Origin of the sequence: Streptomyces sp. E-08 (genome assembly GCF_049913095.1) — a bacterium.
Taxonomy (GTDB): Bacteria; Actinomycetota; Actinomycetes; order Streptomycetales; family Streptomycetaceae; genus Streptomyces.
The window spans coordinates 3,734,174-4,545,000 of record NZ_CP183971.1 but is presented as its reverse complement, the minus strand read 5'-3'; the positions used below and the strand labels follow the sequence as shown (position 1 = coordinate 4,545,000).

Genomic DNA, 810,827 nt, shown 5'->3' with positions numbered 1-810,827 from the left:
CTTGGCCAGCTCTCCGGGGCCGAGGCGATAGGGGGCGCCGGCGAGGACGAGGGTCTTCAGGACCTCCCACTCCGCGTTGCTGATGCCGAGGTCGGAGAGCTGGCGGCCGTACGCCACGTTCATCCGGCGGTTCAGCCGGCCGAGGGCGGACACGACCTTCTCCACCTGCGGGTCGAGGTCGCGGTACTCGCGCTGATACGCGGCGATCTGCTCGTCGAGGCTCGGCTCCTGGGGAGCGGTGTCGGACATGCGGCGAGTATCCCACGACCCTCGTTGGCGTTGAAGTCCTTCGGTGTGTACTGTTAAGACGTTAACTTTAGCGTTGAAGTCTTCAGGGTTCAGACGTACACCTCTGAACCCGCGACCGAAGTGGGTGAGTGTGACCAAGGCGAGGGGCGCAGCGATGCGCCGTATCCAGGCAGGCAGTGCGCTGAGCGCGTTCGGACTCGGCTTCACCGTCCCGTACCTCTATGTGTACGTGGCGCAGGTGCGGGATCTGGGCGCTGCGACGGCGGGCATCGTGCTGGCCGTCTTCGCCATGGCCGCACTGGTGGTGCTGCCCTTCAGCGGGCGGGCCATCGACCGGCGCGGGCCCGTGCCAGTGCTTCTGGTGGCCTCGGTCGTCGCCGCGGTGGGTGCGGTGGCGATGGGCTTCGCGTCCAGCGTGCCGGCGGCCGTGGGGGCCGCGGCGCTGCTCGGTGCCGGTACGGCCGTGCTCCAGCCCGCGCTGGCCACGATGATCGTCTGGTGCTCGGAGCCCGCCGGTCGTACGCGGGCCTTCGCCATGCAGTTCTTCCTGCAGAACCTCGGCCTCGGTGTCGGTGGTCTGATCGGCGGTCTGCTGGTCGACACGACCCGGCCGGGCAGCTTCATCCTGCTGTTCTCGATCGAGGCGGCGATGTTCCTCGTGCTCGCGGCGGTGGTCGGGACCGTCCGGATGCCGGGCTCGCCGGCGCTGCAGGGCGCCCGTCCGTCCGAGGGCGGCAAGGGCGGCGGCGTCCGCGCGCTGCTCGGGCACAAGGCGATGGTGCAGCTGTGCGTCCTCGGCTTCGTCCTCTTCTTCGCCTGCTACGGGCAGTTCGAGTCGGGTCTCGCCGCGTACGGCACGGAGGCCGCCGGCATCCAGCCGTCGACGCTCGGGATCGCCCTCGCCGCGAACACGGCGGTGATCGTGGTCGCCCAGTTCCTGGTGCTGCGGTTCGTCGAGCGCCGCCGGCGGACCCGGGTGATCGCGGCCGTGGGTCTGATCTGGACCGTGGCGTGGCTCATCGCCGGGTACGCGGGCCTCGGGCACGGCAGCCAGGCCATGGCGACGGCGGCCTTCGTCTCCACGTACGCCCTCTTCGGGCTCGGTGAGGCGATGCTGTCGCCGACCGTCGCCCCGCTGGTGGCCGATCTGGCGCCGGAGTCGATGGTCGGGCAGTACAACTCGGCCTTCGCCCTGGTGAAGCAGCTGGCGCTGGCCGTCGGTCCGGCCGTGGGCGGGCCCATGGGGGCCGCGCTGCACGGTCCGTACATCGTGACCTTCGTGCTGTTCTCGCTCGGCATCACGTTCCTGGCCGTCCGGCTCGGAAGGCAGCTGACCCCGGAGCAGAACCAGCCTTCGCCGGCCCTCAAGGCGTCGAAGGTGGTCGCCCGGCACGAGCCGATGCGGGAGAGCGAGACCGCGGCCGCCTAGTCGGATCGGTCCGGCAGGGCGAACTCACACCAGACCGCTTTGCCGCCGCCCGGTGTGCGGCGGCTCCCCCAGGACGAGGCGATCGTCGCGATGATCGAGATACCGCGACCCGCCTCGTCCTCCGTTTCCGCCCTGCGGCGGCGCGGCAGGTGGTCGTCGCCGTCCGTCACCTCGATGATCAGGCGCCGGTCCGTACGGCGGAGCCGCAGGCGCATGGGCGGGGTGCCGTGCTGGAGCGAGTTCGCCACGAGCTCGCTGGTGGCGAGGACGCCCAGGTCGCGCAGTTCGACCGGGAAGCGCCAGGACGAGAGGACCCCGGAGGCGAAGGCACGCGCGCGGGGGGCGGCCTCGACCCCACCGAGGAGTTCCAGGGCGGCGTTGTGGAAGAGCTCGGCGTCCGCGCCCCTGCGGGAGGGGTGCTGGACGACCAGGACGGCGACGTCGTCGTCGTGCTCTGCGGTGACGCCGAGGGCGCGCAGGAGCCGGTCGCAGACCACCTGCGGGGTGCCGACGGCGCCGGAGAGGGCGCGGGCCAGGGCGGCGACGCCCTCGTCGATGTCCTCGCGGCGTCGCTCGACCAGGCCGTCGGTGTAGAGGACGGCGGTGGAGCCGGGCGGCAGGGCGATCGAGCCCGAGGCGTGCAGCCAGCCGCCGGTCCCGAGCGGCGGGCCCGTCGGGTCCTCGGCGCGGCGGACGCTGCCGTCCTCGTCCCGTACGAGGATCGGGAGGTGGCCGGCGGAGGCGTACACCAGCTTGCCCTCGCTGGGGTCGTGGATCGCGTACACACAGGTGGCGATCTGGCTGGCGTCGATCTCGGCGGCGAGGCCGTCGAGCAGCTGGAGGACCTCGTGCGGGGGCAGGTCCAGGCGCGCGTAGGCCCGGACGGCGGTGCGGAGCTGGCCCATGACGGCGGCGGCGCGCACACCGCGGCCCATCACGTCGCCGATGACGAGCGCGGTGCGGCCCGCCCCGAGGGTGATCACGTCGTACCAGTCGCCGCCGACGGCCGCGTCCGCGACGCCGGGCTGGTAGGTGGCGGCGATCCGCAGGTCGTCGGGCTGCTCCAGCTCCTGCGGGAGCAGGGAGCGCTGGAGGGTGACCGCGGTCTCGCGGTGCCTGCGCTCGCTGGCCCGGAGCCGCTCGGCGGCGTCGGCGTGGTCGGTGACGTCGGCGGCGTGGACGAGGACGCCGCCGCCGCCGAGGCGGGGGCTGTCGACGGGCAGGCAGGTGACCGTGTACGAGCCGCCGTCGCGGGTCCGGCGGGACTTCACCGTGCGGGGCTTGCCGCTGCGGAGCACCTGGTCCATGAGGGGCAGCAGGCCGAGCTCCTCGGCCTCCGGGCAGGTGTCGGCGACGGTGGCGCCGGCGCGGCGGGGGCCGAAGGCGGCGGCGTACGCGTCGTTCACGTACGCGATGCGGTGCTCCGGGCCGTACACGAGGGCGATGAGGCCGGGGAGGCGGCCGAGCAGCTCCCGTACGGAGAAGTCCTCCAGGGCGGGGACGTCGGCGGCCTCGGCCTCGTCGTCGAGCCGCTCCGGCTGCGGACCGTACTCACCGCGGGCGGCGGGCACGGAGCCCTCGGTCCCCCGCGCCGCGCGGCGCTGCGTGCCGGGAAGCCGGGCGCTCCAACGGGTGAAGTTCACGGATCTGTATGCCTCGTGGTGTCGGTGCCGTGCAGAGTCACGCTGTGCAGGTGTGAGCCCACCTATGGTCACACGTCCAGTGTGGACGAGTGCACTGACAGTGATGTCAGGACTGCGGCTTGTCGCCGTCGCCGGGGGGTGGTGCGGCGGCGAGTTCGAATTCGGCCCTGGGATGTTCCAGGGAGCCGAGAGAGACGATCTCCCGTTTGAACAGCCCGGACAAGGTCCATTCGGCGAGGACCCGGGCCTTGCGGTTGAAGGTCGGGACGCGGCTGAGGTGGTAGGCGCGGTGCATGAACCAGGCCGGATATCCCTTGAGCTTGCGTCCGTAGACGTGGGCGACTCCCTTGTGGAGGCCGAGGGAGGCGACGGAGCCCACGTACGCGTGCGCGTACTCCTTGAGCGGCTGCCCGCGCAGGGAGGCCGCGACGTTCTCGGCGAGGACCCTGGCCTGGCGGACGGCGTGCTGGGCGTTGGGCGCGCACTCCCTGCCGGGCTCGTCCGCGGTGACGTCGGGGACGGCGGCGGCGTCGCCGGCCGCCCAGGCGTGCGGGGCGCCCTCGACGGCGAGGTGGGCGGTGCAGCGGAGCCTGCCGCGTTCGTTCAGCGGGAGGTCCGTGGCGGCGAGGAGGGGCGCGGGTTTCACGCCGGCGGTCCAGACGACGGTGCGGGTGGGCAGGCGGGTGCCGTCGCTGAGGACCGCCACCCGGTCCTCGCAGGACTCCAGCCGGGTCTCCAGGCGCACGTCGACGTTCCGGCCGCGGAGCTCGCGGACGGCGTACCGGCCCATGTCCTCGCCCACCTCGGGGAGGATCCGGCCGGAGGCCTCGACGAGGACCCAGCGCAGGTCCTCGGGCTTGATGTTGTGGTAGTACCGCGCGGTGTAGCGGGCCATGTCCTCCAGCTCGGCGAGGGCCTCCACGCCCGCGTAGCCGCCGCCGACGAAGACGAAGGTGAGGGCGGCGTCGCGGATCGCGGGATCGCGGGTGGAGGAGGCGATGTCCATCTGCTCGATGACGTGGTTGCGCAGGCCGATGGCCTCCTCGACGGTCTTGAAGCCGATGCCGTGGTCGGCGAGGCCGGGGACCGGGAGGGTGCGGGAGACCGATCCGGGCGCGAGGACCAGCTCGTCGTACGTCATGTCGACGGCGCCGGTGCCCTCCTCCGCGGTGGCGAGGGTGGAGACGGTCGCGGTGCGCTTGGCGTGGTCGACGGACTCGACCTCGCCGACGACGACGCGGCAGCGGTCGAGGACCCTGCGGAGCGGGACGACGACGTGGCGCGGCGAGATGGAGCCGGCCGCGGCCTCCGGCAGGAACGGCTGGTACGTCATGTACGGCTCGGGGGTGACCACCACGATCTCGGCGGTGCCGGCTCTGAGCTCCGCCCCGAGCTGCCGCTGAAGGCGCAGCGCGGTGTACATGCCGACGTATCCACCGCCGACCACGAGAATGCGCGCAGGTTCGGTCACTGTCCCATGACGCACCCCCGACCGTGGTTTGTCCACAGGCCCGGCAAATTGTGTGACCGGAGGGGTACGGAGGCGCGGGGTGGCGCGCGAGCGGCGTACGGGGGAAACGGCGCAGGTCACACCGGGTGGGGCGGGTGTGGAGAGGGGTCGGAATCGGGAGTCTTCCGGGCCTTGCTCCGATCGGGGGGCGCACCGTACGGAACTCCCCCTTCTGAATTGACCCCGACTCAACTATGTTCGTACTTCGTCGGGGTGTCGGATCTGGGCGCGCGCGTGGACCGAAGCGCTCGTCCGTCGGAGGCCCCGTGTCAGGGCGGGGAGTCTCCGGGGGGAGACATCATGAGCGGGGGAACGCTTATGCAGATTCAGGATTCACGCTGGCAGTCGGGCGCCGGGACGGCGACCGTCGACGGGCATGCCCCGGGCACGGCCGAGCCGCGCCACGGTGCGCCGGTGGCGGGCGCCAGGTCCGCGCCGCTGCGGGTGGACGCCCAGCGCAATCTGGAGCACGTGCTGCGGGCCGCGCGCGAGGTGTTCGGCGAGCTGGGCTACGGGGCTCCGATGGAGGACGTGGCGCGCCGGGCCCGGGTCGGGGTCGGCACCGTCTACCGCCGCTTCCCCAGCAAGGACGTGCTGGTGCGGCGGATAGCCGAGGAGGAGACCTCCCGGCTGACCGAGCAGGCGCGGGCCGCGCTGGGCCAGGAGGAGGAGCCGTGGTCGGCGCTCTCCCGGTTCCTGCGGACCTCGGTGGCCTCGGGTGCGGGCCGTCTCCTGCCGCCGCAGGTGCTGCGGGTGGGCGTGGACGAGTCCGGGGTGCCGCTCGTCGGGCACGACGCGGACGAGGCGGCCCGGGTGCCGTACCAGCGCGGTGTCGCCGAGCAGTCCGACGCGCGCGTGGTCGCTCCGCGTGCCGTGCCCGCCGACGAGCGGGACGACGCGGGGGCCGCCGAGCTCCTGGAGGTCGTCGGGCGGCTGGTCGACCGGGCGCGTGAGGCGGGTGAGCTGCGGACGGACGTGACCGTGGCGGACGTCCTCCTCGTCATCGCCACCGCCGCCCCGGCGCTGCCGGACGCGGTGCAGCAGGCGGCGGCCTCGGCCCGGCTCCTGGACATCCTGCTCGAGGGCCTGCGCTCCCGGTAGGACCCTTCCAGGATTTTCACGGACGGCGTTCTTCGTGGTCCGGGCGAGTGGTCCGGGCGAGTGGTCCGGGCGGACCAACGATCCTGACACGAACGTGTGAGCGGTTACGCCCGGATACACGAAGTCGCCCCGGACGAGTGGTAAGTGGACGCGGCGCTTCGGCATGCCCGCGCTCTGTGGCAGGCTTGGCCGATATTCGGGTCTGAGCGTGCTTACGGGGGCTTCCGCGATGAGCGGTGACAGTCGGGACGATCCGCTGGGCGGCGGCGCGGAGACAGGGGACCCTTCCTCCCGGCAGGTTCCGAGCCAGGGCGGGCCGGGTGGTCTCCCCGGAGCTTCGTCCGCACCCGCCGATCCGCTCGATCCGCTCGATCCGAGCGTGCCGCAGCAGCGCGAGGGCAAGAGCGCGGCACCGGCCGCCGCCGCGACGGGCGCCGGTCCCGACGAGCCCGACGAGCCCGACACCGTACTCCCGCCGCCGCTCGACCTGCCGCCCTCCGACGCCGAGCTCGTCCAGCTCATGCGGGACGGCGACGGCTCCGCGTACGAGGAGCTGTTCCGCCGCCACTCCGACGCCGTCCGCCGCTACGCCCGGACCTGCTGCCGGGACGCGCACACCGCCGACGACCTCACCGCCGAGGTGTTCGCCCGCACCCTCCAGGCGGTCCGCGGCGGCGCGGGCCCCGAGCAGGCCGTGCGCGCCTACCTCATGACCACCGTCCGCCGGGTCGCGGCGCACTGGGCCAGGACCCAGAAGCGGGAGCACCTCGTCGAGGACTTCGCGGTGTTCGCCGCGGACGCCGCGCGCTCCTCCGAGGTCCCCGACCACGACACGACGGACCTCGGCGCGGACGTCCGCGCCATGCACGAGGCCGAGCAGTCCCTCGCCATGCAGGCCTTCCGCTCGCTGCCCGAGCGCTGGCAGGCCGTGCTGTGGCACACGACCGTCGAGGAGGAGTCCCCGAGCGAGGTCGCCCCGCTCTTCGGACTGACCGCCAACGCCACGGCCGTGCTCGCCAGCCGGGCCCGCGAGGGCCTCAAGCAGGCCTACCTCCAGGCGCACGTCAGCCAGTCCCTGACCGCGGGCGGCGACTGTGCCCGCTACGCGGACCGGCTCGGCGCCTACGCCCGCGGCGGGCTGCGGATGCGGGCCGAGCGCGGCCTGCGCAAGCACCTGGACGAGTGCGCGAAGTGCCGGCTCGCCGCCGGTGAACTGGCCCATGTGAACGCCGGGATTCCCGCGCTGCTGCCGGTCGCCGTCATCGGCTGGTTCGCCGCCGGGTACGCGCTCAAGGCGGCCGGAGTGGTCGCCGGCGGCACCGCCGCCGCGGCCGGTGCGGGCGCGGCCGCCGCCGCCACCGGGTCCTCCTCCGGGGGAGCGGCCTCGGGCGGTGCCGCCGCCGAGGGACTCGGCGCGCCCGCGAAGGCCGGCATCGCGGCGGCCATGGCGGTCGCCGCGGCCGCCGGGCTCGTCTGGGCGATGGCCGGGGACCCGCAGCCGGTGGCCGCGCCCAGGCCCACGCAGCCGGTCGTCACCCCGATCGTGCCGGAGGCCGCGCCCCCGGCGAAGCCGTCCCCGAAGCCCGCGCCGCCGGCCCCGCCCGTCACCTCCGAGCCGCCGTCTCCCACCCCGTCGCCGACGCCGACGCCCACCCCCGAGGCGACCCCGAAGCCCACGCCGAAGCCGACGCCGCCGCCGTCCCCGAAGCCCACCCCGAAACCGACGCCCGAGCCCACCCCGAAGCCGACGCCGCCGCCCGAGAAGCCCGCGCCGAAGCCGACGACCCCGCCGCCCGCGCCGCCGTCCGTCTACCAGGTCAACGAACTGGACTACGGGATCTTCGGCGACAGCACCAAGCCCGAGGTGTCCCTCTCGGACAGCAGCTGGATGTGGCAGCGGGACACCCTGTCCATCGGCGGCACCCCGTACGCGTACGGGGTGAGCGTCCACGCGCCGTCCTCGCTGCTCATCGACCTCAACCGGCAGTGCACGAGCTACGACGCGGTCGTCGGCATCGACGACCTGAGCGCCTGGCTCGGCGTCGGCGGCGTCCGCTTCTCCGTCTACGGGGACGGGGAACGGCTCTGGCGTTCCGACGTCGTCCGGGCGGGCGACCCGCCCGTCCCGGTGCACGTCGACCTCGCGGGCCGCTCCACGATCCGGCTCGTGGTCGAGGAGCACACGCCGTTCGGCCGGGCCGCGGTCGCCGACTGGGCGGAGTCCCGGATCAGCTGCTCCTGACGGCCCGCCCGTCCTCCGGCGGGGCGGCGGCGAAGGGTTCGACGAGGTCGATGACCCCGTCGAGGCCGAGTCCCGTGCCGGCCGCGCGGGCCGCCGCCAGGGCAGCCGCGTCGAGGTCGGCGTGCGCCCGCGCCTCCAGGGCCTCCAGGTCCCGGAGCTCGGGCACCGAACGCGGTGTGTCCCGGCGCCAGTGGTCGACGGCGGCCATGACCCGTACGGCGAGATCCGCCTCGCCCGCCTCGGCCAGGGTGAGGGCGAGCCCCTCCCCCAGTCCGATGGTGACGAAGTCCGCGCACTGGGCGTCCCGCGCGGTGCGGAGTGCGGTGACGGCCGTGGCGACGGCGGCCGGCCCCTTTCCCTCGTACGCCTCGACGCGGGCGGCGATTCCGATCACCGCGGCCTCGAAGTGCGGGGGCGGGGTGCCGAGCGCGACGGTCCGGCCCGCCTCCTCCAGCTGGGCGCGAGCCTCCGCGATGTCGCGGCGGTGGAGGGCGAAGGCGGCGCGGAGGAAGCAGACGTACGTCTGGCTGTCCCTCACGTGATAGCGGTCGGCCTCCCGTGCGGCCTCCTCCAGGGTCCGCTCGGCGGTCTCCAGGTCGCCGGTCCGGTAGGACAGTTCGGCCAGACGGGCGAGGAGGAAGGGGGCCTCGGCGTGGGCGCCGACCTCGCGGGCGAGGCCGAGGGCCTCCTCGTACGCCTCGCCCGCGTCCGCGTGCCGGCCGCGCATCGTGTACGCCTCTCCCGCCGCGCTCGCGATCTGGGCGGCCATCCAGCGGTCGCCGACGCGCCGGGCAATGACACGGAGCTCGGCGAGGGCGTCGTCGACGCCGGGCATGCCGCCGGGCATGTCGACCACCATGTGCGTACGGAACATGAGGCTGACGCCGACCTCCCAGTCGCCGCCGTGGCGGCGGCAGTTGTCGACGGCGCTGTCGAGGAGGCCGCGGACCGTGGCCGGGTCCTCGGTGAGGTACGCGGTGAAGGGCCAGAGCAGGCCCGGGAAGCGGGCCGCCTCGGGGCCGGGCTCCTTCCCGAACGCGTCGCGCACGCGCCGTACGAGCGCGACCGTCTCCGGCTCCTGGAAGTCGCCCAGCGTCTGGCTCTCGACCGCGAGGAAGAAGTACAGCATGCGCAGGTGCATGCGGGGCCAGTGGCGCGGGTCGGCGGGATCGGCCGGGTCCTCGCCGAGGTCGAGCGCGCGGCCGACCCAGGCCAGGCCCTCGGGACGGTAGTTGCGCAGCCACCAGAACCAGCCCATGGCGAAGACGAGCCGGAGGGCGGCGGCCTCGTCGGGGTCGGTGACGAGGGTGCGGTGGAGGGCGGCGCGGATGTTGTCGAGGTCGCGTTCGAGACGGTCGATCCAGGGCAGCTGCTCCGCCGAGCGGAGCCGGGGCTCGGCCGTCTCGGCGAGCGCCGTGAAGTGGGCGGTGTGGGTGGCCTCGGCCGCGGCGAGCAGCTCCGGGTCCTCGGCGGCGCGCTCGGTCGCGTACTCGTGGATGGTCTCCAGGAGGCGGTAGCGCATCTCGCCGCCCTCGGTGGGGGTGGCGACGACGAGGGACTTGTCGACGAGGGCGCCCAGGGCGTCGGCGGCGTACGGGGAGAGGGCCTCGGCGGCGGCCAGGTCCCAGCCGCCGGCGAAGACCGACACCTGACGGAGCAGGGTGCGCTCGGCCGGGTCGAGGAGGTCCCAGGACCAGTCGACGACCGCGCGGAGGGTCTGCTGGCGGGGCAGCACGGTCCGCGAGCCGGAGGTGAGGAGGAGGAACCGGTCGTCGAGGCGGTCGGCTATCTGGCGCGGGGTGAGCAGGCGCAGCCGGGCGGCGGCCAGCTCGATGGCGAGCGGCAGGCCGTCGAGGCGGCGGCAGATCTCGTCGACGGCCTCGCCACCGTCGCGGGCGAGGTCGAAGGAGGGGCGCACGGTGCGGGCCCGCTCGGCGAAGAGGCGGTGGGCGGGGTCCGGCGGGAGGGGCTCGACGGGGCGGACGGACTCGCCCGGGACGCCGAGGGGTTCACGGCTGGTGGCGAGGATGCGGAGCTGCGGGCAGTGGGTGAGGAGGGTCTCGGCGAGGGCGGCGGCCGCGTCGATGACGTGCTCGCAGTTGTCGAGGACCAGGAGCAGCGGGCGGCGGGCCAGGTGCTCGACGAGGTGGGCGGTGGGGTCGTCCTGGAGGGGTACGCCGTCACGGGTGATCAGGTTGATCTCGCGGAGGCGGAGGGCGGAGAGGACGGCGCCGGGGAGGGCGGCGGGGTCGTCGAGCGGGGCGAGTTCGGCGATCCAGGCGGCGGGCCCCGCGGCCCGGAGTGCGGCCTCCTCGGCGAGCCGCGTCTTGCCGGAGCCGCCGGGCCCGGTGAGCGTGACGAGCCGGGAGCGGGTGAGGTCGGCCCGGAGCGCGGCGAGCTCGGGCTCGCGGCCGACGAAGGAGGTGAGGCGGGGGCGGATGTTGCCGGCGTCGGGGGCGGCCGGACCGTCGGGGCCGGCCGGGCCGGGCCGCTCGTGGGCGGCGGGCGGGTCCGGGACGGTCACCGGGTCCTTGCCGGGGGCCGAGTCGGGGGCCTGGGCCGGGCGCGGGGCCGGGGTGGCCGTGGCCGGAGTGGCGCCGGTGAGGAGTTCGCGGTGGAGGGTGGTGAGCTCGGGGCCCGGGTCGGCGCCGAGGCCGTCCGCGAGGGTGCGGCGGGCCGACTCGTACGCGGTGAGGGCGTCGGCGTGGCGGCCCTCGGCCCGCAGGGCGCGGATGAGATGGGCGCGGAAGGCCTCGTCGTACGGGTACGTGGTGGTGAGCTCGGTCAGCTCCGGTACGAGTCCGTCGGTGGCGCCCCGGCGCAGATCGGCCTCGACGCGCTGCCGGAGCGCGGCGACGCGCTGCGCCTCGGGCCGGACGCCCACCGGTTCGGGCAGGTCGGCGAGGGCGGGGCCGCGGAAGAGGCCGAGGGCCTCGCGGAGGAGAGCGGCGGCGGTGTCGGGGTCGCCGGCGTCGAGGCGGGCGGCACCGTCCCTGACCCGGCGCTGGAAGACGTACAGGTCGATGTCGTCGGGACCGGCGGCGAGACGGTAGCCGGGGCCGGGGGTGGAGGCGACGGCCTCCCTGCCGAGGATCCTGCGGAGGCGTCCGACCAGGGCCTGGAGCGCGGCGGGGGCGTCCTGCGGCGGGTCGTCCCCGTACACGTCGTCGGCGAGCTCGCCGACGGAGACGGCCCGTCCGCCGCGCAGCGCGAGTGCGGCGAGCAGCGCGCGCAGCCGGGCGCCGCCCAGGGGAAGGGGGGTGCCGTCGGGGCGAAGGGCCTCGGTGGTGCCGAGGATGAGATACCGCACCGACCCATTGTGTCGGCAGCCCGGTGCCCGCGCCTCGGGGTTTACCCCGGTGCGTCCCTCAGAAGGCGCCGGTGTCCAGGTCGAACCCGAGGGGGTGGGGAAGCGGGACGACTGTCCCCAGCTTGTGGCTGGACTTGTGGGCGTAGTCGTCGCCGGACGGACCTGAGCAGACGACCGCCTCACCGGCCTCGCGGTCGATGAGCAGGTAGAGGGGGATGCCGGCCCGGGCGTAGGCCCGGATCTTCTGGACGCGGTCGCGGCTCGCCGTGGAGGAGGAGGTCACCTCGGCGACGAGATGAACGGCGTCCGGGGCGTGCCACTCCTGCTGGTCGTCGAAGCTGCCCTTGGGAGCGATCACCAGGTCGGGGATGACCCTCATCTCGTCGGTCGTGCCGGGCAGGCTGAGGCCGATGCCCGTGTAGCGCCCGACTCTCTTGTCGTGGTCCCGGACCTGACCGTTCAGCTCCGAAACGATCTCCTCGTGCTCGCCATTGGCCGGAGGCACCACGCAGATCTCCCCTTCGATCAGCTCCACGCGCCAGCCCTTGGGGGCCAGCGCACTGAACAGCTCGAAGGCCTCCTGGACACTCGCACCCTCGCGGTCGGGCATGCCCTCGGAGAACACGTGTTCCGGAACCGGCAGGGGCATCGCCATGCTGGACCTCCTTCGCTCGGCGCGACGCTCTCAGCTTAGGACGAGCAGCGCGGCGGGGTCTGGATCGCGTTCACTCGAACGAGCGTGCTGCAACGTTTCACCCGACCGTCCCCGCCTCACGCCGGCAGTGAGCGGGACGCCGGGACCAACGGGCCCTGGACCGCGCGGTGGGCTCGGGGTTCCGTCGTGTTCGTCCAGCAGGAGCCGCGGCGGGCCAGGAGGCGGCGGAGCCAGAGTTCGGTGGAGACGAGGTCGGCGAGGCCGTCGAGGGGGACGGGGGCCCCGTCGGTCGCCGCGCGGAGGGCGTCGCGGACCACGCGGGCGTCGATCAGGCCCGCGTCCGCGAGGAGCGGCGCGTCGAACAGGGCGAGGAGCTGCGGGAGCGCGGCGCGCAGCCCCGCGCGCGTGGCGGCGGCCGGGACGGCCGGGTGGGGTGCGCCCCAGCCGGCGGGGAGCTCGCGGACGCCCGCGCCGGAGAGGACCGTGCGCAGGACGCCGGCCCGGGCGTCCGGCTGGACCCGCAGCGATTCGGGGAGCTCACGGCAGGCCCGTACGACCTGGTTGTCCAGGAAGGGGGCGTGGAGGCGCTGGCCGCGGATCTCCGCCGCCTGCTCCAGGACCCGGTGGTCGGCCGCCGCGCGGGCGAGCGCCGCACGCGCGCGTGCCTCGCCGGGGCGCTGGACGGACGCCGGGAGCGTCGCCGCCCGGTTCAGGCGAACCGATACTTCAGCCAGCGCCTCCCCGGTCAGCCAGCGCGCCGCGGGCCCCGGCCGGGACCACGCGAGCGCGGAGAGCGAGGCCTCCAGGGGGCCGAAGCCGTCCGTGGCCGCGCGGTTCGCCTCCAGGACCCGCCGGGCCGCCGCCTCCAGACCCGTCCGGTACGGGGTCCGGGCCAGTTTCCGCGCCGCCCGGTAGACGGTCAGCGGCACCAGGAGCGACCCCGCCGACGGCCCCGAGGCCTTGGCGAGCGCCGTCACGGGACGCACCAGCGAGCGGCGCCTGCGGTCCATCAGGAGGTCGGCGAGGCGCGCCGGGTGCGCGTCCAGGACCTGCTTCGCGCCCATGCCGGTGAAGTGGTCGGCGCTGCCGCCGGCGAGCCGGCGCCGGTGCCGCTCGGCCGTGACGAGCGCGGGCCCCGGCTCGTCGGTCAGCGGCCCGTCGAGCGCCGCGTACGGGAGCGCCTCCTCGCCGCCCGCGACGACCACGTGGTGCAGCCGCGGGTCGGCGGCGATCGCGCGGGCCCGCTCCAGCTCCGCCGTACGGCGCGAACCGGCGCGCGTCGCCAGGTCGTTGAACGTGACGGCGAGCAGCCGCTCCCCCGCGCCCGTGCCGTGCCCCGTGATCGTGCCGGGCACCCCCGGGAGCCCCGCCGCGAGCAGGGCCAGCGTGCCGGACGCGCTGCCGCCCGACAGGTCGGCGCCGATGCCGGGGGCCGGGCCCGCGCCCCGGGCCGCCCGCCGGTCGGCCGGTCCCATGCCGGGGACCGGACCCGGGTCGGGGAGCGGCGCCTCGGGCGCGTGCCGGGGCGCGGTGAGCCGGGCGCGTACGGCCTCGACCAGGGCGTCCCGTACCCCTTCGACGGCCTGCCGGGGGTCCGCCTCGGGCGTGGCGACGGCGAGCGAGGCCACCTGCTCGTAGCCGGTGATCTCGCGCGAGCCCTCCCGCAGGATCAGCGCGTGCCCGGGCGGCACCCGGCGCACCCCCTCGTACGGGGTGGAGTCGCGCAGCGCCTCCGGGGTCTCGGGGCAGGCGAGCAGGGCGGCGAGGTGGCCGATGTCGAGCTGGGCCTCGACGAGGTCGGCGAGCGGCAGGGCGGCGGTGGCGTACGCGGTGCCGCCCGCCCACGGCGTGTGGAACACCGGCCGGGCGCCCGCGAGGTCACCGGTGACGGTGACGCGGCGGCCGGCCTTGACGACGGCGGTGTAGCTCCCTGGCCAGGCGGTCAGATGCCGCAACGCGCCCCCGCGCGCGGTGAGCAGGCCGATCCGCAGCTCCTCGTCGCTCGCGGCGCAGCAGCCGAGCACGGCGAGGCGGGTCCGGTCGTCGACGGACACCACGCGCACCTCGTCGGGGCGCCAGTCGCCGACCGCCCAGAGCGGATCGGGGTCGCCCCACAGGAGTTGTGCGCCCACCGGCTGCACCGTGCGCCCCTCGGCCGCACGGCCGGGACCGGAGCCGTGGTCGTAGCCCCCGGGGGAGCTCTCGTCGTACGGGGAGTCGTGGCCGTACGACGAACCGCTGCCGTACGGGGAGTCGTGGCCGTACGACGAACCGCTGCCGTACGGGGAGTCGTGGCCGTACGACGACCCGGCTCCGTACGCGCCGTTCACGGACCCGGCACGGCCTCCCGTGGTCGTTGCGAAGCTCGCGGCGACACTGCTCCAGCCCACCAGCCATCGCATCGGCGCCTCCACATCCGTTTCGGTGGAGGACATGCTGCCACGACAACGGCGCACGGGGCGGGGTCCGGGCGCACGCGCGCCAAAGCCGAATGCGCCCCTGGCATGGGCCAGTTGGCGGGCGAAGACGCACCGGCGTCATTCGGCCAAATATCGATCCCCGCCGGTGGTTTCGACCGGCGTCCGGGGCGAACGCCGGACACCGGCAGCCCGGGAGGCGCTCCCGCCTCCCGGCGCCGTCCGCCGCCCGCGGGGAATGGGGCGGCGGTGTCCCCCAGCCCACTGGTCCGGGACACCGTTCCCGGCCGAGCGGGCCGACCCACGCGAGGTTCATGGAAGCGCTCCCCCACCGGCCGGACGAGAGCGCACGGCCGGGCGCACGGCCACACGGCCGGGAGCACGAGCCGCTCCGCCGGCCCGGGTCGTCGCACGTTCACACAACAATCTCGCCATACGGAACACCGCCCCTTAACGGTAGGGATGCGGCGAACTACGCTGTGTTTACGAATGCCGCACGCCTATGCCCGGCGTCGTGGCGGCCGTCTGTGTTGTCGAGGGGTGGCGTCATGTCCAGGGAGCAACGCGGGCCGAACGAAAAGCTCGGCACGGTTCTCGCCCTCGCGGGAATCAGCAACGCCGGGCTCGCCCGGCGCGTCAACGACCTCGGTGCGCAACGGGGTCTGACGCTTCGTTACGACAAGACCTCGGTCGCCCGGTGGGTGTCCAAGGGCATGGTGCCGCAGGGTGCCGCCCCGCATCTGATCGCGGCCGCGATCGGGCAGAAGCTGGGCCGGCCCGTGCCGCTGCACGAGATCGGGCTCGCCGACGCCGACCCGGCGCCCGAGGTGGGGCTCGCCTTCCCGCGCGACGTGGGCGAGGCGGTCCGCTCGGCCACCGACCTGTACCGGCTGGATCTCGCCGGGCGGCGGGCCGGCGGGGGCGGCATCTGGCAGTCGCTCGCCGGGTCCTTCGCGGTCAGCGCGTACGCGACGCCCGCGTCCCGCTGGCTGATAACCCCGGCCGACCCGTCGGTGGAGCGCGAGGCCCCGCGCCCCGGCGTGGGCACCGGCGCCGCCACGGCTGCCGCGGAGCACGCGCGCGTGGGCCACAGCGACGTCGCCAAGCTCCGCGAGGCCGCCGAGGACGCCCGGCGCTGGGACTCCAAGTACGGCGGCGGGGACTGGCGGTCGTCGATGGTGCCCGAGTGCTTACGCGTGGACGCGGCGCCGCTGCTGCTCGGCTCGTACTCGGACGAGGTCGGCCGGAACCTGTTCGGCGCGACCGCCGAGCTCACCCGGCTCGCCGGCTGGATGGCCTTCGACACCGGGCAGCAGGAGGCCGCCCAGCGCTACTACATCCAGGCCCTGCGGCTCGCCCGCGCGGCCGCCGACGTCCCCCTCGGCGGGTACGTGCTCGCGTCCATGTCCCTCCAGGCCACCTACCGGGGCTTCGCCGACGAGGGCGTCGACCTCGCGCAGGCCGCCCTCGAACGGAACCGGGGGCTCGCCACCGCCCGCACCATGTCCTTCTTCCGGCTCGTCGAGGCCCGCGCGCACGCCAAGGCCGGCGACGGGGCCGCCGCCGCGGCCGCGCTCAAGTCCGCCGAAGGCTGGCTGGAGCGCTCCCGGGAGGGCGACGCGGACCCGACCTGGCTCGGCTTCTACTCGTACGACCGGTTCTGCGCCGACGCCGCCGAGTGCTACCGGGACCTGAGGATGCCGCGCGAGGTGCGGCGCTTCACCGAGCAGGCGCTGTCCCGGCCGACGGAGGAGTTCGTCCGCTCGCACGGGCTGCGGCTCGTCGTGTCGGCGGTGGCCGAGCTGGAGTCGGGAAACCTGGACGCGGCCTGCGCGGCGGGCACGCGCGCGGTGGAGGTGGCGGGGCGGATCTCCTCGGCGCGGACCACCGAGTACGTACGGGACCTGCTGCACCGGCTCGAACCGTACGGGGACGAGCCGCGCGTCATGGAGCTGCGCGAGCGGGCCCGGCCGCTGCTCGTCGCCCCGGCGTGAGACCCCGCCCCGGGGCGCGGCGCCGCTCAGAAGTGACACGCGTCCCACGGCGTGGGCGTTTAGCGGCATTGTCAGTGGGCCAGTGCACTATCAGGGGTGGGAGGTGGCGCTGGTGTTTGACTGTGACGTGCTGGTGATCGGCGGAGGGATCGTCGGTCTCTCGACGGCGTATGCCCTGACGCGCGCCGCCCCCGGCACCCGGGTCACGGTCCTGGAGAAGGAGCACGCCCTCGCGCGCCACCAGACGGGGCGCAACAGCGGCGTGATCCACAGCGGGATCTACTACCGTCCCGGCTCGCTCAAGGCGCGGTTCGCGGTCGAGGGCGCGGCCGAGATGGTCAAGTTCTGCGCCGAGTGGGACATCCCGCACGAGGTGACGGGGAAGATCATCGTCGCCACCGCGCGCGAGGAGCTGCCCCGGCTGCACGCGCTCGTGCAGCGCGGCCGGGAGAACGGCATCCCGGTGCGCGAGCTCGGCCCCTCGCAGATCAGCGAGTACGAGCCGCGGGTGCGGGGGCTCGCCGCGATCCACGTCGGCACGACCGGGATCTGCGACTACGGGGCGGTGTCGGAGCGGCTCGCCGAGTCCTCAGGGGCCCGCGTCCTGTACGGCGCGGAGGTCACCGTCATCGACCGGCGCTCCTGGGGCGTCGCCGTGCGCACCGCCGACGGGCGCGTGGTGCGGGCGAAGGTCCTGGTGAACTGCGCGGGGCTGCACTGCGACCGGATCGCGCGGCTCGCGGGCGACGACCCGGGCATGCGGATCGTCCCCTTCCGGGGGGAGTACTACGAGCTCACGGACCCCTCACTGGTCCGGGGCCTGGTCTACCCCGTCCCCGATCCCGCGTTCCCCTTCCTCGGGGTGCACCTGACCCGGGGCATCGACGGCGGCGTGCACATCGGGCCGAACGCGGTCCCGGCGCTCGCGAAGGAGGGGTACGGCTGGTCCGTCGTCCGCCCGCGCGAACTGGGCGCCACCCTGGCGTGGCCCGGCTCGTGGGCGATCGCCCGCGAGCACTGGCGGTACGGCGCGGGCGAACTGCACCGGTCGCTGTCGAAGCGGGCCTTCACTGACGCGGTGCGGCGCCTGCTGCCCGTCGTCGAGGAGTCCGACCTGCGGCGGGCGGCGCCGGGGGTGCGGGCGCAGGCGGTGCTGCGGGACGGGACGCTGGTCGACGACTTCCTGTTCCGCGAGGCGCCGCGGACGGTCCACGTGCTGAACGCGCCCTCGCCTGCGGCGACGGCGTCCCTCCCGATCGGCCGCGAGGTCGCGACCCGGGCCCTGGCCCACCTGTAGCGGGCCCCGGCGCGGACGCGCGCCGTGCGGCGCCCGGCACCCGGGCCGACCCGCGCCCCGCGCCGCCGGGCGCGAGCCCACAACGGCGGGCGCGAGCCCACAACGGCGGGCGCGGGCCCGCACCGGCGCGGCGCCGTAGAATCGGTCGCATTGTGTCTGAGCAGATTGAGAGCGGGCCGCAGCCCGCCGCGCGTCGTGGCAGTCGGATGTTCGCCCCCGGCGAGGGGCCCATGCCCGATCCCGCCGGCGCCCACCACGAGCGGCGGATCCGGAGCTTCCAGCCGCGCCGCAGCCGTGTCACGTACGGGCAGGCCGAGGCGATGCTGAAGCGGTGGCCCGACTGGGGCCTCGACATCGACGGCAAGCGGGTCCTCGATCTCGAAGAGATGTTCGAGGGACTTCCGGTCGTCATGGAGATCGGCTTCGGCATGGGCGAGGCCACGGCCCAGATGGCCGCCGCCGACCCCGGGACCGGCATCCTCGCCGTGGACGTGCACACGCCCGGGCAGGGCAACCTGCTCGGTCTCGCCGACCGCAACGGGCTCACCAACGTCCGGGTCGCCAACGGCGACGCGATCATCCTGCTCCGCGAGATGCTCGGCGACGCGACCCTCGACGGCTGCCGGGTCTACTTCCCGGACCCGTGGCCCAAGGCGCGCCACCACAAGCGGCGGCTGATCCAGCCCGAGTTCCTCAGCCTCCTCGCGCCGCGGCTGAAGCCCGGGGCCGTGCTGCACTGCGCCACGGACTGGGAGGAGTACGCCGTACAGATGCTGGAGGTGCTCTCCGCGCATCCGGACTACGAGAACACGCAGGCCGACGGCGGCTACGCACCCCGCCCCGACTTCCGTCCCCTCACCCGCTTCGAGGGCCAGGGCCTCGACAAGGGCCACGTCGTCCACGACCTCCTCTTCCGGCGGAAGTGACGGGGAGGTGACGGGGAGCCCCTGACCTCGTCGACCGGTGTCGGTGGGGGTCGTTAGGGTCGCTCCCGTGTCGAACCCTGCCCCCGGCGACCTGTCGGCCGCCGCTCCCGTCCCGCACCGGGACACCGAGGAGCCGTCCTTCCCCGCCGTCGCCGACCGTTCCCAGTGGCGCTACCGGCCCCACCGCGCCTTCTGGCGCAGCCGGCTGGTCCGGGCGATCGCCGTCGTGACGCTGCTCGCGCTCTGCGCGCTGATCATCCTGGCGCTGGTCCGCGAGCAGACCGGCACGCAGGGTTTCCTGGTCGGTCTGGGCCTGGCCGTGTTTCCCGTGCCGCTGCTCATGTCGGCGTTCCGCTGGCTGGACCGGGTCGAGCCGGGCCCCTGGAAGAACATGCTGTTCGCGTTCGCCTGGGGCGCCTTCGCGGCCGCGCTCGTCGCGATCCTGGCGAACTCCTTCGCGGTCCGCTGGATCGCCACGGCCACGGCCGATCCGGACTCCGCCGACACCCTCGGGGCCACGGTCATCGCGCCGGTGGTGGAGGAGAGCGCGAAGGCCGCCGCGATCCTGCTGCTGTTCCTCTTCCGCAGGAGGGACTTCGGCGGTCTCGTCGACGGGGTCGTGGTCGCCGGTTTCACCGCGACCGGCTTCGCGTTCACCGAGAACATCCTCTATCTCGGCAACGCCTTCGGCGAGGACCAGGAGTTCGGCTCCTCGGGTCTCGGCTCGGTGACCGCGGCGACCTTCTTCGTCCGGGGCGTGATGTCGCCGTTCGCGCATCCGCTGTTCACCGTGCTCACCGGCATCGGCTTCGGTCTCGCCGCCCTCGCGCCGCGCGGGAAGCGGCTGCGCCGTGTGCTGCTGCCGATCGCCGGGCTGCTGCTCGCGATGGGACTGCACGCCGCGTGGAACGGCTCGGCCACCTTCGGCGGCCCGCTGGCCTTCTACGCGGTGTACGGGGCGCTCATGGTCCCGGCGTTCGGCCTGCTGACCTGGCTGGCGGTCTGGAGCCGGCAGCGCGAGCTGCGCACGATATCCGGCGAGCTCCCGGCGTACGCGGCGGCCGGCTGGCTCGCCCCGACCGAGCCGCTCGCGCTGTCGTCGATGCGCGCCCGGCAGCTGGCCCGCTCGTTCGCCGCCCGGACGTACGGCCCGCCGGCCGCGCGGGCGGTCGGCGAGTACGAGTCCTTCGCGACGACCCTCGCGTTCCTGCGGGACCGGGCCCGCCGCGGCACGGCGGGGCCCGACTTCCCGGCCCGGGAGCAGGAGCTGCTGCACCACCTGTGGCAGCGGCGCGCGGTCGCGTCGCCGGCCCTCACGTACGCGGCGCGGGCCACGGGCCGGGCCTGGGCGCCGCCGCAGTACCTGGACTACGACGGCTACAACCCGTACCGCAGTTAGAGGGCCGACGCCTCGTTCAGGAGCGTCAGCTCGGTCTCGGTGAGGGTGAGGCCGGCGGCCGCGACCAGGGCCGGGAGCTGTTCGACCGTGCGGGCCGAGGCGATCGGCGCGGCCACGGTCGGCCGGGCGGCGAGCCAGGCGAGGGCGACGGTGGCGAGCTCCGCCCCGTGCGCCTCGGCGACGGTGTCGAGGGCGGAGAGCACGGCCCGGCCGCGCTCGGTGTCCAGGTGTCCGGCGGCGCCGGAGGCGCGGACGCTGTCGACGGTGGCTCCGGGGCGGTACTTGCCGGTGAGGAAGCCGGCCGCGAGCCCGTAGTACGGGACGGCGGAGAGCCCGGCCCGCTCGACGGTCTCCAGGAGCGGGCCCTCGTAGGTGTCGCGGGAGACCAGGTTGTAGTGCGGCTGGAGGGCGACGTACCGGGCGAGGCCCTCGGCCTCGGCGAAGTCGAGGGAGGCGCGGAGCCGCTCCGGGGAGATGTTGGAGGCGGCGACGGCGCGCACCTTGCCGTCCTTCACCAGCTGGTCGAGGGCCGTGACGATCTCCTCGACGGGGACGGACTCGTCGTCGAAGTGCGTGTAGTACAGGTCGATGTGGTCGGTGCCGAGGCGGCGGAGGGACTCCTCCGCGGCCGCCTTGATGGTGGTGGCGGACAGGCCCTTGAAGTGGGGGTGGGCGCCGACCTTGGTGGCGACGACGATGTCGGAGCGGTTGCCCCGGGAGGCGAGCCAGCGGCCGATGACGGTCTCGGACTCGCCGCCCTCGTTGCCCTCGGCCCAGGCGGAGTAGACGTCGGCGGAGTCGACGAAGTTGCCGCCCGCGGCGGCGTAGGCGTCGAGGACGGCGAAGGACTGGGCCTCGTCGGCGGTCCAGCCGAAGACGTTGCCGCCCAGGGCCACGGGAAAGACGTGCAGGTCGGAGCTGCCCAGCGGGCGGAGAGTGGTCATGTGTGGGTCAACCGCTCCCGCCGCCGGGACTATTCCGGGTCCGCTCAGAGGCTGAGGCCCTTGGAGCGGAGCCAGGCCGCCGGGTCGATGCCGTCGCCGCCGGGCGTGTGGACCTCCATGTGGAGGTGGGCGCCGGTGACGTTGCCGGTGGCGCCGACGCGGCCGATGGTCTCGCCGGTGCCGACGGTCTGGCCCGCGCCGACCGTCATGGACGAGAGGTGGCAGTACCAGACCTCGGTGCCGTCCTCCAGCTCCAGGACGATCCGGTAGCCGTAGGAGCCGGACCAGCCCGCCGACTTGACGGTCGCGCCGTGGACGGCCTTGAGCGGGGTGCCCGTGGGGGCGGCGAAGTCGAGGCCGGTGTGGTAGCCGGAGGACCACATCGAGCCGGACTGCATGTAGGTGGCGGTGAGGGTGTACGAGGAGACGGGGAGGGAGTAGCTCGCGGCGAGCTTGGCGAGGCGCTCGGCCTCGGCCTTCGCCTTGGCCTCCGCTTCCGCCTTCGCCTTGGCTTCCGCCTCGGCCTTCGCCTTGGCCTCGGCGGCGGCCTTCTCCGCGGCGGCCTCCTTGGCCTCGGCCTCGGCGGCGGCCTTCTCGGCCGCTGCCTTCTCCACGGCGGCCTTGTCGGCGGCGTCGGCGGAGGCCTGCTGCTGCTCGGCCTGCTGGAGGATGCGGGCGCGCAGGGCCTCGCCCGCCGCGGGGGCGGTGGTGGCGGCCTGCTCGGCCTGCCCGGTGCTCTCGTCGCCCACGGTGGTGTAGGTGGCGGCGGTGAGCGGGTTCGGGTTGGCGCGGGCCGCGCTGACGACCTCGCTGTGCTGCTCGGGGAGGAGGTCGCCGACGCCGGGGATGTCGTGGGCGTCCGGCAGGTCCAGGTCCGGGAGGTCGGGCAGCGATATGGCCACCGGGGGCTTGTCCTGCGCGGTGGCGAGGCCGCCCGCGCCGACGGCCGCGATCACGCCGACGCCGAGGACGGTGGAGGAGCGTGCGAAGTTGGAGCGCTGCTTGACGACCCGGTGCCGGCCGCCGGAGCGGAGGGAGCCCTCGGTGGGGTTCCACTCGGTGTCCGGGGCGGAGGGAGCCGCACCGCCGCCGAAGGCATCGAAGGGGGCTTCGGGTGCGGGGGTGTTGGACGCCACGTGAGGGGCGCTCCTTTCCTTCCTTCTCGCCTACCGGGTTAGCTGACGGGTTCGGAGCAGGAAGGTCTCCTACGGGCTCGACCGCACGGGTGCGTGGTCCGCACGGGTGCGAAGGGGCCCGATTCACCCCAAGTGGTGGTTCCCCGGTTCCTTTTCAGGATTCGGCGCGTGCGCACGGTGCCGCCTCTTGCGACGGCTGGGACGACCGCGCTGCGTTATCGAACGTTAATAGACAGGGGGTCCCGATTCCAAGCCGTCCCCCTTGATCATTCATTGAATTGAGGGGTAATGGTCCGACTTGACCCCCCTTCAGAACACGCCGCCCAAACCCTCGCGATCTGACGTTATGTCAATTGTTATCGCAGCGGCACCCCTCGACTACGCCTGGTGACCGGGGTCCTCCGGCGGCACCACCGGCATCGTCCGGCGCCGCTCCGGCTGCCCCGTCGCCGGGCGGCTCACCGCCAGCAGCGCCATGTCGTCCGTCGATCCGCCGCCCGTGTGGAGCCGTACGTCGTCCACGAGCGCGTCGAGCAGCTCCTCGGGCCCCGGGAAGATCCGTCCGGCGAGCCGCGCCGCCGGATCGTAGAAGACGCCCTGCCCGTTCCGCGCCTCCGAGAGGCCGTCCGTGTAGAAGAGCAGCGTCGCGCCCGGCGGGAACGGCCGCGCCTCCGCCCGGTCCGGCCACGCCGCCAGCTCCCCCATGCCGAGCGGCAGCGCCGCCTCGCCCGGCTCCATTACGTCCAGCCGCCCGTCCGCGTACAGCATCAGCGGCGGCGGGTGGCCGCGGTTGACGACCCGTACGAAACCGTCGAAGGTCCCGCTCCCGTCGGCCCGCTGGATCTCGGCCAGGACGGCGGTGGTGAACCCCTCGAAGGCGTCGAGCCCGTCCCTGCGGGTGCCCTCCCTGGCCAGCGCCCGTTCGAGGCGCTGCGCCACGCCCTCCAGGGTCCGCTCCTGCTCGGCCGCCTCCCGGAAGGCGCCGATGACGACGGTGACGGCCTCGACCGCGTCCATCCCCTTGCCCCGGACGTCCCCCACCACGAGCCGCACCCCGTGCGGGGTGTCCTGGACGGCGAACAGGTCACCGCCGATGAACGCGTCGGCCTGCGCCGCCTCGTACCGCGCCGCGCACTGCAGCCCGCCGATCCGCTCGGCGGGCGTCGGCAGCACCGCCTTCTGCGCGGTCTCCGCGATGACCCGCGCCGAGGCGAGCCGCTCGCCGCTGCGGCGCACGACCCGGTTGATGAGGACGGCGAGCGCGGAGACGGTGAGGACGGTCAGGGTCTCGGTGAGGGCGGCGACCTCGTCGACGGTGCCGTTGTAGGCGTGCAGCCCGACGGAGGCGAGGACCGCGGCGACCCCGGTGAGCAGGGTCGTCAGCGTGGAGAAGAAGGGCGCGGCGATCAGCGGGGCGGCGGAGAAGAGCGGCGACGCCGTGTACTCGGGGGGCGTCGCCACGTCGTAGGCGACACCGCCCACGATGATCAGCGGGGGCAGCGCGCGGATGAACCGACGGGCGCCGCCGTACTCGGCGCGGCCCTCGCCGCCCCGCCGCCCGCCGCCCGCCGCTCCTAGGGGGTGCCCCACCTGTGCTCTCCTGCCCGGTCCGACCGGCCGCGGTCCGCACCGCGCCCTCCCAGGGTGGCCGCCGCCGCGAGGGGCGGCGACTCCCACGGGGCCGAGTGGCGTACGGGTCAGCCGGCCGCCAGCCGGCCGCCCCGGGCGAGCAGCGCCATCGCCGCCGCGCAGGTCAGGCCCACCGCGCACAGCACGAGCCACGGCGTCGCCGACCAGCCGGTGACGTCGAGGAGCGCGCCCGTCCCCAGGTTCCCGAGGGTGATCCCGACCCCGCAGACCGTGTTGTAGAGCCCGTAGTGGGTGGCGACCCAGCGCCCCCGGGACAGCGCGACGACGGTGTCCATCTCGTACGGGTAGAGCACGGCGTTCGCGACGGACAGCACGGCCGCGCACAGCAGCAGTCCGGCCAGGCCGCGCCCCAGGACCGCCGGAACCAGGAACGCCCCGCCCATCAGGGCCAGCCCGAGGACGAGACACCGCTCCCGGCTGAGGCGGCGCCGGCACCAGGCCGTGATCCGCAGCTGCCCGGCGAGCGCGACGAGCGCCGAGACGACGAACAGCGCGGTCGTCGCCGCCGTGCCGCCCGCCGCGAGCGGCAGCGCCAGATAGACCTGGAAGGACAGCACGTACGAGCCGGTCATGGCCAGCGAGAAGAGCCAGAAGGTCCGGTGCGCGAGGACCGTGCGGAACTGCCCCCGCCGCTCCCGCGGCGCCTCCGCGACCCGTACGGGCAGATGCCGGAGCTGTACGAGGGTCAGGCCGGCGAACAGCACCGCCGCGACCGCGCACGTCAGCCGGAACGACACCCCCGTCAGGGCCACCCCGACGAGCGGCCCGAGCAGGATCCCCGCCTGGTAGTACGTGTTGAACAGCGCGAAGGCCTCCACGCGCCGCTCCTCCCCCGCCTCGGCCGCGAGACAGGCCCGCACGGCGGGATTGAAGAGCGCCCCCGCGAGGCCCGTCGCGAGCGAGGCGGCGATCAGCATCGGCAGCGACTGCGCGAAGGCGAGCGCCCCGAAGCCGACGGTCCGCAGCGCGCAGCCGGCCACGATGAGCGGCTTGAACCCGAGCCGGTCGGCGAGCGCCCCGCCGACGAGGAACATGCCCTGCTGGGAGAGGTTCCGGGCGCCGAGGACGAGGCCGACGGCCCAGGCGGCCATGCCGAGCCCGTCCGCGAGGTGCGCGGCCAGGTAGGGCATGAGCATGTAGAAGCCGAGGTTGATGGTGAGCTGGTTGAGGAAGAGGAGCCGTACGGCCGGGTCGAAGGTGCGGCTCTGCTTCCAGATCCCGCCCCGGGCCGCGGCGGACGTGGTCGCCGTCGTCACCGGACACGCTCCAGGGCCCGCCGGGTCCAGCCGCTGACCGTGCCGTCGGAGACGTACGCGGCGGGGTCCTCCCGTACGGGACCGTCGAGCAGCCCGTGCGCCGCGCAGAACTCGTCGTTGAAGACGGTGTCGAAGTACCGCTGCGGCCCGTCCGGGAAGACGGCCGCGATCCGGGTCCCGCGCGGCCGTGTGCGGGCCAGCCACCCGGCGACCAGGGCCACCGCGCCCACGCTCCAGCCGCCGGTCGCGAAGTGCCGCGAGGCCAGCCTGCGGGCCGCCCGGACCGCCTCCGCAGGGCCCACCCAGTGCACCTCGTCGAAGGCGCCGTGGTCGACGTTCCCCGGGTGGATGGAGGAGCCGAGGCCGCGCATCAGCCGCTCCCCGGCCGGCAGGCCGAAGACGGTGGAGTTCACGGAGTCGACGCCGACGAGCTCCAGGGCCGGGCTGCTGGTGGCGCGCAGGGCCCGGGAGATCCCGGCGGAGTGGCCCCCGGTGCCGACCGCGCAGACCAGGACGTCGATGCGGTCGAGCTCCGCGGACAGTTCGGCGGCGAGCCCCCCGTACGCGGCGGGGTTGTCGGGGTTCCCGTACTGGTTCGGCCACCAGGCCCCGTCGAGGCCTGCGAGCAGCTCGGCGACCCGGTCCATCCGGGCCTGCTGCCAGCCGCCGTGCGGGCTGGGCTCGGGGACGACGTGGACCCGGGCGCCGTGGGCGACGAGCATCCGCTCGACGATCGGTTCGAGGCCGGGGTCGGTGACGACGTGCACGGGGTGGCCGTGGAGGACGCCCGCGAGGGCGAGACCGAGACCGAGGGTCCCGGAGGTCGACTCGACGATCGGGGCACCGGGCCGCAGCTCCCCGCGGCGGCGGGCCTGTTCGACCATGTAGAGGGCGGCGCGGTCCTTGATGCCGCCGAAGTTGAAGCCTTCGAGCTTGGCCCAGTAGCCGTCGTCCGTCCACAGGACGGGGGTGTTGCCGACGGTCTGCCCCGCGACGGGCAGCGTCAGTGGTGCGGTCATGGGAGGTACGTCCTAGGGGTGGGTCGCGAAAGGGAACCTGGTCACGCGGGTGTGCGGGACCCGGTTCAGTTCCGGTCCACCCCGAGGGCGACGAGCAGCCGGCCCGGCTCGGGGCCGGGGCCCGCCCGGTCCCGGACGCAGCGCGCGCGGGGATCGGTGCGGAGGTCCGCCGCGTACGGCAGGACCACGGCTCCGCCGGCGTCGGGCGCGGCGGGCTGGGAGGAGGCTGCCTGTGCGGGGAGGTGGGCGTCGAAGCTCCAGGCGTCCCCGGACCGCTCGCAGCCGTGCGGGAGCGCGGGGGCGGAGGCGGTCGCGGTGCCGGAGGCCGGCAGCAGGTGCCCGTGGGAGCCGTGGCAGACGCTCACCAGGAGAGCGAGGAGCGCGAGCAGGACGAGCACGGCGGGCGCCCGCCGGCTCACATCGCTCACACGCTGGCCACTCATGGTGCGCGTGAGACTACGGTGGGTGCGGAGCGCCCGCAAAGAGGCGGGCGCGCTTTCGGCCACCGTTTACTTCGGACGGGCCCCTCAGAGGTTCCGCTCCGCGTAGACCCTCATCGCGTCCCGGACGAGGAGCGCGGTGCCCTCGCCGTGCCGGTCGTAGTTCGCGGTGAAGCGCGGGTCGTCGACGTACATCCGCCCGAGACCGATCAGGTACTCCCTGCTCGGCGTCGTGGTCGTCGACAGCCAGGTGACCTGGCGCCGGGCGATCGCCTGCACCTCGTCGCTGTCGGCGGCCAGACCCTCCCGGGCCGCCCGCCCGAACGCGCGGGCGATGCCGTCCTGCTCGGCCATGAACGCCTTCTTCTGCGCGTCACCGAGCGAGCGCCACCAGCGGTCGCCCTTCTCGTACGCGTCGCGGCCCCAGCGCTCGGAGACCTCCTCCTCGTACCGCGTGTGGTCGAAACCGTCGAACACTTCCTCGGCCATGAGCTCTTCTCCCTCCTCGGTCTTGTGGAGAGTGGTCCGCACCGACGCGATCTGCCGTCCGATGCGCTCGCGCTCCTGCTCCAGGAGCGCGAGATGGGTGCGCAGGGCGGCGGACGTGTCCCGCTGCCCCGCGAGGACCTCGGCGATGGCGGGCAGCGAGAGCCCCAGCTCGCGCAGCAGCAGGATCCGCTGCAGGCGCACGAGCGCCGCCTGGTCGTAGTACCTGTAACCGTTCGCGCCGATCCGGCTCGGTTCCAGCAGTCCGCGCTCGCCGTAGTGGCGGAGGGTGCGGCTGGTGGTGCCGGCCTTCTTGGCGATCTCCTGGATCGACCACTCCATGCCGAGAACGCTAAATCTTGACGTTGCGTAAAGGTCAAGCGGAGAAAGCGGAGAAACGCGGGAACGACGAAGGCCCGGATCCAGTGACTGGATCCGGGCCTTCGTTGCTACTGAGTAGCGGGGACAGGATTTGAACCTGCGACCTCTGGGTTATGAGCCCAGCGAGCTACCGAGCTGCTCCACCCCGCGTCGGTGAACATGACTCTACGGCATGACCGGGGCGATCACGAAATCGGTTCTCGTCAGCAGCCGCAGTCGTCGGAGTCGACCGGCGCCGTCAGCGGGTCCGCGGCCTTCTCCGCGGGCCCCTCCCACGTCTCGTACGCGAAGCCCTCGCGCACCCAGTACTCGAAGCCTCCGAGCATCTCCTTCACCTGGAAGCCCAGCTCGGCGAGGGCCAGCGCGGCACGCGTGGCGCCGTTGCAGCCGGGGCCCCAGCAGTACGTGACGACCGGCACGGACCGGTCGAGCAGCTGCTCGGCCTGCTCGGGGATGAGCGCCGTCGGCAGGTGGATCGCGCCCGGGACGTGCCCCTGGTCCCAGGAGGCGGTGGAGCGGGAGTCGATCACCACGAAGCCCGGGTCGGCACCCTCGGCGGCCGCGGCGGCCAGCGTGGAGGCCACGTCGGAGACGTCGGCGTGGAAGGCGAGGCTGGCGGAGAAGTACGCGGCCGCCGCGGCGGGGGAGGCCGGCGGGGTGCGGAGTACGGGGTTGACCTGCGGGGTCGTCGTCGTCATGGTGATCAATCTACGGACGAAGATCATCGTGCTGAAGTGGGGATTCACGGTGGTCGGGGGCTTCGGCCGGGGAATCCCGGGCGTTCGCCACGAGACGGCGGGGATCTCACGTACCGGGACCGTCGGACTCGCCTCCGGTGTCACATCAACGGAACTTGATCCGTCATGTCGGCATGACGGGACGCGAACGGGGAGATCGACGAGTGGACCACGACAGGGAAGTCGCCCGGACGGCCGGCCAGGGGGCCGACAAGGAGTTCCTGGCCCGGCGCTTCGACGCCGACCGCGGCCATCTGCGGGCGGTCGCCTACCGGATGCTGGGCTCGCTCAGCGAGGCCGAGGACGCCGTCCAGGAGGCCTGGTTCAAGCTCAGCCGCAGCGACGTCAGCGGCGTGGAGAACCTCAGCGGCTGGCTGACCACGGTCGTCGGCCGCGTCTGCCTGGACATGCTGCGCTCGCGCGGCTCCCGCCGCGAGGACCCGCTGGAGTACTACGTCCCCGACCCGGTGGTCCGGGTCGCCGACAGCACCGACCCCGAGCACGCGGCCGAGCTCACCGAGTCCGTCGGGCTCGCGCTCCTCGTCGTCCTGGACACCCTGGGACCGGCGGAGCGGCTCGCGTTCGTGCTGCACGACATGTTCGCCGTCTCCTTCGACGAGATCGCCCGGATCGTCGACCGCACCCCGGCGGCGACCCGCCAGCTCGCCAGCCGCGCCCGCCGCCGGGTCCAGGACGCCACCCCGGCCCCCGGCCCGGACGCGCGCCGTCAGCGGGAGATCGCCGACGCCTTCCTCGCCGCCGCGCACGGCGGCGACTTCGAGGGGCTGCTCGCCGTCCTCGACCCGGACGTGGTGCTGCGCGCGGACGGCGGCCGGACCCTCGCCGCCGTCTCCAAGGTCGTGCGGGGCGCCGAGGCGGTCATCTCCCAGGCCCTCACGTACGCGAAGTTCCGCACGGGCGTGCTCCAGGTGGTCGCCAACGGCCAGCCCGCGGTCCTGTCGGTCGTCAAGGGGCGCCCGAGCTCGATCATGACGTTCACGGTCGTCGGGGACCGGATCGTCGAGCTGCACATCCTGGCCGACCCGGAGCGCATGGCCACGCTGGGCTTCACCGAGGAGGAACTGGCCCGGGCGACGTACTGATCCCGGCCCGAGTGCGAGAGGGAACCGTTCGTGCGAGTTTGTACGGGTCGGTTCCCTCTCGTCCCACAAGGCGGCCACCGTGCAGCTGACCCCCGAGGAGGCCCGCCGGACGGCGGCCGACGGCTGGATCTGGGGCTACCCGCTCCTGGACAACTACCGCACGATGTACGCGCAGGCGATCGACTCCGACGACCCGCGGTACGTGGGCGGATTCGGCCGCTTCCGGCACTACGCCGAGCCCTTCACCCCGGCGGACACGGACGTCGTGACCCCGAACAACGACACCCCGTACTCACTGGCCTGGCTCGACCTGCGCGCCGAACCCGTCGTCGTCTCCGTCCCGGCCGTGGACCGCTACTACGTGCTCCCGTTCCACGACCTCGACACCGCCTACGTCGGGTTCGTCGGCTCCCGCACGACCGGCCGGGCCGCGGGCCACCACCTCGTCACCGGCCCCGGCTGGACCGGCACCGTCCCCGAGGGCATCACGAGCGTCCTGCGCGCCGACACCTTCCTCGTCGGGATCACCGGCCGCACCCACCTGGCCGGACCCGAGGACGTCCCCGCCCTGCGCGCGGTCCAGGAGCGGTACGAGCTGCGCCCCCTCTCCACGTACACCGACACGGCCGCCCCGCACCCCGCCGACGAGCCGGTGTGGCCGGTCTGGCGCGAGGAGGACCTCGGGACCGTCGAGTTCCTCACCCTCCTCGACTTCCTGCTCGGGTTCTTCCCCGTCCTGGAACGGGAGCGCGCGCTGCGCGGCCGTCTCGCGGCGCTCGGGATCTCCGGCACGGGCGCGTTCGAACCGGCGGCACTCGCCCCCGGGATCCGGGCCGCGGTCGACCAGGGCATCGCCGACGGCCGGGCCCGCCTGGCGAAGGCCACGGCCGCCACCCGCGTCTCCACGGACCTCTTCGGCACCCGCGAGGAGCTCGGCGACGACTACATCGGACGCGCGGTCGCCGCCGACGTGGGGCTCTACGGCCTCCCCTCGGCCGAGGCCTGGTACGGCGGCTGGTCGGCGGACGACCACGGCGAGCACCCGCCGAACGGACACCACCACGACCACCAGGTCCGCTTCCCGCCCGGACAGCTGCCCCCAGCGCGCTTCTTCTGGTCCGTCACCCTCTACCGGCTGCCCGAACGGCTGCTCGTCGCCAACGAGATCGACCGGTACGCGATCGGCGACCGCACCCCGGGGCTCGTGTACGACGACGACGGCGGCCTCACCCTCCACGTACGGAAGGACCGGCCGGCCGACCCGAAGCAGGCGGCGAACTGGCTGCCCGCCCCGGACGGCCCGTTCAGCCTCGTCGTCCGGCTGTACGGCCCCGACCCGTCCGTCCTCGACGGCACCTGGCGGCTCCCGCCGCTCACCGTCACGGACTGACCCCGCTCACTTCTCCCCGGCGGTCAGCCAGCTCACCGCCGCCAGGGACACGCCAGCGCTCGCGATGCCCAGCAGGGCGCCCGCGGCGACGTCACCCGGGTAGTGCACCCCGGTGTGCACGCGGGAGTAGCCCACGGTCCAGGCCAGGGCCGCGAGCGGCAGCGTGGCGTGCGGCAGCACCGACCCCACGGCGGTGGCGAAGGCGACCGCCGACGCGGTGTGCCCCGACGGGAACGACGCCGAGGCCGGCATGGGCACATGACGGCCCACCACGACCCGGGCCGCCTCCCGGTCGGGCCTCCGCCGGTGGACCAGCCGCTTCCCGAGCAGGTTCGCCGAGGCCGAGGCCACCGCGATCGCCCCGACCCCGGCGAGCGCGGCCCGGCGCGGCCGGCCCGGCACGAGCGCAAGCGCCGCCGCGACCGTGAAGGAGATCTTGGAGTGGTCGGCCGCCGCGGAGAGCCGGCGGAACGCCGTGTCGAGCGTGGGCGTCGCGGTCGCGGCCACCGCGCCGTACACGGCGCCGTCGACGGCCCGGATGTCGTGCAGGACGGACCGGAGGGTCCCGGTCGTCGTCTGGTCGTCGGTCATGCGCCGCTCCTAGCGGGTTCAGGGGTACGGAGTTTCACGAGGCGGGCGAGTCCCACCGGTCGCCACGGCCCGGCCGCGCGGACCCCGAGGCGTCCTCGGGGAAGGCGAGCCGGGTCAGGCGCCGCCAGTCCAGGGGCGGCGGGGGCACCGGCGAACCCGGCCGGCCGCGGGGCACGAGGACCCGCAGCGCACCCGGGCGGAGGGTGCAGACGACCGGCGTGGGCAGCGTCAGCGCCTCGCCGTCCACGGCGACGGAGATGACGGCGCCCGCACCGCCCGGGCCGCCCCCGACCTCCACCCTACGGGCCGTCAGAACGTTCAGACCGGTCGCCTGGGTGCCCAGTACGGCCAGCTCGGCGGCCTGGGCGGCCCCGTCCACCCGGATGCCGATCACCCCGAGCTCACCCCCGTCGAGACGCGTCCTGCGGGCCGCGACCGCACTGAGCGGATCCGGCGCCGCGTACGGGTTGTTGCTGACCAGGAGGGCCTGCTGCCCGGTGAGCGGGACGGCGTCCGCGGTCGCGTCGAGGCGGTCGCCCTCACCTCCCTGGAGCAGGTCGGGCAGGACGTCGATCGCCGTGCCCGCCTTGTCGTCGCGGTACTCCGGGCGCTGGACCACGTCCGCGTACACCCCGAAGGAGACCGTGTTGACGAAGGGACGCCCCGCGACGTCGCCGAGGTCGATCCGGAGCTCCTCCCCGTCGTACAGCGCGTCCAGGCAGCGGGACGGGTCGGTGCGGTCGAGCCCCAGGTCCATCGCGAAGTGGTTGCGGGTGCCGGCCGACACCACCAGGAACGGCAGGTCGTGCTCGGCGGCGACCTCGGCCACCAGCGCCTGTGTGCCGTCCCCGCCCGCCACGCCGAGGAGGTCGGCGCCCTCGGCCACGGCCTTCCGGGCGAGCCCGGCGACATCGGCCGGCGCGGACGGATCGAGCAGGATCACCCGGGCCCCGAGCGCCTCCGCCCGCGCGACGAGCCCGAACCGCTCGACCTTCCCGCCACCGGACTTCGGGTTCATGATGAGGACGGGCCGGCGCGGCGGCGGGACGCGCTCGCCCCGGGTCAGCGCGGCCCGCTCCTCCTCCGGACGGCGCAGCGCGGCCCGCGCGCAGGACAGCGCCACGCCCCACAGTCCCAGCGCCACGAAGGCGTTCACCCAGACGCCCCCGGCGACGTACAGCCCCAGGGTCGCGAGGGGCGCGGCCACCGCGAGGACCGCCCCGAACACCCGCACCGGCCCGCGGTGCGCGAGGAACCACCAGACGCCCGCCGCCGTCGCGGCGAACCCCACGATCCCGCTCAGCAGGATCAACAGCCCGCTGCCGAGCGCGGTCAGCAGGGCCGCGGCCGCGCCTCCCGTCGCGAACAGCGCGCAACGGGCGAGCTGCCGTGCCTCCCCCGCCGGATCACCGGTACCGCTGGCCGCCACCGACCCCACCTCCACACTCCGCGTCCACGCTTCCCCACGTTGCCCGGCGCCGCCCCCGTACGCAGCCGTTCGGACGAACGAAGTTCCGAGAACTAGGACCGAGAAAACCCGAAGATAGTTCTCGGGGAGCGATGACTTCCCGGCGGCCACGCCGTCTTCACTCCCGTACGGCACCACCGAGAAGCCACGGACGAACAGGACCGGCCCCATGCGCATCGTGATCAGCGAGTTCATCAGCCTCGACGGCGTCGTCCAGGCCCCCGGCGGCCCCGAGGAGGACACCGACGGCGGCTTCGCCCACGGCGGCTGGACGCACCCCTTCTTCGACCCGGAGGTCGTGGGAGGCGCGTTCGCCGAGGCGACCGCCCGGGCCGAGGCCCTGCTCTTCGGCCGGCGCACCTGGCAGACCATGGCCGCCGCCTGGCCGGAGCGGGCCGGCGACCCCTTCGCCGACCGGATGAACGCGCTCCCGAAGTACGTCGTCTCCCGCACCCTCGGCGAGGCCGACCTCACCTGGAACACCACGCTCGTCCCCGGCGACAAGGCCGTGGAGCGCCTCCGCGAGCTCCACGAAGCCCCCGGCGGAAGCCTCCTCGTCATGGGCAGCCCCAGCCTCGCCCGCACCCTCCTGGCCGAGGACCTGGCCGACGAACTCCGCCTGATGGTCATGCCGGTGCTCCTCGGCGGCGGAAAGTCGATCTTCCCGGCGGACGGCGCCCTGCGCACCCTCGAACTGGCCTCCACGGTCACCAGCCCCCAGGGCGTCAACGTCTGCACGTACCGCCGCCCGGAATCCCGCTGACCCCGTGAACGACGGAGCGCCCCGACCGGAGGATTCCGGTCGGGGCGCTCCCCGGCAGGTCATGCGGATTCGAGGATGGGGCGGATCTCGACGGTCTCCGGGGTGGGGAGGCTCCTGGCGAGTTCGACGGCTTCCTCGCGGTCGGCCACGTCGACGACGAACCAGCCGCCGAGGGTCTCCTCACCGGCGTGTGCGGGTCCGTCGGTGACCGTCCTCGTCCCGTCGGCCGTCCTGCGAACAGTCGCGGGAGCGATGCGTTCGGTCTCCAGGGCATCGCCGCCGACCAGTTTCCCGGCCGCGGCGAGGCCGCCGATCCAGCCTTCGTACTCCTTCCGGTACGCGGCCCGGTCGGCCTGGATCCGGCGGCGCGACTCATCCGTCTCGAAGATCACGAGTGCGTACTTCATGGCAGTTCCTCTCCGGCCGCCGAGCGGGCGGCCGCTGCTGATGCCGTGTGCGGGGCAGCCTGGTCAGGCGGTGCTGTCCGCCGGGACGATTCGGGCGAGTGCGCCGATCTCCAGCGCGGCCCACACGGCGCCGTCGGGGCCGATGGTGATGCCGTGCGGCTCGGAGCGGGGGGTGGGCAGGTCGTGGACGGTGACGGAGCCGTCGGGGGTGATCGCGCCGACGCGGTTGCCTCCCCATTCGGTGAACCACGCGGTGCCCTGTCCGTCGACGGTGACGGCGTGCGGCCGGGCGGTGCGGTCGGGCAGCGGGAACTCGGTGATTCGCCCGTCGGGCGTGATCCGGCCGATCTGCCCGGCGGCGATCTCGACGAACCACAGCGCGCGGTCGCCGCCCGCCGCGATCCCGACCGGTGCCGCCGCCTCCGTCGGCAGGGGATGGAGGGTGATCGCACCGTCCATGCCGATCCGGCCGAGGGCGTTGCCCTGGTTGAGGGTGAACCACATCCCGCCGTCGGCACCGGTGGTGATCGCCGAGGGGAAGGCGCCGGTGACGGGCAGGGGGAACTCGGTGATGCGGCCGTCGACGGTGACGCGGCCGATGCGGTCGGCGGCGGTCTCGGTGAACCACAGGGCGCCGTCGGGTCCCGCCGCGATGCCGAACGGCCCGCAGCCGGGCGTGGGCACGTCGAACTCGTCGATCACGCCGTCGGTGGTGATCCGCCCGATCCGGTCCGCCTCGTACTCGGTGAACCACAGAGCCCCGTCCGGGCCGGTCGTGATGACGGTCGGCCCGCAGTCGGGGGCGAGCCGGTGGCTCGTCGGCTCCTGGCCGGGGACGAGGCGCCCGATCCGGCCGCTGTGGACGAGGGTGAACCACAGGGCACCGTCCGGTCCCGTGGTGAGGGCGTAGGGTCCGGCCGCGCTGTCGGCCACCGGATGCTCTTCGACAGTCACATGGGTCACTCGGGTCACAGGGGCTTCTCCAGGGCGTGGTCGGCTGCGATGCGGGCGATGTCGGCCGGGGTTCCGGCCATGATGGTGCGGGCGTGCTCGGTGACGAGGTCGGAGGGCCAGTCCCACCAGGCGGCGCGCTGCAACCGTTCGATGTCGGCGTCGTCGAAGCGCTGCCGGATCGGTCGGGCCGGATTGCCACCGACGATCGTGTACGGCGGGACGTCGGCGGTGACCACCGCGCCGGCCGCGATGATGGCTCCGTCGCCGATCCGCAGGCCGGGCATGACGGTCGCCCCGTAGCCGAACCAGACGTCGTTGCCGACGACCGTGTCGCCGCGGCTGGGCATGGCGGTGACGATGTCCAGGGTCTCCTCGGTCCACCGGCCGCCGAACATGGTGAACGGGAAGGTGGACACCCCCATCGTCGGATGCTCGGCGCCGGCCATCAGGAAACGGGTCCCCGTGGCGAGCGCGCAGTACCTGCCGATGACCAGGCGCTCGGGTCCGTAGCCGTAGAGGACGTTGCGGCGCTCGAACTCCGTGGCGCCGTCGGGATCGTCGTAGTACGTGTACTCGCCCACGGTGATGCTCGGCGAGGTGATCAGGGGCTTGAGGAACACCACCCGGTCGTGCGCGGGCAAGGGGTGAAGGGTGGTCGGATCGGGTGACAAAACGCTACTCCTCGGGAGGGGGTGGGGGCCGGGGAACGGCTTCGGTCTGGTGCCTCGTCCCAGGCGGTGACCGCACCGGGTCGGGCTCAGCGAAGTGCGGCGGCGCGACGGGGTGGTCCGCGGTCCGTGGACTCCGCGGCGCGGAACTCGCCCGGCCCGGTGGGCGTTGCGGAACCTCACCGCACCGCGAGGCCAGGGAGGCCGATGTCTTCGCCGTCGGCGGCGATCACCTGGGGCGCGGGCAGCTGCCGAGGACCGCATCCCGCACTGGGGTGCGGTCCTCAAGGCATGCGGCTACGAGGGCCGGCCGCCGTACGGAACGGTGATGAGTTCCATGGCGTGACCCGCCGGGTCCATGAAGTACACGCCGCGGCCACCGTCGTTGTGGTTGACCGTGCCGGGCTGCTTCCGGTGGGGGTCGGCGTAGTGCTCGATGCCGCGCTGTCTGATCTGCGCGTACGCCGCTTCGAACTCCTCCTCGGAGATCAAGAAGGCGTAGTGCTGGGGGGTGATGCTGTCCGCGGGGACGGTGGCGAAGTCCAGCGTGACGCCGTTACCCAGACCGACCGCGATGAACGGACCCCACTCGGCGGTGATCTCGAGATGGAGAAGGTCCGCGAAGAACTCAGCGGACTCCCGGTTGTCCCGGGCGTGAACGATCGTGTGATTCAACTCGACTGACAAGGAATGCCTCCGAAGGCATGTCCCGACACCTCCATGCCTCACCCAGCCGGTGACCGACACGCGATGTTGCCGTAGATCATATCTATCTCCACCCAGTGAATCAAGGGCAGTTGACATGAGCTGCGCCTGCACCGACGGAGCCGCTCGGGCGGACGTGCAGCTCAGCGGCCAGATGGTCCTGGCCCGAGGAAGTCGAGCCGGTCCTCGACCGTGGCTGCGCCATGATCGCCGCCGTCGACTGCCTGAGCGAGGACGGGACGGTCCTCGTCTTCGATCCGAACGCGATCACCGAGCAGGACCAGTGAGGCCGCCAGGTGCCCCTCAGTCCGCCGGGGTCCGCCTCCCGGCCCAGACCGTCCGCTCACGCCCGCCCCTGGAACGACGGAGCGCCCCGACCAGTCGAAACCGGGTCGGGGCGCTCCACAGCAGGTCAGAGGGTCTCCCCTCGCCCGCCGCTCGGTAGGCCGTGTGGGACTCGAACCCACAACCAATGGATTAAAAGTCCACTGCTCTGCCAATTGAGCTAACGGCCCGTGGACAAGCACACCCGAGCAGCATAGCCCGAGAGGGCCCGGGAACCGATCGGGTATCCGACACCGGCCGCGCCGCGGGCCCGGCCGGTGTCGGCCGGGCCCGCGGTGGGGCGGACCGATCAGAACAGGGCCTTGAAGGCGTTCCAGCCGGAGCCGACCAGGACGCGGGAGCCGTACGTGCCGCGGCAGGTGCCGTCGTAGGCGAAGAGCCGGCCCGTCGTGTCGCGGGCCGCGAGGTCCGCGCAGCCGTCGCCGGTGATGTCGCCGATCCCCACCAGGGAGGAGTAGCCGCCCCAGCCGGGGCCGACCTTCACGCGCGCGGTGACGCCGCCGGTCGCGGTGGAGTAGTAGCGCCACAGGACGCCGGAGGCGTCCACGCCGAGCAGGTCGCCGCGTCCGTCGCCGTTGAGGTCACCGGCGCCGGCCAGCTTCTTGTACAGCTTCCAGTTCGTGCCGATCCGGACCCGGTTCTTCACGCGGTGGTCGGCGGTGCCGGCGTAGAAGTACACGTCACCGGTGGACGCCTGACGCGCGACCAGGTCCGCGTAGCCGTCGCCGTTCGCGTCACCGGGGGACGTGAGGACGTCGTACTGTCCCCAGCCGGAGCCGATGACGGTGTACGGGGAGGCCGCCGAGACCACCTTGTCGCAGCCGGGGCGGTAGGCCCGCAACTGGTCGCCGACCCGGGCGAGCACGTCCGCGCACCCGTCGGCGTTCACGTCCCCGAAGGGCACCAGGACGGACGACGCCGCGAACTTCGTCCCCGTCCCGGCGATCCGCGCCGACAGACCGCCGTAGCCGTTGCCCTTGTACAGGGACACCAGGCCCGCCGTGTCCATCACGAGGAGGTCGCCCTGCGTGTCGTTCCCGGCCAGGTCCCGCCAGGCCGGGCGGCCGCCGGTCACCGAGACCGTGCCCGTGAGGGACAGGTCCGCGCCCTGGCCGTCGGCCGTGGACGCAGCCAGGTGCCAGCTGTACCGGCCGTTCGGGACGGGCCTGCCCGCCGCCGTACGGCCGTCCCAGGAGACGTCGACCCGGCCGCGGGTCTCGCCGCCGCCGTAGCTGCGGATCACGGCCCCGGTGTACACGTCACGCAGCGTCAGCTGCCAGATCGAGGCGGGCTTGGACAGCGTCCAGGAGGCCTTCCAGCCGTCCTTGAACCGCATGCCCGCCGGGACCTTCGCCGAGGCGGCGCTCAGACCGGAGGCGGGCACGCCGGTCCACAGCACGTGGACGCGGCTGTCGGTGTCCTTGTACGCGACGCCCCCGCCGAAGCGGTCGACGGTCCAGACGACCCGGCGCGCGCCGTACACGGGCGTGGAGGTGGGGAGCGTACGGGCCGCGGCCGCCGTCCCCGTGTGGAAGTCGGTCAGCCGGAGGGACGTCGAGCCGTACTGGTCCACGAAGTAGCCGTCGCCGAGGAGACCGCCCTCGCCGTACGAGCGGGGCAGCGCGATCTTCGCGCCGCTCCTCAGGTCGACGACGCCCTGCTTGGCGAACTGCCCGCAGGCCCAGTACAGCCAGCGTCCGCCCGCCGTCTGGAGCTCCGTCAGCGGGCAGCCGGAGCCGGTCGCGACCTTGCCGAGGTCCTTGCCGGTGGCCAGGTCCTTGCGGGCGACCTCGCCGGTCGTCGCCGTCCCCGTGAACAGGGTGTCGCCCCAGAGGGCGGCGGCGGTCTGCGGCTTCGTCGACACGACGGCCCGCGCGTCCAGGTCCACGACGATCGTCTCGCCGCCGGAGACGAGCTCACCGGGGAACGTGGGCCTCCCGGTCTGGACGAGCGCCCAGCGGCCGAAGGCGTCGGCGAGCCGACCGTCCTTGTCGACGGTCACCCGGGTCGGCCGCCCCGCGGTGTCCCGGGCGACGACAGCCCGCGCGGTGTACGGGACACGGGGGTAGGAGACCGTGCGGCCGTCGCCGGTGGCGAGGAGCGGCGACGCGTTCCACTCGGCGTCCGGCTCGACGCCCTGCCACACCGGCGCGGACTCCCCGGTGTGGACGGGACCGACGGGCAGCGTCCGGCCGTAGAAGCCGGCCCCCTTCGGGCCGTCGTACTCCAGCGTGGTGAGCCGGCCGGCGCCCAGCGCGAGGGCGTCGATCTTGGACGCCAGCGGCTGCAGGCGGCGCAGCTTCTCCAGGACGGGCGCGCCGCCGTTCTTGCCCGGGACGGCCTTGAGGAGGGACCAGTCGGTGGCGGAGCCGCCGCCGGTGACGGCCGCGCCGCCGCCGGTGACCTGGTTGACCTCCGCCTCGGCCTTCTCCAGGAGGGTCTGCGTGCGCCCGTCCGGGTGCAGCGCGACCAGCCGCCGCTTCAGGGCGGCGTCGGTGCCGGAGGCGTCGCCGAGGGCGAGCACCCAGTCGCCGACGAGGCCGATCCGTGCGGTGGAGAGCCCCTCGGGCAGGGCGAACGTCTTCTCGGGGCCGGTCAGGTCGGCGCGCTCCCGCAGGTGCACGGTGCGGTCCCTGTCGACCCAGGCGATCCGGTCGGGGCTCACGGCCACCGGCGCGACAAGCACGCTCGCTCCGGCCGGGGTCGGCGCGTCGATCGCGGTCATCCGGCCGGTGTGCAGGTCGATGACGCCGAGGTCGGTGTAGTCGTACGCGTACGGGTCGGCGGACCGGTTGAAGCGGATCACGGCGACGGAGCCGTCACCGGCGGCGAGGCGCGCGGTGTGCAGGTTGGCTCCGGCGGGCCACCCGGTGACCGGGACCCGGGCGCCGGAGGGGTCGTCGGCGCGGACCAGGTAGTAGCCGGTGGTCGTGGAGAAGTCCTCGGCGGAGGCGTACTGCTGGAAGAGCAGCGTGTCGCCGAGCAGCCCCCGGTAGCTCGCGTCGCGGGGCATGTCGAGCGGCTTCTCGGTGCCGGTCCCCAGGTCGCGGAGGTAGTGGATGCCGATGCCGTGCTGGAGGTAGAGCCACTGCCCGCCGACACCGGCCTCGGCGAAGGCCCCGTTCCCCGTGTCGTATCCGAGCGGGACGCTCTCACCGCTCGCGAAGTCGGTCCACTCCAGTTGCCCGCCGAAGGTCGGGTCGGCGTCCTCGGTCTCGTGGGCGTACCCGGTGGCGGAGACCGAGGTGACGGTCTCCTGCCGGGGCACGGTCCGCCAGTTCGGCGTGATGTCCAGCTGGTCGATGCCCGCGACGGGCGCGGCCGTCGCGGCCGGCGTGAGGCCGATCCCCGAGGCGAGCAGCGCGGCGGCGAGGACGGCGGTACGCGCGCGTGGTCTGCGCGCGCGTGGATGACGGATCAAAGAGAGGTCCCTCCCCAGGGAAACCCGATGTGCGGGATGCGGGGAGGATCCCGGGCCGGGCCCCCTGGCCGGCGCTCCTCACCCGCGTCGTTCGACCGGCTGAGCGTATCCCGCCGAACACGGGTACGAGACAGGGCCCGTCCCCGCACCGGAGTGCTGGGACGGGCCCTGTCTCAGGGTCCTACGCGATGTCAGCCGTTGCGCTTCCAGCGCGGCTTGTCGTCGCGGCGGCCGAAGGAACCGCCGGTCGTGCCGGTGCTGCCGCGGTGGTCGTCACGACGGCCGTACGGGCGGTCGCCGCCGCCCGAGCGGAAGCCGCCGGCGGGGCGGTCGTCACGACGGTCGCGGTTGAACGGACGGTCGCTGCCGCGGTGGCCGCCGGCGGGACGGTCGTTGTCGCGGCGCTCGAAGGAACGGCCGCCACGGTCGTCACGGTTGAAGCCACCCGACGGACGGTCGTCGCGGCGGAAGCCACCGGACGGACGGTCGTTGTCGCGGCGCTCGAAGGAACGGCCGCCACGGTCGTCGCGGTTGAAACCGCCGGAGGGGCGGTCGTCGCGGCGGAAACCACCGGACGGACGGTCGTTGTCGCGACGGAAGCCACCACGGTCGCCACCGCGGTCGTCACGGTTGAAGCCACCCGACGGACGGTCGTCACGGCGGAAACCACCGGACGGACGGTCGTTGTCGCGACGGAAGCCACCACGGTCGCCACCGCGGTCGTCACGGTTGAAGCCACCCGACGGACGGTCGTCACGGCGGAAACCACCGGACGGACGGTCGTTGTCGCGACGGAAGCCACCACGGTCACCGCCACGGTCGCCACCGCGGAAACCACCGCGGTCGTCACGGTTGAAGCCACCGCGGTCACCGCGGTCACGGCGCTCGAAGTTGCCCCGCTCGTCGCGGAACGTCGAACGCTCCTCGCGGCGCTCCTCCGCCTTCGCGGCGCGCTCGGCCTCGACGGCGGCGGCGGCGACCTCGGCCTCGGCGGCCTCGGTCACCTCGGCCACGGCGGCCTCCGGGTCCTCGCCGCGCTCACGGGCGGCGCGGGCCACCAGGCGGTCGGCCTCCTCGCGGAGCTCGACGGCGCGGCGCTGCAGGCGCTCCAGCTGCTTGGTCAGGTCGACGACCTCGCGCTCGGCCTGCTTGGCCGAGTTGTTCGCGGAGTCGGCCTGGACCTCGGTCAGCGAACGGGCGCCGGTGATCTCGGCGACCTCGGGGTCGAAGGCGCCGGCACCGCCGACGATGTGGCGCGAGGCGTCGACGCCCGCGTCCTCCATGAGGCGGAAGATCTGGCGGCGCTGGTGCGGCAGGGCCAGGGAGACCACGACACCGGAGCGGCCGGCGCGGGCGGTGCGGCCCGAGCGGTGCAGGTAGTCCTTGTGGTCGCCGGCCGGGTCCACGTTCAGGACCAGGTCGATGCCGTCGACGTGGATGCCTCGGGCGGCGACGTCGGTCGCGACGAGCGCGTTGACGTAGCCGTCCTTGAAGTCGGCCAGGGTGCGCGTACGGGCGCCCTGGGTCATGCCGCCGTGCAGGGCGTCGGCCTTCACACCGGCGTCGCGGAGCTGCTCGGCGATGCGGTCGGCGCCCAGCTGGGTGCGGACGAAGATGATCGTGCGGCCCTTGCGCGCGGCGATGGCGGCGGTGACCGGGGCCTTGTCCTTCGGCTTCACGACGAGGACGTGGTGGGTCATGGTGGTGACGGCACCGGCGGACGGGTCGACCTCGTGCGTGACCGGGTCCACCAGGTAGCGCTTGACCAGGCTGTCGATCTCGTTCTCCAGGGTGGCGGAGAAGAGGAGGCGCTGGCCGCCGGCCGGGACCTGGTCGAGCAGCTCGGTGACCTCGGGCAGGAAGCCCAGGTCGGCCATCTGGTCGGCCTCGTCCAGGACCGCGATCTTGACCTGCTCCAGGGAGCAGGCGCCGCGGTTGATGATGTCGCGCAGACGGCCCGGGGTGGCGACGAGGATGTCGACGCCGCGCTCCAGGGCGTAGATCTGGTTGCCCATGGACGTACCGCCGCAGACGACCTTCATCTTGAGGCCGAGGACGTCGCCGTAGGGCTGGAGGGCGTCCGCGACCTGCATCGCGAGCTCACGGGTCGGGGTGAGGATGACGCCGCGGGGCTTCTTCTTCTCGGTGTGGCCGTCCGCGAGGGTGGCGAGCAGCGGCAGACCGAAGGAGAGGGTCTTGCCGGAGCCGGTGCGGCCGCGGCCGAGGATGTCCTTGCCGGCCAGGGCGTCCGGGATGGTCGCCGCCTGGATCGGGAAGGGGGTGGTCACGCCGTTCTGCGCGAGCTTGCGCACGACGCCCTCGGGCAGACCGAGGTCGCCGAAGGTGATGGTGGGCTCGTCGGAGACGGCTTCCTCGACGAGCGCCTCGGCGGCGTCGTCGGCCTCGATCTCGACGATCTCGACGATCTCGTCGGCCTCGACGATCTCGGTGGCCTCTACGGCCTCGACGATCTCGTCGTTCTCGGGCATGACGGCGTGGTCAGAACTGAAAATGGACATGCGAAATGCGAAACCTTCCGGAGTCTCGGCACGCGCCCGTCAACTCCGTGATTTCGCAAACGACCGCCTCAATGCGGTCAGCCACGGCTAGGGAGAGTACGCGCCACGCGGCGCTCTTCTGTGTCGGCGCCGGGCAATAGGATCAAGCGATCTACCACCATACGGACTCTCCCCCACCTATAGCAAATCGGACTACGTCACACCGGTCCGACCTGCGGAGACGCCGCGGGCTCCGGGGGCGCCCCCGGCCCGTCCGCCGCCCGCATCGCACCCATCTGGGTGTCGGTCCCGGACGGCGGCGGATCGGTCGGGTTCGACGTCGGTTCGGGGGTCGGCTCCGGCGTCGGGTTGGAGGTCGGCTCCGGTGTCGGCTCGGGGCTGGGCACGCTCGGCTCCGGCGTGGGTGTGGACCCGCCCCCGTCCGCACCCCCGGCGCCTCCGCCACTGCCGCCGTTCCCCCCGCTGGCGCCGGTGCCCCCGCCGGCGCCGTTCCCGCCGTCGCCCGAGCCGCCGCCCGTGGCGTCGTGGCCGCCACCGGCCGGCTGCGACTGCGACGGCCCTCCTGACCCGCCCGGGCCCTCCACGGGCAGTACGGCGCCCGCCGAGGGCTTCTCGGTGCCGGACGGCGAGCCGCTCGGGACCGGGGACTCCTTGCCGGCGCCGGCCGGGGCCGGACCGCCCCGGTCCGGCCGGCCGTTCCAGGACTCGCCGTCGCCGCCCTGGGCGCCACCGCCGCCTTCGGCCCCGGCCGCCGCACCGTGCTTCCCCCCGGACGCGCCGGGCGCCGGCTTCGCCCCCTCGTCACTCACACTCATACAGCCGCTCAGACCGGCACAGGCCGCGACGGCCAGCGCGGTGGCGGCCCATCTCACCGGGGTGGGCAAATGGCGCACGGGGGCACCTCCAGGACACAACAGGCAGGAACGGAACGCGTCGCACTGCCCAACTCCCCGGGCACCACAAGGGACACGCGCCGAGCGGCCCGAGCCTCAGCCGTAGCCGAGCGCGTGCAGCCGCTCGTCGTCGATGCCGAAGTGGTGGGCGATCTCGTGCACGACGGTGATCTCGGTCTCCGCGACGACGTCCTCGCGCGACTCGCACATGCGCAGCGTCGGGCCCCGGTAGATCGTGATCCGGTCGGGCAGCACGCCGGCGTACCACTCGCCGCGCTCGGTGAGCGGCGTCCCCTCATAGAGCCCGAGCAGCTCGGGATCGTCCGGGGACGGTTCGTCCTCCACGAACACGGCGACGTTGTCCATCAGCCGCGTCAGCTCCGGCGGGATCCGGTCCAGGGCCTCGGCGACAAGCTCCTCGAACTCCTCGCGCGTCATCTCCAGCACGAGCCCATTCTCCCCCGCCGGGAAACCGTTTTGGCGATAGCGGCCGGCATCCCATATGCTTCTCACGTCCCCGACGCGCTGAGAAGCGCGCAGGTGAGCCTCTAGCCCTCATCGTCTAGTGGCCCAGGACGCCGCCCTTTCAAGGCGGTAGCACGGGTTCGAATCCCGTTGGGGGCACGCATGATCGTGTGCGAGACTAGTGATCGCACACAAGCTTGGCTCTGTGGAGCAGTTGGTTAGCTCGCCACCCTGTCAAGGTGGAGGTCGCGGGTTCAAGTCCCGTCAGAGTCGCTGAAGCTGGAAACAGCTTCGTGGCTGGGTAGCTCAGTTGGTACGAGCGATCGCCTGAAAAGCGATAGGTCGCCGGTTCGACCCCGGCCCCAGCCACAGAGAGAAGGCCCCGTTCGAAAGAACGGGGCCTTCTTCGTTCCCCGGCGAGATGCGGCGTGAGATGCGGCGGTACGGGGAAGGGGCCCGCGCCCCTCCCCCGTACGGCTCAGGCCTCCTCGCTCCGCCGCGCCTTGCGGCCCCGCAGCGCGAGTGCCACCGCCACCGCCGCCACGACCCCGACGAGCAGCGCCCAGTCCGGCACCGAACGGCCCAGCGCGGCGACCCGCTCCTCCACGGCGAAGGAGTCGTCCACCGACAGCAGGCCCGGTAGCGCGGTCGTCCCGTCGAAGACCAGGAAGAGGGTGCCGAGGGCGATGAAGAAGAGGCCCGAGAGCAGCGAGGTGGAGTGGACCTCGAAGCGCCCGATCCGCAGCGGCCGGCCGCGCAGCCAGCGCCGCCGGCCCAGGTCGTACCGGTCCCAGAGCAGCGCCAGGACGAACAGCGGGACGGCCATGCCGAGGGCGTAGACGGCGAGGAGCAGCCCGCCGTACGCCGGGCTGCCGCTCAGCGCCGCCACCGTCAGGACGCTGCCGAGGATCGGGCCCGCGCAGAAGCCGGCCAGGCCGTAGACCAGGCCGAGGGCGTAGACGGAGAGCGCCGAGGTGGGGCGGATGCGGCCGCTCGCCTCGGCGATCCGGCGGGAGGTGAAGCCCAGGCCGAGGATCTGGAGGACGCCGAGGCCGATGATCAGCCAGCCGCCGGCGGTGACGAGCAGGTCCCGGTGGCCGTAGAAGAAGCGGCCCGCGAGGGAGCCGGCCGCGCCGAGCGGGACGAGGGTGGTCGCGAGTCCCGCGTAGAGGATGCCGGTCCTGGCCATGAGCTTCGCGCGCGTGTCGATCGAGTACGCGAAGAAGGCGGGCAGGAGCAGGGCGCTGCACGGGCTGAGAAGGGCGAGCAGCCCGCCGAGGAAGGCGGCGAAGTAGCCGATGCCCGAGGTCACGGCCTGGCCTTGGCCGTCTTCGCGGCCGCCTCGATGGCCTCCGTGAAGGTCTCCAGGGGCTGGGCGCCCGCGATCGGGCGGCCGTTGACCAGGAAGGACGGGGTGGAGGTGGCGCCGAGGGCGTAGCCCTGCTCCTGGTCCGTGCGGACGGCCTCGCGGGCCGCCGCACCCTCGGTGTCCTTGGCGAAGCGGGCGGCGTCGGGGACGCCGGCCTCCTTCGCGAGGGCCGCGAGCCGGTCCTTGCCGAAGCCCTTCTCCTTGGCGCCCTCGGCGTAGGCGGCCTTGTGGAACTCCCAGAAGCGGCCCTGCTGCCCGGCCGCCCAGGAGGCGCGGGCGACGGTCTCCGACTCCTCGCCGAAGATCGGGAAGTTCCGCCACTCGATGCGCAGGGTGCCGTCGTCCACGTACTTCTTCACCAGGACGGGCTCGGTGTCGCGGGCGAACTTCCCGCAGTAGCCGCACTTGAAGTCGGCGTACTCGATGAGCACGACAGGCGCGTCGGCGCGGCCGAGGGCGAGCTTGTCGGAGGCGTCGCGGCGGGCGTAGGCCTCCAGTTCGGCGTAGACGCCGGCGGTCGGGTCGGCGGAGACCTCGGCGACGGACGAGGAGCCGGAGGCGCCGGGGGAGGCGGGCTTGGTGGCGGTGTACGAGACGACGCCGAGCAGCACGGCGGCGGCCGCCACCCCGGAGACGATGGCGACGGGCTTGGTCCTGGACATGCGGAAGCGCTCCTGGAGGAGTGGGAGGGGAAGGACGGCGGAGGGCGAACCGTTCCGCCTACACCCTCAGGACCGAGAGCTCCACGGGAGAAGGGGGCACGCGCGCGGGTGGCTCACGGCCCGGCGTCGCGGCCGGACCGCCCGGATCCGGCTGCCGGGGCCCGGGGGCCGGCCGGTCGGCGGCCAGGGCGGGCAGCAGTTCGGCGAAGCCGTGCGCGCGCGGCGGTACGACGGGGCCCGAGGCCCCTTCGTCTGCGGGATGACCCGGGTCGCAGCCGGGCACGGCGGCGCCCGCGACGACCGGGGCCGCCCCCGGCGCCGGGCTCACGGAGGCGCCGCAGACCAGGAGCCCCAGCACCAGACCCAGCAGCGCGGCGAACGCCGCCGTCACGCGGGTGGTGCGGAACATGCGAAACCTCTCAGGCCGGGCCAGATGCCCGGAATACTACGCACCGGCGCCCTGCCCCCTTCGTAAATCGGTTCGCCGCTTCTCGTCCGCAGGTGCGATCCTGGATCCCGTATGTCTACTTCCTTCGCCGCCCTCCAGTCCGTCCTGGCCGAGGTCTCGCTGCGGGACTCCCACCGGCTCGGCCGCCGTCTCGAAGGCGCCCGCCGCATCCGCAAGCCCGAGGCCCGCGCGGCCGTCCTGGACGAGATCGCCGCCGAGGCGGCCAAGGCCAAGGAGCGCGTCGACGGGCGCGCCTCCCGCGTGCCCGCGGTCACGTATCCCGAGCAGCTGCCCGTCTCGCAGAAGAAGGACGAGATCCTGGAGGCGATACGCGACCACCAGGTCGTGATCGTCGCCGGTGAGACGGGCTCCGGAAAGACCACCCAGATCCCGAAGATCTGCCTGGAGCTCGGCCGGGGCGTCCGGGGCATGATCGGGCACACCCAGCCCCGCCGGATCGCCGCCCGCACGGTCGCCGAGCGCGTCGCGGAGGAGCTGCGGACCCCCCTCGGGGAGGCCGTCGGCTGGAAGGTCCGCTTCACCGACCAGGTGAACCCCGACGCGACCTTCGTGAAGCTGATGACGGACGGCATCCTGCTCGCCGAGATCCAGACGGACCGCGAGCTGCGCGCGTACGACACGATCATCATCGACGAGGCCCACGAGCGGTCCCTCAACATCGACTTCCTGCTCGGCTATCTGGCCCAGCTGCTCCCGAAGCGCCCCGACCTCAAGGTCGTCATCACCTCGGCGACGATCGACCCGGAGCGGTTCTCCCGCCACTTCGGCGACGCGCCGATCGTCGAGGTCAGCGGCCGTACGTATCCGGTCGAGGTCCGCTACCGGCCGCTCCTCGAGGAGGACAGCGAGGAGTCCGACCGGGACCAGATCACCGCGATCTGCGACGCCGTCGACGAGCTCCAGAAGGAGGGCCCGGGCGACGTCCTGGTCTTCCTCTCCGGCGAGCGCGAGATCCGTGACACGGCGGACGCGCTGATCAAGAAGAAGCTCTTCAACACCGAGATCCTGCCGCTGTACGCCCGGCTTTCGCACGCCGAGCAGCACCGGGTCTTCCAAGCGCACTCCGGCCGCCGGGTCGTCCTCGCGACGAACGTCGCGGAGACCTCGCTGACCGTCCCCGGCATCAAGTACGTGATCGATCCGGGCACCGCCCGCATCTCCCGCTACTCGCACCGCACCAAGGTGCAGCGCCTCCCGATCGAGCCGGTCAGCCAGGCCAGCGCCAACCAGCGCAAGGGCCGCTGCGGCCGTACGAGCGACGGCATCTGCATCCGCCTGTACTCGGAGGACGACTTCCTGACCCGTCCGGAGTTCACGGACGCGGAGATCCTCCGGACGAACCTGGCCTCCGTCATCCTGCAGATGACCGCGGCCGGCCTCGGCGACATCGAGAAGTTCCCCTTCATCGACCCGCCGGACCACCGCAACATCCGGGACGGCGTGCAGCTCCTCCAGGAGCTCGGCGCGATCGACCCGGACGAGAAGGATCCCAAGAAGCGGCTGACGCAGCAGGGGCGGAAGCTCTCGCAGCTGCCCGTGGACCCCCGGCTCGCCCGGATGGTCCTGGAGGCCGACAAGAACGGCTGTGTCCGCGAGGTCATGGTGATCGCGGCGGCGCTGTCCATCCAGGACCCGCGCGAGCGGCCGTCGGAGAAACAGGCGCAGGCCGACCAGCAGCACGCCCGGTTCAAGGACGAGACGAGCGACTTCCTCGCCTTCCTCAACCTGTGGCGGTACGTCCGCGAGCAGCAGAAGGAGCGCGGGTCCAGCTCCTTCCGCCGGATGTGCAAGCAGGAGTACCTGAACTTCCTGCGCATCCGCGAGTGGCAGGACATCTACAGCCAGCTGCGGACGGTCGCCAAGCAGATGGGCATCCACCTCAACGAGGAGGACGCGCCCGAGCAGTCCGTCCACGTGTCCCTGCTCGCCGGCCTCCTGAGCCACATCGGCCTGAAGGACGTGAAGGAGTCCAAGGACGGCGCGAAGGACGGCAAGCGGGAGAGCACGCGGAACGACTACCTGGGTGCCCGCAGCGCCAAGTTCGCGATCTTCCCCGGTTCCGCGCTCTTCAAGAAGCCCCCGCGGTTCATCATGTCCGCCGAGCTGGTGGAGACCTCGCGGCTCTGGGCCCGGGTCAACGCCCGGATCGAGCCCGAGTGGATCGAGCCGCTCGCCCAGCACCTGGTGAAGAAGACGTACAGCGAGCCGCACTGGGAGAAGGACCAGGCGGCCGTCATGGCCTTCGAGAAGGTGACGCTGTACGGCGTCCCGATCGTCGCCGACCGCAAGGTGAACTACGGCCGGATCGACCCGGAGGTCTCCCGCGACCTGTTCATCCGGAACGCGCTCGTCGAGGGCGACTGGCGCACCCACCACAAGTTCTTCGCGGACAACCGCAAGCTCCTCACCGAGGTCGAGGAGCTCGAACACCGCGCCAGGCGCCGGGACATCCTCGTCGACGACGAGACCCTCTTCGACTTCTACGACAAGCGCGTCCCCGAGCACGTCGTGTCCGGTGCACACTTCGACTCCTGGTGGAAGCACAAGCGCCACGAGGATCCGGAGTTCCTCGACTTCGAGCGCGAGATGCTCATCAACGAGAAGGCCGGGGCGGTCACCAAGGACGACTACCCGGACTCCTGGCGCCAGGGCGCGCTGAAGTTCCGGGTGACGTACCAGTTCGAGCCGGGCGCGGACGCGGACGGCGTGACCGTCCACGTCCCGCTCCAGGTGCTCAACCAGGTGACGGACGAGGGCTTCGAGTGGCAGATCCCGGGTCTGCGCGCGGAGGTCGTCACGGAGCTGATCCGCTCCCTGCCGAAGCCGATCCGCCGCCACTACGTCCCGGCGCCGAACTTCGCGACCCGCTTCCTCGACTCGGTGGTCCCCGTCCAGGAGCCGCTGGCGGGCGCCCTGGCCCGGGAGCTCCAGCGGATGGTGGGCGTCCCGGTCACGGCCGAGGACTTCGACTGGGCGAAGGTCCCCGAGCACCTCAAGGTGACCTTCCGGATCGTCGACGAGCGGCGCCGGAAGCTGGCCGAGGACAAGGACCTGGAGACGCTGCGGCTGAGACTGCGCCCCAAGGCCCGTCAGGCGCTCTCCAAGGCCGCCGCGGCGGCGACGGGCGGCCCGGACGGCTCCGGGCCCTCCCTGGAGCGCACGGGCCTCAAGGACTGGACGATCGGGACGCTCACGAGGGTCTTCGAGACCAAGCGGGGCGGTCAGCCGGTCAAGGCGTTCCCGGCGCTGGTCGACGAGGGCGATGCCGTGGCCGTACGGCTCTTCGACTCGGAGGCCGAGCAGGCGCAGGCGATGTGGCGGGGCACCCGGAAGCTGATCATGCTGAACATCCCGGTGAACCCGGCGAAGTTCGCCTCGGACAAGCTGACGAACCAGCAGAAGCTGGCCCTGTCGTCGAACCCGCACGGCTCGATCCAGGCCCTCTTCGACGACTGCGCCACCGCGGCGGCCGACAAGCTGATCGCGGACCACGGCGGCCCGGCGTGGGACGAGGAGTCCTTCCGGAAGCTGTACGACAAGGTCCGCGCGGACCTCGTCGACACGACCGTACGGACGGTGGGCCAGGTCCAGCAGATCCTGGCGGCCTGGCAGGCGTGCGAGCGCCGGCTGAAGTCGACGAACAGCCTGGCCCTGATCAACAACCTGACCGACGTGAAGGCGCAGCTCGCCTGGCTGATGCCGGCCGGCTTCGTCACCCGTACGGGCCTGAAGCGGCTGCCGGACCTGATGCGCTACCTGGTGGCGGTGGACCGGCGGCTCCAGCAGATGCCCACCGGGGTCCAGCGGGACACCACCCGGATGGAGAAGGTCCAGGAGATGCAGGACGAGTACGCCTGGCTCCTCGAACAGCTCCCGAAGGGGCGCCCGGTGCCGTCCGAGGTCACCGACATCCGCTGGATGATCGAGGAGCTGCGGGTGAGCTACTTCGCGCACGCCCTGGGCACGGCGTACCCGGTCTCGGACAAGCGGATCGTGAAGGCGATCGACGCGGCGGCCCCGTAGCGGGCCGCTCGCCGGCGGCGCGAGGGCCCCTCGCGGGCCCTCGCCGCCGGTCAGTTCGACCGCACCCCCTGACCTGCTGTAGAGTCTTGCTCGCAGCCGCTTACGAGGGACTGCAAGCAAGGCTCTGTGGAGCAGTTGGTTAGCTCGCCACCCTGTCAAGGTGGAGGTCGCGGGTTCAAGTCCCGTCAGAGTCGCTTTCACGAAGGCCCGCATCGCGAGATGCGGGCCTTCGTTGTGTTCCCGTGTCTTGACGGGGCCGCGCGCCCGCCGGTACCCCGGACTTCAGGGATTCGGGGCCCACACCGGAGGTGGTCGCGCATGGCCGCGGCGTCCGCAGCACGGCACGACACCCGCGCGCTGCTGCGCGCCCATCTGGCGGCCGCGTCGCGGTACGGACACCTCACCCGCCACTGCGTGGTCTGCCATCGCCTCCTGCGGCTCGCCATGGAGCTCCCCGATCCGGAGGAGCCGGCCGAGGACAGTGAGGACGAAAGTCCCACCGACCCATGACCATCGGCGGGTTGGGGGCGATCCCGGAGGTGGCAGGCTGTTCCTTGGCAAGACTTCCAGGGTGTGACGGGAGTCACTGAAACCGTTTCAGAAACCACCGCACTTACACCCTCCCTACACCGGCCCGATTTAATATGTGCAATTGCACCCCTCCCCGGGGGCCGGCAGCGGTCCGGAGAGGGTGCCCGCCGGGCACAAAAAAGATCGCGCTGGACCCGGCGGAGTCCAGCGCGATCGTTGACGAAGACCTGTTGGGGCAGGAGTCCGTCGGCAGTACTGAGGGGTGGGCGACCGGATTGGGGGATCCGGACGGGCCCGGTGTTACGGGGTGTTGCGTGGTTCTGCAGGGTTCTGCGCGACCTCAGGCCTCGCTGCGCTGCTGCGGGATACCCGCCAGCAGCGCGCGGACCTCAGCCTCGCGGTACCGGCGGTGCCCACCCAGGGTGCGGATGGACGTGAGCTTCCCGGCCTTCGCCCAACGGGTCACCGTCTTCGGGTCCACGCGGAACATCGTGGCAACCTCGGCAGGGGTCAGCAGCGGCTCGGCATCAGGGGTGCGAGCGGTCATGAGCGGCCTCCTCGGGAGAACCGAACCAATCTCGGTTCTTTCCTCTAAATTCTGCACCTTGACCCGCGTTGCCCGAAATGGCAGAAGCGGGCCGAGTCGGTTATAGGACGAACGGCTTGTCCTCGGCACTACAACTACACCATCCGTCCAGCCACGTCGGCCAAACCGATGGAATTGCCCTCGCAGGTGTTCATCAGCGGCGGAAGTCGATGGACCATGCCATAACGGACAGTCACACCACTGTGACGATCAGTCACAGGGCGATCAGGAGTCCTCAGACCCCCCATAGAGTGCAATGCTGAGCGTTCCGCCCGAACTTGGGCGGAAGGAACCCTCCCCGGACTCCTTGTCCTATTTTGGCACGAGGGTGGGTGATGGGCGCAAGGGTGCGTTACGTGCTGTCCGTCACGCTTGAGCCAAAGGCCCGGATCGGGACCAACGTCCTCGCCTCACCGGTGCGAAAGACCCGGCCATCGGACCGGTGGCGAATCAGCCACCGAACCCCCAAGATCATTTACACCCGCCGGACATGTCTTGTCGATACCGACCTGACGAACTTGTCCGACTGATGTCAGTTCGCGAAACGCAGGGCACTGACCGTCCGCCAGCGCTCCGCGAGCCGCCCGTACACCTCGCTCGCCGCCTCGCCGTCCCCGGCCCGCAGCGCGGCGATCCCCTCCGCCAGCTGCGCGGCCGACCGGTCCTCCGCCAGCCACCGGGCCGGCACCGCGTGCACCAGCCCCCCGAAGTCCAGTTCCACGAGCGCCCGCGGATGGAACTCCTCCAGCCAGCGCCCCACCTCGATCAGACCCTGCGTCATCGGACCGTCGTCGATCGACTCCCGCAGCGCCTTCAGCGCCCGCGCCAGCCGCCGCCGCGCCTGAGCCATCGTCGTCCGGTAGCGCAGCACCGGCGCCCGGCCCGCCTTCGCGTCCCCCGGCTCGTACTCCCGGTCCTCGTCCCCGAAGAGCGCGAACCAGCGCAGCGGCACCTGCCAGACCCCGGTACGGATCCACGGGCGCGCGTCCGGGTTCCGGCTCAGCCAGCGCTCGTAGTCGCTCGCCACCTGGGCGCGGACCACCGGCGGCAGCATCGCGTCGAGCACCGGCGCCGGGTACGGGCCCGCCACCAGCTCCTCCAGGGCCAGCCAGCCGCGCAGCCGGGTCCGCCACGGGCAGATCACCACCACCCCGTCCAGGTGCGCCACGAAGGCGTCCCCGCTCTCGTGGACCGGCACCGGCACCGGGGGCGTCGGCAGCAGGTCCGCGAGCGAGCGCCGCAGCTCCTCCTGCGCCCCCGGGGCGCGCGTCCCGCGCGCGTACCGGGCCCAGTGGGACCGCTCCGGCTCGGGGAACGCGGCCAGCGGCTCGTACACGCGCAGATAGGACGCGTAGGGAACGGGGACCGTGGGGGCGACCGACATGTCGCAAATCCTTCCACGGAGGTACTCCGGGAGGGGGTGATCCTCAGCACTGCGGCCGATCTACGCCCAGGTAGGACTTACCCTCGTGCCGAACTGGTCCTCCCCCACCCACAGGGAGGTCCGCAACCGCCGCTTCGTACTTGGGAGTCACCACCGTGACCGATGTGACCGGCGTTCCTGCTGACGTACTGCACACCCTGTTCCACTCGGAGCAGGGTGGCCACGAGCAAGTCGTGCTCTGCCAGGACCGCGCCACCGGCCTCAAGGCCGTCATCGCCCTCCACTCCACCGCCCTGGGCCCCGCCCTCGGCGGCACCCGCTTCTACCCGTACGCGACCGAGGCCGAGGCCATCGCCGACGCGCTCAACCTGTCGCGCGGGATGTCGTACAAGAACGCCATGGCCGGCCTCGACCACGGCGGCGGCAAGGCCGTCATCATCGGCGACCCCGAGCAGATCAAGAGCGAGGAGCTGCTCCTCGCCTACGGCCGCTTCGTCGCCTCCCTCGGCGGCCGGTACGTCACGGCCTGCGACGTCGGCACCTACGTCGCCGACATGGACGTCGTCGCCCGCACGAACCAGTGGACCACCGGCCGTTCCCCCGAGAACGGCGGCGCCGGCGACTCCTCCGTCCTCACCGCCTTCGGCGTCTTCCAGGGCATGCGCGCCTCCGCGCAGACCCTCTGGGGCGACCCGACCCTGCGCGGCCGCAAGGTCGGCGTCGCGGGCGTCGGCAAGGTCGGTCACTACCTCGTCGAGCACCTCCTGCAGGACGGCGCCGAGGTCGTGATCACCGATGTGCGCGAGGAGTCGGTGCGCCGGATCACCGACAAGCACCCGCAGGTCTCCGTGGTCGCCGACACCGACGCCCTGATCCGCGTCGAGGGCCTCGACATCTACGCGCCCTGCGCGCTCGGCGGCGCGCTGAACGACGAGACCGTGCCGGTCCTCACCGCCCGCATCGTCTGCGGCGCGGCCAACAACCAGCTCGCCCACCCCGGCGTCGAGAAGGACCTCGCGGACCGCGGCATCCTCTACGCGCCCGACTACGTGGTCAACGCCGGCGGCGTGATCCAGGTCGCCGACGAGCTGCACGGCTTCGACTTCGACCGCTGCAAGGCGAAGGCGACGAAGATCTTCGACACCACCCTGGAGATCTTCGCACGTGCGAAGGCGGACGGCATTCCGCCGGCCGCGGCGGCCGACCGGATCGCCGAGCAGCGCATGGCGGACGCCCGCCGCGCCTGAGCCGCGGGCTCCGGAACACGGAGGGCCGGCCCCGCCGGGGGCGCCCGGACGGGGTCCACGGAGAGACTTCGCTCACGCCCCTCGGCGGGTCGGCCCTCAAGAAGAGGTTAAAATCGCGATTGACCAGCGAGGAAAGGGCACCTCGAAGGTTCTGTACCGGGGTATGTGATGCGCGCGGCGTACCGTAGACCCACGGAAACAGGTACCGTTGAAGCCCTACGGACCGGTCTCTCTATCGAGAGTCCGTTCCGAATCATGAACGCGTGTCAAGACTCTGGGGCCGACGAGCCCCGTCACCGAGGGGGTCGAGCCATGGGGCGCGGCCGGGCAAAGGCCAAGCAGACCAAGGTCGCCCGCCAGCTGAAGTACAGCAGCGGCGGGACAGACCTGACGCGTCTGGCCAATGAGCTGGGCGCTTCGACTTCGAACCAGCCGCCGAATGGCGAGCCGTTCGAGGACGACGACGAAGAAGACGACCCGTACGCCCAGTACGCGGATCTCTATAACGAGGACGACGAGGACGAGGACGACGAGTCCGGTCCTGGCGCGTCCCCGCGTCGCGCTTGACCTTCTGAATCACCGAAACCCGGACCGGGATCACCCGGCCGGGTTTCTGTGCTGTCCGCACACGGGAGCCTCCGGGGCGGATACGCCGACGGGGCGCCCCTCAGGAGCGCCCCGCCTCGTACAGCTGCTTCCTACTTCGCGTAGTCCCCGACCAGCTCCGCGCCGGTCGTGTGGGCCCCGCGCTCGGTGATCTCGCCCGCGACCCAGGCCTCGACCCCGCGGTCCTCCAGCGTCGCCAGGGCCACGTCCACGGACTCGGCCGGCACGACGGCCATCATGCCGACACCCATGTTGAGGGTCTTCTCCAGCTCCAGGCGCTCCACCTGACCGGCCTTGCCGACCAGGTCGAAGATCGCGCCCGGCGCCCAGGTCGAACGATCGACCGTGGCGTGCAGCCCGTCCGGGATCACCCGGGCCAGGTTGGCCGCGAGGCCGCCGCCCGTGATGTGGCTGAAGGCGTGGACGTCCGCGGTCCGGGTGAGGGCCAGGCAGTCCAGGGAGTAGATCTTCGTGGGCTCCAGGAGCTCCTCGCCGAGCGTCCGGCCGAGCTCCTCGACCCGCTGGTCGAGGGTCATGCCCGCGCGGTCGAAGACCACGTGCCGGACGAGCGAGTACCCGTTGGAGTGAAGGCCCGAGGACGCCATCGCGATGACCGCGTCCCCCGTACGGATACGGTCCGCGCCGAGCAGCCGGTCGTACTCCACGACACCCGTGCCGGCGCCGGCGACGTCGAAGTCGTCCGGGCCGAGGAGGCCCGGGTGCTCGGCCGTCTCGCCGCCGACCAGGGCACAGCCGGCGAGGACGCAGCCCTCGGCGATGCCCTTGACGATGGCGGCGACCCGCTCGGGGTGCACCTTTCCGACGCAGATGTAGTCGGTCATGAAGAGCGGCTCGGCGCCGCAGACGACGATGTCGTCCATGACCATCGCGACCAGGTCGTGGCCGATCGTGTCGTACACGCCCATCTGGCGGGCGATGTCGACCTTCGTGCCGACGCCGTCGGTCGCCGAGGCGAGCAGCGGACGCTCGTAGCGCTTGAGGGCGGAGGCGTCGAAGAGGCCGGCGAAGCCGCCGAGGCCGCCGAGGACCTCGGGGCGCTGCGTCTTCTTCACCCACTCCTTCATGAGCTCGACGGCGCGGTCGCCCGCTTCGATGTCGACGCCCGCGCTCGCGTAGCTGGCGCCGCCTCCGGCACTGGGGAACTCAGACATGGGTTGAGAACTTTCGTGTCGTACTGCGGGTTGCAGCGGGGTCTTACGGGCGACGGAGGGCGTCGGAGGCCGCGGTGGCGGCCGGTCCTGCGGCCAGCTCGGTCTCCAGGAGCTGCTTGCCGAGCAGCTCGGGGTCCGGGAGCTCCATCGGGTACTCGCCGTCGAAGCAGGCACGGCAGAGGTTCGGCTTCTGGATCGTCGTCGCCTCGATCATCCCCTCCAGGGAGATGTACGAGAGCGAGTCCGCGCCGAGCGACTTGCCGATCTCGTCGACCGACATCCCGTTGGCGATCAGCTCCGCGCGGGTCGCGAAGTCGATGCCGAAGAAGCAGGGCCACTTGACCGGCGGCGAGGAGATCCGGATGTGGACCTCGGCCGCACCGGCCTCGCGGAGCATCCGGACCAGGGCGCGCTGGGTGTTGCCGCGGACGATCGAGTCGTCGACGACCACGAGCTTCTTCCCCTTGATGACTTCCTTGAGGGGGTTCAGCTTCAGCCGGATGCCCAGCTGGCGGATGGTCTGGGAGGGCTGGATGAAGGTGCGCCCGACGTAGGCGTTCTTCACCAGCCCGGCGCCGAAGGGGATGCCCGAGGCCTCGGCGTAGCCGATGGCCGCCGGGGTGCCGGACTCCGGCGTCGCTATCACCAGGTCGGCCTCGACCGGCGCCTCCTTCGCGAGACGGCGGCCCATCTCCACGCGGGAGAGGTACACGTTCCGGCCGGCGATGTCGGTGTCGGGACGAGCCAGGTACACGTACTCGAAGACACAGCCCTTGGGCTTCGCTTCCGCGAATCGCGAGGTGCGGATGCCGTTCTCGTCGATCGCGATCATCTCGCCCGGCTCGACCTCGCGGACGTAGCTGGCGCCGCAGATGTCGAGGGCGGCGGACTCGGACGCGACCACCCAGCCGCGCTCCAGACGGCCGAGGACCAGCGGGCGGATGCCCTGCGGGTCACGGGCCGCGTAGAGCGTGTGCTCGTCCATGAAGACGAGGGAGAAGGCGCCCCGGACGTCGGGGAGGACCTTCGCGGCGGACTGCTCGATGGTGAGCGGCTTGCCGTCCTCGTCCACCTGGGCGGCGAGGAGCGCCGTGAGGAGGTCCGTGTCGTTGGTGGCCGCCACACGAGTGGTGCGGCCTTCCTTCTTGGGCAGGTCGGCGACCATCTCGGCGAGCTGCGCCGTGTTCACCAGGTTGCCGTTGTGGCCGAGCGCGATCGAGCCGTGGGCGGTCGCCCGGAACGTCGGCTGCGCGTTCTCCCACACGGACGCCCCGGTGGTCGAGTAGCGGGCGTGACCGACCGCGATATGACCTTGGAGGGAACCGAGAGAAGTCTCGTCGAAGACCTGGGAGACAAGTCCCATGTCCTTGAAGACGAGGATCTGGGAGCCGTTGCTAACCGCGATTCCCGCGGATTCCTGACCCCGATGCTGGAGGGCGTAGAGCCCGAAGTACGTGAGCTTTGCGACCTCTTCACCCGGAGCCCAGACACCGAAGACGCCACAAGCGTCCTGGGGGCCTTTCTCACCGGGGAGCAGATCGTGATTGAGTCGACCGTCTCCGCGTGGCACGTTTCCGAGTGTAGACGGGCTCGACCACTGGTCCGAATTGAGGAAAACCGGGGGTGCCCGCACTCGTGCGATCGCACCAAATGATCAATTGCGGCTTGGAGGGGCCCACGAAGCAGGCGGGGTAAGGGATTCCGGCCCCCGGGCCCCGGAGAGCGGACGCTCGTACCAGGCCCGGGGCGGTCCCGCGATGTGACGGACGCCGCAGTCGGCGTCCGTTCAGCGGGCGGTCGCGGACGCCGTGAGGCCCTCGCCGGAGGCGTCGGTGAGGGTCAGCGTTCGGTGGTTCAGCCGATAGGTGAGCGGCCCGTCGAGGAGCTCGTACAGCTTCGTCTCCAGCTTCATCTGCGGGCTCGTGCACATCATCCGGGTCGTCGCCGCGGGGCCCTCGACGGTGAGCGTCCGGGCCTTCTCGTCGAGACGGGCGGTCGCGGAGAAGTTGTTGCAGCCGAGATTTCCGGTGACCCGGCCGTCGGCGCCGAGGACGAACCGCGCCTTGGCCCCGCTGCCGTCGGGCAGCGAGGACGCCGTGTCTCCCGCGACCAGGCCGTCGATCTTCCAGGTGGTGCCGCGCAGCGGGGCGGCGGGCTCGGCGGTCAGCTCCAGGGCGTTGCGCCCGTCGGCCGAGGTCAGACGCAGGGCGTCGCCCTTCAGCGTCCCCTTCAGCGGACCGGAGAAGGCCTTCAGGAGCTCCGTCTCGAAGCTCCCCCGGTCGTCGGCGCAGGCCATCTCGGTGACCTGCTGGTCGGTGACGGTGAGGGTGTCCCCCCGCACGGCGACCGCGGCGCCGAAGGCGTTGCAGCCGCCGTTCCCGCTCACCCGGCCGTTCTCCTGGAAGTCGACCAGCGCGCCGTCGGGCGCGGCGGACCTGCGGCCGTCGACCGTGACGGCCTCGACCTTCCAGGCCGTGCCGGCGAGCGGCAGGTCCGGGGAGACGGTGTCCGCGCCACCGGAACCCGCGCCTCCCTCCGTACCGCAGGCGGTGAGCAGGAGGAGGGGGACCAGGACGACGAGTGCGCGTGGCTTCGGCATGACGGTGGGACGGAGCAGACCGTCGTACGGTTCCGGGCTCAGGCCATCAGAGGGAGCAGGCCGCTCAGGTCCGCGCGCTCCCCGCTCGCGCTCACGCGCGCCCCGTCCAGCTCCGCCGCCCACGCCGTACGGCCGGTCGCGAGCCTGATCCAGGTCAGCGGGTCCGTCTCCACCACGTTGGGCGGGGTGCCCCGGGTGTGCCGGGGGCCCTCCACGCACTGCACCACCGCGAACGGCGGTACCCGCACCTCGACCGCCCCGCCCGGGGCCTTCACCGCGAGCGCGTCGGCGAGCAGCCGGGTGCAGGCGGCGAGGGCCTGGCGGTCGAAGGGGATCTCCAGACCGGCCGCCCTGTTCAGGTCGTCGGTGTGGACGACGAGTTCGACGGTGCGGGTGACGAGGAAGTCCCCCAGGCGCATCGGCCCGATCCACAGGTCGAGCACCCGGTCGTCGCCGTGCGCGGCCAGCGCCGCCGTGAGCCGGGCGCCGGCCCGCTCGTACAGCTCCGCGACGGGCGCGCCGGTGAGCGTCTCCCGCGCCGCGTCGGCGATCCTCCCCGCCAGCGCGACCGTGGTGAAGGGCCAGTCGTGCGGGAGGAGCCTTCCCTCGGCCGCGGGCGGCCGGTCGAGCCCGCGGGCCAGCGAGTCGGCGATCCAGGCGACGTGCCCGGCGAGATCGGCGACCGTCCACTCCCCCAGGTGCGTCGGACGGGACAGCTCGTCGGGCGTGAGACCGCGTACGGCGTCGGCGACCAGCCCGAACTGGGCCAGGACCGCGGCCCGGGTCCTGGCGGAGTCATAACTGCGGGGGCGCTTCTTGGCGGGTGGCATGGCCCGAGGCTAGCCGTGAGACTGGAAGGACAGGGAGCCAATCGCAGCGAGAGCAGGCGACGGGACCATGACCCATCACGAGCACCCCCACGCCGCCCTGGTGCGCCGGGGCTACGAAGCGTTCGGCAAGGGTGACATGGAGACGCTGGCCGACATGATGACCAGCGACTGCACCCAGCACGTGCCCGGCGAGAGCCAGATCTCCGGGCACTACAAGGGGCGGGACAACATCCTCGGCGGCTACTACCGGAAGCTCGGCGAGCTGACCGGCGGCACCATGCGCGTCGAACTCAAGGGCGTCTACGTGGACGGCCGCGGCCACGTCATCACCACGCACCGGTTCTTCGCCGAGCGCGGCAACGTCGGCATCGAGATGGACGGCGGACTGTTCTTCACGCTCGTCGGCGACAAGGTCTCCGACATCGACGAGTGCGTCACCGACATCGTGGAGACGGACTCGTTCTGGGGTCAGGCCGCCGCCGGGTAGTCGTCCGCGGACACGTCGAACGTCTCCCCGTTCCCCGGCACGCCGACCCCGTGCCAGGTGAACGGGACACCCCGGGCCGTGTCCGGGTCGGGGCCGTACATCAGCTGGAAGTGCACGTGGGGTTCGGCGGAGTTGCCCGACGCTGCCCGTCCTCCGCGTGCACGACGGTCGCCTCGGCGACCGCGAGGAGCGGCGCGCCGAAGGCGGGGAAGCCCTCGCTCCGGCGGAACACCGGCCACAGCCACGCGAACGACGGGCGGGGACGGGCCTCGTCCTCCCGCACGATGTCGATGGCGTAGGAGCCCGGGAACGGGAAGGCCCCCGCCCGGACCCGAAGGTCCGGACGGGGGCTCCGTGCTCCGGGTCAGGCCAGCAGGCCCGGGATCGTCGCCTCGTGCGCCTCGCGCAGCTCCGTGAGGGAGAGCGCGAACTCGCCCTGCACGTCGACGGAGTCACCGTCGACGACACCGATCCGGGTCGCCGGCAGACCCCGCGCACCGCACATGTCGGTGAAGCGGAGCTCCTCGCTGCGCGGGACGGCGACGACCGCACGGCCGGCCGACTCGCTGAAGAGGAACGTGAAGGCGTCCAGGCCCTCCGGGACGACCAGGCGCGCGCCGTTCCCGCCGCGCAGGCAGGACTCGACGACCGCCTGCACGAGACCGCCGTCGGACAGGTCGTGCGCCGCGTCGATCATGCCGTCGCGCGAGGCCGAGATCAGGATCTCGCCGAGCAGCTTCTCCCGGTCCAGGTCAACGGCCGGCGGCAGACCGCCGAGGTGCTGGTGGATCACCTCGGACCAGGCCGAACCGCCGAACTCCTCCTTGGTGTCACCCAGCAGGTAGAGGAGCTGGCCCTCTTCCGCGAAGGCGATCGGGGTACGGCGGTTGACGTCGTCGATCACACCGAGGACGGCCACGACGGGCGTCGGGTGGATGGCGACCTCACCGGTCTGGTTGTACAGCGACACGTTGCCGCCGGTGACCGGGGTGCCCAGCTGGAGGCAGCCGTCCGCGAGACCACGGGTGGCCTCGGCGAACTGCCACATCACGGCCGGGTCCTCGGGCGAACCGAAGTTCAGGCAGTCCGAGATGGCCAGCGGCTTCGCACCGGAGGCGGCGACGTTGCGGTACGCCTCCGCGAGCGCCAGCTGCGCACCCGTGTACGGGTCGAGCTTCGCGTACCGGCCGTTGCCGTCGGTCGCCATCGCCACGCCGAGGTTGGTCTCCTCGTCGATGCGGACCATGCCCGCGTCCTCGGGCTGCGCCAGGACCGTGTTGCCCTGCACGAACCGGTCGTACTGGTCCGTGATCCAGGACTTCGAGGCCTGGTTCGGGGAGGAGACGAGCTTCAGGACCTGGTCCTTCAGCTCGGCGCCGCCCTGCGGCCGGGGCAGCTTGCCCGCGTCGTCGGCCTGGAGCGCGTCCTGCCAGTCCGGGCGCGCGAACGGCCGGTGGTAGGTCGGGCCCTCGTGGGCGACGGAACGCGGCGGCACGTCGACGATCTGCTCGCCGTGCCAGAAGATCTCCAGACGCTCGCCCTCGGTCACCTCACCGATGACGACCGCGATGACGTCCCACTTCTCGCAGATCTCCAGGAAGCGGTCGACGTGCTGCGGCTCGACGATCGCGCACATGCGCTCCTGCGACTCGCTCATGAGGATCTCCTCGGGCGAGAGCGTGGCGTCACGCAGGTGGACCTTCTCGAGGTCGACGTGCATACCGCCGGAGCCCGCGGAGGCCAGCTCGGACGTGGCGCAGGAGAGCCCGGCGCCGCCGAGGTCCTGGATGCCCGCGACCAGCTTCTCCTTGAAGATCTCCAGGGTGCACTCGATGAGGAGCTTCTCCTGGAAGGGGTCGCCGACCTGGACGGCGGGGCGCTTGGTGGGCTTGGTGTCGTCGAAGGTCTCGGACGCGAGGACCGAGACGCCGCCGATGCCGTCGCCACCCGTGCGGGCGCCGTACAGGATGACCTTGTTGCCGGGGCCGGAGGCCTTGGCGAGGTGGATGTCCTCGTGCTTCATCACGCCGATGCAGCCGGCGTTGACCAGCGGGTTGCCCTGGTAGCACGCGTCGAAGACGACCTCGCCGCCGATGTTCGGCAGGCCCAGGCAGTTGCCGTAGCCGCCGATTCCGGCGACGACACCGGGCAGCACGCGCTTGGTGTCGGGGTGGTCGGCCGCGCCGAAGCGCAGCGGGTCGACGACCGCGACCGGGCGGGCGCCCATGGCGAGGATGTCGCGGACGATGCCGCCGATGCCGGTGGCCGCGCCCTGGTAGGGCTCGATGTACGAGGGGTGGTTGTGCGACTCGACCTTGAAGGTGACCGCGTACCCCTGGCCGACGTCGACGACGCCCGCGTTCTCACCGATGCCGACGAGCATGGCGTCGTTCTCGGGGGTCTTCTCCCCGAACTGCTTCAGGTGGACCTTGCTGCTCTTGTAGGAGCAGTGCTCGGACCACATGACGGAGTACATGGCGAGCTCGGCGCCGGTGGGACGGCGGCCGAGGATCTCGCGGATGCGCGCGTACTCGTCCTCCTTGAGGCCGAGCTCCTTCCAGGGCTGCTCGCTGTCCGGCGTCTCGCTCGCGTGCTTGACGGTGTCGAGGCTCATCAGGCGTTGACCAGCTTCTTGAGGATCGAGGTGAAGAAACCGAGGCCGTCCGTCTTGCCGGTTCCGATCAGCGGCTCGACGGCGTGCTCCGGGTGCGGCATGAGGCCGACCACGTTGCCCGCGGCGTTGGTGATGCCCGCGATGTCGCGCAGCGAGCCGTTGGGGTTCACGTCCAGGTAGCGGAAGGCCACCCGCCCCTCGGCCTCCAGCTCGTCGAGCGTGCGCTCGTCGGCGACGTACCGGCCGTCCATGTTCTTGAGCGGGACCTCGATCTCCTGGCCCGCGGAGTAGTCCGAGGTCCAGGCGGTCTCCGCGTTCTCCACCCGCAGCTTCTGGTCGCGGCAGATGAAGTGGAGGTGGTTGTTGCGCAGCATCGCGCCGGGCAGCAGATGGGCTTCGGTGAGGATCTGGAAGCCGTTGCAGATGCCGAGGACGGGCATGCCCGCCTTCGCCTGCTCGATGATCGTCTCCATCACCGGCGAGAAGCGGGAGATGGCTCCGGCCCGCAGGTAGTCGCCGTAGGAGAAGCCGCCGGCCAGGACCACGGCGTCGACCTGCTTGAGGTCCTTGTCGCGGTGCCAGAGCGAGACGGGCTCGGCGCCCGCGAGGCGGGCGGCACGCAGCGCGTCCTGGTCGTCGAGCGTTCCGGGGAACGTGACGACGCCGATGCGTGCGGTCACGACTCCACCTTCACGACGAAGTCTTCGATCACGGTGTTGGCAAGGAAGGTTTCGGCCATCTCATGGATGCGGGCGAGGGCGGCGTCGTCGACCGGTCCCTCCACCTCCAGCTCGAAGCGCTTCCCCTGACGGACGTCGGCGATTCCGGCGAATCCCAGGCGAGGCAGTGCACGCTGCACCGCCTGCCCCTGAGGGTCGAGGATCTCCGGCTTGAGCATGACGTCGACTACGACGCGTGCCACTGGCACTCCCGGTGGTGTGTTGCGTGGGCGGTTCCCTCAGCGTACCTGCCTCCAAATTCTACGCGGGTAGAGATCTGAAGGATCCTACAAAAGCCTGGTTCAGGGCGACGTGCGTCACACGAACGGGATCCACACGCCGGGCACGCACTCCCCGCAAAATTCGAGTGAAATATTGCGGGCCGCAATGTGCCGGGACACGCTGAAACAATTGACAGGGCTTCACAATGCGACGCCTGCCGCTGTACAAAGGAATCCAGAAGAAAGCAGCATTGTCCCGGCACAGCCGTACGGTCGGCATCGCCGCACGTCAGGGGCGCCACAAGCGCCCTGTCGACCTCGGCAGCCGCAGGAAAGGACCGATATCCGTGGCTCAGCGTGTGGTGGTCACTCTCTCCGACGACATGGACGGCGGAGAAGCGGCTGAAACGGTCGCGTTCGGCCTCGACGGGAAGATGTACGAGATCGACCTGAATGCTGCCAATGCAAAGAAACTCCGCAAGGCCCTCGCGCCCTACCTCGCCGCCGGCCGCAAGCTGCCGGCCCGGGGCGCGTCCGGCCGGAGCGCCCCGGCCGACTCGTACACGCACACCGCCCTCGCCCCCGATCCGGCGGCGGTCCGCGCCTGGGCCCAGTCCAACAAGATGGACGTCCCCGCCCGCGGACGGATCCCGAAGCGCGTCTACGAGGCCTTCCGCGCGGCGGGCTGAGCGGGCCGGGGGGGGCGCGACGCGGCGGGTCGAGGGGGCAGCGCGGCGGGTCGAGGGGGGCGGCACGGCGACCTGAGGGCGCGGCGCGGACGAGCCGATTTGCATTGCACCCCCCATGATCCGCTAGAGTCTGGAACACGCCGAGGGGCGAGGCCGACAAGCCGAGTCCCCAGCAGCGTGCGGGTGTAGTTCAGTAGCAGAACAGCCCCCTTCCAGGGGGAAGGCGCAGTGTGCAATCCCTGTCACCCGCTCTGCATCGCATTACCTACCACTCTGGTGGATCAGGTACAGTGGTGCTCGCACCGCCCAGTGAGAGCTGAGCGGCAGCAATGCGGACGTGGCTCAGTTGGTAGAGCATCACCTTGCCAAGGTGAGGGTCGCGAGTTCGAATCTCGTCGTCCGCTCAGGGAGTACGAAGGCCCCGGTTCTCAGGAACCGGGGCCTTTGTCGTGCCCCCGGAGACTGTGAAGGGCCCCACACGGCGGTGTGTCACGAGCACCCCCGGCCTTGGGTATAGTTAGCAGCGCGCTACGGCGCATGCGGACGTGGCTCAGTTGGTAGAGCATCACCTTGCCAAGGTGAGGGTCGCGAGTTCGAATCTCGTCGTCCGCTCCATGAAGAAAGCCCCCGGTCGAATCGACCGGGGGCTTTCTCGTTCCCTAGGACCAGGCGTTCCCGGTCAGCAACTCGTACGCCTCGATGTACTTGGCGCGGGTCGCGTCCACGACCTCCTGCGGGAGCGCCGGCGGCGGCTCCTCGCTCTTGCGGTCCCAGCCGGAGGCCGGCGAGGTCAGCCAGTTCCGCACGAACTGCTTGTCGTACGAGGGCTGGGCACGGCCCGGCTGCCACTGGTCGGCCGGCCAGAAGCGCGAGGAGTCCGGGGTGAGGACCTCGTCGGCGAGGACGAGCGTCCCGCCCTCGAAGCCGAACTCGAACTTGGTGTCGGCCAGGATGATGCCCCGGTCGCGCGCGATGTCCCGGGCCCGGCCGTACACGGCGAGGGTCGTCTGGCGCAGCAGCGCGGCCGTCTCGGCGCCGACCTGACGGGCGACCTCCTCGTACGACACGTTCTCGTCGTGGTCGCCGACCGCGGCCTTGGTGGCCGGGGTGAAGATCGGGGCGGGCAGCTCGGAGCCGTCGGTCAGCCCCTCGGGGAGCGCGAGGCCGCAGACGGTGCGGGACTCGTCGTACTCGAGCAGGCCGGAGCCGGTGAGGTAGCCGCGGGCGACGCACTCGACCGGGACCATGTCCAGCGACGTGCAGATCAGCGTGCGGCCCGCCCAGTCGGCGGGGGCACCGGCCGGCAGCTCGGTCGACAGGACGTGGTTGGGCACGAGGTCGATGAGCTTGTCGAACCACCACAGGGAGAGCTGGGTGAGGACCCGGCCCTTGTCGGGGATCTCGGTGGGCAGCACCCAGTCGTAGGCCGACATGCGGTCGCTCGCCACCATGACGAGCTCACCCGCCTCGTTCCGGTACAGGTCGCGAACCTTGCCCGTGTGGAGATGGGTCAGGCCCGGGACCTGGACGGGCTCGGGCTTTTCTACGAATCCGGACACGGTTCCTCCGCGTAGGTTGATCCAGGGAACGTGTCCGATTCTCTCGCACAGCGGACCGGATCCGGCCCACGGGCCCTGTGACCCCCCGCTCAGTCCCTCTTTCCCGGTCCGTTTCCGGATCCGGTCAGTCCCTTTTACAGATGCGGTCGAGGAGGTTCGCGGTGGCGCGCTGGACCCGGGCGTCGACATGGCCGGGGCGGTCGAGCGCCGGCGACCAGGCGAACGTGCCCGACGCGAAGACCCAGGCGCCTGACGGGGCCCGGTAGAGACTCGTCTCCTGGTGCCGGACGGCGCCTTCGCTGTCCCGGTACGGCGAGTGGGAGAGCAGGATCCGGCCCTGGTGCTCCGGCAGCGCCGTACGCGGGAAGTACCGGTCGGCCTCGCCCGCGACCAGGCCCGGGAGCTCGTCGCCGTCGCCCGCGCCGGTGGCCTCCCAGAGCCAGTGCCCGGCGTTGCGCACGACCAGGGGGTGCGGTTCGGGCACCCGGCCCGCGTACTGGATGCCGAGGAGCTGCTGCTCCGCCCGGTCGACCTCCCGCCACAGGGCCGACCGGCCGGGGCCGCGCCGCTTGCGGCAGGTGAGGAGGCGGTCCGGCACCCCGGACGGCGACGGGCCCAGCTCCACCTGCCAGTACATGGTGTTGGCGGAGAGGAACACGAGCGAGGTGCCCTGGTCGCGGGCGAGCTCGGCGGTCCTGCGCATCGGCGCCGACCAGTACTCGTCGTGGCCCGGGAAGACCAGACCCCGGTAGCGGCTCGGGTCGACCCGGCCGGCGTGCAGGTCGCGGGTCTCCGCGTAGGCGAGGTCGTAGCCGTAGCGCTCGGCCCAGCGGATGAAGTCGTAGGCGTGGCCGACGTGCAGGGGCAGGCCCGCGCCCGCGTACGGGCGGTCGAAGGAGACCGTCACGGCCGCCTCCTCCTCGCCGAGCAGCCGGCCCTCCTCGTCCCAGGCGTGGTAGAGGCTGGCGCCGGTGTGGCCGTCCTCCGGGTACAGGTTGTACGCCTGCCAGGTCACGTCCGGGAGGACGAGGAGCAGATCCGCCGGGTGGTTGTCGCGGACCGTGAACGGGATGTGCGAGCGGTAGCCGTCGGCGGTGGTGAGGACGGCGACGTACGCGCCGATCGACCAGTACGAAGGGACCTGGAGCCGCCAGGACTGCCACCAGTGGTGGCAGGAGACCGTGCGGTCGGCGGTGAGCGGGGCCGGCTGGACGATCCCGGAGAGACGCGGGCTCGTGGTGATCTTCGCGGCGCCGTCGCCGCCGTAGTGCCCGATCCGGTAGACGTCGACCGAGAACTGCTGCGGCGGGTCCACCGTGATGTGGAAGTCGATCGACTCGCCCGGCGCCACGGCCCCGCCGGACGCGAAGCCCTTGATCTGCCGCCGGACGTCGTCGGCCGTCCGCGGGCCGCCGCTGCCGCCCCGGGCCAGGATCTCGTCCGCGTACCAGGGGACCATCTGCCCGGTGTCGTCGAAGTAGTTCTCCGAGCCGCGCAGCCAGGGCAGCGGGCCCTGGCCGAAGGGATCGGAGACGGCGTGCGCGAGCGCGCCCGACTCCCACCGTCTGATCTGCTCCGCCCCCATGTGCGCCCCTCCCTCGACTCCCCCGGGTCGGCCGGTCAGTGCCTGTGATTCGTTGCCTGTGATTCGTTGCCTGTGGTGCGTGCCTCTGTCAGTGACGGTCTCCAGCACATCACATAACGCACGCACTCCGTCACCGTTCGTCGTGAATTGACGAGAGTGGAAGCAGGGGCTCCGGTCCCAACCGGTTCCGCGGGCTCTCAGACCAGGCGTACGGGCTTCTCCGGGCGCACCCCTGTGAGCGTGAGCCAGGCCCGCAGGGGCTCCGGGTCGCCGTCCTCGACGAGCGCGAGGACCCGGGGACCGAGGTCCGCCGCGCGCTCGCCGCCGACGAGCAGGGTGGGCCCGTCGAGCCAGTCCAGGCCCGGAGCGGCCTCGGCGGTGTCGACGGCCGCACAGCAGACCATCGCGGTCACGTGGTCGGCGAGCAGGTCGCGCCCGGTACGGGGCGGCTGGAGCGGGAACAGCGGCAGGGGCCCGTCGGGGCCGCTGACCGCCACGTGCGGAGCGGTCGTCCGGCCCTTCTCGGCCGTACGGGCGGGTTTCCGGCTCTTGTCGGCGGCGCGGGCGGTCTCGGCCGCCGCCACGACCCGGGCCTCCCGGGCCGCCTCCTCCCGCGCGAGGAGCGCGCTGAGCGCTCCGGCGAGCGCGTCGGCGGCGGGGTTGCCCGGCTGATCGTCCTCGTCGTCGTGGCCGGCGTCGCGCGTGTCTTCGTACGTGTCGTCGTGGGCGTCTTCGTGGGCGGCGCCGTGCTCGTCGCCATGCTCGGCGTCGTGTCCGTCGTCGCTGCCCACGGGGACCGGCCCCTTGGGGGACGGCGTCGTGGGGGACGGCGTCGTCAGGTGGGCCATCACCTGGGTCAGGGTCGGGCCGGCCGCGTCGGCGGCCCGGTCGCCGGAGGCCGCGGCCACGCCCAGGCCGTCGAGGACCTGGTGCAGGCGGGCCGCGTCGGTGCGCCACTTCCGGTCGACGACCTCCTCCGGGTACTGGCTCCACTCCACCGGGGCCCAGTCGGGGCCGGGCTCGGCGGGGCCGCCGTGGAAGAGGCGGGCGGCGAGCAGCGAGGTGGCCTCGTCGACGGCGCCGGGCTCCTCCAGGAGGTCGCAGGCGGGACGCTCGCCGAGCCGGGAGGAGAAGCTCTCCGCGAGCCGGTCGCGGCGGGAGAGCTCGGTCAGCGCGGAGACCACGCCCGCGTCGAGCTTGGCGGGCCAGCGGCCCATGCGCCAGGCGGGCAGCGCGACCCGGGTGAGCAGACGGTCCCAGCCCGCGTAGGCCAGGCCGACCTGCTCCTGGGCGACGATCCGTACGCCGTAGTCCACGGCCTGGGCGCGCTCCGAGCCGGCGGCGGCGACCCCGCGCTCCATCTCGGCGGCGTGCCCGCGGCAGGCGTGCAGCAGCACGCGGGCGACCTGACCGACACCGTGCGCGCCGAGGCGGCGGAGCGGGTCGAGGCGGGAGTCCAGGGGCACGGCGACGGCGGCGTCCAGACCGCGGATGAAACGGCGGGCCGCGGCTATGTCGGGGTGGGCGGCCGGTCCCGTACCGGCGACGACCGGGGCGAGGACCGCCCGCAGCTCGCCGACGCGCATCCACCACAGGAAGGGCGAGCCTATGACCAGGACCGGGGCGCCGTCGCCGCTGGTCGTGCGGTGGAGGCGGTGCGCCCGGTGCGTGCGGTCCTCCAGCCAGCTGTCGCAGTCCGGAGTGAGGGCTATCGCGGCGGGCGGCGGGACGCCGAGCCGGTCGGCCAGGTCGCGGACGAGCCGGTACAGATCGGGGGCGGCGGTCTCGGCGAGCTCCACCGTCGGTGTGGCCGCCGGACGGGCCCGGGCCACCACGAGGGCGACGGCGGCGGCGGCGAGGAGGACGAGCACGGCGAGGACGGTCACGACCCAGCGGGCCGTGTCCCAGGCCGCTCCGGTGAAGTGGCCGGTGACCCCGCCCGCGTACAGGACGACGGCGACCGCCGCGGGCAGCACCGCGAGGCCCAGCGCCCTGCCGCGGACGCGGAGGACGGCGAGGGCCCGGGAGCGCGCGGCGCGCGCACCCCACTCCTCGCCGACAACGGAACCGGTACCGGACACGCCGTTCATCACCCCCTCCTGTCCTCGACGGGACTGCCTGTGGCGGTGTTGCTCACTCCCCCACTGTGGCACCCGCCACTGACATCGCAATGCCGGTGGGCCAAGTGCCGGAATGCCTTCGCCGCACCCTAGTTGGGGCATGGGCGGGAGTCATCCGTATGGCCGAGCCGTCACTCGATGGAATGGCTTTGGGTAAAGGTGATGGCGCAGTTGTGGCCGTGTGGTTCACAGCTTCCGCACCACACGGCCACAAGAGGAATCACGAGGATTCAGGAGAAAACAAGCGATATCAGGCCTCGGCGGCCTTCCTCGCGATGTCCGTACGGTGCTGCGAACCGTCAAGGCGGATGCGGCCGACCGCCGCGTACGCCCGCTCGCGGGCCTGCGCCAGGTCCGTTCCGGTGGCGGTGACCGAGAGGACCCGGCCGCCCGCGCTGACGACCGCGTCGCCGTCCCGCCTCGTACCGGCGTGGAGCACGTACGCGTGCGGGGCGTCCTTCTCGGCGACCTCGTCCAGGCCCTCGATCGGGTCGCCCGTGCGCGGGGTCTCCGGGTAGTTGTGGGAGGCCACGACCACGGTGACGGCGGCCTCGTCGCTCCAGGCCAGCGGCGCCTGGTCGTCCAGGGTGCCGTTGGCGGAGTTCAGCAGGACACCCGCGAGCGGGGTCTTCAGACGGGCCAGCACGACCTGGGTCTCCGGGTCGCCGAAGCGCGCGTTGAACTCGATGACCCGTACGCCGCGGCCGGTGATCGCCAGACCCGCGTACAGCAGACCGGAGAACGGCGTTCCGCGGCGGCGCAGCTCGTCGACCGTCGGCTGCAGGACGGTCTCCAGGACCTCCTCGACCAGCTTCGGATCGGCCCAGGGCAGCGGCGAGTAGGCGCCCATGCCGCCGGTGTTCGGGCCCTCGTCGCCGTCGAGCGCGCGCTTGAAGTCCTGCGCGGGCTTCAGCGGAAGGACGGTCGTGCCGTCGGTGATCGCGAAGAGGGAGACCTCGGGGCCGTCGAGGTACTCCTCGATGACCACCCGGTCGCAGGCGAGCGCGTGGGCGCGGGCCCGCTCGACGTCGTCGGTGACGACGACGCCCTTTCCGGCGGCCAGGCCGTCGTCCTTCACCACGTACGGAGCACCGAAGGCGTCGAGCGCCTCGTCGATCTCGGCCGGGGTCGTGCAGACGTAGCTACGGGCGGTGGGGACCCCGGCGCCGGCCATGACGTCCTTGGCGAAGGCCTTGGAGCCCTCCAGCCGCGCCGCCTCACGCGACGGGCCGAAGACCGGGATGCCGGCCGCGCGGACGGCGTCGGCGACTCCGGCGACGAGCGGGGCCTCCGGGCCGACGACGACCAGGTCGGCGCCGAGCTCGGTGGCGAGCGCGGTCACGGCCGCGCCGTCCAGCTGGTCGACGGGGTGCAGCTCGGCGACCTCCGCGATTCCGGCGTTGCCGGGCGCGCAGTGCAGAGCGGTGACGTCGGGATCGAGGGAGAGAGAGCGGCACAGGGCGTGTTCGCGGGCGCCGCCGCCGATGACGAGGACCTTCACGCCTGCCAGAGTAGCCCGCGGGACGGGATGCCCCTTGTGCGGGCCACCGAGCGAGACGCCCCTACTCGTTCGTGTATTCCTCCACAACCGTGGCTCCCAGCTCGCGCACGATCAGGTCGTGCCCCGAGAGGGCGGAGTCGACGAGGTCCGGGTCGTCCTCCTCCGGGACGTCGTCCTCGGGGGCCACAGGCTGCGGAGCCGGGGGCGCGTACGCGGGCGCGGGAGCGGGCGGCGGCGCCTGCTGGAAGGCCGGGGCCGGAGCCGACTGCGCCTGTACGGGGGCGGGCGGCGGGGCCTGCTGGAAGGCGGGCGCGGGAGCGGCGGGACGACCGCCGAAGCCGCCGCCTCCCCCTCCTCCGCCGAAGCCTCCGGTACCTCCGGAGCCGCCGAAGCCGGTGGCGGCGGGCGGGGGCGTGGCGCCGCCCGAGGGGTCGATGATCGCCTCGATCTTCCAGTTCACGTTGAACTGCTCGGCGAGGGCCTGCTTGAGGACCTCCTCGCTGCCGCTGCTCGCGAAGTTGTCGCGGGCGCCGGCGTTGAGGAAGCCGAGCTGGAGCGTCGTGCCGTCGAAGCCGGCCACCTGGGCGTTCTGGCTGAGCAGGATCCAGGTGAAGCGGCGCCGGTTCTTCACGGCGTCGAGGATCTGCGGCCACAGGTTCCGCACCTGGGCGGTGTCCCCGCCGCTGGAGGCGGGCGCGGGCGCGGGGGCCTGCGGGGCGGGCTGCGCGTGTACGGGCGCGGGGGCCGGGGCGGCGGGCGCGGACGCGCCGGGCCAGGCGCCGGGCGCACCGCTGCCGGGGGTGGCGGCACCGGGCCACGCCCCGGGCCGGGCGGCGGCGGGAGCCTGCTGCTCGTGCACGGGGGCGGGGGCGGGGGCCTGCTGGACGGGGGCGGGCTGCTGGACGGGGGCGGGCTGCTGGACGGGGGCGGGCTGCTGGACGGGGGCGGGCTGCTGGACGGGGGCGTGCTGCTGCGCCGTGGCCGGCGGGAGCGGGGGCGGGGCCATCGGGGTGTGGGCCTCGGGCCCGGGCACGTACCCCATGGCCGGCGCCGGGGGCCCGGGAGTGAACACCGGAGCGGGCGCGGCGGCCGCGCCGCGCTCCAGCCGGTCGAGGCGCGCCTGGAGGGAACGCTCGTCGTCGAAGGCGGCGGGGAGCAGCACGCGCGCGCAGATCAGCTCCAGCTGGAGCCGGGGCGAGGTGGCGCCGCGCATCTCCGTCAGACCGGCGTTCACGAGATCGGCGGCCCGGCTGAGCTCGGCCGCACCGAACACCGACGCCTGCGCCTGCATGCGCTCGATGACGTCGACGGGGGCGTCGATGAGGCCCTTCTCGGCGGCGTCGGGGACGGCGGCGAGGATCACGAGATCCCGCAGCCGCTCCAGCAGATCGGCGACGAACCGACGGGGGTCGTTCCCGCCCTCGATGACGCGGTCGACGACCTCGAAGGCGGCGGCGCCGTCACCGGCCGCGAACGCGTCGACGACGGAGTCGAGCAGGGAGCCGTCCGTGTAGCCCAGAAGAGAGGTGGCCATGGCGTACGTCACACCGTCGTCGGCGGCGCCGGCGAGCAGCTGGTCCATCACGGACATCGAGTCACGCACGGAACCGGCGCCGGAGCGGACGACCAGCGGCAGCACGCCGTCCTCGACGGGAATCCCCTCCCGCCCGCACACCTCGCCGAGGTAGTCCCGGAGCGTCCCCGGCGGCACGAGCCGGAAGGGGTAGTGGTGGGTCCGCGACCGGATGGTCCCGATGACCTTCTCGGGCTCGGTCGTGGCGAAGATGAACTTGAGGTGCTCCGGCGGCTCCTCGACCACCTTCAGCAGGGCGTTGAAGCCCGCCGAGGTGACCATGTGGGCCTCGTCGATGATGTAGATCTTGTACCGGCTGGACGCGGGCCCGAAGAAGGCCTTCTCGCGCAGGTCACGGGCGTCGTCCACACCACCGTGCGAAGCGGCGTCGATCTCGATGACGTCGATGGACCCGGGCCCGTTCCGCGCGAGGTCGCGGCAGGACTGGCACTCGCCGCAGGGCGTCGGCGTGGGCCCCTGCTCACAGTTCAGACACCGCGCGAGGATGCGCGCGCTGGTCGTCTTGCCACACCCGCGGGGCCCGCTGAACAGGTACGCGTGATTGACCCGGTTGTTCCGCAGGGCCTGCTGCAACGGGTCGGTGACATGCTCCTGCCCGATGACCTCGGCGAAGGACTCGGGGCGATAGCGGCGGTACAGCGCGAGAGACGACACGTATACGAGGTTATAGGCGCCCACCGACAACCCGGGAAAAACGAGACGCCGGGGCGGGTGGACCCGGAGCGGGATCCGGGACGGGCCGGGGGCGGGCCGGGCACTGGGCCCGAGCGCAGAGTCCGAGCGCTGAGTCCGAGCACTGGGCTCGGGCACTGGGCTCGGGCACTGGGCCCGGGCGCTGAATCCGAGCGCTGGGCCCGGGGAACGCAAGCGCCCCCCACGCACCTGCCAGAGCCGACCTACCCTTGCTGCCTTCCGGCCCTGGGGGAGTTCAGTCAGATAGCACCGCGTGAGGGGCTCCGCCCAGAGTACCCGATGCCGGGACCCCTCCGACCCCCCGATGACGTCCCGAGGAACTCGTTACGGATCACGTTCGCGAGCACCCCTCAACGTCTTGTATTGTTTGCCGCGGAGGATTCGCCTAGTGGCCTAGGGCGCACGCTTGGAAAGCGTGTTGGGGGCAACCCCTCACGAGTTCGAATCTCGTATCCTCCGCCAGTGCCTCACCGGGCACGATGTCGAAGGGCCCCACCGTTCGCGGTGGGGCCCTTCGACGTATGCCGTGTGTGCCGTCCTTCTAGACGACGGGGCAGGGGCGGTACTCGAGGCTCAGCTCACGGTCGACGGCGTAGCTGGTGCGCATCGACGCGTCGATGACCTGCTGCCAGGAGCCGTACTTGGCGTACAGCTGATCCGCGGTGGGGCCGAGCGGGTTTCCGTACTTGGCGATGTTCCGCTCCTCCAGGACGCGGACCTCCTCCGGGGTCATGCCGGCGCGGGTGATCTCCTTGGCCTGGTTCCGCATGTCGACGAGCTCACGCGCGATCTCCTCGTCGGTGAAGCCCGCCGCGCGCATGTCGGCCTCCGTGCGGTGCATGTCCTCCAGGAGCCCGTGGTACCGCATCCGGGTCCGCTGGGCCTCGACCTTCTCGTCCATCGGCAGGACGCGGATCCGGCACACGACGGGGTCGGCACTGGGACAGGGGTCGTCGGCGGGGACGGGCGGGGCGAGCGGGGCCGTGATGACGGAACCACAGGCCTCCACGGCCCCGGCCGCGGCCGAACCGGCCGTACCGAGGAGGGCGACGGCGGCGACGAGGGGGACGAGGGCGCGGCGCACCAGGGAAACGGAAGGGGAAGGACGCATGCGCGCATCCTTGGGGACGGCACCGCACCCTTTCACGCAGGCGCACCGGCTGATCACTCCTACGAGCCCGAGGCCGCCGCGGCGCCGGCTACGGGCAGAAACCGATCAAGCCCTTCCCACCGACAAGCCCACTCCCCGGAAGTGGCCCGCAGGACTGAGTGGGGGCCCGGAGGGGTTCGTTCACTGGATCGGGGGGTGATCCGGCGGAGGGACGTTCCTGCTCGATCCTGTCTGTAGTGATGCCGATACTTTCTGTGATGACCAGTCGGCACATTCACTTCAACCAGGGGAAATCGATGAGGAAGTTGGCGGCAGCTGCGGTGGCTGCGGGGTTGTTCTTCGGAGGGATGGGGGTGGCCGCGGCCGACTCGCCGCACAAGTTGGTCCTACAGACGCCCGGCGCAGCGTTCGTCGGCACGCAGCAGTGGGAGCGCCCGAACAAGATCCCAAGCGGACTCCACGTGAAGGGACTCCTGCGTGACGATGCCGACAACGACGGCCACAACGTCTACCTGCGAGTGAAGGTAGCGGGTTATCCGTGGGGGGAGATCAGGGGTGTCCAGAAGAAGGACATCAAAATCGACAGGGTCTTCTCCGACGGTGCCGTCCTGAAGACCAACGAAGTTCGGCTGCAAGTATGCCTCGATCGTGGCGCCTTCCGGCCGGACAGCTGCTCGCCCGAGCGGCTGTTCGCTCGGCGATAGTCGATGGTTCTGGGAGCCGTCGACGCGCGGCTCCCATCCTCCAGGGAGCGCACCACGATGGATGTCATCCTCCGCGCCGAGGGCGTGGACCTCTTCTACGGCACCCAACAGGCTGTATTCGGTGCTGATTTCACGCTCAAGCGCGGCGAAGTGGCCGCCATCATGGGCAGCAGCGGCTCGGGCAAGTCGTCCCTGCTGTACTGCCTCGCCGGAGTCCTGCCGCCCTCCAGCGGCACGGTTACCTTCGACGGAGTGCAGCTCTCGTGCCTCCCCGACGGGGAACTCAGCGCATTGCGCCGAACGCGCCTGGGCTTCGTGTTCCAGTACGGGGAACTACTACCGGAGCTGACCGTCGAGGAGAACGCGGCGCTGCCTCTCAGGCTCGCCGGGATTAGCAAGGCCCATGCCCACGCCATGGCCGCCCAGGTTCTGGGGCGGCTAGGCATGGGGGATCTACTGCGGCGCAGGACGTCAAAGCTGTCGGGAGGCCAGAGTCAGCGCGTGGCAGTCGCGCGGGCCTTGGTCCACCGGCCGGACGTCGTGTTCGCAGACGAGCCGACCGGGGCGCTCGACAGCGCCAACGCAGCTGCGGTGCTAGATGAGTTCCTCCAATTGGCGCGGCGCCAGAAGACAGCCGTAGTCATCGTCACGCACGATTCAGACGTCGCCGCCAAGGCAGACACGCAGTACACGATGTCGGACGGCGTCCTGGCACAACGGGTGGCGGTGTGAGCACCTTCCTCCTAGGAATGCGCCTGTTATGGGTCAGCGGGCGAAGGGGACAGGTCCGCTTTCTCTTGATGACGCTTGGGTCCGCGCTCGGCGTGGCGTGCCTTGCAGCTGTGCTGACCATTCCCTCGATCCTGAGCGCTCACGACGCTCGCGCAGCGGCCCGTGAGCCGCGCCCTGGGGCGAGCAACATCGTCTACCGCGAGTTCAACGATCCGTACGGATCCCAGCCGCTTCATCGAGTCTTCGTCGCTCGGACACGGACCGGGCCGACGCCGGTACCACCAGGTATCGACAGGCTTCCAAGTGCCGGTGAGGCGGTCGTGTCACCGAGACTCGGCGAGATCCTGGCAGCCAATCCGCGAGCAGCAGGCCTTGTCCCCGGCCGCGTAGTGGGCACAATCGCCCCGGAGGGGCTGGGTGGCTCCGACGACCTGTACGCCTACATCGGAATCGCGCGAGCCCAACTGCCTGCCGCAGAGTCACTCGGCGGCTTCGGGATCGGCAAATCGTGGCGGCCGGTCGTCGATCCCTCGACCCTCAGCACCCTGCGGTTCACCCTCGGCTGCATCGTTCTACTCCCCCTCGTCACCTTTCTCTCCGTCTGTGCCCGGCTTTCCGGGGAATCCCGTGCGCGTCGACTCGCGGCGCTTCGGCTTGTCGGGCTCAGCGCCAAGGACACCCGGCGAGTCAATGCCGGGGAGAGCGTGATCGCCGCCGCGCTCGGCGCCCTGATCGGCATCGTGGCCTATCTCGGCATCAACGAGGCCATGGCGCGGGTCGGGCTGCCCGGACTGCACTGGTATCCGGCTGATGGGCGCCCCGAGGGAACGACCATCGCATTGTGTTTGCTCGGATGCCCGGCGCTCGCATGGGTCGTGGGGCAGTTCAGTGCACGGCAGGCCGCCCTGTCACCGATCAGTGTGCGGCGGACCGGGGAGAGCAAGCCTCCGAAGAAATTCGGCATGCTGCTTCTGGTCCCGGGGCTCGGGATCATCGTCGGGTACTGCGTTCTCAGCATCATGGGGCGGGATCCGTCCGGGGGATCAGCCAGCTCCCTGCTGGTCCCCGGTGCCGTGCTGTTGACCGGCGCTGGGCTCGTCTTCGGCTTGGCTCCCATCACCGCCTGGTTCGCACGGCAGCTGGCCGGCGTAACGAAGTCAGTGCCCGTCGCCTTGGCCCTGCGGCGTACAGAAGTCGACCCCGGGTCCTCTCTTCGGGTGGTCACGGGGCTCGTACTGCTCGTGTTCGGAGCTTCGCTCACGCAGGGGGTCCTGATCGAGTTGGACCAGGTCAGTCGGCGCACGGCTCCACTTCAGGAGTACGACATCCGTCTGAACGACGTATCGCAGGCCCAGCGCAAGGCGCTAGAAGGCGTTGCGGGCGTACGGACGGCGATCGTCTCGTACGGCTCCTGGGATCCCTTGGATGGGACCGATGTGACACACGCCGAAGTGGTGGCTGCAGATTGCGAACAGCTCACGGCGTACACCCAGCGAGCCACTGGCTGTCTGGACGGGCAGATCATGCAGCTGCACGACAACCGCACGGTGTCCGACTACGGCCCGAAGGCTGGTGAGACCTACCTCTTCGCGCTGAAAGACGGCCGGAAGGTCAGTCTCACCGTGCCACGCGAACAGATCAGCGTGCGTCCCTGGGACATCTCCGTCTTCGAGGCAGGCGCCCTACTCGTCCCCCCCTCCCTCCTCCCCCCCGACCTGGCGGACGCAGACGGCACCCTCACCCTCGTGAGTAGTGCCGATCCCGGCACCGTTCGTGCCGTGCTCGATGGGGTGGGGGCCGTGGCTCCTACCGCTTCCGTTGAGCCCGTCGGGATTGTCATCGACTCGCTCGCTCAGTTGACCGTCATCCGGAGTCTGCTCGTCGTGGGGATGGTGCTCGGGCTCGTCATCGGGGTTGCCGCGTTTGTCGTGTCCGTGGCCGATCGGGCCATGGAGCGGCGGGGGCAGGTCGCCGCGCTCGTCCTGTTGGGGGCTCGGGCCGGGACCTTGCGGGTGGTGCAGGTGGTGCAGGTGGTGTTGCCGTTGGTCGTGGGGCTCGGGGCCGCCATCGTCGCCGGGTGGCTCGCCGAGTCCAGTTACCTGATCACCGGGGGTGGCGCGGTGCACTGGGACTGGGAAGGGCTGCCCCTGCTGTTCGCCTGCGCTCTGGGGGTCGTCCTCGCCGCCGCCGTCGCGTCCGTTCCCATGGTGCGGCGGCACATCGATCCCGAGCACATTCGGCGGGACTGACCTCACGCCGCCAGTTCGTGCGCCGTGCGGCGCTCGATGCGGGTCCTGAGGGCCAGCGTGACCGCCGCCGCCGCCGTTCCCGCCAGCAGCGCCGTCCACCACAGGGCTCCCGGGCCCAGCGTCGTGTACGCCGCCACGCCCGCCGTCAGCGCCCCGAAGCGGGCCACGCCCCAGGTCCAGCTGAACGCGCCCTGGTAGCGGCCCCGGGCGTGTTCCGGGGCCAGGTTGGCGAAGATGCCGGCCGCGATGCCCGCGACCGCGACCTCGCCGAGCGACCAGACGACGACCGACACCGTGTAGCCGGCGACGCCGTCGGCGAGGCCGGTCAGCGCGACGCCCAGCGCGATCAGCGCGCTTCCCGTGCTCTCCACCACCAGCTGCGGGAATCGGGACAGCCACGCCGTCGCGAAGGGCTGGAGCGCGACCACCATGACCGCGTTGACGGCCACCATCGCCCCGTACACCGTCGGGGAGAGGCCGCTGTCGCGGACGGCGAGCGGGAGCGCGACCTCGGTCAGCGAGTACACGAAGAGCTGGACGCCGAAGATCGGGAGCAGGAGCAGGGCCAGGCGGTCCCGGGCCACGACCCCGTAGCCGATTCCATCCTTCGCCGCCGGATGGTCCGCGGCGGAACGCTTCGGTTCCTTCAGGCGGACCGTCACCACCAGCGCGTACAGCAGCATCGAGCCCGCGTCGACGGCGAACAGCAGCCAGTAGCCCTGGGCCGCCAGGTAGCCGCCCAGGACGCCCGCCGCCGCCGTGCCGATGTTCACGCCCCAGCCGAAGAGGGCGTACGCGCGGCGGCGCCGTTCGCTGTCGACGGCGTCGGCGAGCAGGGCGTACGCCGCGGGGGAGACCGTGCTGCCGGCGGCGCTGATCAGCAGCGCCGCCGCCGCCATCGTCCACACTCCCGGCGCCAGGAAGAGGGCGCCCTGCGCCGCCGCCGCGCCGATCAGGCCGATCAGCATGGTGGGGCGGCGGCCGATGCGGTCGGCGAGGACGCCGCCCACGGCGGGGCCGATGAGGTTGCCCGCGCCGAGGGCGCCGAGCACGTACGAGGTCTCCGTGCCGGTCACTCCCCGCGAGGCGAGGAAGAAGACCAGGAACGGCGTGACGAGGTAGCCGAGTCGGTTGACGATCGTTCCCGCGAAGATCGTCCAGACCACGGACGGGAGGCCACGGAACGCGGAGGGTGTCGTGCTGCTGGATGAAGGCATGGGGGGAGCTTGCTTTTCCCTCCCCTCCCCCCTCCAATGATTAAGCTCAGGACGAATCCATTCGCCCTTTCGCCGACTCCAGGATGTGCGACGCATGGAAGCCGGGCTCAGTTTCTCCGCCGCCGATCTCGCCCAGACCCGTTTCGCCGTCTCCCCCATGTGGGAGGTCGTCACCAGCTACCGGATCGTCGCCCACCACCCCGACTCCGCCCCGCACGGACGCTGGGCCGCCCAGGTGCGGCCCCGGATCGTGCGCGCCGGACTCGACCGCGGCTGGCTCGCCGCCCTCGTCCCCGCCCGCGGCTACATCGCCGACTTCCTCAACCCCACCCCCGCCGGACCCTTCCCCACCCTCGAAGCGGAACTCGATGCCGTGCGCGGCGCGTCCGCCGCGGACGTACGGGACGACCTCGACGCCCTGGAGCGGAACGGCGTCGACGGGGCCCGGCTCCGGCTGCTGCGCGAGGACCCCCGGGCCGTCCTGCCCAAGGTCGCGGACGAGATCGAGGCGTACTGGGAGCTCGCCCTCGCCCCCTACTGGGCCCGCGTCCAGAAGGTCCTGGAGGCCGACGTCTTCCACCGGGCCCGGCAGGTCGCCGAGCACGGCTCGGCGCGGGTCCTGAGCGAACTCCACGAGACCGTACGGTGGGACGACGGCACCCTGCGCCTCGTACGGCGGCACTGCGCGCTCACCCGCGACCAGGCCGGCTCCGGGCTGCTGCTCATCCCCTCGGTCTTCGTCTGGCCCCGGGTCCTCACCCGGTCCGTGCATCCCGATCCGCCCCAACTCGCCTACCCGGCACGCGGTTTCGGGAGCGTCTGGGAGCCCCGTACCGCCGATGCCACGGACGCCGTCGCCGCCGTCCTCGGCCGCTCCCGGACCCTGCTGCTCACCGAGCTCGACACCCCCGCGTCCACCACCCAGCTCGCCACCCACTGCGGCATGTCCGCCGCCGGCGTCTCCCAGCACCTCATCGCGCTGCGCAACGCCGGTCTCGTCACCGCCCACCGCAGCGGCCGCTCCGTCCTCTACGCACGCACCGCCGTCGCCGATCAACTGCTGCATCCGTGAGGGAGGATGAGTCCATGGCCTCTTCCTCCCCGGGCGATTGGACCGAGCGGACCCTCGTGCGTGACGGAGTACGTCTGTCGTGCCGCGACTGGGGCGGCTCCGGGCCCGGCACGCTCCTCCTCCACGGGCTCGCCGGTCACTGCGGGGAGTGGGACGCCGTCGCCCGGCTGCTCCGGGACGCCGGGCACCGGGTCGTCGCCCTCGACCAGCGCGGGCACGGTGGAGGCGAGCGGCACCCGGGGGACGTCTCCCGCGCCGCGTACGTCGCCGACGTCGCCGAAGTCGTCGGCCAACTCGGCCTCGTACGGCCTCTGTTGGTCGGCCAGTCGCTCGGCGGGCACACCGCGCTCCTCACCGCCGCCGCCCATCCCGGCCTGCCGCGCGCGCTCGTCCTCGTCGAGGCCGGGCCCGGGGGCGCCGAGCCCGGTCTGCCGGAGCGGATCGGGGGCTGGCTGCGGGCCTGGCCGGTGCCGTTCCCCTCGCGGGAGGCGGCCGTCGCGTACCTCGGGAACGGGAAGCGGGCCGTCGGGGAGGGCTGGGCCGACGGCCTGGAGGCGCGCGGCGACGGGTTCTGGCCGCGTTTCGACCCCGACGTCATGGAACGGTCCCTCGACGAGATCGCCCACCGGGCCTTCTGGCAGGAGTGGTCGGCCGTCGACTGCCCCGCGCTCGTCGTCCTCGGGGAGGACGGGATCATCGGCGGCGGCGAGTACGCGGAGATGGCCCGCCTGCGACCCGGGCTCCACGGCCTCAGCCTGCCCGGCGCCGGGCACGACGTGCATCTGGAGCGGCCCGACGAGCTGGGCCGGGTGATTCTCGACTTCGTCCGCCGTGCGGGCCTCTGAAGGGTCTTGCCTTGGAGTGCACTCTCATCCCTAGAGTGCGCGCATGCGCTATCGGATACTCGGCGGGACCGGGATCGACGTCAGCACCTACTGCCTCGGCACCATGATGTTCGGGGCGGTCGGCAATCCGGACCACCAGGAGTCCGTACGGATCATCCACGCCGCCCTCGACCAGGGCATCAACTTCGTCGACACCGCCGACATGTACTCGGCCGGCGAGTCCGAGGAGATCGTCGGCAAGGCGCTGCGCGACCCCCGGCGCCGCGAGGCGACCGTGCTCGCCACCAAGGTGTACTTCCCGGTCGGCGGCGAGGGCCCCAACAGGGGTGGCGGCTCGCGGCGTTGGATCACGCTCGCCGTCGAGAACAGCCTCAAGCGGCTCGGGACCGACTGGATCGACCTCTACCAGGTGCACCGGCCCGACCACCGGACCGACATCGAGGAGACCCTCGACGTCCTCGGTGACCTCGTCTCCCAGGGGAAGATCCGGGCCTTCGGCTGCTCCACCTTCCCCGCCGAGGACATCGCCGAGGCGCACGCCGTCGCCGAGCGGCGCGGGCTGCGCCGGTTCCGCTCCGAGCAGCCGCCGTACTCGCTCCTCGCCCGCGGCATCGAGGCGAACGTGCTGCCCACCGCCCAGAAGTACGGGATGGGGGTGCTCACCTGGAGCCCGCTCGCGTCCGGCTTCCTCACCGGCAGGTACCGCAAGGGACGGGCGATCGACCTGACCAGCGGGCGGGCCGCGCTCACCCCGCACCGCTTCGACCCGTCCCTGCCCGTGACCGCCGCCAAGCTCGACGCCGTCGAGGAGTTCGTCGCGCTCGCCGACGAGATCGGGTGCTCCCTGCCCGAGCTGGCCATCGCCTTCGCGGCCGCGCACCCGGCCGTGACGTCCGTGATCATCGGGCCCCGGACCATGGAGCAGCTGGAGGGGCTCCTGAAGGGCGCCCCGGTCGTCCTCACCGACGAGACCCTCGACCGGATCGACGCGATCGTGCCGCCGGGGACCGACCTCTACCGGCCGGACGGCGTCTGGCGGCCGGCCGCCCTCACCGACCCGTCCCTGCGACGGCGACCGCTCGGCGAGCGCGCGGCGGGGTGAGGGAACGGCCGGGTGGGCGCGCCGCCGGGCAGGTCGGTCACGGGGCGGGCGTGAACTGTTCCGTGCCCACCACCCGGAGCAGCGCCAGGCGCTCCCCCGCGTCCGTACCCGGCGGCGGGGTGTAGAGGACGAGACGCTGTTCGCCCTCCGGGGCGAGCAGCACCTGGCAGTCCAGGTCCACCGCGCCGATCAGGGGGTGCGCGACCCGCATCCGGCTGTGCCTGCGGACCGCCACCTCGTGCCGTTCCCACAGCTCGGTGAACTCCTCGCTCGCCCCGCGCAGCCGCTCCACGAGCCGGGTGGCGGCGGGGTCGCCGGAGCGGCGGCCGACGGCCGCGCGCAGGTCGGCGACGTGGAGGCGGCTGTAGTACGCGTGCTCCTCGGCCGGGTACGCCGTACGGGCCGCGGGGTCGGCGAACCAGCGCCACGCCACGTTCCGCCCGTGCTCCGACACCGTGCACACCCCGCCGAGCAGGGACTGGGCCATCGCGTTCTGCGCGAGGACGTCCCCGAGGTCGCTCAGGACCTGGGCGGGGGTCGTGTCCAGCTGGTCGAGCAGGTGGAGGAGGCCGGGCGCGACGTGGTCGCCGGCCGTGGCGCCGGCGGGCGGGCGGTGGCCGGCGAGGAGGTGCAGGTGGTCGCGCTCGTCGGTGTCGAGGCGCAGGGCGCGGGCGAGCGCGGCGAGCATCTGCGGCGAGGGCTGCGGGCCGCGGGCCTGCTCCAGGCGGATGTAGTAGTCGGCGGACATGCCGGCGAGCTGGGCGACCTCCTCGCGGCGCAGTCCCGGGGTGCGGCGCCGGGGTCCGGCCGGGAGGCCCGCGTCCTGGGGGCGGACCCGCTCGCGGGAGCGGCGCAGGAAGTCGGCGAGTTCACGGCGGTCGATCGTCATGCCGATCATGGTGCCGGTCGCGGGCCGTCGTATCCAGGGATCGGCGATCCCAGGGTCAGGAGGGCTCTCCCGCCGGCTTCCGGCGGTCGGCAGAGTCCTCGGTGTCAGCCACCGAGCGGTTCCGCCAGGAACTCCGGTGGACCACACCACCTCCCCGGGAGCAGATCATGGCCACCGTCACCGTCGGCACCGCCCGCGTCCACTACGACATCGAGGGTTCGGGCACCGGGCCCGCCCTGCTCCTCGTCCACGGCACCGGCTCCGGCGGCGCCGCGGTCAACTGGGGGCAGACCGCGCCCCGTTTCACCGGTGACCGCCGGGTGATCACCCTGGACCTGTCCGGGGCCGACCGGACCGCCGACGACGGCGGCCCGCTGACCGTCGAGACGCTCGCCGCGCAGGTCGTCGCGGTGATCGAGGACGCGGGCACCGGGCCGGTCGACCTGCTCGGCTTCTCGATGGGGTCCGTGGTGTCCGCGGCCGTCGCCGCCCTCCGCCCGGATCTGATCGGGCGGCTGGTGCTCGTGGCGGGGTGGGCGCACACCGAGGGCGACGAGTACCTGCGGAACATGTTCACGCTGTGGCAGCGGCTGGGCGAGAACGACCCGGCGGGCTTCGGGCGGTTCGTGACGATGACCGGGTTCAGCCGGGGCTTCCTCAACACGATCGGCCGCGAGGGCGTGGAGGCGCTCGTCCCGAACATGCCGCCCACGCCGGGCACCCTGCGGCACGTGGCGCTCGACCTGGCGGTCGACATCCGCGGGCTGCTGCCCCGGATCACTGCGGAGACGCTGGTCGTGGGCGGTACGCAGGACGCCACGGTGCCGGTGGAGCACAGCCGGGAGCTGCACGCGGCGATCGGCGGCAGCTCGTACGCGGAGATCGACGCCGGGCACGTGATGTTCTTCGAGAAGGAGGACGAGTTCGTGCGGACGGTGACGGACTTCCTCGGCTCGGTGCCCCTGGCGGCGGATCTCCGCGCCCCGGCCGTCGCCTGAACCCATCATGGGGCTCATGGGAGACACGAGGTTCATCGACGCGGCGGAGCGCCGGGCGCGGCTCGGAGTGCGGCACCTGCTGGCCGGGAGCGTGCGGGCGGGGTCGGCGGCGGAGGTCGGGGGCGCGCTCGTGGCGCTGCACGGGACGGATCCGGCGAGTGTGTTCCTCGCGGTGGCGGCCCGGCTGACCGGGGGCGTCGAGCCGGTCGGGGCGGTGGAGCGGGCGCTGTACGAGGACGGGGCGCTGGTGCGGATGCACGGCATGCGGCACACGGTCTTCGTCTTCCCGTCGGGCCTCGCCGGCGCCGTGCAGGCCTCGACGACCGCACCGGCCGCGGTCCGTGAACGCAGCACGCTCCTCAAGCACTTGGCGGCCGGCAGTGCCTTCGACGGGGACTGGCTGGCGGAGACCGAGCGTCTCGTCCTCGCCGAGCTGGCCGTACGGGGAGAGGCGACGGGGACCGAACTCGGGTCTGCCGTACCGAGGTTGAGGTCGGAGTACGTGTACGGGCCGGGCACGCGCCAGGAGGGCGTGCAGTCCGTCGCCAGCCGGGTGCTGCGGGTGCTCGGCATGGAGGGCCGGATCGTACGGGGCCGGCCGCAGGGGACGTGGACGTCGAGCCGCTTCCGGTGGGCGCTCGCCGACGCCCGTCCGGCGCGGGACCCGGCAGGGGCGCGGGCGGAGCTGCTGGGGCGCTGGCTCGGGGCGTGCGGTCCCGCGACCGAGGCGGACCTGACGTGGTGGACGGGGTGGAAGGTCACGGACGTGCGCGAGGCGCTCGCGGCGGTCGGGGCGCTGCCGGTGACGGTGGACGGGGGGACGGGTTTCGTCCTGCCGGACGACCTCGGGCCCGTACCGGAGCCGGAGCCGTGGGCGGCGCTGCTGCCCGCGCTCGACCCGACGGCGATGGGGTGGCAGGGCCGTGACTGGTACCTGGACCCGGACCACCGGGCGGCGCTGTACGACCGCAGCGGGAACATCGGGCCGACGGTGTGGTGGAACGGCCGGATCGTCGGCGGCTGGGCGCAGCGCCCGGACGGCGCCATCGCCCACCGGCTGTTCGCCGACGCGGGCGCGGAGGCGCGGCGGGCGATCGGGGCGGAGGCGGAGCGGCTGGCGGAGTGGCTGGGGGACGTCCGGGTGACGCCCCGCTTCCGGACGCCGCTGGAGCGGGAGCTCAGCGCCCCTCAGTAGCGGGCCTCCAGGCCCGTGACGCCCAGGTCGTAGAGGCCGTCGAGGATGAGGTCGACGCCGACGGCGGCGAGCAGCAGGCCCAGGAGGCGGCCGAGGAGCTCGATCGTGGCGTGGTGGGTGCGGAGCAGGACCGGGGCGAGGAGCAGGACGCAGACCAGGTCGAGGGCGATGACGGCCACGTACGCGCCGACCACCGTCGAGCGCCAGCTGAACGAGTCCCGTTCGGACGCCTCGATGAGCACGGCGGTCATCGCGAGCGGGCTCACGACGTACGGCATAAGGAGCTCGCGTACCCCGCTGACCAGGTCGGGGGCGTCGTCGTGGGCTGTGTCGGAGCCGAGGTGGAGGCCGAGGACGAGACCGACGGCGTAGATGAAGAAGATGACGCCGCCCGCGAGCTGGAGGGCGGGCGTGCTGATGTGGAAGACGTCCAGGAGCCAGGGTGCCGTGGTGCCGGTGACGAGGCCGACGAGGACGGCCGCGCCCGAGGAGATCAGCGCGATGTTCCGCAGCTGGCGGGGGTCGTGGAGTTGGGCGAGGCCCCCGAAGGCGAGGAGCACCTTCGGGGGTCCGACGACGGAGAAGAAGGCGATGAAGGCGGCGGAGAAGGTGAATGCGTTCACACCGGCATCATCGGGCGGTCGAGTGATTTCTCCCGTTTTTCCGGTTCCTTTCCGCGCGGTGTCGAGAACGGCGGCCCGGCTCCGACTCTGCTGCGAGAGGCGGTATCCGCAGGGAACGAGCGAGGAGGACGTCATGAAGTACCTGGTCATGGTCCAGGGGTCGCAGGCCGACTACGAGGCGATGGTGGGCCGCGGCTCGGCACAGAGCCCCGCCTGGGACAAGACGCAGCTCAAGGCGATGTTCGACCATATGAACGCGATCAACGAGGAGGTGTCGGCGCGCGGCGAGATGGTCGACGCCCAGGGCCTCGCCGCCCCGTCCACGGCCCGCTTCGTCACGGTGGACGCGCAGGGCGAGCCGCTCGTCACCGACGGCCCGTACGCCGAGACGAAGGAGGTCCTCGCCGGCTACTGGGTCCTCGACTGCGCCTCCCTGGACCGCGTCACGGAGATCGCCGCCCAGGTCGCCCGCTGCCCGGTCCCGCCCGGCTCCCCGGACCACCCGGTGGTCATCCGCCCGATCGACGAGACGGGCCCGAGTCAGGACTGATCGGCGGCCGGGCCGGGAGTGAAGCCCCGCACGCCCTCCGGGGCGTGCGGGGCTTCGACCCCCGAGGTTCGTCCGGTTTTCACGTTTCCTCCGCGACCTCCGCTTGCGGACGCTAGCGTTCCCCCTTGGGGCGCAGATCACATCGTGAGGGTCCGGGGGGACACATGCACGAGATGTCCAAGGGGGCCAACATCGGGCTGGCCACCCTCAGCGAAGACACCGGCGCGGTCGTCGTCGGGCTCAGTTGGAGCAGTGCGACGGGCGACGGTGACGCGGACGTCTCGGTGCTGCTCGTCGGCAGCAGCGGCAAAGTGCGCAGCGACACCGACTTCTACTTCTACAACCACCCCGCCGCCGAAGACGGCAGCGTGCAGCTGCTCGGCAAGGTCCCGACGGAGAACGGCAGCGAGGACCGGATCAGCCTGGACCTCACGGCGATCCCCGAGGACGTCGCCACGATCGTGGTGGCGGCGAGCCAGTACGGCGGCGCCCGCTTCGGTGAACTGGACGACCTGCGGATGACGGTCAGCGACCGCTCCGGCGAGGCTCTGCTCGGTTTCTCCATCGAGGACGCCACGATCGAGACGGCGTTCATCTTCGGCGAGCTCTACCGGCGGAACGACGAGTGGAAGTTCCGTGCCGTCGGACAGGGATACGAGACGGGACTCACCGGACTCGCCACCGACTTCGGCATCGCCGTCGACGAAGAGGACGAGACCGAGGAGGAACAGGAGGTCCGGGACGCCCCGTCCGGCAGGGAACCCGCTGGGGAGGAGACGGCTGACACCGCCACGGCCGGCACTTCCTCGGGCCTCCCCGGGGCCGAGCCGGCCACCTCCCCTCCGCCCGGCGGCGATCCCGCGCCGCAGGCCGCGGGCCCCCCGGTCCCGATCCCGGCGCAGTCCGGCGCGGACCGCACAGCACCGGCCTCCGCCACGCCCGAACCCACCCGGCGCCGTGGCACCAGGACGGCGAAGAAGAAGGTCACGCTGCCGAAGGCCGCGAAGAAGTCCTTGGCGGAGAACGACACCTGGAAGCCCGCGCGCCTCTTCCCCGTCCCCTCGTACAAGAGCGACCGGGAGCGCGAGGTGCGTGCGACCTCGGTGCTGCTCTCGGTGATGGCCGAGGTCCCGGAGTTCGGCCGGCGCCTCACCGCCGGCTTCGGAGCGCCCGCGGGCCGGATGCAGACCTTCACCGAGGTGTCGCTTCCCCACGGGGACAGCCCGAAGCGCCCGGACGGCGTCATCCGGACGGAGCGTGCCGGGAAGCTCTGGACGGCCCTCGTCGAGACCAAGACCAACGGCAATCCGCTGAAGCCGGAGCAGGTCCAGAACTACATGGACATCGCCGCGAGACGCGGGTACGAAGCGGTCATCACCCTGTCCAATGGCGTGGCCCTGGAGGGCATTCCACTCGTCGAGGTCAAGACGGACGGCCGACGCAAGCACAAGGTCTCGCTCTGGCACCTCTCCTGGGCCGAGGTGGCCCACCAGGCCCAGATGCTGATCCGGCACGAAGGAGTGGGCAACGCGGCACACGCCTGGCTCCTCGAGGAGCTGCTCCACTACCTCCAGAACGAGAACTCCGGCTGTCACGGCTTCCAGAACATGGGGCCGTCCTGGGTTCCCGTGCGCAACGGGATCGACGCGGAGACCCTGTGCCAGGGCGACCCCCGCGCGGTGGAGGTCGTGGAGAGCTGGGAACGGCTGATCCGGCAGGTCTGCCTGCGGCTGGGCGGCGAGCTCGGACAGAAGACCCTGCCGGTACAGCGGGTCAAGCGAGGCAGCGACCCCAAGTCCCGGCGCACGGCCCTGGCCGATCGGCTCTGCGAGGAGGGGAGACTCGCCGCGGAGCTGCGCGTCGACGGCGCACACAGCGTTCTGTCCATCACAGCGGACCTGCGCACCGGGAAGATCCGTACGTCCATCGACGTGCCCGCCCCGGACGGCGCCTACCCCCTCTCGGTCGCCAAGCGGCTCCTCCGGGTCCTGGAAGACGCCCCTGCCGACCTGCACGTGGAAACACTGACAGAAGACCGGAACGGGCCGCGGGGAACGCTGGAGCGCCTGCGCCCCGAGCCGGGTGACCTGCTGCCCAAGGACAGCGCGGCCATCACGGGTTTCCGGCTCTCGCTCTTCAAGGGCATGGGCAACAGCCGTGGCGCCACGGAGTCGGGCTTCATCCGCAGCATCGACGAGGCGGTCGACCGCTTCTACGGTTCGGTGGTCACACACCTGGGCCAGTTCGAGCAGCGTCGGGCACCGCGGGCACGCGCTGCCGCCGAGCCTTCCGGGACCGCGTGAATCTCTTCACCCTCAGTGCGCCCCGTGGGCCCCGCCCGGGTGGCGGGGGCTGCCCCTGGGGATGAGGGGCGGGGTCGTCAGGGCCGTCGTGGCCGCTGTCAGGGCGCAGAGGGTGAAGGCCGTGGTGAAGCCCGGCGCGCCGGTGCCCAGGGCGAGGGTGGAGGCGAGGGCCACACCCAGGGTGCCGCCGAGTTCGTGGAAGGTGTTGACGATCCCCGAGGCGAGGCCCGCCTCGTGTGCGGGGATCAGGCCGAGGGCGGTCGTGGTCGCCGTGACGAAGACCGCGCCCAGGCCGAGGGCCGCCGTCGCCAGGGACGGCAGGAGGGTCGTCCAGGGGTCGGCGGTCTCCGGCAGGAGGGCGAGGGGCAGGCAGCCCGCGGCCGCCAGGGCCATGCCTCCGGCGGCGCAGGCGCGCGGGCCGGCCGTGGTGACCAGGCGGGAGCCGAGGTGTGCGCCGATCGCGGTGGTGAGCGCGACCGGGAGGAAGAGGAGTCCGGTGCGGAGGGCGTCCAGCCCGTCGATCCGTTGGAGGCGCAGCGAGCCCAGGAAGAAGAACGAGATCAGGAGCGCCGTCGCGACCAGCATGAGGAGTGAGCCGGCCACGACCGGGCGCCGGGTCAGCATCCTCAGGTCCATCAGCGGGACGCGGGTCCTGCGTTCCGTCGCCGCGAACGCGGCGTAGAGCGCGGCCGCGCCCAGGAGCGGCAGCAGGGTCCCGGGCGATGTCCAGCCGTCGTCGCCCGTCCGGACCAGGCCGTACACGAGCGCGCCGGTGGCCGTGGTGACGAGGAGGGCTCCCGGGATGTCCAGCGGGCCGCGGGCGCCGGTGGGCCGGTCCGGCGGCAGGAGCCTCGGCAGGGTCGCGAGCAGTGCCAGGCCCGTGGGGACGTTCGCGTAGAAGATCCAGGGCCAGCCCGGGCCCGCCGTGAGGGCGCCGCCGAGGAGGACGCCCACGGCGGAGCCGGTGCCGCCGATCGCCGCCCAGACGCCGAGGGCCCTGGCCCGCTCCGGGCCGTGGAAGGCGGTCGTGACCAGGGCCAGCGCCGCCGGGGAGAGGAGTGCGGCGCCGACGCCCTGGGCGGCGCGTCCGGAGAGCAGTACCGCGGCGTTCGGTGCGAGACCGCAGGCCAGCGAGGCGGCGGTGAAGAGGGCGAGTCCGGCGAGGAGGACGCGGCGGGCGCCGAGGGCGTCGGCGAGTCGTCCGCCGAGGAGCATGAGCCCGCCGAAGCACAGGGTGTACGCGGTGACGACCCAGGTCAGGGCGGTGCGCCCGAGGTGGAGGTCCGCGGCGACGGCGGGCAGGGCGACGTTCACCACGGTGACGTCGAGGATCAGCATGAACTGGGCCGCGCAGATCAGCGCGAGGGCCGTCCAGCGGCGCGGGTGCGGGTGGACAGGGGTGGGTAGGGCGGTCCGGGTGGGCATAACTGAACTGTACGGCACAGTACAGTTGAACTCAAGAGTACAGTTCGCTTGGTAGGCTCTCCGCATGGACCCCAAGCCCGCCCCCACCGGCCCCCGCGCCGCCCGCAAGCGGCAGGCCGTCGTGCGGGCCGCCCGCGACCTCTTCCTCCGCGAGGGCTTCGGCGTCGGCATGGACGCCATCGCCGCCGAGGCGGGCGTCTCCAAGGTCACCGTCTACAACCACTTCGGCAGCAAGGAAGCCCTCTTCACCGCCGTCGTCGCCGGGGCCCTCGACGAACCCCTGCACGGGGACTCCGACGGCCCCGACCTCTCCGGGCTCGCCGACGCCGAGGACCTGCGCGCCGCCTTCACCGAGGCCGGGCGCGCCTGGGCGCGGGCCGTGCGCGCCGACGGCGAGGGCCGCGCCCTGCGCACCCTCGTCGCCACCGAGCTGCACCGCTTCCCCGAGCTGGGCCGCGCCTGGCGGGCGCACGGCCCGGCCGGCCACCACCCCGCCGTCGCGGACGCCCTGCGCGCCCTCGCCGACCGGGGCCGGCTCGCGATCCCGGACCTGGAGGTCGCGGTCCTCCAGCTGTACTCGCTGCTCGTCTTCCCGCAGATGGTCTTCGAGCAGTACGGGACGGAGCTCGCCGAGGAGCTGAGCGAACGGCTCGTCGTCGACGGGGTGGAGATGTTCCTCCGCCGCTACACGCCCTGACAGGTGTCATCCTTGGTCTTCGACGGAACCCCGCGTCGGGGAGTAAATTACCCCCTGGGGTATCTGTGGAGGAGTGACAGTGGAACTCGATCTCGCGGGAGCCGAGCTCAAGTCGGTCCTGAACCGGCTGCGCCGGGCCCAGGGCCAGATCTCCGGAGTGATCCGGATGATCGAGGAGGGGCGTGACTGCGAGGAGGTCGTCACCCAGCTGGCCGCCGCCTCCCGCGCCCTCGACCGGGCCGGGTTCGCGATCATCGCGACCGGCCTCCAGCAGTGCCTGACCGACATCGAGAGCGGTCGCAAGAACGGCGAGGACCCCGAGGCGATGCGGGCCCGCCTGGAGAAGCTCTTCCTCTCGCTCGCGTAGAGGAGCGGGGAGACAGAGAAGCACCCCGGGGGCCGCCGCCCCCGGGGTGCTTCCGTATCACCGTCAGTCGTCCGCCAGGCCCTTCAGCCGCTTGGCGATCCGGGTCAGGCGCCGGCCCTGGTAGCGGGCGGCCTGGAGGACCTCCTCGCCGGGGGCGCCGTTGGCGCCCGGGTGGGCGGTGCCGTACGGGTTGCCGCCGGCCGCGTAGACCGCCGGGTCCGTGAAGCCGGGCGAGACGATGACCGAGCCCCAGTGGTGGAAGGTGTTGTAGAGCGCCAGCAGCGTCGACTCGTTGCCGCCGTGGACGTTGTGGGCGCTGGTGAACGCGGTCGCGGGCTTGTCCGCCATGACGCCCCGCTGCCAGAGCCCGCCCGTCGTGTCGACGTACTGCTTGAGCTGCGCGGCCACGTTGCCGAAGCGGGTCGGGGAGCCGAGCGCGTACGCGTCCGCCCACTCCAGGTCCTCCAGCGTGGCGACCTCCACGTCACCGGTGGCGTCCACGTGGGCGCGCCAGGCCGGGTTCGCGTCGATGGCGGCGTCCGGGGCGAGCTCGGGCACGCGGCGCACGCGCACCTCGGCGCCGGCCTTCTCGGCGCCCTCGGCCAGGGCCTGGGCGAGCTGGTGCACGGATCCCGTGGCCGAGTAGTAGATGACGGCGACCTTGACGGACATGGTGGACTCTCCTCAGCCGGACTCGACAAGCGAATCGGATTACTTTCCGTTTCGCTGCCCCGAGGTTAAGCGGATTGATATCCGCTTTGCAAGGGGAACAGGTATGCTCGCATCAGGAAGCGACCGACGGGGGAACGGGGCTCGGCGAACAGGAGTCGACACATGAGCACGGAGAACCCGCAGGCCGGACACAGGACGGCGGCGCCGGAACTCAACCTGCTCCCCACCGTCGGCACCCCTGCGCCCGAGCGCGCCGACGCGGCCCGCAACCGGCGCAGGATCCTCGACGCGGCCGCCCGGATCGTCGCCGAGGAAGGCCCCGACGCGGTCACCATGAACCAGGTCGCCCACGCCAGCGGCATAGGCGTCGGCACCGTCTACCGCCGCTTCGGCGACGTCTCCCAGCTCCTGTGGGCGCTCCTCGACGACCGCGAGCGCCGGTTCCAGGAGGCGTACATGAGCGGCCCTCCCCCGCTGGGCCCGGGCGCCCCGGCCGCCGAGCGGCTCGACGCCTTCCTCGACGCGCTCGTCGACCGGGTCGGCGCACAGCGCGCCCTGCTGCTCGCGGCGCACTCCGCCGCGCCCCGCGCCCGCTACCACAGCGGCGCCTACCGGGTGATGCACACGCACATGGCCCTGCTCATCGGACAGCTCAGGCCGGACAGCGACAGCACCCTCCTCGCGCACCTGGCGCTCGCGCCGTTCTCACCCGATGTGATGCACCACCTGACGGTCGAACAGGAACTCTCGGCCGACCGGCTCAAGGCCGGAGTCCGGGCGCTGCTGACCCTGCGGGCCTGAAACCCGGTCACGGAGAACACCGACCGCTCCGCGGACGGTGGTGGACCGGCGGCCTCCGCCGTCGCAGGATCACGCCATGACCACCTACCTGATCCTCCACGGCTTCCAGAACCGCCGCCCGGCCGCCCACTGGCAGCACTGGCTCGCCGGACAGCTGCGCGAGCGCGGCCACGAGGTCCGCTACCCCCAGCTGCCCTCACCGGACGCGCCGGTCCTCGACGCCTGGCTCGACGCCCTGGAGAAGCACGGGGCGCGCCCTGCCGAGGGCGAGTTCGTGGTGCTCGCGCACAGCCTCTCGGTGCTGCTGTGGCTGCGCGCCGGGGAACGGCGGCCGGACGCCGACCGGGTCCTCCTGGTCGCCCCGCCCTCGCCGCAGGTCACCGCCTCGATCCCGGAGATCGCCGCCTTCGCCGACGGCCTCGACCTCACGGAGGCCGGCCTGAAGGCGCGCCTCGTGTACGGGGAGGGGGATCCGTACTGCCCCGAGGGCGCGGCCCTGCACTACGGCATCCCGCTCGGCCTCGACCTGGATCTCGTACCGGACGGCGAGCACCTCAACCCCGACTCGGGATACGGGGAGTGGCCCTCGCTCCTGGCGTGGTGCGAGGACCCGTCCGTACGGGTGCGGGAAAACGGGACGCCGTAGCCCCGGCGCGGCCGGTAGCGTCGGCCGGATGCATCCCGAGACCGCACCGTACGACCAGGGCCTGCTCGACGTGGGCGACGGCAACCGCATCCACTGGGAGGTGTCCGGGAACCCGGACGGCAAGCCCGCGGTCGTCGTGCACGGCGGGCCCGGCTCCGGCTCCTCCCCGGGCAGCCGGCGCCGGTTCGACCCGGAGGCGTACCGGGTCGTCCTCTTCGACCAGCGCGGCTGCGGGCGCTCCACCCCGCACGCGAGCGACCCGGCCGCCGACATGTCCGTGAACACCACGGCGCACCTGGTGGCCGACATGGAGCGGCTGCGCGAGCACCTCGGGATCGAGCAGTGGCTGATGTACGGCGGGTCCTGGGGTTCCACGCTGATCCTGGCGTACGCGGAGGCGTACCCCGAGCGCGTGTCGGAGATCGTGATCGCGGCCGTCACGACCACCCGCCGCTCGGAGACCGCCTGGCTGTACGAGGGCGTCGGCCGTTTCTTCCCGGAGGCCCACGAGCGCTTCCGCGCGGGCGCGGACCACGCGGCGGACCCCGTCGGGGAGTACGCCGCCCGGATGAACCACCCCGACCGGGCCGTACGGGAGAAGGCGGCGGCCGACTGGTGCGCCTGGGAGGACGCGGTGCTCTCCATGGAGGGCATGGGCACCCCGTACACCGACCGGGTCGACGACACCCGGCTCGGCTTCGTCCGTATCTGCTCGCACTACTTCGCGCACGGCGCCTTCCTGGAGGAGGGCGCGCTGATCCGCGACGCGCACCGGCTCGCCGGCATCCCCGGGGTCCTCATCCACGGCCGGCTCGACATGGGCGGACCGCTCACCACGGCGTGGGAGCTGGCCCGCGCCTGGCCGGACGCCGAGCTGCACGTGGTGGAGCGGGCCGGGCACCTTGGCGGCACGGAGACGGGGGACCTGGTCCTGGCGGCCCTCGACCGCTTCGCGAAGAGCGGGAGCACGGCCTGACCGGGGACTGGCCGAGGCCCGGCCGAGGCCTGACCGGGGACCGGCCGAGGCCCGGCCGGGGACGAGGCCCGGCCCGAGGCCTGAACGAGGCCTGATCGCGGCCCGATCGCGGCCCGCGCCCGTCCGGTGGGTGAACCCACCGGGCGGGTGTCACGCGCGCGCGTGATGATCGGTCCATGAGCCCCGAGATCCACCTCGCCCAGCAGCCGGAGGCCGACGCGCTCCTCGGCCGGTCACCGCTCGCCGCGCTCGTCGGCATGCTCCTCGACCAGCAGGTCCCGATGGAGTGGGCGTTCTCCGGCCCGTACACGATCGCGACCCGCATGGGCCACGACGACCTCGACGCGCACGAGATCGCCTCCCGCGACCCCGAGGAGTTCGCCGCGCTGCTCTCCGGGAAGCCCGCCGTGCACCGCTACCCCGGCTCGATGGCCCACCGGATCCAGCAGCTGTGCCAGTTCCTCGTCGAGGAGTACGGGGGCGACGCCGAGGCCGTCTGGGCGGACGCGGCGACCGGGAAGGAGCTGCTCGCGCGGCTCCAGGCGCTGCCCGGCTTCGGGAAGCAGAAGGCGCAGATCTTCCTGGCCCTGCTCGGCAAGCAGTACGGGGTGCGGCCCCCGGGCTGGCGGGAGGCGGCCGGGCCGTACGGCGAGGAGGACTGCCACCGCTCCGCCGCCGACATCACCGGGCCGGAGTCGCTCGCGAAGGTCCGCGCGCACAAGCAGGAGATGAAGGCCGCCGCCAAGGCCGCAAAAGCGGCGAAAGGCCAATGATGGACCGGGAATTGATAATTCCACATTTCATTCCTGTGTGACCTGACAGGAATTCCGACAGATCTGTTCACAGAATGCCCCCGAGATCGCTAGCTTCCCCTCAACCTCGTCCGTACCGGGAAGGACTTCTGTGAACGCATCCCAGCGCCGAGCCGCGGCCATCCTCGCCGCCGCCGCCCTCGCCACCCCGCTGGTCCTTGCCTCCCCCGCCACCGCGGGACAGGACCCCTCGGCCGCACCCGCCCGCGATGCCGCCAGGCTGGCGAAGAAGCTGGTCCGCGAAACCACCGCCCAGGACGCCTACAGGCACCTGCAGAAGTTCCAGGCGATAGCCGACTCGGCCGGTGGCAACCGCGCGGCCGGGACGCTCGGCCACGACGCCTCGGCCGCGTATGTGTACACGCAGCTCAAGAAGGCCGGATACGACGTCCGGTACCAGCAGTTCGACTTCATCTACACCCAGACGCTCGCCGAGAAGGCCTCCGTCGTCGCGCCCGCCTCCCGCGCGCTCGACATCAAGGCCATGACGTACACGAAGTCCACCCCGGTCGGTGGCATCACCGCCGAGCTGGCGGCCGTGCCGGTCGACGCCGACGGCTCCACCGGCTGCGAGCCGGGCGACTTCGCCACCGGCGCCTTCACCGGGAAGATCGCGCTGATCAAGCGCGGTGTCTGCTCCTTCGCGATCAAGCAGCAGAACGCCGCCGCGGCCGGCGCCGCCGGCGCGATCGTCTACAACAACGTCGACGGCGCCCTCTCCGGCACCCTCGGCGACCCGGCCTCCGGCAAGATCCCCACCGGCGGGATCAGCCTGGCCGAGGGCACGCAGCTCGCCGCCGACCTCGCCAAGGGCCCCGTCTCGCTCTCCTTCGAGATCCGCCAGCTCCAGGAGAAGCGCGTCACCAACAACGTCATCGCGGAGACCCGCGGCGGCAACGCGGCCAACACCGTCGTGCTCGGCTCCCACCTCGACTCCGTCACCGCGGGCCCCGGCATCAACGACAACGGCTCCGGCTCTGCCGGTCTCCTGCAGACCGCCCTGGAGCTCGCCAAGTCGAAGGAGAAGGTCACCAACAAGGTCCGCTTCGCCTGGTGGTCGGCGGAGGAGGTCGGCCTCCTCGGCTCCGAGCACTACGTCGACACGCTCAGCGAGCTCGGCCGGAAGGAGATCAAGCTCTACCTCAACTTCGACATGATCGCCTCGCCGAACTACGGCCTGTTCGTCTACGACGGCGACAACTCGGACGGCGTCGGCGCCGGCGCGGGCCCCGAGGGCTCCGCCCAACTGGAGCGCGGCATCACCGACTTCCTGGACGGCCGCGGGATCCAGCACGAGGGCACCGACTTCACCGGCCGCTCCGACTACGGCCCGTTCATCGCCGTCGGCATCCCCTCCGGCGGCACCTTCACCGGCGCCGAGGGCATCAAGACCGCCGCCCAGGCAGCCAAGTTCGGCGGCACGGCGGGCGTCGCGTACGACGTGAACTACCACGCCAAGGGCGACGACCTGAGCAACATCGACATGAAGGCCTTCGACGTCAACATCGACGTCATCGCCAACGCCGTGGGCACCTACGCCCACGACATCTCCTCCCTGCGCAAGCCGGTCGTCTCCACCCCGACCACCGGCGACGCGGGCAGCGGCGGCGGCCTGCACGGCGACCACGACGAGGTGAGCTCCTAGTCAGCGCCTCCGGCGGGCCGTCCCGAAGAGCGAGCGGCTGATCTCCCGGCCCACCTGGGTGCCGATCGACCGGGCCAGGGACGTGAAGATCCCACTGCCCACCACCTGTTCGGCGAGCGAGGGCTCCTCCTTCCGATCCTTCGGAGCGGGAGCCCTCGTTCCGCTCCTGGAGGCCTTCTCCGCCTCCTTCGCGGCCGCGGCCTCCAGGGCCGCCGCCTCCGCCGCCCGCTGCTCGGCGGTCAGCTTCTCGTACGCCGACTCCCGGTCCACCGCCTCCGCGTACCGCCCGTACAGCGGCGAGGCCTTCACCGCCGCGTCCAGGACCGCCGCGTCGACCGGGCCCATCAGCGACTCGGGGGCCCGCAGCCGGGTCGCCGCCACCGGCGTCGGGGCGCCCTTCTCGCTCAGTACGGTGATCACCGCCTCGCCCGTACCGAGGCCGGTGAGCACCTCCTCCAGGTCGTACGGCGAGTTCGGGAAGGTCCGCACCGTCGCCTTCAGGGCCTTCGCGTCGTCCGGCGTGAAGGCGCGCAGCGCGTGCTGCACCCGGTTGCCGAGCTGCGCGAGCACGTCCGGGGGCACATCCTTCGGAGTCTGCGTCACGAAGAAGATCCCCACGCCCTTCGAGCGGATCAGCCGCACCGTCTGCGTGATCGACTCCAGGAACGCCTTCGACGCGCCCTTGAACAGCAGGTGCGCCTCGTCGAAGAAGAAGACCAGCTTCGGCTTGTCCAGGTCACCGACCTCGGGCAGGTCGTGGAAGAGGTCCGCCAGCATCCACATCAGGAAGGTCGAGAAGAGCTGCGGCTTGTCCTGCACGGCCGGCAGCTCCAGGACCGAGACGGTCCCGCGGCCGTCCGCCGCCGTCCGCAGGAACTCGGACGTGTCGAACTCCGGCTCGCCGAAGAAGCCCCCGGCGCCCTGCTGCTCGAAGGCCGTGATCGCCCGCAGGATCACCCCGGCCGTCACCGTCGAGAGCCCGCCGATCCCCTTGAGCTCCGCCTTCCCCGTGTCCGAGACCAGGAAGGCGACCACCGCCCGCAGGTCCTTGAGGTCGACCAGCTCCAGGCCCTTGGCGTCGGCGTAGTGGAAGATCAGGCCGAGCGACTGCTCCTGCGTCTGGTTGAGCTGGAGCACCTTGGACAGCAGCACCGGACCGAAGCTCGTGACCGTCGCCCGGACCGGGATGCCGGGACCGGTGCCCCCCAGCCCGTAGAACGCGCAGGGGAAGCCGCGCGCATGCCACTCCTGGCCCACCTGCCCGGCGCGCTCCCGCACCTTCTCGCCGTCCGTGCCGGGCGCCGAGATCCCGGAGACGTCGCCCTTGATGTCCGCGAGGAAGACCGGCACCCCGTTCGCCGAGAGCTGCTCGGCGATCAGCTGGAGCGTCTTCGTCTTGCCGGTGCCGGTGGCCCCGGCGACCAGACCGTGGCGGTTGAGGACGGGCAGCGGGACGCGGATGCGCGCGTCCGGGTGACATGCGCCGTCCCAGAGCAGCGCCCCCAGTTCGAGTGCGGGTCCCTCGAAGGCGTACCCGGCGGCGATCCCGGCCGCGGGCTCCGCGAGGGGGGCCGGCGGCCCCGTGGGGGAGGCGGGCGGCTGCTCGCTGACGCTCATGACGGCACCCCAATTCCGGTTTTGCCACGGTTTGCACCAGCATCCCACTGCCCTCGCGTGGCTGCGCCGGGAGCCGCTCGCCCGGTAGGCTTTCCGTGTGATCTTCAAGCGCATCGGAAACGGAAAGCCGTATCCCGACCACGGCCGGGAAAGCACCCGGCAGTGGGCGGACGTCGCCCCGCGCCCGGTCCGCCTCGACCAGCTGGTGACCACCAAGGGCCAGCTGGACCTGGAGACCCTGCTCGCCGAGGACTCCACCTTCTACGGCGACCTCTTCGCGCACGTCGTGAAGTGGCAGGGCGACCTCTACCTCGAGGACGGACTGCACCGCGCCGTCCGCGCGGCGCTCCAGCAGCGCCAGGTGCTGCACGCCCGTGTCCTGGAACTCGACTGACGCCCCGTCCAGCCGCGAGAGCCTTTCCGGCTGACCCTTTCGGGGTCAGTTCGCCCCCATCCGGACGCGATCACATGATCATCAAGTAGGCATCGCCGACGGGCGGCATTACGCTGCGTTCATGAGCATGCTCACTCCCCCCGGCATGGGCGGAAAGTACCGCATCACGGGGGATGTCTACCCCCGCATGCGTCGCCCCCACCGCCGGCGCAGGATCGTCCTCGCGTCCGCCGCCGCCGTGGTCGTGCTCGGCGCGGCCGGCTGGGGGACGCTGCAGCTCGTCGACGTGTTCTCCGGCGACGGGACGAAGACCACGGCGGGGAAGCAGGCCGACTGCAAACCCGCGCCCAAGGCGACCACGGCGCCCGCCGCGGCCCTCCCCAAGCCCGCGCAGATCACGGTCAACGTCTACAACGCGACCCCGCGCAGCGGGCTCGCCAAGACGACCGCGGACGAGCTCAAGAAGCGCGGCTTCAAGATCGGCAAGGTGGGGAACGCGCCCACCGCCTACGACAAGAAGGTTCCGGGCGCCGGTCTGCTGCTCGGCGCGCCCGCGGCCACCAAGGGCGCCTTCTCGGTCCTCGGCACCCAGCTCGCGGGCGCCACGACCAAGACGGACACCCGGGCCACGGCGGACGTGGACCTGATCATCGGGACCGCGTTCAAGTCGCTGTCCCCGAAGGCGACGGCGGACGCGGCCCTGGTCGCCCTGACCAAGCCCGCGCCCACGGTGAAACCCTGCCGGTAGGTCTGGTGCGGCGAAGCCGGCTGCTGCCTGATCGTTCGGCGGAGCCGGCTGCTGCCTGATCGTTCGGCGGAGCCGGCTGCTGCTTATTCGGCGGAGCCGTACATGCGGTCGCCCGCGTCACCCAGGCCCGGGACGATGTAGCCGTTCTCGTTGAGCCGCTCGTCGACCGAGGCCGTCACGACGGTCACCGGCGTGCCCGCGAGCTCGCGCTCCATGACCTCGACGCCCTCCGGGGCGGCGAGGAGCACGACCGCGGTCACGTCGTCGGCGCCGCGCTTGATGAGCTCCTGGATCGCCGCGACCAGCGTGCCGCCGGTCGCCAGCATCGGGTCCAGGACGTACACCTGGCGGCCCGAGAGGTCCTCCGGCATCCGCGTCGCGTAGGTCGACGCCTCCAGCGTCTCCTCGTTGCGGATCATGCCCAGGAAGCCGACCTCGGCCGTCGGGAGCAGCCGGACCATGCCGTCGAGCATGCCGAGCCCGGCACGCAGGATCGGGACCACCAGCGGACGCGGGTACGACAGCTTCACGCCGGTCGTGGGCGTGACGGGGGTCTCGATGTCGACCTGCTCGGTCCGGACGTCCCTGGTGGCCTCGTAGGCGAGCAGGGTGACCAGCTCGTCGGCGAGACGGCGGAAGGTCGCGGAGTCCGTGCGCTTGTCGCGCAGGGTGGTGAGCTTGTGGGCGACCAGGGGGTGGTCGACGACGTGGAGACGCATGACTCAACAGTAGCCCGACCCGCACTGGCGTCGACCCACCGCGCTGGGGGAAGGTGGGGGCACAGGGACCCAGCGATGGGGTGGTGTGGCCGATGCCCGACCTGGAAGAACCGGCCGAGGATGCCGCCGAGGGGGCGGCCCGCACGCCGGCACCGGAGACCGACGCGGAGCGCCGCAGGCGCCGCGCCCAGTTCCTCCGCGAGCTCAACGAGGCCAAGGCGCTGCGCGAGCGCGTGCAGCCGCGGCGCGCCCGGGCGGCACGGATGCGTCAGGCGATGCGCATGAGGACCTTCCGCTGGTGAGCGTCCCGGTCGGAAGATCCGCTGTGCGCCCCCTTCGTGCGCCGGGGTCGCACGCCCGCCCGATCGCGGGGTCGTTCAGACTGATGCACGACGCAAGAGCCGAAGACCTCTCCTGACGGCGTCGTTTCTGTCACGATGCCGATTGGGCGGGGCATCAGGAGCGCGCCGCCGGAACGTCACACCTCTGATCAGTGGGAGAGAGTCAGGTGTACTTCGCCGCACTGCTCGCGCGCACCGAAGACGGGTGGGAAGCGAGCGACACGGAGCTCGACGACGTGGAGACCCTGTCGGATCTGGCCGAGCTGGCCCGTGAGGCCTCGGACGACGACACGGTGATCGTGTTCATCGAGCAGGAGGACGCGTGGTTCGGGATCGTCCGGATCGAGGGTGAGGAAGACCCTCGTATCTACGTCTCGGACGGGGCAGCCGCCGCCCGTTCCTCGTACGGGGAGATCCTCACCCGGGAGCTCCTCGGTGACGACCTGGACGACCTGGTCGACGACCTGGAGACGCTGGACCTGGACGGCACCGAGGACGGGGAGCCGCTCGACGCCGACGCGGACGAGGACGACGAGGCGGGCTCCGTCGCCGCCGAGGCCGTCCCCGCCGCTCCGGTGGGCGACCGGCTGATCCTGGCGGACCTCGGGATGGCGGCGGAGGACCTGCTGGCCCTCGACAGCGACGCGCTCACGGAGATCGCGGACGCGCTGGGGGCCGCCGAGGTCCTGGAGGCCGTCCGCTAGTGGCACCCGCGGTACCCGTTCCCGAGCCGACGGGCGGCCACGCGGCGGACGCCGCGCCCGTCTCCGTACCCGCCCCGGACAGGGACCCCGTCCGGGACCCCTGGCGGGACGCCATGCGGCTCGCCATCGCCGAGGCCGACGCGGCCGCCCCGGCCGGTGACGTACCGGTCGGCGCGGTCGTGCTCGGCCCCGACGGCACGGTGATCGCCCGCGCGCACAACGAGCGGGAGGCCACCGGCGACCCCACGGCGCACGCCGAGGTGCTCGCCCTGCGCCGGGCGGCCGCGGTGACCGGCGAGTGGCGGCTGACGGGGTGCACGCTGGTCGTCACCCTGGAGCCGTGCGTGATGTGCGCGGGCGCACTCGTCCAGTCGCGCGTCGAGCGGGTGGTGTTCGGGGCGCTCGACGAGAAGGCGGGCGCGACCGGTTCGCTCTGGGACCTCGTCAGGGACCGGCGGCTCAACCACCGCCCCGAGGTGATCCAGGGCGTCCTCGGCGAGGAGTGCGCCGCGCAGTTGACGGCCTTCTTCCGCGCGCGCTGACCTGCGACGGGATACGGATTTCATCGCGGGCGCACTTTGGGCTAAGCTCTCTCTCGGTAGCGTGTCCGAGCGGCCGAAGGAGCTCGCCTCGAAAGCGAGTGTGGGGAAACTCACCGAGGGTTCAAATCCCTCCGCTACCGCTTCGATCGAAGGGCCCGACGCATCAGCGTCGGGCCCTTCGGCGTATCTCTCGCGCGTGCGGAGAAGCCCCGGTCCGCGCGTGAATACCAGAGAAGGCCCCGGTCCGCGCGTGAGTACAGGGAAGGCCCCGGTCCGCGCGTGTGGCGCGGCCGGGGCCTTCTCACGTAGGACGGGGGGAGCGGCATCGGGGGGACAAGCCGCTCCCCCCGATGAGAACCGGTCCGGCAAGTCCTGCGCCGCGGTCAGGGGGGAAGCTCGCGGCGCGGACCCCGCAGTGCGGGCCGGCTCCTTCGAGCCCCTCGAATTCCTGCCAGATCCGCCGGGCTCGACATCCATACTGCGCGCCCGTCACCCTTCCGGGGGAGCGGCGAAAGGCCCCGATCGCCGGGCCCTTGGTCCATAAAGCCTCGGTTAGAGTGGCGCGGTCGTACGGCGGGGGAACAGGGGAGGGCTGGGCAGATGGCGCAGGCGAAGAAGATCGCGCTGTACGCGGTCATGGTCTTTATCGTGTACACGATCGTCACGTCCCCCGCCCGGGCCGCCGACCTGGTCCAGGTAGGGTTCGAGGGCATTTCCAGCGCCGCCCAGGGAGTCGGCCAGTTCATGACCGAACTCGTCAACTAGGAGCCCTCCGTGATCCGCCATCTGGTCCTCTTCAAGCTCAACGACGGCGTCTCGCGCGACGAGCCGCGCGTGGTCGCCGGCGTCGAGGCGTTCCGCGCCCTCGGTGACCAGATCCCGGAGCTGCGGTTCTGGGAGTGCGACTGGAACATCACGGACCGGCCGATCGCGTACGACTTCGCCATCAACTCGGCCGTCGAGGACAAGGACGCGCTCCAGCGCTACCTGGACCACCCCGCGCACCAGGCGGGCGTCGCGCAGTGGCGCGAGTTCGCGACCTGGGTGATCGCGGACTACGCCTTCTAGTCCTCTCTTCACTCCGAGGCCCTCTGCCGTCGCGGCGGGGGGCCTTTTCCGTGCGTGACCTCCCCTTTTTCCGCCAATATGCCCTCAACACGGGAGTATGCGGTGCTTGCACACAGTGGACATGTCTTGTGATGCTATGACCGCTTTTGATGGATGAGTTGACCGTAGTTGACCCAGTCGACCAGCAAGACCAGCCAAAGGGGTGGCGTGAACGTGCCGGCCAGTACAGCACCTCAGGTCCCGCCCCAGCACGAGGCGGGCGGCGCTCCGGAGACCCCGCGCCCCCGCCCCCAGAGCACCCGCGGGGCCGACACCCGCGCCCTGACGCAGGTGCTCTTCGGGCAGCTCAAGAACCTGGAACCGGGCAGCGCCGAGCACCACCGGGTGCGCGGGGCCCTCATCGAGGCCAACCTGCCGCTCGTGCGGTACGCGGCGGCCCGCTTCCGCTCCCGGAACGAGCCGATGGAGGACGTCGTCCAGGTCGGCACCATCGGCCTGATCAACGCCATCGACCGCTTCGACCCCGACCGGGGCGTGCAGTTCCCCACCTTCGCGATGCCGACCGTCGTCGGCGAGATCAAGCGGTACTTCCGCGACAACGTCCGCACCGTGCACGTGCCGCGCCGGCTGCACGAGCTCTGGGTGCAGGTGAACGGCGCCACCGAGGACCTGACGACCGCTCACGGCCGCTCCCCCACGACCGCCGAGATCGCCGAGCGGCTGCGCATCGGCGAGGACGAGGTGCTCGCCTGCATCGAGGCCGGCCGCTCGTACCACGCCACCTCCCTGGAGGCCGCGCAGGAGGGCGACGGGCTGCCCGGACTGCTCGACCGGCTCGGCTACGAGGACCCGGCCCTGGCCGGGGTCGAGCACCGCGACCTCGTCCGTCACCTGCTCGTCCAGCTGCCCGAGCGGGAGCAGCGGATCCTGATGCTGCGCTACTACAGCAACTTGACCCAGTCTCAGATCAGCCAGGAACTCGGCGTCTCCCAGATGCACGTGTCAAGGCTCCTCGCCCGCAGCTTCGCCCGCTTGAGATCCGCAAACAGGATCGAGGCGTAACCGAAACGGGTAGACCGGTTCGGAGCAGTTCTCCGGCATCCCAAATGCCGCACACCCCTTGTTTCCTGCGGAAATGTCAGCTCTCCGTGTCGACAAGTCACTACAGCGTGTTGCCGACATGTGACATTCTGCTGGAACCGAGTTTGCCGCAGCCCCGCCGCCGGTATTCAGGTGGAGGCTGCGTTCCTCAGATGGTCGCGGCCACCGCGACCGTCCGCGACCTCAAGGGGGTGGCATGTCCACAGAACTGGGCAGCTCGAAGGTGCTCACGCTCACGCCCGTTCCCGTGCCCGCGCAGACGACGGCACCGACCGCGACCGACAGCGCGGTGGTCGCGCCGCCGCCGATGCCGGTCACGTCGGGCGCCCTCGACACGCGCACCCTCTCCCGCTCCCTCTTCCTGCGGCTGCGCGCCCTCGACACCGAGGGCGCCGCGGCCGACAGCCCGGAGCGGACCTACGTCCGCGACACCCTCATCGAGCTCAACCTCCCGCTCGTGCGGTACGCGGCGGCCCGCTTCCGCTCGCGGAACGAGCCGATGGAGGACATCGTCCAGGTCGGCACCATCGGCCTGATCAAGGCGATCGACCGCTTCGACTGCGAGCGGGGCGTGGAGTTCCCGACGTTCGCGATGCCGACCGTCGTCGGCGAGATCAAGCGCTTCTTCCGCGACACCTCCTGGTCGGTGCGCGTCCCGCGCCGACTCCAGGAACTGCGGCTCGCCCTCACGAAGGCCAGCGACGAGCTCGCGCAGAAGCTCGACCGCTCCCCCACCGTGCCCGAACTCGCCGCTGTGCTCGGGGTGTCGGAGGAGGACGTCGTCGACGGTCTCGCCGTCGGCAACGCGTACACCGCCTCCTCGCTCGACTCCCCCTCGCCCGAGGACGACGGTGGCGAGGGCTCGCTCGCGGACCGCCTCGGCTACGAGGACACGGCGCTCGAAGGCGTCGAGTACCGCGAGTCGCTCAAGCCGCTGCTCGCCAAACTGCCGCCCAGGGAGCGGCAGATCATCATGCTCCGCTTCTTCGCCAACATGACGCAGTCGCAGATCGGCGAGGAGGTCGGCATCTCCCAGATGCACGTCTCGCGGCTCCTCACCCGCACCCTCGCCCAGCTGCGCGAGGGCCTCATCTCCGACTGACTTCCCGAAACACCCGCCTTGTTGACGGTCCGTCAGCCAGACTGGAACGCATGAGGCGAAGGAAGCCGGGAGCGGGACTCGTGGCGGTGGCGCTCTGCCTCGGCGGGGCGCTGACCGCGTGCGGCGGCGGAGACGGCGAGGGGTACGCGGCGGTCGGCGCCGGCCCCTCCCCGAAGGGCGCGGTCGCCCCTTCGGGCGTGGTCACCCTGGTCCCCCTGGAGAGCCCCTCCGCGAGCGGGACGACGTCCAGCACGTCGTCCCCGTCGCCAGCGGCCCCGGGGACGCCCGGGGCACCGGGCGCGTCCTCCACGGGCCCGGACGGCGCCTCTCCGGGCCCTTCCGGGAGCCCTGGGACCTCCGGGACTCCCGGGCCCTCCCGTACGGACACGAGTACGGGCTCCGCACCGGGTACGGGATCGGGTACGGCCCCGACGACCGCGCCCGGTCGTGGCGGCTCAGGCGCCGCCACCCCGCCCCGTACCCCTTCCGCCACGCCCCGGCCTCCCGTGCCGGGCACCGGGACGCCCTCCCCCGCGCCGACCACCACCCCTCCCGGGCCCGCCGTGCTCACCGTCTCCGCACCGGGCCTCGCGGACGGCGACCGGCGCTGGTGCCAGCGGGTGACCGTGACCTTCCGCAACACCGGTGGCTCCGCCGCCACTTCGGGCACGGCCGGCTTCTCGACGCACATCATCGGGCTGCTCGGCACCGACTGGGGGACGGTCGACTCCCGTCAGCCGCTGCCGGCGCCGATCGCCGCGGGGACGGCCCGGACACAGACGTACACGGTGTGCGTGGACTCCTGGCGGGTGCCGCTCGGCATGCGGATCGACACCCGCACGGTCACCGCCGAATGGCGCTGACCAGCACCTCCGCGAATTCCGCCGGATGCTCCACGCAGCCCACGTGGCCACCGGGGAACTCGGCGAGCTCCGCCCCGGTCAGCTCCGCCATCCGCCGGGACGGCCCGACGAGCGCCTCCTGACCCGCCGACTCCCGCCCGATGCCCAGCACCAGCTTCCCGGCGGCGGCGCGCAGCCCCTCCAGGTCCGGGGCGGAGGAGGAGAAGGGGCACAGGACGTGCTCCAGGAAGACCGGCATGTTCGCGGCCATGCGCGAGGCCATCGGCCGGATGGAGGCGGGCAGTTCGCCGTGCTGCCGCTCCGGCCTCCGGCCGTCCGGCGTCTCGGAGAACCGGGCCATCGCGGGTCCGAGTCCTTGCGTGCGGTGCAGCTCGCGCACCTCGGCGAAGTGGTCGCGGTACGGGGCGGGGTCGGCGAGCAGCTCCACCAGGGGCGGCTCGTGGCCGACGAGCCGGCGCACCCGGTCCGGGCGGGCGGCGAGCAGGGCGAGGGCGACGATGGCGCCGGAGCTGCTGCCGAAGACGTACGCGGGGGCGTCCGGGGAGACCGCGTCCAGGACGGCGAGGGCGTCCTCGCGCCACTCGGCCACCCGCTGGTCGCCGAGGGGCCCGTCGAGCGGGCTGCGCGACAGGCCGCGCTGGTCGTACGAGACCACCGTGTGCCCGGCGTCCGCGAGCAGGTCGGCCATCCCCTCGAACAGGCCGGCGTCGCCCGCACCGCCCGGGATGAGGAGCAGGACGGGGCCGGTGCCGCGCGTCTCGTACCGCAGGGTGGCGCCGGCGACCTTCAACGTTCCGACGTTCATGACCCGTTCCCCCAGTTCTCCAGGACGTGGTGGAGCGCGTCGAGCGAGCGCGCCCAGGACGCGGCGACGGGGCGGGAGTGCGTGAAGCCGCCGCTCAGTTCGAGGTGGATGTAGCCGTGGAAGGTGCTGCGGAGCAGGCGCCCGGCGTCGGTGAGGTCGGGCTCCGTCAGGCCGTAACCGCGGAGCATGCCGTGGGTGAGCTCGACGGCCCGCAGGAGGACGGCGGTGTCGGCGACCTCGTCGAGCTCGATCCGCTGCTGGGTCGCCGCGTACCGCCCGGGGTGGGCGAGGGCGTAGTCGCGGTAGGCGTCGGCGAAGGCGACCAGCGCCTCCCTGCCGGAGCGGCCGGCGACGGCGGCGCCGATGGCGTCGTTCATCTCGCCCGACGCGAGGAGCGCGAGCCGCACCCGCAGGTCCCGGAGGTTCCTGATGTGCGAGTAGAGGCTCGCGTCCTTGACGCCGAAGCGGCGTGCCAGTGCCGAGACGGTGACCTGGTCGAGGCCGTTCTCGTCCGCGGCCTCGGCGGCTGCCCGCACCAGGGCGTCGACCGTGATTCCCGCGCGCACCACAGGGCCCCTCCTTCCTAGAGTGTCTAGGAAGGAGGCTAACACCCCTAGGTTTTGGTGGCCAGGGAATTCGGCGGCGGGGAATTCGGCGGCCGGGAATTCGACGGCCGGGGATTCGGCAGCCTGGGATCCGGCGGCCGGGAATTCGGCGGCCTGGGAACTGGAGACCGGGGAACTGGAGACCGGGGAACTAGAGACCGGGGAACCGCACTCCCGTCAGGCGCTCCGACTCCTCCCACAGCCTGCGGCCCGTCCCGGGGTCGTCCGCGGCGTCGGAGAGCCGCACGCGGGTGGGGTGGCCCCGCAGTTCGCCCATGCCGTCCGGGCCGATGAACTCGCCGCCCGCGACGGACGGGTCGGTCGCCGCGTACAGCTGGGGCAGAGCGCCCCGCTCCGGCCGCTGGGCGAGCAGCGGATTGCCGATGCGCCCGAAGAACAGCTTCGCCAGACCGGAGGTGTCCTTCATCTGGAGGCTGGTGGCGGTGTAGCCGGGGTGGGCGAGCACGCTGCGGACCGGGCCCGCGGTCGCGGACAGCCGGCGGTGCAGCTCCTTGCCGAAGACGGCGTTGGCGAACTTCGACTGGTTGTAGAAGGCCATGGGCGCGTAGCCGCGCTCGCCGCTCAGGTCGTCGAAGCGAAGGGCGCCCTGCCGGTGGTTGATCGAACTGACCGTGACCACCCGGGGATCGGTGCCGGCGGCCAGCAGGTCGAGCAGCAGGCCCGTGAGTGCGAAGTGGCCGAGGTGGTTGGCGGCGAACTGGAGCTCGTGCCCCTGGGGACTGAGCGTGCGGGGCGGCGCCATCACGCCCGCGTTGTTGACGAGCACGTCCAGGTGCGGGTGCTCCGTACGGACGCGGTCGGCGAACGCGCGCACCGAGTCCAGGTCGGCGAGATCGATCCGCCGGACGGCCAGGAGGCGCGCGTCGACGTCGAGGGACTCGACGGCACGGCGGCCCTTCTCCGGGTCCCGTACGGCGAGGATCACGCGCGCGCCCCGGCGGGCGAGCTCGCGGGTGGTGGCGAGGCCGAGACCGCTGTTGGCCCCGGTGACGACGAAGACCCGCCCGGTCTGGTCCGGGATCCGGTCGGCGGTCCAGCGCTGCTTGTCAGTCATGCGGCACACGTTGCCGTTCATGTCACCGAGTGTCAAGCATGCCCCCTGGTGTCACGCAAGGCACGGCGTTACCATCGAGCCCGTGACCACCCTCGCCCAGCGCAAACGCCAGCTCGTCTCGACCGAGCTCACCGAGGCGGCGCTCCAGCTGCTCGCCCTCCGGGGCTTCGACGCGGTGACCGTCGACGAGATCGCGACCACGGCAGGGGTCTCGAAGCGGACCTTCTTCCGGTACTTCGCGTCGAAGGAGGACGTGGTCGTCCAGTTCCTGACCGGCATGGGCGCCGACATGCGCGCGGGGCTCGCCGCCCGGCCCGCCGAGGAGCGCCCCTCCGAGGCGCTCCTCCACACCGTCTCCGTACCGCTGACCGCCTGCGGCGACCACGCCGACCGCGCCCTTCCGGTGGTCCGGCTGATCCTGCGGACGCCCGCGCTGCTCGCCCGCTTCCTGGAGCACCAGGCCCGGTGGCGCGAGGAGCTGACGGAGGAGCTGGCGGCCCGGCTCGGGCGCGATCCCGGGACCGACCTCTACCCGCGGCTCGCGGCGGGCACGGCACTGGCCGCCTTCGACGCCGTACTGCACCGGTGGAGCGAGGGCCAGGGCGCCGAGGATCCCGGCGCGCTGATCGGGGAGGCCTTCGCGGTGCTCGCGCCCGCGCTGGATGCGACGACGGCCGGACGGAGGAGCGACGAGCCGACGGCCGGATAGAAGAACCGGACAAAAGAAGAAGGGGCCGGTCCGCGTGGTGCGGACCGGCCCCTTCTCTCGGGGGTCGGGGGTTCAGCCCAGCGCCAGCCAGGCGACGGCCGCCAGGACGACGATCACCGCGACGACACCCACGATCAGGCCGACGCGCGGGCCGCCCGACGGGGCCGCGGCCTGCGGCTGCCGCTGCTGCGGGGTGCCCTCGTCGACGAAGGCGCGGAACATCTGCGTGCTGCCGGCGGGGTCGTAACCCTCGGGGCCCTGAGGGGGCTGGCCCTGGCCGTACGGTGCTTGGGGGTTGTGTGCCATGGGCCAGGACCCTAGCGAAGTCGGGGTGGAGGGCCCAAGCCCCGGTACCACCCACCCGCCTTTACCGATTCTTTAGCGCCGTTTGACCGATTTAGTTTGCCTGAAGCAACCATCCATCTCTATGGTTGCCCTAAGCAACAAGATGGACAGGGGGTGCCCGATGGCGACACGGAACAGGTACGAGGAACTCGCCCGCTCGGTGAGCGCGATCGGAGCCGTGAAGCGCGGACTCGCCCGTGTCCTGCCCGTCGAATGCCAGGGCGGCTCGGCGGCCGTGCTCGCCCTGGTCAACCACCACGGCGACATGCGGACGAGCCGGCTCGCCGAACTGATGGCCGTCGACATGTCCGTGTGCAGCCGCCATGTGGCCCACACGGTGGAACACGGCTGGATCGAGCGCCTGCCCGACCCGGACGACAAGCGCTCCCGCATCCTGCGGCTCACGGAACCGGGCCACGCGATGCTCGGCGAACTCGACCGCCGGGTGACCGACGCCTTCTCCCGTCACCTCGTGGAGTGGTCCGACGACGACGTCGAACTCCTCACCCACCTGCTGGCCCGCCTCCGGGACTCCTTCGGGGACTGCCGGGCCCAGGCCCACCACGCTTGAGAAAAAAGGAAGTTCATGGCTACGACCACGCCTGAAACCGGTGTGCGGGACGGCCTCACCGGTACCGGTGGCGGCGACACCGCCCCGATGACGCACCGGCAGATCATGGAGGCGCTGTCCGGGCTGCTGCTCGGCATGTTCGTCGCCATCCTGTCCTCGACGATCGTCTCCAACGCCCTCCCGCAGATCATCACCGACCTCGGCGGCGGCCAGTCCGCCTACACCTGGGTGGTCACCGCCTCCCTCCTGGCGATGACCGCGACCACCCCGCTCTGGGGCAAGCTCGCCGACCTCTTCTCCAAGAAGCTGCTCGTCCAGATAGCCCTGATCATCTACGTCACGGGCTCGATCGTCGCGGGTCTCTCGCAGAGCACCGGCATGCTCATCGCCTGCCGTGTCGTCCAGGGCATCGGCGTCGGCGGTCTGACCGCCCTCTCCCAGATCATCCTGGCCGCGATGATCGCCCCCCGCGAGCGCGGCCGGTACAGCGGCTACCTCGGCGCTACCTTCGCCGTGGCCACCGTCGGCGGCCCGCTGCTCGGCGGCGTCATCACCGACACCGACTGGCTCGGCTGGCGCTGGTGCTTCTACGTCGGCGTGCCCTTCGCGATCATCGCCCTGATCGTCCTGCAGAAGACCCTGAAGCTCCCCGTCGTGAAGCGTCAGGTCAAGGTCGACTGGGCCGGCGCCTTCTTCATCAGCGCCGCCGTCTCCCTGCTCCTCGTCTGGGTCACCTTCGCGGGCGACAAGTACGACTGGCTGTCCTGGCAGACGGCCGTCATGGTCCTCGGGTCGGTCGCCCTCGGCGCGATCTTCGTGCTCGTCGAGTCGAAGGCGAGCGAGCCGATCATCCCGCTCCGCCTCTTCCGCAACCGGACGATCACCCTCGCCTCGCTCGCCTCGCTCGCCGTGGGTGTCGCGATGTTCGCCGGCACGGTCTTCTTCAGCCAGTACTTCCAGCTGGCCCGGAACGAGTCGCCGACGATGTCCGGCGTCCTCACCATCCCGATGATCGCGGGCCTGTTCGTCTCCTCGACGGTCTCCGGCCTCGTCATCACCAAGACCGGCCGCTGGAAGGCCTGGCTGGTCAGCGGTGGCGCCCTGGCGGCCGGCGGCCTCGGGCTGCTCGGCACGATCCGCTACGACACGGCGTACTGGCACATCGCGCTCTTCATGGCGCTCCTCGGCCTCGGCCTCGGCATGATGATGCAGAACCTGGTGCTCTGCACCCAGAACCAGGTGGCCCCCGCCGACCTCGGCTCCGCCTCCTCCGTCGTCACCTTCTTCCGCTCGCTGGGCGGTGCGATCGGTGTCTCGGCGCTCGGCGCGGTCATGGCCCACCGGGTCACGGACTACGTCAAGGAGGGCCTGACCGAGCTCGGCCCGAAGGCCGCGGGTGCCCTGGGCAAGGGCGGCTCGGGCGGCGGCATCCCCGACATGGACAAGCTGCCGGCCCCGATCCGCACGGTCATGGAGGACGCGTACGGCCACGGTGTCGCCGACGTCTTCCTCTACTCGGCGCCGTTCGCGCTGCTCGCCTTCGTGGTGACCCTGTTCATCAAGGAAGTCGCCCTGAAGAGCAACGCGGAGAAGGCGGAAGCCAAGTAGAAGAGCTCCCGGCCGCGCTTCGAGCGGAGGCGCGGCCGGGTCGAGTACGGAGCGGCGGGCAGGGGACGGCCCGCCGCTCCGTCATTTCCGTCCTCAGGAGCCCCCGGCCTCGCGCGCGACCATGACCTCGATGCCCGCGATCAGGACGTCCAGGGCGTAGTCGAAGTCCCGGTCCCAGATGGCGCTGAGGCTGTCGTGCGAGGTCCGCTCGTCGAGGATCTCCCTCAGCCCCTCCACCTGCTCCGTGAGGTCCGGGTCGTCGCGGAAGGCGTTCACCGAGTCCACGTAGAACTCGTCCTGCGACATGCCGGCCGCAGCCGCACGCCGGCCGAACTGGGACTCGATGGTCCCGTAGCCGTACACGAACTGGAACACCGCCGACATCGCGCTCGGCCGCCGCTCCAGCGAGAGGCCGGTCTCCGCGACCGTGTCGTGGATCTTCTGGCCGACGGCGATCGAGTTCGGGCCGATGTTCAGGTACTGGCCGGCGCTCGGCGACATCCACCCGTGGCGGACCAGCATCCGCCGGTAGTCCAGGGCGAGCAGCCGGATCCGGTCCCGCCAGTCCCCGGCGGCGTCGACCGCCGCGAGGTCGATCTCCCCGTAGACGCTGTCCATCGCGTACTCGAGGATGTCGTCCTTGGTGTCCACGTACCAGTACAGGGACATCGCCGTGACGTTCAGCTCGGTCGCGAGCTTGCGCATCGACAGCTTGGCCAGGCCCTCCTCGTCGAGCATCCGGATCGAGGCGGCGACGATCCGGTCCCGGTCGAGCCCGGCAGGGCCGCCACCGCCGCGGGCGGCCCTCTTCTCCAGCCAGACGCTGGAACGCGCCGGGTTCTTGGCCCGATCGGCTGCCTTGACCATCGCGTTCCTCCGTCTGTCAGCGGTCCGTGACCATGCTAGGCAGCGACCGGCTGCTCGGGCGTCACTGCCTGCTCCGTGCGCTCGGCCCTCTTCAGCAGCGCCGCCGCGAGCAGACCGCCGGCGAAGACGGCGATCGCGCCGACCAGCTGGCTGGTCTGGAGTCCGGAGGCGAAGGCGTCGGAGATCTGCTGCCGCTCGGCCTCGCCGCCCGCGGCGGCGAGCGCGGCCGGGAGCGAGGTCGCGGTGACGGCGACGAGCGCGGCGAAGCGGGCGTTGAGCACGGCGCCGAGGACGGCGACACCGAGGCCGTTGCCGAACTCGGCCAGGGTGCCGTTGATGCCGGCGCCCACGCCCGCCTTCTCCGGCGGGATCGCGCTCATCAGCGCGTTGGCCATGGCCGGGGAGGAGACGGCGATGCCGACGCCCATCAGGACCAGACCGAGCAGCATGCCCCAGTAACTGCCGTCGGTGCCGCCGCCGAGCAGCGAGATCGAGGCGAGGCCGGCCGCGACCAGCGTCATGCCGACGACGACGGTGGGCGGGGTGCCGAGCTTCATGACGATCCTCGGGCCGACGCCGGTCAGGTTGAGGCCGACGATCGTCAGGGCCAGCGGCGCCATGCGGAGACCGGCTTCGAGCGGCTCGTAACCGAGGACGAACTGCAGGTGCTGGGTGAGCAGGAAGAGCGAGCCGCCCATGCCGAAGACGACCAGGATCGAGCCGCCGATGGCGCCGATGAACTTCTGGTTCCGGAAGAAGTGCATGTCGAGCATCGGGTACGGGGTGTGCAGCTCCCACAGCGCGAAGGCGCCCAGACCGGCGACACCGATCGCGGCCGGGACGAGCACCTGCGCGGAGAGCCAGCCGTGCTCGGGACCGCTGATGATCGCGTACACGACGGCGGTCATGCCGATGGTGGAGAGCAGCGCGCCGAGCAGGTCGGGGCGGTCGCCCTGCGGGTTCTTGGACTCCGGTACGAGTTTGAGGACGGCGACGAGCGCGAGGGCCGCCACCGGGATGTTGATCAGGAAGATCATTCCCCACCAGAAGTGGTTGAGGATCACGCCGCCGATCAGCGGGCCCCCGGCGAAGCCGAGCGAGGCGACGGTGGACCAGAGCGCGATGGCCTTCACCCGCTCGGAGTCGTCGAAGATCTGCATGACGACGGCGAGGGTCGTCGTCATCAGGAGCGCCCCGCCGACACCCATGCCCGCGCGGGCGGCGATCAGCTGCCCGGTGGAGCCGGCGAGGCCCGCGGCGAGCGAGCCGAGGCCGAAGAGCGCGAGACCGGCGGCGAGGAGCTTCTTGCGGCCGTAGCGGTCGGCGGCGTTGCCGGCGGTGAGCAGCAGGCCGGACTGGACGAGCGAGTACGCGTTGATCATCCACTGGATGTCGCTCGTGGAGGCGTGGAGCTCCGAGGTCAGCGAGGGGATGGCGACGCTGAGCACGGTGTTGTCGAGCAGCACGGTGAGCTGGGCGAGACAGATGACGCCGAGGATCAGCCAGCGCTGCGGATGGCCGCCGGTAGCTGTCATGGCAGGAGACTCCTATACGGTGTACGAGGCCAAGGCTCGTACACCGTACAAGAGCTCTCGTACGCTGTATAGGGATTTATGGACGCCGGGTCAGTTCGCCGCGCGCCGGGTCAGGCCGCTGCTCGCCGGGTCAGGCCGTCGCGCGCCGGGTCAGGCCGCTGCTCGCCGGGTCAGGTCGTAGAAGGTGGCTCCGTCGACCGTGACCTTCTCGAAGGTCTCCGACACCCAGGTGGAGATCTCGGAGTCGCCGCCGGGACCGCCGAACCCGCCGCGGCCGCCCTCGCCTTCACCGGCGGACTCGCCCCCACCGATGAAGTAGTGGATCCTCCCCTCGGCGACGTAATCCTTGAACCGGTCGAGCGTCGGGGACGGGTCGCTGCCGTTGAAGCCGCCGATCGCCATGACCGGCTTCTCCGTGGCGAGCTGGTAGCTGGCGGCGTTCTGCGCGCCGACCGTGGCCGCGACCCAGGTGTACGCGTCGGCGTCCGCGAGCAGGGCGGCCTTCGCCTCCGTACCGACACGGGCGCCGTTGAGCAGGCCGCCCATGCCGCCGCCTCCGCCTCCCTCACCTCGGGTCATGCCCTGGGGCGGGGTGCCGCCGGGGAAGCCGCCCCCCTGGCCCTGACCACCCGGCATCTGGCCGCCCTGCCCCCCCGGCATCTGCCCACCGGGCAACTGGCCCCCCTGGCCGCCGGGCATCTGGCCACCCTGGCCACCCGGCGGCATCATCCCGGTGCCCTCGAAGAGCCGGCCGCCGCCCGGGCCACGGCCGCCCATCGCGCCGCCCGCCGGGCCCGCCGTCACGATCGAGCCCTGGTGACCGGCGTCCACCGTCGCCAGGGTGTACGCGAACGGCCCCGCGAGCCCCGCCGCCAGGCCGAGGCCCGCCGCCGCGAGCCCGAGCCGCCGGTCGACCCGGCCCGCGAGGAGCAGCCCCGGCGCGGCCGCCGCACCCGTCACCAGGACCGCCCAGCGCAGCCACGGCAGCCACTCCGGCGTACGGCCCAGGAGCGTCCAGGCCCACCAGGCCGTCACCGCCACCGTCACCGCGAGCGCCGCCGAGGCGAGCCACCGCGTGCGCTCCTCCCACAGCACCGCCGCGCCCATGCCGACGAGCGCCGCGAGGTACGGGGCCAGGGCCACCGTGTAGTACTCGTGGAAGATGCCGGCCATGAAGCTGAACACGGCGAGCGTCATCAGGAGCGCGCCGCCCCACACCAGGAACGCGGAGCGCGCCGTGTCCGTCCGGGGCGCCCGCCAGGTGACCACGAGCCCCGCGACGAGCAGGATCAGCGCGGCCGGCAGCAGCCAGGAGACCTGACCGCCGACCGAGTCGTTGAACATCCGGACGATGCCGGTCTCGCCCCAGCGGCCCCCGCCCGCGCCACCGCCGGGCCCGCCCCCGCCGCCGACGCTGCCGGTCTCGTCGCCGTTGATGCGGCCGAGGCCGTTGTAGCCGAAGGTCAGCTCCAGGAAGCTGTTGTTCTGCGAGCCTCCGACGTACGGGCGGGACGACGCCGGCCACAGCTCGACCAGGGCCACCCACCAGCCCGCCGAGACGAGCATCGCGAGCCCGCCGAGACCCAGCCGGCCGAGCCGCCGCGCGAATCCGCCGGGCGCGCACACCAGGTACACGAGCGCGAGCGGCGGCAGGATCAGGAAGGCCTGGAGGGTCTTCGCGAGGAACGCGAAACCGAAGGCCACTCCCGCCCACACCAGCCACTTCGCGGCGCCCCGCTCCTGCTCCAGGGCGCGCAGCACGCAGTACACCGCGACCGTCATGAGCAGCGCGAGCAGCGCGTCCGGGTTGTTGAAGCGGAACATCAGCGCGGCGACCGGCGTCAGCGCGAGGACCGCGCCCGCGACCAGGCCCGCGCCCGCGCCGAACCGGCGGCGCACGGCCGCGTAGAGCACGGCGACCGTGCCGACGCCCATGAGCACCTCGGGCACGAGGATCTGCCAGGAGCCGAGCCCGAAGAGGCGGACGGACAGCGCCATCGGCCAGAGTGCGGCCGGCGGCTTGTCGACGGTGATGGCGTTGGCCGCGTCGAGCGAGCCGAAGAAGAAGGCCTTCCAGCTCTCGCCGCCCGCCTGCACGGCGGCGGAGTAGAAGGAGTTGGCGTAGCCGGAGGCGCTCAGGTTCCACAGGTAGAGCAGCGCGGTGGCGGCGAGCAGACCGAGGAAGGCGGGCCGGACCCAGGGGGCGTCCTCGGCGCGTCCGCGCCACAGCCGGGCGGCCCGGCCGGGGTGGGGCGCCGCGGGGACGGCGGTGGACAGGGTGGTCATCGTTCGTTCCTTGAGGTCGGCCGCTCGGGGAACACCCAGAGCCGGAAGAGGAGGAAGCGCAGGACGGTCGCGGCGAGGTTGGCGACGATCAGGACGGCGAGCTCGGTGGAGTGCGCCGGATCGCCGGTCGCCGCGCCGAGGGCGGCGAGCGAACCGCTGGTCAGGGCGAGGCCGATGGCGAACACCACGAGGCCCTGCGCCTGGTGGCGGACGGCCCGGTCCCGGCCCCGTACGCCGAAGGTGAGGCGCCGGTTGGCCGCCGTGTTCGCGACGGCGGAGACGAGGAGTGCGCCGGCGTTGGCGAGCTGCGGGCCGACGCCGAGGCGGAAGGCCGAGTACAGCGCGAGGTAGAAGAGCGTGGACAGGACCCCGACCACGCAGAAGCCGACGAGCTGGCGGGCGAGACCGCCCGGCACGCCGTTCAGCTCGCGGTCCCGGGGGTCGTCGCCGAAGGGCCGGGCGAGCCGGTCGAGCGGCAGCGAACCGGTCGCGAGGGCCCGCCCCACCCGCCACACGCCCTTCAGGTCGTCCGTCGCGGTCCGCACGATGTGGACCGTCGAGTCGGGGTCGTCGACCCAGTCGACCGGCACCTCGTGGATGCGCAGCCCGGCCCGCTCGGCGAGGACCAGCATCTCGGTGTCGAAGAACCAGCCGGTGTCCTCGACCATCGGGAGCAGCCGCTCGGCGACCTCACGCCGTATGGCCTTGAAGCCGCACTGCGCGTCGGAGAACCGCGCGGCGAGCGAGGAGCGCAGGATCAGGTTGTAGGCGCGCGAGATGAACTCCCGCTTCGGCCCGCGCACCACCCGCGAGGAGCGGGCGAGCCGGGAGCCGATCGCCAGGTCCGAGTGCCCGGAGATGAGCGGCGCGACCAGCGGGAGCAGCGCGTTGAGGTCGGTGGACAGGTCCACGTCCATGTAGGCGAGGACGGGCGCGTCCGAGGCGGACCACACCGTCCGCAGCGCCCGGCCGCGGCCCTTCTGCTCCAGACGGACGGAACGCACCTCGGGGACCTCGGCCGCGAGGGCGGCGGCGACGGCGGGCGTCGTGTCGGTGGAGGCGTTGTCCGCGACGGTGATGCGGAAGCCGTAGGGGAAGGTCCTGAGGAGGTGCTCGTGGAGCCGGCGGACGCACGGCTCCAGGTCCTTCTCCTCGTTGTAGACGGGGATCACCACGTCCAGGACGGGCCGTCCGGCGACGTTCACCGGCAGGTGCTCCCGGGCGGGAAGGGCTTCCCCGAGGGTTTGGGTTCGCATGACAGGGACCCTCCCGGGCCGCGCTGTCACGGCTGTGTGATCAGCCTGTGCCCCGCCTGTGAGTCCTGTGCGGCGTCCTCGGCTGCGTGCGCTGCGGGCAGCCGGACGGTGAAGACCGTCCGCCCCGGGGCGGACCGGACCGTCACGTCACCGCCGTGCGCGAGCACGACCGCGCGGACGATGGCGAGGCCGAGGCCGGTGGATCCGGCGTGCCGGGAGCGCGAGGCGTCACCGCGCGCGAAGCGTTCGAAGACGGCGGGGAGCAGTTCGGGCGCGATGCCGGGGCCGTCGTCCTCGACGTCCACGAACACCGTCGTGCCCTCGGTGCGGACGCGCGCGGTGACCTTGGTGCCGGGCGGGGTATGGGTACGGGCGTTGGCGAGGAGGTTGACCAGGACCTGCTGGAGCCGGGCGCCGTCGGCCCGTACGAGGGCGTCGTGCTCGGGAAGTTCGAGGCGCCAGTGGTGGTCGGGTCCCGCCGCGCGGGCGTCGCTGACGGCGTCCACGACGAGCGGGACGAGGTCGGTGGTCTCGTACGCGAGGGGCCGGCCGGCGTCGAGCCGGGCGAGCAGGAGGAGGTCCTCGACCAGGCCCGTCATCCGGGTCGCCTCGGACTCGATCCGGCCGAGGGCGTGCCGGGTGTCGGGCCCGCACTCCTCGCGGCCGCGCCGGGTGAGCTCCGCGTATCCCCGGATCGAGGCGAGCGGGGTGCGCAGCTCGTGGCTGGCGTCCGCGACGAACTGCCGGACCCGGGTCTCGCTCTGCTGGCGGGCGTCGAGGGCCGAATGGACGTGGTCGAGCATCCGGTTGAGGGCCGCTCCGACCTGGCCCACCTCGGTGCGCGGGTCGGCTTCCGCCTCCGGGACGCGCTGATGGAGCGCCACCTCCCCGCTGTGCAGCGGGAGTCGCGTGACCTGGCGGGCGGTGGCGGCGACCCGCCGCAGCGGGCGGAGGGCGACCCGGACGAGCACGGTCCCGGCGAGCAGGGCGGCGACGAGGCCGGCGCCGGTGACGCTCACCTCGACGAGGACGAGGGTCGAGAGCGCGTCCTCGACCCCGGTGAGGGGAAGGCCTATGAGGAACGTGCCGTTGCCCCCGGTGGCGTACGCGACCCGGTACGCGCCGAGCCCGCCGGGCAGGTCAACGGTGTGCGGCCGGTCGTCACGGGGGACGGCGACGAGCGCGGCCAGCTGAGCCGCGTCGAACCCCTTGATCCGGAACTTCGTTCCGTACCCGCCGTTGTCCGCGGCCTCCGCCTGGTATCCGGCGGAGGCGACGCCGTCGGCCGTGAAGTAGACCCCGAGCGTGCCGCGCGGCGTCCCCGGCCCGATGACGAAGCCGAGCGGATCCCGTTCCCGCACCTCATCGGGCACGGGCCCGGGCATGGCGACCGGCGGACCGGCGGCCCGGTGTGCGACGGCCTGTACCTGCTCGTCGGCCTGGTCGTACAGGTACGAGCGGAACGCGATCGTCGTCACCGTGCCGATCACGGTCGCGACGACCGCGATCAGCGCGACCGCCGAGACGACGAGCCGTGTCCGCAGCGACCACGGCCGCCCCCGTCGCAGACGCAGAGGCAGAGGCAGACGCACGGGCGCTACTCCCCCGGCTTGATCAGGTAACCCGCCCCGCGCCGGGTGTGGATCATCGGCGAGCGACCGGCGTCGATCTTCCGGCGCAGGTAGGAGATGTAGAGCTCGACGACGTTGGCCTGGCCGCCGAAGTCGTACGACCAGACCCGGTCGAGGATCTGCGCCTTGCTGAGCACCCGGCGGGGATTACGCATGAGGTACCGCAGCAGCTCGAACTCCGTCGCCGTGAGGTGGATGGAGTCGCCGCCGCGGGTGACCTCGTGGCTGTCCTCGTCGAGGATCAGGTCCCCCACGGCGAGCAGGGACTCGCTGCGCGTCTGCGCGGCCCCGGACCTGCGGATGAGGCCGCGCAGCCGGGCCACGACCTCCTCCAGGCTGAAGGGCTTGGTGACGTAGTCGTCCCCGCCGGCGGTGAGCCCGGCGATGCGGTCCTCGACGGCGTCCTTCGCCGTCAGGAACAGCACGGGGACGTCGGGCAGCTCGCGGCGGATCGAGCCGAGGAGGCTCAGTCCGTCGACGTCCGGGAGCATGATGTCGAGGATGACGACGTCGGGCCGGAACTCGCGCGCGGAGCGGAGTGCGGCGGCCCCGTCACCCGCGCTGCGGACCTGCCAGCCCTCGTAGCGCAGGGCCATGGAGAGCAGCTCGGCGAGCGAGGCCTCGTCGTCGACGACGAGGACCCGGACGGCGGTTCCGTCGGCGCGGAGCATGTCGGCGTGGGTGCCGGTGCGGCGTGTGGTGACGGTCATGGCACCACGGTGTCCGCCGCCGCTGAGAGGCCTCTTGCCCTTTCCTGTGAATTCCCTGAGAAAGGGAAGGCACCGGGCGGAGGATCAAGGTTTCACGTGAAACAGGGCGGCTCCGTTCTCGTAGAGGACCCGCCGGAGCCAGTCGTCCCCGAGCCCGAGCCGGTCGAGGGCGTGGAGCTGGTGGACGTACGGGTAGGGGATGTTCGGGAAGTCCGAGCCGAGCAGGATCCGGTCGCCGAGGTCGACGAGCCGCGTGCGCTCGGCCCCGGGGAAGGGCGCGAGCCGCTCGCTGAAGTCCGTGAAGGCCATGGTGGTGTCGAGGTGGACGCCCTCGTACCGCTGGGCCAGGTCGAGGAAGTCGCCGTACTCCGGCATCCCCATGTGGGCGACGATCACCCGCAGTCGGGGGTACCGGGCGAGCAGCCGCCCCATGGGCCCGGGGCCGGTGAAGTTCCCCGGGCTCGGACCGGAGCCGCAGTGCACGACGACGGGGGTGCCGCTGTCCTCAAGTGCGCCCCAGGAGCCGTCGAGCTCAGGGACGTTCGGGTCGAAGTCGCCGACCTGGAGGTGCACCTTGAAGACCTGGGCGCCGGCGTCGAGCGCCTGGTGGACGTACGCGTCGACGCCGGGCTCCGGGAAGAGCGTCGCCGTGTGCAGACAGTCGGGGGTGCGGGCCGCGAAGTCGGCGGCCCAGGAGTTCAGCCAGGCGGCCATGCCGGGCTTGTGCGGGTAGAGCATCGCGGTGAAGGCGACCACCCCGAAGCCGCGCAGGAGGGCGAGCCGGCGCTCCTCCTCCTCGCGGTAGGTGATGGGCCATTCCACGCCGGTGAGGGGCCCGACGGCGTCGAAGTACGCCCAGACCTTGTCGAGGACGTTCTGCGGCATGAAGTGCGTGTGCACGTCGACGAGTCCGGGGATGTCGAGCCGCGCCACCAGCCCGTCGATGCCGAGCCGCGACGACTGCCCGTCGGCGTCGAGCCGCGACGACTGCTCGTCCCTGTCACTCGCGCTCATAGCCGTAGCTCCGCTCGACCTTGCCGATGTGGACGCTGTAGCTGTCGTACCAGTGCTTCCGGCCGTGCGCCTTGGCTGCCTGGTGCTCGGTGTGGAGGCGCCAGGCGTCCAGGGACTCCAGGTCGCGGAAGTAGGCGACGGTGATGCCGATGCCGCCGGGGGTACGGGCGGACTCGTAGCCGAGGAAGCCGGGGACGTCCCGGACGATCTCCTGCATCCGGGTGGACGTCTCGGCGTAGCCCTCGGGGGCGTCGGGACGGACGGAGGTGAACACGGCGGTGTAGTAGGGCGGTTCGAGGCCCGCCACCAGCTTCGGGGTCATGTGATCACCCTCGCCGGGGCGACGGCGGGATGTCCACGGCGGCCGGGCAAAGGGATCCAAGACTTTACGAAGCGGGACCCGGGACCTCAGAAGAGCCCTTCCTGCGCGCTCTCGGCCACGGGCGCCACCGCGGTCACCGGCACCGAGAAGCCGTCCTCCTCCCCCGCGGCCTCCAGGATCCAGCCGCCCATGAGCCGCGTGTCCAGCGCGAGACAGCACCCGTCGGGAGCGAGGAGGTGCAGGTCGGGACCGGCGGCGGCGAGCAGCCGCCCGGTCACGACGCCGCCGCCTACGAGCTCGGTCACCGTGCCGTCGAGACGGGTCAGCCCGTCGAGGTGGAACGCCCCCGCGTGGTCCCGCGCGGCGAACTCCAGCGGCTCCAGGGTCTCCGTCCAGCCCCCGACCGCCCGCGCGCGCCGGTACAGCTCCTCGACCTCACGGGCCCGCTCCGGGGCGGGCGGCAGGGCGTGCCGGGCGGCCCGCTTCCGCTCGTACGCCACCCGGTCGGGCACGCCGAGGGCCTGCCGCAGCACCTCCTCGGTGCGCCGGGCGGCCATCAGCGGGCCCCGGCCGAGCCAGCTGAACGCCACGGCACCCTGCTCCAGGAGCCGGGCCTCGCCACGGGCCTCGGCGGTGATCCCGACCTTGGTCATCCCGGGCCCGAACCAGGCCAGGTACACGCGGTACGGCTGCGGGTCGTCGGCGATCGTGTCGGCCGCGACGGAGTGGGCCCGGTCGAGCCGCGCGCACTCCGGGCACCGCCCGCCGGTGGCGCGGCCGGGCACGACGGCCTCCAGCGGGCACGGGTTGCCGCGCGCCCCGGGGCACCGCCGGACCCCGACGGCCCGGAAGGCGAGCCGCTGCCCGTACGTCAGCGCGCTGACCTTCCCGCCCCGCCACCGCAGGCCGGGCACCCCGCCGGCCCAGCCGATCCCCCGGCACCACCACTCCACGCGCGCGCCTCTCTACCCTGCTTCGGTGTCCAGTCTCCGCCACATCCGCTTCCAGTCCCCGACCAGGAGCCCCCGGGGCCACCACCCCGGCGTGTTCGGCCTGGCCAACGCGCTGGCCCGGGAGGGAAGGCTCTCCCCCGGGGAATGGGCGATCTGGCGCGCCTCGAACGACTGGTACGACGCGCACTTCCCCGACCCGACGTCGGTGGACCCGACGGTCTACGACCCCGCGGTGAACCCGGGGGCCGCCGCCTGGTTCCGGCCCTCGGCGACCGAGGCGCTGGCCCGGGTCGCCCCGTACCTGCGCATCCTGCGGGACCACGGCGTCCCCTGCGTACGCCTGGAGTCGGCGGACCCGGGGCGGATCGTCTACGCGGACGCGTACCAGGTGGTGGCGGTGGAACGGGCCCGCCGGGACGGAGGAGGTCAGGGCAGCACATAGATGCGGGTCCCGTCCGGGGCCGGGGTGCCCACCTCGCGCATGCAGCCCCGTTCGAGCAGGAGGCGGACGCAGTCCCGGACGCGCTCGCCGGAGAGGCCGGTGCGGCGGGTGACGTCCTGCGGTCGATAACGCACCCCGCCCCGTACCAGCCCGGGCGCCAGGCACGAGGCCACTGTCCGCATGTCCCCGGTGATGGCCCAGGACTCCACGAGCTCCTGCGGGGTGAGCGCGACGGCGGCGCCGGTGCGCTGGCGGGGCACGGCGAGGCGCTCCAGGGAGTCGGCGACCCTGGAGAGACTCTGCCGCGTCTCGCGGAGCAGCTCCGCGTACTCGACGTGCTCGGTGTACGGGGCGGCCCGCTCGTCGAAGCTCCCCTCAAGACGTACGAGGACGTCGACGAGCTCCGGCGGCAGCAGGTACCCGGAGTGCACCAGCGAGGGTTCGAGCCCGTATCCGCCGTACCTCTGCACCGCCGCCACGATCCCCGCCGTCCACGCCCGGAACGGCCCGGCCTCCGGTCTGCGGCACGCCCCGACGAGCTGGACGAGCCCCTCCAGACTCACCATCCGGGTCGAGGCCCGGATCCCGGCGGACCGTCCGGGGAAGCCCTCGCCCCCGCCGAGGTCCCGCGCGGCCGCCAGGTGCTCCTCGGGGAGCGTCACGGTCCGCAGCGCCTCCCGCGTCCCCGCGTACCCCAGCCGTTTCGCCACGTCCACCACCGGGAACCAGTGGGCCCCGTCCGGGGCGGTGAGCCGCCGCAGGCGCGCTCCGGTGGCGACGTACGCCAGGTCATCGATGTCGATCGCGTCCATCGATCATCACCTCCGCCTCGCAAGCTAGGCCGAGGGCATATTCAACTGACATGCAAATCAGACAGGTTCACCCAAAAGGGGAGGGTTCTCGGCGATTCCCCCGAGAACCCTCCCCTCCACCGGCCTACTTGGCGACGAACTGCGTGAGGATCGCCTGCACCTCGTAGATGTCGACACCCTTGGTGAAGGTCTTCGTGACCGGCAGTTGCGTGCCCGAGATCCAGATCTTCAGCTCGGCGTCCAGGTCGAACGTGCCGGCCGTCTCGACGGCGAAGTGCGTGATGCTCCGGTACGGGATCGAGTGGTACTCGACCTTCTTGCCGGTGATGCCCTGCTTGTCGACGAGCACGAGCCGCCGGTCGGTGAAGAAGACCGTGTCGCGGATCAGCAGGTACGCGGCGTGCACCTGCTCCCCCTGCCCGAGCAGCCGCGCGAAGTCCTGCTGCGCCTGCGCCGGATCGATCGCGTGCGCGTTCCCGAAGAGCGCCATGCCCCAAACCCCCACATCCGATGAGAAAGAAAGATCATCCGACCCTAACGCCCACGCCGAACCGCCCGCCAGGCAAAGGCCCCACGGATCCGGCCGCACCCCAGGGACCCGCCGCTCCCCACGGATCCGGCCGCACCCCACGGACCTGCCGCTCCCACCCCGCCCGGACTAGGATCCGGACCATGGCCCTGACCATGAACGACGTCGACCGCTTCCAGGCCGCCAGGCCCCGCCTGGAGGCGATCGCGTACCGCCTCCTCGGCTCGGCGAGCGAGGCCGAGGACGCCGTGCAGGACACCTTCCTGCGCTGGCAGGCCGCCGACGTCGACCGCGTCGAGGTCCCCGAGGCCTGGCTGACGAAGGTCCTCACCAACCTGTGCCTCAACCAACTCGCCTCGGCCCGCGTCCGCCGCGAGACCTACGTGGGCGAGTGGCTGCCCGAGCCGCTCCTCGCCGGCGACCCGATGCTCGGCCCCGCCGACACCGCCGAGCAGCGCGAATCCGTCTCGTACGCGGTCCTCGCCGTCATGGAACGCCTCTCCCCCAACGAGCGCGCGGTGTACGTGCTGCGGGAGGCCTTCGACTACCCGCACCGGGAGATCGCCGAGATCCTCGACATCACCGAGGCCGCCTGCCAGCAGATCTACCACCGCGCGAAGAAGCACGTCGCCGCGGGCAGGGCCCGCACCGAGATCGACGAGGCCGAGGCCAGGCGGATCGTCGAGGAGTTCCTCGCGGCCGCCACCAGCGGCCGTACCGAACCGCTCGTACGACTGCTCACGGGCGACGCCGTCGCGATCGGCGACGGCGGCGGCAAGGTCCCGGCGCGCGCCAAGGCGTTCGAGGGCGCCCTCGCGGTCGCCACGTTCATGCGGGGCCTCTTCAAGCCCGGCATCGCCAAGCGCAAGGTGATCGGCGGCTCGCCCGACGTCTACGCCACGACCGCCAACGGCGTCCCCGCGCTGGTGGCGGTGCTCGACGGCCGGGTCGTCGGCATCATGTGCCTGGAGGTCACGGCGGACGGCATCACCGCCTTCCGCAACCAGGTGAACCCCGACAAGCTCGACCGCGCGACACGGCACTGGGCGGCGACGGACCACGGCGCCCCCCTGCTGGAAGCCGCCTTCTGACCCCCGCACGCGCCATGTGACCCACGTCACACTCCACTCCTGTCAGGAATCGTCGGGCTGCCCGGTTCAAGGGGCGAAACCGCGCGAGACAGGAGAAGGCACATGCAGCAGCACCGGATCGTCGTCCTCGGAGCCGGCTACACCGGAGCCATCGCCGCGGGACGCCTCGCCAAGCGGCTCCACCGCGAGGACGTCGCCATCACCCTCGTCAACGCCGAACCCGACTTCGTCGAGCGCGTCCGGCTGCACCAGCTCGCGGCCGGCCAGGACCTGAAGCCCCGCCCCTTCGGCGAGATGTTCGCGGGCACGGGCGTGGAACTGAAGCTCGCGAAGGTCACCGCCGTGGACGTGGACCGCAAGACGGTCACGGTCAGCGCCGCGAACAGCCCCGAGCACGAGGAACTGGCCTACGACACCCTCGTCTACGCCCTCGGCAGCGGCTGGAACACCCAGGGCGTCCCCGGCACCGCCGAACACGCCCACGAGATCTCCAGCCGCCCCGGAGCCCTCCGCCTCCGCGACCGCCTCGCCGCCCTGAAGGCCGGACAGTCCGTGGTCGTCGTCGGCGGCGGCCTCACCGGCCTGGAGGCCGCGACCGAGATCGCCGAGACCCGCCCCGACCTCGACGTCGCCCTCGCCGCCCGCGGCGCCCTCGGCGACTGGCTCTCACCCAAGGGGCGCCGGCACGTGCGGAAGGTCGTCGACGGCCTCGGCATCACGGCGCACGAGCACACCGCGGTCACGGCGGTCGACGCGGACGGCGTGACCACGGGCGACGGCACCACCCTCCCGGCCGCGGTCACCGTCTGGACCACCGGCTTCGCCGTCCACCCGATCGCCCGGGCCACCACCCTGGAGGTCACCGACACCGGCCAGATCGTGGTCGACGCGACGATGCGCTCGGTCTCCCACCCCGACGTGTACGCCGTCGGCGACGCGGCCCTCGCCATGGGCCCCGGCGACAAGCCGCTCCGCATGTCCTGCGCCTCGGGCACCCCCATGGCCTGGCAGGCGGCCGACGCCATCGCCGCCCGCCTCACCGGCGGGAAGCTCCCGACGACCGCGCCGCGCTACTTCAACCAGTGCATCTCGCTGGGCCGCAGGGAAGGCCTGATCCAGTACGTGACCGCCGACGACCGCTCGGTCCGCGCGGCCCTCACCGGCCGGTTCGCCGCCGGCTACAAGGAACTGATCTGCAAGGGCGCGGCCTGGGGCGTCGCCAACCCGACGATGGGCATCCCGACCCGCCGCCGCCGCGTCCTGCCCACCCCGGCCAGGGCCACGGCCTGACCCGAAAGCCCAACTCCCCCAGATCCGTAGGATCTGATCCCGCGAAAGCCAGGAACCCGAAACGGGGGGGGGAGACATGGGAACTCCACAACGGAAGCGCGGCGGCCAGGGCCCACGGCCGGGTCGCCGCGCATCGCGAGCCCTGCTGCTCGCGGCGACCGCGATCACCGCCGGAGCCTTGGGAGCGGCCGGCACGCTGCTCCAGCAGTGGATCACCGCACCGGACACGTCGGCGGTGGACGCACAGGCAGCCGAGATCGCCGAGGACCTGCGAGGCTCCTTGAACGCGGGCTTCCACTCGGGCGGGCAGACCTACGGGGGCCAGTTCACGGAGGGGACGATCGCGGCCCACATCGAGTCGCACGGCGGAGTGTTGCTGAGCTCCGACACCGACGGGAACCGGGGCCCCGCCGATACCAACTCGGTGGAGGCGATGCTGGGACTGACACCGCCGAACGACGAAGGCGTCGCTGCGGGCACGTATCCGGTCCGCTGCTACCGCTACTCCTTCGGCACGGGCACGTACAGCGTGAAGCACGCGGGCATACCGTGCCCGACCACACGAACCGACGGCCGGCCGGGCAGCCTCGTGGCGCAGATGGGCGCACTGCTCACCCAGAGCCCGAGCGGCCCGGCCTCCCGACGGAGCCTGACGACGAAGGGCTACGCGCACACCCTCCAGGGCGCCATGGACTTCCTCGAGAAGCAGCAGCTGATCACCACGTCGGACAAGGTGACCGCGGCCAGGGGCCGACCCGCCGCCGACGGGGTGTACGTCCTGGCCCTGCGCATCAACGGCACCTGCCACTACCTCCGCATGGACCCCGCACCCACCGCAGCAGACCTGCGCCCCCTGTGGCCGGCCCCGGCCGACGAACAGCGGACGTGCGACACCCACCAGGCCACAACCGCCGCAACCCTCTACGGAACAAACCCCTCAGCCCTGGGATGACCCGCCCGACCGACGCCCACCATCGGCATCGACCTACGGCAACCGGAGCGGCAGCCGGGGCAGCACATGTCGGCCGGCCGGCCCTTGGGATCGTCACTGCCGTACGGCCCCGGAAACGCAAGAGGCCCGGACTCTCGTCCGGGCCTCTTGTCTGTGTGCACTCGGCAGGATTCGAACCTGCAACCTTCTGATCCGTAGTCAGATGCTCTATCCGTTAAGCTACGAGTGCTTGTTTTTAGTTCTTGTCTCCGCTTCCCGGCCCTTTCGGCCCGCTGTCCCGGCGACAGGAAGAACATTACATGACTGCCGCCGTCATGTGAAATCCATTCCCCCCACCCCTTGTGACCTGCGAAAACAACCTCGAGGGGGCTCGGTCGGGGCAGGGGTGCGGGCCGGGTGGGCGGGGGCGGAATCCGGGGAAAGAGACCGGGGTCACATCCTTCGCCGGGCGCGCGTCGCGCGGAAGCGGCGCGGAGTCCGTGGAGACGTTCCGGAACGGCCGAAGCCCCGGCCTTGGAGGCCGGGGCTTCGGTGTGGGCGGAGGCGGAGGGATTTGAACCCTCGATGGGCTTTAAGACCCAAACCGCATTAGCAGTGCGGCGCCATAGACCGGACTAGGCGACGCCTCCTCGCACCTCGCGCATACGCGGGTGGTGCGTGCAGATGATGACACAGACGAACCTGCTGTCACCAATCGATTCTCACCGTACTAGCCCTCCGGGGTTCAGGGCAAAGCCCTGCCGGCCCCGTCGTGCCGCACGGCGCGCCCTCCCCGCCCGGCGCACCCCCGCTTGCGCAACGCCTGCGCGCCCGGAGCGTTAGTAGGGGGCGGGCGCACCGCGCACCCGCGCTCGCCCCCCTCCCCGTGCTTCCCCTGCTTCCCGTGCTCCTGGAGATCCGCATGCTGCGCAGTCTCTTCCTCGCGTCCCTCGCCACCGCCGCCGTCGGGACCGCCGGCCTCGGTCCCCTGCCGCCGCTCGCCCTGTTCTCGTCGCCCGAGGCGCTGACGGTCACCGTCGAGAAGAGCGGCCACCCGACGGCCGACGGCACCTTCGACCTCACCTGTGACGGCCGTGCCGGGGGAAGTCACCCGGCCGCCCGGGACGCCTGCACGCGCCTGGACCAGCTGGCGAAGGAGGGCGGCGATCCGTTCCTGCCCGTCCCCGAGGACCAGATGTGCACCCAGGTGTACGGCGGGCCCGCCCTCGCCCATGTCAGCGGCACCTGGCAGGGCCGCCGGGTCGACGCCCACTTCTCCCGTGCGAACGGCTGCGAGATCTCCCGTTGGGAAAATCTGGAGCCATTGCTTCCCCTCGTCCGGGGGTGACCCCGGAGGCTCCCTTAGACTCCCCTCAGTGACAGGCTGCGGCCCGAGGGGCAAGATGGGGCCGGCCGGCCGATAGGGCGAGCACGTGCAGTGCGTCTGGGAGGAAGCGTCGTCGTGAGCAGCAGGCCATCCCGAGGCGCTGCTCGCCTCGCAGCCATACTCGACGCCCTCCCCGACGGCCTCGTGCTCGTCAACTGCAACGGCACGGTCGTCAACGCCAACACGATCGCCCTCGGCATGTTCGAGACGCCCGGCACCGCGCTCGTCGGGCGCGGACTGCTGGACCTGCTGCCCACCTTCGACTCGCGCCTCATCCCCGGCTCCATGCGCCTCCCGGACGGCGCCGACGAGCGGGGCCGCACCAAGCCGACCCGGATGATCGCCCGTCGCACGGACGGCTCCGAGTTCCCCGTCGAGGTGACCAGCGCCAGCCTGGAGGACGGCCGCGAGGCCTACGACTCGTACGGCGGCTACACCGGCGACGAGCTGCTCATGCTGGTCGTGCGGGACCTCACCGGGACCCTCGACACCGAGGCCGAACTCGCCCGCTCGCAGCGGCAGACCGAGATGATCCTGCGCGCCGCGGCCGAGGGCGTCGTCGGCACCGACACGGACGGTCGTGTCGTCCTCGTGAACCCCGCCGCCGCCCAGATCCTCGGCTACCGCGCCGGCGAGCTCGGCGGTCAGGAGCTGCACCCGCTGATCCTCGCCAAGCGCCCCGACGGCGAGCCCTTCCCGTACGAGGAGTCCCCGCTCGCCGACACCCTCAAGTCCGGCCGCAAGCACCGGGTCCGGGGGCAGGTCCTGTGGGCGAAGAAGGGCGACCGGGTGCCCGTCGACCTGACGACCGCTCCGGTACGGGACGGGGACCAGCTCGTCGGCGCGGTGATGACCTTCACCGACCGCAGGCCGTACGAACAGCTCGTCGAGGAGCACGCCGCCGAGCTCGCCGACCGCGCCGAGCGGCACGCGGCCGAGCGCGAGACGCAGGCGGAGAGGTACGCCTCCCTCGCCGCCCGCCACGAACAGCTGACCGCCGTCCTCGCCGAGTCGCTGCGCGGCCCCCTGGACGAGCTGCGCACCCAGCTGGGCACCCTCGCCGCCGACGACGCCGGGCAGCTGTGGCCCGAGGCCAACCAGGTCCTGCACCACCTGGCCGCCGGCTACGCCCGGATGACGGCCCTCGTCGACAACGTCCTCGGCTACCAGCGGCTCGACGCGGGGGACGAGGAGCTCGACAAGGCGGTGGTGCTGCTCGACGGGATCGTGTCCGGCGGCATCGACGGCGCCGTGGAGCTGATCGGGCCCGGGCGCGCCCAGTTCGCCGTGCACGCGCCGCCCATCGAGGCCGAGGTGGACGCGGCCCGGCTGACGACCGCGCTCGCGCACCTCGTCGCGGACGTCGCCGGCGTCGACGCGACCGGCAAGAGCAAGGCCGACCGGACCCCCAGCGACTCCACGATCGTCGTCGCGGCCGCACAGCGCGGTGACGTCGTACGCATCGAGGTCCGCGGCCCGTACGCGGGCGGCGATCCGGTGCACGGGCCCGTCGTGCGCGGCATCGTGGCGGCGCACGGCGGTGTCGTGCAGACCCACGAGGTGCCGGGGACGAGCGGCGGCGCGTACGTCCTGGAGGTGCCGGTCGGCGCGGGCCGCGGCACCGTGCCCGCCCCTGCGCAGGATCCGCGGGACGACGCGCCCTCGGGCCGCCGCGAGGCCCTCGCCCTGCCCGCACAGGCCTCGGGACCGGCCACGGGCCCTGACCACGGCCACGGCCACGGCCCCGGATCCGGCCTTGCGCTGGCCGCCGGGCCGGTTCCCGCTTCCGTCTCCGGGCCGGTTCCCGCTTCCGGCGCCGGGTCCGGTGCCGGTGCCGGAGTGGCTTCCGAGCCCGGGGCCGGCGCCGAGACCTCCGGTGGTGGGCGGCGGCGGGCCCGGCGCGGCTCGACCGACGCCTTCCTGGAGAGCGCGGTCGCGCCCGAGGCCGCCGGTGCCGAGCCGAGTGGGCGCCGCCGCGCCCGTACGGGAGAGACCGCCGGTCCCGCCGAGCTGATCCCCGCCCAGCAGAACGCCGCCGTGGACGCCGCCCTCCCGGTCCCGTCCGGCGCGCCCGCCCCCGTGGAGCCCACCGGGCGCCGTCGGGGCCGGCCCGCCGAGGGCTCCGTGGTGACGGCCGCCGAGGGCGCGCAGGGGCGTGCCGCGCTCGGCGCGGCCGTGCCGCCGCAGGGCGTGGCCGTCGAACCGGCCGGGGCTCCCGCGCCGGCCGCCCTCGCCCTGCCCGCCGTCGCCTCCCCGTCCGCCCCGGAGGAGGCTCCGGCGCAGCCGAGCGGCCGCCGCCGGCGCGCGCTGGCGGCCGCGCAGGAGCGGGCCGCCGCGGCCGAGGCCGGGCCCCGCACCCCGTTCGCGCTGCCGCCCGCCGACGCCGACCGTGACGCCGAGGCGCCGCTCCCCGCCGCCCCCGTGGCCGGCCCGCTGCCCGTCTCCGACGAGGGCCGGCACGAGGCCGTGCGCGGTGTCCCGGACGCCGACCACACGCCGCCGCAGCCCCATCCGCAGCCCCATCCCCAGCCCCGCCGGCAGGCCGAGACGGCTACGGCGGCGACGGCGGCGGTCGAGCCGACCGGGCGGCGCCGGGCCGTGGCGCTCCCGCCGGAGCCCGCAGCGGAGTCCCAGGAAGCGCCCCGGACCGGCACCGGTTCCGTACCGCTGCCGCCCGAGCTGCCGATGCCGGTGACGGTGTCGAAGGACTCCACCCAGGGGAGGGCGTTCAGCGTCCGTACCCTCGGGCAGGGCGTCCCCTTCGTCCCGCCGGCCCCGCCCGCCCCGACGGCCGCTCCGGCCGCCCCCGGTGCCCCCGCAGGGCCCTCCAACGGTTCGGGGCGCCGCCGCAGGCTCGCCACCCCGCCCGAGGTCGACCCGCCGGTCCCGGCCGCGCTCGCCGCGCCCGCCCCGGCGACCGAGGCCAGGCCGCACCCCCAGCCGACGGCGCCGGCGCCTTCGCCGCACGACACCCCGGCCGAGGGCCGCGCGTACGCCATAGGAGCACCCGCCGAGGGCTCCGCCGAGGGGCCCGAGCCGCTCGACGGCCCGGGCGGCGCGGTCGAGGTCGCCAACCGGCCCGCCCCGCGTCCCGTCGACGACGAGCTGCCCCCGGAGCCCCTCGACAACCCCCGCCGGCTGCTCGTCTGGCCCGCGCCCGACGTCTCCACCCAGCAGGCGCTGAGCGACCGCGGCTACCGGCCGGTGATCGTGCACTCCCGCGAGGAGGTCGACGCGCAGATCGCCGCCTTCCCGGCGGCGCTCTTCGTCGACCCGCTGACCGGCCCCATCACCCGGACCGCACTGCAGTCGCTGCGTCAGGCGGCCGTCGCCGCCGAGGTGCCGGTGCTGCTGGCGGCCGGGCTCGGGCAGGCGACCCGGGAGGCGGCGTACGGCGCCGATCCGGCCGTACTCCTCAAGGCGCTGGCGCCGCGCGACAGCGAGCAGCACCCGTCCCGGGTCCTGCTGATCGAGGAGCACGACTCCATCGCGGAGGCGCTCGCGGCCACCCTGGAGCGGCGCGGGATGCAGGTCGCGCGGGCTGCCACGGACACGGAGGCGGTCACGCTGGCCACTCAGACCCGGCCGAACCTGGTGGTGATGGACCTGATGCAGGTGCGCCGCCGCCGGGCCGGGATCATCGACTGGCTGCGTGCGAACGGGCAGTTGAACCGCACTCCGCTCGTCGTCTACACCTCGGCCGACCTCGTCGAGGAGGAGCTGCCGAAGCTCGACTCCGGCGAGACGGTGCTGTTCCTCGCCGAGCGCGCGAACAGCACCGAGGTCCAGGCCCGGATCGTCGACCTGCTCGCGAAGATCGGCACCAACTAGGACACCGGCGCGAACGGGAACGGGGAGGGCCTCGGCCCTCCCCGTTCCCGTCCCGACAGGCCTTAGAGCTGGGTCACGTCCAGCTCGCCCTCCGCGTACTGCCTGCGGATGACCTTCTTGTCGAACTTGCCGACGCTCGTCTTCGGCACCGCCGGCACGATCGCCCACCGCTCCGGCAGCTGCCACTTCGCGATGCCGCCCTCGCCCGCGAGGAAGGCCCTCAGCGTCTCGTAGTCCGCCGCCTCGCCCTCCTTGAGGACGACGGTCGCGAGCGGACGCTCGCCCCACTTCTCGTCCGGCACCGCGACGACGGCGGCCTCGGCGACCGCCGGGTGCGCCATGAGGGCGTTCTCCAGGTCGACGCTGGAGATCCACTCGCCGCCCGACTTGATGACGTCCTTGGCGCGGTCGGTGAGGGTGAGGAAGCCGTCCGGGCTGATCACGCCGACGTCACCGGTCTTGAGCCAGCCGTCCTCGCTGAACTTGTCGGCGGGGCGGATCTCCTCGGCGCCGATGCCGCCGAAGTACGAGCCCGCGATCCAGGTGCCGCGCACCTCCAGCTCGCCCGCCGACTCCCCGTCCCAGGGGAGGTGCTCACCACCGGGGCCGACGAGGCGGGCCTCCACACCGGCGGGGAAACGTCCCTGCGTGACGCGGTACGGCCACTCCTCCTCGGCCGTGAGGCCGTGCGGCGGGTGGGCCATCGTGCCCAGCGGGGAGGTCTCGGTCATGCCCCAGGCGTGACAGAGGCGGACGCCGAGCCGGTCGTACGCCTCCATGAGGGAGGGCGGACAGGCGGCGCCGCCGATGGTGACCTGGGTCATCGAGGAGAGGTCGCGGGGGTTCGCGGTGACCTCGGCGAGCAGGCCCTGCCAGATGGTGGGGACGGCGGCCGCGTGGCTCGGCCGCTCGCGCTCGATCATGTCGGCGAGCGGGGCCGGCTGGAGGAAGCGGTCCGGCATGAGCATGTTGATGCCGGTCATGAAGGTGGCGTGCGGCAGGCCCCAGGCGTTGACGTGGAACTGCGGGACGACGACCAGGGTCGTGTCCTTGTCGGTGAGGGCCATCGACTCGGCCATGTTCACCTGCATGGAGTGCAGGTAGATCGAACGGTGCGAGTAGACGACGCCCTTGGGGTCGCCGGTGGTGCCGGAGGTGTAGCACATGGCGGCGGCCGTGCGCTCGTCCAGCTCGGGCCAGGCGTACGAGGTCGGGCGGCCGGCGATGAGCTCCTCGTACTCGTGGACGCGCGGGACCGCGCCGTCCAGGAGGGAGCGGTCGCCCGGGCCCGCGACGACGACGTGCTCGACCGTCGGCAGGTGCGGGAGCAGCGGGGCGAGGAGCGGGAGCAGGGAGCCGTTGACGAGGACGACCCGGTCGGCGGCGTGGTTGACGATCCACACCAGCTGCTCGGGGGGCAGACGGAGGTTGAGCGTGTGGAGCACCGCGCCCATGGAGGGGATCGCGAAGTACGCCTCGACGTGCTCGGAGTTGTTCCACATGAGGGTGGCGACGCGCTGGTCGCCGACGACGCCGAGTTCGTCGCGCAGGGCGTGGGCCAGCTGGTGCGCGCGCGTTCCGGCCTCCGCGAACGTGCGGCGCTGCGGCTCGGGCTCGCCCGTCCAGGTGGTGATGGTGGACTTCCCGTGGATCGTCATCCCGTGCTGGAGGATGCGGCTCACGGTCAGTTGTACGTCCTGCATGGTGCTGTACACGGGGCGTCCTCCCGGTGGGCGCTACGTGGCAGAAGGGGTGGGGAGATTCTGCGCACGTACCGCGCGGTATGTCACTACCCGAGAGTACGTAAATTGCCAGTGATCGCTGGCGGAAGTCCCCAGCCGGTTCACCGCGCCTACCGCACGGGCGTCAGCTCCGGGTCCTCGCGGAGCTTGCCGAGCGCCCGGGACACCGCGCTCTTGACCGTACCGACCGACACCCCGAGCACCTCGGCCGTCTGCGCCTCGCTGAGGTCCTCGTAGTACCGCAGGACCACCATCTGACGCTGCCGCTCCGGCAGCTTCAGGACCGCGCGCCACATCGCGTCGTGCAGCACCTGACGCTCGGCCGGGTCCGGCTCCGGGAGGCCGGCCGGCTCGGGCAGCTCCTCGCAGGCGAACTCGTCGACCTTGCGCTTGCGCCACTGCGACGTACGCGTGTTCAGCAGCGCGCGGCGGACGTAGCCGTCCAGGGCGCGGTGGTCCTCGATGCGCTCCCAGGCCATGAAGGTCTTGGCGAGCGCGGTCTGGAGGAGGTCCTCCGCGTCCGAGGGGTTGGCGGTGAGGGAGCGCGCGGTGCGCAGGAGCACGGGTCCACGCGCCCGTACGTACGAGGAGAAGGTCGTGTACGACGCGTACTGCGAGGCACCGGCGCAGACGGGGCCAGAGGGTGGCGGAGTCATGGCTCCACGCTAGGAGGGCACGGGTACCCGGCGGATCGGCCCCAGGTCCCGACCCGCCGTCCGCCTCAGGTTGTAGGGGTGGGGATCCCTCCACCTCCTCTGGGTGGAGGGAGGAGGCCACCCGGCTCAGGGTCGGGGACGGCGGAGGCTCCCCGGCGACCGGCTCCCCGGGTGGGGCGGGACGACGGGACGGGCCCTCCGGGGCCTCATCCTCAGGGACGGCCGGACTCGACGAACGACAGCGGCACGGGCACGCGGGAGGCGAACCGGGCGGGGGTGGTGACCCGGGCGACGGGCGCGTCCATCGCGTTGCGGTCGATCGAGAGGGTGCGCCCGCCGTACGTCTCGGTCACGTTGCCCACGTACTGGTGGATGCGGGCGTGCGGCGTCCAGGCCTCCGGATGCAGCACCGACTCGGTGAGCAGCGCCGGCTGCCCGCTCCAGTGCGCGAACCACATCACGTCCGGCAGGTCCTTCGTCCCTGCCCTCCGCTGCGCCTCCATGTCCCGCACGCCCGTGTCGGCGCTGCTGTAGAAACCGGGCACGTAGCCGAGGCGCCGCACCTCCCGGTTCCAGGCCCGGACGAACGCGAGGGTGGTCGCGGCGCAGCTCGTGTCCCCCCGCCGGTACGCCTCGATGTCGAGGTAGAGCGGGCTGCTCGTGCCGATGCCGAGCGCCTTCGCGGCCCGCACCGCGTCGCCGCCCTCCTTGGTGCCCTGGGTCGCGGGAGCGCTGCCGATGGCGTACTTGCGCTTGGCGAGGTTGTCCACGCACGGCGCCTGGGACCCCACGAACAGGGGCAGCAGCCGCCAGCCCATGGCGTGGGCGGAGGCGATCCACGTGGGCGTGAGCTCCTTCTGGACGGGGCAGCCCCGCCCGCGCCCGCCGAAGTAGATCCCGACGGCCCCGTACGGCGACCCCCGCCAGGCCTTCATCACGGTGAGGGACGGCGCCTCGCAGGTGTCGAACGCCTTCCCGACGAAGGTCACGGGAGCGGCGAGCGCGGCGGAGGCGCCGAGGGGCGCCGGGTCGGCGGGGTCGGCGGGAGCGTCGGGGTCGGTGGGCACGTCGGCACCGGGGTCGGGGTCGTCGGCGGGAGCGTTGGGGGCGGTGGGCACGTCGGCACCGGGGTAGGAGGGATGGTCGGCACTCGGGGCGGCCGACCCGGGAGCGCCCTGAGTCCCGCCCCCGGGCGCCAGGGAACCGGACCCGGCGGCGCCGGGCGGCGCGAGGCCGGTCCCGGCCGAGCCGAACCCGAGGCCGGTCCCGGCGGAGCCGAACCCGAGGGCGAGGCCCGCCCCGAAGGCGCCGAACCCCGGCGCGAGGCCCGCCCGTGTGGACCCGGACGTCACGGAACCAGGCCCGGTGGACCCGGACGTCGCGGAACCGGCCCCGGTGGAGCCGGGCGTAGGCGGGACGGCCCTGGTGACGGAGGCGGGCGTCGCCCCGGCGGCCCTGGTGACGGAGCCGGGTGTCGCGGGGATGGCCCTGGTGGTGGAGGCGGCGGCGGTCTCCGGTGCCGGGGTCGTCGTCGTGGGTCCGTGGCCCGTTCTCGCCCTGGCCGGGGGCGGGGCGTTCAGGAGGGCCGTCCCGGCCAGGGCCACCAGCACGGCGGTGACCACGGTCCGCGCCCCGGGAGGCGGCGCGGACCGTGGGCGGGTCGGTGCCGACGGCGGGGCCTGGACGAGCGCGGGGACGGCTTCGGATGCGGGCGGCGTACGAGTGCTCATGGCGCGAGTGAAGAACCGCCCGCCGCGCCCGGCCACCGCTCAGGCCGTCGCCTCAGCCGTCCGTGCCCAGGATCAACCCGGACGTGGGAACCCCTGTGCCCGCCGTGACCAAGGTCCGGGCCGTGCCGGGTATCTGATTCACCGAGGTGCCGCGGATCTGCCGCACCGCCTCCGCGATGCCGTTCATGCCGTGGAGGTACGCCTCGCCGAGCTGCCCCCCGTGGGTGTTCAGCGGAAGCTCGTCCGCCGCGACGAAGTCGGCCGCCTCCCCCGGCCCGCAGAAGCCGAACTCCTCCAGTTGCATCAGCACGAACGGGGTGAAGTGGTCGTACAGGATGCCCACGTCGATGTCGGAGGGCGCGAGCCCGGACGTCCGCCAGAGCTGCCGGGCCACCACGCCCATCTCCGGGAGCCCCGTCAGGTCGTCCCGGTAGAAGCTGGTCATCGCCTCCTGCTTGCGGCCGGCGCCCTGGGCCGCCGCCAGGATCACGGCCGGCGGACGCGGCAGGTCCCGGGCCCGCTCGACGGAGGTGACGACGATCGCCTGGCCGCCGTCGGTCTCCTGGCAGCAGTCGAGGAGCCGGAGCGGCTCGACGATCCAGCGCGAGGCCGCGTGGTCGGCGAGGGTGATCGGCTTCCCGTGGAAGTACGCGGCGGGGTTGCGGGCCGCGTGACGCCGGTCGGTGACGGCGACATGGCCGAAGGCGTCCGGGGTCAGCCCGTACGCGTGCAGGTACCGCTGCGCGGCCATGGCGACCCAGGAGGCCGGTGTGAGCAGCCCGTAGGGCAGCTGCCAGCCGAGTGCGGCGCCCTCGGCGGAGGGCTCGCGCTGCTGGACTCCGGAGCCGAAGCGGCGCCCCGAGCGCTCGTTGAACGCCCGGTAGCAGACGACGACCTCGGCGACCCCGGCGGCGACGGCGAGCGCGGCCTGCTGCACGGTGGCGCAGGCGGCCCCTCCCCCGTAGTGCACGCGGGAGAAGAACGACAGCTCGCCGATGCCGGACGCCTGGGCGACGGTGATCTCGGGGTTGGTGTCCATGGTGAAGGTGACCAGGCCGTCGACGTCGGCGGGGGTGAGCCCGGCGTCGTCGAGGGCCGCGCGCACGGCCTCGACGGCGAGGGAGAGTTCGCTGCGGCCCGAGTCCTTGGAGAACTCGGTCGCCCCGATGCCCACGACGGCCGCCCGCCCGCCGAGGGCGTCCCTGGCGCGGACGCTCATGGCTTCACCTCCACCGTGACCGTGCCGGTGACGTGGTGTCCGAGCCCGTTGGCACCGACGACCCGGACGCTCGCCGTGGCGCCGTCCACCTCGGTGACCGTCCCGGTCAGGACCATGGTGTCCCCGGGGTAGTTGGGAGCGCCGAGCCGGATCGCGACCCTGCGCAGGACGGCCCGGGGGCCGAAGTGGTCGGTGATGTACCGGCCCACGAGCCCGTTGGTCGTGAGGATGTTCATGAAGATGTCCGGGGAGCCCTTCTCCCGCGCCAGTTCGGCGTCGTGGTGCACGTCCTGGTAGTCGCGGGAGGCGACGGCCCCGGCGACGATCAGGGTGCGGGTGATCGGGATCCGCAGCGGCGGCAGCTCGTCACCGGGCTTCATGGCGGTCATGACAGGTCTCCCTTCGCGAGGAGGTCGCCGAGTTCGGCGAGGAGTTCGGTCCCGGCCCCGAGGTAGGCGTCGAGCTGCCGGCCCCACAGGAAGTGCCGGTGGACGGGGTGGTCGAGGTCGGCGCCCATGCCTCCGTGCAGATGCTGTCCGGCGTGCACGACCCGTCTGCCCGCCTCGGAGGCCCACCAGGCGGCGGTCAGCGCCGCCCCGCCGGCGTCGAGACCCTCGTCGAGGCGCCAGGCGGCCTCGTAGGCCGTGACCCGGATGGCCTCGGTGTCCATGTGGGCGTCGGCGGCCCGCAGTTGCACCGCCTGGTGGGTCGAGAGCGGCCTCCCGAACTGCTCCCGCACGGACGTGTACTCGACGGCCCTGGCGAGGGACCCGGCGCACACCCCGGCCTGGAGGCCGGCGAAGGCGATCCGCGCGGCGGTCAGCACGTCGTCGTGGGCCGTCGCGTCGGACGGCCCGAGCCGCTCGGCGGGCGCCCCGTCGAGGACGAGCCGGGCGGCGGCCCAGGGGGCGGTGAGCTCGACGGGCTCGACTGCGGCCGCGTCCTCGGCGCGGACCAGCCACAGGGCGCGGTCCTCGTCCGGCACGAGCACATGGGTGGCGTCCCTGAGCCACGGCACCCACTCCACGGCCCCGCTGAGCCGCGCCCCGCCGCGCGAGGTGACCGTGCCCGGTGCCGGGAGCGCGCCCGTCATCACCGTCGTGCCGTCCCGGAGTCCGGGCAGGAGCCGGGCGCGCTGTTCCTCCGTGCCGTGCCGGGCGACGGCGAGGATCCCGTACACACAGCTCGCGGCGAACGGCACCTGTGCCGTCCTGCGGCCCTGCTCCTCCAGGAGCAGGACCAGTCCGAGCAGCCCGGTCTCCTCGACGGAGCCCGGCAGTCCGGCCGCGCAGAGCGCCTTCCACAGCTCGGCGTCCGTGCCGGTCCCGGCGGCCCGGAGCCGCTCGTGTCCCGAGAGGTCGGCGAAGATCCGCGCGGCCAGCTCCCGGGCGGCCTCCTGCTCCTCGGTGGGGGTGAAGTCCATGTCAGTCCTCCCCTCCCGCGCGGAAGACGGGAAGCTCCAGCTCCTCGTCGACCCGCAGGAACTCCAGCCGCACCGGCATCCCGATCCGCACCTTGTCGTACGGCACCCCCACCACGTTGCTGATCATCCGCACGCCCTCGGCGAGTTCGATCAGGCCGACCGCGTAGGGGGGATCGAAGGCCGGGAAGGATGGGTGGTGCATCACCACGTACGAGAAGACCGTCCCGGCGCCGCTCGCCTCGACCGTGTCCCACTCCCGCGAGCCGCAGTCGGCGCATCCGGGCAGCCAGGGGAAGCGCGGGGTCGCGCAGTCGCCGCAGCGCTGGATCAGCAGCCGGTGGGCGGCCACGCCCTCCCAGAAGCCGGCGTTGTCCCGGTTGACGACGGGCCGCGGCCGCCGGGCCGCGGGCTTACGCTCCGCCGCGCCGGCCTCCGCCGCCCGGGTCTCCGCCGCCCTGGTCTCCCGTTTCCGGGGCGGCCGTGCCGCGGGCGCGTACTTGAGGATGCGGAAGCGGTGCGTGCCCGCGAGCTCGCCGTCCGCCCGGACGTCCGTCCGCGTCGTCACGAAGTGCCCGGTGCCGAGCTTGGTGGTCTTGCGCTCCGACACGGCCTCGATGACGGTGTCGAAACCGATCTCCTGGCCCGGGCGGAGCGCTCGCAGGTACTCCTGCTCGCAGTCGGTCGCGACGACCGAGGTGTACCCGGCGCCGTCGAGGAGGGCGAACAGCTCCTCGTACGCCGACGACCGGCCCGTGTGCCCCGAGAGGCCGCCCATCGTCCACGCCTGGAGCATGGTCGGGGGCGCGACGGCGTCCGGCCCCTCGTAGGCCGGGTGGGTGTCCCCCATGGCCTCGCACCAGTGCCTGATCATGGGCAGGTTGACCGGGTCCTTGCCGGTCCCCGCGGTGGCCGCGGACCGGCCCTCGAAGGCCACCAGCCGCTCGTACAGCGCGTCCGGACGCCCCGTACCGCCCCCGGCCGCCCGCTCGGTCCCACCGCCCGCCGCCCGCTCCGTCCCGCTCATCGACGGCCCCTCGCCTTCATGCCGAGCCGCATCCTCGCGACGATCTCGCGCTGCACCTCGCTCACCCCTCCCCCGAAGGTGTTGATCTGCGCGGCCCGGTTCATGCGCTCCAGCTCACCGCCGTCGAACTCCCCCGGCGATCCCCCTCGCACCGTCCCCGGCCCGCCCGCGATCTCCTGACATATTCGATACACCTCCACCGCCGATTCGGTTCCCGCGAACTTCACGCCGCTCGCGTCCCCCGGGGCCAGCCGGCCGGCCCCCACATCACCCACCAGACGCCAGTTCAGCAGGCGTGTCGCGGCCAGTCGTGCATGCGCTTCGGCGGCCCGGATCCGAATCCACGGCTCGTCAATCCGGCGCCTGCCCGTCACCGGATCGGGGGTACGGGCCCGGTCGAGGACCGCCGCGAAGAAGTCCTCGGCCTGCATGCCGATCGCGGCCAGCGCGACCCGCTCGTGGTTGAGCTGGCTGGTGATGAGGCCCCAGCCGCCGTGCTCGGGCCCCACGAGATGGCCCGCGGGGACCCGTATGCCGTCGTAGTGGGTGGCGGTCGTCGTCAGTCCGCCCACCGTCTCGATCGGGGTCCAGGAGAAGCCGGGGGAGTCGGTGGGGACGAGGACGATGGAGATGCCCCGGTGCGGTGCCGCGTCGGGGTCGGTGCGGCAGGCGAGCCAGATCCAGTCGGCGTTCTGGGCGTTGGAGGTGAAGATCTTCTGCCCGTCGACGATCCAGGAGTCCCCGTCCCGTACGGCCCGGGTGCGGAGCGAGGCGAGGTCCGTGCCGGCCTCGGGTTCGCTGTAGCCGATGGCGAAGACCGTCTCGCCGCGCAGGATCCGGGGAAGGAAGTACGCCTTCTGCTCCTCGGTCCCGTACGCCATGAGCGTGGGTCCGACCGTGTTGAGGGTGACCATAGAGACGGGGGCTCCCGCGCGGTACGCCTCGTCGAAGAAGACGAACTGCTCGTCGGGCCCCCGGCCCTGCCCTCCGTACTCCTCGGGCCAGCCGAGGCCGAGCAGTCCGTCCGATCCGATCCGCCGGAGCAGCCGCCGCTGGGCGGCCGCGTCGGTGACCGGGGGCGGTCCGTCGGGCATCACCCTCCGGAAGTACGCGCGGAGTTCGGCGCGCAGCCGCAGCTGCCGCTCGGTGGGGGCGAGGTGCACGGCGACGGCCTCCCGTGGGACGACTGAGGTTTCTGACTGTCCGTCAGATTCAGTCGCCCTGTCAAGGCACGCGAAAGCGCGACGGCCCGCACGCCGGTGCCGAAGCACCGGCGCACAGGCCGTCGTTCACCTCACGGTCCCGCCCCCCGCCGGGCCGGTGTCCATGCGGGTGGTCACCACCAGGGGTGGAAGTCGACCACGTTGTTGGACTGGTCGATGTGGGTGAGGGCGGAGCCGTTCACGCTCGCGGTGTTGTTCTGGTTGGAGGCACCGGAACCGGTCGCCACCTGCTGCGTCGTGGTCGAGTTGCCGAAGTTGCCTCCGCCGACGCCACTGCCGACGATGGTGGCGACGCTCGTGTTCGATCCGTCGTCCGCGAAACCGCCGATGTCGGCCTGGGCCACCCCGGTGAAGAGCGCGGCGGCGAGGGGCAGGGCGGCGGCAACGGCGAGGACGCGGGCGGTACGGATGCTTGCCATGTCTGTTCCTCCGGGAACTGAAAGCTGGTGCTTCTGCACGAAACTGCTCTACGGAACTGCTCTACGGAGCTCTGAATTTCTGAAGTACGGCCATGTCCAAGGCAGTTGGCCGACCGCCCCGGTCGTTGTGCTCGACGTCGCGAATCCAGAGTTGCCCACCGAATCCCCGGCGAACCACCCCGGAGCGGCCGATTCCCCCGCAAGCGTGAGGACACCCCGATAAACCCCGGCAGCCCGAGGAAAGCCGCAGCTCACACGGGTGGCGGGGGTCCGGACGGGCGGGGGAGCGGCACAGCCGGTGCGCCGCAAGGGAGGAAGCGTTCCGGCAGATTTCCCGCCGGTCTCCCACCTGGAACGGCACGACGGCGCGTCTCCGCCCCCGCCGGAACCGAACACGGCCTCCAACTGGGGGACAGTGTTCGCATGCGTGGGCCCGACGGTTACGAGCCCTCCCCCAGGGCCGCCTCGAAGGCTCCGTACGCCGCCTCGTCGAAGAGGACGAAGCGGACCTCCTCGACCTCGGTGCGGGCCGCCCGCACCGTCTCCACGGCGATCCGCGCGCCGTCCGCCATCGGCCAGCCGTAGATCCCGGTCGAGATGGCCGGGAACGCGACCGTGCGGTCCCCCAACCCGTCGGCGACCCGCAGCGATTCGCGGTAGCAGGAGGCCAGCAGCTCCGAGCGGTCCTCGTCGCGCGACCAGACCGGCCCGACCGTGTGGATCACGTGCCGGGCCGGCAACCGCCCCGCCGTGGTCGCCACGGCCCGCCCGGTCGGCAGGCCCTTCCCGTAGTGCGAACGCCGCAGGTCCTGGCAGGCGGCGAGGATCTCGGGACCGCCCTTGCGGTGGATGGCCCCGTCGACCCCGCCGCCGCCGAGCAGCGAGGAGTTCGCGGCGTTGACCACCGCGGCCGCCGCCTCGGCGGTGATGTCCCCCTGGACCAGCACGATGCGCACCACGACAAGAGCCCTTCTCCCGGCCGTCCGTCTCCGACCCCCGGATTCAAGCCGCCTTTCCCGTACCGGCCAACCGAAATAGAGGGGGCCGGGGACGAGAGAGGAGGGGGTGCCCCGGGAAGACCGGGGCACCCCCTCCTGACGCGTGTGTCACTGCTGCGGCGGGGTGTCCTGTCCCTGGTCGCCCAGCTGCTGCTTGAGCTTGTCCTGGGCGGTGTCGACCTGGCCCGCGTACTTGCCCTGCGTCTTCCCGTCGACGAAGTCGCCGGCCTTGTCGACGCCCTGGGAGGCCTGACCCTCGTGGCCCTTCAGCATCTGCTTGAGCTTGTCCATCACAGACATTCTGGTCCTCCTAGCCGCTGTTCCAGCCCCTCCAGCATCGCGGCGCACCACCGGAACCGCATCCGCAGACCGCCCGGACCCACGCGAAAAGGGGCGCTCCCTGTCAGGAGCACCCCTTGTGACCAGCACACACGCCGGCCCGCTGCGGTGGGTGTGGGATTTGAACCCACGGTGACATCGCTGCCACGACGGTTTTCAAGACCGTTCCCTTAGGCCGCTCGGGCAACCCACCCTCGCCCCGGCCCACCTGGGACGGAGCGGGCTACAGCGTACCGGCTGCGAGGGTGGGCCGGGTCAGCTGTCGCCGGTCCGCTCGCCGAGGACGACCGTGGCCGTGCCGGTCTTGCCGTCACGCTCGTAGGTGATCTTCACCGAGTCGCCCGGCTTGTGCGTCCAGATCTCACTGATCAGGGTGGGGCCGCTGTCGATCGTGTGGTCGCCGAAGCCCGTGATCACGTCGCCGGCCTTGAGACCCGCCTTCGCCGCGGGGCCGTCGGGCGTGACCGAGGCCGTGCCGCCCGAGCCCTGGGTGGCGATCGTGGCGCCCTGGCCCTTCTCCTGCATGTTCACGGTCGCGCCGATCACCGGGTACACCGGCTTGCCCGTCTTGATCAGCTGCTGGGCCACGTTCTTCGCCTGGTTGACCGGGATGGCGAAGCCGAGGCCGATCGAGCCGGCCTGGGACTGGCCGAAGCCGCCGCTGGTCGACTGGATGGCCGAGTTGATGCCGATGACCGCACCGCTCGCGTCGAGCAGCGGCCCGCCGGAGTTGCCCGGGTTGATCGAGGCGTCCGTCTGGAGCGCGCTCATGTACGAGCTGCTGCCGCCCGAGCCGTCGCCCGAGGCGACCGGGCGGTTCTTGGCGCTGACGATGCCCGTCGTCACCGTGTTCGACAGGCCGAACGGCGCTCCGATCGCGATCGTCGAATCGCCGACCGCCACCTTGTCGGAGTCCCCGAGCGGCAGCGGCGTCAGCCCCTTCGGGGCGTCCTTGAGCTTGATGACCGCCACGTCGTAGCCCTCGGCCCGGCCGACGACCTCCGCGTCGTACGTCTTCCCGTCGGAGAACGTCACGGACAGCGTGCCGCCGTCCGCCGCCGAAGCCACCACGTGGTTGTTGGTGACGATGTGGCCTTCCTGGTCGTAGACGAAGCCCGTGCCCGTGCCGCCCTCGCCGTCCTGACCGCCGGACTTGGCCTGGATGGTGACCACGCTCGGCAGGGCCTTCGCCGCGACCGCCGCGACCGTCCCCGGGTCGCGCTTGAAGGAGGCCGGTGCCTCGCCGGAGGAGACCGTGGTCGAGCTGAAGCCGTTGTCGCCGCGCTCGGCCGCCCAGTAGCCGATGCCGCCGCCGATGCCGCCCGCGACGAGCGCCGCGACGAGCACGGCCGCCACGAGGCCGCCGCTGCGCCTGCGCGGCGCCGCGGGGGCGGCGGGTACGGGCTGCTGCGGGGCGCCCCAGGCCGGGACGGTCGGCGGGGGCGGCGGCCAGCCGCCGGCGGGGGCACCCGCCGCGACCGGCTCGGGGGCGGGGGCGTGGGCGGCGGCCGGGGCGGGGGCCTCGGCCGGAGCCTGGGCGGGGGGCTGGACAGGGGCCTGGACGGTGGGCTGGACCGCCGTCGGCTCGTCCCCCGGAGAAGCCTCCTGCGGGGCGGTCCGGGGGGCCTCCTGCGGGGCCGTCTCGCCGGCAGGGGCGGCGGGGGCCGGCGTCGGGGGTGCGGGAGGCGTCGGAGGGGCGGACGGGGCAGCCGGGTCCGCCGGAACCGGCGTGCCCTCGTTCTCGGTGCTCACAGCTCGCTCTCCTCGTTGACTGCGCGGGGTCGGGTACCTACTGGCTCCAGGGTGCTGCACCAGCTTTTCCCACAGGGCGTCAGGCCGCTGTAAGGCGGAGCTGTGCGTTCGCCCTCCGTTCTTTATATAGGGACAGAACGGACAGCTGCCGGGGGTGCCCGCGCCACCCCGCCAATGGCACCATGCTGCCGTGACTCACGCACGGCAGCACCAGAACAGCGTCCCCCTCCAGGTCGTCGCCCACCGCGGAGCGTCAGAAGACGCACCGGAACACACCCTGGCCGCCTATGTGAAGGCCATCGAGGACGGCGCCGACGCCCTGGAGTGCGACGTCCGGCTCACCGCCGACGGCCACCTCGTCTGCGTCCACGACCGGCGGGTCGACCGCACCTCGAACGGCCGGGGCGCCGTGTCCGCGCTCGAACTCGCCGATCTCGCCGCCCTCGACTTCGGCACCTGGAAGGGTCGTGACGACTCCGGCGAGAGCCCCGACCGGAAGGACCCCGGGTCCACGTCCGTCCTCACCCTGGAGCGGCTCCTGGAGCTGGTCTCCGACGCCGGGCGCCGGGTCGAGCTGGCCATCGAGACCAAGCACCCGACCCGCTGGGCGGGCCAGGTCGAGGAGCGGCTGCTCCAGCTCCTCAAGCGATTCGGGCTGGACGCGCCCGCGTCCCCCGCCGAGTCCCCCGTACGCGTCATGAGCTTCTCGGCCCGCTCCCTGCACCGGATCGCCGTCGCCGCTCCGACGCTGCCCACCGTCTCGCTCGCCCAGTTCGTCTCGCCCCGGCTCCGCGACGGGCGGCTCCCCGCGGGTGCGCGCATCGCGGGTCCGTCGATCCGGATCGTCCGGCACCATCCCGCGGTGATCCTTCGGCTCCAGAAGGCCGGGCACCAGGTCCACGTCTGGACCGTGGACGAGGCCGAGGACGTCGAGCTCTGCGAGCGCCTCGGGGTGGACGCGATCATCACCAACCGTCCCAAGCAGGTACTCGCCCAGCTGGGCCGCGACTGACCTCGGGGAGACTCGAAGGCAGACCTCGGGGAGACTCGAAGACTGGCCTCGGGGAGGCTCAAAGAGGCCTCTCCCCTCGCTCTGTTCCCTTGCGTCACACGGGGCGACAGCCCTTGCGGGGTGTGCACCGGCGCGTTCCATGCGTACGCGATCGTCACGAGTGCGTCATCCCACGTTGATTGGCCGGTTTCCGGTCCAGTCCATTGGGGCATCCACACGGTGGCGTGGGGCAAAGGAGGTCTCGGGGGTGGCGTTGGTGGTGGCACAGGAGGTGCCCACGTCGTCGAGCATGGCCGTACCCCATGGCCCTGCGGGCGTGGGTGAGGCGCGACACCGGATGCGGGACGAGCTGTACCGCAGCGGGGTGTCCGAATCGGTCGTCGACGACGCGGTACTGATCCTTTCCGAGCTGCTCAGCAATGCCTGCCGGTACGGCAGGCCGCTGGGGCACGCGGAGCGGGGCGAGGGCGATGTACGGGCGGCCTGGCGGGTCGATCCCGCGGGCGGCCTGCGGGTCGAGGTGACCGACGGCGGTGGTCCGACACGGCCCGTCCCGTCGACGCCCTCGGTCACCGCACGGGGCGGCCGCGGGCTGAACATCATCGGAGCACTGGCCCAGGACTGGGGCGTGCGGGACAGCGCGACCGGCGAGGTCACCGTCTGGGTGGTGGTCACCGAGGGACACCGCCGCGAGGACTTCGCGGCGCGTGTCGGCGGTGGTCCCGGCCTCGGCTTCCTCGACGCGTACGACGATCTGGACTGACGGCGCGGAGACGGCGCCGGGAGGAAGAGGGCGTTCGGGTACGGCGTACCCGGGCGCCCGTACGCCTTCCCGGCCCCGGGGTATGCCGCCCCGCCTGAGCGGCCCCGGCGCCCGGTGCGGCTAGGCTCGCGCCCGATACAGCACGTACCAGCACGTACCAGCAGGCACACAGCACAGCCGCGATCGGGAGAAAGCCACACCATGGCCAAGAAGCGCCCCCAGACGAAGGCCGGCAGCAAGACCGGCCAGGCACAGGTCACGAGCGGGGAGATCCCGGTCGTCGGCGCGCGCGAGCCGTGCCCGTGCGGCTCGGGCCGCCGCTACAAGGCGTGTCACGGCCGGGCCGCCGCGCACGCCGTGACCGAGCTCGTCCAGCGTCCCTTCGAGGGTCTGCCCGGCGAGTGCGACTGGGTCGCGCTCCGCGAGCTGGTGCCGGCCGCCACCGTGCCGCTCACCCTGAAGGGCGGGCTGCCGGAGGGCGTGCCGTCCGTGACGCTCGCGACCGTGCTGCCGATGGCGTGGCCGGCGCTCCGCCGCGACGACGGCTCCGTCCTGCTCGCCCTGCAGAACGACTCCACCTCGGGCGACCTGGCCCGCGACCTCGCCGACACGCTCCAGCGCGCCCTGGAGACGCAGCCGGGCAACCCGGTGCCCCCGCGCCGCGTGCCGGCGGAGGGCCCGCGCCTCCAGGAGCTGCTGGACGCGGACGCCCCGTTCGCCCCGGAGGTCCACTCGGGCTTCGAGTTCTGGATCCCGCAGACGACGGACGGCGCCGACCCGGAGGTCGCGGCCTCCCTGGAGCGGGCCAACGCGGCCGCGATCCCGACCGTGAAGCTCACCGGCGTGGACTCCGCCTACTGGTGCGAGACCCCGGACAAGAACCACCTGCGCTGGGTCATGCCGTACCCGGAGGAGAAGCTCCTCGACGCGCTCGCCCGCCTCCAGGCCGGCGAGGGCACCTCGCTCGGCGCGGACACCCGGCTCGTCGGCTCCTTCCGGGCCCACGGTCTGATGGTGCCGGTGTGGGACCTGCCGACGTCGATGACGGCCGAGGAGTGCGAGAAGCCGGCGGCCGCGTTCGCCGAGCGGCTCGCCGAGGCGCTCGCCTCGGACGCTCCGCTGACTGCGGAGGAGCGACGGGCGCGTGGCGGTCTCACGAACCGTCAGGTGACTCTCAGCTGATACCCCAGGTGGTATCGGTGACTGACAGACCGACCAGTCGGTGACTTCTGCCACAAGGTGGGTCTGCGGGCGGGTAAATCCCTGTCCGAATAACCGAGATCGAATTTGCGAACAGCAGATCTCTTGTTACCGTTCTTGAAGCCCGGTCGCTGGTGCATCCCCCGTCGCCAGCGACCGGGCCTTTCCATGTCCGCTTCCGGCCGGCCCGGGGCGTCCGACGTTCAACTTCCTTCGCCGTCCGCCGTGTTGCTTCCCGCGCGGAGCAGCAGCGGAGTGCTGCCGCCCTCGCCGGATCCGGCGAATTCCGCGACCGCCGTATAGGCCGTGACCACGCCCCGAGCGCGCTCCCTGGGTGTTTCACAGGTTCCGGGTTCGTCCTGTGCCGGGACGGGACAGTCCACTTGTACGGTCCGCCCGGCGGGGCCCATGAGAGTCAGATACGCGTCGAGCCGGCGGCCCGTGGCGTTCCGGTAGTAGGTGCGCGCCCAGACGTCGGGACCCTCGCCCAGGACGCAGGTCTGCGCCTCGGCCCCCTCGGGAGAGGCGAGTTCCGGCCCACAATGCGTGACGCGCTCGGGAGACCCCGGAGCGGCCGGTGTCGTGGAAGCGGTTGCGGGGGCGGGGGACGCCGGTGTACGGGGTCCCAGACCGAGTCCGCTCAGCAGGTCCCCGGCCTTCGCGTCGCCCCCGGTGCTCGCACCGGCCGGTCGTACGGGCTCCCCCGTCGGCCGCGCCGTCGCGACGAGGGGCAGCAGGACGGCGACCGTGACGGCGGTCCCGAGTCCGACCACGCGGAGGTTCACCGGGCTCATGGGACCCACCTGCTCCTGCTCGGCTGGAGATCTTGGACGGTGGGGTGAACATAGCGACGGGAAACGGGCGCACAGCCGGCCGCGCGCCCGATTCCCGTACAAGTCGGACCGGGACACACCCGTTCGGGTGAACGGCTGTGCCTCCCGGCGGACTGGACTCAGTACGCGAGCCTGCTGCCGCCGCCCGGTGTGCTCGTGCTCGCCTCGACCAGGGCGTCGACCACCGCCTCGACGTCGGGCAGCCACGGCCTGGCCGAGCCCGCGAGCGGTGCCCGCTCCCAGCGGACCTGACCGGTCCCCGCGACCGACGGCGGCAGCAGCAGGTAGCCGCCCTCGCCGTGGAACCTCAGCGAGCTGGGCACGCTGTCCTTCGCGTACAGCAGCTCGCCCAGCCGTTCGAGGCCGTACGGGGCGACGAGGATCGACCACCGGGTCGGGGTCGCCACCACCGGGCCGAGCCGCATGCCCGTCCCGTCGAGCGCGGCGAGCGCCCGCGCCCCCGCCACCGCGGGCAGGCTGACCGCGCAGGGAGCGCCGCCGCCCGTGGCCAGCACCACCGGGGCGTCCGGGCGCCGGGTCCACCACCAGCGGATCATGCGCTCGTCCGTGGTGGCCGCGAGCAGCCCGGGGTCGTAGGGGTGCGCGCCGGGCACCACGCAGTCGGGGTCGGGACAGGAGCATGCCGCTCCCGTGGCCGTACGGGTCGTCGCTCTCAGGCTCGCGCCCGGCAGGACCGGCCAGTTCCACTCGACCGCGAAGGCGACCGCGGCGTCGAGCCGTGCGGTCCTCTCCTTGCGCCGGAACCGGAGCCTGCGTCGCCTTCCGAGGATCTCGCGCATGAGCGCTCGTTCCTTTCCGTTGAACGCCGAATCCACATCACACCATGTGCAGAACTCTTCACCGTGCGTATCAGCGCGTGCCGGGTCGGCGGGGTGCCGGACCGCCGGGGAGCGGTGCGGACCGGGCCGGTGCCGGATGGATCCCGGAGGGACCGGGTGGAGCCGGAGCGGGCAGAACACGTTCCCCGCCACTCGGTGGCGGGTTGCGGCCTGCGGCGGGTAAGACGCCGGGGTTCCGCGTCACGTTCCGGGGCGGTGCCAACTGCCCCTGCCTGTCACCGATTACGTACCCAGCACGCTTCGGATGACGCGCTTTCAAACGACGCCAGTCGACCGCAAAAGGTGCACACCGGGGGCAATTTTCGGCCAACTTCTCGCGTACTTCAACCCTCGTGCACGACCTCACGGACACCACAAGTCCCATGGGGACAATGCTGGACATCGTTCCTCTCGTGCGTGTACATGTGGAGGCATCGAGCGGCTCAGAATGACATGGGGGTTTGCGATGCTATGGCGTCAAACGCACCGGTCGGAAAGCCGACTGACATGAGCGTCCCGCACATGCCGAAAGTGGCCGGAATCGATTCCACGGTTCCCGGGCCCCCGCACACTACGTCGCCCCTCGCCGGGGTCCCCGCGGCCGCGGGTCCCGCCGACGCGGCCCTCCCACCCGGTGCCCTGATCCAGGACCGGCTCGCCTCCTGGGTCTCCGACCTCACCACCCTCCACGAACTCACCGAGCGCCTCATCAGGACCTCCTCCCTCGACGAGGCCCTGCGCGAGGTGCTCGGCGCCGGTGCCGCGCTCGTCGGCGCCCGCCGTGGCATGGCCGTCCTCGAACCGGCCGACGGCCACGGCCCCACCAGCACCATCGGCCTCGGCCTCGCCCACTCCGACCTCGGCACCATCGAGACCGTCCCGCGCGGCGCCACGAGCTACGGCCGCCTCCTCGACGGCCTGCCCGATCCCGGGCACCCGGAGCGCGTCCCCGATCCGATCGCCATCCGTGACGTCCGTACGGAGGAGGGCCTCGACCCGCGCCACCGCGAGGTCGCCGCCCGCCTCGGCTACGCCGCCAGCTACGCCCTGCCCCTCGCCACCGAGGAGGCCGGCCGACTCGGCGCGGTCGTCTGGCTCTACGACGAGCCCGCCGAACCCACCGACCGGCAGCGCCACCTCATCGGGCTCTACGGCCGCTTCGCCACCGAGCACCTCGCCCGGCTCCTCCAGGTCGAGCGCGCACGCGTGCAGGTCTCCACCATCGCCGAGGAGCTGCTCCCCAGCCGCCTCCCCCGCGTCCCCGGCGTCCAGCTCGCCGCCCGCCATCGCACCGGCCCGCTGGGCGGCGGCGACTGGTACGACGCGCTGCCGCTGCCCGACGGCGCCCTCGGCCTGGCCGTCGGCTCCGTCTCCGGCACCGGCCCGAGCGCGCTCGCCGCCATGGGCCGGCTGCGCGCCTCGCTCCGCGCGTACGCCGTGATGGAGGGCGAGGACCCCGTCGCCGTCCTCTCCGACCTGGAGCTCCTGCTACGGCTCGCCGAACCCGCCCGCTCGGCGACCGCGCTCTTCGCGTACGCCGAGCCCGCGCAGCGCCGGATCGTCCTCGCCGGCGCCGGACACGCCCCGCCGCTGGTCGTCGGCGACCGCCGCACCGAGTTCGTCGAGACCTCGCTCTCGGCCCCGCTCGGGATGCTCTCCTGCTGGGAGGCACCGAGCGTCGAGCTGTCCCCCGCACCCGGAGAAACGGTGCTTCTCTACACGGACGGGCTGCTGCGCCGTACCGGTGACGCCATGGACCGGGCCTTCGCGCGACTGCACGCGGCCGCCGCGAGCGTGCCGAGGGCGGACCGGGGCGACCCGGGCGCCGTCGCGGACCACGTCCTGCGGACGATGCTCCCCGAGGGCCTGGACCGGGCCGTGGACGGGGAGGACGTGGTCCTGCTCGCCGCCCGCTTCGAGTGAGAGGCGTGCGATTCGGGTGGGAGGCGTGCGATTCGGGTGGGAGGCGTGCGCTTCGAGTGAGCGGCGGTCGATTCGGGTGAGAAGCGTGCGATTCGAGTGAGAAGCGTGTAAGCGGAACGTAACTCTCCGGTAAGAGGCCTTCTGGCCCTGTGCCCCCTTCCGTACGACCGTACGATGGTGGAGGTTCAGTGTCGTACCAAGAGGAGGCAGACCCGTGGCCGAGGAGCTCACGCCGGAGACCCCGGAAGAGACCGAAGAGCAGGCGATCAAGCAGCGGAAGAACGGCCTGTACCCGGGCGTGTCCGACGAGCTCGCCGAGAACATGAAGTCCGGCTGGGCCGACACCGAGCTGCACGACCTCGCCCCGATCGCGCAGGCCGACAAGACCGCCGCGCGCCGCGCCGGGCTCTCCGCCCGCTTCCCGGGCGAGCGCCTGGTGATCCCCGCCGGGAACCTGAAGACCCGGTCGAACGACACCGAGTACGCCTTCCGCGCCTCCACCGAGTACGCGTACCTCACCGGCGACCAGACCCAGGACGGCGTCCTCGTCCTGGAGCCCACCGCCGAAGGCCACGAGGCCACGATCTACCTGCTGCCGCGCTCCGACCGGGAGAACGGCGAGTTCTGGCTCGACGGCCAGGGCGAGCTGTGGGTCGGCCGCCGCCACTCCCTCACCGAGGCCGAGCAGCTCCTCGGCATCCCGGCGAAGGACGTGCGCGAGCTCGCCGACGCCCTCAAGGAGGCCACCGGCCCCGTCCGCGCCGTCCGCGGCCACGACGCCGGCATCGAGGCCGCGCTGACCGACAAGGTCACCGCCGAGCGCGACGAGGAACTCCGCGTCCACCTCTCCGAGGCCCGCCTCGTCAAGGACGCCTTCGAGATCGCCGAGCTGGAGAAGGCCTGCGCCTCGACCGCCCGCGGCTTCGAGGACGTCGTCAAGGTCCTCGACAAGGCCGAGGCCACCAGCGAGCGCTACATCGAGGGCACGTTCTTCCTGCGCGCCCGCGTCGAGGGCAACGACATCGGCTACGGCTCCATCTGCGCCGCCGGCCCGCACGCCACCACCCTGCACTGGGTCCGCAACGACGGCGACGTCCGCTCCGGCGACCTGCTGCTGCTCGACGCCGGCGTGGAGACCACCGAGCTCTACACCGCCGACATCACCCGGACCCTGCCGATCAACGGCCGGTACACCGAGATCCAGCGCAAGATCTACGACGCCGTGTACGAGGCGCAGGAGGCCGGCATCGCCGCGGTGAAGCCCGGCGCCGCCTACCGCGACTTCCACGACGCCGCCCAGCGCGTCCTCGCCGAGAAGCTCGTCGAGTGGGGCCTCGTCGAGGGCCCGGTCGAGCGCGTCCTGGAGCTCGGCCTCCAGCGCCGCTGGACCCTGCACGGCACCGGTCACATGCTCGGCATGGACGTCCACGACTGCGCCGCCGCGCGCACCGAGAAGTACGTGGACACCACCCTGGAGCCGGGCATGTGCCTGACGGTCGAGCCCGGTCTGTACTTCCAGGCCGACGACCTGACCGTGCCGGAGGAGTACCGCGGCATCGGCGTCCGGATCGAGGACGACATCCTCGTCACCGAGGACGGCAACCGGAACCTCTCGGACGCGCTGCCGCGCCGCGCCGAAGAGGTCGAGGCGTGGATGGCCGCGCTGAAGGGCTGATCCCCGCGTACGTTGGAACCGAAGGGCCCCCGCCGACCGACCGGCGGGGGCCCTTCCCCTGTCCCGGGGGCCGAAGGCCGAAGGCCGAGGGCCGAGGGCCGTCAGGCCAGAAGCAGCGCCGGACTGTCCCGCCACTTCAGGATCTTGTCGAAACTGACCACGGCGCCGCCCCGGCCCGAGCGGTTGCCGAACTGGACGTGATCGGCCAGCTCCTCGATCAGACGCAGCCCCCGGCCGTTCTCGGCCTCGTCGGACGGGACTGCGGGAGCGGCACGCCCCGGGAACCCCGGGCCCGAGTCGGCCACCTCGATGCGACAGGTCTCGCCGTCCAGGTACGCCGTCACCCGGTACGCCTCCGAGAGCGCCCCGCCGCCCAGCTCGCGGGAGCCGCCTCCGCCCCCGTGCTCGACGGCGTTGGCACACGCCTCGGTCAGCGCGACCGACAGCTCGTACGACACGTCGGGATCGACACCCGCCGTCTCCATCGTGCCCATCAGCAGCCTTCGCGCCAGCGGCACGCTCGCGGCCTCGCGCCGCAGATGGAGTGACCACCAGATGCTCATGCTCCAGCCTCCCGGCAGCGGCTCGACATACCGTTACCTATTGCCGGAGCGGACGTCCCGTAAGCGCCCCAAGGCGTCAAGAGCGCTCGTTCGGCGGATGCAGGCGGCGGGTGTGCCGGTGTATGTCCCGGGGTACGGCGGCGGATCTCACCGGGTACGTCGGCTTGTCCCACCAGGAACGCCGCTGCGTCTCGGCGGGAACGCGGGTGCGTCTCGGCGGGAACACGGGTGCGTCTCAGCGGGACGGCGGGTGCGTCTCGGCGGGAACGTGGGCGTATCTCACCGCGAAGACGCTCAAGAACGACCTTCCGGACCTGCCTCATGACGGTGGGGCGCGTGGTGCGATGATGGGCCCGCCATGACTGCCCCCGCGCTCGCTCCACGGCTGCTGAGGGCCGCGGTGTTCACCGCGGTCTGCGTCGTGCTGTCCGCGTTGGGACACGCCCTCGCCGCCTGTGCGGGCATCGCGCTGTGGACCCTCGTCGCCGGTCTCCTCGGCGTCTTCGGGGTCACCGTCCTCTTCTCAGGACGTGAGCGCTCCCTCGGCTTCGTCGTCGGAGCCCTCACGGGCGGACAGCTCGGCCTGCACGTCCTCTTCGGGCTCGGACAGCGTCCGCTGACCCTCAGCGGCCAGACCGACGACACCCTCGTCCGGATGGCCGCCCGGCTCGTCTGCGGCGCGGGCACGGCGTCCCTCAGCCCCAGCGACGCCACCCGGATCCTCACCGACGCGGGAGTAGACCCGGCCGGCGCGCACGCCCACCACATGGGCCACGCGGCCGCCACTCCCTCGGGTGAGCTGCTGCCCGGGCTGCCGATGCTGCTCGGCCACCTCCTGGCCGCCCTGGCCGCGGGCTGGCTGCTGCGCCGCGGCGACCGCGCCCTCGGCCGGCTCGTCGAGCTCTCCGAGCAGGGCGCGACCGAGCTCGCCGAGTGCGCCCTCGTGCGCTCCCTGCGGGCCGCGCTCCGCCTCGTACGGGCCCTGCTCGCCGGGCTTCCGGCGGCGCCGCACACGGGACCGCGCCGGACCCTCCGGGCGCCCTCCGACACCTCGCCGCCGCCGACGGCCGAGGCACTTCAGCACACGGTGATCAGGCGCGGCCCCCCGGCCGCCGACTGCGTCCTCGCAGCCTGACGCGGACCGCTCACCGCTCGACGGGAGTGGGCCGCGCCCGTCCGCACGCCTGTGCGGGACCCCTGGTCCCCGGCGCGCCGGACTCCCACGTCCTGTGATCTCTTCCGAGCTGGAGTGTCTCCTTCCATGAGCGTTTCCCGTGTCTCCGCCGTCCGCACCGCCCTCGCCGGCGGGATCGCCCTCTCCTCCGTGGTGCTGCTCTCCGGCACCGCCTTCGCGCACGTGAGCGTGCAGCCGCAGGGCGAGGCGGCCAAGGGCGGCTACGCGACCGTCAACATCAAGGTCCCGAACGAGCGGGACAACGCCTCCACCGTGAAGCTGGAGGTCAACTTCCCGCTCGACCACCCGCTCGCCTCCGTCATGCCGCAGCCCATCCCCGGCTGGAAGGCCGAGGTCACCAAGAGCAAGCTCAGCAAGCCGCTGGAGCTGCACGGCAAGAAGATCAACGAGGCCGTCTCCAAGGTCACCTGGACCGCCGACGGCTCGAAGATCGGCCCCGGCCAGTTCCAGCAGTTCCCGCTCTCCCTCGGCCAGCTGCCCGAGGACACCGACGAGCTGGTCCTCAAGGCGATCCAGACGTACGACAACAAGGAGGTCGTGCGCTGGATCGAGGAGCAGAAGGACGGCGCGGAGGAGCCCGAGAACCCGGCCCCCGTCCTGAAGCTCTCCGCCGCCTCCGCCGACCACCACGGCGGCGCCGCCCCGTCCGCCTCGGCCGCGACGGACGAGAAGGCCGGCCACGACGACAAGGCGGGCGACCACGAGGAGACCGCCGCCTCGCCCTCCACCGACACCACGGCCCGTGTCCTCGGTGTCGTCGGCATCCTCGTCGGTGCCGCGGGTGTCGCCTTCGGCGTCCTCGCCGGCCGCCGCCGCTCGGCCTGACGGCCGCACCCTCACCCGATATCCGGAAGAAGCACCATGTCTGAAGAGAAGACGCCCGGGACGGCATCGGCCCGTCCCGGGCGGCGCACACCGCTGGTCATCGCGGCCGTCGCGATCGTGGCCGCCCTCGGCATCACCGCCGCGGTCGGCCTCGGCGGCAACGACGACAAGCCGTCCGGCTCCGGCTCGCCCGTCGCCGAGGTCTCGGGCGGCACCGACTCCACCAAGGCGGCGACCGTCCTCGACCGGCCGTTCACCAAGCCCGCGCTCGTCCTCACCGACACCAAGGGCCAGAAGTACGACCTGCGGGAACGCACCAAGGGCAAGCCGACCCTCATCTACTTCGGTTACACGCACTGCCCCGACGTCTGCCCCATGACGATGAGCAACATCGCCATCGCCAGAAAGCAGCTCCCCAAGGCCGACCAGGACAAGCTCCAGGTCGTCTTCGTCACGACGGACCCCGAGCGGGACACCTCCGCCGAGCTCGCCAAGTGGCTGCCCGCCGCCGGCGACGCCTCATTCACCGGTCTCACCGGCGACTTCTCCGCCATCCAGGCGGGGGCCCGGCAGATCGGCATCGGCATCGACCCGCCGAAGAAGGACGAGAACGGCAACGTCGTCTCCATGCACGGAGCCCAGGTGATCGCGTTCTCGCCCACCACCGACCAGGGCTACGTCCTGTACGGCGAGGACACGAGCATCGACGACTACGCCAAGGACCTGCCGAAGATCATCAAGGGGGAGAACCCGTGACCCGCCGCACCACCGCCCTCTCCGCCGCCGTGGCCCTCGCCGCCGCTCTCACGCTGACCGGGTGCTCTTCGGAAGACACCGAGCCGAAGCTGGAGGTCAGCGGCGCGTTCATGCCGCAGCCGGTGATGGACATGGCCGGCGGCTTCCTCACCATCAAGAACGACAGCGACACCGCGGACAAGCTCACCTCCGTGACCAGCCCGCTCTCGGACGACATCACCATGCACGAGACGAAGAACCAGAAGATGCAGCAGGTGAAGTCCTTCGACATCCCCGCGAACGGCGAGCTCTCCCTGGCACGTGGCGGCAACCACATCATGTTCATGGAGCTGAAGAACAAGCCCAAGCAGGGCGAGAAGGTCAGCATCGAGCTGCACTTCGAGAAGTCCGACCCCATCAAGGTCGACGTGCCCGTCGAAGCACCCGGCCACAACCCGCAGCAGCACTGAGCTCGTTGACGGAGTGACACACAGATGACAACCACCGCCCCGCGCCTCGGCAACGCCCTGGCCCGGCTGCTGATCCTCGCGGCCGCGCTGCTCGGCACGCTGCTCGCCGGCGCCGCCCCCGCCTCCGCGCACGCGGCGCTCACCGGCAGCGACCCGAGGGACGGGGCGGTGGTCGCCACCGCCCCCAAGGAGGTCAACCTGACCTTCTCCGAGCAGGTCGCCATGAGCGCCGACGCCATCCGGGTCCTCGACCCGGCGGGCCGCCGGGCCGACACCGGCGAGATACGCGACCTGTGCAGCGGCTCCGTCGTCCGGTACGGCGTGGAGCTCCGCGCCGGCCTGCCCGACGGCACGTACACCGTGGCCTGGCAGGCCGTCTCGTCCGACAGCCACCCCGTCGCCGGTGCCTTCACCTTCTCCATCGGTTCCCCCTCCTCCACGTCCGTCGCCCTGCCCGACGAGGCACCCGGCGGCGGCCTCGTCGGCGCCCTCTACGGCGTCGCCCGCTACCTCTCGTACGCCGGGTTCGCCGTCCTCGTCGGCGGCGGCGCCTTCGTCCTGGCCTGCTGGCCGGGCGGCGCGAGCGTCCGCGCCGTCCAACAGACGGTCGTCCGGGGCTGGCTGACCCTCACCGGCGCCACCCTGGCCCTGCTGCTCCTGCGCAGCCCGTACACCGGCTCCGGAAAGCTCGCCGACGCCTTCGACCTGGCGGGCCTCAAGGCCGTCCTGGAGACGAAGACCGGTGCCGCGCTCACCTCCCGGCTGCTTCTGCTCGGCGCGGCCGCGCTCTTCGTGGCCGTCCTCTTCGGCGCCTACGCCCGGCGCACCGACCCGAAGGAGAAGAAGGACCTCGCCTTCGGGCTCGGCCTCGGCGGCACCGTCGTCGCCGCCGGCATCGCCGGTACCTGGGCCCTGGCCGAGCACGCCTCGACCGGTATCCAGCCCGGTGTCGCCATGCCCGTCGACATCCTGCACCTCCTCGCCGTCGCCGCCTGGCTCGGCGGCCTCACCGTGCTGCTCGTCGCCCTCTACCGGGCGCCGTCCGTCGAACGCTCCGCCGTCGAGCGCTTCTCCAAGGTGGCGTTCGGCTCCGTGGCGGTCCTCGCGGCCACCGGGCTCTACCAGTCCTGGCGCCAGGTCGGCTCCTGGTCCGCCCTGACCGGGACGCGGTACGGCCAGCTGCTCCTGGTCAAGATCGGCCTCATGGCGGTCCTCATCGGCATCGCCTGGATCTCCCGCCGCTGGACCCGTCGCCTGGCGGACCCGGCACCGCGCGACGCGGACGCGGACGGGACGGACCTCACGGACGGGACAGACGTCGCGGACGAGGCGGACCTCGCGGACGAGGAGCCCGGGGCCTCCGAAGCGGAGGCATCCGACGCCAAAGCCTCCAAGACCACCGACACCCCCGAAGCGGAGACCTCCGAGGCCGTCGACCCCGAGCGGGCCGCGCAGCTCGCCCGGCAGCGCGCCGCCGTCGCCACCGCCACCCGCAAGCGGGAACGGGACGCCGATCCCGAGCGGGCCGGCCTGCGCCGCTCGGTGCTGACCGAGGCCGCCGTCGCCGTCGTCCTCCTCGCCGTGACCACCGTGCTCACCTCGACCGAGCCCGGCCGCACCGAGGAGGAGGCCGGGCGGTCCACCTCCGCGTCCGGCCCGGCCGCCGTGCCCGACCGGCCGGTCGACATCCGGCTGCCCTTCGACACCGGCGGCATCGACGGCAAGGGCGTCGTCCGTCTCAGCCTGGACCCCGGCCGCACCGGCGCCAACGCGCTCCACATCTTCGTCGAGCGTCCCAACGGCAAGCCGCTGGACGTCCCGGAGATCAAGGTCGCCCTCACTCTGGAGGCGAAGGACGTGGGCCCGCTGCCCGTCGCCCCCGACCGCATCCAGACCGGCCACTGGAGCGCGAGCGGCGTCCAGATCCCGATGCCGGGCGACTGGAAGATCCAGGTGACCGTCCGTACCTCCGACATCGACCAGACCACCATCGACAAGAACGTGAAGATCGGCTGAGCCACGTGACCGACAGCGACAACCTTGAGCTCTCCCGGCGGCGCCTGCTCGGCACCGTCGGCGCGGCGGGCGCGGCCGGCCTGGTCGCCGGCGCGGCCGGCAGCGCCGGGATCTCCGCGGCCGTGTCCGGCGAGGACACCGCCGGAGCCGGCGGCTCCCCGGCCCTGACCACGGTCGGCTCGACCGCGGTGATGTTTCACGGGAAACATCAGGCGGGCATCACCACCCCCCTCCAGTCCCGTGGTCATCTGATCGCCTTCGACCTCGCCCCGGGCGCGGGCCGCAAGGAGGCCGCCGCCCTGCTGCGCCGCTGGTCGGCCACGGCGAAGGTGCTGATGTCGGGCAAGGCCCCGGCCGAGGACACCGGGGTCGCGCTCGACGCGGGCCCGTCCTCCCTCACCGTCACCTTCGGCTTCGGCCGTACCTTCTTCGACCGCACCGGGCTCGCCTCGCGCCGTCCCTCCGGTCTGGACCCGCTGCCCGCCTTCTCCGCCGACGCCCTGGACCCCCGGCGCTCGGAGGGCGATCTGTGGGTGCAGATCGGCGCCGACGACGCGCTCGTCGCCTTCCACGCGCTGCGCGCCGTCCAGAAGGACGCCGGGGACGCGGCCCGGGTGCGCTGGCAGATGAACGGCTTCAACCGCTCGGCCGGCGCCACCGCGAAGCCGATGACCGCCCGCAATCTGATGGGCCAGGTCGACGGCACGGGCAACCCGAAGCCCACCGACCCCGACTTCGACCGGCGGATCTTCGTCCCGGCCGGGGCCGGCACGCAGGAATGGATGGCGGGCGGCTCGTACGCGGTGGTGCGCCGGATCCGGATGCTGCTCGACGACTGGGAGAAGCTGCCGCTGGACCGGCAGGAGAGGGTGATCGGGCGCCGGAAGTCCGACGGCGCCCCGCTCACCGGCGGCTCCGAGACCACCGAGCTCGACCTGAACAAGCTCGGGCCGGACGGGAAGACGGTCATCCCGGACAACGCCCACTCCCGGATCTCCGCCCCCGAACAGAACGGCGGGGCGGCCATGCTGCGCAGGCCGTTCTCCTTCCACGACGGGATCGCTCCGGACGGGACGCCGGACGCGGGCCTCCTCTTCGTCTGCTGGCAGGCGGACCCGCTCAGGGGCTTCGTCCCGGTCCAGCGCAAGCTCGACCGGGGTGACGCGCTGTCCGCGTTCATCCGCCACGAGGCGAGCGGGCTCTTCGCGGTCCCGGGCGGTCCCGCGGAGGGCGAGTACGTGGGCCAGCGCCTTCTGGAGGCCTGACAGCGGTGACCGGAGCGAGCCCCCGCGCGGGCGGTACGGACCCTCTCCACGCCGGTGTCCGTCCCCGCTCGGGCGGCGGCCCGCGGCGGCGCCGAGCATTAGGGTGACGGTATGTCCGCCACCCGGTACACCTATCTCGGCCCCGAAGGCACCTTCACTGAGGCGGCGCTGCGCACGCTGCCCGAGGCCGCGACGCGGGAGCTCGTCCCCATGGTCTCGGTCCCGGCCGCCCTCGACGCCGTACGGAACGGTGAGGCCGCCGCCGCGCTCGTCCCGATCGAGAACTCGGTCGAGGGCGGGGTGACCGCGACCCTGGACGAGCTGGCCTCCGGCGAGCCGCTGATGATCTACCGCGAGGTGCTCCTCCCGATCGCCTTCGCCCTGCTCGTCCGGCCCGGCACCAAGCTCTCGGAGATCAAGACGGTCACGGGCCATCCGGTGGCCCAGCCGCAGGTCCGGAACTGGCTGCGGGCGCACCTGCCCGAGGCGGTGTGGGAGTCGGCGGCCTCCAACGCGGACGGGGCCCGGCTGGTCCAGGAGGGCCGGTTCGACGCCGCCTTCGCGGGGGAGTTCGCGGCGACGACGTACGGCCTCGAGGCGCTGGTCACGGAGATCCACGACGCGGAGAACGCCGAGACGCGGTTCGTGCTGGTGGGCCGTCCGGCCCGGCCGGCGGCCCCGACGGGCGCCGACAAGACCTCGGTGGTGCTGTGGCTGGGTGACGATCATCCGGGTGCCCTCCTCGAACTGCTCCAGGAATTCGCGGTGCGCGGGGTGAACCTGATGCTGATCCAGTCCCGGCCCACGGGGGCGGGGATCGGGAACTACTGCTTCGCCGTGGACGCCGAGGGCCATATCTCGGACCGGCGGGTGGGCGAGGCGCTGATGGGCCTCAAGCGGATCTGCCCCAACGTGCGGTTCCTCGGCTCGTACCCGCGGGCGGGCGTCGCGGTCGAGGACGTGTCGCCGCTGCGGCGCGGGACTTCGGACGGGGAGTTCATGGCGGCCTCCGACTGGCTGGCGAGGGCCCAGGACGGTCGGGCCTGATCCGAGGATGACCGAACGCTCCCGGCGCCGGGAGCGTTCGTCCACAGGTACGAACCACTAGTCCTACCTGCATACTTTTCAGTTACCCACAGAGGTTATCCACAGGCTCTGGTCAGACCTGGGGACAAGTCGACACCGCGCCGAGACAAGGTCGACAAATCCCCCCACTCACCCCCCGCCATCCCGTGCGCCATCCACAGCGCCCCGCTGACGCCCTCGTCAGCGCCTCTCTGGCGACCCACTCGTTGGAGCGAGCAATTCCCACCCAAATGAGTGTGCCAATGGCGTTTGATCACGGAATTCCCAGGTTCGATGAGGGAAATCCACGCGATCTTCCCCGTAGTCCACAGATCTTCCGCACAGCCTGTGGATAAGTGAATGCGGCAGCCCGGCCGGCGCCTGACCGACGTCATTTCCATGGATCTCAATTCGGGCGAAACAACACGCGCACCGTTATCCGGTGGGGGCGGGCGAACACGCACCGGTAGCCTGGTGGGGTGATTGACCTTCGCCTGCTCCGTGAGGACCCCGACCGTGTTCGCGCCTCCCAGCGCGCCCGTGGAGAGGACGTCGCGCTCGTCGACGCCCTGCTCTCCGCCGATGAGCGGCGCAGGTCGTCCGGCGTCCGCTTCGACGAGCTCCGATCCGAGCAGAAGGCGCTCGGCAAGCTGATCCCCAAGGCCACCCCCGAGGAGCGCGCCGAGCTCCTGCAGAAGGCCGAGCAGCTCAAGACCGACGTCAAGGCCGCCGAGGCCGAGCAGAACGAGGCCGACGAGACGGCCAGGCAGCTTCTGCTCCAGCTCGGGAACATCGTCCACACGGACGTCCCGGTCGGCGGCGAGGAGGACTTCGTCGTCCTGGAGACGCACGGCACCATCCGCGACTTCGCGGCCGAGGGCTTCGAGCCCAAGGACCACCTGGAGCTGGGCGAGTCGCTCGGCGCCATCGACGTCGAGCGGGGCGCCAAGGTCTCCGGCTCGCGCTTCTACTACCTGACCGGTGTCGGCGCCCTCCTGGAGCTCGCCCTGGTCAACGCCGCGATCGCCCAGGCCACCGAGGCCGGCTTCATCCCCATGCTGACCCCGGCGCTGGTCCGTCCGCGCGCCATGGAGGGCACCGGATTCCTCGGCCAGGCCGCGGAGAACGTGTACCACCTGGAGAAGGACGACTACTACCTCGTCGGCACGTCCGAGGTGCCCCTCGCGGCATACCACATGGACGAGATCATCGAGGCCGACAAGCTGCCGCTGCGGTACGCGGGCTTCTCGCCCTGCTTCCGCCGCGAGGCCGGCACGTACGGCAAGGACACCCGCGGAATCTTCCGCGTCCACCAGTTCGACAAGGTCGAGATGTTCTCGTACGTCGCGCCCGAGGACGCGGAGAACGAGCACAAGCGGCTCCTGGACTGGGAGAAGCAGTGGCTGACCTCGCTGGAGCTGCCGTTCCAGGTCATCGACGTCGCCACCGGTGACCTCGGCTCCTCCGCCTCCCGCAAGTTCGACTGCGAGGCGTGGATCCCGACGCAGGGCAAGTACCGCGAGCTGACCTCCGCGTCGAACTGCGACAGCTTCCAGGCCCGTCGTCTCTCCGTCCGCATGCGCGAGGAGAAGGACGGCAAGAAGACCGTGCAGCCGCTGGCCACCCTGAACGGCACGCTGTGCGCCGTACCGCGCACCATCGTGGCGATCCTGGAGAACCACCAGCTGGCCGACGGTTCGGTGCGGGTGCCCGAGGTCCTCCGCCCATACCTCGGCGGCCGTGAGGTCCTGGAGCCGATCGCCAAGTGAGCCCGTTCCCCTACCGCCTGGTCGCGACGGACCTCGACGGCACGCTGCTGCGGGCCGACGAGTCCGTCTCGGACCGCACGCGGGACGCGCTGGCCGCCGTGACGGCGGCCGGCGCCGCGCACATCGTGGTCACCGGCCGGGCGGTGCCCTGGACCCGGCACATCCTCGACGACCTCGGCTACGAGGGGATCGCGGTGTGCGGGCAGGGCGCGCAGGTCTACCACGCCGGTGAGCACCGGCTGCTGACCTCGCTGACCCTGGACCGGCAGCTCGCGGGGCTCGCCCTCTCCAAGATCGAGGCGGAGGTGGGCCCGCTGGCGGTGGCCGCCAGCCGAGACGGCCTGGACGGCGAGGTCCTGATGGGCCCCGGTTACCGGGCGCAGGAGGGGCCGCTGCCGTACGTGCCGTACGAGGACCCGGCGGAGCTGTGGTCGGCGCCGCTGACCAAGCTGTACATCCAGCATCCGGCCCTGGGCGACGACGAGCTGACCAGCGTCGCGCGGGAGACGGTCGGCGGGCTCGTGGACGTCGTCATGGCGGGCCCCGGCATCGTGGAGATCCTGCCGCTCGGCCTGAGCAAGGCGACCGGTCTGTCGCTCGCGGCGCGCCGGCTCGGCGTGAAGGCCGCGGAGACGATCGCCTTCGGCGACATGCCGAACGACATTCCGATGTTCGGCTGGGCGGCGCACGGCGTGGCCATGGGCAACGCGCACGAGGAGCTGCGGGCGGTGGCGGACGAGGTCACGGCCACGAACGAGGAGGACGGCATCGCGGTCGTCCTGGAGCGCCTGCTGTCGGCGTGACCCGCTGAGACCCGGACGAAGGCCCGCTCCCCGAGGGGAGCGGGCCTTCGTGGGTCGCGGCCCGCGCGGACCGTGGTCCGCGCGCTCGAAGCGGCCGCACCCGGGGGATCCCCCGTGTCCCCCGCGTGCAACTAGTGTGCGCCGGGAGGCCGTTCGACGGCGACTGGTTTTCCACCGGGCGGAACGCCCCTGGTCAGGGGGTAGCAGGCCAGTCCGATCGCCAGCGAGATCGCGTGACCGAGGTCCGTGTAGGTGCGGTCGGTGGCGAGCGGTACGAGGAAGAAGGCGAGGGCGGCGGCGAGGTAGGCCCAGCGCCAGGGCGTGGGCAGCCGGTAGGTCAGGATCCCGGCCGAGGCGGCGAGGCCGTAGCTGACCCCGATGTCGACGACGTGGGCCATGCTGCGCGGCACGTCGTGGAGCTGGATGGCCGCGAGGACCACCTGCTGGCTGATGAGCGTGGCCGCGATGTGGGCGGTGGCGACGGTGAAGAGCCACTTCGCGGTGCCCAGCCAGCGCTCCACGGGGGCGTGGAAGACCTCGAAGAGCACCGCGTACAGGAGCAGGTCGGCCGGGTTCTCGATCCAGAACGCGCTGCCCAGCAGGGCGCGCATCGGATGGTGCGCGAGCTGGTGGAGGTTGCTGCTGTTGCGGTGGAGGAGATACGTCTCCAGGCCGTGCGGGGAGAGCGCGATGACGAGGCTGGTGATCGCGATGACCGCCAGCCACACGTGCGTACCGGGTGACGAACGCACCCACGACCTGATCGGTCGGGACGGTTCGCCACCCGGTGAGGTTTCGCTCGGCACCTTTCAGTGCCTATCACCCGAACCTGGGAGAAACCTCAGAAATTGATCATGTGTCCGGCAATACCGTGGATCGCTTCCTTCACGGCCTCGCCCAGCGTCGGGTGCGCGTGCACGTTCCGGGCGACCTCGTGGACCGTGAGGTCCCACTGCTGGGCCAGCGTCAGCTCGGGCAGCAGCTCGGTGACGTCGGGGCCGATGAGGTGGGCGCCGATGATCTCGCCGTGCGTGCCGTCGGCGATGATCTTGACGAAGCCGGTGGCGTCGCCGAGGCCGTGCGCCTTGCCGTTCGCGACGAACGGGAACTTGGCGACCTTGACGTCGTAGCCCTTCTCGCGGGCCTGCGCCTCGGTCCAGCCGAAGCTGGCGATCTGCGGCTGGCAGTAGGTCGCGCGCGGGATCATCGGGTAGTCGAGCTCCATCGTCTCGGCGTCCCCGATGGTCTCGGCCGCGATGACGCCCATGGCCTCGGCGGTGTGCGCGAGCATCAGCTTCGCGGTGACGTCACCGATGGCGTAGATGTGCGGCACGGAGGTGCGGCAGCGGCCGTCGACGTCGATCGCGCCGCGCTCGGTCAGGGCGACACCGGTGCTCTCCAGGCCGTAGCCGGAGACGTTCGGGGCGAAGCCGATGGCCTGGAGGACCTTGTCGGCCTCCAGGACCTTCTGGACGCCGTCCTTGCCGGTGACGGTGACGCGGACCTGCGGGCCGGTCTCGTCGATGGCCTCGACGCGGGTGGAGGTCAGGACGTCGATGCCGAGCTTGCGGTACTGCTTCGCCAGCTCCTTCGACACCTCCTCGTCCTCCAGCGGCGCGATCCGGTCGAGGAACTCGACGATCGTGACCTTGGTGCCGTAGTTGTTCAGCACGTACGCGAACTCGATGCCGATGGCGCCGGCGCCGGCGATGACGATCGACTGCGGGGCGTCCTCGGCGAGGATCTGCTGCTCGTACGAGACGACGCGGTCGCTGAGGGCTGTGCCCGGGAGCAGGCGCGGGGTGGCGCCGGTGGCGATGATGCAGTTGTCGAAGGTGATCGTCTCCGACGAGCCGTCGGCCTTGGCCACCTGGAGGGTGTTCGCGTCGAGGAAGGTGCCCCGGCCGTTGAACTCGGTGATGCCGTTCTTCTTCATCAGGAAGTGGACGCCCTTGACGCGGCCGTCCGCGACCGAGCGGCTGCGGCGGAAGGCCTCGCCGTAGTCGAAGGAGACGGTGCCGTCGACCTTGATGCCGAAGGTCTTCGCCTCGTGGTTGAAGATGTGGGCGAGCTCGGCGTTGCGCAGCAGCGCCTTGGTGGGGATGCAGCCGACGTTCAGGCAGACACCGCCCCAGTACTTCTCCTCGACGACCGCGACCCGCTTGCCCAGCTGGGCGGCGCGGATGGCGGCGACGTAGCCGCCGGGGCCAGCTCCGAGTACGACGACGTCGAAGCGGTCTGACATGACTGACTCCCGAGGGTGGTGAGGGTGTTCGGTCCGCGTACGGCCCCACAGTAGTCCGCCGCCCCCCGCCCGGTCAGTTGTAGGATGACTGGGCAACCGGGCGAATGAAGGGGTACGGAGCGACATGGCGGCACTCAAGGCGGCGGGGCGGACCTCGCTGGTGGACTCCGTGGTGGAGCAGCTGCGCACGCAGCTCACCGAAGGGGAGTGGGCGGTCGGCGACCGCATCCCGACCGAGCACGAGCTCGCGCAGCAGCTCGGCGTGGGCCGCAACACCGTCCGCGAGGCGGTCCGGGTCCTCGTCCACTCCGGTCTCCTGGAGTCCCGCCAGGGCAACGGCACCTTCGTCAGGTCGACCGCCGATCCGGCCGCCGTGCTCCGCGGGGTCCGGCACGCGGGCGCGGCCGACGTCCTCGAACTGCGGGTCGCCCTGGAGGCCGAGGCCGCCCGGCTCGCGGCCGCCCGGCGCGACACCCACGACCTGCTGCGACTGCGGGCCGCCCTGACCACGCTGCGGGAGGAGGGCGACCGGAACGCGGACGCGGACCTCGCCTTCCACCTCGCGGTCGTCGGCGCGACCCACAACGCCGCCTTCGTCGAGGTGTACCGCTTCTTCTCCGCGCAGGTGCACGAGGTCCTGGTGGAGGCCCTCGGCGACCGGGAGATGCCGCCGGTCGACATCGACGCCCACGAGGCCCTGGTGGCGGCCGTCGAGGCCGGCGACCCGGAGGCGGCGGAGCGGCAGGCCCGCGAGCTGCTGCGGGTCCCGATGGAGACGGTCGCGGGGCTGACGGAGCGGAACCAGTGAGCTCGGGGACCCGGGCGGAGGACACGGCCCGTCAGCTCCCCGGGACCCGGGCGGACGACCTGGCGCGCCCGCTCGTCGACGCCGAGGCCGGGGTCCTGCCCTCGGCCGAGGGGGCGGCGGCCCGGCGCGCGCTGCTCGCCCACCCGGCGGTGCTCCTGGCCGGCATCGTGCTGGCCTCGCTCAACATGCGGGTAGCGCTGGCGAGCGTGGCCCCGCTGGTCGGCGAGATATCCGACGCCTTCGGGCTCTCGGCGACGGCGAGCTCGCTCGTCACCTCGGTACCGGTGCTGTTCCTCGGCCTGGGCGCGCTGGTGGCGCCGTGGCTGGGCCGCCGCTTCGGGGCCGAGCGCGTGCTGTTCGCGGCGCTCCTGCTGCTCGGCGTCGGCATCCTCGCGCGCGTACTGCCGTCCGTGTACGCGCTGTACGGCGGCGGGATCCTCGTCGGCAGCGCGATCGCCCTGCTCAACGTGCTGATGCCGGGCCTGATCAAGCGTGATTTCCCTGACCGGGCCGCGTCGATGACCTCGGTCTACACGGGCGCGATGATCGCCGGCGCGACGGTCGCCGCGGCGGCAGCGGTGCCGCTGGAGAAGGCCCTGGGCGGCGGCTGGGAGGGCTCTCTGGGCTTCTGGTCACTGCTCGCGGCGGTCGCGGCCCTCGCCTGGCTTCCGCAGGTCCTGATCGCCCGCGGGCGCCCGGGACACGGGGTCCGGGCCGTCCCGGCCGGCGCCGCCCGCCCGGTGAGCGTCTGGCGCTCGGCGCTGGCCTGGCAGGTCACCCTCTTCATGGGACTGCAGTCGCTGTGGTCGTACGTGCTGATCGCCTGGATGCCGACGATCTTCACCGACCACGGGATGAGCCGCTCCACTGCCGGTGTCATCTTCGCCTTCAACAACCTGATCCAGGTCGCCGGCGCCTTCGCGGTGCCGCTGCTCGCCGGCCGGATGCGCAGCCAGCGCCCGCTGATCGTGCTGGTCACGACACTGGTCGCGGCCGGCTACGCCGGACTGATGGTGGCGCCCGTGGAGGGCGCCTGGCTCTGGTCGGCGGTCCTCGGCGTCGGTCAGGGCGGTGCCGTCGGCCTCGCCCTGACCCTGATCGTGCTGCGCTCCGGGGACGCGGTGACCGCGGCCCGGCTGTCCGGGATGGCCCAGACGGTCGGCTATCTGCTCGCCGCCGCCGGGCCGCTGGCCGCCGGTGCCCTCCACCAGGCCACCGGCTCCTGGACCCTGCCGATCTGCGTGGTCCTCGGCGTCTGCGCGGCGGCCCTCGCCGTCGGCCTGCTCGCGGCCCGCAACCGCACCGTCTGAGCGCCTCCTACTCCTCGCCGGCCAGGGTCAGCTTGCGCAGCTTCTGGCCGGCGAACCAGGTCGCCGCGACCGTGACCCCGATCAGGAGCGTCACCGCGGTCGTGAGGCCCACCTCGGAGGTGACCAGGCCGTCCCCGGTGACCTTCTGCGCGAGGGCCAGCGCCCACTGCTGGACGCTCAGGGTCTTGGCGCCCGCGATCAGGGAGCCGAAGAGGGCCTCCCACACGAGGGCGTAGACCAGGCCGATCACCACGGCGTGCCGGCTGACCGTGCCGAGCAGCAGGAACACGGCGCTGTAGGCGATCGAGGCGACGAGCGCCGCCACCATGTAGGCGACGGCCACCTGCTGCCCGTTGCCGTTGAGGATGAAGCCGGCGATCAGCGTCGGGACGGCGGAGAACACCATGGTCACCGCGATCGCCACGATCAGCTTCGTGAAGATGATCGTGGGCCGCTTCACCGGCTTGGACAGCAGATAGACGATCGAGCCGTCGTCGATCTCGGGTCCGATCGCGCCCGTACCGGCGATCACGCCGATCAGCGGCACCATCGTGGCCAGCGCGAACCCGCCGAGGACGTCGGCCGCGACCTGGTCGTCTGCGCCGTTGAACCCGCGGACCGCCGCCGCGATGAGCAGCAGCATGCCGGGCAGCAGGAAGAGGATCAGCGCCCTGCGGCGGCCGAGGAGGGCCCGGTAGGTGAGCCGGGCGACTGTGGGGTTGTACATCGGTCAGGCTCCTTTCAGGCCGCTACGAGGTACGAGAAGACCGATTCGAGGGACTCGTCGGACGGCGAGACCGTGAGGAGGCGGATCCCGCGCTCCTTCGCGACCTGCGGGAGCAGCTCCGTGAACCGTCCGAAGTCCACCGCCTGCACGCGCAGTCCGCCCTCCGCGTGGTCGACCTCGATGCCGGCCGTGGACGGGTCGGCGATCAGCGCGGCGGCGAGGGCCCGGTCGTCGCTGGAGCGGACGAGGTAGCGGTGCGGCCGGTCCGTCATCAGCCGGCGGATCTTGCGGAAGTCGCCGGAGGCCGCGTGCCGCCCGGCCACGATCACCTCGATGTGGGAGGCGAGCTGCTCGACCTCCTCCAGGATGTGCGAGGAGAACAGGACCGTGCGCCCGTCCGCGCCCATCCGCCGCAGCAGGTCCATCAACTGCATGCGCTGGCGCGGGTCCATGCCGTTGAACGGCTCGTCGAGGAGGAGCACGGACGGCTCGTGGACGAGGGCCGAGGCCATCTTCACGCGCTGCCGCATGCCCTTGCTGTACGTGGAGATCTTGCGGTCCTGCGCGTACTCCATCTCGACGGTGGCCAGGGCCCGCTGGGCCTCCTTCGCGCCGAGGCCCTGCAGTTCGGCGTTGGCCAGGACGAATTCACGGCCGGAGAGGAAGTCGTACATCGCCTCCCGCTCGGGGACGACGCCGATCTCGCGGTAGACCGACTCGTTCCCCCAGATCTTCTGGCCGTCGAGGGTGACGCTGCCGGTGGAGGGGTCGAGGAACCCGCCCATCATGTTGATGAGGGTGGACTTCCCGGCGCCGTTGGGGCCGAGGAGGCCGGTCACGCCCGGGCCCACCGTCATCGTGACGTCGTTCACGGCCACGACGTTTCCGAACCAGCGGGAGACGTGGTCGATGGAGAGGATGCTCATGGGCGCAGCCCATTCCTTAGAGGGGTGGTGGCGGGCGACGGGTCGGCGGTCACAGCCCGACCTTTCGGTAGCGGCGCATCAGGATGCCGTACGAGCCGGCGACGAGCGCGAGGACGGCCAGGAGGTAGACGAGGCCGACAGCGGCGCCCGGGCCCCCGCCGTCGGGGAAGCCGGTCGGCGCGCCCAGGAAGGCGGTCTGGACGCCGTCGATGAGGGTCATCGGCGAGAACAGGCCGAGCCACTGGATGGCTCCCTGGTTGTCCGTGGCGTAGGCGATGCCCATGAGGGTGGAGACGGCCCCGTACGAGATCGTCAGGACGGCGATCACGGCGGCGACGCCGAACCCGCGACGCGGGGTGAGGGCCGCCATGACCAGCCCGATGCCGCCGAAGAGCAGCGAGAGCAGGGCCACCGAGACGAGCCCCTGGCCGAACATCCTGCTCTGCTCGACGAAGTCCATCTTGGCGAGGAGCGAGCCGATCCAGAGGATCAGCAGGGGGGCGGCGGTGAGGACGAAGAGCGCCGAGGCCATCGCGCCGAACTTGGCGAGGACGTAGTCCGCGCGCTCGATCGGGCGGGAGAAGTACAGCGGCACCGTCCGGAACCGGAGGTCGCGGGAGACGGACTGGGGCGCCTGCGAGGCCAGGTAGATGCTGATGACGACCTGGAGGTACAGCGCGTACTGCGTGTACTCGATCGCCAGCTTGGACTGCTTGGTGACGACCGCGACCGCGACGATGATCAGCGCCGGGACGCACATCACCGCGAAGAGCAGCATCGGCAGCACCTTGGACTTGGCGCTGCGGCCCAGGCCGTACGCGCCGCGCAGCGACTGCGAGAACAGCGACCTGCGCGCGTACGCCCGGCCGAGGCGCGGACCGTCGTAGGACCGGTAGCCGATGTTGTGGATCTGGGTCGTGTCGGGGGCCTGGGAGCTCATCGAGCCGGCACCTCCTCCTGGTCCGTCGCCTTGAAGACCTCGGCGATGTGGTGGCGGCGCTGTTCCATGCGGACCAGACCGAGGCCGAGGCCGGCGACGGTGTCCCGCACGAGGTCGTACGTCTCCTCGCCGGCCGCCTCCAGGAGCAGGATGTGGCCGGCGCCCGGGAGGCCGTCCTCCACGCCCGCGTGGATCGTCACGCCGGCGGCGGCGAGGGCGTCGCGGAGGGCGCCCGTGCCGTCGGAGTGGAGGTCGGAGTCGGTGACCTCGACCGCGAGGGTCGTGGTGGTGCGCGTGAAGTCGCTGGTGGAGCTGGAGCGCAGCAGCCGGCCGCCGTCGATGACGACGACGTGGTCGCAGGTCCGCTCCAGCTCGCCGAGGAGGTGGGAGGTGACGAGGACGGAGATGCCGAAGTCGGTCCAGACCCGGCGGATCAGTCCGAGCATCTCGTCGCGGCCGACCGGGTCGAGGCCGTTGGTCGGCTCGTCGAGGAGGACCAGCTTCGGGTCGTGGACCAGCGCCTGCGCCAGCTTCACCCGCTGCTTCATGCCCGTCGAGTAGCCGCCGATCGGGCGGTAGCGCTCCTCGTACAGGCCGACGTGGCGCAGGGTGTCGGCGGTCCGCTCGCGGGCGGCGGTCGCGGGCAGCCCGGACATCCGCGCCATGTGGACGACGAACTCGGTGGCCGAGACGTCCGGCGGGAGGCAGTCGTGCTCGGGCATGTACCCGACGCGCTCACGGATCTCGGGGCCGTGGGTCCGCACGTCGAGGCCCAGGACCCGGGCGCTGCCCTCCGTGGCGGGGGAGAGCCCGAGGAGGATTTTGATCATCGTGGACTTGCCGGCTCCGTTGGCACCCACCAGTCCGGTCACACCGGGCCCGATATCCAGGGAGAGCCGGTCGAGAGCGGTCACCCGGGGGAACCGCTTGCTGAGGCTTTCGGTCGCGATCACAGTCACGCTTCGACGGTAGTGGCCTGCGCCACAGCGGTCGTCAGCCCAACGGCTCGATCCTTCTCCGACTACAGGAGTACAAGCCCGTAGGGGCGTCGAGACGAAAGTCTTTTTCCACAGGTCTTCGGTCGGTCTTTCCACGGGACTTTTCCACAGGGCCGCCGTCCGACCCCTTGACGCAGCCGCCGGGCATTGTCACATTCATCGGTGTCAAGTTACGGACGCGTAGCGCAGTCGGGCGCTCACACGGGACGGCGGGTGGCATGGCCTCAGCAGTGACAGGCGAACTCTCCGCGGAGCTGCGGGGGTTCAGGGACGTCCAGCGGCTCTCCTACGAGTGCGCGGAAGCCGTCGCGGCCCAGCTCAAGCCGGGCGTGACCGAGCGCGAGGCCGCCCGGATGCAGCGGGAGTGGCTGTACGAGCGGGGCGTGCGGGACTGGTTCCACCGGCCCTTCGCCTGGTTCGGGGACCGCACGGCCTTCGTGGACTTCAGGATCCCGCTGCAGTTCTTCCCCACGAACCGGCGACTGGAGGCGGGGATGCCGTTCATCCTCGACATGGCACCGGTCCACAAGGGGTACACGGCGGACATCGGCTACAGCGGCTGCCTGGGCCTCAACCCGCTGCACGACAAGCTGCTCGCCGACCTGGAGGCCCACCGCGAGCTGATCCTGCGCGAGGTGCGCGAGCGCCGCACGCTGCGCGAGATATACGAGGACGTGGACCGGCTCATGGTCCGCCAGGGGTACGCGAACCGGCACCGGGCCTACCCCTTCGGCGTCATCGCCCACAAGGTCGACCGGGTGAAGGAGCGCCGCTGGGCGCCGACGGCCTTCGGCTTCGGAACCCAGGCGCTCAAGGGCCTCGCGAGCGACGCCGTGCACGGCCACCGGGACGGCTGGTCGCCGCTCTGGTCGCCGTACAAGTTCTCCGACCACCCGCCCGTGCCCGGGCTCTGGGCGGTCGAGCCGCACCTCGGATTCCGGGGGACGGGCGCGAAGTTCGAGGAGATCCTGGTCGTCACCGACTCCAGGGACCCCGAGCAGAGTGCTTTCTGGCTGGACGACGATCTGCCGCACGTGCGGCGCTGGAACGAGGGAGCGGTCTGATGGCGGCAATCGCCGGGCTCGAAGGGGCGCGGGAGCGCTGGGTCAGGACGGGCGGGATCGAGCTGTGCGTCGCCGAGCTCGGCGACACGGACCGGCCGACCGTCCTTCTGGTCCACGGGTATCCGGACTCCAAGGAGGTGTGGTCGGAGGTCGCGACCCGACTGGCCGAGGAGTTCCACGTGGTGCTGTACGACGTCCGGGGCCACGGCCGGTCGACGGCGCCGGCCCCGCTGCGCGGCGGCTTCACCCTGGAGAAGTTGACCGACGACTTCCTCGCGGTCGCCGAAGCCGTCAGCCCGGACCGGCCGGTCCACCTCGTGGGCCACGACTGGGGTTCGGTGCAGTCCTGGGAGTTCGTCACCGTGCCCCGCACCGAGGGCCGGATCGCCTCCTTCACCTCGATGTCGGGGCCCTCGCTCGACCACTTCGGGCACTGGATCAAGCAGCGGATGACCCGGCCCACCCCGCGCCGGGTCGGCCAGCTCCTCGGCCAGGGCGCCAAGTCCTGGTACGTGTACATGCTGCACACGCCCGTGCTGCCCGAGCTCGCCTGGCGGGGGCCGCTGGGCAAGCGCTGGCCGAAGCTCCTGGAGCGGATGGAGAAGGTCCCGGCCGGCGCCTACCCGACGCCCTCCCTGCCGAGCGACGCGGCGCACGGCGCCTGGCTCTACCGGGACAACGTCCGGGCCCGGCTGGGCAGGCCGCGCCCCGACGCGTACGCGCACGCGCCCGTCCAGCTGATCACGCCGACCGGTGACGCCTTCCTCTCCGAGCGGCTCTACGACGACCTGGGCACCTGGGTGCCGGACCTGACCCGGCGCACCCTGCCCGCCAAGCACTGGGTGCCGCGCACCCGGCCGGACCAGCTGTCGGCGTGGATCACGGAGTTCGTCCGGGCCAACGAGGACGCGGCGGCCAAGGCGCCGAAGCCGGTCGCGGCGACGGCCGCGAAGGGCGGTGTGAAGCCGGAGTACGCGGAGCGGTTCGGCGGTCAGCTCGTCCTGGTCACCGGGGCGGCGAGCGGCATCGGCAGGGCCACGGCCTTCGCGTTCGCGGAGGCGGGCGCCCGGGTGGTGGCCGTGGACCGGGACGCCGAGGGCGCGGCCCGCACGGCGGAGATGGCCCGCCTGATCGGCGCCCCGGAGGCCTGGGGCGAGGAGGCCGACGTCTCCGACGAGCAGGAGATGGAGAAGCTGGCCGCCAAGGTGGCGAGCGAGTACGGGGTCGTGGACGTCCTGGTCAACAACGCGGGCATCGGGCTCACGGGGTCGTTCTTCGAGACCTCGGCCGAGGAGTGGAAGCGGGTTCTGGACGTCAACCTGTGGGGTGTCATCTACGGTTGCCGCTTCTTCGGTGCGCAGATGACCGCGCGCGGTCAGGGCGGCCACATCGTCAACACCGCCTCGGCGGCGGCCTTCCAGCCGTCCCGGGCACTGCCCGCGTACAGCACGTCGAAGGCGGCGGTGCTGATGCTCAGCGAGTGTCTGCGCGCCGAACTGGCCGGTCAGGGCATCGGGGTGTCGGCGATATGCCCCGGCATCGTCAACACCAACATCACGGCGACCGCGCGGTTCGCCGGGGTCACGGACGCGGCGGAGGAGAAGCGGCGGCAGCAGAAGGCCTCCCGGCTGTACGGGCTGCGGAACTATCCGCCGGAGAAGGTCGCGGACGCGATCCTCGGGGCGGTCCTGCACGACCGTGCCGTCGTGCCGGTCACTCCCGAGGCGCGGGGCGCCCACTTCCTGTCCCGGCTCAGCCCGGGTGCCCTGCGGGCCCTGGCTCGCTGGCAGCCGCCGGCGTAGGCGAGGGAGGGAGGGCCGGGTCGGGTCGGGTCGGGCCCGGCTCCGCCGGGTCGGGGCAGGCTCCGTCGGGTCGGGGCAGGCTCCGTCGGGTCGGGGCAGGGCCGGCGGTCGTACGATCCCTCCCAGGAGGGGCCCCGCGGCTGCGGGGTGGAGGATGCGGTCGGTGGGAGCGGGTTTGTCCGAGCAGTCAGCACAGCCGGAGTACCGGATCGAGGATCTCGCTCATCACAGCGGGGCCACGGTCCGGACGATCCGCGCCTACCAGGACCGCGGTCTGCTGCCCCGCCCGGAGCGGCGGGGTAGGTCGAACGTGTACGGGGACGCACACCTCGCGCGGCTCCGGCAGATCGCGGACCTCCTCGACCGGGGCTACACCCTGGCCTCGATCAAGGAGCTCCTGGAGGCCTGGGACACGGGCCGGGGGCTCGGCGGGGTGCTGGGCCTGGTCGCGGAGGTCCACGGGCCGTGGACGGACGAGGAGGCCGACCGGATCTCCCGAGCGGAGCTGGACGCGCGCTTCGGCGGCACGCCGGACGAGGAGGCCATCCGGGAGGCCGTCGAGCTCGGCGTACTGGAGCGACTGCCGGACCGGGAGGGCGAGGAGTACCTCGTGCCGAGCCCTCAGGAGCTCGCGGTGGCGGCCGAGTTGTACGCGGCGGGGGTTCCGCTCGCGGCAATCACCGGGCACCTGAGGGAACTTCGCGATCAGGTCGAGCACATCGCCTCCCGCTTCCTGGAGTTCACGACGGAGCACGTCTTCGCGCGCTATCTGGAGCACCGGCCGCCGACGGACGCGGACGCGAACGAGGCGGCGACGATGGTGCGGCGGCTCAGGCCGCTCGCCCAGCAGACGGTTGACGCCGAACTGGCGCGGGCCATGCAACTTCTGGCGACCCGTCACCTGGAGATCCACCTGTCGCCGGATCCACCCCGGGTGAAGGACGATCAGCCGCGCGCGGTGTCGCTCCCTGCCGGGACGATAAGGGCCGTCCAGGGGCTGGTTGGCGCGGAGGGCGTGGAGGCGTTCATCGCGGCGGCCACGGAACGAGAGGTCCACAAAAGGACATTGGACGCTCTCGCCTCACATCACCACACATCAGGCGCATTTGAACAAACACCCTGAAAACAGCTGCCTGTTGTCCACAGATTCGCCAACTCCACTGTGGATAACTCAGGTTGGTTGTGGATCAAACCTGTCCGCATGAATTCGATGGTGAGGAGTTTCACGCTCCGGCATCCTGACGGAATGAACCGAAGACAACCACCCGACGAGCGGCGCACGGTGAAGGTGTCGAAATACCTCTCCAAGCATCTGCGCCACCAGCCCGAGCGCATCGGGCTCGTCCTCGACGCACACGGCTGGACCGAGATCGAGACCCTGCTCAGCGCCACCGCGGAGCACGGCTTCCCGATCACCCGCGAGGAACTCGACCACGTCGTCGCGACCAACGACAAGAAGCGCTTCGCGATCGAGGGCACCCGCATCCGCGCGAGCCAGGGCCACACCGTCGAGGTCGACCTCGGCCTGCCGCCCGCCGAACCGCCCGCGTACCTCTACCACGGTACGGTCGCGGACCGGCTCGCCTCGATCCGGGCCGAGGGGCTGCGGCCCATGGCCCGCCACCACGTGCACCTCTCCCCCGACCGGGAGACGGCGACCCGGGTCGGCGCGCGCCGGGGGCGGCCCGTCGTGCTGAGCGTCGACGCCGGAGCCATGCACCGGGCGGGTCACGTCTTCCACGTCAGCGCCAACGGGGTCTGGCTGACCGACACCGTCCCGCCGGAGTTCCTCCGCTTTCCCTCCTGAGGCATGCCTGACGCGTAACTGCGGCATGCCTGGGGCGTACCTGCGGCATGATCGGCCGCATGGCTCACGCGCACCTGCCCAGCACCGAAGCGGCTGTCACCGCGATCCGCGGGATCGCCCAGGAGTTCCGCCTGGAGATGACGGTGACCGACGACATCGGCGCGGACCGGACCTCCCGGCGCATCTCCGCCGGCGCGTTCGCCGTCCTCGACCCGGATGGATCGCTCCCGCACGAGGCCTACGTCGAACTGGGCGGCTCGCCCTCGGTCACGATCCAGGTCTTCCCCGAGGACGACGCCCTGATCACCGTGGACGGCATCGAGTTCGCCGATGTGCCGCGCGACGCCGTCCCCGCCTTCCTCCGCTCCGTCCACGGCGGCCTCGCCCATGTGAAGGGACGGTTCTTCCCGCCCGGCTGGTGGCTGATCGTCCCGCTGCCTGGCGACGAGACGTACAAGGAGCTGGTCACGGGAGCCACCCTCACGCCCTGGATGAGCGCCCGCGTCCGCTGACCGCCGCAGGCTCGGAGCCCTGACCCGCTCCGCCGGGGGCCGTGCGCCCGGCGGAGCGGGGGGCGGTTCAGGAGGAGAGGCGGTTCAGTGCTGCGGCGGCGATGCCTTCGACGTAGTTCGGGGCGTCGGTGGGCTGGCCGGACAGCTCGACGAGGGCGACCCTGGTGCCGCTGCGCAGGACCGCGACCCCGCCGCTCACGGTGCCGTCGCCGCTGTAGGCCGGGTACCAGCGGGCGGTGCCGCCAGTGGTGGTCAGGGTGTGGGCCGTGCCGTAGTACCAGTGGCCGGCGGGCTCGTCCTGGCAGTCCTGAACGAGCGCGACGAGCTGCTTCTCCCAGTCGACGGCCGCAGCCCCGGTGGGGGCGCTCGCGGCCGACTCGATCAGCAGGCTGTCGGTGTCGAAGGTCCAGTTCACGGACGCGTACGCGGTGGCCGCGCCCTTGGTCAGGTCGCGCATCGTCTTCTCGCCGGAGCACGCGGACAGCCCCTGGCGTCCGTTCAGCGCGACGGTGGCGCCGACCGGGTTCAGGCCCCGCTGGAAGTAGTCCTCGCTCTGGACGAGGTGGGCGGAGCCGAGTCGGGGCGCGGCGGCCGCGACCGCGACCGCGTGGGCGGCGGTGGCCGGGTGGGCGGCGGCGGTGCGGTGGGCGGCCCCGTCGGCGCTGGCCGACTGGGCGCCGAAGACGGTGGCCGTGATCAGTGCGGCGGCGAAGCATGCCGCGGCGGCGACCCGGTTGCGGCGAACGGACTTCTGCTGGACGGTCTGGTTCTCGGTCATCTGGTCCCCCTGCTGGTCGGGACGCCTGCTGCGTCCTCGTACAACCGGGGGAGATGCCGCCGGAGAGGGGAAAGTTGGAGCTCTGACCCGCTGTTTCACAGCTGTGACAGAGCGGTCCTCACGACGCGGTCCATCGCGGCCGTTCCCAGGCACGCGTCGACCTCCAGCACCCCGTAGTGGGTGCCGCTGCGCAGCACGGCGATGCCGCCGCAGGGTTCCTTGTCATCGGGCGCCGTGCCGGTGGTGTTGAGGAATCCCTGGTAGGTGCCCATCCAGCTCGCGGTGACGTCCGGGGCGAGCCGCAGCGTCCTGGTCTTTCCGTAGATCCAGTGCCCTGGCGCTTCCTCCTGGCAGGGCACCTGCTCCAGCAGCAGGCGCTGGGAGAAGTTCTGCGCCAGGGAACGGCTCCGGGCCTCGGCGGCGACCTCGCGGGCGACCTGGTCGGCGCTGTCCGCGGCCAGCGTGGGGTCGCCCGGGTCGGTGCGGAGGCCGGTCATCAGTCCGCGGAAGTGGGCACCGGGCCCGCCCAGGGTCTCGGTGAGGGTCTTCTCCCCGGTGCAGACCGGGTTGGCGTAATGCCCGTCGCCGTACCGGTCGGCGACATGGATCTGCCCGATGCCGGCGTCCGGTCCGAACGCCTCGGGTCCCAGAAGGTTCGCCGTCGTCACGGGCCCGGTCGCACCGGTCGGCGCGGCGGAACCGGAGCCGGAGGCGGAACCGGAACCGGAGCCGGAGGCCGAGGGCGCGGGTGTCGGGACGGACGCGCCGGGCGTCGCGGGAGCGGACGCGCCCTGGGATGCCCCGCCGGCCGCGGTGACGGGACCCGCTGCCGGGTCCACGTCGGCGCCGGGGGGCGAGGGCAGGAGGAACCGGCCGGTCACCAGCCCGAGCACGGCGGCTGCCACCAGGGCGGCGACGGCGGACCGGGGCCGGACGACGGCGTGGCCGCCGCCCGTCGCGGGACCACCGTTCACAGACCGGTGACCAGGCGCTCGCGCATGAAGCGGCGGGCCTGGTGGATCCGGTCCTTGACCGTGCCCAACGGGGAGTCCACCTGCTCGGCCACCTGGACGTAGGTCAGGTCGCCCAGATCGCGCAGCACGAAGGACTCCACCAGGGTCGGGTGCTGCTGCTCCAGCGCGGCCAACGCCTCCATCAGGTCGAGCCGGCTCCCGGCGATGACGCTGGTGGTGCGCGGGTCGACGGACTCGGGGAGCTCGGCGTGGCTGTCCTCGGCCCGGCGGCGCATCGAGCGGTAGGTGGACCGGGCGGCGTTCGAGGCGATCACCGTCACCCAGCCCAGGAAGGAGCCGTGTCCGCCGTACTCGCCCAGGTGCGTACTGATGGACAGGAGGGCGTCCTGCGCGGCCTCCTCCGCGTCGGCGTGGTGGGGCAGGAAGCGCGAGCAGCGGCGCAGCACCATCGGCCGCAGCTTGGCCAGCAGGTAGTCCATCGCCCCCGGGTCACCCGCCTGAGCAGCCGCCACCAGCCGTTCCAGCTCGCCTTCCTCGAACACCCGGATCCCCCCGTTTCGTCCCGCCTGACATCCCGCCCGCCGAACGGGAGTTCCCCACTCCCGTCGACTCCGGCAGAATGCTGCCACATGCGCAAGCTCGGCCGTTACCTCCTCCTGGACCGGCTCGGAGCCGGCTCCTTCGCGACGGTCTGGAAGGCCTACGACCCGGAGCTCGACACCGAGGTCGCGGTGAAGGTGCTGGCCGACAACTGGGCCGCCAACGCCGATGTGCGCGAGCGGTTCCTGGCGGAGGCGAGGCTGCTGCGCCGGATCGCCAGCTCGCGGGTGGTCCGCGTGCACGACGTCGGGGTGCAGGAGGACCGGCCCTACTTCGTCATGGACTACGTGCGCGGCGGCACCCTGGAGGACCGGGTCGGGCAGTGCGACCCGCAGGAGGCGGTGCGGCTGGCCGCGGAGGCGGGCTACGCGGTCCAGGTCCTGCACGACGCCGGCGTGGTGCACCGCGACGTCAAGCCGTCCAACCTGCTGCTGTCCACCGACCCCGCGCCCGACGCGGTGCTGGTGGCGGATCTGGGCAGCGCGAAGCAACTGGCCGACGCGTCCGGACTGACGGTGACCACGGGCACGCCCGCGTACATGGCACCGGAACAGGCCTTTCAGACCGGCGGGTTCGACGGGAGGGCCGACGTGTACGCGCTGGCCGTCGTGGCCTACGAGCTGCTGACCGGGCGGAAGCCGTTCGGCCCGGGCGGGCGCGCCACGGCTCTGATGACCGACCGGCCGACCGCCTCGACGCTGCCCGCGCTCCCGGCCGGAGCGGAGCTCCCACCGCACGTCGACCTGCTGCTACGGGCCGCGATGTCCGTCGAGCCGGCGGACCGACCGCCGACCGCCCGGGCCTTCGCGGACGCGCTGCTGGCTCCGGTCCCGCAGGCCCGGCCCCTGGGAAGCCCCGGATGGCTGACCCCCCGCGCGGTCTGTCTGGCGTCGGGCGCGGTGTTCACGGCGACGACCCTGCTGAGCTGGCTGCGGCGTTGACTCCGGGAATCCGGCAGGAACCGGGTGAGCGGCCCCCGGTCATGCCTGTGCGTGTACGAGGTCGCGGCGTCGCCCCCGTGCAGCTGCGAGCCGGCCGCTGACGGCTGCCGTAGGGTCGATGGCATGCGTCTGAGCACCGTGATCCTCCCCATCCACCGATGGAGCGAGGGACAGAAGATCTGGCGGCGGGCCGAAGACCTCGGGTTCCACGCCGCGTACACCTACGACCACCTCTCCTGGCGGAGCTTCCGCGACGGCCCGTGGTTCGGCGCGCTGCCCACGCTCACCGCCGCGGCGACGGCCACCGAGCGGCTTCGGCTCGGCACCCTCGTGACCTCGCCGAACTTCCGGCACCCGGTGACGCTCGCCAAGGAACTGATCACGCTGGACGACGTCTCCGGCGGGCGGATCACCCTCGGCATCGGCGCGGGCGGCAACGGCTTCGACGCCACCGCGCTCGGGCAGGAGGCGTGGACGCCGAAGGAGCGCGCCGACCGGTTCGGCGAGTTCGTGGCACTGCTCGACCGGCTGCTCACCGAGGACGCGGTGACGGAGCGGGGCACGTTCTACTCGGCCGACGAGGCGCGGAACATCCCCGGCTGCGTCCAGCGCCCGCGGCTGCCGTTCGCGGTGGCGGCGACCGGGCCGCGCGGGCTGAGGCTGGCCGCGCGGTACGGGCAGGCGTGGGTGACGACCGGTGACCCGAAGCTGTACGAGGAGGGCACGCCGGAGCAGTCGGTGGCGGCCCTGCGCGGCCAGGTCGAGAAGCTCGCCAAGGCCTGCGCCGAGTCCGGCCGGGACGTCGCCGAGCTGGACAAGGTCCTGCTGACCGGCTTCACGCCGGACCGGAGCCGGCCGCTGGAGTCCGTGGACGCCTTCGTCGACTTCGCCGGGCGCCACCGTGAGCTCGGCTTCACCGAGATCGTGATCCACTGGCCGATCCCGGACTCCGACTTCGCCGCGGACCAGACCGTCTTCGAGAACATCGCCACGGAGGCGCTCGCCCAGCTGGGCTGAGCTCGCGGCCGGCCTGACCCGCGCCGCGGCGGGTCAGGGCGTGCCGGGCGGGGTCAAGCCGTGCCGGGCGGGTCAGGGCGTGCCGGGCGGATCAGGCCGTGCGGGGCCACTCGACGTCGGCTCCGCACGAGGTGTCACAGGTCCTCGGGCTCTCCTCACGGGCCGCGGCGCCCTGAGTCCGCTGCTGCGGTACGGCGGCGGTGCCCCCGGTGCGCTTCGGCGGTCGGGACACGACGGCGGCCAGTCCCGCCAGGACGTCGCCCACCAGCATCGGCTCCCGCACCGGGTGAGCCGCGCCGGCGCGCTCGCACTCCGCGCACAGGGTCATGCGGAGGCTCGCGACCCACGTCCCGTACGGCGCACCGCAGGAGTCGCACTCCCCTCTTCGCCGGCCCGCGACCATGTCCCGCCCTCCCTGGAGACGCCGTCAGCTCCCAGGGATCTTCCCCGCCACGCCGAAAACGAACGGGTGTTTACGGCCATGTCCTGACACGCCGGTCACACCCGCCCTTCGGCTCCGCGCTCGGCGCCCGCGCGCCATGCCCGCGCTGCGCGCCCCAGCGCCGTCCCGCGCGCCATGCCCACGCTCCGCGCCCCAGCGCCGTCCCGCACGCCGTCCCGCCCTCCGCGCCCGCGCTCAGCCCGGGTGCTTCGGCAGTCGGCGGTAGCCCGGGTGGACGCCGGGGGTGAGGCCCTGCTGTTCGGCGACCCGCCCGAGCAGCTCCGTCAACCGGGCCCGGTCCTCCTCGTCGAGCGCCGCGAACAGGTCGTCCTCGTGCAGCGCGGCGACCTCCCGGACCTGACCGAGCGCGCGCCGCCCGCCCTCGGAGACGTACAGCTCGTGATGGCGACGGTCGTCGGCGCTGCGCCGCCGTTCCACGAAGCCCTTCTTCTCCAGGCTGTCGATCAGCGCGACGACCCGGCTCGGGACGACGCCGAGGTCGGCGGCGAGGGAGCGCTGACTCCGTCCCGGCTGCGTGGCGATCATCCGCAGCAGGCCGACGTCCGGCGGGGCGAGCCCGATCTCGCCGACGCGCTCACCGAAGCGGCCCGCCGCGTGCGCCCCGAGCTGGGCGAGCAGGAACGCTCCGCCGCGCGGGGACGGGGCCGAGGCCGCCGCTCCGGGATCTTCCACTGGTTGCCGGTCGCTGCTCACGGGGTTATCGTACGCCACGAGAACGATTCTCCCCAGTGAACTATTCTCCCCAGAGAACGGACAGGACCCGTGTCTGCAGAGAGCTGGACCGATCCCCGGCCGACCGAGGCCCCGCAAGCGCGCCGAGAGGCCCAGGGAGGACCGCCACCCGGCGTGCTCGCCGTGGTGTTCACCGGACTGTTCCTGGCCGGCCTCGTGCTCAGCACCGTGCTCGCCGACGGCAACCCCTTCCCCTCGCCCTTCGGCGGGACCGGCGAGATCGTGGCGTACTTCCGTGCCCACTCCGGCGCCGTCCAGATCTCCGGCGCCCTCCAGTTCGCGGCCTCGATCCCGTTGGCCGTCTACGCCGCCACGGTCTCGGCCCGGCTGCACCGGCTCGGCGTCCGCGCCCCCGGCGCGACCATCGCCCTGGCCGGCGGCCTCCTCGCCGCCGGGTCCCTGGCCTGCTGCGGCCTGGTGAGCTGGACCCTGTCCCGTACGGAGGTCCTCGACCTGCCGCCGCTCGTCCGGGCCCTCCAGTACCTGGCCTTCGCCACCGGCGGCCCGGGCCACGTGGTGACGCTCGGCCTGCTCGTGGCCGGGATCGCCGTTCCCGGGCTCCTCGCCGGACTGCTGCCCCGCGCGCTCGCCGTGACCGGGCTCGCCCTGGCGACGGTCGCCGAACTCGCCACCCTCACCCTGCTCTTCGACGGCGCCGCCCTGCTGCTGCCGCTGGCCCGCTTCACCTGCCTGGGCTGGCTGATCGCCGCCGGCTTCCTCCTGCCCCGTCGCCGCACCCGCAAGGAGCACTGACATGCCCGAGACGACCACCGCGAAGCCGGACTCCGCCGAGAGCCCGACCGACAAGCTCGTGCGCTTCCAGCAGCCCGAGAAGACCCTCCGCTACCTGGGCGAGCTGCCCGAGAGCCGCGTCGCCGAGCTCTTCGGCCTCGACCCCGAGACGTACCGGAAGCTGCTGCGCGACCTCGACGACCGGACCCGGGACACCGCTGCCGAGCTCCTCAGGGACCCCGTCTTCGCCGAGCGGGCCGACCGGCTGCCCTTCCGTCCCGGGCAGCGGATCGTGGCCCTCGGCGAGAGCACCACCGCCGACCGGCTCTCCTGGTTCTCGATCCTGCGCCACCTCCTCCCGGACGGCGTCGAGCTCGTCAACCTCGCCGTCTCCGGCTCCACCACCACCCAGGCCCTCGCCCAGCTGCCCCAGCTCGCCTTCCTGCGCCCCGACTGGATCCTGTGCATGCTCGGCGCGAACGACGCGCAGCGGCTGCGCCGGAGCGCGGAGGCGGAGGGGACCCGGCTGGTCAGCGAGGCGGAGACGGCGCGCAACCTCCTCGCCCTGCGGGAGCTCGCCGGACGCGGGCTCCCCGGCGAGGACCGCTGGATCTGGCTCACCCCGAGCTCCGTGGACCAGGAGCGGGCCGACGCCTACCCGCACTTCCGCCGCGCCGGGATCGGCTGGACCGGCGCGGACATCGACACCGTCGCCGGGTTCCTCCTCGGGCAGCCGGACGTCACGGTCGACACGCGCCCGGCCACCGCCGGTCTGCACCTCGACGACGGGATCCACCTCACGCTCGACGGCCAGCGGGCCGTCACCGTCGCCCTGGTCGACACGCTGGCACGACGGGCGGACACGGAGGAGACGGCCTCATGAAGCTGATGCTCTTCGGCGTCACAGGCGGCACGGGCGCGCAGCTCCTGGCCCAGGCCCTCGGCGCCGGCCACCAGGTCACCGCCGTCGCCCGCGACCCCGCCCGCGTCCCGGTCACCGATCCGGTCACCGCCCCTGCCGCCGGCCCGGGGGCGCGGCTGACCGTCCTGCCCGGCGACGCCCTCGCCCCCGAGGCCTGGCGGCACGCCGTCGCCGGTCACGACGCCGTGCTCTCCTGCCTCGGCAGCACCGACCGCAAGCACCCCACGACCGTCTACTCGCAGGGCACCCGGAACATCGTCGAGGCGATGCGCGCCGCGGGCGTCGCCCGGCTGCTCTGCCTCTCCTCCGCCGGCCTGGACGTCACCCCGGACGTGCCGCTGCCGCAGCGCCTCGTCACCCGGTACGTGATCCAGCGGCTCTACCGGCACGGCTACGCCGACATGACACGGATGGAGAGCTTCGTACGGTCTCCTGCCGCGGACGGCACCGCATGGACGGTGGTGCGGCCCCCGATGCTGACCGACGGCCCGCTGACCCGCACCTACCGGACCGCCGAGAACGGCCGTCTGGAGCGGCCGAAGTCCCTCTCCCGCGCCGATCTCGCGCACTACCTGCTCACCCATGTCGACGACCTCCGCACCCACCGGGCCGTCGTGGAGGTCGCCCACTGAACGATCCGCGCTTTGAGACCCGTCGCGTACGGAGCCTCCGCGCCACGAAACCCCGCACTCATATGTGCGGCACCTCGCACGCCCGTGCGTCCGGTGCGGAAGAATGGTGCGGTGACCTCTCCCCGTTCCCCGCGTCCCTCCGCCCCGACGGCCCGGCTGATCGCCACCGACCTCGACGGCACCCTGCTGCGCGACGACAAGTCCGTCTCCGAGCGCACGGTCGCCGCCCTCGCGGCGGCCGAGCAGGCCGGGATCGAGGTCTTCTTCGTCACCGGCCGCCCGGCCCGCTGGATGGACGTCGTCAGCGACCACGTCCACGGGCACGGCCTGGCGATCTGCGCCAACGGCGCCGCCGTCGTCGACCTCCACGCGGGAGGCACCTTCCTCGAGGTCCGCCCGCTGGAGCGGCCGGTCGCGCTCGACGTCGTCCGCGCCCTGCGCGCCGCCGCGCCGGGGACGTCCTTCGCCGTCGAGCTCACGACGGGCATCCACTACGAGCCGCTGTACCCGCCCTTCTTCCTCGACCCCGGCGCCACCGTCGCCACCGCCGAGAAGCTCCTCTTCGAGGAGACGCCCGGCTCGGCCGCCCCGGTGCTCAAGCTGCTCGCCCAGCACCCCGAGCTGGACCCCGACGCGTTCCTCGCGATCGCGCGGGAGGCGGCGGGCGACCGGGCCGCCTTCACCCGGTCCAGCCCGACCGCCCTCATCGAGATCAGCGCCCTCGGCGTCTCCAAGGCCTCCACCCTGGCCCTGTGCTGTGCCGAGCGCGGCATCGCGGCCGAGGAGGTCGTCGCCTTCGGCGACATGCCGAACGACATCGAGATGCTGAGCTGGGCCGGCCGCTCCTACGCGATGGGCAACGCCCACCCCGACGTCATCGCCGCCGCATCGGGCCGGACCGTCGGCAACAACGAGGACGGGGTGGCCGTCGTCATCGAGGAGCTGGTCGCCGCAGCCCTCGAAGCCCGGCAGCAGAACGTGTAGGCCCTCCCCGATCCGGCCCGATCGGCACGGCACTCCCTAGAGCGGCGCCTCCCACACCACCGTCGTCCCGCCGCCGTCCTCGGCCAGCCCCGGGCCGCACCAGCTCGCGCCGCCCAGGGACTCGGCCCGGCGCGCCAGGTTGCGCAGACCGCTGCGCCGCCCGCCCGCCGGGATGCCGATGCCGTCGTCGGCGACCGAGAGGCGCACCCCGGCGGAGCCGTCGGGCAGGGTGACGCCGGCGTCGACGACCACCTCGATGCGGCTCGCCTCCGCGTGCCGGAACACGTTGGAGAGCGCCTCGCGGAGCGCGGCGATGAGGTTCTTGCCGGTGAGCTCGCCGACCGTCGCGTCGATCGCGCCGAGGAAGCGGTGCGCGGGCTTGAAGCCGAGCGGCACGGCCGCCATGTTGATCTCCCGCAGGACGCGGGTGCGCAGACCCGACGGGGCCTCGGCGGGACCCTGCTGAAGCGCGAAGATCGCCGTACGGATCTCCTGGATGGTCACGTCCAGCTCGTCCACGGCCTTGCCCACGCCCTCGCGCACGGCCGGCACGATCGACTTCCGCTGGGCGCTCTCCAGCATCATGCCGGTGGCGAAGAGCCGCTGGATCACCAGGTCGTGCAGGTCGCGGGCGATCCGGTCGCGGTCCTCGTAGACCGCGAGGCGCTCCCGGTCGCGCTGCGCGTCGGCCATCATCAGGGCGAGGGCGGCCTGCGAGGCGAACTGGGTGGCGAGCGTCCGCTCCGCCTCCGTGAACTGCCGGCCGCCCCGCAGCCGGGGAGTGGCGAGCGCGCCGAGGACACGGCCGCCGCTCTGCAGCGGCAGCATCATGCTCGGCCCGTACGAGGCCGTCAGACGGCTGGTCATGCGCGGGTCCGCCGAGGCGTCGGCGACGAAGACCGCCTCGCCGTCCAGGAGCTCCTTCACGACGGCGCTCCCGGGCGGGATCACCACGCCCAGCGCCTTCGTGGGCCGGGGCGAGGAGACGGCGACGATCTCCAGACCGCCCTCCTCGGCGGGGAGCATCACGATCCCGGCGTCCGCGTCGGCGAGCCGGCGGGCCTGTTCGGCGACGACCGTGAGGGCGTCGTCCGCGTCACCGCCGGAGAGCAGGGCGGTGGTGACGGCGACCGAGCCGTCGATCCACCGTTCGCGCTGCCTGGCCGCCTCGTACAGACGGGCGTTGCCGATGGCGATGCCGGCCTCGGTGGCGAGGACCCGGACCATGTGCACGTCGTAGTCGTTGAAATCGCCGCCGCCGTGCTTCTCGGCGAGGTAGAGGTTGCCGAAGATCTCGCCCTGGACCCGGATGGGGACGCCCAGGAAGGTCCGCATCGGCGGGTGTCCGGGCGGGAAGCCCGCCGCGCGCGGGTCATGGGACAGATCGGCGAGGCGGATGGTCTGCGGGTCGCGGATCAGCGCGCCGAGCAGTCCCGCGTGGCCGTCGGGGCGGTGGCCGATCCGCCGGGCCGTCTCCTCGTCGACGCCGAAGGTGACGAAGTCGGAGAGGCCCTCGCCCTCGTCGTCGACGACGCCGATCGCGGCGTAGCGGGCGTCGGCGAGTTCGGCGGCGGTCTCGCAGATCCGGTCGAGGGTGGAGTGGAGTTCGAGCCCGGTGCCGACCGAGCGCATGGCCTCCAGGAGCTGCGGCACGCGGGCCGTGAGCTCCGTGGACAGCCCCTGGAGGCTGCGGGCGGCCTGAGTGGCGACTTCCAGGGGGTCCGAGGCGTCGGACGCGGCGGCGGTCATGGGCTTGAGCCTAGTAAGTCCTATTTGGCGAGAAAAGTCGGCCGCTCTCTCCCGGTCGCCGCGGAGGTGGCGAGCAGATCGGTCGCCCGCTCCTGCTCCAGCATCCTGCGCAGCGGGCCGTCCGCCGCCGCGAGCTCGGCGTACGGGCCGCGCTGCACGGTCCGGCCCTCGTCGAGGACCACCACCTCGTCGACGGCGTCGAGTCCGTGCAGTCGGTGGGTGATGAGGACGGTGGTGCGGCCCTCGGTGGCCCGGAGCAGATCGTCGGTGAGCGCGTCGGCGGTGGCGAGGTCCAGGTGCTCGGCGGGTTCGTCGAGGACGAGGACCGGGAAGTCGGCGAGCAGCGCCCGGGCGAGCGCGAGACGCTGCCGCTGACCTCCGGAGAGCCGGGAGCCGTGCTCACCGACGAGCGTGTCGAGTCCGGCGGGCAGCCCGTCGACCCAGTCGAGCAGCCGGGCCCGGCGCAGCGCCTCGCGCAGCTCCTCGTCGTCCGCGCCGACCCTGGCGAGCCGCAGGTTCTCGCGGACGGAGCTGTCGAAGAGGTGGGCGTCCTGGGCGCAGAGGCCGACGAGCCGCCGGACCGCGTCTCCGTCGAGCTCCCACGCGGGCACGCCGCCGAGCCGGTACGTGCCGTGCTCCACGTCCAGGAACCGCAGCAGCACCTGGGCGAGCGTGGTCTTGCCCGAGCCGGAGGAGCCGACGACCGCGACGCGCCGCCCGGCCTCCAGGGTGAGGGCGAATCCGTCGAGCGCGAGGCGCTCCTGCCCGGCGTGCCGGGCCGAGAGTCCGGCCAGCTCCAGAGGGAAGGGGTTCGCCGGGGGAGCGGCGGGCGTCCGCGGCTCGTGTACGGGGACGGGGGCGTCCAGCACCTCGAAGACCCGCTCGGCGCTGCGCTTGACGCGCTGCCGGTACTGGACGGCGAGCGGAAGTCCGGTGACGGCCTCGAATGCGGCGAGCGGCGTCAGGACGACCACCGCGAGGGCCACCCCGTCGAGCCGTCCGTCCCGTACGCCCTGGACGCCGACGAACGCGGCGGCCACGACCGTCAGACCGCAGACCACGGCCGAGAGTCCGGCCCCGAGGGCGGTGGCGGCGGCCTGCCGGGAGGCGATGGACGTGAGGGTCCGGTCGGCGTCCCGGGCCCGCTCGATCCTGCCCCGGAGCGCCCCGGCCACGGTCAGTTCGGCGCAGCCGCGCAGCAGATCGGCCACGGCGGTCGCGAGGGTGCCGCGCGCGGGGGCGAGCCGGCGTTCGGCCCGGCGGGCGAGGGCCCCGCCGGCCGCCGGGACGGCGATCCCGGCGACCAGCAGGCCGACGGCGAGCACGGCACCGGCCTCGGGCAACAGCCAGGCGGTGAACCCGGCCGAGGCGACGCCCACGAGGAGTGCCGCGCCCACCGGGAGTAGCCAGCGCAGCCAGTAGTCCTGGAGCGCGTCGACGTCCTGGACGAGGCGCGCGAGGAGGTCACCGCGCCGGGTGCGGCGCAGTCCGGCCGGGGCGATCCGCTCCAGGCGCCGGTAGACGGAGACCCGCAGGTCTCCGAGCATCCGCAGGACGGCGTCGTGGGAGACGAGCCGCTCGGCGTACCGGAAGACGGCCCGGCCGATTCCGAAGGCGCGCGTGGCGGTGACGGCCACCATCAGATAGAGCACGGGCGGCTGTTCGGAGGCGCGTGAGATGAGCCAGCCGGACACGGCCATGAGCCCGACGGCGGACCCGAGGGCGAGGCTTCCGAGCAGCAGCGCCAGCGCCATCCGCCCCTTGAGCTCCCCGGCCATGCTCCGGACCCGCCCGAGGACCGTCGACGAAGCCGTCGCCGAGGCCGTCGCCGAAGCCGTCGACGAAGCCGTCGACGAAGCTGTCTCCGAAGCCGTCGACGAATCCGTCGGCGGCCGCTCGTCGGCCCCGGCGGTGGGCACGTGCGGCGCCTGGGGCCGAACGGCAGGGCTCGACCCGCCGCGCGCCCCGTCGGCCTCCACCGCATCCGTGTCCGCGCCCGCAGCGGCAGCGCCCAGCGCCACCACCCGGTCCGCGACCGCGAGCAGCGCGGGCCGGTGCACGACAAGCAGCACCGTCCGTCCCGCCGCGAGGCGTCGGACCGCCTCGACGATCCCCGCCTCCGTCTCGCCGTCCAGCGCGGCCGTGGGCTCGTCGAGCAGCAGCAGCGGCCGGTCGGCCAGGAACGCCCGGGCGAGCGCGAGCCGTTGCCGCTGCCCCGCCGAGAGCCCCGCACCGTCCTCGCCGAGGACCGTGTCGAGCCCCTGCGGCAGCCCTGCGACGAACCCGTCGGCCCCGGCGTCCCGCAGCGCGTTCCGTACCGCCTCGTCGGTGGCGTCCGGGCGGGCGAGCCGTACGTTCTCGGCGACCGTCCCCGCGAACAGGTACGGGCGCTGCGGCACCCAGGCGATCCGGGACCGCCACTCCTCCAGGTCGAGCGTGGCCAGGTCGGCTCCCCCGACCCGTACGGAACCGCCCTCGTCCGGCACCGCGAAGCCGAGGACGACGTCGAGCAGGGTCGACTTCCCGACCCCGCTCGGCCCGACCAGGGCCACCGTCTCGCCCGGCTCGACCGTCAGCGTCGCCGCGTCGAGCGAGGGCTCGCCGCGCCCGGCGTGACGTACGGTCACGCCGTCGAGCTCCAGCCGTACGGACTCCGGAACGGCCGCGGTGCCCCCGTCCCGTACCGGCTCCTCCAGGACCTCGAAGATCTCCTCCGCCGCCGCGAGCCCCTCTGCCGCCGCGTGGTACTGCGCCCCCACCTGCCGCAGCGGAAGGTAGGCCTCGGGCGCCAGGATCAGGATGACGAGCCCGGTGTACAGGTCGAGCTCGCCGTGGACGAGCCGCATGCCGATGGTCACGGCGACGAGCGCGACCGACAGGGTCGCGAGGAGTTCCAGGGCGAAGGAGGAGATGAAGGCGATCCGCAGGGTGCGCATCGTCGCCTGGCGGTACTCCGAGGTGATCGCGCGGATCGACTCGGCCTGGGCCTTGGCCCGGCCGAAGATCTTGAGCGTGGGAAGGCCGGCCACCACGTCCAGAAAGTGGCCGGAGAGCCGTGAGAGCAGCTTCCACTGCCGGTCCATCCGGGCCTGGGTGTACCAGCCGATGAGGATCATGAAGACCGGGATGAGCGGCAGCGTGACGACGATGATCGCCGCCGAGACCCAGTCCTCGGTGACGATCCGGGCCAGGACGGCCACCGGCACCACCACCGCGAGGCCCAGCTGCGGCAGATAGCGGGCGAAGTAGTCGTCGAGGGCGTCCACGCCCCGTGTGGCGAGGGCGATCAGCGAACCGGCCTTCTGACCGCTCAGCCACCCCGGCCCGAGGGCGGCCGCGCGGCCGAGGAGCCGGCCGCGCAGCTCGGACTTGACCGCCGCGCTCGCCCGGTGGGCGGCGAGCTCGGTCAGCCAGGAGACCAGCCCCCGGGCCACCGCGACTCCGGCGAGCAGCAGCAGGGGCGTGGTCAGGTCGGCAACCGACTGGGCCTCCTGGAAGGCACCCACCACGATCTCGGCGATGAGCATCGCCTGGGCGATGACCAGCGCCGCTCCGACGAGGCCGAGGGCGACCACCGCGATCAGGAAGAGACGGGTGGCCCTCGCGTACCGGAGCAGGCGCGGATCGATCGGTTTCACGTGAAACATGCCCCTCTGATGAGAGTCGGCTGCCGGTGCCGGCTAGTGAGCGTCGGCGATGTGCTGCGTGCCGATGCGCTTGCGGAACACCCAGTAGGTCCAGCTCTGGTAGAGCAACACCAGCGGGGTCGCGATCGCCGCGCACCAGGTCATGATCTTGAGCGTGTACGGGCTCGACGACGCGTTCGTCACGGTAAGGCTCCACTCGGGGTTGAGCGAAGACGGCATGACGTCCGGGAAGAGCGCGAGGAAGAGCATCGCCACCGCCGCCGCGATGGTGACGCCCGACAGCGCGAACGACCAGCCCTCGCGCCCGGCCTTGATGGCGACGATGGCGCCGACGAGCGCCACCACGGCGACCAGCATCGCCGCGAGGCTCCAGCTGTCTCCCGTGTCGACCTGGGTCCAGATCAGGAAGCCCAGGGACAGGACCGCCGTGACCAGGCCCAGCTTGAGCGCGAGCGCCCGCGCCCGCATCCGGATGTCGCCGACCGTCTTGAGCGAGGCGAAGACCGCGCCGTGGAAGGTGAAGAGGGTGAGCGTGACCAGGCCACCGAGGAGCGCGTACGGGTTGAGCAGGTCCCAGAAGCTGCCGACGAACTCCATGTCCGCGTCGATCTTCACGCCCCGGACGATGTTGCCGAAGGCCACGCCCCAGAGGAACGCGGGGATCAGCGAGGTCCAGAAGATGGCCTGCTCCCAGTTGCGCTGCCAGCTCTCCTCGGGCCGCTTCGCCCGGTACTCGAAGGCGACGCCCCGGATGATCAGGCAGACCAGGATGATCAGCAGCGGCAGGTAGAAGCCGGAGAACAGCGTCGCGTACCACTCGGGGAACGCGGCGAACGTCGCTCCGCCGGCGGTGAGCAGCCACACCTCGTTGCCGTCCCAGACGGGTCCGATGGTGTTGATGAGGACCCGCTTCTCGGCCCGGTCGCGGGCGAGCAGCTTGGTCAGGACGCCGACCCCGAAGTCGAATCCTTCGAGGAAGAAGTAGCCGATCCAGAGGACGGCGATGAGTACGAACCAGACGTCGTGGAGTTCCATGCCTCGTTCTCCTGAGCCTCAGTACGAGAAGGCCATGGGGCGGTCGGGGTCACGAGAGTCCCCGCCGATCTTGGTGGGCGGGTTGAGGTCGTCCTCGGTGAGCTCCGGCGGACCCGCCTTGACGTACTTGACGAGGAGCTTGACCTCGATCACGGCGAGGACGGCGTAGAGCGCGGTGAAGACGATCATCGAGGTGAGCACCTCGCCCGTGGTGGTACCGGGGGAGACCGCGTCACGGGTGCGCAGCACGCCGTAGACGACCCAGGGCTGACGGCCCATCTCGGTGAAGATCCAGCCCCAGGAGTTGGCGATCAGCGGGAACGCCATCGTCCAGAGGGCGATGATCCAGTACCACTTGCCCAGACGGGGGCTGAGCGCCTTCCGCTTGAACAGGACCAGGTTCGGCACTTCGTCCTCACCGGTCCGGAGCCCCGGTGCCAGCATGAACTTCTTCCGGGTCAGCCAGAGACCCAGCATGCCGATGCCCAGCGAGGCCATGCCGAAGCCGATCATCCAGCGGAAGCCCCAGTAGGCGACGGGGATGTTGGGCCGGTAGTCGCCGGGCCCGAACTTCTCCTGCTCGGCCTTGTTCACGTCGTTGATGCCCGGGACGTAGGAGCTGAAGTCGTCGTTCGCGAGGAAGGACAGCAGGCCCGGGATCTCTATGGCGACCGTGTTGTGGCCCTTCTCGACGTCGCCGTAGGCGAAGACGGAGAAGGGGGCGGGCGCCTCGCCGTCCCAGAGCGCCTCGGCGGCGGCCATCTTCATCGGCTGCTGCTTGAACATGACCTTGCCGAGCAGGTCGCCGCTGATGGCGGTGCCGAGGCCGGCGATGATCAGGGTGACCAGACCGAGCCGCAGCGAGGTCCGCATGATCGGGATGTGCTTCTTGCGCGCCAGGTGGAACGCGGAGATGCCCACCATGAACGCTCCGCCGACCAGGAACGCCGCCGTGATCGTGTGGAAGAACTGGGTCAGCGCGGTGTTCTGGGTGAGCACCTGCCAGAAGTCGGTGAGCTCGGCCCGGCCGCGCTCCTCGTTGATCCGGTAGCCCACGGGGTGCTGCATCCAGGAGTTCGCCGCCAGGATGAAGTACGCGGAGAGGACGGTGCCGATCGACACCATCCAGATGCAGGCGAGGTGGATCTTCTTCGGCAGCTTGTCCCAGCCGAAGATCCACAGACCGATGAAGGTCGACTCGAAGAAGAAGGCGATGAGCGCCTCGAAGGCGAGCGGGGCACCGAAGATGTCGCCGACGAAGCGGGAGTAGTCGGACCAGTTCATGCCGAACTGGAACTCCTGGACGATTCCGGTGACCACACCCATGGCGATGTTGATCAGGAAGAGCTTGCCCCAGAACTTCGTCGCCCTGAGGTACTTCTCCTTCTCCGTACGCACCCAGGCGGTCTGGAGACCGGCGGTGAGCGCTGCGAGGGAGATCGTCAGGGGGACGAACAGGAAGTGGTAGACGGTCGTGATGCCGAACTGCCAGCGCGCCAGAGTCTCTGGCGCCAGAGCGAGGTCCACTGCGTTTTCTCCTTACATCGCCGTGGTCACATCGGCAGTTTGCCCTGTTAATCCCACTAATTCCGGGAGGAACAGGACACGCTTGTGAACGCGTTCACATTCACAAGCATTATGGCTCATACGAAATCCGTACCGTCAGTCGGGGGTACCCCTACCGAAGGTCACCTCTTCCCAGGACCTTCAACATATTGTTGAATCCGGGGCATGACCCTTCGGATACGCATCACCTGGCCGGCCGGACACACCACGGCCACCCTTGAGGAGACCCCCACGAGCACGGCGCTCGCGGGAGCCCTCCCGATCTCCTCCACCGCCCGCACCTGGGGCGAGGAGGTCTACTTCGACACGCCGGTCTCCGTCCCCGTCGAGGACGGCGCGCGCCAGGTCGTGGAACCGGGCACGGTGGCCTTCTGGACGGACGGCGACGCGCTCGCCCTCCCCTACGGCCCGACGCCGATCTCCCGGGGCGACGAGTGCCGGCTCGCGAGCCCCTGCAACCTGCTCGGCGCACTGGACGGAGACCCGCGGATCCTGGCCGGCGTCAGGGACGGCGACCCGATCCGCGTGGAACTCGTCTCGGGCTGATCAGCCCTTCCCGCCCGATCGGCGGCCTCAGGCCTTGCGGAAGCCCTCCGCCGCCTTCAGGAACAGGTCGTTCGCCTCGGTCTCACCGATCGTGACGCGCACGCCCTCGCCCGCGAACGGCCGCACCACCACGCCGTGCCGCTCGCACTCCGCCGCGAAGTCCATGGTCCGCTCGCCGAGCCGCAGCCAGACGAAGTTCGCCTGGGTGTCCGGCACGGTCCAGCCCTGGGCCACGAGCCCCGCATGGACCCGCTCGCGCTCGGCCACCAACGAGCCGACCCGCCCGAGCAGTTCGTCCTCGGCCCGCAGCGAGGCCACCGCCGCGTCCTGCGCCAGCTGGCTCACGCCGAACGGCACCGCCGTCTTGCGCAGCGCCGCGGCCACCGGCTCGTGGGCGACCGCGAAGCCGACCCGCAGACCCGCCAGGCCGTACGCCTTGGAGAAGGTGCGGAGCACGGCCACGTTCGGCCGGTCGCGGTAGAGCTCGATGCCGTCCGGGATCTCCGTGTCACGGACGAACTCCCGGTACGCCTCGTCGATCACGACCAGGACGTCGGAGGGCACCCGGTCCAGGAAACGCTCCAGCTCCGCCCGGCGCACCGCGGTGCCCGTGGGGTTGTTGGGGTTGCAGACGAAGATCAGCCGGGTCCGGTCGGTGATCGCCTCCGCCATCGCGTCGAGGTCGTGCACCTCGCCCTCGGTCAGCGGCACCTGCACCGAGGTGGCCCCGCTGATCTGCGTGATGATCGGGTACGCCTCGAAGGAGCGCCAGGCGTAGATGACCTCGTCGCCCGGGCCCGAGGTGGCCTGGAGCAGCGACTGCGCGACACCGACCGAGCCGGTGCCGGTGGCCAGGTGCGAGACGGGCACGCCGAAGCGGTTCGCCAGCTCCTCGGTCAGGCCGGTGCAGGCCATGTCGGGGTACCGGTTGAAGTTCGCGGCGGCGGCCAGCGTGGTCTCCATGACCCCGGGCAGCGGCGGGTAGGGGTTCTCGTTGGAGGACAGCTTGAAGGCCACGGGGCCGCCCGCGGCGGCCGGCTTGCCCGGCTTGTAGGTGGGGACGCCGTCCAGCTCGGCTCGCAGCTTGGGGCTGCCGGTGCTCGTCCCGCTGGTCTCGCTCACAGTGTGGCCTCCTCGACCGTCCGTACCGCCAATACTCCTCACCTTAAGAGGATTCGCCTCCGCTGCGAATGGGCTGTGGACAACAGGAGGGACACGCTGTGGATACGGCCCCGCTCCCGTCCCCGGAGAGGGGGAGCGCGCACCCGGGTGGCGTGCGCCGGTGGCGGGCGCCGTGGCGCGCATCCCCCGTAGAGGTGAGTTGAGACCTCTTCGAGACCTCGCCCCCTCGCCAGGCCTACGCCGTTCGATGAGCATAGATCACACATCGAGAGCCCTAACTACCTTTGATTTCCTGCCTCTTGAGCTATTTCGATCATGCAGAAACGTGCCTGTCAACGCCTGCATATGCGGCCGTCCCGACCGCCCCTCATCGCCCTACTATCGGCTCGCCATGACAGCAGCAGGGAAGCACCAGGTGAGCCGGGCACAGACCCGGGGAAGCCGGCAGGGCCGGGCAGGCATCCGGGACGTGGCCGCCGCCGCCGGGGTCTCCATCACGACTGTCTCCGACGCGCTCAACGGCAAGGGCCGGCTCCCGGACGCCACCCGCCGCCACGTCCGCGAGGTCGCCGACAGGCTGGGCTACCGCCCATCCGCGGCGGCCCGCACGCTCCGCACCGGCAAGTCGGGACTCATCGGCCTGACCGTGACCACGTACGGGGATGAACCTTTCACCTTCACCGAATTCGCGTACTTCGCGGAGATGGCCAGAGCAGCCACATCGGCGGCACTCGCCCGGGGCTACGCCCTGGTCATCCTCCCCGCCACCTCCCGCCATGACGTCTGGTCGAACGTCGCCCTCGACGGCACCGTCGTCATCGACCCCTCCGACCACGACCCCGTCGTGACCGAACTGGTCCGCCAGGGCCTGCCCGTCGTCTCCGACGGACGCCCCGCCGGCACCCTTCCGGTCACCGCCTGGGTCGACAACGACCACGAAGCCGCCGTCCTCGACCTGCTCGACCACCTCGCCGACGCCGGCGCACGCCGCATCGGCCTCCTCACCGGAACCACCACCGACACCTACACCCGCCTGTCCACCACCGCGTACCTCAACTGGTGCGAACGTGTCGGCCAGGACCCCGTCTACGAGGCCTACCCGGCGCACGACCCGTGCGCGGGCGCTGTCGCGGCCGACCGGCTGCTCGCCCGCCCCGACCGTCCCGACGCCGTCTACGGCCTCTTCGACCCCAACGGAACCGACCTCCTCGCCGCCGCCCGCCGCTACGGACTGCGCGTCCCCGACGACCTGCTCCTGGTCTGCTGCAGCGAATCCACCGTCTACGCCACCACCGAACCCCCCATCACCACGCTCTCCCTCAAACCCCGCCGCATCGGCACGGCCGTCGTCCAGCTCCTCATCGACGCCATCGAGGGGATCGACACCGACGGACCGGTCGAGCGGGTGATACCGACCGAACTGATCGTCCGTACCTCTTCACAGCGACGTTCACCGCGCACCACGGTCAGCCCGCCGCGCTCGCCCGCGAAGGACTGACACCACGGGCGGCGGCGCCCGAAACCGCCGCCATCCGGCCCGCCGTCCCCGCCCCTGCCCGTGGGCGGGGACGGCGAAACCGGACACCGCACCGGCCTCAACCCTGGACTGGACCTTCTCAATTCGGGCGAAACAACCGGTGAACCCGGAGTGGACCCGGATTCACCACCCCTGGTGCGTCACACAGGAGGACGCTCATTCCTATGATGGGCGGACGACACCGCGGGCCACCCCGACCAGGCCGGTCCGCGATGTGCAGGGCATCGCGACGGTGGTGGAGGGGTCGATGACTCAGGGGGCCGGTCAGGAGCCCGTGGTACGCACGGCGACATTGCGTGACTTCCGCGTACCGCCGTACGCCCGCGTGCCCGTGCAGGGCCAAGCCATCGAGCCGCCCTCCCCGGAGGAACCGCCGACGGCTCCGGCCGTCGAGCCCCTCCCCACCGACCCGGCACCCGCCGGCCGCCAGGCTCCGACCGAGCACCCGGTCGTCGCCGAACACCCGGTGTCCGCCACACCCCTGCCCCCGGTCGCCCCCTCGCCCGTCGAGGCCGTCCGGGTGCCGACCCCGCCGGCCGAGGCCCTCCCGCCCGAGGCCGTACCGGCACCCCAGGCCCCCACGCCCCCACCGGCACCGCAGGCCCCCCCGGCCGTACCCGCGCCGCAGGCCCCCGCGCCCATGCCCGCCGATCCGACCCTCCATCTGGGTCACCGCCTGGCCCCTGCGTTCGCCGCCCCGGCCGGCTCCTCGATCGTCTCCGTCGCCACCGGCCACCCCGGCAACGCCTTCCCCGAGGGCGGGGCCCCCGAGGGGTACACCCCGACCGAGCGCGACCTTCCGGTCATCAACCGCGGGGACACCGTCCAGGTCCCGGTCACCCCCGAGCCGGCCCCCGCACCGGAGCCCGCGAACGGCGACGGACCCGGCCCGCTCTACGTCGTCGGCGACGTCCACGGCTACCTCGACGAGCTCGTCGCCGCCCTCCGCGCCCAGGGCCTCATCGACGAGAACGGCGGCTGGGCCGCTGGCAACGCCCGGCTCTGGTTCCTCGGCGACTTCACCGACCGCGGACCGGACGGCATCGGCGTCATCGACCTCGTCATGCGCCTCTCCGCCGAGGCCGCCGCCGCCGGCGGCTACTGCAAGGCCCTCATGGGCAACCACGAACTGCTGCTCATCGGCGCCAAGCGCTTCGGCGACACGCCCGTCAACTCCGGCGCGGGCACCGCCACCTTCCAGGCCGCCTGGCTCCTCAACGGCGGCCAGAAGCACGACATGGACCGGCTCCAAGACGTCCACCTGCAGTGGATGTCCCGGCTGGACGCCGTGGTGCGCGAGGACGACCACCTCCTGGTGCACTCCGACACCACCGCGTACCTCGAATACGGCCAGACCATCGAGGACGTCAACGACACGGTCCACGAGATCCTCAACAGGAACGACGCCGACGAGGTCTGGGACGTCTTCCGGAAGTTCACCAAGCGCTTCGCGTTCCGCGACGACGGCGGCCCGCAGGCCGTCCAGGAGCTGCTCTCCACCTACGGCGGCCGCCGGATCGTGCACGGCCACAGCCCCATCCCATACCTCCTCGGCCAGGTCGGCACGGAGGACGGGGAGGACAACGGGGGCCCGGTCGTCGACGGACCGCACGTGTACGCCGACGGTCTGGCGATCGCCATGGACGGCGGAGTGACCATGGCCGGAAAGCTACTGGTCGTCCAACTCCCCCTGAACGGCTGACGCATAACCCTGCGCATCCGGGGAAGTCGATTTCCGGAAACACCCTGTCAGGGCGTGGCGTCACCGCAATACCATCGGGTCATCCGTAGCAGGCTCTCCTCCGTTTCCGCCCAACCGACCGTTTCCCACGGCTGATCCGGGCCTACGGAGCATCGGGGGATGCACATGAACGTGGCTCCGCACCTGCTGACCGAGGACCGTGCCGAGTACGAGCGGGTCCTCGACGACGCACTGAGCACCGCCCACGCACGTCCGGATCTCGCCGGAGTCGGAACGCGGCTCACGGTCGCGCAACTGCGCGCCATGACCCTGAACGCGACCGCGCTCATCACCTCCGCCGCGGCGAGCGAGTACGACCACTTCGTGAAGGTCCGCGAGCAGAGCCGGGCCCCCGCCGCGCCCCGCACACCCCTGGCGGACCCCGGGGCGGGCTCCGACGCGGGTGCCGGGGTCGTCGCCATCGTCACCGTCATGGTGCCCGTCCTCGCGGGCACCGCCGCGGTCATACTCCTGCTGGTCGGGGCGGTCCTGCACGCCGTCACTCCCACGGTGGTGTTCGGCGAGACCCTGCTGACGGCGGGCCTCGTCTTCGCCTCCCTCGCCGCCGCCGGGCTCCTCAGCGCGGGCGCCGGACTCCTCCTGACCGCCCTGCGCAACAGACCGGCCGCGGCGGACGGGACCGCCACGGCCGATGACGAACTCTCCCGCGCCCGGGAGGCCTGGCGCCGCGCCCTCCTGGAGCGCGGCATCCTTCCCTTCCTCCGGGACGCCCTCGCCGCGACCGGACCACCGGACGCGACGAGGCCCTGAGGGACGAGGTCGCCGGGCGCTACTCGGCCAGCGGCAGGTAGACCCGGTTGCCACTCGCCGCGAACTCCTTCGACTTCTCCGCCATGCCCGCCTCGATCTCCTGCTGCGTCCCACCGTGCTCGCGCCGGATGTCCTGGGAGATCTTCATCGAGCAGAACTTCGGACCGCACATCGAGCAGAAGTGCGCGGTCTTCGCGGGCTCCGCGGGCAGCGTCTCGTCGTGGAACTCGCGCGCGGTGACCGGGTCGAGGGCCAGGTTGAACTGGTCCTCCCAGCGGAACTCGAACCGCGCGTCCGAGAGCGCGTCGTCCCACTCCTGCGCGCCCGGGTGCCCCTTGGCGAGGTCCGCCGCGTGTGCCGCGATCTTGTACGTGATGACGCCCGTCTTCACGTCGTCCTTGTTCGGCAGGCCCAGGTGCTCCTTGGGCGTGACGTAGCAGAGCATCGCCGTGCCCCACCAGGCGATCATCGCCGCGCCGATGCCGGAGGTGATGTGGTCGTACGCGGGCGCGACGTCCGTGGTCAGCGGGCCGAGCGTGTAGAACGGCGCCTCCTCGCAGATCTCCTGCTGGAGGTCGATGTTCTCCTTGATCTTGTGCATCGGGACGTGCCCGGGGCCCTCGATCATGGTCTGCACGTTGTGCCGCTTGGCGATCGTGTTGAGCTCGCCGAGCGTGCGCAGCTCCGCGAACTGCGCCTCGTCGTTGGCGTCCGCGATCGAGCCGGGGCGCAGACCGTCGCCGAGCGAGTAGGTGACGTCGTACGCCGCCAGGATCTCGCAGAGCTCCTCGAAGTTCGTGTAGAGGAAGTTCTCCTTGTGGTGCGCCAGGCACCACGCGGCCATGATCGAGCCGCCGCGCGAGACGATGCCGGTCTTGCGGCGCGCGGTGAGCGGCACGTACGGCAGGAGCACGCCGGCGTGCACCGTCATGTAGTCGACGCCCTGCTCGGCCTGCTCGATGACCGTGTCCTTGTAGATCTCCCAGGTCAGGTCCTCGGCCCTGCCGTCGACCTTCTCCAGCGCCTGGTAGAGCGGCACGGTGCCGATCGGGACGGGGGAGTTGCGCAGCACCCACTCGCGGGTGGTGTGGATGTTGCGGCCGGTGGACAGGTCCATGACCGTGTCGGCGCCCCACTTGGTCGCCCAGGTCATCTTCTCCACCTCCTCCTCGATGGAGGAGGTGACGGCGGAGTTGCCGATGTTGGCGTTGACCTTCACCAGGAACCGCTTGCCGATGATCATCGGCTCGATCTCCGGGTGGTTCACGTTCGCCGGCAGCACCGCGCGGCCCGCGGCGATCTCCTCCCGTACGACCTCGGGGGAGACGTTCTCGCGGATCGCCACGTACTCCATCTCCGGGGTGATCTCGCCCCGGCGGGCGTACGCGAGCTGGGTGACGGCCTCGCCGGCACGGCCCCGTCGCGGCAGGCGCGGGCGGCCGGGGAAGACGGCGTCGAGGTTCTTGAGCCCACCGCCGCGCGGCGAGGTGTGCTTGATGCCGTCGTCCTCGGGGCGGGCCGGGCGGCCCGCGTACTCCTCGGTGTCGCCGCGCGCGATGATCCAGTTCTCGCGCAGCGGCGGAAGGCCCCGCCGGACATCGGTGTCGATGGCGGGGTCGGTGTACGGGCCGGACGTGTCGTACAGCGTGACGTCCTTGCCGTTGGTGAGGTGCACCTGACGGACGGGCACCCGGAGGTCGGGGCGCGAACCCTGGACGTACCCCTTGTGCCAGCCCGGCGTGCGCTCCTGCCCGTCGGTCTGGTTCTGGTCGGAGGCAGGCGTGCGTGCATCCTGAATGGTCATGAGACCGATCTCCCTACGCCGGCATTACCCGGTAACAGGTTCGGCGGTCGGCGCAGCCTCCTTCCGTACGTGCGTACGGTGATCAGCGCCCTCTCAGCCCGGTGCTCCGAGCTCCCGCGTGTGCAAAGGTGCCACCACGCTAGCGCCATCCCTGGCGTGCTGAACAGTGGGCCCCCGCCGTTCTTGCGATGATCGGTCGGTGACTTCCCCCCACCAGACCCCCGAGCCGCACGGCCACGCCCACGGTCCCGGACACGGTTCCGAGCCCGGATCCGGACACGGTTCCGGGCCCTCCCAAGGGCACGGAGGCGGGCACGGCCACAGCCACAGCCACGGGCCCGCCGCCCCGGTCTCGCGGCATCTGCGCAAGGTCATCGCCGCGGTCCTGATCCCGTTCGCCACCGCCGTCGTGGTCGGGCTCGTCGTCCTGTGGCCCGGCGGCACTCCGGCGCACGAGCGGACCGGCGTCGGCTTCGACCGGCAGACCCAGCAGGGCGAGGTCGTCTCCGTCGAGCACGTCGACTGCAAGGACGTGAACGCCGCCCAGGTCCCGCCGACCGGAGACACCTCCACTCCGGAGGGACGCGAGGCGGTCAACGCCCAGCAGGGGCAGTGCGCGAAGGCGACGGTCGAGGTGACCACCGGCCCGGACGAGGGCCGTCGGTTCGTGGAGATCGTGCAGCCGGACGCGCCGCGCCAACTGCACGAGGGCCAGGGGGTGGTGGTGGCGTACGCCCCCGACGCCCCGCACGACCTGCAGTACTCGGTGACCGATGTGAACCGGAAGGTCCCGCTGGCGGTGCTCGCCGGGATCTTCGCCCTCGTCGTCGTCCTCGTCGGCCGCATGCGGGGCGTGATGGCACTCGTCGCGCTCGCCGCGAGCTTCCTGGTGCTGACGCTCTTCATCCTGCCGGCGATCCTGGAGGGATCGAATCCGCTGGTCGTGGCGGTGGTCGGGTCGAGCGCGATCATGCTGATCGCGCTCTACATGTGTCACGGACTCTCGGCCCGCACCTCGGTCGCGGTGCTCGGCACGCTGATCTCACTGATGCTCATCGGGCTGCTCGGCTCCGTCTTCATCGACTGGGCGTCGCTCAGCGGCAACACCGACGACAACACCGGCCTGATCCACGGCCTGTACCCGGAGATCGACATGTCCGGCCTGCTTCTGGCCGGGATCATCATCGGATCGCTCGGTGTGCTCGACGACGTGACCGTCACCCAGACCTCGGCCGTCTGGGAGCTGCACCAGGCCGACCCGGGCATGGGGCCGCGCGGCCTCTACCGGGCCGCCATCCGGATCGGCCGCGACCACATCGCCTCGGTCGTGAACACGCTGGTCCTCGCCTACGCGGGTGCCGCCCTGCCACTGCTGCTGCTGTTCTCCATCGCCCAGAGCAGCATGGGGACGGTGGCCAACAGCGAGCTGGTCGCCGAGGAGATCGTCCGGACGCTGGTCGGTTCGATCGGTCTGGTGGCGTCCGTGCCGGTCACCACGGCGCTCGCGGCCCTGGTCGTGTCCGCCGACCGACCGGCGCCCGGGGGCGGGAAGCCCGCGGCGGTACGGGGAGGGCGGCGCCGCCGCGCCAAGTGAGGCATGCGCGCTGAAGGCTCGGGCCGGCCCGGCTCGGGGAGGGTCCGGCCCGAACGGGCCCGCCGGGGCGGGGCGGCTCGGGTGAGGCGGCGTGGTCGAGGCAGCCCGGTCGGGCGGCTCGGGCAGGGGCGGGTCAGGCGGGGCCGGCGTTCTCTTCGGCCAGGATCCGGCCCAGTGCTGCCTCCAGGTTGTCCTCGAAGTCGCCGAGTGTCCGTTCCTGACCGAGCGGAACCAGCTTGTCCGTCCGGTCGAGGAAGGCCACCAGCGGGGGCGCGCTGGCCCGGAAGAGCGCGCGATCGCCGCCCACCTGGAGCCGGATGGATACGTCCGAGAGCCCTTCCGGCTCCGTCGGAGCGATGTGCACGTCCCCGTCCCCGCTCGGCCGGTTGATCCCGTCGAGCAGCAGTTCCCTTCCGAACGCCCAGGTCACAGGCGCGTCTCCGGGGAGGTGGAAGGTCATCCGCACCGCGTAGGGATCCCGGGTCTCATATCGGAGTTCGACCGGGATCTTGAAGGAGAGCTCCTCGGAGACGAGGAAGCTCATCAGGACCTCGGCCTGAACCGACTCTCGCATCATGTACCCCGCAGTAGATGAAGCAGTTGTGTAAACACAGCTGCTGAAAGCTGTGACCGAAACGGCCAGGAATGATCCCCCGTGGCCCTCTTGACGCAATCGTGCTGTAAGCACTAGCAGATCACAAGGAGTGATTTTTCAGATACTGATAGAGAACGCGAGTGAACTGAAGAGCCTTCCGATCTCCGTGCGTAGCCGCTCGACTGCTGGGAGCAACCGTTCTTCCTGGTGAAGGGGGAGGGAAATGGCCATCGTGGCCACCGCGGAGCCCGCGGTGATGGGGATGGCGGCACAGACCGTGCCGAGCGCATATTCCTGACGCTCCACCACGGGTTCCATTCGCCCCAAACTGCCCAAACGCTCCAAAAAGAGACGTTGGTTACGCACCGTGTACGGGGTGATGGCTTCCACCGGGTGGCGGTCAAGGTGGTCTTGACGAGATTTCAGATCGAGTTGACTCAGCAGGCATTGCCCGATCGCGTGGGCGTGCGCGGTCTCGCGGAAGTCGGCCCATTCCTCCACCGCGGGGGCGGAAGGGGTGTCGGCGACAGCGACGAGCTCGATCTCCCCCTCGCGGTAGAGGGCGAAGTAGATGGGTACGCCGATCTCGTCCCGCCAGTGGGCAAGGGAGTCTTCGATCTTGATGCGACGATTCTGCACAGCTCCGCCGCCGGCCAGTCGGACGGCGGCGTCGCCAAGGACGAACACACCCTTGTCGCGGACCAGATAGCCCTCGTGCGTCAGGGTGCGGAGCAGGTGGTACGTGGTGGGCAGCGGGAGGCCCGTCTCGCGGGCGAGCTGCTTGGCGGGGGCGCCCTCCGCATGGGAGGCCACGGCCTCCAGGAGTCTCAGCGCCCGCTGCACCGAGCCGATCAAGGTAGGCGCAGCCGTCTGCGTAGCCGTGGCCAAAGGTCACCCCCAGGCGTGACGACGGGTGCATCGCACCCGCCCGCGGGGGCCGCCCCCGCGCGCCGCCGGGCCTGGGAAACCGCTGGTCAGTACGGAGGTCTACGCCTGTAGTCCCCAACACGGCGGAGAGATTCCACTCTAGTGGCAGCTCCAGGGCCCATACCCTGATTCGACCAGCGCGTTCCCCCGCCCGGGCTAATGCCCGCGATCGGCTTCATACCGATGAGTAGTTGTGCTACCAGTCCTCACGGGACCTGCCGGAGGAGCTGAACTTCCGGACGACGTAGATCAGTCCGGCGACGAGGGCCGCGAAGAGCAGCACCTTGAAGAGCAGTCCGACCACGAAGGCCAGGACGCTGGTGATCAGCCCGCCGAAGACGAACAGGGCGAGGAGGGGTATGGCGACCCACTTCACCCACCAGGGCATCCCCGCGAGAACCTCTCGTACGGCCATCGTCCCTACCTCGCTCTCGAAGATCCGCTCGTCGCACTCCGCGCCGAACACCCCCAAGGCTAGAGGCGGGAGGAAGCCCATGGGGGCCCTGCGGCCCCCGCTCTCCCCTGATCCGACCCTTAGGGGCTCGGAGCCCTCCGGCCCCCCGGCCCTAGGGGTCCGGCTCAGCCCTCCGGCGGCGAGAAGACCACCATGACCCGCAGGTCCTCGCTGATGTGGTGGAACCGGTGCTCCACCCCGGCCGGCACGTAGACCACGCTGCCGCGCGCCACCTGGGTCGTCTCCGTCCCGACCGTGATCGCCGCCCGGCCGCTCACCACGAAGTACACCTCGTCCTGGCCGTGCGGCTGCTGCGGATCGAGCTCCCCGGCGTCCAGGGCGTACAGGCCCACCGACATGTTCCGCTCACGTAGGAACTGGAGGTAGGCGCCCTTGTTCGCGGCGCGCTCCGCCTCCAGTTCGTCCAGACGGAATGCCTTCATCGCCTGCTCGCCCCTGCCCTCGGCCCGATCGTGTCTGCCACGATCAGACACATGATGAATTTCGTAGTCAAGACGCTCGCGAACGCGGGCGCCCTGGGAGTCGCCATCTGGCTCCTCCAGGACATCACCCTCACCGGTGAGAGCACCGGCAAGAAGGCCCTGACCCTCATTCTCGTCGCCCTTGTCTTCGGGCTGGTGAACGTCCTGGTCAAGCCGGTCGTCCAGTTGCTGACGCTTCCGCTCTTCATCCTGACACTCGGCCTGATCACCCTGGTGGTCAACGCCCTGATGCTGCTCCTCACGTCGTGGCTGGCCGAGCAGTTCAACCTCAGCTTCCACGTGGAGGGCTTCTGGACCGCCGTCCTCGGCGGTCTGATCATCTCCGTCGTCTCGTGGGCGCTGAACGTCGTGCTCCCCGACAGCGACTGAGTGGGGACCATGACCTACCGCGTCTGTTTCGTCTGCACGGGCAACATCTGCCGCTCGCCGATGGCCGAACACGTCTTCCGCCGCCGGGTGGAGGAGGCCGGCCTCGACGGTCTGGTGGAGATCGACAGCGCGGGCACCGGAGGCTGGCACGAGGGCGACGGGGCCGACCCGCGCACGGTCGCCGTGCTCGACGACAACGGATACACCTCCGCGCACACCGCCCGGCGGTTCCGTTCCTCGTGGTTCGCCTCCCTCGACCTGGTGATCGCCCTCGACGAAGGGCATCTGCGGGAACTCCGGGACCTTGCCCGCACCCCGGAGGAAGCGGCGAGAATACGACTGCTGCGCTCCTACGACCCGGCTGCCGGGCCCGGCCTCGACGTCCCCGACCCCTACTACGGGGGACGCGAGGAGTTCGAGGAGTGCCTGGAGATGGTGGAGGCCGCGAGCGAGGGACTGCTCGCGGCCGTACGCGCGGAACTGGAGGAACGGACACCGTGACGGACGACGAACTCGGCGACGGCACACGGGCGGTACGGGCGGGGCTGCCCGAGCCCGTGAAGTACGAGCCGACCCTGCCGGGACCGGTCTTCGCGGCGCACTTCCATCTGCCCGGCGACCCGACCGGCCCGTACACCTACGGCCGCGACGAGAACCCCACCTGGACCCATCTGGAGCGGGCGATCGGCGAGCTGGAGGCGCCGGGGGAGGAGGGCGTGGAGACGCTGGTCTTCGCGTCCGGGATGGCCGCGATCTCCGCCGTCCTGTTCTCTCAGCTCAAGGCCGGCGACGCGGTGGTGCTGCCGTCCGACGGCTACCAGGCCCTGCCCCTGCTGCACGAGCAGCTGCGGGCCTACGGCATCGAGGTCCGCACCGCCCCGACGGGCGGCGACGCCCAGCTGTCCGTACTGGACGGGGCCCGGCTGCTGTGGATCGAGAGCCCGTCCAACCCCGGTCTCGACGTCTGCGACATCCCCCGTCTGGTGCGGGAGGCGCACGCGGCCGGGGCACTCGTCGCCGTCGACAACACCCTCGCCACCCCGCTCGGCCAGCGCCCGCTGGAACTGGGTGCGGACTTCTCCGTGGCCAGTGACACCAAGGGCATGACCGGGCACGGCGACATCCTGCTCGGCCATGTGAGCTGCCGGGATCCCCGGCTCGCGGCGGACGTACGGCGCTGGCGCAAGATCGTCGGCGCCATCCCCGGCCCCATGGAGGCCTGGCTCGCCCACCGGTCGCTCGCCACGCTCCAGCTGCGGATCGACCGGCAGTGCTCCACCGCTCTGACGCTGGCACGGACGCTCACCGAGCGCGCGGACGTGACCGGGCTGCGCTACCCCGGACTGCCCGGCGACCCCTCGCACGCGGTGGCCGCCCGGCAGATGCGGCGCTTCGGCCCGGTGGTGTCCTTCGAGCTCGCGGACCGGAAGCGGGCCGAGCGGTTCCTCGAGGAGCTGCGGCTCGTCGACGACGCCACCAGCTTCGGCGGCGTGCGCTCCACGGCGGAGCGGCGCGGGCGCTGGGGCGGGGACGCAGTCGCCGAGGGCTTCATCCGCTTCTCGGTCGGGGCCGAGGACCCGGAGGACCTGATCGCCGACGTGCTGCGCGCCCTGGACGAGGCCGGGAGCACGGGCTGAAACGGCCGACCACACGGAACGAGGACGCTCCGAGCCTCCCCCCTCGTGGCTCGGAACGCCCTCGGTTCCACGCGCGGAGACCGCCTGAACAAGGCTAGTTGACTGTGCGTCAGTGTCCAATCACGGTAGCGACAGCGACCTATCGACTTATTTATAGTTGGACGGTCCTGAGGCGCCGTCAGCCGACCGCCTGAGTCGAACGGCCGCACGGCCGGGAGGGGGCGGACATGGATCTGGCCCTGCTGCGCACGTTCGTCACGGTGCACCGGGCCGGCTCGTTCACCCGCGCCGCCGCGCTCCTGGGCCTCTCCCAGCCCGCCGTCACCAGCCAGATCAGGACACTGGAGCGACAGCTGGGGAGGCCCCTCTTCCTCCGGCAGGCGCGCGGAGTCACCCCCACCACCATGGGCGACGAACTGGCGCATCGCGCCGCACCCCATCTGGACGCCCTCGTGGAGATCGCGGAGACCGGCCTCGACCAGGAGAGCGGGGTCCGCACCCTCCACCTCGCCGGGCCCCCGGAGTTCACCGCGCTCCGCGCGCTGCCCGCCCTCACCCCGCTGGTCGGCCAGGGGCTCGCCGTGCGGGCGTCCTTCCTCGGCAACACGGAGGAGGTCCTCGACGGGCTTGCCGCCGGCCATCACGATCTGGCGATCGCCACCGCCCGCCCCCGGGGCGGGCTGCTCGTCTCCACCCCGCTCTGCGACGAGGAGCACGTCCTGGTCGCGGCCCCGCGCTGGGCCGCCCGGCTCTCCCCCGAGGTGCTCCTGAGCAGGGGCGCGGTGGTCCTGGAACAGCTGCCGGTGGTCGAGGTCCATGAGTCGCTGCCGTTCGTCTCCCGCTACTGGGCGAGCGTGTTCGAGACCAAAACGGCGGCTGCCGCCACCGTCATCGCCCCTGACCTGAGGGCCGTCCGGGACTCCGCCGCCTCGGGCGCGGGGCTCGCCGTCCTGCCACGCTACCTGTGCGAGGACGCCCTGCAGCGGGGGCACCTCGTGGCGCTGCTCGATCCCCCGGTCCCTCCGCTCCGCACCTACTTCCTGGTGGCGCGCACGGGGACGCTCGCGCTGTCGCCCCTCGCGCGGGCTCACGAGGAGCTGCTGAGGGCCGCTGGGAACTGGTGAGTTTCAGGACACCCCGAACGGGCCATTTTCTTCCCATGACCGAACGGCCCGTGATCAAGCGCACCGCACGCGCCATCCTGCTCGACGGGGACGACCTGATCCTCATCAAGCGGACCAAGCCCGGAGTGGATCCCTACTGGCTCACGCCCGGCGGCGGCGTGGAGCCCACCGACGCCACCGTCGTCGAAGCCCTGCACCGCGAGGTGCTCGAAGAGCTCGGCGCCAAGATCACCGACGTGGTGCCCTGCTTCGTCGACACCGTCGAGCACATCGTCGACGGCGGAGTCTCCGGGGTGAAGGTCCAGCACTTCTTCGTGTGCCGGCTCGGATCCATGGACCCCTCCCTGCGCCACGGCCCCGAGATCGAGGAACCGGTCGGCGAGTACGAGATCGTCCGGGTGCCCTTCAGCCGGGTCGGCATCGCCGCCGTGCACCTCGTCCCGCTCTCCCTGCGCCACTACCTCGACGGCAACATCGAGGGCGTCCGCGCGATGCACGCTCCCGACCTGGGCTAGCGCGCCGTCGCGGGGGCGAGCTCCGCGAGGAAGTCGTGGCGGATGCGGTCCGAGGGGACTCCGACCCCGCGCAACGCGTCGACGCCACGGCGGACCATGTCCAGCGGACCCGAAACGTAGGCGTCGCGTTCGTCCCAGGGCCCGTAGCGGCAGACGGCGTCCGGAAGCCTCCCCTGCTCCTCCGTGACCGGATGGACGGAGAGCCACGGGAAGGTCTTCTGGAGCCGCAGCATCGTGTCGATGTCGTAGAGGTCGTGGCCGCTGCGCGCCCCGTAGAAGACATCGACGGGGCGCCGGTCCCCGTGCTCGGCGACGTCCTCGACCAGCGCCTTGATCGGCGCGATCCCGGTGCCGCCGCCCATGCAGAGCAGGCCGGTGTCCGTGGAGTGGTCGACCGTCATGGACCCGGCCGGCGGGCCGAGCCGCAGCACGTCACCGGGGCGCGCCCGGTGGACCAGCGCGTTGGACACCCAGCCGGCCGGGACGGCCTTGATGTGGAGGGACAGCAGCCCGTCCGGCCGGGGTGCCGAGGCGAAGGAGTAGTGACGCCATATCCGGGGCCACCACGGGGTCTCCAGCGTCGTGTACTGCCCGGCGAGGAACGGGTACGGCTGGTCGGGCCGGAGCGTGACGACGGCGATGTCCGGGGTGCGCAGGTCGTGGGAGACCACCTCGGCGTGCCACCAGGCGGGCGCCGCCCGCTCGTCGTCCGCGGCCGCGTCGATCATGATCTGGGAGATCGTCGTGTACGTGCGGACCCAGGCCGCCTCGGTCTCCTCGTCCCAGCTCTTCTCCGCGTACCGCACGAGCGCACCGATGAGGGCCTCGCCGACGGCCGGGTAGTGGTCGGACCGGGTGCCGTACTTCCGGTGCCCCCTGCCGAGGTTCTCCAGGTACGCGGTGAGGACCGGGGCGTCGTCCATGTGCTCGGCCGCCGTCAGGAGGGCCTTCAGGAGCCGGTCCCGCTGGGTGTCCATGGCGACGGGAAACATCTCGCGCAGCTCGGGGCGCCGGACGAAGAGCAGGGCGTAGAAGTACGAGGTCACGCGGTCGGCGACCGGTGCGATCTCCGCCAGGGTGCGCCGTACGAGCACGGCGTCGGCGGAGGGTCCCTCGGATATTCGGGGTTCCTTCCGGTCCGCCGCCGGAGACTCCCGCTCGTCCGTCGTGGTGGTCGGAGCATCCATCATGTGCCTCGCCTCGCGCTGGCCGGCTTGCGTGGTCGCAGCATGGCGCTTCCGACCGGAGCTACGGACAGAAAGTGGCGTTCTCGGGCCAAAGGCCCGGGTTTCTGGCTAGGCTGCGCTGTTTCGGACCAGCCCGTAGGCCTCGCGCAGGTCCCCGCCGGAGTAGGTGTGGCGGGAGAGCCCGGCCAGATGGTGGTCCGCGTTCACGGCCACGGTCTCCGGCACGTGCGCGAAGAGCTCCGCGTCCGACATCGAGTCCCCGTACGCCACGCAGTCGGCCGCGTCCACGCCGTACCCCATGCAGAGCTCCCTCGCGATCCGTACCTTCGCGTGTGCGTCGAGAATGCCGGGCCGGTGGATCGGCTCGGTGAACGGGACCGCCGGCCAGAGGGAACCGTGCGTCGTGTCGACGCCCCAGGCCAGAAGTCGCTCGACGAAGAAGTCGGGCGAGAGCGAGATGACCGCACAGCGGTCGCCCCGGGCCCGGATGTCCGCCCAGACCTCGCGGATGCCCGCCAGCCAGGGCGCCCCCTCGAAGGCCCCCGCGACCTGCTCGGTGGTGAGCGCCGACCACAGCTCTCGGGCCTGGACGGCGAACTCGTCCGGTGTCATCCCCTCCAGGAATCCCGCCTCCAGGGCCGCGATCTCCTCCGCCAGACCCAGTTGCCGGGAGATCTCCACCGCGGCGGCCGAGCCCCGGATCAGGGTGCCGTCGAGATCGAACAGGTGCAGTCGTCGCGTTCGCGGTTTCACGTGAAACATCGTCCGTGCCCCGGACGACGGAATCAACGGCGCGTCGGGCATCGGCCGGCGGGGTCGACGAAACCCGGGGAGTATCGGCCGGCGGGGTCGGCCGGATCCCGTAAAGCGGTGGACGGGAGATCACCGAGTCGGACAGCCTGACAGGCATGCCGATCTCCCCCGCCCCGCTCACGCAGCTCCCGGTCCGGCGCCTCACCTCGGAGGACCTCCTCGCCTGCGCCGACCTCTCCGAGAACCGGGGATGGCCGCGCGAGGAACACAAGTGGGGGCTGTTGCTCACCGCCGGCACCGGCCATGGCATCGGCGATCCCGACGGTCCGGGCCTGGCCGCCTGCTCCGTGGTCACCTCGTACGGTCCGGGGCTCGCCGCGATCGGGATGGTGCTCGTCGCCGAGCGGTACGCCCGCCAGGGCCTGGGGCGCCGCCTCATGGAGCACGTCCTGGCGGAGGCCGGGGACACCCCGCTCACCCTGCACGCCACACCGAACGGACAGCCCCTGTACGAGCAGCTCGGGTTCACCGAGACGAGCCGGGCGGACATGGTGCGCGGACGCTTCACCTTCACCGCGCCCGCCCCGGACGTCCCGGTCCGCCCGGCGACGGCGGAGGACCTCCCGGCGATCCTGCGCCTGGACCACGAGGTCTTCGGCCTCGACCGCACGCACATCCTCGCCCGGCTCCCCGCGTTCGCGGACCACCTCCGGGTCGCGGAGGAGGACGGCGAGATCACCGGCTTCGCGGCGGCCTGGCCCAACATGGACACCCACGTCATCGGCCCCCTGATCGCGCGGGACCCGGGTACCGCCCAGGCCCTGATCGCTTCCCTGGCGTCCGCCACCGACCGGCCGCTGCGCACCGACATCGACGTACGCCACTCCTCCCTGCTCAGCTGGGCCGAGGAGAACGGCCTCGACACGGTCGCGACCAACTCGGTGATGATCCGCTCCCTGCCCGACCTCCCCGGCGACTGGCGCCGCCGCTTCGCTCCCCTGACGGTCGCCGCCGGGTAGTTTTACTTGCAGACGCGCATTATTGCGTCACTTCGTCTACCCTGGAGCAGAGCCTTTCGGCGCCGAGGAGACACCGAGGAGAGACCATGACCGCGACGGACCCCGCACTCACCGCGCTCTCCCAGCGCTGGTGCGCCCTCTCCCTGCTGCACGGCAGGATCGAGGCCCACCTCGAGCGCGCCCTGGAGTCCGGACACGGTCTGAGCGTGCGGGAGTACTCGCTGCTCGACGTCCTCAGCCGTCAGCACAGCGGCCCCGGCGGTCACCTCCAGATGAAGCAGGTCGCCGACGCCGTCGTGCTCAGCCAGAGCGCCACCACCCGCCTCGTCACCCGGCTGGAGGACCGCGGGCTGCTGACCCGGTACCTCTGCGCCACCGACCGGCGCGGCATCTACACCGACGTCACCGAGGAGGGCCTCAAGCTCCTCGAAGAGGCCCGCCCCACCAACGACAGGGCACTGCGCGAGGCCCTCGACGACGCCGCGAAGAACCCGGAGCTGGCACCCCTGGTGCAGGTCGTGGAAGGTGCGGGCGTGCCCGCGTGACACGGCCGCGCGTACGCTGCGGGCCATGAGCGATCTTGAGATACGCCCCGCCACGGCGGAGGACCTTCCGGCCATCGTCGCCATGCTCGCCGACGACCCCCTGGGCGCACAGCGCGAGTCGCCCGACGACCTGGGCCCGTACATCACCGCGTTCGACCGCCTCGCGGCCGACCCGAACCAGCACGTCGTCGTGGCCGTCCGGGGGGACAAGGTCGTCGGCACGCTCCAGCTGACGGTCATCCCCGGGCTCTCCCGCAAGGGCACCACCCGGTCGATCATCGAGGGTGTCCGTATTCACTCCGACGAACGCGGAAGCGGTCTCGGGACGCAGCTCATCGAGTGGGCCGTCGCGGAGTCCGGACGCCAGGACTGCCGACTCGTCCAGCTGACCTCCGACGTCACCCGCACCGATGCCCACCGCTTCTACGAGCGTCTGGGCTTCGAGGCCTCCCACGTGGGGTTCAAGAAGAGCCTCTGAGGACGTGTTTCACGTGAAACACGACAGTTTCACGTGAAACATCCACAGAGACGGGCACGTCCGCCCAGATCTCTCGGCGACTCAGAGGCCGCGCCAGCCCGCCTCGTCCACGCCGCCGGGAACCGCGTCCCCCGGCTCGTACGGCTCCCGGGTGAAGACGAACGACCCGAGGTCGAGATGGCTCACGCTGCCGTCGGCACGCCTCACCGCCCTGAGCGTCTCCCCCGCGTAGTAGCCGTTCAGGCCGACCCAGCCGCCCTCGGGCAGCGCCCGGAAGCGGGCCCCTCGCCCGACGCCCCGCAGGGGTTCGAGCACGACGGTCCGCTCGGGACCGAGCCGAAGACCGTAGGCGTATGTGCCCCAGTACCAGGGCCCCGTGAGGGAGAGCAGCTCCTCGTCGACGTCGGCCTCGGGAAGGGGTCGCCACGGCTCCGGGAACCTCGGCTCCGCCTCCGCCACGATCCGCACGAGATCGGCGGCCACGACCCCCGCCAGCGGGCCCGAGGTGGCATTGGAGAGGGCGATCCCCGCGAGGCCGTCCTCCACGCTCACCCACACACAGGCGACGAAGCCCGGAAGGGAGCCGGTGTGGCCGATGAGCGTCCGGCCGTCCCTCCGCAGCAGCTGGAGGCCGAGCCCGTAGCTCCCCTCCCAGTCGCCCTCACCCGCCGGAGCGGCCGGCGCGCGCATCTCCTCCACGGACGCCGTGGCGAGCACCCGCTCGTCCCCCGCCGCGAGGAAGGCCGCGAATCGGGCCAGGTCGGCGGCCGTCGACCAGAGCTGCCCGGCCGGCGCCATCAGACCGAGGTCCTCGGACGGCTCGGGAAGCATGACGTCCGCCCAGGGGTGCACCGCCCAGCCACCCGCGTGCGGGGCGACGGCCTCGACCGTCGTCCGGCTCATCCCCAGCGGCTCCAGGATCTCGCGCCGCAGCGCCTCTTCCCAGGCCACCCCCCGGACCGCCTCGATGAGTGAACCGAGCAGCGTGTAACCGGGGTTGGAGTAGTGATGACGGCGTCCCGGCGACCGCAGGAAGGGCTTCTCCCCCAGGACGTCGGAGAGCTCGGGCCGCAGCGCGGCGGAGGACCGCTCCCACCACGCACCGGGCGTCTCGGCCGCGAGACCGCCCGTGTGGCCCAGGAGTTGGGCGATCGTCACCTCACCGGCGCCCGTCCCCTTCAGGTGCCGATCCAGCGGATCGTCGAGCCCGAGCAGGCCCTCGTCCCGCAGCCGCATCACCAGCACGGCCGTGAACACCTTGGTGATCGAACCGATCCTGAACTGGGTGTCGGCGTCCGGCGCATGGCCGTCCACACAGCTGCGCGAACCGCTCCACACCAGGGCTCCGTCGCGGACCACCGCGCCCACGAAGGAGGGGGTCCGCCCCTCGGACTGGGCGACCGCGACGCGGTGCAGCAGGGCCCGCTCGGTACCGGGCAACAAGGCTTCGAAAGATGTCGTCATACGAGCCATCCAACGCGACGCCCGGCTGCGGTGCTTCCCCATTGTAGGTTCTCACTTTCGGTGTCATGCGCCGACGCAATGACCTGGACGTTCCCCTCCAGTCTCATGACGTGTCGGCAGGCGGCTGTCTCAGATCGGTGTCATTTCCTCAGACTGTCCAGCCGCCCCACCACTGTCCGGGGCGTCACGAACCAGCGTCGGCAGCCGTCCGTTCCATCCACTCCCGCACCTTCACTGCTTGCTCGATGCGGTTGACGATGTCCTTCTTGGATGCCGTGTCCAAGGTCTCCGGGATCTTGTCGAAGGTATCGGGAAGGACGTCGAGGAGACCCCAGATCTGCTCGCCGGTGCTGACTGTCAGCAGTTGCTGGCACCTCCACTGCAGCGGCACCTCGGGACGGTGCGTGAGCCGCTGCACGAGTGTCGGGAACAGGTAGTGCGTCGCTTCTGCGGCGAGGTGTTCTCGTAGCCAGTCGACCGGGAGCCGCTGGCTGAAGCCATGCATGGCAGCCTCCTGGGCCAGGTCCAGGAGCTGAGCGGTGTCGACGGCCCGGACGGTGCGGGGAAGGGTCGGGTTCATGTCGCGATGATGCCAAGAAGCCAGTGCGGCGCCGAGAGGTCAGCTGGTCCGGGATGCGATCTGCTGACGGGCAGGGCCCCAGACATCCTCGAACTCCTCGAAGGTGAGTTGTTCGGGGTCATGGCCTTCCCATTCCGAGACGGGCAGCTCAGCGGTGATCCCGAACCTGCTGTCGTACTCGTCGAGGCGGCCTGCGTCGCGGGCCCGCTGCCACTCGGCGAGGGAGGCAGCTGCGATCGGGGTCAGCTCTGGTCCTTCGAGTTCGACCTGCCGGATCACCCAGCCTTCGGCGTCGACCTCGAAGTAGAACCAGGTGTCTTCCTCGTGCCAGTAGCAGCGCATCCATGTGGTCACCAGGCCATGATGCCGGGCCGGATGTGCCGCCCCACTCCGCTCTGTCTCATGCCTGGGCGATGAATCCTGCGGATCGGTCGAGCTGGAAAGGAGAACCGACCCGGGTTGGATCCCAGCCTTGATCCCGTGCCTCTCGAATGCTGGCAGCAACGTGAGCCGGACGAATGGGCTCCGTCTCGACGCCCACCCAGTTGCTGGGATGGGCCTGACCGCTGGTAACGATCAAGGTCGTGCCCGGCTGGCTGTCGCTGGCCGCTTCAACCGCATAGGTCATCGGTGTCCAGCAGAGTCCCTGCATGTAGGAGGGCTTCCTGCGGATCCGCCAGCGGTACTCGATCCCGTCAACGGTTATGCGCCGGGAACCCTTCTTGTTCAGCGCCATCTTCGCCTCCTCCGCTGTTGGACTCTAGGGCCGTGCAATAGGTCCGTCTCAGCCGGAATCTTCCGGGCCGCCGGGCAGCACGCCAAAACCCGAGTGCCGTGCAGGCTGTGGTCGCCGTAGTGTCCCAGGCGAAAGGCGGTTCCGGTGGAGATTACGGTTCAGTGGATCAGGACGTCCTGGACGAAGCACTCCAGGGGCGGTGACGCTGCTGCCCGTAGGAACTCAGCGCCAACGGGGTTCCTGGTGTCACCAGTGCCGTCTTCCTGCGCCCAGGTCATCCAGATGTCCGAGCGTGACGGTTTCGAGCCACACGAGAGTGAGAGGGACTTGCGCCAGGTCGGACTCAGCTTGCGAGACGAGTGCGATCGGCTCCGCGTGCTGGCGCGTGTGGAGCCGTTGTTCGGATTGCCGCCGCGCCCGCGGCGGCCGCCGGCGGTGCGTCTGGTCCCGGGGCAGTGGGTCCGTTGGCAGTTGAACTATCGGTTCAGTAGCGCCGCCGGAATACGGGACTGGTCGTACTGGCTCGACACGTTCAACGTTGCCTATGGGCCCGTCGACCCGAACGTCTTCCTGTCGGAGCCGACCATTCTGGTCAATGAGTGCGGTCCTGTTCGATAGCCGACCGCCGACGATCGGCTGGTCATGGGTTCTGCCTGGAGGCGGGAGGGATGCCGGTCTCGATGGTGTTGCCGCCTGGTCGGACGCCTTCGCTGTCGGTCAGCGCGTCCATCACGGCTTGTCCGGCCTTGGTGGGGCGGAGTGATTCGCCCCGGCGGGGGCGGATGTAGAGCTGGACGCCCAAATCACCTTCCAGGGCAGCAAACTGGGTGTAAAGGACCGAGCGAGTGGTTCCGAGCTGGCGTGATGCCTCGGCGAGGGTGCGATGCTTCATGGCTTCTCGAAACCGCTGAAGGCGGCCCCAACAGCGCCGATCTGTGAGGGCCGGCCTGATCAGCGGCGGTACTGAGTCGAGTTCCGATTGGCTCACGGCCCGGCGTCCGCCGCGTGGACGGAGTGCGATGCCCATGGCCCGGAGGCGGCGTGTCAGGGTCGTTGGGCTCATGTCCAGTTCGGTGGCGATGCTGGCCAGGGTCCGGGCCTGCCGGATGTACTGCTCTCGGATCCACCGCTCATCGCCGATCGGCTTCCTCGATGGCTCTCGGCTAGCGATGAGGCCGGACTGATTCAGCGCCTCGCTGATGAGTCTTTTGGGGAGACGGGTCTCTGAGGCGATCTCTCTGACCGTCTTCCGCGCGTCGAGGTACTCGCGTCGCAGGAAATCGTCGGTGAGCACGGTATGTGCTTGCTGACGGGCCTGAGCTGCGGCAAGCCGGGACCGTCGAGCGATGGGCCGGCTGGGGTCGACCCAAGATCCGCCGCTTTTGGAGGGCCAGGGGCTGCTGGGTGGGTGCTGCTCGAAGCAATGGCGGATGCTCTCCAGAGCGACGCCCATCTCCTTGGCTGCGACGGCGGGCGCTTGGCCCTCAGCGCAGATGAGACGGTGCGCTCGTGTCACGTCCACTGGTCTGCCGGGCAGGCAGAGTCCAGCGGCAAGATCCGCTGGAGGCTCCCAGGTCAGCGGTTCGTCGATGCCCAAACCCCGTAGGTAGTTCTCGCCGTACTTGTCGAGAGTTCCCAGCAGGGCGGCGGTGATCCGGAAGGGAACCACCGCGACGCCTGCCGTCTCCTCGGCGGTCGTGATCCGGAGCGACTCTGGCGCCTGCCGGAGATCATTTCCGGTGATGCGCTGATAGAGGTAGCGGCGCACAGACAGCAGCCGCGCTTCCTGTCCCGGGTGGACACCGGTCTGTGTGCAAATCGAAACCCAGTCATCAGCGGGCAAGAGGCCCTCACCTGTCAGCCCGCGTCGACGTTCGTAGTCGATGGGGACGGGCTGGGTGTCCAGATAGTCGGCGATCTCGCAGAGCCCGGTGAGGACTCCGCCGTGGCCCTGCTGGGCAAGCTCGGCGAGCGTGTAGTGGACGTCGAGCTGCGTCTGATGGCCGAGCATGCTGATCAGGGGGTCGAAGTGACGTTTGGATGCTCCGGGGAGGAGGAGTGCGACAGCCAAGGCCGCGCGGAAGTTGCCGATGTTCCGGACGCCGGCGGCGGGCAGGAAGCGGGCAGTCCATCCACGCCAGAGCAACTGTGGGACTCGGTCAGCCCGTGCCGTGGTCAAGGTCTCGTTCATCTTGTGGGGTGGGCGCGGGCGAGTGGTACAGCTTCGGAAGCGGAGCCGGTCCACGTTCGCCATGCGGGTGTCCATGGCCTGCCAGATCAGTTGTTGCAGGGCAGTGGAGTGCGCCCTCCAGCGCTTATTGATGTCGCCGAGGGGCATGAGGTCCAGTCGCTCGCCGTCTCGTTCAAGGAGGGTCCGCAGCGTGGCGATGTTTGTCTTGTCGGAGCCCTGTTGAAGGATGTGGACGGCGCGGGTGAGTCCGCCTGCGGTCACTGCCGCCGAGGTGGGCGAGAACTGGCCGTCTCCGGCGTAGCCCTGGCATGCCTGCTCGACATGTGGATCGAGTGTCGGGAAGTCGCCGGGTTCCGCGATGCGCAAGACCCAGGAGGCCAGCGCACGCAGGTCGTTGAAGATCATTTGGGGTGTGGGGAGGGACTGCGCTTGTCCCTGTTCGACTCGGTCCAGCAGGTCGTTGATCCAGAGCTGCGACGCCAGTACTGGGCTGTCTTCGCGAAGGGCGGCCGCGGGGGCCAGGGCAAGATCCGTCTGGCAGAGCGCCCCTGACGGTTTCAGCGTCGTAGGACACTGATGGGGTGGAAGATCCCGGAAGATGCTGACTCGGCCGTGGCGGGTGCGCTGGTCGCAAGAGGGACAGGCATGCGGCAGCAGGATCCGGTGCCGAGTGCAAGCGAAGCTCCAGGGGAGGCGCCAGCGCAACTGCCAGCGGCCGTCGTGTTCGTGAAGGCACTGGGGGCAGTATCGGGAGCCGTTTCGGCCCCATAGCTGCATGCGGTTCACCGTCCGGCGGTCCGGGTGCAGTACGAGCGCATGGCCGTCGTACTGGCGCAACGTCATCGCGTGCAACCGGTCAGCGGGGACTCCGCTGACGGCCGCGGCCTGTTCTGCCTGCTCCGGCTCGAGGTAGCGGGTGAGGTCAGGGAGGTTGCCGTCGCGTCGGCCGGGCAGTCCCAAGGCGATCAGGATCTCGCGGAAGCTGACCATGCTGCGGTGGGCCAGAGTCTCCAGCCAGGAGTCCAGGGCTTCTCCTGGCAGCGGCGCGACTCTGATCGGGAGAGTCCGCAGGCCGGACGTCACGCGGCTTTCCGGTTGCTGGATCGGGCCTGGCTGGTGAGTCGTCGCTTGTCCAGGGCTGCTTCGAGCTCTCTGCGAGCCTTCTCGGATGCCTCGTCGTTCTTCACTCGGTCGAGCAGGTCACGGTCGAGGCGTTCGGTGCCGCTGCGGACGGCTCTCTGGCAGCCCCGGTTGATCAGTGTCATCAGAGAGCCGATATGCCCGGTGCTGCGGGCAAAGAGGTAGTCGGAAAGATCGTCTGCAAGCATGCCGGGGTACTTATCGGCTAGGACCACTCGCTTCTCCAGGGCGAGGAGCATCTTCCTCCATTCTCGGCGGCCCGCCTCGTTCGTGATGGTGAAGGGCTGCATGTCCAGTCGAGTCGTGCGCCGGCCTGTCTGGGCCAGGGCTGTGTCACCAGAAGTGGTTCCTTCGCTGAACAGGCCCTTCTCTGCGAGTCCGACGCCGATCATCAGCAAGGTCACGGGGAACTCGTTGGCGATCCACTTCAGGTGGTTGCTGACCTCGATGCCGCTGGTGTTGCGCCACTTCAGGAAGTGCAGATCGTCGAGGGCGAGGACGCGCACTTCGCAGGACAACACGCAGTCCAGGGCCCGCTGGCCCATCTGGGCGGCTGTTCCGCGGTTGCGTCCGGCATGGCCGAAGAACTCCAAAATGGCACGGTTGAGGTCCTTCATGCCGGTATTGCCGGTCAGTCCAACCCGGCAGACCGGAAGCCGTTCGTGTCCCTGCGCTGTGAACTCGCCGTTCTCGGCGATCTCCCGGTGGTGGAACTCGCGGAGGAACGCCAGCACCGACGTCGTCTTCCCGAGGCCGGGAAAGGCGTCGACAGCCACGGCGCCCTTGGCCTTGTCACCATCCTGCTGATTGCTGTCGACGATGTCCCACAAATCCTCGTGAAGATCGGCCAGTTGCTGCGTCCTGATCGGCCCGAGGTTGGCATGCCACTCCCGCCGCAGTCGGTCGTAGACGGCTCTCGCCTCAGAGGTCAGAGCTTTCAACTCTGACCTCGTCAGCGACCTTGGCTGTTCGCGACGCGGAGCGTTGGCGAACTCCTTGAAGTCCTCCTTCCGCGACAACGCCAGATTCCCCAGGCCCAGCGGGAGCGGGTCAGTCACACGTCCTCCAGTGCGTCGGCGTAGAAGTCATCCTCTTCGACGAGGACTTCGAAGTCGGCCTCGTCGTCATCCCCCGTCTCGGCCGGCTCCATCTCCTCCAGCTCCTCGTGGGACGAGCTGTCTTTGTCCCCCAGGGCTTTGCGGACTGAGGGCAGCGAGACGACTGACTCGTCGGACTCGGGCAGTTCGATGGCCGCTTGCTCTCGCGATAGCCGCAGGGCCATCCGCCGCTCTGCCAGCGTTGTGCCCAGGCCGAGGTTCCAGCGCTCCAATAGGTCGGCGACCGCAAGACGGTCGTCAGGAAAGCGATACTTCGCAGCAGCCAGTTTCCGGGCGAAGGCGAGAGCATCCTCGCTCAGCGGCATACCGGCCGTGGGCGCATGTTCCCAGGTCAGGGTGCGCCAGCGACGGTCCAGGTCCCGGACGTAGATGCGAGTGATGTCGTCGGGGTCAACCTGGAAGGGCCATCCGTTCTCGACCGGACCCTTGTAGGGACTCCGGACATCGCTGAGGCCCTTGAGGCCGGGGCCGCTGTAGCGGCGACGGCCGATCTCGACTCCGTAGTGCTGGATCGTGCGCCATTCGGTCTTCAGGAATTCGTAGGCGAGATCGGGGTCTCTGGGGGCCTCGATGTAACCCGCCCGGGCCATGCCGTGCTCGAACATCGCGGCGGGGGACATCCGCAGCCCTGGCAGGCCCGGGTCGACCAGACTCGTGTGCGGTCGATGGTGGTAGACCGCCGCGACCCACTCACGGATGATCGACTCCAGCTCATGCAGGAAGAAGAAGGCGTCGTCCTCCGGGTTCTCCCCCCGGGAATGGACGTCCGGCCCCTTATAGCCGGGCAATGCTTGAAGCAGGCCCTCGCGCAGGGTGCGAAAGAATCTTTCGACCGGCCCTTTGTCGCGGCCCGTCCGTAGCCTCGCAGGCTGGATCGAGATGCCCATCCGCCGGCAGACGCTGGTCAGATGCTCGGAGTCGTACTGCTTTCCGTGGTCGATGACCAGGGTTTCCGGAACCAGAATGGGGCCAGCTGCACCAGCCCCTTCGGCGACAGCCGTATCCACGAGGACCGTCCGAGGGATGCCGTGCTCGGGCCAGACCGCGTAGCGCGGCCAGTCCTTCCCAGCCGGCCTGGGCCGGAACGACTGGTAGAGCACCGCGCTGACGTCCACCGCCTTCGTCGACACCGGGGTGAGGCGGATGCCGGTGATGCAGCGGGTGTACCAGTCCATACCGACGCTGAGCTCAGCCTGCACCCATCGAAGCGTGAACGGGTCGAAGGCGAAAACGTCCAGTCGAGTGGAGTCCATCAGGAGGTACTCGCCCGGCCTGGTCGGCCGCAACTTGCCATAAGGCTCACTTGGCCGGCCAGCGATGTCCCGGTTCCGCTTCGCACTCAGCCGGAAGAGTGGGTGCTGGTCCTCCAACTCCTCAAGCAGCCGGAAGGCCGTAGCCCGGCTGGGTTGCGGGACGACATCCGGGCCGAACCGTGCAACCACCCGTGCTCGGGTCCGCTCGATCACCAGCGTGCGGGACGGCTTGGACTCCTTAGCGTGCTCGACCATGACCTCCGTGGCTGTCTCCACCCACCGGTCATCCAGTTTCGTGACCCGCCCACGTGCGGGTCGCCCGGCAGCCGCCAAGCCCGCCTCGCCGCCACGGCGAAAGTCCCGAACCCAGCGCTCGACGGTACGGACGGTGACGCCGAGTTCAGCGGCCTTGCTCGCGTAGCGCTCGCCGAGCGGGAGGTCAGGCGAGTATTCCGGCCTCGGCTCGCCTTCCGCTGCCAGCTCGGGAGCACCCGAACGGTAGCCAGTGAGGACCTCCCGGACATGGCCTGCCCGCTCTCGTAGTCCGTCTTGCTCGGCTTTCGACAGCTGGCTCAGCACGACGCCAGCGACGTCTTCGTCGTCGTCACCGGACGGTCCCGGAGCATCCGGGATCACACGAACTCGATCAGACAGCAGCAGCTCCTTCACTGCCAGTCTCAGCAGCTTCCCGCGGCCGTTCTTCAGTACCGCCTCGTTGCCGTTCGCGGTGATCGCCAGCTCGATGAGCTCAACGGTCTCGCCGTCATAGCGGAACCGTGTACCAACCCCCACGCGGACTCCGGCCCAACTCACTTCGAAGCCTTCAGAACGTGATGACCGCTGAGCGGGGTAGTCAAGTCGGTGACCAGCTCACCACGCCAGAGAAGGTGAAGGACCCCAGCACGGACCTCTTCCGGTTCCCGTCCGGCGAGTGCGTCATCGAGTTCGCCAAGTGTCCGGCAATCCAGCCCCATCGCTCGAAGTTCGTCGAGCAGGAGACCATCGAAAAGCCAGTCACGTCGGTACCCGGCGAGGAACCGAAGGTTCTCGAGTTCCGCCGGCGCAGGTTCGCTCCACACGACGTATCGCCATCCGCGTGTCTCCACCAGCCGCCGCGTCCAGTCGAAAGTGAACGCCACCTCTGGCTTGGCCACCCGGTGCCTCGGCTTGACGTCGACCACGACCGGACCGTCCTCGCTGATCAGAAGGTAGTCCGGGATGTGTTTGCGAACCTTGCCTTCCACCTCGGCTTTCAGCAGGAAGGGCTGGGCAAGGATGCGGCGGACGGATGGGTCGAAGTCGTCAAACAGCAGCCGAGCAAGTTCAAGCCGCGACTCGTAGATCACGTGGTCACGCATGGTCGAGGACCAGTAGGTGCCCGAGTAGTGCTTCTGGCCGTCGTACCACCGGAATGTCCGCCATGGAGACGCTGTCGCTAACGTCGCGCTGCTGACGCTCTCCCATGGCGCGTCTTCGAACCCCCGGCCCGATGTACGGAAACACACCATCGCCGACTCACCTGGCACGAGCACCCCACTCCCGCAGCATCAGGTTCGATGCGATCAAGCAGTCGGTGACAGCCTGGGCCGTACGGCAGTACATGCACCAAGAGAGCTTGGAACGTCCACACGTTTGAGCGAATTCGACCTCAAGAGCCTGGCCAATCTCACGGCAATGTCGTATCCGACATTCATCCGACATCGATCGTGAGATTCCGACACGGGAAATGAGGCCCTACACCCATTTCGGGTCAGGTCTGGGCCATGTCCACGAAACGGGAGTAGTGACCCTGGAAGGCGACGGTGATGGTCGCCGTCGGACCGTTACGGTGCTTGCCGACGATGATGTCCGCCTCGCCCGCCCGCGGTGACTCCTTCTCGTAGGCGTCCTCTCGGTGCAGCAGGATCACCATGTCGGCGTCCTGCTCGATGGAGCCGGACTCACGCAGGTCGGAGACCATCGGCTTCTTGTCGGTGCGCTGCTCGGGACCACGGTTCAGCTGCGAGAGCGCGATCACCGGCAGTTCCAGCTCCTTGGCGAGGAGCTTCAGGTTCCGCGACATGTCGGAGACCTCCTGCTGACGGCTCTCCTGCCGCTTGGAGCCACCCGACTGCATGAGCTGCAGGTAGTCGATGATGACGAGCTTGAGGCCGTTGCGCTGCTTGAGCCGGCGGCACTTCGCGCGGATCTCCATCATCGACAGGTTCGGGGAGTCGTCGATGTACAGCGGGGCCTGGGAGACGTCCGGCATCCGGCGGGCGAGACGCGTCCAGTCCTCGTCGGTCATCGTGCCGGAGCGCATGTGGTGGAGCGCGACGCGGGCCTCGGCCGAGAGCAGGCGCATCGCGATCTCGTTGCGGCCCATTTCGAGCGAGAAGATGACGCTGGGCAGGTTGTGCTTGATGGAGGCCGCCCGGGCGAAGTCCAGCGCGAGGGTCGACTTACCCATGGCGGGACGGGCCGCGATGATGATCATCTGGCCGGGGTGGAGTCCGTTGGTGAGCGAGTCGAGGTCGGTGAAGCCGGTGGGCACACCCGTCATCTCGCCGCTGCGGGAGCCGATCGCCTCGATCTCGTCGAGCGCGCCTTCCATGATGTCGCCGAGCGGCAGGTAGTCCTCGGTGGTGCGCTGCTCGGTGACCGCGTAGATCTCGGCCTGGGCCGAGTTCACGATCTCGTCGACGTCCCCGTCGGCCGCGTACCCCATCTGTGTGATCTTGGTGCCGGCCTCCACGAGGCGGCGCAGGACGGCCCGCTCATGGACGATCTCGGCGTAGTACGAGGCGTTGGCGGCGGTCGGGACCGACTGGACCAGCGTGTGGAGGTACGAGGCGCCGCCGACGCGGGTGATCTCGCCGCGCTTGGTGAGCTCGGCGCCGACCGTGATCGGGTCGGCGGGCTCGCCCTTGGCGTAGAGGTCGAGGATCGCCGCGTAGACGGTCTCGTGGGCGGGCTTGTAGAAGTCGTTGCCCTTGATGATCTCCACGACGTCCGCGATGGCGTCCTTGGAGAGCAGCATGCCGCCGAGGACGGACTGCTCGGCGTCGAGATCCTGCGGGGGAACGCGCTCGAAGCCGGAGAGCCCGCCGTCCCAGGAGCCTTCGCTTCCCCGCTCGTGCTGGTCGTCCCGTCCCCTGCCTCGGCCCCGGCCTTCACCGCGGGTACGGGTGGGCAGCCGGTCGCTCGGTCCGCTGTCGGCCCAAGGGTCGTCCATGGGCTCGGGAACGCTCACCAAGCCACCTCCTCCCGTCCGCTCCGCGGACCTCGCCGTGCCACTCTTTCTTACGCCACGGCCTTGATCAACGAGTGGCTTTGCGTCCGCTTCTGGCGCGTCGGGCGCCGGTCCACGGTAGGCCCGCGGGGGGCGTCAGCCAATCTGGTTATCCACAGGCCCTGTGGGTGAAGGGCCAGATGCTGTGGAGAACTCGCCGGAACCTGTGCACGGAGCGGGGGACAGCCATGTGGACAAACTCATAACCCCCTCGGCCTCACGCATCTGACCTGCAGTTTTCCCATCCACGGGCTGTGGGGGAGAAAAAGTTCTGCCCGTGAACCAAGATCAGAACAAACGGCCCACACCCGAAGCCTCGCACCAGGCAAAAGTAAGGATCACAAAGGCATTGCATCTCTTACCTGTGGAAGATTAGATTGAGCCCATGACTCAGGCCCCCGCGACCTCCAAGGCCGTCCGCCGACAGCACGACCGCGAGATCGTCTCCCTCGCCCTGCCGGCCTTCGGTGCGCTCGTCGCCGAGCCACTGTTCCTGATGGTCGACAGCGCCATCGTCGGCCACCTGGGCACACCCCAGCTCGCTGGCCTCGCGATCGCCGCGGCACTGCTCTCCACCGCCGTCAGCGTGTTCGTCTTCCTCGCCTACGCCACCACGGCGGCCGTCGCCCGGCGCGTCGGAGCGGGCGACCTCCAGGCCGCCATCCGACAGGGCATGGACGGCATCTGGCTCGCACTCCTCCTGGGCGCCGCCGTCGTCGTGCTGACCCTGCCCGCGGCGCCGTGGCTCGTCGGCGTCTTCGGGGCCTCCGACACCGCCGCGCCGTACGCCGTCACGTACCTCAGGATCTCCAGCCTGGGGATCCCCGCCATGCTGGTGGTCCTGGCCGCCACCGGCGTCCTGCGCGGCCTCCAGGACACCCGTACACCGCTCTACGTGGCCATCGCGGGCTTCGCCACCAACGGCGCGCTCAACGTCGGCCTGGTCTACGGCGCCGGCCTCGGCATCGCCGGATCCGCCTGGGGCACGGTCATCGCCCAGTGCGGCATGGCCGTCGCCTACCTCGTCGTGGTCGTACGCGGAGCCCGGCGGCACGGCGCCTCCCTCCGGCCCGACGCAGCAGGCATTCGCGCCTCCGCCCAGGCCGGCGCCCCGCTCCTGGTCCGTACGCTCTCGCTCCGCGCGGTCCTGCTGATCGCCACGGCCGTCGCCGCCCGGCTGGGGGACGCGGAGGTGGCCGCCCACCAGATCATCCTGTCCCTGTGGAGCCTGATGGCCTTCGCGCTCGACGCCATCGCCATCGCGGGCCAGGCCATCATCGGCCGCTACCTCGGCGCGGACGACGCCGACGGCGCACGGCAGGTCTGCCGCCGCATGATCCAGTGGGGCGTGGTCTCCGGTGTGGCGCTCGGAGCACTGCTCATCGTCGCCCGCCCCTTGTTCGTCCCGCTCTTCACCGGCGACACCACCGTGCAGGACACACTGCTCCCCGCTCTCCTGGTCGTCGCGCTCTCCCAGCCGATCTCCGGCGTGGTCTTCGTCCTCGACGGCGTCCTGATGGGCGCGGGAGACGGCCCCTACCTGGCCTGGGCCATGCTGCTGACCCTGGCCGTCTTCGCCCCGGTCGCCCTCATGATCCCGGCGCTCGGGGGCGGGCTGACGGCGCTCTGGTGGGCGATGACCCTGATGATGACGGTGCGGATGGGAACCCTCTGGTTCCGGATGCGCTCCGGCCGCTGGATCGTCACGGGCGCCACCCGCTGAGCAATCCGCTGTTTCACGTGAAACAGCGGAAGGGCCGCACCCTGAGGGGTACGGCCCTTCCTCACTGCTGAGCGCAGACTGCCAAGGGCAGCGTTACGCGGCGACGACCTCGACGCCGAGCTTCGCGGCAACCTCGGGGTGCAGACGCACGGACACCTGGTGCGAGCCCAGGGTCTTGATCGGCGAACCGAGCTCGACGCGACGCTTGTCGACGTCGGGGCCACCCGCGGTCTTGATCGCCGAGGCGATGTCGGCCGGGGTCACGGAGCCGAAGAGACGGCCGGCGTCGCCGGAGCGAACGGCCAGGCGCACCTTCGTGCCCTCGAGCTGGGCCTTGATCTCGTTGGCCTGCTCGATGGTCGCGATCTCGTGGATCTTGCGGGCGCGGCGGATCTGCGCCACGTCCTTCTCGCCACCCTTGGTCCAGCGGATCGCGAAACCACGCGGGACCAGGTAGTTGCGAGCGTAGCCGTCCTTGACGTCGACGACGTCGCCAGCGGCACCGAGGCCAGAGACCTCGTGGGTGAGGATGATCTTCATTTTCCGGTCACCCTTCCCTTATCGCGCGGTGGACGTGTAGGGCAGCAGCGCCATCTCACGGCTGTTCTTGACGGCCGTGGCGACGTCACGCTGGTGCTGCGTGCAGTTGCCGGTCACGCGGCGGGCACGGATCTTGCCGCGGTCGGAAATGAACTTCCGCAGCATGTTCGTGTCCTTGTAGTCCACGTACACGGTCTTGTCCTTGCAGAACGCGCAGACCTTCTTCTTAGGCTTGCGCACAGGCGGCTTCGCCATGGTGTTTCTCCTGTGTGATCAAGAAGTGGGGGTACGAGCTGCTTCTGGGGGCGTGCCCTAGAAGGGAGGCTCGTCCGAGTAGCCGCCGCCGGAGTTTCCACCCCAGCCGCCACCGCCGCCGCCCTGCTGGCCGCCGCCGGAGGAGGAGGGGCCGCCGGTCGCCCACGGGTCGTCGGCGGGAGCACCGCCACCACCCTGCTGGGAACCGCCGGAGTTTCCACCCCAGCCGCCGCCACCGCCGCCGCCGCCGGCCTGCTGGCCGCCGCCGCCGTATCCACCCTGGCCGCCTCGACCGGTGGTCTTGGTGACCTTGGCCGTGGCGTTCTTGAGGCTGGGGCCGACTTCCTCGACGTCCAGCTCGTAGACCGTGCGCTTGACGCCCTCACGGTCCTCGTAGGACCGCTGCTTCAGCCGGCCCTGCACGACGACGCGCATGCCTCGCTGGAGCGACTCGGCGACGTTCTCCGCCGCCTGACGCCAGACCGAGCAGGTGAGGAAGAGGCTCTCGCCGTCCTTCCACTCGTTGGTCTGACGGTCGAAGGTGCGGGGGGTGGACGCGATACGGAACTTCGCGACCGCCGCACCGGACGGGGTGAAGCGCAGCTCGGGGTCGTCGACAAGATTGCCGACGACCGTGATGACGGTCTCGCCTGCCATGGGGGAACCTCTCGGCGGGTTTGCTTCTGGCTGCTGTGTTGCTACTCGAACCCGATGACCTCTGAGCTAGAAGCTCAGTGGGTCTCGGGGCGGAGGACCTTGGTCCGGAGGACCGACTCGTTCAGGTTGAGCTGGCGGTCGAGCTCCTTGACGACCGCAGGCTCGGCCTGCAGGTCGATGACCGAGTAGATGCCCTCGGGCTTCTTCTTGATCTCGTACGAGAGACGACGACGGCCCCAGGTGTCGACCTTCTCGACCTTTCCGTTGCCCTCACGGACGACGGAGAGGAAGTTCTCGATCAGGGGGGCGACAGCGCGCTCCTCCAGATCGGGGTCGAGGATGACCATCACTTCGTAGTGACGCATGTGGAACCCACCTCCTTTGGACTCAGCGGCCACGGTCGTTCCGTGGCAGGAGGGTCGTGATGCGTAAGCAACGGTATCCACCACCACTGACAGTCCCCCTCGACGAGCGAGGGGTGCCGTCGGGGTCCCGGAAGGACCTGGGCAGACACCGGCGCAGCTGTACAGAGTACCCGCACATCGGCTTGCGGTTGAAATTCTCCGGTGAGGGGACGCAATCTGTACACAACGGATGTGGGCGGCGCTACGATGCGCCGCCTTCCGGCAGCCACGCCAGGAGGTGCCTCATGGCACAGGCAATGCGACCCGACCCCGGCCACTCTCTCTTCGCGACCGACGGCAAGCCCCACCCGCTCCAGGACACCCTGATGGCTGTCACGCTGGTGCTGGGGGTCATCTCGTTCACCACCGCGCAGTTCGACAACCTGCATCTGCTCAGTTCCTGGTCGGGCCTGATCGGCATCCTGACCGGCGCGTACGGACAGTTCATCTCCGTGACCACGCGCGAACGGTTCCTGCTGGTCCTCGGACTCGGCGCCTCGGCCTTCGGCTTCTACCTCGGAATGGCGCACGGCGGCCTCTTCGGCGGCGTCATCAGCTGAGCCCCGGCGGCACGTCGGGGCACACACACCCATTCGGGGCGCTCCAAGGTCACAGTAGGCTTCGGCGCGAGAGCCGGAGCCCCTGACCGATGGGGACACACCTGCCGAGGAGCGCCCCGCATGAGCCTGACCCTGAGGACCATCAGCCGTGAGCAGCATCTGGCATTCATCCAGAGCCAGCCCGCCGCGAGCCACTGCCAGGTCCCGGCGTGGGCTGATGTGAAGACCGAGTGGCGCTCGGAGAACCTCGGCTGGTTCGACAAGTCCGGTGAGCTCGTCGGCGCCGGCCTGGTCCTCTACCGCCAGCTCCCGAAGATCAAGCGCTACCTCGCGTACCTGCCCGAGGGCCCTGTCATCAACTGGTACGCGCCGAACCTGGACGACTGGCTCCAGCCGATGCTGGCCCACCTCAAGCAGCAGGGCGCCTTCTCCGTGAAGATGGGCCCGCCGGTGGTCATCCGCCGCTGGGACTCGACCGCCATCAAGGCCGGCATCCAGGACCCGGACGTCAAGCGCCTCAAGGACGTCGAGGCGACCCACATCGAGCCGCGTGCCTTCGAAGTCGCGGACCGGCTGCGGAAGATGGGCTGGCAGCAGGGCGAGGACGGCGGCGCCGGCTTCGGCGACGTGCAGCCCCGCTACGTCTTCCAGGTCCCGCTCGCCAACCGCTCGCTGGACGACGTCCTCAAGGGCTTCAACCAGCTGTGGCGCCGCAACATCAAGAAGGCCGAGAAGGCCGGTGTCGAGGTCGTCCAGGGCGGCTACGAGGACCTGGCCGAGTGGCAGCGGCTGTACGAGATCACGGCCGTCCGCGACCACTTCCGGCCGCGCCCGCTCTCGTACTTCCAGCGCATGTGGACCGTCCTCAACAACGAGGACCCCAACCGCATGCGGCTCTACTTCGCGCGCCACAACGGTGTGAACCTGTCGGCCGCGACCATGCTCGTCGTCGGCGGGCACGTCTGGTACTCCTACGGCGCCTCCGACAACATCGGCCGTGAGGTCCGGCCCTCGAACGCGATGCAGTGGCGGATGCTGCGCGACGCGTACGCCATGGGCGCGACCGTCTACGACCTGCGGGGCATCTCGGACTCGCTCGACGAGACCGATCACCTCTTCGGACTCATCCAGTTCAAGGTGGGCACGGGCGGCGAGGCCGTCGAGTACGTCGGCGAGTGGGACTTCCCGCTGAACAAGCTTCTGCACAAGGCGCTCGACATCTACATGTCGCGCCGCTGACCGTTCCGTAGGCTTCGTAGTCTCGTACACACCTTTGATACACCGCTGCCGTCAGAAAGGTTCCGGGCCGGCCATGGCGCTCTCCCTCTACGTCGACACCGCTCGCTGGCGGGCGCACCAGAAGACCGTCATCGACCAGTTCCCCGGGATCATCCCGGTGTGCAAGGGGAACGGGTACGGCTTCGGGCACGAGCGCCTCGCCGACGAAGCGGCCCGGTTCGGCGCCGACATGCTCGCCGTGGGCACCACCTACGAAGCCGCGAAGATCAAGGACTGGTTCGGTGGCGACCTGCTGGTCCTCACCCCGTTCCGCCGCGGCGAGGAACCGGTTCCGCTGCCCGACCGGGTGATCCGTTCGGTCTCGTCCGTGGACGGCGTCCACGCCCTCGTGGGCGCGCGGGTCGTCATCGAGTGCATGAGCTCGATGAAGCGGCACGGCGTCCGCGAGGAGGAGCTCCAGCAGCTCCACGCCGCCATCGAGGACGTCCGTCTGGAGGGCTTCGCCCTCCACCTGCCCCTGGACCGTCCGGACGGCACCGACGCCGTCGAGGAGGTCATCTCCTGGATGGACCGGCTGCGGGCCGCCCGGCTGCCGCTGCACACCATGTTCGTGAGCCACCTGCGGGCCGAGGAGCAGGCGCGGCTCCAGCAGCAGTTCCCGCAGACGCGCTTCCGCGCACGGATCGGCACCCGGCTGTGGCTGGGCGACCACGAGGCCACGGAGTACCGGGGCGCCGTCCTCGACGTGACCCGGGTCGCCAAGGGCGACCGCTTCGGCTACCGCCAGCAGAAGGCCGCCTCCGACGGCTGGCTGGTCGTCGTCGCCGGCGGCACCTCCCACGGCGTGGGCCTGGAGGCCCCGAAGGCGATGCACGGCGTCATGCCGCGCGCCAAGGGCGTCGCCCGGGCGGGCCTCGCCACCGTGAACCGGAACCTGTCGCCGTTCGTCTGGGCCGGGAAGCAGCGCTGGTTCGCCGAGCCGCCGCACATGCAGGTGTCGATCCTGTTCGTGCCGGCCGACGCGCAGGAGCCCCGGGTGGGCGACGAGCTCGTGGCGCACCTGCGCCACACCACGACGCAGTTCGACCGTCTCGTCGAGCGCTGACAGCCGCCAGGCACCGGAAAACACCTCACCCCCGGGAGTCGGTCTCCCGGGGGTGAGGTGCTTCTCGGTCAGTCGGGGGCGCCCCACGGGTAGGCGGGGTCGTCCGCGGTGCCCCAGCGCACCCGCTGCCCCTCCTCCACGGCCGGGGCGGCGTGCCGGGCCGGGTGGGCCGCCCTGCCCGCCACGAAGACGTCCTCGGCGCCGTCCAGGACGCCCCCCGAGGGGTCGTCCGCGCCGTCCTGCCGGACGGGGTCCTTCTCGGGCGCCAGGATGTCGCGTACGACCATCACGCACAGGTACAGCGTGCCGAGCAGGTGCAGGACGATCGCGAACTGGTAGCCGTCCACCGGAAGGCCCTGCTTGCTGTTGCCGCTGCCCGTGAACGCCAGGTACATCCAGACCCCGACGAAGTACGTGACCTCGCAGCCCTGCCAGATCAGGAAGTCGCGCCAGCGGGGCCGGGCGAGCGCCGCCAGCGGCACCAGCCACAGGACGTACTGCGGCGAGTACACCTTGTTGGTCAGCACGAACGCGGCGACGACCAGGAAGGCCAGCTGGACGAAACGCGGCCTGCGGGGCGCCGTGAACGCCAGGAACGCGAGACCGGCCACCGCCGCCGCCATCAGCAGCAGCGCGTACAGGTTGGCCCGGCCCGGCGTGATGACGTCGCCCGTGCGCTGGCTGATCAGCAGCCAGATCGAGCCGAAGTCGACGTTCCGGTCCCGGCTGAAGAGGTAGAACTGCTTCCACCCCTCGGGCGCGAGCAGCATCACGGGCAGGTTCACGACCAGCCACGCGCCGCACGCGCCGAGCACCGCGGCCCCGTACGCCCGCCACTTCCCGGCACGCCAGCAGAGCAGCAGCAGCGGGCAGAGGAGCAGTATCGGGTAGAACTTGGCGGCCGTGGCCAGGCCCAGCAGGATCCCGAAGGCCAGCGGCCGGCCCCGCGACCACATCAGGACGGCGGCGGCGGTCAGCGCGACGGCCAGTATGTCCCAGTTGATCGTGGCGGTGAGCGCGACCGAGGGCGCGAGCGCGACCAGGAGACCGTCCCAGGGGCGCAGGCGGTGCGTCCGGGCCACACAGACCGCCAGGACGGCCGCGCAGACCATCAGCAGGCCCGCGTTGACCAGCCAGTACCACTGCTCCCGCTGCGTCATGTCGTCGCCGCCCGGCGTCAGCCAGGCCGCGACCTCCATGAAGAGGCCGGTCAGGACCGGATACTCCAGGAACGGTATGTCGCCGCCCAGCCGGTCGAAGTACGGGACGAGGCCGTCGGCGAAGCCCCGCCCGGCGAAGAGGTGCGGGATGTCCGAGTAGCAGGCGTGGGTGTACTGGGAGGTCGTGCCCCGGAACCACGCCCAGTTGTAGCAGGGCAGCTTCTGCACCATGCCGAGGGCGTACATGCCGAGGGCCACGAGCGCGATCACCCGCACCGGCGTCAGCTGCCCGGTGCCGGCCGCCGCCCGGCGGCCGTAGGGGCCACCGATCAGTTCGCTGCCCGCGGCGGCCACCTTGTCCCGGTGCGTGGGGACGACCGTCTGTGAGCGGTCCCGCGGTGCGCTCGACTTCTGGAGGCTCGGCATGGGGGACATCCTGCCGTACGTCCCCGGGAAAACGGCGAGGGCCGCCGCGGCCGCTCCGTACGGAAGGTACGGAGCGGACGCGACGGCCCTCAGGACGCGCCCGGCACAGCGCTCAGGACGTGCCCGGCGCGGGCGTCAGGATCAGGGGAAGGTCCCTGCGCCGCCCGGTTTGCCGTTCCCGCCGCCTCCGGAACTGTCGTCCGTCGGCGGGGGAGTCGTCGTCGGTGTGTCGGTGGTGGGCGGTGTGGTGGTGGGCTCCCCGGTATTGCCCCCCGGATTGCCCGTGTTGTTGCAGTTCCAGTCCCAGACGTCACAGGTCGTCTTGCCCGGCTTCGGCGTCTTGGTCTGCTTCGGCGGGGCGGTCGTCTCCGTCGGCGTGGCCGGGGGAGTCGTCGTCGGCGTCGTCGTCTCGGTGGGCGTCGGGGTCGCCGTCGGGGTCGGCGTCGGGCTCTTGGCGCCGCCGCCGAAGACGGGCCGGGCACCCTCCAGCTTCTCCGGCTCCGGGAAGTCCACGAGCGGCATGTCCTTCACGGCGTCCGTCATGTACTCCCTCCAGATCCGCGAGGGGAACGACGAACCGTGGATCGTCGGCTGGTCACCCGTGCCGTACATCGGAAGGAACTTGCGGCCCTTCTTCGACTCGTCGTCGTCGAACCGGTACATGTCGATCGCGGTCGCCAGCTGCGGCGTGTAGCCCACGAACCAGGCCGACATGTTGTCGTCGGTCGTACCGGTCTTGCCGGCCACCGCGCGGCCCGGGATGCGGGCCTTGGTGCCGGTGCCCCGGGGGTCGTCCACGACGGACCGCAGCACGTCGGTGACGTTGCTCGCGATGGCCGGGCTGAACGCCTCCTTGGGCTTCGCCTCGTGCTTGTGGATGACGACGCCGCTCCGCTTGACCCGCTCGACGGAGTAGGGGTCGTTCTGGACGCCCTTGTTGGCGAAGGTGGAGTACGCGCCGGCCATGCGGATGGCGCTCGGGCTGGAGACACCGAGGGAGAACGAGGGGACGTCGCCCTTGACCAGGGACTCGTCGCGCAGACCCGCGGCCATGGCGGACTCGCGGACCTTGTCGATGCCGACGTCCATGCCGAGCTGCACGTACGGGGAGTTGGCCGACTTGATCATGGCGTACCGCAGGGAGACGGGACCGTAGCTGGCGTCCTCGTCATTGCTCTGACGCCACTCGTTGCCCTTGTCGTCGAGCCAGATGTCCCCGTTGTACTTCCGGATCGTCAGGTCGTCCTTGCCGTTGTAGAGGCTCTTGTCCGGGTCGAGGATCGTGCGCTCGGAAGCGTCCTGATCCGGACCGAGGTCCTTGTCACGGACTCCGTCCTTCATCGCCGCGGCGAGTACGAAGGGCTTGAACGTCGATCCGACCTGGGCACCGGTGGCGTCGGCGTTGCTCTGGTAGTGCTTGGTGGCGTCGACGCCACCGTAGATGGCGACGATCTTCCCGGTCGCCGTGTCGACCGAAGCACCGCCGAACTGGACGTGCGAGTCCTTGTCCGGGCGCTTCTTCGGGTCGATGTTCTCCTTGATGACGTTCTTGATCGTCTCTTCCATCTTGTCCACCTTCGACTTCTCGAAGGTGGTGTAGATCTCGTAGCCGCCGCGCTCCAGTTCCTGCGGGGTGATCCCGAACTGGTTCTTCATGTTCTGGTTGGCGGTGCTGACGAGGTAGCCGATCTGACCGCTCAGGTTGGCACTCTTACGGAGCTTCTCCACCTTGGGGAAGGTGGTGTACTTCGCCCGCTCCGCCGCGGTGAGATGCCCGTCCTTCTGCATCTCGTCGAGGATCCACTTCCACCGCTTGGTGGCCCGTTCCGTGTTCTTCAAGGCCGAGGCCTCGGGATCGATGTCGGGGTAACCGGCGGGGTCGTAGTACGTCGCGCCCTTCAGCACCGCGGCGAGCAGCGCCGACTGGCTGGGGTCCAGGTCCTTGGCGTCCTTGTTGAAGTACGCGCGGGCCGCGGCCTGGATGCCGTAGGCACCTCGTCCGTAGTACGAGGTGTTCAGGTAGCCGGCCATGACCTCGTCCTTGCCGAGCTCGTTGCCGACCTTCATCGAGATGAAGAGTTCCTTGACCTTTCGCGTGATGGTCTGCGACTGGTCGTCGAGGCGGTTGTTCTTCACGTACTGCTGGGTGATCGTCGAACCACCCTGGGTCTCGCCGCCCTTGGCCATGTTCCACACGGCGCGGGCGATACCCATGGGGTCGATTCCGGAGTCGTCCCGGAAGGTCTTGTTCTCCGCCGAGATCACCGCGTTCTGCATCGACAGCGGGATCTGCCCGATCTGGACGATCTGGCGGTTGGTGCCGCTGCCCGTCGCGACCATGCGCGAGCCGTCGGCCCAGTAGTAGATGTTGTTCTGCGAGGTCGCGGTGTCGGCGGTGTTGGGGATCTCCACCTTCGAGTACGCGATGGCGGCGGCGCCCATGATGCTCGCCACGAAGAACAGGAAGGTGCCCGACACGAGCTTCCACGACGGCATCCAGCGACGCCAGCCGTACTTGTTGTGCCGCGGGTAGTCGATGAACCGCTTCTTGCGCGGCTGACCACCGCCGGGGCCCCGCCCCGGACCACTGCCGCGACCGCCGCCCCCGCCACCGCGGCGACCCCCACCGGGACCGCCGGGGCCGCCGGGGCCGGCGTCGGCTCCCCGCCGGCGGCTGCCGCGCTGGGCGGCCCGCCGGGCCTCCGCGCGACCGCCGTAGGGGCGCTGCTCCTCTCCGTGTGAGGAGGGAGGCCCGTACGAGGCCGAAGGGGCCCCCGTGCCGACGTCATGGGCCGGGGCCGACCTGCGGCCCATCGGCTGCTGGGCAGCGCGCCGTGCCGCCGCGCGACCGCCCGTCGGCGGCTCCTGCGGCGGCATTTTGCGACGATGCTCGCTCATCGAACGACTACTCCTCGGGCAGGCACGTACGCCTGGAAGCGGCAGTTGAGTTCCGGTCCCCCCGAAATGGGCACGTCCGGACCCCATCGGAGGTCCCTCCGTACCGCAGCCGGTCACCCGCAGCACTGACGCCCCAGGGCATCGCTTGGTTCCCGGTGGTCTGCATGCCGCACAGACTACGCACGGCCAAAACCCACGTAGGGCCGGACTTCACCCCAAATCAGGCAAGTCGATCGCTGTGAATTGACGATGTGACGCCGGTCACGGTGGTCCCGCTTGTCGAGACAGACGGGCCGTTCTATCGTGCTGATGTATCGAGTCGATACATCAGCACGGCATAAGGGCCCCGAAGGCGGAGGAGGAGGCGAAGGATGAGCAGACGCTCCGGCATCCTCGAGTTCGCCGTTCTCGGCCTGCTGCGCGAGGCCCCCATGCACGGGTACGAGCTGCGGAAGCGCCTGAACACCTCACTGGGCGTCTTCCGGGCCTTCAGCTACGGGACGCTGTATCCCTGCCTCAAGACGCTGGTCGCCAACGGCTGGTTGATCGAGGAACCGGGCAGCGCTCCCGAGGAGGCCCTCGCCGCTTCACTCGCAGGACGCCGGGCCAAGATCGTCTACCGGTTGACCCCGGCAGGTAAGGAGCACTTCGAGGAGCTCCTCTCCCACACCGGCCCGGACGCCTGGGAGGACGAGCACTTCGCGGCTCGCTTCGCCTTCTTCGGGCAGACCGAGCGCGAGGTGCGGATGCGCGTGCTCGAGGGTCGCCGGAGCCGGCTGGAGGAGCGTCTGGAGAAGATGCGCGCCTCCCTGGCCAGGACCCGCGAGCGCCTCGACGACTACACGCTTGAGCTGCAGCGCCACGGTATGGAGTCCGTGGAGCGCGAAGTGCGCTGGCTGAACGAGCTCATCGAGAGCGAGAGGGCGGGACGGGATCAGCGATCCGGCCCCGACGCCCCCGCTCTGCACGACAACGATTCTGGAGAGACGGGCGGCCTGCCCCGGCACGGGGGCAGTACCCGGCCGGATCCGTCCGACGACACCGCCAAGTGAAACCCTGCGCACAGCAGGGCTTCCACGATCACACAGGGAGCAACCGGAATGGGTTCGGTTCGCGTAGCCATCGTCGGCGTGGGCAACTGCGCCGCCTCGCTGGTGCAGGGCGTCGAGTACTACAAGGACGCCGACCCGGCGGCCAAGGTGCCCGGCCTGATGCACGTCCAGTTCGGCGACTACCACGTCCGTGACATCGAGTTCGTGGCCGCCTTCGACGTCGACGCGAAGAAGGTCGGCCTCGACCTCTCCGACGCCATCGGCGCCAGCGAGAACAACACCATCAAGATCTGCGACGTCCCGAACAAGGGCGTCACGGTCCAGCGCGGTCACACGCTCGACGGTCTCGGCAAGTACTACCGCCTGACCATCGAGGAGTCCGCCGAGGAGCCCGTCGACGTCGTCCAGGTCCTCAAGGACCGCGAGGTCGACGTCCTCATCTGCTACCTGCCCGTCGGTTCCGAGGACGCTGCGAAGTTCTACGCGCAGTGCGCCATCGACGCCAAGGTCGCGTTCGTCAACGCTCTCCCGGTCTTCATCGCCGGCACCAAGGAGTGGGCGGACAAGTTCACCGAGGCGGGCGTCCCGATCGTCGGCGACGACATCAAGTCGCAGGTCGGCGCGACCATCACGCACCGCGTGATGGCGAAGCTGTTCGAGGACCGTGGTGTCCGTCTTGAGCGCACGATGCAGCTCAACGTCGGCGGCAACATGGACTTCAAGAACATGCTGGAGCGCGACCGCCTGGAGTCCAAGAAGATCTCCAAGACCCAGGCCGTCACCTCGCAGATCCCGGACCGCGAGCTGGGCGAGAAGAACGTCCACATCGGCCCGTCGGACTACGTGGCCTGGCTGGACGACCGCAAGTGGGCGTACGTGCGCCTCGAGGGCCGCGCCTTCGGTGACGTTCCGCTGAACCTGGAGTACAAGCTCGAGGTGTGGGACTCCCCGAACTCGGCGGGTGTCATCATCGACGCCCTGCGCGCCGCGAAGATCGCCAAGGACCGGGGCATCGGCGGCCCGATCCTCTCCGCGTCCTCGTACTTCATGAAGTCCCCGCCGGTCCAGTACTTCGACGACGAGGCCCTGGCCAACGTCGAGAAGTTCATCAAGGGTGAGGTCGAGCGCTAAAGCGCCGCACGCTTGTCGATCGAGGGTCCCCGAGCCACTGCCCGGGGGCCCTCTTCGTATGTGAGTCTTGCTGCCATGTCCGTCGTACGTGATCTGCGCGTACTCCTGCGCCTGACGAACTTCCGCCGCCTGCTCGCCGTCCGGCTGCTCTCCCAGTGCGCCGACGGCGTCTACCAGGTGGCCCTGGCCACGTACGTCGTCTTCTCCCCCGAGAAGCAGACCTCCCCCACCGCGATCGCCTCCGCCATGGCGGTGCTCCTGCTCCCGTACTCGCTCGTGGGCCCCTTCGCCGGAGTGCTCCTCGACCGCTGGCAGCGCCGACAGGTCTTCCTGTACGGGAACATCCTGCGCGCCCTCCTCGCCTGCGGGACCGCCGTCCTCGTCCTCGCCTCGGTGCCGGACTGGCTCTTCTACGCCTCCGCGCTCTCCGTCACCGCCGTCAACCGGTTCGTCCTGGCGGGGCTCTCCGCTTCCCTCCCGCGCGTCGTCGACGAGGAACGGCTCGTCATCGCGAACTCGCTCTCCCCCACCGCGGGCACCCTGGCCGCGACCGTCGGCGGCGGTCTCGCCTTCGGCGTCCGGCTCGTCGCCGACAACTCCGACGCGGTGGTCGTGGCCTTCGGCGCCGTCCTCTATCTCTGCGCCGGCCTTGCCTCGCTGCGCATTCCCAGGGAGCTCCTCGGCCCCGATCCCGACCTCACGCCGCAGCCCCTGACCTCGGCCCTGAGGTCGACGGCCCTCGGTCTGGCGGCGGGACTGCGCCACCTCGCCGAGCGACGCCCCGCCGCCCGGGCACTCATCGCGGTGGGCCTCATGCGCTTCTGCTACGGCGCCCTGCTCGTCACCGTGCTCATGCTCTCCCGCTACGAGTGGAGCTCCACGGACTCCGAGGGCCTCGGCCTTCTCGGACTCGCCGTCGCCGCCTCGGGTGCCGGCTTCTTCGCGGCCGCCGTCCTCTCCCCCTGGGCGGTGGGGCGGTTCGGGGCCTTCGGCTGGATGACCGTGTGCACGGCGGCGGCCGCCGTCCTCGTACCGGCGCTCTGCCTGGCCTTCGCCCCGATCCCGTTCCTCGTCGCCGCCTTCGTCCTCGGACTCATCACCCAGGGAGCCAAGATCGCGACGGACACCGTGGTCCAGACGTCCGTGGACGACTCCTTCCGGGGCCGGGTCTTCTCGCTCTACGACGTGCTGTTCAACGTCGCCTTCGTGGGTGCGGCGGGCGTCGCCGCACTGATGCTGCCACCCGACGGCCGGTCGCCCCTGCTGGTCGTACTGGTGGCCGTGATCTACGCCGGGCTCGCCGTGGCCCTGCGCCGGGAACGCCAGGAGGGGTGATGTTTCACGTGAAACACCACCCCTCCAGAGCGTCCACCGGGTCGGCGTTTCACGTGAAACATCGACCCGTCGGTGCGCCTAGCCGGCTCAGTCGCGCGCTGCCCACCACTCCTTGAGGGCGGCGACGGCCTGGTCGTGCTCCATCGGCCCGTTCTCCAGGCGGAGCTCCAGCAGGAACTTGTACGCCTGCCCGATGGCCGGGCCCGGCCTGATGCCGAGGATCTCCTGGATCTGGTTGCCGTCGAGGTCGGGGCGGATCGCGTCCAGCTCCTCCTGCTCCTGGAGCTGGGCGATGCGGTCCTCAAGGCCGTCGTAGGCACGGGAGAGCGCACCCGCCTTGCGCTTGTTCCGCGTGGTGCAGTCCGAGCGGGTCAGCTTGTGCAGCCGCGAGAGGAGCGGCCCGGCGTCGCGCACGTAGCGCCGCACGGCCGAGTCGGTCCACTCGCCGGTCCCGTAGCCGTGGAAGCGAAGGTGCAGTTCCACCAGGCGCGAGACGTCCTTGATCATCTCGTTGGAGTACTTGAGAGCGGTCATGCGCTTCTTGGTCATCTTGGCGCCGACCACCTCGTGGTGGTGGAAGGAGACCCGGCCGTCCTGCTCGAAGCGGCGGGTGCGCGGCTTTCCGATGTCATGGAGCAGGGCGGCGAGACGCAGCACCAGGTCGGGCCCGTCCTCCTCCAGGTCGATCGCCTGGTCGAGCACCGTCAGCGAGTGCTCGTAGACGTCCTTGTGCCGGTGGTGCTCATCGCTCTCCAGGCGCAGCGACGGCAGCTCGGGCAGGACGTGCTCGGCGAGGCCCGTGTCCACGAGGAGCCCGAGGCCCTTCCGGGGGTGCGCCGAGAGCAGCAGCTTGTTGAATTCCTCACGGACACGCTCGGCGGAGACGATCTCGATCCGGCCGGACATGTCCTTCATCGCCGTGACGACCTCGGGGGCGACCTCGAAGTCCAGCTGCGCGGCGAACCGCGCGGCCCGCATCATGCGCAGGGGGTCGTCGGAGAACGACTCCTCCGGGGTGCCGGGTGTGCGCAGGACCCGGGCGGCGAGGTCCTCGAGACCGCCGTACGGGTCGATGAACTCCTTCTCGGGGAGAGCCACGGCCATGGCGTTGACGGTGAAGTCACGCCGGACGAGGTCCTCGTCGATGGAGTCGCCGTAGGAGACCTCGGGCTTCCGGGAGGTCCTGTCGTACGCCTCCGAGCGGTACGTGGTGACCTCGATCTGGTAGCCGTCCTTCTGGGAGCCGACGGTCCCGAAGGCGATGCCCACCTCCCACACCGCGTCGGCCCACGGGCGGACGATCTTCAGTACGTCCTCGGGGCGGGCGTCGGTGGTGAAGTCCAGGTCGTTGCCGAGCCGGCCGAGCAGCGCGTCGCGCACCGAACCGCCGACCAGCGCGAGGCTGAACCCGGCCTCCTGGAAGCGGCGGGCGAGGTCGTCGGCGACAGGGGACACACGCAGCAGTTCACTGACCGCGCGGCGTTGCACCTGGCTCAGTGCAGTCGGGGTGTCTTCGTTGGCGTTCGGCACAACAGAAAAGGGTACGTGCCCCGGCTCGCCTCGACGTCCCCGTTTCCGGCGGGGCGGAACGGCCCGGCCTCCGGCGACCGGGGTCCCGGCGGCACCGGCGGGCGATCGGTCGAAGATCGGCTGGAGCAGTCCCCGGCACTTGCCCCCGGCGTGCCTCGTTACCATGCCTGGACACAGCAACCGGGAACCACCGACACCACTGGCACCACAGACAACGACGAGGACGGGCGAACGCGTGGCCGAGGCGGCAGACATCCAGGGAACCGGTCCCTCACCTGCCCGCCGATGGCTGCGGCGCACGATCACCGTCGCCGTCGGGGCACCCCTTCTCGCCGGCCTGCTCCAGGCCCCGGCCGTCGCCGCTCCGGCGGCCCCGGCCGAGAACGGCACCGGCACCAGGACCGTCGATGTGTCCCTCGACACGATGACGCCGAGCGCGCCCGTCGAGGGGGACACCGTCACCGTCACCGGCACGGTGACCAACCGGGGCAAGAAGACCGTCACCGACGCGACCGTGAACCTGCGCGTCGGGCCGCAGATGACGAGCCGCAGCGAGATCGAGCAGGTCACCGGGCGCACCGGCTTCCGGGACGACAGCGACCCCGCCCCCCTCGACGACGGCCCCACCGTCAAGATCCCCCGGCTGGGCGCCGGCCTCAGCAAGGACTTCTCGCTGTCCGTGCCCGTCTCGGATCTCGGGCTCGACGACGAGGGCGTCTACCAGCTGGGCGTCTCCCTCACCGGGCGGACCTCGGACCGGCAGTACGACCGGGTGCTCGGCATCGAACGGACCTTCCTGCCGTACCAGCCCGAGGCCACCGAGAAGAAGACCCAGCTCACCTATCTGTGGCCCCTGATCGGCTCAGCGCACGTCTCGGCGCAGACGGCCACGGACGACCAGCAGACCCCGGTCTTCGAGGACGACGACCTGGCGGCCGAGCTGCGCCCGGGCGGGCGACTGGACGAGATGGTCTCGCTGGGCAAGGACCTCCCGGTGACGTGGGTGGTCGACCCGGACCTGCTGGCCTCGGTCGACGCCATGGCGAACGGCTACCGCGTCAAGGACGGCACCACTCTGGACGTCCCCGGCAAGAACCAGGCCGTCGCCGAGCGCTGGCTGGACTCCCTGGAGAAGGCGGTGCAGGGGCACAAGGTCGTCGCCCTTCCCTTCGCCGACCCCGACCTGGCCTCCCTGGCCCACCGGGGCAAGGACGTCCCCGGCTCCCTGGGACACCTCCAGTCGGCGACCGCCCTGGCGGGGGTGACGGTCGAGACCGTCCTGCACGTGAATGCCTCCACCGACTTCGCCTGGCCCGCCGACGGGGCCGTGGACCCCTCCATCGTGGCGGTCGCGACCTCGGCCGGCGCCGACAAGGTGATCGCCCGCAGCGACAGCGTCCGCGACGACCTCGCCTACACGCCCACGGCCGCCCGCCCGCTCGGCAACGGCAGCACCACGGCCGTCGTGAGCGACGCGGTGCTGTCCACCGCCTTCGAGGGGGACATGGTCCGCGCGGAGAACTCCACGCTCGCGGTCCAGAAGTTCCTCGCCCAGTCGCTCGCGATCACCCTGGAGCAGCCGGAGGACCAGCGCAGCATCGTGGTCGCCCCGCAGCGGATGCCGACCATCGCCCAGGCCCAGGCGATGGCGACCGCCCTGGGGGGCCTCTCCGGCCGCCGCTGGAGCCAGCCCAGCGACCTCCTCGCGGCCGCCGCGGCCAAGCCGGACCCCGACGCCTCCACCACCGTGCCGAGCAGCTCCCGCTACCCGAAGAAGCTGCGCGACCGGGAGCTTCCGGTCCAGGCCTTCCGTGACATGAAGACCACGCGGGACGAGCTGGACGACTTCAAGGTCATCCTGACCCAGTCGGAACGCGTCGTGACGCCGTTCGGCAACGCGATCAACCGCGAGATGTCGACCTCCTGGCGCGGTGAGGCCAGGGCGGCGGCGATCTACCGCAACAACGTCCTGGACTATCTGCAGACCCTCACCAACGGCGTCCAGCTGGTCGACAAGTCGGACCTCACGCTCTCCGGCCGCAGTGCGACCATCCCGGTCACCGTCCAGAACAAGCTGCTCCAGGGCGTGGAGCACCTGAAGCTGCGCCTCACCTCGGGCAACAAGAACCGGCTGGAGCTGAACGGCGAGAGGTACGCCGAACTCCCGGTGAAGGTCGGTGGCGGACACAGCCAGTCGGTGAAGTTCAGCGCCTCGGCCAACGTCAACGGCCAGGTGCCGATGACGGCCCAGCTCTACACCGAGGACGGCACCCCGTACGGGCAGCCGATGAACTTCACCGTGAGGGTCTCCGAGATCACTCCCACTGTGATGCTGGTGATCGCCGGTGGTGTGCTCCTCCTGGTTCTCGCCGGTGTGCGCATGTACAGCCAGCGCAAGCGGGTGGCCGCCCGGAACGCGGAAGCGGAGGCGGCCGAGTCCGCCGAAGGCTCCGAGGACTCAGAGTCCGCCGGGTCCGCCGGGTCCGCCGGGTCCGCCGGGGACGATGTCTCCGGGGACGATGTCTCCGGGGACGACGCCGCGCCGGAGCCCGGTGAGGACCCGCCGGGCGAAGCGGAACCCGGCGGGGACGAACCCGTGCAGCCGAGTGACCCGACACCGGACACCGGGTCCGAAAGCGGCGACCCGTCGGGCCCGGGTGAGAAAGTGGACCGTTGAGCGATGTCGTGGCCGGTCGGCCGGGGACGATGAGGTGGGGTAACCATGAACGCGCCGTACGACGGTGACCGCGGCCAGGGCGCGAACGGCCCTGCGCCGTCCGGCGGGACGCCCGCGGTGCCTCCCGGTGCCGGCCACCCGCCGGTGCCGCCCCCGCAGCAGGGCACCCCTGGCCCGCAGGGACAGGACCCCTACGCGCAGAACCCGTACGCCCAGGACCCCTACGTCCAGGACGCCTTCGCCCACGACCCGTACCGGGCCCAGGACATGTCCGCGCAGGACCCGGTGACCGAGGCGCTGTACGACCGCGCCGCGCACCCGCCGCCCCCGCCCGGCACCTACCAGGACCCCCACGCGCTCTACCAGCAGCCGGCCGCGCCGCAGCACGCCCCCGACCCCCGGGTGTGGGCGCAGACCCCGGCGCCCGAGCCGGACGGTCCCTCGCGCCACCTGCCGTACGGCGACGACGCGCGCACGGTCCAGTTCACCGGCGTCGACGACCTGGTCACCCGGGCCAGTGAGGAGACGCCCGAGCCGGACGCGTTCGCGCACCTCTACCGGGACCAGCAGGCACCCGGCCAGGTGCCGCCGCCCGCCCCGGAGCCGGACCCGCTGCCCGCGCCCGCCCCGAAGAAGTCGGGCCGTGCCTCCGGGCTGCTGAAGTCGAGCGCCGTGATGGCGGCCGGCACCCTGGTCTCCCGGCTGACCGGCTTCGTCCGCAGCCTGGTGATCACCGGTGCGCTCGGCGCCGCCCTGCTCGGTGACACCTTCACCATCGCCTACACCCTGCCGACGATGATCTACATCCTCACCGTCGGCGGTGGCCTCAACTCGGTCTTCGTCCCGCAGCTCGTCCGCTCGATGAAGAACGACGAGGACGGCGGCGAGGCCTACGCCAACCGTCTGCTCACCCTGGTCATGGTGGCGCTCGGCCTCATCGTGGCCCTGGCCGTGTTCGCGGCACCGCTGCTGATCCGGCTGATGTCGAACACCATCGCCGACGACGCCGCGGCCAACAGCGTGGCCGTGACCTTCGCCCGCTACTGCCTGCCCACGATCTTCTTCATGGGTGTGCACGTGGTGATGGGTCAGATCCTCAACGCCCGCGGCAAGTTCGGCGCGATGATGTGGACCCCGGTCCTCAACAACATCGTCATGATCGTCACCTTCGGCCTGTTCATCTGGGTCTACGGCACCTCCGCCGAGTCCCACATGGGCGTGCAGACCATTCCGGACGAGGGCATCCGCCTGCTCGGCATCGGCACCCTGCTCGGCCTCGTCGTCCAGGCCCTGGCGATGATCCCGTACCTGCGCGAGACGGGCTTCCGGTTCCGGCCCCGCTTCGACTGGAAGGGCCACGGGCTCGGCAAGACGGTCAAGCTGGCCAAGTGGACCGTGCTGTTCGTCCTCGCCAACCAGGCGGGCGTCCTGGTCGTCACCCAGCTCGCCACCGCCGCCGGTGAGGAGTCCGGGAAGAACGGTGCCGGCTTCCTCGCCTACTCCAACGCCCAGCTGATCTGGGGCATGCCGCAGGCCATCATCACGGTCTCCGTCATGGCCGCGCTGCTGCCGCGGATCTCCCGCGCCGCCCACGACGGCGACCCGGGCGCCGTCCGGGACGACATCTCGCAGGGTCTGCGGAACTCGGCCGTCGCGATCGTCCCGGTCTCCTTCGCCTTCCTGGCGCTCGGCGTCCCGATGTGCACCCTGCTCTACGCCTCCAGCGGCGTCGAGGCCGCCCAGGGCATGGGCTTCATCCTGATGGCCTTCGGCCTCGGTCTGATCCCCTACTCCGTCCAGTACGTCGTCCTCCGCGGCTTCTACGCCTACGAGGACACCCGGACGCCCTTCTACAACACGGTGATCGTCGCCGCCGTCAACGCGGCCGCCTCCGCCGTCTGCTACGTCGTCCTGCCCGCCCAGTGGGCCGTGGTCGGCATGGCCGCCTCGTACGGACTCGCCTACGCGGTCGGCGTCGGCATCGCCTGGCGGCGCCTCCGCAAGCGCCTGGGCGGCGACCTGGACGGCACTCACGTGCTGAGGACCTACGCCCGCCTCTGCATGGCCTCCGTGCCCGCCGCGATCGTCGCCGGCGCCGTCGGTTTCGGCCTGCTGAAGCTGCTGGGCGAGGGCGCCCTGGGCTCGCTCGTCGCCCTCGTGGTCGGTGGGGCGGTGCTCCTCGGCGTCTTCTTCGTCGCCGCGAAGCGCATGCGGATCGCGGAACTGAACACCCTGGTCGGCATGGTGCGCGGACGCCTGGGACGCTGAACCCAGCGGTCCGCACAACCATCGGCGGGATCCGCGTGTCGTGCATAGCGTCCGACTGTGGGCACAATTGGCTTGGCTGTTGGATGTGGCGCAACGGATGGGGAGGCAGGAACGACGGTGGCGGAACGTAGCACGGCTGCCGTCGACGTGGCCGACAACAGCGGTGACGACCCGCTGACCGCCAAGGCGGACACGGCCGCGACCGACGGGGTGGCGGAAGATCAGAAGACGGCGGAGAAGACCGCCGAGGCCACGAAGAACAAGGCGGTCGAACGACAGGGCGGCGAACAGCCCTCCATCACGGCACCCGAACTGCACAGCGGCCACAAACTGGCCAGACGCTACCGGCTCGAGGAGTGCGTCACCCGTCTGGACGGCTTCAGCAGTTGGCGAGCCGTCGACGAGAAGCTGCGCCGCGCGGTCGGGGTCCACCTGCTGCCGGCCGACCATCCCAGAGCCCGGTCGGTCCTGGCCGCGGCCCGCTCCTCGGCCCTCCTGGGCGACCCCCGGTTCGTCCAGGTCCTCGACGCCGTCGAGGAGAACGACCTCGTGTACGTCGTGCACGAGTGGCTGCCGGACTCCACCGAACTGACCGCGCTGCTCGCGGCCGGCCCGCTGGAGCCCCACGACGCGTACCAACTCGTCAGCCAGGTCTCCCAGGCCATGGCCGCCGCCCACCGCGAGGGCCTCGCCCACCTCCGGCTGACCCCGAGCGCCGTCCTGCGGAGCTCCACCGGTCAATACCGGATCCGCGGCCTGGCCGTGAACGCCGCCCTGCGCGGCATCACCGCCGAGCGTCCGCAGCGCAGCGACACCGAGGCCATCGGCGCCCTGCTGTACGCCGCGCTGACCCAGCGCTGGCCGTACGACAGCGACGCCTACGGGCTCTCCGGCCTTCCCAAGGGCGTGGGGCTGCTGCCGCCGGACCAGGTCCGCGCCGGCGTCCACCGGGGCCTCTCCGAGATCGCCATGCGGGCGCTCGCCAACGACGGGGCCACCGCCTCGCGTCAGCTGCCGCCCTGCACGACTCCGGACGAGCTCGCCAAGGCCGTGGCGGCGATGCCCCGCGTCCGACCGCCGGAGCCCGAGTTCACCGCCCCGCCCGAGTACCAGCACACGACCTACCAGCAGGGCACCTACGGACGCCCCCAGCCGCGTCCCGTGATCACCCAGCCGCTCGTCGCACCCCCGCCGCCGCTGCAGAGCCGCACGGGCAAGGCGCTGAAGTGGGCCGTCTCGGCCCTGCTGATCGCCGCACTGGGACTCGGCAGCTGGCAGATCGCCGACCGGCTGCTCGCGCCCGACGGCACGAAGAACGAGCCTCCGGCCACCTCACCGACCGTCGACGAGAAGCCCGAGCCGCCGAAGCCGATAGCGATCTCGTCCGCCCAGGACTTCGACCCGTTCCCCGGGGGCAACGGCGAGGAGTACCCGGAGGCCGTGAAGAACGCCTTCGACGGTGATCCGGGCACCTTCTGGCACACCAAGAACTACGCCACCGCGAAGTTCGGCAACCAGAAGCCCGGCGTCGGGATCGTGCTGGACCTGGGCTCGGCCAAGAAGGTCAGCTCGGTCGACCTGTCGTTCGTCGGGCACACCTCGGTGGAGGTTCGTACGGCACCCGCCGACGCCTCCTCGGCGCCGTCCACGGCCGACGGGTTCACCACTCAGGCGTCCGGAGACGACAGCGATGTGAAGCTGAAACTCACCAAGCCGGTCACGACCCGCTACGTTCTGGTCTGGCTGACGGAGCTTCCCCTCACCGAGGGCGAGTTCCGCGGCCAGCTGACCGAAGTCAAGGTCATGGGCTGAGGACCACAGGGGAGGGGGCTCACCGTTGGACCGTCCGATAGACGCCGCAGACGACCAGGAACTCCTGGCACGTCATGTCGCCGGGGACCCCGACGCCTTCGGTGAGCTCGTGCGGCGCCACCGCGACCGACTGTGGGCGGTGGCGCTGCGGACCCTGGGGGACCGCGAGGAAGCCGCTGACGCCGTCCAGGACGCCCTGATCTCCGCCTTCCGGGCCGCCCATACCTTCCGCGGCCAGTCGGCCGTCACGACCTGGCTCCACCGCATCACGGTGAACGCCTGCCTCGACCGTGCGCGCAAGACCGCGTCCCGCAGGACCTCGCCCGTCGACGACACCGACCGCTTCGAGCAGCTCCTCGACCCGCACGAGTCGGCCGAGGCACCGGTGGAGCGCCAGGACCTCCACCGTCAGCTGCTCGCCGCGCTCGCCACGATCCCCGAGGACCAGCGCGCCGCCCTCGTCCTCGTCGACATGCAGGGATACCCGGTCGCGGAGGCGGCCCGTATCCTCGGCGTTCCCACCGGGACCGTGAAGAGCCGCTGCGCGCGCGGGCGGGCACGCCTCCTTCCGATGGTCACTCATCTGCGCGCCGACACCGTGGGTAACGAGGCCGTCGAAGGGGGAAGGAACCGGACGCCGGGGACATCCGTCCCACCGGTGCCGGGGCCGACGGATACCGGACCGACAGATCCAGCTGCTGTGAAGGGCGGAGGTGGGCGCACGTGACTTCCACGGCCGGCAAGGCCGACACCACACAGCACCCGGACGTCTCGGAGATCTCCGATCTGACCGAGGGGCTGCTCCCGCCGACCCGTTCGGCGGCCGTACGACGACACCTGGACGGCTGTCCCCTCTGCGCCGACGTACGGACCTCCCTGGAGGAGATCCGTGGCCTGCTCGGCACCTTGCCGGGCCCGCCCCGCATGCCCGCCGAGATCGCCGGGCGGATCGACGCCGCCCTGGCCGCGGAGGCCCTCCTCAACGCCACCTCCCCGGACAGCGACACCCCCGTTTCACGTGAAACATCGCGCTCCTCCGCCGGGACCACGTCTCCCTCCCCGACGTCCCCGGCCACGGACCGCCCTGCCGGACGCCCCCGTGCGGGTACAGGTCCCGGGCGCCCCGGCGCGCCCCGTCGTCGCCGGATCGCGCTGCTCTCCACGATCGGCGCCGCCTTCGCAGCCGCGGTGCTCGGCACGAGCCTCTACCTCAGCCAGGCGGGCAACGTGACCGCCGGCCGTGCGGACAGCGGCGCCAAGAAGGCCGACGCCCTCGCGAGCGCGCCCCTCAGTCCCTTCTCCGGTGCCCCCGTCGAGGACCGCGTCCACGCCCTCCTCACGGAGAGCCATGCACCGAAGACCCCCCAGGGGGTCGGGCCCGAATCCATGTCCGCCGAGACCGGTGGCGACACCTCCCGGCGCAACGGGGAGAACGCCGTCCCCGGCTGCGTTCTGGCCGGCACCGGCCGCACCGACGAGGTGCTGGGCCACGAGCGGGGCGAGTACCGGGGAACGCCCGCCTACCTGCTCGTCCTGTCGGATCCGGCGGACAGCACCCGGGTCCAGGCCTATGTGCTCGACGCCTCCTGCGCCGATCGGCCCACGGAGAGCGGAAGCCCGGCCGCCGACCTCCTGCTCAGCCAGACGTACCCTCGCTCCTGACCTCGCTCTTCGCCCGGCTCCGGTGCCGCGCGGCGGTCTCGGGAATGTACGCCCCTTAGGATCCGTTGGGTGGGGTGAGAGCGACCGAGACAACCGCCCCCGTAGGCAGTGGCAGTCTGCAGAGACGAGGAAGACACCCGTGAGCGACGTCCGTAACGTGATCATCATCGGCTCCGGGCCCGCGGGGTACACCGCGGCGCTCTACACGGCCCGAGCGTCGCTGAAGCCTCTGGTCTTCGAGGGAGCTGTCACCGCTGGTGGCGCCCTGATGAACACCACCGAGGTCGAGAACTTCCCCGGTTTCCGGGACGGGATCATGGGCCCGGACCTCATGGACAACATGCGGGCCCAGGCCGAGCGCTTCGGCGCCGAACTGGTTCCGGACGATGTCATCGCCGTGGACCTGACCGGTGACATCAAGACCGTCACCGACACCGCCGGAACCGTGCACCGCGCGAAGGCCGTCATCGTCACCACCGGCTCCCAGCACCGCAAGCTCGGCCTCCCCAACGAGGACGTGCTCTCCGGCCGCGGTGTCTCCTGGTGCGCCACCTGCGACGGGTTCTTCTTCAAGGACCAGGACATCGCTGTCGTCGGCGGCGGCGACACCGCGATCGAGGAGGCGACCTTCCTCTCGCGCTTCGCCAAGTCCGTCACGATCGTCCACCGCCGCGACACCCTGCGTGCCTCCAAGGCCATGCAGGAGCGCGCCTTCGCCGACCCGAAGATCTCCTTCGCCTGGGACAGCGAGGTCACCGAGATCCACGGTGAGCAGAAGCTCAGCGGCCTGACCCTGCGCGACACGAAGACCGGTGCGACCCGCGAGCTCGCCGTCACCGGCCTCTTCATCGCCGTGGGCCACGACCCGCGGACCGAGCTCTTCAAGGGCCAGCTGGACCTCGACGAGGAGGGCTACCTCAAGGTCGCCGCCCCGTCGACGCGCACGAACCTCACGGGTGTCTTCGGCGCCGGCGATGTCGTCGACCACACCTACCGTCAGGCCATCACGGCCGCCGGCACCGGCTGCTCCGCCGCCCTGGACGCCGAGCGCTTCCTGGCCGCCCTCGCCGACAGCGAGAAGCTGGCCGAGACCCCCGCGGTCTGACCCCCGTCTCTCCCCGCCCCACACCCCGCGAGATCAAGGAGGCCGTTGTGGCCCTGAAGACTGTGACCGACGCTTCCTTCGAAGAGGACGTCCTCAAGAGCGACAAGCCCGTCCTGGTGGACTTCTGGGCTGCCTGGTGCGGCCCGTGCCGCCAGATCGCCCCGTCGCTGGAGGCCATCGCCGCCGAGCACGGCGAGATCGAGGTCGTGAAGCTCAACATCGACGAGAACCCGGCCACGGCTGCCAAGTACGGCGTCATGTCGATCCCGACGCTCAACGTCTACCAGGGCGGCGAGGTCGTGAAGACCATCGTCGGCGCCAAGCCGAAGGCCGCCATCCTGCGCGACCTGGAGGGCTTCGTCGAGCCCGCCAAGGCCTGATGCTCGTCCCTCGTTTCACGTGAAACGAGCACGTGGACGTTTCACGTGAAACAGGAACGGCCCGTCCCCTACAGGGGGCGGGCCGTTCTCGTTCCCGAAGCTAGAGGGGCCGTAGGACAGGCTCCTTCTGCACGGCGCCCAGCAGGCGATCCAGGGCCATCTCGACGTCCTCCTTCCAGGAGAGCGTCGTCCTGAGCTCCAGCCTCAGCCGGGGGAAGGCGTGGTGCGGGCGGACGGTCTTGAAGCCCACCGCGAGGAGATGGTCGGCCGGCAGCACACAGGCCGGCTCCTTCCACCGGGCGTCCCCGAACGCCTCGATCGCCTTGAAGCCCCGCCTCATCACGTCCTTGGCGACGGTCTGCACCACCACACGCCCCAGCCCCTGCCCCTGATAGCCCGGCATGATCCACGCCGTCATCAACTGGACGGCGTCCGCCGCCACGGGACTCGTCGGAAAGGCCGTCGAACGTGGCACGTAGGCCGGGGGAGCGTAGAGGACGTAACCGACCGGCACCTCGTCGACGTAGACCACACGGCCGCAGGAGCCCCATTCCAGGAGAACGGCCGAGATCCAGGCCTCCTTCTCCAGCTCCGGGCGCCCCGACTTCACCGCCGCCTCACCGCTGACCGGGTCGAGCTCCCAGAAGACACAGGAGCGACACCGCTTGGGGAGATCCGGAAGGTTGTCCAGGGTGAGCGGTACGAGCCGACGCCCCACGGCTGCTCCTCGTTTCCCTCGCCATCGAGCACGGATACGCCATTCGGAATCGTATCGATCGGGCGATCGGGGCGATACCGCTCACAGGCAAAGGGCGGGCCGTGTTCCGGTGAAGACCGGAGCACGGCCCGCCCTGGGCGGCCTCAGCGAGCGGCGAGAGGGATCAGACCTCGGCGCTCTGGTCGGTGTTCTTCTGGTCCAGGACCCGTCCCTCGCCGGGAGCCAGGGTCGAGAGGATCCTCTCCAGGTCGTCCATCGAGGCGAACTCGACGACGATCTTGCCCTTCTTCTGCCCCAGGTCGACCTTCACCCGCGTCTCGAAGCGGTCCGAGAGACGGGAGGCGAGGTCCGTGAGCGCGGGCGAGACCCGGGCACCGGCACGCGGGCCCTTCGACTTGACCGCGGAGGCGGGCTCCTCGGAGCCCATGAGGCTCACGATCTCCTCGACGCTGCGGACCGACAGGCCCTCGGAGACGATCCGGTACGCCAGCTTGTCCTGGGCCTCCGGGTCCTCCACACCGAGCAGGGCCCGCGCGTGGCCGGCGGAGAGCACTCCGGCGGCGACCCGGCGCTGGACCGGCAGCGAGAGGCGCAGCAGGCGCAGCGTGTTGGAGATCTGCGGACGGGACCGCCCGATCCGCTCCGCGAGCTGGTCATGAGTGCAGCCGAAGTCCTTGAGCAGCTGCTCGTAGGCGTGAGCCTCTTCGATCGCGTTCAGCTGGGCCCGGTGGAGGTTCTCCAGGAGCGCGTCCAGGAGCATCTTCTCGTCGTCGGTGTCCCGGACGATCGCCGGGATCCGCTCGAGACCCGCCGTCGTCGACGCCCGCAGACGACGCTCGCCCATGACGAGCTCGTAGCGGTCGGCGTCGAGCTTGCGGACGACCACGGGCTGGAGGAGGCCGACCTCCTTGATGGAGGTGACGAGCTCCGCCAGCGCGTCCTCGTCGAAGATCTCACGAGGCTGATGCCGGTTGGGAACGATGGCATCGATCGGAAGCTCGGTGAAGTAGGCCCCGGACGGGGACTCGGGCAGGGCCACCGGCTCCGGCTCGTTCCACGTCGGCGTCGACTCGGGAGCCTGCGGGCTCTTCGGCAGCGTCGCCAGCTTCGCGGCGGCCACCCCTCGTTCCACCTGTCGTTCCTGGGGAGCAGCGGGAATCAGCGCACCGAGCCCACGCCCCAATCCCCTACGTCGCTCGCTCACTGGATCCCCTCCGACATGCTGCGCTGGTTGTTCTGGTGCCCTGTATGGGCGTGCTGCGGGTCGTAATGCACGGCGACCCCCCGCAGAGCGATCTCACGGGCCGCTTCGAGGTACGACAGGGCGCCGCTCGAGCCCGGGTCGTAGGTGAGGACCGTCTGCCCGTAGCTGGGCGCCTCGGAGATACGGACGGACCTCGGAATGCTGGTCCGCAGCACCTCCTCGGCGAAGTGGGTGCGCACCTCGTCGGCGACCTGGGAGGCGAGCCTCGTCCGGCCGTCGTACATGGTGAGCAGAATCGTCGAGACGTGGAGCGCCGGGTTGAGGTGCCCCCGGACCAGGTCGACGTTCCGCAGGAGCTGTCCGAGCCCCTCCAGCGCGTAGTACTCGCACTGGATCGGAATCAGTACCTCCGCGCCCGCCACCATGGCGTTGACCGTGAGGAGGCCGAGCGAGGGCGGGCAGTCGATCAGGATGTAGTCCAGCGGCTGCTCATAGGCCTGGATCGCCCGCTGCAGGCGGCTCTCACGCGCCACCAGCGACACCAGCTCGATCTCCGCGCCGGCGAGGTCGATGGTGGCGGGGGCACAGAAGAGGCCCTCGACGTCCATGACCGGCTGCACGACCTCGGAGAGCGGCCTGCTGTCCACGAGAACGTCGTAGATCGAGGGGACCTCGGCGTGGTGGTCGATGCCGAGCGCCGTCGAGGCATTGCCCTGCGGGTCCAGGTCGATGACGAGGACCCGGGCGCCGTGCAGGGCCAGGGACGCGGCAAGGTTGACCGTCGTGGTCGTCTTGCCCACGCCGCCCTTCTGATTGGCGACGACCATCACGCGCGTCTGTGCCGGGCGGGGAAGTCCCTCACCGGCACGACCCAGCGCCTCTACTGCCAGCTGGGCAGCACGGCCGATGGGGGTGTCGTCCATCGGGGGCGGTGTTTCACGTGAAACATCCTCCCCCACCGATTCGGTTCGGGGACCGGGGACCGGATCGGTCATCGGTCCCGCGATGTTGGCGTCGGACCGCAAGGATTCACTCTCCTCGGCTTCAGGCTCGCGATGAGCAGAGCCTGCCATGCTTTCGGGGTCGTGAACCAGCGAGGTCGGTGGTTCTGTGGGTGAATCCACCTCTGTGGACAACTCCGTAACCCTCACGGGTGGCTTCACGCGGGGTCTACGGTCCCGGGGCGTGGCAGCCGCGCGACCGCGGCTGATGATCCCCTGCAGCAGTGAGCGACGTTTCACGTGAAACACCATGCCCCTGCCGCCCGGCCGGGACCGGTCGACACTCCGAAATGGGACGTATGCGACGCTCAGCGGCGCCGACGGGTCTTGCTCGTACGGGCGGCCTTGGCCCGCTTGGCCGCGAACCGCACGCCACCGGGGCTCTCGCCGACCTCCACGCGGACGACCGTCGACATCGGGTCGACGATGCCCTCGCCGACCTGAAGGATCTGGGTCCCCACCACGCCGAGCCGGGAGAGCGCGGCGCGAGCACCGTCGATCTCCTCCTGGGCGGTGTCGCCCTTGAGCGCCAGCATCTCTCCGTACGGACGCAGCAGGGGAACGCCCCAGCCGGCCAGGCGGTCGAGCGGGGCCACGGCGCGGGCGGTCACCACGTGCACGGGCGTGATCTTGCCGAGCATCTCCTCGGCACGTCCCCGGGCCACGGTCACATGGTCGAGGCCGAGCAGCTCCACGACCTCCTGGAGGAAGTTCGTCCTGCGCAGGAGCGGCTCCAGGAGCGTGATCTTCAGGTCGGGCCGGACCAGGGCCAGGGGGATACCGGGGAGACCGGCGCCCGAGCCCACGTCGCAGACGGTGACGCCCTCGGGGACGACCTCCGAGAGGACGGCGCAGTTCAGCAGGTGGCGTTCCCAGAGACGAGGGACCTCGCGCGGGCCGATCAGACCGCGCTTCACACCCGCGTCCGCGAGGAGCTCCGCGTACCGCACGGCCTCCGGGAAGTACTCGCCGAAGACTGTCCGCGCCTGCTCCGGCGCCTCGGGGAGCTCCGCTGCCTCCGTCACGGGAACCGTCCTTCCGTACCGCACGCCCGGCGTGCGAGCGCGCTGTGGTGGCTGACTATCAAGGCTGACAAAGATCGGCCCCGCCTGCGAACAGACGGGGCCGACACTACGTGAGGGGTCAGGCCGGGAGCACGACGACGAAGCGCTGCGGCTCCTCGCCCTCGGACTCGCTGCGCAGACCGGCGGCGGCGATCGCGTCGTGCACGACCTTGCGCTCGAACGGCGTCATCGGGTCCAGCTTGACCGGCTCACCGGTGGACTTCACCTCGGCCGCGGCCTTGGCGCCCAGCTCGGCGAGCTCGGCGCGCTTCTTGGCCCGGAAGCCGGCGATGTCGAGCATCAGGCGGCTGCGGTCACCGGTCTCGCGGTGCACGGCCAGCCGGGTCAGCTCCTGGAGGGCCTCCAGGACCTCGCCGTCGCGGCCCACGAGCTTCTGCAGGTCGCGGCTGCTGGAGTCGCTGATGATCGAGACCGCGGCCCGGTCCGCCTCGACGTCCATGTCGATGTCGCCGTCGAGGTCGGCGATGTCGAGCAGGCCCTCGAGGTAGTCGGCCGCGATCTCACCCTCCTGCTCCAGGCGGGTCAGGGTGTCGCCACCCTCGGCGGCGGCGGAGGTGGTGCCTTCCGTCACGGATGGACTCCTTCTTGCTTCTGGGAGGGGAGGGCTTACTTCTTGGAGGACGGGTGCTTGGGCCGCTGCTGGCCCTTGCGCTGCCCCTGACCGGACTTGCCCTGACGGGAGCCGCCGGAGTTGGCACGGCTCGGACGCTGCGGCTTGTCGGCCTGCGTCTCGTCCTTGGCCTCGGTCGTAGTCGGGTCCTGAAGCTTCTTCTCGAGCGAGGTGGTCGCCTCTTCGGCGGCCGGCTCGGAGTCTTCCTCGGTGTCCTTCGCCACGGACGGCTGGGCCGCGGAGGCCTGGCGCTGGGCCTTGGTCTGGCGCTTGGGCTGCTGACGCTTGGCTGCGGCACCGCCCTCGGCCTCGGCCTCGAGGGTGTCGCTCTTGATCACGGTGCCGTCGGCCTGGGCGGCGAAGCCGGCCTTGGAGAGGCCCACGAAGAAGCGGCGCTCGTTCTCGTTGCGGTCGCTGCCCTTGGCGACGATCACCTTGACGATGTTCTTCCGGCGACGGCCGCGAACCTCACCGTGCTGCGTGACGCTCTTCAGCAGGCGCTGCAGGTAGGAGTCCTGAGCCTTGCTGCCCGGGGTCGGGTTCTGGTTGATCACGTACATCTGCTGGCCCATGGTCCACACGTTGGTGGTCAGCCAGTAGACGAGGACACCGACGGGGAAGTTGATACCCATGACGGCGAAGATCACCGGGAAGATGTACATGAGCATCTTCTGCTGCTGCATGTACGGGGTCTTCACCGAGAGGTCGACGTTCTTCATCATCAGCTGGCGCTGGGTGAAGAACTGCGAGGCCGACATCATGATGATCATGACCGCGGTGACGATGCGGACCGAGGTCAGCGAGGCGTCGAGAGCGGCGACCTCAGCGGCGGAGTCCGTGAACTTCGCGGCCAGCGGGGCGCCGAAGATGTGCGCCTGGCGGGCGCTCGCGAGCAGCGGCTCGTCGATGACGCCGATCGTCTTGCCCGAGGCGATCGCGGAGAGCACGTGGTACAGGGCGAAGAAGAACGGCGACTGCGCCAGGATGGGAAGGCACGAGGAGAGCGGGTTAGTACCCGTCTCCTTGTACAGCTTCATCATCTCTTCGGACTGACGCTGCTTGTCGCTCTTGTAGCGCTCCTGGATCGCCTTCATCTTCGGCTGGAGCGCCTGCATGTTCCGCGTCGACTTGATCTGCTTGACGAACAGCGGGATCAGACAGATACGGATCAGCACCACGAGGGACACGATGGACAGGCCCCAGGCCCAGCCCGTGTCGGGGCCGAAGATCGCCCCGTACACCTTGTGGAACTGGACGATGACCCAGGAAACGGGCCAGGTGATGAAGCTGAACAGACTGGCAATCGTGTCCACTAATCAGGCTCCTTGAGCATTGGGCGAGGTCTCGGTGGCCGGGCTCGTCTCGGCGGTGGACCCGCCCTTGTCGCCACGCAGCGCGTTCCGCAGCATCTCGTGCCAGCGGGGGCGCTTGCGCGCGGGGACGTGATCCACACCGCCGGGCGACCACGGGTTGCACCGCAGGATGCGCCAGGCGGTCAGGGCCGTGCCCTTGATCGCGCCATGCCGGTCGATGGCCGTGAATCCGTAGTGGGAACACGACGGGTAGTACCGGCAGACGGGGCCCAGAAGAGGGCTGATCGTCCACTGGTACAGCTTGATGAGAGCCAGCAGCGGGTACTTCATCGCGTGCCCCCTCCCAGCAGCCGCTGGAGAGCGGCGTCCAGGTCTCGGGCCAGCTGTGCGTGTTCGGCGTCGCCGGCTCCGGGCAACGCCCGTACGACCACCAGGCTACCGGGGGGCAGCTCGGCGAGACGGTCGCGGACGAGATGGCGCAGGCGTCGCTTGACCTGGTTGCGTACCACCGCACCGCCCACGGCTTTGCTCACGACGAAACCCGCACGCGTCGGGGGAGCGCTCTCCCCAGGCGCGTGCGGGTCCGTGGCACCGCTGCGTAGGTGGACGACGAGGAGCGGGCGACCAGCCCGGCGACCTCGGCGTACCGCGGTTGCGAAGTCCTCGCGCCGCCTCAGCCGATTCTCGGTAGGCAGCACGTCATGACCTGTTTAAGTGGATCAGGCGGACAGCGCCGAGCGACCCTTGGAACGGCGGTTCGCAAGGATGGCGCGACCGGCGCGCGTACGCATGCGCAGGCGGAAGCCGTGGGTCTTGGCGCGACGACGGTTGTTCGGCTGGAAGGTGCGCTTGCTCACTCGGGGGCTCCAGAAATGATTCGTAGATGGCGGGACATCGCCTGGCTGTCACCGTGCGCCCACGAGTAGCTCGCAATACGCCCGAGTGCACCGCTTCACGATCACAGACCGTGATCTTTGCCCATCGGAGGCAGGCGGCAGCAGCCATCGACAACTCGACCTGGTTACGGTACGCGCGGCTACGCCATCCGGTCAAACCGACCTGTCGCCACCTCCCATTGTGCACAGGCTGTGGACAAAACTTGAACCACGTCATCCGGCCCGACTACCGTGGACGGTCTCCACAATCTTTTGCCGTTCTGTCCCACCTGTCCTCAACGGACCCGTCCTCACGGACTTCGACCCACTGTCCCCGAGAACCACACCATCGTGGGACCTGCGAGAAAGCGTGCCCTGTGGCTGACGTACCTGCTGATCTTGCCGCAGTGTGGCCACGCGTCCTCGAGCAGCTGCTCGCCGAGGGCCAGCAGGGGATCGAGCCCAAGGACAAGCAGTGGATCGAGCGCTGCCAGCCGCTCGCCCTGGTCGCGGACACGGCCCTGCTCGCCGTTCCCAACGAGTGGGGCAAGCGGGTCCTGGAGGGCCGGCTCGCCCCGCTGATCAGCGAGACCCTCAGCCGTGAGTGCGGCCGGCCGATCCGGATCGCGATCACCGTCGACGACTCCGTCGGCGAGCCGACGCCGCCGGCGCCCCCGGCGCAGCAGCCCCGCTACGACGAGCGCGCCCAGCCCGAGCCGTACGAGAAGTACGACGGCTACGGCCACCGGCCGATGCCCGACGACGGCCTGCCCACCGCGCGCCCGGCCTACCCGGACTACCAGCAGCCGCAGCGGCCGGACCCCGGCGCCTGGCCGCGCACCCAGGAGGACCTCTCCTGGCAGCAGCCGCGGCTCGGCGGTTACCAGGAGCGCGCGCCCTACACGGGTCCGGAGCAGTCCCGGCAGACCCGTTACGACGAGCCCGCCCGCGGCTACGAGCAGCAGCGGCCGGAGCGCGCCGAGCTGCCCGACCCCCAGAACCACGGTCCCCGTCCGGGGCCGCGTCCCGGCGGTCCGGGCGGTGTGCCGGGCGGCGGTCACGGCTCCTCGTCCTCCGGGCAGGGCGCCGGCGCTCCGGGCGAGCAGCACGCGCGGCTGAACCCCAAGTACCTCTTCGACACCTTCGTCATCGGTTCCTCGAACCGGTTCGCGCACGCGGCGGCCGTCGCGGTGGCCGAGGCGCCGGCGAAGGCGTACAACCCGCTCTTCATCTACGGGGAGTCGGGCCTCGGCAAGACCCACCTGCTGCACGCGATCGGGCACTACGCGCGGAGCCTCTACCCGGGCACGCGCGTGCGGTACGTGAGCTCCGAGGAGTTCACCAACGAGTTCATCAACTCGATCCGCGACGGCAAGGGCGACGCCTTCCGCAAGCGCTACCGCGATGTGGACATCCTGCTCGTCGACGACATCCAGTTCCTCGCGAGCAAGGAGTCGACGCAGGAGGAGTTCTTCCACACCTTCAACACCCTGCACAACGCGAACAAGCAGATCGTGCTGTCCTCGGACCGGCCGCCCAAGCAGCTGGTCACCCTGGAGGACCGGCTCCGCAACCGCTTCGAGTGGGGACTGACCACCGATGTGCAGCCGCCGGAGCTGGAGACGCGCATCGCGATCCTCCGCAAGAAGGCGGTGCAGGAGCAGCTCAACGCCCCGCCGGAGGTGCTGGAGTTCATCGCCTCCCGGATCTCGCGGAACATCCGCGAGCTGGAGGGCGCGCTGATCCGGGTGACGGCCTTCGCGAGCCTCAACCGGCAGCCGGTGGACCTCGGGCTCACCGAGATCGTCCTCAAGGACCTGATCCCCGGCGGCGAGGACAGCTCGCCGGAGATCACCGCTCCCGCGATCATGGCGGCCACCGCCGACTACTTCGGCCTGACGGTGGAGGACCTCTGTGGATCCTCGCGCAGTCGTGTCCTGGTGACGGCCCGGCAGATCGCCATGTACCTGTGCCGCGAGCTCACGGACCTGTCACTCCCCAAGATCGGCGCGCAGTTCGGTGGCCGTGACCACACGACGGTGATGCACGCGGACCGGAAGATCCGTGCCCTGATGGCGGAGCGGCGCTCCATCTACAACCAGGTCACCGAGCTCACGAACCGCATCAAGAACGGCTGACACAGGCCGGCCGTCGAGCCGGGCATTCCAAGGCCTCAGAAGGGCGCTCCGGGACACCTCCCGGGGCGCCCTTCGGCGTTCCCGGGGGCCGTCGGCGCGCTGCGAACGGGCCGCACCCACACCCTGCGAACGGGCCGCACGCACGCTGCGAACAGGCCGCACACACGCTGCGAACAGGCCACGCAGACGCTGCGAACCGGCCGCCGACGCGCTCCGGACGGGCCGCGCGAGCGCTGGGGACGAACGGGGGACGGGCGCCCGCTGTTCGATTACTCCGTTCCGGTGGCAGGTTCTCCACAGATTGGGGGATGATCTCCCGTCCACAGGGTGGGGACTGTCGAGTTATCCGGACTGTGTCCACAGGCAGGCCTGGTGACAGATCATCACCCCAGGTCAGACCCTTGTGGAATTGTTGGCAAACGATCTCCACAGGCTGTGGATGAATCTTTCGTCCACAGGGGGCCCCGAAGGTTGTCCACCGGCTGCCCACAGGGGGCGGCCGGTTGCCCACAGCTTCTCCACACCGCTGTCCACTGTTCGGCAACGAAACACCCCCGCTCACTGGCCCGAGTGAAAGCGGTCACACCAAGGGAGACGTTTGGGCTGTGGGGAACCTGGGGAAAGCTGGGGACAGCGCTGGGGAGAACTCCCCATGGCCTGTGTACCGGGTGTGCAGAACTTTCGGGTGTCCACAGAAACCCCCGGTTGTCCACGGGCTCCACCCACAGGGTCGGTGGACAAAAAACCGGGCCTGACCTGCGGAAACGACGTTATCCACGGTTTCCACAGGCCCTACTACTACTCCCACATAGAGTTAGCCCGGAATTCGCTTCGAAGTGGGACGTGTGGACAACTCGGCGCCGGAGCTCCGACGCGCTCTTGTCGCGACTTGACCCCGAGCAGCACCGAGTGTCGGTGGCGTACGTCAGACTGGTTCCCGCAGTCGACGAAGAGCCAGCAACAAGCAGGAGGCGGTTCCGGTGAAGATCCGGGTGGAGCGCGACGTACTTGCCGAGGCGGTGGCCTGGGTGGCCCGCAGCCTCCCGGCCCGTCCGCCGGCGCCCGTGCTCGCAGGCCTTCTGCTGAAGGCCGAGGACGGCGCCCTGAGCTTCTCGAGCTTCGACTACGAGGTCTCCGCCCGGGTCTCCGTCGAGGCCGAGGTGGAGGAGGACGGCACCGTCCTCGTCTCCGGCCGGCTGCTCGCCGACATCTGCCGCGCCCTCCCCAACCGTCCCGTGGAGATCTCCACAGACGGTGTACGGGCGACCGTGGTCTGCGGCTCCTCCCGCTTCACCCTCCACACCCTGCCTGTGGAGGAGTACCCGGCGCTGCCGGAGATGCCCACCGCGACCGGCACCGTCCCCGGTGAGGTCTTCGCCTCCGCCGCCGCGCAGGTCGCCATCGCCGCCGGCCGTGACGACACGCTGCCCGTCCTCACCGGTGTGCGCATCGAGATCGAGGGCGACACCGTCACCCTGGCCTCCACCGACCGCTACCGCTTCGCGGTCCGCGAGTTCCTGTGGAAGCCGGAGTCCCCGGACGCCTCCGCGGTCGCCCTGGTGCCCGCGAAGACCCTCCTGGACACCGCCAAGGCGCTCACCAGCGGCGACACGGTGACCCTCGCGCTCTCCGGCTCCGGCAAGGGCGAGGGCCTCATCGGCTTCGAGGGCGCGGGCCGCCGCACCACCACCCGTCTCCTGGAGGGCGACCTCCCGAAGTACCGGACGCTCTTCCCGACCGAGTTCAACTCGGTCGCGGTGATCGAGACCGCCCCCTTCGTCGAGGCCGTGAAGCGCGTGGCCCTGGTGGCCGAGCGCAACACCCCGGTCCGGCTGAGCTTCGAGCAGGGCGTGCTGATCCTGGAGGCCGGTTCCAGCGACGACGCACAGGCTGTGGAGCGGGTCGACGCGCAGCTGGACGGCGACGACATCTCGATCGCCTTCAACCCGACCTTCCTGCTGGACGGCCTGAGCGCGATCGACTCCCCGGTCGCCCAGCTCTCCTTCACGACCTCCACCAAGCCGGCGCTGCTGAGCGGCAAGCCCGCGCTCGACGCCGAGGCGGACGAGGCGTACAAGTACCTGATCATGCCGGTGCGGCTGTCCGGCTGAGCGGCTGACAGCGCTCCCCGGGGGTCGTCGCCTGAGCGGCCGACCCCACAGGTGTGCACCCGGGTCCGGGCGTAGGCTCGGACCCGGGTAAACCGCACACGACGCTTAAGGAATCTCTGATGGAGCTCGGTCTCGTCGGTCTCGGCAAGATGGGCGGCAACATGCGTGAGCGCATCCGCCGCGCAGGCCACACCGTCATCGGATACGACCGCAACCCGGACCTCGCCGATGTCCACAGCCTGGAAGAGCTTGTGGGCAAGCTCAAGGGTCCGCGCGTCGTGTGGGTCATGGTCCCGGCCGGTGCCGCGACCCAGTCCACCATCGACGAGCTGGCCGACCTGCTCTCCCCCGGCGACATCGTCGTGGACGGCGGGAACTCGCGCTGGACGGACGACGAGAAGCACGCCGAGGAGCTCGCCGCCAAGGGCATCGGCTTCGTCGACTGCGGCGTCTCCGGCGGCGTCTGGGGCCTGGAGAACGGCTACGCGCTGATGTACGGCGGCTCCGCCGAGGACGTGGCGCGGGTCCAGCCGATCTTCGACGCACTGAAGCCCGAGGGCGAGTTCGGCTCGGTCCACGCGGGCAAGGTCGGCGCCGGCCACTTCGCGAAGATGGTCCACAACGGCATCGAGTACGCAATGATGCAGGCCTACGCCGAGGGCTGGGAGCTCCTGGAGAAGGTCGACTCCGTCACCGACGTGCGCGAGGTCTTCCGCTCCTGGCAGGAGGGCACGGTCATCCGTTCCTGGCTGCTCGACCTCGCGGTGAACGCGCTGGACGAGGACGAGCACCTGGACAAGCTGCGGGGCTACGCGTCGGACTCCGGCGAGGGCCGGTGGACGGTCGAGGCCGCCATCGACAACGCGGTCCCGCTCCCGGCGATCACCGCCTCGCTGTTCGCGCGGTTCGCCTCCCGTCAGGACGACTCCCCGCAGATGAAGATGATCGCCGCGCTGCGCAACCAGTTCGGTGGCCACGCGGTCGAGACGAAGAAGTAATCCACAGGCTGTGCACCCCGCGGTGCACAGCCGCCGGGGGAAGAAGGTCGGCGCCCACCATGCACGTCACGCACCTCTCGCTGGCCGACTTCCGCTCCTACGCCCGGGTCGAGGTCCCGCTCGACCCGGGCGTCACCGCTTTCGTGGGCGCGAACGGCCAGGGCAAGACCAATCTGGTCGAGGCCGTCGGCTACCTCGCGACCCTGGGCAGCCACCGCGTCGCCTCCGACGCCCCCCTCGTCCGGATGGGGGCGGAGCGCGCGGTCGTCCGGGCCGCCGTCACACAGGGCGAGCGCTCCCAGCTGATCGAGCTGGAGCTCAACCCGGGCCGGGCCAACCGGGCCCGTATCAACAGGTCCTCGCAGGTCAGACCGCGTGACGTCCTCGGCATCGTACGAACCGTGCTGTTCGCCCCCGAGGACCTGGCGCTGATCAAGGGCGACCCCGGCGAGCGCCGGCGCTTCCTCGACGAGCTGATCACGGCGCGCACGCCGCGCATGGCGGGCGTGCGCTCCGACTACGAGCGCGTGCTCAAGCAGCGCAACACCCTCCTGAAGTCCGCGGCGATGGCCCGGCGCCACGGCGGCCGCGGCATGGACCTGTCGACCCTGGACGTGTGGGACCAGCACCTGGCCAGGGCCGGCGCCGAGCTGCTCGCCCAGCGCCTGGACCTCATCGGCGTACTGCAGCCGCTCGCCGACAAGGCCTACGACCAGCTCGCCCCCGGCGGCGGACCGATTCTGCTGGAGTACCGGCCGTCCGCGCCGGGCGCCGGGCACACCCGCGAGGAGCTGTACGAGCAGCTGATCGCCGCCCTCGCAGAGGTCCGCAAGCAGGAGATCGAGCGGGGCGTCACCCTCGTCGGACCCCACCGGGACGAGCTGCTCCTGAAGCTCGGCGACCTCCCCGCGAAGGGGTACGCCAGCCATGGCGAGTCCTGGTCGTACGCGCTGGCGCTGCGCCTGGCCTCGTACGACCTGCTGCGCTCCGAGGGCAACGAGCCGGTGCTCGTCCTCGACGACGTCTTCGCCGAACTGGACGCGCGACGGCGCGAGCGGCTCGCGGAGCTGGTGGCGCCCGGCGAGCAGGTGCTCGTCACGGCGGCGGTGGACGACGACGTCCCGGGCGTGCTCGCGGGCACGCGGTACGCCGTGGCCGGAGGAACGGTGGAACGGGTATGAGCGACGGATCCTCTCCCCAGCCTGTGGACAAGCCGGCCGTCCCCGAGTCCTCGGGCGTCGACCTCGCGCGGGTCGCGCTGCGCGCCGCCAAGGAGCAGGCGAAGGCGCGGGGCGCGGCGGCGGCGCAGAAGAAGCAGGCCCGGCGCGGCGGCGGGCTGCGCTCCGGCGCGCGCGCCGACGGACGCGACCCGATGGCGCTGGGCGCCGCGATCAACCGGCTGATCACCGAGCGGGGCTGGGAGACCCCGGCGGCGGTCGGCGGGGTCATGGGCCGCTGGCCGCAGATCGTCGGCGAGGACCTGGCGAAGCACTGCGTACCGCTGAAGTTCGACGACGAGCCGGACGCGCGGGTGCTGACGGTGCAGTGCGACTCGACGGCCTGGGCGACGCAGCTGCGGCTGCTCGCGCCGACGCTGGTCGCCCGGCTCAACGAGGACCTGGGGCACGGGACCGTGCGGATGATCAAGGTCCTGGGGCCGGGTGCGCCCCGGCGCGGGTACGGGCCGCTGCGTGCGCCCGGGTCGGTGGGGCCCGGAGACACGTACGGGTAGTACGGGGTGGTCTCCGGGGTGCGGGTCCAGGCAGAGGGCGCCGCGCGGGTCGGCCGTGCCCACCCTCCCCGGGCTTCGTCCGGCCCGGGTCGGTCGTGCCCACCCTCCCCGGGCTCCGTCCGGCGACCCCAGCGCCCTGCGGAACGCGTGCCCACTGGCCGTCACAGCTCGAAGCGCTGGGTGGCCGTCAGAGGGCTCTGAAGCCCCTATCCGGATATGGGGAGTCGTCTCGCGCCCGCTCAGGGCGGCACATGCGCATTCAGGTACCGGCAAACCCCCATGAGTGTCGGTGGTACCGGTAGACTGGGAGACAATCCCGCCACCCTGCGGAACATGTCGAACGACGCAGCCGCTCCCGTATGCCCGGAGAACGGCCTGTGCTGTGCCAGAAAGGGCGCTTCGTGGCCGATTCCGGCGACCCCAACGAGAACTCCCAGTACACCGCCAGCAATATCCAGGTCCTCGAGGGCCTGGATGCCGTGCGCAAGCGCCCTGGCATGTACATCGGCTCGACCGGCGAGCGCGGTCTGCACCACATGGTGCAGGAGGTCGTCGACAACTCGGTCGACGAAGCCCTGGCCGGCCATGCCGACACCATCGACGTGACGATCCTGGCCGACGGCGCCGTCCGCGTCGTCGACAACGGCCGCGGCATCCCGGTGGGCATCGTGGCCTCCGAGGGCAAGCCGGCCGTCGAGGTCGTGCTGACCGTGCTGCACGCGGGCGGCAAGTTCGGCGGCGGCGGCTACGCCGTCTCCGGCGGTCTGCACGGTGTCGGTGTGTCGGTCGTGAACGCCCTGAGCACCAAGGTCTCCGTCGAGATCAAGACGGACGGCCACCGCTGGACGCAGGACTACAAGATGGGCGCCCCGACGGCCCCGCTCGCCCAGCACGAGGCGACCGCGGAGACCGGCACGTCGGTGACCTTCTGGGCCGACCCGGACATCTTCGAGACCACCGAGTACTCCTTCGAGACGCTCTCGCGGCGCTTCCAGGAGATGGCCTTCCTCAACAAGGGCCTGACGATCACGCTCACCGACGAGCGCGAGTCGGCGAAGGCGACCGTCGGCGCCGACGACCCGGACGCCGAGGCCGCCGCCGAGCCGACCGCGCGCACGGTCAGGTACCACTACGAGGGCGGCATCGTCGACTTCGTGAAGTACCTCAACTCGCGCAAGGGCGAGCTGATCCACCCCACGGTGATCGACCTGGAGGCGGAGGACAAGGAGAAGTCCCTGTCCCTCGAGGTCGCGATGCAGTGGAACAGCGGCTACAGCGAGGGCGTGTACTCCTTCGCCAACATCATCCACACCCACGAGGGCGGCACGCACGAGGAGGGCTTCCGTGCGGCGCTGACCTCGCTGATCAACAAGTACGCGCGCGACAAGAAGCTGCTCCGTGAGAAGGACGACAACCTCACGGGTGACGACATCCGCGAGGGTCTGACGGCGATCATCTCGGTCAAGCTGAGCGAGCCGCAGTTCGAGGGCCAGACCAAGACCAAGCTGGGCAACACGGAGGTCAAGACCTTCGTGCAGAAGGCGGTCTACGAGCACCTCAACGACTGGCTCGACCGCAACCCCCTCGAGGCCGCGGACATCATCCGCAAGTCGATCCAGGCCGCCACCGCGCGCGTGGCCGCCCGCAAGGCGCGCGACCTGACCCGTCGTAAGGGCCTGCTGGAGTCGGCGTCGCTGCCGGGCAAGCTGTCCGACTGCCAGTCGAACGATCCGTCCAAGTGCGAGATCTTCATCGTCGAGGGTGACTCCGCCGGCGGCTCGGCCAAGTCCGGCCGCAACCCGATGTACCAGGCCATCCTGCCGATCCGCGGCAAGATCCTGAACGTCGAGAAGGCCCGGATCGACAAGATCCTGCAGAACACCGAGGTCCAGGCGCTGATCTCCGCCTTCGGCACCGGTGTGCACGAGGACTTCGACATCGAGAAGCTCCGCTATCACAAGATCATCCTGATGGCGGACGCCGACGTCGACGGTCAGCACATCAACACCCTGCTGCTGACCTTCCTCTTCCGCTTCATGCGGCCGCTGGTCGAGGCCGGCCACGTCTACCTCTCCCGCCCGCCGCTCTACAAGATCAAGTGGGGCCGGGACGACTTCGAGTACGCGTACTCGGACCGGGAGCGCGACGCGCTCGTCGAGCTGGGCAAGCAGAACGGCAAGCGGATCCGGGAGGACTCGATCCAGCGCTTCAAGGGTCTCGGTGAGATGAACGCCGAGGAGCTGCGCGTCACCACCATGGACGTCGAGCACCGCGTGCTCGGCCAGGTCACCCTGGACGACGCCGCCCAGGCCGACGACCTGTTCTCGGTGCTGATGGGCGAGGACGTCGAGGCACGCCGCTCGTTCATCCAGCGCAACGCCAAGGACGTTCGCTTCCTCGACATCTGAGTCGGTCTCAGCTGACCGTACGAAAGGACTGACGACCAGCAATGGCCGACGAAAACACTCCCGGCACCACCGAAGAGCAGGAGCCTGTGCTGCGGATCGAGCCCGTCGGGCTCGAGACCGAGATGCAGCGCTCGTACCTCGACTACGCGATGTCCGTCATCGTGTCCCGCGCGCTGCCCGACGTACGGGACGGCCTCAAGCCCGTGCACCGGCGCGTGCTGTACGCGATGTACGACGGCGGCTACCGGCCCGAGAAGGGCTTCTACAAGTGCGCCCGCGTCGTCGGTGACGTCATGGGTACGTACCACCCGCACGGCGACTCCTCGATCTACGACGCGCTCGTCCGCCTCGCCCAGCCCTGGTCGATGCGCATGCCGCTCGTCGACTCCAACGGCAACTTCGGCTCCCCGGGCAACGACCCGGCCGCCGCCATGCGTTACACCGAGTGCAAGCTCATGACGCTGTCGATGGAGATGCTCCGGGACATCGACGAGGAGACCGTCGACTTCCAGGACAACTACGACGGCCGCAACCAGGAGCCGACGGTCCTGCCGTCCCGCTTCCCGAACCTGCTGATCAACGGCAGCGCCGGCATCGCCGTCGGTATGGCCACCAACATCCCGCCGCACAACCTCCGCGAGGTCGCGGCCGGTGCGCAGTGGGCGCTGGAGCACCCCGACGCCAGCCACGAGGAGCTCCTCGACGCGCTGATCGAGCGGATCAAGGGCCCGGACTTCCCCACCGGCGCGCTCGTCGTCGGCCGCAAGGGCATCGAGGAGGCGTACCGCACCGGCCGTGGCTCGATCACGATGCGCGCGGTCGTCGAGGTCGAGGAGATCCACAACCGCCAGTGCCTGGTGGTCACGGAGCTGCCGTACCAGACCAACCCGGACAACCTCGCGCAGAAGATCGCGGACCTGGTCAAGGACGGCAAGATCGGCGGCATCGCCGACGTCCGCGACGAGACCTCGTCCCGGACCGGCCAGCGCCTGGTCATCGTGCTCAAGCGCGACGCCGTCGCCAAGGTCGTCCTCAACAACCTGTACAAGCACACCGACCTGCAGACGAACTTCGGCGCGAACATGCTGGCGCTCGTCGACGGCGTGCCGCGCACCCTCTCGCTCGACGCGTTCATCCGCCACTGGGTGACGCACCAGATCGAGGTCATCGTCCGCCGGACGAAGTTCCGGCTGCGCAAGGCCGAGGAGCGCGCCCACATCCTGCGCGGCCTCCTCAAGGCCCTCGACGCGATCGACGAGGTCATCGCGCTCATCCGCCGCAGCGACACCGTCGAGGTGGCCCGCACGGGCCTGATGGGCCTGCTGGAGATCGACGAGATCCAGGCCAACGCGATCCTGGAGATGCAGCTCCGCCGGCTCGCCGCCCTGGAGCGCCAGAAGATCGTCGCCGAGCACGACGAGCTCCAGGCGAAGATCAACGAGTACAACGCGATCCTGGCCTCCCCGGAGCGCCAGCGGGCGATCGTCAGCGAGGAGCTGGCCGCTCTGGTCGAGCGCTTCGGCGACGACCGCCGCTCCAAGCTCGTGCCCTTCGACGGTGACATGTCCATCGAGGACCTGATCGCCGAGGAGGACATCGTCGTCACGATCACGCGCGGCGGCTACGTGAAGCGGACGAAGACCGAGGACTACCGCTCGCAGAAGCGCGGCGGCAAGGGCGTGCGCGGTACGAAGCTGAAGCAGGACGACATCGTCGACCACTTCTTCGTCTCCACCACCCACCACTGGCTGCTGTTCTTCACGAACAAGGGCCGGGTCTACCGGGCCAAGGCGTACGAGCTGCCGGACGCCGGCCGGGACGCCCGCGGCCAGCACGTGGCCAACCTGCTGGCCTTCCAGCCGGACGAGCAGATCGCCCAGATCCTGGCGATCCGCGACTACGACGCCGCGCCGTACCTGGTGCTCGCCACCAAGGCCGGTCTGGTGAAGAAGACCTCGCTGAAGGACTACGACTCGCCGCGTTCCGGCGGTGTCATCGCGATCAACCTCCGCGAGCGCGAGGACGGCAGCGACGACGAGCTGATCGGCGCCGAGCTGGTCTCCTCCGAGGACGATCTGCTGCTCGTCTCCCGGAAGGCGCAGTCGATCCGCTTCACCGCGACCGACGACGCGCTGCGTCCGATGGGACGTGCCACTTCGGGTGTCAAGGGGATGAGTTTCCGCGAGGACGACGAGCTGCTCTCGATGAATGTCGTCCGGCCCGGTACGTTCGTCTTCACCGCGACCGACGGCGGGTACGCGAAGCGCACCCCCGTCGACGAGTACCGCGTCCAGGGCCGTGGCGGCCTCGGCATCAAGGCCGCCAAGATCGTGGAGGACCGCGGCTCGCTCGTGGGCGCGCTGGTGGTCGAGGAGACCGACGAGATCCTCGCCATCACGCTGTCCGGCGGTGTGATTCGTACGCGAGTCAACGAAGTCAGGGAGACCGGCCGTGACACCATGGGCGTCCAGCTGATCAACCTGGGCAAGCGCGATGCCGTCGTCGGCATCGCACGGAACGCCGAGGCGGGCAGCGAAGACGAGTACGTCGACAACGCCGACGACGACGCCGAGGGCGTGGTCGAGTCGGTCGAGGTCGCGGTCGAGGCCGAGGCAGTCGAGGGCACCGAGCCCTCGGCCGGGGAGCACGAGGAGTAAGAGCGTGAGTGGAGCCACGGGCGCCGGATCGGCGGCTGCCGGAGCTTCTGCTGGTGCTGGAGCGAACGGCGCCCGTGGCCCCGCCACGGACTCCCAGGGGGTTGCGGTGACGGACACTCGGGGGCAGCAGCCCTCGTACGAGACGTACAACGGGCCGCTGCCCGGCGAGCGCGCGGGCGCGCAGCCGGGCGGGCCCTACCACCCGCCGCAGGCGTACGGCGCCGCTGCGGGCGGTACGGCGGGCGGGCAGACCGGGGCCGTGCGCCGGCCGCGGACCGGGGCGCGCACGACGCCCAGGACGCGCAAGGCGCGGCTGCGGGTGGCCAAGGCGGATCCGTGGTCGGTGATGAAGGTGAGCTTCCTGCTCTCCATCGCACTGGGCATCTGCACGGTCGTGGCCGCGGCGGTGCTGTGGATGGTCATGGACGCCATGGGCGTCTTCTCGACGGTCGGCGGCACGATCAGCGAGGCCACGGGCTCGAACGAGTCCAACGGCTTCGACCTGCAGTCGTTCCTGTCGCTGCCGAGGGTGCTGATGTTCACCTCGGTGATCGCCGTGATCGATGTGGTCCTGATGACCGCGCTCGCGACGCTGGGCGCCTTCATCTACAACCTGTCGGCCGGTTTCGTGGGCGGTGTCGAGCTGACGCTGGCCGAGGACGAGTGACGTGCACGGGGGCCGGTCCGGGAACCGATTTTGGGCCTGGCCCCCACGTGCGCTAATGTTCAGGAGTCAGCGCGCGGGACACACACCGCAAAGCGCGGCGGGGCTATAGCTCAGTTGGTTAGAGCGCATCCCTGATAAGGATGAGGCCACAGGTTCAAATCCTGTTAGCCCCACAGTTCAGATCGACCCGGATGGTTCCTCCATCCGGGTCGATCTGTTTGTGTGAGGTTTGAAGCTCGTACAGGTCACCGATCGGTATCGGTCGATGTGTAGAGTGGGCGTCAGAAGTCTCCTACGTCAACGAAAGACGAGGTCGCGCGGTGAAGAAGCTTCTCCTGGTCGCACTGGCCGCCATCGGCGGGCTCCTCGTGTACCGCCAGATCCAGGCGGATCGCGCCGAGCAGGACCTGTGGACGGAGGCGACCGACTCCGTGCCCGCAGGTTCCGGTGTCTGAGAGACACACACTCTGTGGGTGAAGCCCCGGCCGCATGAGCGGACCGGGGCTTCACTTTTCCCGGCCGGGGGTGTTCTCCCCCGTTTCCCCGGCTTTCGCTGGAGCGAATTCGTCCCTTGCACAAGCAAAGCCACATGATCTCGAACAAGAGACCTGTGCGCCGGACACCGGTGGTGCGGGCGGGGCAGGATGGACCGGCACCACGGCCGTCGCGGTGGACGGCCGGACGCCGAACGCCCCCGGCGGGCGCGGCGCGGGGCGGGAACGGACGGGAGAAGCACGTGAGCACGCAGGCCGTGAGGCGGACCGGGATCGGCCGGAGGGCGGCAGCCCTGATCGCTGCGGCGGCGGCCGCGGGCGCGGTGACGGCGCTGCCCGTCCAGGCCCGGGCGGCCGAGGGAGCCGGCGGCACGGCCGCACCGGCCTACGCCTTCGACGGCTCGGCCCAGCGGATCCAGGGCGCCGCCTCCAGCCTCGACGCGAAGCCCCTCACGACCGGCCGGACGTACCGCGACACCCTCAAGAAGGACGGCAAGGTCTACTACCGGGTCGACCTCGACGCGAAGCGGAACACGTACGTCTCCGTCGTCGCCGTCCCCAAGCCCGGCGGCAAGGTCGAGTACGGCGACGGGTTCAAGGTCAGCATCCAGGACAACTCCGGCACCGACTGCGGCTACCAGGACGTCGACTTCGGGTCCGGGCAGTACGCCAGGCCGCTCGCCGCCTACGCCCGCCGGATCGTCGACCCGGACTCCTCCAGCTGCCAGAAGCAGGGCGCCTACTACGTGCTCGTCGAGCGCGAGACGGCGGCGGCCTCCACCCCGGACGAATGGGAGCTGGAGCTCCGGTACGTGACCGAGCCCCTCCTCAGGCAGCCGGGCCCCACGGCGCTCCCCTCGGCCTGGCCCTCGGCCACGCCCGCGCCGCCGGCCGGTGGCCAGCAGAAGCGGCAGGGCGGCGCCGGGTTCCACGAGGCCGTCTCGCTGCGCGAGGGCGAGTGGCGGGCCGACATCCGGCCCGGCCAGACGCTCTTCTACCGCGTGCCCGTGGACTGGGGGCAGCAGCTCTTCGCCAGCGCCGAACTCGGGAGCGGCGCCGAGGGCGACTCGGTGAGCAACGCGCTCACCCTCTCGCTCGACAACCCGGCCCTCGGCTTCGTCGACATGAACACGGTCAGATACGACGGGAAGCCCGCGACGCTCGCGCTCGACCCGCTGCGGCCGGTCGCCCACGAGAACCGCACCTCGTACGAGGAGGCCACCAGCGGCATGCGGTTCGCCGGCTGGTACTACCTGTCGGCGACGCTGAGCCCGGAGGTCGCCGCCGAGTACGGCGACAAGCCGGTGCCGCTGACGCTCCGGGTGAACGTCGAGGGCAGCCCGAAGCAGGCACCCGCGTACGACGGGGACCCCGGGATCTTCTCGGTGACGGCGGACGACCGGGAGGCCGCGGCGAACGGCTCAGCCGCGGCGTCGACCACGTCGAACAGCACCATGAAGGTCGTCGCCGCGGCCGGGATCGGCACCGGGACCGTCCTGCTCCTCGGCCTCGGGGCGTGGACGCTGCTGGCCAGGCGCCGGGCCTGAGTCAGATCTGCGTCAGGGCCCAGAAGCCGACCGCGAGCGACACCAGCGCGAGCAGGAGCACCGGGACCGCCACCTTCGGGGGCGGTCCCGGCCTGCGTACGGGATCCAGGGCGGCCGTGTACGGGTGGGGAACCTGATCGGGTCGAGCGGTGTATGGATGAGTAGAGGCTTGTCCGTACGGCGCCGCGGGAGTGGACGCCTGCGCGAAGGAGGGGGTCGGGTGCGTGACCGGAGGAGGCAGGTGGAAGCTGCCCGTCTCGGAGGGCCCGGGCAGCGGCGCGGGAACGGGGCCGTGGGCGGGCGCGGGGGTCTGGGCGGGCACGGGGGTCTGGGCGGGCACGGGGGTCTGGGCGGCGGGCTGGTACGGCTCATGTGGTGGCTGTACGGGCTGCGCCGGGGGCTGTACGGGCTGTACGGGCTGTACGGGACCTTCGGGCTGGGCGGCGGGCTGTACGGGCTGGGCGGGCTCTTCGGGGGCCGTGGGGTCCGTGGGGCCCGTGGCGCCCGTGGGGCCTTCGGGGCCTTCGGGGCCGAAGCCGGTGGGGAGCGGGCCGAGCTGGTCGAAGATCTCGACCGGCGCCTCGTCGGGCCGCGGCTCTGGCAGCATCTCGACGGCGGCGCTCAGCGCCTTGCGCGCCCCCGTGGCCGTCCGGAACCGCGCCTGAGGATCGGGCTGGAGCAGGCCGGCCAGCACCTGCCACAAGGGCTCGGGGATGCCCTCCGGGGCGCCCGGGGTGCCGTACGCGAGGAAGTGCTCGACCAGGGCCTGCGAGTCCGGCTTGCGGCCCTGGAGCAGATAGAGGGCGACCAGACCGACCGCGAAGAGGTCGGCGGTGAAGTCCGGCTCGGCACCGAGGAGCTGCTCGGGCGCGAAGTAACCGGGCGTCCCCACCACGTAGTTGGTCTCGGTGAGGCGGGGTTCGCCCTTGCGCATGGAGATGCCGAAGTCGGACAGCCGCAGGTGTGGCCGTCCGGCGCCGGTGACCTCCATGAGGATGTTGGCGGGCTTGATGTCCCGGTGCACGACCCCCTCGGCGTGCACCGTGGCCAGGCCCGACAACAGCTGGTCCAGGAGTGTGCAGACGAACCGCGGCGGCAGCGGCCCGTAGTCCCCGATGACGTGAGCCAGCGAGCCGCCGGCCACCAGGTCCATGGTGAAGAGGACCTTGTCGTCGTCGGCGGCCCAGCTGGCCGGGGCCAGGACGTGCGGATGGTCGATCCGCAGCGCCTGCTCACGGACGAAGCGGAGCAGCGTGTGGGCGTCGCTCTGCAGCAGGACCTTGGCCGCCACATAGCGGCGGCGCCGGTGGTCCCAGGCACGCCACACGGCGCCGGCCCCCCCGCGCCCGATCGGGTCGATCAGCTCGTACCGACCAGCGAAGACCTCACCCATCGCGCTGCGCCCGCTCCCCGTGTGCGTCGTCTCTCCGCGGTGCCGGCCGGCCGCCGGCCCCGCGTCAGTTCTGGTGCGACTCGTAGTGGGCGACCGCGTCGGCGGTGCGCCCGGCGCCGTACACCCGGAGGAACTCTGCCAGCTCCGGGTGGGCCGGGGCGAGCGAGTCCGCGGCGTCGATGATGTCGCCGGCGGCGGCCACGGAACGCAGCAGCGACTGGATCTCGCGGACCACCCGGCGCACGGTCGGCGCACCGGAACCGGTGGTGGTCTGACCCGTGCTGGTGAGGACGGAGCCGCCCTGCGACTTCTTGACCTCGTCCATGCGGTCGGTGGCCTCGGCGGCGCTGACGCTGCCGTCGGCGACCTGGACGGCGAGCTCCTGGAGAGCCTGGACACGCTGGACGACCGCCGGATTGCCGATCTTGGCCCGCTGGCCGCTCATCAGCTGGGACAGCATGGGCGCGGAGAGCCCGAGCACGGCCGCCAGCCTGGCCTGATTGAGCCCGAGATCGTCGATCAGGCGACGGAAGAGCGCCCCCAGCGGCTCTCCGTACCAACTGCGCTGAAGCTCTCTGGCTCTTGCCGTGGCTTCCTGCTGCGCTGCGTCCATTACTTCTCCCCATCCCTTAGGTTCGCCACTGCGAACCTCGCTCAGCATCTTACGGAGCGTGGTCGCCGACCGGGAGTCCCAATCCTTTTGCCGGACATGGGGGGTGACCCGGTACGCTGTCCTCGTCCGGGGCCTTAGCTCAGTTGGTAGAGCGCTGTCTTTGCATGGCAGATGTCAGGGGTTCGACTCCCCTAGGCTCCACTCGGACAGACCCCCCTGACCTGCGCCCGCGCAGGACAGGGGGGTCTTTCGCGTTCCGCGCGGGGCCGCGCGGGCGGGGGAGAGGGGCCGGGCCGGGCGCAGTGGCGCTGGGTGACCGGGGGCGGCGCTCGTCCGTCCGAGTGGTGTTCATCGGAAGAACTGCGCGACGACGGCGTCGGTGCGTGGAAATCGGGGCCGCATCCACATCATGAGAAAAGTACGTAAAGCGCGCAACCCGAAATGAACCATCCGAGAACGTCACGAAAGTGAGGGGCCATGGCCACCGCCAAGGTCAAGCAGTTCTGGACCGCCTTCATCTCCGTCCTCTTCGCCCTCCTCGCCTCCGTCGGCCTGGCGAACACCGCCGCCGCTGCCGGACAGCCCGCCGTCCAGCAGCCCGAGGAGCCGGCCGCGCCCGCCGCCGCCGGCGCCGTCACGACCGGGGAGCGCGCCCTCGCCTCCGTACCCGCACAGCGGACGCACCGGTGGCCGCTCGCCGGGGACCGTGCCCTGCCGCCCACCATCAAGCAGCGCATCGCCGCCGAGGCCCACGGTTCCTCGCCCTCCTCGCGGCAGCGCTCGTCGGCGACCGCGGGTGCCGAGAGCGACCCGGCCGCGCTGACCGAGCTGGCGCTCGCCGCTGCGGCGTAGGAGGCGGGGAGGCCACGACGCGTACTCCCCACCTCCACACCCGCACCCCATGCTCAGGACCTGCCGGAACACCGGCAGAACCCCAGCGGGACCCGGCGGAACCCCAGCGGAACCCCCAGCAGAACCAGCAACGAGGCAGAACCCCAGCAGAACCCAGAAGGACCCCAGTAGGACTCAGCAGACTCAGCAGGACCTGATCAGACGAGGCAGAACCCCAGTAGGACCAAGCAGGACCCGATCAGCGATCAGACCCGGCAGAACCCCAGCACGACCCGGCAGAACCCAGCAGGACCCAGTACGACCCCGGTAGGACCTCGGCAGAGGGCGGTCGGTCAGCGGCGTTCGTCGCGTTCGGCGGCATCTGCGGCGGCCGCGGCATCGGCCTCGGTCTCCACCTCCGTGTCGTGGGAAGCCCCACTGTTGTCGACGGACGACAGCGAGGAGCCCTCGTCCATCTCGGTGGGAGCGGGAGGTTCGACCAGCCAGTCGGGATTGGCCTGCTTGTCCCACCACTTCCAGGCGGCGAACGCGCCGCCGACCAGTAGGCCGAGGACGACGAGTCCCTTGGCGAGGCGTCCGGCCCTGGCCCGACGCTCATGATGCTTCGCGATCTTCTGGATGTCCTCCGGTGTCACCTGTCCGCGCAGCGCGGCCCAGGCGGCAGTGGAACGCGACCCGGCCTCCTCAAGGACGGGAGTGGTCGCGGCGACCGCGCTCTCGACGCGCGGAACGGTGTAGTCGGCCGCCTGACGGGCGGCCTTGCGGGTCTTGACCGCCGCGGTGTGCGCGGCCGAGTCGACCCGCGGCGGTACATGCGGTGCGACATACGAGTCGTACTGCACACGAGCCTGCGCTCGGGCCTGATGCGCGGCCTTCGAGACCTTCGGCGCGACCCACGTCCGCGCCTCGTTCGCGTAGTACGTGGCCTGGTCCTTGGCTGTCTCGGCGTACGGCGCCACCACTTCCGCGGCGTGCAGGACGCTCTCCTTCGCCGAACCTGTGGCGGCTCGCACGCTGTCCATGCGGGTCACGGGATTCCTCCTCCTCGGTGGCGATGTCGGTTTTTCACCTTTCCATCCTTTTCGGAATCATGCCCGCCGGAGCGGGGTCCGGCATGTGGGGCTGGCATCCGGGGCATGCGAGGATCGGACACGCCAGAGACAGACGTGACATGACGCGACACGACACGACGTGGACGGAAGGCGACCGTGGCCGAGCAGCTGTACGCGATCCTCAAGACGAGCCTGGGCGACATCGAGGTGCGGCTGATGCCGTTCCACGCCCCGAAGACGGTCCGGAACTTCGTCGAACTCGCCTCCGGCGAGCGTGAGTGGACGCACCCCGCCACCGGCACGGTCTCCTCGGACCCGCTCTACGACGGAACGGTCTTCCACCGGGTCATCAAGGGATTCATGATCCAGGGCGGCGACCCGCTGGGGAACGGCACGGGCGGACCCGGGTACGAGTTCGCCGACGAGTTCCACCCGGAGCTGTTCTTCGACCGCCCCTACCTGCTGGCCATGGCCAACGCGGGCCCGGGCACCAACGGCTCGCAGTTCTTCGTCACCGTCGGCGCCGCGACCTGGCTGAACCGCAAGCACACCATCTTCGGCGAGGTCGTCGACAAGGAGAGCCGGAAGGTCGTGGACGCGATCGCGACCACCGCGACCGACCCCCACACCGAGCGTCCGCTCCAGGACGTCGTCGTCGAGTCCGTGGTGATCGAGAAGCGCTGAGGCGGAAGGGAAGGCGACCGCCATGGACACGCAGCCCGGTCTGCTGCGCTGCTACCGCCACCCGGAGGCCGAGACCGGCATCCGCTGCGCGCGCTGCGAGAGGCCCATCTGCACGCAGTGCATGATCTCCGCCTCCGTCGGCTTCCAGTGCCCCGAGTGCGTCCGGGACGGCTCGGGGACCGGCCACGCCGCCGGCGCCAACCAGCCCAGGACGCTCGCGGGCGGCCGGGTGGCGTCGGACGGGCGCCTCGTCACCAAGATCCTGATGGCGATCAACCTGGCGCTGTTCATCGCCGTCCAGGTGGTCGGGGACCGGCTCCTCGACGACCTCGCCCTGATCGGCGGCGCCTACCTGCCGAGCGGTGAGCTCGTCGGGGTCGCGGACGGCGAGTGGTACCGCCTGCTGACCTCGGCCTTCCTCCACCAGGAGCTCCCGCACTTCCTCTTCAACATGCTGGGCCTGTGGATGATCGGCGGGATCGTCGAACCGGAGCTGGGACGGATCCGGTACACGGCCCTCTGCCTGCTGTCCGGGCTCTCCGGCTCCGCGCTCGCCTATCTGCTCTCCCCGCAGAACCAGTTCTCGCTCGGCGCCTCCGGCATCGTCTACGGCCTGCTCGGCGCCTGGATCGTGCTGGCCCGGCGCAGGCGGCAGGACATGCGGCCGGCGCTCCTGTTCGTGGCGCTGAACCTGCTCATCACGTTCACCCGTCCGGGGATCTCCTGGCAGGCGCACGTCGGCGGTCTGGTCGCGGGCGTCCTGCTGACGTACGCGATGGTGCACGCGCCCCGGACCCGGCGGGACCTCGTGCAGTACGGGGCCTGTGGGCTGGTGCTGCTGATCGACCTGGGGATCGTGCTCGCCCGCTCAGCCGCGCTCACCTGAGCACAAAGGGCTGTGGAAGAGCTCGTCTGTGAGCTTTCCCCAGAGTTATCCACAGTGCGTGGCGGATCCTCCCCACTGTGTGGGGAAAGACCTCGCCCCTCGTCTCTGACCTGGTGTTTCTCCAGGGAGGCGAGGGGCGTTGTGTGTTCTGCCGGGGGTGATTCCGGTCATACCGGCGTCAACCCCGTGCGAGTTATCCACAGATCTTCGTAAGTTATCCAGTGCTGTGCACAACGCTGTGGATAAGCTCGGGGGAGAGCTTGACGACGGGCCGGTGCGACCGCTATCGCGACCGCTCCCGTGCCCGGATCGCCGCTACTTCCACTGAGTGGAGACGCCGAATCCGGCCGCGATGAAGCCGAAGCCCACCACGATGTTCATGTTCCCGATCGACTTGACCGGCATGGAACCGTCGGTGACATAGAAGACCACGATCCACACCAGACCGATGGCGAACAGCGCCAGCATCACCGGCGCCACCCAGCTGCGATTGGTCAGCTTGATGTTGGTGGCCTGCTTGGCGGGCGGAGGCGTGAAGTCGGCCTTCTTGCGGATCCGTGACTTCGGCACGAGGGACTCTCCTGTCGATGCGCTGCGTGACCGCGCAGGGAACTGTGGCTGGCGCCGGGATGTGACGAAGGAGGACGACTGCGTCCCCCAGGCGTCCGTTAGCGTAGTGCTTCCGAGGCACCGAAGGGGATCAGGGTACGTTGAGCAATTCCGCCGACACTCCCGAAGGGCCGGGCCGCACCACGAGGTGGCGCCCCGTCCGCGTGCTCACCCTTGCCGTTTTCGCCCTCGCCGGACTGATCTTCGTCACGAGCTTCAACACCGCCAAGGGCACCAACATCCGCACGGACGCCTCGCTCCTCCGGCTCTCCGACCTGATCGAGGAGCGCAGCCACAAGAACGCCGGTCTCGACGAGTCCGCCGCCGCCCTGCGCGCCCAGGTCGACTCCCTCGCCGCCCGTGACGACGGCTCCACGCGCGCGGAGGACGCCAAGCTCGACGCGCTCGAAGCGAACGCGGGCACCACCGAGGTCGCCGGCTCCGGCCTCACCGTCACCCTCGACGACGCCCCGCCCAACGCCCAGGCCGCCCCCGGCTACCCCGAACCGCAGGCCAACGACCTGGTCATCCACCAGCAGGACCTCCAGGCCGTCGTCAACGCCCTGTGGCAGGGCGGCGCCGAAGGCATCCGGGTCATGGACCAGCGGCTCATCTCCACCAGCGCCGTGCGCTGCGTCGGCAACACCCTGATCCTCCAGGGCCGCGTCTACTCCCCGCCGTACAAGATCACCGCCGTCGGTGACCGGTCCCGGCTGAACAAGGCCCTGGCCGACTCCCCCGCGCTCCAGAACTACCAGCTGTACGTGAAGGCGTACGGGCTCGGCTGGAAAGTCGACGAGCACAGGGCGGTGACTCTGCCCGGGTACTCGGGCACAGTGGACCTCCACTACGCGAAGCCGGTGAGCTGACAGCGGGAGGGCCGCTTGCGTCTCGTCGTCAGGACCCTCAGCGAGCTGTGCATCACCGTCGGCGCCCTGGTCGTCCTCTTCGTCGCCTACCTCCTGTACTGGACCGGCGTCCAGGCCGACAGCGCCAGCGCCGCCCAGATCGACACCCTCCAGCGCGCGTGGACCGACACACCCGTCGCCGCCGCACCCGCCCCCGCGCGCGTACGCACGCCGTACGCCGCCGGCAAGGGCATCGCCGTGATGTACGTCCCCCGGCTCGGCCGCGACTGGAAGTGGCCCGTCCTCGAAGGCACCGGACCCGGCGTCCTCAAACAGGGCCTCGGCCACTACACCCGCACCGCCGCCCTCGGCGACACCGGGAACTTCGCCGTCGCCGGCCACCGCCGCACCCACGGCGACCCGTTCAAGGACTTCCCGCGGCTGCGCCCCGGCGACGCGATCGTCCTCACCGACGGCACGACCTGGTTCACGTACCGGATCGACCGCGGCCCGTACCGGACCGTCCCCGGCGACACCGCCGTCGTCGACCCCGTCCCGAGGAAGTCCGGCTTCGACGGACCCGGCCGCTACCTCACCCTCACCACCTGCGACCCCGAGTGGGGCAGCAGCCACCGGCTGATCGTCTGGGCGCACCTCGACGCCACCCGCCCGGTGACCGACGGTCGTCCACAGGCTTTGGACAGCTGACCCCCCGGGGCCCCCTCGCCCCGTACTCTGGTCCCCGTAACGAACGGAAGGGGCGGTCGACGTCATGTACGGCTGGATCTGGCGGCATCTGCCGGGCAACGCGTGGGTGCGGGCGCTGCTCTCGATCGTGCTGGTCCTCGCGGTCGTCTACGTCCTCTTCCAGTACGTGTTCCCCTGGGCGGAGCCTCTGCTTCCGTTCAACGATGTGACGGTGGACGGCCAGTGAGCGCGCGAATTCTCGTCGTCGACAACTACGACAGCTTCGTCTTCAACCTCGTTCAGTACCTCTACCAGCTCGGTGCCGAGTGCGAGGTCCTCCGCAACGACGAGGTCGAGCTGAGCCACGCCCAGGACGGCTTCGACGGCGTCCTGCTGTCCCCCGGGCCCGGCGCGCCCGAGCAGGCCGGGGTCTGCATCGACATGGTCCGGCACTGCGCCGACACCGGTGTGCCCGTCTTCGGCGTCTGCCTCGGCATGCAGTCGATGGCCGTGGCGTACGGCGGCGTCGTCGACCGCGCGCCCGAGCTGCTGCACGGGAAGACCTCGCTCGTCACGCACGAGGGACAGGGCGTCTTCGCCGGTCTGCCCTCGCCGTTCACCGCGACCCGCTACCACTCGCTGGCCGCCGAGCCCGCCGCCCTGCCGGCCGAGCTCGAGGTCACGGCGCGCACCGACGACGGCATCATCATGGGGCTGCGCCACCGGGAACTCCCCGTCGAGGGCGTGCAGTTCCACCCCGAGTCCGTGCTCACCGAGCACGGGCACCTGATGCTGGCCAACTGGCTGGAGCAGTGCGGCGACAAGGGGGCGGTCGGCCGCTCGGCGGGGCTCGCTCCGGTGGTGGGCAAGGCCGTCGCGTGACGACGGGCTCGCCGTGGTTCCGGCCGACGAACGGTCCCGGGCCCGAGCCGATACCCGGGGACCCGTACGCGCCCGCCGAACCGCACGCGCCGAACGAGCCCTACGCGCCGAACGAGCCCTACGCGCCGACAGAGCCCTACGTGGGGGCCGAACTTTACGGGGCCGGTGACCCGTTCGTGCCCGCGGAGCCGTACCAGGGGGGCGAGCCGTACGCGCAGCCCGCCGCGTACGCGCCGAACGAGCCGTACGCGCCTGCCGACCCCTACGTACCCGCCGACTCCTACACGCCGCCCTCAGAGCCGTACGCGTACGAGGAACCCGCATCCCACCGTGGCACCCCCCAGGAGAGCCCCTACGAGCCCCCGTACGGGGCGTACGAGGCGGAGGAGCCCCAGCGGGACCAGCGGGGCGAGACGATGCCGCTGCGGGCCCTGGAAGACGTCTCCGCGCCCGCCGCCGAGCCGGTCTCGGGTCCGGGCCGTGCCGAGCGTCGCCGCGCCGCCAAAGGCGGCCGCGGCAGGAACCGCGGCGCGCCCGCGGGCACCGGGTCGTCCGCCGCGGCGTCCGCGGCCGAGGGGCGTCCCCTCTCCCGTGTCGAGGCCCGCCGTGCGGCCCGCGCCGCCAAGGAGAGCGTCGGCGTCGTCGCCAGCCGTGTCGTCGGCGAACTGTTCATCACCTTCGGCGTCGTCATGCTCCTCTTCGTCACCTACCAGCTGTGGTGGACCAACGTCCTGGCCGGCCAGGAGACCGACAAGGCCAAGGCGCAGATCGAGGACACCTGGGCCACCGACGACGACAAGCCCGAGGCCTTCGAGCCCGGCAAGGGCTTCGCCATCATGTACATCCCCAAGCTGGACGTCGTCGTCCCCATCGCCGAGGGCATCAGCAAGAGCAAGGTCCTCGACAAGGGCATGGTCGGCCACTACGGCGAGGGCAAACTCAAGACGGCCATGCCCGCCGACAAGCAGGGCAACTTCGCCGTCGCCGGCCACCGCAACACGCACGGCGAGCCCTTCCGGTACATCAACCAGCTCAAGCCCGGCGACCCCGTCGTCGTCGAGACCAAGAGCGCCTACTACACGTACGAGATGGCCAGCATCCTGCCGCAGACCTCGCCGTCCAACGTCTCGGTGATCGACCCCGTTCCGAAGCAGTCCGGCTTCAAGGGCCCCGGCCGCTACATCACCCTGACCACCTGCACACCGGAGTTCACCAGCACCTACCGCATGATCGTGTGGGGCAAGCTCGTCGACGAACGCCCGCGCAGCAAGGGAAAGCCCCCGGCGCTCGTAGGCTGAGACCCGACACCTCCGGACGGGACGACGGGACGACCTAGTGGCACGCGCGCGCAACCGGATCGCCGGGACCATCAGCCTCTTCGGCGAACTCCTCATCACTGCGGGCCTGGTGCTCGGCCTGTTCGTCGTCTACTCCCTGTGGTGGACCAACGTCCTCGCCGACCGCGCCGCCGACAAGGACGGCGCCCAGGTCCGCGACCAGTGGGCCGACCAGGGCCCCGGCGCGCTCGACACCAAGGACGGCATCGGCTTCCTCCACGTACCCGCCATGAAGAACGGCGAGGTCCTGGTGAAGAAGGGCACCGGCACCGGCGTCCTCAACCACGGCGTCGCCGGCTTCTACACCGACCCGGTCAAGTCCGCGCTGCCGCAGGACAAGCAGGGCAACTTCACGCTCGCCGCGCACCGGGACGGGCACGGGGCCAAGTTCCACAACATCCACAAGCTGAAGACCGGCGACGCGATCGTCTTCGAGACCAAGGACACCTGGTACGTCTACAAGGTCTACAAGACCCTGCCCGAGACCACGAAGTTCAACGTGGACGTCCTCCAGCCCGTCCCGAAGGAATCCGGCAAGACCAAGCCCGGCCGCTACATCACGCTGACGACCTGCACCCCCATGTACACCTCGGACTACCGCTACATCGTCTGGGGCGAACTGGCCCGCACGGAGAAGGTCGACCGCGACCGCACGCCCCCGGCCGAACTGCGCTGAGTCCTGGACACGGGAGAGCCCCGGCATCCGCTCTGGATGCCGGGGCTCTCCCGTGACCGTGCCGGGGTGCGGGCGGGCGTCAGCCGAAGAAGCCGCCGCCGCCGGGGTTGCCGTTGTTGTTGTCCCCGCCGCCTCCGCCGCCCAGCGTCATGACGGTGATCGGCTGGTTGGTAGGAACCGTCGAACCCTCCGGCGGGTTCGTGCTGAGGACCATGGCGTCCTCCTTGTCGGAGCCCTGCTGGACGACCGTGAGGCCCATGCCCTGCAGCAGGTCCCGGACCTCCTTGAACTTCTTGCCGGTCAGCCCCGTCGGGATCTGGACCTGGGTCTGCTGCGGTCCCTTCGAGACCTTCAGCACGACCTGGACGTCCTTCGGCTGGTTCGACGGGCCCTGCGGGGTCTGGTCGACGACCGTGCCCGCGGGCTCCGTCGAGTCGACCTCCTCCTTGGACACGTTCATGAAGCCGATCGCGTTCAGCTGCTGGACGGCCTGGTCGTAGGTCCGGCCCTTGAAGCTCGGAAGCTCGGACAGCTGCTTCTTCGCGACCGTGATGGTGATCGTGGTGTTCTGCTCCGCCTTGGTGCCGCCGTCGGGGTTCTGGCGCAGCACCGTGCCGGGGTCCTCCTCGGACTCCTCCTGGTCGACCTTCACCTTGAAGCCCTTGGCCTTGAGGCTCTCCTCGGCCCGCTCCTGGGACTGTTCCACGACGTCCGGGACCTCGACGAGCGGGGCGCCCTCGGAGACGTACACCTGTACCGTGCCGTCGGCGTCCATCTTCGCGGTGCCGTCCGCCACCGGCTCCTGGCGGCAGATGCTGTCCTTGGGCTGGTCACAGCGCTCGGTGCCGGCCTGCTGGATCTTCACCTGCGCGTTCTTCGCCAGGTCCTGCGCCCCCTGCATGGTCTGGCCGACCAGCTGCGGGACACTGACCTGCTGCGGGCCGTCCTTCTTGTCGAAGATCGAGACACCGATGAAGATCGCGCCGACGAGCACCAGGATGCCCGCGAGGACCAGGAGGATCGTCGACGTGTTCGACTTCTTCTGGCCACCGCCACGACGGCGGTCCGGGCGGTCGTCGTAGCCGTAGCCGTCGTCCGGGTTGACCGGCGGCATCATCGACGTCTGGCCGCCCGGGTCGGCCTGGCGCAGCGCCGTGGTCGGCTGGTCCTCCGGCGGATAGCCGTAGCCCCCGCCGTACGCGGGCGCGCCCGCCATGCCCATCCCCATGCCCATCGCGGCGGCCGCCGCGACCGGCTGACCGTCGAGGCAGGCCTCGATGTCCGCGCGCATCTCGTCGGCGGACTGGTAGCGGTAGTCGGGGTCCTTGACCAGCGCCTTCAGGACGATGGCGTCCATCTCGGGCGTGATCTCGGGGTCGAAGTTGCTCGGCGGCTGCGGCTCCTCGCGGACGTGCTGGTACGCGACCGCGACCGGGGAGTCGCCGATGAACGGCGGACGGACGGTGAGGAGCTCGTAGAGCAGGCAGCCCGTGGAGTACAGGTCGGAGCGGGCGTCGACCTGCTCGCCCTTGGCCTGCTCCGGGGAGAGGTACTGGGCCGTGCCGATGACCGCGGCGGTCTGCGTCATGGTCATGCCCGAGTCGCCCATGGCGCGCGCGATGCCGAAGTCCATGACCTTGACCTGGCCGGTGCGCGTCAGCATGACGTTCGCCGGCTTGATGTCACGGTGCACGATGCCGGCGCGGTGCGAGTACTCCAGCGCCTGGAGGATGCCGACCGTCATCTCGAGGGTGCGCTCGGGCAGCAGCTTGCGCCCGGAGTGCAACAGCTCACGCAGGGTCGAACCGTCGACGTACTCCATCACGATGTACGGGATGGAGACCTGGTCGACGTAGTCCTCGCCGGTGTCGTAGACCGCGACGATCGCCGGATGGTTCAGCGAGGCGGCGGACTGTGCCTCACGGCGGAACCGGGCCTGGAAGGACGGATCGCGGGCCAGGTCGGCCCGCAGCGTCTTCACGGCGACGGTGCGGCCGAGCCGGGTGTCCTGGGCGAGGTACACCTCGGCCATGCCACCACGGCCGAGCACCGGGCCCAGCTCGTACCGGCCGCCGAGGCGACGCGGCTCTTCCATAGCTAATCCAGCCCTCTCCGTCTGTCCCGACCGCACCCATGGGTGGTCCGGCGGTGTGTGCTGTTCGCGCATACGCTACCGGCCCCGGGAAGGCGATCCGCCCGGGGCCGGTAGCTGATACCTGACCGGTACCTGGCTCGTACGGGGTCCGGGGGTCAGCCCCGGGTCTTGATGACCGCCTTCATCACGGCCTTCGCGATCGGGGCCGCCAGGCCACCACCGGAGATGTCCTCACGGTCCGTGCCCGCCGAGTCCTCGACGACCACGGCGACCGCGACCGGGGAGCCCTCGGACGTCTTCGCGTACGAGATGAACCAGGCGTACGGACGCTTGGCGTTCTTCTCGCCGTGCTGGGCCGTACCCGTCTTGCCGCCGACCTTCACGCCGTCCATGTGCAGGTCGGCGTTGCCGCCGGTGCCCTTGGTGACGACGTTCTCCATCATCTGCTGGAGCAGCTGGGCGTTCTCCGGGGAGACCGGGCGGCTCATCTCCTCCGGCTCGTTCTGCTTGATGACGTCGACGTTCGGGGCCCGCAGCTGGTCGATCATGTACGGCTTCATCAGCTTGCCGTCGTTGGCGATCGCCGCCGTGACCATCGCCATCTGGAGCGGGGTGGTCGCGGTGTTGAACTGGCCGATGGACGAGAGCGCGTTGCCACCGCGGTCGGAGTTCTTGTCGAACACGGAGGCGGAGGAGCGGACCGGGGTGAACTGCTCGGCGTTGAAACCGAACTTCTCGGCCATCTCGACCATCTTGTCGCGGCCGACGTCGTCGCCGAGCTTCGCGAAGACCGAGTTGCAGGAGATCTCCAGGGCACGGGTGAGGCTGGCGTTGGCGCAGCCCCTGGCGTGGTTGACCATCTCCCGGTTGGAGAGCGGGATCTTCCAGCCCTCGGGGGTGTCGGTCGCCGCGTTGATGTCGGTGACCTTGCCGTTCTCCAGCGCCGCGGCGGCGGTGACGACCTTGAAGACGGAGCCGGGCGGGTAGATCTCGCGGATCGCGCGGTTCAGCTTCGGCTTGTTCTTGTCCTTCTCCAGCGCGACCCACGCCTTCTCGTCCTTGCCGGAGTAGCCGGCGAAGGAGGCGGGGTCGTACGAGGGCGTGGACGCCATCGCGAGGATCTTGCCGGTCTTCGGCTCGATGGCGACGACGGCACCGGTCTTGTCGCCGAGTCCCTCGTAGGCGGCCTTCTGCGCGGCGCCGCTGAGGGTGGTGATGACGTCGCCACCCTTCTTCTTCTCGCCGGTGAACATGGCGAGGGTGCGGTCGAAGAAGAGCCGGTCGTCGTTGCCGGTGAGGATGCCGTCCTCGATCTTCTCGATCTGGTTGGCGTCGTAGGCCTGCGAGGCGTAACCGGTGACGGGGGCCCACATGGGGCCGTCCGTGTAGGTCCGCTTGAACTTGTAGAACTTGTCGCCCGAGTCGACGGAGCCCGTTATGGGCTTGCCGTCGACGATGATGTTGCCGCGCTGGTTCGAGTACCGCTCGATCTGGACGCGTCGGTTGTTCGGGTTGGCGTTCAGCTCGTCGGCGCGGACGAACTGGAGCCAGTTGTCGCGGATGAGCAGAGCGAGGACGAGCAGGCCGCAGAAGATCGCGACCCGGCGCAGCGGCTTGTTCACGGACGGACCACCTGGGTCATCTCGGCATCGGGGTTCGGGGCGGGCGAGGGCGCGGGACGGCGCGCCGTGTCGCTGATCCGGATCAGGATGCCGATCAGGGCCCAGTTGGCGATCACGGACGAACCGCCGTACGCCAGGAACGGCATCGTCATACCGGTCAGCGGGATGAGGCCCATCACACCGCCGGCGACGACGAAGACCTGCAGCGCGAACGCGCCAGAGAGACCCATCGCGAGCAGCTTGCCGAAGGGGTCGCGGGCCGCGAGGGCGGTCCGGACACCGCGCTCGATGATCAGGCCGTAGAAGAGCAGGAAGACCATCACACCGGCAAGGCCGAGCTCCTCGCCGACCGTGGCGAAGATGAAGTCGGAGTTGGCGGCGAACTTGATCAGGTCCGAGTTGCCCTGTCCGAGACCGGTGCCGAGGATGCCGCCGGAGCCGAAGGACATCAGCACCTGGGTCATCTGGTCACAGGCGTACGCCGTCATGGAGTTCGGCGGCGCGTTCTTCAGGCACTCGAAGGGGTCGAGCCAGGCGTCCACACGGGACTGCACGTGACTCGCGGTCGAACCGACGACGACGGCACCGGCCGCCGACATCATCAGACCCATGACGACCCAGCTGGTCCGCTCCGTCGCCACGTACAGCATGATCACGAACATGCCGAAGAACAGGAGCGAGGTACCGAGGTCGTTCTCGAAGACCAGGATGAGAAGGCTGATCGCCCAGATCGTCAGGATCGGACCGAGGTCACGGCCGCGGGGCAGGTAGAGCCCCATGAAGCGGCGGCTCGCCAGGGCCAGCGCATCGCGCTTCACCATCAGGTAGCCGGAGAAGAAGACGGCCAGGACGAGCTTGGCGAACTCTCCGGGCTGGATCGAGAAGCCGCCGACGCGGATCCAGATCTTGGCGCCGAAGCTGTCCGTGCCGAGGCCCGGGACGAGCGGCAGCAGCAGCAGGACGAGGGCCGCGGCCATGGAGATGTACGTGTAGCGCTGGAGAACCCGGTGGTCCTTGAGCAGCAGCAGCACGCCCACGAACATGGCGATGCCGATCGCGGAGTACATCATCTGGTTCGGCGCGGACGGGCTGAACGCGCCGTACGACGTCTTCGCCAGCTGGATCAGCCGCGGCGACTGGTCGAGACGCCAGATCAGCACCAGGCCCATGCCGTTGAGCAGGGTCGCCAGCGGCAGCAGCAGCGGGTCCGCGTACGGGGCCCACTTCCGCACCACCAGGTGCGCTACGCCCGCGAGCAGGGCCAGGCCGAGGCCGTACCCCGCCATTCCGGCCGGGACCTTGCCGTCGATGGCCAGGCCCACGTTGAGGTACGCGAACACCGGGATGACGACGGCGAACGCGAGCAGCGCCAGCTCGGTGTTGCGGCGGCTCGGCGCCTCGATCGCGCCGATGGTGGTCGTGTTGGTGACAACGCTCATGGTGGTGAAAGGCCCCCTACGGGTGCTTACTGCTTGCCGCAGTTCGAGGCCAGCTTCTGCTCCTCCGCGGTGAGGGTGGGACCCGGGGACGGAGCGGCTGTGGTGGGCTTGGAGTCAGGAGTGGCGGTGCCGTCGGGCTTCTGCGTCGCCGGCGGCTTGCTCGCCTGGTCGGCGGCCTTCTCGGCGGCGGCGTGCCGCTGCTCGGCCTTCTTGCAGGCCGAGGCCTGCACGGCCAGCTCGGAGATCTTCGTCTCGGCCTTGCCGAGGCTGCCACCCGCGATCGTGTCCTCGACCTGCTTCCGCTGGTAGGCGGGCAGGTACTTGAGTTCGATCTCGGGGTGGTCCTTCTCGACCTTCGACAGCGACACCCACGCCAGGTCCTGGCTGATGCCCTGGTACAGCGCCACGTGCTGGTCCTTGGAACCCACGAAGTACTGCGTCTGCGTCCAGCGCCAGCCGCCGTAGAGGCCGCCGCCGACGAGACCGAGGACGAGGAGGAGGAAGAAGGAGCGCTTGAGCCACTTGCGGCCGGTGCGCGGCTTCACGAAGTCGTCGTCCGTGTACGACTCGAAGGAACCCTGCGGGGGCATCCCGCCGTACCCGTGGTCGTCACCGCTGCCGGGCGGACCGAAGCCGCCGGCGGGCGGCTGCTGGTGCGGCGCGGTGCGGCCGAGGCCGGAGGCGCGGCCGGCCGGGGTCTGCATCGCCCCGCCGTCGTTCAGCTGTGCCTGGTTCTCGGCGACGGCGCCCACGATGACCGGGGTGTCGCTGAGGTGACCGGCGAGGGTGTCGCCGCCGTCGACGTCGAGGACGTCGGCGACGATCACCGTGATGTTGTCGGGGCCACCGCCGCGCAGCGCGAGCTGGATCAGCTCCTGCACGGTCTCCTGCGGGCCCTGGTAGCTGGCGAGGGTGTCCTCGAGGGTCTGGTGCGAGACCACGCCGGACAGGCCGTCGGAGCAGATCAGATAGCGGTCGCCGGCCCGGACCTCACGGATCGAGAGGTCGGGTTCGACGTGGTCGCCGCTGCCGAGCGCGCGCATGAGGAGCGAGCGCTGCGGGTGGGTGGTGGCCTCTTCCTCGGTGATCCGGCCCTCGTCGACGAGGCGCTGGACCCAGGTGTGGTCCTGGGTGATCTGGGTGAGGACACCGTCGCGGAGCAGATAGGCGCGGGAGTCTCCGACGTGCACGAGACCGAGCCGCTGGCCGGTCCACAGGAGGGCCGTGAGCGTGGTGCCCATGCCCTCCAGCTGCGGGTCCTCCTCGACCATCATCCGCAGCTGGTCGTTGGCGCGCTGCACCGCCGTACCGAGCGAGGTGAGGATGTCGGAGCCGGGGACGTCGTCGTCGAGCGTGACGAGCGTGGAGATCACCTCGGAGGAGGCGACCTCACCGGCGGCCTGGCCGCCCATGCCGTCGGCGATGGCGAGCAGCCGGGGCCCGGCGTAACCCGAGTCCTCGTTGCCCTCGCGGATCATGCCCTTGTGCGAGCCCGCGGCGAATCGCAGGGACAGAGTCATGCGCACCTGCCCTGTCGACGCTGCATCGGGGTACAGCCGGTCTCGACCCACACTGCCCACCCTCCGGTCGCTCCGGTCACACCGGTCGATTCAGTCGCTCCGGTCGGGAGCGAGGCACGGCCTTTGGCGGACCCGGCTCGCTCGCTCCACTCGCGCCTATTCATGATGTAGCACTACTTCCGCAGCTCGATGACGGTCTTGCCGATGCGGATCGGCGCGCCCAGCGGAATGGGTGTGGCGGTGGTGAGGCGGGTCCGGTCGAGATACGTGCCGTTGGTGGACCCGAGGTCCTCGACGATCCACTGGCCGTCCCGGTCCGGGTAGATCCTGGCGTGGCGGCTCGACGCGTAGTCGTCGTCGAGGACGATCGTCGAGTCGTGCGCCCGGCCCAGCGTGATCGTCTGGCCCTGGAGGGCGACGGTCGTGCCGGTGAGGGTGCCCTCGGAGACGACCAGCTTGGTCGGGGCACCGCGACGCTGGCGGCCCCCCGTGTTCTGCTGGCCGCGCTGCTGCGGAGGCGCGGCGGCCTGGCGCGCGTTCTGCTGAGGTCGCGCCTCCTGGCGCCGCGAACCGCGCTGGGTGACCCGCGTACCGAAAAGGTCGCTGCGGATGACCTGGACGGCCACGATGACGAACAGCCACAGAACGGCCAGGAAACCCAACCGCATGACCGTCAGGGTCAGCTCTGACATTGCCCCCGCTTCACCCTTCGGCTTGCCGGTAAACGATGGTGGTGCTGCCCACGACGATCCGCGAGCCGTCGCGGAGCGTAGCGCGGGTGGTGTGCTGCCCGTCCACCACGATGCCGTTGGTGGATCCCAGATCCTGGATCGTCGAGGGCGTTCCGGTCCGGATCTCGCAGTGCCGGCGGGAGACGCCGGGATCGTCGATCCTCACGTCCGCGTCGGTGCTGCGGCCGAGGACCAGGGTCGGGCGGGAGATCTGATGGCGGTTGCCGTTGATCTCGATCCAGCGGCGCACCGGGGAGCCCGATCCGGCGTGGGTGCCGGGGCCGGGCATGGATCCGGGGCCGCCCGCCGGGCGTCCGGCGGGCGCCGTCGGCCGGTGGCCGGGCGCGCCGGGAGGCGGGGAGGCGGGCATGGGCGGGGCGCCGGCCGGGGGGTACCCGTAGCCGCCGTGGCCCTGCTGCTGTTGGTGCTGCTGCGGCCCCGCGGAGGGCTGCTGCGGCTGTGACGTACTCGACGCGAGCGTGCGGCTGCGGACGCGGTACAGGCCGGTGTCGAGGTCCTCGGCCTTCTCCAGGTGGACCTTGATCGGGCCCATGAAGGTGTACCGCTGCTGCTTCGCGTAGTCCCTGACCAGGCCGGCGAGCTCGTCGCCGAGCTGGCCCGAGTAGGGGCTGAGACGCTCGTAGTCCGGCGTGCTCAGCTCCACGATGAAGTCGTTCGGGACGACGGTCCGCTCACGGTTCCAGATCGTCGCGTTGTTGTCGCACTCGCGCTGGAGCGCGCCGGCGATCTCGACGGGCTGGACCTCGGACTTGAAGACCTTGGCGAAGGTGCCGTTGACCAGGCCTTCGAGACGCTGCTCGAAACGCTTCAGGACTCCCATGGGGCACCTCCTCCGTCGTTGTCGCCCTGGTACTGCTTACTGATCGTATCCACGCGTCGGGAAATCGGCTGGTTCCCCTTCTCTGCCCTGTGGACGAGTGTCACCTCTCACAGGCTTTCCCCACGGATCGTAGAGGCGGCCTGTGGACAGTGTCCCGCACCCGGCTGTGGGAGCGGAGGTGCGGGCCGGGGTTCCGGGCGGGTCCGTCCCCTTCCGCCCTCCTTCTTCCTTCCTTTTCCCTCCTTGGCGGCCTTCCTCCTTCCCTCCCTCCCCCTCCTCTCCTTCTCCCGTCCGCTCCGTCTCACTCCCCCTCCGCCCGCTCGTCTCGCGGTCCCGCGGGCCCCTCTACCCGGCCCGCTTCACGCCCCCGAGCGCCTCACCCCTCTCCTTGTTCTCCGGTGGCGAGGGCGAAACAACGGATGTGAATCCACGGTCTGCGGCGTGCTAATCTTCAGATGTCGCCAGGCGCTCCCACTGAAAAGTGAGAGGGCAGGGAGACCACCCAATGCGCGGGTGGCGGAATAGGCAGACGCGCTGGATTCAGGTTCCAGTGCCCGAAAGGGCGTGGGGGTTCAACTCCCCCCTCGCGCACCAGACGGAAGCCCCGTAGGTCATCGACCTACGGGGCTTCCGCGTTCGTCGATGCCGATGTGAGCCTTCCCACGTCGGGGGCGGAGGACGCGCGACTTTTGTCTTCGGAGCCCGAGACGAAAGAGGGACGTCCAAGGCGTCCGGCGCTGCCTAGGGTTCGAGCGTGGACGAAATGTCGAAGTCGGGGAGCTGGAGCGCGCGGGACGTCGGGGCCCGGGCCGCCGCCTGGTGGCACTGGTTCGCGCTGCCGGGGCAGTGGTCGCGGCGCAGGATCACCGGTGAGGTGGCCCTCGCCGTCGTCGTCGCCGTGCTGGCCGCCGGCACCGAGGAACTCCTGGGCGGCGAGGGATGGCGGCTGGCCGCGGTCGCCGTGGGCGCGGCCGCCCTGGCGCTGCTGCGGCGCAGACTCCCCGCGAGCGTGCTCGTCCTGACCGCCGGGCTCGCGCCCTTCGTGCCCGGCCTCGGGCCGCTGCTCATCGTCCTCGGCTGGTCGTCCGGCCGGTACGTCGCGAGCGCCGGACGGGCCCTGGCCGCGTTCATCGCCGCCTTCGTCCTCAACGTCGGCGGGACACTCCTGGAGACCTGGGACCGGCAGCGGCTGCTCACCGTCGCCTTCATGGCGACCCTCTACTACCTGGGCACCACCCTCGCCCCCGGCCTCGCCCACCGCTACTGGACCCAGCGCCGGACCCTGCTGCACGCGCTCCAGGAGCGCAACGCCCAGCTGATCTGGGAGCGGAACATGGTGGTCTGGCAGGCCCGGCTGCGCGAGCGGCAGCGGATCGCCCAGGACATGCACGACAGCCTCGGGCACCAGCTGGCGCTGATCGCCGTGCACACGGGGGCCCTGGAGGTGGACCGTGACCTGAGCGAGCGGCAGCGGGAGGTGGTCGGCGTCCTGCGGAACGCCTCGGTGACCGCCATGCACGAACTGCGTGAGGTCGTCGGCATACTCCGCGACGGCGTCGCGGCGGAGGACGGGACGGCGTCGCCGCCCGCGCCGGCCGGGGACGAGACGGGACGGGCCGCGCGCGGGATCGCCGGCATCGAGGGGCTCGTGGCGGCGGCCCGCGCCGCCGGCACCGCGGTCGGGCTGCGACGGCTGGGGGAGGAGAGATCACTCGCGCCGGCCGCCGACCACGCCGCGTACAGGATCGTGCAGGAGGCCCTGACCAACGCCTACAAGTACGCGCCGGGGACACCGATCGGCGTCGAGCTGCGGTACGAGCCGGACACCTTCGTCGTCGAGGTCGTCAACGCGAAGCCGGTCGACGGGCCGGTCAAGGACCTCGTGAGCGGCGGACAGGGGCTCGCCGGGCTCGTCGAGCGGGCCCGCCTGGTGGGCGGCATGTGCCACGCGGGCCCGGCCGACGACGGCGGGTTCCGGGTGGCCGGGATGCTCCCGTACGGGGCGGCGCCCGTCGCGGAGGCCGCGCCTTTGGTCGATGCCGCCGACGACTTCCGGCAGCAGACCACGAAGCCGCTGGTGGGCGATGGTCGTCCGGTCGCGGTCGGACCGGCCGACTGGACGTTCACGGAGCGGGAGCTGGCCATGGCGGTGCGTGGGGGCAAGGGCAGGAGCACGGGTGGGGCGGTCGCGATCGGCTGCGGGATCGCGTTCGCGGCGCTCGTCCTGCTGGTCGTGGCGGCCGGCTTCGGCCTCTACTTCCTCATGGGGTCGCTGAAGGACGGGATGATCGACCCGGCGCAGTACGACGCGGTGAAGGTCGGGATGACCGAGACCGAGGTCCGTGACCAGCTGCCGTCCGGCGACACCATAGCCACGGCCGGCCTGAACGGCTCGGGACCCGCGCGCCCGGAGGGATCCAGCTGCCTGGTGCTGATGTCCTCGGAGCTGGGCGAGACCTATGACGAGGAGCCCGTTTTCCGGTTCTGCTTCAAGGACGGCAAGCTGATCGAGAAGAAGTCGTACGTGGTCGAACAGCGGTAGAGCTGAACAGCCCGTACCGGAGGCGTGGGGGAGAAGCTGTGGCAGGGCAGCCCATCAGGGTCGTGATCGCCGACGACGAGCCTCTGATCAGGGCCGGGATCCGGATGATCCTCATCTCGGACCCGGGGATCGAGGTCGTCGGGGAGGCCGCCGACGGGCGGGCGGCGGTCGAGGCCGCACGGGCGCACGCCGCCGACGTGGTCCTCCTCGACATCCAGATGCCGGTGCTCGACGGCCTTTCGGCACTGCCCGAGCTGCGCCGGGCCGCCCCCGCGGCCCGGGTGATCATCCTGACGACCTTCGGGGAGCGGGAGAACGTCCTGCGGGCCCTGGAGCACGGGGGTGCCGGGTTCCTGTTGAAGGACACCGCGCCCGCCGAACTGATCGGTGCGGTGCGGGCGGCCGCTGCGGGAGACGCCTATCTGTCCCCGGCTGCGACCCGGCACGTGGTGGAGCGGCTGGCCACCGGCCGGGAGGCGGCGCGCGCCGAGGAGGCGCGGGCACGGGTGGCGGCGCTCAGCGAGAAGGAGCGTGACGTCCTGGCCCTGCTCGGCGAAGGCCTCTCCAACGCGGACGCCGGCAAGCGGCTGCACATGAGCGAGGCCACGGTGAAGACGTACGTGAGCCGGATCCTGGCCAAGCTGCACTGCGAGAACCGGGTGCAGGCCGCGCTCCTCGCCCGGGACGCGGGGCTGTAGGGGCGGGAGCGGGGCCGTCGCTGGGCTGTGTGCGAGGGGCCGGGCGGTAGTGGGGCTGTGCGCCGAGGTGTCGGGCGGTCGCGGGGCTGTGTGCGAGGGCCGGGTGGTCGCGGGGCTGTGTGTCGAGGTGTCGGGCGGTAGCCGGGCTGTGTGCGAGGGGCCGGGGCGGGGGCGCGGCTCGGCAGCTTCGCGTGCAGGGCGTGCTCAGCTCAAGGGGGTGCCGGGGGCGGGGCTCGTGGCCGCGGCGTTGTAGCGCAGGAGGTATTCGGCGAAGCGGGCGAGGTCCTCGGCCGGCCAGTCCTCCAGGCGCTCCTGGAAGGCGGCGAGACGGTTCGTCTGGGCCGAGGCGAGGACCTTGGTGCCGGCCTCGGTGGGATGCAGGACGTGCACGCGATGGTCGTCGGGGGCCGGGCGGCGCTCGACGAAACCGAGCTTCTCCAGGCCGGCGACCTGACGGCTGACCGTCGACTTGTCCAGGAAGTAGTGGGCCGCGAGGTCGGTGGCGCGGCAGCCGCGCTGCTCCTCGATGTGGGCGAGGAGCGTGTACGAGACGAGCGGGAGCTCGGGGTGGACCCGGGCGGCCGCGGCGCGGGCCCGGCGGGCGAAGGCCGTCAGTTCGCGCTGGATGACGTCCACGGACGCCTCGCGGGGTGGCTGTGCGCCGGCGGTCATCGTGCGCTCCCTGCTGTCGTTCGGGGGTTGCCCGGGTGCGGGTGGCTCCCCGTGAGCTTTCGGTTGTATAGTACAACGAGTCTTTAGTTGTAAAAGCCAACCATGGAGGTCTCGGTGTCCGCAGGACCGAACACCAGCGGTGCGTTGCGGCATGTCCTCGGACATCTGCTCACCCCCCTGTTGATGTGCGTCGGCATGGGGCTCGCCTACCTCGGTGCCTTCCACGCGCCCGAACCCCACGACCTGCGCGTCGACGTCGTCGGCTCCGGCCCCACCACACAGGTCCTCGCGCAGACGCTCCAGGACAAGGGAGCCGGCGCCCTCGACGTCCGTACCGTCCCCGACCGGGACACGGCCGTCTCCGCACTGCGCGAGCAGCGCAGCTTCGGCGCCTACATCCCCGGCGAGAAGCCCGAACTGCTCGTCGCGTCCGGCTCCTCCGACACCAGCGCCATGGCCGTCGAGAAGGTGTTCACCAAGGTCGCCGCCGCCCAGGACGCACCGCTCAAGGTCACCGACACCGCCCCCACCGCCTCCGGCGACCCCACGGGCCAGGGCGTCTTCTTCCTGCTCGTCGCCCTCAGCATCGGCGCGTACGCCTCGGTCGCCGTCATCGGCGGAGCCGGAGCCGTCCTCCCCATGCGGATCAGGGCACTCCTCGCCGCCGGCATGTCGCTCGTCGTCAGCCTGATCGGCACCCTCTTCGCCGGGCCGGTCTTCCACCTGGTCGACCACGGGCTCGCCGGCGTGTGGGCGATGGCCTGGTTGTACGCGGCGGGCATCCTGGCCGTCGGCGTCGGCCTGCACACCTTCCTGCGCCGCTGGACCACGCTCGGCGTGATGGTGCTCTTCGTCATGCTCAACTTCACGAGCTCCGGCGGCATCTACCGCCCCGAGCTCCAGCCAGGCTTCTTCGGCGCGCTGCACGCCTTCTGGAACGGCGCGGGCTTCGTCGAGGGCGTACGCGGCCACGTCTACTTCGGCGGTCACGGACTCGGCGGGAACGTCCTCGTCCTCGGCCTCTGGCTCCTCGCCGGTGCCGCGTTGGTCGTCCTCGCCGGCCTGACGGAGGCACGGCGCCGGAAGGCGAGCGCCATCACCGCGGCGACGGCCGGGCCCGGCACCGGGTCCGAGTCCCGGACCCGGTCCGGATCCGAATCAGGGCCCCGGCCTGAGTCCGAGTCCGATTCCGAGGCCGATTCCGAGTCCGAGGAGGAGATGGAGGAGGCCGTCGCGGTCTGACGGGCGGTGTCCGGACCGGGGTCCGGAGGTTGTCCACAGGCTCGTGGATGCGTTGTCCACAGGGGGAGACGGTCGATCGGGAACGGCGGTACGGTCAGGGCCGGATGATGTTGGACATCGCATCGGGGGAGGGCGTCCCATGGACGAGATCCGGGCCGTCGTGCCAGGACAGCGGGGTACGGACGGCGGGCAGGACGAGGCGCGCGTCCCGCACGTGCCGGGGTTCGCACGCCGCGCCACCCCCGGCACCGGGGTCTCACCCAAGGACCGGGGCAAGCAGCTGCGCGAGCAGATCCCCCGCTCCTCGCACGACCGTCCTGCCCTCGCCGCCGACCGACCGGGCGCCGTCCGCGCCGTCGAGGAATCGGGCCGCGGCCGGGTCCCCGAGCTCACGCCGATACGGGTCGGCAGGATGGCGGCGAGCCCCTTCGCCTTCCTGCGCGGTTCCGCCGGACTGATGGCCCAGGACCTCGTCGGAACCCCCGTCACCGGAATAGCCGCCCAGATATGCGGTGACGCGCACGCCGCCAACTTCGGCCTCTACGGTGACGCGCGCGGCCGGCTCGTCATGGACCTCAACGACTTCGACGAGACCGTCACAGGCCCCTGGGAATGGGACCTCAAGCGGCTCGCCACCTCCCTCGTCCTCGCCGGGCGGGAGGTGGGAGCGAGCGAGGAGGTGTGCCGGGCCGCCGCGTTCGACACGGTCGGCGCGTACCGGCGGACCATGCGCCTGCTCGCCCGGCTCCCCGCACTCGACGCCTGGAACGCGATCGCCGACGAGGAACTCGTCTCGCACACCGACGCCCGTGACCTCATCGGCACCCTGGAACGGGTCTCCGCCAAGGCCCGCAACAACACGAGCGCCCGGTTCGCCGCACGGTCGACCGAGGCCGTGACGGACGCCGAGGGCGGCGGCCGCAGGTTCGTGGACGCTCCCCCGGTGCTGCGCAGGGTCCCTGACGCCGAGGCGGCCGAGGTCGCCGACTCCCTCGGCGCGTACCTGGAGACCGTGTCCGAGGACAGACTGCCGCTCCTCGCCCGGTACGCCGTCCACGACGTGGCCTTCCGGGTGGTCGGCACCGGCAGCGTCGGCACCCGCTCCTACGTGGTCCTGCTCCTCGACCACCGGGGCGAGCCGCTGGTGCTCCAGGTGAAGGAAGCCCGCCCGTCGGCCCTGCTGCCCCACCTGCCCGCCGCGGGCTTCACCGTGCCGGACGCCGGCCACGAGGGGCGGCGCGTGGTGCTCGGACAGAAGCGGATGCAGGTCGTCAGCGACATATTGCTGGGCTGGACCACGGTCGAGGGGCGTCCGTTCCAGGTCCGGCAGTTCCGCAACCGCAAGGGCAGCGTCGATCCCGCAGCCCTCACCGTGGATCAGCTCGACGACTACGGGCGCATGACCGGCGCCCTGCTCGCCCGTGCGCACGCCCACAGCGCCGACCCGCGCCTGATATCCGGCTACTGCGGCAAGAACGAGGAGCTCGACGAGGCCGTGGCGTCCTTCGCCGTCACGTACGCGGACCGCACCACGGCCGACCACGCCGATCTGCTCTCCGCCGTCCGCACCGGGCGCATCGCGGCGGAACTGGGCGTCTGACGTTCGACGCGGGCAGGGCAGGGCAGCGCCGGGGAGAGCGGGGGCCCGGGCGCCGGGGCGCCGGGCGCGGGCGTGGGTGGGGAACAGAACGGAACGGGGGAGGTGGGAGGGAGGGGGAGGGAGGGGGGAGGCCCCCCCGAGAGGACCGTAGGCTGGTGGGGACGAGGCGGAACGAGGACGTGGGCGGCGTGGACGTGAGCGTGGACCAGGGTGTGAACGAGGGACCCGGGGACGATCGCCCCGAGGCCGAGCAGCCCCGGCCTGAGGCCGAGCAGCTCCAGGCCGGGCAGTCTCAGACCGAGCAGTCTCAGCCCGAGGCCGGGCAGTCTCAGGCGGGGCAGCCGGGTGACCCCGGGGCGCAGGGTGCTGACGAGCGGCCCGAGGCTCGGTTGGAGCGGGCCGTGCGGGTGGCCGAGCAGGCGCTGATCGAGTTCGAGATCGCCGTCGAGACGTTCCGGGTCGAGGTGGAGAACTTCTCGCGGCTGCACCACCAGAAGCTGGGCCCCATGTACGCGCGGCTCGACGAGCTCGACGCGCGGATCGCCGAGGCCCGGGCGGCGCGTACCGGGGACCCCGAGGATCTGCGGCGGGCGCAGGAGGCACGGGCGGCCGTGCTGCCGATGCCCGGTGTGGACGAGCTGTTCCACGACTGGATCGACGCCGACGGCCTCTCCCCCGAGGCCTCCGCGATGCTCACCGACCGGCCGGTGCAGCCGCCGAAGCGGGTCCGCCCCGCTGAGGAGGCCCGCCGGCTCTATCGCGAGCTGGTCCGCAAGGCCCACCCCGATCTGGCGCGCGAGGAGGACGAGCGGAAGCGGCGCGAGGAGTTCCTCACGCGGGTGAACGCCGCCTATGCCCGTGGCGACGAGGCGCTGCTGCGTGAGCTCTCCACGGAGTGGGAGGCCGGTCCCGTGCCGGCCGAGGAGCGGCTCAGCGAGAGCGAGGAGCTGTACGCGCGCCTGGAGTGGCTGGCCGAGCGCAAGGACATGCTGTCGGCGCTGGCGCGCGAGCTGGAGGAGAGCGCGATCGGCGCGATGCTGCGGATGGCGCCCGACGATCCGGACCGTCTCCTGGAGGAGATCGCCGAGCAGCTGCTCGCTCAGGTCTCCGATCGGGAGACCGAGCTGGCGGAGCTGGTGCAGTAGGTTTTCCGTGCGCCCGAGTCCTTCGGGCGGTACTGACGAGAGAAGGCCTGTCCCATGAATTTCTCCCCCCTGCCCGCGGTGGACGCGGCTTCCGTGCCGGCCGATGCCCTGGTGCTGGACGTCAGGGAGGACGACGAGTGGACGGCCGGTCACGTCGAGGGTGCGCTGCACGTGCCGATGAGCGACTTCGTGGCGCGCTTCGGTGAGGTGACGGAGGCCGTGGCCGAGCGTGGCCGTGCCTATGTGATGTGCCGGGTGGGCGGCCGTTCGGCGCAGGTCACGCAGTATCTGGTGCAGCAGGGCTTCGACGCGGTGAACATCGACGGCGGGATGCTCGCCTGGGACGGTGCCGGGCGTCCGATGGTGGCGGAGGGCGGAAGCCCGGCGTTCGTCCTCTGACGGTTCGGGGGCGTCAGCCGAGGGGGTGGGCGGCCAGCAGGTCGCCGAGGGCCTCCTCGTGGGCCGCGGCGGGGCCGAGCGACAGTTCGAGGTGCTTGGCCCAGGCGTGGTAGCGGTGCAGCGGGTAGTCGGTGTCGGCGCCGAAGCCGCCGTGCAGGTGCTGGGCGGTCTGCACCACGCGGCGCACCCCTTCGGAGGCCCAGATCTTGGCGACGGCGATGTCCCCCGCCGCGGGGAGTGCTCCGTCCGCGTCGCTGGAGAGGCGCCAGGCGGCCTGCCAGAGGGTGGCCTCCATGGCGCGCAGGTCGATGTAGCGGTCGGCGGCCTGGACGGCGACGGCCTGGAACGTGGCCACGGGGTGGCCGAACTGTTCGCGTTTTCCGGTGTACTGGCTCGTCATGGTGAGGACGGTCTCGCCGAGGCCGAGGGCGAGTGCGCAGGTTCCGGTGGTGAGGATGTCGCGCAGGCGGTCCCAGGCGCTGTCGGCGTCGATGACGTCGGCTTCGTCGAGGCGTACGGCGTCGAGGGTGAGTTCGGCGAGGAGTTCGCCGCTGGTCGAGTACTGGGCGGTGAGGTCGAGGCCGTCCTGGGTGCGGGGCAGCAGGGCGAGGACGGTGCGGCCCTCGGCGGTGCGTGCGGGGACGGCGATGATGTCGGCGCCGTGGGCCCAGGGCACGGCCGTCTGGGTTCCGTCGAGGATCCAGTCGGTTCCGTCGCGGTGCGCGGTGACGGACCGGTCGGCGGGTTCGTGGCCGGTGCGTCCGTGGGCGGCGGCGGTGAGGACGAGTTCGCCGCGGGCGACACGGGGGAGGAGCGTGGCGGCCGTACGGGGGTGGGCGTACCGCTCGACGGTGTGGGCGACGGCGCTGGTCTCCAGGAGCGGGACGCGGGCGAGGACGCGGGCGGACTCGCGCAGGACGAGGCAGAGGGCGACGGGGTCGAGTCCGGCGCCGCCGTGCTCGGGGGCCAGGGTGAGCCCGAGGAGGTCGGCGGTGGCGAGGCGGGACCAGAGCGGGCGGTCGAGGTCCTCGGCCACGGCGCCCGGGGTGAGGGCGGGGCTGGGGACCGTGTCGGGCGTGACGTCCGAGAAGACGGCCTTGGCCGCTTCGACGGCCGCCTGCTGTTCTTCGGTGAAGGTGAAGTCCACGGTGCTGCCTTCCCGTTGCCGACCCTGTGTCTCTGACGGTTCGTCAAGATAGAACAGGTTCTAGGGGAAGGGAATGGCGGCGCCGCCCGTACTTGGGCGGCGCCTTCGCCGGGTGGGTCAGCGGTCGAAGTCCAACTCCACGTCCGGGGTGGCCGGATGGGACTGGCAGGCCAGGACGTATCCGGCTTCCGTCTCTTCCGGCTCCAGGGCGAAGTTGCGGTCCATGCGCACCTCTCCGCCGACGAGGAACGCGCGGCAGGTGCCGCACACCCCGCCCTTGCAGGCGTACGGGGCGTCCGCGCGGGAGCGGAGCACGGTGTCGAGCAGCGTCTCGCCCCGCTCCACCGGCCAGGTCCCGGACCGGCCGTGCAGGGTGGCCGTCAGGGTGGCGTGCGCCGGGGCGTCGGCCGCGGGGGCCGGGGCGGGTGCGGAGCCGTCGTCGACGTGGAAGATCTCCTGGTGGATCCGGCTCCGGTCGACTCCGAGGCCGCGCAGGGCCTGCTCGGCGCCCTGGACGAGTCCGAAGGGGCCGCAGAGGAGCCAGCCGTCGATGGTGTCGACGGGCAGCAGGGCGGGCAGCAGTCCGGCGAGCCGCTCGCGGTCGAGGCGGCCGGACGGCAGCCCCGCCTGCTGCTCCTCCCGGGAGAGCACGGTGACCAGTTGGAAGCGGTCCGGGTAGCGGTCCTTGAGGTCGGCGACCTCGTCGAGGAACATCGTGGACGCGGCGGTGCGGTCGCTGCGGATCAGGCAGAACCTGGCCTCCGGCTCGCGGGCGAGCAGGGTGGCCGCCATCGAGAGGACCGGGGTGATGCCGCTGCCGCCGACGACGGCGGCGAAGTGGCCGGGGCGCGGGGGGAGCGTGAAGCGGCCCATGGGTTCCATGACCTCGACGAGGTCGCCGACGGCCAGCTCCTTGAGCGCGTACGTCGAGAACGAGCCGCCGTCGACGAGCCGGATGCCGACGCGCAGGACGGGGGTTTCGCCGGCCGGGGCCGCGGGGGCGCAGATCGAGTAGGTGCGCCGGATCTCCTCGCCCTGCTCGTCGGTGCGGCGCAGGGCGAGGTGCTGGCCGGGGAGGTGGCGGTACGCCTCGTGGAGTTCGGGCGGGACCGCGAAGGTGACGGCCACGGAGTCGTCCGTGAGTCGGTCGACCTCGCTCACCCGGAGCGGATGGAATCCGGCCCTTCCGGCGGCTGAGGACACCATCTACAACTCCTTGAAGTGGTCGAACGGTTCGCGGCAGGCGGTGCAGCGGCGCAGTGCCTTGCACGCGGTGGAGGAGAAGCGGCTCAGGAGCTCGGTGTCGGTGGATCCGCAGTGGGGGCAGCGGATCGCCAGGGTGAGCGGCACGGGGCCGCCGGCGGGTCCCTGGGGGCGGGGCGGGGCGATGCCGAACTCGGTGAGCTTGCGTCGTCCTTCCTCGCTGATGTCGTCGGTGGACCAGGCGGGGGCGAGGACGGTGACGACGGTGACGTTCGGTACGCCGTGCTCGTGGAGGGCTTGCTCGATGTCGGAGGACATGGCCTCGATGGCGGGGCAGCCCGTGTAGGTGGGGGTGAGGGAGACCTCGACCCGGCCGGGGCCGAGGACCTGCACGCCCCGCATGACGCCGAGTTCCTCCAGGGTGAGGACGGGCAGCTCCGGATCGGGGACGGAGCCGGCGACGCGGCTCAGTTCCTCTTCCAGGGCCGTCATGGTCACCATGTCGCCCCCGGGTGGCTGCGGTGCAGGTGCTGCATCTCGGCGAGCATCGGTCCGAAGGGCTCGGTGTGCAGGCCCTGGCGTCCGGCGCCGGCGCTCCAGGCGCCGGTGCGGGGTCCGGAGGGCACGGTGAGCGTGGCCCGGCCGAGGACGCCGGTGACCGAGTCGAGCCAGGCGGCGTCCAGGGCGGGGAGGTCGAGGTCGAGGCCGTCGACGGGCTGGAACAGTTCGCCGGTGTACCGCCAGAGGGCGTCGCAGGCGTGCTGCATCCGCTGGTGGCTCTCGGTGGTGCCGTCGCCGAGGCGCAGGGTCCAGTGCTCGGCGTGGTCCTGGTGGTAGGCGACCTCCTTGACGGCCTTGGCCGCGAGGGCGGCGAAGGGGCCGTCGCCGGAGGCCAGCTGCCCGTACAGGAGGCGCTGGTAGGTGGAGAAGTAGAGCTGCCGGGCGATGGTGTGGGCGAAGTCGCCGTTGGGCTGCTCGACCAGCTGGCTGTTCCGGAAGGAGCGTTCCTCGCGGAGGTAGGCCAGTTCGTCCTCGTCGCCGACGAGGGAGAGCAGGACGCGGGCCTGGCCGAGGAGGTCGAGGGCGATGTTGGCCAGGGCGACCTCCTCCTCCAGGACGGGGGCGGAGCCGGCCCACTCCCCCAGGCGGTGGGAGAGGACGAGGGCGTCGTCGCCGAGGGCGAGCGCGGCGGCGGTGCGGGTGTCGGTGGTGCCGGTCACAGGTGCTTCACCCCCTCCGGGATCTCGTAGAAGGTGGGGTGGCGGTAGGGCTTGTCCGCGGCCGGTTCGAAGAAGGGGTCCTTCTCGTCGGGTGAGGAGGCGGTGATGTCCGCCGAGGGGACGACCCAGATGGACACGCCTTCGGACCGGCGGGTGTAGAGGTCGCGGGCGTTGCGCAGGGCCATCTCCGCGTCGGGTGCGTGGAGACTGCCCGCGTGGGTGTGGGACAGTCCGCGGCGGGAGCGCACGAACACCTCCCACAGCGGCCAACCGTCGGTCGTCATGCCTGTGCCTCCCCGTGCTTTCCGGTGTGCTTCTCGGCGTAGGCCGCCGCCGCTTCTCTGACCCAGGCGCCGTCCTCGTGGGCCTGGCGTCGCTTGCTGAGCCGCTGGTCGTTGCAGGGGCCGTTCCCCTTGAGGACGTCCCAGAACTCGGCCCAGTCGATGGGGCCGAAGTCGTAGTGCCCGCGCTCCTCGTTCCACCGGATGTCGGGGTCGGGGAGGGTGAGGCCGAGGGCCTCGGCCTGGGGCACGGCGATGTCGACGAAGCGCTGGCGCAGTTCGTCGTTGGTGTGGCGCTTGATCTTCCAGGCCATCGCCTGGGCGGTGTGCGTCGACTCGTCGTCCGGCGGGCCGAACATCATGAGCGAGGGCCACCACCAGCGGTCGACCGCGTCCTGCGCCATGGCGTGCTGGGCCTCGGTGCCGCGGGAGAGGGCCAGCAGGGCCTCGTACCCCTGGCGCTGGTGGAAGGACTCCTCCTTGCAGACCCGGACCATCGCGCGGGCGTACGGGCCGTAGGAGCAGCGGCAGAGGGGGACCTGGTTGGTGATCGCTGCGCCGTCGACCAGCCAGCCGATCGCGCCGACGTCGGCCCAGGTCAGCGTGGGGTAGTTGAAGATCGAGGAGTACTTCTGGCGGCCGGAGTGGAGCTTGTCGAGGAGCTCGTCGCGGCTGGTGCCGAGGGTCTCCGCCGCGCTGTACAGGTACAGGCCGTGGCCGGCCTCGTCCTGCACCTTGGCCATGAGGATGGCCTTGCGGCGCAGGGAGGGGGCGCGGGTGATCCAGTTCGCCTCGGGCTGCATGCCGATGATCTCGGAGTGGGCGTGCTGCGCGATCTGCCGGACGAGGGAGGCCCGGTAGGCCTCGGGCATCCAGTCGCGCGGCTCGATCCGCTCGTCGGCGGCCACGGCGGCGTCGAACACGGCCTCGTAGGCGGCCTGCTCCGCCGCCGCGGCCGTGTCCGACACGCCGGGCACGCCCGTGGTCCCTGCCGTCCCTGCCGTCACTGCGGTCATCAGACCCCCTACCGACCGATCGTTCGGTTGAATGACTTCAATGGTGGGTCGGCGGCCCGTATGGTGTCAACCCTGTGGATAACCGAGGTGGGCCGATCGGGATCGGGGCGGGATGGACGCGTACGTCGAAAAGGACGCGGTCGAGGTGACCGACGGCGGGCACAGACCCCCCGAGGACCCGCCGGTCGCCCCTCCCGAGGACTCGCCGGTCTCTCCCGCCGAGGCCCCGCCGACCGCTCCTCACGAGGCGCCAGGAGCATCCGCCGAGGGGGCCGGCGCCGGGATCATGGCCCTCTCGCTGCCGTACCAGGTCGTCGTCGCCGTGGCGCTCGCCGTCACCGCGGTGTTCACCTGTGTCCACCTGGCGATGGTGTTCCTGCACGTGGCCCCGTCCAACACGCTGACCAAGCGGCACGGCGAGGCCGTCGGCGACTGGATCTACCCCGAGTTCGAGCAGAACTGGAAGCTCTTCGCGCCCAATCCGCTCCAGACGAACATCTCCGTCGAGGTCCGCGCCGAGACCGCCACCGCCGACGGCTCCAGCCGCACCACCGGCTGGATCGACCTCACCGCCCAGGACATCGAGGCGATCCGGCACAACCCCATGCCCAGCCACGTGCAGCAGAACCAGCTCCGCAGGGCCGTGGACTACTACGTCAACACGCACCCCGAGGGCCAGCGCGCCGGCGGACTGCGCGCCACCCTCGCGGAGCAGTACATGCGCCGGCTCGCGATGCTCAGGCTCGACGCCCTCGAAGGCCCCGACGGACGGGCCCTCGGCCCCGAGACGCGGCGCATCCAGCTCCGCACCGTCTCCCGGCCGGTCCCCGCGGCCCGGTGGAGCACCGAGAAGAACCGGACTACCCCCGGCTACCGCGACTTCCCGTGGTGGAACATCACCGAGGCCGACCGGTCCGCCGGCGCCGGCACGAGCCGCACGGAGGCGGGCCGATGAGCATCTCCCCCGCCACGCCCGCGCGTGCCCGCGAATCCCTCGACCGACGCCTCGCCCGCGGCGTGCAGACCGTCACGGGGCGCACCCTCGCCCCGTACCAGAGCGCGATCGTACGGATCGGCTTCTCGCTGACCTGGCTGGTCTTCCTGCTGCGCGAGCTGCCGTACCGGCACCAGCTGTACGGGCCCGACTCCCCCTGGTCCTGGGAGATGGCGCACCGGCTGATCGCCGACAACCGGGCCTTCACCGTCCTGATGTGGTCGGACGGCCGGCTCTGGTTCGAGGTCGTCTACGGGCTCGCGGTGCTCTCCGCCCTGCTGCTCCTGGTGGGCTGGCGGACCCGGGCCGTGTCCGTGCTCTTCATGGTCGGCGTGCTCTCGCTGCAGAACCGGGCGGTGTTCGTGGGCGACGGCGGGGACAACGTCCTCCACCTCGCCGCGATCTACCTCGTGTTCACCCGCTGCGGCCGGGTCTGGTCCCTGGACGCCCGGCGGTCGGCCCGCGAGGCCCGCGAGGCCCGTGCCGGGGAGCCGTCGCGCCGTGATGTCGTCGGACCGCTGCTGTGGGTCGTGCTCGGCGGCTTCCTCCTCGCCACCACCTGGTTCAGCGACGTCACCGGCGAGTGGTGGGTGCCGGTGCTGCTGTGGGTGCTGTGGCTCGGGAACGGTCTGTGGTGGCTGGTGTGCCGGGTCGCGCCCGGGGAGCCCCGCACCCTGCTCGACGCCCTCGCCAACCTCGCGCACAACGGTGTCCTCCTCGTCCTCATGGTCGAGGTCTGCCTGATCTACTCCACGGCTGGCTGGTACAAGATCCAGGGCTCGCGCTGGCAGGACGGCACCGCGCTGTTCTACCCGCTCCACCTGGACTACTTCTCGCCCTGGCCGGGCCTCTCCGACCTGCTCGGCGCCAGCGGGATCATGGTGATGCTGCTGACGTACGGCACGGTGATCGTCCAGGTCGCCTTCCCCTTCACGCTCTTCAACCGCAAGGTCAAGAACGTCCTGCTCGTCGCGATGATGCTGGAGCACGCCGGGATCGCGGTGCTCCTGGGGCTGCCGGTGTTCTCGATCGCGATGATCTCCGCCGACGCCGTGTTCCTGCCGACGGCGTTCCTGGTGGCGCTGGGCGCCCAGGTGGTCCGGGGCAGGGACCGGCTGCTCCGGCGGACTCCCGCCGGGACGCTGCCCGACCAGCGCCGTACGGGTGAGGAGCACGGTCCCCGTACCCTCGTCGGGTGAGCACCACGGAAGAACAGCCCGAGCCGGTCCAGTACGACGAGGGGTTCGGCCCCGAGATCGGCGTCGGGCCGCACCCGGAGCCGTGGCCGCGGGACGAGCGGTACGACCCCGAGCTGCTGGCCGGCGGCGACCGGCGCAACGTCGTGGACCGGTACCGGTACTGGACGCGCGAGGCGGTCGTCGCGGACCTGGACACCCGGCGCCACGACTTCCACGTGGCGGTGGAGAACTGGGGCCACGACTTCAACATCGGCTCGGTGGTGCGGACCGCCAACGCCTTCCTGGCGAAGGAGGTCCACATCGTGGGCCGGCGCCGCTGGAACCGGCGGGGCGCCATGGTCACCGACCGCTACCAGCACGTCCGGCACCACCCGGACACCGAGTCGCTGACCTCGTGGGCCGCGGCCGAGGGCATCCCCGTCATCGGGATAGACAACCTGCCGGGCGCTGTCCCGCTGGAGCGGACCGTGCTGCCCCGCCGCTGTGTGCTGCTCTTCGGGCAGGAGGGCCCCGGGCTCACCGAGGAGGCCCGCGCCCACGTGGAGATGGTCTGCTCGATCGCCCAGTTCGGATCGACCCGGTCGATCAACGCGGGCGCGGCCGCCGCGATCGCCATGCACGCGTGGGTGCAGCGGTACGCGGAGATCGAGGCGCCGTAGGAGGCCGCCGTCTGGCCTGTGGGCTGCTGCCCGGCTCGTGAGCCGGCCGGGCCCGTGGGCCGCGCGTGGGCCGCTCGTGGGCTGCTCGTGGGCCCGTGAATCCGCTGGGCCCCGTGGGCCCCGTGGGCCCCGTGGAGGCCCCGTGGAGGCCCCGGAGGGTCTCCACGGGACACCGTGGGTCAGGCCTGGCGGCGGACCTCCACCACGCGGAAGCGGTTGGAGACGAAGGCGCCGTCGCACAGCGCGGCGTTCGCCGCCGGGTTTCCGCCGGAGCCGTGGAAGTCGGAGAACGCGGCCGTCTGGTTCACGTACACCCCGCCCGTGAGGTTCAGCGAGAGCTGGGCCGACTCCTCCAGGCAGACCTCCTCCACCGCGCGCTCGGTGTCCGCCGAGGTCGTGTAGGCGCCGACCGTCATGGCGCCCTTCTCGCGGACCGTGCGGCGCAGCAGCTCCAGGGCGTCGGCGGTGGAGTCCACCGAGACGGCGAAGGAGACCGGGCCGAAGCACTCCGAGAAGTACGCGGCCTGGGCGTCCGGCTTGGAGCCGTCGAGCTTCACGATGACCGGCGTGCGGACCACAGCGTCCGGGTACTCCGGGTTGACCACCTCGCGGGAGGCGAGCGCGACCTCGCCGAGCCCGGCGGCGGCCTCCAGGCGCGCCTTCACGTCCGGGTTGACCAGGGCGCCGAGCAGCCCGTTCGCCCGGGCGTCGTCGCCGAGCAGGCCGCCGACCGCCGCCGCGAGGTCGGCGACGACCTCGTCGTACGACTTGGGGCCCTGGTCGGTGGTGATGCCGTCGCGGGGGATCAGCAGGTTCTGCGGGGTGGTGCACATCTGGCCGCTGTACAGGGAGAGCGAGAAGGCCAGGTTGGCCAGCATCCCCTTGTAGTCGTCGGTGGAGTCGACCACGACCGTGTTGACGCCGGCCTTCTCGGTGTAGACCTGGGCCTGCCGGGCGTTGGCCTCCAGCCAGTCGCCGAAGGCGGTGGACCCGGTGTAGTCGATGATCCGGATCTCCGGGCGGACGGCCAGGGTCTTGGCGATGCCCTCGCCGGGCCGCTCGACGGCGAGCGCGACCAGGTTCGGGTCGAACCCGGACTCGGCGAGCACCTCGCGGGCGACCTGGACGGTGAGCGCGAGCGGCAGGACGGCGCGCGGGTGCGGCTTGACGAGGACCGGGTTGCCGGTGGCGAGGGAGGCGAACAGGCCCGGGTAGCCGTTCCACGTGGGGAAGGTGTTGCAGCCGATGACCAGGGCGATGCCGCGGCCGACCGGGGTGAACTCCTTGCTCAGCTCCAGGGGGTCGCGCTTGCCCTGCGGCTTGGACCAGCCGGCCCGGCCGGCGGGCGTGCGGGTCTGCTCCGCGTACGCGTAGGCCACGGCCTCCAGGCCGCGGTCCTGGGCGTGCGGGCCGCCGGCCTGGAACGCCATCATGAACGCCTGTCCGCTGGTGTGCATGACGGCGTGCGCGAACTCGTGGGTGCGGGCGGAGATCCGGGCGAGGATCTCCAGGCAGACCAGGGCGCGGGTCTCGGCGCCGGCGTCCCGCCAGGCGCCCATGCCCGCGCGCATCGCGGGGAGCAGCACGTCCAGGTCGGCGTGCGGGTACTCGATGCCGAGGGACGGGCCGTACGGCGAGGTCTCGCCGCCGGTCCAGCCGTCCGTGCCGGGCTGGTCGAGGTCGAAGCGGGTGTTCAGCAGGGACTGGTGGGCGGCGAGGCCCGCCGCCGCGTCGAGCGAGCCGTCCGCGCCGTACGCCTTGGGGTGCTCGGGGTACGGCGACCAGTAGGCGCGGCTGCGGATGGTGTCGAGCGCCTGGTCGAGCGTGGACCGGTGCTTCTCGGCCAGACGGTCGGTGGTCAGCTGAGCGGTGGCCATGGATGGACCAACTCCTCGTCGAGCTGGGCAGGGAGACGCGTACGGAGTTAGAGTAACCGAACGATCGGTCGGGACAAGGGGGTCCGCCGATCCTGTGGAAAACCCATCGGGGAGGATCACTCCTATGAGCGCCAACGTGACCGTCAGGGGGAGCGACGACGTGACCGCCAGTGAGACCGCCGCCGTGGGACAGGACGGCACCGCCGTCATCGGGCAGGACCGGACCGTCGCCGTCGTGGGCACCGGGACCATGGGCCAGGGCATCGCCCAGGTCGCGCTGGTCGCCGGCCACCCCGTGCGCCTCTACGACAGCGCCCCCGGACGGGCCGCCGAGGCCGTCGCGGCCCTCACCGCCCGCCTGGACCGGCTCGTGGAGAAGGGGCGGCTCGACGCCGCCGCACGCGAGGCCGCCGTCGGCCGGCTGCACGCGGCCGACGACCCCGCCGAGCTCGCGGACGCCGCCCTCGTGATCGAGGCGATCGTCGAGGACCTCTCGGTCAAGCAGCGGCTCTTCACCGACCTGGAGAAGATCGTCGGCGACGACACCGTCCTCGCCACCAACACCTCCTCCCTCTCCGTCACCGCCATCGCGGGAGGACTGCGCCTGCCCGGCCGGTTCGTCGGACTGCACTTCTTCAACCCGGCGCCGCTGCTCCCCCTCGTCGAGGTCGTCAGCGGCTTCGCCACCGACCCGGACGTCGCCACGCGCGCGTACGGGACGGTCAAGGGCTGGGGCAAGACGCCGGTGCGCTGCGCGGACACCCCCGGCTTCATCGTGAACCGGGTCGCCCGCCCCTTCTACGCCGAGGCGCTCCGGGTCTTCGAGGAGGGCGGGGCCGATCCCGCCACCATCGACGCGGCCCTGCGCGAGTGCGGCGGCTTCCGCATGGGGCCCTTCGAGCTGACCGACCTCATCGGCCAGGACGTGAACGAGGCCGTCACCCGCTCGGTCTGGGAGTCCTTCCACCACGACCCGAAGTTCACCCCCTCGCTCGCGCAGCGCCGGCTCGTCGAGTCGGGCCGCCTCGGCCGCAAGTCCGGGCACGGCTGGTTCTCGTACGCGGAGGGCGCCGAGCGTCCCGAGCCGCACACCGCGCCGCCGGCCGACGCGCCGGAGCGGATCGCCGTACGCGGCGACCTGGGGCCCGCCGAGCCGCTGGTCGGACTCTTCGAGGAGGCCGGGATCACCGTCCGGCGCAAGGGCGGCGGGGGGTACGTGCAGCTGCCCGGCGGCGCCCGGCTCTGCCTCGCCGACGGAGAGACCGCCTTCGAGTACTCCACCGACGAGATCATCTACTTCGACCTCGCGCTGGACTACGCGCGCGCGAGCCGGATCGTCCTGTCGACCGGCGAGCACACCTCGGCCGAGTCCCTCGCCGAGGCCGTGGGCCTCTTCCAGGCGCTCGGCAAGCAGGTGTCCGTGATCGGCGACGTGCCCGGCATGATCGTCGCCCGTACGGTCGCGATGCTCGCCGACCTCGCGGCCGACGCCGTCGACCGGGGGGTCGCCACCGCCGAGGACGTCGACACCGCGATGCGGCTCGGGGTCAACTACCCCGCCGGCCCGCTGGAATGGGCCGCGAACGTGGGGCACGCGCGCGTACGGGACCTGCTCGGCGAGCTGCACACGCGTTACCCGACGGGCCGGTACGCGCCCAGCCTGGCCACCGCCCGCCGGGGATACGCCGAGGAAGGGCAGGACTCCCGATGACCACGGCGAAGCGCGACACGTACACCCCCGAGACGCTGCTCTCGGTCGCGGTGCGGGTCTTCAACGAGCGCGGCTACGACGGCACGTCGATGGAGCACCTGTCCAAGGCCGCCGGCATCTCGAAGTCCTCGATCTACCACCACGTCTCCGGCAAGGAGGAGCTGCTGCGGCGCGCGGTCAGCCGGGCGCTCGACGGGCTCTTCGCGATCCTCGACGAGCCGGGCGCCGGGCGCGGCCGGGCCGTCGAGCGGGTCGAGTACGTCACGCGGCGCACCGTCGAGGTGCTGATGGCGGAGCTGCCGTACGTGACGCTGCTGCTGCGCGTGCGCGGCAACACCGCCACCGAGCGGTGGGCGATGGAGCGGCGCCGCGAGTTCGACCACAAGGTGGCCGATCTGCTGAAGGCCGCCGCCGCCGAGGGCGACCTGCGGGCCGACGTGGACATCCGGCTCGCGACCCGGCTGCTCTTCGGCATGATCAACTCGCTGGTGGAGTGGTACCGGCCGCACCCGGACGCGCCGGCGGAGAGCGAGCAGCTCGCCGAGACCGTCGCCCACCTGGCCTTCGACGGGCTGCGGACGGCCCGCTGAGGCGTCGTACGGGCGCGGGGACGGCTGCGGTCGGTCCGCTGAGGCGTCGTACGGGGCTGGGGAGGCTCCGGTTCGGCCCACTGAGCGTCGTACGGGGCCGGGGGAGGCTGTGGTCGGTCCGCTGAGCCCTCGTATGGGGCCGGGGACGGCTGCGGACGGCCCGCTGAGCCGTCGTACAGGCCCGGGGACGGCTGCGGACGGCCCGCCGGTCCCCCGTACGGCCCACTCGGGCTGTCGTGCCGGTCGGGCCGGGCGCGCGGCGTCCCGGACCGCCCGGGGTCAGCGGCCCGGGTCGCGGGGGTCCGGGTCCAGGTCCGTCTCCTCGAAGACCAGCAGGGTCCGGGTGGAGAGCACCTCGGGGATCGACTGGAGCTTGGTGAGCACCAGCTCCCGCAGAGTCCTGTTGTCGGGGGTGTGGACCAGCAGCAGGACGTCGAAATCGCCGCTGACCAGGGCGATGTGCGCGGCTCCCGGCAGGGCCTGGAGCTGTTCGCGAACGGTCCGCCAGGAATTCTGGACGATCTTGAGCGTGATGTAGGCGGAGGCGCCGTGGCCCGCCCTCTCGTGGTTCACGCGCGCGCTGAAGCCGCGGATCACCCCGTCGTCGATGAGCCGGTTGATGCGCGCGTACGCGTTGGCCCGGGAGACGTGCACCCGCTCGGCCACGGAGCGGATCGAGGCGCGGCCGTCCGTCTGCAGGATCCGCAGGATGTCCCGGTCGATGGCGTCCAGGGGGCGCGCCGGGGGCCCGGTGAGCCCCGCCCCCGGACCCGGCGCGACGACCTGCTCCCAGTCGTCGGCCATTTGTTCATCCGCCATGTGCCCCCGCCTCTCTCCCGTGGACGACCTGCCCTTATCCCAGGCTGTGGAGAACCGTTTGTCCACAGGCTGAAGGTGCCTGTAGCCAAAATGCCTCCACGACCGAACAATCGGTAGGTGAGGCGCGCCACACTCGCGCCACCCGCCTTCGGGTCTTATGCCCGCTCCCACGAGGAGGTGGACTCGTTGCAACAGCGCAGTTCGACAGTCCAAGAGCCGCCCGGTGCCGTTCCCGCCCACCGGCACACCCCGCCGCCGGCGTGGCAGCCCCGCACCGACCCCGCCCCGCTGCTGCCCGACGCCGAGCCGCTGCGCGTGCTCGGCACGGACGCCGTGGCCGACGCCGACCCCGCGCTGCTGCTCCGGCTCTACGCGGAGCTGATCCGCGGCCGCCGGTACAACACGCAGGCCACCGCCCTCACCAAGCAGGGCAGGCTCGCCGTGTACCCGTCCACCACCGGCCAGGAGGCGTGCGAGATCGCCGCCGCCCTCGCCCTGGAGGAGCGGGACTGGCTCTTCCCCTCGTACCGCGACACCCTCGCGGCCGTCGCCCGGGGCCTCGACCCCGTCCAGGCGCTGACCCTGCTGCGCGGCGACTGGCACACCGGGTACGACCCGCGCGAGCACCGCATCGCGCCGCTCTGCACCCCGCTGGCCACCCAGCTCCCGCACGCGGTGGGCCTCGCCCACGCCGCCCGCCTCAAGGGCGACGACGTCGTCGCCCTCGCCATGGTCGGCGACGGCGGCACCAGCGAGGGCGACTTCCACGAGGCGCTGAACTTCGCCGCCGTCTGGCAGGCCCCCGTGGTCTTCTTCGTCCAGAACAACGGCTTCGCGATCTCCGTGCCGCTCGCCAAGCAGACCGCCGCCCCCTCCCTCGCCCACAAGGCCGTCGGATACGGGATGCCGGGCCGGCTCGTCGACGGCAACGACGCGGTCGCCGTCCACCAGGTCCTCACCGAGGCCGTGGCCCGCGCCCGGCGCGGCGGCGGACCCACCCTCGTCGAGGCCGTCACCTACCGGATCGACGCCCACACCAACGCCGACGACGCCACCCGCTACCGCGCGGCCGGCGAGGTGGAGACGTGGCGGGCGCACGACCCGATCCTCCTGCTCGAACGGGAACTGACGGAGCGCGGCCTGCTCGACGAGGACGGCAGGCGCGCGGCGGCCGAGGCCGCCGAGACGATGGCGGCGGAGCTGCGCGAACGGATGAACGCCGACCCGGTGCTCGACCCGATGGAACTCTTCTCCCACGTCTACGCGGAGCAGACCACACAGCTGCGCGAACAGGCGGCGCAGCTGCGCGCCGAGCTCGAAGCCGAGGGTGAGGCGTGATGACGACCGCGACGACCGGCCCCGCGGCGGCCAAGGCCGCCGGGAACAGCGGGAAGCCGAAGCCCGCGACGATGGCGCAGGCGCTCCAGCGCGCCATGCGCGACGCGATGGCCGAGGACCCGACCGTCCACGTGATGGGCGAGGACGTCGGCACCCTCGGCGGCGTCTTCCGAGTCACCGACGGACTCGCGAAGGAGTTCGGCGAGGACCGCTGCACCGACACCCCGCTGGCCGAGGCCGGCATCCTCGGAGCGGCCGTCGGCATGGCCATGTACGGCCTGCGGCCGGTCGTGGAGATGCAGTTCGACGCGTTCGCGTACCCGGCGTTCGAGCAGCTGATCTCGCACGTGGCGAAGATGCGGAACCGGACGCGCGGCGCGATGCCGATGCCGATCGTCATCCGCGTCCCGTACGGCGGCGGGATCGGCGGCGTCGAGCACCACAGCGACTCCTCCGAGGCCTACTACACGGCCACCCCGGGCCTGCACGTCGTCACCCCGGCCACCGTCGAGGACGCCTACGGGCTGCTGCGCGCGGCCATCGCCTCCGACGACCCGGTGGTCTTCCTGGAGCCCAAGCGGCTCTACTGGTCCAAGTCCGACTGGTCCCCCGAGGCGCCCGCGGCCGTCGAGCCGATCGGCAAGGCCGTCGTGCGGCGCCGGGGCACCGGCGCCACCCTGATCACCTACGGTCCCTCCGTGCCGGTCTGCCTGGAGGCGGCGGAGGCCGCACAGGCCGAGGGCTGGGACCTGGAGGTCGTCGACCTGCGCTCGCTCGTGCCGTTCGACGACGAGACCGTCTGCGCCTCGGTGCGGCGCACCGGCCGCGCGGTCGTCGTCCACGAGTCGACCGGCTTCGGCGGCCCCGGCGCGGAGATCGCCGCGCGCGTGACCGAGCGCTGCTTCCACCACCTGGAGGCGCCGGTGCTGCGGGTCGCGGGCTTCGACATCCCGTACCCGCCGCCGATGCTGGAGCGGCACCATCTGCCGGGCGTGGACCGGGTCCTGGACGCGGTCGCGCGACTGCAGTGGGAGGCGGGGAGCTGATGGCACAGGTGCTGGAGTTCAAGCTGCCCGACCTCGGTGAGGGACTCACCGAGGCCGAGATCGTGCGCTGGCTGGTCGCCGTCGGCGACGTCGTCGCCATCGACCAGCCGGTCGTCGAGGTCGAGACGGCCAAGGCGATGGTCGAGGTGCCCTGCCCGTACGGCGGAGTCGTCACCGCCCGGTACGGCGAGGAGGGCACCGAACTGCCCGTCGGCGCACCGCTCCTGACGGTCGCCGTCGGCGGCACGGGTGCGCCGGAGGAGCTCGCGGAGGCCGCTCCCGGAGCGGCACCCACGGCCGGAGGGGCCGACGCCGTCTCCTCGGAGTACTCGGGCAACGTGCTCGTCGGCTACGGCACGGCCGGGCCCACCGCCCGGCGCCGCCGGGTGGCGCACACGAACCCGGCGGCCGCGACGGCTCCGGCCGCTCCCGCCCCGGTCGCCGCTCCCGCTCCCGTTGCCGTGGCTCCGGCTGCCGCTCCGGCTGCGGTTCCGGCGTCCGCAGGGCCGGTGCCCGTCATCTCGCCGCTCGTGCGGAAGCTGGCCCGGGACCGGGGCCTCGACCTGCGGGAGGTGCGCGGATCCGGGCCCGAGGGGCTGATCCTGCGGGCCGACGTGGAGCTGGCCCTCGCGGCCCTGGAGCGGCCCGTGGCCGCCCCGGCGCCCGCCCCCGCCGTGGCGGTCGCCGCACCGGCCGGTGAGCGGGTTCCGCTGCGCGGGGTCCGTGGCGCGGTGGCGGACAAGCTGTCCCGCAGCCGTACCGAGATCCCCGACGCGACCTGCTGGGTCGACGCCGACGCGACCGAGCTGATGGCGGCCCGCGCCGCGATGAACGCGGCCGGCGGCCCGAAGATCTCGCTGCTCGCGCTCCTCGCGCGCATCTGCGCGCACGCCCTGGCCCGGTTCCCCGAGCTCAACTCGACGGTGGACACTGCCGCCCGGGAGATCGTCCGGCTGCCGTCCGTGCACCTCGGCTTCGCCGCCCAGACCCCGCGCGGACTCGTCGTCCCCGTGGTCAGGGACGCGGGGACGCGGACGGCCGAGTCGCTGACCGAGGAGTTCGCCCGGCTCACCGAGGCGGCCCGGCAGGGCGCGATCACCCCGGCCGATCTGACCGGCGGCACGTTCACCCTCAACAACTACGGGGTGTTCGGGGTCGACGGCTCCACGCCGATCATCAACCACCCCGAGGCGGCCATGCTCGGGGTCGGCCGGATCATCCCCAAGCCCTGGGTGCACCAGGGCGAACTGGCCGTCCGTCAGGTGGTGCAGCTCTCGCTCACCTTCGACCACCGCGTCTGCGACGGCGGCACGGCGGGCGGCTTCCTGCGGTACGTGGCGGACTGCGTCGAACAGCCGGCGGTCCTGCTCCGTAGGGTCTGACGGGCGACCGGGGTCGACGCGCGCGACCGGGTCGACGTGCGCGACCAGGGCGACGCGCGCGACCAGGGCGACGCGCGGCCGGTCCGACGCGTGTCGAGGTGTGGCCGGTCCGACGCGCGGCCGGTCCGGTGAGCGTGGTGCGCCGGGCGGTCGCACCCGGCGGGCCGTACCTGACGGGTGCGGTCCGACCCGGCCGGTCCGACCCGGCCGGTCCGACCCGGGCGGCCGCGCCCCGACGGCTCGCCCGACGGCTCGCGCCCGACGGTTCGCGCCCGACGGGTTCGCGCCCGACAGGCAGTCCGGTGCGGCCGCTCCGTGCGGGTGCCCGCCGGAGCAGTCGTCCGCCGGGCCCCGCGGCCCGGTGGAGGCGGGTGGCCCCGCGGTGGCGTGGGGCGGGCGACCATACTGCTGGGGTGACCACCGCATACGACGCCGTCGTGCTCGCCGGGGGTGCCGCCCGGCGCCTCGGCGGTTCCGACAAGCCCGGAGTACGGGTCGGGGGCAGGACCCTCCTCGACCGGGTGCTCGCGGCCTGTCCCGACGCGGGCCGGACCGTGGTCGTCGCCGACCCCCGCCCGACCGCCCGCCCCGTCCGCTGGACCAGGGAGGACCCGCCCGGCGGCGGCCCCCTCGCGGCCCTCGGCGCCGGGGTGCGGGAGACCGGCGCCGACGTCCTCCTCGTCCTCTCCGCCGACCTGCCCTTCCTGGACGCGGCCACCGTCCGCCGCCTCCTCGACGGCCTCGACACGGCCCCCGGCGCCGAGGCCGCGCTCCTCACCGACCCCGAGGGACGCGACCAGCCGCTCGTCGCCGCCTACCGCCGCACCCCGCTCCTGCGAGAACTGGCCGCCGTCGTCGAGCGGCGGGGCACCCTCGCGGACGGTCCGCTGCGTCTCCTCACCGGGGGCCTCGGCCTGACCCGGGTCGCCGCGGACCCCCTCGCCTCCTTCGACTGCGACACCTGGGAGGACATCGCCACGGCCCGGGCCCGCATCAGGGAGCATGGGACCGTGCTGGATGAATGGATCACCGCAGTCAAGGACGAACTGGGCATCGAACTGGACGTCGACACCGGCGTGCTGCTCGACCTCGCCCGCGACGCCGCCCACGGAGTGGCCCGACCCGCCGCGCCCCTGACCACCTTCCTGGTCGGTTACGCGGCGGCCCGCGCGGGCACCGAGGGCGGCCCCGAGGCGGTCGCCGAGGCCGCCCGCAAGGCCGCGGCGCTCGCCCAGCGCTGGGCCGCCGAGCAGGACGAGGCCGGATGACCCTGAAGGAGCCCGTCCCCGTGGCACCGGAAACCCCCGCAGGTACGAAGGCCGAGCCGCCGCACCGGGCCACCCCCTGGCCCGAGGCCCGGAAGGCCGCCGCCCGCGCCGGGGCCGACGCGCGGGCCGGCCGCGCACCGCGACGCCTTCCGTTCGGGCAGGCGCTCGGCCAGGTCCTGGCCGAGCCGCTCCGCGCCCTCACCGACCTGCCCTCCTTCGACACCTCCGCCATGGACGGCTGGGCCGTCGCGGGCCCGGGCCCCTGGACGGTCCGCGCGGAGACCCCCGTCCTCGCCGGTCACGCGCCCGCCGCCGCGCTGACCGCCGGTGAGGCCGTACGGATCGCCACCGGCGCGCCCGTCCCGCCCGGGACCACCGCCGTCATCCGTACCGAGCACTCCCGTACCGAACACGCCCGTACCGAACACGCCCCTGCCGCGGGCCTTCTGCTGCACGCCCTGCGCGACGTGGTCCCCGGACAGGACATCCGGCCCCGGGGCCAGGAGTGCCGCTCCGGCGACGAACTGCTTCCCGCGGGCACCGACGTCACCCCCGTCGTCCTGGGCCTCGCCGCGGCCGCCGGTTACGACGAGCTCCCCGTACGGGCCCGCCCCCGGGTGGAGGTCCTCGTCCTCGGCGACGAGCTGCTCACGGCCGGCCTCCCCCACGAGGGCCTCATCCGTGACGCCCTCGGCCCGATGCTCGGACCCTGGCTGGAGGCGCTCGGCGCCGAGGTGCTCGCCACCCGGCGGGTCGGCGACGACGCCGAGGAGCTGTACGCGGCCGTCACCGGTTCCACCGCCGACCTGGTCGTCACCACCGGAGGCACCGCCGCCGGGCCCGTCGACCACCTCCACCGCGTCCTCGGCAAGGCGGGCGCCACGCTCCTGGTCGACGGGGTGAAGGTCCGCCCCGGCCACCCGATGCTCCTCGCGGCCCTGGACGGCCGGCGCCATCTCGTCGGTCTGCCCGGCAACCCGCTCGCCGCCGTCTCCGGGCTCCTCACGCTCGCCGAGCCGCTCCTCGCGGCCCTCGGCGCCACCGTCCGCTCCGGAGGCTCCGTGGGCCGCGCGCCCGTTCTGGAGGCGGTGCACGGGCACCCGTACGACACCCGGCTCGTTCCCGTCGTCCGCAGGGGCGAGCAGCTCGTCCCGCTGCGCTACAACGGGCCGGCCATGCTCCGGGGCATCGCCGTCGCGGACGGCATGGCCGTCGTCCCGCCCGGTGGCGCCCCGTCCGGCCAGGAGCTGGACGTCCTCGACCTCCCCTGGCCGCCGACGTCGGGTGCCGTACCGGCGCAAGGAGCGTGTTTCACGTGAAACTTCCCAGTCGTGACGTGATGGCCCGTCACGCGGACGAGCGGATCACGGGCCCCCAGGTCCGGCTGCCCCGCAGGGTCGTCGAGAGGCCGCTGCGGCAGGTCGGCAAGCGGCTGCTCATGGCGCTCGGCGTGCTCCTCCTGACGGTCCTCATCGTCTACGTGGACCGCGACGGCTACCACGACAACGCCGACGAGACGCTCGACTTCCTCGACTCGGCCTACTACGCGACCGTGACGCTCTCCACCACCGGATACGGCGACATCGTCCCGTACAGCGACTCGGCGCGGCTCGCCAACATCCTGCTGGTCACGCCCCTGCGCGTGCTGTTCCTGATCATCCTGGTCGGCACCACTCTCGAGGTCCTCACCGAGCGGACCCGGGAGGAGTTCCGGCTGAATCGCTGGAGGTCCACCTTGCGCGACCACACCGTCATCGTCGGTTTCGGGACGAAGGGCCGGTCCGCGATCCAGACGCTCTGCGCGACCGGGCTCCGCAAGGACCAGATCGTCATCGTCGACCCCTCCACCAAGGTGATCGAGACGGCGAACGCGGACGGGTTCGTCGGTGTCATCGGCGACGCGACGCGCAGCGACGTGCTGCTCCGCGCCGAGGTGCAACGGGCCCGGCAGATCGTGATCGCCACCCAGCGCGACGACACCGCGGTCCTGGTCACCCTCACGGCCCGCCAGCTCAACCGGGGCGCGAAGATCGTCGCCGCGGTCCGCGAGGAGGAGAACGCGCCGCTGCTCCGCCAGTCCGGCGCGGACGCCGTCATCACCAGCGCCAGCGCCGCCGGGCGTCTGCTCGGCCTCTCCGTGCTGAGCCCCAGCGCCGGCACGGTGATGGAGGACCTCATCCAGCAGGGCTCGGGCCTCGACCTCGTGGAACGGCCCGTGACCAAGAGCGAGGCCGGCAAGAGCGTCCGGGAGACCGGAGACCTGGTGGTGAGCGTGCTCCGCGGCCACCGGCTGCTCGGCTACGACGATCCCGCGGCCAGCCCGCTCCAGCTCACCGACCGGGTGATCACCATCGTGCGCGCCGCGCCGGTGACCCCGCTGTCCACACCGCCGGAGGACTGACGCGCCGGACGAGTAGCCTCGCCGCCATGTATGCGATCACGATTCCGGAACCCGGTGGTCCCGAGGCCCTCGTCTGGGCCGAGGTGCCCGATCCCGTACCCGGCGAGGGCGAGGTGCTCGTCGAGGTGGTGGCGAGCGCCGTCAACCGCGCCGATCTGCTCCAGCGGCAGGGCTTCTACGACCCGCCGCCAGGCAGCTCCCCCCACCCCGGCCTGGAGTGCGCGGGCCGGATCGCCGCCCTCGGACCCGGGGTGTCCGGCTGGGCCGTCGGCGACGAGGTGTGCGCGCTGCTCGCCGGAGGCGGCTACGCGGAGCAGGTCGTGGTGCCCGCGGGCCAGCTGCTGCCGGTCCCGGAGGGCGTCGACCTGGCGACGGCCGCGGCGCTCCCCGAGGTCGCGTGCACCGTCTGGTCCAACATCTTCATGATCGCCCACCTGCGCCCCGGCGAGACGCTGCTCGTGCACGGCGGTGCGAGCGGCATCGGCACGATGGCGATCCAGCTGGCGAAGGCGGTCGGCGCGCGGGTCGCGGTCACCGCCGGAGGCACGGAGAAGCTGGCGCGCTGCGCCGAGCTGGGCGCGGACATCCTGATCGACTACCGCGAGCAGGACTTCGTCGAGGAGCTGGCGAAGGCGACGGACGGGGCCGGCGCGGACGTCATCCTGGACATCGTGGGCGCCAAGTACCTGGAGCGGAACGTGAAGGCTCTGGCCGTGAACGGCCGGCTGGTCGTCATCGGCCTCCAGGGCGGGGTCAAGGGCGAGCTGAACCTCGGGGCGCTGCTCGCGAAGCGCGCCGCCGTCATGGCGACCACGCTGCGGTCCCGTCCGGCGCGGGAGAAGGCGGCGATCGTCGCCGCCGTACGGGAGCACGTCTGGCCGCTGATCGGCGCGGGAACGGTCCGGCCGGTCGTGGACCGTACGGTGCCGATGCCGGAGGCCGCCGAGGGCCACCGTGCGCTGGAGGACGGCCGTCACGTCGGCAAGGTGCTGCTGCTCGTCCCGCGCGACTGACACCACGAGCGCGCGAAGGGCCCGTGACCGGTGAGTACGGGAATGGCCGGGCGCACCCGCACCCGGCGCGCGCGAAGGGCCTGTCACCCGTGAGCACGGGAATGGCCGGGCGCACCCGCACCCGGCGCGCGCGAAGGGCCCGGCACGTCTGGTGCCGGGCCCTTCGTCGTCGCGCTCTACAGGTACGGTCCCGAGCGGACCGCGTGGCCGTGGCCGTGGTCGTCGTCCTCGTCGTGGGACGAGCCCGGAGGCAGGGCACGGCGCATCTGCTCCAGCTGGGCGCGGGCCGCCATCTGCTGGGCGAACAGCGCCGTCTGGATGCCGTGGAACAGGCCTTCCAGCCAGCCCACCAGCTGCGCCTGCGCGATGCGCAGCTCCGCCTCGGAGGGGATCGCCTCGTCCGTGAACGGCAGGGAGAGCCGCTCCAGTTCCTCGACGAGCTCGGGTGCGAGCCCGTCCTCCAGCTCCTTCACGGAGCTGGCGTGGATGTCCTTGAGCCTGACACGGCTCGCCTCGTCCAGAGGGGCCGCCCGTACTTCCTCCAGGAGCTGCTTGATCATGCTGCCGATCCGCATGACCTTCGCAGGCTGCTCGACCATTTCCGTCACCGGGACCTCGCGGGGTTCGTCGTCGCCCTGAGCGCCGCCGAGGGCCATCCCGTCCTGTCCCACGATGAGGACCTGGGGGCTCTCCTGCGACCTGTCATTCCTCGGCATCTCCATGCCGCCATTCTCTCGTACACACGCGTCACCACAGGGTGTGCCCCTGTACGGGGGTGATCCACCCTCGTACAGGGGCACAGGACGGGAACGAAGACCGTCAGGTCGCCGCGCGGCGGGCCAGCGCACCGCGCGAGCGGGTCACCAGGGCCGCGAGGAGCGCGGCGCCGAGCGGTACGGCGACGAGCAGGCCGGCCAGCGTCTCCCAGGGGACGACGATCGGCACGTGGGGCGGGGTGAGGTCGCCGCTCCAGCCCTCGGCGACGTTCTGCTCGTAGAAGCGGATCTGGTCGCGCTCCTCGGTGAGCCGGAGTCCGACGGCGGGCAGGAGTCCGGCGGCCGAGCCGAGGACCACGCCCATGGCGGCGACGACTCCGCACTGGAATCCGCTGAGCGTGCGGCGGACCCGGGGCGGGGCACCCACGGCGGCGAGCGTCTTCAGATCGGCCTCGGCGTCGGCCTGGGCGAGGCCCGTGGCGATGCCGGCGGCGCCGATCGTGACCAGGCCCGCGAAGATGGCCAGCGAGAGCAGGATGATCCCGTACTCGTTGACGAAGCCCTCCTCCAGGTGCAGCTCGACGTTGCTGCCGAGCTTGGCGAGGTCGCCGTCGAGCTTCTGGCGCTGCTCGCCGTCCGGGAGCCGGTCGGTGCTGACGTACACGCCCATCGGCACCGTGGAGAGGCCGGCGGCCTTGGCGGTGGCCGGGGTCATGAGGGCCTGGACGCCGTAGGACTTCTTCTCGCCGGGCACCTGGTAGGCGGGCAGGGAGCTGACCTTGCCGGGGGTGGGACGGCCGGCTTCGGAGGCCTTGTCGGCGGCGGCGATGTCGGTGATCTGCTTGATCCCGATGGCGCCCTTCTTGTCGACCAGGGCACGGTTGAAGCTGACGATCTTCCCGTCGGCGAGGGCCTTCACGGTCGCGGGGTCGTCGACGCCGAGGACCTGGAGCAGCTTGGCGTCACCGATGATCAGGCCGCCGTCGGAGATGTACATGCCGCTGCTCGCGGAGGGCTTGCAGCGCCAGTCCTCGGTGAGCATCTTCCGCCGCTGTTCGGGCGTGTACTTCTCCGAGGGGTCACTGCCGCCCGGGCCCGAGGCGTACATCGGGCACTCGTTCGCCGGGGGGACGAGGACCTCGTAGCGGCCGCAGCCGGGGTCGCCGCCCCAGGGCGGGCAGCCGGGCTTGCCGACGGCGATGCGCTCGACGTCGGCGCGGACGTCGACGGGGAAGTTGCGCTGGACGGCCTCGCGGACCGCGGGGACGTCCCGGCCGCCCTCTTCCTGGACGAAGGCGGCGGCGACGCCGTACGGCAGGGAGGCCTCGTACTCGGCCCGGTTCTGGGCCTCGCGGCTGGCCATGTACGTGGTGACGGCGACCGTGCCCGCGACGGCGGCGAGGACGGCGGCGACGGCGGGTGCCGTGCGGCCCCGGTTGCGGACGGCGTCCCGCAGCGCGAGGCGCGGGGAGAGCGGCAGCCAGCGGCCGGTCCGCCCGAACAGGCCGACCAGGGCCGGGGTCATGGCGACGACACCCAGTTCGGCGAGGGCGGAGCCGGCGGCCACCAGGGTGACCTGCTGGGAGACCATCGAGCCGAAGAGGGCGACCGCGCCGCCGAGGACGAGGGCGGTCAGGCCGATCAGGGGCAGGACCCGGCTGCTGCGGCGGATCCCGCGGCGCCCGGTGAGCGAAGCGAGGACGGTCTGCCGGGAGGCGGTGACGGCCGGGACGATGGCGGCGAGCAGACCGGTCAGGACCGCGAGCAGCGCGATGCCGAGCAGTTCGAGGGGCCGGATGTCGAAGGCCCCGAACCGCTGGTTCATGGTGTCCTCGAGGACCGGCTGCAGCAGCAGCGTCAGGATCAGGGCGAGGACGGTCCCGGTGACGGCGGCGGCGACGCCGATGACCAGACCGCCGCTCAGCACGATGGCCCGGATGTGGCTGCGGGCACCGCCGTTGGCCCCGACGAGACCGAGCTGGCGGCGCGAGCGGCGGGCACCGACCGCGAAGGCGGGTCCGGCGAGCAGGCAGATCTCCAGCATCGCCAGGCCGACGACGGTGGCGAGGGAGGCGAGCTCGGCGGCGTCGGCCGCCGGGCTGGAGTCGTAGTTCCCCCAGCCGTCCTTCTGGTAGAGCGGGACCTCGGAATCGGCCGGCGGGTCGAGCATCACGGCGCGCGAGACGACGGCGACGCCCTTGGCGTTGATCTCCTTCACGCTGTTCCACGTGAAACCACCGGACGAGCGCACCAGGTACGAGACGGAGGTGCCGGGCGCCGGCAGACCGGCCTTCTCGACGGCCTTCGTGTACGGGGCGAGGAAGGCCCCCGGCACCGCGTTGACCTGATCGGCGTTGAGCGCGTCGGGAAGTTCGTAGGAGCCGACGATCCGGTACGGGCGATCGAAGTTGCGGGCGGAAAGGGTCGAGCCGACCGACAGACCGCTGGCCTCCAGGAAGTGCGAGGTCGCCATGACCTCGTCGGTCTTCTCCGGGAAACGCCCCTCCAGGAGCGTCATGATGCCGCGCGCGACCGGATCGGACGCCTTGAGCTCACGCACCTCGGTCATGAGCAGACCGTGGGCCGTCGTCAGCTTGGCCGAACCGACGGTGTCCTTGAGGACGGTGGAACCCGCGGGGATGGCCTTGGTGACGTCCGTGGGGCCGCTCGGCCAGGGCTCGTCGTCGTAGTCCTTGACCGGTGTGTGCGTCTCGCCGGCCGGGTCCTGGTAGATCGGGACACCGCTGACATCGGCATCCCGGAAGCGGGCGTCGGCCGCGCCGATCCCCCGCTCCACCCGCTCGGCGGGGGAGAGCTCGGAGCTGCGGTAGGTCAGATCGAGGGCGCTGACGCCCAGGATGGGCAGCGCGATCATCGCGAGGACGAGGGCGCTGCGGCCCTTGGAACGCCAGGCGTCACGGCGGGCTATGCGGATCGCGGCACGCCAGGAGTGGAACCAGGTCTTCACGCCTCGGCCACCTGGCCCGAGAGGAGGGAGTCGGCCTCGCTGCGCACGGTCTGGTCGACGATGGCGCCGTCCCGCAGGAACACGACGCGGTCGGCCCAGGCGGCGAACCGCGGCTCGTGGGTGACGAGGACGCCGGCGGCGCCCGCGTCGCAGCGGGTGCGGAGCAGGGCGAGCACGGACTCGCCGGTCTCGGAGTCGAGGGCACCGGTCGGCTCGTCGGCGAGTACGAGGCGGCGGTCGCCGACGAGGGCGCGGGCGATGGCCACGCGCTGCTGCTGGCCGCCGGACATCTCGTCGGGGAAGCGGTCGGCGAGGTGGCCGAGCCCCATCTCCTCCAGGGCGGCGAGGGCCTCGACGCGCGCCTTGCGGGCGGAGGTCCCGTCCAGCTCGCGGGGCAGGGCGACGTTCTCGGCGGCGGTCAGGGCCGGGATGAGGTTGTAGTCCTGGAAGACGTAACCGATGCTGCGGCGGCGCAGGGCGGCGAGCTGCTTGACGCTCGCGGCGGTGATGTCGGTGTCCTCGACGATCACGCGGCCCGAGCTGGGGGTGTCCAGGCCGCCCGCGATGGTGAGCAGCGTGGACTTGCCAGAGCCCGACGGGCCCATGACGGCGACGAGTTCGCCGGGGTACACGGCGAGGTCGATGCCGCGCAGGGCATGGACCTCGGTGGCGCCCGCGCCGTGGACGCGGGTCAGGTTCTGGAGTTGCAGCACGGGCTGCTGTGACGACATGGAGGGGTCCCCCCGTTGGCCGTACGCGGCGGTCGGCCGGGTACGGGTGCGTGCGGTGGAAGGTGGTGCGTGAGGGGTACGGGGCACGCGCGTGTGCGGTCGGCGCGCCCGGACGTACCGGTGGTCGAAACGGGCTAGGAGGCCGGAGCGCCCGGTGCGGCAGAGGCGCTCGGGGCGGATGGGGCGGATGGGGCGGGCTGCGCGGAGGCCGCTGAGGCCGCGGAGGTCGGGGCGGCGGGTGCGGGTGCCGTCTCCGGCGGGGTGGCCGGGGCCCCCGCGGCGGCCGTCGCCGACAGGCGGATCAACCGGGACTCGCAGTGGTCCAGCCAGCGGGCCTCCGCCTCGGTCTGGAAGATCAGCTGCTCCAGGACGAGCAGCCAGGCCACGTCGTCCCGCTCCCGGGCCCCGCCGCCCTCGACGGCGAGCAGGGCCTGCGCCTTGAGGCGGGTGTAGTCCTGCATCGCCTTCACGGTGTGCCGGCGCTGGGACTGGATGACGTTCCGGATGTCGACGCCGGGCGCGCCCACGGCCATGGCGAGCTTGATGGCCAGCTCGTCGCGGGCGGGGCTGGTGCGGTCCACCGGCTTCTCGAACCAGGTCCTGAGCTCGGCGCGGCCGCTGTCGGTGATGGCGTAGAGCGTGTGCCCGGCCTCGTCCTCGCCGCCCTGGGCGACCATGCCGTCTCGTTCGAGACGGTTGAGGGTCGTGTAGACCTGGCCGACGTTGAGCGGCCAGGTGGAGCCGGTGCGGGACTCGAACTCCGTCCGGAGCTGGGAGCCGTAGCGAGGGCCGCGTTCGAGAAGGGCGAGGAGCCCGTGGCGGATCGACATACTCAGTATGTATACCGGGTATGCCGCTGCCGACAACCGTCCTGAGAGGGAAGCGGGATGTCCGACTCAAGGGGGACCCGGCGGTCCCGGCGGGGTCAGCGGCGGCGCATCCGGAGCCCGAGGAAGCCGATGCCGAGCCCCATCAGGGCCATCCCCACCCCCAGGGTGAGGACGGGAATCCGCTGGTCGACGAGGGTGGGCGCGGCTTCGGCCGACAGGTCGGGCGCCGCGGCGGGGGCGCTGGCGGGCGCCGCCTCGGGCAGCACCGCGTCCTCCTCGCGTACGGGTGCCTCCCCCTCGGCGACGGGCTCGCGCTCGCGTGGGGTTGTAGCGGTTTCGGTACGAGCGGGGCCGGGCGACGGAGCCGAGACGGCCGCGGCGGGCTCGGTGCGGCCGGGGCGGGGCCGCCCCTCACCGGCGGGCCGCCCCGCGAGCGAGGCGGAACCGGCGGGGGTGGGCGCGTCGGACGGCGCGGCGCTCGGCGCGGGCGGGGCGGACGGCCCCCCGGTGCCGGTGGGCGCGGGCGCGGGAGAGACGGGGGCGGCCGTCCCCTTCGGAGGCGCGGACGGAGAAGCCGGTGGAGGGGTCGTCGGGGGGCCGGACGGCGAGGCGGGCGCGGAGGGGGAGGCCGGCGGCGCGGTCGGCGAGGGCGCGTCGGAGGGAGGAGTCGCCTCCGGGTCCGGGGCCGTGGTGTCCCCGGACGTGCCGGACGCCTCCCCTGTATGGGGGACGGGCACGACGTGCGTGGGACGTACGGAGTGCGCGACGGGCACGGCGTACGCGAGGGGTACGGAGTACGCGACGGGCGCCCCGTACGCGGGACGTACGGAGCGCGCGGCCGGCGTCGCGTGCCCGAGAGGCGCGGCGTACAGGATGCAAGCGCAGGTGAACGTGCAGGTGAGCGCCGGGCGGAGAGCCCGCGCGCGTGCCGTGCGGAGTGCTGGAGTCACCGGGTGACCCCCTCCCGTGCCGAGCCGCCGAGGTGTTCAACTCAGCGTCACATGTCGGAACAGTTCCGGCATCCGGGGCGCGTGCAGGGGGCGTACGGCGTTCTGGTGACTACTGCGGCGGGTTGCCCGTCGAGATCTTGAGGGTGAACTCGGCGTCCTCGTCGGTGATGTCCTCACCGGCCGGCGGGTACTGCTCCAGGACCGTGCCCTCGCCGTACGTGGACTCGTCCACCGGGGTCTGGGTCATGATCTTCCACCCGGCCGCCCGGACGCAGTCCTTCACCGACTGGATGTTCTTGTAGGTGAAGTTGGGGACCTCGAACTTCGCGGGGTCGTCGTTCGACTCCGAGGGCTGCGTGCACTTCTTCGGGTCGATCGTCTTGGTCAGGTCCGGGCCCTTGTGGCCGGGCGCCGCCGACTGGCTCTGCTGCGTCTCCGTGCCGCCGGTGCCGCCGGCCTGCGGGTCCTCGTCCTTGTTGTCCAGGTTGAGGACGACGAGCAGGCCGCCGACCGCGAGCAGCGCGACGGCGATCGCGCCGACGATCACCCGCGTGTTCCGGCCGGAGCCCGGGCGGCCGCCGGTGCCGCCGGCCGCGACGGGCGCCGGGGCCGGGGCGTACGGAGCGGGCGTCGGGGCGTACGGCGCGGGGGCCGGGGTCTGGTAGACCGGCGCGGGCGCCGGAGCCTGCTGCGGGTAGCCGTACGACGGGGCGGGCGCGGGCGTCGCGGGGCCGTACGGGCCGGGCTGCGGCGTCGGCGGCAGATAGGGCTGCTGCACACCGTGCTGGGGCGGCGGCGGGGTCTGGCCGATGGGCGGGAAGACCGCCGAGCCGACGCCCGCGCCGCTGCTGACCGGGCCGCCCTGGACGATCACCGGCGCGCCGGTCTGCCCGGCGGCGAGGACCCGGAGGCACTCGTCGCGCATCGCCGCGGCGCTCGGGAACCGCTCGTTCGGGTTCTTCCGCAGGGCGCGGGCGACGAGCGCGTCCATCGCCGGGGTCACCGAGCGGTTGACGGAGGACGGGGCGACCGGCTCCTCCTGCACGTGCGCGTACGCGATGGCGAGCGGCGAGTCGGCGTCGAAGGGAAGACGGCCCGTCAGCAGCTGGAAGAGCATGATCCCGACCGAATAGAGGTCGGAGCGGGCGTCCACCGCGCGGCCGAGGGCCTGCTCGGGGGAGAGGTACTGGGGGGTGCCGACGACCATGCCGGTCTGCGTCATCGAGGTGACACCGGACTGCATGGCCCGCGCGATGCCGAAGTCCATGACCTTGACCACGCCGCGCTTGGTCGTCATCACGTTGCCCGGCTTGATGTCACGGTGGACCAGGCCCATCTCGTGGCTGACCTCGAGTGCGGCGAGCACGTCGGCCGTGACCTTGAGCGCCTTGTCGGCGGGCATCGCACCGTACTGCTGGACGTCGGCGGCGAGGACCGAGCCGAGCGGCTGCCCCTCCACGTACTCCATGACGATGTACGGCATGACGGCGCCGTCGAGGGTGTCCTCGCCGGTGTCGAAGACCGAGACGATGTTCGTGTGCGAAAGCTTCGCGACGGCCTGCGCCTCGCGCCGGAACCGCTCGCGGAAGGACTGCTCCCGGCCGAGCTCGGTGTGCAGCGTCTTGATCGCGACCTGCCGGTCGAGGGCGCTGTCGTACGCCAGGTACACCGACGCCATGCCGCCCTCGCCGAGAAGGTCGCGCAGCTGGTACCGGCCGCCCGCGACCGAACCGCCCGCATAGCGGCCCTGTGCGCCGTCCTGGCTCATCTGTGCTTCCCCCTACGCGCGCGAGGCGGCGTTGATCCGGAATTTCCTGGCGCAAGTCTGCCGTAGGGCAGTGACACGTCAAGCCGGGCACCGGTTCGGTACCCGTTCCGTGACCCTCCGCACAGGTTCCTTCTCCGAAGCGTTTCCGCGCTCCGGGGGGAATCTCGTCGAATTTGCACAGGTGTACGTCGAGGGGGTTGGATGGCCCGTCCATCTCGGACCGTGGTGTCGTACGGAGCCTGTAGCGTGACGACTGGACACGGCACGACAGACGACGGCGAGGACTGATGGCACCCGAATCCGGAGCAGGTGGCGGTGTGCCGGACGCGTCGGCGGAATCCTGGGGCGAGGGCGGGGTCGTCGGCGACGGCCGTTACCGCCTGACGCACCGCCTGGGCCGTGGCGGCATGGCGGAGGTATTCGCCGCCGAGGACGTACGCCTCGGCCGCACCGTGGCCGTCAAGCTGCTGCGCGCCGACCTCGCCGAGGACCCGGTCTCCAAGGCCAGGTTCACCCGTGAGGCGCAGTCCGTCGCGGGCCTCAACCACCACGCCATCGTCGCCGTGTACGACTCCGGCGAGGACCTCGTGGGCGGCCGGCCCGTGCCGTACATCGTGATGGAGCTGGTCGAGGGCCGCACCATCCGTGACCTGCTGCTGAGCGCCGAGGCGCCCGGTCCCGAGCAGGCGCTCATCATCGTCTCCGGGGTCCTGGAGGCGCTGGCCTACTCGCACCAGCACGGCATCGTGCACCGCGACATCAAGCCGGCGAACGTGATCATCACGCACACCGGTGCGGTGAAGGTCATGGACTTCGGCATCGCGCGCGCCCTGCACGGCGCGCAGTCCACGATGACCCAGACCGGCATGGTCATGGGCACCCCGCAGTACCTCTCCCCCGAGCAGGCGCTCGGCAAGGCGGTCGACCACCGCTCCGACCTGTACGCGACGGGCTGCCTCCTCTACGAACTCCTCGCGCTGCGCCCCCCGTTCACCGGCGAGACGCCGCTGTCCGTCGTGTACCAGCACGTGCAGGACGCGCCGGTCCCGCCGTCCGACGTGACCGGGTCGGTGCCGCCGGAGCTCGACGGTCTGGTGATGCGCTCGCTCGCGAAGGACCCGGACGACCGGTTCCAGAGCGCTGAGGAGATGCGCGGGCTCATCCAGTACAGCCTGTCGATGCTCCAGCAGCAGGGCGGCCACACCGGCATGTGGAACACCGGGCCGGTCGAGATGCACGACGGGGGGCACACCCCGGGCGGCGGCATGGCCGCGACGACCGCGATGGGTCACCCGATGCACGGCGAGACCGCGCAGGGCCCGATCCTTCCGCCCATGAATCCGGACGACGGCGGGTACGTCGGCTACGACGGCGGCGCGGGCGGCACCGGCGGCTACGGACAGGACGGCTACGGCTCGTCGAACGGCGGCAACGGGCGGCGGGGCAAGGTGTGGCTGTTCGCCGCGCTCGCCGTGATCGCGGTCGTCGCCGGAGTCGTCTACGCCCTCGACAAGGCCGACAAGGGCGGTTCGACGGGTGGCACCACGCCGACCGTCAGCAACTCGCCGTCGACGAAGTCCGAGGAGCCCACCCCCACCGAGGAGCCCACCGAGGATCCCACCGAGGACCCGGGCACCTCGTCCGGCGGCTCGACCGAGCAGCCGTGGACTCCGCCGCCGACCAACGACCCGACCTGGTCCACGGGCACGCCGACGACCGAGCCCCCGACCCAGCCGACGACCACGCCGCCGACGGATCCCACGGACACCCCGACGGAGCCGACGGGCGAGCCGACGACCGAGCCCCCGACGGAGCCGACGGATCCGCCGACCGACGACTCCTCCGGCGGCAACACGAACCCGGACACCCCGCCGCCGGGCACGGGCACCGAGACGGGCTGATCCCGAGGGCCGGGACGGCCTGGTCCCGAGGGTCGGGACAAGGCTGCTGGTCCCTGAGGGCTGGGACGGGCTGATCCCGCGCCCCAGGGCGGGCCGAGCGCCGCTGGACGCGCTGGGGGCGCCCGTCGGTGGCGCGCGCCCGCCCGCGGTGCGCTCAGCCCGCGAAGGCGTCGCGGACCGCCGCGTACTCGCGCGTCCACCAGACCGCCAGGGCCGACACCGCGGGGAACTGCGGGTCGGCCCTCCGGTCGTGCAGCTGGTAGCGCCAGCGCAGCGTCCAGAAGTCGTTCAGCCGCTCCCACCACACGCGGTGTGCCGCCGCGGCCATCTCGGCGCCGTCCGCGCCGGTCGCCCGCCGGTACGCGCGGGCGTACGCCCGTACCTTCTCCAGGGCCAGCTCCCCCTCCGGCCGTACGAAGAAGATGGCGGCGGCCCTGACCGCCTCCTCGGCCCTGGGGCGGACCCCGAGCCGGTCCCAGTCGACGATCGCGGCGGGCTCCGCGCCCCGGTACAGCAGGTTCAGCGGGTGGAAGTCGCCGTGCACCCAGCCGGCGGCGGAGGCGGGCGGCGGCCGGTGGTGGGCGTGCTGCGCGAGCAGCTGGCGCCGCTCCCTGAGCCGGTGCTCGGCGAGCGCGTCGAAGCTGTCGCGGGGGCGGTGCGCGCGGGCGAGGCGGAGCAGTTCCTCGATGGCCCGGAAGGTGTCCTCGGGGCGGGCGCTCCCGTGGTCGCCGCCAGGCGGCGGGGACTCCATGACCTGCTCCAGGCAGGTGTGGACGCGGCCGAGGAGGGTGCCGAGCCGCCGTGAGCAGCCGGTGGAGAGCTGGGCGCCGTCGCGGTGACGGCCGTCGACCCAGGGGTGCAGGGCGTAGCAGTGGCCGCCGACCAGTGCGACGGTGCGGCCCCGGCCGTCGGGGAGCGGCGGCGCCACGGGCAGGCCGAGGGCGGCCAGCCGCTGGGTGGCCCGGTGCTGGCGGGTGATGGTGGCCCGGTCGGAGGTGGGGGCGTCCAGGTGCTGCTTGAGGAAGTACGCGCCGCGGGTGGTGGAGAGCCGGTAGCCGCGGTTGAGCAGGCCCTCGGTCACGGGGACGCAGGAGAGGGGCTCGCCGACGTCCCGGTAGCGGCGCAGGAGCGGGCCGACGGGCGGAGCGAGCGGTACAGATGAGCGCGGCACTCCGCAGATGTTAGATCACGCTGCGTGGTGGAGGCGTCGCTCCGGGGAACATCCCCCGGGGGTCGTTCCGGTCGCGGGCGGCCCGTCGTCCGTCCGGGTCTCGGGTCGGCCGTCGTCCGTGAGGGTCTCGGGTCGGCCGCCTACCGCCCCCGTCTCACGTCGCCCGCCGTCCGCCGCGGTCTCGGGCCGTCCGCTGTAGTCGAGCTCGTGGACCGTCACGAACTGGGGCTCGATCCGCATGAACACCGGCGCGAAGGGCTCGCCGTCCACCCGGACGGGCTCGGGGCCGAAGGCGGCCCGCTCCTGCGCCGTCGGCTCGACGATCTCGGCGGTACCCGTGAACTGCACGGACCAGATGCGCTCGGCGTCCGAACCGAAGTTGTCCGCGCCGTACGCGACGACGCTGCCGTTGCAGGCGCGGTGGTAGCCGAGGCCGCGGTGCATCCGGAGCAGGACGCGGCCGTCGGCCACGATGTGGCGGGCGGGGGCGACGAACGGCATCGCCCGCATGCTCGTCGCCACCCGGCCGTACGACACGCGGCTGATCAACTCGATGGCGCGGATCTCGTCGGTGGACATGGTTTCCACTCTCCGTCACCGGCACCGTGTCGGAAAAGGGGCCCCTGCCCCGGTTCGACGGGGACGTAGGTCCCGAATCCGGGCCGTGGGCCCCGCCCCGGCCCGTACGGGTGCGGCGGGACCCTCCCTTCGTGCGGGCCGTCAGTGACGCTCGGCCTGGAGCCGCGCCACGTACGCCGCGGCCTGCGAGCGCCGCTCCATGCCCAGCTTCGAGAGCAGGCTGGAGACGTAGTTCTTGATGGTCTTCTCGGCGAGGTGGAGCCGTTCGCCGATGACCCGGTTGGTCAGGCCCTCGCCGATCAGGTCCAGGATCCTGCGCTCCTGTTCGGTCAGGTTGGCGAGCTTGTCGTCGCGCTTCGGGTTGTTGCCGTCGCGCAGCCGCTCCAGGACCCGGGCGGTGGCCACCGGGTCGAGCAGCGACTTGCCGGCCGCCACGTCCCGCACGGCGTTGAGGAGTTCGTTGCCCCGGATGGCCTTGAGTACGTAACCTGAGGCCCCGGCCATGATCGCGTCGAAGAGCGCCTCGTCGTCCGCGTACGAGGTCAGCATCAGGCACTTGATCGACTCGTCCTGCGAGCGGATCTCCCGGCACACCTCGACTCCGCTGCCGTCGGGCAGCCGGACGTCGAGCACCGCGACGTCCGGGCGGGTCGCGGGGATCCTGACCAGCGCGTCCGCAGCCGTGCCGGCCTCGCCGACCACCTCGATGTCGTCCTCCACGGAGAGCAGCTCGTGGACGCCGCGCCGCACGACTTCATGGTCGTCCAGCAGAAATACCCGGATTTTTCCTTCTTCGCGCACGCAGTCAGTCTCACATATTGGGTCTTCCGGCGCCCGGGGTGCGCGGGATAACGTGCCGGGTGTTCCGACGACGGCGTCGGGTCGTTGTCCATGCGCTGACCAGCGGCGCTTCCCCCATTTCTCGATTTACTTGGAAATCCAAGCAAAATCGCAGGTCAAGTGGGGTTTCGCGGGAATGCCGCGTAATGGGTAACGTGCCTATGACGGCGTTCGCCGGAGCACCTGTCACGCCCGACTCCGGCCGCGTCGCACCCACCCCGTGCGAAGGTACGGACAAGGCGGAGCCGCACTGGCCTCACCGGCGAACCCGGGGGCCGGACCGACGGAGGAGCACGCACGTGACCGTGGAGAGCACTGCCGCGCGCAAGACGACGCGACGCAGCAGCGGCACCAAGCGCACCGCAAGCGCGAGCACGAGCACCACCAAGAAGGCGACGACGAAGCCCGCCACGGCCTCGGAGCCCGAGCTCGTTCAGCTGTTGACGCCCGAAGGGGAGCGCGTCCAGCACCCCGACTACGACATCGACCTGAGCGCCGAGGAGCTGCGCGGTCTCTACCGCGACATGGTCCTCAGCCGCCGTTTCGACGCCGAGGCCACCGCCCTGCAGCGTCAGGGCGAGCTCGGCCTGTGGGCCTCGCTGCTGGGCCAGGAGGCCGCCCAGATCGGCTCCGGCCGCGCGCTGCGGGACGATGACTACGTCTTCCCCACCTACCGCGAGCACGCCGTCGCCTGGTGCCGCGGGGTCGACCCCACCAACCTCCTCGGCATGTTCCGCGGCGTGAACAACGGTGGCTGGGACCCCAGCAGCAACAACTTCCACCTGTACACGATCGTCCTGGGCTCGCAGACCCTGCACGCCACCGGCTACGCCATGGGCATCGCCAAGGACGGCGCGGACTCCGCCGTGATCGCGTACTTCGGCGACGGTGCCTCCAGCCAGGGCGACGTCAACGAGTCGTTCGTCTTCTCCGCGGTCTACAACGCCCCGGTCGTGTTCTTCTGCCAGAACAACCAGTGGGCCATCTCCGAGCCCATCGAGAAGCAGACCCGCGTCCCGCTCTACCAGCGCGCCGCCGGTTTCGGCTTCCCCGGCATCCGGGTCGACGGCAACGACGTCCTCGCCTGCCTGGCCGTGACCCGGTCGGCCCTGGAGCGCGCCCGCCGCGGTGAGGGCCCGACGCTCATCGAGGCGTACACCTACCGCATGGCCGCGCACACCACCTCCGACGACCCGACCCGCTACCGCCGCGACGCGGAGCGGGAGGAGTGGGAGGCCAAGGACCCGATCCTGCGTCTCAAGGCGTACATGGAGCGCGAGGGCCACGCCGACGCCGCCTTCTTCGAGGAGCTGGAGACGGAGAGCGAGGCGCTGGGCAAGCACGTCCGCGAGGTCGTCCGCGCCATGCCGGTGCCGGAGCACATGGCGATCTTCGACAACGTGTACGCGGACGGGCACGCGCTCGTCGACGAGGAGCGCGCGCAGTTCGCCGCGTACCAGGCGTCCTTCGAGGGCGGAGAGGCCGAGTAATCATGGCTGTTCAGAAGCTTCCCCTCGCGAAGGCGCTCAACGAGTCGCTCCGCAAGGCCCTGGAGACCGACCCCAAGGTCCTGATCATGGGCCTGGACGTCGGCAAGCTCGGCGGTGTCTTCCGGATCACCGACGGCCTGCAGAAGGACTTCGGCGAGGACCGGGTCATCGACACCCCGCTCGCCGAGTCCGGCATCGTCGGCACCGCGATCGGTCTCGCGCTGCGCGGCTACCGGCCGGTCGTGGAGATCCAGTTCGACGGCTTCGTCTTCCCGGCGTACGACCAGATCGTCTCCCAGCTGGCGAAGATGCGGGCCCGTTCGCTCGGCACGGTGAAGATGCCGATCGTCATCCGCATCCCGTACGGCGGCGGCATCGGCGCCGTCGAGCACCACTCCGAGTCCCCCGAGTCGCTCTTCGCGCACGTCGCCGGCCTCAAGGTCGTCACCCCGGCGAACCCCTCCGACGCCTACTGGATGCTCCAGCAGGCGATCCAGAGCGACGACCCGGTCATCTTCTTCGAGCCCAAGCGCCGCTACTGGGACAAGGGCGAGGTCGACACCGAGGCCATCCCCGGCGAGCTGCACAAGGCCCGCGTCGCCCGCGAGGGCACGGACCTCACCCTCGTCGCGTACGGCCCGATGGTGAAGACGTGTCTGGAGGTGGCCGCGGCCGCCGCCGAGGAGGGCAAGTCGATCGAGGTCGTGGACCTGCGCTCGATCTCGCCGCTCGACTTCGACACCATCCAGGCCTCGGTCGAGAAGACCCGCCGCCTGGTGGTCGTCCACGAGGCGCCGGTGTTCTTCGGTTCCGGCGCGGAGATCGCCGCCCGGATCACCGAGCGCTGCTTCTACCACCTGGAGGCCCCCGTCCTGCGGGTCGGCGGCTACCACGCGCCGTACCCGCCGGCGCGCCTGGAGGAGGAGTACCTGCCGGGCCTGGACCGCGTGCTCGACGCCGTCGACCGCTCGCTGGCGTACTGAGGAGAGCACCGTGACGATCCGCGAATTCAAGATGCCCGACGTGGGCGAGGGCCTGACCGAGGCCGAGATCCTCAAGTGGTACGTCCAGCCCGGTGACACCGTCACCGATGGGCAGGTCGTCTGCGAGGTCGAGACGGCGAAGGCGGCCGTGGAGCTGCCGATCCCGTTCGACGGGACGGTCCACGAGCTGCTGTTCCCCGAGGGCACCACGGTCGACGTCGGCCAGGTCATCATCTCGGTGAACGTGGGCGGCGGCGCCGCTCCCGAGGCGCCGGCGGCCCCCGCCGCCGTCGCGGCCCAGGAGCCTGCCCCGGTGCCGGCCCAGGAGCCGGTCGCCGAGCCGGACGCCGAGCCCGAGCCGCAGGGCCGCCAGCCGGTCCTCGTCGGCTACGGCGTGGCCGCGACCTCCACCAAGCGGCGCGCCCGCAAGGCGACGACGGCGACGACTGCGACGGAGACGACTGCGACGGCGCCCGCCGCCGCGCCGGTCGTCGTGCCCGAGCAGCTGAACGGCCACGCGTCGGCTGCTCCCCGCCCGCTGGCCAAGCCGCCGGTCCGCAAGCTCGCCAAGGACCTCGGCGTCGACCTGGCGTCGGTCACCCCGACCGGACCGGACGGGATCATCACCCGCGAGGACGTCCACGCGGCGGCCGCTCCGGCGCCCGCCCCGGTCGTCGAGGCTCCGGCTCCCGTGGCGGCTCCGGCCCCGGTCGCGGCGCCCGCCGCGGTGACGGCGGTGGCGTCGGACGCCCGGGAGACCCGTGTGCCCATCAAGGGCGTACGGAAGGCCACGGCGGCGGCGATGGTCGGCTCGGCCTTCACGGCCCCGCACGTCACCGAGTTCGTGACCTTCGACATCACGCGCACGATGAAGCTGGTCGAGGAGCTCAAGTCCGACAAGGACATGGCGGGCCTGCGGGTCAACCCGCTCCTCCTCATCGCCAAGGCCGTCCTGGTCGCGGCCAAGCGCAACCCGGACATCAACGCGGCCTGGGACGAGGCGGCGCAGGAGATCGTCCTCAAGCACTACGTGAACCTGGGCATCGCCGCGGCCACCCCGCGCGGTCTGATCGTGCCGAACATCAAGGACGCGCACGCCCAGACCCTGCCCGAGCTCTCGAAGTCCCTGAGCGAGCTCGTCGCCACCGCCCGCGAGGGCAAGACGACCCCGGCGGCCATGCAGGGCGGCACCTTCACCATCACCAACGTGGGCGTCTTCGGCGTCGACACCGGTACGCCGATCCTGAACCCGGGCGAGTCCGCGATCCTCGCGGTCGGCGCGATCAAGCTCCAGCCCTGGGTCCACAAGGGCAAGGTGAAGCCGCGCCAGGTCACCACGCTGGCCCTCTCCTTCGACCACCGCCTGGTCGACGGCGAGCTCGGCTCCAAGTTCCTGGCGGACATCGCCGCGATCCTGGAGAACCCGAAGCGGCTCATCACCTGGGCGTAGTGCGCAGGTTCGTCTGTTTCACGTGAAACATCCGGCGGTGGCTCCTGCCACCGCCGGATGTTTTCTTGCGTCCTTCTTCGTGAGCCTGAAAGGGTTGTTCCGCTTCGCGAACGAGACGCAGGGGGAAGCATGGCGGTCACGGTGCCCGGGTGGGCGGACACACTCCTCGACCTCATCGGGGTCGCCTGGCCCAATGTGGACGAGGACGCCTATCGAGACATGGCGGATGCCCTGCGGGAGTTCGCCGACGACCTGGAGGACGACGGACAGCTCGCCAACAACCATGTGCAGCGGCTGCTCTCCTCGGGACACGGCGAGGCCCTCGACGCCCTCAACGGTCACTGGGGCAAAGTCAAGGACAAGCACATCAAGGACATCGCCTCGGCGGCGCGCACCATCGCCGGCGGTGTCGACGCCGCCGCGACGGCCGTCGAGGTCATGAAGGGCGCGGCGATCGTCCAACTCGGCTACCTGGCCTCGGAGGCCGGGATCGCCCTCTCCCTCATCCCGGTCACCGGCGGGCTCTCCGCGCTGATCGGCGCGGGCGCGATGCGGGCCACCCAGGAGGTGGTGAAGCGCCTCATCAAGGAATGCATGGAGGAGGCGGTCTCCTACATCGTCTCGGCGATGACCGAACCGGCCGTCGCCGCCCTGGAGAACCTCGCCGCCGACCTCGTCGTACAGCTCGGCGCCACCGCCCTCGGCCTGCAGGACGGGGTGAACCTCGACCAGGCGAAGCAGGCGGGCGCGGACGGCTTCAAGGGCGGCGTGCAGTCCTCCAAGGACGCCATGCACCTCGCCTCCGCGGGCGGTTCGGGCGGCGGAGGCGGCGGCAAGGGCTTCTCCATCGACCACGCCGAGCACGACCACGCGGGCACCCAGCTCAACGGCGTCAGCGTCGCCATCCACGGCAAGACCAGCGGGAAGCTCACCAGGGCGAAGTCGCACCACGGCCGCACCCGCGGCCGCGACTCCATCGCCCAGGCCCTCGACCCGGTCCTCGACAAGGCCATGGACGCCCTCGCCAAGTCCGCCACGACCATGGGGGATCACGTCGGCAAGACGCTCCCCAAGGCGGTCAAGCAGATCTCCGCCGACCACAAGAACCACGACGACGACGTGCGCGCCCGCCTCGCCAACGAACGCCGCGCGCGTGAGGACGGCGGCGGCAAGGGCCCGGGGACGGGCCCGCACGACAAGGGCGGCCCGTCCACGGTGAAGCCCGATTCGATGAAGGACGCGAAGGACGATCCGCGCGGCAAGGGCACGCCCGTCAACACCCGCAGGTGCGCGACCGACCCGGTCGACATCGCCTCCGGCGAGATGATCCTGGCCCAGACCGACCTGGCCCTGCCCGGCGTCCTGCCCCTGATCCTGCGCCGCACCCACCTGTCCGGCTACCGCTACGGCCAGTTCTTCGGGCGCAGCTGGGCCTCCACCCTCGACGAGCGGATCGAGCTCGACCCCAGGGGCGGGGCGCTGCTCGCCCGCGAGGACGGCTCCGTACTCGTCTACCCGAGGCTCCCGCAGGGCGAGGACGACGAGGTGTGGCCGGTCGAAGGGGCCCGGCTGCCGCTCTCGCTGGCCGACGCGGGCGCGCTCGGCGAGGTCACGTACGCGATGCGCGACCCGCACGCCGGACTGACCCGCCACTACACCGGCAACCCGTTCCGCGGGTCGCTCCACTACTGGCTCCGCTCGATCGAGGACCGCCGCGGCAACGTCGTCCACATCCAGCGCGGTGACGACGGGCTGCCCACCTCGGTCGTCCACGAGGGCGGTTACCGCGCCCTCGTCGTCACCGACCCGGAGGCGGGACGGGTCACCGGCCTCTCCCTGTACGCCCCCGAGGGCGCGAGGACCCTCACCTCCTTCGGGTACGACCCCTTCGGAAACCTCGACACGGTCACCAACTGCTCAGGCCGCCCGCTCCGGTTCGCCTACGACGACCGGGCCCGCGTCACCTCCTGGACCAACCGCAAGGGGGCCGTCTACCGGTACGTGTACGACGACGCCGGCCGGGTCGCCGAGACCGTCGGCCCCGACGGTTTCCTCTCCTCCCGGTTCGCCTACGAGACCGACGCCGCCACCGGGGACCGCCTGACCCGCTTCACCGACTCCACCGGTGCCGTCACGGTCGTCCGGCTCAACGGGCTGGGCCAGGTCGTCGCCGAGACCGACCCGCTCGGCAACACGGTCCTGCGCACCTGGGACCGCCACGACAACCTGCTGTCCCGCACCGACCCGCTCGGCAACGAGGCCCGGTTCACCTGGGACGACCACGACGACCTCACCCGCATCCGCTTCCCCGACGGCACCGAGGCCCACACCTCCTACGACGCGCTGCACCTGCCGGTGGCGGTCACCGGAGCGGACGGCACGACCTGGCGCCAGACCTTCGACGCCCGGGGCAACCGCACCGGGCTCCTCGCGCCGGACGGCGCGGCGACCCGCTTCGCCCACGACGCCTTCGGCGCGCTCACGGCCCGCACCGGGCCGGACGGGGCCACCGAGCGCTTCACGACCGACGACGCAGGGGTCACCCTCACCGCGACCGACGCCCTCGGCCACACCTACGCCGTCGCCCGTGACGCCTACGGCCGCCCGGTGCGCGGCACCGACCCGACCGGCGCGGTCACCACCATGGAGTGGACGCCGGAGGGCTGGCTCTCCCGGCTGGTCGGCCCCGACGGCGCCGTCGAGAGCTGGACCTGGGACGAGGAGGGCAACTGCGCCTCCCACACCGACCCCACCGGCGCCACCACCCGCTTCGAGTACGGCCACTTCGACGTGCTGACGGCCCGGACGGGCGCGGACGGGGTCCGCTACGAGTTCCGCTACGACACCGAGCTCCGGCTGACCGAGGTCCTCGGCCCGCAGGGCCTGACCTGGACGTACGTCTACGACGCGGCCGGCCGGCTGGTCGCCGAGACGGACTTCGACGACCGCACCGTCCGCTACGCCCACGACGCCTGCGGCCGGCTCGTCGCCCGGACCGGCCCCCTGGGCGACACCACCGCCCTCACGTACGACGTCTGTGGCCGGCTCCTCACCAAGGAGATCGGGGGCCGGACCACCCGCTACACGTACGACGCCGCCGGCCGGCTCACCGCCGTCACCGCCCCCGACTCCACGCTGACCCTGGAGCGGGACCTGCTGGGCCGCGTCCTCGCCGAGACCGTCGACGGGCGCACCCTCCGGTACGAGCGGGACGCGGCGGGCCGGGTGGTGCGCCGCACCACGCCGACGGGCGCGGTGTCGACCTTCTCGTACGACGCCACCGGACAGCGCACCGAGCTGGTCAGCGGCGGGCACGCGCTGCGCTTCGGCCGGGACGCCCGGGGCCGCGAGCTCAGCCGGGTCTTCGGGGAGGCCGACCGGCCCGTGACGCTGGCCTCCGAGTGGAACGCGGCGGGCAGGCTGGCCGGCCAGACCCTGACGGGACCCCGGGGCGAGCTGCGCTCGCGTGGCTACGCCTACCGGGCCGACGGCTGCCCGGAGGAGGTGACCGACCGGCTGACCGGCCGGGTGACCCTCTTCGGCCTCGACGTGGTGGGCCGCCCGACCGAGGTGAGCGGGGAGGACTGGACGGAGCGGTACACGTACGACGCCCTGGGCAACCAGACCCATGCCGAGTGGCCGGACCGGGCGCTGCGGAGCGAGGGCCGGGGCGCGCGCAGCTACGGCGGCACACGGCTGCTGACCGCGGGCGCGGTCCGTTACGAGTACGACGCCGCGGGCCGGGTCGTGCTCCGGCAGCGGAGCCGGCTCTCCCGGAAGCCGGAGACCTGGCGGTACACCTGGGACGCCGAGGACCGCCTGGCGGCCTGCCGGACGCCGGACGGGACGGTGTGGACGTACGCGTACGACCCGCTGGGCCGGCGTACGGCCAAGCACCGCATGGCGGAGGACGGGCGCACGGTGGTGCAGTCGGTGTGGTTCACCTGGGACGGGAGCCGGCTCGTCGAGCAGACGGATTCGGTCCAGGGCACCACGCTCACCTGGGACTACGAGGGACGGCGACCGCTCGCCCAGCTGGAGCGCCGCCTCCCGGAGCGGGGCCTGCGCGAGCAGGGACAGCCCGGGCAGGGCCTGCCGGAGCGGGGACAGGCGGAGACCGACGCGCGGTTCTTCGCGATCGTCACCGACCTCATCGGCACCCCGAGCGAACTGGTCGGCGAGGACGGGGAGGTCGCCTGGCACAGCAGGACCACCGTGTGGGGCCAGACCACCTGGAACCGGGACGCCGTCGCCTACACCCCGCTGCGGTTCCCCGGCCAGTACGACGACCCGGAGACGGGCCTCCACTACAACCTGCACCGCCACTACGACCCGGCGACCGCCCGCTACACCAGCCCGGACCCGCTCGGCCTCGGCCCGGCGCCCAACCCGGTCGCCTACGTGATCAACCCGCAGGTCCGGATGGATCCCGAGGGCCTGATCGCCAAGGGGTGCACGGAGGACGGCGGCTGGTACAGCGGACTCCAGCCCGCGAACCTCAAGAAGGACGACGGGACCCGGCGCACCGACGTCGACATGGAGATCAACCACATCCCGGCGAAGGACTCCTACTCCCACCTCGACCAGGCCGGTTTCCGGAAGACGAAGAGCGGCGGCGCGGGCATGGGCCCGGCGATCCGCATGGAGTACGACGACCACCGCGGGGTGACGAGCACCGGCTCCAGCAAGGAGTCCGACCAGTGGCGTGCGGACCAGCGGGCGCTCATCGACCAGGGCCGCTGGGACGAGGCGATGATGATGGACATCAACGAGATCCGGGAACTCTACGGCGACAAGTACGACACCCATATCGCCGATATGATCGACAGCCTCCAACACAACCGCAAATTCCAGAAGATGCTGGAAGAACGCGGTTGGACGATCGATTACGACATCCTGAAATAGACATCGTGAAAGAGAAAGGCATGGGTGGCTGATGGACCTGCTGCTCGAACCCCCGCACGGTGCCGGGCCGGTCCGGCTCGGGATGACGCTCGACGAGGCGGTCGCGGCCGTGGCCCCCTGGGGCGAGCCCCGGGTCCGCACCCGTCCCAACCGGGTCCTGGTGACCGTCTCGGCGAAGTGCGACAAGGTCGGCGTGGAGGTGCTCCTGGAGGAGGAGGACACCGTCACGGCGATCGAGCTGTGGTGGCCGGGCGAGGGGCGGGAGACCTCGACCCGGGTCCTGCTCGACGGCGAGGACGTGTTCCGGGCCCCGGCCGACGACATCCTGGCGCGGGCCGCGGCGCGCGGCTGGACGGTCGACGCGGAGAATCCGGAGAATCCGGTGGTCCCGGGCGTGTCGCTCGGCTTCACACGCCAGACCTCGCAGGAGGTCCCGCGGAATGCGGACGGAATTCCGTTGCATTTCACGTCCGTTCTGGTCGCGGGTGAGAAGTACTACGACTACCGGTACGAGAACGCGGGCTGAGTCCGCGGTCCGCACGGCCGGCCCCGTCCGCGATGTGGACGGGGCCGCCTGTTGCACCTCTGTTGTATCTATGCTGTGCGCATGCCATCAGCGCCCGCCGGCCCCGCCCCGCTGCCCACCAAGCAGGCCCCCGCCGCCGACCGTGTCTACATGCACGTCAAGCAGGCCGTGCTCGACCGCCGGTACGAGGGAGGGACCCTCCTCACCGAGGGTGAACTCGCCCAGGCCGTCGGGGTGTCCAGGACCCCCGTCCGCGAGGCGCTGCTCAAGCTGGAGATGGAAGGGCTGCTCAAGCTCTACCCGAAGAAGGGCGCCCTCGTCCTCGCCGTCTCCGCGCAGGAGATCGCAGACGTCGTCGAGACCCGGCTGCTCGTCGAGGAGTTCGCCGTCCGCCGGGCCGTGCCCGCTCCCGCCCCGCTGATCGCCCGCCTCGAGGAACTCCTGGAGGAGCAGAAGCGGCACGCGGAGGCCGGCGACCTCGCCGAGGTCGCCGTCACCGACCGCTGCTTCCACGCCGAGATCGTCCGGCACGCCGGCAACCAGATCCTCGCCCGCCTCTACGACCAGCTCCGCGACCGCCAGCTGCGCATGGGCGTCGCCGTGATGCAGTCCCAGCCCGACCGCGTCGCCAAGAACATCACCGAGCACGCCGAGATCCTCGACCGCATCAAGTCCGGCGACGTCGAGGGCGCCGCGCACTGCGTCCGCCAGCACCTCAGCTGGGTCAAGGTCCTGGTCCGGGGTGAGCACCGGTGAACAGCTCCTACGGATCCGCCGTCACCCTCCCGGGGGACCCGCCCGGCGGGCGCCGTGCCGCCCTCGTCTGGGGCGTCGGCGTCGCCGTCTACTTCGTCGCCGTCATCTTCCGCACGTCCCTGGGCGTCGCCGGACTCGACGCCGCCGAACGCTTCGACGTCAACGCCTCCGCCCTCTCCACCTTCTCCATCCTCCAGCTGCTCGTCTACGCGGGCATGCAGATACCCGTCGGCCTGCTCGTCGACCGGCTCGGCACCAAGAAGGTCCTGACCCTCGGCGTCGTCCTCTTCACCGTCGGACAGCTGGGCTTCGCGCTCTCCCCCTCGTACGGCACGGCGCTCGCCTCCCGCGCCCTCCTCGGCTGCGGCGACGCCATGACGTTCATCAGCGTCCTGCGCCTCGGCAGCCGCTGGTTCCCGGCCCGCCGCGGCCCGCTGATCGCCCAGCTCGCCGGGCTCATCGGCATGGCCGGCAACCTCGTCTCCACCGTCTTCATCGCCCGCGCCCTGCACGGCTTCGGCTGGACGGCCACCTTCGTCGGCAGCTCCCTCGCCGGCGTCCTCGTCCTCGTCCTGATGCTGCTCTTCCTCAAGGACCACCCCGAGGGCCACGAACCGGAGCCCGCCACGCACGCGGGTGCCGCCTTCGTCCGCCGCCAGATCGCCGAGTCGTGGCGGGAGCCCGGCACCCGGCTCGGTCTGTGGGTGCACTTCACCACCCAGTTCCCGGCCATGGTGTTCCTGCTGCTCTGGGGCCTGCCGTACCTCGTCGAGGCGCAGGGCCTCTCCCGGTCCACCGCCGGGACGCTGCTCACCCTCGTCGTGCTGTCGAACATGCTCGTCGGCCTCGCGTACGGGCAGATCATCGCCCGTCACCACGCGGCCCGCGCCCCGCTCGCCCTCGGTACGGTCGCGGCGACCGCCCTGCTGTGGGGGACCACCCTCGCGTACCCCGGCGACCACGCGCCGATGTGGCTGCTCGTCACCCTCTGCGTGGTCCTCGGCGCCTGCGGACCGGCCTCGATGATCGGCTTCGACTTCGCCCGCCCGGCCAACCCGCCGGAGCGTCAGGGCACCGCCTCCGGCATCGTCAACATGGGTGGTTTCGTCGCCTCGATGACGACGCTCCTCGCCGTCGGCGTGCTGCTCGACGCGACCGGAGACAACTACCGGATCGCGTTCTCCTCGGTCTTCGTCCTGGAGATCCTCGGACTCGTGCAGATCCTGCGCCTCAAGGCCCGTACCCACCGCAGGGAGAGGGAACGGCTCGTCGCCAGCCGCGTCGAGGCCGTGCACGTGCCCGTATAGGGACCGCCGCGATCTATCGGGGCGTCACCGCGAAGTTGTCCAGGATCGCCGCGGCGAGGTCCGCGTCGCCCTCGGTCTTGACCCGGTCGACCACCTCGGCCGGCCGGGCCCGGCCACAGGCCAGGCGCACGAACGTCTCCCAGTCCGTCGCCAGCGTCACCGCGGGGCCCAGGGACGGCGCGCCGTCGATCGAACCACGGCCCTCCGCGTCCACCCGTACCGTCCGCAGGAACTCCACCGGGCCCGTCACGTCCAGCACGACCGCCGAGGACGCGGGCGCCCCCGCGTCCTTCGCGACGACGTCCGGCAGCGCCTCCAGGAGCACGTCCCGGGTCACCAGCGCACCCGCCGAGTCCAGGTTCCCCGGCACCCCCAGCGCCGCCCGCAGGTCCTGCTCGTGCACCCACACGTCGAAGGCCCGGTCCCGGTAGGCCAGTTCGAGGGGCTGCTCGGCGCCCAGGGGAGCGCGGATCAGATGCTCGGGGGAGCGGTTCTCGTTGCGGAGCTGACGGGCCCGCCGGATCAGGATGTACTCCAGCTCCGAGGTCATCTCCGGGGAGGTGTGGTGCCGCCGCACATCGACCTGGACCTCCATGTACCGGGCGAAGTCACTGCGCACGTGGTAGAGGTCGCGGGGCAGGGAGTGGATCGGCCGCGGATCGCCGAGCATCTCGGTCTCCATGCCGATCACGTGGGAGACGATGTCCCGCACCGACCAGCCGACGCACGGCGTCGGCCGGTTCCATTCGCCCTCCACGAGCGGCTGCACCAGCTCGGCTATCGCTTCGATGGAGTGGGTCCAGGCGTCGGCGTAGTTCTGGAGGCTGGGATGGACGGTCACGGGACCCCTCGGCGGTTCTTCGGTGCGCGGGCTGAAAACACGACTGGGTGGGAGGCTCGGACGCTAAGTTACGCTGCCCGAAGGCACCCCGGCAGTGCTTTCGTGTGACGATCGTAGGCCTGTGTTGACGGCTCGAATGCCAGGACGGTGGTAGTGTGCGCGCCTCGCTGATCCAGATCGCGGTAGACCCGGACGAACCGGTCGACGCCCGACGCGCCCGCGCGGCGCGCCTCGTACGGGAGGAATCCGGCCACGCCGACCTCGTCGTCCTGCCGGAACTGTGGACCGTCGGCGCCTTCGCGTCCGACCTCTTCGCCGCCGAGTCCGAGCCGCTGAACGGCCCCACCCACCGGGCGATGGCGGCCGCGGCCCGCGACGCCGGCGTCTGGCTGCACGCCGGCTCCTTCGTCGAGGCCGAGGGCGGCGCCCTGTACAACACCTCGCTCGTCCTCTCCCCCGACGGCGAACTCGTCGCCTCCTACCGGAAGATCCACCGCTTCGGCTTCGACAAGGGCGAGGCCGTGATGATGGCCGCCGGCGAGGACCTCGTCACCGTCGACCTGCCGCACCTCACGGTCGGCGTCGGCACCTGCTACGACCTCCGCTTCCCCGAACTCTTCCGCGGGCTCGTCGACGCGGGCGCCCAGGCCTTCGTCGTCCCGGCCGGCTGGCCCGCCCTCCGCCGCGCCCACTGGACCCTCCTCGCCCGGGCGCGGGCCGTCGAGAACCAGGCGTACGTCCTGGCCTGCGGCACCGCCGGCACGCACGCGGGCGTGGAGCAGGCCGGGCACTCGATCGTCGTGGACCCCTGGGGCGAGACCCTCGCGGAGGCCGGCCCCGACGAGGAGATCCTGCGGGTCGTCCTCGACCCGGAGAAGGTCCGCACGACCCGGGAACAGTTCCCGGCGCTCAAGGACCGGGTACTGGGCATCGCGCCGCCGGCCGCCCGCCGCGCCTGACCCCCCGCCCGCGGGGAGGCCGCCCGGGCCGCGTGAACCTCGCCAGGAAACGCCCTGCCAGGACCCGTCTCGCCAGGCCGCCGTCATCCGCCACTGGGAGCGGATCTCCACGATGAGGTCCGCGAGGCGGTCGGCGGTCCCGGCGCCGCCCGCCGCGCCCAGCGCCTCCGCGACCAGGGCGCGCTCGTCCGCTCCGGGGGCCGAGGAGGCCTTCTCAAGGGCCGCGAGCCCCGCCTCCAGGACGCCCACCGTCGTCTCGACGACCTCCTCGTCCGCCGCGCCGCCCGACTGGCGCAGGGCCACCAGGTCGGCGAGCGTCCACACCACGGTCCTCGGCTCCACGAGCCGGTACTCGGCCTCCTCCTGGCCCGGCCAGGTCTCGTGGCAGACCACGTGCTCGTCGCCGATCAGCAGCCCGTGGTGGAGGGTGCCCTGCCGGCCGCCGGCCTCCAGGGAGACGATCACGGAGTCAGCGGCAGGAGGAGGGCGGACAGCAGCCCCGCCCCGTCGGCGAGCCCGGCGTCCCGCAGCCGTGCCGCCGCCGGCTCCATGGACTCCGGCACCGGCTGACCGGTCGCCATCCGGTCGAGGACGAAGACGTCGTCGTCGCTCAGCCGGAAGCGGGATCGGGTCACGTCGAAGGAAGGCATCTCACGCTCGATCGTCAGTGGTCAGTACTGGGACTCGGTCCAGCTCGATCGTCAGTGGTCAGTACTGGGACTCGGTCCAGAAATGGGTCACGCGGGAGAGCCCGGCCCTCACCGCGCCGAGCTGCGTCAGGGTGGAGCGGTCGACGCCCGCGAAGATCAGGGCGAGGGCCAGGTCGCCGCCCTCGGCACGCCCGTCGACGTGCACGGAGAGCCTGCGCTTCCTGCCGCGCCCGCCCTCGCGGACGGTGATCCGCACGCCGGGGTCCTCGTCGTCCGCGGCGCGGCTCAGGACGTAGCCGTGCTTGTCGAGGGCCGCGAGCCGGTAGTGGTCGCCCGCGTACCGCATCTCCAGGGCGCGCTGCTCCAGCGTGGCGCCGAACCGGTTCCGCGTCACGTACACCATCCGGTCGCCGACCCGCAGCGTGGACCGGTTGAGGCCCGGCAGCCGCATCCCCTCGACGTGCATCCCGCGCGCCTCGAAGGAGGCGGTCGGGAGCTGCCCGCCGCGCACCTCCGAGACGAGCGACTCGGGAGAGGTACGGGGGAGGGGGCAGGTCAGCGTGATCTCGCCGAACTCCGGCGAGACCCCCTTCCAGCCGGCGCGGTGGTCGTGCCGGTTCCCCTCCTTCCACGCCTGAAGGTCGAACGGCGTGACGTGGCTGTGCATGTCTTTCCAGCTCCTGCTCAGTCGAAGGGGTTCAGCGCGCTGCCGAGCTTCTTCGCACCGTCCTCGATCCCGCTCCCGACGTCGGACGCCCGGTCGCCGATCCAGTCCCCGCCTGTCGGCGGTGGTGGCGAGCTCGCCCAGGTCGGTCGTCATGATCCCGGAGTACGTCAGCACGATGGGCCCCTCAGTACCGCTCGATGCCGGAGACCGGCCGGACCCCGGCGATCCGGGCACGGGTGTCGAGTTCCTGCCCGCCGAACGACAGCGCCGTGCCGCGCAGGGCGGTCTTCTCGGAGGCGAGCCGGGCGAGGAGCGTCCTGACCTGCTGGTCCCAGGTGGTCTCGACTGTCTTCAGGCCCTCGGCGGTCGCCCAGCCGGAGAAGCCGCCGACCGACGCCGTGGTGGCCTCGTCCGCCCACGTGGCGGCCTTGCCGGTGTTCGGCTCCAGCTCGGTCTCGATCGTGTTCGCCGCGGCCTTCTTCTTTGCTGGTGCGGTGGCGAGGTCGGGTGATCCGCCCGCCGCTCCGCCACCGCCGTCGAGCTGGTTCAACCGCATGCCGACGGGGGCCTGTTCCGTTGCGTCGGACCGTATGCCGGCCCACTCGTGGTCAAAGCCCATGTCGCAGTGCCCCCATGAAAGAATGTTTCATCACTTTGCAGGTGCACGGTATGTTTCCCCGGCGCCCGGGTGGGGCGCAAGGTCAGACGGCGATTCCCCGGAGGAACGCCCGGCCCGTCCCGATACGTGTTTCCGCCCCCGTCCCGACGGGTGATGCGGCCCCCCTGCCGATGTCTGATTCCGCCGCCCTGCCCTGCTCCGCCCCCTTGCCGTACTCCGCCCACGCGGCCGCCAGTCTCCGCACCGCCTCCGTGAGCACCTCGGGGGCCGCCAGGAAGTGCAGCCGCAGATGACGCAGGCTGCCGCCGAGCGCGTCGGTCGTGGCGCCCGGGAGGACGGCCACCCCGTGGCGCAGGGCGAGTTGCGCGAAGGACACGCCGTCGCCGTGCGGGAGCCGCACCCACAGCGTCTGCCCGCCGGCCGCCGGAGCGCAGGACCACGACGGCAGCAGCCGCGCCAGCTCGGCCCGCAGGTGGTCGTGGCCCGCGCGGGCCGCCCGCAGCCGGGCCTCGAGGACCGGCGCGTAGGCGTCGAGCAGCCGGACCGCCACCAGCTGGGACGGCACGTCACTGCCCAGGTCGTGCAGGGCCTTCAGCCGGGCGAGGCGGGCGACCAGCGGCGCCGGTCCGCGCACCCAGCCGATCCGCAGCCCGCCCCACACCGCCTTGCTCAGCGACCCGACGCCGATTACCTCGCCGTACGAGGAGAGCGGCGGCCCGCAGGCGTCCGCGTCGAAGGCCAGGTCGGCCAGGACCTCGTCGTCCACGAGCGGCACGCCCAGCGCGTTCGCCGCCTCGACGAGCCGCCGCCCGGCGAGCGGCGGCAGCACCGCGCCCGTCGGGTTCTGGAACCGGCCGATCACATAGGCCAGGGCCGGACGGTGACGCTCCATCACCCGCACCGCCTCCGCCACGTCGACCCCGTCCGGCCCCACCGCCACAGGCAGCGGCACGGCCGCCGCCTCCCGGAACAGATCCAGCGCCCCCGGATACGTCGGCGCCTCCACGAGCACCCCGTCCCCGGGCGCGAGCAGCAGCCGCGCCAGCAGCGAAAGGCCCTGCTGGGCGCCGGTGGTGACCAGGATCTGCGCCGGCCCGGTCGGCACGCCCCGCGCCGCGTACCGCGCCGCGACCGCCTCGCGCAGTGCCCCGATCCCCGCCGGGTGGTAGCCGAGGTCACCGTCCGGCAGCGCGAGCGAGCGGTACGCCTCCGCCAGCTCGGCCGGCGGCCGGTCCGGGGCCGCGCAGCTCAGGAGGATCACGTCGTCCGGCGCCTCCAGGAGGTGCAGGAAGAGCGGGTTCGAGGTCTCCTTCACCCGCGGCACGTCCAGGGACAGGGCCGCCGCCACCCGCGTCCCGCTGCCCTGGCGCCGCACCAGCCGCCCCTCCTGCCGGAGCGTGTCGTACGCGGCGACCACCGTCGTACGCCCCACGGCCAGGGCCGCCGCGAGCCGCCGGTCCGGCGGCAGGAGCGCGCCCGGCGGCAGCGCACCCTCGTCGATCAGCCCGCGCAGCCGGGAGGCGAGCAGCAGGTACAGCGGCCCGCGCCCGGCGGACCAGCGGCCGAGACGGGCGACCAGGTCGTCGGGGGCGGAAGGGGACGCAGACGCTTCGATTGGCTCCATCGCCGAACCAATCTGCCGGTATTGGACCTGTGAAGACAACCGGCGGCTCCCGAGACTGAGTTCATGAACGACTCCCCGCGCCCCGAGACCCTCGCCGTCCACCCTCCCCACGTCGAGATCACCGGCAGCAGGCCCCTCGGGGTCCCCCTCCACCAGGGGCACGTCTTCGCCTTCGACTCGGCCGACGCCCTCGCCGAGGGCTTCACCTCGCCCGACGCCTTCATGTACGCCCGCCACGGCAACCCCACGGTCCGCACCCTGGAGGACGCCGTCGCCCGCCTGGAGGGCGGCACCGCCGCCCGGTCGTTCGCCTCCGGCATGGGCGCGATCAACGCCGTCCTCCTCGGCCTCCTCGGCAGCGGCGACCACGTCGTCGCCCAGACCTGCCTGTACGGCGGCACGTACGCGGTCCTCACCGACCTCGCCGCCCGCTGGGGCGTCGACGTCACGTACGTCTCCGGCACCGACCCGGACGAGGTGCGGGCCGCCCTGCGCCCCGAGACCCGGCTCCTCTACCTGGAGACCATCGCCAACCCCACCACCCGCGTCGCCGACATCCCCGCGCTCGCCGCCGTCGCCGCCGAGGCCGGGATCCCCGTCGCCGTCGACAACACCTTCGCCTCCCCGCTGCTGTGCCGCCCCCTCGACCACGGCGCCGACATCGTCGTCCACTCCGCCACCAAGTACCTCGCCGGGCACGCGGACGTCCTCGGCGGCATCGCCGTCTTCAAGGACCGCGAGCTGTTCGGCAGGGTCCGCCGCCACTCCGTCGAACAGGGCGCGTCCACCGACCCGTTCGCCGCCTGGCTCACCCTGCGCGGCATGCAGACCCTGTCCCTGCGCATGGAACGCCAGTGCGCGAGCGCCGCCGAGCTCGCCGCACGGCTCGAAGCGCACCCCGCGGTCGAGGCCGTCCGCCACCCCTCCCTCGCGAGCCACCCGGACCGGGCGATCGCCGCGCGCCTGCTGCCCGGCGGGGGCGGCGGCGTGATCTCGCTCGACCTCGCCGGCGGGCGGGAGGCGGGCCGCGCCTTCGTCGAGGCCGTACGGCTCGCCTCCCTCAGCGTCTCCCTCGGTGACGTGAAGACGCTGGTGATGCACCCGGCGTCCACCTCCCACCACCAGCTGGACGCGGCGGCACTCGCGGCGGCCGGCATCGGCGCCGGCACGGTCCGGCTCTCGGTCGGCATCGAGCACGTCGAGGACCTGTGGACGGACCTGGAGCAGGCCCTGACGAAGGCCGGCTAGCCCACCCCTAGGCCCTGTCGTCAAACTCCCGTCGTCGCCCGAATGGCGTCGCGGGGCAGGCGGGAGTTTGACGACAGGGCCTAGTCCTCCCGCTCCCGCTCGGCCATCCGGATGACGCACACCGCGACCGCGATCTGCAGCGCCGCGTCCGCGTCCTCGCGCACCACGTTCACCGCGTACGTCTCACGGACGTGGAACCACCGCCGCGAGATGTGGGCCAGGAGCTCGCCCTCGTACTCGACGGTGAACTCCCGGTCCAGGATCCGGCCGCTGACGTCCAGCTCGGTGCCGTCGACGAGCGTCACCCGGTAGTGGTTGCGGAGCAGGGAGAGCCGCTTGCGGCGGACCGTCGCGAGCGGCCGCTCGTCCCGCTCGATCGTCATCGCGTCCCGGAGGCTGAACATCTTCTGCCGCAGGGTCACGAGGACGTGGCCGTCGGGGTCCTTCAGCTCCAGGGTGTCGCGCAGCCGCAGCGCCTTGCCGTCGACGAGGAAGGCGTGGCGGCCCCGCTCGTCCTCGATCCAGTAGTCGTCGCCGATCGCGAAGATCTTGTCCCGTACGAGATATTTCACGGACCCATGCCTGCCCCGCCCGCCGGGGCTTCTCACCCGAAGTACCGGGTGAACGCGTCCGGAGTCGCCCCGAGCACCCCCCCGAACGGCGAGTCCAGCTGATGGATCAGCAGCACGGTGAAGGCGATGAACCCGGACAGACCCATCACCATCACCACGTGCGTCGTACTCCTCTTGATCCCGAAGAGGAACATGAACGCCAGCGTCAGCGCGCCGCCGATCAGCAGCCCGGTCCACAGCACCGGGGAGAGCCGCTCCTGCGCCGCCGCCTCCCGGCCCCGCCGCGCGTCGTCGACGTAGCCGAGCTGGGCCAGCACCTCCTGGGCCGCGATCTGCTCCGGCACCCTGGCCGAGTCGCCCACCTCGCCCGCCTTCCGGAGCTGTGCGAGCAGGGTCCAGCCGGACGGGTCGAGCGGCTCCCGCTCCGCCATCGCCGGCCATTCGACGCCGACGACGTGATCGGCGTACGTACGGGCCGCGTTCCGCAGCGGCTGCCTCTGGGCGGCGGGGAGCGCGTCGGCGAGCAGGTACGTCTGGTGCAGCGCGCTCGCCTCGGCCTGGACGTTGTCGGCGGCGTCGGACCTGGTGTCCCAGACGGACACCAGGCAGAGTCCGAGCACCACCGCGTACAGGACGGACACCATCATGGCGATGTACTCGGCGACGTCCTCGCGCGGCTCCTCGTCCTCGCCGACCGGGAAGAGCCTGGTCTTGGCGACGACGGCGAGAGCGGCGACGAGCGCGACGCCGAGGACGACGACGAGCGTCTCGAACAGGTCCACGGTCAGTTCCCCCGGTTGCCGAGGAGGGCGGCCGCGACGGCCGCCGGGATCAGGAGCAGCAGCAGCATCGCCACCACCCCGAACTCCCGTGCCTCCCGAGCCCGCCGCTGCACCCGCCCGAGGAACCCCTCGTCGCCCCGCGCGGCGGCGGCGACCCGCTGCCGACCGTCAGCGGCCCCGTCCGGGACGGTGTGAGGCCGGGGTACGGACACGGCGGCGGGATCGGTGGTACGGGGCGGGGCGGGGGACGACGTCCGGGGTACGGCGGAACCCCCGGGCACGGAGGCAGCGACCCCCGCCGCACCGAGAGCGCCGTCGGAGCCTGAGGTACCTGAGGTCGCTGAGACCTCTGATGCCCCTGATGCCCCTGAAGCGCGGGCACTGGCGGACCCCCCGGCGCTCCCGGAGGGCCCGGCGCTCCCGGACCCCCCGGCACTCCCGGAGGCCCCGGCCACCCCTCCGGCACCACTGGCCCCCGCGGCGGCCCCAGGCGCCGCCCCACCCCCACCAGGACCAGAACCACCCCCTGAACTCCCGCCCACTCCACCAGCCCCACCCGCACCGGGCACCCCACTCCCGCCACCCACCCCCGAGGCGGTCGGCGACGCGATGGTGAAGGCGGCGGAGGAGCGCGCGGTGAGGGCCGGGGCGGGGACGAGGACGCCCGCCGCGTCGTAGGTCGGGACGCGGTCGCTGCCGGTGGCGAGCCCGGTGCTCCGGTGCGTGCCCGGCGGGCGCAGGACGGTGGCCGTGCAGCGGGCCGAGGCGCCGGGGGCGAGGAGGGCGAGGGTCCCGGTGCCCGCGCCGCAGTCGACGGCGCCGGGCCCGAGCCGCAGGGCGGGGTCCTCGACGCGGACGGCACGGACAGGCTGGTTGCCCCGGTTGGTCACGGTGTAGGTGACGGTCGCGGTCCCGTCGGGGGCGGCGCCGACCGACCGCCCGGCCCGGCCGGCTCCGCGGCCACCGAGCGAGACGCGTTCGGTGAGGCCGAGGGAGCCCGAGACCCCGGAGTACCCGGAACGGGCGGTCGCGGCGACGGTCCGCCCCAGCGAGGGGATGTCGCCCTCGGCGCGCGCGGTGTCGAGATGGACCCCGGGCAGCGCGGTGAACCGGGCGACGCACTCCATCTCCCCGAGCGCGGCGAGCGGCTCGCCGGGGCACCGTAAGGCCCCGCCGGGCACGCCGGGGTCGAGGATCCGTACGGCGTACAGATGGGCCTCGCCGTGGTTCACCAGCCGGTACCGCTTCTCGACCGGCGCCCCGGCCCGCACGGCCGTGGGCCGCGCCGCGCCGTCGGGCCGTCCGTTGACGGTCACGGTCATGCGCAGCGCCCCGTCACCGGCCCCACCGGCCCATGCGACGGCGCCGGGGAGCAGGAGCAGCACCACCACGAGCAGCGCACCGCTCACCCGAAGGCGGTAATGGTCCGATGATCTGCCCGCACGCGTCATGCGCCCCATGCCACCGCCCGCCCCGCCCCCACCCCCACCCAGGACACGCCCACTCCCCCCACCCGGCCCCTACTTTCCACCCGTACGGCACCCCCCCCAAATCGCAGGAAACACGGATCTGTCCGCTGTTTCAGGAAGAACCGCGACAGGTGCAGAAACCCTTCACGACTCTGAGCGCATGCATCAGGAGACGACCTGCGACCTGTACCTGCGCCTGTCCCTCGAACGGGACGGCAAGACCGCGATCGAACGTCAGGAGGCCGACTGCCGTGCCTGGGCCGAGCGCAACGGCCTGACCGTCCGCAAGGTCCACGTGGACCGGGGACGCTCCGGATACAAGGCCGTCGAGCGCAAGGGTTTCGCCGCCGCGCTGGCCTCGGGCAGCGTGTCGGCAGCGCGAAGAGGCACCTCCGGCAGAGGGGGCAGTGGATCGGCGGGCAGGCGGACGGATCACGGAAGTACACGAATCGTGTCTCCCCGTACCGGGACCCGCAGACGCTGGAGACCGTGAGCATCGGCGAAGGGATCATCACCATCGACGAACGCGAATTCATCCTCCGCAGCCTCGAAGCGCGTACCTTCCCGTCGGCAGGCAAGCGCCACGGTCGCACACAGGGCATGTGCCTGCTCACGGGCATCGCACGCTGCGGGTACTGCGGGTCCCGGATGAGCAAGGAAGGTACGTCGTACCAGTGCTCCAAGCACCGCATGGGGCGCGGCTGCGCCGGAGTCTCCGCACGGGTGGAGAGCATCCTGCGGGGTGAGTTCGACGGTCCGGCCGCCGTCGAGCGCTACGGCGAGCTCACCGGGCGGCTCGGTCGCCGTATCGACGGCCTGCGCGCCGATCTGCTGCGGATGCCTCTGCCCTCCGTCGACGTCTCCACCTTCCTGGAGGACCGCCTTCTCTGTGGTGCCCGGGAAGCCGACGGCGTCACGGGCAGGCGGGACCTCCTCGGTCTTGCGATCGACCGCGACGAGGTCCGGCGCGGAAGAGTCGGGGTGAGGTTCACCGGCGAAGAACGCTGCCGCATCGGCTGGGCCGCGGAAAGCGACGCAGCGGGACAGCCGGTGCCGCAGCCGTGACCGGGCGCCCGTGTCCGGATGGCAAGCTTGAACCATGAACGATGCCGTCCCGGCGCCCACCCCCGCGCCCCGCCGCCCCCGTGTCCGCGCCCCCGAGCTGATCGGCAAGGGGGGATGGCTCAACACCGGTGGCAAGGATCTGAAGCTGGCTGATTTCCGAGGTCGTGTATTGATCTTGGATTTTTGGACATTTTGCTGCATCAACTGCCTGCACGTCCTCGACGAGCTGCGGGACCTGGAGGAGAAGCACCGGGACACGCTCGTGATCGTCGGGGTGCATTCGCCGAAGTTCGTGCACGAGGCCGAGCACCAGGCCGTCGTCGACGCCGTCGAGCGGTACGAGGTGCACCACCCCGTCCTCGACGACCCGGAGCTCGCGACCTGGAAGCAGTACGCCGTGCGCGCGTGGCCGACGCTCGTCGTCATCGACCCCGAGGGGTACGTCGTCGCCCAGCACGCCGGTGAGGGGCACGCCAACGCCATCCGGACGCTCGTCGAGGAGCTGGAGGCCGAGCACGAGGCCAAGGGCACGCTGCGCCGTGGGGACGGGCCCTACGTGGCGCCCGAGCCCGTCGCGACCGATCTGCGCTTCCCCGGGAAGGCCGTCATCCTCCCCGACGGGCACTTCCTCGTCTCCGACACCACCCGGCACCAGCTCGTCGAGCTCGCCGAGGACGGGGAGACCGTCGTGCGGCGGATCGGCGAGGGGGTCTTCCGGGAGCCGCAGGGCCTCGCGCTGCTGCCCGGCGGGAAGGTCGTCGTCGCCGACACCGTGAACCACGCGCTGCGGACGTACGACCCGGAGACCGGTGCGATCGAGCTCGTCGCCGGTACCGGGAAGCAGTGGTGGCAGGGGTCGGCGACCTCCGGTCCCGCGCTCGGCGTCGACCTGTCCTCGCCGTGGGACGTGGCCTGGTGGCAGGGCAAGGTGTGGATCGCCATGGCCGGTGTCCACCAGCTGTGGACGTACGACCCCGGGACGGGGACGGTGGAGGTCGCCGCCGGGACCACCAACGAGGGCCTCGTCGACGGCCCCGCCGCCGAGGCCTGGTTCGCGCAGCCCTCCGGGCTCGCCGCCACCGAGGACCGGCTGTGGATCGCCGACTCCGAGACCAGCGCGCTGCGCTGGATCGGCACGGACGGGGTCGTCCGCACCGCCGTCGGCACCGGGCTCTTCGACTTCGGGCACCGCGACGGCGCCGCCGACCAGGCCCTGCTCCAGCACCCGCTGGGCGTGACCGCCCTGCCCGACGGCTCGGTCGCCGTCTCCGACACGTACAACCACGCCCTGCGCCGCTACGACCCCGCCACCGGCGAGGTCACCACGCTCGCCACCGATCTGCGCGAGCCCAGCGACGCGGTTCTCGTCGGCGGTGACATCGTCGTCGTCGAGTCGGCGCGGCACCGGCTGACCCGGCTGCGGCTTCCCGAGGAGGCCGTCCAGGTCGAGTCCGCCGCCTACCGGACGCAGCGCGAGGCCACCGGCATCGCGCCGGGCCGGCTCCGGCTCGACGTCGTCTTCCAGGCGCCGACCGGGCAGAAGCTGGACGAGCGGTACGGCCCCTCGACCCGCCTCCTGGTCTCCTCGACCCCGCCGGAGCTGCTGCTCGGCGGCGAGGGCACCGGGACCGATCTCTTCCGCGAGCTCGACCTGAACCCGGACGTGACCGAGGGCGTGCTGCACGTCTCCGCGATGGCCGCGTCCTGCGACGACGACCCGGCCAACGAGTACCCGGCCTGCCACGTCCACCAGCAGGACTGGGGCGTCCCGGTGAAGGTCACGGCCGACGGCGTCGCCCGCCTGCCGCTGATCCTCGCCGGCATGGACGGCTAGGTCCTAGCGGACGATTCCCTGGTTCCTGGACGGGCGCCCCGCGGCCCCGTCCAGGCACCCTTCGACCCAGGCCGCCGGGTCGTGCACGGCCCGTTCGCCGCCCATCCCCTGCCGCTCCATGAGCGCGCACTCCCCGGCGAGCAGTGCCTTCGTGCGCGAGCCGTCGACGTCGTAGCCGCGGATCCGGGAGGCCTGCACGAACCCGCCCTCGTAGGCGATGTCCGTGCCCCATGGGGGCCGTTCGTGGTACCGGTCGATCAGGACGCCCGCCCCCGCCGTGCCCAGGAGCACGGCGACGGCGGTGACGGTGACGAACTTCCGCAGCGGCGGACCCTCATGACGGTGCATGGGGGCGACGCTGCCAGGCGGGACCTTTCGCGGATGTTTCGCGAGCGGGGAACTCAGCCCTCCAGGAAGGCGACCAGGGCGTTCGCGAGGAGGTACGGGTCGTCCGCGCCGCAGAGTTCGCGGGCGCTGTGCATCGAGAGGATCGCGACGCCGATGTCGACCGTCGAGATGCCGTGCCGGGCCGCGGTGATCGGGCCGATCGTGGTGCCGCAGGGCATGTCGTTGCTGGAGACGAAGGACTGCCACGGCACCCCCGCCTTCTCGCAGGCGGCGGCGAAGACCGCGCGGCCGCTGCCGTCGGTGGCGTACCGCTGGTTGACGTTCACCTTGAGGATCGGGCCGCCGTTGACGCGCGGGTGGTGCGTCGGGTCGTGGCGCTCGGCGTAGTTGGGGTGGACGGCGTGGCCGGTGTCGGAGGAGAGGCAGACGGTGCCGGCGAAGGCGCGGGCCCGGTCCTCGTAGGAGCCGCCGCGGGCGTAGACGGAGCGCTCCAGGACGTTGCCGAGGAGGGGGCCCTGGGCGCCGGTGTCGGCCTCGGAGCCGTTCTCCTCGTGGTCGAAGGCGGCGAGGACGGGGATGTACGGGAGGTCGTCGCGGTCCGCGAGGGAGGCGAGCGCGGCGGTGGCGGCGTGGACGGAGAGCAGGTTGTCCATGCGGGGTCCGGCGAGGAGTTCGCGGTCGCGGCCGAGGTAGGCGGGGGCGTCGACGGCGTGGACCATGAGGTCCCAGCCGGTGACGTCCTCGGCGTCGACGCCGGCCTCGGCGGCGACGAAGGAGATCAGGTCGCCCTCGTGGACCTCGCCGATGCCCCAGATGGGCTGCATGTGGCGCTGGCGGTCGAGCTTGAGGCCGTCGTTGACGCTGCGGTCGAGGTGGATGGCGAGCTGCGGGACGCGCAGCAGCGGCCGGTCGACGTTGACGAGGTGGTGGCTGCCGTCGCGGAGGGTGAGGCGGCCGGCGAGGCCGAGGTCGCGGTCGAGCCAGGTGTTGAGCAGGGTGCCGCCGTAGATCTCGACGGCGACCTGGCGCCAGCCCTGGGCGCCCATGTCGGGCCGCGGTTTCACGCGCAGGTTGGGGGAGTCGGTGTGCGCGCCGACGATGCGGTACGGGGTGTGGGCGGCGGCGCCTTCCGGCACGTACCAGGCGATGATCGCGCCGCCGCGGATCACGTACTTCCCGCCGCTGGTCCCGTCCCAGGCCGCGGTCTCCTCGACGCGGCGGAAGCCGACCTTCTCGAGCCGTGCGGCGGCGCTCGCCACCGCGTGGTACGGCGAGGGTGAGGCCGTCAGGAAGGCCATCAGGTCGTCGGTGTGGCCGCGGTCGAAGGGGCCGGCGGTGGGGCGGGAAGCTGCGCTGCTCATGGGTTCACCTTACGCAGGGACCGGAATCCGAATACGGGGCCCCGGAAATTGGTGATCACGGGCCTCGGGGCAGCAGAACGGCCCGCCCCCCTCCCCGGGGACGGGCCGTGCCTGCGGGACGTGGGCGTCTTAGAACGCGGCCTCGTCCAGGTCCATGAGCGAGCCGTCGACGGTGTCCGCGAGGGCGCGCTCGGCGGAGACGCCGGGCAGGATGTTGGCGGCGAAGAACTTCGCGGCCGCGATCTTGCCCTGGTAGAACGCGACGTCCTTGCCGGTGGCGCCGGCGGCGAGCTTCTCGGCGGCGACGGCGGCACCGCGGAGCAGCAGGTAGCCGACGACGACGTCGCCGGAGGCGAGCAGCAGGCGGGTGGTGTTGAGGCCGACCTTGTAGATGTTCTTGACGTCCTCGCCGGTGGCGGTGAGGTCGGTGATCATCTTGCCGACGATGCCCTCGAGGTCGACGGCGGCCTTGGCGAGCGAGTCGCGGGCGCCGGCCAGGTCCTCGCCGCCGGTGCCGACCGCGAGGAACTTCTTGATCTCCTCGGACAGCGCGTTCAGGGAGGCGCCCTGGTCGCGGACGATCTTGCGGAAGAAGAAGTCCTGGCCCTGGATGGCCGTGGTGCCCTCGTAGAGGGTGTCGATCTTGGCGTCCCGGATGTACTGCTCGATCGGGTACTCCTGCAGGAAGCCGGAGCCGCCGAAGGTCTGGAGCGACTGCGCGAGCTGCTCGTAGCCCTTCTCGGAGCCGTAGCCCTTCACGATGGGCAGGAGGAGGTCGTTCAGGCCGTGCAGGGCCTTGGCGTCCTCGCCGGCCGCTTCCGCGACCGCGATCGCGTCCTGCACGGAGGCCGTGTAGAGGACGAGGGAGCGCATGCCCTCGGCGTACGCCTTCTGCGTCATCAGCGAGCGGCGGACGTCGGGGTGGTGCGTGATGGTGACCTTGGGGGCGGCCTTGTCCATGAAGTTGGCCAGGTCGGTGCCCTGGACGCGCTCCTTGGCGTACTCCAGGGCGTTGAGGTAGCCCGTGGAGAGGGTGGAGATCGCCTTCGTGCCGACCATCATGCGGGCGAACTCGATGATGAGGAACATCTGGCGGATGCCGTCGTGCTTGTCGCCGATGAGCCAGCCCTTGGCGGGGTGCTGGTCGCCGAAGGTCATCTCGCAGGTGTTGGAGGCCTTGAGGCCCATCTTGTGCTCGACGTTGGTGGCGTAGACGCCGTTGCGCGCGCCCAGCTCGCCGGTCTCCCAGTCGAACTCGTACTTCGGGACGAGGAAGAGGCTCAGGCCCTTGGTGCCGGGGCCGGCGCCCTCGGGGCGGGCGAGGACGTAGTGGAGGATGTTCTCCTCCATGTCGTGCTCACCGGAGGTGATGAAGCGCTTGACGCCCTCGATGTGCCAGGAGCCGTCCTCCTGCTGGATGGCCTTGGTGCGGCCGGCGCCGACGTCCGAGCCCGCGTCGGGCTCGGTGAGGACCATGGTGGAGCCCCAGCGCTTCTCGACGGCGATCTGCGCGACCTTCTTCTGCGCCTCGTTGCCCTCGTTGTAGAGGATGCCGGCGAAGGCCGGGCCGGAGGAGTACATCCAGATGGCCGGGTTCGAGCCGAGGAGCAGCTCCGCGTAGGCCCAGATGAGGGAGCGCGGGGAGACGGTGCCGCCGATCTCCTCCGGGATGCCGAGGCGCCAGTACTCGGACTCCATGAAGGCGTTGTACGACTTCTTGAAGGTGGCCGGGACCGGGGCGGTGTTGGTCTCGGGGTCGAAGACCGGCGGGTTGCGGTCGGCGTCGGCGAAGGACTCCGCGAGCTCGTTCTCGGCGAGACGGCGGATCTCGTCGAGGATGCTCTTGGCGGTCTCGACGTCCATCTCCTCGAACGGACCGGTGCCGTAGACCTTGTCGCGGCCGAGGACCTCGAAGAGGTTGAACTCGATGTCGCGGAGATTCGACTTGTAGTGGCCCATGGCGACGGCTCCGTAAGGCTCGGGGAGGCAGGTTCCTCTGACACATACCAGCGAGTAGCAACACGCTCTCTCCGATGATGCTACCCACCGGTAATAAGAAGCAACCCCTATCCGGCCATCTGTGACGTCCGCGACGTCACTCTCCCGCGTCAAGACCCCGCGAGGGCTTGCCGACGGGAGGGTGAGAATCCGGGGCGGGTGGGGTGCGGCGCGTAACCGATCCGATACGTTCGGTCACGGAGCGTCCGGGAACCTGGACGGACGGCCACCCCCCCCGGCCCCGCGCGGCCACCCCCCCGGCCCCGCGCGGCGACCCTCCCCGGCCCATGAGGTCACGCCCCGGCAGGGGTCCTGCAGGGGCGGCGCGCTCGATAGGCTGGGCCCCATGTACGGCTACGAGCAGAACCCGGGTGCCCAGCAGCAGTACGCGCCGCCCCAGCAGGGGCAGTACGCCCCGCCGCAGGCCGGCATGCAGGCGGGCATGCAGGGCGGCGGGTACGCCCAGCAGCAGCCCCCGCTCTACCCGGAGCCCTCGCCGCCCTCGCTCGCGGACGCCGTGCGCGCCTTCACGACCGGCACCCTGGCCGCCGAGGACTTCCAGCAGATCTTCGCGACGTCCAAGGTCTACTGCCCGCGCGGCGACAACCCCGGCTTCCTGGCCCTGCACAACACCCAGCAGCCGGTCATCCCGATGTTCACCTCGCTCAAGGAGCTGCGGCGGTACGCGGGCAAGGAGTCGAAGTACTTCGTGATCACCGGTGCCGAGGTGATCGACCTGCTGCCGACCGGCTACGGCTTCGTCCTCGACATGGAGGGCGACCACCGCATGGTCTTCGACGCGAAGGCCGTGGAGCAGATGGTCGACTTCGCGATGCGGCGGATGTACGGCTGACGGGCGCCGGACGCCGGATTCTTTGGGTGCGGGCGGGCCCGGCGGTCCCTCAGGGGGCCGCCGGGCCCGCCCGTTCCCGTGGCGCCTAGTCCTCTTCCGTGAGGTGCTTCTGGTACTGCGCGGCATCGAGCAGGCCTTCCAGCGCGCCGGTGCCGGTGAGGTCGATCTCGACGATCCAGCCGTCTCCGTACGGGTCGGTGTTGATGTACTCGGGGTCGCCTTCGAGCTCGGGATTCACGGTCACGACCCGGCCGGACACGGGCGCGTACAGCTCGCTCACCGACTTGACCGACTCCAGGGTGCCGAACGGCTCTCCCGCCTCGACGTCGCGGCCCACGGTCGTGACGTCCACGAAGACGAGGTCGCCGAGCTGCTTCTGCGCGAAGTCGGTGACCCCGACACGGACGCGCTTGGCGCCCGTCTTCTCCACCCACTCGTGGTCCTTCGTGTACTTCAGGTGGTCCGGGTAGTGCGGCATGCGGGCTCCTCCGGGGGGCGTCGGGGTGCCGGGTGGTCCGCCCGGCGGGGACAGCCTTCCCGAGTGGGCGGGGGTGCGACGGCAACCCTCACCCGGACGGGTGGGCGGGTTTCGGCCGTCCCGGTGAGAGGCCCGGGAATGGCGCGGAGCAGTTCCGTGTTCCGGGTGGCAGGAAGTTCATCGTTCAACTAAAGTGGACGTACAAGGTCGCACCTAGGAGGTCCGGTCATGCCCGCAGTGACTGTCGAGAACCCGCTCACCCTGCCGCGCGTCGCGGCCCCCGCCGACGCCGTCGCCCGCCCCGTCCTCGCCGTCACCACGGCCCCCTCGGGCTTCGAGGGCGAGGGATTCCCGGTGCGCCGCGCGTTCGCCGGGATCAACTACCAGTACCTCGACCCGTTCATCATGATGGACCAGATGGGAGAGGTGGAGTACGCGCCCGGAGAGCCCAAGGGCACGCCCTGGCACCCCCACCGCGGCTTCGAGACCGTCACCTACATCATCGACGGGACCTTCGACCACCAGGACTCCAACGGCGGCGGCGGCACCATCACCAACGGCGACACCCAGTGGATGACCGCCGGCTCCGGCCTCCTCCACATCGAGGCCCCGCCGGAGTCCCTCGTCGTCAGCGGCGGGCTCTTCCACGGCCTCCAGCTCTGGGTGAACCTTCCCGCCTCCGACAAGATGATGGCCCCCCGCTACCAGGACATCCGCGGCGGCCAGGTCCAGCTCCTCACCACCCCCGACGGCGGCGCGCTGCTCCGCGTCATCGCCGGCGAGCTCGACGGCCACGAGGGCCCCGGCATCACCCACACCCCGATCACGATGATCCACGCCACCCTGCGCCCCGGCGCCGAGATCAGCCTGCCGTGGCGCGAGGACTTCAACGGCCTCGCGTACGTGCTCGCCGGCCGCGGCACCGTCGGCGCCGACCGGCGCCCGGTCCACACGGGCCAGACCGCCGTCTTCGGCAAGGGCGGCGCGCTCACCGTCCGCGCCGACGAGAAGCAGGACGGGAACACCCCCGACCTGGAGGTCGTCCTCCTCGGCGGACAGCCGATCCGCGAACCGATGGCGCACTACGGCCCGTTCGTCATGAACACCCAGGCCGAACTCCGCCAGGCCTTCGAGGACTTCCAGGCGGGCCGCCTCGGCACGATCCCGGCCGTCCACGGCATGGGCGAGTAAACCGTCCACGGCATGGGGGCGTACGCCGTCCACGGCATGGGCGGGTGACAGTCACTCGTACGCCGCTTGACGGGCCGTCACCCGTACGGCCCGTCAGCGCGCGACGCCACGCCCGGCGGCGTGGTCCGGTGGTCGGGTGCAGACGAGCCGAGCGCCCCTCCTCCCCGAACCCGTCCGCCGGTTCGCCGCCTGGTGCGTCGTCCTGCTCCTCGCCGCCGGCGTCGCCGCCGTCTTCATCTGGCTCTGCGTCGTCTTCAAGACCGCCGTCACCCCCGTCCTGCTCGCGATCCTCGGCACCGCCCTCCTCGGGCCCCTCTACCGGCGCCTGCTGCGGATGAAGGTCCGCGAGGGGCTCGCCGCCGCCCTCACGGTCGTCGCCGTCCTCGTGGTCGTCGGCGGCGCCACGTACATCGTCGTCGTCGCCCTCATCGACACCGGCGACCAGATCATCGCCTCGCTCCGGCAGGCCGCCACCGACATCGCCGAGCACCTCGGCGCGGCCGGGACCTCCCTCGACGACCTCGCCAAGAACGCCAAGGTCCTCCTGGAGAAGTTCGGCGGGACCGCGGCCTCCGGCGTCATCAGCGGCGTCAGCATCGTCGGCCAGATGCTCGCCACCGCCGTCCTCGCCCTCCTCCTCATCTTCTTCTTCCTCAAGGACTCCGACCGGGCCGCCGGCGCCCTGCGCTCGCTCGCCCCGCGCGCCACCGGCGACCTCGTCGAGGCGATGGCCCGCCGCGCGTTCGAGGCCGTCGAGGGCTTCATGCGCGGCACCACCTTCGTCGCGGCCGTCGACGCCGTCCTCATCGGCATCGGCCTCGTCGTCCTCGACGTGCCCGGCGCCGTCGGGCTCGCCGCGCTCGTCTTCGTCACCGCCTACATCCCGTACCTCGGGGCCTTCCTCTCCGGCGCGGTCGCCGTCCTCGTCGCCCTCGCCGACCGGGGCTTCGTCATCGCGCTGTGGGTCCTCGGCATCGTCCTGGCGGTCCAGGTCATCGAGGGCAACGTCCTCCAGCCCATGGTCCAGAGCCGGACCGTGCAGATGCACCCGGCCGTGGTGATGCTCGCGATCACCGCAGGGGCGTCCGTCGCGGGCATCCTGGGCATGCTGCTCGCCGTACCGCTGACGGCCGCGGCGACCGGGGTCCTGGGGGAGCTGCGGACGCGGTACGGGGCACCGTCGGAGCCCGGAGGCGACTGATCAGGCCGGCGTCAGCCCGCCCCGCTCGAACGAGGCCAGGAGCTGTTCCAGGGCCGCCTGGTCCGGGCCGACGAACGGGTCGGCGTCCGGGGCGCCCGCGATCGTCCGCAGCATCCGGTCGGTCATCCGTACCGCCGGAGGCAGATGCGTGCACAGCACGATCTCGGGGTTCATCTCGGCCAGTGGCGCGAGCGTCGCGCGGTACTTCTCCGGGTCCACGAGGTGCACCCACGGGCTGTCGAGCGTCGCCCACAGCAGCTGCGCCCGCCGCAGCTCCTCCGGCTTCAGGTCGCTCGCGTGCCCGCTCTCCGCGATCTCGGCGCTCGGCATCGGGCCGCCGAAGCAGTCGGAGCTGAAGCAGATCCGGGTGCGGTCGTCGTAGAAGCCGACGGTGGCGGGGTTGTCGAAGAGCGGCGGGCGGAACGCGTGCAGCGTCCGGTCGCCGACGTCGAGGGACTGCCCGGGGTTGAGGAAGTACACCCGGTCCATGGGCAGCGGTCGCTCGGTCATCATGACGCCCATGCCGAGGAACGTCGTGATCACGCGCGCGCGTGGGGCCGCGTCGAGCAGGTCGAAGATCCCGCCGGTGTGGTCCCGGTCGGGGTGGGTGAGCCAGATCCAGCGGACGTCGGCCGGGTCCATGATCCCGCCCAGCGCCTCGACGAAGTCGCGGTCCGCGACCGAGAGCCCGGTGTCGACGACCACGGGCTCGGCGGCGGTGAGGGCGTAGGCGTTCACGGGGATGTGCCCGACGCCCGGGGCCTCGAGACTGTCGGCGATCACCGTGGTGTCGCTGCCGACCTTGTGGATGTCCATGGCGCGCTCCGTGGTCCCCCGGCGGCCGTACGACACCAGTGTCCTCCGGGGGGCGGGGGCTCGCGCGTCCGGGGGCCCGCGTGCGGGGGCGCGGGAGGCCTACGCGCCGGTGCGGGGGCGCGAGAGGCCTACGCGCCCCGGCCGGGGTGCGAGAGGCCTCCACACCCGTGCGGGGGCGCGGGAGGCCTATGCGCAGCAGCCGTCCTCCGTCGGCGTCTCGTTCAGTTCGAACCAGATCGCCTTGCCCTCGCCCCGCGGGTCGACGCCCCACGCGTCCGCCAGCATCTCCATCAGGACCAGGCCGCGCCCGCTCGACGCCATCTCGCCCGGGTGGCGCTTGTGCGGCAGCTCGTCGCTGCCGTCGGAGACCTCCACGCGCAGCCGCCGCGACTTCTCGCCGCACGCGACCTCCGCCACGAGGAGCGCGTCGCCGTCGGTGTGGACGAGGACGTTCGTGACCATCTCGGAGACCATCAGGACCGCCGCGTCGAGCTGGTCCCCGTCCGACCAGTCGTGCAGCAGCTGCCGCATCTGCTCGCGCGCCTCCGCGATCCGCTCCGGCTCCGCCTGGGCGATCGTCATCAGGGTGCGGCGCGGGGCCTCCCGTACGGTGCCGGCGGGCCGGCGGGAGAGCAGCAGGACCGCGATGTCGTCCTCGCGGCGGTCGGCGAGCGGGCCCGTCGTGTGGTGCGAGCCGGGCCCGTGGACGGCCTCCACGAGGGCGTCGGCGAGCCCTTCCAGGTCGTTGCCGTCGTGGGACTCCAGGAGCTTCCTGACCCGCTCCCAGCCGGTGTCCAGGTCGTGCCCGCCGGTCTCCAGGAGCCCGTCGGTGCAGATCATCAGGGTCTCGCCGGGGTCCAGGGTGAGCCGGGTGGTGGGGTAGTCGGTGTCGGGGTCGATGCCGAGCGGCAGTCCGCCGGCCGTGGGCCGCAGCAGGACCGTTCCGTCGTTCATCCGTACCGCCGGATCCGGATGCCCCGCCCGCGCGATGTCGACCGTCCCCGTCTCCAGGTCGACCTCCAGGTAGAGGCAGGTCGCGAAGCGCGGACCGCCGTTCTCGTGCTCCTCCCCGTCGGTGATCCCGTACAGGAAGCGCGAGGCGCGCGAGAGGACCGCGTCCGGCCGGTGGCCCTCGGAGGCGTACGCGCGCAGGGCGATCCGCAGCTGCCCCATCAGCCCGGCCGCCCGCACGTCGTGCCCCTGCACGTCGCCGATGACCAGAGCGATCCGGCCCGCGCCGCGCCCGCCGGTGAGCGTGGTGCCGCCGGGCAGCCGGATCACGTCGTACCAGTCGCCGCCGACCTGGAGCCCGCCGCCGGTCGGCACGTACCGCGCGGCGACCTGGATGCCGGGGATCCCCGGCCCGAGGACCGGCATCATCGTCCGCTGGAGGCCGAGCGACAGCTCGCGCTCGGACTCGGCCACGCCTGCGCGTGCGAGGGCCTGCGCGAGCATCCGCGCGACCGTCGTCAGCACCGACCGCTCGTCGGGCGTGAACGCCACCGGGTGCTTGAAGGCCGCCATCCAGGCCCCCATCGTCCGCCCGGCGACGACCAGGGGCACGAAGGCCCAGGAGCGGCGGCCGAAGCGCTGCGCGAGCGGCCAGGTCATGGGGAAGCGCCGCAGGTACTCCTCCGGTGTCGGGAGGTAGATGGCCCGCCCGGTCCGTACGACCTCGGCCGCCGGATAGTCCGTGTCCAGCGACATCGACGAGAACGGCCCCTCGTCGCCCTCGCTGTGCCCGTGATGGCCGATGACCGTCAGCCGCTCGCCCGCCACCCCGAAGACGGCGAGCCCGTCCGGCGAGAAGCCGGGCATCGACAGCGAGGCCGCCACCCGCAGCACCTCGGCCGTGGACCGCGCTTCGGCGAGCGCCCGCCCCGCGTCGAGCAGGAAGGCCTCCCGGGAGCGGCGCCAGTCGCCGGTGATGGGGGTACGGGCGGCGGTCCCCGGGAGCTGCTCGGCGACCTCCTGGAGGGTGCCGACCAGCTGGTAGTCGTTGCCCTCGACGAGCGGCTTCGACCTGCTCCGTACGGTACGGATCACCCGTCCGTGCCCGTCCATGATCCGCAGCCGGGCCTCCGCGAGGGTGCCCTCGGCGACGGCGAGGTTGACCACCCCGTCGATCTCGTTCCAGTCGACCGGATGGAAACGGGAGCGTACGGCCGCCTCGGTGAGCCGTGCGGGCTCGGCGGGCAGCCCGAGCAGCCGGGCGGCCTCGGCGTCGAGCGTGACGATCCCGGACGCGTTGTCCCAGCGCCACAGGCCGGTCGCGATCGCGGCCAGGACGTCCTCGGTGCGCATTGCCCCACTTTATGAATATCGGACAGCAGGTCGCCACCGAGAGTATTCGAAATCCGATCTTGGCCCGGCCGGTACTCTGGGTGGGTCTGCCCGCGTGTCCTGTGACATCTGTGACAGGGGCCACAGGGCAGTCGCCCACCACCCGAGATCCCGAAGACTGGATGAACGACGATGCATCGGTACAGGTCCCACACCTGCGGCGAGCTCCGCGCCTCTGACGTCGGCACCGACGTCCGGCTGAGCGGCTGGCTGCACAATCGGCGCGACCTGGGCGGCATCCTCTTCATCGATCTGCGCGACCACTACGGCATCACGCAGCTCGTCGCCCGGCCCGGCACCCCGGCCGCCGAGGTTCTCGACAAGCTGACGAAGGAGACCGTCGTCCGCGTGGACGGCAAGGTCGTCTCCCGCGGCGCGGAGAACGTCAACCCCGAGCTGCCGACCGGCGAGGTCGAGATCGAGGCCCTCGAGGTCGAGGTCCTGGGCGCCGCCAAGCAGATCCCCTTCACCATCAACGCCGACGACGGCGTCAACGAGGAGCGGCGCCTGGAGTACCGCTTCCTCGACCTGCGCCGCGAGCGCATGCACCGCAACATCATGCTGCGCTCCGCCGTCATCGCCTCCATCCGCTCCAAGATGGTGGCCCTCGGCTTCAACGAGATGGCGACCCCGATCCTCGCCGCGACCTCCCCCGAGGGCGCCCGCGACTTCGTCGTCCCGTCCCGCCTGAACCCGGGCAAGTTCTACGCGCTGCCGCAGGCGCCGCAGCAGTTCAAGCAGCTGCTGATGATCTCCGGCTTCGACCGGTACTTCCAGATCGCGCCCTGCTTCCGCGACGAGGACGCCCGCGCCGACCGCTCGCCGGGCGAGTTCTACCAGCTCGACGTCGAGATGTCGTTCGTCGAGCAGGAGGACGTCTTCCAGCCGATCGAGAAGCTCATGACGGAGATCTTCGAGGAGTTCGGCGGCGGCCGCCACGTCACCTCGCCGTTCCCGCGCATCCCGTTCCGCGAGTCGATGCTCAAGTACGGCAACGACAAGCCGGACCTGCGCACCGCCCTCGAACTCGTCGACATCTCCGACGTCTTCGAGGCGTCGGAGTTCAAGGCCTTCGCCGGCAGGCACGTCCGCGCGCTCGCCGTCCCGAACACCGGCGACCAGCCGCGCAAGTTCTTCGACCAGCTCGGCGACTTCGCGGTCTCCCTCGGCGCGAAGGGCCTGGCCTGGGTCCGCGTCGGCGAGGCGGGCGCCCTGACCGGCCCGATCGCCAAGTTCCTCACCGAGGAGAACGTCAAGGTCCTCACCGAGCGCCTCGGCCTGGAGCCCGGCCACGCGATCTTCTTCGGCGCGGGCGAGTTCGACGAGGTCTCCAAGATCATGGGCCCGGTCCGGGTCGAGGCCGCCAAGCGCGCCGGCCAGTTCGAGGAGAACGTCTTCCGCTTCGCGTGGATCGTCGACTTCCCGATGTACGAGCGGGACGAGGAGACCGGCAAGATCGACTTCTCGCACAACCCGTTCTCCATGCCGCAGGGCGGCCTGGAGGCCCTGGAGACCCAGGACCCGCTGGACGTCCTCGGCTGGCAGTACGACATCGTCTGCAACGGCATCGAGCTCTCCTCCGGCGCCATCCGGAACCACGAGCCCGAGATCATGTTCAAGGCCTTCGAGATCGCGGGCTACTCGAAGGAGACCGTCGAGCACGAGTTCGCCGGCATGCTCCGCGCCTTCGAGTACGGCGCCCCGCCGCACGGCGGCATCGCCCCGGGCGTCGACCGCATCGTCATGCTCCTCGCCGACGAGCCCAACATCCGCGAGACCATCGCCTTCCCGCTGAACGGCAACGCCCAGGACCTCCTGATGGGCGCCCCGACGGAACTGGACGAGGCGCGCCTGCGCGAGCTGAACATCCAGCTCCGCAAGCCGGTCGAGAAGAAGACCACGGACATCACGGACGCGGTCCACCCGGACGCGGCGCGGTAGTTCTGCCGCCTGACGCCTGACGAAGGGCCCGGAACCTCAATGAGGTTCCGGGCCCTTCCGTTGTGTGCGTGCGGGGAGGGCTACGCCTCGTTCTCCGTGAAGATCTCCTCGGCGGAAGCGACGGTGACGGCGCGCACGAGCCAGCGACGCAGCACGTCCGGGTCGTCGCAGCTCGCGACCCGCTCCCGCACGGCCTCGGACACCGCGAGCCCACGCTGCTCGAGGACGATCAGTATGGCGTCCGCATTGCCTTGGGCGCGGCCTTCGTCCCGGCCTTCGTCCCGGATCTCTTCGGCGATGTAGGAGGTGTAGAAGGAGAGGTCCACGGCCACCAGATTCCTCCAGACTTCTCTGGCCGGGCGGTTGCCCAGCCCCTGCGCGGTGAACTCGATGATCGGGTCGGCGACGTCCTCGGGAACGTCCCGCAATGCGCTGGACAGGGCTTTCAGTATGGCACCGATGTCCGGATCGCCCGCGTGCGTGATGGCTGAGAGAGTGGTCAGTGCCAGGTCGGCCCTGGCCTCGGCCGGATCGGTGATCACCGGCATGTTGTGGGGGCCCACGACGATCGGCTGAACGGTGAGGGTGGGCATCTGCGGCGGCCCGCTGGTCACCGGCCGACCGGCCCACTCGGCAGTGCCCCGGTCCTGGCATACGACCAGGAGGGCCGTCGGAAGCCCGTACTTCGTCCACAGGTAGGCGGTGTAGTACGCCCAGCTCGCCGGTTTGGCGGGGTCCTTCTTCCCTTGCGCCTCGATGGCGAGGAGGAGGGAGCCGTCCTTCGCCGAGTCCAGCCGCAGCAGCGTGTCGAGCCTGCGCTCGACCGGACTCGCCTCGGTGAGGTCGGTGGGCATGACGGAGACCTCTACCGGGGCCGGGAAGGGAAGCCCCAGCAGGCCGGACAGGCGACTGAAGAGGTGGGGGTCGTGCTGGAAGATGCGGTGCATCGCTTCATGGGGTGAGCTGACCACGGGGTTCCTCGGTGTCGTGCGGTGCGCGTCCGGCGGCAGCGCTTGTGCAGGCTGGGCAGGGCCCCGGTTCCGGGCCGCGGTAGGCGTGGTCGCAGCTGTCGCAGTTCTGCATCGGGTGCACGACGGCCGGGGTCCGAGGACGGAACGGCGGGAGCGGCGGGAGGCCGGCGGTGAGGCGGTGGGCCAGGAGGGAGGCCGGGTGGTGCAGGGTTCCCGTCGGGAGACCGAAGGTCAGGACGCGGCGTACGGCCTCCGGTGTGAGCTCGCGTTCCAGCCAGCTGGCGACGCCCGGTACGAGGTGCTCGGCTTCGGTGGCGGAGAGGTGCAGACGGGGGTCCTCGCGGTGCAGGCCCGCCAGGATGTCCAGGGCCGTGGCCAGGAGGTCCGGCGCCGGGTACGCGGGCTGCGGTACGGCGGGCAGCGCGCGGCGCCGGGCCTTCGGCTTCTCCGCCCTTCGCGGGGGCGGTTCCGGCTCGGGCCTCGGCGGGGGCGCCTCCGCGCTCCCGATCGTGCGTCGGTGGCGCGCGGCCCCCGGCCGGTTGCAGGAGACCGTGCGGGTCACGACGCGGCCGGCCGGGGTGCGTTCCTTGTTGCGGCGCACGTAGCCGTGGGCTTCCAGCTCGCGCAGGGCCGCGGCGATCCGGGTGGTCCCTTCCGGGAAGCGGCGGGCGAGCGAGCGGATGTCCACGGGGGACCCGGCCGGCAGCGACTGGATGTGGGTGGCGAGGCCGATCGCCGTCAGCGAGAGCGCCTCGTGCTGGGCGAGGTGGTTGCCGATCACCGTGAAGTGAGTGGTGTGGTGGCTGTTGTCGTGCACCACTCCCGTCGAAGTCCCCCGGGAAGGGTGGTTCTTGGGCTCGTCGCGGGACGTGGCGGGCGCTTGGGCGCTAGGGTTCTGGCTATCCATTGGGGAAGCGTTCTCTTCCTCGGTGGTCAGGCCCTCGCACTGGGATGGCCGTCCCGGCGAGGGCCGACGCATGTCTGCGGTCGGCTCTGTTGCGCAGAGCGTAGATCAAACAACCCACCCCAAAGCCAGCCGAGTTGACCTTTTTCACTCTCCGGAGTGAGCGGCCGTTCCCGGGAGGGAAAGGGTGGGGCTTGGTGGGGTTTCTTTCTCTCCAGGGTTACTTATGGAGACCGACCGCACCACCGGCGACCAGCGGCTTGGACCCCGGTGAGCCGGTGACGTCGAACTCGGCCCACACCGTCTTCTGCGGCACGGGACCGAGCGCCGTGCCCCACCGGTCCGCGAGCGCCGCCACCAGCAGCATTCCCCGCCCGCCCTCCTCGTCCGCCGACGGTTTCCGGAGCCGGGGAAGGGTCTCCACCCGCGTGTCCGTGACCTCGATCCGGAGCGTCTCCGGTGAAGCCCGCAGCACCAGACGGAAGTTCCGGCCGCCGACCCGGCCGTGCGTGGCCGCGTTCGCCGCCAGCTCGGCCACGACCTGCGGGGCCGCCTCGGTCACGCCGTACGACAACTCCCTGTCCCGGAGCCACTCCACCGCGAGCAGCCGCGCGAGGCGGGCCCCACGGGGGGTGGGCGAGAGGAGGACGCCGAAGTGGGCTGGTGAGAGGGGTACTTGGGTGGTGTTCTTCTGATTCACGTCACTGAGCGTGGCCGTGACTGGCTAGCGTCGGAAGTGACTCCACCGGTACGTAGGGTGACTGTCCGACGCTTGTCCACCGCTGTCCGGACTGTCCGAACCCCTGCGAAGGGTAGGGGCGTCGCGGCCGGACAGGACAGACGGAGAGGTGCGCCATGTCGGTGGAGGAACCCAGCTGGGAGGTGGACCCGGACGACGACTGGGGTGTCGCCGTCATCGCCACCGTGGGGCGGCAGTTGAGGCTGCGGCGGGAGGCGGTGGGTCTGCGGGCCGCCGACTTCGCCGTCGCGGTCGGCTACGGCGAGGACATGATCTACAAGATCGAGGGCGGGAAACGGATTCCCCGGCCCGAGTTCCTGGACAGGTCGGACGCGGTGCTGGAGGCGAACGGACTGATCTCGGCCATGAAGGAGGACGTGGCCAAGGTCCGCTACCCGAAGAAGCTGAGGGACCTGGCGAAGGCGGAGGCCCGGGCGGTCGAGATGCAGCTGTACGACCCGCTCAACGTGCACGGGCTGCTCCAGACGCCCGAGTACGCCCGCGGGCTGCTTCTGATGCGTCGTCCCGCCTACACGCGGGACGAGGTGGAGCGGTACATGGCCGCCCGCGTCGCCCGCAAGGTGGTGTTCGAGCGGGATCCCGCGCCGGAACTCAGCTTCGTCCTGGAGGAGTGGACCCTGCGCCGCCCGCTGGGCGGGCGGGAGGCGCTCCGGCGCCAGCTGGAACACCTGCTGGAGATCGCCGAGTTCCCTCAGGTGGAGTTGCAGATGATGCCGATGGCACGGGAGGAGCACGCGGGCGTGGACGGGGGCATCGAGGTGCTGAAGTTCGAGGACGGCTCGGCGGTCGGCCGGTCGCCGGCGGTGGCCAACGGAAGGCCTGTGACCGACCTCCGGCAGCTCCGTATCCTGGAATTGCGCTATGGAATCATCCGGACTCAGGCCCTCACGCCCCGTGAGTCCGCCGACGTCATCCAGGGACTGCTAGGAGCGACATGACGCACAACACCCCCGCCGGGGACGCCTCCGACCTGGTGTGGTTCAAGAGCAGCTACAGCAGCGGCAGCGAAGGTGACTCCTGTGTGGAGGTCGCCACCGCCCCCGGCACCGTCCACGTCCGCGACTCCAAGGACGTCGGCGGGCCGCAGCTCGCGCTCGCGCCCTCCGCGTGGGTCGGGTTCGTGGCGTACGCGACGGCCGGCTGACCCCGCCACCCCGCCTCCGTCACCCACACGTGTGAAGAGCCCGGATCTCTCGGTCCCGGGCTCTTGGCATATGCCACGGTGTCGGCATGAGGAGTCCGCCGTGAATGTCCTGACGCAGGACGGGTTCGAGGAACTTGCCCGTGCCGGTGAACGTGTCGACGAGTCACTGCGTCTGGAGTTCCTCGACGGGAAGATCGTGGAGAAGGCCGCGCCGGACGGCTGCCACGGGCGGATCATCGCGTGGCTGACGCGCCTGTGCATTCAGGCCGACGCAAGCTGGTGGCTCTATCCCGATCAAGGGCTGAGGATGGTGGCGACCGTGCCCTTCGGCAAGACCGTCACCCTGCCCGAGCCGGTGAGGATGGAGCTGGACACGGAGCCCTTGAGGAACTGGGTGCGCTGAAACTTCCTCGCGCGGGCTGTCACACATCCCGTCCCGCCTCCGTCAGTGCAGTGTCCGGCTCGAACGAGGCGGATACGGGAAAGGCTGAAGGAGCCGAGATGTTCGCCGAGATGTCCACCACCGCCATCGTCGTCACCGCCGTCGCCGCGTTCATGGCCGGGTTCTCCGGGGCGTCGATCTTCTTCAAGGCCAAGTTCGTCGTCGAGCCCCTCGCCGAGTACGGGGTGCCGCGGGCCATGTGGAACTGGCTCGGTGCCGCCAAGGCCGCCGGGGCCGTCGGTCTCATCGTCGGGTTCTGGGTCCCCGTCATCGGGACCCTCGCCGCGATCGGCCTCATCCTGTACTTCGCCGGTGCGGTGATCACCGTCCTCCGGGCCCGCGCCTACGGCCACGCCCCCTTCCCGCTGGTCTACATGGCGCCCGCCGTCGCCGCCCTCGTCCTCACCTGGTGACCGTGGGCAGCGAAAAGGCCGCCGCCCCCCGCAGAGGGGAACGGCGGCCTTCGCCGTTGCGTCAGTCCTTCTTCGGGTCCTCCAGGCGCGGGAAGAGCACCGCGCCCTTCGTCACCGTCGCGCCAGCCGGCAGCTGCCCCCACGTCGCGGAGGACTGCACCGGCTGCTCCGGCAGGGCGCCCAGGGACGCCTCGGCGCCCAGGGACTCCCAGAGCGCCTGCGAGGTCTCCGGCATGATCGGGTTCAGGAGGACGGCGACGGCGCGGAGCGACTCCGCGGCCGTGTACAGGATCGTCGCCAGGCGGGCCTGGCCCTCCGGCGAGTCGTCCTTCGCGACCTTCCACGGCTCCTGCTCCGTGATGTAGCCGTTGACCTGCTTCACGAAGTCGAAGATCGCCAGGATGCCGCCCTGGAAGTCGAGCTCCTCGCCGATCTTCGCGTCGGCGGTCGCGACCGCCTTCGCCAGACCCTCGTGGATCGCCTTCTCCGCGTCGCCGTCGGCCGCCGACGCCGGCAGCTCGCCGCCGAAGTACTTGCCGACCATCGCGGCGACACGGGACGCCAGGTTGCCGTAGTCGTTCGCCAGCTCGGACGTGTAGCGGGCGGTGAAGTCCTCCCACGAGAACGAGCCGTCCGAACCGAAGGCGATCGCCCGCAGGAAGTACCAGCGGTACGCGTCCACGCCGAAGTGCGAGGTCAGGTCCTGCGGCTTGATGCCCGTCAGGTTCGACTTCGACATCTTCTCGCCGCCGACCATCAGCCAGCCGTTCGCGGCCACCTTGCCCGGCACCGGGAGGCCCTGCGCCATCAGCATCGCCGGCCAGATCACCGCGTGGAAGCGCAGGATGTCCTTGCCGACCAGGTGCACGTTCGCCGGGAAGGTCTCCTCGAACTTCGCCGGGTTCTCGTTGTAGCCGACGGCCGTCGCGTAGTTCAGGAGCGCGTCGACCCACACGTAGATGACGTGCTTCTCGTCCCACGGGATCGGGATGCCCCAGTCGAACGTCGAGCGCGAGATCGACAGGTCCTGCAGGCCCTGCTTGACGAAGTTCACGACCTCGTTGCGGGCGGACTCCGGCTGGATGAAGCCCGGGTTGGCCTCGTAGAACTCCAGGAGCTTCGGGCCGTACTCGCTCAGCTTGAAGAAGTAGTTCTCCTCCTTGAGGATCTCCACCGGCTTCTTGTGGATCGGGCACAGCTTCGTGCCGTCCTCGGCCTCGATGAGGTCGCCGGGGAGCTTGTACTCCTCGCAGCCCACGCAGTACGGGCCTTCGTACCCGCCCTTGTAGATCTCGTCCTTGTCGTACAGGTCCTGCACGAACTCCTGCACGCGGTCGGTGTGACGCTTCTGCGTGGTGCGGATGAAGTCGTCGTTCGCGATGTTCAGGTGCTCCCAGAGGGGCTTCCACGCCTCCTCGACGAGCTTGTCGCACCAGGCCTGGGGCGTGACGTTGTTCGCCTCGGCCGTGCGCATGATCTTCTGACCGTGCTCGTCCGTGCCGGTGAGGTACCACACCTTCTCGCCGCGCTGACGGTGCCAGCGCGTGAGCACGTCGCCTGCGACGGTCGTGTAGGCGTGGCCCAGGTGAGGAGCGTCGTTGACGTAGTAGATGGGGGTCGTGACGTAGAACGCCTTCGCCCCCTGCTTCTCGGATCCAGTGGCCGCCATGGTCGAAATCCTAACGGCCCTACGAAGATCCACTCACATCGATAAGGACGGGGGTGTGGATGATGAACGGCATGCGTGTACTCGTAGCCGAGGACGAGGCGGACCTCGCCGCGCTCCTCGCCACCGGCCTCCGCCGTGCCGGCTTCGCCGTCGACACCGTCCACGCGGGCGACGACGCCCTGGAACGGCTCGCACTGTACGAGTACGACGTCCTCGTCCTCGACCGCGACCTGCCCCGCGTCCACGGCGACGACGTCGCCCGCCGGGTCGTCGCCGCCGGATCCCCCACCCGGATCCTCATGCTCACCGCCTCCTCCGCCGTCGAGGACCGCGTCCAGGGCCTCGACCTCGGCGCCGACGACTACCTCGGCAAGCCCTTCGACTTCCCCGAGCTCGTCTCCCGCGTCCGCGCCCTCCGGCGGCGCTCCGCCCGCCCCGCCCTGCCGCCGCTCCTCGCACGCGACGGCCTCGTCATGGACACCGTCCGGCGAACCGCCGCCCGCGACGGGCGGGACCTCGACCTCTCCCCCAAGGAGTTCTCCGTCCTCCAGCTCCTCCTGGAGGCCGACGGCGCCGCCGTCTCCGCCGAGGAGCTCCTCGAACGCGCCTGGGACGCCCACGCCGACCCCTTCACCGGGGCCGTACGCGTCTGCATGAGCAAGCTGCGGGGAAAGCTGGGCGAGCCCGCGCTCATCCGGACCGTCCAGGGCGTGGGGTACGTGCTGTGAGCGAGCCCGTCCTCGGCGCCGGGTCCACCATCCGTACCCGCATCGCGCTCGTCTACGGAGGCGTCTTCCTGGTCCTCGGCGCCGTCCTGCTGCTCGTGGTGAACCTGCTGGTCAGAGCCGGTACCGACGCCGACGCGGACGCGATCGTGGCCCGCGCCGACGACGTCGCCGTCGTCGAGGCGTACCGGATCGGCGACGACGTCAGCCGGGCCGCCGGCGAGCAGATGCTCATGTGGTCCTGCATGTCCCTGCTCGTCATCGCCTGCGGCGCGGTCGTGGTGGGGTGGTGGACCGCCGGGCGCGTCCTGCGGCCCGTCCACGAGATGACCGCCCGCGCCCGGAGCCTCTCCGGCCTGGAGGAGAGGCTCGACGTGCGCGGGCCCGACGACGAGCTCAAGGAGCTCGGCGACACGATCGACGCGCTGCTCGGACGCCTGGAGACCGCCTTCGACAGCCAGCGCCGCTTCATCGCCAACGCCTCCCACGAGCTGCGCACCCCCCTCGCCACCCAGCGCGCCGCGATCCAGATCGGGCTCGACGAGGACTGCGAGGTCCGGCAGGTGCTCCTCGACGCCAACCGGCGCAGCGAGCGCCTCATCGACGGGCTGCTGCTCCTCGCGCGCAGCGAGCGCGGGCTCGCCGCACGGGAGGACGTACGGCTCGGGGACGTCGTCGCGGAGGAGTACGCGGGCGCGTACGTGGCGGGCGACGGCGGTGTCGTACGGGGCAGCCGGGTGCTGCTCGCCCAGCTCGTACGGAACCTCGTCGCGAACGCGGTCGCGTACAACGTGCCGGGCGGCGAGGTCCGCGTACGGGTCGAGTCACCCGGCGTCCTCACCGTCGTCAACACCGGGCCGGTCGTCCCGGACGGCGACGTCGACGGGCTCTTCGAACCCTTCCGGCGCGGGGAGGGGCGGGACCGGATGGGGCCCGGCGCGGGGCTCGGGCTGTCCATCGTGCGGTCGATCGCCGTCGCGCACGGCGGTGCGGTGCGCGCTGTGGCGCGGGGGGCGGAGGAGGGCGGCGGGCTGGTGGTGACGGTGACCTTGCCGGTCACCGTCACCGTGCCCGTCGTCCCTGCCGCCGTCTAGAACTCCAGGCCGGAGAGCAGGCCCCGGTAGAACGCCGCGTGCGCCGTCTCCACGGGCGTCACGCCCGCGAAGTACGTCGCCGTACGGGGGGTGCCGTCGAGCTTCCTGAGGTAGTCGAAGGCCTTGTTGTCCTCCTCGCCCCAGGCCACGAACCGCCAGTGCAGCGGGCGGTCGGCGGCCTCGGCGAGCGCCTGCGTGGCGGCCGTCTTCGACTCCGGGGCGCCGTCCGTCTGGAACACGACGAGCGCCGGGCGTGCCGGGTCGTTCTTCTCGTGGTGGGCGAGGACCTCTTCCACGGCGCGGTGGTAGTTGGTGCGGCCCAGGCGGCCGAGGGTGCCGTTCACCTCGTCGATGCGGGTGGGGGTGAGGTCGGCGGGGGCCAGGTCGACGGTGCCGTCGATGTCCGTCGAGAAGAACACGGTCGTGACGGTGGCCGTCTCGTCCAGGTGCGCCGCGAGCGCCGTGACCTGCTCGGCGAGCCGCTGCACGGAACCGTCCTTGAAGTACCCGCGCATCGAGCCGGACCGGTCGACGACGAGGTACACGGCGGCGCGCGCCCCCGCGAGCTGCTGCTTCCTGAGCTGAGCCCCGGCAGCCTTGTACGCGTCCGCGAGGTGCGGGGCGGCTGCCTTGAGGGCGGCGAGGGGGAGGGCGGGGGTCTCGGTGGCGGCGACGTCGTCGGCGGGGGCCTCGGTGGGGGTGACCTCGGCGGTCGGTGCTTCGTCGGCGGGGGCCTCGGTGGGGGTGACCTCGGCGGTCGGTGCTTCGTCGGCGGGGGCCTCGGTGGCGGTGAACTCAGCGGTCGGTGCCTCGGTGGCCTCCGGCTCCGCCGCCGCGACGGCGACCGGCTCCGCCGGGGTGGTGGCCTCGGCCTGCGGTTCGTCGGCGGCCTCCGCCTCCGGCTCGGCCGGGGTCGTGTCGTCGTCGGCGACGACGGCCGCTTCCGGCTCCGCCGGGGTCGAGGCGACCTCCGCGTCGGCGTCGACGGCCGCTTCCGGCTCTGCGGCGGCGGCCTGCGGCTCGTCCGCGGCGACCGGCTCAACGGCGGCGGGGGTCTCCTCCGCCTCCGGCGTCGGCGTCGCCTCGGCCTCGGCCGGGGTCGCGTCCGTCTCGGCGGGAGCCGCGGGCTCCTCTGCGGCGTCGGCCGCAACCGTCGCCTCGGCGGGCGCCGGAGCCTCCGACTCGAGCGCCGCCTCGTCCTCGGCCGCCTCGCCGGAAGCCTCGGCCTCCTGCTCGGGGGCGGCAGCGTGGTCAGCGGCAACCGCCGTCTCGGCGGGAGCCTCGGCCTCCGGCTCGGGAGCCGCAGCCTCCTCAGCGGCAACCTCCGCCTCAGCCGTAGCCCCCGTCTCGGGAGCCTCCGCCTCAGCCGTCGGTGCCGTGTCCGTCCCCTCCGTCCCCTCCGTCCCCTCCGTCTCGGCCGTCTCGGCCGTTCGGGCCTTCGGGATCTGGGGGTTGTCGAACGACGCCGCCACCAGGTCGTCCGCCGCGCGGCGCGCCGCCGCCTCCGGCGTGGCCGGCGTGGCCGGCTTGGCCGGGGTCTCCGCCGTGTCCGCGTCCCCCGGCTCCGCCGCGTCCCGGAGTTCCGGGGCGGCGGTCGTCTCCTGGTTCTCACGCGTCTGGGGCGGGACGGAGGTTGCCGGGGATTCCTCGCGGTCCCGGCCGAACACCTTGCGCAGCATGCTCCGAATACCCATGGGCGAACCCTTTCGCATGAGTGGGGGTGCAGTGTGAATGTCCGTACTGGGCGTTTCGGGACGTTCATCCCTGGCCAGGGCGGACACGTAAGGTTAGCGGCCACCCCCTCCCCCTCCGATGACCCGGTCGCCCCCGGTTGCCGTGCATTCATTCGGCGTTCATTCCGGCGCCGCCCTTGTGCAGATGTGCGCACATAGCGTCGCCGCCGAAGGAATCCGACACCATGTCGGCGCAGTGGTGCGCCGGAGGAGGACGAAGTGCGCAAACTGCTGCCGCTGCTGAGCACGAACCCCCACGGAGGCGGCCGTTCCGCTCTCACCTGCCGGTTCCGCTGTGGTGACGCCTGCTTCCACGAGGTGCCCAACACCAGCGACAACGAGTACGTCGGCGACGTCATAGCCGGTGTGCTCTCCCGCCGCTCCGCCCTCCGTGCCGCCGCCGTCGTGACGGTCGCCTCCGCCGCCGGTGGCGCCGTCGTCCTCGGCAACGCCCCCGTCGCGGAGGCCCAGCCGCACAGGCCGGGGAAGCCGCAGCCCAGCGACGGTGCCCGCGGCCTCCGGTTCGAGCCCGTCGCGCCCAACAACGACGACCGGGTCACGGTCCCCGCCGGATACGGCCAGAACGTGGTCATCCGCTGGGGCGAGCCCATCCTCCGCGGCGCGCCCGCCTTCGACTCCGAGAACCAGAGCGCGAAGGCGCAGGCCGGCCAGTTCGGCTACAACAACGACTTCCTCTCCCTGCTGCCGCTGCGCGGGGAGTACGACCGTCAGGTCCTCGTCGCCAACCACGAGTACACCGACGAAGTCCTCATGTTCCGCGGGTACGACGCCGCCGACCCGACCCGCGAGCAGGTCGAGGTCGCCTGGGCCGCGCACGGCCTGTCCGTCGTCGTGGTCCAGGAGGAGCACCGTACGGGCAGGCTCACGCCCGTCACCCGCCACCGTCTCAACCGGCGTCTGCACACCACCAGCGAGTTCGAGGTCACCGGCCCGGCCGCGGGCAGCGCCCTGCTGAAGACCTCCGCCGACCCGACGGGCCGCACGGTCCTCGGCACGCTCAACAACTGCGCCGGCGGCACCACCCCGTGGGGCACCACCCTGCACGGCGAGGAGAACTTCAACCAGTACTTCGCCAACGGTTCCAGCGCCACCGACAAGCGGTACGGCGTCGGCACGGGGGCCACCGAGCGGAAGTGGGAGCGGTTCGACAAGCGCTTCGACCTCAAGCAGGAGCCCAACGAGGTGCACCGCTTCGGCTGGGTCGTCGAGCTCGACCCGTACGACCCGGAGTCGACGCCCCGCAAGCGCACCGCGCTCGGCCGCTTCAAGCACGAGGCCGCGCAGCCCCGGCTCACCGAGGACGGCCGTCCGGCCGTCTACATGGGTGACGACGAGCGGTTCGACTACTTCTACAAGTTCGTGTCGAGCAAGCGGATGAAGAAGGGGAACTCGCGGGCCGCCCACGAGCACAACCTCACCCTTCTCGACGAGGGCACCCTGTACGTCGCCAGGCTGACCGGCGACTCGCCCGCCGCCGAGATCGACGGCACCGGCAAGCTTCCGAACGACGGCGAGTTCGACGGCTCCGGCGTGTGGATCCCGCTCGCCACGGCCGGCCCCGACGGCGCCGTCTCGCACGTCCCCGGCATGACCGCCGAGGAGGTGTACGTCTTCACCCGCCTCGCCGGTGACAAGGTCGGCGCCACCAAGATGGACCGGCCCGAGGACGTCGAGCCGTCCCCGCGCAGCGGTCGCGTCTACGTCGCGCTCACCAACAACAGTGACCGCGGCAAGGCCGGCAAGGCGCCCGCCGACGAGGCCAACCCGCGCAACCTCAACAAGCACGGGCAGATCCTGGAGCTCGCCGAGCACTGGGACGACCCCTCCGCCGACGGCTTCGCCTGGCGCCTGTTCCTCGTCGCCGGCGACCCGAACGACCCGGCCACCTACTTCGCCGGCTTCCCCAAGGAGAAGGTCTCCCCGATCTCCTGCCCGGACAACGTCGCCTTCGACCCGCACGGCAACCTGTGGATCTCGACCGACGGCAACCAGCTCGGCTCGCACGACGGCCTGTTCGGCGTCGCCACCCGCGGCGAGCGGCGCGGTGAGCTCAAGCAGTTCCTGACCGTGCCGACCGGCGCGGAGACCTGCGGCCCGCTCGTCCAGGACCGCCGCGTCCTGGTCGCCGTGCAGCACCCGGGCGAGGTCGACGGCGCCTCCGTCGAGAAGCCCGCGTCCGTCTGGCCCGACGGTCCCGGGAAGATCGTCCGCCCGTCGGTCGTCTCCGTGTGGCGCACGGACGGCCGCGACATCGGCGTCTGATCCCGGTGGCGGCGGGGCCTGGGAGCGGGGTCACTCCACTCCCAGGCCCTCCCTGAACCGTGTGAACTGCTCCTCCGGGTCGCCCGTGTACGCCCAGGGCACCCACGCGGCCCGCGTGCCGAGCATTCCCATCAGCTCCCGGGCGAGCTCGACCTGGCCCGCGTAGCAGGCCGCGTGCGCCAGGAAGTTGAGGTCGCCGACCTCCTCGGGTGCCACCGGGCGCGCCGGGTCCCGCCCGCCGATCCAGCGCGCGTGCGTACGGCGCAGTTCCGTCACCGCGAGTTCGTGCTTCCAGTGCTGGTCGAAGCCGCGCACCGGGCCCCGGCCGAGCGCCCCGTCCGCGATGTACCGGTACTCCTCGACCCGTGCCACCTGCACCAGGACCGGCAGCGGCGAACCGGGCGGTGCCACGCCGGCCGCGTCGCGCGCGAAGTCGTACATGCTGCCGTGCGTGCCGTGCCACCGCGCCGACCAGTAGCGCAGCACCTGGATGTGGCCCTCGGTGTTGTACGGGTCGCGGCGCCGCAACTCGTCGAACCAGTGACGCAGTTCACGGCGGGGTACCCCGCCCTCGTACAGCCGCGCGACCGAGAGCAGCGACACCCACGGCATCGGGTCGGCCGGTGCGGCCTCGGCGGCGCCCCGGCAGGCGTCGACGGCGGAGTCGATCCGGCCCCGTTCGAGGGTGGCGCCGCGGCCGGCCGCGATGGCCGCGTCGAAGACCCGTACGACCTCGGTCGCGGCGCGCAGCACGGCGGCGTCGGGGTTGCCGGGCTCGGCGGCCCTCCAGGTCTCGACCGTGGAGCTGCCGGCGGCGGCGTGCGAGAGGAGCCGCAGCCGGTGGGTGCGGCGCGCCCAGTCCGTACCGGTGGCGGCGAGCAGGTCCCGTACGCCCTGCCAGCGGCCGATGACGATGTCTTGGCGTGCCTCGGTCAGCGCCCGGTCCCCGAAGTCCGGGTCGAAGTCGGGCGCGAAGCGCTCCGGACGCGCCGGGCGCACGGAGCGGCGGCGTACGGCCATGGGGGCCTCCTTCGGGTTCGGCTGCCGTCAGAAGTCGCTCGGTGGAGAAGAGAGGGGGCGTCAGAAATCCGTTGCGTAGCTCTTGTCGCTGGTTCCCGTACGCGCGCGCGTAGCGGGGCCCGAGCCCTCGGCCGCCGCGAGCGCGCGGACCGCGTCCAGGCGGGCCGGGCGGTAGTAGTCGCTGCCCTTGCGCCAGTACACGACCAGCGGGACCACGCCGAGGAGCAGTCCGCCGAGGCCGATGGTGACGGCGGTCGTGGACAGGACGCTGAGCGATTCGACGAAGGCCCAGAGCATGAAGGCGGAGCCGAGCAGCGGCCAGAGGCCGCCGAGGAGCAGGTTCCGTACGGAGCGGAACAGGACCGCCTTGTACGCGACGACGGCGGCGATGCCCGCGAGGCCGTAGTAGAAGGCGATCTGGAGGCCGATCGCGGACACGGCGTCGCTGAGGAGCTGCTGCACGGAGCCGGCGGCCGCGGCCGCGCAGAACATGAGGAGGGCGGCGCCGCCGACGGCGGCGATCGCGACCCACGGGGTGTTCCAGCGGCGGTGCACGAGGCCGAGGGCGGCGGGCAGGGTCCGGTCGCGGCCCATCGCGAAGAGCGAGCGGGTGACCTGGAGGAGGGTGGTCTCCAGGGTGGCGACGGTGGACAGGATGACGGCCACGACGAGCAGTTTGCCGCCGACGCCGGGCCAGATCTCCTGGCCGAGGACGGCGAGGACGTTGGGTCCTGCGGCGCGGATCTCCTCGGCGCTCAGCAGGACGTTGACGGCGACGGTGAAGGCCTCGAAGAGGAGGAAGACGAAGCCGACGCCGACGAGCGCGGCGAGGCCCGCGGTGCGGCGGCTGTTCCGGGTCTCCTCGCTGAGGTTGCTGGTGACGTCCCAGCCCCAGTAGTAGAACGCGGCGATGAGCGCCCCGGCGGCGAAGCCCTGGGGTCCGTCGAAGCGGTCGAGGGCGAACCAGGACCAGTCGAAGGCGGTGGCCCGGCCCCGGTGCGCGACGGCGGCCAGGACGAAGCCGAGCAGGATGAGCATCTCGACGCCGGACATCACGAGTTGCGCCCGTACGGTGAGGCGGGCTCCGCCGAGGACGACGAGCAGCATCATCAGGAACCAGCCGGCGCCGACGGCCGCCGCGAGCGGGGTGTGCGCGGCGAGGTCCGGGTCGATCAGGGAGAGCGTGAGGGAGCCGGCGGGCAGCGAACCGGCCACCATGAACACGGTGGCGGCGAAGACGAGCGCCCAGCCGGAGAGGAAGCCGAGGAAGGGGTGGAGGGTGCGGCCCACCCAGGAGTATCCGGCGCCGGCGTTGACGTCGATGCGGCCGAGGCGGGCGTACGCGAGGACGATCCCGAGCATCGGTATCGCGCAGTAGAGCAGGGCGCCGGGCCCGGCGAGGCCGACCGCGCCGAAGAGGACGGCGGTGGTCGCGGCCAGCGAATAGGCGGGGGCGCTGCCGGCGACGGCCATCACGATCGTGTCGAAGGTGCCGAGGACGTTGGGCTGGAGCCCTCGGTTCGTGGTGGTGCGCATGGCGGGTCCTCGGGGGCGCGGGGGGCTGAGGCGGGGCGGTGCGGGTGGTGCGGGGTGGTGCGGCGGTGGGGCCGCGGGCGGTGCTTCAGGTGGGGCTGGAGAGCGGGCTGGACGTGGGGCTGGGGGCGGGGCTGGGGGGCAGGGCGAAGTGGCCCGTCCGCCGGGTCGGTTGCCGACGGCGGCGGGCGCGGATCACGGTGAATCGAGCGCATCGTAGTCGCCCGGGTGGCTTCCGGTAACGGCGGCGGGGAAGGTTCCGTTCCGTGACCGCCGGTAAGTACTCCCGTACGCCCCCTGAGCGAGGTTTACCGCAGGTCGGGACCGGCGATCGCGCGGGCCGCGGCGACCTCCTGACGGAGCGGAGCCAGGACTCCGCTCTCGTCGCCGGGGAGCTCCGCGCGGACCTCCACGAGCGTCTCGCTGGCACGCAGCCCGTCCGCGAGCTCCCGCAGCTCCCGCCGCACGGCGTCGGCCTCCGCCGGATCGGGCGCGGGAGCCCCGTGGTCGACCCGGATCCGGGCCGCGGTCGTCGCGTCCACGATCCGCTCCACGGCGACGACGAGCGGCCACCAGGCCGCGGCCCGGGTGCCGGTCGGCGGCGGTTCGGTCAGGGCCCGCTGGAACTCGGAACGGACGGTCGACAGGTCCCGGTACAGCTTGCGGCGGGCCCGCAGCCGGCCGCTGTGGTCCTCCTGGGCGCCGAAGGCCCGCTCCACGTACGCGGCGGTGTCGGCGACCGCGTCCGCGAGCCGGTCCCCGATCCGGGCGTGCCAGGACTCGGGCCACAGCAGATAGCCGGCGACCAGGGCGATCCCGCAGCCGATGAGCGAGTCGTACAGGCGGGGCAGGACGAGGTCGAAGCCCTGGTGGTTGAGGGTGTCGGAGAGCAGCAGGATCACCGGGGTGATGGCCGCGGTCTGGAAGGCGTACCCCTTCGCGGAGAAGGCGGGGATCAGGGCCGCGAGGACGACCATCACCGGCACGTCCCACCAGCCGCGCGGCACCTGGGAGAGGACGAGCGCGGCGAGGACGAGCCCGGCGGCGGTGCCGGCGGCGCGGAGCACGGCCCGGGAGAACACCGAGCCGAAGTCGGGCTTCATGACGAACGTGACCGTGAGCGCGACCCAGTACGAGCGGGGCACGGCGATCAGCGAGACCAGGGCCTGGGCGAGTCCGATGCAGAGCGCGAGCCGCAGGCCGTACCGCCAGGACGCCTCGGAGAACAGGACGGCGCGGGTGGCACGGCGGACGCGGACGCGGAGCGCGGCGGGGCGGCCGAGCCGGTCGTCGACGTTGTACGGGTCGGGGTCGGACTTGTGGACGACGGCCGCCGCGTGTCGCAGGGCGTGGTCCACGGCCTTCTCGGCGGGCCGTTCGGGCACGGGAAGGTCCAGGTCGGGGTCGCCGGTGCGGCCCTCCTCGACGGCGTCCGCCAGGTCCCGGACGCCCGCCGGGATCGCCGGGGACAGCGGGCCGACGAGCCGGGCGCGCAGATGGGCGGCGGGCGCGGCCTCGACGAGCGGGATGACGACGTTGAGCTGGGCGAGGACGCGGACCAGGGAGGGGGCGCGGCCGTGCTGGCGGGCGCGGCGGGCGAGGACGAGGTCGTACGACTGGTTGAGGGAGGCGGTGACGGCCTGCCGCTTCTCGTCGTACGCGGCGGTGCCGGTGGCCTCGTACAGCTCGGCGACGGTGCGGTAGGTCGCGGCGACGGCCTCACGCTCGGGGGCGGCGCGGCGCATCGGCCAGCCGAGGAGGGTGAGGACGAGGACGAACAGGCCGCCGAGGGTGAGGAGCGCGGGCGCCATCCACCAGGGGTCGGGCATGGGGAGGCCGGCGCCGACGACCGCGTTGAGGAGCAGGAGCAGCCCGGAGACCGAGGCGACCGCGCCGATCGAGGAGATCATCCCGGAGACCAGGGCGACGACGGTGAGTGCGGCGACCGCGATCCAGCCCTGCCCGAAGACGAGGGTCCCGAGGGTGACGCCGAGGGCGCCGAACAGCTGCGGCACGGCGATGTTGTAGACCCGCATCCGGTAGGCGTCGGCGGTGTCGCCGATGACACCGGAGAGCGCGCCCATGGAGACGAGCGCCCCGTACGCGGGCCGGCCGGCCGCGAGTCCGACGGCGAGGGGCACGGAGAGGGCGAGGGACGCGCGGACGACGGCGGCCCAGGGGATGGGCGTGGGCGCGGGCTTGAGACCTGCGGTGAGCCAGGCGGGCGGGGTGATCCGTACGGGTCCTACGGGGCGTGCCATACGCCCAACGTACGACGCGCGGGCGCCCCGCCTGTTGCGGGCCCACGCTCTTGCCCCGCGGCGCCCCGCGCGGAACGCCTGTCCGCGACGGGGGCGGTCAGTTGCGGTAGGACTCGACCTCCGAGGGTGGGCGGAGGGCGGCCTCGTCCGGGTCCTCCCCGAACTCCGCCTTCGCCCGCCGCTGCCGCAGCAGGTCCCAGCACTGGTCGAGGCGCACTTCGAGGTCGGCGAGACGGGCGCGCTCCTCGGGCGGGAGGCCGCCGGTGCCCGCGCGCTGCCGCAGGGAGCGTTCCTCCTCGACGAGGGCGCCGATGTCGTCCAGGATCTCCTCGTTGTCCATGCCTTCCAGCGTGGCGGATCAGCGCCCGGTGTGCAGGTCGAGATCGGCGAGGACGGCCCGGTGGTCGGTGCCGGCGAGGCCGGGGAAGCGGACGCCCCGGACGGTGAAGTCGTCGCTGACCAGGACGTGGTCGATCTGGACGTACGGGGGGAGGGGGCCGTCCGTGGGCCACGTGGGGGTGCGGGCGGCTCCCGCGAGGCGGGCGGCGTCGTGGAGCCGGCCCGCGTCGAGGACGGCGCGGAAGGCGGCGTGGTCCTGGGAGGCGTTGAAGTCCCCGGCGAGGATCAGGGGGCCGGGGGCGTCCCGGGCCGCGACGTCCCGCACCCTGCCCAGTTCCTGTTTCCACCGGTGCACCCGGCCCGGCAGCGGAGGCAGCGGGTGGGCGAGCCGGACGCGGACGGAGCGCCCGCCGATCCCGGCGGTGGCGCCGGGCATGCCCATGGCCGCCGGGACGGTGTCCTCGTCGCGCAGGGGGTAGGCGCTGAGGAGGACGGAGCCGGCGGACCCGTCGGCGTCGACGGAGGCGTGGTGGGGGAGTTCGGCGGCGAAGGCGCCGGTGACGGCGCGTCCGCACGCGCGGTCGCACTCGGAGACGTACACGAGCTGGGGACGTTCGCGCCGGATCACGGCGATCAACGCCTGGGTCGCCCGGCCGAATTCGACGTTGGCGGAGAGGACGCGGACGGGGGCGACGACCGGTCCGCGCGCGGTGGTGGCGTCGGGCCCGTACGGCTGGAGCGTCCACAGCGTGGCGGCGAGGACGGCCACGGCGAGGAGGGACAGGGCGCGGTGGCGGGCGTACGCGGCGAGCAGCACAGCGAGCCCGGCGGGGACGGTGAGCCAGGGGAGGAAGGAGAGGAGCTGAGGGACGGGTGTGATCGCGTCGGTGTCCAGGAGGCGGCAGCCGGTGACGACCGCGGTGACGGCCAGGAGCAGCCCCGCGGCCCAGGCGCCGAGGCGGCGCCCGGGCTTCAGGAACGGCGGTTCGTCCACGCGCCTCAGTGTCGCAGGGCCTGTGCGATCTCCGCCTTCGGTGTGCCCGAGAGGGTCCGGTTGCTGCGTGCCGTACCGGTCTTGGACTTCCCCGGCTCGACGCCGTCGATGTTCAGGACGACGGCGTCGAGCAGGTTGCCGTCCGCGTCACGGAAGTCGACCATGATCGTGTAGTCGGCGTTGTCGTCCTTGGGGTTGGTCGCGGTGATTGTGGCGACCGTGCGGTCCCCGTCGGTGCCGGTGGGGCCGGCGCTGACGTCGCCGCCGGCGTTCACCCCGTCCTTGACCTCGTTCATCTTCTCCTGGGCGGCCGAGGCGACGGCCGCCGTGGCGGAGGAGACGATGTCGCCGGCCGTGTCCTTGGCGGCGTCGCAGCCGGTGAGGGCGAGGAGCAGGGTGGTGGCGGCGAGGGCGGTCGCGGTCGTGCGGCGTCTCATCCGGCCGCGCCTCGGTACTTCTCGCCGGAGCCGTACGCCTCGTCCGTGGCCAGCGCCCAGATCACGAAGATCGAGACGGCCATGGAGAAGAGCGCCCACCACGGCTGGTAGGGCAGGAAGAGGAACTGGAAGAGGACGTTGAGGGAGGCCAGGCAGATGCCGGCGATCCGGCCCCACTCGGCGCCCCTGAGGATCCCGAAGCCGGCGATGGCGACGACGATGCCGAGGATCAGGTGGATCCAGCCCCAGGTGGTGAGGTTGAACTTGAAGACGTAGTCGCCGACGCGGGTGTAGATGTCGTCCTCGGCGATGCCTGCGATGCCCTGGAAGACGTCCATGAAGCCGGTGACCAGCATGAGGACGCCGGCGAAGAGGGTGCCGCCGGCGGCCCACTCGCCGGAGGTGCTGTTCTGCTGGGGAGGTGCGCTGTTCTGGCTCATGGCCCCATCGTCGGAGCGTTCGTACGATTCCGAACTTTCAGCTGGGCCGAACGAGTGAGCGGAGGAAGGCGTCGAGGGCCGCGTCGAACTCCTCGGGCCGTTCCAGGTTGGGCAGGTGCGCGGCCCGTTCGATCACGATGAGCGTGGAGTGCGGGAGCAGGGCGTGCATCTCCTCCGCGTCCGCGACCGGGGTGTACGTGTCGTCCCGGCCGACGACGACGAGCGCGGGGACCGCGAGGGCGGCGAGCGTCGCGCGGTAGTCGGGGCGCTCGGCCCGGCCGCGCAGGGCGGCGGCCGCGGCGACCGGGTCGGTGGCGCACATCATGCGGTGGACGTGCGGCGCGGCGTGCGCGTTGTACGGGGCGACCATCCGGTCCAGGACCTCGTCGGCGTACCCCCGCATGCCCTCCTTGAGCAGCCGGTCGGCCATGGCGTTCCGCGCGGCCCTGCCCTCCTCGGTCTCGGCGGCGGGGAAGGTGTCGGCGAGGACGAGGCCCCGGACGCGCTCGGGGTGGCGGCGGACGAGCTCCATGGCGATCTGCCCGCCCATGGAGAGCCCGGCGAGGACGCAGTCCTCGATCTCCAGGTGGTCGAGGAGGCCGACGAGGTCCTCGGCGAAGTCGCCGAGGCCGGTGATCTCGGGCGTCGCGCCGAGCGGGGTGGTGCCGTAGCCGCGCAGGTCGGGTGCGATGACCCGGTGCGTGAGCGAGAAGAGGTCGATCTGGGGCTGCCACATGGTGTGGTCGAAGGGGTGGCCGTGGACGAGGAGGAGCGCGGGGCCGCTGCCCCGGTCCTCGAAGTGGAGGCGGGTGGCGGGGGTGTCGGTGGAGCGCATGACGGCAGGCTAGGCAGCCGCAACTACTCGGTGCAATAAGATCTTTGCTCTCGGTGCAATGGGGTGGGGGAGGTCTCCGGTGGACGAGTACCGCAGGATCGCGGACCGGGTCGAGGCGGCCGTACGGGACGGGCGGCTGCGGCCCGGCGACCGGCTGCCGCCGCAGCGGATCTTCGCCCGCCGCCACGGGATCGCGAACTCGACGGCGATCCGGGTGTACGGGGAGCTGGCCCGCCGCGGCCTGGTCGTCGGCGAGGTCGGGCGCGGCACCTTCGTCCGGGCCGCTCCCCCGCTGCCCGGGCCCGCGCTCGCCGAGGCGACCGGCGCCGCACCCGTCGACCTCCAGCTCAACTACCCGGTGACCGACGGTCAGTCGGAGCTGATGGCCCGCGCGCTCACGGCCCTCGCCCGGCCCGACGTGCTCGCCGAGGCCGTCTCCCGGCCGGCCGCCGCGACCGGTACGGCCGAGGCCCGGGAGGCGGCGGTGGCCGTGCTGGCCCGGCCCGGCTGGGCGCCGGACCCCGACGGCGTCCTCTTCGCCGGGAACGGCCGCCAGGCCATCGCCGCCGCGCTCTCCGCCCTCGTGCCGCCCGGCGGCCGCCTGGGCGTCGAAGCGCTCACGTACCCGCTGGTCAAGGCGGTCGCCGAACGCCTCGGCATCCGGCTCGTCCCGCTCGCCCTCGACGCGGAAGGGGTACGCCCGGACGCCCTGGAGTCCGCCCACCGGACCGCGCCCCTCGCCGCCGTCTACCTCCAGCCCACCCTGCACAACCCGCTCTCCACGACCACCGGGGAGCGACGCCGGGCCGAACTCGCCGAGCTGCTCCGCCGCCTGGACCTGACGGCCGTCGAGGACACCACCTGGGCCTTCCTCCTCCCCGACGCGCCCGCGCCGCTCGCCGCGCACGCGCCCGAGCGGGTCCTCCTGGTCGACAGCCTCTCCAAGCGGCTCGCCCCGGGGCTGACCGTCGGCTACCTCGTGACGCCGCCGAGGCTCCGTACGGCGGCGGCCGACGCCCTGCGCTCCGGCGCCTGGACCGCCGGCGGACTCGCGCTCGCCGCCGCCACCCGCTGGACCGGGGACGGCACGGTCGCCGAGGCCGTCGCCGCCAAGCGGGCGGACACCCGGGCCCGGCACGCCCTGCTCCTGCGCCGGCTCGCCGGACACACGCTCCGGACCTCCCCGCACGCGTACTACTGCTGGTGGGAGCTGCCCGCGCCCTGGCGCGCGGAGACGTTCACGGCAGCGGCCGCCGCACGCGCGGGCGTGGCGGTCACCCCGGGCAGCGCCTTCGCGGTGGGCCCCGGCACGGCCCCCGACGCCATCAGGCTGGGCCTCGCGTCACCGCCCCGCGCGGTCCTCGACGAGGCACTGGCCCGGCTGGCGGCGGTGGCGGAGGAGGGGCCGTGAGGGCCTCGAAGTCGCTCGCCCTCCCGGGCATGCTCTTCGAGATCGACGCCGTCGCCGTACGGCCCGCCGGCTGATCCACTTGCGGGCCGCCGTTCACGGGTGTGCCCTGGAGGGTGCGGGACCGGGAACCAGGGGGGCGACAGACGGGAGCTCCAGTCATGGCCGCACACGCAGCGGCGCCCACCGGGCACCGGATCAGCATGTATGGCTGGGGAACGCCGGTCACGATCGGTGTCCTCTACGGCCTCTACACGTCGACGGTCGCCCGCCAGGGCGGTCCCGTCACGTGGGGGCAGTTCTGGCTCGGCCTCATCTCCGCCGCCGTCCTCGCCGTCGGCATCTACATGCTCCGGCACCACGGCCGCGTCCTCCCGCGCGAGCTGCGCGCCGCGGCCTGGGCCGCGCTGGTCGGCATCGCCGTCGGCTTCCTCTACAGCCTGTCCGGCGCGAGCATCTTCTCGTCGAGCGGACTGGGGCTGATGAGTGGCGCGGTGGCCGGTGGCGCCGCGTACTACCTCTTCTACACACACGAGGACGGGGCCGGTCACCCGGCTCCGTACTGATCACGCCGACCGTGGGCGGCCGCCCCGCTCCCGCGGGGCGGCCGCCCACGGCCGCGTGGGGTCACCCCGCGGTGCGGGGCGTCGTCTGCTGGACCGACCAGCGGTTGCCGTCCGGGTCCTGGAAGTACACGAAGGAGCCCCACGGCTGGTCGTCGATCTCCGTGACCTCGATCCCGCGCCCCCGAAGGTCCGCGTGCGCCGCCTCGATGTCGGCGACCACCACCTGCATGTTGTCCAGCGAGCCCGGCGTCATCTCCGTGATGCCCTTGCCGAGGGCGATGGAGCAGGCGGAGCCGGGCGGTGTGAGCTGGACGAAGCGGATCTCCTCGCTGACGGTGATGTCGTGGTCGGCGTGGAAGCCGACCCGTTCGTAGAAGGCCTTGGCCCGGTCGATGTCGGTGACGGGCACGCCGATCAGTTCGAGCTTGATGTCCATGGGGGCATCATGCGCCGGGAGCCGGTCCGTCGCTCTCCGTCCCGCCCCGCACGACGACCACCGGGCACGGCGCGTGCTGGGCGACGTGGGAGGAGACCGAGCCCAGGACCGCTGCCTTGAAGCCGCTGTAGCCGCGGTCGCCGACGACGAGCAGCTCGGCGCCCTCGGCCGCGTCGACGAGGGCCTGGGCCGCGTTGCCGCCGACCACCGTGCGGGTGGTGCCGGCGGCCGCCTCCGGGGTGAGGGTGGCGTCCAGCGCCTGGTCGAGGATCTGCCCGGCGAGCTGCTCGGGGTCGAACTGCAGGGGGACGCCCGGCAGCACGCTCGCCCAGACCGCCGGGTACTCCCAGCTGATCACCGCCTCCAGCGAGTCCCCGGTGAGGGCGGCCTGCGCGGCCGCCCATGCCAGCGCCTTCAGGGCCGGTTCCGATCCGTCCACGCCCACTACGATCCTGCCGCCGGCCATCGACCGACCTCCGTTTCGCTGTCGGGTACCCGGGAGGCCGGGCCTCCCGGGGCTCCCCCACAACGTAACAAAAGTGATCAGTCCAGGCGCAGGTCGGCCAACTGCTTCTCGAACGGGACGATCTCGTCGTCGTCCTCCCGGCGGGCGGGCCGCGCCGCGACCGTGTCCGCGAACTCCTGGCCCGCACGGGTGATCCGGGCCGGCAGCCCGTCGGTGTACTCGTCGCCGCCGGAGCCCCAGTCCTCCGAGGCCGCGTAGACCGCGGTGGGGACGACGAGGGCCCGCAGGTAGGCGAAGAGCGGCCGCAGGGCGTGGTCGAGGACGAGCGAGTGGCGGGCGGTGCCGCCGGTCGCGCCGACGAGGACGGGGGTCCCGGTGAGCGCGGCCGGGTCGATCAGGTCGAAGAAGGACTTGAAGAGACCGCTGTAGGAGGCCGTGAAGACGGGGGTGACGGCGATGACGCCGTCCGCGCCGGTCACGGTGTCGATGGCCTCCTGGAGCGCGGCCGACGGGAAGCCCGTGACGAAGTTCTTCGCGATGTCGACGGCCAGGTCGCGCAGTTCGACCACCTGGACGTCGACGGCGTACTCCTGCTCGGCCAGCCGGTACCGGGCCGCCTGGAGCAGGCGGTCGGCGAGCAGCCGGGTGGACGAGGGCGCGCTGAGTCCGGCGGAGACGGCGACGATCTTCAGCGTCTGCATGACGTCAGACCTCCTGGGACGCGAGGACGGCGGGGTGGAGCGGGGCGGTCTCCGGTACGCCGGCGGGGCGCAGGTTCGCGAACTCCTTGCGCAGCACCGGGATGACCTCCTCGCCGAGGATGTCGAGCTGCTCCAGGACGGTCTTGAGGGGCAGTCCGGCGTGGTCGACCAGGAAGAGCTGGCGCTGGTAGTCGCCGACGTACTCGCGGAAGGACAGGGTGCGTTCGATGACCTCCTGCGGGGAGCCGACGGTCAGCGGGGTCTCGCGGCTGAACTCCTCCAGGGAGGGGCCGTGGCCGTAGACCGGTGCGTTGTCGAAGTACGGGCGGAACTCCCGTACCGCGTCCTGCGAGTTCTTGCGGAGGAAGACCTGCCCGCCGAGGCCGACGATGGCCTGCTCGGGGGTGCCGTGGCCGTAGTGGGCGTACCGCTGCCGGTAGAGCCGGACCATCTTCTCGGTGTGCTGCTTGGGCCAGAAGATGTGGTTCGCGAAGAAGCCGTCGCCGTAGTAGGCGGCCTGTTCGGCGATCTCGGGGGAGCGGATGGAGCCGTGCCAGACGAACGGCGGGACGCCGTCGAGCGGGCGCGGGGTGGACGTGAAGCCCTGGAGGGCGGTGCGGAACTTGCCCTCCCAGTCAACCACGTCCTCCCTCCACAGCTTGTGGAGGAGCGCGTAGTTCTCGATGGCGAGCGGGATGCCCTGGCGGATGTCCTGACCGAACCACGGGTAGACCGGGCCGGTGTTGCCGCGGCCCATCATGAGGTCCACGCGGCCGTCGGCGAGGTGCTGGAGGGTCGCGTAGTCCTCGGCGATCTTCACCGGGTCGTTGGTGGTGATGAGGGTGGTGGAGGTGGAGAGGATCAGGTTCTCCGTGCGGGCGGCTATGTGCCCGAGGAGGGTCGTCGGGGAGGACGGCACGAACGGCGGGTTGTGGTGCTCGCCGGTCGCGAAGACGTCGAGCCCGACCTCCTCGGCCTTGAGCGCGATGGCGACGGTGTCCTTGATGCGCTCGTGCTCCGTGGGGGTGCGGCCGGTGGTGGGGTCGGTCGTCACGTCGCCGACGGTGAAGATCCCGAACTGCATCGTGCTCACCTCTCGCGTTTCCGTTTAGTGGTTGAAGCTTAAACTATCTGCTCCAACGGCGCGACCCCCCTCCCTATTCCGACCCCGTCCCCATTCCGGCCCCGCCCCGACCCGGCCCGTACCCTGGACCGCATGACCGACAAGGCGGCGCACGACGACGAACGGTGGAAGGAGCGGGGCGTGATGCTCCGCGTCTTCGTGTACGTCTTCGCCACCCACGCCTTCGCCGGCTTCGTCTGGCTGCTCTTCTACGTCGGCCAGAACGCCCAGAAGTAGGGCCCGACCAGGGCTCACGTAGAGTCCCCGACGTGAACGCTGCGATATCGGTGGTGTCGGTCGTCGGAATCGGCGCGGACGGCTGGGACGGGCTCCCCGAGAGCTCCCGCCGTGTCCTGCGCGACGCCGGGGTCCTCATCGGCGCCCCCCGCCAGCTGGGCCTCCTGCCCGCCGCCGACTGCGCCGGCGAGCGGATCACCTGGCCCTCGCCCCTCCGCCCCGCCGTCCCCGGACTGCTCGCCGCCCACGAGGGCCGCGCGATCGCCGTCCTCGCCAGCGGCGACCCGAGCTTCTACGGCATCGCCCGCACGCTGGCGGAGACCGCCGGCCCCGAGCGCCTCCGCGTCCACCCGCACCCTTCCTCCGTCTCGTACGCCTGCGCCCGCCTCGGCTGGCCCCTGGAAGCCGTCGAGACCGTCTCCCTCGTGGCCCGGCCGCTCGCCGCGCTCTCCGCCGCCCTCCACGACGGCCGCCGCCTCCTCGTCCTCAGCGAGGGCCCCGGCACGGCCGCGCGGGTCGCGGAGCTGCTGCGCGCGACCGGCTGGGGCGGCACCCGGATCCGCGTCCTCGAACAGCTCGGCGGCCCCGCCGAGCGGCTCCTCGACGGGACCGCCGCCGACTGGCCCCACGACCGCACCGAGCCCCTGAACGTCCTCGCCCTCGACTGCGCGCGCGACCCCGGCGCCCTCCGGCTCGGCGCCGCACCCGGACTCCCCGACGAGGCGTACGAGCACGACGGCCAGCTCACCAAGCGGTACGTGCGCGCCGCCACCCTCGCCGCGCTCGCCCCCGCCCCCGGCGAACTGCTCTGGGACGTCGGCGGCGGCTCCGGCTCCATCGGCGTCGAATGGATGCGGACCCACCGCTCCTGCCGGGCGATCGCGGTCGAGAAGTCCCCGGAGCGGGCCGCCCGCATCGCCCGCAACGCCGACACCCTGGGCGTCCCGGGCCTGGAGGTCGTCACCGGCCCCGCGCCCGCCGCCCTCACCGGCCTGCCCGCCCCCGACGCGATCTTCATCGGCGGCGGACTCACCGCCCCCGGACTGCTCGACACCTGCTGGGACGCCCTGCCGCCCGGCGGCCGGCTCGTCGCCAACACCGTGACGCTGGAATCCGAGGCGCTGCTCGCCGACCGCTACCGCCGCCACGGCGGCGAACTGGTCCGGCTCGCCGTCGCCACCGCCGTGCCCGTGGGCGGCTTCACCGGCTGGCGCCAGGCCATGCCCGTCACGCAATGGTCCGTAACGAAGGGTTGTACAGAGGAATGACCGTCTACTTCATCGGCGCGGGCCCCGGCGCGGCCGACCTCATCACCGTGCGCGGCGCGCGGACCCTCGCGCGCTGCGGGGTCTGCCTCTACGCCGGCTCCCTCGTCCCCACCGAACTCCTCGCCGAGTGCCCGCCGGACGCGAAGCTCGTCGACACGGCGCAGCTGGACCTGGACCAGATCGTCGCCGAGATCACCGCCGCCCACGCGGCCGGCCAGGACGTGGCCCGGCTGCACTCCGGCGACCCGTCGGTGTTCAGCGCGGTCGCGGAACAGATGCGGCGCCTGGACGCGGCCGGCATCCCGTACGAGGTCGTGCCGGGCGTCCCGGCGTTCGCGGCGGCCGCGGCGGCGCTCAAGCGGGAGCTGACGGTCCCGACGGTCGGCCAGACGGTGATCCTCACCCGCATCGCCCAGCAGGCCACCCCGATGCCGCAGGGCGAGGACCTCGCGACCCTCGGCCGCAGCGGCGCCCTGCTCGTCCTCCACCTCGCCGCGCGGTACGTCGACCGGGTCGTCGGCGAGCTCGTCCCGCACTACGGCGCGGACTGCCCGGCGGCGGTCGTCGCGATGGCGAGCCGGCCGGACGAGGTGATCCTGCGCGGCACGCTCGACGACATCGCGGAGCAGACGAAGGCGGCGGGCATCACGAAGACGGCGGTGATCCTGGTGGGCCGCACGCTGGCGGCGTCGGAGTTCCGGGACAGCCACCTGTACGACCCGGCGCGGGACCGCCACACCTGCTGACGGCCCGGAGGCCGGACCCCCACACGGGTCCGGCCTCCGTCAGCATCACGATCAGGCGTTGGGCCGCTTGCCGTGGTTCGCCTTCTTCTTCTTGCGGGCCCGCTTCTTGTTGCCGCGCTTCGCCATGGGAATTCCTCCTTGTCGTCGGGGACTCCTGCGGAGTCGAGCCTAGGCACGGGAGGGGGGACGCGCATCCGGGTCGGAGCGTGCCGAAAACCGGTATGGGGCCTGGTGCGGGGAGTATGGTCGCGAGTATGGCCACGAAGAAGGTGACAGTGACGATCCCGGAGGACCTCCTGGAGGAGGTCCGCGCCGAGGCCGGCGACCAGGGGCTTTCGGCGTACGTCTCGGAGGCGCTGCGCCTGCGGCGCGACCGCGACCGGCTCCGGGAACTCGTCGACTGGCTGGAGGAGGAGTACGGCCCGCTCACGGAGGAGGAGCTGGCCGCCGGCCGCGCCGAGATGGACGAACTCCACGCCGAGCACGAACGCCGTCGGCGAGCCCGGGAGCCGCGCGCGGGTGAGGCCGCGTGACGCGCCGGACGGAACGGCCCCTCCAGGTCTTCGTCCTGGACGGTGAGGCGCTGTCGCTCGCGGTACGGGGCGACCGCGCCATGATGGTCCGCCTCGCCATGGCCGCCCGGGGGGAGGCCGACGTGGTGACGTCCCCCCTGACTCTCGTCGAGGCCCACGACGGGCGGACGACCGAGCACCGCTGGGACTGGGTGCTCTCCCGTGTCCGAGTGGCGGACATCGGCAAGGAGGAGGCCCGCCAGGCCCGCCGCCTCCTCGCCGACGCCGCACTGCACGGACACAAGTACGCCATCGACGCCGTGCTGGCCGTCGTGGCGCGACAGCAGACCGGCGAGGTCACGGTGTTCACGTCCGACGTCGACGACCTGGAGAGGCTGGTCCCCGACCGGATCGTCGTCGTCAAGGTCTGACGGCGGCCTCGGCCCACTCCGGCGCCAGCGCCGACATCACCGTCGCGTCCACCCGTTCCCCCTCCCACAGCAGGGCGCCCCGCAGGACGCCCTCCGCCCGGAAGCCGGCCTTCTCGTAGGCGCGGCGGGCGCGGGGGTTGAAGGCGTACACCTCCAGCCAGATCCGGTACAGGCCGAGCGCCTCGAAGCCGTGGCCGACGATCAGCCGGGTCGCCTCCGTGCCCAGGCCCCGGCCGACGGCGTCCGGGACGAAGGCGATCCGGAAGGCGCAGCTCTCGTTGTCGGGGTCCCATGCGAGGAGGACGGCCTCGCCGACGACCCGGCCGGTGGCCCGCTCGACCACGGCGAGGTCGAGCCGGTCGTCCTGCGCGCCCCGCGAGCCGTACCACTTCACCAGCGCCGCTTCGTCGAACCGCGTGTGGCTCCCGGTCAGCCGCGTGACCTCCGCGTCCTCGAACAGCGGCAGCAGCGCGGGCACGTCCGCCCCGGTGACGGGCCGGAGGACCACCAGGTCACCGGTGAGCGTGGGTTTGTGCGAGAAGTCGGTCATCCCGGGATTCTCGGCGAGCGGCCGCGAGGCTGTCGCGCGGATTACGGTCCCGCCACCGAGGACCGCCCCACGACCGTCCCCGCGCGGTCGATGCAGATCACGTCCACCGCGACCGGGGCGCCCCGCAGCACCGCGAGGGCCTCGTCGCGGGCCCGGGTGGCGACCAGGTCGCCCAGGGGGACGGCGGCGGCCTCGCAGAGGCGGAGGGCGGCGAGACCCGTGTTCGCGGCGGTGATCTCGGCCGCGAGGGCCTCCGGGGCGCCGCCCGTGCGGGCCAGGCCGGCGAGGAAGGCCTTGTCGACCTGGGAGCGGGCCGAGTGGAGGTCCAGGTGGCCGGCCGCCAGCTTGGAGAGTTTGGCGAAGCCGCCGCAGATCGTGAGCCGGTCGACGGGATGGCGGCGGATGTACTTGAGGACGGCGCCCGCGAAGTCGCCCATGTCCAGGAGGGCGATCTCGGGGAGGTCGTAGATCTCCCCGACCGTGCGCTCCGACGTCGAACCCGTGCAGCCCGCCACGTGGGTGAGGCCGCCCGCGCGGGCCACGTCGACGCCCCGGCGGATGGAGTCGATCCAGGCGGAGCAGGAGTACGGGACGACGACGCCGGTCGTGCCGAGGATCGACAGGCCGCCGAGGATGCCGATGCGGGGGTTCCAGGTCGAGCGGGCGATCTCGGCGCCGTTGTCGACGGAGACGGTGATCTCGACGTCGCCGGTGCCTCCGTGGCGGGCGGCGACCTGCGCCACGTGCTCGCGCATCAGCTGCCGGGGGACGGGGTTGATCGCCGGCTCGCCGACGTCCAGGGGGAGGCCCGGGAGGGTGACCGTGCCGACGCCCTCGCCCGCGCGGAAGACGACGCCGGAGCCGGGCGGAAGCAGCCGGACCGTCGAGCGGATCACGGCGCCGTGGGTGACGTCCGGGTCGTCGCCGGCGTCCTTGACGACGGCGGCCATGGCGGAGCCGCCCGACAGGGACTCGGCGGTCAGCGCGAAGGACGGCGTCTGGCCCTTCGGGAGGGTGATCGTCACCGGGTCGGGGAAGTCGCCGGTCAGCAGCGCGGTGTACGCGGCGGTGGTGGCCGCCGTCGCGCAGGCACCGGTCGTCCAGCCCGGGCGGAGGCCGGTGTGCTTGAGTTGGGCCTCACGCCCGCCGCCTGAAGTCACGAAGAGGCTCCTGTGCACGTACTCATTCTCGGCGGGACCACCGAGGCCCGCGCCCTCGCCGGACTGCTGCACGGGAAGGTGCGGGTCACCAGCTCCCTCGCGGGGCGGGTGGCGAGCCCCCGGCTGCCGGCCGGGGAGGTCCGGATCGGCGGGTTCGGCGGCGTCGACGGGCTCGTGGAGTGGATGGCGGGGCACGCCGTGGACGCGGTCATCGACGCCACCCATCCCTTCGCCGAGCGGATCAGCTTCAACGCGGCCCGGGCGGCCGCCACCGCCCATGTTCCCCTGCTGGCGCTGCGTCGTCCCGGCTGGGTCCCGGTGGACGGCGACGACTGGCGGCCGGTGGCGTCCCTGGAGGAGGCGGCCCGGACGCTGGACGGCCTGGGCGACCGGGTGTTCCTGACGACGGGCCGCATGGGCCTGGCGGCGTTCGCGGCCTGCCCGCAGTGGTTCCTGGTCCGCTCGGTGGACGCCCCGGACACCCCCGGGCCCGCCCGCACCGAGCTGCTCCTGGACCGGGGCCCCTTCACCCTGGACGGCGAGCGGGAGCTCATGCGCCACCACCGCGTCGACGTCGTGGTCACGAAGGACAGCGGCGGCGCGGCGACGGCCCCGAAACTGACCGCGGCCCGCGAGGCGGGCCTCCCGGTGGTGGTGGTCCGCCGCCCCCCGGTCCCGGAGGGCGTGCGGACGGCGGCCTCCCCGGAGGAGGCCGCCGCGTGGGTGGCTACGCGGTGACGGGCGGGCCGAGTTCGGTCACCTCGACCCGGTTCGGGTCCCGCCCCCGCCCCCTCTCGGGTCTCAGCCCTCAGCCGTAGCGCCGCGGCGTCCACGTGATCGTGCGGCCGTCGCCCCGTTCGGCCGTCCGGGTCTGCGAGGAGCCGATCAGGAGGAGCGTGCGCATGTCGACCTCGGAGGGGTCCAGGGTCTTCAGGGTCAGGATCCGGACCGACTGCTCCGGGCCGCCGACGTCGCGGGCGACGACCACCGGGGTTTCCGGGGCGCGGAGTTCCAGGAGGAGGTCGCGGGCGGCGGCCACCTGGTGGGTGCGGGACTTCGAGCCCGGGTTGTAGAGGGCGATGACGAGGTCCGCGCCCGCGGCCGCGCGGAGCCGGGCCTCGATGACGTCCCACGGCTTGAGCCGGTCGGAGAGGGAGATCGTCGCGTAGTCGTGGCCGAGGGGGGCGCCCGCCGCGGCGGCGGCCGCGTTCGCCGCGGTCACCCCGGGGAGTACCCGTACGGGCACGTCCGCGTACTCCGGTGCGCAGGCGACCTCCAGGACCGCGGTCGCCATCGCGAAGACGCCCGGGTCGCCGCCGGAGACGACCGCGACCTTCCGGCCGCGGCGGGCCAGGTCGAGGGCGAACTCGGCGCGCTCGGACTCGACCTTGTTGTCGGAGCCGTGCCGGATCTGCCCGGGGCGCAGGACGGGGACCCGGTCGAGGTACGTCGTGTAGCCGACGAGGACGTCGGCGTTGACGAGCGCGCCGCGCGACTCGGGGGTCAGCCAGGGCGCCCCGGCGGGGCCGGTGCCGACGACGGTGACCTCGCCGGTCTCCCGTAGGGGAGGCTCCTGGCCGATGCGGGAGGGGAGGACCGCGACGGAGAAGTACGGGACGGACCCGGGGTCCACGTCCGTCAGCTTCTCCGTGCGCTCGCCCGTCATGAACGCGCGCTCCACATAGCGGGCGTCGTCCAGCCGGCCGGCCCGCTCCAGGGCCCGCCGCACGGTCGGGAAAGTGCGGCCCAGCTTCATCACGACCGCCGAGTCGGTGCCCGCGAGGCGGGCCGTCAGCTCGTCCTCCGGCAGGGTGCCGGGGATGATCGTGAGGACCTCCTCCGCCTCGCACAGCGGCTCGCCGAGGCGGGCGGCGGCGGCGCTGACCGAGGTGACGCCGGGGAGGACGGTCGTGTCGTAGCGGTCGGCGAGCCGCTTGTGCATGTGCTGGTACGAGCCGTAGAAGAGCGGGTCGCCCTCGGCGAGGACGGCGACGGTGCGGCCGGCGTCGAGGTGGGCGGCGAGGCGGGCCGCGGCCTCCTCGTAGAAGTCGTTCAGGGCGCCCCGGTAGCCGCCCGGGTGGTCCGTGGTCTCCACCGTGAGCGGGTACACGAGCCGCTCCTCGATGTGGTCCTCGCGGATGTGCTCGGCGGCGATGGAACGGGCTATCGAGCGGCCGTGGCGGGCCGAGTGGTAGGCGATGACGTCGGCCGCGGCGATGGCCTTCACGGCGGCGACCGTCATCAGGTCCGGGTCGCCGGGGCCGAGCCCGACGCCGTACAGCTTTCCGGTCACGGTGCTCATGCCTGGATCTCCGCTTCGTGGGCGAGGGCGTTGATCGCGGCGGCCGTCATCGCGCTGCCGCCGCGCCGGCCCCGTACGACCAGGTAGTCGAGGCCGAGGGTGTTCTCGGCCAGGGCGTCCTTGGACTCGGCGGCGCCGATGAAGCCGACGGGGATGCCGAGGACGGCGGCGGGCTTCCCGGCGCCCTTCGCGATCATCTCCAGGAGGTGGAAGAGGGCGGTGGGGGCGTTGCCGATGGCGACGACGGAGCCTTCGAGGCGGTCCCGCCACAGTTCGAGGGCGGCGGCGGAGCGGGTGGTGCCGAGCTCGGCGGCGAGGGCGGGGACGGCCGGGTCGGAGAGCGCGCAGAGCACCTCGTTGTCGGCGGGCAGCCGCTTGCGGGTGACGCCGCTGGCGACCATCTGGGCGTCGCAGAGGATCGGCGCGCCCGCGCGGAGGGCCTCGCGGGCGTTCGCGACGACCCGCGGGGAGTACGCGATGTCCTGCACGAGGTCGGTCATGCCGCAGGCGTGGATCATCCGGACCGCCACCTGGGCGACGTCGGCGGGCAGGTCCGCGAGGTCCGCCTCGGCGCGGATCGTGGCAAAGGACCGGCGGTAGATCTCCGTCCCGTCCTTCTCGTAGTCGAACATCCTGGTGCTCTCGCTCATCTCGTCGTGCGGGCCTTGGTCACTGCTTCGGGCAGGGCGGTACGGGGGGTGGGGACGCCGTCCACCAGGTAGCTGTCGTCGCCGGTGGCGAGGACGTCGACCCAGGTGCCGCGCGGGTGGCCGCAGCGGCGCTCGCACCCGGAGTAGTGGACGGGCAGGCCTCCGTGGCGGACCAGGCCGGCGTCCGTCCGGACGTCGGCGAGGGACTTGGCGCAGCCAGGGCGTCCGGTGCAGGCGCTGACCCCGACGGAAGGCAGGCCGGGCCGGGTGACCAGGCCGTACGGTTCCAGGGCGGGGAGCCTGGCGGGGTCGGTCACCACGACCGCGCCGCGCCAGGGCGTGAGCCGGACCTCGGCGGCGGGCAGCAGGGCCCGCAGCTGGGTGGCGGTCAGCCGGCCGAGCGGGGCGAGGACGTGCAGGGCGCGGTCGCCGAGCGGCCCGGGCGCGGGCGGCGGGGACACGGGGAGCGGCGGTACGGGTACGGGCTCCGCCGTGATCCCGGCCCTCGCGAGCGCCCCGGCCCAGTCGGGTACGTGCGCGTCGGGCAGCTCGTGCGGGCGCCAGGCCCCGTTGCCCGCGGCCTCGGCCGCGTCGAGGAACGCGAGGGCGGCGGCGAGGGCGGCCCGGACGGCGTCGGCGGCGGCGAGGAGGAAGGCCCGGGAGCCGAGGAGCAGCCGGACGGATCCGTCCCGTCCTGCGATCAAGCTCACATCGCCGCCGAGCCCGGCGACGTCTCCGCGCCCGTCGTCCAGGACGAACAGGAACCGTCCGGAAAGGGACGCCGCCCGGGGTTCGGCGCACAGGGCGGTGTCCAGGGCGCGGGCCCACAACTGCACGTCCGAGTGGCCGAGTCCGTCGAGTCCCGCGCCGGGCGAGGCCACGATGTTGCGGACGCGCTCGTGGGTGGGGGAGGGCAGCAGGCCCGCCCCGGCCAGGAGGGAGGCGAGCCGCGCCCCGCAGTCCTCGGCGAGGCCGCGCAGCTCCGCGTTGCCGCGTGAGGTGATGCTGATCCGCCCGTCGCCGAGGGTCTCGGCCGCGTGCGCCAGAACCTCGGCCTGACGAGCCGTCAGGCGCCCTGCGGGCAGGCGCAGTCGGGCCAGGCGTCCGTCGTCGGCGGGGTGCAGGCGCAGCGCCCCGGGGCAGGCGTCGCCACGGTCCCGTACGCGAGGTTCGCCCGGTTCGGACGCCGGGGGTGGGGTGGGCGGCATGGCGGCGAGCATACCCACGGGGAACCGCCCGACCACCGGGTGTGATCCGGTCGACCCCGCCGCTCCCTGGGGCCCGCCCACGCCACGATCTAGGATGCAGATCGGCATGGGGTCCCAGGACCCCGGGGAGGAAGCCCGGTGAGAATCCGGCGCGGTCCCGCCACTGTGAGCCCGCACCCGCGGGTGAGTCAGGAACTCCCGCCGTCCATCTGACCACCCGGGGCGCGGACAACCCCGAGGAAGGCCTGAGCTCGCCATGCTCCTGCTGCTGTCGCACTCCGACACCGACCTGCTCAGCGCCCGCGCGGCGAACGCCGCCCAGGCCGAGGGAGCGGTCGAGTACCGCTTCGCCAACCCCTCGCGCCTCCCCCTGGCCGACCTCCCCGCCCTGCTCGACGGCGTCGACCTCGTCGTCGTCCGCCTCCTCGGCGGGATCCGCTCCTGGCAGGAGGGCCTGGACACGGTCCTCGCCACCGGGAAGCCGGTCGTCGTGCTCAGCGGCGAACAGGCCCCCGACGCCCAGCTGATGGGGTCCTCCACCGTGCCCGTCGGCGTCGCCACCGAGGCGCACGCCTATCTGGCGCACGGCGGCCCGGCCAACCTGGAGCAGCTGGCCCGCTTCCTCTCCGACACCGTGCTGCTCACCGGCCACGGCTTCGAGTCCCCGGCCGCCGCCCCCACCTGGGGCCCGCTCGACCGGGTCGCGAGGAACGAGACCGGCCCGACGATCGCCGTGCTCTACTACCGCGCCCACCACATGAGCGGGAACACCGCCTTCGTCGACGCCCTGTGCGGGGCGATCGAGGACGCCGGCGCGCGGGCCCTCCCGCTGTACGTGGCGTCCCTGCGGGCCCCCGAGGCGGAGCTCGTCGAGACGCTGCGCACGGCCGACGCGATCGTCACGACCGTCCTCGCGGCCGGCGGCACCAAGCCCGCCGAGGCGCAGGCCGGCGGCGACGAGGAGGCCTGGGACGCGGGCGCGCTCGCCGCGCTCGACGTGCCGATCCTCCAGGCGCTCTGCCTGACCGGCTCGCGGTCGGCGTGGGAGGAGAACGACGAGGGCCTGTCCCCGCTGGACGCCGCGAGCCAGGTCGCCGTGCCCGAGTTCGACGGCCGCCTCATCACCGTCCCGTTCTCCTTCAAGGAGATCGACGCCGACGGTCTGCCCGCGTACGTCGCCGACGCCGAGCGCGCGGCCCGCGTCGCCGGGATCGCCGTGCGGCACGCCCGGCTCCGCCACATCCCGAACGCCGAGAAGCGGCTGGCGCTCGTCCTCTCCGCGTACCCGACGAAGCACTCCCGCATCGGCAACGCGGTCGGTCTCGACACCCCCGCCTCCGCCGTCTCCCTGCTCCGCCGCCTCATCGAGGAGGGCTACGACTTCGGCCCCGAGGCGGACCTCCCCGGTCTGGTCTCCGGCGACGGCGACGAGCTGATCTACGCCCTCATCGAGGCCGGCGGCCACGACCAGGACTGGCTGACCGAGGAGCAGCTCGCGAAGAACCCGGTCCGCATCCCGGCCGCCGACTACAAGCGCTGGTACGCGACGCTGCCCGCCGAGCTCCGCGAGCAGGTCGAGGAGCACTGGGGCCCGGCGCCCGGCGAGATGTTCCTCGACCGGTCCCGCAACCCGGAGGGCGACATCGTCCTCGCCGCCCTGCGGCGCGGGAACCTGCTGGTCCTCATCCAGCCGCCGCGCGGCTTCGGCGAGAACCCGATCGCGATCTACCACGACCCCGATCTCCCGCCGTCCCACCACTACCTGGCCGCCTACCGCTGGATCGCCGCCCGCGCCGAGGACGGCGGCTTCGGCGCCGACGCCATGGTCCACCTGGGCAAGCACGGCAACCTGGAGTGGCTGCCCGGCAAGAACGCCGGCCTGTCCGCCGCCTGCGGCCCCGACGCGGCCCTCGGCGACATCCCGCTGATCTACCCGTTCCTCGTCAACGACCCGGGCGAGGGCACCCAGGCCAAGCGCCGCGTGCACGCGACCCTCGTCGACCACCTGGTGCCGCCGATGGCCCGCGCCGACTCGTACGGCGACATCGCGCGCCTGGAGCAGCTGCTCGACGAGTACGCGCAGATCTCCTCCATGGACCCGGCGAAGCTGCCCGCGATCCGCGCCCAGATCTGGACCCTGATCCAGGCCGCCAAGCTCGACCACGACCTCGGTCTGGAGGAGCGCCCGGAGGACGACGGCTTCGACGACTTCCTGCTGCACGTCGACGGCTGGCTGTGCGAGGTCAAGGACGCCCAGATCCGCGACGGACTGCACGTCCTCGGCGGCGCCCCGGAGGGCGAGGCCCGGGTCAACCTGGTCCTGTCCATCCTGCGTGCCCGCCAGATCTGGGGCGGCACGCAGGCGCTGCCCGGTCTGCGCGAGGCCCTCGGCCTGGACGAGTCGGCCGCGACCCGCACCACCGCCGACGAGGCGGAGGCGAAGGCCCGCGAGCTGGTCGAGGCGATGGAGGCGGCGGACTGGTCCGTGGACGCGATCGAGACGGTCGCCGCCGCGTACGGCCCCGAGGTGCACGCCGTGCTGCGCTTCGCCTGCGAGCAGGTCGTGCCGCGCCTGGCCGCCACCACCGACGAGCTGGCGCACGCCGTGCACGCCCTGAACGGCGGCTTCGTGCCGGCCGGACCGTCCGGCTCCCCGCTCCGGGGTCTGGTCAACGTCCTGCCGACCGGCCGCAACTTCTACTCCGTCGACCCCAAGGCCGTGCCGTCCCGGCTCGCCTGGGAGACCGGGCAGGCGCTCGCCGACTCGCTGCTCACCCGCTACCGCGACGACAACGGCGCGTGGCCGACCTCCGTCGGCCTCTCCCTGTGGGGCACGAGCGCGATGCGCACCGCCGGTGACGACGTCGCCGAGGCCCTCGCCCTGCTCGGCGTCCGTCCGCTGTGGGACGAGGCCTCGCGCCGGGTGAACGGCCTGGAGCCGATCCCGCTCGCCGAGCTCGGCCGTCCGCGCGTCGATGTGACGCTGCGCATCTCGGGCTTCTTCCGGGACGCGTTCCCGCACGTCATCGGCCTTCTCGACGACGCCGTACGGCTCGTGGCGGGTCTTGAGGGAGAGTCCGCCGAGGACAACTACGTCCGGGCGCACGCGCAGGCCGACCTCGCCGAGCACGGTGACGAGCGGCGCGCGACCACCCGTATCTTCGGCTCGCGGCCGGGCACGTACGGCGCGGGCATCCTCCAGCTGATCGACTCGCGGGACTGGCGCACGGACGCCGACCTGGCCGAGGTGTACACGGTGTGGGGCGGGTACGCGTACGGGCGGGGGCTCGAAGGCCGCCCGGCGCGCGCCGAGATGGAGACCGCGTACAAGCGGATCGCGGTGGCCGCGAAGAACACGGACACCCGCGAGCACGACATCGCCGACTCGGACGACTACTTCCAGTACCACGGTGGCATGGTCGCGACCGTCCGCGCGCTCACGGGCACGGCCCCCGAGGCGTACATCGGTGACTCGACCCGCCCGGAGACCGTCCGCACGCGCACGCTCGTCGAGGAGACCTCCCGGGTCTTCCGGGCCCGCGTGGTCAACCCGCGCTGGATCGAGGCCATGCGCCGCCACGGCTACAAGGGCGCGTTCGAGCTGGCGGCGACCGTCGACTACCTCTTCGGGTACGACGCGACCACGGGTGTCGTCGCCGACTGGATGTACGACAAGCTCACGCAGGAATACGTCCTCGACGAGACGAACCAGGCCTTCCTCAAGGAGGCCAACCCGTGGGCCCTGCACGGCATCGCCGAGCGGCTGCTCGAAGCCGAGTCGCGGGGCATGTGGGAGAAGCCGGACCCGGAGACCCTGGCCGCCCTGCGCCAGGTGTTCCTGGAGACCGAGGGTGACCTGGAGGGGGACGAGTAGCCCCGCACGGGGCCGGGTCCTCGCGAGGCCTAGGTCCGCACCAGGGCCGGGGCCAGTGCGAGGACGCGGCCCCGGAATCCCTCCCGCAGCCGCCGGTCGTGGCTGACCACGACCAGCGTGCCCCGGTACTCCGCGAGCGCGGCCTCCAGCTCCTCCACGAGGCCGGGGGCCAGGTGGTTGGTCGGCTCGTCGAGGAGGAGCAGGTCGGCGGGGGAGGTCACCAGACGGGCCAGTTCCAGTGTGCGGCGCTGTCCCGTCGACAGCAGTCGGACCGGGGTCGTCAGATCCCGGGCCGCGAAGAGCCCGAGGGCGAGCAGTTCGTCCTCGCGGCCCTCTCCGAAGGCCTCGCCCACCGTACGGGGGTCGAGGGGTGGGGCCGTGTCCTGGCGGAGCAGCCCGACCCGGGCGGGCACGGTCACCGTGCCCGCGTCCGGGGCGAGTTCGCCCGCCAGGACCCGGAGGAGAGTGGTCTTTCCCGCGCCGTTGGGCCCGGTGACCAGGAGGCGCTCGCCCGGGTCGAGGCGGAGCGCGTCGAGGCGGAGCCGGCCGTCGACGCGTATCCCGGCGAGATCGACGGGCGCGCCTTCTCCCGTGATCTCCGTACGGAACCGGAGCGGTTCGGGCGGCGCGGGCACGGGGTGGGCGGTGAGCCGGTCGAGCTTCTCGCGGGCCGAGCGGATGCGGCTCATCGCGCCGTGCGCCCGTGACCGGGCGCGGAAGGCGCCCGCTCCGCTGAACGCGGCGGGGGCCTTGCGGGGGATCGCGGAGAAACGGTCGGTGTCGTGTCGGCGAGGGCCCGGTGGCGGGCGAGTTCGGCCCTCCACTCCTCGTGCTCCCGCTGCCTGCGGGCCCGTTCGGCGGCGCGTCCGGTGAGGTAGCCGGCGTAGCCGTCGCCGTACCGCCGCACGGTGTGGCGGTCCTCGTCGACCTCCAGGACGGCGGTCGCGACCCGGTCGAGGAAGACCCGGTCGTGGGAGACGGCCACGACCGTGCCCCGGTGGGCGCGCAGCCGTTCCTCCAGCCAGGACACGGCCTCGTCGTCGAGGTCGTTGGTCGGCTCGTCGAGCAGCAGCAGTTCGGGCTCGGCGGCGAGGACGGCGGCCAGGGCGAGCCGGGAGCGCTGTCCGCCGGAGAGCGTCCCGAGCGGTCGGGCGCGGTCGAGGGGGCCGGGCTCGCCGAGCTTCCGGAGGACGGTCTCGACGCGCCGGTCGGCCCCGGCGCCGCCCCTGGCCTCGTAGGCGGTGAGCAGCCGGGCGTATCCGTCGAGGTCGCCGGTGGCGGCGAGCCCGGCCTCGGCCGTACGGATCGCCCGCTCCAGGTGCCGCAGTTCGGCGAGCGCGTGGTCGACGGCGTCGCCGACGGTCGCGTCCGGGGGGAGGTCGAGGGTCTGGGCGAGGTGGCCGAGGCCGCCGGGGGCTTCCACGGTCACGGTGCCGTTGTCGGGGGTCTCCAGGCCGGCGAGGAGCCGGAGGAGGGTGGACTTCCCGGAGCCGTTGTCGCCGACGACGCCGAGGCGTTCGCCGGGGCGGACGGTGAGGGAGACCCGGTCGAGCACGGTGCGGTGGCGCACGTGCCGGTCGTCGTGGCGCTTGGTGACGTCGACGAGTAGGGCACGGAACAAGGGCGACCTCCTGACCTCGGGGACAAGGACTGAGTTGGACGAGACGTCTCGTCTCGTTGCGTCGAAGGTACGCCAGGGTCGACCCCTTGGCAAGACGTTCCGTCTCGTTGGGTCGGCGGGACGTGTTTCCGGTGAACACCGATGAGTTACGGCGGGCCCGGGGGTCCACCCCCTGACAGGCCCACCACCGAGGAGAACACCATGGCCGAGACCGACACCCGCACCCTGGACACCGCCGGGGCGACCCTCCGCTACGACGTGCGCCCCGGCACCGGGACCGGCGGACGCCCCCTGCTGCTGATCGGCTCCCCCATGGACGCGAGCGGCTTCACCACGCTCGCCTCCCACTTCGCCGACCGGACCGTCGTCACGTACGACCCGCGCGGCGTGGCCCGCAGCGAGCGCACCGACGGCGCCGCCGAGACGCTCCCCGAGGAGCACGCGGACGACCTGGCCCGGCTGATCGAGGCGCTCGGCGCCGGGCCCGTGGACGTCTTCGCGAGCAGCGGCGGCGCGGTCAACGCCCTCGCGCTGGTGGCCCGCCGCGGCGACCTGGTGCACACCCTCGTCGCCCACGAGCCGCCGACGGCCCAGGTCGTCCCGGACCGGGAGGCCGCCCTCGGGGTCTGCGCGGACGTCCACGCGACCTATCTGCGGGACGGCTGGGGCCCCGCGATGGCCAAGTTCCTCGCGCTGACGAGCCGGCAGGGCGAGTTCCCGGCGGACTGGGCCGGGGAACCCGCCCCGGACCCGGCCGCGTTCGGCCTGCCCACCGAGGACGACGGCTCGCGCGGCGACCCGCTGCTCGGGCAGAACATGCGCGGCTGCACCTCCTACCTCCCCGACTTCACCGCGCTGCGTGGCGCGCCGACGCGGATCGTCGTCGCCGCGGGCAAGGAGTCCGAGGGCACGTTCGCCGCGCGCGCGGCGGTCGCCGTCGCCGAGGGGATCGGCACCCCCCTCGCCGTCTTCCCGAGCCACCACGGCGGCTTCCTCGGCGGTGAGTTCGGGCAGCAGGGCGCCCCGGCGGAGTTCGCCGAGGCGCTGCGGGCCGCGCTGGCCTGACGTCCCCACCGCTTCGCGGCGGCGGCCTTCACGGCCGCCGCCGCGTCGACGTTCCCGAGGGCCGGCTCGAGCGGCCGGCCCGGGTTCGCGGGCGCGTCGCATCTCGGAGACCGACCTCCCTCAATCCGCATTGTTCTAGTAGAGTGCGAACAAGGGAGGTTTTCCATGAACCGTGCCACGCCCCGTCTCCGCGCGCTCGCCGCGCTGCCCTTCGTCCTCGCGCTCGCCGCCCACCTGGTGGTGCTCGCCTTCCTCCACGACCGGCTCCCCGACCCCCTCGCCACCCACTTCGGCGGCGGGGGCCGAGCCGACGGCTTCACGAGCCGCGCCGCGTTCACCGTGATCAGTACGGCCCTGCTCCTCGGCCTCGGCGCGGGCTGGACGCTCCTCGTCCGCCGCACCGCCCTGTGGGGAGCCTGGGCGACCGCCGGCTTCACCGGCGCGCTCCTCGTCCTCCTCGTACGGGACAACCTGGACGCCGTCGACGCGGCCGGGGTCTCCTCGCCGCTCGTGAACCTCACCGTCGCGGCCGCCGCCGGCGGCCTCTTCGCCGCCGTCGGCCGGGCCCTGACCCGGCTCGTCCCGCCGGAGGACGCCGCGCCCGTCGCCGCGGACGGCCCGCGCCTGCCGCTCGGGGCGAGCGAGGTCGCCGGCTGGACCCGCGCCACCGGCTCCCGGCCGCTCACCGCGCTCGCGGGGCTCGCCCTCGCGGCCACCCCGGCCGTCCTGCTCCTCGCGCCCTGGCCGGGCGCCCTGCTCGGCCTCCTCGGCCTCGTCATCGGCGTGCCCGGCCTCGCCCTGGCCCGGATCCGGGTCACCGTCGACCGGCGCGGCCTCACCGTCCGCCCCGCCCTCGGCTCCCGGCCCCGGATCCGGGTGCCGCTCGACGAGGTCGCGGGCGCCGACGTCCGGGACGTCTCCGCCGTCGCCGACTTCGGCGGCTGGGGCTACCGCGTCCGGGCCCACCGGACGGGCGTGGTGCTGCGGTCCGGCGAGGCCCTCGTCGTACGGCGGGCCGGCGGGCGCGAGTTCGCCGTCACCGTGCCCGACGCGCGGACCGGCGCGGCGCTCCTCAACACCCTCGCCGAGCGGCATGGGAAGGTCTGACCGTGCTCTTCCGTGTCGACCCCGCCTCCGCCGTCCCCCTCGGCGACCAGATCGCCGCCTGCGTCCGCGGGGCCCTCGCCGACGGCTCCGCCGCCCCCGGCGAACGGCTCCCGGCCGCGCGGGAACTCGCCGACTCCCTCGGCGTCAACGTCCACACCGTCCTCCGCGGCTACCAGCGGCTCCGCGAGGAGGGCCTCATCGAACTCCGGCGCGGCCGGGGCGCCCTGATCGTCCCGGGCGCCACGGCCCCGGACCGCGCCCGCCTGATCTCCCGCCTGCGGGAGGCGGCGGAAGAGGCCCGCGAACTGGGCCTGACGGAGGCGGAGTTCCTGGACCTGGCGCGTACGAGCCTGGGGTAGGGGGCGCCTGCCGACGAGCCCGGCGCCCCCGCTCAGCCGAGCTCGCGGACCGGAGCCCCCGCTCAGCCGAGCTCGCGGACCGGAGCCCCCGCTCAGCCGAGCTCGCGGACCGGCGCCCCCGCTCAGCCGAGCTCGCGGACCGGCGCCCCCGCGAGGAACGCCTCGATGTCCTCGACCGCCTCGCCGAAGTAGCGCGCGTAGTTGCCCTCCGTCACGTAGCCGAGGTGGGGAAGGGCCAGGACGTTCGGGAGCGTCCTCAGGGGGTCGTCGGCGGGCAGCGGCTCCGTGTCGTACACGTCCAGGCCCGCCCCCCTGATCCACCCCTCGCGCAGCGCCCGCAGCAGCGCGGCGCCGTCGACGAGGCCCGCCCGGGACGTGTTGACGAGGTACGCGGACGGCCGCATCGCCCGCAGCTCGTGCTCCCCGATCAGGCCCCGGGTGCGCGCGGAGAGCACCAGGTGCAGCGACACGAAGTCGCTGCCCGCGAGCAGGTCCCGCTTGTCCTTCGCGAGCCGCACGCCGTGCTCGGCGGCCCGCTCCTCCGTCAGGTGCGGGCTCCAGGCGGTCACGTCCATGCCGAAGGCGAGGCCGATCCGGGCCACCCGGCCGCCGATCTTGCCGAGGCCGACGAGGCCGAGCGTCCGGCCCGCCAGGTCGGCGCCGACCGTCGACTGCCACGGCCCGCCCTCGCGTACCGCCCCCGCCTCGGCGGGTACGTGCCGGGCCAGGCCCAGGAGGAGCGCCCAGGTCAGTTCGGTGGGCGGTGCGGGGCTGCTGGCGGTGCCGCAGACCGTGACGCCCCGCGCGCGGGCCGCGGCGACGTCGATCGAGGCGTTGCGCAGGCCGGAGGTGATCAGGAGCCGGAGCCGGGGCAGGCGGGCCAGGAGCTCCGCGTCGACCGGGGTCCGCTCCCGCATCACCACGAGGACCTCGCAGTCCTCGACGGCGGCGACGAGCTGCTCCCGGTCGGTGATGTGCTCGCGCAGCACGCGGACGTCCACGCGGTCCGCGAGCGGGCTCCAGTCGGCGGAGGCGAGGGAGACGCCCTGGTAGTCGTCGAGTACGGCGCAGCGCAGCTTCATGACCGCATGATCGCGTACACCCGCACGCCCCGCCCAGGGCGACAGAACCGTCCCTCTTTCGGAGAATTGCCCTGACTTGCCCCGTGATGAGGAGTGCGTGCCATGAGCGAAGCTGCCGGTGACAGCGGTGACGAACTCTCGGTGCTCCGGGCCAGGGTGGCCGCCCTGGAAGCGGACAAGGCCGTCGCCCGGCCGCCCCACCACCGCGTCCGCTCCTTCTTCGCCGCCCTGCTCATCGTCATCGGCTGCGTCCTCGTCCCGCTCGGCATCGTCGCCTCCTGGACCTCGAGCATCGTCGGCGACACCGACCGGTACGTGCAGACCGTCGCCCCCCTCGCCGACGACCCGGACATCCAGGCAGCCGTCGCCACCCGGGTGACGAACGCCGTCATGGAGCACATCGACCTGCCCTCCCTCCTGGAGGGCGTCGCCCCCGACCAGCGGCCCCTGGCCGCGAAGGCCCTCGGCAAGCTCGGCGGCTCCCTGGAGAGCGCGGTCAAGAGCTTCGTCCACGAACGGGCGCAGGACGTCGTCGCCTCATCGGCCTTCGAGACGATCTGGACCGACGCGAACCGCGCGATCCACACCTCCCTCGACCGTGCCCTGACCGGCAGCGACGAAGGGGCCGTGAAGATCGAGACGGACACGGTCACGATCGACCTCGCGCCCGTGATCGACCGGGTGAAGCAGCGGCTCGTCGACTCCGGGCTCGACGTCGCGGCCAAGATCCCCGAGATCCACACCGACTTCACGGTGGTCAAGTCCGACGACATCGGCAAGGTGAAGACCGGCTTCTCGCTGCTCCAGCTGATGGGCGTGTGGCTGCCGGTGATCGCCGTCCTGCTCGTCGTCGGCGGTGTGCTGCTCGCCGTCCGCCGGCGCCGCACCCTGATCGCCGCGGCCCTCGGCGTCGCCTTCGCGGCGATCGTCCTCGGCGTCGCCCTCACCGTCTTCCGCACGGTCTACCTGAACGCCCTCCCCGCCGACGTCTCCCCGGCCGCCGCGGGCTCCGTCTACGACACCCTGATCCGCTTCCTGCGCACCTCGGTCCGGGTGTACGCGACCCTCGGCATCCTGCTCGCGCTGGCCGCCTGGCTGTCCGGCCCCAGCCGCCCGGCCGTCCTCGTCCGTGGTCTCTGGCGCTCCGGCATCACGGCCACGCGCGCCACCGCCGACCACGCGGGCATGAACCTCGGCCCGGTGGGCCCCTTCGTCGCCCGCTACCGCACCTGGATCACCTGGATCCTCGTCGCCGGGGCGGCCGCCGCCGTCGTCTTCTGGCCCTACCCCACCGCCTGGGTCGTCGTGGGCGTCGCCCTGCTCCTGCTCTTCGTCCTCGCGGTGGTGGCCTTCCTGGCCGAGGAACCCGCCGCGGAACCCACCGGGGACAGCTCCGCCGCCCCGCCCGGGAAGACCGTCTAGGGGCTCTACGGGACGTCCGGGGCCCACGCGCCCCGGCGTCGGGTCCCGCTTCTCCCGAGTTGGACGGCGCAGGACGGCCAGGACCCGCCCGGGGACTCCCGGCCTCCCGGCTCAGGCCGGGAACTCCTTCTCCCCGCGGGCCGGTAGGAGCGCCGCGCCCGCGAGCAGCCCGACCGCGATCGTCGTGACGATCGTGACGAAGTCCATGAGGTCGTGGAAGCCGTGCAGGACGTGACCGCCCGCCAGGGAGGTGAGCGCCCGCAGCCCCAGCGACCCGACGGTGAGGGTGAAGAAGCCGCCCAGCACGATGCCGACGCCCCTGGCCCAGCGCCGCAGACCGGCCGCCGCCTCGTGCAGGGGCGGCCGGGTGTCCCGTACGCCCTCGACGAACTCCTTGAGGGCGAACGCCCGGTCGAGCCGGGCGACGTCGGGGAAGGCGGTCACGGTCGAGGTGAGGGTGCGGCCCCGGCGGTCACGGAGAGCACGGCGCCGTCCGCGACGACCACGGTCTCGGCCCGCCCGCCGTACGTCCGCGCGATGCCCCGGACGACCCGGGCGACGCCCTCGGCGCCCTCCCCGCTGAACGCCGGCATGAACCGGGTGAGTTCACGGAGGAGGCCGTGGAGGGCGTCGGGGTCGGGGGACGTAGTGGTCACGCCCCGCACGTCACCGGCGGACGGTGTCGTCGGTCTTGAGGTCTTCCACCTCGTCGTCGAAGTCGTCCAGCTTGTCCGGGCAGTAGACCTGGAGGACGATCCGCTCGGCCTCGACGGCCTTGGTGTCGGAGATGACGGGCCGCATGCCCGGGCCGGTGGCGCCGTTGGACTGCTGGATCTTCCACAGCGCCGTCTTCAGGGCGTTGCCCGGCTGCTCGCAGACCTGCCCGCCGTCGGTGCCGAGCAGCCGCTCGACTGTGTCGGTGTCGGGGGACGGGTATCCGGCCTTCACCAGCGCCTCCTGGAGCTGGTGGGCCTTGGACTCGGTCTGCCGGCTCGTCCTCACGGCCGAGTACTTGAGGAGGCCGGTGACGACGAGGCCGACGAGGATGACGATCGCGCCCCAGTAGATCCACCTGTGCTCGGAGGCGAAGCGGGTGGGACTCATGCCGGGTCTCCCTCGCTCGGGACGTCGGCGTCGGCCGTGCGCCAGCTCGGCTTGCGGAACCTCAGGAACGCCCAGGGGATCAGGAAGCCCAGGATGACCAGGCCGCCGCCGATGATGCCGATGTACGCCCAGACGCTGCCGCTGCCGAACTGGGAGCTCGGGACGAAGCCGATGCAGAGCGCCGCGAGGGAGGCGAGCAGGCCGGTGACGCACAGGACGCCCAGCGCGGGTGCGCGGTAGCCGCGGGGGTGGTCGGGCTGGGTCTTCCGCAGCCGCATCGCCGCGGTGAACATCAGCAGGTAGACGATCAGGTACACCTGCGTGGTGATGACCGAGAAGATCCAGTAGGCGCTGGAGACGTTGGGGATCAGCGCGTATCCCAGGGCGATGATCGTGGTGACGATGCCCTGGGTGACCAGGATGTTCTGCTGGATGCCGTTCTTGTTCAGCTTCTGCAGGAACGGCGGCAGGTAGCCCTCCTGCCGGGAGATCTCCAGGAGGCCCTTGGACGGGCCGGCGAGCCAGGTGAGCATGCCGCCGAGCGAGGCGGAGACCAGGGCGACGGCGGCGATCGGGGTGAGCCAGCCGATGTGGAAGTACTCGAAGAAGGCGTCGAACGCCTGCATCACGCCCGCGGTGAGGCTGAGCTGGTCGGCGGGCACGACCCAGCTGATGGCGAGCGCCGGCAGGATGAAGATCAGCAGCACCAGGCCCATCGCCAGGAACATCGACTTCGGGTACTCCTTCGGCGGGTCCTTGAGCGAGGAGACGTGCACGGCGTTCATCTCCATGCCGGAGTACGACAGGAAGTTGTTGACGATCAGCACGAGGCTGGCGAGTCCCGTCCACTGCGGGAGCAGGTTGGACGCGGTCATCGGGGCGGCCGAGGGGTTGCCCTGGCCGAGGAAGACCATGCCGAGGACCACCAGCAGGGTGCCGGGGATCAGAGTGCCGATGATCAGGCCCCAACTGGCCAGTCCGGCCAGTGCCTTGGTGCCCCGCGAGGAGATCCAGACGCCCGTCCAGTAGAGGACCACGATGACGATCGCGGTGTACGGACCGCTGGAGGCGAGGGCCGGGTCGATGATGAAGGCGATGGTGGACGCGACGAACCCGAGCAGGCTCGGGTAGTAGAAGATCGTCATCGCGAACTGGCACCACACGGCGAGGAATCCGAGCGGTTTCGAGAGACCCTCCGAGACCCATCGGTACACGCCGCCGTTCCAGCCGGAGGCGAGCTCCGCGGAGACGAGGGCGGTCGGGAGCAGGAAGACGATCGCCGGGACGAGGTAGAGGAACACGCAGGCCAGGCCGTAGACGGCCATCGTCGGCGCGGCCCGCAGGCTCGCCACCGACGCGGTGGTCATCAGGGCGAGGGTCACCCACGTGAGGGTGGTGGGCGCCGGCCGTGTCGCCGCCCGGGGTGTGGGGACGTCGGCCGGTGTGTCGATGCTGCTCAAGGGGGCCTCCCGCGGGTCGGACGATCGGCTCAGCCTCGAACGGCCCAGGGGGCCCTGCAACCAGGGTCGGCCGTACGGGTGATCACCGCGGCGACGTCCGGCGCGGGGCGGCCCCGGGGCCCGTCGTTCCGCGCTCGCCACCCTCCTCCTCGCCCTCTGACCGCGCCGGAGCGCCGCCGGTCAGGGAGTGCGGCTGAAGGAGCGGCGGTACGCGCGCGGGGGCACGCCCCGGCGGCGGACGAACTGGGCGCGGAGCACCGCCGCGCTGCCGAAGCCGACCGCGCGGGCGATCTCCTCGACCGGGAGCCCTGTCGTCTCCAGGAGCTCCTCCGCCCGGCTGAGCCGCAGACCGAGCAGCCAGGCGTGCGGGGTGGTGCCGGTCGAGGCCGCGAACCGGCGGGCGAAGGAACGCCGGCTCATCAGGGCCCTGCGGGCCAGCTCGGCGACGGGCAGCGGCTCGTGGAGGTTCTCCCGGGCCCAGGCCAGGACGTCGGCGAGCCGCTCGTCCCGGCTGTCCTCGGGCACGGGCGCCGCGAGGTACTGGGCCTGGCCGCCGTCGCGGTGGGACGGAAGCACCAGGTCCCGGGCGATGGCGTTGGCCGTGGTCGCCCCGTACTCCCGCCGCAGCAGATGCAGACAGAGGTCGAAGCCGGCGGCGGCGCCCGCACCCGTGACGACCGTCCCCTCGTCGACGTAGAGGGCGTCGGGTGCGACGACGACCTCCGGGTGCCGCTCGGCGAGAAGCCCGGCGAACCGCCAGTGGGTGGTGGCCCGCCGCCCGTCGAGCAGCCCGGCCGCGGCGAGCGCGAAGGCCCCGACGCAGTGGGCCGCGACCAGTGCCCCGCGCGCGTGCGCGGCGTGCAGAGCGTCGAGCACGGCGGGCGCCGGAGGCGTACGGAACCCGGCCCACGGCAGGGCGATCACCAGATCGGCACCGGCCAGCCGGTCCAGACCGTGGTCGACCACCAGCGGCAGCCCGACGTCCGTACGGACCCGGCCCGGACGGTCGGTGCAGAGCGCGAAGTCGAAGGCGGGCAGCCCCGGCCCGCGCGCGTCGAAGACCTCGGAGACGATCCCGGCACCGAGCATGCCGACCCCGTGCGGGGCGTAGGCGGCGACGGTCGGGAAGGGCACGGGGCGAGTGTGGCACGATTCCCGCGATCAGTGGCAGCACGGCCACTCGTGAAGGACCGCGCCCCGCAGAAGACTTGGGGCATGACGACGACGCAGAAGACCGCCGAGAGCGACGCCCCCGCCGCGCGCACCGCCACCTACACGATCCTGACCACCGGCTACACCCTCTCCACCGGGCCCGGGGTCGCCGCCACCGTCTCGTACGTCCACGACGGCGACCGGCACGTGATCGTCGACCCCGGCATGGTCGCCGGCCGCGACCGGATCCTCGGCCCGCTCGCCGCGCTCGGGCTCGGCCCCGACGACATCACCGACGTCGTGCTGAGCCACCACCACCCCGACAACACCATGAACGTCGGCCTCTTCGGCCGGGCCCGCGTCCACGACCACAAGGCGATCTACGAGAACGACCAGTGGACCGACCGCGACGCCGAGGGCCACGAACTCGCCCCGTCCCTGCGGCTGATCCGCACCCCCGGCCACAGCGCCGAGGACATCACCCTCCTCGCGGGCACCGGAGACGGCGTCGTCGCCTTCGTGGGCGACCTCTGGTGGCGGCCGAACGGCCCCGTCGAGGACCCGGTGGCCCCCGACCACACGGTCCTGCGCGACTCGCGCCTGCGCGTCCTCGCCGCCGCCGACGTCATCGTCCCCGGCCACGGCCCCGCCTTCCCGGCGGACGACACCGCGCCGCGCTAGAAGGCCTCGCGGGACGACACCGCGCCGCGCCAGAAGGCCTCGCGGGACGGCGCCGCGCCGCGCCAGAAGGCCTCGCGGGACGGCGCCGCGTTACCGGGCGCCCGGGTCCTTGCGGGGCTCGTCGGACGGGGCGGCCTTCTCCGTGCCGCCGGCGGTGTCCCGGCCCGCCACCGCCTCCTCCGCCGCGCGGCGGTACTCGGCGTTGATGCGCTGGGCCTCCTCCAGCTGGTCCTCCAGGATGACGATGCGGCAGGCGGCCTCGACCGGGGTGCCCTGGTCGACGAGCTCACGGGCGCGCGCCGCGATCCGCAGCTGGTAGCGGGAGTAGCGCCGGTGGCCGCCCTCGGACCGCAGCGGGGTGATGAGGCGGGCCTCGCCGATGGCGCGGAGGAACCCGGGGGTGGTGCCGAGCATCTCGGCGGCCCGCCCCATCGTGTACGCCGGGTAGTCGTCGTCGTCGAGTCGGTCGCCGAGCGGACTGTCCGCTGTCATCTGCACCTCTTCTTGGGGCCCTGGAGGAAATTCAACCACCAGCGGGTGCGGCGCCTAGAATCGGCTCTCATGTCGAAGCCTGACGAGCTGCTCGTTGACATTGCCGCCACGGTGGAGTCCGGGCGGAGCAATCAGATGTCGCTGACCGTGGTCGCGGGGGGTGTGGTCCTCACCGGGCGACTGGCTCCGGAAGCCCTCTGGAGACAGCGTGTGTCGGAGGTTCTGACGGACTCGCCCCGGCTGGGTGAGTTCTCCGGCGTCTTCAGCCCCGTCGCACCGAGGGACGAACCCCCCACCCACCTCCACTTCCACCTCGCCCGGATCCTCCAGGGCACGGTGGGCATGCCGGAGACCGGCGGGATGTACCGCGTCGCGATCGCGGACGTCAGCGCCTGGACGGTGGGGGACTTCAGCTACTCCGACCGCTGAGAGCGCGTCGGTCACCACGTCGCCCCGCACCGGATTCCCGGTGCGGGGCGACGGTCACGCGGTCATCCGGTGGTCAGACGGCCTCGGTGGGCGCGTCCCCGGGCAGGGCGGAGGCGGTCCCGCAGGTGAAGCCGAGGCGGGTCATGGCGCGGACGACCTCGCCGGCGCTGAAATCGCGGCGGTCCTGGCGCGTGACGACCTCACCCACCTGCTTCGCGGGATAGCGGCGGCGGCCGATGGTCACGAAATCGCCGATGGCCGGTTCGGGCTTGACGCCACTCATCGATTCCAGCACGCCTGCCTTCGTCAGGTCGAAGGGGAAACGGGCGATGACGACGCGCATGATGCCTCTCAGGGGGAGGGGGAATGAGGGGAGACGTGCCGGAAACGCGACGAGCCGGGACCCGCACCCCAAGGTGCGGGTCCCGGCTCGTACAGCGCGAGGTGTCAGGCGGAGACGATGTTCTCGGCCGTCGGGCCCTTCTGGCCCTGCGCGATGTCGAAGGTCACCTTCTGGCCTTCCTGAAGCTCACGGAAGCCCTGCGAGGCGATGTTCGAGTAGTGGGCGAACACGTCGGGGCCGCCACCGTCCTGCGCGATGAAGCCGAAGCCCTTTTCCGCGTTGAACCACTTCACGGTGCCAGATGCCATGTCAATTTCTCCTTCGGGGCAATGCTCGGAATCCACACCGTGCGGACTCCGTGTCGCCGCGATGATCGCCCCGACCGGAAAAACCGACCAGCCGGAAAATATCCGGCCATGCTCATGCTTTGGGAACCACAACTGCAACTGCTATCGACAGTAGCACGGGGGATGTGGTCCCTCGGGGTGAGTTAATTCTCCCGGCATGTGCGGGTGAGAAATTCTCACGGGGCTTGGTGTCGAATTCTCACTTCGCGATCTCAGATTTCCTGGTACGGCTTCCGCCGTTCACCGCTTGACCCCCGAGACCACGAGGAACGGCGGATGGCCGGCCTCCGCGGGATCGCTTCCGAGCAGCGCCGACGTGTGGGTGAGCACGGGCTCGTGGACGTCCAGGTCGGTGAACCCGGCCTTGCCGAGCACGTCGAGGTACGTCTGGCACGGCCAGTGGTGGTCGACCCGCTCCAGCGGAGCCGCGCCGCCGGGCCGCTCCAGACGCGACCGCCGCCGCTCGCCCTTGGTGTAGACGCGGCCGGGCTCGCCGCTGCGGAACGTGGAGAAGCGGATGCCCGTGGTGCGCGGATTGGCGTCCAGGACGGCGAACCGGCCGCCGGGGCGCAGGACCCGGTGCGTCTCGGCCGCGATGTCGTGCAGGGCCTCGATCTCCCCGGTGGTGGTGAAGACGAAGCAGGCCATGGCGGCGTCGACGGAACCCTCGGCGAGGAAGCCGAGACCGCCGTCGTCCGTCGGCCGGTAGTCGATCCGCGGGTGCGGGCGCCGCTCCCGGGCGATCTCCAGCGCGCGGGGCGCGATGTCGACGGCCACCACGCGCGCGTCGGAGGCCTCGACGACGCGGGTGGCGACCTTGCCCGGCCCGCAGCCGAAGTCCAGGACCGTACGGACGGCGCAGGAACCGATGCCGAGGGCGTGGAAGACGGCCGGGTAGCCGATGAGGCGCTCGGGGAGGTCGTCGTAGGACTCGAGGTCGTCGAGGTCGTCGATGCCGTCGGTCGGGCGCGGGGTCGTGCGAGGGGTCATGAGGTGGGGGCCTTCCGCTGATGATCCACTTCGTCCGGAACGTACTGGTCGGGGGAGCCCCGGGACAGGGCCTCGGCGGCCCCCTCACCCGGGTGGGTCAACGGTCGCGGCCGCCGCCGGGCGCTCCGCCCGGCCCCGTGGGTTGATGAGAGGACTGTCGACGAGACCGCTGATCGAAGGGGAAACTGTGGCGCTCCACGAGATGAAGGCCCCGAAGCGTGCCGACGCGGCGACGGACGTGTTCGCGTCCGCGCTCAGTGAGCGCGTGCTGCCGAAGCACCGGATGCCGGAGGAGCCCAACCTTCCCTCCGTCGTCTACGCGATGCTCCACAACGAGCTGCTGCTCGACGGCAACGCGTCGCAGAACCTGGCCACGTTCTGCACGACGTGGACGGACGACGAGGTCCGCAAGCTGATGAACGAGTGCCTCGACAAGAACATGATCGACAAGGACGAGTACCCGCAGACCGCCGAGATCGAGTCGCGGTGCGTGAACATCCTGGCCGATCTGTGGAACGCCCCCGGGAGCGCCGACGGCGAGGGCTCGGCGCTCGGCTGCTCCACCACCGGCTCCAGCGAGGCCGCCATGCTCGGCGGCCTCGCCCTGAAGTGGCGGTGGCGGGAGAAGCGCCGCGCCGAGGGCAAGCCCACCGACCGGCCCAACATCGTCTGCGGCCCCGTGCAGATCTGCTGGGACAAGTTCGCCCGCTACTTCGACGTGGAGCTGCGCCAGGTCCCGGTGGAGCCGGGCGCCACCGGCCTGCGCCCGCACCAGCTGAAGGACTACGTCGACGAGAACACCATCGGCGTCGTCGCGATCCTCGGCGTCACCTACACCTGCGACTACGAGCCGGTCGCCGAGCTCTCCGCCGAACTCGACCGGATCCAGCAGGAGTCGGGCCTCGACGTCCCGATCCACGTCGACGCGGCGAGCGGCGGCTTCATCGCGCCGTTCCTCCACCGGGACCTCGTCTGGGACTTCCGGCTGCCGAGGGTCTCCTCCATCAACGCCTCGGGCCACAAGTTCGGCCTCGCGCCCCTCGGCGTGGGCTGGGCGGTCTGGCGCACCGCCGAGCACCTGCCGGAGGACCTCGTCTTCCGGGTGAGCTACCTGGGCGGCGACATGCCGACCTTCGCCCTGAACTTCTCCCGCCCCGGCGGCGAGATCGTCGCCCAGTACTACAACTTCCTGCGCCTGGGGCGGGCCGGCTACCGGCGCGTCCAGGAGGCCTGCGCGCTGACCGCCCAGTACCTCGCCGAGAAGATCAAGGGGATGGGCCCGTTCACCCTGCTCTACGACGGGCAGGGCGCGCTGCCCGCCGTCTCGTACACCCTCACCGACCCCGAGGGCGCGGGCTTCAGCCTGTACGACCTCTCCGACCAGCTCCGGATGCGCGGCTGGCAGGTCCCCTCCTACCCGCTGCCCCCCGACCGGCAGGAGACCGTCATCCAGCGCGTCATGATCCGTCACGGCATCGGCCGCGACGAGATCGACCTGCTGGCGCAGGACATGGCCCGCGCCCTGGAGCGCCTGACGCAGGGCGTGCCGTCGGACGCCGAGCGCTCCGGCTTCCACCACTGAGACGCGCCGGGAACGGATCAGGATTCGAGAAGCGCGGGACGGGGAGCCCCAACTAGCGTGGTGCTCATGGACATCAGCATTCACACCACCGCCCTTCCGCACGACGACCCGGACGCCTCCCTGGCGTTCTACCGGGACGCCCTCGGCTTCGAGGTCCGCAGCGACGTCGGCCAGGGCCGGATGCGGTGGATCACCGTCGGCCCCGCGGGGCAGCCGGGGACGTCGATCCTCCTGGCGCCCCCGGCCGCCGACCCCGGCATCACCGAGGACGAGCGCCGGACCATCGCCGAGATGATGGCCAAGGGCACGTACGGTTGGATCCTCCTGGCCACCCGGAACCTCGACGCCACCTTCGAGAAGGTGCGGGCCGCGGACGCGGAGGTCGTCCAGGAGCCGACGGACCAGCCGTACGGCATCCGCGACTGCGCGTTCCGCGACCCCGCGGGCAACCTGATCCGCATCCAGGAAGTCCGTTAGATGTGCCGCCCGGGCTGGGCGCAGGCGCGCGTCACGGCACGGCGCCTGGACGACTTCACCCGCATGCGCCGCGTCCGCGACCGCATCGACCGGGAGTACGCGCACCCGCTGGACGTCCTGGAGCTGGCCCGGACGGCGGACCTGCCGCCCGCGCTCCTGACCCGCCGGTTCCGCCTGGCCTACGGGGCCTCGCCGTACGACTACCTGCTGACCCGCCGCGCGGAACGCGCGCGGACGCTGCGGCTGCACGGCGCCGGGTCCTGACCACCGAACGACCACGAGGGGAACCCACCATGGCCGCGAACGAGAAGTCCTACGACGGTTTCACCGACGACGAGCGCGACGCGATGAAGGAGCACGCCAAGGAGCTGAAGGCGACGAAGCGACGCGGGGCGAAGGCGGACGTCGAGCCCGAAGTGCTCGCGAAGATCGCGGAGATGCCCGACGAGGACCGGGTCCTCGCCGAGCGCGTCCACGCCCTCGTGAAGGAGAACGCCCCGGGCCTCACCCCGAAGCTCTGGTACGGCATGCCCGCCTACGCCAGGGACGGCAAGGTCGTCTGCTTCTTCCAGAGCGCCCAGAAGTTCAAGTCCCGTTACGCGACGCTGGGGTTCAGTGACCAGGCCGCCCTCGACGAGGACACGCTGTGGCCCACCTCGTACGCCCTCACGGCCCTGGACCCGGAGACGGAGAAGCGCATCGCGGCCCTCGTCGCGCGCGCGGCGGCCTGACCACCTAGCCGCGGTCGCCCGCGAGGGCGGGACAGTCGGTGTACCCCTCCTCCCCGCCCACGTACATCAGGCCCTTGTCCGGCAGCGGCCCGGGCCACGGGAGCACGGGGTTGGCGATCAGGGTGCCCTCCCAGTGCTTGCGGAGGTGCTGGAAGAGCGGCTGGTATCGGGGTCGGCGAAGACGACGTGCAGATAGGCGAGGCCGCTGCCGGAGAGAGCGTCGACCAGCGCGGGGTAGACGGTCTCGACGGGAACCACGGCGGGCTGATGCCCCCGCGGAGTGAAGATCGTCTCCGGGAGCGGCACCGGTGAGGGCGTCAGCGGGTGGAGACCACCGCTGTTGTCGGGGTGCCTCCGACCCCTTCGGGCCGATCAGGAGCGGCCGGGTCGACCTCCAGGTCACCGAGCAGCCGGTGGACGAGCCCGACCTCACGGTCGGCCCGGCGCCACGCACTGGACGGAGCTCATGAACCTGGTGGGCCTGGGTCGCGGCGTCTCCCCGGCCAGCCAGGACGCCGAGCGCTACCACGCCCGCCCGGACGTCGCCTGGGTCCCCTTCCGCGACGACCCGACCGTCGACTACTGCTTCCTCTGGCCGACCACCTCGGAGAACGCCCGGGTCCGCGCGTTCGTCGACACGGTGCGAGAGCTCTGGGCGGACCGGGACGCCGACCTCCAGGACGCGAACGTCCGCCTGTGTGGCGGGGCAACTGCGCACTACGGTAGGCGAAATGACAACAAGATCTTCGTCCCTGACCCTGGCCGAGGCGCCCATGCGTCAGGCCCGTAACTCCGCCGCCCTCTGGATCGCGACCGGCCGAAGCCGCGGGCACGAGGTCGTCCGGCGTCGCGGGTTCGTCGCGGTCGACGGCGGCGCGCGGGCCGGCCTGCGGGTCCTGATCCAGGAGCCCGACCTCGACCCGGGCGAAGTGGCCGAGTTGAGCGAGCTGGTGCGCGGTGCCGCCGGCCCGGTGAACGCCGAGGACCCGTTCGGCTCTACCGATCTGAGCCACCTGGGCATGCGCAACTGGCAGATGCCCGTCATGCTGCGCCGGCCGGGGCCCGTGGACGCACCGGCGCTGGAGGTGATCAGGGCGCGGAAGCCCGAGGACCTCCAGGCGGCCGAGCGGATCGTGATCGAGGGCTTCGAGCTGGACGGATTCGAGCCCTACCGGCCCGGCGAGCTGTTCCCGCCGGCGCTGATCGAGCAGCCGGGTGTGGACGTGTTCGTCGCCCTGTACGAGGGCGTGGCCGCGGGGGCCGGCGTCAGCGTCGTGGACGACGGCGTCGGCAGCCACTACTGGATCGGTACGTCGACGGCCTTCCGGTCGCGCGGTGTGGGGCGGGCCGTGATGCTCGGCGCCCTCGCCCCGCTGGCGGACCTGCCGGTCACCCTCACCGCCTCGAAGCTGGGCAGGCCGCTGTACGAGTCCCTGGGATACACCGTCGCGGCGCCCTCGACCTGGTGGGCCTCCACCCAGTGACGCAACGACGAAGCCCCAGGTCTCTGACCTGGGGCTTCGTCCACGGGCGGAGGACGGGAACCGGACCCTTGCCGTAGGCGGTCGGGCCGGGCCGACGTCAGGCCGCCACCTCCGCCCGTACGCGGTTCCCGGTCTCCTGCCGTGCGATGCGGCGGCGCCGGGACGGCATGCCCAGGGTCGGCCTGGCGACGCTCCAGGCCGCGCCCTTGCAGATCAGTTCCTTGAAGAGGACGGCCTTGCGGCCGGTCATGGTCTTCTCGACCGCCTGGTCGTCGGCGGTGACGAACTGGATGAGGGCCTCCTTGCGGCCGAGGGAGATGCACTGCTTGGAGTAGTGGACGGCGACGTGGGGGACCTTGGTGTCGGTGAGGCGGGCGGCGATGGCGTCGGCCGCCTGCCAGGCCATGGGGGTGCCCGAGGCGCAGGACATGCGGAGGGGCTTGTCGCCCGGGCCGATCGCCATCGCCGCGTCGCCGACGGCGTACACGTCGGGGTGGGAGAGCGAGCGCATCGTCGCGTCGACCACGATCTGGCCGGTGTCGGTGAGCTCCAGGGTGGTGGCCCGGGCGATCGGGTGGACGGCGAAGCCGGTGGTCCAGACGGTGACCGCGGCGGGGAGGGTCCGTCCGTCGGCGGTCGTGACGCGGTCGGCCGCCACGGTGTCGACCGCGGCGTGTTCGTGGACCGTGATGCCGAGCCCGTCGACGACCTTCCGCAGGTGGGCCCTGCCCTGCTCCGAGAGCCAGTCGCCGAGGGCGCCGCGGGCGGCGAGGGCGACGTCGAGGTCGGGGCGGGTCTCGGCGATCTCGGTCGCGGCCTCCAGGCCGGTGAGGCCGCCGCCGACGACGACCACGGACTGTCCGGCCTTCAGGGCGGCGAGGCGGTCGCGGAGGCGGAGGGCTCCGGGGCGGCTGGAGATCTCGTGGGCGTGTTCGGCGGTGCCGGGGACGCCCTGGGTGTTCCAGCCGCTGCCGAGGGCGTAGACGAGGGTGTCGTAGGCCAGTTCCTCGTGCTCGGGGCTGTTCGCGGCGCTGACCGTGACCGTCTTGCGGTCCACGTCCACGGCGGTGACCTTCGCGAGCTTCAGTTCCACGCCCGTGCCTGCGAACATCTCGCCGAAGGGGCGGGGCTTCAGGTCCTGGCCGGCCGCGAGCTGGTGCAGCCGGACGCGCTCGACGAAGTCGGGTTCGGCGTTGACGAGGGTGATGGCGACGTCCTCGCGGTGGAGCCGCTTGGCGAGGCGTCCCGCGGCGATGGCTCCGGTGTAGCCGGCTCCGAGGACGACGATGCGGTGCTCCATGTCCGTGCTCCTGTCTGGGCGGTGGCTGCCGTGGTCCGGCGCGGTTCCGCCTCCTGAACCGGACAGCCGCCCGTTCCCTGACAGGATCGAAAGGTGACCTGCGTCACATCTTCTCTTCGAACGTGCATGCACGGAACGAACCGCCACACGGGGGTCCTCGCCCGCGTGTGCACCGCTGACACGGCCCGGTGTTCGTCATCCTGACGGAATGGCAGATGACGCAGACGGCCGACTGCAGACCTCCGCGCGCGGCTGGCTGACCCTCCAGCTCGCCGTCCTGGGCTTCGCGGGGCTGTGCGGGGCGATCAAGAGCGGCGGCACGGGCGGCTCGGGCGCGCCGCGGGCGGTGGAGGCGGTGGCGGGGGCGCTGGTGCTGCTCGGTCTCGGTGTCGCGTGCGTGGCGACGTACCTCGTGGCGCGGATCGCCTGGCCGGTGCACGCGTCGCCGACGACGGACGCGGTGCACGCCGGGCGGCGGCTCCGCCTCGGCATCAGCCTCACCTTCCTCACCGTGCTCCTGGTCGCCGTCGCGGCCAGCACGGGGTGGTGGCCGGAGGAAGGCTCCTCGAAGACGGGCGCACTGGTCGAGGTGTCCACCGCCTCGGGCACCTGGTGCGGCACGCTGCGGGCGAGCGGCGGCGGCGTCCTGGGCCTGGAGGTCGCGGACGCCGGGCAGCGGTCCGTGGACATCCCCCTGGGAGAGGTGGCAGCACTCCAACCGGTCGGCACCTGCGACGCGTGACCCGGCCCCGCGCCGATGGCGCGGCCGCCGGCCACCAGGCGTCGCTGCCTGATCCTCTGAGCAGACGACGAAGGCCCAGGTCGTCGCCGGCCCGGGCCTTCGTGCGAGAGCGGACTACGCGCCCTTCCCCGTGGCCTTCGCCGCGTCGTCGACCAGCCCCTGGGCCACCTCGGCCGCCAGCAGGAACGGCAGCAGACGGTTGTTCGGCGCCTCGTGGTCGCGGTAGCGGGCGAACGGCAGCAGCGAGGCGAACAGCGCCCAGCGGTACTCGAGATCGGTGCACGCCCAGTTCGGCTGCTCACACCCCTTGAGAATGGCCCGCAGCCGCTTCACACAGGTCAGGACGCGCCGAACCTTCGGATCGGCCTGCTCCGGAATCTCCGGATCCCACAGCGCCGTGCCGCGCTGGGCCTGCGCGAACCAGGGCCGGATCTCGGCCAGCTGCTCGGGCGTCCAGGCGAACGTCCGGGACCACAGCGCCGATTCGAGGCGTGCGAAGTCCTTGCAGATGTGGCCGCGGTGTGTGGTCTCGAAGTCGATCAGATACAGATCGGGCACGGGCCGCTCCGCGCCGCCCACCAGGACGTTCTCGCCGTGCAGATCTCCGTGGGAGACACAGGTGAGGTACGAGCGGGTGGTCAGACCGCCCTGGCGGTCGTACAGCAGCCATTCGAGCAGCTCGGCCGGGTCCTGCTCGGTGGAGTCCGTCACCGTGGCAGCGGCCTCGTCCGTGTCGTCCCCGGGAAAGACCTCCGCGATGTGAGCCACCAGCCACAGCGGGTTGGTCAGCTTCGCGTCGTCGTCCGTGAAGACCTCCGTCCCCGGGAGCGAGGACCCCTTGAAGAGCGCGCCGAGGGTACGGGGCCGCCAGGTGAGCCCGCCCTCGACGTCGAAGATCTCCGCGACCTCGGGGGCCACGAAGTGCTCGAGCTCCGTCCGGGCGTCCTTCCCGGGGGCGTAACTCGTCCGGTCGTAGTCGTCGGGCCGCAGCGCCGGGTACTCACCGCGCAGATCCCCCATGGCGCGGCTGGCGTTGCTCAGCCACGGTCCGAGGGCTACCAGGAGCAGCTCGTCGACCACCTCCTCGAGCTTCGCGTCCTTCGCGTCCTCGGTCCTGACCAGCCAGGTGCGGAAGGTGGTCGGCTCGTCGCGGTTGCGGAAGACGTACGAGGTCAGGATGCCCTGGTAGCGCAGCCCGTTGCTGCTGTTGATGACGGTCACCGTCGACACCGTGCACTTGCTCGACCGGTAGACGGGGTGGAGCGCCTCGCCGTAGCGGTCGAAGTTCTCCTTCTCGCGCTGCACCTTCGCCGCCTCGTCGATCTTGAGGACGCCGATGGGGCCGAAGACGTTCGAGGCGAGGAAGGTCGGTACGGGCCGGTCGGCGAAGAGGGCGCCCTGCATCACGGCGCCGTTCGCCTTCGGCGCGAGTTCCACGGCCACGCCCTGGAGCAGCCGGCTGGGCAGCTGGAGCGTGGAGTCCCGCTCGGCCAGCGACATGGACGTGGAGGCGGAGGCGCCCACCGCACCCGGCTCCCAGGCGTTCCGCACCACGCGGATGGCCCGGGCCACGCCGAGCATCTCCAGGGCGCGCCCGAGCCAGAAGTCGCGGATCTTGTCCTCGTCCTCCGTCACGGGCCCCGCGGTCTCGTACGACCGGTAGTACAAGGCCGCGAGCAGCCGCTCCAGGCCCTCCGCCTTCCAGTTGGAGAGCAGCAGCAGGATGAAGGCGACGCTGTTCCAGCGCTCGGGCTCGTCCGCCCACTGGCGCAGGAGGGAGGTCGCCCACTTGTCGGGGTAGTCGTAGCGCCCGGGGCTGTCCTGGATGCGCACCCTCCGGTGGGCCCGGGTCTCACCGGGCTCCACGGGTTCCGGGCCTCCGACGAGGAGCCGGACGGCTACGGCGTGCCGCACCCAGCGGCACACGAAGTCGATGCGGGACAGGTGGTAGTCGCGGAGTTCGCCGACGGCGACGAGCGTGGTCGCCTCCGCGACGGCGAGAAGGAGTTCGCGACGGTCGTTGTTGTAGCGGTGCTCGACCTGAAGGGTCTGGAGATAGCCGAGGACGTCGGCGGCGATCTGATGGCCGTTCTCGGGAAGGTGCACCCGCAGGGAGAGGTTCAGGAGCGCGGTGGCGAGCCATTCCAGCCGGATCCGCTGCGCCTCGGAGGCCGTGCCGCCGCGCGTGTACCCGCGCAGGTCACGGGCCGCGACGTGCCGGACCTCCTTCGCCCGTTCGTGCAGCGGCTCGTAGACGTCGGTGGGCACGGAGACCCCGACGAGCCGCTCCCGGAGATGGAACAGGTCGTCCTCGAGGATCGCCACGAACTGCTCGGCGGCCGTCGGCGCGTTCCGCCGGATCATCCCGGCCACGTGCTCGCCGAAGGCGTCGAGCAGCTCCTCGGCGGGCGTTCCGTCGGAGCTGCCGATGCGCCACTCAGCGAGCAGTTGCTCCCAGGTGACGTTGTGCTGGTGGTCCCGGAGCGCCCTCAGGCCCTCACCCTCGCCGTCGTCACCGTCGTCGTCGGCGGCGCGCCGCCAGGAGGACGCCGAGCCCGCTCCTTCGGAGCCGGAGCCGGCACCGAAGGAGCGGGGGCCGGGGACGGGCGCCGGGGCGACGGCCTGCTGGGGCTGCTGCGGCGTCGGGGAGGGCTGCGCTGCGAGGAGCCCTTCCGGAAGGGGGGCCGGCGCGGGGGCGGGGACAGGGGTGGGGGCAGGGGCAGGCCGGAAGGGCTGCTGCGGGGGCGGCTGCACGGCGAGGGCCGGGGTGCCGCCGGACGGGAGGGCGTCCAACTGCGCCAGGAGTTCCTGGCACCTCGCGAGCGACGACGCGAACTTCTCCGGGTTGCGGTGGTTGTAGAGCCGTACCGCTATGCCGAGGAGCTCGCGTGCCCGCTCCGGGTCCGTCCGCATGAAGAACTCGGACGCCGTGGCGAGCGCCGTATTGGCGATCTTGAAGGCGGGCCCGACGAGGTTGTTGTCGGCGAGTTCCTGCTCGGCCTCCGCCATGACCATGCGTGACCGGGTGAACCGCGGCCCGAGCCGCGGGTCGGCGGCCAGGGCCTCGCCCATGGCATGCGCGACGGTCGTTAAGCAGAGCTCGAACTCGTCCGGGGAGATGAATGGCGCCATTGCCATGCCCTTTCGTACCGCTTGCGCGCATCGGGTCGTTGCGCATTGATCTATCGCAGATCGCGTAGGTACGGGGAGGTGCCATTGCGCCATGCGTCCGCGGGCGTTCGGGCAGGTCCTGAGGGAGTGTCAGGAGGCCGGAGTGAGGTCCTCCCGGAACCTCTTGTCTCCCGCCAGAAAGGCCGACTGAGGTAGTACGACGTGCGCCTGCGCCCGACCGCGGGCGATCTCCGCACGGTTGGCGCCGATCACCAGACCCTCGGTGGTGTCGTCCGCCAGTTCGAGCAGCGCGTCCCGCAGGCGGGTCGCCTCCGGCTTGTCCGTGACCAAGTCGTAGACGTCGAAGAAACGGATCTGCTTGTACGTCTCGCCCGGCACCTTCAGCGGCCCGTCGATCACGCGGCGAGCTGACCGGAAACCGACCTCGCGGGCCAGCGGAACGAGCTCCTCATGGCCCACCTCGCCCAGCTCCTCGACGAGTTCGCGCCGCAGGCAGTCGGTCGCGGTCTCCCGGTCGACCTCCTTGGACAGCCAGCGCGCGAAACCGAGCACGCGCAGCGCGCCCAGGAAGCCGCGCAGGTCGTGCCGCATCACCTCGCGGTTGCGGCCCTCCGGCTCGAAGCCGAGCCGCTCCAGGGTGCGCCTGGCGCCCTCCTGGTACTTCACGACACCGCCGGGCGGACCGAAGGCGCCCGGCCGGTTGTCCGAGGCGAACAGCACGTAGTGGTCCTCGTCGTGGACGCGCAGCAGCACGGCCACCGAGACCCGCGTCCGGGCGAACGGCGTGAGCAGTATCTTCAGCAGCGACAGGTGCTTCCTGTTCGCCCACAACAGCCGGCCCACGCCGGACAGCAGGGCCACGACGATGCCGCCAACGATCTTCTCGACCACGGGGCGCCCCCTCCGTCACACCACGACTCGCCTCGTTCCAGGTCTACCAATGTACGGGGATCGGCGCCGACTTGGCGGGCGGATGCCGACCACTGTGGAGCGGCTTGTGGATGCGGTCCGCCGACGGGCCGCGGCGACCTCGGTGCGACCGGGGTCAGGTGGTGCCCTTCGCGCCCGCTTGGGCCCGGCGGGTCTGTTCCGCGAGTACTTCGCGGGCGCGTTCCAGAAGGTCGCACAGGGCGGTGTGTTCAGCGGGTGTGAAGGCTTGCGAGAGGGCGCGTTCGAGCACGATCACCTCCTGGTAGGCGCGGTCGAGCAGGTCCCCGCCGAGTGCGGTGAGGGAGGCGATGAGGACCTTCGCGTGCACCGGGGAGGTCTCCCGTCTGATCAGGTCCTTGTTCTGGAGTCCGGCGAGCACCGGGGCCATGGTCTGTTGGGTGACGCCGCACGCGCGTGCCAGCTGGGCTCCGGACAGGCCGCCGGGTTCTCGGGACAGGGTCAGCAGCACCGTGTACTGGGTCATGGTCAGGCCGTAGCCGCGCAGCACGGCCTCGTGGTGCGACATCAGCGCCTGCTCGGTGCGCCGGATGCGCGTGCACAGGTGTTCCTCCGCGGGAATCTCCGTCACGTCACCCATTTTTACTCAGCTCCCTGTCTTGACTCAGGTACTTGATACTCGTAGCGTCCCAGTGTCAGGATACTGATTCAACCCAGGGAGCGTACTGATGAAGGCCATCGTGCTCGGGTCCGACGACCGATTCGCCCTCGCCACCGTCGAAGCCCCGGCCCCGGGCCCCGGCGAGGTGGCCATCCGAGTCGGGTACGCAGGCCTGCAGTGGGGTGACGTCCTCGTCGGCGACGGCCGATTCCCCGTACCGCGCCCCTTCATCCCCGGCTTCGAAGCCGCCGGGGACATCGTCGCTGTCGGCGAGGGCGTCGATGCCGCGCGCATCGGCCGGCCCGTCACCGCGCTCACCGCCTCCGGGGCCTTCGCCGAGGTCGCCACGGCCCCGGCCGTGCTCGCCTTCCCGGCCGAGGGCCTTGATCCCCGCACCGCGGCAGCCTTCGGCTGGGCCACCCCGACCGCCTACGACCTGATCAACACCGTCACCCGCGTCCGGCCCGGAGACCGCGTGCTCATCCACGCGGCGCTCGGAGGCGTCGGCTCACTCGCCGCCCAATTCGCCAAAGCCGCCGGCGCCGCCCGCATCGTCGGCGTCGGCGGTGACGGTGGCGCCGCGCAAGCCGACTACGCGGCGGGCCTCGGCTACGACCGTCTGACCTCCCGCGCCGACTTTCCCGGTTCGCTCGCCGACGAGCGGTTCGACGTCATCCTCGACCCCGTCGGCGGTCCGGCCCGCCGGGCCCACCTCGACCTGCTGGCCCCGCACGGCCGCCTCGCCCTGTACGGCAGCATGGCCCCTTCCGAACCAGTACAGATCGACGCCGACGACCTGCTCATGAACGGCAGATCCGTCCTGGCCCACAACGGCAACCTGCTCAGCCGGACCCACCCCGAACGCCTCGCCGCCAGCGCGGCCGAGGCCCTGCGCCTGCTGGCTGACCGCCAGGTCCACATCGACATCTCAGCCGAGTACGGACTCGCCGACGTCCCCACCGCGATCCGGCGCCTCGCCGCGGGAGGAGCCCGAGGCAAGGCCGTCATCCGCATCGGCTGAACGAACCCGCCCCGCAACCCGCCCCGCAACGCGCCCCGCAACGCGCCCCGCAACGCGGCCCGCAACGCGGCCCGCGGCGTGGCCGAAGCAGCTCCATATGGCCTCTGACATGCGGACAAGTCTCTCCGCGGGTCCTGCCAGGAGGCCCTGCCCGTACCCGTGGCGACCGCCGTTCATCGCCCTGGAGGGCACGGGTGGGGCACCTGCCGGCGCCCGCCCGGCGGTCCGGTGCGGCTGGACGGGTGTAGTTCGGTACCCGACTCCGGCGCCGTTCGCCGGGAGCGCCGCTCGGCCGGATTACATGGGCCTGCGCCTCGGCGCGGGGCGTGCCGGTGATCTTCGCGGTCCCGGACCCGACGACTGGAAGAGCACCATGGCAGAGCGCCACCCTCGCAACCGCACCGGCCGCACCCCGCTACGTCGCGGGCTCGCCGCCGCCGTGCTCGCGGTCGGCATGCTGACGGCTTCAACGGCACCCGGATACGGCACCGGCGCGGCCACGCCGGTGCCCGGCCCCCAGTTCACGCCGTTGACGGCGGCGGTGATGACCGAACCGGCGCCGTTCGAGGCCACGGACGGCAAGACGCACCTCTCGTACGAACTGCTCACCACGAACGCGCTGAGCACCAGCGCACGGGTGCGGCTGGACCGCGTCGAGGTCCGGGACGCCCGCACGCACCGCGTGGTGGGCTCGCTGAGCGGGCAGGCGCTGGCCGATGCCGCCAACCCGGTGGGCGACCCCCTGCCGGGCGCGGACGGGTACACGCCGGCGCCTCCGGGGCCGACGCCGACCGTCATCCCGGGCTCCCAGCAGTGGGTCGTCTGGCTCGACCTGGTCCTCGACCGCGGTCAGCGGGTGCCCAAGGCCCTCGAACACCACCTCTCGGGTGCCGTCCTCACCGCCTCCGGTGCCTCCCCGTTCGAGGAGACGGTCCAGATCACCCCGACCGACCGCACCGCGCCGCTGAACCTGAACGCGCCGGTCCGCCCCGGCACCTGGTACTCCAGCGAGTCGTGCTGCGGCAACACCCACCACCGGCGCGGCCTCGGTCCGATCAACGGCCGCTTCTACGTGCCGCAGCGCTTCGCGATCGACTGGTACAAGGTCGGCAGGCAGGGGCAGACCTGGGAGGGCGACCCCGCGCTGCTCACCAGCTACCTGAGCTACCGGCAGCCGGTCGTGGCGGCGGCCGGCGGCAGGGTGGTGGAGGTCCAGGACGGGATCCCGGACAACACGCCGCCCGTCACCCCGCCGGTCCCGCCGATCGACGAGACCGTCGGCAACCACGTCACCGTGGAGGTCGCGCCCGGCCGCTACCTGCTCTACGCCCACCTGAAGCCCGGCTCGCTCAGGGTCCGGGAGGGCGACCGCGTCGAACCCGGCCGGGTCCTCGGGCTGATCGGCAACAGCGGCAACTCGACCACGCCGCACCTGCACTTCCAGGTGATGACCACGCCCGAGTTCTTCCCGACCGACAGCCCGCCGTTCACGTTCCGGAAGTTCCGCGTCGTCGGCCACGTCGAACCCCGGATCTGGGACGACAACCTGGGCCTCCAGCCGACCGGAGTCCTGCCGATCACACCCTCGCCGTACGACGGCCCCCACCGCGACCAGTACCCGCTCGACCGCGAGGTGCTGGAGTTCTGACCGCTCCCGGCCGACGCCGGCGCGGGACGCCCGGCGAGTCCTGGACGACGACGAAGGCCCTGGTTCCCGACCAGGGCCTTCGTTCACGAGCGGATGACGGGAACCGAACCCGCGCCACAAGCTTGGGAACCACCCGGTACTTGGACTTCTGCACGGCACCTGACCAGCGGAGACATCAGTCCGCCGCCGCCTTCTCGTCGTCCCTCTGGCTCCTCCCTCGGCCGCCGAACATGGGGAAGGGGTGCCTGGACACCGATCGTGGGGTGCGCGGCTCCGGCCGATCGGACCTCAGGAGTTCCCGGGGTCGGCCGGGGTGACCCATTCGACGAACTGGACGATCACGCCGTTGGGGTCGGTGACCTGGAAGAGGCGTTCGCCCCAGGGCTCTTCACGCAACGGCATGGTGATGGCGGCACCCTCGGCGCGTAGCCGCTCCTCCTCGGCCTCGATGCCGGTGGTGGTGAAGGCGAGGATCAGGCCGGAAGCGTGCTGGTCGCGCTGGTCGGCCGGCAGCACCTCGGTGCCGCGCGCGAGCAGGACGACGTCCATCGCGGCGTCGTTGCGCGTCAGGGAGGCGAATCCGTCGGCGGCGGCCTGCTCGGTGTAGCCGAGATGGGTGGTGAAGAACCGCTGGGAGGCGGCGACATCGTCGACGGTGAGCGAGACGGTGGAGGCGCTGATCTGCAAGTCGGTTCTCCTCGGTGGTTTCAGGAAGCGGGAGGGGTGCCGGGGTGTGCGAAACACGAGCAACCTCGCCCCGTGTGAAACTTACGACGGAGGTAAATTTAGATCGGATGCACTCAGGGTGTCAACATAAAAATGCTACGAGGGTAAGATTGCTCCATGACTCCTCACACCACTCCGCCCGCACCCCCCGCCGGCCTGCGGGAATCCAAGAAGCAGGAGACCAGGCAACTCATCTCCGACGTCGCCACCCGCCTGTTCCTCGCCCAGGGCTTCGAGTCGACCACCATCGCCGAGATCGCCGCCGCCGCACGGGTGGCGAAGAAGACGGTGACCAACTACTTCCCGCGCAAGGAGGACCTGGCCCTGGACCACCAGGACGCCTTCGTCGCCTCCCTGGCCATCACGGTGACCGGCCGTCGGACCGGCGAGTCGGCCCTGACGGCCCTCCATCGCGCCTTCGTCGACGCGGCCGGGAAGGCAGACCCGGTCGTCGGCTTCTCCGGCCCCGACTTCGCCCGCATGATCGCCGACAGCCCCACCCTCTCCACCCGGCTGCGGGACCTGCACGACCTGAGGGAGGCCGCCCTCTCGGACGCCCTGGCCGGCGCCACCGGCGCCCCCCGTGACGACATCACCCCGCGCACCGCCGCCGCCCTGCTCGGCGCGGTCCACCGCACCCTGTTCCGCCGCATCCAGGAACTCACGCTCGCCGGCCAGGGCGACACCCGGATCTGCGCCACCGTCATCGCGGAAGCGGACAGCGCCTTCAGCCTGTTGGAGCCCTCGCTCGCCCACTACGCCGCAGCGTGACCGAGGGGCGTGCGTCGGCGTTCCGGCGGTGCTCAACGGGAAGTGCGGTGCACGCGGCCGCAAAAGGCCTGGTCGACGACGAAGTCCCAGGTCGCTGACCTGGGGCTTCGTTCACGAGCGGACGACGGGAACGGCCGGCCGCTGGGGCAGCTGGTTCGTGCCGCTGAGTTCTTCGGCCTCGCCGAAGCGCGCCTGGGCAGCGGCGCTCTCGCCGAAGTGTGCGTGGGTCCGCCCGATGGCCAGCAGGGTGTCCGTCGAGCCGCCGGCGTCGCCGACCCGGCGTCGCAGCGCCAGAGCCTCGGTCAGGGCGTCGAGCGCCTCGTCACGCCGGCCGAGTACGCGCAGGGTGTCGCCGAGATCTTCCAGGGCGATGGCGATGTTGGTGAGATACCCCAGCTCGCGGCACATGGCCAGCACCTGGCGGTACACGGCCTCAGCCTCCCGGAGCTCGCCGGCGGCGCGATGGGCCGTGGCCAGCCCGCTCAGGAGCGGAGCCTCGCTGCGCTCGCTGCCGGACCGCCTGAAGAGATCGATGGCCCTCCGCGCGTGGTCGAGGGCTTGTCGTGGCTGGTGCGTCCCGCTGTAGGCCCGGGAAAGGTTGGAGTAGACACCCGCCCGGCACTCGAGATCGCCGCTCGCCTCGAAATGGGGGAGGCAGTCCAGCAGACAGGCGAGGCTGGCGTCGTGCCGGTGCGCCATGCGGTGCGCCACCCCGAGGCGGAACAGGACCCATGCCCGCCCCTCGTGGTCGTCGTGCGCCTTCGCCGTGGCCAGCGCCGACCGCAGGCAGGTGTCCCACACGCCGGTCCACCAGTACGTGGTGGCGTGGCCGAAGAGGTTGAGGGCCAGCCGCCAGGCCAGATCCGGGCGCGGGGACAGCGCGGCCGCCTGGACGGCTTCCCGCAGGTTGGGCAGCTCCTGCACGAACCACGCGAGCGCCCCGGCGGCGTCGTCGAAGCGCGGCGCCCGGCCCGCCGGGCCCTCCTCGAACCTCGGCCCGGCGGGCATGCCGGGCGCGATCGTCGCACTGGCCGCTTCGGTCGCGACGGTGTACCAGGTCAGGAGCCTCAGCAGCGCCGTGCTCCGGGCGGGCCCGGACTCCTCCGCGGCGCTGAGCTCGGCCGCGTACTCTCCGACCAGGTCGTGGAACCGGTATCGCCCGGGCTCCGGATTCTGCAGCAGATGTACGTCCCCCAGGAGGCCGAGCACCTCGGCGGTCCTGCGCGCGGGAAGGTCGATGAGTGCGGCGCAGGCATCGAGGCTCAGCCCATCGCCGCGCCACAGGCTGAGCAGCCGGAAGGCACGTGCCGCCTCGCGTTCGTGGCGGTCACGGCTGTCCCGCAGCATCCGATAGCTGGAGGCGAAGGAGGTGCGGACGGACAGGCGGCCCGCCGACAGGGCCCGCAGCCGGCCGTCACCGGCCTCCAGTTGCTCCGCGATCGTGCGCAGCGGCCAGGAGGGGCGGACCCTCGCCTTCGCCCCGACGATCCGCAGGGCGAGGGGCAGTCCGGCACAGGCCGCCAGGATCCGCGTCGCGTCCCCGTCCTCCGCCAGGACCCGGTCGGCACCGCAGAACGCCGAGAGCATCGCCCGCTGGTCGCCTTCGCCGAGCGGCTCCAGCGGAAGCCGGGCTCCGACGGGCAGGTCGGGCAGCGCGTTCCTGCTCGTGATCAGGACCGAGCAGCCGGCCGAACCCGGCAGGAGCGGGAGCACCTGCTCGACGTCGTCGGCGTTGTCGAGGACCATCAGCACGCCCCTGTCCGTCAGGCAGGTCCGGAGCAGCGCCGCGCGCCCGTCGGTGTCGCCGGGTATCGGCAGGCCGGGACCGGCCGGAGCGTCGGACAGATCGCTCAGGAATCGCCCGAGCAGGTCGTGCGGGTCCTGGCGGGTGCCGAGCCCGAATCCGTGCAGGTCCGTGAACATCTGGCCGCCAGGGAAGCGGTCGCGCAGGATCCGCGCGGTGTGGACGGCCAGGGCGGTCTTCCCTACGCCGCTCATCCCGGTGACGACCGCCATGCGGGGGCCCCGGTCGTCCGGCCGGGGGGTGAGCAGCTCGATCAGGGTCCGGACCTCGTCGGCGCGCCCCGTGAAATCGGGGACGTCGGCGGGCAGCTGGGACGGGGCTGACCGGGCCCTGACGGTGCGCGGGGCAGTGGCTTCGCCGGGCGCGTCGGCATCGGCGTCGGCGGACGCGGCGCCGCCGGGGTGCCCGGTCGCGGCGTGCACCGCATCGGCGTGCCGGCCGTTCTCGGCGGCGACGGCCGGGCCCGTCGCGGCGACGGCCGGGCCCGTCCACTGCAGTGCCGGGTCGTCGACCAGCAGTGACTGATGCAGATCGCGAAGGGCGCGGCCCGGATCGGTGCCGAGCTCCTCGGCCAGGTCTTTGCGCACGCGCTCGAACGCGAGCAGCGCCTCGGCCTGGCGACCGCTGCGGAACAGGGCGAGGATCAGCTGCGCGCAGAAGACCTCGTGCAGCGGGTACCGGGCGGTCCACCGGCTGACCTCGGGAACGATCTCGTGGTGATGCCCCAGCCGGAGCTCGGCCGCGAAGTGCCACTCCCGGGCCTGCACCCGCGCCTGCTCGTAGTGGGTGATCTGGGGACGCAGGGTCTCGGACACGGGGGCGTCGGCGAGCGGAGCACCGCGCCACAGCTGTTCGGCCGCCCGGGTCAGGCGGCTGACGGACACCCAGTCCTGCCGGGACTGTGCCGTCTTCGCCTCGGCGAGCAGCAGGGTGAAGTCCTCGGCGTCCACCTCGCCGGCGTGGACGAGGAGCCGGTAGCCGGTCGGTACGGACGTGAGGCGCTCGGCGTCGACGGCCGACAGGGTTCGCCGCAGCTGGCTCACGTAGTTGCTCAGGGCGGCGGCGGCCGTCGCGGGCGGACGTTCACCCCACAGCGCGGCCGCGAGCCGCTCACGTGAGACGAGGCGGTTCGGCTCGAGAAGCAGTGCGGCCAGCAGGGCCCTGCTCTTCGGAGTGGGAACGGCGAGGGGCCTGCCACCGGCGTCATGGACGGTCAGCGGACCCAGCAGACCGAACCTCATCCCCACCGCTCCGTGATCCCCGGGCACACCACCGCGCTGATCATAGCCAGCGCCGAAAACGGGCCGTTGACGTTCCATTGCCGCCGCCCCGCAGACTCGGGGGACGGGGACCGACATGCACTGGAGCCGAGAAGAATCCGGAAGCCGAGAAGAATCCGGAAGCCGAGAAGAATCCGGAAGCCGACAAGAACCAGGAGGCCCTGTGGCCAAGGTCGTGGAACTCACGTATTACCCGGTCAAGGGCTGCGCGGGCCTGTCCGTGCACGAGGCCTTCATGACCCCGGCAGGACTCCCGCACGATCGCTCGTTCATGGTCGTCGACGAGAACGGGGTCTTCCGCAGCCAGCGGCGCGATCCCCGGCTGGCGCTGATACGCCCGAGCGTCGAGGCCGACGGAACGCACCTGACCCTGGAGGCCCCGGGCTCCGGCACCGTCACCGTCCCGGTGGACTCGTCATCCGAGCGACGGCCGGTAGAACTGTTCGGAGCTCCGTTCACCGGCATCGACCAGGGCGACGAGGCAGCGGCCTGGCTCTCCGCGGTGACAGGCAGGCCGAGCCGACTCGTGCGGGTGCCGCCCGAGCACGACCGGATCACCGACGGGCTCGTCGCGGGCACATCGGGCTACGCCGACAGTTGCGCGGTGCACGTCGTCTCCCGGTCGTCCATGGCCGGCCTCAACGAGCGCCTCGTCTCCGACGGCGCGGAACCGCTGCCGGTCAGCCGGTTCCGCCCCAACATCGTCGTCGACGGATGGGACGATCCGCACACCGAGGACCTCGCACGCCGCATCACCGTCGGCTCGGTGGAGTTGGCGTACGCCAAGCTCGCCATCCGCTGCGCCGTCACCCTGGTCGACCAGCGATCCGGGTGCCGGAGCGGGCGGGAACCGATCCGCACCCTCGCCACCTACCGGCGGGCCGCTGAGGGCGGCGTCGCCTTCGGCGTGAAGCTGGCCGTGGTCCGGCCCGGCCGACTCTCCGTCGGCGACGACGTGACGGTCGGCTCGTGGGGAGCGTCGGAACTTCGCGCCGACAGCGCGGCGACGGTCACGTGACCGGGCCGGAGGGTCCGGTCGACGACGAAGCCCGGTCGCCGGTGGTCCTTCCCCTCCCCGGAACCGCGTCTGTGGCCCACGTGGAGGACGACCTCACGGCGGCCCACCTGCTCCTCGACCCGGAAGACCTCGTCGCCCCGGACTTGCCGTCGGCCTGAGCCCCGCAGAGGAACGGCCTCTGGGGACCGGTCCTGCCGCCGACTCGGCGGATCCCTTGTCGACCGCTGCTCACCGTCTCGAAGGGCACGGACGGGGCACGGTGCCGGAGGGCGGAGCGCAGCAGCCGGGCCACGGGGGGAGCGGCAAGGGCAGGTAGGCGGCGGAAACGCGTGGGGCAGCGCCTACCGGACCACTCGTGCTGCCGACATGGGGCGGACCTCGCGCGAGCATCTGCGCGTGAGCAATTCTCCGCCGAGCCCTCGGGTTGCCCCCTTCGGTCGATGCCGACGGCGGGCGGACTCACCTCAAGCCGAGTCCGGTGGCGCGTCGGATGCGGCGGCACGGCGGTATTCGGCGTTGATGCGCTGGGCCTCTTCGAGCTGGTCTTCGAGGACGATGATGCGGCAGGCGGCCTCGATCGGTGTGCCCTGGTCGACGAGTTCGCGGGCGCGTGCGGCGATGCGCAACTGGTAGCGGGAGTAGCGACGGTGGCCGCCCTCCGAGCGCAGTGGGGTGATCAGGCGGGCCTCGCCGATGGCGCGGAGGAAGCTCTGTGTGGTGCCGAGCATCGCGGCGGCCCGGCCCATCGTGTAAGCGGGGTAGTCGTCGTCGTCGAGACGGTCGTACGAGTCATCTGCTGTCATTTGCACCTCTCCGGGAAAACGCGTTGAGGGGCCCTGGCGCCGTACCGGCACCAGGGCCCCGAAGGAACTACTACACCACCTGCCGGCCCTGATACTGCGCCGGCTTTCTGTGTCCGCGCACCCGACCTGGTCGCTGTCGGGGTTGCGGGGATCGCGGTTGCTTGACCGGAGACCACCTCACTATCGCGATGTCCTGCGGTACCCGGGCTCAGGCTTACGCCCGGGCGATCCTGATGGCGTGGGTTCCTCCGTTCTTCCTCGGTGATCAACTGCTTACTACGGGAACTGCGTACTACGGGAACTGCGTACTGCGGGTACTGCTGGTGATGCGAACTGCTCAGTGGCCTGTGACAGCGCCACTCTTCGACAGCCAGCCCCGTCGCCCGTCCTGCGTCTGCTCTGGCTTGGAACCCCACTGCCGAACTTCCCGGTGCGCGCGTCCGCAGCCGACGCCTTCACCAGGGGTACCGCTCACTGACTTCACTGCTGGGTACTGCGCACTGCACTCACGGGTACCGCACCTGGCATGGCCGCAGTCCCGCTTGTGGCGGCCCCTGATCACTGCGGGCCACCCGGTCCGGCCGTCAGTCCCGTCGCCGTCCTGCGAAAGCCCTGGCTTCGAGACTCCACCGCCGCACCGTCCTGCTCACTGCAACTACCTCTACTGCCGGCCGGCAGTTCATCTCTGCCAGGCCCTGCTTTCTCTCTGTGCTACGAGAGAAACCATAACCAGGCCAATGCCCAATGTCTACTCCGGCCGACATAGATTTCCGTGTGTCCGGTGAGCAGGTAATCGGCCTCCAGCGGTGACGCGGAGGGTCGAGGGGCGGTCACCGCCAGGCTGACCGCGGCATTCCGCCCGGGGATGGCGGGGCCGGGCGGTGGTGAGGCTCTCGGGGCTCGCGATGGGCCAGGAGGACCGCTGCGAGGCTCCGGGTCAGGGCTGAGAGGGGTGGGAGCGGCGCTGGTCGCTTTCGTCGCGGAGGCGTGTGGTGCGGCGGGTGAGGGTGTCGACGCGCTCGGCCAGGCCGGGGTGGAGGGGGGCGAGGTGGGCGTGAGTGCGCGCGAGCGGTGCGAGGAGCAGGGCGGGGTCGCTGTGCGCGAGCGCCGCGGAGAGATCGGCCCGCGTGTCTGCGGGCAGGGTGTCGAGGGCGGTGATCTGTCCGGCGAGTTGGCGCAGGTCGGCGGCGTTCGAGCGGGCCCAGGCCGTGACGGTGCGGTCGGCGGCGCGGCGGTCGCGGATCGTCTGGACGCGTTGTTCTCCGGTGGCGCCGGGGCTGCCGGGGCGTACACGCAGGTAGCGGCGCTCGGCTGCCTGCCGGCTCGTGACGCCCAGAGGGTGGGCGAGGTCGGCCCAGCTGGCGCCGGCATCCCGGGCGGTTTCGATGAATGCCGGCTCCCACCCGGCGAGCTGTTCGCGCAGCTCACGCAGAAGAAGGAGCGCGGCGAGCGCTTCCGTCGAGGAGCCCTGCGGTGCCGTGGCGGGGGTGGGCGCGGATCGGGCCGTGCGTACGGCCTCGTCGATCGCGGCCAGGGCGGCGACGGCCGCGGGGAAGGTGACCGGGTGGTCGGCTCCTGTCACAGGATCACGCCCTCTTCGTCATGTCGTCCATTCGTTGACACTCTGCTTGTCGTCGTTCGGATGACATGTTACAACGGAGGGCAGATGCAGCGCATTGGCAGTCACTGCCTGATCCGACTGGAGGTGTTTCGCGATGTTGATGCGCACCGACCCGTTCCGCGAGCTCGACCGCCTCACCCAGCAGATGCTGGGTACGACCGGCACCTGGTCACGGCCTTCCGCGGTACCGATGGACGCCTACCGCGAGGGTGACGTCTACGTCATCGCCCTCGACCTGCCCGGCGTCGCCCCGGACGCGATCGACATCGACGTCGAGCGGAACATGCTGACGGTCAAGGCCGAGCGCCGCCCCGTCGCGAAGGCCGACGACGTGCAGATGGAGCTTTCCGAGCGGCCCCTCGGCGTCTTCTCCCGGCAGCTGATGCTGGCCGACACCCTCGACACCGAGAAGATCACGGCCGACTACGAGGCGGGCGTGCTCACGCTGCGTATTCCGATCGCCGAGCGCGCCAAGCCCCGCAAGATCACCATCGGCCGGGGCGACGACCGCAAGCAGATCAGCGGCTGAGCCGCAGGGAAGACCGGGAGCGGAGGGCGGAAGCCTTTCCCCCTCCTCCGCCCTCCGCTCCCGTATCCGCGTATGCGCATGGGGGTCGTGATGAGACTGCGATGGCAGACGTTCCTCGACAAGGTCCAGGAACGCGGCGACTACAGCTCGCCCCAAGAGGCCGAACGCGCCGCCCGCACCGTGCTGGCGCTGCTCGGCGCCCATCTGGTCGGTGACGTGCGGGCCGCACTCGCCGCCCGTCTGCCGGAGACCTTCGCCCTGGTGCTCCTCAACCCGCTCCAGGCCACCGAGCCTCTCTCACCGGAACGCTTCGTACGCGCGACGGCTGCCTGGATCGAAGGAGCAACCGAGCGGACCGCGGCCTGGGACGTCAGCGCCGTACTCAGCGTCGCCGCCGACGCGGTCGGCGAGGAACTGACCGCCCGGATACTCCTGCAGCTCCCGCCCGGCTACGACCTCCTCTTCGGCCGGCCGCACCACCCCGGGTAGCCGGCACCTCTTGGAATGTGTTCGCTCCGCCCGGTCCACGGACCGGGCCCGAAGAGAACGGCGATCTCCCAGTCATGACTCTTCAGACCATGACCACGACGGCCCCCGCCCACGGGAGCGTCACCAGCGCGCCGCCCTACTCCCAGTTGCTCGAGCGTGTGCGCTACGAGGGCGCCTACCCGACCCTCGAACGCGCCGACGAAGCCGTCCACTGCGTGCTTGCCGCGCTGGGACGACAGCTCGTCGGCGACGAACGCGTCGACCTCGCCGCGCGCCTCCCCGTCGAGGCCGCCCTCGTCCTCACCGCTCAGGTCCCCGCCGTCACACCCCTCACCGGGTGGGAGTTCGTCAAGGACCTCGCCCAACGCACCGGCAGCACACCCGCCGGCGCCCGCTGGAACGTCGGCGCCGTCCTCGCCGCCGTGTCCCAGCTCGCCGGACCCGAACTCCTCGACCGCATCATCAACCAGCTCCCCTCCGGCTACGCCCTCCTCTTCGGAAAGGCCGAACTTCTCCAGCCGCGGCGCGGGACCGACCACTTCTGACCTGTCCCCCCCCGCATGCCCACCGATACGCGAGAGGGCCCGGCCGGCGGTTGCCGGTCGGGCCCTCTCGGTTGTTCGGGCGTCAGCTCACGTTCGCCCGTGGGGCACGGTCAGGCCGCCGCCGGGGCGCTGAGCATCGCGGAGGCCTGCTGGAACGCGTCGGAGGCACAGGTGGGCGCGGTGTTCTGGGGGAGGCCGCGGCAGGTGAAGCCGAGCTTGGTCATGGCACGGAGGACTTCACCCGCGCTGAAGTCGCGACGGTCCTGGCGGGTGAGGACCTGGCCGACCTGCATGACGGGGTAGGTGCGGCGGCCGATGATCACGGACTCGCCGGTGATCTCCTCGGGCTTGACGCCCTTCATGGAGTCCAGGACGCCGCTCTTGGTGAGGTCGAAGGGGAAGCGGGCAATGACACAGCGCACGATGCCTCACAGGGAGAGGAAGGGGATGGTTCCGCCGGGGTGAGGCGGTTCACGCGAGGACGAGGGCGGGCGTGAGCGCGCCCGGAGTGTCGTCCTGTTCGCCCGTGCCGGACGAGGTGACGACCCGGGGACGCACGGCCCGCCCGGTCGGCAGGGGGGTGACCGGGGTGAGCGGCGGCCCGCCGTCGCCGGACAGGTCGCGCAGCTGGAGCCGGTCCGTGTAGGTGGGGCTCTCGCGGACGGTGGTGAGCTGGGCCCGGGTGACCAGGCCGGTGCGCAGGCCGTCGTTGTCGCAGACGAGCAAGTGCCCGGTGCGGGCGCCGGCCATGACCGAGAGGGCCACCTCGACGGTCATGTCGTCGCAGACCCGTGGTGCCGTGTCCACGGCGTCGGCCGGCGTCAGGTGCGCCGGGGCGGGGTGCGTCGGGCGGGGCTGGATCGGGACCGGCGTCACAACGTGGCTCCTGCAGAGAGGGGTCGGCTTCCGGATGGTGTACGGCTCAGGCCGCCGCGTCGCCGGCGGAACGCCGTCCGCCGGCGCGCCTCGCCGCCGAGGCGGGCCCGCGCCGACCGCGGGGGGCCGAGCCGCGTTTGCGCTGCTCGGCCGGCGGCGCGGTGATCGTCACGGGGATGCCGGAAGGGGTCTGGGCGCCCGTGATCCGGCGCAGCGCTTCCTCGCCGGAGCGGACCTGGGTGGTCGTGGGCACGATGCCGGCGGCCGCCATGAGACGCGTCATGTCGCGGCGCTGGTTGGCGGTGACCAGGGTGACGACGCTGCCGGACTCGCCGGCCCGGGCGGTCCGGCCGCCGCGGTGGAGGTAGTCCTTGTGGTCGGTGGGCGGGTCCACGTTGACGACGAGGTCGAGGTTGTCGACGTGGATGCCGCGGGCCGCGACGTTCGTGGCGACCAGGACGGTGACGTGCCCGGCCTTGAACCGGTCGAGGGTACGGGTGCGCTGCGGCTGCGACTTCCCGCCGTGCAGCGCGGCGGCCCGGACACCGCAGTGGAGGAGGTCCTCGGTGAGGCGGTCCACGGCGTGCTTGGTGTCCAGGAACATGATCACCCGGCCGTCGCGCGCCGCGATCTCGGTCGTCAGCCGCTGCTTGTCGGCGCCGTGCACGTGCAGGATGTGGTGCTCCATCGTGGTGACCGCGCCCTGTGACGGATCCACGGAGTGGACGACGGGGTCGGTGAGGTAGCGGCGGACCAGGAGGTCGACGTTGCGGTCCAGGGTCGCGGAGAACAGCATGCGCTGGCCCTCGGGACGGACCTGGTTCAGGAGCGCGGTGACCTGGGGCATGAAGCCCATGTCGGCCATCTGGTCGGCCTCGTCGAGGACGGTGATCGAGACCTGGTTCAGCCGGCAGTCACCGCGGTCGATGAGGTCCTTGAGACGGCCGGGGGTGGCCACGACGACTTCGACGCCGCTGCGCAGCGCGTTCGCCTGCCGGCCGATCGGCATTCCGCCGACGACGGTGGCCAGGCGCAGCCTCACGGCGCGGGCGTAGGGCATGAGGGCGTCGCTGACCTGCTGGGCGAGTTCCCGGGTGGGGACGAGGATCAGCGCCAGCGGCTGACGGGGCTCGGCGAGCTGTCCGGCGGTGCGGGCCAGCAGGGCCAGGCCGAAGGCGAGGGTCTTGCCGGAGCCGGTCCGGCCGCGGCCCAGGACGTCGCGGCCCGCCAGGGAGTTCGGCAGGGTCGCGCCCTGGATGGGGAACGGGACGGACAGGCCCTGTGCGGTGAGCGCGGTCAGGAGGCGCCGGTCCAGGGCCAGGTCGGCGAAGGTCTCGACGGCGGGCAGCGCCGGAGTGATCGTCTTCGGCGGGGCGAACTCCCCCTGTACGGGGGCGGGACGCCTGCCGTATCCGCCCGACCGGCTCGGGCCGCCCGATCGGCTCGCGGCGGACGAACCGGAGCGACCGCCCCGGCCCGTTCCGGCGGAGGAGTCGTACGCGTGACCGCCGTTGCGGCGGGTGCGGGCGGAACGGCCGTTCGTGCGGGTGGGGTTCATACAGAACCTTCCTTGATGCGGCGCGTATCGAGGAATTCCGGCAGCGGATGGACAGCGTCGAGAATCACAGGCACGGGCCGAATGAAATGCGAAAGCAGGCGGCCTGGCTCAGGCAGAGAAATTGTCGGCGCAAGCGGGCGGCGAAAGAAATGCCAGAGGCTCAGGTATGCGTGAGAACCCTGCAAAATGCATGCAGCTGGGGCCCGCACCCCGAGGGATGCGGGCCCCAGCTACGTATTACGCGTCAGCGTCAGGCGGAAACGATGTTCTCGGCCGTCGGACCCTTCTGGCCCTGCGCGATGTCGAAGGAGACCTTCTGGCCCTCCTGGAGCTCGCGGAAGCCCTGGGCGGCGATGTTCGAGAAGTGGGCGAACACGTCAGGGCCGCCACCGTCCTGCTCGATGAAGCCGAAACCCTTTTCCGCGTTGAACCACTTCACGGTGCCAGTAGCCATGTCATATCTCCTTGGGGCAGTACGACGGAATCCGTACCGTACGGACGCCGTGTCGCCGCGATGATGCCCTGCCCGGAAAATGACCGGAAATACAAAGCGCTTCCGTGTGGCACGCGGCCGACGGGAGGCGCTTGAAGTTTTTGGGTACCAAAACTGCAACTGGGTTCGACAGTAGCACGTCACCGCAGTCTATGGCGTCGAACATTTCCCCTCTGTGTGTCGCCGACAAAAACTCTCTCTGCGATGACCGCTAAAATCTCAGGCCGCGAACACAGGTATTCATTCCTCCGAAGAGGCGTTCAGGAGGCAAGGCGACCAACCGGCCGCGGCGTCGGCCAGGGCCCCGGGGAGAGTCGCGTTCCGCCCGAATTGATCATGAAATCCAGTCCGCTACCCAGCCCGCGGCGACCCTGTCGACGACCTCGTCCATACGGCGGGTCTGCTGCTCCAGGTAGCGCTGCATGGCGTCGAGGTCGCCGGCCAGCCTGGTCAGGCTGGCCTCCGAGACGTCCAGATCGGCGTCACGCATCCTGAGCCCCCGCTCGTCGCGTCGTCCGTGCGCATGTTCCAGTCCGCGACGGCTCACCCCAGCGGGCGGGCCCTGGCGGTCGGGGGCGGGAGCCGTGAGGAGGCTGAATGACGACGAAGGCCCTGGTCGCTGACCAGGGCCTTCGTTCAAGAGCGGATGACGGGAGTCGAACCCGCGCTATGAGCTTGGGAATCACCCGGTACTTGGGTGTGCATGTGTCCTCTGACCTGCGGCGATATTCGCCGGCGGATCCGTCCCGGCTGCTTCTGGCGCCCCCGTGTCGACCGCTGTTCACCGCCCCTACTGGCGCGTTGTGACACGGAGGCACCGCCGACGGCCGTTTCTCGCTGGCGTAGCCCTATGCGTCGACCCCAGCAGGATCGAGGGAATCGACGTCCTCCATGAAAGACAGCATCCGGGCGTTGACCACGTCCGGGTGGTCGATCTGCGGGCCGTGTCCGGTCGCGGTGATGATCTCGGCGCGGGCTCCGGGGACGAGGCGCGGTACGCGCTCCAGCTGCCGCTTGGGGTGTACGAGCAGGCTGTGCTTGCCCATGATGACGTAGAGCGGGGTCCGGATGGACCGCAGCTCGTCCTCGGCCAGCGGCAGGGGTGCGGGGCGGCGGATCCGGTATGCGCGGGCGCCGAGCTGGATCCACTTGCGCATCTCGGGGATGGCTATGACCGGCTGGTCCAGCCACTTGGCGAGCCGGGGGCGCAGCGCCTTGGGGGCCAAGGTGGCGAACAGGCTCACGAAGACCCAGGCGAAGAAGCGCAGGCCGACCTTCTCTAGGCCGCCGGGGTCGAGGGCGGTGACGGAGGCGAGCCGTCCGGGTCGGCGGTGGGCCTGGTTGAGCACCAGCCAGCCGCCGTAGGAGGAGCCGACCAGGTGGACCCGGTCGAGGCCGAGGGCGTCGAGGGCCTCGTCCATCCACTGGGCGGCGCGCTCGGGCTGCCACATGGGCTCGCGGTGGACGCTGCGGTTCGCGTCGCCCGGGGTGTCGAGCGCGTAGACGGGGCGGTCGAGGCTGAGACCTGGGGTGTTGGGGTACCACATGGCCGAGCTGTAGCCGGCGCCATGGATCAGGACGATCGGGGTCCGGGACTCGGCGGCGGGGTCCGCGGGCCCGTACCGGTAGACGTGGGTGGTGCCGAAGCTGGTCTCCACGTCCGTCTCGGAGCGGGCGGGTGCCCCCATCGCGTAGAGGACGTCGGCTTCGGCGAAGTAGCGGTCGCGCAGGGCGTCGTTGACGTAGTGGCCGACATCGTGGCGTACGCGGGCGGTGTTCTCGGGCACGGCGGCACCTCCTGTGAAGATCCGTTCTTCGTGGTACGACCGTATCATCAATGTGATACATCGGTATCATGAAGTACTTCGGGTGGCGGAGCGCGAACCCACTATCGACAGGCGGAGACACGGAAACATGCCGAAGCGTGTGGATCACGAGGAGCGGCGCGCCCAGATCGCCGAGGCGCTCATCCAGGTCGCGGGGCGGCGCGGACTGCATGCGGTCGGCATGCGGGACGTGGCCGCGGAGGCCGGTGTGTCGCTCCGGCTCGTTCAGTACTACTTCGAGACCAAGGAAAAGCTGCTCTTCTACGGCCTCCGGCATCTGACCGACCGCTTCACCGCGAGGGTGGGCGCCCGGCTGGCCGCTGTCGGCCCGGACCCGGGCCCGCGCGCCACGGTGGAGGCGCTGCTGCTGGCCTCGCTGCCGACTGACGATGAGAGCCGTACGTTCCACCTGCTCTACAGCTCCTACGCGATCCTGTCCGTGACCGACGGGGCGCTGGCCGCCCAGCCCTTCATCGACAACCCCGACGCCGCGGAGAACGCCCTGACGGGGCTCCTCGTGCAGGCGCAGGAGGCCGGTCTGGCCGACCCGGACGCCGACGCGCGCACGGAGGCGATCAGCCTGCTCGCGATGGCGGCGACCATGAGTACCAGCATCCTCGTGGGCCAGCGGAGCCCGGAGTCGGCGATCGCGGTGCTCCATCACCACCTGGATCGGATTTTCTCGACCGCCGGGACATCGGCGAACGGGGGCCCAATCTGACGCGCTGCTGCGGCACTTGTGGCATACGAACGGCGCGTGGGCTCTGAAAGGTCTGGAGGACGAAGAAGGCCCAGGTCGGTGACCTGGGCCTTCACATCTGAGCGGATGACGGGAATCGAACCCGCGCCGCCTCCCGGCCTCGGTAGCGGTTGCCCGGGAGCCGCGGCGAGTGTCACGCGTTCGCGGCCGCCTCCAGGGGGCTCAGGGCGGCTGCCCGGCGGGCGGGGACGGCGGCCGCGAGGACGCCGATCGCGAGGGAGAGCAGGCACACCAGGAGCAGGGTTCCCCAGGGCGGTGCCAGGGTGTACTGCTCGATGGCGCCATTGGCGAGGGAGCCGACGGCCCAGGCGGCGAACAGGCCGCCCGCCAGGCCGAGGAGGGTTCCGAAGCCGGCGACGGTCAGGGCCTCCAGGCGGATCATGCGGCGGACGCCGGCGCGGTCCATGCCGAGTGCGCGCAGCGCACCGATCTCGCGGGTGCGTTCGGCGACCGACATGGCCAGCGTGTTCACGATGCCGAGCGCGCTGATGACGACGCCGATGCCGAGCATCCCGTACATCACGTCCAGCAGGTCGCCCATGGTGCCCGCGGCCTCGCGGACGAGCTGGTCGCGGTCCTGCACCGTGAGGAGGGGGTTGTTGCCGACGGCGGTGCGCAGCCGGTCCTCCAGCGCCGCCGTCGGCGGGCCGTCGGTGCGCAGGAGCACGCGCTGGACGGAGCCGGGCAGGAAGCTGTGCGCCGCGACCTCGCCGCGGCTGCCGAGCGCGTCGCGGGCGACGGGGTTGTCCTGGTAGACGCCCACGACCTGGTACGGGGTGGGCCTTCCCGCGCGGCCCATCTGGACGTTCAACCGGCCGCCGGTGGTCACTCCGCTCTCGCGGGCGAGGGTGGTGGAGACGGCGATCCGGCCCGGTGCCAGGTCTTCGGCGGAGCCGGAGACGAAGTCGAGCTTCATCGTGTCGCGCACGGTGGCGGGGTCGACGCCGGAGATCTGCCGGACGCCGCTGCCGGTGAACAGGGTGGAGTCGGTGATCGGGTGCGCGGCGCGCACGCCGGGGGTCTCGGCCAGCCGTCGTACGGCGGCTGGGTCGATGCCCGTCATGGTGGAGCGCGTGCTGACGACGTGGTCGGCGCCGAGCCCGGCCGCCGCCTGGCGGTCGAGTGCCTGTCCGGTGGAGTGCCCGATGGCGGCGAGGCCGGTGAGGAGGCCGGTGCTGATGAGCAGGGTGGCGGCAGTGGCCGCCGTGCGGCGCGGGTCGCGCAGGGCGTTCTCCCGGGCGAGGCGGCCGGTGACGCCGAAGCGCCCGGTCAGCCGCCCCATCAGCCGGATCACCGGGCCGGCGAGCAGCGGCGCGAGCACGAGCAGGCCGGCGGCGAACAGGCCGCAGCCGGCCATGGCGTCGCGCAGGTTCTCCTCCGAGGCGTCCTTCGCCCCGCTGAGCGAGATCAGCCACCCGGCACCGAGAGCGAGGAGGACGAGGCCCACCGCACCACGCAGCCGGAACCGCTGTGCCGGAGGAGGCTGTTCGGCTGTGCGCAGCGCCTCCATGGGCGAGGTCCTGGCGGCCAGGCGGGAGGGCAGCCACGCGGCGAGCACGGTGACGCCGACGCCCACGCCGAGCGCCGCCACGACCGAGCGCGGGCCGATCACCAGGGGGCCGCTGGGCAGGGCGCTGTCACCGCCGAGGACGTGGGGCAGCACCGCCGCGATGCCGAGGCCGAGCATGAAACCGGCCGCCGAGGCGGCCAGGCCGACCACCAGGGCCTCCAGGAGGACGGAGCGCGACACCTGACGGCGCGAGGCGCCGATCGCCCGGAGCAGGGCGGTCTCGCGGGTGCGCCGCTTCACGAGCATGGTGAAGGTGTTGACGATGAGGAACGAGCCGATGAAGAGCGAGACCCCGGCGAAGACCATCGGCACTTTCTCGTAGCCGCGGGTCAGGGTGTCGACGAGGATGGCCTGCTGGGCCGCCTGCGCCTGGCCCGTGGTGGCCTCGGCGCGGTCGGCGGGCAGGACAGCCGTGACCCGGTCGGCGAGTTCGTAGGCGGTGGTGCCGGGCGTGGCGGTCAGGTCGATGCCGGTGTAGTGGCCGGGGGTGGCGAACAGCTTCTGGGCGGTCGCCTTGTCGAAGAGGACGAGGGTGCCGCCGGCGGTGACGCGGGTGTCGTCCGTGGTGACGAGGCCGACGAGGCGCGCGGTCATGACGGGGCCGTCCGTGGCCAGGGTGACCGTGTCGCCGAGCCGGAAGCCGCCCGCGGCAGCGGTTCCGAGGTCCGCGGCGATCTCGCCGCCGTGCGCGGGGGCGCGGCCCTCGGCCAGCGGGTAGCGGCTGTCCTTGCCGTCCTTGCCTGGTACGTACGCGCCGGCCAGGTTCGCCCAGGCCCGGCCGGTCCGCAGGGGGCTGCCGTCCGCCGCGTTCAGGGTGGCCGAGCCGTCGGCCGACGGCCTCACGGCGGCGACGCCGGGCACCCGGGCCAGCTGGGCGACGAGCGCGTCGTCGAGCACAGCCCGCGGGTCGGAGTCCGTACCGGGTTCGGGGGCCTTCTCGGTCACGGTGACGTCGATGCCGGCGAAGGTCTTCGACGCGGCGGCGCGGTGGGCGGCGGCGGTGGAGTCCGCGAAGACGAGGGTGCCGCTGACGAACGCGACGCCCAGGCAGACGGCGAGGACGGTCATGGCCAGCCGCGCCTTGTGGGCCAGGAGGTTGCGCAGGGTTGTTCTCAGCATGGGGCGTGGAGACTTTCCGGAGGAGGACGGGGAAGCCGGGGCGGCCTGGTGGGGTCGGTAGCGGAGCGGGGGTGCGGCTCAGCTGTCGTGGGAGCGGGATCCCAGGCTCTTCATGAGGTCGAGGACGCGGTCCGGGGTGGGCCGGGCCATCTCCTCGACGAGGCGCCCGTCGGAGAGGAACACGACGCGGTCGGCGTAGCCGGCGGCGACGGGGTCGTGGGTGACCATGACCACTGTCTGGCCCAGTTCGCGCACCGAGTCCCGCAGGAAGCCGAGGACTTCGGCGCCGGAGCGCGAGTCGAGGTTTCCGGTGGGCTCGTCGCCGAAGACGATCGCGGGGCGGGAGGCGAGGGCGCGGGCGACGGCGACGCGCTGCTGCTGGCCGCCGGACAGTTCAGCGGGCCGGTGGCCCAGGCGGTCGGCGAGACCCACCATGGAGACGACCCGGTCCAGCCACGCGCGGTCGGGGCGGCGGCCGGCGATGTCCATCGGCAGGGTGATGTTCTCCAGGGCGGTCAGCGTCGGCAGCAGGTTGAACGCCTGGAAGACGAACCCGATGCGGTCCCGGCGCAGTTGCGTGAGCTGCCGGTCGCCGAGCCGGGCGAGTTCGGTGGTGCCGACGCGTACCGACCCGGAGGTGGGTGCGTCGAGGCCGGCGACGCAGTGCATCAGGGTGGACTTACCGCTGCCCGAGGGGCCCATGATCGCGGTGAACTCGCCCTCCCGGAAAGCGATGCTGACCCGGTCCAGGGCGACCACGCGGGTGTCGCCGGTGCCATAGACCTTCATCAGGTCGGTGGTGGCGGCCGCGATGCCGGTCGTCGGGTGCGGCGGCAGGAGGTCGGCGGTCATGGGGCTCCTCTTCTCGTACGGAAAGCGCACGTGAAGGGTGTCCGGCGGACGTATCGGGGCCAGGGCCACCGTGTATCGGCGTCCGCTCAGGCATGCGGCAACCGCGTAGCGGGCCGGGTACGGGAAAGGGCCTCCCCGCCGTGTCCGCGCGTCGGGGGCGCGGGCGGCGGGGAGGCCCTGAAGGGGCGCGCCACTACCGGCGCTCGCCCAGCGCGACGACCTTGCGGGCGAGCGCGCCGACGGCCAGGAGCGTCCCGCCGAGGAACAGCCCGATCGCGCCGAGCACTGCGGCGGGCTGTCCCGTCTCGCCCGCCCCGGTGTTCGCGGTGAGCCCGCCGACGACGAGCAGCAGGGACAGGACGGTGGTGAGGGCGCCGGCGGCCAGGGCGCCGCGGGACAGGGCGGTGGTGTGGACGGTCGGGTTCACGGTGGCCTCCTCGAAGCGGGTCCCGACTTGGATTCGGTACGGGACGCGGTGTCCTTCGAAGGGTGCCGGAGCAACGTATCGGCCCGTGGGCCGCCGTGTATCAGTGCCCGCTCCACCACGTACCGACCGTTCTGGCAGCCGTCCCGTCAGTCGGGGAGCCGTAGGGTCGCGACGGCCCCGCCGTCCGGGGCGTTGGCCAGCGACAGTTCGGCACCGAGGACGTGGGCCTGGCCGAGGGCGATGGTGAGCCCCAGGCCGTGGCCCGAGCCGCGTTCCCGGGCGCCGGTGTGGAAGCGGCGCGGGCCGTGGAGCAGCAGGTCGTCCGGGAAGCCGGGTCCGTGGTCGCGGACGACGACCGCCGGTCCGTCGACGGTGACCCGGACCGGGCCGGCTCCGTGGCGGTGGGCGTTGAAGACGAGGTTGGCGACGATCCGCTCCAGCCGACGTGGGTCGGTCTCCACCGTCCGCGCCCCGCCGTCGTCCGTGAACTGCGCGTCGAGGCCGGTACGGGACACCGCCTCGGCGACCACGGCGCCGAGCGGCACCCGGACGCGCACCGCCTCCTCGGCGCCCGCGTCCAGCCGGGAGATCTCCAGGAGGTCCTCAACGAGGTCGCGCAGGTCGCGCACCCTCGCCCGCAGCAGGTCTTCGGTCTCGCCGGACGGCAGGAGGTCGACGGCGGCCAGCAGTCCTCCGACGGGGGTCCGCAGTTCGTGGGCCACGTCCGCGGTGAACCGGCGCTCGGTGCGCAGCCGCAGCGCGAGGCTGTCGGCCATCCGGTCGACGGTCATGGCGATGTCCGCGACCTCGTCACGGCCCTTCGTGGGCCCCGTACGGGCATCGAGGTCCCCGGCGGAGATCCGCGCCGCCGTCTCCGCGACCCGGCCCAGCCGCCGGGACAGCAGCCCCGCGCCGTAGACGGTCAGGGGTACGGCTCCCGCCAGCGCGACGACGGAGGCGACCGCCATGGCCGCGTCGAGACGGGACAGGTTCGCGTGGTCCGGGCCCAGGTTGATCTGCACGGCGAGGACCGGACTGCCCGGACCGCCGGTGCGCTGGGCCGCCCAGACACTCGGCCCGACGTTACCCTCCACGCGCCCGTCGTACACGGGGTGCCGTTCGCCGTCGGCCGGGGCACGCAGCGCGGCCGGCAGATCGGCGGGGTCGAGCTCGGCGCCGTCGGAGAGGACGCCTGTGCGCCGGTAGACGTCCATGGCCGCGTACAGCGTGTTCATCGCCCGTGCCTCGCCCCGGCCGCGGATGTCCTGGGCGGTCCACAGGTGCACCAGGACGCCGACCGCCGCCACGACGAGCAGGGCCGTGACCGCGGCGAGGGCGGCGATCTTCCGGCGCAGTGGGGTGCGGCCTGCCCACGGCCCGCGGAGGGGAAGCACGGTCACCGCCGGAACTTGTATCCGAAGCCCCGGACCGTCTCGATCCGGTCCCGGCCCACCTTCCGCCGCAGCCGCTGCACGCACAGGTCCACGACGCGGCTGTCCCCGTCCCAGCCGTACTCCCACACGTTCCGCAGCAGCGTGTGCCGCTCCAGCACGATTCCGGGGTGGGCGGCGAACTCCAGCAGCAGCTTCAGCTCCGTCGGGGTCAGCGCCACCGGCGCGCCGGAGAGGAAGACCTCCATCCCGGCGGTGTCGATCCTCAGGTCCCCGAACTCCAGCACATCTCCCGCGGCCGGCCGGCTCCCGGCCCGCTCCGGCCCCTCGGCGGGTACGGGCGCGTACGTGGCGCGCCGCAGCAGCGAACGCATGCGGGCCACCAGGACGTACGTCTCCACCGGCTTGACGACGTAGTCGTCTGCCCCGGCCTCAAGACCGGCGACCACGTCCAGCCCATCGCCGCGGGCGGACATCATCAGCACCGGCACCAGACTGGTCTCCCGGACCCGGCGGCACAGCCCGATCCCGTCGAGGCCGGGCAGCATCACGTCGAGGATCAGCAGGTCGAAGTCGCGCTCCCGGAAGGCTTCGAGACCGGTGAGCCCGTCGGCGACGGCCCGCACCTCGTAGCCGTAGCGCTCCAGGGCGACGGCGAAGGACCGGCGCATCAGGTCGTCGTCCTCGACGAGGAGCACGCGCGCGGTGGACGCGGGGGAGTCGGGCGAGGACACGAGGACAGCTCCTGTTCGGAAGGCGACGTGCGCGTGGCCCGGGGTCACGTTCCCGACGTGCGGGTGACCACGCCACCGTGGGAACCATACGACGGCCAGCGGACAGCCCACCGTGCCCGCGTCTCGTCCTTCCCGGACCGGTACCCCCCCGAGCGTCACCCGATACGCCCCGGATACAAAGCCCCAGAGCCTGGGCAACGACGAAGCCCCAGGTCGCTGACCTGGGGCTTCGTTCAAGAGCGGATGACGGGAATCGAACCCGCGCTATAAGCTTGGGAATCACCGACACCTTCGTCTGTCATCTGCAGCCTGACCTGCGAAGACATCCCTTGGGTCGGCGTCTCTCGCTGCCCCGCGAAGACCCGGTGTTGACCGCTGTTCGCCGCGCTGAAGGGCACGGCTGGGGCACGGCGGCAGATCAGCCACGCCGCTCCACCAGGACGAGAGTGGCGTCGTCCGAGGTGGCTTCGCCGCGGGCTCGCTTGAGCGTATGGGACAGGTCCCGTGCCACCGCCCGCACTCCCCGGTCGGCCTTCTCCAGCTGGTTCACCCAGTCGATCAGCTGGTCCTCGCCGAACTGCTCCTGCCCGCTCTCGTGCTCCTCGACCAGACCGTCGGTGAAGCAGAGGATCCGGTCCCCGGGCGCGAGCGTCACCTCGCTGAGCTGTGGCTGTGCTCCTCCGAAGCCGACGGGGAGCCATCTAGCGGCCGAGGAACCTCTCGACCGCCGTCGCCAGGGCCTGCGGACTTTCGTCGGGGGCGAAGTGACCGGAGTCGTCGAAGACCTCGAGCTCGGCGTTCGGATACCACTGCAGCCACGTGGATCGCATGGTGTCGGGGCCCATCGCCGGGTCGCTCGCACCGGCCACTACAAGCACTGGCGTCGCGTTTCCCTTGACCAGCTCGTGGATATCGGGGCCGCGCGTCCAGGATTCGAGGTACGCGCGCAGGGCCGCCTGCGAGGAGCGTTCCGAGCCGTTCACCCTGGCGTCCAGCCACGCGTCGTCGTGCCGACTGCCGGTGAGGGCATCGAAGATCGTCCTGCGGTTGCCGGAATCCTCCACGGCCCCGACGAACAGCTCCCACATCTCCCCTTCGAGCGGGAACCCGGACGCGGGCACGGGCGAGATGCCGATGATCGAGCGGATCCGTGAGGGGGCGTCCAGCAACAACTGCTGGGCCGCCTTGCCGCCCATGGAGTGACCGATGACCGAGAAGGTGTCCCAGCCGAGGTCGTCGGCCACGGCGAGGACGTCCGCCGCGATTTCCTCCATCGTGTATGTGCCGGGGGTGCCCATCGCCTCGCCGTACCCACGGCAGTCCACGAACGCGTAGCTGAACGCGCCTCCGTCCAGGTGCGGCCGCAGATGGCCGAAACTCGATCTGTCGCTCAGCCAGTGGTGGAGTGCGATGACCTGCTCCGGACCGCTGCCCTGTACCTCGTACGGAATGACGTTTCCTGCTCCACGGTTTGCCACGATGTTGGGTCTCCCCTGTCGGGCCGGGCACGGAATCCCGCCGGCCGGAGGCTTCGCCCCGACGGCGTAGTCCCAGTCAACGGTGATCGGCCCTGCGCCCGCCGGGTAGGTGCAGGCGGCGGCCGAATCCTGTTCCGGCGCGTGGAGGTCGCGCCGCAGCTGCGCTCCGGTGATGCCGAGGAGGCGGTTGCTCTCGACGGCTTCGTACCGGACCCGGAGCACCTGTTCGCGGTAGGTCTTGCGTTCGCGCAGGCAGGGCGCTGGGCGTGTGGGCGAGTCGTGCGCTGGTCAGAGCCCCTCGTCGTGCAGGTCCTCTTCGCGCATCAGGTCGTCCTCACGGCGGCGCGAGGTCTCCTCCGGGCCGGGCTTCTGTTCCTTCTCGCGGGACGATTTACCCGGCCGGGGCCGCGCGGGGTCTCCGGGGCGATGGTGCTCCTGCGCCTCGTGGCCCTTGCCCGGTTCCTGACGCTTGTCCTGCCTACCGTCCATGAAGGCGACTCCTCTTGATGACGGGGTACGGATTCCTCTCGGATCACGCTGACACGCACAGCGACAGCCCGCATCTTGTCGATTGCGAAGCGAGGCAGAGGGATGACGCCCGTCCCCATGGGCAGCGCCGGAAGGCCGGCCATCCTTCCAGCGCCGAGGAGGACGCGATCCGCCCCCCGCCCGTCGGCCTCAGCGTGAAGGGCGACTGACCGGACGGCAGCCACTCGACATCGAGTAGCGTCGGGGGTCTGGAGAACGACGAAGTCCCAGGTCTCTGACCAGGGCCTTCGTTCACGAGCGGATGACGGGAATCGAACCCGCGCTACAAGCTTGGGAATCACCCGGCACTTGGGCCCGCGAAGCGCTTCTGACCCGCGCAAACGTTAGCCCGACGCCGCTTCTTCGCCGCCTGCTCGACTCCTTTGTCGTCCGCTGTTGACCGCCTCTACTGACACGTTGTGGCACGGCGGCAGATCAGCCACGCCACTCCACCAGGACGAGAGTGGCGTCGTCCGAGGTGGCTTCGCCGCGGGCTCGCTTGAGCGTATGGGACAGGTCCCGTGCCACCGCGCGGACTCCTCGGTCCGCCTTCTCCAGCTGGTTCACCCAGTCGATCAGCTGGTCCTCGCCGAACTGCTCCTGCCCGCTCTCGTGTTCCTCGATCAGGCCGTCGGTGAAGCAGAGGATCCGGTCCCCTGGCGCGAGCGTCACCTCGCTGACCTGTGGCTGGGCTCCTCCGAAGCCGACGGGGAGGGTGGTGGGGCTGTCCAGGCGGCCCATGACACGGTGCTCCCGGATCAGGACGGGGGCAGGGTGTCCCGCGTTGACCCACTGGAGACGGCCGGTGGTCGTGTCCAGCCGCAGCATCTGCGCGGTGACGAAGTGGTCGGGGGCGAACTGCTCGGCCACCGCCCGGTCCATGAAGAGATAGATCTCGGACAGCTCGATACTGATGCGGCGGGCGTGCCGGTACGCGCCGATGGCGACGGTGGCCAGGGTGGCCGCGTTCAGACCGTGGCCCATGGCGTCGATCACAGCGAGATGGAAGGTGTCGCCGTTCAGGGCATAGTCGAAACTGTCGCCGGCCACGTCGTAGGCGGGCTCCAGGACTCCGGCGACGGCAACGCGCGGCATCGACATGGCGAGCGGCGGCAGGAGCGACCACTGGATCTCCGCGGTGACGCTCATCGGCTCGCTGCGGCGGGTGCGGAAGAAGAGGTCGGTGCAGCCGTTCTTGGTCTGCAGCACACCGGCGAGCAAGCCGGCGATCCTGCGCAGGAGGCGGCGGTCGTCGTCGTCGACCGCGTCCAGGGTGACGGCCAGGACGCCGGCCTGGTCGCCGCCGTCGAGCAGCGGTATGTGGACGCGTACTCCGTCGGCCCGCGCCAGCTCGACCAGGCGCGACGTGAGGAAGCACCGGCCGGCCTCCGAACCGTCGATGGACAGCGGCTCGCCGCCCGTCAGCCCTTCGGCGAGTAGGGGAACCAGCCTCTGTTGCCCGTAGTCCTGGAGCAGGATCTGCGGACTCCTGCCCCCCAACCGGCTCACCGTCTCGGCTACGACCAGCCCGACCCGGTCGGGCGGCAGCTCGTGCGCCCGGTCCAGGATCGTTCCCAGGAGCCCCTCCCCGAAGCTCTCCGAGCGATCGGATTTTCCGAGCCGTCCGAGGGTCATCCCGTTGCCTCCAACCGAGCGGCGATGACCTCGCCCGGTCCTGCCGTACGGGGTGGGTGCCGCGACTGCGCGGCGACCGGGTACCGGAGCGGCCCGCACCAGCGATGTGGCCTCCAGAATGCTCCTTGGCAGCAGGTCACGCCACAGGGACGCCGTGCGGGGGCACAGGTTGCCGGTGACCGGAGGCGGACCGGTTCAGCCGCCCTCTTCCTCCTCCGCTTCCATGAGGCGGATGCCCTGGTGGGTGAGCGAGACCATCGCGGGTGTGTTTCCCGGCTCCCAGTCGACGGTGACCAGCCCCTCGCCCGCGAGGTAGGAGCAGGCGGCGGCGAGATCCTGCTCCGGGATGCGCAGGTCGTGGTTGAGCGCGGCTCCGGTGACGCCGAGCAGGCGGTTGCCTTCGGCGGCCGTGTAGAGAGCCTGGAGGATCTGCCGGCGGTACCGCTGCCGCTCGTGGAGTGTCGCCATGGCCGCGTGGTCCTGTCGTCGTGGCGTCGTTCGTTGCCGGTCAGGGCTCCTCGGTGTGGGGGCCGGTGCCGGTGAGAGGTCTGCTGGTGGCGAGCCAGGTGCGGGCGGGTCCGGCGGCGGTCTCGGTGTCGACGGTGAGGTGGAGCCGTGTGCCGCCGCCTGGCACGGGGTAGCTGCGCTGCTCCGCGCCGGCGAAGCACCGGCGGATCACTTCGGCGACCGCACGGGCGGCCTCGGGCGTGGCGGAGACGATACGGATCTCGGCGTGTTCGGCCTGCGGCAGTAGTTCGTTCTCGGTGGGGTGCAAGACGGCGTGCTCCGTTCGGGACAAAAGCGAGAGGCCGGCGGGTGGGTTGTCCCGGGTGTCGGGTGCCCCACCCGCGGCCTTCGGCCGGAGGAGTGGTCTGAGGTCAGGCAGGTCAGGGCCAGGTGCCCGTGGGCCGACGATCGGCGATCCGTTCGGGCGGCCTGGGGTGGCTGTGGCCGGGGGGACGGCTGAGGGAGGGGTAGGGGTCGCTGAAGTGGCGGGCCGCGATGCGTGCGTCGTGCTGGGCGTTCAGCCGGTGGAGCAGGCGTGTGCCGAGCACGATCAGAAGGGCGCCTGCCAGGAGCGTGATCACGATCTCGATGTCGTCACCTCCCGGTGTGTCCCGGCAGCGGGATCATCCGCGCGCCGACGACGGGGTGCGCCGCTGGGTGCGGCTGGGGCGCCGGGGCGGCCCCGCCGTCGTTCTCCCAGGCGTCTTCGCTGCTCCGCGCCTCCCCCATACGGCGGTCGGTCGCGGCCTCGCCGGACATCAGCCCACCTGCGGAGAGGATGCTTCCGGGGAGGGCGGCGGCGGTCATCAGCCGGGCCGCGGAGGCGGGTTCGGTCTCGGGCGGAATCACGAGCAGATCGCAGCGGCCGGTCGTGTAGGACAGCAGGATGATCTTGTCCGGGTCCTGCTCGGTGAACCAGCCCACGTGCAGCACGCGGCCGGTGACGGCGACCTTGTGCGGGACGACGGGCCAGTGACCGGGATTCACCAGGACACGGGTGATGCGGCCCCAGCGTCCTTCGAGGGCGTCGGCCAGCGCCGGCAGCTCGGCTGCCAGGTCGCGTGAACGGGGCCACCAGGCGCCGTCGAGCCGACCGGCGAGCGTGGTCTTCGGAGTGAGCGACAAGCGGGCCGGAAGTCCTGGGGTGAGGGCGCGGTTCGCCGTCCTGTCGAGGGTGGTGGTCATGGCGGACCTGCCCCCGGGCTGCCCGTCGGCAGCCCGGTTTTTCGTGTTCCCCGGAAATGACACCTGCGTGGAAGCTGGTGCTCGAAGTACTTCCGGTACTTCCAGCGTACGTCTGATCAGCCCATTCTCGGCCTGATACGGGGAGAGACTTCCGGTTCGTACGAACGAGCGTGCGGCGCCGGGCGGACAAGCGGGAGCCGGGGTTACCGTGAGATGACGGCACAGTCGCCCCGCCGGCGACCGGTCGCCCCTTCAGGCGCAGTCGTGGCGGGCCGCGGCGCCCCACCCGTAGACGAGCGGATCCACCATGGCCGACTCTGACATCCCGACCCCCTTGCTCCTGCCGGACGAGATCCACCAGGCGGTACGACCCGGTACGGCTCTGCTCCGGCTGGAGACGACGCACTCCCGGCAGGGCGTCCTCGACGGGGCGTGGTGGCCGCGCACGCGCGACGTGGAGCAGGAGGTTCCCGCGCTGGTGTCCGTCCTGACCGAGCAACTCGGACCCATCACCCGGGTCGGCCTGGACGCCACCGCGTGGGACGAGATTCCGGCCCGACTGGTCATCGACGACCGGGTCGTCCACCTCGACTCCTTCCCCGTCGGCGACGACACCGTCCTCATCACCCGTGGCGACAAGGACCACTTCGCGCTGATGGTGGTGCCGCCGGACACGGAACCCGATGCCGCCCGCACGGCCATGGCCCGCGCGGTCCACGCCGACAACATCACGCAGGCCACCGAGCTCCTCGTCGCCACGCTTCCCCCACCGGCGACCGAGCAGGGAGGAGCGGCATGATCCAGACAGCGGACATCCGCGAGTGGCGCAACCAGGACGTGGTGGACCCCGGCGGCCACAAGATCGGCGAACTGGAATCCGTCTACGTCGACACCAGCACCGACGAACCGGCCATGGCCACGGTCCGCGTCGGCCTGCCCACCCGGCACCGCCTGGTGTTCGTCCCCCCGGAGGGAGCGACGGTGGGGCCGGGGTACGTGCGGGTCGCCCACGACAGGAAACTGGTGAAACAGAGCCCCTCCATCGGCCCGGACGACGTCCTGCCCTTCGAGGACGAGGAAGCCGTCTTCCGCCACTACGGCCTCGCCTACGAACCCGGTGCGAACGGCGAACGGCAACTCGCCCGACGCTGAGCCCCCGACCGCCGGGGAGGCGGCCCCCATGACACTCTTCCTCGCCCTGATCATCGTCGCGATCATTCTGGGCCTCATCGGCGCCGTCGCCGACGGACTCCTCTTCCTCCTCTTCATCGGCATCGCGGTACTCGTGGCAGACCTCCTCTACATGGCCCTGCGCACCCGCCACTCCGCCCGCCACCGCCCGCTCCGGTGACCGCGGGGACGGCCTGGAAGGTCTGCACGACGACGAAGCCCCAGGTCGCTGACCTGGGGCTTCGTTCAAGAGCGGATGACGGGAATCGAACCCGCGCTATAAGCTTGGGAATCACCGAAGCCGGCACCGATCAGAAGGTGCCTGACCTGTGAAAACGCCCCTTCTCGCGGCTCCTTTCGGTGATCCGGCGACACCCGTGTTGACCGCTGTTCACCGTTTCGAAGGGCACGGATGGGGCACGATGCCACGGGGCCTCGGCTGCAGAGCCGAGGCGCCCATGGCGCTGATCATCGCCGGCTCCCGTAGGGCGCCGTGGGCCGCGGAGCGCTGGTTCGTACGGGCGACGCCGGGCAGATTGAATCGCGTCAATTCTTCACCGACGCACGACACCGGCGGCACGGCGCGTGATCAACAACCGGTGCTCCATGCCAATCTGCTCGGGCACGTAGTGGCTTGGAGCCGGAGGTACACCGCCCATGGCGGCGAACAACAACCCCACCGTCACGGGACGACGACTGGGGGCGGAGCTGCGCCGGCTCCGCGAGGACCGCGGTATGACCGGCACACAGGTCGCGGCGGAACTGCTGATCTCCCAGGCCAAGGTCAGTCACATGGAGACGGGGCGCCGTGCGGTCAGCCCCCGCGACGTACGCGATCTCTGCGTGCTCTACGGCGTCACCGACCACCATCTCGTCGACCACCTGACAGCACTGGCCAGGGAGTCGAGCCGTCAGGGCTGGTGGCACTCCTACGGCGACATCCCCCACAGCGTCTATCTCGACCTGGAGGCGGTCGCCGCCTCCATCCGGGCCTACGAGCCCATGGTGGTTCCCGCCCTGCTGCAGACCCCCGCCTACGCCGCCGCGGTCATTGAGGAAACGATCCCCCTCGTTACGGTCGACCAGGCCGCCGCGCGACTGAAGGTGCGACTCCGCCGGCAGTACCGGATCTATGACCTCGCCCGCCGGTTGCACCTCTGGGTCGTCCTGGACGAATCGGCCCTGCGGCGTGTCGTCGGCAGCCGGGAGATCATGCGCGAGCAACTGGAGCACCTGCACGCGCTCAGCACCGAGCCGCACATCACCGTCGAGGTACTCCCTCACAGCACAGGCGCTCACCCAGGGCTGACGGGGCAGTTCTCCCTCCTGGAGTTCCCCGACACCCGTGAGGCGGTGGTGTATCTGGAGAGGTTCACGAGCGGCCTCTGCCTGGCGAAGCCGTCCGACGTACATCAGTACAGCGTGACGCACGCCCGGCTGCGGGCGCTGGCCCTCGCGCCGGAGCAGAGCTGGCACCTCATCACCGACGCCATCAAGCTCTACGCGTCCTGAACTCCGAGGGCGACGCGCCGGGCTGCGACGATGCCCCGGAACCGCTGCTCCTCCACACGCGGCCGGCACCGGGAAGAACCCGCCGCTGATACCGCGCCTCCTTGCGCTTTTCGCCCCGGGCGCGCCACGCCCGTGCCGCAGCGTTCCTGATTCGACCCGGTCGGCGTACATCCGTGTTCACATCGGGGTCGGGTTTCAGGACAGGTGTGCGGTGCCGCTTCGTGTGAACTGATCGAATTTCACTCATCCGGCGATGTTCCGAATCGTCGGCGGCACGGGATTGCATATTTTCATCACGCACCGCGGCGTTGAATGTTTTTATATTAATCCCCCTCCTCGGTTTCGCCCGGTGCGGGTGCGCGAATTTTCATGCGTAATATGCGGCCACAGCTAGAAGGCACCCCGGGTGATCCGTAGGCCCGGCGTGTGCCACGGCCCCCCACAGAAAATGGCCTCTTGATGAAGCTGCACATCCCTCGAACGACTCAGCGCCGCATTCTGTCCGGCGGGCTGGCCTCGGCCCTCGCCACAGCAGTCGCCGCCGCCATGGTCGCCGTCACGTCGACGCAGGCACTTGCCATCGCGACGCCCGTTCCTCTGGGCACGACCGCCAGCTACTCCGTCCTGGCAGGGCAGGGAGTCACCAACACCGGCAACTCGGTGCTCGATCACGACCTCGGGACGCACCCGAACCCGGCCATCACCGGCTTCCCGCCCGGCCTGGTGCTCGGCGCTGTGCACCCCGCGGACGCCGCGGCCGCCCAGGCCAAGAGCGATCTGATCGTGGCGTACAACAATGCGGCCGGCCAACTCACGGGCCAGGCACCGGACTTCCCGCTCGCCGCGGGCATCGGCGGAGGGCAGGAGCTGCTTCCCGGCGTCCACAGGGCCACATCCGGTGTCGGCCTCACCGGTGACCTGATCCTGAACGCCGGGGGAAACCCCAACGCGGTCTGGGTGTTCCAGATTCCCGAAGCCCTGACGACGGCATCCAACAGCAGGATCCTCCTCACCAACGGTGCTTCGCCGTGCAACGTCTACTGGCAGATCGGGAGTTCGGCGACCCTCGGCACGACCTCCACCTTCGTGGGCACCATCATGGCCCTGACCTCGATCTTCGTGAACCAGGGGGCGAGCGTCGAGGGGCGGGCACTGGCCCGCAACGGCGAGGTGACGCTCAACAACAACAGGATCTTCCTCGGCGGGTGCGCCACCGGCGGTACGACGACCGGCGCGACGACGGGAACGACCACCGGAACGACGACGGGAACGACCACCGGAACGACGACCGGAACGACGACGACCGGAACGACCACCGGAACGACGACGGGTACGACTCTGGGCCTGATCGGCGGCACCCTCATCGGCGGGCCCAGCGTCAACCTGGTGGGCGGCGGCACCTCGGGGAACGTCGCGGGCAACACCTCCGGGAACACCGTGGGCAACACAGCCGGGAACACCACTGGCGGTAACACGTCGGGCAACAGCGCGGGGAACACGACCGGCGGCTCCATCACCGGCGGGAACGGCGGCCGACCGGACCACGGTGGGCCGGACCACGGCGGCAAGCCCGAGCACGGTGGGCCGGAGCACGGTGGGCCGGAGCACGGGCACGACGAGGGGCCCGGCAAGCCGGAGCACGGCGAGCACGGCGAGCACGGCGAGCACGGCGACCACGGCGACTACGGCGACCAGGGTGAGCAGGCCGACGGGCACTACGGCTACGCCGACAAGCCCGCGGTCCACGAGGGCTGAGCAGCAGGCCGCATCACGACCGTTCATCGGATGACGGCGCGCGGCGGAACCCTCAGCGGTTCCGTCGTGCGCCGCCGGTGAGGGACGCGGAAAGACTCAGGCGCGAGCAGCGCATACGCGAAGGACAGGGTGGGCGGTGTCGAGCGGAATCGAAACAGCGGCCGTGCAGGAACTTCAGCAGTCCGATTCCGATCCGGCCGCCCTGCCACCGGAACGCGACGGAGCGACCCCGTCGGACAGACGGCCCATGAGGGTCCGCGCACTGAGAGCGGGGCTGCGCACGGCCGTGGCCCTGTGTCTGGTGACCACGCTGGTCCATGTCGTCATGGTGTTCCTTCACGTAGCCCCCTCCAACCCCGTATCGAAGCGGTACAGCCCACAGGTCAACGGATGGGTGTACCCCCTTTTCGAGCAGAATTGGCGACTTTTCGCACCGGACCCCGATTCCTTCAACCGGAAGGTCCTGGCAAGAACTGCACAAACGGCCTCCGACGGATCGGTACGAGTGAGCCCCTGGTTCGACCTGGCCGCCGTGGACAATGCCGCGGTCGACCACAACGCATTTCCTAGCCACACGGCTCAGAACCTTTTGCGCCGCGCTTGGAGCTCCTATGTCGAGACGCACGGGGGAAGCGACACGGCACGCTCGGAACGGGCGGTGATGATGCAGAAGTACCTGCGCAACATCGTCGCGGACCGCTTCGCCGCCCGCCACGGCGGTGACACGTTCGACTTCGTTCAGCTCCGGGTCGTCACGACGCCCATCGCCGCTCCCGGCACAGCCGCCGGTGACCGCCCGCCGGTACCCACCGAGAACCGGCTCCTGCCCTGGTGGAAGGTGACCCCCCATGGGAATTGAGCAGCCCTCCCAGCCCTCCTCTGCGGCAGCCGCACCGCAACGCCCCCAGAGTCCGGGGGCTTCGCTCGTCGGTGTCGCCCGTCAGTGGCTCCTCGGCCAGGTCAATGCTCTGTGGGCCCTCCTCACCGGCCGCCCGGTGTCCTTGTATGCCGCCTCGGTGCTGCGCATCGGCTACGGGCTGCTCTACCTGGTCTTCCTGCTCCGCGAGTTCCCGCACCGTGGAGAGATCTGGGGACCCGAGTCCCCTTGGACGCCCGCGCTGGCGGAACAGCTCTTCGAGCAGACGGGCTGGAACAGCGTCCTGATCCTGTCCGACAGCCCCGCCTATTTCGAGTTCTGCTACGCGATGGCCGTCGTCACGTCCGTACTGTTCATCCTGGGCTGGCGGACCCGCGTCATGTCCGTCCTCTTCGCCGTCGTGGTGATCTCGTTCCACGCGAGGTCGATCTTCATGACGGACGGGGGCGACAACCTGGTCCTGCTGATGGCCATGTACCTCGTCCTGACCGCGTGTGGTCGGCGCTGGTCCCTGGACGCACGCCGCGCCCGGCTCAAGTCGGCTCGTGCGGGCGACGTGCCGGAGCCGGTGCCGGGCTCGTACGCGCGGGAACTCCGCCATGCCCGCGTCACCTTGACCACCGTGGTGCACAACTGCGGCGTCTTCGTCATCGCCGCGCAGGTCTGCTTCCTCTACGGATCGGCGGGCCTGTTCAAGGTCCAGGGGCCCACCTGGGGAGGCGGCACCGCTCTGCACTACGCGCTGAACCTCGAACTGTTCCAGCCCTGGCCCGCGCTCTCCCACCTCGTGGACGATTTCCCGATGGTGATCGCGATCACCGGCTACGTCACGGTGCTCGTCCAGGTCGCCTTCCCGTTCGTACTCTTCGGCCGGCTCAAGTACCCCGTTCTCGCCGTGCTGCTCGGGATGCACATCGGCATCGCCGTACTGATGGGGCTGCCGCTCTTCTCCGGCGCGATGATCATCGCGGACGCCGTGTTCCTGCCCGACCGCTTCTACGCCTTCCTGCCCCGACTGTGGCGCCGTGCGGCACGGCGCACCGGAACGCGGCAGGCGGCACCAGGCCGGGCCACAGGATCGGGATCCGTACCCGCACAGGGAAGAGCGGAGCTACCCGCCCCGCAGGACCAGGTCGTTCCGAGTGGAGGGTAAAAGCGGTTCAGTCCACGCGACGGGCCCTGTGGCGGACCTCCCGGAGGCTGACCTCGGACGGGAGACGGTCCAGGCCTGCCGGGTCCCGTGCGCGTGCGAGCGCCTCCCGGCCGAGCCGCCCAGGGTCTGCCGCGGTTGCGCGTCAGGCTCCGGCCGGAGGCGCACCCGTGCGCCGCGTAGGTGGTGCGGGAGGAATCCCCAAGAGGTCTAGACAACAACGAAGCCCCGGGTCGCTGACCTGGGGCTTCGCTATGGAGCGGATGACGGGAATCGAACCCGCGCCATTAGCTTGGGAATCACCGCCGCTTTGGCCGTCCATACCAGGCGATCAAGGAGTTCATCGCATGCGCCCAGGAGGCCGAACGAGCGGCCTACAGCCGCCCTGAATCATGGGGCGGTGATGACGACGGCTGGAGTGGCCCCGCTTCCGCCACCATGACCGAACTCTGGGTCGCTGAACGGCACCTCGTGCTGCTCTGTGACGAGGATCTGCATGCCCCTGTCCACGCGTACGGCCGCGCGCTCAACCAGGCGGTATGGCGCGAGATCGGCGACACCGAGGTCAACGAGCACCTGGAGGAGCACAAGGCCGCTTTCATGACCGCAGCCCGCGCCGGCCTGTCCTCCCGGTGAGACTGGACGTCCTCGCCGTCCGGCCGTCCGGACGCGGCGCGCCCCTCTACCGGGGGCCGGGTTCCAGCCGTCGGACGACCTGTTGGAAGCGCGATGAGCCGACTCAGGCAGGGGGGAGCAGATCATGCAGGTGGTGGGGGCCCAGACCGAACCGGGGCAGGTTGTTCACGGGGTGATCGGCCGCCGCCTGTTCCGGTGCGGCCGGGGGCCACGTGTACAGCTCGCGGACGGTGTTGGCGAGCTGGTAGAGCCACAGGCGATGGATCAGCCGGGGGTGCTCGAAGAGCTGCGGGTAATCGTCTGCCAGCCACCCGAGGATCCGTGCCGTCTCCTGCGGCGGCAGGAGTTCGGCGTCGCCGGTCCCGGCCCAGTCGACGGACCGGAGGAGGGGCAGCAGGTCCAGATCGGGCGGTCCGAGCCGGACCCATTCGAAGTCGAGGACCGCGGTGATCCGCCCCTTGTCCCAGAGCAGGTTCGCGAAGTGCAGGTCGCCGTGTACGACGCCCTGCGGCTCCTCCAGGTACGGGTCGAGGGCGGCCAGCTCGGCGAGTCTGGACGCGACGAGGCCGAGGCCGGACGACGGCTCGGCGTGGGAGACCAGGACCTGCGCGCGCTCGACGGGCAGCGGACACAGGTCGGCGCCCACGATGGCCGCCGGGCCCTTCGGCCGGGAGCGCAGGCGCCCCAGCAGCAGGCCACGGACCGGTTCCGGCGGCTGCCAGGCGTGCAGCGTCCGTAGTACGTCGGCCAGTTGGGTGATCGCCGCGCGGCGCTCGGCCTCGTTCAGCGTGGGCCAGAGCGCGTGAAGGCCCTGCCCCGGCATCCGGCGGGTGACCGTCCAGGCCAGTTCGCCGTCGTCGCCGTCCGCCAGGACCTCGGGACAGGGAATCTCCGCGGGCAGCAGGGGCACGACCGCGGCCTCGCGCCGAAGTCGGCCGATGTCACCCCGCCAGCACACGCGGACTATCTGATCGCCGATGCGCCAGGCGTCGTTGGAGTAGCTCTCCAGCGGCACGGCTTCCACGTCCCGGGACATCCCCAAGGCGGACAAGACCCGGGCGAGCCGCTTCCCGGCAGGCGAATCGATCACGCGCACAACCATGCCCGGGCCCGCCCCGAGACGGCAACGGGTTCTCAGCCGAGCCAGTCGGTCAGGAACCAGCCCTCCACGCGGGCAGGGGAGGGCACGGCGGGCCCCGAGAGGTCTAGACAACGACGAAGGCCCAGGTCTCTGACCTGGGCCTTCTCTCAAGAGCGGATGACGGGAATCGAACCCGCGCTATAAGCTTGGGAAGCTCATGTTCTACCATTAAACTACATCCGCACAGCGGCCGGATGATCCGTGCCGCATCGTTGCACACTGTACCCCATGCGCCACTTGAGGCGAAGTTCGCACGTTCGGCGTGTGCGGAGTGCCGCGTGGAGGGCGCCCCCTTCATCCCCTAATGTGGCTGATCGTCCACCACAGGTGTAGGGGAAGGGACTTGATGGCTTCGATGGAGCGCACCGTCGTCCGTTGTGCCGAAGGGCATGTGTTCAGTACCGCTTCGTTCCCGCTTCAGCAGCTCGGTGCCGGGCGGATCGGGCCCGGGCGGCTCATCCGGTGTCCGCGGTGTGCGCGGCTGCGGCACGCGGTGCCGGTGGAGGTCGGGCGGCGCTGAGCCGTGAGTGCCGGGGCGCGGGCGCCTGCCGATTGGGGCAGGTCCGCGCCCTCTGCGTATCGTGGGGGCGTGCTTCTCTCAGACAAGGACATCCGGGCCGAGATCGATGCCGGACGGGTGCGCATCGACCCGTACGACGAATCCATGGTGCAGCCCTCGAGCATCGACGTGAGGCTTGACCGCTTCTTCCGGGTGTTCGAGAACCACCGCTACCCGCACATCGACCCCGCCGTCGAGCAGCTCGACCTGACGCGTGAGGTCGAGCCGGAGGGCGACGAGGCGTTCATCCTGCACCCGGGCGAGTTCGTGCTCGCCTCGACCTACGAGGTCATCACCCTGCCGGACGACATCGCCTCGCGGCTGGAGGGGAAGAGTTCCCTCGGGCGGCTCGGGCTCGTCACGCACTCCACCGCCGGGTTCATCGACCCCGGTTTCTCGGGGCACGTGACCCTGGAGCTGTCGAACCTCGCGACCCTGCCGATCAAGCTCTGGCCGGGGATGAAGATCGGCCAGCTGTGCATGTTCCGGCTGAGCACGCCCGCCGAGTTCCCGTACGGGAGCGAGCGGTACGGCTCCCGGTACCAGGGCCAGCGGGGGCCGACGGCCTCCCGCTCCTTCATGAACTTCCATCGGACCCAGGTGTGAGGCGGTCGCAGGCATGAGTGAAGTACGCGAGAACCTGACGTACGAGGGCTTCGGGACCGCCGTCCGCGAGCTGGCGCAGACCATCGCCGACGACGGCTACGAGCCCGACATCGTGCTCTCCATCGCCCGCGGCGGCGTCTTCGTCGCCGGCGGTCTGGCCTACGCCCTCGACTGCAAGAACATCCACCTCGTGAACGTGGAGTTCTACACCGGTGTCGGGACCACGCTGGAGATGCCGGTCATGCTGGCGCCCGTGCCGGACGCGATCGACTTCAGCGACAAGAAGGTGCTCATCACCGACGACGTCGCCGACACCGGCAAGACGCTCAAGCTCGTCCACGACTTCTGCGTCGACCACGTCGCCGAGGTCCGCTCCGCCGTCATCTACGAGAAGTCCCACTCCCTCGTGAAGTGCGAGTACGTGTGGAAGAAGACCGACGAGTGGATCAACTTCCCCTGGTCGGTCGAGCCGCCCGTCGTGAAGCGCGAGGGCCAGGTCCTCGACGCCTGATCCTCCCGGTGGGAACAGCGCCGGAACGGCCGACGGGGCGACGCGCGAGGAATCGCGCGTCGCCCCGTCGGGCGTACTGACCTGTCAGTCCCACACGTAGAGGCCCCAGCCGGCGGACTCGCGGAGACAGTAGTAGGACGAGTAGCCGTGGCGGACGTAGTACGCGCCGCCGCCCGCGCACTGCGCCTCGGAGCTGTAGTGGGCGATGAAGTGCATCGCCGTGGTGCCGCTGGGGGCGGGGGAAACGGTGGAGACGGCGGGAGCGGCGGCAGCGGTGCTCGGCAGAGCCCCCGCCATTCCGAACGCGGCGAGCGCGGCCGAGAACACCGCGAGGCGGGAAAGCCTTCCGGACATGGCACTCCTCGAATGAGTTGAGAACGAGTTCATGGATCGCCGTCGATCTTGGATCCGTGATGCCGGCAAGTCAACGCGATGATCGAAGCGGTGCCGCGAATGGCTTCTAACCGTCGTTCATGGCCGGTCCCCGCTACTTGCCAGGGGCATGGAGGAGCCCCCGCCGCATGTGACGGGGGCTCCTCCATGTCCGTACGTGACCGGCTACAGCGTGCCCAGCTTGATCAGGCTCAGCAGCGCCACCAGCTGGATCGCCGACGCGCCCAGTGCCTTCGGCCACGGCAGGTCGTGCGAGCGGCTCACCATCATGGTGAAGAGCGCCCCCGCCGCCAGCCAGGTCGCCCAGCCGATGACCTGGACCAGGCCGTTCTCGCCGCCCAGGAAGAGCGCGAAGACCAGGCGCGGGGCGTCCGTGATCGACATGATCAGCATGGAGAGGCCGACCGTGGGCTGCCATGCCCCGTCGCCGCCGAGCTGGCGCGCCAGGGTGTGGGTGACCGCGCCCAGGATCAGCCCGCCGAGCACGAAGCCGAGGGCCGTCATCAGGACGTACGGGATCGCGCTCGACAGCGTCGCGTTGATCGCCTCTTCGCGGGCCTTGTCGAAGCCGAAGATCGCGAGGAGCCCGTAGAGGAACGTGACGACCAGCGCCGGACCCCAGACCGCGTGGTCCCGCATCCGCAGGAACGTGTCCGCCGGGCGGAGCACGATGCCGCTCAGGAGCGGCTTCCAGGGGAGCCGGGGGCCCGTCGGTACGGGCGCGGGCGGCGGCCCGGCCTGGGCGTACGGGTCGTCCACGCTGAACATCTGGGTGTGGCCCGGGTTGTTCGCCGCCGCCGCGTGCTGCTGGTGCTGCTGCTGGCCGTAGGGATCGCCGAAGTACTCCGGCTCCCCGTACGGCTGCTGGTGCCCCTGCTGGTGCCCCTGCCGGCCGTACGGCTGCCCCTGCTGCCCCTGCTGTCCGTACCCCTGCTGCGGGCGGCCCTGCGGCGGCTGCTGCCACTGCTGCTGCGGGTGCGGCGGCGGGGCCGCGTTGTACCCGTACGGCGCCTGCTGCGGTTGTTGTTGCGGGGGGCGGTTGTCCCTGCCGCGTCCGTTCCTGAATCCAGCCACGTCCTTGAACGTACCCGCTCAGCCCGTGCGGGCGCTCCCCAGGCCGGGCCTTGCCACTGAGCTGTGACATCCCCTAGGGGGCCCGACGGGGGCGACGTGGTCGTGCGGGGGCGCGCGGAGGCTGTGGCACATCCGGCGTATCACCCCCTTGCCGTACTCGTGGCTTCGGAGATGTCGGAGGCCCGAGGCAGGAGAAGTCGGAGGCCCGAGGCAGGAGAAAAGGGCCGCCCCGCGCTCTCGCGCGGGGCGGCCCTTCTTCTCGTGTCCGGGATCAGACCGCCGGCTCCGGCTCCTCGGCCGTCGCCTCCGGCTCCGGGTCGACCGGGGTCTTCACCGACTCAAGGAGCAGCTGCGCCACGTCCACGACGGTGACGGACTCCTTGGCCTTGCCCTCGTTCTTCTTGCCGTTCACGGAGTCCGTGAGCATGACCAGGCAGAACGGGCAGGCGGTGGAGACGATGTCCGGGTTGAGGGACAGGGCCTCGTCGACGCGCTCGTTGTTGATGCGCTTGCCGATCCGCTCCTCCATCCACATCCGCGCGCCGCCGGCGCCGCAGCAGAAGCCGCGCTCCTTGTGGCGGTGCATCTCCTGCTGGCGCAGGCCGGGGACGGCGGACATGATCTCGCGCGGCGGCGTGTAGACCTTGTTGTGCCGGCCCAGGTAGCAGGGGTCGTGGTAGGTGATGAGGCCCTCGACCGGGGTCACCGGGACCAGCTTGCCCTCGTCGATGAGGTGCTGGAGCAGCTGGGTGTGGTGGATGACCTCGTACTCGCCGCCGAGCTGCGGGTACTCGTTGGCGATGGTGTTGAAGCAGTGCGGGCAGGTCGAGACGATCTTCTTCGCCGACTTCGGCTTCTTCGTCGACTCGTCCTCGTCGTCCTCGCCGAACGCCATGTTCAGCATCGCGACGTTCTCCTGCGCGAGCTGCTGGAACAGCGGCTCGTTGCCCAGGCGGCGGGGGGAGTCACCGGTGCACTTCTCGTCGCCTCCCATGATCGCGAACTTGACGCCCGCGATGTTGAGGAGCTCCGCGAAGGCCTTGGTGGTCTTCTTGGCGCGGTCTTCCAGGGCGCCGGCGCAGCCGACCCAGTAGAGGTAGTCGAACTCCGAGAGGTCTTCGACGTCCTTGCCGACGATCGGGACCTCGAAGTCGACCTCCTTGGTCCACTCGACGCGCTGCTTCTTCGCCAGGCCCCAGGGGTTGCCCTTCTTCTCCAGGTTCTTGAGCATCGTGCCGGCCTCCGACGGGAAGGCGGACTCGATCATCACCTGGTAGCGGCGCATGTCGACGATGTGGTCGATGTGCTCGATGTCGACCGGGCACTGCTCGACGCAGGCGCCGCAGGTGGTGCAGGACCACAGGACGTCGGGGTCGATGACGCCGTTCTCCTCGGCGGTGCCGATGAGGGGGCGCTCGGCCTCGGCGATCGCCGACGCGGGGACGTCCTTGAGCTGCTCCTCGGTCGCCTTCTCGTTGCCCTCCATGTCCTTGCCGCCGCCCGCGAGCAGGTACGGCGCCTTGGCGTGCGCGTGGTCGCGCAGCGACATGATGAGGAGCTTCGGGGAGAGCGGCTTGCCGGTGTTCCAGGCGGGGCACTGCGACTGGCAGCGGCCGCACTCGGTGCAGGTGGAGAAGTCGAGGATGCCCTTCCAGGAGAACTGCTCGACCTGGGAGACACCGAAGACGGCGTCCTCGGCCGGGTCCTCCCAGTCGATCTCCTTGCCCGCGGTGGTCATCGGCTGGAGCGCGCCGAGGGCGGTGGAGCCGTCGGCGTTGCGCTTGAACCAGATGTTCGGGAAGCCGAGGAAGCGGTGCCAGGCGACGCCCATGTTGGTGTTGAGCGAGACCGTGATCATCCAGGTGAAGGACGTGACGATCTTGAGGCACGCGAAGAAGTAGGTGAGGTACTGGATCGTGCTGAGGTCCAGGCCGTCGAGGAGCGCGATCAGCGGGTACGAGGCGAAGAAGCCGGGCTCCCAGCTCGTCACGTGGTGCTGGACGCCTTCGAGCGCGCGGAGCGTCATGATGCAGACGCCGACGATCAGGATGACGGCCTCGACGAAGTACGCCTGGCCGGTCTTGGAGCCGGCGAAGCGGGACTTGCGGCCGGCCTTGGTCGGCTTGCTCAGCTGGCGGATGACGATGAGCGTCACGATGCCGAGGACCGTCATGAGGCCGAGGAACTCGGTGAAGATCTCGTACGGCAGCCAGTCGCCGATGATCGGGATGAGCCAGTCGGCCTGGAAGAGCTGGCCGAAGGCGTTGACGATCGTGAGGAGCAGCGAGAAGAAGCCCACCGCGACGAACCAGTGCGCGAAGCCGACGATGCCCCAGCGGTTCATGCGCGTGTGGCCGAGGAATTCCTTGACCAGCGTGATGGTGCGCTGCTTGGGGTCACCGGTGCGCGTGCCGGCGGGTACCGGCTGACCGAGCCGCACGAAGCGGTAGATCTGCACGGTGGCGCGGCCGAACAGCGCGACGGCCACCACCGTGATGGCGATCGACACGATGATCGCGGCGAGTTGCATGACGGGCTCCTCGGGCGGGCCTACTAAGCGGTAACTTATTGAGTTCCTGCTGAGATTACCCGGTCACGGCGCCGCGCTGTAGCGGCGCTCGCGGTGATATGTGTCGCTCAGGCAAACCTTGCCGCGCGACGCCTGCGGACTGCTGGAAGCGTACGCGCAAGGATCACCAGGTCCATCCCCAGCCAGTGGTGGTCCACATAGTGGAGATCGAGCAGTTCGCGCTCCTCCCACGGCAGGTCCGAGCGGCCGCTGATCTGCCACGGTCCGGTCAGCCCCGGGCGTACGGAGAGCCGGCGGCGCCCCTCGCCCCCGCACTCGCGGTGGCCCGGGGTCAGCGGGCACGGCCCGACGAGCGACATCCGGCCCGCGACGACGTGCAGGAGAAGGGGCAGCGCGGCCAGTGGGCTCCTGGTGCGGAAGGTGAGCATCGTGAACGGCCGCCCCTCCAGGCCGGCCACCGTCCGGCGGCGCAGCACGGCGCCGCCGCCGAGGGTGACGGACAGGGCGATGCCGGCGATCAGGGGTGAGAGGACGAGGAGCAGGGCGAGCCCGCCCGCCACGTCGAACGCGCGCTTCGCCGTCATGCGCTCACACCCTTCGGCGGGAATCCTGGGATATGTCCGGACCCTCTCATGCGAACCCGGTCAAACGGGGGAGCGGCACGCTCTTTGAGTGGTGGACTCGGCGAAGAGTTGAGTCGACTCCGCTCAGGTCTGTTGACGCGATCCGGTTCCTCGTGCATCCTTGAGTCAGTTCCACTCAAGTCAGTCAGCTGGAGGAATCGAAATGGCACGTGCGGTCGGCATCGACCTGGGCACGACTAACTCCGTCGTCAGCGTTCTGGAAGGCGGCGAGCCCACCGTCATCACCAACGCCGAGGGCGCCAGGACCACGCCGTCCGTCGTCGCCTTCGCGAAGAACGGCGAGGTGCTCGTCGGCGAGGTGGCCAAGCGTCAGGCCGTCACCAACGTCGACAGGACCATCCGGTCGGTCAAGCGCCACATGGGCACCGACTGGAAGATCGAGATCGACGGCAAGAACTTCAACCCGCAGCAGATGAGCGCCTTCATCCTGCAGAAGCTCAAGCGTGACGCCGAGGCGTACCTGGGCGAGAAGGTCGTCGACGCGGTCATCACCGTCCCGGCGTACTTCAACGACTCCGAGCGTCAGGCCACCAAGGAGGCCGGTGAGATCGCGGGCCTCAACGTCCTGCGCATCGTCAACGAGCCCACCGCGGCCGCCCTGGCGTACGGCCTCGACAAGGACGACCAGACGATCCTCGTCTTCGACCTCGGTGGCGGCACCTTCGACGTGTCCCTCCTGGAGATCGGCGACGGCGTCGTCGAGGTGAAGGCCACCAACGGTGACAACCACCTCGGTGGTGACGACTGGGACCAGCGCGTCGTCGACTACCTGGTGACGCAGTTCCAGAACGGTCACGGTGTGGACCTGGCCAAGGACAAGATGGCTCTCCAGCGTCTCCGCGAGGCCGCGGAGAAGGCGAAGATCGAGCTCTCGTCCTCGACCGAGACCACGATCAACCTGCCCTACATCACGGCCTCCGCCGAGGGCCCGCTGCACCTGGACGAGAAGCTCACGCGCGCCCAGTTCCAGCAGCTCACCTCCGACCTGCTCGACCGCTGCAAGGTGCCGTTCCACAACGTCATCAAGGACGCGGGCATCCAGCTCTCCGAGATCGACCACGTCGTCCTCGTCGGTGGCTCGACCCGCATGCCGGCCGTCGCCGAGCTCGTCAAGGAGCTGACCGGCGGTCAGGACGCCAACAAGGGCGTCAACCCGGACGAGGTCGTCGCCATCGGCGCCGCGCTCCAGGCCGGTGTCCTCAAGGGTGAGGTCAAGGACGTCCTGCTCCTCGACGTGACCCCGCTGTCCCTCGGTATCGAGACCAAGGGCGGCATCATGACCAAGCTCATCGAGCGCAACACCACGATCCCGACCAAGCGGTCCGAGATCTTCACGACGGCCGAGGACAACCAGCCGTCCGTGCAGATCCAGGTCTACCAGGGCGAGCGCGAGATCGCGGCGTACAACAAGAAGCTCGGCATGTTCGAGCTGACCGGTCTGCCGCCGGCCCCGCGTGGCGTCCCGCAGATCGAGGTCGCCTTCGACATCGACGCCAACGGCATCATGCACGTGACCGCGAAGGACCTGGGCACGGGCAAGGAGCAGAAGATGACCGTCACCGGCGGCTCCTCGCTGCCGAAGGACGAGGTCGACCGCATGCGCCAGGAGGCCGAGCAGTACGCGGACGAGGACCACCGTCGCCGCGAGGCCGCCGAGTCCCGCAACCAGGGTGAGCAGCTCGTCTACCAGACGGAGAAGTTCATCAAGGACAACGAGGACAAGCTCCCCGGTGACGTCAAGGCCGAGGTCGAGGCCGCGCTCGTCGAGCTGAAGGAGAAGCTCAAGGGCGAGGACACCGCCGAGATCCGCACCGCCACCGAGAAGGTCGCGGCCGTCTCGCAGAAGCTCGGCCAGGCGCTGTACGCCGACGCCCAGGGCGCCCAGGCCGCCGGCGGAGACGCCGGTCAGGCCCAGGCCCAGGACGACGACGTCGTCGACGCCGAGATCGTGGACGACGAGAAGCCGAAGGGCGGCCAGGCGTGACCGAGGAGACCCCGGGCTTCGAGGAGAAGCCCGACGTCCCCTCCGGCGCCACCGCTGACGACGCCGCCGAGGCCGTCGAGTCCGAAGAGGACTCGACGGCCCCGGCCGGGGACGCTACGGACGTAGCCCTGCTGGCGCAGCTGGACCAGGCCCGTACCGCGCTCGCCGAGCGCACCGCGGACCTCCAGCGGCTCCAGGCCGAGTACCAGAACTACCGCCGCCGCGTGGAGCGGGACCGGGTCACGGTCAAGGAGATCGCCGTCGCGAGCCTCCTGGCCGAGCTCCTCCCCGTGCTCGACGACGTCGGCCGGGCCCGGGACCACGGCGAGCTCGTGGGCGGGTTCAAGTCGGTGGCCGAATCGCTGGAGACCGTCGTCGCCAAGATGGGTCTGCAGCAGTTCGGCAAGGAGGGCGAGCCCTTCGACCCGACGATCCACGAGGCCCTGATGCACTCGTACGCGCCGGACGTCACCGAGACGACCTGCGTGGCGATCCTGCAGCCGGGGTACCGGATCGGCGAGCGGACCATCCGGCCCGCCCGCGTGGCCGTCGCCGAGCCCCAGCCCGGGGCCCAGGGCAAGGCCGAGGAGTCGGGTGACCCCGACACGTCCGAGCAGGACAGCGAGTAACAGCCGTACCCGTACGCGGGAGGAGGGACGTCGATGAGCACGAAGGACTTCGTCGAGAAGGACTACTACAAGGTTCTCGGCGTCCCCAAGGACGCCACCGAGGCCGAGATCAAGAAGGCGTACCGGAAGCTCGCCCGCGAGAACCATCCGGACGCCAACAAGGGTGACGCGACCGCCGAGGCGCGCTTCAAGGAGATCTCCGAGGCGAACGACGTCCTCGGCGACGCCAAGAAGCGCAAGGAGTACGACGACGCCCGCGCCCTCTTCGGGAACGGCGGCTTCAGGGCCGGCGGCCCCGGAGGCGGCGGCTCGTTCAACTTCGACCTGGGCGACCTCTTCGGAGGCGCCCAGGGCGGGGCGGGCGGCGGCTTCGGGGGCGGCGGCGGCATCGGCGACGTCTTCGGCGGCCTGTTCAACCGCGGCGGGGGAGCGGGCACCCGCACCCAGCCGCGGCGCGGCCAGGACATCGAGTCCGAGGTGACGCTCAGCTTCACCGAGGCCATCGAGGGCGCGACCGTACCGCTGCGGATGTCCAGCCAGCAGCCGTGCACGGCGTGCTCGGGCACCGGCGACAAGAACGGCACGCCCCGGGTGTGCCCGACCTGCGTCGGCACCGGGCAGGTATCGCGCGGCAGCGGCGGCGGCTTCTCGCTCACCGACCCCTGCGTGGACTGCAAGGGCCGCGGCCTCATCGCCGAGAACCCCTGCGAGGTCTGCAAGGGCAGCGGCCGGGCCAAGTCCTCCCGCACCATGCAGGTCCGCATCCCCGCGGGCGTCAGCGACAACCAGAAGATCCGTCTCCGCGGCAAGGGAGCGCCGGGCGAGCGCGGCGGGCAGAACGGCGACCTGTACGTCGTCGTGCACGTCGACGACCACCCGGTCTTCGGCCGCAAGGACGACAACCTCACCGTCACGGTGCCGGTCTCCTTCTCGGAGGCGGCGCTCGGCGGCGAGATCAAGGTGCCGACCCTCGGCGGCCCCGCGGTCACCCTCAAGCTGCCCGCGGGCACCCCGAACGGCCGGACCATGCGCGCCCGGGGCAAGGGCGCGGTCCGCAAGGACGGCACGCGCGGAGACCTCCTCGTCACGGTCGAGGTGGCCGTGCCGAAGGATCTGGACGACAAGGCACGCGAGGCCCTGGAGACCTTCCGCGAGGCGACCGCCTCGGAGGACCCGCGGGCCGAGCTGTTCCAGGCGGCGAAGGGAGCTTGAGCAGATGGAGCGCCGACGCAATCCGTACGAACTGACCGACGAGTCGCCGGTGTACGTCATCTCGGTGGCGGCCCAGCTCTCCGGTCTGCACCCGCAGACCCTCCGGCAGTACGACCGCCTCGGTCTGGTCTCCCCGGACCGCACGGCGGGCCGCGGCCGGCGCTACTCGGCCCGTGACATCGAGCTGCTCCGTCAGGTGCAGCAGCTGTCGCAGGACGAGGGCATCAACCTGGCCGGGATCAAGCGCATCATCGAACTGGAGAACCAGGTCGTGGCGCTCCAGGCCCGGGTGGCCGAGCTGTCGGCGGCGGTCGAGGGCGCGGCGGCGACGCTGCGCCAGCGCGAGGCCCAGGTGCACGCCTCGTACCGCAGGGACCTGGTGCCGTACACCGACGTGCAGCAGGCGAGCGCCCTCGTGGTGTGGCGCCCGAAGCGCGGCGAGTAGCCCTTCACCATCGCACGATGTCCGGAAGAGGCCCCCTCCCTCAGGGAGGGGGCCTCTTTCAGTTGTCCCGTTCGAGGATGCCGGACTGGGCGATCAGATAGCCGAGCTGCGCCCGGCTGCCGCTGCCGAGGGCGGCGGCGAGTTTGGCGATGTGCGCCCGGCAGGTCCGCACGTTCATGCCGAGCCGGCGGGCGATGGCCTCGTCGACGTGTCCCTCGACGAGGAGCCTGGCGATGGAGCGCTGCACGCCGCCGATGCCGTCGGTCTTGATGTCGTACGGGATCTCCTCCCGTATCGGCACGGCCAGCTGCCAGAACTGGTCGAAGACGCCGCAGAGGTACGCGACCAGGCCGGGGTGGCGCAGTTCCAGGGCGACCTGGCGGTCGCTGCGGGCCGGGATGAAGGCGACCTCGCGGTCGACGATGATCAGCCGGTCGATGATCTCTTCGAGGGTGCGCACCTGGACCTCGGGGCCGACGTGCTCCAGGTAGGTCAGCGTGAGCTCGGTGTGGCGCGCGGTGTGCTGGTAGAGCGTGCGCATGCTGATGCCGCGGCCGAGGAGCGGGGAGACGCGGTCCAGGGCCTCGCTGAGGGCCTGGGCGGGGCGGCCGCCGCCCGGCTGGACGGTGAGGAGCTCGTGGCGGCAGTTGGCCACGACGCGGTCGAGGGTCGAGTTGATGCGGTCGATGCCCTCGAGGACGGTGATGGCGTGTGTGGTGGGTGAGTCGTGGGCGCTGATGGCCATGAACGGCTCGAAAGCGTCCGACAGGGCGACGGTGCGCCGACGGCGGTCGAGTATTTCCCGTTCGATCGGCTGGAGCAGCTGGGCGAGGGCCGCGGAGGGGGGAACCGGGCGGAGCCACTGGGCGTCGTCGGGGTCGGGGTGGAGCAGGGACAGGTCGAGGAGGCACGGCGTCCCGACCGCCTCTGACCGGGGTATTCGCCCGGTCCGCAGAGCGGCCGCATACAGCTCGCCGCCCGCTTCGCACAGTTCGGCGTGCGAATGAGGGTGACCTGTTTCGTCCGCTTGTTTCCGCATATGTACACCCCCAGGCTCCTGCATCTCAGGAACATGATGCCTGGGTTTGGTGGTGCAGGCGCAGAGAGTAAGCCATCGTCTTAGTCGCGGGGGTTGGAAAGAGACGTTGCCTTCAAGTGAGGTTGCTCGGTGATGATGAAGAAGCTCATACGCGCGGCGGCCGGAGTCGCCTTCATCGCGGCCGCCACAGTGGGCGCGGTGGGAGTGGTTCCGGATCCGGGCTGGCACTCGGACACGGAGCAGGTGCAGGCCGCTCCGCTCGACCCGGGCTGGCACCTCGCCGGCCCCGCGCTCCTCGGTGACCCGGGCTGGAGCGTGGCCCCCGCGCAGGACCCCGGCTGGAGCTAGACGGGCGCATGAATGTTCCCGATGACCCCAGGTTCCGCCGTGAGATGGCCTCGGCCTATCGCTCCGGCTGGCACTTCGTCGATCTCGCCACGGCCATCCCCCACCGTGGTGACTCGCTGAAGGTCACGCTCTTCGGAGAGCCGATCGTCGTCGCCCGAGAGCAGGACGAGGACGTCCGTGCGTACCGCTGTCTGCGCCGCCCCCGAGGCGCTCCACAGCCCATCCGCTGTGCCATCCGGTACGGCATGATCTTCGTCAACCTCGACCAGCGGGACCACCAGCTGATCGAACCCGAGACCATCACCGCCACCCCCCGCAGTGCCTGAGCGATTCCCCCGTCGTTGTAGATCGCTCCGGCACTTCCCCCACACAGCGGCGCCATCGCGGACCTGAAACGCGATGGCGCCGCTGTGCTTTCCCGTTTCCGCGCTCGGGCGCGGCCTTCCCGTCTCCGCGCTCGGGCGCGGCGCTCCCGCCTCCGCGCTCAGGCGCGGCCCATCGCCCGGGTGAGGGCGATCTCGATGACGACCCGGTCCGGGTTCGGGGCCGGCGTGCGGCCGTAGCGCTCCGCGTAGCGGGCGACGGCGTCCGCGACCGTCTCGGCCTCCGTGCGGACGCGGGCGACGCCCTCCAGGGTGGCCCAGCGCCCCTTGTCGACCTGGCAGACCGCGACCCGCGCGCCCTCCGCGCCCGCCGCCAGGACGTTGGCGACCTTCCGGCTGTTCTTGTTGGTGATCACGCGCGCGTACCCGCCCTCGGGGTCGTACGTGACGCCGACCGCGACGACGTGCGGAGTGCCGTCCGGGCGCGGGGTGGTCAGGGTGCACATGTGGTACTCGCGCCAGAAGCTCAGGTACGAGTCGGACGGGTTCCTGGGGTCTGTGGCCATGCCCGGAAACTACCCGGGGACGACCTCCCTCCGATACCTTGAGCCGATCGGACTCAACTTTGTGTACCCTGGAGAAGTCATAGAAGGAGAGAGCCCACGAGAACTCAGGAGGAGCACCGCACGTGGACGCCGAACTGACCAACAGGAGCCGGGACGCGATCAACGCGGCGAGCAGCCGCGCCGTGTCCGAGGGGCACGCCGACCTGACCCCCGCCCACCTGCTGCTGGCCCTCCTGGCCGGTCAGGACAACGAGAACATCGTCGATCTGCTGGCCGCCGTCGGCGCCGACCAGGCCGCCGTCCGCGCCGGCGCGGAGCGGCTGCTCGCCGCCCTGCCGAGCGTCACCGGGTCCACGGTCGCGCCCCCGCAGCCCAGCCGTGACTTCCTCGCCGTGATCGCCGACGCCGACCGGCGCGCGAAGGAGCTCGGCGACGACTTCCTGTCGACCGAGCACCTGCTCGCGTCGATCGCGGCCAAGGGCGGCCCGGCCGGTGAGATCCTCGACGCGCAGGGCGCGAGCGCGAAGAAGCTGCTCGACGCGTTCGAGAAGAGCAGGGGAGGACGCCGGGTGACCACACCCGACCCGGAGGGGCAGTACAAGGCGCTGGAGAAGTTCGGCACGGACTTCACCGCCGCCGCGCGCGAGGGCAAGCTGGACCCGGTCATCGGCCGCGACCACGAGATCCGCCGCGTGGTCCAGGTGCTGTCCCGCCGCACCAAGAACAACCCGGTCCTCATCGGCGAGCCCGGCGTCGGCAAGACCGCCGTCGTCGAGGGCCTCGCCCAGCGGATCGTGAAGGGCGACGTCCCCGAGTCCCTGAAGAACAAGCGGCTCGTCTCGCTCGACCTCGGCGCGATGGTCGCCGGCGCGAAGTACCGCGGCGAGTTCGAGGAGCGACTGAAGACCGTCCTCTCCGAGATCAAGGCGAGCGACGGCCAGATCATCACCTTCATCGACGAGCTGCACACGGTCGTCGGCGCGGGCGCCGGCGGCGACTCCGCCATGGACGCCGGCAACATGCTGAAGCCGATGCTGGCCCGCGGCGAGCTCCGCATGGTCGGCGCGACCACCCTCGACGAGTACCGCGAGCGGATCGAGAAGGACCCCGCCCTGGAGCGCCGCTTCCAGCAGGTCCTGGTCGCCGAGCCGACCGTGGAGGACACCATCGCGATCCTCCGCGGGCTCAAGGGCCGGTACGAGGCCCACCACAAGGTGCAGATCAACGACTCCGCCCTGGTGGCCGCCGCGACCCTCTCCGACCGGTACATCACGTCCCGCTTCCTCCCCGACAAGGCCATCGACCTCGTCGACGAGGCCGCCTCCCGGCTCCGCATGGAGATCGACTCCTCGCCCGTCGAGATCGACGAGCTCCAGCGCTCCGTGGACCGGCTCCGCATGGAGGAGCTGGCCCTGAAGAACGAGACGGACGCGGCGAGCAAGCAGCGCCTGGAGAAGCTGCGGCGCGACCTCGCCGACCGCGAGGAGGAGCTGCGCGGCCTGACCGCCCGCTGGGAGAAGGAGAAGCAGTCCCTCAACCGGGTCGGCGAGCTCAAGGAACGCCTCGACGAGACCCGGGGCCGCGCCGAGCGCGCCCAGCGCGACGGCGACTTCGACACCGCCTCCAAGCTGCTGTACGGGGAGATCCCGGGCCTGGAGCGGGAGCTGGAGGAGGCCTCCGAGGCCGAGGCCCAGCAGGAGTCCTCCAAGGACACCATGGTCAAGGAGGAGGTCGGCCCCGACGACATCGCGGACGTGGTCGGCTCCTGGACCGGCATCCCCGCCGGCCGCCTCCTGGAGGGCGAGACGCAGAAGCTGCTCCGCATGGAGGACGAGCTCGGGCGGCGGCTGATCGGCCAGTCCGAGGCCGTGCAGGCCGTCTCCGACGCGGTGCGCCGCACCCGCGCCGGGATCGCCGACCCCGACCGGCCCACCGGTTCCTTCCTCTTCCTCGGTCCGACCGGCGTCGGCAAGACCGAGCTGGCGAAGGCGCTCGCCGACTTCCTCTTCGACGACGAGCGGGCCATGATCCGCATCGACATGTCGGAGTACGGCGAGAAGCACTCCGTCGCCCGCCTGGTCGGCGCGCCTCCCGGCTACGTCGGCTACGAGGAGGGCGGCCAGCTCACGGAGGCGGTCCGCCGCCGCCCGTACAGCGTGGTCCTGCTCGACGAGGTGGAGAAGGCCCACCCGGAGGTCTTCGACGTCCTGCTCCAGGTCCTGGACGACGGACGCCTGACCGACGGGCAGGGCCGGACGGTGGACTTTCGCAACACCATCCTGATCCTCACGTCGAACCTGGGCAGCCAGTACCTCGTGGAGCCCCTGACCTCGGAGGACGTGAAGAAGCAGCAGGTCCTGGACGTGGTGCGGGCGAGCTTCAAGCCCGAGTTCCTCAACCGTCTGGACGACCTGGTCGTCTTCTCGGCGCTCGACCGGGCCGAGCTGGGCCGGATCGCGCAGCTGCAGATCGACCGGCTCGCGAAGCGGCTCGCGGAGCGGCGCCTCACCCTGGAGGTCACCCCGGAGGCCCTGGAGTGGCTCGCCGAGGAGGGCAACGACCCCGCGTACGGCGCGCGGCCGCTGCGCCGGCTCATCCAGACGGCGATCGGCGACCGGCTCGCGAAGGAGATCCTCGCGGGCGAGGTCGTGGACGGCGACACGGTCCGGGTGGACCGTGTCGAGGACGGCCTGATCGTCGGGGCGGTCCAGTAGGTCAGGTGCCGAAGGCCTCGACACGCACCTCAGGTGTCGAAGGCCTCCACACGTACGAGGGCGGTGACCCCGTCCTCGTACGTGACCCGGACGTGGACGTACAGGACGTCGTCGAACGACACGTCCACGCACCGGTCCCGGTCGCAGGAGAACGCCGGCTTCCCCGTCGGATAGGTCGTGTCCAGCCATCCGGCGACCTCGGAGCGCGGCATCCGGAACTCCGCCGTGGCCTGCGTGTCCTGCCAGTGGGCCGCGGTGCAGCGGGCGTCCTCGGCGCTCGCCGGGAGGCTGCCCCGGGCGAAGGTCATCACCTCGGCGCAGTCCACCTGCTTCGTCTCGCCGATCTCGCTCCAGGCCATCGCGCCCCAGACCACGAAGCCGATCGGGCCGCCGCAGAGCAGGGTCACCACCACCGAGACCCAGACCCAGGTCCACGGTCGCGGCCTCACCGGTTTCGCCTTCTTCCCCGTTTTCTCCCCCATGAGGACCAGATCTTGTCAGCCCGCAGCGGATCGCGGGAGGTGGGACTTGCCACGTACCGCCCGGCATGGGGGAGGATGGCGAGCATCCGTACGAAGGGAAATAACGGTGAGCATCGACCCGTCCTCGATTCCGAATTTCGGGGGCCAGCCCCAGCCTCAGGCCGCAGGACCGGCGGGCCCCGTCGTCCCCGACCAGGACCTCGTCAAGCAGCTCCTCGAGCAGATGGAACTCAAGTACGTCGTCGACGACGAGGGTGACCTCGCGGCGCCGTGGGAGGAGTTCCGCACGTACTTCATGTTCCGCGGCGAGGGCGAGCAGCAGGTCTTCTCGGTGCGGACGTTCTACGACCGCCCGCACGCCGCCGACGACCGCGCGAAGATCCTCGACGCGATCGACGACTGGAACCGCCGCACCCTGTGGCCCAAGGTGTACACGCACCTGCACGAGGAGGAGGACGGCTCCGCCACCCTCCGCCTCATCGGCGAGGCGCAGATGCTGATCGGCACCGGCGTCGCCCTGGAGCACTTCGTGTCCTCCACGGTCAGCTGGGTCCGCGCCTCCATCGAGTTCGACAAGTGGATCGTCGAGCAGTTCGGCCTGGAGTCCCCCGAGGACAAGGCCGAGGGCGACGAGGAGGCGTAAGCCCCCTCCGTACCCCCGGCGTCTCGGACCGCCATGCGCGGGGGCGTCGGGGCGTACGCCCCGTAGCACCACGACAGCCCGGCCAGGGCCGCGACCATCAGGATCGCGGCCCTGGCCGGGCTTTCGTCCGTGGGGCCCGGCGGCCGGGCCCCGTCCGGCGGAACGGCCCTGTCAGGCGCTGAGCGCCTTGAGGCGGGAGACGGCCTCCTCCAGGATCTCGGTCCGCTTGCAGAAGGCGAAGCGCACGAAGGGGGCGCCGGCCTCGCGGTGGTCGTAGAAGACGGCGTTGGGAATGGCGACGACGCCGGCGCGCTCGGGGAGGGAGCGGCAGAAGGCGAAGCCGTCGGTGGCGCCGAGGGGCCGGATGTCGGTGGTGACGAAGTAGGTGCCGGCCGGGCGGTAGACCTCGAAGCCCGCCTGGGCGAGGCCCTCGCTCAGCAGGTCCCGCTTGGCGCTCAGGTCGGCGCGGAGGCTGTCGAAGTAGGCGGCCGGGAGGCGGAGGGCCTCGGCGATCGCGTACTGGAAGGGGCCCGAGGAGACGTACGTGAGGAACTGCTTGGCCGAGCGGACGGCGGAGGTCAGGTCGGGGCTCGCGGTGATCCAGCCGACCTTCCAGCCGGTGAAGGAGAACGTCTTGCCGGCCGAGCCGATGGTGACCGTGCGCTCCCGCATGCCGGGGAGGCTCGCGATCGGCAGGTGCTCGGCGTCGTCGAAGACCAGGTGCTCGTAGACCTCGTCCGTGACGACGAGCAGGTCCCGCTCGATCGCGAGCTCGGCGACGGCGGTCAGCTCGGCCCGGGTGAGGACCGTGCCGGTGGGGTTGTGCGGGGTGTTCAGGAGGATCAGCCGGGTCCGGTCGGTGACGGCGGCCCGCAGTTCGTCGAGGTCGAGGACGTAGGTGCCCTCGTGGGGGCGGAGGGTGACGGGGACGCGGGTGCCGCCCGCCATCGCGATGCAGGCCGCGTAGGAGTCGTAGTACGGCTCCAGGGCGATCACCTCGTCGCCCGGCTCGACCAGGGCGAGCAGGGCCGCGGCGATGGCCTCGGTGGCGCCCGCCGTGACGAGGACCTCGGCGTCGGGGTCGTACGCGAGGCCGTACCGCTCGCGCTGGTGGTCGGCGATCGCCGAACGCAGCTCGGGGACGCCGGGGCCGGGCGGGTACTGGTTGCCGCGGCCGTCCCGCAGCGCGCGGACCGCGGCCTCCCGGATCTCCTCCGGGCCGTCGGTGTCGGGGAAGCCCTGACCGAGGTTGATCGACCCGGTCCTGGCGGCGAGCGCGGACATCTCGGCGAAGATCGTCGTCCCGAACTCGGCGAGGCGGCGATTGAGCAGCGGTCGTGTCATGCCCGCCATCCTGGGGCCAAGCTCTGGACTTGCTCAAGTGCGCTTTGGCGGGTCGCCGGAGCGGGGATCGCCCTGGCATGGACATCGCATTCTTCATCCTCGGGATCACGGCGGTGATCGCATTCGCGGTCTGGCTGGTCGCCAGTGGGATGAGGGGGACGAGCGGGACGAGGCGCGGCGGCGGAAGCGACAGCTGGTGGGCCGGTTCGTCCTCCTCGTCGTCCGCTTCCTCCCCTTCCTCCACTTCTTCCTCTTCCTCTTCCTCTTCCTGCTCCTCGTCCTCGTCGTACTCCTGCTCCTCGTCGTCGTGTTCGAGCTCGTCCTGCTCCTCGTCCTCGTGTTCCAGCTCCTCGTGCAGCTGAAGCTCTGGACTCGCTCAAGTCGGCTTTGACGGGGGGCCGTACCGGGCATCCCCCTCGCACAGAAGAACGGGGGTAGTGCAGATGGAATTCTTCATCGTTCTCTTCATCGTGTGCGTGGTGATCGGAGTGTTCTCCGGCACCCGTAAGGGCGGGAGCAGGCGGCGCGGCGGGCGCAAGGGCCGGAGCCGCGGCAACTGGGCCGACGGGGGCGGAGGCGGCGGCTGCGGCGGCAGCAGCTCCTGCGGGTCGGGGAGCTCCTGCGGGTCCGGCTGTGGCGGTGGTGGCTGCGGGGGCGGCAGCTGATTGAACAAGTGAACTGTGGGGGCCCCGAAGGGGTTGGAAAACACAGCAAGTTGGGTAAAAACGCTGCGAGTCGCCCGGGGTCCGTGGTTCTCTCGCTCCTGACAGAGACAGCCCTCGGACCGTGTGTGGACCCGAGCCGGCGATTCCCACTCCCGTGGAACCTTCTCCGGGGCGCCCCCGGCCCACCCGTCAAACCGTGTTTGCGGAGCCGACCCATGCTCACCAGCCTGAAGACCTCATACACCGATACCCGCGCGGCCGATCTGGCCTGGGCCCTCGGGCGCGAGCCGCTGCCCGCGCTCGCCGTGCTCGACCTCGAACTCTCCGGAGCCAAGCTCCAGTTGAGGCTGCTCGGCGCCTCCCACCAGGTCCTCCTGGAGGAGGGTGGGCGCCACTGCTCGGAGACCGTGGCCTGCATGGCCGGCAGCAGCACCCCGCTCCCGCTCGGCGTCTCCAAGCGCGTCGGCGCGTGGGAGTACGAATTCGCGGCGCGCGTCGAGACGCTCTCGCACGGCTCCTTCGCGGGCCGCGCGCAGGAGCTGCTCGCGCTCGTCGCCGACCACCCCAACGGGCTCGCGGGGACCTTCCCGGGCTCCCCGCACGCCTTCACGGCGATGCTGGCCCAGCGCCACGAGGGCCAGGTGCGGTGGCGCACCTGGCACGCCTACCCACAGGAGGGGCAGTTGGTGGTGACCAGGACCCGTATCGGCGCACGTATGCCCGCAACACTCTGATGCGCCCTCCCGGAGCTCCATGTGCACTCGTGTGGGTGACAAAACGTGTGACAGGTGTGACGTAGCGTTACGGCCATGATCGAGCCGACCGTGACCATGCCACCCACGAGGGTGCGCCGGCCGCCCCCGCGGCGGTCCGTGCGGCCGCCGCGCGAGGCGGTGCGGTTCCCGGTCCTCGCGGTCGTCTTCGTCTGCGCCGCCTGCGGCCTGGTCTACGAGCTCGAACTGGTCGCGCTCGCCTCCTACTTGATCGGCGACTCGGTCACGCAGGCCTCCGTCGTGCTCTCCGTGATGGTCTTCGCGATGGGGGTGGGCTCGCTCCTCGCCAAGCGGCTGCGCTGCCGCGCCGCCGTCGGCTTCGGCCTGGTCGAGGCCGGGCTCGCGCTGATCGGCGGCTGCTCGGCGATGGTGCTGTACGCGTCCTTCGCCTGGCTCGGCGAATCGCGGTACGTGCTGGTCGCGTTCTCGCTCGCGATCGGCGTGCTCATCGGCGCCGAGATCCCGCTCCTGATGTCGCTCATACAGCGGGCGGGGCGATCGGGCGGGGCGGCTCCCTCCGGGCACTCCGGCGCGGGTCCCTCCGGTGCCGTGCGAGCCGGGCGGCAGGCGCCCCTCGGGCAGGCGTCTCTCGGGCAGGCGTCTCTCGGGCAGGCCTCTCACGGTGAGGCGGGGCGGGCCGGGCGGCAGGCCTCTCTCGGGGAGCAGGACGACGCCGCCGGGACGGTCGCCGACCTCTTCGCCGCCGACTACGTCGGCGCGCTCGTCGGCGGACTCGCCTTCCCCTTCCTGCTGCTCCCCTGGCTCGGTCAGCTCACCGGCGCGCTCGTCACCGGCGCGGTCAACGCCGTCGCCGGCGGCGGCCTCGTGCTCTGGGTCTTCCGGCGCGACCTGACCCGCCGGTCCCGTGCGCTTCTCGTCGCCGTGAACGTGGGCGTCCTCGCCCTCCTCGCCACCGCGACCGTCCTCGTCGACGACTTCGAACAGGCCGCGCGCCGGGCCGTGTACGGGGAGCGGGTGCGGGTCGCCGTCCACACCGACCTCCAGGAGGTCGTGGTGACCGGGGGCAGCGAGGAGCCGCCCGACCTGTTCCTCGACGGACGCCTGCGGGTGGCCGGCCGGGACGAGTACCGCTACCACGAGGCGCTCGTCCACCCGGCGATGAACGGCACGCACGCCCGCGTGCTGATCGTCGGCGGCGGCGACGGGATGGCCGCCCGGGAGGCCCTCCGCTACGCCGGGGTCCGCTCCGTCACCGTCGTCGAGCTCGATCCGGGGGTCGTCCGCCTCGCCCGCACGGACCCGGCGCTCGCCGCGCTCAACGCGCAGGCCTTCCGCGACCCGCGCGTCCGCGTGGTCTACGCGGATGCCTTCCGCTGGCTGAGGGGCGCCGCCGATCGTCTGCAGGAACGGTACGACGTGGTGATCTCCGACCTGCCCGACCCGGGGATCACCCCCAGCACCAAGCTCTACTCGGAGGAGTTCTACGGTCTGGTGGCCCGGGTGCTCACCGCATCGGGGCGGTTCGCCGTGCACGCCGGATCGGCCACCGACCGGCCCCGCACCTACTGGACCGTCGATGCCACCCTGCGCGCCGCGGGCTTCGCCACCCGCCCGTACAGCGCGAGCGGCCGCACCCCCGGCTTCGCCGCGGGACCCGACCGCGCCGACCGCACGGGCGGCACGGTGCGGGGGCCGGGGGACTGGGGCTTCCTCCTGGCCGTACGGGGCGGGCGGCCGCCCGCGCTCGGCCTCGCCCCCGGCGCGCCCCGGCTGCGGTCGCTCGGCGCGGGGACCCTGGAGAGCGCCGCGCGCCGCGCCGAGCGGACCCGCGGCAGCGCCGCACCACCGCCCTCGACCCTGGTGCACCCCCGCTACGGGGCCTGACCGATCGGGCCCGGGCACGGTGCCGACCGGTCGGGCCTGGGCACGGTGCCGACCGGTCGGGCCTGGGCAGGGGGCCGACCGGTCCGGCCTCGCCGGGGGCCGACCGGTCCGGCCTCGCCACGGGCCCGACCGGTCCGGTCCCGCCGCGGGCCCGACCCGTTCGCCGGGCGGAAACAGGCGACGCCGCGCCCCGCCCTGAGTAGGCTCGGCTTCCATGGAGCATGAGGTGTTCGTTCCCGTCCCGGCCGAGGCCCTGCGCGCGACGCTCACGGACCCGGCCCGCGTGGTGCGCTGCGTGCCCGGTCTCCAGCGGGACGCCGACGCGGAGGCGGGCCCCCTCACGGGCCGCCTCAAGGTACGGGTCGGCGGCGGCACCATCACCTACCGGGGCGCCCTGCGGGTCGTCGAGCGCGACGGTGCCATCACCTACGAGGGGGAGGGCACCGAAGCCCGCGGCAAGGGCTCGGCGGAGCTGTCCCTCACCGTCGTCCTCACCCCGGTGGCCGAGGGGACCAGCCTGAGCTTCACCGGCGCCCTCACGGCGGTCGGCCGGCTCGCCGACGCGACGGACGAGGCGCGCGCCACGGCGGGCGCCAAGCTCCTCGACAAGTTCGTGGAGGCCGTGGCCGCGCTGACGGAGGAGCCGTCGGAGGAGCCGACGGAGGACGCCGTCGGCACCGACGACGACACCGACGACGACGGGGTCGACGACGGGGTGGAGGAGCCGCCCGTCCGGGGCGCCGACCTCGGTACACCGGTCGTGCCGCCCTCCCTCGAACCCCTCCTCGAAGAGGACTTCGCCGACACCCCGATCGACTTCCCGGCCCCGCAGCCGGCGGCCGAGGCCGCCCACGCCCGCCGGACCATGATCGGGCGGAGCGCCGAGGAGGTCGACCACGCCCCGCCCCGCGGCCGGTACGCCCCCGTCCCCGCCCCCGAGGCGACGAGCGCCGGTGCCACCCTGCGCTGGATCGCGCCGGCCGCGGCCCTCGCGCTGGCCTCGGCCGTCGTCGTCGGCCGGGCGCTGCGCCGCCGCCGCTGACACAGCGCCAGGCCTTAGGGTCGGGGCGTGAGCATGCAGACGCGACTGACGGCGGGCGACGCCGAGTTGACCATCAACGCCGAACACGGCTGCCGGATCGAGAGCCTGCGCATCGGCGACACCGAGGTGCTGCGCCAGGGCGAGCGGTACGGAAGCTTCCCGATGGTGCCCTGGTGCGGGCGGACCGAGAACGGCCGTTTCCGCAACGGCGTCACCACGCACCAGCTGCCGGTCAACGCCGCCCCGCACGCCATCCACGGCACCGTCCGCGACCGTGCCTGGAAGTCCGCCCGGACCTCGGCGACCGAGGCCGTGTTCACCTGCGAACTCGACGACCCCTGGCCGTACAAGGGCCGGGTCACCCAGGTCTTCGAGCTGGCCGAGGACTCCCTCACGCTCCGCTTCGGCGTCGAGACCTACGACGACTCCTTCCCGGCGCAGGCCGGCTGGCACCCCTGGTTCCTGCGCAACCTGGGTGGGGGCGGTCAGGACGTCACGATCGGCTTCACCCCCGCCTGGCAGGAGGAGCGCGGCGAGAACCACCTCCCCACCGGCCGCCGCATCGACCCGCTCCCCGGCCCCTGGGACGACTGCTTCGGCATGCCCGACGGCGTCGACGTCACCCTCACCTGGCCCGGGGAGCTGGAGCTGAAGGTCGCGAGCCGCGCGGAGTGGGTCGTGATCTACGACGAGCCCGAGGACGCCGTCTGCGTGGAGCCGCAGTCCGGCCCGCCGAACGGCCTCAACACCCTGCCGCGCCTGGTCACCCCGATCGACCCCCTGGAGGTCGCGAGCACCTGGAGCTGGCGGCGGCTCTAAGCTCAGGGGCATGACTGACGTACGCGCTGAACTGCTCCAGCAGATCAAGGACAAGGCCGTGGTGCACGGCAAGGTGACCCTCTCCTCGGGTCTGGAAGCCGACTACTACATCGACCTGCGTCGCATCACGCTGGACGGCGAGGCCGCGCCCCTGGTCGGTCAGGTCATGCTCGACCTCACGGCCGACCTGGACTTCGACTGCGTCGGCGGCCTCACCCTCGGCGCCGACCCGGTCGCGACCTCGATGCTGCACGCCTCCGCCGCGCGCGGGCAGCGCCTCGACGCCTTCGTCGTCCGCAAGGCGCAGAAGGCGCACGGCATGCAGCGCCGGATCGAGGGCACGGACGTCAAGGGCCGTCGCTGCCTCGTCGTCGAGGACACCTCGACCACCGGCGGCTCGCCGCTGACCGCCGTCGAGGCCGTCCGCGAGGCCGGTGGCGAGGTCGTCGCCGTCGCCACGATCGTGGACCGGGGCGCCGCCGGGGCCATCGCCGACGCGGGTCTCCCGTACCTCACGGGCTACCAGCTCGGCGATCTTGGCCTGGCGTAACCGCCGCGAAGTCGTGACTTAGGTCCCGGACCCCGGCCGGAGCGGTCCTGACCTGCGTTTTTACCCAGGGGCGGGGTGTTTCACGTGAAACACCCCGCCCTTCGGCATGCCGTGCCCGTGGGAGCCCGCACAAGAGTCTGGAAAGATGGGCGGCGACGATGACGTCGCCCCTAGGTCAGGGACAGCAACGCACACACCCCGCACATCACAAGGAGCGGACGAATGCCCATCGCAACCCCCGAGGTCTACAACGAGATGCTCGACCGGGCGAAGGCAGGCAAGTTCGCCTACCCGGCCATCAACGTGACCTCGTCCCAGACCCTGCACGCTGCGCTGCGCGGCTTCGCGGAGGCCGAGAGCGACGGCATCATCCAGATCTCGACCGGCGGTGCCGAGTTCCTGGGCGGTCAGTACAACAAGGACATGGTCACGGGCGCCGTTGCCCTGGCCGAGTTCGCGCACATCGTCGCCGCGAAGTACGACATCACGGTCGCCCTGCACACCGACCACTGCCCGAAGGACAAGCTGGACGGCTACGTCCGTCCGCTGCTCGACGTCTCCGCCGAGCGCGTCGCCCGTGGCGAGAACCCGCTGTTCCAGTCGCACATGTGGGACGGCTCCGCCGAGACCCTCGGTGACAACCTGGCCATCGGCCAGGAGCTGCTCGCCAAGGCCGCCGCCGCCAAGATCATCCTTGAGGTCGAGATCACCCCGACCGGTGGCGAGGAGGACGGCGTCACGCACGAGATCAACGACGAGCTGTACACCACCGTCGACGACGCCATCCGCACCGCCGAGGCCCTCGGCCTGGGCGAGAAGGGCCGCTACCTGCTCGCCGCGTCCTTCGGCAACGTCCACGGCGTCTACAAGCCGGGCAACGTCGTGCTCCGCCCGGAGCTCCTCAAGGACCTCCAGGCCGGTGTCGCCGCCAAGTTCGGCAAGGCCGACCCGTTCGACTTCGTCTTCCACGGCGGCTCGGGCTCGACGGCCGAGGAGATCGCCACCGCCCTGGAGAACGGCGTCGTGAAGATGAACCTCGACACCGACACCCAGTACGCCTTCACCCGCCCGGTCGTGGACCACATGTTCCGCAACTACGACGGTGTCCTGAAGGTCGACGGCGAGGTCGGCAAGAAGTCCACCTACGACCCGCGCACCTGGGGCAAGCTGGCCGAGGCCGGCATGGCCGTCCGCGTGACCGAGGCGTGCGCGGCGCTGCGCTCGACCGGCACGAAGCTGAAGTAAGCGTGTGAGCGACGGGCCCGGTACCTCCCGAGGTGCCGGGCCCTCGTGCGTCCATGGAGGGCTGATGTACGACTTCGACCGGCAGATAGACCGGCACGGGACCTGGTCGGTCCAGTGGGACGGCGTGGCGGACCGCTTCGGCGTCTCCGACCTGCTGCCGTTCACCATCTCCGACATGGACTTCGCGTCCCCGCCGGAGGTCCTCGCGGCACTGCGCGAGCGGGTCGACCACGGGGTCTTCGGCTACACGGACTGGCGGCTCGGGGAGTTCCGGGAGGCGATCCGCCACTGGTACGCGAGCCGGTACGGCGCCGAGATCGACCCCGGCACCCTGGTGTACGCGCCCTCGGTGCTCTCCCAGCTCTCGCAGCTCCTCCAGATGTGGACCGCCCCCGGCGACGGCGTGGTCGTCCACACCCCCACGTACGACGGCTTCCGCAAGGCCGTCACCGGGCTCGGGCGCGAACTGCGGGGCGTCCCGCTCGGCGACCCCGAGGCCCTGGAGCGGGAGCTCGCCCGGCCGGACAGCCGGATGCTGCTGCTCTGCTCCCCGCACAACCCGACCGGCCGGGTGTGGACGGAGGAGGAGCTCAGGGGCTTCGCCGAGCTGGCCGAACGGCACGGCGCGGCCGTCGTCAGCGACGAGATCCACGCCGACCTGACGACCGACGGCCACCGGCACGTCCCGTGGACCCGGATCGCCGAGCCGGGACGGGGCCGTCGCTGGGCCCTGGTCACCTCCGGCACGAAGGCCTTCAACTTCCCGGCCCTCTCCGGCTCGTACGGCATGATCGGCGACCCCGACGAGCGGGCGGCGTTCATCCGGCGCATGGAGACCGGCGAGGGCCTCGCCTCGCCCGCCGTGCTCTCGCTGACCGCCCACATCGCCGCGTACCGGCAGGGCGCGGCCTGGCTGGACGAGCTGCGCGGCTATGTGGCGGGCACGATGGAGCTGGTCCGGGAGCGTCTGGCGGGTCTGCCGGGCGTGGACTGGACGCCCCCGCAGGCCGGCTACCTGGCCTGGATCGACCTGCGGCCCCTCGGGATCGAGGAGACCCGGCTCCAGGAGGAGCTGGTGGAGGCGGAGAAGGTCGCGATCATGCCGGGCGGGGTGTACGGCACGCCCGGCTTCGTCCGGCTGAACGTCGGCTGTCCCCGGAGCAAGGCCGAACGGGGCGTGGACGCCCTGGTCAGGGCGGCGAACCGACTGCGCACGGCCTGAACCAGGCGCACGGTTCGAACCCGGCGCACGGCCTGAACCCGGCGCGCGGTCCGAACCCGGCGCACGGCCCGGGCCCGGCGCGCGGGACGTCCCGCTTCGCGGGACGATGCAGACATGGGTGCGGGTGCGGGCGTGCGGGACGTGCGGATGGCCTCGGGGACCGGCCGGTGGATCGTGTTCACCACCGTCCTCGGGTCCGGGATGGCGCTGCTCGACTCGACCGTCGTCAACGTCGCCCTGCCGCACATCGGCGAGGACCTGGGCGCCGACCTCGCCGTCCTCCAGTGGACGGTCAACGCCTACATGCTGACGCTGGCCGGGCTGATCCTGCTCGGCGGCTCGCTCGGCGACCGGTTCGGGCGGCGGAAGGTCTTCGTCACAGGCGTGGTGTGGTTCGCCCTCGCCTCGCTGCTGTGCGGGCTCGCCCCGAACGCCGGGATACTGATCGGGGCCCGCGCACTCCAGGGCGTCGGCGGGGCGCTGCTCACGCCCGGCTCCCTCGCGCTGATCCAGGCCAGCTTCCACGAGGACGACCGGGCACGGGCCGTCGGGCTCTGGTCGGGCTTCGGCGGGGTGGGCGCGGCGATCGGCCCGTTCGTGGGCGGCTGGCTGGTGGACGGTCCCGGCTGGCGGTGGGTGTTCCTGCTGAACGTGCCGCTCGCGGCCGTCTGCGTGCCCGTGGCCCTGCGGCACGTGCCGGAGTCGCGGGACGAGGCCGCGCACGGGCGGTTCGACGTTCTCGGCGCATTCCTGGGCGCGGCGGGGCTGGGGCTCGTCACGTACGCCCTGATCGGCGCCGCCTGGTGGGCCGGGGTGGCCGGGGTGCTGGTCGGGGCCGGGTTCGTGGTGGTGGAGCGGCGGCGCGGGGAGCGGGCGATGGTGCCGCCGTCGATCTTCGCCTCGCGGCTGTTCACCTCCGTCAACCTGGTCACGCTGTGCGTCTACGCGGCGTTCGGCGGCTTCTTCTTCCTGGCGGCCCTCCAGCTCCAGGTGGTCTCCGGCTACTCGGCGCTCGGCGCCGGCACGGCCCTGCTGCCGACGACCGTGCTCATGCTGCTGTTCTCGGCCAAGTCCGGGGAGCTGGGGGAGAAGATCGGGCCCCGGATCCCGCTCACCGTGGGGCCGCTGCTGTGCGCGGCGGGCATGCTGCTGATGCTGCGGGTCGGGGAGGACGCCTCGTACGTACGGGACGTGCTGCCGGCGACGTTCGTCCTCGGCGTCGGCATGACGGCCCTGGTCGCCCCGCTGACCGCGACGGTCCTCGCCTCGGTGGACGTGTCCCGGGCGGGCCTCGCGAGCGGCATCAACAACGCGGCGGCCCGCGCGGCCGGTCTCGTCGCGGTGGCGGCGCTGCCGCTGCTCGCCGGGATGGGCCCGGACGCGTACCTGTCGGCGGACGAGTTCGACGCGACGTTCCGGCGGGCGATGCCGATGTGCGCGGGGATCCTGGTGGTGGGCGCGGCCCTCGCCTGGACGACGATGCGCACCCCGGCCGAGCCCGCCTCCTGCCACCCGGAGTGCAAGGTCCACTGCGGGGTGCAGGCCCCGCCCCTGGACCCCGGGCGGCGGGACGCCCGTGCGAAGGAGGGGGACCCCGGGCGGGACGGGGACGGCGGGACGCGCTCCTGAGGCAGACTGGGGCCCATGGCCATCCACGAGAACCTCCTGGGGGGACCGGCCCCCACCCACCTGCCCGACGACCCGGGTCCGCGCGAGCTGCTCGCGAACGGGACGCCGCCGGCGGACGTCGCCGCGAAGTACCCGACGTCCTCGCTCGCCTGGGCGCAGCTCGCCGACGACGCCTACGAGCGCGGGGCGGTCGTCGAGTCGTACGCCTACGCCCGTACCGGCTACCACCGCGGCCTGGACGCGCTGCGCCGCAACGGCTGGAAGGGCCACGGCCCGGTGCCGTGGGAGCACGAGCCGAACCGCGGCTTCCTGCGCGCGCTGCACTCCCTGGCCCGGGCGGCCGGCGAGATCGGCGAGAAGGACGAGTACGAGCGCTGCACGACGTTCCTGAGGGACTCCTCGGAGACCGCGGCGGAGACGCTCGGCTGACGGTCCCCCGCAGGTCGCGGCACGCCCTCTCCCCCTCCTGCGGGGGAGAGGGCGTCCCTGTTGATCGAACTCCGATTCGTGTCATGATGCGCTTGGGACGCGCGCGAAGAAGCCCGCCTCCCGAGGGGACCGGAGCTCCCGTGGCGAACACGGTGGAGCGGACCGCTACCCGGTAGCACATATCGAGGAGACAGAAATGTCAGCCTTCTCAGGTTCTCCCGATGCCTCCGGAGCCGGCTCGGTCGTCGACGACCCGAACCTCGACTTCGCGGGCACGACGCCGTACGAGGACTACGTCCAGGCGGACGTCCTCACGCACCTCCAGCACCTCCGCTCGGACGACCCCGGCGAGATGGTCTTCCTGGTCACCACCCAGGTCATGGAGCTGTGGTTCACGGTGATCGTCCACGAGTGGGAGACCGCGAGCCGGGCCCTGCGCGAGGACCGCGTCCCGGTCGCGATGGACGCGCTCAAGCGCTCCGTGCGCGAGCTGGAGGCGCTCAACCACTCCTGGCGTCCGCTCGCCCAGCTGACCCCCGGCCAGTTCAACGCCTACCGGGCGGCGCTCGGCGAGGGCTCCGGCTTCCAGTCGGCCATGTACCGGCGCATGGAGTTCCTGCTCGGCGAGAAGTCCGCGTCGATGCTCGTCCCCCACCGGGGCGCGCCGCGCGTCCACGCCGAGCTGGAGAAGGCGCTCCAGGAGCCCAGCCTGTACGACGAGGTCCTCGGGCTCCTCACCCGGCGCGGCCTGCCCGTGCCGGCGTCGGTCCTCGGCCGTGACCTGGCGCAGCGGTACGAGCCCTCGCCCGAGGTCGAGGCGGTCTGGGCCGGGATATACGCGGACGCCGACCAGAACACCGAGCTCGTCCGGCTCGGCGAGGCGCTCAGCGACGTCGCCGAACTGGTCTGGCGTTGGCGCAACGACCACCTGGTGGCGACCCGGCGCGCGATGGGCGCGAAGACCGGCACCGGCGGCTCCGCCGGCGTGGCCTGGCTGGAGAAGAGGGCCCAGAAGAACGTGTTCCCCGAGCTCTGGACGGCCCGCAGCCATGTCTGAGACGTACGAGGAGAGGGCCGCCCGCCTCGACGCGGCCGACGCGCTTGCCGGGCACCGCGCGAAGTTCGCGCTCGACGAGGGCACCGTCTACCTGGACGGCAACTCGCTGGGCGCCCTGCCCGCGCACGTCCCGGCCCGCATGGCCGACGTCATCACCCGCGAGTGGGGCGAGCTGCGCATCCGCTCCTGGGACGAGTCCGGCTGGTGGACCGCGCCGGAGCGGATCGGCGACCGGATCGCCCCCCTCGTGGGGGCCGCCCCGGGGCAGATCGTGGTCGGCGACTCCACGAGCGTGAACGTCTTCAAGGCGGTCGTCGCGGCGGCCCGGCTGAACGGTGACGCCCGGGACGAGATCCTCGTCGACGCGACGACGTTTCCCACGGACGGGTACATCGCGCAGTCCGCGGCGCGGATGACGGGTCACGAGATCGTGCCCTGCGATCCGGCCGACATGGCGGCCGCGGTGAGCGACCGCACGGCGCTCGCGCTCGTCAACCACGTCGACTACCGCACGGGCCGGCTCCAGGACCTGCCCGGGCTGACCGCCGCGCTCCACGCGGCGGGCGCGCTCGCCGTCTGGGACCTGTGCCACAGCGCCGGCGCGCTGCCCGTCGGCCTGGACGCGCACGGGGTCGACCTGGCCGTCGGCTGCACCTACAAGTACCTCAACGGCGGACCCGGTTCGCCCGCGTACCTGTACGTCGCCGAGCGCCACCAGGGCGCCTTCGACTCGCCCCTGCCCGGCTGGAACTCGCACGCCGACCCGTTCGGCATGACCCCCGGCTACGAGGCGGCGACCGGCGCGCTCCGCGGCCGGGTCGGCACGCCCGACATCCTCTCCATGCTGGCCCTCGAAGCGGCGCTCGACGTCTGGGACGGGGTCGGCATCGAGGAGGTGCGGGCCAAGTCGCTCGCGCTGACGGACTTCTTCCTGGAGTGCGTCGAGGCGTACGTGCCCGCGGGCCGCGTCACCTCCGTGACCCCCGGGGCGCACGGCGAGCGCGGCAGCCAGGTGGCGCTGCGCTGCGCCGACGCGGCCGCCGTGATGCCGGAGCTGATCAAGCGCGGGGTCGTCGGGGACCTGCGCCGTCCGGACGTCCTGCGGTTCGGGTTCACGCCGCTGTACGTGGGCTTCGCGGACGCCGAGCGGGCGGCGAGGATCCTCGCGGAGGTTCTTCGGTAGGTCGGATCATCGCCTGATCTGCGGGGGCTCCGGTGCTGGTACCGTCCCCGCAGGTCAGGCCAATTCGGCCGCGTACCCGAGAGGTTGGAACACCATGCCGGACCCCGCCGCGCGCGATGCCGCCGAAGAGGCGTCGGCCTTCTCGCACCCGGCCGTCGCCCCGGACGCCACCGCCGCGTACGGCTCCCACCCGGACCAGGTGGTCGACTTCTACGCCCCGCGCGACGGGCGTGCCGGCGCCCCGCTCGTCGTCGCCCTGCACGGCGGTGCCTGGCGGGCACCGTACGACCGGCAGCACCTGACTCCTTTCGTGGACTTCCTGGCCCGCCGGGGCTTCGCCGTGGCGAGCGTCGAGTACCGGCGCGGGCCCGGCCTCCCGCACCAGGGCGGTACGGCCCCGGTGGCCGGGCGCTGGCCGGAGACCTTCGACGACGTGGCGGCCGCGATCGACGCCGTACCGGAGCTCGCCGCCGCGCACCTGCCGCAGGCCGACCCGCGGCGGACGGTCCTCACCGGTCATTCGGCGGGCGGCCACCTCGCGCTGTGGGCCGCCGCCCGGCACGTCCTGCCCGCCGGGTCCCCGTGGCGGCTCCCCGCCCCGCCGGACCTGCGCGGGGTCGTGGCCCTGGCCCCGATCGCCCACTTCGGGCGGGCGGTGGAGCTGGGGGTGTGCGGCGGTGCGGTGACGGAACTCCTGGGCGGCGACGCGGAGTACGGGGCGCGGGCGGCGGTCGCGGACCCGTCCGTCCTCCTTCCGACGGGCATCGCGACGACCGTCGTCCAGGGCCGCGAGGACATCGTCGTGCCGTACGCCGTGGCCGAGGCGTACGCGGAGGCGGCGGCGAAGGCGGGCGAGGAGGTCGGCCTGACGCTCCTGGAGGGGATCGGCCACTTCCCGCTGATCGACCCGGCGGCGGACGCGTGCGCGGTGGTGGCGGAGGAGATCGCCCAGCTGGCCTGGTGATCCGAGACCTCTCGTACAACCCTTCGAGCCGCCGACGAGTCTCATCGGGCACGGCACTCCCGTGTCCGCTCTTCTCGTGGAGGTTTCACCTTGCAGCTCCGCTCCACCCGTCTTGCCCTGGCCGTCACGGCCGCCCTCGCCGTCACCGCGCTCGGCGCCGGCACCCTGGCCACCGCCCCGGCCGCGCTCGCGGCCACCCCGGCCGCCGTCGCGGCCCCGGCCGGCCAGAACGACACCGTCCTTCCGGTCTTCCCGGAGGGCACCGGCTTCGGAGGCGTGGGCGCCTCCGGTTTCCTCACCTACGCGTACACCCCGGACGGCGTCCGGCACCTGCGGTGGACGCCGTACGACGGCGGCGCCGCGACCCCGCTCGAGACGCCCGAGGGCGGCGGCTGGGTGACGGGGGCCGGTGACGTGGTGGTCCTCGGCGACGCCGGCTGGTCCGTGAACATGCGGTCGATCACCCTGCGGAACATGGCCACCCCGGCCGCCCCGGGCGTCGACATCGACCTCGGCGCGCTGAACGCCAACTACGTGGCCGTGCTGAGCCCGACGAGCGTGCTCGCGCAGGTCATGAACGAGGTCGGCCGGGCCGAGCTGCACGTCGTGACCAAGGACGGCGCGACGACGACCAGCCGCAAGATCGCGGGGCTGCCCGCGGAGGCCACCGACTTCTTCGGCTCGGTGGCCCGGGACGGTTCCGTCCTCGTCGGCTACGCGCAGGGGCCGGAGGGCGCGCGGACCGGTGGCCGGGCCCTGGTGGACGTGGCCGCCGGCAAGGTGACCGAGACGTACGCCTCCCCCGAGTCCTGGTTCGACTTCGGCGACGTGTCCTTCTCCTCTTCGCACGTGGCCTGGTTCGGCTACCAGGCCGGCACCGGCGACTTCATCACGTCCGTCGACCGGAAGACCGGCGCGGAGAAGCGGACCGTCCTCGGCGCCCACGGCGACGAGTGGTTCAGCGCGCTCGTCGGCGACTGGCTGGTCTACGGCAACCCCACGGAGCCCGTCCGGGCCGTCTCCCTGACCACCGGCGAGATCCGCGAGCTCCTGGACTCCGGCTCCGGCGCGCGGATCGCGAGCGACGGCACCGTGGTGGCGCGCGGCGCGCGGGCCGCCGACGGCAGGGGCCTGTTCCGGATCGAGATCGCCCAGGACGGCACCCCGCAGGTCACCAAGGCGGCCGACGAGGCCCCGCTGGTCGACCTGAGGATCGAGCGGAGCGACATCCCCGAGTCGGTGGACCTCGACCGGACCGGCGGCCGGGTGACGCTGGCCTGGACGCTGTCCCACCGCGAGGCCTACATCGACGTCACCCTGACGAACACCGTCACGGAGCAGGCGTACCGCACGCGCGTGAACGCGCCGGCCGAGGGCAACCGGTTCAGCTTCAGCTGGGACGGCACCCTCGACGGAGTGGACGCCCCGGGCGGCAGGTACGCGATCGAGGCCGAGGCGAAGCTCCTCGACGGCACCGGCGAGCCGGTCTACGAGGGCGCGGAGATGCTCGTCGTCCGCGCGGCCAACACGCACGACTACAACAACAACGGCTCCACCGACGTCCTCGCCCGGGACGCCTCCGGCGTGCTGTGGCGCGACGACCTGCGGAACCAGCCGGTCGACGGCAGGGTCGAGACCGCCCGTCGCATCCGGGTCGGCGCGGGCTGGGGCGGTTACAAGCAGATCGAGGCTGTCGGGAACATCGCGGGCAACCAGGCCGGCGACCTGGTCGCCCTCGACGGCTCGGGCGTGCTCTGGCAGTACCAGGGCAAGGGCTACGACACCTTCGGAGCCTTCGACACCCGGGTGAGGGTCGGCGGTGGCTGGGGCGGCTACACCAAGCTCACCGGCGGCTCCGACCTCGACGGCGACGGCCGCGCGGACCTCCTGGCCACGGACGCCTCCGGCACGCTCTGGTTCTACAAGGGCACGGGCTCCTCGACGACCCCCTTCGCGACCCGCGCGCGGGTCGGCGGCGGCTGGGGCGTCTACAACCAGCTCACGGCCGTCGGGAACATCGCGGGCACGTCGGCGGGCGACCTCGTCGCGCGCGACACCGCCGGCGTCCTCTGGCTCTACCAGGGCGACGGCCGCGGCAACTTCACCACCCGCGTGAAGGTCGGCGGCGGCTGGGGCGCCTTCTCCCAGCTCGTCGGCGCGGGCGACGTCGACGGCGACGGCCGCCCGGACCTGATCGCCTACGGGGCGTCCGGCACGTACGTCTACCGCTCGACGGGCTCCGCCACCGCCCCCTTCGCGCGCGTGACGACGAACCTGTACGCGGGCGAGGGCACCACGTTCAACAGCGTCGCCTGAGGCCTGCTAGTCCTCAAGGGGGACCCGGAAGGATCCGCATCCAGCGGGACGACCGGGTCCCCCACCGCCCGTACCGTGGTTCGTGTGACCCAGACACAATCCTCCGAGACGAGCCGCAGCCCCGAGTTCCGCCTGGCGCAGAACGCCCTCGGTGGACTGCGCGCGGATCTCTTCCACGACGCCTTCGCCTTCCGGCCGCTGTCGCGCATGGACGTCGACAGCGGCCCGACACGCTTCCTGCCCCGGCGCATACGGATCTACGCGGGGCTGCTCCCGCACGCGGTCGTGGCGTTCTGCGCCGTGATCGTCTTCGGCCTCGGCTACGACCGCATCTACTACTCCTTCGGTCTGCTGGCGCTCGTGACCACCTCCGTCCCGGCCGCGATCGTGCTGCTCACACTGGTCCGTCCGGTGCTCGCCTTCTGGGCCTCGCTCGCGACGGCTCCCTTCGTGGGGTACATCTCCGGTTACGAGATCGGCTGGCCCTGGGCGGCGAACTCGCTCGCCGCCCACCTGGTGGTTCTCGCCGTCGTCGCCGCCCGGACCCGGCCCCGTACGGCCGCGTGGATGTGGGTGGTGACCGCCGGCTACTGCCTCTTCTCCGAGGTGTTCCTCGGGGTCGGACGAGGCTCCGACTCGATCCCGCTGCTGTTCGTCGCGGCGCTGGTCCTCCTCACCGTCACCGTCTTCCAGGTCCGCCGCCAGGCCGACCGCGAGGTCTCCGCCCAGCAGACCGTCACCGCGCAGGAGCGGTCCAGGCGGACCCTCCTGGAGGAGCGGACGACCATCGCGCGGGAACTGCACGACGTCGTCGCCCACCACATGTCCGTCGTCGCCATCCAGGCCGAGGCCGCCCCGTACCGGGTGGAGAACCCGCCGCCGGAGCTGGAGCAGGCCTTCCTCACCATCCGGGAGAACGCCGTCGCCGCGCTGACCGAGCTGCGCCGCATCCTCGGTGTCGTACGGGCCGAGGACTACGAGGCGCCCGACGCCCCGCAGCCCACCCTCGGCGACCTGGACGCGCTCGTCGCCAACGTCCGCGAGGCCGGGCTCGACGTGGAGAAGACCGTGACCGGCGCGGTGCGCGAGCTGCCGCAGGGCGTGGAGCTCTCCGCGTACCGGATCGTCCAGGAGGCCCTGTCGAACGTGCTCCGGCACGCGCCGGGAGCGGCCGCGAAGGTCGAGGTCAGCTACGTCCTGGGCGGTCTGGGGCTGCGCATCGCCAACGGTCCGGCCCGCGGGCTCGTGAAGCCCTCCCCGGGTGCCGGGCACGGCATCACCGGCATGCGGGAGCGTGTGACGATGCTGGGCGGGGAGATGACGGCCGAGGCCACCGAGGACGGTGGCTACGAGGTGACGGCCTTCGTCCCCGTGAGCCGTGAGGAGGCCGAGCAGTGATCCGCGTACTGATCGTCGACGACCAGATGATGGTCCGTGAGGGCTTCTCGGTGCTGCTCGGCGCGATGCCGGACATCGAGGTCGTCGGCGAGGCGGTCAACGGCCGGGAGGCGATCGCGCAGGTCGCCGCCCTCCGCCCCGACGTGGTCCTCATGGACATCCGGATGCCCGAGCTGAACGGCATCGATGCCACCCGGGAGATCGTCGCCGCCGACGCGGACGCGAAGGTGCTGGTCCTGACGACCTTCGACCTCGACGAGTACGTGTACCAGGCGCTGCGCGCCGGGGCCTCCGGCTTCCTCCTCAAGGACGCTTCGGCCCGGCAGCTCGCGGACGGCGTCCGGGTCGTCGCGGCCGGCGAGGCGCTGCTCGCGCCGACCGTCACCCGCCGGCTGATCACCGAGTTCGCGAAGGCGCCGGGGACGTCTCCGCGCCCGCCCGCGATGGCGCAGATCGGGGAGCTGACGGAGCGGGAGACGGAGGTCCTGGTCCTCATCGCCCAGGGCCTGTCGAACGCCGAGATCGCCGACCATCTCGTCGTCGCCGAGTCGACGATCAAGACGCACGTCAGCCGGATCCTGGTGAAGCTGGGCCTCCGCGACCGGACCCAGGCGGCGGTCTTCGCGTACGAGGCGGGCCTGGTGCGCGTCGGAGGCTGAGGCGGGTCCCGGCGGTGGCGCGGCGCCCCGTCTCCCGCCCGCCGGCGCGGTGCCGGGGGTAGCGTCCGGGCATGGACGCTGTTGACGCTGTGTACGACCCCTGGTCGGCGGAGTTCGTCGCCGATCCCTATCCCGCCTACGCCCGGTTGCGCGCCGCCGGGCGCGCCCACTGGCACGGTCCCACCCGCCAGTGGCTGATCCCGCACCACGAGGACGTGTCGGCGCTGCTGCGGGACCGGCGCCTGGGCCGGACGTACACCCATCGCTTCACGCACGAGGAGTTCGGGCGGACGCCTCCGGACGCCGCGCACGAGCCGTTCCACACGCTCAACGACCACGGGCTGCTCGATCTGGAGGCGCCCGACCACACCCGGATCCGGCGGCTCGTCTCCAAGGCGTTCACACCGAGGACCGTGGAGAACCTGGCGCCGACGGTGCGGAGGCTGGCCGCCGGCCTCGTCGGTGACCTGGTGGCGGCGGGCGGCGGCGATCTGCTGTCCGCCGTCGCCGAGCCCCTGCCGGTCGCGGTGATCGCCGAGATGCTGGGCGTCCCCGAGGAGGACGAGGAGCGGCGGAGGCTGCGGCCCTGGTCGGCGGCGATCTGCGGGATGTTCGAGCTGAACCCGTCGGAGGAGACGGCCCGAAGGGCGGTCGAGGCCTCGGTCGAGTTCTCGGACTACCTGCGGGAGCTGATCGCGCGGCGGCGGAAGAGCCCGGGGGAGGACCTGATCTCGTCCTTGATCGCGGTGGAGGAGCTGACGGAACAGGAGATGATCTCCACCTGCGTCCTGCTCCTCAACGCGGGCCACGAGGCCACCGTGAACACCACGGTCAACGGCTGGTGGACGCTCCTCCGGCAGGGCGTCCGTCCGGATCCCGAAAAGTTGTCCACAGCTGTGGAAGAACTTCTGCGCTACGACACCCCGCTCCAGATGTTCGAGCGCTGGGTCCTCGACGACATCGAGCTCGGCGGCGTCACCATCCCGCGCGGCTCCGAGGTCGCGCTCCTCTTCGGATCCGCCAACCGCGACCCCGCCCGCTTCGGCCCCACCGCCGACGTCCTCGACCTCGAACGGGCCGACAACCCGCACATCACCTTCGGCGCCGGCATCCACTACTGCCTCGGCGCCCCGCTCGCCCGCCTCGAACTGACCGCCGTCTTCGGCGAGCTGCTGAGGCAGGCCCCGGGTCTGAGGCTCGCGGCGGAACCGGTGTGGAAGCCGGGCTACGTCATCCGGGGCTTCGAGGAGCTGCTCGTGGAGCTGTGACCCGGACCCTCGGCTCAGCATGTGCCCGCCAGGACCTGGCGGAGGCGGGCCGCGTAGGCCTCCGGGTGGCTGGTGTTGCCGTTGTGGCCGCCGGGGAACTCGACCAGCTCGTGGCCGACGAGCTCGGCGAGCGAGGTCGCGCAGGAGTAGTCGAAGACGGTGCGGGGAGTGGTGCGGCCGGCCGCGGGGATGATGCGCGTGCCGGTGTGCGCCAGCGCGGCGGGGTCGAGGGTGTCCTGGACGATCGCGCTGAAGTCGTGGCGGATGAAATGGTCGAAGTTGGCGATCCGCAGGTCGTTCATCGGCTGGGGCGTCAGGCCGGGCTCGGCGTCGGCGCGGGTGGGGTCTATGCCCAGGGTCCGGGCGATCTCCGGCAGCGCGGCGCCGAGGCCGCCCTGGCCGTACAGCTCCTGGAGCGCGGTGAGCTCCTGCTCGTGACGGGCGCGCTCCCCGTCGGGCAGCAGGCGCGGGGCGACCGGCTCGTGGGCGACGAGCGTGTGGATGAGGCCGGGGTGGCGCACGGCCGCGTGCAGCCCGATGACGGCCCCCAGGCTGCACCCGAGCATGAGGACGGGCTCGTCGGTGAGGGCGGTGAGGAGGCGGTGGACGTCGTCCGCGTGCTCGACCAGCGTCGCCCCCCGCTCCGGGGCGTCGAGCCGGCTGCGGGAGAGGCCGCGGCGGTCGTAGGTGATCACCCGGTAGGAGTCGGCGAGCCGGTCGACGAGGTCGGTGGTGCGGTCGGCGTCGCCCTCTCCGCTCTGCGAGATGAGGAGCGTCGGGCCCGTGCCGCGGACCTGGTGGTGCAGGACCGCCCCGGGCACGTCGAGCGTGCCCACGGTCGCGGTGGTGCTCGTCGTCACGGTGGTGCTCGTCGTCACGGTGGTCGGCGTCGCGGTGGTGGTCGTGGCCTCGGTCATGATGCTCCCCCTTCGTGCGGTGGGCCTCGCGCCCTCCGTCTTCCTCCACGTTATTCCATCGAATTGGATACATCAATACCGATGCATCACTCTCGATACATCAAGTCGGATGAATCGAACTGGATGTATGTTGACGGAGTGAATGGAGCCGAACTGTTCCTGCTGGGCCGCGTCCTGATGAAGATCGGCGAGGAGTCGCTGCCCGAGCCCCCCGGTGGCGAGAGCCGGTATGCCGGCAGCGCCCGCCTGGTATTGATCGTCGCCGGTGACGTCGCCGCCCACCCCGACAGCGCCGTCGGCGAGATCGCCGCCCGGACCGGTCTGCCGCAGAGCCAGGTGTCCACCGCCGTGGCCCGCCTGAAGGAGGCCGGATCGGTGCGGGCCGTGCCGGACCCCGCCGACCGCCGCCGCGTCCTCGTGCGCCCGGCCGGGGAGGCGTCCGACCGCGTGGCGGAGGTGCGGGCCACCCGGATCGAGGGCGCCCTCGCCGCGGCGCTGGGGTCCGACGATCCGCAGCGCCTGAGGGAGGTCACCAACGCGCTGGAGGTGCTGGCCCGCACGCTCATGCCGGAGTCCCCGGCCCGCTCCTGAGCCGTACACAGGCCCTACGGACGCCTCAGCCCGTCACGTCCCGGCGCCGCGCCCCGCTGCCGTCAGAGCCTCACCCGTCACGTCCCGCTGCCGCGCCCCGCCGCCGTCAAAGCCTCAGCCCGTCACGTCCCGGCGCCGCAGCCCCGCCAGGCCCGCCGCCGTCAGGGTCGCCGTCAGGGCCGTCAGGGCCAGGACCGGAGGCCATGTCATGTCCGGCCCCGGCAGCTTCGGCAGGTGCCCGAAGGGGGAGAGGTCCAGGACGGCCTGAGGCAGGCCGAGCGCGGGGCCGATCCAGCCGAGGGCCAGGCACAGCCCGGCCACGCCCCACGCGGCGGTCGCGGCCTTGGGGGCTGCGCCCCAGAGTAGGACCGCGAGCCCGGCGAGCGTCCAGACGGCGGGGAGCTGCACGAGCGCGGCACCCATGACCGGCCCGGCCTCGTGTCCGTAGGAGAGGGCCAGGCCGAGTCCGGCGAGGACGAGGATCAGGGCGGAGCCGCCGAAGGCGATCACGAGGTGCCCGGCGGCCCAGCGGAGCCGGCCGAGGGCGCCCGCGAGGAGCGGTTCGGCCCGCCCCGAGGTCTCCTCGCCGTGCGCCCGCAGCACGGACCCGACCGCGTACAGCGCCGCGAGCATTCCGAACAGGGAGACCATGGTGGCGAGGAAGGCGTCGGTCAGCGCTCTCTGGCCGCCCATCCGCTCGAAGATCTCGCGGGCCCGTTCGTTGTCGCCGACGAGGTCGGCCGCGCCCTCGACCATCCCGCCGAAGACGAGCCCGCCGAGCAGGAAGCCGAGCGACCAGCCGAGGAGCGTGCCGCGCTGGAGCCGCCACGCGAGTGCCTCGGCGCCGGTGAGACGGCCTTCCGCCGGGCCGGGACGGGTCGCGAGGAAGCTCGCGCCGACGTCCCGGCGGGCGGTCAGCGCGTACGCCGCCGCCGTCTGGACCAGGACGGCCGCGGCGATCAGGAGCAGCACCCACCAGCGCTCGTCGGCGAAGGCGCGGACCTGCTCGGCCCATCCGATCGGCGAGAGCCACGTCAGGAAGGACGCGCCGCCCGCGTCCCCCGCGGCCCGCAGGACGAACGCCAGGCCCAGGACGGCCGCCGCCAGGCCCTTCGCGAGCCGGGCGCTCTCCGTGACCTGGGCGGCGAGCGCGGCCAGGGTCGCGAAGACCATGCCGGTGCCGCCGATCGCCAGGCCGAGCGCGAGCGCCCCGGCCGCGCCCTGTCCGGCGAGACCGGCGGTGACGAGGAGGGCGACGGCCGTGTTGAGGACGAGCGCGGCGAGGAGCGCCGCCGTCAGGGGGGCCCGGCGGCCCACCGCCCCGGCGGACAGCATCTCCTGACGGCCCGTCTCCTCCTCCTCGCGGGTGTGCCGGATCACCACGATCAGGCTCGCGACGGCGGCGAGGACCGCGCCGAAGGTGCCGAACCGCCAGGCGACGAGCCCGCCGAGGGAGTCGCCGAAGACCGGTCCGTACAGCGCGCGCACCGAGCTGTTGGCGGTCATCGACGCGGCGGCGTCGGCCCGCTCGGCGGCCGTGCCGTACAGGCCCTCCAGGGATCCGGCGCCGCTCGCGACCATGCCGCCGGTGACCAGGGCCCAGAGGGGGAGCGTGAGCCGGTCGCGGCGCAGCGCGAGCCGCGTGAGGGTGCCGGCCCCCTCGGCGCCACGGGCGCGGAGGCCGGTGGAGGTGCCCGTGCCGGTCATCGGACGGCCTCCTCCGTGTAGTGCCGGAGGAAGAGCTCCTCCAGGGTCGGCGGGGTGGAGGTCAGGCTCCGTACGCCGGACGCGGTCAGGGAGCGGAGGACGGCGTCGAGTTTGTCGGTGTCGACCTGGAACGTCACCCGGCCGCCGCGCACGTCGAAGCCGTGGACGCCGGGCAGCGAGGCGAGGCCGTCGGGCGGTCCGGAGAGTTCGGCGGTGACGCTGGTACGGGTGAGGTGCCGCAACTCCGCGAGCGAACCCGACTCGACGGTCCGGCCCTTGCGGACGATGCTCACCCGGTCGCAGAGCGCCTCGACCTCGCTGAGGATGTGCGAGGACAGGAGCACCGTCCGCCCCTGCCGCCGGGCCTCGCGCACGCAGTCCTGGAAGACCTCCTCCATCAGCGGGTCGAGGCCGCTGGTCGGCTCGTCGAGGACGAGCAGGTCGACGTCGGCGGCGAAGGCGGCGACCAGGGCGACCTTCTGCCGGTTGCCCTTGGAGTAGGTGCGGCCCTTCTTGGTGGGGTCGAGCTCGAAGCGTTCGACGAGTTCGGCGCGCCGGGCCCGGTCGAGCCCTCCGGCTCCGCGCAGCCTGCCGTACAGGTCGATGACCTCGCCGCCGGAGAGGTTGCGCCAGAGGGTGACGTCGCCGGGGACGTACGCGAGCCGCCGGTGCAGTTCGACGGCGTCCTTCCAGGGGTCGCGGCCGAGGAGCCGGGCGGCGCCCGAGTCGGCGCGGAGGAGGCCCAGGAGGACCCGGATGGTGGTGGACTTCCCGGCGCCGTTGGGGCCGAGGAAGCCGTGGACCTCGCCGGTCTCGACGGTGAGGTCGAGGCCGTCGAGCGCGTGGGTGCGCCCGAAGGACTTGTGGAGTCCGACGACGCTGATTGCCTTCGTCATGCTTCTGAACGTACGGTAGTTTCACAAATTTGTGAAGTTAAGGAAGCGTATAAAGTCGAGGGATGGGTGAGAGCGACATGACGACGAAGACCGACGGGGGCGAGGACGAGGCGGCCGTGTCCCGCTTCGTCGAACGCTTCGCCGCCGAACTGACCGCCGCCGGCATGCAGCGCATGGCGAGTCGCGTCTTCGCGGCGCTCCTCGCCTCCGAGACGGCGTCCATGACCTCGGCCGAACTCGCCGAACAGCTCCGGATCAGCCCCGCGGCCGTCTCCGGCGCGATCGGCTACCTCACCCAGGTCGGCATGGTCAGCCGCGAGCGCGACCCCGGCACGCGCCGCGACCGGTACGTCCTCCACAACGAGCTCTGGTACGAGACCTTCACCCGCCGCGACCAGGTCCTGATCCGCTGGGAGAAGGTCCTGGAGGAGGGCGCGGAGACGCTGGGGCGCGACACGGCGGCGGGGCGCCGCACGGCCGAGACGGCCGAGTTCTTCGCCTTCCTGCACGGCGAGATCGGCGGGATCATGGACCGCTGGCGCGCCCGCAAGGCCGCGGGACCTCAGGAGTCCTGAGCCTCCAGCGGCGGGGCGAGCCGGTCGAGGAGCGCGGCGAACTCGGGCCGCCCGTCGTCCTCCCAGTACGGTCCCGCGGGCCACAGGGGACGCCCGCCGATCCGGGGCACGACGAACGGCATGCGGCCGTCCGGGGTGAAGTCCTGCCAGCCGTGCAGGCCGACGGTGCCGATGGGCAGGGCCGGCAGGCCGCGGCGCGGCTCCTTCGGCGGGCCGGGCGGAATCAGCGGGAGCACCGCCTCGGGCCGGGCGTACGGGCCGCCGTACACCGGGAACAGCACCAGGACGGGCGCGCCGCCCCGGGGGTCGTAGAGCAGGACGTACCGGCGGAGGCGGGGCGGGAAGGCGGTCGCGGCCCGGACCATCACCCGCACCACGGGCCTGCCGCGGGTCAGCAGCTGGTGGCAGGAGTACACGAGGGCGGCCAGGACCAGCGCGCCCACCCCGCCCAGCTTCAGCAGGTCCGCCTTCTGCGGTCCGGTCAGCGCGACCGCGCCCACGGCCGCGCAGAACCCGAGCGCGACCAGCACCCGGGTCACCCCGGCGGTCCGCCGCAGGCTCCGCACCCGCCACCAGGCCACGTCGCGCACGTCCGCCTCGGGGCGGGGCGCCCGGCCCTGGGGCGCGGCCTGCCGCCGGGCGTGCGCGGCGAGTACGGCGTAGGTCGGCCTGGACGGCGCGGGGGCCGCCTCGTCGAGCCGCACGGAAGAGCCGTCGGGAAGCCCGTCGGGAAGCCCGTCGGGAAGTCCGTCGGGAAGGCTGTCGTGGAGGCCCTCGCCGTGGCCCTCGCTGTGGCCGTCGCTCCTGCCTTCGCTCTGGCCGCCGTCGGGGCTGTCGTACGCGTCATCCACCCCGTCATCCACCGCGACGGCGGGCCCGGGCACGGGCACGGGCGTGGGCACGGGCGTGGGCACGGGCGTGGGCACGGGAACAAGCCCGGCCAGCGGCCCGCGCGGCTGCCGCGGTCCCGCCCGGTGCATCAGACCCTCGGCCTCCGCGCGCGCGAGGATCCGGCGCCGCACGCGCCCGCCGCGCATCCGCTTCGCCCGGATCAGCTCGCCGCCGCCGGGCGGCGCGAGGACCCCGCCCCGGCGGGGGTCGCCGCACCACCACAGCACGCCGTCCGGGCCCGGCCGCAGCAGCTCGTAGCGCTGCCGGGTCGCGATCACGGTCAGCGGCCACGCCTCGGAGCCGTCCGGGGCGCGCAGGACGACGCTCGTCGCGTACGCGCTGCTGCCGATCGCCACGGCGGGGTGTGCCGACCAGGTGCCCGCGGCGAGGGTCCGCCGCATCCGCCGGGCGTTGACCAGTGAGCCGATCCCGCCGCCCAGGGCGATGATCCCGAGCGCGAAGGGCATGGCGGCCGCGCCGGTGGAGCCCGTGCCCACGAGCAGTGCCGCGATGCCGGCGGCCAAGGCGAGGGTCACGAGCCCGCCGATGACCAGCCGGACGGCTTTCCGCCGGTACCGCTCCAGCGCGACCGCCGTCTCCTTGACGTCCAGCGCACCCGTCGGTGCACCCGCCCGCGCACCCGTCGGCGCACCCTCGACCGTACCCGTCATCGCACGTCCCCCGCCCCTGGGCCGATTCCCCGCCCGAGACGCTAGACGATCACCGCCCCCGCCGTCACGCGGCGTCCCGCGGCAGCGTCAGCCCCCACGCCCCCGCCCGCACCGTCCACGTCCGGCGCCGCACCGGCCCGGTCAGCCGCCCGTCCGCGCGGTAGCGGAAGTCCGGGCCCGAGACCGTGATCGTCCGGGCGGTCGCGTGCCGCGCCGGGGCGGCCGCGGGCCGGACGGTCACCTCGGCCCTGCCGCCGGAGGTCCGGACCGTCAGGCCCTCCACCGGCGCGTCGACGTCGGCGAGCAGCACCCCGTCCGCCTCCACCCGCAGCCGGGCCGCGGGCGCGGGCGCGGGGCGGACCAGGGTGCGGACGAGGGACCGGCAGGTGCCCCAGACGGAAGGCGGCACGGGAACGGCGGCGGGCGTGCCGGGGACCCACAGATCGCCGAGGACGACGCCGTCGCTGTCGTCGACGAGCAGGTCGAGACGGCGTACGGCCCCGTGCAGGACCACCCGGGCCGCCGCCGGTGTGGAGCGCGGCACGCCGAGCGCGTGGGCCACTTCCAGGGCGTCCGGGGCGCCGATCGGGACGAGCGAGAGGGCCCTCTCGGAGAGCTCCCGCTCGCGGTGCAGCAGGGCCACCGTGCGGAGCAGCGCGCGGTCGTCGCCGAGCACCACGGGGCGCCGGGAGCCGCGCCGGGCCAGGGCCCGGGAGAATTCCTCCGGGCCGTCCGGCAGGCAGATCTTCGCCTCGGCGCCCGCAGACAGGACATCCTTCGCGATCCGCACGGACTCGCCGTCACTTCGGCGGGCGACCGGGTCGACGATGACCAGCAGCTGGTCGTGATCCGACACCTCGGTCCTTCCTCGGGTAGCATCTTTGTGCAAGAGCCCCTTGCGCTATTGCGCCAGGGGCTTCGTCTATTCCGGGGCACACCGGTGAGGCGGCGTACGCCCCCTGACCTTGGACATGCCCCACCCGGAAGGGGTGTACGCCTGTGCCCGCACTTGTGCTGCTCGGTGCTCAGTGGGGTGACGAGGGCAAGGGAAAGGCCACCGACCTGCTCGGTGGATCCGTGGACTACGTGGTGCGTTACCAGGGCGGCAACAATGCCGGCCACACGGTCGTCGTAGGCGACCAGAAGTACGCGCTCCACCTCCTCCCTTCCGGAATCCTCTCCCCGGGGTGCACCCCGGTGATCGGAAACGGTGTCGTCGTCGACCCGGCGGTCCTGCTCTCCGAGCTGAGCGGGCTGAACGACCGCGGCGTCGACACGTCGAAGCTCCTGATCAGCGGCAACGCCCATCTGATCACCCCGTACAACGTCACCCTCGACAAGGTGACGGAACGGTTCCTCGGTAAGCGCAAGATCGGCACCACGGGTCGTGGCATCGGTCCGACCTACGCCGACAAGATCAACCGCGTCGGCATCCGGGTCCAGGACCTGTACGACGAGTCGATCCTCGTGCAGAAGGTCGAGGCGGCGCTGGAGGGCAAGAACCAGCTCCTCGCCAAGCTGTACAACCGCCGCGCGATCGAGGCGGAGCAGATCGTCGAGGAGATGCTCCAGTACGCGGAGCAGATCAAGCCGTTCGTCGCGGACACCACGCTGATCCTCAACAAGGCGCTCGACGACGACAAGGTCGTGCTCTTCGAGGGCGGCCAGGGCACCCTGCTCGACGTCGACCACGGCACGTACCCCTTCGTCACCTCCTCGAACCCGACCGCGGGCGGCGCCTGCACGGGTGCGGGCGTGGGCCCGACGAAGATCTCCCGCGTGATCGGCATCCTGAAGGCGTACACGACCCGTGTCGGCGCCGGCCCGTTCCCGACGGAGCTCTTCGACGCGGACGGCGAGGCGCTGCGGCGCATCGGCGGCGAGCGCGGTGTGACCACCGGCCGTGACCGCCGCTGCGGCTGGTTCGACGCGGTCATCGCGCGCTACGCGACCCGGGTCAACGGCCTGACGGACTTCTTCCTCACCAAGCTCGACGTGCTGACGGGCTGGGAGCAGATCCCGGTCTGCGTCGCGTACGAGATCGACGGCAAGCGCGTCGAGGAGCTGCCGTACTCGCAGACCGACTTCCACCACGCGAAGCCGATCTACGAGATGCTGCCGGGCTGGTCCGAGGACATCACGAAGGCGAAGACCTTCGCGGACCTGCCGAAGAACGCGCAGGCGTACGTGAAGGCGCTGGAGGAGATGTCCGGCGCCCCGATCTCCGCGATCGGCGTCGGCCCCGGCCGCACCGAGACGATCGAGATCAACTCCTTCCTCTAGGAGTACGCGGTTCCTCCGGGAGCACGTGACGAAGGGCCCGCACCCCGGCCGGACCGGGGTGCGGGCCCTTCGTCGTGACGTCAGGCGTCGAGCTTCGTGTCCCGGCCGACCTTCTCCCAGGTGGTCAGGTCCGAGCGGACCTGGTCCAGGTGGCCCAGGATCGTGTCGATCGAGTCGTCGCCGAGGGCGAGGCGGAGCGGGGTCTCGTCGGCGTCCAGCGCGGCGATGACGGCCGCCGCGGCCTTCGCCGGGTCGCCGGCCTGGGTGCCGCCGCCGGTCTCGACGAAGCCGCGGGTGGCGCCGACGGTGTCGGCGTAGTCGGCGATGCCGTCGCCGCTGAGGCTGTGGTTGCCGAAGAGGCCGGTGCGGAAGGCGCCGGGCTCGACGATGAGGACCTTGACGCCGAGCGGCCCGACCTCGGCGGCGAGCGCCTCGGACAGGCCCTCCAGGGCGAACTTGGTCGCGCTGTACGCCCCGAAGCCGGCCATCGACATCTGGCCGCCGACGCTGCTGAGCTGCACGATCGCGCCGGAGCGGCGGGCCCGCATGTGGGGCAGGACGGCGCGGGTGAGGGCGGCGGGCCCGAAGACGTGCACGTCGAAGAGCGAGCGCAGCTCCTCGTCGTCGGTCTCCTCGACGGAGCCGACGTGGGTGCGGCCCGCGTTGTTGACGAGGACGTCGACGCGGCCGTGGCGCTCGATCAGGTCGGCGACGACCCGGTCGATCGCGGCCGTGTCGGTGACGTCGAGGGCGACGGGGTCGACCTGGTCGGGGTGGGCGGCGACCAGGTCGTCCAGGGTCTCGGTGCGGCGGGCCGCGGCGACGACGACGTCGCCGGCGGCGATCGCGGCCTCGGCGAAGGCGCGCCCGAAGCCGCTGTTGGCTCCCGTGATCAGCCAGACCTTGCTCATGTGCGTGTTCCCCCCTGCTGTTTCGGTCTCTCGTTGTCCCAACAAGCTTGGGACGGTGGGACGTTGTCCGTCCAAGATCCGCCGTGATAGCCAGAGGGCATGGATGTGCACGGGCGGGAACTGCGGTACTTCCTCGCGGTCGCAGAGGAGCTCCACTTCACGCGTGCCGCCGAGCGTCTGTACGTCTCGCAGCCCGCGCTCAGCAAGCAGATCCGCGTCCTGGAGCGGCAGCTCGGAGCGCCGCTCTTCGACCGCGACCGGCAGGGCGTCCGGCTCACCGAGGTCGGTACGGCCCTGCTGCCGCACGCCCGCGCGGTGCTCGCCGCGTGGGAGGAGGGCCGGGGAGCGGTGGAGCGGGCCCGGGCGGCCGCGGACCGGACCCTGGTCGTCGGCATGAGCACCAGCCCCGGCCGCGGGGGCCTGCTGCCCGCGATCCGGTCCCGGTTCACCGAGGAGCACCCGGAGTCCCGGCTCAGGCTGCGCCAGGTGGGCTGGGAGGACCCGACGGCGGGGCTCGCGGACGGCACCAGCGACGTGGCGTTCGTGTGGCTGCCGATGGTCGGGCCGGATCGCTTCCGCTGGGTCGTCGTCGCCACCGAGCCGCGTCTCGTGGCCCTCCCCGAGGCCCATCCGCTGGCCGCCCGCGCCGGCCTCGGCATCTCCGAGCTCCTCGACGAGCCGTTTCTCGCCCTGCCCGGCACCGGGCCCGAACTCCGCGACTACTGGCTGGCCGTGGACGCGCGGGGCGGCCGCCCGCCGGTGATCGGCGCCGAGGTCGCCAGCGCGGACGAGACGTACGAGGCCCTGGTCGGCGGCCTCGGCATCTGCCTGGTCGCCGCCGGGAACGCGTCGCTCCTCACCCGCGGGGGCGTCGTCACCCGCCCTGTCCACGACGCCACCCCGAGTCGCTTCGCCCTCGCCTGGCGCGCCTCCGACGCCCGCCCCCTGGTCCGGGACTACGCCCGCGCGGCGGCCGATGTCGTACGCCGGGAGGCCTGAACTCGCCTTGCGGGAAAGGTGGTTCGGATGCGTAATGAGGGGCAGTCGTAGCGGTTCCACCCCGGGGGGATGCATGGGAACGAACGAAACGCCGCCGCCGAAGCCGACGCGTCCGCCCGAGCCGCCGTCTCCGCCGTCTCCGCCGTCGAGACCGTGGAACGAACCGGGGAGAGGCGCCGCCGCCCCGGCCGCCCCGGTCGGCCCGCCGAGCCGGCACGGACTTGTCATCAGCAAGCGGCTGCTCTGGGTGCACGGCGGCGCCTATCCGCTGGAGAACATCGTCCGTGTCCACACCTTCGTGCTGCGGCCCCGGCGCGGAGAGGCCCTCGCCCGCTTCCTGAAGCGGGGAGGGATCACGCTCGTCGTCCTCCTGATCCTCTCCAACTTCGCGGACTCCTCGTCGAGTTCGTGGGACTCGTCCGGATCGAGCGGTGACCTCGACGGGTTCGTCGGGGCCGCCCTGGTCTTCGTCGTGTCCCTGTTGATCTACTACTTCGGCGACATGGCGTCGGTGGTCTTCGCCGCCTCCCATGACGTCCTCGCCGTCGAGACGAACGGGCGGTCCACGGCGCTGGTGACGGGAAAGCGCAAGCACCTGAACGAGCTCGTCCACGCGATCGCGGAGGCGATCGACAAGCCGGACGCGGAGCTGCACGCCCACGTGGCAACGCTGGCGATCACCAACTACGGCAACTACCACTTCGGTGACTCGGTGAACATGTACGGCGGCAGCGGCAACACGGGGGTGGCGAGGTGAGCGGGGACAACTACTACGGCGACGTCGTGAACATGCACGGCGGCCAGGGCAACCAGGGCATCGTCCACCACCACGGCTCGCCCGACCTCGAACGGGCCCTGGCGGCGGTGCTCCAGCGCGTCGAGGAGCTGCGGGGCAGCCTGCCGGCGGGGGCCCTGGAGTCCGTCGACGGTGCCGCGACCGACCTCGCCGTGCCGGACCGGCGGCCCGCCGCGCTCCAGGTCCTCCAGGCCGTCGCCGCCACCGTCGGCGGCATCGGCCAGCCCCTCCTGGACTCCGTGCGGGCCGCCCTGGAACTCCTCGCCCGCTAGGGCCTGCCGTCACCTTCCAAAGCACTACTCCCTGTCGTCACCTTCCCAAGCACTACTAGGGCTTGTCCCGGACGAACTCGGCCGGTTCCCCGTCTCCCGACATCCCGTAGAGCTGGAGCCGCTCCTTGCCCTTGTACCGGACGATGCGGAGGTTGCCGGAGCCGTTCTCGACGCAGTCCGGGTCCCAGCCGGCCGGGTCGCGGGTCTCGGGGCCGATGACGAGGAGGGAGCCCGCGCCGCCGACGAGGGCGGTGGCGGCGCAGTCGATGTCCTCGGCGAGCGCGTTGCCCTGGTCGTCCATGCGCGGGTACGACTGCTCGAAGCGGACGAGCGGTGCGCCGACCGGGCCCTGGGTGACGATGAGCCGGTAGGACCAGCGGTCGGGGTCGGGCTGGGTCAGCGTGTCCGGTGCCTGCTTCCAGGTGCCGACGTACGCGGCGGGGACGACGTCCGTGCCCGCCTCGACCCGGCGGAAGGTGCTCTTGGCGACGCCGGAGCCCCATTCGACGACGTCGGTGGAGCGCAGGGTGAGGGTCTGGCGGGCGGCCGGGGTGCAGCGCTGGGCGGGCACGCTCGCGGTGATCTCCGCCTCGCCGAGGACGAGTTCGCCTTCGGTGGCGGAGATCAGGGTGGCCCGGCCCATGCAGAGCTGTTCCCCGGTGACGTGGGTGTAGACGGCGGCCCTGGCTCCGGCGGGTCCCTGGGTGATCTCGATCCGGCGGGTCTCGTACGGGACGTCCGCCGAGCCCTTGAGGACGCCCTCCCAGGCGCCGAGGAAGGCGGCGGGGACGATCCCGGGGGGACGGTCTGCGGTGCCGCCGTTCTTCCGGCCGCCCGCGGTGCCGCCCGTGCCGCCGTTCTCTGGCCAGTAGGTGTACGCGGCTCCGGCGGCCGCCGCGACGACGAGGGCCGTGGCGGCGGCGAGCAGGGCGGTACGGCCCCGGCGCCGGGGCGAGGGGGTGGGTGCGGCCGGTGCGGGGACGGTCGAGGCCGTGCCCGCCGGGGCCGTGGGCGGGGGAGTCTCGGACGCCGGGGCGCTGCTCCCCTCCGCCTCCAGGAGCCGTGCCGCGTGGCGTCCGAGCCGGGCCAGGACGTCCGCCGGGAGCCAGGGGTCGGCCACGGGGAGCGTCTCGACGATCTCGGTCGCGGTGGGCCGGGCCGCCGGGTCCTTCGCGAGGCAGGCCCGGATGAGTCCGGAGAGCTCGGGCGGGAGGTCCGTCAGGTCGGGCTCGTCGTGGGCGATGCGGAACATGGTGGCGTGGACGCCGCTGTCCGCCGTGCCGAAGGGGGCGCGGCCGGTCGCCGCGTACACGAGCACGGACCCGAGGCAGAAGACGTCGGAGGCGGGCGAGACCTGGTCGCCGCGGACCTGCTCGGGCGACATGAAGCCGGGGGAGCCGACGACGGCTCCGGTGGTGGTCAGGTTGCCGCCGTCGGAGACGTGGTCGACGGCGCGGGCGATGCCGAAGTCGATGATCCGGGGCCCGTCGACGGTCAGCAGCACGTTGGACGGCTTGAGGTCGCGGTGGACGAGCCCGGCGGCGTGGATGTGGTCGAGGGCGCGGGCGAGTCCCGAGGCCAGGGCGCGTACGGTCGCGGGCGGCAGCGGCCCGAACTCGTCGCCGACGACGGCCCGCAGGGAGGGGCCCGGTACGTACCCGATGGCGACCCACGGCGAGTCGGCGGTGGTGTCCGAGCCGAGGACGGGCGCGGTGCCGGTGCCGCCGACCCGTTCGAGCGCGGCGACCTCGCGGGCGAAGCGGCGCCGGAACTCGTCCTGGGCGGCCAGTTCCGCGTGCACCACCTTGACCGCGACGGTCCGCCCGCCGGCCGAGCGCGCCAGGAACACCCGGCCCATCCCGCCGACCCCGAGGCGGCCGATCAGACGGAACGGGCCGACGCTGACCGGATCTTCCGCGTTCAATGACTCCACGTCGCCAGAGCATGCCAGACGACGCCTGCGGCGATCAGTCCTCTCCGCAGACCTTCAGCCCCTTCGGGGTGGCGCAGGGCAGGTGGCCGTGGGCGCTGATGACGTCCTGGCCGCGCCCGGACCGGAGGTAGGTGAGGAAGCTGGAGGTCAGGGAGTCGGCCCGGGGCAGGCCCCAGGTGTAGGCGTACTCGATCTCCCGGTACGGGTAGGGGGAGGCACCCAGCTCGTCCACGGCGGGCCCGCGGCCGTCGACGGAGATCCGGTGCAGGCCCTTCCGGCCGTCGCCGGCGCGGAGTTCGGTGTAGCCGATGGCTCCGGGGAGCCGGGCGACGGTGGCCAGGACCTGTTCGGTGGAGTCGAGTTCGCAGCGGATCACCTTCGCCGTGGGGTCGTCCGCGTGCTCGCAGTCCCGGGAGGAGTTGGCGGGTTCGTTGTGCCCGAGGACCCGGCGCTGGAACACCTCCCGGGTGCCCGAGTTGGCGTCCCGGCTGACGAGGAGGATCGGGCGGTCGGGGCCGCCCAGCTCGCTCCAGTTCCGGATCCCGCCCCGGTAGACGGCGCGGATCTGGTCCAGGGTGAGGCCGTCGACGGGGACGGCGTCGTTGAGGACGAGGGTGAAGAGGGAGACGGCGACCATGTTCTCCCGCAGTTCCGGGAAGCCGCCCGGTTTCCGTCCGTCGGAGAGGGCGACGACCGCCGGCGACCCCTTCCCGGCCTTCGCCCCCGCCTCGGCGAGCTCCCGGATCCCGGCGGTGGAGCCGTGCACGTCCACGGCCACCGTGGAGCCCTCGCAGTCCTCCTCGTACTGCCGTGCCGCCTCCCGCAGGGCGGGCGCGAAGGCCGTGGAGCCGGTGACGGTGAGGGTGCCCCGGGCGCAGCCGATGGGCGGCGGGGTCTGCTCGCGGACGATGATCGCGGCGAGGGCCATGACGCAGGCGGTGAGGACGACGGTGACGGTCCGGGAGGTCGGGCTGAACCTGGCCGGCTTCTCGTCGGGGGTGATGCTCCGGTTGCGCCGGATGGAGCCGCCCTGGAGGCTCCCGACGACCTTGATGTCCCTGTCGGCGACACCGCCGGAGAGCTGGACGAGCAGCTTGAAGTACTGGCCGCGTTCGAGGGCGACCCGGGGGACGAGGACCGCGCTGCCGTTCCGGCCGAGCGTGGGGGAGCGCTCCAGGTCCTCCCGTACGGAGTCCCAGGCGGCCGGAACGGTGGCGACGACGCCCTGGACGGTCCGCTCGGCGAACGTGATCCGCAGGCCGTGGGGTTCGGCGGCGGCCCCGTAGTCGTCGGAGCTGATGTCGAGCTCGCGGTCGTTCTCGATGCGGAGGAGGACGAGCGTGGACCCGTCGGCGGGCGGTGCCATGCCCACCACCTGGCCCTCCCGCACGGTCGTGACCTCGCTGTCCCGGCTCTCCTCCCGGTGGAGCGGGGTGTTCAGCTGCACGCGGTAGCCGAGCCGCTTGCGCTGGGGCGAGAACCGGTCGATCCAGACGACGGCGAGCGTGACCAGGACACCGACGAGGGCCGTCCCCACGGCGATGACGTTCTCTGCGGTTATCCACTCCATGGCCGGGACGGTACGGACGCCTGTACGAGGGCGGGGGCGGCGTAGCGGGCGGCCACCTGGACTTCTCCGTTCCTTCAGGTGGACCGACAGGGGTTGCTCGGGGCTGTGGAGCGTGGGTGTAATGGCGACGAGGGGGCCTTCCGTCTGAGGAGTACCCCATGCGTGTCGTCGAAGTGACCGCCTACGGCGGACCCGAGGTCCTCAGGATGGCCCGTCGGCCGGAGCCGGAGGCCGGGGCCGAGCCGGGGAAGGTCCGGGTGCGCCTGAAGGCGGCCGGAGTGAACCAGGCGGACCTGCGGATCCGCGCGGGCCGGTACGCCGACTCGGTCGGCCCGCTCAAGCCCCCGTTCGTGCTGGGGACGGACTTCGCCGGGAAGCTGCTCGATGCCGCGCCCGGCCTGCCCGTGGGCACCCGCGTGGCCGGTTTCGTGCCCTGGTTCGAGATGCTGACGGGCGACGGCACGTACGCCGAGACCATCTGGGCCGATCCGGAGTGGCTGGCCGTGATCCCCGACGAGGTGGACTTCACCGTGGCCGCGTCTCTCCCGCTGGCCTCGGCCACCGCCCAGCAGGGCCTCGACAGGCTCGCCCTCCCGGCGGGGTCGACGCTGCTCGTGACCGGTGCGAGCGCGGTGGTGGGCCGTCTGGCCGTCCAGTACGGCTCTGCCGCCGGACTGCGGGTCGTGGCCGTCGCACACGAGGGTGACGAGCCCGAGCTGAGGGTGCTCGGCGCGGACCACGTGGTCCCGCGCGGTGTCCCGGAGGACATCGTCGCGAAGGTGCGCGCGGGCGACCCGGACGGGGTGGACGGGGTCTTCGACGGCGGGATCATCGGCGAGGCCCTCCTCCCTGTCGTCAAGGACGGCGGGGCGTTCGCGGCGATCGCGCCCGACCGCGTGCCGGTCGCCGAGCGGGGGATCCGCGTCGAGACCGTACGGGCCAGGCCGGACGCCGCCCGGCTCACGGAGAGCCTGCGGAAGGTGGCGGACCGGGAGCTGGTCACCCGGGTGGCCGACGTGATGCCCCTGGAGGAGGTCGCGGAGGCGCACCGCAGGGCGGAGGCGGGCCACAGGCCGGGCCGGATCGTCCTGATGATCTGAGCCGCCGGGCCCCTGGGGATCGTGATCTGAGTCACAGGCGCTGGACCTCAAGTTTGGTTGAGGAAGCAGGCTTCTTCTCGCCGGCCGAGAGAGCAGGGCCGACGAGAACCGCGACTCAGGAGACGATCCCCCATGGCTACGCTGCTGCACATCGACACCTCCTTCAACGGCGAGAACTCCCACTCCCGCGCCGTCACCGCCGCCTTCCGTAAGGCCTGGGAGGCGGAGCACCCCGAGGGGACGGTGATCTACCGCGACCTCGCCGCGGAACCGGTCCCGCACCTGGGGGCGGCCGACCTCGACGCGGGGGGCGCCGCGGCGGCCGACCGGTCGCCGGAGGAGCCGGCGGCGTTCGAGTCGCGCGGCAGGCTGATCGAGGAGGCCGAGCGGGCGGACGTGATCCTGATCGGCGCGCCGATGTACAACTACTCGATCCCGTCCACCCTGAAGGCCTGGCTCGACCAGGTCTTCCTGGTGGGCCGCACCGCGATCGCCGAGCACCCCTCACTCGCCGGCAAGCGGGCCGTCGTCGTCGCCAGCCGCGGCGGCTCCTACCGCGAGGGCACGCCCCAGTTCGGCAACGACTACGTCGAGAACTACCTGCGCCTGATCCTCGCCGACGTCTTCGGCATGGACGTCAGCTTCATCACCCCCGAGCTGACCTTCGCCCCGCACGTCCCGGCGATGGCCGAGCTCGTCCCGCTCTTCGAGGCCTCCCGCACGGAGTCCTTCGCGGCGGCCGAGTCCCTGGCGAAGGACCTGGCGGTGCAGTTGGTCGCGTAGCGGACGCGGCCGTCCGGAAAGCAGGCGCTCCGTCAGCCGGAGCGCCTTCTTTATGGTCTGGACCTTGACAGGTCCAGACCAATCGCGCTTCGCTGGGCTTCCCCATCCGGCTCCACCCGGCCCCACCCGGAAGGAAGTTCGCATGCTGCGAAAGCTGTTCACCTCGTTGGCCGCACTCTGTACGGCCGTCGGACTCGCCCTCCTTCTCCTCCCCACGGCCTCCGCCGGCGCGGCCGCCGCCTGCGCCGCCGCGTGGAACTCCTCCGCCGTCTACACGGGCGGGATGACGGCCTCGCACAACGGCCACAACTGGCAGGCCAAGTGGTGGACCCAGAACGAGACCCCCGGCACGACCGGCGAGTGGGGCGTCTGGGCCGACCAGGGCGTCTGCGGCGGCGGGGGCACCACCCCGCCCACCACCCCGCCGTCCAGCGGCGGATTCGTGGTCTCCGAGGCCCAGTTCAACCAGATGTTCCCGAGCCGGAACCCCTTCTACACGTACGCGGGCCTCGTGGCCGCCCTCAAGTCGTACCCCGGCTTCGCCAACACCGGCAGCGACACGGTGAAGAAGCAGGAGGCCGCGGCCTTCCTCGCGAACGTCTCCCACGAGACGGGCGGGCTCTACTACATCGTCGAGCAGAACACCGCCAACTACCCCCACTACTGCGACACGACCCAGCCCTACGGCTGCCCGGCCGGCCAGGCCGCGTACTACGGACGCGGTCCGATCCAGTTGTCCTGGAACTTCAACTACAAGGCCGCCGGTGACGCCCTCGGCATCGACCTGCTGAACAACCCCTGGAAGGTCGAGCAGGATCCGGCCGTCGCCATGCAGACGGGCCTCTGGTACTGGAACACCCAGAACGGCCCCGGCACGATGACCGCCCACAACGCCATGGTCAACGGCTCCGGCTTCGGCCAGACCATCTGGGCGATCAACGGCAGCCTGGAGTGCAACGGCGGCAACCCGGCCCAGGTCCAGAGCCGGGTCACCAAGTACCAGCAGTTCACCCAGATCCTGGGCGTGCCCGCGGGGTCGAACCTGTCCTGCTAGCGGTTCAGTTCTGCCAGTCGACGAAGGCGGACCACGAGGACGGCTCCACGGCGAACGTGGGGCCGTCCTGCACCTTCGAGTCCCGGAGGTGGACGGCGTGGGCGGCGGTGGCGACTTCTACGCAGTTGCCGCCACCGCTGTCGCTGTAGCTGGACTTGAACCAGTGCAGGGTCTCGTTCATCTCCGTACTCCCGCCAACTCCTCGATGACGCCCAGCGACCTGCGCGGATCCAGGGCCTGTGCCCGGATCTTCGCATACCTCTGCCGGTGGACACTGACCTTCGCCCGGTCGGTGATCAGCAGGCTCTCCCCCTGGATCTCCAGGTAGGTCACGTGGTCGTGCTCCGGGGTCTCGACGATGTTCAGATCACCCCGGTCGCCCGCGTACTTGCCTCCCAACCCGGCGTCCAACGGGAGTACCTGAAGGTTCACGTTGCTCCTTCGGGCGCACTCTGCCAAGTGCAGCAGCTGCTCTCTCATGATCTCCTCGCCGCCGATCGGTCGCCTCAGTACCGACTCGTCGAGGATCAGCTCGATCTCGCACACCTGCTTCCGGTCGAACAGGTTCTTCCGGGCCATCCGGCCCACGACCAGTTCCTCGACCCGCTCCGGAGTCGGCTCGGGGTGGCCACCCGCGATCAACGCCCGCGCGTACGCCTCCGTCTGGAACAGCCCGTGGACGACGTGGTTGGCGTACAACCACAACGCCACGGCCTTCTGCTCGATCGGTGCGTAATCGCGGAACAGCTCCGGCAGCTTCTCCAGCCGTACGAGCTCCCGCATCTCCTCGAAGATGCCCGTGCCGCCGCCCAGTCCCCGCTCCAGCTGGACCAGCATGTCGTCGCTCACCGGGTGGACGTGCCGTTCCATCGCGCTGATCGCCGCGCCCGTGAAGCCCGTCTGGCTTCCCAGATACTCCTGCGTCCACCCCTTCTTCTGTCGCAATCTCTTCGCCACCGCGGCTGCCATCCTGGCCGCAGGGCCGACCGTTTCCCTGTTCTCCGCTCGCGCCATTCATGCTCCCCATTCGGACTCAATCGATCTCAACCGGTCTCAACTGCTCCCCGCCGAATTCGACTGCACAGGTGGCGTGTTGGCGCAGGTCAAGGGGTTGCCGACGCGCCCGCCGCAGTCGTGGAAAACGCTAGCGCCGACGCGGGAACATGTCCCTGTGAATGCAGAGAATCGGGAAGTGAATGCGAGTTGGATTCCTGTTTCCGGATTCCAACTCCGTAAGGCGGGCGTACAATTCGACGCCGTTCGAGTCGACGGTGACGAAGGGCGTCGGCTCGCCGACTGGATGGAGGCGCTGACGGGGGGAGATCCCGGGCCCGTCGTCATCGAGGCGAACGGGCGGCGGGGCGTCTACTTCCTCGTGCCGCCCGGCTCGACGGCCCGCCGCGCGTGGCCGCGCGGGGTGACCCGCTTCAACGCGGGACCGGCCCACGTGAGCTACGTGCCGGTCCCGGCGCTGACGGGGAGGACATGGCCCCTGGCGTGGCGGTTCCCCCCGACGGCCCCGTACCGCTTCGTGCACCCGCTGCTGCTGCGGAGCGTGGTCGCCGAGCTGTTCACGACCTCTTGACCAACCAGGTCAGGGCCAGCGCGGGGGCCAGGCAGGAGGCGAGGGCGAACGCCTGGTCGTGGCCGGCCACCTGGAAGTCCAGGGCCTTCGGCAGGAGCAGCAGCAGGCCGGTCAGGAGGATGCCGAGCGCCGGCAGGTGGACGCCCGCCTCGAAGCGGCGCAGCCGGTGCACGGCTTCCGCTTCGGCCATCGCCTTCAGGGCGAAGCCGGCGACCAGGATCAGGGGCCAGATCCAGAGCCCGAGGAAGGCGACGAGGAAGAGACGGACGGTGGAGCGCCGGCCGTTCTCGACGACGGGGGTCCCGGGATCGCGAGGCGCGAAGTACACGTCGACCTCGGTGCCGGGCTTCGGCGCCTTGAAGCGGGTGTACATGCCCCGGACGGTGACCTCGCGGGGGCCCGCCTCGTACGGGATGCGCAGGGTGAGATCGGTGAGGTAGTACGGGTCGTTGTCCTCGCCGCCCCTGTGCGGCGCGGGCTCGCCCGCGAGGCGGACGACGGTGACGGCGTACTCGTCGTACCCGGCGCGCTCCAGGCGCTCGGTCTCGCGGCCGTAGGCGCCGCTGACGTTGAAGGCCGTCAGGAGGGCGGCGAACGTGGCGAGCGGGACGCCGAAGCAGAGCACGTACCGCAGGACGGGGTTCGGCCGCCGGGTGTCGGGGCGGGGCTTGCTCAGCGGGTCGCGGGACCGCGCCTCTGCCCGGCAGGAGGCGACCACCCAGCCCGCAGCGAAGGCCACGGACAGGCCGGCGAGGGCGAGTTCGGGCACGAGCGGGGGGTACGGGGAGGCCCCCCAGAGGGCGGCGACGACGGCGGCCGCCCCGCTGAGGACCATGCCCCAGCCGGTGAACGTGGTGGCCGTGCTGCGCGCTGACGTGCTCATGGCGCGCAGCTTAGGCCGCCCGGTTCACTCCTGCGGCAGGGGCGGTGTCCGGTAGCTCTCGCCGACCGTCTCCAGGGCCGCCGACAGCCGCTCCAGGACCCGTACCGTCTCGTCGAAGGCCTCCTGGCCGCCCAGTTCGCGCACGAGCAGGGCGGCGAGCTCCGCGTGGCCCGGGTCGATGCGCCGGACGGCCGCCCGTCCCGCCTCCGTCGGGGCGAGGAGCTTGGCGCGCCGGTGGGCCGGGTTCGGCTCGTAGGCGGCGAGCCCCTCCCGTACGAGGAGGTCGGCGACGCGCTGGACGCTCTGCCGGGTGATGCCCATGACGCGGGCGATCCCGGCGACGGGGAGCGGCTCGGGGAGTACGGCTCCGAGGACCTGCCACCAGGCGGCGGTGAGGCCCGCCGGTTCGGCCAGCTTCTCGGACACGGCGAGGAACTGGCCGTTGAGGCGGAAGACGCCCAGGGCCGTGCGGGAGAGGGCGTCCTGCTGCTCGCGGCTCACGCGTTCAGCTCGGCGAAGGCGGCGGGGTCGGAGTGCTGGAAGAGGCGGTACCAGGCGTCCCGCTTGCCCTCGTACGCGCCGAGCCGGGCGAAGATCTCGCGCGCGAAGGCGACCGGCTCCGTGGGGCCCGCCGTGATGAGGTCCCCGTCCCGCACGGCGTCCGCGTCGACGTAGTGGCCGGCGCCCTGGTAGCCCGTGGCGGCCAGGTAGAACGACACCGCGCTCGTGTGGGGGCGGTCGTCGAGCAGGCCCTCCTTCGCCAGTCCGGCCGTGGCGCCGCAGATCGCGGCGACCGGGACCCCGGCGTCGAGGAAGGCGCGGGCCTTCGCGGTGAACGGGGCGAGGTCGTCGCCCTCGTCGTACTTCTCGGCGCCCGGGAGGATCAGCAGGGCGCTCTCCCCGGGGTCGAGGTCGGCGAGCGCGAGGTCGGGGACGATCCGGAGGCCGGCGATGGTCGTGACGGGCTCTCCGGCGACCGGGCCGACGGTCCGGATCGTGTATCCGGCGCGGGCGAGCCAGGCCGTGGCGTGGCCGGTCTCCCAGTCGGCGAGGGTGTCGTAGACGGCGAGATGAACGGTCTTGGTGTCAGTCTCGGTTCCCATGACAGAAGACTGTCATTTCGACAGCATGCTGTCAATGATGGCCTGAGGGGAAAACGGGGACAGCAACGTGTCGCGTCCGCCCCGGTCTCGGTGGACAAGATGGCCATGGCCCGTCCCACCTGCGGTTCCCTACCCTCGATCCATGACCCCTCACGTCGAACCCGATCCCCAGGCCGGCGCGGCCGTCAAGGCCGCCGACCGCGCGCACGTCTTCCACTCCTGGTCCGCACAGGGACTGATCGACCCGCTCGCCGTCGCCGGCGCCGAGGGTTCGTACTTCTGGGACTACGACGGCAACCGCTACCTCGACTTCACCAGCGGTCTCGTCTACACGAACATCGGCTACCAGCACCCCAAGGTCGTCGCCGCGATCCAGGAGCAGGCCGGGAAGCTCGCGACCTTCGCCCCCGCCTTCGCCGTGGACGTCCGCTCCGAGGCCGCACGCCTCATCGCCGAGCGCACCCCGGGCGACCTGGACAAGATCTTTTTCACCAACGGCGGCGCCGAGGCCGTCGAGAACGCCGTCCGCATGGCCCGTCTGCACACGGGCCGCACGAAGGTGCTCTCCGCCTACCGCTCGTACCACGGCGCCACCTCCACCGCGATCAACCTGACCGGCGACCCGCGCCGCTGGGCCTCCGACAACGGTTCCGCGGGCGTCGTGCGCTTCTGGGCGCCGTTCCTCTACCGCTCGCCCTTCTACGCCACCACCGAGGCGGAGGAGAGCGCGCGGGCCCTCCAGCACCTGGAGGACACGATCGCCTTCGAGGGTCCGGCGACGATCGCCGCGATCATCCTGGAGACCGTGCCCGGCACCGCCGGCATCATGACCCCGCCGCCCGGCTACCTCGCCGGCGTCCGCGAGATCTGCGACCGGTACGGCATCGTCTTCATCCTCGACGAGGTCATGGCCGGCTTCGGCCGCACCGGCAAGTGGTTCGCCGCCGAGCACTTCGACGTCGTCCCCGACCTGATGACCTTCGCCAAGGGCGTGAACTCCGGATACGTGCCGCTCGGCGGCGTCGCCATCAGCGCCGAGATCGCCGCCACCTTCGACAAGCGCCCGTACCCCGGCGGCCTGACCTACTCCGGTCACCCGCTGGCCTGCGCCGCCGCCGTCGCCACCATCCACGTGATGGAGGACGAGAAGGTCGTCGAGAACGCCGCCCACATCGGCGAGAACGTCCTCGGCCCCGGCCTGCGCGAGCTCGCCGAGCGCCACCCGTCCGTCGGCGAGGTCCGCGGCATGGGCGTCTTCTGGGCCCTCGACCTGGTCAAGAACCGGGAGACCCGCGAGCCGCTCGTCCCGTACAACGCGGCCGGCGAGGCCAACGCCCCGATGGCCGCCTTCGGCGCCGCGGCGAAGAAGCAGGGCCTGTGGCCCTTCGTGAACATGAACCGCACCCACGCCGTTCCCGCCTGCAACGCCTCCGAGGCGGAGGTCAAGGAGGGCCTGGCGGCCCTGGACGCCGCCCTCTCGGTGGCCGACGAACACACCGTCTGACAGCGAAACGGGGAGGTCCTCTCCGTCTGGACTAGGGTGTCCGGAGCCGGACGGAGGGGGCCGACCCATGCCCGCGAGCGGAGCTGTCACTCGCAACACCTTGCGACAGCAGATCGCGGACGCGCTCCGTGACGAAGTGCTCGCAGGCCGTCTCCAGCCGGGCGAGGAATTCACGGTAAAACAGATCGCCGAGCAGTACGGGGTCTCCGCGACACCCGTCCGCGAAGCGCTCGTCGACCTCTGCGCGCAGGGCCTCCTCGACTCCGACCAGCACCGCGGCTTCCGGGTCCACCAGTACTCGATCGCCGACTACCGGCGCATGGTCGAGGCCCGGATGCTCGTCGTCGACGGCATCTTCCGCCGCCACGCGCCGGGCGCCGTGCCCCCGGAGCCCGACCACGGCATCGGGGTCGCGCTCGTCTCCGTACGGCGCCGGGGCGAGGCCGCCGCCCGCGCCGCCCGCGCCGGGGACCTGGACATCCTCATCGGCTACGACATCCGCTACTGGCGCGAGCTGGGACGCCTGGTCTCCGCCAACGACTACATCGCCGACTTCCTGCACCGGCTCCGCGTCCAGGCCTGGGTCTTCTCCGTGCCCTACCTGCGCTCCGAGCGGGACGTCCTCGGCTGGCTGTGGAGCGGACACGTGGACCTGGTCGACGCGATCACCCGCGGCGACGCCGACGCGGCCGTCCAGGTCGTACGGGACTACAACACGCACTCGCTGGAATGGGCGGGGTATCTGGAGGCCCGGGCCCGCTGAGGCCGGGGCCGGCCGGCGTGTACCAGCGGCGGGGCGCGTGGGGCTGGGGGGTCGGAGTTCGGGTTGAGGCGGGGGCTCCGGGGGCAGGGGTCAGCGGGTGGGCGTCGTCGGCCGAGCCGACTACCCTGGCCGTCCCTGCAACTGACGGAGAGCGAGCCTCCCTTGGCCTGTGACCTGTGGCTGGTCCCCCTCGTCGACGTGCTGTGCCACAGCCCCGACAACCCGTTCGCCGAAGAGATAGCCGCCTACGACGCCGTCCTGAGCGCCTCCGGCATGCCGACCGTGCCCGTCTACGCGTACATGCCGGGGCTCTCCGGCGACGTCGCGCCGGTGGCCGGCTTCGACTACGAGGCCCTGCACTTCCTGCGCCGCGCCTACCTGCTCGGGATGTGCGGGCTCCCGGTCGAGCCGGTCGGTGAGCTCGGCGGGGACTACGAGCAGCTCCTGGAGATGTTCGAGGCCACCGCGCAGCAGTCCCACCTGGTCTGGCACTACGACCACTCGGGCGCGTACGTGCCGGTGGACTTCCCGGTGCCGCTCGCCAACGACGAGCTCCTGGAGGGCGGCGGGCCGCTCGGCTCCTCGTACGGGCTGCTGCGCGAGCTGCAGTTCGTGGCGCCCTGGATCGGCATCGACCCGGCGAACCCGCCGGCGGCCCCGCAGCCGCCCGACCGGCCCACCACCCTGGAGGAGCCGGCCACGGTGCCGTACGACGACCACCCCTTCGCCCGGGAGCGGCACGTGTGGCTGGGGCTGCACGCGGCGGCGACCCGGAGCCTGGCCCAGGGCTCGATGATCATCCTGAGCTGATTCCCGTGCGCGCGCCGGAGGTCTGCCTAAGCCCTGTCGTCAAACTCCCGTCGTCGCCCGAAGGGCAGGCGGGAGTTTGACGACAGGGCCTAGCGGGCCTCCGGGGGCCGCTGGCGCGGCATGTTCGGGCGGGTGCCCGGCGGCAGCGGGAAGCGCCCGGACGGGTGCGAGCTCTCCGCCCTGGCCGGGACCACGCCGACCGACTGGAGCGCCAGCGGCGCCGGGCCCGAGCGGAACTCGACCATCCAGTCCGCGGTCTCCGCCCGCACCAGCTCCGTCACGTCCTCCGAGAAGCGGCGCAGCACCCCGAGACAGCGCTCGGCGGCCTCACTGGCCGTGCCCTCCGTGGGCCCCAGGACCTCCCGGACGCTCTCCGAGGCCCAGTCGAACTGGAGCGCCTGGAGACGGCGCTGCACGGCCTGGGCGGTCGCCACGTCCCTCATCCAGCCGGACGTCAGCCCGAAGTACCGGTCGCAGGCCAGGCAGGCGGCACCGAGCAGCAGCGACAGATAGCCCCAGCCCGCGGCGCCCTCGGCGACCCCGGTCAGGTCGAGCAGCGGCAGCGCCGCCCCGGCGATCACCCCGGCGGCCGTGCAGACCCGCAGGATCCGGGCGCTGCGGCGCTTCCAGACGCGGTCGGAGAGGTACCACTCGGCGGTGCGCAGGGCGTTCGTCTCGACCCAGCGGTACAGCTCGTCGAGCCGTTCGGCCGGCTCGCCCCAGTCGCCCAGGGGGAACGGCGTACCCGTCAGATCGCGGGTGACGTCTCCCCCGGGGGGCCCCGGCGGCTGCATCTCCGGCTGCTGGCTCACCGGGGGACTCCTCTGTTCAGCTCAGTGCTCGTGTCCTTCTGTGACGTGCGGTGCACGTGGTGCCTGCCCTTCCTACCGCCGAATGGTGGGCGGCGGGCCCGGAATCCCGGGATTTCCGCCCGCAAGAGGGTGTTGATCAGGTAGAGGAGCCCGCAGTTTCTCACTCGAAAGAGTTGCGTCGGCACCCCGGTCGAGGAGCACGTAGGCTCGGCATACCGACGTTCCGAAGACCAGAACGTTCCGAGCAGCAGGAGTGAGTGACCGTGATCCCCGGTGGTGGCCAGCCCAACATGCAGCAGCTCCTCCAGCAGGCCCAGAAGATGCAGCAGGACCTCGCCCGGGCGCAGGCGGAACTCGCCGCGACCGAGGTCGACGGGCAGGCGGGCGGCGGCCTGGTCAAGGCGACCGTCACCGGCTCCGGCGAGCTCCGCGGCCTCGTGATCGACCCCAAGGCGGTCGACCCGGAGGACACCGAGACGCTGGCCGACCTGATCGTCGCCGCCGTCCAGGCCGCCAACGACAACGCGCAGCAGCTCCAGCAGGCCAAGCTCGGCCCGCTGGCGCAGGGCATGGGCGGCATGCCGGGTCTGGGCTTCTGAGCCCTTCTAAGGCTCGCTTCCAGCCACTACCGTAAGAATCAAGCACCTCCGAGAAGGGCGTCGGCGTGTACGAAGGCGTGGTTCAGGACCTCATCGACGAACTGGGCAGGCTGCCCGGCGTCGGTCCCAAGAGCGCGCAGCGGATCGCCTTCCACATCCTCCAGGCCGAGCCCACGGACGTCCGCCGCCTCGCGCACGCGCTCCTGGAGGTCAAGGAGAAGGTCAGGTTCTGCGCGGTCTGCGGGAACGTGGCGCAGCAGGAGCAGTGCAACATCTGCCGCGACCCGCGCCGCGACCTGACCGTCATCTGTGTGGTCGAGGAGCCCAAGGACGTCGTCGCGATCGAGCGGACGCGCGAGTTCCGCGGGCGCTACCACGTCCTCGGCGGCGCGATCAGCCCGATCGAGGGCGTCGGCCCGGACGACCTGCGCATCCGCGAGCTGCTCGCGCGGCTCGCGGACGGCACGGTCACCGAGCTGATCCTCGCGACCGACCCGAACCTGGAGGGCGAGGCCACCGCGACGTACCTGGCGCGGATGATCAAGCCCATGGGCCTCAGGGTGACGCGCCTCGCGAGCGGGCTGCCGGTCGGCGGCGACCTGGAGTACGCCGACGAGGTGACCCTCGGCCGTGCCTTCGAGGGGCGGAGGCTGCTAGATGTATGACGACAGGGTCGGCGCGCTCGCCCGCGCTCTCTCAGGGAGGCTGCTCGATGTCTGACGCCACACTGCACTCCGTCACGCAGGATCCGGACGACTTCGCCGTCCAGATCTCCGACTCGATCGAGAGCTTCATCGTCGCGACGACCGAGGTCGCCAAGGGTGACGAGCCCGACAGCGCGGTGCCCTTCCTGCTCCTGGAGATCTCCCAGCTGCTCCTGGCGGGCGGCCGGCTCGGCGCGCACGAGGACATCGTCCCGGACGAGCGGTACGAGCCGGACACCGGCCCGGAGCCGGACGTCGACGACCTGCGCGAGCGGTTCGCGGTGATGCTGGAACCGGTGGACGTCTTCTCCGAGGTCTTCGACCCGTACGAACCGCGCAAGGCCCCGGTGCCGGCCCGGATCTCGGACAACCTCGCCGACATCGTCACCGACCTGCGGCACGGCCTCGCCCACTACCGCGCGGGCCGCACCAGCGAGGCGCTGTGGTGGTGGCAGTTCTCGTACTTCTCCAACTGGGGCCCGACCGCCTCGGCCACCCTCCGCGCCCTCCAGTCCCTCGTCGCGCACGTCCGCCTCGACCAGCCCCTCGCGGAGCTGGACGGCCTCGACACGGACGAGGACCTCACCGAGGACGACCTCGCCGAGGAGGCGGGACGCGTGATGCTGGAGGAGATCGCGGCCCCGCTGGGCCTGCGGAGCAAGTCCCTCAGGAAGTAGGGCCCGGGGAAGTGGCGCTCGCCGTCTCCATCATCTGTACGAGGTGGCTGATGTCCTTCTCGTACGTGAACTCGCGCAGCAGCGTCCCCCAGCCGCCCTGGGGGTCACGCCGCCAGACGAAGGTGTAGAGGACGGGCAGGCCCTCCTTCACCCGGTGCATCACGACCGAGCCGTACCCGTCGTACGTGCTGGTCGTGAGGAAGGTCGCGTCGTCGACGGACTCCCCGACGCTCACGCCCCGCGCCTTCAGGGCACGGAACCGGCTCATGAACATGTCCTTCGTGAGGGTCACGGCCAGCCCCTCCTCGTCGCAGCGGACGTTCTCGAAGGCGGGGTCGTACAGCGCGTCCAGCGTCTCGACGTCCATCGCGAGACCCGCGTCCAGGTAGCCGCGCATCCGGTCCACCAGGGTCTGGTCCATGATCTGCTCCTCTGCTCGGTGCCGTCCGTCTCTCCGGCTGTCCGTCTCTCCGGGTGCCTCCACTCTGGTGCGGTCCGCCGACAGATCACCGACCGATGGCCGACAGCCCACCGATGATCACTCCCTGAGCCGCACGTCTCACCATGCGATATCACAGAGGCGTTTCCGGGTCCCTCGATAGACTGAGCCGATCGCAGCACCGGCTGCGGCACAGACTGAGCGAGGAGCGCACGTGGGCCTTGTCGTGCAGAAGTACGGAGGCTCCTCCGTTGCCGATGCCGAAGGCATCAAGCGCGTCGCCAAGCGGATCGTGGATGCCAAGAGGAACGGCCACCAGGTGGTCGTCGTGGTTTCCGCGATGGGCGACACGACGGACGAGTTGATCGATCTCGCCGAGCAGGTATCCCCGATCCCTGCCGGGCGTGAGTTCGACATGCTGCTGACCGCCGGAGAGCGGATCTCCATGGCCCTGCTGGCCATGGCGATCAAAAACCTGGGCCACGAGGCCCAGTCGTTCACGGGCAGCCAGGCCGGTGTCATCACCGACTCGGTCCACAACAAAGCGCGCATCATCGATGTCACGCCGGGCCGGATCCGCACCGCCCTCGACGAGGGCAACATCGCCATCGTCGCCGGCTTCCAGGGCGTGTCCCAGGACAAGAAGGACATCACCACGCTGGGCCGTGGTGGTTCCGACACCACCGCCGTGGCGCTCGCCGCGGCGCTCGACGCCGAGGTCTGCGAGATCTACACCGACGTCGACGGTGTGTTCACGGCCGACCCGCGCGTCGTGAAGAAGGCGAAGAAGATCGACTGGATCTCCTTCGAGGACATGCTGGAGCTCGCCGCCTCCGGCTCCAAGGTGCTGCTGCACCGCTGCGTCGAGTACGCACGCCGCTACAACATCCCGATCCACGTCCGCTCGTCCTTCTCGGGCCTGCAGGGCACCTGGGTCAGCAACGAACCGCTCTCCGACGCAAAGGACCAGAAGGTGGAGCAGGCCATCATCTCGGGTGTCGCCCACGACACCTCGGAGGCGAAGATCACCGTCGTCGGCGTGCCGGACAAGCCGGGCGAGGCCGCGGCCATCTTCCGCGCGGTGGCCGACGCCGAGATCAACATCGACATGATCGTGCAGAACGTGTCCGCCGCCTCCACCGGCCTCACGGACATCTCCTTCACCCTCCCCAAGGCCGAGGGCCGCAAGGCCATCGACGCCCTGGAGAAGGCGAAGACCGCGATCGGCTTCGACTCGCTCCGCTACGACGACCAGATCGGCAAGATCTCCCTGGTCGGCGCCGGCATGAAGACCAACCCGGGCGTCACCGCGGACTTCTTCCGCGCGCTGTCCGACGCCGGCGTGAACATCGAGCTGATCTCGACCTCCGAGATCCGCATCTCGGTCGTCACCCGCGCCGACGACGTCAACGAGGCCGTGCGCGCCGTCCACACCGCCTTCGGTCTGGACAGCGACTCGGACGAAGCCGTCGTCTACGGAGGCACCGGCCGATGACCCCGAAGCCGACGCTCGCGGTCGTGGGAGCGACCGGGGCGGTCGGCTCGGTGATGCTCCAGATGCTCACGCACCACGCGGACGTCTGGGGCGACATACGCCTCGTCGCCTCCCCGCGCTCGGCCGGCTCCAAGGCCGCCGTGCGCGGGGAGGAGTGCGAGATCCTCGCGCTCGGCGAGGAGGTCTTCGACGGCGTCGACCTGGCGCTCTTCCTGGTGCCGGAGGACATCGCCGCCCGCTGGGCGCCCGTCGCCGTCTCCAAGGGCGCCGTCGTCGTGGACACCTCCGCCGCCTTCCGCGCCGACCCCGACGTGCCGCTCGTCGTCCCCGAGCTCAACGGGCACGCCGCGCGCGTCCGCCCCCGGGGCATCGTCGCCGGACCCGGCTCCACCACCCTCGCGCTGATCGTCGCCGTGGGCTCCCTGCACGCCGAGTTCGGGATCGCCGAACTGGTCGTCACCGCCCAGCAGGCCGCCAGCGGCGCCGGTGCGGGACAGGCCGGCGTCGACGCGCTCCGCGCCCAGCTCGGCCTGGTGGCCGCCGCCGGCGACCTGGGCACCCACCCCGGAGACGTACGGCGGGCCGTCGGCGAGAACACCGGCCCCTTCCCCGGACCCCTCGCGCTCAACGTCCTGCCCTGGTCCGGCACACCCGGCGCCGACGGCGCCTCCTCCGAGGAGGAGCACGTCCGCGACGAGACCCGCCGGATCCTCGGCCTGCCCGGCCTCCGGATCGCCGCCACCTGCGTGCGCGTCCCCGTCGTGACCGGCCACTCCGTCTCCGTCCACGCGCGCTTCGAGCACCCCGTCCCGGTCGGACGCGCCCACGAGGTCCTGGCCACCGCGCCGGGGGTCGTCCTCTACGACGACCCGGCCGCGGGCGACTTCCCCACCCCCGCCGACGTCGTCGGCACCGACCCCGCCTGGGTCGGCCGGGTCCGGCGGTCCCTCGACGACGAGCGCGCGCTCGACTTCTTCGTCTGCGCCGACAACCTCCGCAAGGGCGCGGCCCTGAACGCGCTTCAGATCGCGGAATCGCTTGTCACGGATTTGTGGGATCTGTGAACGTCCTGTGAGCAAAAAGGCGTCAGATACCTCTTGAACTGCGGTGATGCCGTGGTCGACGATGCTTTTCCCCCGTACTGCAACCAGAGTTGGGCGGGGCGCGTCTCTGCGTGCACCCACGACCGTGTGGCGCGGGACACGCCGAAAGCGGGGCATCGGGGGAGAACGGTTACGCATGAGGACGAACAACTCACCGTCGAAAAGGGTGGCGTACGCGTACAACCCTGCCGGGGGGAAGCGTGTCCAACAGGCGTGGCAGAGGTACTCGACATCGCGACCATCGCCCCGCTGCGCGGCGTGGGCACGGCGGTGCTCCCCGTGCGGAGCGGCGCCGTCGTCCCCGTACGCGGCTCCGCGGTCCGTCCGCTCCGGCGTCCGCGCGCACTCGGCGGCATGCCGGTGATCGCTCCCGTGCCCACCGGATCCCGCACCGGCGAGGTCGACGGCATCCCGTCGCCCCGCAAGAGCGCCGAGGCGGTCCCGGCCGCCGGCACCACCGTCGACCACCTGACCGAGACCTACCGCGCCCACTACCGGTCGCTGCTCGGTCTCGCCGCGCTGCTCCTCGACGACACGGCCTCCTGCGAGGACGTCGTCCAGGAGGCCTTCATCCGCGTCCACTCGGCCCGCAAGCGGGTCCGTGAGCCGGAGAAGACGCTCGCCTACCTGCGCCAGACCGTCGTGAACCTCTCCCGGTCCGCGCTGCGCCGCCGCATCCTCGGCCTGAAGCTGCTGTCCAAGCCGATGCCGGACATGGCCAGCGCGGAGGAGGGGGCGTACGAGCAGTTGGAGCGCGAGGACCTGATCAAGGCGATGCGCGGCCTCCAGCGGCGGCAGCGCGAGGTGCTCGCCCTGCGGTACTTCTCCGACATGACCGAGGTTCAGGTCGCCGAGACGCTCGGGATATCCCTGGGATCGGTGAAGGCGTACGGTTCGCGGGGCATCGCGGCGCTGCGCGTCGCGATGGGAGCGACGACATGAACCAGGCACCCGGCGGGGACGGCGTGGCCCACGAGAACCGTGACGGCGACGACGTCCCCGAGAGCCATGCCACGGCCCCGTCCGGCGAGACGACGCGGGGGGCGGCGCCGGGGGTGACCCCAGGGGTGACACCTGAGGCCGGTGTGCCCGAGGCGGCACCTGAGGCCGGTGTGCCCGAGGCGGCACCTGAGGCCGGTGTGCCCGAGACGGCGTCCGATCGGGCGGTCGCGGTCGGTGCCGCGCCCGCAGTGGTGCCCGCGGTCGGTGCCGCGCCCGAGAACTCTGACGCCCTGGATGAACGTGACGAGCTGAGTGGACAGCGCATGGTGAAGATCGAGCCCGGGCCCGGCGAGGGCGACGACGAGCTCGCGCTGCGGCGGCTGTTCCAGGACGCCGTGGGCGACCTGGAGCCCTCCCTCGGCTCGCTGGAGCACCTGCGCCGCGCCGTGCCCGCACGCCGCGCCCGCAAGCGGCAGGCCGTCGTCGGCGCCGCGGCCGCCGCCGTCCTCATCGGCACCGCCGTCCCCGCCTTCGTGCACGTCGCCGCGTCGGGCGGCCTCTCCGCCGCCAACCCGGTGAACGCCGGCCACGGCGAGCAGGCCCAGGGCGGCACCGGCGCCGAGACCGGCATCGAGGGCGGCCAGAGCTCCAAGGCCCCCGCGAGCACCGTCTCGCCGAGCCCCGGCGCGGCCGACGGCACCTCGGGCAAGCCGCAGCGCCCGGGCGCCGGAGCCTCCGGCGAGGGCCCGCAGGCCACGCTGGGCGGCGACCCCGACGCGACCCCGCGCTGCGCCCCCGGCCAGCTCGGCGTCGGCGCGGCGCAGGCCGGCGGCCCCGAGGGCGACGGCAAGGTGTACGGCACCTTCCGGATCGCCAACGTCTCCGCACAGGACTGCCTCGTGGACGGCGCGGGCATCGTCGGCTTCGAGGCCCGAGGCGCGGCGGACCCGGGGAAGATCACGGTGACCCTGCACACCTCCGGCGACGGGGGCGGCGCCCTGCCCGACCCCTCGCGGGAGTCGTCCGCGCTCGTCCTGAAGCCGAGCGGCAGCTACGAGGTGAAGTTCGTCTGGGTGCCGAGCGAGACCTGCCCGACGACCGGCACCACCCCGACCCCCACGCCGACCACCCCGCCCGAGCCGACGGCCACCCCGACCCCGACGGCCACCGCGTCGGGCGGTACGGGCAACCCCGACCCGAGCACGGGCCCGGACTCCGGCGGCACCGGCACCGGACCGGGCACCGGCGCGGAAGAGGGCTCGGGCGCCGGCGCGGCACCCCAGCTGCTCCGCGAGGACGGCACCCCGGCGGACGGCAGCGTCGTGGTCAGCCACACGGCGGAGCCGGGCGGCCCCGTCGCCTCGGCCGTCATCCCGAACGCCTGCGCCGGCACGATCTACCGCACCGGGGTCCTGGCCACCACCCCCTGAGGCCCCCGCCGGACGCGCCCGGCGCGCCCCGACGGCCCCCGGCCCCGCCGCGGGCCGTGGACCCTGCCCGTGCCCTAGGGCCCCGGCTCGTGCCCGTGGACCCGGCCCCGTGCCGTAGCCCCCTGCCCGTGCCCTACAGCCCCAGGGCCTCGTCGCGGGAGGCCTCCGCCTCTCGGCGGAAGAGGCGGAACCACATGAAGACGACGAAGCCCGCGAAGACGAACCACTCCGCCGTGTAGCCGAGGTTCTGGAAGGCCTTCGCGTCCAGGCTCGTGCCCGCCGCGGCCGCCGCCGGGACCGGCGTGAGCCCGGCGGGGGAGTCCGCGAGGGTGACCCAGGCGTCGTAGACGTCTTCCGTGACCACGTTCACCAGGGACGCCGCGCTGATCATGCCGAGCTGCCCCGCAGGCAGCCCGCCCGCCGCGTGGACGCCCTTCGTGCCCGGGTTCTCCGAGGCCTGGAGCGCGCCCACCACCGTCACCTCGCCGGCCGGCGGGGCGGGGGCCTTCGCGCCCGTGGGGAGCCAGCCGCGGACCACCGGCAGCGCCCGGCCGCCGTCGGTCCGCAGCAGCGTCAGGACGTACGAGCCGGACCGGCCGTCCAGCTCGCGGTCCGGCACGAGGAACTGCTCCCCGAACCGGCCGCGCGCCTGCGCCGGACGGCCCGAGGTCTCCGTGTCCACCGGCAGCAGCGAGTCCAGCGGCTCGGCCTTCAGCGAGCTCGCCGCGGGCCGCTCCTCGGCCTCCCGGTGGGAGTCGACACGGTCCTCGAACTTGCCGAGCTGCCAGGTCCCCATGAACACGCAGAACGGGATCGCGAGGAGGACGAAGACATTGATCCCCCACCAGCGGGGTGTTCTCAGGAACCGGTACACGCCCCCCACGGTACGCAAGCCGGATCAGCGGCCCGACGGCCGGGTCCCCAGGTGTCTCGCCGCGAAGTCCAGGTCCAGGGCGACCTGCTTGATCCGCTCCTCCACCACCAGCGAGCCGTGGCCCGCGTCGTACCGGTACACCTCGTGGACCGCGCCCCGCGCCGCGAGCCGGTCGACGTAGTTGTCGATCTGCCGGATCGGGCAGCGCGGGTCGTTGACGCCGGCCGACACGTGCACCGGGGCCTTCACCGCGTCCACGTACGTCAGCGGCGACGAGGCCGCGTACCGCTCGGGCACCTCCTCAGGCGAGCCGCCCAGGAGGGTCCGGTCCAGCGCCTTGAGGGCCTCCATCTCGTCCTCGTACGCCGTGACGTAGTCCGCGACGGGCACCGCCGCCAGACCGACCGCCCAGTCGTCGGGCTGGGTGCCCAGACCGAGCAGCGTCAGATAGCCGCCCCAGGAGCCGCCGGAGAGGACGAGGCGCTCCGGGTCGGCGAGGCCGCTCGCCACCGCCCAGGCGCGGACCGCCGCGATGTCCTCCAGCTCGATCAGGCCGACCCGGTGCTTGAGCGCGTCCGTCCACTCCCGGCCGTACCCCGTGGAGCCCCGGTAGTTGACCCGCACCACCGCGTACCCGTGGTCCACCCAGGCCGCCGGGCCCGACGCGAACGCGTCGCTGTCGTGCCAGGCGGGGCCGCCGTGCACCTCGAAGACCGTCGGGAAGGGGCCCTCGCCCTCCGCCGGGCGCTGCACGAGCGCGTGGACTCTGCCGCCGGGGCCGTCCACCCACACGTCCTCCACGGGCACCGACGCCGGCGCCTTCGGGCCGGGCGGGTCGAGGACGACACCGCCGGCCGTGGAGCGCACCACCGGCGGCTCGGCGGCCGAGGACCACAGGTACTCCACGGAGCCGTCGGGCCGGGCCGTCGCGCTCGACACCGAACCGGCCGGGGTCTCCACGCGCACCAGCGCACCGGTCGCGATCTCGTACCGCCACAGCTCGCTGCGGGCCTCGAAGCCGTGCACGATCAGCAGCCCCGAGCCGTCCGGGTACCACTCCGCGGACACGTCGCCCGGCAGATCGAGCCGCAGGTCGGTCTCGGTGCCCGTCGCCACGTCCCAGAGCATCGGCTCCCAGCGGCCGCGCCGCTGGTGACCGACGAGCAGCCGGGTGTCCCCGGCCAGCGGCGCGAAGCCGAGGACGGTCAGCCCCAGCTCCTCCGTGCCGCCCTTGGTGTCGTCGAGCTCGGCCACCACGCCCGCGTCGGAGGCGCGCAGCACGCGCAGCGAGGAGTGCATCGCGTCGCCGTGCTCGGTGTGCTCGATCGCGATCAGCGAGCCGTCGTACGAGAGGTCGCCGACGCCGGCCGACTCCCGGTGCCGGTAGATCTCGACCGGGGCGGTGGCCCCGGGCCGTACGAGATGGACCGTCGAGCCGTCCTCGTCCGTGGAGCGGCCCACCACGAGCGTGCCCTCGCGGCCGATGGCGAGTCCGGCCGGATAGGACGCGGCGAGACCGGGCACGGCCGGCTCGTCCGCTCCGCCCGCGAACGGCTGGCGCATCCACACCCCGAACTCGTCCCCGTCGGTGTCCGCGAACCACCAGATCGAGGCGCCGTCCGGCGACAGCGTGCCGTCCGTCGTCCCGTTCGGCCGGTCCGTCACCTGCCGCTGCCCGCCGCTCGCCCGGTCCCAGGCGTACAGCTCGTACGTCCCGGTCGCGTTGGACACGAACAGTGAGCGGTCCGGGGCCTCCTCGGCCCACTCGGGCAGGGAGACACGGGGCGCCCGGAAGCGCTGCTCCCAGAGGGGGGTGTCGCTGTGCTTGCTCTCGGTAGTCATGGCATCCATCATGCTCCGCGCGGCAGACAATCGGGTCGCCCCTTCCGCAGCCTGTGGATAACCTCGCCGACATGTACTCACCGACGCCCGAGGACTGGCACGAGGCCAACCGCGCACGCTGGGACGAGCGGGTCCCGATCCACGCCTCCAGCGAGTTCTACGACCTCGACGCCTTCCGCCAGGGCAAGGAGGCCCTGCGGGACTTCGAGCTCGCGGAGGTCGGAGACGTCACCGGACGCTCCCTGCTGCACCTCCAGTGCCACATCGGCCTGGACACCCTCTCCTGGGCCCGGCACGGCGCCTCCCACGTCGTCGGCCTGGACTTCTCCGAGCCGGCCGTGGAGACCGCCCGCTCGCTCGCCGCCGACCTGGGCCTCCCGCAGGAGCGGGCCGCCTTCGTCGCCGCCGACGTGTACGACGCCGCCGAGGCCGTCCCCGACCGGTCGTACGACATCGTGTACACCGGCAGCGGGGCGCTGTGCTGGCTGCCCGACATCGAGCGCTGGGCGGAGACCGCCGCCTCGCTCGTCGCCCCGGGCGGCTTCCTCTACGTGGCCGAGTTCCATCCGCTGACGGACTCCCTCGACGACGAGACCGGCAGCCGGGTCGTGCACGACTACTTCGTCCGCGAGCCGTGGGTGGACACCACCCCGGGGACGTACGCCGACCTCGACGCCGTCACCGTGAACAACCGCAGCGTGGAATGGGTGCACCCGGTCGGCGAGGTCGTCACGGCGCTCGCGCGGGCGGGCCTGCGGATCGACTTCCTGCACGAGCACGACGCGTCGCTCTTCCCGCGCTACGGGGCCCTCCAGCGCCACGAGGACGGCTACTACCGCTTCCCCTCGGACCGCCCCCGCATCCCCCTGATGTACTCGGTCAAGGCGTCACGCCCGGCCTGATCCCGAGGACGGAGACGGGCGGCGTCACGGACACGGCGAACTCCGTCCGGCCGTCGGAACACGTCCCCGGCGGCGTGTCAGGAGTCGGTCGACGGCCGGATGTGGTGGGTGCGGCGGCCGTCCGCGCCGATGACCTGTGCGCCGATCTTGTGGGTGCGCAGGGACACCGCGGTGCCCGTGATCCGCAGCGCGGGCGCGGCCCGTACCAGCCCCGCCGTCACGTCGTGGAGCTCCTCGACCGTACGGAGCCACATGGCGAGGGCCAGGTTGTGCGGCCCGGTGACCGAGGTGACCACGCGGGTCTGGCGCAGCCGCGCCAGCGAGGCCACGGACTCGGCCACGTCCAGGGGCGGTACGACCGCCGTGACCATCGCCCACACGGGCCGCCCCGAGAAACGCGGCGCGGGCAGGCAGTGGTGGTGGCAGGCGCCGGCCGCGCCGAGGGCCTCCAGCCTGCGGCGTACGGTCGACTCGCTCGTGCCGCACTGCCGGGCCAGCTCCGCCGCGCTGCGCCGGGCGTCCCCCGCCAGTTCCGCGACGATCCTCTGGTCGAGCTCGGTGACGAGCGGGTACGCGCGCGTGGCGGCCCGCGTCCGCCGCTCGCCGCCGGTGATCTCGGTGAGGTGCTGCACCTGTCCCGGGGTGAGCTGTTCGATCCGCGAGCGGTACGGGCGGTTGTGCAGCTGGGTGACGACCTGGGCGCGGGCTCTGAGCACTCCGGGCAGGCGGCGCACCCGGCCGGTGAGGTAACCGTCGAGGGCCTGGAGGTCGGGGCAGTTGACGAGCAGGATCAGATCCGCGTCGCCGGTCACCTGGTGGACGCCGAGGGAGTACGGATCCTCCGCGATCGCGAGCGCCGTGGCCTCGGTGTCGCCCGCGGCGCATTCCAGCTCCACCCACGCGTAGAGGGTGCCTTCGGCGCCTCGGCGGGCGGTGAGCATCGAACTCCACGCGTACCCCCCGGCGGTGAGGGTCTCCCAGCGCCGGGCGAGGGTGTCCGGACTCACCGCGAGCACACCGGAGAGCTGGGTCCAGCTCGCGCGCGGTGCTATCTGCAGTGCGTGGATCAACGCCAGATCCACCTCCCCCAGGACGGATTCCCTGGTATGCATGTGCCTCCTTGGTCGATCCCTGGGAAACCCTGGGTGTGGGCACGGGAAGGCCCCAGGATGTGGACCGGGGCAAATGCATTCAAGCCGCGACGCTGGCTGATTTCCATGAATTCCGTCCGAAGTCACAGGAGAAGGGCGGAGAAGTGACACGGGGGGCTGGACGCACATGTGGGCTGGAGAACCACCCGAGACCGAACTCCTCTGGGGCGAACCCGTCGGCCTCGACCAGGTCGCCGCGGCGGAGCGCGGGTACGAGGGCTGCGCACCGGCCGAACAGCTCCTGTGGGAGCGGCTGTCCGTCTTCGAGGGCGCCTTCGGCCGGGAGGCCGTCCGCGAGGTCTGCGCCTCCGGCACCCTTCCGGCCGGGCAGATCCAGGCGGTCCTGGACCGGCTCGCACCGCTCGCCCTCCTTCCCGTCGACGACCTCTTCGACGGCGAGGACGGCCTGCCCCGTTACTGGATGCCGCACCCGATGCGGGCCGTCGGCGCCCGCCGGCTCACCGCGCGCGGCGACCGCTGGGCCGTCCTCCTGCACCACCGCAGGTGGTGCGTGAAGGTGGCCCGGCGGGCCGCCGACTGGTGGCAGCGGGGCCGGCAGCTCGACGCCCGGGACCTCGCCCTGCGCGAACTCCCGGACCTGGCCGCCGCCATGGACCCGACGACCGCGCCGCTCTCGCCGAGCGCGGAGGCCGAGACGTCCGTCGAGATCGCGATCTCCCTGTGGTTCCTGTGGGTGGCCTGCGGGCGGATCGCGGAAGGCCGCACCCGGCTGCGGCACGCCCTCAGCCTGCACGCGGGCCCGCCCTCCGCCCGCGCCCTGTGGCTCGCCGCCTTCCTGGAGCTGGAGTCCGGCCGCCCCGAGGACGCCGACCCGCTCCTGGTCCAGGCGTGGGCGGCGGCCGTACGGGACGGCGACGAGCGCTGTCTGGCGCTCCTGGCCCATCTGCGCGGCGCGACCGCCCTCTACCAGGGACGTACGCGCGCGGCGGCGTCCGAGTTCCGGGAGGCCCTCGCCCTGATGGAGGAGCACCCGGAGTTCGGTCCGAGCCGGCGGGCGTGCTGGATAGGGCTCGCGCTCGCCCTGTGCCGCTCCGACCCGGAGGCCGCGCAGGAGGCGCTGGACCAGGGGGACCTGGACCGCGAGAGCCGGCGGGCCTGGGTGGGCCGAGACATGTTCGCCGAGGCCTGGGCGTACCACGTACGGGCCGAACTCGGCGCCTGGGACGGGGACCGGGAGCGCGCCTCGGAGTACGCCCGGCGGGCCCTGCGGGAGCATCTGAGGCTCGGCTCCTCGGTGGGCGCGGCCTGCGCGGCGGAGCTCCTGGCCCAGATGCGGGCGTTGGAGGGACGGCACGACGTGGCGGCCCATCTCCTGGGCGCCGTCGACCTGTTGCGGACCTCGGTCTTCGACTCCTCGTACCGGCCGGCGGAGTACTGCGTGGTCACGCGCACGCGTGGCGAGGAGGCGCTCGGGGCGCTGCTCGTCGACCCGGAGCTGCGGAGCGCGTACGAAGAGGGCGCGAGGCGGGGGCTGTTCGCGCTGTCGGCCGAGGTGTAGGACCGGGACCGCTTTTCCACAGGGCGCGGCCTTCGCCGGTCCCGCTGTCGCTCCCGGTGCCTACGATGTCGGGATGTTCGCCTTCGTCTTGGCCGCCGTCTGCCTCCTGCTCTGCATGGTCGGTGTCCTGCGCGACCGGCGTCGCTTCGGCAACGCCGTTTACCTCGGTCTCGCCGTCACCTTCCTCGGCATCGGGCTGCTCTCCGGGATCGACGACGCCCCTCCCGGGTTCGCCGAGACCGTGATGGTCGTCCTGGTGCTCGTGCTCGGCCTGGGCCCGGCCGTCCTCGCCGGGCTGCTGTGTGCCAACGGCGTGAAGATGCTCCGCAAGGAGGGAAGGAGCCCGGCCAACCTGCTCGCGCTCCTCGCCGGACTCGCCATATTCGGGGTGATGGGCCTGGCGGTGGCGACGGCCGCCACCGGCTCCCCGGTCCTCGGCCTGATCACGGGCACCAGCCTGCTGCTCCTCGGCTACGTCTCGTTCCTGTTCGTGTGCTTCGTCGGCTACGCGTTCCTGTACGGCCGGCTGCAGCTCCGCCGCGACGTGGACTACGTGGTCGTGCTCGGCTCGGGCCTGATCGGGGGCCGCCGGGTCCCGCCGCTCCTCGCGAGCCGCCTCGACCGGGGGCGCGAGGTGTGGGAGGCGCTGGCCGCCCGGAACGGGGCCGCGCCCGTCCTCGTCACCTCCGGAGGCCAGGGACCCGACGAGGAGGTGCCCGAGTCCCATGCGATGGCCGACTACCTGATCGACGGCGGCTTTCCGGCCGCCTCGGTGGTCCGTGAGGACCGCTCGCGGACCACCGAGGAGAACATGCTCTTCAGCAAGGAGCTGATGGAGCGGGACCGGCCGGGCTCCTCCTGCGTGATCGTCACCAACAACTTCCACGCCTTCCGGGCCGCCCTGATGGCCCGGAGGGCGGGGATCGACGGACAGGTGGTCGGTTCGCCGACCGCCGCCTACTTCTGGCCCTCGGCCACGATCCGCGAGTTCGTCGCGGTCTTCCTCCAGTACAAGGTCGTCAACCTCGGGATCTGCCTGATGCTGATCCTGCTGGGCGTCCTGGCGTGGCTCGTCCGGTGACGGCTCATGCGGGGGCTCCTTCACGGTTCGGGGGATGCCGGTCCGGGGGATGCCGGTTCAAGGGATGCCGGTTCAGGGGGTGACGATCGGGAACCGGGCGTCCGGCTTCGTCACGTACGAGAAGAGCCGGGCGAGCAGGGCCGGGTCGCCCTCCACCCCGATCCCGAGCTCCTGGAGGCTCTTCCCGGCGAGGAGGCCGAGGAGCTGGACCTTCGCGAGGGTGAGGGTCAGCCCGGCGGGCGTCCGGGGCTCGGCGATCACCCGGTGGGTGAGGGCGCCGTGGTGCAGGGTGAGGCGGTGCCGCTCGCCCGCGCCGGTGGGCGGGCCCGTGTCGGTCAGGACGAGGTCGATCGTCAGGTCCTCGTCCCAGGCGCGCGGCCCGTCGACCGCGATGGCGATCGAGTCGATCAGCATGGGGACGGTCAGGGCCATCGACATCTCGGGGTTCGTCACGTCGACCATGTCGCCCGTGACGCCCCGGCGGAGCTCCTGGGCGCCGCGCAGGTAGAAGTTCCGCCAGGTGGCGTTCTCGGCGCCGAACCCGAGCGTCTCGTACACCCCGGCGAGCGCCTCCTTCGCCTCCTCGTTGCCGGGGTCGGCGAAGACCACGTGGTTGAGGAGGGTCGCGGCGAAGCGCGGGTCGCCGCCCTCGGCGTACGAGCGTGCCTTGGCGAGCGCCTCGGCGGGGCCGCCGGCCACGTCCACGTACCGCCGCGCCAGCTCCACCGGCGGGTGCTCCCACAGATGGGCCGGGTTGCCGTCGTACCAGCCGAGGTACCGCTGGTAGACCGCCTTGGCGTTGTGACTGAGCGAGCCGTAGTACCCGCGGGCGTGCCAGGCCTTCTCCAGGGCGGGCGGCAGCTCGATCCGCTCGGCGATCTCGACGCCCGTCCACCCCTCGTTGAGCAGGCGGAGGGTCTGGTCGTGCAGGTACGCGTAGAGGTCGCGCTGCTCGGACAGGAACCGCACCACGTCGTCGTGTCCCCAGGTGGGCCAGTGGTGGGAGGCGAAGCCGACGTCGTACTGCCCGTGGAAGAACTCGATCGCCTCGTCCAGGTAGTGGGCCCAGATCCGCGCGTCGCGGACGACCGCGCCGCGCAGGGTGAGCACGTTGTGCATGTTGTGCGTGGCGTTCTCCGCCAGGCACAGGGCGCGGCGGTCGGGGAAGAGGAAGTTCATCTCGGACGGCGCCTCGGTGCCCGGCGTCAGCTGGAAGACGATCCGTACGCCGTCGACCGTCTCCTGCTGCCCGGTCTCCGTGATGTCCACGGTCGGCGGGATCAGACTGATCGTGCCGGTGGAGGTGCCCTGGCCGAGGCCCACGCCGATCTGGCCGTCCGGCGCCATCGGGAGCCCGACGCCGTACATGTAGCTGGCCCGGCGGGTCATCGCCGCGCCCGCGTACACGTTCTCGCTGACCGCGTGCTCCAGGAAGCCGGCGGGGGCCAGGATCGGGACGCCCTCCTCGGTGCCGTGCGGGAGGACGCCGCGGACCCCGCCGAAGTGGTCGCCGTGCGAGTGGGTGTAGATCACGCCGGTGACGGGGCGGGCACCCCGGTGCTCCCGGTAGAGCGCGAGGGCGGCCGCCGCCGTCTCCACGGAGATCAGCGGGTCGATGACGATCACCCCGCGCTCGCCCTCGACGAGCGTCATGTTGGAGATGTCCAGGCCGCGGACCTGGAAGAGGCCCTCGGTGACCTCGTAGAGGCCCTGGCGCGCGCAGAGCTGTCCCTGCCGCCACAGACTGGGGTGCGCGGTGTCCGGGCAGTCGCCCTTGAGGAAGGCGTAGGCGTCGTTGTCCCAGATCACGCGGCCGTCCTCGGCCGTCACGACGCCGGGGACGAGCGCGCCGAGGAAGCCCCGGTCGGCGTCGGCGAAGTCGGTGGTGTCCTCGAAGGAGGGCAGCGTGTCACTCATGTGCCGGGTGCTCCGTTCCGCGCGGGCGGTGATCGGCGTACCGGTCCATCTGAACACCGGGGTACTACGACCGCACTTCGGAGCGGCGGGCGCGGCGGACCTTGCCTACGCTGGAGGTACGCGTCCCGCCCCGGCGGTACGTGCCTCACTCCGGCGGCTCGGAGGTAGCCCATGAGGGCACGCCACCACTTCCACATCGACTACCTCGGGCACTCGGTCTCCGCGACCGTGCAGACCGGGCACACCCTGGTGGTCGAGGTCCTCGTCGACGGCAAGGAGACCGGCCACGCGACGACCCGCGACGACCGGCCGGTCACCGTCCCGATCGAGCTGCCGACCGACCCGCCGACACCGGTGACCGTCCGCGCGACCCCCGGCCCCGGCGAACCGCGCTGCCTGCTGCTCGCGGAGGCGGACGGGGAGACGCACGTGATGGCGCCGAGAACGTACTGAGCGGCTCCCGGGCCCCGGCTCAGGACGGCTCAGGACGGCTCAGGACAGCCAGGCCATCCCGATGATCAGGAACACCACGAAGGCGATGGCACCGGCCACCGCGGCCGTCTTGCGCGGGCGGCGCCGGGAGAGCTCCGCGATCTTGTCGCCGGTGCTCGCCGGGCTCTGGCGCCGCCGCGCGGCGGGCGCGGACCGGGTCACCGGCGGCCGGTTCGACGGCGGCGGGGTCGGCGCGGGCGTGTGCACCGGAGCGGGCATGGGCATGGGCGCGGGCTGGTGAGGCGCGTGGCTCCGGCCCTGGGGGTGCGCGACGGGCTGGTGAGGCGCGTGGGGCAGACCCGGGGCGGCTGCCGTGTAGGAACGCCAGGCGCCGGAGGAGAACCAGTCCGCGATCGCCTGCGCCGAGGGCCGCTGCTCCGGCTGCTTCGCGAGCAGGCTCAGCAGGTACGTCTCGAAGGCGGGCGGCAGCGCGGCCCCGAGCCGGTTCGGCGGCATCGGCGCGGTGTCGATGTGCTGGTACAGCAGGGCGGTCGCGGTGTCCGCGCGGAACGGCGGTCTCCCGGTGAGGAGTTGGTACAGCACGCAGCCCAGCGAGTACACGTCGGAGGCGGACGACGCGGGCTGCCCGAGGGCCCGCTCGGGCGCGAGGTAGAGGCCCGTGCCCACGATCTGACCCGTCGTCGTGAGCGCGGCCGACGGGTCGTCGACGAACCGCGCGATGCCGAAGTCGGCCAGCTTGACGGTGCCTTCGGCGTCGACGAGCAGGTTCCCCGGCTTGATGTCGCGGTGCACCACGCCCTGCCGGTGCGCTGCCGCGAGCCCGGCGGCGGCGTGCGCGGCTACCACCGCGACCCGCTCGGCGGGCAGGATCAGCGGATCGGAGGGGCTTCCGGCGAGGCTGTCGCCCTCCACCAACTCCATGACCAGGAAGAGCTTTCCGTCCCAGGTGCCGAAGTCGAAGACACCCACCACGTGCGGGTGGCTGAGCCGCGCGGCGGTCTGCGCCTCCAGGCGGAAGCGGTCGCCTGCGGAGGGGTCGGTCGCCTGGGCCAGCATCAGCTTCACGGCCACGGCCCGGCCCAGCACCTCGTCGGTGGCCTGCCACACCTCGCCCATGCCGCCCCGCCCGATACACACATGAAGCCGATATCGGTCCGCGACCAGCACCGGGAGACCACCCTTTCGACGATCGATCAACCTGACGGAAGAGAACCAGCGTAGAGCCGCCCGCCCCCGCCCCGTGCCGCGCGCCCCCCTCCGGACTCCCGCCGGGTGCACGACACCCGTGGTCCGGGTGAACGGAAGGTGTCCCCGGGCGGTTAGCATCGCGGCCCGGAGCGAGTTCCGGAGCCGGTTCCGGAGCGAGTTCCGGCGGACATGGACGGAGTGGGTCGTGGCGCGACCGCGTGTAGGTGTGGCGGTACTGACGATGGGCACGCGCCCGGCCGAGCTGCGGGCGCTGCTCGACGCCGTGGCGGGCCAGGACGAGCCCGCCTCCCGGATCGTCGTCGTCGGCAACGGCACCGGGTCGCTCCCGGCGCTGCCCGAAGGCGTGACCGGTGTCGAACTCCCCGAGAACAGGGGCGTCTCGGGCGGGCGGAACGTCGCGATCGAGACGCTCCGCGCGTTCGGCGACGTCGACATCGTGGTGGACCTCGACGACGACGGCCTCCTCGTCGACAAGGACGTCTTCCGCCGCCTCGCCGACCTGTACGAGGCGGACCCGGCCCTCGGCATCGTCTCGTTCCGCATCGCCGACGAGACCGGCGAGACCCAGCGCCGGCACGTGCCCCGCCTCGGGGCGAAGGACCCGCTGCGCGGCGGGGAGGTCACCACCTTCCTCGGCGGCGGCCACGGCCTGTCGATGCCGATGCTCGACCGCATCGGCGGCTGGCCTGAGGACTTCTTCTTCACCCACGAGGAGACCGACCTCGCCTGGCGGGCCCTCGACGCCGGATGGAAGGTCCTGTACGCGCCGGAACTCCTGCTCCAGCACCCGAAGACCAGCCCGGCCCGGCACGCCGTCTACTACCGGATGACCGCCCGCAACCGCGTCTGGCTGGCCAAGCGCAACCTGCCGGCCCTCCTCGTCCCCGTCTACCTGGGCGTGTGGACCCTGCTGACCCTGGCCCGCACCCGCTCCCTGCCCGGCCTCAGGGCCTGGTTCGCCGGCTTCGCCGAGGGCGTCCGCCGCTCCTGCGGCCCCCGCAGCCCGATGAGCTGGGCCACGGTCCTCCACATGACCCGCCTGGGCCGCCCCCCGGTGATCTAGGGAAGACGACCTCGGGGCCGCCGGACGGCGGCCCCCGAAGGTCACTCGACGAACTCCCCGGAAACCACTCAGGGGCCCGACCCGCTTGCGCGGATCAGGCCCCTGAACTGGTCTTACGGCTGTCGGGGTGGCGGGATTTGAACCCACGACCTCTTCGTCCCGAACGAAGCGCGCTGCCAAGCTGCGCTACACCCCGATGTCGCTGCTTTGTTCTTCACGTCGCGGCGACATCGATTACTTTAGCCCACGCGCGCGCTCAGACGAAATCCGGTATTCGGGGGACCTCGGCGCAGGTCGGCACGGCCGCGGTGGGGGGGGCGTGAGCATGCCCCCCGTGCGTGGTCAGGCGCGGGCCGTCAGGGTGAGCAGGGTGACCTCGGGCGGGCAGGCGAAGCGGACGGGGGTGAACCGGTTGGTGCCGCAGCCCGCCGAGACGTGGAGGTAGGAGGTCCGGTCGGCGACGGTGTGCGTGGAGAGCCCCTTGACCCGGTCGGTGTCCAGGTCGCAGTTGGTGACCAGGGCCCCGTAGAAGGGGACGCACAGCTGGCCGCCGTGGGTGTGCCCGGCGAGGACCAGCTCGTACCCGTCGGCCGTGAACGCGTCGAGCGCGCGCAGGTACGGGGCGTGCACGATGCCCATCGAGAAGTCCGCCGACCCGTCGGGGCCGCCGGCCACCCGCTCGTACCGGTCGCGCTTGATGTGCGGGTCGTCGAGCCCGGTGAACGCGAGCTCGGCCTGCGGCAGCTTCAGCCGGCCGCGGGTGTTGGTCAGGTTGACCCAGCCGGCCGCGTCGAAGGCGTCCCGCAGGTCCTCCCAGGGGTTGTGGACGGCGCCGACGACCGGCGGGTTGCCGTTGAGGCCGTGCTTGCCCTGCACCTTCTCCAGGAGGTAGCGGGCGGGGTTGCGCAGCCGGGGGCCGTAGTAGTCGTTGGAGCCGAAGACGTACACGCCGGGGAACTCCATCAGCGGCCCGAGCGCGTCGAGCACCTCCGGCACGGCGTCCGTGTCGGAGAGGTTGTCGCCGGTGTTGACGACGAAGTCCGGGCGGAGCCCGGCGAGGGACTGCAGCCAGGCCCGCTTCTTGCCCTGGCCGCGGACCATGTGGATGTCGGAGACCTGGAGGACCCGCAGGTCGCGCATGCCGGGCGGGAGGACCGGGACCGTCACCCGGCGGAGCCGGAAGGAGCGGGCTTCGAAGCCGGCCGCGTAGACGACTCCGGCCGCCGCCGTCGCCGTGAGGCCTGCCGTGATCTTCAGGGGGATCCCGTACCGTGCGCGCATCCCCCCATCGTCGCAGACCCGCTGAGCCGAAATGCGCGGGCGGTTCGGGTGGCGCACCTGCCACACTTGACCCCATGACCACGCTCAAGGCGAAGCTCAAGGACGACCTCAACGCCGCGATCCGGGAGCGCGACGAACTGCGCTCCTCGACCCTGCGGCTCACCATCACCGCGATCCAGAAGGAGGAGGTCGCGGGCACCACCAAGCGCGAACTCTCCGACGACGAGGTGCTGAAGGTGATCGCGAAGGAGGCGAAGAAGCGCCGCGAGGCCGCGGACGCCTTCGCCAAGGGCGGTCGCCCCGAGTCCGCCGAGCGGGAGACGGCAGAGGGCCTCCTCCTCGACGCGTACCTGCCGAAGCAGCTCAGCGACGAGGAGCTCGACGGCATCGTCGCGGCGGCCGTCGCGGAGGCGAAGGCGGGCGGCGCCGAGGGGCCGCGTGCCATGGGCGCCGTCATGAAGATCGTGAACCCGAAGGTGGCCGGCCAGGCCGAGGGCGGTCGTGTCGCCGCCGCGGTGAAGAAGCTGCTCGCGGGCTGAGCCGCGGAGCACGTACGGGAGAGGGCGCCCCACCGGTCAGGTGGGGCGCCCTCTCCCGTGTCGGCGCGTCAGCGGTGACGGCCCGCCGGATGTACCGGCGGTGTCAGTGGTTTCCGCCGCGGCCGTTGCCGCGTCCGTCGCCGCCGCCGATCAGGTCCGTCGGGAGCGTGATCCCGGGGATGTTCGGCTTCGTGTCGCCGGGCTTGCCGTCGCGGGGCTTACGGGGCTTGTTCGGGCCCTCGTCGCCCTCCTTCGGGTCCTTGGGCTTCTCGGCGCGCGGCACGGCGATCTGGACGAAGCTCGGCGTCTGGCCGGCGTCCAGGGCGCCCGTCATCGCGATCTTCCAGATGGGGCCGGGAAGGCAGCCACCGCAGACCTTGTCGTAGTACTCGCCGCCGATGGTGATGTCGTACATCGACTTCTTCTCGCCGACGTCGTCACCGACCCAGACCGCGGTGGACAGGTTCGGGGTGTAGCCGACGAACCAGGCGTCCTTGCGGTCGTTGGTCGTACCGGTCTTGCCCGCGTTGTCGCGGTCGCTGAGGCCGGCCCGCGTACCGGTGCCGTCCTCGACGACGCCCTTCAGCATCTGGTTGACGGTGTCGGCGGTCCGGTCGCTCATGGCGCGCGTGCACTTGGTCTGCGGCACGTTCAGCTTGTCGCCGTTGGCGGCCTTGATCGACTCGATGGCGACCGGCGTGCAGTAGATGCCGCGGTTGGCGAAGGTCGCGTAGACGGACGCCATGTCGAGCGGGGTGCTCTCGATGCTGCCGAGGGTGACGGACGGGCTCTGCTTGATGGGCTTGCCCAGCTCACGCTCGTATCCGACGCTCTTCGCCATGGTCAGCGTCTCGCAGAGGCCGGCCATCTGCTCCAGCTTGGCGAAGTACGTGTTGATGGACTTGCCGAGGGCGCTGGTCATGTCGAAGACGCCCTTCTCCGACTCCATCTCGTTGTTCACCTCCCAGTTCGCGTAACCGGAGGGCTTGCCGTCGCAGCGGGTGTACTCGCTCTCGTTGATGTTGATCTTCGCCGGGTCGTTGAAGCTCGTCGCCGGGCTGATGCCCTTCTCCAGGGCCGCCGCGGCCGTGATCGGCTTGAAGGTCGAACCGACCTGGAAGCCGTACGTCGTGCCGCCCATCCTGCTGCCGACGGCGAGGTTCAGCGTCGTCTGGTGCTGCTTCTGGTCCAGGCCGTACGGGCGGGACTGGCCCATCGACAGGATGCGGCCGGTCTTGGGCTGGACCTGGACCACCGAGGCGGCGACCGGGTCGTCCTTGTTGATCTTCGCGATGGCGGCCTCGTTGGCGGCGGCCTGCGCGCGCGGGTCGAGCGTGGTCCTGATGGTGAGACCACCCAGGTTCCACAGCTTCTGCCGCTCCTCGGCGGTCTTGCCGAAGGTCGCGTCGTTGAGGATCGTCTTGCGGACGTAGTCGCAGAAGAAGCCGGCGCCGTCGACGGCGGTGATGCAGCCGTTCTTCGGGGTCTTCACCTTCAGCTTGAGCGGAGTGGCCTTCGCCTTGTCCGCCTCGGCCTGGCTGATGTCCTTCACGTCGGCCATCCGCTGGAGGACCACGTTGCGGCGCTTCGTGGCTTCCTGGATGTCGTTGATCGGGTCGTAGCGGCTCGGCGACTGCACGAGACCGGCCATCATCGCCGCCTCGCCCAGGGACAGGTCCGCGGCCGGCTTGGAGAAGTACCGCTGCGAGGCGGCCTCGATGCCGTAGGCCTGCTGCCCGAAGAACGTGATGTTGAGGTAGTTCTCCAGGATCTTCTTCTTGCCCAGCTCCTCCTCGACCTGGATCGCGAACTTCAGCTCGCGGACCTTGCGGCCGATGGTCTGCTGGGTGGCCTGGGCGACCTTCTCGGGGTCGTCACCGGCCTCCTCGACGAAGACGTTCTTCACGTACTGCTGGGTCAGCGTGGACGCGCCCTGCGCGACCCCGCCCGACTGCGCGTTGCGGTTGATGGCGCGCAGCACGCCCTTGAGGTCGATCGCCCCGTGCTCGTAGAAGCGGCCGTCCTCGATCGCGACGATCGCCTTCTGCATGTACGGGGAGATCTTGTCGATCGGCACGACCTTCCGGTCCCGCGAGTACACCGTGGCGATCAGACCGCCCTCGGCGTCGAGGATCGTGGTGCGCTGACTCAGCGGTGGGGTCTTCAGGTTGGAGGGGATCTCGTCGAACCCTTCCACCGTCCCCTTCGCGGCCAGGCCGAGTGCACCGGCCGCGGGCAGGGCGATGCCCGCCAGCACGGCTCCGGCGAGCACACTGACACCGAGGAACTTGGCGGCCTGCTGGGTCCCGGTCAGACCACCGCCCGAGCGCTTCTTTGCCATGGGGGCAGCCTACGTTCTCATTCGCCGGACACACGTATATGCCTTGGCCTAAGCTGCTCCCAACTGTCACAGCAGTGTGGTCGCGCATCAAGACCCATGCGTGACATCGGTATGAATTCCCGTGACCCCGAAACACGGGAAGCTCGTGCCCGATTCCGGCTCATGCGTCACGCGGTGTCCGAAGTGACCCCGCCAAGGAACGGCATATCTGACCGGTATGTCTGCTATCACACGCATGTCCTTCGATCACTCCCCTGGGTGATCTGACGCGCACGCATAGTCCGTTCGGACCATTCAAGATTGGGCCCGAAGGGGGTGTTGCGCTGTGCCCACCTTCCGTAACGTCCCAACTGGCAGCGGTGAATATGCCGCTGCCGCCGTGGGGGAGCCTCGATTCGGGAGAGGACGGCGCCGGTATGGGCTGGGTAGCTGACTGGAGTGCGCAGGCGGCCTGCCGCACTACCGATCCGGATGAACTTTTCGTGCAGGGAGCGGCACAGAACAGGGCAAAGGCGGTGTGCACCGGATGCCCGGTGCGGACCGAGTGCCTCGCCGACGCCCTCGACAACCGCGTGGAGTTCGGCGTGTGGGGCGGCATGACGGAGCGCGAGCGCCGTGCCCTGCTGCGCCGGAGGCCGACCGTCACCTCGTGGCGCCGGCTCCTGGAGACCGCGCGGACCGAGTACGAGCGCGGGGCGGGCCTGCTGCCCGTGGCGATCGAGGACGACGCCACGTACGAGGCGTACGCCGCGGTCGGCTAGCCCCGACGCGTACGCAGCGGTCTGACTTCGACCCGATTGCAGGCGGTCGGCTGGTTCCGATCGGTATGCAGGCGGTCGGCCAGTTCTGACCCGTACGCAGGCGGTCGGCTGGTTCCGACCCGTACGCAGTGGTCGGTCAGCTCTGACCCGTACGAGAAGACGCGGGTACGCGTACGGATACGGGTACTCGTACGCGAGGCGGCTCAGGCCGAGGGCGTGCGCCCCGCCGTGAGCCGGTCACCGATGGCCCGCAGCCCGGCGAGGTCGTGCACATCGCCGGGCAGGGCGGCCACTTCGGTCACCGCCACCTCGGGGTGGAGCGCGGTGAAGCGGTCGCGCGTGCGCTGCTCACGCGCGAGCACCCGCATGCGCTCGGCATGCAGGCGCAGAAGTCCCGCGGTGAGATGACGTACGTCGACGTCAGACGTGTCTGTTTCCTGTGCCGGTTCGGCTGTGGGGGCAGCCTCGGGTACGGGGTGCGGTGCGGCGGCGGTGGCGAGATCGTTCGGCTCGGGCTCGGGTTCGGGCTCGTGCGCGGCGTCGGTGGCCGGGGAGCCACCCAGACGAGCCTTCCCGCCCCCCTGATCCACAATGCGCCCCTCGTCAAGATTTTCCGCGGCGGCCCGCGCCCGCTCGGCCGACAGCCGGGAGGCGCCGCTGCCGTGGACGCGGTTGAGGACGAGCCCGGCCAGCGGCATGTCCTCGGCGGCCAGCCGCTCCACGAAGTAGGCCGCCTCGCGCAGTGCGTCCCGCTCCGGCGTGGCGACCACGAGGAAGGCCGTGCCCGGGGCCTGGAGCAGCCGGTACGTGGCGTCCGCGCGGGTCCGGAAACCGCCGAACATCGTGTCCATCGCCGCCACGAACGTCTGCACGTCCTTGAGGAACTGACCCCCCAGCAGCTTCCCCAGGGTCCCCGTCATCATCGACATGCCGACGTTGAGGAACTTCATCCCGGCCCGGCCGCCCACCTTCGCCGGGGCCATCAGCAGCTTGATGAACTTCCCGTCGAGGAAGGACCCGAGCCGCTTCGGCGCGTCCAGGAAGTCCAGCGCGGACCGGGACGGCGGGGTGTCGACCACGATCAGGTCCCACTCGTCGCGGGCTCTGAGCTGGCCCAGCTTCTCCATCGCCATGTACTCCTGCGTACCGGCGAATCCGGCCGACAGGGACTGGTAGAAGGGGTTCTCCAGGATCGCCCGCGCCCGCTCGGGATCCGCGTGCGCCTCGACGATCTCGTCGAAGGTCCGCTTCATGTCGAGCATCATGGCGTGCAGCTCGCCGCCGTCCGAGCCCTTGATGCCGTCGACCTTGCGCGGGGTGTTGTCGAGGGAGTCGATGCCCATGGACTGGGCGAGCCGCCGCGCCGGGTCGATGGTGAGGACGACGACCCGCCGGCCGCGCTCCGCCGCCCGCACGCCGAGGGCCGCCGCCGTGGTCGTCTTGCCGACCCCGCCCGCGCCGCAGCAGACGATGATGCGCGTCCCCCGGTCGTCGAGGATCGGATCGAGGTCGAGGACGGGCGCGTGGTCGAGCCCGTCGGCGGCGGGGGCCGCCCCGGCGCCTGCCTTGTCCGTCACGCGCCCACCCCTTGCTTCCGCAGTTCCTTCGCCAGCCGGTAGAGCCCGGCGATGTCCGCCCCGTCGCCCAGGAAGGGGAGTTCGTACGAGGGGACGCCGACGCCGTCCAGGACCGAGCGCTGCGTCCGCTCCAGCTCCACCCGCCGCGCGTGCTCGGCCGCCTGGTCGAGCAGCGGCTCGACCAGGCGCGCGCCGCCCGTGACGCCGGCGGAGGCCAGGGTCCGCGCGATCGCCTCCCGGTGGTCGCCGGAGGCGGCCCGTACCGCCGCCTCGTCGAGGACGTGCGGGCGGACCATGTTCACCACGACCCGGCCCACCGGCAGTTCGGCGGCCCTCAGCTCCGCGATGCCGTCCGCGGTCTCCTGGACCGGCATCTCCTCCAGGAGCGTCACCAGGTGCACCGAGGTCTCGGGGGACTTGAGGACCCGCATGACGGCCTGCGCCTGGTTGTGTATCGGGCCGATCCTGGCCAGGCCCGCGACCTCGTCGTTCACGTTGAGGAAGCGGGTGATGCGGCCGGTGGGCGGCGCGTCCATCACCACGTGGTCGTAGGCGGGGCGGCCGTCCTTCTCGCGCCGCCGGACCGCCTCGCACGCCTTCCCGGTCAGCAGCACGTCCCGGACGCCCGGCGCTATCGTCGTCGCGAAGTCGATCGCGCCGAGCTTCTTCAGGGCCCGCCCCGCACCGCCCAGTTTGTAGAACATCTGGAGGTAGTCGAGGAGCGCGCGCTCGGCGTCGATCGCCAGCGCGTACACCTCACCGCCGCCCGGGGCGACGGCGATCTTGCGCTCCTCGTACGGAAGGGCCTCCGTCTCGAAGAGCTGTGCGATGCCCTGCCTGCCTTCGACCTCGACGAGGAGGGTCCGCTTCCCCTCCGTCGCGAGGGCGAGGGCGAGGGCGGCGGCGACCGTCGTCTTACCGGTACCGCCCTTGCCGCTGACGACCTGGAGCCTGCTCACGTTGTCGAGCCTAACCACTGGCGGCCGCGCGCAATCAGCAGGCCGCCCCGGAGAAGCCACCTAGGGGCGACCTCGGGGGAGCCGGGAAGGGAGCCGGGACCGCAGCGGATACAGTCGGCCCCATGACCAAGTGGGAGTACGTCACGGTGCCGCTTCTGGTGCACGCGACCAAGCAGATTCTGGACACCTGGGGCGAGGACGGCTGGGAGCTCGTCCAGGTCGTGCCCGGGCCGAACAACCCCGAGCAGCTCGTGGCCTACCTGAAGCGGGCCAAGTCGTGAGCGGGGCCGTCGAGGCGCGGATCGCCGAGCTCGGCCTGACCCTGCCCGAGGTCGTGCCGCCGCTCGCCTCCTACCAGCCGGCCGTGCAGTCCGGCGTGTACGTCTACACGTCGGGCCAGCTCCCGATGGTGGCGGGCAAGCTTCCGGTGACCGGCAAGGTCGGCGCCGAGGTCACGCCGGAGGAGGCCAAGCAGCTCGCGGCCACCTGCGCGCTCAACGCGCTCGCGGCCGTGAAGTCCGTCGCCGGTGACCTCGACCGCATCAAGCGCGTCGTGAAGGTCGTCGGCTTCGTCGCCTCCGCCGCCGACTTCACCGGCCAGCCCGCCGTCATCAACGGCGCCAGCGAGCTGCTCGGCGAGATCCTCGGCGAGAAGGGCGTGCACGCGCGCAGCGCCGTCGGCGTCGCCGTGCTGCCGCTCGACGCGCCGGTCGAGGTCGAGGTCCAGGTCGAGCTCGTCGAGGCCTGATCACCCCCGCACGCCTCCGTGCGACATGGAGCCGGTTTTCCACAGCCCTGGGAAACCGGCTCTCGTGCATTCCGATGCTTGCGCATAGCATCCGGCCATGTCGAATGGTCAGCCGAAGCAGGCGAAGCAGTCGAACGGTCAGTGGTACCCGGCCGAGTGGCCGGACCGCATCCGCGCCCTCGCCGCGGGCGAGCTCACCCCGGTGGAGCCCCGCCGCGCCGCCACCGTCCTGCTCCTGCGGGACGGGGCCACCGGGCCCGACGTCCACATGCTGCGCCGCCGCACCTCGATGGCCTTCGCGGGCGGCGCGTACGCCTACCCCGGCGGCGGCGTCGACCCGCGCGACGAGCAGCCGGTGCGCTGGGCGGGCCCGTCCCTGGAGACGTGGGCGGCCCGGCTCGGCCTCGACGACCCGGCGCAGGCCCAGGCCGTGGTGTGCGCCGCCGTGCGCGAGACGTTCGAGGAGGCGGGCGTGCTGCTCGCCGGGGAGACCGAGGACGGCGTCGTCGGCGACACGACCGGCGAGGACTGGGAACGGGACCGGGAGGCCCTGGTCGCCCGGGAGCTGTCCTTCGCCGACTTCCTGGACCGGCGCGGGCTCGTCCTGCGCTCGGACCTGCTGGGCGCGTGGGCCCGCTGGATCACCCCGGAGTTCGAGCAGCGGCGGTACGACACCTGGTTCTTCGTGGCGGCGCTCCCGGCCGGCCAGCGCACGAGGGACGTCTCCGGGGAGGCGGACCGCACGGTCTGGATCCGCCCGGCGGAGGCCGCCGCGGGCTACGACCGGGGCGAGCTGACGATGATGCCGCCGACGATCTCGACGCTGCGCACCCTGGAGCCGTACGGGACGGCCGCCGAGGCGCTGGCGGCGGCCGGGGAGCAGGACATGGCCCCGGTCCTCGCACAGGCGCGCCTGGAGGGCGACGAGCTGGTCCTGAGCTGGCCGGGGCACGAGGAGTTCACCAAGGTCATCCCCGCCGGGGGTGCGCGATGAGCGACGCAGCCGCCCTGCCGGGGCAGCCGCGCGGGCTCGTGGTCTCCGGGCCCGCGACGGAGCGCGCCGTGAACGTCCTGGCGCCGAACCCGTCCGCGATGACCCTCGACGGCACCAACACCTGGCTGCTCTCCGAGCCGGGCTCCGGACTCGCCGTCGTCGTCGACCCGGGTCCGCTCGACGACGGGCACCTCCGTCAGGTGATCGACACCGCCGAGAAGCTCGGCAAGCGGATCGCGCTGACCCTGCTGACCCACGGCCACCCGGACCACGCGGAGGGCGCGGGCCGTTTCGCGGAGCTGACCGGGACGGCCGTGCGGGCCCTCGACCCGGCGCTGCGGCTGGGCGACGAGGGCCTCGGCGCGGGGGACGTGGTGACGGTCGGCGGCCTGGAGCTGCGGGTCGTCCCGACCCCCGGGCACACCTCGGACTCGCTCTCCTTCCACCTGCCGGCCGACCGGGCGGTGCTCACGGGCGACACGATCCTGGGACGCGGGACGACGATGGTCGCGCACCCGGACGGGCGGCTCGGGGAGTACCTGGACTCGCTGCGGCGGCTGCGTTCGCTGACCGTCGACGACGGGGTGCACACGGTCCTGCCGGGGCACGGGCCGGTCCTGGAGGACGCGCAGGGTGCGGTGGAGTTCTACCTCGCGCACCGGGCGAACCGGCTCGCGCAGGTCGAGACGGCTGTCGAGGCCGGGCACCGGACGGCGGCGGAGGTCGTCGCCCACGTGTACGCGGACGTGGACCGCTCCCTGTGGCCGGCGGCCGAACTGTCCGTACGGGCGCAGCTGGAGTACCTGAGGGAGCACGGGCTGGTCTAGGGGTGTCGTGCCGACCGGGCCCGGCGGGAGGACACCGGCCCGGTCCGAAGGCCCTGGCCCCGCCCCCGGCCGGTCGTCACGATCCTGTCCCGAGGCACCCCCCGGTCTTTTGGCGTTCCTGACCCGTGTTTTACGCTCCGCTTACTTCTGGCCGTAGCTTTCGGGGGGAACGCCCATGTTCGTCATCGCCATCCTGCTGGTCATAGCCGCAGTGGTGCTCTACTTCGTAGGCCGCGCCAACGGCTCCACGGGGCTGAAGTTCGGCGCCCTCGGCGCGGTCCTGGCCGGTCTCTTCTCGCTGATCGTGAGCATGACGTACGTGATCAGCGCGTACGAGGTCGGCGTCCCGGTCGCCTTCGGCAAGGTGGGCACGCCGATGACCTCGGGCATGCACATGAAGTCGCCGTTCACGGACGTCACGACCTTCTCCACCCGCCCGGTCGACCTCAACCTCTCCGACAAGGACGTGGTCGAGGTCCGCTCCTCGCAGGGCGGCGTCATGTACGCCGAGGTGACCGTGAAGTGGTCCGTCGACCAGGCCAAGGCCGTCGAGCTGTACAAGCTCGCGGGCAGCGAGGACGCCATCCAGCAGCGGCTCGTCTACCCCGACAGCCGTGAGATCGTCCGCAACGTCTTCGCCCACTACACGAGCGAGCAGGGCTACGCCTCCGACCGCGAGAAGATCAACGCCGAGATCGGCCGCCTGATCACGGAGCGCCTGGCCCCGCGCGGCATCGACGTGACCACGGTCAACCTGCGCAACGTGAAGCCCTCGGACTCCCTCCAGGCCCAGATCGACCGCAAGATCCAGCAGCAGCAGGCCACCGAGCGGGCCCTGGAGGCCTCCCGTACGGCGAAGGCCGAGGCCGACCGGCGCCGGATCGAGGCGGAGGGCATCTCCCGCGCCAACAAGATCCTCAACGACTCGCTGACGGACAAGGTCCTGATGAACCAGTGCATCGACGCGTACAAGGAGGCCGCGGCGAAGAACCCGGTCTACGCGGTGCCCTGCGGGAACGCCGGCTCCGCCCCCGTGATCGTGGACGGCTCCAAGCGCTGACCGTCCTGCGGTACGCGGAAAGGCCGCCCCGGTCCTCGGACCGGGGCGGCCTTTCCGTAAGCGTGGGAACGTACGCCCTGTGGCTAGCGCGAGCGCTTCGCGAGGCGCTCCACGTCCAGCAGGATCACGGCGCGGGCCTCCAGACGGAGCCAGCCGCGCTGGGCGAAGTCGGCGAGCGCCTTGTTGACCGTCTCGCGGGAGGCGCCGACCAGCTGGGCCAGCTCTTCCTGGGTGAGGTCGTGGACGACGTGGATGCCCTCCTCCGACTGCACGCCGAAGCGGCGCGACAGGTCGAGGAGCGCGCGGGCGACACGGCCCGGCACGTCGGAGAAGACCAGGTCGGACATCTGGTCGTTGGTCTTGCGCAGTCGGCGGGCGACGGCGCGCAGCAGCGCGGTGGCCACCTCGGGGCGGGCGTTCAGCCAGGGCTGGAGGTCGCCGTGCCCCAGGCCGAGGAGCTTGACCTCGGTCAGCGCGGTCGCGGTGGCGGTGCGCGGGCCCGGGTCGAAGAGGGACAGCTCGCCGATCAGCTCGCCGGGACCGAGGACGGCCAGCATGTTCTCGCGGCCGTCGGGGGAGGTGCGGTGCAGCTTCACCTTGCCCTCGGTCACCACGTACAGGCGGTCGCCGGGGTCGCCCTCGTGGAAGAGCGCGTCGCCACGGGCGAGCGTCGCCTCACTCATCGAGGCGCGCAGCTCGGCAGCCTGCTCGTCATCGAGCGCCGCGAAGAGCGGGGCGCGCCGCAGAACGTCGTCCACGAGTTCTCTCCTACTGTCGACCTGCTCAAAGGACCTGGGTCCCATGATGCCGGACGCACAAAACAGTGCGATCAATCACAACAAGTTTGACGTACCGAGCAGCCCGTCCGTACGTCAGGGGCCCGATTGGGCTCCGATCGGCCACGCCCGGGGCGGATGTCGGTGGCGGCGCCTAGGCTGGCCGGGTGTCCAACTCGCCGGTGAGAGCGCAGGCCAAGGGGGCTGAAAGAGTGTCGGGCGAAGGTGATTCCGCTGTGGGCGAACACGGCGTGTCTAAACGTGCGAAAGCCGCAAATCGGAAGGTGGCGAAGCCCGAGTCGCGGCTCGCGATGGTCCGCCGGGCGCGCCGGATCAACCGCGAACTGGCCGAGGTCTATCCGTACGCCCACCCGGAGCTCGACTTCCGCAACCCCTTCGAGCTGCTCGTGGCCACGGTCCTGTCGGCCCAGACCACCGACCTACGGGTGAACCAGACGACCCCCGCCCTCTTCGCGAAATACCCCACGCCGGAGGACCTCGCCGCGGCCGTGCCCGAGGAGGTCGAGGAGCTGATCCGGCCGACCGGCTTCTTCCGCGCCAAGACCAAGTCGATCATGGGGCTCGCCGCCGCCCTCAGGGACGACTTCGACGGACAGGTGCCCGGCCGCCTCGGCGACCTCGTCAAGCTCCCCGGCGTCGGCCGCAAGACCGCCTTCGTCGTCCTCGGCAACGCGTTCGGGGTCCCCGGCATCACCGTCGACACCCACTTCATGCGCCTCGCGAGGCGCTGGCGGTGGACCGAGTCCGACGACCCGGTGAAGATCGAGGCCGAGATCGCCACGATCTTCCCGAAGAGCGAGTGGACGATGCTCTCGCACCGGGTGATCTTCCACGGCCGCCGGATCTGCCACGCCCGCAAGCCCGCCTGCGGCGCCTGCCCGATCACCCACCTCTGCCCCTCGTACGGCGAGGGCGAGACCGACCCCGAGAAGGCGAAGAAGCTGCTCAAGTACGAGATGGGCGGCTTCCCCGGCCAGCGGCTGAACCCGCCGGCCGGCTACCCGGGCCGCCCGGCGCCCCCGCTCGGTGGCGACGCCTGAAGCCGGCCCCGGGGGCCCGGAGCGGCGGAAACGCCGCCCTGGGGGCCCGGAGGGATGCCGACACCACCCCGGGGGCCCGGAGCGGTGCGAACGCCGCCCCTGGGGGCCCGGAGGGATGCCGACACCGCTCCGGGGGCCCGGAGCAGTGCGGACACCGCCCTGGGGCCCCGAGTGGTGCCCGACGCCACTCCGGGGGTCTGGAGCGGTCCCGACACCGCTCGGGGAGCCCCGAGTGGTGCGGAATCCAGTCGGGGAGCCCCGAGTGGTGCGGAATCCAGTCGGGGAGCCCCGAGTGGTCCCACGCCACCGGGAACGAACCCGTCCATCGATCGCGTTGTGAACCACGGGGGTGCCGATGACGCGCACTGACGAAGAGATCCACGGGCCCGGCACGGCGGGCCTGCTCAGCCGCGACGGGCTGCCCGACTGGCTCGGGCCCGTCGACCGGGCCGCTCGCACGATCCGGCCCGAGCAGCTGAGCCGCTTCCTGCCGCCCGAGAGCGGCGCCGGCCGCCAGTCCGCCGTCCTCGTCCTCTTCGGCGAGGGTGAGCGCGGGCCGGAGCTGCTCCTCATGGAGCGGTCCGGCAGCCTCCGCTCGCACGCCGGCCAGCCCTCCTTCCCCGGCGGCGCCCTCGACCCCGAGGACGGCGACCCGGCCGACGGCGGGCTGCTGCGCGCCGCCCTGCGCGAGGCCCAGGAGGAGACCGGCCTCGACCCGCGGGGCGTCCAGCTCTTCGGCGTGCTCCCCCAGCTCTACATCCCGGTCAGCGGTTTCGTCGTCACCCCCGTCCTCGGCTGGTGGCGCGCCCCCAGCCCGGTCGGCGTCGTCGACCCCGGCGAGACCGCCCGCGTCTTCACCGTGCCCGTGGCGGATCTCACGGATCCCGAGAACCGCGCGACGACCGTGCACCCGAGCGGCCACCAGGGCCCCGCGTTCCTCGTCGCGTCCGCTCTGGTCTGGGGTTTTACCGCCGGTGTCATCGACCGGCTGTTCCACTACGCCGGCTGGGAGCGCCCCTGGGACCGGTCCAAGCAGGTCCCGCTCGACTGGCGCTCATGACAGGCTGACCTCCGGGCGGGCCGGCCTGAGGGCCGACCGGCCCGGGTGACCGGAAACGAATCTGCGAGGCTATTGACGGTGAACGTGCTGGACATCCTGTTGCTGCTCGCCGCCGTGTGGTTCGCGATCATCGGTTACCGCCAGGGATTCGTGGTCGGCATCCTCTCGGTGATCGGCTTCCTCGGCGGCGGACTCGTCGCCGTTCTGCTGCTCCCGATCCTCTGGGACCAGCTCACCGACAACAGCGAGGTCTCGACCACGGCCACCGTCGTCTTCGTGATGGTGGTCATCGTCTGCGCCTCCGTCGGCCAGGCGTTCACCACCCACCTCGGCAACAAGCTGCGCCGCCACATCACCTGGTCGCCGGCCCGCGCCCTGGACGCCACCGGCGGCGCCCTCGTCAACGTCGTCGCGATGCTGCTCGTGGCCTGGCTGATCGGCTCGGCCCTCGCCCGTACCTCGCTGCCCACCCTGGGCAAGGAGGTACGGAACTCCAAGGTGCTGCTCGGGGTCGAGCAGGTGATGCCGGATCAGGCCTCCGGCTGGTTCGACGACTTCAGCTCCACCCTGGCGCGCAGCGGCTTCCCGCAGGTCTTCAGCCCCTTCGCGAACGAACCGATCACCCCGGTCACCCCGCCCGACCCGGCGCTCGCCGACAGCCCGGTCGCCGCCCGCGCGCAGGGCTCCATCGTGAAGGTCGTCGGCACGGCGCAGAGCTGCGGCAAGGTCCTCGAAGGCACCGGCTTCGTCTTCGCCGACCGCCGCATCATGACCAACGCGCACGTCGTCGGCGGCGTCGACGAACCGACCGTCCAGATAGGCGGCGAGGGCAAGCTCTACGACGCCAAGGTCGTCCTCTACGACTGGCGGCGCGACATCGCCGTCCTGGACGTGCCGGACCTCCGGGCCACGCCGCTGGCCTTCACCGACGAGGACGCCCGCAGCGGCGACGACGCGATCGTCGCCGGATTCCCGGAGAACGGCTCGTACGACGTACGCTCCGCCCGCGTGCGGGGCCGCATCAGCGCCAAGGGCCCCGACATCTACCACCGCGACGAGGTGCGCAGGGACGTGTACTCGCTGTACGCGACGGTCCGGCAGGGCAACTCCGGCGGCCCGCTCCTCACCGAGGACGGCGAGGTGTACGGCGTGATCTTCGCCCGCTCCCTCGACGACGCGAACACCGGATACGCCCTGACGGTCGACGAGATCCGCGAGGACATCGAGCGCGGCCGGACCGCCGACCAGCAGGTCGACACCCAGGCCTGCGCCCTCTGACCCCACCCGCCGAGACCGGCCCCGAGGGGCCCCTAGGCCGTTTCCTTCGGATCATCTGATCGTTGGTTGATGTGTGTCGTTGACTGACGCCCAGTGGGCGAGGATCGAGCCGTTGCTGCCGGACCGGACACCGAAGCGGGGTGGGCGGTGGCGTGATCACCGGCAGGTGATCGACGCGATCGCGTTCAAGTACCGCACCGGCACGCCGTGGATGGACCTGCCCGAGCACTTCGGCTCGTGGAAGGGAGCCCACAACCGACTGCGGAAGTGGGCCGCCGACGGCACCTGGGAGAAGGTCTTCACCGCTCTGCTCGCCCAGGCCGACGCCGAAGGCGACCTCGACTGGATCGTCGCCGTCGACTCCACCGTCGTCCGGGCTCATCAGCACGCTGCCGGGGCCCGCCAAAAGGGGCCCCGGACGGCGAGCCGGACGACCATGCCCTCGGACGGTCCCGCGGCGGGCTGACCACGAAGATCCACCTTGCCGCGGACAGCCGCTGCCGGCCACTGGCGTTCGTCCTCACGCCCGGCCAGGCCGGTGACGCACCCGCGTTTCCCGAGGTCATGGCCCGCTTACGGGTGCCGCGGCCGATCGGCCGGCCCCGGACCACCCCGGACGTGCTCCTGGCCGACAAGGCCTACTCGTCGCGCGCGATCCGGACCCGTCTGCGCCGGCGCGGGATCCGGGCGGTGATCCCGCAGCCCTCCGACCAGGCCGCGAACCGCAAACGGCGCGGCCGGCTCGGAGGCCGTCCACCCGCCTTCGACCGCGAGGCCTACAAGCAGCGGAACACCGTCGAACGGTGCATCAACAAGCTCAAGCAATGGCGCGGCCTCGCCACCCGCTACGACAAGACCGCCACCATCTACCTCGCCGGACTCCACATCGCCGCCATCTTCATCTGGTCAGCGAGATGATCCGAAAGAAACGCCCTAGGCGGTGTCTCTGGGGTGCCTGAGCCGGGCCGAGACCCAGCGGGCCCGGCGGCGCAGGATGCGCGAGATCCCCACCCCCTCCACCGCGTGGCCCTGGTCCGGCGGGCCACCCCTCTCGCGGGAGCCCGGCCCCGTGGCCGCGCGGCGGTCGCGTGCTGTCGTGTCACCGTAGTCGTGCGTCCAGCCCATACCTCGACGTCTGCCCGGGGGCCAAGGTCGGTAACCGCCCCGGGGCCCGCCAATCGGAGTATGCGCGAGGCACATGGCCGTTCGACGGACGCCTGTGCGCCGAACGGGTCGTGACGGGGGCTCAGCGGTCGGGCTCGGGGTCCTTCAGCCAGTTGACCAGCTCCGTGGTGAAGGCCACCGGGTCCTCCTCGTGCGGGAAGTGCCCGAGCCCGTCGAAGAGCCGCCAGCGGTACGGCGCCTCCACGTACTCGCCGGATCCCGCGGCGCTGCGGGTCCGCATCACCGGGTCCAGGGAGCCGTGCAGATGGAGCGTCGGCACCCGTACCGGCCGCTTCATGCGCCGGTTGAACTGGATGCCGTCCGGACGGGCCAGGGACCGCACCATCCAGCGGTACGGCTCGATCGAGCAGTGCGCCGTCGACGGCACGCACATGGCCCGCCGGTACACCTCGACGGCCTCCTCGTCGACCGGCTTCGGGCCCGACCAGTCCCGGATCAGCTCGCCCACGAGCGCCCCGTCGTCCGCGACGAGCTGACGCTCCGGCAGCCACGGCCGCTGGAAGCCCCACACGTGCGAGCCGGCCCGCGACTGGGCGAAGTCGGAGAGCATCGCCGAGCGCCAGCGGCGCGGGTGCGGCATCGAGGAGACCACGAGCCGGCGCACCAGCTTCGGCCGCATGACGGCGGCCGTCCAGGCGAGGTAGCCGCCCAGGTCGTGCCCGACGAGCGCCGCGTCCGGCTCGCCGAGCGAGCGGACGACGCCGGTGATGTCGAGGGCGAGGTTGGCGGGGTCGTAACCCCGTGGCGTGCGGTCGCTGCCGCCCACCCCGCGCAGGTCCATCGCGACCGCCCGGAACCCGGCCTCGGCCAGGGCGGGCAGCTGGTGGCGCCAGGTCCACCAGAACTGCGGGAAGCCGTGCAGGAGCAGCACCAGCGGTCCGTCGCCCATCTCGGCGATGTGGAAGCGGGCACCGTTGGCGGCCACGTCGCGGTGGGTCCACGGCCCGTCCAGGCGTACGGGCCCGCCGTTGCCGCTGCTGCTCTCGGGGAGGGTCATACGGACGAGCGTGCCACAGCGGAGGCCTTCTCAAGGGCCGGGCGCTGCTCCGGACGGGGGTGCGGCTTCGCGTTCTGCATGATCGCCGCCGTCTGCTTGGCGGAGGCGATGGACCTCTCCGGCGGCTTGACCTTCTTGAACTTGGAGTACGCGATCAGGCCGAGCAGGGTCGCGAGCAGCACGTTGAAGGCGAAGGACAGCAGGAAGCACCAGACGAGGTTCCAGCCCCCGTTGCCGTTGTGCCCGCCGGTCCAGGTGTTGATGGCGTACGCGAGCGCGAAGCTCAGCATCGGCAGCGAGAACAGCAGCACCACGAGGGCGCCGATTCCCATGATGCTGCCGAACGCGCCGCGCTTGACGTCCTGTCGCAGTTCGGCCTTGGCCAGGGCGATCTCGTCGTGCACCAGCGCGGACATCTCGGCGGTCGCCGAGGCGACCAGCTGGCCGAGGCTGCGCTCGGTTCCGTCGAACGGGTCGCTCATCGCTGCTCCCTCTTCTCTTCTGCGGTCCGAGGTCCTCTTCTACGGTGCGAGTCCTCTTCTACGGTCCGCATCAGATCATGCCGGACGGTCGGCCCCGTCGCGCGATGCCCCCGCCAGTCGGGCGCGCTCGCGGTGTTCCGCGGCCTTCTTCTCGTGGATCGCGGCCATCCGCAGGTGGTACTCGGGGTTGTCCTGCTCGTAGATGTCGGGGATGCCGTCCTCGTCCTCGTCGCGCTCCTCGTCGGAGACGAGGGCCTGGTACTTCCGGACCCGCAGCTTCAGCAGGACCGAGGCGAGGACCGCCGCGATGAGCGAGCCGATCAGGACGGCGGCCTTCACCTCGTCGGTGAGCACGGCGTCACCGGCGAAGGCGAGTTCGCCGATGAGGAGCGAGACGGTGAAGCCGATCCCGGCGAGGGTGGCGACGGCGAACACGTCGGGCCAGGCCAGGTCCGGGTTGAGCTCCGCCCGGGTGAAGCGGGCGGCGAGCCAGGTGCCGCCGAAGATGCCGATCGCCTTGCCGACGACGAGACCGAGGACCACCCCGAGGGTGACCGGCTGGGTGAAGACGTCGTGGATGGCGCCGCCGGAGACGCTCACACCGGCGGAGAACAGCGCGAACAGGGGCACGGCGAGCCCGGCCGAGAGCGGCCGGACCAGGTGCTCGATGTGCTCGCCGGGGGACTGCTCCTCGCCCTCCCGTGTGGTGCAGCGGAGCATCAGGCCCATGGCGACGCCGGCGATGGTGGCGTGGACGCCGCTGTTGTACATCAGGCCCCAGATGACCAGGGCCAGCGGCACGTACACGTACCAGCCGCGGACGCCCTTGCGGAGCAGTACCCAGAAGACGACGAGACCGGCCACGGCGCCGCCGAGCGCGGCGAAGTTCAGGTCGCTGGTGAAGAAGACCGCGATGATCAGGATCGCGAAGAGGTCGTCGACGACGGCGAGGGTGAGCAGGAACGCGCGGAGCGCCGACGGCAGCGAGGTGCCGATGACGGCGAGGACGGCGAGCGCGAAGGCGATGTCGGTCGCGGTGGGCACGGCCCAGCCGTCCAGGGAGCCGCCGCCGACGGTGTTGACCAGGGTGTAGACGAGGGCGGGGGCGGCCATGCCGCAGAGTGCGGCCACGACGGGGAGCATGGCGGCCCTGGGGTCGCGCAGCTCGCCCGCGACGAGCTCGCGCTTGAGCTCGATGCCGGCGACGAAGAAGAAGATCGCGAGGAGGCCGTCGGCCGCCCAGTGCTGGATCGACAGGTCGAGGCCGAGGGCGGCGGGGCCTATGTGGAAGTCGCTGACGGTCTCGTAGCTCTCGCTGAGCGGGCTGTTCGCCCAGACGAGGGCGGCGACGGCGGCGAGGAGGAGCAGGACGCCGCCGACGGTCTCGGTGCGCAGCGCGTCGGCGATGTACCGCCGCTCGGGAAGCGAGAGACGGCCGAGGAACTTGCGGTCGGTGGGCACGGACACGGGGAGACCTCCGTCGGGCAGGCAGGGCGAAGCACATGCCGACCAGACTTCCCGGCTCACCTAGGTCTTTCTGTCGCGTTCCTGACGCGGTCCTTACTTTACCTAACGAGCCCGAGTGGTGTCCGGCGGGATTCACTTTAGGGAGATTTGCTCCGTTCGTCCCGTCAGGAGAGGTGCGGGGGTCCGGGGAGTGGGGGTTCGGGGGGCGGAGGTACGTGGGGCGGGGGCACGCGGGGTGGGGAACAAGAACGCCCGCCCCGAGCGGCTCGGGGCGGGCGTTCGCATGCGGTACCGGTCGGTCAGTCCTCGCTGGACGTGGCCGGCAGCTGGGTCTGGATCAGCGACATGACCGAGGAGTCCGTCAGCGTGGTGACGTCACCGAGCTCACGGTTCTCCGCGACGTCGCGCAGCAGACGGCGCATGATCTTGCCCGAGCGGGTCTTCGGCAGCTCCGCCACCGGCAGGATCCGCTTCGGCTTGGCGATCGGGCCGAGCGTCGCGCCCACGTGGTTGCGCAGGTCGGCGACCAGGTTGTCGTCCTCGCTCGCCGTGCCGCGCAGGATGACGAAGGCGACGATCGCCTGACCGGTGGTCTCGTCGGCGGCGCCGACGACGGCCGCCTCGGCGACCGACGGGTGCGAGACGAGGGCCGACTCGACCTCGGTCGTCGAGATGTTGTGGCCCGAGACGAGCATGACGTCGTCGACCCGGCCGAGCAGCCAGATGTCGCCGTCGTCGTCCTTCTTGGCGCCGTCACCGGCGAAGTACTTGCCCTCGAAGCGCGACCAGTACGTGTCGATGTAGCGCTGGTCGTCGCCCCAGATGGTGCGGAGCATCGACGGCCACGGCTCGGTGAGGACCAGATAGCCGCCGCCGCCGTTCGGGACCTCGTTCGCCTCGTCGTCCACGACGGTGGCGGAGATGCCCGGCAGCGGGCGCTGGGCCGAGCCCGGCTTGGTCTCGGTGACGCCCGGCAGCGGCGAGATCATCATCGCGCCGGTCTCGGTCTGCCACCAGGTGTCCACGATCGGGGTCTTGTTCGCGCCGATGTGCTCGCGGTACCAGATCCAGGCCTCGGGGTTGATCGGCTCGCCGACCGAGCCCAGCACGCGGAGGCTGGACAGGTCGAACTTCGCGGGGATGTCGTCCCCCCACTTCATGAACGTGCGGATCGCGGTGGGCGCCGTGTAGAGGATCGTGACGCCGTACTTCTGCACGATCTCCCAGAACCGGCCCTGGTGCGGGGTGTCCGGCGTGCCCTCGTACATGACCTGCGTCGCGCCGTTGGCCAGCGGGCCGTAGACGATGTACGAGTGTCCGGTGACCCAGCCGATGTCGGCGGTGCACCAGTAGACGTCGGTCTCCGGCTTGAGGTCGAAGACGGCGTGGTGGGTGTAGGCGGCCTGGGTGAGGTAGCCGCCGGAGGTGTGCAGGATGCCCTTCGGCTTCCCCGTGGTGCCCGAGGTGTAGAGGATGAAGAGCGGGTGCTCCGCCGGGAAGGCCTCCGGGGTGTGCTCGGCGGACTGGCGGGCGACGATGTCGTCCCACCAGACGTCCCGGCCCTCGGTGAAGGCGGTGTCCTGGCCCGTACGGCGGACCACGAGGACGTGCTCGACCTGCGGACACTTGGCGACGGCCTCGTCGATGGCCGGCTTGAGGGCGCTCGGCTTGCCGCGGCGGTAGCCGCCGTCGGCGGTGACGACCAGCTTGGCGTCGGCGTCCTGGATGCGGGAGGCGACGGCGTCCGCCGAGAAGCCGCCGAAGACCACCGAATGGGCGGCGCCGACGCGGGCGCAGGCCAGCATCGTGATGGCCGCCTCGGGGATCATCGGCAGGTAGACGGCGACGCGGTCGCCCTTGCGGACACCCAGCTCGGTCAGGGCGTTGGCGGCCTTGGAGACCTCGTCCTTGAGCTCGGCGTAGGTGATCGCGCGGCTGTCGCCGGGCTCGCCCTCGAAGTGGATGGCGACCCGGTCGCCGTGCCCGGCCTCGACGTGCCGGTCGACGCAGTTGTACGCCACGTTCAGCTCGCCGTCGGCGAACCACTTGGCGAACGGCGGGTTCGACCAGTCGAGGGTCTCGGTCGGCTCGGTGGCCCAGCTGAGGCGCTTGGCCTGCTCGGCCCAGAAGCCCAGCCTGTCCGCCTTGGCCTGCTCGTACGCCTCCGCCGTCACATTGGCGTCCGCGGCCAGCTCGGTGGGCGGCGCGAACCGCCGCTCTTCCTTGAGCAGGTTGGCCAAGGATTCGTTGCTCACGACATCTCCCTTTCCCAGGGCGTCCTCTGTGCGTATGTGTCCCGAGTCATACCTCACCAGTCAGACGCCCGGGTGACAAGAGCATCCAGGGAATTGGTTTAGACCTGTGAGTGCAGTGACGTGCGGTGGCCCCTTCTTCCCGAGCGGTGGGAGAAGGGGCCACACAGTCTCACGGCCGGGCGGACCGGAAAGTTCAGGACGCGTGCACCGGTTCCAGGTGGCCCGTCGGCATGACCTGGGTGAAGACGTCGTCGTAGCTGTGCACCTCGTCCGTCCCGGAGAGGAGATACGCCTGCGCCTCACCCACGTGGAAATACACGCCGTGCAGCGACAGGGTGCCCTCGGCCAGCCGGCGCGCCACCGGCTCGTACGCCCGCAGGTGCTCCAGCTGCTGGACCACGTTGGTCAGGCAGAGCTGCTCGACCGCGTCGGCCGGCAGACGCCCGGAGATCCGGGCCCAGGCGTGTCGTCGGCTCGCCATCCGCTCCAGGCTGGGCAGGCCGTGGCGCAGCCAGCGGCGGAGCGGGGTCGGCGGGTCGTCCGGGCCGCCGTTGAGCAGCGCCTGCATCGCGCCGCAGCCCGAGTGGCCGCACACGGTGATCGACTCGACCCGCAGCACGTCCACGGCGTACTCGATCGCCGCCGCCACCGAGTCGTCCCCGCTCTCCTCGCCGGGGAGCGGGACGAGATTGCCGACGTTGCGCACGGTGAAGAGGTCACCGGGGCCGCTGGAAGTGATCATGCTGGTGACGAGACGGGAGTCGGCGCAGGTCAGGAAGAGCTGCGAGGGCCGCTGGCCCTCCCGCGCGAGCCGGGCGAGCTCGTCCCGCACGAGCGGGGCGGTGTTCCGCTGGAACTTGCCGATGCCGCTCGCCAGGTGCAGCCCCGTCGCCGGTCTGGTCCCGGCGGTGCCGGGGGCCTCCGTGGCCGCGGCGGTCACGGTGGCCGTGGCGGTCGTGGTGGGCTGCTCCCCGCACTGGTGGTTGTGCCAGGGCGTCCAGGGACGGCAGCACGGGTGCGCGGCGGAGGCGGCGACGGGGGCGGGCTCCGCGATCCGGGCGCCGGAGGGGCCCGTCGTCTCGACCGTCCCGCCGTGGGCGAGGTGCCCGGCGGTCCAGTCGCTCAGCGTCTCGTAGGCGGCGTGGTCCATGAACGACCCGTCCAGCTCGACCACCACGTCGGATCCCTGCGGCAGCTGGTGCAGGGCCCGGCTGAGCCGGGGCACGGCGAGGAACGTCAGCTGACCCCGGACGTGCAGCAGATGGCGCCCGTCCCGCTCCTCCCGGGTGATCCGCGTGCGGGCCAGCCGGTTCAGGGCGACCGCGATGGCGACGGCGACGCCGAGGGCGACACCCTCCAGGATGCCGACGAGGACGACGCCGGTCACCGTCACCGCGTAGACGACGACCTCGCGATGGCGCGTGACCGTACGGATGTGGGTGATGCTCACCATCTGGATGCCGACCACCATGACCAGCGCGGCGAGCGCGGGCAGCGGGATCAGGTCGAGCACCGGCACGAGCAGCAGGGCCGCGAGCACGATCCACAGGCCGTGCAGCATCGTCGAGGCGCGACTCACCGCGCCCGCCGAGACGTTCGCGACGCTGCGGACCGCGACCCCGGCGACCGGGAGGCCGCCGAGCGCCCCGGAGATCACGTTGGCCGCGCCCTGTCCGGCGAGCTCGCGGTCGAGGTCGGCACGCGGGACGCCCCGGCCGCGGTCGGCGCGGCCGGCGACGAGCTTGTCGACCGCGACGGCCGACAGCAGTGACTGCACGCTCGTGACGAGGGTGATCGTGAGGACGCCGGCCGCGATGCCGAGGACCGGGCCCTCGGGCAGTCCGGGCAGCGCGTGGCTGCTCCAGGACGGCAGGTGCACGCGCGGTACGGCGAGTCCGGCGACGGTGGCCACCGCCGTCGCCCCGGCGATCGCGACGAGCGCGGCCGGGACCTTCCGCGCGAGCCGCCCCGCCCGGCCGGGCATCCGGGGCCAGCACAGGAGCGCGGCCACGGTGAGGGCGCTGATGGCGAGCGCGGCCGGCTGGGCGCGCGCCAACTGGGCGGGCAGTCCCAGGACGTTGTCCACGGCGGAGCTCTGGGGGGTGCCGCCGAGCACGATGTGGAGCTGGGCGAGGGCGATGGTGACGCCGATGCCGGCCAGCATGCCGTGCACGATCGCGGGCGAGACGGCGAGCGCCGAACGGGCCACGCGCAGGGCGGACAGGGTGAGTTGGGTGAGCCCGGCGAGGACGGTGATGGCGCAGGTGGTGCGCCAGCCGTACCGCTGGATGAGCTCGGCGGTCACGACGGTGAGTCCGGCGGCGGGGCCGCTCACCTGGAGCGGGGAGCCGCCGAACCGGCCGGCGACGAGGCCGCCGACGGCGGCGGCCACCAGGCCGGACTGGAGCGGGGCTCCGGTGGCGAGCGCGATGCCCAGCGAGAGCGGCAGCGCGATCAGGAAGACGGCGACGGACGCGGAGAGGTCGGCGCCGGCGACGCGGAAGCGGCGGGGCCCCTCCGGCGGGCTGTGAGGCCGCTGGATCCGGGGCCGGTTGGTCGTGCGGGCAGGGGTGCAGAGGGTCATTCCCGTCTCCTCCGGGGCAGCGCGGTCGCGGCTCTTGCGGGGTGCAGCGGCGGGATTCCCGGCGAGAGCCTCCTGGGAGGGGCATCAACGCTCGGTAAATGGATCGTAATGGAGAGTAAAGACTCCGGCATTATTTTCGGGGCAAATAGGGCAATGATTCACCGGTTCCGGTGACAGAACGTGCGCACGCCGCTTGTCGTTGACGCCCCTCGGTGCTCCTGGTGCGACGTTGACGCCGCTTGTACGGAAATCGCTTGTAGGGAAATCCGAGGATCTGAGGAGAGGTGCGCGGATGTCAGTCGCCCGCAGAACCACCACCGTCCGGAGGAAGGCGCTCGCCGTCGGCGCCGTCACCCTCGCCCTCGCCACCGGCCTCGCCGGCTGCTCGGGCTCCGACGACACCGCCACGAAGGGGTCACCCGGCGGCACGGGCGCCAAGAAGGGCCCGGCCGCGGCCCCGCAGTCCGCACCCCGGCTGATCGGCGACGGCTCGACCGCCTTCACCGGCGCCCAGCCCCACCAGCCGGTCTGGCACAAGCTCAAGCCGGGCGAGACGCCGCCGCAGTTCGTGGTCTTCTCGTGGGACGGCGCGGGCGAGGACAGCCAGAAGCTCTTCTCCCACTTCCGCACGGTGGGCAAGAAGTACGACGCCAAGATGACGTACTTCCTCAGCGGCGTGTACCTGCTGCCGGAGGACAAGCGGGAGCTCTACGACCCGCCGCAGCACAACGCCGGCAGCTCCGACATCGGCTTCAACGACACCGAGGGCATCCGCGCCACCGTCCGCGAACTGCGCGGCGCGTGGCAGGAGGGCAACGAGATCGGCACCCACTTCAACGGCCACTTCTGCGGGAAGGAGGGCGGCGTCGGCAACTGGTCGGTCGAGGAGTGGAAGAGCGAGATCAACCAGGCCAAGTCCTTCGTCAAGAACTGGAAGACCAACGCCGGACTCCGCGCCGAGCAGCCGCTGCCCTTCGACTACGACAAGGAACTCGTCGGCGCCCGCACTCCCTGCCTGGAGGGCCGGACGAACTTCGTCCGGGCCGCGTCCGAGATGGGCTTCCGCTACGACACCAGCGGTGTCAACGACCAGATCTGGCCCAAGAAGGACCTGGGTCTGTGGGACCTGTCGATGCAGCTCGTGCCGGTCCCGGGCCGCGCCTTCCAGACGCTCTCCATGGACTACAACTTCCTGGTGAACCAGTCTCCCGGCACGACCCAGGGCGAACCCTCCCAGCAGTCGTACTGGGGCGACCAGATGCGCGACGGCCTGGTGCAGGCCTTCGAGCGTTCCTACCGGGGCAACCGCGCGCCGCTGATCATCGGCAACCACTTCGAGTCCTGGAACGGCGGCACGTACATGCGCGCCGTCGAGGAGACCATCGCCACCGTCTGCGTGCAGAAGGACGTCAAGTGCGTCTCCTTCCGCCAGCTCGCCGACTGGCTCGACGCCCAGGACCCCGAGGCGATCGCCAAGATGCGCACCCTGAACGTGGGCGAGGCGCCGGCAGCCGGCTGGAAAGCCTTCCTCTCCCCGCAGGCGGCGGCCCCGGCGGGCGCGCCGGCCACCAAGGCGGCCGCACGGCACTGAGCGGGTCACGCGGTCCTCAGCGCCGGGCTGCGCGGGGCTGCAGCGGGTTGAGCGGGTTGAGCGGGTTGCGCAGGGCTGAGAAGCCCGCACGCGCTAGGCGGGCTGCACGGCACTGAGCGGGCCGCACGCCCTAAGCGGGCTGCGCGGCACTGAGCCCTTCGTCCAGCACGAACTCGGGGTCGACCTGCGCCGCCAGGTCGGCCCCGGTCTTCGCGTTGCCCCAGCTCTCCGCGTTGCGCAGGTGGAAGTGGACCATCTGGCGCGTGTAGCGCTCCCAGTCGCGGTGGGCGTACGAGTCGTCCGCCGCGTCCTGGAGCGCCTGGAGCGACATGCGGTTGTCCGCCTCCAGGAGCTCGAAGCGCGGCGGGCGGCCCTTCTCCATCGCGCGCACCCAGTCCGAGTGGCCGACCGTCACGAGCAGGTCGTCGCCGACCTCCTCGCGCAGGAAGTCGAGGTCGTCCCGCCCCTGGACCTTGTTGCCGACGACCTTGAGCGCCACGCCGAAGTCCCGCGCGTACTCCTTGTACTGCCGGTAGACCGAGACGCCCTTGCGGGTCGGCTCGGCGACCAGGAAGGTCATGTCGAAGCGGGTGAACAGGCCGGACGCGAAGGAGTCCGAACCCGCCGTCATGTCGACGACCACGTACTCGTCGGGCCCGTCGACCAGGTGGTTGAGGCAGAGCTCCACCGCCCCGACCTTCGAGTGATAGCAGGAGACCCCGAGGTCCGACTCCGTGAACGGGCCGGTCGCCATCAGCCGGATCTCGCCGTCGTCGAGCGGGACCGGACGCGCGCACGCCTCGTACACCGGGTTGTCCTCGCGGACCCGCAGCAGCCGCGAACCCTCCCCGGGCGGCGTCGTCTTGATCATCGTGTCGGCGGAGGCGATCCGGGGATTGCTGCCCCGCAGGTACTCCTTGATGAGCGGCAGGTGCGCGCCCATCGCGGGCAGCGCGGCGGCCTCCGCCTCGGGCAGGCCGAGCGCGGCGCCCAGGTGCTGGTTGATGTCGGCGTCGACGGCGACGACCGGCGCTTCGTTGGCGGCGAGGTGGCGGATGAAGAGCGAGGACAGCGTCGTCTTGCCGCTGCCGCCCTTCCCCACGAAAGCGATCTTCATGTTCACCTAGGGTAGCGGCACGATCGCGGCCCGTGGTCAAGGTGCGTGAAGAAGACCACTCCATCGTGGGGCGGGCCTCCGGGGCGCGTAGCCTCCCTACTTATGAGTACGCACGCCTCTGACCCCTTGGCCGCCCTCGGCTCCCTGCCGGGCGTCGCCGAAGCGGTGGACTCCGTACGCAAGGCCGTCGACCGGGTCTACGGCCACCGCGTGATGCGCCGCCGCAGCAACGAGATCTCCTCCGAGGCGGCCCTGCGCGGCGCGCGCGGCTCGGCCGCCCTGTCCGGGGCCGACTGGGCCCTGGAAGAGGTCCGCAGGCGCACCGACTTCAGCGCCGACGCCGAGGCCCGCACGGTCGGTGCCGCCCTGCGCCTCGGTGCCGAGGCCGGGCAGCTGCTCTCCATCTGGCGCCAGTCGCCGCTGCGCGTGCTCGCCCGGCTCCACCTGGTCGCCGCCGGTGACGCGGGCGTCCCGGGCGGCACCGGCCCGGGCGACACGGTGGGCCGACCCCGGCTGGACGGCGAGACGGTCGACGAACCGCTGATCGACGCCCCGGTCCCGACGCCCGCCGAGGTCGCGGGCAGGCTCGACGGCCTCGCCGAGCTGATCGTCGCGGGCAGCGACGCCCCGGCGCTCGTGACGGCCGCCGTGATCCACGGCGAACTCCTCGCGCTGCGCCCCTTCACCTCGTACAACGGCCTGGTCGCGCGCGCGGCGGAGCGGATCGCGCTGGTCGGCAGCGGACTCGACCCCAAGGCGATCTGCCCGGCGGAGGTCGGCCACGCGGAGCAGGGGCGGGCCGCCTACCTGGCCGCGTTCGAGGGATACCTGTCGGGCACCCCGGAGGGCGTGGGCGCCTGGATCGCGCACTGCGGACGCTCGGTCGAACTGGGAGTCCGCGAGTCGACAGCCGTCTGCGAGGCCCTCCAGCGCGGCGCCGCCTGACCCCGGCCTTCAGGCCGGAGGAGTCTCTGTCGGGGAGCGAGCGTCCCTCGCGAGGAGGAGCAGCCTCGTGCGACGGGAGCCGCCTCGTGTGAGGGGAGCCGCCTCGTGTGAGGGGGCCTCTGGCAGCGGGGGCGCCTCCTGCAACGGGAGTGCCTCTTGCAAGGGGGCGCATCTCGCCAAGGGAGTGGGCGGGGCCGGACATGGGTTGCGGCGGCACCAGTCCTGGTACCGCCGCTGGCACTTCCACCCAGTTACCAAGCGTCCTCGATATGTGCCCATCAGGCCGGGAACTTTGCCCGTGGCCTGGTGCGGCTGGCCCGTAATCGACGGGTCGACGTCGCGTGGGTGCCCGGTTTCGGTGCTAGGTCCGTGGGGCCTTCATGCTCAACAGGTGATCCTCTCGGATGTCCTCGGTCTCGCGGGCCTGATTCCTTTCTACTCCTGTCCGGGTGGAAGCGAAAGTGCTGGCTCCACTTCTCTGCCGACTGCTCAAATTCGGGCAAAGTCCCCGGCGAGCCGCTGGGCGAGGGCGGCCTGACGGCGCCGTGCCGCGTACCAGACGAGTCCAGCTCCGACCGCTGCCGCTCCCACCGCCGCGGCGGCGACGAGCGTGGGGCGCGGCGGCATCCGGAATTCGGGCAGTCGCTGCTTGAGGCGCACCGGCTTCTCGAAGGCGAGAACCGGCCATTCTCGGGCCGCGGCCTCACGGCGCAGCGTCCGGTCGGGATTGACCGCGTACGGGTGACCGACGGCGTCCAGCATGGGGATGTCGGTCGCCGAATCGCTGTACGCGTAGCAGCGCGAGAGGTCGTAGCCCTCCGACTTCGCGAGCTCCCGGACCGCCTCCGCCTTCGTCGGCCCGTAGGCGTAGTACTCCACCTCCCCGGTGAAGCACCCGTCCTCGCCGACCACCATCCGGGTGGCGACGACCCGGTCGGCGCCGAGCATCTCGCCGATCGGCTCGACCACCTCGGCACCGGAGGTCGAGACGATCACGACGTCGCGGCCGGCGGCGTGGTGCTTCTCGATGAGGGAAGCCGCTTCGTCGTAGATGATCGGGTCGATCAGATCGTGAAGGGTCTCGGCGACGAGCTCCTTCACCTGGGCGACGTTCCAGCCTTTGCAGAGCGCGGAAAGATATTCACGCATCCGCTCCATCTGGTCGTGATCGGCCCCGCCCGCCAGGAAGACGAACTGGATGTAGGCCGTCCGCAGGGCGGCGCGGCGGCTGATCAGTCCGCCCCGGTAGAAGGACTTGCTGAAGGTCAGCGTCGATGACTTCGCAATGACCGTCTTGTCCAGGTCAAAGAAGGCGGCTGTGCGCGGCAAGGAGTGGTTTTCCACAAGCCCGAGCATAGGTGCCCGCCATTCGGCGTACGCTGGGGCGCGTGGGTTTGCCTGAGAAGGCTCTCGGGTACACCATGGAAGTCACGGATCGTTCGCGACCGTGCTAACCCGGTCCGGCTCCTCCCCCCCCCGAGTCGGCCGGAGAGACGACCCCCGCTCTCCCCCCCGGCGGGGGTCGTCGCATGTCCGGAGCCGTTTTGGCCCTGTGCGCCATCGCCTGCTCCCTTCCTTCCGCTCTTCGGCTGTGAGTCGACCTGGGCCCCGCTCTGCCCTTGACTCATCACTCACAGTAATCGTCGGGCTGCGTTCCGGACAGTCCTCGGAGGGGTGGCGAAGTTATTCACAGCCCCTCCCTTATCCACAGTTTTTCGGCAAGATCGGCACGATTTCCGAGGCGGCCCCACGGTGATTCCTGTCGCGAAGTTCGCGGACGGCAGGAATCACGAGAGGGGAGTGCGTCGTGGAGACATCCAGGACTTCCGGGGCCAGGGGTACGACACGCGGTTCGGCGCCGTGGGGAAGGGACGCGCGGGGCCCTGAGGCGCGAGGAGTCGGCTCGTCTGACATGGGCTCGACCGGTCCCGGAGACCCGGGGTCGGGCTCGCCGGGACCAGGAGGCCCGGGGTCGGGCTGGTCGGGGCTCGGAGGCCCGGGGTCGGGCTGGTCGGGGCTCCGAGGGGCGGGTGCGGGGGCGCCGCGGGCGGAGCGGCCGGGGGCGGAGGGGGTGCGTCGGTCCGGGCCGCTGATCGTCACCGAGGACCTCGGGCTGCTCGACGACCTCCTGCGGCTGTGCGCCGCCGCCGGCGTGGAGCCCGAGGTGCACCATCGGGTGCCCGAGCGGCGGGCGAGCTGGACGGACCCGCCGCTCGTCCTGGTCGGGGACGACGCCGCGGCCCGGTGCCGGGGAGCGGTGCGCAGGCCGGGAACCCTCCTCGTCGGCCGGGACCGGGACGATCCGGGGCTGTGGCGGCTGGCCGTCGAGATCGGCGCGGAGAGCGTGCTGAGCCTCCCGGGAGCCGAGAGCCTCCTCGTCGACCGCCTCGCCGACGCGGCCGAGGGGGCGGAAGGGGCGGCGCTGACCGTCGGTGTCGTCGGCGGACGGGGCGGCGCGGGGGCCTCCACCCTGGCCTGCGGTCTCGCGCTGGCCGCCGCGAGGGCCGGGCATCGCACGCTGCTCGTCGACGGCGACCCGCTGGGCGGCGGGCTCGACGTGCTGCTCGGCGGCGAGCGCGAGGAGGGCAGGCGATGGCCCGACTTCGCCGCTTCGAAGGGCCGTCTGGCCGGCGGCGCCCTGGAGGAGTCCCTGCCTTCCTTGCGCGGGGTCCGGGTGCTCAGCTGGGGCAGGGAACCGGCGGCGCCTGTGCCGCCCGAGGCCGTGCGGTCGGTGCTCGCCGCCGCGCGCCGGAGGGGCGGGGCCGTCGTGGTCGACCTGCCGCGCGGGAGCGACCCGCCGGTCACCGAGGCGCTGGCGCAGCTGGACCTCGGACTGCTCGTCGTCCCGGGGGAGTTGAGGGCCGTCGCCGCCGCCCACCGGATGGTCTCGACGATCGGGCCCGCCGTGCGCGACCTGCGGGCCGTGGTGCGCGGGCCGTACGCGGTGGGGCTCGACGAGCGGTGGGTCGCCGACGCGCTGCGGCTGCCGCTCGCGGGTGAACTCCCCTACGACCCGGGGATCGTGGCCGACCAGGACGCGGGAGTGCCGCCGGGTGCCGAGCCCCGGGGGCCGCTCGGCCGGTTCTGCGCCGCCTTCTGGGACCGCGTCCTCGTGCCCGGTGGTGCGGCATGACCGGGACAGGAGGTGCGTCCTGGGGCGCGCGAGACGGCACCGGCCTCCTCGACGCCGTGCGGCAGCGGCTCGCGGCGACCGGGGCCGAGCCCACTCCGGCGCGCGTGGCGGCGGCGCTCCGGGCTCAGGGGAGGCTGCTCGGCGACGCCGAAGTTCTGGGTGCGGCGGAGGAGTTGCGGTGCGAGCTGATCGGTACCGGCCCGCTGGAACCGCTGCTCGCCGACCCGGCGGTCACCGACGTCCTGGTCTCGGCACCCGACCGGGTGTGGGTGGACCGGGGCACCGGCCTCGAGCGGGCACCGGTGTCCTTCCCCGACGCAGCCGCCGTCCGCCGGCTCGCGCAGCGGCTCGCGGCCGTGGCAGGGCGCAGGCTCGACGACGCCCGGCCCTGGGTCGACGCCCGGCTCCCCGACGGCACCCGGATGCACGCGGTGCTGCCGCCGGTCGCGGTCGGCTCGACCTGCCTGTCCCTGCGGGTGGTCCGTCCGCGCGCCTTCTCCCTGGAGGAGCTGGTCGCCGCGGGCACGGTGCCGCCGGGCGGCGCGCCGATCCTGCGGGCCCTGATCGACGCCCGTGTGTCCTTCCTCGTCAGCGGCGGTACCGGGACGGGCAAGACCACGCTCCTCGCCTCGCTCCTGGGTCTGGTGGGGGAGCGGGAGCGGATCGTGCTCGCCGAGGACTCGGCGGAGCTGCGGCCGGACCACCCGCACGTGGTGCGCCTGGAGGCGCGGCCGGCGAACCAGGAGGGCGCCGGGCTCGTGACCCTGCGGGACCTGGTCCGCCAGGCGCTGCGGATGCGTCCCGACCGGCTGGTGGTCGGCGAGGTCAGGGGCGGTGAGGCGGTCGACCTGCTCGCCGCTCTCAACACGGGTCATGAAGGCGGCTGCGGAACTGTCCATGCCAATACGGCGGCGGACGTCCCCGCACGGCTCGAAGCCCTGGGGACGGCGGCCGGGCTCGACCGGGCCGCCCTGCACAGCCAGTTGGGCGCGGGGCTCTCGGTCGTGCTGCACGTCGTACGGGACCGGGACGGGCGGCGGCGGATCGCCGAGGCCCACGTCCTGGAGCGGGACCGGGACGGTCTGGTGCGGACGGTGCCGGCGCTGCGGTGGGGCGCGTCCGGGTTCGAGCGGGAGCGGGGCTGGGAGCGGCTGAGTGCGTTGATCGGAGGGGGAGTGCGGTGACGGTGGAACTGGTGCCGGTGCGGAGCGCGGCGCACGGGTTGGCGGCGCTCTGCGCGGTGCTCGCCTTGTGGTGGGCGGCCGAGTGGCGGCGCGGTGGGAGCCGGGCGCGGGTGGTGCTCGCGGGCGGAGTCCCCGTGGGGCGGGTCGGCTGGGCGTGGCCGGAGTGGGCCGCGCGGTGGTGGGCCGTGCTGAGGGGGCGGCGCGCGTGGCTGTGTCTGCCGGCCGCGGGAGTTCTCGCGCTGCTCGGGGAGTCGCCGCTGCCCCTGGTGGCGGGGGCGCTCGCGGTGCCCCTGGTGGGGCGCCGGCTGCGGGCCGCGGAGCTCAGGAAGGAACGGGACGCGCGGGCCGAGCGGGTGGTGGCCCTGTGCGGGGCGGTCGTCGGGGAGTTGAGGGCGGGATGGCAGCCCGCGCAGGCGCTGTCCTTCGGCGCCCGGGAGACGGGCGCGCTCGGCGACGCCGAGGCGCCGGTGCTTGCGGCGGCCCGGTTCGGCGGGGACGTGCCCGGGGCGCTGCGGTGGGCGGCCCGGCAGGACGGTGCCGACGGCCTGGCGGGCATGGCGGCCTGCTGGCAGGTGGCCGTGGACGGAGGCGCGGGCCTGGCCGCCGGACTGGACCGGCTGGAGGCCGCCCTTCGCGACCACCGCGAGCAGCGTGACCGGCTGCGGGCCGAACTGGCCGGCGCCTGGGCCACGGTGACGGTTCTCGCGCTGCTTCCGGCGGCGGGACTGGCCCTCGGGGCGGCCCTGGGCGCCGACCCGCTGCGGGTGCTGCTGCACACACCGGCCGGACTGGGCTGTCTGGTCGTGGGCGGGGCGCTGGAGGCGGCCGGACTGTGGTGGGCCACGCGGATCGTACGGGGAGGGGAGCGGGCGTGATCCAGGAAGGGGTTCAGCAGGCGTGGCACGGTGTTCGAGGGGTGGGCCTTCTGCTTCCGGTGTCGGTCCTCGGCGCGCTGGGCGTGCGGGAGGTGCTGCGCGGGCTGCGGGCGCGCCGGACGCGGCGCCGGGTCGGGATCCTCCTCGGGAGCCCGGAGCCGAGGCCCCGGAAGTCCCGGGGCGGGCCGCCGGCATGGGTGGGGCTCTGGCTGCCGCCGCTCCTCGGGGTCGGTGTCGGCTGGGTGCTGTTCGGCTGGGGCGGCGGGCTGTGCGCCGGTGCCGCCGTGGCCGCCGGGGCGAGGGTGAGGGCCGCGAGGCGGACCTCGCCGCCCGGCGGGGACGCGGAAGTGGTGCGTCATCTTCCCCTTGCTGCGGATCTGTTGGCGGCCTGCGCCGCCTCCGGGGCCGGGCCCGGCGAGGCGGCGGAGGCGGTGGGCCGGTCACTGGGCGGTCCGCTCGGCGAGCGCCTGACCCGCACGGCCGCCGAGCTGCGGCTCGGCGGCGAACCGGCCGAGGTGTGGGGGAGGTTCGGCGCGATACCGGGTGCCGAAGGGCTGGCCCGCTGCATGGAGCGGGCCGGTTCCTCGGGAGCGCCTGCGGCGGAGGCCGTCGCCCGGCACGCGGCCGCCCTGCGCGCCGGCCGCGCCCGCGCGGCGGCGGCCGGGGCGCGCCGGGCGCAGGTACTGATCAGCGCACCCGTGGGCCTCTGTTTCCTGCCCGCCTTCCTGGCGGTGGGGGTGGCTCCGGTGGTGATCGGCCTCGCGACGGGACTGCTGGACGGATGACCCGACGACAACCGACGAGACAACACGACACGAGCACGGCACGGCACGGCAAGAGCACGGCACGACACGACACGACGGGGAACGACGACATGGCGAAGCACGACGCGGCACGGCAGGACGAGGCAGGACGGGGCGAAGGGGGCGGCACGGGGCGTGGGGCGCGCCTGCGGGGTTGGTGGCGGGCACGGCGGGAGGCGGCGCGCCGCGACGCGGGCATGACCACGTCCGAGTACGCGGTGGGGACGATCGCCGCGGCGGCGTTCGCCGCCGTGCTCTACAAGATCGTGACCAGCGGGGCCGTCTCGGGGGCGCTGGAGTCGGTGATCGGGAAGGCCCTCGATGCGCCGTTCTGACCGGGGTTTCGTGACCGTGGAGGCGGCGCTGGTCCTGCCCGTCCTCGCGCTGTTCACGGTGACGCTGCTCTGGGCGCTGGCCGCGGCCGCCGCGCAGATCCGGTGCGTGGACGCGGCGCGGGCGGGGGCGCGGGCGGCGGCCCGTTCGGAACCGGTGGCCTCCGCCGAGGAGGCCGCCCGGGCCGCCGCGCCCGAGGGAGCCCGGGTGTCGGTGGCGCGGGAGGGCGAGCTGTGGCGGGTGACGGTGGAGGCGGCGGCCCCGGGGCCAGGGGGCATGGGGGTCACGCTGAGAGCGGGCGCGTCGGCCCTCGCGGAGGACGCGGTGGACGCGGCGGCCGGAGGGACGCCATGAGGGGGTGCCGGCGGGGAGGACGGGGTGGTGATCGTGGGGCGGCGACCGTGTGGGCCGCGTTCGCGGCGTGTGCCCTGTGCGTGGTGTTCGGGGTGGTGCTCGCACTGGGGCAGGCGGTGGCGACCCGGCACCGGGCCGGCGGGGCCGCCGACCTGGCCGCTCTCGCCGCCGCCGACAGGGCCCTGTGGGGCGAGGCCGAGGCGTGCGCGGCGGCCTCGCGGGTGGCCGTCGCGCAGGGCGCCGAGCTGGTGCGGTGCGTGGTCGGGGACGGGGTGTCGGACGTGACCGCCCGGGTCGTGCGGGGTCCCTACCGGCCCGAGGTCAGGTCCCGGGCGGGCCCTCCGGGCCGGTCTCCGTGACCGGCGCGGTCTCCGTGACCGGCGCGGTCTCCGGGGCCGGAGGGGTCTCCGGAGCCGGAGGGGCCTCCGGGGCCGTGCGGAGGAGTTCTGTGAGGAGGCGGACGGCGCCGCGCTTGTGGAGCGGATCGTTGCCGTTGCCGCACTTCGGGGACTGGATGCAGGAGGGGCAGCCCGCCTCGCACTCGCAGGAGGCGATGGCCTCCCGGGTGGCCGTCAGCCAGGCGCGGGCGGTGTGGAAGGCGCGCTCGGCGAAGCCCGCGCCGCCCGGGTGTCCGTCGTACACGAAGACGGTGGGCAGCAGGGTGTCGGGATGGAGAGGTACGGAGACGCCGCCGATGTCCCAGCGGTCGCAGGTCGCGAAGAGCGGCAGCATGCCGATGGAGGCGTGCTCGGCGGCGTGCAGGGCGCCGCCGAGGATCTCCGGGGTGATCCGGGCGGCGTCGAGCTGGTCCTCGGTGACCGTCCACCACACGGCCCGGGTGCGCAGGGTGCGGGGCGGCAGGTCGAGCTTGGTCTCGCCCAGCACCTCGCCGGTGATGAGGCGGCGGCGGAGGAAGGAGACGACCTGGTTGGTGACCTCGACGGAGCCGTAGCAGAGGCGGCCGGCTCCCCAGGGAACCTCGGTGTCGGTTTCGAGGACGGTGATGGAGGTGGTGTCGCGGGCGGTGGTGGAGTACGGGGGGACGGCCTCCTCCACGAGGGCCACGGAGTCCTTCAGGTCGAGCTCCCGCACGAGATAGGTGCGGCCCTGGTGGAGGTGGACGGCGCCCTCGTGGACGGCGGTGTGGGAGGCGGCCTCGTCGACCGTGCCGAGGAGGCGGCCGGTGCCGGCCTCCACGATCCGGACGGGGCTGCCGCCGCCGCCCCGGATGTCGGCCAGGTCTGCGGCCCGCTCGCGGCGGGTCCAGTACCAGCCGGCGGCGCGGCGGCGGAGCAGCCCGGCGCCTTCCAGCTGGGGGAGCAGGCCGGGCGCGGCCGGGCCGAAGAGGGCCAGGTCGGCTTCGGTCAGCGGGAGCTCCGCGGCGGCGGCGCACAGGTGGGGGGCGAGGACGTAGGGGTTGTCGGGGTCCAGGACGGTCGTCTCGACCGGCTGCTCGAAGATCGCCTCCGGGTGGTGGACGAGGAACGTGTCCAGCGGGTCGTCCCGGGCGACCAGGATCGCGAGGGCGCCCTCGCCCGAGCGGCCGGCGCGGCCCGCCTGCTGCCACAGGGAGGCCCGGGTGCCCGGGTAGCCGGCGATCACGACGGCGTCCAGGCCGGAGACGTCCACGCCCAGCTCCAGGGCGGTCGTGGCGGCCAGGCCGAGGAGCTCGCCGGAGTGCAGGGCCCGTTCCAGGGCGCGGCGCTCCTCGGGCAGGTAGCCGCCCCGGTAGGCGGCGACGCGGCGGGCGAGGGCGCGGTCGGTCTCGGCCAGCCGTTCCTGGGCGATCACCGCGATCAGCTCGGCGCCGCGCCGGGAGCGGACGAAGGCGACCGAGCGGACGCCCTGGCGGGTCAGGTCGGTCAGCAGGTCCGCGGTCTCGGCCGTGGCGGTACGGCGCACGGGCGCGCCACGCTCTCCGTGCAGCTCGGTCAGCGGCGGCTCCCAGAGGGCGAAGACCAGCTCGCCGCGCGGGGAGGCGTCGTCGGAGACCTCGGTGACCGGCAGGCCGGTGAGGCGGCCGGCGGCCAGGGCCGGTTCGGCGGAGGTGGCGGAGGCGAGGAGGAAGACCGGTTCGGAGCCGTACCGGGCGCAGACACGGCGCAGGCGGCGCAGTACCTGGGCGACGTGGGAGCCGAAGACGCCCCGGTAGGTGTGGCACTCGTCGATCACGACGTAGCGCAGGGAGCGCAGGAAGGAGGACCACCTGGGGTGGGAGGGGAGCATGCCCATGTGCAGCATGTCGGGGTTGGTCAGCACGTAGTTCGCGTACTGGCGGACCCACTCGCGCTCCTCGACCGGCGTGTCGCCGTCGTAGACGGCGGGGCGGATCCGGTTGCCGAGCGGGGCGGCCAGTTCCCGCACGGCGCGCCGCTGGTCGGCTGCGAGGGCCTTGGTGGGCGCCAGGTACAGGGCGGTGGCGCCGCGGCCGTTCGGGGCCTCGGAGCCGTCCAGGAGGGTGCTGAGGACCGGGGCGAGGTAGGCGAGGGACTTGCCCGAGGCGGTGCCTGTGGCGATCACCACGGACTCGCCGTCCAGGGCGTGCTCCGCGGCCTCCGCCTGATGCGCCCAGGGGTGCTCGATCCCGGCCGTCTCGATCGCCGCGATCACCTCGGGACGGATGCGGTGAGGCCAGACGGCATGGCGACCCTCCCGGGCGGGCATGTGCTCCGTATGAGTGATGCGCGCGGCCCGGCTCTCGCCCGAGGAGAGCCGGTCGAGGACCATGCCGGGAGAGGGGCGGCTGCCCGTTTCCCCGGCCGGACGACGGGGGCGGTGATTCTTGGCCATCGGCACCGAGTGTGTCACTGCCATGACGGACAATGCTTCCAAGGCGTCGTGCATGGCTGCTGGTAAGTGATTGAATGCCATCGCGGCTGGCGTTCCGTTCCTCGGCTCCGCCCCGGAGACCCGAGGGAACGATCGCCCGATAGCAAGGTGCTGGAGGATCCGTGGACCTGTCCCTGTCGACTCGCAATGTGTCCGGCGCTGGTGGTGACCGTACGGTCGTCGAGGTCGGTGGCGAGATTGATGTGTATACCGCGCCCAAGCTGCGCGAGCAGTTGGTCGAGTTGGTGAACGACGGCAGCTACCACCTGGTCGTCGACATGGAGGGCGTGGACTTCCTCGACTCCACCGGACTCGGTGTGCTCGTCGGTGGCCTGAAGCGCGTTCGCGCCCATGAGGGCTCGCTGCGTCTGGTGTGCAACCAGGAGCGCATTCTCAAGATTTTCCGGATCACGGGTCTCACCAAGGTGTTCCCGATCCACACCTCGGTCGACGAGGCCGTCAACGCCGTCGACTGAGCCCAGGGGGTTCGCATGGCCACCGTTGAACTCCGCTTCAGTGCTCAGCCCGAGCACGTCCGCACAGCCCGTCTGGTGGCGGCCGCGGTCGCGCGCCGGGCGGGTGTGGACGAGGCGGTTCTCGACGAGGTGCGTCTCGCTGTGGGTGAGGCCTGTTCCCGTGCGGTCGGGCTTCACCGGAGCAACGACGTCACGACCCCCATCCGGGTCGTCCTGACCGAGGAGGAGAAGACGTTCTCCATCGAGGTCGGCGACGAGGTGCCGGGTGCGGGGGTGGCGGCGGCGGATGCGGCCGGTGTCCCCGGCTCGCGGGCCGCGGCCCCGGCCGAGGACTTCGACGACGCCGACGGTGAGGACGAGATGGGTCTCGCGGTGATCCGCGGGCTCGTCGACGACGTCGAGGTGAGCGCCGGCGAGGACGGCGGCACCATCCGGATGAGCTGGCCGGTGAACGCGGCGGACGTCCTGTCCTGACCCGTGCGCTGGGGACGTCCGTCTCGACCCGTGCCCTGTGCGCGGTGAGCGTGCGTCCTGACCCGTGCCCTGTGCGCGGTGGGCGTCCGTCTCGACCCGTGCCCTGTGCGCGGTGGGCGTCCGTCCCGACCCGTGCCCTGTGCGCGGTGGGCGTGTGTTCGGGTGACGTCGTGGCCCGTGCCCCGTGCCTCGTGCGCGGTGGGCGTCGTCCGGTCGTGCCTCGTGCGCGGTGGATGTCCGTCATGAACCGGGCTCGTACACGTACACGTACGAACAGAAAGAGGCCCCGCAGCGCGGGGCCTCTTTCTGTGTGCCGGGTGCCCTCGCCCACGAAATGGCGCATCCCCGTATGCACCGGTTCGTCTCCCTATGATCCGTCCCCATGTACCCCACATCTCTCGCCGCGGCGGTGCTCACGAGCGGGAACCGGACGATCGTGGCCGTCGTCGCGGCCGTCGCCCTCGCCGCCCTGGTCGTCGCCCGGCTCCTCGTCCGCCAGGTGCTCACGGCCGGTGAGGGCACCGAGAGGATGAAGGAGATCGCCGCCGCCGTGCAGGAGGGCGCCAACGCCTACCTCGCCCGGCAGCTGCGGACCCTCGCCGTCTTCGCGGCCGCCGTGTTCTTCCTGCTGATGCTGCTGCCCGCCGACACCTGGTCGCAGCGCGCGGGACGCTCCCTGTTCTTCCTGGTCGGGGCGCTGTTCTCGGCGGTCACCGGCTACATCGGCATGCGGCTCGCCGTACGGGCCAACGTGCGGGTCGCCGCCGCGGCCCGGGAGGCCACCCCGGGGCCCGGCGAGCCCCAGAAGGACCTGAACGAGGTCGCCCACAGGGCCATGCGGATCGCGTTCCGCACCGGCGGGGTCGTCGGCATGTGCACGGTGGGCCTCGGGCTGCTCGGGGCGTCCTGCGTCGTCCTCGTCTACGCCGCCGACGCGCCCAAGGTCCTGGAGGGATTCGGCCTCGGCGCCGCGCTCATCGCGATGTTCATGAGGGTGGGCGGCGGCATCTTCACCAAGGCCGCCGATGTCGGCGCCGACCTCGTCGGCAAGGTCGAGCAGGGCATCCCCGAGGACGACCCGCGCAACGCCGCCACCATCGCCGACAACGTGGGCGACAACGTCGGGGACTGCGCCGGCATGGCGGCCGACCTCTTCGAGTCCTACGCCGTGACCCTGGTCGCCGCGCTGATCCTCGGCAAGGCGGCCTTCGGTGACCACGGTCTCGCGTTCCCCCTGATGGTGCCGGCGATCGGCGTGGTCACCGCCGTGATCGGCATCCTCGCGGTCGCCCCGCGGCGCGCCGACCGCGGTGGCATGAGCGCGATCAACCGCGGGTTCCTGGTCTCGGCGGTGATCTCGCTCGCGCTCGTCGCCGTCACGGCCTTCGCGTACCTGCCGTCCTCGTACGCCGAGCTCGAAGGCGTCACCGAGCCCGGCATCCACGGCCACGGCGGCGACCCGCGGGTCCTCGCCCTGGTCGCGGTCGCCCTCGGCATCGTCCTCGCCGCGCTCATCCAGCAGCTCACCGGCTACTTCACCGAGACGAGCCGGCGGCCGGTCAGGGACATCGGCAAGTCCTCCCTCACCGGTCCCGCGACCGTCGTCCTCGCGGGCGTGGCGCTCGGCATGGAGTCCGCCGTCTACACGGCCCTGCTGATCGGGCTCACCGTCTACGGGGCGTTCCTGCTCGGCGGGGCCTCGATCATGCTGGCGCTGTTCGCGGTGGCCCTCGCCGGGACGGGGCTCCTCACCACCGTCGGCGTGATCGTCGCGATGGACACCTTCGGTCCGGTCGCCGACAACGCCCAGGGCATCGCGGAGATGTCCGGGGACGTCACGGGCGCGGGCGCGCAGGTCCTCACCGACCTCGACGCCGTCGGCAACACCACCAAGGCCATCACCAAGGGCATCGCCATCGCCACCGCCGTCCTGGCGGCCTCGGCGCTCTTCGGCTCGTACCGGGACGCCATCGCGACCTCGGTCGCCGACGTCGGGGAGTTCGGGGTGAAGGCGGGCGAGGTGACACTCTCGATGGACATCTCGCAGCCCAACAACCTCTTCGGGCTGATCCTCGGGGCGGCGGTCGTCTTCCTCTTCTCGGGGCTCGCGATCAACGCCGTGTCCCGCTCGGCGGGATCGGTGGTCTACGAGGTGCGGCGGCAGTTCCGCGAGCACCCCGGGATCATGAACTTCACCGAGAAGCCGGAGTACGGGCGGGTCGTGGACATCTGTACCAAGGACGCGCTGCGCGAGCTCGCAACGCCCGGGCTGCTCGCCGTGATGGCCCCGATCGCGGTCGGCTTCGCGCTGGGCGTCGGTCCGCTCGGCGCGTACCTCGCCGGGGCGATCGGCACGGGCGCGCTGATGGCCGTCTTCCTGGCCAACTCCGGTGGCGCCTGGGACAACGCGAAGAAGCTGGTCGAGGACGGGAACCACGGCGGCAAGGGCAGTGAGGCGCACGAGGCGACCGTCATCGGGGACACGGTCGGCGACCCGTTCAAGGACACGGCGGGCCCGGCGATCAACCCGCTCCTGAAGGTGATGAACCTGGTCGCGCTGCTGATCGCCCCGGCGGTCGTGCGGTTCAGTTACGGCGGCGACGCGAGCGCCGGGCTGCGGACGGCGGTCGCGTTGGTCGCGCTGGTCGTCGTGGTGGGTGCGGTCCGGGTGTCCAAGAGGCGTTCTGTGGCCGTGTCCTGACGTGATGTCCGGATCGGACCGGCGTGATGTCCGAGTCGGCCTGACGTGATGCCCGAGGCCGCTCGCCCTGAAGTGGCGTCCGTCTCATTCCAGGGTGTTTCCGGGGTGATCAAGACACGCATCGCTTGGTTCAAAAGGTGGCAATGTGGGAGGAATCCGTCCCACGAAAGGTGGAAGTAGCCCGTTCGGCGTGTATGTTCCGGGGCCGAGAGCCTTGGAAGGGACCGATCCGTTGAACAAGAAGCTTGCGGCCGCACTGTCCGGCGGCGCGGTACTGGTGCTCGCGCTGTCCGGTTGCAGCGACGACGAGGGCGACAAGGTGGGTGACTGGGCCAAGACGTTCTGCGACCAGGCCAAGCCCCAGATCCAGAAGCGGGCCGACGCCCACCAGATCATCATCTCGACCGCTGCCGACAGCAAGCCGGCCGAGATCCAGGCCGCCGACTCGAAGGCGTTCCAGGACATCGCGAACGCCGACCGCGCCCTCGCCAAGGCCGTCGAGGCCGCCGGCGCCCCGCCGGTCGAGAACGGCGAGAAGGTCCAGCAGGACGCGATCAAGGAGCTCAACGCCACCGCGCTGGCCTACGAGGGGCTCAAGAAGCAGGTCGACGCGCTGGACCCGACGAACCAGCAGAAGTTCGCGGACGGTCTCCAGGGCGTCGCCGACGGTCTGACCAAGATCGAGAAGATGGACCAGAACGCCCTGTCCAAGCTGGAGGAGGGCGAGCTGGGCCAGGCGATGGCCAAGCAGCCCGGCTGCCAGAAGCCCACGGCCTCGGTCCCGCCGAAGACCTCCGCCTCCCCGAAGTCCGGCTCCACCGCCGACTCCGGTTCGACCGGCGGCTCCGGTTCCACCGCGGGCTCCGGCTCGGACTCGGACTCGGACTCGGATTCCGGTTCCTCGGACCCGAGCAAGAAGCCCTCGGCCAAGGCGACCAAGAAGTCCACGGTCGCCAAGACCGAGGAGTAGGACCCGGGGCCGATCGGCCCGGCGCCGGCGGCGATCCGCCGCACGCCGCCGGGTCGGCCGCCCGGATGTCGGTGGCGGCCGTCACAATGGAGCGGTGAGTACGACCAGCCTGCCTCCCCGCCTCCCGGTGCCCGCGCACGCCGCCCGTCTGCGCGAGGCCCTGCTCGCCGCCGACTTCACCGCCGACGGCCTGCTCGACCTGCTCGGCGCCCCCGCGTACGCGGCGCTCGCCCGCAGCGAGACCGTGCCCGCCCTGCGCGCCACCCGCGGCGACACCCCGCTGGAGACCCTCGTCCGGCTCTTCCTGCTCCAGGAGCCCGTCGCGGCCGACCGGGCCGCCGCCGCGCTCCCGCTCGACGAGGCCCTCGCCGACGGCTGGGTGGTCCGCGAGGGCGGCACCGTCCTCGCCGCGGTCGACGTCCGGCCGTACGGCGGACCCGACGGCGAGGACTGGTTCATCGTGTCCGACCTGGGCTGCGCCGTCGGTGGCGCCGGCGGCATCGGAAAGAAGGACGAAGGGGTCGTCCTCGGCGTCGGCGGTGCCTCCACCACCCTCGCCGGCATCACGGTCCGTACGCCGGTCGCCACGGTGCTCGACCTCGGGACCGGCTCCGGCATCCAGGCGCTGCACGCCGCGCAGCACGCCACCCTGGTCACCGCCACCGACCTCAACCCGCGCGCCCTGGACTTCACCCGGCTCACCCTCGCCCTCTCCGGGGCCCGGGAGGCCGAGCTGCTGACCGGCTCGCTCTTCGAGCCCGTCGACGGCGACACGTACGACCTGATCGTCTCCAACCCGCCGTTCGTGATCTCCCCTGGCGCCGGACTCACCTACCGGGACGGCGGGATGAGCGGCGACGACCTGTGCCGCACGCTCGTGCAGCAGGCCGGGGAGCGGCTCAACGACGGCGGGTACGCCCAGTTCCTCGCCAACTGGCGGCACGTCGAGGGCGAGGAGTGGCAGGAGCGGCTGCGGTCCTGGGTGCCGCGCGGCTGCGACGCCTGGATCGTGCAGCGTGAGGTCCAGGACATCACCCAGTACACGGAGCTGTGGCTGCGGGACAGCGGCGACCACCGCGGCGACCCGGAGGCGTACCGGGCGGCGTACGACCGCTGGCTCGACGAGTTCGAGGCGGGCAAGACCCGCGCGGTGGGCTTCGGCTGGATCACGATCCGGCGGAACGAGGCCGTGGCCTCGGGCGCGGTCGAGCCGTCGATCGTCGTCGAGGAGTGGCCGCACCCCGTCGAGCAGCCCCTCGGCCCCACCGTCCACGCCCACTTCGAGCGCCAGGACTACCTGCGCGGACACGACGACGCCGCGCTCCTCGCCGACCGGTTCACCCTCGCGCCCGAGGTGGTGCAGGAGCAGGTCGGGCTGCCGGGCGCCGAGGACCCGGAGCACGTGGTGCTCCGGCAGAACCGGGGCATGCGCCGCGCGACCCGGGTCGACCACGTCGGCGCCGGGTTCGCCGGCGTGTGCGACGGCACGCTCAGCGCGGGCCGCATCCTCGACGCGATCGGGCAGCTGATGGGCGAGGACCCGGTCGTGCTCCGCGACCGCACCCCGCAGGCGATCCGGCTGCTCGTCGAGGAGGGCTTCCTGCTGCCCGTCGCCGAGCCGTCCGTGACGGGGGAGGCCGCGGGCGGGCCGTCCGCGACGGGCGGGAGCGGCGCTTGATACGGATCGAACTGGACGAGGCCTCGCTCGGGGCGACCCGGATCGCGATCAGTCCGCTGCGTGACGCGTTCTGCGCGATGCACCTCGCGCTGCCGCGGCGCCACCCCTCCTGGCCGTACCAGGAATGGGTCGGGCAGGCGCGCGAGGTGTGGCGCGAGGACGACCGGCTCCGCCCGCTGTGGGACCTGTTCGCCGAGGGGCGGTACGACGTCTCCGACTTCCTGCTGCCCCGGCCGTTCGGCACGGTCCACGTCCACGAGGAGCTCGCCGCGCTGCGGGCCACCGACCCGGACTTCGTCCGCGCCCAGGTGGCCGTCTGCTACCCCGGCATGGCCGACGCGCCCTTCCTACGGCCCTACCTGAAGGACCCGGAGGCAGCCTGCGCGGCGCTCGCCGACGCGTACGCCGCCTACTGGGAGGGGGCGATCGAGCCGTACTGGCCGACGATGCGCCGCCTCGTCGAGGACGAAGTGCTCGTCCGGGCCAGGACGTTCGCGACGGAGGGCGTCGACGCGCTGTTCGCGGGCCTGGAGGCGCGGGCGCGGTGGCAGCCGCCCGTGCTCGAACTGACCAAGCACATCGCCGCGGAGTACGCGCCGGGCGAGCGGCGCCTCGTCCTCGTGCCGCTGGTCTTCGCCGAGGGCTGCCGGCTCTACTCCACCGACGACCCCGAGGTCTTCGCGGTCAGCTTCCAGGCCCGGGGCGCCGCCGCCCTGCGCGAACCGGCCGAGCCCGTCGCCGAGGACCGGCTCGGGCTGATGCTCGGCAAGGGCCGGGCGGCGGTCCTGCGCGAGCTGGGCGGGCCCCTGACCACGGCAGGGCTCGCCGACCGGCTCGGCCTCGCGCCCAGCACGGTCTCCGAGCACCTGTCGGTCCTCGCGGAGGCCGGCGTCGTGACCCGCCACCGCGTCGGGCGTTCGGTGTACTACCAGCTGACGGACACGGGCCGTTCGCTGCTCGCGCTGCTCACGGGACAGGACGTGCTCACGGCGGTGGCCTGAGGCCCGCGGACGGAAGACGATTCGGGGCCTCCCGAATCGATGGCCCGGACCTCCCTCCGGCTCCTACCGTCCGGCGCATGCTCGCAATCGAGGCGGACGCGCTGCGCCGCACCTACATCAGCAGGACCGGGTGGCCGAGGTCCCGGCGGACCGAGACCGAGGCCGTGCGCGGGGTCACCTTCGAGGTGGCTCCGGGGGAGCTGTTCGGCCTGCTCGGGCCCAACGGCGCCGGGAAGACCACCACCATCAAGATGCTCAACACCCTGCTCCTGCCGACCTCCGGAACGGCCCGGGTGTTCGGTCACGACGTGGCCCGCGACCCCGTCGCCGTACGCCGCAGGATCGGGTACGTCTTCGGCGGCGACCGGGGCCTGTACGACCGGCTCTCCGCCCTCGACAACCTCCGCTACTTCGCCGAGCTGTACGGCGTCCCCGCCCGCGACCAGAAGCGGCGCATCGCCGAACTCCTCGATCTGGTCGGCCTGGTGGGCCGTGAGAAGGAACGGGTCGAGGGCTACTCGCGCGGCATGCGGCAGCGCCTCCACATCGCCCGCGGGCTGCTCCACCACCCCGACGTCCTCTTCCTCGACGAGCCGTCCATCGGCGTCGACCCCGTCGCCGCCCGCGATCTGCGCCGTACGGTCGCCGACCTGGCCGCCGCAGGCACCACCGTCCTCCTCACCACCCACTACATGGCCGAGGCCGACGAGCTCTGCGACCGGATCGCCGTCATCGCGGGCGGCCGGATCCGGGCCCTCGGCACCCCCGAGAGCCTCAAGTCGCGGGTCGGGGACCGGGACGTCCTCGACATCGAGGCGTACGGGGCGGGCGAGGAGGTCCTCGACCGGGTGCGGCGGGTCCCCGGTGTGCGGGGCGTGTCCGCCGAAGACCGGGGCACGGTCCAGACCCTGAGCGTGCAGACGGACCGCGGCGCCGAGCTGCACGCGCCCGTCCTCGCCGCCCTCGACGGCGTGCGGATCGGGCGGGTCGTCAGCCGCGAACCCTCCCTGGAGGACGCCTACATCGCGATCGTGGAGGAGGCGACGGCCTCCACGGGGCGCACTGCTTCCGCCGGGCCGGTGTCCTCCGGCGAGTCGGCCGCTTCGGCCGTTGCGTCGTCCGGCGCGTCGGCCGGTTCCGCCGGTTCGGTGTCCTCCAGCGAGTCGGACGGGGTGCCCGCGTGATCCGTGTCCTGCGCCTGATCGGGGTCGGGGTCCGCACCCACGTCTCGTACATGTCGCGCTCCCCGATCGAGATCACCTTCGCCGTCCTCGTCCCGATCGTCTACGCGACCCTGGCCGTCTACCTGTTCCGGGCCGCCGGCGACCCGGACCGGCTGCTGACCGCGTCCGTCGGCGCCGGACTCATGGGCATCTGGGGCTCGGTGCTCTTCGGTTCGGGCGGCGCGGTGCAGAACCAGCGCTGGCTCGGCACCCTGGAGACGCTGGTCGCCGCGCCGACGCCGCTCGCGCTCGTGCTCCTGCCGATCACCCTGGCGACCGCCGTCATCGGCACGTACGCGATGGGGGCGACCGTCCTGTGGGGCGTGCTGCTCTTCGGCGTGCCGCTCGACTTCGCGCACCCGCTGCTGTTCCTCGTCGCCGTCCCGGTGTGCGTCCTCGCGCTCGGCATGATGGGGCTCCTCCTCGCCGCGACCTTCGTGCTGCTGCGCAACGCCAACGCCCTCGCCAACCCGCTCGACACGCCCGTATGGCTGCTGTCCGGGCTGCTCGTGCCCGTCACCGTGCTGCCCACCTGGACCCATCCGGTGTCCTGGGCGCTGCCCACCACCTGGGGTGCGCGGGCCGTGCACGCGGCGACCTCCGGCGGGGACGTGATCACCCCGCTGCTCATCGCCGTCGCGCTCGGCGCCGGATACGCCCTCGCCGCCGTCCTCGTCCTCGGACGGGTGGAACGCCGGGCCCGCGCCGCCGCCACCCTCGCCCTCACCTGAACACCCCTCACCTGAACACCCCTCGCCCGAACGCCCCTCGCCCGAACGCCCCTCGCCCGAACGCCCCTCGCCTCAACGCCCCTCGCCTGAAAGGCCACGTCGGATGTTCCGCTTCCGGTGCCGACTCCTCGGCTTCCGCTTCCACGCCTCCTCCCGGCTGCTCGTGGTCGGCGGGGCCATCTCGTACCGCGCCCTGTTCAACTGGACGACCCCGCCGATGTTCATCGGAACGCTGCTGGTCGGACCGCTTCTCCAGGTCTTCTTCTTCGTCTTCCTCGGCCGGGAACTGGGGGTCGCCGACGATCGTTTCCACCTCGTGGGCAACGCCGTCCTCGCAGCTTCCGCCTCCTGCGTGTACGGCGGCACGATGGCCGTCGCCAACGAGCGCCGGTACGGCACCCTCGGAGCCGTCCTGCTCTCCCCCCGGCGACGGGTCCCGCTGTGGCTCGGGCGAGCCCTCCCGTACGTCCTCAACGGGCTGTTCGTCAGCGCCTTCGTGCTCACCGTCGCCGCGCTCGTCCTCGGGCTGCCCGTGCCCGCCGGGGCGCTGCCCGGGCTCGGACTCGTGCTGCTCGTCGCGGCGGCCGCCTGTTCGGCGTTCGGTCTCGCGCTCGGGGCGCTCGGGCTGCGCTTCCGCGACGTGTTCCTCGTGTCGAACGTGGCGAGTTCCGTGCTGCTGCTCCTGACCGGCGCCGCCGTGCCGCGGGAGACGCTGCCCGGGTGGATGCGGGCCGCCGGCGAGCTGCTGCCGCTCACGCACGCGGCGGACGCGGCGCGCGGGCTGACCGCCGCCGGCGGTCTGGACGGGCGGTTGCTCGGGGCCGAGCTCGCGGTCGGAGCCGGATGGGGGCTGCTCGCCGTCGTCCTCCTCGCCGCCTTCGAGCGGGGGAGCCGCCGCCGGGCCACGCTCGACACGATGTGACCCGAGGGACCTGAGGGGCCCGAGGGACCTGAGAGACCTGTGGGATCTGAGGGGCCCGAGTGACCCCACGGGCCGACGAGAACTGACCCGAGTGACCCGACGAGAGAGGAACGACACCCTGTGACCTGACGAGAGAGAGGCCCTGTGACCTGACGAGGGAGAGAAAGGGGAGGGCCCCCCGAGCGGGATCACTACCGGCCATCTTCGTGAACCCGTGCGAGTCGGCCCATGCCGTTCACCCGGAGTTCGCGCCCACGATGCCCGGGGGTGTCAGCCTCGGCCGCGAGAGGCGAACACCGCACGTGAACGGAACGGGGTACGGGCATGGAGAGCGGGCCGGCGATCTTCGCGGGGGCGGCGTTCACGCTGTTCGGAGGCGCGCTGCTGCTGTGGACGACCGTGCGGTCGCTGCACCGCGAGCCCGTGGCCCACGGGGTCGCCCCGCGCACCGCGGTCGCGCTGACGAGCCTCTCCGGCGCCGCCTTCCTGGCCCTCGGCCTCTGGTGCTTCGGCCGCCTCTGATCCCCGCCCGACCTCTCCGCCGGCTCCGCCCGTGACCCCTCCGGGGAGGGGACCCGCCGGGACGTCCGCCCCGCCCGACCGGGAGTCCGGGCGGCAGGAATGCCAGGACTCGGGTTACCGTTCGAGTGGCCGTTGCGGGCTTTCGCCGTTTGACACGGGGGCGGGTTGTACCGTCACACTCCGCAGCGACGGGAGCGTCACCGTCCGTGCCGCTGCCGTGCGTGCCAGTGCCGTACGTGCCAGAGAGTGTCGATCCGGAGAGAAGAGCGAAGTTGTCCCCGACCAGCGAGACCGCACACGGCGGCCGCCGACTCGTCATCGTCGAGTCGCCTGCCAAGGCGAAGACGATCAAGGGCTACCTCGGCCCCGGCTACGTCGTCGAGGCGAGCGTCGGGCACATCCGCGACCTGCCCTCCGGCGCCGCCGAGGTGCCGGAGAAGTACACCGGTGAGGTGCGCCGCCTCGGGGTCGACGTCGAGCACGACTTCCAGCCGATCTACGTCGTCAACGCCGACAAGAAGGCGCAGGTCAGGAAGCTCAAGGAGCTCCTTGCCGAGTCCGACGAGCTCTTCCTCGCCACCGATGAGGACCGCGAGGGCGAGGCCATCGCGTGGCACCTCCAGGAAGTCCTGAAGCCCAAGGTCCCGGTCCACCGGATGGTCTTCCACGAGATCACCAAGGACGCGATCCGCGAGGCCGTCGCCAACCCGCGCGAGCTGAACCAGCGCATGGTCGACGCCCAGGAGACCCGCCGCATCCTCGACCGGCTGTACGGCTACGAGGTCTCGCCGGTCCTGTGGAAGAAGGTCATGCCGCGCCTCTCGGCCGGCCGCGTCCAGTCCGTCGCCACACGCCTCGTCGTCGAGCGGGAGCGCGAGCGCATCGCCTTCCGCTCCGCCGAGTACTGGGACCTCACCGGCACCTTCGGCACCGGCCGCTCCGGTGACGCCTCCGACCCGTCCCAGCTGGTCGCGCGCCTCGCGACGGTCGACGGCAAGCGCGTCGCGCAGGGCCGCGACTTCGGGGCCGACGGCCGGCTGAAGACCGAGAGCGTGCTCCACCTGAACGAGGAGAACGCGCGGGCGCTCGCCGCCGCGCTCGCCGAGACCTCCTTCTCGGTGCGCTCGGTCGAGTCGAAGCCGTACCGCCGCTCCCCGTACGCCCCCTTCCGGACCACGACCCTCCAGCAGGAGGCGAGCCGCAAGCTGGGCTTCGGTGCGAAGGCGACCATGCAGGTGGCGCAGAAGCTGTACGAGAACGGCTTCATCACCTACATGCGTACGGACTCCACGATCCTCTCGGACACCGCCGTCACGGCGGCCCGGGCGCAGGTAACGCAGCTGTACGGCGCCGACTACCTGCCGGAGAAGCCGCGCGTCTACGCGGGCAAGGTCAAGAACGCGCAGGAGGCGCACGAGGCGATCCGGCCTTCGGGTGATCGTTTCCGCACTCCGGCGGAGACCGGCCTCACCGGCGACCAGTTCAAGCTCTACGAGCTGATCTGGAAGCGGACCGTCGCCTCCCAGATGAAGGACGCGACCGGCAACTCGGTCACCGTGAAGATCGGCGGCACCGCCGCCGACGGCCGCGACGCCGAGTTCAGCGCCTCCGGCAAGACGATCACCTTCCACGGCTTCATGAAGGCGTACGTCGAGGGGGCCGACGACCCGAACGCGGAGCTCGACGACCGCGAGCGGCGCCTGCCGCAGGTCGCCCAGGGCGACGCGCTGACCGTCGAGGAGATCACGGCGGACGGCCACGCGACCAAGCCGCCGGCCCGCTACACCGAGGCCTCGCTGGTCAAGGAGCTGGAAGAGCGCGAGATCGGCCGCCCGTCGACGTACGCCTCGATCATCGGCACCATCCTCGACCGCGGCTACGTCTTCAAGAAGGGCACGGCGCTCGTCCCGTCCTTCCTGAGCTTCGCCGTCGTCAACCTCCTGGAGACGCACTTCGGGCGGCTCGTCGACTACGACTTCACCGCCCGGATGGAGGACGACCTCGACCGCATCGCCCGCGGTGAGGCCAAGTCCGTGCCGTGGCTGAAGCGTTTCTACTTCGGTGAGACCGAGGGCGGTACGGCCGCCTCCGGCGGTGCCGCGGACGCCGGGAACGGCGACGGCGACCACCTCGGCGGCCTCAAGGAGCTCGTCACCGACCTCGGCGCCATCGACGCCCGCGAGATCTCCTCCTTCCCCGTCGGCAACGGCATCGTGCTCCGCGTCGGCCGATACGGCCCGTACGTCGAGCGCGGCGAGAAGGAGGCCGAGGGCCACCAGCGCGCCGACGTCCCCGAGGAGCTCGCGCCCGACGAGCTGACCGTCGAGCTCGCCGAGGAGCTGCTCGCCAAGCCGAGCGGCGACTTCGAGCTGGGCACCGACCCCGTCAGCGGCCACCAGATCGTCGCCAAGGACGGCCGCTACGGCCCGTACGTGACGGAGATCCTGCCCGAGGGCACCCCGAAGACCGGCAAGAACGCGGTGAAGCCGCGCACGGCCTCCCTCTTCAAGTCGATGGCCCTCGACACCGTCACCCTGGAGGACGCGCTCCGGCTGATGTCCCTGCCCCGGGTCGTCGGCGCGGACGCCGAGGGCGTCGAGATCACCGCGCAGAACGGCCGCTACGGCCCGTACCTGAAGAAGGGCACGGACTCGCGGTCGCTGACCGACGAGGAACAGCTCTTCACGATCACGCTCGACGAGGCGCTCGCGATCTACGCCCAGCCGAAGCAGCGTGGCCGGGCCGCCGCCAAGCCGCCGCTGAAGGAGCTCGGCACCGACCCCGTCAGCGAGAAGCCCGTGGTCGTCAAGGACGGCCGCTTCGGTCCGTACGTGACGGACGGCGAGACCAACGCCACCCTGCGCACCGGCGACAGCGTGGAGACGATCACGCCGGAGCGCGGCTACGAGCTGCTCGCCGAGAAGCGGGCCAAGGCCCCGGCGAAGAAGACCGCCAAGAAGGCCCCGGCGAAGAAGGCCACGACCGCGAAGAAGACGGCCACGAAGACGGCGGCGAAGAAGACCACCGCCGCCAAGAAGACGGCCGCGAAGAAGACGACGACGGCGAAGAAGACCGCTGCCAAGAAGACGGCGGCGGCCAAGCCGGAGTAGGGCCCGAAGGGGTGCGTGGGAGGGCGGGAGCGGTTGCTCCCGCCCTCCCACGTTTGTTCGGGCGCGGGCCGCGGGGAGCAAGGCCGTCCGGATAGGGTGGACGGATGACGCGAGCAGAGCAGCCAGACCGCCTGGGCGATTCCGACGCGGCACTCGTCGCGGATTCCCGGGAGCGCGCCGTACGCGCCCTCTTGCGCCATCAGCCGCTGCGCCGGCTGTGGAGCGCCCACCTGGTCGGCAGCACCGGCGACGCCCTCGCCCTCCTCGTCCTCGTCCTCCTCGGCCTCCAGGCCGCGGTCGCCGAGGGCGCGCTCGGGGGCGGCTACCGGGGGGCCGCGCTCGCCGTGGCCACCGTCGTCGGCGCCCGCCTGCTGGCCTCGGTCCTCTTCGGGGCCGTCCTCCTCGGCCCGCTGACCGCCCTCACCGGGCCGTCCGGCGCGCTCGACCGGCGCTGGACCATGATCGGCGCCGACGGGGTGCGGATCGCGCTGCTCGTCATCGCCCCGCTGTGGATCGACTGGAGCCCCGACAGCGCCCTCTGGTACCTGCTCGGCACCGTCTTCGTCGCCGGCGCGGCCGAGCGCCTGTGGACCATCGGCCGCGAGGGCGCCGCGCCCGCGCTGCTGCCCGCGCCGCCCCTGGAGGGCGCCGCCGTGCGCCCGCTGCCCGACCACCTCGGCGCGCTGCGCCGGCTGTCCCTGCGGACCGGCTTCCTCGCCGTGCCCGCCGCGGCGGCCGTCCTGCTGGTCGCCACCCTCGTCGGGAACCTGCTGGGCGCCGGGATCGAATGGTTCACGCTGCACCAGGCCGCCCTCGGCGCGTACGTCGCCGCCGGGCTCTTCGCCGCGTCCGTCACCGTCCTGTACGCGATGGCCCTCCCCGGCGGGGAGACGCCCCGGCCCCGCTCGCCCCTGGAGGGCCTGCGCAGGCCGTCGGCGGACAAGGGCGCCGGTACGGGTGCCGACAAGGCCGCCGGCAAGGGCGCGGACGAAGCCGCCGCCGACGGGACCGCCGGGAAGGGCCGCACCGCCGAGAGGGGCCGCACCGGCGCCCTGCCGCTGCTCGTCCTCGCCTCCGCCACCGTCGCCGGGGCGATCGCCGCCGCCGCGTCCGTCGCCGTGCTCCACGCGTACGACCTGGGCGGCGGACCCGTCACGTACGCCCTCCTGATCCTGGCGCTCAGCGGCGCCACCGCCGTCGGCATCCGCACCGCCGGCTCCGTCCTCCCCGTCCTGTCCCGGCGCCGGCTCCTCGCCCTCGCCATCGCCGTCACCGGCGTCGCCCTGATCGCGATGGGCCTGGTCCCGGACACGGCCACCGTCCTGTTCCTCGCCGCCCTCGCCGGGTACGCGGCCGGGGTCGCCGCGAACACCGGCCACACCCTCGTCGACCAGGAGACGGAAGAGCCCCGCCGGGCCCGCACCACCGAGCACCTCCAGGCGACCGCCCGCGTCGCCATGGGCCTCGGCGCGCTCGCCGCCCCGCTGCTCGCCGCCGCGATCGGGCCGCACCGGCTCGCCTCCGGCGAGTTCGTCTTCGCGCACGGCGGCGCCGCCTTCACGCTCGCCCTCGTCGGCGCCCTGCTGCTGCCGGTCGCCGCCCTGATCCTCGCGAAGACCGACGACCGGGCGGGCGTCCCGCTCCGCCGCGACCTGCGCGACGCGCTGCGCGGCTCCGACCCGGCCCAGGCGCCCTCCCCGACCGGCTTCTTCATCGCCCTGGAGGGCGGCGACGGCGCCGGGAAGTCCACGCAGGTCCAGGCGCTCGCCGAGTGGATCCGCGCCAAGGGCCACGAGGTCGTCGTCACCCGCGAACCGGGTGCCACCCCGATCGGCAAGCGGCTCCGCTCGATCCTCCTCGACGTGTCGTCGGCGGGGCTCTCGAACCGCGCCGAGGCCCTGCTGTACGCGGCCGACCGCGCCGAGCACGTCGACTCCCTGGTCCGACCGGCCCTGGAGCGGGGCGCGATCGTCCTCTCCGACCGGTACATCGACTCGTCCGTGGCCTACCAGGGCGCAGGCCGTGACCTGTCCCCGACCGAGATCGCCCGCATCTCCCGGTGGGCGACCGACGGCCTCGTCCCGCACCTGACCGTGGTCCTCGACGTGTCCCCGGAGACCGCGAGGGAACGGTTCACCGAGGCGCCCGACCGGCTGGAGTCCGAGCCGCCGGAGTTCCACGCGCGCGTACGGGCCGGATTCCTCGCCCTCGCCGCCGCCGACCCCAGCCGCTACCTCGTCGTCGACGCCGGCCAGGAGCCCGAGGCCGTCACCACCGTCGTACGCCACCGGCTCGACCGGATGCTGCCGCTCTCCGAGGCCGAGGTGAAGGCCGCGGAGGAGGCCCGCCGGAAGGCCGAGGAGGAGGCCCGGCGCCTGGCGGAGGAAGAGGCGGCGCGCAAGGCCGAGGAGGAGCGTCTGGAGCGCGAGCGCCAGGAGCAGCTCGCCCGGCTCCGCGCCGAGGAGGAGGAGCGCAAGCGCCGCGAGGAGGAGGAGGCGCGCCGCCTGGAGGCCGAACGGCAGGCCGAGGAGGCCCGTCGCCGCGCCGAGGAGGAGGCCCGCCGCCTCGCCGCCGAGGAGAAGGCCCGCCGGGAGGAAGAGGAGCGGCTCCGCAAGGAGGCCGAGGAGGAGGCCCGGCTGCGGGCCGAGGCCGAGGAGCGCCGCCTGGAGAAGCAGCGCAAGGCCGAGGAGGCCCTGCTCCGCGCCGAGGAGGCCCGCCGCATGGCCGAGGCCGCCGCTGCCGCGAAGGCCGCGGAGGAGGCCGCGGCCAAGGCCGCCGCCGAGAAGATCGCCGCCGAGGCCCGCGCGAAGGCGGCGGCGGAGCGCGCCGCGGCCGAGCGTGCCGCGGCGGAGATCGCCGCCGCCCAGCGCGCCGAGGCCGCGAAGGCGGCCCGGGAGAAGGCCGCCCGGGAGCGGGAGGCCGCGGAGAAGGCCGCCGCGGAGCGGACGGCGGCGGCGGAGCGTGCGGCCGCCGAGCGTGCGGCGTCCGAGCGTGCCGCCGCGGAGAAGGCCGCGGCCGAGCGGGCGGATCGTTCCGCTCGTTCCTCCACGGTGTCCGCGAACGAGGTCACCGTGGCGACCCCGATCGTGAAGCCGGACGCGCCGACCGTCTCGCCGGACGAGATCACCGTGGCCACGCCGATCGTGAAGCCGGAGGCGGAGCCGAAGCCGAAGGCGTCCGAGAGGCCGGAGGCGGAGACCGCCGTCCTGCCGCAGATCCGCGACCCGCGGGACGCCGACGAGACCGCGGTGCTCCCTCCCGTACGCGACAGCAGGCCGTCCGACCCCGTCGAGCGGGTGCCCCAGGGCATCTTCCGCGACGAGCGGACCGACCCGCACGGTGCGAACGACCGGACCCGGGAGCTGCCCCAGCTCGACGAGAACGGCCGGCCCCGCCGCCGCTCCGACTGGGCCGAGGAGACCCCGCTCGACGACCTGCCGACCCTCGCGGACGAGCTGTTCGGCCCGCACGACGACGAGGACGAAGGCCGCAGCCGGCGCAGCTGAGGCCCCCCGGGGGGTGGAGCTAGCTCCACCCCCACTCCGGAAGCCAGCTCCATACCGCGGCGACCTGCGCCTTTCTAGCGTTGTCGGTATGAAGACGACAGCAGTGACGGAGAACGGCGCCGCCCTCGCCCTGGACGGGGTGACCCGCACGTACGGAGGCGGCGCGCCCGCGCTCGACGGGGTCGACCTGGTGGTGCCGCGCGGGCGCTTCGTGGCCGTGATGGGCCGGTCGGGCTCCGGCAAGTCCACCCTGCTGCGCTGCGCGGCCGGACTCGAACGGCCGACGGCCGGGCGGGTACGGATCGGGGGCACCGACCTCGCGACCCTGAAGGCGGCCGGACTGAGCCGGCTCCGGCGCGACCGGATCGGCTTCGTCTTCCAGTCGCTCAACCTCGTCTCCGCCCTGAACGTGCGGGAGAACGTCACCCTGCCGCTGCTCCTCGCCGGGGCCCGCGAGGGCCGGGCCCTCGACGCCCGCGCCCTGGCCGGACTCGACGCCGTGGGGCTCGCCGACCGGGCCGAGGACCGGCCCGAGAGCCTCTCCGGCGGCCAGCGGCAGCGGGTGGCGATCGCCCGCGCCCTGGTCAACGAGCCCGACGTCGTCTTCGCCGACGAGCCGACCGCCGCCCTCGACCCCGTCACAGCGGCCGGAGTCCTCGCCCTGCTGCGTCGCGCGGTCGACGAACGGGGCCGCACGGTCGTCCTCGTCACCCACGACCCGGTAGCCGCCGCCTGGACGGACGAGGCCGTCTTCCTGGACCGGGGCCGGCTCACCGGCCGCCTCGACCGCCCCGACGAGGCGGGCGTACGGGAAGCGCTCGGCGCTCACGCCGGGACCGCGCGGGACCTGGCGGTGGCGCGATGAGCCGGGCCGGGAAGCGGGCGTCGGACGGGAGCGGGGGCCCGGCCGTGCGCCGGGCGTCGGACGGGAGCGGGGGGCCGGCCGTGCGCCGGGTCGGGAACCCGGCCGTGCGGCTGCTCGCCGCCCGGTCGCTGCGGGCCCACCGCACGGCGTGGGCCGCCGTGTTCGCGGCCGTCGCCGTCACCTCCGCGCTGCTCGGCGCGCTCGCCCTCGCGCTCGGCTCCGCCGGACTCGGCCACGCGCGCGTGGAGCGGTACGCGGCCGCGTCCGTCGTCGTCGCCGGCGATCAGGAGGCCAGCTGGACGGTCACGCCGTGGGGCAGCGAGCCGCGGACCGAGACGGCGGGCCTGACCGAGCGGGTACGGGTCCCCGGTGCGGCCGTCGACGTCCTGCGCGCCGTTCCGGGGGTGCGGGAGGCCGTGCCGGACCACACGTTCGTCGTACGGGAAGGGGGCGGGGGGTCCACGGACGCGCGCGCGTACCCCGGGCGTTCCTGGGAGGCGGCCCGGCTCGCCCCGTACCGGCTGACCGACGGCCGGGAGCCCCGGCAGGCCGGGGAGACCGTCGCCGGTGCCGGCCTCGGCGCCACCGTCGGGGACACCGTGGCCGGGCGGAAGGTCGTCGGCGTCGCCGACGGGCCCGCCGCGCTGTACGTCACGGCGGGGGAGGCGCGGCGGCTCGCCGGGCATCCCGGGTCGGTCGACGCCGTCGGGATCCTCGCCGAGCCCGGCGTCCCCGTGGACACCCTCCACGCGCGTGTACGGGCCGCCCTGGACACGGCCGGGCTGAAGGACACCGCCGCCGGGCGGCCGCTGCGGGCCCTCACCGGGGACGGCCGGGGTGGCGCCGAGCATCTCGGCGCGCCGCCCGCGCGCGCGGAACTCCTCCAGCTCCTCGCCGCCGTCTCCGGGACCGTCCTCCTGGTCGCCGTCCTCGTCCTCGCCTCGCTCGTCGCGCAGGCCCTCCAGCAGCGCGCCGCCGAACGGGACCTGCTGCTCTCGATCGGCGCGACGCCCCGTCAGGTGCGGGCCGCTGCGGGCCGGGAGGTGACCCGGGTGGCGGGTGCGGCGGCGCTGCTCGGCGTGCTCGCCTCAGCCGCGGTGTTCCCGGCGCTGTGGTCGGCGCTGCGGGCCCGTACCGGAGTCGTACCCGAGGGCCTCGAACTGCCCACCCCGCCGTGGCTGTTCGCCGGTGTGCTCGCCGTCGCCGCCCTCGTCGTGGGCCTCGCCCGGCTCGTCGTCCTCGTCGCCGCCCGCAGGCCGGGCCGTCCGGGGAAGGGCGGTGCCCGCCGCGTCACCGGGATCGTCCTGCTCGTCGCCGGCGCGGGCGCGGCCGGTACGGCCACGCTCCAGGGCGGCGACGCGGCCGCGGCCGCGGCCGGGGCGGCCACGGTGACCCTGGTCGCCGGGTGCGCGCTGCTCGGGCCGTGGATCGCGGGGGCCGCGATGGCGGTCCTGGACCGGCCGTTCCGCCGGCTCGGCGGCGCACCCGGACGCCTCACCGCCGCCGGTGCCGGGGCGCACTCGCGCCGGCTCGGGGCCGCGCTCGTCCCCGTCGTCCTCGTCACCTCCTTCGCGCTGGTGCAGCTCTCGGCGGGCGCCACCATGGAGCGGGCCGCGGCCGCGCAGGCGCGGGCGGCGACCACCGCCGACCTCGCGTTCACCGGGACGACGGCGGAGCGGGTCCGGCGGCTGCCGGGGGTGGAGACGGCCACGGACGTGCTGCGCTCGTCGGTGGTCCTGGCCCGTACGGAGGCCGGTACGCCGCGCCTCGACCGGCTTCCGGTCCTCGGCGTGGACCCCGAGGGGCTCGCGGGCACGCTCGACCCGGGCGTCGTCGCCGGAGACCTGGACGGACTCGGCCGGGCGGGCACGGTCGCGGTCGGCGCGGCCATGGCCGAGTCCCTCGAGGTGGCGCCCGGTTCGACGGTGGAGCTGCGGCTCGGCGACGGGACGCCGAAACGCCTTGAGGTGGTCGCGGTGTACGAACGGTCGCTCGCCCTCGGTGAGTTCCTGCTGCCCAAGGGCGAACTGGCCCCGCACATGAGCGATCCGTACCCCGCGCGCGTCCTGGCCGCGGGAGCCGGGGCGTCGTCCCCCGTCGTCCCCGAGGCGGTGACGACCCCCGGGGCCGAACTGAACGGGATCGTCTCCACCGGGATCGTCGCCGCGATCGGCGGGCTCACCGTCCTCTCCGTCCTGAGCACCCTCGCCCTGATCGGCGCCGGCCGGCGCGGCGAGCTGGAACTCCTGCGCCAGGTCGGCGCATCGGCGGGCCAGCTGCGCCGGATGCTCGGCCTGGAGGCCGGCTTCCTGACCGCGACGGGCCTCCTCGTCGGGCTCGTGGTGGGCGCGCTGCCGCTGACCGCGTTCGCGTGGGCGCTCACCGGCGGCCTGCCCCACCTGCCGCCCGCCCAGGCCGGCACGATCGCGGGCGTCGTCCTCGTCACGGTCGTCGCGGGCGTGTTCCTGCCGGTGGCCCGGAAGGGGGGCGGGCGGTGAGGAGGGCGCGTCCGGGGCGTCGGGGCGGTGCGTGACCTACGCGTCCAGGTACGCCAGGACCGCGAGGACCCGGCGGTGGCCGCCGCTGTCGCTCGACGGCAGGCCGAGCTTCAGGAAGACGTTCCCGATGTGCTTGTGCACGGCCCGCTCGGTGACCACCATCGAGCGGGCGATCGTGCCGTTGTCATGGCCCTGGGCCATCAGCCCCAGGACCTCGCGCTCGCGGGGCGTGAGCGAGTCCAGCGGGTCGTCGCGGCGGCGGGCCATCAGCTCGGTGACGACCTCCGGGTCCAGGGCCGTACCGCCGGAGGCGACCCGTTCCAGGGCGTCCAGGAACTCGTCCACGCGGCCCACCCGGTCCTTCAGGAGGTAGCCGACGCCCCGCGCGCCGCCGCCGAGCAGCTCCGTCGCGTACGTCTCCTCCACGTACTGCGAGAGCACCAGCACCGGCAGCTCCGGGAGCTGCTCGCGGGCCGCGAGCGCCGCCCGCAGCCCCTCGTCGCGGAAGCCGGGCGGCAGCCGCACGTCGAGGACGGCCACGTCCGGCCGGTGCTCCAGGAGCAGCGGAAGGATCTCGGGGCCGGTGGCCGCGACCCCGGCGACCTCGTGGCCCGACGAGGTCAGCAGCAGCACCAGTCCCTCCCTGAGGAGGGCGTTGTCCTCGGCGATCACCACACGCACGGAAGCTCCACTTCGATCACGGTCGGTCCCCCCACGGGGCTGCTCAACCGTACGGTGCCGTCGAGCGCGGCGACCCGCCGCCGCATGCCCGTCAGGCCGGAGCCGCCGCTCTCGCCGGCCTCGGCCCCGCCGTGGCCCTCGTCCCGCACGCGCACGCGCAGCGCGGCCGGTTCGCGGGTCAGGGAGACGGAGGCGCGGTCGGCGCCGCTGTGCCTGGCGGCGTTGGTGAGCGCCTCGGCGACCACGAAGTAGGCGGCGGCCTCGACGGCCGCTGGCGCGCGCGGGCCGTCCTGGTCGTGGTCGCCGAGGCCCGTCACCGCGACCGCCGCGTCCAGGCCGCTGCTCGCGGCGAGCGCCCGCACCGCTCCGGTCAGGCCGCGGTCGGTGAGGATCGGCGGGTGGATGCCGCGCACCACGTGCCGCAGCTCGGCCAGCGCCGCCTCGGCCTGCGTCTGGGCGTCGTCGAGGAGCCGTCGCGCGGTCGCGGGATCGGAGTCGTACGCGCGCCGGGCCAGACCGATCCGCATGGACAGCGCCACCAGGTGGGCCTGCGCCCCGTCGTGGAGATCGCGCTCGATCCGGCGCAGCTCGGCGCCGTGCGCGGCGACCGCGCCCGCCCGGGTGGCCGTCAGCTGCTCGATGCGCGCGGCGAGGGCGGCGTCCCGGGCCGCCGACGGGGCCGGGGTGAGCAGCGCGCGCGACCACTCGGCCGCGAGCCCGGCGAGCCGGCCGATCAGCGGCAGGGCCACCGGCCGCCGCCCCGCCAGGCCGGTCCAGACGCCGTCGACGAGCAGCGCGGGCGCCCAGAGGATCATCGAGAGGTACCAGAGCATCAGGCCGTACAGCAGCTGCGCGGCCGCCCAGACCAGGTCCTGCCGGGTGCCCGGGTCGGTGACCGCGGTCCGCACGCGCGCGGGGAGGGGCCCTTCGAGCGGCAGGTACGCCTCGGGGACGGGCCTCCCGGTCCACGCGGCCGTACGGAGCCGCTGCCACCGGGCGAGCCTGCGCAGCAGCAGCACGCTCTCGGGGAGCACACCGGCGCCGATGACCGTGAGGGTGAGGACCGCGGTGAACAGGACGACGCCCGCCATCAGGTAGCAGAGCAGGGAGAGCGCGGCCCCGATCGTGAGGTGGAGCCACCCCCGGGCCGCTTCCTTGATCGCCTCGCGCATGGAGCCAGGGTAGGCGGCGGTCCCCCGGGAGACGGTGGAGAGGGCTACACCATCGCTCAGGGAGCGGGCACCGCTGTGCGCGGGCCGGGCGGCGACCAGGATCGAAGAGCCCCGGGAACACCCGGGGAGATCCCTTCCCGGACCGCCCCACGGAGGCATCCCATGCGCGCCCTTCTCTGGCTGCTGCTCGCCGCGAGCGTCCTCGCCAACGCCTTCATCAGCACCCTCGCCGGCTGGACCGGTCCCCTCCGGATCGTCGGGAGCGTCTGCACCGGAACGGTCCTGCTCGGCTCCGCCGTCGGCCTGTGGCTGACCCGGCCGCCCCACAGCGAGGGCTGACGGGGGTTGTCAGAGCGCTGCCCCACAATGGAGGACGTACCTGAGGAGGGGCAGACATGGCCGTATGGGACGACCTGGTCGGACAGACCCGGGTCGAGGAGCAGCTCGCCGCCGCCGCGCGCGACGCCGACGCGCTCGTCACCGCCCACGCCGCCGGCGGGCCGGACCCCGAGGCCTCGAAGATGACCCACGCCTGGCTCTTCACCGGACCCCCCGGGTCCGGCCGCGCGACCGCGGCGCGCGCCTTCGCCGCCGCACTGCAGTGCGTGAGCCCCGACCGGGCGCTCGGCGGCTCCCCGGGCTGCGGCTTCTGCGACGGCTGCCACACGACCCTCGTCGGCACGCACGCGGACGTCGAGATCGTCCGTACGGACCTGCTGTCCATCGGCGTGAAGGAGACCCGCGAGCTCGTCCGGCGCGCCCAGCTCTCCCCGGCGGGCGGACGCTGGCAGGTCATCGTCCTGGAGGACGCCGACCGGCTCACCGAGGGCGCGGGGAACGTGCTCCTGAAGGCCGTCGAGGAGCCCGCGCCGCGCACCGTCTGGCTGCTCTGCGCGCCCTCCCTGGAGGACGTGCTGCCCACGATCCGCTCCCGCTGCCGCCACCTGACCCTGCGCACCCCGCCGGTGGAGGCCGTCGCCGACGTGCTCGTGCGGCGCGACGGCATCGAGCCGGAGGTGGCGCAGGCCGCCGCCCGCGCGACCCAGGGGCACATCGACCGGGCCCGGCGGCTCGCCACCGACGAGCGGGCCCGCGCGCGCCGGTCCGTCGTCCTGAAGCTGCCGCTGCGCGTCGACGACGTCGGCGGCTGCCTCAAGGCCGCGCAGGAGCTGGTCGACGCGGCAGCGGAGGACGCGAAGCAGGTCGCCGAGGAGATCGACGTCAAGGAGACCGAGGAGCTGAAGACGGCCCTCGGCGCGGCGCAGGGCGGGCGGATGCCCCGCGGCACGGCCGGGGCGATGAAGGAGCTGGAGGAGCGGCAGAAGCGCCGCAGGACGCGCACGCAGCGCGACAGCCTGGACCTCGCGCTCACCGACCTGACCGGCTTCTACCGTGACGTCCTGGCCCTCCAGCTCCGCTCCCGCTCGGCCCTGGCGAACACGGACGTGCGGGACGCCCTCGAGCGGATCGCCCGCGACACCACACCGGAGCGGACCCTCCGCCGCATCGAGGCGATCCTCGCCTGCCGAGAGGCCCTCGACCGGAACGTGGCTCCGCTGCTCGCGGTGGAGGCGATGACCATGGCGCTGCGGGGCTGACGCCCGGTGCGCCGGCCCCGTCCAGCGATTGGACACGGTCCGTACCGGTCCGGATACGCTCCGGGGATGGATTCCAGGCGCTTGCTCCGTATGTCCGCCACGGCCCTCGCGGCCGCCGGGCTGATCCTCACCGGCTGCTCGGGCGGAAGCGACGCCGCCGCGTCCCGGACGACGACAGCGCCGCCGGCGCCCTCCTCCCCGTCCGGGGCGCCGAAGCTGAAGAAGTACTACGACCAGAAGCTGAAGTGGCGCGACTGCGGTGTCGAGGGCTTCCAGTGCGCGACCCTGCGCGCCCCGCTCGACTACGCGAAGCCGGACGGGGAGGAGGTCCAGCTCGCGGTCTCCCGCGTCCGGGCCACCGGACCCGGCAAGCGGCTCGGCTCGCTCCTGGTCAACCCGGGCGGGCCCGGCGGCTCCGCCGTCGGCTACCTCCAGGGGTACGCGGGCATCGGCTACCCGGCGCCCGTCCGCGCCCGCTACGACATGGTGGCCGTCGACCCGCGCGGAGTCGCCCGCAGCGAGCCCGTCGAGTGTCTGACGGGCCCGCAGATGGACGCGTACACGCAGGTCGACCAGACGCCCGACGACACGGCGGAGATCAACGGGCTCAGCGCGGCCTTCAAGGACTTCGCGGCCGGCTGCGAGAAGAGGTCCGGGCAGGTCCTGCCCCATGTCTCCACCGTCGAGACGGCCCGCGACATGGACATCCTGCGGGCGGTGCTCGGGGACGCGAAGCTCACCTACGTGGGGGCGTCGTACGGCACCTTCCTCGGCGCCACGTACGCCGAGCTGTTCCCGGACCGGGTCGGCCGGCTCGTCCTCGACGGCGCGATGGACCCCTCCCTCTCGGCCCTCGACCTCAACCGCGACCAGACCGGAGGCTTCGAGACCGCCTTCCGCGCCTTCGCCGCCGACTGCGTCCGCACGACGGACTGCCCGCTGGGCACCGGGTCCGTCGCGGAGGCCGGGGAGGCGATGAAGAAGTTCTTCCGTGACGTGGACGCCGATCCGGTGCCCACGGGCGAGAGCCGTGAGCTCGGCGAATCCCTCGCCACCACCGGTGTGATCGCCGCGATGTACGACGAGGGCGCCTGGCCGCAGCTGCGCGAGGCCCTCACCGGGGCGATGAACGGCGACGGCTCGGGCCTCCTCGCCCTGGCCGACAGCTACTACGAGCGCGAGGCGGACGGCACGTACGCCAACCTCATGTCCGCCAACGCCGCCGTGAACTGCCTGGACCTGCCGCCGGCCTTCAAGGGTCCCGCCGACGTGCAGAAGGCCGTCCCGTCCTTCGAGAAGGCCTCCCCGATCTTCGGCAAGGGCCTCGCCTGGGCCGCCCTCAACTGCACCTACTGGCCCACCCCGCCCACCGGCCACCCGCACCGCATCACCGCCGACGGCGCCGCCCCGATCCTCGTCGTCGGCACCACCCGCGACCCGGCCACCCCGTACCACTGGGCCCAGTCCCTCGCCGGGCAGCTCTCCTCGGGCACCCTGCTGACCTACGAGGGCGACGGCCACACCGCGTACGGCCGGGGCAGCGACTGCATCGACACCGCGATCAACGGCTACCTCCTCGAAGGCACCCCTCCACAGGACGGAAAGCGCTGCTCGTAGGCCTGATCCGGGGGTGGTCGGAGCACCTCCGGAAACTGTGTAGACTTGGCGACGCTGCTGCACCCACGATGGGTTCACACAGCACGCCGCCTTAGCTCAGTTGGCCAGAGCAACGCACTCGTAATGCGTAGGTCTCGGGTTCGAATCCCGAAGGCGGCTCAGAAGAGGGCCAGGTCAGACATCGTCTGCCCTGGCCCTTTCTGTTGCCCGCGTGAGGTGGGGCGGGCGGTGTCAGGACGGCAGGGAGACGACCTGCCAGGCGACCATGCCCGTGGCCCCCGGCGCCTCGGTGACGTCGATCGGCAGGCGTGGCGGTGCGTGTTCGACCCGGCGGCCGACGGGTACTCCGTCGCACGGCACGGAACGGGGTGCGCCGTCCGCGACGGCGACCTTCACGTGCCCCGTGCCGACGCAGGCCACGGAGATCCGGTAGGCCTTGCCCGCGGTGAGCGGGGAGCGGGTGTGTACGCCGTCGCCGACCCGCTCCAGCCCGGACTCCACGAACTCCGGGTCGTCGGGTGAGACCGTCGACAGCGCGGCCTGGGCGCGCTCGCCCCGGTCGTGCTCGGTGTCCGCCCGGGGCGACGGCGGCCCCGTCGGTTCTGCCGTCGCGGAGGGCGGCGGAGCGTCCGCGGACGGTGCTCCGCCGGTGCAGCCGGTCGCCAGGAGGGAGGCGAGGGCGAGGCCCACGGCCGCCGTCAGTGGTGTGCGCAGTGCTGTCACGAGTTCGTCCCCCAGGAGTGCCGTGCGGTCTCAGGGCCGAGACCGTATCCGTGTCCCCGGGCGGTGCGGGGGGAACCGGTGGTGTTCTGAGCAAGAACTGAGGAAGAAGCGTTTCGGTCATGGCCGGAAGTGGCCGTGCCCTGGTGGCCCGTCCGGTCCTCCGGTCAGTGCGCCAGGCCCGGTTGGTCGAAGGTGTCCGGGACGGGGAGGGTCGACCAGTGGGGGATCGGCCAGGCGATGACGACCGCGCGGCCCACCACGTCCGACACCGGCACCATGCCGTCCCTGGCGTCGTTCTGGTGGTAGCGGGAGTCCTGGGAGGCCTGGCGGTGGTCGCCCATCACCCAGAGGCGGCCGGCGGGCACCGTGACCTTGAACTGGCCCTCCGGGTCCGTGCTGCAGGCCGTGTTCCCCTGGAAGACGTACGGCTCCGTCAGGGGCTTGCCGTTCACCTTCAGGGGGCCCTCGCCCTTGCACTCGACGGTGTCGCCCGCCACGCCGATCACCCGCTTGATGAGGTGCTGTTCCCCCGCCGCGGGCATCAGGCCCACGAAGCCCAGCGCCTTCTGGAGGGACGTGGGCTCCTTCACCGGCCGTCCCGCCAGCCAGTCGCCGGGGTCGCGGAAGACCACGACCTCGCCCCGGTCGGGCTCCGCGCCGAACCACGGCGTGAGCTTGTCGACCAGAACCCGGTCGTCCACCTGCAGGGTGTTCTGCATCGAGCCCGACGGGATCAGGAACGCCTGGAGCAGGAACGTCTTGATCAGGAAGGCCAGCACCAGCGCGATCCCCGCGAGCATCGGCAGCTCGACCCAGAACGGGCGGCGCCGTTTCGTGCCCTCGGGCTCCGGGTCCTCCCGGTCGGATCGCGCCTCGGTCGCCAAGTCGCTCATGTCCACCCTGACTTCGTCGTGTCCTTGTTGTCTGCACGGACCCTATGCCCAGGGGTGCCCGGCCGTTGACCGCGGAGCGCCCTTCGCCACGTACGGGTGACCCCGCACTTCAGGGAGCCGGCTGCTCGCGTTCCTGCTGGGCCAGGAGATACCCGGCCTGGAAACGGCTCTCCGCTCCCAGCGCGGCCATCACGTCCGCGACGTGCCGACGGCAGCTTCGGACCGACAGGCCCAGCCGGCGGGCGATCGCCGCGTCCGTGAGGCCCTCGGTGAGCAGCCGGACGATCGTCTGCTTCAGCTCGTCGGAGATGTCCATGATGGTCTGCCGGTCCCACTCGGTCTCGAACGGCAACGCCTCCAGCCACAGCCGTTCGTACGCGCCCACCATGAACGCGACCACGTGTGGCTCGCGGATCAGGACCGCCGCGTGCGGGTCGTCCGGCACCGGGATCACCGCCGTGGTGCGGTCGAAGACGAGCATCCGCATGAACTCGTCGTCCAGGGTGCGGACCTGGGCCCTCAGCCGCCCCACCCGCTCCACGTACGCGCACGTGCCGGAGGAGAACCGGGCCGTGTGCTGGTAGAGGACGCGCATGCGGACGCCCCGGCGCAGGAGCTCCTCGTCGCGGGCCACCGCCTCCTCCAGGACCTCGGCGCGCCGCCCGCCGCCCGGCTGCGCCGTCATGACCTCGCGCTCGCACGTCCGGCCCAGTTCGGTGATGGCCTCCCGCACCGCCCGCAGGTCGGTGAGGAGTTCCACGTACTCCGCCTGCCGCAGGTGCGTCAGCCGCAGCAGATGGGACTCGTACACCGGCATGAACGCCATCAACTGCTCGCGGGTGCGCTCCATGTGCTGGCGGCGGGCCCGCATCTCGCGTTCCAGCGGTCCCAGCGTCCGCTGCACCGCCTCGTCCGGCGCCAGGGGAAGGACCGCCCGGTCCGGGTTCCGGCGCAGCAGGCCCATGTCGAGGAGGGCCGAGACGGCCGACTCCACCCGGGCCGGTGGCAGGTCCAGTTCCGCCGCGAGGTCGGCGGGGTGCGCCGGCGGCTCGGCCGGGTCACGGGCCAGGAGGCAGGTGTAGACCCGGGTCAGGGGGTCGTCGTGGTCGCCGGAGCCGTCGGGGTGCGCGGAGGGCGGTGTCGACTCCGGTGGGCCCGCCGCGTCGATCGCCGAGAGGGCCGTGGTCCCCGAATCCCTGCCCGGTTGCGTCGGATCCGCCTCGCTCCGGCCCGGCTTCATGTCTGGTATCGCCACCTTTTCCCCCGTTTATGACAGCGTCCTCTTGCTGCCATGCAGCCTAATGAGCCATGCGCTCGGCCCCATAGGCATGCCGCCGTCGATACGTTCGTACCACCGCCCACAAGGTCAAAGCGCATCAGGCTCGCACAGCCCGCGAAGCTCGCAAAACCCCACGGAATCCCACGACTTACTCCTCGCGGACTTACTCCTCGCGGACGTACTCCTCGCGGAAGCGGAAAGAGAGCACTCGACATGAAGCGGCGGATCCGCACCACCCTCCTCACCACCCTCGTCGTCGGCCTCGCGGGCCTCGGCACCGCCACCGCCGACCGGATCTCCGGCGGCACCGGCACCGACGACACCGGCTGGGGCGCCGCCGTCCTCACCGGCACCTACGACACCGGGTGGGGCGCCCCGGCCGCCGGCGCCGGCACGAACGACACCGGCTGGGGGTGACCCGGATGACCCTGCTCGACTGCACCCTGCGCACCGGCGGACGGCTCACCGGCGGATCCGTACCCCCCGCGCTGGCCGCCGACTACCTCGCGGTCTGCGCGCGGCTCGGCATCGACGTCATCGAGCTGGGCAGCGTCCACGACCCCGCCGACCGCTCCGCCCCGCGAGGCGCGCTGCTGCCGGTCCCGCTCCCCGAGCGCTACGGCCCCCGCTTCTCCGTCCTCCTCGACACCGCCGGCCTGCCCGCCTCGGACGCCGCCGCCACGGCCTCCGCCGGGCGGATCGCCGACGCCCTGGCCACCGGGCCCGTGACCGTCGGCCTCGTCCGCCTCGCCGTCCGGTACGACCGGGTGGCCCGGGCCGCCGCCCCCCTGCACCGCCTGCGGGAAGCCGGCTTCGGCGTCTGCCTCTTCCTCACCCACATCGACCTCGCCTCCTACCCGGAACTCGACCGCTGCCTCGGCGAGAGCGCGGCGCTCGGCCCGCTCGACGCCGTCTTCCTCGTCGACTCCCTCGGCTCGCTCCGCCCCGAGCGCGTCATCGACCTCGTCCAGTCCACCCGCGCCGCGCTCTCCGCCCCCGTCGGCATCCACGCCCACGACAACCAGGGCTTCGCCCTCCACAACACCGTCGTCGCCGGGAGCGCCGGCGCCACCTGGCAGGACGCCGCCGTGCACGGGATCGGCCCGGGCGCCGGCCTGACCCGTACCGAGCAACTGCTGGCCCTCCTCGGCGCCACGCCCACCGACCTCGCGCCCCTCCTCGCGCTCATCGCCACCCATGTCGCGCCGCTCAAGCGCCGGTACGGGTGGGGGGCCGGCCCGCGCCAGGTCATGGCCGGTCTCGCCCGGATCCCGGTCGCGTCGGTGACGGGCCTGGAGCCGAAGCCGAACACGACGTCCTGAGGCCCGGCCGCCTCCTCGCCCGCCCGCCGTTCCAGGAGACCCGTATGCCCTTCACCTCGCCGATCCTGCCGCCCGGGGAACCGGCCCTCGCCCCGACCCCGTACCGCGACCTGGCCCCGGGCCCCGGCTCTCATGCCGACCGGGGGACGAGCCCCAGCCCCCACCCCCCTGCCGATCCCGACCCGAGCCCCCACCCCGGAGCCGCCCCCATGTCCGACCGCCGCTTCCGCATCGACCGCAGTGCCGCCACCGAGGAGTTCGGGCTCGCCTGCCAGCGGCTCGTCCCGTGGCCCGGCGGGGACGCCGAGCCGCCCGTCGGGGCGATGGCCTGCTTCCTGACCCCCGGCGGGGACTCCGACCCCGACTGCCACAACCAGGACGAGGTCATGATCATCCTCTCCGGCGCCGGAAGCGTGACCCTCGACGGGGTGCTGGAGCCGCCGTTCCGCGCGGGCGACGTCGTCGTGCTGCCCAGGAACCAGGAGCACGTCGTCCACAACACCGGCGACACCGAACTGAGCTGGGTCTCCCTCTACTGGCCGCTGCGCGAGCCCGCCATCCGTACCGAGAACGAGGAGGTCGCCGCGTGAGCGACAACGTCAGCGACACGACGGTCACCCACTGGATCACCGCCACCCCGCCCACCCCCAACGGCGACCTCCACATCGGCCACCTCGCCGGGCCCTACCTCGCCGGTGACGTCCTGCGCCGCTTCCTCGCCGCCGAAGGCACCGGTCCGGTCCGCTACACGACCGGCCTCGACGACCACCAGAGCTACGTCCCCGTCCGCGGTCTCCACGACGGCGGCCGCAAGGGCGACGAGGTCGCCGACGGCTACGGCGCCTCCATCGAGTCCGTGTGGCGGCAGGCCGGTGCCGACTTCGACGCGATCGTCCGCCCGCGCCGCGACGCCGGCTACCACTCCGCCGTCCAGGACTTCTTCAGCCGCCTGTACGACGCCGGGCACATCGTCGCCCGTACGCGACCGCTGCCCTACTGCACCGGCTGCGAGCGCTGGCTGTACGAGGCCTACCTCAAGGGCGACTGCCCGCACTGCGGCTCCGGCTCCAACGGCAACGCCTGCGAGCCCTGCGGCCGCCCCAACGACTGCGCCGACCTGACCGACCCCGTCTGCACCGGCTGCGGCGCCACCCCCGAACTCCGCGACTGCGAGCGGCTCTACTTCCCCCTCGCACCCTGGGAGGAGCAGCTCGGCGCCTTCTGGGACCAGGTCGACATGCCGCCGCACCTGCGTTCCCTCTGCGAGCGGATGCGGGCCGAAGGCCTCCCCGAGATCGCCGTCAGCCACCCCTCCGAGTGGGGCGTTCCGGTGCCCGTCGCGGGCTTCACCGACCAGCGGATCTACGTCTGGTTCGAGATGGCCCCGGGCTACCTCCTGGAGTGGGCCGGCGCCGGAGGGACCGGACCGGCGCCCGCGCCCGTCCAGTTCTTCGGCTTCGACAACGGCTACTTCCACGCCCTGCTGTTCCCGGCCGCCTTCCGGGCGTACGACCCCGAGATCGCACTGCCCCGGGCCTTCGTCGTCAACGAGTTCTACCGGCTCGAAGGGCTCAAGTTCTCCACCAGCCGGCGCCACGCCATCTGGGCGCACGAGGAACTCGCCCGGACGAGCGCGGACGTCCTGCGCTACCACGTCCTGTCCGACCGCCCCAACGGCCGCCAGACCAGCTTCGGTCCGGCCGCCCTCGCCGTCAGCCGGGAGCGGCTCGCCGAGCGCTGGGACGGCTGGCTCGGCCGGCTGCTCACCGCCGTCGCCGAGTCCGGTGGCGCCGCCCCCGCCGAGGCGCCGCAGGGCCCTGCCTGGGAGCGGCTGCGCGGCCGGCTCACGGAGACCGTCGGACAGCTCCGCGAGGCCTACGGCATCGAGGGGTACGACGCACGGCGCGCGATCGCGCTGCTCGACGAAGTGGTGTGCCTCGCCGAGGACTTCGGGTACGTGAACGGCTTCGAGGGCGAGCGCCCGGACGGCGCCTGCGCCTACCGCTCCGCGCTCTCCGCCCAGCTCGCCGTCGCCGCCGCCCTGTCCGCCTGGGCCGCGCCCGCCCTGCCGTACGGCTCCGCCCGCCTCGCCGCCCTCCTCGGCCTCGCGCCGGAACCGCGCCGGGTCGACGCGACGGCCCTCGCCCCGCTCGCCCCCGGGACACCGGTGGCGGCCCCGCCCGGGGCGGTCTTCGGTGCCTGAGACGGCGGTCCTGCCGCGCGGTGCCGTCGTCGGGCCCTTCTCCGGGCCCCGGGCCGCCTGGGGCGAGCACCTGGAGCGGGCGGCCGAGCGGTACGGGACGGCCGTGAACTGGGAACTGTACGACGACCGGGGCGAGGTCGAGACGGCCCGGCAGATCGCCGGGGCGGTCGTCGCCGAGGGCCGGCACGCGCTCGTCGTCGGGCACTTCAACAGCGCCGGAGCCGCGGCCGCCCTCCCCGTCTACCGGGCGGCCGGGCTCCCCGTCCTGCTCCCGCTGGCCACCACGCCCGGCCTCCTCGCCGACGGCGCGGGCACGCTCCTGCGGTGGTGCCCGGACGACCGGGCCCAGGCGGTCGACCTCCTCGGTGCCGTACGGGACGCGGGACACACCCGGGTCGCCGTCACGCACGACGGCAGCGCGTACGGGGAGCGGCTCGCGCTGCTCGTACGGGACGCCCCGACGGCCCCGCGGCCCGCCCTCCCGTCGGGCGCCGTGGTCTCCGACGGGAGCGGGCCCGCGACGGGCGCCGTGCCCGTACCGGCCGTCCTGACCGGGGAGGCCGCGGGCGTGGCCGTGCTCGACGGGCCCGGCGACGTCGCCGCGCTCTCCGCGCTCACGGCGCTCGTCGTCTGCGGGACCCACGTCGGGGCCGCGCGGGTCGGCCGGGAGTGGCGGGCGGCGGGGTTCCGGGGCGCGTTCTGGTTCACCGACGACTGCGCGGTGGACGAGTTCGCGGACCTGCTCGGCGACCCGGCGGCCGGCGGCGCGTCCGTGGCCCGGATGCGCGGCGGGCCCGAGGCCCACGTGGACGCGGCCTTCGCGGCGGCCACCGCCGCGCTCTCCGAGGACCCGGAGCGCACCGGCCGCACCCTCCTCGCCGCCGTACGGGCGCACGCCGACCGGGGGTTCACGGCGCTCGGCGAACCCGAGCCGGGGAGCGTGGGCTGGGACTTCGTGCCGGTGCCGACGGTGACCGGGGCCGCCGCGCCGCCCCCCATCCGTACCGCCGGGCGTCACGGGCGCGCCTACGACGTCATCGTCGTCGGCGCCGGAGTCGTCGGATCCGCCACCGCCTCCGCCCTCGCCCGCCACGGCGCACGGGTCGCCCTCGTCGCCCCCATGGACGGGCGCCAGGACCACGCCACCGCCTGGTCCGGCGGGCTCGTCCGGTCCTTCGAGGCCGACCCGTACCTGCGGGGGCTCGCCCTCCGCAGCCACCACCTCGCCTGGGGGCCCGCCGCGCTCGCACCGGGACCGTACGGCTTCATGACCACCGGATCGCTCGTCCTCTGCGGCGACGCCGACCTGGAACAGGCCGAGAAGGGCGTCGCCGAGCTCAACGGCGCCGGAGTGCCCGCCGAGTTGCTGGACCCCGGAGTGCTCGGGTCCCGCTTCCCCGGACTCTCCGTCGACGGCGTCACCGCCGCCGTCTGGGAACCCGAGGCCGGATACGCCGACCCGCCCCGCACCGCGAGGGTCTACCGCGACCGCGCCCTCGCCCACGGGGCCCGTCTGCTGCCCGCCCGGGTCCGGGAGCTCGACGCCCCGCCCGGGGCCGACCGGGTCCGCGTCCTCCTCGAACCGGGCGGGCCCGTCGAGGCCCGCGCCGTCGTCCTCGCCGCGGGCGGCGGCACCGGGGAGATCGGCGGACACCGGCTGAGCGGCGCGGGCGCCGGACGCACCAAGAGCATCCGGTACGGCTTCTTCCACCACCCCGCAACGGCCGGACTGCCGACCGTCGTCGACATGGTGAGCGGCGTCTGGGGCCGGCCCCAGCTCAGCGGGGAGGCCGCAGGCGGCTACATGGCCGGGCGGCCCGTCGACGAGTGGGACGTGGTCCCGGGCGGCGAGCCCACGCTGACGGACGCGCACGTGGCGTACATCCGCGAGGGGGCGGCCGCGCGGTGGCCCTGGCTCGCCGACCCCGCGACCCGCTTCCTCGGCGGGCGCCAGGGCGTCGACCTCTACACGCCCCATTCCCGCCCGCACCTCGGCCGCGAACGGTCCGACAGCCGGATCGTCCTCGCGACGGGGTGGTCGGGTGCGGGCTTCAAGACGGCGCCGGCGGCGGCGGAACTCGCGGCGACGGAGGCGCTGGACGTCCTGGCGGGCCCTTGAGCCGGCGCCCCTCGCGGAACGCCTGCCCACCACGGCGGTGGGCGCCGCCCCACGACTCTCACCACCGGAGGTGACACCCATGACCGATCTTCTGCAGCGGCCCGACGCCGCACCACGACGCGTCGGCCTCGGCGTGCGCGCGCTCGTCGTGTTCTACGTGAGCAGCCTCGTCGGGACCGGCATCCTTCTGGTGCCGGGTCTGACCGAGCGGCAGGCCGGCCCCGCCGCGATCCTCGCGTGGCTGGCGCTCGCCCTCAGCTCGTACCCCTTCGCCCGTTTCTTCGCGGAGATGTCGGCCTGGCGCCCCGACGCGTCCGGTCTCGCCGCGATGGTGGAGGCCGGGTTCGGGCGCCGCCCGGGCCGCGCGGCGGCGCTGCTGCTCGTCGCCACGTACGTCATCGGGAACCCGGTGATGGGCATCGTCTCCGCCCGCTGTCTCCTGGGCCTGCTGGGACAGCCCGACGGCCCGGTGTACCCGATCGCGATCGGGTTCATGGCGCTGTCCGCCGCGTTCACGCTGCTGGGACTGACGGCCGGCGCCCGTGTGCAGGCCGCGGCCCTGGTCGTGCTGCTGCTGGGCCTCGGCGGTGCCGTGGTGCTCGCGGTGCCGCGGTTCGACGCGGGCGCGTACACCCCGTTCCTCACCCACGGCTGGGGCGGTGTCGGCATCGCCGTCGTCACCGCCTTCTTCTCCTTCCTCGGCTGGGAGAACGTCTCCACGCTCGCCGAGCAGGTCGACGACCCGGCCCGCAGCTACCGCCGTGCGATCCGCTGGGCGGTGCCCATCGTCGGGCTGCTCTACGCGGCGGTGACGGCCGCCTACCTGGCGGTCCCCGGCGACGAGCCCGTCGTCATCACCGCCCTCCTCGGCGCCTCGCTCGGCGACGGCGGCGCGATCGCCGGCGATCTCCTGGCCCTCGGGCTCGCGGTGGTCGCCACCAACGCCTGGGTGCTCGGCGCCACCCGCGTCGTCCGGGCCGCCGCCCGGGAGCGGATCCTGCCGCGCGTCCTGGCCGACCGCCCGCTGTCCGCGACCGTGGCCCTGGCCCTTGCCTACGCGGCCGTCCTCGGCACCCTGACCCTCACCGGCACCGGTGAGGAGCTGGTCCTGGTCGTCACCAGCAGCGCGTTCCTGCTGCTGTACGTGGCCGCCGCCGCGGCCGCCCTGCGGGCGCGCGGCACCGGTCGCGCCCTGCGCGCGACGGCCGTCGTGACGCTGCTGATCGCGGCCGTCTTCCTCTCCTTCGCCGGTACGGGGCTGCTGCTCGCCCTGGTCCTCGCCGCCGGCTGCGCGGCCGTCGCCGCCCGCACCCGCACCTCCTGAACCCCTCCGCACCGAAAGGCACTTCGCCATGACCGAGACCACTCCCGTCTACGACATCGTCGGTGTCGGCTTCGGGCCCGCCAACCTCGCCCTCGCGATCGCCATCGAGGAGTACAACGAGCAGGCCGCGCCCGACGAGCGGCTCACGGCCGTCTTCCTGGAGAAGCAGCCGAACTTCGGCTGGCACCGGGGCATGCTCCTGCCGGACGCCACCATGCAGGTCTCGTTCCTGAAGGACCTGGCCACGCTGCGCAATCCGCGCAGCCGCTTCGGCTTCGTCCCGTACCTCCACGACCGGGGCCGGCTGGTCGACTTCATCAACCACAAGATGCTGTTCCCGACCCGCGAGGAGTTCCACGACTACCTCCAGTGGGCCGCCAACGGCGTGGACCACATGGTCCGTTACGGGCTCGAAGTCACCGCCATCCGGCCGGCGGGGACGGCGGAGCCCTCCGGTCCCGTCGTCGAGGTCGACGTCGCCGCCGCCGGCGAGGGCGAGGCCGTCACCTACCGGGCGCGGAACCTGGTCATCGGTACGGGTCTCGTGCCCCGGCTCCCCGACGGCGTCACGTCCTCCGAACGCCTCTGGCACAGCAGCGAGTTCCTGCACCGGCTCGCCGCGCTCCCCACCGGGAACCCGCGCCGCTTCGTCGTCGCCGGGGCCGGCCAGAGCGCCGCCGAGATCGCCGACCACCTGCACCGGGAGTTCGAGGGAGCCGAGGTCGTCGCCGTCCACACCCGCTACGGCTACAGCCCGGCCGACGACAGCCCGTACGCGAACCGGATCTTCGACCCGGAGGCCGTCGACCTCTACCACGGGGCCGAGCCGGCCGTCCGACGCACGCTCATGGACTACCACCGCAACACCAACTACGGCGTCGTCGACATGGACCTCATCGAGGAGCTCTACCGCCGCTCGTACCAGGAGAAGGTCCGCGGCGAGCAGCGGCTGCGGATCCTCGGCGTCACCCGGCTCACCGGGGTCGAGGAGGGGCCCGACGGCGTGCGCGTCCAGGTGCGGAACCTCGCCACCGGGGAGACGGAGACGATGGACGCGGACGCCGTCGTCTACGCCACCGGCTACTCCGAGCCCGACCCGGGCCGGCTGCTCGGCGAGCTCGACGCCGCCTGCGAGCGCGACGAGGACGGCCGGCTGCGGGTGCGCCGCGACTACCGGGTGGAGACCGCGCCCGAGGTGGAGGCGGGGATCTACCTGATGGGCGGCACCGAGCACTCGCACGGCATCACGGCCAACCTGCTGTCGATGGCCGCCGTCCGGGCCGGCGAGATCTGCGACTCCCTGGTGGCGAGCCGCCGTTCCGACAGGCGGGCGCCGGTGGCGGTGACGGGCTGATCCCCCGTACAACACGTACACCCGCACGCGACGAGAGGTCATCATGAGCTGCACCACCACCACCGAGCTCGGCGACGAGCTGGCCGTCACCGAGCGGACCCGGCTGCGCCGGATGCGTCACAAGGGCAGCCACCGGCGGGCGGACCTGGACGCCGTGCTCGCCGCCGGCTTCCTCTGCCACCTCGGCGTCACCGTCGACGGCACGACGATGGTGGTGCCCACCGCGTACGGGGTGGACGGCGACCGGCTCTACCTGCACGGTTCGGTCGCCAGCCGCAGTCTGGTCCAGGCCCCCGACACGACCGTGTGCGTCACGGTCACGCACGTCGACGGCCTCGTCCTCGCCCGGTCCGTCTTCGAGCACGGGGTCAACTACCGCTGCGCGATGGTCTACGGCGTCCCCGAGATCGTCACCGACCCGGAGGAGAAGCTCCGCGGCCTGCGGGCCCTGACCGAGCAGAGCTCTCCGGGGCAGTGGGAGTACGTGCGGCAGCCGAGCCGCAAGGAGCTGGCCGCGACCGCGCTGCTCGCGCTCGACCTGACCGAGGCCTCGGTGAAGACCGCCGACGGCCCGCCGGACGACGGCGAGTCCGAGGACGCGGCGCTCGGCCTGTGGGCGGGGGTGCTGCCGGTGGTGACCACGTTCGGCGAACCGGTCACGGATCCGGTCCTCCCCGCGGACTACGCCCCGCCCGCCCACATCGCCTCGCGCGCGGGCCGGGGGGTGCACGAACCCCTTCCGGGCCGGTGACCGTGAGGTGACCCGCCGGACTGAGCCCAGCCGTCACCGGCTGGGCTCTGCTGTGTCCGCGCGTCAGGCGGGCGGAGGAGGGCCGAGGGCGGAGAGGGTCAGTCGCCGTGCCCGGTGCCTCCGCTGCCGAAGCCGCCGCTGGAGATGCCGCCCCACTTGCGCTTCTCCTCGGTCGGCGGATCGGGTGAGGTCTCCGTACCGGATTCCTTGAGCTGGTAGGGCATGAGCCGGTGCTCGCCGTCGGTCTGCGGCATCTCGGCCGGCCTGCGGTACTCGGACGTCTCGCCGGGCAGTGCCCCGGTGTCGGGCCGGTGCGGCTGCTCCTCCGGCTTCGGGGTCCGGGACTCGCGGTCGCTGAGCCGGAAGCCGAGTATGACGGCGCCGATGAGTACGAAGACGACGACGAGTCCGCCGACGACCTGGGCCAGACCTGACTGCCAAACCCCAGCGGCCAGGTTCTGTGCTGCGCTGAGAGTGTTCATACCTTCAGGATTACCCGATTCCGCTTATTCGGATACGTCGGGCGGGAATCCTCTCCGATTCCGTGAATCCGTCTGAAACATTTCCGCGCCCCCGTCGCGTCAATGAGGTGTACGGCGACCACGCCATGTGACCGCGAGGGAAGGAGGGGCATGAGAAAGTCCCGCGCGGACGAGTTCCTGGAGTTCGCCTCCGCACGAACGGGGCACCTGTTCCGCTCGGCGTGCCTGCTGACCAGCGGCGACACCCATCTCGCCGAGGACCTCACGCAGGAGACCCTCGGCCGGATGTACGCCCACTGGGGCCGGATGGCCCGGATCGGGAACCCCGCCGCGTACGCCCAGACCGTGCTCGTCCGCACGTTCCTCAGCCACCGGAGGCGCCGCTCGGCCACCGAGCGACCGCTCGGCGAACTGCCCGACCGGGCCCCCGAGCACGGCGAGGACCCGGCCCTGAGGATCGCGCTGCTCGACGCGCTGGCCGGCCTCGCGCCGAAGGACCGGGCGGTCGTGGTGCTGCGGTACTGGGAGGACCGCAGCATCGAGGAGACCGCCGACGCCCTGCACGTCAGCTCCGCCGCCGTCCGCACCCGGTCGGTGCGGGCGCTCGCGAAGCTGCGGGAACGACTGGGCGGCAGCGTCGCCGAGTTCGCCACCCGCTGACCACACGCACGTCCCCTTTCCCTGACCTCCCTGACTTCCCTGACTTCCCTGACTTCCCTACGGACCGGAGACGGTGATCTCGGCATGTCCCAGAACGAAGGACCCCAGTACGACGGAGCGCCGCACGAGCGCTTCGAGGAGGACCTCGGCGCGATCCTGCGCACCGCCGGCGACGGCTTCTCCGCCGACGGCCGGCGCGAGCTGGTCGCGGGCGGGCTCCAGCGCGGCCGGCGCCGCCTGGTGCGCCGCCGCCTCGCCGTGACCGGCGGCGTCCTCGCGCTCGCCGCCGTCGGCATCGGCGGCGTGTACGGCGGCTCGGTGCTCGGCCCCGGCGGGGAGTCGACGAGCGCGTCCGTGGCGGCGCCCCCGCGGCCCGGGCAGGCGAACGGCACCGGGAACGCGAAGGAGCAGCGGCCCGACGGGGGCGTCCCCGTCAAGGACATCGCCGCGGTCCTCAAGGCCCACACCCCGGCCGGCCAGTGGCAGTTCGACGGCCTGGACGGCGAGGGCCGGTCGGCCACCGGCGTCTACGACGACGGGAAGGGCAAGGCGGGCGTCAGCGTCGGCCTCTTCCGGGCGGGCTCCACCGGGGAGGCCGGCAAGGACCAGGTCACCTGCCCCGACAAGGCGCTCGTCCGCTACGACAGGTGCGCCGGCGAGCGGCTGCCCGGCGGTGACCGGCTCATGGTCATCCAGGGGTACGTGTACTCCGACGGGCGAGAGGAGACCAAGAACTGGCGGGCGGTCCTGCTCACCAAGGACGGCTTCCTCGTCGACGCGAGCGAGTACAACGCCCCCGCCGAGAAGGGCGCCGCGATCACCCGCGACAACCCGCCCTTCAGCGCCTCCCAGCTGAAGACCCTGGTCACCGCCGAGGCGTGGCGGCCACTGCTCAAGCGGCTCGGCGCGGAACCGGGCGGCAAGCCCATCCCCGGCACGGTCGAGTCGGCCCCCGCGCCCAGCGCCGCCGCCGTCCAGGCCACCCTGCGCTCCCTCCTGCCGAAGGGCGCCACCGTGGTGTCCCACGGCGGCGGGGACGGCCACGGCTACGTCGTCGTGGACGACGGCAAGGGCAAGAGCATGGTCGGGGTCGACGTCCAGCCCACCGGGGGGAAGGCCGTCGCCGAGCTGTTCACCCGCGACGGCGTCGTCACCCTGCCCGACGGCACCAAGGTCCGCTCCACTCAGCAGCCCGGCGAGAAGGGCGGTGAAGGCGTCGTCTGGTGGAGCGTCGACACGCTGACCCCGCAGGGCTTCCGGGTCGCCGTCTCCGCCTTCAACACGGGCGCCCAGTACGAGGCCGCCACGCGTGCCGAGCCCGCGCTGACGATGGAGCAGCTGAAGGCGCTGGCACTGAGCCCGAAGTGGCAGAAGCTGCCGCTGAAGTAAGCGGCGACGAGAGGCCACCGAAGACCGCCGGTGGTACGGGGAGCTCCGTACCACCGGCTCCTTCGCGTCAGGACCACCGGCCGGCTACTTCGCGTCCGCGTACCGCTCGACCGTCGCCGTCGTGAACGGGAACCGGACCGGCGTCTCCCCGAACGCGATCCGCCCGGCCTCGTCTCCGGCCGCCCGGATCGCCTCCGTCACCGCCTCGGACTCCGCCGCCGGACAGTGCACGATCACCTCGTCGTGCTGGAAGAACACCAGCTCCGCCCGCATCCCCGAGAGGGAGCGGCGCAGCGCCGCCAGCATCAGCAGCGCCCAGTCGGCGGCGCTGCCCTGCACGACGAAGTTGCGGGTGAAGCGGCCGCGGGCCCGCGCGTTCCCCGAGGCGTACCCGGGGACGAACTCGCCGCTCTCCGGCTCCGGCGCGTCGGCCTCCTGCGGCAGGCCCGCCTCGTCGTCCTCGCCCGAGCCGACCGCCCGCGGACTGGTCCGGCCCAGCCAGGTCCGTACGAGCCGGCCCTCCTCGCCCGCCTTCGCCGCCTCGTCGACATAGGCCACCGCGAGCGGGAACCGGCGGCGCAGCGCCGCCAGGTTCTTCAGGCCGTCGCCGCTGGTCTGCCCGTAGATCGCGCCGAGCAGGGCGAGCTTGGCGTGGTCGCGGTCGCCGGAGAAGGCACGGTCGGACAGGCGGGTGTAGAGGTCGTCGGGATGTCCCGCGACCTCCATCAGGCCCGGGTCGCGGGAGATCGCGGCGAGGACGCGCGGCTCCATCTGGTCGGCGTCGGCCACCACGAGGCGCCAGCCCTCGTCGGCGACCACCGCCCGCCGGATCACCTTCGGGATCTGCAGGGCGCCGCCGCCGTTGGTCGTCCAGCGCCCGCTGACCGTGCCCCCGGGCAGGTACTCCGGGCGGAAGCGGCCGTCCCGCACCCAGTCGGCCAGCCAGGACCAGCCGTGCGCCGTCCAGATCCGGTACAGCTTCTTGTAGGCGATGAGCGGCTCCACGGCCGGGTGGTCGATCTCCGCGAGCTCCCAGCGGCGCGTGGACCGGACCCGGATCCCGGCCTGCGTGAAGGCCTTCACCACGTCGGCGGGCAGGTCCGGGCGGACCCGGCGGCCGAACGCCGCCGACACCTCGTCGGCGAGCTCCGCCAGGCGGCGGGGCTCGCCGCCGCCCGCGTACCGCTCGCCGAGCAGCTCGTTCAGCAGGTCCCGGTGGACGTCCGCCCGCCACGGCAGCCCGGCCCGGTGCATCTCGGCGGCCACCAGCATCCCCGCCGACTCGGCGGCCGTGAGCAGCCGCATCCTGCCCGGGTGCTCCGCCCGGTCGTGGCGGCGCAGCTGCTCCGCGTAGACCGCGAGGAGCCCGTCGAACGGCACGGAGACGGTGGGACGCGGCTCGAAGAGCGAGTCCTGTGAGCCGGGCTCGGCGGCCCGCTGCGGCGGGTCGGGCGGCACGGGCGCGTTCCGCAGGCGCGCCAGGGCGGCCGCCGCCGAACGCGGCTCGCCGAGCCGGCCCTCGTGCCCGAGGAGGAGCTGCTCGGCGTCCTCGACGTCGTAGCACCGCTCGACGCGCACGCCGGCGGAGAGGAGCCGCGGATAGACCTCGGCCGTCGACCGCCACACCCAGCGGGCCACCTCGGGCCGTGCCCGCACGGCCGCCACGAGGTCCGGCTCGCGCCGCACCGGGCCGGCGGGCAGCCCGTCCGGACCGAGGGGCACGAGCAGTGCTCCGTCCCCTTCGGCCTCGACGCCCAGCGCCCACCTCTCGCTCACGGGTGCGAGTCTGGCACCCACCACTGACAGCGCCGCACGACGCGCCCGCACCCACCTGGTGGTGGGCAGGCGTTCCGCCCTGCGGGGCGCATGCCCACACGGCGGCGGGCGGGGGCCCGCAGCGGGGGCGCGGCCCGCAGCGGCGGGCTACGCCGCCGCGTGGAAGAGGGCCGCCGCCTCGCCCCGCGAATCGACGCCCAGCTTGTTCAGGATGTTCGCCACGTGGAACTTCACCGTCGACTCGCTGATGTGCAGCTGTTCCGCGATCCGCCGGTTCCGGTGCCCGAGCGCCAGGTGCCGCAGCACCTCCACCTCCCGTTCGCCGAGCCCGGTCAGCGGATGGGCGGCCTCGACCGGGGCCTCCGGGGTCGCCAGCGGGATGACGGCCGTGATCGTCGTGCCCCAGCCCGGGACCGGGTCCATGTCGAGCCGGCCGCCGAGGACGTCGAGCCGGTCCCGGATCGTGCCGGCGCCGAGGTCGCAGGGGGCGAGGGCGCCCGCGCCGTCGTCGCGTACGGAGGCGCGCAGTTCGTGTTCGGTCAGCTGCCATCCGACGTGGACCCGGTGTACGGACTCCTGCTCCAGGACGATGAGGAGCAGCGACCGGACGATGGCCCGCGCGCTGTGGGCGACGTCGGCCGCGAGGGAGCGCGTCGAGTCGGGCGCGCCCAGGTCGAGCCGGACCTTGCTGTGCCTCAGCATCGGCCGCAGTTCGCCGGCCAGCCGCTCGAACGCGTCCTCCGCGGGTTCCTCCGCGAGCGCCCGGTCCCGCCGCTGCTCGGCCCGCCATTCGATCAGCGCGGACGCGGCCAGGTCGGTCGCGGTCGTCCGGGCTGTCGTGTCGTCGAGGGCCCGGCTGCGCAGCACCCCGAGGACCCCGGACAGCGCCGCCGCGTGCGAGGCGGTGAGTTCGGCGATCACGCGGGCGCGTGTGTCGGCCGCGGCCCGCGAACGGGCCAGCGCGCCCGGCACCGCTTCCGTCGCGAAGCGTTCGAAGTGGCCGGTGACCAGGTCCCACAGCGCCTGCGCCGCGGTGAGCGCGGCCGCGTCGGCCGGGGCGGCGCCGTCCTCCCGTACGAGCACGAGGACCGCTCCGCGCCGGGTCGCGTGACTGGTGACGGCGACGACCTCGCGCTCCCGGCCGCCGATCGTCGCGCGCCCCTGCCAGGGCGCGCCGGGGACGCCCGCCGCGAGCAGCGGGGTCAGTTCGGCGGCGGTCATCAGCTCCGTACCGCCGAGCGTCTTGAAGGGGGAGTGGGCGCAGTGCGTGGACAGTTCGGCCGCGTCCACGTGCGGGACCAGCGGTTCGAGGGCGGCCGAGACCTTGGGGAGGATCTCCCCGAGCGGCTGCCGGATGATCTCGTACGCGGTGGTCAGGGTGAGCGCGTCCATGCGGCTCAGCCTAGTCAGGGGCGGCCAGGTGGCGGCCCGTCTTTCGGCCAGGTGGGACTGGCCGTTGGGAGGGCGGGGGAAGGGGCGGCGGGGGCGCAGGCTTGGGGCATCGAAGATCGAACGGGCAGCAGCGGAGGCTGAGATGGAAGCGATCGTGTACGAGGAGTTCGGCGGCCCCGAGGTGCTGCGCCACGAGTCCGGCGTCGAGAAGCCGGAGCCCGGCCCCGGCGAGGTCCGGGTCAAGGTGGCGGCGGTCGGGGTCAACCCGGTGGACTGGAAGCGGCGTTACGGCTGGGTCGAGGAGTTCTACCCGACGACCTTCCCCGCCGTCCCCGGCCTGGAGTTCGCCGGCACCGTCGACGCGCTCGGCGAGGGCGTCACCGACCTGGCCGTCGGCGATGAGGTCCTCGGCTGGACGAAGACCGGCGCCTACGCCGAGTACGCCATCGCCGGGACCGTCGCCCCCAAGCCCGCCGGGCTCTCCTGGGAGGCGGCCGCCGCCCTCCCCGTGGCCGGCGAGACCGCGCAGCGCGTCCTGGACCTGCTCCGGGTGAAGCAGGGCGAGACGCTGTTCCTGCACGGCGCGGCGGGCGTCGTCGGCTCGGTGGCCGTGCAACTCGCGGTCGCGGCCGGGATCACGGTGATCGGCAGCGCCTCGGAGTCCAACCACGCGTATCTGCGGGAGCTCGGCGCGATCCCCGTCGTCTACGGGGACGGGCTGGCCGACCGGGTCCGGGCCGCCGCCCCGCAGGGCGTCGACGCGGTCTTCGACGCGGCCGGGCACGGCGTGCTGCCGGTCGCCGTCGAACTGCTCGGTGGCGGCGACGCGGCGAAGGAGCGGATCGTGACGATCGCGGCGACGGACGCGGCGGAGCACGGCATCGTGTTCTCGGGCGTCACGGGCGAGCCGGACGCGGTGCGGCGCGGGCTCACCGCCCAGGCCCGCCAGGCCGCGGAGGGCGCGCTCACGGTGCGCCTGGCCGAGACCCTGCCGCTGAAGGAGGCGGCCCGGGCGCAGGAGTCCAGCGAGTCGGGTCATGTACGGGGCAAGATCGTCCTGATCCCGTAGTGCCATGACGTAGGAAGGCGATGCCGATGTACGCGATGTCCCTGGGCGACGACGGCGCGGAGCTGCGCCCGCTCGAACCGTGGCAGGCCGAGGAGTTCCTCGCGCACATGGACCGGGGCCGGGAGTTCATCGGCGCCCGCAACGGGCTCCCCGACGTCGTGACCGACCTGGAGTCGAGCCGCGCCTTCCTGCGGGCGTACGCGGAGAGGGCGGCGGCCGACTCCGGACGCATCCACGGCATCTGGTCCGACGGCACGCTCGTCGGCGCGGTGATCCTCCGCAGGTTCGACGCCGCCGACGGCACGGCCGAGGCGGGCTGCTGGCTGGAACCGGCGGGCGTCGGCAAGGGCCTGGTGACCCGGGCGGCACGGGCGCTGATCGACTGGGCGGTCGAGGTGCGGGGGATCCACCGGGTGGAGTGGGTGGTCTCCTCGGACAACGGGCCCAGCATCGCGGTGGCCCGGCGGCTGGGGATGACACGGGACGGGGTCCTGCGGGGGAGCTACCTGTACCGGGGCGCACGCCACGACGAGGAGATCTGGTCGATCCTGGCCCCGGACTGGCGCGCCGCCGACAGGCCCTGACCCTCCCGAACCTCCGGCGCCCGGGCCCTCGGCCCGCGGGCCGCGGGTCCACGCGGGCGGGGCGCAGGCGTCCGGCGGGCGGGGCGGGGCGGGGAGCGGTGCCGGTCCCACGGGGGTGGGCCGACGCCTCTCCGGGTCCCGCAAGGGCAGGGCCGGGCCACTCCGCGCTTCCCGCACGGGATCAGGGCCCGCACAGGATCAGGGCCCGCACAGGGCTGGCCACGCCGCCTCGCGGCCCGCGCCGGCGGGCCCGTACGGTCCCATGGCCCGCAGGGGCGGGGCGGTGACCCGGCTCCGACCCCGGTCACCGCCCCGTTGTCCCACCATCGCCGGTCACCGCGTGAGCCGCCACGCGGGGACCGCCGACGCGGCGACCGCGACCGCCCCGCACACCCCGGCCGCGGCGCCGACCGTTCCCCACGGCAGGGCCAGGGTCACCGGCGCCGACAGGGCCGCCAGGCCCGCGCCCAGCGTGCCCAGGACCACCGCCGTCACCGCCAGTCCCAGTGCCGTCCCGATCGCGACGGCCAGCGTCGCCTCGCCCGTCACGACCCGCAGGATCTGGGTCCGGGTGGCCCCGGCGAGCCGCAGCGAGGCCAGTTCCCCGCCCCGCACCGAGGTCGCCATCAGCAGGGTGTTGGCGAGGCCGATCACCGTGTAGACGAGGGCGATGCCCAGGACCAGGACCATGCCCAGGCGGGCCTCCCGGTTGAAGCCGACCGCGCGCGCGGGAGCCGTCCCCCCGCTCGCCTCCAGGGCCCGTACCGTCGCCGCCCCGCCCCCGCGCGCGTCGATCCGGTCGAGGGTGGCGCCCGGTGCGTTCGCGCGGGTGACGTACGGCCCGTTGTCGCCGGTCCCGAGCGCGAGGACGGCCGCGACCCTGAGCCGTACCGGACCGCTCCCGTCCGCCCGCCACACCTCGACGGTCTCGCCCACACGCCGTTCGAACTCCTCGTTCACGACGATCGACCGGTCGTCCAGGTCCCGCAGGTCCCCCGCCGTCACCGGCAGCCGGGCGAGCTCCGCGAAGGCGGCCGGGTCGGCGACCGCCCGCCCGCCGTACTTCACGACGGCCTCGTCGCCGTCCCGTACGAAGACGGAGGTCGCCCCGGTCGGGGAGAGGACGGCTCCGGCCGGTGCGGCGGCCGGAGGCCTCAAGTCCGCGCCGCTCACCACGTACTGAGCCGTCGTCTGTTCCCGCGCCTCCGCCTCCTTCGCGCGCGTGACGCTCGTCGCCGAGCCGAACAGCGTCCCGGCGAGCGCCACGGTCACGAGGACGGGCGCGGCGACGGCGGCGGTGCGGCGGACGGCGGCCGCGCTGTTCTCCCGTACGAGCGTCCCCACCGCCCCGCGCGCCCGCAGCAGCCGGGCCGCCGGCCGGACGAGGAGCGGCGAGAGCAGTGCGGCGCCGGTGATCAGGAGCATCGGGAGGGTCGTGTACGTCTTCCGCTTGAGCAGCGCGGAGGGGTCCGTGGCGCAGGTCCAGGCGAGGAGCCCGAGGCCGGCCAGGACCAGGCCCGCACCGACGACGGCCCGCCCGAGGGGGAGGACGTCGGCGTCGACGTCCGCCTCGCGCAGCGCGGCCGTCGGGCCGACCTTCCCGGCCCGCCGGGACGCGGCGACGGCCCCGGCGAGGGCGACCGTCACCCCCGTCCAGAAGGCGGCGTGGAAGGGCCAGGAGGGGCCGCCGATCGTGAACCACGCGGGCGCGAGGCCGCCGTCGACGAGGGTCCGGGCGAGGAGGGGCGCGCCGAGGGCGCCGAGCGCGCACCCGGCGGCGGAGGCGAGCACGCCGAGCACCGCGGCCTCGGTGAACAGGAGCCGCCGGATCTGGCCGGGGGTGGCGCCGGCGGTGCGGAGGAGTCCGAACTCGCGCCGGCGCAGCGCGACGGCGAAGGCGAAGGTGGAGGCGACGACGAAGACGGAGACGAAGGCGGTGACGCCGCCGGAGGTGCCGAGGAGGGCGTTGAGGGTGACGAGGGCGCGGGTGTCCCGCTCGGGGTCGGGGTCGGCCCGGACGCGCTCGTCGCCGGTGAGGACCTGGGCGCGGTCGCCGACGAGCGCCCGTACCTCGGCGGCGGGGGCGTCGACGCCGAGGGCGTCGGGGCCGCCGGCGGCGGTGACCGTCCAGCGGGCGCGGAGCTCGCGGACCAGTTCTTTGTCCACAGGCTGTGGACGGTCGAGCCGCTGCTCCACGGGCACGGTCTCGGGCCCGCGCCGCACGTCCAGTGTCAGCCGGTCCCGGCCCTGGACGACGACGGGCGAGGAGGCGAACCGCTGGGGTGAACGCTCGGGCGCGTGAAAAGTGGCGGAGAGGCCGAGCCCCATGGTGGCGAGCAGCCCGACGCCGAGCGCGAGGGCGACGAACCCGCCGAGGAAGGAAGCCCAGCGGTCACGGAGCCCGGAGAGCACGACGGTCAGCACGCCGCACCCCCCACGGGGACGTCCGCCGTCTCCACGGAGGTCATCCGCGCCGTGACCGTCTCCGGGGAGGTCGCCCGCGCCGTGACCGTCTCCGGGGAGGTCGCCCGCGCCGTGACCGTCTCCAGGGAGGTCATCCGCGCCGTGACCGTCTCCACCGTCGGGCCCGTCAGTTCGCCCGCGACCCTTCCGTCGACCAGGAAGACCACGCGGTCCGCGCGGGACGCCGCCACCGGGTCGTGGGTGACCATGACGATCGTCTGGCCGTCGCGGTCGACGAGCTCCCGCAGCATGCCGAGGACCTCGCGGCTCGTCGTCGAGTCGAGCGCGCCGGTCGGCTCGTCGCCGAAGAGGACGGCCGGCCGGGTGATCAACGCCCGGGCGATGGCGACCCGTTGCTGCTGGCCGCCGGACAGCTCCCCGGGCCGGTGCCGTTCCCGGCCGGCGAGCCCCACGCGCGCGAGTGCCTCCCGTACCTCCGTACGGGACGGGCGGCGGCCGGCGAGCCGGAGCGGCAGGGCCACGTTCTGCGCGGCGGTCAGGGAGGGCAGCAGGTTGAAGGACTGGAAGACGAAGCCGATCCGGTCCCGCCGCAGCAGCGTGAGGCGCCGCTCGCTCAGCCCCTCCAGGGCGGTCCCGCCGACCTCCACGGTCCCGGCGGTGGGCCGGTCGAGACCGGCGGCGCACTGGAGGAGCGTGGACTTGCCGGAGCCGGACGGCCCCATGACGGCGGTGAAGGTCCCGGTGCGGAAGTCGAGGTCGACGCCGTCGAGGGCGCGGACGTCGCGGTGGTGGCGGGTGAGGCGGCGGAGTCGTACCGCGGCGTTCGGGGTCATGTTCCAAGCGAACCGTCTCGTCCGGCCCCGATCACGACCACCACCGGGCGTCCCGGTGGTGGGCCTGGCCCTACCCCCGGGCTCGGCTCAGCCCTCCCGTACCGCCTTCACGAACACGTCCAGCGCGTCGCGGGGTTCGCGTCCGCCGAGCAGCGCCCGCAGGTCGTTGCGCTCGACGCCCGTACCGTCGAGGAAGCCGTGGGCGATCGCCGAGTACGTGCTCGCCAGCATCGGCACCTGGAACGGCACGGCGCCGGACGCGGCGATCGCGGCACGGGCCTCCGCGAGCGTGCCGGGGGCGTACGCGGCACCGAGGGCCGCCGCCAGGTCGGCGCCGCCGAGGGCGCGCTCGCCGACGAGCTCGTACACCCGGTTCCGGTGGGCGGCCGGGTCCGTGGCCACGGCGACGGCGACGTCGGCGAGGTCCTCGCGGGCGACGGCGGCGAGCCGGCCCGTGCCGAGGGGGCCGGTGACGCGGTGCTCGGCGTCGGGGGCGGCGATCCAGGTGAGGAACTCGGCGTAGAGGCCGTTGCGGAGGATCGTCCAGTCGAGCGTCGTGGACCGCCGGAGCCGCCGCTCGGTCCAGCGGTGCGCGAGCGCGTACGCGAGGTGGTCGCCGTCGCCGGACAGGCTCGTGTAGACGACGTGCCGGACGCCGGCGGCCTCGGCGGCGGAGATCGCCGCCTCGTGGCGGGCGACGACCACGTCGTCCTCCCCGTACCCGGCGGATACGAGGAGCAGGGTGTCCGCCCCGGCGAAGGCCCCGGGGAGGGTCTCCGGAGCGTCGAAGTCGAGGCGGCGGGTGCCGGGAAGCCCGGCGCGGGTGCCGAGGACGACGTCGTCGCGGCCGGCGAGCCGTGCGGCGACGAGAGAGCCGAGGGCGCCGGAGACGCCGGTGACGAGCAGCATGGATTCCCCCTGGGGTGGTGACGGCTGAGACCATCGTGACCGGACGGTCAGGAGTGCGGAAGGAGGCACATTGATGTCAGAGGGGCACACGGAGGTAACCACCGAGCCCTTGGTCAGCTGTGCCGAGGACTGCGGCGTGCGGGACGTCCAGGACCGGCTCGGTGACAAGTGGACGGTGCACGTCGTCGTCGAACTCGCCGCCGGGCCGAGGAGGTTCAGGGAGCTCCAGAGGCTCGTCACCGGGATCTCGCAGCGGATGCTGACCCTGACGCTGCGCCGCCTCGAACGGGACGGGCTCGTGTCGAGGACGGTGTACCCGACGACCCCGCCGCAGGTGGAGTACGCGCTGACGGAGACCGGGCACAGCATGACCCGGCTGATCAGGCAGCTGGTCGACTGGTCGCTCGACCACCGCGCGGTGATCGCCCGGTCGCGCGAGGAATGGGACGCGAGGGGTACGGCGTGAGCACCATCATCGAGAAGGCCTTCGAGGCGCTGTACGCGAGCGACGACGGCTCCCTCGACACTGCGGCCTCCCTGCTGGCCGCCTCCCCGGGCGCGGACGCGGAACTGGTCCGGCGCGGCGAGGAGTTCGTGCGGACGCTGTGGACGCGCGGCTGGCAGCCGGCGGACCTGGTGCGCACGGCCCGGCGCGAGCTGTCGGACGAGCCCGTACGGCTCCTGGCCGGGCTGATCAGGACGGAGACGGCCGGGTACGGGCGGCTCCCGCACCGCTGGCAGGCACAGATCGACGACCTGGACGCGGACGCCGCCCGCCCGGCGGACCGCTTCTCGCGGGCGACGGCCGTCCTGGAGCTGTACCGGCTGCTCGTCCGCCTGCCGCGCCTCGACGCGGTCGGCCCCGTCCCCGGGGAGGCCCTGCCGCCGGCGGCCGCGGGCGAGCCCCGGATGCTGACCCGGATCAGGGCGCTGCTCGCGAAGGCGGAGGCGACGGGCTACCCGGAGGAGGCGGAGGCGCTGACCGCCAAGGCGCAGGAGCTGATGGCCCGGCACAGCCTGGACGAGGCCACGCTCGCGGCGGGCGCGCCCAGCCCGGAGACGCCGGGCGCGATCCGGATCGGCGTCGAGCCGCCGTACGAGCAGGCGAAGGCGATCCTGCTCGACGCGGTGGCGACGGCGAACCACTGCCGGGCGGTGTGGAACGAGGCGTACGGCTTCTCGACGGTCGTCGGCTTCGAGGCGGACCTGGACCCGGTGGAGCTGCTGTACACCTCGCTGCTCGTCCAGGGGACGGCGGCGATGACGCGGGCGGAGGCGGAGCAGCGGGCGGGCGGCCGGAAGCGCACGAAGTCCTTCCGGCAGTCCTTCCTCCTCGCGTACGCGAACCGGCTGGGCGCCCGGCTCTCGGCGACGTCCCGCCGGGTGGCGGCCGAGGCGCCCACGCTGCTGCCCGCCCTGGCCTCCCGGGAGGTGGCGGTGGGCGCGCGGACGGACGAACTCTTCCCGGAGACCCGGACGACACGGGTGCGGGCGGCGTGGGACGAGGCGGGCTGGACGAACGGCGCGACAGCAGCCGACCGGGCCGGCCTCCACCCCCACCGCCCCCACCTGCCGTAGGGACCGGGGGCGGGCGTCCACGACGGGGGTCCCGAGGGGCGCGCCCGGTCATGTGGACGCCGCCCCGCGGGGGCCCGGCGCCGACAGGCCCGCCCGGTCACGTGGACGCCGCCCCGCGGGGGCCCGGCGCCGACAGGCCCGCCCCGGTAGGTGAAATGACCGGTTCGTGGGGGTTCGCGGATACGCTCTGCTCATGAGCTGGCTCCGGGCGCTGAAGGAGACCGCCCGCTCCGGACTCAGTGTCGAGCGGCGGCGGCTCGAACCCGTCATCGCCGCCCGCGGAGCCCTCGGCCTCGCCCTCGTCGTCGGGTTCTCCCTCGCCCTCTTCGGCCCCGCCGTCGCCGCCTCCTCCGCGTTCGGCGCCTTCCAGGCGGCCATCGCCACCTTCCAGCGTTCCTGGCGGCCCAGGCCCACCCTCGCCCTCGCCTCCGGCGCGAGCCTCGCCGTGTCCACCTTCCTCGGCTATCTCACCGGGGCCCACACCGTCCTCTTCCTCGCCCTGCTGCTCCTCTGGACGTTCCTGTCGGGTCTCGCCTGGGCCGCAGGCCCGACCGCCGGCATCATCGCCTCCTCCAACGTGGCGATCATGCTGGTGACGGTCACCCTGCCGACCTCCGTCGCCACCGCCGCCGGCCACGCCGCCGTGATCTTCGCGGGCGGTGTCGTCCAGGCCGCCCTCGTCGTCCTCCTCCCTGTCCGCCGCTGGGGCGCCCAGCGCGACGCCCTCGCGGACGCGCTGGCCGCGGAGGCGGACTACGCCCGGCGCCTCCGCCACGACCCGGTCGCCCCGTTCGACCCCGTCCCGCTCATGACGGCCCGCAACGCCGCCGCCGTGACGCCCCGCCAGGCCCGGACCCGCCCGGCGGAGCTGCACGGCGCGCGCGGCCTCGCGGAACGCATCCGTCCCGTCCTGGCCTCGCTCGCGGACCCGGCCGTCGGCGTCCCGGAGGAGGGACCCGAGCGGGCCCGGGTGCGGGAGCTGCTCGGCGCGGCGGGGGAGGTCCTGGACGCCGCGGCGCACGCGATCCGGCACGGCGAACCGGTCACCCTGCCTCCGCCCGCGCTCGCCGCCCTCCGCACCCCGGACACCGGCGCGATCCTCAGGGGCCCGTCCCGCCGGGCGGCCCTGCGTCTGGCGGCGCTGCTCGGCGACGTGGTGGAGACGGCGGAGCCGCGTACGGAGCCGACGGAGGTGCGTACGGAGCCGACGGGGGCGGAACACGGTCCGCACCGGCCCCGCCCCACCCTCGTCGGCCTCGCGCCCGTCGTCCTCGCGAAGGTGCGCGCCGAGCTGCGCCCCGACTCCCCGGTCCTGCGGCACGCCGTCCGCGTCTCCGCCGTCACGGCCGCGGGCTATCTCCTCGGCGGCCGGCTCCCCTTCGGTCACGGCTACTGGGCGCCGATGGCCTCGGTGATGGTGATGCGCCCGGACTTCTCGCAGACGTACGCGCGCGCGGTGGCGCGCTTCGGCGGCACCCTGGTCGGCGTGGCGCTCGCGACGGCGGTCGTGCAGTCGGCGCACCCGGGCGCGTACCTCTCCGCCGCGCTCGCGGTGGTGTGCGCCTTCGGGATGTACCTGTTGATGCGGACGGGGTACGCGGCCGCCCAGGTCTTCGTCTCCGCGTACGTCGTCTTCCTGCTGGGCATGGCCGGCGCGGGCCTGGGCCAGACCGTGCGGGACCGGGTGCTGCTGACCCTGCTCGGCGGGCTCCTCGCGATGCTGTCGTACGCCGTCTACCCGGCCTGGGAGACGCCCCGCCTTCGCGGCCGGCTCGCGGACTGGCTGGCGGCGGTCGGCGCGTACGCGGCGGTCGTCAGCGCCCGGTACGCGGATCCGGCCGGGCCGGCCAGCCCCGACGTACGGGAGGCGCTCCTGAGGACCCGCACGGCCCGGGTGGCCTGGCAGGAGGCGGTGGCCCGGGCGACCCACGAACCGGTGCGGCACCGGGGGCTCTCGCACGCGGCGGTGGAGCAGGCCGAGCACGCGCTCGCGGAGTTCGGCCGGGTGGCGATGCTCCTGGAGGCGCACCTGCCGGAGCGCGGCGCACCGCCCGTGCCCGCCGCCGCTGCCCTCGCCGAGTCCCTGCGCCGGTCGACGGAGCGGGGCGCGAAGGAGGTGCGGGAGCGCAGGGAGCCGCACTGGGACGACCTGCGCGAGACGGTCACCGCCTGGTCCGCGGCACCACCCGATCACTTCCTGCTCGCCAAGGGCGCCGTCCTGCTCCTGGGCTGCCTGGAGGAGCTGACGACGGCCCTGACGGAGTCGAGGCGGCGCCGCTGACGACGTGCGTGCCGCGCCACGGATTTCGACGGCGTGTCATCCGGCGGCGCACGAGGAGGAGTTGAAAGGGACGGGGAACGCGAACGGTCGTGTTCCCACGAGATCCCAGGAGCAACCGGATGAAGAAGTACCTGCTCGCGGCCGCCGGCGTCGTGGCCGCCGCGTTGATCGCGGCACCGTCGGCCGTGGGCGCGGCCGGGGCCCCCGCCACGCCGGCCGCCGCGCCCGCCCCGGCGAAGGCCTCCGCCGCCGCCCATGTCGCACCCGCCGCCGCGGCTCAGGCCCCGGCCCGGATCCGTACCGTCCGCTCCGGCGAGCGGGTCGACGCCGGACAGGGCTACACCGTGTGGCTGACGGAAGACGGCAAGCACTGGGCGGACCCGGACGGTTTCGAGAACTTCCGCAGCGTCGTCGACGGCAACATCGACCGCTCGCAGCCCGGCGTCAGCCACCAGAGCGAGGGCGGCCCGGCGGGCGCGTTCCACTCGGGCCTGTTCTACGGGACGAAGAAGGCGGGCCGCGTCGAACTGACCGACGCCGAGGGCCACAAGACCGTCGCCACGCTCGTCGCCCTGCCGGGACACCCCGACTGGGGTGTCTGGTACACCCACACGGGAGCGTCCAAGAGCAGCCCGTCCGTCGCGCTCTACGACCGTGCGGGCAAGCGTCTGGCCGACCTGCCGGGCCGCACGTTCTGACCCGGCGAACGCCCAGGCGTTCGCCACCGCGTGGGGCCCGTCACGGGGCGGGCCCCACCCCTTCGAACCCCCCACAGATCGCGAGGTCCGACACCGTGCCGCAGGAGTCCGCCACCGAGGACGACGGCTTCGCCGAGTTCGCCGTCGCCGCCTGGCCCCGGCTGGTGCGCACGGCGCAGCTCCTGACCGGGGACTTCCACGAGGCCGAGGACCTGGTGCAGACGACGCTGGCCAAGGTCTACGGGCGCTGGCGGCGGGTTCCCCGCGCCGAGATCGACCTCTACGTGCGCCGCGCGCTGATCAACAACAACCTGAGCAGGATCCGCCGGAAGCGCGTCGTCCACCTCCTGACGCCGGTCCTGCCGGAGCCGCTCCGCCACACCTCGGCGGGCCACGCGGAGGCGGTCGAGGAACGTACGGCGCTCCTCGCCGCCCTCGCGGACCTCACCGCCCGCCAGCGTGCCGTGATGGTGCTCCGCTACTGGGAGGACCTGACGGAGCCGCAGATCGCGAGCGTGCTCGGCTGTTCGCTCGGCACGGTCAAGTCGCACGCCCGGCGCGGCCTCGCGGCCCTGCGCGCCCATCCCCGGCTCGCCGGCGTCCCGGCCGCGCCCGTACCCTCCCTCCCCCTCTCCTCCGGAGCCCGACGATGAACTCCACACCCCTGCCGGAGCCCGGCCCGTCCGCGTCCGGCCCGTCCGCGTCGGATCCGTTTGCGTCATGCCCGTCCGCGTCCGGTCCTGCCGACGGCGACGTCCGGGCCGCCTTCGCGCGCGCGGCTCTCGACGTCACCCCGGGGCCGGTGCCGCTGGCCGCCGTGCGGCGCGCGGGCCGGGCGCGGCGGCGGCGCCGGACGGCGGGCCTTGCGGCGCTCTCGGTGCTCGGGGCGGCGACGGCCGTGGCGGCGGTCGTCGCCCTCGTCCCCGTACGGTCGTCCCCGCCGGAGCCCGCGCGCGTGGCCGCCCCGCCGACTGCCGTCCGGACCACGCGGGCCCCGGACCCGATCCGTACCGTCCGCTCCGGCGAGCGGGTGGCAGGCGGGCAGGGATACACGGTGTGGCTGACGGAGGAGGGCAAGCACTGGAAGGACCCGGACGGCCTGGAGAACTTCCGGGGCGTGTCCGACGGCAACATCGACCGGGCGCAGCCCGGCGTCACCTACCAGAGCGAGGGCGGTCCGGCGGGCGCCTTCCACTCGGGGCTCTACTACGGGACGCGCTCGGCGGGCCGCGTCGAACTGACCGGTTCCGGGGGGCGCACCGTCCGCGCCACCCTGCTCGAACTGCCGGGCCGTCCGGGCTGGGGCGTCTGGTACGCGCGCACCGGTCCGGGCGGCGGCGCGATCACCACCGTCACGCTCTACGACCGCGCGGGCGTACGCCTGGCGGCCCTGGGGGACTGAGGGGCGCGCGCCGCCCCGTACCCCACCCTCGAAAGTTGTTGGCAATGGGATTCATTTTCGTTTACCCTCCGCGGTATGGCACGCAACGAGCTCCGCCCCGTCGTCAAGCTCCGGTCCACCGCCGGCACCGGATTCACCTACGTCACCCGCAAGAACCGCCGCAACGACCCCGACCGCCTCGCCCTGCGCAAGTTCGACCCGGTCGCCGGCCGGCACGTCGACTTCCGAGAGGAGCGCTGACCCCCATGAAGCCCGCCATCCACCCCACGTACGAGCCCGTCGTCTTCCGCGACAAGGCCGGCGGCTTCGCCTTCCTCACCCGCTCCACGCTCAGCAGCGAGAAGACGGTGGAGTGGGAGGACGGCCGCACCTATCCCGTCGTCGACGTCGAGATCTCCTCGGCGAGCCACCCCTTCTACACGGGCACCGCGCGCGTGCTGGACACGGCCGGTCGCGTCGAGCGCTTCGAGAAGCGCTACGGACGGCGCGAGGCGCCCTGACGCTCTCCGTCGCGTCACCACCCGCAGGCCCTTCCGCGCCGGCCGGCCGTACGCCGCGCCGGAGGGCCTGACCTCCGGTGATGGCCCGTCAGGCGGATTTCTACCCACCGGTAGAACTCTCTGTCGCGTAGTCGCTACGCCACCCCTTGTGCACGTGCATCTGCTCATGCATCGGCATATGAACACAGCTATGATCCGAGGAAGTTGACACCTGCACCAAGCAACTCGGGGAGCTACCAGTGCATCATGCGCATCACGCGTACAACGGCATGGCGGCCACGGAGCTGCGAGGAGTCGTGTGGCAGAAGAGCCGGCACAGCAACTCCCAGGGATCCTGCGTGGAGTTCGCGAAGCTGCCGGGGGGCAACGTCGCCGTACGGAACTCGCGCCACCCCGACGGGCCCGCGCTCGTCTACACGCCAGCGGAGATCGAGGCGCTTCTGCTGGGTGTCAAGGACGGAGAGTTCGACCACCTCGTGTGACGACACCTGAGACGCGAGAAGGGCCCCGACGGTTGCCGTCGGGGCCCTTCTCCTGTCTTCGGCGCTTCTTCGGCGCTACTCCGGTCCGATCCGGAACAGCGCCCACACCACCTTGCCCTGGAGCGTCCCGGCGAGCGGGTGCCAGCCCCAGCTGTCGCTGAACGAGTCCACCAGGAACAGACCCCGCCCCGACTCGGCGGCGAAGTCCTCCTCGCCGCCGCGCGCCTCCGGGCTCTCGCGGCTGGGGTCGCGCACGGCGCACACCAGGCGCGAGGCCCAGCGCATCAGATGCAGCCGGACCGGTGGGTTCTGGCCTTCCTCCTGGGGCGCGTCGGCGGGCACCGCGTGACGCAGCGCGTTCGTGACGAGCTCGGAGACGACCAGGGCCACGTCGTCGAAACGCTCCGACAGTTCCCAGCGGTCGAGCGTGGTGCTGGTGAACTTGCGGGCCCCGCGCACGGCTTCGTACCGGGCGGGCAGGGCGCAGGAGGCGGAGGTGGAGACGGCGCCGGGATCGATCGGCGGCAGGCCCTGCCGTAACGGCTCGAGCACGGTCGATCCATTCGTCCCCATGCGAGGCACTCCCGGGAATCGCGACTGTGGTGCGACAACACGACAACACGAACGAGTACGCGGCTGCGCGGGCCCCATGGTTCCGAATGCGCCCACTGGATGCAAGGGCAGATGCACGTGCACGCGCCGGACCTGTCCGTCCACGTGCCGAATCTATGCATAAGTCGTCCACACGATGAGGCGAACTTCCCCGGATCGGCACGCACTGTGCCCGTGATGTGCGCGCCGATGCCCGGAAGTCGCCGCCTTTCCGTAATCGAATGTGTACGCGCTGAAGCGTTTGATGGCAGAATCCGGGGCTCGACGGGGGCTCGACACCGTAAAGGGGAGGCGAAGAGCCGTGACCGCAGGCGAATCGAGCGGAGCGAGCGGGAGCGTGGTGCGGCGCATCCTGCTGGGCTCCCAGCTGAGGCGGCTGCGCGAGTCGCGCGGGATCACCCGCGAGGCGGCCGGGTATTCCATCCGCGCGTCCGAATCCAAGATCAGCCGTATGGAGTTGGGACGGGTGAGCTTCAAGGCCAGGGACGTCGAGGATCTGCTCACCCTCTACGGGGTCGGGGACGAGGCCGAGCGCGGCGCGCTCCTCGGACTCGCCCGCGAGGCGAACGTCGCCGGGTGGTGGCACAGCTTCGGCGACGTCCTGCCGGGCTGGTTCCAGACGTACATCGGTCTGGAAGGCGCCGCCTCCCTCATCCGCGTCTACGAAGTGCAGTTCGTCCACGGCCTGTTGCAGACCGAGGCCTATGCCCAGGCCGTCGTCACCCGGGGCATGCCCGACGCCCCGCGCGCCGAGATCGACCGCCGCGTCGCCCTGCGCCTGGAGCGCCAGAAGGTCCTCGTCTCCGAGCGCGCCCCGCAGTTCCACGCCGTCCTCGACGAGGCCGCGCTGCGCCGCCCCTACGGCGACCGGTCGGTCATGCAGGGGCAGTTGAGGCACCTCATCGAGATCTCCGAGCACCCGGGCGTCACGCTCCAGATCATGCCCTTCAGCTTCGGCGGTCATGCCGGCGAGAGCGGCGCCTTCACGATGCTGAGCTTCCCCGAGTCCGACCTCTCCGACATCGTCTACCTCGAACAGCTCACCAGCGCCCTCTACCTCGACAAGCGCGAGGAGGTCTCCCAGTACCAGCGGGTTATGGAGAAGCTCCAGAAGGACGGGCCGGATCCGGCCGAAAGCCGGGACCTTCTCCGAGGCCTCCTTCAACTCTCCTGATACATCAGTACGATGACGCCACATCAGTCGCACTGCAGGTAGCGGGTAGAGGGGTCTCCACCATGTCGCACTTCACCGACCTGGCCCACCAGTACATCGACGGCGAGTGGAAGCCCGGCAGCGGTTCGTGGGACATCATCGACTTCAACCCGTACACCGGGGAGAAGCTCGCCTCGATCACCGTCGCCACCGCGGGTGAGGTCGACCGCGCCTACCGGGCCGCCGAGCGCGCCCAGACCGCGTGGGCCGAGACCAACCCGTACACCCGTCGGCTCGTCTTCGAGCGCGCGCTGCGGATCGTCGAGGACCGCGAGGAGGAGATCGCCGAGACGATCGTCGCCGAGCTGGGCGGCACCCGCCTCAAGGCGGCCTTCGAGCTGCACCTCGCCAAGGAGTTCCTGCGCGAGGCGGTCCAGCTGGCGCTGCGCCCGGAGGGCCGCATCCTGCCCTCGCCGGTCGACGGCAAGGAGAACCGCGTCTACCGCGTCCCGGTCGGCGTCGTCGGTGTCATCTCTCCCTTCAACTTCCCCTTCCTCCTCTCCATCAAGTCGGTCGCGCCCGCGCTCGCGCTCGGCAACGCCGTCGTCCTCAAGCCGCACCAGAACACCCCGATCTGCGGCGGCACGCTGGTCGCGAAGGTCCTGGAGGAGGCCGGTCTGCCGGCCGGCCTGCTCAACGTCGTCGTCACCGACATCGCCGAGATCGGCGACGCGCTCCTGACCCACCCGGTCCCGAAGGTCATCTCCTTCACCGGCTCCGACAAGGTCGGCCGGCACGTCGCCACGGTCTGCGCACAGAACTTCAAGCACGCCGTCCTCGAACTCGGCGGCAACAGCGCCCTGATCGTCCTCGACGACGCCGACATCGACTACGCGGTGGACGCGGCCGTCTTCAGCCGCTTCGTGCACCAGGGCCAGGTCTGCATGGCCGCCAACCGCATCCTGGTGGACCGCACCCTGGAGGAGGAGTTCACCGAGAAGTTCGTGGCGAAGGTGAAGACCCTGCGCGTCGGCGACCCGGCCGACCCCGCCACCCACATCGGCCCCCTCATCAACTCCCAGCAGGCGGAGGCCGTCTCCTCGGTCGTCGACCAGACGGTCGCGGCCGGCGCGACGGCGCTGCTCCACGGCACGGTCGACGGCAACCTCGTCTCCCCGTCCGTCCTCACCGGCATCGCCGCCGACTCCCCGGTCCTGAGCCAGGAGATCTTCGGCCCGGTCGCCCTGATCGTCCCCTTCGACGGCGAGGAGGAGGCCGTACGGATCGCCAACGACACCCCGTACGGGCTCAGCGGCGCCGTCCACACCGGGGACGTCGAGCGGGGCGTGCGGGTCGCCAAGCGCATCCACACCGGCATGATCCACATCAACGACGGCACCGTGCACGACGAGCCGATCGTGCCCTTCGGCGGCGAGAAGCACTCGGGCGTCGGGCGGCTCAACGGCGAGGCGATGGTGGACTCCTTCACCACCCAGAAGTGGATCTCGATCCAGCACGGCCGCAGCCGCTTCCCGTTCTGATCCGGACCTACTTGCGGACAGAAGATGTCCGCAAGGGTCCGTAGCGTGGTGGTTGTCGGAGAAGCTACAGCTACGTAAGGCGGAGATCATGGTTGCCCTTGTTCCCACGGAGGCCCACGGCGACGAGCGCGGCGCGTTCCTGAACTTCATCGAGGTCCAGCGCGCCGCGGTCCGCCGCTCGCTCCTCGGCCTCACCGAGGAGCAGGCGGCGAGCCGCCCCAGCGCCAGCGAGCTCAGCCTCTCCGGGCTGGCCAAGCACGTCGCCGAGGTCGAGCTCGGCTGGCTCCGGATGGCCCAGGAGCAGCCGAACGAGCGGCAGCGCACGGAGGAGACCTGGGGCGACGCCTTCCGGCTCGTGGACGACGAGACGATCCCCGGCATCCTCGCGTTCTGGGATGACGTCGCGAAGGAGACCGAGGCCTTCGTCCGCTCGGCGCCGAGCCTGGACGACACCTTCCCGCTGCCGACCGCGCCGTGGTTCCCGAAGGACGGGCGCGTGTCGGTGCGCTGGATGCTCCTGCACCTGGTGCAGGAGATGGGCCGGCACGCGGGCCACGCGGACATCGTCCGCGAGTCCCTGGACGGCAAGGGCTCCTTCGACCTGATCGCGGAGGAGAAGGCCCTCGCCTAGTCAAGGCTGACTAGCATCGAGGCATGTCAGCGATCCGACTTCTCGTCCTGGGCGCGGTCAAGCAGCACGGCCGCGCCCACGGCTACCAGGTGCGCAACGACCTGGAGTACTGGGGCGCGCACGAGTGGTCCCACGCCAAGCCCGGCTCGATCTACCACGCGCTGAAGCAGATGGCCAAGCAGGGACTGCTGCACGCGCACGAGGTCGCGCCGAGCGCCGTGGGCGGCCCGCCGCGCGTCGAGTACGAGCTGACGGAGCGCGGTACGGAGGAGTACTTCGCGCTGCTGCGCGAGTCGCTGACCACGTACGACCAGAAGATGGACGTCCTGTCGGCGGCCATCGGCTTCATGGTGGACCTGCCCCGCGAGGAGGCCGCGGAGCTGCTGCGCCGGCGGGTGCGGGCGCTCGACGAGTGGCGGGCGGCGGTCACGGGGTACTACACGCCGGAGGGCGGCCCGGAGCAGCTCGGGCATATCGGCGAGATCATGCACATGTGGGTCCACTCGGCGGACGCCGGCAAGGAGTGGACGCTCGGCCTGATCGAGCGGATCGAGGGCGGGGCGTACGTGTTCGCGGGCGAGGGCGACCCGTTCGTGGGGGTGCTCGCGGAGGGCGAGGAGAACCCGTACGCGAGCTAATCAAGTTTGATTAATGCCTGGGTGGGGCATACCGTCCTTCGTCATCGGCAACTGGTCAAATTTGATTACGGCGACTACGGGTTTTTAGGGAGGAAACGGATGGCATTGGAAGCGGTCCTCGTGGAGGGCGCGCGGAAGCGGTACGGGGAGAAGAACGCCCTGGACGGGCTCGACCTGGCCGTCGGGCAGGGGACCGTCCACGGCCTGCTCGGCCCCAACGGCGCGGGCAAGACCACGACCGTACGGATCCTGGCCACCCTGCTGCGGCACGACGAGGGCCTCGTGCGGGTCGCGGGCCACGACGTACGGACCGGAGCCCGGGAGGTACGGCGGCGGATCGGGCTGCTCGGACAGCACGCCGCCCTCGACGAGGAGCTGGGCGGCCGGCAGAACCTGGAGATGTTCGGCAGGCTCCACCACCTGGGCGCCCGGGGCGCCGGAGCGCGGGCCGACGAGCTCCTGGAGCGCTTCGGCCTCGCGGACACCGGCCGCAAGCCCGTCCGGCAGTACAGCGGCGGCATGCGGCGGCGGCTCGACCTGGCGGCCTCGCTGATCACCGAGCCCGAGGTGCTCTTCCTCGACGAGCCGACCACCGGACTCGACCCACGCGGGCGCATGGAGGTCTGGGACTCGGTGCGTTCGCTGGTCGGCGGGGGCACGACCGTCCTGCTCACCACGCAGTACCTGGAGGAGGCCGACCGGCTCGCCGACCGGATCTCGGTCGTGGACCGGGGGAGGGTCGTCGCCGACGGCACGCCCGACGGGCTCAAGGCGCGCGTGGGCGCCGACCGCATCGACGTGGTCGTCCGGGACGCGGCACGGCTCGACGAGGCGGCCGGGCTGCTGCCCGTGCCGCGGGCCGAGGTGGGCGTGGACGCCGAAGGGCGGCGGATCAGCGCACCGGTCAGGGACCGGATGGTCACGCTCGCCGAGACCGTCCGGGCGCTCGGCGAGGCCGGCATCGAGGCGGAGGACATCGCCCTGCGCCGGCCGACCCTGGACGAGGTGTTCCTGCACCTGACGGCGCACTCGAAGGAGGTCGCGGTATGAGCGCGACGCACGCGACGCAGGCGACGCACGTGGTGGGTGACTGCTGGACCATGACCCGGCGGGAACTCGCCCACTGGGCGCGGCAGCCGGTGCAGGTCCTCGTCGGGCTCGTCTTCCCGGTGATGATGCTGCTGATGTTCGGCTACCTGGCCGGCGGCGGGCGGACCGTCGAGGGCGACTACGTCGACTACCTGGTGCCGGGGATGCTCACCCTGACCATGGTGTTCGGCCTCGAAGGCACCATGACGGCGGTGACACGGGACCTCGACAAGGGCGTGATCGACCGGTTCCGGTCCCTGCCGATGGCCGACGGGGCGGTGCTCGTGGGGCGGGCGGCCGCCGACATGCTCCAGTCGGCGGTGGGGCTGCTCGTGATGGTCGGCGTGGGGTACGCGATCGGCTGGCGCGCGGACGGCGGCCCCGCGGCCGCCCTCGGGGCGCTGGGGCTGCTGCTCCTGCTGCGCTTCGCGATGCTGTGGATCGGGATCTTCCTGGCCCTGGTCGCGGGGCGGGCGGAGCTGGTGCAGGCCGTGCAGATCCTGGTCTGGCCGGTGGGCTTCCTCTCCAACGCCTTCGCCTCGCCGGACTCGATGCCGGGCTGGCTCGGCACGGTCGTGGAGTGGAACCCGATGTCGGCCACCGCGACGGCGGTGCGTGACCTCTTCGGCAATCCGGGAGGGGAGCCGGGGTACGTCACGGCGGCCGTGGTGTGGCCGCTGGTGCTCCTGGTGCTGTTCTTCCCACTGGCGGTACGGAAGTTCGGGCGGCTCGGGAAGTAGCGGCGCGGAAGTGGGAACCCGGGGGCGGCGAGCGGTGTATTGAGAGCAGCGGTTCACCGCGGACCGCCCGAGGGGCAAGGGGGATCGAGCGATGCGCAGGCTCGGGGGAGCGACCGGCGCCGTCGTGGCGCTGGTGTTGGCGGTTGTGTTGTCGGTGGTGTTGAGCGGGTGTACGGGGACGGGGTCCGATCCCGGCGGTGCGGGCGCGGGCTCGGCGGGGTCGGGTTCCGGCGGCTCGGGGGCCTTCGGGGCGCCGCCGCGGGTGCCGTCCGCGCCGGGGCTGCCCGGCTGGGCGTACGGTCTGGGGTTCGCGCGGGACGGCAGCGGATTCGCGCTGCTCGCCGCGTGCGTGAGCGAACCGACGGCGCCGGAGAGCGGTTTCTGCCGCCACCACGTGGCGGTGCGGGACGCGGGGGCGGAGGAGTGGGTGCTGCGGCGCTCCCCGCTGCCGGAGACACCGGAGACGCAAGGGGTCTCGGCGAGCCTGCTGGTGCTCGGTCCCGGCCGGGCGCTGGTCGAGGAGGGCGCCACGGGGCCCGGCGGGCGGACCTGGTTCACCCGGGACGGCGGCCGGAGCTGGCGCGCGGGTGACCGGCGCACGGTCGGGACGGTCCCGGAGATACCCGCCGGGGCGGTGCTCACCACCGACTGCGCCGCCCCGGCGGGGGCCCTGCCCGACGCGTGCCGGCGGGAGCGGCTCGTGGTGGTCTCGCCGCGGGACGGGCGTCGCCGGGCGCTCGCCCGGATGCCGCTGCTCGGGGCGCACCCCCGGCCGGCGGAGCAGCCGGAGCCCGACGGGTCCTGGTGGGTCTCGGGCACGGACCCGCTCTCCGGCCGGCCCGCGGTCGCCGTCTCCCGGGACGGGGGCCGGGGGTGGACGGTGGCGCGGCTGCCGAGCCCCGTGACGGGGCCCGCGCGGTACACGGCGGTGGCGGTGGGCCGGGACGCGGTCTACGCGGCGGAGATGGGGGAGCTGACGGGCGGTGACCCCGTGAAGAACGGGATGCGGGCGCTGCACCGTTCGGTGGACGGGGGCAGGAGCTGGCAGCGGATGTGGACCACGGGACCGGTCGGGGAGCCGCGCACTCTGATGGGGCTGCCGGTGCCGGGGCCCGGTGGGCGGGTGGAGATCGCCGGGGAGCTGTCGGGGTACGGGAGCGCGGACGGCGGCCGTGCCTTCGTGGACCTGAAGGACGGCACCCACTACGTCCGCCGCACCCCGCTGGGCCTGCTGCGGGAGGGGTCCCGCTGCCGGTACGCGCTGACGGCGGACGGGGTGCGGTGGTCGGAGTTCCGGCTCGCCTGCGGGGAGGAGGAGTCCTGAGGTTCCGGCTCGCCCGTGGAGGCGAGGAGTCCTGAGGTTCCGGCTCGCCCGTGGAGGCGAGGAGTCCTGAGGTTCCGGCTCGCCCGTGGAGGCGAGGAGTCCTGAGGCCCGCTCGGGGCGGGGGATCGGGCCCCGTCGTGGGGGTCAGTGCTGGGAGTGGCCCTCGTGGTCGAGTTCGAGCTGGGGACGGCCGGTGACGATCAGCCAGGCCGGGAGGGAGGCGAGGCAGAGCACGGCGAGCATCGTCGGGGAGGAGGCGAGGACGGCGCCGGTGAAGAGGCTGATCCAGCCCTGCCGGGTGGTGGCGAGCAGGATGCCGAGGACGGCGGCGGAGACGGCGACGGCCGGCGGGATCTCGGGGACGAGGGCCTGTGCGGACAGGCCGAAGGCGGCGCCGATGAAGACGGCGGGAAAGATCCGGCCTCCCGGGAACCCGCAGGAGGAGGCGACGAGCAGGGCGAGGATCTTGACCAGGGCCATCTTCATCAGCTCGCCCGACGACCAGGTGCCGATGCCGGCGGTGAGGTCCTTGGTCTCGGCCAGGCCCTTGAAGAGGGTCAGGTGGCCACCGAGGACGCCGAGGAGACCGAGGGTGAGGCCGCCCAGCGGAAGCATCACCAGGGGGTGCCGCAGGCGCCGGAAGGCGCCGTGGACGTACGGGAAGAGGTAGCAGGCGACGAGGCCGAGGACGGCCGCGAGGGAGGCGATCACCAAGGCGGCGAGGAGGTCGCCGAAGCCGGGGTCGTCCAGCGGCGGGAGGCCGACGTCGAAGCTGGGCTCGGCGAGGAGCTGGGTGGTCAGCGCGCCGGTGCCCGCGGCGACGAGCGGGGCGAAGAGCCTGTCCCAGAGGGAGCCGGGGCCCGGCTGGTGGGTCAGGGCCTCGGAGAGCACGAGGGCGGCCGCCACCGGCGTGCCGAAGAGGGCGCCGATGGTGGCGGCCGAGGCGAGGGCGACCCAGGCCGCGCCGGGCACGGTGGGCGCCACCTTGCGGCCGAGCCAGTAGAAGAGGGCGATGTTGGAGGCGATGATCGGGTACTCGGGGCCGAGGCTGACGCCGCCGGCCAGCACGAAGGTGGTCGCGAGCAGCAGCCCCGGCACCACGCCCACGGGCTGGGCCGGTCCGCCCAGCCCTCCTTCGGCCGGGTCCTGTCCGGCGTGTCCGGGGATCTTCCACACGATGAGGCCCACGACGATGCCCGTCGCCGTGAGCATGGTGATCATCCAGAGGGAGGAGTAGTTCCCGATGCCGAGTGCGTCCGGCAGGTTGTTCCAGAGCACGTGCTGGAACTCCTCGGCGAGGACACTGATGCCGAGGAACAGCAGGCTCGCCCCGACCCCGACGACGAGCGCGGGGAGGATCTGGGGGAGCAGGAGCCGGGCGGACGCCTCCGGGGGAGGCGGAGCATGATCGGTGGCCACCGCCCCACCATAAGTGAGCAAATGCCGCACAACACCCTGAGTGCCGCCGGTGTGGGTCCCGGAACAACGCCCGGGCCGGGACTTGCACCTCACGTCGCGTCAGGACCCAGGCTGAACGGCGTACCGACAGAGAAAGGGCGGACGGCCGATGGGCTACTCCGTAGGACAGGTGGCCGGCTTCGCCGGGGTCACGGTGCGCACCCTGCACCACTACGACGCGATCGGGCTGCTCTCGCCGGGCGGCCGCAGCACGGCGGGGCACCGCCGCTACGACGACGCGGACCTCGACCGGCTCCAGCAGATCCTGTTCTACCGGGAGCTCGGCTTCCCCCTCGAAGAGGTCGCCGTCCTCCTCGACGACCCGCACGCCGACCCGCAGGAGCACCTGCGGCGGCAGCACACGCTGCTGACCGAGCGGATCGGCGAGCTGAAGAGGATGGCGGCGGCCGTCGAGAACGCCATGGAGGCGAAGAAGATGGGCATCAACCTCACGCCCGAGGAGAAGTTCGAGGTCTTCGGGGACAAGGACCCCGAGCGGTTCGCGGAGGAGTCCGCCCGCCGCTGGGGCGGTTCCCACTCCCACGAGCAGGCCCAGGCGCGGGCCGCCGGCTACGGCAAGGAGGACTGGCAGCGGATGAAGGACGAGGTCGACGCGTGGGGCGCCGCCTACGCGGCCCTGATGGCCGGGGGCGCGGACCCCCGGTCCGAGGAGGCGATGGACCTCGCCGAGGCCCACCGCCGCCACCTCACCACCTGGTTCTTCGAGTGCCACCCGAAGGTCCACGTGGAGCTCACCGAGATGTACGTCGCCGACGAGAACTTCCACGCGTTCTACGAGTCGATCCACCCGGGCCTCCCGGAGCACCTGCGGGAGGCGGTCCGGGCGAACGCCGCCCGCCTGGCGGCCTGAGCGAGGAAACCGGCCGGTTCAGGCGCGCGGCTCGATCACCACCGCCGTGCCGTACGCGCACACCTCCGTGCCGACGTCCGCCGCTTCCGTCACGTCGAAGCGGAACATCAGCACGGCGTTCGCGCCGCGCGCCTTCGCCTGCTCCACCAGGCGCTCCATCGCCTGGTTGCGGGTCTCCACGAGGGTCTTCGTCAGGCCCTTCAGCTCACCGCCGATCATCGACTTCAGACCCGCGCCGATCTGGCTGCCCAGATGGCGGGAGCGGACGGTGAGCCCGAAGACCTCACCGATCACCTGCCGGACCTGGTAGCCCGGCACGTCGTTCGTCGTCACGACCAGCACGTCGGAGTGCGGCCCCTGGCCGCCCCCGTACTCGTCGATGCCCATCGGCATGCACCTCCTGACCCCCAAGCCTCGGGCCGGCGGGCCGGGACCGCATCCCGTGGGGACCGGGTGGAACCGGGTGGCTCCGGACCGCGTTGATAGCTTGGGGCCAGCCGTCCCCCAAGCCCCCACCGACCGCAGGAGCCCGGAACCCCGTGAACACGCTTGCCCTCGGACCGAGCTGGCTGGACCCGGACTATCTGATCGGGACCTTTGGTCTGATCGGGGTCCTCGTCATCGTCTTCGCCGAGTCCGGCCTCCTCATCGGGTTCTTCCTGCCCGGCGACTCGCTGCTCTTCACCACCGGCCTGCTGGTCACCACCGGCAAGCTGGACACGCCGCTGTGGCTGGTGTGCACCCTGGTGGTGGCGGCCGCCGTCATCGGCGACCAGGTCGGCTACCTGTTCGGCCGCAAGGTCGGCCCGTCCCTCTTCAAGCGCCCCGACTCCAAGCTCTTCAAGCAGGAGAACGTCGAGAAGGCGCACGACTTCTTCGAGAAGCACGGACCGAAGTCGCTGATCCTGGCCCGCTTCGTGCCCATCGTCCGGACGTTCACGCCGATCATCGCCGGCGTGAGCAGGATGAACTACCGCTCGTTCATCACGTTCAACGTCATCGGCGGCGTGCTGTGGGGCGCGGGCGTGACGCTGCTCGGCGCCTCCCTCGGCAAGGTCGAGTTCGTGCACAAGCACATCGAGCTGATCCTCGTCGGGATCGTCCTGATCTCCGTGGTCCCGGTCGCGATCGAGCTCCTCCGGGCCCGCTCCCACGCGAAGAAGAACCCGCCGCACAGCGACCACGACGCCCCCGGCACCCCGAACCCGCAGTCCTCCCGCGGCCGCCACGCCAAGCGGTAGGACCGGACGACAGGCCCTAGAAACCCCGGGTGCGCTTCGCCGCGCGCCGCGCCGCCGCCGCGCCCGGGGCCTGCATGAAGAGGCGGGCCAGCTCGCTCCCCAGGTTCACCCCGATCGCGATCGCCAGGGCGATCGCCGCCGCCTTCGCGAGCGAGGTGAAGCCCTGGTCCAGGTTGTTCTGGGCGATCGCGAGCACCCCGAAGTACGTCGCGGAACCGGGCAGCAGCGGCCCGATCGCCGCCGTCACGTACGGCAGCGACGAGGTGTGCTCGTAGCGGGCGATCAGCTGCCCGAAGAGCCCCACCAGACCGGCCGCCACGGCCGTCGCCATCACCGCCGAGCCCCCGGCGGTCACCGCGATCGACGCGTAGATCACCCACGCCACCCCACCGTTCAGGGTCGCGAACAGCACCGTCGCCCGCGACTGCTGCAACAGGATCGCGAAGGTCGCGCACAGCACCATCGACGCCAGGATCTGCGTCACCGGCCGCTCCACCGCCCGCAGCGTCCCCTCCGGGTTCAGCTGCGCGTCGAACTGCACCGCGACGTACAGCACCGACAGCACGCCCACCACGATCGCGACGAAGAAGTACGCGACCTCCAGGAGCCGGGCCGAGGCGGTGATGTAGAAACCGGTCAGGCCGTCCTGCACGGCCGCGACGAGCGCCCGCCCCGGGATCAGCGCGAACAGTCCACCGGTGATCACCGCCGACGGACGCAGGTCCGCGTGCAACAGCGTCAGGAGCACCCCCATCGCCGCCGGGGGCATCGCCGCCACCAGGAACTGGTAGAACTCCGGCAGCCCCTGCCCCGCGCACAGCCAGGCCAGCCGGTCCCCGAGGACCGCGCCGAGCGCCGCCACGAAGAAGACCGTCGGACCGCCGCCGAGCAGCACCGAGGCCGCACCGGCCAGAACGCCCGCAGCCGCCGTCAGGACCCACCCCGGGTACGGGTGCCGGTTGCGCCGTATCTCCGCGAGCCGCCGGTACGCCTCCTCGGGCGTCACCTCGTGCGCCTGCGCGTTGATGTCCGCGAGCAGCTGGTAGACGGCCGCGAGCCGCGTGTAGTCCGTGCCCCGGCGGCGCACGGTCCGGTTCGCCGTGATCGGGTCGTCCACCAGCGACGGCTGGTACGTGACCGACAGCAGGGTGAACGTGACCGTCGGCTCCACCCGGTCCAGGCCGTACGAGCGGCAGATCGCGAACATCGCAGCCTCGACGTCCTCCGCACCCTCCCCGCCCGCGAGCAGCAGCTCGCCGATGCGCAGGGTCAGGTCGAGCACGCGCGGCACCGACGGCCCGGACTCGTCCTCCTTGCGCGGTGCCTCCGGCACCGGCCGGTCACCCACCGGCAGCCGCAGCATCGTCCGCATCCGGTCCTGCCACGGCGCGTCCCGCGAGATCCGCACCAGCGGCACCCCGTACGCCGGGGTGAACGCGGGCGGCGAACTCTTCGCCGAGTACGTGGCGGGCGTGGCGAACGCCGACCCCTCCGGCTCCTGCGGCGGCTCCGGCGTCAGACCCGGCGGAAGCGCGAACTCGGAGGTCGCGTGCTCCTCCTCGGGGGGCGCGGGCTGCTCCACCCCGGCCGGCGGGACGAACGCGCTCCGCGCCTCGTCCGACTGCGGCTTCCGGTCCTCAGGAGCACCGTCCTCCGGCTCCGCCACCACGCTCTCCGCCTCATCCCCGGGGAATCCTGGATTCCAGTATGAAGGTGCGACGGATGCGCGAAAGGCGGTGCACCCCAAGAGGTGCACCGCCTTCACACGCTCACGGCATCAGGGGCTCAGTGGCCGCCCTGCTCCTTGGCGCGCGCGTACGACTTCTCGATCTCTTCCTCGGCCTCGGCGCGGCCGACCCAGTCGGCGCCCTCGACGGACTTGCCCGGCTCCAGGTCCTTGTAGACCTCGAAGAAGTGCTGGATCTCCAGGCGGTCGAACTCGGCCACGTGGTGGATGTCGCGCAGGTGCTCCATGCGCGGGTCCGTCGCCGGGACGCACAGCAGCTTGTCGTCGCCGCCGGCCTCGTCCGTCATGCGGAACATGCCGATGGCGCGGCACTTGATCAGGCAGCCCGGGAAGGTGGGCTCGTCGAGGATGACGAGCGCGTCCAGCGGGTCGCCGTCCTCGCCCAGGGTGTTCTCGACGTAGCCGTAGTCGGTCGGGTAGGCCGTCGACGTGAAGAGACGACGGTCCAGGCGGATGCGACCCGTCTCGTGGTCGACCTCGTACTTGTTCCGCGATCCCTTGGGGATCTCGATGAGAACGTCGAACTCCACGGGTGGCTCCTCCTGAATCAACACAAGTGAATGCTCGCGACGACGCGCGGTGATTAAGTGTCCCTCACGCACGTGTGTGATCGCGAAAGGGGCTGGTCAGCAATGCCGGAGCCGAGGACGTGGCAGCTCACGGCGGGCTCCGCCGCCCTCGGTCTCGTCCTGGCCGCCGCGGCGGTGACCGCGGCCGGACCATGGGACGGAGGCCAGCGTACGGCCGAGCGGGCCCGCGCCGCCGCCCCCACGGCGGGTGGCACACGTCACGCCCCGCCCCCGGCGCCCGCAGCGCCCCGCCGCCCCGCCCCCGCGCCCAGCGCCCCCGGCGTCCTCACCGCCCTGCGCGCCCCCACGCCGAACGCCTCCACCGCGCCCGCCGGACGCGCCGCCGACCTCGCCGCCGTCCTCGTCCCGCTCCTCGCCGACCCCGGCCTCGGCCCGCTCCGTACCGCCTCCGTCGTCGACACCGCCACCGGCAGGCAGCTCTACGGCGAGGGCGCCGGCACCCCCATGACCCCCGCCTCCACGGTCAAGATCGCCACCACCGCGGCCGCGCTCTCCGCCCTCGGCCCCGAGCACCGCATCGCCACCACCGTCACCGCCGCCCCCGACGGCAAAGGCATCACCCTCACCGGCGGCGGCGACCCCACACTCGACCCGGCCCGCCTGAAGACCCTCGCCGCCGACACCGCCCGCGCCCTCAAGGCCCGCGGCCACACCTCCGTACGCCTCACCTACGACACGAGCCTCTACCGGGGCCCCGCCCTCCACCCCATCGGCCCCAACGAGAACATCGCCCCCGTCGTCGCCCTCATGACCCGCGAAGGACGCCTCGACGACAGCCACAGCGGCCCCGCCCCCCGCACCGCCGACCCGGCGGGCGACACCGCCACCGCCTTCGCCGGCCTCCTCACCGCGGCCGGGATCGAGGTCACCGGCGACCCCGCCCCCGGCCGCACCCCCCAGGCCGACCCGCTCGCCCTCACGCACTCCGCCCCCCTCGGCGACCTCGTCGAGCGGACCCTCACGAACAGCGACAACGACCTCGCCGAGGCCCTCGCCCGGCAGACCGCCCTCGCCCGCAGGCAGCCCGCGAGCTTCCAGGGCGCCGAGAACGCCGTACGCGACGAACTCACCCGGCTCGGCGTCCCCGTCGCCGGCGCCCGCTTCGCCGACGGCAGCGGACTCGACCGCCGCGACCGGGTCTCCGCCGCCCTCCTCACCGGACTCCTCACCCGCGCGGCCGACCCCGCCCGCCCCGCCCTGCGCCCCCTCCTCACCGGACTGCCCGTCGGCGGCTTCACCGGCACCCTCGCCGGCCGCTTCGACACCGCCCCCGCCGGCGCCGGACTCGTCCGCGCCAAGACCGGCACCCTCACGGGCGTCAACACGCTCGCCGGGACCGTCGTCACCGCCGACGGACGCCTCCTCGCCTTCGCGTTCCTCGCCGGCCGCACCGTCTCCGCGCCCGAGGCGCAGCCCGCCCTCGACCGGCTCTCCGCCGCCCTCGCGGGCCAGAAGTGAGCGCACACGCCCCCCATCGAACCCTCACCGAACAGGCCCCGAGCCCGTACGGTTGACGCATGACGAGCATCGGTGGCGCAGGCACATCCGGGATGGTCGACTGGAACCTCGCGGTCGCGACCGCGACCCGCCTCGTGCGGCCCGGACCCGAAGTCAGCCGCGACGAGGCCCGCGAGGTCGTCGCCGAACTCCGCAGGCACGCCAAGGCCGCCGAGGAACACGTCCGCGCCTACACCCGGATGATTCCCGAGGGCGCCGAACCCCACGACACGCCCGTCCTCGTCGTCGACCGGGCCGGCTGGATCAAGGCCAACGTCGCCGGCTTCCGCGAGCTGCTCACCCCGCTCCTCGGCAAGATGCAGGAGCGCCGCGGCGGCAACCCCGGCAGCGCCGTCCTCGGCGCCGTCGGCGGCAAGGTCACCGGCGTCGAGCTCGGGATGCTGCTGTCCTTCCTCGCCTCCCGCATCCTCGGCCAGTACGAGACCTTCGCCCCCGCCACCCGCGACCTCCCCGCCGGGGCCAACGGCGGCGGACGCCTGCTCCTCGTGGCTCCCAACATCGTCCACGTCGAACGCGAACTCGAAGTCTCCCCGCACGACTTCCGGCTCTGGGTCTGCCTCCACGAGGAGACCCACCGCACCCAGTTCACCGCCGTCCCCTGGCTACGTGACCATCTCCAGGGCGAAATCCAGTCGTTCCTCGCCGCCACCGACGTCGACCCCGGCACCGTCGTCGAACGCCTCCGCGAAGCCGCGCAGGCCCTCACCGGCGGCCGCCCCGAGGGCGAGGACGGCGAACCCGCCCCGTCCCTCGTCGAGCTCGTCCAGACCCCCGAACAGCGCGAGATCCTCGGCCGCCTCACCGCCGTCATGTCGCTCCTCGAAGGCCACGCCGACTACGTCATGGACGGCGTCGGCCCCCAGGTCGTCCCCTCCGTCGCCGAGATCCGCGAGAAGTTCCAGGCCCGCCGCGCCCGGGGCGCCTCCCGCCTCGACCTGGCCCTGCGCAGGCTCCTCGGCCTCGACGCCAAGCTCCGCCAGTACCGCGACGGCGAGCGCTTCGTCCGCGCCGTCGTCGACCAGGTCGGCATGGACGGCTTCAACCGCGTGTGGACCTCGCCCAACACGCTCCCCACCAAGACCGAGATCGCGGCTCCCGCCGACTGGATCGCGAGGGTGCACCGTAAAGCAGACTCCTGAGGCGGGTGCGGCACACGGCACAGGAACACGTGAGAAGACCCCGCCAATCACCCATCCGAGGGACCCTGGGCATGGGGTGAGGCGTGCAATGCTCGGGTAACGGCCGGGTTTCTGTCACCATCGACGCACTCTGAGTGACCGAACCCCCCTTTCCGACCGTTAAGACTCCGACCGAGGCACCCCACCCCCATCACGAAGGGCACCGGACATGGGTCCCCATCCTGCGGTCGCGGCGATACGCCTGGCGGTCCGCCGCGTACTCCACGACGTCATCAACGAACACACCGCCGGCGACGCACCGCTGGTGCTCGTCGCCTGCTCCGGAGGCGCCGACTCCATGGCGCTCGCCTCCGCCCTCGCCTTCGAGGCCCGCAAACTTCCCGTACGCGCCGGCGGCGTCACCGTCGACCACGGCCTCCAGGACGGCTCCGACACCCGGGCCGCCGAGGTCGCCGGACGCATGACCGCCCTCGGCCTCGCCCCCGTCGAGTCCGTCACGGTCACCGTCGGCCGCGAAGGAGGACCCGAGGCCGCCGCCCGCGACGCCCGGTACGCCGCCCTCGACGCCGCCGCCGAGCGCCACGGCGCCGCCGCGATCCTCCTCGGCCACACCCGGGACGACCAGGCCGAGACCGTCCTCCTCGGCCTCGCCCGCGGCTCCGGCATCCGCTCCCTCTCCGGCATGGCCGCCGTCTCCGGCACCTCCCGCCGCTACCGGCGCCCGTTCCTCCAGCTCGACCGCCAGACCGTCCGCAAGGCCTGCATCGCGCAGGAACTCGCCGTCTGGGACGACCCGCACAACAGCGACCCCGCCTACACCCGCTCCCGGCTCCGCCACGAGGGCCTCCCCGCCCTGGAGAAAGCCCTCGGCAAGGGCGTCGTCGAAGCCCTCGCCCGAACGGCCCAGCTCTCCCGCGACGACGCCGACGCCCTCGACACCTGGGCCGCCGACGCCGAGACCGCCGTACGCGACGAGGCGGGCGCCCTCGAGTGCTCCAAGCTCTTCGGGCTGCCCCCCGCCGTACGCCGCCGCGTCCTGCGCCGCGCCGTCATCGCTGAGGGCGCCCCCGCCGGATCGCTCTTCGCCCGGCACATCGAGGAGCTCGACCGGCTCATCACCGGCTGGCGCGGCCAGGGAGCCATCAACCTGCCCGGCCGCGTCGAAGCGCGCCGTCAGGGTGGCAGACTGGTCATCCGGCAAGGCTGACGCACGCAGCAAACGAAAGTGACCCGGGTGAACGAGAAGGACATGGGCACCGACCTCCAGTCGGTGCTCATCACCAAGGAAGAGATCGACGCCAAGCTGGCAGAGCTGGCCGCGAAGATCGACGCGGAATACGCGGGCAAGGACCTGCTCATCGTCGGCGTCCTCAAGGGCGCGGTGATGGTGATGGCGGATCTGGCTCGCGCCCTTTCCACCCCCGTCACCATGGACTGGATGGCCGTCTCCTCCTACGGCGCCGGCACCCAGTCCTCGGGCGTCGTCAGGATCCTCAAGGACCTCGACACCGACATCAAGGGCAAGCACGTCCTGATCGTCGAGGACATCATCGACTCCGGCCTGACCCTGTCGTGGCTGCTGTCGAACCTCGGCTCCCGCGAGCCCGCCTCCCTCGAGGTGTGCACCCTCCTGCGCAAGCCGGAGGCCGCGAAGGTCGCCATCGACGTCAAGTGGATCGGCTTCGACATCCCCAACGAGTTCGTCGTCGGCTACGGCCTGGACTACGCCGAGAAGTACCGGAACCTTCCGTTCGTCGGCACGCTCGCCCCGCACGTCTACGGCGGCTGAGACCTCGTCCTCACGGGGAACCCGCACCGCCTTCCCTCCGTTGAACCACGGGAAGGCGGTCGCGGGCGACGATGCTGAGGTACCGTCCGAAGAACAGCTTTTTCACACAGCAGCTCTCACAGCAGCATTTTCCTACGGGCAGGAGGGACGGGGCGTTCTCGCTCCGTATGGATGGACGTGAAGCGATACTTCCGTGGGCCGGTCATGTGGATCGTGCTGGCCGTCCTCGCCGTGGTCGTGCTGATGCAGGTCGTCGGCTCGTCCGAGGGCTACAAGACGGTGGACACCGGCCAGGTCGTCCAGGCGATCGACAAGAACCAGGTCAAGCAGGCAAAGCTCACCACCGGTGACGAGCAGATCATCAAGATCGATCTCATCGACGGTCAGAAGATCAACAAGAGCGACAAGGTCCAGGCCAGCTACATCGGCACCCAGGGCGCGGACCTCGCCGACAAGCTCCAGGAGAAGTTCGAGGCCGGACAGATCGAGAAGGGCTACACCGTCTCCCCGACGAAGCAGTCGCCCTTCGTCTCGATCCTGCTCTCGCTCCTCCCCTTCGTCCTCATCGTGGTCGTCTTCCTCTTCCTGATGAACCAGATGCAGGGCGGCGGCTCCCGCGTCATGCAGTTCGGCAAGTCCAAGGCGAAGCTCATCACCAAGGACACGCCGAAGACCACGTTCGCCGACGTCGCCGGCTCGGACGAGGCCGTCGAGGAACTCCACGAGATCAAGGAATTCCTCCAGGAGCCCGCGAAGTTCCAGGCGGTCGGCGCCAAGATCCCCAAGGGTGTCCTGCTCTACGGCCCGCCCGGAACCGGCAAGACGCTCCTCGCGCGCGCCGTCGCCGGCGAGGCCGGAGTGCCGTTCTACTCGATCTCCGGCTCCGACTTCGTCGAGATGTTCGTCGGCGTCGGCGCCTCCCGGGTCCGCGACCTGTTCGAACAGGCCAAGGCCAACGCCCCGGCGATCGTCTTCGTCGACGAGATCGACGCCGTCGGACGCCACCGCGGCGCCGGCCTCGGCGGCGGTCACGACGAGCGCGAGCAGACGCTCAACCAGCTCCTCGTCGAGATGGACGGCTTCGACGTCAAGGGCGGCGTCATCCTCATCGCGGCGACGAACCGCCCCGACATCCTCGACCCGGCACTCCTGCGCCCCGGCCGATTCGACCGGCAGATCGCCGTCGACCGCCCGGACATGCAGGGCCGCCTGGAGATCCTCAAGGTCCACCAGAAGGGCAAGCCGGTCGCCCCGGACGTCGACCTCAGCGCCGTCGCCCGTCGCACCCCCGGCTTCACCGGCGCGGACCTCTCCAACGTCCTCAACGAGGCGGCGCTCCTCACCGCCCGCAGCGACCAGAAGCTGATCGACAACAAGGCTCTGGACGAGGCGATCGACCGTGTGGTCGCGGGCCCGCAGAAGCGGACCCGGATCATGTCGGACAAGGAGAAGAAGATCACCGCGTACCACGAGGGCGGCCACGCCCTGGTCGCGGCGGCCTCGCCCAACGCCGACCCCGTCCACAAGATCACCATCCTGTCCCGCGGCCGCGCCCTGGGCTACACGATGGTGCTCCCGGAAGAGGACAAGTACTCGACCACGCGCAACGAGATGCTCGACCAGCTGGCCTACATGCTGGGCGGGCGCGCGGCCGAGGAGCTCGTCTTCCACGACCCGACCACGGGCGCCGCGAACGACATCGAGAAGGCCACGTCCACGGCCCGCGCGATGGTCACGCAGTACGGCATGACGGAGCGGCTCGGCGCCATCAAGTTCGGCGGCGACAACACCGAGCCCTTCCTCGGCCGTGAGATGGCGCACCAGCGCGACTACTCGGAAGAGGTCGCGGCGCTGGTCGACGAAGAGGTCAAGAAGCTCATCGAGACCGCGCACAACGAGGCCTGGGAGATCCTCGTCGAGAACCGAGACGTCCTCGACAACCTGGTCCTCGCCCTGCTGGAGAAGGAGACGCTGGGCAAGGAGGAGATCGCCGAGATCTTCACCCCCATCGTCAAGCGCCCGGCCCGCCCGGCCTGGACCGGCTCCAGCCGCCGCACCCCGTCCACGCGTCCGCCGGTGCTCTCCCCCAAGGAGCTCGCCCTGACGAACAGCGCGAACGGGTCGGCGACCCCGACCGTGGACACCACCAAGGGCATCGACATCGCCCCGGTGGACACCCCCGAGGACTGACCTCCCCGGGACCCCGGAATGGATGCCGCGCCCCCACAGGTTCTAGCCTGTGGGGGCGCGGCTTTTCGCGCATCGAGCACAGACGGAACGAGGCAGAGATGACCGACCCGGTGACGCTGGACGGTGAGGGCAGGATCGGCGAGTTCGACGAGAAGCGCGCCGAGAACGCCGTACGGGAGCTCCTCATCGCGGTCGGCGAGGACCCGGACCGCGAGGGTCTGAAGGAGACGCCGGCGCGGGTTGCGAGGGCGTACAAGGAGCTTTTCGCGGGGCTGTGGCAGCAGCCCGAGGACGTTCTGACGACGACGTTCGATCTGGGACACGACGAGATGGTCCTGGTGAAGGACATCGAGCTGACTGCGACCTGTGAGCATCATTTGCTGCCATTTCATGGCGTAGCTCACATTGGTTACATACCGGCGGAATCGGGCAAGATTACCGGCCTGTCGAAGCTGGCCCGACTTGTCGACGTCTTCGCGCGCCGGCCGCAGGTGCAGGAGCGCCTCACGACGCAGATCGCCGATTCGTTGATGAGGATCCTCGACGCGCGCGGGGCGATCGTCGTCATCGAGGCCGAGCACATGTGCATGGCGCTGCGCGGAGTCCGCAAGCCGGGCGCGAAGACGACCACCTCGGCGGTACGTGGTCAACTTCGTGACGCTACTACACGTGCCGAGGCCATGTCTCTGATATTGGCCCGCTCGTAGCGGACTGTCCGCCTTGCTCCATAGCGTCCTTGATCAGCGGAGTTCCTCGCTGATCAAGGGGGCGTTGTGGCGTATGGACCGATCAGCAAGATGCTGGTCAACCTGGTGGACGGCTGCACTCAGGCCAAGAACGTGGTGCCGGGCAGCGTGATGTGGACGCTGGACGGCGACCGTACGGTGCAGACCACGGTCTCGCACGTGACGGCGGTGAAGGGGCGACAGGCTGTCGATGTGGTGACGGACCACATGACCTTCACCGTCGGTCCGGATCTGTTGCTGCTCACCCCGGACGGGTGGAAGCGTGCGGCGGACACGGCAGGGGTGAAGGTCGCTTGGACTCACGCGCGGAAGCTGTGCCGGGAGCGCCCGGTCATCCGTGCCGGGTACGACTTCGGCTATTACGTGGGTGCCACGTGTGCCGACGGGACCGTCTACAAGAACTACGTTTCCTTGATCGTGAATGAGGAGGCGTTCGCGGCCCGGTACGCGGCCGCGCTCACGGCCTGTACGGCGCTCCCCGCTCGTCTTGAGGCGGTGACCCGGCCCTCCGGCTTTCTGAAACGGGACCTGCCCGGCTTCCGTGTGAGGGTGGTGTCCTCGTACCTCTCCGACGCGATGCGGCACTACGTGGGTGGGGACGCCCACCACATGCGGCAGCTCTTCCCGCGCGTCGTGCTGCGCGACATGGAAACCTTCATGGGGTTCCTCGACGGGTACATCGACGGCGACGGCTTCATCGTCAAGCACGGACATGGGCGGATGATCGCGAGCGCCAACGTACCCTTTCTCGCCGAGCTGGCCCGGATCATCGGTGCGCGGTTCACCCCGGCGAAGCGAGGGCTGGCCTCCCAGCTCTACGTGTCGAACCGCTGGGCCGCCCGGGGCACCTTCGTCCCCGAGCACCACCCCCTGCACCCGCCCGAGGCCTCCTGGGTCCGGGTCCACGACGTCCGGCCCCGTCCCGCGCTCGGGACCAAGCCCTTCACCTTCTACAGCTACCGGCTGGCCCCGCACCCCACCTTCCTGGTGAACGGGCACCTCGCGCGCGAGGCCCCGTAGCTCCTACGCCGCAGGGGCCTGGTTCTTGTCGTCGTCCTCCGGGAGCTTGCAGACGCGCTCCAGGAAGAGGGCGGCGGCGATGACGGCGATGCCCGCCGCGACCGAGAGGGCCGCGTAGAGGGCCTGGTCGCGACGGGCGGGGATGTCGAGGGAGCCGAGCAGGAAGACGCCCGTGCCGCCGTACATGCCGGCGACGAGGGCGGCGACCAGGGCGCTCGCCTGGCCGAAGACCACCGCGCGGGCCGCCATCAGGGGTTCGACGCCCTTGGCGCCGGGCCGCCGCTCGCGCTGGGCCTTGAGGCGGACGCGGATGGAGAGGGCGGTCGCGGTGAGGACGACGGCGATCACGGCGAGGACGATGGGCGCGGCGATCGGCACGCTGGGGAGGGTGCCGACCGCGTCCCAGAGCCGGGCGGCACCCCACGAGAGGATGCCGGCCACGAGGAACAGTCCGGTGAGCACCTTCAGCCGCAGTTGTTTCACCGGATGTCCTTCGTGTCGTCGCTGGGGCGGTCTGGCACGAGCGTAACGACTACTCGGGGAGGCGGAGTTCCAGGTCGGCACGGGGCGTGACGCCTTCGTGGCCGAGGGCGGCGAGGAGCTCGGCCACCGGGCCGTGGCCGGGGATCAGGGCTTCGGGGTCGACGTCGTGCCACGGGGCGAGGACGAAGGCGCGCTGGTGGGCGCGGGGGTGCGGGAGGGTGAGGACGGGGTCCTCGGAGACCGTGTCCGCGTACGCGACGATGTCGACGTCGATGGTGCGGGCGCCCCAGCGCTCCTCGCGGACGCGGTGGAAGGCCTCCTCGACGGCGTGGGCCCGCTCCAGGAGGGAGGAGGGCGGCAGCGTCGTCTTCACGAGGAGGACGGCGTTGAGGTAGGAGGGCTGGCTGCCGGGATCGACGCCCCAGGGGGCCGTCTCGTAGACGGGGGAGACGGCTTTGACCCGGAGGCCGGGGGTGTCGCCGAGGGCGTCGACGGCGCCCTGGAGGGTCTCCAGGCGGTTGCCGAGGTTCGCGCCGAGGGCGAGGACGGCCCAGCGGGGGTTGGAGAGGGTCGTGTCGGCGGCGTCGACGGTCTCGACGACGGATGCGGGTACGGGCTGGACGGTGGGGTCGCTCTGCGTCGGCTTCATCGTCGGCTCCGGGTGATCGTGATGGTCACGTCGTCGAAGGGCACGGTGATGGGCGCGTCCGGCTTGTGGACGACGACTTCCACCTCTTGTACCCCGGCGTGGCTGAGGCACTGCTGGGCGATGCGCTCGGCGAGGGTCTCGATGAGGTCGACGGGCTCGCCCTGGACCACGTCGACGACCTCTTCGGCGACGATCCCGTAGTGGACGGTCTTCGTGAGGTCGTCCTCGGCGGCCGCCGGGCGGGTGTCCAGGCCGAGTACCAGGTCCACGATGAAGGTCTGGCCCTCCTCGCGCTCCTTGGGGAAGACGCCGTGGTGGCCTCGGGCCTTGAGGCCGCGCAGCGCGACACGATCCACGCGAATCACTCCTGCTGTCGTAGTTCGGGTGGGCACGCAGCCGGGTGCGGACGGCCGGGTGTCCACTTCGAATCTACCTGCGGGGACCGACAGCGCTTGCCCTTGGGGGGTCCGGGGCGCGTCAGACGGGCGGATTCGAAGCCTCGGTGCCGTCCTCGGGACCTCCCGTCTCCTCGGTGTCGCCCAGGACGGGGGAGGCGTGGTGGGACCAGACCCGCCAGCCTCCGGGTGTGCGGCGGAACACATTGGTGGCGACGACGAGCTGGCCGACGAGGGGGCCGAGTTCGGCGCCGTCCTCGGCGGGGCCGCCGCTGAGGATGTTCTCGGTGCAGGTGATGAGGGCGGTGTCGCCGGCGAGGGAGATCCGGAGGTCGGTGAGGAAGAACTGGATGTAGTCCGTGTTCGCCATGATCAGGGCGTACGAGCGGAGCACCTCGCCGCGGCCGGTGAGGACGGGCCAGCCGGGGTGGACGCAGGTGATGGGGGTGGCCCCGTCGTCGAGCCAGAGCGTGGAGAGCGTCTCGAAGTCGCCGGTCTCCATGGCCTCGTAGAAGGCGGTGTTGGCGGCTTCGACGGCTGCCTCGTCGGCGTCGCGGTCCGTGTGGCTCACGCGGCTCCCTCGATGGCCCTGGCGACTCGTACGGCGTCGGCGGTGGCCCGTACCTCGTGGACGCGGACGGCCCACGCGCCCGCGTGGGCGGCGAGGGCGGAGACGGCGGCGGTGGCGGCGTCGCGCTCGCGGGCGGGCGGCGGGGTGGCGCCCTCGCGGGTGAGGACGTGGCCGAGGAACCGCTTGCGGGAGGCGGCGACGAGGAGGGGGCGGCCGAGGGCGCGGAGCTCGGGGAGGTGGGCGACGAGGGCGAGGTCGTGGGGGGCGAGCTTGGCGAAGCCGAGGCCGGGGTCGATGACGATCCGCTCGGGGGCGACGCCGCCGTCGACGACGGCCTCCATGCGGGTGCGGAGTTCGGTGACGACTTCGCCGACGACGTCGTCGTACACGGCGAGGCTGTTCATGTTGTCGCTGAAGCCGCGCCAGTGCATGACGACGAAGGGGACCTCGGCGGCGGCGACGGCGGGGACCATGCGGGGGTCGGCGAGGCCGCCGCTGACGTCGTTGACGAGGACGGCGCCGGCCTCGACGGCGCGGGCGGCGACGGTGGCCCGCATGGTGTCGACGGAGACGGTGACGCCTTCGGCGGCGAGGCCGCGGACGACGGGGACGACGCGGCGGAGCTCTTCCTCCTCGTCGACGCGGGTGGCGCCGGGGCGGGTGGACTCGCCGCCGACGTCGACGAGGTCGGCGCCCTCGGCGACGAGGTCGAGGCCGTGTTTGACGGCGGCCGTGGTGTCGAACCAGCGGCCGCCGTCGGAGAAGGAGTCGGGGGTCACGTTGACCACGCCCATGACCGCGCAGCGGTCCCACTCCGGCAGGCCCCGGGCCGTGCCCCGGTGGATCGTCGTACTCATGTGTCCAGCGTAGGGCCCAGGGGTGATATCAGGCCGCGCGGACCTCTCGGTCGGCCGTCTGGGCGGGGACGATGTGGGCGCAGGGGCGGGGGGCCGGGGCGGGGCGCCTGCGGGTGAAGGGGCGGGGCAGCGAGAGGTGTACGAAGCCTTCGGCCTGCATGGCGGCGAAGCCGATGCGGGGGAGGTCGCGGCTCTTGCGGTAGACGACGAAGCGGGGTTCCCAGCGCGGCCGGAACTTGGCGTTGAACTTGTAGAGCGACTCGATCTGGAACCAGCGGGAGAGGAAGACGAGGAGTCCGCGCCAGACGCGCAGGACGGGGCCCGCGCCGATCTTCTCGCCGCGGGCGAGGGCGGCGCGGAACATGGCGAAGTTGAGGGACACGCGCTCGATGCCGAGGCCGGGGGAGGCCTGGAGGGCGGCGACGATGAGGAGCTCGTTCATGCCGGGGTCGGCGGAGCGGTCGCGGCGCATGAGTTCGAGCGACATGCCGTCGGGGCCCCAGGGGACGAAGTGGATGACCGCCTTGAGGTCGCCGTAGGGGGAGTCCGTGCCGTCGGTGTCGTCGGCCTTGTGGGCGGTCGCTATGACGGCGTCGCCGTCGCCGGGGGCGCCGATGCGGCCGAGGGCCATGGAGAAGCCGCGCTCGGTGTCGGTGCCGCGCCAGTCGGCGGCGGCGCGGCGGACGCGTTCGAGTTCCTCGTCGTCGAGGTCACGGACCCGGCGGACCTGGGTGGTGTAGCCGTTGCGTTCGATCCGTTTGACCATCTGGCGGACGTTGCGCATGGCCCGGCCGGAGAGGGAGAAATCCGCGACGTCGACCACCGCCTCGTCGCCGAGTTCGAGGGCGTCGAGGCCGGTCTCGCGGGTCCAGACCTGGCCGCCGGTCTCGGAGCAGCCCATGACGGCGGGGGTCCAGGAGTGTGCCTTGGCTTCGTCCATGAAGCGTTCGATGGCGCCGGGCCAGGCCTCGACGTCGCCGATGGGGTCGCCGCTGGCGAGCATGACGCCGGAGACGACGCGGTAGCAGACGGCGGCCTTGCCGCTGGGGGAGAAGACGACGCCCTTGTCGCGGCGGAGCGCGAAGTGGCCGAGGGAGTCGCGGCCGCCGTGCTGGTCGAGGAGGGCGCGCAGCCGGGTCTCGTCGTCGTCGGTGAGGCGTGCGGCGGGGTGTTCGGGGCGGAAGGCCAGGTAGATGGTGGTGAGGGCGGTGAGCATGCCGAGGGCGCCGAGGGAGTAGCCGACGGTCCAGTCGACGCCCTTGGTGTAGGCGACGGGGCCTTCGACGCCGAGGAGTCCGTACAGGACGTGTTCGAGGCGGTCGGTGAGGCTGGGGCTGCCGACGACGCGCCGGGGGTGGGCGCTGACGATGACGAGGCCGAGGGCGATGGATCCGGCGCCCATGACGACGAAGTTGGCGAGGGCCCGCCAGCGGCTGCGGGGGTCGGGGAGGGCGGCGAACTCGCTCCGATGGCGTACGAGGAGGGTGAGGAGTGCGAGGGAGAGGAGGGCGCCGAGGACGGAGTGGCGCCAGACGAACTGGGCGACGGCGCCGAGGGGGAGCAGGACGACGGCGGCGCGCCAGGCCCGGCGTTTGTGCCGCTTGAGGCCGTGGGCGAGGAGCAGGAGGAGGACGCCGGCGCTGAGGGAGAGGGCGGCGGAGAGGGGGCCGAGGGTGCCGGGGAGGACCTCGGCGACGGCGTGCATGCGGCTGACGCGGAAGCGGGGGAAGACCCCCGCGGTGATGTCGATGAGACCGATGAGGGTGGCGGCCGTGCCGACGAGGCCCGGGACGTTCTCGGGGCGGGGGCCGCGGAGAATCCGCCGCACCCGAACCGGAACCAATCCTGATTTGTCCCCATCTACCGTGACAGACATGGCTTCCCGTACTTCCCGTGGTCCTGCGCAGGGTCTTTGACTCCGGTCGGGCCCTGCGGCGCGTTCGGCGGGCCGTTCCGGCTGGTGCGCCTTCTATGACGGCGGCGCGCGGGACCGGGTTCATTCGCTCACAGGAAAATCTCGGAAAGAAGGCTCGGTCGTCTCATGGGTCTCACCAGTGACAAAGTCCTCGTGTCGGCCGTGGCGCTGGCCGTGGCGCTGTTCCTGGCCACGGTCTGGATGTGGCCGAGGCTCGCGCGGCGCGGCTGGCGGCCGGTCGTGGGCCGGGTGGGGCTGCTGCTCATGACCCAGGTGGCGCTGTTCGCGGCGGTGGGTCTCGCGGCGAACCGGTCGTTCCTGTTCTACGGCTCGTGGGCCGACCTGTTCGGTCAGGAGCAGGAGATGGGGGTGGTCGTCGACCACGCGGCCGGCTCGAAGGACGTCCGGGTGGTGGAGACGCAGACGCTCGACGTGCCGGGCGGTGGGCGTCCCTCGGTCGGGGGGCAGATCCAGAAGGTCGTGGTGGCGGGGGAGCGGTCGGGGATCGCCTCGCCCGCGTACGTGTACCTGCCTCCGGAGTACTTCCAGCCGCGGTATGCGAAGCGGACGTTCCCGGCGGCCGTGGTGCTCACGGGGTATCCGGGGACGGCGGAGAACCTGATCAAGGGGCTCAAGTACCCCCGGACGGCGTACCTCCAGGCGAAGGAGGGGCGGATGCAGCCGATGATCCTGGTGATGCTCCGTCCGACGGTGGCGCCGCCGCGGGACACCGAGTGCGTGGACGTCCCGGGGGGCCCGCGGACGGAGACCTTCTTCTCGGAGGACCTGCCGAAGGCGGTCTCGGGGACGTACCGGGTGGGGGCGAAGCCGCGGAACTGGGGCTTCATGGGGAACTCGACGGGCGGGTACTGCGCGCTGAAGATCGCCCTCCACCACCCGGACCGGTTCGCGGCGGGCGCGGGCTTCTCCGCGTACTACAAGGCGGCGGAGGACGTCACCACCGGGGACCTGTTCCACGGGGACGACGCCTTGCGGCGCCGGGGCGACCTGCTGTGGAGCCTGGACCACGGGCGGCAGGGGAGCACGTCGTTCCTGGTGACGTCGTCGAAGCGGGGCGAGGGCAACCTGAAGGGCACGCGGCAGTTCATCGAGAAGGTGAAGAGCCCGGCGGAGGTCTCGTCGATCGTGCTGGAGAGCGGCGGCCACAACTTCAACACGTGGAACCGGGAGATCCCGCCGGGCCTGGTCTGGATGGCCGGGAAGCTCAGCGCCACCTAGGGGGTGTCTTGCCGGCCTAGGAGGTGCCCTGTGGCGTCTCCTGTGCCGCCGAGGCCCGGCGCAGGGCGCGGTGGACGCCCGCCGGGGTGAGGACGCCGAGCGGCCGGCCGTCGTCGCCGGTGACGGTGAGGCGGCCGGCGTCGTGCTGGAGGAGCGCGGCGAGGGCGTCCTTGAGGGAGGTCCCGAGGGGTACGGGGGCGGGGGTGCCGTCAGCGGTGGCTTCGGCGTCCTTCGCCCACGGGTCGAGGTCGGTCTCGGTGACCGGGGTGACCGCGAGCCGCTTGAGGCCCCGGTCGTTGCCGACGAAGTCCGCGACGTACGGGGTGGCGGGGGTGCCGAGGACGGTGGCGGGCGTGTCGAACTGTTCGATGCGGCCCTGCCCGTAGACGGCCATGCGGTCGCCCATGCGGACGGCCTCCTCGATGTCGTGGGTGACGAGGAGGACGGTCTTGCGGACGGTGGCCTGGAGCGTGAGGAACTCGTTCTGGAGGCGCTCGCGGACGACCGGGTCGACGGCGCCGAACGGTTCGTCCATGAGGAGGACGGGCGGGTCGGCGGCGAGGGCGCGCGCGACGCCGACGCGCTGGCGCTGCCCGCCGGAGAGCTGTGCGGGGTAGCGCGAGCCGTAGACGGCCGGGTCGAGGCCGACGAGGTCGAGGAGTTCGGCGGCACGCGCGCGTGCGGCGGCCTTTTTCCAGCCGAGGAGGGCGGGGACGGTCGCGGTGTTGTCGAGGACCGTGCGGTGGGGGAAGAGCCCGACCTGCTGGATGACGTAGCCGATCTTGCGGCGCAGGGCGACCGGGTCGACGCCCGCGATGTCCTCGCCGTCGACGAGGACGCGGCCCGAGGTCGGCTCGACGAGCCGGTTGACCATCATCATCGTGGTCGTCTTGCCGCACCCGGACGGGCCGACCAGGGTGACGAGTTCGCCCTCGGCGACCTCGAAGGAGAGGTCGTCGACGGCCGTGGTGCCGTCGTCGTACCGCTTGGTCACGTGCTCGAACCGGATCATGGTTCCCCATTCTGGCCCCTGGGCGGCGGGGGTGTGTGAAGGGCGTGTTGCCGCATTGTGGCGGGTCTCGGGGATTGTCGGTGGCGGGGGTTAGGGTCGTCACACAAGCGTTCGGGAGGGCGGACGACACGGGGGGAGGGGCGATGAGCGAGCAGAACTGTCTGGTCACGAACGACTGGATCTGCGGTGAGTATCTGCGCACGCGCCGGGCGGAGTTGACGGAGGCGCTGCTCCAGCATGTGGGAATCACGGTCGTGTCCGTGCTGATCGCGCTCGCCGTCGCGGTGCCGCTCGCCCTGCTCGTGCGCGCCAGGCCCCGGTTCGCCGGCCCGGTCCTGGGTCTCACGACCCTGCTCTACACGGTGCCGTCGCTCGCGATGTTCTCGCTGCTGCTGCCCCTCTTCGGTCTCTCGGCCGCGCTCGTCGTGACCGGCCTCGTGCTGTACGCGCTGACGATCCTCGTGCGGAACACGCTGGCGGGGCTCGCCGCCGTGCCGGCCGAGACGCGGGAGGCCGCCCGGGGCATGGGGTACGGCTCGCTGCGGATGCTCTGGCAGGTCGAACTCCCGCTGGCACTGCCGGTGCTGATGGCCGGGGTGCGGATGGCGACGGTCTCCACGGTCGCGCTGACGACGGTCGGTTCGGTCGTCGGCCGCGGGGGCCTGGGCAACCTCATCGAGGACGCGCTGCCGACCTTCTTCAAGGCGCAGATGCTCGCCGCCTCGGTGCTGTGCGTGCTGCTCGCCGTCACCGCCGACCTGTTGCTCCTGGGTCTCCAGCGGCTGCTGACGCCGTGGACCCGGATACGGACCGCGCCGGGAGGTGGGTGAGATGGGCATCGTGACGGACGCCTGGGGCTGGCTCACCACCGGCGCGCACTGGACGGGCGAGGACGGCATCGGGCAGCGGCTCGCCGAGCACGTGTACGTGAGCGGGGCCGCGCTCCTCGTCGCCTCGGCGCTCGCGCTGCCGCTGGGCCTGTGGCTCGGCCACCTCGGCCGGGGCGGGGCCCTCGCGGTGAACGTGTCCAACGTGGGGCGGGCGATCCCCGTCTTCGCGGTGCTCGCCCTGTTCATGGTGTCGCCCCTGCGGAACGCCGGCTATGTGCCGACGGTGGTGGCCCTGGTGCTCTTCGCGGTACCCCCGCTCCTCACCAACGCGTACGTGGGGGTGCGGGAGGTCGACCGGGCCGCGGTGCGGGCCGCCCGGGGCATGGGGATGACGGGCGTCCAGCTCTTCTTCCGGGTCGAACTCCCGCTGGCCCGCCCGGTGGTGATGACCGGGGTCCGCTCGGCCGCGGTGCAGGTGGTCGCCACGGCGACCGTCGCCGCGATGGTCGGGCAGGGCGGTCTCGGCCGGATCATCACGGCCGGCTTCGCCACGTACGACACCGCGCGGGTCGTCGCGGGCGCCGTGCTCGTGGCGCTGCTCGCCCTCCTGGTGGAGGGCGTCCTGGTGGCCGCGGACCGCCTCTTCGACCGACACAGACGACTTGTCGAACACTGACTGGGATGGGTGATCTCGTGAACAGGGTCTCGCGTATCGCGGGCGCGCTGCTGGGTACGGCGGCGCTGACCGTCGCCCTCGCCGCGTGCGGCGGTGACAGCCTGGAGGAAGGCAAGAAGAAGGACTCCGGCGGTTCCGGCGCCTCCGGCGGCGGGGAGAAGGGTTCCCTGGTGGTCGGCGCGGCCGCCTTCACGGAGGCCAAGGTCCTCGCCGAGCTGTACGCGCAGTCGCTGCGGGCCGAGGGATACTCCGTGTCCATCACCACGGTGAAGAATCGCGAGCTGTACGAACCCTCGCTGGAGAAGGGCGAGATCGACGTCGTCCCGGAATACGCGGCGACGATCGCGGAATTCCTCAACGCGAAGGTGAACGGCCCGAAGGCGCCCGAGGACAAGCCGGTCGCCTCGGGCGACGCGACGGCCACGGTCGACGCGCTGCGGAAGCTCGCCGAACCGCGCGGTCTGAAGGTGCTCGCCGCCGGAGAGGCGGTCGATCAGAACGCCTTCGCGGTGACGAAGGAATTCGCCGCGAAGAACAAGCTGACGACCCTTTCCGATCTCGGCCGCGCGAAGCTGAAGGTGAAGATCGCCGCCGGTGACGAATGCGCGGTGCGGCCCTTCTGCGCACCCGGTCTGAAGAAGACGTACGGGATCGACGTGGCCGGGATCGACCCCAAGGGCGTCGGAACGCCGCAGGCCAAGCAGGCGGTCAAGGACGGGGTGGACCAGCTCGTCCTGACGACCACCACGGACGCCACGATCGACAGCTACGGCCTCGTCTTCCTCACCGACGACAAGAAGCTGCAGAACGCGGACAACGTGCTGCCCGTGCTCAACGCCAAGGACGCCGGCGCTCCGGAGATAGCCGCCGCCCTGGACAAGATCACCAAGGTGCTGACCACAGCGGATCTCGCCGAACTCAACCGCAAGGTGGACGCCGAGCGGGCGAAGCCGGAGGACGTCGCCAAGGAGTATCTGGAGACGAAGGGGCTGCTCAAGAAGTAGTCGGCGGGGGAGGCGAGTCGGCCCGAAACGGAACCGGAACCGTCGATATCCACTTCTGATGGCGAGAAGTGGCCAAGTGATTGCCGGGCCGACGCCCCACATGGCGCCTACGCACGGTAAATTTCAGGCCATGCCACGTGGACGCCACCGCCATTCCCCGCCTCTGCACAAGCTGCTGCCGCCCTCCGCGGTCGCCGGCGCCGCGGTCGTGTGCGCCGCGGCCGCCTGGCTGCCCGGCGACCCGGTGATCGCGCGGCTGCTCGCGGCCGCGGCGGCCGCCGCCGCCGTCACCGGTGCCGTCCTCATGCGCAGTTGGGACCGCGGCGCCGGCCTGAAGGTCGCCGAGCTCGACCGCGCGCGCGCCGCCGACCAGTGGAAGGCCGAGGAGCGCACCGCCGAGCTGGAGACCGACCTGGAGGAGTCCCGCGCGCTGCGCGTCCGGCTCGACGCCAAGCTCCGCGCCAAGCGCGTGGAGCTCGCCGGACTGCGCGGCGAGCACGCCGACCTGCTCCGCCGGTACGCCACCGCGGAGACCGAGCGGGCCAGCGCCCTGGAGGGCCGCCGCGTCCTCGCCCTGGAGGCGAGCGGCCCCGCCGAGGCCAAGGCGCTGCCGGCCGCAGGCTCCACGCACACCCCGGAGGCCTTCCGCCGCGCCGCCCAGGCGCTGCGCGACCTCCCGCGCAACGCCGCGGCCCAGCAGGCCCGCCGTACGGCCGAGGCGGCCCGCGCCCGCGACCTCGCCGAGCGGGCCCGGGAGACGGAGGAGCCGCAGGGGAAGCACGCGGCGGCCGCCGGAACCGAGCAGCACAGCCGTACGGCCGCCGCCCCCGCGCTCCCGCCGGCCTCGCAGGCCAGGGCCGCGGCCCTTCCGGCGGTGCCGGTCGCGGCCGCGATCGCCCCGTACGCGGCCCGCAGGCCCGTCCCGCGCCCCGAGGGCGGCTTCGACTTCTTCGGTACGCAGAAGGCGGCGGCCGTCATCGAGGCCGTGCAGAACACCGACCTCGCCGACGTCGTCGGCGAGGAGGTCCTCGAAGAGGCCCTGGCCTCCGGGACCCCGCTGCTCACCCCGGTCGCCGCGCCCCTCGCTCCGCAGGTCACGGCGCCGCCGCGGGCGATCGGCCAGGTCATCGACCTGACCGCGCACGACGAGACGGAACAGCTGGACGTGGCCGAACTGCGGGGCGCGGTCAACTCGTGACGTACCGCCTGACCCGCGTCACGGCCGGGGACCTCGCGGCCCGCCGCGACGAACTCCTCGCCCTGTGCGCCCAGGCGTTCTGCGGCGACCCCTGGCACGAGCCGCCGCTCGGCGCCGTACGGACCGTCGACAGGCTGCTGGGATCGGCCGGCGGGAGGGAGGACTTCACGGCGGTGGCCGCGCTCGACGCCGAGGAGGCCCTCCTCGGGTTCTCCGCCGGCTGGACCGACACGGTCCTCTCCGGGGCCGCCTCCGCCTTCGAGCTCGCCGAACTCGTCGTCGCCCCCGGCCACCAGGGGCAGGGCATCGGCCGCAGGCTCCACGACGAGCTGCTCCTGGACGCGGTCCCCGGACCGGCCCTGCTCATGACCCTCGACGTACCGGAACTGACGGACCGGTACACCCGCTGGGGCTGGACCGTCGTCGACCGGCAGCGGCCCGGCAGGGAATCGCGGGACTACGTCGTGATGCGCCGGGCCCGCTGAGGCCCCGCCCGCCGCCGGCTACTTGTCGATGTCGCCGACGACGAAGAAGAGCGAGCCCAGGATCGCCACCATGTCGGCGACGAGCGTCCCGGGCAGCAGCTCCACCAGCGCCTGGATGTTGTTGAACGAGGCCGAGCGCAGCTTCAGCCGGTACGGGGTCTTCTCGCCCTTCGACACCAGGTAGTAGCCGTTGACGCCGAGCGGGTTCTCGGTCCAGGCGTACGTGTGGCCCTCCGGCGCCTTGAGCACCTTCGGCAGCCGCTGGTTGATCGGGCCCGGCGCCAGCTCGGCCATCCGGTCCAGGCAGGCGTCCGCCAGGTCCAGCGAGTTGTGCGTCTGGTCGAGCAGGCACTCGAACCGGGCGAGGCAGTCGCCCTCCTGCCGCACGGCGACCCGCAGGGTGTCCTGGAGCTCCCCGTACGCGAGGTACGGCTCGTCACGGCGCAGGTCGAAGTCGACGCCCGAGGCGCGGGCGATGGGCCCGGACACCCCGTACGCGTGGACGGCCTCCGGGCTCAGGACGCCGACCCCGCGCGTACGGCCCCGGAAGATCTCGTTCCCGAGGACGAGCCGGTCGTACACGTCCATCCGCGACCGCACGTCCGCGACGGCCTGCCGCGCCCGCCCGAGCCAGCCGGCGGGCAGGTCCTCCTTGAGACCGCCGACCCGGTTGAACATGTAGTGCATCCGGCCGCCGGAGACCTCCTCCATCACCGCCTGGAGCTCCTCGCGCTCCCGGAAGGCGTGGAAGACGGGGGTGATCCCGCCCAGTTCGAGGGGGTACGAGCCGAGGAACATCAGGTGGTTGAGGACCCGGTTCAGCTCGGCGAGGAGCGTCCGCGTCCACACGGCCCGCTCCGGGACCTCCATGCCGAGCATCCGCTCGACGGCCATGACGACGCCGAGCTCGTTGGAGAAGGCGGACAGCCAGTCGTGGCGGTTGGCCAGCATGATGATCTGCCGGTAGTCCCGCGCCTCGAAGAGCTTCTCGGCGCCCCGGTGCATGTAGCCGATCACCGGCTCGGCGTGCCGGACGACCTCGCCGTCGAGCACGAGCCGGAGCCGGAGCACGCCGTGGGTCGAGGGATGCTGCGGCCCGATGTTCAGCACCATGTCGGTGCTCTCCGCCGCGCCGCCGATTCCGACCGTCGTCTCCGTCATGCGGTCAGTATCCCCTGCCGCTCCCGGCCCCCGGGCCCCTGCCCGGAGGACGGACCGGGCGGGTCCGGACGACGGACCGGGCGCGGCCCGCAGGGCGGACCGGCGGAGTCCGGAGGACGGACCGGGCAGGGTCCGAGGGTGACCGGGCAGGGTTCCGAGGGCTGACCGGGCGGGTCAGCGGGTGGCGCCGGCCGGGACCCGCTGGGTCAGCCAGAGGAAGTCGCCGAGACCGCCCCGGGCGGTGAGCTCGGCCGCCTCGCCGGCGGCGGCGAGCGCGCGGACGTACCCGGCGGGGTCGGTCGAGGCGAGCGCGAGCGCGGGACGCTCCCCGGACACCCCGAGCCGCCCCAGCGCCTCCCGCTGCGTCACCAGCTCGGCGCGGGGGAGCCCGGGCCCGGCCTGGGGGGCGCCGGTCGCGCCGCGGTCCCCGGCCTCCGCCGCGAGGCTGCCCCCGCACGCGTCCAGTGCCACGTGGGCCGTCACGTCGCAGCTGCCGTCCGGGACCGGCGGGACCTCACGGCCCGCGCGGAAGCCCGTCAGGGTGCCGAAGGGCGGCCGGGAGGCCCGTACGTGCGCGTAGTCCACGGCCACCGCGCGGCCCGCCGCGAGACGGGCGACCGCCGCCGCCCAGGCCGCGTCGCGGGGCCGCCCGATCTCGGCCCGCGTGCCCGGCTCCCGCAGCGGCCACCAGCGGGCCAGCCAGTCGGCGTCCGGGCCGGTGACGGGGGCGCCGAGCCGTTCGGTGCCGTCCGGCGCGACCTCCACGTACCGGACCGTGCCCTCCGCGTCCGCCTCGGCGACGTCCACCGGCACGTTGTCGAGCCACTCGTTCGCGAAGAGCAGCCCGCGCACGCCCCGCGGCACCCGGTCCGTCCACTCCACCCGCGGGTCGAGCCCGGCCGGGCGGGCGGCACGCTCGACCGCGTACGCCCGCACCGTCAGCGAGGACCCGACGGCATGGAGCACCGCCGTCAGGAGCTCGCCGCGGCCCGCGCCCACGTCCACCAGGTCGACCGCGTCCGTGCCCAGCTCCTCCGCGACCTCGCCGAGCAGCCGGCCCACTGCCGCCGCGAAGAGCGGAGAGGCGTGCACCGAGGTGCGGAAGTGCCCCGCGGGACCCTCGGGGCGCAAATAGAAGCCCCAGGGGCCGTACAGCGCCCGCTCCGTGGCCTCCCGCCACCCCTGCCACTGACACGTCTCATCCATCACGTGCCCCAGTCTCCACCTCGGGGAGTACGGGTCCCGCGTCAAGGATCGACCCCACGGTTGATCCCTGCACCTATCCCCTTTCCCTACTCTGGGTGACGTGCAGCGCCTCTACGACTTCATCCGCAGACACCCGACGGGCGTCGACGGCTTCTGGGCCGTCGTCCTCCTCGGGTTCTCCCTGCTGTGGGTGGGCACGACCTACCCGGCGGTGGACCACCCCGTCGCGTACGGCCTCGTCGCCGCGCTGTTCTCCCTGGTCGTGGCCCTGCGCCGGCGGGCCCCGGAGAAGATGCTGGTGCTCGCGGTCGCGCTGGGCGTCGCCCAGCTCGCCTTCGGCCTGGTGCCGTTCATGGCCGACTTCGCCATGCTCGTGATCATCTTCACCGTCGCCGCGCACGACGGACCCCGCTGGGCCTCCCGGCTCGCGCTCATCGGCGGACTGAGCGCCTCCACGCTCTCGCAGCTCAGATGGCCCCTGGAGGCCCAGAACTCCGGCGCGGCCAAGGTCTTCTTCACGATCATCATGACCGTGCCTTTCGTCCTCGCCTGGGTGCTCGGCGACTCGCTCCGCACCCGCCGCGCCTACTTCGCGCAGCTGGAGGAGCGGGCCTCCCGCCTGGAGAAGGAGCGTGAGGCCCAGGCCAAGGTCGCGGTCGCCGCCGAGCGCGCCCGGATCGCCCGCGAGCTGCACGACGTCGTCGCGCACAACGTGTCGGTGATGGTGGTGCAGGCCGACGGCGCCGCCTATGTCATGGACTCCTCTCCGGAGACCGCCAGGCAGGCCCTGGAGACGATCTCCACGACGGGCCGGCAGGCGCTCGCCGAGATGCGCCGGCTCCTGGGGATCCTGCGCACCGGCGAGCACCAGGAGGCCGGGGAGTACGTGCCGCAGCCCGACGTGCGGCAGATCGAGGACCTGGTGGAGCAGGTCCGGGGCGCCGGTCTCACCGTCGACTTCGCGATCGAGGGGAGCCCGCGCCCGCTGCCGAGCGGCGTCGAGCTCACCGCGTACCGGATCGTGCAGGAGGCCCTGACCAACTCGCGCAAGCACGGCGGGCCGGATGTCGGCGCCAGCGTGCGGCTCGTCTACTTCGACGACGGCCTCGGACTGCTCGTCGAGGACGACGGTCGGGGGGCCCCGCAGGAGATGTACGAGGACGGGGGCGCCGACGGGCGGGGCCATGGTCTGATCGGCATGCGCGAGCGGGTCGGCATGGTCGGCGGCACCCTGGACGCGGGCCCGCGTCCGGGCGGCGGTTTCCGGATCAGCGCCCTGCTCCCCCTCAAGCCCGCTCACTGACGACCCCTAAGGAACTGACCTGATGTCCATCCGCGTGATGCTCGTCGACGACCAGGTGCTGCTGCGGACCGGTTTCCGCATGGTGCTCGCCGCCCAGCCGGACATGGAGGTCGTGGCGGAGGCGGGCGACGGCGTCGAGGCCCTCGAAGTGCTGCGCTCCACGGCCGTCGACGTCGTACTGATGGACGTGCGCATGCCGAAGCTGGACGGGGTGGAGACGACCCGGCGGATCTGCTCGCAGCCGGATGCCCCGAAGGTGCTGATCCTGACCACGTTCGACCTCGACGAGTACGCGTTCTCGGGGCTGAAGGCGGGCGCGAGCGGCTTCATGCTGAAGGACGTGCCGCCGGCCGAGCTGCTCGGTGCGATCCGCTCGGTGCACAGCGGCGACGCGGTGGTGGCGCCCTCCACCACGCGCCGGCTCCTGGACCGCTTCTCGCCGATGCTGCCGTCCTCGGGGAAGGACCCGCAGCACAAGGAGCTGGAGCGGCTGACGGGGCGGGAGCGCGAGGTGATGATGCTGGTCGCGCAGGGCCTGTCGAACGGCGAGATCGCGGCCCGGCTCGTCCTCTCCGAGGCGACGGTGAAGACGCACGTGGGCCGCATCCTGACCAAGCTGGGCCTGCGCGACCGGGTCCAGGTCGTGGTCCTGGCGTACGAGACGGGCCTGGTCCGGGCGGGCGGAGGCGCCGCCCAGGGCTTCTAGGGCCTGCCGGGCGACGACGGGAACTTCCAGGGCCTGCCGGGCGACGGCGGGAAGGTGACGACAGGCCCTAGCGGAGGACCGACTCCAGGAAGTCGCTGCCGAGGCGGGCGACGACGGAGAAGTCGAGCTGGTGCAGCACGTAGCGCCCCCGGCGCTGGGTGGTGAGCAGGCCGGCCTTCTTCAGGACGGAGAGGTGGCGGGAGACCTCGGGGGCGGTGATGCCGTACGCGTCGGCCAGCTCGCTCGTCGAGTACGCGCCGCGCGCCAGGTTGCGGCACAGCCGCATCCGCATGGGGTGGGCGATGGCCTCCAGGCGCAGCTTGACCGTCTCGACGGGCTCGGAGCCACCGACGTCGCGGGTGGCGGCCGGGTACTGGATCACGGGCTGCCAGCCGGGCGCGCTCGTGGCGAAGAGGTGCGGCCAGCCGAACGCCGTCGGCACCAGCGTCACGGCGGTGCCCTGGGCCTCGGTGCGGCCGTGGACCAGTTTGTCGACGACGATGCGGCTGCCCCGCTCCCCCTCCTCCAGGCTGAGCGCGGGCGAGGCGGCCGTAAGGGCCTCGGCCAGGCCCTTGCGGCGCAGCAGCTCGGTCTTGTGGCGGGCGTCGGCGGCGAGCTGGACGCGGACGCGGCGCCAGGTGTCGGCGAAGAACGCCTCGTCGCAGTCCTCCAGGAGGCGGCGGATCCATGCGCGGGTGGCGGTCGGTTCGGCCAGCATCTGCTCCACGAAAGCGGCCTGGCGCGGTCCGCGCGCGGCGGCCAGGTCGAGGGCGCGGCGGCGGGACCGCTCGTCGACCAGCGGGGAGGGGATGCCCTCGGAGTAGCGGCTGCTGCAGGAGATCTCCAGGGCGGCGCCGACGAACGTCTCGTCGCTCATGCGGTCGACGTCGTCCAGCTCCTCGGCGAGGGTCTCGCGCGGCTGGGCGGGCAGCAGGAAGTCGGAGCGGGTGGACCGCCACATGAAGTCGGCCTCGTGCAGCCGGTCCGCGAGCTCCGGCTTCATCGCGGAGGAGGTGGCGGTCGTCCAGGCGTGCAACCGCGCGTGGTGGGCGGGCTCGGCGAGGGCGTGCAGGGCGTTGCCCAGCTCGGCCAGCGGCGAGGGGCAGAAGGTGATCCGCTCGTGCGGCAGTCCGGTGATGTCGATGGTCACGCTCACCCGCCCATGGTGCGGGGTGGGGCGGGGGAGGTGTCGCCCCGTTTGACGGGAGCCGTCAATCGACGGGCCCCGAATTGACGGGGGCGGTCAATCCGGGGGCGGGTCCGCGGCGGCGCGGCGCACGGTGAGGACATGAACGCACTGCACCAGTACCTCTTCGACTCCTACCGTGCCGCCTCGCTCGGCGACCCGGCGCCGCCGGTGCCCGGCACCCACGACGTCGCCGTGCTGCGGGCCCTGCGCGACCACCGCCGCTTCGAGCGGGTGGTGGCGGGCCGCCCGGCGCGCGGTGACGTCCGGGCGGCCCTGAACCGATGGCTGCACCGCGCAGCCTAGGGGCGTCCTGTCGATCAGGCCCGCGACAGGACGCCCCCGGGGCGCCGTCACCCCTCCACGCGCGCCAGGAAGTCCCGTACCGCCTCCTTGACGTCCTTCGCCGTCCACTCCAGACCGGGTTCCGTCACCGTCAGCTCCGTCACCGCCACCCCCGGCGGGCCGCCCGCGCCCGGGGTGAACCAGCGGCGGAAGAGCGCCGTGCCGGTGTCCTCGGTCTGGGCGAGGGCCGCCGCCGTCAGGACGTCGGGGTCGTACGGCAGCCAGACCTGGAACTGGTGGGTGTGCGGGGTCTCCGGGTGGATCCGGGACCAGCCGGTGCCCGCCTCCGCGAACGCCTCCCGGATCGCGTCGGCCACCACGCGCGCGTGCGCCACGTACGAGGGCAGCCGGGGCAGCTCGACGTCCAGGCCCCGGAGCGCGGACAGCGCCGCCGGGTAGTTCTGGAAGACCAGGCCGCCGTACCGGTGGCGCCAGACCCTGGCCTCCTCCATGACGTCCTCGGGACCGGCGAGCACGGCCCCGGACATGCCGCCGAGGGACTTGTAGAACGACACGTACACGCTGTCGGCGAGCGCGGTGATCTCCGGGAGCCCCCGGCCGAAACGCGTCGTGCACTCCCACAGCCGGGCGCCGTCGAAGTGGACCACGGCGTCCCGTTCGCGGGCCGCCGCCACCACCTCGGTCAGCTCCTCCCAGGTCGGCAGTACGAAGCCGGCGTCCCGCAGCGGCAGCTCCAACATCAGCGTCCCGAAGGGCTCAGGGTGGTCCCGCACCTCCTCGGCGGTCGGCAGCCGGGGCGCGCCGGTCGGGTGGACGGTGCGGAGCCCGGAGACGGTCCCGAACGCCCCGTCCTCGTGGACCTCGGGGTGGGCGAGCGGGTGGAGGGCGACGACGGGGCTGCCGGTGCGCCCGGCCCAGCAGCGCAGCGCCACCTGCTGGGCCATGGTGCCGGTCGGGAAGAACACGGCCGCGGGGAGGCCGAGCTCCTCGGCGACGCGCCGCTCCAGCTCCTCCACGAGCCCGTTCCCGTACGTGTCGAGAGGGGCCTCCTCGTGGCCGGCGGCCTCCGCCCAGGCGGCCAGTTCCCGCAGCCGCGCACCGACCGTGCCGTCCACCGAGGTGGCCCACAGTCTGCGCTCGGCGCCGCCCCACACCTTGGCCCGGTGGATCCGGGCCGCTTCCTCGTCCACAGGGGTCTCCGCAGGAGTCACAGGATTCATGGGCCGATCATCACACCACCGCCCACACCCTGTGGACAGGCCACGGAGCGCCGCGAAACGCTGGCGTAGCATGACCAGAAATCGTCCGGTACCCGCCGAGGACTGGAACGGAAGGCCGTCCCCACCGTGAACGCACCAGCAGCGCCAGAGCCCAGAGCGTCGGAGCCCCGGGCCGAGGACCGACCCGCCCGCCTCACCGTCGGAGTCGTCGGCGCCGGCCGTGTGGGCCCCGCCCTCGCCGCCGCGCTCCGGCTCGCCGGGCACCGCCCCGTCGCCGTCTCGGCGGTCTCCGACGCCTCCCGCCGCCGCGCCGCCGAGCTCCTGCCCGACGTCCCGGTCGTCGAGCCCGCCCGGGTCCTCGCGCTCGCCGACCTGGTCCTCCTGACCGTCCCGGACGACGCGCTGCCGGGCCTGGTCGAGGGCCTCGCCGACACCGGGGCCGTACGGCCGGGGCAGCTGCTCGTGCACACCTCCGGGCGGTACGGGGTACGGGTCCTCGACCCCGCCCGCCGGGCCGGCGCCCTGCCGCTCGCCCTGCACCCCGCCATGACCTTCACCGGCACCGCCGTCGACGTCCAGCGGCTCGCCGGCTGCTCCTTCGGGGTGACCGCGCCCGAGGAGCTGCGGCTCGCCGCCGAGGCGCTGGTGATCGAGATGGGCGGCGAGCCCGAGTGGATCGCCGAGGAGGCCCGGCCGCTCTACCACGCGGCCCTGGCCCTCGGCGCGAACCACCTGGTCACCCTGGTGGCCCAGTCGATGGAGCTGCTCGCCAAGGCCGGGGTCGCCGCCCCCGACCGCATGCTGGGCCCGCTCCTGGGCGCCGCCCTGGACAACGCGCTGCGGTCCGGGGACGCGGCCCTGACCGGGCCCGTCGCGCGCGGTGACGCCGGTACGGTCGCCGCGCACGTCGCCGAGCTGCGCAAGCACGCGCCCGGCACCGTCGCCGGCTATCTGGCGATGGCCCGCACCACCGCCGACCGGGCGCTCGCGCACGGCCTCCTCAAGCCCGAGCTGGCCGAGGACCTGCTGGGCGTGCTCGCCGAGCAGCCGAGCGGCGCCGCCCACCCCGCCGACCCCGCCGACGGGCCGCAAGGAGAAGACCGATGAGCCTGTTCGCCCGTGACCGCGCCGACGCAGGCCGGGACGTCCGCCACCGGCCCGCCGAGGTCCTCCGCACGGCCGAGGACCTCGCGGACGCGGTCGCCCACCGGGGCGCGCCCGGCGGCAACGCCGTGGTCATGACCATGGGCGCGCTCCACGAGGGGCACGCCACCCTGATCCGGGCCGCACGCGAGCGCGTGGGCGCCAAGGGGTTCGTCGTCGTCACCGTCTTCGTCAACCCGCTGCAGTTCGGTGCCGGCGAGGACCTCGACCGCTACCCCCGCACCCTCGACGCCGACCTGGCGCTGGCCGCCGAGGCCGGTGCGGACGCCGTCTTCGCGCCCTCGGCCGACGAGGTCTACCCGGGCGGCGAGCCCCAGGTCCGGATCACCGCGGGACCCATGGGCGAGCGCCTCGAAGGCGCCTCCCGGCCCGGCCACTTCGACGGCATGCTGACCGTCGTCGCCAAGCTGCTCCACCTCACCGCGCCCGACCTGGCCTTCTTCGGCCAGAAGGACGCCCAGCAGCTGGCCCTGATCCGCCGCATGGTCCGCGACCTGAACTTCCCCGTCGAGATCGTCGGCGTGGAGACCGTCCGCGAGAGCGACGGCCTGGCCCTGTCCAGCCGCAACCGCTACCTGTCGGCGGGGGAGCGGCGGACGGCCCTGGCGCTGTCCCGCGCGCTGTTCGCGGCCCGTGAGCGGCTCGCCGCCCAGGAGGCGCTGCGCGCGCGTGCCGCCTCGCTGCCCGGCACCCAGGGCCGGGCCGAGAACCGCGCCGAGGCCCTGTCCCGGCTCGGCGAGGCCCGTGCCGCCGCCGACGCCCACGCGGTCGCGCAGGCCGCCGAGGGCGGCTGCGCCGACGCCGTGCGGGCCGCGGCCCGCACCGTCCTGGACGAGGCGGCCCGGGCCGAGCCGCCGCTCACCCTCGACTACCTGGCCCTCGTGGACCCGGCCGACTTCACCGAGGTCCCCGACGGCCACGACGGCGAGGCGATCCTCGCCGTCGCCGCGCGCGTGGGGAGCACGCGGCTCATCGACAACATCCCCCTGACCTTCGGAGCCGACAAGTGACCGGAATACGGCTGCACGCGCCCGCGCCGGGCTGGGACATCGACGCCGATGTCGTCGTGGTCGGCTCGGGGGTCGCCGGCCTCACCGCCGCCCTCCGCTGCACCGCCGCCGGGCTCCGCACGGTGGTCGTCACCAAGGCCCGCCTCGACGACGGCTCCACCCGCTGGGCCCAGGGCGGCATCGCCGCCGCGCTCGGCGAGGGCGACACCCCCGAGCAGCACCTCGACGACACCCTCGTCGCCGGTGCCGGGCTGTGCGACGAGCGAGCCGTGCGGGCCCTGGTCACGGAGGGCCCGGACGCCGTCCGCCGTCTGATCTCGACGGGCGCCGACTTCGACAAGACCTCCGACGGCGAGATCGCGCTGACCCGGGAGGGCGGCCACCACCGCCGCCGGATCGCCCACGCGGGCGGGGACGCGACCGGCGCCGAGATCTCCCGCGCGCTGGTCGAGGCGATACGGGACCGGGGCGTGCGCTTCATCGAGCACGCCCTCGTCCTGGACCTCCTGACGGATGCCGAGGGCCGCACGGCCGGCGTGACCCTGCACGTCATGGGCGAGGGGCAGCACGACGGTGTCGGCGCCGTCCACGCGCCCGCGGTGGTCCTGGCCACCGGCGGCATGGGCCAGGTCTTCTCCGCCACCACCAACCCGGCCGTCTCCACCGGCGACGGCGTCGCGCTCGCGCTGCGCGCCGGGGCCGAGGTCTCCGACCTGGAGTTCGTCCAGTTCCACCCCACGGTGCTCTTCCTCGGGGCCGGCGCCGAGGGCCAGCAGCCGCTGGTCTCCGAGGCGGTACGGGGCGAGGGCGCCCACCTGGTCGACGCCGGCGGCGTCCGCTTCATGCTCGGGCAGCACGAGCTGGCCGAGCTCGCGCCCCGGGACATCGTCGCCAAGGCGATCACGCGCCGGATGCTGGAGCAGGGCACCGACCACATGTACCTCGACGGCCGTCACTTCGGCGCCGAGATGTGGGCGGAGCGCTTCCCGACGATCCTGGCGGCCTGCCGCTCCCACGGCATCGACCCGGTGACGGAGCCGATCCCGGTGGCCCCCGCCGCCCACTACGCCTCTGGCGGCGTCCGCACGGACCTGCGCGGCCGGACCACCGTGCCGGGCCTGTACGCGTGCGGGGAGGTCGCCTGCACGGGCGTCCACGGCGCGAACCGGCTCGCCTCGAACTCGCTCCTGGAGGGCCTGGTCTTCGCCGAGCGGATCGCCGAGGACATCACGGCGGCGGCCCCGCGCGTGCCGGGCGCCCCGGTGTCGCACCCGGCCCCGGTGACCCTGCCGCTGCCCGTGGCCGGCGCCCGGACCCGTATCCAGCGGATCATGACGACCGGTGCGGGCGTGCTCCGCTCGGAGGCCAGCCTGCGGGAGGCCGCCGAGGCCCTCGACGGGCTCCACAGCGACGCCGTGGCGGGCGGCGACGACGACACCAAGGCGGCCGAGCCGGGCGTGGACTCCTGGGAGACCACCAACCTGCTGTGCGTCGCCCGGGTCCTGGTCGCGGCGGCCCGCCGCCGCGAGGAGACCCGCGGCTGCCACTGGCGCGAGGACCACCCCGACCGCGACGACGCGGACTGGCGCAAGCACCTCGTCGTCCACCTCGCCCAGGGACGGACCCTGGAGGTCCGCACCACCGACACCTTCGACTTTCCCCCCACCCTCGACGCCCCCAGGGAGCCGTAAGTGAGCACGCCCGAGGAAGCCCGTCCCGAGCCCGTGGACGTCCCTCTCATCCAGATCAACACGGTCTCCTCCGACGAGACCGGCGGCTGCGGCGACGGCTGCGGCTGCGGTGGCGGCGAGGAGTTCGAGTGCGGTCTCGACCCCGCCCTCGCCGAGCTGCTCGCCGACGCCGGGCTCGACCCCGTCCAGGTCGAGGACATCGCCCACCTGGCGATCGCCGAGGACCTCGACGGCGGGGTCGACGTCACGACGGTGGCGACCGTCCCCGAGGACGCCGTCGCCACCGCCGACTTCACCGCCCGCGAGGCCGGTGTCGTGGCCGGTCTGCGGGTCGCCGAGGCCGTCCTGTCGATCGTCTGCACGGACGAGTTCGAGGTCGAGCGGCACGTCGAGGACGGCGAGCGCGTCGAGGCCGGCCAGGTGCTCCTCAGCGTCACCGCCCGCACCCGCGACCTGCTCACCGGCGAGCGCAGCGCGCTCAACATCCTCTGCCGCCTCTCCGGCATCGCCACCGCCACGCGCGCGTGGGCGGACGTCCTGGAGGGCACGAAGGCGAAGGTCCGCGACACCCGCAAGACGACGCCGGGCCTGCGCGCCCTGGAGAAGTACGCGGTCCGCTGCGGCGGCGGCGTCAACCACCGCATGTCGCTCTCCGACGCGGCCCTCGTGAAGGACAACCACGTGGTGGCGGCCGGCGGCGTCGCCGAGGCCTTCAAGGCCGTCCGCGAGCTGTTCCCCGAGGTGCCGATCGAGGTCGAGGTCGACACGATGCACCAGGTCCGCGAGGTCCTGGACGCGGGCGCCGACCTGATCCTGCTCGACAACTTCACCCCGGGCGAGACCGAGGAGGCCGTCGCCCTGGTCGCCGGCCGGGCGGTCCTGGAGTCCTCGGGCCGGCTGACCCTGGAGAACGCCGCGGCGTACGCCTCGACCGGCGTCGACTACCTGGCGGTCGGCGGCCTCACCCACTCCTCCCCGATCCTCGACATCGGCCTCGACCTGCGCGAGGTGCGCTCCTGATGCTGCTCACCATCGACGTCGGCAACACGCACACGGTGCTCGGTCTCTTCGACGGTGAGGAGATCGTCGAGCACTGGCGGATCTCCACGGACCCGAGCCGTACCGCCGACGAGATGGCGGTCCTGCTCCAGGGCCTCATGGGTATGCACCCGCTGCTCGGCGTCGAGCTGAGCGACGGCATCGAGGGGATCGCCATCTGCGCGACGGTCCCCTCGGTGCTGCACGAGTTGCGCGAGGTCACCCGCCGGTACTACGGGGACGTGCCGGCGGTCCTCGTGGAGCCCGGTGTGAAGACGGGCGTGCCGATCCTCACGGACAACCCCAAGGAGGTCGGCGCCGACCGCATCATCAACGCGGTCGCGGCCGTCGAGCTGTACGGCGGCCCGGCGATCGTCGTGGACTTCGGCACGGCGACGACGTACGACGCGATCACCGCCCGCGGCGAGTACGCGGGCGGGGCGATCGCCCCCGGCATCGAGATCTCGGTCGAGGCGCTGGGCGTCAGGGGCGCCATGCTCCGCAAGATCGAGCTGGCCCGCCCGCGCAGCGTGATCGGCAAGAACACGGTCGAGGCCATGCAGTCGGGCATCGTCTTCGGGTACGCGGGCCAGGTCGACGGCGTGGTGGCCCGGATGAAGCGGGAACTGGTCGGGCCGAAGGGCGACCCCTCCGACGTGACGGTGATCGCGACCGGCGGTCTGGCGCCGATGGTCCTCGCCGACTCGAAGGAGATAGACGAGCACGAGCCCTGGCTGACCCTGATCGGCCTGCGTCTGGTCTACGAGCGGAACGTGTCCCGGATGTAGGGACGGTTCTCGCCGCCGCTGTCGGGACGGTTCTCGCCGCCGCAGGGACGGATGATCGTCTCGGCGCGCCGAAAATGATCGCTAAGAGGAAATTGTCCGATTAGCGCGTATCGTCGGCCCATGCCCACGCCATACGGATCCCGCGGCGGCATGGCGTTCAGCGCGGACGAGCTGCGTGTGCTCCGCCGTGCCCTTGCCATCGCCCTCCACCCCGCCCCCCTCCAGGACGAGGACGTCCAGGACTGCCTGCGCCTGGCCGCATCCGTGGACGAGGCGGTACACGAGGCGGGCCGGCTGCGCGCCTTCCTCCTCGACGACCTGGCCCGCTACCGCGAGGCGCTGCCGGGGTCGCTCAGCGGCTACCTGGAGCTCCTCCGGGACGCGCTGGCCGCCGGCCACGACCCCGGAGCCGACGACCTCGCCGCCCTGCGCGCGCTGCGCCGCAACCCGGCCGCCGCCGAGCTGCTCGCCCGCTGCCAGGTCCTCGCCGAGCGCTCCGTACGCGCGCGCCTGGCCCGGGTCTCCCAGGCCACCGCCTCGACCGCCCCCCTCGCCTCCTCCCCCTCCCGGGCCCGGCTGCTCGCCCTGCCCGGCGGGCGCGCGGCGGGCGACGAGCCCAAGCCGACCCCGCCCCCCCCGGCCGAACGGCCGGTCCCCAAGCCCTCCGAGGTCTTCCCGCCACGCCGACGCCCCGTTCCCCCGCCCCCGCCCGAGGAACGAGCGGCCGGATAGCTACTCTGGACGGCATGGACTACGTATCCGCGCTCCTGCCCCCCGTCGTGATGGCGGCGTTCTTCATCGCCCTCGTCACCGTGATCGTCAAGAGCCAGGGCGGCCCGAACAAGGCCAAGGAGGACGCGGTCGTGGACGCCGCGCTCGCCCGAGCCGAGGCCGCCCGCCAGGCGGACGGCTCCTGAGGGACCGTCGGGCCCTTCCCGGCGGCTCCGGCCGGCCCCGTACAGCAGTGCCGAGGGTGTGCGACCGCTTCCGGTCGCGCACCCTTTTTGTCGCGCCAAGCCGGAAATAGCCGTTTATGGCCGTTTCTCCCACTAGGGTGACAGGGTGCCCCGCCCCCTGGGAGAACTCGAAGACGCGGTCATGACGCGCGTCTGGCAATGGAACCGCCCGGTCACCGTCCGGGAAGTCCTGGAGGACCTTCAGCAGGAACGGTCCATCGCCTACACCACCGTCATGACCGTCATGGACAATCTTCATCAGAAGGGCTGGGTCCGCCGGGAGGTCGAAGGCCGCGCCTATCGATATACGGCGGTCTCCACCCGCGCCGCCTACTCCGCCGCGCTGATGAACGAGGCCTGGTCGCAGAGCGACAACCCCGCCGCCGCGCTCGTCGCCTTCTTCGGCATGATGTCCCCGGAACAGCGCGAGTCGCTGAACGACGCCATCCGGATCGTGCAGCGGGACAACCCGCTCCCCGCCGCCCCGCGGGAGGCCGAGGGTGACGAAGGGGCGCCCCGCCCGTAGCGATAGCGTCCCCCCATGTCGACCTCCGCCAAAGCCGTCACCGTACGCCGGGCCCGCACCAGCGACGTGGCCGCGGTCCGCCGTCTCGTCGATCCTTTCGTGCACCGCGGCATCCTGCTCGACAAGGCGACCGTGACCCTTTACGAGTCCATCCAGGAGTTCTGGGTCGCGGAACGCGACGAGGACGCCACCGTCGTCGGCTGCGGCGCACTCCACGTGATGTGGGAAGACCTCGCCGAAGTCCGTACTCTCGCCGTCGATCCCGAGTTCAAGGGAGCCGGCGTCGGACATCAGGTGCTCGACAAGTTGTTGCACACCGCCCGATGGCTCGGGGTGCGGCGGGTATTCTGCCTGACCTTCGAAGTCGACTTCTTCGCGAAGCACGGCTTCGTCGAGATCGGCGAGACCCCGGTGGACGGAGATGTCTACAGCGAGCTCCTGCGTTCCTATGACGAGGGAGTCGCCGAGTTCCTCGGTCTCGAACGAGTGAAGCCGAACACCTTGGGCAACAGCCGGATGCTTCTGCACCTGTGACGCGGAACCCCGGGACTCCTCTCACGGAACCCTATGTCCGAATCGCGCACGTTTCCCGCGTTCCCGGGGTTCTGAACCTCTCCCAGGGGTTTGTGTTTTTCCGGGAAAAGCGGTTTCCTTTCCGCGTACTGCATTTTCGATGAAAGGAAATCCGGTGGCACAGAAGGTTCAGGTCCTTCTTGTCGACGACCTCGACGGCGTCGAGGCGGACGAGACCGTGACGTTCGCGCTGGACGGCAAGACCTACGAGATCGACCTCACCACCGCCAACGCGGACAAGCTCCGTGGCCTGCTCGAGCCGTACACCACGAGTGGCCGTCGCACCGGCGGCCGCACCACCGCCGGCCGCGGCAAGGGCCGCGCCGCGGCGACGGGCAGCCAGGACACCGCGAAGATCCGCGCGTGGGCCAAGGAGAACGGCATGAACGTCAACGACCGCGGTCGCGTTCCCGCCGACATCAAGGCTGCCTACGAGGACGCGAACCGCTGAGGCGACAGCTGCTGAGCCGCCCCGCGGGTACGGGCACTCAGCAGCCGCACCCGATGGCACTCCGCGGCGGCGGCTGCCACGAGACGTACCAGGCAGGGGGCGCCCGCAACGCCCCACGGCGCCGAGCGCAGTGCCGGCAGCGAGGACTCGGCCTCGCGGCCCGGCACGGGCGCCCGCAGCCACACCGCGGCGCCCGGCGCGCCGGAGCCGCCCCACCCCGGGGGAAGGGGTGCGGTCATCCGGCCGTCGGCACCGAGGATCGCGAGATCCAGCGAGATCCCGCCCCACTCCAGCCAGTCGAGGAGTCCCGGCAGCTCCTCCGCGCTCCCCGCGGCGACGAGCAGCCCCATCCGGCGCCCCAACAAGGCCACCGGCCCCGTGGCCGCGCCCATCCGGCGCAGCACGCCCCGGCCGGCCGCGGCGGGCACCTCCAGGACGTCGAAGCGCAGCCCCGTGGCGAGACCCACCGGCGGGCCCGCGACCGTGGCCCAGCCGAGCCCGTCCTCGTACCACCGCGCGATCCCGCCGTCGGACGGCGTGCGGGGCAGCGGGACGGTGAAGGCCATGCCCGGGGAACTCCCGGGAAGGCACGTTGGTTACGCCCGCCGGTGACCCACGGTCCCCGCGCGAACGCGCAAGGTGTCCGTGATGGGGCGTACGCGTGCATTCGGCAGCGCAAGGGTGTTCGCTGGTAGCGGAGGGAACCGGGGTGCGCCGCATGGAGTGTCAGTGCTTACGGGTAAGACATTCCTAGTGGAGAGGGGCGACTCGCGGGCTTCGGCGTCTCACGTTCGCCATCGGCGTACTGAAGACGCGGGTAACTACTTGGCCTGCGGGAACATCGTCTCGCACCATCGGGTTGGAGCATTTGTCGGCTGTTCGGCAGCAGGTCTCCCCGCTGAAGAGGGGGTGATCCGGACGGATGTCGGCAGTTGGAATGAGCGGTCCCCGCTTGCGGGACTAAGCTGCGGAAGGACAGGGAGGGGATCGACCCCTAACTGACTGACCGCTCTGAGGAGCGATTAACGATGTTCGAGAGGTTCACCGACCGCGCGCGGCGGGTTGTCGTCCTGGCTCAGGAAGAAGCCCGGATGCTCAACCACAACTACATCGGCACCGAGCACATCCTTCTGGGCCTTATCCACGAGGGTGAGGGTGTCGCCGCTAAGGCCCTGGAGAGCCTCGGGATTTCGCTCGAGGCGGTCCGCCAGCAGGTTGAGGAGATCATCGGGCAGGGGCAGCAGGCCCCGTCCGGCCACATCCCCTTCACCCCGCGTGCCAAGAAGGTCCTGGAGCTCTCGCTCCGTGAGGCCCTCCAGCTCGGCCACAACTACATCGGCACCGAGCACATCCTGCTCGGCCTGATCCGCGAGGGCGAGGGCGTCGCCGCCCAGGTCCTCGTGAAGCTGGGCGCCGACCTCAACCGGGTGCGGCAGCAGGTCATCCAGCTGCTCTCCGGCTACCAGGGCAAGGAAGCCGCCACGGCCGGCGGTCCTGCCGAGGGCACCCCCTCGACGTCCCTGGTCCTCGACCAGTTCGGCCGGAACCTCACCCAGGCGGCCCGCGAATCCAAGCTCGACCCGGTCATCGGGCGCGAGAAGGAGATCGAGCGGGTCATGCAGGTGCTGTCCCGCCGCACCAAGAACAACCCGGTCCTCATCGGCGAGCCCGGCGTCGGCAAGACCGCCGTCGTCGAGGGCCTGGCGCAGGCCATCGTCAAGGGCGAGGTGCCCGAGACCCTCAAGGACAAGCACCTCTACACCCTCGACCTCGGCGCGCTGGTCGCCGGCTCCCGCTACCGCGGTGACTTCGAGGAGCGCCTGAAGAAGGTCCTCAAGGAGATCCGCACCCGCGGCGACATCATCCTGTTCATCGACGAGCTCCACACCCTCGTGGGTGCGGGCGCCGCCGAGGGCGCGATCGACGCCGCCAGCATCCTCAAGCCGATGCTGGCCCGCGGTGAGCTCCAGACCATCGGCGCCACCACGCTCGACGAGTACCGGAAGTACCTGGAGAAGGACGCGGCCCTCGAGCGCCGCTTCCAGCCCATCCAGGTCGCCGAGCCGTCGCTGCCGCACACCATCGAGATCCTCAAGGGTCTGCGCGACCGGTACGAGGCCCACCACCGGGTCTCCATCACCGACGAGGCCCTCGTCCAGGCCGCGACCCTGGCCGACCGGTACATCTCGGACCGCTTCCTTCCGGACAAGGCGATCGACCTGATCGACGAGGCCGGCTCCCGGATGCGCATCCGCCGGATGACCGCGCCGCCGGACCTCCGCGAGTTCGACGAGAAGATCGCCGGCGTCCGCCGCGACAAGGAGTCCGCGATCGACTCGCAGGACTTCGAGAAGGCCGCCTCGCTCCGCGACAAGGAGAAGCAGCTCCTCGCCGCGAAGGCCAAGCGGGAGAAGGAGTGGAAGGCCGGCGACATGGACGTCGTCGCCGAGGTCGACGGCGAGCTGATCGCCGAGGTCCTCGCGACCGCCACCGGCATCCCGGTCTTCAAGCTGACCGAGGAGGAGTCCTCGCGTCTGCTCCGCATGGAGGACGAGCTCCACAAGCGCGTCATCGGCCAGAAGGACGCCGTCATCGGCCTCTCGCGGGCCATCCGCCGTACGCGTGCGGGTCTGAAGGACCCGAAGCGCCCCGGTGGCTCGTTCATCTTCGCCGGTCCGTCCGGTGTCGGTAAGACCGAGCTTTCGAAGGCGCTCGCCGAATTCCTCTTCGGCGACGAGGACGCGATGATCTCCCTCGACATGTCGGAGTTCAGCGAGAAGCACACGGTTTCCCGCCTCTTCGGTTCGCCGCCCGGATACGTCGGCTACGAAGAGGGCGGCCAGCTCACCGAGAAGGTGCGCCGCAAGCCGTTCTCCGTCGTCCTCTTCGACGAGGTCGAGAAGGCCCACCCCGATATCTTCAATTCCCTTCTGCAGATCCTGGAGGACGGTCGCCTGACCGACTCCCAGGGCCGGGTCGTGGACTTCAAGAACACGGTCATCATCATGACGACCAACCTCGGGACCAGGGACATCTCGAAGGGCTTCAACCTGGGCTTCGCCGCCCAGGGCGACACGAAGTCCAACTACGAGCGGATGAAGGCGAAGGTCAGCGACGAGCTGAAGCAGCACTTCCGCCCGGAGTTCCTCAACCGTGTGGACGACATCATCGTCTTCCCGCAGCTGACGCAGGAGGACATCCTCCAGATCGTCGACCTGATGATCGGCCGCGTCGACGAGCGCCTGAAGGACCGGGACATGGGCATCGAGCTCTCCCAGTCCGCGAAGGAGCTGCTCGCCAAGAAGGGTTACGACCCGGTGATGGGCGCCCGGCCGCTGCGCCGGACGATCCAGCGCGAGATCGAGGACACGCTCTCGGAGAAGATCCTCTTCGGCGAGCTGCGCCCCGGTCACATCGTGGTCGTGGACACCGAGGGCGAGGGCGAGGAGCGCACCTTCACCTTCCGCGGCGAGGAGAAGACGGCCCTGCCGGACGCCCCGCCGATCGAGGCGACGGGCGGCACGGGCCCGAACCTGTCGAAGGACGCGTAAGGCGTAGCGCCTGCACAAAGGGGCGGCCCCGGAACCTGACGGTTCCGGGGCCGCCCCTTTTCGCGTTCCGTCAGGAGAAGGTGATCTGGATGTCGGGCGGGAGGTGCTCTGCCCCGTGGAGGGCCACGCCGCGGCCGAGGATCTGTCGCAGGGCAGGGAATGCCGCTGCGGCCGGTTCCAGGGAGTGGGAGGTGCGGGCGCCCGGGAGAAGGTGCAGGGCGCCGACGGCCGGAAGCACGACATCAGCCGGGCAGGAGCCCATGGAGTCGGCATCGATGACGAGGGACGTGAGGTGGGGGAGCGCGGCCAGTTCCCGCCATGAGTCGGCGGTCAGGGCGCCGGATCCCAGCGCGAGGTGGTGGAGGTCCTGATAGCGGGCGATCCCTCGCAGTCCGCCCTCCGGAGAGAACCTGAAGAACAGCCGCTTCAGCGGTGCCGTGGCCGGAAGGCTGGCGAGCCGCAACGGCACCTCACGGGGAAGCTGAAGGGACAGCACTTCGAGGTTGTTCTGCGAGGCCACCGCCTCCAGGGAACGGCCCGCCGCCGCCCTGGCGAGCACCAGCTGACGCAGGTCGCAGTGAGCGAGGAGCGCGGTCGCCTGTTCGTCCGAGACGGCCTCCTGGATTTCGAGCTGGTCCGGGCGAAGACCGAGGCGGAGGAGCTCCACCGCCCGTCCGTCGTCGGTCAGGAGGAAGCGCAGGGCGGTGGGGTCGAGGCGGGCGATGATCGACTCGGTGTACGGGCGGGCTTCGAAGCGCTGCCACCCCCATACGAGCTGCGCCCTGACGTCCAGGGCGGGATGGGTGGCGAAGCGGGCCAGGTAGGGGATGGCGGCGTCCACAGTGATGTGGGTCGCCGTGATCACCACCATCTCCGCCTCCTCGTCGCTCAGGCCCTCTGGTCCGGGGAGCAGATCGAGGACCAGTCGGCCCACCGCGGCGAGCTCGCGGGCCTCGTCCGGATCGCCTGGGGGGATCACCTCGGCCGTGCGGGCCAGGACCTCCTCCCGTACCGCTGGGGGCACTTCCGTCGCGTGCTCCAGGGCGGTCGCCGCGAGGAGCACCAGGCGGAGCAGGGTCTGCGGGTCCTGGGCCCGGTCCGCCGCACCCAGCAGCTCGCGCAGGATCTCCGCGCACTCGCGCGGCCGGGCGTGGCCGACCGCCATGCGGATGACGTCCTCCCACTGGTCGTCCGCCGCGTGCCGGACCAGGACGCCGATGTCCCAGTGGTCCACCAGAGCCTTGGCCGCCAGGTAGTCCTGGAAGGTGCGGTGGACGAAGTCGATCGTGTCGGCCGTCGGTTCCCGCAGGAGGCCGCTGCGGTGGAGGAGGTGGGTGAAGACCGCGCCCGGGTCGTGGGCCGAGGCCTCCTGGATCGCCGGGACGGCCTCCGCGACGATCGACTCCGCGTGGGCGCGGTCCAGCTGTGTCCGGCCGTTCAGCGTCAGCCAGTACGCGAGCCGCTGGATCAGCTGGATCTGTGGGGCCTCGTCCAGGACGAGGCCGGACGGGGCGCCCATGTCGCGCTCGCGGTCGCGGCGGGAGAGGAGCATCGACAGGGCGGCCTCGTAGAGCGCCTTGCGGCCCCGGGGCAGGAAGCCGCGCCGGTCGCGGTGGAGGGCGCAGACAAGACCGCACATCAGGGGGTTGGTGGCGAGCTGGGCCACGTGCTCGGCGGTACGGAGCGCGTCGAGCAGCGGCTGCTCGTACGGCGCGGCCTCCGGGCCCGCGGCCCGGTGCCAGCGGCGGACGAAGGTGGTGACCTCCGAGGGGGACATGGGGGAGAGCGCCAGCTCGGCGAAGCCCTCGGGGGCCAGCCAGTCGTCCCGTACGGCGGTGGGGCGTGAGGTCACGAGCCAGCGGTTGCCCTCGTACGTGTCGAGGAGCGCGCGGAGCCAGTCGCGGGCCCGGCCGCGCTCGGCCTCGGGGATCTCGTCGATGCCGTCGACGAGGACCACGCCCCGCCCGGCGGCCAGGACCCGGTCGGCCCAGCCTTCGGGCGCGGTGAGCGGGCAGCCGGCGGCGGAGAGGAAGCGGTCGGGGGCCGGGAGCCGCTCGCCGTGGCGGGTGAGGGCGCGCAGGGGGAGGACGAAGGGGATGCGGCCGTGGAGGTAGCCCATGCCGTCCGCCGCCGGCGTCTCCGCTGCCGCGGAGGTCGTCAGCCACTGGACGAGCGTCGTCTTGCCCGCGCCCGCCGCTCCCCGCAGGAGGACCTTGTCGTGGCGGGCGAGTGCGAGGTCGGCGCGGGTGACGGCCAGGTTCCGCCGCTCCTGGGGGTGGAGGGGGTCCGCCGGGTCCGCCCCGTGGTCCCCCGGGCCCGGCCCACGGTCGGCCGGCCCGGCCCCGGTCGTCTCCAGGGACAGGTAGGCCACGTCCAGGGGCCAGCGGTCCGGTGAGTCGTGGAGGTCGATGCCGTAGATGGTGAGGCGGCCGTGCTTCTTCGCCAGGTGGGCGAGGTAGCGGCGCTCGAACTCGGCGTCGTGGCCGTCCGCCCGTGGTGTCCGGCGGATGACCTCGTCGATCTTCGCGATCAGCTCCGCCTGCCCCCGGGTCTGCTCCACCAGGCTGCGGGCGACGAACGTCGAGCGCTGGGTGAAGAACTCCAGGATGTGGAGGCAGGCCCACTCGGTCATCGACTCCAGGTAGAGGACCGAGTCGGTGGAGAGGCCGTCGGGGGCGGGTGCGGCGGTCCGCAGGCGGCGGGCGAGGTCGTGGTGGCCGAGGCGGACCGCCTGGACGTCGTCCATGTCGAGGTCGCCGAGGGCGAGGAGGGTCGTCCCCAGGGTGTGGGCGACGGCCTCGGTCTCGTCGGCGGGGAACGGGGCCTCGCCGGGCCCGCCGCCCGAGCGCTCGACGAGGGCGGCGGCGAGCTTCCGGACGTCCTTCTCCGCCAGCGTGCGCTTCTCGCCGCGGAAGGAGACCAGGGAGGAGAGCCGGACGGCCCGCGCCTCGCCGGTGAGCCCGGCCCCTGGACCGTCGCTGACCAGCAGTTTCTTCAGCAAGGGGCCGATCGCTGCCGAAGCGAGGCGGGTGCCGATGAGTGCCGGTTCCATGTCTGTCCCCCTGAAGATCCCCGAATCGGCCAGCGTAGTGCGGGACGGGGTTCCGGGCGGCTCGGTTGCGTGACCCAGGTCCCATGGGGGGCGGGGCGCTGGTGACAAGGCGCACAGGGGTTTTGGAGGGTACTAGGCGGGATAGTGGCTCCCGTCGGGGGTGAACCGGGATGTTTAGGGATCAAGTGTCAGGACTTTGGTCCCGAGGCGCCCGAACCGGGCACGGGGCCACGATTCGGGCACTTCCGTCCCCCCTCGACATGCGGATAAACCGTATCCGTGGGGTCGTTTTGTCCGATTTCGTGAAGTCGTCCGCCGGGTGTCAAGGCCCGCATTCCGCCGGAGATCGCTACGACGCGATGTCGTAGATGGGGTGTTTTGGGATGGGCTGGGGCTCGGGTTACCAAGGATGAGCAAGCCCGACGCAGCGACAGTCCGCGTCGGGTCCCGTACTTCCCGGAGGTTTTCCCCCGTATGTCGAAGCGCGTCATGAACCCCGCCGCCCGTATCACCGCCGTTGCTCTCGTCACCGCGGGTCTGGGAGCGTCGCTGGTGGCCGGAGCAGGGTCCGCCTTCGCCGCCGAGGGCAAGGCCGCCGCCCCGGTCGCACTGACCGCGTCCGCCGCCGTCGCCGCCCAGGCCGACGCCCAGGCCCACGTCGCCGCCCAGGTGAAGGCCGCCGTCGCCAAGGCCGCCGCCGTGAAGGCGACGCCCGTGAAGGCCGTCAAGAAGGCCACCCCGGCCTGGGTCAAGCCGGTCACCGCCTACGCACTCAGCGCCAGCTTCAACCAGGGCGGCGCCATGTGGGCCCACAAGCACTCCGGCCAGGACTTCGCCGTCCCGGTCGGCACCCCGGTCAAGGCCGCTGCCGCGGGCACCGTGGTGAAGGCCGGCCCGAACGGCGGCGGCGACGGCCCCGCGTACGGCAACGCGATCGTCGTCCGGCACGCCAACGGCACGTACTCGCAGTACGCCCACCTGTCGAAGATCCAGGTCAACATCGGCCAGAAGGTCGGCGCCGGCCAGCAGATCGCCCTCTCGGGCAACACCGGCAACTCCTCCGGCCCGCACCTGCACTTCGAGATCCGTACGACCCCGAACTACGGCTCCGCCGTCAACCCGATGGCGTTCCTGCGCGCGCACGGCGTCGGCGTCTGACGCACCCGGTCGGTTCAGGCCCGGTGGGCCTGCTCGATCAGATCGAGGGCGACCTCGAGGACGGCTTCCTGCTTCTCCTCGGGGTCGCCCTCGACGTTCTCCATGAAGAAGGTGCCCGCGTGCAGCGCGAAGATCGCGCTCACCGAGCGGACCCGGTCCTTCATCGGCGCCTCGGGCTCCTGGATGAACTGGTTGAGCGCGATGAAGCGCTCCTTGAAGGTGAGCCCGATGCTCAGGTCGCGCACCGTCGCCTGGTTCTCGTGCATGAAGCGGAACAGCGGGGCCGCGGCGAGCAGGGCCTCGTGGTAGCGGCGGAGGATCTCCTTCTTGGTCTCCAGGGTGTGCGGCTGCTCGGCCGCCCAGGCGACCAGCTCGTCGATCGGGCGCGCCAGGTCCTGGAAGATCCCGATGATGATGTCTTCCTTGGTCTTGAAGTGGTAGTAGAGCGCGGCTTTCGTGACGTCCAGCCGCTCCGCGATCTCCCGCAGCGAGGTCTTCTCGTAGCCCTGCTCGGCGAAGAGTTCGAGAGCCACGTCCTGGATGCGCTGGCGGGTGTTGCCTCGGGCCATGGCTGCTCTCCACTTTCCAGAAAACTTACTTGACGACCGGCTAGTGACCGGCCTACCTTCCTCAGTGTAGTAACTAGCCGGGCGGCAAGTAAGGGATCGAGATGGCGACGAAACAAGACGTTCAAGCAGCACAGGGGGAGGCTGCGGACCCGCAGCCGCGCAGCGTACGCGTCGTCCTCCTCGCCCTCATGATCGCGATGCTGCTCGCGATGCTGGACAACATGATCATCGGCACCGCGATGCCGACGATCGTGGGCGAGCTCGGCGGCCTGGAGCACCTCTCCTGGGTCGTCACCGCCTACACCCTGGCCACCGCCGCCTCCACCCCCCTCTGGGGCAAGCTCGGCGACATGTTCGGCCGCAAGGGCGTCTTCCTGACGTCGATCGTGATCTTCCTGATCGGCTCGGCGCTCAGCGGCATGGCCCAGGACATGGGCCAGCTCATCGGCTTCCGCACCATCCAGGGCCTCGGCGCCGGCGGTCTCATGGTCGGCGTCATGGCGATCATCGGCGACCTGATCCCGCCCCGCGAGCGCGGCAAGTACCAGGGCATGATGGCCGGCGTGATGGCCCTCGCCATGATCGGCGGTCCCCTCGTCGGCGGCACCATCACCGACCACTGGGGCTGGCGCTGGTCCTTCTACATCAACCTGCCGCTCGGCGTCGTCGCGCTCGCCATGGTCACCACCGTCCTGCACCTGCCGAAGAAGCAGCGCGCCACCGGCACCCGGATCGACTTCCTCGGCGCCGCACTGCTGACCGCCGGCATCACCGCGATCGTCCTCGTCACCACCTGGGGCGGCACGGAGTACGCCTGGGGCTCGGCCACCATCGTGGGCCTCGCGGTCGGCGGCGCCGCCGCGCTCGCCGCCTTCCTCTTCGTCGAGACCCGGGCGAGCGACCCGATCATGCCGCTGCACATCTTCCGCAGCCGCAACTTCACCCTGATGTCCCTGATCGGCTTCATCACCGGCTTCGTGATGTTCGGCGCGGTCCTCTACCTGCCGATCTTCCAGCAGTCCGTCCAGGGCGCCTCGGCCACCAACTCCGGTCTGCTGCTCCTGCCGATGCTGCTGTCGATGATGGTCGTCTCGCTGCTCGTCGGCCGCTTCACCACCAGCACCGGCAAGTACAAGGTCTTCCCCATCGCGGGCGGCGCGCTCATGGTGGCCGGCCTCTTCCTGCTCTCCACGATGGACACCGGCACCTCGCGCCTGGTCTCCGGCATCTGGATGGCCGTCCTCGGCGCCGGCATGGGCTTCCTCATGCAGATCACCATGCTGGTCGCCCAGAACAGCGTGGAGATGAAGGACATGGGCGTCGCCTCCTCCTCCACCACCCTCTTCCGGACCCTCGGCTCCTCCTTCGGCGTCGCGATCATGGGCGCGCTCTTCACCAGCCGCGTCCAGGACGAGATGGCCTCCCGCGGCGGCGGCGGGCTCACGGAGCGGACCGCCCAGCTCGACGCGGCGAGCCTCGCCAAGCTGCCGGCCGCGCTCCGCGAGGCCTACCAGCACGCGGTCGCCTCCGGCACCCACGGCGCCTTCCTGGTCGCCTCGGCCGTCGCCGTCCTCGGCTTCGTCCTCGCCTTCTTCGTCAAGGAGGTGGCGCTCCGCGGCGCCGGACCGGCCGCGGCCCCCAAGGCGGAGTCCGGCGACACGGCGAAGGTCGCCGAGACGGTCTGATCATCCGTACGACAGTGGGGCCGGTCCTGGAGAAGGACCGGCCCCACCTCGTTCACTCCGCCAGCCTCAGGATCGGGAAACTGCCCGTGTTCGTCGGCGCGTGATCCGGCAGCCACAGCACCGCGATGGCGCCGCCCACCCCGTCCGGAGCGCCCTCCGAGGCCACGTTCCGGAAGGTCAGCCGGGCGCCCAGCACCCGGGCCTGGCCCGCCGCGATCGTCAGGCCCAGGCCGTGGCCCTGGCCCGCGCGGTCGCTCGTGCCCGTACGGAACCGGCTCGGGCCCTCCTTGAGGAGCGCCTCCGGGAAGCCGGGACCGTGGTCGCGGACCCGGACCACCCGGCCCTCGACGGTGACCTCGACCGGCGGCTTGCCGTGCTTGGCCGCGTTGGCGAGGAGATTGCCCAGGACGCGCTCCAGGCGGCGCGGGTCGGTGTTCACCCAGGACTCGTGCACCACCCGGACGACGACCTCCGGGTCCAGGGCCCGCACCCGCCGCTCCACGAACTCGCCGAGCGCGATCTCCTGGAGCTCGGCCCGCTCCGACGCGCTGTCGAGCCGGGCCACCTCCAGGACGTCCTCGACCAGCGTCCGCATGGCCTGCGCCCGGTCCCGTACGAGCTCGGTCGGACGCCCCGGCGGCAGCAGCTCGGCCGCCGTGAGCAGCCCGGTCACCGGGGTGCGCAGCTCGTGCGCGATGTCGGCGGTGACCCGCCGCTCGGCTTCGATCCGCTCGTTCAGGGCGTCGGTCAGGGCGTCCACCGCCCAGGCCAGGTCGTCGGTCTCGTCCCGTACGACTCCGCCGACGGCGTCCCGCACCCGTACGTCCGTGTTGCCCTGGGCCACCCGGCCGGCCGCGACGGCGGCCTTCCGCAGCCGCCGCGAGAGCCCGGCGCCGATGAGGACCCCGAGAGCGCAGCCGCCGAAGACCACCGACACCGAGCCGATGACGAGCGCCCGGTCCAGATCGTTCATGATCGTCGCGCTGCGGTCGGCGAAGGGGATGTGCAGCGACAGCACGTCGCCGTTGGCGAGCGGCACGGCCGCCCACACGTCCGGCGGCCCGCCGTGCCGGTGCTCCTGCACGTACGTCCCGCGCCGCTTGTCCCGCATCAGCTGGTCGAGCTGGTCCGGCAGCGCGGGGTCGTTGATCTTCGTGCCGAAGCGGGGCTCCTTCGGCTTCGACGTCTCGTACATCCGCTGGGCGAAGAGCAGCCGCTCCATCTGCACCTCGCGCGCGTTGTCGAGCATCGAGATGCGCGCGGCGTTGTGGACGACGATGCTCAGGGTCACCGCGATGAGCGCGCCGACCGCGGCGATGGCGACGGCGATCTTCCACCGGACCCCGGTACGCAGGGGGAGCAGCTTCACCGGCACGGACCCGTCTCGCGGGGTGTCTTGTCGATCATGCCGGGCTAGCTCTTGAGCTTGTAGCCGAAGCCGCGCACGGTCTCGATCCGGTCCTGGCCGATCTTGGCGCGCAGCCGCTGCACATGGACGTCCACGACCCGGGTGTCACCGCCCCAGCCGTAGTCCCAGACCCGCTCCAGGAGCTTGTCCCGGGACAGCACGGTGCCCGGCGCCGAAGAGAACTCCAGGAGCAGCCGCATCTCGGTCGGGGTCAGCGCCACCGTCGCCCCGCCCTTGCGGACCTCCATGCCCTCGGTGTCGACCTCCAGGTCGCCGAAGGAGAGCAGCCCGCCGTCGGCCGCCGCCTCGTCCCCGCGCTCGCCCGCGCCGGGGCCGCCCGCGTGCCCGAAGCGACGCAGCACGGCCCGGATGCGGGCCATCAGGACGGAGCCGTCGAAGGGCTTCGTCACGTAGTCGTCGGCCCCGGCCTCCAGGCCCAGCACGACGTCGATCGAGTCGGCGCGCGCCGACAGCATGATGACGGGCACGGTCGACTCGTCGCGGATGCGACGGCAGAGGCTGACCCCGTCCATGCCGGGGAGCATCACGTCGAGCAGCGCGATGTCCGGCCGCTGCGCCCGGAAGGCGTCCAGGCCGGAGAGCCCGTCGGGCATGGCGGTCACCCGGAAGCCGTCCCGCTCCAGGGCGAGCTGGGTGGCCTCACGGATGACGTCGTCGTCCTCGACGAACAGGACATGGGTTTCGGCCATCGTGCGTGCCCTTCCGGGTCGGTGCGTTCTCTCGGTCCACGGCTCAGTCGGCGGGGGGCGCGCTCGGCGCCGGCTCGGCGCCCTCGCCGTCGCCGACGGCCCGGCTGTAGTCGTTGTGCACCCAGTCGTGCTGGGTGAACCTGCTCCCCGACCAGCGGTATGTGATCACGTCCTCGCCCGAGGGGTACGCGACCGGGTCGCCCTTCGCGTACACCTGCTTCGTGACGACGAGGTCGCCCCGGTCGATCGTGGCGTAGACGGCTGCGTCCTCGGCCATGAACACGTTCTCGTACCGGTCGCTCTGCTTGCGGTACACGTACGTGCCGATGCCGACGGCATCGCCGCAGGTCATCACGTTGACGACGACGTCGGGGGCGGGGGAGTTCGTGAGGTTGCCGTAGGAGGCGTCCACCGGGTAGGCGTCCGCGACGCACGGCTTCAGATCGGTCTTGAGCCGCTCGCCGATCTTCGGGTCGGCCTTCAGGAGCGCTATCGGGTCCACCCGCTCGGCCGACTGCGGGCCGGCGTCGGCGGAGACGGAGGGGGTGGGCGCCGCGGCGGCGACCTCGTCCGTGCGGGCCGCGCCCTCGTCGCGGGAGCCGGTGCCGCCGGTGGAGCAGGCGGCCAGGGACAGGCCGACGGCGACGAGCCCGGCCGTCGCCGTGACGCTCGCCGCCCTGGCGGCACGCCGCGGGCGGCGGCGCCCGGTCTCGTACCGGTCGTCGCCGCCGCTCGTACCGCGCAGGCCGTCGTACGGTCTGCCGTCCGGTTCGCCGTCTAGGCCGCGCACCGCTCCCGACCCCCTTCGTCGCCTCGTACGGTCGCCCGCTCCCCGGTCCGGCCCAGGGCACGGGCGTCGAGGTCACGGCTCTCCAGCTCCTGACGGAGCCGGGCGAGCGCGCGGTGGAGCGTGGACTTCACCGTACCGGTCGACATGCCGAGCGCCGCCGCCGTCTCCTCCGTGCTCATCTGCTCCCAGTGACGCAGGACGACGACGCTGCGCTGCTTCGGCGCGAGGACCTTCAGGATGTCCATGAGGAGGGCGCGGTCGGCGTGCTGCTCGGTCGGGTCGTCGACGCTCGCGTCGGGCAGCTGCTCGGTCGGCACCTCTTCGAGCTTGCGGGAGCGCCACCACTCGGTCCGGGTGTTGATCATGACCCGGCGCAGGTAGGCGTCGGCGAGGGACTTGTCGGCGATGCCGTCCCAGCGGCCGTACGTACGGGCCAGGGCCGTCTGGAGGAGGTCCTGGGCGTCGACGGGGTCGGCGACGAGACGGCGGGCACTGCGCAGCAGCGCATCCTGCCGCGTGCGTACGTACTCCTCGAAGTCGAGCACCTCGCCGTGCCTCATCCGAACCGCCTCCGATCCCCGTGACCTGCTTCGTTCCTCGTGTCGTCGATGACGCTACGGAGCGGTTGTCACGGGGCTGTGCGGGGCAGCCGTCGGTCGACGCACGGCTACCCATCGGTTGTGTAACAGCGGGGGAGGAGCGGGTTTCGACGGCCCGGGCCGGGGCAGGGCGGGACCGCCGGGGGCCCGGGACCCGGGAGCGCCCCGGGTCCCACGACAGCGGGAGTGGCCCGGACCCCGGGGGCTCAGGACAGCGGCAGCCGGTACCGGGCGCCGTCCAGGGGTTCCACGAGACCGTCCGCGACCAGCCCGTCCAGCGCCCTGGCCCGCTGCACCGGCTCGTCCCAGACCGCGTCCAGGGCCGCCTGAGCCACCGGCTCCGCCGACTCCCGCAGTACGGCGAGGAGCCGCCCGCGGACCTGGCGGTCGGTCCCGGCGTACGTCTGGCCCCGCCGCGGCGGACCGTCGTGCGCCGGCTTCCCCGAAAGGCGCCAGGCGCACCGGTCGGCGATCGGGCAGCGCCCGCAGTCCTCGCTCTTCGCCGTGCACACCAGCGCGCCCAGCTCCATCGACGCCGCCGCCCAGCGGGACGCCGTCGCCTCGTCCTCCGGCAGCAGCGCGCGGGCGAGCCGCCGCTCCGCGGCCGTGGTCGCGTTCGGCGGGTACTGGACGCCCGTCGCCGCCCGCGCGAAGACCCGGCGCACGTTGGTGTCCAGGACCGCGTGCCGCTGCCCGTACGCGAAGGAGGCCACCGCCGCCGCCGTGTACTCGCCGATGCCGGGCAGCGCGAGCAGCTGCCCGTGGTCGCGGGGCACGTCGCCGTGGTGCCGCTCGGTTATGGCGACGGCCGCCGCGTGCAGCCGCAGCGCCCGGCGCGGGTATCCGAGCCGGCCCCAGGCGCGGACCGCCTCGCCGGGGGCCTCGGCGGCCAGGTCGGCCGGGCGCGGCCAGCGCGCGAGCCACTGCTCGTACACCGGCAGGACCCGGACGACCGGGGTCTGCTGGAGCATGAACTCGCTGACCATGACGCCCCAGGCACCGGCCTCGGGGCGGCGCCAGGGCAGGTCACGGGCGTGCCGGTCGAACCAGGAGAGGACGGGCCCGTGCAGTGCGGCGGGGAGCGCCGGGTCGACGGGGGCCTCGGAAGTCGGGGGAGTGTCGATGGAAGTCATGGCACCCCCGATCCTGGCACGTCCGGGGCGCGATCAGTACGCGCCGTGGCGTGCGCGAGAGCGCCGCTCGGAGTGCGCGGGAGCGTGCGCGGAGGCGTGCGCACTCGGCCCGCGCCCCGCGCACCACAGGACGGCCGAGCTCCGGCTCGACCGGGCCGTCTCCACCAGCGACCGGACGGGCCGCTCCGCGAGCCGCATCACGAGGAACGCGACCAGGGCGCCGACCAGCAGGCCGACGGTCACGTCGTGCGGGTAGTGGACGCCCACGAAGACCCGGGAGAAGGCCATGAGCAGCGCCATCGGCACGGTCAGCCAGACGATCCCGCGCCAGGACAGGGCGAGCGCGATCGCGGCGGCCCCCGCGATGGCCGAGTGGTTGCTGGGGAAGGACCAGTCGCCGTGCGGCGGGCAGGCGACGAGCGAGACGGGCGCACCGGCGACGGCCCGGCACGGCCGTTCCTCGTCGACCAGCGACTTCGCCGCCTCGCTCACCACGTAGCCGAAGCCGGTCGCGACCGGGGCGAGCAGCGCGAGCGCCATCACCCGGCTCGATCCCTCCCGGGAGCGCCACCAGCCGGCGAGGAACAGCACACCGAAGAGCAGCAGCCCGAGCTCCGTCCACACCTCGGCGAGCCACTGGAACCAGTGCGGCGTGGAGTGGGCGAAGTCGGCGACGTCGAGATACAGACGGTCGGAGAGGTCGAGAAGGGTGTTCATGGTGCATGACGCTAACCGGAATCCGGAGTCCGCCGCCCCGGGCCAACGGCCAGAACGACCCCCGACGAAAGTGGGGGGCCGCGATTCGCGCCGGTTCCCTACGGTTTCCAACGGGGTTCCGGGAAAAGTTCCCGGAACCGAAGGATGTGATCATCGGCAAAACTTGCGGTCTCGGGCGGCGGGTGGGGCGGGAGTTGGGCCGGATCTCTCGTAAGGTTCGGGTCGTGGGATCTTTGCGCAATCCGGTCGGGCCGCTTCCCTCCACCATCTACTGGCGACGGAGGGCGGTGGCGCTGTGCCTGGTGGCGCTTCTCGCACTGCTCGCGGTGTGGGCCGTCACCTCCGGTGACGGCGGCGGGAAGAAGACGAACGACGCCGCCAACGGCTCGTCGCCGACCCCGCCCTCGATCACCCCGGGTCCCTCCGGCACGGGCCCGGCGATCAGCCAAAAGCCCGGCGGACGCGACGAGTCGAGCGACTCCGGCGGCAACGGCGGCTCCGCGGGCTCCGGTACGGACGGGGGTGCGGGCTCCGACGGCGGTGCCGACGCCGGTACGGACGCGGGCGCCGACGCGGGCTCCACGGGCACCGGCAAGAACGGCGACACCGACGGCGCCGGCGGCGACGGCGGCGCGGGCACCGGCGCCGGCCAGCAGCTCCCGGCCGACTCCACGCTCCCCAACTGCCCCGCCGGAGCACTGCGGTTGACGCTCCGCTCCACCAAGGTCACCTACGAGGCGGGCGAGAAGCCCCGCTTCCACCTCGTCGCCGAGAACACCTCGAACACCACCTGCAAGGCCGACTTCGGGCCCCGCAGCGCGGTTCTGACGATCAGTGACGACCGGGACGACGAGGTCTGGTCCACCGCCGACTGCCCCCGCCCCGGCAACCCGCTGCTGCTGCGCCTTCCCGCGCACACCACCCTCACCCACACCGTCGAGTGGGACCGCGGGCGCAGCGCCCCGAAGTGCGCGAGCGTCCCGCCGGGCCAGGCCGGACCCGGCACCTACCTCGTGGAGGCGACGATGCCGGGCGCCAAGGTACTCCCGGCCTCGTTCAGGCTCGCCAAGGACTGAGAGCCCGAGGGCTCAGACGTACCGCTCCAGGATCGAGGACTCCGCCAGGCGCGACAGGCCCTCGCGGACGCTGCGGGCACGGGCCTCGCCGACGCCGTCCACGGTCTGGAGATCGTCCACGCTCGCCGCGAGCAGCTTCTGCAGCCCGCCGAAGTGCTCCACCAGGCGCTCGATGATCGCGCCGGGCAGCCGGGGAACCTTCGCCAGGAGCCGGTAGCCGCGCGGCGAGACCGCCGAGTCGAGCGTCTCGGGCGAGCCGCTGTAGCCGAGGGCCCGCGCCACGACCGGAAGTTCGAGCAGCTCGGTGTGGGTGAGCGCGTCCAGCTCGGTGAGCGCCTCGGCGACCGTCCGCGAACGCTTCGCCGTCGGCTCCGGCACGTAGTCCCGGATCACCAGCTCGCGCTCCGGCTCCACGCCCGCGATCAGCTCGTCGAGCTGGAGCGAGAGGAGCCGCCCGTCGGTGCCGAGCTCGACCACGTACTCGGCGATCTCGGTGGCGATCCGGCGGACCATCTCCAGACGCTGCGCGACCGCGGTGACGTCCCGGACCGTGACCAGGTCCTCGATCTCCAGGGCGGAGAGCGTGCCGGCCACCTCGTCGAGCCGCAGCTTGTACCGCTCCAGGGTCGCCAGCGCCTGGTTGGCGCGGGACAGGATCGTGCCCGACTCCTCCAGGACCCGGCGCTCACCGTCCACGTACAGCGCGATCAGACGCATCGACTGGGAGACGGAGACGACCGGGAAGTTGCACTGCTTGGAGACCCGGTCCGCCGTGCGGTGGCGGGTGCCGGTCTCCTCGGTGGGGATGGAGGCGTCCGGGACCAGCTGCACACCCGCGCGGTGGATCTTGGTGATGTCCTTGTCGAGGACGAGCGCGCCGTCGAGCTTGCACAGCTCACGCAGGCGCGTCGCGGCGAACTCGACGTCCAGCACGAAACCGCCGGTGCACATCGAGTCGACCGTCTTGTCCAGGCCGAGCACGATGAGACCGCCCGTGTTTCCCCGGAGGATCCGCTCCAGGCCGTCGCGCAGCGCGGTACCCGGCGCGACGGCGCTCAGGGCGGCGCGCATCAGCGCTTCGTTGCCGGAGCCCGCGCCGGACTTTCCAGGACCTGTTGTCCCGTCCTTGGCTGCCACTGCACTCCTCCGGCTCGTACGGATGGGCGAGACCAGGGCAAAGTCTAGCGACACCGCCCCGGCCGGGGTTCGCTGCTGCGACGCGGGCGTCCGTTCCACGCGGCCGAACGCAGGAGCAGGCCTCCTCGCGCGGGCCTCGCCGGGACCTCGCGCGGGCCTCGCCGGGACCTCGCGCGGGCCTCGCCGAGACCCCGCGCGGGCCTCGCCGGAACCCGCGCGCGCCTCGCCGGAGCCGCTTCCCCGCCCGTTCGACGCCGCCGCCGACCGGGCCGGGTCAGCGGCCCGGCGCCTCCTCGGCGGCCTTGCCCCGCCGGCTCCGCGGCAGCACCCGCAGCGCGTCCCCCACGTCCGCCACCTCCGTCACCGTCATCCCGGCCGGGACCTTCCCCGGGTCCGACGGGACCAGTGCGTGCGTGAAGCCGAGCCGGTGCGCCTCGGCGAGCCGCCGCTGCACGCCCGTCACCCGCCGCACCTCGCCCGCGAGCCCGACCTCCCCGATCGCGACCAGGTTCTTCGGCAGCGGCGTGTCGCTCGCCGCCGAGGCCAGCGCCAGCGCGATCGCCAGGTCGGCCGCGGGCTCGGTCAGCTTCACCCCGCCCACGGTCGCGCTGTAGATGTCCCGCTTGCCCAGCGCGCTGATCCGGCCCCGCTGCTCCAGGACCGCCAGCATCATCGAGACCCGGGAGGTCTCCAGGCCCGAGGTCGTCCGCCGCGGCGAGGGGATCTGCGAGTCGACCGTCAGCGCCTGCACCTCGGCGACGAGCGGGCGCTTGCCCTCCAGGGTGACCGTCAGACAGGTGCCCGGCACGGCCACGTCACGCCGGGTCAGGAAGAGCCCGGACGGGTCGGCGAGCCCCGTGATCCCCTCGTCGTGCAGCTCGAAGCAGCCGACCTCGTCCGTCGCCCCGTACCGGTTCTTCACGCCCCGGACCAGGCGCAGGCGCGCGTGCCGGTCGCCCTCGAAGCTCAGCACGACGTCGACCAGGTGCTCCAGGAGCCGGGGACCCGCGATCGCCCCGTCCTTGGTGACGTGGCCGACGAGGAGCGTCGACATGCCGCGCTCCTTGGAAGCCCGGATGAGGGCCCCCGCGACCTCGCGGACCTGCGCCATGCCGCCGGGAGCGCCGTCGATCTCGGGCGAGGCGACGGTCTGCACCGAGTCCATGACCAGCAGCGAGGGCTTCACGGCGTCGAGGTGCCCGAGGACGGCCGACAGATCGGTCTCGGCCGCCAGGTACAGATGGTCGCTGAGCGCGTCGATCCGGTCCGCGCGCATCCGGACCTGGCTCGCGGACTCCTCGCCCGTGACGTACAGCGTGCGGTGCTCGTCGCTCGCCGCCTTGGCCGCCACGTCGAGCAGGAGCGTCGACTTGCCGACGCCGGGCTCGCCCGCGAGCAGCACCACGGCGCCGGGCACCAGGCCCCCGCCGAGGACCCGGTCCAGCTCGTCCACGCCGGTCGAGCGGGCGGTCGCCTGCCGGGCGTCGACCTGGCCGATGGGCAGGGCGGCGGTGGAGACCCGGCCGGCGGCGGTCGTCCGGACGGCGGGCGCGCCGTACTCCTCGACCGTCCCCCAGGCCTGGCACTCGGGGCAGCGGCCGAGCCACTTGGCCGTCTGCCAGCCGCACTCGGTGCAGCGGTAGGACGGCCGGTCCTTGGCGGTTTTCGTACGGGCAGCCATGGGCCACACCGTATCCGCCGCCACCGACAACGGGCCGCCGTCCTCCACAGGGGGAGCCCCACGGCACCGGAACACCCGCTTCCTGTCCCCCTTCGAGCGATACCTTCACCCGTAAGAATGAGAATGGAGCAACCGGTACGAAGAGTGCCCCCCGCCCTGCCTACGGTCGCCCAGTGACGAGCAGCAGGCTGGATTCCCCCGCACGCACCACCGGCGCACACCGGGCGCACCGCGCCACGGACCAGGGACCGCGCACGCTCGGCCGGCGCCCCCCCGCCCGCTACGAGGCAGCCCTCGACGGTCTCTTCACGTACTGCCTGTCCGTGCTCTGCGACCACGACACGGCCACCGCCGTCCTCGGCGACGTCCTCGCCGTCGCCGAACGCCACCACGGCCGCTGCCCCTCCGACGAGGACGGACGCACGGCCTGGCTGTACGCCCTCGCCCGCTGGGCCTGCCTGCGCAGCCTCGGCGAGCAGCGCCGCAAGCGCCAGGGTGCCCACACCGGCCGCCCGGCCGTGACCGCCCCCGAGCCGCCCAGGGTCTCCGAGGAGACCGCCGAGCGCCGCCGCACCGAGCTCGCCCTGCTCGCCTGGCCCGAGGCCGCCGGCACCACGCCCGAGCAGCGCGAAGCCCTGGAGCTCGCCGTGCGGCACGGCCTCAGCCACCGCCAGGTCGCGGCCGTCCTCTCCCTCGACCCGCTCGCCGCGCGCGAACTCCTCGCCACCGCCGGCTGTGAGGTCGAACGCACCCGCGCCGCCCTCGCCGTCGTCGAGACCGGCAGCTGCCCCACCGTCGCCCGGCTCACCGGCGACCACCAGGTGCTCCTCTCGGCCGCCCTGCGCGCCGAACTGGTCCGGCACGTCGACGACTGCCCCCGCTGCCGCCGCGCGGCGGAGCGCGTGGGCGCCGCCGGCCCCTGGCCGAACGCCACGGCCCTCCCCGAGGACCGCCTGCCGCTCGTCGAGGCGCCCAGGGCCGCCGCGTACATGGCGATGCTGCACGTCCCGCGCGCGCGTGCGGGCGCCCCGCGCTTCGCGCCGACCGGCTTCCCCATGGACCCGAAGGACCACGTCGCCCGCCGCGACCGGATGCGCGCCCGCGCGGTGACCACCACGGTCGTCGCCGCCGTGGTCGCCGCCCCCGTCCTCGCCCTGTGGACCTCCTACCGCGGCACCCCCACGGCGGACACCGCCGGGCACGGCGGGGCCAGGATCAGCGCGCGCGAGGCGGACGAACCGGTGGGCCCGGACGGCGACCGCTACGAGAACGCGGGCAACGCCCGCACCACCCCCGAGCCCCGCTTCACCCAGGGCAGCCGCGCCCCAGACGTCTCCGTCGAGGTCGTCAGCCCCGGCGGCCCCACCGGCCCGGCCCGGCCCGGCGAACCCGCCGCCGGCTGGATCACGGTCGCCGCCACCGGCCGGGGCGACCTCACCCTGCTCACGCTCACCGCCTCGGGCGGCTCACCCGTCGACTGGTCGCTGTGGACGGACGCCCCCTGGCTGTACGTGAGCCGGGCCTCCGGCACGCTCCGCCCCGGCGAGAAGATCACGGTCGCCGTCCGCGTCGACCACGCCCGCGAACCGGTCGGCTCCTGGAGCGCGCGCCTGGGCGTGAACCCCTCGGGCGCGGTGGTCAGGATCGCCGGCCACCGCCCGCCGACCGACGACCGGGCCATCACGCCCCCACCGGTCACGACGACGCAGCCGACGACCCCGCCCACGTCCCCGCCGACGACCGAACCGACCACCCCGCCGACGTCCCCGCCCACGACGGAACCGACGACGCCGCCGACGACCGAGCCCACGACCCCGCCGCCGACCACCGAACCCACGACGGAACCGACGACCCCGCCCCCGACGACCGAGGACCCCCCGCCCACGACCTCGGACCCGGGCACACCCCCGCCGTCGACGGAGGACCCGCCTCCGTCGCCCTAGGACCGGTCGTCACCTTCCCGTCTGCCCCGCGACGCCTGGCACGCGCTCTCGCCGCACCGGGCGAAAGCCCGAGTACGTCCAGTACGCGGACTTCCCCCCGGCACGCCGAGAGCACGCACCAGACGCCGCAGTGCCGCCCTTCGGGCGACGACGGAAAGGTGACGACAGGCCCTAGGCGACCGGGTCGGCCGGGTGCGGCGCCACCAGCGGCAGCTGCGAGGCGAGCCGCGCCTCGCACAGCCCGGCCAGCACCCCGTACGCCTCCTCGCCCATCATCTCGACGAGCTCCGGCCGGTACGAGACGTAGACCGGCTCACCGCCGACGTGCGCCGACGTCGCCGTCGTGCAGTACCAGTGCAGGTCGTGGCCGCCAGGCCCCCAGCCGCGCCGGTCGTACTCGCCGATCGACACCTGGAGGACCTTGGAGTCGTCGGGGCGGTCGATCCAGTCGTACGTCCGCCGCACCGGCAGCTGCCAGCACACGTCCGGCTTCGTCTCCAGCGGCTCCCGGCCCTCCTGCATCGCCAGGATGTGCAGCGAGCAGCCCGCGCCGCCCGCGAAACCGGGCCGGTTCTGGAAGATGCAGGACCCCTCCCAGCGGCGGGTCTGCCGGTCGCCGTCCTCGTCGAGCTGCACCCAGCCCGACTCCGCACCCACGTCGTGGAACTGCCACAGCTCCGGGGTGAGCCGCTCCACGTGCTCCGCGACCCGCTTCTCGTCGTCCTCGTCGGAGAAGTGCGCGCCCAGCGTGCAGCAGCCGTCGTCGGCGCGCCCCTCCTGGATGCCCTGGCAGCCGTTGCCGAAGATGCAGGTCCAGCGCGAGGTCAGCCAGGTCAGGTCACAGCGGAAGACCTGCTCCTCGTCCGCCGGATCGGGAAACTCGACCCACGCGCGCGCGAAGTCGAGGCCCTTCTCGTCGGGCTCCTCCGCCTGGCCGCGCTTCTGCTTGCCGACCTTGACCGCCTTCACGGACTTCGCCGCGTGCGCGGTCCTGGCCGCCTTCACACCGCCGTCGCCGTCACGGTCTTTGTCCTGCTTCGCCTTCTTCGTCTTTGGCACAGGACCAAGCGTATGACGGCGGGCGCAGTAGCGTTCCGCCCATGAGACTCGGAGTCCTCGACGTCGGTTCGAACACAGTGCACCTCCTCGTGGTGGACGCCCACCCCGGCGCCCGGCCGCTGCCCGCCCACTCGCACAAGGCGGAGCTGCGGCTCGCCGAACTGCTCGACGAGCGGGGTGCGATCGCGCCCGGCGGCGTCGAGCGGCTCATCGCGACCGTGCGGGACGCGCTCCTGGCCGCCGAGGACAAGGGCTGCGAGGAGGTGCTGCCGTTCGCGACCTCCGCGGTGCGCGAGGCCAGCAACGCCGACGCGGTCCTCGCGCGCGTGAAGGACGAGACCGGGGTCGACCTCCAGGTCCTCACCGGCGACGAGGAGGCCCGGCTCACCTTCCTCGCCGCCCGCCGCTGGTTCGGCTGGTCCGCCGGCAAGCTGCTCCTCCTCGACATCGGCGGCGGCTCCCTCGAAGTCGCGTACGGCATCGACGAGGACCCCGACACCGCGGTCTCGCTGCCCCTCGGCGCCGGCCGCCTGACGGCCGGCTGGCTGCCCGGCGACCCGGCCGACACCGCCGACGTGAAAGCCCTGCGCCGCCACGTGCGCGCGCAGATCGCCCGGACGGTCGGCGAGTTCAGCCGCTTCGGCCGCCCCGACCACGTCGTGGCCACCTCCAAGACCTTCAAGCAGCTCGCCAGGATCGCGGGCGCGCCCGGCTCCGGCGAGGGCCTGTACGTGCAGCGGATCCTGACCCGCAGGTCGCTGGAGGAGTGGGTCCCGCGCCTCGCCGCGATGACCGTGCCCGAGCGCGCCGCCCTCCCGGGCGTCTCGGAGGGCCGCGCCGGACAGGTCCTCGCGGGCGCGCTCGTCGCCGAGGGCGCGATGGACCTGCTCGGCGTCGAGGAGCTGGAGATCTGCCCCTGGGCCCTGCGCGAGGGCGTCATCCTGCGCCGCCTGGACCACCTGCCGGAGCACTGACACCCCGTGCGCGGAAGGGGCCGGGAGTGACCGCCGGGCAGGGCCGGGCGTGACGGGAACCACCCCCCGGCCCCCCGGCCCGCCCCGTACCCTGTTCCCCGTGGCAGAACCAGCGGTGCGCATCCCGGATGCGAAGGTCGCCCTGTCGACGGCCTCGGTCTATCCGGAGTCGACGGCGACGGCCTTCGAGATCGCCGCGCGCCTCGGGTACGACGGTGTCGAGGTCATGGTGTGGACCGACCCGGTCAGCCAGGACGTCGAGGCGCTGCGCCGGCTCTCCGACTACCACCAGGTCCCGATCCTGGCCGTGCACGCCCCCTGCCTCCTCATCACCCAGCGCGTCTGGTCCACCGACCCGTGGGTCAAGCTCCAGCGCGCGCAGGCGGCGGCCGAGCGCCTCGGCGCGTCGACGGTCGTCGTGCACCCGCCGTTCCGCTGGCAGCGCCAGTACGCCAAGGACTTCGTGACCGGCATCTGGCGGATGGCGGACGAGACCGACGTCCGGTTCGCCGTCGAGAACATGTACCCGTGGCGGTACAAGGACCGGGAGATGCTCGCGTACGCCCCCGAGTGGGACGTCACCAAGGACGACTACCGGCACTTCACCGTCGACCTCTCGCACACCGCGACCGCCCGCACCGACGCCCTCGCGATGATCGACCGCATGGGCGACCGCCTCGGCCACGTCCACCTCGCCGACGGCAAGGGCTCCGCCAAGGACGAGCACCTCGTCCCGGGGCGCGGCACCCAGCCCTGCGCCGAACTCCTGGAGCGGCTCGCGCTCACCGGCTTCGACGGGCACGTCGTCATCGAGGTCAACACCCGCCGCGCGATGTCAGCCGCCGAACGCGAGGCCGACCTCGCGGAGGCCCTCGCCTTCACCCGGCTCCACCTCGCCTCGGCGGCCGGCAGACCCGCCCCGGGCGCCCGCCCGGCCGAGCGGGCCCCGCGCCCATGACCGCCCCGGCCCCGCGTCCGACCGAACAGGCTGCCACCCCATGACCGAACCGGCCCCGCGCCGGCGCGGCCGCCCGTCCCGTACCGAGGAGGAGAGCGGACCGGGCGCGCGCGAGCGCATCCTGACGGCGGCCCGCGCCCAGTTCGCGGAGCGCGGCTACGACAAGGCCTCGGTCCGGGGCATCGCCAAGGACGCCGGAGTCGACCCGGCGCTGGTGCACCACTACTTCGGCACCAAGGACGAGGTCTTCGCCGCCGCCGTCGAGGTGTCCTTCGAGCCCGCGGCCGTGCTCCCGGCGATCCTCGGCGGCCCCCGCGAGGCCATCGGCGAACGGCTCGCCCGCTTCTTCATCGGCGTCTGGGAGAACCCGGCCTCCCGCGCCCCGCTCCTCGCGATCGTCCGCTCCGCGCTCACCCACGAGGCGGCGGCCAAGGTGCTGCGGACCTTCGTGCTGCGCCGTCTCCTGGAGCGGATCGCGGCCGAGCTGGACGTGCCGGACCCGAGCTTCCGCGCGGAGCTGGCCGCCTCCCACATGATCGGGATCGTGATCATGCGCTACGTGATCCAGGTCGAGCCGCTGGCCTCGGCGGACCCGGAGCTGATCGTGGCCCAGGTGGCCCCGACGCTCCAGCGCTACCTGACCGAAAGCTGAACACTCGTCCCGCATTGCGGACGGCCTGTCCAGATCTTGGAGCGTCGGCGTACGCTCGAATGCAAGCACACCCATCACGAGGAGCGAGCGACGATGCCCGAGCTGAGGTCCCGCACAGTCACCCACGGCCGCAACATGGCGGGCGCACGCGCCCTTATGCGCGCCTCCGGTGTACCCGGCGCGGACATCGGCCGGAAGCCGATCATCGCCGTGGCCAACTCCTTCACCGAGTTCGTCCCGGGCCACACCCACCTCCAGCCGGTCGGCCGGATCGTCTCCGAGGCCATCACCGCCGCCGGTGGCATCGCCCGCGAGTTCAACACGATCGCCGTCGACGACGGCATCGCCATGGGCCACGGCGGCATGCTCTACAGCCTGCCCTCGCGCGACCTGATCGCGGACAGCGTGGAGTACATGGTCGAGGCGCACTGCGCCGACGCCCTGATCTGCATCTCCAACTGCGACAAGATCACCCCCGGCATGCTGATGGCGGCCCTGCGCCTCAACATCCCGACGGTCTTCGTCTCCGGCGGCCCGATGGAGTCCGGCCGCGCCACGCTCGTCGACGGCTCGGTCCGCACCCTCGACCTGGTCGACGCGATCTCCGACGCGGTGAACCCGAAGATCTCCGACGAGGACATCGCCCGCATCGAGGAGAACGCCTGCCCGACCTGCGGGTCCTGTTCGGGCATGTTCACCGCCAACTCGATGAACTGCCTGACCGAGGCGATCGGCCTCTCCCTCCCCGGCAACGGCACGGTGCTCGCCACCCACACCGCCCGCCGCGCGCTGTACGAGAACGCGGCCCGCACGGTCGTCGACATCACCCGCCGGTACTACGACGAGGACGACGACTCCGTCCTGCCGCGCTCCATCGCGAGCCGCGCCGCCTTCGAGAACGCCATGGCCCTCGACATCGCCATGGGCGGCTCCACCAACACGATCCTGCACCTGCTCGCCGCCGCCCAGGAGGCCGAGCTCGACTACGGCCTGCCGGACATGGACGAGGTCTCCCGCCGGGTGCCCTGCCTGGCCAAGGTCGCCCCGAACGTCGCCAAGGACCGCACGTACTACATGGAGGACGTGCACCGGGCGGGCGGCATCCCCGCCATCCTCGGCGAGCTCTACCGCGCGGGTCTGCTGAACGAGGACGTCCACGCCGTCCACGCGCCCTCCGTCAAGGACTGGCTGGAGACCTGGGACGTGCGCGGCGGCTCCCCCTCGGACGAGGCCGTCGAGCTGTGGCACGCGGCCCCCGGCTGCGTCCGCTCGGCGACCGCCTTCTCCCAGTCGGAGCGCTGGGACACCCTCGACACGGACGCGGCGAACGGCTGCATCCGCGACGCGGCCCACGCGTACTCGAAGGACGGCGGCCTCGCCGTCCTGCACGGCAACCTCGCCGTCGACGGCTGCGTCGTGAAGACCGCCGGCGTCGACGAGTCGATCTGGACCTTCGAGGGCCCGGCCGTCGTCTGCGAGTCGCAGGAGGAGGCAGTCGAGAAGATCCTGAACAAGCAGGTCAAGGACGGCGACGTGGTCGTCATCCGCTACGAGGGCCCCAAGGGCGGCCCCGGCATGCAGGAGATGCTCTACCCGACCTCCTTCCTCAAGGGCCGGGGCCTGGGCAAGACCTGCGCCCTCGTCACCGACGGACGCTTCTCCGGCGGCACCTCGGGCCTCTCCATCGGCCACGCCTCTCCGGAGGCGGCCTCGGGCGGCACGATCGCGTTCGTCGAGGACGGCGACCGCATCCGCATCGACATCCCGAACCGCTCGATCGAGCTCCTCGTCGACGACACCACCCTCGCGGCCCGCCGCGAGGCCCTGGGCGGCGTGTACGCGCCGAAAATCCGGGAGCGCAAGGTGTCGGCGGCGCTGCGGGCGTACGCGGCGATGGCGACGAGCGCCGACAAGGGCGCGGTCAGGGACGTGTCGAAGCTGGGCTGAGCCCGGCAGGAGACCTACGAAGGGGAGCGGGCCGGCGGCCCGCTCCCCTTCGCCGTGCGTACGGCCGGACGCTCACCAGGACGCCGGGTCGCGCGCGTCCACCGCGAACACGGAGCCGTCCGGCGCCGTCCCGAACACCCGGTCCCCGGCGACCAGCGGCGCGGGCACGAGCGTCGCGTACCCGAGGCGGCCGTTGCGCAGCCTCGGCCTGGTCTGGCCGATGACCGCCCCGCGCGCGGTGTCGACGGCGAGCAGCCGGCCGTCCTGGACGGAGAAGTAGAGCCGGTCGCCGGAGCCGAGGACCGGCGCGGAGACGTTCCCGGCGCCCGTCTCCAGGTCCCACACCACCCGGCCCTTCGCCGCGGCGGTGTCGAAGGCGGTGAGGTGGCCCTCGGCGTCGAGCAGATGGACGACCGCGCCGCGCACCGCGATGCCCCGGAGGTCCATCCGGTACGGCAGGGCCACCGTGCGGACGGGGGCGTCCCCGCCCTCGCCCGGGCCCAGCAGGACCAGGGAGTCGACCAGCGAGGACTGGTAGAGGCGCGCGAGGACCAGCGTGCCGTCGCCGGTGCGGCCCAGCGGGTTGAGTTCGCCGTCCAGGTTCCGCTGCCAGACCGTCTCTCCCGTCGCGGGACGGACGGCCCCGACCCGGGTGTGCGACCCGTCGAGGGAGGTCTCGGACACCGTGAGGAGGCCGGAGGGCGCGTCGTACGGCCCGGGGAGCGGGACCGTGAAGCCGGTCAGGCCGTGCCGCCACAGCTCCTCGCCGCTGCGGGCGTCGACCGCCCGGATGCCGCCGGAGCCGTCGGACAGGACGACGGCGGAGCCGGCCGGCCGGTGGACCTCGGGCAGCTTCCCCTTGGCCGTCCAGCCGGGAGTCCCGTCCCCGGCCGCGTACGCCCGCAGGGGAGCCGTCGGAGCGGCGGAGCCGACCAGGCCGTCCGCGAGGAGCACGGGCGCGCGGGGCGCCTCCTGCTCGACGGGCGCGGTCCGCGACCAGAGGATCCGCCCGGTCACCGGGTCGAGCCGGGCGAGGCCGATGCCCCGGGCCGCGCAGTACAGCGCTCCCGGGCCGTGGGTGCAGGCGGGCGCGGCCGAAGGGCCGTGCTCCTGGAGTCCGGTGTGCCAGCCGGCGAAGGAGGTGGCCACCTCGGCCGGGCTCGTCGGGGTCTCGGGCCCGCGGTCCGCCGGGCGGCTGAGCGCCGCGTACAGACCGGCCGCGGTCAGCGCGAGCGCGGCGGCGACGGCGATCGTCGGGCGCGGCCGGATCCGCGCGAGGGACGGGACCCGCGGGCCGCGGCGCGGCGGGACCGGCGCGGGGGCCCGTACCGGCGTGTCCGCGTCCCACGCGGGCGCGGGGCCGCCGTCGCCCTCGGGCAGGGCGGGCCGCCGCCGCTGTGCCGGTATGAAGGCCTCGGCCGCGTAGGAGGGGGGCAGCAGCGCCTGCATGATCTGGGCCGGGGTCGGCCGCTCGACGGGCTCCTTGGCGAGACAGCGGGCGACGAGCGGCGCCAGGTCCGCCGGCACGCCCGTCAGGTCCGGCTCGTCGTGGACGACCTGGTACGCCACGATGTACGGGCTGTCGGAGTCGAACGGGCCGTGCCCGGTCGCCGCGTGCACCAGGACGGAGCCCAGCGCGAACACGTCCGCCGCCGGCCCGACCTCCCTCGGCCGCTGGAACTGCTCGGGCGCCATGAACGGCGGCGAGCCGATGAGTTTGCCCGTCTCCGTGTGCAGATCGCTGTCGACCGGCCGGGAGATCCCGAAGTCGATGACCTTCGGCCCGGTGTCGGTCAGCAGGACGTTGCTGGGCTTGAGGTCCCGGTGGACGACCCCTGCCCGGTGGATGTCGCGCAGTGCCTCCGCGAGCCCGGCCGTGAGCCGCCGCAGTTCGGCCGGCGACAGCGGGCCGTTCCGCTTCACCTGGTCGGCGAGGGTGGGTCCGGGGACGTAGAGGGTCGCCATCCAGGGGCGTACGGCATCGGGGTCGGCGTCGACGACCGGCGCGGTGAAGGCACCGCTGACCCGGCGGGCGGCCGCGACCTCCTGGCGGAAACGTGCCCTGAACTCAGGGTCCTCCGCGTACCGTGCGTGCACGACCTTGACCGCGAGCCGCAGCCCGGAGGCGGAGGCCGCGAGGTGCACGACGCCCATGCCGCCGGCGCCCAGACATGCCTGGAGTCGGTAGTCGCCCGCGTACTCGGGCCCCTCCGCTTCCCGGTCGGCACCGGTGCCGCGCAACGGTGGCATCGCCCACCCCCGTGTGAGTCCCCGTCACATCGCGCGCAGGTGCGCGACCCGGTGGAGCCTAGTCGATGGTGCCCGGGAAGTCGGTGGGGCTTGCTAGCCTGCGCGTCGCGGAGAGTGAAACTCGGCGGAGCGCTTTTGCGCCAAGGGGGAGGACGTCATGACCACGCGCTACGAGGTCGCACCGGGGTACCGGGTCAACGTGCGGTCGGGACCGAGCACCAAGTACCCGATCGTCCGGTCGCTGGCACCGGGAGCCACGGTGGCGATCAAGTGCCAGAAGTACGGCGAGTGGGTCGACGGCCCGTACGGCACGACGAACATCTGGGACAACATAGCGGCGGGCGAGTACATCTCCGACGCCTACGTGCACACGGGCAGCGACGGCATGGTCGCACCGCGCTGCGCCTGAGCCCCTTCACCGCCGCCCGGGGATAATCGACCCCGTGAGCGACGAAGAGCAGACCCCGAACAACGACGGCACCGGCGGCGGCCCGCGTCCGGAGGAGATCCGCTTCTTCGGCACGACCTGGGTCGACCACAGCGGCGGCTACACGCCCCGCCGCCTCGGCCTCGCCGCCGGATCCCTCGCCGCCGCCGTCGCGGCCTGCTTCGTGCTGCGCTTCGCCTACGAGGGCCTCCAGATCGCCGACGTCGGCGGCCTCGTCAACACGCTGGTCGTCGTCATGTTCGCGATCTGCAGCGCCATCGCGTTCGCCAAGACCTGGGAGGGCTTCGTCCGCCGCCCGGCCGACCCGGCCCGCGAGGAGTCCCTCCGCAGCCTGAAGGCGATCGGCTTCATCGGCTCCCTCGTCGCCTACGCCGCCCGCTGCTTCGTCGAGGCCCCCGGCGAGAAGCTGCTCCGCGCGGAGTACGAGACGGCCGTCGCCCAGTACGAGAAGCGCAGGGCCACCCGCAAGGGCAATCCCTCGACCCGCAAGAAGCCGAAGCGCAAGTAGGAGCAGGGGCGCGGGCAGCCGTTCCGCGGGGCGGAACGGCTGCGCACGACCCGACCACCGGCCCCCACCCGATCGCCCACCCGACCACGTCCGGATCCTTGACGCCCGGCACCCCCAGGCCCACTATTCATCACATGATGAATAACCCGGCGGGCGAGGGCCACGGGACAGCCGTCACCGCAGCCGTCACCGCGCAGAACCTCACCGCCACACGAGGAGACCGCCAGGTCCTCCGCGGCCTCGACTTCACCGTCCCCGCCGGCCGCGTCACCGGCCTCCTCGGCCCCTCCGGCTGCGGCAAGACCACCCTCATGCGCGCCATCGTCGGCACCCAGGCCAGAGTCACCGGCACCCTCCAGGTCCTCGACCGCCCCGCCGGCGACCCCACCCTCCGCTCCCGCATCGGGTACGTCACCCAGGCCCCCTCCGTCTACGACGACCTCACCGTCCGACAGAACCTCGACTACTTCGCCGCCGTCCTGCTCCCCGGCCGCGCCCACCGCCACGACCGCCGCACCGCCGTCGACCGGGCCGTCGAGGACGTCGACCTCGCCCACCACGCCGACGCCCTCGCCGGCCGCCTCTCCGGCGGCCAGCGCAGCCGCGTCTCCCTCGCCGTCGCCCTCCTCGGCACTCCCGAGCTCCTCGTCCTCGACGAACCCACGGTCGGCCTCGACCCGGTCCTCCGCCGCGACCTGTGGAACCTCTTCCACCGCCTCGCCGCCGACCGCGGCACCACCCTCCTCATCTCCTCCCACGTCATGGACGAGGCCGAGCGCTGCCACCGGCTCCTCCTCATGCGCGAGGGCGAGATCCTCGCCGAGGACACCCCCGACGCACTCCGCCGCCGCAACGACACGGCCACCGTCGAAGAGGCCTTCCTCCACCTCGTCGACGCGGCCGACGCCCGAGCCGCCCGAGCCGCCGACCAGGAGCCCCGACCGTGAACGCGAACCGCACCCTCGCCACCGCCGCCCGCGTCCTGCGCCAACTGCGCCACGACCCGCGCTCGATCGCCCTGATGCTCCTCGTCCCCTGCCTGATGCTCTTCCTGCTCCGCTACGTCTTCGACGGAAGCCCGCAGACGTTCGACGGCATCGGCGCCTCGCTCCTCGGCATCTTCCCGCTCATCACGATGTTCCTGGTGACCTCCATCGCCACCCTCAGGGAACGCACCTCCGGCACCCTGGAACGCCTCCTCGCCATGCCCCTCGGCAAGGCCGAACTCATCGCCGGCTACGCCCTCGCCTTCGGGCTCGTCGCCGTCCTCCAGTCCGTCCTCGCCACCGGCCTCGCCGTCTGGTTCCTCGGCCTCGACGTCGTCGGCTCCCCCTGGCTCCTCCTCCTGGTGGCCCTCCTCGACGCCCTCCTCGGCACCGCACTCGGCCTCTTCGTCTCCGCCTTCGCCGCGTCCGAGTTCCAGGCCGTCCAGTTCATGCCGGCCGTGATCTTCCCCCAGCTCCTGCTCTGCGGCCTGTTCACCCCGCGCGACCGCATGGCCCCCGCCCTCGAAGCGATCTCCGACGTCCTGCCGATGTCGTACGCCGTCGACGGCATGAACCAGGTACTCCACCACCCCGACATCACCGGCGACTTCGTCCGCGACGCCCTCGTCGTCGCGGGCTGCGCCGTCCTGGTCCTGGGCCTCGGCGCCGCCACCCTCCGCCGCCGCACCGCCTGACCGCCCCTCGGACACACCACGCACCCAGGACCCCACCGGTGAAAGGATGACCAAAAGGCCCCCTCCGGCGAGGTGAACAGACCCATGACCCAGACCGTCGCAGTCCTCGGTACCGGCAAGATCGGTGAAGCGCTCCTCAGCGGCATGATCCGCGCGGGCTGGCGCCCCGCGAACCTCCTGGTCACCGCCCGCCGCGCCGAACGCGCCGAGGAGCTCCGTACCCGCTACGGCGTCGAGACCGTCACCAACGCCGAGGCCGCCAAGCGCGCCGACACCCTCATCCTCGCCGTCAAGCCGCAGGACATGGGCCGCCTCCTCGACGAGCTCGCCCCCCACGTCACCGCCGACCGCCTGCTCATCAGCGCCGCCGCCGGCATCCCCACCTCGTTCATCGAGGACCGCCTCACCGCGGGCACTCCCGTCGTGCGCGTCATGCCGAACACCCCCGTCCTCGTCGACGAGGGCATGTCCGTCATCTCCGCCGGCAGCCACGCCACCCCCGAGCACCTCGCGCACACGGAGGAGATCTTCGGCGGCGTCGGCAAGACCCTCCGCGTCCCCGAGTCCCAGCAGGACGCCGCCACCGCCCTCTCCGGCTCCGGACCCGCGTACTTCTACTTCCTCGTCGAGGCCATGACCGACGCCGGCATCCTCCTCGGCCTGCCCCGCGCCCAGGCCCACGACCTCATCGTCCAGGCCGCCATCGGCGCCGCCGTGATGCTCCGCGACAGCGGCGAGCACCCCGTCAAGCTCCGCGAGGCCGTCACCTCCCCCGCCGGCACCACCATCAGCGCCATCCGCGAACTGGAGAACCACGGGGTACGGGCCGCCCTGATCGCCGCCCTCGAAGCGGCCCGCGACCGCAGCCGCGAGCTCGCCTCCGGCAACAGCTGACCGACTACGCCACGGACGCGCCCTTCAGCACGTCCTCCGTGGTCACGACCCGGGCGAACCGCCCACCGTGCAGCGACACGGCCGTCGCCCGGGTCAGCTCCTCCGCCGTCTGCGTCCAGCCGAACGGCCCCGCCAGGTCGAACGTGTGCATCGCGTCCAGCGCGAACAACACGTCGTACCCCAGGTTCCCGCCCATCCGGGCGGTCGTCTCGTTGCACATGTTGGTCTGGATCCCCACGACCACGAACTGCGAGACCCCCGCACCCCTCAGCCAGGCGTCCAGGTCCGGCTCCCCGTAGAAGGCCGAGTTCACGGACTTCGTCACGAGCAGCTCGGGACCGGCCCCCTTCCCCCGCCGCTCCTCGACGAACTCCTTGAACGCGTTCCCCTCGGTCCCCGGCGCCAGCGGCGAACCCGCCTGAGACGAGTCGTGCCGTACGAAGACGACCGGCCGCCCCGTCTCCTGCCAGGCGTCGATCAGAGCCGCGATGTTCTCCTCGGCCCCCGGATTGTCCCGACGCCCCCAGAACTCCTGCTCGAAGCCCTTCTGCACGTCGACGACCACCAGCGCTGCGTTCTCGTTGATCTCCATGGCCACGATCCTCCCGCCGGCCGCCGCCCCCTCCCAGAGGGAGGAAAGCCAGCGATCGATGGTTAACTGCCAGACGTGCCAAGGACGCCCGCACCCCGCCCCCAGCGCATCGCGCTCGTCGCCTTCCCCGGCGTCCGCGCCTTCGACGTCTCCGTCATCACCGAGGTCTGGGACAGCGACCGCACCCTCCGCGGAGTCCCACCCTTCGAACTCCGCAGGACCGCCACCGACCCGCACACCCCCATCCCCCTGCGAGGCGGCCTCACCCTCACCCCCGACCGCCCGCTCACCTGGCTCGACGACCTCACCCCCACCGACCTCGTCGTCGTCCCCGGCATCGAGGATCCCGACGCCGACCTCCCCACCCCCGTCCTCGACGCCCTCCGCCGCGCCCACACCGCCGGCATCCCGGTCGCCTCCCTCTGCGCGGGCGCCTTCGTCCTCGCCCGCGCGGGCCTCCTCGACGGCCGCCGAGCCGTCACCCACTGGCACCTGGCCCGCACCCTGGCCACCCGCCACCCGGACGTCCAGGTCGAACCCGACGCCCTCTTCGTCGAGGACACGGGAATCTGGACCTCGGCCGGCACCGCCGCGGGCATCGACCTCTGCCTCCACCTCATCCGCACCGCCCACGGCGCCGAAGCCGCCGCCACCGTCGCCCGCTCGATGGTCACCGCCCCCTTCCGTACGGGGACCCAGGCCCAGTTCATCGAGCACCCCACGCCCCGCGCCGACCGCGACGCCGACGCCCTCGCCGCCGTACGCGCCCACGCCCTGGCCCACCTCGCCGAACCCCACACCGTCGCGAGCCTGGCCGCCCTCGCCGGCATGTCCCCCCGCTCCTTCGCCCGCCACTTCCAGGCGACCACGGGCACCACCCCCCTCCACTGGCTCATCACCCAGCGCGTCGCGGCCGCCCAGAAGCTCCTCGAACGGACCGACCACCCCCTCCCCGAGGTGGCCCGCCGCGCGGGCTTCGGCAGCGAGGTCACCATGCGCCAGCACTTCGCCTCCCACCTGGGCACCAGCCCCCGCGACTACCGCCACGCGTTCCGTCACCCGGGCAGAGGTACGCCCCCGGACCAGGGTTGACACGCCCCCTCCCCATCCGTAGTGTTCTCCGAGTTGTCCGACGTGAGCACCGACTCCGGTCGGCCCCGGACAGCCATTCCGCAAGATCCACTGAACCTGACGTCGCTTTGCCGCGCCGTCGTGCTTTCCGTGCGTTTTTGCGAAATGAGGAATTCGCGTTCGAAGGTCTGAGCGCAAGCCGCCCGATTAGCGTCGGAGGCAAGGAATCCGCTAAAGTCTCACTCGTCGGAACGGCCCAACAGCCGGAAAGACAAACCCCCTGACTGGGAGTCAGACACCGAAAGGATCTGATAGAGTCGGAACCGCCGGAAGGGCCCGGAGCGAAAGCGAAAGGGACCGGAAAGCGCCGAGGAAATCGGGTCGGAAAGATCTGATAGAGTCGGAAACGAAGGAAGCGCCCGGAGGGCCTGGAAACAGGAACGAAGGAAGCGTCCGCACCTTGAGAACTCAACAGCGTGCCAAAAATCAACGCCAGATTAGTTGATACCCCGTCCATCTTCGGATGGCGAGGTTCCTTTGAAAGTCCTGCTGGCCCTTGTGGCGAGTAGGCAACATACACAGCGAGGACGCTGTGGACGGTCGGCCATATTCCGGCATGACTGTCCCGCTCAACGCGAGTGTCACCCGATTACGGGTAAACATTCACGGAGAGTTTGATCCTGGCTCAGGACGAACGCTGGCGGCGTGCTTAACACATGCAAGTCGAACGATGAAGCCCTTCGGGGTGGATTAGTGGCGAACGGGTGAGTAACACGTGGGCAATCTGCCCTTCACTCTGGGACAAGCCCTGGAAACGGGGTCTAATACCGGATAACACCGGCTTCCGCATGGGAGCTGGTTAAAAGCTCCGGCGGTGAAGGATGAGCCCGCGGCCTATCAGCTTGTTGGTGGGGTAATGGCCTACCAAGGCGACGACGGGTAGCCGGCCTGAGAGGGCGACCGGCCACACTGGGACTGAGACACGGCCCAGACTCCTACGGGAGGCAGCAGTGGGGAATATTGCACAATGGGCGAAAGCCTGATGCAGCGACGCCGCGTGAGGGATGACGGCCTTCGGGTTGTAAACCTCTTTCAGCAGGGAAGAAGCGAAAGTGACGGTACCTGCAGAAGAAGCGCCGGCTAACTACGTGCCAGCAGCCGCGGTAATACGTAGGGCGCAAGCGTTGTCCGGAATTATTGGGCGTAAAGAGCTCGTAGGCGGCTTGTCACGTCGGGTGTGAAAGCCCGGGGCTTAACCCCGGGTCTGCATCCGATACGGGCAGGCTAGAGTGTGGTAGGGGAGATCGGAATTCCTGGTGTAGCGGTGAAATGCGCAGATATCAGGAGGAACACCGGTGGCGAAGGCGGATCTCTGGGCCATTACTGACGCTGAGGAGCGAAAGCGTGGGGAGCGAACAGGATTAGATACCCTGGTAGTCCACGCCGTAAACGTTGGGAACTAGGTGTTGGCGACATTCCACGTCGTCGGTGCCGCAGCTAACGCATTAAGTTCCCCGCCTGGGGAGTACGGCCGCAAGGCTAAAACTCAAAGGAATTGACGGGGGCCCGCACAAGCAGCGGAGCATGTGGCTTAATTCGACGCAACGCGAAGAACCTTACCAAGGCTTGACATATACCGGAAAGCATTAGAGATAGTGCCCCCCTTGTGGTCGGTATACAGGTGGTGCATGGCTGTCGTCAGCTCGTGTCGTGAGATGTTGGGTTAAGTCCCGCAACGAGCGCAACCCTTGTCCTGTGTTGCCAGCATGCCCTTCGGGGTGATGGGGACTCACAGGAGACCGCCGGGGTCAACTCGGAGGAAGGTGGGGACGACGTCAAGTCATCATGCCCCTTATGTCTTGGGCTGCACACGTGCTACAATGGCCGGTACAAAGAGCTGCGATGCCGCGAGGCGGAGCGAATCTCAAAAAGCCGGTCTCAGTTCGGATTGGGGTCTGCAACTCGACCCCATGAAGTCGGAGTTGCTAGTAATCGCAGATCAGCATTGCTGCGGTGAATACGTTCCCGGGCCTTGTACACACCGCCCGTCACGTCACGAAAGTCGGTAACACCCGAAGCCGGTGGCCCAACCCCTTGTGGGAGGGAGCTGTCGAAGGTGGGACTGGCGATTGGGACGAAGTCGTAACAAGGTAGCCGTACCGGAAGGTGCGGCTGGATCACCTCCTTTCTAAGGAGCACAGTACCGATTGCAGGCAAACGTTCTGCACGGTCAGCTCATGGGTGGAACGTTGATTAGTTGGCGTGAGTAATCCTGATGGTCTTCGAGTACTGCTTCGGCGTGGAAAGAAGAGACGGAAGGTAGCTCACGCTTGGCACGTTGTTGGGTGTCTGAGGGTACGGCCGTAAGGTTCGTATCTTCGAGGATGCCGGCCCCAGTGAACTTGTTGCTTCGGTAGCAGGGTGATGGGTGGCTGGTCGTTGTTTGAGAACTACACAGTGGACGCGAGCATCTGTGGCCAAGTTTTTAAGGGCGCACGGTGGATGCCTTGGCACCAGGAACCGATGAAGGACGTGGGAGGCCACGATAGTCCCCGGGGAGCCGTCAACCAGGCTTTGATCCGGGGGTTTCCGAATGGGGAAACCCGGCAGTCGTCATGGGCTGTCACCCATGCCTGAACACATAGGGCATGTGGAGGGAACGAGGGGAAGTGAAACATCTCAGTACCCTCAGGAAGAGAAAACAACCGTGATTCCGGGAGTAGTGGCGAGCGAAACCGGATGAGGCCAAACCGTATGCGTGTGATACCCGGCAGGGGTTGCGCATGCGGGGTTGTGGGATCTCTCTTTCACAGTCTGCCGGCTGTGAGACGAGTCAGAAACCGTATGGATAGGCGAAGGACATGCGAAAGGTCCGGCGTAGAGGGTAAGACCCCCGTAGCTGAAATCTGTACGGCTCGTTTGAGAGACACCCAAGTAGCACGGGGCCCGAGAAATCCCGTGTGAATCTGGCGGGACCACCCGCTAAGCCTAAATATTCCCTGGTGACCGATAGCGGATAGTACCGTGAGGGAATGGTGAAAAGTACCGCGGGAGCGGAGTGAAATAGTACCTGAAACCGTGTGCCTACAAGCCGTGGGAGCGTCGGATACAGCTTGCTGTATCTCGTGACTGCGTGCCTTTTGAAGAATGAGCCTGCGAGTTTGCGGTGTGTTGCGAGGTTAACCCGTGTGGGGAAGCCGTAGCGAAAGCGAGTCCGAATAGGGCGATTCAGTAGCACGCTCAAGACCCGAAGCGGAGTGATCTAGCCATGGGCAGGTTGAAGCGGAGGTAAGACTTCGTGGAGGACCGAACCCACCAGGGTTGAAAACCTGGGGGATGACCTGTGGTTAGGGGTGAAAGGCCAATCAAACTCCGTGATAGCTGGTTCTCCCCGAAATGCATTTAGGTGCAGCGTCGTGTGTTTCTTGCCGGAGGTAGAGCACTGGATAGGCGATGGGCCCTACCGGGTTACTGACCTTAGCCAAACTCCGAATGCCGGTAAGTGAGAGCGCGGCAGTGAGACTGTGGGGGATAAGCTCCATGGTCGAGAGGGAAACAGCCCAGAGCATCGACTAAGGCCCCTAAGCGTACGCTAAGTGGGAAAGGATGTGGAGTCGCAGAGACAACCAGGAGGTTGGCTTAGAAGCAGCCACCCTTGAAAGAGTGCGTAATAGCTCACTGGTCAAGTGATTCCGCGCCGACAATGTAGCGGGGCTCAAGCGTACCGCCGAAGTCGTGTCATTGCAGTACATACCCCCAACGGGGACTGTGATGGGTAGGGGAGCGTCGTGTGCCGGGTGAAGCAGCCGCGGAAGCGAGTTGTGGACGGTTCACGAGTGAGAATGCAGGCATGAGTAGCGATACACACGTGAGAAACGTGTGCGCCGATTGACTAAGGGTTCCTGGGTCAAGCTGATCTGCCCAGGGTAAGTCGGGACCTAAGGCGAGGCCGACAGGCGTAGTCGATGGACAACCGGTTGATATTCCGGTACCCGCTTTGAAACGCCCAATATCGAGCCCATTAATGCTAAGGCCGTGAAGCCGTTCCGGACCCTTCGGGGAAAGGAAAGTGGTGGAGCCGTCGACCCAAGGTGGTAGTAGGTAAGCGATGGGGTGACGCAGGAAGGTAGTCCAGCCCGGGCGGTGGTTGTCCCGGGGTAAGGGTGTAGGGCGTGTGATAGGCAAATCCGTCACGCATTAAGCCTGAGACCTGATGCCGAGCCGATTGTGGTGAAGTGGATGATCCTATGCTGTCGAGAAAAGCCTCTAGCGAGTTTCATGGCGGCCCGTACCCTAAACCGACTCAGGTGGTCAGGTAGAGAATACCGAGGCGTTCGGGTGAACTATGGTTAAGGAACTCGGCAAAATGCCCCCGTAACTTCGGGAGAAGGGGGGCCACGTCTGGTGATCGGATTTACTCCGTGAGCTGGGGGTGGCCGCAGAGACCAGCGAGAAGCGACTGTTTACTAAAAACACAGGTCCGTGCGAAGCCGTAAGGCGATGTATACGGACTGACGCCTGCCCGGTGCTGGAACGTTAAGGGGACCGGTTAGCTCTGTTTCGACAGGGCGAAGCTGAGAACTTAAGCGCCAGTAAACGGCGGTGGTAACTATAACCATCCTAAGGTAGCGAAATTCCTTGTCGGGTAAGTTCCGACCTGCACGAATGGCGTAACGACTTCTCGACTGTCTCAACCATAGGCCCGGTGAAATTGCACTACGAGTAAAGATGCTCGTTTCGCGCAGCAGGACGGAAAGACCCCGGGACCTTTACTACAGTTTGATATTGGTGTTCGGTTCGGCTTGTGTAGGATAGGTGGGAGACTTTGAAGCCGTGACGCCAGTCATGGTGGAGTCGCCGTTGAAATACCACTCTGGTCGTGCTGGATGTCTAACCTCGGTCCGTGATCCGGATCAGGGACAGTGTCTGATGGGTAGTTTAACTGGGGCGGTTGCCTCCCAAAGGGTAACGGAGGCGCCCAAAGGTTCCCTCAGCCTGGTTGGCAATCAGGTGTTGAGTGTAAGTGCACAAGGGAGCTTGACTGTGAGACCGACGGGTCGAGCAGGGACGAAAGTCGGGACTAGTGATCCGGCGGTGGCTTGTGGAAGCGCCGTCGCTCAACGGATAAAAGGTACCCCGGGGATAACAGGCTGATCTTCCCCAAGAGTCCATATCGACGGGATGGTTTGGCACCTCGATGTCGGCTCGTCGCATCCTGGGGCTGGAGTCGGTCCCAAGGGTTGGGCTGTTCGCCCATTAAAGCGGTACGCGAGCTGGGTTTAGAACGTCGTGAGACAGTTCGGTCCCTATCCGCTGTGCGCGTAGGAATATTGAGAAGGGCTGTCCCTAGTACGAGAGGACCGGGACGGACGAACCTCTGGTGTGCCAGTTGTCCTGCCAAGGGCATGGCTGGTTGGCTACGTTCGGGAGGGATAACCGCTGAAAGCATCTAAGCGGGAAGCCTGCTTCGAGATGAGTATTCCCACCTCCTTGAGAGGGTAAGGCTCCCAGTAGACGACTGGGTTGATAGGCCGGATGTGGAAGCCCAGTAATGGGTGGAGCTGACCGGTACTAATAGGCCGAGGGCTTGTCCTCAGTTGCTCGCGTCCACTGTGTTAGTTCTGAAGCAATGAACTCCCTTGCCGGTTGAGTTCAACTTCATAGAGTTTCGGTGGTCATAGCGTTAGGGAAACGCCCGGTTACATTCCGAACCCGGAAGCTAAGCCTTTCAGCGCCGATGGTACTGCAGGGGGGACCCTGTGGGAGAGTAGGACGCCGCCGAACAATCATTGTGGGAAAGCCCCGCACCTTCTGGTGCGGGGCTTTTCTGCGTTCTGGGGCCATTCCGGCCGGCCAGCCCCGCAGGGGCCGGCGCCACGAGCTGCCGGCAGCCCGCCGGAGTGGGAATCGGGACCCGAAACATCTGGTAGAGTCGTAGACGCAGGAAGGGACCGGAGCGCAAGCGAAGGAACCGGAAAGCACCGAGGAAATCAGGACCGAAAGGATCTGATAGAGTCGGAACCGCCGGAAGGGCCCGGAGCGAAAGCGAAAGGGACCGGAAAGCGCCGAGGAAATCGGGTCGGAAAGATCTGATAGAGTCGGAAACGAAGGAAGCGCCCGGAGGGCCTGGAAACAGGAACGAAGGAAGCGTCCGCACCTTGAGAACTCAACAGCGTGCCAAAAATCAACGCCAGATTAGTTGATACCCCGTCCATCTTCGGATGGCGAGGTTCCTTTGAAAGTCCTGCTGGCCCTTGTGGCGAGTAGGCAACATACACAGCGAGGACGCTGTGGACGGTCGGCCATATTCCGGCATGACTGTCCCGCTCAACGCGAGTGTCACCCGATTACGGGTAAACATTCACGGAGAGTTTGATCCTGGCTCAGGACGAACGCTGGCGGCGTGCTTAACACATGCAAGTCGAACGATGAAGCCCTTCGGGGTGGATTAGTGGCGAACGGGTGAGTAACACGTGGGCAATCTGCCCTTCACTCTGGGACAAGCCCTGGAAACGGGGTCTAATACCGGATAACACCGGCTTCCGCATGGGAGCTGGTTAAAAGCTCCGGCGGTGAAGGATGAGCCCGCGGCCTATCAGCTTGTTGGTGGGGTAATGGCCTACCAAGGCGACGACGGGTAGCCGGCCTGAGAGGGCGACCGGCCACACTGGGACTGAGACACGGCCCAGACTCCTACGGGAGGCAGCAGTGGGGAATATTGCACAATGGGCGAAAGCCTGATGCAGCGACGCCGCGTGAGGGATGACGGCCTTCGGGTTGTAAACCTCTTTCAGCAGGGAAGAAGCGAAAGTGACGGTACCTGCAGAAGAAGCGCCGGCTAACTACGTGCCAGCAGCCGCGGTAATACGTAGGGCGCAAGCGTTGTCCGGAATTATTGGGCGTAAAGAGCTCGTAGGCGGCTTGTCACGTCGGGTGTGAAAGCCCGGGGCTTAACCCCGGGTCTGCATCCGATACGGGCAGGCTAGAGTGTGGTAGGGGAGATCGGAATTCCTGGTGTAGCGGTGAAATGCGCAGATATCAGGAGGAACACCGGTGGCGAAGGCGGATCTCTGGGCCATTACTGACGCTGAGGAGCGAAAGCGTGGGGAGCGAACAGGATTAGATACCCTGGTAGTCCACGCCGTAAACGTTGGGAACTAGGTGTTGGCGACATTCCACGTCGTCGGTGCCGCAGCTAACGCATTAAGTTCCCCGCCTGGGGAGTACGGCCGCAAGGCTAAAACTCAAAGGAATTGACGGGGGCCCGCACAAGCAGCGGAGCATGTGGCTTAATTCGACGCAACGCGAAGAACCTTACCAAGGCTTGACATATACCGGAAAGCATTAGAGATAGTGCCCCCCTTGTGGTCGGTATACAGGTGGTGCATGGCTGTCGTCAGCTCGTGTCGTGAGATGTTGGGTTAAGTCCCGCAACGAGCGCAACCCTTGTCCTGTGTTGCCAGCATGCCCTTCGGGGTGATGGGGACTCACAGGAGACCGCCGGGGTCAACTCGGAGGAAGGTGGGGACGACGTCAAGTCATCATGCCCCTTATGTCTTGGGCTGCACACGTGCTACAATGGCCGGTACAAAGAGCTGCGATGCCGCGAGGCGGAGCGAATCTCAAAAAGCCGGTCTCAGTTCGGATTGGGGTCTGCAACTCGACCCCATGAAGTCGGAGTTGCTAGTAATCGCAGATCAGCATTGCTGCGGTGAATACGTTCCCGGGCCTTGTACACACCGCCCGTCACGTCACGAAAGTCGGTAACACCCGAAGCCGGTGGCCCAACCCCTTGTGGGAGGGAGCTGTCGAAGGTGGGACTGGCGATTGGGACGAAGTCGTAACAAGGTAGCCGTACCGGAAGGTGCGGCTGGATCACCTCCTTTCTAAGGAGCACAGTACCGATTGCAGGCAAACGTTCTGCACGGTCAGCTCATGGGTGGAACGTTGATTAGTTGGCACAGTCAGTGACGCGAGATCGTTAGTACTGCTTCGGCGTGGAAAACGGGATTCGAGGAACGGACTGTGCTTGGCACGTTGTTGGGTGTCTGAGGGTACGGCCGTAAGGTTCGTATCTTCGAGGATGCCGGCCCCAGTGAAGCATCGCTTTGGCGGTGTGTGATGGGTGGCTGGTCGTTGTTTGAGAACTACACAGTGGACGCGAGCATCTGTGGCCAAGTTTTTAAGGGCGCACGGTGGATGCCTTGGCACCAGGAACCGATGAAGGACGTGGGAGGCCACGATAGTCCCCGGGGAGCCGTCAACCAGGCTTTGATCCGGGGGTTTCCGAATGGGGAAACCCGGCAGTCGTCATGGGCTGTCACCCATGCCTGAACACATAGGGCATGTGGAGGGAACGAGGGGAAGTGAAACATCTCAGTACCCTCAGGAAGAGAAAACAACCGTGATTCCGGGAGTAGTGGCGAGCGAAACCGGATGAGGCCAAACCGTATGCGTGTGATACCCGGCAGGGGTTGCGCATGCGGGGTTGTGGGATCTCTCTTTCACAGTCTGCCGGCTGTGAGACGAGTCAGAAACCGTATGGATAGGCGAAGGACATGCGAAAGGTCCGGCGTAGAGGGTAAGACCCCCGTAGCTGAAATCTGTACGGCTCGTTTGAGAGACACCCAAGTAGCACGGGGCCCGAGAAATCCCGTGTGAATCTGGCGGGACCACCCGCTAAGCCTAAATATTCCCTGGTGACCGATAGCGGATAGTACCGTGAGGGAATGGTGAAAAGTACCGCGGGAGCGGAGTGAAATAGTACCTGAAACCGTGTGCCTACAAGCCGTGGGAGCGTCGGATACAGCTTGCTGTATCTCGTGACTGCGTGCCTTTTGAAGAATGAGCCTGCGAGTTTGCGGTGTGTTGCGAGGTTAACCCGTGTGGGGAAGCCGTAGCGAAAGCGAGTCCGAATAGGGCGATTCAGTAGCACGCTCAAGACCCGAAGCGGAGTGATCTAGCCATGGGCAGGTTGAAGCGGAGGTAAGACTTCGTGGAGGACCGAACCCACCAGGGTTGAAAACCTGGGGGATGACCTGTGGTTAGGGGTGAAAGGCCAATCAAACTCCGTGATAGCTGGTTCTCCCCGAAATGCATTTAGGTGCAGCGTCGTGTGTTTCTTGCCGGAGGTAGAGCACTGGATAGGCGATGGGCCCTACCGGGTTACTGACCTTAGCCAAACTCCGAATGCCGGTAAGTGAGAGCGCGGCAGTGAGACTGTGGGGGATAAGCTCCATGGTCGAGAGGGAAACAGCCCAGAGCATCGACTAAGGCCCCTAAGCGTACGCTAAGTGGGAAAGGATGTGGAGTCGCAGAGACAACCAGGAGGTTGGCTTAGAAGCAGCCACCCTTGAAAGAGTGCGTAATAGCTCACTGGTCAAGTGATTCCGCGCCGACAATGTAGCGGGGCTCAAGCGTACCGCCGAAGTCGTGTCATTGCAGTACATACCCCCAACGGGGACTGTGATGGGTAGGGGAGCGTCGTGTGCCGGGTGAAGCAGCCGCGGAAGCGAGTTGTGGACGGTTCACGAGTGAGAATGCAGGCATGAGTAGCGATACACACGTGAGAAACGTGTGCGCCGATTGACTAAGGGTTCCTGGGTCAAGCTGATCTGCCCAGGGTAAGTCGGGACCTAAGGCGAGGCCGACAGGCGTAGTCGATGGACAACCGGTTGATATTCCGGTACCCGCTTTGAAACGCCCAATATCGAGCCCATTAATGCTAAGGCCGTGAAGCCGTTCCGGACCCTTCGGGGAAAGGAAAGTGGTGGAGCCGTCGACCCAAGGTGGTAGTAGGTAAGCGATGGGGTGACGCAGGAAGGTAGTCCAGCCCGGGCGGTGGTTGTCCCGGGGTAAGGGTGTAGGGCGTGTGATAGGCAAATCCGTCACGCATTAAGCCTGAGACCTGATGCCGAGCCGATTGTGGTGAAGTGGATGATCCTATGCTGTCGAGAAAAGCCTCTAGCGAGTTTCATGGCGGCCCGTACCCTAAACCGACTCAGGTGGTCAGGTAGAGAATACCGAGGCGTTCGGGTGAACTATGGTTAAGGAACTCGGCAAAATGCCCCCGTAACTTCGGGAGAAGGGGGGCCACGTCTGGTGATCGGATTTACTCCGTGAGCTGGGGGTGGCCGCAGAGACCAGCGAGAAGCGACTGTTTACTAAAAACACAGGTCCGTGCGAAGCCGTAAGGCGATGTATACGGACTGACGCCTGCCCGGTGCTGGAACGTTAAGGGGACCGGTTAGCTCTGTTTCGACAGGGCGAAGCTGAGAACTTAAGCGCCAGTAAACGGCGGTGGTAACTATAACCATCCTAAGGTAGCGAAATTCCTTGTCGGGTAAGTTCCGACCTGCACGAATGGCGTAACGACTTCTCGACTGTCTCAACCATAGGCCCGGTGAAATTGCACTACGAGTAAAGATGCTCGTTTCGCGCAGCAGGACGGAAAGACCCCGGGACCTTTACTACAGTTTGATATTGGTGTTCGGTTCGGCTTGTGTAGGATAGGTGGGAGACTTTGAAGCCGTGACGCCAGTCATGGTGGAGTCGCCGTTGAAATACCACTCTGGTCGTGCTGGATGTCTAACCTCGGTCCGTGATCCGGATCAGGGACAGTGTCTGATGGGTAGTTTAACTGGGGCGGTTGCCTCCCAAAGGGTAACGGAGGCGCCCAAAGGTTCCCTCAGCCTGGTTGGCAATCAGGTGTTGAGTGTAAGTGCACAAGGGAGCTTGACTGTGAGACCGACGGGTCGAGCAGGGACGAAAGTCGGGACTAGTGATCCGGCGGTGGCTTGTGGAAGCGCCGTCGCTCAACGGATAAAAGGTACCCCGGGGATAACAGGCTGATCTTCCCCAAGAGTCCATATCGACGGGATGGTTTGGCACCTCGATGTCGGCTCGTCGCATCCTGGGGCTGGAGTCGGTCCCAAGGGTTGGGCTGTTCGCCCATTAAAGCGGTACGCGAGCTGGGTTTAGAACGTCGTGAGACAGTTCGGTCCCTATCCGCTGTGCGCGTAGGAATATTGAGAAGGGCTGTCCCTAGTACGAGAGGACCGGGACGGACGAACCTCTGGTGTGCCAGTTGTCCTGCCAAGGGCATGGCTGGTTGGCTACGTTCGGGAGGGATAACCGCTGAAAGCATCTAAGCGGGAAGCCTGCTTCGAGATGAGTATTCCCACCTCCTTGAGAGGGTAAGGCTCCCAGTAGACGACTGGGTTGATAGGCCGGATGTGGAAGCCCAGTAATGGGTGGAGCTGACCGGTACTAATAGGCCGAGGGCTTGTCCTCAGTTGCTCGCGTCCACTGTGTTAGTTCTGAAGTAACGAACACGCCCCCCTTTGGGTGGTGCGGCGGTTCATATCTTCATAGAGTTTCGGTGGTCATAGCGTTAGGGAAACGCCCGGTTACATTCCGAACCCGGAAGCTAAGCCTTTCAGCGCCGATGGTACTGCAGGGGGGACCCTGTGGGAGAGTAGGACGCCGCCGAACAATTTTTAGCCTCAACCCCCGGACCATGTCCGGGGGTTGAGGCATTTTTGCGTTCTAGGCTGTGGTCATGCGATACGACTTGGTCATCTTCGACAACGACGGCGTACTCGTGGACAGCGAGCCGATCTCCAACACCCTGCTGGCCGGCTATCTGACGGAGCTCGGGCACCCCACCACGTACGAGGAGTCCGTGCGCGACTACATGGGCTCGGCCATGCACACCATTCATGAGCTCGTCGAGGAGCGGAGCGGGAAGAAGCTGCCCGCGGACTTCGACGATGTCTTTCACGCGCGTGTGTTCGCCGCGTTCCAGGCGGAGTTGGAGGTCGTCGCCGGGGCCGGGGACGTGCTGAAGGGGCTCGCCGCGGCCGGCGTTCCGTACTGTGTGGCCTCCTCCGGGAGCCACGAGCGGATCAGGGTCGGTCACCGGAAGACCGGGCTCGACGTCTGGTTCCGGGACGAGACCATCTTCAGTGCCGAGGACGTCGGCCGGGGCAAGCCGGCGCCGGACCTCTTCCTCCACGCGGCCGAGCGGATGGGTGTCGCGCCCGAGCGGTGCGTGGTGGTCGAGGACAGCGGGCCCGGGGTGCAGGCCGCCCTGGCCGCCGGGATGGACGTCTACGGGTTCACCGCGATGACGCCGGAGGCCAAGCTCACCGGGGCCAAGGGCTTCTTCAGGAGGATGGACGAGCTTCCCGCGATTTTGGGGATGTGATCCATCTACCCAGCGGTAGTTTCCGGCCGTACGCTGTGCCGCCATGACGGATGCACGTGTGCGGCGTGGGCGGGGATCCCTGGCGGTCAGTTTCTTCGTGCAGGGGGTCACCTTCGCCCTGCTCGTGACTCGGATACCGGCGATCCAGGACCAGTACGGGATCTCGGACGGGCTGCTGCCGGCCTTCCTGGCGGCGGTCCCGATCCTGGCGGGTGTGGCGAGTGTGGTGACCGAGAAGGTCGTCGCCAGGGTCGGGCCGGCGCTGGTGCTGCGGTGGGCGCAGCCCTTCGTGCTGCTGGCCCTCCTCGCCGTGGGCCTGGGGTCCGAGCTGTGGCACGCCGCGATCGCCCTGGGGCTGTTCGGTCTCGCCGTGGGCGCCCTGGACGCGTCCATGAACATGCTGGGCGTGAGTCTGCAGCGGGCGTACGGGCGGAGCATCATGCTCGGTTTCCACGCCTCGTACAGCCTCGGCGGGATCGCGGGGGCCTCGCTGGCCTGGGTGGGGGCGCACTGGCACCTGTCGCTGTTCGTCTCGTACCTGCCGGTGGTGGCCGTGCTGCTGCCCGTGGTGTTCGTCGGCAGCCGGTGGTACGTGGCCGGTGGGGAGCAGGCGGCGGACGAGGCGGCGGAGGGCAAGGGCGGCGGTGTGGTCTTCAAGCTGCTGCTGCCGCTCTGCCTCGTGATGACGTTCGCGTACATCGGGGACTCGACCGTCTCCAACTGGAGTGCCAAGTACCTTCAGGACGTGCTCGGCAGCTCGGAGGAGCTGGCGACCGTGCCGTACAACGCGTACATGGTGACGACGCTGCTCGGGCGGGCCGTCGGGGACTTCGGGGTGCGGCGGTTCGGGGCCGTCCTGGTCGTCCGGGCGGGTGCGGTGCTCGCGGGGCTCGGGTTCGCCGCGGTCGCGGTGTCCCAGGGCGCCTGGGCGGGGATCGCCGGGTTCACGGTGCTCGGGCTCGGGCTGAGCGTGATCGTGCCGCAGACCTTCGCCGCTGCGGGGCGGCTGTTCCCGGGGGCCAGTGACGCGGCGGTCGCGCGGCTCAACGTCTTCAACTACGTCGGGTTCCTCGTGGGGTCCCCGCTCGTGGGGGCTCTCGGGGACGCGTGGAGCTATCGGGGGGCCATGCTGGTGCCGATGGTGCTGGTGCTCGTCACGGTGGTGTACGCCACGTCGTTCGGTTCGCGCGAGGCCCGATACGGTGGCGGGCATGAGCGGCCGCGCACTGTTGATGTGGGATGAAGCTGTCACGCAGTACGACTTCGGGTCCGAGCATCCGATGGATCCGGTCCGGCTCGCGCTGACGATGTCGCTGGTGCGGGCCTACGGCCTGGACCGGGCGGTGGACGTGGTGGTGGCGAAGCCGGCCGGGGACTCGACGCTGCGGCTGGTGCACCGCGAGGACTATGTGGCGGCGGTGCGGGCGGCCTCGGCGGATCCGCGCCACGCGGACCAGGCGTACGGGCTCGGCACGGTCGACGATCCGGCGTTCGCGGGGATGCACGAGGTGTCGGCGCTGATCGCCGGGCAGTCGGTGGGCGCGGCGGAGGCGGTCTGGCGGGGGGAGGCCGCGCACGCGGTGAACTTCGCCGGGGGGCTGCACCACGCCATGCCGGGGGCCGCCTCGGGTTTCTGCATCTACAACGACGCCTCGCTGGCGATCGCCCGGCTGCTCGAACTCGGTGCGGAGCGGGTCGCGTACGTGGACGTGGACGTGCACCACGGGGACGGGGTGCAGGCGGCGTTCTGGGAGGACCCGCGGGTACTGACGGTCTCGCTGCACGAGCATCCGCGGACGCTGTTCCCGCAGACGGGCTGGCCCGAGGAGACGGGCGCGTCGGGGGCCGGTGAGGGCGGGGCGGTGAACGTGGCGCTGCCGGCCGGGACGGGGGACGCGGGGTGGCTGCGGGCGTTCCACGCGGTCGTTCCGGAGCTCCTCGCGGACTTCCGGCCGCAGGTGCTCGTGACGCAGCACGGGGCGGACACGCACTTCGAGGATCCGCTGGCGCACCTGGCGGTGTCGCTGGACGCGCAGCGGGCGGTCCAGGAGGCCTGTCACGAGCTCGCGCACGCGCACGCGGAGGGGCGCTGGCTGGCGCTCGGCGGCGGCGGGTACGCGGTGGTGGACGTCGTACCGCGGTCGTGGACGCATCTGGTGGGGATCGCGGCGCACGCTCCGGTGGATCCGGAGTCGGTGATCCCGGCGTCCTGGCGGGACGAGGTGTACGCGCGGACCCGGCAGTTGGGGCCGGCGCGGATGACGGACGGGCGGTGGCCGGTGGGCTTCCGGGACTGGGCCGGGGGGTACGACCCGGCGGACCGGCTCGACCAGGCGGTGCTGGCGACGCGGAAGGCGGCCTTCCCGCTGCGGGGGCTGCTGGCCTAGGGCGGCCCGGCCCTTCTGGAACGTCTTCCCGGGCGTTACGCCGACTGTGGGGTGTCCGGGAGGTTTGGATCCCGGGGTGGTGGTGTTCCGGCAGCATCGGGTGGGTGTTGAGTACCGGGGCGCTGCGGGCGCATCTGTTGGCGGCGGGGTTGGCGGGCAGGGTGGCGACCTCGCGGGAGGAGAACCTGCGGAGCTATCGGCTCTTCGCCGCGCGTGATCCGCGGGTGCTGCTCGGGCTGGACCCCGCGTGGGGGTGGGACGAGGCCGGTCTGCTGCGGCTGATGGCCGACAAGTGCGGGGTGTCGGGGGATCCGGCGCACAGGTCGGGGCCGGACGTCATCGATCCGGAGCGTACGGTGCGGGGGCTCGACGCCTTCGCGGCGCGGCTGGGGGCGGCGGCGGCGCGGCGGGTTCCGGTGCTTCTCGGTACGGGTCATCCGCATCGTCTGCTCGGTTTCTACGTCGCTCTCGCAGACGCCTTGTCGGCGGCGGGATGTCTTGTCCTCACACCGGCGCAGGGGCGATGTGTCGACATAACGACCCGGTTCGGCGTACGTACGTACCTCCTGGACTACGTACGCGGGGTCGCGCTGGTACGGGAACCCGGGCCGTCCGGGGAGGGGCGTGTGCGGGGGGCGCACACCCACTCGCCGCTGCCGGTTAGGGCCGCTCTGGAGAGCGCGGCGGACGGCGGCGGGCCGCTGCCGGAGCTCGTGGTGGGGGACCACGGATGGGTCTGCGGGGCAGGTCAGCTGGGTATCGAGGCCATCGGTCTGGCCGATACGGATGATCCTGCGCTGTTCGTCGGTGAGGCGGAGGGGCAGGTGTCGGTGGCCGTTCCGCTTGATGACGGGGTGCGCTCCGCCTCGTACCTCCCGCTGACGCGCTATGTACTCAATCGAGCGTGTCTGTCACGGTAAACGGCCGATGGCAGCTCCTCTTCCCCACTCGTACCACCCGCCCCTAGTCTGGAGAGTGAGCGCTCGGCGACGAAGAGTCACCGGAGGGGAAGCCGGTGGGCGTCGCGGCGGAAGGTACAGGTGGGTCATGGCTGCTGGCGAACGACCTCTCAACGAGGTCAAGTTTCTGACCGTGGCGGAAGTCGCCTCGGTGATGCGCGTCTCGAAGATGACCGTGTACCGCTTGGTGCACAGCGGTCATCTGCCGGCGATCCGGGTGGGCAGGTCCTTCCGGGTGCCGGAACAGGCGGTTCACGAGTACCTGCGGGAGTCCTTCGTGGGGGTGGGGACCGCGTAGCGAGCGCGCGGCCGTCGAAGCCGGAGCCCTGAACGGCCCTCGGAGTACGAGCCCGGTCCTCGGGACGGTAGGCTAGGCCGACGTAGGTCGTGTGGGCCCAGACGCCCCGCACCGATCCCCGCCGGGAGGCGGGGATGTTCCGAGAAGTGAGCGAGGGTAGTCGTGGGCTCTGTTATCAAGAAGCGGCGCAAGCGGATGGCGAAGAAGAAGCACCGCAAGCTGCTCAAGCGCACGCGCGTTCAGCGTCGCAACAAGAAGTAAGGCGACAGCTGCTTCGCAGCGTTCTGCATCAGGCGTGGCCCTTCACCGTTCGCGGTGGAGGGCCACGCTTTTATCCCGTGGAAATCTCTAGGCGCTACGGTGGCGACCAACGGAAGACGGACGGAAGGCGCTGATCTTGGGCAAGGTCGTGCTCGTCACCGGTGCCGCCCGGCATCTCGGCGGCCGCTTCGTGCGGCGGATCCAGCGGGATCCGGAGGTGGAGCGGGTGATCGCGGTGGACGCGGTCGACCCCGCGCACCAGCTCGGCGCCGCCGAGTTCGTACGGGCGGACATCCGCCGCCCCGAGATCGCGAAGGTCCTCGCCGAGCACGACGTCGACACGGTGGTCCATCTGGACGTCACCGGTACGGCGCTCGGCGGCGGCGGCCGGACGTCGGTCAAGGAGACCAACGTCATCGGCACCATGCAGCTGCTCGGCGCCTGCCAGAAGTCGCCGCGGATCGGCCGGCTCGTCATCAAGTCCAGTACGAGCGTCTACGGCTCCGCGCCCCGCGACCCGGCCGTCTTCACCGAGACGACGCCCGCGAAGTCCCTGCCGAGCGGAGGCTTCGCGAAGGACGCCGTCGAGGTCGAGGGGTACGTCCGGGGCTTCGCCCGGCGCCGGCCGGACGTGGCGGTGTGCGTGCTGCGGTTCGCGAACATCCTCGGGCCCCGGATCGACTCCCCGCTCGCCGAGTACCTGGCGCTGCCGGTGCTGCCGACCGTCCTGGGCTACGACCCCCGGCTCCAGTTCGTCCACGAGGACGACGTCGTCGACGTCCTGCGCCTGGCGGCGCACGAGCCCCGCAGGGCGACCCAGAACAGCGGCACCTTCAACGTGGCCGGGGACGGTGTCCTGCTGCTCTCCCAGTGCGCGCGGCGGCTCGGGCGGCCGACGGTGCCGGTGCTGCTGCCCGCGGTCACCTGGGTGGGCACGGCGCTGCGCACGGTCGGGGTCACCGACTTCGCGCCCGAGCAGATCCGGCTGCTCACGCACGGCCGGGTCGTCTCGACGGTCCAGACGCGGGAGGTCCTCGGCTTCTCGCCCCGCTACTCGACGGCGGAGGCGCTCGCCGACTTCGCGCGGGGCCGCGGGCCGGGGCTGCTGCCGCCCGAGCTGCTCGCCGGGGCGGTGGACCGGCTCGCCGGGCGGCTCGGCACCCCTGACGCTTCCCCCCTTCACCACGGCGCCTGAGGAGACCCGACTGCGATGGCGGACGCCAAGGTCATTCCGTTCGACGACGACCGCTCACGGGCCCGCCGGCGGCCCGCCAGGGCCGAGGGCGAGGCGGCGGCCGTACGGGCCCTGCCGGGGCCCAAGGAGGCCCCGGGGGAGCCCGGGGCGCAGGAGAGGGCGTCCGGGTCTCCCGGGCCTTCAGTGACGGCCCCCGAACCGGGGCCGGCCGCGGGTGGCCCGAGCGGCTGGGAGCGGCGGCTCGCGGGCGGGCTCGCGTTCCTGCGGCGGCGGGTCACCGGAGAGTACGAGGTCGACGAGTTCGGCTACGACGAGGAGCTCACCGACCAGGTCCTGATGTCGATGCTGCGCCCGCTGTACGAGAAGTACTTCCGGGTGGAGGTGAAGGGCGTCGAGAACATCCCGGCCGAGGGCGGGGCGCTGATCGTCGCCAACCACTCCGGGACGCTGCCGCTGGACGGGCTGATGATGCAGGTCGCCGTCCACGACCATCACCCGGCCGGGCGGCATCTGCGGCTGCTCGCGGCGGACCTCGTCTTCGTGCTGCCCGTCGTCAACGAGCTGGCCCGCAAGGCGGGGCACACGCTGGCCTGTGCCGAGGACGCGGAGCGGCTGCTGCGCGCCGGCGAGATCGTCGGGGTGATGCCGGAGGGCTTCAAGGGGATCGGGAAGCCGTTCGGGGAGCGGTACAAGCTCCAGCGGTTCGGTCGGGGCGGGTTCGTGTCGACGGCGCTGCGGGCCGGGGTGCCGATCGTGCCCTGCTCGATCGTGGGCGCGGAGGAGATATACCCGATGCTCGGGAACGCCAAGACCCTGGCGCGGGTGCTCGGGTTCCCGTACTTCCCGCTCACTCCGACCTTCCCCTGGCTGGGGCCGCTCGGGGCGCTGCCGCTGCCGACGAAGTGGACGATCCAGTTCGGCGAGCCGATCCCGACGGACTCGTACGCGCCGGAGGCGGCGGAGGACCCGATGCTGATGTTCAACCTGACGGATCAGGTGCGGGAGCAGATCCAGCACACGCTCTACAAGCTGCTGGTGCAGCGCCGGTCGGTGTTCTTCTGACCGTCGCCGCGACCGCGGGAAGCGAAGAAGGGGCGCCCCCCGTCCGTGGGGGCGCCCCTTCTTCGTGTCAGCGAGCGTCCTCGCTGTCGATGCCGAGGCCCGGTAGCAGGCCCGGCAGGAGTGGCGGAAGGGTCACGTCGGGCATGTCCGGGGTCGGCTGATCCTCGGTGGGTGCCGTCGGTGTGCCCGTCGGGGAGGGCTTGAGCAGTCCGCCGGCGCCGCCGCCGAGGAGGCCGTCGTCCTCGGGCGAGCCCGAGCCGCTGCCCGTGCTCGGGGTGGTTCCCGTGCTGGGCCCGGACGGGTGGGGCGAGGCCGAGTGGCTGCCCGGAGGCGAGGACTCCCGGCCGGTCTGCGGGTGCTGGGTACCCGTGCCCTGGGTGGTTCCCGGGATGCGGGGCCCGCTGCTCGGCCCCGTGGAGCCGACCGCGCCCCTCTCGGGGGTGCGGGGCAGCACCGACTGGAGCGGCTCGACGTCTTCGTCTATGGCGTCGAAGACGTCCGTCACCTCGCTGCCGACGTCCGCCAGTTGGACGGGGAGCCGGTCGCGGAGGCCGTTCCAGGTGTCCCGGTGGGCCTGGGCGAAGGAGTTGAGCCGGGCCATCGGACCGATCTCGCCGTCCCGCTCGTACGCCTCGTGGAGCAGCCGGTGGCCCTCGGCGGCGTCGTGCTTCATCCCGCCCAGGACGCGGCGGATCTCGGCGAGGGACTCGTGGTCGAGCTCCCCGGCGCGGCCGCGTTCCATGAGCCTGCGGGCTTCGCTCAGGCGCGTGGAGGCCTGGTCGAGGTAGATGCCGCCGCGGTCCGCGTCGTCGTCCGCCATGCCCAGCTTGATGTCCTCCATGCCCCGCTTCAGCCCGTAGAGCGAGTCACCGGGGAGGGCGTCGGAGCTGGCGGCGGCCACTCCGCCGAAGGCGCCCGCCGCCACGCCGACCGTGAGGCCGCCGGCGGCGAGGCCCTTGGTCCAGCGGGACCGCGGGCGCAGTTTCCGGAGCGGGGACGCCCGGTGGGCTCCCTTGCCGGTGGACGTCCGCTGCTCCGGAACCGTAGGGCTCGCGCCGGCGCCCCCTTCCATGAGCATCGCTTCCATGGCGGCGACGAGCTGGGCTCGCTGCACCACCTTGACCTCGGGGTCGAGCTGTGGCTTGGGCAGCTCGCCGAGGCCGTTCGCCAAGGCCAACAGCCGTCCGGGTTCGGCGGGTTCGGCCGGTTCCGCCGGGGCCTCGGGCTGCTCGGCCGCCGCGTCCTCGGACGCCCGGTCCTCCAGGGCCTGGGCGAAGGCGTTCGCCCGCCGGTGCGCCGATACGTTCGCGATCACTGGCGGCACCTCCTCTCGTCATGACGGTCGACTCCCCGGGGTGTCCGGAAGGTTGCACACCTTGAGCGCATCCACACGAAAGAGTGAGTGGCTGCGGGCATGGCGTGACCACAGGGAGCCTGCATCCCGCACAACGAGCGGCGCGGCACTTGGGTTACGCGCGAAAGATGATCGGACCAGTGCGTCATCGGGGCGTCACCGACTGTGAGTTGGGCAGGGGTCGTGGGGACGTGGGGGGAAAGGGGGGCCTGGGGGCGCGGACCGGGGCAGGGGAGCGCGTGTGGGGGGCGCGGAGCGGTCAGCGGGCGTCGTCCGGAAGGAGGCGGGCGAGGGTGCGGACGGCCCGGTACTGGAGGGTCTTGATCGCCCCCTCGTTCTTGCCCATGACCCGGGCGGTCTCGGCGACCGAGAGGCCCTGCAGGAAACGCAGGGTCACGCACTCCTGCTGCTGGGGGTTGAGGCGGCGGACCGCGTCGAGGAGTGCGGCGTTGGAGAGGGACTCCAGGACGGAGTCCTCGGGGCTGCGCTCGACCTCGTTGGCGTCGAGCATCTCGCCGGTGGTGACTTCGAGCCGGAAGCGGCTGGACTTGAAGTGGTCCGCGACCAGGTTCCGCGCGATGGTGACCAGCCAGGCGCCGAAGTCGCGGCCCTGCCAGGTGAAGGTGGAGATCCGGCGCAGGGCGCGCAGGAACGTCTCGCTGGTGAGGTCCTCCGCCGTCGCCTTCCCGCCGACGCGGTAGTAGATGTAGCGGTAGACGGTGTCGCTGTACTGGTCGTACAGGCGCCCGAAGGCCTCGGCCTCGCCCGCCTGGGCGCGCTCGACGAGGTCCATCATGCGGGCGCTGTCGCTGTCGGCGGTGGGGCGGCGGGCGGTCGTCGAGGTTCCGGAGCCGGAGCGGGCGCCCCGTCTGCTCACGGCGGCGCCGCCGTCGGCCAGGGCGTAGCAAGGGCCGGCGGGTGCCGGTGCGGCGAAGGCGAAGGCGGGGACAGGGCCGGCGTACGCGGTGGGGACGAAGCCGCGCAAGTGGTCGAGGACCGTTGCGCGCAGCGTAGCCAGGCCCGAGGTGTCAACCCCGACGTGTGGGTACACGGGACTCCCAGAGGCAGAGCTTCCATCACGTGCAGTGCGGGACCGTTCACCCGTCGTGGCGACGTGAGGGGTCCTTTGTGCGTCTGAGGAGAATAACGCTTCGTACAGGCAGCGCTACACCCAGTTGCTCAAATCACCGGTTCCGTCGTATCTGTTACTGCTTGTAGTCGCATCAAGGCACAGTTCGTGACCGGTTGTTGATCGCTTTGCTTTCGAGTGTGACTGCGCGGGCGATGCGTTGTGCTCAAGTGCGGGACCGGTGAGTGATCGGGGCCGCTGCGGGGTAAGGAGCCCGGAATGCCTGGTAGTCGACCTGTGCGGTGCTGTTCGACCACGGACGGGTGAGCGCGCCTGGTCCGGGGTTGTCGCAGATGATCGCAGCCGAAACGTATCGGCAGGACGGCGGCGAGCCGGAGTGCGTGACCTCCGGGCGGCGCGTCAGTGGCGGCGGCGGTGCAGGGCGACCGCGGCGGCGGTGCCGCCGGCCAGCGCGCCCAGACCCGCGGCGGCGGGGATGCCGACCTTGGCGGCCTTGCGGCCGGTCCGGTAGTCGCGCAGCCGCCAGTCCCGGTCCTTCGCGTGCCTGCGGAGCTTGGCGTCCGGGTTGATCGCGTACGGGTGTCCCACCAGCGACAGCATCGGGATGTCGTTGTGCGAGTCGCTGTACGCGGCACAGCGGCCCAGGTCCAGGCCCTCGGCGGCGGCGAGGGCCCGTACCGCCTCGGCCTTGGCCGGTCCGTGCAGGGGCTCGCCGACCAGCTTGCCCGTGTAGACGCCGTCCACCGACTCGGCGACCGTGCCCAGCGCGCCGGTCAGGCCGAGGCGGCGGGCGATGATCGTGGCCGTCTCGACCGGGGCGGCCGTGACCAGCCAGACCTTCTGGCCGGCATCCAGGTGCGCCTGGGCGAGGCCGCGGGTCCCGGGCCAGATGCGGTCGGCCATGTACTCGTCGTAGATCTCCTCGCCGATCGACATCAGCTCGGAGACCCGGTGGCCCTTCACGATGGACAGGGCGCTGTCGCGCGCGTCCTGCATGTGCTCGGGGTCCTCGACTCCGGCGAGCCGGAACCAGGCCTGCTGCCAGGCGAAGCGCGCGAGTTCACGGCGCTGGAAGAACTTCCGCTTGTACAGGCCGCGGCCGAAGTGGAAGATCGCGGCGCCCTGCATCACGGTGTTGTCGAGGTCGAAGAAGGCCGCCGCCCGGACGTCGCCCACAACCGGGAACTCGGGCTCGGCGGCCTCGGTCTCGGCGGCGGCGGTCTCCTCGCGCTCCTGTTCCAGCTGGAGCGAGGACTTGCGCGCCGCCTCGGCGGCGGCCTCGCCTGCCAGGACGCTGCGCGCGGTTGCGGAGCGCCTACGGGGGGTGAGCCATCCCAGAGCGGCCATGTCGTTGAGCATAGCCAGTCTGTTCGGTACTTCCCGACTTGTGAGGATGCCGTGGTGTGAACAGTGGGGTGCTCCACTGTTACCTGGCGCCAGAATGGACGCCATGTTCGGACGTACGAAGAAGAGGGACGCCGCGTCGCGCACGGTGACGCTGATCGGCAAGCCGGGATGCCATCTCTGCGACGACGCGCGCGCGGTGGTCGCAGCCGTGTGCGCGGAGACCGGAGCATCCTGGGAGGAGAAGGACATCACCCGGGACGAGGAGCTCCACCGGGCGTACTGGGAACAGATTCCCGTGGTCCTGATCGACGGTGAACAGCACACCTTCTGGCGCGTCGACGCCGGCCGGCTCCGGCGCGAACTGGGTGCCTGACCGAAAGGCGGTTACCATCATGGACGTTTTGTTGGGTTTCGGGGGCGGCGTCGTGAGGAGAGTGTGCGGCTTTGCCCCCTTCGGGTTCTCAACGCGCTGACGCTCTCCGCGGTTCCGGGACGATACGAACCGGCCGCGTGACCCCGGTCACTTTGGGCAGACAAAACGGACACCATCTTTGTGCACGCGTTCACAAAGACATAGCCTGCATTCGACGGGGCGGTCTTGTGACATACGGCCGCCTGCAGCCCCGCTCATCCCGCAGGAGCACCGTGGCAACTGGCCGAACTCACCGACCGGCGACCCGTAGCCGAGGAATTCCCGAGGCCACCGTCGCCCGGCTTCCGCTGTATCTGCGCGCACTCACCGCGCTCTCGGAGCGCTCCGTACCCACGGTCTCCTCCGAGGAGCTCGCGGCCGCGGCGGGGGTCAACTCCGCGAAGCTGCGCAAGGACTTCAGCTACCTCGGCTCGTACGGCACCCGTGGTGTCGGCTACGACGTCGAGTACCTCGTCTACCAGATCTCCCGTGAGCTGGGGCTCACCCAGGACTGGCCCGTCGTCATCGTCGGCATCGGAAACCTCGGCGCCGCCCTCGCGGGCTACGGCGGCTTCGCCTCCCGCGGCTTCCGCGTCGCCGCGCTCATCGACGCCGATCCCGCCATGACCGGCAAGCCGGTCGCCGGGATCCCCGTCCAGCACAGCGACGACCTCGAGAAGATCATCAGCGAGGACGGCGTCTCCATCGGCGTCATCGCGACCCCCGCCGGCGTCGCCCAGCAGGTCTGCGACCGGCTCGTGGCCGCCGGAGTCACCTCCATCCTGAACTTCGCCCCGACGGTGCTCTCCGTGCCCGACGGCGTGGACGTGCGCAAGGTCGACCTCTCCATCGAGCTGCAGATCCTCGCCTTCCACGAGCAGCGCAAGGCCGGCGAGGACGCGAGCGCCGAGGAAGGCCCCGACGCGGGCGCCGACACCTCCGCCGTCGCACCCCCGGCCCCGCGTGGCGCCACGGGCGGCACCGGCCGCAAGGGACCCGACGGGGACGTCCCCGCGGTGATGCCGGCATGAGCCTCCTCGTCGTCGGGCTGAGCCACCGCAGCGCCCCGGTCTCCATCCTGGAGCGGGCCTCGCTGTCGGCGGACACCCAGGCCAAGCTCCTCCAGGACACCCTCGCCGCCGAACCGGCCGCCGAGGCCACCGTCCTCGCCACCTGCAACCGCATCGAGCTCTACGCCGACGTGGACAAGTTCCACGCCGGGGTCGCCGAGCTGTCCACGCTCCTCGCGCAGCACAGCGGCGTCGGCCTGGACGAGCTCACTCCTTATCTCTATGTGCACTACGAGGACCGGGCCGTCCACCACCTCTTCTCGGTGGCCTGCGGCCTCGACTCCATGGTCGTCGGCGAGGGCCAGATCCTCGGCCAGATCAAGGACACCCTCGCCCTCGGCCAGGACCTCCACACCGCCGGCCGGCTCCTCAACGACCTGTTCCAGCAGGCCCTGAGGGTCGGCAAGCGTGCCCACAGCGAGACCGGGATCGACCGGGCCGGGCAGTCGCTCGTCACCTTCGGCCTGGAGCAGCTCGCCCAGGACACGGATGTCGAGACCTGGGCCAAGGGCAAGCGCGCCCTCGTCATCGGCGCCGGCTCCATGTCCTCGCTCGCCGCCGCCACGCTCGCGCGCTCCGGCGTCTCCGAGATCGTCATCGCCAACCGCACCCTGGCCCGCGCCGAGCGGCTCGCCCAGATCCTGGGGGAGCCCGGCGGCACGGGAGTGGCCGCACGCGCGGTCGAGATGGTTGCCGTCGGCGACGAACTGACACGTGCCGACGTCGTCGTCTCCTGCACCGGCGCCACCGGACTCGTCCTCACCGGCGAGGCCGTCGAGGACGCCGCACGGGGACGCCGCGCCCCGCTCTTCCTCCTCGACCTCGCCATGCCCCGCGACATCGACGCCGCCGCCCACCGCATCCCCGGTGTCCGGCTCGTCGACATCGAGTCGCTCGCCGAGGCCTCCGCCGACGCCCCCATGGCCGCCGACGTCGACCAGGTCCGGGGCATCGTCTCCGACGAGGTCGCCGCCTTCGGCGCCGCCCAGCGCGCCGCCCACATCACCCCGACCGTCGTCGCCCTGCGCACGATGGCCGCCGAAGTGGTCGCCGGCGAGGTCGCCCGGCTCGAAGGCCGCCTCCCCGACCTCGACGACAAGCAGCGCGCCGAGATCACCCAGACCGTGCGACGCGTGGTCGACAAGCTCCTGCACGCGCCGACCGTGCGGGTCAAGCAGCTGGCCAGCGAGCCCGGCGGCGCCGGGTACGCGGACGCGCTGCGGACACTCTTCGACCTCGACCCGGAGACGGTGGCTTCTGTCAGCCGGGCCGACCTGAATGACGCCGACGTCAAGAACCGAGGGCGAGTATGACCGAGAGGGCACTGAGGCTCGGGACCAGGCGCAGCAAGCTCGCCATGGCCCAGTCCGGGCACGTGGCCGACGCCGTCCGGCAGCTGACCGGCCGGCCCGTCGAGCTCGTGGAGATCACGACGTACGGGGACACCTCCCGGGAGCACCTGGCGCAGATCGGCGGCACCGGCGTCTTCGTCGCCGCGCTCCGCGACGCGCTGATCGCCGGCGAGGTGGACTTCGCCGTGCACTCCCTGAAGGACCTGCCGACCACACAGCACCCCGACCTGGTGCTGGCCGCGATCCCGCGCCGCGAGGACCCGCGCGACGTACTGATCGCCCGCGAGGGCCTGACGCTGGACCGGCTGCCCCGGGGCGCCCGGGTCGGCACCGGCTCCCCGCGGCGGATGGCGCAGCTCCACGCGTACGCACGCAACCACGGCCTGGACATCACGTGCGTCCCCATCCGCGGCAACGTCGACACCCGCGTCGGCTACGTCCGCAAGGGCGAGCTGGACGCGGTCGTCCTGGCCGCGGCCGGACTCAACCGCATCGGCGGGACCGACGAGCTCCTCGGCGGCCTGTCCGCCGAGCCGCTGGCCGTCGACACCGTCCTGCCCGCCCCCGGCCAGGGCGCCCTGGCCGTCGAATGCCTGGCGTCGAACACCGAACTCGTCGCCGCGCTCGCGCCGCTCGACGACCCGCACACGCGGGCCGCCGTGACGGCCGAGCGATCCCTGCTCGCCGCCCTGGAGGCCGGCTGCTCCGCACCTGTGGGTGCGCTGGCCGACCTGCTGGCCGACGACCCCGGTCACGGGCAGGTTGTCACCGAAATGCGCCTGCGCGGCGTCGTCGGCACCACCGACGGCTCGACGCTGGTGCAGCTGTCCACCACCGGTCCCGTACCCACCTCGCACGACGAGGCGATGGCGCTCGGACGCGAACTCGCGGACGAGATGCTCGCCAAGGGTGCGGCTGGTCTTATGGGGGAGCGAGCACTTTGAACCCCACCCGCCCGACCACAAGTCCTGTGTCCCCGGCCTTCACCGGCCACGGGCACGTCACGTTCCTCGGCGCAGGTCCGGGCGACCCCGGACTGCTGACCCTCAGGGCCGTCGAGGCCCTCTCGGGAGCGGACGTCCTGATCGCCGAGCCGGAGGTGCTCGAGGTCGTTCGCGGCCATGCGCGCGCGGGGGTGAGCACGCCTGAGCTGACGGTTGTTGACGAGGCGTCAACAACCGCCGGAGTCCCCGTGTTGAGGGATGCCGCCAATCTTGTCATGGAGGCCGCGAGGGGCGGCAGGCGGGTCGTCCGTGCGGTGACGGGCGACCCCGGACTCGACGGGAACGCGGGAGCCGAGATGCTCGCCTGCGCCGCCGAGGGCATCCCCTTCGAGGTCGTCCCCGGCGTCGCCACCGCCGTCGGCGTGCCCGCGTACGCCGGTGTGCCCCTGCGCGACGCCCAGGGCACCGACGTGCGCTTCGTCGACGCCCGCACCGCCGACGAGCGGTGCTGGTCCGAGGTCGGCGCGTCCGACGGCACCGTCGTCGTCTCCACGTCCCTGGACTCGGTCGCCGCGGCGGCCGGTGAGCTGGTGGCGGCTGGCCGTAAGCCGGACACCCCGCTCACCGTGACCATCGCCGGTACGACCACGCGCCAGCGCACCTGGAACGCGACGCTCGGCACCATCGCCCAGGTCTTCAAGCAGGGCAAGGTCCTCCCCTCCCCCGAGGGACACCGGCCGGTCATAGCCGTGGTCGGCGAGCGCAGCGCCCCGGCGCAGCGGGACCAGCTGTCGTGGTTCGAGTCGAAGCCGCTCTTCGGGTGGCGGGTCCTCGTGCCGCGCACCAAGGAGCAGGCCGCGTCGCTCTCCGACCAGCTGCGCTCGTACGGCGCGGTGCCGCACGAGGTGCCGACCATCGCCGTCGAGCCGCCGCGGACCCCCCAGCAGATGGAGCGGGCGGTCAAGGGGCTCGTCACCGGACGGTACGAGTGGATCGCCTTCACGTCGGTGAACGCGGTCAAGGCCGTACGGGAGAAGTTCGAGGAGTACGGGCTCGACGCCCGCGCCTTCGCCGGGATCAAGGTCGCGGCGGTGGGCGAGCAGACCGCCGCGGCGCTGGTCGACTTCGGTGTGAAGCCGGACCTCGTGCCCTCGGGCGAGCAGTCCGCGGCCGGCCTCCTCGAGGACTGGCCGCCCTACGACCCGGTCTTCGACCCGATCGACCGCGTCTTCCTGCCGCGCGCCGACATCGCGACCGAGACGCTCGTCGCGGGGCTCATCGAGCTCGGGTGGGAGGTCGACGACGTCACCGCCTACCGGACCGTACGGGCCTCGCCGCCGCCGGCGGACACCCGCGAGGCGATCAAGGGCGGCGGGTTCGACGCGGTTCTCTTCACGTCGTCCTCCACCGTGCGGAACCTCGTCGGCATCGCCGGCAAGCCGCACAACGTGACCGTGATCGCCTGCATCGGGCCCGCCACGGCGAAGACCGCCGAGGAGCACGGGCTGCGGGTCGACGTCCTCTCGCCCGAACCCTCCGTCCACAAGCTCGCCGAGGCACTGGCGGACTTCGGCCTGCGGCGCCGGGAGTCGGCGCTGGAGGCGGGGGATCCGGTGACTCGGCCGTCGGAGCGGCGGCCGGGGGCGCGGAGGCGTCGCACGACGTAGCGGTTTCGATCCTGCCGCGCGGGGCGCGGGTCCGTCTCCGACGGGCCCGCGCCCCGCGCGTTTCGGATCGGAGAGGGCAAGTGGGCCGCGCGTTTCGGATCGGTGGGGGCGCGTGGGCCGTATGCCCACAAGGTGTCTGTAAGGGCATGGGGTGGGCGGGCGTAGCCTCGGATTCATGAACTCGTACGGATCCTTTCCCGGGGCCCGCCCGCGGCGGCTGCGGACGACGCCTGCCATGCGCCGGATGGTGGCCGAGACGCGGCTGCATCCCGCCGACCTGATCCTGCCTGCGTTCGTGCGCGAGGGGATCACCGAGCCCGTGCCGATCCAGGCCATGCCCGGCGTCGTCCAGCACACGCGGGACACGCTGCGGAAGGCCGCCGTGGAGGCGCTGGAGGCCGGGGTCTCCGGGATCATGCTCTTCGGCGTGCCCGAGGACGCCAAGAAGGACGCCGCCGGGACCGCCGGGACCGACCCGGACGGGATCCTGCAGGTCGCCATCCGGGACGTGAAGGCCGAGGTCGGCGACGACCTCGTCATCATGTCTGACCTGTGCCTCGACGAGTTCACCGACCACGGCCACTGCGGCGTCCTGGACGCCGACGGCCGCGTCGACAACGACGCCACGCTGGAACGTTACGCCGAGATGGCCCAGGTCCAGGCCGACGCCGGCGTCCACGTCGTCGGCCCCTCCGGGATGATGGACGGGCAGGTCGGGGTCGTCCGGGACGCCCTGGACACCATCGGCAAGGAGGACGTGTCGATCCTCGCGTACACCGCGAAGTACTCCTCCGCCTTCTACGGCCCCTTCCGCGAGGCCGTCGGCTCCTCCCTCAAGGGCGACCGCAAGACCTACCAGCAGGATCCCGCCAACCTCCGCGAGTCCCTGCGCGAGCTCGCGCTCGACCTGGAGGAGGGCGCCGACATGGTGATGGTGAAGCCCGCCGGGCCCTACCTGGACGTGCTCGCCAAGGTCGCCGAATCGGTCGACGTGCCCGTCGCCGCCTACCAGATCAGCGGCGAGTACTCGATGGTCGAGGCCGCCGCCGAGAAGGGCTGGATCGACCGCGACAAGGCGATCCTGGAGACCCTCACCGGCATCCGCCGCGCGGGCGCCCACATGATCCTCACCTACTGGGCCACCGAGGTCGCCCAGAACCTGTCCGCGGGACGCTAGTCCCACCGGAGGCTCCACACCGGAAGCTCCACACCGGGCGGGAAGGTACGGGGCGCCACGGACGACGGCCCGGGGCGAGTGGTGGGGGCGCACCGTACGGCGCACCCTGGAGAGGTAGCCGACAGGTCCTCGGTGGAGGTGGTCCTCATGATGAACACGCTTGTCGGATGGCATGTGGAGATGGAGTTCCAGGAGGAGGGTGACCGGACGCGGGCCGCGGCCATGGTCCGGCTCACCGACGGCACCGAGTTCCGGGCACACGGCAACGCGAACCGGCACCCCTCCGACCCGGACCAGCTGCGCGTGGGCGAGGAGATCGCCGGTGCGCGTGCCCTGATGGACCTCGCCTCGCAGCTGCTGCAGAAGGCCCACAAGGAGATCGACGAGGTGTCCGGCCGGACCTCGCACGCCATCCGCTGACACGACGGAGCCCCCGGCACGACGATCCGTACCGGGGGCTCCGAAGCTTCGGGGCTCAGAGGCGCTCGGGCGTCCGGATGCCGAGCAGAGCCATGCCCTGGTGCAGCGTGCGGGCGGTCAGCTCGCACAGGAAGAGCCGGTTCTCCGCGACCTCCTGCGCCGGTGCCGGCTTGATGACCGGGCACTGGTCGTAGAACGTCGTGTACAGCGAGGCCAGCTGGTACAGGTACGCCGCCAGCTTGTGCGGGGCGTACTCGGCCGCCGTCTCCTGGATCAGCTCGCCGAAGGAGTCCAGGTGGAGGCCGAGGGCGCGCTCCGCCGGGGCCAGCTCCAGCTCCGGGTGGGCGACGGGCGTGCGGTCCCCCGCCTTGCCGAAGATCGACCTGATGCGCGCGTACGCGTACTGGAGGTACACGGACGTGTCGCCGTTCAGCGACACCATCTGGTCCAGGTCGAACTTGTAGTCGCGCGCCGCGGACGTCGAAAGGTCGGCGTACTTCACCGCGCCGATGCCGACGTACTGGCCGTTCTCGACGATCTCGGCCTCGGTCAGGCCCACCTTCTCGGCCTTCTCGCGGACGACCGTCGTCGCCCGGTCCACCGCCTCGTCCAGCAGATCCACCAGCCGGACCGTCTCGCCCTCACGGGTCTTGAACGGCTTGCCGTCCTTGCCCAGGACCGTGCCGAAGGCCAGCTGGACGGCCTTCACCTCGTCGTTCAGCCAGCCCGCCCGGCGGGCCGTCTCGAAGACCATCTTGAAGTGCAGCGACTGACGGGCGTCCACCACGTACAGCAGGGACGTCGCCTTCAGGTTCTGCACCCGGTCACGGATCGCGGACAGGTCCGTCGCCGCGTAGCCGAAGCCGCCGTCGGACTTCTGGACGATCAGCGGCGTCGGGTTGCCGTCCGGGCCCTTCACGTCGTCGAAGAACACGCACAGCGCACCCTCGGAGCGGACGGCGACGCCCGACTCCTCCAGGATCCGGCAGGTCTCCACCAGCATGTCGTTGTACCCGGACTCGCCGACGACGTCGCCGTCCCGGATGTCCATGTCCAGCTTGTCGAAGACGGAGTAGAAGTAGATCTTCGACTCGTCGACGAACCGCTGCCACAGGGCCAGGGTCTCCTCGTCGCCGGCCTGGAGGTCCACGACCCGGGCACGCGCCCGCGTCTTGAACTCCTCGTCGGAGTCGAACAGCGCACGCGAGGCCTTGTAGAGACGGTTCAGGTTCGACATGGCCTCCTCGCCGGAGACCTCGCCGCCGTCCTCGGCCTTGTGGTCCAGCTCGTGCGGGTGCTCGATCAGGAACTGGATCAGCATGCCGAACTGGGTGCCCCAGTCGCCGATGTGGTGCCGCCGGACCACCGTCTCACCGGTGAACTCCAGGATCTCGACCATCGCCGCGCCGATCACCGCGGACCGCAGGTGACCGACGTGCATCTCCTTCGCCACGTTCGGCTGCGCGTAGTCGATGACCGTCGTGCCCGCCGACTCGTTGAACGGCACGCCGAGACGCGCGTCCGCCGCACGGGCCGCGAGGGTGTCGATGATCGCCGCGTCCGTCACCGTGATGTTCAGGAAGCCGGGGCCCGAGACCTCGATCTCCTTCAGGACGTCGTTGGCCGGGATCGCCTCGACGACCTTCGTCGCCAGCTCACGCGGATTGCCCTTGAGCTGCTTGGCCAGCGCCAGGATGCCGTTGGCCTGGAAGTCGGCCCGGTCGCTTCGTCGCAGCAGCGGGTCGGCGGACGCGGCGTCCGGCAGAGCTGCCGAGAGGCCGTCCGCGAGGCGCTGCTGCACGGTAGAAGCGAGGGAAGGGACCGAGGCCATGAGCTTCCGTTCCTGTTGAGTTCGTCAGGTCTAATTCGCTTGTCAAGTGTCCCATGGGAGCGCAACGTGATTTCCCCGCCTGTGGACAACCTCGGAGAGTGTCGTTCCGTCTGGGAGAATGGTTGTCGCAGGGCTGTCAGGCAGAACCTCTCAGGAAGAAGGACGTACCGACCGTGGCTCAGAGCAGCACCGAGACCGACTGGGTCTCCCGTTTCGCGGACGAGGTCATCGCCGAGTCGGAGCGACGTGCGCCTGGCAAACCGGTCGTCGTCGCCTCCGGCCTCTCCCCGTCCGGCCCGATCCACCTCGGCAACCTCCGCGAGGTCATGACCCCGCACCTGGTCGCCGACGAGATCCGCCGCCGGGGGTACGAGGTCAGGCACCTCATCTCCTGGGACGACTACGACCGCTACCGCAAGGTGCCGAACGGCATCGAGGGCATCGACGCGTCCTGGGCCGAGCACATCGGCAAGCCGCTGACCTCCGTCCCGGCCCCCGCCGGCTCGCCCCACCCCAACTGGGCCGAGCACTTCAAGGCCGCCATGGTCGAGTCGCTCGCCGAGCTGGGCGTCGAGTACGACCCGATCAGCCAGACCGAGCAGTACACCGCCGGCGCCTACCGCGAGCAGATCCTGCACGCGATGAAGCACCGCGGCGACATCGACGCCATCCTCGACCAGTACCGGACGAAGAAGGCGCCGAAGAAGCAGTCGCAGAAGCCCGTCGACGAGGCCGAGCTCGAAGCCGAGGAGGGCTCCGGCGCCGCCGGCGAGGACGACGGCTCCGGCGGCACCTCCGGCTACTTCCCGTACAAGCCCTACTGCGGGCAGTGCGAGAAGGACCTGACGGCCGTCACCTCGTACGACGACGAGACCACCGAGCTCGCCTACACCTGCACGAACTGCGGCTTCGCCGAGACCGTCAAGCTCAGCGAGTTCAACCGCGGCAAGCTGGTCTGGAAGGTCGACTGGCCCATGCGCTGGGCCTACGAGGGCGTCATCTTCGAGCCCTCCGGCGTCGACCACTCCTCGCCCGGCTCCTCCTTCGTCGTCGGCGGCCAGATCGTCCGCGAGATCTTCGACGGCGTCCAGCCCATCGGCCCCATGTACGCCTTCGTCGGCATCAGCGGCATGGCCAAGATGTCCTCCTCGCGCGGCGGCGTGCCCACCGCCGCCGACGCGCTGAAGATCATGGAAGCCCCGCTGCTGCGCTGGCTGTACGCCCGCCGCAGGCCGAACCAGTCCTTCAAGATCGCCTTCGACCAGGAGATCCAGCGGCTCTACGACGAGTGGGACAAGCTGGAGGCCAAGGTCGCCGACGGCACCGTCCTGCCGGCCGACGCCGCCGCCCACTCCCGCGCCGCCCGCACCGCCGCCGGCGAGCTGCCGCGCACCCCGCGCCCGCTCCCGTACCGCACGCTCGCCTCGGTCATGGACATCACCGCCGGCCACGACGAGCAGACCCTGCGGATCCTCACCGAACTCGACCCCGAGAACCCGGTGACCGCCCTCGACGAGGTCCGGCCCCGCCTCGACCGCGCCGAGAACTGGATCACCAACCAGGTCCCCGCCGACCAGCGCACCATCGTCCGCGCCGAGCCCGACACCGAGCTCCTCGGCTCCCTCGACGACGAGGGCCGCGAGTCGCTCCGCCTGCTCCTGGAGGGCCTCGACACCCACTGGTCGCTCGACGGGCTCACCACCCTCGTCTACGGCGTCCCGAAGATCATGGCGGGCCTCGACCCCGAGGCCAAGCCGACACCGGAGCTGAAGCTCGCGCAGCGCGCGTTCTTCGCCCTGCTCTACAAGCTCCTCGTCAGCCGCGAGACCGGCCCCCGCCTCCCCACCCTGCTGCTCGCGGTGGGTGCGGAGCGGGTACGCAAGCTGCTCGGGGCCTGACCCGACGCGAAAGGGCCGCCACCCGGATCGGCGGTTTCTAGCGGTCGTTGCAACACGTGGTTGGTTGTCTAGGCCGCGAGCAGTTTATGCAGGCGCTCGGCTGGGGTTTCCCAGCCGAGCGTTTTGCGTGGGCGCCGGTTGAGCTGGTCTGCGACGGCGACGAGGTGTTCGGGGGTGTGGACGGACAGGTCGGTGCCCTTGGGGAAGTACTGCCGCAGCAGGCCGTTGGTGTTCTCGTTCGAGCCTCGCTGCCAGGGGCTGGCGGGGTCGCAGAAGTAGACCGGGATGTCGGTGACGAGCGTGAACTCGTGGTGGCGGGCCATCTCGCTGCCCTGGTCCCAGGTCAGGGACCGCGCGAGATGGGAGGGCAGGGTCTGGGCGGTGGCCGCCAGGGCGCCCAGGACGGCGTCGGCTCCGTGGTCGTTCGGCAGGTGCAGGAGCATCACGTAGCGGGTCGCGCGCTCCACGAGGGTGCCGATCGCGGACTTGCCGTCCTTGCCGATGATCAGGTCGCCCTCCCAGTGGCCGGGCACGGCCCGGTCATCCGCCTCGGCCGGACGATCGCTGATCATGACCATCGGGGTGGTGAAGCGGGGCTGGCGGCTGTTGGCCTGCCGCTGGGGCCTGCGGCGGGCCCGCCCGGAGCGCAGGGCGCCGGCGAGCTCACGCCGCAACTGTCCCCGGCCCTGGACGTAGAGCGCCTGGTAGACGGTCTCGTGGACCACGTGCATCTCCGGCCGGTCGGGGAACTTCTGCCGCAGAGCCTGGCATATCTGTTCCGGGCTCCACTTCTCGTCCAGCATCGCCTGGACGGCGTCCCGCAGCTCGCGGTTGCGGAGGATCTTGCGGGGTTTGGGGCGGGGCCGGCGGGAATCGGCGCGGGCCTGGGCCGCGTGCGGCCGGTAGTGCCAGCGGCCGCGGGTCCCCTCGGTCCGGTTGCGGCGGATCTCCCGGCTGACCGTGGACGGACTGCGGCCCAGCTCGGCGGCGATCGCCCGCACCGTGGCCTTCTCCCGCAGCCGGTCCGCGATATGGATCCGCTCGTCCTCACGCAGATACCGGGAAGCACGGGAAGGCGGCGCCACCATGCGCATCGGTGGTGCCGCCTTCTGCCGCCGGTCGGCGCTGCGGCCGTTGAGCCACTTCCGGCCGGTCCGTGCATCGATGCCGACGATCCGGCATGCCTCGGCGTTGCTGTGTCCCTGCTGCATGAGCCGGGAGTATGCCTCTCGCTCCCGGCTCAGCTTCACAGGTCCCTGGGCCGTCCGGATCTTGCGGATCTCGAAGTTCATCGCATCCCCTGAACTGGGGTGTTGCAACGACTCCTAGAACCCAAGATCCGGGTGGCGGCCCTTTCCTCTGCGTTCTTCCGTCCCTACGGGGTGTCCACGTCAGCCCTCGCCTGCTGCACCCGCTCCTGCGCCGCGGGCACCGTCTGCCGCAGCAGCTCGATCTCGGACTCGGGGAACTCCGGGAGCCCGTACTGCTCGGCCACCAGACGCGCCAGCTCGGCCTCGGCCGGGAACCGCTCGTGCTCGAGCACGTACGACCCCATGACCTTGTAGACGACGTCCTCGAAGTCGTCCGCCCGCGGCTCCGGCTGCTCCACGTACTCCGGGTACTCCACGAACTCCTCCGGACCCGCCGGAGGAACGTCCTCCGGCCCCTGCGGCACCGGGACCGGCATGGGCTCCAGGCCCTCCACGATCTGCGGGTTGTAGCTGCCCTCGTACGACTCCGGAGACACCTGCGAGGCGTCGAACCAGTGACTCTCGTGATTCACCGGCCTCGCCACGGCCCCGGGCGCCACGGAAGCCACCGGAGCCTGCGCCTGGGTCACCTGGTTCGCCTGGTTCGGCACCTGCGCCTGCGGCTGCCCCGGAATCTGCCCCGCGACCTGCGCCGGCAGCGCCGCCGGCTGGACCTGCGCCGGCGCGACCGGCTGCGCCACGGGCTCCGGAGGAAGCACCGCCGGCTCGATCCCCGCAGCCGCCATCCCCGCCGCCGCCGTCTCCGCCAGCGGCACCCCGTACCGCGCGAGCCGCAGCGGCATCAGCGCCTCCACCGGCGCCTTCCGCCGCCAGCCCCGTCCGAAGCGCGCCTGCAGCCGGGCCTGATAGATCAGCCGCTCCTGCTCCAGCTTGATGACCTGCTCGTACGACCGGAGCTCCCACAGCTTCATCCGCCGCCACAACCGGAACGTCGGCACCGGCGAGAGCAGCCAGCGCGTGATCCGGACGCCCTCCATGTGCTTGTCCGCCGTGATGTCCGCGATCCGGCCCACCGCGTGCCGCGCGGCCTCCACGGCCACCACGAACAGCACCGGGATCACCGCGTGCATACCCACGCCCAGCGGGTCCGGCCACGCCGCCGCACCGTTGAACGCGATCGTCGCCGCCGTCAGCACCCACGCCGTCTGACGCAACAGCGGGAACGGAATCCGCAGCCACGTCAGCAACAGGTCCAGAGCGAGCAGCACACAGATGCCCGCGTCGATGCCGATCGGGAAGAAGTACGAGAAGGTGCCGAAGCCCTTCTGCAGGGCGAGCTCGCGCACGGCGGCGTACGAACCCGCGAAACCGATCCCCGCGATGATCAGCGCACCGCCGATGACGAGGCCGATGAGTATTCGGTGTGTGCGTGTCAGCTGCATCGCGGCCACCCGCGATCCCCTCCCGTCATTGGACATCCGGCGCGCACAGAGTGGCACATGCGCACGGAGCCCGGCCCTCGGGGGAGGGACGGGCTCCGCGCGAAAGTGCCACTCCGCGCTGGTTTGTGACTACTTGTTGGCCGCCGCGACCGCCGCGACGGCCTCCTTGACCGCCTTGACCGCACCGCTCGTCACGGTCTTCTCCGACGGAGTCTCCGCACCCGCGTAACCGGCACCGTTGTACGACAGCAGCACCAGCACGTTCCCCGTACGCGCCACGATCGACGTGTACACGAAGTCCTCGTCCGTCTTGCGCAGCTGGTACGTGACCGTCTTCGCCTCGTCGCCGATGCCCGTCGCCGAGACCGTCTTCAGCTTCTTCGCGCCCGGAGTCTCCTCGATCTTGGCGAGCTCCTTCGCCAGGTTCTCGTGCGCGCGGTCCTGACCGCTGCCGAGCGCCGGGTCGGAGTCGTACCGGTAGAAGGACACGTCCAGCCAGCGGTACTGCGAGCCCTTCACGCCCTTGTCCTCGAGACCGTTCCACGAGCAGCCGCCACGGCTGGTCAGGTCGCTCGACGCGGCCGGCGTCCCGTTCTTCGTCTTCGCCTTGGGCACCAGGGACGCCGTCGTCTTCGCGGTGACCGACTTGCACACCTCGGGCAGCTTCGCGAACCTCGCCGGGTCGACCGTCTTCGTCGACTGCGACGGCGAAGGGGTCGCGGACGCCGACGCGACCGTCTTGTCCTGCCCCTGCCCCTCCTTCTTCCCGGAGTCGCCGGAGTCGGAGGAGCAGCCCGCGGCGACGAGCATCACCGGGACGGCGGCGCAGGCGAGTATGCGGGTGAGTCGCGTTCGCGGAGCAGATCGCTGCATGGTTCCTTCAGTCGCTTGTCGGCCACGAGTACGCCGACACGTTACGTGGTCGCCGTCCGCTCACGGAGCGGATGCGCCCCGCTACTCCTCCAGCCGCTCGGCGAGCTGCCGGGCCAGATTCCGGGCCTTTTCCTGCAGTTCCGCGCTGTCGGGGGCATCGACGGAACCCGTGGTCTGCTCCCAGTAGGACACGGTCACGATGACGTTCGATGTGCGGAACACCACGCTGACGGCACGCTGATGACCGTTCGCACCGACCGCACCGAGAACGTCGTCGACGTACGCGATGTCCCCGAGGCCTTCGAGGACACGCGGCTCCAGACCCGTCGTGGTCGGGGTCGGCGTCGCGGGCGGGGTGGCCGTGCCGGAGGGGGCTCCCGTCGCCGGGGCCTTGCCCGCGAGGGGAGCCGTCGCGGCCGGCGAACCGGTGGCGGAGGGCGCTCCCGACGCCGCTCCCGTGGGGGTGCCCGTGGCGGTATCCGTGGGGGTGCCCGTGGGCGAGGTCGTGGGCGGGGCCGTGGGCGGCACCGGGATGCCCGCCGCGAGCTGCTTGCGGACGTACACCTCCTGCGCCCGGTCGTCGTCGCTGACCGCCGCGTCGTACGACACGACCCGCTCGATGTCGAGGGAGAGCCGGTGCGAGGTGTCCGGGGTGTCGGCCTTCCACGTGCAGCCGACACGCCGGTCGGTGTCGTACGTGACGGCCGCGGTGCCCCGGTACGCCTTGTCGCGCTCCGGGTCGGGCAGCGCGGCGGCGCCCGGCAGCAGGTCCTTGAGGGTGGCCGGCGGGACGGCGCCGCAGGGCTCGAAGAGGGTGCGGTAGCGGCCGGGGGGTGCGACGGTGGTGGCCGGGCCGGCCTTGGCGTCGACCGCGACGTCGTCGGCGGGGGCACCGGCGGAGCAGGCGGTGAGCCCGGCCCCCAGGCCGAGGCCGAGTGCGAGGGCGACGGCGGTGCGAGCCGTGGACCCGGTGCGACCGGGGGCGTACCTCTTTCGCTGCACGGTCCCAGGCTCCCTTCACCCGAAGTCTTTCCCGAAAACTGTTTGCCGCGCGAACCCGGCCGGTGGACACAATGTCTATCGCACACGCAGCCGTTGATGCCGGTCCCCTGTCACCTGTACGGGCTTTGGCTCCGGTTTTTGCGTTATCAGACTTTTCGGGGGAATCGAGGAAGTATGTCGTACGTAGAGGTACCCGGTGCGAAAGTGCCGATCAGGATGTGGGCCGACCCCGCCTCGGTGGAGGGCGGTGCCATGCAGCAGCTGCAGAACGTGGCGACGCTGCCGTGGATCAAGGGCCTGGCCGTGATGCCGGACGTGCATTACGGCAAGGGCGCGACGGTCGGTTCGGTGATCGCGATGCAGGGGGCGGTCTGTCCGGCGGCGGTCGGAGTGGACATCGGCTGCGGGATGTCGGCGGTCAAGACGTCCCTGACCGCGAACGACCTGCCGGGCGACCTGTCCCGACTGCGCTCGAAGATCGAGCAGGCGATCCCGGTGGGCCGCGGCCTGCACCGCGAGGCCGTGGACCCGAAGCGGCTGTACCAGTTCCCCACGGCGGGCTGGGAGGACTTCTGGTCGCGGTTCGACGGGGTGGCGGACGCGGTGAAGTTCCGGCGGGAGCGGGCCGCCCAGCAGATGGGAACCCTTGGCCAAGGGAATCATTTTGTAGAACTTTGTGTCGATGTGTCCGGTTCGGTGTGGCTCATGCTGCACTCCGGGTCCCGGAACATCGGCAAGGAGCTCGCGGAGTACCACATCGGCGAGGCGCGGAAGCTGCCGCACAACCAGGGCCTCGTCGACCGTGACCTGGCGGTGTTCGTCGCCGATACGCCGCAGATGGCGGCCTACCGGCACGACCTGTTCTGGGCGCAGGAATACGCCAAGTACAACCGCGCGATCATGATGGCGCTCTTCCAGGAGGTCGTCCGCAGGGAGTTCCGCAAGGCCAGGGTGACCTTCGAGCCGGTCATCTCCTGCCACCACAACTACGTGGCGGAGGAGCGGTACGAGGGTATGGACATGCTGGTCACCCGGAAGGGCGCGATCCGGGCCGGCTCCGGGGAGTTCGGGATTATCCCCGGCTCGATGGGCACGGGGTCGTACATCGTAAAGGGCCTGGGGAACGCGGCGTCGTTCAACTCCGCCTCGCACGGTGCCGGCCGGAGGATGAGCCGGAGCGAGGCCAAGAGGCGCTTCTCGACGAGGGACCTGGAGGACCAGACGCGGGGCGTGGAGTGCCGCAAGGACTCCGGCGTCGTGGACGAGATCCCGGGCGCCTACAAGCCGATCGAGAAGGTGATCGACCAGCAGCGGGACCTGGTGGAGGTAGTCGCCAAGCTGAAGCAGCTCATCTGCGTGAAGGGCTGAGGACGAAGCGGAACGGGGTGCCGCTGAAGCGACACCCCGTCGTCGGTTCGTGCGCCGGCTACCGGGCGGGCAGGGGTGTCCGGCCGGTACGGAGCCGCCGCTGGAGCACGTCAGAGCTCGCGGTGGACCTTGGTGTTGGAGGCCTGGGCTCGGGGGCGGACGACCAGGAGGTCGATGTTCACGTGCGGGGGGCGGGTGCAGGCCCAGGTGATCGTGTCGGCCACGTCGTCGGCCGTGAGGGGTTCGGCCACGCCCGCGTAGACCTTGGCCGCCTTGTCGGTGTCGCCGCGGAAGCGGGTCGTGGCGAACTCGTCCGTCTTCACCATGCCGGGGGCGATCTCGATGACGCGGACCGGGGTGCCGACGATCTCCAGGCGGAGGGTCTCGGCGAGGACGCGGGCGCCGTTCTTGGCGGCGACGTAGCCGGCGCCGCCCTCGTAGGTGGAGTGGCCCGCGGTGGAGGAGAGGACGACCACCGTGCCGTCACCGCTCGCGGTGAGGGCGGGGAGCAGGGCCTGGGTCATGTGGAGGGTGCCGAGGACGTTGACCTCGTACATCTGGCGCCAGTCCTCGGGGTCGCCGGTGGCGACGGAGTCGGCTCCGAGGGCGCCGCCGGCGTTGTTGACGAGGACGGCGAGGGTGCGGAAGGCGGTGGCGAAGTCGTCGACGGCGGCCCGGTCGGTGACGTCGAGGGCGTAGGCGGTGGCCTGGTGGCCGGATTCGTTGATCTCGGCGGCGAGGGCCTCGATGCGGTCCTTGCGGCGGGCGGTGAGGACCACTCGGTAGCCGGCGGCGGCCAGTTGCCGGGCGGTGGCGGCGCCGATTCCGCTGCTCGCTCCGGTGATGACGGCGATGGGGGTGCCGGCGGCAGTCATGACGTGCTCCTCGCGCGTGTGGTCGATTGCGGGTCGATCGCCCGGTCAGGATAGGCGGGGTGTGGTCAGCGGCCGCGCGGGGCGTACATGATCACGGCCATGCCGGCGAGGCAGACGAGGGCGCCGATGACGTCCCAGCGGTCGGGGCGGTAGCCGTCGGCGGCCATGCCCCAGGCGAGGGAGCCGGCGACGAAGACTCCGCCGTAGGCGGCGAGGACGCGGCCGAACTCGGCGTCGGGCTGGAGGGTGGCCACGAAGCCGTAGACGCCGAGGGCGATGACTCCCGCGCCGATCCAGATCCAGCCGCGGTGTTCGCGGACGCCCTGCCAGACGAGCCAGGCGCCGCCGATCTCGAAGAGGGCGGCGAGGACGAACAGGGCGATGGAGCGGGCGATCGGCATGGGGGCAGCCTGTCATGGGACACGCGGGTTGACAGGTTGTCAGAATATGTGATCGGTTGTGGCTATTTTGTGCCTATGCGTGGATTGCGGAAGGGTGTGCTCGGGGTCGCTCTCGCGGCCGTGGTCGTGACGGGTGCGGGCGGGAGCGCCGGCGCCACGGGGGCGGTGGCCGGGGCCGAGGCGGATCTGTCCCATCACGGGCACGTCTCCCTGTGGGACGGGAGGGTCGGCGTCTGGCTGGTCAGCGAGAACCACGGGCCTTCCGACGTCTCCCAGGCGACGGTCCGGCTGGCCTTCTCCGTGCCGATGGCGGGTGGCCAGGAGCTGCCGCCGGCCTGTCTGTGGAGCAGTGACCGGGTGGTGTCCTGCCGGACGGGCACGCTGCGGGCCGTGGGGGGTGCCGGTGAGCTGGCGCTCGACCTGCGGACCGCGGCCTTTCCGGACGAGATGACGGTCGAGGTCACCACGGCCTGGCGGGACGGGGTGGCCGACCGGAATCCGCGGAACGACCGGCATCGTGTTCTGGTGCTCGCCACGGGCGATCCGTACGTCTTCTGAGTCCGTCCTCCGGGCCTGTCGGTCAGTGCTTCGCCCACTGGACGTATCCGTCCGGGCGGACCAGGACCACCGCCTTCTTCGCCGGGTCCGTCCAGGTGGCCCGGACGAGGTGCTTCGGGGTGACGGGGGCGGTCGCCGGCAGTTCCGGGGTCGCTCCCCGTGGGGCGATGAGGACGAACTCGCCACGGCGGAGCAGCTCGTAGAGCCGTCCTTCGCGCAGGGGGACGTCGGGTGCGCGGCGGCCCGAGGGGCGGCCGGCGTCCGGTGCGGGGGCGTAGGAGATGCCGATGCCGCTGATCATGCCGAGGGCGCGCGCGGAGGCGGGCTTGGCGGCGTCGAGGAAGCGGACGGCGAGGGAGCGGGCCGCGCGGGTGAGCGGGGTGTGGGCCATCGCGAGGCGGACGATCGCGCCGCTGCTGCGGAGCACCATGGCCCCGACGGGGTGGCGCTCGGACTGGTAGCTGTCGAGGAGGGCCTCGGGGTCGGGTGCCTCGCCGCGGAGTGCGGCGGTGAGCTTCCAGGAGAGGTTGGCGGCGTCCTGGAGGCCGGTGTTCATGCCCTGGCCGCCGGCGGGGGAGTGGACGTGGGCGGCGTCTCCGGCGAGGAAGGCGCGGCCGACGCGGTAGGCGGGGGCCTGGCGCTCGTCGCTGTGGAAGCGGGAGATCCAGCGGGGGTCGTGCATGCCGTAGTCGGTGCCGAGGGCGCGGCGGGCGATCTCGCGGACCTCGTCGAGGTCGACGGGCTCGCTGTCGGCGACTTGGCGGGTGCGGGTCCAGCCCATGACCCGGTACCAGCCGTCGCCGAAGGGGGCAAGGAAGGCGAAGGTGTCCCCGGATCCGCTGACGCTGAACGAGTCGGCGGGTTCCTCGGCCAGGCGCACGTCGGCGAGGACGATCGAGCGGATGACGGAGTGGCCGGGGAAGGGCAGTCCGAGGGCGGTGCGGACGGAGCTGCGGACGCCGTCCGTGCCGACCAGGTAGCGGGCGCGGAGGGTGAGGGGGGCGCCGTCGGGGTCGGTGAGCCGTGCGGTGACGCCGTCGGCGTCCTGGTGCAGTCCGGTCAGCTCGGTCCCGTGGCGGAAGGTGACGCCCGCGGTGACCGCCCGGCGCTCCAGGAGGCGCTCGACCTCGTACTGCGGGGTGACGAGCAGGTGGTTGAAGCGGGTGGGCAGCCGGGTCATGTCCAGGTCCAGGCGGCCGAAGAGCCGGGCCGTGGTCAGGGTGGTGCCGGTGGTGAGGAGTTCGTCCGCGAGGCCGCGGGCGTCGAGCTGCTCCAGGGTGCGGGCGTGGACGCCGAAGGCGCGGGTCATGTTGCCGAGGCCGGCCGGGCGGCGCTCGACGAGGGTGACGTCGATGCCGGCGGTGGCGAGGTCTCCGGCGAGCAGTAGGCCGGTGGGGCCCGCGCCGATGACGAGTACGTCCGTGTCGGTGGTGCTCATGGCTGCCTCCAGGGTGCCCACAACCGTTTGCCAACAGGCGTTGGTCAACGCTTGTTGGCAACGTTAGGGCGGCCCGGATGGCGTGTCAACACCCGTTGGCCTACAGTTGTTGGCATGACGACCGTCCGCCGCTCCGACGCCACTAGGGCCGCCATCCTGGAGGCCGCCCGCGAGCGCTTCGCCTCTGACGGGTACGAGCGCGCCACCATCCGGGCCATCGCCCGCGACGCCGGGATCGACCCGTCGATGGTGATGCGCTACTACGGCAACAAGGAGGGGCTCTTCGCCGCCGCCTCCGACGTCGAGATCGGCCTGCCCGAACTGGGCGCCCTGCCCGCGCGGCACATCGGGGCCGTCCTCGTCACCCACTTCCTGGAGCGCTGGGAGGGCGACGAGGTCCTCACCGCGATGCTCCGGGTGAGCGTCACCAACGAGGCCGGCGCCGCGCGCATGCGGGAGATCTTCACCCGGCAGCTCGGCCCGGTCACCCGGGGCGTCTGCCCCGACCCGGAGGGCGCCCCGCGCCGGGCCGGGCTCGTCGCCTCCCAGATCCTCGGCATGGCGCTCGCCCGCTACGTCCTGAGGCTGCCGCCCGTCGTCGAGATGTCCGCCGAGGAGATCGTGGCCTGGCTGGGCCCGACCGTGCAGCGGTATCTGACCGCCGAGGCGCCGTGAGCGCGGGGCCCGCACGGCGCGTGACCCGGCGGTGCCTGGGCCCTACAATCTCTGCATGACGCAGAAGAGTTCCGGCCGGCGCGAGGCGCTCATGACCGAGCTGTACGGGGAGGCCCGCCGCTACATGGCTGCCTACGCCCTGTTCAACCAGGCCGTCGCCGACCACCTCGGTCTCCACCCGACCGACGTGCAGTGCCTGAACCTCCTCAGCCTGGAGGAAGGCCCCGTGACCACCGGGCGGGTCGCCGAGCTGACCGGGCTCACCACCGGCTCCGCGACCCGGCTCGTCGACCGGCTCGAGCGCTCCGGCTACGTGACCCGCGAGCGCGACACGGAGGACCGGCGCCGGGTGCTCGTCGCGCTCGTCCCCCGGCGGATGGCCGAGCTCGGCGATCTCTGGCGGAAGCTCAACAGCACCTGGGGCACGATGTTCGACGTGTACAGCGACGCGGAGGTCGCGCTGCTCATCGCCCACATGCGGCGCACCGTCGAGGTCAGCGCCGCGCAGATCGAGCGGCTGCGCGGGGGCGACCTCGGGTGAGGTCGGGACCGTGCTGGTGGGGGCGGCTGTAGGCGGGGGTTGTGCCGGTGGTCGCGCCCACGGCCGCGCCTCAGCGGGCCGCCGCCTCGCCGAACTCCCGCATCGCGTCCGAGACGATCGCCTCCAGGCGCGCGTGGTGGGCGCCGCGCCAGTAGACCCTGCCGCACTCCACGCACTGCGCGAACACGTCGTACGTCTTCTCGGTCCCCTGCTCCAGCCGCTCGCGCACCGCGTCCTTGTCGGCGTCCCTCAGCTCCCCGTTGCACGCCGTGCAGCGGGTCCAGGGCGCCAGGGGCGGTGCGAACCGCTCCAGTACGTCGCGGAGCTGCTCGTCCGGCTGGTCGCTGTACACGTAGGCGCCGGCCCACAGCTCGCGGCGGCGCAGCAGACCGCGGTCCCGGGAGAGCATCACGCGCCGTTCCCGCGCGGAGAGCGCGGCCAGGGCGGGGTCGCCGATGTCCTCGCTCTCGTACGCCGCGTCCACGCCCAGCAGGCGCAGTCGCCGGGCCAGTGTGCCGAGGTGCACGTCGAGCAGGAACCGGAGCGGAGCGCCCGGTACCGGCTGCGGCCGGGCGACGTTCTCCACCTCGACGGTCTCGCCCGCGCCCGGCACGTGCGAGGCGTCGACGGGCTGCCCGTCCACCAGGAGCCGGCCGGCCTCGGTGAGGGGCACACCCAGTGACTCCACGACGTGCCCCAAGGACGAGGTGCCGTCGGTGGTCAGGGGGGTGCGGCCGCTGCGTCGCTCCGCCGAGACGAAGAGGTGCAGGCCGGGGGCGAAGCTGATCTGGATCTCCGGTCCGTTCACGGGGCCAGGATGGCATCGCGGTTCGGTGCGGGGCCACTGGATTCGGCCGGGGCGGGCCCGGTGCCCGGCCCCTGCCCCGCACCGGGTGCGAGGGGCCTAGCGGCTGCCCACGGCGGGGGTGGGGCGGAAGGACTCCGCGTGGTCCTCCGTCCAGGTCCTGAAGGTTCTGGCGGGGTGGCCCGTGAGGGCCTCGACCGTGTTCGTCAGGGGGGCCGGGCGGCCGTTCTGTGAGGACCAGTAGGCGAGCAGGGCGTCCGCGAAGGGTTCCGGCATGTACGCGGCGACCGACGTCTTCCACTCCTCGGGCGTGACGGCCGTGTACGGCGCCGGCCGGCCCGTCACCTCGGCCACGATCGCCAGTTGCTCGGTGAAGTCCAGCGACTCGGGGCCGGTCAGCAGGTACGAGGAGCCGCGCAGCCGGGGTTCGGTGAGCACCGCGAAGGCGGCCTCGGCGACGTCGAGCTCGTGGATCGGATCGCCGTAGGCGTGCGGGTACGGCAGGGCCGGACCGTGGCCCGCCGTGAGCGCCCACGCCCACTGCAGGGCGTTCGTGGCGAAGGCGCCGGGCTGGAGGACGGTGGCCTCGAAGGCGCCCGACTCCGCGGCGGACGACAGGGCGCGCTCGGCCGCGAGGTGCGAGGCCGCGACCGCGTTCCCCGCGGCGTCCGGGGCGAGGACGGAGCTGGAGGAGAGCAGGGCGATGTGCTCGACGCCGGCGGCGCGGGCCCGGTCGGCGAAGGTGCCGGCGTGCGCGGCCTCGGCGTACAGGAAGACGGAGTCGACGCCTTCCAGGGCGGCGTCGAACGTGGACGGGTCGCTGAGATCGCATCGCACCGTGGCCACGTCCGGGGGTGGGGAGAGGTCTTCGGGGTTCTTGGATCCGGCCCTGGCCTCGACGCCCGCGGCGTCGAGCAGGCCGAGCAGGGTGGAGGCGACGCGGCCGCGGCTTCCGGTGACGAGAACGGTCATGCGAGGGTCCTTTCGCGAGTTGCTGCGCTGCGCATTGTCTGTGTTCCGCAGATAAATATCCGTGACGGTCCCTCGCCCGTCAACCCCGAAAAAACCTGGGGTACCGTCCCGGCATGAAGATCATCGACCTCGCCCCCGGCGACCCCCGGCTGGAGAGCGACCTGCTGCCGGTCCTCTCCGAGCTGCGCCCCCACCTCACCCCGGAGCTCTTCCGAGAGGTCTACGAGGCGGGCCATCCGGAGGGGCTGCGGTTCAGCGCCGCCTACACGGACGACGGGCGCTGCGTCGGCGCGGCCGGCTGGCGGATCGTCAACAACACCAGCTCCCTGCGCAAGCTCTACGTCGACGACCTGGTGACCGCCGCCGCCGAGCGCTCCACCGGCGTCGGGCACGCGCTCGTCGCCCACCTGGACGACCATGCCCGCGCGGCCGGCTGCCACGAGCTCAACCTGGACTCCGGCACCCACCGCACCGGCGCCCACCGCTTCTACCTGCGCGAGCGCTTCGACATCGTGGCCTTCCACTTCACCCGGCCGCTCACCGGGCCGGACGCGGGCTAGCCGAGGTCGAACCGCCAGTCGTTGCAGCGCATCGGGTGCCCCGGCGGGTACTCGAAGTCCCGCTCGCCGAGCAGCTCGAACCCGGCCTTGCGGCACACCGCGTTCGACGCGGCGTTGTCCGCGGACGGGAACGCGTGCAGATGGCGGCGCCGCCCCGCGGCCCGGGCCTCGGCGACCACCGCGCGCGTGGCGGACGTCGCCAGGCCCCGGCCCTGGAAGCCGGGCAGCACCGCCCAGCCCGTCTCGTACACCGGCTCGCCGTCCCAGGTCTGCGTCCAGAAGCCGATGCTGCCCACCACGGCCGCCTCCGGCAGCAGCACGATCCGGAACATGCGGCCCGCGCCCGTCTCGTCGGCGCTCAGGTCCACGTACCGCCGGTGCCGCCCGTCGAGCTGCTCCTCGCTCTCGGGGCCGCCGAGATGGCCCATCAACTCCGGTGCGTTCAGGGCGCGCAGCAGGCTCGCGTCCTCCTCGGACCAGGGTTCGAGGCGGACCTGTGCCGTGTCGTCGGTCATCTCCGTACGGTAGGTCAGGGCACTGACACCGCGCGGGCGTACGCGGTCGGCGACACCCCGATCGTCGCCGTGAAGTCCCGTACGAGATGGGCCTGGTCGCTGTAGCCGAGGTCGGCGGCGAGCGCGGCCCAGTCGGGGGCGCCCGCCGCCTCGGCGCGCTCCAGGGCCTCGTGGATCCGGTAGCGCAGGATCACCCACTTCGGCCCCACGCCCACGTGGCCGGCGAACAGGCGCTGGAGCGAGCGCGCCGACAGGCCGCTCGCGGCGGCCAGCCGGGACACCTTGCGGACCGAGCGGTCCGAGCGGATCAGGTCCACCAGTTCCATGGCCTGCTCGGCGGCCGGGTCGGGCGCCGGTCCACGGGCCAGGAGGAAGGCGTCGAGCGCCGCCACGCGCGCGTGGTCCTCGTCGGGGGAGAGCGCGGCGGTCAGGGAGTCCGTCTCGGTGTCGCCCCGGAGCCCCTCCGGGAACACCTCCGCCAGCGGCACCCGGCGGCCCGTCCACTCCGACACCGGCCACGCGGGCGCGAAGGGCCGGAAACCGCCGGGGCGGAACTGCACGCCGCAGACCCGGCCCGCGTCCGACAGCTTCTGTGTGAACAGGCCGAGCCCGACCCCCGACACCTCGGCCGAGGCGCTCGCCTCCGCCGCCGGGGTGCCCAGTGCCCCGTACCGCTGGAAGACGATGTTCACCGAGGGGTGCGGGACGAGATGGCTCGCGTACGGCTCGGGCAGCTCCCAGTCGATCAGCCAGTAGTGCTCCAGGTACGGCCGCAGCCCGGGCGCCGGGACGTGCCGGCGGAAGCGGACCCGGGAGAGCAGCTCGGCGGGGTCGACGATGCCCCGGGTGTCCCGGCGGGGCTGGGGGGCTGAAGCGGGCATAGCCCGGATCGTAGGGGTCCGGTCAGCGCAGGCGGTCCGCCGGACCCAAGGCGGTCAGCGCAGGCGGCCCGCCGGGCCCAGGCTGAGCCGGGAGGCGACCTGGCCGAAGGCGTGTTCCTCCGCGGGTGTCAGCGGTACCGATTCCTGCGGGTGCCAGACGCGCTCCAGCGGGGTGCCCGCCGGCTCGCGGCGGGTCCGGGCGCGGGCGCGCAGGCTCAGCGTCAGCCAGGTCACCGTCGAGGCGGCGAGCAGGCCGAAGAGCGTGATCACACGGGGGTCCGAGAACGGGCCGGGCAAGGACATGGCTCACTCCAGGGCGCGAGGGCCGCCCGTGTCCGGCGCCCCGGCAGGTGGCGCGCGGGCACGAGGGCGCCGACGAATTCTGCTGCTTCCTCCCGACCTGTTCAGTTAACACCACCCCGGGGGACTTTCGGCAGGGGGCCGGGACGAAAGTCCCGCCCCTGCGGGCGCCCCCCGGAGGCCCTCTTGTGCGGGGCGGGGAACCGCTCCAAGGTGACGGGCGAGGGAGATTCCGGCCGGGGAGGAGCAGCCGCATGTCCGGAACACAGGCATGGGGATTCACGGACGACAGGGGTGCGGAGCTGGGGGCGGACCGCTTGCCGTCGCGGGTGGCCGCGTACGTGCGGGCGGGCGCGGCACTGCTCGACCTGGGGGTGACGCCGGTCGCCGTGTACGGCTCCGGGCACGACGGTGACGTCCTCGACCCGGCGAAGGCGGGCGGTCTCGCGGCGGCCGGGGTGCCGTACCTCGGACCGGGCCGGGCCCTGGACGAAGAGGCGCTGCGGGAGGCGCGCCCGGACCTGATCGTCGACGTGACCTACGACGGCAAGAGCCCGTACGCGCTCGACGAGGCCGTCGCCGAGCGGCTCGGGGTCCCGCTCGCCGCGCTCTCCGTCGGCAACGAGCTCACCCTTCCGGCGATCCTCGACCGCTTCGCCGCGCTGGCCGCGAGCCTCGGCGCGGAGCCCGTGCGCGCGGCCTCCGACCCGGAGCTCACCGCCGCGGAGGCCGCGCTCCGGGACGTCGCCGCCGCCCGGTCCGCGCCCGCCGTCCTCGCGCTCTCCGGGGCGGGTCCCGAGCAGGTGCACCTGGCCCGTCCGGGTGCCTGGCCCGAGCTGGCGCACCTCGCCGGGCTGGGCGTGCGGCTGCTCGACCCCGGCCCGGGGCCCGGCGCCAACTGGCTCACCGGGGACTGGGCCGGGGCCGCCGGGCTCCGCCCCGGCCTGGTCCTGTTCGACGAGCGGGAGCACGCGACCCCGCCGTACGAGCTGCCCTCCGGAGTGAGCCTCACCCCGTGGAACCCCGAGACCCCGCCCAGCCCCGCCGCGTACGCCCGTTTCTTCCGCGTCCTCGCGGAAGCGCTGGTGGTCTAGCCGCTCGGATCCTGCCGGGCTCGCGGGGTCCGTGATCCGGCCCGGTCCGAAGGGCGGGGCCTAAGCGGCGCCCAGCCGGGTGCGGAGCGAGTCGGCGAACTCCTCGGCGCGGGCGAGCTGGGCCCGCAGTTCGGCGACGCGTTCCGCCGCGGCGGCCTCGTAGCGGCGGACGCGGGCGACCAGGGCCGCCCGCTCGTCCGGTTCGAGTGCGGTGTCCGTGTCCGGGCGGTCGGCGGACAGCCGGTCCACGGCCGTGAGGAGTTCGCGGGTCTCGTCGAGGGTGAAGCCGAGCGGCTTCATCCGCCGGACGACCATCAGCCGGGACACGTCCGCGTCCGTGTAGAGGGGGAAGCCGCCCGGCGAGGCTGCGGACGGGACGACCAGTCCGCTGTCCTCGTACTGCCGGATGGTCCGCAGCGGCAGTTCGGTCCGTGCGGCGACCTCGCCGATCTGCATCGGCCGGCCGGCCATGCGTACTGCGCTCACGCGTCAGGTCCTTCCTCGTCGGGGACTCCCACGGGGCGTACGGGCTCCCACAGGGCGCGGCTTCCGCGCATTACATACCATTCGTCCTAACTTCAGCACTTATGAGAGCTGGAAGTGCGGCGAAACGCCTGCTGGTAGGTCGTCCGTTGGACAGCGGGCGTCTCGGGGAGACCCTGCTGCCCAAGCGGGTGGCCCTGGCGGTCTTCTGCAGCGACCCGCTCTCCTCGGTCGCCTACGCCACCGAGGAGATCCTCCTCGTCCTCGCGCTGGGCGGCCTCGCCGTGCTCCATCTGGCCTGGTACGCGGCGGTCGGCATCGTCGTGCTGCTCGTGGTCGTCGTCGCCTCCTACCGGCAGACCTGCTACGCCTACCCGGGCGGCGGCGGGGCGTACGTCGTCTCCGCCGAGAACCTCGGGCGGCGGGCGGCGCTCACCGCCGCCTCCGCGCTGCTCATCGACTACGTGATGACCGTCGCCGTCTCGGTCGTCTCCGGGGTCGCCGCCATCACCTCCGCGGCCCCCTCGCTCGACGGGCATGCCGTGGCCATGTCGGTGTTCTTCGTCGCGCTCCTCGCCTGGATGAACCTGCGTGGGGTCCGCGAGTCGGGGCGCTGGTTCGCCGTCCCCACGTACGCGTTCATCGGCGTCATCTACCTGATGTTCGCCGTGGCCGCCGTCCGGACGGCGACCGGCGCGACGATCCGCGCCGAGTCCGCGGACCTGCCCGTGAACGAGGTCTCCACCTACTCGGGGCTCGCGCTCGTGCTGCTCGCCCTGCGGGCCTTCGCCTCCGGCTGCACGGCGCTGACCGGTGTCGAGGCCGTCAGCAACGGCGTACCGGCGTTCGAGAAGCCGAAGAGCCGGAACGCGGCCATGACGCTCGCGATCATGGGGGTGTTCTCCGCGACGATGTTCTTCGGGATCACCGTGCTCGCCATGGTCTACGAGGTCCACGTCGCCGAGGACCCCACGGAACTCGGGCTCGCTCCCGGCACCCCGATGTCCACCGCGCTCGCCCAGATCGGCCGGGCCACCTTCGGCGACTGGCACGTCCTCTTCTACGCGCTCCAGGCCGTCACCGCGGCCGTCCTGGTCCTCGCGGCCAACACCGCCTTCAACGGCTTCCCGATGCTCGCGTCCGTCCTCGGCCGGGACGGCTTCGCACCCCGCCAGCTCGTCCACCGCGGCGACCGGCTCGTCTACTCCAACGGCATCGTCCTCCTCGCGCTCGCCGCCATCGCCCTGATCGTGGCCTTCGACGCGCAGCTGACCCGCCTCATCCAGCTGTACATCATCGGCGTCTTCGTCTCCTTCACCCTTTCCCAGGCCGGCATGGTCAAGCACTGGAGGCGAGAACTCGCCACGCCCGGAGGGGCCGCCGACCGCCACACCCTCCACCGCCGCCTCGCGATCAACGCCTTCGGTGCCTGCCTCACGGCGGTCGTCCTCGTCATCGTGCTCGTCACCAAGTTCACCCACGGCGCCTGGCTGGTCGTCATCGCGATGCCCGTGCTCTACGCCGGGATGCAGGGGGTCCGGCGGCACTACGACACGGTCGCCGCCGAGGTCGCCGTCGGTGTGGGGGAGCGGCCCCACCCCCTCGCCGAGAACCACGTCCTGGTCCTCGTGGCCGCCGTGAACGCGCCGAGCCTGCGGGCCCTGTCGTACGCGAAGACCCTGCGCCCCGACTCGCTCGCCGCCGTCACCGTCGCCGAGGACCCGGCGGAGGCGGAGGTGCTCCGTGCGACCTGGGAGGCCCACGGCGTCGACGTACCGCTGCGGGTGCTGAGCTCTCCGTACCGCTCGATCGTCCAGCCGATCCTGCAGCACGTCCGCGACGCGCCCGAACGGGCGGCGGACTCGGTGATCTCGGTGGTCATCCCCGAGTACGTGGTGGGGCACTGGTGGGAGCAGCCGCTGCACAACCAGAGCGCGCTGCGCCTCAAGAGCCGTCTGCTGTTCATGAAGAACGTCGTGGTCGTCGACGTCCCCTACCGGCTCGCCTCCGCCCGCGAGCTGGCCGCCGAGCGCGCGAAGGCCGCGGGCCGGCGGTGACCGCCGGTCGGAGCAGGGCCGCACCCGGGCTCAGGGCCGTACCCACGCTCAGGGCCACACCCATGCTCACGGCCGCTGCACCCAGGCGGGCCGCCCGAAGCTCACGGCCGTACGGAAGTCAGGGCCGTCCGAAGCTCACGGCCACACCAGGCAGTACGGCTGATGGCCCGCCTCGTGGAGGCGGACCGAGAAGTCCTGCCACTCGTGGAGGAGCTGGTAGACGTCGAAGGCGTCGCGCGGTCCGCCGCGGTCCGGCACCGTCGACCAGATGAAGGCGGCGGCGCCGACCGACTCCTCGCCGATCCCGCGCAGCGGGTCGACCACGGTCATCGGCAGCTTCACCACGGCGTAGTCCGGGTGCAGAACGACCAGCTCCAGCGGCGGCACCTTGTGCAGGGGCATGCCCTGGATGCCGGTCAGGACCATGGCCGCTATCGTCTCGGGCTTGATCTTGGTGAACATCCCGCCCATGCCGAGCTCGTCCCCGCCGAGCTCCTCGGGGCGCATCGAGATCGGGACCTGGGCCGCCGTGGCGCTGTTCGGCGCGCCGAAGTACTTGTACGTCACCCCCAAGCTCCGGCCCCCGGTCGCAGGGGGCGGTTCGGCCGCGGGCTCGGGCTTCGGCCGGCCCTCCGCCGAGGTGGGTTCCTCCGTCCGCCGGCGCCGGTGCCTCCCCCGCCGGGCAGACTCCGGACCCAGGTCGTCCGTCCCCTCGCCCGGTCCGCCACCGCGATGCATATCTCCACCCGACTGCTTTTTCTCGGCAACACGACCCCGCCGCGCAACCCGATCATCGTGTCAGTGACCTCCCCCGCGTTCGTACGGTGAAACACCTGTCCGCAAGAACGCCGTGGCCTCTGACACCATGGATTCCGTGAGTCATCCCTATGTCGCCCCAGTTTCGCAGACGCGGAGGGCGAGCGCCCCGGCGTAGTACAGAGGATGTCCACCACCGTCCCTCCGTTCCCGATGTCGTGCCCGAAGTCGTTCTCGCAGGTCAGGATCACAGTGCCGTATTCATACGAAGCCCCAGTCTCACAGACGCTTTTCGACCGCGCTTCCCTCGTGACGCCCGGCGGCGTGAACTCACCGGTGCGTGCCTTCCGGGCCGTGGGTGGAACGCCCCGGTTCATGGTGTCCGGTTCCGGTCCGTACCTCACCGACGCGGACGGTCGTGAGTACGTCGACCTGGTCTGCTCGTGGGGACCGATGATCCTCGGCCACGCGCACCCCGAGGTCACCGCCGCCGTGCAGGCCGCCGTGGCCCGCGGCACCTCGTTCGGCACGCCCGGCGAGGGCGAGGTCGCGCTCGGCGAGGAGATCGTCGCGCGGATCGAGCCGGTGGAGCAGGTCCGGCTCGTCTCCTCCGGTACGGAGGCCACGATGTCCGCGATCCGGCTCGCCCGCGGGTTCACCGGGCGCGCGAAGGTCGTCAAGTTCGCGGGCTGCTACCACGGCCACGTGGACGCGCTGCTCGCCGCGGCCGGCTCGGGTCTGGCGACCTTCGGCCTGCCGGACACGCCCGGTGTGACCGGTGCCCAGGCCGGGGACACGATCGTGCTGCCGTACAACGACCTGGAGGCCGTGCGGGCCGCGTTCGCGGCGCACCCGGGCGAGATCGCCTGTGTGATCACCGAGGCCTCGCCGGGCAACATGGGCGTCGTCCCGCCGGTGGCCGGTTTCAACCAGGGCCTCGCGGACCTGTGCCGCGAGAACGGCGCGCTGTACATCTCCGACGAGGTGATGACCGGTTTCCGTACGAGCCGGGCCGGCTGGTACGGCGTGGACGGCGTGAAGCCCGACCTGATGACCTTCGGCAAGGTCATGGGCGGCGGGTTCCCGGCGGCCGCGTTCGGTGGCCGCGCGGACGTCATGGGGCACCTGGCGCCGGCCGGGCCGGTCTACCAGGCGGGCACCCTCTCGGGGAACCCGGTCGCGACCGCCGCCGGGCTCGCGCAGCTGCGGCTGCTCGACGAGGCCGCGTACGCCACGGTGGACGCGGTCTCGAAGGAGATCCAGGGCCTGGTCACGGGCGCGCTGGCCAAGGAGGGCGTGGCGCACCGGCTGCAGACCGCCTCCAACATGTTCTCGGTGTTCTTCACCGCCGACGAGGTGCGGAACTACGACGACGCGAAGAAGCAGGAGGCGTTCCGCTTCAACGCCTTCTTCCACTCGATGCTGGCCGACGGCGTGTACCTGCCGCCGTCCGCGTTCGAGTCCTGGTTCGTGTCGACCGCGCACGACGAGCGGGCGATCGAGCGCATCGCCGCCGCCCTGCCGGCCGCGGCCCGCGCCGCAGCGGAGGCCACGGCATGAGCGAGCGGGACACGCCGGACCAGGACATCACCGTCGTCCACCTGATGCGTCACGGCGAGGTGCACAACCCCGACGGCGTGCTGTACGGGCGGCGGGCGGGCTACCACCTGTCCGAGCTGGGCCGTCAGATGGCGGACCGGGTCGCGGAGCACCTGGCGGGCCGGGACATCACGCATGTCGTGGCCTCCCCGCTGGAGCGGGCGCAGGAGACGGCGGCGCCGATCGCGAAGACGCACGGTCTGGATCTGGCCAGTGACGAGCGGCTCATCGAGGCGGCCAACGTCTTCGAGGGCAAGACGTTCGGTGTCGGTGACGGGGCGCTGCGGAAGCCGGCGAACTGGAAGCACCTGACGAACCCGTTCCAGCCGTCCTGGGGCGAGCCGTACGTCGAGCAGGTCGTGCGGATGATGGGCGCGCTCGACGCGGCGAAGGACGCGGCCCGGGGGCACGAGGCGGTCTGCGTCAGCCACCAGCTGCCGATCTGGATCGTCCGCAGCTTCGTGGAGAAGCGGCGGCTCTGGCACGACCCGCGGCGCCGGCAGTGCACGCTGGCCTCGCTGACCTCGTTCACGTACCGCGGCGACAAGATCGTGTCGGTGGGGTACAGCGAGCCGGCCCGGGACCTCGTCCCGGCGCACCTCCTCGCGGGCGCGAAGCCGGTCAAGGGGAAGTCGAAGGCCTTCGGCGCGTAATCCTCACAATCTGACCGCTGGACAGCGGGGCACCCGGGCGACACAGTTCAGGGCGATCGGATGATGATGTTCATGTCATCCGGTCGCCCTGAAATTTTTGTGCGAATTTCCGGAACCTCCGTGTTCCTCCCGGCATCTCACTCATTGTCGGTTTGGATGACTTTCAGGTCATACTTCAGCGCGAATGGGGATGTCATGCGCGGGATCAGCGGAATCAGTCGAAGGGGGCTGCTCGGGGCGGGCGTCGGGGCCGCGGCGGCGATGGGGCTTGCCGCATGCAGCACCGGAAACCAGGACAAGCCTGGACGTTCCGGTCCCGGCAAGGGGGGTGACGTCTCGGCGGATCCGGGCGCACCCACCCCGACCAAGGACGACGCCCGGCTCATCGGTGACGGTTCCACCGCCGACACCGGAAAGCAGCCGCACCAGCCCGACACCCCCGTCCCGCTCGAACCCGGCCAGACCCCGCCCCAGTTCGTCGTCTTCTCCTGGGACGGCGCCGGCGAGGTCGGCAACGGCCTCTTCCCGCGCTTCCTCGAACTCGCCAAGAACAACGACGCGGCGATGACCTTCTTCCTCTCCGGGATCTACCTCCTCCCCGAGTCGAAGAAGAACCTCTACCGCCCGCCGAACAACCGCGTCGGCGCCTCCGACATCGGCTACCTCACCGACGAGCACATCAAGGAGACCCTGAAGCACGTCCGGCAGGCCTGGCTCGACGGCCACGAGATCGGCACCCACTTCAACGGCCACTTCTGCGGCGGCTCCGGCTCCGTCGGCAACTGGACCCCCGCCCAGTGGCAGAGCGAGATCGACCAGGCGACGAAGTTCGTCACCGAGTGGAAGACCAACAGCGGCTGGACCGACCTCGACCCGCTGCCCTTCGACTACTCCAAGGAGCTCGTCGGCGGCCGCACCCCCTGCCTCCTCGGCCAGGACAACCTGCTCCCCACCGCCAAGCGCCTGAACTGGCGCTACGACGCCAGCTCGCCCGGCGGTCGCCAGACCTGGCCCGTCAAACGCCAGGGCATCTGGGACCTCCCCCTCCAGGCCGTGCCCTTCCCCGGACACTCCTTCGAAGTCCTCTCCATGGACTACAACATGCTCGCCAACCAGTCGAAGAACACGACCAAGGGCATGCCCTCGCGCTATCCCGGCTGGCGCAAGCAGGCGGCCGAGGCGTACCTCTCCGGCTTCACGCGCGCGTACGAGTCGAATCGGGCGCCCTTCTTCATCGGCAACCACTTCGAGCAGTGGAACGGCGGCATCTACATGGACGCCGTCGAGGAGGCGCTCAAGGGAATGGCCGGAAAGAAGGACGTACGGCTCGTCTCCTTCAAGCAGTTCGTGGACTGGCTCGACGTCCAGGACCCGAAGATCCTGGAGAAGCTGCGCACCCTCGAGGTCGGGCAGAAGCCCGCGGGTGGCTGGAACGCCTTCCTCAGGCCGACCCCTGCCACGACCCCCACCGCTTAGAAGATCTTGACAAGGGGCTTTACGGGCACGTAGGGGGGTGCCCAAGATCCCCCAAACGCCCATGCGAAACTTTTCACATGAGCCTTAGCCGTGCCCCTCGACGCACCCTGCTCGCCGTCGGAGTGCTGACCGCCGCCGTCGCACTCTCGGCCTGCAGCGGCGACAACAACGGCAAGTCCGGCGGCGGTGGCAACACCAACTTCGTGACCAACACGGGCGGTGTCTCCACCGTCGCCAAGGGCGAGCGCACGGCCCCGAACGACATCGTCGGCGAGACCCTCGACGGCAAGCGCCTCGACGTCGCCGACCTCAAGGGCAAGGTCGTCGTCCTGAACGCCTGGGGCTCCTGGTGCGGCCCCTGCCGCGCCGAGGCCCCGCACTTCGCGAAGGTCGCCAAGGACCTGAAGGGCCAGGACGTCGAGTTCGTCGGCCTCAACACCCGCGACCCCAACAAGCAGCCCGCGATCGCCTTCGAGGAGGACTACGGGGTGCCCTACCCCAGCCTCTACGACCCGCAGGGCAAGCTCATCCTCTTCGGTTTCCCCAAGGGCACGCTCAACCCGCAGGCGATCCCCTCCACCGTCGTCCTCGACAAGGAGGGCAAGATCGCCGCCCGTTCCCTCATGGCGCTCGACGAGAAGAAGCTCCGGTCGATGATCGAGCCCCTCCTCAAGGAGAAGTGAGCCCGTGATCGAGACGGTCAACAGCGGAGCCCTGCTGCTCGCCCTGCCCCTCGCGGTCCTCGGCGGTCTGGTCTCCTTCTTCTCGCCGTGCGTGCTCCCGCTCGTCCCCGGCTACCTCTCGTACGTGACCGGGGTCACCGGCGCCGACCTCGCCGAGAGCCGCCGCGGCCGGATGACCGCCGGCGCCGTCCTCTTCGTCCTCGGTTTCACCGCCGTGTTCGTCTCCGGCGGCGCCCTCTTCGGCTACTTCGGGTCGACCCTCCAGAAGTACAGCGAGACGCTCAACACGGTCCTCGGCGTGCTCATGATCCTCATGGGCGTCTTCTTCGCCGGCCTGATGCCCTGGTTCACGCAGCGCGAGTTCCGCTTCCACAAGAAGCCCGCCGCCGGCCTGATCGGCGCCCCCGTGCTCGGCGCGCTCTTCGGCATCGGCTGGACCCCCTGCATCGGCCCGACCCTCGCCTCCGTCAACGCCCTCGCCCTGGAGCAGGCCAGCGCCGGACGCGGGGCGATACTCGCCTTCGCGTACTGCCTCGGCCTCGGCGTCCCGTTCGTGCTCGCCGCCATCGCCTTCCGCAAGGCGCTCGGCGCGTTCGGCTGGGTGAAGAAGCACTATGTGTGGGTCCTGCGCATCGGCGGCGGCATGATGATCGTCACCGGTCTCCTGCTCCTCACGGGCGCGTGGGACGACATGGTGGCCACGATGCAGGGCTGGTCCAGCGGTTTCACGGTGGGGATCTGAGTTCCATGAGCAAGACCGAAACGACGGAGCAGCAGGACGGCCTCGGCAGCGCCGGGGCCCAGCTGTCGACCGCTCCCCTGGAGGACGCCGCCATCGGCGGCCCCACCCTCGGGGTCATCGGCTGGATCCGCTGGTTCTGGCGGCAGCTGACCTCCATGCGGGTCGCGCTGATCCTCCTCTTCATGCTCTCCCTCGGCGCCGTCCCCGGCTCCCTCATCCCGCAGACCAGCGCGGACGAGCTGAAGGTGCAGACCTTCAAGGAAGCCCACAAGACGCTCACCCCGCTGTACGAGAAGCTCCAGTTCTTCGACGTCTACAGCTCGGTGTGGTTCTCCGCGATCTACATCCTGCTGTTCGTCTCCCTCATCGGCTGCATCGTGCCGCGCAGCTGGCAGTTCGTCGGCCAGCTCCGCAGCCGCCCGCCGGGCGCGCCCCGGCGCCTCGACCGGCTCCCCGCGTACACCACCTGGCGCACCGAGGCCGAGCCCGAGCAGGTCCGCGAGGCCGCGCTCACGGTCCTCAAGGGCCGCCGCTTCCGCGCCCACGTCGCGGGGGACGCGGTCGCCGCCGAGAAGGGCTTCCTCCGCGAGGCCGGGAACCTGGCCTTCCACGTCGCCCTGATCGTGATGCTCGTCGCCTTCGCCTGGGGCCAGCTCTTCAAGTCCGAGGGCGGCAAGCTGATCGTCGAGGGCGACGGCTTCTCCAACACGCTCACCCAGTACGACGACTTCAAGTCCGGCTCCCAGTTCGGCACCGACGAGCTGGAGCCGTTCAGCTTCAAGCTGGACTCCTTCACCGGCACGTACGAGACGAACGGCCCCCAGCGCGGCACCCCGCGCACCTTCGAGGCGGCCGTCAGCTACTCGCAGGGCGGCGCCGACAAGAAGGCGGTCATCCGGGTCAACGAGCCGCTGATCGTGGGCGACTCCAAGGTCTACCTGATCGCCCACGGATACGCGCCCGTCGTCACCGTCAAGGACCCCCGCGGCAAGACCGTCTACCACGGCGCCGTGCCACTGCTGCCGATCGACAACAACATCACGTCGACCGGCGCGGTCAAGGTCATGGACGGCTACCGCAACAAGAAGGGCGAGAAGGAGCAGCTGGGCTTCCAGGCCTTCTTCGTGCCGACCTTCGCGGGCGCCGGCAAGGGAACGATGTTCTCGCAGTTCCCGGCGCTCGTGTCCCCGGTCATGGCGCTCACCGGCTTCCACGGCGACCTGCGGGTGAACTCCGGTCTGCCGCAGAACGTGTACCAGCTCGACAAGTCCAAGATGAAGCAGTTCACGGACGAGTCCGGCAACAAGCTGGCCCAGCGCCTCGCGCCCGGCCAGACCATGGACCTGCCCGACGGCGCCGGCTCGATCACCTTCGAGAAGGACGTCAAGGAATGGGCGAGCTTCCAGATCTCCCAGCAGCCCGGCAACGGGCTCGCCCTCACGGGCGCGATCGCCGCGATCGCCGGCCTGACCGGTTCGCTCTTCATCCAGCGCCGCCGGGTCTGGGTCAGGGCCGTGCGCGGTGAGGACGGCGTGACCGTCGTCGAGATGGCGGGGCTCGGCCGGAGCGAGTCCGCCAAGCTGCCGGAGGAGCTGGGCGACCTCGCGGTCGCGCTCACCGTCCAGGCGCCCCCCGCCGCGGAAGCCGTACCGGAACCCGCGGAAGAACCCGCAGAAGACCCCGCCCCTTCTGGAGAGGCCGACAAGTGATCCTCGCCGCCACGACCAACGAGAGCCTGGCGCAGATGAGCGACCTGCTCGTCTACTCCTCGATGGCCGTCTACACCCTGGCCTTCTTCGCCCACATCGCCGAGTGGGTGTTCGGCAGCCGCAGCAAGGTCGGCCGCACCGCCGCCGCCCTGACGCAGCAGGCCCCGGCCGCGCCCGCCGCCGTGACCGTCCAGGTCAAGCAGGCCGGCGGGACCGCCGTCCTCGACAAGCCGAAGGTCGTCACGCGCTCCGCGGCCGGCACCCGGGACGTTCCGGACGGTCCCGGCGCGGCCGGCGGCACGGTCCAGGGCGACCTGTACGGCCGCATCGCCGTCTCGCTCACCGTCCTCGCCTTCCTGGTCGAGGCCGCGGGCGTGGTCGCCCGCGCGCTCTCCGTGCAGCGGGCCCCCTGGGGCAACATGTACGAGTTCTCCACCACCTTCTCGACGGTGGCGGTCGGCGCGTACCTCGGCTTCCTCGTCGCGAAGAAGAACGTCCGCTGGATGGGCCTTCCCCTGGTCACGACCATCCTGCTCGACCTGGGCATGGCCACGACCTGGCTGAAGACCCCCAGCGACCAGCTGGTCCCGGCGCTCGACTCGTACTGGCTGTGGATCCACGTCTCCACCGCGATCTTCTGCGGTGCGGTCTTCTACATCGGCGCGGTCGCGACCCTGCTGTACCTCTTCCGCGACTCGTACGAGAACAAGCTCGCGACCGGCGGGAAGCCCAGCTCCTTCGCCCGCTCCGTCCTGGAGCGGCTGCCCGCCGCGGCCTCGCTCGACAAGTTCGCCTACCGGGTCAACGCGGCCGTCTTCCCGCTCTGGACCTTCACGATCATCGCCGGCGCGATCTGGGCCGGCGACGCGTGGGGCCGCTACTGGGGCTGGGACGCCAAGGAGGTCTGGTCCTTCATCACGTGGGTCGGTTACGCCGCGTACCTGCACGCGCGCGCGACGGCCGGCTGGAAGGGACGGAAGGCCGCGTACATCGCGCTCATCGCCTTCGCCTGCTTCCTGTTCAACTACTACGGCGTCAACATCTTCGTGAGCAGCAAGCACTCCTACGCCGGCGTCTGAGCTGGCACGGGGCCTGTCCCGGGGGGACGCTGGAGGTATGAGCGAGATCCCCCGGGGCAGGAGCGAGACCCACGACGGCGACGCGCACCTGCTGCGGTTCGTGGTGGACCTTCCGCATCCGGTGCCGCTGGTCTGGGCGGCGATCGCCTCGCCCGAGGGCCTGCCGGGCTGGCTCTGCGAGGCGGACCCGCTGGAGCCGCGGCTCGACGGGAAGGTCACCCTCCGCTGGCTCAACAGTGACACCGAGGTCTCGGGGCGGGTGACCGCCTGGGACCCCGACTACGTGGCCGAGTACACGGTCGGCCCGACGCACGGCCGGATCCGGTTCCATCTGGAACCGGGGTCCGGCGGCGACGGGTCGACCGTTCTGCGTTTCACGAACGAGGTGCGGGGTTCGCCGGAGTACCGGCTGGACTGCCTCGCCGGGTGGCACGACCACTTCGAGCGGCTCGCCGCCGCGCTGGACGGTCACCCCACGGACTGGCGCGACTGGTCGCCCGAGCGGTGGCGGCACCTGCGGGAGCTGTACGCGCGCGACGACGCCCGCTGGCCCACGTGGGAGCCGTAGGGCTCACCCCTTCTTCGGCGGCAGGCAGGTGTCCGTCGGGGGCCTGCCCTCCGGCCAGGCCATCTGGACGAAGCGCTGTGTGCCGTCCTGGGCGAGTTCCACGATGGGGACCGCCTTGTTGTACGGGTTGCCGTAGTTGTCCAGGCAGATCCAGCCGCTCGCGCCCTCGACCCGCAGGGAGCCCTTGACCTGCGGCCACTGCGTACCGACGTCCTCCTTCGACGGGTACGCGGAGCCCTCCGGGGTGGCCTGGCGGATCGCGTGGACCGCCGTCGCCATCGCGTCGTACGCGATGATCGCCTGGCCGTCCGCGAGCGCCACCGGCCGGTCCTTGGGGGCCGCCTTGGCGATGTCCTCCAGGAAGTTCGCGTACGCCTGCTCTGAGCCGCCGGTCCGGGGAACGGCACGCCCGGGCGCCGGCTTCCAGGCGTCCGGGTGGGCGAGCGAGGCGTACCGCACGGTCAGCCGGGCCTTGAGGGCCTTCCGGTCGAGCTTCTTGTCCGCGCCCAGGTACGAGCCCTCGTCGCCGGTCAGGACCGTGAAGGCGCGGTCGACGCAGCCGCGGTCGCCGAGCGCGTTGATGAACTGGCGCAGCTGGGTGTGGCGGCCCGCGAAGAAGACGGTCTCGGTGCGGGTGTCGCAGATGAGGTGCGTGATGTTGCGGAAGGTGTTGGCGGTGGTGCCCTCCTGGGTGGAGTCGGGGGCGGAGGTGAACTCCTGCGGCTCCAGGGGCGCGTTCTTGAGGGACGCGGCGAACGCGGCCTTCAGGGTGTCGACGTAGTGGTCGCCGCTGCGGGTGTCCTGGACGAGGAGCGCCTTGGCCGCGTCGACCCGGCCGAAGTGCGCGAGCGCCTTGGCCTCGTCGCTGTTGGTGGGGGAGACGCGGGCGAGGCCGGGGTAGGGCTTGCCGCCGGGGCCGTTGGCGATGTCGTCGGCGGTGATGGTGGTGCCGACGACGGCGACCCTGGCGTGGGTGAGCGCGGTCACGGCCTCGCGCATCTCGGTGGAGGAGGTGGCGATGCCGGAGACGGCGCGCAGCCGTTCGGGGCCGTCGGCCAGGGCGACGAGCTGGTCGACGGTGGTGCGCCAGTGGGCGTTGCCCTGGCCGGTGTTGGCGAGGACGAGTCGGATGGTGGGCCGCTGTCCGTTGGACTCCTCGTTGGCCCGGCGCTGGTAGGCGTAGGCGCCCTGCACCTCGTGCAGGACCTTGGCGCGCATGCCGGCATCGGTGGAGGTCAGCGGCAGGAGGACGGCGACGGTGACGTACTCGCCGGCCGTGAGGCCGGCGTTCTCGGCGCGGATGGTCTCGGCGATGTCCTTGAGGTCGGGGGCGCCGAAGTCGTGGCCGGAGCCGTTGACGCCGACGCATTCGTCGCTGCCGGCGGGGCGGGCCACGCCCTCGGCGCAGGAACGGTTTTCCGGGGTGGTGAGCCGGGCGAAGCCGTAACCGCCCAGGCCGAGGACGAACGCGGCCGTGACGACCGAGGCGACGAGCTTCTGACGGGGGGTGCGGACGCGCCGGCGCAGCCGGGCGGTGAGGCGGTCGGGCATGGCGTCAGACTCCGTTCTCACGGCCCGGCGGCAGCGACGGCTCCCGCCAGGCACGGATGTCGCGCGGCCAGTGGCCTGCCGCGTCCCAGAGTGAACCGCTGCCCGACAGATGGCGGCCGGAGAGCCGGCGCAGCTCGTGCGCGAGCCGGTCGGCGACCTCGTCGTCGGGCAGTGCGAGCGGATCGGTGAGCAGCCACAGCGAGTGCAGCAGCCGCCGTACGGACAGATGGAGTTCGGTGGTGTCGGGGTCGAGGCCGGCGGGGAGGGCGCCGGCCGGCTCCTGGCCGAGGGCGACCGCCCGCCGCGGGTCGGGGCCCGGCCGGTTCCGCTCGCGCGGGTACGGGGCGGCGGCGATGAACCGGAGCCGGCCGAGCCAGCCGAGGACGTCCTGGTCGGGGAAGGTCTCCCGCAGGTGGGTGACGGCCTCCTCGGTGCGGCCGAGGGCCAGGCCGTGGTGGAGGCGGTACGGGCCGGGGTGCGGCCCGTAGTACCGGTACAGCGTCTCGTGGACGGCGTGCCAGGCGGCGTACCGCGGGTGGTCGCCGTCCTCGAAGCGGAGCCGGTGCAGGAGCAGGGCACGCAGCAGCGGGTCGGCGACGAAGTGCGCCGGACCCTCGCCCCAGTCCTCGGCGCGGAGCTGGTCGCGGACCCGCAGCGCCACGTCCCCGTCCAGGGACTCCGCCTGGAGCCGGGCGTGGGCGAGCATCCGGGCGGACTCCTCGTCGTGGGTCGCGGCCAGCACGGCGTACGGCCCCGGTCTGCGCACCGGCAGGAGTTCGGCGAGGAGCGTGGGGGCGACGGGCACCGGCGGGGCGTCCTCGCGCAGCTCCACGGTGAGGTCGAGGAGCCCGCCCGGGGTGAGCCCGGCCCGCAGCTCCGCGGGGGCCTCGCCGGCGGCCCGGCCGAGGAGGGCCACGCCCAGGGGCCGGCCGCCGGTCAGCCGGTGGACGGCGCGGGAGAGTTCGGCGGGGGTGCGGCCCGCCGGGTCGTGGTGGTCGAAGGCGGACCGGGTCTGGGCGGGGGAGAGCGGGGTCAGTTCGACGGCGAGGATGCCGGAGCCGACGCTCGCCCCGCGCGGGCACGGCGCCCGGTGCCCGGTCTCCGGGAGCCGGGTGCGGGTGGCGTGGCGCAGGCCCTCGTGGTCGCGGACCCGGGAGGCGGCGAGGACGACGACCCGGTCGCGGCGGCCCTCGGCGGAGCGGGCGCGCAGGATCGGTTCGACGAGCTGCCGGCCGAGCGGCTCGTGGGCGTTGTCGAGGAGGAGCAGGGGGCGGCCGACGCGGCTGCCGCGCCGGAGACCGGTGTAGGCGGTCAGCAGGTCCTCGGTGAGGGCGCCGACGAGGAAGTCCTCGGCCTCGCGGCGGCGCCGGCCGCCCTGCTCGAAGTCGACGGCGAGCTGCTGGAGTCCGGCCTTGCCGCGCCCGCCGGCGTTGCGGTAGGTGCCGTACCAGCTCTCGGCGGAGCGCTGGAGGCGGCCGAAGACCTCTTCGAGGACGGTCTCCACGGTCGCCTCGGCGAGCAGTCCGGCGAGCGGGACGGCGGCGTCGGCGAAGGTGGCGGCGAGCTTGGCGAGGACCTTGCCGACCCAGTTGGCGGCGGCGCCCCGGGTCGCGTCGACGGTCGCGAGGAGCGGCGCGAGCCGCTGGAGGTCGCGCCGGGCCCGCTCGTCGTCCTCCTGGGACCAGGCGAGCGAGGCGACCGCGACCAGGCCGAGCGAGAGCCGGGGGAACCGCACGGGCCGGGCGGCGAGCACCTTCGGTGACAGCTGCACGGCCAGCTCGGAGAGGGCGCCGGTGACCGGGGTCCAGCCGGGGCCGTGGTCGGCGGGCGGCTCGACGTGGGCGCAGTCGAGGAGGGCGAGCGGGGTGTAGCCCTTGTAGCGGTTGCGGACCTCCTTGAGCAGGGCGGTCTTCCCCATGCCGCGCCCGCCGGTGAAGACCGTCACCGGCGGGTCGTCCCCGTGCTCGTACGCGACGCGCGCGGCCCCCTGCCGGCCGAGCCCGACGAGCCGGGCCACGAGCCCCCCGTCGTCCAGGACCGCTTCGCGGCCGTACAGCTCTCTGTCCACGCCCCCGCCACCCCCGTCACAGTCAACTCAAGGATATCGACGGTGTGTTGGGAAAGCGGTCGCCTTTTCGACTCTCTTCCCGGGCGGACTCGGTTCTCTTCCCGGGCGGACTCGGTTTTTTCCCGGGCGGACTCAGTCCGCCGCGATCGCGTCGAGCTGCGCCCGCAGGTATCCGTGCGACTCGATGCCGTGGATCGTGGTGCCGGGCGTGCACTCGTAGAAGTAGACCAGCGACATCAGCTCCTCCGTGGGCGCGTCGGCCGGGGGCGGGAGCACCCGGTGCCGTCCCGAGCGCCAGCGCCCGCCGGTCCAGCCCGCCATCAGATCCCCGATGTTGACGGTGAACGCGGCCGGGTCGAAGGGAGCGTCCTGCCACCCCCCGGCGTCGGTGAACACCTGGAGCCCGCCCTTCCCCGCCTCCCGGTCCAGGATCGTGACCGTGCCGAAGTCCGTGTGCGGGCCGATGCGGAACTGACCCGGCTCCGGGTCGCCCGTCCGCTCCCGCCCCGGGTACCAGTTGACGTTGAAGCCGAACGTGGGGTGCCCGGTGTGCCGGGTGAAGAAGTCCCGCTCCTCGCCGAGCGCCTCGCCCAGCAGGTCCAGGACCCGGTCCGAGAGCCCCTTCATCGCCGTCAGATACGTCTCCACCAGCGGCCTGAGCTCCGGCACCTCGGCCGGCCAGGTGTTCGGCAGGAACCACTCGGCGTCCACCGCCGGGTCCCCGGTGGGGTCCTCCGCCGCGAAGGAGAGCGACTCCTTCAGGTCGGGCGGGGTCGCCGTGCCCTCCGCGTACCCGTTGGCCTCCGCGCCCGGCCCGAGCCACCCCCGCCCGCCGACCCGCACCGCGTACGGCTCCTTGACGGCGGCCGGGAGGTGGAAGAAGGTGCGGGCCCTCTCGCGGATGGCGGCCCGCAGCCCGGGGTCCACCCCGTGCCCGGTCACGAGCAGGAACCCGGCCTCGCGCAGGGCGCGGTCGACGGCGGGCAGCTGGGGGGCGGGGTCGAGGGTGAGATCGATCGTGGGCAGGTTCGTTTCACTCATCGCCGATGTCCTCGTTCCACAGGGTGGGGTGCTGCGCGATGAACTCCCGCATGAGCGCGACACATTCGGGATCGTCGAGCACGACCACCTCGACGCCGTGCTCGGCGAGCCAGTCGTGCCCGCCGTGGAAGGTCTCCGCCTCCCCGACGACCACCCGCGAGATCCCGAACTGCCGCACGAGGCCGGAGCAGTACCAGCAGGGCGACAGGGTCGTGACCATCGTCGTCCCCCGGTACGAGCGCTGCCGGCCGGCGTCCCGGAAGGCGGCGGTCTCGGCATGCGTGGAGGGGTCCCCGTCCTGCACGCGCCGGTTGTGCCCGCGCCCGAGCAGCACCCCGTCGGCCCCGTACAGCGCGGCGCCGACCGGGATCCCGCCCTCGGCGAGCCCGGCCCGCGCCTCGTCGAGGGCGGTGCCGAGCCACCGCCGTGCCCGTTCCTGGTCCATGGGGGGAGCCTTCCCCGGCGGGGCTCCGGCCTCACCCCCCGGGACTGCCGCCGATCGGCTGAGGCCCGGCACCACACCGGCCGGGTGAGGGGAGGGCGGGCACCGGCAGGTCCTAGCTTGCACAGTGCCCTGTCGTTCTCCCGAGAGGTTCCCCATGCGTTCCCTGCTGACTGCCCTCACCGCCCTCGCCGTCGGTGCCGTCGTCCTCGGCTCCGCCGGAGCCGCGAGCGCCGACGTGACCGTCGAGATCGAGCCGGAGGCCTCGCACACGGTCGTCTTCGGCGACTGGCTCCAGTTCGCGAGGGACGACGTGTTCAACGCCGGCCACGACAACACCGTCGGCTCGAACAACTGACGTCGCCCTCACACGACGGCGTCGGCCTCCTCGTACGGGAAGCGGGCGAGGGGGGCGGCGCCCTGGAAGAAGGTCCTCGCGCGGGTCATCGCGGCCTCGTCGGCGCGGACCCGGCCCGGGCGGGAGGCCGTCCCCGTCAGGACCCCGCCGAACCGCATCCGGAGGTAGGCCGCCGAGTTGCGCAGGCCGGTCACCAGGCCGTCCGCGACCTCGTGCTCGTCGTGCGCCATCGCCGTCACGCCCCACAGCGTGCCGCCCTCCATGCGCTCCTTGAAGTCCGAACCGGGCACGTTCAGCCAGCCCGACCAGTAGTCCAGGTAACGCTTGGTCTGCGCCGACAGGCTGTACCAGTACAGCGGCGAGACGATCACGATGTCGGTGGCCTCCACCGTGGCCCGCAGCAGCAGCTCCTCGACCTCCCCGGCCCGCCGCCCGGCGTCCTCGTGCCGCCCGTCCTGGAAGTCCGGCAGGTCCAGCAGGTTCAGGTCCACCCAGCGCCGCGGAACGCCCACGGGCAGATGCGCGGCGGCCTCACGGGCCAGGATCTCGGAATTGCCGTCGGCACGGGAACTGCCGAGAACGAAGAGGAACGAACGGTTCTGTCGGGAGGTCACGTCGAGACTCATGCCCGTTCCCAACGACCCCTTCCCCGGAAGCTATTCCGGCCCGCCGCTCGGGAGGACGGCGCCCAGCCGTCGGAAACCGCTCACCCGGCCTTGGCGCCCCGGACGAGCAGAGTCCCCGTGCGCTTCCCTTCCGGGGGCGCGATCACCTCGGCCGTCACGTCCGTGAAGCCGTGTGTCCGGAGGATCTCCGCCCAGGCCTCCGGCTCGTAATCCCACCGCTTCACGTACAGGGGCTCCGCGCCCTTCTCCGGCGGCTGCATCTGGGACGCCTGCGGCCCGTAGCAGCCCTCCAGGGCCGGCGGGTTGTGGGAGAAGACGTAGACACCGCCGGGTGCGAGGCGCGCGTGAACCAGAGGCAGCAGCCCGGCGGGGTCGGTGAACCAGGCGGCTCCGAAAACCGAGTACACGACCTCGAACCCGTCCGTGGCCGCCGCGAGGAACTCCTGGGCGGTCCACAGCCTCACGTCGAGGTGCGGCCACCGCTCACGCGCTTTGGTCACCTGGACGGGCGAGATGTCCACGCCGACCGCGTGCGCCCCCCGAGCGACCAGGTGAGCGAGGTTGCCGCCGCTGCCGCAGCCGAGGTCGAGGACCCGCGCACCGGAAAGATCGCCGAGGATCTTCTCGTCGGGTCCGTGATCGGGCCACTGCGTCCAGTTGAACCAGGTAGCGGCCCCGACCGCGTTCGTCGCCCCACGTCCCGGCCTGGCCGCGCCCCATACGTCCCACGCGTCGGCGTCCATGTCGCGCACCCTCGTCCTCTCACGTGCTGAGCACCCTCCTCCCGACCCGAGGGCCGGGAGGAGGGTGCTACCACCCTGACTACTTCTTGCCGCCCACAGGGCTGTCCGTGCAGCCCGAGTGGCACTGCGTGCAGTCGGCGGCGTCCGGCCACAGCTCCTGGTCCACGTCGAAGCCTGCCGTACGGATGGCAGCCACGGTGCGGTCTCGGGCCGCCTCGGGCCCGCCCGTCCCGGTCGCGTCGGGGAGGCCGGGGTGGTGGTGGATGAACCGGCCTGCGTGCCGGTCGCAGAACTCCTGGTACGCCTGGGTGCGCAGCAGGAACGCGTGCCAGCCCCGGTCGACGTGCTCGGACGGGGACAGCGGTTCCTCGGTCCGCGTCCCCGCGATCAGGAACGCGACGGTCTGACCGATGATCCGCTCGGCCAGGACCCGGCTCGTGCCCGGGTATGCGCTGACCACGTCGGCGGTCAGGGCCTGCCACACCTCACGGGGCAGGAACGTGCGGGGCTCGGTGGAGTGAACCGGCGGATACTCAAGCGTGATGGTCACCTGGATGTCCCTTTCCTCTCGACAGAGCGCTGTGGACAGCAGCGCGGGCATGCGCAGACCGGCATCACGCTGGTCGTCAACGGCGGGCCGCCCTCACCCTCGTACAGGGTTCGAGGTTCCGTTCGGGTCCCGTCGGCTCTGACCGTGTAGGCGTCGATGCGGATCGGCATGACATCCATCGTCTGCATGCGGCCAGGTCATCGCGGCGGCAGAAAGGGCGTCGTTCGGGCGTCACTCTTAGGCGTCAATTCGGTGTCATTCGGCCGGTGTTAGGGCTACCGTCGAAGCCATGACGACTGCCCCGACGAACGATGTTCTGCGGGCCGTGCGGATCGGCTTGCGCATGAGTCAGGACGACTTGGCGAAGGCGCTCCGCGCGGCCGGCGAGGAGCTGGGTGAACCGAACGAGGCGAGTAAGCGTCTCGTCCAGCGCTGGGAAGCCGGCACCAGCCGCGCTCCACGTCCCGTGTACGCCCGTGCTCTGGAGCACGTCACGGGGCGTCCCGTCGAAGCCCTGGGCTTCTCCTTGCCCGTGCCGCAGGCACGCGTCCATCCCGATTCCGCAGGAGGCCACGACATGGACCTCGGCCCTGAAGGCATTCAGGCGGCCGCCGCCACGCAGCCGCCACCGGACGGCATGAACTACTCGGGCATCTGGCTGTCGCGCTACGAGTTCTTCAGCTCGTCCCGGAACGAGACGTTCGAGGCCAAGCACTACGTCGTCCTGCTTCAGCACCGTACCCGGCTGACCGGCCAGAGCTTGCCCGGAGCGTCCAGCAATCCGGACAGCCCGCTCACCCTGGACCTGACCATCGACCGCAATGTGGTCACGGGCTCCTGGACCGAGCAGACGGCAGCCGACGGCTACTACCAGGGGGCCCGCTACCACGGCGCGCTCCAGATGCTCGTGGAGCCGACCGGACGCCGCATGGCGGGCAAGTGGGTCGGCTTCGGGAAGGACTTCGACGTCAACACCGGCCCGTGGGAGCTGCGGCTCGTCGACACTTCCACGTCAAAGGCGACGCTCCAGAAGTACGACCGCGCCCCGGAGTAGGGACGCCGTGCGAGGGCCTTCGCTTCGGAGGCGAAGGCCCTCGGCGGGTCAGAAGGCTCCGCTCAGGTTCCACTCGACGGCACGTACAGGCCTTCGAGCCGTGCCGAGAGGAGGACGGTACACGTGCGTTGTCCGCCCGCTGTACGGGGCTGAGTGTTACTCGGGGTGCTGTGCGCACGCGGAGGAACCCGGACCCATCGGCCCCGCCGATCGCCCCCATCGGCAGGACGCCCCACTGGCCCGTGGACCGGGCCCCCACACTCTTCGTAGCGTCGTCGGCATGAGAAACGAGACCAGGGGAACCGTCGAACTCACCCTCGCCATGGTGCTCTCCGGCACCCTCGGCGTCTTCGTCGTCGAGTCCGGCGCGTCGCCCTTCGAGGTGGTGTTCTTCCGGTGCCTCTTCGGGGCCGTCGCGCTCGGGGCCTACAGCCTGGTGCGCGGGTTCTTCACCGGGCACGGGTTCACGGCGGGGAAGCTGGGGCTCGCCGCGCTCGGCGGGGTCTTCATCGTCTTCAACTGGGTGTTCCTCTTCGAGGCGTACGCGGCGACCTCGATCTCCCTCGCCACCGTCGTCTACCACACGCAGCCGTTCTTCCTCGTCCTGCTCGGGGCGGTGTTCCTGCGGGAGCGGATCTCCGGCGCCAAGCTGGGGTGGCTCGCCCTCGCCTTCGCCGGGCTCGTCCTCGTGTCCGGCGTCCGGCCCGGCGACACCGCCTCCCTCGCCGGGCTCGGCTTCGCGCTCGCCGCCGCCGTCCTCTACGCCCTCGCGACCTTCGTCACCAAGCGGATCACGGGCGTGCGCCCCCATCTGATCGCGCTCGTCCAGGTGCTCGTCGGACTGCCGCTGCTGCTGCCCTTCGTCCGCTTCGGGAACGTCGGCGGACTCGGCTCCGGCTGGGCGTGGCTCGTCGGCCTCGGGCTCGTCCACACCGGGCTCATGTACGTGCTCATGTACGCCGCGTACGCCAAGCTGCCCACCGCGAAGATCGCCGTCCTCGCCTTCACCTACCCGGCCGTCGCCATGGGCGTCGACTGGGCGGTGTACGGGCACCACATCGGGCTCGTCCAGGCGCTCGGCGTCCCGCTGATCGTGCTCGCCAGCCTGAAGGTCACCCTCGCTGCTCGGACACCAGCCGCCGCGCCTGCTCCACGAACAGCCGCACATGCGCCGGAAGCCGCTTCCCCCGCCGCCACGCGAGCTGCGTGAAGAGGGTGAACGGGGCCTCCCACGGGAGCGGGACCAGCGTCCCCGCCGCCAGCTCCTCCGCGACCGTCACCTCCGGCAGCAGCGCCACGCCCAGGCCCGCCGCCACGCCCCGCTTCGTCGCCTCGATCGTGCCGAACTCCATGAACGGCGGCGCCCACTCCCGCAGCTCCGCCTCGAACAGGTCGCGGTACGGGCAGCCCGGCTCGGTGCCCACCAGCCGGGCGCCGGCCAGGTCCGCGCTCGTCAGGGACGTACGGCCCGTGAGGGGGTGGCCAGGGGCGGCCACCAGGACCAGCGGCTCGGGGGCCAGAACCTCCGACTCCAGGCCCTCGTGCTCGGTCTCCGGCTCCATCAGGAAGCCGACGTCGTACGTGCCCTGCCGCAGCGCCTGCCGGGTCTCGTCGCCGAGCGTGGGCCGCAGCGTCAGCCGCACCTCCGGATAGCGGTGGTGGAAGTACTCCAGGAGCGGCGGCAGCCGGTAGGAGGTGAGGGATTCCATGGTGCCGATCGCGATCGGGCCCGAGGGTTCCGCCGTGGCCGCGACGGCGGTACGGGCCTCCTCCGCCAGATCCGCCATCCGGCGGGCGTAGGGGAGGAGCCGCTCACCGGCCTCGGTCAGACGGATGCGGGAGCCGAGGCGCTCGAAGAGGTCGACGCCGAGGGAGGACTCCAGGGACCTGATCTGGGCCGTGACGCTCGACTGGGCGTAGCCGAGCTCCGTCGCCGCCCGGGTGAAGGAGAGGACGTCGGCGACCTTCTCGAAGGTGGCCAGGAGCCGCAGCTCCATCAGTTCTCGGAGTCCTCGCCGCGCTCGCGCCGCTTCAGCTCCTCCTCGCGGCGGCGCAGGTCCGCCTCCCAGTCCTTGAGGAGCGACTCGTCCTTCACTCGCTTCTCATCGGACACAGCCTCGTCCCGCAGGGACTTCAGGAACTCGGGGTTGTCGTCGGGGGCGACCCACTCGTGGCGGTGGTTGCGGTGCCACTCCGAGGGAGTACGGCCTCCGGCGGGGGCGTGACGCATCTTGCCCGCGGCGAACCAGACGATGGGGCCCACGATCCAGAACAGCAGGATGATGATGACCCAGACCACCTTCGGGAGGTGCTTGGCCTCGTCCTCGGGGGTGTTCAGGCAGTCGATGAAGGCATAGATCGTCAGCGCCAGCGGCAGGATGAACATCAGTGCCCTGAGCATGTGGGACGGCCCCCTGGAAGCAGCGGCGGGGCCCGCCTGGGCGGCCCCGGTGACGAGCCAAGCCTAGCCCGTGACCGATACTGACCCCTATGGCTTACGACGATCTCCGCTCGCTGCTCAGGGCCCTGGAGCGTGAAGGCGACCTCAAGCGCATCAAGGCCGAAGTCGACCCGTACCTGGAGGTCGGGGAGATCGTCGACCGGGTGAACAAGGCGGGAGGGCCGGCGCTTCTCTTCGAGAACGTCAAGGGCTCCTCGATGCCCCTCGCGATGAACGTCTTCGGCACGGACCGCCGCCTCCTCAAGGCCCTCGGCCTGAAGTCGTACGGCGAGATCAGCGAGAAGATCGGCGGGCTCCTCAAGCCGGAGCTGCCGCACGGCTTCGTCGGGGTCCGCGAGGCCTTCGGGAAGCTGGGCTCGATGGTCCACGTGCCGCCGAAGAAGGTGAAGGCCGGGGACGCCCCCGTGCAGGAGGTCGTGCTCACCGGCGACGACGTCGACCTCGATCTCCTCCCGGCGCTCTTCACCTGGCCGAAGGACGGCGGCTCCTTCTTCAACCTGGGTCTGACCCACACCAAGCACCCCGAGACCGGTGTGCGGAACCTGGGGCTCTACCGGCTCCAGCGGCACGACAAGCGCACCATCGGCATGCACTGGCAGATCCACAAGGACAGCCGCAACCACTACGCGGTCGCCGCGGCGAAGGGCGAGCGGCTGCCGGTCGCGATCGCCTTCGGCTGCCCGCCGGCCGTCACGTACGCCTCGACGGCGCCGCTGCCCGGCGACATCGACGAGTACCTGTTCGCCGGCTTCGTGCAGGGCAAGCGGATCGAGATGGTCGACTGCAAGACGGTCCCGCTCCAGGTCCCGGCCAACGCCGAGGTCGTCGTCGAGGGCTGGCTGGAGCCGGGCGAGATGCTGCCGGAGGGTCCCTTCGGCGACCACACCGGCTTCTACACGCCGCAGGAGCCCTTCCCCGCCCTGAAGGTCGACTGCATCACCATGCGGAAGCGTCCGCTGCTCCAGTCGATCGTCGTCGGCCGGCCGCCGACGGAGGACGGACCCCTCGGCCGGGCCACGGAGCGGTTCTTCCTGCCGCTCCTCAAGATCATCGTGCCGGACATCGTCGACTACCACCTGCCGGAGTCGGGCGGCTTCCACAACTGCGCGATCGTCTCGATCGACAAGAAGTACCCGAAGCACGCGCAGAAGGTCATGCACGCCATCTGGGGCGCGCACATGATGTCGCTGACCAAGCTGATCATCGTGGTCGACAAGGACTGCGACGTGCACGATCTGCACGAGGTGTCCTGGCGGGCGCTCGGGAACACGGACTACGCCCGTGACCTGACGGTCGTCGAGGGCCCGGTCGATCATCTCGACCACGCCTCCTACCAGCAGTTCTGGGGTGGCAAGGCCGGTATCGACGCCACGAAGAAGCTGCCCGAGGAGGGCTACACCCGGGACGGCGGCTGGCCGGACATGGTGGAGTCGGACCCGGCGACGGCGGCCCTGGTGGACCGCCGCTGGAAGGAGTACGGGCTGTGACCACCGCGGCCGTGCCCGGCGCCCAGCCGGGACGCACCAAGGCCTTCCTGCGGCTCGTGATGATCGAGCACTCGGTCTTCGCGCTGCCCTTCGCCTACATCGCGTCCCTGACGGCGATGTTCCAGCTCGACCGGAACATCCACTGGTGGACGCTGTTCCTCGTCACGGTCTGCATGGTGGGCCTGCGGACCTTCGCCATGGCCTGCAACCGGATCATCGACCGCGAGATCGACGCGCGCAATCCGCGCACGGCCGGGCGGGAGCTGGTGACCGGCGCGATGTCCGTGCGCTCCGCGTGGACCGGGGCCGGGATCGCCGTCGTCGTCTTCCTCGGCGCGGCCGCCCTCCTGAACCCGCTGTGCCTGGCGCTGGCGCCGCTCGCCGTCATCCCGATGGTCGTCTATCCGTACGGCAAGCGGTTCACCAACTTCCCGCACGCCATCCTGGGCCTCGCCCAGTCGATCGGGCCGGTCGGCGCCTGGCTCGCGGTCACGGGGGAGTGGTCCTGGGACGCGGCCGTCCTGGGTCTCGCGGTGGGCGTCTGGATCGGCGGCTTCGACCTGATCTTCGCCTGCCAGGACGTGCAGGCGGACCGGGCGCACGGCGTCATGTCGGTCCCGGCCCGCTTCGGCGTGCCGGCCGCGCTGTGGGGCGCCCGCGTCTCGGCGGTCGTGACGACGGGGCTCCTCGTCTGGTACGCCCTGCTGACGGACGCGGGCCTGTTCTTCTGGGCCGGTCTGGTGATCGTGGTCGTCGCCTTCTGCTACGAGCACACGATCGTGCGGCCGCACGACCTGTCCCGTCTGAACAGGGCGTTCTTCACGACGAACGGGTTCATCGGGATCAGCCTGTTCGTGTGCGCGCTGCTCGACCTGATGGTCCGCGGGCTCACCCCGTAGCCCCGGTGCGAGGACGGATAGGCTCGACGGCATGAACGACGGCAAGCGCACCCCCTGGATCGTGGGGGTTTCCGGGGCGTCGGGTACGCCGTACGCCGCCGCCGTCCTGAGGGGGCTGCTCGACGCGGGGGAGAGTGTGGACCTCGTCGTCTCGCGGGCCTCGCGGCTGACGCTGCTCGACGAGACGGGGATCTCGTTCCGGGACGCGCACTGGCGCGAGGACCTGGCGGCCTGGCTGGCGCGGGGCGCGGACGGGAAGCCCGACACGTTCACCGCGGACCTGGGCGACGTGCGGTACTGGGCTGCCGGGGACCTGGGGGCGGGACCGTCCTCCGGCTCGTACCCGGCGAAGGGGATGCTGGTCGTGCCGGCCTCGACCGCGGCGGTGGCGGGAGTGGCACTCGGGCTCTCGAAGGACCTGCTGCAGCGGGTCGCGAGCGTGACGCTGAAGGAGCGGCGTCCGCTGGTGGTCGCGGTGCGGGAGACCCCGCTGAACGGACAGACGCTCAAGCACATGGTGGCGCTGGACGAGGCGGGCGCAGTGGTGCTGCCCGCCTCTCCGGCGTTCTACGCGGGGGCGACGCACATCCAGGATCTGGTGGACTTCGTCGCCGGGCGGGTGCTGGACGCGGCGGGAGTGCCGCACCAGCTGTACCGCCGGTGGGAAGGAGAGCTGGGTGCGGCTCTCCGGGCTGATTAGCGCTTCTTGGCGTGCTTCTTCGCGGCGCGCTTCGAGGCGGCGGTCGGCTGGTGGGCACGCGAGCGGTTGGCCAGGTCCTGCAGCTCGCGCATGCGTGCGTAGGCCATCTCGATCGTGTACACGGTGAACACCACTCCTGAAAGATCGTCTTTGATCTGCTGAAAGATTCACAGGGTGTCTCCCCTGTGTACCTTAGATTCTATACCTAAACTCGCGGTATCGCTGGACAATGGAAGGCTTCATACCTATGGACGCCGTGGACAGGCAGCTCATCCAGGCTCTGCGCGAGAACGGCCGTGCCTCGTACGCCGAGCTCGGCCGGCTCGTCGGGCTCTCCGGCCCCTCCGTCACCGACCGCATCAACCGACTTGAGGCCGCCGGGGTCATCACCGGCTACCGCGCCACCGTCGACGCCGCCTCGCTCGGCCTCGGCGTCACCGCCCTCATCGGCATCTCGCTCTCCGACGCCGCCGACCACGAGGACGTGGCCCGCCGGCTGAAGGACCTCGCCGAGATCGAGGACTGCTGGTTCATCGCCGGCGACGACTCCTTCATGCTCAAGGTGCGCGCGAACGACGTCGACGGCCTGGAGAAGACGATCCGCCGGCTCTCCGGCACCAAGGGCGTCTCCCGCACCCGTACGACGATCGTGCTCTCCACCAAGTGGGAGAACCGGGTCGGAGAGCTGCCGGAAGAGGGCTGAGAGTACGGTGGGCGGAGCGTGAATTCGGAGATCAAAGGGAGGCGGCCGTACATGGACGCGGGACTCAAGCGCGAACTTGAGCAGAAGGTCCGGGACGGTGAGCGGCTGAGCCGTGAGGACGGCATCGCCCTGTACGAGTCCGACGACCTCGCCTGGCTCGGCGGTCTGGCCCACGAGGTCCGGACCCGCAAGAACGGCGACGTGGTCCACTTCAATGTCAACCGGCATCTGAACATGACCAACGTCTGCACCGCCTCCTGCGCCTACTGCTCGTTCCAGCGCAAGCCGGGCGAGAAGGACGCGTACACCATGCGCATCGAGGAGGCCGTGCGCCTCGCGAAGGCGATGGAGAACGAGAACCTCACCGAGCTCCACATCGTCAACGGGCTGCACCCCAACCTGCCCTGGCGCTACTACCCGCGCTCCCTCTCCGAGCTCAAGAAGGCCCTGCCGAACGTCTCCCTCAAGGCGTTCACGGCCACCGAGATCCACCACTTCGAGACGATCTCCGGCCTCTCCGCCTCCGAGATCCTCGACGAGCTGATCGAGGCCGGCCTGGAGTCGCTGACCGGCGGCGGCGCCGAGATCTTCGACTGGGAGGTCCGGCAGCACATCGTGGACCACCGCACCCACTGGGAGGACTGGTCCCGGATCCACCGGCTCGCCCACGAGAAGGGGCTCAAGACCCCCTCGACCATGCTCTACGGCCACATCGAGGAGCCGCGCCACCGCGTGGACCACGTGCTGCGGCTCCGTGAGCTCCAGGACGAGACCGGCGGCTTCCAGGTCTTCATCCCGCTGCGCTACCAGCACGACTTCGTCGACATGCAGGACGGCAAGATCCGCAACAGGCTCCAGGCGCGCACCACGATGGCGACCGGCGCCGAGGCGCTGAAGACCTTCGCGGTCTCCCGGCTGCTCTTCGACAACGTGCCGCACGTCAAGGTCTTCTGGGTCATGCACGGCGTCCAGACGGCGCAGCTGGCGCTCCAGCACGGCGCCGACGACATGGACGGCTCGGTCGTCGAGTACAAGATCACGCACGACGCCGACAACTACGGCACGCCGAACAAGCTGGGCCGCGAGGACCTCCTCGAACTGATCCGTGACGCGGGCTTCCGGCCGGTGGAGCGGAACACGCGGTACGAGATCATCCGCGAGTACCCGGGCCCGGACGCGGACCGGCGCGAGACGCCGCAGGCGATGCGGTTCTGACGACGGGACCTCGTGACGGAAGGGCCGGCGGGATCTCCCGCCGGCCCTTCCGCCGTCTCAGACGAGGGGCAGCAGCATGATGATGTCGTCGCGGTCGTCCCCGGGGGCGACCCGGATCGCGTCGGGGACGCGGCCGACCTCCTTGTAGCCGGAGCGGGCGTAGAAGGCGTCGACGCCGGTGCCGCCCCGGCAGGTCAGCCGGATCGCCTCGACCGTCTCGAAGCCCGGGGCGGTGCGGGCGGTGTGCTCGACGGCCGCCATGAGGTCGCGGCCGTACCCCTTCCCCTGGTGCCGGGGGTGGACCATCACCGTGTAGAGCCACACCCAGTGGGTCATCAGCGGGTGGGTGTTGAAGGTGAAGAAGGCGGTGGCGGCGACCCGGCCGTCCTCGTCGCGGCCGACGAGCAGGCGGGTGCCGCCCTCGGCCATCGCGACGAGGTGCTTGAGCAGCGCGGGGCGTATCTCGCCGGGGGTCACGGGGGGTACGAAGCCGACGGCGCCGCCGGCGTTGGAGACGTCGGCCCAGAGGGAGAGCACGCCGTCGCGCAGGGCGGGGTCGACTGCCGGGTCCACCTCGAAGGTAAGGGTCATGGAGCTAATCTATCTATTACTTTCGACCGGCTCAAGAGGCCCGGTCCCGGGTCGCCCGCCGTCGCGTGCTTCACTGGATGACGCTCGCCCCTCAGGGGAACTTTGGGATCTTTCGGAACGGAAGAGTGGACTGACATGCTCCGCTACACGCTGATGCGGCTCGGGATCTTCGCCGGGTGCTTCCTCGCCCTGTGGGGTCTCGTCTACGCCGGCGTGCTGCCGCGCGGCCTGGGCGACTCGAACCTGCTCTGGGTGCTCGTCCTGTCCATCGTCATCTCCGCCCCGCTGAGCTTCGTCCTCCTGCGCAAGGTGCGGGACGAGGCGAGCGCCGAGATCGTCGCGAAGGTCGACCGCGCGAAGGGCCGGCTGGACGCGAACCGGTCCCAGGAGGACGCGCTCTAGCCGCGTAAGGGCTGCGTAAGCTTCCTCACAGACATCCACCCCGGGCAGAGCCTTCCAAGGCTCCGGCCTGGGGTGTTCTGCGTTTCGGAGGCGGAAGGACGCCTCGGGGACCCAAAGAATGGCTTTGAGGTTCTCAAAGTTCAAGTGTTAACGTGTTCGACATGAAGACAGCAGTGCGCCCCTCTCATGCCGCGAGCACCCCGCTCGTGGCGCGCCTGCACGTCGATCTCTGCCGCTGTATGTCCGCGGTCTGTTGCCGCGCGCTCTGATCCGGCATCATGCAGCGGCCCGCGCCCGAGCGCGTGTGTGCCGCACCCCCGTCCCGTATTTCCCGATACGCACCTGTGGAGTGTGCCTGTGTCCGCGTCCGCGTCCGAGACGAAGTCCCCGGCTTCCTCGCGCATACCCAAGGTCCCCTTCTGGGCCCAGATCATCGTCGGTCTGGCCCTGGGCGCCCTGCTCGGCTGGGTCGCCCGCAGCCAGGACGTCTCCTGGCTGAAGGAGACCCTCGGCCAGATCGGCGACATCTTCGTCCAGCTGCTCAAGCTGGCCGTCGCGCCGCTCGTCTTCTTCGCGATCCTGGTCTCGATCACCAACCTGCGGAAGGTGAACAACGCCGCCAGGCTCGCCACCCGCACCCTGCTCTGGTTCATGATCACCTCGCTGATCGCGGTCGGCATCGGCCTCGCCATCGGCCTGATCACCGACCCGGGCGCCGGCACCGGCCTCACCCCGCAGGACGGCAAGCTGCCGAAGCGCGAGGGCTCCTGGATCGACTTCCTCACCGGCATCATCCCGACGGACGTCATCACGCCCTTCACCGAGCTGAACGTCCTCCAGATCGTCTTCATGGCCGCCGTCGCCGGCATCGCCGCCCTCAAGCTCGGCGACCGCGCCAAGCCGATCCTCACCCTCTCCGAGTCGGTCCTGGAGCTCCTCCAGAAGGCCCTGTGGTGGGTCATCCGCCTCGCCCCGCTCGGCACCGTCGGCCTCATCGGCTTCGCCATCGCCGACTACGGCTGGGACCTCATCGGCAAGTACGCGACCTTCACCGCCGACATCTACGTCGGGTGCGCCCTGGTCCTCTTCGGCGTCTACCCGCTGCTGCTCGCCACGGTCGCCAAGGTCAACCCGCTCCAGTTCTACAAGGGCGCCTGGCCGGCCATCCAGCTGGCCTTCGTCTCCCGCTCCTCGGTCGGCACCATGCCGGTCACCCAGAAGGTCACCGAGCGCCTCGGCGTCCCGAAGGAGTACGCCTCCTTCGCCGTCCCGTTCGGCGCCACCACCAAGATGGACGGCTGCGCCGCGATCTACCCGGCGCTCGCCGCGATCTTCATCGCGCAGATCTTCGACGTGCAGCTCGGCATCGGCGACTACCTGCTGATCGCCTTCGTCTCGGTCATCGGCTCGGCGGCCACCGCCGGCCTCACCGGCGCGACGGTCATGCTCACCCTGACCCTCTCCACCCTGGGCCTGCCCCTGGAGGGCGTCGGCCTCCTCATGGCGATCGACCCGATCCTGGACATGATGCGCACGGCCACCAACGTGGCGGGCCAGGCGCTGATCCCGGTGATCGTCTCCGCCCGCGAGAAGATCCTCGACCACACCGCGTACGAGAACGCCTCGTCCTCCCCGATCGACGACCTGGTCGAGATCGGCGAGAAGGACCAGAAGGTCGCGGTCACGGCCGCCGCCTGACCCCCGCACCGAGCTCACGCGCCCCCTGCCCCGTCCGGGCAGGGGGCGCGTACGCTTTCGCGGGGCGTCCAGTGGATCTTGGAAGCAGGGGTGGGCCGTCATGGCCGGTGGGGAGAAGGCGCGGCGGTTGCCGCGGGCGGTGCGGGAGCGGCAGATGGTGGACGCGGCCGTGCGGTGCTTCGCCCGGCAGGGGTACCAGGCGGCGTCCATGGACGGGATCGCCGAGCTCGCCGGGGTCTCCAAGCCGCTGGTCTATCTGTACCTGGGCTCCAAGGAGGAGCTGTTCACCTGCGTCATCCGGCGGGAGGCCGGGGCGCTGCTCGCGGCCGTCGCCGCCGGGGTCGGGGGGCCCGGGGAGCCGCCCGACGAGCGGCTCTGGGCGGGGCTGCTCGCCTTCTTCACGTACGCCGCCGAGCACCCGGACTCCTGGGTGGTGCTGAGCCGGCAGGCCCGGACGCAGGGGGAACCGTTCGCCGGGGAGGCCGAGCGGATGCGCGACGAGATCGTGGGCTTCGTGGCCGGTCTCATCGGGGAGGCAGCGGCGGACGTGGGCATCTCCTCGCGGGACGTCGACGCGCTCGCCCAGGCGCTGGTGGGGGCCGCCGAGTCGCTGGCCGGCTGGGCGAACGAGACCCCCGGGGTGACGGCGAAGGAAGCCGCCGCGACGCTGATGAACTTCGCCTGGGCCGGGCTCGGAAACCTCATGAAAAGCGAGCGCTGGTCTCCCCGTTGAGCCTTACCGCGCAGTAAGGTTACCGGCTAGTCAAGGCTGTTGACGCACCGTAGCGCCCAACGTACCGACGCACGAACTCAGTTCATCGCGCAGACCAAGGAGCCGCACGTGTCCGTCGTCACCGCCGCATCCGGGACCGAGCCGGTCGAGCCGCACAAGGTCGTGGTGGACGGGCGGGTGCGGGAGGTCTCCGTACCCGCGTTCGTCCCCCGGGTGGCCCGCGGCTCGCTCGCCGACCTGCCCTACGACAACGCCCGGCAGGACCCCGAGGCCGTCCTCTTCTCCCGGAAGGACCGGGACGGGGTCTGGCAGGACGTCACCGCCGCACGGTTCGCCGCCGAGGTGCACTCCGTCGCCAAGGGCCTCATCGCCTCCGGTCTGCGCCCCGGCGACCGGCTCGCCCTCATGGCCCGCACCACCTACGAGTGGACCCTGATCGACTTCGCCGCCTGGGCCGCGGGGCTCGTCACCGTCCCCGTCTACCCCACCTCCTCCGCCTTCCAGACCCGCTGGATCCTCCAGGACTCCGGGGCCGCGGCCTGCGTCGTCGAGGACCCGGAGCAGGCGCGGCTCGTCTCCGCCGAGCGGCGGCAGCTGCCCGGCCTCGCCCACCTCTGGGTCCTCGGCACCGGCGCCGTCGACCAGCTCCGCAGGGCGGGCGCCCGGGTCGCCGACGAGGCCGTCACCGCCCGCCGGGGGCTGCTCACCCCGGCGGCCCTCGCCACCCTCATCTACACCTCCGGCACCACCGGCCGGCCGAAGGGCTGCGCCCTCACCCACGCCAACTTCTTCGCCGAGGTCGACAACGCCGTCCGGCTCCTCCACCCCGTCTTCGTCTCGGAGAGCAAGGAGCCCGCCGCCACCCTCCTCTTCCTGCCGCTCTCCCACGTCTTCGGGCGGATGGTCGCCGTCGGCTGCGTCCGCGCCCGCGTCCGTGTCGGGCACGCGCCCTCCGTCGAGGGCGAGGAGCTCCTCACCGACCTGGCCGCCTTCCGGCCCACGTTCCTCCTCGCCATCCCGTACGTCATGGAGAAGGTCTTCAACAAGGCCCGCGCCACCGCCGAACGCGGCGGGAAGGCCGCCGCCTTCGACCGGGCCGCGCGGGTCGCCCGCCGGTACGGGCAGACCTCCTCGCCCTCGCTCGCCCTGCGGACCGCGCGGGCGCTCTACGACCCGCTCGTCTACCGGCGGATCAGGGGTGCGCTCGGCGGCCGGGTGAAGTACGTGATCTGCGGCGGCTCCCCGCTCGGCGCCCGGCTCGCCGAGTTCTTCGCGGGCGCCGGCGTCGAGGTCTTCGAGGGGTACGGCCTGACGGAGACCACGGCCGCCTCGACGGTCACCCCGCCCCGCCGGCCGCGCACCGGGACCGTCGGCTGGCCGCTGCCGGGCACGGCCGTCCGGATCGCCGACGACGGCGAGGTCTGGCTCAGGGGCGCCCACGTCTTCGCCGGCTACTGGGACGCGCAGCGCGGGGTGGCCCTGCCGTACACCGACGAGGGCTGGTTCCCCACCGGGGACCTGGGCTCGCTCGACGAGGACGGCTATCTGCGGATCACCGGCCGGAAGAAGGACATCCTCATCACGTCGGCGGGCAAGAACGTCGCTCCGGCCCCCCTGGAGGACTGGCTGCGCGCCCACCCGCTGGTCGGCCAGTGCATGGTGGTCGGCGACGACCGCCCGTACGTCACGGCGCTGATCACCCTGGACCACGAGGGCCTGACGCACTGGCGGCGGATGCGGCGCAAGGAGCATCTGGCGGCCTGGGAGCTGGCCCGGGACCCGGAGCTGCTCGCCGCGCTCCAGCGGGGCGTGGACGACGCCAACCGGCTGGTCTCGCGGGCCGAGTCGATCCGCGCGTTCCGCGTCCTGAACACCGAGTTCTCGGAGGGCTCCGGACACCTGACGCCGTCCCTGAAGCTCAAACGGCGCGCGGTGCTGCGGGACTTCGCCCGGGACATCGAGGAGATGTACGGCTCCGGGGCCGAATAGGGCTCACGGCCACAGGAGTTCGCGGGTCCAGTCTCCGGCCGTCGTACGGCGGTAGCGGAGGCGGACGTGGCGGCGGCGGCCGTCGCCCTGGAAGAACTCGACCTCGGCCGGTTCGACGACGTAGAGGGTCCAGGTGGGGGCGGGGGCGTCCGGTTCGGACTCGGCCCGGTGCCAGGCCGCGTCGCTCGCCTCGGCGAGGGTGCCGGGGGAGTCGAGGACCTCGCTCTGCCGGCCCACGAGCGCCGCGGCGAGGGCGCCGGTGGTGCGGGCGTGGAGGTCCTCGTACGCCTCCTCGGGGGTGCCGGTGGTGACGTGGCCCCGGATCCGGACCTGGCGGCCCTGGACCGGCCAGTAGAAGCCGAGCGCCGCCTCCGGGCGGGCGGCGAGCTGGCGGCCCTTGGCGCTGGTGGCGTGCGAGGCGAAGTGCCAGCCCCGCGCGTCCGCGTCGTGCAGCATCACCGTGCGGACGTCGGGCCTGCCGTCCTCGTCCGCCGTGGCCAGGGAGAGCGTGTGCGGCTCGGACTGGCCGGCCGCGACCGCCGCCGTGAACCAGTCGTGGAAGAGGGGGAGCGGCTCGGGCGGGGCGCTCGCCGGGTCGAAGGACGGGAGCGCGGTGTCCCAGACCCGGAGGGAGTGGAGGGCGCGGTGGAAGTCGGTCATGCGGCCACGGTAGGACGTCCGGCGGTGCCGTGGTCCTCGATCGGGACGGCGTTCGCCGTGGCCTGGATCTCGTCACGGATCTTCTTCGCGATGAGGTTCTTCCAGGGGGTCTTCGGCAGGGTCCGCACCATGAGCATGCGCAGGGCGATCTTCCACTTCCGGTCGACGACCATCTCCTTGACGAAGCGCTCGGCCATCCTCTGGTTGCGTTCCACGCCGGGCCGCATCCGCTCCTCGTAGCGGGCGAAGGCGACGGTGTGGTCGCCGCCCGCCCGGGCGAGCTCGCCCGCCAGGATGTACGCGCCGGTGAGGGCGAGGCCCGTGCCCTGGCCGGAGGCGGGGGAGGTGCAGTGGGCGGCGTCGCCGAGCAGCACGACCCGGCCGGTGGACCAGTGGTCCATCTCCACGAGGGCGATGGAGTCGAGGTAGAAGTCGTCGGCCTCGGCGGCGTGCCCGAGCAGGCGGGGGATCTCCCAGCCGTCGCCCTGGAACGTACGGGCGAGGAAGCGCTTCTGGGCCGCGGTGTCGCGGTGATCGGGCTGCTCCTGGGTGGAGGAGAAGACGAAGAGGTTCTTGGCGTCGGTCTCGCCGGAGGAGCTGTAGACGCAGGTCAGCTTCCCGGGGAGCGCGTGGTAGGTCTCCCAGCGGTCCAGGCCGAGGTGGTTGGGGGCGGTGAAGATGGAGATGTACGCGCCGAGGTGGCGCTTGAACCGCTCCTCGGGGCCGAAGGCGAGCTTCCGGGTGTTCGAGTGGAGTCCGTCGGCGCCGACGACCAGGTCGAAGCGGCGGACGGTGCCGCTCTCGAAGGTGACGGTGACGCCGTCGGCGTCCTCCGCCAGCGCGGCGATCGAGTCGCCGAAGACGTACTCGACGTCCTCGCGGGTCCGGTCGTACAGGATGCGGGCGAGTTCGCCGCGCATGATCTCGTCGTCCCCCTCGACGCGGCCGCCGAAGATGTCGGCGGGCAGTTCGCCGATGGTGCGGCCGGCGTCGTCGACGTACGAGCCGCCGCGCATGTCCGTGGAGTGGGCGCGGATCTCGTCGAGGACGCCCATCCGGCGGCAGACCTCGATCGCGGTGCCGCGGATGTCCACCTTGTAGCCGCCGGTGCGGAG

Annotated in this window: 751 protein-coding genes, 20 tRNA genes, 6 rRNA genes, 1 other RNA gene, 5 pseudogenes and 2 riboswitches (2 of these 785 running past the window's edge); of the genes and pseudogenes, 428 read left to right on the top strand and 355 right to left on the bottom strand. The window is 71.9% G+C overall.

What is annotated here, in order from left to right; all coding sequences use genetic code 11:
- Nucleotides 1-249: the 5' portion of a MarR family winged helix-turn-helix transcriptional regulator gene (locus ACN9MM_RS20885; protein ID WP_382873806.1), read on the bottom strand. It extends 297 nt beyond the left edge of the window; only the first 249 of its 546 coding nucleotides appear in the window; the start codon lies at nt 247-249; the stop codon falls past the left edge of the window.
- Between the two features lie 154 nt (nt 250-403).
- On the opposite strand from ACN9MM_RS20885, the gene ACN9MM_RS20880 reads away from it, so the two are divergent.
- Entirely contained in the window at nt 404-1,678 is a 1,275-nt protein-coding gene (locus ACN9MM_RS20880) for an MFS transporter (RefSeq protein WP_426365024.1), read from the top strand.
- Here ACN9MM_RS20880 and ACN9MM_RS20875 read toward each other — a convergent pair.
- On the bottom strand, nt 1,675-3,321 hold the full coding sequence (locus ACN9MM_RS20875) for an ATP-binding SpoIIE family protein phosphatase (RefSeq protein ID WP_426365023.1): 1,647 nt from the start codon (nt 3,319-3,321) through the stop codon (nt 1,675-1,677). The two genes, ACN9MM_RS20880 and ACN9MM_RS20875, sit on opposite strands and share 4 nt — an antisense overlap.
- Before the next feature lie 106 nt (nt 3,322-3,427).
- On the bottom strand, nt 3,428-4,792 hold the full coding sequence (locus tag ACN9MM_RS20870; protein WP_426365022.1) for an NAD(P)/FAD-dependent oxidoreductase: 1,365 nt from the start codon (nt 4,790-4,792) through the stop codon (nt 3,428-3,430).
- A gap of 339 nt (nt 4,793-5,131) precedes the next feature.
- Here ACN9MM_RS20870 and ACN9MM_RS20865 point away from each other — a divergent pair, with 339 nt between their 5' ends.
- Both ACN9MM_RS20865 and ACN9MM_RS20860 read left to right on the top strand, forming a co-directional pair.
- On the top strand, nt 5,132-5,932 hold the full coding sequence (locus tag ACN9MM_RS20865; RefSeq protein ID WP_426365021.1) for a TetR/AcrR family transcriptional regulator: 801 nt from the start codon (nt 5,132-5,134) through the stop codon (nt 5,930-5,932).
- Between the two features lie 229 nt (nt 5,933-6,161).
- Nucleotides 6,162-8,174, top strand: coding sequence for a sigma-70 family RNA polymerase sigma factor (locus tag ACN9MM_RS20860; RefSeq protein ID WP_426365020.1), 2,013 nt, complete (start codon nt 6,162-6,164; stop codon nt 8,172-8,174).
- Here ACN9MM_RS20860 and ACN9MM_RS20855 read toward each other — a convergent pair.
- The 3 genes from ACN9MM_RS20855 to ACN9MM_RS20845 all read right to left on the bottom strand — a co-directional run bounded on the left by ACN9MM_RS20855 (nt 8,161) and on the right by ACN9MM_RS20845 (nt 14,541).
- Entirely contained in the window at nt 8,161-11,484 is a 3,324-nt protein-coding gene (locus tag ACN9MM_RS20855; protein WP_426365019.1) for an AfsR/SARP family transcriptional regulator, read from the bottom strand. The two genes, ACN9MM_RS20860 and ACN9MM_RS20855, sit on opposite strands and share 14 nt — an antisense overlap.
- A gap of 58 nt (nt 11,485-11,542) precedes the next feature.
- Nucleotides 11,543-12,133 (bottom strand): Uma2 family endonuclease, encoded by a 591-nt coding sequence (locus tag ACN9MM_RS20850; RefSeq protein WP_426368789.1) that lies wholly within the window; start codon nt 12,131-12,133, stop codon nt 11,543-11,545.
- Between the two features lie 122 nt (nt 12,134-12,255).
- The gene (locus ACN9MM_RS20845) at nt 12,256-14,541 is read right to left on the bottom strand and encodes an asparagine synthase-related protein (protein WP_426368788.1); all 2,286 of its coding nucleotides are present in this window, start codon (nt 14,539-14,541) and stop codon (nt 12,256-12,258) included.
- A gap of 563 nt (nt 14,542-15,104) precedes the next feature.
- On the opposite strand from ACN9MM_RS20845, the gene ACN9MM_RS20840 reads away from it, so the two are divergent.
- From ACN9MM_RS20840 to ACN9MM_RS20825, 4 genes are all read left to right on the top strand, one after another.
- Nucleotides 15,105-16,550 (top strand): MFS transporter, encoded by a 1,446-nt coding sequence (locus ACN9MM_RS20840; protein WP_426365018.1) that lies wholly within the window; start codon nt 15,105-15,107, stop codon nt 16,548-16,550.
- 112 nt (nt 16,551-16,662) lie between these two features.
- A complete protein-coding gene (lhgO, locus tag ACN9MM_RS20835; protein WP_426365017.1) occupies nt 16,663-17,847 on the top strand; it encodes an L-2-hydroxyglutarate oxidase in 1,185 nt (394 codons plus the stop codon).
- A 206-nt stretch (nt 17,848-18,053) separates the two neighbouring features.
- Nucleotides 18,054-18,773, top strand: a complete 720-nt coding sequence (gene trmB / locus ACN9MM_RS20830) for a tRNA (guanosine(46)-N7)-methyltransferase TrmB (protein ID WP_426368787.1) — start codon at nt 18,054-18,056, stop codon at nt 18,771-18,773.
- Nucleotides 18,774-18,840: 67 nt separating this feature from the next.
- Complete coding sequence (locus ACN9MM_RS20825) at nt 18,841-20,172, top strand: PrsW family intramembrane metalloprotease (RefSeq protein WP_426365016.1); 1,332 nt, start codon at nt 18,841-18,843, stop codon at nt 20,170-20,172.
- Here the strand turns inward: ACN9MM_RS20825 and ACN9MM_RS20820 are convergent.
- The 9 genes from ACN9MM_RS20820 to ACN9MM_RS20780 all read right to left on the bottom strand — a co-directional run bounded on the left by ACN9MM_RS20820 (nt 20,169) and on the right by ACN9MM_RS20780 (nt 28,182).
- On the bottom strand, nt 20,169-21,116 hold the full coding sequence (locus ACN9MM_RS20820; protein ID WP_426365015.1) for an aldo/keto reductase: 948 nt from the start codon (nt 21,114-21,116) through the stop codon (nt 20,169-20,171). The two genes, ACN9MM_RS20825 and ACN9MM_RS20820, sit on opposite strands and share 4 nt — an antisense overlap.
- Nucleotides 21,117-21,160: 44 nt before the next feature.
- Nucleotides 21,161-22,252, bottom strand: a complete 1,092-nt coding sequence (locus ACN9MM_RS20815; protein WP_426365014.1) for a M23 family metallopeptidase — start codon at nt 22,250-22,252, stop codon at nt 21,161-21,163.
- A gap of 12 nt (nt 22,253-22,264) precedes the next feature.
- Nucleotides 22,265-22,429, bottom strand: a riboswitch (cyclic di-AMP (ydaO/yuaA leader).
- A gap of 201 nt (nt 22,430-22,630) precedes the next feature.
- A complete protein-coding gene (locus ACN9MM_RS20810) occupies nt 22,631-23,842 on the bottom strand; it encodes a PP2C family protein-serine/threonine phosphatase (RefSeq protein ID WP_426365013.1) in 1,212 nt (403 codons plus the stop codon).
- Nucleotides 23,843-23,949: 107 nt separating this feature from the next.
- On the bottom strand, nt 23,950-25,158 hold the full coding sequence (locus tag ACN9MM_RS20805; RefSeq protein WP_426365012.1) for an MFS transporter: 1,209 nt from the start codon (nt 25,156-25,158) through the stop codon (nt 23,950-23,952).
- Complete coding sequence (locus ACN9MM_RS20800) at nt 25,155-26,177, bottom strand: PLP-dependent cysteine synthase family protein (protein WP_426365011.1); 1,023 nt, start codon at nt 26,175-26,177, stop codon at nt 25,155-25,157. The genes ACN9MM_RS20805 and ACN9MM_RS20800 overlap by 4 nt, the downstream gene beginning before the upstream one ends.
- A gap of 65 nt (nt 26,178-26,242) precedes the next feature.
- Nucleotides 26,243-26,620, bottom strand: coding sequence for a hypothetical protein (locus ACN9MM_RS20795; RefSeq protein WP_426365010.1), 378 nt, complete (start codon nt 26,618-26,620; stop codon nt 26,243-26,245).
- Between the two features lie 84 nt (nt 26,621-26,704).
- Complete coding sequence (locus ACN9MM_RS20790) at nt 26,705-27,445, bottom strand: MerR family transcriptional regulator (protein WP_426365009.1); 741 nt, start codon at nt 27,443-27,445, stop codon at nt 26,705-26,707.
- 115 nt (nt 27,446-27,560) lie between these two features.
- Nucleotides 27,561-27,634: transfer RNA gene (locus tag ACN9MM_RS20785), tRNA-Met, on the bottom strand.
- Nucleotides 27,635-27,687: 53 nt separating this feature from the next.
- The gene (locus ACN9MM_RS20780) at nt 27,688-28,182 is read right to left on the bottom strand and encodes a rhodanese-like domain-containing protein (RefSeq protein WP_383697146.1); all 495 of its coding nucleotides are present in this window, start codon (nt 28,180-28,182) and stop codon (nt 27,688-27,690) included.
- Between the two features lie 173 nt (nt 28,183-28,355).
- On the opposite strand from ACN9MM_RS20780, the gene sigJ reads away from it, so the two are divergent.
- Together sigJ and ACN9MM_RS20770 are read left to right on the top strand one after the other, a co-directional pair.
- Nucleotides 28,356-29,324, top strand: coding sequence for an RNA polymerase sigma factor SigJ (gene sigJ, locus ACN9MM_RS20775; RefSeq protein ID WP_426365008.1), 969 nt, complete (start codon nt 28,356-28,358; stop codon nt 29,322-29,324).
- A gap of 79 nt (nt 29,325-29,403) precedes the next feature.
- Nucleotides 29,404-30,714, top strand: coding sequence for a DUF1254 domain-containing protein (locus tag ACN9MM_RS20770; RefSeq protein WP_426365007.1), 1,311 nt, complete (start codon nt 29,404-29,406; stop codon nt 30,712-30,714).
- A gap of 6 nt (nt 30,715-30,720) precedes the next feature.
- Here the strand turns inward: ACN9MM_RS20770 and ACN9MM_RS20765 are convergent, their stop codons facing one another.
- Complete coding sequence (locus ACN9MM_RS20765) at nt 30,721-31,305, bottom strand: phosphatase PAP2 family protein (protein ID WP_426365006.1); 585 nt, start codon at nt 31,303-31,305, stop codon at nt 30,721-30,723.
- A gap of 34 nt (nt 31,306-31,339) precedes the next feature.
- Nucleotides 31,340-32,734: a diacylglycerol/lipid kinase family protein gene (locus ACN9MM_RS20760; protein WP_426365005.1), complete on the bottom strand. Its 1,395-nt coding sequence runs from the start codon at nt 32,732-32,734 to the stop codon at nt 31,340-31,342.
- 208 nt (nt 32,735-32,942) lie between these two features.
- On the opposite strand from ACN9MM_RS20760, the gene ACN9MM_RS20755 reads away from it, so the two are divergent.
- The gene (locus ACN9MM_RS20755) at nt 32,943-33,536 is read left to right on the top strand and encodes a dihydrofolate reductase family protein (protein ID WP_426365004.1); all 594 of its coding nucleotides are present in this window, start codon (nt 32,943-32,945) and stop codon (nt 33,534-33,536) included.
- A 59-nt stretch (nt 33,537-33,595) separates the two neighbouring features.
- Here the strand turns inward: ACN9MM_RS20755 and ACN9MM_RS20750 are convergent, their stop codons facing one another.
- The 9 genes from ACN9MM_RS20750 to ACN9MM_RS20710 form a co-directional block, all read right to left on the bottom strand.
- Entirely contained in the window at nt 33,596-33,943 is a 348-nt protein-coding gene (locus tag ACN9MM_RS20750; protein ID WP_426365003.1) for a YciI family protein, read from the bottom strand.
- A gap of 63 nt (nt 33,944-34,006) precedes the next feature.
- On the bottom strand, nt 34,007-34,897 hold the full coding sequence (locus ACN9MM_RS20745; protein WP_426365002.1) for a virginiamycin B lyase family protein: 891 nt from the start codon (nt 34,895-34,897) through the stop codon (nt 34,007-34,009).
- 14 nt (nt 34,898-34,911) lie between these two features.
- Nucleotides 34,912-35,568 (bottom strand): CatB-related O-acetyltransferase, encoded by a 657-nt coding sequence (locus ACN9MM_RS20740; RefSeq protein WP_426365001.1) that lies wholly within the window; start codon nt 35,566-35,568, stop codon nt 34,912-34,914.
- Nucleotides 35,569-35,862: 294 nt separating this feature from the next.
- A complete protein-coding gene (locus ACN9MM_RS20735) occupies nt 35,863-36,252 on the bottom strand; it encodes a VOC family protein (RefSeq protein ID WP_426365000.1) in 390 nt (129 codons plus the stop codon).
- Between the two features lie 460 nt (nt 36,253-36,712).
- Nucleotides 36,713-36,785: transfer RNA gene (locus ACN9MM_RS20730), tRNA-Lys, on the bottom strand.
- Between the two features lie 119 nt (nt 36,786-36,904).
- Entirely contained in the window at nt 36,905-40,036 is a 3,132-nt protein-coding gene (locus ACN9MM_RS20725; protein ID WP_426364999.1) for an FG-GAP-like repeat-containing protein, read from the bottom strand.
- Between the two features lie 191 nt (nt 40,037-40,227).
- Nucleotides 40,228-42,555 (bottom strand): DEAD/DEAH box helicase, encoded by a 2,328-nt coding sequence (locus tag ACN9MM_RS20720; RefSeq protein WP_426364998.1) that lies wholly within the window; start codon nt 42,553-42,555, stop codon nt 40,228-40,230.
- Nucleotides 42,556-42,752: 197 nt separating this feature from the next.
- The gene (locus ACN9MM_RS20715; RefSeq protein ID WP_426364997.1) at nt 42,753-43,370 is read right to left on the bottom strand and encodes a hypothetical protein; all 618 of its coding nucleotides are present in this window, start codon (nt 43,368-43,370) and stop codon (nt 42,753-42,755) included.
- Between the two features lie 174 nt (nt 43,371-43,544).
- Entirely contained in the window at nt 43,545-43,895 is a 351-nt protein-coding gene (locus tag ACN9MM_RS20710; protein ID WP_030496497.1) for a metallopeptidase family protein, read from the bottom strand.
- Between the two features lie 104 nt (nt 43,896-43,999).
- Here ACN9MM_RS20710 and ACN9MM_RS20705 point away from each other — a divergent pair.
- The 3 genes from ACN9MM_RS20705 to ACN9MM_RS20695 all read left to right on the top strand — a co-directional run bounded on the left by ACN9MM_RS20705 (nt 44,000) and on the right by ACN9MM_RS20695 (nt 44,282).
- Nucleotides 44,000-44,072, top strand: a tRNA-Glu gene (locus ACN9MM_RS20705).
- A 40-nt stretch (nt 44,073-44,112) separates the two neighbouring features.
- Nucleotides 44,113-44,186: transfer RNA gene (locus tag ACN9MM_RS20700), tRNA-Asp, on the top strand.
- 22 nt (nt 44,187-44,208) lie between these two features.
- Nucleotides 44,209-44,282 (top strand) — tRNA-Phe (locus ACN9MM_RS20695).
- Nucleotides 44,283-44,391: 109 nt separating this feature from the next.
- On the opposite strand, the gene ACN9MM_RS20690 is transcribed toward ACN9MM_RS20695, so the two are convergent.
- Genes ACN9MM_RS20690 through ACN9MM_RS20680 form a run of 3 tightly spaced genes read right to left on the bottom strand, consistent with a single transcriptional unit; the run spans nt 44,392 to nt 46,353 of the window.
- Nucleotides 44,392-45,225 (bottom strand): cytochrome c biogenesis CcdA family protein, encoded by an 834-nt coding sequence (locus ACN9MM_RS20690; RefSeq protein ID WP_426364996.1) that lies wholly within the window; start codon nt 45,223-45,225, stop codon nt 44,392-44,394.
- Complete coding sequence (locus tag ACN9MM_RS20685) at nt 45,222-45,944, bottom strand: DsbA family protein (protein WP_426364995.1); 723 nt, start codon at nt 45,942-45,944, stop codon at nt 45,222-45,224. Before ACN9MM_RS20685 ends, ACN9MM_RS20690 begins: the two co-directional genes overlap by 4 nt.
- A gap of 58 nt (nt 45,945-46,002) precedes the next feature.
- Nucleotides 46,003-46,353 carry a hypothetical protein gene (locus ACN9MM_RS20680; RefSeq protein WP_426364994.1) on the bottom strand — a complete coding sequence of 117 codons (351 nt, stop codon included), beginning with the start codon at nt 46,351-46,353 and terminating at the stop codon, nt 46,003-46,005.
- Between the two features lie 111 nt (nt 46,354-46,464).
- Here ACN9MM_RS20680 and hrpA point away from each other — a divergent pair, with 111 nt between their 5' ends.
- The 3 genes from hrpA to ACN9MM_RS20665 all read left to right on the top strand — a co-directional run bounded on the left by hrpA (nt 46,465) and on the right by ACN9MM_RS20665 (nt 50,946).
- Entirely contained in the window at nt 46,465-50,436 is a 3,972-nt protein-coding gene (gene hrpA, locus ACN9MM_RS20675) for an ATP-dependent RNA helicase HrpA (RefSeq protein ID WP_426364993.1), read from the top strand.
- 120 nt (nt 50,437-50,556) lie between these two features.
- Nucleotides 50,557-50,630: transfer RNA gene (locus ACN9MM_RS20670), tRNA-Asp, on the top strand.
- A 124-nt stretch (nt 50,631-50,754) separates the two neighbouring features.
- Nucleotides 50,755-50,946: a DUF6274 family protein gene (locus ACN9MM_RS20665; protein WP_426364992.1), complete on the top strand. Its 192-nt coding sequence runs from the start codon at nt 50,755-50,757 to the stop codon at nt 50,944-50,946.
- 361 nt (nt 50,947-51,307) lie between these two features.
- On the opposite strand, the gene bldC is transcribed toward ACN9MM_RS20665, so the two are convergent.
- Together bldC and ACN9MM_RS20655 are read right to left on the bottom strand one after the other, a co-directional pair.
- Nucleotides 51,308-51,514: a developmental transcriptional regulator BldC gene (bldC, locus tag ACN9MM_RS20660; protein WP_003949541.1), complete on the bottom strand. Its 207-nt coding sequence runs from the start codon at nt 51,512-51,514 to the stop codon at nt 51,308-51,310.
- A gap of 571 nt (nt 51,515-52,085) precedes the next feature.
- Nucleotides 52,086-52,937 (bottom strand): hypothetical protein, encoded by an 852-nt coding sequence (locus tag ACN9MM_RS20655; protein ID WP_426364991.1) that lies wholly within the window; start codon nt 52,935-52,937, stop codon nt 52,086-52,088.
- A 155-nt stretch (nt 52,938-53,092) separates the two neighbouring features.
- On the opposite strand from ACN9MM_RS20655, the gene ACN9MM_RS20650 reads away from it, so the two are divergent.
- Both ACN9MM_RS20650 and ACN9MM_RS20645 read left to right on the top strand, forming a co-directional pair.
- The gene (locus ACN9MM_RS20650) at nt 53,093-54,184 is read left to right on the top strand and encodes a Leu/Phe/Val dehydrogenase (RefSeq protein ID WP_426364990.1); all 1,092 of its coding nucleotides are present in this window, start codon (nt 53,093-53,095) and stop codon (nt 54,182-54,184) included.
- Between the two features lie 312 nt (nt 54,185-54,496).
- Complete coding sequence (locus ACN9MM_RS20645; protein ID WP_329856259.1) at nt 54,497-54,751, top strand: DUF3073 domain-containing protein; 255 nt, start codon at nt 54,497-54,499, stop codon at nt 54,749-54,751.
- A 131-nt stretch (nt 54,752-54,882) separates the two neighbouring features.
- Here ACN9MM_RS20645 and purM read toward each other — a convergent pair whose 3' ends face one another.
- From purM to ACN9MM_RS20625, 4 genes are all read right to left on the bottom strand, one after another.
- The gene (gene purM / locus ACN9MM_RS20640) at nt 54,883-55,962 is read right to left on the bottom strand and encodes a phosphoribosylformylglycinamidine cyclo-ligase (RefSeq protein WP_426364989.1); all 1,080 of its coding nucleotides are present in this window, start codon (nt 55,960-55,962) and stop codon (nt 54,883-54,885) included.
- Nucleotides 55,963-56,005: 43 nt separating this feature from the next.
- Nucleotides 56,006-57,532 carry an amidophosphoribosyltransferase gene (gene purF / locus ACN9MM_RS20635; RefSeq protein WP_426364988.1) on the bottom strand — a complete coding sequence of 509 codons (1,527 nt, stop codon included), beginning with the start codon at nt 57,530-57,532 and terminating at the stop codon, nt 56,006-56,008.
- A 216-nt stretch (nt 57,533-57,748) separates the two neighbouring features.
- Entirely contained in the window at nt 57,749-58,561 is an 813-nt protein-coding gene (locus tag ACN9MM_RS20630) for an META domain-containing protein (protein WP_426364987.1), read from the bottom strand.
- Nucleotides 58,562-58,599: 38 nt separating this feature from the next.
- The gene (locus ACN9MM_RS20625; RefSeq protein WP_426364986.1) at nt 58,600-59,391 is read right to left on the bottom strand and encodes a sterol carrier family protein; all 792 of its coding nucleotides are present in this window, start codon (nt 59,389-59,391) and stop codon (nt 58,600-58,602) included.
- A gap of 67 nt (nt 59,392-59,458) precedes the next feature.
- Between ACN9MM_RS20625 and ACN9MM_RS20620 the strand changes: the two genes are divergently transcribed.
- A complete protein-coding gene (locus ACN9MM_RS20620) occupies nt 59,459-59,878 on the top strand; it encodes a nuclear transport factor 2 family protein (RefSeq protein WP_426364985.1) in 420 nt (139 codons plus the stop codon).
- Here the strand turns inward: ACN9MM_RS20620 and ACN9MM_RS20615 are convergent.
- From ACN9MM_RS20615 to purS, 4 genes and pseudogenes are all read right to left on the bottom strand, one after another.
- Nucleotides 59,860-60,200, bottom strand: a pseudogene (locus ACN9MM_RS20615) (M23 family peptidase); the annotation flags it as partial. The gene ACN9MM_RS20620 and the pseudogene ACN9MM_RS20615 sit on opposite strands and share 19 nt — an antisense overlap.
- A gap of 42 nt (nt 60,201-60,242) precedes the next feature.
- Nucleotides 60,243-62,492, bottom strand: coding sequence for a phosphoribosylformylglycinamidine synthase subunit PurL (gene purL, locus ACN9MM_RS20610; RefSeq protein WP_382867679.1), 2,250 nt, complete (start codon nt 62,490-62,492; stop codon nt 60,243-60,245).
- Complete coding sequence (gene purQ, locus ACN9MM_RS20605) at nt 62,492-63,172, bottom strand: phosphoribosylformylglycinamidine synthase subunit PurQ (protein WP_043224763.1); 681 nt, start codon at nt 63,170-63,172, stop codon at nt 62,492-62,494. The genes purL and purQ overlap by 1 nt, the downstream gene beginning before the upstream one ends.
- Nucleotides 63,169-63,414 (bottom strand): phosphoribosylformylglycinamidine synthase subunit PurS, encoded by a 246-nt coding sequence (purS, locus tag ACN9MM_RS20600; protein ID WP_015035032.1) that lies wholly within the window; start codon nt 63,412-63,414, stop codon nt 63,169-63,171. The genes purQ and purS overlap by 4 nt, the downstream gene beginning before the upstream one ends.
- A 365-nt stretch (nt 63,415-63,779) precedes the next feature.
- Here purS and ACN9MM_RS20595 point away from each other — a divergent pair, with 365 nt between their 5' ends.
- The 4 genes from ACN9MM_RS20595 (at nt 63,780) to ACN9MM_RS20580 (ending at nt 64,736) form a co-directional block, all read left to right on the top strand.
- Nucleotides 63,780-64,121: a histone-like nucleoid-structuring protein Lsr2 gene (locus ACN9MM_RS20595; RefSeq protein ID WP_426364984.1), complete on the top strand. Its 342-nt coding sequence runs from the start codon at nt 63,780-63,782 to the stop codon at nt 64,119-64,121.
- A gap of 179 nt (nt 64,122-64,300) precedes the next feature.
- Nucleotides 64,301-64,372 (top strand) — tRNA-Gly (locus tag ACN9MM_RS20590).
- 80 nt (nt 64,373-64,452) lie between these two features.
- Nucleotides 64,453-64,525: transfer RNA gene (locus tag ACN9MM_RS20585), tRNA-Gly, on the top strand.
- Between the two features lie 135 nt (nt 64,526-64,660).
- Nucleotides 64,661-64,736: transfer RNA gene (locus tag ACN9MM_RS20580), tRNA-Gly, on the top strand.
- A gap of 44 nt (nt 64,737-64,780) precedes the next feature.
- Here the strand turns inward: ACN9MM_RS20580 and ACN9MM_RS20575 are convergent.
- The 6 genes from ACN9MM_RS20575 to ffs all read right to left on the bottom strand — a co-directional run bounded on the left by ACN9MM_RS20575 (nt 64,781) and on the right by ffs (nt 73,439).
- Nucleotides 64,781-65,680 carry a phosphoribosylaminoimidazolesuccinocarboxamide synthase gene (locus ACN9MM_RS20575; protein ID WP_426364983.1) on the bottom strand — a complete coding sequence of 300 codons (900 nt, stop codon included), beginning with the start codon at nt 65,678-65,680 and terminating at the stop codon, nt 64,781-64,783.
- 124 nt (nt 65,681-65,804) lie between these two features.
- Entirely contained in the window at nt 65,805-67,265 is a 1,461-nt protein-coding gene (locus tag ACN9MM_RS20570) for a N,N-dimethylformamidase beta subunit family domain-containing protein (protein WP_426364982.1), read from the bottom strand.
- Nucleotides 67,266-67,462: 197 nt separating this feature from the next.
- Nucleotides 67,463-69,355 (bottom strand): hypothetical protein, encoded by a 1,893-nt coding sequence (locus ACN9MM_RS20565; protein ID WP_426364981.1) that lies wholly within the window; start codon nt 69,353-69,355, stop codon nt 67,463-67,465.
- Between the two features lie 280 nt (nt 69,356-69,635).
- The gene (gene purD, locus ACN9MM_RS20560) at nt 69,636-70,886 is read right to left on the bottom strand and encodes a phosphoribosylamine--glycine ligase (protein ID WP_426364980.1); all 1,251 of its coding nucleotides are present in this window, start codon (nt 70,884-70,886) and stop codon (nt 69,636-69,638) included.
- Nucleotides 70,887-70,947: 61 nt separating this feature from the next.
- Nucleotides 70,948-73,134 (bottom strand): DNA polymerase III subunit gamma and tau, encoded by a 2,187-nt coding sequence (locus tag ACN9MM_RS20555; protein WP_426364979.1) that lies wholly within the window; start codon nt 73,132-73,134, stop codon nt 70,948-70,950.
- A 206-nt stretch (nt 73,135-73,340) separates the two neighbouring features.
- Nucleotides 73,341-73,439, bottom strand: an RNA gene (gene ffs, locus ACN9MM_RS20550) — signal recognition particle sRNA small type.
- Between the two features lie 108 nt (nt 73,440-73,547).
- Between ffs and ACN9MM_RS20545 the strand changes: the two genes are divergently transcribed.
- Nucleotides 73,548-73,635 (top strand) — tRNA-Ser (locus ACN9MM_RS20545).
- Nucleotides 73,636-73,714: 79 nt separating this feature from the next.
- Here ACN9MM_RS20545 and ACN9MM_RS20540 read toward each other — a convergent pair.
- On the bottom strand, nt 73,715-74,284 hold the full coding sequence (locus ACN9MM_RS20540) for a hypothetical protein (protein ID WP_426364978.1): 570 nt from the start codon (nt 74,282-74,284) through the stop codon (nt 73,715-73,717).
- 257 nt (nt 74,285-74,541) lie between these two features.
- Between ACN9MM_RS20540 and ACN9MM_RS20535 the strand changes: the two genes are divergently transcribed.
- From ACN9MM_RS20535 to ACN9MM_RS20525, 3 genes are read left to right on the top strand one after another with little or no spacing between them, the layout of a single operon-like run.
- Nucleotides 74,542-74,988 (top strand): hypothetical protein, encoded by a 447-nt coding sequence (locus ACN9MM_RS20535; protein WP_426364977.1) that lies wholly within the window; start codon nt 74,542-74,544, stop codon nt 74,986-74,988.
- Nucleotides 74,989-75,045: 57 nt separating this feature from the next.
- On the top strand, nt 75,046-75,720 hold the full coding sequence (locus ACN9MM_RS20530; RefSeq protein ID WP_426364976.1) for an ABC transporter ATP-binding protein: 675 nt from the start codon (nt 75,046-75,048) through the stop codon (nt 75,718-75,720).
- Entirely contained in the window at nt 75,717-77,969 is a 2,253-nt protein-coding gene (locus ACN9MM_RS20525; protein WP_426364975.1) for an FtsX-like permease family protein, read from the top strand. The genes ACN9MM_RS20530 and ACN9MM_RS20525 overlap by 4 nt, the downstream gene beginning before the upstream one ends.
- 2 nt (nt 77,970-77,971) lie before the next feature.
- Here the strand turns inward: ACN9MM_RS20525 and ACN9MM_RS20520 are convergent, their stop codons facing one another.
- Complete coding sequence (locus tag ACN9MM_RS20520; protein ID WP_426364974.1) at nt 77,972-79,186, bottom strand: MFS transporter; 1,215 nt, start codon at nt 79,184-79,186, stop codon at nt 77,972-77,974.
- Between the two features lie 94 nt (nt 79,187-79,280).
- On the opposite strand from ACN9MM_RS20520, the gene ACN9MM_RS20515 reads away from it, so the two are divergent.
- From ACN9MM_RS20515 to ACN9MM_RS20505, 3 genes are read left to right on the top strand one after another with little or no spacing between them, the layout of a single operon-like run.
- Nucleotides 79,281-80,258, top strand: coding sequence for a DUF5937 family protein (locus ACN9MM_RS20515; protein WP_426364973.1), 978 nt, complete (start codon nt 79,281-79,283; stop codon nt 80,256-80,258).
- Nucleotides 80,259-80,272: 14 nt separating this feature from the next.
- Nucleotides 80,273-81,103 carry an alpha/beta fold hydrolase gene (locus ACN9MM_RS20510; protein ID WP_426364972.1) on the top strand — a complete coding sequence of 277 codons (831 nt, stop codon included), beginning with the start codon at nt 80,273-80,275 and terminating at the stop codon, nt 81,101-81,103.
- A gap of 43 nt (nt 81,104-81,146) precedes the next feature.
- Nucleotides 81,147-82,205 (top strand): aldo/keto reductase, encoded by a 1,059-nt coding sequence (locus ACN9MM_RS20505; protein WP_426364971.1) that lies wholly within the window; start codon nt 81,147-81,149, stop codon nt 82,203-82,205.
- Nucleotides 82,206-82,242: 37 nt separating this feature from the next.
- Here the strand turns inward: ACN9MM_RS20505 and ACN9MM_RS20500 are convergent, their stop codons facing one another.
- A complete protein-coding gene (locus tag ACN9MM_RS20500; protein ID WP_426364970.1) occupies nt 82,243-83,103 on the bottom strand; it encodes a helix-turn-helix transcriptional regulator in 861 nt (286 codons plus the stop codon).
- Nucleotides 83,104-83,261: 158 nt separating this feature from the next.
- On the opposite strand from ACN9MM_RS20500, the gene ACN9MM_RS20495 reads away from it, so the two are divergent.
- On the top strand, nt 83,262-84,092 hold the full coding sequence (locus tag ACN9MM_RS20495; RefSeq protein WP_426364969.1) for an alpha/beta fold hydrolase: 831 nt from the start codon (nt 83,262-83,264) through the stop codon (nt 84,090-84,092).
- 16 nt (nt 84,093-84,108) lie between these two features.
- Nucleotides 84,109-85,287 carry a winged helix DNA-binding domain-containing protein gene (locus ACN9MM_RS20490; RefSeq protein WP_426364968.1) on the top strand — a complete coding sequence of 393 codons (1,179 nt, stop codon included), beginning with the start codon at nt 84,109-84,111 and terminating at the stop codon, nt 85,285-85,287.
- On the opposite strand, the gene ACN9MM_RS20485 is transcribed toward ACN9MM_RS20490, so the two are convergent.
- Nucleotides 85,281-85,910 carry a MarC family protein gene (locus ACN9MM_RS20485; protein ID WP_426364967.1) on the bottom strand — a complete coding sequence of 210 codons (630 nt, stop codon included), beginning with the start codon at nt 85,908-85,910 and terminating at the stop codon, nt 85,281-85,283. The genes ACN9MM_RS20490 and ACN9MM_RS20485 overlap by 7 nt on opposite strands.
- A 133-nt stretch (nt 85,911-86,043) precedes the next feature.
- Between ACN9MM_RS20485 and ACN9MM_RS20480 the strand changes: the two genes are divergently transcribed.
- Nucleotides 86,044-86,460 carry a YciI family protein gene (locus ACN9MM_RS20480; RefSeq protein ID WP_426364966.1) on the top strand — a complete coding sequence of 139 codons (417 nt, stop codon included), beginning with the start codon at nt 86,044-86,046 and terminating at the stop codon, nt 86,458-86,460.
- A 164-nt stretch (nt 86,461-86,624) separates the two neighbouring features.
- Nucleotides 86,625-88,763: a TerD family protein gene (locus ACN9MM_RS20475; protein WP_426364965.1), complete on the top strand. Its 2,139-nt coding sequence runs from the start codon at nt 86,625-86,627 to the stop codon at nt 88,761-88,763.
- Nucleotides 88,764-88,775: 12 nt separating this feature from the next.
- Here the strand turns inward: ACN9MM_RS20475 and ACN9MM_RS20470 are convergent, their stop codons facing one another.
- Nucleotides 88,776-90,188 (bottom strand): MFS transporter, encoded by a 1,413-nt coding sequence (locus ACN9MM_RS20470; protein WP_426364964.1) that lies wholly within the window; start codon nt 90,186-90,188, stop codon nt 88,776-88,778.
- 64 nt (nt 90,189-90,252) lie between these two features.
- Here ACN9MM_RS20470 and ACN9MM_RS20465 point away from each other — a divergent pair, with 64 nt between their 5' ends.
- Nucleotides 90,253-90,885 carry a TetR/AcrR family transcriptional regulator gene (locus tag ACN9MM_RS20465; protein ID WP_426364963.1) on the top strand — a complete coding sequence of 211 codons (633 nt, stop codon included), beginning with the start codon at nt 90,253-90,255 and terminating at the stop codon, nt 90,883-90,885.
- Between the two features lie 79 nt (nt 90,886-90,964).
- Nucleotides 90,965-91,252, top strand: coding sequence for a metal-sensitive transcriptional regulator (locus ACN9MM_RS20460; protein ID WP_329856224.1), 288 nt, complete (start codon nt 90,965-90,967; stop codon nt 91,250-91,252).
- Nucleotides 91,253-91,315: 63 nt separating this feature from the next.
- Here the strand turns inward: ACN9MM_RS20460 and wrbA are convergent, their stop codons facing one another.
- Entirely contained in the window at nt 91,316-91,924 is a 609-nt protein-coding gene (wrbA, locus tag ACN9MM_RS20455) for an NAD(P)H:quinone oxidoreductase (protein WP_426364962.1), read from the bottom strand.
- Nucleotides 91,925-92,086: 162 nt separating this feature from the next.
- On the opposite strand from wrbA, the gene ACN9MM_RS20450 reads away from it, so the two are divergent.
- The 5 genes from ACN9MM_RS20450 to ACN9MM_RS20430 all read left to right on the top strand — a co-directional run bounded on the left by ACN9MM_RS20450 (nt 92,087) and on the right by ACN9MM_RS20430 (nt 96,804).
- Entirely contained in the window at nt 92,087-92,725 is a 639-nt protein-coding gene (locus tag ACN9MM_RS20450) for a TetR/AcrR family transcriptional regulator (protein WP_426364961.1), read from the top strand.
- A gap of 76 nt (nt 92,726-92,801) precedes the next feature.
- Nucleotides 92,802-93,371, top strand: a complete 570-nt coding sequence (locus ACN9MM_RS20445) for an RBBP9/YdeN family alpha/beta hydrolase (RefSeq protein ID WP_426364960.1) — start codon at nt 92,802-92,804, stop codon at nt 93,369-93,371.
- Nucleotides 93,372-93,399: 28 nt separating this feature from the next.
- On the top strand, nt 93,400-94,347 hold the full coding sequence (pip, locus tag ACN9MM_RS20440; protein WP_426364959.1) for a prolyl aminopeptidase: 948 nt from the start codon (nt 93,400-93,402) through the stop codon (nt 94,345-94,347).
- Between the two features lie 176 nt (nt 94,348-94,523).
- Nucleotides 94,524-95,120 (top strand): HhH-GPD-type base excision DNA repair protein, encoded by a 597-nt coding sequence (locus ACN9MM_RS20435; RefSeq protein WP_426364958.1) that lies wholly within the window; start codon nt 94,524-94,526, stop codon nt 95,118-95,120.
- Nucleotides 95,121-95,250: 130 nt separating this feature from the next.
- The gene (locus ACN9MM_RS20430) at nt 95,251-96,804 is read left to right on the top strand and encodes a M28 family metallopeptidase (RefSeq protein WP_426364957.1); all 1,554 of its coding nucleotides are present in this window, start codon (nt 95,251-95,253) and stop codon (nt 96,802-96,804) included.
- Here the strand turns inward: ACN9MM_RS20430 and ACN9MM_RS20425 are convergent, their stop codons facing one another.
- Complete coding sequence (locus ACN9MM_RS20425; protein ID WP_426364956.1) at nt 96,805-98,421, bottom strand: helicase HerA-like domain-containing protein; 1,617 nt, start codon at nt 98,419-98,421, stop codon at nt 96,805-96,807. It abuts the gene before it with no gap.
- A gap of 97 nt (nt 98,422-98,518) precedes the next feature.
- On the opposite strand from ACN9MM_RS20425, the gene ACN9MM_RS20420 reads away from it, so the two are divergent.
- Entirely contained in the window at nt 98,519-98,815 is a 297-nt protein-coding gene (locus ACN9MM_RS20420; protein ID WP_030209440.1) for a type II toxin-antitoxin system VapB family antitoxin, read from the top strand.
- Nucleotides 98,816-98,936: 121 nt separating this feature from the next.
- The gene (locus ACN9MM_RS20415; RefSeq protein WP_426364955.1) at nt 98,937-99,563 is read left to right on the top strand and encodes a LytR C-terminal domain-containing protein; all 627 of its coding nucleotides are present in this window, start codon (nt 98,937-98,939) and stop codon (nt 99,561-99,563) included.
- Between the two features lie 83 nt (nt 99,564-99,646).
- Here the strand turns inward: ACN9MM_RS20415 and upp are convergent, their stop codons facing one another.
- Nucleotides 99,647-100,282 (bottom strand): uracil phosphoribosyltransferase, encoded by a 636-nt coding sequence (upp, locus tag ACN9MM_RS20410; RefSeq protein ID WP_015034991.1) that lies wholly within the window; start codon nt 100,280-100,282, stop codon nt 99,647-99,649.
- Between the two features lie 92 nt (nt 100,283-100,374).
- Between upp and ACN9MM_RS20405 the strand changes: the two genes are divergently transcribed.
- The 9 genes from ACN9MM_RS20405 to ACN9MM_RS20365 all read left to right on the top strand — a co-directional run bounded on the left by ACN9MM_RS20405 (nt 100,375) and on the right by ACN9MM_RS20365 (nt 106,003).
- Nucleotides 100,375-100,584 carry a hypothetical protein gene (locus tag ACN9MM_RS20405; protein ID WP_366037509.1) on the top strand — a complete coding sequence of 70 codons (210 nt, stop codon included), beginning with the start codon at nt 100,375-100,377 and terminating at the stop codon, nt 100,582-100,584.
- A 206-nt stretch (nt 100,585-100,790) separates the two neighbouring features.
- Complete coding sequence (locus tag ACN9MM_RS20400) at nt 100,791-101,327, top strand: hypothetical protein (RefSeq protein ID WP_426368786.1); 537 nt, start codon at nt 100,791-100,793, stop codon at nt 101,325-101,327.
- A 113-nt stretch (nt 101,328-101,440) separates the two neighbouring features.
- Nucleotides 101,441-101,869: a tRNA adenosine(34) deaminase TadA gene (tadA, locus tag ACN9MM_RS20395; RefSeq protein WP_426368785.1), complete on the top strand. Its 429-nt coding sequence runs from the start codon at nt 101,441-101,443 to the stop codon at nt 101,867-101,869.
- 55 nt (nt 101,870-101,924) lie between these two features.
- Nucleotides 101,925-102,009: transfer RNA gene (locus ACN9MM_RS20390), tRNA-Ser, on the top strand.
- 460 nt (nt 102,010-102,469) lie between these two features.
- Nucleotides 102,470-102,634, top strand: coding sequence for a hypothetical protein (locus ACN9MM_RS20385; RefSeq protein WP_382867618.1), 165 nt, complete (start codon nt 102,470-102,472; stop codon nt 102,632-102,634).
- A 9-nt stretch (nt 102,635-102,643) separates the two neighbouring features.
- A complete protein-coding gene (locus ACN9MM_RS20380) occupies nt 102,644-102,937 on the top strand; it encodes a Dabb family protein (RefSeq protein ID WP_189804835.1) in 294 nt (97 codons plus the stop codon).
- A 213-nt stretch (nt 102,938-103,150) separates the two neighbouring features.
- Nucleotides 103,151-103,999 carry an RNA polymerase sigma factor SigF gene (locus ACN9MM_RS20375; RefSeq protein WP_382867616.1) on the top strand — a complete coding sequence of 283 codons (849 nt, stop codon included), beginning with the start codon at nt 103,151-103,153 and terminating at the stop codon, nt 103,997-103,999.
- A 235-nt stretch (nt 104,000-104,234) separates the two neighbouring features.
- Nucleotides 104,235-105,140: an RNA polymerase sigma factor SigF gene (locus tag ACN9MM_RS20370; protein ID WP_426364954.1), complete on the top strand. Its 906-nt coding sequence runs from the start codon at nt 104,235-104,237 to the stop codon at nt 105,138-105,140.
- Between the two features lie 50 nt (nt 105,141-105,190).
- Complete coding sequence (locus tag ACN9MM_RS20365) at nt 105,191-106,003, top strand: hypothetical protein (protein ID WP_426364953.1); 813 nt, start codon at nt 105,191-105,193, stop codon at nt 106,001-106,003.
- Here the strand turns inward: ACN9MM_RS20365 and ACN9MM_RS20360 are convergent.
- The 3 genes from ACN9MM_RS20360 to ACN9MM_RS20350 form a co-directional block, all read right to left on the bottom strand.
- Nucleotides 105,984-106,808: an alpha/beta fold hydrolase gene (locus ACN9MM_RS20360; protein ID WP_426364952.1), complete on the bottom strand. Its 825-nt coding sequence runs from the start codon at nt 106,806-106,808 to the stop codon at nt 105,984-105,986. The two genes, ACN9MM_RS20365 and ACN9MM_RS20360, sit on opposite strands and share 20 nt — an antisense overlap.
- Nucleotides 106,805-107,377: a TetR/AcrR family transcriptional regulator gene (locus ACN9MM_RS20355; RefSeq protein WP_426364951.1), complete on the bottom strand. Its 573-nt coding sequence runs from the start codon at nt 107,375-107,377 to the stop codon at nt 106,805-106,807. Before ACN9MM_RS20355 ends, ACN9MM_RS20360 begins: the two co-directional genes overlap by 4 nt.
- 187 nt (nt 107,378-107,564) lie before the next feature.
- Nucleotides 107,565-108,488, bottom strand: coding sequence for an oxidoreductase (locus ACN9MM_RS20350; RefSeq protein WP_426364950.1), 924 nt, complete (start codon nt 108,486-108,488; stop codon nt 107,565-107,567).
- A gap of 19 nt (nt 108,489-108,507) precedes the next feature.
- On the opposite strand from ACN9MM_RS20350, the gene ACN9MM_RS20345 reads away from it, so the two are divergent.
- Complete coding sequence (locus tag ACN9MM_RS20345) at nt 108,508-109,197, top strand: TetR family transcriptional regulator (protein WP_426364949.1); 690 nt, start codon at nt 108,508-108,510, stop codon at nt 109,195-109,197.
- 72 nt (nt 109,198-109,269) lie between these two features.
- On the opposite strand, the gene ACN9MM_RS20340 is transcribed toward ACN9MM_RS20345, so the two are convergent.
- On the bottom strand, nt 109,270-109,503 hold the full coding sequence (locus ACN9MM_RS20340; RefSeq protein WP_329856195.1) for a hypothetical protein: 234 nt from the start codon (nt 109,501-109,503) through the stop codon (nt 109,270-109,272).
- 160 nt (nt 109,504-109,663) lie between these two features.
- Between ACN9MM_RS20340 and ACN9MM_RS20335 the strand changes: the two genes are divergently transcribed.
- On the top strand, nt 109,664-110,113 hold the full coding sequence (locus ACN9MM_RS20335) for a MarR family winged helix-turn-helix transcriptional regulator (RefSeq protein WP_426364948.1): 450 nt from the start codon (nt 109,664-109,666) through the stop codon (nt 110,111-110,113).
- Between the two features lie 15 nt (nt 110,114-110,128).
- Nucleotides 110,129-111,721: an MDR family MFS transporter gene (locus tag ACN9MM_RS20330; RefSeq protein ID WP_426364947.1), complete on the top strand. Its 1,593-nt coding sequence runs from the start codon at nt 110,129-110,131 to the stop codon at nt 111,719-111,721.
- A gap of 93 nt (nt 111,722-111,814) precedes the next feature.
- On the opposite strand, the gene ACN9MM_RS20325 is transcribed toward ACN9MM_RS20330, so the two are convergent.
- The 9 genes from ACN9MM_RS20325 to ACN9MM_RS20285 form a co-directional block, all read right to left on the bottom strand.
- Nucleotides 111,815-112,588 carry a TetR/AcrR family transcriptional regulator gene (locus tag ACN9MM_RS20325; RefSeq protein WP_426364946.1) on the bottom strand — a complete coding sequence of 258 codons (774 nt, stop codon included), beginning with the start codon at nt 112,586-112,588 and terminating at the stop codon, nt 111,815-111,817.
- Nucleotides 112,589-112,623: 35 nt separating this feature from the next.
- Nucleotides 112,624-114,123 carry an MFS transporter gene (locus ACN9MM_RS20320; RefSeq protein WP_426364945.1) on the bottom strand — a complete coding sequence of 500 codons (1,500 nt, stop codon included), beginning with the start codon at nt 114,121-114,123 and terminating at the stop codon, nt 112,624-112,626.
- Between the two features lie 150 nt (nt 114,124-114,273).
- A complete protein-coding gene (locus ACN9MM_RS20315) occupies nt 114,274-116,409 on the bottom strand; it encodes a glycosyltransferase family 39 protein (RefSeq protein WP_426364944.1) in 2,136 nt (711 codons plus the stop codon).
- On the bottom strand, nt 116,406-117,665 hold the full coding sequence (locus ACN9MM_RS20310; protein WP_426364943.1) for a glycosyltransferase: 1,260 nt from the start codon (nt 117,663-117,665) through the stop codon (nt 116,406-116,408). Before ACN9MM_RS20310 ends, ACN9MM_RS20315 begins: the two co-directional genes overlap by 4 nt.
- Before the next feature lie 26 nt (nt 117,666-117,691).
- The gene (locus ACN9MM_RS20305; RefSeq protein WP_426364942.1) at nt 117,692-119,257 is read right to left on the bottom strand and encodes a sensor histidine kinase; all 1,566 of its coding nucleotides are present in this window, start codon (nt 119,255-119,257) and stop codon (nt 117,692-117,694) included.
- A gap of 5 nt (nt 119,258-119,262) precedes the next feature.
- Nucleotides 119,263-120,006, bottom strand: coding sequence for a response regulator transcription factor (locus ACN9MM_RS20300; RefSeq protein WP_382867590.1), 744 nt, complete (start codon nt 120,004-120,006; stop codon nt 119,263-119,265).
- Nucleotides 120,007-120,090: 84 nt separating this feature from the next.
- Nucleotides 120,091-121,020, bottom strand: coding sequence for an amidohydrolase family protein (locus ACN9MM_RS20295; RefSeq protein ID WP_426364941.1), 930 nt, complete (start codon nt 121,018-121,020; stop codon nt 120,091-120,093).
- Nucleotides 121,007-121,342, bottom strand: coding sequence for an antibiotic biosynthesis monooxygenase family protein (locus tag ACN9MM_RS20290; RefSeq protein WP_426364940.1), 336 nt, complete (start codon nt 121,340-121,342; stop codon nt 121,007-121,009). The genes ACN9MM_RS20295 and ACN9MM_RS20290 overlap by 14 nt, the downstream gene beginning before the upstream one ends.
- Before the next feature lie 86 nt (nt 121,343-121,428).
- The gene (locus tag ACN9MM_RS20285) at nt 121,429-122,295 is read right to left on the bottom strand and encodes a DUF2797 domain-containing protein (protein ID WP_426364939.1); all 867 of its coding nucleotides are present in this window, start codon (nt 122,293-122,295) and stop codon (nt 121,429-121,431) included.
- Between the two features lie 25 nt (nt 122,296-122,320).
- Between ACN9MM_RS20285 and ACN9MM_RS20280 the strand changes: the two genes are divergently transcribed.
- Entirely contained in the window at nt 122,321-122,737 is a 417-nt protein-coding gene (locus ACN9MM_RS20280; protein ID WP_426364938.1) for a hypothetical protein, read from the top strand.
- Here the strand turns inward: ACN9MM_RS20280 and ACN9MM_RS20275 are convergent.
- The gene (locus tag ACN9MM_RS20275; protein ID WP_426364937.1) at nt 122,722-123,549 is read right to left on the bottom strand and encodes a BRO family protein; all 828 of its coding nucleotides are present in this window, start codon (nt 123,547-123,549) and stop codon (nt 122,722-122,724) included. The two genes, ACN9MM_RS20280 and ACN9MM_RS20275, sit on opposite strands and share 16 nt — an antisense overlap.
- A 124-nt stretch (nt 123,550-123,673) precedes the next feature.
- Nucleotides 123,674-124,039 carry a PH domain-containing protein gene (locus tag ACN9MM_RS20270; RefSeq protein WP_382867579.1) on the bottom strand — a complete coding sequence of 122 codons (366 nt, stop codon included), beginning with the start codon at nt 124,037-124,039 and terminating at the stop codon, nt 123,674-123,676.
- Between the two features lie 182 nt (nt 124,040-124,221).
- Here ACN9MM_RS20270 and ACN9MM_RS20265 point away from each other — a divergent pair, with 182 nt between their 5' ends.
- The 3 genes from ACN9MM_RS20265 (at nt 124,222) to ACN9MM_RS20255 (ending at nt 127,411) form a co-directional block, all read left to right on the top strand.
- Nucleotides 124,222-125,169: an RNA polymerase sigma-70 factor gene (locus tag ACN9MM_RS20265; protein WP_426364936.1), complete on the top strand. Its 948-nt coding sequence runs from the start codon at nt 124,222-124,224 to the stop codon at nt 125,167-125,169.
- 102 nt (nt 125,170-125,271) lie between these two features.
- Complete coding sequence (locus ACN9MM_RS20260; protein ID WP_426364935.1) at nt 125,272-126,459, top strand: NAD(P)/FAD-dependent oxidoreductase; 1,188 nt, start codon at nt 125,272-125,274, stop codon at nt 126,457-126,459.
- Nucleotides 126,460-126,535: 76 nt separating this feature from the next.
- Entirely contained in the window at nt 126,536-127,411 is an 876-nt protein-coding gene (locus ACN9MM_RS20255) for a hypothetical protein (RefSeq protein WP_426364934.1), read from the top strand.
- Between the two features lie 156 nt (nt 127,412-127,567).
- On the opposite strand, the gene ACN9MM_RS20250 is transcribed toward ACN9MM_RS20255, so the two are convergent.
- Nucleotides 127,568-127,640 (bottom strand) — tRNA-Arg (locus tag ACN9MM_RS20250).
- Between the two features lie 309 nt (nt 127,641-127,949).
- Nucleotides 127,950-128,040, bottom strand: a tRNA-Ser gene (locus ACN9MM_RS20245).
- Between the two features lie 272 nt (nt 128,041-128,312).
- On the opposite strand from ACN9MM_RS20245, the gene ACN9MM_RS20240 reads away from it, so the two are divergent.
- Together ACN9MM_RS20240 and ACN9MM_RS20235 are read left to right on the top strand one after the other, a co-directional pair.
- Complete coding sequence (locus ACN9MM_RS20240; RefSeq protein WP_426368784.1) at nt 128,313-128,738, top strand: SSI family serine proteinase inhibitor; 426 nt, start codon at nt 128,313-128,315, stop codon at nt 128,736-128,738.
- 114 nt (nt 128,739-128,852) lie between these two features.
- Nucleotides 128,853-132,608, top strand: a complete 3,756-nt coding sequence (locus ACN9MM_RS20235) for a PAS domain-containing protein (RefSeq protein ID WP_426364933.1) — start codon at nt 128,853-128,855, stop codon at nt 132,606-132,608.
- 62 nt (nt 132,609-132,670) lie between these two features.
- Here the strand turns inward: ACN9MM_RS20235 and ACN9MM_RS20230 are convergent, their stop codons facing one another.
- The 13 genes from ACN9MM_RS20230 to ACN9MM_RS20170 form a co-directional block, all read right to left on the bottom strand.
- Nucleotides 132,671-134,323 (bottom strand): long-chain fatty acid--CoA ligase, encoded by a 1,653-nt coding sequence (locus ACN9MM_RS20230; RefSeq protein ID WP_426364932.1) that lies wholly within the window; start codon nt 134,321-134,323, stop codon nt 132,671-132,673.
- Nucleotides 134,324-134,460: 137 nt separating this feature from the next.
- The gene (locus tag ACN9MM_RS20225) at nt 134,461-135,006 is read right to left on the bottom strand and encodes a SigE family RNA polymerase sigma factor (RefSeq protein WP_426364931.1); all 546 of its coding nucleotides are present in this window, start codon (nt 135,004-135,006) and stop codon (nt 134,461-134,463) included.
- A gap of 212 nt (nt 135,007-135,218) precedes the next feature.
- Nucleotides 135,219-136,736, bottom strand: a complete 1,518-nt coding sequence (locus ACN9MM_RS20220; RefSeq protein ID WP_426364930.1) for a glycoside hydrolase domain-containing protein — start codon at nt 136,734-136,736, stop codon at nt 135,219-135,221.
- 52 nt (nt 136,737-136,788) lie between these two features.
- Nucleotides 136,789-137,955 (bottom strand): lipid-transfer protein, encoded by a 1,167-nt coding sequence (locus tag ACN9MM_RS20215; RefSeq protein ID WP_426364929.1) that lies wholly within the window; start codon nt 137,953-137,955, stop codon nt 136,789-136,791.
- Nucleotides 137,952-138,335 carry a MaoC family dehydratase gene (locus ACN9MM_RS20210; RefSeq protein ID WP_426368783.1) on the bottom strand — a complete coding sequence of 128 codons (384 nt, stop codon included), beginning with the start codon at nt 138,333-138,335 and terminating at the stop codon, nt 137,952-137,954. The genes ACN9MM_RS20215 and ACN9MM_RS20210 overlap by 4 nt, the downstream gene beginning before the upstream one ends.
- A gap of 5 nt (nt 138,336-138,340) precedes the next feature.
- Entirely contained in the window at nt 138,341-139,378 is a 1,038-nt protein-coding gene (locus ACN9MM_RS20205) for an acyl-CoA dehydrogenase family protein (RefSeq protein WP_426364928.1), read from the bottom strand.
- Between the two features lies 1 nt (nt 139,379).
- Nucleotides 139,380-140,402 (bottom strand): bifunctional MaoC family dehydratase N-terminal/OB-fold nucleic acid binding domain-containing protein, encoded by a 1,023-nt coding sequence (locus ACN9MM_RS20200; protein ID WP_426364927.1) that lies wholly within the window; start codon nt 140,400-140,402, stop codon nt 139,380-139,382.
- Entirely contained in the window at nt 140,399-141,565 is a 1,167-nt protein-coding gene (locus ACN9MM_RS20195; RefSeq protein ID WP_426364926.1) for an acyl-CoA dehydrogenase family protein, read from the bottom strand. Before ACN9MM_RS20195 ends, ACN9MM_RS20200 begins: the two co-directional genes overlap by 4 nt.
- A gap of 173 nt (nt 141,566-141,738) precedes the next feature.
- Entirely contained in the window at nt 141,739-142,044 is a 306-nt protein-coding gene (locus ACN9MM_RS20190) for a hypothetical protein (RefSeq protein ID WP_426364925.1), read from the bottom strand.
- Nucleotides 142,045-142,484: 440 nt separating this feature from the next.
- A complete protein-coding gene (locus ACN9MM_RS20185; protein ID WP_426364924.1) occupies nt 142,485-143,003 on the bottom strand; it encodes an O-acetyl-ADP-ribose deacetylase in 519 nt (172 codons plus the stop codon).
- A gap of 147 nt (nt 143,004-143,150) precedes the next feature.
- Entirely contained in the window at nt 143,151-143,342 is a 192-nt protein-coding gene (locus ACN9MM_RS20180; protein ID WP_426364923.1) for an antitoxin, read from the bottom strand.
- A gap of 145 nt (nt 143,343-143,487) precedes the next feature.
- A tRNA-Ser gene (locus ACN9MM_RS20175) sits at nt 143,488-143,574 on the bottom strand.
- Between the two features lie 62 nt (nt 143,575-143,636).
- The gene (locus ACN9MM_RS20170) at nt 143,637-145,133 is read right to left on the bottom strand and encodes a S1C family serine protease (protein WP_426364922.1); all 1,497 of its coding nucleotides are present in this window, start codon (nt 145,131-145,133) and stop codon (nt 143,637-143,639) included.
- 190 nt (nt 145,134-145,323) lie between these two features.
- Here ACN9MM_RS20170 and ACN9MM_RS20165 point away from each other — a divergent pair, with 190 nt between their 5' ends.
- From ACN9MM_RS20165 to ACN9MM_RS20155, 3 genes are all read left to right on the top strand, one after another.
- The gene (locus ACN9MM_RS20165; protein WP_426364921.1) at nt 145,324-146,145 is read left to right on the top strand and encodes a glycerophosphodiester phosphodiesterase; all 822 of its coding nucleotides are present in this window, start codon (nt 145,324-145,326) and stop codon (nt 146,143-146,145) included.
- Nucleotides 146,146-146,284: 139 nt separating this feature from the next.
- Nucleotides 146,285-146,908 carry an ATP-binding protein gene (locus ACN9MM_RS20160; protein ID WP_382857845.1) on the top strand — a complete coding sequence of 208 codons (624 nt, stop codon included), beginning with the start codon at nt 146,285-146,287 and terminating at the stop codon, nt 146,906-146,908.
- 201 nt (nt 146,909-147,109) lie between these two features.
- Nucleotides 147,110-148,090 (top strand): DUF5926 family protein, encoded by a 981-nt coding sequence (locus tag ACN9MM_RS20155; RefSeq protein WP_426364920.1) that lies wholly within the window; start codon nt 147,110-147,112, stop codon nt 148,088-148,090.
- A gap of 221 nt (nt 148,091-148,311) precedes the next feature.
- Here the strand turns inward: ACN9MM_RS20155 and ACN9MM_RS20150 are convergent, their stop codons facing one another.
- Nucleotides 148,312-148,902 carry a hypothetical protein gene (locus ACN9MM_RS20150; RefSeq protein WP_426364919.1) on the bottom strand — a complete coding sequence of 197 codons (591 nt, stop codon included), beginning with the start codon at nt 148,900-148,902 and terminating at the stop codon, nt 148,312-148,314.
- 158 nt (nt 148,903-149,060) lie between these two features.
- Nucleotides 149,061-149,741 (bottom strand): bifunctional DNA primase/polymerase, encoded by a 681-nt coding sequence (locus ACN9MM_RS20145; protein WP_426364918.1) that lies wholly within the window; start codon nt 149,739-149,741, stop codon nt 149,061-149,063.
- A 510-nt stretch (nt 149,742-150,251) separates the two neighbouring features.
- Here ACN9MM_RS20145 and ACN9MM_RS20140 point away from each other — a divergent pair.
- Both ACN9MM_RS20140 and ACN9MM_RS20135 read left to right on the top strand, forming a co-directional pair.
- The gene (locus tag ACN9MM_RS20140; protein ID WP_426364917.1) at nt 150,252-151,703 is read left to right on the top strand and encodes a PP2C family protein-serine/threonine phosphatase; all 1,452 of its coding nucleotides are present in this window, start codon (nt 150,252-150,254) and stop codon (nt 151,701-151,703) included.
- A gap of 214 nt (nt 151,704-151,917) precedes the next feature.
- Nucleotides 151,918-153,378, top strand: coding sequence for an aminopeptidase P family protein (locus ACN9MM_RS20135; protein WP_426364916.1), 1,461 nt, complete (start codon nt 151,918-151,920; stop codon nt 153,376-153,378).
- A 101-nt stretch (nt 153,379-153,479) separates the two neighbouring features.
- Here ACN9MM_RS20135 and ACN9MM_RS20130 read toward each other — a convergent pair whose 3' ends face one another.
- Entirely contained in the window at nt 153,480-153,941 is a 462-nt protein-coding gene (locus ACN9MM_RS20130; RefSeq protein ID WP_426364915.1) for an ATP-binding protein, read from the bottom strand.
- A gap of 358 nt (nt 153,942-154,299) precedes the next feature.
- Between ACN9MM_RS20130 and ACN9MM_RS20125 the strand changes: the two genes are divergently transcribed.
- The 9 genes from ACN9MM_RS20125 (at nt 154,300) to ACN9MM_RS20085 (ending at nt 164,084) form a co-directional block, all read left to right on the top strand.
- The gene (locus tag ACN9MM_RS20125) at nt 154,300-155,076 is read left to right on the top strand and encodes a hypothetical protein (protein WP_426364914.1); all 777 of its coding nucleotides are present in this window, start codon (nt 154,300-154,302) and stop codon (nt 155,074-155,076) included.
- Nucleotides 155,077-155,202: 126 nt separating this feature from the next.
- Nucleotides 155,203-155,961, top strand: coding sequence for a YcnI family protein (locus tag ACN9MM_RS20120; protein WP_426364913.1), 759 nt, complete (start codon nt 155,203-155,205; stop codon nt 155,959-155,961).
- 36 nt (nt 155,962-155,997) lie between these two features.
- The gene (locus tag ACN9MM_RS20115) at nt 155,998-156,717 is read left to right on the top strand and encodes an SCO family protein (protein ID WP_426364912.1); all 720 of its coding nucleotides are present in this window, start codon (nt 155,998-156,000) and stop codon (nt 156,715-156,717) included.
- Nucleotides 156,714-157,166: a copper chaperone PCu(A)C gene (locus tag ACN9MM_RS20110; protein WP_426364911.1), complete on the top strand. Its 453-nt coding sequence runs from the start codon at nt 156,714-156,716 to the stop codon at nt 157,164-157,166. The genes ACN9MM_RS20115 and ACN9MM_RS20110 overlap by 4 nt, the downstream gene beginning before the upstream one ends.
- Nucleotides 157,167-157,190: 24 nt before the next feature.
- Nucleotides 157,191-159,182 carry a copper resistance protein CopC gene (locus ACN9MM_RS20105; protein WP_426364910.1) on the top strand — a complete coding sequence of 664 codons (1,992 nt, stop codon included), beginning with the start codon at nt 157,191-157,193 and terminating at the stop codon, nt 159,180-159,182.
- Nucleotides 159,183-159,187: 5 nt separating this feature from the next.
- The gene (gene efeB / locus ACN9MM_RS20100) at nt 159,188-160,447 is read left to right on the top strand and encodes an iron uptake transporter deferrochelatase/peroxidase subunit (protein WP_426364909.1); all 1,260 of its coding nucleotides are present in this window, start codon (nt 159,188-159,190) and stop codon (nt 160,445-160,447) included.
- Nucleotides 160,448-160,558: 111 nt separating this feature from the next.
- Nucleotides 160,559-161,494, top strand: a complete 936-nt coding sequence (pheA, locus tag ACN9MM_RS20095; protein ID WP_426364908.1) for a prephenate dehydratase — start codon at nt 160,559-160,561, stop codon at nt 161,492-161,494.
- Nucleotides 161,495-161,991: 497 nt separating this feature from the next.
- On the top strand, nt 161,992-163,281 hold the full coding sequence (gene serS / locus ACN9MM_RS20090) for a serine--tRNA ligase (RefSeq protein ID WP_426364907.1): 1,290 nt from the start codon (nt 161,992-161,994) through the stop codon (nt 163,279-163,281).
- A complete protein-coding gene (locus tag ACN9MM_RS20085; RefSeq protein WP_426364906.1) occupies nt 163,278-164,084 on the top strand; it encodes an HAD family hydrolase in 807 nt (268 codons plus the stop codon). Before serS ends, ACN9MM_RS20085 begins: the two co-directional genes overlap by 4 nt.
- Nucleotides 164,085-164,215: 131 nt before the next feature.
- Here ACN9MM_RS20085 and ACN9MM_RS20080 read toward each other — a convergent pair whose 3' ends face one another.
- Both ACN9MM_RS20080 and lpdA read right to left on the bottom strand, forming a co-directional pair.
- Nucleotides 164,216-164,890 carry a rhomboid-like protein gene (locus ACN9MM_RS20080; RefSeq protein ID WP_426364905.1) on the bottom strand — a complete coding sequence of 225 codons (675 nt, stop codon included), beginning with the start codon at nt 164,888-164,890 and terminating at the stop codon, nt 164,216-164,218.
- Between the two features lie 35 nt (nt 164,891-164,925).
- Nucleotides 164,926-166,329, bottom strand: a complete 1,404-nt coding sequence (lpdA, locus tag ACN9MM_RS20075) for a dihydrolipoyl dehydrogenase (protein ID WP_426364904.1) — start codon at nt 166,327-166,329, stop codon at nt 164,926-164,928.
- A gap of 124 nt (nt 166,330-166,453) precedes the next feature.
- On the opposite strand from lpdA, the gene ACN9MM_RS20070 reads away from it, so the two are divergent.
- Both ACN9MM_RS20070 and ACN9MM_RS20065 read left to right on the top strand, forming a co-directional pair.
- Nucleotides 166,454-167,137: a FadR/GntR family transcriptional regulator gene (locus tag ACN9MM_RS20070; protein ID WP_426364903.1), complete on the top strand. Its 684-nt coding sequence runs from the start codon at nt 166,454-166,456 to the stop codon at nt 167,135-167,137.
- Nucleotides 167,138-167,196: 59 nt separating this feature from the next.
- Nucleotides 167,197-168,447, top strand: coding sequence for a CynX/NimT family MFS transporter (locus ACN9MM_RS20065; protein WP_426368782.1), 1,251 nt, complete (start codon nt 167,197-167,199; stop codon nt 168,445-168,447).
- Nucleotides 168,448-168,454: 7 nt separating this feature from the next.
- On the opposite strand, the gene ACN9MM_RS20060 is transcribed toward ACN9MM_RS20065, so the two are convergent.
- The 4 genes from ACN9MM_RS20060 to ACN9MM_RS20045 are packed head-to-tail and all read right to left on the bottom strand — an operon-like array spanning nt 168,455 to nt 171,993.
- Nucleotides 168,455-169,174, bottom strand: coding sequence for an ABC transporter permease (locus ACN9MM_RS20060; protein ID WP_426364902.1), 720 nt, complete (start codon nt 169,172-169,174; stop codon nt 168,455-168,457).
- A 14-nt stretch (nt 169,175-169,188) separates the two neighbouring features.
- Nucleotides 169,189-170,100, bottom strand: a complete 912-nt coding sequence (locus tag ACN9MM_RS20055; RefSeq protein WP_365225597.1) for an ABC transporter ATP-binding protein — start codon at nt 170,098-170,100, stop codon at nt 169,189-169,191.
- Between the two features lie 49 nt (nt 170,101-170,149).
- Nucleotides 170,150-171,040 carry an ABC transporter permease gene (locus ACN9MM_RS20050; RefSeq protein ID WP_426364901.1) on the bottom strand — a complete coding sequence of 297 codons (891 nt, stop codon included), beginning with the start codon at nt 171,038-171,040 and terminating at the stop codon, nt 170,150-170,152.
- A complete protein-coding gene (locus ACN9MM_RS20045; protein WP_426368781.1) occupies nt 171,037-171,993 on the bottom strand; it encodes an ABC transporter ATP-binding protein in 957 nt (318 codons plus the stop codon). Before ACN9MM_RS20045 ends, ACN9MM_RS20050 begins: the two co-directional genes overlap by 4 nt.
- A 263-nt stretch (nt 171,994-172,256) precedes the next feature.
- Between ACN9MM_RS20045 and ACN9MM_RS20040 the strand changes: the two genes are divergently transcribed.
- From ACN9MM_RS20040 to ACN9MM_RS20020, 5 genes are all read left to right on the top strand, one after another.
- Nucleotides 172,257-173,102, top strand: coding sequence for a M24 family metallopeptidase (locus ACN9MM_RS20040; protein ID WP_426364900.1), 846 nt, complete (start codon nt 172,257-172,259; stop codon nt 173,100-173,102).
- A complete protein-coding gene (locus ACN9MM_RS20035; protein WP_426364899.1) occupies nt 173,102-174,904 on the top strand; it encodes an SDR family oxidoreductase in 1,803 nt (600 codons plus the stop codon). Before ACN9MM_RS20040 ends, ACN9MM_RS20035 begins: the two co-directional genes overlap by 1 nt.
- A gap of 154 nt (nt 174,905-175,058) precedes the next feature.
- On the top strand, nt 175,059-176,027 hold the full coding sequence (locus tag ACN9MM_RS20030) for a MerR family transcriptional regulator (protein WP_426364898.1): 969 nt from the start codon (nt 175,059-175,061) through the stop codon (nt 176,025-176,027).
- Between the two features lie 123 nt (nt 176,028-176,150).
- Nucleotides 176,151-176,711 (top strand): RNA 2'-phosphotransferase, encoded by a 561-nt coding sequence (locus tag ACN9MM_RS20025; RefSeq protein ID WP_426364897.1) that lies wholly within the window; start codon nt 176,151-176,153, stop codon nt 176,709-176,711.
- Between the two features lie 59 nt (nt 176,712-176,770).
- Nucleotides 176,771-177,223, top strand: coding sequence for a hypothetical protein (locus ACN9MM_RS20020; protein ID WP_426364896.1), 453 nt, complete (start codon nt 176,771-176,773; stop codon nt 177,221-177,223).
- 67 nt (nt 177,224-177,290) lie between these two features.
- On the opposite strand, the gene ACN9MM_RS20015 is transcribed toward ACN9MM_RS20020, so the two are convergent.
- From ACN9MM_RS20015 to ACN9MM_RS20005, 3 genes are all read right to left on the bottom strand, one after another.
- Nucleotides 177,291-178,001 (bottom strand): hypothetical protein, encoded by a 711-nt coding sequence (locus tag ACN9MM_RS20015; protein WP_426364895.1) that lies wholly within the window; start codon nt 177,999-178,001, stop codon nt 177,291-177,293.
- A gap of 95 nt (nt 178,002-178,096) precedes the next feature.
- Nucleotides 178,097-178,975, bottom strand: a complete 879-nt coding sequence (locus ACN9MM_RS20010) for a hypothetical protein (protein ID WP_426364894.1) — start codon at nt 178,973-178,975, stop codon at nt 178,097-178,099.
- Nucleotides 178,972-179,517: an RNA polymerase sigma factor gene (locus ACN9MM_RS20005; RefSeq protein ID WP_426364893.1), complete on the bottom strand. Its 546-nt coding sequence runs from the start codon at nt 179,515-179,517 to the stop codon at nt 178,972-178,974. Before ACN9MM_RS20005 ends, ACN9MM_RS20010 begins: the two co-directional genes overlap by 4 nt.
- Nucleotides 179,518-179,604: 87 nt before the next feature.
- Here ACN9MM_RS20005 and ACN9MM_RS20000 point away from each other — a divergent pair, with 87 nt between their 5' ends.
- Nucleotides 179,605-180,516: a serine/threonine-protein kinase gene (locus ACN9MM_RS20000; protein WP_426364892.1), complete on the top strand. Its 912-nt coding sequence runs from the start codon at nt 179,605-179,607 to the stop codon at nt 180,514-180,516.
- 123 nt (nt 180,517-180,639) lie between these two features.
- Nucleotides 180,640-181,533, top strand: a complete 894-nt coding sequence (locus ACN9MM_RS19995) for an LLM class flavin-dependent oxidoreductase (protein WP_426364891.1) — start codon at nt 180,640-180,642, stop codon at nt 181,531-181,533.
- A gap of 91 nt (nt 181,534-181,624) precedes the next feature.
- Here ACN9MM_RS19995 and ACN9MM_RS19990 read toward each other — a convergent pair whose 3' ends face one another.
- Together ACN9MM_RS19990 and ACN9MM_RS19985 are read right to left on the bottom strand one after the other, a co-directional pair.
- Nucleotides 181,625-181,936 (bottom strand): hypothetical protein, encoded by a 312-nt coding sequence (locus ACN9MM_RS19990; protein WP_426364890.1) that lies wholly within the window; start codon nt 181,934-181,936, stop codon nt 181,625-181,627.
- 234 nt (nt 181,937-182,170) lie between these two features.
- Nucleotides 182,171-182,689, bottom strand: a complete 519-nt coding sequence (locus ACN9MM_RS19985; RefSeq protein WP_426364889.1) for a MarR family winged helix-turn-helix transcriptional regulator — start codon at nt 182,687-182,689, stop codon at nt 182,171-182,173.
- A 153-nt stretch (nt 182,690-182,842) separates the two neighbouring features.
- Between ACN9MM_RS19985 and ACN9MM_RS19980 the strand changes: the two genes are divergently transcribed.
- The 4 genes from ACN9MM_RS19980 to ACN9MM_RS19965 all read left to right on the top strand — a co-directional run bounded on the left by ACN9MM_RS19980 (nt 182,843) and on the right by ACN9MM_RS19965 (nt 185,998).
- A complete protein-coding gene (locus ACN9MM_RS19980) occupies nt 182,843-183,481 on the top strand; it encodes a hypothetical protein (protein WP_426364888.1) in 639 nt (212 codons plus the stop codon).
- Nucleotide 183,482: 1 nt separating this feature from the next.
- Nucleotides 183,483-184,343, top strand: a complete 861-nt coding sequence (locus tag ACN9MM_RS19975) for an SGNH/GDSL hydrolase family protein (protein ID WP_426364887.1) — start codon at nt 183,483-183,485, stop codon at nt 184,341-184,343.
- Nucleotides 184,340-185,014 (top strand): NAD(P)-dependent oxidoreductase, encoded by a 675-nt coding sequence (locus tag ACN9MM_RS19970; protein ID WP_426364886.1) that lies wholly within the window; start codon nt 184,340-184,342, stop codon nt 185,012-185,014. The genes ACN9MM_RS19975 and ACN9MM_RS19970 overlap by 4 nt, the downstream gene beginning before the upstream one ends.
- Nucleotides 185,015-185,125: 111 nt before the next feature.
- Nucleotides 185,126-185,998, top strand: coding sequence for a Cof-type HAD-IIB family hydrolase (locus ACN9MM_RS19965; protein ID WP_426364885.1), 873 nt, complete (start codon nt 185,126-185,128; stop codon nt 185,996-185,998).
- A gap of 36 nt (nt 185,999-186,034) precedes the next feature.
- Here the strand turns inward: ACN9MM_RS19965 and ACN9MM_RS19960 are convergent, their stop codons facing one another.
- The 4 genes from ACN9MM_RS19960 to ACN9MM_RS19945 are packed head-to-tail and all read right to left on the bottom strand — an operon-like array spanning nt 186,035 to nt 193,956.
- Nucleotides 186,035-187,747 carry a GAF domain-containing sensor histidine kinase gene (locus tag ACN9MM_RS19960; protein WP_426364884.1) on the bottom strand — a complete coding sequence of 571 codons (1,713 nt, stop codon included), beginning with the start codon at nt 187,745-187,747 and terminating at the stop codon, nt 186,035-186,037.
- Between the two features lie 20 nt (nt 187,748-187,767).
- Nucleotides 187,768-191,385: a thiol reductant ABC exporter subunit CydD gene (gene cydD, locus ACN9MM_RS19955; protein ID WP_426364883.1), complete on the bottom strand. Its 3,618-nt coding sequence runs from the start codon at nt 191,383-191,385 to the stop codon at nt 187,768-187,770.
- A 42-nt stretch (nt 191,386-191,427) separates the two neighbouring features.
- Entirely contained in the window at nt 191,428-192,429 is a 1,002-nt protein-coding gene (gene cydB, locus ACN9MM_RS19950; RefSeq protein WP_426364882.1) for a cytochrome d ubiquinol oxidase subunit II, read from the bottom strand.
- Nucleotides 192,430-192,447: 18 nt separating this feature from the next.
- The gene (locus tag ACN9MM_RS19945) at nt 192,448-193,956 is read right to left on the bottom strand and encodes a cytochrome ubiquinol oxidase subunit I (RefSeq protein WP_382857965.1); all 1,509 of its coding nucleotides are present in this window, start codon (nt 193,954-193,956) and stop codon (nt 192,448-192,450) included.
- 204 nt (nt 193,957-194,160) lie between these two features.
- On the opposite strand from ACN9MM_RS19945, the gene ACN9MM_RS19940 reads away from it, so the two are divergent.
- On the top strand, nt 194,161-194,541 hold the full coding sequence (locus tag ACN9MM_RS19940; protein ID WP_426364881.1) for a cyclophilin-like fold protein: 381 nt from the start codon (nt 194,161-194,163) through the stop codon (nt 194,539-194,541).
- A 27-nt stretch (nt 194,542-194,568) separates the two neighbouring features.
- On the opposite strand, the gene hisC is transcribed toward ACN9MM_RS19940, so the two are convergent.
- Nucleotides 194,569-195,663, bottom strand: a complete 1,095-nt coding sequence (hisC, locus tag ACN9MM_RS19935) for a histidinol-phosphate transaminase (RefSeq protein ID WP_382857971.1) — start codon at nt 195,661-195,663, stop codon at nt 194,569-194,571.
- Between the two features lie 391 nt (nt 195,664-196,054).
- Here hisC and ACN9MM_RS19930 point away from each other — a divergent pair, with 391 nt between their 5' ends.
- The 3 genes from ACN9MM_RS19930 (at nt 196,055) to ACN9MM_RS19920 (ending at nt 199,712) form a co-directional block, all read left to right on the top strand.
- Nucleotides 196,055-197,161 carry a LacI family DNA-binding transcriptional regulator gene (locus ACN9MM_RS19930; protein ID WP_030317999.1) on the top strand — a complete coding sequence of 369 codons (1,107 nt, stop codon included), beginning with the start codon at nt 196,055-196,057 and terminating at the stop codon, nt 197,159-197,161.
- A gap of 286 nt (nt 197,162-197,447) precedes the next feature.
- A complete protein-coding gene (locus ACN9MM_RS19925) occupies nt 197,448-198,902 on the top strand; it encodes a metallophosphoesterase (RefSeq protein ID WP_426364880.1) in 1,455 nt (484 codons plus the stop codon).
- 159 nt (nt 198,903-199,061) lie between these two features.
- Nucleotides 199,062-199,712 (top strand): hypothetical protein, encoded by a 651-nt coding sequence (locus ACN9MM_RS19920; protein WP_426364879.1) that lies wholly within the window; start codon nt 199,062-199,064, stop codon nt 199,710-199,712.
- Between the two features lie 19 nt (nt 199,713-199,731).
- On the opposite strand, the gene thiC is transcribed toward ACN9MM_RS19920, so the two are convergent.
- Nucleotides 199,732-201,516 (bottom strand): phosphomethylpyrimidine synthase ThiC, encoded by a 1,785-nt coding sequence (gene thiC, locus ACN9MM_RS19915; RefSeq protein WP_426364878.1) that lies wholly within the window; start codon nt 201,514-201,516, stop codon nt 199,732-199,734.
- Between the two features lie 166 nt (nt 201,517-201,682).
- Here thiC and ACN9MM_RS19910 point away from each other — a divergent pair, with 166 nt between their 5' ends.
- On the top strand, nt 201,683-203,110 hold the full coding sequence (locus ACN9MM_RS19910; protein WP_426364877.1) for a YibE/F family protein: 1,428 nt from the start codon (nt 201,683-201,685) through the stop codon (nt 203,108-203,110).
- A gap of 133 nt (nt 203,111-203,243) precedes the next feature.
- Here the strand turns inward: ACN9MM_RS19910 and ACN9MM_RS19905 are convergent, their stop codons facing one another.
- The 4 genes from ACN9MM_RS19905 to ACN9MM_RS19890 form a co-directional block, all read right to left on the bottom strand.
- Nucleotides 203,244-203,684 (bottom strand): SsgA family sporulation/cell division regulator, encoded by a 441-nt coding sequence (locus tag ACN9MM_RS19905; RefSeq protein WP_329856313.1) that lies wholly within the window; start codon nt 203,682-203,684, stop codon nt 203,244-203,246.
- A gap of 138 nt (nt 203,685-203,822) precedes the next feature.
- The gene (locus tag ACN9MM_RS19900; protein WP_426364876.1) at nt 203,823-204,593 is read right to left on the bottom strand and encodes an IclR family transcriptional regulator; all 771 of its coding nucleotides are present in this window, start codon (nt 204,591-204,593) and stop codon (nt 203,823-203,825) included.
- Nucleotides 204,594-204,828: 235 nt separating this feature from the next.
- Nucleotides 204,829-205,047 (bottom strand): DUF5326 family protein, encoded by a 219-nt coding sequence (locus ACN9MM_RS19895; protein ID WP_426368780.1) that lies wholly within the window; start codon nt 205,045-205,047, stop codon nt 204,829-204,831.
- Nucleotides 205,048-205,211: 164 nt separating this feature from the next.
- The gene (locus ACN9MM_RS19890; RefSeq protein ID WP_366037105.1) at nt 205,212-205,529 is read right to left on the bottom strand and encodes a cupin domain-containing protein; all 318 of its coding nucleotides are present in this window, start codon (nt 205,527-205,529) and stop codon (nt 205,212-205,214) included.
- Between the two features lie 51 nt (nt 205,530-205,580).
- Between ACN9MM_RS19890 and ACN9MM_RS19885 the strand changes: the two genes are divergently transcribed.
- The 5 genes from ACN9MM_RS19885 to ACN9MM_RS19865 all read left to right on the top strand — a co-directional run bounded on the left by ACN9MM_RS19885 (nt 205,581) and on the right by ACN9MM_RS19865 (nt 209,234).
- Nucleotides 205,581-205,958 carry a phage holin family protein gene (locus ACN9MM_RS19885; protein ID WP_426364875.1) on the top strand — a complete coding sequence of 126 codons (378 nt, stop codon included), beginning with the start codon at nt 205,581-205,583 and terminating at the stop codon, nt 205,956-205,958.
- 9 nt (nt 205,959-205,967) lie between these two features.
- Nucleotides 205,968-206,459: a low molecular weight protein-tyrosine-phosphatase gene (locus ACN9MM_RS19880; protein WP_426364874.1), complete on the top strand. Its 492-nt coding sequence runs from the start codon at nt 205,968-205,970 to the stop codon at nt 206,457-206,459.
- Nucleotides 206,456-207,595: a cystathionine gamma-lyase gene (locus tag ACN9MM_RS19875; RefSeq protein ID WP_426364873.1), complete on the top strand. Its 1,140-nt coding sequence runs from the start codon at nt 206,456-206,458 to the stop codon at nt 207,593-207,595. The genes ACN9MM_RS19880 and ACN9MM_RS19875 overlap by 4 nt, the downstream gene beginning before the upstream one ends.
- Nucleotides 207,596-207,822: 227 nt before the next feature.
- The gene (locus tag ACN9MM_RS19870; RefSeq protein WP_426364872.1) at nt 207,823-208,719 is read left to right on the top strand and encodes a LysR family transcriptional regulator; all 897 of its coding nucleotides are present in this window, start codon (nt 207,823-207,825) and stop codon (nt 208,717-208,719) included.
- Between the two features lie 35 nt (nt 208,720-208,754).
- Complete coding sequence (locus ACN9MM_RS19865; RefSeq protein ID WP_426364871.1) at nt 208,755-209,234, top strand: NUDIX domain-containing protein; 480 nt, start codon at nt 208,755-208,757, stop codon at nt 209,232-209,234.
- Here the strand turns inward: ACN9MM_RS19865 and ACN9MM_RS19860 are convergent.
- Both ACN9MM_RS19860 and ACN9MM_RS19855 read right to left on the bottom strand, forming a co-directional pair.
- A complete protein-coding gene (locus ACN9MM_RS19860) occupies nt 209,231-210,424 on the bottom strand; it encodes a globin domain-containing protein (RefSeq protein WP_426364870.1) in 1,194 nt (397 codons plus the stop codon). The genes ACN9MM_RS19865 and ACN9MM_RS19860 overlap by 4 nt on opposite strands.
- Nucleotides 210,425-210,529: 105 nt before the next feature.
- Nucleotides 210,530-211,183: an HAD family hydrolase gene (locus tag ACN9MM_RS19855; protein ID WP_426364869.1), complete on the bottom strand. Its 654-nt coding sequence runs from the start codon at nt 211,181-211,183 to the stop codon at nt 210,530-210,532.
- A 146-nt stretch (nt 211,184-211,329) separates the two neighbouring features.
- Between ACN9MM_RS19855 and ACN9MM_RS19850 the strand changes: the two genes are divergently transcribed.
- The 3 genes from ACN9MM_RS19850 to ACN9MM_RS19840 all read left to right on the top strand — a co-directional run bounded on the left by ACN9MM_RS19850 (nt 211,330) and on the right by ACN9MM_RS19840 (nt 213,216).
- Entirely contained in the window at nt 211,330-212,193 is an 864-nt protein-coding gene (locus tag ACN9MM_RS19850; RefSeq protein ID WP_426364868.1) for a GNAT family N-acetyltransferase, read from the top strand.
- An 86-nt stretch (nt 212,194-212,279) separates the two neighbouring features.
- Nucleotides 212,280-212,738 carry a MarR family winged helix-turn-helix transcriptional regulator gene (locus tag ACN9MM_RS19845; protein ID WP_382858015.1) on the top strand — a complete coding sequence of 153 codons (459 nt, stop codon included), beginning with the start codon at nt 212,280-212,282 and terminating at the stop codon, nt 212,736-212,738.
- Between the two features lie 25 nt (nt 212,739-212,763).
- The gene (locus ACN9MM_RS19840) at nt 212,764-213,216 is read left to right on the top strand and encodes a GNAT family N-acetyltransferase (RefSeq protein ID WP_426364867.1); all 453 of its coding nucleotides are present in this window, start codon (nt 212,764-212,766) and stop codon (nt 213,214-213,216) included.
- Between the two features lie 81 nt (nt 213,217-213,297).
- Here ACN9MM_RS19840 and ACN9MM_RS19835 read toward each other — a convergent pair whose 3' ends face one another.
- The 4 genes from ACN9MM_RS19835 to ACN9MM_RS19820 form a co-directional block, all read right to left on the bottom strand.
- Entirely contained in the window at nt 213,298-214,680 is a 1,383-nt protein-coding gene (locus ACN9MM_RS19835) for a serine hydrolase domain-containing protein (protein WP_426364866.1), read from the bottom strand.
- A gap of 184 nt (nt 214,681-214,864) precedes the next feature.
- Nucleotides 214,865-215,260: a hypothetical protein gene (locus ACN9MM_RS19830; RefSeq protein WP_189888168.1), complete on the bottom strand. Its 396-nt coding sequence runs from the start codon at nt 215,258-215,260 to the stop codon at nt 214,865-214,867.
- Nucleotides 215,261-215,299: 39 nt separating this feature from the next.
- A complete protein-coding gene (locus tag ACN9MM_RS19825) occupies nt 215,300-215,602 on the bottom strand; it encodes a hypothetical protein (RefSeq protein WP_426368779.1) in 303 nt (100 codons plus the stop codon).
- A 58-nt stretch (nt 215,603-215,660) separates the two neighbouring features.
- The gene (locus tag ACN9MM_RS19820) at nt 215,661-215,996 is read right to left on the bottom strand and encodes a hypothetical protein (protein WP_189888164.1); all 336 of its coding nucleotides are present in this window, start codon (nt 215,994-215,996) and stop codon (nt 215,661-215,663) included.
- Between the two features lie 144 nt (nt 215,997-216,140).
- On the opposite strand from ACN9MM_RS19820, the gene ACN9MM_RS19815 reads away from it, so the two are divergent.
- On the top strand, nt 216,141-216,614 hold the full coding sequence (locus ACN9MM_RS19815) for a hypothetical protein (protein WP_426364865.1): 474 nt from the start codon (nt 216,141-216,143) through the stop codon (nt 216,612-216,614).
- A 22-nt stretch (nt 216,615-216,636) separates the two neighbouring features.
- Here the strand turns inward: ACN9MM_RS19815 and ACN9MM_RS19810 are convergent, their stop codons facing one another.
- The 5 genes from ACN9MM_RS19810 to dnaB form a co-directional block, all read right to left on the bottom strand.
- On the bottom strand, nt 216,637-219,270 hold the full coding sequence (locus ACN9MM_RS19810) for a TniQ family protein (RefSeq protein ID WP_426364864.1): 2,634 nt from the start codon (nt 219,268-219,270) through the stop codon (nt 216,637-216,639).
- Nucleotides 219,267-220,385 (bottom strand): ATP-binding protein, encoded by a 1,119-nt coding sequence (locus ACN9MM_RS19805; RefSeq protein WP_426364863.1) that lies wholly within the window; start codon nt 220,383-220,385, stop codon nt 219,267-219,269. The genes ACN9MM_RS19810 and ACN9MM_RS19805 overlap by 4 nt, the downstream gene beginning before the upstream one ends.
- Nucleotides 220,382-222,511 (bottom strand): helix-turn-helix domain-containing protein, encoded by a 2,130-nt coding sequence (locus ACN9MM_RS19800; protein WP_426364862.1) that lies wholly within the window; start codon nt 222,509-222,511, stop codon nt 220,382-220,384. The genes ACN9MM_RS19805 and ACN9MM_RS19800 overlap by 4 nt, the downstream gene beginning before the upstream one ends.
- Nucleotides 222,508-223,206: a TnsA-like heteromeric transposase endonuclease subunit gene (locus ACN9MM_RS19795; protein WP_426364861.1), complete on the bottom strand. Its 699-nt coding sequence runs from the start codon at nt 223,204-223,206 to the stop codon at nt 222,508-222,510. The genes ACN9MM_RS19800 and ACN9MM_RS19795 overlap by 4 nt, the downstream gene beginning before the upstream one ends.
- 242 nt (nt 223,207-223,448) lie before the next feature.
- Nucleotides 223,449-224,930: a replicative DNA helicase gene (gene dnaB, locus ACN9MM_RS19790; RefSeq protein ID WP_426364860.1), complete on the bottom strand. Its 1,482-nt coding sequence runs from the start codon at nt 224,928-224,930 to the stop codon at nt 223,449-223,451.
- Between the two features lie 424 nt (nt 224,931-225,354).
- On the opposite strand from dnaB, the gene ACN9MM_RS19785 reads away from it, so the two are divergent.
- Entirely contained in the window at nt 225,355-226,692 is a 1,338-nt protein-coding gene (locus ACN9MM_RS19785; protein ID WP_426364859.1) for an MATE family efflux transporter, read from the top strand.
- Nucleotides 226,693-226,785: 93 nt separating this feature from the next.
- Here the strand turns inward: ACN9MM_RS19785 and rplI are convergent, their stop codons facing one another.
- The 4 genes from rplI to rpsF all read right to left on the bottom strand — a co-directional run bounded on the left by rplI (nt 226,786) and on the right by rpsF (nt 228,509).
- Nucleotides 226,786-227,232, bottom strand: coding sequence for a 50S ribosomal protein L9 (gene rplI / locus ACN9MM_RS19780; RefSeq protein WP_053640001.1), 447 nt, complete (start codon nt 227,230-227,232; stop codon nt 226,786-226,788).
- Nucleotides 227,233-227,250: 18 nt separating this feature from the next.
- Nucleotides 227,251-227,487 (bottom strand): 30S ribosomal protein S18, encoded by a 237-nt coding sequence (gene rpsR, locus ACN9MM_RS19775; protein ID WP_003956534.1) that lies wholly within the window; start codon nt 227,485-227,487, stop codon nt 227,251-227,253.
- A gap of 57 nt (nt 227,488-227,544) precedes the next feature.
- A complete protein-coding gene (locus tag ACN9MM_RS19770) occupies nt 227,545-228,144 on the bottom strand; it encodes a single-stranded DNA-binding protein (protein ID WP_382858030.1) in 600 nt (199 codons plus the stop codon).
- Nucleotides 228,145-228,218: 74 nt separating this feature from the next.
- Nucleotides 228,219-228,509 carry a 30S ribosomal protein S6 gene (gene rpsF / locus ACN9MM_RS19765; RefSeq protein ID WP_007383258.1) on the bottom strand — a complete coding sequence of 97 codons (291 nt, stop codon included), beginning with the start codon at nt 228,507-228,509 and terminating at the stop codon, nt 228,219-228,221.
- Nucleotides 228,510-228,793: 284 nt separating this feature from the next.
- Here rpsF and ACN9MM_RS19760 point away from each other — a divergent pair, with 284 nt between their 5' ends.
- The 3 genes from ACN9MM_RS19760 to ACN9MM_RS19750 all read left to right on the top strand — a co-directional run bounded on the left by ACN9MM_RS19760 (nt 228,794) and on the right by ACN9MM_RS19750 (nt 231,452).
- Nucleotides 228,794-229,108, top strand: coding sequence for a hypothetical protein (locus ACN9MM_RS19760; protein WP_382858033.1), 315 nt, complete (start codon nt 228,794-228,796; stop codon nt 229,106-229,108).
- A gap of 120 nt (nt 229,109-229,228) precedes the next feature.
- Nucleotides 229,229-230,347, top strand: a complete 1,119-nt coding sequence (locus tag ACN9MM_RS19755) for a lipid II:glycine glycyltransferase FemX (RefSeq protein WP_189804939.1) — start codon at nt 229,229-229,231, stop codon at nt 230,345-230,347.
- 73 nt (nt 230,348-230,420) lie between these two features.
- On the top strand, nt 230,421-231,452 hold the full coding sequence (locus tag ACN9MM_RS19750) for an alanine racemase (protein WP_382858036.1): 1,032 nt from the start codon (nt 230,421-230,423) through the stop codon (nt 231,450-231,452).
- Between the two features lie 68 nt (nt 231,453-231,520).
- Here the strand turns inward: ACN9MM_RS19750 and ACN9MM_RS19745 are convergent, their stop codons facing one another.
- Both ACN9MM_RS19745 and ACN9MM_RS19740 read right to left on the bottom strand, forming a co-directional pair.
- Entirely contained in the window at nt 231,521-233,038 is a 1,518-nt protein-coding gene (locus ACN9MM_RS19745; RefSeq protein ID WP_426364858.1) for a glycosyltransferase family 87 protein, read from the bottom strand.
- A 141-nt stretch (nt 233,039-233,179) separates the two neighbouring features.
- Nucleotides 233,180-235,936: a transglycosylase domain-containing protein gene (locus tag ACN9MM_RS19740; protein WP_426364857.1), complete on the bottom strand. Its 2,757-nt coding sequence runs from the start codon at nt 235,934-235,936 to the stop codon at nt 233,180-233,182.
- Nucleotides 235,937-236,307: 371 nt separating this feature from the next.
- Here ACN9MM_RS19740 and ACN9MM_RS19735 point away from each other — a divergent pair, with 371 nt between their 5' ends.
- The 3 genes from ACN9MM_RS19735 to ACN9MM_RS19725 all read left to right on the top strand — a co-directional run bounded on the left by ACN9MM_RS19735 (nt 236,308) and on the right by ACN9MM_RS19725 (nt 239,454).
- Complete coding sequence (locus ACN9MM_RS19735; RefSeq protein WP_189804943.1) at nt 236,308-236,988, top strand: PadR family transcriptional regulator; 681 nt, start codon at nt 236,308-236,310, stop codon at nt 236,986-236,988.
- Between the two features lie 48 nt (nt 236,989-237,036).
- The gene (locus ACN9MM_RS19730; RefSeq protein WP_426364856.1) at nt 237,037-238,119 is read left to right on the top strand and encodes an inositol-3-phosphate synthase; all 1,083 of its coding nucleotides are present in this window, start codon (nt 237,037-237,039) and stop codon (nt 238,117-238,119) included.
- Nucleotides 238,120-238,194: 75 nt separating this feature from the next.
- Nucleotides 238,195-239,454 carry an MFS transporter gene (locus ACN9MM_RS19725; protein ID WP_426364855.1) on the top strand — a complete coding sequence of 420 codons (1,260 nt, stop codon included), beginning with the start codon at nt 238,195-238,197 and terminating at the stop codon, nt 239,452-239,454.
- Between the two features lie 87 nt (nt 239,455-239,541).
- Here ACN9MM_RS19725 and ACN9MM_RS19720 read toward each other — a convergent pair whose 3' ends face one another.
- Nucleotides 239,542-240,984 (bottom strand): CCA tRNA nucleotidyltransferase, encoded by a 1,443-nt coding sequence (locus tag ACN9MM_RS19720; protein WP_426364854.1) that lies wholly within the window; start codon nt 240,982-240,984, stop codon nt 239,542-239,544.
- A gap of 235 nt (nt 240,985-241,219) precedes the next feature.
- On the opposite strand from ACN9MM_RS19720, the gene ACN9MM_RS19715 reads away from it, so the two are divergent.
- The 7 genes from ACN9MM_RS19715 (at nt 241,220) to trxA (ending at nt 250,888) form a co-directional block, all read left to right on the top strand.
- A complete protein-coding gene (locus ACN9MM_RS19715; protein ID WP_426364853.1) occupies nt 241,220-243,661 on the top strand; it encodes a DUF6049 family protein in 2,442 nt (813 codons plus the stop codon).
- 45 nt (nt 243,662-243,706) lie between these two features.
- Nucleotides 243,707-245,929, top strand: a complete 2,223-nt coding sequence (gene murJ, locus ACN9MM_RS19710) for a murein biosynthesis integral membrane protein MurJ (protein WP_426364852.1) — start codon at nt 243,707-243,709, stop codon at nt 245,927-245,929.
- Between the two features lie 117 nt (nt 245,930-246,046).
- Entirely contained in the window at nt 246,047-247,741 is a 1,695-nt protein-coding gene (locus ACN9MM_RS19705; RefSeq protein ID WP_426364851.1) for a protein kinase family protein, read from the top strand.
- 25 nt (nt 247,742-247,766) lie between these two features.
- Nucleotides 247,767-248,468 carry an RNA polymerase sigma factor SigM gene (gene sigM, locus ACN9MM_RS19700; RefSeq protein WP_426364850.1) on the top strand — a complete coding sequence of 234 codons (702 nt, stop codon included), beginning with the start codon at nt 247,767-247,769 and terminating at the stop codon, nt 248,466-248,468.
- Nucleotides 248,465-249,403 (top strand): hypothetical protein, encoded by a 939-nt coding sequence (locus tag ACN9MM_RS19695; RefSeq protein ID WP_426364849.1) that lies wholly within the window; start codon nt 248,465-248,467, stop codon nt 249,401-249,403. Before sigM ends, ACN9MM_RS19695 begins: the two co-directional genes overlap by 4 nt.
- Nucleotides 249,404-249,542: 139 nt before the next feature.
- A complete protein-coding gene (gene trxB, locus ACN9MM_RS19690) occupies nt 249,543-250,508 on the top strand; it encodes a thioredoxin-disulfide reductase (protein WP_383661585.1) in 966 nt (321 codons plus the stop codon).
- A gap of 47 nt (nt 250,509-250,555) precedes the next feature.
- Entirely contained in the window at nt 250,556-250,888 is a 333-nt protein-coding gene (gene trxA, locus ACN9MM_RS19685; protein ID WP_382858075.1) for a thioredoxin, read from the top strand.
- A gap of 100 nt (nt 250,889-250,988) precedes the next feature.
- Here the strand turns inward: trxA and ACN9MM_RS19680 are convergent, their stop codons facing one another.
- The 9 genes from ACN9MM_RS19680 to rpmH form a co-directional block, all read right to left on the bottom strand.
- Nucleotides 250,989-251,606, bottom strand: a complete 618-nt coding sequence (locus ACN9MM_RS19680) for a GNAT family N-acetyltransferase (protein ID WP_426364848.1) — start codon at nt 251,604-251,606, stop codon at nt 250,989-250,991.
- Between the two features lie 163 nt (nt 251,607-251,769).
- On the bottom strand, nt 251,770-252,810 hold the full coding sequence (locus ACN9MM_RS19675) for a ParB/RepB/Spo0J family partition protein (RefSeq protein WP_426364847.1): 1,041 nt from the start codon (nt 252,808-252,810) through the stop codon (nt 251,770-251,772).
- A complete protein-coding gene (locus ACN9MM_RS19670) occupies nt 252,807-253,883 on the bottom strand; it encodes a ParA family protein (protein ID WP_426364846.1) in 1,077 nt (358 codons plus the stop codon). The genes ACN9MM_RS19675 and ACN9MM_RS19670 overlap by 4 nt, the downstream gene beginning before the upstream one ends.
- A 236-nt stretch (nt 253,884-254,119) precedes the next feature.
- Nucleotides 254,120-254,836 carry a 16S rRNA (guanine(527)-N(7))-methyltransferase RsmG gene (rsmG, locus tag ACN9MM_RS19665; protein ID WP_382858085.1) on the bottom strand — a complete coding sequence of 239 codons (717 nt, stop codon included), beginning with the start codon at nt 254,834-254,836 and terminating at the stop codon, nt 254,120-254,122.
- Between the two features lie 118 nt (nt 254,837-254,954).
- Nucleotides 254,955-255,467: a protein jag gene (locus ACN9MM_RS19660; protein WP_426364845.1), complete on the bottom strand. Its 513-nt coding sequence runs from the start codon at nt 255,465-255,467 to the stop codon at nt 254,955-254,957.
- 35 nt (nt 255,468-255,502) lie between these two features.
- Complete coding sequence (yidC, locus tag ACN9MM_RS19655) at nt 255,503-256,819, bottom strand: membrane protein insertase YidC (RefSeq protein ID WP_426364844.1); 1,317 nt, start codon at nt 256,817-256,819, stop codon at nt 255,503-255,505.
- A gap of 3 nt (nt 256,820-256,822) precedes the next feature.
- Nucleotides 256,823-257,149 (bottom strand): membrane protein insertion efficiency factor YidD, encoded by a 327-nt coding sequence (gene yidD, locus ACN9MM_RS19650; RefSeq protein ID WP_189804958.1) that lies wholly within the window; start codon nt 257,147-257,149, stop codon nt 256,823-256,825.
- Complete coding sequence (rnpA, locus tag ACN9MM_RS19645; protein ID WP_382858093.1) at nt 257,146-257,517, bottom strand: ribonuclease P protein component; 372 nt, start codon at nt 257,515-257,517, stop codon at nt 257,146-257,148. Before rnpA ends, yidD begins: the two co-directional genes overlap by 4 nt.
- Nucleotides 257,518-257,538: 21 nt before the next feature.
- Nucleotides 257,539-257,676: a 50S ribosomal protein L34 gene (gene rpmH, locus ACN9MM_RS19640; protein WP_007265229.1), complete on the bottom strand. Its 138-nt coding sequence runs from the start codon at nt 257,674-257,676 to the stop codon at nt 257,539-257,541.
- A gap of 395 nt (nt 257,677-258,071) precedes the next feature.
- Between rpmH and dnaA the strand changes: the two genes are divergently transcribed.
- From dnaA to ACN9MM_RS19585, 11 genes are all read left to right on the top strand, one after another.
- Nucleotides 258,072-259,832, top strand: coding sequence for a chromosomal replication initiator protein DnaA (gene dnaA, locus ACN9MM_RS19635; protein ID WP_426364843.1), 1,761 nt, complete (start codon nt 258,072-258,074; stop codon nt 259,830-259,832).
- Nucleotides 259,833-260,812: 980 nt separating this feature from the next.
- Nucleotides 260,813-261,943: a DNA polymerase III subunit beta gene (gene dnaN / locus ACN9MM_RS19630; RefSeq protein WP_041130169.1), complete on the top strand. Its 1,131-nt coding sequence runs from the start codon at nt 260,813-260,815 to the stop codon at nt 261,941-261,943.
- Between the two features lie 119 nt (nt 261,944-262,062).
- Nucleotides 262,063-262,941, top strand: a complete 879-nt coding sequence (gnd, locus tag ACN9MM_RS19625; RefSeq protein ID WP_026058396.1) for a phosphogluconate dehydrogenase (NAD(+)-dependent, decarboxylating) — start codon at nt 262,063-262,065, stop codon at nt 262,939-262,941.
- A 59-nt stretch (nt 262,942-263,000) separates the two neighbouring features.
- Nucleotides 263,001-264,122 (top strand): DNA replication/repair protein RecF, encoded by a 1,122-nt coding sequence (gene recF / locus ACN9MM_RS19620; RefSeq protein ID WP_426364842.1) that lies wholly within the window; start codon nt 263,001-263,003, stop codon nt 264,120-264,122.
- Nucleotides 264,119-264,673, top strand: coding sequence for a DUF721 domain-containing protein (locus tag ACN9MM_RS19615; protein WP_426364841.1), 555 nt, complete (start codon nt 264,119-264,121; stop codon nt 264,671-264,673). The genes recF and ACN9MM_RS19615 overlap by 4 nt, the downstream gene beginning before the upstream one ends.
- Nucleotides 264,674-265,050: 377 nt before the next feature.
- Nucleotides 265,051-267,081, top strand: a complete 2,031-nt coding sequence (gene gyrB, locus ACN9MM_RS19610; protein WP_426364840.1) for a DNA topoisomerase (ATP-hydrolyzing) subunit B — start codon at nt 265,051-265,053, stop codon at nt 267,079-267,081.
- Nucleotides 267,082-267,122: 41 nt separating this feature from the next.
- Nucleotides 267,123-269,738 carry a DNA gyrase subunit A gene (gene gyrA / locus ACN9MM_RS19605; protein WP_426364839.1) on the top strand — a complete coding sequence of 872 codons (2,616 nt, stop codon included), beginning with the start codon at nt 267,123-267,125 and terminating at the stop codon, nt 269,736-269,738.
- 4 nt (nt 269,739-269,742) lie between these two features.
- A complete protein-coding gene (locus ACN9MM_RS19600; RefSeq protein ID WP_426364838.1) occupies nt 269,743-270,405 on the top strand; it encodes a DUF3566 domain-containing protein in 663 nt (220 codons plus the stop codon).
- 99 nt (nt 270,406-270,504) lie between these two features.
- Nucleotides 270,505-270,578: transfer RNA gene (locus ACN9MM_RS19595), tRNA-Ile, on the top strand.
- A 147-nt stretch (nt 270,579-270,725) separates the two neighbouring features.
- Complete coding sequence (locus ACN9MM_RS19590; protein ID WP_003958712.1) at nt 270,726-270,860, top strand: DLW-39 family protein; 135 nt, start codon at nt 270,726-270,728, stop codon at nt 270,858-270,860.
- Between the two features lie 281 nt (nt 270,861-271,141).
- Nucleotides 271,142-272,446 (top strand): hypothetical protein, encoded by a 1,305-nt coding sequence (locus ACN9MM_RS19585; protein WP_426364837.1) that lies wholly within the window; start codon nt 271,142-271,144, stop codon nt 272,444-272,446.
- A 1-nt stretch (nt 272,447) separates the two neighbouring features.
- Here ACN9MM_RS19585 and ACN9MM_RS19580 read toward each other — a convergent pair whose 3' ends face one another.
- Both ACN9MM_RS19580 and ACN9MM_RS19575 read right to left on the bottom strand, forming a co-directional pair.
- A complete protein-coding gene (locus ACN9MM_RS19580; RefSeq protein ID WP_426364836.1) occupies nt 272,448-273,839 on the bottom strand; it encodes a protein kinase domain-containing protein in 1,392 nt (463 codons plus the stop codon).
- Between the two features lie 64 nt (nt 273,840-273,903).
- Nucleotides 273,904-274,452 carry a helix-turn-helix domain-containing protein gene (locus tag ACN9MM_RS19575; protein WP_189833709.1) on the bottom strand — a complete coding sequence of 183 codons (549 nt, stop codon included), beginning with the start codon at nt 274,450-274,452 and terminating at the stop codon, nt 273,904-273,906.
- A gap of 128 nt (nt 274,453-274,580) precedes the next feature.
- Here ACN9MM_RS19575 and ACN9MM_RS19570 point away from each other — a divergent pair.
- Both ACN9MM_RS19570 and ACN9MM_RS19565 read left to right on the top strand, forming a co-directional pair.
- Nucleotides 274,581-274,653: transfer RNA gene (locus ACN9MM_RS19570), tRNA-Ala, on the top strand.
- A 276-nt stretch (nt 274,654-274,929) separates the two neighbouring features.
- The gene (locus ACN9MM_RS19565; protein ID WP_426364835.1) at nt 274,930-275,304 is read left to right on the top strand and encodes a DUF6344 domain-containing protein; all 375 of its coding nucleotides are present in this window, start codon (nt 274,930-274,932) and stop codon (nt 275,302-275,304) included.
- A 332-nt stretch (nt 275,305-275,636) separates the two neighbouring features.
- Here ACN9MM_RS19565 and ACN9MM_RS19560 read toward each other — a convergent pair whose 3' ends face one another.
- Nucleotides 275,637-276,335 (bottom strand): DUF5324 family protein, encoded by a 699-nt coding sequence (locus ACN9MM_RS19560; RefSeq protein ID WP_426364834.1) that lies wholly within the window; start codon nt 276,333-276,335, stop codon nt 275,637-275,639.
- A 177-nt stretch (nt 276,336-276,512) separates the two neighbouring features.
- Here ACN9MM_RS19560 and ACN9MM_RS19555 point away from each other — a divergent pair, with 177 nt between their 5' ends.
- Both ACN9MM_RS19555 and ACN9MM_RS19550 read left to right on the top strand, forming a co-directional pair.
- Nucleotides 276,513-277,040: a peptidylprolyl isomerase gene (locus ACN9MM_RS19555; RefSeq protein ID WP_383691411.1), complete on the top strand. Its 528-nt coding sequence runs from the start codon at nt 276,513-276,515 to the stop codon at nt 277,038-277,040.
- 22 nt (nt 277,041-277,062) lie between these two features.
- The gene (locus tag ACN9MM_RS19550) at nt 277,063-277,926 is read left to right on the top strand and encodes a rhomboid family intramembrane serine protease (protein WP_426364833.1); all 864 of its coding nucleotides are present in this window, start codon (nt 277,063-277,065) and stop codon (nt 277,924-277,926) included.
- Nucleotides 277,927-278,241: 315 nt separating this feature from the next.
- On the opposite strand, the gene crgA is transcribed toward ACN9MM_RS19550, so the two are convergent.
- A complete protein-coding gene (crgA, locus tag ACN9MM_RS19545; protein ID WP_329855938.1) occupies nt 278,242-278,496 on the bottom strand; it encodes a cell division protein CrgA in 255 nt (84 codons plus the stop codon).
- Between the two features lie 140 nt (nt 278,497-278,636).
- Between crgA and ACN9MM_RS19540 the strand changes: the two genes are divergently transcribed.
- The 6 genes from ACN9MM_RS19540 (at nt 278,637) to ACN9MM_RS19515 (ending at nt 282,965) form a co-directional block, all read left to right on the top strand.
- The gene (locus ACN9MM_RS19540; RefSeq protein ID WP_426364832.1) at nt 278,637-279,404 is read left to right on the top strand and encodes a DUF881 domain-containing protein; all 768 of its coding nucleotides are present in this window, start codon (nt 278,637-278,639) and stop codon (nt 279,402-279,404) included.
- 15 nt (nt 279,405-279,419) lie between these two features.
- Nucleotides 279,420-280,091: a class E sortase gene (locus ACN9MM_RS19535; protein WP_426364831.1), complete on the top strand. Its 672-nt coding sequence runs from the start codon at nt 279,420-279,422 to the stop codon at nt 280,089-280,091.
- A gap of 64 nt (nt 280,092-280,155) precedes the next feature.
- Nucleotides 280,156-280,317, top strand: coding sequence for a hypothetical protein (locus tag ACN9MM_RS19530; protein ID WP_017240377.1), 162 nt, complete (start codon nt 280,156-280,158; stop codon nt 280,315-280,317).
- On the top strand, nt 280,314-280,952 hold the full coding sequence (locus ACN9MM_RS19525) for an aminodeoxychorismate/anthranilate synthase component II (RefSeq protein WP_382858136.1): 639 nt from the start codon (nt 280,314-280,316) through the stop codon (nt 280,950-280,952). Before ACN9MM_RS19530 ends, ACN9MM_RS19525 begins: the two co-directional genes overlap by 4 nt.
- Nucleotides 280,949-282,250, top strand: coding sequence for a class E sortase (locus ACN9MM_RS19520; protein ID WP_426364830.1), 1,302 nt, complete (start codon nt 280,949-280,951; stop codon nt 282,248-282,250). Before ACN9MM_RS19525 ends, ACN9MM_RS19520 begins: the two co-directional genes overlap by 4 nt.
- A gap of 37 nt (nt 282,251-282,287) precedes the next feature.
- Nucleotides 282,288-282,965, top strand: coding sequence for a class E sortase (locus ACN9MM_RS19515; protein WP_426364829.1), 678 nt, complete (start codon nt 282,288-282,290; stop codon nt 282,963-282,965).
- Between the two features lie 79 nt (nt 282,966-283,044).
- Here the strand turns inward: ACN9MM_RS19515 and pknB are convergent, their stop codons facing one another.
- The 6 genes from pknB to ACN9MM_RS19485 all read right to left on the bottom strand — a co-directional run bounded on the left by pknB (nt 283,045) and on the right by ACN9MM_RS19485 (nt 291,213).
- Complete coding sequence (gene pknB, locus ACN9MM_RS19510) at nt 283,045-285,060, bottom strand: Stk1 family PASTA domain-containing Ser/Thr kinase (protein ID WP_426364828.1); 2,016 nt, start codon at nt 285,058-285,060, stop codon at nt 283,045-283,047.
- A gap of 155 nt (nt 285,061-285,215) precedes the next feature.
- On the bottom strand, nt 285,216-286,682 hold the full coding sequence (locus ACN9MM_RS19505) for a peptidoglycan D,D-transpeptidase FtsI family protein (protein WP_426364827.1): 1,467 nt from the start codon (nt 286,680-286,682) through the stop codon (nt 285,216-285,218).
- On the bottom strand, nt 286,679-288,121 hold the full coding sequence (locus tag ACN9MM_RS19500; protein WP_426364826.1) for an FtsW/RodA/SpoVE family cell cycle protein: 1,443 nt from the start codon (nt 288,119-288,121) through the stop codon (nt 286,679-286,681). The genes ACN9MM_RS19505 and ACN9MM_RS19500 overlap by 4 nt, the downstream gene beginning before the upstream one ends.
- 26 nt (nt 288,122-288,147) lie before the next feature.
- Complete coding sequence (locus tag ACN9MM_RS19495; RefSeq protein WP_426364825.1) at nt 288,148-289,641, bottom strand: Stp1/IreP family PP2C-type Ser/Thr phosphatase; 1,494 nt, start codon at nt 289,639-289,641, stop codon at nt 288,148-288,150.
- 173 nt (nt 289,642-289,814) lie between these two features.
- On the bottom strand, nt 289,815-290,333 hold the full coding sequence (locus ACN9MM_RS19490; RefSeq protein ID WP_383785402.1) for an FHA domain-containing protein FhaB/FipA: 519 nt from the start codon (nt 290,331-290,333) through the stop codon (nt 289,815-289,817).
- Between the two features lie 10 nt (nt 290,334-290,343).
- Complete coding sequence (locus ACN9MM_RS19485) at nt 290,344-291,213, bottom strand: FhaA domain-containing protein (RefSeq protein ID WP_426364824.1); 870 nt, start codon at nt 291,211-291,213, stop codon at nt 290,344-290,346.
- A 507-nt stretch (nt 291,214-291,720) separates the two neighbouring features.
- Here ACN9MM_RS19485 and ACN9MM_RS19480 point away from each other — a divergent pair.
- The 3 genes from ACN9MM_RS19480 to ACN9MM_RS19470 all read left to right on the top strand — a co-directional run bounded on the left by ACN9MM_RS19480 (nt 291,721) and on the right by ACN9MM_RS19470 (nt 294,453).
- Nucleotides 291,721-291,807 (top strand) — tRNA-Leu (locus ACN9MM_RS19480).
- A 169-nt stretch (nt 291,808-291,976) separates the two neighbouring features.
- A complete protein-coding gene (locus ACN9MM_RS19475; RefSeq protein ID WP_426368778.1) occupies nt 291,977-293,755 on the top strand; it encodes a sensor histidine kinase in 1,779 nt (592 codons plus the stop codon).
- A gap of 38 nt (nt 293,756-293,793) precedes the next feature.
- Entirely contained in the window at nt 293,794-294,453 is a 660-nt protein-coding gene (locus tag ACN9MM_RS19470) for a response regulator transcription factor (RefSeq protein ID WP_382858162.1), read from the top strand.
- 204 nt (nt 294,454-294,657) lie between these two features.
- Here the strand turns inward: ACN9MM_RS19470 and ACN9MM_RS19465 are convergent, their stop codons facing one another.
- Nucleotides 294,658-295,125, bottom strand: a complete 468-nt coding sequence (locus ACN9MM_RS19465; RefSeq protein WP_426364823.1) for a MarR family winged helix-turn-helix transcriptional regulator — start codon at nt 295,123-295,125, stop codon at nt 294,658-294,660.
- 102 nt (nt 295,126-295,227) lie between these two features.
- Between ACN9MM_RS19465 and ACN9MM_RS19460 the strand changes: the two genes are divergently transcribed.
- From ACN9MM_RS19460 to ACN9MM_RS19445, 4 genes are all read left to right on the top strand, one after another.
- Nucleotides 295,228-296,367 carry a hypothetical protein gene (locus ACN9MM_RS19460; RefSeq protein WP_426364822.1) on the top strand — a complete coding sequence of 380 codons (1,140 nt, stop codon included), beginning with the start codon at nt 295,228-295,230 and terminating at the stop codon, nt 296,365-296,367.
- A 139-nt stretch (nt 296,368-296,506) separates the two neighbouring features.
- Entirely contained in the window at nt 296,507-297,967 is a 1,461-nt protein-coding gene (locus tag ACN9MM_RS19455) for a DUF2252 domain-containing protein (protein WP_426364821.1), read from the top strand.
- Nucleotides 297,968-298,356: 389 nt separating this feature from the next.
- Nucleotides 298,357-299,112 carry a hypothetical protein gene (locus ACN9MM_RS19450; RefSeq protein WP_426368777.1) on the top strand — a complete coding sequence of 252 codons (756 nt, stop codon included), beginning with the start codon at nt 298,357-298,359 and terminating at the stop codon, nt 299,110-299,112.
- Between the two features lie 54 nt (nt 299,113-299,166).
- Nucleotides 299,167-299,511, top strand: coding sequence for a rhodanese-like domain-containing protein (locus tag ACN9MM_RS19445; protein WP_426364820.1), 345 nt, complete (start codon nt 299,167-299,169; stop codon nt 299,509-299,511).
- A 13-nt stretch (nt 299,512-299,524) separates the two neighbouring features.
- Here ACN9MM_RS19445 and ACN9MM_RS19440 read toward each other — a convergent pair whose 3' ends face one another.
- The 6 genes from ACN9MM_RS19440 to paaA form a co-directional block, all read right to left on the bottom strand.
- Nucleotides 299,525-300,658 carry an acyl-CoA dehydrogenase family protein gene (locus tag ACN9MM_RS19440; protein ID WP_426364819.1) on the bottom strand — a complete coding sequence of 378 codons (1,134 nt, stop codon included), beginning with the start codon at nt 300,656-300,658 and terminating at the stop codon, nt 299,525-299,527.
- 117 nt (nt 300,659-300,775) lie between these two features.
- Entirely contained in the window at nt 300,776-301,864 is a 1,089-nt protein-coding gene (locus ACN9MM_RS19435; protein ID WP_426364818.1) for a 2Fe-2S iron-sulfur cluster-binding protein, read from the bottom strand.
- Nucleotides 301,865-302,362: a 1,2-phenylacetyl-CoA epoxidase subunit PaaD gene (gene paaD, locus ACN9MM_RS19430; RefSeq protein ID WP_426364817.1), complete on the bottom strand. Its 498-nt coding sequence runs from the start codon at nt 302,360-302,362 to the stop codon at nt 301,865-301,867. It lies immediately after the preceding gene.
- A complete protein-coding gene (paaC, locus tag ACN9MM_RS19425; protein ID WP_426364816.1) occupies nt 302,356-303,081 on the bottom strand; it encodes a 1,2-phenylacetyl-CoA epoxidase subunit PaaC in 726 nt (241 codons plus the stop codon). The genes paaD and paaC overlap by 7 nt, the downstream gene beginning before the upstream one ends.
- Nucleotides 303,078-303,365: a 1,2-phenylacetyl-CoA epoxidase subunit PaaB gene (paaB, locus tag ACN9MM_RS19420; protein WP_426364815.1), complete on the bottom strand. Its 288-nt coding sequence runs from the start codon at nt 303,363-303,365 to the stop codon at nt 303,078-303,080. The genes paaC and paaB overlap by 4 nt, the downstream gene beginning before the upstream one ends.
- Nucleotides 303,362-304,378, bottom strand: coding sequence for a 1,2-phenylacetyl-CoA epoxidase subunit PaaA (gene paaA, locus ACN9MM_RS19415; protein ID WP_426364814.1), 1,017 nt, complete (start codon nt 304,376-304,378; stop codon nt 303,362-303,364). The genes paaB and paaA overlap by 4 nt, the downstream gene beginning before the upstream one ends.
- Nucleotides 304,379-304,490: 112 nt before the next feature.
- Here paaA and ACN9MM_RS19410 point away from each other — a divergent pair, with 112 nt between their 5' ends.
- Genes ACN9MM_RS19410 through ACN9MM_RS19400 form a run of 3 tightly spaced genes read left to right on the top strand, consistent with a single transcriptional unit; the run spans nt 304,491 to nt 307,230 of the window.
- Nucleotides 304,491-305,333, top strand: a complete 843-nt coding sequence (locus ACN9MM_RS19410) for a DUF5819 family protein (protein WP_426364813.1) — start codon at nt 304,491-304,493, stop codon at nt 305,331-305,333.
- Complete coding sequence (locus ACN9MM_RS19405) at nt 305,330-306,571, top strand: HTTM domain-containing protein (RefSeq protein WP_426364812.1); 1,242 nt, start codon at nt 305,330-305,332, stop codon at nt 306,569-306,571. The genes ACN9MM_RS19410 and ACN9MM_RS19405 overlap by 4 nt, the downstream gene beginning before the upstream one ends.
- A complete protein-coding gene (locus ACN9MM_RS19400; RefSeq protein WP_093875169.1) occupies nt 306,568-307,230 on the top strand; it encodes a TrmH family RNA methyltransferase in 663 nt (220 codons plus the stop codon). The genes ACN9MM_RS19405 and ACN9MM_RS19400 overlap by 4 nt, the downstream gene beginning before the upstream one ends.
- Nucleotides 307,231-307,409: 179 nt before the next feature.
- Here ACN9MM_RS19400 and paaN read toward each other — a convergent pair whose 3' ends face one another.
- Entirely contained in the window at nt 307,410-309,107 is a 1,698-nt protein-coding gene (paaN, locus tag ACN9MM_RS19395; RefSeq protein ID WP_426364811.1) for a phenylacetic acid degradation protein PaaN, read from the bottom strand.
- Nucleotides 309,108-309,231: 124 nt separating this feature from the next.
- Between paaN and ACN9MM_RS19390 the strand changes: the two genes are divergently transcribed.
- Nucleotides 309,232-310,818, top strand: a complete 1,587-nt coding sequence (locus ACN9MM_RS19390; RefSeq protein WP_426364810.1) for a 3-hydroxyacyl-CoA dehydrogenase — start codon at nt 309,232-309,234, stop codon at nt 310,816-310,818.
- Nucleotides 310,815-311,408, top strand: coding sequence for a TetR/AcrR family transcriptional regulator (locus ACN9MM_RS19385; protein WP_426364809.1), 594 nt, complete (start codon nt 310,815-310,817; stop codon nt 311,406-311,408). The genes ACN9MM_RS19390 and ACN9MM_RS19385 overlap by 4 nt, the downstream gene beginning before the upstream one ends.
- A gap of 279 nt (nt 311,409-311,687) precedes the next feature.
- On the opposite strand, the gene ACN9MM_RS19380 is transcribed toward ACN9MM_RS19385, so the two are convergent.
- Nucleotides 311,688-312,227, bottom strand: coding sequence for an Lrp/AsnC family transcriptional regulator (locus ACN9MM_RS19380; RefSeq protein WP_382861861.1), 540 nt, complete (start codon nt 312,225-312,227; stop codon nt 311,688-311,690).
- 177 nt (nt 312,228-312,404) lie between these two features.
- Between ACN9MM_RS19380 and pdhA (ACN9MM_RS19375) the strand changes: the two genes are divergently transcribed.
- From pdhA (ACN9MM_RS19375) to ACN9MM_RS19345, 7 genes are all read left to right on the top strand, one after another.
- Complete coding sequence (gene pdhA, locus ACN9MM_RS19375) at nt 312,405-313,565, top strand: pyruvate dehydrogenase (acetyl-transferring) E1 component subunit alpha (RefSeq protein WP_426364808.1); 1,161 nt, start codon at nt 312,405-312,407, stop codon at nt 313,563-313,565.
- Nucleotides 313,565-314,611, top strand: coding sequence for an alpha-ketoacid dehydrogenase subunit beta (locus ACN9MM_RS19370; protein WP_426364807.1), 1,047 nt, complete (start codon nt 313,565-313,567; stop codon nt 314,609-314,611). The genes pdhA (ACN9MM_RS19375) and ACN9MM_RS19370 overlap by 1 nt, the downstream gene beginning before the upstream one ends.
- Nucleotides 314,611-315,993, top strand: coding sequence for a dihydrolipoamide acetyltransferase family protein (locus tag ACN9MM_RS19365; RefSeq protein ID WP_426364806.1), 1,383 nt, complete (start codon nt 314,611-314,613; stop codon nt 315,991-315,993). Before ACN9MM_RS19370 ends, ACN9MM_RS19365 begins: the two co-directional genes overlap by 1 nt.
- Before the next feature lie 413 nt (nt 315,994-316,406).
- Nucleotides 316,407-317,261 carry an NTP transferase domain-containing protein gene (locus tag ACN9MM_RS19360; RefSeq protein WP_426364805.1) on the top strand — a complete coding sequence of 285 codons (855 nt, stop codon included), beginning with the start codon at nt 316,407-316,409 and terminating at the stop codon, nt 317,259-317,261.
- Entirely contained in the window at nt 317,258-318,580 is a 1,323-nt protein-coding gene (locus ACN9MM_RS19355) for a molybdopterin molybdotransferase MoeA (protein WP_426364804.1), read from the top strand. The genes ACN9MM_RS19360 and ACN9MM_RS19355 overlap by 4 nt, the downstream gene beginning before the upstream one ends.
- A gap of 20 nt (nt 318,581-318,600) precedes the next feature.
- Nucleotides 318,601-319,662 carry a potassium channel family protein gene (locus ACN9MM_RS19350; RefSeq protein WP_383662765.1) on the top strand — a complete coding sequence of 354 codons (1,062 nt, stop codon included), beginning with the start codon at nt 318,601-318,603 and terminating at the stop codon, nt 319,660-319,662.
- 26 nt (nt 319,663-319,688) lie between these two features.
- A complete protein-coding gene (locus ACN9MM_RS19345; RefSeq protein WP_426364803.1) occupies nt 319,689-320,675 on the top strand; it encodes an NAD(P)H-quinone oxidoreductase in 987 nt (328 codons plus the stop codon).
- Nucleotides 320,676-320,851: 176 nt separating this feature from the next.
- Here the strand turns inward: ACN9MM_RS19345 and ACN9MM_RS19340 are convergent, their stop codons facing one another.
- The 6 genes from ACN9MM_RS19340 to ACN9MM_RS19315 all read right to left on the bottom strand — a co-directional run bounded on the left by ACN9MM_RS19340 (nt 320,852) and on the right by ACN9MM_RS19315 (nt 328,638).
- A complete protein-coding gene (locus tag ACN9MM_RS19340) occupies nt 320,852-321,397 on the bottom strand; it encodes a bacterial proteasome activator family protein (RefSeq protein WP_426364802.1) in 546 nt (181 codons plus the stop codon).
- Nucleotides 321,398-321,494: 97 nt separating this feature from the next.
- Nucleotides 321,495-324,359, bottom strand: coding sequence for an FtsX-like permease family protein (locus tag ACN9MM_RS19335; RefSeq protein WP_426364801.1), 2,865 nt, complete (start codon nt 324,357-324,359; stop codon nt 321,495-321,497).
- Nucleotides 324,356-325,090: an ABC transporter ATP-binding protein gene (locus ACN9MM_RS19330; protein ID WP_382861885.1), complete on the bottom strand. Its 735-nt coding sequence runs from the start codon at nt 325,088-325,090 to the stop codon at nt 324,356-324,358. Before ACN9MM_RS19330 ends, ACN9MM_RS19335 begins: the two co-directional genes overlap by 4 nt.
- Before the next feature lie 134 nt (nt 325,091-325,224).
- A complete protein-coding gene (locus ACN9MM_RS19325) occupies nt 325,225-325,920 on the bottom strand; it encodes a PadR family transcriptional regulator (RefSeq protein ID WP_426364800.1) in 696 nt (231 codons plus the stop codon).
- Between the two features lie 95 nt (nt 325,921-326,015).
- The gene (locus tag ACN9MM_RS19320) at nt 326,016-326,186 is read right to left on the bottom strand and encodes a hypothetical protein (RefSeq protein WP_426364799.1); all 171 of its coding nucleotides are present in this window, start codon (nt 326,184-326,186) and stop codon (nt 326,016-326,018) included.
- Between the two features lie 793 nt (nt 326,187-326,979).
- Nucleotides 326,980-328,638 carry a protein kinase domain-containing protein gene (locus ACN9MM_RS19315; RefSeq protein ID WP_426364798.1) on the bottom strand — a complete coding sequence of 553 codons (1,659 nt, stop codon included), beginning with the start codon at nt 328,636-328,638 and terminating at the stop codon, nt 326,980-326,982.
- Nucleotides 328,639-328,925: 287 nt separating this feature from the next.
- On the opposite strand from ACN9MM_RS19315, the gene ACN9MM_RS19310 reads away from it, so the two are divergent.
- Complete coding sequence (locus ACN9MM_RS19310; protein WP_426364797.1) at nt 328,926-330,539, top strand: protein kinase domain-containing protein; 1,614 nt, start codon at nt 328,926-328,928, stop codon at nt 330,537-330,539.
- Nucleotides 330,540-330,693: 154 nt separating this feature from the next.
- Here ACN9MM_RS19310 and ACN9MM_RS19305 read toward each other — a convergent pair whose 3' ends face one another.
- The 3 genes and pseudogenes from ACN9MM_RS19305 to ACN9MM_RS19295 form a co-directional block, all read right to left on the bottom strand.
- Nucleotides 330,694-331,710, bottom strand: a complete 1,017-nt coding sequence (locus ACN9MM_RS19305; protein ID WP_426364796.1) for a phosphotransferase — start codon at nt 331,708-331,710, stop codon at nt 330,694-330,696.
- A gap of 195 nt (nt 331,711-331,905) precedes the next feature.
- Nucleotides 331,906-332,289, bottom strand: a pseudogene (locus ACN9MM_RS19300) (pyridoxamine 5'-phosphate oxidase family protein); the annotation flags it as partial.
- 141 nt (nt 332,290-332,430) lie between these two features.
- Nucleotides 332,431-333,090, bottom strand: a complete 660-nt coding sequence (locus tag ACN9MM_RS19295) for a response regulator (RefSeq protein ID WP_426364795.1) — start codon at nt 333,088-333,090, stop codon at nt 332,431-332,433.
- A 338-nt stretch (nt 333,091-333,428) separates the two neighbouring features.
- On the opposite strand from ACN9MM_RS19295, the gene pdhA (ACN9MM_RS19290) reads away from it, so the two are divergent.
- The 7 genes from pdhA (ACN9MM_RS19290) (at nt 333,429) to ACN9MM_RS19260 (ending at nt 344,546) form a co-directional block, all read left to right on the top strand.
- Nucleotides 333,429-334,619: a pyruvate dehydrogenase (acetyl-transferring) E1 component subunit alpha gene (gene pdhA / locus ACN9MM_RS19290; RefSeq protein WP_426364794.1), complete on the top strand. Its 1,191-nt coding sequence runs from the start codon at nt 333,429-333,431 to the stop codon at nt 334,617-334,619.
- A 2-nt stretch (nt 334,620-334,621) separates the two neighbouring features.
- A complete protein-coding gene (locus ACN9MM_RS19285; RefSeq protein WP_426364793.1) occupies nt 334,622-335,602 on the top strand; it encodes an alpha-ketoacid dehydrogenase subunit beta in 981 nt (326 codons plus the stop codon).
- A 31-nt stretch (nt 335,603-335,633) separates the two neighbouring features.
- On the top strand, nt 335,634-337,052 hold the full coding sequence (locus ACN9MM_RS19280; protein ID WP_426368776.1) for a dihydrolipoamide acetyltransferase family protein: 1,419 nt from the start codon (nt 335,634-335,636) through the stop codon (nt 337,050-337,052).
- 129 nt (nt 337,053-337,181) lie between these two features.
- On the top strand, nt 337,182-341,957 hold the full coding sequence (locus ACN9MM_RS19275) for a DUF6531 domain-containing protein (RefSeq protein WP_426364792.1): 4,776 nt from the start codon (nt 337,182-337,184) through the stop codon (nt 341,955-341,957).
- 31 nt (nt 341,958-341,988) lie between these two features.
- Nucleotides 341,989-342,483: a hypothetical protein gene (locus ACN9MM_RS19270; protein WP_426364791.1), complete on the top strand. Its 495-nt coding sequence runs from the start codon at nt 341,989-341,991 to the stop codon at nt 342,481-342,483.
- 81 nt (nt 342,484-342,564) lie between these two features.
- Nucleotides 342,565-343,239 carry a GntR family transcriptional regulator gene (locus tag ACN9MM_RS19265; RefSeq protein WP_426364790.1) on the top strand — a complete coding sequence of 225 codons (675 nt, stop codon included), beginning with the start codon at nt 342,565-342,567 and terminating at the stop codon, nt 343,237-343,239.
- On the top strand, nt 343,236-344,546 hold the full coding sequence (locus tag ACN9MM_RS19260; RefSeq protein ID WP_426364789.1) for an MFS transporter: 1,311 nt from the start codon (nt 343,236-343,238) through the stop codon (nt 344,544-344,546). The genes ACN9MM_RS19265 and ACN9MM_RS19260 overlap by 4 nt, the downstream gene beginning before the upstream one ends.
- Before the next feature lie 13 nt (nt 344,547-344,559).
- Here ACN9MM_RS19260 and ACN9MM_RS19255 read toward each other — a convergent pair whose 3' ends face one another.
- A complete protein-coding gene (locus tag ACN9MM_RS19255) occupies nt 344,560-345,387 on the bottom strand; it encodes a maleylpyruvate isomerase family mycothiol-dependent enzyme (protein ID WP_426364788.1) in 828 nt (275 codons plus the stop codon).
- Between the two features lie 155 nt (nt 345,388-345,542).
- Between ACN9MM_RS19255 and ACN9MM_RS19250 the strand changes: the two genes are divergently transcribed.
- Nucleotides 345,543-346,346 carry a carbon-nitrogen family hydrolase gene (locus ACN9MM_RS19250; RefSeq protein WP_426364787.1) on the top strand — a complete coding sequence of 268 codons (804 nt, stop codon included), beginning with the start codon at nt 345,543-345,545 and terminating at the stop codon, nt 346,344-346,346.
- 461 nt (nt 346,347-346,807) lie between these two features.
- Here ACN9MM_RS19250 and ACN9MM_RS19245 read toward each other — a convergent pair whose 3' ends face one another.
- The 4 genes from ACN9MM_RS19245 to ACN9MM_RS19230 all read right to left on the bottom strand — a co-directional run bounded on the left by ACN9MM_RS19245 (nt 346,808) and on the right by ACN9MM_RS19230 (nt 349,906).
- Nucleotides 346,808-346,996 (bottom strand): hypothetical protein, encoded by a 189-nt coding sequence (locus ACN9MM_RS19245; protein ID WP_426364786.1) that lies wholly within the window; start codon nt 346,994-346,996, stop codon nt 346,808-346,810.
- 58 nt (nt 346,997-347,054) lie between these two features.
- Nucleotides 347,055-347,663 carry a hypothetical protein gene (locus ACN9MM_RS19240; protein ID WP_426364785.1) on the bottom strand — a complete coding sequence of 203 codons (609 nt, stop codon included), beginning with the start codon at nt 347,661-347,663 and terminating at the stop codon, nt 347,055-347,057.
- 184 nt (nt 347,664-347,847) lie between these two features.
- Entirely contained in the window at nt 347,848-348,282 is a 435-nt protein-coding gene (locus tag ACN9MM_RS19235) for a hypothetical protein (protein ID WP_426364784.1), read from the bottom strand.
- Nucleotides 348,283-348,364: 82 nt separating this feature from the next.
- Nucleotides 348,365-349,906 carry a PLP-dependent aminotransferase family protein gene (locus ACN9MM_RS19230; protein ID WP_426364783.1) on the bottom strand — a complete coding sequence of 514 codons (1,542 nt, stop codon included), beginning with the start codon at nt 349,904-349,906 and terminating at the stop codon, nt 348,365-348,367.
- A gap of 63 nt (nt 349,907-349,969) precedes the next feature.
- Here ACN9MM_RS19230 and ACN9MM_RS19225 point away from each other — a divergent pair, with 63 nt between their 5' ends.
- Complete coding sequence (locus ACN9MM_RS19225) at nt 349,970-351,154, top strand: trans-sulfuration enzyme family protein (protein WP_426364782.1); 1,185 nt, start codon at nt 349,970-349,972, stop codon at nt 351,152-351,154.
- Between the two features lie 80 nt (nt 351,155-351,234).
- Here ACN9MM_RS19225 and ACN9MM_RS19220 read toward each other — a convergent pair whose 3' ends face one another.
- The 3 genes from ACN9MM_RS19220 to ACN9MM_RS19210 are packed head-to-tail and all read right to left on the bottom strand — an operon-like array spanning nt 351,235 to nt 353,917.
- Nucleotides 351,235-351,726, bottom strand: a complete 492-nt coding sequence (locus ACN9MM_RS19220) for an LURP-one-related/scramblase family protein (RefSeq protein ID WP_426364781.1) — start codon at nt 351,724-351,726, stop codon at nt 351,235-351,237.
- A 32-nt stretch (nt 351,727-351,758) separates the two neighbouring features.
- The gene (locus ACN9MM_RS19215) at nt 351,759-352,508 is read right to left on the bottom strand and encodes a DUF4239 domain-containing protein (RefSeq protein ID WP_426364780.1); all 750 of its coding nucleotides are present in this window, start codon (nt 352,506-352,508) and stop codon (nt 351,759-351,761) included.
- Nucleotides 352,509-352,510: 2 nt separating this feature from the next.
- Nucleotides 352,511-353,917, bottom strand: a complete 1,407-nt coding sequence (locus tag ACN9MM_RS19210; protein WP_426364779.1) for a DUF7507 domain-containing protein — start codon at nt 353,915-353,917, stop codon at nt 352,511-352,513.
- Nucleotides 353,918-354,137: 220 nt separating this feature from the next.
- Here ACN9MM_RS19210 and ACN9MM_RS19205 point away from each other — a divergent pair, with 220 nt between their 5' ends.
- From ACN9MM_RS19205 to ACN9MM_RS19195, 3 genes are read left to right on the top strand one after another with little or no spacing between them, the layout of a single operon-like run.
- Complete coding sequence (locus tag ACN9MM_RS19205; protein ID WP_426364778.1) at nt 354,138-354,470, top strand: recombinase family protein; 333 nt, start codon at nt 354,138-354,140, stop codon at nt 354,468-354,470.
- Nucleotides 354,467-355,042, top strand: a complete 576-nt coding sequence (locus ACN9MM_RS19200; protein ID WP_426364777.1) for a zinc ribbon domain-containing protein — start codon at nt 354,467-354,469, stop codon at nt 355,040-355,042. Before ACN9MM_RS19205 ends, ACN9MM_RS19200 begins: the two co-directional genes overlap by 4 nt.
- Nucleotides 355,043-355,076: 34 nt before the next feature.
- Nucleotides 355,077-356,876: an NHL domain-containing thioredoxin family protein gene (locus tag ACN9MM_RS19195; RefSeq protein ID WP_426364776.1), complete on the top strand. Its 1,800-nt coding sequence runs from the start codon at nt 355,077-355,079 to the stop codon at nt 356,874-356,876.
- 3 nt (nt 356,877-356,879) lie between these two features.
- On the opposite strand, the gene ACN9MM_RS19190 is transcribed toward ACN9MM_RS19195, so the two are convergent.
- The 3 genes from ACN9MM_RS19190 to ACN9MM_RS19180 all read right to left on the bottom strand — a co-directional run bounded on the left by ACN9MM_RS19190 (nt 356,880) and on the right by ACN9MM_RS19180 (nt 360,544).
- Nucleotides 356,880-357,224, bottom strand: a complete 345-nt coding sequence (locus ACN9MM_RS19190) for a hypothetical protein (protein ID WP_426364775.1) — start codon at nt 357,222-357,224, stop codon at nt 356,880-356,882.
- Between the two features lie 53 nt (nt 357,225-357,277).
- Nucleotides 357,278-358,585 carry a M18 family aminopeptidase gene (locus ACN9MM_RS19185; RefSeq protein WP_426364774.1) on the bottom strand — a complete coding sequence of 436 codons (1,308 nt, stop codon included), beginning with the start codon at nt 358,583-358,585 and terminating at the stop codon, nt 357,278-357,280.
- Between the two features lie 129 nt (nt 358,586-358,714).
- Nucleotides 358,715-360,544: an acyl-CoA dehydrogenase gene (locus ACN9MM_RS19180; protein WP_426364773.1), complete on the bottom strand. Its 1,830-nt coding sequence runs from the start codon at nt 360,542-360,544 to the stop codon at nt 358,715-358,717.
- Between the two features lie 385 nt (nt 360,545-360,929).
- On the opposite strand from ACN9MM_RS19180, the gene ACN9MM_RS19175 reads away from it, so the two are divergent.
- Complete coding sequence (locus tag ACN9MM_RS19175) at nt 360,930-361,436, top strand: SseB family protein (RefSeq protein WP_267259190.1); 507 nt, start codon at nt 360,930-360,932, stop codon at nt 361,434-361,436.
- Between the two features lie 85 nt (nt 361,437-361,521).
- Here ACN9MM_RS19175 and gcvH read toward each other — a convergent pair whose 3' ends face one another.
- Nucleotides 361,522-361,914, bottom strand: a complete 393-nt coding sequence (gene gcvH / locus ACN9MM_RS19170; protein ID WP_426364772.1) for a glycine cleavage system protein GcvH — start codon at nt 361,912-361,914, stop codon at nt 361,522-361,524.
- 228 nt (nt 361,915-362,142) lie between these two features.
- On the opposite strand from gcvH, the gene ACN9MM_RS19165 reads away from it, so the two are divergent.
- Together ACN9MM_RS19165 and ACN9MM_RS19160 are read left to right on the top strand one after the other, a co-directional pair.
- Nucleotides 362,143-363,105, top strand: coding sequence for a pirin family protein (locus tag ACN9MM_RS19165; protein ID WP_426364771.1), 963 nt, complete (start codon nt 362,143-362,145; stop codon nt 363,103-363,105).
- Between the two features lie 136 nt (nt 363,106-363,241).
- Nucleotides 363,242-364,306, top strand: coding sequence for an AI-2E family transporter (locus ACN9MM_RS19160; protein ID WP_426364770.1), 1,065 nt, complete (start codon nt 363,242-363,244; stop codon nt 364,304-364,306).
- On the opposite strand, the gene ACN9MM_RS19155 is transcribed toward ACN9MM_RS19160, so the two are convergent.
- Nucleotides 364,307-365,122, bottom strand: coding sequence for an MBL fold metallo-hydrolase (locus ACN9MM_RS19155; RefSeq protein ID WP_426364769.1), 816 nt, complete (start codon nt 365,120-365,122; stop codon nt 364,307-364,309). It lies immediately after the preceding gene.
- A gap of 186 nt (nt 365,123-365,308) precedes the next feature.
- Nucleotides 365,309-367,426, bottom strand: coding sequence for an ATP-binding SpoIIE family protein phosphatase (locus tag ACN9MM_RS19150; RefSeq protein ID WP_426364768.1), 2,118 nt, complete (start codon nt 367,424-367,426; stop codon nt 365,309-365,311).
- Nucleotides 367,427-367,597: 171 nt separating this feature from the next.
- On the opposite strand from ACN9MM_RS19150, the gene aspS reads away from it, so the two are divergent.
- Entirely contained in the window at nt 367,598-369,406 is a 1,809-nt protein-coding gene (gene aspS / locus ACN9MM_RS19145; protein ID WP_426364767.1) for an aspartate--tRNA ligase, read from the top strand.
- Between the two features lie 80 nt (nt 369,407-369,486).
- Here aspS and ACN9MM_RS19140 read toward each other — a convergent pair whose 3' ends face one another.
- The 3 genes from ACN9MM_RS19140 to ACN9MM_RS19130 all read right to left on the bottom strand — a co-directional run bounded on the left by ACN9MM_RS19140 (nt 369,487) and on the right by ACN9MM_RS19130 (nt 371,981).
- Nucleotides 369,487-370,377, bottom strand: a complete 891-nt coding sequence (locus tag ACN9MM_RS19140; RefSeq protein WP_426364766.1) for a hypothetical protein — start codon at nt 370,375-370,377, stop codon at nt 369,487-369,489.
- Nucleotides 370,358-371,284: a helix-turn-helix domain-containing protein gene (locus tag ACN9MM_RS19135; protein ID WP_426364765.1), complete on the bottom strand. Its 927-nt coding sequence runs from the start codon at nt 371,282-371,284 to the stop codon at nt 370,358-370,360. Before ACN9MM_RS19135 ends, ACN9MM_RS19140 begins: the two co-directional genes overlap by 20 nt.
- Before the next feature lie 217 nt (nt 371,285-371,501).
- Entirely contained in the window at nt 371,502-371,981 is a 480-nt protein-coding gene (locus ACN9MM_RS19130) for an ATP-binding protein (RefSeq protein ID WP_426364764.1), read from the bottom strand.
- Nucleotides 371,982-372,136: 155 nt separating this feature from the next.
- Here ACN9MM_RS19130 and ACN9MM_RS19125 point away from each other — a divergent pair, with 155 nt between their 5' ends.
- From ACN9MM_RS19125 to ACN9MM_RS19110, 4 genes are all read left to right on the top strand, one after another.
- A complete protein-coding gene (locus tag ACN9MM_RS19125; protein WP_426364763.1) occupies nt 372,137-372,979 on the top strand; it encodes a helix-turn-helix domain-containing protein in 843 nt (280 codons plus the stop codon).
- Nucleotides 372,976-373,185, top strand: coding sequence for a DUF397 domain-containing protein (locus ACN9MM_RS19120; protein WP_426364762.1), 210 nt, complete (start codon nt 372,976-372,978; stop codon nt 373,183-373,185). Before ACN9MM_RS19125 ends, ACN9MM_RS19120 begins: the two co-directional genes overlap by 4 nt.
- A gap of 70 nt (nt 373,186-373,255) precedes the next feature.
- Entirely contained in the window at nt 373,256-373,588 is a 333-nt protein-coding gene (locus ACN9MM_RS19115) for a hypothetical protein (RefSeq protein WP_426368775.1), read from the top strand.
- Nucleotides 373,589-373,686: 98 nt separating this feature from the next.
- Entirely contained in the window at nt 373,687-374,040 is a 354-nt protein-coding gene (locus ACN9MM_RS19110) for a DoxX family protein (RefSeq protein ID WP_426364761.1), read from the top strand.
- A 61-nt stretch (nt 374,041-374,101) separates the two neighbouring features.
- Here ACN9MM_RS19110 and metG read toward each other — a convergent pair whose 3' ends face one another.
- On the bottom strand, nt 374,102-375,709 hold the full coding sequence (gene metG, locus ACN9MM_RS19105) for a methionine--tRNA ligase (protein ID WP_426364760.1): 1,608 nt from the start codon (nt 375,707-375,709) through the stop codon (nt 374,102-374,104).
- 71 nt (nt 375,710-375,780) lie between these two features.
- On the opposite strand from metG, the gene ACN9MM_RS19100 reads away from it, so the two are divergent.
- A complete protein-coding gene (locus ACN9MM_RS19100) occupies nt 375,781-376,437 on the top strand; it encodes a response regulator transcription factor (protein WP_426364759.1) in 657 nt (218 codons plus the stop codon).
- Nucleotides 376,434-377,528, top strand: coding sequence for a sensor histidine kinase (locus ACN9MM_RS19095; protein ID WP_426364758.1), 1,095 nt, complete (start codon nt 376,434-376,436; stop codon nt 377,526-377,528). Before ACN9MM_RS19100 ends, ACN9MM_RS19095 begins: the two co-directional genes overlap by 4 nt.
- On the opposite strand, the gene ACN9MM_RS19090 is transcribed toward ACN9MM_RS19095, so the two are convergent.
- Complete coding sequence (locus tag ACN9MM_RS19090) at nt 377,525-379,222, bottom strand: VWA domain-containing protein (RefSeq protein ID WP_426364757.1); 1,698 nt, start codon at nt 379,220-379,222, stop codon at nt 377,525-377,527. The genes ACN9MM_RS19095 and ACN9MM_RS19090 overlap by 4 nt on opposite strands.
- A 258-nt stretch (nt 379,223-379,480) precedes the next feature.
- Here ACN9MM_RS19090 and ACN9MM_RS19085 point away from each other — a divergent pair, with 258 nt between their 5' ends.
- On the top strand, nt 379,481-381,544 hold the full coding sequence (locus tag ACN9MM_RS19085; protein ID WP_426364756.1) for a PhoX family protein: 2,064 nt from the start codon (nt 379,481-379,483) through the stop codon (nt 381,542-381,544).
- A 30-nt stretch (nt 381,545-381,574) separates the two neighbouring features.
- On the opposite strand, the gene ACN9MM_RS19080 is transcribed toward ACN9MM_RS19085, so the two are convergent.
- From ACN9MM_RS19080 to ACN9MM_RS19045, 8 genes are all read right to left on the bottom strand, one after another.
- A complete protein-coding gene (locus ACN9MM_RS19080) occupies nt 381,575-382,564 on the bottom strand; it encodes a hypothetical protein (RefSeq protein WP_426364755.1) in 990 nt (329 codons plus the stop codon).
- 60 nt (nt 382,565-382,624) lie between these two features.
- Nucleotides 382,625-384,100 carry an APC family permease gene (locus tag ACN9MM_RS19075; RefSeq protein WP_426364754.1) on the bottom strand — a complete coding sequence of 492 codons (1,476 nt, stop codon included), beginning with the start codon at nt 384,098-384,100 and terminating at the stop codon, nt 382,625-382,627.
- 305 nt (nt 384,101-384,405) lie between these two features.
- Nucleotides 384,406-386,358 (bottom strand): FUSC family protein, encoded by a 1,953-nt coding sequence (locus ACN9MM_RS19070; protein WP_426364753.1) that lies wholly within the window; start codon nt 386,356-386,358, stop codon nt 384,406-384,408.
- 97 nt (nt 386,359-386,455) lie between these two features.
- Nucleotides 386,456-386,698 carry a DUF2630 family protein gene (locus ACN9MM_RS19065; protein ID WP_383661180.1) on the bottom strand — a complete coding sequence of 81 codons (243 nt, stop codon included), beginning with the start codon at nt 386,696-386,698 and terminating at the stop codon, nt 386,456-386,458.
- A gap of 18 nt (nt 386,699-386,716) precedes the next feature.
- Nucleotides 386,717-387,691 (bottom strand): endonuclease/exonuclease/phosphatase family protein, encoded by a 975-nt coding sequence (locus ACN9MM_RS19060; RefSeq protein WP_426364752.1) that lies wholly within the window; start codon nt 387,689-387,691, stop codon nt 386,717-386,719.
- Nucleotides 387,692-387,696: 5 nt separating this feature from the next.
- Nucleotides 387,697-388,128 (bottom strand): hypothetical protein, encoded by a 432-nt coding sequence (locus ACN9MM_RS19055; protein WP_426364751.1) that lies wholly within the window; start codon nt 388,126-388,128, stop codon nt 387,697-387,699.
- Nucleotides 388,125-388,568: a DUF7144 family membrane protein gene (locus ACN9MM_RS19050; protein ID WP_426364750.1), complete on the bottom strand. Its 444-nt coding sequence runs from the start codon at nt 388,566-388,568 to the stop codon at nt 388,125-388,127. Before ACN9MM_RS19050 ends, ACN9MM_RS19055 begins: the two co-directional genes overlap by 4 nt.
- 37 nt (nt 388,569-388,605) lie before the next feature.
- On the bottom strand, nt 388,606-389,403 hold the full coding sequence (locus ACN9MM_RS19045; protein ID WP_426364749.1) for an alpha/beta fold hydrolase: 798 nt from the start codon (nt 389,401-389,403) through the stop codon (nt 388,606-388,608).
- Between the two features lie 79 nt (nt 389,404-389,482).
- Between ACN9MM_RS19045 and ACN9MM_RS19040 the strand changes: the two genes are divergently transcribed.
- Nucleotides 389,483-390,814, top strand: coding sequence for a PLP-dependent aminotransferase family protein (locus ACN9MM_RS19040; RefSeq protein WP_426364748.1), 1,332 nt, complete (start codon nt 389,483-389,485; stop codon nt 390,812-390,814).
- Between the two features lie 158 nt (nt 390,815-390,972).
- The gene (locus ACN9MM_RS19035) at nt 390,973-391,377 is read left to right on the top strand and encodes a hypothetical protein (RefSeq protein ID WP_426364747.1); all 405 of its coding nucleotides are present in this window, start codon (nt 390,973-390,975) and stop codon (nt 391,375-391,377) included.
- 61 nt (nt 391,378-391,438) lie between these two features.
- Here ACN9MM_RS19035 and ACN9MM_RS19030 read toward each other — a convergent pair whose 3' ends face one another.
- The 4 genes from ACN9MM_RS19030 to ACN9MM_RS19015 all read right to left on the bottom strand — a co-directional run bounded on the left by ACN9MM_RS19030 (nt 391,439) and on the right by ACN9MM_RS19015 (nt 394,064).
- The gene (locus ACN9MM_RS19030) at nt 391,439-391,813 is read right to left on the bottom strand and encodes a VOC family protein (RefSeq protein WP_426364746.1); all 375 of its coding nucleotides are present in this window, start codon (nt 391,811-391,813) and stop codon (nt 391,439-391,441) included.
- 7 nt (nt 391,814-391,820) lie between these two features.
- Nucleotides 391,821-392,279, bottom strand: coding sequence for a universal stress protein (locus ACN9MM_RS19025; RefSeq protein ID WP_426364745.1), 459 nt, complete (start codon nt 392,277-392,279; stop codon nt 391,821-391,823).
- Nucleotides 392,280-392,356: 77 nt separating this feature from the next.
- Nucleotides 392,357-392,980, bottom strand: a complete 624-nt coding sequence (locus tag ACN9MM_RS19020; RefSeq protein WP_426364744.1) for an FMN reductase — start codon at nt 392,978-392,980, stop codon at nt 392,357-392,359.
- 4 nt (nt 392,981-392,984) lie between these two features.
- Nucleotides 392,985-394,064, bottom strand: coding sequence for an LLM class flavin-dependent oxidoreductase (locus tag ACN9MM_RS19015; protein WP_426368774.1), 1,080 nt, complete (start codon nt 394,062-394,064; stop codon nt 392,985-392,987).
- A gap of 132 nt (nt 394,065-394,196) precedes the next feature.
- On the opposite strand from ACN9MM_RS19015, the gene ACN9MM_RS19010 reads away from it, so the two are divergent.
- Genes ACN9MM_RS19010 through cobM form a run of 3 tightly spaced genes read left to right on the top strand, consistent with a single transcriptional unit; the run spans nt 394,197 to nt 396,354 of the window.
- Complete coding sequence (locus ACN9MM_RS19010; protein WP_426364743.1) at nt 394,197-394,340, top strand: DUF6126 family protein; 144 nt, start codon at nt 394,197-394,199, stop codon at nt 394,338-394,340.
- 32 nt (nt 394,341-394,372) lie between these two features.
- Nucleotides 394,373-395,608 (top strand): precorrin-6y C5,15-methyltransferase (decarboxylating) subunit CbiE, encoded by a 1,236-nt coding sequence (gene cbiE, locus ACN9MM_RS19005; RefSeq protein WP_426364742.1) that lies wholly within the window; start codon nt 394,373-394,375, stop codon nt 395,606-395,608.
- Nucleotides 395,605-396,354: a precorrin-4 C(11)-methyltransferase gene (gene cobM / locus ACN9MM_RS19000; protein WP_426364741.1), complete on the top strand. Its 750-nt coding sequence runs from the start codon at nt 395,605-395,607 to the stop codon at nt 396,352-396,354. The genes cbiE and cobM overlap by 4 nt, the downstream gene beginning before the upstream one ends.
- A 51-nt stretch (nt 396,355-396,405) precedes the next feature.
- Here the strand turns inward: cobM and ACN9MM_RS18995 are convergent, their stop codons facing one another.
- Nucleotides 396,406-396,480 (bottom strand): 50S ribosomal protein bL37, encoded by a 75-nt coding sequence (locus ACN9MM_RS18995; RefSeq protein WP_099895366.1) that lies wholly within the window; start codon nt 396,478-396,480, stop codon nt 396,406-396,408.
- A gap of 128 nt (nt 396,481-396,608) precedes the next feature.
- Between ACN9MM_RS18995 and ACN9MM_RS18990 the strand changes: the two genes are divergently transcribed.
- Nucleotides 396,609-396,887 carry a CopG family transcriptional regulator gene (locus tag ACN9MM_RS18990; RefSeq protein WP_426364740.1) on the top strand — a complete coding sequence of 93 codons (279 nt, stop codon included), beginning with the start codon at nt 396,609-396,611 and terminating at the stop codon, nt 396,885-396,887.
- Nucleotides 396,884-397,297: a hypothetical protein gene (locus tag ACN9MM_RS18985; protein ID WP_426364739.1), complete on the top strand. Its 414-nt coding sequence runs from the start codon at nt 396,884-396,886 to the stop codon at nt 397,295-397,297. Before ACN9MM_RS18990 ends, ACN9MM_RS18985 begins: the two co-directional genes overlap by 4 nt.
- Here the strand turns inward: ACN9MM_RS18985 and ACN9MM_RS18980 are convergent.
- Together ACN9MM_RS18980 and ACN9MM_RS18975 are read right to left on the bottom strand one after the other, a co-directional pair.
- Entirely contained in the window at nt 397,287-397,847 is a 561-nt protein-coding gene (locus ACN9MM_RS18980) for a GNAT family N-acetyltransferase (protein ID WP_426364738.1), read from the bottom strand. The genes ACN9MM_RS18985 and ACN9MM_RS18980 overlap by 11 nt on opposite strands.
- Nucleotides 397,848-397,888: 41 nt before the next feature.
- Nucleotides 397,889-399,007: a cobalt-precorrin-5B (C(1))-methyltransferase gene (locus tag ACN9MM_RS18975; RefSeq protein WP_426364737.1), complete on the bottom strand. Its 1,119-nt coding sequence runs from the start codon at nt 399,005-399,007 to the stop codon at nt 397,889-397,891.
- A 12-nt stretch (nt 399,008-399,019) separates the two neighbouring features.
- Between ACN9MM_RS18975 and ACN9MM_RS18970 the strand changes: the two genes are divergently transcribed.
- Nucleotides 399,020-399,745: a cobalt-precorrin-6A reductase gene (locus ACN9MM_RS18970; RefSeq protein WP_426364736.1), complete on the top strand. Its 726-nt coding sequence runs from the start codon at nt 399,020-399,022 to the stop codon at nt 399,743-399,745.
- Nucleotides 399,746-399,815: 70 nt separating this feature from the next.
- Here the strand turns inward: ACN9MM_RS18970 and ACN9MM_RS18965 are convergent, their stop codons facing one another.
- The 3 genes from ACN9MM_RS18965 to ACN9MM_RS18955 are packed head-to-tail and all read right to left on the bottom strand — an operon-like array spanning nt 399,816 to nt 403,179.
- Nucleotides 399,816-401,309 (bottom strand): precorrin-2 C(20)-methyltransferase, encoded by a 1,494-nt coding sequence (locus tag ACN9MM_RS18965; protein ID WP_426364735.1) that lies wholly within the window; start codon nt 401,307-401,309, stop codon nt 399,816-399,818.
- Nucleotides 401,306-401,959 (bottom strand): precorrin-8X methylmutase, encoded by a 654-nt coding sequence (locus ACN9MM_RS18960; RefSeq protein ID WP_382862076.1) that lies wholly within the window; start codon nt 401,957-401,959, stop codon nt 401,306-401,308. The genes ACN9MM_RS18965 and ACN9MM_RS18960 overlap by 4 nt, the downstream gene beginning before the upstream one ends.
- Complete coding sequence (locus ACN9MM_RS18955; protein WP_426368773.1) at nt 401,956-403,179, bottom strand: cobalamin biosynthesis protein CobG; 1,224 nt, start codon at nt 403,177-403,179, stop codon at nt 401,956-401,958. Before ACN9MM_RS18955 ends, ACN9MM_RS18960 begins: the two co-directional genes overlap by 4 nt.
- 73 nt (nt 403,180-403,252) lie before the next feature.
- A riboswitch (cobalamin riboswitch) is annotated at nt 403,253-403,384 on the top strand.
- A 39-nt stretch (nt 403,385-403,423) separates the two neighbouring features.
- Here ACN9MM_RS18955 and cobN point away from each other — a divergent pair.
- The gene (gene cobN, locus ACN9MM_RS18950) at nt 403,424-407,041 is read left to right on the top strand and encodes a cobaltochelatase subunit CobN (RefSeq protein WP_426364734.1); all 3,618 of its coding nucleotides are present in this window, start codon (nt 403,424-403,426) and stop codon (nt 407,039-407,041) included.
- A gap of 29 nt (nt 407,042-407,070) precedes the next feature.
- Here the strand turns inward: cobN and abc-f are convergent.
- Nucleotides 407,071-408,662: pseudogene (gene abc-f, locus ACN9MM_RS18945) on the bottom strand (ribosomal protection-like ABC-F family protein).
- Nucleotides 408,663-408,863: 201 nt separating this feature from the next.
- Here abc-f and ACN9MM_RS18940 point away from each other — a divergent pair.
- From ACN9MM_RS18940 to ACN9MM_RS18930, 3 genes are all read left to right on the top strand, one after another.
- A complete protein-coding gene (locus ACN9MM_RS18940; protein ID WP_426364733.1) occupies nt 408,864-409,727 on the top strand; it encodes an alpha/beta fold hydrolase in 864 nt (287 codons plus the stop codon).
- Between the two features lie 165 nt (nt 409,728-409,892).
- Nucleotides 409,893-410,834: a DUF1648 domain-containing protein gene (locus tag ACN9MM_RS18935; RefSeq protein ID WP_426364732.1), complete on the top strand. Its 942-nt coding sequence runs from the start codon at nt 409,893-409,895 to the stop codon at nt 410,832-410,834.
- A 2-nt stretch (nt 410,835-410,836) separates the two neighbouring features.
- Nucleotides 410,837-411,193: a GntR family transcriptional regulator gene (locus tag ACN9MM_RS18930; RefSeq protein WP_426364731.1), complete on the top strand. Its 357-nt coding sequence runs from the start codon at nt 410,837-410,839 to the stop codon at nt 411,191-411,193.
- 122 nt (nt 411,194-411,315) lie between these two features.
- Here the strand turns inward: ACN9MM_RS18930 and ACN9MM_RS18925 are convergent, their stop codons facing one another.
- Nucleotides 411,316-412,275, bottom strand: a complete 960-nt coding sequence (locus tag ACN9MM_RS18925; protein ID WP_426364730.1) for a D-2-hydroxyacid dehydrogenase family protein — start codon at nt 412,273-412,275, stop codon at nt 411,316-411,318.
- A 102-nt stretch (nt 412,276-412,377) separates the two neighbouring features.
- Here ACN9MM_RS18925 and ACN9MM_RS18920 point away from each other — a divergent pair, with 102 nt between their 5' ends.
- Nucleotides 412,378-413,697, top strand: a complete 1,320-nt coding sequence (locus ACN9MM_RS18920; protein WP_426364729.1) for a hypothetical protein — start codon at nt 412,378-412,380, stop codon at nt 413,695-413,697.
- Between the two features lie 111 nt (nt 413,698-413,808).
- Here the strand turns inward: ACN9MM_RS18920 and ACN9MM_RS18915 are convergent, their stop codons facing one another.
- The 5 genes from ACN9MM_RS18915 to ACN9MM_RS18895 all read right to left on the bottom strand — a co-directional run bounded on the left by ACN9MM_RS18915 (nt 413,809) and on the right by ACN9MM_RS18895 (nt 417,350).
- Nucleotides 413,809-414,141, bottom strand: coding sequence for a hypothetical protein (locus ACN9MM_RS18915; protein ID WP_426364728.1), 333 nt, complete (start codon nt 414,139-414,141; stop codon nt 413,809-413,811).
- Nucleotides 414,138-414,353 (bottom strand): hypothetical protein, encoded by a 216-nt coding sequence (locus tag ACN9MM_RS18910; protein ID WP_426364727.1) that lies wholly within the window; start codon nt 414,351-414,353, stop codon nt 414,138-414,140. Before ACN9MM_RS18910 ends, ACN9MM_RS18915 begins: the two co-directional genes overlap by 4 nt.
- Before the next feature lie 10 nt (nt 414,354-414,363).
- A complete protein-coding gene (locus ACN9MM_RS18905) occupies nt 414,364-414,801 on the bottom strand; it encodes a hypothetical protein (protein ID WP_426364726.1) in 438 nt (145 codons plus the stop codon).
- The gene (locus ACN9MM_RS18900; protein WP_426364725.1) at nt 414,798-416,261 is read right to left on the bottom strand and encodes an APC family permease; all 1,464 of its coding nucleotides are present in this window, start codon (nt 416,259-416,261) and stop codon (nt 414,798-414,800) included. The genes ACN9MM_RS18905 and ACN9MM_RS18900 overlap by 4 nt, the downstream gene beginning before the upstream one ends.
- Nucleotides 416,262-416,441: 180 nt before the next feature.
- On the bottom strand, nt 416,442-417,350 hold the full coding sequence (locus ACN9MM_RS18895) for a helix-turn-helix domain-containing protein (protein ID WP_426368772.1): 909 nt from the start codon (nt 417,348-417,350) through the stop codon (nt 416,442-416,444).
- 126 nt (nt 417,351-417,476) lie between these two features.
- Here ACN9MM_RS18895 and ACN9MM_RS18890 point away from each other — a divergent pair, with 126 nt between their 5' ends.
- Entirely contained in the window at nt 417,477-418,094 is a 618-nt protein-coding gene (locus ACN9MM_RS18890; protein WP_426364724.1) for an MBL fold metallo-hydrolase, read from the top strand.
- 90 nt (nt 418,095-418,184) lie between these two features.
- On the opposite strand, the gene ACN9MM_RS18885 is transcribed toward ACN9MM_RS18890, so the two are convergent.
- On the bottom strand, nt 418,185-418,586 hold the full coding sequence (locus ACN9MM_RS18885) for a MerR family transcriptional regulator (RefSeq protein WP_426364723.1): 402 nt from the start codon (nt 418,584-418,586) through the stop codon (nt 418,185-418,187).
- Between the two features lie 69 nt (nt 418,587-418,655).
- Here ACN9MM_RS18885 and ACN9MM_RS18880 point away from each other — a divergent pair, with 69 nt between their 5' ends.
- Nucleotides 418,656-419,015 (top strand): hypothetical protein, encoded by a 360-nt coding sequence (locus tag ACN9MM_RS18880; protein ID WP_426364722.1) that lies wholly within the window; start codon nt 418,656-418,658, stop codon nt 419,013-419,015.
- Between the two features lie 73 nt (nt 419,016-419,088).
- On the opposite strand, the gene ACN9MM_RS18875 is transcribed toward ACN9MM_RS18880, so the two are convergent.
- The 3 genes from ACN9MM_RS18875 to ACN9MM_RS18865 form a co-directional block, all read right to left on the bottom strand.
- Nucleotides 419,089-419,358, bottom strand: coding sequence for an SCO5918 family protein (locus ACN9MM_RS18875; protein ID WP_426364721.1), 270 nt, complete (start codon nt 419,356-419,358; stop codon nt 419,089-419,091).
- A gap of 104 nt (nt 419,359-419,462) precedes the next feature.
- Entirely contained in the window at nt 419,463-419,666 is a 204-nt protein-coding gene (locus ACN9MM_RS18870) for a cold-shock protein (protein ID WP_189803101.1), read from the bottom strand.
- 279 nt (nt 419,667-419,945) lie between these two features.
- Nucleotides 419,946-420,695 carry a class I SAM-dependent methyltransferase gene (locus ACN9MM_RS18865; protein ID WP_426364720.1) on the bottom strand — a complete coding sequence of 250 codons (750 nt, stop codon included), beginning with the start codon at nt 420,693-420,695 and terminating at the stop codon, nt 419,946-419,948.
- Nucleotides 420,696-420,882: 187 nt separating this feature from the next.
- Between ACN9MM_RS18865 and ACN9MM_RS18860 the strand changes: the two genes are divergently transcribed.
- The 4 genes from ACN9MM_RS18860 to ACN9MM_RS18845 all read left to right on the top strand — a co-directional run bounded on the left by ACN9MM_RS18860 (nt 420,883) and on the right by ACN9MM_RS18845 (nt 423,485).
- Nucleotides 420,883-422,277, top strand: a complete 1,395-nt coding sequence (locus ACN9MM_RS18860) for a glutamate decarboxylase (protein ID WP_426364719.1) — start codon at nt 420,883-420,885, stop codon at nt 422,275-422,277.
- A 66-nt stretch (nt 422,278-422,343) separates the two neighbouring features.
- Complete coding sequence (locus tag ACN9MM_RS18855; protein ID WP_383792736.1) at nt 422,344-422,754, top strand: VOC family protein; 411 nt, start codon at nt 422,344-422,346, stop codon at nt 422,752-422,754.
- A complete protein-coding gene (locus ACN9MM_RS18850) occupies nt 422,755-423,018 on the top strand; it encodes a hypothetical protein (RefSeq protein ID WP_426364718.1) in 264 nt (87 codons plus the stop codon).
- Between the two features lie 29 nt (nt 423,019-423,047).
- Nucleotides 423,048-423,485 (top strand): iron chaperone, encoded by a 438-nt coding sequence (locus ACN9MM_RS18845; protein WP_426364717.1) that lies wholly within the window; start codon nt 423,048-423,050, stop codon nt 423,483-423,485.
- 4 nt (nt 423,486-423,489) lie between these two features.
- On the opposite strand, the pseudogene ACN9MM_RS18840 reads toward ACN9MM_RS18845, so the two are convergent.
- A pseudogene (locus tag ACN9MM_RS18840) lies at nt 423,490-423,836 on the bottom strand (hypothetical protein); the annotation flags it as partial.
- Between the two features lie 115 nt (nt 423,837-423,951).
- Here ACN9MM_RS18840 and ACN9MM_RS18835 point away from each other — a divergent pair.
- On the top strand, nt 423,952-424,275 hold the full coding sequence (locus ACN9MM_RS18835) for a hypothetical protein (RefSeq protein WP_426364716.1): 324 nt from the start codon (nt 423,952-423,954) through the stop codon (nt 424,273-424,275).
- Entirely contained in the window at nt 424,217-424,969 is a 753-nt protein-coding gene (locus tag ACN9MM_RS18830) for a GNAT family N-acetyltransferase (protein WP_426364715.1), read from the top strand. The genes ACN9MM_RS18835 and ACN9MM_RS18830 overlap by 59 nt, the downstream gene beginning before the upstream one ends.
- Before the next feature lie 97 nt (nt 424,970-425,066).
- On the opposite strand, the gene ACN9MM_RS18825 is transcribed toward ACN9MM_RS18830, so the two are convergent.
- Nucleotides 425,067-426,269 (bottom strand): NAD(P)/FAD-dependent oxidoreductase, encoded by a 1,203-nt coding sequence (locus tag ACN9MM_RS18825; protein ID WP_426364714.1) that lies wholly within the window; start codon nt 426,267-426,269, stop codon nt 425,067-425,069.
- Between the two features lie 208 nt (nt 426,270-426,477).
- On the opposite strand from ACN9MM_RS18825, the gene ACN9MM_RS18820 reads away from it, so the two are divergent.
- Nucleotides 426,478-427,011 carry a hypothetical protein gene (locus tag ACN9MM_RS18820; RefSeq protein WP_426364713.1) on the top strand — a complete coding sequence of 178 codons (534 nt, stop codon included), beginning with the start codon at nt 426,478-426,480 and terminating at the stop codon, nt 427,009-427,011.
- A 114-nt stretch (nt 427,012-427,125) separates the two neighbouring features.
- On the opposite strand, the gene ACN9MM_RS18815 is transcribed toward ACN9MM_RS18820, so the two are convergent.
- From ACN9MM_RS18815 to ACN9MM_RS18805, 3 genes are all read right to left on the bottom strand, one after another.
- Nucleotides 427,126-430,149 carry a hypothetical protein gene (locus ACN9MM_RS18815; protein ID WP_426364712.1) on the bottom strand — a complete coding sequence of 1,008 codons (3,024 nt, stop codon included), beginning with the start codon at nt 430,147-430,149 and terminating at the stop codon, nt 427,126-427,128.
- A gap of 123 nt (nt 430,150-430,272) precedes the next feature.
- A complete protein-coding gene (locus ACN9MM_RS18810) occupies nt 430,273-431,034 on the bottom strand; it encodes a hypothetical protein (RefSeq protein ID WP_426364711.1) in 762 nt (253 codons plus the stop codon).
- Nucleotides 431,035-431,188: 154 nt separating this feature from the next.
- On the bottom strand, nt 431,189-431,671 hold the full coding sequence (locus ACN9MM_RS18805) for a MarR family winged helix-turn-helix transcriptional regulator (RefSeq protein ID WP_426364710.1): 483 nt from the start codon (nt 431,669-431,671) through the stop codon (nt 431,189-431,191).
- A gap of 88 nt (nt 431,672-431,759) precedes the next feature.
- Here ACN9MM_RS18805 and ACN9MM_RS18800 point away from each other — a divergent pair, with 88 nt between their 5' ends.
- Together ACN9MM_RS18800 and ACN9MM_RS18795 are read left to right on the top strand one after the other, a co-directional pair.
- Nucleotides 431,760-432,713 carry a quinone oxidoreductase family protein gene (locus tag ACN9MM_RS18800; protein ID WP_426364709.1) on the top strand — a complete coding sequence of 318 codons (954 nt, stop codon included), beginning with the start codon at nt 431,760-431,762 and terminating at the stop codon, nt 432,711-432,713.
- A gap of 373 nt (nt 432,714-433,086) precedes the next feature.
- Nucleotides 433,087-434,361, top strand: a complete 1,275-nt coding sequence (locus tag ACN9MM_RS18795) for a M23 family metallopeptidase (protein WP_426364708.1) — start codon at nt 433,087-433,089, stop codon at nt 434,359-434,361.
- A 288-nt stretch (nt 434,362-434,649) separates the two neighbouring features.
- Here ACN9MM_RS18795 and ACN9MM_RS18790 read toward each other — a convergent pair whose 3' ends face one another.
- Nucleotides 434,650-435,048, bottom strand: coding sequence for a VOC family protein (locus ACN9MM_RS18790; protein ID WP_426364707.1), 399 nt, complete (start codon nt 435,046-435,048; stop codon nt 434,650-434,652).
- Between the two features lie 156 nt (nt 435,049-435,204).
- Between ACN9MM_RS18790 and ACN9MM_RS18785 the strand changes: the two genes are divergently transcribed.
- Nucleotides 435,205-435,858, top strand: a complete 654-nt coding sequence (locus ACN9MM_RS18785; RefSeq protein WP_426364706.1) for a TetR/AcrR family transcriptional regulator — start codon at nt 435,205-435,207, stop codon at nt 435,856-435,858.
- 111 nt (nt 435,859-435,969) lie between these two features.
- Here the strand turns inward: ACN9MM_RS18785 and ACN9MM_RS18780 are convergent, their stop codons facing one another.
- Nucleotides 435,970-438,903, bottom strand: coding sequence for an AfsR/SARP family transcriptional regulator (locus ACN9MM_RS18780; protein WP_426364705.1), 2,934 nt, complete (start codon nt 438,901-438,903; stop codon nt 435,970-435,972).
- 202 nt (nt 438,904-439,105) lie between these two features.
- On the opposite strand from ACN9MM_RS18780, the gene ACN9MM_RS18775 reads away from it, so the two are divergent.
- Nucleotides 439,106-439,960 (top strand): MOSC domain-containing protein, encoded by an 855-nt coding sequence (locus ACN9MM_RS18775; RefSeq protein WP_426364704.1) that lies wholly within the window; start codon nt 439,106-439,108, stop codon nt 439,958-439,960.
- A 464-nt stretch (nt 439,961-440,424) separates the two neighbouring features.
- On the opposite strand, the gene ACN9MM_RS18770 is transcribed toward ACN9MM_RS18775, so the two are convergent.
- Both ACN9MM_RS18770 and ACN9MM_RS18765 read right to left on the bottom strand, forming a co-directional pair.
- The gene (locus ACN9MM_RS18770; RefSeq protein WP_426364703.1) at nt 440,425-440,763 is read right to left on the bottom strand and encodes a MerR family transcriptional regulator; all 339 of its coding nucleotides are present in this window, start codon (nt 440,761-440,763) and stop codon (nt 440,425-440,427) included.
- 937 nt (nt 440,764-441,700) lie between these two features.
- Nucleotides 441,701-442,345, bottom strand: coding sequence for a type III effector protein (locus tag ACN9MM_RS18765; RefSeq protein ID WP_426364702.1), 645 nt, complete (start codon nt 442,343-442,345; stop codon nt 441,701-441,703).
- Between the two features lie 133 nt (nt 442,346-442,478).
- Here ACN9MM_RS18765 and ACN9MM_RS18760 point away from each other — a divergent pair, with 133 nt between their 5' ends.
- The 3 genes from ACN9MM_RS18760 (at nt 442,479) to ACN9MM_RS18750 (ending at nt 443,947) form a co-directional block, all read left to right on the top strand.
- Entirely contained in the window at nt 442,479-442,913 is a 435-nt protein-coding gene (locus ACN9MM_RS18760) for an Hsp20/alpha crystallin family protein (protein ID WP_426364701.1), read from the top strand.
- A 90-nt stretch (nt 442,914-443,003) separates the two neighbouring features.
- The gene (locus ACN9MM_RS18755; protein WP_426364700.1) at nt 443,004-443,402 is read left to right on the top strand and encodes a DUF2267 domain-containing protein; all 399 of its coding nucleotides are present in this window, start codon (nt 443,004-443,006) and stop codon (nt 443,400-443,402) included.
- 89 nt (nt 443,403-443,491) lie between these two features.
- Nucleotides 443,492-443,947, top strand: coding sequence for a DUF2267 domain-containing protein (locus tag ACN9MM_RS18750; protein ID WP_426364699.1), 456 nt, complete (start codon nt 443,492-443,494; stop codon nt 443,945-443,947).
- 110 nt (nt 443,948-444,057) lie between these two features.
- Here ACN9MM_RS18750 and ACN9MM_RS18745 read toward each other — a convergent pair whose 3' ends face one another.
- From ACN9MM_RS18745 to ACN9MM_RS18720, 6 genes are all read right to left on the bottom strand, one after another.
- A complete protein-coding gene (locus tag ACN9MM_RS18745; RefSeq protein WP_426364698.1) occupies nt 444,058-444,369 on the bottom strand; it encodes an SCO5918 family protein in 312 nt (103 codons plus the stop codon).
- A gap of 49 nt (nt 444,370-444,418) precedes the next feature.
- The gene (locus ACN9MM_RS18740; protein ID WP_426364697.1) at nt 444,419-444,823 is read right to left on the bottom strand and encodes a CBS domain-containing protein; all 405 of its coding nucleotides are present in this window, start codon (nt 444,821-444,823) and stop codon (nt 444,419-444,421) included.
- A gap of 46 nt (nt 444,824-444,869) precedes the next feature.
- Nucleotides 444,870-446,381, bottom strand: coding sequence for a DEAD/DEAH box helicase (locus tag ACN9MM_RS18735; protein WP_426364696.1), 1,512 nt, complete (start codon nt 446,379-446,381; stop codon nt 444,870-444,872).
- Nucleotides 446,382-446,631: 250 nt separating this feature from the next.
- The gene (locus ACN9MM_RS18730) at nt 446,632-446,835 is read right to left on the bottom strand and encodes a cold-shock protein (protein WP_030323642.1); all 204 of its coding nucleotides are present in this window, start codon (nt 446,833-446,835) and stop codon (nt 446,632-446,634) included.
- A 373-nt stretch (nt 446,836-447,208) separates the two neighbouring features.
- Nucleotides 447,209-447,364, bottom strand: a complete 156-nt coding sequence (locus ACN9MM_RS18725) for a hypothetical protein (RefSeq protein ID WP_426364695.1) — start codon at nt 447,362-447,364, stop codon at nt 447,209-447,211.
- 358 nt (nt 447,365-447,722) lie between these two features.
- Nucleotides 447,723-448,661: an alpha/beta fold hydrolase gene (locus ACN9MM_RS18720; protein ID WP_426364694.1), complete on the bottom strand. Its 939-nt coding sequence runs from the start codon at nt 448,659-448,661 to the stop codon at nt 447,723-447,725.
- A gap of 127 nt (nt 448,662-448,788) precedes the next feature.
- Between ACN9MM_RS18720 and ACN9MM_RS18715 the strand changes: the two genes are divergently transcribed.
- The gene (locus ACN9MM_RS18715; protein ID WP_426364693.1) at nt 448,789-449,421 is read left to right on the top strand and encodes a TetR/AcrR family transcriptional regulator; all 633 of its coding nucleotides are present in this window, start codon (nt 448,789-448,791) and stop codon (nt 449,419-449,421) included.
- Between the two features lie 172 nt (nt 449,422-449,593).
- Here the strand turns inward: ACN9MM_RS18715 and ACN9MM_RS18710 are convergent, their stop codons facing one another.
- The 13 genes and pseudogenes from ACN9MM_RS18710 to ACN9MM_RS18650 form a co-directional block, all read right to left on the bottom strand.
- Nucleotides 449,594-452,149 (bottom strand): ABC transporter permease, encoded by a 2,556-nt coding sequence (locus ACN9MM_RS18710; protein WP_426364692.1) that lies wholly within the window; start codon nt 452,147-452,149, stop codon nt 449,594-449,596.
- A 78-nt stretch (nt 452,150-452,227) separates the two neighbouring features.
- Nucleotides 452,228-453,001, bottom strand: coding sequence for an ABC transporter ATP-binding protein (locus ACN9MM_RS18705; protein ID WP_426364691.1), 774 nt, complete (start codon nt 452,999-453,001; stop codon nt 452,228-452,230).
- A 193-nt stretch (nt 453,002-453,194) separates the two neighbouring features.
- Nucleotides 453,195-453,428 (bottom strand): hypothetical protein, encoded by a 234-nt coding sequence (locus ACN9MM_RS18700; RefSeq protein WP_426364690.1) that lies wholly within the window; start codon nt 453,426-453,428, stop codon nt 453,195-453,197.
- Between the two features lie 146 nt (nt 453,429-453,574).
- Nucleotides 453,575-454,828 (bottom strand): sensor histidine kinase, encoded by a 1,254-nt coding sequence (locus tag ACN9MM_RS18695; RefSeq protein WP_426364689.1) that lies wholly within the window; start codon nt 454,826-454,828, stop codon nt 453,575-453,577.
- Nucleotides 454,825-455,490: a two-component system response regulator CseB gene (gene cseB, locus ACN9MM_RS18690; RefSeq protein ID WP_426368771.1), complete on the bottom strand. Its 666-nt coding sequence runs from the start codon at nt 455,488-455,490 to the stop codon at nt 454,825-454,827. The genes ACN9MM_RS18695 and cseB (ACN9MM_RS18690) overlap by 4 nt, the downstream gene beginning before the upstream one ends.
- 481 nt (nt 455,491-455,971) lie before the next feature.
- Nucleotides 455,972-456,250: pseudogene (locus ACN9MM_RS18685) on the bottom strand (SpoIIE family protein phosphatase); the annotation flags it as partial.
- A gap of 4 nt (nt 456,251-456,254) precedes the next feature.
- Entirely contained in the window at nt 456,255-457,031 is a 777-nt protein-coding gene (locus ACN9MM_RS18680) for an alpha/beta fold hydrolase (RefSeq protein WP_426364688.1), read from the bottom strand.
- A gap of 288 nt (nt 457,032-457,319) precedes the next feature.
- Nucleotides 457,320-457,520: a hypothetical protein gene (locus ACN9MM_RS18675; RefSeq protein ID WP_426364687.1), complete on the bottom strand. Its 201-nt coding sequence runs from the start codon at nt 457,518-457,520 to the stop codon at nt 457,320-457,322.
- Nucleotides 457,521-457,994: 474 nt separating this feature from the next.
- The gene (locus ACN9MM_RS18670) at nt 457,995-459,194 is read right to left on the bottom strand and encodes a PP2C family protein-serine/threonine phosphatase (RefSeq protein ID WP_426364686.1); all 1,200 of its coding nucleotides are present in this window, start codon (nt 459,192-459,194) and stop codon (nt 457,995-457,997) included.
- Between the two features lie 195 nt (nt 459,195-459,389).
- Nucleotides 459,390-459,662 carry a hypothetical protein gene (locus ACN9MM_RS18665; RefSeq protein ID WP_426364685.1) on the bottom strand — a complete coding sequence of 91 codons (273 nt, stop codon included), beginning with the start codon at nt 459,660-459,662 and terminating at the stop codon, nt 459,390-459,392.
- 40 nt (nt 459,663-459,702) lie between these two features.
- On the bottom strand, nt 459,703-459,969 hold the full coding sequence (locus ACN9MM_RS18660) for a hypothetical protein (RefSeq protein ID WP_426364684.1): 267 nt from the start codon (nt 459,967-459,969) through the stop codon (nt 459,703-459,705).
- A 112-nt stretch (nt 459,970-460,081) separates the two neighbouring features.
- Nucleotides 460,082-460,282 carry a hypothetical protein gene (locus tag ACN9MM_RS18655; RefSeq protein ID WP_426364683.1) on the bottom strand — a complete coding sequence of 67 codons (201 nt, stop codon included), beginning with the start codon at nt 460,280-460,282 and terminating at the stop codon, nt 460,082-460,084.
- A gap of 13 nt (nt 460,283-460,295) precedes the next feature.
- On the bottom strand, nt 460,296-460,886 hold the full coding sequence (locus tag ACN9MM_RS18650) for a DUF5994 family protein (protein WP_426364682.1): 591 nt from the start codon (nt 460,884-460,886) through the stop codon (nt 460,296-460,298).
- A gap of 307 nt (nt 460,887-461,193) precedes the next feature.
- Here ACN9MM_RS18650 and ACN9MM_RS18645 point away from each other — a divergent pair, with 307 nt between their 5' ends.
- The 8 genes from ACN9MM_RS18645 (at nt 461,194) to ACN9MM_RS18610 (ending at nt 467,986) form a co-directional block, all read left to right on the top strand.
- Nucleotides 461,194-461,685: a DUF5994 family protein gene (locus ACN9MM_RS18645; RefSeq protein WP_426364681.1), complete on the top strand. Its 492-nt coding sequence runs from the start codon at nt 461,194-461,196 to the stop codon at nt 461,683-461,685.
- Complete coding sequence (locus tag ACN9MM_RS18640; protein WP_426364680.1) at nt 461,682-462,038, top strand: PRC-barrel domain-containing protein; 357 nt, start codon at nt 461,682-461,684, stop codon at nt 462,036-462,038. The genes ACN9MM_RS18645 and ACN9MM_RS18640 overlap by 4 nt, the downstream gene beginning before the upstream one ends.
- Nucleotides 462,039-462,066: 28 nt before the next feature.
- Entirely contained in the window at nt 462,067-462,237 is a 171-nt protein-coding gene (locus ACN9MM_RS18635) for a hypothetical protein (RefSeq protein WP_426364679.1), read from the top strand.
- Nucleotides 462,238-462,713: 476 nt separating this feature from the next.
- Nucleotides 462,714-463,568 (top strand): helix-turn-helix domain-containing protein, encoded by an 855-nt coding sequence (locus tag ACN9MM_RS18630; RefSeq protein WP_426364678.1) that lies wholly within the window; start codon nt 462,714-462,716, stop codon nt 463,566-463,568.
- Nucleotides 463,569-464,027: 459 nt separating this feature from the next.
- Nucleotides 464,028-465,323, top strand: a complete 1,296-nt coding sequence (locus tag ACN9MM_RS18625; protein WP_426364677.1) for an ice-binding family protein — start codon at nt 464,028-464,030, stop codon at nt 465,321-465,323.
- 247 nt (nt 465,324-465,570) lie between these two features.
- Nucleotides 465,571-466,182 carry a DUF5819 family protein gene (locus tag ACN9MM_RS18620; RefSeq protein WP_426368770.1) on the top strand — a complete coding sequence of 204 codons (612 nt, stop codon included), beginning with the start codon at nt 465,571-465,573 and terminating at the stop codon, nt 466,180-466,182.
- A complete protein-coding gene (locus tag ACN9MM_RS18615; RefSeq protein WP_426364676.1) occupies nt 466,172-467,353 on the top strand; it encodes an HTTM domain-containing protein in 1,182 nt (393 codons plus the stop codon). Before ACN9MM_RS18620 ends, ACN9MM_RS18615 begins: the two co-directional genes overlap by 11 nt.
- A 435-nt stretch (nt 467,354-467,788) precedes the next feature.
- A complete protein-coding gene (locus tag ACN9MM_RS18610) occupies nt 467,789-467,986 on the top strand; it encodes a hypothetical protein (protein WP_426364675.1) in 198 nt (65 codons plus the stop codon).
- 103 nt (nt 467,987-468,089) lie between these two features.
- Here the strand turns inward: ACN9MM_RS18610 and ACN9MM_RS18605 are convergent, their stop codons facing one another.
- Both ACN9MM_RS18605 and ACN9MM_RS18600 read right to left on the bottom strand, forming a co-directional pair.
- Nucleotides 468,090-469,076 carry a phosphotransferase family protein gene (locus ACN9MM_RS18605; protein WP_426364674.1) on the bottom strand — a complete coding sequence of 329 codons (987 nt, stop codon included), beginning with the start codon at nt 469,074-469,076 and terminating at the stop codon, nt 468,090-468,092.
- Nucleotides 469,077-469,239: 163 nt separating this feature from the next.
- Nucleotides 469,240-469,310: transfer RNA gene (locus ACN9MM_RS18600), tRNA-Gly, on the bottom strand.
- A gap of 406 nt (nt 469,311-469,716) precedes the next feature.
- On the opposite strand from ACN9MM_RS18600, the gene dcd reads away from it, so the two are divergent.
- Both dcd and ACN9MM_RS18590 read left to right on the top strand, forming a co-directional pair.
- Nucleotides 469,717-470,292: a dCTP deaminase gene (gene dcd, locus ACN9MM_RS18595; protein ID WP_055642613.1), complete on the top strand. Its 576-nt coding sequence runs from the start codon at nt 469,717-469,719 to the stop codon at nt 470,290-470,292.
- Between the two features lie 13 nt (nt 470,293-470,305).
- Entirely contained in the window at nt 470,306-470,803 is a 498-nt protein-coding gene (locus ACN9MM_RS18590) for a phosphoribosyltransferase (protein ID WP_024755952.1), read from the top strand.
- An 84-nt stretch (nt 470,804-470,887) separates the two neighbouring features.
- Here ACN9MM_RS18590 and ACN9MM_RS18585 read toward each other — a convergent pair whose 3' ends face one another.
- The 4 genes from ACN9MM_RS18585 to ACN9MM_RS18570 form a co-directional block, all read right to left on the bottom strand.
- Complete coding sequence (locus ACN9MM_RS18585) at nt 470,888-471,157, bottom strand: hypothetical protein (protein WP_426364673.1); 270 nt, start codon at nt 471,155-471,157, stop codon at nt 470,888-470,890.
- Between the two features lie 204 nt (nt 471,158-471,361).
- Nucleotides 471,362-472,270 (bottom strand): Yip1 family protein, encoded by a 909-nt coding sequence (locus tag ACN9MM_RS18580; RefSeq protein WP_426364672.1) that lies wholly within the window; start codon nt 472,268-472,270, stop codon nt 471,362-471,364.
- Nucleotides 472,271-472,541: 271 nt separating this feature from the next.
- A complete protein-coding gene (locus tag ACN9MM_RS18575) occupies nt 472,542-474,800 on the bottom strand; it encodes a (Fe-S)-binding protein (RefSeq protein ID WP_426364671.1) in 2,259 nt (752 codons plus the stop codon).
- Between the two features lie 107 nt (nt 474,801-474,907).
- Nucleotides 474,908-475,384 carry a sugar transferase gene (locus ACN9MM_RS18570; protein WP_426364670.1) on the bottom strand — a complete coding sequence of 159 codons (477 nt, stop codon included), beginning with the start codon at nt 475,382-475,384 and terminating at the stop codon, nt 474,908-474,910.
- Nucleotides 475,385-475,586: 202 nt separating this feature from the next.
- On the opposite strand from ACN9MM_RS18570, the gene dnaK reads away from it, so the two are divergent.
- Genes dnaK through ACN9MM_RS18550 form a run of 4 tightly spaced genes read left to right on the top strand, consistent with a single transcriptional unit; the run spans nt 475,587 to nt 479,714 of the window.
- Nucleotides 475,587-477,428 (top strand): molecular chaperone DnaK, encoded by a 1,842-nt coding sequence (gene dnaK, locus ACN9MM_RS18565; RefSeq protein ID WP_426364669.1) that lies wholly within the window; start codon nt 475,587-475,589, stop codon nt 477,426-477,428.
- On the top strand, nt 477,425-478,057 hold the full coding sequence (gene grpE, locus ACN9MM_RS18560) for a nucleotide exchange factor GrpE (RefSeq protein WP_426364668.1): 633 nt from the start codon (nt 477,425-477,427) through the stop codon (nt 478,055-478,057). Before dnaK ends, grpE begins: the two co-directional genes overlap by 4 nt.
- A 33-nt stretch (nt 478,058-478,090) precedes the next feature.
- On the top strand, nt 478,091-479,269 hold the full coding sequence (dnaJ, locus tag ACN9MM_RS18555) for a molecular chaperone DnaJ (protein ID WP_426364667.1): 1,179 nt from the start codon (nt 478,091-478,093) through the stop codon (nt 479,267-479,269).
- Between the two features lie 4 nt (nt 479,270-479,273).
- A complete protein-coding gene (locus ACN9MM_RS18550; protein ID WP_426364666.1) occupies nt 479,274-479,714 on the top strand; it encodes a heat shock protein transcriptional repressor HspR in 441 nt (146 codons plus the stop codon).
- Nucleotides 479,715-479,772: 58 nt separating this feature from the next.
- On the opposite strand, the gene ACN9MM_RS18545 is transcribed toward ACN9MM_RS18550, so the two are convergent.
- Nucleotides 479,773-480,753 carry a helix-turn-helix transcriptional regulator gene (locus ACN9MM_RS18545; protein ID WP_426364665.1) on the bottom strand — a complete coding sequence of 327 codons (981 nt, stop codon included), beginning with the start codon at nt 480,751-480,753 and terminating at the stop codon, nt 479,773-479,775.
- A 132-nt stretch (nt 480,754-480,885) separates the two neighbouring features.
- Between ACN9MM_RS18545 and ACN9MM_RS18540 the strand changes: the two genes are divergently transcribed.
- On the top strand, nt 480,886-481,101 hold the full coding sequence (locus tag ACN9MM_RS18540) for a hypothetical protein (protein WP_383669137.1): 216 nt from the start codon (nt 480,886-480,888) through the stop codon (nt 481,099-481,101).
- A gap of 8 nt (nt 481,102-481,109) precedes the next feature.
- Nucleotides 481,110-481,427, top strand: a complete 318-nt coding sequence (locus ACN9MM_RS18535) for a (2Fe-2S)-binding protein (RefSeq protein WP_053649837.1) — start codon at nt 481,110-481,112, stop codon at nt 481,425-481,427.
- Nucleotides 481,428-481,585: 158 nt separating this feature from the next.
- Here the strand turns inward: ACN9MM_RS18535 and ACN9MM_RS18530 are convergent, their stop codons facing one another.
- Nucleotides 481,586-481,990: a pyridoxamine 5'-phosphate oxidase family protein gene (locus ACN9MM_RS18530; RefSeq protein WP_426364664.1), complete on the bottom strand. Its 405-nt coding sequence runs from the start codon at nt 481,988-481,990 to the stop codon at nt 481,586-481,588.
- 122 nt (nt 481,991-482,112) lie between these two features.
- Here ACN9MM_RS18530 and clpB point away from each other — a divergent pair, with 122 nt between their 5' ends.
- Nucleotides 482,113-484,704 (top strand): ATP-dependent chaperone ClpB, encoded by a 2,592-nt coding sequence (gene clpB, locus ACN9MM_RS18525; RefSeq protein WP_426364663.1) that lies wholly within the window; start codon nt 482,113-482,115, stop codon nt 484,702-484,704.
- 29 nt (nt 484,705-484,733) lie between these two features.
- Here clpB and ACN9MM_RS18520 read toward each other — a convergent pair whose 3' ends face one another.
- Nucleotides 484,734-485,153 carry a hypothetical protein gene (locus ACN9MM_RS18520; RefSeq protein WP_426364662.1) on the bottom strand — a complete coding sequence of 140 codons (420 nt, stop codon included), beginning with the start codon at nt 485,151-485,153 and terminating at the stop codon, nt 484,734-484,736.
- Nucleotides 485,154-485,292: 139 nt separating this feature from the next.
- On the opposite strand from ACN9MM_RS18520, the gene ACN9MM_RS18515 reads away from it, so the two are divergent.
- Complete coding sequence (locus ACN9MM_RS18515; protein WP_426364661.1) at nt 485,293-485,829, top strand: YbjN domain-containing protein; 537 nt, start codon at nt 485,293-485,295, stop codon at nt 485,827-485,829.
- Nucleotides 485,830-486,000: 171 nt separating this feature from the next.
- Here the strand turns inward: ACN9MM_RS18515 and ACN9MM_RS18510 are convergent, their stop codons facing one another.
- The gene (locus tag ACN9MM_RS18510; protein ID WP_426364660.1) at nt 486,001-487,182 is read right to left on the bottom strand and encodes a pyridoxal phosphate-dependent aminotransferase; all 1,182 of its coding nucleotides are present in this window, start codon (nt 487,180-487,182) and stop codon (nt 486,001-486,003) included.
- Between the two features lie 187 nt (nt 487,183-487,369).
- Here ACN9MM_RS18510 and ACN9MM_RS18505 point away from each other — a divergent pair, with 187 nt between their 5' ends.
- The 17 genes from ACN9MM_RS18505 (at nt 487,370) to ACN9MM_RS18425 (ending at nt 506,237) form a co-directional block, all read left to right on the top strand.
- Entirely contained in the window at nt 487,370-487,564 is a 195-nt protein-coding gene (locus ACN9MM_RS18505; RefSeq protein WP_426364659.1) for a hypothetical protein, read from the top strand.
- Between the two features lie 489 nt (nt 487,565-488,053).
- Entirely contained in the window at nt 488,054-488,572 is a 519-nt protein-coding gene (locus ACN9MM_RS18500) for a DUF2617 family protein (RefSeq protein ID WP_426364658.1), read from the top strand.
- 75 nt (nt 488,573-488,647) lie between these two features.
- Entirely contained in the window at nt 488,648-490,456 is a 1,809-nt protein-coding gene (locus ACN9MM_RS18495) for a spermidine synthase (RefSeq protein ID WP_426364657.1), read from the top strand.
- 214 nt (nt 490,457-490,670) lie between these two features.
- The gene (locus tag ACN9MM_RS18490) at nt 490,671-491,498 is read left to right on the top strand and encodes an SRPBCC family protein (RefSeq protein WP_426364656.1); all 828 of its coding nucleotides are present in this window, start codon (nt 490,671-490,673) and stop codon (nt 491,496-491,498) included.
- A gap of 33 nt (nt 491,499-491,531) precedes the next feature.
- Nucleotides 491,532-492,317 carry an aldose 1-epimerase gene (locus tag ACN9MM_RS18485; protein WP_426368769.1) on the top strand — a complete coding sequence of 262 codons (786 nt, stop codon included), beginning with the start codon at nt 491,532-491,534 and terminating at the stop codon, nt 492,315-492,317.
- Between the two features lie 10 nt (nt 492,318-492,327).
- Nucleotides 492,328-492,867 (top strand): orotate phosphoribosyltransferase, encoded by a 540-nt coding sequence (gene pyrE, locus ACN9MM_RS18480; RefSeq protein WP_189803146.1) that lies wholly within the window; start codon nt 492,328-492,330, stop codon nt 492,865-492,867.
- Between the two features lie 222 nt (nt 492,868-493,089).
- Nucleotides 493,090-494,112, top strand: a complete 1,023-nt coding sequence (fbaA, locus tag ACN9MM_RS18475; protein ID WP_382865259.1) for a class II fructose-bisphosphate aldolase — start codon at nt 493,090-493,092, stop codon at nt 494,110-494,112.
- 64 nt (nt 494,113-494,176) lie between these two features.
- The gene (locus ACN9MM_RS18470; RefSeq protein WP_426364655.1) at nt 494,177-495,334 is read left to right on the top strand and encodes a MalY/PatB family protein; all 1,158 of its coding nucleotides are present in this window, start codon (nt 494,177-494,179) and stop codon (nt 495,332-495,334) included.
- A gap of 114 nt (nt 495,335-495,448) precedes the next feature.
- Nucleotides 495,449-496,963, top strand: coding sequence for an MFS transporter (locus ACN9MM_RS18465; RefSeq protein WP_426364654.1), 1,515 nt, complete (start codon nt 495,449-495,451; stop codon nt 496,961-496,963).
- 15 nt (nt 496,964-496,978) lie between these two features.
- A complete protein-coding gene (locus ACN9MM_RS18460) occupies nt 496,979-497,392 on the top strand; it encodes a DUF3151 domain-containing protein (RefSeq protein ID WP_426364653.1) in 414 nt (137 codons plus the stop codon).
- A 196-nt stretch (nt 497,393-497,588) separates the two neighbouring features.
- Nucleotides 497,589-498,449, top strand: a complete 861-nt coding sequence (locus ACN9MM_RS18455; RefSeq protein WP_426364652.1) for a tryptophan 2,3-dioxygenase family protein — start codon at nt 497,589-497,591, stop codon at nt 498,447-498,449.
- The gene (gene kynU / locus ACN9MM_RS18450; RefSeq protein ID WP_426364651.1) at nt 498,442-499,632 is read left to right on the top strand and encodes a kynureninase; all 1,191 of its coding nucleotides are present in this window, start codon (nt 498,442-498,444) and stop codon (nt 499,630-499,632) included. Before ACN9MM_RS18455 ends, kynU begins: the two co-directional genes overlap by 8 nt.
- Nucleotides 499,633-499,726: 94 nt before the next feature.
- The gene (locus ACN9MM_RS18445; RefSeq protein ID WP_426364650.1) at nt 499,727-500,596 is read left to right on the top strand and encodes an alpha/beta hydrolase; all 870 of its coding nucleotides are present in this window, start codon (nt 499,727-499,729) and stop codon (nt 500,594-500,596) included.
- Nucleotides 500,597-500,686: 90 nt separating this feature from the next.
- The gene (locus tag ACN9MM_RS18440) at nt 500,687-502,912 is read left to right on the top strand and encodes an FG-GAP repeat domain-containing protein (protein WP_426364649.1); all 2,226 of its coding nucleotides are present in this window, start codon (nt 500,687-500,689) and stop codon (nt 502,910-502,912) included.
- A gap of 75 nt (nt 502,913-502,987) precedes the next feature.
- Nucleotides 502,988-504,310, top strand: coding sequence for a sensor histidine kinase (locus tag ACN9MM_RS18435; protein ID WP_383696698.1), 1,323 nt, complete (start codon nt 502,988-502,990; stop codon nt 504,308-504,310).
- On the top strand, nt 504,307-504,969 hold the full coding sequence (locus tag ACN9MM_RS18430; RefSeq protein WP_382865282.1) for a response regulator: 663 nt from the start codon (nt 504,307-504,309) through the stop codon (nt 504,967-504,969). Before ACN9MM_RS18435 ends, ACN9MM_RS18430 begins: the two co-directional genes overlap by 4 nt.
- Nucleotides 504,970-505,040: 71 nt before the next feature.
- A complete protein-coding gene (locus tag ACN9MM_RS18425; protein ID WP_426364648.1) occupies nt 505,041-506,237 on the top strand; it encodes a cytochrome P450 in 1,197 nt (398 codons plus the stop codon).
- A 14-nt stretch (nt 506,238-506,251) separates the two neighbouring features.
- Here ACN9MM_RS18425 and ACN9MM_RS18420 read toward each other — a convergent pair whose 3' ends face one another.
- Entirely contained in the window at nt 506,252-507,154 is a 903-nt protein-coding gene (locus ACN9MM_RS18420) for an alpha/beta fold hydrolase (RefSeq protein ID WP_426364647.1), read from the bottom strand.
- Nucleotides 507,155-507,292: 138 nt separating this feature from the next.
- Here ACN9MM_RS18420 and ACN9MM_RS18415 point away from each other — a divergent pair, with 138 nt between their 5' ends.
- A complete protein-coding gene (locus ACN9MM_RS18415; RefSeq protein WP_426364646.1) occupies nt 507,293-507,745 on the top strand; it encodes a MarR family winged helix-turn-helix transcriptional regulator in 453 nt (150 codons plus the stop codon).
- A 114-nt stretch (nt 507,746-507,859) separates the two neighbouring features.
- Here the strand turns inward: ACN9MM_RS18415 and ACN9MM_RS18410 are convergent, their stop codons facing one another.
- The gene (locus ACN9MM_RS18410; RefSeq protein WP_426364645.1) at nt 507,860-509,452 is read right to left on the bottom strand and encodes an ABC transporter permease; all 1,593 of its coding nucleotides are present in this window, start codon (nt 509,450-509,452) and stop codon (nt 507,860-507,862) included.
- Nucleotides 509,449-510,348, bottom strand: coding sequence for an ATP-binding cassette domain-containing protein (locus tag ACN9MM_RS18405; protein ID WP_426364644.1), 900 nt, complete (start codon nt 510,346-510,348; stop codon nt 509,449-509,451). The genes ACN9MM_RS18410 and ACN9MM_RS18405 overlap by 4 nt, the downstream gene beginning before the upstream one ends.
- 62 nt (nt 510,349-510,410) lie before the next feature.
- Here ACN9MM_RS18405 and ACN9MM_RS18400 point away from each other — a divergent pair, with 62 nt between their 5' ends.
- Nucleotides 510,411-510,923, top strand: a complete 513-nt coding sequence (locus tag ACN9MM_RS18400; protein WP_426364643.1) for a GbsR/MarR family transcriptional regulator — start codon at nt 510,411-510,413, stop codon at nt 510,921-510,923.
- Here the strand turns inward: ACN9MM_RS18400 and ACN9MM_RS18395 are convergent.
- Together ACN9MM_RS18395 and ACN9MM_RS18390 are read right to left on the bottom strand one after the other, a co-directional pair.
- Nucleotides 510,911-512,485, bottom strand: coding sequence for a hypothetical protein (locus ACN9MM_RS18395; protein ID WP_426364642.1), 1,575 nt, complete (start codon nt 512,483-512,485; stop codon nt 510,911-510,913). The two genes, ACN9MM_RS18400 and ACN9MM_RS18395, sit on opposite strands and share 13 nt — an antisense overlap.
- 64 nt (nt 512,486-512,549) lie before the next feature.
- Nucleotides 512,550-513,341 carry a diacylglycerol kinase gene (locus ACN9MM_RS18390; RefSeq protein ID WP_426364641.1) on the bottom strand — a complete coding sequence of 264 codons (792 nt, stop codon included), beginning with the start codon at nt 513,339-513,341 and terminating at the stop codon, nt 512,550-512,552.
- 143 nt (nt 513,342-513,484) lie between these two features.
- On the opposite strand from ACN9MM_RS18390, the gene ACN9MM_RS18385 reads away from it, so the two are divergent.
- Entirely contained in the window at nt 513,485-514,768 is a 1,284-nt protein-coding gene (locus ACN9MM_RS18385) for an adenylosuccinate synthase (protein ID WP_382865306.1), read from the top strand.
- 80 nt (nt 514,769-514,848) lie between these two features.
- On the opposite strand, the gene ACN9MM_RS18380 is transcribed toward ACN9MM_RS18385, so the two are convergent.
- Complete coding sequence (locus tag ACN9MM_RS18380; protein ID WP_426364640.1) at nt 514,849-515,679, bottom strand: oxidoreductase; 831 nt, start codon at nt 515,677-515,679, stop codon at nt 514,849-514,851.
- Nucleotides 515,680-515,778: 99 nt separating this feature from the next.
- On the opposite strand from ACN9MM_RS18380, the gene ACN9MM_RS18375 reads away from it, so the two are divergent.
- The 3 genes from ACN9MM_RS18375 to ACN9MM_RS18365 all read left to right on the top strand — a co-directional run bounded on the left by ACN9MM_RS18375 (nt 515,779) and on the right by ACN9MM_RS18365 (nt 517,746).
- Nucleotides 515,779-516,678 (top strand): LysR family transcriptional regulator, encoded by a 900-nt coding sequence (locus ACN9MM_RS18375; RefSeq protein WP_426364639.1) that lies wholly within the window; start codon nt 515,779-515,781, stop codon nt 516,676-516,678.
- Nucleotides 516,679-516,751: 73 nt separating this feature from the next.
- Nucleotides 516,752-517,435, top strand: a complete 684-nt coding sequence (locus ACN9MM_RS18370; RefSeq protein ID WP_426364638.1) for a DUF6232 family protein — start codon at nt 516,752-516,754, stop codon at nt 517,433-517,435.
- On the top strand, nt 517,432-517,746 hold the full coding sequence (locus tag ACN9MM_RS18365) for a hypothetical protein (RefSeq protein ID WP_426364637.1): 315 nt from the start codon (nt 517,432-517,434) through the stop codon (nt 517,744-517,746). The genes ACN9MM_RS18370 and ACN9MM_RS18365 overlap by 4 nt, the downstream gene beginning before the upstream one ends.
- 55 nt (nt 517,747-517,801) lie before the next feature.
- Here ACN9MM_RS18365 and ACN9MM_RS18360 read toward each other — a convergent pair whose 3' ends face one another.
- Both ACN9MM_RS18360 and ACN9MM_RS18355 read right to left on the bottom strand, forming a co-directional pair.
- Nucleotides 517,802-519,679, bottom strand: a complete 1,878-nt coding sequence (locus ACN9MM_RS18360; protein ID WP_426364636.1) for a serine/threonine-protein kinase — start codon at nt 519,677-519,679, stop codon at nt 517,802-517,804.
- A gap of 34 nt (nt 519,680-519,713) precedes the next feature.
- Complete coding sequence (locus tag ACN9MM_RS18355) at nt 519,714-521,249, bottom strand: substrate-binding domain-containing protein (protein WP_426364635.1); 1,536 nt, start codon at nt 521,247-521,249, stop codon at nt 519,714-519,716.
- Nucleotides 521,250-521,407: 158 nt separating this feature from the next.
- On the opposite strand from ACN9MM_RS18355, the gene ACN9MM_RS18350 reads away from it, so the two are divergent.
- From ACN9MM_RS18350 to ACN9MM_RS18340, 3 genes are all read left to right on the top strand, one after another.
- Nucleotides 521,408-522,349: an NADP-dependent oxidoreductase gene (locus ACN9MM_RS18350; RefSeq protein ID WP_426364634.1), complete on the top strand. Its 942-nt coding sequence runs from the start codon at nt 521,408-521,410 to the stop codon at nt 522,347-522,349.
- A gap of 132 nt (nt 522,350-522,481) precedes the next feature.
- Nucleotides 522,482-523,132, top strand: a complete 651-nt coding sequence (locus ACN9MM_RS18345; protein ID WP_426364633.1) for an FMN-dependent NADH-azoreductase — start codon at nt 522,482-522,484, stop codon at nt 523,130-523,132.
- Between the two features lie 142 nt (nt 523,133-523,274).
- Complete coding sequence (locus ACN9MM_RS18340) at nt 523,275-524,186, top strand: glycoside hydrolase family 19 protein (RefSeq protein WP_426364632.1); 912 nt, start codon at nt 523,275-523,277, stop codon at nt 524,184-524,186.
- A gap of 4 nt (nt 524,187-524,190) precedes the next feature.
- Here the strand turns inward: ACN9MM_RS18340 and ACN9MM_RS18335 are convergent, their stop codons facing one another.
- On the bottom strand, nt 524,191-524,367 hold the full coding sequence (locus ACN9MM_RS18335; protein ID WP_426364631.1) for a DUF397 domain-containing protein: 177 nt from the start codon (nt 524,365-524,367) through the stop codon (nt 524,191-524,193).
- Complete coding sequence (locus ACN9MM_RS18330) at nt 524,364-525,200, bottom strand: helix-turn-helix domain-containing protein (protein ID WP_426364630.1); 837 nt, start codon at nt 525,198-525,200, stop codon at nt 524,364-524,366. Before ACN9MM_RS18330 ends, ACN9MM_RS18335 begins: the two co-directional genes overlap by 4 nt.
- A 157-nt stretch (nt 525,201-525,357) precedes the next feature.
- On the opposite strand from ACN9MM_RS18330, the gene ACN9MM_RS18325 reads away from it, so the two are divergent.
- On the top strand, nt 525,358-525,771 hold the full coding sequence (locus ACN9MM_RS18325; protein ID WP_426368768.1) for a hypothetical protein: 414 nt from the start codon (nt 525,358-525,360) through the stop codon (nt 525,769-525,771).
- Here ACN9MM_RS18325 and ACN9MM_RS18320 read toward each other — a convergent pair.
- Genes ACN9MM_RS18320 through ACN9MM_RS18310 form a run of 3 tightly spaced genes read right to left on the bottom strand, consistent with a single transcriptional unit; the run spans nt 525,758 to nt 527,757 of the window.
- Nucleotides 525,758-526,654: a hypothetical protein gene (locus ACN9MM_RS18320; RefSeq protein WP_426364629.1), complete on the bottom strand. Its 897-nt coding sequence runs from the start codon at nt 526,652-526,654 to the stop codon at nt 525,758-525,760. The two genes, ACN9MM_RS18325 and ACN9MM_RS18320, sit on opposite strands and share 14 nt — an antisense overlap.
- Nucleotides 526,655-526,678: 24 nt before the next feature.
- The gene (locus ACN9MM_RS18315) at nt 526,679-527,155 is read right to left on the bottom strand and encodes a MarR family winged helix-turn-helix transcriptional regulator (RefSeq protein WP_426364628.1); all 477 of its coding nucleotides are present in this window, start codon (nt 527,153-527,155) and stop codon (nt 526,679-526,681) included.
- Nucleotides 527,152-527,757: a DJ-1/PfpI family protein gene (locus tag ACN9MM_RS18310; protein ID WP_426364627.1), complete on the bottom strand. Its 606-nt coding sequence runs from the start codon at nt 527,755-527,757 to the stop codon at nt 527,152-527,154. The genes ACN9MM_RS18315 and ACN9MM_RS18310 overlap by 4 nt, the downstream gene beginning before the upstream one ends.
- Nucleotides 527,758-527,899: 142 nt before the next feature.
- On the opposite strand from ACN9MM_RS18310, the gene ACN9MM_RS18305 reads away from it, so the two are divergent.
- The 3 genes from ACN9MM_RS18305 to ACN9MM_RS18295 all read left to right on the top strand — a co-directional run bounded on the left by ACN9MM_RS18305 (nt 527,900) and on the right by ACN9MM_RS18295 (nt 530,834).
- Nucleotides 527,900-529,261, top strand: a complete 1,362-nt coding sequence (locus ACN9MM_RS18305) for an aspartate aminotransferase family protein (RefSeq protein ID WP_426364626.1) — start codon at nt 527,900-527,902, stop codon at nt 529,259-529,261.
- Between the two features lie 67 nt (nt 529,262-529,328).
- Nucleotides 529,329-530,024, top strand: a complete 696-nt coding sequence (locus ACN9MM_RS18300) for a GntR family transcriptional regulator (protein ID WP_426364625.1) — start codon at nt 529,329-529,331, stop codon at nt 530,022-530,024.
- Nucleotides 530,025-530,186: 162 nt separating this feature from the next.
- Nucleotides 530,187-530,834, top strand: coding sequence for a hypothetical protein (locus ACN9MM_RS18295; protein ID WP_426364624.1), 648 nt, complete (start codon nt 530,187-530,189; stop codon nt 530,832-530,834).
- Between the two features lie 89 nt (nt 530,835-530,923).
- Here the strand turns inward: ACN9MM_RS18295 and ACN9MM_RS18290 are convergent, their stop codons facing one another.
- Nucleotides 530,924-531,628: an SLATT domain-containing protein gene (locus tag ACN9MM_RS18290; protein WP_426368767.1), complete on the bottom strand. Its 705-nt coding sequence runs from the start codon at nt 531,626-531,628 to the stop codon at nt 530,924-530,926.
- A gap of 281 nt (nt 531,629-531,909) precedes the next feature.
- Here ACN9MM_RS18290 and ACN9MM_RS18285 point away from each other — a divergent pair, with 281 nt between their 5' ends.
- The 3 genes from ACN9MM_RS18285 (at nt 531,910) to ACN9MM_RS18275 (ending at nt 533,626) form a co-directional block, all read left to right on the top strand.
- Nucleotides 531,910-532,245, top strand: a complete 336-nt coding sequence (locus ACN9MM_RS18285) for a YbaB/EbfC family nucleoid-associated protein (protein WP_086825272.1) — start codon at nt 531,910-531,912, stop codon at nt 532,243-532,245.
- Between the two features lie 65 nt (nt 532,246-532,310).
- The gene (gene recR / locus ACN9MM_RS18280; RefSeq protein WP_024760125.1) at nt 532,311-532,910 is read left to right on the top strand and encodes a recombination mediator RecR; all 600 of its coding nucleotides are present in this window, start codon (nt 532,311-532,313) and stop codon (nt 532,908-532,910) included.
- 47 nt (nt 532,911-532,957) lie between these two features.
- On the top strand, nt 532,958-533,626 hold the full coding sequence (locus tag ACN9MM_RS18275) for a DUF5063 domain-containing protein (RefSeq protein ID WP_426364623.1): 669 nt from the start codon (nt 532,958-532,960) through the stop codon (nt 533,624-533,626).
- Here ACN9MM_RS18275 and ACN9MM_RS18270 read toward each other — a convergent pair.
- A complete protein-coding gene (locus ACN9MM_RS18270) occupies nt 533,616-534,047 on the bottom strand; it encodes a hypothetical protein (protein WP_426364622.1) in 432 nt (143 codons plus the stop codon). The two genes, ACN9MM_RS18275 and ACN9MM_RS18270, sit on opposite strands and share 11 nt — an antisense overlap.
- A gap of 232 nt (nt 534,048-534,279) precedes the next feature.
- On the opposite strand from ACN9MM_RS18270, the gene ACN9MM_RS18265 reads away from it, so the two are divergent.
- The 4 genes from ACN9MM_RS18265 to ACN9MM_RS18250 all read left to right on the top strand — a co-directional run bounded on the left by ACN9MM_RS18265 (nt 534,280) and on the right by ACN9MM_RS18250 (nt 539,035).
- On the top strand, nt 534,280-535,560 hold the full coding sequence (locus ACN9MM_RS18265) for an aspartate kinase (protein ID WP_426364621.1): 1,281 nt from the start codon (nt 534,280-534,282) through the stop codon (nt 535,558-535,560).
- Nucleotides 535,557-536,624 carry an aspartate-semialdehyde dehydrogenase gene (locus tag ACN9MM_RS18260; protein ID WP_426364620.1) on the top strand — a complete coding sequence of 356 codons (1,068 nt, stop codon included), beginning with the start codon at nt 535,557-535,559 and terminating at the stop codon, nt 536,622-536,624. Before ACN9MM_RS18265 ends, ACN9MM_RS18260 begins: the two co-directional genes overlap by 4 nt.
- A gap of 252 nt (nt 536,625-536,876) precedes the next feature.
- Nucleotides 536,877-537,605, top strand: a complete 729-nt coding sequence (locus ACN9MM_RS18255) for a SigE family RNA polymerase sigma factor (protein ID WP_426364619.1) — start codon at nt 536,877-536,879, stop codon at nt 537,603-537,605.
- Nucleotides 537,602-539,035: a hypothetical protein gene (locus tag ACN9MM_RS18250; protein ID WP_426364618.1), complete on the top strand. Its 1,434-nt coding sequence runs from the start codon at nt 537,602-537,604 to the stop codon at nt 539,033-539,035. Before ACN9MM_RS18255 ends, ACN9MM_RS18250 begins: the two co-directional genes overlap by 4 nt.
- Nucleotides 539,036-539,168: 133 nt before the next feature.
- Here the strand turns inward: ACN9MM_RS18250 and ACN9MM_RS18245 are convergent, their stop codons facing one another.
- Both ACN9MM_RS18245 and ACN9MM_RS18240 read right to left on the bottom strand, forming a co-directional pair.
- Nucleotides 539,169-539,909, bottom strand: a complete 741-nt coding sequence (locus ACN9MM_RS18245; RefSeq protein ID WP_426364617.1) for an SURF1 family protein — start codon at nt 539,907-539,909, stop codon at nt 539,169-539,171.
- Nucleotides 539,910-539,933: 24 nt separating this feature from the next.
- A complete protein-coding gene (locus ACN9MM_RS18240; RefSeq protein WP_426364616.1) occupies nt 539,934-541,760 on the bottom strand; it encodes a prolyl oligopeptidase family serine peptidase in 1,827 nt (608 codons plus the stop codon).
- Nucleotides 541,761-541,822: 62 nt separating this feature from the next.
- Between ACN9MM_RS18240 and ACN9MM_RS18235 the strand changes: the two genes are divergently transcribed.
- Nucleotides 541,823-542,653, top strand: coding sequence for a class I SAM-dependent methyltransferase (locus tag ACN9MM_RS18235; RefSeq protein ID WP_426364615.1), 831 nt, complete (start codon nt 541,823-541,825; stop codon nt 542,651-542,653).
- Between the two features lie 77 nt (nt 542,654-542,730).
- On the opposite strand, the gene ACN9MM_RS18230 is transcribed toward ACN9MM_RS18235, so the two are convergent.
- A complete protein-coding gene (locus ACN9MM_RS18230) occupies nt 542,731-543,765 on the bottom strand; it encodes an Lrp/AsnC family transcriptional regulator (RefSeq protein ID WP_426364614.1) in 1,035 nt (344 codons plus the stop codon).
- Between the two features lie 166 nt (nt 543,766-543,931).
- Between ACN9MM_RS18230 and ACN9MM_RS18225 the strand changes: the two genes are divergently transcribed.
- Nucleotides 543,932-545,323, top strand: a complete 1,392-nt coding sequence (locus tag ACN9MM_RS18225) for a tetratricopeptide repeat protein (protein ID WP_426364613.1) — start codon at nt 543,932-543,934, stop codon at nt 545,321-545,323.
- 73 nt (nt 545,324-545,396) lie between these two features.
- The gene (locus ACN9MM_RS18220; RefSeq protein WP_426364612.1) at nt 545,397-546,404 is read left to right on the top strand and encodes a YdcF family protein; all 1,008 of its coding nucleotides are present in this window, start codon (nt 545,397-545,399) and stop codon (nt 546,402-546,404) included.
- Nucleotides 546,405-546,476: 72 nt separating this feature from the next.
- On the opposite strand, the gene ACN9MM_RS18215 is transcribed toward ACN9MM_RS18220, so the two are convergent.
- Entirely contained in the window at nt 546,477-548,321 is a 1,845-nt protein-coding gene (locus ACN9MM_RS18215) for an alkyl/aryl-sulfatase (protein WP_426364611.1), read from the bottom strand.
- Between the two features lie 171 nt (nt 548,322-548,492).
- Between ACN9MM_RS18215 and ACN9MM_RS18210 the strand changes: the two genes are divergently transcribed.
- Nucleotides 548,493-548,774: a hypothetical protein gene (locus ACN9MM_RS18210; protein WP_426364610.1), complete on the top strand. Its 282-nt coding sequence runs from the start codon at nt 548,493-548,495 to the stop codon at nt 548,772-548,774.
- Nucleotides 548,775-548,813: 39 nt separating this feature from the next.
- Here the strand turns inward: ACN9MM_RS18210 and ACN9MM_RS18205 are convergent, their stop codons facing one another.
- Entirely contained in the window at nt 548,814-549,941 is a 1,128-nt protein-coding gene (locus ACN9MM_RS18205) for a serine/threonine-protein kinase (protein ID WP_426364609.1), read from the bottom strand.
- Between the two features lie 226 nt (nt 549,942-550,167).
- Here ACN9MM_RS18205 and ACN9MM_RS18200 point away from each other — a divergent pair, with 226 nt between their 5' ends.
- Complete coding sequence (locus tag ACN9MM_RS18200) at nt 550,168-551,046, top strand: glycosyltransferase family 2 protein (RefSeq protein WP_426364608.1); 879 nt, start codon at nt 550,168-550,170, stop codon at nt 551,044-551,046.
- Nucleotides 551,047-551,168: 122 nt separating this feature from the next.
- Here the strand turns inward: ACN9MM_RS18200 and ACN9MM_RS18195 are convergent.
- Together ACN9MM_RS18195 and ACN9MM_RS18190 are read right to left on the bottom strand one after the other, a co-directional pair.
- A tRNA-Pro gene (locus tag ACN9MM_RS18195) sits at nt 551,169-551,242 on the bottom strand.
- Between the two features lie 146 nt (nt 551,243-551,388).
- Entirely contained in the window at nt 551,389-552,327 is a 939-nt protein-coding gene (locus ACN9MM_RS18190) for a metallophosphoesterase (RefSeq protein ID WP_426364607.1), read from the bottom strand.
- Between the two features lie 74 nt (nt 552,328-552,401).
- Between ACN9MM_RS18190 and ACN9MM_RS18185 the strand changes: the two genes are divergently transcribed.
- Nucleotides 552,402-552,866 carry a GatB/YqeY domain-containing protein gene (locus tag ACN9MM_RS18185; RefSeq protein WP_426364606.1) on the top strand — a complete coding sequence of 155 codons (465 nt, stop codon included), beginning with the start codon at nt 552,402-552,404 and terminating at the stop codon, nt 552,864-552,866.
- 103 nt (nt 552,867-552,969) lie between these two features.
- Here the strand turns inward: ACN9MM_RS18185 and ACN9MM_RS18180 are convergent, their stop codons facing one another.
- Nucleotides 552,970-555,207, bottom strand: coding sequence for a transglycosylase domain-containing protein (locus ACN9MM_RS18180; RefSeq protein ID WP_426364605.1), 2,238 nt, complete (start codon nt 555,205-555,207; stop codon nt 552,970-552,972).
- A 416-nt stretch (nt 555,208-555,623) separates the two neighbouring features.
- Between ACN9MM_RS18180 and ACN9MM_RS18175 the strand changes: the two genes are divergently transcribed.
- Nucleotides 555,624-555,968, top strand: coding sequence for a WhiB family transcriptional regulator (locus tag ACN9MM_RS18175; RefSeq protein WP_015034550.1), 345 nt, complete (start codon nt 555,624-555,626; stop codon nt 555,966-555,968).
- Nucleotides 555,969-556,171: 203 nt separating this feature from the next.
- Here the strand turns inward: ACN9MM_RS18175 and ACN9MM_RS18170 are convergent, their stop codons facing one another.
- Nucleotides 556,172-557,545: an ArsA family ATPase gene (locus ACN9MM_RS18170; protein ID WP_426364604.1), complete on the bottom strand. Its 1,374-nt coding sequence runs from the start codon at nt 557,543-557,545 to the stop codon at nt 556,172-556,174.
- Nucleotides 557,542-558,504 (bottom strand): ArsA family ATPase, encoded by a 963-nt coding sequence (locus ACN9MM_RS18165; protein ID WP_426364603.1) that lies wholly within the window; start codon nt 558,502-558,504, stop codon nt 557,542-557,544. The genes ACN9MM_RS18170 and ACN9MM_RS18165 overlap by 4 nt, the downstream gene beginning before the upstream one ends.
- A gap of 122 nt (nt 558,505-558,626) precedes the next feature.
- On the opposite strand from ACN9MM_RS18165, the gene ACN9MM_RS18160 reads away from it, so the two are divergent.
- The 5 genes from ACN9MM_RS18160 to ACN9MM_RS18140 all read left to right on the top strand — a co-directional run bounded on the left by ACN9MM_RS18160 (nt 558,627) and on the right by ACN9MM_RS18140 (nt 562,133).
- Nucleotides 558,627-558,785, top strand: a complete 159-nt coding sequence (locus ACN9MM_RS18160; protein WP_015034547.1) for a DUF4177 domain-containing protein — start codon at nt 558,627-558,629, stop codon at nt 558,783-558,785.
- On the top strand, nt 558,782-559,252 hold the full coding sequence (locus ACN9MM_RS18155) for a RidA family protein (RefSeq protein WP_041129922.1): 471 nt from the start codon (nt 558,782-558,784) through the stop codon (nt 559,250-559,252). The genes ACN9MM_RS18160 and ACN9MM_RS18155 overlap by 4 nt, the downstream gene beginning before the upstream one ends.
- 97 nt (nt 559,253-559,349) lie before the next feature.
- Nucleotides 559,350-560,246, top strand: coding sequence for an NUDIX hydrolase (locus tag ACN9MM_RS18150; RefSeq protein ID WP_426364602.1), 897 nt, complete (start codon nt 559,350-559,352; stop codon nt 560,244-560,246).
- Complete coding sequence (locus ACN9MM_RS18145; protein WP_426364601.1) at nt 560,243-561,073, top strand: MBL fold metallo-hydrolase; 831 nt, start codon at nt 560,243-560,245, stop codon at nt 561,071-561,073. The genes ACN9MM_RS18150 and ACN9MM_RS18145 overlap by 4 nt, the downstream gene beginning before the upstream one ends.
- Before the next feature lie 175 nt (nt 561,074-561,248).
- Entirely contained in the window at nt 561,249-562,133 is an 885-nt protein-coding gene (locus tag ACN9MM_RS18140; protein ID WP_426364600.1) for an SPFH domain-containing protein, read from the top strand.
- Nucleotides 562,134-562,216: 83 nt separating this feature from the next.
- On the opposite strand, the gene ACN9MM_RS18135 is transcribed toward ACN9MM_RS18140, so the two are convergent.
- Complete coding sequence (locus ACN9MM_RS18135; RefSeq protein ID WP_015034542.1) at nt 562,217-562,891, bottom strand: Crp/Fnr family transcriptional regulator; 675 nt, start codon at nt 562,889-562,891, stop codon at nt 562,217-562,219.
- Nucleotides 562,892-563,121: 230 nt separating this feature from the next.
- Here ACN9MM_RS18135 and nth point away from each other — a divergent pair, with 230 nt between their 5' ends.
- The 4 genes from nth (at nt 563,122) to ACN9MM_RS18115 (ending at nt 567,226) form a co-directional block, all read left to right on the top strand.
- Nucleotides 563,122-563,970, top strand: coding sequence for an endonuclease III (nth, locus tag ACN9MM_RS18130; protein WP_426364599.1), 849 nt, complete (start codon nt 563,122-563,124; stop codon nt 563,968-563,970).
- Between the two features lie 355 nt (nt 563,971-564,325).
- Nucleotides 564,326-565,030, top strand: coding sequence for an NUDIX hydrolase (locus tag ACN9MM_RS18125; RefSeq protein ID WP_382865435.1), 705 nt, complete (start codon nt 564,326-564,328; stop codon nt 565,028-565,030).
- 78 nt (nt 565,031-565,108) lie between these two features.
- Nucleotides 565,109-566,308 carry a MarP family serine protease gene (locus tag ACN9MM_RS18120; RefSeq protein ID WP_426364598.1) on the top strand — a complete coding sequence of 400 codons (1,200 nt, stop codon included), beginning with the start codon at nt 565,109-565,111 and terminating at the stop codon, nt 566,306-566,308.
- Between the two features lie 73 nt (nt 566,309-566,381).
- A protein-coding gene (locus ACN9MM_RS18115) for an IS5 family transposase (RefSeq protein WP_426364597.1) occupies nt 566,382-567,226 on the top strand; the annotation gives its coding sequence in 2 pieces (ribosomal slippage) (nt 566,382-566,738 and nt 566,741-567,226; 843 coding nt in all).
- Between the two features lie 15 nt (nt 567,227-567,241).
- Here the strand turns inward: ACN9MM_RS18115 and ACN9MM_RS18110 are convergent.
- The 6 genes from ACN9MM_RS18110 to ACN9MM_RS18085 all read right to left on the bottom strand — a co-directional run bounded on the left by ACN9MM_RS18110 (nt 567,242) and on the right by ACN9MM_RS18085 (nt 575,278).
- The gene (locus ACN9MM_RS18110; protein ID WP_426364596.1) at nt 567,242-567,433 is read right to left on the bottom strand and encodes a hypothetical protein; all 192 of its coding nucleotides are present in this window, start codon (nt 567,431-567,433) and stop codon (nt 567,242-567,244) included.
- 121 nt (nt 567,434-567,554) lie between these two features.
- A complete protein-coding gene (locus tag ACN9MM_RS18105) occupies nt 567,555-568,490 on the bottom strand; it encodes an alpha/beta fold hydrolase (RefSeq protein ID WP_359510590.1) in 936 nt (311 codons plus the stop codon).
- Nucleotides 568,487-568,972, bottom strand: a complete 486-nt coding sequence (locus ACN9MM_RS18100) for a phage holin family protein (RefSeq protein WP_426364595.1) — start codon at nt 568,970-568,972, stop codon at nt 568,487-568,489. Before ACN9MM_RS18100 ends, ACN9MM_RS18105 begins: the two co-directional genes overlap by 4 nt.
- Before the next feature lie 75 nt (nt 568,973-569,047).
- Nucleotides 569,048-570,439, bottom strand: a complete 1,392-nt coding sequence (gene nhaA / locus ACN9MM_RS18095) for a Na+/H+ antiporter NhaA (protein ID WP_426364594.1) — start codon at nt 570,437-570,439, stop codon at nt 569,048-569,050.
- 299 nt (nt 570,440-570,738) lie between these two features.
- Nucleotides 570,739-572,694: an acetate--CoA ligase gene (gene acs, locus ACN9MM_RS18090; protein ID WP_426364593.1), complete on the bottom strand. Its 1,956-nt coding sequence runs from the start codon at nt 572,692-572,694 to the stop codon at nt 570,739-570,741.
- 193 nt (nt 572,695-572,887) lie between these two features.
- The gene (locus ACN9MM_RS18085) at nt 572,888-575,278 is read right to left on the bottom strand and encodes a SulP family inorganic anion transporter (RefSeq protein ID WP_426364592.1); all 2,391 of its coding nucleotides are present in this window, start codon (nt 575,276-575,278) and stop codon (nt 572,888-572,890) included.
- A 292-nt stretch (nt 575,279-575,570) separates the two neighbouring features.
- Between ACN9MM_RS18085 and ACN9MM_RS18080 the strand changes: the two genes are divergently transcribed.
- Nucleotides 575,571-576,869: a hypothetical protein gene (locus tag ACN9MM_RS18080; protein WP_426364591.1), complete on the top strand. Its 1,299-nt coding sequence runs from the start codon at nt 575,571-575,573 to the stop codon at nt 576,867-576,869.
- Between the two features lie 130 nt (nt 576,870-576,999).
- On the opposite strand, the gene ACN9MM_RS18075 is transcribed toward ACN9MM_RS18080, so the two are convergent.
- Complete coding sequence (locus tag ACN9MM_RS18075) at nt 577,000-577,986, bottom strand: ATP-binding protein (protein WP_382865459.1); 987 nt, start codon at nt 577,984-577,986, stop codon at nt 577,000-577,002.
- Nucleotides 577,987-578,088: 102 nt separating this feature from the next.
- Here ACN9MM_RS18075 and ACN9MM_RS18070 point away from each other — a divergent pair, with 102 nt between their 5' ends.
- Entirely contained in the window at nt 578,089-578,931 is an 843-nt protein-coding gene (locus tag ACN9MM_RS18070) for an oxidoreductase (protein WP_426364590.1), read from the top strand.
- Between the two features lie 489 nt (nt 578,932-579,420).
- Here the strand turns inward: ACN9MM_RS18070 and ACN9MM_RS18065 are convergent, their stop codons facing one another.
- Nucleotides 579,421-580,287, bottom strand: a complete 867-nt coding sequence (locus tag ACN9MM_RS18065) for an HAD family hydrolase (RefSeq protein WP_426364589.1) — start codon at nt 580,285-580,287, stop codon at nt 579,421-579,423.
- 715 nt (nt 580,288-581,002) lie between these two features.
- On the opposite strand from ACN9MM_RS18065, the gene ssd reads away from it, so the two are divergent.
- The 7 genes from ssd (at nt 581,003) to ACN9MM_RS18030 (ending at nt 585,972) form a co-directional block, all read left to right on the top strand.
- Entirely contained in the window at nt 581,003-582,064 is a 1,062-nt protein-coding gene (gene ssd / locus ACN9MM_RS18060; protein WP_426364588.1) for a septum site-determining protein Ssd, read from the top strand.
- Complete coding sequence (locus ACN9MM_RS18055) at nt 582,061-583,248, top strand: TadA family conjugal transfer-associated ATPase (protein WP_426364587.1); 1,188 nt, start codon at nt 582,061-582,063, stop codon at nt 583,246-583,248. Before ssd ends, ACN9MM_RS18055 begins: the two co-directional genes overlap by 4 nt.
- Nucleotides 583,245-584,123, top strand: a complete 879-nt coding sequence (locus ACN9MM_RS18050; RefSeq protein WP_426364586.1) for a type II secretion system F family protein — start codon at nt 583,245-583,247, stop codon at nt 584,121-584,123. Before ACN9MM_RS18055 ends, ACN9MM_RS18050 begins: the two co-directional genes overlap by 4 nt.
- A gap of 41 nt (nt 584,124-584,164) precedes the next feature.
- Entirely contained in the window at nt 584,165-584,908 is a 744-nt protein-coding gene (locus ACN9MM_RS18045; RefSeq protein WP_426364585.1) for a type II secretion system F family protein, read from the top strand.
- Between the two features lie 89 nt (nt 584,909-584,997).
- A complete protein-coding gene (locus tag ACN9MM_RS18040) occupies nt 584,998-585,261 on the top strand; it encodes a DUF4244 domain-containing protein (RefSeq protein ID WP_426364584.1) in 264 nt (87 codons plus the stop codon).
- The gene (locus ACN9MM_RS18035) at nt 585,248-585,613 is read left to right on the top strand and encodes a TadE family type IV pilus minor pilin (protein WP_426364583.1); all 366 of its coding nucleotides are present in this window, start codon (nt 585,248-585,250) and stop codon (nt 585,611-585,613) included. The genes ACN9MM_RS18040 and ACN9MM_RS18035 overlap by 14 nt, the downstream gene beginning before the upstream one ends.
- Complete coding sequence (locus tag ACN9MM_RS18030; RefSeq protein ID WP_426364582.1) at nt 585,610-585,972, top strand: Rv3654c family TadE-like protein; 363 nt, start codon at nt 585,610-585,612, stop codon at nt 585,970-585,972. Before ACN9MM_RS18035 ends, ACN9MM_RS18030 begins: the two co-directional genes overlap by 4 nt.
- On the opposite strand, the gene ACN9MM_RS18025 is transcribed toward ACN9MM_RS18030, so the two are convergent.
- Nucleotides 585,935-588,484: a DEAD/DEAH box helicase gene (locus tag ACN9MM_RS18025; protein WP_426364581.1), complete on the bottom strand. Its 2,550-nt coding sequence runs from the start codon at nt 588,482-588,484 to the stop codon at nt 585,935-585,937. The genes ACN9MM_RS18030 and ACN9MM_RS18025 overlap by 38 nt on opposite strands.
- 80 nt (nt 588,485-588,564) lie before the next feature.
- Between ACN9MM_RS18025 and ACN9MM_RS18020 the strand changes: the two genes are divergently transcribed.
- The 14 genes from ACN9MM_RS18020 to ACN9MM_RS17955 all read left to right on the top strand — a co-directional run bounded on the left by ACN9MM_RS18020 (nt 588,565) and on the right by ACN9MM_RS17955 (nt 609,119).
- On the top strand, nt 588,565-588,918 hold the full coding sequence (locus ACN9MM_RS18020) for an STAS domain-containing protein (RefSeq protein WP_015034520.1): 354 nt from the start codon (nt 588,565-588,567) through the stop codon (nt 588,916-588,918).
- Between the two features lie 15 nt (nt 588,919-588,933).
- Nucleotides 588,934-589,392 carry an ATP-binding protein gene (locus tag ACN9MM_RS18015; RefSeq protein WP_426364580.1) on the top strand — a complete coding sequence of 153 codons (459 nt, stop codon included), beginning with the start codon at nt 588,934-588,936 and terminating at the stop codon, nt 589,390-589,392.
- A 382-nt stretch (nt 589,393-589,774) separates the two neighbouring features.
- Complete coding sequence (locus tag ACN9MM_RS18010; RefSeq protein ID WP_426364579.1) at nt 589,775-592,093, top strand: sodium-translocating pyrophosphatase; 2,319 nt, start codon at nt 589,775-589,777, stop codon at nt 592,091-592,093.
- A gap of 232 nt (nt 592,094-592,325) precedes the next feature.
- Entirely contained in the window at nt 592,326-593,063 is a 738-nt protein-coding gene (locus tag ACN9MM_RS18005; RefSeq protein ID WP_426364578.1) for a small secreted protein, read from the top strand.
- Nucleotides 593,064-593,157: 94 nt separating this feature from the next.
- Nucleotides 593,158-594,741: a DUF7059 domain-containing protein gene (locus ACN9MM_RS18000; protein WP_426364577.1), complete on the top strand. Its 1,584-nt coding sequence runs from the start codon at nt 593,158-593,160 to the stop codon at nt 594,739-594,741.
- Nucleotides 594,738-595,742: an ArsR/SmtB family transcription factor gene (locus ACN9MM_RS17995; RefSeq protein ID WP_426364576.1), complete on the top strand. Its 1,005-nt coding sequence runs from the start codon at nt 594,738-594,740 to the stop codon at nt 595,740-595,742. The genes ACN9MM_RS18000 and ACN9MM_RS17995 overlap by 4 nt, the downstream gene beginning before the upstream one ends.
- Nucleotides 595,743-595,819: 77 nt before the next feature.
- Entirely contained in the window at nt 595,820-596,926 is a 1,107-nt protein-coding gene (locus ACN9MM_RS17990; protein ID WP_426364575.1) for an ATP-binding cassette domain-containing protein, read from the top strand.
- A complete protein-coding gene (locus tag ACN9MM_RS17985; protein ID WP_426364574.1) occupies nt 596,923-597,696 on the top strand; it encodes an ABC transporter permease in 774 nt (257 codons plus the stop codon). The genes ACN9MM_RS17990 and ACN9MM_RS17985 overlap by 4 nt, the downstream gene beginning before the upstream one ends.
- 103 nt (nt 597,697-597,799) lie before the next feature.
- Nucleotides 597,800-598,618, top strand: a complete 819-nt coding sequence (locus ACN9MM_RS17980) for an ABC transporter permease (protein WP_426364573.1) — start codon at nt 597,800-597,802, stop codon at nt 598,616-598,618.
- Between the two features lie 324 nt (nt 598,619-598,942).
- Nucleotides 598,943-599,140 carry a hypothetical protein gene (locus ACN9MM_RS17975; protein WP_426364572.1) on the top strand — a complete coding sequence of 66 codons (198 nt, stop codon included), beginning with the start codon at nt 598,943-598,945 and terminating at the stop codon, nt 599,138-599,140.
- Nucleotides 599,141-599,412: 272 nt separating this feature from the next.
- Nucleotides 599,413-602,250, top strand: a complete 2,838-nt coding sequence (topA, locus tag ACN9MM_RS17970) for a type I DNA topoisomerase (RefSeq protein WP_426364571.1) — start codon at nt 599,413-599,415, stop codon at nt 602,248-602,250.
- A gap of 104 nt (nt 602,251-602,354) precedes the next feature.
- Nucleotides 602,355-605,756, top strand: a complete 3,402-nt coding sequence (gene tmk / locus ACN9MM_RS17965; protein ID WP_426364570.1) for a dTMP kinase — start codon at nt 602,355-602,357, stop codon at nt 605,754-605,756.
- A gap of 88 nt (nt 605,757-605,844) precedes the next feature.
- Nucleotides 605,845-606,621 carry an ABC transporter ATP-binding protein gene (locus tag ACN9MM_RS17960; RefSeq protein ID WP_426364569.1) on the top strand — a complete coding sequence of 259 codons (777 nt, stop codon included), beginning with the start codon at nt 605,845-605,847 and terminating at the stop codon, nt 606,619-606,621.
- A gap of 80 nt (nt 606,622-606,701) precedes the next feature.
- Complete coding sequence (locus tag ACN9MM_RS17955) at nt 606,702-609,119, top strand: FtsX-like permease family protein (RefSeq protein WP_426364568.1); 2,418 nt, start codon at nt 606,702-606,704, stop codon at nt 609,117-609,119.
- 36 nt (nt 609,120-609,155) lie between these two features.
- Here the strand turns inward: ACN9MM_RS17955 and ACN9MM_RS17950 are convergent, their stop codons facing one another.
- Together ACN9MM_RS17950 and ACN9MM_RS17945 are read right to left on the bottom strand one after the other, a co-directional pair.
- Nucleotides 609,156-609,800: a LuxR C-terminal-related transcriptional regulator gene (locus tag ACN9MM_RS17950; RefSeq protein WP_426364567.1), complete on the bottom strand. Its 645-nt coding sequence runs from the start codon at nt 609,798-609,800 to the stop codon at nt 609,156-609,158.
- A complete protein-coding gene (locus ACN9MM_RS17945) occupies nt 609,788-610,972 on the bottom strand; it encodes a sensor histidine kinase (RefSeq protein ID WP_426364566.1) in 1,185 nt (394 codons plus the stop codon). Before ACN9MM_RS17945 ends, ACN9MM_RS17950 begins: the two co-directional genes overlap by 13 nt.
- A gap of 162 nt (nt 610,973-611,134) precedes the next feature.
- Here ACN9MM_RS17945 and ACN9MM_RS17940 point away from each other — a divergent pair, with 162 nt between their 5' ends.
- From ACN9MM_RS17940 to ACN9MM_RS17925, 4 genes are all read left to right on the top strand, one after another.
- On the top strand, nt 611,135-611,311 hold the full coding sequence (locus ACN9MM_RS17940; protein ID WP_426364565.1) for a hypothetical protein: 177 nt from the start codon (nt 611,135-611,137) through the stop codon (nt 611,309-611,311).
- Nucleotides 611,312-611,367: 56 nt separating this feature from the next.
- Nucleotides 611,368-612,570: a DNA polymerase III subunit delta' gene (locus ACN9MM_RS17935; RefSeq protein WP_426364564.1), complete on the top strand. Its 1,203-nt coding sequence runs from the start codon at nt 611,368-611,370 to the stop codon at nt 612,568-612,570.
- A 66-nt stretch (nt 612,571-612,636) separates the two neighbouring features.
- On the top strand, nt 612,637-614,187 hold the full coding sequence (locus ACN9MM_RS17930; protein ID WP_426364563.1) for an alpha/beta hydrolase: 1,551 nt from the start codon (nt 612,637-612,639) through the stop codon (nt 614,185-614,187).
- Nucleotides 614,188-614,272: 85 nt separating this feature from the next.
- Nucleotides 614,273-614,346: transfer RNA gene (locus tag ACN9MM_RS17925), tRNA-Thr, on the top strand.
- 72 nt (nt 614,347-614,418) lie between these two features.
- Here ACN9MM_RS17925 and ACN9MM_RS17920 read toward each other — a convergent pair.
- The 3 genes from ACN9MM_RS17920 to ACN9MM_RS17910 all read right to left on the bottom strand — a co-directional run bounded on the left by ACN9MM_RS17920 (nt 614,419) and on the right by ACN9MM_RS17910 (nt 617,043).
- Entirely contained in the window at nt 614,419-614,910 is a 492-nt protein-coding gene (locus ACN9MM_RS17920) for a hypothetical protein (protein WP_426364562.1), read from the bottom strand.
- A 164-nt stretch (nt 614,911-615,074) separates the two neighbouring features.
- Nucleotides 615,075-615,803, bottom strand: a complete 729-nt coding sequence (gene lepB, locus ACN9MM_RS17915) for a signal peptidase I (protein WP_426364561.1) — start codon at nt 615,801-615,803, stop codon at nt 615,075-615,077.
- A gap of 109 nt (nt 615,804-615,912) precedes the next feature.
- Complete coding sequence (locus tag ACN9MM_RS17910) at nt 615,913-617,043, bottom strand: LuxR C-terminal-related transcriptional regulator (RefSeq protein WP_426364560.1); 1,131 nt, start codon at nt 617,041-617,043, stop codon at nt 615,913-615,915.
- Between the two features lie 252 nt (nt 617,044-617,295).
- Here ACN9MM_RS17910 and ACN9MM_RS17905 point away from each other — a divergent pair, with 252 nt between their 5' ends.
- From ACN9MM_RS17905 to ACN9MM_RS17870, 8 genes are all read left to right on the top strand, one after another.
- Nucleotides 617,296-617,499, top strand: a complete 204-nt coding sequence (locus ACN9MM_RS17905) for a hypothetical protein (protein ID WP_426364559.1) — start codon at nt 617,296-617,298, stop codon at nt 617,497-617,499.
- Between the two features lie 5 nt (nt 617,500-617,504).
- Nucleotides 617,505-618,404, top strand: coding sequence for a hypothetical protein (locus ACN9MM_RS17900; RefSeq protein WP_426364558.1), 900 nt, complete (start codon nt 617,505-617,507; stop codon nt 618,402-618,404).
- Between the two features lie 44 nt (nt 618,405-618,448).
- On the top strand, nt 618,449-618,994 hold the full coding sequence (locus tag ACN9MM_RS17895) for a cupin domain-containing protein (protein ID WP_426364557.1): 546 nt from the start codon (nt 618,449-618,451) through the stop codon (nt 618,992-618,994).
- Nucleotides 618,991-620,607 carry a class I tRNA ligase family protein gene (locus ACN9MM_RS17890; RefSeq protein WP_426364556.1) on the top strand — a complete coding sequence of 539 codons (1,617 nt, stop codon included), beginning with the start codon at nt 618,991-618,993 and terminating at the stop codon, nt 620,605-620,607. The genes ACN9MM_RS17895 and ACN9MM_RS17890 overlap by 4 nt, the downstream gene beginning before the upstream one ends.
- On the top strand, nt 620,600-622,726 hold the full coding sequence (locus tag ACN9MM_RS17885) for an FAD-dependent oxidoreductase (RefSeq protein ID WP_426364555.1): 2,127 nt from the start codon (nt 620,600-620,602) through the stop codon (nt 622,724-622,726). Before ACN9MM_RS17890 ends, ACN9MM_RS17885 begins: the two co-directional genes overlap by 8 nt.
- A 79-nt stretch (nt 622,727-622,805) precedes the next feature.
- Nucleotides 622,806-624,050, top strand: coding sequence for an APC family permease (locus ACN9MM_RS17880; RefSeq protein WP_426364554.1), 1,245 nt, complete (start codon nt 622,806-622,808; stop codon nt 624,048-624,050).
- Nucleotides 624,051-624,078: 28 nt separating this feature from the next.
- Nucleotides 624,079-625,404: a lysine N(6)-hydroxylase/L-ornithine N(5)-oxygenase family protein gene (locus ACN9MM_RS17875; protein ID WP_426364553.1), complete on the top strand. Its 1,326-nt coding sequence runs from the start codon at nt 624,079-624,081 to the stop codon at nt 625,402-625,404.
- Between the two features lie 43 nt (nt 625,405-625,447).
- Entirely contained in the window at nt 625,448-626,155 is a 708-nt protein-coding gene (locus ACN9MM_RS17870) for a pyridoxamine 5'-phosphate oxidase family protein (RefSeq protein WP_426364552.1), read from the top strand.
- Nucleotides 626,156-626,253: 98 nt separating this feature from the next.
- Here the strand turns inward: ACN9MM_RS17870 and ACN9MM_RS17865 are convergent, their stop codons facing one another.
- Nucleotides 626,254-626,637: a DUF6479 family protein gene (locus tag ACN9MM_RS17865; protein ID WP_426364551.1), complete on the bottom strand. Its 384-nt coding sequence runs from the start codon at nt 626,635-626,637 to the stop codon at nt 626,254-626,256.
- A 150-nt stretch (nt 626,638-626,787) separates the two neighbouring features.
- Between ACN9MM_RS17865 and ACN9MM_RS17860 the strand changes: the two genes are divergently transcribed.
- Both ACN9MM_RS17860 and ACN9MM_RS17855 read left to right on the top strand, forming a co-directional pair.
- Nucleotides 626,788-627,297, top strand: coding sequence for a SigE family RNA polymerase sigma factor (locus tag ACN9MM_RS17860; RefSeq protein WP_329854736.1), 510 nt, complete (start codon nt 626,788-626,790; stop codon nt 627,295-627,297).
- 84 nt (nt 627,298-627,381) lie between these two features.
- Nucleotides 627,382-628,686, top strand: coding sequence for a hypothetical protein (locus ACN9MM_RS17855; RefSeq protein ID WP_426364550.1), 1,305 nt, complete (start codon nt 627,382-627,384; stop codon nt 628,684-628,686).
- Nucleotides 628,687-628,770: 84 nt separating this feature from the next.
- Here the strand turns inward: ACN9MM_RS17855 and ACN9MM_RS17850 are convergent, their stop codons facing one another.
- Together ACN9MM_RS17850 and ACN9MM_RS17845 are read right to left on the bottom strand one after the other, a co-directional pair.
- Nucleotides 628,771-630,462, bottom strand: a complete 1,692-nt coding sequence (locus ACN9MM_RS17850; protein WP_426364549.1) for a bifunctional 3'-5' exonuclease/DNA polymerase — start codon at nt 630,460-630,462, stop codon at nt 628,771-628,773.
- 147 nt (nt 630,463-630,609) lie between these two features.
- Nucleotides 630,610-631,854 carry a LuxR C-terminal-related transcriptional regulator gene (locus ACN9MM_RS17845; protein WP_426364548.1) on the bottom strand — a complete coding sequence of 415 codons (1,245 nt, stop codon included), beginning with the start codon at nt 631,852-631,854 and terminating at the stop codon, nt 630,610-630,612.
- Nucleotides 631,855-631,996: 142 nt separating this feature from the next.
- Between ACN9MM_RS17845 and ACN9MM_RS17840 the strand changes: the two genes are divergently transcribed.
- Together ACN9MM_RS17840 and ACN9MM_RS17835 are read left to right on the top strand one after the other, a co-directional pair.
- Complete coding sequence (locus tag ACN9MM_RS17840) at nt 631,997-632,923, top strand: NADP-dependent oxidoreductase (protein ID WP_426364547.1); 927 nt, start codon at nt 631,997-631,999, stop codon at nt 632,921-632,923.
- Nucleotides 632,924-632,949: 26 nt separating this feature from the next.
- Nucleotides 632,950-633,507: a GNAT family N-acetyltransferase gene (locus ACN9MM_RS17835; protein WP_426364546.1), complete on the top strand. Its 558-nt coding sequence runs from the start codon at nt 632,950-632,952 to the stop codon at nt 633,505-633,507.
- A gap of 333 nt (nt 633,508-633,840) precedes the next feature.
- Here ACN9MM_RS17835 and ACN9MM_RS17830 read toward each other — a convergent pair whose 3' ends face one another.
- The 3 genes from ACN9MM_RS17830 to ACN9MM_RS17820 all read right to left on the bottom strand — a co-directional run bounded on the left by ACN9MM_RS17830 (nt 633,841) and on the right by ACN9MM_RS17820 (nt 637,673).
- Nucleotides 633,841-635,931, bottom strand: coding sequence for an FtsX-like permease family protein (locus ACN9MM_RS17830; RefSeq protein WP_426364545.1), 2,091 nt, complete (start codon nt 635,929-635,931; stop codon nt 633,841-633,843).
- Nucleotides 635,925-636,764 carry an ABC transporter ATP-binding protein gene (locus ACN9MM_RS17825; RefSeq protein WP_426364544.1) on the bottom strand — a complete coding sequence of 280 codons (840 nt, stop codon included), beginning with the start codon at nt 636,762-636,764 and terminating at the stop codon, nt 635,925-635,927. The genes ACN9MM_RS17830 and ACN9MM_RS17825 overlap by 7 nt, the downstream gene beginning before the upstream one ends.
- An 87-nt stretch (nt 636,765-636,851) precedes the next feature.
- Entirely contained in the window at nt 636,852-637,673 is an 822-nt protein-coding gene (locus tag ACN9MM_RS17820) for an NAD(P)H-binding protein (protein ID WP_426364543.1), read from the bottom strand.
- Nucleotides 637,674-637,746: 73 nt separating this feature from the next.
- Here ACN9MM_RS17820 and ACN9MM_RS17815 point away from each other — a divergent pair, with 73 nt between their 5' ends.
- From ACN9MM_RS17815 to ACN9MM_RS17775, 9 genes are all read left to right on the top strand, one after another.
- A complete protein-coding gene (locus tag ACN9MM_RS17815) occupies nt 637,747-638,139 on the top strand; it encodes a winged helix-turn-helix transcriptional regulator (protein ID WP_426364542.1) in 393 nt (130 codons plus the stop codon).
- Nucleotides 638,115-639,251 carry a DUF2786 domain-containing protein gene (locus tag ACN9MM_RS17810; RefSeq protein ID WP_426364541.1) on the top strand — a complete coding sequence of 379 codons (1,137 nt, stop codon included), beginning with the start codon at nt 638,115-638,117 and terminating at the stop codon, nt 639,249-639,251. The genes ACN9MM_RS17815 and ACN9MM_RS17810 overlap by 25 nt, the downstream gene beginning before the upstream one ends.
- 193 nt (nt 639,252-639,444) lie before the next feature.
- On the top strand, nt 639,445-641,532 hold the full coding sequence (locus tag ACN9MM_RS17805; protein WP_426364540.1) for an FUSC family protein: 2,088 nt from the start codon (nt 639,445-639,447) through the stop codon (nt 641,530-641,532).
- Nucleotides 641,533-641,651: 119 nt separating this feature from the next.
- Entirely contained in the window at nt 641,652-642,230 is a 579-nt protein-coding gene (locus tag ACN9MM_RS17800) for a hypothetical protein (protein WP_426364539.1), read from the top strand.
- 95 nt (nt 642,231-642,325) lie between these two features.
- Nucleotides 642,326-642,883 carry a SigE family RNA polymerase sigma factor gene (locus ACN9MM_RS17795; RefSeq protein WP_426364538.1) on the top strand — a complete coding sequence of 186 codons (558 nt, stop codon included), beginning with the start codon at nt 642,326-642,328 and terminating at the stop codon, nt 642,881-642,883.
- Nucleotides 642,880-643,632, top strand: coding sequence for a hypothetical protein (locus tag ACN9MM_RS17790; RefSeq protein WP_426364537.1), 753 nt, complete (start codon nt 642,880-642,882; stop codon nt 643,630-643,632). Before ACN9MM_RS17795 ends, ACN9MM_RS17790 begins: the two co-directional genes overlap by 4 nt.
- A gap of 75 nt (nt 643,633-643,707) precedes the next feature.
- The gene (gene rpmG / locus ACN9MM_RS17785) at nt 643,708-643,872 is read left to right on the top strand and encodes a 50S ribosomal protein L33 (protein WP_030694602.1); all 165 of its coding nucleotides are present in this window, start codon (nt 643,708-643,710) and stop codon (nt 643,870-643,872) included.
- Between the two features lie 5 nt (nt 643,873-643,877).
- Nucleotides 643,878-644,132 (top strand): type B 50S ribosomal protein L31, encoded by a 255-nt coding sequence (locus ACN9MM_RS17780; RefSeq protein ID WP_426364536.1) that lies wholly within the window; start codon nt 643,878-643,880, stop codon nt 644,130-644,132.
- Nucleotides 644,133-644,401: 269 nt separating this feature from the next.
- Nucleotides 644,402-644,614, top strand: a complete 213-nt coding sequence (locus ACN9MM_RS17775) for a DUF397 domain-containing protein (protein ID WP_030219358.1) — start codon at nt 644,402-644,404, stop codon at nt 644,612-644,614.
- A 75-nt stretch (nt 644,615-644,689) separates the two neighbouring features.
- Here the strand turns inward: ACN9MM_RS17775 and ACN9MM_RS17770 are convergent, their stop codons facing one another.
- On the bottom strand, nt 644,690-645,187 hold the full coding sequence (locus ACN9MM_RS17770; protein ID WP_383691007.1) for an ATP-binding protein: 498 nt from the start codon (nt 645,185-645,187) through the stop codon (nt 644,690-644,692).
- A gap of 340 nt (nt 645,188-645,527) precedes the next feature.
- Between ACN9MM_RS17770 and ACN9MM_RS17765 the strand changes: the two genes are divergently transcribed.
- The 7 genes from ACN9MM_RS17765 to ACN9MM_RS17735 all read left to right on the top strand — a co-directional run bounded on the left by ACN9MM_RS17765 (nt 645,528) and on the right by ACN9MM_RS17735 (nt 652,342).
- On the top strand, nt 645,528-646,400 hold the full coding sequence (locus ACN9MM_RS17765) for a helix-turn-helix domain-containing protein (RefSeq protein WP_426364535.1): 873 nt from the start codon (nt 645,528-645,530) through the stop codon (nt 646,398-646,400).
- 62 nt (nt 646,401-646,462) lie between these two features.
- Nucleotides 646,463-647,920: an aldehyde dehydrogenase family protein gene (locus ACN9MM_RS17760; RefSeq protein WP_426364534.1), complete on the top strand. Its 1,458-nt coding sequence runs from the start codon at nt 646,463-646,465 to the stop codon at nt 647,918-647,920.
- A gap of 88 nt (nt 647,921-648,008) precedes the next feature.
- Complete coding sequence (locus tag ACN9MM_RS17755; protein WP_426364533.1) at nt 648,009-648,551, top strand: DinB family protein; 543 nt, start codon at nt 648,009-648,011, stop codon at nt 648,549-648,551.
- A gap of 23 nt (nt 648,552-648,574) precedes the next feature.
- Nucleotides 648,575-649,189: a PadR family transcriptional regulator gene (locus ACN9MM_RS17750; protein WP_426364532.1), complete on the top strand. Its 615-nt coding sequence runs from the start codon at nt 648,575-648,577 to the stop codon at nt 649,187-649,189.
- Between the two features lie 99 nt (nt 649,190-649,288).
- On the top strand, nt 649,289-650,239 hold the full coding sequence (locus ACN9MM_RS17745; protein ID WP_426364531.1) for an ATP-binding cassette domain-containing protein: 951 nt from the start codon (nt 649,289-649,291) through the stop codon (nt 650,237-650,239).
- A complete protein-coding gene (locus tag ACN9MM_RS17740; protein WP_426364530.1) occupies nt 650,236-651,018 on the top strand; it encodes an ABC transporter permease in 783 nt (260 codons plus the stop codon). The genes ACN9MM_RS17745 and ACN9MM_RS17740 overlap by 4 nt, the downstream gene beginning before the upstream one ends.
- 262 nt (nt 651,019-651,280) lie before the next feature.
- Nucleotides 651,281-652,342, top strand: a complete 1,062-nt coding sequence (locus ACN9MM_RS17735; protein WP_426364529.1) for an exo-alpha-sialidase — start codon at nt 651,281-651,283, stop codon at nt 652,340-652,342.
- Nucleotides 652,343-652,486: 144 nt separating this feature from the next.
- Here ACN9MM_RS17735 and ACN9MM_RS17730 read toward each other — a convergent pair whose 3' ends face one another.
- Nucleotides 652,487-653,761 carry an ion channel protein gene (locus tag ACN9MM_RS17730; RefSeq protein ID WP_426364528.1) on the bottom strand — a complete coding sequence of 425 codons (1,275 nt, stop codon included), beginning with the start codon at nt 653,759-653,761 and terminating at the stop codon, nt 652,487-652,489.
- Nucleotides 653,762-653,909: 148 nt separating this feature from the next.
- Between ACN9MM_RS17730 and ACN9MM_RS17725 the strand changes: the two genes are divergently transcribed.
- Nucleotides 653,910-654,671, top strand: coding sequence for a MerR family transcriptional regulator (locus ACN9MM_RS17725; protein WP_426364527.1), 762 nt, complete (start codon nt 653,910-653,912; stop codon nt 654,669-654,671).
- A gap of 18 nt (nt 654,672-654,689) precedes the next feature.
- Here the strand turns inward: ACN9MM_RS17725 and ACN9MM_RS17720 are convergent, their stop codons facing one another.
- Nucleotides 654,690-655,058 carry a YbjQ family protein gene (locus ACN9MM_RS17720; protein ID WP_382869482.1) on the bottom strand — a complete coding sequence of 123 codons (369 nt, stop codon included), beginning with the start codon at nt 655,056-655,058 and terminating at the stop codon, nt 654,690-654,692.
- A 152-nt stretch (nt 655,059-655,210) separates the two neighbouring features.
- Here ACN9MM_RS17720 and ACN9MM_RS17715 point away from each other — a divergent pair, with 152 nt between their 5' ends.
- Entirely contained in the window at nt 655,211-655,912 is a 702-nt protein-coding gene (locus ACN9MM_RS17715) for a DedA family protein (RefSeq protein ID WP_426364526.1), read from the top strand.
- A 16-nt stretch (nt 655,913-655,928) separates the two neighbouring features.
- Here the strand turns inward: ACN9MM_RS17715 and ACN9MM_RS17710 are convergent, their stop codons facing one another.
- Both ACN9MM_RS17710 and ACN9MM_RS17705 read right to left on the bottom strand, forming a co-directional pair.
- Entirely contained in the window at nt 655,929-657,581 is a 1,653-nt protein-coding gene (locus ACN9MM_RS17710) for a threonine/serine exporter family protein (RefSeq protein ID WP_426364525.1), read from the bottom strand.
- A 116-nt stretch (nt 657,582-657,697) separates the two neighbouring features.
- Nucleotides 657,698-658,189 carry an inorganic diphosphatase gene (locus tag ACN9MM_RS17705; RefSeq protein WP_024758444.1) on the bottom strand — a complete coding sequence of 164 codons (492 nt, stop codon included), beginning with the start codon at nt 658,187-658,189 and terminating at the stop codon, nt 657,698-657,700.
- A gap of 102 nt (nt 658,190-658,291) precedes the next feature.
- Between ACN9MM_RS17705 and dacB the strand changes: the two genes are divergently transcribed.
- The 7 genes from dacB (at nt 658,292) to ACN9MM_RS17670 (ending at nt 666,651) form a co-directional block, all read left to right on the top strand.
- On the top strand, nt 658,292-659,707 hold the full coding sequence (gene dacB / locus ACN9MM_RS17700) for a D-alanyl-D-alanine carboxypeptidase/D-alanyl-D-alanine endopeptidase (RefSeq protein WP_426364524.1): 1,416 nt from the start codon (nt 658,292-658,294) through the stop codon (nt 659,705-659,707).
- 59 nt (nt 659,708-659,766) lie between these two features.
- A complete protein-coding gene (locus tag ACN9MM_RS17695) occupies nt 659,767-660,906 on the top strand; it encodes a zinc-dependent metalloprotease (protein WP_426364523.1) in 1,140 nt (379 codons plus the stop codon).
- A 208-nt stretch (nt 660,907-661,114) separates the two neighbouring features.
- Nucleotides 661,115-662,113 carry a tRNA lysidine(34) synthetase TilS gene (gene tilS, locus ACN9MM_RS17690; protein WP_426364522.1) on the top strand — a complete coding sequence of 333 codons (999 nt, stop codon included), beginning with the start codon at nt 661,115-661,117 and terminating at the stop codon, nt 662,111-662,113.
- A 42-nt stretch (nt 662,114-662,155) separates the two neighbouring features.
- Nucleotides 662,156-662,695, top strand: a complete 540-nt coding sequence (hpt, locus tag ACN9MM_RS17685; protein WP_030219931.1) for a hypoxanthine phosphoribosyltransferase — start codon at nt 662,156-662,158, stop codon at nt 662,693-662,695.
- 171 nt (nt 662,696-662,866) lie between these two features.
- The gene (gene ftsH / locus ACN9MM_RS17680) at nt 662,867-664,885 is read left to right on the top strand and encodes an ATP-dependent zinc metalloprotease FtsH (RefSeq protein WP_426364521.1); all 2,019 of its coding nucleotides are present in this window, start codon (nt 662,867-662,869) and stop codon (nt 664,883-664,885) included.
- A 98-nt stretch (nt 664,886-664,983) separates the two neighbouring features.
- Nucleotides 664,984-665,592, top strand: coding sequence for a GTP cyclohydrolase I FolE (folE, locus tag ACN9MM_RS17675; RefSeq protein ID WP_426364520.1), 609 nt, complete (start codon nt 664,984-664,986; stop codon nt 665,590-665,592).
- A gap of 66 nt (nt 665,593-665,658) precedes the next feature.
- The gene (locus ACN9MM_RS17670; protein WP_426364519.1) at nt 665,659-666,651 is read left to right on the top strand and encodes a hypothetical protein; all 993 of its coding nucleotides are present in this window, start codon (nt 665,659-665,661) and stop codon (nt 666,649-666,651) included.
- 3 nt (nt 666,652-666,654) lie between these two features.
- Here the strand turns inward: ACN9MM_RS17670 and ACN9MM_RS17665 are convergent, their stop codons facing one another.
- From ACN9MM_RS17665 to ACN9MM_RS17640, 6 genes are all read right to left on the bottom strand, one after another.
- Nucleotides 666,655-667,134 carry a DUF3180 domain-containing protein gene (locus ACN9MM_RS17665; protein ID WP_426364518.1) on the bottom strand — a complete coding sequence of 160 codons (480 nt, stop codon included), beginning with the start codon at nt 667,132-667,134 and terminating at the stop codon, nt 666,655-666,657.
- Between the two features lie 49 nt (nt 667,135-667,183).
- On the bottom strand, nt 667,184-667,783 hold the full coding sequence (gene folK / locus ACN9MM_RS17660; RefSeq protein WP_426364517.1) for a 2-amino-4-hydroxy-6-hydroxymethyldihydropteridine diphosphokinase: 600 nt from the start codon (nt 667,781-667,783) through the stop codon (nt 667,184-667,186).
- Entirely contained in the window at nt 667,780-668,139 is a 360-nt protein-coding gene (gene folB, locus ACN9MM_RS17655; RefSeq protein WP_116160313.1) for a dihydroneopterin aldolase, read from the bottom strand. Before folB ends, folK begins: the two co-directional genes overlap by 4 nt.
- Before the next feature lie 121 nt (nt 668,140-668,260).
- Entirely contained in the window at nt 668,261-668,680 is a 420-nt protein-coding gene (locus ACN9MM_RS17650; RefSeq protein WP_426368766.1) for a nuclear transport factor 2 family protein, read from the bottom strand.
- A 65-nt stretch (nt 668,681-668,745) separates the two neighbouring features.
- Entirely contained in the window at nt 668,746-669,606 is an 861-nt protein-coding gene (gene folP, locus ACN9MM_RS17645) for a dihydropteroate synthase (RefSeq protein WP_426364516.1), read from the bottom strand.
- A gap of 28 nt (nt 669,607-669,634) precedes the next feature.
- Nucleotides 669,635-671,482: a phosphatidylglycerol lysyltransferase domain-containing protein gene (locus ACN9MM_RS17640; protein ID WP_426364515.1), complete on the bottom strand. Its 1,848-nt coding sequence runs from the start codon at nt 671,480-671,482 to the stop codon at nt 669,635-669,637.
- Between the two features lie 165 nt (nt 671,483-671,647).
- Between ACN9MM_RS17640 and ACN9MM_RS17635 the strand changes: the two genes are divergently transcribed.
- The gene (locus ACN9MM_RS17635; RefSeq protein WP_426364514.1) at nt 671,648-672,760 is read left to right on the top strand and encodes an alpha/beta hydrolase; all 1,113 of its coding nucleotides are present in this window, start codon (nt 671,648-671,650) and stop codon (nt 672,758-672,760) included.
- A 16-nt stretch (nt 672,761-672,776) separates the two neighbouring features.
- On the opposite strand, the gene ACN9MM_RS17630 is transcribed toward ACN9MM_RS17635, so the two are convergent.
- Nucleotides 672,777-673,772, bottom strand: coding sequence for an ABC transporter ATP-binding protein (locus ACN9MM_RS17630; protein WP_426364513.1), 996 nt, complete (start codon nt 673,770-673,772; stop codon nt 672,777-672,779).
- A gap of 143 nt (nt 673,773-673,915) precedes the next feature.
- Between ACN9MM_RS17630 and ACN9MM_RS17625 the strand changes: the two genes are divergently transcribed.
- The 5 genes from ACN9MM_RS17625 to ACN9MM_RS17605 all read left to right on the top strand — a co-directional run bounded on the left by ACN9MM_RS17625 (nt 673,916) and on the right by ACN9MM_RS17605 (nt 677,965).
- A complete protein-coding gene (locus tag ACN9MM_RS17625) occupies nt 673,916-674,602 on the top strand; it encodes an ABC transporter permease (RefSeq protein WP_426364512.1) in 687 nt (228 codons plus the stop codon).
- Nucleotide 674,603: 1 nt separating this feature from the next.
- Nucleotides 674,604-675,278 carry an ABC transporter permease gene (locus ACN9MM_RS17620; protein WP_426364511.1) on the top strand — a complete coding sequence of 225 codons (675 nt, stop codon included), beginning with the start codon at nt 674,604-674,606 and terminating at the stop codon, nt 675,276-675,278.
- A 5-nt stretch (nt 675,279-675,283) separates the two neighbouring features.
- Nucleotides 675,284-676,282, top strand: a complete 999-nt coding sequence (locus ACN9MM_RS17615) for an ABC transporter substrate-binding protein (RefSeq protein ID WP_426364510.1) — start codon at nt 675,284-675,286, stop codon at nt 676,280-676,282.
- Between the two features lie 130 nt (nt 676,283-676,412).
- On the top strand, nt 676,413-677,480 hold the full coding sequence (locus ACN9MM_RS17610) for a hypothetical protein (protein WP_426364509.1): 1,068 nt from the start codon (nt 676,413-676,415) through the stop codon (nt 677,478-677,480).
- Nucleotides 677,477-677,965, top strand: coding sequence for a GNAT family N-acetyltransferase (locus ACN9MM_RS17605; RefSeq protein ID WP_426364508.1), 489 nt, complete (start codon nt 677,477-677,479; stop codon nt 677,963-677,965). Before ACN9MM_RS17610 ends, ACN9MM_RS17605 begins: the two co-directional genes overlap by 4 nt.
- Nucleotides 677,966-677,983: 18 nt before the next feature.
- Here the strand turns inward: ACN9MM_RS17605 and ACN9MM_RS17600 are convergent, their stop codons facing one another.
- Together ACN9MM_RS17600 and ACN9MM_RS17595 are read right to left on the bottom strand one after the other, a co-directional pair.
- Nucleotides 677,984-679,126, bottom strand: a complete 1,143-nt coding sequence (locus ACN9MM_RS17600) for an NADH-quinone oxidoreductase subunit D (RefSeq protein WP_426364507.1) — start codon at nt 679,124-679,126, stop codon at nt 677,984-677,986.
- A gap of 174 nt (nt 679,127-679,300) precedes the next feature.
- Nucleotides 679,301-680,332, bottom strand: coding sequence for an SAM-dependent methyltransferase (locus ACN9MM_RS17595; protein ID WP_426364506.1), 1,032 nt, complete (start codon nt 680,330-680,332; stop codon nt 679,301-679,303).
- A gap of 100 nt (nt 680,333-680,432) precedes the next feature.
- Here ACN9MM_RS17595 and ACN9MM_RS17590 point away from each other — a divergent pair, with 100 nt between their 5' ends.
- Both ACN9MM_RS17590 and ACN9MM_RS17585 read left to right on the top strand, forming a co-directional pair.
- Complete coding sequence (locus ACN9MM_RS17590) at nt 680,433-681,635, top strand: sensor histidine kinase (protein WP_426364505.1); 1,203 nt, start codon at nt 680,433-680,435, stop codon at nt 681,633-681,635.
- Nucleotides 681,636-681,657: 22 nt separating this feature from the next.
- Nucleotides 681,658-682,341, top strand: coding sequence for a response regulator (locus ACN9MM_RS17585; RefSeq protein ID WP_426364504.1), 684 nt, complete (start codon nt 681,658-681,660; stop codon nt 682,339-682,341).
- A gap of 67 nt (nt 682,342-682,408) precedes the next feature.
- Here the strand turns inward: ACN9MM_RS17585 and ACN9MM_RS17580 are convergent, their stop codons facing one another.
- Nucleotides 682,409-683,497, bottom strand: coding sequence for a DUF5937 family protein (locus ACN9MM_RS17580; RefSeq protein WP_426364503.1), 1,089 nt, complete (start codon nt 683,495-683,497; stop codon nt 682,409-682,411).
- Nucleotides 683,498-683,629: 132 nt separating this feature from the next.
- On the opposite strand from ACN9MM_RS17580, the gene ACN9MM_RS17575 reads away from it, so the two are divergent.
- On the top strand, nt 683,630-683,833 hold the full coding sequence (locus tag ACN9MM_RS17575) for a hypothetical protein (protein WP_426364502.1): 204 nt from the start codon (nt 683,630-683,632) through the stop codon (nt 683,831-683,833).
- 47 nt (nt 683,834-683,880) lie between these two features.
- Here ACN9MM_RS17575 and ACN9MM_RS17570 read toward each other — a convergent pair whose 3' ends face one another.
- The gene (locus tag ACN9MM_RS17570) at nt 683,881-685,053 is read right to left on the bottom strand and encodes a threonine aldolase family protein (protein ID WP_426364501.1); all 1,173 of its coding nucleotides are present in this window, start codon (nt 685,051-685,053) and stop codon (nt 683,881-683,883) included.
- 126 nt (nt 685,054-685,179) lie between these two features.
- On the opposite strand from ACN9MM_RS17570, the gene ACN9MM_RS17565 reads away from it, so the two are divergent.
- The 10 genes from ACN9MM_RS17565 (at nt 685,180) to ACN9MM_RS17520 (ending at nt 693,250) form a co-directional block, all read left to right on the top strand.
- Nucleotides 685,180-686,160, top strand: a complete 981-nt coding sequence (locus ACN9MM_RS17565) for a Rossmann-like and DUF2520 domain-containing protein (RefSeq protein ID WP_426364500.1) — start codon at nt 685,180-685,182, stop codon at nt 686,158-686,160.
- The gene (gene panC, locus ACN9MM_RS17560; protein ID WP_426364499.1) at nt 686,157-687,227 is read left to right on the top strand and encodes a pantoate--beta-alanine ligase; all 1,071 of its coding nucleotides are present in this window, start codon (nt 686,157-686,159) and stop codon (nt 687,225-687,227) included. The genes ACN9MM_RS17565 and panC overlap by 4 nt, the downstream gene beginning before the upstream one ends.
- The gene (locus ACN9MM_RS17555) at nt 687,224-688,918 is read left to right on the top strand and encodes an L-aspartate oxidase (RefSeq protein ID WP_426364498.1); all 1,695 of its coding nucleotides are present in this window, start codon (nt 687,224-687,226) and stop codon (nt 688,916-688,918) included. Before panC ends, ACN9MM_RS17555 begins: the two co-directional genes overlap by 4 nt.
- On the top strand, nt 688,919-689,938 hold the full coding sequence (gene nadC / locus ACN9MM_RS17550) for a carboxylating nicotinate-nucleotide diphosphorylase (RefSeq protein ID WP_426364497.1): 1,020 nt from the start codon (nt 688,919-688,921) through the stop codon (nt 689,936-689,938).
- A complete protein-coding gene (locus ACN9MM_RS17545) occupies nt 689,938-690,744 on the top strand; it encodes a type III pantothenate kinase (RefSeq protein WP_329854665.1) in 807 nt (268 codons plus the stop codon). Before nadC ends, ACN9MM_RS17545 begins: the two co-directional genes overlap by 1 nt.
- Nucleotides 690,745-690,894: 150 nt before the next feature.
- Entirely contained in the window at nt 690,895-691,476 is a 582-nt protein-coding gene (locus ACN9MM_RS17540; protein ID WP_426368765.1) for a hypothetical protein, read from the top strand.
- Between the two features lie 14 nt (nt 691,477-691,490).
- Nucleotides 691,491-691,661, top strand: a complete 171-nt coding sequence (locus tag ACN9MM_RS17535) for a hypothetical protein (RefSeq protein ID WP_181924602.1) — start codon at nt 691,491-691,493, stop codon at nt 691,659-691,661.
- A gap of 145 nt (nt 691,662-691,806) precedes the next feature.
- Nucleotides 691,807-692,226, top strand: a complete 420-nt coding sequence (locus ACN9MM_RS17530; RefSeq protein WP_426364496.1) for a BlaI/MecI/CopY family transcriptional regulator — start codon at nt 691,807-691,809, stop codon at nt 692,224-692,226.
- A gap of 15 nt (nt 692,227-692,241) precedes the next feature.
- Entirely contained in the window at nt 692,242-692,760 is a 519-nt protein-coding gene (locus ACN9MM_RS17525; protein WP_426364495.1) for an amino-acid N-acetyltransferase, read from the top strand.
- 154 nt (nt 692,761-692,914) lie between these two features.
- Complete coding sequence (locus ACN9MM_RS17520) at nt 692,915-693,250, top strand: histone-like nucleoid-structuring protein Lsr2 (RefSeq protein WP_426364494.1); 336 nt, start codon at nt 692,915-692,917, stop codon at nt 693,248-693,250.
- Here the strand turns inward: ACN9MM_RS17520 and ACN9MM_RS17515 are convergent.
- A complete protein-coding gene (locus tag ACN9MM_RS17515; protein WP_426364493.1) occupies nt 693,229-693,816 on the bottom strand; it encodes an SCO3374 family protein in 588 nt (195 codons plus the stop codon). The two genes, ACN9MM_RS17520 and ACN9MM_RS17515, sit on opposite strands and share 22 nt — an antisense overlap.
- Nucleotides 693,817-694,278: 462 nt before the next feature.
- Between ACN9MM_RS17515 and ACN9MM_RS17510 the strand changes: the two genes are divergently transcribed.
- On the top strand, nt 694,279-696,801 hold the full coding sequence (locus ACN9MM_RS17510; RefSeq protein WP_382869548.1) for an ATP-dependent Clp protease ATP-binding subunit: 2,523 nt from the start codon (nt 694,279-694,281) through the stop codon (nt 696,799-696,801).
- A gap of 70 nt (nt 696,802-696,871) precedes the next feature.
- Here ACN9MM_RS17510 and ACN9MM_RS17505 read toward each other — a convergent pair whose 3' ends face one another.
- The gene (locus tag ACN9MM_RS17505) at nt 696,872-699,853 is read right to left on the bottom strand and encodes an NACHT domain-containing protein (protein WP_426364492.1); all 2,982 of its coding nucleotides are present in this window, start codon (nt 699,851-699,853) and stop codon (nt 696,872-696,874) included.
- 474 nt (nt 699,854-700,327) lie between these two features.
- Here ACN9MM_RS17505 and ACN9MM_RS17500 point away from each other — a divergent pair, with 474 nt between their 5' ends.
- A complete protein-coding gene (locus ACN9MM_RS17500) occupies nt 700,328-701,011 on the top strand; it encodes a M23 family metallopeptidase (RefSeq protein ID WP_426364491.1) in 684 nt (227 codons plus the stop codon).
- Nucleotides 701,012-701,025: 14 nt separating this feature from the next.
- Here ACN9MM_RS17500 and ACN9MM_RS17495 read toward each other — a convergent pair whose 3' ends face one another.
- The gene (locus ACN9MM_RS17495) at nt 701,026-701,580 is read right to left on the bottom strand and encodes a TetR/AcrR family transcriptional regulator (RefSeq protein WP_426364490.1); all 555 of its coding nucleotides are present in this window, start codon (nt 701,578-701,580) and stop codon (nt 701,026-701,028) included.
- Nucleotides 701,581-701,681: 101 nt separating this feature from the next.
- On the opposite strand from ACN9MM_RS17495, the gene ACN9MM_RS17490 reads away from it, so the two are divergent.
- A complete protein-coding gene (locus ACN9MM_RS17490; protein ID WP_426364489.1) occupies nt 701,682-703,265 on the top strand; it encodes an MDR family MFS transporter in 1,584 nt (527 codons plus the stop codon).
- A 52-nt stretch (nt 703,266-703,317) separates the two neighbouring features.
- Here the strand turns inward: ACN9MM_RS17490 and cseC are convergent, their stop codons facing one another.
- The 6 genes from cseC to ACN9MM_RS17460 form a co-directional block, all read right to left on the bottom strand.
- Nucleotides 703,318-704,634, bottom strand: a complete 1,317-nt coding sequence (cseC, locus tag ACN9MM_RS17485; RefSeq protein ID WP_426364488.1) for a two-component system sensor histidine kinase CseC — start codon at nt 704,632-704,634, stop codon at nt 703,318-703,320.
- A gap of 44 nt (nt 704,635-704,678) precedes the next feature.
- Nucleotides 704,679-705,383: a two-component system response regulator CseB gene (gene cseB, locus ACN9MM_RS17480; protein ID WP_426364487.1), complete on the bottom strand. Its 705-nt coding sequence runs from the start codon at nt 705,381-705,383 to the stop codon at nt 704,679-704,681.
- Nucleotides 705,384-705,426: 43 nt separating this feature from the next.
- Nucleotides 705,427-706,173, bottom strand: coding sequence for a hypothetical protein (locus ACN9MM_RS17475; RefSeq protein ID WP_426364486.1), 747 nt, complete (start codon nt 706,171-706,173; stop codon nt 705,427-705,429).
- Nucleotides 706,161-706,733: a SigE family RNA polymerase sigma factor gene (locus ACN9MM_RS17470; RefSeq protein ID WP_382872225.1), complete on the bottom strand. Its 573-nt coding sequence runs from the start codon at nt 706,731-706,733 to the stop codon at nt 706,161-706,163. Before ACN9MM_RS17470 ends, ACN9MM_RS17475 begins: the two co-directional genes overlap by 13 nt.
- A gap of 245 nt (nt 706,734-706,978) precedes the next feature.
- Nucleotides 706,979-707,905 carry an A/G-specific adenine glycosylase gene (locus ACN9MM_RS17465; RefSeq protein WP_426364485.1) on the bottom strand — a complete coding sequence of 309 codons (927 nt, stop codon included), beginning with the start codon at nt 707,903-707,905 and terminating at the stop codon, nt 706,979-706,981.
- A gap of 33 nt (nt 707,906-707,938) precedes the next feature.
- Nucleotides 707,939-708,622, bottom strand: a complete 684-nt coding sequence (locus ACN9MM_RS17460; protein WP_382872231.1) for a phosphatase PAP2 family protein — start codon at nt 708,620-708,622, stop codon at nt 707,939-707,941.
- A 224-nt stretch (nt 708,623-708,846) separates the two neighbouring features.
- Between ACN9MM_RS17460 and ACN9MM_RS17455 the strand changes: the two genes are divergently transcribed.
- Nucleotides 708,847-709,698 (top strand): hypothetical protein, encoded by an 852-nt coding sequence (locus ACN9MM_RS17455; protein ID WP_426364484.1) that lies wholly within the window; start codon nt 708,847-708,849, stop codon nt 709,696-709,698.
- A gap of 12 nt (nt 709,699-709,710) precedes the next feature.
- Here the strand turns inward: ACN9MM_RS17455 and disA are convergent, their stop codons facing one another.
- Entirely contained in the window at nt 709,711-710,769 is a 1,059-nt protein-coding gene (disA, locus tag ACN9MM_RS17450; protein WP_194480357.1) for a DNA integrity scanning diadenylate cyclase DisA, read from the bottom strand.
- Between the two features lie 340 nt (nt 710,770-711,109).
- A complete protein-coding gene (radA, locus tag ACN9MM_RS17445) occupies nt 711,110-712,516 on the bottom strand; it encodes a DNA repair protein RadA (protein WP_426364483.1) in 1,407 nt (468 codons plus the stop codon).
- Between the two features lie 173 nt (nt 712,517-712,689).
- Here radA and ACN9MM_RS17440 point away from each other — a divergent pair, with 173 nt between their 5' ends.
- Nucleotides 712,690-714,459, top strand: a complete 1,770-nt coding sequence (locus ACN9MM_RS17440; RefSeq protein WP_426364482.1) for a BACON domain-containing protein — start codon at nt 712,690-712,692, stop codon at nt 714,457-714,459.
- A gap of 171 nt (nt 714,460-714,630) precedes the next feature.
- On the opposite strand, the gene ACN9MM_RS17435 is transcribed toward ACN9MM_RS17440, so the two are convergent.
- Nucleotides 714,631-715,518: a hypothetical protein gene (locus ACN9MM_RS17435; protein WP_426364481.1), complete on the bottom strand. Its 888-nt coding sequence runs from the start codon at nt 715,516-715,518 to the stop codon at nt 714,631-714,633.
- Between the two features lie 41 nt (nt 715,519-715,559).
- Here ACN9MM_RS17435 and ACN9MM_RS17430 point away from each other — a divergent pair, with 41 nt between their 5' ends.
- The 4 genes from ACN9MM_RS17430 (at nt 715,560) to ilvD (ending at nt 720,049) form a co-directional block, all read left to right on the top strand.
- A complete protein-coding gene (locus ACN9MM_RS17430; RefSeq protein ID WP_426364480.1) occupies nt 715,560-716,492 on the top strand; it encodes a Ppx/GppA family phosphatase in 933 nt (310 codons plus the stop codon).
- Nucleotides 716,493-716,592: 100 nt separating this feature from the next.
- Nucleotides 716,593-717,450 (top strand): sugar phosphate isomerase/epimerase family protein, encoded by an 858-nt coding sequence (locus ACN9MM_RS17425; protein ID WP_426364479.1) that lies wholly within the window; start codon nt 716,593-716,595, stop codon nt 717,448-717,450.
- Nucleotides 717,451-717,490: 40 nt separating this feature from the next.
- Nucleotides 717,491-718,102 (top strand): TetR family transcriptional regulator, encoded by a 612-nt coding sequence (locus tag ACN9MM_RS17420; RefSeq protein WP_426364478.1) that lies wholly within the window; start codon nt 717,491-717,493, stop codon nt 718,100-718,102.
- Nucleotides 718,103-718,195: 93 nt separating this feature from the next.
- Nucleotides 718,196-720,049 carry a dihydroxy-acid dehydratase gene (gene ilvD / locus ACN9MM_RS17415; protein ID WP_426364477.1) on the top strand — a complete coding sequence of 618 codons (1,854 nt, stop codon included), beginning with the start codon at nt 718,196-718,198 and terminating at the stop codon, nt 720,047-720,049.
- A gap of 72 nt (nt 720,050-720,121) precedes the next feature.
- On the opposite strand, the gene ACN9MM_RS17410 is transcribed toward ilvD, so the two are convergent.
- A complete protein-coding gene (locus ACN9MM_RS17410; protein ID WP_426364476.1) occupies nt 720,122-722,299 on the bottom strand; it encodes a protein kinase domain-containing protein in 2,178 nt (725 codons plus the stop codon).
- A 157-nt stretch (nt 722,300-722,456) separates the two neighbouring features.
- Between ACN9MM_RS17410 and ACN9MM_RS17405 the strand changes: the two genes are divergently transcribed.
- The 5 genes from ACN9MM_RS17405 to proC all read left to right on the top strand — a co-directional run bounded on the left by ACN9MM_RS17405 (nt 722,457) and on the right by proC (nt 725,830).
- Nucleotides 722,457-722,708, top strand: coding sequence for an SH3 domain-containing protein (locus ACN9MM_RS17405; RefSeq protein WP_426364475.1), 252 nt, complete (start codon nt 722,457-722,459; stop codon nt 722,706-722,708).
- Between the two features lie 34 nt (nt 722,709-722,742).
- Nucleotides 722,743-723,255: a hypothetical protein gene (locus ACN9MM_RS17400; protein WP_426364474.1), complete on the top strand. Its 513-nt coding sequence runs from the start codon at nt 722,743-722,745 to the stop codon at nt 723,253-723,255.
- A 134-nt stretch (nt 723,256-723,389) separates the two neighbouring features.
- A complete protein-coding gene (locus ACN9MM_RS17395; RefSeq protein ID WP_426364473.1) occupies nt 723,390-724,202 on the top strand; it encodes an ABC transporter ATP-binding protein in 813 nt (270 codons plus the stop codon).
- The gene (locus ACN9MM_RS17390) at nt 724,199-724,936 is read left to right on the top strand and encodes an ABC transporter permease (RefSeq protein WP_382872265.1); all 738 of its coding nucleotides are present in this window, start codon (nt 724,199-724,201) and stop codon (nt 724,934-724,936) included. The genes ACN9MM_RS17395 and ACN9MM_RS17390 overlap by 4 nt, the downstream gene beginning before the upstream one ends.
- An 84-nt stretch (nt 724,937-725,020) precedes the next feature.
- The gene (gene proC, locus ACN9MM_RS17385) at nt 725,021-725,830 is read left to right on the top strand and encodes a pyrroline-5-carboxylate reductase (protein ID WP_123452897.1); all 810 of its coding nucleotides are present in this window, start codon (nt 725,021-725,023) and stop codon (nt 725,828-725,830) included.
- Between the two features lie 4 nt (nt 725,831-725,834).
- On the opposite strand, the gene ACN9MM_RS17380 is transcribed toward proC, so the two are convergent.
- Complete coding sequence (locus ACN9MM_RS17380) at nt 725,835-726,422, bottom strand: cysteine hydrolase family protein (protein WP_426364472.1); 588 nt, start codon at nt 726,420-726,422, stop codon at nt 725,835-725,837.
- A 75-nt stretch (nt 726,423-726,497) separates the two neighbouring features.
- On the opposite strand from ACN9MM_RS17380, the gene ACN9MM_RS17375 reads away from it, so the two are divergent.
- The 15 genes from ACN9MM_RS17375 to ACN9MM_RS17305 all read left to right on the top strand — a co-directional run bounded on the left by ACN9MM_RS17375 (nt 726,498) and on the right by ACN9MM_RS17305 (nt 745,863).
- The gene (locus ACN9MM_RS17375) at nt 726,498-727,514 is read left to right on the top strand and encodes a GlxA family transcriptional regulator (RefSeq protein ID WP_426364471.1); all 1,017 of its coding nucleotides are present in this window, start codon (nt 726,498-726,500) and stop codon (nt 727,512-727,514) included.
- A 641-nt stretch (nt 727,515-728,155) separates the two neighbouring features.
- Nucleotides 728,156-729,681: ribosomal RNA gene (locus ACN9MM_RS17370) — 16S ribosomal RNA — on the top strand.
- 287 nt (nt 729,682-729,968) lie between these two features.
- Nucleotides 729,969-733,088 (top strand): 23S ribosomal RNA (locus tag ACN9MM_RS17365).
- A 72-nt stretch (nt 733,089-733,160) separates the two neighbouring features.
- Nucleotides 733,161-733,277: ribosomal RNA gene (gene rrf, locus ACN9MM_RS17360) — 5S ribosomal RNA — on the top strand.
- A 576-nt stretch (nt 733,278-733,853) separates the two neighbouring features.
- Nucleotides 733,854-735,379: ribosomal RNA gene (locus tag ACN9MM_RS17355) — 16S ribosomal RNA — on the top strand.
- A gap of 286 nt (nt 735,380-735,665) precedes the next feature.
- A 23S ribosomal RNA gene (locus ACN9MM_RS17350) occupies nt 735,666-738,785 on the top strand.
- A gap of 84 nt (nt 738,786-738,869) precedes the next feature.
- A 5S ribosomal RNA gene (rrf, locus tag ACN9MM_RS17345) occupies nt 738,870-738,986 on the top strand.
- The 16S, 23S and 5S rRNA genes sit together here, the layout of an rRNA operon.
- Before the next feature lie 67 nt (nt 738,987-739,053).
- Nucleotides 739,054-739,701 carry an HAD family hydrolase gene (locus ACN9MM_RS17340; RefSeq protein ID WP_382864108.1) on the top strand — a complete coding sequence of 216 codons (648 nt, stop codon included), beginning with the start codon at nt 739,054-739,056 and terminating at the stop codon, nt 739,699-739,701.
- 43 nt (nt 739,702-739,744) lie between these two features.
- Entirely contained in the window at nt 739,745-740,944 is a 1,200-nt protein-coding gene (locus tag ACN9MM_RS17335) for an MFS transporter (RefSeq protein ID WP_426364470.1), read from the top strand.
- Complete coding sequence (locus ACN9MM_RS17330; RefSeq protein WP_426364469.1) at nt 740,913-742,088, top strand: acetoin utilization protein AcuC; 1,176 nt, start codon at nt 740,913-740,915, stop codon at nt 742,086-742,088. The genes ACN9MM_RS17335 and ACN9MM_RS17330 overlap by 32 nt, the downstream gene beginning before the upstream one ends.
- Nucleotides 742,089-742,192: 104 nt before the next feature.
- Nucleotides 742,193-743,008 carry a phosphatase gene (locus ACN9MM_RS17325; protein ID WP_426364468.1) on the top strand — a complete coding sequence of 272 codons (816 nt, stop codon included), beginning with the start codon at nt 742,193-742,195 and terminating at the stop codon, nt 743,006-743,008.
- Between the two features lie 127 nt (nt 743,009-743,135).
- A complete protein-coding gene (locus ACN9MM_RS17320; protein WP_015034391.1) occupies nt 743,136-743,345 on the top strand; it encodes a helix-turn-helix domain-containing protein in 210 nt (69 codons plus the stop codon).
- 162 nt (nt 743,346-743,507) lie between these two features.
- Nucleotides 743,508-743,606: a 30S ribosomal protein bS22 gene (locus ACN9MM_RS17315; protein WP_003948845.1), complete on the top strand. Its 99-nt coding sequence runs from the start codon at nt 743,508-743,510 to the stop codon at nt 743,604-743,606.
- 136 nt (nt 743,607-743,742) lie between these two features.
- On the top strand, nt 743,743-744,801 hold the full coding sequence (locus ACN9MM_RS17310; RefSeq protein ID WP_382864098.1) for an NAD-dependent epimerase/dehydratase family protein: 1,059 nt from the start codon (nt 743,743-743,745) through the stop codon (nt 744,799-744,801).
- A 15-nt stretch (nt 744,802-744,816) separates the two neighbouring features.
- Nucleotides 744,817-745,863, top strand: a complete 1,047-nt coding sequence (locus ACN9MM_RS17305) for a lysophospholipid acyltransferase family protein (RefSeq protein ID WP_426364467.1) — start codon at nt 744,817-744,819, stop codon at nt 745,861-745,863.
- Between the two features lie 67 nt (nt 745,864-745,930).
- Here the strand turns inward: ACN9MM_RS17305 and ACN9MM_RS17300 are convergent, their stop codons facing one another.
- The 3 genes from ACN9MM_RS17300 to ACN9MM_RS17290 all read right to left on the bottom strand — a co-directional run bounded on the left by ACN9MM_RS17300 (nt 745,931) and on the right by ACN9MM_RS17290 (nt 749,654).
- A complete protein-coding gene (locus tag ACN9MM_RS17300) occupies nt 745,931-747,178 on the bottom strand; it encodes a DUF5667 domain-containing protein (protein ID WP_426364466.1) in 1,248 nt (415 codons plus the stop codon).
- 298 nt (nt 747,179-747,476) lie between these two features.
- Entirely contained in the window at nt 747,477-748,268 is a 792-nt protein-coding gene (locus tag ACN9MM_RS17295) for an ECF subfamily RNA polymerase sigma factor, BldN family (protein WP_351188926.1), read from the bottom strand.
- Between the two features lie 438 nt (nt 748,269-748,706).
- A complete protein-coding gene (locus ACN9MM_RS17290) occupies nt 748,707-749,654 on the bottom strand; it encodes an HAD family hydrolase (protein ID WP_426364465.1) in 948 nt (315 codons plus the stop codon).
- 94 nt (nt 749,655-749,748) lie between these two features.
- Here ACN9MM_RS17290 and ACN9MM_RS17285 point away from each other — a divergent pair, with 94 nt between their 5' ends.
- From ACN9MM_RS17285 to ACN9MM_RS17255, 7 genes are all read left to right on the top strand, one after another.
- Nucleotides 749,749-750,027 (top strand): glutaredoxin family protein, encoded by a 279-nt coding sequence (locus tag ACN9MM_RS17285; RefSeq protein ID WP_426364464.1) that lies wholly within the window; start codon nt 749,749-749,751, stop codon nt 750,025-750,027.
- A 272-nt stretch (nt 750,028-750,299) separates the two neighbouring features.
- Entirely contained in the window at nt 750,300-751,097 is a 798-nt protein-coding gene (locus tag ACN9MM_RS17280; RefSeq protein ID WP_426364463.1) for a redox-sensing transcriptional repressor Rex, read from the top strand.
- Nucleotides 751,094-752,449, top strand: a complete 1,356-nt coding sequence (locus tag ACN9MM_RS17275; protein WP_426364462.1) for a glutamyl-tRNA reductase — start codon at nt 751,094-751,096, stop codon at nt 752,447-752,449. The genes ACN9MM_RS17280 and ACN9MM_RS17275 overlap by 4 nt, the downstream gene beginning before the upstream one ends.
- A complete protein-coding gene (gene hemC, locus ACN9MM_RS17270; protein WP_426364461.1) occupies nt 752,446-753,432 on the top strand; it encodes a hydroxymethylbilane synthase in 987 nt (328 codons plus the stop codon). Before ACN9MM_RS17275 ends, hemC begins: the two co-directional genes overlap by 4 nt.
- Nucleotides 753,429-755,099 (top strand): uroporphyrinogen-III synthase, encoded by a 1,671-nt coding sequence (locus ACN9MM_RS17265; protein WP_426364460.1) that lies wholly within the window; start codon nt 753,429-753,431, stop codon nt 755,097-755,099. The genes hemC and ACN9MM_RS17265 overlap by 4 nt, the downstream gene beginning before the upstream one ends.
- Before the next feature lie 175 nt (nt 755,100-755,274).
- On the top strand, nt 755,275-756,276 hold the full coding sequence (gene hemB / locus ACN9MM_RS17260) for a porphobilinogen synthase (protein ID WP_426364459.1): 1,002 nt from the start codon (nt 755,275-755,277) through the stop codon (nt 756,274-756,276).
- Nucleotides 756,277-756,426: 150 nt separating this feature from the next.
- A complete protein-coding gene (locus tag ACN9MM_RS17255) occupies nt 756,427-756,696 on the top strand; it encodes a DUF1876 domain-containing protein (protein WP_426368764.1) in 270 nt (89 codons plus the stop codon).
- Between the two features lie 55 nt (nt 756,697-756,751).
- Here the strand turns inward: ACN9MM_RS17255 and argS are convergent, their stop codons facing one another.
- Nucleotides 756,752-758,527, bottom strand: a complete 1,776-nt coding sequence (argS, locus tag ACN9MM_RS17250) for an arginine--tRNA ligase (protein WP_426364458.1) — start codon at nt 758,525-758,527, stop codon at nt 756,752-756,754.
- Nucleotides 758,528-758,700: 173 nt separating this feature from the next.
- Here argS and lysS point away from each other — a divergent pair, with 173 nt between their 5' ends.
- Complete coding sequence (lysS, locus tag ACN9MM_RS17245) at nt 758,701-760,425, top strand: lysine--tRNA ligase (protein ID WP_426364457.1); 1,725 nt, start codon at nt 758,701-758,703, stop codon at nt 760,423-760,425.
- A gap of 68 nt (nt 760,426-760,493) precedes the next feature.
- On the opposite strand, the gene ACN9MM_RS17240 is transcribed toward lysS, so the two are convergent.
- The 4 genes from ACN9MM_RS17240 to ACN9MM_RS17225 form a co-directional block, all read right to left on the bottom strand.
- Nucleotides 760,494-761,717 (bottom strand): IS30 family transposase, encoded by a 1,224-nt coding sequence (locus tag ACN9MM_RS17240; RefSeq protein WP_426363000.1) that lies wholly within the window; start codon nt 761,715-761,717, stop codon nt 760,494-760,496.
- Between the two features lie 83 nt (nt 761,718-761,800).
- Entirely contained in the window at nt 761,801-763,087 is a 1,287-nt protein-coding gene (locus ACN9MM_RS17235; protein ID WP_426364456.1) for a DUF2637 domain-containing protein, read from the bottom strand.
- Between the two features lie 120 nt (nt 763,088-763,207).
- A complete protein-coding gene (locus ACN9MM_RS17230; RefSeq protein WP_426364455.1) occupies nt 763,208-763,951 on the bottom strand; it encodes a DUF3558 domain-containing protein in 744 nt (247 codons plus the stop codon).
- An 81-nt stretch (nt 763,952-764,032) separates the two neighbouring features.
- Nucleotides 764,033-764,953 (bottom strand): DUF3558 domain-containing protein, encoded by a 921-nt coding sequence (locus ACN9MM_RS17225; RefSeq protein WP_426364454.1) that lies wholly within the window; start codon nt 764,951-764,953, stop codon nt 764,033-764,035.
- 174 nt (nt 764,954-765,127) lie between these two features.
- Here ACN9MM_RS17225 and ACN9MM_RS17220 point away from each other — a divergent pair, with 174 nt between their 5' ends.
- On the top strand, nt 765,128-766,321 hold the full coding sequence (locus ACN9MM_RS17220; RefSeq protein ID WP_426364453.1) for an RtcB family protein: 1,194 nt from the start codon (nt 765,128-765,130) through the stop codon (nt 766,319-766,321).
- Between the two features lie 110 nt (nt 766,322-766,431).
- Here the strand turns inward: ACN9MM_RS17220 and ACN9MM_RS17215 are convergent, their stop codons facing one another.
- Nucleotides 766,432-767,196, bottom strand: a complete 765-nt coding sequence (locus ACN9MM_RS17215; protein WP_426364452.1) for an SDR family NAD(P)-dependent oxidoreductase — start codon at nt 767,194-767,196, stop codon at nt 766,432-766,434.
- A 65-nt stretch (nt 767,197-767,261) separates the two neighbouring features.
- Entirely contained in the window at nt 767,262-767,597 is a 336-nt protein-coding gene (locus tag ACN9MM_RS17210) for a YnfA family protein (RefSeq protein ID WP_190105480.1), read from the bottom strand.
- 75 nt (nt 767,598-767,672) lie between these two features.
- Here ACN9MM_RS17210 and ACN9MM_RS17205 point away from each other — a divergent pair, with 75 nt between their 5' ends.
- On the top strand, nt 767,673-768,155 hold the full coding sequence (locus ACN9MM_RS17205; RefSeq protein WP_426364451.1) for a hypothetical protein: 483 nt from the start codon (nt 767,673-767,675) through the stop codon (nt 768,153-768,155).
- 22 nt (nt 768,156-768,177) lie between these two features.
- Here the strand turns inward: ACN9MM_RS17205 and ACN9MM_RS17200 are convergent, their stop codons facing one another.
- Nucleotides 768,178-769,593 carry an FAD-dependent oxidoreductase gene (locus tag ACN9MM_RS17200; RefSeq protein ID WP_426364450.1) on the bottom strand — a complete coding sequence of 472 codons (1,416 nt, stop codon included), beginning with the start codon at nt 769,591-769,593 and terminating at the stop codon, nt 768,178-768,180.
- Between the two features lie 114 nt (nt 769,594-769,707).
- Here ACN9MM_RS17200 and ACN9MM_RS17195 point away from each other — a divergent pair, with 114 nt between their 5' ends.
- Together ACN9MM_RS17195 and ACN9MM_RS17190 are read left to right on the top strand one after the other, a co-directional pair.
- Nucleotides 769,708-770,268, top strand: a complete 561-nt coding sequence (locus ACN9MM_RS17195; RefSeq protein WP_426364449.1) for a TetR family transcriptional regulator — start codon at nt 769,708-769,710, stop codon at nt 770,266-770,268.
- A 55-nt stretch (nt 770,269-770,323) separates the two neighbouring features.
- The gene (locus ACN9MM_RS17190; protein WP_382864040.1) at nt 770,324-770,809 is read left to right on the top strand and encodes a MarR family winged helix-turn-helix transcriptional regulator; all 486 of its coding nucleotides are present in this window, start codon (nt 770,324-770,326) and stop codon (nt 770,807-770,809) included.
- Nucleotides 770,810-770,879: 70 nt separating this feature from the next.
- Here ACN9MM_RS17190 and ACN9MM_RS17185 read toward each other — a convergent pair whose 3' ends face one another.
- Complete coding sequence (locus ACN9MM_RS17185; RefSeq protein ID WP_426364448.1) at nt 770,880-771,617, bottom strand: Mut7-C RNAse domain-containing protein; 738 nt, start codon at nt 771,615-771,617, stop codon at nt 770,880-770,882.
- Between the two features lie 96 nt (nt 771,618-771,713).
- Complete coding sequence (locus ACN9MM_RS17180; RefSeq protein ID WP_426364447.1) at nt 771,714-772,586, bottom strand: NAD(P)H-binding protein; 873 nt, start codon at nt 772,584-772,586, stop codon at nt 771,714-771,716.
- 113 nt (nt 772,587-772,699) lie between these two features.
- On the opposite strand from ACN9MM_RS17180, the gene ACN9MM_RS17175 reads away from it, so the two are divergent.
- Complete coding sequence (locus tag ACN9MM_RS17175) at nt 772,700-773,146, top strand: GNAT family N-acetyltransferase (RefSeq protein ID WP_426364446.1); 447 nt, start codon at nt 772,700-772,702, stop codon at nt 773,144-773,146.
- Here the strand turns inward: ACN9MM_RS17175 and ACN9MM_RS17170 are convergent.
- Genes ACN9MM_RS17170 through ACN9MM_RS17160 form a run of 3 tightly spaced genes read right to left on the bottom strand, consistent with a single transcriptional unit; the run spans nt 773,143 to nt 774,845 of the window.
- Nucleotides 773,143-773,661 (bottom strand): GNAT family N-acetyltransferase, encoded by a 519-nt coding sequence (locus tag ACN9MM_RS17170; RefSeq protein ID WP_426364445.1) that lies wholly within the window; start codon nt 773,659-773,661, stop codon nt 773,143-773,145. The genes ACN9MM_RS17175 and ACN9MM_RS17170 overlap by 4 nt on opposite strands.
- Before the next feature lie 14 nt (nt 773,662-773,675).
- Nucleotides 773,676-774,542, bottom strand: coding sequence for an AraC family transcriptional regulator (locus ACN9MM_RS17165; protein WP_426364444.1), 867 nt, complete (start codon nt 774,540-774,542; stop codon nt 773,676-773,678).
- 54 nt (nt 774,543-774,596) lie between these two features.
- Entirely contained in the window at nt 774,597-774,845 is a 249-nt protein-coding gene (locus ACN9MM_RS17160) for a hypothetical protein (RefSeq protein ID WP_426364443.1), read from the bottom strand.
- Nucleotides 774,846-775,096: 251 nt separating this feature from the next.
- Here ACN9MM_RS17160 and ACN9MM_RS17155 point away from each other — a divergent pair, with 251 nt between their 5' ends.
- Nucleotides 775,097-775,936, top strand: coding sequence for an ABC transporter substrate-binding protein (locus ACN9MM_RS17155; protein WP_426364442.1), 840 nt, complete (start codon nt 775,097-775,099; stop codon nt 775,934-775,936).
- Between the two features lie 60 nt (nt 775,937-775,996).
- Here ACN9MM_RS17155 and ACN9MM_RS17150 read toward each other — a convergent pair whose 3' ends face one another.
- The gene (locus ACN9MM_RS17150) at nt 775,997-776,407 is read right to left on the bottom strand and encodes a MerR family transcriptional regulator (RefSeq protein ID WP_426368763.1); all 411 of its coding nucleotides are present in this window, start codon (nt 776,405-776,407) and stop codon (nt 775,997-775,999) included.
- 116 nt (nt 776,408-776,523) lie between these two features.
- On the opposite strand from ACN9MM_RS17150, the gene ACN9MM_RS17145 reads away from it, so the two are divergent.
- Nucleotides 776,524-778,476, top strand: a complete 1,953-nt coding sequence (locus ACN9MM_RS17145; protein ID WP_426364441.1) for an APC family permease — start codon at nt 776,524-776,526, stop codon at nt 778,474-778,476.
- A 135-nt stretch (nt 778,477-778,611) separates the two neighbouring features.
- On the opposite strand, the gene ACN9MM_RS17140 is transcribed toward ACN9MM_RS17145, so the two are convergent.
- Nucleotides 778,612-779,214: a hypothetical protein gene (locus ACN9MM_RS17140; protein ID WP_382864013.1), complete on the bottom strand. Its 603-nt coding sequence runs from the start codon at nt 779,212-779,214 to the stop codon at nt 778,612-778,614.
- A gap of 231 nt (nt 779,215-779,445) precedes the next feature.
- Between ACN9MM_RS17140 and hemL the strand changes: the two genes are divergently transcribed.
- The 8 genes from hemL to ACN9MM_RS17100 all read left to right on the top strand — a co-directional run bounded on the left by hemL (nt 779,446) and on the right by ACN9MM_RS17100 (nt 787,741).
- Nucleotides 779,446-780,792 carry a glutamate-1-semialdehyde 2,1-aminomutase gene (hemL, locus tag ACN9MM_RS17135; protein ID WP_383660899.1) on the top strand — a complete coding sequence of 449 codons (1,347 nt, stop codon included), beginning with the start codon at nt 779,446-779,448 and terminating at the stop codon, nt 780,790-780,792.
- Complete coding sequence (locus ACN9MM_RS17130; RefSeq protein WP_426364440.1) at nt 780,789-781,484, top strand: histidine phosphatase family protein; 696 nt, start codon at nt 780,789-780,791, stop codon at nt 781,482-781,484. Before hemL ends, ACN9MM_RS17130 begins: the two co-directional genes overlap by 4 nt.
- Nucleotides 781,485-781,688: 204 nt before the next feature.
- On the top strand, nt 781,689-782,960 hold the full coding sequence (locus ACN9MM_RS17125) for a hypothetical protein (protein ID WP_426368762.1): 1,272 nt from the start codon (nt 781,689-781,691) through the stop codon (nt 782,958-782,960).
- 77 nt (nt 782,961-783,037) lie between these two features.
- Complete coding sequence (locus ACN9MM_RS17120; protein WP_426364439.1) at nt 783,038-783,643, top strand: TlpA family protein disulfide reductase; 606 nt, start codon at nt 783,038-783,040, stop codon at nt 783,641-783,643.
- Between the two features lie 4 nt (nt 783,644-783,647).
- A complete protein-coding gene (locus tag ACN9MM_RS17115; protein WP_382864004.1) occupies nt 783,648-784,385 on the top strand; it encodes a cytochrome c biogenesis CcdA family protein in 738 nt (245 codons plus the stop codon).
- A 5-nt stretch (nt 784,386-784,390) separates the two neighbouring features.
- On the top strand, nt 784,391-786,094 hold the full coding sequence (resB, locus tag ACN9MM_RS17110; protein ID WP_426364438.1) for a cytochrome c biogenesis protein ResB: 1,704 nt from the start codon (nt 784,391-784,393) through the stop codon (nt 786,092-786,094).
- The gene (gene ccsB / locus ACN9MM_RS17105) at nt 786,091-787,173 is read left to right on the top strand and encodes a c-type cytochrome biogenesis protein CcsB (RefSeq protein WP_426364437.1); all 1,083 of its coding nucleotides are present in this window, start codon (nt 786,091-786,093) and stop codon (nt 787,171-787,173) included. The genes resB and ccsB overlap by 4 nt, the downstream gene beginning before the upstream one ends.
- Before the next feature lie 37 nt (nt 787,174-787,210).
- On the top strand, nt 787,211-787,741 hold the full coding sequence (locus ACN9MM_RS17100) for an SRPBCC domain-containing protein (RefSeq protein ID WP_426364436.1): 531 nt from the start codon (nt 787,211-787,213) through the stop codon (nt 787,739-787,741).
- 3 nt (nt 787,742-787,744) lie between these two features.
- On the opposite strand, the gene ACN9MM_RS17095 is transcribed toward ACN9MM_RS17100, so the two are convergent.
- The 4 genes from ACN9MM_RS17095 to ACN9MM_RS17080 all read right to left on the bottom strand — a co-directional run bounded on the left by ACN9MM_RS17095 (nt 787,745) and on the right by ACN9MM_RS17080 (nt 792,846).
- On the bottom strand, nt 787,745-789,292 hold the full coding sequence (locus ACN9MM_RS17095) for an ABC transporter substrate-binding protein (RefSeq protein ID WP_426364435.1): 1,548 nt from the start codon (nt 789,290-789,292) through the stop codon (nt 787,745-787,747).
- Nucleotides 789,293-789,296: 4 nt separating this feature from the next.
- A complete protein-coding gene (locus ACN9MM_RS17090) occupies nt 789,297-791,360 on the bottom strand; it encodes a hypothetical protein (RefSeq protein ID WP_426364434.1) in 2,064 nt (687 codons plus the stop codon).
- Nucleotides 791,361-791,492: 132 nt separating this feature from the next.
- Nucleotides 791,493-792,401: an isopenicillin N synthase family dioxygenase gene (locus ACN9MM_RS17085; RefSeq protein WP_426364433.1), complete on the bottom strand. Its 909-nt coding sequence runs from the start codon at nt 792,399-792,401 to the stop codon at nt 791,493-791,495.
- A complete protein-coding gene (locus tag ACN9MM_RS17080; RefSeq protein ID WP_426364432.1) occupies nt 792,394-792,846 on the bottom strand; it encodes a nucleoside deaminase in 453 nt (150 codons plus the stop codon). Before ACN9MM_RS17080 ends, ACN9MM_RS17085 begins: the two co-directional genes overlap by 8 nt.
- A 154-nt stretch (nt 792,847-793,000) precedes the next feature.
- Between ACN9MM_RS17080 and ACN9MM_RS17075 the strand changes: the two genes are divergently transcribed.
- Entirely contained in the window at nt 793,001-793,201 is a 201-nt protein-coding gene (locus ACN9MM_RS17075; protein ID WP_426364431.1) for a hypothetical protein, read from the top strand.
- A gap of 8 nt (nt 793,202-793,209) precedes the next feature.
- Here the strand turns inward: ACN9MM_RS17075 and ACN9MM_RS17070 are convergent, their stop codons facing one another.
- The 3 genes from ACN9MM_RS17070 to ACN9MM_RS17060 all read right to left on the bottom strand — a co-directional run bounded on the left by ACN9MM_RS17070 (nt 793,210) and on the right by ACN9MM_RS17060 (nt 795,120).
- Nucleotides 793,210-793,827 (bottom strand): flavodoxin family protein, encoded by a 618-nt coding sequence (locus ACN9MM_RS17070; RefSeq protein ID WP_426364430.1) that lies wholly within the window; start codon nt 793,825-793,827, stop codon nt 793,210-793,212.
- Nucleotides 793,828-793,907: 80 nt separating this feature from the next.
- Nucleotides 793,908-794,570, bottom strand: a complete 663-nt coding sequence (locus ACN9MM_RS17065) for a class I SAM-dependent methyltransferase (RefSeq protein WP_426364429.1) — start codon at nt 794,568-794,570, stop codon at nt 793,908-793,910.
- Between the two features lie 79 nt (nt 794,571-794,649).
- Nucleotides 794,650-795,120 carry a glycine-rich domain-containing protein gene (locus ACN9MM_RS17060; RefSeq protein ID WP_426364428.1) on the bottom strand — a complete coding sequence of 157 codons (471 nt, stop codon included), beginning with the start codon at nt 795,118-795,120 and terminating at the stop codon, nt 794,650-794,652.
- Between the two features lie 289 nt (nt 795,121-795,409).
- Here ACN9MM_RS17060 and ACN9MM_RS17055 point away from each other — a divergent pair, with 289 nt between their 5' ends.
- Entirely contained in the window at nt 795,410-796,174 is a 765-nt protein-coding gene (locus ACN9MM_RS17055) for an XRE family transcriptional regulator (protein WP_426364427.1), read from the top strand.
- Nucleotides 796,175-796,454: 280 nt separating this feature from the next.
- The gene (locus ACN9MM_RS17050; RefSeq protein WP_426364426.1) at nt 796,455-797,384 is read left to right on the top strand and encodes a DMT family transporter; all 930 of its coding nucleotides are present in this window, start codon (nt 796,455-796,457) and stop codon (nt 797,382-797,384) included.
- Here the strand turns inward: ACN9MM_RS17050 and ACN9MM_RS17045 are convergent.
- Together ACN9MM_RS17045 and ACN9MM_RS17040 are read right to left on the bottom strand one after the other, a co-directional pair.
- Complete coding sequence (locus ACN9MM_RS17045; protein WP_426364425.1) at nt 797,287-798,171, bottom strand: LysR family transcriptional regulator; 885 nt, start codon at nt 798,169-798,171, stop codon at nt 797,287-797,289. The genes ACN9MM_RS17050 and ACN9MM_RS17045 overlap by 98 nt on opposite strands.
- The gene (locus tag ACN9MM_RS17040; RefSeq protein ID WP_426364424.1) at nt 798,171-798,575 is read right to left on the bottom strand and encodes a PLD nuclease N-terminal domain-containing protein; all 405 of its coding nucleotides are present in this window, start codon (nt 798,573-798,575) and stop codon (nt 798,171-798,173) included. The genes ACN9MM_RS17045 and ACN9MM_RS17040 overlap by 1 nt, the downstream gene beginning before the upstream one ends.
- An 89-nt stretch (nt 798,576-798,664) precedes the next feature.
- Here ACN9MM_RS17040 and ACN9MM_RS17035 point away from each other — a divergent pair, with 89 nt between their 5' ends.
- The 3 genes from ACN9MM_RS17035 to ACN9MM_RS17025 are packed head-to-tail and all read left to right on the top strand — an operon-like array spanning nt 798,665 to nt 801,721.
- Entirely contained in the window at nt 798,665-800,122 is a 1,458-nt protein-coding gene (locus ACN9MM_RS17035; RefSeq protein ID WP_426364423.1) for a menaquinone biosynthesis decarboxylase, read from the top strand.
- Entirely contained in the window at nt 800,119-801,021 is a 903-nt protein-coding gene (mqnP, locus tag ACN9MM_RS17030) for a menaquinone biosynthesis prenyltransferase MqnP (RefSeq protein WP_426364422.1), read from the top strand. Before ACN9MM_RS17035 ends, mqnP begins: the two co-directional genes overlap by 4 nt.
- Before the next feature lie 31 nt (nt 801,022-801,052).
- Nucleotides 801,053-801,721 (top strand): UbiX family flavin prenyltransferase, encoded by a 669-nt coding sequence (locus tag ACN9MM_RS17025; RefSeq protein ID WP_376511794.1) that lies wholly within the window; start codon nt 801,053-801,055, stop codon nt 801,719-801,721.
- Here ACN9MM_RS17025 and ACN9MM_RS17020 read toward each other — a convergent pair.
- Nucleotides 801,718-801,855, bottom strand: coding sequence for a hypothetical protein (locus ACN9MM_RS17020; RefSeq protein WP_329853089.1), 138 nt, complete (start codon nt 801,853-801,855; stop codon nt 801,718-801,720). The two genes, ACN9MM_RS17025 and ACN9MM_RS17020, sit on opposite strands and share 4 nt — an antisense overlap.
- A gap of 113 nt (nt 801,856-801,968) precedes the next feature.
- Between ACN9MM_RS17020 and ACN9MM_RS17015 the strand changes: the two genes are divergently transcribed.
- Nucleotides 801,969-802,424: an Lrp/AsnC family transcriptional regulator gene (locus ACN9MM_RS17015; RefSeq protein ID WP_017241016.1), complete on the top strand. Its 456-nt coding sequence runs from the start codon at nt 801,969-801,971 to the stop codon at nt 802,422-802,424.
- A 51-nt stretch (nt 802,425-802,475) separates the two neighbouring features.
- On the top strand, nt 802,476-803,639 hold the full coding sequence (gene mqnE, locus ACN9MM_RS17010) for an aminofutalosine synthase MqnE (RefSeq protein ID WP_385567830.1): 1,164 nt from the start codon (nt 802,476-802,478) through the stop codon (nt 803,637-803,639).
- A gap of 57 nt (nt 803,640-803,696) precedes the next feature.
- On the opposite strand, the gene ACN9MM_RS17005 is transcribed toward mqnE, so the two are convergent.
- The gene (locus ACN9MM_RS17005) at nt 803,697-804,230 is read right to left on the bottom strand and encodes a GNAT family N-acetyltransferase (RefSeq protein ID WP_426364421.1); all 534 of its coding nucleotides are present in this window, start codon (nt 804,228-804,230) and stop codon (nt 803,697-803,699) included.
- Between the two features lie 135 nt (nt 804,231-804,365).
- Here ACN9MM_RS17005 and ACN9MM_RS17000 point away from each other — a divergent pair, with 135 nt between their 5' ends.
- The 4 genes from ACN9MM_RS17000 to ACN9MM_RS16985 all read left to right on the top strand — a co-directional run bounded on the left by ACN9MM_RS17000 (nt 804,366) and on the right by ACN9MM_RS16985 (nt 809,052).
- Nucleotides 804,366-804,632: a DUF4229 domain-containing protein gene (locus ACN9MM_RS17000; RefSeq protein ID WP_382863955.1), complete on the top strand. Its 267-nt coding sequence runs from the start codon at nt 804,366-804,368 to the stop codon at nt 804,630-804,632.
- Nucleotides 804,633-804,989: 357 nt separating this feature from the next.
- Nucleotides 804,990-806,330, top strand: coding sequence for a dicarboxylate/amino acid:cation symporter (locus tag ACN9MM_RS16995; protein WP_426364420.1), 1,341 nt, complete (start codon nt 804,990-804,992; stop codon nt 806,328-806,330).
- Between the two features lie 100 nt (nt 806,331-806,430).
- Entirely contained in the window at nt 806,431-807,063 is a 633-nt protein-coding gene (locus tag ACN9MM_RS16990) for a TetR/AcrR family transcriptional regulator (protein ID WP_426364419.1), read from the top strand.
- A gap of 108 nt (nt 807,064-807,171) precedes the next feature.
- Entirely contained in the window at nt 807,172-809,052 is a 1,881-nt protein-coding gene (locus ACN9MM_RS16985) for an AMP-dependent synthetase/ligase (RefSeq protein ID WP_426364418.1), read from the top strand.
- A gap of 3 nt (nt 809,053-809,055) precedes the next feature.
- Here the strand turns inward: ACN9MM_RS16985 and ACN9MM_RS16980 are convergent, their stop codons facing one another.
- Together ACN9MM_RS16980 and ACN9MM_RS16975 are read right to left on the bottom strand one after the other, a co-directional pair.
- The gene (locus ACN9MM_RS16980) at nt 809,056-809,712 is read right to left on the bottom strand and encodes a pyridoxine/pyridoxamine 5'-phosphate oxidase (RefSeq protein WP_426364417.1); all 657 of its coding nucleotides are present in this window, start codon (nt 809,710-809,712) and stop codon (nt 809,056-809,058) included.
- Nucleotides 809,709-810,827, bottom strand: the 3' portion of a protein-coding gene (locus ACN9MM_RS16975) for an FAD-dependent monooxygenase (protein WP_426364416.1). Its footprint extends 141 nt past the window's final position; the window shows 1,119 of its 1,260 coding nt (coding positions 142-1,260); its start codon lies beyond the right edge, outside the window; it ends in the stop codon at nt 809,709-809,711. The genes ACN9MM_RS16980 and ACN9MM_RS16975 overlap by 4 nt, the downstream gene beginning before the upstream one ends.

What these genes read in the sequence shown, in the direction of transcription:
- ACN9MM_RS20325 (WP_426364946.1), bottom strand. Translation starts at nt 112,588, where the DNA reads ATGGTCAAGGCAGCCGATCGGGCCAAGAACCCGGCGCGTTCCAGCGTC.
- pyrE (WP_189803146.1), top strand. Translation starts at nt 492,328, where the DNA reads ATGACTGACGTACGCGCTGAACTGCTCCAGCAGATCAAGGACAAGGCC.
- ACN9MM_RS17790 (WP_426364537.1), top strand. Translation starts at nt 642,880, where the DNA reads ATGAACTCCACACCCCTGCCGGAGCCCGGCCCGTCCGCGTCCGGCCCG.
- ACN9MM_RS17960 (WP_426364569.1), top strand. Translation starts at nt 605,845, where the DNA reads ATGAAGACGACAGCAGTGACGGAGAACGGCGCCGCCCTCGCCCTGGAC.
- ACN9MM_RS19755 (WP_189804939.1), top strand. Translation starts at nt 229,229, where the DNA reads ATGAGCCTGACCCTGAGGACCATCAGCCGTGAGCAGCATCTGGCATTC.
- ACN9MM_RS17940 (WP_426364565.1), top strand. Translation starts at nt 611,135, where the DNA reads ATGCGCGCCCTTCTCTGGCTGCTGCTCGCCGCGAGCGTCCTCGCCAAC.
- ACN9MM_RS20215 (WP_426364929.1), bottom strand. Translation starts at nt 137,955, where the DNA reads ATGAGCGTCCGCGCCAGGGACGCCCTCGGCGGGCGGGCGGCCGTCGTG.
- ACN9MM_RS19045 (WP_426364749.1), bottom strand. Translation starts at nt 389,403, where the DNA reads ATGCGCTCCACCGACACCCCCGCCACCCGCCTCCACTTCGAGGACCGG.
- ACN9MM_RS20290 (WP_426364940.1), bottom strand. Translation starts at nt 121,342, where the DNA reads ATGACCCCGAAGCTGGTGGCGGGCCTCGAACCGCCCTACTACACCGCC.
- disA (WP_194480357.1), bottom strand. Translation starts at nt 710,769, where the DNA reads ATGCGCGCCGCCCTGAGCGCCGTCGCGCCGGGTACCGCGCTGCGCGAC.
- ACN9MM_RS20820 (WP_426365015.1), bottom strand. Translation starts at nt 21,116, where the DNA reads ATGACCACTCTCCGCCCGCTGGGCAGCTCCGACCTGCACGTCTTTCCC.
- ACN9MM_RS20190 (WP_426364925.1), bottom strand. Translation starts at nt 142,044, where the DNA reads ATGGCAAGCATCCGTACCGCCCGCGTCCTCGCCGTTGCCGCCGCCCTG.
- ACN9MM_RS17275 (WP_426364462.1), top strand. Translation starts at nt 751,094, where the DNA reads ATGAGCCTCCTCGTCGTCGGGCTGAGCCACCGCAGCGCCCCGGTCTCC.
- ACN9MM_RS17095 (WP_426364435.1), bottom strand. Translation starts at nt 789,292, where the DNA reads ATGCCCGACCGCCTCACCGCCCGGCTGCGCCGGCGCGTCCGCACCCCC.
- ACN9MM_RS17775 (WP_030219358.1), top strand. Translation starts at nt 644,402, where the DNA reads ATGGCGGCCACGGAGCTGCGAGGAGTCGTGTGGCAGAAGAGCCGGCAC.
- ACN9MM_RS19550 (WP_426364833.1), top strand. Translation starts at nt 277,063, where the DNA reads ATGGACACGCAGCCCGGTCTGCTGCGCTGCTACCGCCACCCGGAGGCC.
- ACN9MM_RS20270 (WP_382867579.1), bottom strand. Translation starts at nt 124,039, where the DNA reads ATGGCGCTCTTCGGGAACGCGCACGCGATCGATCCGGCGCAGGCGCAG.
- ACN9MM_RS19385 (WP_426364809.1), top strand. Translation starts at nt 310,815, where the DNA reads ATGACCACGGCGAAGCGCGACACGTACACCCCCGAGACGCTGCTCTCG.
- ACN9MM_RS20865 (WP_426365021.1), top strand. Translation starts at nt 5,132, where the DNA reads ATGAGCGGGGGAACGCTTATGCAGATTCAGGATTCACGCTGGCAGTCG.
- ACN9MM_RS18055 (WP_426364587.1), top strand. Translation starts at nt 582,061, where the DNA reads ATGACCGGGACAGGAGGTGCGTCCTGGGGCGCGCGAGACGGCACCGGC.
- ACN9MM_RS20125 (WP_426364914.1), top strand. Translation starts at nt 154,300, where the DNA reads ATGACTGCCCCCGCGCTCGCTCCACGGCTGCTGAGGGCCGCGGTGTTC.
- ACN9MM_RS18850 (WP_426364718.1), top strand. Translation starts at nt 422,755, where the DNA reads ATGTGCCGCCCGGGCTGGGCGCAGGCGCGCGTCACGGCACGGCGCCTG.
- ACN9MM_RS20365 (WP_426364953.1), top strand. Translation starts at nt 105,191, where the DNA reads ATGAGGCGAAGGAAGCCGGGAGCGGGACTCGTGGCGGTGGCGCTCTGC.
- ACN9MM_RS18040 (WP_426364584.1), top strand. Translation starts at nt 584,998, where the DNA reads ATGGCGAAGCACGACGCGGCACGGCAGGACGAGGCAGGACGGGGCGAA.
- folP (WP_426364516.1), bottom strand. Translation starts at nt 669,606, where the DNA reads ATGAGTACGACGATCCACCGGGGCACGGCCCGGGGCCTGCCGGAGTGG.
- ACN9MM_RS18145 (WP_426364601.1), top strand. Translation starts at nt 560,243, where the DNA reads ATGAGCGACGCAGCCGCCCTGCCGGGGCAGCCGCGCGGGCTCGTGGTC.
- ACN9MM_RS20880 (WP_426365024.1), top strand. Translation starts at nt 404, where the DNA reads ATGCGCCGTATCCAGGCAGGCAGTGCGCTGAGCGCGTTCGGACTCGGC.
- ACN9MM_RS20520 (WP_426364974.1), bottom strand. Translation starts at nt 79,186, where the DNA reads ATGCCTTCATCCAGCAGCACGACACCCTCCGCGTTCCGTGGCCTCCCG.
- ACN9MM_RS18065 (WP_426364589.1), bottom strand. Translation starts at nt 580,287, where the DNA reads ATGCTCGGGCTTGTGGAAAACCACTCCTTGCCGCGCACAGCCGCCTTC.
- ACN9MM_RS17540 (WP_426368765.1), top strand. Translation starts at nt 690,895, where the DNA reads ATGGCGTTCAGCGCGGACGAGCTGCGTGTGCTCCGCCGTGCCCTTGCC.
- ACN9MM_RS19120 (WP_426364762.1), top strand. Translation starts at nt 372,976, where the DNA reads ATGACGCACAACACCCCCGCCGGGGACGCCTCCGACCTGGTGTGGTTC.
- ACN9MM_RS17100 (WP_426364436.1), top strand. Translation starts at nt 787,211, where the DNA reads ATGAGCGAGATCCCCCGGGGCAGGAGCGAGACCCACGACGGCGACGCG.
- ACN9MM_RS20155 (WP_426364920.1), top strand. Translation starts at nt 147,110, where the DNA reads ATGGCCAAGAAGCGCCCCCAGACGAAGGCCGGCAGCAAGACCGGCCAG.
- ACN9MM_RS20220 (WP_426364930.1), bottom strand. Translation starts at nt 136,736, where the DNA reads ATGAGCACTCGTACGCCGCCCGCATCCGAAGCCGTCCCCGCGCTCGTC.
- ACN9MM_RS17745 (WP_426364531.1), top strand. Translation starts at nt 649,289, where the DNA reads ATGGCATTGGAAGCGGTCCTCGTGGAGGGCGCGCGGAAGCGGTACGGG.
- folE (WP_426364520.1), top strand. Translation starts at nt 664,984, where the DNA reads ATGACCGACCCGGTGACGCTGGACGGTGAGGGCAGGATCGGCGAGTTC.
- paaN (WP_426364811.1), bottom strand. Translation starts at nt 309,107, where the DNA reads ATGGCCACCGCTCAGCTGACCACCGACCGTCTGGCCGAGAAGCACCGG.
- ACN9MM_RS18610 (WP_426364675.1), top strand. Translation starts at nt 467,789, where the DNA reads ATGACCGAACTCTGGGTCGCTGAACGGCACCTCGTGCTGCTCTGTGAC.
- ACN9MM_RS17395 (WP_426364473.1), top strand. Translation starts at nt 723,390, where the DNA reads ATGATGAATAACCCGGCGGGCGAGGGCCACGGGACAGCCGTCACCGCA.
- ilvD (WP_426364477.1), top strand. Translation starts at nt 718,196, where the DNA reads ATGCCCGAGCTGAGGTCCCGCACAGTCACCCACGGCCGCAACATGGCG.
- upp (WP_015034991.1), bottom strand. Translation starts at nt 100,282, where the DNA reads ATGCGTCTCCACGTCGTCGACCACCCCCTGGTCGCCCACAAGCTCACC.
- cseB (WP_426368771.1), bottom strand. Translation starts at nt 455,490, where the DNA reads ATGCGCCGGTCCTTCGCCGTCGCCCTGGAGCGCTACGGCTACGAGGTG.
- ACN9MM_RS18110 (WP_426364596.1), bottom strand. Translation starts at nt 567,433, where the DNA reads ATGGGCTGGACGCACGACTACGGTGACACGACAGCACGCGACCGCCGC.
- ACN9MM_RS17810 (WP_426364541.1), top strand. Translation starts at nt 638,115, where the DNA reads ATGGGACGCGAGGGGTACGGCGTGAGCACCATCATCGAGAAGGCCTTC.
- ACN9MM_RS17930 (WP_426364563.1), top strand. Translation starts at nt 612,637, where the DNA reads ATGGATTCCAGGCGCTTGCTCCGTATGTCCGCCACGGCCCTCGCGGCC.
- ACN9MM_RS17160 (WP_426364443.1), bottom strand. Translation starts at nt 774,845, where the DNA reads ATGTCCTTGCCCGGCCCGTTCTCGGACCCCCGTGTGATCACGCTCTTC.
- ACN9MM_RS18795 (WP_426364708.1), top strand. Translation starts at nt 433,087, where the DNA reads ATGGCAGAGCGCCACCCTCGCAACCGCACCGGCCGCACCCCGCTACGT.
- ACN9MM_RS17500 (WP_426364491.1), top strand. Translation starts at nt 700,328, where the DNA reads ATGTCGAAGCGCGTCATGAACCCCGCCGCCCGTATCACCGCCGTTGCT.
- ACN9MM_RS17190 (WP_382864040.1), top strand. Translation starts at nt 770,324, where the DNA reads ATGACGCAGAAGAGTTCCGGCCGGCGCGAGGCGCTCATGACCGAGCTG.
- dacB (WP_426364524.1), top strand. Translation starts at nt 658,292, where the DNA reads ATGCCGGAGCCGAGGACGTGGCAGCTCACGGCGGGCTCCGCCGCCCTC.
- metG (WP_426364760.1), bottom strand. Translation starts at nt 375,709, where the DNA reads ATGGCGGCCACTGGATCCGAGAAGCAGGGGGCGAAGGCGTTCTACGTC.
- ACN9MM_RS18735 (WP_426364696.1), bottom strand. Translation starts at nt 446,381, where the DNA reads ATGAACCCCACCCGCACGAACGGCCGTTCCGCCCGCACCCGCCGCAAC.
- ACN9MM_RS20040 (WP_426364900.1), top strand. Translation starts at nt 172,257, where the DNA reads ATGGCCTCAGCAGTGACAGGCGAACTCTCCGCGGAGCTGCGGGGGTTC.
- ACN9MM_RS20800 (WP_426365011.1), bottom strand. Translation starts at nt 26,177, where the DNA reads ATGACCGCACCACTGACGCTGCCCGTCGCGGGGCAGACCGTCGGCAAC.
- ACN9MM_RS18755 (WP_426364700.1), top strand. Translation starts at nt 443,004, where the DNA reads ATGAGACTGCGATGGCAGACGTTCCTCGACAAGGTCCAGGAACGCGGC.
- ACN9MM_RS18330 (WP_426364630.1), bottom strand. Translation starts at nt 525,200, where the DNA reads ATGGCGCGAGCGGAGAACAGGGAAACGGTCGGCCCTGCGGCCAGGATG.
- ACN9MM_RS20350 (WP_426364950.1), bottom strand. Translation starts at nt 108,488, where the DNA reads ATGACTGACAAGCAGCGCTGGACCGCCGACCGGATCCCGGACCAGACC.
- ACN9MM_RS19500 (WP_426364826.1), bottom strand. Translation starts at nt 288,121, where the DNA reads ATGAGCGTTGTCACCAACACGACCACCATCGGCGCGATCGAGGCGCCG.
- ACN9MM_RS18160 (WP_015034547.1), top strand. Translation starts at nt 558,627, where the DNA reads ATGACCAAGTGGGAGTACGTCACGGTGCCGCTTCTGGTGCACGCGACC.
- ACN9MM_RS17610 (WP_426364509.1), top strand. Translation starts at nt 676,413, where the DNA reads ATGCCACGTGGACGCCACCGCCATTCCCCGCCTCTGCACAAGCTGCTG.
- ACN9MM_RS19055 (WP_426364751.1), bottom strand. Translation starts at nt 388,128, where the DNA reads ATGAGACGCCGCACGACCGCGACCGCCCTCGCCGCCACCACCCTGCTC.
- ACN9MM_RS18400 (WP_426364643.1), top strand. Translation starts at nt 510,411, where the DNA reads ATGGGTGAGAGCGACATGACGACGAAGACCGACGGGGGCGAGGACGAG.
- ACN9MM_RS18495 (WP_426364657.1), top strand. Translation starts at nt 488,648, where the DNA reads ATGATCGAGCCGACCGTGACCATGCCACCCACGAGGGTGCGCCGGCCG.
- ACN9MM_RS20340 (WP_329856195.1), bottom strand. Translation starts at nt 109,503, where the DNA reads ATGGCACACAACCCCCAAGCACCGTACGGCCAGGGCCAGCCCCCTCAG.
- ACN9MM_RS20475 (WP_426364965.1), top strand. Translation starts at nt 86,625, where the DNA reads ATGCACGAGATGTCCAAGGGGGCCAACATCGGGCTGGCCACCCTCAGC.
- ACN9MM_RS20450 (WP_426364961.1), top strand. Translation starts at nt 92,087, where the DNA reads ATGAGCACGGAGAACCCGCAGGCCGGACACAGGACGGCGGCGCCGGAA.
- ACN9MM_RS17905 (WP_426364559.1), top strand. Translation starts at nt 617,296, where the DNA reads ATGAAGCGGCGGATCCGCACCACCCTCCTCACCACCCTCGTCGTCGGC.
- ACN9MM_RS18535 (WP_053649837.1), top strand. Translation starts at nt 481,110, where the DNA reads ATGAATGTTCCCGATGACCCCAGGTTCCGCCGTGAGATGGCCTCGGCC.
- ACN9MM_RS17805 (WP_426364540.1), top strand. Translation starts at nt 639,445, where the DNA reads ATGAGCTGGCTCCGGGCGCTGAAGGAGACCGCCCGCTCCGGACTCAGT.
- ACN9MM_RS18380 (WP_426364640.1), bottom strand. Translation starts at nt 515,679, where the DNA reads ATGAGCAAGGTCTGGCTGATCACGGGAGCCAACAGCGGCTTCGGGCGC.
- ACN9MM_RS18010 (WP_426364579.1), top strand. Translation starts at nt 589,775, where the DNA reads ATGTACCCCACATCTCTCGCCGCGGCGGTGCTCACGAGCGGGAACCGG.
- ACN9MM_RS17085 (WP_426364433.1), bottom strand. Translation starts at nt 792,401, where the DNA reads ATGAGTGAAACGAACCTGCCCACGATCGATCTCACCCTCGACCCCGCC.
- ACN9MM_RS17615 (WP_426364510.1), top strand. Translation starts at nt 675,284, where the DNA reads ATGGGTGATCTCGTGAACAGGGTCTCGCGTATCGCGGGCGCGCTGCTG.
- cseB (WP_426364487.1), bottom strand. Translation starts at nt 705,383, where the DNA reads ATGGCCGAAACCCATGTCCTGTTCGTCGAGGACGACGACGTCATCCGT.
- ACN9MM_RS19070 (WP_426364753.1), bottom strand. Translation starts at nt 386,358, where the DNA reads ATGGCACGCCCCGTAGGACCCGTACGGATCACCCCGCCCGCCTGGCTC.
- ACN9MM_RS19015 (WP_426368774.1), bottom strand. Translation starts at nt 394,064, where the DNA reads ATGCAGTTCGGGATCTTCACCGTCGGCGACGTGACGACCGACCCCACC.
- ACN9MM_RS18650 (WP_426364682.1), bottom strand. Translation starts at nt 460,886, where the DNA reads ATGACCACCACCCTCGACAGGACGGCGAACCGCGCCCTCACCCCAGGA.
- ACN9MM_RS17070 (WP_426364430.1), bottom strand. Translation starts at nt 793,827, where the DNA reads ATGAGTCTCGACGTGACCTCCCGACAGAACCGTTCGTTCCTCTTCGTT.
- ACN9MM_RS17040 (WP_426364424.1), bottom strand. Translation starts at nt 798,575, where the DNA reads ATGCTCAGGGCACTGATGTTCATCCTGCCGCTGGCGCTGACGATCTAT.
- ACN9MM_RS18925 (WP_426364730.1), bottom strand. Translation starts at nt 412,275, where the DNA reads ATGAAGCTGCGCTGCGCCGTACTCGACGACTACCAGGGCGTCTCCCTC.
- aspS (WP_426364767.1), top strand. Translation starts at nt 367,598, where the DNA reads ATGCATCGGTACAGGTCCCACACCTGCGGCGAGCTCCGCGCCTCTGAC.
- ACN9MM_RS17910 (WP_426364560.1), bottom strand. Translation starts at nt 617,043, where the DNA reads ATGAAGCCGGGCCGGAGCGAGGCGGATCCGACGCAACCGGGCAGGGAT.
- ACN9MM_RS20370 (WP_426364954.1), top strand. Translation starts at nt 104,235, where the DNA reads ATGTCCACAGAACTGGGCAGCTCGAAGGTGCTCACGCTCACGCCCGTT.
- ACN9MM_RS18875 (WP_426364721.1), bottom strand. Translation starts at nt 419,358, where the DNA reads ATGCGCGTCGTCATCGCCCGTTTCCCCTTCGACCTGACGAAGGCAGGC.
- ACN9MM_RS19895 (WP_426368780.1), bottom strand. Translation starts at nt 205,047, where the DNA reads ATGGCCGTACGAGAGGTTCTCGCGGGGATGCCCTGGTGGGTGAAGTGG.
- ACN9MM_RS20645 (WP_329856259.1), top strand. Translation starts at nt 54,497, where the DNA reads ATGGGGCGCGGCCGGGCAAAGGCCAAGCAGACCAAGGTCGCCCGCCAG.
- mqnE (WP_385567830.1), top strand. Translation starts at nt 802,476, where the DNA reads ATGGACGCGGGACTCAAGCGCGAACTTGAGCAGAAGGTCCGGGACGGT.
- ACN9MM_RS17695 (WP_426364523.1), top strand. Translation starts at nt 659,767, where the DNA reads ATGACGAGCATCGGTGGCGCAGGCACATCCGGGATGGTCGACTGGAAC.
- ACN9MM_RS18225 (WP_426364613.1), top strand. Translation starts at nt 543,932, where the DNA reads ATGTGGGCTGGAGAACCACCCGAGACCGAACTCCTCTGGGGCGAACCC.
- ACN9MM_RS19115 (WP_426368775.1), top strand. Translation starts at nt 373,256, where the DNA reads ATGCCACGGTGTCGGCATGAGGAGTCCGCCGTGAATGTCCTGACGCAG.
- ACN9MM_RS19920 (WP_426364879.1), top strand. Translation starts at nt 199,062, where the DNA reads ATGCACATGAACGTGGCTCCGCACCTGCTGACCGAGGACCGTGCCGAG.
- ACN9MM_RS20070 (WP_426364903.1), top strand. Translation starts at nt 166,454, where the DNA reads ATGGCGGCACTCAAGGCGGCGGGGCGGACCTCGCTGGTGGACTCCGTG.
- ACN9MM_RS17780 (WP_426364536.1), top strand. Translation starts at nt 643,878, where the DNA reads ATGAAGCCCGCCATCCACCCCACGTACGAGCCCGTCGTCTTCCGCGAC.
- ACN9MM_RS17860 (WP_329854736.1), top strand. Translation starts at nt 626,788, where the DNA reads ATGAGAAAGTCCCGCGCGGACGAGTTCCTGGAGTTCGCCTCCGCACGA.
- ACN9MM_RS17840 (WP_426364547.1), top strand. Translation starts at nt 631,997, where the DNA reads ATGGAAGCGATCGTGTACGAGGAGTTCGGCGGCCCCGAGGTGCTGCGC.
- ACN9MM_RS17635 (WP_426364514.1), top strand. Translation starts at nt 671,648, where the DNA reads ATGGGTCTCACCAGTGACAAAGTCCTCGTGTCGGCCGTGGCGCTGGCC.
- ACN9MM_RS19530 (WP_017240377.1), top strand. Translation starts at nt 280,156, where the DNA reads ATGTACGGCTGGATCTGGCGGCATCTGCCGGGCAACGCGTGGGTGCGG.
- ACN9MM_RS16990 (WP_426364419.1), top strand. Translation starts at nt 806,431, where the DNA reads ATGGCCGGTGGGGAGAAGGCGCGGCGGTTGCCGCGGGCGGTGCGGGAG.
- ACN9MM_RS19840 (WP_426364867.1), top strand. Translation starts at nt 212,764, where the DNA reads ATGAGCGATCTTGAGATACGCCCCGCCACGGCGGAGGACCTTCCGGCC.
- ACN9MM_RS17525 (WP_426364495.1), top strand. Translation starts at nt 692,242, where the DNA reads ATGTCGACCTCCGCCAAAGCCGTCACCGTACGCCGGGCCCGCACCAGC.
- thiC (WP_426364878.1), bottom strand. Translation starts at nt 201,516, where the DNA reads ATGACCATTCAGGATGCACGCACGCCTGCCTCCGACCAGAACCAGACC.
- ACN9MM_RS18420 (WP_426364647.1), bottom strand. Translation starts at nt 507,154, where the DNA reads ATGACCGAGGCCACGACCACCACCGCGACGCCGACCACCGTGACGACG.
- ACN9MM_RS18310 (WP_426364627.1), bottom strand. Translation starts at nt 527,757, where the DNA reads ATGGGAACCGAGACTGACACCAAGACCGTTCATCTCGCCGTCTACGAC.
- ACN9MM_RS18550 (WP_426364666.1), top strand. Translation starts at nt 479,274, where the DNA reads ATGGAGCGCCGACGCAATCCGTACGAACTGACCGACGAGTCGCCGGTG.
- ACN9MM_RS19090 (WP_426364757.1), bottom strand. Translation starts at nt 379,222, where the DNA reads ATGGGTATTCGGAGCATGCTGCGCAAGGTGTTCGGCCGGGACCGCGAG.
- ACN9MM_RS17825 (WP_426364544.1), bottom strand. Translation starts at nt 636,764, where the DNA reads ATGACCCCGAACGCCGCGGTACGACTCCGCCGCCTCACCCGCCACCAC.
- cydB (WP_426364882.1), bottom strand. Translation starts at nt 192,429, where the DNA reads ATGGAACTCCACGACGTCTGGTTCGTACTCATCGCCGTCCTCTGGATC.
- ACN9MM_RS19825 (WP_426368779.1), bottom strand. Translation starts at nt 215,602, where the DNA reads ATGCGCTGCTACTGGCACGAGGAAGACACCTGGTTCTACTTCGAGGTC.
- ACN9MM_RS17465 (WP_426364485.1), bottom strand. Translation starts at nt 707,905, where the DNA reads ATGACTTCCATCGACACTCCCCCGACTTCCGAGGCCCCCGTCGACCCG.
- ACN9MM_RS20150 (WP_426364919.1), bottom strand. Translation starts at nt 148,902, where the DNA reads ATGAGCCCGGTGAACCTCCGCGTGGTCGGACTCGGGACCGCCGTCACG.
- ACN9MM_RS18670 (WP_426364686.1), bottom strand. Translation starts at nt 459,194, where the DNA reads ATGACCCTCGGACGGCTCGGAAAATCCGATCGCTCGGAGAGCTTCGGG.
- ACN9MM_RS18185 (WP_426364606.1), top strand. Translation starts at nt 552,402, where the DNA reads ATGACCACGCTCAAGGCGAAGCTCAAGGACGACCTCAACGCCGCGATC.
- ACN9MM_RS20145 (WP_426364918.1), bottom strand. Translation starts at nt 149,741, where the DNA reads ATGCGCGAGATCCTCGGAAGGCGACGCAGGCTCCGGTTCCGGCGCAAG.
- ACN9MM_RS17320 (WP_015034391.1), top strand. Translation starts at nt 743,136, where the DNA reads ATGGCTGCTGGCGAACGACCTCTCAACGAGGTCAAGTTTCTGACCGTG.
- ACN9MM_RS19280 (WP_426368776.1), top strand. Translation starts at nt 335,634, where the DNA reads ATGCCCGACGTGGGCGAGGGCCTGACCGAGGCCGAGATCCTCAAGTGG.
- ACN9MM_RS18540 (WP_383669137.1), top strand. Translation starts at nt 480,886, where the DNA reads ATGATGAAGAAGCTCATACGCGCGGCGGCCGGAGTCGCCTTCATCGCG.
- ACN9MM_RS18750 (WP_426364699.1), top strand. Translation starts at nt 443,492, where the DNA reads ATGACCACGACGGCCCCCGCCCACGGGAGCGTCACCAGCGCGCCGCCC.
- ACN9MM_RS20750 (WP_426365003.1), bottom strand. Translation starts at nt 33,943, where the DNA reads ATGAAGTACGCACTCGTGATCTTCGAGACGGATGAGTCGCGCCGCCGG.
- purM (WP_426364989.1), bottom strand. Translation starts at nt 55,962, where the DNA reads ATGTCTGAGTTCCCCAGTGCCGGAGGCGGCGCCAGCTACGCGAGCGCG.
- ACN9MM_RS20510 (WP_426364972.1), top strand. Translation starts at nt 80,273, where the DNA reads ATGGCCTCTTCCTCCCCGGGCGATTGGACCGAGCGGACCCTCGTGCGT.
- dnaJ (WP_426364667.1), top strand. Translation starts at nt 478,091, where the DNA reads ATGAGCACGAAGGACTTCGTCGAGAAGGACTACTACAAGGTTCTCGGC.
- ACN9MM_RS19100 (WP_426364759.1), top strand. Translation starts at nt 375,781, where the DNA reads ATGCGTGTACTCGTAGCCGAGGACGAGGCGGACCTCGCCGCGCTCCTC.
- tilS (WP_426364522.1), top strand. Translation starts at nt 661,115, where the DNA reads ATGGGTCCCCATCCTGCGGTCGCGGCGATACGCCTGGCGGTCCGCCGC.
- ACN9MM_RS20255 (WP_426364934.1), top strand. Translation starts at nt 126,536, where the DNA reads ATGGGAACTCCACAACGGAAGCGCGGCGGCCAGGGCCCACGGCCGGGT.
- ACN9MM_RS18965 (WP_426364735.1), bottom strand. Translation starts at nt 401,309, where the DNA reads ATGAGCACCGTGACCGGAAAGCTGTACGGCGTCGGGCTCGGCCCCGGC.
- yidD (WP_189804958.1), bottom strand. Translation starts at nt 257,149, where the DNA reads ATGAAGTACCCGCTGCTGGCTCTCATCAAGCTGTACCAGTGGACGATC.
- ACN9MM_RS20570 (WP_426364982.1), bottom strand. Translation starts at nt 67,265, where the DNA reads ATGGGGGCGGAGCAGATCAGACGGTGGGAGTCGGGCGCGCTCGCGCAC.
- ACN9MM_RS17505 (WP_426364492.1), bottom strand. Translation starts at nt 699,853, where the DNA reads ATGGAACCGGCACTCATCGGCACCCGCCTCGCTTCGGCAGCGATCGGC.
- ACN9MM_RS20495 (WP_426364969.1), top strand. Translation starts at nt 83,262, where the DNA reads ATGGCCACCGTCACCGTCGGCACCGCCCGCGTCCACTACGACATCGAG.
- ACN9MM_RS17470 (WP_382872225.1), bottom strand. Translation starts at nt 706,733, where the DNA reads ATGAGGCACGGCGAGGTGCTCGACTTCGAGGAGTACGTACGCACGCGG.
- ACN9MM_RS19785 (WP_426364859.1), top strand. Translation starts at nt 225,355, where the DNA reads ATGACTCAGGCCCCCGCGACCTCCAAGGCCGTCCGCCGACAGCACGAC.
- ACN9MM_RS18460 (WP_426364653.1), top strand. Translation starts at nt 496,979, where the DNA reads ATGGCCATCCACGAGAACCTCCTGGGGGGACCGGCCCCCACCCACCTG.
- ACN9MM_RS18510 (WP_426364660.1), bottom strand. Translation starts at nt 487,182, where the DNA reads ATGGCGGGCATGACACGACCGCTGCTCAATCGCCGCCTCGCCGAGTTC.
- paaB (WP_426364815.1), bottom strand. Translation starts at nt 303,365, where the DNA reads ATGACGACCGACGGTTGGCCGCTGTGGGAGGTGTTCGTGCGCTCCCGC.
- ACN9MM_RS20015 (WP_426364895.1), bottom strand. Translation starts at nt 178,001, where the DNA reads ATGACCGAGAACCAGACCGTCCAGCAGAAGTCCGTTCGCCGCAACCGG.
- ACN9MM_RS18355 (WP_426364635.1), bottom strand. Translation starts at nt 521,249, where the DNA reads ATGGAGTGGATAACCGCAGAGAACGTCATCGCCGTGGGGACGGCCCTC.
- lepB (WP_426364561.1), bottom strand. Translation starts at nt 615,803, where the DNA reads ATGAGCGACTTGGCGACCGAGGCGCGATCCGACCGGGAGGACCCGGAG.
- ACN9MM_RS18375 (WP_426364639.1), top strand. Translation starts at nt 515,779, where the DNA reads ATGGATGTGCACGGGCGGGAACTGCGGTACTTCCTCGCGGTCGCAGAG.
- ACN9MM_RS18705 (WP_426364691.1), bottom strand. Translation starts at nt 453,001, where the DNA reads ATGACCGCCGACCTCCTGCCGCCGCACCCGACGACCGGCATCGCGGCC.
- ACN9MM_RS20025 (WP_426364897.1), top strand. Translation starts at nt 176,151, where the DNA reads ATGAACCGAAGACAACCACCCGACGAGCGGCGCACGGTGAAGGTGTCG.
- ACN9MM_RS19740 (WP_426364857.1), bottom strand. Translation starts at nt 235,936, where the DNA reads ATGAGCGAGCATCGTCGCAAAATGCCGCCGCAGGAGCCGCCGACGGGC.
- ACN9MM_RS20275 (WP_426364937.1), bottom strand. Translation starts at nt 123,549, where the DNA reads ATGGACGCGATCGACATCGATGACCTGGCGTACGTCGCCACCGGAGCG.
- ACN9MM_RS18350 (WP_426364634.1), top strand. Translation starts at nt 521,408, where the DNA reads ATGCGTGTCGTCGAAGTGACCGCCTACGGCGGACCCGAGGTCCTCAGG.
- hemC (WP_426364461.1), top strand. Translation starts at nt 752,446, where the DNA reads ATGACCGAGAGGGCACTGAGGCTCGGGACCAGGCGCAGCAAGCTCGCC.
- ACN9MM_RS18080 (WP_426364591.1), top strand. Translation starts at nt 575,571, where the DNA reads ATGTCAGTCGCCCGCAGAACCACCACCGTCCGGAGGAAGGCGCTCGCC.
- ACN9MM_RS18445 (WP_426364650.1), top strand. Translation starts at nt 499,727, where the DNA reads ATGCCGGACCCCGCCGCGCGCGATGCCGCCGAAGAGGCGTCGGCCTTC.
- ACN9MM_RS18960 (WP_382862076.1), bottom strand. Translation starts at nt 401,959, where the DNA reads ATGAGCGAGAGCACCAGGATGTTCGACTACGAGAAGGACGGGACGGAG.
- ACN9MM_RS18305 (WP_426364626.1), top strand. Translation starts at nt 527,900, where the DNA reads ATGACCCCTCACGTCGAACCCGATCCCCAGGCCGGCGCGGCCGTCAAG.
- ACN9MM_RS19830 (WP_189888168.1), bottom strand. Translation starts at nt 215,260, where the DNA reads ATGAACCCGACCCTTCCCCGCACCGTCCGGGCCGTCGACACCGCTCAG.
- ACN9MM_RS18275 (WP_426364623.1), top strand. Translation starts at nt 532,958, where the DNA reads ATGTCTGACGCCACACTGCACTCCGTCACGCAGGATCCGGACGACTTC.
- ACN9MM_RS18500 (WP_426364658.1), top strand. Translation starts at nt 488,054, where the DNA reads ATGCTCACCAGCCTGAAGACCTCATACACCGATACCCGCGCGGCCGAT.
- ACN9MM_RS18125 (WP_382865435.1), top strand. Translation starts at nt 564,326, where the DNA reads ATGACGCGCACTGACGAAGAGATCCACGGGCCCGGCACGGCGGGCCTG.
- ACN9MM_RS17155 (WP_426364442.1), top strand. Translation starts at nt 775,097, where the DNA reads ATGTCCGGAACACAGGCATGGGGATTCACGGACGACAGGGGTGCGGAG.
- ACN9MM_RS17340 (WP_382864108.1), top strand. Translation starts at nt 739,054, where the DNA reads ATGCGATACGACTTGGTCATCTTCGACAACGACGGCGTACTCGTGGAC.
- gyrA (WP_426364839.1), top strand. Translation starts at nt 267,123, where the DNA reads ATGGCCGACGAAAACACTCCCGGCACCACCGAAGAGCAGGAGCCTGTG.
- ACN9MM_RS18210 (WP_426364610.1), top strand. Translation starts at nt 548,493, where the DNA reads ATGAGGGCACGCCACCACTTCCACATCGACTACCTCGGGCACTCGGTC.
- ACN9MM_RS19565 (WP_426364835.1), top strand. Translation starts at nt 274,930, where the DNA reads ATGGCCACCGCCAAGGTCAAGCAGTTCTGGACCGCCTTCATCTCCGTC.
- ACN9MM_RS18260 (WP_426364620.1), top strand. Translation starts at nt 535,557, where the DNA reads ATGACCCCGAAGCCGACGCTCGCGGTCGTGGGAGCGACCGGGGCGGTC.
- ACN9MM_RS20505 (WP_426364971.1), top strand. Translation starts at nt 81,147, where the DNA reads ATGCGCTATCGGATACTCGGCGGGACCGGGATCGACGTCAGCACCTAC.
- ACN9MM_RS18830 (WP_426364715.1), top strand. Translation starts at nt 424,217, where the DNA reads ATGACAACAAGATCTTCGTCCCTGACCCTGGCCGAGGCGCCCATGCGT.
- panC (WP_426364499.1), top strand. Translation starts at nt 686,157, where the DNA reads ATGAGCCTGTTCGCCCGTGACCGCGCCGACGCAGGCCGGGACGTCCGC.
- trmB (WP_426368787.1), top strand. Translation starts at nt 18,054, where the DNA reads ATGTTCGCCCCCGGCGAGGGGCCCATGCCCGATCCCGCCGGCGCCCAC.
- ACN9MM_RS18815 (WP_426364712.1), bottom strand. Translation starts at nt 430,149, where the DNA reads ATGGCAATGGCGCCATTCATCTCCCCGGACGAGTTCGAGCTCTGCTTA.
- hemL (WP_383660899.1), top strand. Translation starts at nt 779,446, where the DNA reads ATGTCGTGCCCGAAGTCGTTCTCGCAGGTCAGGATCACAGTGCCGTAT.
- ACN9MM_RS20020 (WP_426364896.1), top strand. Translation starts at nt 176,771, where the DNA reads ATGGCTCACGCGCACCTGCCCAGCACCGAAGCGGCTGTCACCGCGATC.
- ACN9MM_RS20490 (WP_426364968.1), top strand. Translation starts at nt 84,109, where the DNA reads ATGGGAGACACGAGGTTCATCGACGCGGCGGAGCGCCGGGCGCGGCTC.
- ACN9MM_RS18530 (WP_426364664.1), bottom strand. Translation starts at nt 481,990, where the DNA reads ATGGCCACAGACCCCAGGAACCCGTCCGACTCGTACCTGAGCTTCTGG.
- ACN9MM_RS19795 (WP_426364861.1), bottom strand. Translation starts at nt 223,206, where the DNA reads ATGGTGTGTTTCCGTACATCGGGCCGGGGGTTCGAAGACGCGCCATGG.
- ACN9MM_RS18370 (WP_426364638.1), top strand. Translation starts at nt 516,752, where the DNA reads ATGGGAACGAACGAAACGCCGCCGCCGAAGCCGACGCGTCCGCCCGAG.
- ACN9MM_RS17935 (WP_426364564.1), top strand. Translation starts at nt 611,368, where the DNA reads ATGGCCGTATGGGACGACCTGGTCGGACAGACCCGGGTCGAGGAGCAG.
- ACN9MM_RS17195 (WP_426364449.1), top strand. Translation starts at nt 769,708, where the DNA reads ATGACGACCGTCCGCCGCTCCGACGCCACTAGGGCCGCCATCCTGGAG.
- ACN9MM_RS20415 (WP_426364955.1), top strand. Translation starts at nt 98,937, where the DNA reads ATGAGCATGCTCACTCCCCCCGGCATGGGCGGAAAGTACCGCATCACG.
- ftsH (WP_426364521.1), top strand. Translation starts at nt 662,867, where the DNA reads ATGGACGTGAAGCGATACTTCCGTGGGCCGGTCATGTGGATCGTGCTG.
- ACN9MM_RS18920 (WP_426364729.1), top strand. Translation starts at nt 412,378, where the DNA reads ATGAGCGAAGCTGCCGGTGACAGCGGTGACGAACTCTCGGTGCTCCGG.
- ACN9MM_RS18625 (WP_426364677.1), top strand. Translation starts at nt 464,028, where the DNA reads ATGAAGCTGCACATCCCTCGAACGACTCAGCGCCGCATTCTGTCCGGC.
- ACN9MM_RS17620 (WP_426364511.1), top strand. Translation starts at nt 674,604, where the DNA reads ATGGGCATCGTGACGGACGCCTGGGGCTGGCTCACCACCGGCGCGCAC.
- ACN9MM_RS18395 (WP_426364642.1), bottom strand. Translation starts at nt 512,485, where the DNA reads ATGACGGGTACGGTCGAGGGTGCGCCGACGGGTGCGCGGGCGGGTGCA.
- ACN9MM_RS19885 (WP_426364875.1), top strand. Translation starts at nt 205,581, where the DNA reads ATGATGAATTTCGTAGTCAAGACGCTCGCGAACGCGGGCGCCCTGGGA.
- ACN9MM_RS17750 (WP_426364532.1), top strand. Translation starts at nt 648,575, where the DNA reads ATGTCAGCGATCCGACTTCTCGTCCTGGGCGCGGTCAAGCAGCACGGC.
- ACN9MM_RS18835 (WP_426364716.1), top strand. Translation starts at nt 423,952, where the DNA reads ATGAACCTGGTGGGCCTGGGTCGCGGCGTCTCCCCGGCCAGCCAGGAC.
- ACN9MM_RS20840 (WP_426365018.1), top strand. Translation starts at nt 15,105, where the DNA reads ATGTCCAGGGAGCAACGCGGGCCGAACGAAAAGCTCGGCACGGTTCTC.
- ACN9MM_RS20300 (WP_382867590.1), bottom strand. Translation starts at nt 120,006, where the DNA reads ATGACCGTCACCACACGCCGCACCGGCACCCACGCCGACATGCTCCGC.
- ACN9MM_RS18675 (WP_426364687.1), bottom strand. Translation starts at nt 457,520, where the DNA reads ATGGACGGTAGGCAGGACAAGCGTCAGGAACCGGGCAAGGGCCACGAG.
- ACN9MM_RS18570 (WP_426364670.1), bottom strand. Translation starts at nt 475,384, where the DNA reads ATGACGGCGAAGCGCGCGTTCGACGTGGCGGGCGGGCTCGCCCTGCTC.
- ACN9MM_RS17140 (WP_382864013.1), bottom strand. Translation starts at nt 779,214, where the DNA reads ATGCATCGCGGTGGCGGACCGGGCGAGGGGACGGACGACCTGGGTCCG.
- ACN9MM_RS19475 (WP_426368778.1), top strand. Translation starts at nt 291,977, where the DNA reads ATGTCGAAGTCGGGGAGCTGGAGCGCGCGGGACGTCGGGGCCCGGGCC.
- ACN9MM_RS19820 (WP_189888164.1), bottom strand. Translation starts at nt 215,996, where the DNA reads ATGGCGCTGAACAAGAAGGGTTCCCGGCGCATAACCGTTGACGGGATC.
- ACN9MM_RS20240 (WP_426368784.1), top strand. Translation starts at nt 128,313, where the DNA reads ATGCTGCGCAGTCTCTTCCTCGCGTCCCTCGCCACCGCCGCCGTCGGG.
- ACN9MM_RS20120 (WP_426364913.1), top strand. Translation starts at nt 155,203, where the DNA reads ATGAGCGTTTCCCGTGTCTCCGCCGTCCGCACCGCCCTCGCCGGCGGG.
- pheA (WP_426364908.1), top strand. Translation starts at nt 160,559, where the DNA reads ATGTCCGCCACCCGGTACACCTATCTCGGCCCCGAAGGCACCTTCACT.
- ACN9MM_RS17600 (WP_426364507.1), bottom strand. Translation starts at nt 679,126, where the DNA reads ATGACGGAGACGACGGTCGGAATCGGCGGCGCGGCGGAGAGCACCGAC.
- ACN9MM_RS19265 (WP_426364790.1), top strand. Translation starts at nt 342,565, where the DNA reads ATGCCATCAGCGCCCGCCGGCCCCGCCCCGCTGCCCACCAAGCAGGCC.
- ACN9MM_RS17820 (WP_426364543.1), bottom strand. Translation starts at nt 637,673, where the DNA reads ATGCTGCTCGTCACCGGCGTCTCCGGCGCCCTCGGCTCTCTCGTCGCC.
- ACN9MM_RS18730 (WP_030323642.1), bottom strand. Translation starts at nt 446,835, where the DNA reads ATGGCTACTGGCACCGTGAAGTGGTTCAACGCGGAAAAGGGTTTCGGC.
- ACN9MM_RS19270 (WP_426364791.1), top strand. Translation starts at nt 341,989, where the DNA reads ATGGACCTGCTGCTCGAACCCCCGCACGGTGCCGGGCCGGTCCGGCTC.
- ACN9MM_RS17065 (WP_426364429.1), bottom strand. Translation starts at nt 794,570, where the DNA reads ATGGACGCCGACGCGTGGGACGTATGGGGCGCGGCCAGGCCGGGACGT.
- ACN9MM_RS17835 (WP_426364546.1), top strand. Translation starts at nt 632,950, where the DNA reads ATGTACGCGATGTCCCTGGGCGACGACGGCGCGGAGCTGCGCCCGCTC.
- ACN9MM_RS19225 (WP_426364782.1), top strand. Translation starts at nt 349,970, where the DNA reads ATGAACGACTCCCCGCGCCCCGAGACCCTCGCCGTCCACCCTCCCCAC.
- ACN9MM_RS17625 (WP_426364512.1), top strand. Translation starts at nt 673,916, where the DNA reads ATGAGCGAGCAGAACTGTCTGGTCACGAACGACTGGATCTGCGGTGAG.
- ACN9MM_RS17875 (WP_426364553.1), top strand. Translation starts at nt 624,079, where the DNA reads ATGACCGAGACCACTCCCGTCTACGACATCGTCGGTGTCGGCTTCGGG.
- ACN9MM_RS19020 (WP_426364744.1), bottom strand. Translation starts at nt 392,980, where the DNA reads ATGCAGACGCTGAAGATCGTCGCCGTCTCCGCCGGACTCAGCGCGCCC.
- ACN9MM_RS20655 (WP_426364991.1), bottom strand. Translation starts at nt 52,937, where the DNA reads ATGTCGGTCGCCCCCACGGTCCCCGTTCCCTACGCGTCCTATCTGCGC.
- ACN9MM_RS17120 (WP_426364439.1), top strand. Translation starts at nt 783,038, where the DNA reads ATGAGCCTTAGCCGTGCCCCTCGACGCACCCTGCTCGCCGTCGGAGTG.
- ACN9MM_RS18940 (WP_426364733.1), top strand. Translation starts at nt 408,864, where the DNA reads ATGGCCGAGACCGACACCCGCACCCTGGACACCGCCGGGGCGACCCTC.
- ACN9MM_RS18235 (WP_426364615.1), top strand. Translation starts at nt 541,823, where the DNA reads ATGTACTCACCGACGCCCGAGGACTGGCACGAGGCCAACCGCGCACGC.
- ACN9MM_RS20620 (WP_426364985.1), top strand. Translation starts at nt 59,459, where the DNA reads ATGACCCATCACGAGCACCCCCACGCCGCCCTGGTGCGCCGGGGCTAC.
- ACN9MM_RS18340 (WP_426364632.1), top strand. Translation starts at nt 523,275, where the DNA reads ATGCTGCGAAAGCTGTTCACCTCGTTGGCCGCACTCTGTACGGCCGTC.
- ACN9MM_RS20685 (WP_426364995.1), bottom strand. Translation starts at nt 45,944, where the DNA reads ATGTCCAGGACCAAGCCCGTCGCCATCGTCTCCGGGGTGGCGGCCGCC.
- ACN9MM_RS17055 (WP_426364427.1), top strand. Translation starts at nt 795,410, where the DNA reads ATGACGACTGCCCCGACGAACGATGTTCTGCGGGCCGTGCGGATCGGC.
- hemB (WP_426364459.1), top strand. Translation starts at nt 755,275, where the DNA reads ATGAACTCGTACGGATCCTTTCCCGGGGCCCGCCCGCGGCGGCTGCGG.
- ACN9MM_RS17495 (WP_426364490.1), bottom strand. Translation starts at nt 701,580, where the DNA reads ATGGCCCGAGGCAACACCCGCCAGCGCATCCAGGACGTGGCTCTCGAA.
- ACN9MM_RS18880 (WP_426364722.1), top strand. Translation starts at nt 418,656, where the DNA reads ATGTCGAAGCCTGACGAGCTGCTCGTTGACATTGCCGCCACGGTGGAG.
- ACN9MM_RS18180 (WP_426364605.1), bottom strand. Translation starts at nt 555,207, where the DNA reads ATGGCAAAGAAGCGCTCGGGCGGTGGTCTGACCGGGACCCAGCAGGCC.
- ACN9MM_RS19890 (WP_366037105.1), bottom strand. Translation starts at nt 205,529, where the DNA reads ATGAAGGCATTCCGTCTGGACGAACTGGAGGCGGAGCGCGCCGCGAAC.
- ACN9MM_RS20540 (WP_426364978.1), bottom strand. Translation starts at nt 74,284, where the DNA reads ATGCGTCCTTCCCCTTCCGTTTCCCTGGTGCGCCGCGCCCTCGTCCCC.
- ACN9MM_RS20205 (WP_426364928.1), bottom strand. Translation starts at nt 139,378, where the DNA reads ATGGACTTCACCCCCACCGAGGAGCAGGAGGCCGCCCGGGAGCTGGCC.
- ACN9MM_RS19325 (WP_426364800.1), bottom strand. Translation starts at nt 325,920, where the DNA reads ATGTCGATCCGCCACGGGCTCCTCGCCCTTCTCGAACGCGGCCCTCGC.
- ACN9MM_RS20200 (WP_426364927.1), bottom strand. Translation starts at nt 140,402, where the DNA reads ATGAGCGGGACGGAGCGGGCGGCGGGCGGTGGGACCGAGCGGGCGGCC.
- ACN9MM_RS18025 (WP_426364581.1), bottom strand. Translation starts at nt 588,484, where the DNA reads ATGGCATTCAATCACTTACCAGCAGCCATGCACGACGCCTTGGAAGCA.
- ACN9MM_RS17150 (WP_426368763.1), bottom strand. Translation starts at nt 776,407, where the DNA reads ATGGCCGGCCGGCCGATGCAGATCGGCGAGGTCGCCGCACGGACCGAA.
- ACN9MM_RS20445 (WP_426364960.1), top strand. Translation starts at nt 92,802, where the DNA reads ATGACCACCTACCTGATCCTCCACGGCTTCCAGAACCGCCGCCCGGCC.
- ACN9MM_RS20765 (WP_426365006.1), bottom strand. Translation starts at nt 31,305, where the DNA reads ATGACCGACGACCAGACGACGACCGGGACCCTCCGGTCCGTCCTGCAC.
- ACN9MM_RS20180 (WP_426364923.1), bottom strand. Translation starts at nt 143,342, where the DNA reads ATGTCTGTGATGGACAAGCTCAAGCAGATGCTGAAGGGCCACGAGGGT.
- radA (WP_426364483.1), bottom strand. Translation starts at nt 712,516, where the DNA reads ATGGCTGCCCGTACGAAAACCGCCAAGGACCGGCCGTCCTACCGCTGC.
- ACN9MM_RS17630 (WP_426364513.1), bottom strand. Translation starts at nt 673,772, where the DNA reads ATGATCCGGTTCGAGCACGTGACCAAGCGGTACGACGACGGCACCACG.
- ACN9MM_RS20500 (WP_426364970.1), bottom strand. Translation starts at nt 83,103, where the DNA reads ATGATCGGCATGACGATCGACCGCCGTGAACTCGCCGACTTCCTGCGC.
- ACN9MM_RS18590 (WP_024755952.1), top strand. Translation starts at nt 470,306, where the DNA reads ATGAGTGAAGTACGCGAGAACCTGACGTACGAGGGCTTCGGGACCGCC.
- ACN9MM_RS18710 (WP_426364692.1), bottom strand. Translation starts at nt 452,149, where the DNA reads ATGCTGAGAACAACCCTGCGCAACCTCCTGGCCCACAAGGCGCGGCTG.
- ACN9MM_RS19195 (WP_426364776.1), top strand. Translation starts at nt 355,077, where the DNA reads ATGAACGATGCCGTCCCGGCGCCCACCCCCGCGCCCCGCCGCCCCCGT.
- ACN9MM_RS17045 (WP_426364425.1), bottom strand. Translation starts at nt 798,171, where the DNA reads ATGGAGCTGCGGCTCCTGGCCACCTTCGAGAAGGTCGCCGACGTCCTC.
- ACN9MM_RS17515 (WP_426364493.1), bottom strand. Translation starts at nt 693,816, where the DNA reads ATGGCCTTCACCGTCCCGCTGCCCCGCACGCCGTCCGACGGCGGGATC.
- ACN9MM_RS19730 (WP_426364856.1), top strand. Translation starts at nt 237,037, where the DNA reads ATGGGTTCGGTTCGCGTAGCCATCGTCGGCGTGGGCAACTGCGCCGCC.
- ACN9MM_RS19575 (WP_189833709.1), bottom strand. Translation starts at nt 274,452, where the DNA reads ATGGACGCAGCGCAGCAGGAAGCCACGGCAAGAGCCAGAGAGCTTCAG.
- ACN9MM_RS19370 (WP_426364807.1), top strand. Translation starts at nt 313,565, where the DNA reads ATGACGACCGCGACGACCGGCCCCGCGGCGGCCAAGGCCGCCGGGAAC.
- ACN9MM_RS20335 (WP_426364948.1), top strand. Translation starts at nt 109,664, where the DNA reads ATGGCGACACGGAACAGGTACGAGGAACTCGCCCGCTCGGTGAGCGCG.
- ACN9MM_RS19770 (WP_382858030.1), bottom strand. Translation starts at nt 228,144, where the DNA reads ATGGCAGGCGAGACCGTCATCACGGTCGTCGGCAATCTTGTCGACGAC.
- ACN9MM_RS20565 (WP_426364981.1), bottom strand. Translation starts at nt 69,355, where the DNA reads ATGAACGGCGTGTCCGGTACCGGTTCCGTTGTCGGCGAGGAGTGGGGT.
- ACN9MM_RS17210 (WP_190105480.1), bottom strand. Translation starts at nt 767,597, where the DNA reads ATGCCGATCGCCCGCTCCATCGCCCTGTTCGTCCTCGCCGCCCTCTTC.
- ACN9MM_RS18545 (WP_426364665.1), bottom strand. Translation starts at nt 480,753, where the DNA reads ATGCGGAAACAAGCGGACGAAACAGGTCACCCTCATTCGCACGCCGAA.
- ACN9MM_RS19845 (WP_382858015.1), top strand. Translation starts at nt 212,280, where the DNA reads ATGACCGCGACGGACCCCGCACTCACCGCGCTCTCCCAGCGCTGGTGC.
- rplI (WP_053640001.1), bottom strand. Translation starts at nt 227,232, where the DNA reads ATGAAGATCATCCTCACCCACGAGGTCTCTGGCCTCGGTGCCGCTGGC.
- ACN9MM_RS17640 (WP_426364515.1), bottom strand. Translation starts at nt 671,482, where the DNA reads ATGTCTGTCACGGTAGATGGGGACAAATCAGGATTGGTTCCGGTTCGG.
- ACN9MM_RS17180 (WP_426364447.1), bottom strand. Translation starts at nt 772,586, where the DNA reads ATGACCGTTCTCGTCACCGGAAGCCGCGGCCGCGTCGCCTCCACCCTG.
- gcvH (WP_426364772.1), bottom strand. Translation starts at nt 361,914, where the DNA reads ATGCCGCACTACCCGGACCACCTGAAGTACACGAAGGACCACGAGTGG.
- ACN9MM_RS17305 (WP_426364467.1), top strand. Translation starts at nt 744,817, where the DNA reads ATGGCGGACGCCAAGGTCATTCCGTTCGACGACGACCGCTCACGGGCC.
- ACN9MM_RS17285 (WP_426364464.1), top strand. Translation starts at nt 749,749, where the DNA reads ATGGACGCCATGTTCGGACGTACGAAGAAGAGGGACGCCGCGTCGCGC.
- ACN9MM_RS18615 (WP_426364676.1), top strand. Translation starts at nt 466,172, where the DNA reads ATGGGAATTGAGCAGCCCTCCCAGCCCTCCTCTGCGGCAGCCGCACCG.
- ACN9MM_RS18905 (WP_426364726.1), bottom strand. Translation starts at nt 414,801, where the DNA reads ATGAGTCCCACCCGCTTCGCCTCCGAGCACAGGTGGATCTACTGGGGC.
- rpsF (WP_007383258.1), bottom strand. Translation starts at nt 228,509, where the DNA reads ATGCGTCACTACGAAGTGATGGTCATCCTCGACCCCGATCTGGAGGAG.
- ACN9MM_RS18820 (WP_426364713.1), top strand. Translation starts at nt 426,478, where the DNA reads ATGGCAGATGACGCAGACGGCCGACTGCAGACCTCCGCGCGCGGCTGG.
- ACN9MM_RS18870 (WP_189803101.1), bottom strand. Translation starts at nt 419,666, where the DNA reads ATGGCATCTGGCACCGTGAAGTGGTTCAACGCGGAAAAGGGCTTCGGC.
- ACN9MM_RS18825 (WP_426364714.1), bottom strand. Translation starts at nt 426,269, where the DNA reads ATGGAGCACCGCATCGTCGTCCTCGGAGCCGGCTACACCGGAGCCATC.
- ACN9MM_RS18455 (WP_426364652.1), top strand. Translation starts at nt 497,589, where the DNA reads ATGTCAGCCTTCTCAGGTTCTCCCGATGCCTCCGGAGCCGGCTCGGTC.
- ACN9MM_RS19180 (WP_426364773.1), bottom strand. Translation starts at nt 360,544, where the DNA reads ATGGGCCACTACAAGTCGAATCTCCGCGACATCGAGTTCAACCTCTTC.
- ACN9MM_RS20515 (WP_426364973.1), top strand. Translation starts at nt 79,281, where the DNA reads ATGGAAGCCGGGCTCAGTTTCTCCGCCGCCGATCTCGCCCAGACCCGT.
- ACN9MM_RS17535 (WP_181924602.1), top strand. Translation starts at nt 691,491, where the DNA reads ATGGACTACGTATCCGCGCTCCTGCCCCCCGTCGTGATGGCGGCGTTC.
- ACN9MM_RS18895 (WP_426368772.1), bottom strand. Translation starts at nt 417,350, where the DNA reads ATGCTCGGTGCCGGGATCGTCTCCGAGGTCTTCGACGCGCGCGGGCCG.
- ACN9MM_RS17220 (WP_426364453.1), top strand. Translation starts at nt 765,128, where the DNA reads ATGTCGTACGTAGAGGTACCCGGTGCGAAAGTGCCGATCAGGATGTGG.
- ACN9MM_RS18220 (WP_426364612.1), top strand. Translation starts at nt 545,397, where the DNA reads ATGTTCGCCTTCGTCTTGGCCGCCGTCTGCCTCCTGCTCTGCATGGTC.
- ACN9MM_RS18890 (WP_426364724.1), top strand. Translation starts at nt 417,477, where the DNA reads ATGACGACGACGCAGAAGACCGCCGAGAGCGACGCCCCCGCCGCGCGC.
- paaD (WP_426364817.1), bottom strand. Translation starts at nt 302,362, where the DNA reads ATGGTGACCATGACGGCCCTGGAAGAGGAACTGAGCCGCGTCGCCGGC.
- ACN9MM_RS19990 (WP_426364890.1), bottom strand. Translation starts at nt 181,936, where the DNA reads ATGGTCGCGGGCCGGCGAAGAGGGGAGTGCGACTCCTGCGGTGCGCCG.
- ACN9MM_RS18030 (WP_426364582.1), top strand. Translation starts at nt 585,610, where the DNA reads ATGAGGGGGTGCCGGCGGGGAGGACGGGGTGGTGATCGTGGGGCGGCG.
- ACN9MM_RS20680 (WP_426364994.1), bottom strand. Translation starts at nt 46,353, where the DNA reads ATGTTCCGCACCACCCGCGTGACGGCGGCGTTCGCCGCGCTGCTGGGT.
- ACN9MM_RS19125 (WP_426364763.1), top strand. Translation starts at nt 372,137, where the DNA reads ATGTCGGTGGAGGAACCCAGCTGGGAGGTGGACCCGGACGACGACTGG.
- ACN9MM_RS20845 (WP_426368788.1), bottom strand. Translation starts at nt 14,541, where the DNA reads ATGCGATGGCTGGTGGGCTGGAGCAGTGTCGCCGCGAGCTTCGCAACG.
- ACN9MM_RS19030 (WP_426364746.1), bottom strand. Translation starts at nt 391,813, where the DNA reads ATGGACATCAAGCTCGAACTGATCGGCGTGCCCGTCACCGACATCGAC.
- ACN9MM_RS20435 (WP_426364958.1), top strand. Translation starts at nt 94,524, where the DNA reads ATGAGCCCCGAGATCCACCTCGCCCAGCAGCCGGAGGCCGACGCGCTC.
- ACN9MM_RS17720 (WP_382869482.1), bottom strand. Translation starts at nt 655,058, where the DNA reads ATGGGCATCGACGAGTACGGGGGCGGCCAGGGGCCGCACTCCGACGTG.
- ACN9MM_RS18935 (WP_426364732.1), top strand. Translation starts at nt 409,893, where the DNA reads ATGAACCGTGCCACGCCCCGTCTCCGCGCGCTCGCCGCGCTGCCCTTC.
- ACN9MM_RS17165 (WP_426364444.1), bottom strand. Translation starts at nt 774,542, where the DNA reads ATGCCCGCTTCAGCCCCCCAGCCCCGCCGGGACACCCGGGGCATCGTC.
- ACN9MM_RS17025 (WP_376511794.1), top strand. Translation starts at nt 801,053, where the DNA reads ATGAACGACGGCAAGCGCACCCCCTGGATCGTGGGGGTTTCCGGGGCG.
- ACN9MM_RS17725 (WP_426364527.1), top strand. Translation starts at nt 653,910, where the DNA reads ATGGGCTACTCCGTAGGACAGGTGGCCGGCTTCGCCGGGGTCACGGTG.
- ACN9MM_RS19050 (WP_426364750.1), bottom strand. Translation starts at nt 388,568, where the DNA reads ATGAGCCAGAACAGCGCACCTCCCCAGCAGAACAGCACCTCCGGCGAG.
- ACN9MM_RS19175 (WP_267259190.1), top strand. Translation starts at nt 360,930, where the DNA reads ATGTACGGCTACGAGCAGAACCCGGGTGCCCAGCAGCAGTACGCGCCG.
- ACN9MM_RS17855 (WP_426364550.1), top strand. Translation starts at nt 627,382, where the DNA reads ATGTCCCAGAACGAAGGACCCCAGTACGACGGAGCGCCGCACGAGCGC.
- ACN9MM_RS17740 (WP_426364530.1), top strand. Translation starts at nt 650,236, where the DNA reads ATGAGCGCGACGCACGCGACGCAGGCGACGCACGTGGTGGGTGACTGC.
- ACN9MM_RS18490 (WP_426364656.1), top strand. Translation starts at nt 490,671, where the DNA reads ATGGAGCATGAGGTGTTCGTTCCCGTCCCGGCCGAGGCCCTGCGCGCG.
- ACN9MM_RS19275 (WP_426364792.1), top strand. Translation starts at nt 337,182, where the DNA reads ATGGCGGTCACGGTGCCCGGGTGGGCGGACACACTCCTCGACCTCATC.
- ACN9MM_RS19025 (WP_426364745.1), bottom strand. Translation starts at nt 392,279, where the DNA reads ATGGCCGGCGGCAGGATCGTAGTGGGCGTGGACGGATCGGAACCGGCC.
- ACN9MM_RS18805 (WP_426364710.1), bottom strand. Translation starts at nt 431,671, where the DNA reads ATGGGTGACGTGACGGAGATTCCCGCGGAGGAACACCTGTGCACGCGC.
- ACN9MM_RS17510 (WP_382869548.1), top strand. Translation starts at nt 694,279, where the DNA reads ATGTTCGAGAGGTTCACCGACCGCGCGCGGCGGGTTGTCGTCCTGGCT.
- ACN9MM_RS19970 (WP_426364886.1), top strand. Translation starts at nt 184,340, where the DNA reads ATGAAGCTGATGCTCTTCGGCGTCACAGGCGGCACGGGCGCGCAGCTC.
- ACN9MM_RS19190 (WP_426364775.1), bottom strand. Translation starts at nt 357,224, where the DNA reads ATGCACCGTCATGAGGGTCCGCCGCTGCGGAAGTTCGTCACCGTCACC.
- ACN9MM_RS17865 (WP_426364551.1), bottom strand. Translation starts at nt 626,637, where the DNA reads ATGAACACTCTCAGCGCAGCACAGAACCTGGCCGCTGGGGTTTGGCAG.
- ACN9MM_RS17405 (WP_426364475.1), top strand. Translation starts at nt 722,457, where the DNA reads ATGACCACGCGCTACGAGGTCGCACCGGGGTACCGGGTCAACGTGCGG.
- ACN9MM_RS19390 (WP_426364810.1), top strand. Translation starts at nt 309,232, where the DNA reads ATGAGCGCCAACGTGACCGTCAGGGGGAGCGACGACGTGACCGCCAGT.
- ACN9MM_RS18085 (WP_426364592.1), bottom strand. Translation starts at nt 575,278, where the DNA reads ATGACCCTCTGCACCCCTGCCCGCACGACCAACCGGCCCCGGATCCAG.
- ACN9MM_RS20630 (WP_426364987.1), bottom strand. Translation starts at nt 58,561, where the DNA reads ATGCCGAAGCCACGCGCACTCGTCGTCCTGGTCCCCCTCCTCCTGCTC.
- wrbA (WP_426364962.1), bottom strand. Translation starts at nt 91,924, where the DNA reads ATGTCCGTCAAGGTCGCCGTCATCTACTACTCGGCCACGGGATCCGTG.
- ACN9MM_RS17420 (WP_426364478.1), top strand. Translation starts at nt 717,491, where the DNA reads ATGACCGAACCGGCCCCGCGCCGGCGCGGCCGCCCGTCCCGTACCGAG.
- ACN9MM_RS18800 (WP_426364709.1), top strand. Translation starts at nt 431,760, where the DNA reads ATGAAGGCCATCGTGCTCGGGTCCGACGACCGATTCGCCCTCGCCACC.
- ACN9MM_RS17335 (WP_426364470.1), top strand. Translation starts at nt 739,745, where the DNA reads ATGACGGATGCACGTGTGCGGCGTGGGCGGGGATCCCTGGCGGTCAGT.
- ACN9MM_RS17570 (WP_426364501.1), bottom strand. Translation starts at nt 685,053, where the DNA reads ATGAATCCTGTGACTCCTGCGGAGACCCCTGTGGACGAGGAAGCGGCC.
- ACN9MM_RS20360 (WP_426364952.1), bottom strand. Translation starts at nt 106,808, where the DNA reads ATGAACGTCGGAACGTTGAAGGTCGCCGGCGCCACCCTGCGGTACGAG.
- folK (WP_426364517.1), bottom strand. Translation starts at nt 667,783, where the DNA reads ATGAAGCCGACGCAGAGCGACCCCACCGTCCAGCCCGTACCCGCATCC.
- proC (WP_123452897.1), top strand. Translation starts at nt 725,021, where the DNA reads ATGACCCAGACCGTCGCAGTCCTCGGTACCGGCAAGATCGGTGAAGCG.
- ACN9MM_RS20330 (WP_426364947.1), top strand. Translation starts at nt 110,129, where the DNA reads ATGGCTACGACCACGCCTGAAACCGGTGTGCGGGACGGCCTCACCGGT.
- ACN9MM_RS17290 (WP_426364465.1), bottom strand. Translation starts at nt 749,654, where the DNA reads ATGGCCGCTCTGGGATGGCTCACCCCCCGTAGGCGCTCCGCAACCGCG.
- gnd (WP_026058396.1), top strand. Translation starts at nt 262,063, where the DNA reads ATGGAGCTCGGTCTCGTCGGTCTCGGCAAGATGGGCGGCAACATGCGT.
- ACN9MM_RS17945 (WP_426364566.1), bottom strand. Translation starts at nt 610,972, where the DNA reads ATGCGCGAGGCGATCAAGGAAGCGGCCCGGGGGTGGCTCCACCTCACG.
- ACN9MM_RS17205 (WP_426364451.1), top strand. Translation starts at nt 767,673, where the DNA reads ATGCGTGGATTGCGGAAGGGTGTGCTCGGGGTCGCTCTCGCGGCCGTG.
- ACN9MM_RS20225 (WP_426364931.1), bottom strand. Translation starts at nt 135,006, where the DNA reads ATGACTCCGCCACCCTCTGGCCCCGTCTGCGCCGGTGCCTCGCAGTAC.
- tadA (WP_426368785.1), top strand. Translation starts at nt 101,441, where the DNA reads ATGCGGCTCGCCATCGCCGAGGCCGACGCGGCCGCCCCGGCCGGTGAC.
- ACN9MM_RS19165 (WP_426364771.1), top strand. Translation starts at nt 362,143, where the DNA reads ATGCCCGCAGTGACTGTCGAGAACCCGCTCACCCTGCCGCGCGTCGCG.
- ACN9MM_RS19870 (WP_426364872.1), top strand. Translation starts at nt 207,823, where the DNA reads ATGGATCTGGCCCTGCTGCGCACGTTCGTCACGGTGCACCGGGCCGGC.
- ACN9MM_RS18240 (WP_426364616.1), bottom strand. Translation starts at nt 541,760, where the DNA reads ATGGATGCCATGACTACCGAGAGCAAGCACAGCGACACCCCCCTCTGG.
- ACN9MM_RS20310 (WP_426364943.1), bottom strand. Translation starts at nt 117,665, where the DNA reads ATGCGAACCCAAACCCTCGGGGAAGCCCTTCCCGCCCGGGAGCACCTG.
- ACN9MM_RS18320 (WP_426364629.1), bottom strand. Translation starts at nt 526,654, where the DNA reads ATGAGCACGTCAGCGCGCAGCACGGCCACCACGTTCACCGGCTGGGGC.
- ACN9MM_RS18105 (WP_359510590.1), bottom strand. Translation starts at nt 568,490, where the DNA reads ATGACCCTCCCCGAGAGCAGCAGCGGCAACGGCGGGCCCGTACGCCTG.
- ACN9MM_RS18100 (WP_426364595.1), bottom strand. Translation starts at nt 568,972, where the DNA reads ATGAGCGACCCGTTCGACGGAACCGAGCGCAGCCTCGGCCAGCTGGTC.
- ACN9MM_RS19490 (WP_383785402.1), bottom strand. Translation starts at nt 290,333, where the DNA reads ATGTCAGAGCTGACCCTGACGGTCATGCGGTTGGGTTTCCTGGCCGTT.
- ACN9MM_RS19150 (WP_426364768.1), bottom strand. Translation starts at nt 367,426, where the DNA reads ATGCGCACCGAGGACGTCCTGGCCGCGATCGCGACCGGCCTGTGGCGC.
- ACN9MM_RS18760 (WP_426364701.1), top strand. Translation starts at nt 442,479, where the DNA reads ATGTTGATGCGCACCGACCCGTTCCGCGAGCTCGACCGCCTCACCCAG.
- ACN9MM_RS19240 (WP_426364785.1), bottom strand. Translation starts at nt 347,663, where the DNA reads ATGCACAGCCACGTCACGCCGTTCGACCTTCAGGCGTGGAAGGAGGGG.
- ACN9MM_RS19330 (WP_382861885.1), bottom strand. Translation starts at nt 325,090, where the DNA reads ATGTCGTCACAGCAGCCCGTGCTGCAACTCCAGAACCTGACCCGCGTC.
- ACN9MM_RS19485 (WP_426364824.1), bottom strand. Translation starts at nt 291,213, where the DNA reads ATGGGAGTCCTGAAGCGTTTCGAGCAGCGTCTCGAAGGCCTGGTCAAC.
- ACN9MM_RS19315 (WP_426364798.1), bottom strand. Translation starts at nt 328,638, where the DNA reads ATGAGCCAGGACGGCGCACAGGGCCGCTATGCGGGCGGTTCGGTCGCG.
- ACN9MM_RS19010 (WP_426364743.1), top strand. Translation starts at nt 394,197, where the DNA reads ATGACCGACAAGGCGGCGCACGACGACGAACGGTGGAAGGAGCGGGGC.
- ACN9MM_RS19460 (WP_426364822.1), top strand. Translation starts at nt 295,228, where the DNA reads ATGGAGGTCTCGGTGTCCGCAGGACCGAACACCAGCGGTGCGTTGCGG.
- ACN9MM_RS20665 (WP_426364992.1), top strand. Translation starts at nt 50,755, where the DNA reads ATGGCCGCGGCGTCCGCAGCACGGCACGACACCCGCGCGCTGCTGCGC.
- ACN9MM_RS17035 (WP_426364423.1), top strand. Translation starts at nt 798,665, where the DNA reads ATGGCTTACGACGATCTCCGCTCGCTGCTCAGGGCCCTGGAGCGTGAA.
- ACN9MM_RS19110 (WP_426364761.1), top strand. Translation starts at nt 373,687, where the DNA reads ATGTTCGCCGAGATGTCCACCACCGCCATCGTCGTCACCGCCGTCGCC.
- ACN9MM_RS18335 (WP_426364631.1), bottom strand. Translation starts at nt 524,367, where the DNA reads ATGAACGAGACCCTGCACTGGTTCAAGTCCAGCTACAGCGACAGCGGT.
- ACN9MM_RS18770 (WP_426364703.1), bottom strand. Translation starts at nt 440,763, where the DNA reads ATGACAGCAGATGACTCGTACGACCGTCTCGACGACGACGACTACCCC.
- ACN9MM_RS19205 (WP_426364778.1), top strand. Translation starts at nt 354,138, where the DNA reads ATGCATCAGGAGACGACCTGCGACCTGTACCTGCGCCTGTCCCTCGAA.
- ACN9MM_RS20715 (WP_426364997.1), bottom strand. Translation starts at nt 43,370, where the DNA reads ATGAGTGTGAGTGACGAGGGGGCGAAGCCGGCGCCCGGCGCGTCCGGG.
- ACN9MM_RS19435 (WP_426364818.1), bottom strand. Translation starts at nt 301,864, where the DNA reads ATGGTGTCCTCAGCCGCCGGAAGGGCCGGATTCCATCCGCTCCGGGTG.
- ACN9MM_RS17770 (WP_383691007.1), bottom strand. Translation starts at nt 645,187, where the DNA reads ATGGGGACGAATGGATCGACCGTGCTCGAGCCGTTACGGCAGGGCCTG.
- ACN9MM_RS18345 (WP_426364633.1), top strand. Translation starts at nt 522,482, where the DNA reads ATGGCTACGCTGCTGCACATCGACACCTCCTTCAACGGCGAGAACTCC.
- ACN9MM_RS20035 (WP_426364899.1), top strand. Translation starts at nt 173,102, where the DNA reads ATGGCGGCAATCGCCGGGCTCGAAGGGGCGCGGGAGCGCTGGGTCAGG.
- sigJ (WP_426365008.1), top strand. Translation starts at nt 28,356, where the DNA reads ATGACGGGACGCGAACGGGGAGATCGACGAGTGGACCACGACAGGGAA.
- ACN9MM_RS20265 (WP_426364936.1), top strand. Translation starts at nt 124,222, where the DNA reads ATGGCCCTGACCATGAACGACGTCGACCGCTTCCAGGCCGCCAGGCCC.
- ACN9MM_RS19235 (WP_426364784.1), bottom strand. Translation starts at nt 348,282, where the DNA reads ATGGGCTTTGACCACGAGTGGGCCGGCATACGGTCCGACGCAACGGAA.
- ACN9MM_RS18190 (WP_426364607.1), bottom strand. Translation starts at nt 552,327, where the DNA reads ATGCGCGCACGGTACGGGATCCCCCTGAAGATCACGGCAGGCCTCACG.
- ACN9MM_RS19410 (WP_426364813.1), top strand. Translation starts at nt 304,491, where the DNA reads ATGGACGCGTACGTCGAAAAGGACGCGGTCGAGGTGACCGACGGCGGG.
- hpt (WP_030219931.1), top strand. Translation starts at nt 662,156, where the DNA reads ATGGGCACCGACCTCCAGTCGGTGCTCATCACCAAGGAAGAGATCGAC.
- ACN9MM_RS17980 (WP_426364573.1), top strand. Translation starts at nt 597,800, where the DNA reads ATGTTCCGCTTCCGGTGCCGACTCCTCGGCTTCCGCTTCCACGCCTCC.
- ACN9MM_RS19445 (WP_426364820.1), top strand. Translation starts at nt 299,167, where the DNA reads ATGAATTTCTCCCCCCTGCCCGCGGTGGACGCGGCTTCCGTGCCGGCC.
- ACN9MM_RS18785 (WP_426364706.1), top strand. Translation starts at nt 435,205, where the DNA reads ATGACTCCTCACACCACTCCGCCCGCACCCCCCGCCGGCCTGCGGGAA.
- ACN9MM_RS17000 (WP_382863955.1), top strand. Translation starts at nt 804,366, where the DNA reads ATGCTCCGCTACACGCTGATGCGGCTCGGGATCTTCGCCGGGTGCTTC.
- ACN9MM_RS17490 (WP_426364489.1), top strand. Translation starts at nt 701,682, where the DNA reads ATGGCGACGAAACAAGACGTTCAAGCAGCACAGGGGGAGGCTGCGGAC.
- ACN9MM_RS18645 (WP_426364681.1), top strand. Translation starts at nt 461,194, where the DNA reads ATGGCCGACTCTGACATCCCGACCCCCTTGCTCCTGCCGGACGAGATC.
- ACN9MM_RS18425 (WP_426364648.1), top strand. Translation starts at nt 505,041, where the DNA reads ATGGACGCTGTTGACGCTGTGTACGACCCCTGGTCGGCGGAGTTCGTC.
- ACN9MM_RS20860 (WP_426365020.1), top strand. Translation starts at nt 6,162, where the DNA reads ATGAGCGGTGACAGTCGGGACGATCCGCTGGGCGGCGGCGCGGAGACA.
- ACN9MM_RS18070 (WP_426364590.1), top strand. Translation starts at nt 578,089, where the DNA reads ATGAGTACGCACGCCTCTGACCCCTTGGCCGCCCTCGGCTCCCTGCCG.
- ACN9MM_RS20470 (WP_426364964.1), bottom strand. Translation starts at nt 90,188, where the DNA reads ATGCCCACCCGGACCGCCCTACCCACCCCTGTCCACCCGCACCCGCGC.
- ACN9MM_RS17015 (WP_017241016.1), top strand. Translation starts at nt 801,969, where the DNA reads ATGGACGCCGTGGACAGGCAGCTCATCCAGGCTCTGCGCGAGAACGGC.
- ACN9MM_RS17075 (WP_426364431.1), top strand. Translation starts at nt 793,001, where the DNA reads ATGCGTTCCCTGCTGACTGCCCTCACCGCCCTCGCCGTCGGTGCCGTC.
- ACN9MM_RS19080 (WP_426364755.1), bottom strand. Translation starts at nt 382,564, where the DNA reads ATGGCCGTACGCCGCCGCTCCGTGCGCCCGGCGCGTCCGGAGCGCTTC.
- ACN9MM_RS20755 (WP_426365004.1), top strand. Translation starts at nt 32,943, where the DNA reads ATGCGCATCGTGATCAGCGAGTTCATCAGCCTCGACGGCGTCGTCCAG.
- ACN9MM_RS19745 (WP_426364858.1), bottom strand. Translation starts at nt 233,038, where the DNA reads ATGCCGAGCCTCCAGAAGTCGAGCGCACCGCGGGACCGCTCACAGACG.
- ACN9MM_RS20405 (WP_366037509.1), top strand. Translation starts at nt 100,375, where the DNA reads ATGCCCGACCTGGAAGAACCGGCCGAGGATGCCGCCGAGGGGGCGGCC.
- ACN9MM_RS20140 (WP_426364917.1), top strand. Translation starts at nt 150,252, where the DNA reads ATGGCGTCAAACGCACCGGTCGGAAAGCCGACTGACATGAGCGTCCCG.
- ACN9MM_RS18635 (WP_426364679.1), top strand. Translation starts at nt 462,067, where the DNA reads ATGACACTCTTCCTCGCCCTGATCATCGTCGCGATCATTCTGGGCCTC.
- ACN9MM_RS17870 (WP_426364552.1), top strand. Translation starts at nt 625,448, where the DNA reads ATGAGCTGCACCACCACCACCGAGCTCGGCGACGAGCTGGCCGTCACC.
- rpsR (WP_003956534.1), bottom strand. Translation starts at nt 227,487, where the DNA reads ATGGCGAAGCCGCCTGTGCGCAAGCCTAAGAAGAAGGTCTGCGCGTTC.
- ACN9MM_RS19365 (WP_426364806.1), top strand. Translation starts at nt 314,611, where the DNA reads ATGGCACAGGTGCTGGAGTTCAAGCTGCCCGACCTCGGTGAGGGACTC.
- ACN9MM_RS18485 (WP_426368769.1), top strand. Translation starts at nt 491,532, where the DNA reads ATGCAGACGCGACTGACGGCGGGCGACGCCGAGTTGACCATCAACGCC.
- ACN9MM_RS18270 (WP_426364622.1), bottom strand. Translation starts at nt 534,047, where the DNA reads ATGGACCAGACCCTGGTGGACCGGATGCGCGGCTACCTGGACGCGGGT.
- ACN9MM_RS20625 (WP_426364986.1), bottom strand. Translation starts at nt 59,391, where the DNA reads ATGCCACCCGCCAAGAAGCGCCCCCGCAGTTATGACTCCGCCAGGACC.
- ACN9MM_RS19940 (WP_426364881.1), top strand. Translation starts at nt 194,161, where the DNA reads ATGACCCTTCGGATACGCATCACCTGGCCGGCCGGACACACCACGGCC.
- ACN9MM_RS20210 (WP_426368783.1), bottom strand. Translation starts at nt 138,335, where the DNA reads ATGAAGCCCGGTGACGAGCTGCCGCCGCTGCGGATCCCGATCACCCGC.
- pip (WP_426364959.1), top strand. Translation starts at nt 93,400, where the DNA reads ATGCATCCCGAGACCGCACCGTACGACCAGGGCCTGCTCGACGTGGGC.
- murJ (WP_426364852.1), top strand. Translation starts at nt 243,707, where the DNA reads ATGAACGCGCCGTACGACGGTGACCGCGGCCAGGGCGCGAACGGCCCT.
- ACN9MM_RS19725 (WP_426364855.1), top strand. Translation starts at nt 238,195, where the DNA reads ATGTCCGTCGTACGTGATCTGCGCGTACTCCTGCGCCTGACGAACTTC.
- ACN9MM_RS17990 (WP_426364575.1), top strand. Translation starts at nt 595,820, where the DNA reads ATGCTCGCAATCGAGGCGGACGCGCTGCGCCGCACCTACATCAGCAGG.
- ACN9MM_RS19580 (WP_426364836.1), bottom strand. Translation starts at nt 273,839, where the DNA reads ATGGGTGAGGTCTTCGCTGGTCGGTACGAGCTGATCGACCCGATCGGG.
- ACN9MM_RS17815 (WP_426364542.1), top strand. Translation starts at nt 637,747, where the DNA reads ATGTCAGAGGGGCACACGGAGGTAACCACCGAGCCCTTGGTCAGCTGT.
- ACN9MM_RS17255 (WP_426368764.1), top strand. Translation starts at nt 756,427, where the DNA reads ATGAACACGCTTGTCGGATGGCATGTGGAGATGGAGTTCCAGGAGGAG.
- ACN9MM_RS18855 (WP_383792736.1), top strand. Translation starts at nt 422,344, where the DNA reads ATGGACATCAGCATTCACACCACCGCCCTTCCGCACGACGACCCGGAC.
- ACN9MM_RS20795 (WP_426365010.1), bottom strand. Translation starts at nt 26,620, where the DNA reads ATGAGTGGCCAGCGTGTGAGCGATGTGAGCCGGCGGGCGCCCGCCGTG.
- ACN9MM_RS18140 (WP_426364600.1), top strand. Translation starts at nt 561,249, where the DNA reads ATGTTCGTCATCGCCATCCTGCTGGTCATAGCCGCAGTGGTGCTCTAC.
- ACN9MM_RS18470 (WP_426364655.1), top strand. Translation starts at nt 494,177, where the DNA reads ATGTACGACTTCGACCGGCAGATAGACCGGCACGGGACCTGGTCGGTC.
- ACN9MM_RS17215 (WP_426364452.1), bottom strand. Translation starts at nt 767,196, where the DNA reads ATGACTGCCGCCGGCACCCCCATCGCCGTCATCACCGGAGCGAGCAGC.
- bldC (WP_003949541.1), bottom strand. Translation starts at nt 51,514, where the DNA reads ATGACCGCTCGCACCCCTGATGCCGAGCCGCTGCTGACCCCTGCCGAG.
- ACN9MM_RS17575 (WP_426364502.1), top strand. Translation starts at nt 683,630, where the DNA reads ATGAACGCACTGCACCAGTACCTCTTCGACTCCTACCGTGCCGCCTCG.
- ACN9MM_RS19750 (WP_382858036.1), top strand. Translation starts at nt 230,421, where the DNA reads ATGGCGCTCTCCCTCTACGTCGACACCGCTCGCTGGCGGGCGCACCAG.
- ACN9MM_RS19075 (WP_426364754.1), bottom strand. Translation starts at nt 384,100, where the DNA reads ATGCGCACCACCACGAACCGAGGGCTCCAGCCCAACGTCCTCGGCACC.
- ACN9MM_RS19930 (WP_030317999.1), top strand. Translation starts at nt 196,055, where the DNA reads ATGACAGCAGCAGGGAAGCACCAGGTGAGCCGGGCACAGACCCGGGGA.
- ACN9MM_RS19380 (WP_382861861.1), bottom strand. Translation starts at nt 312,227, where the DNA reads ATGGCGGATGAACAAATGGCCGACGACTGGGAGCAGGTCGTCGCGCCG.
- ACN9MM_RS20320 (WP_426364945.1), bottom strand. Translation starts at nt 114,123, where the DNA reads ATGACAGCTACCGGCGGCCATCCGCAGCGCTGGCTGATCCTCGGCGTC.
- pknB (WP_426364828.1), bottom strand. Translation starts at nt 285,060, where the DNA reads ATGGAAGAGCCGCGTCGCCTCGGCGGCCGGTACGAGCTGGGCCCGGTG.
- ACN9MM_RS19285 (WP_426364793.1), top strand. Translation starts at nt 334,622, where the DNA reads ATGGCTGTTCAGAAGCTTCCCCTCGCGAAGGCGCTCAACGAGTCGCTC.
- ACN9MM_RS19850 (WP_426364868.1), top strand. Translation starts at nt 211,330, where the DNA reads ATGCCGATCTCCCCCGCCCCGCTCACGCAGCTCCCGGTCCGGCGCCTC.
- ACN9MM_RS19835 (WP_426364866.1), bottom strand. Translation starts at nt 214,680, where the DNA reads ATGACGACATCTTTCGAAGCCTTGTTGCCCGGTACCGAGCGGGCCCTG.
- ACN9MM_RS20850 (WP_426368789.1), bottom strand. Translation starts at nt 12,133, where the DNA reads ATGCCCCTGCCGGTTCCGGAACACGTGTTCTCCGAGGGCATGCCCGAC.
- ACN9MM_RS20115 (WP_426364912.1), top strand. Translation starts at nt 155,998, where the DNA reads ATGTCTGAAGAGAAGACGCCCGGGACGGCATCGGCCCGTCCCGGGCGG.
- ACN9MM_RS18575 (WP_426364671.1), bottom strand. Translation starts at nt 474,800, where the DNA reads ATGCAACTCGCCGCGATCATCGTGTCGATCGCCATCACGGTGGTGGCC.
- ACN9MM_RS20790 (WP_426365009.1), bottom strand. Translation starts at nt 27,445, where the DNA reads ATGGAGTGGTCGATCCAGGAGATCGCCAAGAAGGCCGGCACCACCAGC.
- ACN9MM_RS19340 (WP_426364802.1), bottom strand. Translation starts at nt 321,397, where the DNA reads ATGGAGATGCCGAGGAATGACAGGTCGCAGGAGAGCCCCCAGGTCCTC.
- ACN9MM_RS17975 (WP_426364572.1), top strand. Translation starts at nt 598,943, where the DNA reads ATGGAGAGCGGGCCGGCGATCTTCGCGGGGGCGGCGTTCACGCTGTTC.
- ACN9MM_RS20780 (WP_383697146.1), bottom strand. Translation starts at nt 28,182, where the DNA reads ATGACGACGACGACCCCGCAGGTCAACCCCGTACTCCGCACCCCGCCG.
- ACN9MM_RS17595 (WP_426364506.1), bottom strand. Translation starts at nt 680,332, where the DNA reads ATGGATGAGACGTGTCAGTGGCAGGGGTGGCGGGAGGCCACGGAGCGG.
- ACN9MM_RS18715 (WP_426364693.1), top strand. Translation starts at nt 448,789, where the DNA reads ATGCCGAAGCGTGTGGATCACGAGGAGCGGCGCGCCCAGATCGCCGAG.
- ACN9MM_RS19135 (WP_426364765.1), bottom strand. Translation starts at nt 371,284, where the DNA reads ATGGATAGCCAGAACCCTAGCGCCCAAGCGCCCGCCACGTCCCGCGAC.
- ACN9MM_RS19925 (WP_426364880.1), top strand. Translation starts at nt 197,448, where the DNA reads ATGACTCAGGGGGCCGGTCAGGAGCCCGTGGTACGCACGGCGACATTG.
- ACN9MM_RS19065 (WP_383661180.1), bottom strand. Translation starts at nt 386,698, where the DNA reads ATGGACAACGAGGAGATCCTGGACGACATCGGCGCCCTCGTCGAGGAG.
- ACN9MM_RS19455 (WP_426364821.1), top strand. Translation starts at nt 296,507, where the DNA reads ATGGACGAGATCCGGGCCGTCGTGCCAGGACAGCGGGGTACGGACGGC.
- ACN9MM_RS20535 (WP_426364977.1), top strand. Translation starts at nt 74,542, where the DNA reads ATGACCAGTCGGCACATTCACTTCAACCAGGGGAAATCGATGAGGAAG.
- ACN9MM_RS20385 (WP_382867618.1), top strand. Translation starts at nt 102,470, where the DNA reads ATGGCGCAGGCGAAGAAGATCGCGCTGTACGCGGTCATGGTCTTTATC.
- recF (WP_426364842.1), top strand. Translation starts at nt 263,001, where the DNA reads ATGCACGTCACGCACCTCTCGCTGGCCGACTTCCGCTCCTACGCCCGG.
- ACN9MM_RS20480 (WP_426364966.1), top strand. Translation starts at nt 86,044, where the DNA reads ATGAAGTACCTGGTCATGGTCCAGGGGTCGCAGGCCGACTACGAGGCG.
- ACN9MM_RS17200 (WP_426364450.1), bottom strand. Translation starts at nt 769,593, where the DNA reads ATGAGCACCACCGACACGGACGTACTCGTCATCGGCGCGGGCCCCACC.
- ACN9MM_RS19310 (WP_426364797.1), top strand. Translation starts at nt 328,926, where the DNA reads ATGGCACCCGAATCCGGAGCAGGTGGCGGTGTGCCGGACGCGTCGGCG.
- ACN9MM_RS18290 (WP_426368767.1), bottom strand. Translation starts at nt 531,628, where the DNA reads ATGCAGCCGCCGGGGCCCCCCGGGGGAGACGTCACCCGCGATCTGACG.
- ACN9MM_RS20060 (WP_426364902.1), bottom strand. Translation starts at nt 169,174, where the DNA reads ATGTACAACCCCACAGTCGCCCGGCTCACCTACCGGGCCCTCCTCGGC.
- ACN9MM_RS18845 (WP_426364717.1), top strand. Translation starts at nt 423,048, where the DNA reads ATGGCCGCGAACGAGAAGTCCTACGACGGTTTCACCGACGACGAGCGC.
- ACN9MM_RS18620 (WP_426368770.1), top strand. Translation starts at nt 465,571, where the DNA reads ATGAGGGTCCGCGCACTGAGAGCGGGGCTGCGCACGGCCGTGGCCCTG.
- fbaA (WP_382865259.1), top strand. Translation starts at nt 493,090, where the DNA reads ATGCCCATCGCAACCCCCGAGGTCTACAACGAGATGCTCGACCGGGCG.
- ACN9MM_RS17845 (WP_426364548.1), bottom strand. Translation starts at nt 631,854, where the DNA reads ATGGACGCGCTCACCCTGACCACCGCGTACGAGATCATCCGGCAGCCG.
- ACN9MM_RS17170 (WP_426364445.1), bottom strand. Translation starts at nt 773,661, where the DNA reads ATGACCGACGACACGGCACAGGTCCGCCTCGAACCCTGGTCCGAGGAG.
- ACN9MM_RS18885 (WP_426364723.1), bottom strand. Translation starts at nt 418,586, where the DNA reads ATGACAGCGGACAGTCCGCTCGGCGACCGACTCGACGACGACGACTAC.
- ACN9MM_RS18015 (WP_426364580.1), top strand. Translation starts at nt 588,934, where the DNA reads ATGGCCACCGTTGAACTCCGCTTCAGTGCTCAGCCCGAGCACGTCCGC.
- ACN9MM_RS17460 (WP_382872231.1), bottom strand. Translation starts at nt 708,622, where the DNA reads ATGAACACCCTTCTCGACCTCTCCGACCGTCTGTATCTCGACGTCGCC.
- ACN9MM_RS17240 (WP_426363000.1), bottom strand. Translation starts at nt 761,717, where the DNA reads ATGAACTTCGAGATCCGCAAGATCCGGACGGCCCAGGGACCTGTGAAG.
- ACN9MM_RS17005 (WP_426364421.1), bottom strand. Translation starts at nt 804,230, where the DNA reads ATGACCCTTACCTTCGAGGTGGACCCGGCAGTCGACCCCGCCCTGCGC.
- ACN9MM_RS20160 (WP_382857845.1), top strand. Translation starts at nt 146,285, where the DNA reads ATGCGTACGCGATCGTCACGAGTGCGTCATCCCACGTTGATTGGCCGG.
- ACN9MM_RS18780 (WP_426364705.1), bottom strand. Translation starts at nt 438,903, where the DNA reads ATGAGGTTCGGTCTGCTGGGTCCGCTGACCGTCCATGACGCCGGTGGC.
- dnaK (WP_426364669.1), top strand. Translation starts at nt 475,587, where the DNA reads ATGGCACGTGCGGTCGGCATCGACCTGGGCACGACTAACTCCGTCGTC.
- ACN9MM_RS18215 (WP_426364611.1), bottom strand. Translation starts at nt 548,321, where the DNA reads ATGAGTGACACGCTGCCCTCCTTCGAGGACACCACCGACTTCGCCGAC.
- ACN9MM_RS19615 (WP_426364841.1), top strand. Translation starts at nt 264,119, where the DNA reads ATGAGCGACGGATCCTCTCCCCAGCCTGTGGACAAGCCGGCCGTCCCC.
- ACN9MM_RS19350 (WP_383662765.1), top strand. Translation starts at nt 318,601, where the DNA reads ATGGCCCGTCACGCGGACGAGCGGATCACGGGCCCCCAGGTCCGGCTG.
- ACN9MM_RS18465 (WP_426364654.1), top strand. Translation starts at nt 495,449, where the DNA reads ATGGGTGCGGGTGCGGGCGTGCGGGACGTGCGGATGGCCTCGGGGACC.
- ACN9MM_RS18980 (WP_426364738.1), bottom strand. Translation starts at nt 397,847, where the DNA reads ATGACCGACTTCTCGCACAAACCCACGCTCACCGGTGACCTGGTGGTC.
- ACN9MM_RS17330 (WP_426364469.1), top strand. Translation starts at nt 740,913, where the DNA reads ATGAGCGGCCGCGCACTGTTGATGTGGGATGAAGCTGTCACGCAGTAC.
- ACN9MM_RS20530 (WP_426364976.1), top strand. Translation starts at nt 75,046, where the DNA reads ATGGATGTCATCCTCCGCGCCGAGGGCGTGGACCTCTTCTACGGCACC.
- ACN9MM_RS17900 (WP_426364558.1), top strand. Translation starts at nt 617,505, where the DNA reads ATGACCCTGCTCGACTGCACCCTGCGCACCGGCGGACGGCTCACCGGC.
- ACN9MM_RS17145 (WP_426364441.1), top strand. Translation starts at nt 776,524, where the DNA reads ATGAGAGCTGGAAGTGCGGCGAAACGCCTGCTGGTAGGTCGTCCGTTG.
- ACN9MM_RS17410 (WP_426364476.1), bottom strand. Translation starts at nt 722,299, where the DNA reads ATGCCACCGTTGCGCGGCACCGGTGCCGACCGGGAAGCGGAGGGGCCC.
- tmk (WP_426364570.1), top strand. Translation starts at nt 602,355, where the DNA reads ATGACGCGAGCAGAGCAGCCAGACCGCCTGGGCGATTCCGACGCGGCA.
- ACN9MM_RS20465 (WP_426364963.1), top strand. Translation starts at nt 90,253, where the DNA reads ATGGACCCCAAGCCCGCCCCCACCGGCCCCCGCGCCGCCCGCAAGCGG.
- ACN9MM_RS18250 (WP_426364618.1), top strand. Translation starts at nt 537,602, where the DNA reads ATGAACCAGGCACCCGGCGGGGACGGCGTGGCCCACGAGAACCGTGAC.
- ACN9MM_RS18175 (WP_015034550.1), top strand. Translation starts at nt 555,624, where the DNA reads ATGGGCTGGGTAGCTGACTGGAGTGCGCAGGCGGCCTGCCGCACTACC.
- resB (WP_426364438.1), top strand. Translation starts at nt 784,391, where the DNA reads ATGAGCAAGACCGAAACGACGGAGCAGCAGGACGGCCTCGGCAGCGCC.
- hrpA (WP_426364993.1), top strand. Translation starts at nt 46,465, where the DNA reads ATGTCTACTTCCTTCGCCGCCCTCCAGTCCGTCCTGGCCGAGGTCTCG.
- ACN9MM_RS19975 (WP_426364887.1), top strand. Translation starts at nt 183,483, where the DNA reads ATGCCCGAGACGACCACCGCGAAGCCGGACTCCGCCGAGAGCCCGACC.
- ACN9MM_RS19670 (WP_426364846.1), bottom strand. Translation starts at nt 253,883, where the DNA reads ATGGCAGGCTCTGCTCATCGCGAGCCTGAAGCCGAGGAGAGTGAATCC.
- ACN9MM_RS17080 (WP_426364432.1), bottom strand. Translation starts at nt 792,846, where the DNA reads ATGGACCAGGAACGGGCACGGCGGTGGCTCGGCACCGCCCTCGACGAG.
- ACN9MM_RS17050 (WP_426364426.1), top strand. Translation starts at nt 796,455, where the DNA reads ATGAGAAACGAGACCAGGGGAACCGTCGAACTCACCCTCGCCATGGTG.
- ACN9MM_RS19185 (WP_426364774.1), bottom strand. Translation starts at nt 358,585, where the DNA reads ATGAGCAGCGCAGCTTCCCGCCCCACCGCCGGCCCCTTCGACCGCGGC.
- ACN9MM_RS18585 (WP_426364673.1), bottom strand. Translation starts at nt 471,157, where the DNA reads ATGTCCGGAAGGCTTTCCCGCCTCGCGGTGTTCTCGGCCGCGCTCGCC.
- ACN9MM_RS20720 (WP_426364998.1), bottom strand. Translation starts at nt 42,555, where the DNA reads ATGTCCATTTTCAGTTCTGACCACGCCGTCATGCCCGAGAACGACGAG.
- ACN9MM_RS19735 (WP_189804943.1), top strand. Translation starts at nt 236,308, where the DNA reads ATGAGCAGACGCTCCGGCATCCTCGAGTTCGCCGTTCTCGGCCTGCTG.
- ACN9MM_RS19860 (WP_426364870.1), bottom strand. Translation starts at nt 210,424, where the DNA reads ATGATGGATGCTCCGACCACCACGACGGACGAGCGGGAGTCTCCGGCG.
- ACN9MM_RS19155 (WP_426364769.1), bottom strand. Translation starts at nt 365,122, where the DNA reads ATGGACATCCACAAGGTCGGCAGCGACACCACGGTGATCGCCGACAGT.
- ACN9MM_RS19905 (WP_329856313.1), bottom strand. Translation starts at nt 203,684, where the DNA reads ATGCGAGAGTCGGTTCAGGCCGAGGTCCTGATGAGCTTCCTCGTCTCC.
- ACN9MM_RS18640 (WP_426364680.1), top strand. Translation starts at nt 461,682, where the DNA reads ATGATCCAGACAGCGGACATCCGCGAGTGGCGCAACCAGGACGTGGTG.
- ACN9MM_RS17430 (WP_426364480.1), top strand. Translation starts at nt 715,560, where the DNA reads ATGAGACTCGGAGTCCTCGACGTCGGTTCGAACACAGTGCACCTCCTC.
- ACN9MM_RS20315 (WP_426364944.1), bottom strand. Translation starts at nt 116,409, where the DNA reads ATGACCACCCTGTCCACCGCCGTCCCCGCGGCGCCCCACCCCGGCCGG.
- ACN9MM_RS19345 (WP_426364803.1), top strand. Translation starts at nt 319,689, where the DNA reads ATGTATGCGATCACGATTCCGGAACCCGGTGGTCCCGAGGCCCTCGTC.
- ACN9MM_RS20030 (WP_426364898.1), top strand. Translation starts at nt 175,059, where the DNA reads ATGCGGTCGGTGGGAGCGGGTTTGTCCGAGCAGTCAGCACAGCCGGAG.
- ACN9MM_RS16980 (WP_426364417.1), bottom strand. Translation starts at nt 809,712, where the DNA reads ATGACCGACTTCCACCGCGCCCTCCACTCCCTCCGGGTCTGGGACACC.
- ACN9MM_RS18955 (WP_426368773.1), bottom strand. Translation starts at nt 403,179, where the DNA reads ATGCTCGCCGCCATGCCGCCCACCCCACCCCCGGCGTCCGAACCGGGC.
- ACN9MM_RS20425 (WP_426364956.1), bottom strand. Translation starts at nt 98,421, where the DNA reads ATGAGCGTCAGCGAGCAGCCGCCCGCCTCCCCCACGGGGCCGCCGGCC.
- ACN9MM_RS19995 (WP_426364891.1), top strand. Translation starts at nt 180,640, where the DNA reads ATGCGTCTGAGCACCGTGATCCTCCCCATCCACCGATGGAGCGAGGGA.
- ACN9MM_RS20000 (WP_426364892.1), top strand. Translation starts at nt 179,605, where the DNA reads ATGCGCAAGCTCGGCCGTTACCTCCTCCTGGACCGGCTCGGAGCCGGC.
- lpdA (WP_426364904.1), bottom strand. Translation starts at nt 166,329, where the DNA reads ATGTCAGACCGCTTCGACGTCGTCGTACTCGGAGCTGGCCCCGGCGGC.
- ACN9MM_RS18230 (WP_426364614.1), bottom strand. Translation starts at nt 543,765, where the DNA reads ATGCATACCAGGGAATCCGTCCTGGGGGAGGTGGATCTGGCGTTGATC.
- cobM (WP_426364741.1), top strand. Translation starts at nt 395,605, where the DNA reads ATGACCGTCTACTTCATCGGCGCGGGCCCCGGCGCGGCCGACCTCATC.
- ACN9MM_RS20055 (WP_365225597.1), bottom strand. Translation starts at nt 170,100, where the DNA reads ATGAGCATCCTCTCCATCGACCACGTCTCCCGCTGGTTCGGAAACGTC.
- ACN9MM_RS19355 (WP_426364804.1), top strand. Translation starts at nt 317,258, where the DNA reads ATGACCCTGAAGGAGCCCGTCCCCGTGGCACCGGAAACCCCCGCAGGT.
- ACN9MM_RS18300 (WP_426364625.1), top strand. Translation starts at nt 529,329, where the DNA reads ATGCCCGCGAGCGGAGCTGTCACTCGCAACACCTTGCGACAGCAGATC.
- ACN9MM_RS20345 (WP_426364949.1), top strand. Translation starts at nt 108,508, where the DNA reads ATGTCACCGAGTGTCAAGCATGCCCCCTGGTGTCACGCAAGGCACGGC.
- ACN9MM_RS18035 (WP_426364583.1), top strand. Translation starts at nt 585,248, where the DNA reads ATGCGCCGTTCTGACCGGGGTTTCGTGACCGTGGAGGCGGCGCTGGTC.
- purL (WP_382867679.1), bottom strand. Translation starts at nt 62,492, where the DNA reads ATGAGCCTCGACACCGTCAAGCACGCGAGCGAGACGCCGGACAGCGAG.
- ACN9MM_RS18630 (WP_426364678.1), top strand. Translation starts at nt 462,714, where the DNA reads ATGGCGGCGAACAACAACCCCACCGTCACGGGACGACGACTGGGGGCG.
- ACN9MM_RS19880 (WP_426364874.1), top strand. Translation starts at nt 205,968, where the DNA reads ATGACCTACCGCGTCTGTTTCGTCTGCACGGGCAACATCTGCCGCTCG.
- ACN9MM_RS17585 (WP_426364504.1), top strand. Translation starts at nt 681,658, where the DNA reads ATGTCCATCCGCGTGATGCTCGTCGACGACCAGGTGCTGCTGCGGACC.
- kynU (WP_426364651.1), top strand. Translation starts at nt 498,442, where the DNA reads ATGTCTGAGACGTACGAGGAGAGGGCCGCCCGCCTCGACGCGGCCGAC.
- ACN9MM_RS17380 (WP_426364472.1), bottom strand. Translation starts at nt 726,422, where the DNA reads ATGGAGATCAACGAGAACGCAGCGCTGGTGGTCGTCGACGTGCAGAAG.
- ACN9MM_RS19855 (WP_426364869.1), bottom strand. Translation starts at nt 211,183, where the DNA reads ATGTTTCACGTGAAACCGCGAACGCGACGACTGCACCTGTTCGATCTC.
- ACN9MM_RS18725 (WP_426364695.1), bottom strand. Translation starts at nt 447,364, where the DNA reads ATGCGTGACGCCGATCTGGACGTCTCGGAGGCCAGCCTGACCAGGCTG.
- ACN9MM_RS20295 (WP_426364941.1), bottom strand. Translation starts at nt 121,020, where the DNA reads ATGAGCGCGAGTGACAGGGACGAGCAGTCGTCGCGGCTCGACGCCGAC.
- ACN9MM_RS19760 (WP_382858033.1), top strand. Translation starts at nt 228,794, where the DNA reads ATGGCACAGGCAATGCGACCCGACCCCGGCCACTCTCTCTTCGCGACC.
- ACN9MM_RS17760 (WP_426364534.1), top strand. Translation starts at nt 646,463, where the DNA reads ATGTCGCACTTCACCGACCTGGCCCACCAGTACATCGACGGCGAGTGG.
- ACN9MM_RS19465 (WP_426364823.1), bottom strand. Translation starts at nt 295,125, where the DNA reads ATGACCGCCGGCGCACAGCCACCCCGCGAGGCGTCCGTGGACGTCATC.
- ACN9MM_RS18990 (WP_426364740.1), top strand. Translation starts at nt 396,609, where the DNA reads ATGGCCACGAAGAAGGTGACAGTGACGATCCCGGAGGACCTCCTGGAG.
- ACN9MM_RS19405 (WP_426364812.1), top strand. Translation starts at nt 305,330, where the DNA reads ATGAGCATCTCCCCCGCCACGCCCGCGCGTGCCCGCGAATCCCTCGAC.
- ACN9MM_RS17755 (WP_426364533.1), top strand. Translation starts at nt 648,009, where the DNA reads ATGGTTGCCCTTGTTCCCACGGAGGCCCACGGCGACGAGCGCGGCGCG.
- ACN9MM_RS17175 (WP_426364446.1), top strand. Translation starts at nt 772,700, where the DNA reads ATGAAGATCATCGACCTCGCCCCCGGCGACCCCCGGCTGGAGAGCGAC.
- ACN9MM_RS19960 (WP_426364884.1), bottom strand. Translation starts at nt 187,747, where the DNA reads ATGACCGCCGCCGCGTCCGACGCCTCGGACCCCCTGGAAGTCGCCACT.
- ACN9MM_RS17130 (WP_426364440.1), top strand. Translation starts at nt 780,789, where the DNA reads ATGAGCGAGCGGGACACGCCGGACCAGGACATCACCGTCGTCCACCTG.
- ACN9MM_RS18410 (WP_426364645.1), bottom strand. Translation starts at nt 509,452, where the DNA reads ATGACCGGCACGGGCACCTCCACCGGCCTCCGCGCCCGTGGCGCCGAG.
- ACN9MM_RS20050 (WP_426364901.1), bottom strand. Translation starts at nt 171,040, where the DNA reads ATGAGCTCCCAGGCCCCCGACACGACCCAGATCCACAACATCGGCTAC.
- ACN9MM_RS18665 (WP_426364685.1), bottom strand. Translation starts at nt 459,662, where the DNA reads ATGGCGACACTCCACGAGCGGCAGCGGTACCGCCGGCAGATCCTCCAG.
- ACN9MM_RS17230 (WP_426364455.1), bottom strand. Translation starts at nt 763,951, where the DNA reads ATGCAGCGATCTGCTCCGCGAACGCGACTCACCCGCATACTCGCCTGC.
- ACN9MM_RS20130 (WP_426364915.1), bottom strand. Translation starts at nt 153,941, where the DNA reads ATGAGCATCTGGTGGTCACTCCATCTGCGGCGCGAGGCCGCGAGCGTG.
- ACN9MM_RS17800 (WP_426364539.1), top strand. Translation starts at nt 641,652, where the DNA reads ATGAAGAAGTACCTGCTCGCGGCCGCCGGCGTCGTGGCCGCCGCGTTG.
- ACN9MM_RS19495 (WP_426364825.1), bottom strand. Translation starts at nt 289,641, where the DNA reads ATGACTCTGTCCCTGCGATTCGCCGCGGGCTCGCACAAGGGCATGATC.
- ACN9MM_RS19230 (WP_426364783.1), bottom strand. Translation starts at nt 349,906, where the DNA reads ATGGAGCCAATCGAAGCGTCTGCGTCCCCTTCCGCCCCCGACGACCTG.
- ACN9MM_RS17895 (WP_426364557.1), top strand. Translation starts at nt 618,449, where the DNA reads ATGCCCTTCACCTCGCCGATCCTGCCGCCCGGGGAACCGGCCCTCGCC.
- ACN9MM_RS20105 (WP_426364910.1), top strand. Translation starts at nt 157,191, where the DNA reads ATGACAACCACCGCCCCGCGCCTCGGCAACGCCCTGGCCCGGCTGCTG.
- ACN9MM_RS19865 (WP_426364871.1), top strand. Translation starts at nt 208,755, where the DNA reads ATGACCGAACGGCCCGTGATCAAGCGCACCGCACGCGCCATCCTGCTC.
- ACN9MM_RS17650 (WP_426368766.1), bottom strand. Translation starts at nt 668,680, where the DNA reads ATGGAGACCGGCGACTTCGAGACGCTCTCCACGCTCTGGCTCGACGAC.
- paaA (WP_426364814.1), bottom strand. Translation starts at nt 304,378, where the DNA reads ATGACCGCAGTGACGGCAGGGACGGCAGGGACCACGGGCGTGCCCGGC.
- ACN9MM_RS19245 (WP_426364786.1), bottom strand. Translation starts at nt 346,996, where the DNA reads ATGCCTTCCTTCGACGTGACCCGATCCCGCTTCCGGCTGAGCGACGAC.
- ACN9MM_RS17545 (WP_329854665.1), top strand. Translation starts at nt 689,938, where the DNA reads ATGCTGCTCACCATCGACGTCGGCAACACGCACACGGTGCTCGGTCTC.
- cobN (WP_426364734.1), top strand. Translation starts at nt 403,424, where the DNA reads ATGCTCCTGCTGCTGTCGCACTCCGACACCGACCTGCTCAGCGCCCGC.
- argS (WP_426364458.1), bottom strand. Translation starts at nt 758,527, where the DNA reads ATGGCCTCGGTCCCTTCCCTCGCTTCTACCGTGCAGCAGCGCCTCGCG.
- ACN9MM_RS18075 (WP_382865459.1), bottom strand. Translation starts at nt 577,986, where the DNA reads ATGAAGATCGCTTTCGTGGGGAAGGGCGGCAGCGGCAAGACGACGCTG.
- ACN9MM_RS17880 (WP_426364554.1), top strand. Translation starts at nt 622,806, where the DNA reads ATGACCGATCTTCTGCAGCGGCCCGACGCCGCACCACGACGCGTCGGC.
- ACN9MM_RS18865 (WP_426364720.1), bottom strand. Translation starts at nt 420,695, where the DNA reads ATGACCCCTCGCACGACCCCGCGCCCGACCGACGGCATCGACGACCTC.
- ACN9MM_RS18150 (WP_426364602.1), top strand. Translation starts at nt 559,350, where the DNA reads ATGTCGAATGGTCAGCCGAAGCAGGCGAAGCAGTCGAACGGTCAGTGG.
- ACN9MM_RS19035 (WP_426364747.1), top strand. Translation starts at nt 390,973, where the DNA reads ATGGCCGCACACGCAGCGGCGCCCACCGGGCACCGGATCAGCATGTAT.
- rpmG (WP_030694602.1), top strand. Translation starts at nt 643,708, where the DNA reads ATGGCACGCAACGAGCTCCGCCCCGTCGTCAAGCTCCGGTCCACCGCC.
- ACN9MM_RS18405 (WP_426364644.1), bottom strand. Translation starts at nt 510,348, where the DNA reads ATGACGAAGGCAATCAGCGTCGTCGGACTCCACAAGTCCTTCGGGCGC.
- ACN9MM_RS20260 (WP_426364935.1), top strand. Translation starts at nt 125,272, where the DNA reads ATGCAGCAGCACCGGATCGTCGTCCTCGGAGCCGGCTACACCGGAGCC.